Below are 901425 nucleotides of genomic sequence, written 5' to 3' on the forward strand. Positions count from 1 at the left end.
GCCGCCAAGGATATGAGACAGATGCAGTGCAGCCGTATTGCTGCCGCCGATCAGCAAGCCTTTCGCGTCCATGTATTCCGGATGCGTGCGAAGCAAGGCAAGTGCGCCGAAGCCGATGATGAAAATCATGGCGTAGAAGCAGTTCATGAAGATGGTTGCCCAGAGAACCGACGTGCGTGCAGCCTTGGCATCGGGCACGGTAAAAAAGCGCATCAGCACATGGGGCAGGCCTGCGGTACCCAGCATCAGTGCAATACCGAGCGAAAGCCCCGACAGCGGATCCTTGGCAAAAGCCGTCGGCGAGAGGATGGCGTCCTTTCCTGGGTGCACCTCGACCGCCTTGCGAAGCAATGCGCCCATGCTGAAGCCAAACTGCTGCCACACCAGGAACGTGATTGCCGCTCCAACGCCCAGCATCAGCACGGCCTTGATGATCTGGACCCACGTCGTGGCCATCATTCCACCAAAGACGACGTACAGCACCATCAACACGCCGACCAGCACGATGGCGAGGGTGTAGTCGATGCCGAAGAGCAACTGAATCAACTGCCCCGCGCCGACCATCTGGGCGATGAGGTAGAACGCCACAATGATCAGCGAGGCGCACGCGGAAAACACCCGTATGGCACTGCCACTGAGCCGTGAACAAACGACATCGGTGAAGGTGAATTTTCCCAACTGGCGCAGCTTTCCCGCCATCAGAAACACAACGATCGGCAAACCCGTCGTGTAGCCGATGGCGTAGATCAGGCCGTCGAACCCGCTCGAGAAGACCAGCGCGGTCAAGCCGAGAAAGGCGCCCGCAGACAAGGCATCGCCGGTGATCGCCAGTCCGTTCTGGAACCCGGAGATGCGTCCTCCCGCCGCGTAGAAGTCGCTGGTCGACGACGTGCGGCGCGCGGCCCACCATGTGATGGCAAGCGTGATCGAAATCACTGCGAGAAAAAGCAACACAGAGGTTGCGGAGGGAGAGCCGATGCTCCCGCCCGCGGCGAACGCGTAGGTCACCGAAGCCGAAGCTGCGAACGCAGCAATCAATTTCTTCATGTCAGCCATCCATCCGGTTGGTTCGAACAACGTAGATGACGGTCAACACGATCCCGCAAAGGATCACAAGAAGACCGAAGGCGAATGCGAAAGGAATGTCGAGCACGGGCACCGTGAACGCCATTCCTCTCGCGTTGAAGCAGCACATCAGCACAAACGCAAAGTAGACAAGAACCTGCACGGCGGTGAGCGCCAGGCCGAAGCCCAGCGATTCGCCGCCTCCATCGTTGAGGTCGCGACGCATGAAAATCTCCGTCAAGTTGATTCGATCCGGGCGCAACCATATCGATGTGGCCGAGGTGCAGGAAACGATTAATTTCGATGAGACCGATCCGTTGCCCAGATGCCTGATGAAGGTGCATTGCCTGCACCAAGGCGGACGGCCTCGAGTGCTCCGACCTAGAGCGCCCCCGTCAGGAACTGGGCCTCGCCAAGGCCGAAGGACCAGTCCGCGTCCTTGTTTTCGACAAGGCTGACCACCACGTCTTCCGCACGCAGGCCGCAGTCCCTCTGCAGGTTGGCGACGAGGAGCCGGTAGAAGTCTCTTTTCTGCACGTCGGGCCGGGGCCGGGTGACAACGGTCAGCAGCACCACGTTGTTCGAGCGCGGAAGATTCAGCCCCGTGTCGTGAATCACGAGTTCATTCGGTCGATGCTGCGTGACGCATTGATAGCGGTCGGAAAGCGGCACCTCGAACGCTTGCACCATTGCCGCATGGGCACTGTCGAGGAGCGCCAGCAGCTGCTCGTCGTCCCGGCCTTGAATGAGGTCGAATTTCAAGATTGGCATTTGCAACGCCCCTCAGATGCGGCGTTGCGCGTTGTCGATGATGTCGCGCGCTTGTCGGGCGGTCCGGTGCACGACATCTGCCGCCGACGGGACGTCGCCTATCAGGCCAATGGCCTGCCCCACCGTGACATTCGCGCAGTCGTAGTCGCCGGTCTCATGCGCCGATTCGACGGCGCGCAGCTCAGACTCGCGCAGAGGTCGAAGCGCCTCTTCGTTCCCATGCCAGCGATGAATGAAGTCGTTGTGCATGAGGCGGCCGGTGTATTCCTTCGGCCAGGCTTTTCCGCGCACGATGTCATACACCGAGGTGCGAATCGTCTGCGATCCGCGCGCCTGCGTCACGCGGGCCTTGGCATTGGGGTGGATAAGGGCCTCCTGGGTTGCCCAGAAGCGCGTTCCCATCAAGACCCCATCGGCACCCAGCATCAATGCAGCCGCCAGGCCGCGTCCGTCCGCAATACCTCCGGCGGCGAGCAAGATTGTTTGCGGCCCTTTTGCTGCAAGGTAGTCGGCGACCTCCGGGACGAAGGTCATGGTGGTTTGCCGGTCGAAACCGTGCCCCCCGCCTCTGTTCCCTGCGCCACGACGACAGCCGCACCGACGTCGAGCGCGCGCTGCACGTGCTCGAGCGTCTGCACCTGGCAGATCAGTGGAATCTTCGCCGCATGCACCTTTGCGGCGAAGGGCTCGGGATCGGAGAACGAGAGCATCAGGCATCGCGGCCGGCGCGCCAGCGCCTTGTCGAGCAGCGACACATCCCGCGCCATCGACCAGGTGATGAAGCCGCAGCCGATGGATGCGTCGCCCGCCAGGTCGAACTCACGCTCCAGGACTTCGTGGCTTCCGTATCCGCCGCCCAGGAGGCCGAGTGCGCCGGCATTCGACACCGCCGCAGCGAGCACGCCGCCAGAGGCAGGGTCCATGGGCGCAAGAGCGATCGGATATTGCAGACCGAACTTTTCGGTGAAGCGGTTGGTGAGCATGGGACTCCTCGACATGGGGTGGTGGAAGGCCCGGATGCTAGGAAGCCGATCGAATCCTGGGAAACGATTTGTTTTGATGCCGCCGATCTATTTAACAGATCGGTTGCAGGGGTTCTTCTGACGATGCCTCCAGCGCCGCGGCGCCGCGTCCACCTAGGGCTAACCATGGGCTCCGGCCCAGCAAAACTGCCTACGATGCCCCTCTGTGGGGCGCATTCGCACCAACCTGTTCGTTGGGCCCGGCTTTTTGCAGGTATGCATCTTGCGGAAGCTGCTTGCTGATCGAAGTCATCAGCTATTTTGATCTGATCTGGAGATGCATATGGAAGTTGGCGATCTCACAACCTTTGCCGCAGTGGCTCGCTGCGCGGGCATCACCAAGGCCGCAAAGGAGCTTCACACGGTCCAGTCCAACGTCACCAGCCGCATCAAGGCGCTCGAGGACGAGGTTGGCCTGCCGCTGTTCGAACGGCACAGCCGCGGCGTCGCCCTCACCAGCGCCGGCATGCGCCTGTTGCCTTACGCCTCTCGCGCGGTGGCTCTGCTGCAGGAAGCGGCGGCCAACGCGCGCGACGACGGCCAGGCCAAGGGGCCGCTGGTGATCGGCTCCATGGAGACGACCATCGCGGTGCGCCTGCCGGAAGTGCTGGGCCAGTTCAACGCCCGCCACCCGGCCGTCGAACTGGTCGTGCGCACCGGGCCCACGGCCGAGCTGATCCAGAACGTCATCGACAACGAGGTGGACGGCGCATTTGTTGCGGGACCGATCGATCACCCCCGGCTGAAGGCCGAGAAGATCTTCGATGAAGAGCTGGTGCTGGTCACGTCGCGGCGCTGGCCCCATCTTGCGGCCCTGCGCAATGAGGCGGCGCCGCTGACCGCACTCATGTTCCGGACGGGCTGCTCCTACCGTCAGCGTCTCGAGCAGTTGCTCGTCCAGCTCGGCCGGCCGTCCTATCGGCGGCTTGAATTCGGAACGCTGGAAGGCATTCTGGGCTGCGTTGGCGCCGACGTCGGCGTCACCCTGCTGCCCCGGTATGTGGTCGCAAGGTCGTTCGCACACGAGCGGCTGGTGGTGCACGAAATCGATGCCTCGATCTCCCGGGCGCCTACGCTGCTCGTCACACGCCGGGACGCCTTCGAATCCACCGCGATGCGGATGTTTCGGGAATGCCTGGCGCGCCCGGCGTTGCGCCAGCTTGGCGACTTTCCGGTGAGCGACATGTTCGAGCCAGCAGCTGCCTCGTGAGCCAACTGGGGCGAGTCCGCTCGCCCCCTCCTATTGACCGGAGGCTCGGGATTCGAATTCATTGCGTCGCAGATAGCCGGGCGCCAGCAGCGCAATGCATTCCACACAGTTCTGCACCGTGTCGTAGTTCACTCGCACGTCCATCTGCGGAAGAGACCATTTCGCGAAACCCCAGACGACCATGGAGTCATCCCACCCAAGAGGCGGTGCGGGTATCTTCTGCCGCAGCATTGGCGGCGTGTCGTCGAAGCCGAGGCCGAAAGGCAAGGTGCCTTCCCACTTCTGCGAAGGACCGAGCCGGCCCCTGGTCAGGTTCGCGCCGGCAAAGGACGGCGTGCCGTCATCGGCAGGCCTGGCGGGATCGAAGTACAACTCGAATCCGAAAGCCCGCCGGCGGTCGAGGTGTCCGTCCTCGCTCTGCGCCTTCCAGTTCTCCACATCGAAGGACTCGAACGCCTGGCGGAATTCGGGGGCATCCATCGACTTGCCGAAAAGGCCGACGAGCACTTCGTGATTCGGATACTTTGCCGGCCGCACCAATTCGCTCTCGGGGTAGAACAATCCGAAGGACAGCTCGAAAACGCCCGGCTGCTCGGGTCGGGTGATGTCGCCCGGCTGGTAGGTCACGCTCATGTAGCGCTCGCCGAACCACCAGCAATCGCGCAGGTAGCCGTGCAATTTGTCTTGGTGCTGCGCCATCCGCTCGCGAACCTGCTGGCGCGTATCGCTCCAGGAAATGCCGTAGGGCATTTCGCCGGCGTATGGCAAATACTTGCCTTCCACGCCCGCCGTGACCGTCACGGTACGCAACTGCAGCGTGCTGTTGCCCCATTGGCGCGGCGGCCGGTTCTCCACATAGGCGAGGTCCTGGAACGACAGGCAGAGACCATGCTTGCTCAAGCGAAAGAGAACCTCGTAAGGGCTCTTGAAGGGAGACGGTCTCTCCGGCCGCCGGCGCACGCCGAGTTGGTCCAGCGCCGTGACCAGTTGCGCATCCGTCGAGTCCGCGCCCAGCAACGAAAGAAAGCTGAACAGGCTCACCGCGCGTCAATCCTGCTTCATCCAGTACGAAATCACTCGAATCTTGCCTGGGCTCTTCCACTGGATCGTCAATCTGAAATCGGGCAGCTCCCAAAAATGGATATCGAGGCGACCCACGCGGGTTGGGGCACCCAGCTTGCCCACTGCATCGGCCACGGTGTCGGTGAACCGCAGGTCCTGCCACAGAGGGCCCTTGTAGCTCTCGTACTCGTCCTCGTGGCCCCAGAAGCCGCATTGCGTCAGCAAGAACGGGCCTTCGCCCACGTCGTGATACTCCTGCTCGAACACCAAGCCTGCATCTTTGTACGTGAAGCCTATGCCCAGAGTCGGCGCGCTGACGTTGTAGATCTCCAGGCCACTATCGAGCTTGACGGCATCGGGCCATACGATGCCGAAAGGCTCCACGACCTTGCTCCCCGGTTCGCTGTCGAATGGCTTGGCGATCGCAGAGACAAAGTCCTGGGCCTCCGGATATCGATGCGGCGCTTTCATAAGATTCCTTTCCATGGATTCGAGCTTCGCTTGCCTTCGAGGGCGTCGTCGATCAAGTTGTTCAGAAATTTCTTGTACTGATCGTTCGAGATCTTGTCGATGACCTCCGAGGCCTCTTCCAGGGCCTTTGCGCAGTCCTTGTGATTGTCACTTTTTTCGATGGCGTCCCTGTGATTCCTGGTGTCGCGACGCGCCGCCCCAGCGAGATCTTTCGAGTCTTTGTAGTTCTCGTGGTTTCCGGTGGTGGGACTTGCTCTGTGGATCTCCTTGGGCACGGCGACGGTCTGTGCGTGGGTGTATATCTTTCCGCCTTCACGCTGCCCGTTCTTTCCCACCTTTCCGAACAGCGAGTCACGCTGTGCCGGCGTCAGATCGATGCCGTCCTCGCGCAGCATCTTTTCGGCCATGTCCTTGAGCGAGGCCACATTGGGAATGTGATCCCGCTCCATCTCATTGCCCAGGAAGTCGCCGGCCTGCTTGCCGTAAGTCGCCCGCCCGCCGCATTTCGGCTTCTTGCCCTTCTTGACCTGCGAGTCATTCTTTTTCGAACCACCGCCACCGCCGGTGTCGGCCTTTGCGCGGCCTCCTTCTCGAGCTTCTCCTTGGCCAGCCTTTCTGCCGCTTCTTTCTCCAGTTGCTCCTTCAGCAGCTTTTCGGCCAGCTCCTTCTCGGCTTTCTCCAGCGCCATCTTGCCGCCCTTGTAGGCCAGCTTGCCAGCCTTCGTGGCGGCCCCGCCGCCAGGAATCAGGTTGGCGGCCGCGGAGGCACCCGAGATCGCGGCGTTGACCATGTCGCCTTCGGCCGCGTAGATGCCCGCATTGATGCCATCCGAAAAAATGCCGACGACCGGGATGGCGCCGCCCACGTCGAGCACCGTGTGCACTACCGAGCTGCCCCAACTGCCCCACCAGCCCTCTTCCTTCGGCGTCTCGGGTTTCACCTCGGGGTTGGCCTGTGTCGCCTTGCCGGCGCTCGAAGGCGTCTCGCCGACCACGGAGCCGAGCGTGTTGCCGTTCGCATTGGTGCCGGGCTTGCGGGGTTTGAGTTCGGGCAGTTCCAGCGTCGGTTGAGCCTGGCGAAGCTCCTCGTACTGTTCGTGCGACATGTGCCACGTCTTTTCCGCCGGCCCAAGGTCGGAGGGAAAGTACAGCATCGACACCGAATCGGCGTTGTTGTAGCCCACCAGGCGGCCGCCACCGCCAACCGGCCTGCTGAAAGCGGGATCGATGTCGATGGTGACCGTCATCGGCGCCCTACTTCCCGTTCATCCAGAACAGATCGTCATGGCGCACGAGCAGCTTGCCTTCGGCGCGCACGGTTCCGCTGTGGTCCTTTGGGTAGCACTTGCCCTGCACGGTGCCGCTCTTCACGCCCTTGGCCGCGCCGGCGGCGTCGCCGATGGTCGTGGGCACGATGCTCATGTCGTACACCACCACCGGATGACCGTTGGCGCGCACGCTCCTGGCCACCGATGTGGTGGTCTCCAGCTGCGCGGTAACCGGATAGGGCACAGGCGGAATCGAGCTGCCCATCGGCGTCTTGCAGACGTCCGGCGCAAGGCTCACCACGCGCCAGCTGCCATCCTTGCGGGCCGTGACGTTGGCGCTCATTGGTTCAGCGCCATGTTTTGCGAACGCACCAATGGCGCCTGCGGATCGGTCTCGAAACGGGCCTCGACCACGCGCACCGGCGCGTCCGACGGAATCCATATGCGATGCACCAGCGACAGCGCCATGGCTTGCGTATCGATGAGAAGCGTGTCCGTGACCATCGGCAAGGGCAGCAACGCGCCGTTGTCCAGTCTTGCCAGCACGAGCGCGCGGTGCCCCGGCAGGGTGACCGACAAATGGCCCTCCGGGGTGGTCGCGGGGTCGCTGAGGTTCCAGAGTTCGATGCACGCGTCGGGCGGAAGGTAAGGGATCTGCTGGTCGACGGGCGCTGCATTCCAGTAGCCGAAGTCGAAATCCTTCGGCAACCACGGGTGACGCTGCTCGAGCCAGGCGTCGTCATACGTTCCGGCCAGCGCGAGCCGCGGCGCCCAGGCCCTGCCGACCACTCCCAGGCCGGCGGGCGTCTCGCCATAGCTCCTGGCCGTCTCGGCCATGGTCCGGGCGTCCTGGTTGGCGCTCGCATGCCTGGCGATGACCGGCTGCCGCATGCGCACTCCGGCCGCTTCGATCTGCGGGGCCGCGATGCGCTCGACCTCGGGCTGTCCTGCGCTGCGCGCCTCTTCGAGTTCGCGCTGCTCGATCCAGCCGCGCCCGAGCGGATTGGAGAAGCAGACTTCGTCGAGCAGCGGCGGCTCGTCCTTTGGAGCACCGGCCCGGCGCAGCAGGCTCCGGCCTCCCAAGGCGTATTCCCAACGCATGGGCAGGCTGGCAACGGCTTCCGACGGCGTACGCTCCCAGTTGCGCTTGTCGCGCCGGTACAGAACGGCCGGGCCGCTGATGCGGAGCCGCTTGTCGAGCACGGCCCGAGGCGCGGCAAGCGCCTGCGCACTCTGCGTCTCGCTGTCCCATTCTTGCTGCTGCCTTGGCGTCAATCGCGCGCCCGGATGAAGGGGCCGCGGCGGCTGCGGCAACTGCAGCCACTGTGGCCGCGCCGTCACTCTCACACGCACTTCCCAGTCGGAGGCAGGCACGCCGCATGGCGCATGAGCGATGGCGTTCACGATCACGTCGCAGCGCGGCTTGTAGGGTGCAAGATCGCTCTCCTCGCGCGGGCTCGACGCGCCCTCTTCACCCCAGTATTCGTCGGCAAGCGTCAACGGCACGGGTCGGTCGTCATTGACTTCGGCTTGCCACTGGCCGCGCCGCCCGCGCACGAGCCTGTAGCCGACCTTCATGGCGACGACCCGGTATTCGCGGTCGCTTGGCGTTGCGGCGCGAAAGCACATCGCATCGAAAGGCGTGAGGTTGCGAAACTCCACCGCGGCGCTCAGTTGAAGTCGATGTCGTTGCCGCTGATCTGCACGGGACCGCTGGCCGTGAAATCGAACGACGAGCCGCTGATGGTGACCGCACCATCCGACGTCATGACCAGCGAGCTCTTGCCGCACACCAGTTGGATGCGGTCACCGGCCTGCAGGGTCAGCGTGTTGCCCACGTCCACACGCTTGGACTGCCCCACCTGCTCGGTCTGCATCAGCGCAACGCTGGTGTTCATGGCTGCGCCCACGGTAATCTGGTAGCCGAGGCCGATGGTCAGCGCCTTGGCCAATCCGATGGTCTCGGCCTTGGCCAGCGCAATGGTTTCCATCTTCGCGCCCCCGATAGTCACCGTCCGGTGCTCACCGATGTGAATGGTCTCGTTCAGGCCCACCTTCTCGGTCCGGTTCATGCCGATGCTGATGGTTTCGTTGAGATCCACGGTCTCGGTGCGGTTCTTGTGGATGGTGATGGTCTCGTCGCCGTCCACCGTCTCGGTGCGGTTGTTGTGCACCGTGATGGTTTCGTCATGATCCACCGTCTCCGTGCGGTCGTGCTTTACATGCACGGTCTCGTCGTGGTCGATGGTCTTGCTGCGGTCGTTCCCCACCCAGTGCGTCTCGTCGTGCTCGACCTCGATGTCCTGGTTGCGTTCGGCGTGCAGCCACACCTGCTCCTGCCCCTTCTTGTCCTCGAAGCGCAGCGCGTTGGCATTGGCATCGGTCGCGCCTTCGGAGCTGCGTGTGAGCAGCCCGCTCTGCGTGGCGTTGTCGGGCAGGCTCCACGGCGGCATGTTGTCGGCGTTGTACACGCGACCGGTGACGATCGGACGGTCCGGGTCGCCGTTCTCGAAGTCGACGATCACCTCCTGGCCGATGCGCGGGATCTGGATGCCGCCGAAGTTGGTTCCGGCCCAGGGCGAGGACACGCGCACCCAGCACGAGCTGTTCTCGTCCCTGGTGCAATAGCGGTTCCAGTGAAAGCTCAGCTTCACGCGGCCGTATTCGTCGGTCCAGATCTCCCGGCCTGCGGGCCCGGTGACGATTGCCGTCTGCGGGCCGGTGGTGCGCGGCCTCGGCACCGGCGGTGCCGGCGCCCGGAACACCTTGCTCGCCGGAATGACCTCGAAATCGACGCGGCACTCGAACTCCTGCTGCGCACTGGCATCGCCCACGTCCTGCAGCCGCAGGTGGGCTTCCGTCACCAAATACTGCCGGTTCGATTCGTTGTGCGGATGGCGCTCCAACGTGAGCAGGCAGCCCGGCACCACCGCGCGCAGGTTGCCCGAGCCGCTCGCGCGTTCGCCGCGGCTGCCGGTTTCTTCCATGCGCGTGCGCACCAGCTGTTCGCCTTCGGACTCCACCACGTAGTCGCCCGGCCAGCCATAGCGCTCCCAGGTGTTCTGCGCCGTCTTGCGCGGCATGGCGCTGACCTGCTGCAGTTCGGCCTTCGGGCGCTTGAAGTCGAAGTCGCTGGTCACCCAGCGGCCGCTTTGCAGCTCTTCGCAAGCATTGAAGCGGTCGCAGTGCTCTTCGCGCACGGTGGCCTCCGCCGCGTGGAACGGAACGGTCTGGTAGCCCGCATGAGCAAAGGGCTGGTGCGAAGCCATGTCGTCGACGATCACCAGCTTGTGGCTCTTCTCTTCGTGCTCGAAGTAGAAGTACAGGCCCCACTCGTGCAGCAGCCGCGCGACGAAGTCGTAGTCGCTTTCGCCGTACTGCACCTGGAACTCCCGCGGCGGATAGCTGCGCGTGGCCCGCACGTCGAAGGGCAGCCCGTATTTGCCGAGCACCTCCCTCGCGATGTCCAGCACGTTCTGGTTCTGGAAGATGCGGTAGTCGCTGGTGCGCGTGGCCAGGGTGAGCCAAGGCTCGATCACCGCCTCGTACAGTGCGCGCCGGTTCTCCAGCCGCAAGAAGCGCACGCGCGTCACAAGGCCCGAGATATGGCGGCGCTGCGAGCCCGAACCCGGCCGCCCGTCGAGCACGATGTGTGCGGTGAGCGCCTCGCCCAGCAGCTGCTTGATGGCCACATTGGCGGCCTGGCGCTCGTTGTAGCCGGACTGCTCGGGAGTGGCCAGGGTCAGGGTATAGCCGAACAGGCTGCTCAGCCCTTCACTGCCGTCGATGGCAATCGGCTCCAATGCCGGTTCGCCGCCCAACGTGGGCATGGCCGACGATGAAACGCTGAGAACACGCGCAAGCTGCGCGGAGCCTGTTGGCATGGATTCCCCCTGAGTTGACCGGCGGAAAGAAGCACGCTCGCAACGCCCGGGACCTCAGAAACGAGGCCCCGAGACGTCGGACGGCAAGAGGCTCAAGCCTCCCGGTTTTCCTTGATGTTCCAGGCCAGAACGGTTTCGGCGCCCTTGCCGCCCTTGTCCGTCTGCTCCCAGTACTGCTGCTTCACCTTGGCGGCCTGGAAGGCGAACTGCACCAGCACCGCATCGCCGCCCTGCTCGGCCGTGTATTGCACCGAGGTGACCAGCACTTCTTCGAGCGTGACGCGGGTGTATTCGATCTGCGAGCCGCCGGCCTTGCACACCGACACTTCGACCTTGCTCAGGTGCTTGCCGCTGGCGCAGTTCTTCATGACGGACGGGGCCGCCTTGTCGATGCGTGCAAGAACCTGCAGGTCGTTGAAGCTTGCCTTGCCCACACCGCCGCCACCGCCGCTGACCATGTTTCCAGGCTGCGTCGCTCCCCATGCAAACGACTTGATATCCGTCCAGTCCTTATGGTTCGAGTCCTTGGATTCGCCGTTTGCGCCCTCGACGCGCATGAACATGTCTACTGCCATGGTGATTTCTCCTGAAGTCATTGAAAGCAAAAAAGCTGTCTGGTGCCGACAGCGCGATATGCATCAATGAACTCCCCTCCGGAGTCATTGATCACGCATGTGACTCTAGAAAGAGTCCGTTACTCATGCGTGACGAAAATTTCTACTTGCATTCATTTGTCGAACATTTGTGAAATTTTTCCATCAGAAATTGGGAGTAATTTCCAACTCGATATTGCTTTCTATTTAGTTCTCAGGAAGGCGACGCAAAGTCACTCCTCGGCCAACGCGCCATGCACGATGCCCGCGTCGGCATTCTTCTTTTGTGCCTTGATAACGAAGGCCACAACCTGCCACGCGGTGAAGACGGCGATCAGCGCCATGAGCGTGCCGCTGATGGGCCGGTTGACGAACACATTGAAGCTTCCGCGGCTCAGCAGCATCGCTCGGCGGAAGTTCTCTTCGAGCATCGGGCCGAGGATGAATCCGAGCATGAGCGGCGCGGCGTCCAGCTCGAGCCGCATGAACATGTAGCCCATGAAGCCGAAGGCCGACGTGATGAAGAGGTCTTCGAGGTTGTTGTTGACGCTGTAGGTGCCAATGCAGCAGAAGAACAGGATCGACGGAAAAAGCACGCTGTACGGGATCTTGAACACCGAGAGCCAGTAGCGCACCAGCGGCACGTTGAGCACCAGCAAGAACACATTGCCGATCCACATGCTGGCCACCAGGCCCCAGAACAATTCGGGGTGCGCGCCGATCATGTTGGGCCCCGGCTGGATGCCCTTGATGATGAAGGCCGCGAGCATCAGCGCCATTACTGCGTTTTCTGGAATGCCGATGCTCATCAGCGGAATGAAGCTCGTGCGCGCGGCCGCTTCGTCTGCCGCAGCCTGGCCGGCCACACCCTCGATGCAGCCGGTGCCGATCTCATGCTTGTACTTGCTCACCTTCTTGTCGAGCGCATAGGCCGCAAACTGCGCAATGGTAGGGCCACCGCCGGGCAATATGCCCAGCAGCGAGCCGACCACGCTGCCGCGCAGCGCGCTGGGAATGATCCGCTTGAACTCCGCCCAGGTGGGAATGAGGTTGATCTTGCCGTTAAAGGGCGAGCGCTCTTCGCGGGAGTCGAGGTTCTTGGTGATTTCTGCAATGCCGAAGCAGCCCAGCGCGATGCTCACGATGCCCACGCCGTCGGTCAAAAACGGCATGTCCAGCGTGAAGCGCGCCATGCCGCTGTTCACGTCGGTGCCAATGGTTCCCAGCAGCACGCCGATCATGCACATCGCCAGGCCGTTCAGCAGGCTGCCGGTGGTGACGAAGCTCACGCACACAAAGCCCACCAGCATCATTGCGACGTAGTCCGCGGGACCGAACAGGAAGGCGACCTCGCCCAGCATGGGTGCGAAGAAAGACAGCACCAGAATGGCGACCGTGCCGCCGATGAAGCTGGAGAAACCGGCCGTGAAGAGCGCGAGGCCAGTCTGCCCTTTCAGCGTCATCGCATATCCGTCGATGCAGGCCACGATGCTGCTCGCATGCGGAATCTTCATGGTGATGGCGCTCACGCTGTCGCCGTATTGCGCACCGTAGTAAATGCCGGCCAGCATGATGAGTGCGCCGGTCGTCGGAATGGAATAGGTCAGCGGCAGCAGCAGGCTGATGGTTGCCAGCGGACCGAGGCCCGGCAGCAGGCCGACCAGCGTTCCCACCGTGCAGCCGATGGCGCAGAACAGCAGGTTCTGCCACGTGAGGGCGTGCGAAAAACCGAACGCCAGGTTGTTCAAGACTTCCATGGCAGGGGCCTCAAAAAAGCGGCAGGTTCAGGCCGAGGAGTTTCTGGAGCGCGAACGCCATGGCGATCAGTCCGGCGGAAATCTTGACGTTGCGCAGCCACGAGTTCGAGCTGCCGGCAAAGGCCGAGCAGAACACCATGAAGACAATGCCTGCGGCCATGTCCAGGTACATCGAGATCAACGCGAAGCCGCAAAGGCTTGCGAGGATGAGTGCGATGTTCTTGAAGTGAAGGTCTAGCCGAACCGGCTCGACGAAGAACGACCGCACCACCGTCGACACGCCGATCAGCAGCAGCAGGCTGCTCACCATCACCGGAAAAAGCCCCGGCCCGGCGCGGCTCAGGTCTCCGATCGGATAGCGAAGCGCCGTAAGGCCGAAGGCCAGCGCAATTGCCATGAGGAAGAGTCCCCTGGCAAGATTTCTGTTTTTCATACGTGCCCGATGTGGTGGGTTGTCGAACGCAACGGCATGCTCTTGCGCCGGCCTGATCGCAATCTGACCCAGCCGCGAGGGGAACTACGTATCTGCGGACAACCGACGCCGTTGACCGCGATGGCCGGCTCATGTATCAAGCGAGCCTGGAGACGCCCCGCCCTTCTCCAGCTTCTTCCATCCTTTTCATGGAGTGATTAGTGGCACAAGAAAAAGTCGATCCAGGTTTGAATAGTTCGGTACTACGCCGAAAGCTTCTTGGCAGCGTGGGTGCCGCGGTAGGCGCCTCCTTCGTCTTTCCGCGCTGGACGCACGCGCAAGCTGCCTCCGGCAAGCCGGCAGCACCACCGAGCACCATCACCCGGCCGCCGCGCGACTTCGGCCCGGGCGGGGCGCCGACCACCTACTTCACCGACCCCGACGTGCTCACCGTCGACCCGGCCTTCGATGGCCTGCGCCAGCCCAACGCCCCCATCCAGCGGCTGTGGACCGGCGCGCTGTGGTCCGAAGGGCCGGCGTGGAATTCCGTCGGCCGCTTTCTGGTGTGGAGCGACATACCGAACAACCGCCAGTTGCGCTGGAGCGAGGACGACGGCCATGTGAGCGTGTTTCGCGCGCCTTCCAACAACAGCAACGGCAATACCTTCGACTACCAGGGCAGGCAACTGTCCTGCGAGCACCTGACGCGGCGCGTGGTGCGCTACGAGCTCGACGGCTCGGTCACCGTCCTCGCCTCGAGCTTCAACGGCAAGCGGCTCAACTCGCCCAACGACATCGTTCCTCACCCTGACGGCAGCTACTGGTTCACCGATCCGCCCTACGGCGCCCAGCTCTACGAGGGCGCGGTCGACGCACCGGGCGGGCCCGCGAACAAGGCCGGCCGGCTCAACCCGAGGCTCGGGCAGCCGCCCGAAATCGGCTCTTACAAGCGCGAACTGCCGACCGCGGTGTACCGCCTGGACAAGAGCGGCACGCTCACGCAGGTGGCTGGCGAAGACCTGGTGCCCGACCCGAACGGCCTGTGCTTCTCACCCGATTTCAAGAAGCTCTACATCGTCAGCACCGGCCAGGGGCCGGGCGACACCATTCCCGGCGGCAAGGGCGACATGTATGTGTTCGATGTCGGCTCCGACAACAAGCTCAGCAACGGCAAGCTCTTCAGCAACTTCATGATCGACGGCGTGAAGTGCGCGCCCGACGGCGTGCGCGCCGACGTCGACGGCAACCTGTGGTGCTCCAGCAATGCGGGCCGCAACGTGGGCTACAGCGGCGTTACGGTATGGACGCCGCAGGGCCGGCTCATCGGGCGTATCCGGCTGCCGGAAGTTTGCGGCAACGTCTGCTTCGGCGGCCCCAAGCGCAACCGCCTGTTCATGGCGGCCAGCCAGTCGCTGTATGCCGTCTATACAGCGACACAGGGCGCGGCGCCGGGCTAGGCGCTACTTCAGGGTGGCGCCGCCTCGTGCGAGGTACTGACTCGAGAGGCGGGCAAACTGGCCGCCATCGGTGCTGATCGAAGTCTGATGGCTGCCACCCGGACTGAAGACGATCGCGAACGTGTAGGTATCGCCGTACTCCTGCGTGTTGCGCAGCATGTAGTCGACATGGTTGTTCCGGTAGTGCTGATCGGTGCCGCCTGGCGTGTCGGACGGCACGCCCATCGGTGTCTGCCACCACAGGATCGGGAGGCCATTGCCCAGGGCTGCCCGGTAGGCCGAGATCTGGCTCTGGGACTCATGGAAATTCGGCGAGGTCTGGTTGGTTGCGTCCCAATAGAACGGACCGCTTCGCCCTGTGCATTCATCAGGAGGCGATGCGACTTCCCAGCAGCCCGCGTCGCGGTCGCTGGTCTGGGCGACGATGAAGTCCGCCTTGTCTGCCCCGACCGCCTTCATCTGCGCGCCGATCTCGGCAGGGGTGCCGCTCCAGAAGGCAGGCGGGAACCCCACGAGTGCCTTGGGCGCGATCTGCCTGCTCATTTGCACGAGGCATTGGCCGAGGCCTGCGACGGTGTTCGGCAGCCCGGCGCATTCGGGCTGGTTGTTCACGACGGCTGCCACTTGCGTCGCATCGCGATTCGGCGCTTGTGCCGCAACGAATCCCCAGAAGTCCGGCTCCAGATTGACCAGCATGGGCGTACCGAGGGCTGCAATGCGCTGGTACATCAGCCGCGTCTGCCCCCAATATTTGTTCATGAAGGTCGCGTCGTTGATGTTGCTCAGATCGCCCTGCATCTGGTAGAGCGTGAGCATGGGAATCGCGCCGTAGGCTTGGTTGGCCTGCGCGGTGACTGTGACGTATGCCCCGTCAGGGCTGTTCCAGCTGGGCCAGGCGCCTGCGCCGACGCCCACGAGGTAGGTGTCGACGATATCCGGGTGAATGTCCTGGATCTTCATCTGGTCGATGCTGCTCCCACCGAGCCCGACCAGCACCCGGGCAGGCTTGCCGAGCCTGGTCACCAGTGCGACGGTTGTCGGCATGGGCGGGGTACTTCCTCCTGTATTGCCGGCCCCGCTTGTTCCACCTGTACTGCCCGTGTTCCCTGCCCCGCCTGCACTCTGGCCATCGCCACCTTGGTTGGCGCCGTTGCTGCCTTGAATCGCACCGTTGCCGGCGAACCCAGCCAGACTGCCTAAGCCGCCACCTTGACCGCCACCACCTCCTCCGCCACAGCCAAACAGAAGCACCGAAAACACCAGTGCTGAAATGCACCCTCGAAAAGACGTGATCATGAAAAGCGCTTTTTTTGATTTGAAAAGAATCGACCGCGGCACATGGCGCACGATCCATGCCCGCGTGGCCCTCGAAGAAAAGCACGCGAATTACCTCCAAAGGTGACACGAAGCGTCGCTTCAGGCTCGGCGTGCGACAAAAAAGAAACCCCGCAGCGCCGGTAGAGACGGCGACCGACGTTTTTTTGTAGAGTCGAGCCTTCGATGAAAAAAGCGCCCGCTCCTCCGTCGCCCGAGACGGTTCCAGATACGTCCATCGGCTCGAGGTCATCGAACGACGCGAGCTCACTCGCCCGAAAAACGGACGCGCAAAAAAGTCGCGTCATCTTCGGTACTACTTTGTTTGTAGTCTTTGTGTGCGTGGCGTTGCTGGTCATGAACGCATGGCTGGTCATTCGCGCGCGCACCGCAGAAAACGAGCAGATCGAGCGGGCGAACACCAACCTCGCACGCGCGGTCAGCCAGCAGATCGACAGCACCGTCGCCCTGGCCGAACACATCATCTCGGGCATCGTCTTCGAACTCGAGCGCGCGGACATCACGCCCGAGACGCTGCAGCGTCTTCAGCCCGTTCTCGTGAACCACGCTTCCGAAGTGCAAGCCATCAAGGGGCTCTTCATCTATGACGAGGAAGGCCGCTGGCTCGTCTATTCCGAAGCATCCCCGGCGGGCACCAAAAACAACTCGGACCGCGAGTACTTCATTTACCACCGGGCCAACCCGAGCGCGCGCACGCTGATCAGCGGGCCCATCGTGAGCCGCTCTTCCGGCGAGTGGGTGATTCCGGTGTCTCGACGGATCAACGACCCCGACGGCAACTTTGCCGGTGTGGTGCTGGTCACGCTCAGCGTCAAGCACCTGCTGAGCGTGCTGGACCGCTTTCAGATCGGCGACCAAGGAGCGATTGCGCTGTTCGGAGCGGACCAGCTCCTGGTTCGCCGCCCCTTCAGGGAAGCGGACATGAACAGGCGCAATACCGATTCGCCGTTCCAGAAGCGGTTCCAGGCCTCGCGCTCGGGCACTGTCGAAGGAAGATCGGCGATCGACGGCGTGACGCGGATCATCAGCTTCGAACACCTGCTGGACTATCCGCTCTTCGTGACCGTTGCCGTCGGCAAGGACGAGGCGCTGCAGGAATGGAAGTCCGCATCGATCTATCAAACGACCTGGGTGGTCCTTCTGTGCCTGATCGTCGGCGTCTCGGGCCGCTACCTGATCCGCTCGATGCGCCGGCGGCTGGTGGCGGAACTGCACTTGCGAAGCGCGCGCGACGCACTGACCGAGGCCAATGAGCGCCTGGAACATCTTGCGCAGGAAGACGGGCTCACAGGCCTGGCCAACCGCCGCTACTTCGACGCCCGCCTGCTCTTCAACTTCCAGCAGGCGCTGGAAGGCCAGACGCCGCTGGCGGTCGTCATGGTCGACGTCGACGAGTTCAAGAAGTACAACGACCTGTACGGCCATCTCGGAGGCGACGAGTGCCTGCGCCAGATCGCGCACGCACTGCGCTCAGCCGTGTGGCGCTCGGGCGACCTTGTCGCGCGTTATGGGGGCGAGGAAATGGTTCTTCTGTTGCCCGCGACCGACGCCGAAGGTGCGCTCGAAGTCGCGCAACGGGCGCGGCTGGCCGTGGCCGATCTGCGGATTCCCCATGCGGCGTCGGCGCTGGGCACGGTGTCCATCAGCCTTGGCGTGGCGGCCGGAGTGCCGCAGCCCGACAGCACACCGTTCGAGCTTCTGAAAGCCGCGGACGAGGCGCTCTACCTCGCCAAGCAGGAGGGGCGAAACACGGTCATGGTGCACGAATGACCCGTTCGGATCGCCGGAGTGCGCCGTCTGGCCCGGGCCGCAGCAGCATGCCGCCGCTCACCCCTCGTCCGGCCTCGAGCGGCTGGTGCACTGCGCCAGGGCCGTTCGGCGCCGGCGGCGCCCGTTCCATCTGCGCCTTGTGCACCATGTCGGCCGACAAGCGCTCGGTCAGGTCGGGAAAGAGCCGGTGGCTCGCGGTCGACACCCCTGCTTTCCACCCGACCGGGAGCTCCTCTCGCGGATTGACGGACACCCACACAATCGCCTCCACCACCTTCTCCGGTGGATCGAGCGCCACCATGTTCGGCTCTCGTCCGCTGTAGTTGCCCGCATGCGCGAAGAACGGGGTGTCGGCTGCCCAAGGCATCACCGTGACAACGTGCACGCCCGAAAGGCGAGCCAACCGAAGCTCTTCGTTGAGCGCGCGGCCAAGCGCCAGCACACCCGCCTTGGAGGCCGCGTATGAGGCCTGATAGGCGAGCGGTACTTCGCTTTCGACCGAGCCGATGTTCACCAGCGTTCCGTTGCCCTGCCGGCGAAACAGCCCCAGTGCGATGTGGCTGCCGTAGACCACTCCGTTGAGGTTCACGTCCACCACGCGTGCATGGTCGGCCACCGGAATTTCCTCGAAGCGCCCGATGACGCCCACGCCGGCGTTGTTGATCCAGACGTCGACACTGCCGAAGCGCGCAAGCGTGGCCGACATCAGGCGATCCATGTCGCCTGGACGCGCCACGTCGGTCGTCACCACCAGGGCGTTGCCTCCGGCGCTGCGCACCTCGCGGGCGACTTCTTCCAGCAGTTCGGTGCGGCGCGCTGCAAGCACAACATTGGCTCCCAGCCCGCCCAACCTCACGGCAACGCCGCGGCCGAAACCGCTCGATGCACCGGTGACCACATAGGTCTTGCCGGCAATGCGGCGCGCATCGTCAGCACCGACTGTCGGCGCCAGCGCACAGCCACCGAGTGCGAAGGTGAGTAGCGCAGTCACGAACAAGCGAATCGCGGCGGATGAGTTCATGGGTGCTCCTTGACCGCCCTGAGCCCAGTGGCAACACAGACAGCACACTCGAAGGCACTGCGGCTGCATCCGTCCATGAGGCGGCCGGGACAAGGGTTGAACGACCGACTGGCAAGCGGCAGGCCCGGCGCCGCGGCCCACGAGCGTGGGACTCCAGGGCGCGACGGCTTTGCTCGCGCTGGCATTTTTGCTGTATTTCTTGCCTCACCTGCTCATTGCACCGCCGGATTCACAGGCGCAGTGGCGCGCGCGTGGATTTGTTTCTTCATCGCCGATTCACGGGATGCGGATACCCCTGCAGCCACAGGCATGTCGATTGCCAGAACACCCTTTGCGCGAGATCCAAGGAGACCACCATGGCCGACGCTTCCCAGAAAACCGGCGTTGTCGACGACAAGCAGGCCGCGCGGGACAAGCTCCGCGCGGCCAGGCTGTTTGAGCAAGTGCCTTGCCAGGACACTGCAATGAGCCACGTCAGGCGGATCGCCATCTATGTCGACGAACCGCACCCTGGGCATTTCTTCTGGGTGCTGACGGAGCAATGCGACGACGCAAGCCATTGGAGAGAACTGGAGTCCGCCGAGCTCTCCTACGAAATCTGGCTCGATGCGCTGCGTGCCGGCGTGAGAGCGCTCGAAGGCTACGCCCTGGACGAGCGCATGGGCCCTCGCGCCCCCGGCCCGGCAAGGACGCCTGTCTGGCCGGATACGCGTCCCGCCTGAGTCAGGTTCGCGCAACCCGCCCCGCCGGGATGACGCTGCGTTTGACCTTGACCCAATCGCTCGACCGGACGCCCGCCTGGTAGACGCTGCCCGCGCGCTTGGCGACCAGGCCTTCCAGCTTCATCGGGGTCACGACGTCGGCAAAGAGCTGGGCAGCACCCGTTTCGAAATGGTCGACGTACATGATGTACGGCCGCGGCCTCTTCTTGAAAATCGCGGCGAGCGCGGCCTTGCGCTCTAGCAACGGCTGCTGCGTGATGTCGACGCCGCGGTGCATCAGTAGATCGAAGACGCAGTAGACAACGTTCGGGCCACCCGGATACCGGCCCCGGGCGCCGCGATCCTGCAGCTGGCTGAAGTCGCTGCGGCCCGCCTGGTCGAACACGCAGACCTCGCCGTCGACCACGCACTGCCCGCTCTTCAGCGTACCCAGGCTTTGCGTGACCTCCGGAAACCACGTGGTGGCATCGGTTCCATTGCGCGTGCGCAGCTGCACGGTACCGCCAAACTCGGCCAGCACCCGATAGCCGTTCAGCTTCAGTTCGTAGATCCACCCCGGCTCGTCGAGAACGATCGGACGTTCGTCGAGCAGCATTGGCTGGTAGCGGTCGAGCTTGGCCATGGCGGGACGCTGTACCTCGCGGCATCGGCTGGCTGTCAGCCAATGTCGCAATCTGGAGCCGATGCCGTCCATGATCGCCAGGGGTACGATCCGGTGTCATCCGCAGGCCGCCCATGTTCCTCCACGTCGACGAAGAAATCACTTTCCGCAAGCTCGAGATCCTGCTGGCCTTCATGGAAGCCGGCAATCTGACCCGCGCGGCGGAAAAGCTCGACATCAGCGCCGTGAGCGTGCACCGCGCGCTGCATTCACTGGAAACCGGCTTGCGCTGCGCCCTGTTCCGGCACGAAGGCCGCAACCTGCACCCGACCGAAGCCGCCCATGCGCTGGCCGAGGTAGCGCGCGATGTGCTTCGCACCATGTCCGAGGGCGTTCGTGCCACGCGGGAAGTTGCCGGCTACTCGGCCGACCGGATCCGCATCGGTTCGCTCTATTCCCTGACCAGCCGCACAGTGCCGCAGCTGATCATGGGCATGAAGCTGCGCAAGCCCGACCTGCACACCGAGCTCGTGCTCGGCTCCAATGCGCACCTGCTGCAAAAGCTGCGCGATGGTGCGATCGACGCCGCGCTCATGGCCATTCCGGAAGATGTTTCCGATGTCGAGTCGGAGCCGCTGTTCGAAGACGATATCCAGTTTGCCGCCCCGGTCGGCTCCCCCTACTCCGCGCTGGCCGAAATCGACCTGAGCAGCTGCGCCGGCGAGCGCTTCGTGAGCCTGAGCGAAGGCTTCGTCACCTACAGGGGGTTTGTCGAAACCTTCCGCATCGCCGGCTTCACGCCCAACGTGGTGATGAAGACCGACGACATCTTCTCGCTGATGAACCTGGTGAGCGGCGGCGTCGGCTACACGCTGCTGCCGGGGCGGGTGCGCGGCGTGATGCCGCAGAAGGTGCAGCTGATTCCGCTGCAACCCCGCTACTTGATGCGCCAGACCATTGCGCTCAACTTTTTGCGCACGCGCGAGCGCGACCCGAACCTGCTGGCGCTGCTGTCGGTGTGCCGCGTGGCAAGAGCCGAACTCGGCTGAGCGCCAGGCATCCGACCGATCAGGGTTAACCCTCGATCATTTCACAAGGCGTAAAGGTCGGCAACGCCGCTTCATTGATCGTCCCGGAGGGGGTGCGTACCGTACGGACCCAGACGCGTGGTGCCATGTGCGTCGTACCTAAAACACCGGAGACGCATCGATGAGTTCACATTGGATTTCGATTTACGCGCTGGTCGGCATGTTTGTGCTGGCCACCGTGCTGCCCATCAACATGGGCGTGATCGCCTTTGTCGGCGCGTTCCTGGTCGGCACGCTGGTGGCCGGCATGAACACGAAGGCGATCATGGGCGGCTTTCCGGCCGACCTGTTTCTTACGCTGGTGGGCATTACCTACCTGTTCGCGCTGGCGCAGAACAACGGCACCATCGATTGGCTGGTCAGGCTGGCGGTGCGCGCGGTGCGCGGGCGCATTGCCGCCATTCCCTGGATCATGTTTCTCATTGCCGCGCTGCTCACGGCGGTGGGCGCGGTCAGCCCGGCGGCGGTGGCCATCATTGCGCCTATCGCGCTTGGCTTTGCCGCCAAGTACGGCATCAATCCGCTGCTCATGGGCTTGATGGTCGTGCACGGCGCGCAAGGGGGCGGCTTCTCGCCGATCAGCATCTACGGCGGCATCACCAACAAGATCGTCGCCAAGGCCGGCCTGCCGCTGAACGAGGTTGCCACCATGCTGGCAAGCCTCGGGGTCAACCTGTCGGTGTCGCTGCTGCTGTTCTTCCTGATGGGCGGCATGAAGCTGCTGCGGCAGCGAGCGAACGCCGACGGCAGCGCCCCGGTCGTGCCACGTGCATCGCATGGGCAGGGCGGCGCGCAGGTGTATGGCGATGCCGAGGGGGAATCGTTTCCCGAAGAGCGGCGCGTTGCGGCGCGGGCGGAAAACTCGCTGATGGAGTCATCGCGCGCCGAAGCCGCGAACCCGGGCTCGCATGCCTACCGCATCGCCACCGTGGCCGGGCTGCTGGCGCTGGCCGTGCTGACGCTGTTCTTCAAGCAGGACATCGGCTTCGTCTCGATCAGCATAGGCCTCGTGCTGACGCTCATGGCGCCCAACCTGCAGAAGCGCGCCCTGGGCCAGGTGTCGTGGCCGGAGATCATGCTGATCGTGGGCGTCAGCACCTACGTGGGCGTGATGGACAAGATGGGCACGATCGACTTCGTCGGCCACAGCGTGGCCGGGCTCACCTCGCCCATGGTCGCCGCGCTGCTGCTGTGCTTCGTGGGCGCCGTGGTCTCGGCCTTTGCTTCGTCCACCGCCGTGCTCGGCTCGCTGATTCCGCTGGCGGTGCCGTTCCTGCAGGGCGACACGGGTGTGAGCGCCATCGGCTTCATCGCGGCAATGGCCGTGTCCTCGACCATCGTCGACGTCAGTCCGTTCTCCACCAACGGCGCGCTGGTGCTTGCCAACGCCAAGGGCGTGGACCGGGACGTGTTCTTCCGGCAGCTGATGGTGTACGGCGCCATCGTGACGCTGGTGGCGCCGGTGGTGGTGTGGCTGCTCTTCGTGGTGCTGTGAGGGCGCCACTGTTTTCGATCGAACTTCAACTCCTCTTCCTATGATCTCCAGATCCTGGACCTCCAAGGCCGACGACCGCAGCATGCGGTTGGCACGCGCGGCCGATGCACTCGGAAACCGGCTCGCCGGCAAGCGCGTCGACACCGAAGCCATCGCCACCCTGCTCGAGGCGGTGCTCTCGCCCGGCGACCGCGTCTGCCTCGAGGGCAACAACCAGAAGCAAGCCGACTTTCTCGCGCGCGCCCTGGTCCAGGTCGATCCGGCCAAGGTGCATGGCCTGCACATGGTGCAGTCGGTGCTGGCGCTGCCGGAGCATCTGGACGTTTTCGAGAACGGCGTGGCCGCCCGGCTGGACTTCAGCTTTTCAGGGCCTCAGGGTGCGCGACTGGCCAAGCTCGTGTCCGCCGGGCGCATCGAGATCGGCGCCATCCACACCTACCTCGAACTGTTCGCGCGCTACTTCGTCGACCTGACGCCCAAGGTGGCGCTGGTCGCCGCCCAGGCGGCCGACGCGGAAGGCAACCTCTACACCGGCCCCAATACCGAAGACACGCCGGCCATCGTCGAGGCCACGGCCTTCTCGGGCGGCATCGTGATTGCGCAGGTCAATGAAATGGTCGATGGCAAGACGACCACGCTGCCGCGCATCGACATTCCCGCCGACTGGGTGAGCTTCGTGGTGAAGGCACCGCGGCCCAATTTCATCGAACCGCTGTTCACGCGCGACCCGGCGCAGATCAGCGAGGTCCAGATCCTGATGGCGATGATGGCGATCAAGGGCATCTATGCCGAATACGGCGTGCAGCGCCTGAACCACGGCATCGGTTTCGACACCGCGGCCATCGAGCTGCTGCTGCCGACCTATGCGGAGTCGCTCGGCCTCAAGGGCAAGATCGGCAAGCACTGGGCGCTGAACCCGCATCCGGCGCTGATTCCGGCCATCGAGGCGGGCTGGGTCGAATCGGTGCATTCCTTCGGCTCCGAGCTGGGCATGGAAGACTACATTCGCGCGCGCTCCGACGTGTTCTTCACCGGCCCCGACGGCAGCCTGCGCAGCAACCGGGCGTTCTGCCAGGCGGCCGGCCACTACGCCTGCGACATGTTCATCGGCTCGACCCTGCAGGTCGACCTGGATGGCAACAGCTCCACCGCCACGCTGGGCCGTATCGCGGGCTTTGGCGGTGCGCCCAACATGGGTGCCGACGCGCGCGGCCGCCGGCACTCGAGCCCGGCCTGGCTCAAGGCGGGGCGCGAAGCGCGCCGGGGGCGCACGGGCGCCGCCGGCACGCCGCGCGGGCAAAAGCTGGTGGTGCAGATGGTGGAGACCTTTCGCGAGCACATGCAGCCGGCCTTCGTCGACCGGCTCGATGCCTGGACGCTGCAGGAGCAGGCCGGCATGGAACTGCCGCCGATCATGATCTACGGCGACGACGTCTCTCACGTCCTCACCGAAGAGGGCATTGCCAACCTGCTGCTGTGCCGCAGCGATGCGGAGCGCGAGCAGGCGATTCGCGGCGTGGCCGGCTACACCGCGGTGGGCCTGGCACGCGACAGGCGCGCGGTCGAGAACCTGCGCGACCGCGGCGTGATCCGCCGGCCGCAGGACCTGGGCATCGACCCCCGCCAGGCCACGCGCAACCTGCTGGCGGCACGCAACATGCGCGACCTGGTGCGCGCCTCCGGCGGGCTGTACCAGCCGCCCAAGCGCTTCAGAAACTGGTAGCAGGAGATCCAACGATGAGCGACGTTCCCGCAGGGCTCGAAACCCTGGACTTTTCTTTCTCCGGCGGCCAACAGGCCGGTGCCTTTGCGCCGGTCCTGGTCGGTGTCGTCGGCTCCGGCAATCTCGAGGTCATGCTCGAGCCCGACGCCGGCAACGGCTGCGCGGTGCGCGTCGAGACTTCGGCGCGCGGCTTCGGCCCGATCTGGCAGGCCGTGATGAACGACTTCCATGCCCGCCATCCGCTGGCCGGCGTGCGCGTCTCGATCAACGACATGGGTGCCACGCCCGCAGTGGTGAGCCTGCGGCTCGACCAGGCGGTGGCCGAGATTGCAGGAGGCCGGCCATGATCAGCTATGCCGAATGCTCGGCGCGCGAGCGGCTGGCGCTGCTGCTCGACGCCGGCAGTTTTCATGAATGGCTGCCTCCGAGCGAGCGGGTCACCAGCCCGCACCTGGCGCAGCTTGGCGTGCCCTGTGCCTTCGACGACGGCGTGGCGGTCGGCCGCGCAATGCTCGACGGCCGCAGCGTGTTCGTGGCCGCGCAGGAAGGCGCGTTCATGGGCGGCGGCGTGGGCGAGGTGCACGGCGCCAAGCTGGTCGGCCTGCTACAGCGTGCGTTGCGCGACCGGCCGGCGGCCGTGCTGCTGCTGGCCGAATCGGGCGGCGTGCGCTTGCACGAGGCCAACGCCGGGCTCATCGCGGTGTCGGAAGTGATGCGCGCCTTGCTCGACGTGCGCGCCGCCGGCATCCCGGTGATTGTGCTGATCGGCGGCGCCAACGGCTGCTTCGGCGGCATGGGTATCGTGGCGCGCTGCGCCGACTACATCGTGATGAGCGACGTCGGCCGGCTGGCAATGTCGGGCCCGGAGGTGATCGAGGCCTCCCACGGCGTGGATGAATTCGATTCGCGCGACCGGGCACTGGTCTGGCGCACCACGGGCGGCAAGCACCGCTGGCTCACTGGCGACTGCGATGCGCTGGTGGAAGACGACGTTGCCGCTTTTCGCGCGGCCGCCATTGCGGCAATCGATGGATCGAAGCCGTTGACTCTTGCGGCGCTGGAACAGGAGCACCTGCTGCTCACGGAGCGCCTGCACGCCCTGCCCTCCACCGGCACCACGGACAGCGACGAAGCGACGCTGCTCTGGACCGCGCTCGGCATTCCCGATGCGCAGCGGGTACCCGAACTCTCGGTAGATGCCGTCCGCGCGCTGCGCACCGTTTGACAGATACAGACAGGGGCAATCCATGCAATGGAATTCACTCGTCACCCAGCTCTTCGGCCCATACCACGGCATGCGCGAAGACGGCGATTTTCTGCAAGGCGAAGTCATCTTCGACGGCGAGCCGGTCGCGGTGATCGGCACCACGAACCATGCACCGATCGGGGTCCGGCTCGCGCTGGCCCAGGCCCGCGTGGTGCTGGACACCGTCACACAGCACCCGGGCCGCCCGATCCTGCTCCTGATCGACACCCAGGGCCAGCAACTGCGCCGGCGCGACGAACTGCTCGGCATCAACCGCGCGATGGCGCACCTGGGCGCAAGCATCGACCTGGCGCGGCGGCGCGGCCACCGAGTGATCGGCCTGGTCTACGACCAGGCGCTGTCCGGCGGTTTCATCACCTCGGGCTTGATCGCCGACGCCTGCTACGCGCTGCCTGACGCCGAGATCCGCGTGATGCGCATTCCCGCCATGGCCCGCGTGACCAAGCTGCCGGAAGAAAAGCTCACGGCCCTGTCGCAGTCCAACCCGGTGTTCGCACCCGGTGTGCAGAACTACGTGGCGATGGGCGGTGTGCGTGCGCTTTGGCAGGGCGACTTGCAGGCCTGCCTGCGCGAGGCGCTGGCGCACACGCCGACGGAAGACCAACGTGCGCGGGACGGCGCCGAACGCGGCGGACGCCGCATGGCCGCCGCGGTCGTGCAGCGCGTGCTTGACGCCGCTTGACCATCGCCTGAATGCGCACAACCGCCATGGCTCCACTGCGTCGCCATCAACTCGCCCGGCTTTCCACCAGCGGCTGGGCCGCCGTGCTGGGCCGCCCGTGGGACGAGCAGGCGCGCGAATGCCTCGCGCATTGGGCCTCGCATCAACTGCCGCTGGTCGTGACGCGGCAGCCAGCCGATTCCGCTGCCAGCGAACGGATCGCGCTCGGCTTGCCGGCACCCGCGCGCTGGGCAAAGCGCCGGCTTGCACTGCAGGTGCCGCACACCGCGGTGCTTGGCCTCGACGAGTTCCCGCGGCTCGCCGGCACGCACGATCTGCTGCCACCGCCAGCACAAGATGCAATCCGCGAATTGCTCGGACGACTCGATGAATGCCACGCCACAGCGCGCGTGTTCGGCAGCTACGGCTGGCAGGCGATCAGCGGCCTCGATCACGTGCACGCGGCCTCCGATCTGGATCTGTCGGTCACCGTCGAGGGCGCGGCGCATGCGGATGCCGTGGCGCGGGCGCTTGCGTCGTTCGAGGCGCCACAGCCGCCACCGCCGCGGCTGGACGGCGAGCTTTTGTTCAATGACGGCTCGGCGGTGGCATGGCGTGAATGGAGCGAGTGGCGCGCCGGCCGCGCGCGGGCCGTGTTGGTCAAGCGGCTCGATGGCGTGAGCCTGCGACGCGATACCGCGTGGTGCGAGCATGTCCAAATGACGGAGCTGGCCGCATGAAAAGCTCCGCGCTTTCGCTGCAGCCGCAAGCGCCGCTCACGCCGCAGATGATCGGGCGCACCGCCACGCTCGCGCTCTACGACGAACTCTCGCTGTCGCCCAAGCCCGGGCTGGTCACGTTGATCGACCGAGGCAGCCACGACGACATGGACGCGCACACCTTCATGCGCAGCCTGTTCTCGCTGCGCCGCTACTTCGTGCAGATTGCCGAGGCCGGCGCTGCAGGCGCGGATTTCCCGGTGCTCGAACGGCTTGGCATTGCGGCCGAGGCGCGCATGCTGGCCGCCACCGGCGGCGTCAACACGCACCGCGGGGCCATCTTCATGCTCGGCCTGTTGTGCGCCGCGGCGGGGGCCTCGCTGCGAGAGCAAGGCGGCGCATTGCACCCGGCCGGCTTGCGCGATGCGCTGCGTCGCCACTGGGGCGGTGCGCTGGCCAGTCGCAGCCAGAGGCCGTCCGCATTGCCCGGTGGCATCGCTGCGCGGCGCCACGGCCTGCGAAGCGCATCCGAAGAGGCGGCGCTGGGTTTCCCGGTGCTGTTCGAAACAGCCCTGCCGGCATTGCAGCACTCGCTGGCCCGTGGCCTCACGGCTCGCCAGGCTCGGCTCGATGCCTTGTTCCACATCATCGCGGTGCTGGACGACAGCAACCTGGCGCACCGCGGCGGTCTTGCAGGCCTGCGCGGCGCCCAAGGCGCGGCCCAACGCTTTCTGGACCGGGGCGGCATCGCACGGCCCCAAGGGCTGCAAGAGGCGCAAGCCATTGCAGACGATTTCGTCCGGCGGCGCCTGTCGCCCGGTGGCGCGGCAGACACGCTCGCCGCCGCCTGCTGGCTCCAGCGCGTGTGTCCAGCCCCATGAGCTACGCGCTGCTTTTCTCCGGCCAGGGCACCCAGCACCCTGCCATGCTCCCCTGGCTGGCGGACGACGCCATCGTGCGCGACATGTGCGCGCAGCTTGCCATCGACGACTGGCGCGGTGCGCTCGCCGATCCGGAATGGGCCGGGCGGAACAGCAACGCGCAATTGCTCCTGACGAGCCTTGCGTTGGCAGCCTGGGGGCAGCTCGCGCCCCGGGTGCCGCCGCCGGCCGCGGTGGCCGGCTACAGCGTCGGCGAGCTGGCCGCTTTCAGCGCGGCCGGCGTCATCGATCCCGGCGTGGCGACAGCGCTTGCACCGCAGCGGGCCGAGGCAATGGACCGTTGCGCCGCGCATGCGCCCGGTGGCTTGCTGGCTGTTGGCGGCCTGCCGGAGCAGCGCCTCGAGCAGTTGCGTATCGAAGCGGGACTCGAGCTCGCCATTCGCAACGGCAATGCCAGCGTGGTTCTCGGCGGCCCGGTTGCCGCGCTGGACAAGGCCGAGCAGATGGCCATGGCAGCCGGTGCGCATTGCACGCGCCTGCGGGTCAACGTCGCGTCCCACACGTCCTGGATGCGCGAAGCGGCAAAAAGCTTTTTCCAGGCCCTCGCGCAGGTGCCTTTTCGCGCGCCTCGCGTCGTGCTGTTCAGCAACACGGGGAGCGCATGCGCGATGCGAACTCTGCCCGCACGGCATTGGCGGCCCAGATCGCTCAGACGGTTCGCTGGGACGAATGCATGGAAAACATCATGGCGCGGCAGGTGCGCTGCGTGCTGGAGGTCGGGCCGGGCCAGGCGCTGGCGCGCATGTGGAACCAGCGCTATCCCACCGTTCCGACACGCGCCTGCGACGACTTCCGCAGCGCCGCGGCCATTGCAGCCTGGCTGAACAGCCATGCGGACTGATGAACCAGTCCACATGGTGTCTTGAATCGAACAACAGGAGATCCATCGTGAGCAGCAAAGAACCCTCAACCGCTTTCGTTCCCGCCCCGGAGATGAAGGATGCCCACGTGTACGGCATGGCCGCGTACGACAAGCTGGTGGCCGAGGCGGAGGCCGACTACAGCGGCTACTGGTCGCGCCTTGCGCGCGAGTTCCTGAGCTGGAAAACGCCGTTCACCCAAGGGCTCGACGACAGCCACGCCCCTTTCTTCAAGTGGTTCGAGGACGGCACGCTCAACGTGTCCTACAACTGCCTCGACCGCCAGGTGGAGCGCGGCCTGGGCGACAAGACCGCGATCGTCTTCGAGGCCGACGACGGCCAGGTCACCCGCGTCAGCTATCGCGATCTGCTCGCGCGCACCTGCCGCATGGCCAATGTGCTGAAGGCGCGCGGCGTGAAGAAGGGCGACCGCGTCGTCATCTACATGTCGATGAGCATCGAGGGCGTGGTCGCCATGCAGGCCTGCGCGCGCATCGGCGCCACGCATTCGGTGGTGTTCGGCGGCTTCTCGGCGCAAAGCCTGCGCGACCGCATCCAGGATGCCGGCGCGGTGATGGTCGTCACCGCCGACGAACAGGTGCGCGGCGGCAAGCAGCTTCCGCTCAAGGCCATCGTCGATGAGGCCATCGCACTGGGCGGCTGCGAGAGCGTGAATAACGTCATCGTCTACCGGCGCACCGGCGGGCCCATCGCATGGGTTGCCTCGCGCGACCGCTGGCTGCACGAAGAAACGCAAGCACAGCCGGAGACCTGCGAGCCCGAATGGGTGGGTGCCGAGCATCCGCTGTTCGTGCTCTACACCTCGGGATCGACCGGCAAGCCCAAGGGCGTGCAGCATTCCAGCGGCGGCTACCTGCTGCATGCGGCGCTCACGACCCAATGGACCTTCGACCTGAAGCCGGACGACGTGTTCTGGTGCACCGCCGACATCGGCTGGGTCACGGGCCATACCTACATCGCCTACGGCCCGCTGGCGCTGGGCGCCACCGAAGTCGTGTTCGAGGGCGTACCCACGTTCCCGGACGCCGGCCGCTTCTGGAAGATGATCCAGGACCACAAGGTGAGCGTTTTCTACACCGCACCGACAGCCATCCGCTCGCTGATCAAGGCGGCCGAGGCCAACGAAGCCGTGCACCCCAGGCGCTACGACCTGTCGAGCCTGCGCATCCTGGGTTCCGTCGGCGAGCCGATCAACCCGGCCGCGTGGGAGTGGTTCCACCAGCATGTCGGCGGCGGTCGCTGCCCCATCGTCGACACCTTCTGGCAAACGGAAACCGGCGGCCACATGATCACGCCGCTGCCGGGCGCCACGCCGCTGGTGCCGGGCTCGTGCACCCTTCCGTTCCCGGGCATTGCGGCGGCCATCGTCGACGAAACAGGTGCCGACGTGCCCAACGGCCAGGGCGGCATCCTGGTTGTGAAGAAGCCCTGGCCGAGCATGATCCGCACGATCTGGGGCGATCCGGAACGCTTCAAGGCAAGCTACTACCCGCCGGAACTCAAGGGCTACTACCTCGCGGGCGACGGCGCCATACGCGATGCGAAGACGGGCTATTTCACGATCACCGGCCGCGTCGACGATGTGCTCAACGTCTCGGGCCACCGCATGGGAACGATGGAAATCGAATCGGCGCTGGTGTCTTGCACCGCCCTGGTGGCCGAAGCCGCGGTGGTCGGCCGCCCCGACGACACCACGGGCGAGGCGATCTGCGCCTTCGTCGTGCTGAAGCGCACGCGCCCCACCGGGGACGAAGCGAAGAAGATCGCGAACGAACTGCGCAACTGGGTCGCCAAGGAGATCGGCCCCATCGCCAAGCCCAAGGACATCCGCTTTGGCGACAACCTGCCCAAGACCCGCAGCGGCAAGATCATGCGCCGGCTGCTGCGGTCCGTGGCCAAGGGCGAGGCCATCACCCAGGACACATCCACGCTGGAGAATCCGGCCATCCTGGAGCAGTTAGCGGAGCGGAACTGAGGGCGCCATCACGGCTCCGGCCGCCTCCATAGCCAGACGGCAACCACGGCCATGAGCAGCGGCGCGCCGATCTTCACGGCGATGTGGGCGTTGGTGGCGAGCAGCACGGCTGAGCTGAAGATCATCATCCAGCTGGCCGCCCACTTTGCGCGGCGCGGTACGCAGCCTCCCTCCCGCCATTGCCGGATGTACTTGCCGTAGCGCGGGTGCCCGACAAGCCACTGCTCCAAGGCCGGCCAGCCGTGTCCGCCGGCCCAGGCAGCGGCAAGCAGAAAAGGCACCGTGGGCAGAACGGGCAGAAAGACGCCGAGCAGGCCAAGAGCGACCAGCATCAGCGCCAGCACACGCCAGAGCAGTTTCGCGACCGAAGCGCCGAGCCGCTTCAACGGGCGCGTCCTCTGGGTTGCTCTGACGAAAACGAGGGTTGCAGCATTGGCCGATGGTAGGCCACGGCCGATGGAAAGGCCGGCCTGAGCTGCGACGCCCAGCTGAAAAGGGCGCCGGCCCAACTCAGGCGGCAGGCAGCGCTGCACTGGTATCCAGCGCCCAGATGCGTGCGAGCAGCACGCCAGCACGTTCGCTCCCGATCACGGGCGACGCCAGTTCGAGAAACTTGCCCTCCAGTTCGCCGTCGGTCAACGCCTGCTCGGGGTCGCCCTTGCGGTTGGGCTGAAGATGTTCGAGACGGCGCCCGTCGCGGGTGTGGATGACAACGCGCGCGGCGCGCTGTCCCGGAAAGGCCGCGTCCAGTTCCGGATCGACGGCCAGGTCCATGCGCTCCATCAGCGCGCGCGTCCCCGGGTCCGCCAGCCGGGTCGGCTCGTACGCCGCCAGGCGCACGCTGCCATGCGCCAAGGCCGTCGCCACAACGTAGGCGAGGCTGAAGCGCGCTTCGTTGGCCGTGGCCGGATGCGTGTAGCAGGCGATGTCGAGTGCGGGGCGGTAAGTTGCCACCTGCACGCGCTCTATATCGGCGGCTTCCAGGCCATAACGCTGCTTCAGTTCCAGCGCGCCGTCGATAGCGGCAAAGGTGTGGCCGCAGCCGATGTGGTTCTTGAAGGTCAGCCGCGTGATGTGAAAGTCCCGCCCCAGCGTCGCGCCGGCCTGCGACCAATCCGGGCCGCTGCTCATGGCTTGGCCCAGGCCGATTTCTCCGTCCAATACGTCGAGCGAGCCGGTCACGCCCCGCGCCGCAAGCTGCGCCGCAAGCACCCCCGCCTCCGCGGCCCGGCCCGCATGCAGCGGCTTGGACATCGAGTCCATGCGGAACGCCTGTTGCAGGCCGGCAGTGAAAGTGGCGGCCGTTGCCAGCGCGTGCGCAAAGGCCGCTTCGTCGAGCGACATCAGGCAACCGGCGGTGGCCGCGGCGCCAAAGCTGCCGATGGTGCCGGTGCTGTGCCAATACTTGTAGTGCGCGCGGCCCATGACGACACCGATGCGCGTCGACACTTCATACCCCAGGACGACACCACGCAAGAACTCGATGCCGCTGGCGCCCGCATCCTGGCCGGCGGCCAGGGCAGCCGCAATGGTCGCGGCGCCTGGGTGGTACATGGCCTCGCGGAAACTGTCGTCCACTTCCGCCGCATGGGCGGCCGTTCCGTTGATGAGCGCCGCCGCGCGCGCTGTCGCCGGCCGGCCGAGAACGAGCGAAGCCCGGCCGCAGCCGAGGTCATCGGCCAGGACTTCTTCGAGCTGCCGAACAGGTGCAGCCGCCAGGCCGGGGAACACGGAGGCGTACCAATCGATCACTGCGCGCTTGGCGTGATGGATGACCTCGGGCGGCAGCGGCTGCCGATGGAAATCGGCTGCGTAGCGGGCAAATATTTCTGTCGCGTGCATATCAACTCTCCGAAGACGCGAGCACTACCACCCCGTCGGCGGCGCACACGCCCTGCCCCTGCGGCAGCACGAAGATCGGGTTGATCTCCGCTTCGAGCAAGCGGTTGCCGAGCTGGGCCGCCATTTGCGAGAAGGCGACGATCGCATCGACCAGCGCGTCGACATCGGCCTTGGGGCGGCCGCGAAAGCCGTCGAGCAAGGGCCATGTCTTCAGCTCGCGCGCCATCGAAAGCGCCTCCTCGCGGCCGAGGCCCCCTTGAGCAGGAAGCAGCCGCATCGCGGTGTCCTTGAACAGCTCGGCGGTGATGCCGCCCATGCCCAGAAGAATGGCCGTGCCCAAGGCGTCGTGGTGCACGCCCAGGATCAGCTCGGTGCCGCCGCCGACCATTTCCTGCACCAGGAAGCGCTGGGGCCGCACGCCAGTCTTGCTCTCGACCTCGGAGGCCATCGCCAGCAGGCGCGCGCCCACCGTCTCGGCCGTCATGTTCACGGCAACGCCGCCGACGTCGCTCTTGTGCGTGATCTCGGCCGAAAGAATTTTGAGCACGACGCGTCCGCCCAGTTCGCGGGTCGCGCCTTCGGCCTCCGCCGGCATGGTCACGACCCGCTCGCGCGCGCAGGGCATGCCAAAACGGGTGAACAGCTGCTTGGCTTCTGCTTCGTCGAGGGAGCCCTCGGGCAGATCGTCGATGCGCACGTCGGCCGCAGGCTCGCTGGGCAGCTTCGGCTCTTGCCAGCTGCTGGCATTCAGCATGGCGCCGAGCGCGCTGGTGCAGCTTTCGGCAGCCGCAAATGCCGGCACGCCGCGCTGCGTGAGCAAGGCCGCCACTTCGGGTGCGTGCGGGCTCACGTAGGCGATCACCGGCTTGTCCGAATTGGGAAGGCAGTCCTGGATGGCACCCGCCATCAGCTCCGGCATGGCCAGGCTGGAGGAGCCGACGATGATCGCCAGCGCGTCGTAGCTCGGGCTCTTGAGCAGAAGGTTGATGGCGCCGCGCAGCAGGTCGGGTTGCAGGCCGGCCAGGGTCACGTCGATGGGGTTGCGGTCGAGCACGGCGTGGTCGCCGCTCTGCAATGCGCGCAAGGCCTCGGCCGTTGCGGCGTCCGGCGCGGGCGTCTCGAATCCTCGCATGCCCAGGTCGTCCGAAACCAGGGTTCCCGCTCCGCCGGTCGAGGTCAGGATGGCCACACGCTTGCCGCGCAGCTTGCGGCCCGTGGCCAGTGCGACCGGAATGTCGAGCAGGTCGCCGAAGGTCTGGGCGCGAATCACGCCAACCTGCCTGAACAACGCGTCATACATGCTGTCGGCGCCCGCCAGTGCGCCGGTATGCGACACGGCAGCCTTGGCGCCGGCCTCGGAACGGCCGATCTTGAATGCCACCACCGGTTTGCCCGCGCGAGCCGCCTTCAATGCAGCGGCCCGAAATTTCTCGGCGTTGCGGACGCTCTCCACGTACAGGGCAATGACTTTCGTGCCCGGGTCGTCGGCCAGGTGGTCGACAAAATCGGCCAGGTCCAGATCGACTTCATTGCTGGTCGAGATCAACTTCGACAAGCCGATGCCGCGAGCCGCAGCACGCGAAAGCAGCGCACCCAGAATGCCTCCGCTTTGCGAGACCACGCCGATGCCGCCGACCGGAAAGTGGTCCATCTCGAGTGCGCCGCTGGCAGAAAGCACGATGTTGTTGGTCAGGTTGACCAGTCCGATGGTGTTGGGACCGAGGATGCGCATTCCGCCCGCCGCCTCGATGAGTTGCTGCTGGCGCCGTGCGCCCTCCTCTCCGGTTTCCGTGTAGCCGCTGGCAAGCACGATGGCCGCGGCTGTGCCCTTGGCCGCGAGTTCGCGCACGGCCTGATGCGCCCGCTCCGCGCCCAGCAGCACGATGCCCACATCGGGTGTGCCGGGAATCGAGGCGATGTCCGGGTAGCAGGCCAGGCCGCCGACGGAGTCGACGCGCGGATTGACCGGGTAGATCTCGCCCGTGAATCCGTGCTTGCGCAAATAGGCCACGGGCCGGCCGGCGGTCTTGGCCGCATCCGCCGATGCGCCGATCACCGCGACGCTGCGCGGCTGGAGCAGCCTGGCGATGGCGTTCATCTCAGTCATTTCGTCATCCCGTTCTTTGCACTGCTCTTGGCCAGGAAGGCCATCACCGATTCGCGGTGCTCTGTGCTGGTGTAGCAAATGCCCTGCGCCTGGCTTCCCTGTGCAAACACCTGGTGCGCGGAGAGTTCGAAGCTCTGGTTGAGGATCGTCTTTCCAAGGGCCAGCGCGGTGGCCGATCCCTTGCTCATCTCGGCCGCCCAGCGCTGCGCATCGGCAACGAGTGTTTCGGCACTCGCCTGGCGATCGGCAATGCCGAGGCCGATGGCCTCTTCGAGTTCGACCTTCCGGCCGCTGAAGATCAGCTCCTTGGCTTTCGAGAGGCCGACCCGGCGCGGCAGGAAGTACATGCCGCCGCCATCGGGAACGATGCCGCGATTGATGTACGACCACGTGAAGCTTGCCGCATCGGAAGCGATGATGAAATCGCACGCCAGCGCCGTGTCCGCCCCCAGGCCCGATGCCGCACCATTGACCGCAGCGATCGTCGGCTTGGGCATGGTGTGCAGCAGCGACTGGGTGTGGTGCACGCGCTGCTGGCGGCTCCAGCCATTGAAACCGACCTCGCCCGCCGGAGCCTGCATGCGCCGCTCCATGCCGGCAACGTCTCCGCCGGCGCAAAAGCCCTTGCCGCGCCCCGTGAGCACCAGCGCGCGAATCGACTTGTCGTTGGCCACATGCTCCAGCGCCGCGATGAATTGCGTGCGCATGTCGTCGCTCATGGCATTGCGCTTTTCGGGCCGGTTCAGCCACAGGGTGGCGATGCCGGCTGCAACTTCGAGCTCGATCAGTTGTTCATCAGTCATTTCGCCGTTCCTCCATTCGTTTGTTCATTCATTCGTTGGTGATGTTGTTTTCCTTGACGACCTTGCGCCAGCGCGCTTCCTCGCCCTTGGCGTACTTGTCGAAGTCCGCCGGCGAGCCCGCGTTGATCACAAGGCCCTCTCCTTCCACGCGCTTGCGAAAGGCCTCCGTCTGCACGGCCTTCCTGGCCGCAGCGTTCAGGCGCGCGACGACATCTGCGGGAGTGCCTGCCGGCGCATACAGGCCGTACCAGCTGTCGGCCACGTAGCCGGGTACGCCGCTTTCGGCAATCGTCGGCACCTTGGCAAGGGCATGGGCCGGTGATCGCGTGGCCGTGGTTACCGCGAGCGCGCGCAGCTTGCCGTTTTCGATGAAGGTGCCCACCGCCGCGGCGGTTGCGAACATGACATCCACCTGGCCGCCCATCAAATCGTTCATGGCCGGACCGGCACCGCGGTAGGGAATGTGGGTGATGTTCGTCTTCGTCAGGTTCCTGAACAGTTCGCCGGCAAGGTGCGCCGAGGTTCCCGCGCCTTGCGATGCGAACGACAGCTTTCCCGGGTTCGCCTTGGCGGCGTTGATGACGTCCTGCACCGACTTGAGCGGGCTTTCCGCCCGCACCACCAGCACGTTCGGCGACACCCCGACGAGCATGACCGGTGCAAAGGCCTTCTCATGGTCATAGGGCAGCTTGCTCTGGATGCTGGGGTTCACCACATGCGCCACGGTGGCCATCACCAGCGTGTAGCCGTCGGGCGGTGCCTTTGCCACCGCGTCCGTTCCGATGATCGTGCCGGCGCCAGGCTTGTTGTCGATGATGATGGGCTGGCCCAGCTCCTGGCCCATCGCAATGCCCATGGTCCGCGCGACGAGGTCGGTGCCGCCGCCGGGTGCGAACGGCACGACGATCTTGACGGGCTTGTCGGGAAAGGCTGCGAGCGCCGCCGTCGAAACAGTCGCGGCTGCCGCTGCGGTCGAGAAAAGAACCAGGGCGGTCCTGAAGCGTGCCCAGAGCAGGCGTTTTTGCATGGTTGTCTCCAATTGGAATAAGGGCGGAAAGAAGCAGGATCGATGGCGGATCGGTCTTCTCATCGAGTGCATCGAGCTTAGGTTTTCAATGTGTCTCGCGCAGCCCCCTATTTCCAAGCAGTGGAATTAAACTGGAGCCCTTTCCTTCAGTCCTGAAACTCGTGCCCACGCCCGCCAGACGCCAACATTTCGAAGAGCCGACGCTCAACCGCTCGCTGGAGCGCGGAATCGAGATCCTTCGGGCCTTCAGGCCCGGTGCCGATCTGCTGGGAAACGGAGACATCGCCGAGCGCACCGGGCTTTCGCGCGCCACCGTGAGCCGCCTGACCCAGACGCTGGTCGAGTCCGGAATGCTCGAGCACGACCGCACCCTTCGGGCCTACCGGCTTGCGGCGCCGGTACTGAGCTTTGCCCACGCCATGCGGGCCGGCTCCCCGGTGTTGAACACGGTTGCCCCGCTGATGCGGAACCTGGCGGAAAAGCTTCGCATCAACGTCGGCCTGGCTGTCGCCGACCGCGACGAGATGGTCTACCTCGAATCGGTGCGCTACAACCGCAAGGTTTCACTGCGCAACGTGGTTGCGGGCCAGCGGGTGCCAATGGAGCTCACGTCGCTCGGCCGGGCTTACCTGGCGGTCGCCGAAGAGCCCAGGCGGCGTGCCCTCATGGCGCAGTTCCGCGAAAGGCGCGAAAGCGGCTGGAACCGGATTCGCGACGAGATCCGGAGCGCGGCCCGAAGCGTGGCCGAGCGCGGCTTTTGCGCGGCGGCCTGGCAACCGGAGGTGGTTGCCCTTGCCACGCCGGTCGTGGCGGAAGGCCGGCCTGTCTACGTGCTGAACGTGAGCATCACCACAAAGGCCGATATTGCCGAGGCCGAGGCGATGCTCGCAGGCCCGCTGCTCGCGCTTTCGGCGGATGTGAAGGCCGCGCTTGCTAGTCGATCCTGATGCCTACAGCTCCAGTACCAACCGCCCCTCGCAAGCACGCGAACAGCAGGCCATCATCCGCGTGTTGGCCTCTCGCTCCGGGCGCGTCAGCACCATGTCGCGATGGTCCACCTTGCCGGACAGCACCCGCACTTCGCACGAACCGCAAAGGCCCTCCTCGCAGTCGCTCTGCACATCGACGTTTGCCGCGCGCAAGGCGGACAGCAGGGTCTGGTCCGGCGGCACGGTGACGACCAGGCCTGAATCCTTCAGCTCGACTTCGAACGCATGCTCCTTCGAAGGGTCGAGCGTGGCCAGCGTCGATTCGAAATGCTCGACGCGCAAGGCGCCTTCGGGCCATGCAGTGCAACAGCCCTCGAGCGCCTCGAGCATCCGCAGCGGACCGCAGGCATAGACCTGGGCACCAGGCACCGGTTCGGCGAGCAGCGACGGCAGATCGCAGCGCCGGCCTTCGTCGCGCGCGTAGACGTGCAGCCGTTCGCCGTGCAACGCCGCGAGCTCGTCGAGAAAGGCCATGTGCTTGCGGCTGCGGCCGCTGTAGTGCAGCTCGTAGTCGATGCCCAGCGCCTTCGCGCGGCGCGCCATTGCGCTCACGGGCGTGATGCCGATGCCGCCCGCGATGAAGATCGCCTTCTTCAGCGACTCGTCGAGGCGGAAGTGGTTGCGCGGCCCGCGAATGCGCAGCCGGTCGCCGGCCTTCACCTGCGCGTGCACCCAGGCCGATCCGCCGCGGCCTTCGGGCTCGTGCAGCACCGCAATCTCCAGCACGCCGGCCTCGTCCGGGTCACCGCAAAGAGAGTACTGGCGCGACAGCTCGGGCGAGCCGCATTCCACGTCGATGTGCGAACCCGCGGTCCAGCGCGGCAGCGGCTTGCCGTCGGGCGACACGAGGCGCAGCTTGACCACGCCTTCGGCCACGCGCGTCACGCGCTCCACCACCACAGGCCGCGACACGGCATGCCGCGAAGTTTCGCCGACGCGTACCGGCAATTGCGCCTCGCGCAGCGCCGGGTTCCGGCGCTCGGGGTTGGCCGCAGGGTCCCACTCGACCCACAGGTGCTCGGGTCCGCGGAACGAGGTGTTCGGCACATAGGTGAAGCGTTGCTCCGAGAGCTTCATATGCGGCAGCCGCCGCGTGAACTCCGAGAGGAAGACCTGCATTTCCATGCGCGCAAGGTTCTTGCCCATGCACTGGTGCGACCCGTAGCCGAAGGTCAGGTGGTCGCTCGCGTTGTCTCGGCGGATGTCGAACAGGTCGGCATCGGCAAAGTGCGCCTCGTCGTGGTTGGCCGACGAGGTGACGATCAGGAGCCGCGATCCCGCCGGCAAATCGACGCCGCCCACCTGCGTGTCCCTGGTGACAAGGCGCCGCCACGCGGCCACCGAGCCGTTGTGCCGCAGGCACTCTTCCACCGCGTTGGGAATGAGGCCCGGGTCTTCGCACAGCTCTTGCCACGCCTTGGGGTGCTGCAGCAGCAGCTTCACCGCGTTGGCGGTGGCATTGGCGGTGGTCTCGTGCGCGGCCACAATGCCGGCCATCATCATCGAGTGCAGGTACGAATCGGTCACCACCTCCGGGTGCTGCTTCTGCTTGCGGATGCCGTACTGCATCCAGCCGGGCGCATCGGGGTCTTGCCGCATCTTTTCGAGCACCTTGCCGGCGTACTGCCAGAAATTGCCCACTGCATGCGCCACGGCCACCTGCTCCTCCGGCTTGGGCCGGCCCCAGGTGTTGACGGTGTGCGCAATCGAGTATTTGCGCAGCGTGTCCATGTCTTCCTCGGGCACGCCAAGGAAATGCAGCGCCACGGTCAGCGGAATTTCCCACAGCATCTGGTCCACGAGGTCGGCCTTGCCGTCGTCGATGAAGCGGTCGACATAGGTGCGGGCCAACTCTCGCACCATGGGCTCGTGGTGCTTGAGCGCCTCGGGCGTGAACGGGTCCATCAACACGCGGCGGCGCGGCATGTGGGCGGGCTCGTCCTCGTTCACCAGCGTGCGGTTCAGCGCAAAGCCATAGGAGGCGAGCACGGCATTGGCCTCGTCGCTCGTCGGCGTGATTTTCTCCAGCGCATTCGAGGGGCTGAACGTGATGTTGTCGCGAAACACCGCCTTGATGTCGTCGTAGCGCGTGATCACCCAGTAGCCGAGCTTGGGGCTGTAGAAGATCGGCTCCTTCTCGCGCGCCCAGCGCACGTACTCGGGAGGGTCCTGCTGGTAGCCGTCTTCGAAGGGATCGAACTCGGCGGCGCGCGCGCTCACGGGGCAGCCGGTGGGCGTGCGCTCTGCCGACAGCGGCCCGTGCGCGACAGGACAGCCCGACGAACGCGAGGGAATGGCGGTATCTGACATAGGCGGTGTTCCCCGGTCGCGTCAGTCGAGCGTGATCTTCAGATCGCGAATCAGCTTGTGCCAGCGCGCCGTCTCGCTCTTGAGCAGCGCGGCATATTGGGCGGGCGTGTTGGCCACGGGCTCGACGCCGAAATCGACCATGCGCGTGCGCACCGAGGGCTCGTTGATCGCCGCCACCAGTTGGCGATTGAGCGTGTTCACCACCTCCGGCGGCGTGGCCGAGGGCACCACCACGCCGACCAGCGCCGCGGCTTCGACGTTCTTGTAGCCGAGCTCGGCGAAGGTGGGCACATCGGGCAGTTGCGGCAGGCGCGTGGGGTTGGCCACCGCCAGCGCGCGGACCTTGCCGCCCTTGATGAAGCCGGCACCGGCCGCCAGGTCGACCATCATGGCCGGCAGCTGTCCGCCCACCACGTCGGCCAGCGCCGGCGCGGCACCGCGGTACGGCACGTGAACCATGAACAGGCCGGCCTCTACCTTGAGCAGTTCCATCGCCAGGTGATGCGGGCTGCCCGCGCCTGCCGAGGCATAGCTCACGTCGCCGGGCTTGGCCTTTGCCTTGGCGATGAAGTCCTTGGCCGTGGCAATGCCGGAGTTGGCACCGACCACAAGGATCATCGGGAACTTGCCCATCAGCGTGACAGGAGCCAGGTCCTTGGTCGGACTGTACGAGAGCGACTTGTACAGCGCCGGATTGAACACCAGCGTGCCGTTGTCGGCCGACAGCACGGTGTAGCCATCGGCCGGTGCGCGTGCTGTTTCAGCCGCAGCCAGCGCGGTGTTGCCGCCGGGCTTGTTGTCCACCAGCACCGGCTGGCCCACCTGGGTGGAGAGTGTCTGCGCCACCGTGCGCGCCAAGAAATCGGAGCCGCCACCTGCCGCATAGGGAACGAGCCAGCGGATCGGCTTGGCCGGAAAACTCTGGGCGCTGACGCCGGCCGCGGCAAGAAGGGAAAGAGCAGCAAGGCACCGGACAAGACGTTTTTTCATGGGGGAGTCTCCAGTTAGCGTAGTTTCGTATTGCGTAAATATCATACGCATTGCGTAATAATGTACTTTCAGGGCTAACCCTGCATCCGAGCGCTCCCCTTGCCGCCCAGCCCCAGCAACTAACATCAAGTGCACATGACCAAAGCCCTGGAGCCCTCCTCCCTTCCTCCCGCAACCCGCGAGCGCCGCCAGCGCGTGCAATCGGCCGAAACGGGCATGGCGGTGCTCAAGGGCCTTGCCCACTTGGGCGGCCGCAGCAGCCTCACCGCACTCTCGGCCCATGTCGCCGAAAGCCCGGCCAAGGTGCACCGCTACCTTGCGAGCCTGATGGAGGAAGGCCTGGTGCTGCAGGATGCCGTCTCGCAGCACTACTACCTGGGAACCGAAGCCATCCAGATCGGCTTGGCCGCCATGCGCCAGGCCGACCCGATTCGCGCGGCCGAGCCGTGCCTGGTGCGGCTGCGCGAGTCGCTGGAGGTCACTTGCTTTGTCGCCGTCATGGGCAACAAGGGGCCGACCATCGTGCGCTTCGAGGAGCCGGGCCTGCCCGTTACGGTGAACGTGCGCGCCGGCTCGGTGATGTCGATCCTCTGGTCCGCCACGGGCCGCGCGTTCCTGGGGTTGCTCGATGAGTCGCGGGTGCTCGCACTCGCCGAGCAGGAGCTCGCCGAATCGCCCGAGGACATGCGCGCCACGCTCGACGCGGCCGACCCCATCGGAGAACTGCGCCGCGACGTGCAGAAGGCGCATTGCGCAAGCGTGAAAGACACTTACCTGCGCGGCATCAGCGCCGTGGCGGCGCCGGTCTACGACTATGCGGGCCGCGTGTGCGCGGTGCTGACGGCATTGGGAGCGACAGGTGGATTCGACCCTGCCGTCGATGGACCCATCGCGACTGCAGTGCGGCGGGAAGCCTGCGCGGCCAGCGAGCTGCTGGGCTACCGCAAACCCGGTTAGCGGCCAATGCGTCTTGCTATTCCTCTTCGTGCGCCCGGTACTGCCCCGTCAATGTCTGCTGAACCCCCGGCGGCACGGCTTCGTAGTGCGACAACGCGATGGTGTAGCGGCCCTGGCCGCTGGTCATTGCGTTGAGCCTTGACTGGTAGTTGGCGAGTTCGGCCATGGGCACATGCCCGCCGACGCTCACGGTGCCGGCGCCGACATCGGACGTACCGGTGACCACGCCGCGCCGCGCGGACAAGTCGCTCGTGACATCGCCGACGGAATGCTCGGGCACGTCGATTCCTATCTGCACGATCGGCTCGAGCACCACGGGCCGGGCCTCGCGGATCGCGGCCATGAAGGCCTTGCGGCCGGCGGTCGCAAAGGCGATGTCCTTGCTGTCGACGCTGTGGTGCTTGCCGTCGTACACCACCACGCGCACATCGACCACTGGGTAGCCCGCAATGGCACCGCTCGCCAGCACCTCGCGCACGCCCTTCTCCACCGCGGGAATGAACTGGCCCGGAATCGCGCCGCCGCGCACCTCGTCGGCAAACTGAAAGCCGGCACCGCGCGGCAGCGGCTCGATGCGCAGGAAGACCTCGCCGAACTGGCCAGCGCCGCCGGTCTGCTTCTTGTGGCGGTGGTGGCCCTCGGCCGGCGCGGTCACGGTTTCGCGGTAGGCAATGCGCGGTGGCCGCGTCAACACCTCGAAGCGGTACACCTCGCGCAAGCGCTCGAGCACGATGCGCAGGTGAAGCTCGCCAAGTCCGTAGAGCACCGTCTCGTTGGTGGCGGCCACATGCTCGATGCGAAGGCACGGGTCCTCGGCGGCGAGCTTGCCGAGGATCTCCCACGCACGCTGTTCGTCGCCATGGCGCTTGGGCTCTACCGCCAGGCCATGCACCGGCACCGGAAACGCGAGTGGCGCGAGATGAACATGGCTGTCTTCCGCGGCGTCGTGCAGCACGGCATCGAAATGAATCTCGTCGACCTTGGCCACCGCCACGATGTCGCCCGGCACCGCATGCGACACCTCCACATGGTCTTTGCCCTGCAGCATGAACAGGTGCCCCACCTTGAAGGGCTTGCGGCCATCGCCAATGTAGAGCTGGCTGTCGCGCGTGAGCGTGCCCTGGTGCACGCGAAATATGCCCATCTTGCCGACGTAGGGGTCGACCGTGACCTTGAACACATGCGCCAGTACGTGCAGCGAAGGATCGGGCCGGACTTCCATCGGCCTGGCCTCCGCGCCCTCGCCAAGCAGAAACTCCGGCGGATTGCCTTCGGTGGGATCGGGCAGCAGCTTGACGATCACGTCCAGCAGCTCGGCCACGCCGGCGCCGCTGCGCGACGAGACGAAGCACACCGGTATCAGGTGGCCTTCGCGCAGCGCCTGCTCGAGCGGCGCATGCAGTTCCGCCGGATCCACGTCGCCCTCTTCGAGGTAGCGGTCGACAAAGGCCGCATCGACCTCGACCACCTGCTCCACCAGCGCGCGGTGCGCTGCTTCGACGGGGCCGAAGTCGGAGCGCCCGAAGCGGTTGAAGAAACAGTCGACCACCTGCCTGTTGACTCCGTCGGGCAGGTTGAGCGGCAGGCATTCGCGGCCGAAGGCTGCCTGGATATCGGCCAGCAGGCCCTGCAGCGAGACGCCCTGCGAGTCGATCTTGTTGACGATGATCATGCGCGCGAGGTGGCGCGAGGCCGCGTACTCCATCATGCGCACCGCCATCGGTTCGATGCCCGTGGCGGCGTTGATCACCACCGCCGCAGTCTCGACGGCCTCCAGTGCCGGCAGGCTCTGGCCGAGAAAGTCGGGGCCGCCGGGCGTGTCGATGAGGTGGATGCGCGTGCCGGCGTGCTTGAGGTGCATTACCGATGCGTTGAGCGAATGCAGCATGCGGCGCTCGAGCGGGTCATGGTCGCTGACGGTGCTGCCGCGTTCGATGCTGCCGCACGCGCCGATGGCACCCGCCTTGTGCAGCAAGGCCTCGGCAAGGGAGCTCTTGCCCGCGGCGGCGGGCCCGACGAGCGCCAGCGTGCGCACTGCTTCCATTTCGGCCGCGAGGCCGTTCGATCGGCTTGGCATGGCGTGGACTCCTTGGCGTCCGGGAGGCCGGCCCGGCGGCCTGCACAGGCTCGGGCACCGCGTGTGAACGCTGAGAGTCAGCCTACGGGAATGGCACTGCCGACGCAACGGCGCCAACCCCGGCCGGCTTTTCATTCGCAGGCAATGGTGAGAAAACGCGCAGCCACCCATCCACTCATACGTTGTCCTACAACTATGTAACTACTGGTGATACTTTGAAGCGAATTTCTTCGCAACTCCCGATTGACGTGGCATTGAAGCTGCCCGAATAATCCGCGCGCCGCGTCATAAGACAACTGATGTCGTATGACATCTGACGACGCTGCCCGACCAACCCCGGACATTCGATCAATAAAGGGAAATGCCATGAAACGCCGACAGTTTGCAATTTCGGTCCTGTCTCCCGTCGCGCTGGCCGCCTGTGGCGGTGGCGGCAACGACGGGCCGACCTTCCCGATTCCTCTTCCGCCAGCACCACCGCCCCCTGCTCCCCCCCCGCGCCAACGCCGCAAGCCACCGCCGCGGCAGGACTCAAGCGCGCGGCAAGCTACATGGACGAAGTGGTCTCCTACAAGGGCGGCTATGTGTGGTCGTACTCGCCCGATCTCACGCAGACTTTCGGAGAAATGGAAGCCAAGCGCACCATGCTGTGGCTGCAGCCGCCCGGCACATCTTCCATCGGCCATATCTACCTCGACGCCTATCATGCGACCGGCGACGAGCGCTTCTACCAGGCGGCCGACCGCACGGCCAAGGCAGTTGCCGCGGCCCAGCACAGCTCGGGCGGCTGGAACTACATCTACGACTTCAACGGCGAGGCCTCGCTGCAGCACTGGTACGAGACGGTGGGCATGAACGGCTGGCGCCTGGAGGAGTTCCAGCACTACTACGGCAACGCCACCTTCGACGACGCCACCACCGCCGTCGCATCGCAGCTGATGCTGCGCATGTACCTGGAGAAGAAAGACCCGGTCTACCAGGCCGCGACCGAGAATGCGATCAAGTTCATCACCGACGCGCAGTTCGGTCCCCAGTTCGGCATTGCCGACGGCGGCTGGCCGCAGCGCTTTCCGCACAACCCGAACGCGATCACGTCGATGCCCTTGCCCAACCCGCAGCAGCTGCCTGCCGGCGCGCGGGCGGGCATGGAAGACAGCGACTACACGCTGCACGTGACCTTCAACGACGACGTCATGGGCGAGAACATCAAGTTCCTGACCATGTGCGTGATGACGCTGGGACGCACCGAGCTGGTGGCCAACATCATTCGGGCGATGGATTGCATGCAGCGCATGCAGTGGACCTCGGGGATACTGCCGCTGCAATCGGGATGGAGCCTTCAGCACCTGTCGCGTGAAACGAACGGCCGCCCGGCGGGCGCTCCGGCCGGTGCGCGCTCGTACGAGCCGCGCTCACTGGCGACGCACACCACGCAGACCAACATCCAGCAGTTGCTCGGCTACTTCACGCTCACCGGCGACAAGAAGTACCTGTCGCAGCTGCAGAAGGCAATCGACTGGCTGAAGTCGCCATCCATCCAGCTTCCGGCCGATGTCGCGACCATCAACCCGCTGCTGGCCGGGCGCAACGTGGCCACGTTCATCGAGCTCGACACGAACGAGCCGCTCTTCGTTCACCGCTACGGCTCCAACATCCATAACGGCGCGTACTTTTTCGACAAGGACATCACCAACACGATCAGCCACTACTCGTCGGGCCGCTCGGTGAATGCCGCGGCGCTGCAGAAGCGCCTGGACGAACTCAACGCGATGACGCAGCCGCAGATCGATGCCATGGTTGCCAAGTCGCCGCTGCGGGCCACCACGCCCCGGCCGCTGCCAAAGTACTTTGCCGCCGTTCGCGAAGTGGATTTTCCGGACCTGTTCGAAGGCGCGGTGCTGAAGACGCCGGTGGTGCCCGAATCGGAAGTGCAGACGATCCTGGCCGCGCTGGTGGACGGCAACTACTGGACCGCGCCCGTGCCAGAGATCGTGAACCCCTACCGCGGCAACGGACCGACGACGCCGTATACCGGCACGGCGTACCGCAGCCGCCACGTGGGCGACATCTACGACACCTCGCCATATCCGGCCGATGCGCCGCCGGAGATCGAGCCGTACGTGAAGCGCGACAAGCCGCAGTTCATCGTCACGTCGAACTTCATCGCCCGCATGGGACGGTTGATCTCGTTCATCTCGCCGGTGGCCTGAGCCGGGCAGGCAATCACCTAGGGAGTGGGCGACCCGTCGCTCACCAGTTGCCAAAGAGCCTCTGCCACGGGGGCCATGTTTGCAACCTGGCGGTACAGCCGGATTTCCACCGGCACCCGCCAGGCGCCCTTGCCCGCATCGGCCAGCGCACCGGTGTGCAAGTCGTCCGCGACCAGGCTCATGGGCAGCCACGCAAGGCCCCGCCCTTCGAGCGCCATGGTTCTGAGCAGCGCGGCGTGGTGCGCCGTAAAAACCACCGAGAGCGACGAGGCAAAGTCTTTGCCGAACTCGCTGTCCTGTATCGCACGCATGATTCGCCCCAAGCCGGAGGCTTCGCTGTAGGCCAGCACCGAAGGCGGCTGCGCAGTGCCAAGCGCATGCAGCGGCGCGCCCTGGGCATCTGGTGCCGACACCGGAACCAGCACGTCTTCGCTCAGCCGCAGAACCGGGTACTGCCCTTCGTCGAGCCGGCCCGGTGCGCCAGCATGACCGTGGCACAGCACAAACTGTACGCGGCGCTGCAGCATCAGGTCTTCGCAGGCCTGCGAACTGTCAGAGATGGTCTGAATCGGCCCCAGGCTCAGCCGGCTTTCCACGCTGCCCAGCCAGCGCGGAAAGAAGGTCAGCGACAGCACATGCGTGGCGGCAAATCTCAGGCTGGCCGCGGCCATGTCGTGTGCCGCACGCGCCTTGATGCGGGCGGCTTCCAGGCCGGCCAGCAGCTCCTTCAGCAGCGGCTCGAAACGCTTGCCGGCGGCAGTCAGCGCCGCGGGGTGCGCGCTGCGGTCGAACAGGTCGACACCCACCCACTCTTCCAGCGCGCGAATGTGCCGGCTGAACGCAGGCTGGGCAATGGAGCGCACCTGCGCCGCGCGCGAGAAATTGCCCGTCTCGGCCAAGGCAATAAAGTCTTCCAGCCATTCGAGGTCGAGGGGGCGGTTGCCGGGGCCCATGTGCAGCGCAATCGGTTGAATAGTTGTATGCGTTTCGAGTATTGGACTGTGCATGCCCCGCCGGCAAAAGATGCACCCATTCCTGCACCTTGAACCACAACGGAGACACAGCATGCCTTCCATCGCGAATTATCGCGGGATCATTCCCGCCATTTCCTGCCCCTTCACGGCCGACCACCGCATCGACGAACCGGCGCTGCGCAAGCTGGCCTCATGGCTGGCGGGGCACGACGGCGTGGTGGCGGTCATGACCAACGGCCACACCGGCGAGGTGTTTTCGCTGACGCCGGCCGAGCGCGCCGAGGTCACCCGCATCGTGGCCGACGAGCTGCGCGACCGCACCCCGGTCATCTCGTCCATCGTGTGCGAAGGCCTGGCCGAAGCCGCCGAGCATGCGCGCGCCGCACAGGCCGCCGGCGCTGTGGCGCTCGACGTGATGCCGCCCCACCACTGGCTGCGCTTCGGCTTCACGCCGGGGCATGCGTTGCAGTACTTCGAGGCCATTCACCGCGCCGCGCCGGAACTCGACCTGGTCTGCCACGTGTACCCGGCCTGGACGCGCGCCTCTTACTCTTCGCAGCTGCTGGCCGAGCTGGCCCGCCTGCCGTACCTGCAGGCCTTCAAGGTCGGCCAGCGCGACATGAACAAGTACGCCCGCGACATCCAGGCGATTCGCGAGGCCGACGCTTCCAAGGCCATTCTCACGTGCCACGACGAGTACCTGCTGGCCTCGATGGTGCAAGGCGTGGACGGTGCGCTGGTCGGCTTCGCCACCTTCATTCCGCAACTGATCATCGACCTGTGGAATGCGGTGAAGGCTGGCGATCTGAAAAAGGCCATCGCGGTGCAGGCCCTCATCACACCGCTGAAAGACGCCGTGTATGGCGGCGGCGAGCCGACCGGCGAAGCGCATGCGCGCATGAAGGGCGGCATGTTCCTGGCCGGCGTGCTCGACAACGCCACGGTGCGCCCGCCGACCGAGGCGCCGAACGAACGCGAAATGGAGGCGCTGCGCGCCGCGGTGCGGCAAGCCGGTTTGTCGAAGCGCTGATCAAGCACGGGCGACCCGGCACTGCCGGCGCCCTCCCCCAAAAAACCAGAAGGAGACAAGAGACATGCAACGCAACCATTTCCTGCGCGCCACGCTCGCGGTTCTCGCGCTTGGCGCGGCTTCCTGCGGCTTTGCACAGACGCAAGCATGGCCCACGCGGCCCGTGCGCGTGGTCATTCCGTTTCCGCCCGGCGGCACGCTCGACACCGTGGGCCGCCTGCTCGCGCAGAAGCTCGGCGACCAGACCGGCCAGCCCTTTATCGTCGAGAACCGGCCCGGCGGCAACGGCGTGATCGGTGCCGACGTGGTGTCGAAGGCGCCGGCCGATGGCTACACGCTGCTGTTCAACGCATCGACTTTCACCACGGCGCCGATGACGATGAAGTCCGTACCCTACGAGATCGTGCGCGACTTCACGCCGGTGGCGCTGGTAGCCAAGGCGCCGCTGTCGGTCGCCATCAACAAGAACCTGCCGATCACCGACGTCAAGTCGCTCATCGCGTACGCCAAGGCGAACCCGGGCAAGATGACTTTCGCGGTCGGCTCCATCGGCTCGGCCGGCCATCTCTCGACCGAGCTGCTCAAGCGCGCGGGCGGGCTCGACTACCTGATCGTGCCGTACAAGGGCACGGCGCCGGCCTTTCAGGACTTGATCGGCGGGCAGATCGACGGGTTCATCGACCCGATTCTGGGATCGTTGCAGTACCACAAGAGCGGCATGCTGCGCGTGGTGGCCGTGACCTCAGCCAACCGCGCCACCAGCCTGCCGAACGTGCCCACGGTGGCCGAGAGTATTCCGGGCTACGAGTTCTACAGCTGGTACGGCCTGTGGGGCCCGGCCAAGCTTCCGGCGGCCATCACGCAGCGGCTCAATGCCGAAGTGAACAAGGCGCTGGGCACCGACATGCGCGAGACGCTGAACGCGCAGGGGCTGCTGCTGACGCCGGGTAGCGTCGACGACTTCGCCCGGTTCCAGCAGGCCGACATGGAACGCTCGAAGAAGATCATCACCGAGGGCAATATCCGTGTCGAATGAAGCAGCCGTCCCGCATGCCGTGGTGACCGGCAGCAGCAGCGGCATCGGCCGCGCCATCGCCTCGCATCTGCTGGAACAAGGCTGGCGCGTGAGCGGGCTCGACCTTGCGGCGCCCACGCTGTCGCATACAGCCTTTCTTCACACGGCGGTGGATCTGTCGGATGCCGAAGCCATCACGCATGCCATGGCAGCCCTGCAAGATACCGACGCGCTGGTGCATGCGGCCGGCGTGCTGCGCGTCGGCCCGCTGGGCCAGCTCGACCATGCGGGCGGCGAGCTGATGTGGCGCCTGCATGTCGATGCGGCCACGCGCCTGGCCGATGCACTCGTGCCCGCGATGGCTGCGCGCGGCAGCGGCCGCGTGGTGCTCGTCGGCAGCCGTGTTGCGCAAGGCATGCCTGGCCGCGGGCAATACGCCGCCACCAAGGCGGCGCTGGTCGCGCTCGCGCGCAGCTGGGCGGCGGAGGTGGCCGCGAGCGGCGTCACCATCAACGTGGTGTCGCCCGGCGCCACGCAGACCGCCATGCTGCAAGACCCGGCGCGCGCGGGCAGCGCACCGCGCCTGACACCCATCGGGCGGCTGATCCAGCCCGAGGAAATAGCCGCGCTGGTTGCCTTTCTTCTCTCGGCGCCGGCAGCCGCCATCACCGGCCAGGACATCGCCATTTGTGGTGGTGCATCGCTGCAACGCTAATACCAATGCACCCATGCCAAGGCGCATTGAGTCGAAAGTGGTGCGAGTTTTCCGACACCTCTTGTAGCGTGTTCCGCACGATTACTGGGGTGACACCCTGAGCACAAGCCGAAGTTGTTGGGCTAGTATTTCCATACAGTGCCAGCAACACCCAGACCCATTGAGTACTTGCTCGAACTCGAGCACGCCAGCCTCCCGGTGCATATCCGGGACCGCGATGCGATCCAGGCCATTGCCGTCCTGAAGGCCATTGGCTGTGTCGAGGCGGAGATCTCTCCGCCCCTCGATCTCTGCAGTTCGTTCGAAGACTACGAGTGCGCTGTGGTGAGGGAAATCACGCCCGTGGGACGAACGGAGTTGGCCGCGGAATACGGCTGACGCAACTCCATCACAACGTTTGCGCCAGCCCAAGCACGGCCGTGGCCTGGCTGGACAGCGTGCCGCCGTTGCCATGTGCCAGCGCCGTGCGGGCACCGGCCACCTGCCGGTCGCCGCCTTCTCCACGAAGCTGCCGCACCGCCTCGATCAACGCGAAGATTCCGTACATGCCCGGGTGAACGCAGGACAACCCGCCGCCGTTGGTGTTGACCGGCAGCCTACCGCCGGGCGCAATGGCACCGCCGCGCACGAAGGCGCCGCCCTCGCCCTTGGCGCAGAAGCCCAGGTCTTCAAGGAAAAGCAGCACGTTGATGGTGAAGGCGTCATACAGCTCCACCACGTCGATGTCGCTCGGCGCCAGGCCGGCCATGGCAAACGCGGCGCGACCGCTGTCGCGCGCGGCCGTCGTCGTCAGGTCGTGCATCGATGAAATCTGCCGGTTCCAAACCGCCGTGGCGGTGCCCAGCACATGCACCGGCTCGCGCGGCAAGTCCCGCGCACGGTCGGCGCGCACCAGCACGAAGGCGCCTGCGCCGTCGGTCACGAGGCAACTGTCGCGCACGGTCAGCGGGTCGCAAACCATGCGCGCACCGAGCACGTCGTCTATGGAAAGCGGGTCGCGCATGAACGCCTCGGGGTTCAGCCGGGCCCAGGCGCGCGCGGCCACTGCCACTTCTGCAAGGTCGCACCGCGTGGTGCCGAACTCGTGCATGTGGCGCGATGCGGCCAGCGCATAGGCCGAGAGCGGCTGCATCGGTTCATAAGGCGTTTCGTAAGGCTGCGGGTCGAGGTAGCGGCGGCTTGCCACCACTTCCCTGCGCCCGAAGGTGGCCGTGCGCTGCGCGCTTCCGTAGCAGACGAGCACCGCGTTGCATTGGCCGCTGGCCAGCGCCTGCATGGCCGGCAGCAGGTGCGCGATGAAGCTCGAGCCGCCGAGCATCGTGCTGTCGATGTAGCTTGGGCGAAGGCCCAGGTACTCGACAACCGGCATGGCCCACATCGTTGCGCTTGCGCTGGCGGTGCAGAGTCCGTCGATGTCCTTCATGGCCAGCCCGGCGTCGGACACAGCGCGGCGCGCAGCTTCGGCCAGCAGTTCCATGTCGGTGTGGCCGGGCGACTCGCCGCAGCCATAGGTGGCCACGCCGGCGATGGCGGCGCTGCCGCGCAGTTGCTTCAGCGTGGTCATGCGGCGTCTCCCGTGATGGCATCGAAAACCACAATGCCGCTGCCGCCGGGCGGCACCACCACGCGCGCCCGCACACGCAGGCCAATGCGCACGTCGGCCGGCGGCATGCCTTCGACGCGGCTCATCAGGCGCACGCCTTCGTCCAGCTCGACGATGCTCACGTTGTAGTCGCCACCTGCTTCAGGCTTGCGGCGCACCGTGGTCACGGCGTACACGGCGCCGGTGCCGGCAGGTGCCACCAGCGCGGGCTCTTCAGCGCCGCAGTGGGGGCACAGCACCCGCGGAAAGTACACCGCGCGCTGGCAGGCCCCGCAGCGCTGGATGAGAAAGCGGCCCGCGTCCAGCTCGGCCTGGTGGCGCGCCAGCACGCCGGTGCCGATCGGTTTTGATGTCGTCGATGAATGCGTCATTGAAATGGCCGGAGTTCGGCATGGGTTGCGTCGAGCATGCCGGCTACGCCCCATCCGCGCCATTCGCGATTCCCGAAGGGCCCCTCGGCGTGGCCGAACCGATCGGCCGTGTGTGCAAATGATTCTTTCTGCCAACGGCTTTCAGGCTTTGTGCCATGGGCACGCGAGGCCCCTGTTTTTAGACTGCACCGCGCCCGTTCCAAATTCACCCAGGACAAAATCGATGGAGACAACCGGCGCATCGCGCCCGCCGCTGGCCGGCATTCGCGTACTCGACCTGACCCGCCTGCTGCCCGGGCCGGTCTGCACATTGCACCTGGCCGACCTTGGCGCCGAGGTGCTCAAGATCGAAGACACCGGCCTTGGCGACTACGCCGCACCGGCCCTGCGCGCCATGGTCCAGCGCAACAAGAAAGGCATGCGGCTCGACCTGAAGCAGGCCGACGGCGTGGCGCTGCTCCACCGCCTGGCCGAGAGCGCCGACGTGCTGGTCGAAGGTTTCAGGCCCGGCGTGATGGACAGGCTGGGCGTGGGCTATGCCGCGCTTTCGGCGGTGAACCCGCGCCTGGTTTACTGCAGCATTACCGGCTTCGGCCAGACCGGGCCTTACCGCGACGAGCCGGGGCACGACCTGAACTACTGCGCACTCAGCGGCGTCAGCGACCAGATCGGCCGCGACGACGCCGGCCCCGCCCTCTCCAACCTGCCCATCGCCGACTTGCTCGGCGGCTCGATGAATGCGGTGATGGGCATCCTTGCGGCCCTGTTCGACGCGGCGCGCACCGGCACCGGCCGCCATGTGGACATTTCCATGGCCGACGGCGTGCTGGCGCATGCGCTGGTGCCGCTGGTCACGCTGGCCACGCAGGGCGCCACGCGCCGCGCGGGCCTCGACAAGCTCAGCGGGGCGCTACCCTGCTATGCCATGTACCGCACGCAGGACGGGCGCCACCTGTCTGTCGGTGCGCTAGAGCACAAGTTCTGGGAGCGCTTCTGCGACGTGCTCGGCCGGCCCGACCTGAAGCCGATGCACATGCCGCCCGACCGCGCCACCGCCGAGCGGGTGCGCGCCGACGTGGCCGCCCTGATCGAAGCGCGGCCGCTTGCGTATTGGGCCGATGTGTTCCATGGCCGGCAGTGCTGCGTCACACCCGTGCTGCGGCTCGAAGAAGCGTTGGCGCATGAGAATTTCATCGCGCGCGGCATGGTGCATCCACCGGTCGCCGAAGGCAGTGCGCCGCAACTGGCATGCCCCGTGAAGATGACTGGCTTCGAGTTTTCGATCGAGCGGCCGGCGCCGTCGCCGGGCCAGGACACCGACGAGGTGCTCACGGCGCTGGGGCACGACGAAACCGCGCGCGCCGACCTGCGCCGGCGCGGCGTGGTGGGCTGAGAGCGCGCCACCGCCCGGTGCAGCTGCTCCTAGAATCCGGCCATGCGTGCGCCGCACGGGGCGCTGCCGCACCTCGAACGCCCATGGCCATCAGGCACACACCGACACACAGCACGCGCCACACCATCGGCATCCAGCACGTCGACCAGATCCTGATCGGCGCGCGGGCGCGGGGCGCCGATGTGGATGCACTGCTGCAGCGTGCCGGCATCTCTGCAGCGCTGCTCGATGCACCGCTTTCGCGTGTCACGCAAGACCAGTTCGCGGCGCTCATCTTCGCGCTACGACATCGCCTGCGCGACGAGCTGTGGGGCCTGTGCAGCCAGCCGGTGCCGACGGGGAGCTTTGCGCAGGCCACGCGCCTCCTCATTCGCTGCCGCACGCTCGGGGAGGCCTTGACGCTCGGCCTGCGCCACTACCGTTTGCTGCTCAGCGACTTCGTGCCGCGCCTGCATGTGCAGCAAGGCGAGGCCACCTTCGCGCTGGTGCCGCGCGTGCCGCTCACGGCATCGGTGGCTTATGCGCAGCGGGCGTTTTCTTTTCTTGCCTATGGCCTGGTCTCCTGGCTGGTTGCGCGGCGCGTGCCGCTGCTGCAGGTGGATTACCCGCACCAGGACGAACGTGCCAGCGATGCGCCCGCGCTGTTCCAGGCGCCGGTGCGTTTTGGTGCGGGCTGCACCGGTTGGCGCTTCGAGGCGCGCTGGCTCGAACTGCCGGTGGTGCAGAACGAGCAAAGCCTGGAGGAGTTTCTTCGCCAGGCACCGGCCAGCCTGCTGGTGAAGTACCGCGACCAGACCAGCATGACCGAGCGCATCCGCCGCATCTTGCGGCGGCAGTTGGCCGATGAACTGCCTTCGCTCGAAGCGGTCGGCAAGCAGCTGGCCGTTACGCCGCAAACACTGCGCCGCCGCCTGGCCGAAGAAGGCCAGGGCTACCGCGCCATCAAGGACGACCTGCGGCGCGATGCCGCCATCGAGTACCTGGCGCGGCCCGAGCTGAATCTGGTCGAGATCGCGCAGCGGCTCGGCTTCTCGGAAGCCAGCACTTTTCACCGCGCCTTCAAGCACTGGACCGGCGTGGCCCCGGGCGAATACCGCACCACGCGGCTGCGCGAGCACTGAACCCGCCGGATCGGCACGCTGATCGAACGTGCCAATCCGAATCATCGGTTCGGCCATGGGCCGCACTGCATCGTCTCCCTAAACTTTCCTCATCGGTCCTGCGAAGTTCGCAGGTTCGACATGACACCGGCCACCGCCGGTGATCGCCACAGGCAGCGGTACAGCTGCCGAAAAAGACAGGAGACAGAGATGACGTATCGCGCTCTTTCCCGCCGCCAGGCCCTCGGCGCACTTGCCGCATCGGCCATGTGCCTTGCAGCGCCGGCTACCCTAGCCCAGCCGCCTGCCTATCCGCACAAACCCGTGACGCTGATCCTGCCCTTTCCCGCGGGTGGTGCAACCGATGCGCAGATGCGCGCCATTGCATTGGCGCTGGGCAAGGAAATCGGCCAGACGGTTGTCGTGGTCAACCAGCCGGGCCTGGCCGGCACGCTGGCGCCCGCGGCCATGGCGCGCAGCGCCGCACCCGACGGCTACACCATCTCCGTCGTTCCGGCCACGCTGTTTCGCCTGCTGCATCTACAAAAGGTGAACTACGACCCGGTGACCGACTTCACCTACATCATCAACCTCACGGGCTACACCAACGGCCTTGTGGTTCGCGACGACGCGCCGTGGAAAACGCTGCAAGACCTGCTCGACGATGCCAAGCGCCGTCCGGGGCAGATCAGCTATAGCTCCACCGGCGTGGGCAGCGGCGGCCACATTGCAATGGAACGCCTGTCGCGCGCCGTAGGCGTGAAGCTCAACTTCATTCCGTTCAAGGGCATGGCCGAGGAAACCAGCGCGCTGCTCGGCGGGCACATCGACGTCATTTCCGACCCCGGCTGGGGCGCGCTGGTCGAAAGCGGCAAGGCCCGCGTGCTCGCCACCCTGGGCGACAAGCGCCTGAAGCGCTGGCCGCAAGTGCCCACGCTGAAAGAAATGGGCCACGACATCACAGTCAATTCGCCGGTCGGCATCGTCGGCCCCAAGGGCATGGACTCGGCCCTGGTGAAGACGCTGCACGACGCATTCCAGCGCGCGATGAAAGACCCCACCTACCAGCGCGCGCTGGAGCTCTACGACCAGCCCGACATCTACATGTCGAGCGCGGCATACCAGCAATACGCCGCCGAGCAGACGGCGCGCGAGAAAACCTTCATCGAACAGCTCGGCATCAAGCTGCAGTAGCCGAGCGCTTTTTCTTCCATCCCGTGATCCAGGAAAGACCATGAAACGCAAAGTCATCGTTGCCGGCGTCGGCATGATTCCGTTCAGCAAGCCGGGCAAGAGCGAGCCCTATCTCGTGATGGGCGAGCGCGCCGCGCGCCTTGCGCTCGACGATGCACGCGTGCCGTATGCCGAAGTGCAGCAGGCCTACGTGAGCTATGTGTATGGCGACTCGACCGCCGGCCAGGCCGCCATCTACCGCGTCGGCCTCACAGGCGTGCCCGTGTTCAACCTCAACAACAACTGCTCCAGCGGATCGAGCGCGCTCTTCCTGGCGCGGCAGGCCGTCGAAAGCGGCATGCTCGAATGCGCGCTGGCGCTGGGCTTCGAGCAGATGGTGCCGGGCGCACTGAAAGGCGCGTACGACGATCGGCCCTCGCCGATGGCGCGCTTTGCCGAAGAGATGACCGCGCTGCAGGGCTTCGACCCCGCCGCACCGCGCGCCGCACAATTCTTCGGTGGCGCCGGGCGCGACTACATGAAGGAACACGGCATCCGCGCCGACACCTTCGGCCGCATCTCCGTCAAGGCGCGCCAGCATGCGGCGCGCAACCCCATGGCGGTGTTTCGCGACACGGTCACGCTCGACGAGGTGATGGCCGCGCCGACCGTGTTCGAGCCCATGACGCGGCTGCAGTGCTGCCCGCCCACCTGCGGTGCCGCCGCGGCGGTGGTGTGCTCCGAAGACTTTGCGCGTCGGCACGGCATCGACACCACGGTTTCGATTGCCGCGCAAGCCATGACGACCGACACGCCCAGCACCTTCGACTCGCACGACATGCGCAAGGTGGTCGGCTACGACATGACGGTGGCGGCCGCCCGCCAGGTGTACGAGGCAGCCGGCATCGGCCCTGAAGACATCGACGTGGTGGAGCTGCACGACTGCTTTACCGCCAACGAGCTCATCACCTACGAAGGGCTCGGCCTCACGCCCGAAGGCACGGCGGAGAAGTTCATTCTGGAAGGCGACAACACCTATGGCGGCCGCGTGGTCACCAACCCTTCCGGCGGGTTGCTCTCGAAGGGGCACCCCCTGGGCGCGACCGGACTGGCCCAGTGCGCCGAGCTCACCTGGCAGCTGCGCGGCCAGGCCGACCAGCGGCAGGTGGAAGGCGCACGCCTTGCGCTGCAGCACAACCTCGGTCTGGGCGGCGCCTGCGTGGTCACGCTGTACCAGCGCGCTTGAGGGGGCAGCCGCATGATCGACCGTCGCTTCATCGGCCACACCCTCCCCGCCTTCGATGTGCGCGTGGAGGCCGGCCGGCTGCGCTTCTTCGCCAAGGCCACGGGCCAGACCGATCCGCTGTATGTCGATGAAGAAGCCGCGCGCGCCGCCGGCCTGCCCGGCTTGCTCGTACCGCCCACATTCCTGTTCTGCCTTGAGATGGACGCGCCCGATCCGGCCGCCATCCGCAATCTGCTGGGCATGGACTACCGGAAGCTCCTGCACGGCGAGCAGCAGTTCACGTATCACGCACCGGCGCATGCCGGCGACACGCTGCGCTTCGAGCAGCGCATCGAAGACATCTACGACAAGAAAGGCGGCGCGCTGGAGTTTGTGGTGCGCCGCACGCAGGTGCACAACCAGCGCGATGCATGCGTGGCTGAACTGCGCACTGTGACCGTGCTGCGCAACGCCTGAACGGGTTTGAACCGCATCCCATGACTTCAACAACCTCGCACACTCCCCGGTTCGACAGCCTGCAAGTCGGCGACACGCTGCCTACGCTGCAACTCGAACCCGTCTCGCGCCTCATGCTCGCGCTGTACTGCGGCGCATCGGGCGACCACAACCCGATTCATGTCGACATCGACTTTGCGCGCAGCGCCGGGCAGGCCGACGTGTTCGCCCACGGCATGCTGTCGATGGCCTGGCTTGGCCGGCTACTGACCAACTGGGTGCCGCCCTCGGCACTGCGCAGCTACGGCGTGCGCTTTGCGGCCATCACGCATGTGGGCGACCGCGTGCGCTGCGAAGGCCGCGTGACGGAGAAGTTCGAAGCGAGCGGCGAGCGCCGCGTGCGGCTCGAGCTCTCTACCGTCGACCAGGACGGCCAGGTCAAGCTCACGGGCGACGCCGTGGTGGCCCTGCCTTGATCTCTTCATCTTCTCGAACCCAATCCATGAACAAGTTGAACAAGTTGCACGGCAAGGTCGCCCTTGTATCGGGCTCGGGCCGCGGAATCGGCCGCAGCATCGCACTCAAGCTCGCAAGCGAAGGCGCGCGCGTGGTGGTCAACGATCTCGACGAGGCTCCGGCCGCGGAAACGGTCGCCGCCATCCGCGAGGCCGGTGGGCAGGCCGTGGCCTGCATCGGAAGCGTGACGCAGCCCGACTTCGGCGCGCGCTTCGTCGGCACCGCAATCGAGACCTACGGCGGGCTGGACATCATCGTCAACAACGCCGGCTACACCTGGGACAACGTGATCCAGAAGATGAGCGACGAGCAATGGGAAGACATCCTCGCCGTGCACCTGACCGCGCCCTTCCGCATTTTGCGCGCCGCGGCCGATTTCATCCGCGAAGCGTCGAAGCGCGAGGCCGAGGCCGGCACGCCGGTGCTGCGCAAGGTGGTGAACATCTCGTCGACCTCGGGTGTCTACGGCAACGCGGGGCAAGCCAACTACGCGGCGGCCAAGTCGGGCATCAACGGCCTGACCAAGGCGCTCGCAAAGGAATGGGGCCGCTACAAGGTCAACGTGAACAGCGTGGCCTTCGGCCTCATCAAGACGCGGCTGACCGAGGCGGACGCCAATGCCGACGCCAGCATCGACATCGACGGGCGCCAGATCAAGGTAGGCGTCAACCCGCAGATCCTGAAGAACGCCGAATCGCTCATTCCGCTGGGCCGCGGCGGTACCGCCGAAGAAGCAGCGGGCGCTGTCTACCTGTTCTGCATTCCCGAGTCGGACTACGTGAGCGGACAGGTGCTGGTCTGCGGCGGCGGCCGCCCCTGAGCCGGAGCTGAGAGCGATGCCCTTGCCCACTGCCGCACGCCCCTGGATGGACGCCGAGTTGTCCATGCTGGCCGACACCGCACGCCGCTTCTTCGAAACGGAATGCGTGCCGCGCCAGGAAGAATGGGCGCGCCAGCACCACCCCGACCGCGCCATCTGGCGCCGCGCGGGCGAGCTCGGCCTGCTGTGCCCCGGCATTCCGGAAGCGTACGGCGGCGGTGGCGGCGGCGTGCTGCACGAGGCGGTCATCTGCGAAGAACAAGGCCGCGCGCTGGTCAACAGCTTCAGCCTCAACGTGCACAGCGGCATCCTCGCGCACTACCTGCTGGGCTACGGCTCCGAAGAGCAAAAGCTGCGCTGGCTGCCCAAGATGGCCACCGGGAACATGGTCGGCGCCATTGCCATGACGGAGCCCGGCGCGGGCACCGACCTGCAGCGCATCAAGACCACGGCCCGGCTGGACGGCGACTGCTACATGGTGAACGGCGCCAAGACCTTCATCACCAACGGCCTGCATGCCGACCTGGTGTGCGTGGCGGTGAAGACCGACCCCGCGCTGGGCGCCAAGGGGGTTTCGCTCTTGATGGTGGAAACAGCCGACCTGCCGGGCTTCCGGCGCGGCAAGCTGCTCGAGAAGGTCGGGCAACGCGGCCAGGACACGGTCGAGCTGTTCTTCGACGACGTGCGCGTGCCGGCGTGCAACCTGCTCGGCGACACCGAAGGCCGCGGCTTCGTTCAGCTCATGCAGCAGCTGCCGCGCGAGCGGCTGCTCATTGCGGTGGGTGCTGCCGCCACCATGCAGCGCGCGGTGGACGACACCGTGGCCTACGCCACGCAGCGCCAGATCTTCGGCGACACGCTGATGAGCCTGCAGAACACCCGTTTTCGGCTGGCCGAATGCCAGACGCAGGCTGCCATTGCGCGCAGCTTTGTCGACGATTGCATGGCACGCCTGTTGCGCGGCGAGCTCGACGCCGCCACCGCCGCCATGGCCAAGTGGTGGACCACGGACGCACTGTGCCGCGTGGCGGACGAATGCGTGCAGATCCATGGGGGCTACGGCTACATGACCGAGTACCCGATTGCGCGCATCTGGGCAGACGCGCGCGTCGGCCGCATCTACGGCGGTTCGAACGAGGTGATGAAGGAAATCATCGCCCGCGCGATCCAGCCCTGACGTCGAAGCGATGCAGCAAGAACAGGTTCCGCCGCCCATGACCGACCGCCCCTCTCTCGCCGAACCCCCGCCGCCGCACTGGCCGCGCGGACTGCCTGCGCGCATCCACGTGCCGCGCATCACGCTCTGGCAGCAACTCGAATCGGCGGCGCTGCGCTTTCCGGACAAGCCCGCCATCTTCTTCTGCGAGAACGCCGTCACCTATGCCGCGTTGCGCGACCAGACCGTGCGACTGGCCGGGCACCTGAAGCAGCACGGCGTGAACCGCGGCGACCGGGTGCTGCTGCTGAGCCAGAACTGCCCGCAGTTCGTCGTTGCGTTCCACGCCATCGTGCGTGCGGGCGGCGTGGTGGTACCCATCAATGCCATGAGCACCGCGGCCGAGGTGTCGCACTATCTGGCCGACAGCGGCGCCCGCGTGGCTTGCGTGGCGCAGGAGCTGCTCGCGGCGGTGGCGCCGGCGCTGCAGGACGGACGGCTCGCACATGCCGTCGTGCACACCTATTCGGATGCTTTGCTGCACCCGCCCACGCAGCCGGTGCCCGATGCCGTGACGGCGCCCCGCATGCCGCTCGATGTGCCCCGCGCGGTGGCGTGGCAGGCCGCACTGGCCGACGCACCGCCGCCGCATGAGGTGGATGTGCAGCCCACCGACCTGTGCCTGCTGCCCTACACCTCGGGCACCACGGGCCACCCCAAGGGCTGCATGCACACGCACCGCACCGTGCTGGCTTCGACGTACGGCGCTGCCCTTTGGCGCGGCCTGCATGCCGAGGCGGTGGTGCTCGCGGTGGCGCCGCTCTTTCACATGCTCGGGCTGCAGAACGCGATGCTGATGCCGCTTTCGCAAGGCGCGACTGTCGTGATGCTGCCGCGCTGGGATGTAGCGGCCGCTGGGCGCGCCATCGAGCGCTACCGCGTCACCACCTGGGCCGCACCGCCCGCCATGCTGAACGACTTCTTCGCCCACCCCGAAACCGCGCAGCGCGACCTGCGCAGCCTCAGCATGCTCAACGGCGGCGGCGCGCCGATGCCGCAGGCCGTTGCCACGCTGCTGCGGGAACGCTTCGGCATTTCGTACGTGGAAGGCTATGGCCTCACCGAGACGGCCTCTTTCCTGCACGGCAACCCGCCGGGCAACGGCAAGACGCTGTCGCTGGGCCTGCCGGCCTTCGGCGTCGATTCGCGCATCGTCGATCCGGTCACGCTGGCGCCGCTGCCCAACGGCGAAGTCGGCGAACTGGTCACGCACGGCGAGCAGCTCATGCTGGGCTACTGGAACAACCCGGAGGCCAATGCGGCCGCCTTTTTCGAGCGCGACGGCAAGCGCTTCTTTCGCACCGGCGACCTCGCCTGCCGCGACGCGGACGGCTTCTTCTTCATGCGCGACCGGCTCAAACGCATGATCAACGTCAGTGGCTTCAAGGTGTGGCCGGCCGAGGTGGAAGACCTTCTTCACCAGCACCCGGCCGTGCACGAGGCCTGCGTGGTGGCCGTGCCAGACGCCCGCCAGGGTGAGTCGGTTCGGGCCCTGGTGGTGTGCAGGCCCGGCGCGCAGGTTGATGCGGAAGGCATTGCCGCGTGGTGCCGCGAACGGCTTTCGGCCTACAAGGTGCCGCGCAGCGTGGTGTTCCGCAACGCCCTTCCCAAATCCGAGACCGGCAAGGTTCAGTGGCGGCTGTTGCAGGAAGAGGCCATTGCCGAAGCCGAACGCGCCGCGCATTGACGAAAACAAAGGAGACAAGCATGCAGACCTCATCTTTTTCTTCCGCTCCTGCGGGCCTGACACGCCGGTCGCTCGGTGCCGGTGCGCTTGCTGCATTCGGCGCGGTGGCACTCGGGCGGCACACCGCGGCGCTGGCGGCGGAGTTTCCGACCAAGCCCATCACCGTCATCCTCCCGTTTCCGCCGGGCGGCATGCTCGATGCGGTGGTGCGCGCGATGCTGGACGCGGCCTCGCAGGAGATCGGCCAGCCCTTCGTGCTGACGCACAGGGCGGGCGCAGGCGGCGTAACCGGTACCGCCAGCCTCACCACCATGGGCGATGCCGATGGCTACACGCTGGCCGTGATGCACAACACCGTCATCCGCCAGCCGCACATGATCAAGGTGCCGTGGGACCCGCGGACCGACTTCAGCTACGTGATCGGCATGGCCAGCCTGGCCACTGGCATTGCCGTGGCGGCCGATGCCCCCTGGAAGAGCCTTGCGGACCTGCTGGCCGATGCGAAGAAGCGCCCGGGCGAGATCAGCTGGGGCAATGTCGGCAGCACCAGCATCAACCGCATCTATGCCGAGCGGCTGGCGCGCGCGGCCGGCGTCAAGTTCAACTTCATTCCGTTCAAGGGCGGCAACGAGCAGCTCACCGCGCTCATCGGCCGCCACCTCGACGTGTCGGGCGACCCGGGCTTCGGTGCAATGGCAATGGGCGGCAAGGTGCGGGTGCTGGCCACCTTCACAGAAGAGCGGCTGAAGCGCTGGCCCGCGGTGCCGACCGTGAAGGAACAGGGCTACGACCTGGTGATCCAGTCGCCGTTCGGGCTGGTGGCACCGAAGAACCTCGATGCGAAGATTTCCGCCCGCTTGCAGACGGCCCTGCGCAAGGGCATGGAAGACCCGGCCTACCAGCGCCTCCTGAGCGACTTCGATCTTGCGGCGTGGCCGATGGACAGCACGGCGTTCCGTGCCTATGCGCAGGCCCAGTACACACGCGAGAAGCAGATGCTCGACGAGGTCGGCTTCAAACCCGAATGAAGCTCGTGCAGATGAACGAAACCCTCGCCCAACCCGAATCCGAATCGGTCTCGCGCCCCGTGGCAGGACCGGAGCGCCATGTGCCCTTTCTCGAGCTGCTGGCCGCCAGCCGCGACTTTGCGGCGGACGGCAAGGCAATCGTCTCGCTCGAGCTGCGGCCCGAGCTGTGCAACAACCACGGCGGCGGGCATGGCGGCGTGGTCATGACGCTGCTCGACAGCGCCATGGCGCACGCTGCGCTCAGCCGCATCGACTACAGCCGCGAAGTGGTGACCATCGACATGCACATCGGCTTCATGCGTCCCGCGTCGGGCCGGCTGGTGGCCACCGGCCGGGCGACGGGCGGTGGTCGCTCGGTGTGCTTTTGCGAGGCCGAGCTGGTCGACGGCAGCGGCACGGTGGTGGCCAAGGCAATGGGCACCTTCCGCTACCGCGCGCCGGCCGCTGCAAACGCCAGCGGCGCACCTCGCCCCAACTGAACCCACTCGGCTGGAGACACACATGTACCTGACACAGGGCCTGCACCGCGCCGTGCAGCGCCATCCCCACAAGACGGCCCTCCGCCATGTGGCGGAAGACTCGGAACGCTCGCTCGACTTTGCCGAGCTGCTGAACACGGTCGCGCGCCATGCCGCCGCCTTGCAGGCAAGGGGCATACAGCCCGGCGACCGCGTGGCGCTGCTGGCGCCCAACAGCGACCGCCTCATCGTGGCGCTGTGGTCCTGCTGGTGGCTGGGCGCCGTGGCGTGCCCGCTGAACACGCGCTGGAGCGTGCCCGAATTGCGCTTTGCTCTGAGCGATGCGGGCGCCCTGCTTCTTGTCAGCGATGAGGCGCTGAGCGAAACCGCCGCACCGCTGGGCGACCTGGCACCGGTGGTTTCATTCAGCGCGCTGGCCGGCGAGGCAGCGGGCCGCGCCCCGCTGCCCGACAGCCGCACCGGCGGCGATGCGCTGTGCACCCTGCTCTACACCGGCGGCACCACCGGGCGCTCGAAGGGCGTGATGCTCTCGCATGCCAATTTCTGGACGGCTTCGATGACGCGCGGCGCCGAGTTGCCGAACTCGCCCGACAGCGTAGCGCTGCTGGTGGCGCCGCTGTTCCATGTGGCCGGCATGGGGCGGCTGGTGGGCCAGTCGATGGTCGGCGGCACCTGCCTCACGATGCCGAGCTTTCGCCCAGAGCCGGTGCTCGCGGCCATCGAGCGCCACGGCATCACCGACACGGTGATGGTGCCGAGCATGCTGCAGAGCGTGCTCGACTGGCAGCATTTCGACCCGGCGCGCGTGCAGTCGCTCAACCGCATTGCGTTCGGCGCCGCGCCCATGCCGCCTGACCTGCTCGACCGCGCCCTCCAGGCTTGGCCCGAGGCGGAGTTCTTCCAGGCCTACGGGCTGACCGAAACCGCAGGCGCCGTCTGCATCAACCCGCCGCAGAACCACCGCGGCGAGGCGCGCCTTGCGGACCGCTGGCGTTCGGTCGGCCGCGCCGGGCTGGGCGCGGAGATCCGCATCGTCGACGAATCGGGCGCCGAGCTGCCGCGCGGCGTTGTCGGAGAAATCGTGGTGCGCGGCCCCATGGTCACGCGCGGCTACTGGAACCTGCCGGAGACCACCCAACAAGCGTTCCGCGAGGGCTGGTTTCGCACTGGCGACGCTGCGCGCATGGACGAGGACGGCTACATCTTCATTGCCGACCGGCTGAAGGACATGATCATTTCGGGAGGCGAAAACGTCTATTCCGGCGAGGTCGAGGCGGCGCTGCGCAGCCATCCGGCAGTGTCCGACGCCGCGGTGATCGGTGTGCCCGACACGCGCTGGGGCGAAGCGGTGCATGCGGTGGTCGTGGTGCGCCAGGGGCATCCCGCGGCCGAAGCGGTGAGCGATGCCATCGCCGCGGAACTCATCGCCGAGCTTACGGCGTGGTGCCGCCGCGAACTGGCCGGCTACAAGTGCCCGCGCAGCATCGCCTTTGCCAGGGAGCTGCCGATGAGCGCCGCCGGCAAGGTGCTCAAGACCGCGTTGCGGGCTGCATATGTGCGCTGATATTGCCGATGAGACGTCCGCCGAGATGGCCGCTCAGGTGGACCGGCGCAACGCCTACGCCCGCGTGCCCTTTACTCGGATGATGGGCGTGGAGCGTGCCTATTCGCAAGACGGCCGGGCGCGGCTTTTGATCGATGCGCGGCCCGAACTGCAGAACGTGATCGGCGCCGTGCATGGCGGCGTGATCCTCACCATGCTCGACGTGGTGATGGCGAGCGCTGCGGTTTCGTTGGTCGACTTCACCAAGACCGCCGTCACGCTGAACCTGAACACCAGCTTCCTGCGACCCGGCCTCGGCCGCATCGTGGCCGACGGCTTTGCGCTGGAGACCAACGACGGCGTCATTTCGTGCTCCGCCGAAGCGCGCGACGCCAGCGGCGAACTGGTGGCCAGCGCGCTCGGATCGTTTCGCTACCTGCCGCTGCCGCCGTCGGAAAACTGAGCGCAGCGGCGTCTTTCTTCACTCATACATCGCCCATGACCGAACACGCAGAAGCTTCTCTCGCACCGCTTCCCGAAGTGGCTTTCGACTTCCAGGGCCGCACGGTTTTCGTTGCCGGCGGAAGCAGCGGCATCAACCTGTCAATTGCCGAGGCCTTCGCCCGGCGCGGCGCCCGTGTGGGCATTGCGAGCCGCTCGCCCGAACGCGTGGCCGCCGCCGTCGAGCGCCTGCGCAGCCATGGCGGCTGCGCCGAGGGCTGGAGCGCCGATGTGCGCGATGCGGACAGCATCGGCGCCGCGCTGGCCGCGGCGCACGAGGCCTTCGGCCCCATCGATGTGCTGGTATCAGGTGCCGCCGGCAACTTCGTGGCGCCGGCGCTGGGCATGTCGAGCAAGGGCTTTCGAACCGTGGTCGACATCGACCTGGTGGGCACCTTCAACGTGCTGCGCGGGGCGCATGAATTCCTGCGGCGGCCGGGTGCATCGGTCATCAACATCTCGGCGCCGCAGGCTGCCAACCCCACGGCCTACCAGGCGCATGTGTGCGCCGCCAAGGCGGGTGTCGACATGCTCACGCGCGTGTTGGCCATGGAATGGGGCGTGGACGGCGTGCGCGTCAATTCGATCGTGCCGGGCCCCATCGGCGATACGGAGGGCGTGCGCAGGCTGGCTCCTGGCCCCGAGGCGCTTGCGGCCATGGCCGCCTCCATTCCGCTCGGCCGCTTCGGCCGCACGGAAGACGTCGCGCTGATGGCGCTGATGCTGAGCTCGCCCTGGTCGAGCTTTGTCACGGGCGCTGTCATTCCGGTGGACGGCGGCAGTTCGCTCGCCGGCGGGCGCGACCTGAGTTCCGCGCTCAAGCCGGCGGCCTGAATCCATCTCTTCTTCTACGCCATGACCACACCCGAAGCTTCCCCTACCTACGAGCGCATCCGCTTCGAAACTGAGGGCTCGACGGCCGTTTTGACGCTCGACGACCCCGCCACCCGCAACGCGCTCGGCCCGGCCATGCGCGAAGAAGTGGCCGATGCGGTACAGCGCGTTCGGCGTGACCGCAGCGTGCGTGCGCTCGTCATCACCGGCGCCGGTGGGCACTTCTGCTCCGGCGGCAATCTGCGCAGCATTGCAAGCGCGGGGCTGGACAACCAGGGCTGGCGCGAACGCCTGCACGACCTGCACGGCTGGCTGCGCGACCTCATCACGCTCGACCGCCCCGTGGTTGCGGCGGTCGACGGTGCGGCCTTCGGCGCCGGCTTCGGCTTGGCCATGGCCGCCGACTTCGTGATTGCCACGCTGCGCGCGCGCCTGTGCGTGTCTTTCATCAAGATCGGCCTCGTGCCCGACTGCGGCACCTTCTATACCCTGCCGCGCATCGTCGGTGCGCAACGCGCCAAGGAGCTGATGCTTTCGGGCCGCGAAGTCGGCGGCGAAGAAGCGCTGCGCCTGGGCATGGCCATGGAGCTGCAGGCGCCCGAGCAATTGCTGCCCCGCGCATGCGCGCTCGCGGACAGCTTTGCAGGCGCATCGCCCTCGGCGGTAAGCCTCATCAAGCGCAGCCTGGCTGCTTCGGACGACCTGGACACCCGGCTCGAACTGGAGGCCAGCGCCCAGGCGCTGGCGATGGGAACCACGGGCCACCGCGAAGCCGTGGCGGACTTCCTCGCCAAGCGCGCGCCGCGCTTCCAGTGGCCGGGCTGAACGCACGACGGGCCTTCTGACCGGCGAGCTACCGCGGCTCGCCAATTGCATATTGCACGTGCCACGTGCACGGCCGCACCAGTTCCGAGCACCGGCCTGCTCCAACCGCCCCCCTCAGCCTGTAGCGCCAAACGCCTTCACTGGCGACGCGGCGATTCGTCCGCGCAGGCACGGTCTTTGCATGACCAGAAAATCACGGTGTAACGAAGCACCGCTTTGGTGTGGTTTTCGCGGCTTGCGAACACCCGGCGCAAGAGGCGCCAGCACCTTCAGCCCGCACTCAGCGGGCGACCCCTTCCCCCAACCCCGCTCGTCAATGCAGCCACGCAAGGCTGCGTTGCGGCATTTGCATTTTCGAAAGGCCCCACCCCATGCACAAACTCAAGCTCGTGATGGTCGGCAACGGCATGGCCGGCGTGCGCACCCTGGAAGAGCTCCTGAAGCTCGCCCCGGACATGTACGACATCACCGTCTTCGGTGCCGAGCCGCACCCCAACTACAACCGCATCCTGCTGTCGCCCGTGCTCGCCGGCGAGCAGACCGTGGACGAGATCGTGCTCAACAGCTGGGAGTGGTACACCGACAACCACATCACCCTGCACGCGGGCAAGAAAGTCGTCGAAGTCGACCGGGTGAAACGCATCGTGCGCGCCGAGGATGGCACCGAGGCCCCCTACGACCGCCTCTTGATGTGCACCGGCTCCAACCCCTTCATGCTGCCCGTGCCCGGCAAGGACCTGAAGGGCGTCATCGCCTACCGCGACATCGCCGACACCGACTACATGATCGAGACCGCCAAGACCCACAAGCACGCGGTGGTCATCGGCGGGGGCCTCCTGGGCCTGGAGGCGGCCAACGGCCTCATGCTGCGCGGCATGAGCGTCACCGTGGTGCACGTCATGCCCTGGCTCATGGAGCGCCAGCTGGACGACGTGGCCGGCAAGCTCTTGCAGAAGTCTTTGGAAGACCGGGGCCTGAAGTTCCTCATCGGCGCCCAGACCCAGGAGCTGGTAGGCAATGACCAGGGCCGGGTGTCCGCCATCCGCTTCAAGGACGGCACCGAGGTGGCCGCCGACCTGGTCGTCATGGCCGTGGGCATCCGGCCCAACACCGAGCTGGCCGAGAAGATGCGCCTGCACTGCAACCGCGGCATCGTGGTCAACGACACCATGCAGACCGTGACCGATGCGCGCATCTACTCGGTGGGCGAATGCGCCGCCCACCGCGGCATCGCCTACGGCCTGGTGGCCCCCCTCTTCGAGCAGGCCAAGGTCGCGGCCAACCACCTGGCCCAGTTCGGCATCGGCCGCTACCTGGGGTCGCTCACCTCCACCAAGCTCAAGGTCACGGGCATCGACCTCTTCTCGGCCGGCGAGTTCATGGGCGGCGAAGGCACCGAGGAGATCGTCATGAGCGACCCCTTCGGCGGGGTCTACAAGAAGCTGGTGATCAAGGACGACAAGCTGGTGGGCGCGTGCCTGTACGGCGACACGGTGGACGGCAGCTGGTACTTCAAGCTCTTGCGCGACGGGCGCAGCGTGCACGACATCCGCGACAAGCTGATGTTCGGCGAATCGAACATCGGCGACACCGGCCACGAGGGCCACAACAAGGCCGCCAGCATGCCCGACGAGGCCGAGGTGTGCGGCTGCAACGGCGTGACCAAGGGCACCATCTGCAAGGCGATCAAGGAAAAGGGCCTGTTCACGCTGGACGAGGTCAAGAAGCACACCAAGGCCAGCGCCAGCTGCGGCTCGTGCACCGGCCTCGTGGAGCAGATCCTGATGTTCACCGCCGGCGGCGACTATTCGGCCACGCCCAAGAAGAAGGCGGTGTGCGGCTGCACCGATGCGAGCCACCAGGAGGTGCGCGACGCCATCAGGAAGGACCACCACCTGACGCACGACGCGGTGTACCGCCACCTGGGCTGGCGCACGCCCAACGGCTGCGCGACCTGCCGCCCGGCCGTGAACTACTACCTGATCAGCACCTGGCCCAAGGAGGCCAAGGACGATCCGCAGAGCCGCTTCATCAACGAGCGCAGCCACGCCAACATCCAGAAGGACGGCACCTATTCGGTGATTCCGCGGATGTGGGGCGGCCACACCACGCCGGACGAGCTGCGGCGCATCGCGGATGCGGCGGACAAGTACAAGATCCCCACCGTCAAGGTCACGGGCGGCCAGCGCATCGACCTGTTGGGGGTGAAGAAGGAAGACCTGGAGGGGGTGTGGAAGGACATCGGCATGCCGTCGGGCTTTGCCTATGCCAAGAGCCTGCGCACGGTGAAGACCTGCGTGGGCAGCGAGTGGTGCCGCTTCGGCACGCAGGATTCGACCCAGATGGGCAAGGACCTGGAGCGGGCGCTGTGGGCGATGTATTCGCCGCACAAGGTCAAGCTGGCGGTCTCGGGCTGCCCGCGCAACTGCGCGGAGGCCGGGATCAAGGACGTGGGGGTGATCGGGGTGGATTCGGGCTGGGAGCTCTATGTGGGGGGCAACGGCGGCATCAAGACGGAGGTGGCGCAGTTCCTGGTGAAGGTGAAGACGGCCGCCGAGGTGATGGAGTACTCGGGGGCGTTCCTGCAGCTGTACCGCGAGGAAGGCTGGTACCTGGAGCGCACGGTGCACTACATCGGGCGGGTGGGGCTGGACTATGTGAAGAAGAAGATCCTCGAAGACGAAGCCGGACGCAAGGCGCTGTGGGAGCGGCTGCAGTTCGCGCTGGACGGGGAGCCGGATCCTTGGTTCGAGTCGAGCCAGGCTTCTGTGGATGTGCGGCAGTTCACGCCGGTGGCGGTGGTGGACGAAGCAACGGACAAGGCCACCCAAGCCGCCTGAACGAGAAGGAGAAACAACCCATGAGCAACAACAGCAACACCAACGAGTGGAAAGTGATCTGCCGCGTCGAGGACATCCCCGTGCTGGGTGCGCGCCGCGTGGCGCGCCCGGTGGGCGTGGACGTCGCCGTGTTCCGCAATGCCGAGAACCAAGTCTTCGCGCTGCTGGACCGCTGCCCGCACAAGGGCGGCCCTCTCTCCCAGGGCATCGTGTTCGGCACCAGCGTGGCCTGCCCGCTGCACAACTGGGCCATCGGCCTGGACGACGGGTGCGCCAGGTCGCCCGATGAAGGATGCACGCCGAAGTTCGCAGTCAAGGTTGCCGAGGGCGTGGTGCATCTGGATTCGAATGAGCTTGCCACGCATGCGGTGGAACTCGAGCGCCCCGTCGCGGGGCCGGCCAACCGCGCCTGCCTTCAAACCGAAGGCTCGGCTGCCTGACACAACGAACAACATGAGCCTCACTCTTACGTCTTCGTCGCGCAGCGACGACCGCAACCAAGGCATGCCACCCGCGCACGGCCGCTGCACGCTCGTCGGCGCCGGCCCGGGCGACCCCGAGCTGCTCACGATCAAGGCGCTCAAGGCCATCCAGTCGGCCACCGTGCTGCTTGTCGACGACCTGGTGAGCGACGAGATCGTCGCCATGGCGCAGCCCGGTGCACGCGTGATCCACGTCGGCAAGCGCGGCGGCTGCAAGAGCACGCCGCAGAGCTTCATCGAGCGGCTGATGATCATGGCCGTGCGCGAAGGCGAGCACGTGGTGCGGCTCAAGGGCGGCGACCCCTTCATCTTCGGCCGCGGCGGCGAAGAGGTCGAGCACCTTGCGCAGGCGGGCATCCACGTCGAGGTGGTGAACGGCATCACCTCGGGCCTTGCCGGGTTGACCTCGCTCGGCGTGCCGCTGACGCACCGCGACCATGCACAGGGCGTCGTCTTCGTCACGGGCCATGCAAAACCGGGATCACCTGGCACCGACTGGCAAGCGCTGGCCGCCACCGCACATGCCGCGCGGTTGACGCTGGTCATCTACATGGGCGTGTCGGGCGCCGGCCGCATCCAGAACGAACTGCTGAGCGGCCTGCCGGCTTCCACGCCCATCGTGGTGGTGCAGAGCGCCAGCCTGCCGACCCAGCGGCATGCGGTGGGAACACTCGCGACGCTGGAGCAGACCATTGCCGACCACGGCCTGTGCAGCCCTTCGATCATCGTGGTCGGCGATGTCCTGCAAGGACTGGCTGCCGCGGCGTCTTCCGCGCATCTTGCGCTGGAGAAGGCGGCCTGAGGCTCCGGCCTCCCCTCGCCTCTCCTTTCCATTTTTTTCTCTCGGCTTTTTCTTCAAACCAAAGCAACGCCATGGCCTATTTGCAGCCTTCCGAATTCGTCACCAAGATGGTGGACGCCGGTGAATCCAAGATCTTCATGTCCACGCGGGACACGCTCATTCGCTCCTTCATGGCGGGTGCGATCCTGGCGCTGGCGGCTGTGTTTGCCGTCACCATCAACGTGCAGACCGGCTACTCGATCATCGGAGCCATCCTGTTCCCGGTCGGCTTCTGCATTCTTTACCTGCTCGGCTTCGACCTGCTGACCGGCGTGTTCGTGCTGACGCCGCTCGCGCTCATCGACAAGCGCCCCGGCGTCACCATCGGCGGTGTGCTGCGCAACTGGGGGCTGGTGTTCGTCGGCAACTTTCTCGGCGCGTTCACCGTGGCCGTGCTGATGGCCATCGTCTTCACCTTCGGCTTCACCAGCCCGCCCGACAAGGTTGGCCAGGTGATCGCCACCATCGGCGAGGCGCGCACGGTGGGCTACTCCGACCACGGCGCCGCCGGCATGCTGACGCTCTTCGTGCGCGGCATGCTGTGCAACTGGATGGTGTCGACCGGTGTGGTCGGCGCAATGATCTCGACCTCGGTAACCGGCAAGGTGCTTGCCATGTGGATGCCGATCATGGTGTTCTTCTTCATGGTGTTCGAACACTCGGTGGTCAACATGTTCCTGTTCCCGTCGGCACTGCTCATGGGCGGCAACTTCTCGATCATGGACTACATCATCTGGAACGAAATCCCGACCGTGCTGGGCAACCTCATCGGCGGCCTCTCGTTCACCGGCCTCACGCTGTACGCCACGCACGTGAAAACAGGCCCCAAGCGCGTGGTCCGCTAAGCACGGCCCAGCCGCTCGCCGCCAGTGACGATGCGTTCCGCACTCGCGGTCTCGATTGGCCAGCACTCCGACAAGGGGCGCAAGGAAACCAACCAGGATTTCCACGGCGCCGCCCTGCCGGAGGGACAGGTCCGCAGTGCCAAGGGCGTGGCACTTGCCATTGCCGGCGGCATCAGCAGCAGCGACGTGAGCCATGTGGCCAGCGAGTCGGCGGTCAGGAGCTTTCTGACCGACTACTACTGCACGTCGGACGCATGGAGCGTGAGCCGCTCGGCACAGCGCGTGCTCACGGCCGCCAACGCCTGGCTGCATGCGCAAACGCAGAACGGCGGCGGCCGCTTCGACAAGGACCGCGGCTACGTCTGCACCTTCAGCGCCCTGGTCGTCAAGTCGACGACCGCGCACATCTTTCATGTGGGCGATACGCGCGTCTACCGCTGGCATGCAGAGGCGCTCGAGCAACTGACCGAAGACCACCGTGTGTCGGTGGGCGGCGGGCAAAGCTACCTTGGCCGCGCACTGGGCGTGGGGCCGCATGTAGAGATCGACTACCGCGCCGTTCCCGTCGAGCAAGGCGATGTGTTCCTGCTGACTTCGGACGGCGTTCACGAGCACATCGACGCTGCCGCCATCAAGGCCGCACTGGATGCGAACCCCAACGACCTGGATGCCGCGGCCCGCAGCATTGCGGAAGAAGCCTACCGCCGAGGCAGCCCGGACAACCTGACGGTGCAGATCGCCAGGATCGACGCGCTGCCCGATGGCGACATCAACGAACTGTACGCACAACGCGCCGCACTGCAACTGCCGCCGGTGCTGGAGGCGCGCATGCGCTTCGACGGCTACACCATCGTGCGCGACCTGCACCACAGCCATCGCAGCCACATCTACCTGGCGACCGACGACGACACGGGGCAGCGCGTGGTGCTCAAGACCCCTTCAGTCGACCTGCAGAACGACGAGGCGCACCTGGACCGCTTTCTGCTCGAAGAATGGGTCGCGCGGCGCATCGACAGCGCACACGTGCTCAAGCCGCACGCCAGCCATCGCAAGCGCAACTACCTCTACGTTGCGATGGAGTTCGTCGAGGGACAGACGCTGGCGCAGTGGATGGTCGACAACCCGCGGCCCAGCCTCGAATCGGTGCGCGGCATCGTCGAGCAGCTTGCGAAAGGCCTGCAGGCCTTTCACCGCCTGGAGATGCTGCACCAGGACTTGCGGCCCGAGAACATCATGATCGACCGCACGGGCACTGTGCGCATCATCGACTTCGGCTCCACCTGGGTGGCCGGCCTGGACGACAGCACGCTGGCCGCGCCCGACCAGATACTGGGCACGGTGCAGTACACCGCGCCCGAGTACTTTCTGGGCGAAGGCGGATCGGCAAAATCGGACCTGTTCTCGCTGGCCGTCATCGTCTACCAGATGCTGACCGGACGGCTGCCCTATGGCGCCGAGGCGGCCCGCATCAGGACGCGGTCCGACCAGCGCAATCTGCAGTACAGGTCCGCGCTGGACGCGCAGCGGGCCATTCCGGCCTGGGTAGACGAAGTGCTGCGAAAGGCGCTCGCCCCCAACCCGCTCAAGCGCTACGAAGTGCTTTCAGAGTTTGTGCAAGACCTGCGGCAGCCCCATCCGGATTTCTTGAACAGCCGCGGCACACCGCTCGTCGAAAAGAACCCGGTGATTTTTTGGAAATGCACGGCCTTGCTGCTGGGCATTGCGGTGGTCGTGCTGCTTGGCTTGCTCAGCCAGCGGGGCTGAGCGTCGGTTTTCCAAAGGCAGGCAAGGTGGCGATGAAGGTTGTCCCTTCTGCGTTGCTCGACTCCACCGTCACCTCACCGCCATGCGCCTTCGCAATCCCCATGATGATGAACAGCCCAAGGCCCACGCTTCTGCCGGTGCCGACGGCCGATCCGCGGACCATCGGCTGGAACAAGGCCGAAATGAGCTCGCTCGGAATGGCGGCACCCCAGTTGTGGACCGAGACTTCGACGCGCTCAGGATTCACCGAGGTCTTGACGGTGACTTCCCTGTCCGGGTCACCATAGCTCACGGCGTTTGCCACCAGATTGCCGACGAGTTGCGCCATCCGATCCGGGTCGACACGACATGCCCCGCGCCCTTCGGTTTCATGGCGCAACGTCCGATCGGGAAAAGACAAGGCGAGTTCGGCCACGCTCTGGGCGACCACCTCGTGCAGGTCGACCGGTTGAGGGTTGATCGCAATGCCCTTCCCCACGCGCGCGACCGTGAAGTCCAGCAGGTCCGACACCAGGCGATTCGCGCGGTCCACCGACTGCGCCATTCGCGACAACACCCGTGCCTGGTTGTCGGTGGGTGCATGCTTGAAGAGAACCTGGATCCCGGTGTGAACGGCCGACAGCGGATTACGCAGATCGTGGCTCACGATGCCGATCATCTGCTCCGCAAAAAGCGCCCGGTCTTTCGTTTCGGCCTGAAGGCGCTCCACTTCAGCAATATGCGTCTCGAGCTTTTTCCGAGACAGAAGCAGTTCCTGTTCGTACTTGTCGCGGTCTCGTGCCACGAACAGGGCCACTTCCTGGGTGTGGTTAGGCCCGTGGCCGTGGCGAACGACATTCAAAACCATGGGCAGGGTGCTTCCATTCTTGTGCCGGATGTCGAGCTTCAACTCCGAGATGGAGCCTTGCATTTCCAGCAACGGCGCCCAATGGGTCTGGTGAAAGATGCGGGCGCCCATGGTCAACAGATCCTGCAGCCGCTTCTTGCCCACCAGATCTGCCTTGTCATAGCCAAGCCAGACGCAGAACGGCTTGTTGACGCGCAAGAAGACGCCCTTTGCGTCCGTCTCGACCAGCCCGCAGGGAGCACCGTCGAGCAGCGCCTCATCGGCAGGCCCAAGCGCTGTCATGAGCGGGCCTAGTAACCGCGCTGCGAGAGAAACGATGCGATCGCGTCGTTGCTGGCGCTCGGCTGGCTCAAGTGCGGACAATGTCCGACGTTGTCGATGATCGTCAGCACGCTGTCGGGCATGACCTTGTGCATGTATTCGCCGACCGCCACGGGAGCGATCAGGTCGTCGTCGCACTGGAGGATCAGCGAAGGCGTTCGCAGTTCGGCAATCGCGACCCGGTGGTCCGACAGGAAGGTGACGCGCGCGAAATGCTTCGCGATTTCCGGGTCGGTGCGGCAGAAACTGTTGGTCAACTCGACGCCGAGAGCGGGTTGCTCCGGCGCGCCCATGATGGCCGGCGCCATTGTGCTGGACCATCCGAGATAGTTGCTCTCTAGGGTGTGCAGCAACGAGTCGATGTCGGCGCGTTCGAATCCCCCGACATAGTCGCCATCATTGATGTAGCACGGCGATGGCCCGACCATCACGTGCGCCGCAATGAGGCCCGGGCTCGCAAGGTCAGCCAGCACGCCGATCATCGCGCTCACCGAATGTCCCACGAAGATGGCAGGGCCTTCGCCATAGGCCTTCACGATTTCGATCACATCGGCGGCATGGCCGTCCAGCGACGCGTACTTGTCGGGATCGAATGCCTTGAGATCGGAGCCGCCGCTGCCGACGAGGTCGAAAAGCACTGTGCGGTACCTCTTGCGGTACTCGGGTTCCAGGAGGCGCCACATGTTCTGGTCGCAGCCGAATCCATGCGCGAAAAACAGCGTGGCGGGGCCGCTGCCCGCCACATGGACGTTATTGCGATGCTGCAACTGGGCGGTCATGTGTTGTCCTTGGAGCTCGGTAGTTTTGCAAACCGAGCGAAGTATGCCCGCCCAAATCGGCTGGCAAGCCTCGTCTGGCAAGCATCCTACGTAATCCGTCAGCTCAGCCGTACGAGCTTCCCATCGCGTGAGGTTAGCTTTGTCCGCAGGCGCTAGTGGACCGCTGATCTTTTATTTAAAACCAATATGTTCAGAACGATCCTGGGAGTTGCGGCAAGCCCTCTGGTGGCAATCGCCCTGTTTTGCGCTGGCATCCTCACTGCGACGCTGCACTTGCTTGCCTTGCCTGCGCTGTATCTGTGGGAGCGCTATCTGGAGCAAAGGCCCCTCGCGGGCAAACGAGATCGCGACAAAGACCGGATTGACTCCGGAAGTCGAACCGGGAGATGAGTTCGCTCTGCCGAAGTCAGTTCGTCGCGAAGCAGTACATCAGACCAGCGCTGCCGCTCATCTTGAGTTGGTCGACGCTGCAGCCGCGCGTACCGTGCGACGAGTTCCACGAAGCATTGGCTACCGGGTCGGGATTGGTGCCCTTGCGGTCGTGATGACCCACGATGGCAGAGCCGCCGTCGCTCCTGGTCCAGTTGCCGCATGTGGTGTCCTTGCCGGGATCGGCCACGGCCAGGGTGCCGTCAGGGCGCGAGCCGGTGAGGATGTCGTGGCGGTTGACGGGGTCGCCGGCGCCGGAGACAACCTCGCCCTTCTCGGTCAGCGAGGTGTCCTTGCCGACCTTGGCGTTGGCGCTGTGCAGGTCGGCCACGCTGGTGGCGACGACCACACCCTTGGCATTGGTCCAGGGGCCAGTGCCGATGCGGTCGCGCGCATTGACAGCCGGCTGCCCGTTCGCGGCAGCGGTGCTCAGATAAGCGCGCCAGGTTTTGTTGCCGGCTCCCGCACTCGTGGCCAGCGACTGGCAGAAGCGGTCGGCTCCGGCCAAGCCTCCAAGGTCGCCGCCCTTGCCGGGGTTGACGCTGGTGATGAAGAAGCTCATGGATTTGCCGCCCGATGAACCCATGGCACCGCAACCAATGATCAGCGCGGTGGCTGCAACGGCGGCGCCAGCGGAGAGAAGTAAGCGACTGGGCATCTGGAGACTCCTGGCGGTGTTGGAGCCGGGAGGCTACCGCACCGTCGTGTCAGCGGCAACCGAGCGCGCCCTCATGCGGCCTGCTTCCACTCCCGCGGCGACAGGCCGCTTTGCGCCTTGAAAGCGCGCGACAACGCGGCTTCGCTCCCATAGCCGACTTCTTGCGCAATGAGCTTGAGCGGACGCCCCTGACGCAATGCCTGCTGCGCAAGACCGACGCGCCAGCGCTGCAGGTACACCCCCGGCGTGCATCCCACGGTGTCGCGGAACTGGATGGCAAACACGCTGCGCGACATGCCCGCTTCGACGGCAAGCGCGTCGAGCGTCCATTCGAGTGCGGGTTTTTCGTGCATGGCCACCACGGCATTGCGCAACCGCGGGTGCGACAGCCCCGCGAGCAGGCCGGAGCGGGTTTGCCCCTTTTCCATCAGGTGCCTGAGCACCTGGATGAGCACCACGTCGAACAGGCGGTTCAGCAGCACCTGCTTGCCGCAGCGCTGCTCGAAGGCTTCTTCGAACAGCAGTTCCAGCACGCCCTCGGTGCCGTCGATTTCTTCCAGCGGCAGGCACACGAATGCGGGCAGCGCGGCCAGGATCGGGTTTGCGGCGCCGCCTTCGAACTGCAGGTGCGCGCAGGCAAAGTCCGCGCCGCGCGCCGCGTCGGTAATGAACCTGTGCGCCATGGGCCGCGGGTACATCAAAAGGCTTGGCCGCTCGATGCGCAGCACCTCCGCGCCGCCGTGACTGACGCCCACCTCCCCGCGGCGCACCAGGTGCAGTTGGCCGGTGGCGCCCTCCCCGTCCAGGTCGTTGATTCCGCACAGCGCGCCGGTATGGAACACCCGCGCGCTGACGGAAAAGTGCGTCAGCAGGGCTTCGAGCCGATCAGGCATGAAATACTCCAAGTCAAGTTATCAGGACTTTTTATCACCAATCGTTTCACCACGCACGTAAAGTTCGTTCTGTCGATTCCGACCTGAAACCTCAACCCGAATCAAAGGAAAGAAACATGAACGCCGTTACCCGCATCTTCGCCATGGCCGCACTCGCGGTCGCCGCCAATGCCGTGTTCGCCGCCGACAAGTCGCCCGTGCGTCAGCCGGCCGCCGCGGTTGCAAAGACCGCGAGCTACATCACCACCAAGGACGGCGTGCAGCTCTACTACAAGGACTGGGGTCCGAGGAACGGCCCGGTGGTCACTTTCAGCCACGGCTGGCCGCTGAGCTCGGACAGCTGGGAATCGCAGATGATTTTCCTCGCCTCGAAGGGCTACCGCGTGATTGCGCATGACCGCCGCGGCCATGGCCGCTCGAGCCAACCCTGGGAAGGCAACGACATGGACCACTATGCCGACGATCTGGCGACGGTGATCAACACGCTCGGTGTGAAGGACGTGACGCTGGTCGGCTTCTCCACCGGCGGCGGCGAGGTGGCGCGCTACATCGGCCGCCACGGCACCAGCCGCGTCAAGAAGGCGGCACTGGTGAGCGCGGTTCCCCCGCTCATGCTGAAGACCGACAAGAACCCGGGCGGGCTCCCTATCGAGGTGTTCGACGGCATCCGCAAGGGCGAGCTGGAGAACCGCTCGCAGCTGTATCTCGACATTGCCTCGGGTCCGTTCTTCGGCTTCAACCGGCCGGGCGCCAAGGTGTCGCAGGGCTCCATCCAGTCGTTCTGGGCGCAGGGCATGCAGGCCGGCCACAAGAATACCTATGACTCGATTGCCGCCTTCTCGGCCACGGACTTCACCGAGGACCTGAAGCGCTTCGACGTGCCCACCCTGGTGGTGCATGGCGACGACGACCAGATCGTGCCGATCGATGCGTCGGGCCGGGCTTCCGCCAAGCTGATCAAGAACGCCAAGCTGATCGTCTATGCAGGCGCACCGCACGGCCTTGCCGACACGCACAAGGACCGGCTCAACAACGACCTGCTGAACTTCATCAAGGAATAAGCAGGCGCGGCGGCAAGCCTTGCCGCCGAACCGACGGCCTCCTGGCGCATGGCGACATGCGCAAGGAGGCCGTGCCGCTTGGGCAACGGCCAAGGGGTGAGGGACGCAGGCGCAAGGGCGCTCAGCGAATGCCCAGCGCGTGGTCCAGCGAAAGGCGCCCGCCGCCGCGGCCCACCAGATACAGCATGAGCGCCGCCCATGAGAGATGCGTCGGCCATGCGTCGGGGTAGACAAAGATCTGAATCACCAGCGTCATGCCCAGCAACGCCAGCGCCGAGACACGCGTGAACAGGCCCAGCACCAGCAGCAAGGGGAACAGATGCTCCGAATAGGCCGCCAGGTGCGCCGCGAGCTCGGGTGGAACGAGCGGCAGCTTGTATTCGGTGCGGAACAGTTCGTAGGCGCTGTCGGTCAGCGTAAGAAAACCTTCGACCTTGGTGCGGCCCGAGTAGAAGAAGATGGCCGCCACAGCCACGCGCGTGGCCAGCGCCAGCACATCGTGCGTCACCACGCGCGTGAGCGTTTCGGCCGCGGCGTTCCAATGGGCGCGCAGGCCGCGATTGCTGCCGGTTGCGATTGGCTCTGACGCCTGGAGATTCGTGCTCATGGTGTTCCTTCGTTGGATGCGGGCGACGAAGATGGGGCGGTGAATGCGCCGGCGCTCAGCAGGCCAGCAAAGATGGCGGCAAGGTCTGCTTGGGCATCGGCGGCCATTGCGCGCTCTGCGGCCTGCTGGAGAGTGGCTCCACTTGCGCAGGCATCGAGAAAGACGCAACCGGCCTGCGTGAGCCCTTGCCACGCTACGGCGTCGTACGGCCGTGTCAGCAAGGCGCCCTCGCCTTTCCAGGCCAGTTCATCGGTGACTTCGCCCCGCGCGCGGTTGCGCTCCCAGATGCTGAACACCGGCTGGTCGTCGAACCACGCCCAGCGTGCCGCGGGATGAGGCCTGAGAGACAAGGCTGCCATCTGCTCCGGCGATTGGCGGGCTATCCATGCAGCATCGGCGGCGGGCGCGTCCTCTGCGACATGGGCCTCGCGCCAGTGCGTGTCGAGTTGCGCCACGCCTGGCAGGTAGACCAGTTCAGCGGCAGGCTCGAAGCTGTGCAGAAAATCGGCAAAGCCGCTGCCGTAATGCAGAAGGCGTCCATCTCGGGGCGCTTCGGCATTCACGTAGAGCGCGGCGGCGGCGCGAAACCATTCGCTGCCCACCAGCCGCGCGACCGTTGGGAAGTTGGCCGCGAGTGCATCGATGCAGGCCTTCATCACGGTATTGCGATACACGGCGAAGGCGGGTTGCGTTGCAAGCTCCCGCATCGCGGGGTTCAGCCCTTCGGTTGGCGAGAACAGCGCCTTTGCAAACGCCTGCTGGAACAGGCCATGCGGCGTGGTCATGCGGTGGCCTCCTGCGTTGTGGCGTGCTCGAGTTCGGCGGCGGCCTGGTCGCGCTCGGCCATCAACTCTTCGAAGGCGGGCACGTTGCCATCGCGTTCGATCAGCGTGGGCCGGGCACCGGCGCGTTCGACAAAGCGCCGATACAGCTGCCAGACTTCCGGCGCGATGGGCGCGTCGTGCGAATCGATCAGCAGCGTGTCGCCCAGGTTCGGGTCTGCGTCATGGCCTGCAAGATGAACTTCGCTGACCAGCGCATGCGGAAAACGGTCGATCCAGTCATTGGCTGAAAACCCCAGGTTGCGGGCCGACACGTACACGTTGTTGATGTCGAGCAGCAGCTTGCAGCCCGTGCGCCGCGCCAGCTCGTGAAGAAAGTCGATCTCGTCCCATTCATGCCCATCTACGCGCAGGTAGTGGGACGGATTTTCGATGGCGATGGCGGTGCCCAGCGCGTCCTGGGTGCGCGCCACATTGGCCGCAACGCGGTGGAGCGCGGCGGTGCTGCGCGGAAAAGGCAGCAGATCGGGAAAGTACTGGCCGTTCCATGTGGACCATGCCAAGTGCTCCGACACCAGCGCCGGCTGGATGCGCCGCGCCAGCGCCGCGAGCCGCTGAAGATGCGCGGAATCCGGTTCGGACTCACCCGCCAGCGAAAGCGAGACGCCATGCAGCGAGACCGGATGGCGGGAGCGAATCGCTTCCAGCCACCCGAGCCGCGGGCCGCCCGCCACCATGTAGTTCTCCGGGTGCACCTCGAACCACAGGCCCTCGGTTCGTGCGCCGAGCGCAGGCTCGTAGTGCTCCGGCTTGAGCCCAACGCCGGCCATGAGGGCTTCTGGCATGGCGGCGCGCGCCGATCAGGACTTGATGGGAGCCAGCGAACCCATGCCCTTGGGCGTCTTGATCGTGGCGCAGGTGCCGGCCGGCACGTTCTTCCAGGCGTTGCCCTGGTAATCCACCTTCGAAGTGCCCGCGCAGGTGGTGCCGGGGCCGGCGGCGCAATCGTTCTTGCCTGCCATCGAAACGCCGTAGCACTTCTCCATCGCAGCCATTTTGTCGGCCATGGGTTTGTCTTGCGCAATGGCGGAACCGGCGGCAAGGGCGCCCAGTGCAAGGGCGGTAATGGCGAGAGGACGGTTGATCATGGATGAGCTCCGAAGATGGTTGAACATTTGCAACCGCGCCGGAATGCGCGGTTATTTTCTAGTTCGCCACTTCGGAAGCCGGGGTTACAGCGCTCCTCTCGATCGTCAAAAAAATTTTTGCGCGCAGAAACTCAGGCGTCGAACCAATCGCGGGCCGATCGCCCCTGGTCGGGCCCGAGCATCGAGAAGCCACCATCGACCGGGATGTCGGCACCGGTCACAAAGCGCGCGGCATCCGAGCACAGAAACAGCACCACTTGCGCGACGTCGTCCGGGTCCCCTGCCCGGCCCAACGGATGCAATGGTGCCGCCATGCGGTCGGCATGCGCACGGTCGCCGCCTGCCATGCGGCTCAACGCATCGGACCAGGTCCAGCCGGGCGACACTGAGTTCACGCGCACGCCGCGTGGCGCCAGCGTGGCGGCCTGGTTGCGCGTGAGCTGCAGGATGGCGGCCTTGGCCGCCGGATAAAGCGCACGGTTTGCCGTGCCGAACTTGCCGCCCACGCTGCCCATGTTGACGATGGCGCCACGCTGCGCGGCCAGCGCACCCGCCGCCTTTTGCACCAGCACCGCGCCGGACACGAGGTTGACGTCCAAAGCGCGCAGCCACTCGCCGCGCGTGGCCGCCATGCCGTTGTCGCCATAGACCACTGCGTTGTTGATGAGAAAGTCGATGCGGCCTTCGGTGGCGAGCACATCGGCCAACAGTGCATCGAGCGCCGCATCGGATGCGATGTCGCAAGCCACGAAGCGGCAGCGATTGCCGAGTTCGGCCTGCAGTGCCTCGCCGCGCACGGCATCGATATCGACAGCCAGCACCTGCGCACCGGCCTGCACAAAGGCACGAACGATGGCGCTGCCGAGCATCGCAGCGGCGCCGGTGACGATCGCAACCTTGCCTTGCTGACTCATGGCGTGCCTTTCGGTTCTTTCATGTCCTTGGGACCTTCATTGTTCTTCATGCGTGCAATCGCTTCATCGACAAGCATCACATCCGCGAGCATGGCCAGGGTTTCCAGGCTGGCCGCATGCAGGTGCGGCTGTGCGGTGCTGCATGCATCGGCCACCACCGCCACCTCATAACCCAGGTCGCTGGCGTGGCGCGCACCGTGCTCGACCACGTGGTTCGTCGCAATGCCCGCCACGTACAGCCGCGTGGCACCGGTGCTGCGCACCACCTCTTCGAGCCCGCTGGCCCAGAACGGATTGTTGCGCTTGTGGGTGACGACTGCCTCGCCGGGCAGCGGTGCCAGCTCGGCGTAGAACTCTGCGCCCCACTGCCCGTCCAGCACGGCGCCGGTTTCCGCGACGCGGCGGAACAGCATGCTGTTGCGCAGGCAGTCCGCATACCCGGGTGCGAAGGCGATGCGCACGAAGATGACCGGCACGCCGCTCGCGCGTGCGCCGGCAATCAGCCGCGCGGCAGAAGCGATCAGGCGTGGCCGCGCGGGGTCGTCGGCGGCCACGCCCACCCGCACCTTGCCGTCCACGTGCAGCACGTCGTTCTGGTAGTGCATGGCGAGCAATGCGGCATTGGTCACATGAACACCTGCAAGGCTTCGTGCGGCGCGTCGCAATTGACGAGCTCTACGCGTTTCATTTCGATGCGCCACTCGGCGCCTTCGCGGCGCAGCGTGTGCAGCACGCTGCCGCCGAACGCGCGCTGTTCGGTCTTGCGCCACTCGACCAGGTGGAAGGTCGAGCGCACCACGCAGCCGGCTTCAGTGCGCGACTCGAGCGAGATGTTGCCCAGCACGTGCACGGTGCGAGTCGGCGGCTGCTGCGAATAGGCGCGGGCCTGCTCGAGCCGCCGCGCACGCATCGAGCGCAGCAAGGCGTCTTCGCAGAACAGCGAGGCATGGTTGAGGTAATCGGTCTGGCCGTGTACCAGCGGCACCCAGTACAGGCCATCGGGCGTGAACAGCCGCAGCCATTCGTCCCAGCGGTGCTCGTCGAGCAGGCGTGCTTCGTTAAACAGGAACTTCGTGATGTCCTGCTGCTCTTGCCAGTCGTTGAAGTTCATTCGGCGGCTCCCGTCTGCACGCCCATGTACGAGGCCCAGGCGGCGAACATGTTGCGCGGCGGCATTTCACTGTTGCCGTTGGAAGACCGGCCGCCCGGCAAGGGCTGGTCGCGGCCCATTCCGCGGTGCATGCTGACCCAGTCGCCGCCATCGGAAGCCAGGCCTTCCTGCACGCGGTTGTAGGCCTCCAAATCGTCGGGCATCACGTTCGACGACGGCGAATTGACGATGTTGGTGTACTTGAGCGTGCGCTGGAATGTGGCCTCCGGCGCACCCTTCAGGCGAAAGCTGAATATTTCGACTAGCGTGCGGTCCACCGAGAGCGGCCGTATCACCCGGATCTGCTGGAACGAGGTGTGCGGCGAGCAGCTTGGGTACACGATGGTGTTGTGCCGGTTCACGCGCAGGATCTGGTCGGCACGCGCCTCGCCCTGCTTTGCCTGAAGCGCCGCCACGTAGGCCAGGCTCACCGGGTCGGTTGGCGGCACGAAGATGCCTTCCATGAAGCCGTGGCCATGGTCGTAGCCCTTGAGTTCGAGCTTTTCCCAGAACTCCAGCGGCTCGCCGTTGCCATCGACGATCACCACCTCGAAGGGCTTGGGCGTGCCGGCCGGCATCGATTCGAATTCTTCCTTGGCCGCGCGCCAGGACGATTCATGCGTGGCCACCGCATGAATGGTGTCGTGCAGGTTCTCGAAGAAGATCTTCCAGTTGTTGCGCTGGATCACGCGCTGCACGCCGCCGGCCACTTCCACTTCGCCGTCCGGCGCGCGGTCGCAGAAGTTGTCGAGCGAGGTGGCCACGCCGCCCAGAAACTCGACGAGCTCAAGTCCCTCTTCGGCCAGGCTCGCGAACACGAAGCCGCGGTGGCTGGCCACGCGCGCCACCTTGCGCACCGAGTGCTGCTGCGCCTTCAGGTCGAGCGCGGTGTCTTCATAGCCGCTGCGCAGCGGCACCGAGAGCAGGCTGCCGTCGCACTTGAAAGTCCAGCCGTGATAAAGGCAGCGCAAGAACTTGCCGGCACTGCCGCTGCCGTCCGGAACGATCTTCGCGCCCTTGTGCGGGCAGCGGTTGTAGAGCACGTTCACCGCACCGTCGGTGTGGCGCACCATCACCACGGGCTCGCGGCCGAGCCGCGTGGTGAAGTAGTCGCCGATGTTCGGCACTTGGCTCTCGTGGCCGACGTAGAGCCAGGCCTGGCCGAAGACGCGGTCCATCTCGAGCTCGAAGATGGCGGGGTCCGTGTAAACGCGCTTGTGCACGCGGTCAGGCTGCACGAGCGCCTGCAAGTCGATGGTCATGGGAATGGGTCTCCTGAAATATGGTGGTCAGATGTCGAGCACCAGGTGCGGCGTCTTCGCGCGGGACACGCAGGTGCAGATGGCCCGGCCCTCGGCTTTTTCTCGGGCGCTCAGGTTGTGGTCGCGGTGGTCGGGAACGCCCTCTTCCACTGCCACGGCGCACACGCCGCAGTCGCCCTGCCGGCAGTCGTACAAAGGGTCCAGCCCGGCAGAGATCAGCACGTCGAGCAGGCTCTGGTGGGCGGACACGGTCAGCGTTTTGCCGGAGCGCAGCGTGCGCACTTCGAAAGGTTTGTCGCCCTCTTGCTCCAGCGCACCGGCAAACAGTTCGCAGTGCACGTGGTCGCCGGGCCAGCCGAGAGCGCGTGCCACGTCGACCGCGGCCTGCACCATGCCCTTGGGTCCGCACACATGAAGGTGGCGCCCGGGTTGCGGGGCGGAAAGCGCAGCGCGCAGATCGAGGCCGCGGGCCGGGTCGCCGCCGTCATGAACGACGGTGGCGCCCAGTGCGCGCGCTTCTTCCAGATAGGCGGTATGCCCCGCGCTTCGCGTGGCATAGAAAAAATCGAATGCGCGCCCTTCGGCTGCCAGCGCCCGCGCCATGCACAGCAGCGGCGTAATGCCGATGCCGCCGGCAATCAGGAGCGGCGGCACGCTGCCCGTACGCAGGGCAAAGTCGTTGCGCGGCGGCTGCGCCGTCAGCACGGCGCCGGGCGTCAACCCATGCATCCACGCAGAGCCGCCCGAGCCCTTCGGTTCATGCAGCACCGCAATTTCGTAGCTGCGGCTCTCCGCATGCGGCGCCACCAGCGAGTAGGCGCGCTGGCCGATACGTCCGTTGGGCTGGACGACTTGCACGCCCAGATGCGCGCCGGGCGTGTACGGCGGCAAGGCACCGCCATGCGCGCTGCGCAGCACGAAGGCCTTGATGGCAGGCGTGAGCGGCCTCACCGCTTCCACCACCAGTTCGAGCATTTCCGAGTCGCCCGCCATCATCCCAGCGGCAGGGCGGGATCGGCGATGGTCAGGCTGGCCGACTTTTGCCAGCGCGGCATCAGCGTGTTCGAAGGCAGGTGCTCGTCCACCAGCTTGCGCGCCGTCTCGACACCCGCCACCGGCAGGCCCTTTGCATCGAGCAGGCCAATTTGCACCAGCACACTGGCCTGGTCCCAATAGATGTGCTCGTGATAGAGCTTGTCGCCACGAAACTTGACGATGGCGACGAGCGGAATTTCCACCGGCTTGCCGGTGGGCGCGATGCCCGGCAGCATCCAGTCGATTTCCACCGTGTGGGTGAAGCAGAAAAGCATCTCGTCGACGATCTGCGTGGCGCCCACGGTGCGCGAGATGGGGGTGAGCCGCGTATCCGGCGGCGTGGTAGGAATGAAGTGATGCTTGTAGAAGCGCGAGAGCTCCCTGGCCCCTACCCCGCCGGTCATGGTGGGAATGTGGTTCACATAGGGCTCGCTCACCATCGTGCCCATGGTGGCGACCACGTCGCGTGTTGCGAACTCGTATTCGCAGTGCTTGTCCCAGAGCGCAGACAGGTCGTAGACGGGGCCGATGGCGTCCTTGAACAGCGCCATGGAGCGCTGGTGGGCCATGAGCGTGGAGGGCTTGTCGAAATGCTCGCCGCCGGTGCGTGCGAATGCGTGGTCGACGCCGGGGTACACATACATTTGCGCACCGGGCTTGCCTGCAAACGCCTCGAGCACCTGGTTGCGCGCTTCAGCCGGGCAGAACTTGTCGAGCTCGGCAAAGTGCAGCGCAATGGGGCATTCGATTTTCGGCAGCACGTTCAGGTCTGCCTCGATGCCCACGCCGTAGTAGCCCACTGCCGCATCCACGCCTGAATGCGCAGCCGCAAGATACGCGAGCTTTCCGCCCAGGCAAAAGCCCAGCGCGCCTACCTTGCCGGTGCATGCCGGGTGCGCTCGCAGCGCCTTCACGCTGGCCGTGATGTCCGAAACGCCGGCGGCCACGTCGAACTTCTGGAAGAAGCCGAAGGCGCGTTGCCAGTCTTCGGGCGAATAGCCCAGCTCGACATTCGGCTCCATGCGCCAGAACAGGTCGGGCGCCAGCACCACGTAGCCCTCCTCGGCATAGAGGTCGGCCACCTCGCGCACGTAGTCGTTGATGCCGAAGATCTCCTGGCACAGCACGATGCCGGGGCCTTGCCCCGATGGCGGCAATGCCAGGTAGCCGCGGAAGGTCTGGCCGTCGGCGGCTGCGATGTCGATGTATTGGCTCATGGGACGAGTCTCCGAAGTGGTGGGGTTCGGCGGACGATTCTGTGGAGCGCCCCGCGCGCTGTCTGTCCACTTCTTGCAGGCGCATGCCGCGCGAAAAGTGGATAGCCCGCCGTCCGCGTGCCGTGGAGACTCGGCCCCCGCGCATACATACCTTTGTTGCACCCCACGCCATCCGAATCACCCCTGAGGAGATCCTTCATGTCGCAGGCAAGAATCCCAACCGCCGTCGCTTTGCTGGCGCTCGCCGTCACGGCCGCATTCGCACCGCAGGCCCTGGCCCAGGCGCAAACCGTCAAGGTCGGCCTGGCAATGGACCTCTCCGGGCCGTTTGCCGTGGGCGGTGCCGAGGCCAAGGCCGGCTTCGCGGTGGCGATGAAGCAGCTGGGCGGCAAGCTCGGCGGGGTGCCGGTGGAGTTTGTCGAGGCGGACACGGGCGGCAGCCCCGACCTGGCCCGGCAGGTGGTCGAGCGCATGCTGCTGCGCGACAAGATCGACCTGTTCACCGGCCCCATCGGCTCGACGGTCGCGCTGGCCGTGGGGGCACCGCTCTTCGCGGCCAAGGTGCCCTATCTCTCGAGCAACACCGGCCCGAGCGACTACTCGGGGGCCAGGTGCAACCCGTATTTCTTCGGCGCGTCTTACCAGAACGATGCGTACCACGAAGCAGCGGGCAAGTTCGCTTCGGACAAGGGCTTCAAGAAGGTAGCGCTCATCGCGCCGAGCTACCCCGGCGGCAAGGATGCGATCACCGGCTTCAAGCGCAACTTCAAGGGCGCGGTGAGCGACGAGCTCTATACCAAGCTGGGCCAGCTCGACTACTCCGCCGAGATCGCACAGATTCGCGCAGCCAAGCCCGACGCTCTCTATTTCTTTCTGCCGGGCGCCATGGGCGTGAGCTTCATCAAGCAGTTTGTCGGCGCCGGCCTGTCGAAAGACGTGGCGCTGATCTCGACCGCCTTTTCGGCCGACGAAGACATGATTCCCGCCGTGGGCGAGCCGATGCTCGGGCTCTTCAACACCGCGCATTGGTCATACGACCTGGACAACCCGGCAAACAAGCGCTTCGTGGCCGATTTCCGCGAGCAGAACAACGGGCGCAACCCGTCTTTCTATGCAGGCCAGGCGTACGACGTGCTCATGGCGATGGACGCGGCGGTGCGGGACGTAGGCGGCAAGGTGGCCGACCGGCCGGCGCTGCTGAAGGCGATCAAGGCCGCAAAGTACAAGTCGGTGCGGGGCGACTTCAGCTACGGCGCCAACAACTTTCCCATTCAGAACTACTACCTGCGCGTGATCGGCAAGGACGCGAACGGGCGCATTGCCAACAAGGTGATCGGCACGGTGCTGCAGAACTACCAGGACAGCTCGTCCGCCAAGTGCGCGATGAAGCCGGCCTGACGAAGCCGGAGGTTCTAGTGCCGCGCGGGCTCTCGCGAAGTTTCGCGCGGAAGCCGGCCGAAGCGCTCGCGGTAGCAGGCGGCGAAGCGGCTCAGGTGCGAGAAGCCGCAGCTGAAGGCGACCTCGGTCACGCTCGCGCCGTCGTGCCGCGCCAACTGGGCGTACGCGGCATCGAGCCGCATGTTGCGCAGCACTTCCATGGCTGAAAGATCGCGGTAGCGCCGAAACAGCAGGCCGAGCGCGCGCCGCGACACGCCGGCGGCCTCTGCCACCTCTTCCAGCGAAAGCGGCGCATCGAGCCGGCTGCGCATGAATTCTTCGGCAAGCCGCAACTGCCGCATGCTGGCCGCCTCCGACCCGAGCCGCAGCGCGTCGTGCTGCCGCCGCACCGAATTGGGCCTGTGGCACAGCAGGTAGAGCATGAGGTTGTCTTCATAGTGGGCCAACCAGCGCGGGTCGTACGGCTCGTGGCCGTCCGCGGGGAGCAGCGATGCGAGGCCGGCCACCATGCGGCACCACTGGGTGCCCGCGGCATCGTCGAGCCGGAGCGGCAGCTCGAAGTCGATTTCGCCGATTTCTGCCGTGGCCCCTGCACCGCCCGCGGGCCTTGCGCCAAACGTTCGGCGTGCCACGTCCTGCAGACGGGCAAGGTCGATCTTGAGCATCAGCTGCTCGCAGTCCGCGTGCCAGCGCAGCCGCACGGGTTTGTGCGCGGACACCACGGCCCCCTGGCCGGGATGGATCTGCACGGTCTGGCCGCCGGTATGCACTTCGGCTTGGCCGCGCAGCGGCATCTGGACCAGCACGAAATTGCCCAGCGTGTCGGGCTCGATGTCGACATCGCAGCCATAGCGCAGGATGCACAGCGAGAGTGCGCTGAGTTCTGCCCGGCAGAAAACCGCATCGACATTGCCGCGACCCCAGGTGCTCCGGTGCGCCTTCAGCTCATGGGTCACCAGCGCATGGGTTTCGTCCGCCTCGCGCGATCGGAAGATCTCGCGCCCATACAGGGTGGAAAGCTGCTGGCTCGACCATGCGTCCACGAACACTCCTCGGGGGCCAAAAGTAGTGAGAGCTGTCTCTGCCGCTGGGGGCAGGAGCGCAATCTACCGCCCGAGGCCGGGTCTTGCCATGGGGATTGCCCCGGGCGGCATGCGCGGGCGTGCAAGAAGCTTGCCCGGCAGTCCGCCGCCTTCGGTCGTGGCTTGGTTGCGGCTGCCTAGGTCTGCTTGCCGCCGGTCTCTTCCGCTTTTTCCTTGTCCTTGTCTTGCTGCGCCTTCGGCAGCTTGACCTTGGTTACGGTCACTGAAACCGGGTCGCTGGCGGGAAAGGACTCTTCGACGCCGCTGTCCAGGGCCTCTTCGCTGGGCGCCTGCTCGACCGGCTTGGCCGGCTCGACCGCGGGTTTGCCGTGGTTCTTGGATGTGGGAAAGGGGAAAGCTTTTTCCGAAGTCGTCATGAGGGCTCCTCGGCCATGCAAGCCGCTAGGGCTTGCGCGGCTCCTTGTTGGTTTCCGAGCGGAGGTCTTCCCGCAACCCGTAGGCCGCGGAACCGTCGTGGCGCGATGCCTCCACGTTCTTGCGCTTGCTCGCCATGCGCTCGGCGGGGGCCGGTGCCGAGTCCTGTTCTCCGGTGGCCGCAGAACTGCTGGTGAACTTTTCTCCCGCGCCGATGTTGTCTACCCCGCCGCTGGTGGTGGGCCGGGATCCGTCGCCCGAGCCCAGATTTCCGGGTTCTCTGTTCATTTCGTTCGACTCCTGCTCACTCGAGGAGCAAAGTGGCAATGAGTCGATTCTGGGAACTCCGGAGCGCCCGCGCGTAGGACGACGCCAGCGTCCATCAGTCGGAAGCATCCTCGCCTCGGCACCCTTTTCAAAGTGTTGAATGTGTCGGTGCTTCGTATGTGCCGGTACACAACACCTGCCTTGCAGACGCGAAATAGTCCGGGCCATAGGCGCACTATTTAACGCTCGAATGTGATAAATTCACATTTACATACAATCTGACACATCATTACCTTGGCCAGCTGAATGAAAAAGCTCTCGTTTTCGCGTCGGCGCAATGGCTTCACATTGATCGAGGTAATGATCACGGTCGCAATCGTCGCCATCCTGGCTTCCATTGCGATGCCCAGCTACAACCGCTACATCATCCGAGCCAAGCGCTCCGCCGCCCAGGCGCAAATGATGGAGATTGCCAACCGGCAGCAGCAATTTTTGCTGGCGAACCGCAGCTATGCGGACAAGACGGCGCTGACGGCCAGCGGCTACTCGCTGCCCGCAGAGGTTGCCGCCAATTACGATTACACGATCACCCTGTCTGCGGAAGGCACTCCTCCCGGCTTTGTCCTGACTTTCGATTCGACAGGCGCCCAGGCGTCCGACGGCGACCTCACCCTCGATAACCAAGGCGCGAAAACGCCGGCCGACAAATGGTGAAGCCCCGCACGACCGCCGGACGCGCCCGCGCACAACGCGGCGCGACGCTGATCGAAGTGCTGGTCACCCTGCTGATCGTCGCCTTCGGCCTGTTCGGACTCGTGGGCCTGCAGGCTCGACTCCAGTCGTCCGAAATGGAGTCCTACCAGCGCTCGCAGGCGCTGATCCTGCTCAACGACATGGCCAGCCGCATTGCAATCAATCGCCGTATGGCCTCCAGCTACGTCACTGCTTCGCCGCTGGGCGCCGGAACCAACTGCCCCACAGCCACGGGCTCGCGCCAGCAGATCGACGCCTTGGAGTGGTGCAATGCGCTGCAGGGCGCGGCCGAAACCTCAGGCACCACCAAGCTCGGCGCCATGATCGGCGGGCGCGGCTGCGTGGAGGACTTGGGCAACAACGAATACTTGATCACCGTCGCCTGGCAGGGCCTGGTGCCCATTGCCGCACCGCCGGAAGGCGTGGCCTGCGGCAAGGATGCCTACGACGTCGCCCCCACCGCAACCACTCCAAGCCCGCAGTGCACGGCCGACAGGTGCCGCCGGACCGTGACGACGCTGGTGCGCATCGGGACGCTTTCATGATGCGCGCGCGCCCAGCAGGCAAAACCCGCCAACTTGCGCGTGCCCTGCAGCGTCAGCGCGGCCTGACGCTGATCGAGCTGATGGTGTCGGTCACGATCATGCTGATCGTGCTGGCGGCGCTGATTGCGCTGTTCCTCAATGTGAACAACACCCAGCGCGAAATGGTCAAGGTCAACCGCCAGATCGAAAGCGGCCGCCTGAGCGTTTTTGTGCTTGAGAACGAAATCACGCACGCGGGCTTCTGGGAAAACTACATGCCGGAGTTCGATGACCTCACGGTTTCCGGCGTGCCGGCGAAGGTGCCTACCGGCAATGCGCCCGATCCGTGCCTGCCCTATTCGGCGGTGAACTGGACGGAGGACTACAAGCGCAGCCTGCTCGACATACCCGTGCAGACCTACGACGCCGTGCCGGCCAGTTGCGCCGATCTCCTGCCGGACCACAAGCCCGGAACCGACGTGCTGGTGGTGCGCCATGCCGAGACTTGCGTGGCGGGCATGCCGAACTGCGAAGCCGACACGCTGGGCAAGCTGTATTTCCAGTCGTCGTTCTGCGGCACGCAGAAGCCTTCGGATTTCAGTCTCGACACGGCGGGCTTCACCACCGTGCTGGCCAAGAACTGCACCACGCCGGCGCCCAAGCGCAAGTTCATTTCCGACATTTACTACGTGCGCACCTATGCCGAAGCGGCAACCGACGGCATTCCAACCCTCATGCGTTCGCGGTTTGACCTTTCGGCTACCGGCCTCGCGCAGCAGCCTCCGGTTCCGCTCATCGAGGGCATCGATGGCTTTTGGGTGGAACTCGGCCTGGATACGTTGAGCAAGACCGGTGCGCTCGTGAACTACGCCCAGGCGATCAACTGGGCCGATTCCGTCAACAGGTCCACACCCACCAACCGCGGTGATGGAAGCCCCGACGGCAACTTCATCCATTGCAGCACGGCTTCGCCCTGCACTGCGGACCAACTGGTGAACCTGGCGGCGGTCAAGCTCTACGTGGTGGCCCGCAGCATCGAGGTTTCGCCAGGCCACACGGACACGCGCAGGTACAACCTTGGAAGCGGATCGCTGGGTCCCCTCAACGACAACTACAAGCGGCATGCGTTCACTACGGCGATCCGCATGACCAACGTGACCGGTCGCAGGGAGACTCCGTGAAGATGCCATCCACATTCGCCATGCATAGGCAAGGCGGCGCGGCGCTGATCGTTGGGCTGATCATGCTGGTGCTGATCACCCTCGCCGTTACCGCCGGATTCACGCTCAGCAACACCAATCTCAAGTCGGTAGGCAACATGCAGAACCGCAACGAGGCCGTGGCCGCTTCGAATCGGGCGATCGAGGAAGTGGCGACTTCCCTGCTGCTCCCCGGCGTCGACGGCTCGCCTTCGCTTGTAGCGCCAAAAGCAACCGCGAGCCTGGTCGACATCAACAACGACGGCAAAAATGATTACACGGTGCAGATTGCAGCGCCCACTTGCGTGCGTGCCACAAAGTCCACCGACAGCGGCGGTGGCGGCAATGTCGGCCCCGGCGGCATCACCGGGGGCGTCCACCAGCGGCTCGGGCCTTGCGACAGTGCCCGACCAATACAACTCGGTCTGGGACATCAGCACCACCGTGACGAACGAGAGCAGCGGCACGGTCACCGCGGTGCGCCAGGGCGTGAGAGCGCTCCTGAGCAAGGCGCAGTTCGAAGCGCTGTGCTCCTGACTTCCGGCCTCCTCCGAATGATCACGAAGACGAACGGATCGCAACCATGAAAAAGAACTTCTTCCGATCGCTTTTCGCCACGGCGATGCTGATATTCGGTATGCCCGCGGCCCACGCCGAAGACATCGATCTTTTCGTCGGCTACAACCAGGCAACGGCCACGGTACCCAACGTCTTGTTCGTGGTGGACAACACAGCCAATTGGACGCCCGTGTTCGAGAAGGAGATGGCTGCGCTGGCGAAGGCCTTCGGCAGCCTGGATCCGAACAAATTCAAGGTGGGCATCATGATGTTCACCGAAACCGGTGGGGGCAACTCGAACGTCGACGGAGCCTATCTGCGCGCGGGCGTGCGCATGCTCGACGCACCCAACAAACTCGCCTACGAAGCGCTGATCAAAAGCCTGGACGTGAACGGCGACAAGTCGAACGGCGGCAAGGCCGGCAAGATGATGGCGGAAGTCTACCGATACCTGGCCAGCAGGGAGCCGATTGCCGGAAACAGGAAGGTGAAGGCCGACTACAGCGGAAACGTCTTCGGCACCAGTGCCTCCAAGGCAATCTATGCCCTGCCGAACAACCCGCTGAGCGGAAAGGACGACACCAGCTACAGCGGCCCGGACACCGAAAACTGCATCGGCACCTACGTCATCTACATCAGCAACGGCGCTGCGCAGGACAACAACAACGACAGCACGATCTCGGCGAATGCCCTGCGTGAAGCGGGGGTGACGCAACCACCATCACACTGCCGGTGAGCGGTTCGCAGGACAACATGGCCGACGAATGGGCTCGGTTCCTGCGGGCTCGCATGGGTGTGAAGGTCTATACCGTCGAGGCCGCCTTGGCAACTGGCGGCCAAGGCCCCGGCTGGACGGCGCTGCTGAAGAGCATGGCGGAAAAAAGCGACGGCGAGTACTACGATCTCGCCGCCAAGCCAGAGCTAGGTGCGGCACTGAGCGAGGCGCTGGACAAGATCTTCAGCAAGATCCAGTCGGTCGACAGCGTGTTCTCGTCGGTGAGCCTGCCCCTTAGCGTGAACACGCAGGGCACCTACCTGAACCAGGTGTTCGTGGGCATGTTCCGCCCCGACGAAACCGCCTATCCGCGCTGGAACGGCAATCTCAAGCAATACAAGCTCGGGCTGGACCTCAACAATCAGCTGATCCTTGAGGATGCGGCCAACAACAACGCCGTCAACTCCGAAACCGGCTTCATCGATCCGTGCGCACGAAGTTTCTGGACGCCGGAGGAGATCAATACTTACTGGTCGTTCAACCCCTCCGGCGACTGCATTCGCACCCACCCGATCACCGGCGACAAAATTGACGTTTCCGCTTCGGACAGTCCCGACGGGAGTGTGGTCGAAAAAGGCGCTCAAGCCTATACGCTGCGCCAAATGCCTGTGGCGGATCGCAATGTCCAGACCTGTGCGGCAAATGACTGCTCGATCCTGACGAGCTTTACCACCGGCAACACGGCGGGCGTTACCAAAGAGGCGCTCGGCGTGGCAGACGAGACCGAGCGCACTGCGCTGATCAATTGGCTGCGGGGCATGGACAACAAGGGCGACGAGCGGAACGGCACCGATGGAAAACCTTTGACGTCCACCGCCATGCGACCCTCGGTGCACGGCGACGTGGTGCATTCGCGGCCGGTCGCCATCAACTACGGCACCGACGCCCAGCCCCAGGTGGTGGTGTTCTACGGCGCCAACGATGGCATGCTGCGCGCCATCAACGGCAACCGGAGCGCGACAATCGGTTCGGCTCCGGCCGGCAAGGAGCTGTGGGCTTTCGTGCCGCCAGAGTTCTACGGCAACATCAAGCGCCTGTACGACAACACGACGCGCATCAATTTTCCCAACCTGCCTACCGGCGCCGGCACCACCGCGCCGAAGCCATATGGCATGGACGGCGCCATGGCGGCCTACCGCCAGGGCGATGTCGCCTGGCTCTATGCGAGCATGCGCCGCGGCGGCCGGCTGGTTTACGCCTTCGACGTCTCCAATCCGGCTGCGCCCGTCCTGAAATGGCGCCGCGGCTGTCCCAACCAGGACAACGACACCGGTTGCGACACCGGGGTCAATGACATGACCGGCATCGGGCAGACATGGTCGCCCCCAAGATCGTGAAGGCCAGCGGCTATGGCGCCGGCAACACGCCTCTGCTGATGTTCGGCGGTGGCTACGACAAGTGCGAAGACGTCGACACTACCGCGTCCTCCCAGGCCTGCGGCGCGGCCACCAAGGGCAACAGGATCTACGTCCTGGATGCCAGCACGGGCAACGTCCAGAAAACCTTCGTCACGGACCGGGCAGTTGCAGGCGAAGTGACCGTCGTGAACGACAGCACGGGTTTGGCCAAGATCGCCTACGCAGCTGACCTCGGCGGCAACGTCTACCGTATCAAGATCGGCACTGCCTCGCCCGCCAGTTGGGAGATGACCAAGATCGCGTCGCTCGGCTGCGCCACCACGATAGAAGAACCACCCTGCACGCCCAACCGCAAGTTCATGTTCGGCCCCGACGTGGTCGAAGACAACGGCATGTACGTGCTTCTGCTGGGCTCGGGCGACCGCGAGAAGCCCCTGCGCTTCTATTCGGCCGCGTTCAGCGTCTCCAACCGCTTCTACATGATGGTTGACAAGCCCACCGACGATAGCTGGCTCCTCGCCGAGGCCGACCGTTGCGACGGCAGCAAGCTGCTGTGCCACAACTCCCTGCTGGCCATCACTGACACGACACCGCCCCTGGCTTCTGACCTTGCCAACAAGAAGGGCTGGTATCTCGCGCTTGCCGCCGGCGAGCAGGTGGTGACTTCATCGGTCACCGCCTATGGCAACACGACCTTCAACACCCACATTCCCACCGATCCGGCGGCGCAGCGCCAGTCCTGCCGCTCCGACCTGGGGACGGCCAATGTCTACAACGTGTCGTACCTCGACGCCAAGGCTCAGGCAGAGAACGGCACCCGGTTCCAGAATGTCGAAGGTGGCGGCCTCGCGCCTTCGCCGACGGTCTTCCGCGCGCCGCTGGACGACGGCACCTTCCGCGACGTGGTGATCGGCGCCAATCCTGATTCGTTCCTGAGCCCGAGGGGGAACCGCGCCCAAGGCCGCTTTCAAGCAGCCCAAGGGCCGGGTCTACTGGTTCATCCAGAAGTAAAAGGGTGCGCAAGGTGCAGACAACCGCCGGCATGCGAACACGTGGCTTCACGCTGGTGGAGCTGATGGTCACCATCGTGGTGCTGGTGGTGCTGGTGTCGGTGGCCGTCCCCTCGTTCGACAACATCCGGCTTTCGAGCCGGCTGACTTCCTACGCGACCGATCTGGTGGCCGGCAGCCAGCTGGCGCGCAGCGAAGCCATCAAGCGCAACGCGGCCGTGACGCTGTGCGCCTCGGCCAACGGCACGGCCTGCGCCACCAACGGCCAATGGGAAGCCGGCTGGATCGTCATCAGCAGCGGCGGGCAGGTGATCCAGAAGCAGCCGGCCACCGCCAGCGGCTACCAAATCCGCGACGGCGCCGGGCTCAGCGCCCTCTCCTTCGACGCCACCGGCGTCGGCGGCACCGCGGCCGACATCACGATCTGCCGCGCCAGCCCCGTGGGCAACCAGGAGCGGGTGGTGAAAATCAGCGCCACCGGGCGTTCGTCGATCACACGAACCAGTGTGGGTACCTGTGGTGCATGAATGAGGTCTTTTTGTGCGATCCTCGGCGATGCGGACAATAGTGCACTAACACGGGCCCCGGGGGCGGTCAGTTCACGCCCTTGCACCGCGATTGAATCAGTAAAAACGTCTCATTTCATGGAACACCAGCTGGACTGGGCACTTGCCGCGTGCGGCCGCATTCTGCGGCCGGTGGTGCGGCTCGCCCTGGCCATGGGGGTGAAGCACCCGCACCTGGAAGTCTTGCTGCGCGACCTGCTGCTGGAGGAAGCCACGCGCTCCTGGCGCAAGCAGGGTGTGGCAAAGCCCAATATCAGCCAGCTGTCGGTCACGACCGGGCTGAATCGCAAGGCCGTGACTTCCAAGGTTCGCGCTCCGGTGGATGCCCTGCCCCACACGGAAATCTCGGCCGCGGCCAAGACATTCACACTGTGGCTGCAGATGGTGTCGGAAAACCAGGCCTACCAGCGGCTCCCGATCACCGCCGACGCCGAGGACATTCCCTCCTTCGAAACCGTGGCACGGCTTGGCAGCCGCGGCAATGTGCACCACCGCGCCATCCTCGACGAACTGGTGCGCCTGAACATGGCGGCCGAGCAGGACGGCTGCGCCGAGCTCAAGGTCGACGGATTCGTGCCGGTGGACAACCTGCAGGCCATGCTGGCGTTTCTGGGCGATAACGGCCGCGACCACCTGCTGGCCGCGGTGTCCAACACCCTTGGCGAGCAGCCTCGAATGCTCGAGCGCGCGGTGTACGCGCGCGGCCTGGGGATGGAAGATTGCGAGAGCATCCATCAGCTGGTGCGCGAACGCTGGTCCGCCCTGCACCACGAACTGGCGGGCGAGATGACGCGCGCCGTCGACCGCGCCCCCAACGGCGCCAAAGGGCGCATCCGGGTCGGCATCTACACTTATTATGAAGACGACGCCGCGCCGCTTGCGCCGGTCGTCGCCCCCAAGCGGGAAGAAAAAACGCCATGAAGAACCACTACCGTTGGATGCGCGGCATCCTCCTTGCCGGAGCAATGGCCCTGCTGCTCTCGTGCGGCGGTGGGGGTGGCGGCGGCGGAACTTCCGTCGGCGGCGTGGGCCTTGGCGGCAGCGCGGCCGTGGGCGGCGGGAGCGGCGACGGCTCCCCTGGTACGGGCACCGGCGGTAGCGGCGGCACCGGCACCGCGGGCGGATCCGACGGTACGGGCACGGGCGGTGCAGGCACCGGGGGCACGGGCACCGGCGGCGGCAGCGACGGCACGAGCACCGCGGGCAACGGCACCGACGACGGTTCGGGCGTGGGTTCGGGCGGCACCGGCGTGAGCACCGCCGACGCGACGGGCGTAGGCTCCGTGGGCGGCATTGGCAGCATCATCCTGAACGGCGTGCGTTACAAGACCTATCCGGAAGCTCCGGACGGAATCGCTCCCGCTAACTTCAACCTCGAAGACACCAGCGAGCTGCAGATCGGCATGAGCGTGCGCATTGCCGGCAAGATCGACAACCAGTTCACCGCGGCCACGGCGCAGCAGGTGTTTTCGGCGGCCGAATTGCGCGGCGCGGTTTCTTCCATCGACCTTGCAGGCGGCAGCTTTGTGGTGATGGGCACCACGGTCACCACCGACAACGCCACCGTGTGGAGCGGCGGAAACAGCCTGTCGGACCTGGTTACCGCAAGCCAGGTTCAGGTGTGGGGCCTGCCCTCTACGCCGGGCACCTTGCGTGCCACCCGCGTCGAGCTGAAGCCGGCCTCGGCCGAACCGCTGGTCACCGGATTCGTGCAGAACCTCGACCGCATCGGCAAGAGTTTCGCGCTCGGACAGACCACGGTGAGGTACAGCGGCGCCCTGTTCTCCGGCGGCATCGATGAATCCACCCTCGCCGAGGGCTCCATCGTCCGCGTGCGCGGCACCGTGGCTCCGTTTGCGGGCATCTTCAACGCCACCAAGGTGCAGGGCTGGTATGCCATACCCACCCAGAACACCGCGGCGGTGCAGCTCGCGGGCATCGTCGCCAACTACAACGGGCTCGGCGACTTCAAGGTTCTCGGCACGGCGGTCAATGCGTCCAACGCACTCATCACCGGCGGCCTGGCGTCGTCGATCGGCAACGGCGTCAAGCTCGAACTCGACGGCTTCATGACCAACGGCGTGCTGGTGGTGACGAAGCTTCGCATCCGCAACGTCCCGGGCGTCGGCGGGCCGGTCGATTTCACGCTGATCGGTGCCATCGGCGGCTACCAGTCGCCCTCCAACTTCCGGGTGCAGGGCCGCCAGGTGGACGCCGGCCGCCCCGGAACCGCGTTCGAAGGCGGAACCATCGTCCAGCTGGCCAACGGCCGCCGCGTGACCGTGGTCGGCGACGCGGTAGAAAACGGCGTGCTCATCGCGAAGCGCGTCACCTTCACGCCCTAACGGCCTGCCACGCGGCCGCGCCGTCCAGCCGGCCGGCGCCTGCCCCAAAAACGCCCGAGAAAACCCAGGGGTTGCATTTGCACCTCCGGCTCGATCGCGGCATCCTGTGAGCCGAGCGCGACGAAAAAGAAGAAGAACGGCCCTGTTCGAACAACCTCTTTTTCGAAAGGTTTGGAATGAACCCCGATCTTGAACTCAGGCACGAGGTCTTCGCCCAGCTGAACTGGGACCCGGCGGTGGTGGGATGCGATGTTGACGTGTGCGTGGAAGGCGGCGTGGTCACGTTGCAGGGCAGGCTTGCCAGCGAACGTCTGAAGACCGCCGTGGAGCGCGCCGTGCGCCGCGCCGAAGGCATCGGAACCATCGTGAACCAGTTGACCACGGTTGATACGCATCAAGCCGCTACACCGCCCAAGCTTTGACACTTCGGGTGCCAACCCGAAGAAAGCAGCCCATGCCTCTTACCTCCCCGCCTGCGGCTGAGCAGGACTTCTCGCTTCTCGACGCCTGGTGGCGCGCGGCCAACTACCTGTCCGTGGGCCAGATTTACCTGATGGACAACCCCTTGCTTCGCGAGAAGCTCGAGCTGGCCCACATCAAGCCGCGCCTCCTGGGCCATTGGGGCACCACGCCGGGCCTCAACTTCGTGTACGCGCACATGAACCGGGTCATCAACGCGCGCGAGCTCGATGCCATCTTCATTGCCGGGCCGGGACACGGTGGGCCGGGCGTGGTCGCCAACACCTACCTCGAAGGCACCTACAGCGAGGTCTACCCCCATGTCGGGCCGGACGCCGAAGGGCTGAAGCAGCTCTTCACGCAGTTCTCGTTTCCGGGCGGCATTCCGAGCCACGTGGCGCCCGAAACGCCGGGCTCCATTCACGAAGGCGGAGAGCTCGGCTATTCGCTGCTGCACGCCTATGGCGCCGTGTTCGACAACCCCGGCCTGCTCGCCTGCTGCGTGGTCGGCGACGGCGAAGCGGAAACCGGCGCGCTGGCCGCGAGCTGGCATTCGAACAAGTTCCTGAACCCCGCGAGCGATGGTGCGGTGCTGCCCATCCTGCATCTCAACGGCTACAAGATTGCCGGCCCTACCGTGCTCGCGCGCATCGGCGACGAAGAACTGGCGCAACTGATGAGAGGCTACGGGCACGAACCGTACTTCGTGGCCGGCGACGATCCTGCGCAGATGCACCGCCTGATGGCGGCAGCGCTCGACAAGGCGCTCGACGACATCCACGCCATCCAGGCCCGCGCGCGAAAAAACGGCTTCAGCGAACGGCCGCGCTGGCCGATGATCGTGCTGCGCTCGCCCAAGGGCTGGACCGGCCCCCGCCAGGTGGACGGCGTGCCGGTCGAGGGCACGTTCCGTTCGCACCAGGTGCCGCTGACGGGTTTTTCCGGCAAGCCGGGCCATGTGGCGCTGCTCGAAGACTGGATGCGCAGCTACCGGCCCGAGGATCTGTTCGACGACGGCGGCGCGTTGCGTGTCGACATTGCGGCCCTTGCGCCCAAGGGGGCGAAGCGCATGAGCGCCAGCCCGCACGCCAACGGCGGCCTGCTGCTCACCGACTTGGCAATGCCGCCCTTCCGGGAGCATGCTGTCGCGGTCGAATCGCCCGGCGCGTCGGACGCGGAGGCCACGCGCGTGGCGGGCCGCTTCCTGCGCGAGGTGATGCGGCTGAACGCAGCGTCGCGCAACTTCCGCGTGATGGGGCCGGACGAAACCGCCTCGAACCGGCTCGGCGACCTGTTCGACGTGACGGCGCGAACCTCGACCGCCGAGATCCTGCCCGGCGACGAGCACGTGTCGCCCGACGGCCGCGTGATGGAAGTGCTCAGCGAGCACCTCTGCCAAGGCTGGCTCGAAGGCTACCTGCTCACCGGGCGCCACGGCTTCTTCTCTTGCTACGAGGCGTTCATCCACATCGTCGACTCGATGTTCAACCAGCATGCCAAGTGGCTCAAGGTAACGCGCGGCATCGGCTGGCGGCGGCCAATCGCCTCCCTCAACTACCTGCTCACCAGCCACGTCTGGCGGCAGGACCACAACGGCTTCAGCCACCAGGACCCGGGCTTTCTCGACCACGTGATCAACAAGAAGGCCGAGGTGGTGCGCGTGTACCTGCCACCCGATGCCAACACCCTGCTCTCCGTGGTCGACCATTGCCTGCGAAGCCGCAACTACGTGAACGTGATCGTGGCCGGCAAGCAGCCCGGCCCGCAGTGGCTGGACATCGATGCCGCGGTGCGCCACTGCACGGTGGGCCTGGGCGTCTGGACCTGGGCCAGCAACGACGAAGGCGCCATGCCCGACGTGGTCATGGCTTGCGCCGGCGACGTGCCCACGCTCGAAACGATGGCCGCGGTCGACCTGCTGCGCAAGATGCTGCCGGACTTGAGGGTGCGCGTGGTGAACGTGGTCGACCTGATGGCGCTGCAGTCACCCGATGCGCACCCGCACGGGCTGACCGATGCGGACTTCGACTCGATCTTCACCACCGGCTGCCCGGTGGTTTTCGCATTCCACGGTTACCCGTCGCTGATCCACCGGCTGACCTACAAGCGCGCGAACCACGGCAACTTTCATGTGCATGGCTACCTGGAAGAAGGCACCACCACCACGCCGTTCGACATGACTGTGCTCAACCGGCTGGACCGCTTTCATCTGGCGGCCGACGCCATTGGGCGGGTGGAACGGTTTCGCAACAGCGCGGGCCATGTGCAGCAACATCTGCGCGACAAGCTGCTGGAGCACCGCGCCTATGTCACTCGCCACGGCAAGGACATGCCCGAGATCGAGAACTGGCGCTGGGCGCGCTGAACAGCGCGCCAGCGCCCTTGCTCAGGCCGCCGCCATGGTCGCGCCGCCCAGCTGCGCGTCGTTCTCGGCGTCGCTGAGCCAGCGCCGCTTGTCGCGCAGCGGCGGCGCGCCGAACATGCGGCCGTATTCGCGGGCGAACTGCGAGGGGCTTTCGTAGCCCACGCTGTGCGCGGCGCTCGCCACGTCGGCGCCGGCCATCAGCATCTGGCGGCGCGCCTCCTGCAGGCGCAGCTGCTTCTGGTATTGCAGCGGGCTCATGGCCGTGACGGCCTTGAAATGATGGTGGAACGACGACACGCTCATGTGCACCGCGCGCGCCATGTCTTCGATGCGCAGCGACTGCGCATAGTTGACGCGCAGCGCGCTGATGGCCTTGGCAATGCGCTGGGTGTGGCTGTCTTGCAATGCAATCTGCCGCAGCCGCGCGCCCTCGCCGTTCACCAGCAGGCGGTACATGATCTCGCGCTTGATGATCGGCGCCATGATCGGCACGTCCTCGGGCGATTCGGCCAGCCGCAGCAGCCGAAGCACCGGCTCCAGCACCGGCATGGCAATGCGGTTGACGTACATGCCGCGCGAGGCGGGCGCGTTGGCCTTGGCGGGCAGCTTCTCGTCGCCGATGAGCTCGCCGATGTCGTCCATTGCCAGCTCCAGCCGCACGCCGAGGTAGGGTTCGTTGTCGCTCGTCAGGCGCACCTGGCCGCATACGGGCAGGTCGACCGAAGTCACCAGGTAGTGCATCGGGTCGTACACATAGATGTCGTCGCCCACGATGATCCGCTTGGAGCCCTGGGCAATGAGCCCGAGCGCCGGGGTTGCAAAGGCGTGCTTGGGACCGTCGGGCTTGCTGATGCAGAACACCTGCAGGCCGGCCACCGGTGTTTCCACCGTGCCGTCGCGCCCGCCGGTGATGCGGTTGATCAGCGCCACCAGTTCCTTCCTGGCTTCGTCGAGTTCGGGCTCCAGGGGCATCGGCTGGGCAATGGCGGCAGTGGTTTCGGGTGTTTCGTCGGACATGTTCGGGCCTTGTCGCGGGTTGGATCAACGGAGTCTGCGCCAGGCGTGCGGGCAGCGTGGAGGATCGGGTGGTTCAAAGCTTAGCGCCGCACTCATGAATCTGCACGGGCCTGGACATAGGTCTGGAGAAATAGGCAAAGACTTTGCAGAAACGCGCTCGTCGGCCCGGGGGCCGCGGGCGGATACTTTTTGCCGACGCCCCTCCAACGCAAAGGACCCTCTCCATGCAATATCGCAAGTTCGGCCGCACCGGCCTGTTCGTTTCCGAGCTGTGCCTCGGCACCATGACCTTCGGCGGCGCCAGCGGCATCTGGGGCCACATCGGCAACTTGCAGCAGGCCGAGGCCGAAAGCCTGGTCGGCCGGGCGCTGGACGCCGGCATCAACTTCATCGACACCGCCGACGTGTATTCCGAAGGCCTCTCGGAAACCATGACAGGCCAGGCGCTGAAGAACCTGAAGGTGCCGCGCGACAACGTCGTGGTTGCCACCAAGGTTTTCGGCGAAGCCGGCAAGAGCCCCAATGCGGCCGGCGCCTCGCGCTATCACATCATGGACGGCGTGAAGGCCAGCCTGAAGCGCCTGCAGCTCGACCATATCGACCTGTACCAGATCCACGGCTTCGACCCGGTCACGCCCATCGAGGAAACCGTGCGCGCGCTGGACAACCTGGTGCAGCAAGGCCACGTGCGCTATGTGGGCGTTTCGAACTGGGCCGCCTGGCAGATCATGAAGGCGCTGGGCATTGCCGAGCGCCAGGGCCTCGCGCGCTTCGAGTCGCTGCAGGCCTACTACACCATTGCGGGCCGCGACCTGGAGCGCGAGCTCGCGCCCATGCTGCGGAGCGAAAACGTCGGCCTGATGGTCTGGAGCCCGCTGGCGGGCGGCCTGCTCAGCGGCAAGTACGGGCGCAATACCGAAGCCGAAAAAGGCAGCCGCCGCACCACCTTCGACTTTCCGCCGGTGAATGTGGAGCGGGCCTACGACTGCATCGACGCGATGCGCGAACTGGCCGAGGCGCGCAAGGTGTCGGTGGCGCAGATCGCGCTGGCATGGTTGCTGCACCAGCAGGTGGTAACCAGCGTGATCGTGGGCGCCAAGCGCGTCGAGCAGTTGGACGACAACATTGCCGCAACGGGCATCCGGCTCAACGCCGATGAGCTTGCGACGCTCGACCAGGTGAGCGCTCTGCCGTCCGAGTACCCGGGCTGGATGCTCGAACGCCAGGGCGGCGCGCGGGCCAAGCGCCTCGCGGAATCAGGCCAGCGCGGCTGAGCGCCTGGCCAGATCAGGCGAGCGCGGCAGCCCGCCGCGCCGGGTGCGCCCCGGTGGCGCGCAATGCCCGTAGGTCGAGATGCCGCGCGGCATTGCCCGCGGACGCCTCCGCCAGGTGCGGCACCACGCCGAGCAACGGCGCCCCGAGCCGGCCGCGCAAGGTCTGCAGGTTGGCCTCGGGCGCAAGCATTTCCGGTTCGACGATGCTCGCGACCCAGCCTGCCAGCATGAGGCCACGCGCCCGGATGGCTTCGGCCGTGAGCAGCGCGTGATTCAGGCAGCCCAGGCGCAGCCCGACAACGAGCACCACGGGCAAGCCCAGCGCCACGGCCAGGTCTGCGCTGTCGAGGTCATCGCCAAACGGCACGCAGAACCCGCCAACCCCCTCGACCACCACCGCGTCGGCACGCGCCGACAAGGCCGCGAAGGCCGAGAGCAGCGGCGGCAATTCGATGCGCACGCCCTCTTCCCGCGCCGCCAGGTGCGGCGACATCGGCGCGCGCAGCAGGTAGGGGCAACGCAGCGCCAGCGGCGCATTGACATTGCCTGCGGCATTCAGCTGCTCGACATCGTCGTTGCGCCACGCACCATCGACCCAATCCAGGCCCGCCGCCACCGGCTTCATTCCGACCGAGCGCAGGCCGGAGTCGGCCAGCAGGCTCAGCATTGCGCTGCTGACCAGCGTCTTGCCGACGCCCGTGTCGGTGCCGGTAACGAACCAGCGGCGGGGCGTCATTGGTGCACCTCGGACTGCTGCGCCAATGCATTGCCCAGTGCATCGACCAGCCGGGCCACATCGGACTCGCTGTGGCTGGCCGAGAGCGTGATCCGCAGGCGCGCGGTGCCGGCGGGCACGGTCGGCGGACGGATCGCACCCACGCGCAGGCCGCGAACATCCAGCTGCGCCATCGTTTCCATTGCACGCGCGTTGCCGCCGACGATCAGCGGCTGGATCGCGGTGGGCGATTCCGGCAGCCACGCGCTGGCGTCGGGCGGCAAGATGGCCCCGAGGCCCCGGCGCAATTGGGCGATGCGTGCCTTCAGGCGCGCCCGGCGCGCATCGCCCTCTTCGCCTTCGATCAGCCTGAGACTTGCAAGCAGCGCATGCGCAATGGCGGGCGGTGCAGCGGTGGTGAAGGTGTACGGCCGCGCCCGCTGCACCAAGTAGTCGATCACGGTGCGGTGCGCCGCCACGAACGCCCCCGAAACCCCTGCCGCCTTGCCAAGCGTGCCGACGAGCACCAGCCGCTCCGAGCGCAGGCCCTCCGCCTGCAGCACGCCGCGCCCCGTGGCGCCCAGCACGCCGAAGCCGTGCGCGTCGTCCAGCACCAGCCAGGCATCGTGGCGCTCCGCCAGCGCGAGCAGCCCGGCCACCGGCGCAATGTTGCCGTCCATGCTGAAGACCGCATCGCTCACGATGAGCTTGACGGGCGCCTCGCAGGCGCCGAGCTGCGCATCCAGCGCGGCCAGGTCGCAATGCGGATAGCGCTCGACCCGCGCCTTGGCGAGCCGCGCACCGTCGATCAGCGACGCATGGTTGAGCGACTCCGAGAAAATCACCGCCTCGGCGCCGCCCAGCGCCGACAGCACCGCAAGGTTTGCCATGTAGCCAGTGCAGAAGAACAGGCTGCGCGCCCCGGGAATGAACGGCGCCATCCAGTCGCCGAGCCGCTCTTCCAGCTCCGCATGCGCGCGCGAATGGCCAAGCACCAGATGCGACCCGCCGCTGCCCGTGCCATAGCGTGCCGCGCCTTCGGCCAATGCCGCGGCCAGCGCCGGGTGCGCGGCAAGGCCGAGATAGTCGTTGCTGCTGAAGCAGAGCATGGCGCGCTGCGCTTGTGCGCCGGCGAGCGTCAGCATCTGCTCGGGCGCGCAGGCGGTTTCGGCGATCTGCCGCTGGCGGCGCAGCGACTGCGAATCGAGCACCGCAATCTCGTCCTCCAGCCGTTCAAGCAAGCGCGACATCGCGGCCTCCCTGTTCCGCGCGGCCGGGCACGTCGAGCGCCCGCAGCGTGGCCAGCGTTGCATCGACCAGCAGGTCGATCTCGCCGTCGCCAATCGTATACGGCGGCATCAGGTACACCGTGGCGCCGATCGGCCGCATCAACAACCCGTTCGCTCGCGCGGCCAGGTGAAAGCGCTCCGCAAAGCGGGCACCAGGTTCGCGCACGTCGAAGGCCGTGATCATTCCGCGCTGGCGCAGGTGATCGACCGGTATTCCGCGCAGCCCTTCGCGCAACCGGCCGACGAGCCGTTCGGCGCGCGCTCGGTTACGCCGCAGCGCATCCTCTTGCTCGAACAGGTCGAGCGTTGCAATGGCAGCGCGGCAGGCCAGAGCGTTGCCGGTGTACGAATGGGAATGCAGAAAACTGCGCGCCACGTCGTCGTCGACAAAGCCTTCGTAGATCGCATCGCGCGTCATCACCAGCGCCAGCGGCAGGTAGCCGCCGCTGATGCCTTTGGAGAGGCAAAGAAAGTCGGGCCAGATACCGGCCTGCTCGCACGCGAAGAAGCTGCCGGTGCGGCCGCAACCCACTGCGATCTCGTCGGCGATGAGGTGCACGCCGTAGCGGTCGCACAGCGCGCGCACCAGGCGCAGGTATTCGGGGTCGTGCATGGCCATGCCGGTGGCGCATTGCACCAGCGGCTCGACGATCACGGCCGCAATCGACGCATGGCTTTCGGCCAGCAGTGCCTCCAGTTCGGCGGCGGCGCGCCGTGCCACGTCGACTGCATCTTCGCCAGGCAGTGCGGCCCGTGCGTCAGGCGAGGCAACAAGGTGCGCGTTCGCGAGCAGCGGCGCATAGGCATCGCGAAACACAGGCACATCGGTCACATGCAGCGCGCCCAGCGTCTCGCCGTGGTAGCCGTTGCGCAGCGCGACAAAGTTGCGCTTGCCGCTGCGGCCCGCGTTGCGCCACGCATGAAAGCTCATCTTCAACGCGATCTCCACCGCCGATGCGCCGTCGGAGGCGTAGAAGCAATGGCCGAGCGCATGGCCGGTCAGCGCGGCGAGCCGCTCGGCCAGTTCCACCGCTGGCGCATGCGTGCAGCCTGCGAGCATCACGTGCGAAAGCGTGTCGAGCTGGTCTTTCAGCGCGGCGTTGATGGCCGGGTGTGCGTGGCCGAAGAGATTGACCCACCACGAACTCGTCGCGTCGAGGTAGCGGCGGCCGTCGTGGTCGTAAAGCCAGACGCCCTCGCCCCGCGCGATCGGCAGCGGTGGCACAGCTTCTAGCCGGATGCTCTGCGTGCACGGATGCCACACGTGGCGCCGGCTGCGCTGTTGCCAGCTCGCGTTTTTTGACGGCGCGGGCGTCGGGTGGGTAGCAGTCGTTGGCGGCATCCGCGTAATCCTTTAGGAGCAAGGCGCGGGATCGTATCGGCGCCGATTCGCCTCGGCAAACCGCCGGCTCCGATGCGAGATGTTGCCGGTTTGAGCGGCGTTGACCGGCGTAGGTGATGGTTCGAATCAAGCTCGTGCAACACGGCGGCTTCGCGTGCGCAGAACGTGGGAAGGGGCGGACGCAAGTTGTCTTGCAGGCGATAGAGATAGTTGCGGAATATCGAGGGTCCGCCGGAGCACGGGTGTGTTTTCTTGTTATCGGACAGGCCGATGGCTGATTTTGAAAATCAGAAAAATTGGGCCCGGCAGCTTGGCGTTTTCAGCCCTTCTTCACCAGCGCCGAGATGTATTCGCGCAGTGAAGTCGCCCCGCGTTCGGATCTTTCCGGCTCTTCCTTGTTATCGACGGTAAGGCGCGTCATGGCGGCATAAGACCTTGCGCCGGCCTCCGAAAATCCCATCGAACGAAACGCCTGCTCCCATCGGTCGGGCGGCGTCACGACCACTTCCACCGGCCGCCCCAGTGCCTCTGCGAACGCCTCAGCGACATCGCGTGGCGAGTAGCGCTCCGGCCCCTCGACATAGTGCGGCCCGGAAGAGCGGGCCTCGCCCAGCATGAGCCGCGCCGCAAACTCGCCAAGGTCGCGCGGCGCCACCATCGGCAGCGTGAAGTCGGGCGGATACATGCTGTCCAGCTTGCCCTCGCTTCGCGCGGTCTCGAGCGAGGCGTCCCAGTTGCTCATGTAATAGGCGGCACGAATCGCGCTCACTGGCACGGGCCGGGCGGCAAGCGCCTGCTCCATCCGGTAGAGCACATCGAGGTCGCCGATGCGGTCGCCAGGCTGCGCACCGTAAGTCGATTCGGCAACGATCTTCTCGAGCGGCAAGCCTTCGATCGCTTCGAGGATGCAATCCAGGCTCCTTTGCTCCTGGGCAGCCGTGTCGGTCGAAGGCGGCGCGGGCGGGTTGAGCAGGAACAGGCGCTTGCCGCCGGCCACCACGCGCCGCAGCGAAGGCACGTCGAACACGTCGGCCTCAGCGACGGTGGCGCCCTGCCGGTGCAAGGCTTCGGCATGTGCGGCGTCGCGCGTGACCGCGATCACCTTCTGGCCTTGCGCAAGCAGCGCAGAAACCAGCACCGAGCCGACATGCCCGGTGGCGCCAAGGACGATGTGCGTCATGCGTGTGCCTTTCTCCAACGGTTGCAAACCGGAAATGACATGGCTCGAAGCTATTGGCCCGCCGCCGCCGCGAGCGCCCGGCTTGGACGACGCCCGTCGTGGGTCTATTCCCACACAGCCGGCCGCGCGGCGCGCGGAGAAATGCATGTCCACGCATTCTTTTCAAGGAGCAATTCATGTCGAAGACGAACCCGAACACCCCCGATGAACGCGGCTCGCTCCCGCCCGATCACAACAAGGCGGGCAACCAGAGCCCCACGCCCCGCAACGAGCCACGCCGCACCGCCGAAAGCCGCCATGACCGCGAAAGCCATGTCGGCAGCAGCAACCAGACCCAGTCGCGGCGGGGCGGCGGCACGCACTGAGGGCGGCCGGCCGAACACCGCAAACCACACGTCGTCTCGACCGTGTCTCACCGCAACGAAGCCACTGCCGCCCTGAAGGCGCTGAGCATCGCCACCGACGCCTGCCGCGAGTGCCCACTGGGCGAGCCCGCGACGCAGTCGGTCTTTGGCGAAGGCCCGGTCGGGGCCGTGCTGATGGTGGTGGGCGAGCAGCCGGGCGACAAGGAAGACCTGGTGGGCCGCCCCTTCGTGGGCCCCGCCGGCAAGCTGTTCGACCGCGCCGTGGCCGAGCTCGGCTGGTCGCGCGAGAAGCTCTACGTGACCAATGCGGTGAAGCATTTCAAATACGAGCTTCGCGGCAAGCGCCGCATCCACAAGACGCCGGGCCAGCGCGAGGCCGAAGCCTGCAGGCACTGGCTCGAAAGCGAGATAGAACTCGTGCAGCCGCGCGCCTTCATTGCCCTGGGCGGCACGGCCGCGCGCTCTTTGCTGGGCCGGCCCGTGGCCGTGATGAAGGAGCGCGGCCAGTGGCAGGAGAATGCCGCCGGCCACCGCGTGCTGGTGACGCTGCACCCCTCTGCCCTGCTGCGCGGCGACCCCGAGCAACGAGAGGCCGCGTGGGAAGCCTGGCTCAAGGACCTGCGGGTCGCCTCGGATGTGATGAAGAAAACGGCGGCCACTAAAACTGCCAAGCGTGCAGCCCCCGCGCCCCGGCCGGTGCGCGCCCCGCGACGGACTCGAACGGCAGCCCCCGCCTAAGCCCTGGCCGCGCGAGATGTCATGTGCGCCGTCGCGTGCGCATGGTGATCGAATAGCGCAGCGTCTCGGTGGGCGCAATGGCGTGCTGCCATGCCCAGCGCGCTTCGCCGCGCAGCATGTAGATGGAGCGCGGCTCCATCAGCAGCTCGAGGCCCGCAGGTGCGCTGGCGCTGGCCGGTGGATAAGGCCGCAGTTGCATCACGGCATCGCCGAGCAGCGAAACACCGACGATGTCTTCAAAGTCGGGCACGTCGCGATGCCAGCCGAGCGGCGTCCCAGGTCGGTATTCGGCCACCAGCATGTGGGCGAAATCCCCGGGCGCCATGCCCATCCATTCGGCCACCCTGGCCCTCAGCGGGTGGAAAACCTCCGGCATGGCGGCGCCGGGCTTCAAGCGATGGTTGGCAAAGTCGTAGCTGCCACCAAAGCTGATGCCGCGGCGGCGCGCGGTGTATTCCTTGTAGCGCATCTCCCGCAGCTCGAAGCCCTGCACGATGCGCAGCAGCTCCTCTTCCTCGGCGCGCGTGAGAAATTCGTGCTCGTACCGCAGGCCTTCGATCGCGGCCGCCGGCACCTCGCCGAACAGGTCGGGCTCGTCGGCCAGCTGGATGCGCCTAGCGGACCGCATCGAAGCCTCCCCGCTCTCTTTTCGCGCGCGCCGGGCCGCCCGGTTGCAGCTCCCACCAGGGCGGCAGCAACTGACGGATTTCGGCGCGTGCAAACCGGTCGTCCAGCAGATGCAGCACGCCGCGGTCCTGTTCGGTGCGAATGACCCGGCCGGCCGCCTGCACCACCTTTTGCAGGCCGGGGTAGAGATAGGTGTACTCGTAGCCCTTGCCGAAGCGCGCCTGCATGCGCTCGCGCGTGATTTCGTTCAAGGCGTTGTATTGCGGCAGGCCCAGGCTCGCTACAAAGGCGCCGATGAGCCGGCTTCCGGGCAGGTCGATGCCTTCGCCGAATGCGCCGCCGAGCACGGCAAAGCCGATGCCCTGCCCGCCTTCTTCGAAGCGAGCCACAAAGTCGCGCCGCTCGGCCTCGGCCATGCCGCGGGTCTGCGCCCACACCGGCACACCGGGGTGCCTGGCCAGGAAAGCCGCGCAGGCTTTTTCAAGGTAGTCGAAGCTGCTGAAGAACGCGAGGTAGTTGCCCGGCAGGCGCTCGAACTGGGCGCCGATGATTTCGGCCACGCTGCGCAGCGAACCCGCGCGGTCGCGGAACCGGGTCGACACGTTCATGGCCACTTCCACCCGCAGTTGCCGGCTGCAGAAAGGCGAAGCCACGTCGAGCAAGGCCGTGTCCGCCGACAGCCCGAGCGCGTCGCGGTAGAACTCGAAAGGCGACAAGGTGCCGGAGAAGCAGGTGACCGATGCGGCATCGGCAAACCGCGGTTCGAGGAACGGTGCGGGCACCAGGTTGCGGATGGACAGGCTGCGCTGCTGCTGGTCTTGCGCGGGGCCCAGCGTCCGCTCGAAAACCGAATGGTCGTCGAACGATTCAGCCATCCGGGCGAACTGCAGCGCGTCGAAGAAGAAGCGCTGCAGCGGCCCCTGCAGGCCCTCCGGCGTGGCCGTGAAGTACTCGCCCATGGCCATGTTGGCCGCCTGCAGGGCGCGTGCAAAGCGCTCGGGCACCTCGTCGACAACGTCATACGGCTCGGTTTGCGATTGCTGCACCGTGTCCCACTCGCGGTAGAGCCGGGCGAGCGGGCCGCGCACCGCGGCAGGCGCCGCGCGGTGGGCTTCTTCGAGCGCCGGGCCGTCGAGCTGTGCGGTGTACATGCCGCGTGCGCGCTCCAGCAGGTTGTGCGCCTCGTCGACCAGCACGGCCGCGCGCCACTCGGCATCTTTCATGGTGGCAAAGAGAAAGGCGCTGCCGTCGAAGTAGTAGTTGTAGTCGCCCACGATCACGTCGCACCAGTGCGCCATTTCCTGCGCGAGGAAATAGGGGCACACGGTGTGCGCCAACGCAATGTGCCGCAGCGCCTGCCGGTCGAGCCGTGCGGTGCGCGCGGCCTCCTCTCGCGCGGCGGGCAGGCGGTCGTAGAAGCCTTTGGCGAGCGGGCATGAATCGCCGTTGCAGGCCCGGTCGGGGTATTCGCACACCTTCTCGCGCGCGGTGAGCTCGAGCACGCGCACCTGTGCGCAGTCTTTGCCCAGCAAGCGCAGCGCGTCCAGCGCCACGGCGCGGCCCGAGGTCTTGGCGGTAAGAAAGAAGATCTTGTCGATCTTTTGCGCGGCCCGGGCCTTGAGCAGCGGAAAGATGGTGGCCAGCGTCTTGCCGATGCCGGTGGGCGCCTGCGCCATGAGGCAGCGCCCGTTCACGCCGGCGCGGTATACCGCCTCGGCCAGTTCCCGCTGGCCCGCGCGGAACGTGCCGTGCGGAAATTCGAGCCGGCCGAGCGCGCCATCGAGCGCGGCATGATGCACCGCTTCGGCCTCGGCCCACGCGCTGTAGCAGGCGCACAGGCGCTCGAAATGCGCCTGGAGCTCAGCCCGTTCGTGCTGCTCTTCGAGCACGGTTTCGTCGCCGGTGGCGAGGTCGAGGTACACCAGCGCCACGGTCATGCGCTCGTAGCCGTGCATTTCGCACAGCATCCAGCCGTAGGTGCGTGCCTGTGCCCAATGCAGCGCCCGGTGGTTGCCGCGGATGGCGTCGAAGTCGCCGCGGAAGGTCTTGATTTCTTCGACGCGGCGTTCGCGCGGGTCATGCCCGTCGGCACGGCCGCGCACCTTGAGTGCGCCCCAGTGCGAGACCAGCGCCACCTCGCTCTGGTAGCCGTCGCCGCGCCGGCCCTGCACCAGCGCGTGGCCGGCCATGCCCTCGAGCGCGCTGGGCGCAGGCACAAAACGCAGGTCGAGGTCGCCCTCCTTGGCTGCGAAGGCGCACAGCGCCTTGACGGACACCGTGCGATCGCCGGGCGGATCGATTACCCCGTTCTGCAGCTTGATCGAAGGATTCGCTGTCACTTGGCTGGCACTGTATGAAACAACAGTATAACTGCGAGCCCCAGGTGGCGCACCGCATTGCCGCACAAGAGCGTCTCGGGGCCTTCTCCGACACAAAGGACCTCGGACTTGGGCAAAACTAGAAAAGTTTTGCTTACAAATCTTGCCCGAATGAAAACTCCGACCGCGATCGACCCCGATGATTTCGACCGCCTGCTGAGCCGGAACCTGAAACTGCCGCTGCTGGGCGGCCTGATCGGCGCACTGGTGTTCGTCGGCCTGATCGTCTTCTTGCTGTCGACCATTGGTGCGGTCGAGCACTCCGACCGCGTCACGCGCAGCGCCAGCGAGCTGCAGCGGCGCAGCATCGACATGGAAACCGGCCTGCGCGGTTTTCTCATTACCGGGGACGAGAGCTTTCTGGAGCCCTACCAAACCGCCCTGCCCAGGATCAAGGGCGACATCGACGCGCTCGGCAAGCTGGTTTCGGACAACCGGCAGCAGCATGAGCGGCTCGAACGCATCGCCGCGCTCCAGCAGGACTGGAATGAATACGCCCGCGGCCTGATCGCCGTGCGCAAGGGCGGCTCCGATTACCAGCAGGCGGTGCGGCAAGGCCGCGGCAAGCAGCTGAGCGACGCCATGCGGGCGGAGTTTGCCGGCTTCATCGAGACCGAACAGGGCTTGCGTTTCCAGCGCAGCGAGCAGGCCAATCGCACGAGTTGGCTGGTGGTGGGCACGTTCCTGCTGTTCACGCTGCTGTTCACCGGCCTGGTGGCGTACTTCGGCCGGCGGCAGCTGGTGCGGCTTTCGAACAGCTACGACGTGGTGCTGCAGGAGCAAGCCGCGCATGCCGAGCGGCTGGCGCAGCAGGCGTGGCTGCGAAGTGCGCAAACCGAGCTGGTGGGCGAACTGGTGGGCGAACTGAGCGCCAACGACCTGGGCCGCAAGGTCCTGGCCTTTTGCTCGCGCCACCTGGGCAGCGCGGTGGGTGCGCTGTACGTTCGCGAGCGGGACGGGTCGCTGCGCCGTGCGGCGAGCTACGGCTTCTCCATGGAGGCCGAAGCTTCGCCGCAAGTGTTTTCGCCCACCCAGAGCCTGCTTGGCCAGGCTGCGGCGGAAAGGCGCCGCATGCTCGTCGAGCCGATACAGGCCGACTACCTGAAGGTCAATTCGGGCCTGGGCGAAATGGCGCCCTCGGCCGTGCTGCTGATGCCGGTGTCGAGCAACGGCGTGGTCAACGGCGTGGTCGAGCTCGGCCTTCCGGCCGCGCCCGATTCGCGCGCCAACGACCTGCTCGACCTGGTGGGCGAAGACATCGGCGATTCGCTGGCCGCGGCCCGCTACCGCGAACAGCTGCAGGACGCACTGGCCGAAACGCAGCAGCTCAACGAAGAGCTGCAGGTGCAGCAGGAAGAACTGCGCACCGCCAACGAGGAACTCGAGGAACAGTCGCGCGCGCTGCGGGCTTCGCAGGCCATGCTGGAGAACCAGCAGGCCGAGCTGGAGCAGACCAACAGCCAGCTTTCGGAGCGCACCGAGGCGCTGGACCAGCGCAACGCCGCCTTGCGCCGCGTGCAGCGCGACCTGGAAGACCGGGCCGACGAGCTGCAGCGGGCAAGCCGCTACAAGTCGGAGTTTCTGGCGAACATGTCGCACGAGCTGCGCACGCCGCTCAACAGTGCGCTCATCCTGGCCAAGCTGCTTGGCGACAACCCGCAAGGCAACCTGAGCCCCGAGCAGGTGAAGTTCGCCGAATCGATCTATTCGTCGGGCAACGACCTGCTGACGCTCATCAACGACATCCTCGACATCTCGAAGGTCGAGGCGGGCAAGCTGGAGATCGTGGTCGAGAACGTGGCGCTCGACAAACTTGCGCAAAGCCTGGAGAGCACCTTCAAGCCGCTGGCCGGCGAAAAGCGGCTGGCCTTCAGGTTGGAGATGCGCCCGGGCACACCGCCCCTGCTGGTAACCGACCGGCACCGGGTCGAGCAGATCCTGAAGAACCTGCTCTCCAATGCGATCAAGTTCACCGACAGCGGCGAGGTGGCGCTGGTGGTTTCCGCCGCGCCGGACGGCGGCGCGGTCTTCGCGGTTTCCGATTCGGGCATCGGCATTGCACCCGACCAGCAAGCGCTGATCTTCGAAGCCTTTCACCAGGCCGATGGCACGACCAGCCGCCGCTTTGGCGGCACGGGCCTGGGTCTTTCGATTTCGCGCGACCTCACGCGGCTGCTGGGGGCACGCTCGCGGTGCAAAGCCAGCCCGGCCAAGGCAGCACCTTCACGCTGCAGTTGCCGGCCGTCGCGCCGCAAGGGCTGGAAGCGCCGGCTCCAGCCCCGGCTCCGGCCACACCGGCTGCGGCGCTGGCCTCCTCTTCGACCTTTCCCACCTCTTTCACCGGTCATGCGCTGCCCGCGCCGCCGGCACCCGGTGGCGCCGTGCCGCCACCGCTTTTTGCGGATGACCGCGAGCTGCCGCGCGACCAGGTGCGCCGGGTGCTCGTGATCGAGGACGAGCCGCAGTTCGCGCACATCCTCTACGACCTGGCGCACGAGCTCGGCTACCGCTGCCTGGTGGCGCACGGTGCCGCAGACGGCTTCGAGCTGGCCCAGCAATTCTTGCCCGACGCGATCCTGCTCGACATGCGCCTGCCCGACAGCACCGGGCTGGACGTGCTGCAGCGCCTGAAGGATTCGCCGAAGACGCGCCACATTCCGATTCATGTGGTGTCGGCCGCCGACAACGCGCAGGCCGCCGCGCTGCACATGGGCGCCATCGGCTACGCACAGAAGCCGGCCACCCGCGCCGAACTGATGCAGGTGTTCGCCCGGCTGGAAGAAAAGCTCACGCAGAAGGTCAAGACCGTGCTGCTGGTCGAAGACGACGCGCTGCAGCGCGAGAGCGTGATACGGCTCATCGGCGACGAAGACATCGAGATCATTGCCGTGGGCTCCGGCGGAGAAGCGCTCGAGCTTCTGCGCAAGCGCGTGTTCGACTGCATGATCACCGACCTGCACCTGCCCGACATGCAGGGCGGCGAGTTGCTCAAGCAGATGGCGGCGGAAGAAATCGTCTCGTTCCCGCCGGTGATCGTCTACACCGGCCGCAATCTCACGCGCGACGAAGAAGCCGAGCTGCAGCGCTATTCACGCTCGATCATCATCAAGGGCGCCCGGTCGCCCGAGCGGCTGCTCGACGAGGTCACGCTGTTCCTGCACAAGGTGGAAGCCGAGCTTTCCAGCGAACGCCAGGGCATGCTCAAGGCCGCGCGCGGGCGCGACCGCATCTTCGAGGGACGCACCATCCTGCTGGTGGACGACGACGTGCGCAACATCTTTGCGCTGACGAGCGCGCTGGAGCAGCGCGGCGCGGCGGTCGAGATCGGCCGCAACGGCCGCGAGGCGCTCGAGAAGCTCGCCCAGGTGCGCGAGATCGACCTGGTGCTGATGGACGTGATGATGCCGGAGATGGACGGCCTGGAAGCCACGCGCCGCCTGCGCGCCGACCCGCGCTTCGACAAGCTGCCCGTGATTGCCATTACCGCCAAGGCCATGAAGGACGACCGCGAGCAGTGCCTGGCCGCCGGCGCCAGCGACTACCTGGCCAAGCCTGTGGATTTGGAGCGCCTGTTCTCGCTCTTGCGCGTGTGGTTGCCGAAAATGGAGCGGCTGTGACCTCCACCGTCCCGCCCTCGCCGCTGCCGGCCTCCCCGCCCTCCCCGTTGAGCAACACGGAGATCGAGCTGAGGCTGCTGATGGAGGCCATCTACCTCAAGTACAGCTACGACTTCCGCAACTACACCGTGGCGTCGCAAAAGCGGCGCGTGCTGCATGCGCTCGCGCAGCTCGGGCTGCCGAGCATTTCGGCGCTGCAGGAAAAAGTGCTGCGCGACCCGGCGCTGTTCGGCCGGCTGCTGCAGTACCTGACGATTCCCGTGAGCGAGATGTTCCGCGACCCCGCCTACTTTCTTGCGCTGCGCCAGCATGTGGTGCCCATCCTGCACACCTATCCCTCGGTGAAGGTGTGGGTGGCAGGCTGCAGCACCGGCGAAGAAGTGTTTTCGCTCGCCATCTTGCTGCGCGAAGAAGGCCTGCTCGCGCGCACGCAGATCTACGCGACCGACATCAACCCCGCTTCGCTCGAAAAGGCGCGGCAGGGCATCTTTCCGATCGAGGCGGTTCGCGGGTACACGGCCAACTACCAGCGCGCGGGCGGGCGGAGTTCTTTCTCCGACTACTACACGGCCGCCTACGAGGCTGCCCGCTTCGACCCATCGCTGTGCGCCGACGTCATCTTTGCCGATCACAGCCTGGCCACCGACAGCGTGTTTGCCGAGACGCAGCTGGTGTCTTGCCGCAACGTGCTCATCTATTTCAACCGCGAGCTGCAAGACCGCGCGCTGGGCCTCTTTCATGAGTCGCTCTGCCACCGCGGCTTTCTCGGGCTGGGCTCCAAGGAGAGCATCGACTTTTCGAGTTATTCGCAGCGTTTCGATGCTCATTCGAAGCCGGAGCGCATCTACCGCAAGGCCACATGAAGCTGACCGCACCCCCAACCCCGGGCCGGCGTGTCGAGGCCGTGGTGCTCGGCGCATCCGCCGGCGGCATCGAGGCGTTGTTCACGCTGCTGAATGGGCTTCCGGCATCGTGGAAGCTCCCGGTCGTGATCGTGTTGCACGTGCCCGAAAACCACGAAAGCCACCTGGCGCAGATCTTTGCCGATCGCCTGCACCTGCCCGTGCACGAGGCGGCGGACAAGATGCCGCTCGCGGCCGGCAATGTGTATTTCGCACCGCCGGGCTATCACCTGTCGATCGAGCGCGATCGGCGCTTTTCGCTCAGCTGCGAGCCGCCGGTGCATTTTTCGCGACCCTCGATCGACGTGCTGATGAGTTCCGCCGCCGACGCCTACGGCCCCGCGCTCGCCGGCATGCTGCTGACCGGCGCAAACGAAGACGGCGCCGAGGGCCTCCAGCGTATTCACCAGGCCGGCGGCATCACCGCCGTTCAGGACCCCAACGAAGCCCAGATTTCCATCATGCCCCAAGCGGCCATCGCCTTGCATTTTCCCGATCACGTGCTGCCCCTGCGCGAGCTCCGCGCATTGCTCTTGCAACTGGAGTCCACCCATGCCCATTGACGTCGAAAGCAAGCTGCTGATCGTCGATGACCTGCCGGAAAACCTTCTTGCGCTCGAAGCCCTGATTCGCGGCCCCGGGCGCGCGGTGTACCGCGCGACCTCGGCCGAGCAGGCGCTTGCGCTGCTGCTCGACCACGAGTTTGCGCTGGCCATTCTCGATGTGCAGATGCCCGGCATGAACGGCTTCGAACTGGCCGAGCTCATGCGCGGCACCGAGCGCACGCGGCACATTCCCATCATCTTCGTGAGCGCGGCGGGCCGCGAACTCAACTACGCCTTCCAGGGCTACGAAAGCGGCGCGGTCGACTTCCTGCACAAGCCGCTCGATCCGCATGCAGTCACGAGCAAGGTCAACGTGTTCGTCGACCTGCACCGCCACCGCAAGGCGCTGGGCCAGGAGATGGAAAAGCTGGCAGCCGCCAACCACAAGCAGGAACAACTGGTGCAGCAGCTGCGGCATGCGCAGCGCGAGCTCGAGCGCGCGGTGCAGATGCGCGACGACTTCATGTCGATGGTTTCGCATGAGCTGCGCACGCCGCTGAACACGCTCTATCTCGAAACGCAGCTGCGGCAGCTGCATGTGGCCAAGGGCAACCTGGAATCCTTTGCCGCGGACCGGCTGCCCGCGATGATCGAACGCGACCAGCGGCAGATACGCAACATGGTGCGGCTGATCGACGACATGCTCGACGTGACGCGCATGCGGCGCGATGCGCTCTCGATACAACCGAAGCCGGTGGACCTTGCCGCCCTTGCGCGAACCGTGGTGGAGGGCCTGCGCCAGCAGGCCGAGGCCGCCGGCTCGGAGATCGCGCTCGAGGCGCCGCGCGAACTGCGGGGCGTGTGGGACGAGTTCCGCATCGAACAGGTGCTGACCAACCTGCTGACCAACGCACTGCGCTACGGCCGCGGCAAGCCGGTCGAAATGGTGCTCGGCCGGGTTGGCGGCACCGCGCACATCACGGTGCGCGACCAGGGCATCGGCATTGCGCCTGAGGACCAGCAACGCATCTTCGAGCAGTTCGAACGCACGGACGACAGCCGCAAGCACGCGTCCGGCCTGGGCCTGGGCCTGTACATCACGCGCAAGATCGTGTGCCTGCACAACGGCCGCATCGAGGTGGAGAGCACGCCGGGCGAAGGGGCGCTGTTCCGGGTCGAACTGCCGCTGGAATCCGTTGCCCGGACTGCGGCGCAAGCGGAAGCGTAGGCGCCTTCCTACTGCACACCTTGCGTTTGACCGGGATACTGCGTGGTTCGCCTTAGCTGATTGAAAGCGTGCCACCGTGAATGTGCTGATCGTCGACGACAACCAGGCCGCCGCAGACCTGCTGCAGGAACTGCTGACCTTGCAGGACCATACCGCCCGCTGCACCTACACCGCGCAGCAGGCGATGGATGCGGCCAAGGCCGAGCACTTCGATGCGGCGCTCATCGACCTGACCCTGCCCGATTTTCCGGGTGCCGAGGTGGCGCGGCGGCTGCGCTCGGAGGCTGCGGAAGGCGCCCCGCGGCTGCTGGTGGCCATTTCGGGCTTTTCAGCGGAAGACGCGGCCGGAGCCTCGGCGCAGGACCTGTTCGACCACCATCTTCAGAAGCCGATCGACTTCGGCCAGCTCGCCGCGATTCTTTCGGCGCCGCAATGAGCTTTCGGCGCTAGGCGGCGCGCGACGACAACTGCATTTCCGTACCGGCCGTCTTGAAGGCGATGGTCGGCGCGGTGAAGTCGCTCAGCGATGCGCCCAGGCCGATCTCTCCGCTGCCATGCAGCACGCATTCTTCGCGGCGCAGCGCAATCTCGTTGCTCGGCCCGCCGTTGCCGTGAAACCGCACCCAGGTGCCGTAGGTGCTGAGATCGGTCAGCACGCAACTGCCTTGCCGCAGCTCGATGCGCGCATGCAGCCGTGAAACGCGTGGATCGGTGACCACGAATTGCGCGTCATTCACACGGCCCAGGTGAATCGGCAACTCTTCAGTGCGAAACATGGAGCGCACGTCGAGCCACGCGAGCTCGATCTGGCCGAAGGAGGAGTCGGGCAGGCGCATGGGCATGAGCGCGGCCGGCACGGTCAGGAACGAGGTCACCTCCTCCTGCCAGTCGATACGGTGAACGGCCGACATTTCGCTGCGGCCCCGAATGGTAATGAGGCCCAGGTCGCGATGCCGCACGCCGACCTCGCGCAACTGCGAAATCACGGCGTCGGTGGCCCAGATCTGCCCGGGCCCCGCCAGGTCGCTGAGCCGGGAAGCCAGGTTGACCGCATCGCCGAAGCAGTCGCCCTCCACCTCGAGCACTTCGCCGCTTGCCACGCCGATCTGCAGCGCCATGCGCAGCGGCGCCGGCCAGGCCACCAGGCGCTTCTGGTGGTAGCGCTGCAACTCGATGACCGCATGCGTGGCCGCGGCGGCGTGCGAGAAGATGGCAAAAACGCCGTCGCCCAGCGACTTGACCACCCTGCCGCCGTGCGCCTGGCAGATGCTGCCAATCCATTGGGTGAGCCGCGTCACCGTTTCGGTGGCGCGCGCGTTTCCCATGGCTTCAAAGACCCGGGAGCTCCCGGTCAGGTCAGCGAAAACGACTGTGGAATTGGCATCCATGCTGTTGGGAGAACTCGATGGCAACAGTTGCTGATGCCCACACATTAACGGCCAGTTGGCGGATCGACGCTCGGGACGAACCTGTTAACCCCATTTATGCGTTTTGAACTTGTTAGGCCATTCGCTAGATGACATTAATTTTTACAACTTTCGTAGTCAAACGCCAACGACCACTTCAATTGAAGCGTAAAGTTTGTTGTTTACAAACAAGAAACACTGTTTCAGAACTTGTTAATCGCCCGACTGAGGCTTAAGGTAGCAACCGTCCTTGCTTCCGGCAATACGCTTTTAGTCCTCATGCTGACTTTTCGTCGCTTTTTTCGCTTCTTCGGAATTCCCGGTTTCGGGTCTCCCCGGATGGGAGAAAACCAGTTGGGAAGAATTCGTTCGGCCATGCTTTCGGTGCTGCAGGCGCACGGCGGCCATTCGGTACAGCGCGTTGCGCAGCGCGTGCGGTTTGCGACCGATGTGGAGTCGCTCTGGTATTTGCGCCAGGACGTGATGGTGGCGCTCAGCGCCATCGATGGCGAAGCGGCAGCCCGCCGCCAGATGAAGGCCATCAACAGCATGTTCGAGGGCGGCCTGCCGGGCTCGATGGGCCCGCGCGTGCACCAGCGCTTTACGCAGCACCAATAGCGGCGCCGGCACCGGGCGGTCAATGCGCGTGGTCGTGCGCGTGATGCGCATCGTGGCCATGCGCGTGCCTGTGCCCCCAGACCATGAACACATCCCGCCCCTCGGCGGCAAGTTCCACCTTGGCCCCCACGGGCAGCAGCACCTTGGTTTGCACGTGTCCGAAGGGCAGCCCCGTGAGCACCGGCACCTTGAGCGCCGCGCGCAGCCGGTCGACCACTGAATCGAAGCCGAACCCGCGGTCATAGCCCGGCACCTTGCGCATGCCGGTGAACTGCCCGAACACGATGGCGCGCTGCCTTGCCAGCACGCCGGCCATGCGCAGCTGGTCGAGCATGCGCTCGATGCGGTACGGGTGCTCGTTGGTGTCTTCGATGAAGAGCACGCCTTTATCCACCTGCGGGAAATAAGGCGTTCCGAGCAGGCTGATGAGCACGCAAAGGTTGCCGCCCCACAGGGTGGCGTCGTGCACGGGCTTGATCTTCAGCCCGGCGTCGCGCACGGGCATGCGCCAGCCGGTGCCTTCGCCCTGCCCGCCCACCAGGTCGTCGAAGCAGGCTTCCATGATGTCGTCGGCGCCGCCCTCGGCACCGAAGTCTTCGCCCACCGCAGGGCCGGCCCAGGTGACGGCGCCGGTCTTGACGTACAGCGCGTTCTGCAGGGCCGTGAAGTCGCTCAGGCCCACGAATTCGGTTCCGCGCTGGATCGCCTTGGCCACGGCCTTGTAGGGAATGGCGTCGAGGATGCGCGTAAGGCCGTAGCCGCCGCGCGCAATCAAGGCAATGTCGGCCCCGCTGGCGGCAGCGCGGCTGATCGATGCGAGCCGTGTCGCGTCGTCGCCCGCAAAGCGCTGGTGCACTGCAAGCGCGGCCTCGTCGACTTCGACTTCATAGCCCAGTGCCTTGAGTCTTGCCACGCCGCGCCGGAACGCGGCCTTGTCGCGAATCGCGCTGGAGGGGGAATAGATGTAGATGTGTTTGGTCACGCCGCCGAGTATCCCATTGCGTTGCGGGCCTGCTGTACCAGCGATGCAGCCTGCTCGGCGCTCGGACCCGATGACGAAGCAATGGGCCCGAGCGCACGCAGCGCGGCCTGGTAGCCACGGTCCGGGAACGGCGCGCGCCATGCATCGCCCACCGGCTCGCCGGCATCGGGTGCAAGGAGCACGGCCGTGAACCGCTCGGGTCTGGCAGTCTGCAGCAACGCCGCGAGCCCGGTGCCTGCGGCGCTGTGCACCAGCACCATCGGCCCGGCCGGCATGCGGTCGAGCCACTCACTCAGCACCTGGCAGTGCCATTCGGGCGTGTGTACCGCTTCGCGCTTGGGCTTGTCGCTTTTGCCGAAGCCGATGAGGTCCGGCACCAGCGTGCGCAGCCCCGGCGCGCCCACGAGATGGCGAAAGAAGTAGCCCCATTCGCCGGGGCCATGGAGGCACAGGCAACAGGCTGTCTGCGCGGCGCTCGGGCCTTCGCCTTCGCTTTCGTCTATGTAGTGCATGCGCCAGCCTTGCAGGCTGGGTAGGTCCTGGACGTAGCGCGGCTCGAAGGCGTAGCCCTCCAGCGCATCGAAGCGCTCGGCCGGCGTGCGCAGTGCGTCATCGCGCAAGGGCTCGGCCTGCTCGCGCGCCGCATCGCGCCGCTCCTTGAAGAATTGCTGGAGCACGGCGCTGCATTCGGCTGCCAGCACCCCGCCCTGCACCTGCGTGCGATGGTTCAGCCGGGGTTCCGCAAAAAGATCGACCACCGAACCGGCCGCGCCTGTCTTGGGATCGGCCGCGCCGAACACCACGCGCGCGAGCCGCGCATGCAGCATGGCGCCCGCGCACATGGCACACGGCTCGAGCGTGACGAAGAGTTCGCAGCCGTCCAGCCGGTAGTTGCCAAGCGCAGCGGCCGCGGCGCGCAGCGCGTTGATCTCGGCATGTGCGCTCGGGTCATGCTGCGCCACCGGCGTGTTTCGGCCTGTGGCGATGACCTGGCCGTTCTTCACCAGCACCGCACCCACGGGCACCTCGCCGGCTTCGGCGGCCCGGCGCGCCTCGTCCAGCGCCAGCGCCATCCAGTGCGCGTCGCCGGTCTGCGAAGGCTGTAGGGGCTCAGTTGTCATCCGGCATCTTGCGCGCTTGGGCAGCGGCGTCGAGCGCCTGGTTGACCTGGGTCTGAACCTGCTGCACTTGCGCCCGCGCATTGGCCGGCGCCTCGCCTGGCGCGGGTGATTCAGCGCCGGGCACCACCGACAACGCCGGGGCTGCAGTGGTGGCCAATTGCTTCTTCGCAAGCAGCCCGACGATCACCAGTGCCAGCACCAGGCCGAGCAATCCGAACATGCGCATCTCAGCTTCCTTGTGCCACCGGGGCTTCGCCCGTCATGCCAAGGCGCTCCATCCACACCGCGAGCGCCTTCTCGTCCGGCGTGCCGGCGCTGTAGACGGCGCGCATGGCGCCATGCGATTCGCGGCGGTGCTGGTTGAGCTTGAGCTTGCACTGCAGCGAGGTCACGCGCATTTCGAAGCCGACAATGCCGGCCAGCATCTTGAGTTGGAACTCCTCGCCCAAATCGCGCCACTGCTGCGCATAGGCGGGCTCATGGTCGCCAATGAGCTTCTTGAGCAGCGCATCCTTGTCGCCGGGCTCTTCGATCAGCCGGGCCTCGACGGTGCAATGCACCGCAAGATAGTTCCAGGTGGGCACCCGCGCCAGGTCGGGGTAGACCGAAGGCGACAGGTACGAATGCGGCCCCATGAAAGTGACGACCGCCTGCGGCCGCGCCTGCAGGTAGCGCCAGTGCGGGTTGGGCTTGGCGCAGTGCCCCAGCAGCACGAGCTGGTCGCCTTCGCGCTGTTCGGCCACGATGGGCAGGTGCGTGACGAACGGCAGCCCCTCGTCGTCATTGGAGATCAGGCTGGCGAACGGGTGTGCACGCATCAGCTCCAGCGCAATGGCCGGATCCTTGGCGTTGAACTGCGGGGGCATGTACATGGGGCGGTTTCCTCGTGGAGAGGCCCGATTGTCCCCCGAGCCGCCCTATCTTGAGCGCGGTGCCTCCAGCAGCTTCACCATCGCGGTGTAGCCGCGGGCCTTGGCAAGCTGCAGCGGCGTGTTGCCCTGGCGGTCGGCCAGCTGCAGGTTCGCACCGGCATCGACCAGCGCCGAGAGCGTGCGCTGGTGACGCAAACCGCCGTCGCCGAGCACGACGGCTTCGATTGCCGCCGTCCAGTGCAGGTTGTTGACATGGTCCAGCGGCGCGCCGGCTGCAATCAGTTGTCGCACCACTTCGTCGTGGCCCAGGTGCGCCGCCGCGATGAGCGCGGTGCCGTCATAGCGGCTCGTCACCTGCTTTGCACTGGCGCCAAGCGACAGCAGCAGCGCCAGCGTCTGGACGTCATCGGCCACCGATGCGATGGTGACCGCGTCGTAGCGATCGTCTTCAAGCGCATCGAGTTTCGCGCCGGCCTTCGCGAGCAGCTTCACCGCTTCGCGCTGCCGCGCATGGGCGGCTACGTGCAAGGGCGTGCGGCCCCGCGCATCGCGTGCGTCCAGGTTGGCGCCGGAGGCAATCAGGCTCTTGAGTTTTGGCAGGTCGCCATGCCAGGCGGCCCGGTGCAGCCCTTCATAGGCCAGCACCTCGGCCGCTTGCGGCTGCACCTGGGCCTGCGCGCCAAGCACCGCGCCCATGCCGAGCGCGACCGCCAGAGCCCCGGACCAGATGCCGCGCTTCATCATCATCAACCCAGCAGGCCCTTGACCTTGTCCAGCGCGGCATTGGCGCACTGCTCGTCCAGATGGCCGCCAGGCGCACCGCCTACGCCCACGGCGCCGATCACTTCGTTGCCCGACTTCACCGGCACGCCGCCGCCCAGCAGCAGCACGCCCGGCAGGTAGACCAGGTTGGCGCCAGCCGGGTTCTTCTGCGAGCCCTCCATCATGGCCTGCGTTGCGTTCTTGGCCGATGCCGAGGTCCAGGCCTTGCGCTCGCTCGAAGCCAGCGTGTGCGGACCGGCGTTGTCGGCGCGCTGCACGGCACGCACGGTGCCGGCGCGATCGACCACGGTGGCTGCCACGTTGTAGCCATTGGCGGCGCAGGCAGCCACGGCTTCGGCCGCGATCTGGTTGGCCAGCGCGAGCGAGATGTTCTTTTCGGTGCGCACCGCGGGCGCGGTGGTCTGGGCCTGTACGGCGGATGCGGCAAGCAGGATGGCGAGGCCGCCAAGGCGAAGGGTGGAACGCATTTTTCGATTTCTCCAGTGGATGCGGGTGGTTGCGCCGGCGCATTGCCGACGGCTGCGCCACTGTAGAAAACACCGGCCGCCGCGGCCATTCGTACGGCTACGCCCGGCGCTCCGTAGAACTACGGAGCGGCCGGGTTCAGGCGTCCCCGGCCACCAGCACGGCGTAGCGGCGAATCAGCTGCGCGAGCGAATCGCAGTCGAGCTTGGCAAACAGGTTGGCCCGGTGCGTCTCGACCGTGCGGGGCGACAGCGCCAGCATGCGCGCAATCTCCTTGTTGGTCAGCCCCTGCACGATGAAGGCGAGCACCTCGCGCTCGCGCTCCGACAACTGCGCCACCCGCTCGCGCGCGGCGTTGTCGGCCTGCGCGCGTTCGCGCGAGCGCACATGCTGGCGCACGGCGTGCTGCAGGGCTTCGAGCAATTGCTCGTCATCCACCGGCTTCTCGAGAAACTCGGCCGCGCCGGCCTTGAACGCGCGGCGACACATCTCGACCGTGCCGTGCCCCGTGAGCATGATCACGGGCTGGTCGACGCCCTGCGCCACCAGCCGGTCGAGCACGGTGAGCCCGCTGATGCCGGGCATGCGCACGTCGAGCACGATGGCGCCGACACTCGCGCGGTCGAAGTTGTCGATGAAGGCCTGCGGATCGGCCCAGCCTTGCACCCGCAGGCCCACTGTGCCAATCAAGAGCGAGAGGCTGTCGCGCACCGCCTGGTCGTCATCGATGAGATGAACGAGCGGCGACAACGGCGAATGCGGGACCGTGCTGTTCATGCCGCGCGCTCCTTGCTCGAGGCCGCCACCAGCGGAAGCAGCAGCGTAAAGCGCGCACCTCGCGGCGTCGCATTGGCCGCGCTCAGGCTCCCGCCCATGCCGCTCGCCAGCGTTTCGCTGAGGCTCAGGCCAAGGCCTAAACCGCCTTCCCGCGTGCTGAAGAAGGGCTCGAAAAGACGCGGCATGGCCTCGGGCGAAATGCCGCGCCCGTTGTCGGTCACGGTCAGCACGCCCTCCTGGCCGTTCCGGCCGACCGAAACCGCAAGACGCCGCTCGGACACGGGCACCAGGTCGAGCGCCTGCAAGGCGTTCATCAGCAGGTTGTGCACGATCTGCTCGAGCGCCACCGCCTCTGCCTGCACGCGCACTGGCGCCTGCGCGGTGGCGTCGAACTGGGCGGCAACGCCGCGTTGCGCGAACTCCGGCGCCAGCAGATGCATGGCGCTGCGCACCACCTCCTGCAGCACCAACGGCTTGACGTCGCCACCGGCCTCCGGGCGCTCGATCACGCGGCGCAGCCGGCCGACCACGCCGGCCGCGCGGCGCGCCTGCTCCACCGCCTGGCCCATGGCGTCTCGTGCCGCCGCAAGCTCGGGTGGATCGTCGTCCAGCAGACGCCGCGCGGCCTGCGCGTTGGCCAGCACGGCCGTAAGCGGCTGGTTCAGCTCGTGCGCCAAGCCCGCGGAGAGTTCGCCCAGCGCATTGAGCCGCGCCACCTGGCCGAGCCGCAGCAGCTCTTCGGCACGGCGGCGCGCAATGCGCTGGCGCTGGGCGGTCCACAAGCCGGCGAGCAGCAACGCCACAGCCACGGCCCAGCCTGCAATGCCGCGCCATGGCAGTTCGGCCCAGCCCACGCGGCGCTCGGCCACAAGGTCGAAAGGCTGGCTCGGCGATGCGAGGGGCTTGGTGAGGCCGAAGCGCCAGCCGCCAATGCCTCCTTCGGCCGCTTGCGCCGCCTGCCCAGGTTGCAGAACAAACTGCTGCGCGCCGCGCTGCAGGCTCACGCGCACCGGACTTTGCTTGGGGTTCATCGGCCAGTCGCGCCACGGCACCGAGCCGGCCAGGTCGATTTCGAGCGAATAGCTCACGGGCGTGGCGCCGATCACGAGTTGGTATCGGCCTTGCGCAAGATCGACGGCGGCCAGTTCGGCACGTCGTTGGCTGCGCGACTGGGCTTCTGCTGCGGCCAAGGCGCCCGCATGCTTCTCGTCGGGCCAAGGATCGTCCCCCGCCCGCCGCTGCACGCGCAGGATCGACGGATAGACCGAAGAGAGCCGCTGCTCCGGGCGATCTGCGCCATTGCCGGTTTCAAGCAGCGCCAGCGTGGCCAGCACCGCGTCGTATTGCACCATCTGCTGGCTCATGAGGCGGTGCGCAATGCGCACGTCGGCTTCGAAAGCCTGCTGCAGCTGGGCCAGCTCTGCGCGCGCGAGCCACACCGCGCCCACGGCCGTAAGGGCCAGCCATGCGAGCCACCAGCCCACCTGCGTACGCAACCACTGTTTCATGGCGCGAATTGTGCCCGCCGCGGCAAGGCCGGCCGATGTTGGCCGAGAATGCGGCCCCAGACATGGCTGAAGTGCAGGACTCCCTTTTCCCCGATCTTCCGCGCCCACCCGAGGCGCCACCAGCGGCGCTGCAAGAGCCCGAGGCCGAGCCGCCCGCAAAGAAGAAACCACGCGGCGGCACTGTGGCGGCGATGGCGGCCGACCCGGCACTCATCGAATTGGCCGCGGCGCTTCCGCCGGCGCTTCGGCTCGGTACCTCTTCATGGAGCTATCCGGGCTGGGCCAACCTGGTATGGGACGGCGAATACGCCGAATCGGTGCTCTCGAAAAACGGGCTCGCCGCGCTGGCGCAACACCCGCTCTTTCGCACCGTGAGCCTGGACCGCAACTTCTACCGCGCGCTTACGGCAAGCCAGTACGCGCGCTATGCGGCCATGGTGCCGGACGACTTTCGCTTTGTGGTGAAGGCGCCGAGCCTGGTGACCGACGCCACGGTGCGCGACGAGAGCGGCCGCGGCACGCAGGCGAATCCGGTGTTCCTGAACAGCGAGATCGCCATCCAGGAATTCGTGCAGCCCGCGCTCGAGGGCCTCGGCCACCGCATCGGTGCGCTGGTGTTCCAGCTGAGCCCGATTCCTTCGCAACTGCTGGCCGACCAGCCCGCACTGCTCACCCGCATCGGCGACATGCTGCAGGCCCTGCCCGGCTTGCAGCAGGCGGCACCGGACGCGGTCATTGCCGTGGAGGTGCGCGACCCCCAACTGCTGTGCCCCGCCTTCGCCGACATGCTGCGCAGCACGGGCGCGACCTTCTGCATGGGCCTGCACGCCAAGATGCCGCCCATAGAAGACCAGTTGCCGATGCTGCGCGCGCTGTGGCCAGGCCCATTGGTGTGCCGCTGGAACCTGCATCGCCGGCACGGCCGCTTCGGCTATGAAGATGCGGAAAAACTTTACGGGCCGTTCGACAAGATCGTCGACCCCGATCCGGAAACGCGCGCGGCTTTGGCCAAGGTGATTGCAGGCACCACTGGCGCAGGCCAGCGCGCCTATGTCACCGTGAGCAACAACGCCGAAGGGTGCGCGCCGCTCACGATTGCCTCGCTGGCGCGCGACATCGTCGACCTGCCGAAGCGCTAGCGCATCAACTGGCGGCGGGCCTGGCGGCGACGGTCATCTCCAGCTCGACGCTTGCGTTCTTGGGCAACGCGTACACGCCGACGGCCGTGCGCACATGCACGCCGTCATCGCCGAACACGCGGTGCAGGAGCTCCGATGCGGCATCGGCCACTTCGCTCTGCTGCGTGAAGTCGGCGGTGCACTGCACGAAGACCCCCACGCGCAGCAGCTTGCCGATTTCGTCGAGCGAACCGAGCTCGCGCCGCAGCAGCGTGAGGCAGCGCAAGGTGCAGATTTGCGCCGCTTCGCGGGCCTTGGCGAGCGACACCTGGTCGCCCACGCGGCCGGTGACGACGACGGTGGTTCCCACGCGCGGCACCTGGCCGCTGGTGTAGAGGGTGTTTCCATCGCGCACCACAGGTATGTAGTTGCCGCCGGCAACAAGCTCGCCCTCGAAGCTGTGGCCCAGCTCGGCGGCAATTCGGTCGGCAATCTGGTCTCGGGTCTGCGCGGTCATACGGTTTCCATGGTTCCATCAAACGATGGCCTCATTGTCGCCATCCGCGTTCGGCGCAACAGATACAGATTGCCCAGACCCGATGCACAACAGACGGCTTGGCGGAGCGCCTACTGCTCGATGGCGAGGTACACCCGCCCGCCCTCGATCTTCACCGGATAGCTGCGCAGGTCCTCGGTGAGCGGAGCGCACATGGCCTTGCCGGTGCGCACGTCGAAGCGGCCCTGGTGCAGCGGGCATTCGATCTCGTGGCCCTCAAGGAATCCGTCGCAAAGCCGCGCGTGGCCGTGGGTGCAGATGTTGTCGGTCGCGTGAATGCCGTCTTCGGTGCCGTACAGGGCAATGTCCCTGCCCTGCACTTCGATGCCCACCACGTCGTCGGCGGGAACCTCGTCGACCGACGCCGCGTCGATCCATGTCACTGTGGTCATAGGTGGATGCCTTCGAAACTTGGGGGGCTCAGATGGGATAGATGATCGAGTTGGGGATCATCTCGCTGTCGAACACGCAAAGACGTGTCGCGAACTTCAGTCCGTCAGGGGTCGCAACCACCGTGTCGATGTAGCGGCCGACGTTGAACACCGTCGAGGCCTGGTCGAGCTTGGTGCGGAACACCGCGTAGTTGGCCTCGCTGTGGATCGTGCCGTCGGCATCAACCTTGTGCACCAGCGGCAGGCCAACTACATGGCGCTGGTAGTACGGGTCGTGGAACAGCGTTTCCTTGATGCCGTAGACCCGGTCTTCGAGCATGCCCCGGCTCTCGAAAGACAGCGTGGCAAGCGGCAGCCCGCGCTCGTGGTTCTCGCGCGGCTGCAGCCTGTAGCTGCACTCGTCGATGAAGAACGCGGGCCACAAGTCCCACTGCCCCGAATCGACGGCATGCGCATAGGCCGCGTACAGGCGCGACAGTTCGAGGTAGGCGTTGGCGTCGAGGTTCATGCCGCCTCCATCACTTCGCGCCAGTAGCGGTACATGCCGCGGATCAGCGTTTCGGTGACCATGTGATCGGTGTTCTCGACCTCGCGCCCACCCAGTTCGGCGAGCGTGCGGTGATACGGCTTCTGCTCGAAGCCCTCCTGCGAAAACTCGATCACCTCGCCGTCGTCGGCCGAGACAAAACCGGCCGGCCCGAACAGGTTGGCCTGGCGCAGGCGCCTCTGGGTCATCTCCTCGGTGTCGTCCTCGAAGCCGAAGTGCGTCCAGACGAAATCGAAGGCGTCGTGCCCCACGGGCTGTATGTGGCGCGTCGACACGCTGTTGACCTGCTGCTGCAGGATGAGGCTGGGAAACAGCGTCATCATCACCGCCGTGGGCCCGTTCCACCAGGGCTCGGGCACGATGTCCAGAAAGCGCGGGTCCTTGAGCTGCATGCTTTCCTTGAAGCTGGACACCTGCGTGACCTGTGCGGCCTTGCCCGCACTGCCGCGGGTGGAAATCATCGCGGCGTGGCGGCCACGCGAATCCATCTTGAGCTCCGACTTGTTGTCCGCACGCCAGAGCCCGAAGGTGACGAACCATGTGTGCAAGAGGCCCGGGTGGTATGGGTCCTTGATGTTCTCCTGCATCAGCTTCCAGTTGCCGGGAATGCGCTGGCGGTTGTAGCCGAGTATGGTGAGCTTGCGGCCGTCGAACAGGCGATCGAAGTAGCCAAGGATGTCGGGGCCGAGAAAGTCCTCGAAGGGCTCGATGTCGTGGTCGAACGATGCGAACACCACACCGCCGCGCGAGGCCACCTTGAGCTTGGTGAGGCCGTGCTCCTCGGTCTTGAAATCGGCCGGCATGCCGCCGTTGACCTTGCCGTCCTGCTTCACACCGCGGCGAAATGGCACGCCCTGCAGGTCGCCCTTGAGCGTGTAGTTCCACTGGTGGTACGGACAGACGAACTCCTTTCTGTTGCCGTGGCGCTCGCGGCAGAACTGCATGCCGCGGTGGGCGCAGACGTTCTCGAACACGTGGATGGCGCCCGCTTCGTCGCGCGACATGACGACGGAGCGCTCGCCGATGGCCGTGCGCTTGAAGTCGCCCGGGTTCGGAATCTCGGCTTCCAGGCCCACGTAGCACCAGTGCTTTTCGTAGAAGAAGCGCTGCAGCTCCTTCTTGTGCAGCGCCTCGTCGGTGTAGGCCATGAAGGGAATGCGGCTGGTCTTTTCGCTTTCCCATCGCAGCTCGATCGGAAATACATCTTGCGTGCTCATCGCGGGTCTCCTTTTCTTGTCTGTCTCTGTTCTTCAGGTGCCTTGCAGGTAGAAGGCATCGGCATGGGTCTGCTCGGGTGCGAGGCCGCGCGCATGCACCAGCTGGGTCACGGCCTCGACCATCGGCGGCGAACCGCAGAGGTAGGCACGCCAGCCGTCGAGGCTGCCGGGCCCGTCGGCGCGTATGGCATCGGTGATGAGGCCCTGGCGCTGGTTCTTGCTCGCGGGGCCGGTAACGACCACCACATGCACCTTCAGCCCCGGATGCTGCGCTTGCAGTTCGGTGAGCTCGGCGAGCCCGTACACGTCGGCATCGGAGCGCACGCCGAGGTAAAGGTGAATCGGCTGCATCAGGTCGGCCTCAATCGCGCCCCGAACGATGGAGAGAATCGGTGCAAGCCCCGTTCCACCGGCCGCGCAGAGCATCGGCCCGCGGTGCTTCGTGCGCAGGTAGGCCGTGCCGAGCGGGCCGCTCACCCGCACCGAATCGCCCATGCGCAACTGTTCGAAGATGTGCGCAGTGACGCGCCCGCCGGGCACCTTGCGGATATGAAATTCAAGCTCCGCATCGCGGCTCAATCCGGCCATGGAGTACGGCCGCGCCAGGTCGGGCGCGAACTGCAATTGCGCGTACTGGCCCGGTGAAAACTCCAGCGGCTTGTTCGGCTTGAGTCGCAGGCGGCGGATGTCGTGCGTGAGCACGTCGATGCCGGTCACGGTCGCCTTGAGGATGCGCGCCGGATGCACCACCACCTCGTCGGGCTCCGGAATCTCGATGGTGCAGCTTTCGGTCAGCGTGCTTTGGCAAGCCAGCACGTAGCGCTCGCCCTGCCCGTCGGGGCGGATCGCGTCTTGCCCGGCGTCGAGCACCTGGCCAGCCACCACCTTGCAGCGGCAGGTTCCGCAGCGCCCCGACATGCAGCTATAGGACACCGGCACATGGTGCTCGCGCAGCACTTCGAGCAGGTTCGCACCGGGGCGGACTTCGAGCGTGCGGGCAATGGGGTGAATGTGCAGGTCCATCGTGGGCTTTTCTTTGCGGCGGCTCAAGAGGCCGGCCTGTCTCTGGAGCGGATGATGCGTGGCGAATGCAAATTGACCAATAGAATCCGGTGAATCGGTCACATCACCGATATGAATAGGTCTGCATGCAACTCAAGGACATCGACCTCAACCTGCTGCTGGTGTTCGACCGCATGCTGGCCGAGAAGCGCGTCTCGGCGGTGGCCGAATCGCTAGGCCTTTCGCAGCCGGCCATCAGCAATGCGCTGGCGCGGCTGCGCAAGCTGCTGGGCGACGAGCTCTTCTTGCGCACGGCGCGCGGCATGGAGCCCACGCCTTTCGCATTGCAGCTGGCCGAACCGGTGGCCTACGCCATGGGCGCGCTGCATTCGGCCCTGAACCAGCAGGTGGTGTTCGACCCCGCCACCAGCACGCGCAGCTTCACGCTGGCGATGACCGACATCGGCGAGATCTACTTCACGCCCAAGCTCATGGAAACGCTGTCTGGCACGGCGCCGGGCGTGACGATCAGCACGGTGCGCAACAACGCCGCGGCCAGCCTGCGCGATGAGCTCGAGGCCGGCCACGTCGACATTGCCATCGGTCTGCTGCCGCAGCTCAAGGCAGGCGTGTTTCAGCGCCGGCTGTTCTTGCAGCGTTATGTGTGCCTCTTCTCAAGTGCTCATCCGCTGGCGCGCAAGCGCAGCGTGTCGCTCAAGGACTTCAGCGCGGCCGACCACGTTCTGGTGCAGGCCGCCGGCACGGGCCACGGCAAGGCCGACGACGTGATGGCAGCGCAAGGCATTCAAAGGCACATTCGGCTCAGGGTGCCGCACTTCGTGGCCATTGGCCACATCCTGCGATCGAGCGAAATGATCGCCACCGTGCCGGAGCGGCTGGCGCAGAGCATTGCGGAGCCGTTCGGCCTGGTGTGGCGCCCTCACCCGGTGCCGCTACCGCAGATTGCAATCAACCTGTTCTGGCACGCGAAGGTGCATCGCGACCCGGGCAACCAGTGGCTGCGCGGATTGCTGTTCGACAATTTTGCGGACAGTGACTAGAGCGCGGCGGCGAAGAGCTTCAGGCGGGCCGGACCGCGGGCCACTGACCGAGCACCTCATGGATGCTTTCGCCCACGTGGCTTTCGATGAGGGCGAACGAATCCGCCCTCCACCGGACCGGCTCGATCGGATGCCGCTCGACCTTTGTGGGCGTGTAGGCCAGGGTCATGTGAGGCGTGAAGCCGTGATCGGGCTTGAAGCCCGCATCGGCCAGCGCTTCGCCAAGACGCTGCCTGAAGGCTGCCAGCGCTGATGTCCCGCTTTCGCTGCCGCACAAAACGAATGCCTTGCTCTTGTCGAACCGCATGACCTCGTCGAACACCACATCGAAAGACGGAGGCGCCACGCTCGCTGCCGCATCGATGGCGGCCTGCACCTGCTTGCGCGGCACTGCCGCCGGATAGCTGCCGAGGTGATGCAGCGTGACGTGCAGGCGATGCGCCTCGGTCAGCTTTCCCTTCAGTGCATGCCGGTCCTTGAGGCGCGCGCCCAGCGCGGCAATCGAAGCGGCGTCTTCAGCGTACGGAAAGATCGCCATGAAAAGCGAGCGAGGCAGGCGCTCCTTGCGGGGCGCTGTGCCGCGAGCACGGCGCAGGGGCGGCGGCGGAGGGTCGATACCTGGGAGAAGAAGCTGTTCGGGCATGGAAAAAAATAAGAGCGTCTTCCCCGGAGATTCGGACTGCTGCTGGGCCCATAGCTTACCGAAAGCACCCGCATCGGCCAGGCGATTTGCGTTCTTGACGAATCAGGGCGGCTGCCCTATTCTCCGCGCCGTTTAGGACAGCCGTCCTAGTTGCAGGAGGTACCGGATTGCAGATGACCGCCATGGCCGACAAGACCACCCGCGAGCAGATCGTGGACGCCGCGGATCAGCTGTTCTACAAGCGCGGTTTCGAGGCCACGTCGTTCGCCGATATTGCCAAGGTGGTGAACATTTCGCGCGGCAATTTCTATCATCACTTCAAGACCAAGGATGAAATCCTGGATGCGGTGATTGCCGCGCGCCTTGGCCAGACGCGCGGCATGCTGGCGCAGTGGGAGGCATGCGGCCCCGATCCCATGAGCCGCATCCGAAGCTTCATTCATATCCTGATTGCCAACCAGTCCCTCATCATGCGGCACGGCTGCCCGGTGGGTACGCTGTCTACCGAACTCGCCAAGCTGGACCATCCCTCGCTGAAGCAGGCCAACGGCCTGTTCACCCTGTTCCGCGTCTGGCTGCGAAAGCAGTTCGCGCTGCTGGGCCGCAAGGCCGATGCCGATGCGCTCGCCATGCACCTGCTCGCCCGGAGCCAGGGCGTGGCCGTGCTGGCCAATGCCTTTCGCGACAAGTCCTTCGTGCAGCAGGAAGTGCGGCAGCTGTGCGAGTGGCTCGAGTCCTGCGCGCGCAAGCCAGCCACCAGCAACCGCTGACCTCCAGACCCATCACCCTCCACAAACAGAGAAAACCATGTTCATCGTGCTCCTCAAATTCTCAAGCAACAAGGCCAATGCAGCCCAGTGGATGGAAGGCCACAAGGCGTGGCTCCAGCGCGGTTTCGACGACGGCGTGTTCATGCTCGCCGGCAGCCTCAAGCCCAACCAGGGTGGTACCGTGCTTGCGCACCGCACGACCATGGCCGAGCTGCAGGCGCGCGTCGACGCCGATCCGTTCGTTGCCGAGAAGGTCGTGAGCGCCGAGATCATGGAAATTGCGCCGGCCCGCGCCGACGAGCGGCTCGGCTTTCTGCTGGGTTGACTATCCCTATACCGCATCCACCTGATGACCACATTGATCGACGGCCCCGACGGCCAACCACGCTGCCGCTGGTGCGCAAGCGCGCCCGAATTCCTTGCTTACCACGACACCGAATGGGGCTTTCCAGTAGCCGACGACCGCCGTCTGTTCGAGAAGCTCTGCCTGGAAGGCTTTCAGTCGGGGTTGAGCTGGCGCACCATTCTGGCCAAGCGGGAAAACTTCCGCGCGGCGTTCCACGGATTCGACTTCGACAAGGTGGCCCGCTTCACCGCGAAAGACGTCGAGCGCCTGCTGCAAGACGCGGGCATCGTCCGGCATCGGGGCAAGATCGAAGCAGTGATCCACAATGCCGCCCGTGCGCAAGAACTGGTCGCAGGCCACGGCTCGCTGGCGGCCTTCTTCTGGAGCCATGAGCCCGATGCCGACTCGCTTGCGGAACCGCAAAGCGCTTCGACCTCGGAGGCTTCCATCGCGCTTTCCAAGGCGCTGAAGAAGCTTGGCTGGAAGTTCGTCGGGCCGACGACTGTGTACGCCTTCATGCAGGCCATGGGCCTCATCAACGACCATGCGCAAGGGTGTGTGGTCCGGGCAAAGGCGGCGCGTGGTCGCAGCGCGTTCCAAAAGCCGCGAGCACGCCCAATCGCTGATTGACAAAGGCGCGGAACTCGCGCGTGCGCCGCGGCTCTGACAAGCCATGCACGCCACGCCAGAACCAGGATCTGTCCGGGTCGAATCCGCACCGGATCGAGCACCGTCCGAACGGGCTGGCCGTGCGGCCGGCCTTCCACGGCGCACCGTTGCCGCGGCAATGGTCGTCTTTCCCGCGCTCTGGCTGGGTGCCCGTGCCCAGCCCGCAGCGGCCCGAATGGCCACGCCATCGCAAACCGAAGGGCCGTTCTATCCCGTCCGCCTGCCGAGCGATTCCGACAACGATCTACTGCGCAACGGCACGCTGAACTACCGTGGCGGCCAGCCCGCGTGGGTCGACGGCTCGGTGACCGACCTGGACGGCAAGCCGCTGCGCGGCGCGCAGGTCGAGATCTGGCAATGCGACGAAAACGGCCATTACCACCACCCCGGTGACGGTGATCGCGCCGATGCGGCCTTTCAGGGCTTCGGCCGCGTGGCAGTCGGCGAGGACGGCAGCTACCGCTTCCGCACCATCCGGCCCGTGCCCTACAGCGGCCGGACGCCGCACATTCACGTCAAGGTGAAGCTGGGCACGCGTGAACTGCTGACCACGCAACTCTACGTGGCCGGCGACCCGGGCAACGCGCGCGACTTTCTCTGGCGCAACCTTCCCCAAGCTGCGAGGGACGCCATCACCGTGCCTTTCGAGCGCGGGACGGACGGGCTGCGGGCGCGTTTTCCGATCGTGGTCGCGGCTTGAGTGCGCCCGGGCTTGGCGACAGCGCCGCCTGAACGCGCTGTCGCAAAAAGGCGGGCGTTTGTATCTTTTCGTACAAGCGCGTACTCCATCCGCCTACAGCCAGCGATCGGCAAAAATAAACAATCCCGGCATGGTGGAACTGGACGACTCAGATCAGCATGCCCTGGCCGCGCAGGCGGCAGAGTGGCGCAGGCGCGCGCTTCGCGGAGACCGGCATGCACGCGGCATCGCCCATGCCCTTGAGGTGAAGGTACGAAAGCTTCGCGGCGATGTACCACCCATGAATTACGACCTGGACACCCGGCCGCTCGCACCGTGGCAACCTTCCCGGCGCTGGTGGAACCCCTGGAAGCGCAACTAGGAAAAAAAAAGCCGCTGGGAGCAGCGGCTTTTTTATGGAGAAGTGAACCTCACTCCCACTCGATCGTTGCCGGCGGCTTGCTCGACACGTCGTACGTCACCCGGTTGATGCCGCGCACTTCATTGATGATGCGGCCCGACACCTTCTTGAGCAGCGCATAAGGCAGCTCGGCCCAGTCGGCGGTCATGAAGTCGCTGGTCTGCACGGCGCGCAGCGCGACCACGTAGTCGTAGGTGCGGCCGTCGCCCATCACGCCCACGCTCTTCACAGGCAGGAACACGGTGAATGCCTGGCTCGTGAGGTCGTACCAGGTCTTGCCGGTGGCGTCGTCCTTGAAGTTGCGCAGCTCCTCGATGAAGATTGCGTCGGCGCGGCGCAGCAGGTCCGCGTATTCCTTCTTCACTTCGCCGAGAATGCGAACGCCCAGGCCCGGGCCGGGGAACGGATGGCGGTACACCATCTCCGGCGGCAGGCCGAGCGCCACACCCAGTTCGCGCACTTCGTCCTTGAAGAGGTCGCGCAGCGGCTCGAGCAGCTTGAGGCCGAGCTGCTCGGGCAAGCCGCCCACGTTGTGGTGGCTCTTGATGGTGACGGCCTTCTTGCTCTTGGCGCCGCCCGATTCGATGACGTCGGGGTAGATGGTGCCTTGCGCGAGGAAGGTGGCGCCTTTGTGGCCTCCATCGCCCGCCTTGAGCTTGGCGGCTTCCTGCTTGAACACGGTAACGAACTCGCCGCCGATGATCTTGCGCTTGGCTTCAGGGTCGCTCACGCCGGCAAGCTTGCCGAGGAACAGGTCGCTGGCGTCGACGCGAATCACCTTCGCGTGCAGCTTGCCTTCGAACATCTCCATGACCATGTCGCCTTCGTTCAGGCGCAAGAGGCCGTGGTCGACGAACACGCAGGTGAGCTGGTCGCCAATGGCGCGGTGGATGAGCGCGGCAGCCACGCTCGAATCCACGCCGCCCGAGAGGCCGAGGATGACTTCTTCATCCCCCACCTGCTCGCGGATCTTCTGCACGGCTTCGGCGATGTGGTCGCGCATGACCCAGTCGGGCTTCGCCTCGCAGATGCCGAGCACGAAGCGATCGATGATCGCCTTGCCCTGCACGGTGTGCGTGACTTCGGGGTGGAACTGCAGCGCGTAGTAGCGGCGCGCCTCGTCGGCCATGCCGGCGATGGGGCAGCTCTCGGTGCTGGCCATGAGCTTGAAACCGGGCGGCAGTTCGGTGACCTTGTCGCCGTGGCTCATCCACACGTTGAGCATGCCGAAGCCTTCGGGCGTGGTGAAGTCGGCAATGTCTTTCAAGAGCGCGGTGTGGCCATGGGCGCGCACGGACGCAAAGCCGAACTCGCGCTTGTGGCCGCCCTCGACCTTGCCGCCGAGCTGGTGTGCCATGGTCTGCATGCCGTAGCAGATGCCGAGCACCGGCACGCCCAGGTCGAACACGGCTTGAGGCGCCTTGTCGGTGGTTTCTTCGTACACGCTCGCGTGGCTGCCCGAAAGAATCACGCCCTTGAGGTGGCCGTCGGCTGCGTATTCGCGCACCCATTCGTCGGTCACGTCGCAAGGGTGCACTTCGCTGAGCACGTGTGCTTCGCGCACGCGGCGTGCGATGAGCTGCGTGACTTGCGAGCCGAAATCGAGAATGAGGATCTTGTCGTGTTGCATGGAGAAGACTCGGTCAGAGCGTTGAAATGTCGAACAGCCTGACGCCCGCTTGCGGCGCAGCCTGGATGAGTTGCTCGTCGAAGGTGGCGAGCGGAAGATTGAGCGATTTGGCGAGCCACAGGTAACCCGCGTCGTATAGCGAAACGCCGGCGTCGATGGCGACGGCCAACACCGCCTTGTGCTGGGCCGGCGCGAGCTCGTGCAGTTCCACGCGGTGGCGAATGGCATCGAGCACGCTCCACAGCCCTTCGACGGCCGAAGGAGGAATGCGGCCGCTGCGAACGCCGTTGGCAAGGATGTTGGCGCACTCCCATTGCCAGGCGTTAGGCGCCTGCGGCTCCACTTCGTCGCGGCGAATGGCGGCGTAGAGCTTGCGGGTGTGTTCGCTGGCCTGGTCGGGCAGCAGCCAGGCGGCGGTGACGGAAGCGTCCATGACGAAGGCTGTCACGATTGGCGCCCTTCGTCGAGCAAAGCGCGCACGGGCTGGCCGGGCTTGATGCTGGCGTGCAGCGCGTCGATCTGGCCGAGTTCGCGTTCGATCTGCTCGTCGGTGATGACGGGCTTGCGCCGCACCGGCAGCATGCGCACCACCTCCTTGCCGTGGCGGGTGATGCGAACCTCCTCGCCCTTTTCGACCATGTCGATCAGGGCAGAGAAGTTGTTCTTGGCTTCGGCGATGCCGATGGATTGCATTTGGGCCAGAAAGTTTGAATCTGGCCCAAATTCTAATCCCAATCTGGCCTGACTTTCAAGATCTGGCCAGAATGAGCTTAGGCGGGCGCCGGGCCGCCCCAAGCCGGCCTGCGGCCCCTCGGGGGCAGCGACCCACACGCAGTGGGGGAGCGTGGGGGCCACAATTACTCGGCGCGGTAGTTCGGCGCTTCCTTGGTGATCTGCACGTCGTGCACGTGGCTCTCACGAATACCGGCGGTGGTGATCTCGACGAACTCGGCCTTGTTCTTCATCTCTTCGATGGTGGCGCAGCCGCAGTAGCCCATGCTGGCACGCAAGCCGCCCGACATCTGGTACACGATGGAAACCATCGAGCCCTTGTACGGCACACGGCCTTCGATGCCCTCAGGCACCAGCTTGTCGGCATTGGGATTGCCGGTGGTCGACTCCTGGAAGTAGCGGTCGGCACTGCCCTGCTGCATGGCGCCAATGGAGCCCATGCCGCGGTAGCTCTTGTAGCTGCGGCCCTGGAACAGAACGATCTCGCCGGGGGCTTCTTCGGTGCCCGCGAACATGCCACCCATCATCACGGTGCTTGCGCCCGCGGCAATGGCCTTGGCGATGTCGCCCGAATAGCGGATACCGCCGTCCGCGATCAGCGGAATGCCGGTGCCTTGCAGCGCGGTGGCCACGTTGTCCACGGCCATGATCTGCGGCACGCCCACGCCGGCAACGATGCGCGTGGTGCAGATAGAACCCGGGCCGATGCCGACCTTGACGGCGTCCGCGCCGGCGTCAGCCAGCGCACGCGCTGCGTCGCCGGTGGCAATGTTGCCGCCGATCACGTCGACCTGCGGATAGTTCTTCTTGACCCAGCGCACGCGCTCGATCACGCCGGCGCTGTGGCCGTGCGCGGTGTCGACCACGATGGCATCGACACCGGCCTTGACCAGCGTCTCGACGCGTTCTTCGGTGCCCGCACCCACGCCGACTGCCGCGCCCACGCGCAGGCGGCCGCTCGGGTCGCGCGCTGCATTGGGAAAGCTGGTCTGCTTGGTGATGTCCTTGACGGTGATCAGGCCCTTGAGCTCCCACGCACTGTTGATGACCAGCAGGCGTTCGAGCTTGTGCTTGTTGAGCAGCGCCTTGGCTTCAGCAAGGGTGGTGCCGTCGGGCACCGTAATGAGCTTTTCGCGCGGCGTCATGATCTCGCTCACCGGCACGTCCAGGCGGCTCTCGAAGCGCAGGTCGCGCCCCGTGACGATGCCCACCACCTTGCCGCCGTCGAGCACCGGAAAGCCCGAGATGCCCAGCTCGTCGGACAGCTGCATGACCTGCAGCACCGTGTGCGTGGGTGTGATCACCACCGGGTCGCGCAGCACGCCGGATTCGTAGCGCTTCACCTTGGCAACCTGCGCAGCCTGCTCGGCCGCGGTGAAGTTCTTGTGCACGATGCCGATGCCGCCTTCTTGCGCAATGGCGATCGCGAGGCGAGCCTCGGTCACGGTGTCCATCGCGGCGGAAACCAGCGGCAGATTGAGCGCGATGTTGCGGGAGAAGCGGGTGGCGAGGGAGGTGTCCTTGGGCAGGACCTGGGAGAACGCTGGCACCAACAACACGTCGTCGAAGGTGAGCGCTTTGCCGAGAAGGCGCATGGGTGAAGCTCCAAAAGACGGATTGTAACGATGCCCGGTACTTACCCGCCCCCTGAGGGGCTTCGACCGATATCGGGCGCGGGTTGCGAGAGCGTCAAACGTCGCCAATTCCCAACTCGGCGGCGTGGAAAGCGTGGGCCTTTCGTGTTGCAAAACGTAAGGCCCAGCTAAACTCGCCGCATGAAATTCGCGCATTGGCTCGTACTGGGATGTGTTTGCCTGCTGCCGCTGTCGGCCAGCGCGCAATGGCAATGGATCGACAAGAGCGGCAAGAAGGTCTTCAGCGACCAGGCACCGCCGCCCGATATTCCCGAGAAGAACATCCTGCGCCGCGCGGGCTCGCCGCCCCCGGCCCGCACCGGTTTTGGCTCGGCTCCCGCCGAGGGTGCCGCCTCCGACGAGGCAGCCGCCCCCAAGGCCCGCGAAGCCGCCGCAGCGCCCAAGCCGCCGGCGGTCGACAAGGAGCTCGAGGAAAAGACCAAGAAGGCACAGGCTGAAGAAAAAGCCAAGCAGGCCGCCGAGGCTGAGAAAAACGCCAAGATCAAGGCCGAGAACTGCGAGCGCGCACGCCAGGGCAAGGCCACGTTCGATAGCGGCATCCGCGTGGCCAAGGTCAACGCCAAGGGCGAGCGCGAAATCATGGACGATGCCGCTCGCGCCGCCGAGCAGAAGCGCCTTCAGTCGATCATCCAGAGCGACTGCAAGTAGTCTCGAAGACTCAGTAGCCGGCCTTGCCGCCCTTGCGGCGGTTCGCAAAAGGCCGGTACCCCGCGCGCCCTGCCGCTGAAAGCGCTCGCGGCGCGCCACCTTGGGGTCGACTGCCAAGGGCCGGCATAACTCGATGCGGTCGCCGTCCTTGAGCAGCTGGTTCCATTCGACTTCCCTGCCCCAGATTCCGGGCGTCATGGCCTGACGCCAATCCAGTTGCGGGAAGCGCTGCGCGAGGTCGCTGGCCTTCACCGCATCGTCCACGGTGGCCTCGGGCGCCAGCCGCAGCACTTGCTCGAACACCTCGCGCGGTGCGGGCGAGCAGCTCAGCGTGACTTCGATCATCCTTCCTTGCCGTAGACCTGCTCGGCGCGCTTCACGAAGGCTTCGACCAGGCTGGAGGCAACGGTGTCGAACACCGGCCCCACCAGCGCCTGCAGCGCAAAGTTGCTGAAGCCGTAGCTCATGTGCAGTTCGACCCGGCAGGCCCGGTCGCCGGGCTCGCCCACGGGTGCGAACTTCCAGATGCCGTCGAGATTGGAGAACGGCCCGTCGACCAGCTTGAGGTGCACTTCGCGCCCCGGTACGTGGCTGTTGCGGGTGGTGAAGCTCTGGTGAAGGCCGGCAAAAGCCAGGCCGACTTCGGCGGTCATGCCGGCCTCGTCTTCCTCGATGACCCGGGCCTTGTCGCACCAGGGCAGGAACTGCGGATACTTCTCCACATCGGTGACGAGCGCGTACATCTCTTCGGCGCTGTACCAGATGAGGACGGACTTGTTGACGGTTTTCATAGAATCGGGACAGCGTGCGCGACGGATTGTATTGAAGCCATGCGTCCCCATCTTTCCGAGCCATGGCCACCAAGAAACAAGATACCTCCTCGCGCATTGCCGACAACAAGAAGGCCGCGTACAACTATTTCTTCGAAGAACGCTTCGAGGCCGGCATCGTCCTCGAGGGCTGGGAAGTCAAGTCCCTGCGCGAAGGCAAGGTGCAGCTGACCGACGGCTACGTGGTGATCCGCGACGGCGAGCTGTTCGTTGTCGGCCTGCAGATCAACCCGCTCAAGAGTGCGTCGACCCACGTCAACCCTGACTCCGTCCGCACCAAGAAGTTGCTGCTGCACAAGGAAGAAATCCGCCGGCTGGTCGGCAAGGTCGAACAAAAGGGCTACACGCTGGTGCCGCTCAACCTGCATTGGAAGGCGGGCAAGGTCAAATGCGAGATTGCGCTCGCCAAGGGCAAGGCCGAGCACGACAAGCGCGACACCATCAAGGACCGCGAAGGCAAGCGCGAGGTGGAGCGCGCCATGAAAAGCCGCAGCCGCTAGTTTCTTTTTTGCGCGGCATGGAATAAAACGCCACTGCGGGTGTTTATGCGGTGCCGCCGGCTGGTCGGTGCACCGAACCAGGAGTCTTCCATGTCGCCTCTTCGCGTTTCTTCCGCCGGCCTTGCCGCGGCGCTGCTCGGCAGCGTGCTCGCACTTCCCGTTCTCGCCCAGCCCAAGGCCGCGGGCGGTGCGCTGGTCGGCCCGAACGGCATGACCCTCTACACCTTCGACAAGGACTCGGCCGGCAGCGGCAAGTCGGCATGCAATGGGGGCTGCGCGGCCAACTGGCCACCCTTCATGGCCACGGACGCCGACAAGCCGGCCGGCGACTTCACCCTCGTCACGCGGGACGACGGCAAGAAGCAGTGGGCGGCCAAGGGCTGGCCGCTCTACTACTGGGCCAAGGACACCAAGCCGGGCGACAAGACCGGCGACGGCGTTGGCGGGGCCTGGAAAACCGCCAAGCCCTGAGTGCACGTGATGTTTTGCTGAACTCGCGACGCCCGCCTACCGCGATTTGCCTTGAGGCCGGCATAAACTGCCGGCTCGCGCATCCAACTGGCTTGTGTTCGCGATTTTTCAACTGAAGGAGAAACTGCATGAAATTGCTCAGCGCCTCGATCCTCGCGGCGGCATTGCTCGCCGGCTGCGGTGGCATGTCCAACAAGACCGCCAGCGCACCCGACACCCCCACTCGCACCGCCGACGGCGTGCTCGTCGGACCGAACGGCATGACGCTCTACACCTTCGCCCGCGATACTCCCGGCGCCGGCACCTCCGCCTGCAACGCCCAGTGCGCCGCCAACTGGCCGCCGCTCCCCGTGGCCGAAACCGCCAAGCCCATGGGCGGCTACACCATCATCGTGCGTGAAGACGGCAAGAGGCAGTGGGCCTACAAGGGTTCTCCGCTCTACTACTGGACGAAGGACAGCAAGCCGGGCGACAAGACCGGTGACGGCGTCCTGAACGGCGCCTGGAAGGTTGCCCGCCCCTGAGGCCGGCCATCCGCTGAATGCAAAAGGCCCCGGCGAAAGTCGGGGCCTTTTTTCTTGTTTCGGTCCGCCTAGTGCGCGCTGGGCAGCACGCTGTCTGCCGCCGTGGTGCGCCGTCCGCGCAATGCGAGCAGCTCGTTGAACACCAGTGCGCCAATGACCAGCGCGCCACCGGTCAGCACACTGGGCGCGGGCGTCTCGCCGGCACCGAGCCACGCCAGCGCAATGCCGAAGATCACCTCGAGCAACGCGAGCAAGGCGACCTCAGGCGCCTTCAGCACCCGCGCGCAAAGCACCGAAAGCACGCACGGAATTGCCAGCTGGAACACGCCCAGGAAGGCAAGCAGGCCGAGGTCGTGCGCGTTCGCCTGAAAAGGCAGCGCAAAGGGCAGCGTGAACAGCGCGCTGAGCGCCGCGCCGATGAGCACCGCGGGAACCAGGTCGATGTCTTGCCCCTTGGCATGCGCATGCTGAACCACCGTCCAGTTGGTGGCGCCGGCCAATGGCACGCAAAGCGCCACCAGGGTTCCAAGCAGCGATCCGCCCGCCGCCGCCCCGCCCTGCACCAGCTGCGTGCCGTACATCCACGCAATGCCGAGCCCGGCCACCACAATGGCGAGCCAGGTTCGAACGGGCAGCCGGTGGCCGATGAAGATGCGCGCGGCCAACGCCGTGAACAACGGCCCAAGTGCCATGGTCACCAGCACGCTGGCAGTGGAAGCCAGCGTGAGCGCCACCATGAAGGCGGTGAACATCACCGTCCAGCAGACGCCTGAAATCCACAGCGCGCGGCCGCCGCGCCGTATCTGCGAAAACACCGCCCGGCCCCGCCAAAGCGGCAAGATCACCAGCAGCGCAAGCAGCGTGAAGAGGCTGCGCCAGAAGGTGATCTCGAAACTGTGCGCCTGCGCAAGGTGCCGCGTGACAACGCCCGCCGTGGCCCACATCAGGGTCACGGCGACCATCATCCACACGGCCCCTCCGTGCGTCAGGCGCAGCATCGGTGGTCGGTGTCGGTGTCGGTGCCGGCGATCAGCTCGCCGTTTCGCGACTGGCGCGCTTGCGGTCGCTTTCCTTCAGGAAACGCTTGCGCAGGCGCACGCTCTTGGGCGTGATTTCGACCAGTTCGTCGTCCTCGATGAACTCGACGCCGTATTCCAGCGTGAGGTCGATCGGGGGCGTGATCTTGATCGCATCTTCCTTGCCGCTCACGCGGAAGTTGGTCAGCTGCTTCGTACGCGTGGCGTTCACCACGAGGTCGTTGTCGCGGCTGTGGATGCCGACGATCATGCCTTCGTACACCGGATCGTTGGCCTTCACGAACATGCGGCCGCGGTCGTCCAGCTTGCCCAGGGCGTAGGTGAAGATTTCACCGTCGTCCATCGAGATCAGCACGCCGTTCTTGCGGCTGCCGATGTCACCCTTGTGCGGTTCGTAGCTGTCGAAGATGTTGCTGATGAGGCCCGAGCCGCGCGTCAGGTTCAGGAACTCATTCGTGAAGCCGATCAGGCCGCGCGCCGGAATGCGGTACTCGAGGCGAACACGGCCGCGGCCGTCCGGTTCCATGTTGACCAGTTCGCCCTTGCGCTCGCCCAGTGCCTGCATCACGCCGCCCTGGTGCTGCTCTTCGATGTCGGCCGTGACCAGCTCGATGGGCTCGTGCTTCTCGCCGTTCACGGTGCGGAACACCACGCGCGGCTTCGACACGGCCATTTCGTAGCCTTCGCGGCGCATGTTTTCCAAGAGGATGGTCAGGTGCAGTTCACCGCGGCCCATCACTTCGAAAATACCTTCTTCGTCGGTTTCGTTCACGCGCAGCGCAACGTTGTGCTGCAGTTCCTTCTGCAGGCGGTCCCAGATCTGTCGGCTGGTGACGAACTTGCCTTCGCGTCCGGCCAGCGGGCTGGTGTTCACGCAGAAGTTCATGGTCAGGGTCGGCTCGTCGACCTTGAGCATGGGCAGCGGCGCGGGCTTGTCCTTGTCGGTCACGGTGACGCCGATGCCGATGTCGGCGATGCCGTTGATCAGCACGATTTCGCCGGGGCCGGCTTCAGTCGATTGCACGCGGTCCAGGCCTTGGAAAGTCAGCACCTGGTTGACGCGGCCCTTGACGGTCTTGCCGTCCGGACCTTCCATGACCAGCACGTCGGTCATGGGCCGGAGCGTGCCCTGGCTGATGCGGCCCACGCCGATGCGGCCGACGAAGGTCGAGAAGTCGAGGGCGGAGATCTGCAGCTGCAGCGGCGCGTCCGGGTCACCCTTTTGCGACGGAACGTGCTTCAGGATGGTGTTGAACAGGGCCGACATGTCGGGGCCCCACTGTTCACCAGGAGCGCCCTCTTCCAGCGACGACCAGCCGTTGATGCCCGAGGCGTAGACCACGGGGAAGTCGAGCTGTTCGTCGGTCGCGCCGAGCTTGTCGAACAGGTCGAAGGCGGCGTTGACCACCTTGTCGGGGTTGGCGCCCGGCTTGTCGACCTTGTTCACGACCAGGATCGGCTTGAGGCCGAGGGCCAGCGCCTTCTTGGTCACGAAGCGGGTCTGGGGCATCGGGCCTTCTTGTGCGTCGATCAGCAGCACCACGCCGTCGACCATGGACAGCGCGCGCTCCACTTCACCGCCGAAGTCCGCGTGGCCGGGGGTGTCGACGATGTTGATGTGCGTGCCTTCCCAGGTCACGGCGCAGTTCTTGGCCAGGATGGTGATGCCACGTTCTTTTTCGATGGCGTTGTTGTCCATCACTGTGTCGACCACTTTCTCGTGCTCGGCAAAGGTGCCCGACTGGCGCAGCAGCTGGTCGACCATCGTGGTCTTGCCATGGTCCACGTGGGCAATGATGGCGATATTGCGGATTTGCTTGGTACTCATGGTGTCGCTTCGGTCTGTTGTGCGTTCAAAAGAATTTGCTGGATTTCGATGGGGTTCAGCAAGCGCCCCGGAATCAATTCGTTGGCCGTGATGTGGGCCGTTCCCAGGAAGGCCGGCGGTTCGATGCCGAACACCGCCACCTCGTCGGCATCGGCCCAGCTGCCGCGGCGGCGCAGGCCCGAGAGAAAACGTGCCGCATCTTCGTTGCCGAGCATGACGCGGCTGTGGCCGTCCACCAGGGATTCGGCAGGCAGGAGTTGTGCCAGGCGCTCTTCCTCGCCCATGGCCTCGAGCGCCTCGAGCGTGACGCACTGCGCCTCGCCGAAGCCGCCGGTTGCAGTGCGGCGCAGCGAGGTCAGGTGCGCGCCGCAACCCAGGGCTTCGCCGATGTCTTCACCCAGGGTGCGAATGTAGGTGCCCTTGCTCACCGAGGCAACGATCCGCAGGGCGGTTTCGTCCGTTCGCGTGATGCTCAGCCGATGAATGACCACGTCGCGTGGCGCACGCTCTATTTCAATGCCTTCGCGCGCGTATTCGTACAGCGCCTTGCCGTCTTTCTTGAGCGCGCTGTGCATCGGCGGAACCTGGCGGATCGGGCCGGTGAACTGCGCCTCGACACGGGCCAGGTCTTCAGGCGTGACGTGCACCGGGCGCTCGGCGATGACCTCGCCCTCGGCGTCCGCGGTGGCGGTCTTCACGCCAAGGCGGGCTGTGGCCACGTAGGTCTTGTCTGCGTCGAGGTGCAACTGGCTGAACTTGGTGGCTGCGCCAAAGCACAGGGGCAGCACACCGGTCGCGAGTGGATCGAGCGTGCCGGTATGGCCCGCTTTTTCGGCGCGCAGCAACCACTTGGCCTTCTGCAGGGCCTGGTTGCTGGAAAGTCCCAGCGGCTTGTCGAGCAACAACACCCCATGCACAGGGCGCCGCTGCACCCTTGTGCGTGGCGCGTTCATGGCTAGTCGTCTTTCGAACGCGAAGCGACGGCCTGCGCAATGAGCGCATTCATGTCGGCCGCACGCTCGGTGGTGCGGTCGAACAGGAAGTGCAGCGTTGGCACGGTGTGGATGTGCAGGCGCTTGAACAGGCCATTGCGGAGGAACCCCGCGGCCTGGTTCAGCGCTTCGGTGGTTTCGTCCACGTCGCCTGTGAGCACGCTGAAGAACACCTTCGCATGCGCATAGTCGGGCGTGACCTCGACCGCCTGGATCGTGACCATGCCCACGCGCGGATCCTTCAACTCGCGCGCGATCAGCTCCGTCAGATCGCGCTGGATCTGATCGGCAACCTTGAACGCGCGGTTGGGGGCGGCGGCTTTTCTTTTCGGCATGGACTCTCTCGCGTCGAACGCTTGTTACAGCGTACGGGCGATTTCCTTGATTTCAAAGAACTCGAGCTGATCGCCCTCTTTGATGTCGTTGTAGTTCTTGAGCTTGATACCGCACTCGAAGCCTTCGCGGACTTCGCGAACATCGTCCTTCATGCGCTTGATCGAGTCGACTTCGCCGGTGTAGATCACCACGTTGTCGCGCAGCAGGCGGAAATGCGCGCTGCGGTTGACCGAACCCGAGGTGATGTACGAACCCGCGACCGTACCGATCTTCGAGGCCACGAACACCGTGCGGATCTCGGCCGAGCCGATGATTTCCTCGCGGCGCTCCGGTGCCAGCATGCCCGACATCGCAACCTTGATCTCGTCCACAGCGTCATAAATGATGCTGTAGTAGTTCAGCTGCACGCCATTGCCTTCGGCCAGCTTGCGCGCACCGGCATCGGCACGCACATTGAAGCCGATCACGATGGCCTTGGAGGCGATGGCGAGGTTGATGTCGCTTTCGCTGATGCCGCCGACGCCGGCGTACACGATCTGCACCTTGACTTCTTCGTTCGCCAGCTTGAGCAGCGACTGGGCCAACGCTTCCTGCGAACCCTGAACGTCGGCCTTGATGATGATGCGCAGCGTCTGCACTTCGCCGGCCGAAAGGTCGGTGAACATGTTCTGCAGGTTCGCGGCCTGGGCCTTCGCCAGCTTGGTGTTGCGGAACTTGCCGGCACGGTAGGTGGCAATTTCGCGCGCACGGCGCTCGTCGCTCATTACCATGAACTCGTCGCCCGCTTGCGGCACTTCGGTCAGGCCCTGGATCTCGACCGGGATCGACGGACCCGCGGTCTTGATGGTCCGGCCGTCTTCGTCGAGCATGGCGCGCACGCGGCCATAGGTCGAGCCGGCCAGCACCACGTCGCCGGTTTTGAGCGTGCCGGACTGAACCAGCACAGTTGCGACCGGGCCGCGGCCCTTGTCAAGCTGGGCTTCGATGACCAGGCCCTTGGCGGCGGCATCCACCGGCGCCTTGAGTTCCAGCACTTCGGCCTGCAGCAGCACCTGTTCGAGCAGGTCGTCGATGCCCTGGCCCGTCTTGGCGGACACCGGCACGAACGGCACGTCGCCGCCGTACTCTTCAGGCACGACTTCTTCGGCCACCAGTTCCTGCTTCACGCGGTCCGGGCTGGCGTCGGGCTTGTCGATCTTGTTGATGGCAACCACGATCGGCACACCGGCAGCTTTCGCGTGCTTGATGGCTTCCTTGGTCTGCGGCATGACGCCGTCGTCGGCCGCCACCACCAGGATGACGATGTCGGTGGCCTGCGCACCGCGGGCACGCATGGCCGTGAAGGCCTCGTGACCCGGGGTGTCGAGGAACGACACCATGCCGCGCTCGGTTTGCACGTGGTACGCACCAATGTGCTGGGTAATGCCGCCGGCTTCGCCCGCGGCCACCTTGGCACGGCGGATGTAGTCCAGCAGCGAGGTCTTGCCGTGGTCGACGTGGCCCATGACGGTCACGACCGGTGCGCGCGGCAGCGCTTCGGCGGTTTGCGCGCCCACGTCCTCGTCGGTGAAGGCTTCCGGGTCGTCCAGCGCGGCAACCACCGCGTTGTGGCCCATTTCCTCCACCAGGATCATGGCGGTGTCCTGGTCGAGCGACTGGTTGATGGTCGCCATCTGGCCCAGCTTCATGAGCTGCTTGATGACTTCCTGCGCCTTGACGGCCATCTTGTGCGCGAGCTCGGCCACCGTGATGGTTTCAGGCACGTGCACTTCAAGAATGCGCGCCTCGACCGGTGCGGCCTGCACATGCTCTTCGTGGCCTCCACGGTCATTGCTGCCACGGCGGCCACGCGGGCCTCCGCGCCAGTTGCCGCGGCCGACACCACCGCTGGCATCGCCGCGGGTTTTGATTTCCTTCTTCTTGGCAGGATCGCCAGCCCAGCTCGACGAGAGCTTGGCCGACTTGACTTCCTTGCCGGCACCGGCGGCGCCAGGCGCAGCGGGAGCGCCGGCTGCGGCGGGCGCACCGGGGCGAGCCGCGGGCGCGGCCGGCTTGTGCAGCGTGCCCTTGACCGCGGCCTTTTCGGGCTGCGGCTTCTCGGGCGCCTTGTGCGGCACCAGCACGCGGGCCGGTGCGTTCATCATGGCGCGAATGGCTTCGGCTTCGGCGAGTGCCTTGCGGCGACGCTCGTCGAGGTCCTTGGCGCGAGCGGCTTCCTCGTCGGCACGGGCCTTCGATTCAGCGGCGGCCTTGGCCTTCGCGTCTTCCTTTGGCTTGCGTGGCGGCGGTCTGGGCGGCCAGCTTGGTGTCTGCGGCTTGCTGCTCCGCGGCAGCGGCTGCGGCGGCCGCAGGTGCTGCCACCGGCTTGGCCGCTTCCTTCGCGGGCGCGGCGGCGGCTTCGGCAGCAGCCTTTTTCTCGGCGGCGACGCGGGCGGCTTCCTGCTCGGCCTGTTCGGCGCGCTCGGCCTTTTCTGCCTGTTCGCGTTCGCGGGCTTCGGCTTCTTCGCGCAGGCGGCGCTTCTCGGCCAGCTCTTCTTCCTGGCGGCGGATCAGCTCGGCCTGGCGGCGCGCCTCTTCCTCGCGGCGGGCCAGTTCGGCCTCGTCGATGCGGGGTGCGGCGGGTGCCGCGGCGGGCGCTTCGGCCACGGGTTGCGCTTCAGGCACGGCCGGGTGGCCGTCGTCACGCTGGATGAAGGTGCGCTTCTTGCGCACTTCGACCTGGATGGTGCGGGCGCGGCCGGTGGCGTCGGCCTGCTTGATCTCGCTGGTCGACTTTTTCGTCAGCGTGATCTTCTTGCGCTCGGGCTCGGCGGTGCCGTGGCTGGCTTTGAGAAAGCCGAGCAGGCGCTGCTTGTCAGCCTCGGTGAGTGCATCGGTGGGTGCCGCTTTGGGCACGCCTGCGCTCTTGAGCTGGTCAAGCAAGGTTTCGGGAGTCTTCTTGAGCTCGTTCGCGAACTCGGCGACAGTGGTACTGGACATATTGGTTTCGTGCCTCCATGACCATCACTCTTGGCCGGCGAACCAATGTTCGCGGGCTTTCAAGATGAGGGCTTTGGCGTCATCGGCGCTGTGGCCGGTGATCTCGGTGAGTTCATCGACCGCGAGGTCGGCGAGGTCGTCGCGGGTGTGCACACCCGCCTCGGCCAGCTTGGGAATCAGCTCGGGGTCGAGGCCTTCGAGGTCGCGCAGATTCTGCGAGACGGTCTCGACGCCCTCTTCCTTGGCGATTTCCATGGTCAACAGCGCATCCTTGGCGCGCGTGCGCAGCTCGTTGATGGTGTCTTCGTCAAAAGCTTCAATCTCCAGCATTTCGGAGATCGGCACATAGGCCACTTCCTCGAGGCTGTTGAAGCCTTCGGAGATCAGGATGTCGGCGATTTCCTCGTCGACGTCGAGCTTTTCCATGAAGAGCTTGCGGCTGGCATCGGTTTCGACGGCCTGCTTCTGCGCAGACTCGTTGGCGTCCATGATGTTGATCTTCCAGCCGGTCAGGTCGGAAGCCAGGCGCACGTTCTGGCCGCCGCGGCCGATGGCGATGGCGAGGTTTTCCTCGTCGACCACCACGTCCATGGCGTGCTTTTCCTCGTCGACCACGATCGACGATACGTTGGCCGGAGCCAGGGCGCCGATCACGAATTGCGCCGGGTCTTCGCTCCACAGCACGATGTCGACGCGCTCGCCGGCGAGCTCGTTGGTGACGGCGTTGACACGCGTGCCGCGCACGCCGACGCAGGTGCCGATGGGGTCGACACGCTTGTCATGCGACAGCACGGCGATCTTGGCGCGCGAACCCGGGTCGCGGGCGCAGCTCTTGATTTCGAGCAGGCCTTGTTCGATTTCGGGCACTTCCTGGCGGAACAGCTCGATCATGAACTCGGGTGCCGAGCGCGACAGGATGATCGGCGCGCCGCGCAGTGTCAGGTCGACCTCCATGATCATGGCCCGCACGCGGTCGCCGTTGCGCAGGTTTTCCTTGGAGATCATCTCGCTGCGGCGCAGGCGCCCTTCGACGCGGCCGGCCTCCACGATGATGTCGCCCTTGTCCAGGCGCTTGACGGTGCCCACGAAAATCTTGTCGCCGCGCGACATGAAGTCGTTGAGCAGCATCTCGCGTTCGGCGTCGCGGATCTTCTGCAGGATGACCTGCTTGGCCGCCATGGCACCGATACGGCCGATGGGCACGGATTCAACCGCTTCCTCGATGTATTCGTCGACCTCGATGTCGGGCATTTCTTCCCGGGCTTCGAACAGGAGGATTTCCTGATCGGGCAGCTGCAGGCCGGCCTCGTCCGGAACGACGTGCCAGCGGCGGAAGGTTTCATAGTCGCCGCTGTCGCGGTCGACCGAGACGCGGATGTCCACGTCGCCCTGGTGGAGCTTCTTGGTGGCCTGCGCCAGTGCGGACTCGACTGCGCCGAAAACCACGTCGCGCTCGACGTTCTTCTCGCGCGAGATCGCATCCACCAACATCAACATTTCGCGATTCATGCCACCCACTCCTCTAGTCAGTCCGGAACATTCGTTCCGTCGTCAATATCCGAAAAACCCGGTTGGGTTTTGGCCTTGCGGCCCTTGAAATCCACAATTGGCGCAAGCCGCGCATCGCGCAGCTCGTCCAGCACGAAGCCGAGCGCATGCAACGTTGCAGGCGCGCGCTTCTTGCTCACTTTTTGACCCGGCTTGGGCTCGGGCGCATCGCTCCAGACGATTTGCCAGCCCGGGGCTCCGTTGGCCCCTTCCACGCGCTCCAGCGTGCCGCGAAACTTCTTGCGGGTAGCAGACACCTGCCCCGCCGCCGCGGCACCCATCGGCGCCTTGAGCGTGATGTCGATGATCTCGCCCACGAAACGTTCGAAATCCTGCTCATTGCGCAGCGGACGGTCAATACCCGGCGAGGAAACCTCGAGCCGCTTGTAATCGACACCATCGACCTCGAGCGCAAATTGCAGCTGCCGCGTGACCTTTTCGCAATCTTCGACGGTCACGAAAGGCTCGGGAATACCGGCAGCCACAGCTTCCGATGTGGGGGCCGTCCAGGGCAAATCAATCGTCACGCGCAGCAATCCCCCGGCCGACCGTTCGATCTCGACCAGGTCGTAGCCGAGTCCGGCTACGGTTTGTTCCACAATCTGCTGCAATGCCACGTGTTCGAAAACGCCTTGTAAAAATGCCTGTGCGAAATGCTTGTACGCGCCACCCGCCCGCCACGGATGCACGCATTGAAAATGCATAGACCAAAAAAAACGGGCGGTTGGTACCCGCCCGTTTGGTCGTGAGCCTCGAATTATATGCTATTCCTGTGATAAATGAAGTGGCTGGAGCGGCTCAAAACGCCTGCCGGCGCCGGGATCTGAACCAGACCAGCGCAAACAGCACGGAACCAAGCGCCAGCGCGGCGGCCGCCACCAGCAGCGGCAGCTGGAAAGACCCGGTCCGCTGGGCCAGCGGCGCCGCAAACAGCGGCCCGATGATCTGCCCGACCCCATAGGAAGCCGTCGCGAAGCCGATCAGCCCGGCCGCGGCATTTCCCCGCAAGCGGCGGGCATCTCGCATGGCAAAAAGCGTGATGGCCGTGAACGGCATGCCGAGCAGCAGGCTCCCAAGGGCAAAGCCCGTGATCGTCGGCCATGCGACCGACAGCACCACGCCCAGCGCCTGGAGCGCATAGGCCACGGCCAGCAGCAAACGGTTGTCCCAGTGGACGGGCGCGCGGGCGCCGATCAGCGCGCCTGGAATGATGGCCAGCCCGAACAGCGGCCAGAAGAAGTCGGGCCAGGGCGAACCCGGCAGGGCCTGGCGGGCGATCACCGGAAGGAACGTCGCGGTGATGATGTAGCCGAAGCCGGCCAGGCCATACAGCGCAACCAGCCAGATCGCGTCGCTGCGCGCCGACGCCGAAGCAGCCGGCCCGGCTGCAGCCGGAGGTGCCGCCGTGGAACCGCTGGCGGCGGGCAGGTCGCCGTCATCAAATATCCGCCAGATCAGCGCCACCAGCACCACCGCGAGCAGGCCGAGGCCGATCCACCCGGCTTCCGAGCCCCAGCGCCCCAGGGCGCCGCCGAGCAGGCCGGTCATGGCAATGCCGATACCGGGGCCCGTGTAGATCACGCCGGCCAATGCCGGCGAATTGGTTTCGGCCAAGCGCCGCAAGCCCCACCCGGACGCGAAAACGAAGACCCAGGCGCTCATCACCCCCGCCGCCGTGCGCAAGATGCCCCAACTGGTAAAGCTGTGGAGCACGCCCATGCCGATCAGCAGCACCGTCGTGGCGGCCAGCCCGCCGCGCACCATGCTCTTGGCCTTGATGCCGATGGCCGCGCAGCTGACTGCTCCCAAGAAGTACCCCAGGTAATTGAGTGAAGCCAGCACGCCTCCGGCCTCGAGCTGCAGCTTTCCCTCGTGCAGCATGATCGGCAGCATGGGCGTGAAGGCGAAACGCCCCAGGCCCATGGCCACAGCCAAAGTGACCATGCAGGCCAGCGCCGCGCGCCAGGCACCGCGCCGGTTTTGTCCGACTCCCGACATCTTTCTTCAGTTCCGTTGTTATTCCAGCAGCGCGGCGGCCACCAGTTTCTTTGTATAGGGGTGCTCGGGTGTATCGAGCACGCGCTCGACCGGGCCGGTTTCGAGGATGGCGCCGTCCTTCATCACGATGACCTGGTGCGCCATGGCGCGGATCACCTCGACGTCGTGCGTGATGAGCAAATAGCTCAGGCCACGCTCGCGCTGCAGGCGCTGGAGCAATCCCAGCACCTGCTTCTGGATCGTGACGTCGAGCGCACTGGTGGGCTCGTCGAGCACCAGCAGTTGCGGATCGACGATCAATGCGCGCGCAATTGCGAGCCGCTGTCGCTGCCCGCCCGAAAACTCGTGCGGATAGCGGTCGAGCAGCGACGGAAACTGCGCCTCGCTCAGCCCCACGTCGGCCAATGCTGCAAGAGCTCGCGCCCGCCGCTGCACCGTGCCCAGTTCGGGTGCGTGCACGCGCAACCCCTCCCCTACGATCTGCTCGACCGTCATGCGGGGAGAGAGCGAAGAAAACGGGTCCTGGAAAACCACCTGCATGACCCGGCGCAGGGCCAGGTCGGACGCGCGGTCGACCGCCCACCCCTTGCCGTCCACCTTCAGCGCGCCGCGGTACTTCAACAGCCCGAGCGCGGCCAGCGCCAGCGTGGACTTGCCCGAACCGGATTCGCCGACCACGCCCAGCGTTTCGCCGGGCGCTATGCGGAAATCGGCGTTCTCCACCGCGATGAATTCACCCTTGCGGAACCAGCCCGCGATGCCCGGCCTGGACACCGGATAGCTCACCCGCAGGCCTGTGGCCTCCAGCACCGGCTTCGCACCCGCGCCTAGGGCCACCGCGGAGACGTCGCGCTCCGGATGGCTGTCGATCAGCTTGCGCGTGTAGGCATGCTGCGGCGCTTCGAACACGGTGCCGACAGCGCCATGCTCGACGATGTGGCCGTTTTCCATCACCGCGACGCGGTCGGCAAACCGGCGCACCAGGTTGAGGTCGTGCGTGATCAACAGCACGGCCATGCCGTGCTTGCGCTGAAGGTCGGCAAGCAGGTCGAGGATTTGCGCGCGCACTGTGACGTCGAGCGCAGTGGTCGGTTCGTCCGCCAGCAGCAGGCGCGGCTTGCAGGCTAGCGCCATCGCAATCATGGCGCGCTGGCGCTGGCCGCCCGAAAGCTGGTGCGGAAACGACCTCGCCCGGCGTTCCGGCTCAGGAATTCCGGTGTCGGCAAGCAACCGGACGGCAGCCGCCTGCGCTTCCCGCGCGGAAAGCCCTTCGTGAAGTTCCAGCACCTCGGCAATCTGGTCGCCCACACTGTAGAGCGCATTGAGCGCCGTCATCGGCTCCTGGAAGATCATCGCGATCTCCTTGCCGCGGATGCCGCGCAGTTCACGCTCCGGAATCGACAGCAGATCGCGCGCATTCGAGCCGCTTCGCGCGTCGAACAATTTGGCGGAGCCGGTCACTTCGGCGTTCTGCGCCAGCCGCAGCAGCGACAGGGCCGTGACAGTCTTGCCCGAGCCCGATTCGCCGACAAGCGCGAGCTTTTCGCCCGCGGCGATGCGAAGGTCGACGCCGTGCACCACGCTCTTGCCACCGAAGGCGACGCGCAGGCCCTTTACGTCGAGCAGCGGCTGATGGGGCATTTCGCTCATTTGTCGGCCTTTCGTGGATCGAGCGCATCTCGCAGTGCATCGCCCATGAACGTCAGCAGCATCAGCGTGACGACCAGCACCCCGAAAGTGGAAAGCGAAATCCACCAGGCATCGATGTTGGCCTTGCCCTGGCTCAGCAGCTCGCCGAGCGACGGCGTGCCCGGCGGCACACCCAGGCCAAGGAAGTCGAGCGAGGTCAACGCCAGGATGGCCGCGCTCATGCGAAACGGCAGGAAGGTGACTACCGGCACCATGCTGTTGGGCAGGATGTGGCGCCACATGATCTGCAGGTTGCCGACGCCCAGGGCGCGGGCGGCGCGCACATAGTCCATCTGCCGGTTGCGCAGGAACTCGGCGCGCACGTAGTCCGCCAGGCCCATCCACCCGAACAGGCTGAGCAGGATCAGCAGCAACGCAACGCTGGGCGCGAAGATCGCGCTGAAGATGATCAGCAGATACAGCTCGGGCATCGAACTCCATATCTCGATGAAGCGCTGGAACGCCAGGTCGACCTTGCCGGCAAAATAGCCCTGCACCGCGCCTGCGATCACGCCAAGCACTGTGCCGATGGCAGTGAGCGCCAGCCCGAACAGCACGCTCACGCGAAAACCGTAGATCAGCTGTGCCAGGAGGTCGCGCCCGCGGTCATCCGTGCCAAAGAAGTTGTCGCCCGTGGGAGCCGCCGGACTTGGCGCCTTGGCGAAGTAGTTGAGTGTTTTGGGGCCGTAGGGATTGGGCGCGTAGATCGCCCAGTTACCGCCTTGCGTGATGCGCTCGCGAATGAAGGGATCGAGGTAGTCGGCCGGCGTCTCGAAATCGCCGCCGAATGTTTTCTCGGAGTAGTCGCGCAGCACCGGGAAATAGGTGCGGCCCTCATAGCGCAGAACCAGCGGCTTGTCGGTAGACAGCACTTCGGCAAACAGGCTCAGCACCACCATCGCGGTGAAGATCACCAGGCTCCAGTAGCCAAGGCGGTTGCGCTTGAAGCGTATCCACGCACGGCGGCTGGGAGAAACATGCGCCGTGCTAGTGGGTACCGCCTTGGCATTCTGGCCAGCCGGCACCGCGACGGACATCGCGCTTTCAGTCGAATTTGACACGCGGGTCCACCCAGACATAACAGAGATCGGAAATCAGCTTGGTCACCAGGCCGATCAGCGTGAAAAGGTACAGGGTGCCAAGCACCACCGGGTAGTCGCGCCGTATCACGCTCTCATAGCCAAGCAGGCCCAGCCCGTCGAGAGAGAACAGGGTCTCGATGAGCAGCGAGCCCGCGAAGAATGCGCCGATGAAGGCCGACGGCAAGCCGGTGATGATCGGGATGAGCGCATTGCGGAACACATGCTTCCACAGCACCTGCCGCTCACCCAGCCCCTTGGCGCGGGCGGTGAGAACGTATTGCTTGCGGATTTCTTCGAGAAAGGCGTTCTTGGTGAGCATGGCCGTTACCGCAAAGCTGCCGAGCACCATGGCGGTGACAGGCAGCGTGATGTGCCAGAGGTAGTCGACGATGCGTGCGCCCCAACTCAGTTCATCCCAGTTCGACGAGGTCAATCCTCGCAATGGAAACCACTGAAGCTGCCCGCCAAAAATGACCAGCAGCGCCACCCCGAGCACAAAGCCCGGAATGGCATAGCCGATGAGCACGATGAGCGTGCTGATCAGGTCGAACCGCGTCCCCGCCCTGACCGCCTTGGCGACGCCCAGCGGCACCGCAACACCGTAGCTGATGAAGAACGTCCATAGGCCCAGGCTGATCGACACCGGCAGCTTCTCCAGAATCAGCGTCCACACATCCTTGTTCTGGAAGAAGCTCCTGCCGAGATCGAAGCGCGCGAACTGGCCAAGCATCTGCCAGAGGCGCTCATGCGGCGGCTTGTCGAAGCCGTAGAGCGCCTTGATCTGTTCAAGCCGTTTCGGGTCGACGCCCTGGTTGCCCCGGTAGGAACCGCCGCCCGATTCGAAACCGCCACCACCACCGGCGCCCGCGGTTTTTGCCTCGGCCAGGTATTGCTCTACCGGCCCTCCGGGCACGAACTGGATCACCAGGAAAGTGACGAGCAAAACGCCCAGCAGCGTGGGAATGAACAGCAACAGCCGCTTGAGTACATAGGAGAGCACGGTTCGTTTCCTTCTCTTCTATTGTTTCTGCGGCTTGGCCCACCAGGTTCCCATGACCCAGGCTTCGGCACCGGCATACGGCGGCATCGGGGCCTTGAACGCCAGCCGGCGGTCGTCGTAGGCGACGCGGTGCGACGTCAGCGTCCATTGCGGAATCAGGTAGTGGCTGTGCATGACCACCCGGTCCAGTGCGCGGCACGCGGGCAATAGTTCGGCCTTGCTGTCGGCTTCCACGATTTTCTTCAGCAGCGCGTCGACCGCGGGCGTGGACACGCCCATGTAGTTGCCCGAACTCTCCGTCTTGGCGGCCTTGCTGCCGAAGATCTCGAGAAGCTGCTGGCCCGGGTTGTTGGTGCCTGGAAAGTTGATGGTGGTGACGTCGAACTCGAACCGGTCGAGACGCTCCTGGTAGAGCGCGAAGTCGACCGGCGCGAAGTTCAGCGAGATGCCGAGCTTTTCGAGGTTGCGCATCCAGGGCGACACCGTGCGCACGCCGCCTTCCTTGCTGTCAAGGTATTCCAGCGTCATCGCCTCGCCCTTCGCATTGCGCAGTGCGCCGTCCCGGTATTCCCAGCCGGCGGCTTTCAGCAGGTCGCGGGCGCGCCGAAGGTTGTTGCGCAGCGACTGCCCGGCGCCTTCGGTGGTGGGCGGGGCATACATCGGGCCGAAGCTCGCCTCCGGGATCTTGCCTCGCCAGGGCTCGAGCAGCGCCTTCTCTTCGGCGGAGGGCAAGCCTTGGGCTTCGCAGTCGGTGTTGCCGAACAGATCCTTCACGCGTGGATAGCCGTTGTAGAACATCTGGCGGTTCATCCACTCATAGTCCAGCGCCAGGCCCAGCGCCTCGCGCACGCGCGGGTCGCTCAGCTTGTCGCGGCGGCTGTTCAGCACGAAGCTCTGGAACCCGGAAGGCTTCTTGTGCGGAAACTCCCGCTTGATGAGCTCACCGGAGTCGAAGCGCTTGCCCGTGACGCGGCGCGCCCAGTCACCCGCCGAATAGAAGCTCATCATGTCGAACTCCCCGGCCTTCAACGCCTCGAGGCGGGCCGTGTTGTCCTTGTAGATCTTGATGGTGATGCGGTCGAAGTTCTGCGCGCCGCGGTTCACCGCCAGATTGCGCCCCCAGTAGTTGGGGTCGCGCACATAGGTGATGTCCTTGCCGAAGCGAACGGGCCCGATCTTGTAGGCCCCGCTGCCGATCGGAATGTCCATCACCACCTGGTCGAAAGGCTTGGCCTTGCCGTTCTCCATGCCCCAGGCACGACTGAAGACCGGCAGTCCGCCCACGATCAACGGCAATTCGCGGTTTGGCGTCTTGAAGCGGAAGCGGATCGTGCGGGCGTCCAGCACGTCGGCGCCCTCCACCTCCTGCAACATGGTCTTGTATCCGGGCGAGGTGAAGGGGCCGATCAACGTGTCGTAGCTGTGCTTCACATCGGCGGCTTCCACGGGCATGCCGTTGTGGAAGCGGGCCTCCGGACGCAGCCGGAACGTGACGCTGAGGCGGTCCGGCGCAACCGCGACGTCTTCGGCCAGCAGGCCGTAGCCCGAGGCGGTTTCGTCCATCGATCCGGTCAGCAGCGAGTCGAACAGCAGGCCGTCCAGGTAGGCCGGCGGCGCGCCCTTGATGGTGAAGGGGTTGTACTTGTCGAAGGTCGAATAGCGCTGGTTGCTCACGAGCCGGAGCTCGCCGCCCTTGGGTGCATCGGGGTTGACGTAGTCGAACGACTGGAAGCCGGGCGCGTATTTCAGGTCGTCCCAAAGTGCATATCCGTGCGCCCCCCATGCGGGAACCGCGCACAACGTCAATAACCAAGCCCAGGTAAACCGCATGCGAGAATTCTGCCCAAGATTTTCACGAGGCAACTTCATGGGCTTTCTTTCCGGCAAAAAACTGTTGATCACCGGCGTGTTGAGCAATCGCTCCATTGCCTACGGCATCGCCAAGGCCTGCCACGAACAAGGCGCCGAGCTCGCCTTCAGCTATGTCGGCGAGCGGTTCAAGGACCGTATCACCGAATTCGCCGCCGATTTCGACTCCAAGCTGATTTTTGACTGCGATGTGGGCGACGACGCGCAGATCGACAAGCTCTTTGCCGATCTGGCGCAGACCTGGCCCAAGTTCGACGGTTTCGTGCACAGCATCGGCTTTGCACCGCGCGAAGCCATCGCGGGCGACTTTCTCGAAGGGCTCTCGCGCGAGGGCTTCAAGATTGCGCACGACATCAGCGCCTACAGCTTCCCGGCCATGGCCAAGGCAGCCCTGCCCTACCTGAACGACAAGTCGGCGCTGCTGACGCTGACCTACCTGGGCGCCGAACGCGCGCTGCCCAACTACAACACCATGGGCCTGGCCAAGGCCTCGCTCGAAGCTTCGGTGCGCTACACCGCGGCGTCGCTCGGCCCCAAGGGCATGCGGGTCAACGGCATCAGCGCCGGCCCGATCAAGACGCTGGCGGCCAGCGGCATCAAGGGCTTCGGCAAGATGCTGTCCGCCGTGGCAGACGCCTCGCCGATCCGCCGCAACGTGACGATCGAAGAAGTCGGCAACGTGGCCGCCTTTCTGCTGAGCGACCTGGCCAGCGGCGTCACGGCCGAAATCACCTACGTGGATGGCGGCTTCAGCAACGTCGTGGCGGGAATGGCCGAATAAGGGACTGGCTCCCGGCTTCGACAGAACATTCCTTCATCGATTGGCAACGACTTCTTGCTAACCCGACGTTCCCTCTTGCTCGCCGGGATCGGCGCGCTGGCGGCCAATGCGGCCGCGGCGCGCCCGCCGCCCCAGCGCTGATGCTGGCCGAGGTCTATCGCCCCGGCATGTCGCTGGCCGACTATTGGGTCAGCGAAAAGTACGACGGGGTGCGCGGCTACTGGGACGGCAAGCGGCTCTGGACGCGCGGCGGCGAGCCGGTGGCGGCACCCGCCTGGTTTACCGCGCCGCTGCCCAAGCAGCCGCTCGACGGCGAGTTGTGGGCCGGCCGGGGCCAGTTTGCGCACGCCGTTTCTACCGCGCGCAGCCAGACGCCCAACGACGGCGCCTGGCACAGCATGCGCTTCATGGTGTTCGACCTGCCGAGCCAGGGCGGTGATTTCACCGCGCGGCTGGCGGCGCTGCGCAAGCTGCTGCCGATCACCGATGCCCCTTGGATCGTGGCCGTGCCGCAAGAGCGGGCCACCACGCATGCGGACCTGCAGGCACTGCTCGACAAGACGGTGAAGATGGGCGGCGAAGGCCTCATGCTGCATCGGGGCGGATCGCTCTATCGCGCGGAACGCAACAACGACCTGCTCAAGGTAAAACCCCATGAAGACGCGGATGCCCGCGTGGTGGGTCATGTGCCGGGCAAAGGCAGGCACGGCGGGCGGCTGGGTGCGCTGCTGGTCGAAACGCCCGAAGGCAAGCGCTTCAAGCTCGGCACCGGCCTGACCGATGCCGAGCGCGACAATCCGCCCGCGGTCGGCAGCTGGGTGACCTACCGCTTCAATGGCATGAACGCCAGCGGCCTGCCGAGGTTCGCCCGTTTCATGCGGGTGCGGATCGACCTGCCCTCTTGAACGCGGCAGGCCGAGCGTGCCGCGCGCTTCCTCGGCTCTTTGTTATTTCTTCGGCGCGGCCACGCAGTCCGCGTAATAGCGCTTCTTGCCGGTTTCGTCGATGCGCGCCACCAAGCCGTGGATGTCGGTTTCGAAGCCCGGGCACTGCAGGTTGAACTCGCGCGAAAACTTGAGGTAGTCGACGATCTTCTTGTTGAACACTTCGCCCGGAATGAGCAGCGGAATGCCCGGCGGGTACGGCGTGATCAGGCTGGTGGTGATACGGCCTTCGAGTTCGTCGATTTCCACGCGCTCGGTCTTGCGGTGCGCAATGTGGGCAAAGGCGTCGCTGGGCTTCATGGCCGGCGTCAGGTCGCTCAGGTACATCTCGGTCGTGAGGCGCGCCACGTCGTAGCGCGCGTACAGCTGATGGATGTGCTGGCACAGGTCGCGCAGGCCCAGGCGCTCGTAGCCGGGGTGCTGCTGGCAGAACTCGGGCAGGATGCGCCACATCGGCTGGTTGCGCGCGTAATCGTCCTTGAACTGCTGCAGGGCAGTGAGCAACGTGTTCCAGCGGCCCTTGGTGATGCCGATGGTGAACATGATGAAGAAGCTGTAGAGCCCGGTCTTCTCCACGATCACGCCGTGCTCGGCAAGGAACTTGGTCACCACGCTCGCGGGAATGCCCGTTTCGGCAAAGTTGCCCTCGAGGTCCAGCCCGGGCGTCACGATGGTCGACTTGATCGGGTCGAGCATGTTGAAGCCATCGGCCAGCTCGCCAAAGCCGTGCCAGTTGCGCGGCGACTTCTTGCTCTTGCTCGGCTTGCCGTTCTTCTCGCCCGTCATGATCCAGTCTTCGGCGCGGCCGATGCCTTCGTCGACGAGCTTTTCGGGGCCCCAGACCTTGAACCACCATTCGTCCTTGCCGAACTCTTCTTCCACCTTGCGCATGGCGCGGCGGAAATCGAGCGCCTCGAGAATGCTCTCTTCCACCAGCGCGGTGCCGCCGGGCGGCTCCATCATGGCGGCGGCCACGTCGCAGCTTGCGATGATCGCGTACTGCGGGCTGGTCGACGAGTGCATGAGATAGGCCTCGTTGAACAGGTCGCGGTCGAGCGCACGGTTCTGCGAGTCTTGCACCAGCACGTGGCTGGCCTGGCTGATGCCGGCCAAGAGCTTGTGGGTCGACTGGGTGGCAAACACCAGCGATTCCTTCGGGCGCACGCGGCGCTTGCCCATGGCGTGGTAGGCGCCATAGAACGGGTGGAAAGCCGCATGCGGCAGCCACGCCTCGTCGAAGTGCAGCGTGTCGACGTAGCCGTCGAGCATGTTCTTGATGGTCTCGGTGTTGTAGATCACGCCGTCGTAGGTCGACTGGGTGAGCGTCATCACGCGCGGCTTGACCTTGTTCGGGTCCACGTCGGCGAGCAGCGGGTTGGCCTTGATCTTGGCCTTGATGGCGCTCTGCTCGAACTCGCTCTTCGGAATGGGGCCGATGATGCCGAAGTGGTTGCGCGTGGGCTTCATGAACACCGGAATCGCGCCGGTCATGATGATCGCGTGCAGGATCGATTTGTGGCAGTTGCGGTCGACCACCACCACGTCGTCCGGCGCCACCGTGTGGTGCCACACCATCTTGTTGCTGGTGCTGGTGCCATTGGTCACGAAGAAGCAATGGTCGGCGTTGAAGATGCGCGCCGCATTGCGCTCGCTGGCCGCCACCGGGCCGGTGTGGTCTAGCAGCTGGCCGAGTTCTTCCACCGCGTTGCAGACGTCGGCGCGCAGCATGTTCTCGCCGAAGAACTGGTGGAACATCTGCCCCACCGGGCTCTTCAGGAACGCCACGCCGCCCGAGTGGCCCGGGCAGTGCCACGAGTACGAACCGTCTTCGGCGTAGTCGATCAGCGCCTTGAAGAACGGCGGCTGCACGCCTTCGAGGTAGCTCTTGGCCTCGCGGATGATGTGGCGCGCCACGAACTCCGGCGTGTCCTCGAACATGTGGATGAAGCCGTGCAGCTCGCGCAAGATGTCATTCGGAATATGGCGCGAAGTCTTGGTTTCGCCGTAAATATAGATCGGCACATCGGCGTTCTTGCGCCGCACCTCGCCAATGAAGTTCCGCAGGCTGAGCACGGCCGGGTCCAGGTCGGGACCCACGGTGAATTCCTCGTCGTCGATCGACAGGATGAACGCGCTGGCACGGCTTTGCTGCTGGGCAAACTGGCTCAGGTCACCATAGCTCGTGACGCCCAGCACCTCGAAGCCCTCGCTTTCGAAGGCCTGCGCAAGCGCGCGAATACCGAGGCCCGAGGTGTTTTCGGAGCGGAAGTCCTCGTCGATGATGACGATGGGGAAGCGAAATTTCATGAGCAGGGCTCCGGACAGGCAATGAGGCGCGAAGTGTACGGAATTCGGATGAAGGATTGCGTGAGCTTTTGACTCAGAATGTCGAGCGTCCATCAAAGAGGAGAAGACATGGCGAATTCCACCATCTGGTGGCTGATAGCGGGAGCCGCGATCGTGCTCGAATTGCTCTCGGGTACGGTCTACCTGTTGCTGCTGGCCACCGGCTTTGCAGCCGCAGCCATTGCCGCGCACCTGGGCATGGGCACCGTCACGCAGTTGGTCGTGGCGGCCGTGGTCGGCGTGGGCGCGGTGCTGGTCTGGTACGCCGTGCAGCGCAGGCGGCCGGCCGCCCCGCCCACCGAGGCAAATCGCGACGTCAACATGGACATCGGCGAAATCATCCACGTGGAGGCATGGAGCCCCGAGGGCACCGCCACCGTGCGCTATCGTGGCGCCCAGTGGACGGTGGTGCAGCGCGCGGGCCGCGTCCCGTCGGCCGGAGAGCACCGCGTGGTCGAAGTCATCGGCAGCCGCCTCGTGGTCGAAAAGACCTAAACACAGAATTCAAGAGGAGAAACATCATGGAATTTTCGGTTCCCATCATCATCCTGGTCATTGCGATCATCTTCATCAGCCAGTCGGTCAAGTTCGTGCCGCAGCAGAACGCATGGGTGCGCGAGCGCCTGGGCAAGTACCATGGCACCATGACGCCCGGCCCCAACTTCCTGATCCCTTTCATCGACCGGGTCGCCTACAAGCACAGCCTGAAGGAAATTCCGCTCGACGTGCCCAGCCAGATCTGCATCACGCGGGACAACACCCAGCTGCAGGTCGACGGCATCCTGTACTTCCAGGTGACCGACCCGATGCGCGCGAGCTATGGCTCGTCGAACTACATCGTGGCCGTGACGCAGCTGGCCCAAACGTCTCTGCGCAGCGTGATCGGCAAGCTCGAGCTCGACAAGACCTTCGAGGAACGCGACGTCATCAATGCGCAAGTGGTTGCGGCGATCGACGAGGCGGCGCTCAACTGGGGCGTGAAGGTGCTGCGCTACGAAATCAAGGACCTGACGCCGCCCAAGGAAATTCTGCTGGCCATGCAGGCGCAGATCACCGCCGAACGCGGCAAGCGCGCCCTCATCGCCGCCTCCGAGGGCCGCCGGCAGGAGCAGATCAACATCGCCACCGGCGAACGCGAGGCTTTCATTGCCCGCTCCGAGGGCGAAAAGCAGGCCCAGATCAACAACGCCCAGGGCGAGGCGGCCGCGATCACGGCGGTGGCCACCGCCACGGCTGACGCCATCGAGCGCGTGGCTGCGGCCATTCGCCAGCCGGGCGGTGAACAGGCCGTGCAGCTCAAGGTGGCCGAGCGCGCCGTCGATGCCTACGGCAAGGTGGCGGCCGATTCCAAGACCACGCTGATCGTGCCGAGCAACATGAGCGAAACGGCGGCGCTCATCGCCTCGGCCATGCGCATGGTCCAGGCCGGCAAACCGCAAAATCCGGCCTGAGCGACTGCTACAATCGAGGGCTCAGGAGCGGTGGATGAGCGGTTTAAGTCGCACGCCTGGAAAGCGTGTGAGGGTTAATAGCCCTCCGCGGGTTCGAATCCCGCCTGCTCCGCCAGAGATTGATTGTTCGTAACCGTTCGCGAACATGCAGCAAAAGAAGAAAGCCCGAGTTGCCCCAAGGCACCTTGGGCTTTTTTGTGGGCGCCGTTGTACTCCAGCAACGCGCCCGGCACCGCCAACCGAGGTCGTCTGGCGGTACCATCCAAAGGTCTTACTTTTCACGCCTGCAAAGGAGCCCGGATGGCCGGACAGCAACAAACTTCATCGCGTGGCGACACGTCACTCGAACAGACATTGGAGAAGACCGAAGCGGTTGCCGCGGACGTGCAGCGGGCATCGGACAACCTTGCGGTCGTGAACACGGTTCTCGAACAGGGGCTGCCTGAAGAAGTACAGGTGGGCGACGTGGCCCAGGCCATCGAGCACACCAGCCAGCTCGAGGAAAAGCTGGCCAAGTCGGCGGAAACACTGGCCGAGGTCAACGCGGCCTTGAGCGAAGAAATCGAAAAGCGGCTCGAAGCCACTGCCGAGCGGGACGAAAGCCAGGCCGAGGCGGAAGAACTCAAGGCAAGGATTCGAGCTGGCGCGTCGGACTGACCGTCTTTTCGGTCCGTCCCGGCCGAATGGATTGCGCCTTATCCCTTCTCCTACGCTGCGGACTCATCCGGCACGCTACGCTATTGGTTCTCAAAGCGAAACCACGGCATGGCCCTCATCACGTTCCTCGTAGAGGACAACAAGACCATCAGAGACAACCTGGTTCCGGCCCTCGAGGACCTTGTCAACGGACAGGTCGTCGGGTTTGCTGAAACCGAGTCGGCCGCGCTCGCCTGGCTTGCCGCCCATCCCCATGACTGGCAGCTTCTCATCATCGACCTGTTCCTGAAGGAAGGCTCCGGCCTTGGCGTGCTCTCGGGCTGCAAGACCCGCGGACCCGGCCAGCGCGTGGTGGTGCTGAGCAACTACGTCACGGCCGACATCCGCGCCCGCTGCGAGGCACTGGGCGCAGACGCGGTCTTCGACAAATCGCGCGATCTCGACGCCTTCATCGAATACTGCAACACCGACCGGCCCTCGGGCCACGCTGCCCTCACCTGATTGCCGGCGTAAGGCGGCAGGCAACAAAAAGGGCCCGAAGGCCCTTTTCTTTTTTGCGCATTGCTGCGCCATGCGGTGAGCCGATCAGCGCACCACGGCGATTTGCGTACGCACGCCACCCTTGTAGGTGAAGAGCGTCAGCGCGCCGTTCTTGATGTCGCCCTTTTCGTCGAAGGCGATCGGGCCGGTCACGCCCTTGTATTGCACCTTGCCGACTTCCGGCAGGTACTTTTCAGGGTCGGCGGAACCGGCCTTGACCATGGCTTCAGCCAGCACGTTGACCGCGTCGTACACGTACGGTGCATAGATCTGCACGTCCACGCCGTTCTTGGTCTTGAACTTGGCCTTGAAGTCTTCCAGCGGCTGCTTGAAGTCGCCATCGACACCGCCGGCTTCGGCGCAAACCACCATCTCTTCGCCGATGGCATCGCCAGCCAGCTTCGGCAGTTCGCCGGTGCACAGGCCGTCGCCGCCCATGAACTTGACGTTCAGGCCGAGCTGCTTGACCTGCTTGAGCATCGGGCCGCCAACGGCGTCCATACCGCCGAAGAACAGCACGTCGGGCTTGGCAGCCTTGAGCTTGGTCAGGATGGCGTTGAAGTCGGTCGACTTGTCGGTGGTGAACTCGTGGCCGACGATGGTCGCGCCGGCAGCCTTGGCTGCCTTTTCGAATTCTTCGGCAACGCCCTGGCCGTAGGCCGTGCGGTCGTCGATCACGGCAATGTTCTTGCCCTTGAGCGTTTCGACAGCGTACTTGCCCAGCGTGCCGCCGAGTTGCGTGTCGTCGGCCACCACGCGGAACGTGGTCTTGAAGCCTTGGCGCGTGTACTTGGGGTTGGTTGCCGAAGGCGAAATCTGCGGAATGCCGGCGTCGCTGTAGAGCTTGGAAGCGGGGATGGTGGTGCCCGAATTCAGGTGACCCACGATACCGTTGACCTTGCTGTCGACCAGCTTCTGGGCCACGGCCGTGCCTTGCTTCGGATCGCCTGCGTCGTCTTCGGGCAGCAGCTCGAACTTGGCGACCTTGTCGCCGATCTTGAGGCCCTTGGCATTGAGGTCTTCGATGGCCATCCGGGCGCCGAACTCATTGTCCTTGCCAAGGTGGGCAATCGGACCGCTGGTGGGTGCCACGTGGCCGATCTTGACGACCAGTGCGTCTGCCGGAGGCGCTGCAGGTGCCGGGGCCGCTGCCGTGGGCGCCGGTGCGGCGGGTGCAGCTGCTTCTTCTTTTTTGCCGCAAGCCACAAGCGTGAGTGCAGCCAGTGCGACCGCAGTCCATTTCAATTGCATGAGAACCTCCAGAACATGGATAAATAAAACTAAACAAGAAACCGGTCGTGTGATCCGGGCGCGCAGACCTCGCAAGTTTCGCGCCGCGGACCAGCGGCACCCTCACGCCTACCGACCTGCGGCGCAGTTTAGCTGAAGCTTTATGCTCCGGAAGCTGGCGTAGACCCTGTGTTTTCCGAGAGTTCGGCGGCCATTGCTTCAATGACCAAAGCACGCAAAACGGCCTCGATTTCTTCACGCAGCCGAGGCAGCATCGAGTCGAGTTGCTGTTGAACGGCGGCCGACACCGTGTCGCTCAAACGCTCTTCCAAAGACAGGTCCACGCGCTGCAGCACCCGATGCAAGAGCTGCTCTTCCAGGCGCACGATTTCGGCGTCGGACCGCTGCTCGGCCGGGGGCAACGCCACCGCTTCGGCGGGGTCGACCGGCGGTGCCGGCGTGCTGGCGGGAACAGGCGGCTTGCCGGCCTCGGCGGCCACGGGCTCGGCCGGGAGATCGAGCACGGTGGTCAGGGTAGGAACGAACCGGGGCGGTGTACGCAGCGTGCTGGCCATCAGGAAGCGCTCCTCGCAAAATCGTGCGGCTGGATGGTGTAGCCCCGGTCGGCATAGTGGCGCCACCGCGAGCGGCCGATCTGCCGGTCCGTGGCCTCGTCGCTCACGATGTCGATCAGGCGCTCGAACCGCTCGAAGCCCGCCGGAACCTCGGGCCCCAGGTTCACGAGCATCTCGCGGTGCGGAAGCGAAGCAACATCCGCACCCTCGGCCGAAAGAATGACCGGCGAACGGGCCACCATATGCGCCTGCGCGTCGCCGCGGCAATGCGCGATGAAGTCGGACGGCGAGAGTTGCCAGAGCGCGGCATCCACGGCCTCCAGCACCTGCGCCTCGCCCACCACCACCACGCGCAGCCCGCGCGCGCTCACGGCCTTTCGAACCAGCCGGCAGGCGTAGTTGACCTTGTCCGGCGTATTGAAGTGAAAGCCGATTTCCGTCACTGTGCGGACCGGGCCTTTCGCGCGGCGGGGCCGGCGTTCTTGCGCGCGGCCTTCGGCGCGGGCGCCTTGGCCGCACCGCTGCGTGCGCGTTCCATCAGGTAAGACATCAGCAGGCCCACCGGACGGCCGGTCGATCCCTTGGCCGCCCCGCTCTTCCAGGCCGTACCTGCGATGTCCAGGTGCGCCCACGCAAAATCGCCGGCAAAGCGCTGCAGGAACTTGGCCGCGGTAATGGCGCCGCCGGCACGGCCCGCCACATTGGCCACATCGGCAAAGTTGCTCTTGAGGCCGTCGGCGTATTCGTCGTCCAGCGGCAGGCGCCAGCAACGGTCTTGCGATTCTTCCCCGGCCGCCTGGAGCGCGGCGGCCAGCGTTTCGTCGGCCGTGAAAAGGCCGCTGCGCACGCCGCCCAGCGCCACCACGCACGCACCGGTGAGGGTGGCAATGTCGATCACGGCAGCGGGGTCGAAGCGCTTGGCGTACGTCAGCGCGTCGCACAGGATGAGGCGCCCTTCCGCATCGGTGTTCAGCACCTCGATGGTCTGCCCGCTCATGCTGGTGACCACATCGCCAGGCTTGATGGCGCGGCCGTCGTTCATGTTCTCGCACGAGGGCACCAGGCCCACCACGTTGATGGCGGGCTGGATTTCGCCCAGCGCGCGGAAGGTGCCGAGCACGCTGGCGGCACCGCACATGTCGAACTTCATCTCGTCCATTTCGGCCGCCGGCTTGAGCGAGACGCCGCCGGTGTCGAAAGTAATGCCCTTGCCGACCAGCACCACGGGCGCTTGGTCCTTCGGGCCGCCCTGGTAGCGCAGCACGATGAAGCGCAGCGGCTCGGCCGAGCCTTGCGCCACGGCCGCGAACGAGCCCATGCCGAGCTTCTGCACTTCCTTGGGGCCCAGCACCTCGCATTTGATGCGGGGCAGCTTGGCCAGGCCTTGCGCGGCGTCAGCCAGCAGCGTGGGCGTGCAATAGTTGCCCGGGCGGTTGCCCCATTCCTTGGCAAATTCGATGCCGGACACCGTGGCCCGGGCTTCATCGAAGGCCTTGCTCACAGCCGCGGCATCGCTCACACCCACCGTGAGGTTTCGGATGGAACGCCCGCCGTCGCCGTTCGAAGCCTTCGATTTGCTCGTGGTGTAGACATAGCTGGCGTCGGCTGCCGCGGCAACGGCGCAGGCCACCGCCGCGCCGTCGGCTTCATGCGCAAACACCATCACCACCCGCTTGGGCGCATGGGCCTTGGCCGCATTGACCGCCGCGATGACGCCGCTGCGCACCGACGCAGGCTTACCGTCGCCAATCGCAGCGAGCACCACGCGCGAGGCCACCACCTCGTCCGGATGGTAGAGCGCGAGCAGCTTGCCGGCCTTGTCGGGCAGGTCGCCGGCCTTGCGCGCGCTGGCAATCAGGGCGGAAAGCGGGTCCTTGGCGGTGATGGGGGCGCTGCCGACGAGCACGATCAGAACGTCGGATTTTTCGGCCGCGGCGCGGGCGACGGTGAGGGTCTTGAGCTGAAAGTCCATAATCCTTTTTTTCCTCGAACGATGTTATTCCATTCTTCCCTACGCAAGGAGCTGTCGCGCAGCTTCGGAGCGACCCTCGTGGTCCTGGTCACCATCGTGATGACCATGATGCTCATCCGCACGCTCGGGCTCGCCTCCAAGGGCAGCGTGAACCCGTCCGAAGTGTTCCTCGTGATGGCATACACGGTGCTCGGTTACATGCCGACCATTCTGAGCCTGAGCCTGTTCATTGCCATTGTCGGCACCTTGTCGCGCATGTACCGCGACAGCGAAATGGTGATCTGGTTCTCCAGCGGACGCGGCCTGGTCGACTTCGTGCAGCCGCTGTTCCGCTTTGCCTGGCCGGTGCTCGCGCTGATCGCCATCATGGCTCTGCTGGGCTGGCCCTGGGCCAACTCGCAAACCATCGGCATGCGCGCGCAGTATGAAAGGCGCAGCGACATCGAGCGCGTCACGCCCGGCGAATTCCGGGAATCGGCCGGCCGGATCCGCGTCTTCTTCATCGACAAGGACACGCCCGACGGCGCCACGGCCACCAACGTGTTCATCTGGGCCATCGAGCGGGGGCTGCAGATCACCACATCGGCGCGCAGCGGCCGCATCGAGAACGTGGGCGAGCACCGCTACCTCATGCTGAGCAACGGCCAGCGGGTCGAACGCCCGCTGCTGCCCACGGCAACCTCGGGCCTCAAGATCAGCGAATTCGAGACCTACGGCACCCGCGCCGGCGGCAACGACTCGTTTACCACCGACTCCACGCCGGCACGCGCCAAGCCAACGCTCCAGCTCCTGCGCGAGCCCGGCGACGCGAACCGCGGCGAACTCGCCTGGCGCATCGGCATGCTGCTGGCCGCTATCAACTTCGTGCTGCTCGCACTGACCGTCTCCAGCGTGAACCCGCGCGTGGGGCGCAGCGGCAACCTGCTGTTTGCGCTGTTCGCCTTCGTCGTCTACTACAACATGCTCAACCTCGGCCAAAGCTGGATCAGCTCGGGCCGCTACGGCATGGGCTCCTTCATGCTGCTGCTTCACGGCGGCGTGCTGCTGATCGGCGTGGCATGGCTGGTTTTGCGCAATAACAACTGGGGCAGGCGGCGCAGGACGGAACGCGTCATTGCCGGCGGCCTGCCGTCCCAGCCCAACAAGATCGACCCGACCACGTGAAAACAATCCGACGCCTGATCTACGTCGAGGCACTGAAGGCCGTGGCCTTCGTGACGCTCGGCTTCCTGAGCCTGTTCTTCTTCTTCGACTTTGTCGATGAGCTGCAATCGATCGGCAAGCCTGAAAGCCTGGCCTACGGCCCGGCGCAGGCACTGGTCTACGTGACCCTGCTCATTCCGAGCCACCTTTATGAGCTGCTCCCGATCACGGTGCTGATCGGCTGCATCTTCGTGATGGCGCGGCTGGCACAAAGCTCCGAATACACCATTCTTCGCACCAGCGGCCTCGGCCCCTGGCGCGCGCTGCGCACCCTGCTGCTGCTGGGCGTGGGTTTCGTTTTCCTGACCTTTGCCATCGGCGACTACATCGCGCCGGCGTCCGAGCGCACGGGCCAACTGCTCAAGTCGCGCTACCAGGGCACCTTCTCGCTGGTCGGCAACACGGGCGCGTGGCTCAAGGAAAAGCGCGACAACGTGTCGTACGCCGTCAACGTGCTGTCGATTTCGCGCGACGGCTCCCTTCGGAATGCGCGCATCTTCGAGTTCGACGAAAAGGGCTATGTGCGCAAGCAGCTGCTCGCAACTTCCGCGCGCATCCTCGACGACCGCTGGGTCTTGTCGGATGTCGAGCTGCAGGACTACGACACGCGCAGCGACGCCAACAAGGCACACATCCTGACCAGCCGGGTGCCAGAGATCGAGTGGCCGACCACCCTCACGGCCGAAATGGTGTCGGTCGCCCTTTTGCGGCCCGACCGCATGAGCACCATCGACCTGTTCGACTACATCAGCCACCTCGAAGCCAACGGGCAGACCGCCCAGCGCTACGAGATCCAGTTCTGGCGCAAGGTCTTCTATCCGCTCTCGTGCCTGGTGATGGTGGTGCTCGCCCTGCCCTTCGCGTACCTGCATTTCCGCCAGACCGGCATCACCACCTATGTGTTCGGCGGCGTGATGATCGGCATCAGCTTTTTCCTGCTGAACAACGTGTTCGGCTATCTCGGCAACCTGAGCAACTGGTCACCATGGCTGACCGCCGCTGCGCCGGGGCTGATCTATTCGGTCATGTCGCTTGCCGCATTCAGTTGGCTGGTTCTTCGAAGATAGAAGCGGGGAAGCCGGACATGACCACGGTGAATGCAAGGGGCATCATCCTCCTGGCCCATGGCTCGCGCGACGAGCGCTGGCGCGAGCCCATCGAGGCCGTGGCCGCGCGCGTCACGGCGCTCGATCCGCAGGCGCGGGTGGTTTGCGCCTACATGGAGTTGGCAACGCCCGACCTGCGCACCGCGTCGGCAGCGTTGATTGCGAGCGGCGCCAAGTCGCTCAGGGTCGTTCCGCTGTTCCTGGGCATGGGCAAGCACGCCCGTGAAGACCTTCCGCTGCAACTCGACGCCCTGCGCGGCACTTGGCCCCAAGTCGAATTCCAGCTTGCCAACATCGTGGGCGAAGAGCCTGAACTGGTCGAGCTGCTGGCCAGAATCGCAACCAAATCTTGAACTCCCGGGCATTTCGATAGACTCCGAAGGCATAATGAATTCCGCAATAAGACGGAATTTGATATGAATCTGCACCAATTCAAGTTTGTTCAGGAAGCCGTGCGGCGCAACCTGAACCTCACGGAAGCGGCCAAGGCGCTCCACACTTCGCAGCCCGGGGTGTCTAAAGCCATCATCGAGCTCGAAGAAGAACTCGGCGTCGAAATCTTCGCCCGCCACGGCAAGCGCCTCAAGCGGGTCACCGAGCCGGGCCAGCACGTCATTGCCAGCATCGAGCTGATCATGCGAGAAGTGGGCAATCTCAAGCGCATCGGCGAGCAGTTCAGCGCGCAAGACAGCGGCACCCTCTCCATTGCCACCACCCACACCCAGGCGCGCTACGTGCTGCCGGTGCCGGTGGCCAGGCTCCGCGAGGCCTACCCCAAGGTCAACGTGAGCCTGCACCAGGGCTCGCCCGACCAGGTGGCGCGCATGGTGATCGACGAAATTGCCGAGGTGGGTATTGCGACCGAATCGCTCGCGGACTACGCAGAGCTGGTGACCCTGCCTTGCTACGAATGGCAGCACGTGCTGGTGCTCCCCAAAGACCACCCGCTGGCAGCCAAGGAGCGCATCTCGCTCGAAGACCTGGCGCACGAGCCCATCATTACCTATCACCCGTCGTTCACCGGCCGCACGCGCATCGACCACGCCTTTGCGCAGAAAAAGCTCACGCCGCGCATCGCGCTCGAGGCCATCGACTCCGACGTGATCAAGACCTATGTGCGCCTGGGCCTGGGCGTTGGCATCGTGGCCGAGATGGCGGTGCGCGACGAGTCGAATGCCGACCTCGTGGTGCGCCCCATGGGCCACGTGTTCGGCCAGAACATTGCACGCGTGGCGTTCAAGCGCAGTGCCTACCTTCGCAACTTCGTCTTCAAGTTTGCCGAGCTGCTGTCCGACCGGCTCGACCGCAATCTGATTGCCAAGGCCCTGAGCGGGCATCAGCAAGACTACGATCTTTGATATTTCAGCAGCCCCAGCTTCCGACCACGACCATGAGCACTGTTCTTTCCGCCCCACGCACGCCGGAGATCACCACCAAGCTGCCCGCCGTCGGCACCACCATCTTCACCGTGATGTCCGCGCTGGCAACCGAGAAGAACGCGGTGAACCTCGGCCAGGGCTTCCCCGACTTCAACTGCGACCCGAAGCTGCTTGAAGACGTGACGGCCGCCATGGCCGCGGGCCACAACCAATATCCGCCGATGCCCGGCATTCCCGCACTGCGCGAAGCCATTGCCGGCAAGATTGCCGCGCTGTACGGCCACAGCTACAACGCTGCCACCGAGATCACGGTGACCGCGGGCGCCACGCAGGCGATCATCACGGCCATTCTTGCCGTGGTGCGCGCGGGCGACGAGGTCATCGTGCTGGAGCCTTGCTACGACAGCTACGTGCCCAACATCGAGCTTGCAGGCGGCAGCGTGGTGCGCGTGCCCCTGACGCCGGGTACCTTCCGACCCGACTTCGACAAGATTGCCGCGGCGCTCTCGCCGCGCACGCGCGCAATCATCGTCAACACGCCGCACAACCCGAGCGCCACCATCTGGACCGCGGCCGAAATGCGCAAGCTCGAAGAGCTGCTCGCGCCGACCGACGTGTTCGTGATTGCCGACGAGGTTTACGAGCACATGATCTACGACGGTGCGCAGCACGAAAGCGTGGCCCGCTTCCCGGGCCTTGCGGCGCGCAGCTTCATCGTGAGCAGCTTCGGCAAGACCTATCACGTCACCGGCTGGAAGGTTGGCTACGTGGCGGCGCCCGCGCCGCTCATGGCGGAATTCCGCAAGGTGCACCAGTTCAACGTGTTCACGGTGAACACACCCATGCAGCATGCGCTCGCGCAGTACATGGCCGACCCAAAGCCGTACCTCGAGCTTCCGGCCTTCTACCAGCACAAGCGCGACCTTTTTGCCGCAGGGCTCGCCGAAAAGACCCGCTTCAAGCTGCTGCGCAGCGAAGGCAGCTACTTCCAGTGCGTCGACATCTCGGCAGTCAGCGATCTCTCCGAAGCCGACTTCTGCCTGTGGCTCACCAGCGAGATCGGGGTGGCGGCCATTCCGCTGTCGGCCTTCTACGGCAACGTCTTCGACCAGCGCGTGGTCCGTTTCTGCTTCGCCAAGAAGGACGAGACGCTGATCTCCGCGCTGGACCGTCTCGCCCGCCTTTGAGTGGGCTGAGGCGGCTTCAAGGCCGACGCCAACGGTAGGACAGTCCTGACCGCCGAAGGAGCGGCTTTCCGGCGTGTGTTGCGCTCCCGGACACCGAGCATCGATCTCGTAACAACAACGTCCAGGAGAAAAGCATGTCCCTCTCGTTCATTCTGCTGATCATTCTGATCTTGCTGCTGATCGGTGCGCTGCCGAGCTGGGGCTACAGCCGCAGCTGGGGCTACGGGCCAAGCGGTGGCCTGGGCCTCGTCCTGGTGATCGTGATCATCCTGGTGCTCATGGGACGCATATAGCGCTCACTGAAATTTCTCGCACCTGAAGAAGCCCGCGCAAGCGGGCTTTTTTGCGGCCTGCGATCAGGCCTGCAGCTGGGCCCAGGCTTTGTCCAGCCGCTTGATGCTGACTGGCTGTGGCGTGCGCAGTTCCTGCGCGAAAAAGCTCACGCGAAGCTCTTCGAGCAGCCAGCGGAATTCGAGCATGCGATCGTCCACCACGCCCTTGCGCTCCGCCACCAGGCGCCAGTAGCGCTGCTCCTGCGGGCGCAGTTCGGCCAGCTTGGCGGCGTCGCGCGCGGGGTCGGCACGGAGCTTGTCGAGTCGCAGCACGATCGCCTTGAGGTACCGCGCGAAATGCTGCAACTGCGTCCACGGCGCATCGGCAATGAACCGCTTGCCCACCAGGCGCTGCAACTGCTGGGCGGCGTCCTGCACGGCTTCGGGCTGGATCTTGGTGTCCTTGATCTTGCGTGCGGCTGCCGCGTATTCGATCAGGATGGTCGATGCAAGCCGCGCCACCTCGTTCGCAATCAGCGTGAGCCGGCCCCGGCCCTCTTCGAGCCGGCGCTTGAATGCAAACTCGTCGGTGGGCAGCGGCTCCTGCAGAAACGCGCGGTCGATCGCCACGTCGATGATCTGCGTGCGCAACTCTTCCGATGTGCCGAGCGGCATGTAGGCCACCGCCATCTTCTGCAGATCGGGGATGTTCTTCTCGAGGTACTTGAGCGCGTCTTTCAGCTGCAGCGCAAACAGCCTGCGCAGGCCGGCGCGGTGCTTTGCGGCGGCCACGGCGGGCTCATCGAACACTTCGATGGTGACGGCATCGCCCTCGTCGCGCAACGCCGGAAACCCGATGAGCGACTGCGATCCGCGGCGCACTTCCATCAGTTCTGGCAGCTCGCCGAAGCTCCAGCTCGTGTAGCGCTGGCCGGCGGGCAAGCTCGGCGCGGCCTGTGCCGGCGCGGCGGCGTTGCCCTTGGCTTGCGCGCGCCCATCGGCACCATCCGCCGGCTTTCGCTCCGCGGATGCCTTGACGTTGAGCCCCGCCAACGCCTGAAAGGCACCGCGCGCCTGCGCGCCCAGTTCGGCCTTGAGCGCCCCCAGGTTGCGCCCCATGCCAAGCTGGCGCCCATGCTCGTCCACGATGCGCAGGTTCATGAACAGGTGCGGCGGCAGCATGTCGAGCTTGAAGTCGGCGCGCTTCACGTCGATGCTCGTGGCATCGCGCACGCGCTTGAGCAGCACGTCGGTCAGCGAGCCGTGGCCGAACACCTCGGGCGCCGAGAGTTCTTCCGCCAGCTTTGCCGCCGAATCGGGCAGTGGCACCAACCTGGAGCGCGGGCGCTGCGGCAGGCTCTTGAGCAGCGCCTGGATCTTGTCCTTGAGCATGCCGGTGACCAGCCATTCGCAGCGCTCTTCGCTCACCTGGTTGAGCACGAAAAGCGGCACGCTCACCGTGAGACCGTCCTTCGCGTCGCCCGGCTCGTGCAGGTAGCTCGCGGCACAATCGACACCGCCGAGCCGCAGCGTGGGCGGAAACGACTGCGTGGTAATGCCTGCCGCCTGGTGGCGCATCAGCTCTTCGCGCGTCAGGTACAGCAGGCGCGGCTGCTCCTTCGAGGCATGGCGGTACCAGTTCTCGAAGCTGATGCCGCTCGCCACATCGGCGGGCAACTGCGCGTCGTAGAAGGCGAAGATCAGCTCTTCATCGACCAGCACGTCTTGCCGGCGCGCCTTGTGTTCCAGCCCCTCGACCTCGCGCACCAGCTTGCGATTGGCCGCAAGGAACGGAAACTTGCTTTCCCACTGCCCGCCAACCAGCGCCTCGCGAATGAAGATCTCGCGCGCCGCCACCGGATCGACCTTGGTGAAATCGACGCGGCGCCCGCTGTAGACCACGAGCCCGTACAGCGTTGCGCGCTCGAGCGCCGAAACCTGTGCGCCCTTCTTCTCCCAGTGCGGATCGAGCAGTTGCTTCTTCAGCAGATGGCCGGCCACCTGTTCGAGCCACTGCGGCTCGATGTTGGCAATGCCTCGGCCGAAGAGCCGCGTGGTCTCGACCAGCTCGGCCGCAACGATCCAGCGGCCCGGCTTTTTCTTCAGGTGCGCGCCCGGATGGCGGTAGAACTTGATGCCGCGCGCACCCAGGTACGCCTCGTCGTCTTCCAGCTTCCAGCCCACGTTGCCGAGCAGGCCCGCCAGCATCGACAGGTGCAGAGGTTCGTAGCCCGCGGGCTCGGCGTTGATGCGCCACTTGTGCTCGGTCACGACCGTGAGCAGCTGCGAATGGATGTCGCGCCATTCGCGCACGCGGCGGATGTTGATGAAGTTCTGTCGCAGCAACTGCTCGTACTGGCGGTTGCTCAGCTTGTGGGTGTCGCCGTGCCCGCCGCGCGCATCCGCGATCCATTTCCACAGGCGCAGGTAGCCGCTGAACTCGCTCTTCTCGTCGTCGAATTTCGAATGTGCCTGGTCGGCCTGCTGCTGCGCATCCATCGGGCGGTCGCGCACGTCCTGCACACTGAGGGCCGATGCGATGACCAGCACCTCTTCTAACGCGCCGCGTGTGCGCGCCTCCAGGATCATCCGGCCGACGCGCGGGTCGAGCGGCAGCTTGGCCAGCTCGGCACCCGTGGCCGTGAGCTCGTTGGCGTCGTCCACCGCGCCCAGTTCGTTCAGCAGCTGGTAGCCGTCGGCAATCGCACGCGGCGAAGGTGCTTCGAGAAATGGAAAGCGCGCCACGTCGCCCAGGCGCAGCGACTTCATGCGCAAGATGACGCCGGCGAGCGAAGAACGCAGGATCTCGGGATCGGTAAAGCGCGGCCGGCCTTCGAAATCCTTCTCGTCGTAAAGCCGGATGCAGATGCCGTTGGCCACACGGCCGCAACGCCCCGCGCGCTGGTTGGCCGCGGCCTGGCTGATCGGCTCAACCAGCAATTGCTCGACCTTGCTGCGGAAGCTGTAGCGCTTGACGCGCGCCGTGCCTGTGTCGATCACGTAGCGGATGCCCGGCACGGTGAGCGAGGTTTCGGCCACGTTGGTGGCCAGCACAATGCGCCGGCCCGTGTGGCCGTCGAAGATACGGTCCTGCTCGGGGCCCGACAGCCGTGCGAACAGCGGCAGCACCTCGGCGTTGCGCAGCAGCGGCTGGTGGCTCAGGTGGCGGCGCAGGTGGTCAGCGGCCTCGCGGATCTCGCGCTCGCCGGGCAGAAAAACGAGGATGTCGCCCGCGTTGTGCGGATCGCGCCAGAGCTCGTCGACGCCATCGGCAATGGCGTCGTTCAGGTCATGCTCGCGCGACTCCTCGAACGGCCGATAGCGCTGCTCGACTGGGAAAGTACGGCCCGACACGTAAATGATCGGCGCAGGTCCCTTGCCCGAGGCAAAGTGCTGCGCAAAGCGGTCGGCATCGATGGTGGCCGAGGTCACGATCACCTTCAGGTCGGGCCGGCGCGGAAGAATTTCGCGCAGGTAGCCCAGCAGGAAGTCGATGTTCAGTGAGCGCTCGTGCGCCTCGTCGATGATCAGCGTGTCGTAGGCCTTGAGCAGCGGATCGGTCTGCGTTTCCGCCAGCAGGATGCCGTCGGTCATGAGCTTGACCGACGCGTCGCGGCTCAGCCGATCCTGAAAGCGCACCTTGAAGCCGACCACATCGCCTAGCGGCGTTTTCAGTTCTTCGGCAATGCGCTTGGCCACCGAGCTTGCCGCAATGCGGCGCGGCTGCGTGTGGCCGATGAGTCGGCCCTTGCCCGGCGGCGCATTGAGCTTGCCGCGGCCGAGCGCCAGCGCGATCTTCGGAAGCTGGGTGGTCTTGCCCGAGCCCGTTTCGCCGCAGACGATCACGACCTGGTGCGCCTCGATGGCGGCCATGATTTCATCGCGCCGGCCGGAGACCGGGAGCGATTCGGGAAAGTCGATGCGCAAGGGAGCGGAAGGTGTCGTGGTCGTCAAGGGAAAGCTATTCGGAGAAGACGCGGCAGGCAAACCGTCGATTATCGGCGCGCGCCGCCACTGTTGCACGGCTCCCACAATGCGCGGCTGCCACGCAACAGGCGGAGTAAATAGTCTTTACTCCCGCGCAACCCGCCGCTACGATTGCGCCCATGACCTCCTTCCTCGTACCCCCCACTTTGCGCGGCCGCCGCGCAAGCCATGCCCCGGTGCATGGCGGGGTCGAGCTGCCGCGTCCGGCCTGAAGAAGAAGCCCGCGCGTCCGTTGCACCGGACGCCCTGCTCGCTTCCACGGCCGAAGCGCAGCAACCGACCCTCACACAGCATCTGCATTGCCGCCTTCTCGCCCGCGAGGGAGCGGCGGCTTCTTCATTTCCGTTTTTTTCAAGAATTTCCATGTCCAACGACATTCATCCAGACCTGCATGCGGCGCTCTCCGAGCGGACGCGCCATCTGCAGGCAGTTGCCCAGGCGCTCAAGACCGAGCTCTTCGGCATCGACGACATCATCGACCGCGTGATCGATTCACTGCGGGCGTGGTACGTGTTTCCGCAACTCATCAGCCGCCCGGTCATCGTGTGCCTGTGGGGCCTCACGGGCACCGGCAAGACGCAGCTGGTGCGCAGGCTCGCGCAGCACCTGGGCTTTTACGACCGCTTCATCGAAGTGCAGATGGACGGCTTCAGCCACGGCTCGGGCTACAGCAGCCGGGGTTCGATTTCGGCCATGCTGGCCGAATCGGGCATCGACGAAGGCACGCCGGGCATCCTGGTGCTCGACGAGTTCCAGCGCTTTCGCACGCTCGAGAGCAACGGCAACGACGCCAGGGTCGAGCGCTACCAGGACGTGTGGGCGCTGCTCTCCGACGGCCGGCTGCCGCCGGCGCTGTCGATGCTCGGCGAAATCGAGGCCTCGCTCGCCCAGGCCGAATACGAGCAAGACCGCGACGGCCCGCCCGACAAGAAGAAGGCGAAGAAGCGAAAGCTCCACCTTGCCCCCTGGGAAGCGCAGGAAATCAAGCGCTGCCTCAAGCTGCCCGAAACGCTGCTGCAGATCATGGCCTGGAAGCCTTCCGAGGTGCATGCACGGCTGCGCGCCTTCCGCGACACGCAGCAGAGTTGGGAGACCGACTACAGCAAGCTGCTGGTGTTCGTCTCGGGCAACCTCGACGAGATGTATGCCGAAACCGCGCGGCGCGTCGAAGACTGCGACACCGACGCCGACATCTTCCATGCGCTGACGAAGAAGCTCTCGCTGATCGATGTGAAGAAGGCGCTGGCCGAACGCTTCAAGCCCGAACAGGTGGCGCGGCTGGGCAACAACCACGTCATCTACCCGTCGTTCAGCCGGGCCACCTATGTGCAGCTGATTCTTTCGATCTGCGACCGCTACGTGGAAGAGATCCGTGAAAGCTCGGGTGTGCGCTTCATGCTCGAGTCGAGCGTGTACGAGCAGATCTACGCCAACGCCGTTTTCCCGGCACAGGGCACGCGCCCGCTGTTCTCCTCGATCCACGCGATCCTGAGCGCGACGCTGGTCAACGCGGCACTCTGGGCGCTGGAGCAAGGCGCGGGCGGTACAGAGCCGGTGTGGCTGTCGCTTGAAACGACGGGCGACAAGGCTTGCATCGTGGCTCGGTACCGGGAAGGCAAGCGCGAGGTGCGCCGCAGCTTTGCGGTCACGCTCGAGCTCAACCGGCTCAAGCAGCGCTCGAACGAAGACTTTCGGGCCCTGCTGGCGGTGCACGAGGCCGGCCACGGCGTGGCCTACGGCCTGCTGTTCGGCCGCGCGCCGCAGGAGATCAAGATCAACGTCGCGTCTTTCGAGGGCGGCTACAACAGCTACGAAGACCGCAAGGCATGGTCGCGGCAGAACCTGCGCGACCGTATCTGCGTCGGTCTGGCGGGCCGGGCCGCGGAGCAACTGGTGTTCGGCGAACAGGCCTGCACCTCGGGTGCGTCGCAAGACTTCCGCCAGGCCACCGCTTTCGCCGCGCAGTACGTGCGCCATTACGCGTTCGGCACGCGGCTGAGCCGCACCGACGTGGCCAACGACGCCGAGGACAACCTCAACACCGACCTGAAGGCCACCAACCCGGAGATCGAAGCGCTGCTCGCGCAGGAGCATGCACGCGCGCTGGCGCTGCTCGAGGCGCACACGCCGGCCTTCATGGCGGTGGTCGATGCGCTGATGCGCGAAGGCTCCGTGGCGCCGTCGCAACTGGCCGAAATGCTCGACCTGCCCGCCGACGCGGGCGAATCGACCGACGCCTATGCCGCGCTGCTGGCCACCTTCAGGGCACGCAAGCTGCCCGGTTCGGAGCCTCCCGAGGCGCCGGGCGGCCCCGGCGCCGCCCGGCTGCTGCGCGCGTTGGCCTGAGCTGCGCGAACCTTCGTTCAAGAATGCACAATCACGCTCCATGTCCACCGTTTTCAACTTCACCTTCGTGCCCTGGTTCCGCTCGGTCGCGCCCTACATCCACACGCACCGCGGTAAGACTTTCGTGGTCGCCCTGGCGGGTGAGGCGATTGCGGCGGGCAAGCTGCAGAACATTGCGCAAGACCTGGCGCTGATCCAGAGCATGGGCGTCAAGATCGTGCTGGTGCACGGCTTCCGCCCGCAGGTCAACGAGCAGCTCGCCGCCAAGGGGCACGAGGCGCGCTATTCGCACGGCATCCGCATCACCGACGAGGTGGCGCTCGATTCCGCCCAGGAGGCCGCCGGGCAGTTGCGCTACGAGATCGAAGCCGCATTCAGCCAGGGCCTGCCGAACACGCCAATGGCCGGCTCTACGGTGCGCGTGATCTCGGGCAACTTCATTACGGCGCGGCCCATCGGCGTGGTCGACGGCGTGGACTTCAAGCATTCGGGCCTGGTGCGCAAGGTGGATGCGGTGGGCATCCGCCGCACGCTCGACTTCGGCGCCATGGTGCTGATGTCGCCCTTCGGCTTCTCGCCCACCGGCGAGGCGTTCAACCTGACGATGGAAGAAGTTGCGACCAGCGTGGCCATTTCGATCCAGGCCGACAAGCTGATCTTCCTGACCGAAATTCCGGGCATCCGCATCGACAGCGAACTGCCCGAGAGCGAAGACAACCCCATCGACACCGAGCTGCCGCTCGCGGCGGCCGAGAAGCTGCTGGCCTCGCTGCCGCCGCCGCAAAAACCCACCGATACCGCGTTTTACCTGCAGCACTGCGTAAAGGCGTGCAAGGCCGGCGTGGAGCGCAACCACATCCTGCCGTTTGCGCTCGACGGCTCGCTGCTGCTCGAGGTGTATGTGCACGACGGCGTCGGCACCATGGTCATCGACGAGAAGCTCGAGAGCCTGCGCGAAGCCACGGTGGACGACATCGGCGGCATCCTGCAGCTGATCGAGCCCTTCGAGCGCGACGGCACCCTGGTGAAGCGCGACCGCACCGAAATCGAGCGCGACGTGGGCCACTACACGGTCATCGAGCATGACGGGGTGATCTTCGGCTGTGCGGCGCTCTACCCCTACCCCGAGGCGCGCACGGCCGAGATGGCGGCGCTGACGGTATCGCCCCAGTCGCAATCGCAAGGCGACGGCGAGCGCATCCTCAAGCGCATCGAGCACCGCGCCAAGGCCATGGGGCTGGAAAGCATCTTCGTGCTCACCACCCGCACCATGCACTGGTTCTTGAAGCGCGGCTTCCAGCAAGTCAACCCCGACTGGCTGCCCGAAGCCCGCAAGCGCAAGTACAACTGGGACCGCAAGAGCCAGGTTCTGGTCAAGAAAATCTGAACCCATAAAGGACGCCCGCCGCCATGACGCTCGCCACCGCCCTGCTGTTCTCCATCGTGGCGCTGGCCGCCATTGCCACGCCCGGCCCGACCGTGCTGCTGGCGCTGAGCAACGGATCGAGACGCGGCGTCCGCGGCGCGCTGCCGGGCATTCTGGGCGCCGTGCTGTCCGACTTCGTCCTGGTCGGCGCCGTGGCGCTGGGCCTGGGCGCCTTGCTGGCCGCCTCTGAGTTCTGGTTTTCGATGCTCAAGTGGGTGGGCGCCGTGTACCTTGCGTGGCTGGGCATTCGCATGCTGCGCTCCAAGGGCGGCAGCTTCGACGCGCCCAGGGCCACTGCAGGCGGCCCTTCGTCCGCCGCCCCCAAGGAGGGCCGCAAGGTCTTCCTCAAGTCGTTCCTGGTGGCGGTCACCAACCCGAAGGGCTACCTGTTCTGCTCGGCGTTGATGCCGCAGTTCATCGACCCGGCGGCTGCGCAGGGCATGCAGTACGCCATCATCGCCGTGCTGTTCGCCTCGCTCGATGCAGCGGTCATGCTGGTCTACGCCTTCGTCGGCGCGCGCGCCATGCGGCTGCTCACGGCCGACGCGGCCCGCTGGATCGACCGCACCTGCGGCGCGATGCTGCTGGCGCTGGCCGGCTCGCTCGCGTTCTACCGGCGCAGCGGCACCTGAGCCGACCGGAGCGGCCGGCGACCCGTCGCCGATAATCGCTCTCCATGAATCCCCTGCTTTCCAAGCTCCAGCCCTACCCCTTCGAGCGGCTGCGGCTCCTTTTCGAGGGCGTCAAGCCCAATGCCGATTACGCGCCGGTCAGCTTGGGCATCGGCGAGCCCAAGCACGCCACGCCAGAGTTCATCAAGGAGGCGCTGGCGGCCAGCATGTCGACACTGGCGGCCTACCCCGCAACGGCGGGCAACCTGAAGCTGCGCACCGCCTTTACCGACTGGCTGAAGCGCCGCTACGCCCTGCAACTCGACCCGGGCTCACAGGTGCTGCCGGTCAACGGCTCGCGCGAGGCGCTGTTCTCGCTGGCGCAAACGGTGGTCGACGCCAGCAAATCGCCCGCGCCGGTGGTGGTTTCGCCCAATCCGTTCTATCAAATCTACGAAGGCGCGGCGCTTCTCGCCGGCGCTGAGCCCTATTACGTTCCGAGCGTGGCGTCGCGCAATTTCGCGGTCGATTGGGACAGCGTTCCCGAGGCGGTCTGGGAGCGCACGCAGTTGGTGTTCGTCTGCTCGCCGGGCAACCCGACCGGCGCCGTCATGCCGCTGGACGAATGGAAGAAGCTTTTCGCGCTGTCCGATCGCTTCGGGTTCGTGATTGCCGCCGACGAGTGCTACAGCGAAATCTACTTTCGCGACGAGCCGCCGCTCAGCGGCCTGGAAGCTGCTGCCAAGCTGGGCCGGAGCGACTTCAAAAACCTGATTGCGCTCACCTCGCTGTCCAAGCGCAGCAACGTTCCGGGCCTGCGCAGCGGCTTCGTGGCAGGCGATGCCGCCATCATCAAGAGCTTCTTGCTCTACCGCACCTACCACGGTAGCGCCATGAGCGGCACCGTGGCCGCGGCCAGCATTGCGGCCTGGGGCGACGAAACCCACGTGGTCGAAAACCGCGCCAAGTACCGCGCCAAGTTCGACGCCGTCACGCCGCTGCTTGAACCGGTGCTCGATGTGCGGCTGCCGGATGCCAGCTTCTACCTCTGGGCAGGGGTGCCCGAAGTGTGGGCTGGCGACGACGAATCCTTCGCCCGTGAGCTCTACGCTCAATACAATGTTACGGTTTTGCCGGGGAGCTATCTGGCGCGCGACACGGCGCACAGCCCCAACCCCGGCCGCGGCCGCATCCGCATGGCTTTGGTGGCCGAAACTGCCGAATGCGTGGAAGCCGCCGAACGCATCGTCCGCTTCGTCCAATCCGGTGCGCGAAGCCAGCGCTGAACCGCTGCTTTCCCGGCTCCCATTTTTTACCTGAGACTCTCCCATGACCCAGCAACTGCAACAAATCATCGACGCCGCGTGGGAAGACCGCGCCAATGTCTCGCCCACCGCCGCCTCCGCCGAAGTGCGCGACGCGGTCGAGCACGTGATCTCCGAACTCAACAACGGCAAGCTGCGCGTTGCCACGCGTGAAGGCGTGGGCAAGTGGACGGTGCACCAGTGGATCAAGAAGGCCGTGCTGCTGTCGTTCCGCCTGAAGGACAACGAGCAGATGCAGGCCGGATCGCTGGGCTTCTATGACAAGGTGCAGACCAAGTTCTCGCACCTGTCGGCTGGCGAACTGAAGGAATCGGGCGTTCGCATCGTGCCGCCGGCCGTGGCGCGCCGCGGCAGCTACATCGCCAAGGGCGCGATCCTGATGCCTTCGTACGTGAACATCGGCGCCTACGTCGGCGAAGGCACCATGGTCGACACCTGGGCCACCGTGGGCTCCTGCGCGCAGATCGGCGCCAACGTGCACCTGTCGGGCGGCGTCGGCATCGGCGGCGTGCTCGAGCCGCTGCAGGCCGGCCCGACCATCATCGAAGACAACTGCTTCATCGGCGCCCGCTCCGAAGTGGTCGAAGGCGTGGTCATCGAAGAAAACTCGGTGCTGGGCATGGGCGTGTATATCGGCCAGAGCACTCCTATCTTCAACCGCGACACCGGAGAAACCTTCTTCGGCCGCGTGCCGTCCGGCAGCGTGGTCATCAGCGGCAACCTGCCCAAGAAGACCAAGTCGGGCCAGGACTACAGCACCTACGCGGCGATCATCGTCAAGACGGTCGATGCGCAAACGCGCTCCAAGACCAGCCTGAACGACCTACTGCGCGACTGATCGACAGGCTCCCGCCTTTGTCCCGTTAGAAAACAACAGCACCCGAGGAGAGAGACCGATGAACATGATGGAGCGAATTCTTCGTTTGATGGCCGAGCGCAAGGCCTCCGACATCTACCTCTCGGCCCACTCCCCGGTGCTGATCCGCATGAACGGCACCTGCGTGCCGATCAATGCGCAGGTGCTGCCCGCCACAGCGCCGCTCGCGCTGCTGGCCGAAGTGGTGCCCGAAGCCCGCATCCAGGAGCTGGAAAGAACGGGCGAACTCAACATGGCCGTGATGCTCGAGGGCGCCGGCAACTACCGCATCAGCGCCATGCGCCAGCGCGGCAGCTATGCGGTGGTGGTGCGGCACATTGCCTCGACCATTCCCAGCTTTGCCGACCTGAACCTGCCCGACATCCTCAAGACGCTGATCATGGAGAAGCGCGGGCTGATCCTGATGGTCGGCGCCACGGGCGCGGGCAAGACCACCACGCTGGCTTCGATGCTCGACTACCGAAACGAGCACGCCACGGGCCACATCCTCACGGTGGAAGAACCCATCGAGTTCACCTACACCAACAAGAAGTCGCTGGTGAACCAGCGCGACGTGGGCAGCGACACCGAGTCGCTGCAGGTTGCGCTCAAGAACGCGTTGCGCCAGGCGCCCGACGTGATCCAGATCGGTGAAATCCGCGACCGCGAAACCATGACGGCGGCCATTGCCTATGCGCAGTCGGGCCACCTGTGCGTGGCCACGCTGCATGCCAACAACAGCTACCGTGCGCTCAACCGCATCCTGAGCTTCTTCCCGGTCGAGGTGCGCCCCACACTCTTGGGCGACCTGGGCTCGGCCCTGCGCGCCATCGTGTCGCAGCGGCTGCTGCGCACGCCCACCGGCGGCCGCGTGCCGGCGCTCGAAGTCATGCTCAACACGGCCCTGGTGGCCGAGCTGATCGAAAAGGGTGACTTCTCCGCCGTCAAGGAAGCCATGGAGCAATCGATGGCCGAAGGCTCGCAAACCTTCGAAGAAGACATTGCCCGCCTCATCACCGAAGAGCGCGTGACGCGCGAAGAAGGCCTGGCCCAGGCCGACTCGCCGACCAACCTGATGTGGCGCCTGCAAAACCGCGCCGCGCCCAAGCCCAAGACCGAAGACCGCCACCTGACGGACCAGGTCGACGAACCCACCTTTACCGACATCACGCTGGACGTGAAGTTCTGAACCCAGCCCTTCCGGCTTTTTTCCGATGTCCCGTACGCTCCAGCTCGCCGAACAACTCATCTCGCGCCCCTCCGTCACCCCCGAGGATGCGGGTTGCCAACAGATCATCGGCGAACGGCTGGCGCCGCTGGGCTTCACGCTTGAAACCATCGAGAGCGGCCCAGCCGACTTTCGCGTGACCAACCTGTGGGCAGTGCGCCGGCCCACCGGGGCCGCGGCGACGAAGACGCTGGTGTTCGCCGGCCATACCGACGTGGTGCCCACCGGCCCGCTCGAGCAATGGACCAGCCACCCCTTCACGCCCACGCACCGCGGCGGCAAGCTCTACGGCCGCGGCGCCTGCGACATGAAGACCTCGGTCGCCGCCTTCGTGGTGTCGATCGAAGAATTTCTCAAGGCCACGCCCGACCCGAAGCTCACGCTCGCGCTGCTGCTCACCAGCGATGAAGAAGGCCCCGGCGTCGACGGCACCGTCGTCGTGTGCAATGCCCTCGCTGCGCGCGGCGAAGTCATCGACTACTGCATCGTCGGCGAGCCCACAGCCGTCCAGCGCTGCGGCGACATGATCAAGAACGGCCGCCGCGGCACCATGAGCGGCAAGCTCACGGTGAACGGCGTGCAGGGCCACATCGCCTATCCGCACCTGGCAAAAAACCCGGTGCACGCCTTTGCGCCTGCGCTGGCCGAACTGGTGGCTATCAACACGGCCGGCGGTTGGGACGCTGGCAATGCGTACTTCCAGCCCACCAGTTGGCAGATCAGCAATTTCCATTCGGGCACGGGCGCGAGCAACGTGATTCCGGGCAGCGCGGTCATCGACTTCAACTTTCGCTTCTCGACCGAGTCGACACCCGAATCGCTGCAGAAGCGCGTGCACGCGGTGCTCGATGCCCATGGCGTGGACTACACCCTTGCCTGGACTGTCGGCGGCCTGCCGTTTCTCACCACACCCGGCGAGCTGGTGGCATCGGTGCAGGCGGCCATTGCAGACGAAACCGGCATCCAGACCGAGCTATCGACCAGCGGCGGCACCAGCGATGCCCGCTTCATCGCCAAGATCTGCAAGCAGGTTGTGGAGCTCGGCCCGGTCAACGCCAGCATCCACAAGATCGACGAGCACATCGACGTGGCCGAGATCGAGACGCTGAAGAACATCTACAAGCGCACGCTGGAGCGGCTCGAAGTGCTGCTCAACCCATCATGAAGCGCTTGTCTTTCTCCCTCCCTCCCGGGGAGGGCCGGGGTGGGGGCAATCGGCGCATCTATTGGACGCTCTGCCCGCCCCCATCCCAACCTTCCCCAAAGGGGGAAGGAGCAAATCCATGAGCACCGTCATCGAGCTGATCGAAGCCGGCGCCAAGCAGCTGGAAGAGGCCGGCGTCGCCTTCGGCCACGGCACCGCCAACGCGTTCGACGAAGCCGCCTGGCTTGTGCTGTGGCGCCTGAAGCTGCCGCTCGACGACCTGGACGCGGTGGCCGACACGCCCGTGTCCCCGGCCGATGCCGGCAAGGTGCAGGCGCTCGTCGAAGAGCGCATTGCCACGCGCAAGCCCGCCGCCTATCTCACAAAGGAAGCCTGGCTGCAGGGCGTGCCCTTCTATGTGGACGAGCGCGCCATCGTGCCGCGTAGCTTCATTGCCGAACTGATTGCCGACGGCAGCATCGACTACTGGCTGGGCGAGCACACGCAGCGCGTGCTCGACCTGTGCACCGGCAACGGCAGCCTGGCCGTGCTCGCGGCGCTGACCTATCCGGACGTGACGGTGGACGCCGCCGACCTGTCGGTGGAAGCGCTCGAAGTAGCCGCCATCAACGTGACGCGGCACCAACTCGATGCACGCGTGACGCTGATCGAATCGGACGGCCTCAAGAAGGTAGCCGGCCCCTACGACCTGGTGCTGTGCAACCCGCCCTATGTGAACAGCGCGAGCATGGCCGCCCTGCCCGCCGAATATCGCGCCGAGCCTGAACTGGCGCTGGCCGGTGGCACCGACGGCATGGACTTTGTGCGCCAGCTGTTCGCCGACGCGCCTTCGCGCATGAGCGAGCAGGCGGTGCTGGTGCTTGAAATCGGCAACGAGCGCGACTACTTCGAGGCGGCGTTTCCGCAGCTCGAGGTGGTGTGGCTCGAAACGTCGGCGGGCGAGGACCAGGTCTTGCTGGTCACCCGCGCCGCCCTGCTGGCCGGCGCCGGCGCGCGTTAGCTGCGCCTGGCCAAGCCCCCATCGCTTTCCGCAGCCTGCGCTGCGGCCCCTTTATCGGGCGCTCTTCGCCCCTATGCCCCTTTGCGCCAGGCCGTCCGGGGCTGGGCGGGATAATCGCCCCTACGGTTCCTATTTCATGATTACTCTCAAAAACGTCATTCTTCGCCGCAGCGCCAAGGTTCTGCTCGACGGCGCCACCGTCACTCTCAACCCCGGTGAAAAGGTCGGCCTGGTGGGCCGCAACGGCGCGGGCAAGTCGACGCTGTTCGCGCTGCTCAACGGCACGCTGCACGAAGACGGCGGCGACTTTTCAGTGCCCAAGCACTGGCGCATGGCCCAGGTGGCACAGAACATGCCCGAAACCGACGAGTCGGCCACCGAATTCGTGGTGGGCGGCGACACCCGCCTGACCGAGCTGCGCGAGAAGCTGGCCGCCATCGAGGCCGCCTACGAGGCCAACCCCGACGATGGCGACATCGGCATGGAACTGGCCCACGCGTACACCGACCTGGCCGATGCCGGCGAACACGACGCAGTGCCGCGCGCGCAGGCGCTGATTCTTGGCCTGGGCTTCAAGTCGCATGAGCTCGACGAGCCCGTGAACAGCTTCTCGGGCGGTTGGCGCATGCGCCTGCAGCTGGCCCGCGCGCTGATGTGCCCGAGCGACCTGCTGCTGCTCGACGAACCCACCAACCATCTGGACCTGGACGCGCTCGTCTGGCTCGAAGCCTGGCTGCAGAAGTACGCCGGCACCATGATCGTCATCAGCCACGACCGCGAGTTTCTCGATGCCGTGACCGACGTGACCCTGCACATTGCCAACGCCCAGCTCACGCGCTACGGCGGCAACTACAGCAAGTTCGAGGACATGCGCGCGCGGCAGATGGAGCAGCAGCAAGTTGCCTTCAGCAAGCAGCAGGACAAGATCGCCCACCTGCAGAAGTTCATCGACCGCTTCAAGGCCAAGGCCAGCAAGGCCAAGCAGGCGCAAAGCCGCGTCAAGGCGCTGGAGCGCATGGAGCGCGTGGCGCCGCTGCTGGCCGAGGCCGACTTCACCTTCGAATTCAAGGAGCCAGGCAACATTCCGAACCCGATGCTCTCGATCAGCAATGCGAGCTTCGGCTATGAGATCGAAGGCGAAGAGCCCAAGACCATTCTGCGCGGCGTCAGCCGCTCGGTGCTGGCGGGCCAGCGCATCGGCATTCTGGGCGCCAACGGCCAGGGCAAGTCGACCCTGGTGAAGACCATTGCGCGCGAAATGGGCGCGCTGGCCGGCCAGGTGACCGAAGGCAAGGGCCTCAACATCGGCTACTTTGCGCAGCAGGAACTCGACGTGCTGCGCCCGCAGGACACACCGCTCGAGCACATGGTGCGCATGGCGCGCGAACTCGGCAGCAGCGTGAAAGAGGCCACCGGCGAGCAGGCCTTGCGCGGCTTCCTGGGCAGCTTCAACTTCAGCGGCGACATGGTGAAGCAGCCCGTGGGCACCATGAGCGGCGGCGAAAAGGCGCGGCTGGTTCTCGCGATGATGGTGTGGCAGCGCCCCAACCTGCTGCTGCTGGACGAGCCCACCAACCACCTGGACCTGGCCACCCGCGAGGCCCTGGCCGTGGCCCTGAACGAGTTCGAAGGCACGCTGATGCTCGTGAGCCACGACCGTGCGCTGCTGCGCTCGGTATGCGACGAATTCTGGCTGGTGGGCCGCGGTGTGGTCACCGATTTCGACGGCGACCTCGACGACTACCAGCGCTACCTGCTCGACGAAGCCAAGCGGCTGCGCGAAGAGGCCAAGGTGGCCGTGCGCGAGGCCGCAAGTGCCGCTGCACCCGCCGTGGCTGCGCCTGCGCCTGCGCCGGCTGTCACCGAGAGCGAATCCGCTGCCGCCGCCAAGAACCCGCAGCAGCGCAAGCAAGACGCCCAGGGCCGCCAGCAACGCAGCGACCAGGCCAAGCCCATCAAGCGCGAAATCGCGCAGATCGACGAACGCCTGGGCGCGGCAGGCGCCGAACGCACGGCGCTGGAGGCGCGCCTTGCGCAGCCGCTGCCGTCGGCTGAAATTGCCGAAGCAGGCAAGCGGCTGAAAATCCTCAACGAAGAAATCGGCCGCCTCGAGGAGCGCTGGCTGGCCCTGTCGGACCAGCTCGAGGCGCTGGCGGCCTGAACCGAACCTGCAAAGGAGACACGCGCCATGCCGTCCGCCATCGAACTGGCCCGGGGTGACGAAAAGCTCATTGCCGCGGTCCACCGCAGCCGCCGGCTGATCGGCCGCAAGGCCCTGATGGCCGCTGCCGCCAGCGCCATTCCGGTGCCCGGCGTCGATTGGGCGGCCGATGCCGCCCTGCTCTCGCGGCTCGTGCCGCAGATCAGCGCCGAGTTCGGCCTTTCGGTCACCCAGGTCGAAAAGCTCGCGCCGCACCAGCGCGAGCGCATCCAGAAGGCTGCCACCACGGTTGGCGCCCTGCTGGTGGGCCGGCTGGTCACGCGCGACCTGCTGATCAAGCTCGCCAGGCATGCCGGCGTGAAGCTCACGGCCAAGCAGGCCGCCAAGTACGTGCCGATTGCCGGGCAGATCGTTTCGGCCGCGTTAGGCTACGCCGCCTTGCGTGCGTTGGGCGAGCAGCACATCAAGGACTGCGTGCGCGTCAGCTCGACCCTCGCCTTATCGCCTCCCGAACCGCACGCGCCCGCCTGAAGGCGCAGTCGTCGAACAGCGCAAGGCCGACGCAAGCCGCGGTGACCAGACCTGAAATGGCCAGCCCACCCAGGCCGTAGTCACGCAGGCGAATTCCGTAGAAGAGCGCTGCGGCAGACAGCAGCGCCAACAGCGCGCAAAGCGCCCGGTCGAGCCACAGGCCCGGTGTCGATGGCCTTTGCATGGTTCAGCCCATGGGGTGAACCTGACCGCGGCACGGCTTTATGCCACGTGCTCGTTTTTCCGTTTGCTTTCGCGTTGGCCCTGAGGCTTTCGGCGCCAGCACCAACTTGCGTGGTTTCATGGCAAATACTCCCTTTCAACTATTCTAGAGTCCAAGTTGAATATTCGCCTGCGCTTAAATCTGCGCCCATGGAGACTATTGCAGCGCGTGCACTGGCAGCACGCAAATACGCCAAGATGACCCAGAAGCAGGCCGAAGCCGCTTCGGGCGTCAAGCAGTCGAACATCTCGAAGATCGAACGGGGCGACACCGGCCGCTCGATGGGCCTGCTCGCCCTGGCTCGCGCGTATCGCGTCGACCCCAACTGGCTCGACACCGGCGACGGCCCCGCTCCATGGGACGAAGTGCAACTGCGTCCGGCCCGAGACAACGCCAATGAACCTCCCGGCCCATACCGCGTCACGCGAACGCCGCCCTCGAGCCCTTCATTCAGCCCGGGCACGCCCGGTACGGTGCCGCTCATTGCATGGACGCAGGCGGCCACATGGACCGGCGGCGCCGGCCGAGGCCCGATCGATGCCGAGCGATGGATTCCCTGCGTTGCGCATCACAGCGCCGGCAACACCTATGCATTGCGCGTGCGCGGCGACAGCATGACCGCCCCGCACGGCCACCTGAAGAGCTACCCCGCGGAATCGATCATCTTCGTCGACACGCTGCGAACAGCGCCCGCCGACGGCGAACGCATCATCGCCAGGCTCGAGTCGAACAACGAGGTCACGTTCAAGGTCTTCAAGGAAGAAGACGGCCGCCGCTGGCTGCTGCCGTTGAACCCCAGGCACGAGCCGATCCGCGCGGAGTTCATCGTGCTGGGCACCGTCATCGGCAAGTGGGAAGACGAAGACTGACGCACGCGCCAGGTCAGGTTGCGTGCAGGTTCGGCGGGCACAGTAGAGGCTCCTTCTCCCCGTGGCCTGCATCCTCTCTGATCCTCCCTCCTCCAGCAGGTCACCTTCCAGCCCGCCCTTGTGCGGGCTGTTTTTTTGGCAAACAAAAAAGCCTGCTATCTCTCGACAGCAGGCTTTCAATATTCACGCGATTCGGGTGGTAGGACGTACTGGATTCGAACCAGTGACCAACGGATTAAAAGTCCGCTGCTCTACCAACTGAGCTAACGTCCCGGAACCATTTTCTTCTTCTTTGCCAGAGTTGAATCCGGCAAAGCCAAAGATTATAGCGCGACGTTGCTCGCGATTTTGTCGAGAACCCAACCTGCGGCGCATTGGCCGAAAGTGGCCGTCACGCTCACCACTGAACCGTAGCCATGGCAGTTGAGCGAGCCGTCACCTTCGATGGCGCAGGAGGCATCGGGCGGCGCAACGCTTTCGCGGCTGAAGACGCAGGCCACGCCGATCTTGCGGCCTTCGCGTGGTGCGCCGTGTTCCTTGCGCAGGCGCTGGCGCAGCTGGGCAAGCAGCGGGTCGTGCGTGACGAGCGAAAGGTCGTCGATGTCGACCTTGTGCGCCTGCCGCTTGCCGCCGGCCGCACCCACGGTGACGAAGGCGGCGCGCGATGCGCGTGCCCATGCCGCCATCGCGAGCTTGGCCTTCACCTGGTCGCATGCATCGATGACGGCGGTTGCGGGCCCGTTCTCGGCCTGCGACGCATCCAGCAGCGCAGTCCAGTTGCCGGGCTCGACGAATTCGTCGATGGCGAACACCTTGCACTCGGGGTTGATCTGCGCAATGCGATCGCGCATCGCCTCGACCTTGGCTTGCCCTACGGTCGAATCGAGCGCGTGGATCTGGCGGTTGATGTTCGACTCCGAAACGTGGTCGAGGTCGATCAGCGTCAGCCGCCCCACTCCGCTGCGCGCCAGGGCTTCGACCGCCCAGGAGCCGACGCCACCGATGCCGACGACGAGCACATGCGCGTTGCGGATGCGCGCGGCGCCCGCCACGCCATAGAGGCGTTCGAGGCCGCCGAAGCGGCGCGCAAAGTCAGGCGCCGCGGTGTCGGTGACGACAGCCGCGGCGGCGTTCAGTGCTTCCGGAAGGATTGCATTCAAGCGGAGTGCTCCGCCGGCTTCAACGCAGGCGCGAGAGGCGCTCGCGGCCCGCCTGGGCGGCTTCGGATTGCGGATAGGCCTTGGTCAGGTCTTCCAGCGTGCGACGCGCGGCGCGCGTGTCCTTCAGCTCGATCTGGCAGTTCGCGATCGACAGCACGGCCTCGGGAGCCTTGGCGTGGTCGGGCGCGAGCGACAGCATGGAGCGGAAGTTCGCAATGGCCTCGTTGTAGTTGCGTGTGGCGTACTGGGCATTGCCGAGCCAGAACAACGCCGAGGCGTTGTAGCCGCTCTGCGGGTAGCGCTTGACGAACTCCGCGAAGGCGGTTTGCGCCTGCGCGAACTGCCCCGCACGAAAGATGCCGAGCGCGGCGTCGAAGTCGGCTTTTTCCTTGGGGTCGGCGGTGAACTCGCGTCCGTCCACCGAAACCTTCGTGGGTTCGTTCTGCTTCAGCCGGTCGTCGATGGTGCTCTGGCGGGACTGCATTTCGCTCAGCGTGCGCTGCAGCTGCTCGTTCTGGCCGGTCATGCGCGCAAGATCGCCCCGCATCTGCTCGATCTGGTTTTGCAGGTCGAGCAGGCTGCGGCGCAGCTGGCCGTTTTCGTCGGTCAGCCGCTGGTCGGTCTGCTGGCGCATGGCTTCGACACGCTGCCGCAGGTCGAGAATGGCGCGGCGCGCCTCGTCATCCTCGAACAACGCGGCTTGCGAGCCTGCCGAAACGCAGAGCAAGGCGGCAGCCAGTGCCGCGCCTCGCAATAGAGCGTGTTGCATCACCGGGTGTAGCGGAGTTCAGCGCGGCGGTTCTGAGCCCAGACGTCTTCGCCCGAGCCCTGAGCCGCCGGCTTTTCCTTGCCGAAGCTCACGGCTTCGATCTGGGCATCGTTCACGCCCAGCAGCGTCAGCGAGCGGCGGACGGCTTCGGAACGCTTCTGGCCCAGTGCAAGGTTGTACTCACGGCCGCCACGCTCATCGGTGTGGCCTTCAATGGAAACACGGCGCTGCGGATTGGCCTTGAGGAAACGGGCATGGCCGTCGATCAGGGACTGGAACTCGGGCTTGACCGTGTAGCTGTCGTAGTCGAAATAGACGATGCGTTCGATACCGACCGGCCCTTGCGCGGTGCCGGCATTGGGGTCGATGGTGACGGGCGCGACGCCGCTGGCGCTGCCCTGCTGGCTGCCGGCGGTTCCGGAGCGGTCGGTCACCGGTGTGTCGTTGAGCTTGGTGCCCGACGAGCAGCCAGCAATCAGAGCCACGATGGCCAGCGAATAAATCGTACGTTTCAACATTGGGTACTCCTCAAATAAACCTTGGTCATTGCTTTTGAAACGGACCCCAGTCCGGTTCTCTAATGTCTCCCGCCTGCCCCGCCAGCCGTGCCTTGATTTTTCCGTCCAGCGTGGTCGTCATGAGCGCTTCGCGGCCTTGCAGGTGCGTTGCGTAGACGATCAGCTTGCTATTGGGGGCAAAGCTTGGGCTCTCGTCTGCCGAGGTGTCGGTGATGGCCGAGACATTGCCGGTTGCCAACTCCATCACGTGGAGTTTGAACGCACCGCCAACGCGGGAGATGTAGGCCAACCACCGACCATCGCCGCTGACAGAAGGAGAAATGTTGTAGGTGCCACTGAAGGTGACACGGGTTGGCGCGCCGCCTCCGGCGCTCATCTTGTAGATCTGGGGAGCACCGCCGCGGTCGCTCACGAAGTAGATCGTGCTGCCGTCGGCCGAGTAGACCGGCTCGGTGTCGATGCTGGCGCTCTGCGTCAGGCGTCGCGGCTCGCCGCCGCTGGCCGCGATGGTGTAGAGCTGCGAGCCGCCGTCACGGCTGAGCGTAACCGCCAGCGAGTTGCCGTCGGGTGCCCATGCCGGCGCGCTGTTGGAGCCGCGAAAGTTTGCAAGCAGGCGGCGCTGGCCGCTGGCCACGTTGTGCACGTACACCACGGGCTTGCGCGATTCGAAGGACACATACGCGAGTTGCTGGCCGTTGGACGACCACACGGGCGAAATGATGGGTTCCGGGCTCGCGAGCGCGGCCTGCGCGTTCTCGCCATCGGCGTCCGCCACCCACAGCGAGTAGCGGCTGCCGCCCTTGGTCACGTAGGCGATGCGGGTCGAGAAGATGCCTTTGTCGCCGGTCAGCTTTTCATAGACGTAGTCTGCAATGCGGTGCGACGCGAGCCGCAGGTCGCCCTGCGGAACGGTGTAGCTCTGGCCGCCGAGGTCCTGTCCGCGCACCACATCCCAGAGGCGAAAGCGCACGTCGAAGCGGCCATCGCCCAGCCGCGTGACGCTGCCGACCACCAGCGAATCCGCGGTGCGCTGGCGCCACAGCGCGAGGTCGGGGCGCGAGGCTTCGTCGAGCGCCTGGCCGGAGGCATCGACGCCGCGAAACTGGCCGCTGCGTTCGAGGTCGGCCTGCACGATCTCGGAAATTTTCTGGGGCGAGGCGTCCTGGCCCTTGAACGGGACCAGCGCAATGGGCAGCTGCGTCAGCCCGACGCCCGAGACCTCGACCCGGAACTGGGCGAGCGCGGGCAGCATGGGAGTTGCAGCAAGAGCCGCGACAAGACCGCGGCGTGCAAAAAACGATGAAGAAGGAGTTGGAATGGAAACTGGCAACGGCTTGTTCATGCGGTTCGGAGATGTTTCGGGGAAAAAAGTTCTACCCGATGCGACGGGCCACATGTTACACACTGGTTTGATCGTGCCGTCACAAAACGTGTATTGGGCGGCGCGGTCCTACATGACACCTTGCTGAAGGCCTGTTTGGGCGCCCCGTAGAATCCGCCGCCATGCAAGCATCCCCCGGCAGTGAGACCGCACGCCCTCCCCTGATTCGCCGGCTGGCGCGCCTCATGACCTGGTTCGGCGGCTCACGCCATTGGTGGGCCGTCGGGATCGTCGGCGCCCTGATGGCGGCCATTACCGAGCCCTTGATGGCCGCCCTGCTCAAGCCGCTGCTCGACCGCGGATTCAACCGCGGGCAGTTGGCGCTTTGGATGGTGCCCGCTGCCGTGCTGCTGCTGTTTGCGGTGCGCGGCATTGCGCAGTTCATTTCCCAATACGCGCTCTCGCGCATTGCCAACGAAGGCATGCAGCGGCTGCGGCGCGTGCTGTTCCAGCGGCTGCTCGGGGCCGAGCTGGCGCTGTTCTCACGCCAGTCGGCCAGCGCGCTTTCCAACACGGTGGTGTATGAGGTGCAGACCGGCTCCATGCTGCTGGTGCAGGCGCTGCTCGGGCTTTCGCGCGACGGCTTCACGCTGGTTGCGCTGCTCGCCTACCTGGTCTACCTGAACTGGAAGCTCACGCTCATCGTCGCCTTCCTGGTGCCGAGCATCTCGTGGATCATGAAGGTGTTCTCCAAGCGCCTGTATCGCCTGACGCAGCAGGGCCAGCAAGCCACCGACGAGCTGGCTTACGTGGTGGAAGAAAACGTGCTCGCGCACCGCATGGTGCGGCTGCACGGCGCCGAAGAAGCGCAAGGCGAACGCTTCGAGCAGCTGAGCCAGCGCCTCAATCGCTTGGCCGTGAAGTCGACCATCGCGCAGGCGGCCACGACGCCGCTCACGCAGATGATGGCCTCGCTTGCGCTGTCGGTGGTGGTGATGATTGCGCTCTGGCAAAGCGGCGAGCAAGGCCTCACGGTGGGCGGTTTTGTCGCCTACATCACCGCCATGCTGATGCTGATTGCGCCCATTCGCCGCCTCGCGGACATGGCCGCGCCCATCACCCGCGGCCTGGCCGCCCTCGAGCGCGGCCTGGTGCTGATCGACGATGTGTCCCCCGAGCCGCAAGGCAGCTTCCGCATCGAACGTGCGCAAGGCCGCATCGAGCTGCGCGATGCGGTGGTCAGCTACCGCGGCGAAGACGAGGCCCGCGCGCTCGACGGCGTGAGCCTTGCCATCGAGCCTGGGCAAGTGGTGGCTTTCGTCGGCCCCTCGGGCTCCGGCAAGACCACGCTGGTCAACCTGCTGCCGCGCTTCGTGCTGCCGAGCGGCGGGCAGGTGCTGCTCGACGGCCACGACACCGCCGAATGGGAGCTCAAGAGCCTGCGCGCGCAGTTCGCCATGGTGAGCCAGGACGTGGTGATGCTCAACGACACGCTGGCCGCCAACGTGGCGCTGGGCTCCGAAATCGATCGCGACCGGGTGCAGCAGTGCATAGACGCGGCGAACCTGTCCAGCCATGTGGGGAGCCTGCCGCAGGGCATCGACACCGTGCTCGGCCACAACGCCACCCAGCTTTCGGGTGGCCAGCGGCAGCGCCTGGCGATTGCGCGCGCGCTCTACAAGAACGCGCCCATCCTGCTGCTCGACGAAGCCACCTCCGCGCTCGACACCGAATCGGAGCGGCTGGTGCAAGACGCCCTGCAGCGCCTGATGCAGAACCGCACCACGCTGATCGTGGCGCACCGGCTTTCGACCATCCAGCATGCCGACCGCATCATCGTGATGGAAAAAGGCCGCATTGCCGAGCAAGGCAGCCATGAACAGCTGATGGCGCTGGACGGGCTCTATGCGCGCCTGCAGACGCTGGCTGTGCGCAGTGCAACGCCGGGGCAAGACCCGACGCTCTGAACCGAGGCCTTCGGGTCAGAGCAATACGATGTCGTATTGCCCTTGCCCGATGGCGGGCTCGGCCTGCAATGAAATCGGCTTGCCGATGAAGTCGCTCAAGCCAGCCAGGTGCTGGCTTTCTTCGTCCAGGAACAGTTCGATCACCTGCGGCGATGAAACGATGCGGAATTCGCGCGGCGTGAACTGCCGCGCCTCGCGCAATATCTCGCGCATCACGTCGTAGGCCACGCTGCGCGCCGTCTTCACGATGCCTTGCCCGCCGCATGCCGCGCAGGGCTCGCACAGCATGTGCGCCAGCGACTCGCGCGTGCGCTTTCGCGTCATCTCGACCAGCCCGAGCTGAGAGAAGCCGCCGGCAGTGGTCTTGACGCGGTCGCGCGCGAGCTGCTTGCGAAACTCCGCCAGCACCTGCTCGCGATGGTCGTCGCGCCCCATGTCGATGAAGTCGACGATGATGATCCCGCCCAGGTTGCGCAGCCGCAGTTGCCTCGCAATGGCTTGCGCCGCCTCGAGGTTGGTCTTGAAAATGGTGTCGTCGAAATTGCGCGCGCCCACAAAGCCGCCTGTGTTCACGTCCACCGTGGTGAGCGCCTCGGTCTGGTCGACCACCAGGTAGCCGCCCGACTTGAGATCGACCCGCCGACCCAGCGCCTTGGCAATTTCCTCGTCGACCGAATACAGGTCGAAGATCGGCCGCTCGCCCTTGTAGTGCTGAAGCTTGCCGGCCGCCTGCGGCATGTATTCGAGCCCGAACTTCAGCAGCACCTCGAACTGCTCGCGCGAATCGATGCGGATGGTCTGCGTGTCTTCGCTGGTCATGTCGCGCAGCACGCGCTGCAGCAGGCTCAAGTCCTGGTGCAGCAGCGACATGGGCGGCACCTTGCCCGACGAATCGCGAATGCGAGACCAGGTCTTGCGAAGGTAGGCGATGTCTTCGGCCAGTTCGGCATCGGACGAGTCTTCGCCGTTGGTGCGCAGAATGAAGCCCCCAGTGTTGGCCGGCACCACGCCGCCGCTGTCGGCCGCCGCGGCAGCCTCGATCAGCGCCAGCATTCGGGTGCGCAACGATTCGCGCTGGTCCGAAGGAATCTTCTGTGAAACGCCGATGTGGTTGTCTTGCGGCAAGAACACCAGCAGCCGGCCCGCAATGCTGATTTGCGTCGAGAGCCGCGCACCCTTGGTACCGATCGGGTCCTTGATCACCTGCACCAGGAGCGACTGGCCTTCGAACACCTGCTTCTCGATGGGCACCATCGGCCCACCGTTGCGGTGGTCGCGATCGGGCGCGGGTGCGCTCGGCCGCGAACCCGGCGTGAAAGGCGCCACGATGTCGGCCACATGCAGGAAGGCCGTGCGTTCCAGGCCGATGTCGATGAAGGCCGACTGCATGCCCGGCAGCACGCGCGAGACCTTGCCCAGGTAGATGTTGCCGACCAGCCCGCGCTCCAGCGTGCGTTCGATGTGCAGCTCTTGCACGGCGCCGTGCTCGACCAGCGCCACACGGGTCTCTTGCGGGGACCAGTTGATCAGGATGTCTTGCATGGAGTTCTCAGGTATTGAAACCGGCGCTGCGAAGGAGCTGCGCGGTCTCGAACATCGGGAGTCCCATGATGCCCGAATAGGACCCGCTGATGTGTTCGATGAACGCAGCCGCCGCGCCCTGGATTGCATAGGCGCCGGCCTTGCCGAGCGGCTCGCCGCTTGCGGCATAGCGCGCGATCTGCTTCTCGCCGATTGCCGCGAAGCGCACGCGCGACACGCTGAGTGCAGCGTGGCGACGGCGGCCGTGCTGCAGCGCGACGGCCGTCAGCACGCGGTGCGTGGCGCCGGAGAGCAACGCGAGCATGCGCTCGGCGTCGCGCGCGTCTTCGGGCTTGCCGAGAATCGTGCGGCCCAGCGCGACCGTGGTGTCTGCGCAGAGCACCGGCGCATCGGCCAGGCCGTGGCGCTTGCGCCGCGCAACGGCAGCGTCGAGCTTGAGCCCTGTGACGCGCTGCACATAGGCGGTGGGCGATTCGTTGGGCAACGCCGCTTCGAGCGATTCGGCGTCTTCATCGGGGCCGGCAAGCAGCAGTTCGTGGCGAACGCCAAGTTGGCCGAGCAGTTGGGCACGGCGCGGGCTCTGCGACGCGAGATAGATGAAGTCTGGTGTCATTCCCGGTGGTACGGATGGCCCGCGTTGACGGACCAAGCCCGGTACAGCTGCTCGACCAGCAGCACGCGCGCCATGGCGTGCGGCAGGGTCAGGTCGGACAAGCGAATGCGTTCATGTGCCGCAGCCTTGAAAGCCGGGTCGAGCCCGTCGGGCCCGCCGATGACGAGCGCCACATCATCGCCCTCGCCTTGCCAGCTTTGCAGGCGCGCGGCCAGTGCCTTGGTGGTGAGCGCGGTGCCGCGCTCGTCGAGCACAACGATGCGCATGCCCCTTGCAATGGCGCCTTCGATGCGCTCGCGTTCGGCGGCGTAAAGCGTTTCGAGCGACTTGGAGCCGCGGGGTTCGGTCTTGACCGCGCGCAGCTCGAGCTTGAGCTCCGGCGGGAAGCGCTTGGCGTAGTCGTCCCAGGCAGTCTGCGCCCAGTCGGGCATGCGCTGCCCGACGGCGACCACCAGGAGCTTCATGCGCGGCGCGCTGGCGCCTTCTTGGCAGGCGCCTTCTTTGCCGCGGGCTTCTTCGCGGCGGGCTTGCCGACGACCTTGACCGGCACGCGCGCGGTCGTGGTCTTCTTGGCGGGAGCGTTCTTGGCAGGCGCCTTCTTCGCGGCGGTTTTCTTCGCCGGGCTCCGGCTGGCCTTCTCGGCCTTGGCCTCTTGCTCGGCCGCGCGAATGGCGGTCTTGGCCGCGCTGGTACGGCGCAGGTTGGGCATCTTGGCGGCGACGGGCTTCTTCTCTTCGGTCACCTTGGCGGCGGTGGCAAGCGCCGGCTTGGTGCCGCCGAGCTTCGCGCGCACGGGCTTGTCGCCCCAGATCTCTTCGAGGTGGTAGTACTGGCGGATGGCGGGCTGCATGATGTGCGCCACGGCTGCGCCGCAGTCCACGATGATCCACTCGCCGTTGTCCTCGCCCTCGATGCGCGGCTTGCCGAAGCCGGCCTCGCGCACCGCGTCGCGAACACTCGCGGCCAGCGCCTTGGTCTGGCGGTTGGAGGTGCCCGAGGCAACGATCACGCGCTCGAACAGCGGCGAAAGATGCTCTGTGTCGAAAACCTGAATGTCCTGCGCCTTGACGTCTTCGAGTCCATCGATGATGGCTCGCTGGAGTTTCTGGGTGTCTTTCTTGGCGGCGGCTTCAGTGGTCATCAGGCAGGGCGGTAAAGGTGGTGTTGGTCAATATAGCGTGCAACGGCGGACGGAACCAGCGAGGAAATGTCCTCGCCAAGCGCCGCGCGCCGCCGGATTTCGGTGGCGCTGGTGTCCATGGCCGGTAATTCGAGCGCTTCGAAACGTGCGCCAGCCGGAAGGCCGGGCAGCATTTTCGGATCAAAACGAGCAATGCCGCCCGTCGATAGTGCGCGATACGCTACAGAAACAATAGCAATGCCGAGTATAGCCTGCCAGCCGTGCCATGTGGGCAAGGCGGTGGCCTGGTCGGCGCCCATGATCAAGACCAGCTGCGCGCCGGGTTGTTCATTCCGCAACTCATGCAGAGTATCGAGCGTGTAAGTGGGGCCGTCGCGCAACACTTCGCGGCTGTCGACCACCACGGTGCCCGCAAGCCCTGCAAAAGCCAGCCGCGCCATCGCAAGACGGTCTTGCGCCGGCGTGAGCGTGCGGCTCTTGTGCCAAGCCTGGCCAGTAGGAATGATGTGCAGTTCGGCCAGGCCGAGCTGCGAAAGCGCTGCTTCGGCCAAAGCCACGTGGGCGTTGTGAGGCGGATCGAATGCGCCGCCGAAAACGCCGATGCGCGGAGCGCCGGAGAAACTCACAACCACTCGCGCCGCACGATGAAGTCGCTGTACAGCGCGGCTTCGGGGCTTCCAGGTTCGGGTTGCTGGCGATAGGCCCAGCTTGCAAGCGGCGGCATCGACAGCAGGATCGATTCGGTGCGCCCGCCCGATTGCAGCCCGAAGTGCGTGCCGCGGTCCCACACCAGGTTGAACTCGACGTACCGCCCGCGCCGGTACAGCTGAAACGCCCGTTCGCGCTCGCCCCACGGCATGCCGCGGCGGCGCTCTACGATGGGCATGTAAGCCGGCAGAAAAGCATTGCCCACGGAACGCAGCATGGCAAAACCGTTCTCGAAACCGCCTTCGGAAAAGTCGTCGAAAAAGATGCCGCCGATGCCGCGCTGCTCATTGCGGTGCTTCAGAAAGAAATACTCGTCGCACCACGTCTTGAAGCGCGGATATTTGTCGTCGCCGAATGCAGCGAGTGAATCGCGGCACACGGTGTGAAAGTGCACCGCGTCTTCCTCGAAGCCGTAGCTAGGCGTCAGGTCCATGCCGCCGCCGAACCAGCACACCGGGTCCTTGCCCTCAGGCAACGCGGCCAGCATGCGCACGTTCATGTGAACGATGGGCACGTAAGGATTGCGCGGGTGGAACACCAGCGAAACGCCCATGGCCTCGAAGGGGGCGCCCGCGAGTTCAGGCCTGTTCTGCGTGGCTGAAGGCGGCAGCCTGGGCCCGCGCACCTGCGAAAAACCGCAGCCCGCCCGCTCGAACAGCTCTCCGCCTTCAAGAATGCAGGTAAGGCCGTGTCCCTGCAAAGCCTCTCCAGGTTCTTTTTGCCAGGCATCGCGCATGCAGGCGCCGCCGTCCGCTGCTTCTACCGCGTCGACGATCTGCTGCTGAAGGCCGCGCAGGTAGTCGCCGACTGCTGCCGGATTGGTCTGCTGCATCAAGCCTGCGGGTTGTTGCGCGCGTGAACCGCCCGGTACCCGATGTCCTTGCGGTACTGCGCGCCATCGAAGTTGATGCGCGCCGCCACTTCATAAGCCCGCTGCTGCGCGAGCTTCACGCTGTCCGCCAATACGGTCACGCAAAGCACGCGGCCACCGCTGGTTTTGAGTTCGCCGTCTTGCTGCGTGGTGCCGGCATGGAACACCACGGCATCGGGCGCCTCGGCCGGAATGCCCGTGATGCGGTCGCCCTTGCGCGGCGAGAGCGGGTAGCCGTGCGCCGCCATCACCACACCCAGCGCCACGCGCCGGTCCCACTGCAGTTCGACCTGGTCGAGCGTGCCGTCGGTCGCGTGCCAGAACACTTCGAACAGGTCGGACTTGAGCCGCATCATGATCGGCTGCGTCTCGGGATCGCCCATGCGGCAGTTGAACTCGAGCGTCTTGGGGTGGCCCGACGGATCGATCATGAGGCCGGCATAGAGAAAACCGGTGTACGGAATGCCGTCTTTTTCCATGCCGCGAATCGTCGGCAGGATGATCTCGCGCATGGCACGCGCGTGCACCTCGGCCGTGACCACCGGCGCGGGCGAATAGGCCCCCATGCCGCCGGTGTTGGGGCCTTCGTCGTTGTCGAGCAGGCGCTTGTGGTCCTGGCTGGTGGCCAGCGCGGTCACGTTCTTGCCGTCGCACAGCACGATGAAGCTGGCTTCTTCGCCCTGCAGGAACTCTTCGATGACGACGCGCGCACCGCCGTCGTTGTGCGACACGCCGAACTTGTTGTCGACCAGCATGAAGTCGACGGCCTCGTGCGCCTCTTGCGCGGTCATGGCCACCACCACGCCCTTGCCGGCAGCGAGGCCGTCGGCCTTGACGACGATGGGTGCGCCCTTGACATCGATGTACGCGTGGGCCGCGGCCGCGTCGGTAAAGGCCTCGTACTCGGCCGTGGGAATCTTGTGGCGCTTCATGAACGCCTTGGAGAACGCCTTGGAGCTTTCCAGCTGCGCCGCGGCCTGCGTGGGGCCGAAGATGCGCAGGCCGTGCGCGCGGAATTCATCCACCACGCCGGCAGCCAATGGCGCCTCGGGGCCGACCACGGTCAGCGCGATCTTTTCCTTCATGGCCCACTCGCGCAGCGCGGCGGGCTCGGTGATGTCGATGCAGTCGTAGCGCTCGTCGCTCACGGTGCCGCCATTGCCCGGCGCCACGTACACGCGGCTGACCCGGTTGGCCTGCGCCAGGCGCCACGCCAAGGCGTGTTCGCGGCCCCCTCCTCCAATTACCAGTACCTTCATTCGCAGGCCTTCATTCGCTGTATGTCGTTCATTCGGAAAGCGCCGCGTTGTGATAGACCTCCTGGACGTCGTCCAGGTCTTCGAGCACATCGAGCAGCTTTTGCATCTTGGCCGCGTCTTCGCCGGTTATTTCGACGGTGTTTTCAGGCCGCATGGTGACCTCGGCCACCTCGGGCTTCAGGCCGGCGGCCTCCAGCGCGTTCTTCACGGCTTCGAAGTCGCCAACGGCGGTGAGCACCTCGATGGCGCCGTCATCGTCGGTCACCACGTCTTCGGCGCCGGCTTCGAGCGCAAGCTCCATCACCTTGTCTTCGTCGGTGCCGGGCGCAAAGATGATCTGCCCGCAGTGCTTGAACTGAAAGGCCACCGAGCCTTCGGTGCCCATGTTGCCGCCGTGCTTGGAAAATGCGTGGCGCACTTCGGCCACGGTACGCACGCGGTTGTCGGTCATGGTGTCGACGATGATTGCCGCGCCGCCGATTCCGTACCCCTCGTAACGAATTTCTTCGTAATTCACGCCTTCGAGGTTGCCGGTGGCCTTGTCGATGTTGCGCTTGACGGTGTCGATCGGCAGGTTGACGGCCTTGGCTTTTTCAACCGCCAGCCGCAACCGAGGGTTAGCACTTAGGTCGCCGCCGCCAGTGCGGGCGGCCACTGTGATTTCGCGAATGGCGCGCGTCCAGAGCTTGCCGCGCTTCTCGTCCTGGCGGCCCTTCCGGTGCTGAATGTTTGCCCATTTGCTGTGTCCGGCCATGACTTCTTTCTCGCAATCCTGTGTTTTCAAAGCAGGCTCCGAGTTTACTGTCCGGCGCACGCAACGGCCCGTCGGCGGAGCCGAAGCGGCCAGGTCTTTTGGTGATAATCCTTCGATGACGCCATCGCCTTCTGTCGCTCCCGGGAATCCGGCCATCCTGCCGCCGCACACCCCCTTGCCGCTGTATTACAAGAACGAGGCGGAGCACCAGGCGTTTCTGCGCCGCATCTTCGACAGCACCGCCGCCGACTACGACCGCATCGAGAGCGTGCTCGCCTTCGGCACCGGCCCGGCATACCGGCGGGCCGCGCTGACGCAAGCCGGCCTCGTTGCGGGCGCGCAGGTGCTCGACGTGGGAATCGGCACCGGGCTGGTTGCGCGCGAGGCGCTCAAGATCATCGGCCCCACGGGCAAGCTGGTGGGCGTCGATCCCAGCGTGGGCATGATGGAACAGATCAACCTGCCGGGCGTGGAGCTGGTGCCGGGCGTGGCGGAATCGCTGCCCCGGCCCGATGCCAGCTGCGACTTCGTGAGCATGGGCTACGCCATGCGCCACATCAGCGACGTGGCGGCCGCATTCAGCGAGTTCCACCGTGTGCTGCGACCCGGCGGCCGCCTGGTGGTGCTCGAAATCACCAAGCCGCAGGGCCGCATCGCCACCGCCCTGCTCAAGGGCTACATGCGCGCTGTGGTGCCGCTGATTGCCCGCGTGGTGGGCCGCCGCAGCAACACCTCGGAGCTGTGGCGCTACTACTGGGACACCATCGAGGCCTGCATTCCGCCCGAGCGCGTTCTGGAGGCCTTGCGTGCCGCCGGCTTCACCGAAGTGCGCCGGCATGCAAGCCTGGGGGTTTTTTCCGAATACATGGCCCGCAAGCCAGAAAACACCGTCGAGGCCGGCTGACGTGCGAGTACAGGGCGAAATTTCTCATCTGCGCGTCGAGCGCCTTTCACTGTCCGACAGCCTTGCGCTGGCCGCCAACGGCACCGCGCCTTTTGCAGCGCTCGGCTACGGCACGCCGCACGGGCTGGCATGGATGCCGACGGTCAACGCGCGCGTACTTTCCGCAGAGGGCGCCATGGCCGACGTGTGGCACGTGAACGGCGGGCAGGTCCAGTCGGGCACCACGGGCATCGCCCGCTGGCGCAGCAACGGCCACTGGCTGCTCGGTGCCATCGACATCGATGAATCCGCGGAAAAACAGAACCTCGCCGAAATTGCGCACAGCGCGTACCGCGATCTCTTCAAGACACTCGACCACGCCGCCACGCCGCACTTGCTGCGCATCTGGAACTACCTGCCGCAGATCAATGCCGACGGCGGCGGGCTGGAGCGATACCGCCAGTTCAACCTCGGGCGGCAAGAAGCGTTTTTCGAGGCCGGCCGCGCTGCCTTCGAAGGCGCCCCTGCGGCGTGCGCGCTGGGCATTCACCAAGGGGCGTTGTCCATCCGGTTCCTGGCCGGGCAAACGGCGCCCGTGCCGGTCGAGAATCCGCGCCAGGTTTCGGCCTACCGCTATCCCGAAACCTACGGCCCGCGTTCACCCACCTTTTCGCGCGCCGCGCTGGCGGATGTCGGCAATGGCGACGTGGCGCTTTTCATCTCGGGCACCGCGAGCATCGTGGGCCACGAAACCGTTCACCAGGGAGACGTGCTGGAGCAAACGCGCGAAACGCTGCGCAACCTCGAGGCGGTGATCGCGGCGGCCAACAGCCAGGTCACGGCCACGTTTTCGCTCGCCATGCTCGACTGCGTGGTTTATGTGCGCCATCCGGCCGACACCGACGCGGTGCGCAGCGTGCTCGAGAACGCGCTGGGCGCCGACGCACCGATGATCCGCCATGCGGTCTACCTGGAGGCGGACATCTGCCGCAGCGACCTGCTGGTGGAGATCGAAGCCCATGCCGTCGCCCCGGGCCGCCTGCGGGACTGACCCGTTGTTGCGATTCGACCGGACCGACGAGATGTCGATGACCCGCGTGCTGCGCATTCTCACGACCATTCCGCTCGCGTTGATGCTCTACGCGCTGCTGCTGTTCCTGGGCCTGATTTCGCTGGTCTGGAACTTCGTCGCCATGCTGCTGTATCCGGTCATGCCGGAGGCACCCGCACGCAAGCTGGGCCGCCTGACCATCGCCCTTGCCTACCGAATGTTCTGGGGCCTGGCCTCGGTGACCGGAATGATGCGCATCGATGCGAGCTGCCTCGACCCGATGCGCAGCGAGCCCGGCGTGATCTTCGTTGCCAACCACCCCACGATGCTCGATGCGCTGCTGCTGGTGGCTCGGCTGCCGCGCAGCGCCTGCATCATGAAGGCCGATCTGCTGCGCAACATCTTTCTTGGCGCGGGTGCGCGTCTTGCGCGCTACATCAGCAACGAATCGGCGCGCACCATGGTGCGCCTGGCCGTGGCAGACCTTCGCAACGGCGGGCAGCTGGTCATTTTTCCGGAAGGCACGCGCACGGTAACGCCGCCGCTCAACCCCTTCGGGCACGGCGTGACGCTGATTGCCAAGCTCGCGCAGGCGCCCATCCAGACCGTGTTCATCGAAACCGATTCGCCGTACCTCAGCAAGGGCTGGCCGCTGTGGCGCGTGCCGCCGCTGCCCATCGTCTTCAAGCTGCGGCTGGGTGAGCGGTTCGCGCCGTTGCAAGACAGCCATGTGCTGCAATCGGAGCTGGAACAATACTTTCGCCAAAACATGGAACAGCGCGCCACCGACGCGTCCCCCGCATGCCAGACGCCTCGCGCACACACCTTGTCCTGATCCCCAGCTACAACGCGGGCGAGCGCCTGTTTTCGACCGTCGAAGCGGCGCGAGCCCAATGGAACCCCGTGTGGGTGGTGGTGGACGGCAGCACCGATGGCACCGGCGAACGCCTGCAGCAAATGGCCACGCGCGACCCGGGCTTGCGGGTGTGGCTGCTGCCGCAGAACCAGGGCAAGGGCGCGGCCGTGCTGCACGGGCTGCGGGCGGCGCGCGAGGCCGGCTTCACCCACGCACTGACCATGGATTCCGACGGCCAGCATCCAGCCGACCTGATTCCTTCGTTCATGGCCGCATCGCAGGCGCGCCCTGAAACCATGGTGCTCGGCCGCCCGGTGTTCGACGCCTCCGCCCCGCTGCTGCGCGTGCGCGGAAGGCGCGTGTCCAACGGCTGGACTCAGCTCGAAACCCTGTTTGCCGGCGTCGGCGATTCGCTCTACGGATTTCGCGTGTACCCGGTGGCCGACCTGATCGCCGTGATGGCGCGGCAGCCTTGGATGCGCCGCTTCGACTTCGACACCGAAGCCGTCGTGCGGCTGGCCTGGCGGGGCGTCAAGCCCGTGAACATCGATGCGCCGGTGAAGTACCTGACGGCCGAGGAAGGCGGGGTTTCGCACTTTCGCTATGGGCGAGACAACGTGCTGCTGACGTGGATGCACACGCGGCTGATGGTCGAATTCGTGCTGCGGCTGCCCGGGCTTGTTTCTCGCAAGCTCCGGGGGCGCCGCCTTTTCAGAGATAGCGCTTCGGAGGGCCCCGGCAGCAAGCTCAGATCATTCCGCCGTTGATGGAAATCACCTGGCCCGTGATGTAGGCCGCCTCGTCGCTGGCCAGGAATGAGGCCAGCGACGCCACTTCCTGCGGCGTTCCGGCGCGCTTCATCGGGACCATCTGGTTGACCATGGCGGGGTCGAAGGTTGCGTCGGCCATGGGCGAGGCGATGATGCCCGGCGCAATGGCGTTGACCGTGACGCCGCGCGACGCTACTTCGAGCGACAACGCCTTGGTCGCGCTGTTGAGCGCACCCTTGGCGGCCGCATAGTTGACCTGCCCGCGGTTGCCGGTCAGCGCCGAGACCGACGAGATATTGAGCACGCGGCCCCAGCGGGTGCGCATCATCGGCAGCAGCAGCGGCTGCGTCACGCGAAAAAAGCCGTTGAGCGAAACGTCGATCACCTTGTGCCACTGTTCGGCACGCATGCCGGGCAGCACGGCGTCGTCGTGCACGCCGGCGTTGTTGACGACGATCTGGACCGGCCCATCTTCGAGCATCCGTTCGCACGCCACACGGCAGGCTTCGTCGCTGCGCAGGTCGAAAACGTGGCATTCGGCCTTGCCGCCAGCCGCCGCAATCGTGGCTGCCAGCTGCTCCACCGCTTCGGGCCGCGAATTGGCGTGCAGAAGCACGGTGGCGCCATCGCGTGCCAGGCGCTCGGCCATGGCGGCGCCCAATGCGCCGCTGGCGCCAGTGATCAGTGCGCGTTTTCCTTCAAGACTCATGAGGTGGTCGCTCCGGTTGCAAGCGGTGTGTTCAGCACCACCACGGCGCGGCCTTCGGCCAGCATGAGGCCGTCGCTGTCTTTCACCGCGAATTCATAAAGGATCTGGTTCGTGTCCCCGAAAGGCGCCGCGCCTGCACCTGCAGTGCGCCGGCAACGTCGTCGAGGCGAGCAACCGAGAAGCGTACGTTGCGCGCACTCGCCAGAAAGCCGGCCGATGGCGTGCTTCCTTCCGCGGCCAGCAGGCCACCATGCAGGGCCATGGCCTGCGCAGCGTACTCGATGGCGTTGGGCGCGAGCAGGCCGCCCGCGGTTCGCAATGGGTTGTCGGGCTGTGTATGCGTGCGGGTGCTGCAATGGATGGATTCGGCGTCCCAGCGCTCGAGGCGATCGAGCAGGCACATGCTGCCGCTGTGCGGAATGCGCTGCGCAATGCCCGCGCGGTCGAGCGTTTGCGGGGCTGCTGTCACGCAGAGGGCTCCAGGTCGGCCACCAGCAGCACGTTGGCAAAGGGCGTGCCCTCGCTCATGGGAATGCTCTGCACGCTGAAGCCCAGCCGCTGCAGCACCGCGATCCAGTCGGCCAGCGGACGGCCCCAGGTGGGCGACACCTTGTGGCCGCGGATGCGGGTCACTGTGCGGTCGACCCACTGGCTGATGGCGAAACCGCGCTTGCTCGACGCATCGCCCACGCGCAGCAGCAGCCGCGCGTTCGGGTTGCCGCCGCGCCGCAGTGCATCGCGCACGCGCTGCAGAACACCGTCTTGCGCCTCGATGTTCACGTAGTGCAGCACGTCGAGAATCACGACCAGATCGCAGTCCGGCAGCGCCGCCGAGCACATGTCGGCGCAGACCAGCTTCGGCGCCGGTTGCAGATGCCCGATGGAAGCCTCGGCACGCGCCACGTCCTTGGGCATGAGCTCGATGCCCGTGTAGTCGGCCGCCGCCGGCGTGCGCTTCCATGACGCCGGCCAGCGGCCCTGTGCCTGCATCTGGCTCATCGATGCGAGCAGGCTCGCAAAAAGCCCCTGCCCGCAGCCGATGTCGACCACGCGGCGATGCTCTGAGCCGATCAAGCCGCGCTCGAGCAGACCGCGAAATACGGGGTCGCGCCCCAGCTTGCCGCGCGCGAAGTGCCAAGCAAAGCTGCCGCCCTTCTTGTAAGGGATGGTGGCGGCTTCGTGCAGTTCGCGCCACGCGCTGTCGGTCGTGCCAGCAGAAGAAGGCAGCACCGCGCTCATCGCTTCAGGCCCTCGGGCAAGGTGACGGCGCTAAGGCCTTCGGCGCGCAGGCGTTCGAGCAACAAGGGCAATACCTCCAACAACACGGGATTTCCTTCAGGGGTGCGCGCGGCGTTGCCGTCGTGCAGAAGCAGGATGTCGCGCGCCTGCAGGTTGCGGGCAAGGCGCGCCATGACCTTGGCAGGGTCGCCTTCGCGCGTGTCGAAGCCGCGGCGGGTCCAGCTCACGAGCGAAAGGCCGAGGCGATGCAGCACCGGCTCGAGGAACGGGTTGCGCAGGCCGGCCGGCGCACGGAAACAGGTCGGACGCTGACCCGTGGTTTCCGTCAGGATTTCTTGCGCCCGTGCGATCTCGCTCGCAAAGCCGCGCGGTCCGAGAAAAGAAAAATTGTGCCGGTGCCGCGCGGTGTGGTTCTGGATGCTGTGGCCGCGCGCGACGATCTCGCGCGCGAGCGCCGGGTGGGCAAGCACGCGCTCGGCAATGCAGAAGAAGGTGGCGCGCTGACCATGCGCGTCCAGCAGGTCGAGCACCCGGGGCGTGACCTCGGGCTCGGGGCCGTCGTCGATGGTGATGGCCACTTCGCGCCGGGCGCCGGCCGCATCGGGTAGGCGCGTGACGTTGGGGCCCAGAAGACTGCTGCGCGGCGTGAGCCCCGCACCGGTGATGAGCGCATGGTTCAGCACGACGGCACCGATGGCCCAGGGCATCGCCCCCGGCACCAGCGCCCCCGCGCCGATGGCGGCCACGTGCAAGGCCGCGCTCGCGCGAATGGCCGGCGGCCAGGGCCACGATTCAGACGGTGCGGCGGATGCGGATGACATGGCTCGGGATTTTCCCATCAGCCGCGTGCGGGTGGCGGTGCCATCCGGCTCGCGAAGGCGGCCGAGAGCAGCAGCGCCAGCAAGGCACCCGGCGCGACCACGCGGCCGATCGACGACAGCGCCGGAATGTCCGAAATCGCGATCAGCCCGAACGACACCACGGTGGTCAGGTTGGCCAGCATCAGCGAGGCCAGCGTGTCCTCGTCGGCCCGGCCGGACACGCGCAGCTGGTCGAAGAACAGCGCGTAGTTGGAGCCGACCGCGACGATCAGCAGCAGCCCGACCAGGTGCAGGATGCCCAGCGGCACCTGGAGCACGGCCATGCCGCCGAGCGTGAGCACCACCGCAACGACCAGCGGCTGGCACACCGCGAGCAGGCGCTTGCCCGAACGCAGGTAGATGCCGAGCAGCACCACCACGGCCAATGCGCCGAGCAGCACCTGGACGAAGGCCTCGTGCAGGTAGCGCTGATAGAGCCCGGCCAGCTCGCGGCCCACGTCGACCACCTGCACTTCAGGCGCGCCGGCGAGCGCCGCCTCGAGCCGCCCCGCATCGAACTTCGGGCCCGGGTGCAGAACCACCAGCGTCGACCAGCCGCCGCCCGGGCGCTGGTACATGAGCGTGTTGACGACCGAACCGAGCGGGCCGTCCTTCAGGTCGGCTCGCCGCACGGGCGCCAGCTTGCGCGCGGCTTCGACTTCGGCCAGGAACGGTCCCAGGCGCGTGGCAGGCAACGGCGACCCTTGCGTGGCCTCGGCCAGCCGGGTTCGCAGGGTCTCGCCGTCCGGCAGGCTGGCCAGGCGCGCCGCCTGCGTTGCAACGCTCGGGAGCACGCGCGTCACGGTCTCGAAGCCGCCGAGCTCGCCCTTGTCGACCAGCGCCTCGAGCCGCGCCGCGGCTGCCTCGGTATTGCGCAGTGCGGCCTCTTCGTCGGCGCCGTAGACCACGACCAGCGTGCTGCCATCGCCGGTGCCGATGTCGGCGCGCAGCATTTCGTCGAGCTGCTGGGCCGACTTGGGCACCGGGCTCATCGCACCGAGGTCGGCGCGCCAGAGATGGCCGCCCTGCCAGACGACCAGCGCCAGCGCCGCAACGCCGAGCCCGGCCAGAACCCAGCGCAGGCGCGGCAGGCCGCGAACCAGCAGGCCGGCGCCGCGCGCCATGTACTTGCGCATGCCCATCCCGGTGGCGCCGTCCGGCGCGAGCATCGGCAACGCATAGCGCGTGGCGAGCGCGGCGGCCACGAGCCCCGCAATCGAGAAAACGCCCAGCTGCGCGAGGCCTGGAAAGCCAGAGAACACCAGCGCCGCAAACCCGCACACCGATGTGAGCAGCCCGAGCCGCACGGTGGGCCAATGCACGTCGCGCCACCTGGCCCAGCCGGTGCCGGCCACGGCGGCGCCGCGCGCCTGAATGAGGTAGTAGATGGCGTAGTCGACCGTCTCGCCGATCAGCGTGCTGCCAAAGCCCAGCGTCATGCCGTGCACGGAGCCGAACACCACGCTCACCGCGGCAGTGCCGATGACCACGCCCGTAGCCACGGGCAGAAAGGCGATGACCAGCGCGCGCGGCGACGCGAACGCCAGCAGCAGCAACCCACCCATGACGATGCCGCCCACGATTGCAAGGTGGATCGCTTCGGTCTTGATCTTGTCCCGGCTCAGCACCGAGAACACCGGCGGGCCGCTGAGCAGCAGCTTGGGCCCGGCCTCGCCCATGCCGCGCGTGGCGGCATCGAAGGCCGCATGCACGCGCGCGATGGCCGCGGCCTGTGCGTCGAGGTCGCTGCCCGCGGCGCGCGTGGTGGCAATCATGAGCGCGCGGGGCGCGGTGCGCGACATCCATACGCCGCCCTCGGTACGCGGCGCGCTGGCCGGCGCCAGGTCCACGGCAATGCGCTGCGTCTCGCCGGTGGGGTCGCGGTCGAGCAAGGGCTTGATCACGTTGCCGGCCGGCGTGCCCAGCATCGAGAGCGTTTCGTTGATTGCGTCGCGCAGTCCATCGACGGTGAACTGCTCGGGTTTGACGCCTGGCGAGAGCTGGTAGCGGTGATCGAAGACCCAGGTGCCGGCTTCGGTCCAGTCGCCGGTGTCGCCGTTCTGGATCAGGTCGAACAGACGGCTTTCGCGCATGGCCTTGGCCACCGCGCGGGACACCGCGGCGCGCTGCTCCACGCTGGCGCCGCCCTCGATGCCGAGCAGCAGCGTGCGCGAGGCCACGCCGCTTTGCAGTTGCTCGATGAGCACCTGCTGCCGCACGTCGGGGCTCTTGGGCAGGAAGGCCGAAAGGTCGGCGCTGAAATGCGTGCGCGCGATCTGCAGCCCGCCGCCGATCAGGACCAGCGCCCACACCAGCAGCACCAACGCGCGGCGCTGCCAGCTCGGCGGGCCTCCCGCGGTCTGGCGCCCGGTCACGGCGTGGTGCGCCCGGCAGCGCCCGCCGGCGCAGAGGGAGCCACGGGAGCAGCGCCCGCGCGCTCGGGCGTGATGTTCATCACCGAGCGGTCGCCGCCGACGAATTCCATTTCAAGGCCCAGCACTTCGCTGGCGCGGCCCGAGATGCGGATGCTGCGCATCTGCGCCGCCAGGCGGCTGTCGATGGGCGTGAGGTCGAGCGTCCAGTTGCTGGCCGACCCGCCCACGGTGCTGCGGAAATAGCGCTGCAGCGTGGTGCCGTCGCCGGTCAGCGTGCCGCGCATGGCTTCGACCAGGCCGAGCAGCTCGGGCATGCTGTCGAGCGTGAGCGTGCGGTTGCGGCCGCCGCGCGAGAGCGTGAGCGTGTTGCCTTCGACCGCCATGGTTTCGACGCGCGGCGACAAGGTGCGTCGCACCAGCTTGTCCGGCGCCTCGAAGCTCAGCGTGCCCCGCGCATCGAGCGGGCCTTCGAGCCCGTGCACGAAGCGCTGCTCGGTGAAGCGCGCCTCGCCGCTCTTCTGCTTGGAAAGAAGACCCATCAGCTCGGACAAGTCGAAAGCCCACGCGGGCGCGGCGCAGCAGGCCAGTGCCAGCAGCAGGCTCCTGCAAAGCCAGTCAAACCGAATCTTCGAGCCAGAAATCATGAAAATTGAACCAGTTGTAGGGGTAGGCGCGGCACAGCGCTTCGAGGTGCGCCACGTAGGCTTCGACCGCCGCGCGGATGCGGCGTTCCCGCTCGGCGGGGTCGGAGGCGCGTTCGCTGAAGTCGGCCAGCAGGTCGAACTGGACATCGTAGCGCGCACCGCCGCCGTACAGGCCGGCCATGAAGAACACCTTGCGCCGCAGCAGCGCCGCGAGGCGGAACGGGCCGTCGTTGAAGCTGGCCGGCTGGCCCAAAAAGGGCAGCACGATGTTGTTGCCGCGCTGCTGCGCGGGCTGGTCCTCGCTGCCCGGCAGCGTACGGTCGGCCAGCATGCCGCCAAGGCCGCCGTGGTCGAGCCAGTCGCGCAGGGCAAGCATCGAATGCGGCCGGCCCAGCGCGATCACGTGAGGCCTCGCTTCAGGGAGGCTGATCGCGTTCAGAATGGCCGTGATGCGCTGCGCGTTGTCGGGGTACATCAGCATTGCAAGCCGCAACTCCTGCTTGTGCTGGCTGTGGTGCTTGCAGGCGCCCAGCGCCTCGAAGCTGCCGACGTGCGCGCCCAGCAGGAAGGCACCCCGCCCTTGCAGCGCCTCGGTCTCCAGCGGCATGTTGCCCTTGACCTTCACGTCGAACAGATCCATGCGCCCGCGCAGGAAGTACACGCGGTCGAGCACCGTCGAGGCAAAGGCGTGCAGCAGGCGATAGCCGTCGATCCACCCCGCGCGCGGGCCAATGGCCCTGAACAGGTAGCGCTTGATGTGGCGGCGCGGCGTAGGCGCGAACAAGAGAAAGTACAGGCTGATCGGCGGCAGCAGCAGCCGCGTGATGTGGCGCCCGAAAACCAGCGCCATCATGCAGATGAAGCGCAGGGCCAGCATGTTGCTGCGCTCGGGAGCGCGCGCCCAGTCGCCGCGCTGTCCCGTCTGCGACGCCTCTTTCACGGCGTGCGTCTCGGCTTCGGTGTGCTTCATCACGCGGAGCCTGGCGCCGCGGTCCAGCGGCCGGTGACAGCCACCACGCCGTCGCAGCGCACGTCGAAACGCACGCCGCGCGCGGCGCCCGCCTCGGGTTGCAGTTCGATGGAGAGCATGCTCCCCGGCCGCACGGGCGCCAGAAACTTGGCAGCAGCGAGCGTGGGGTGCGTGCCAAGGCGGGCAACCAGTGCCGGCACCCGCTGCACGGCTTCCATGACCTCGGCCAGTATCAGCGCCCCGGGCAGTAGCGGCTGACCGGGAAAGTGGCCCGCAAACGCCGGGTGATCAACGGGCACCGCATGGGCAAACTCCACCGGGCTGTCGTCTCCCGCAAGCTGCGCAAGCGCGAATTCGCGCAGCGCACGCACGGTGAGCTTGCCGGTGCCTTCGCGCGGAAAAGCCTTGACCTGCACCACGCGTCGCGGAACGAACACCGGCTCCAGCCGCTGCCGCAGCGCCGTGATGATTTCGCCGGCCGAGAGCGTGGGCGCCACCACAAAAGCCACAGGGCGCACCACGCCGTCGGCCACTTCGTCGGGGAGCCAGAACGCGCCGTCTTCAACGCCGGCGATGCTGTTGAGGTGATAGTTCAGATGCGCAAGCGAACTGCGCCGCCCCGCCACGTGAATCAGGTCGTTGGCCCGGCCGAACAACCGGAAGCGGCGCGCATCGAGAAGTTCGAGCACGTCGGCCATGGGCGTGGGCTCGGGCAGGAAGTCGCCGCTGAAGATAAAGCGCTCGGGTCCGTCGCCCTCGCCCGGTTCGGCATGCACGCGAATGTTGCCGAAGTTCTCCCAGACCTCGCTTTGCGTGGTGCGGCGGGTGGCGACCTGGCCGGACTCGGTGCTGCCGTAGATTTCGATCAGCACGCCGCCAAGCGCCTGCTCGGCCTGGGCCGCCAGCTGCGGCGAGAGCGGCGCGGTGGCCGAAAGAATCAGGTCGACAGGCGGCAGCTCGATGCCCGAAAGCAGCAGCGTCTTCAGGTGGAAAGGCGTGGTGACCAGCGCACGCGGACGCGGCACCGAAGCCAACGTTTTCACCACGTCGGCCGGAAAAAACGGCCGTCCGCTTTCGAATGCGGCGCCGCCCAGCATGGCCAGCAACACGGACGATTCGAGCCCGTAGCTGTGCTGCACCGGCACGGTCGCGACCAGCGTCAGGCCGGCAAGCGACGGCCGCCCGAGCAGGCTGGAGAGCCGCTCCACCGCCACCGCAACGTCGCCGACCAGCGTTTCCCATCGCTTAGCGTGCGGTTGGGGCACGCCGGTCGAGCCGGAGGTCAGCAGGCTCACGGCGTGCATGCCGCCATCGACGGCCGGTACATCGAGGCCGGCGCCGCCATCGAAGCTGGAGCGGTCTTCGATCAGCACGCGCGGCATGCCCGGGGTGGCAAGGCCGGCGTCGTCCGTCAATGCAAAAGACCGGCGCTTCCGGCGTCGAGCAGGCGCGCGAGCGTGTCGGGCCGGGCGTCAGGCGGCAGCAGGCTCGCGTGGCCCCGCACCAGCGCAGCGGCCAGGCTGACCGCAAAAGCGTAGCGGTCGACGCAAAGATTGACGGCTTTGCCCTCTGCGGGCAGTACCGGCGCGAAGCGGGCCACGTCGGCCAGGAACTGCCCCGTGCTCACCGGCACGCCCGCACGCCATGCCAGGGGCGCATCGAGGTCCCGGTTTGCAATCAGGGGCAGCAGGCGGGTATCTGCGCTCACGCGGGTGCCACCTGTTTCAACGGTTGCCGGTGCCGGGGTCGATGGTCGACGTACCCTGGAAGGCGCGCACCGCATCGATGAGCCGCGTGCGCTCGAATTCGGGGTGCAGCCGGTAGCGCACCAGGTGCTCGCCCACGAAAAGAAGCGTCACCGAGAGCGGTGTCAGCACGTTCGCGAGCAGCGACCAGGCCGAGAAAGGCAGGGTTAGGTACACCACGATCGACGACACCACCACCAGTGCGAAATACACGGTCCAGATGCGGGTGAGCTGCGTCGTGTAGGCCAGCATATGGCCCTTGAGCGGATGCACGCGCTGGGCAAACTGGGTGATCAGCGGCAGGCCGGGCCCGCGCAGCGAAGCGCCGAACCAGCCGCACAAGAGGCCGTTGATGGCCACATGCTGGAACACATAGAGCCGATTCGTATCGCCCGCCTCACCCAGGAAAACCAAGGCGAAGCCCGCGATGCCGAGCAGCATGGCGGCAATGAAGCCCCAGCGGCCGAGCTTGCTGGCGGCAAAACCCATGGCAGCCAGCCAGAGCGGGCCGAGCAAGACCACCACCGCCCACGGCTCGGTGGGGTGGAACAGCATCATCCAGTGAGAGAGGCCGGCATAGGCCACTCCCACCAGCAGCAGGAGCGCCAGTCGCCATCGAGACATGGATCAGGAGGCGCTGCGGTGCTGGGCGACGTGGGTCGCGAGCGTGCGCAGCGACTGGAAGATCTGTTGGTTGCGCTCGTCGTCCGAACGCAACTGGAAGCCGTAGCGCCGGGACACCTCGAGTGCAACTTCGAGAATGTCGATGGAGTCGAGGCCCAGGCCTTCGCCGTACAGCGGATCGGTCGGCACGATGTCTTCGGGGGCAACTTCCAGATTGAGCGCGTTCACCAGCAAGACGGCCAACTCTTTTTCAATCGGCGACTGTTCAGGTGAATCGCCAACGGCGGGAATGGGGGGCTGAGCAGTCGATGACAAAAAAAACCTCCTGAAACTTTTTCCGTAACTACCTCGGGGGCCGTGGATTATAGGAGCGCCGCTTGATTAGACTGCCCGCTTCGATACGACCCGGAGCCCTCAATGGCCGACCCCCTCCTGATAGCACGCCACGACACCACGGAGTGCGCCCTGCTGCCCAGCCTGGCCAACCGCCACGGCCTGATCACCGGCGCCACCGGCACCGGCAAGACGGTCACCCTGCAGACCATCGCTGAAAAGCTCTCGAGCATCGGCGTTCCGGTGTTCATGGCCGACGTCAAGGGCGACCTGACCGGCATGAGCCAGAAAGGCAGCATCGGCGAGAAGATGGCGGCCACGCTGAAGGAACGCGGCATCGACCTGCCCGAACCGGCCGCCTGCCCCGTTACGCTGTGGGACGTGTTCGGTGAACAAGGCCACCCGGTACGGGCCACGGTTTCCGACATGGGCCCGCTGCTGCTGGGCCGCATGCTCGACGTGAACGAAACCCAGGCCGGCGTGCTGAACCTGGTGTTCAAGATCGCGGATGACAACGGCCTGCTGCTGCTCGACCTGAAGGACCTGCGCGCCATGCTGCAGTACGTGGGCGAGAACGGGAGCCAGTTCACCACCGAATACGGCAACATCAGCGCCGCCAGCGTGGGCGCCATCCAGCGCGGCCTGCTGCAGATCGAAACCCAGGGCGGCGACAAGTTCTTCGGCGAGCCGATGCTCAACATTGCCGACTTCATGCAAACGGTGGGCGGCAAGGGTGTGGTCAACATTCTGGCCGCGGACAAGCTCATGAACTCTCCGCGGCTGTACGCCACGTTCCTGCTCTGGATGCTGTCTGAACTGTTCGAACAGCTGCCCGAAATCGGCGACCCGGACCAACCCAAGCTGGCCTTCTTCTTCGATGAGGCCCATCTGCTGTTCAACGAAGCGCCCAAGGCGCTGGTCGAACGCATCGAGTTGGTGGTGCGGCTCGTGCGCTCCAAGGGTGTGGGCGTTTATTTCGTGACGCAGAACCCGCTCGACATTCCGGATTCGGTGCTGGCCCAGTTGGGCAACCGCGTCCAGCATGCGCTGCGCGCCTTCACCCCGCGCGACCAGAAGGCCGTGAAAGCCACGGCCACCACCATGCGCCAGAAGCCGGGCCTGGACATCGAAACCGCGATTACCGAACTTGCGGTGGGCGAGGCGCTGGTGAGTTTTCTCGACGCCAAGGGGCGCCCGAGCGTGACCGAGCGCGTGTTCGTGGTGCCGCCCGGCAGCCAGATCGGTCCCGTCACGCCCGAGCAGCGCCAGGCGGTTATTGCCAATTCGCTCGTCGCCGGTGTGTACGAAAAAACCGTCGACCGCGAATCGGCCTATGAAAAACTCAAGGGCCGCGCCGAAAGCGCACCCGATGCGCCGGCGGCCAAACCGGGCGCCAAGGATGCGGCCGAATCGTCCGGAGGCAGCAGCATGCTGAACGACCTGCTTTTCGGCAGCACGGGCCCGCGCGGCGGCAAGCGCGACGGCCTGGTGCAGACCATGGCCAAGTCGGCAGTGCGCACCATGGGCACTTCGGTCGGCAAGGAAATCCTGCGCGGCGTTCTGGGCGGCATCTTCGGGGCCAAGAAGCGCTGAGGCCGGGCCGGGCGCTCGCCCGGTCGGCGCGCGATCTCGGCGCGATTTACCAGCGCAGCAAGCGGGGGCCCAGCACCGCGCCCAGCACCACAGGCACCGCAATGCCGCTGACGTACCAGACCGCGAGGAACGGTGCCGTCAGCTCCATGCAGTGCAGCGCGTACACGGCGGCACCCACCCCGCCCGCAAGACCGCCCGCGGCCGCGCCCGCCAAGGCCGGACGCGTGGGCGCCAGCCCCCGCAACGCCACCAGCGCCGCCGCGAAGACGGGCAGCGCCATGAGCCCGATGCTGACCGCGCAGATGCGCCACGACTCGCCCATGAGCAGCGGCATGCGTTCTTCGGGCGGCGCGTTGAACCACGACATCGCCGCCAGCACCCACACCACGAGCAGCGGCACGGCAATGCCGATCCAGGCGCGCCGCACCGGAACGCCCGGGCGCGCGAGGCGCTGCACCGCCACGAAGGCCGCCGCGGCAATGCACAGCGGAAACAGCACCTTGACCCAGAACATCGGCCAGAACATGGCCTGCACCAGATCGCGGCGAACACCGTATTCGGTGAACAGGATGGCGAACGACAGCGGTACGCCGGCCAGCACGGCAAGCGCCAGGCGCCGCCCGGCGGCGCGGCGCGGCGCGGGCGCGGCACCGGTGGCCAGCATGGCCACGAGATCATCGGTTTTCATGGCGTCTTGCTCCTGAGTCTGGCCGCGAGCGCCTTGAGGCCGCGGTGAATGCCGACCTTCACGGCCGATTCCGACATGCCGGTGAGGCTTGCCGTTTCGGCCACCGAAAGGCCTTCGAGCTTCACATGCACGATGGGCAGGCGCTGGCGCTCAGGCAGGGTCTGCAGCAGGCCGCCGATGTCGCGGCGCGCATCGCTGGCGTCGATGGCCGATTCGGCGAACACGGCCAGGTCATCGTCCAGTGGATCATGCAGCGCTTCGCGTGCCGACTTGGCGCGCAGCAGGTCGATCATCTTGTAGCGTGCAATCGCATGCACCCAGGCCGTCAGCGGCTGGTCGCTCTGGTAGGTATGGCGCTGGTTGTGCATGGCGAGCAGGCATTCCTGGACAAGATCTTCCACTTCGTCGGGCCAGCCGAAAAGGCGCTTGCCCAGAAAAGCGCGCAAGTGCGCACTGAGTTTTTGCAGGAATTCGCGGTAAGCCGCTGCGTCGCCGGCAAGGCCCCGCAGGAACAGGCTCCGCAACGCCGCCTCGGCGTCGCTCATTCGCGTCCTGCTGTCCATAGTGTTTCGTGCCATCGGACCGGCTGGTTACAGCCCGTTCAAGAAAAAGGTTCCGCCGGATTGTGCCGTTACCCGCCGGACCCCGGCGCCCGCCGCGTCGCGTCCTGGGCTAAGCTCGCCCGAACCCACTGAAGGAGCGCCCGTGCCACCTGCTGCCGCATGCCCCTTGGCCCCTGATCCGGCTTCAGCCCGCAGCTGAGGCACGCGAATGCTGGCCGGCCTCGCTTCGCACCCCTGGGCCTATCCGGCGCTGGAGGTGGTGCATATCGTGGGCATTGCCATGCTGTTCGGCGGGCTGCTTGTGTTCGAGCTGCGCGTGCTCGGCGTGGGCAAGGAACTGTCGCAAAGCCATTTGGCCCGCCTTACGCTGCTGCCGGCGCTGGCCGGTTTTGGCCTGTGCGCCGCGACGGGCCTCACGATGTTTGCCAGCCAGCCCGGCGAACTGCTCGCCAACTCGGCATTCCGCGTCAAGCTGCTCATGATCTGCCTGGCCGGCGCCAACGCCGCCTGGTTCCACGCGCGCGGCGGCCTTGCGGCCACCGGCGCCATACCCAAGGTGCAATGCCTGCTGTCGTTGGGGTTTTGGCTCGCTGTCATCATCTGCGGGCGTTGGATCGCTTACATCTGAACTGAACAAGGAGTCCGAGATGATGCAAAGGCGCATGTTCGTTGCCGGTTCGCTGGGCCTGGCCCTTCCGGCGTGGGCTCACCACGGCTGGAGCAGTTTCGACCAGGACCGCCCGCTCTACCTGGAGGGCCGCGCAACCAAGGTCATGTGGCGCAACCCTCATGGCGAGCTGGAGCTGGAACTGCCCGAGAACCCGACCTTGCCCGCCGACCTGAAGCAGCGCCCGCTGCCCAAGCAGAGCACGGCCGTCGACGGCCCCGGGTTGCTGGCCAAGGCCCAGTTGCCCACCCGCCGCGACCGCAAGTGGCTTGTCGAGCTGGCCCCTCTCACGCGTCTTCAAGCGTGGGGCGTCGAGGAGATCAAGCCCGGCACTCCCGTCTCGGTGCTGGGCTTCACCTTCACCGGCGAAAAAGGCGATCCGGTGCTGCGCGCCGAATACCTCTTCGTCGGCGGCAAGGCCTACGGACTGCGCTCCTCGCCCGCCTGAAGCAGGCCCCTCCCCGGGCGTGCTCCGCGAGTGCCCGCGAAGGCAATCGCCATGAGCGCGCCGCTGCTTGCCAGCGGCGCGGCTCATCGGTACATTGCATTTTTTGAGGGCCTCCAATGTCCGCAGATAGCACAGCGACCCGTTCCTCCATCTCGGCGCCTCCCGCGACCCCTGGCATTTCCGCGGATCCGGCGATCTCCGTCTCTCCCCTTCCCCCGCTCCACGCTTCCTCGTCGACCGGCCATATCCGGCTGACCTCCCATGCCGGCGGCTTCGGTGCGCTGCCCATCCGATGGGGCGCGGCCACCGCCACCGAGCGCGGGCCGGTGGTCGGCACGACCACCAAGCGGGCGCACCGCAACGTCATCGGCACGCACAGCGGCTCCTACAGCGTCTACCGTGCGCTTGCCGTGGCGGCAGGCGCGCTCAAGCGCGAACACAAGGCCGACCTCACCAACACCGCGCCCACCGACGTGATCGGCCCCTATCCGCAGTGGAGCGAGCCGGGCCGCATCGTTTCGCTCGACCCCTGGGGCGCGCTGGTGGCCGATGTGTTTTCCACCGAGCTGGCGGCGGGCTACGACATTCGCCCGACCATTGCCATCACCAAGGCGCACGTGATCCTGCCCGAGGTGATCGAGGCGCTGCAAAGCGGCCGGCTCAAGGCCGACGGCCACTTTCTCACCACCGGCGGTGCCGCCATGGTGACCAAGGCCGCCATCGAACCCGTGTGGTACCTGCCCGAAGTGGCGCGGCGATTCGGCTGCTCAGAGACCGACCTGCGGCGCACGCTGTTCGAGGAAACCGGCGGCATGTACCCCGAGCTTGTCACTCGCTCCGACCTCGAGGTCTTCCTGCCGCCCATCGGCGGGCAGACGCTCTACATCTTCGGCAACCCGCGCGACCTGGCCAACCCGGAGGTGGAGCTCACCGCGCGCATCCACGACGAGTGCAATGGCTCCGACGTGTTCGGCTCCGACATCTGCACCTGCCGCCCCTATCTCACGCACGCCATCGAAGAATGCATCCAGGGCGCGCAGCGCGGCGGCGTGGGCCTGATCGCCTATTCGCGCAAGGAAGGCCGCGCCCTCGGCGAGGTAACCAAGTTCCTGGTCTACAACGCGCGCAAGCGCCAGGTGGGCGGCGACACGGCCGACCAGTATTTCGCACGCACCGAGTGCGTGGCCGGCGTGCAGGACATGCGCTTCCAGGAACTGATGCCGGACGTCTTCCACTGGCTCGGCATCAAGAAAATCCATCGGCTCGTGTCGATGAGCAACATGAAGTTCGACGCGATCACCGGCTCGGGCATCGAGATCGGCGAGCGCGTGAACATTCCGGACGAACTGATTCCGGCCGACGCCCGGGTCGAGATGGACGCGAAGATGGCCGCCGGCTACTTCACGCCCGGCCCGGTGCCGACCGCCGAAGAACTCAAGAAGGCCAAAGGCCGGGGATTGAGCGAATGAGCGACAACAAGGAACACAGCAACAAATACCTGCCCGTGGACGGATCGGGCAACCTGCCGGACGGCAGCGCGGGCGACATCGATCCGGCGACCGAATTCGCGCCCGACACCAGCCGCCCCGCGGGCGCCGCCACCCTCTTGCGCACCACCGGTGCCATTCGCGAGCGCGCGGCCGCGCTGCTCGCTCGCGCACGCAGCGGCGAGTCGCGATGGTTTCGCATCGGCGGCGACGATGCAGCGGACGACGCGGCCCGCGCCGTGGCCGAGGTCACGCGCGAGCGCTACCCATGGGACACCATTCCGTATCACAGCCGCTGGCGCCACTTCGAGGCTGGCGGCGTCGACCGGCTGAAGCAGCTCGACGCACTGCTCGGCGACCACATCGACGCCCGCCAGCGGGCCCGCGCCCACATCGACCTGGTGCTGGTGAGCGTGCTGCTCGATGCCGGCGCCGGCCCCAACTGGCATTACACCGAGCCGGCCACGGGCCAGCGTTTCACGCGATCCGAAGGCCTGGGCGTGGCGAGCTTCCATGCCTTCACGAGCGGGCTTTTCTCGTCCGACCCGGACCATCCGCTGCAAGCCGATGCGGCCGGACTGCGCGGCCTGGTCACCGACCGGCTCGGGGATGCCTTCCAGGTGAGCGACGTCAATCCGCTGGTGGGCCTTGCCGGCCGCACCGTGCTGCTGCGCCGCCTGGGCGAAGCGATGAGCGAACAGCCCGAAACCTTCGGCGACGACGGACGGCCGGCCGGCATGTTCGACGCGCTGGTCGCTCCTTTCGGCGCTGCCGCACCGCCCACAGCAGAAATCACCGCGCACCAGATCCTGTCGCTGCTGCTCGAAACGCTCTCGCGCATCTGGCCCTCGGCCAACTCCATCGACAGCATTGCCGTCGACGGCAGCGACACCACGGGCGGCATCGGTTCGAGCGACCCGGCCCTTGCGCTTGGCGACTGCTGGCGCCACAGCGCGGTGCGCGGGCCCGGCCTCACCAACGGATGGATGCCGTTCCACAAACTCTCGCAATGGCTCACCTATTCGCTGCTCGAGCCCTTCGAGTGGGCGGGCGTGAAGGTGCGCCAGCTCGATGCACTCACCGCCCTGCCCGAATACCGCAACGGCGGCCTCCTGATCGACAGCGGCGTGATCGTGCCGAAAGACCCGGCTTCTCTTGCGCGCACCTGGAAAGCCGGAGACGAGTTCATCGTCGAATGGCGAGCACTCACCGTGGCGCTGCTCGACGAGCTGGCGCCGCGCGTGCGCAAGATGCTCGACCGCACCGAGGAGGAACTGCCGCTGGCCTGCGTGCTCGAGGGCGGCACCTGGGCGGCGGGCCGCGTGCTGGCACAGCGCTTGCGTGACGGAGCGCCACCGCTCCTGATCGAAAGCGACGGCACCGTCTTTTAGACTCGCGGGTCCAGCAACGGCAGAAAAATCAAATGAGCAACGTCCATCTCGTCGACCACCCCCTCGTCCAGCACAAGCTCACGCTGATGCGCCGCAAGGACGCTTCCACCAACAGCTTTCGGCGGCTCCTGAACGAAATCAGCATGCTCATGGCCTATGAGGTCACGCGCGACATGCCGATGCAGGACATCGAAGTGGAGACCCCGCTCGAGACCATGCAGGCCAAGGTCATCGACGGCAAGAAGCTGGTGCTGGTGTCCATCCTCCGCGCGGGCACCGGCATTCTGGACGGCATGCTCACCGTGGTGCCGGGCGCGCGCGTCGGCCACATCGGCCTGTACCGCGATCCCAAGACGCTCACGGCCGTCGAGTACTACTTCAAGATGCCGGGCGAAATGGAGAACCGCGACGTGATCGTGGTCGACCCGATGCTGGCCACCGGCAACTCGGCGGTGGCTGCGGTCGAGCGCCTGAAAGAGCTGAACCCGAAATCGATCAAGTTCGTCTGCCTGCTGACCTGCCCCGAAGGCGTGGCCACCATGCAGAAGGCCCACCCCGACGTGCCGATCTACACCGCCGCAATCGACCGCGAGCTGAACAGCCACGGCTACATCCTGCCGGGCCTTGGCGACGCCGGCGACAGAATTTTCGGCACGAAGTAAAGCCGGCGCCTCGGGCGGCGGCGAGCGACCGCGCGATTCTGTCGGCAACAAGAAGATTTTCATACCTCGAGGAGAAGCACCGTGACAGCACGCCGTCAGTTGATCATTCGTTCCGCCGCCATTGCCGCGGCCCTTGCGGCGGGCGCACCCGGCCTTGCGCTGGCGCAGGCCAAGCTCAAGGTGGCGGCGGTGTACACCGTGCCCTTCGAGCAGCAATGGGTGGGCCGCATCCACAAGGCGCTCAAGGCTGCCGAGGCGCGCGGCGAGATCGAATACAAGGCGACCGAGAACGTCAGCAATGCCGACTACGAGCGCGTGATGCGCGAGTACGCCACGGGCGGCAACCAGCTGATCCTAGGTGAAGTGTTCGGCGTGGAAGCGGCGGCACGCAAGGTGGCCAAGGACTTTCCGAAGGTCGCCTTCCTGATGGGCTCGTCGCTCAAGCCGCAGGCGCCCAACTTCAGCGTGTTCGACAACTACATCCAGGAGCCGGCGTACCTGAGCGGCATGGTGGCCGGCGGCATGACCAAGAGCAACCGCATCGGCATGGTCGGCGGCTTTCCGATTCCCGAGGTGAACCGGCTCATGAACGCGTTCATGGTCGGCGCGAAGGAAACCAACCCCAAGGTCGAGTTCAGCGTGAGCTTCATCAACAGCTGGTTCGATCCGCCGAAGGCCAAGGAAGCGGCTTTCGCGATGATCGACAAGGGTGCGGACGTGATGTACGCCGAGCGCTTCGGCGTCTCCGACGCGGCCAAGGAAAAAGGCAAGCTCGCCATCGGCAATGTGATCGACACGCAGGCGCAGTACCCCGACACGGTGGTTGCCTCGGCCCTGTGGAACTTCGAGCCCTCGGCCGACCGCGCAATCAAGCTCGTGAAGGAAGGCAAGTTTGCCGCCGAGGACTACGGCGTTTACTCGACCATGAAACACAAGGGCTCCGAGCTCGCGCCACTCGGCACTTTCGAGAAGAAGGTTCCGGCCGACATCGTCGCCAAGGTCAAGGCCAAGCAAGCTGACATCCTGGCGGGCAAGGTCACCATCAAGGTCGACGACTCCCAGCCCAAATCGACCGCCAAGTGAGAGGACCGTTGAAGATGCGCTGGCGTTCTCTTCTTGCGGCCGGCGTGCTGGCCATCGGTCTTGCGGGCTGCGCCGGTGTCTACAAGCCCGGCGGTGCCACCGCCAGCGGCATCCGGCTGGACGACACGCCGCGCATCGCGGTGATCTCGGCCTTCGAGCCTGAGCTCAAGCTGTTGCTGAGCCGACTGGAGGGGCCGGCCAGGCACAGCGTCAACGGCGTCGAGTTCACCACCGGCACGCTGGAAGGCAAGCCCGTGGTGCTGTTCCTCTCGGGCATCAGCATGACCAATGCGACGATGAACACGCAGCTGGTGCTCGACCGCTTTCGGGTGACCAGCATCGTGTTCAGCGGCATTGCGGGTGGGGTGAACCCATCGCTGCATGTCGGCGACGTCACGGTGCCCGCCCAGTGGGGCCAGTACCTTGAGGTGCTGATGGCGCGCGAAACCGCGCCGGGCAAGTTCACCGCGCCGCCGTTCATCAAGGATGCCACGCTGCCCAACTTCGGCATGATGCATCCGCGTCCGGTAGAGGTGCGCTCGGCTGCAAAGCCGGGCATCGAGCGCAAGTTCTGGTTCGAAGCCGATCCGAAGATGCTCGAGGTGGCGCGCAGCATCCGCAACGTCGACCTGGCGAACTGCAGTGCCGGCAAGTGCCTGGCGCGCAAGCCCCAGCTCGTCGTGGGCGGCAATGGTGTTTCGGGCCAGGCCTTCATGGACAACAAGGCCTACCGCGAGTACACCTTCAAGACCTTCCAGGCCAACGTGCTCGACATGGAAACCGCGGCCGTGGGCATGGTGGCCTACAGCAATGGCGTGCCGTACATCGCCTTCCGCTCGCTCAGCGACCTGGCCGGCGGCGGCGAAGGCGCGAACGAAATGGGCACCTTCATGGGCATTGCGGCCGACAACTCGGCCAAGGTCATGCTGGCGTTCCTGGCTGCATGGAAGTGACCCTGCCTTCACTCCCTCCCCTTCCGGGGAGGGTCGGGGTGGGGGCATGCGGCGCTCGATCAATCGCAGTGACGTTATGAGCGCTGTTTGCCCCCATCCCAGCCTTCCCCCAGCGGGGGAAGGAGCAAGACCTTCATGAACGGCACTACTGTTCTCCGCCTGCAAGGCATCACCAAGCGTTTCGGCTCCCTCGTCGCCAACGACGCCATCTCCCTCGACCTGCAGGCCGGCGAAGTGCTCGCGTTGCTCGGCGAGAACGGCGCGGGCAAGTCGACGCTGATGTCCATCCTGTTCGGGCACTACGTGGCCGACGAAGGCAGCATCGAGGCGTTCGGCGCGCCCTTGCCTCCGGGCAACCCCAAGGCGGCGCTGGCGGCGGGCGTGGGCATGGTGCACCAGCACTTCACGCTGGCCGACAACCTGAGCGTGCTCGACAACGTGATGATGGGCACGGAGCCGCTCTGGCGCGTGTTCTCGCGCCGCACCGCGGCTCGCGCCCGGTTGCTCGAAGTGGCACAGCGCTTCGGCCTGCCGGTGCAGCCTGACGCGAAGATCGGCAGCCTCTCCGTCGGCGAACGGCAGCGCGTCGAGATACTGAAGGCGTTGTACCGCGGCGCGCGCATTCTCATCCTGGATGAGCCGACTGCCGTGCTGACGCCGCAGGAAAGCGAAGCCTTGTTCGCCACGCTCGCGCAGATGGTGGCGCAGGGCCTCTCGGTGATCTTCATCAGCCACAAACTGGGCGAGGTGCTGCGGGTATCGCGGCGCATTGCCGTGCTGCGCGGCGGCAAGCTGGTGGCCGAGGCGCGCACTGCCGACACCACTCAGGCGCAACTCGCGTTGTGGATGGTCGGTCATGCGGTCGAAGCGCCGCAGCGGCGGCCCGCCGGATCTGTCGGCGATGCGGTCTGCGTGCTCGACCGTGTGAGCACCGCATCGGCCAAGAGCGGCGCGCAAGACCATTCAAGCCCGCTTCGGGAGGTTTCGCTCACGCTGCGCGGCGGGGAGATCACCGCCATTGCGGGCGTCTCCGGCAACGGACAGGTCGCGTTGGCCGAACTGCTGTGCGGCACACGCCGCGCTGTCTCCGGCACGGCCCTGCTGATGGGCCGCGCGCTGCCGCCCTCGCCCTCTCGTCTGGTGCAGCGCGGGGTGGCACGCATTCCCGAGGACCGGCACGCAGTCGGCGTGGTCGGCGACCTGCCGGTGTGGGAGAACGCGGTGTCGGAGCGACTGCGCAGCCCGGTGTTTTCGCGCTGGTCCGTGTTCGTGCGACGCGCGGCCGCGCGAGTGCATGCGCGGCGCATCGAAAAAGCATTCGACGTGCGCGGCGCCGGCCTGATGTCCCCGGCGCGTTCGCTCTCCGGCGGGAATATGCAGAAATTGATCCTCGGACGCGCATTGCTCGCGCCCGAGCAGGCAGAAGATGCCGACAATAGGAAATACCCGACCCGCGCACCGCGCCTCATCGTCGCGCACCAGCCGACCTGGGGCCTGGACATCGGCGCCGTGGCCTATGTGCAGCAGCAGCTCATTGCCGCGCGCGATGCCGGCGCGGCGGTGCTGGTGATTTCGGACGACCTCGACGAAGTGCTGGCACTCGGCGACCGCGTGGCCGTGATGCACGGCGGCCACCTGGGCGAGGCGCGCCCGGCCTCGGCATGGACACGTGAAGCCATCGGCCTGGCAATGGCCGGCGCGACTGACGCCTCGCGCGGGAAGGCCCGGCCATGATGCGGCTCGAAAGACGCCACGAAACATCGCGTGCCGCGTTGGTGCTGGCCCCCATCGGCGCGGTGCTGTTCACCATGCTGGTGAGCGCGCTGCTCGTGCTCTGGGCCGGCGCGCCGGTCGGCCGCACCTACGCGCTGCTGCTGCAGGGCGGCTTCGGCTCTGTGTTCGCCTGGAGCGAGACGCTCACGCGCGCGATCCCGCTCATTCTTACCGGCCTGGCCGCGACGGTCGCGTTCAAGGCACGGCTCTTCAACATCGGCGCCGAGGGGCAGCTGTTCGCCGGCGCGCTTGCCGCGGTGGCCGTGGGCGGCATGCACGGCGGCACGGGCTTCGAGCTTCAGCCATGGCTGCTGTTCCCGCTGATGATGCTGGCCGCCGCTGTGGCCGGCGCCCTGCTGCTGCTCGGCCCGGCACTGATGAAGAACAAGCTCGGCGTCGACGAGGTGGTGACCACGCTGCTGATCAACTTCATCGTGCTGCTCGGCGTGTCGGCGCTGCTCGACGGGCCGATGAAGGACCCGACCGCCATGGGGTGGCCGCAGAGCGTGTCGCTGCAGCCCGACCTGGAGCTCGGCAAGCTGGTTTCGCAAACGCGTGTGCACACCGGGCTGCTCTGGGCGGTGTCGCTCGCGGTGATCGTCTGGGCGATCTTCAAGTACACGGTGCTGGGCTTCGACATTCGCGCGGTGGGCGCCAATGCGCGTGCGGCCGAGTTTGCGGGCGTGCCGGTGACGCGCACCGTGGTCATGGTGGCGCTGCTTTCCGGCGCGCTGGCCGGACTGGCCGGCGCCATCGAGGTGGCGGGCCGCACCAGCTATGTCACGCTCGACATGTCGCCGGGCTACGGCTACACCGGCATCGTGATCGCAATGCTGGCCGGGCTGCATCCGCTGGGCGTGATTGCCGCCGGCGTGTTCGTGGCGGGCGTGCTGGTCGGTGCAGACACCATGAGCCGCGCCGTGGGCGTGCCGACCTACATCGCCGACGTGATCGTGGCGGCCTCGCTGATCGCAGTGCTGGTGGCAACGCTGCTGACGCAGTACCGGGTACGGAGGAAATGACAACGCCGCCCTCTTCGGTCTTGCTCCTTCCCCCGCTGGGGAAGGCTGGGATGGGGGCATCGGCTTCCACCTCGAACGCCGTCTGCCCCCACCCCGGCCCTCCCCGAAAGGGGAGGGAGAAACTCCCCATGACCGACCTGCTCGACATTCTCGCCAACCCTGCCTTCTGGGTCGCGGTATTGCGCATCGCCACGCCGCTCATCCTCGGCACGCTGGGCGTGCTGTTGTGCGAACGCGCGGGCGTGCTCAACCTGGGCATCGAGGGAATCATGGTGGCAGGCGCGTTCACCGGATGGCTCGCGGTGTATGCCGGCGTGCCGCTGTGGGCCGGCGTGGCCGTGGCTGCGCTCACCGGAATGGTGTTCGGGCTGTTGCATGCCTTTCTCACCGTCGGACTCGCTCTGTCACAGCACGTCTCGGGGCTTGGCATCACGCTGTTGGCCACTGCGCTCAGCTACTTCGGCTACCGCGTGAGCTTTCCGAAAGTGAACACGCCGCCGACCATCACGCCTTTCGCGCCCATGGACTGGCTGCCGCTGCCCATCCTGAATGCGCAGACCTCGCTCACCCTGTTCGCGCTGCTGCTCGTGCCGGCCATCGCATGGGTGCTGTACCGCACGCCGCTCGGCCTGGCGCTGCGCATGGTCGGCGAGAACCCGCAGGCGGCCGAGAGCCAGGGCGTATCGGTCGCGGGCACGCGCACCGGGGCCATCGTCGCGGGTTCGGCGCTGATGGGCATGGCCGGCTCGTTTCTCACGCTCTCCGCGTTCAACGCTTTCTTCTTCAACATGGTGAACGGCCGCGGCTGGATCTGCGTGGCGCTGGTGGTGTTCGCCTCATGGCGGCCCGGCAAGGCCCTGCTGGGGCGCTGCTGTTCGCGTTCTTCGACGCGCTGCAGCTGCGGCTGCAACAATCGGGCGATGCCGTGCTGCCCTACCAAATCTACCTGATGCTGCCCTACCTGCTGTCGATCCTGGCGCTGGTGCTGGTGGCGCGCAAGGCCAGCTATCCGCAGGCGCTGATGAAGCCTTATCGGAAGGGAGAGCGCTGATGCCGCGCGCTGCCGCAGTGCGAAAGATGCTGCTCGCCATCCTGGCTACCTTGTGCGGCGCCGGCGCCCATGCACTGGGCAGCGACCTCGGCTACGACACCTTCAAGACGCCCGATTCGGTCACCTGGGTGCAGCTGTGCGGCACCTGGGGCAAGAACCACGAGGGCACCTACCGCGTTGTTCACGCCGACCAGTACGCACAATCTTTCCTTTACGTGCAGCGGATGACGCGCGATGCCAATGGCAGCCTGCATGCCGATCACACACTGGCCATTGCCGAGCTCGACAACGACCATTCCGAGATTGCACTCACCGACCTCGCCTGCCGCGCGACGCCGCGCGGCATCGTGGTCACGGCCAAGGCCGCGTCCGGCCACGACGACAAGCTGCGCCGCGTGACCATCGAGGTCGGCCCGGCACCGGGACAGTACCGCTACCGGGCGCAGCGCACGCGCTGAACGCACGCAGCCGACACACAAGAACACCTCCCACGATGCTCGACCTCCTCATCACCAACGCCACCCTCCCCGACGGCCGCACCGGCATGTCGATTGCCGTGCAGGGCGGCCGCATCGCCGAAGTCACAGCGGGCCTGGACGCACCGGCGCACGAAAAGCTGGATGCACAAGGCCTTCTGCTTGCGCCCCACTTCATCGATCCGCATTTCCACATGGACGCCACGCTGAGCTACGGCCTGCCGCGCGTCAACGAAAGCGGCACGCTGCTCGAAGGCATTGCGCTGTGGGGCGAGCTCAAGCCGCTGCTCAAGGCCGATGCGCTGATCGAGCGTGCGCTGGCGTATTGCGACTGGGCAGTGGCCAAGGGCCTGCTGGCCGTGCGATCGCATGTGGACACGAGCGACCCCAGCCTGCTCGCGGTCGACGCGCTGCTCGAGGTCAAGCGCCAGGTCGCGCCGTACCTCGACCTGCAGCTCGTCGCGTTTCCGCAGGACGGCGTGCTGCGCTCGGCCGGCGGTGTCGACAACCTGAAGCGCGCGCTCGACAAGGGTGTGGACGTGGTCGGCGGCATTCCGCATTTCGAGCGCACCATGGCCGATGGCGCGGCCAGCGTCACACTGCTGATGGAGCTTGCGGCCGAGCGCGGCAAGCTGGTCGACATGCATTGCGACGAGTCTGACGATCCGCTCTCGCGCCACATCGAGACGCTGTCCGCCGAAACCTGGCGACTGGGCATGCGGGGCCGCGTGACGGGCTCGCATTGCACGTCGATGCACTCGATGGACAACTACTACGTGAGCAAGCTGCTGCCGCTCATCGCGCAGAGCGGCGTCAGCGTCGTTTCGAACCCGCTGATCAACATCACCCTGCAGGGCCGCCACGACACCTACCCCAAGCGCCGCGGCATGACCCGGGTGCCCGAGCTGATGGCCGCGGGCGTGAACGTCGCCTTCGGCCACGACTGCGTGATGGATCCGTGGTACGGCATGGGTTCGGGCGACATGCTCGAGGTGGCGCACATGGGGTTGCACGTGGCGCAGATGACGAGCCACGCCGGCATCCGCCAATGCTTCGAGGCCGTGACCACGAACGCCGCGCGCGTGATGCACCTTGAAGGCTACGGCATCGAAGCGGGCTGCGACGCGAGCTTTGTGCTGCTGCAGGCGCGCGATGCGGTCGAAGCGATTCGGCTGCGCGCCACCAGGCTCAAGGTGTTCCGCAAGGGAAAGTTGCTGGCGGAAACGCCGGCCGCCACCGCCGCGCTGCACCTTCTGGGCCGCGAGCAGGCCACCAGCTGGATGATTCGCAAGCCCTAGCTTTGCGCTTGCCGCCGCGCAGGCACTCTACGCAGGCGAGGCCCTGAGGTCGCACCACATGTGCACCTTGGCCAGCAAGGCGCCATCGACCGCAATGGCCAGCGGCTCCACGCCGAAAATCTGGAACCCGCAGCGCTCGTAGAGGGCTTGCGCGGTGCTGTTGCCCTCGGTGACGGTGAGCTGAACCAGCCGCAGCCTTTCGATTGCGCGCGCATGCGCCAGCACCGCAAGCACCAGCCGCCGGCCGAAGCCGGCGCGGCGCGCGGACGCCGCCACGGCCATGCCGAAGAGCGTGGCCTTGTGGCGGGCACGCTGCCGCGCTTCGAAGCTCAAGCCCGCCGCGCCCACCAGCACGCCCGCCTCGTCGAAGGCGCCATAGACCACGCTGGCCTCGCCTGCATCCGAACCCAGCCGTTCTTCCCACCACCCAAGCGGCAGGCCAGAGCGCTCTTCCACCGTCGTGGTAAAGGCGCTGGGGTGCGTGGCATAGGCGTCGAGCATCAAGGCGCGGTAGGCCGCAGCATCGACCGCCGCCAGGCGGCGAACGGCGTTGTGGTCGTTTTCTTCAGAAGCGGACACAGACGGACTGCCTTTCCTGCAGCACGGCCTCCTGGCCGAAGCGCTGCCTGTAGGTGTCGATGATGCGTGCGATGGCGGCATCGTCGTCGGCGCTACGCGAGTGCAGCAGCACCACGAGCTTGGAGGGCTCGCGCACCACGTTGCCCGATTCGCCGCGCCACTGCCCCGCGGCATCGATCACGGTGAGGCCTTTCGGAAAGGCCGGCGTCACGACCGAATCGAGGAAAGCGGTCCACTGCGCGTTCGACACCTGCCCGCCGGCGGGAATGGCGCGGCCGAAGTACAGGGTGTCGCGTTCCAAAGCGTTGAAGCCGGCTGTGCAGGCCGTGGAGGGTCCGGGCGCGGATGGCAGGGTGCTGCATCCGGCGAGCATGGCTAGCGTTGCGGCCGAAGCTGCCAGGCGCAGGCGGGTGACGATCGGACGCATGGTGCGGCTCACCGGGTCGGTTGCCTCAGGCTTCCGGCGCGATGGCCTCGGCGTACTCGTACAGCGCACCAAGAATTTCTTCGCCGCGCTCGTCCGCCGTTTCAGACAGCGCATCGACTTCGCTGAACAGCATTTCGATAGTGCGCGCCCCGCCCTCGCCCTTGAAGAGCCGCGCGACGCGCAGCGCCTCCCAGCGTTCGGTTTCCTCGGGGCTGAGAAGCTCCGGCCAATTGCGCGCCCGGTAGCGGAAGAGGATTTCCTCGAGGCGGCCATCGTCAAAACCGGTACGGTCCTTCGCGAGTTCCTCGGGCGACAGCGCGCGCAGCTGGTTCAGCCGGCGCCTGTCCGCATTGCCGACGAAGCCGCCATACAGGTCTTCGTCCACATCCGGCGTGGCCTCCTTGGGGCGGGCGTACACCTGCGACCAGATGGCGCTCATGTCGGGCAGGTCGCGTGCGATGGCCGCGTGCCGCATGGCCGCGTCGAGATCGACGTTCCAGCGCTCGGCCATGGCGGGCGCCAGCGTGCGCAGGTTGCCGACGACCATCGGCGACTTGTTGAGGTGAATGCCCTTCAGCGGCAGGCGGACCACGCCTTCGGGCAGGTCTGCGGTGCGCGTGAAAAGGCGCAGGCGCAGGGTCTCCACGTCGATGTCGCGCAGCTCGCTCGGGTCGTGCGCCAGATCCCAGGCGAGGAGTTCGTTCTTGTTCGTCGGGTGACTCGCAAGCGGCCACATCACGCTGAGGCACCCGCGCTCGACCGGGAACATGCCCGAAATGTGCAGGAAAGGCTTGGCCGTTTCCCGCATGGCCGGCAGACCGAGTTCGCTGGCCACGCGGTCCTTCTTGTGCAGGCCGAAGGCGAATTCGAAGAGCTTGGGCCGGCGCTCGCGAATCAGCCGGGCCAGCGCGATGGTGGCGCGCACGTCGGAAAGCGCATCGTGCGCAGATTCATGCAGCAATCCGTTGGCGCGCGCTAGGTCCTCGAGCTTGAAGCTGGGCTTGCCGTCTTCCTTCTTCGGCCACTCGATGCCGTCGGGCCGCAGCGCGTAGGTCAGGCGCACCACGTCGAGCAGGTCCCACCGGCCGCAGTCGTTCTGCCATTCGCGCGCATAGGGGTCGATGAGATTGCGCCAGAACAAAAAGCGCGTGACCTCGTCGTCGAAGCGGATGGTGTTGTAGCCCACGCCGATGGTGCCGGGCTGAGAGAAGGCCTTCTCGATCTGCGCGGCGAAGGCATGCTCTGGAATGCCGCGCTCCAGGCAGACCTGCGGCGTGATGCCGGTGATCAGGCAGGCCTCAGGGCTGGGCAGGTAGTCGGGCGCCGGCTTGCAATAGATCATCAGCGGCTCGCCGATCTCGTTCAGCTCCGCGTCGGTGCGAATGGCGGCGAATTGCGAAGGCCGGTCGCGGCGCGGCACGGCGCCGAAGGTTTCGTAGTCGTGCCAGAGAAAGGTGTGGTTCATTCAGAGCAGGGGAGAAAACAATCGTGCAATCGCGTCGCCAAGGCGGCGCCAGAAACTCTGCGGGCGGTTGGCGCGCACCGCGCCGGAACTGTGGAGGTCGGTTTCGAACTGCGCCGCCAAGGGGCGCGCCAGCTCGGGCCCGTAGACCACTGCGCTCACCTCGAAATTGAGCCTGAAGCTGCGGTTGTCGAAATTTGCGGTACCGATCATCGCGCAATGGTCGTCGACCACCAAGGTCTTGGAGTGCAGCATGCGCGCCTTGTACTCCCACACCTTCACGCCGGCCGCAATCAGTTCGTCGAAATAGGAGCGCGCGGCGGCGCTCACAATGGCCGAATCGCTGCGGCGAGGCACCAGCAGGCGCACGTCGACGCCGCGCAGCGCCGCGCTGGTGAGCGCCATCATCGCGGGCTCGCCGGGCACGAAGTACGGGGTGGTGAGCCAGGCGCGTTCGCTGGCCGAATGAATGGCCTCCACATGCATGCGGTGGATGGGCTCGAGCATGTTGTCGGGGCCGCTGGTCACAATTTGCACAGGAATGTCGCCCGCCTCCACCTGCGGCAGCATGGCGCCCATCAGGTGGTCCATGTTGCGGAGGTCTTCGCCGGTGGCGTAGGCCCAGTCTTCGAGAAAGGTGGTCTGGAGCCAGCGTACCGCGCTGCCCTCGATGCGCAGGTGCACGTCGTGGTAGGCGTCGGGCCGCGTGCGCTTGTCTTCCTCGTCGGTGATGTTGACGCCGCCGGTAAAGCCCACGCGACCGTCGCACACCACGATCTTGCGGTGAGTGCGGTAGTTGGTTACCGGCCGAAGGCGCCGGCCGATGCGCGTGTCATGGAATAGCGCAACCTCCACGCCCGCGGCAACAAGCGGCGCCATGAACTTGCGGCCAATGCGCTTGGAACCCAGCGCGTCCAGCAGAAGGCGCACCGCCACGCCCTGCCGGGCGCGTTCTACCAAGAGGTCGCGCAGCGCAGTGCCGATCTTGTCAGGCTCGAAGATGTAGTACTCGAGGTGGATGTGGTCTTGCGCTTCGCGCACCGCATCGAAGATGGCGTCGAAGGTGCGCGCGCCGCCCGAAAGCAGCTCGACGCCCGTGGCGCTGGAAACCGGCAGCCCGCAAGCTGCGGTACCCAGCCTCGCCATCTGCTGCAGCGCCGGCGGCGCATTCTGTGCGGCGTCTCGCAGCCGCGCCAGCTCGCCCTGCGTATGAGCCTTAGCACGGCTGCGCAGGCGCTTGACGCGCTGCTTGCGCAAGCGCTGCGGCCCCAGGAAGTAATAGATGACGAAGCCCGCAAACGGCAACAGCGCCAGCGACAGGATCCAGCTCATCGTGGACACCGGCGCGCGCTTCTGCATCACGATCCAGACCGACAGCACGGCGATATAGCCGCTCCAGGCCAAAGAGAGGCCGGTTTTCCATTCCTGACTGAGCTCGGGGAGGATCAAAGTAAAACTGCGTACGGGGTAAGTTCCGGCCCCAAAGAAAAGGCCGGCAGCGAATGCTACCGGCCTTTTGAGTGTTGCCAGGATTACCGCGGAACCGGCGTTGCCGGCCCCGCTTCTTTATCCTGCGGCAGCCTCTTCGGCTTCAGGCTTGGACTTGCCTTCCTTCTTGGGCAGCGGCTGGATGTCCAGCTGCACCTCGCCCTTGTCGTCAATGTCGACCGACAGGCGGCCACCATCGATGAGGCGTCCGAACAGCAGCTCGTCGGCCAGTGCACGACGGATCGTGTCCTGGATCAGGCGCTGCATCGGGCGCGCACCCATCAGCGGATCGAAGCCCTTCTTCGCCAGGTGCTTGCGCAAGCCGTCGCTGAACGTGACGTCGACCTTCTTCTCGGCCAGCTGCGTTTCGAGCTGGAGCAGGAACTTGTCGACCACGCGCAGGATGATCTGCTCGTCCAGCGCCTTGAAGCTCACGGTCGCGTCCAGGCGGTTGCGGAACTCCGGCGTGAACAGGCGCTTGATATCGGCCATTTCGTCGCCCGCCTGACGCGGGTTGGTGAAGCCGATGGTCGCCTTGTTCATGGTCTCGGCACCCGCATTGGTGGTCATCACGATGATCACGTTGCGGAAGTCGGCCTTGCGTCCGTTGTTGTCCGTCAGGGTGCCGTGGTCCATGACCTGCAGCAGCACGTTGAAGATGTCCGGGTGCGCCTTCTCGATTTCGTCGAGCAGCAGCACCGCGTGCGGCTTCTTCGTGATGGCTTCGGTCAGGAGGCCGCCCTGGTCGAATCCGACGTAGCCCGGAGGCGCGCCAATCAAACGGCTCACCGCATGGCGCTCCATGTACTCCGACATGTCGAAGCGGATCAGCTCGATGCCCATGATGTAGGCGAGCTGCTTGGCCGCTTCGGTCTTGCCGACGCCCGTGGGACCGCTGAACAGGAACGAACCGATCGGCTTGTCTTCGCGGCCGAGGCCCGAACGCGCCATCTTCACGGCGGACGCCAGCACCTCGAGCGCCTTGTCCTGGCCGAACACCACGCTCTTCAGGTCGCGCTCGATCGTCTGCAGCTTGCCGCGGTCGTCGTTGCTGACGTTGGCCGGGGGAATGCGCGCGATCTTCGCGACGATGTCCTCGACCTCGGACTTGCTGATGGTCTTCTTGCGCTTGCTCGCGGGCAGGATGCGCTGCGCGGCACCGGCCTCGTCGATCACGTCGATGGCCTTGTCGGGCAGGTGGCGGTCGTTGATGTACTTGGCGCTCAGCTCGGCCGCAGCCTGCAGGGCCGCCACTGCGTACTTGACGCCGTGGTGCTCTTCGAAGCGCGACTTCAGGCCCTTCAGGATGTCGACGGTTTCCTGCACCGTCGGCTCGACAACGTCGACCTTCTGGAAGCGACGCGACAGGGCCGCATCCTTCTCGAAGATGCCGCGGTACTCGCTGAACGTGGTGGCGCCGATGCACTTGAGCTGGCCGCTCGAGAGCGCCGGCTTCAGCAGGTTCGATGCATCGAGCGTGCCGCCCGAGGCCGCGCCCGCACCGATGAGCGTGTGGATCTCGTCGATGAAAAGAATGGCGTTCGGCTTGTCCTTCAGCGACTTGAGCACGCCCTTCAGGCGCTGCTCGAAATCGCCGCGGTACTTGGTGCCGGCAAGCAACGCGCCCATGTCGAGCGAGTACACCTGCGCCTCGGCCAGGATTTCGGGCACGTCGGTCTGCGTGATGCGCCATGCCAAGCCTTCGGCGATGGCGGTCTTGCCCACGCCGGCCTCACCCACCAGCAGCGGATTGTTCTTGCGCCGGCGGCAGAGAATCTGGATGACGCGCTCCACCTCGTATTCGCGGCCGATCAGCGGATCGATCTTGCCGTCCTTGGCGAGCTGGTTGAGGTTCTGCGTGAACTGCTCGAGAGGCGAAGCCTTCTCGTTCTTTTCGCCGCCGCCCTCTTCGCCCTCGCCGGAAGACGATTCGCTGCTGCCCTTGACGGCCTCGGGCGGATCGCTCTTCTTGATGCCATGGGCAATGAAGTTCACCACATCGAGGCGGGTTACGCCCTGCTGGTGGAGGTAGTACACCGCATGCGAATCCTTCTCGCCGAAGATCGCGACCAGCACGTTGGCGCCGGTGACTTCCTTCTTGCCGTTGCCGGTGGACTGCACATGCATGATGGCGCGCTGGATCACGCGCTGGAAACCCAGCGTGGGCTGGGTGTCGACATCGTCGGTACCCGCCACTTGCGGCGTGTTGTCCTTGATGAAGTTGGTGAGCGACGCCCGCAGGTCGTCGACGTTGGCCGAGCAGGCGCGCAGAACCTCTGCGGCGCTCGGGTTGTCCAGCAAAGCGAGCAACAGATGCTCCACGGTGATGAACTCGTGGCGCTGCTGCCTGGCCTCGACGAAGGCCATGTGCAAGCTGACTTCCAGTTCCTGGGCAATCATGTGATTTCCTTTTGCCTTGCTGTAAATAAGTTCTCAGATGGGTTGGAGCTTGCGCAATTCAACTGGTTCACGCAACAGGCTCGCTCACGCACTGCAGCGGATGTCCGGCCTGGTGCGCCGCCTCCATCACCTGGTTGACCTTGGTGGCCGCCAGGTCGCGGGAATAAACCCCACAAACTCCGCGGCCATCGAGATGAATCTTTAGCATGATCTGGGTCGCGGTTTCGCGATCCTTGTTGAAATATTCTTGCAGGACGACGATTACGAACTCCATGGGGGTGTAGTCGTCGTTCAGCATGACCACTTGGTACATCTGGGGTGGCGCGGTTTTTTGCGGCCGCCGCTCCAGAACGACCGAATCTCCGTCATCCCCTGCCGGTTTCTGGGCCGGCGGAGTGCTGGGAGTCTTGGGAATTCTCGTTGCCATAAAAAAGATTCTATAGAGCGTGCAAGCACCGTGCCGGCGCAAGAAGACTTGGTGGCGCGTAATCGACAAATCAAGGGGCTTGCGTCGTGTGCGACACCACAAACGACGCAAAAAAACTCTGCCGTTTGCGCATGCTGCACGCGTAAATACTACGCGTCGCGCACTTTGAAAAAAATCAGTATTTGGAGCAGGGTGTGCCATTTCTCCAACTGGCGCGGCTGCGGCGTGCCGAAAGAAGAAAGGCCCCCGAGACCGTTAGATCTCGAGGGCCTTGGCTCACGGCGCCCGGGGCGCCAAAGCGCTATTGCTCGCGCAATTTACATGTGGTCGATCATGACCTGGCCGAAGCCCGAGCAGCTCACCTGCGTGGCGCCGTCCATCAGGCGGGCGAAGTCATAGGTGACCTTCTTGCTGGCAATGGACTTTTCCATCGAGCTGATGATCAGGTCGGCGGCTTCGGTCCAGCCCATGTGGCGCAGCATCATTTCGGCCGAGAGGATTTCGGAACCGGGGTTCACGTAGTCCTTGCCGGCGTACTTGGGAGCGGTGCCGTGGGTGGCTTCGAACATGGCGACGGTGTCGCTCAGGTTGGCGCCCGGGGCAATGCCGATGCCGCCGACTTGCGCGGCCAGGGCGTCGGACACGTAGTCGCCGTTGAGGTTCAGCGTGGCAATCACGCTGTACTCGGCGGGGCGCAGGAGAATCTGCTGCAGGAAGGCGTCGGCAATGCTGTCCTTGACCGTGATTTCCTTGCCCGTCTTGGGGTTCTTGAACTTCATCCACGGGCCGCCATCGATCAGCTCGGCGCCGAATTCCTTGGCAGCCAGCGAATAGGCCCAGTCACGGAAGCCACCTTCGGTGAACTTCATGATGTTGCCCTTGTGCACGATGGTCACGCTGGGCTTGTCGTTGTCGACCGCGTACTGCAGCGCCTTGCGCACGAGGCGCTCGGTGCCTTCCTTCGATACGGGCTTCACGCCGATGCCGGAGGTGTTGGGGAAGCGGATCTTCTTGACGCCCAGTTCGTCCTGCAGGAACTTGATGAGCTTCTTGGCCTTGTCGCTCTCGGCTTCGAACTCGATGCCGGCGTAAATGTCTTCCGAGTTCTCGCGGAAGATGACCATGTTGGTCTTGTGCGGCTCGCGCACCGGGCTGGGCACGCCTTCGAAATACTGGATGGGGCGCAGGCAGACGTACAGGTCGAGTTCCTGGCGCAGCGCAACGTTCAGCGAGCGGATGCCGCCGCCCACGGGCGTGGTCAGCGGGCCCTTGATGGAAACCACGTAGTCGCGCACGGCGTGCAGCGTTTCTTCGGGCAGCCAGACGTCGGGGCCGTAGACCTTGGTCGACTTTTCGCCGGCATAGACTTCCATCCAGTGGATCTTCTTCTTGCCGCCGTAGGCCTTGGCAACCGCTGCATCCACCACCTTCAGCATCACGGGGGTGATGTCCAGACCCGTGCCGTCGCCTTCGATGAAGGGAATGATCGGCTGATCAGGCACATTGAGCGAGTTGTCGGCGTTGACCGTGATCTTCTGGCCTTCGGCCGGGACTTTGATGTGCTGGTAGCTGGACATGAGGGGGGATGACTCCGGGAGTGACGTAATTCGGACGACTGTCTGCGAATTCAGACAGCGACGGGGAATCGCTGTACAGCCCGCGAACAAATCGCTGTACATTTTAGACGCAACCCATCAGCAAGCGTTTGTCAACCTGCGAGCCAATGGCTTCGTTAGTGGCTGACCTTCTGCTCGCCGGGAGGCGTTTCCAACCAATTCTCGATAGAGGAATCATCAATGAGCAAAATTCTCGCAGTCATGATCGCTGGCTTGTTCGCCGCTGGCGCTTACGCCCAGAACCCCACCGGCACCACGCCCGAGCAAGGCAACGCTACCAACAGCAAGCCGCAAGCCCGCGCTGAAGCCAAGAAGGAAGCCAAGCCCGCCGGTCAAGTGGCTGCGCCCGCTGGCGACATCGCCAAGACGCCCGAAGGCGGCGCCATCGGCACCGACAAGGCTGCTGCATCCGGCGAAAAGCGCGCTGAAACGCGCGACCAGCGTCGTCGCAACAAGGACGGCAGCGTCAAGCGCAAGTCGACCCAAGGCAGCACCCCGAAGTAATTCGGCCAGCCGCACAAGAAAAGCGCTCTCCGGAGCGCTTTTTTTTCGCCTGCATTGGCGGCGCGGCTGTCAACCGGGGCGAACGGCTGACGCGTTGAAGCTTGGCCTTCTCGCGAAGGTGATCCATATCAACAATCTCAAAGGATGTCTTCATGAACAAGCTGCTCGCAGCCCTCGTCGCCGGTCTTTTCGCAGCCGGTGCTTTTGCCCAACAAGCCGAACCGGCGCCCAAGGTGGACGCGCCTGTGGCGGCTGCCGCGCACAAGGCCAAGCAACCCGCCAAACACGCAGTGAAGAAGCACAAGGCGCGCCACCACGCGGCCAAGGCGCACGCGGCTGCAGCCAAGAAGGTGTAAGCTGCCCAGCTCACCGGCACTGCCTGCCAATGCCCGCATCAGCGGGCATTTTTCTTGGCCCCGCGCCTTTGAACCCGCCTTGAAAGAAGCCTCGATGTTCCAGCGTTTCGCCGCCCTGCTCCTGCTCGCCGCCTCCTTGATCGGCCCGGCGCAGGCACAACAACAGCAACCCCAGACCGACCTCGCACGCACCAAGCTGTCCGTCGGCTTGTACAAGATCGATGCGCAAGTGGCGCAAACACCCCGGCAGCGGGAAATCGGCCTGATGTTCCGCAAGGAAATGCCGCAGTCCGAAGGCATGATCTTTGTCTTCGAGCAGCCGGCCACCCAATGCTTCTGGATGAGAAACACCTTGCTGCCCCTGACCGCCGCCTTCGTGGCCGATGATGGCCGCATCGTCAACCTGGTCGATATGCAGCCCATGACCGAGAACTCGCATTGCTCCGAAGAGCCGGTGCGCTACGTGCTCGAAATGAACCAGGGCTGGTTTGCCAAGAAGAACATCAAGAAAGGCGCCAAGCTGGGCGGCGAGTTGTTTGCCGCCTCCAGGCGCTGAGTCCAGTCCGCCTGCACGGCCCATGAAAAAGCCGACCCGAGGGTCGGCTTTTTTATTGGAAAACCCGGTTCAGCCGAAGTTCTTGGCCGCGAAGTCCCAGTTCACCAGCTTGGCCAGGAAGGTCTCGACGAACTTCGGGCGCAGGTTGCGGTAGTCGATGTAATAGGCGTGTTCCCACACGTCCACCGTCAGCACCGGGGTGTCGCCGGTGGTCAGCGGCGTGCCGGCGGCGCCCATGTTCACGATGTCCACCGAACCGTCGGCCTTCTTCACCAGCCACGTCCAGCCCGAGCCGAAGTTGCCCACGGCCGACTTCACGAAGGCTTCCTTGAACGCGTCGTAGCTGCCCCACTTGGCATCGATGGCCTTGGCCAGCGCGCCGGTGGGGGTGCCGCCGCCCTGGGGCTTCATGCAGTTCCAGAAGAAGGTGTGGTTCCAGATTTGCGCGGCGTTGTTGTAGATGCCGCCGCTGGACTTCTTGACGATCTCCTCGAGCGTCATCGACTCGAACTCGGTACCCTTTTGCAGGTTGTTCAGGTTCACCACGTAGGCGTTGTGGTGCTTGCCGTAGTGGTACTCGAGGGTTTCCTTCGAGTACTCGGGTGCCAGCGCGTCAAGCGCATATGGCAGGGGTGGGAGCACATGTTCCATGGTTTTTTCTCGTGGGTTGGTTGCGGGGAATAAAGGATTCTAGAAAGGAATTACGCACCCGGCGTCGGACGTGGTCCCGTCTCGCCGGGCGTGACGGTCAGGTCGACCGAGCCATCGGCGAGCCGCGCAACCACGGCGTCGCCCGCCTTCAGTTTCTTTGCGCTGACGATGGCGCGGCCGTCGGGGCCGGTGAGCCAGGCATAGCCGCGCTGCAGCACCAGGGCCGGGTCGAGCAGCCGAAGGCGCAAGGCCACGCGCTCGAGGCGCTCGCGCCGCTGCGCCAGCGCGCGCTCGAGCTTCAGCGGGAAATCGGCCGAAATGGAACGTGGCGCATGGGCAAGCCGCTCCGTTCTCGATCGCAATGCGTAGTGCAGCCGCTGGGAATGGTGCGCCAACCGAAGCTGCTGGCGGGCCACGAGTGACGAGGGCCGGCCGAGCCGCGCCGCCGCCTGGTCGAGCCGCTGGCCCAGCGCGTCGAGTCGCGCACCCACCGCATCGCCGAGCCGCTCTTCCAGCAGGTCGATTGCACCGAGCCACGTCGCCTGCGGAGCACTGACGAGTTCCGCCGCCGCGGTGGGCGTGGGCGCGCGCAGATCGGCGCAAAAGTCGGCAATGGTGAAGTCGGTTTCATGCCCCACACCGCAGACCAGGGGCACGGGGCTCTGGACGATGGTGCGGGCCAGGGTTTCGTCATTGAAAGCCCAGAGGTCTTCGATGGAGCCGCCGCCCCGCACCAGCAGGATCACGTCGACGGCCGGCTCCAAGACGTAGAGCGATTGCAGCGCACGAACGAGCTCGGCCGGCGCGCCGGCTCCCTGCACCGCCGCGGGTGCCAAAACCACCGGAATATGCGGAACGCGGCGCCGCAGCGCCGTGACAACATCGTGCAAGGCCGCCGCGCCGAGAGAGGTGACCAGGCCCACCGAGCGCGGCATGGTGGGCAGCGCCCGCTTGCGCGCGGCATCGAAAAGCCCTTCGGCTTCGAGCCGCGCCTTGCGCTGCAGGAACTGCTCGAACAAGGCCCCCTGCCCCGCGCGCTGCAGGCTTTCGACCACCAGTTGCAGATCGCCACGCGGTTCGTACACCGCCAGGCGCCCGCGCACCTCGACCTGGTCACCGTCCCGCGGCGAAAAATCGAGCAGGCCGGCCGCGCGCCGGAACATCGCGCAGCGCAGTTGGCCGGAGGCGTCCTTGAGCGCAAAGTAACAATGTCCACTTGAGGCGCGCGAAAAACCCGAGATTTCGCCGCGCACCGCGACCGGGTTGAACCGCGCGTCGAGTGCATCGGCAACCGCGCGGCACAACGCCCCGACAGCCCAGATCCGCGGACCCGGTGTGGTATTCGGTTCACGCAAGTTCACAAATCGCACAAGTGGCCGGCAGCCACTCTTCCACAGTGAGCGACCACCCACCGGCCGTGAGCCCCCGATACGAAACAGGCGCACGGTTTGTCGTGCAAGCCGTTGATTTCATTGAAAAAAGTGCTGCTCAAAATTCAATCGATCTAATGGGAGGCCCGTCCCATGCGGGTCCGGAGCTGTTGCGCATCGGGTTAGTCACAAAGTTATCCACAGAATCTGTGCGTCTTTGCTTACATGCAAACAAGCCGCGTGGCGATGGTGGGCTCGGTGGATAATCGCCGCGCATTTGCAGTCTACGGGCCGGAGGATTTTCTTGTTTTCCATCATAGTTGCCGCGGGCTGGCCGATTTGGCCATTGCTCGCTTGTTCGGTCATCGCGCTCGCGCTGGTTATAGAACGTTTCACAAGCCTGAAGACCGTGAAGGTGCTTCCGCCCAAACTGCTCGACGAGGCCATGACCGTCTCCCACGGCGCGGTTCCGGGCCCGGACGTGGTGACCAAGCTCGAACGCAATTCGATGCTCGGCCAAGTGCTGGCCGCCGGGCTACGGGCGCTCAACGCCAACCCGCGCTGCACCGAAGACGACCTGCGCGCAGCCATGGAAGCCTCGGGCCGTACCGTGGCGCACAAGCTGGAGCGCTACCTGCCCGCCCTGGCAACCATCGCGTCGGCGGCGCCGCTGCTCGGGCTCCTGGGCACGGTGATCGGCATGATCGAGATCTTCGGCTCGCAGTCGCCCGGAAGCGGGGCGGTGGGTTCGGGCAACCCGGCGCAGTTGGCGCACGGTATTTCGATTGCGCTCTACAACACGGCCTTCGGCTTGATCGTGGCCATTCCGACGCTGATCTTCTGGCGCTATTTCCGCAGCCGGGTCGACGAATACCTGTTGAACCTGGAACTCTCCGGCGAGCGCTTTGCGCGCCACCTGAACGCGCTGCGGAAATGATGGCTTCCCTGCCTGTCACTGCCATCGGAGACCCGGCATGAGCCGCGGCCGCATGCATTTCCGCCACGGCGCGCGGGACGAGCCCGAGATCAACCTGATCCCGTTCATCGACGTGCTGCTGGTGGTGCTCATCTTCCTGATGCTGTCGACCACCTACAGCAAGTTCACGGAGATGCAGCTGCGCCTGCCGACGGCGGATGTCGATTCGCAGCGCGACTACCCCAAGGAAGTGATCGTTGCGGTGTCCGCGGACGGCCGCTACTCGATCAACAAGACGCCCGTTGCCGACCGCAACGTGGCAACTGTGGCCGCAGCCCTCGGTGCGGCAGCCACGGGCGGCAAGGACAGCGTGGTCATCATCAGCGCCGACGCCAGCAGCCCGCACCAGGCCGTGATCACGGTCATGGAAGCGGCGCGCCGCGCGGGCCTGGTGCAGATCACCTTCGCAGCCCAGTCGACGGCGCAAGCAGGACGCTGAGTGCCGCCCCACGGCCGCTGCAGCAGTACCGGCGCACCGGCCTCCCGGCTGCAGCGCGCCTGGCTGCAGCGCGGTGTGCTGGCCTGCCTGCTGTGGCCTCTGTCGCTTCTTTATGCGGCGCTTTTTGCGGTGCGGGGCTGGTTCTACCGGCTCGGGTGGCTGAAGACCGAGCGCGTACCGGTGCCCGTGATCGTGGTCGGCAACGTCATCGCGGGCGGCGCCGGCAAGACGCCGGTCGTGATGGCCGTGGTTCGGCATCTGCAGGCTCGCGGCTTGCATGTTGGCGTGATCTCGCGTGGCTACGGCCGCCGCACCGGCGACTGCCGTGAGGTGCTGGACGAAAGCAATCCTCAAGACGTCGGCGACGAGCCGGCGCTGATCCGCCATGCCACCAGCGCGCCCGTTTTCGTGGCGCGGCGCCGCGCCGAAGCCGCGCAGGCCCTGCTGGCCCGGCACCCGACGACGCAAGTCATCGTGAGCGACGACGGGCTGCAGCACCTGGCGCTTGGGCGCGATATCGAGATTTGCGTGTTCGACGACCGCGGAATCGGCAATGGCTGGCGGCTGCCTGCGGGCCCCTTTGCGCGAGCCTTGGCCGCGCCGGTGCGACCTGGTGCTTCACAGCGGCGAGCGGCCGGCATTCGGCGGCGGCTACACCGCCACTCGCGCACTGGCGCAGGACGCCGTGGCAAGCGACGGCAAACGCGTGCCGCTGAGCACCCTCACCGGCAAGGCGGTGATTGCGCTCGCGGCCATTGCACGGCCCGAGGCGTTTTTCGAAATGCTGCGGGCGCGCGGCCTGACGCTGGCCGAGACGATTGCGCTGCCCGACCACTTCGATTTCGATGGCTGGCAAGTCCCTTCCGGCGCCGGACATCTGCTGCTCTGCACCGAAAAAGACGCGGTCAAGCTGTGGCGCAAAGCTCCCGGCGCGCTTGCCGTGCCGCTGCAGTTTGCACCCGCGCCGGAATTCTTCGCCGCGCTCGACGCAAAGCTATCATCGCTCGATGGATACCAAGCTGCTTGAACTGCTCGTCTGCCCCGTCACCAAGGGCCCGCTGACCTGGAACGCCGAAAAGCAGGAGCTCTGCTCGCGCAGCGCCCGCCTCGCCTATCCAGTGCGCGACGGAATTCCGGTGTTGCTCGAGAACGAGGCGCGCACGCTGTCCGACGAAGAGCTGGGGCTGTGAGCTTTACCGTTCTGGTGCCGGCGCGCCTGGCTTCGACCAGGCTACCCAACAAACCGCTGGCGGACATCGCCGGCCTGCCCATGGTGGTGCGCGTGGCACAGCGCGCGAGCCAATCGACCGCGCTGCGGGTGGTGGTTGCCGCGGACGACCTTTCCATCGTCACAGCCTGCAAGCAGCACGGCGTGGAGGCCATCCTCACGCGCCAGGACCATCCGAGCGGCACCGACCGCCTTGCCGAGGCCTGCGAACAACTCGCACTCGACGGCGGCGACATCGTCGTCAATGTGCAAGGCGACGAGCCGCTGATCGACCCTGCGCTGATCGACGCTGTTGCGTCCGCGCTCGCCCTTCGTCCGGAAGCCGCCATGAGTACCGCGGCCCATGAGATCGATTCGCTCGACGACTTCCTGAACCCGAACGTGGTGAAGGCGGTGCTCGATGCCCAAGGCAACGCGCTGTACTTCAGCCGCGCCCCCGTTCCGTGGTGGCGTGACGGCGCCGTCAACCGCGTGCCGACGGCGCTGCCCAGTCCGGCTCCGCTGCGCCACATCGGCATCTACGGGTATCGCGCGGGTTTCGTGCGCCAATTCCCTTCCTTGCCGCCGGCTCCGGTCGAGGCGACCGAGGCGCTGGAGCAACTGCGAGCGCTCTGGCACGGGCATCGCATCGCTGTGCATGTCACCCACGCGGCACCCGGACCGGGCATCGACACTCCAGAAGACCTGGCCCGCGTGCGCGCACTGTTCGCAGCCAAGCCGACACCCTGAAGCGTGCGCCACAGGGTGGCTGTAACGGAAATTCTTCACGCTCACGCATGCTATCCTCGACGCAATTCCGCCTTGCACGGCTCCCGGGCCGGCGCTTGGCGCGACACAAGATCTAAGAACCGTCCGAGGACACCATGAGACTAATTTTGCTGGGCGCGCCCGGGGCGGGCAAAGGCACGCAAGCGGCCTTCATCTGCCAGAAGTACGGCATTCCTCAAATTTCGACCGGCGACATGCTGCGCGCAGCCGTCAAGGCCGGCACACCGCTCGGCCAGCAAGCCAAGGCGGTCATGGAATCGGGTGGCCTGGTGAGCGACGACCTCATCATCAACCTCGTGAAGGAACGCATCGCGCAACCCGATTGCGCCGACGGCTTCCTGTTCGACGGCTTCCCGCGCACCATTCCGCAGGCGGACGCGATGAAGGCAGCGGGCGTCAAGCTCGACTACGTGCTCGAAATCGACGTGCCCTTCAGCGACATCATCGAACGCATGAGCGGCCGCCGCTCGCACCCCGCATCGGGCCGCATCTATCACGTGAAGTTCAATCCGCCGAAGGTCGAGGGCAAGGACGACATCACGGGCGAAGAACTGATCCAGCGCAAGGACGACGAGGAAGAAACCGTGCGCAAGCGGCTCGAGGTGTACAGCCAGCAGACGCGTCCGCTGGTCGACTACTACTCGGCCTGGGCCAAGGCCGATCCGGCCTCGGCGCCGAAATACCGCGCCATCAAGGGCGTCGGCACGGTCGAAGAAATCACCCAGCGCGCACTGGCTGCACTGAGCAACTGAAGTTCGGCAGCAGGCGGGCTGCCTTGGCAGCTTGCGCGCCTGCCCGCTTGTGCCCGCGGCCCCTCAGGCGGCTGTTCCGATCAGTTCCAGCATCAACGCGATCCGTGCCTTGACCGGCGTCAGGGCGCCGGCATCACGCAGCTTGTCATCAGGCCTCGGAAGAACGCGCCCGCTCGCGCAACGTGTGGCGCGCAGCACGGCGACGCCCGCATCCTGCGCGCGAAGCGCGGCAGCCTCCAGCGCATGGTGCACCGTGCCGTTGCCAGTCGCGGCGAGCACCAGCCCGCGCACCGGCTCGGCGACGCCCATCGCCCGCTCCTGAAGCAGCACGTCGACAATGGCGCCGGTCGCACCGGCGTGGCTGGTGAGGATTTCGACCCTCGGCCATTGCATCGCCGCGGCTTCGCCGGCTTCGAGAAGCTTCGAGCGCGCCGGCGACTCAGGCCAATCCCGCACCCGCCGTACCACCCCCTCCTCCACATAGCCGACCGGACCGACATCGCCCGAAGCGAACGCATCCTGCCGATAGGTGTGCACCTTCTGCACATCGAAGGCACTGTGGATTGCGCCTGCGCAGACCACGGTTACGCCCCGCGCAGCCGGCGCGGCTGCCACCGAGATGGCGTCGCGCACGTTCTGCGGGCCATCGGGCGAAAGCGAACTGGCCGGGCGCATGGCGCAGGTCAGCACCACGGGTTTGCCGGGCGCAAGCACGGCCTGAAGAAAGAAGGCGGTTTCCTCGAGCGTGTCGGTGCCGTGCGTGATCACCACGCCGGCCACATCGGCCTTGGCCAGCCAGAAAGCGCAACGCCGGGCGAGCTGCAGCCAGACGTCGGGTTCCATGTCCTTGCTGTCGAGCTGCGCCACCTGCTCGGCCGCAAGCGCCAGGCCTTCGGGCGCCTCGATGCCGCCGAGCAGGTCTGCCACGCCCACTTGCCCGGCGGTGTAGCCGATGTTGTCGCCACCGCTGGCGGCACGGCCCGCAATGGTGCCGCCCGTTCCCAGAACCACAATGCGCCGCAGGCTCGGCGAGAGCGAATTAACCATGGCTTGCCAACTTTTAAAAACTGGTTAAAAATACAGGTACTGGATATCTAGCCAGTGCCGCAAGGAACAACATATGCAGTTCGCCGTGAAGCTTACCGCCCGCCAGCAGCAAATCCTGGACTTGATCCAGAGCGCCATCGCACGCACCGGCGCTCCGCCCACGCGGGCAGAAATCGCCAATGAGCTGGGCTTCAAGTCGGCCAACGCGGCCGAAGAGCACCTGCAGGCGCTGGCCCGCAAGGGTGTCATCGAACTCGTCAGCGGCACCTCCCGCGGCATCCGGCTCAAGGGCGATGCGCTGCGTTCGCTCAACGAGTCGCGCAACAACCAGTTCTCGCTTTCGCTGCCCGGCATGGCGCAGCTGGCACTGCCTCTTATCGGCCGTGTGGCGGCGGGTTCGCCCATCCTCGCGCAAGAACACGTCGACCAGACCTACTATGTCGAGAACACGCTGTTCCAGCGCCAGCCCGACTACCTGCTGAAGGTGCGCGGCATGTCCATGCGCGACGCCGGCATCATGGACGGCGACCTGCTGGCGGTGCAAGCCACCAAGGAAGCCCGCAACGGCCAGATCGTGGTGGCCCGCCTCGGCGACGAAGTCACGGTCAAGCGCCTCAAGCGCAACAAGCAGGTCATCGAGCTGCACGCCGAAAACCCCGACTACCCCACCATCGTGGTCCAGCCCGGCGAGCCGTTCGAAATCGAAGGCCTGGCGGTCGGCCTCATTCGCAACACCATGCTGATGTAGGCCCTGCGGCCTGCCGCGAAAGCAGCACCCCACCCGGTCGCAACAGGTGGCGGGCGTATGGCGCTAAGTCGCCATCACCCTGTTGCGCCCGATCAAAGAAATCCTGCCTGTGTTCAACCTCAGACTTTTTTGGAGTTCACATGGGAATCGCCCTCCTCGCCATCGTTGATTTGTGGATGCCGCTGCAATCGCTCGCAAGCCGGCTGCTGCCGGCCCGTCGCCCGCGCCGCCACGACAGCAGCAGTGCTTCCGCAGGCTTGCGCTACGTCGCGGTCCGGCCGTCTTGCACGGCCCGGACCCATGGTCCAGCCGCCTCGGCTGATGCGTCCCCCGCACCCGCACGGCCCCTGCGCGTCATTCGCGTGGTGGACGGCCTGCAAGGCGAAAAGCGCAGCACCAACCGCATGGTGATTTCCGGTCGCATGGCCGACGTTTGCGCCGAACTCGACCGCCTGGCGGCACTCGAGGCCATGGAAGCCGTGAGCACCGCGCCCGCCTCCACACGCCTGCATTGAGGCCATGCAACCCCCGGTGACCATTGCCCGGGGCGGGTATCCAAACGTTCACACGCGCGTCATGCCAATGCTGCGAGGCACAATGGCACGCCATGAACATTGTGATCCTCGACGATTACCAGGACGCCGTGCGCAAGCTGCGCTGCGCCACCAAGCTGGACGCGTACGCGGCCAAGGTCTACACCAACACGGTCAAGGGCATTGGTCAACTGTCAATTCGCCTGAAGGACGCCGACGTGATCGTGCTGATCCGCGAGCGCACCCATATCTCGCGCCAACTGATCGAAAAGCTGCCCAAGCTCAAGCTCATTTCGCAGACGGGGCGCGTGGGCAACCATATCGACGTCACAGCGTGTACCGAACGGGGTGTGGCTGTGGCCGAGGGCACCGGCTCTCCCCAAGCGCCCGCCGAACTCACCTGGGCGCTGATCATGGCGGCCATGCGGCGCTTGCCGCAGTACATCAGCAACCTCAAGCACGGCGCGTGGCAGCAATCGGGGCTCAAGTCGGCTTCGATGCCGCCCAACTTCGGTCTGGGCTCGGTGCTCAAGGGCAAAACCCTCTGCATCTGGGGCTACGGCCGCATCGGCCAGCTGGTGGCGCGCTACGGCCAAGCCTTCGGCATGCAGGTCGTCATCTGGGGCCGCGAGGCAAGCTGCGCCAAGGCCCGGTCCGACGGCTTCCAGGTGGCGCAGAACCGGCACGAGTTCTTTGCCGCGGCCGATGTGCTGTCGGTGCACCTGCGGCTGAACGAAGAAACCATGGGCCTGGTCACGCTCGAAGACCTTTCGCGCATGAAGCCGACGGCGCTTTTCGTCAACACCTCGCGCGCGGAACTGGTCGAACCCGATGCCCTGCTGGCGGCGCTCAACCGCGGCCGTCCGGGGCTGGCGGCGGTCGACGTGTTCGAGAGCGAGCCGCCGCTGCAGGGGCACGCGCTCCTGCGCCTCGAAAACTGCATCTGCACACCGCATATCGGCTACGTGGAGCAAGACAGCTACGAGAGCTATTTCGGGCAGGCATTCGACAACGTGGTGAGCTTCATCAAGGGCAACCCCACCAACATCGTGAATCCGGGCGCGCTGCAGGTTCGCCGGTGATTTCATGAGCCGCCGGGCCGCCCCAAGGCGAGTACCGCAGCCGAAGGCGAAGGTCCTTCAGTGAACCGGCCTGCGCCCCGGGGCGCGCTCTGGGCGCTGCTGGCCGGCAATTTCGTGATCGGCACGGGCGTGATGGTGGTGCCCGGCACGCTCAATGAAATCAGCACGTCGCTGGCGGTTACCGTCGCTACCGCGGGCCAGCTGATCACGGTTGCCGCGGTGGTGATGTGCCTCGGCGCACCATTGCTGGCGGCCGTGGTCGCGGGCTGGGACCGGCGCCAGCTGCTTGCCCTCACCCTTGTCTGGTATGCCGCCGGGCACATCGTTGCGGCGTTGATGCCGAGCTTTGGCGCCCTGCTGCCGGTGCGCATGCTCACCGTGGTAGCTCCGGCCATCTTCACGCCGCAGGCCGCGGCCTGCGCGGGCATGCTGGTGCCGCCCGAACAGCGCGGGCGGGCCGTGACCTTCGTCTTTCTCGGCTGGTCGATGGCCTCGGTGCTGGGCCTGCCGCTCGGCGCGCTGATTGGCGGCCACCTGGGCTGGCGCATGGCTTTCACGGCGGTCGCAGTGCTCAGCATCGTGAGCGCGGTGTCGATCTGGCTGACGCTTCCGCGCGGCATCCGCCCCGCGGCGCTCACGGCAGCCGCGTGGTCACGCGTGCTCCGCAGCCCGGTGCTGATGGGCATTGTCGCGGTCACGGCGCTGCAGGGCGCCGGGCAGTTCGTCCTGTTCAGCTATTTCGGCCCCATCCTCAAGCAGGACTTCGGTGCCGATCCCACCACGCTGAGCCTGATGTGGGCCCTGTTCGGCGTTTTCGGGCTGCTGGGCAACATGCTGGTGAGCCGCTTCATCGACCGGGTGGGCGCGGGCCGCATGGTGCTGCTGACGAGTTCGCTCATCGCACTCAGTCTCTTCCTCTGGCCGTGGGCCGGCACGCTCCCCTGGCTTGCGGCCGTTCTCGTGCCGTGGGGCCTGGGGTGCTTTGCCACCAATTCGGCGCAGCAGGCGCGGCTGGTGGGCCTGGCGCCTGCTCTTGCCCCGGGCTCGGTGGCCCTCAACAGCTCGGGCATCTACATCGGCCAGGCCGTGGGCGCCGGGCTGGGCGGATGGCTGCTCGCCAATGATGCGGTGGCATGGATGAACTGGGTCGGCCTCGCGCTGCTGCTGCTGGCCATCGGCCTGAGCGTGGCCATCGATCGCAGCCGCCGCACAGCCTGACAGCGCAGCCCCGCGTAAAACCCGGGAAGCCGCCGCGCCCGGTGGCTGCAAAATCGAAGGCTGTGCAAGCTCCGCGCCCCCGCCTGCCATCAGGCCCGGATACACCTCAACCAGCGAAAATCTTCTTCCAATGACAGTGAACTACACCCGGATCGGCGTCGTCGGCGCCGGCGCCATGGGCCGAGGCATCGCCCAGATCGCCGCGCAAGCGGGCAGCGAAGTGCTGCTGCTCGACAGTTTTGAAGGTGCCGCGGAGCGCGGGCGCGAAGCCCTCGCGGCGCAATGGAACAAGCTGCACGAAAAGGGCAAGATCGACGCCGCGGCGCGCGATGCGCAAATCGCCCGAGTCAAGGCGGTCGATTCGGTTGCAGCCCTGGCTGCATGCGACCTCGTGATCGAAGCGGTGGTCGAAGACATCGAGGTCAAGCGCTCGTTGTTCCGTGAGCTCGAATCGGTTGTTGCACCGACGGCCACGCTCGTGACCAACACCTCGTCGCTTTCGGTCACGGCCATTGCGGCCGGGCTCAAGCACCCGGAGCGCGTGGCGGGCTTTCACTTCTTCAACCCGGTGCCGCTGATGAAGGTGGTCGAGGTGGTGGCGGGCTTCAAGACGTCCGCCGAGGTCTGCAAGCAGCTGGCCGGCTATGCGGTGCAGATGGGCCACAGCGCCGTGCAGGCGCAAGACACCCCCGGTTTCATCGTCAATCACGCCGGCCGCGGCTACGGCACCGAGGCACTGCGCATCGTGGGCGAAGGCGTGGCCGACTTCGCCACCATCGACCGCATCCTGAAGGACCAGGCCGGTTTTCGCCTTGGCCCGTTCGAGCTGATGGACCTGACGGCGCTCGACGTGTCGCATCCAGTGATGGAATCGATCTATCGCCAGTACTACGAAGAGCCCCGCTTCCGCCCCAGCGTGATCACCGCGCAGCGGCTGGCCGCAGGCGTGCTCGGCCGCAAGACCAATGAAGGTTTCTACAACTACAACGACGGCGTGATGCAGCAGCCTGCCGAAGCCGCGCCTCCCACCGTGGCAGCGCTGCCTTCGGTGTGGGTTTCGCCGCGTGCCGCGCGCCGCGCCGAGCTGCTGCGGCTGGTGAATACGCTGGGCGCCCAGATCGACAGCGGTGCCACCGCCGCGCCCACTTCGCTCATCCTGGTGGCGCCGCTGGGCTTCGACGTGACCACAGTGGCCGCGGTCGAGCGCCTGGACGCGACGCGCACCGTCGGCATCGACATGCTGATCGACGATGCCGCCACCAAGCGCCGCGTGCTCGCCACCAACCCGGCCACGCGGCGCGACATCCGCGATGCGGCGCACGCCCTTTTTGCGCGCGACGGCAAGGCCGTGAGCGTGATCCGCGACAGCGGCGGCTTCGTCACGCAGCGCGTGATCGGCACCATCGTGAACATCGCCTCCGACATGTGCCAGCAGCGCGTGTGCTCGCCGGCCGATCTTGAAACGGCCGTACAGCTGGGCCTTGGCTATCCGCGTGGCCCGCTGGCCATGGGCAACCTGTACGGCCCGACCAACATGCTCGAGGTGCTGTTCAACCTGCAGACCGTCTATGGCGATCCGCGCTATCGCCCGAGCCCCTGGCTGCGCCGCCGCGGTGCGCTTGGCCTGAGCCTGCTGCACGAAGAAGAATAAACGGACGCCAAGTCAAGAAAGCACGACACCGATGACCGCCGAACTCAAGAGCACCAGCGAAGGACGCACCATGGTGCTGACCATCGCCAACCCGACCCAGCGCAACGCGCTGGGCCCAGAGATCTACGCCGCAGGCATCGAGGCACTCAACGGCGCCGAAAGCAGCGACGAGATCCGCAGCGTCGTCATCGTGGGCGAAGGCGCGTGGTTCTGCGCGGGCGGCTCGCTGCAGCGGCTGTCCGACAACCGCCAGCGCGACCCTTCGGTGCAAGCTGAAGGCATCGAGGGCCTGCACAACTGGATCGACTCCATCCGCACCTTTCCAAAGCCGATCATTGCGGCGGTCGAAGGTGCGGCGGCCGGCGCGGGCTTTTCGCTGGCGCTGGCCTGCGACTTCGTGGTGGCTGCACGCGATGCGATTTTTGCGGCGTCGTACAGCAACGTGGCGCTCTCGCCCGACGGCGGCCTGAGCTGGCACTTGGGCCAGGCGTTGCCGCGCCAGCTGGCCAGCGAATGGCTGATGGCCGGCGAGCGCATCGGCGCACCGCGGCTGCATGCGCTGGGGCTGGTCAACGAGCTGAGCGAAAACGGCCAGGCGCTCGCAAGCGCGCTGGCGCTTGCGGCCAAGCTCAATGCCCGCGCACCGAACTCGCTGGCCAGCATCAAGGAGCTGCTCAGCGAGGCGCGCGGCGCCACCTTTGCGTCGCAGCTCTCGCAGGAGCGCGATCACTTCGTTCGCAACCTTCACCATCCGAATGCCGGCATCGGCATTGCCGCTTTTCTCGATAAGAAGCCGCCGCAGTACGAATAGCGGCACGACGTCACTCCCGTGACACCCTTCAGCCTTTCAGTCGCCGACAGGACAGACCAATGGACGACCCCATTCTTACCATCGAAGAACGTGAAGCGATCAACAGTGGTCGCTGGTTTTCTTCTCTCTCTCCATCGCTACGGCACGACATTCTTCGATGTGCTTTTGTCAAACGCTACAAGGACGGCGACCTGATCGCCGCCCGCGGCGATCCGCCCGATCACTGGATTGCCTGCGCCAAGGGCGCGGTGCGCGTGAGCTCGACGGCCGTGTCGGGCAAGCAGGTGACGCTGACCTACGTGGAGCCAGGCATCTGGTTCGGCGACGTGGCGATGTTCGACGGGGACCGGCGCACGCACGATGCCTATGCGCATGGCGACACCACGGTGCTCTGCGTAGCGCGGGCCGACTTTCAGAAAATCCTGGCCACGCACGTGGAGCTGTACGAAGCGCTGATGCGGCTGCAGGCGCGCCGCATCCGCACGCTGTTCGGGCTGGTGGAAGACCTCAACACCCTGCCTTTGCGCGCACGGCTGGCCAAGCAGCTTATTCACCTGGTGCGCAGCTACGGCGTGCCCAACCTGGAAGACGGCAGCCAGACGCGCATCGGCCTGCAGCTGGCGCAGGAAGAACTCGCGCAGCTGCTCGGCGCCTCGCGCCAGCGGGTCAACCAGGAACTCAAGACCATGGAGCGCGAGGGCACCATCCGGATCGAGCCGGGCGGGCTGGTCGTGCTGGATCGCGCGGCCTTGATGCGTGTCTCCGAAGCTGAGACCTGAGAAAACCAAAAAGAGACTGAGACATGAGCCAGGACTTCTCGAACTTCATCGGCACCCGCGCCGTTTCGCAGCAGCATGCATTCGACATCGAAGCGCTTGCAGCCTGGCTCACGAGGAACCTCGACGGCTTCAAGGGCCCGCTCACGGTCGAAATGTTCAAGGGCGGACAGTCGAACCCCACCTACAAGCTGGTGACGCCCACGCAGAGCTACGTGATGCGCGCCAAGCCCGGGCCGGTCGCCAAGCTGCTGCCCTCTGCCCATGCGGTGGAACGCGAGTTCAAGGTCATGAGCGGCCTGCAAGGCACTGACGTGCCCGTGCCGCGCATGCACTGCCTGTGCGAGGACGAATCCATCATCGGCCGCGCCTTCTACGTGATGGAGTTCATGCAGGGCCGCGTGCTCTGGGACCAGTCGCTGCCCGGTTTCACCAACACCGAGCGCGCGGCCTACTACGACGAGATGAACCGCGTCATTGCGGCGCTGCACACTGTGAAGTTCGCGGAGCGCGGCCTCGCCGACTACGGCAAACCGGGCAACTATTTCGAGCGCCAGATCGGCCGCTGGAGCAAGCAATACAAGGCCTCGACCGATGGCGCCGGCGAACTGTCGCAGCCGATCGACGCCATGGAACGCCTGATCGACTGGCTGCCCGCCCACATGCCGGCCAGCGCACGCGACGAGAGCAAGGTCTCGATCGTGCATGGCGACTACCGCCTCGACAACGTGATGTTCCACGCCACGGAGCCGCGAATCATCGCGGTGCTCGACTGGGAGCTCTCCACGCTGGGCCACCCGCTGGCGGACTTCAGCTACCACTGCATGTCCTGGCACATGCCTCCCACCACCGGCCGCGGCATCGGCGGCGTGGATGTCGCGGCGCTGGGCATTCCCACCGAAAGCGAATACATCCGCCGCTACTGCGAGCGCACGCGCATCAGCACGCCTGAGGCGCTGGCGCCCGACTGGAACTTCTACCAGGCCTACAACCTGTTCCGCATGGCCGCGATCCTGCAAGGCATTGCCAAGCGGGTCGAGGCCGGTACCGCGTCGAGCGAGCAAGCCGTGGCCTCCGCCCGCGGCGCGCGACCGATGGCCGAGATGGCCTGGCAGTTTGCCCAAAAGGCGTAAGCAGCCCCCAAAACCCCACCAGGAGACAGCATGGATTTCGAATATTCGGCCAAGACCAAGGAATTGCAGAAACGCGTCACCGCGTTCATGGACGAGCACATCTACCCGGCCGAAGCCGAGTACGCCGCCGAGCTGGCCGCCAACACGGCCGCGGGCAAGCGCTGGACCGCGCTCAAGACCGTCGAGAAGATCAAGGCCAAGGCCAAGGCCCAGGGACTGTGGAACCTTTTCCTGCCGGTCGACAGCGCCTCCGCCTCGGGCTATGAAGGCGCGGGCCTCACCAACCAGGAATACGCACCGCTGGCCGAGATCATGGGCCGCGTGCAATGGGCTTCGGAGGCCTTCAACTGCTCGGCGCCCGATACCGGCAACATGGAGACCATTGCCCGCTACGGCTCGGAGGCCATCAAGGCACGCTGGCTCAAGCCGCTGCTCGAAGGCGAGATCCGCTCGGCCTTCGCCATGACCGAACCCGACGTTGCCTCCAGCGATGCCACCAACATCTCGACCCGCATCGAGCGCCAGGGCGACGAGTACGTGATCAACGGCCACAAGTGGTGGATTTCAGGCGCCGCCGACCCACGCTGCGCCGTCTTCATCACCATGGGCAAGAGCGACCCCGATGCGCCGCGGCATTCACAGCAGAGCATGGTGATCGTGCCGGCCGATGCCAAGGGCATCCGCATCGTGCGCCCGCTCAACGTCATGGGCTACGACGATGCGCCGCACGGCCACGTCGAGATGTACTTCGAGAACGTGCGCGTGCCTGTCGACAACATCCTGCTGGGCGAAGGCCGCGGCTTTGAAATTGCCCAAGGCCGCCTTGGCCCCGGACGCATTCATCACTGCATGCGCCTGATCGGCCTGGCAGAGCGTGCGCTCGAGCTGATGTGCAAGCGCGCTTCTTCGCGCGTGGCCTTCGGCAAGACGGTCGCTTCGCAGACCGTGACACAAGAGCGCATTGCCGAGGCACGCTGCAAGATCGACATGGCGCGCCTGCTCACGCTCAAGGCCGCCTGGCTGATGGACGTGGCGGGCAACAAGGTTGCGAAGAACGAAATCGCGATGATCAAGGTGGTGGCGCCGAGCATGGCCTGCCAGGTGATCGACTGGGCCATGCAGGTGCATGGCGGCGGCGGCATGTGCGACGACTTTCCGCTGGCCTACGCCTACGCCGGCGCGCGCACGCTGCGCTTTGCGGACGGCCCGGACGAAGTGCACCGCAATGCAATCGCGAAATGGGAGCTGGGCAAGTACGCGCCCGGCAAGACCGAAGCCGAGGCACCCGTCACGCGCTTCTGATCTGCATTTACCCCTCTCCCTCCGGGAGAGGGTTGGGGTGAGGGCCGACGGCGACCAGTTCGCCTCGGCCTTTTTTTTTCAGAGCTTCTTCTGCAAAAACACTGCGTGCCCGAACGCAGGGTCGAGTTGATAGCCGCTGAATCCTTCACGCTCGTAGCTCCGCAGCGCCGATGCATTGCCAGACAGCACTTCCAGCGTGAGCTTGCAGGCACCGCGCGCACGGGCCTCCTGCTCCACCCGTTCGAACATGCGTTGCGCAACCCGCCGGCCGCGATGGCTGGGCAGCACGACGACGTCGTGCACATTGACCAGCGGCTTGCAGGCGAAGGTCGAAAAACCTTCGATGCAGTTGATGAGCCCCACGGGCTGCGTACCGTCGTAAGCCAGCACGCTGAAGGCCTGCGGCCGCGCTGCCAACGCAGCGGGCAAGCCGGCGCGCACCTTGGCCTCGAGCGGCGTGCCGCCGCCGGCTGGGTCCTGCGCATAAGCATCGAGCAAATCGACCAGCGCGGCCGAATGCGCGAGATTGCCGTAGTCCACCAGCACGACTTCGATCATCGCCGTCACTGTGCGGGCTCGAGCGTCGCGGCAAGGCGTTTGGCGCAAGACTCGGCCTGCTTCGCGTCGCGTGCCTCGACCATCACGCGCACCAGCGGCTCGGTGCCGCTCGCACGGATCAGCACGCGGCCGCCGTCGCCAAGTTCGGCCTCGATACGCTGCGTTTCGCTGGCCAGCGCCTTGTTGCTCTTCCAATCCTGTCCGGGCGTGAGCCGAACATTGATGAGGGTCTGCGGAAACAGCGTGATGTCCGCCAGCAGTTGCGCCACCGTCTTGCCGCTGCGCACGCAGGCTTGCAGCACCTGAAGCGCGCTCACAATGCCGTCGCCGGTGGTGTGGCGGTCGAGCGCCAGCAAGTGGCCGGAGCCTTCGCCGCCGAGCAGCCAGCCGCGCTTGTCGAGCTCTTCGAGCACGTACCGGTCGCCCACCTTGGCGCGCACGAATTCGATGCCCTGGTTGCGCAGCGCGACCTCGACGGCCTTGTTGGTCATGAGGGTGCCGACCACGCCGACGGGCCTTTCTCCGCGCGCAATGCGCTCGGCCACCATGAGGTAGAGCAGTTCGTCGCCGTTGAAAAGGCGTCCGCTCGCGTCGACAAGTTGCAGCCGGTCGGCGTCGCCGTCGAGCGCAATGCCGTAGTCGGCCTTTTGTGACGTCACGGCCTCCACCAAGGCGGCCGGGTGGGTCGCGCCGAAGCCCTTGTTGATGTTGAGCCCGTCCGGCGCGCAGCCGATGCTGGTGACCTCGGCCCCCAGCTCATGGAACACATTCGGCGCCACCTGGTAGGCCGCGCCATGCGCCGCATCGATCACGAGCTTCATGTCGCGCAGCGTCAGGTCGTTGGCGAAGGTACTCTTGCAGAACTCGATGTAGCGGCCGGGCGCGTCGTTGAGGCGGCGCGCCTTGCCGAGTTCTGCCGAGGTTGCCCACACGGGTGCCTCTTCGAGCGCGGCCTCCACCGCGAGCTCCCATTCGTCGTCGAGCTTGCTGCCGTGGGCGTTGAAAAACTTGATGCCGTTGTCGGGGTAGGCGTTGTGGCTCGCGCTGATCACCACGCCCAGGCTCGCACGCTGCGCGCGCGTGAGGTAGGCCACGCCCGGCGTGGGCAGCGGGCCCAGCAACACCACGTCGACACCGGCAGAGTTGAAGCCCGATTCCAGCGCCGATTCAAGCATGTAGCCCGAAATGCGCGTGTCCTTGCCGATCAGCACTGTCGGGCGCGACTGGCTCTTCTTGAGCACGCGGCCCACCGCATGCGCAAGGCGCAAGACGAAATCGGGAGTGATAGGCGACTGGCCGACCGTGCCGCGGATGCCGTCGGTGCCAAAGTATTTACGGGTCATGAGGTTTGTTCTTGTTGTCGATTGTTTGAAGCTGGTGCACCCGCCTGCGGCTCTTCGGCCTTCATGGCCCGCCACACGGCGAGTGCGGCCACGGTGTCGCGCACGTCATGCACCCGCACGATGGCCGCGCCGCGGTCCACCGCGAGCATTGCCGCCGTCACGCTGGGCACCAGGCGCTCGGCCGCGGCCGGAATGCCGCTGACGGTGCCGATCGAAGATTTGCGCGACCAGCCCAGCAGCAGCGGATAACCGGCCTCGAGCAATTCACGCTGGCGTGCCAGCAGGGCAAAATTTTGCGCCACCGTCTTGCCGAAACCAATACCGGGGTCCAAGGTGATTCGCGAAGGATCGACGTTCAGCAAACGAAGTTGCGCCGCTTGCTCGGCCCAGAACGCCAGCACCTGGGAGAGCACGTCGCCCTGCATGGGCGCGGTCTGCATGGTCTGCGGATCCCGGTGCATGTGCATCAGGCAAACGCCGCACGAAGGATGCGCCGCCACGGCTTCGCGTGCACCGGGCTGCCGCAGCGCCCAGACGTCGTTGACGATGTCGGCGCCCAGGTCGAGCACCGCGCGCATGACTTCAGGCTTGTAGGTGTCCACGGACACCGGCACGCCCAGCCTGACCGCTTCGCGCACCACCGGCAGCACGCGCGCCAGTTCGGCATCGAGCGGCACGGCCGGGCTGCCGGGCCGGGTCGACTCGCCACCAATGTCGAGGATGTCGGCGCCCTCTTTCAGCAACTGCTCGCAATGCTGCAGCGCGGCCGAGGTGGAGGCATGCGCCCCGCCGTCGGAAAACGAATCGGGGGTGACGTTGACAATGCCCATCACACGCGGCTGCGCGAGATCGATGGTGAATCGAGCGGTCTGCCAGGTCGGCGAAGCTGCCGTCATGGGGCACCTTCGCTATGAAAAACGGGGCCAAGGGCCCCGTTGTTGTGTGAAGCCGGATGCACTTCAGGCAGCTGTCGGTGCCGGATCCGGATTGACAGCCGGCGTACCGCCGCTGCCGCCGCTGCCCGAGGGCGGAATGCGCGGCGTCCAGTCCTTGGGCGGACGCGGTGCGCGGCCGGCCATGATGTCGTCGAGCTGTTCGCTGTCGATGGTTTCCCACTCGAGCAGGGCCTTGGCCATGGCGTGCATCTTGTCGCTGTTTTCCTCGATGAGGCGGCGCGCCAGGGCGTACTGCTCGTCGATGATGCGGCGGACTTCGGCATCGACCTTTTCCATGGTCTGCTCGCTCATGTTCGTGGTCTTGGTGACCGAGCGGCCCAGGAACACTTCGCCTTCGTTCTCGGCATAGACCATCGGGCCAAGTGCATCGGTCATGCCGTAGCGCGTGACCATGTCGCGGGCGATGGAGGTCGCGCGCTCGAAGTCGTTGCTGGCGCCGGTGGTCATCTGGTGCATGAACACTTCTTCGGCGATTCGGCCGCCGAACAGCATGCTGATCTGGTTCAGCATGTATTCGCGGTCATAGCTGTAGCGGTCTTGCGCCGGCAGGCTCATGGTCACGCCAAGGGCGCGGCCGCGCGGAATGATGGTGACCTTGTGGACAGGGTCGCACTTGGGCAGCAGCTTGCCGATGAGGGCGTGGCCAGACTCGTGGTACGCCGTGTTGCGGCGCTCTTCCTCGGGCATGACCATGCTCTTGCGCTCCGGGCCCATGAAGATCTTGTCCTTGGCCTTCTCGAAGTCCTGCATTTCAACGACGCGCGCATTGCGGCGCGCAGCCATCAGGGCAGCTTCGTTGCACAGGTTGGCCAGGTCGGCGCCGGACATGCCGGGCGTGCCGCGCGCGATCACGCTCGGGTTCACGTCCTGCCCGAGCGGCACCTTGCGCATATGCACGCCGAGGATCTGCTCGCGGCCGCGGATGTCGGGCAGCGTCACGTACACCTGACGGTCGAAACGGCCCGGGCGCAGCAGCGCGGCGTCCAGGATGTCGGGGCGATTGGTTGCAGCCACCACGATCACGCCGAGATTGGTTTCGAAACCGTCCATCTCGACCAGCATCTGGTTCAGGGTTTGTTCGCGCTCGTCGTTACCGCCACCCAGGCCGGCGCCGCGCTGGCGGCCCACCGCATCGATTTCGTCGATGAAGATGATGCAAGGAGCGTTCTTCTTGGCGTTCTCGAACATGTCGCGCACACGGGCCGCGCCCACGCCGACGAACATTTCAACGAAGTCGGAGCCCGAGATCGAGAAGAACGGCACCTTGGCTTCGCCGGCGATCGACTTGGCGAGCAAGGTCTTGCCGGTACCCGGAGGGCCGACCAGCAGCAGGCCGCGCGGAATGCGGCCGCCGAGCTTCTGGAAGCGCTGCGGGTCTTTCAGGAAGTCGACCACTTCACGGACTTCTTCCTTGGCCTCGTCGCAGCCTGCGACGTCGGCAAAAGTGACCGTGTTGTTGTTCTCGTCCATCATGCGGGCCTTGCTCTTGCCGAAGCTGAACGCTCCGCCCTTGCCGCCGCCCTGCATCTGGCGCATGAAGTAGATCCAGACGCCGATCAGGAGCAGCATCGGGCCCCAGCTCACCAGGAGCGTCATGAGGAGCGAGCCCTCTTCGCGCGGCTTGACGTCGAACTTGACGTTGTGGTCGATCAGGTCGCCCACCAGACCGCGGTCGAGCACCGTGGCCGTCGTGCGGATCTTGCGATCGTCGTTGGTGACGGCGATGATTTCTCCGCCGCCCGCGCCTTCAGGAATGACGGCGCTCTTGATCTGGTTGTTTCGGACCTGATCCAGGAATTCCGAATAACTCACCGTCCCCGAGCCGACGCCGCCGCGGGTGTCGAACTGCTTGAACACAGTGAACAACACCATGGCAATGACGAGCCATACGGCAACTTTGGAAAACCACTGATTGTTCAAACGAAGCTCCAGTCGAAAGCGCGTGACAAGATTGTGAAAAGAACGCGCTGTGGGTACGCAATTGCGCCCCATTTTAGGCTTTTCAAGCTACGAAAAGCCGGCATTTCCCTAATGCAGCCATAGCCTCCGAAGGGTTTGCGCCCCATTGACACCCCTTGGCGGCCCGTTCAAGGGGTTGCAGCGTCAAGGTATCAAAGCGTTTCCTGAGCCTTCAGACCCATGCCGACCAAAAAGGTTTCGGACGATTTGTCGCGCGAAGCCTTGGGCTTGAAGGGCTTTACGGTGCGAAAGTTCGCCTTGAACAGCTTCACCAGCTCGTCGTAGCCGCTGCCATGGAAGAGCTTGGCCACCAGCGCCCCTTCGGGCTTCAGGTGGTGCTGGGCGAAGTCGATTGCAAGCTCGATCAGGTGCGCAACCCGGGCGGCGTCGGCCGAGTGAATGCCCGAGAGGTTGGGCGCCATGTCCGAAACCACCAGGTCGGCCTTGCGGCCCGCCAGCACGCCCAGCACCTGCTCCAGCAGCTCCGCCTCGCGGAAGTCGCCTTGCAGGAAGGTCACGCCCTCGATGGGTTCCATCGGCAGGATGTCCAGCGCAATGATGGTGCCGTTCAATTCCCCGGCCGCGGCGCCGTCCGGCGACATGCGCCGCCGCAGGTACTGGCTCCAGGCGCCCGGGGTGGAACCCAGGTCGACCACCAGCTGGCCCGGCTTGACCAGCCCCAGCGACTCGTCGATTTCCTTGAGCTTGTAGGCGGCACGTGCGCGGTACCCCTCCCGCGTGGCCAGCTTCACATACGGATCGTTGATGTGGTCGTGCAGCCACGCCTTGTTGACTTTTTTGCTTTTTGCCTTGGTGCTCATGGGTGGCCTCCCGTGCTTCGCGCTGCGGTATTCGCTTGGAAGCGGCCCGGCGTTTCGAGAGGTTGCTTTCTACCCTCGATAATACGGGGATGCCCGCCATTCAACTTACCCCTGCCGAGCGCAAGGTGCACCGCGCCGAAGCTCACCACCTGGATCCGATCGTCATGGTCGGTGGAGACGGGCTGACCCCTGCCGTTAAAAAAGAAGCCGATGCGGCGCTCAAGGCCCACGGCCTGATCAAGATCCGCGTCTTTTCCGACGACCGCCTGGCGCGCGACGCCATGCTGCAGGAACTGGCCGATGAACTCGACGCGGCGCCCATCCAGCACATCGGCAAGCTGCTGGTGTTGTGGCGCCCCAAGCCCGAGAAGGAGCGAGTGGTCGACGAAGACCGCATGCCCGGCCCGCGCGACATCAAGGTGCTGAAGTACAGCAAGCGCGGCGGCCAGCGCCCCGAAATCAAGACCCTGCGCGTGCTCGGCAACCAGCGGCTCACCCCCGGCGGCACCATCAAGCGCGCCAAGGCGAAGCGGCCGCTTTCGGCCAAGAAGCGTAACCAGGCAGACTGAACTTGGTGCCAGCGCAAGGCGCCCAGCGCCATATCCTCTGCATGAAGTGGGGCACGAAATACGGCCCCGAATACGTCAACCGCCTCTACGCCATGGTGCGCCGCAACCTGAGCGGCGACTTCAAGTTCGTGTGCCTGACGGACGACGGCACCGGCATTCGCCCCGAAGTGACGTGCCTGCCGATTCCTCCACTCAACCTGCAACTGGCGCCGGGCCAGCGCGACGGCGCGTGGAAGAAGCTCACCACCTTCGAAAAAGACCTGCACGGCCTGCGCGGCACCGCCCTCTTCCTGGATGTGGACGTGGTGATCGTCGGCAGCCTCGATGCATTCTTCGAGCACCCCGGCGAGTTCCTGATCATTCATGACTACGCGCGCCCCTGGCGGCGACAGCGGATCACCGGCAATTCGTCGGTCTACCGCTTTGAACTCGGTGCCCATGCCGACGTGCTGGCGTACTTTCGCGACAACATGGACAAGGTGCAGGGCGAGTACCGCAACGAGCAGACCTACCTGTCCGCCATGATGCACAAGCAAGGCAAGCTGGGCTATTGGCCCGCGGCCTGGTGCCCGAGCTTCAAGTACCACGGCATACCCACCTGGCCGACCAACTACTGGGAAGAGCCCTTCGTGCCCGAAGGCGCGCGCATCATGGTGTTCCACGGCGAATGCAATCCGCCGGATGCGCTGGCGGGTCGCCGCAACCGGGCTTTCCGCTACATCCGGCGGGCAAACTGGATCGCGAAGTTCTGGAAGGAATGAGCTGAACGGACACGGGGCGGCAGCGCCGCCGCTGGTCCTCAGCTTGCCGCGGGCGCCTTGGCAGCGCCCATGCGCCACAGCAGTGCACCCGCGCACAGCCACTGAACCAGGTACATGCCGCTTCCCACGGCGTGCCAGAGCTTCAGGTTGTCGCGCGCAAGAATCCGGGGTGCCACGGCATATTGCTGGAGCAGTGCCAGCAGCAAGGCACCCAGTATCAGGAAGATGGCGGTCATCGACGCGTTGTCGATGCGGTCGTCCATCTTGGTCCTGAAATGAACCAGCAGCAGCAGGCCGCAGCCGATGGCGATCCAGCTCTGCGCCTCGAACAATTGCCCTGCGAAATTGCCCGCCACGGCGGGGTTGCCGAGCCGTGCGAAAAGCATCGGCACGACCAGAAAGCCGATCGTCGTGAGGCTGCCCCACCAGAAGGCGGCGAGCAACAGCGCGAGGCGGTCTTTCATCGGGCGTGAATCAGGTGGTCAGATGTAGCGAACCGCCACGATCTCGTAGCGCTTCAGGCCGCCCGGGGCCTGCACCTCGGCGACATCGCCTTCTTCCTTGCCGATGAGCGCACGCGCGATCGGGCTGGAGATATTGATGAGTCCGAGCTTCAGGTCGGCTTCGTCCTCGCCGACGATCTGGTACTTGACCGCTTCGCCGGTTTCTTCTTCCTCGAGTTCCACCGTGGAGCCGAACACCACCTTGCCGCCGGCATCGAGTTCGGCCGGATCGATGATCTGCGCGGCCGACAGCTTGCCTTCGACTTCCTGGATGCGGCCTTCGATGAAGCCCTGGCGGTCCTTGGCGACCTCGTACTCGGCGTTTTCGCTCAGGTCGCCCTGCGCGCGGGCTTCGGAAATCGCGTTGATGACCCAGGGGCGGTCCACGGTCTTGAGCTGATGCAGCTCGGCGCGCAGCTTCTCGGCACCGCGCTTGGTAATTGGGATGGTGGCCATGTTTGGTTCTCCATAAAGCGAAACCGCCGAACGCTGCCGTTCGGCGGTCGATTGGGGGAAAGGATCAGACGAGTGTGCGTCCGGTCAGCCGGCTCAGGATGGCGAGCGGGCTCGAATCCGGATTGTATTGCTTCGACGCAGCCAGATGAAGGGTCTGCTCGAGCATGTACTGGCCCGCCATAACGGCGTGCGAGGTCTGGTCCGAGAAGCAAACCCACACCGAACCCGGCGGAAATTCGGCCTTCTCCTGCGGCGAATTTTCCTGGTAGGCCATGTCCGATTTCATGCCGTCGTGCAGCTGCAGCATCAGGTGGTCGTATTCGCTGCGGAACGACTTGGTCACGTGCAGCGACTGCAGCAACTTCGCTTGCCAGCGCACATAGGGCTTGGCGCGCGGCAGAAAGCGCTTGGCGATGTCCTCGAAAGGTTCGCCCACGCGCCACACGCGCGGCGCGCCTTCTGGGTTCACGTTGGTGAACACCCGAAGGATGCGCTCGCCATAGTTGGGCCGCGAGGGAAATGCATCGACATGCAGGCGGCGGTCGTCGGCGCGCCACGATTGCACGCGCGTCTCGACTTGCGCTGGCCGGTAGCTGGTCGGCGCCAGCCGCAGGGCTGGCGTGTAGTGCGGCAGCAGGCCGTGGATGAGTTGCTGCGCCTGCGCGCGAAACCGCCCCACCATTGCCGTTGCCTTGCGCTGCACGTCCTCGTCGCCGACAGCGCCCTTGAGCTTGCCGTTGGCGTCGAGGCTGATGTTGCGCACATCCGGCGACAGCAGGCTCGGCGTGAGCAGGCTGCGCTCTTCGGGCAGCAGCTCGAAGCCCAGGCGCGGAAAGTACAGCACCTTGCCCGCTTCCAGTTCGGCGATCCACGCTTCGTTGGGCGTGGCCGCGTTCCAGTCCGCGAGGTCGAGTTCGACGAGCTGCGTTTCCATGGCCACGCTCAGGCGGCTGCCAGCTGCGCGTGCATCTCCTGCACCGAGATCACGCCGAGCTCGTCCATGAAGCCCATGCCTTCGACCGCAGCCTCGGCACCAAAGATGGTGGTGAAGGTGGTCACGCGCGCGAGCAGCGCCGAGGTGCGGATCTGGCGCGAGTCGTTGATCGCGTTGCGGCGCTCTTCCACCGTGTTGATGACCAGGGCGATCTCGTTGTTCTTGATCATGTCCACGATGTGCGGGCGGCCTTCGGTCACCTTGTTCACCGTTGCGCATTCGATGCCCGCGGCGCCGATGGCGGCGGCCGTGCCCTTGGTGGCGATGATCTCGAAGCCCAGCTTGACCAGGCCGCGCGCCACTTCCACGGCGCGCGCCTTGTCGTTGTTCTTCACCGAGATGAAGACCTTGCCCGACTTCGGCAGGTGCGTGCCCGCGCCCAGCTGCGACTTCACGAAGGCTTCGCCGAAGGTCTTGCCCACGCCCATCACTTCGCCGGTCGACTTCATCTCGGGGCCGAGGATGGTGTCGACGCCCGGGAACTTGACGAACGGGAACACGGCCTCCTTCACGCTGAAGTAAGGCGGCGTCACTTCCTTGGTCACACCCTGCGACTTGAGCGACTGGCCGGCCATGCAGCGTGCCGCCACCTTGGCGAGCTGGATGCCCGTGGCCTTGCTCACGTAAGGCACGGTGCGCGAAGCACGCGGGTTCACTTCGAGGACGTAGATGACGTCCTTGCCGTCCTTCTGCTGAATGGCGAACTGCACGTTCATCAGGCCCACCACGTTGAGCGCGGCGGCCATGGCGGCGCTCTGGCGCTTCAGCTCTGCAATGGTCTCGGCGCTCAGGCTGTAGGGTGGCAGCGAGCAGGCGGAGTCGCCCGAGTGCACGCCGGCTTGCTCGATGTGCTCCATCACGCCGCCGATCAGGGTCTGGCCCTCGGCATCGCGCAAGCAATCGACGTCGCACTCGACAGCATCGTTCAGGAAGCGGTCGAGCAGCACCGGCGAGTCGTTGCTCACCTTGACCGCTTCGCGCATGTAGCGCTCGAGGTCGCGCTGCTCGTGCACGATTTCCATCGCGCGGCCGCCGAGCACATAGCTCGGGCGCACCACCAGCGGATAGCCAAGGGCCGCGGCCTTCTCGAGCGCCTCGGATTCGGTGCGCGCGGTGGCGTTCGGCGGTTGCAGCAGCTTGAGCTCATGCAGCAGCTTCTGGAAACGCTCGCGGTCTTCGGCCGCGTCGATCATGTCGGGCGAGGTGCCGATGATCGGCACCCCGTTTGCCTCGAGGTCGAGCGCGAGCTTGAGCGGCGTCTGGCCGCCGTACTGCACGATCACGCCGAGCGGCTTTTCCTTGTCGACGATCTCGAGCACGTCTTCGAGCGTGAGCGGCTCGAAGTACAGGCGGTCGCTGGTGTCGTAGTCGGTCGACACGGTCTCCGGGTTGCAGTTGACCATGATGGTCTCGTAGCCGTCCTCGCGCATGGCGAGCGCGGCATGCACGCAGCAGTAGTCGAACTCGATGCCCTGGCCGATGCGGTTGGGACCGCCGCCGAGCACCATGATCTTCTTCTTGTCCGTCGGGTCGGCTTCACACTCGTCCTCGTAGGTCGAGTACATGTAGGCCGTGTTGGTCGCGAACTCAGCCGCGCAGGTGTCCACGCGCTTGTAGACCGGGCGCACTCCCAGCGCGCGGCGCTTCTCGCGAATGGCGGTGTCGGTGGTCTTGAGCTGCTTGGCCAGGCGGCGATCGGAAAAGCCCTTCTTCTTGAGCGCGAGCAGCGTGTCCTTGTCGATGTCGTCCAGCGACTTGGTTTCGAGCTCGAGTTCGATCTTCACGATCTCTTCGATCTGCACCAGGAACCACGGGTCGATCTTGGTCAGCGCAAACACCTCATCGACGCTCAGGCCCATGGCGAAGGCGTCGCCCACGTACCAGATGCGCTCGGGACCCGGTTCGCCCAGTTCCTTTTCGAGCACTTCGCGGTCTTGCGTCTTCTCGTTCAGGCCGTCGACACCCACTTCAAGGCCGCGCAGCGCCTTCTGGAACGACTCCTGGAAGGTGCGGCCCATGGCCATCACCTCGCCCACGGACTTCATCTGCGTCGTGAGACGCGAGTCGGCCTGCGGGAATTTCTCGAAGGCGAAGCGCGGAATCTTGGTGACTACGTAGTCGATCGACGGTTCAAACGACGCGGGCGTGGCGCCGCCGGTGATTTCGTTGCGCAGCTCGTCGAGCGTGTAGCCCACGGCCAGCTTGGCCGCGACCTTGGCAATCGGGAAGCCCGTGGCCTTGGAGGCCAGTGCCGACGAACGCGAGACGCGCGGGTTCATCTCGATGACGACCATGCGGCCGTCCTTCGGGTTGATGGAGAACTGAACGTTCGAACCGCCGGTATCCACGCCGATCTCGCGCAGCACGGCCAGCGAGGCGTTGCGAAGGATCTGGTATTCCTTGTCGGAGAGCGTCTGCGCGGGTGCCACGGTGATCGAGTCGCCGGTGTGCACGCCCATCGGGTCGAGGTTTTCGATCGAGCAGACGATGATGCAGTTGTCGGCTTTGTCGCGCACGACTTCCATCTCGTACTCTTTCCAGCCGAGCAGCGATTCTTCGATCAGCAGTTCGTTGGTGGGCGAAGCTTCGATGCCGCGCTTGCAGATGGTCTCGAACTCTTCCGGGTTGTAGGCAATGCCGCCGCCGGTGCCACCGAGCGTGAAGCTGGGGCGGATCACGGTCGGGAAGCCGACCGACTTCTGCACGGCCCAGGCTTCGTCCATCGAGTGGGCAATGCCGGAGCGTGCCGAGCCGAGGCCGATCTTGGTCATCGCGTCCTTGAACTTCAGGCGGTCTTCGGCCTTGTCGATGGCTTCGGGCGTGGCGCCGATGAGTTCGACCGGCTTGTTGGTGGCTGCGCCGGTGTACTTTTCGAGCACGCCGTTGCGCCAGAGGTCGAGCGCGCAGTTGAGCGCGGTCTGGCCGCCCATGGTCGGCAGGATCGCGTCGGGGCGCTCCTTGGCGATGATCTTCTCGACCGTCTGCCAGGTGATCGGCTCGATGTAGGTCACGTCGGCCGTGGCCGGGTCGGTCATGATCGTCGCGGGGTTGCTGTTGATCAGGATGACCTTGTAGCCCTCTTCGCGCAGAGCCTTGCAAGCCTGCACGCCGGAGTAGTCGAACTCGCAGGCCTGGCCGATGATGATCGGGCCGGCGCCGATGATGAGAATGGATTTGAGGTCTGAGCGCTTGGGCATCTTATTTGTCCTTGGTGAAACCGATGCCGCGGCCGCTGTAGGCGCCCGGCTTCGGTTCATCCATCAGTTGATGGATCGCGTTGAATACATCGCGAAAGTTCTGGTCGTATCGCTGTTCCAGCGCGTTCAGCTTGCGTTTGAGATCGGCGTGCTCCGACAGCATGCTGCGCAGCTTGACGAAGGTACGCATGATCTCGATGTTGACGGCCACGGCGCGTTCGCTGCGCAGCACGCTCGACAACATGGCCACGCCCTGTTCGGTGAACGCCACGCTGCGGTAGCGCGCGCCGCCGGAACCCGGCTTCTCGGCTTTTGAGATCACAAGTTGTGATCTCAAATTCTCGAGGTCGTGGTTTTCGAGGGTGAAGGCAAAGTCCGCGGGAAAACGATCGAGGTTGCGGCGCATGGCCTGCAACAACACGCGGGTCTCGACGCCGTAGAGCGCGGCAAGGTCCTGCGCCAGCATGACCTTGAGGCCGCGCAGCACATAGATCTTGCCCTCGGCATCGCGCAATGCGGCGATGACCGAGACGTCGAGCACCGCGGGTGCATCAGCCACGTGCCTGCTCTCCACGTGCCTGCTCCATGAGCGCGGTGAAGCGGTCGAACAGGTAGCCGATGTCGTGCGGGCCGGGCGAGGCCTCCGGGTGGCCCTGGAAGCAGAACGCCGGCCTGTCGGTGCGCGCAAGGCCCTGCAGCGTGTTGTCGAACAGGCTGATGTGGGTGGCGCGCAGGTTGGCCGGCAGCGACTTCTCGTCGACCGCGAAGCCATGGTTCTGGCTGGTGATGCTCACGCGGCCGTTGTCCAGGTCTTTCACCGGATGGTTCGCGCCGTGGTGGCCGAACTTCATCTTGAAGGTCTTCGCACCCGAGGCCAGCGCCATGATCTGGTGCCCCAGGCAGATGCCGAAGGTCGGAATGCCGGTCTCGATGAGTTCCTTGACCGCGCTGATGGCGTAATCGCAAGGCTCCGGGTCGCCCGGGCCGTTGGCCAGGAAGATGCCGTCGGGTTTGAGCTTGAGCACATCGGCGGCGGGCGTTTGCGCCGGCACCACGGTGATGCGGGCGCCGCGCTGCGCGATCATGCGCAGGATGTTCTTCTTGACGCCGTAATCGAACGCCACCACGTGGAACTTGGGCGTGATCTGCACGCCGTAGCCCGGCTTGCCGTTCGAGTTCACGAGCTTCCACTCAGTTTCGGTCCACTCGTAGGTCTGCTTCACCGACACGACCTTGGCCAGGTCGAGCCCGGCCATGTTGGGCGCGCCCTTGGCGGCGGCAATGGCCTTGTCGATCAGCGCCTGCGTCACGGCTTCGCCCGCGGCCAGGCCGAGGATGCAGCCGTTCTGCGCGCCATGGGTGCGCAGGTGGCGGGTCAGCTTGCGGGTGTCGATGTTCGCGATGGCCACCGTCTTGCCGGCCACGAGGTATTCGTTCAGCGTCGCGGTCTTGCGGAAATTGGATGCGACGAGCGGCAGGTCTTTGATGATCAGGCCAGCGGCATGGATCTTGTCGGCTTCGATGTCTTCCCCGTTGACGCCGTAGTTGCCGATATGCGGATACGTGAGCGTCACGATCTGCTGGCAATAACTCGGGTCGGTGAGGATTTCCTGGTAACCGGTCATGGAGGTGTTGAACACCACTTCACCGGTCGTGGAGCCGGCGGCTCCGATCGAATTGCCTTGAAAGACCGTGCCGTCTGCGAGCGCCAGGATGGCGGGCGGGAAACTTCCCTTGAGAGACAAAAGCACTGGGTTCTCCGGATGGTTACGGTCGCCCGGAGCCCCAGGCGCGTTGCCTGCGGACTGCTGCTTAAGGGGAAGATGGCGTTGTAGGCGGCCGGGCGACGCTATTGCGAGTAAGCCCCCGATTGTAGCCCGGCGGCGTCACCCTCCTGACTTGAAAGGCCGGAAAACATACGAGGCCGACGCCTTTATGGCGTCCGGGAATCAGGAATTCACCCGCGCAAGGCCGGCCGCGCCGCTCGCGTGCAGGCAGATGGCGGCCGCGGCAGCCACGTTCAGCGATTCCTCGCCGCCGGGCTGCGCAATGCGGATGTGGTGCGTTGCCCGGGCTTCCAGCGCCGCGGAAACGCCCTGCCCCTCGTGCCCCATGAGCCAGGCGCAGGGATGCGGCAGCCTGGCCTCGTGCAGCCATTCGCCCCGGTGCGAGCTGGTGGCCACCAGCGGCACCTTCAGCTCGTCGAGCGCATCGGCTTCCACGCCTTCGATCAACCGCAGGCCGAAATGGGCGCCCATGCCTGCCCGCAGCACCTTGGGCGCCCACAACGCGGCCGTGCCCTTGAGCGCAATCACCTGCCTGAACCCGAAAGCCGCCGCGCTGCGCAGGATGGAACCGGCATTACCGGCGTCCTGGAGGCGGTCGAGCACGACGCTGGGCGCGTCGGGCAGCAGCGCCGGCCGCTCAGGCAGATCGAGCACGAAACCCATGGGCGCGGGCGACTCCAGTCCGCTGGCCCCGCGCAAGAGATCGTCGTCGACCACTACGGTTTTTATAGCAACACTCGCCCATTCGGCAGGACACTGCGGCCAGAACGATTCTGAAAAAACGGCGATGGCGGGCTTGATGCCCCTGGCGAGCGCCGCGCGGCAGAGGTGATCGCCCTCCAGCCACACGCGGCCGAGCTTGCGGTAGGCACCGGGGTCCTGGGCCAGCTTGCGCAAGTCCTTGAGCAGCGGGTTGTCGCGCGAGCTGATGTGGCTCGCGCCCGATGGAGTGGTCATGCGTCGGGAATCTCAGGGCGCCGTGCGCAAGTCGAGATGCACGGTCTCGACCGTTGAGGCGGCCACCGCGAGCGGCATGGAGGCTTCGGCCGGCACGGCAGCCTCGCCGGCTGCACGTGCCAGGGCCGCGGCCACCGGGCTGAACGAGCGGCGGTGGTGAACGCAGGCGCCATGGCGCAGCAGCGCCTCCAGATGCTCCGGCGTGCCGTAGCCCTTGTGGCCGGCAAAACCATAGTGGGGAAATTCGACGTGCAGTTGCTCGCACAGGCGGTCGCGGTGGACCTTGGCGAGGATGGAGGCAGCCGAGATCGCCTTGACCCGCGCGTCGCCCTTCACGATGGCCTCGGCCAGCACATCGAGTGTGGGCAATCGGTTGCCGTCGACCAGCACTTTCGCAGGCTTGAGGCGCAGCCCTCCACCGCGCGGCGCATCGCGAGCATCGTGGCCTGCAGGATGTTGTGGGTGTCGATTTCCTCGACCGTGGCCTGCGCCACCGAGCAGCACAGCGCTTTTGCAAGAATCTGGTCGTGCAGGCGCTCGCGCTGGAGCGCCGTAAGCGTCTTGGAGTCGGCCAGTCCGCGGATCGGCCGTTGGTCGTCCAGGATGACGGCCGCGGCCACCACCGGGCCGGCCAGCGGTCCGCGGCCCGCTTCGTCCACGCCCGCAACAAGGCCCGGCGCGTCCCACACCAGGGCCGCCTGCTCAGCCTTCAAGAACTTTCTGGATCGCATCGGCGCAAAGTGTCGGCGTATCGCGCTGCAGTTGCACGTGCAGCTCTGAAAATTTTTGTTGCAGCGCCCGGGTTTTTTCAGGTGCATCGAGCCATTCCAGCGTGGCGTGGGCCAGCGCCTCCGGCGTGGCTGCCTCCTGCAGCAGCTCGGGCACCACGAACTCGCGCGCCAGGATGTTGGGCAAACCGACCCAGGGCTGGAGCTGCTTGCGCTGCATCAGGCGCCACGAGAGCGCGTTCATGTTGTACGCGATGACCATCGGCCGCTTGAACAGCGCTGCCTCGAGCGTGGCGGTGCCGCTGGCAATCAGCGTCACGTCGCACGCAGCCAGCGCGGCGTGCGACTGGCCGTCGAGCAGCTTCACCCGGCCCGCCGCGCCACTGGCCTGCAACAAGGCCTCGACCTCCACGCGGAGCCCCGGAAGGATGGGGGCGACAAACTGAAGTGCCGGCCTTGCCTTGAGCATTTGCGCCGCGGCGGCGAAGAATCGCGCGGCCAGATAACGCACCTCCGAACGGCGGCTGCCGGGCAGCAAGGCGACGACCTGCGCATCCGGCGCCAGGCCCAACGTTGCGCGGGCGGCGCCACGGTCGGGTGCCATCGGAATCACATTGGCCAGCGGATGGCCGACGTAGCTGCCCTGCACCCCGTTTTCCGCCAGCAGCGCGGGCTCGAACGGAAAGATGCACAGCACATGGTCGGCCGCGGCGCGAATCTTTTCGATGCGCTCTGCGCGCCAGGCCCAGATCGAAGGACAGACGAAGTGAACAGTCTTCATGCCGCGGCTGCGCAACCCAGCCTCGAGATCGAGGTTGAAATCGGGTGCGTCCACGCCAATGAAGAGTTCGGGCCACTCGCGCAGCAGCCGTGCCTTGAGCTGGCGGCGGATGCCGGCAATTTCGGCATAGTGGCGCAGCACCTCGATATAGCCGCGCACCGCGAGTTTTTCTTGCGGCCACCAGCTCTGGAAACCGTGCGCGAGCATTCGGGGCCGCCGATGCCGGCGGTCTGGAGCGATGGCCAACGCGCCTGCAGGCCGTCCAGGAGCAGGCCGGCCAGCAGGTCGCCGGACGCCTCTCCCGCGACCAGCGCGAACCGTCGCTGTTCGTCCTTGCCCATGCGACTGCTACTTCCAGCGCGCGATGCCGCGCGTCGAGTTGAAGAGAAAACGCTCCATCAGCGCCACGTCCTCGGCCGCTTCAGGGGTTTCGGCCGCCAAGGCGTTGATGCCGGCGCGCGCTTCTTCGAGCGTCTTGCCCTGACGGTACAGCAGGCGATGCATCTGCTTCACCGCCGCAAGGCGGGGTGCCGAAAAATCGCGCCGGCGCAGACCCACGACGTTGAAGCCGCGCACAGCCAGCGGGTTGCCGTCGACCAGCATGAAGGGAGGCACGTCCTGCGACACGGCACTGGCAAAACCCACCATGGCGTGCGCGCCGATCGAAACGAACTGGTGAATGCCCGTCAGCCCGCCGATCGTGACCCAGTCGGCCAGATGCACGTGGCCGGCCAATGTGGTGTTGTTGGCCAAGGTGGTGTGGTCATCGACACGGCAGTCGTGCGCGATGTGCGTGTACGCCATGATCCAGTTGTCGTTGCCCACGCGCGTGATGCCGCCCGCCCCCGGCACGCCGAGGTTGAAGGTGCAGAACTCGCGAATGACGTTGCGGTCGCCAATGACCAGCTCGGTCGGCTCGCCGGCGTATTTCTTGTCCTGCGGCACGGCGCCCAGCGAAGAAAACTGGAAGATCCGGTTGTCGCGGCCGATGGTGGTGCGGCCCTCGATCACGCAATGCGCGCCGATGGTCGTCCCGGCGCCAACCCGCACATGAGGGCCGATGATGGTGTACGGCCCGACCGAAACCGAGGCGTCGAGTTCTGCCTTCGGATCGATGAGCGCTGTCGGATGAACCTGCGTCATGCCTTGTTGTAACCGCCGCAAGATCAGTTGATCTGGCGCATGGCGCACATGAGCGTGGCCTCGCAGGCGAGCTCGGCGCCCACCAGGGCACGGCCCTTGAACTTGGAAATGCCGGCCTTCATGCGCTCGATCTCGACTTCGAGCGTGAGCTGGTCGCCCGGCTCCACGGGGCGCTTGAAGCGCGCACCGTCGATGGCTGCAAAGTAGTAGACCGTGTTGTCGTCGGGCACGATGTCCAGCGAATGGAACGACAGCAGCGCCGCCGCCTGCGCCATGGCTTCGAGCATCAGCACGCCCGGCATCACCGGGCGGTGGGGAAAGTGGCCGTTGAAGAACGGCTCGTTCATCGTCACGTTCTTGAGCGCCGTGATGCGCTTGCCCTTTTCCATGTCCAGCACGCGATCCACCAGCAGGAACGGGTAACGGTGGGGCAGCAGCTTGAGGATTTGATGGATATCGAGCGTCGTCGTCATGATTTTCTGTTCCTGCATCGTCTTCATTTTTTCTGGGGTGCCTTCTCCAGCGCCTTCAGTCGTTCGCGCAGGCTGTGCAACTGCTTGAGCGTTGCAGCATTTTTTTCCCAGCTCGCATTGTCGTCGATGGGGAACATGCCGGTGTACTGGCCGGCCTTGTGGATCGAGCGTGTGACCACCGTGGCCGCCGAAACGTGCACGCCATCGGCAACGGTCAGGTGACCCAGCACGATGGCACCACCGCCGAAAGTGCAGTGCGCGCCGATGGTGGCACTGCCCGCCACGCCGACGCAGCCCGCCATGGCCGTGTGCTTGCCCACGCGCACGTTGTGGCCGATCTGGATGAGGTTGTCGAGCTTCACGCCGTCTTCGATGACGGTGTCGTCGAGCGCGCCGCGGTCGATGCAGGTGTTGGCCCCGATCTCGACGTCGTTGCCGATGCGCACTGCGCCCAACTGCTCGATCTTGACCCACTCTCCCTTGTGCGGCGCCAGGCCAAAGCCGTCGGCGCCGATCACCACGCCGGGATGCAGCAGGCAGCGCTCGCCGACCACGCAGTCTTCGCTGATGGTCACGCGCGACTTCAGCACCGTGCCGGCTCCGATGCGTGCACCCCGCTCCAGCACGCACAAGGCGCCGATGCGCGCTGTCGGGTCCACATGGGCTTCGGGGTGGATGACCGCGGAGGGATGGATGCGATCGGCTTCGGGGCGCGCATGGTGCGCCTTCCAGAGTTGGGTGAGCCGCGCAAAGTAGAGGTACGGATCGGCCGCGACGATGAACGCTCCGCGCGCCGCTGCCGCCTCGCGCATGGCCGGCGAAACGATCACGCAGGCGGCCTTGGATGCCGCCAATTCCTGCTGGTATTTGGGATGGCTCAGGAAACTGAGCGCATCGGGCTGAGCATTCTGAAGCGGCGCAAGCCGCTCGATGGAGAGCGCGGCGTCCCCGTGGAGCTCGCCCCCGAGGGCGTCAACAATGGCTCCGAGCTGCAATGCCACGCCGTTTTTGCGGCGTTATTTGCCGCCCGCAGGCGCGGAAGAAGTGGTCGAGGCGTTCAGCGCCTTGATCACCTTGTCCGTGATGTCGTGCTTCGGATTGATGTAGATCGCCTCCTGCAGGATGGCGTCGTACTTTTCAGCCTCGGCCACCTGCTTCACCACGCGGTTGGCACGCTCGTAGACCTGCTGGAGCTCTTCGTTCTTGCGCGCATTGAGGTCTTCCTGGAACTCGCGGCGGCGGCGCTGGAAATCACGGTCCTGGTCGACCAACGCGCGCTGGCGTGCCGTACGCTGGCTTTCCGACAAGGTAGGCGCCTCGCGCTCGAACCTTTCGGAGGCCGACTTCAAAGCCTCGCCCTGCGTCGTGAGGTCTTTCTCGCGCTTGAGGAACTCGGACTCGAGCTTGGCTTGCGCAGCCTTGGCCGGCTGGGCTTCGCGCAGCACGCGGTCCGGATTCACGAATCCGATGCGAAAAGTCTCCTGCGCCTTCGCAGCAGGCGCGGCAACCAGCGCAAAAACGGGGATCAACAACGCGCCAGCTGCGGCGCGGATCAAATGCGTCATTTAGAAAGAAGTTCCGATCTGGAATTGCAAGCGCTGAATTCTATCCTTCGGGATCGTGACGAAGCCGGTCGCCGGATCCACCACTTCCTTCTGGGACCTGATGGGGAAGGCGTAGGCCAGGCGCAGCGGCCCGAGCGGCGAAATCCAGCTGACGCCGAGGCCGACGGAGGCGCGCAGCTTCTTCTGGGCCTTGTACTGGGCGTCGGTCAGGCCTTCGGCCCGCGAGCCGAACACATTGCCGACGTCGAAGAAGCCGTACAGGCGCAGAGTGCGGTCGTTGCCGGCGCCGGGGAACGGCGTGCTGAGCTCGGCATTGAAGATCGCCTTCTTGGTGCCGCCCAGGGCGGCGCCTTCGGTCTGGCCGAGAACAGCAATCGGTGCGTCGCGCGGGCCAAGCGAGTTCTGCTCGAAGCCGCGGATCGAGCCGAGGCCACCAGCGTAGAAATTCTTGAAGATCGGGTAGACCTTGCCGCCGTAGGCTTTTGCGTAGCCGACTTCGCCGTTGATTGCGAAGGTGTACTGCTTGTTGATTGGGAAGAACTGCTGGTACTGGTAGCTCGTCTTGAGGTACTTCATGTCGCCACCGACACCCAGTTCGAGGTTGGCGCGCTGCAGGCGGCCGCTCGTCGGAATCAGCGCGCTGTCGCGGTTGTCGCGGCCCCAGCCGATGGTCAATGGCACGCCCCACACGCTGTCCTGATCGCATCCCGTGATAAAGATGTTGGAGGCATCCACCTTGCACTGGAAGTAGTCGCGGTACGACTTCGGCGTCAGGAGGGCAAACGAGCTCTGCGCGTCAAAAGCGTAACGCTCAAGCCCGATACCGAAGAAGACCGTGTCGACTTCGCTGAACGGCACGCCAAAGCGGATCGAAGCGCCCTGGTTGACCAGCTTGTAGTCGCCGTCGACCGAGTAGTTGTACGGCCGCGTCGTGGTGTGATAGACGCTCACCGTGCGCGAGATGCCGTCCTGCGTGAAGTACGGGTCGGTGGTGGTCAGCGAAAGCGTGCGGTTGTACTTGCTGGTGTTGACCTGCAAGCCGAGGAAGTTGCCCGAACCGAACACGTTCTCCTGCGAGATACCGAAGGTGAGGGCCACCTTCTCGGCGCTGGAGTAGCCGGCGCCGAGCTGCAGGCTACCCGTGGGCTTTTCCGCCACGTTCACGACCAGGTCGACCTGGTCGGGCGAACCCGGGATTTCCTGGGTTTCGACGTTCACTTCGGTGAAGAAGCCGAGGCGGTCCACGCGGTCGCGCGAGATCTTGATCTTGTCGCCGTCGTACCACGAAGCTTCGAACTGGCGGAACTCGCGCCGGATCACTTCGTCGCGCGTCTTGGCGTTGCCGCCCACGGCCACGCGGCGCACATAAACGCGGCGCGACGGTTCAGCTTGCAGCGTCAGCGTCACGCGGTTGTTGACGCGGTCGATTTCAGGACGGGCCTGGACGCGCGCAAACGCGTAGCCGAAGGTGCCGAAATAGTCGGTGAAGGCCTTGGTGGTTTCGGTGACCTGCTCGCCGTTGTACGGCTCGCCGGGCTTGATGGTCACGAGCGACTTGAACTCTTCGTCGCGGCCGAGGTAGTTGCCGTCGAGTTTGACGCCGGCCACCACGAATTTTTCACCTTCGGTGATGTTCACCGTCACCGTCAGGTCCTGCCGGTCGGGCGAAATGGCCACCTGGGTCGAATCGATGCGGAACTCGAGGTAGCCGCGGGTGATGTAGTACGAGCGGAGCGTTTCCAGGTCGGCGTTCAGCTTGGTGCGCGAGTACTGGTTCGACTTGGTGTACCAGCTCATGAAGCCGCCGCTGTCCTGGTCGAACAGGCTCAGCAGCGTCGATTCGCTGAAGGCCTTGTTGCCGACCACGCGCACTTCGCGGATGCGGGCCGAATCGCCCTCGATCACGGTGAACGTGAGGTTGACGCGGTTGCGCTCGATGGGCGTGACCGTGGTCACGACCTGCGCGTTGTAGAGGCTGCGGCTCACGTACTGGCGCTTGAGCTCCTGCTCGGCACGGTCGGCCAGGGCCTTGTCGTAGGGCCGGCCGTCGGTCAGGCCGACTTCGCGCAGCGCCTTCTGGAGCGCGGCCTTGTCGAATTCCTTGGTGCCGACGAAATCGACGTCAGCGATGGTGGGCCGCTCTTCGACGATCACCACCAGCACGTTGCCGTTGACGTCGATGCGCACGTCCTTGAACAAACCCAGGTCGAACAGCGCGCGGATGGCGGCCGATCCGCGTTCATCGCTGTAGGTATCGCCCACACGCAGCGGCAGCGACGCGAAGATCGTGCCGGGCTCCACGCGTTGCAAGCCTTCGACGCGAATGTCGCGCACCGTGAAAGGCTCGACGGCCCAGGCTGCGGTGGCCGCCAGGGCGCTGGCCACTACCGCGGCAACGCTACGCAGGCGAAAGCGACTGAAGTTTGTGTTCATCTGTGAATTGGGCCGGCGCGGAAAGGGCCGGCAGAAAGTTAACCAAAGAGCCGCGTGACGTCGTTGAAAAGTGCGACCGACATCATGACCAGCAGCAAAGCGACACCGCCGCGCTGAAGCCGTTCCATCCAAGCGTCAGAGACGCTCTTGCCGGTCAGGCCCTCCCAAAGATAATACATCAGGTGTCCCCCATCGAGGACCGGCAGCGGCATGAGATTGAGCACACCCAGGCTCACGCTGATCAGCGCAAGGAACACCAGGTACTGGGTCAGCCCGAGGCTTGCGGACTTGCCGGCATAGTCGGCGATCGTGAGCGGCCCGCTCAAGTTCTTGAGCGAAGCTTCGCCGATGACCATCTTGCCCATCATGCGGACGGTGAGCGCCGAGACCTCCCAGGTGCGCACAATGCCGCGCCAGACACCATCGACGGGGCCCTGCCGGACCGTGACCATTTCGGGCGGCGCGCCCACGTAGGCGCCGATCCGGCCGACCTTCACGCCCGCCTCTTCACGCAGCTCCGGCCTGACTTCGAGCTCGACCAGCTGGCCGCCGCGCTGCACCTGCCAGGTTTGAACGCGCGGCTGATCGCCGTCGATCGAAGTCCGGATCAACTCGCGCAATTGCTGACCGTCGACGATGGGCGTGTTGCCGATGGCCCGGACCAGATCGCCGTTATGCAGGCCGGCGCGTTCTGCGGTGCTGCCCGCCATGACCTCACCGATCTCGGGACGCGTGAGCGGAGCGAGCACGCCGATCTTGCGGAACATCTGCGGGTCGGCGTCCTTGGCCTGCATGCGGCTCAGCGGCAGCACGATCTGGCGTTCGGGCCGGCCGCCCTCGCCTGCGATTTCAAGCGTCAGGTCCTGGCCGTCGAGGGCGCCGCGCGTCATGCGCCAGCGAAGGTCTTCGAACGACTGCACCGGCTCCAGGTCGCCGTCGAAGCCGGCGCGCGTGATGTGCTCACCGCCGCGCAAGCCTGCGGCTTCCGCGAGCGAGGCCGCAACGGGGCGGGCCAGCTTGGCGACGGGCTCATCCACGCCGATCCAGTTGACGGCTGTATAGAGCACCACCGCGAGCAGCAGGTTGGCGATGGGCCCGGCGGCGACGATGGCCGCGCGCGCACGCAGCGGCTGGGTGTTGAAGGCGCGGTGCCGTTCTTCGGGTGCTACCGGCCCTTCGCGCTCATCGAGCATCTTGACGTAGCCGCCAAGGGGGAATGCGCCGATGACGAATTCGGTCGACTGGCCGGGATGCTGGCGCTTGGGCTGCCAACGGTACAGCGTCTTGCCGAAGCCGACCGAGAACCGCAGCACCTTGACGCCGCAAGCGACGGCGACGCGATAGTGGCCGTATTCGTGCACGGCAATCAGCACGCCGATGGCAACCACAAAGGCTATGACAGTGAGCATCCGAGTCCTCGGTTGTCCGGCGTATCAGGCCGCAAAGCGCAGCGCCGCGGCATTGGCGGCCGCACGGGCACTGGCATCGAGCGCCAGCAGGTCCGCCAGCGATGCGGGCTTGGAGGGAGAAATGGCTTCCAAAGTTTCCATGTTGACCGCATGAATGCGATCGAAGCGAAGCCGCCGGTCAAGAAAGGCCTCGACTGCGACTTCGTTGGCTGCATTGAGCACCGCCGTGGTCCCGGGGGCCGCGCGAAGCGCGTGCCAGGCCAAGCCCAAGCCCGGGAAGAGCGCTGCATCGGGCGCATCGAAGCTCAGCGCCGCCATCTGGCGGAAGTCCAGGCGCCCCGCCCCGCTTTCGATGCGCTCTGGCCAGGCCAGGCCGACGGCAATGGGCACGCGCATGTCGGGCGTGCCGAGCTGCGCGATGACCGAGGCATCGGTGAACTGGACCATCGAATGCACCACGCTCTGCGGATGGATGACCACCTCGATCTGTTCAGGCAGCACGCCGAACAGGTGGCGGGCCTCGATCACCTCGAGCGCCTTGTTCATCATGGTCGCGGAATCGACCGAAATCTTGCGCCCCATGACCCAGTTCGGATGCGCACAGGCCTGCTCAGGCGTTACCGTGCCCAGGGTGCCGGGCGCGCGCGTGCGGAACGGGCCGCCCGAAGCGGTCAGGATGATCTTGTCGATGCGCCGCGACCACGTGGACGGATCTTCAGGCAGCGACTGGAAGATGGCCGAGTGCTCGCTGTCGATCGGCAGCAGCGTGGCGCCGCCTTCGCGCACAGTGCGCATGAAAAGCTCGCCGCCAACGACCAGCGCCTCTTTATTGGCCAGAAGAAGCCGCTTGCCGGCGCGCGCGGCAGCCAGGCACGGCCCGAGGCCCGCAGCGCCCACGATGGCGGCCATGACGGCATCGACCTCTTCGTGAGATGCTATCTTTTCTATAGCATCAGGACCGCTCAGGACTCTCGTCGGGAGATTGTTCCGTTCGAGCTTCTCCGCCAGCAAGTCCGCATGCGGCGCACTGGCCATGACCGCGAAACGGGGCGAAAACCGCGCGCATTGCGCCAGCAACTCGTCGACCTTGGTCGCTGCGGAGAGTGCAAAAACCTCGAAGCGCTCGGGGTGCCGGGAAATGACGTCGAGCGTGCTGACCCCGACCGAGCCGGTCGAGCCCAGCACCGTGATGCGTTGTTTGGGTGTGTTCACAAGGAAGCCAGCATCATTGCGATGGGAAGCGCAGGCAAGAGGGCATCCACGCGGTCGAGCACGCCGCCGTGGCCCGGCAGCAGGCGGCTGCTGTCCTTCGCGCCGGCACTGCGCTTGATCAGCGATTCGACCAGGTCGCCGACCACGCTCATCGCGGCTAGGAACACCACGCCCACGAGCAGCAGCCACCAGCCGCGCTCATGCAGCCGGGTGTAGAGGCTTGCCACCGTTGCCCCGGCTGCCCTGTCGGCCCAGACCCACGCAAAGGCCAGCACCACCACGCCCGCCATGCCGCCCCACACGCCTTCCCAGCTCTTGCCGGGGCTGATGGCGGGTGCGAGCTTGCCGCGGGTGAACTTGAGGCCGAAGGCGCGTCCCGCGAAATAGGCGAAGACGTCGGCCACCCAGACCAGCACAAGAATGGAAAGCAGAAAGTTGATGCCGACCATGCGCGCCTGCACGGCCGCGAGCCACGCCACCCAGAGCGCCAGCAACCCGCCAACCAGCCGCAGGCCGCGCGGAATCCGGGGCCAGCCCGGCACCGCGACGCGCAGCAACGCGGCGCCACCAAGCACCCAGGCCGCGCTGGCCAGCAGCCACATGAGCATGAGTGGCCGCTCGAGCAACCCGAGCCACCACGACAACGCGCAAAGCGCCACCGTTTCCAGGCCAAGGAACACCGACAGTTGCTGCCCGTATCCGTTGAGGCGGCCCCATTCCCAGGCTGCGGCACCGATCAGCACCAGCATGACGCAGGCAAAAGGAACGTGCGACGGATAGAAGAGCGCCGGCAGCAAGATCGCCAGCAGGACGATGGCCGTGAGGATGCGTTGTTTGAGCATGCGGCGGTATTTCGGGCCGTTGAAGGCCGTCAGGCCAACTGGCGATCTGAGGTGGAATCGCTGCCGGCCGTGACCTGCGCGGAAGTCTTGCCGAAACGGCGCTCGCGAACCTGGAATGCGGCAATTCCCGCGTCCAGCTCGGCTTCGTCGAACTCCGGCCACAGCTTGTTGCTGAAGAAAAGCTCCGCATAGGCGCTTTGCCACAGCAGGAAGTTCGACAGGCGCTGCTCGCCGCCGGTGCGAATGAGCAGGTCGGGGTCGGGCACATGGGCCAGGGCCATGGCGCGATCGAGGTTGGCTTCGGTAAGCGGCTCGCCCTGCTCCGCCAGCTTGGCGGCCGCGCGTGCAATGTCCCACCGGCCACCGTAGTTGAAGCAGACGTTGAGAACGAGCTTGGTGTTCTGCGCGGTTGCCTCTTCGGCATCGACCAGGCCTTGCACCATTTTCTTGGAGAGCCCGGCCCGTTCGCCGACGAAGTGCAGCCGCACGCCGTCGCGGCTCAACTTTGGCACCTCGCGCGCGAGCGCGCCGACCATGATTTCCATGAGCCCCGAAACCTCTTCAGGCGGCCGGTTCCAGTTTTCGGACGAGAACGCGAACACCGTGAGAACGCCCACGCTGCGGTCGACACAGGCCCTGACGCATCGGCGCAGCGACTCGACGCCCTGCTTGTGGCCTGCCACGCGAGGCAGGAATCGCCGCGTGGCCCAGCGTCCGTTGCCATCCATGACGATGGCAATGTGGTGGGGAATCTGCGGCAAAGACGAGGCCATGCGCAGCCTCAAACGGCCATGATCTCCGCTTCCTTGGCCGCGACCAGCCGGTCGATTTCCGCAATGTGGCGGTCGGTGACCTTCTGGATCTCGGCCTCGGCGCGCTTCTGGTCGTCCTCGGAGGCAAGCTTTTCCTTGACCAGCTTCTTGACCGCTTCGTTAGCGTCGCGGCGCAGGTTGCGCGTGGCGATCTTGGCGCTTTCGCCTTCGTTGCGGACCAGCTTGGTCATTTCCTTGCGGCGCTCTTCGCTCATTGCGGGAAGCGGCACGCGGATCAGGTCGCCCATCGACGCCGGGTTCAGGCCCAGGTCGCTTTCGCGGATGGCCTTTTCGATCTTGGCGCCCATGCCCTTTTCCCAGGGCTGGACGCTGATGGTGCGCGAGTCGAGCACCGACACGTTGGCCACCTGGCTCAGGGGAACCTGCGAGCCGTAGTACTCCACATGGATGGAGTCGAGCAGCGCGGAGTTGGCGCGGCCGGTACGGATCTTGGTGAGGTTGTTCTGGAACGCAGCCAGCGACTGGTTCATCTTCGCATCGGTCGTGCTGCGAATTTCTGCAATGGTAGGGGTCGTCATCTCAATACTCCTCAGGCATGCACCAGCGTGCCTTCGTCCTCGCCCATGACGACGCGCTTGAGTGCGCCGTTCTTGAAGATCGAGAACACCTTGATCGGCAGCTTCTGGTCGCGGCACAGCGCAAAGGCCGTCGCGTCCATGATGCCGAGATTTTGCGCGATTGCCTCGTCGAAGGTGAGCGTGGAATAGCGCGTTGCATCCGGATGGGTCTTGGGGTCGGCGGAGTAGACCCCGTCGACCTTGGTCGCCTTGAGCACCAGCTCGGCGCCGATTTCCGCACCGCGCAGTGCGGCGGCCGTGTCGGTGGTGAAGAACGGATTGCCGGTACCCGCGGCAAACACCACGACCTTGCCTTCTTCGAGATACTGCAGCGCCTTGGGCCGCACGTAGGGCTCGACCACCTGCTCGATGGCAATGGCGGACATCACGCGCGCCACAAGCCCTTGCTTGTTCATGGCATCGGCCAGCGCCAGCGAATTCATCACGGTGGCCAGCATGCCCATGTAGTCGGCCGTGGCGCGGTCCATTCCGACCGAACCTCCCGCGACGCCGCGGAAGATGTTGCCGCCGCCAATGACGACGGCGACTTCCACGCCCATGTTCACCACTTCGGCCACCTCTTCGACCATGCGGACGATGGTCGCACGGTTAATACCAAAGGCATCGTCTCCCATTAACGCCTCACCCGACAGCTTCAACAAGATTCGCTTGTGGGCTGGACGGGGATCAGACATGGGCAATTTCCTTACTTGGGTTGGCGGGGGCGAGTGTAGAACGAGGCGGTGAAAAAGCGGCGGCACACGCACGTGCGCCGTCGCTTTGGGGCGTAACAGTTTTTACGCGGCGGCCTTGGCGGCAGCAACTTGCGCCGCCACTTCGGCTGCGAAGTCGTCGACCTTCTTTTCGATGCCTTCGCCAACCACGTAAAGGGTGAAGCCCTTGATGGTGGTATTGGCGGCCTTGAGCATCTGCTCGACGGTCTGCTTGTCGTTCTTCACGAAGGGCTGGTTGTGCAGCGAGACTTCCTTCAGGTACTTCTGCACGCCGCCTTCAATGCGCTTGGCAACGATGTCGTCCGGCTGCGGCTTCTTGCCTTCGGCTTCAGCGGTCTTGCGGTCTTCATCGGCCTTGCCCTTGGCAACGGCGCGCTCTTTCTCGATCAGGTCGGCAGGCACGTCGGCGGCCGAAATAGCGACCGGCTTCATGGCGGCGATGTGCATTGCCACGTCCTTGGCCGACGTTTCGTCGCCCTCGAACTCGACCATTACGCCGATGCGCGTGCCGTGCAGGTACGAAGCCAGCTTGCCGTTGCCGGCAAAGTGCTTGAAGCGGCGGAAGCTCATGTTCTCGCCGATCTTGCCGATCAGGCCCTTGCGCACGTCTTCGAGCGTGGGACCGAAGCCGTCCTGCTCATAGGGCAGCGCGCCGAGCGCAGCGATGTCGGCGGGGTTGTTCTTGGCGACCAGCATCGCCGCAGCGTTGGCCATGGCCAGGAAGCTGTCGTTCTTGGTGACGAAGTCGGTTTCGCAGTTGATTTCGATCATGCCGCCGGCCGAGCCTTCGACAAACGCCGTGACCACGCCTTCGGCGGTGATGCGGCCCGAAGCCTTGCCAGCCTTGTTGCCGAGCTTGATGCGCAGCAGCTCTTCGGCCTTTTCCATGTTGCCGTCGGCCTCTGTCAGGGCCTTCTTGCATTCCATCATGGGCGCGTCGGTCTTTGCGCGCAGTTCGCCGACCATGCTTGCGGTGATTGCAGCCATTGTTCTATCTCCGTGTCCAAAAAATCAGATTAAAAAAAAGGGGCACCAAAGCCCCTTCTTCAGGCGCGTGAGAGCACTCGATCAGGCCGAGGCGCCCTCTTCGACTTCGACGAATTCGTCGCTGCCTTCGGCGATGGCCTTGACCACGTCACCGGTGGCGCTGTTGCGGCCTTCGATGATCGCATCGGCGATGCCGCGGGCGTACAGCGTGACGGCCTTCGACGAGTCGTCGTTGCCGGGAATGACGTAGTCGATGCCTTCGGGCGAGTGGTTGGAGTCCACCACGCCGATCAGCGGAATGCCGAGCTTCTTGGCTTCTGCCACGGCGATCTTGTGGAAGCCCACGTCGATCACGAAGATGGCGTCGGGCAGCGCGGTCATGTCCTGGATGCCGCCGATGTCCTTTTCGAGTTTCTCGATTTCACGGGTGAACGTGAGTTGCTCTTTCTTGCTCAGGCTTTCGAGGCCAGCTTCTTGCTGGGCCTTCATGTCCTTCAGGCGCTTGATCGAGGTCTTGACCGTCTTGAAGTTGGTCAGCATGCCGCCGAGCCAGCGGGTGTCGACAAAAGGCACGCCGGCGCGGCGGGCTTCGGCAGCCACGATTTCACGGGCCTGGCGCTTGGTGCCGACCATGAGGATGGTGCCGCGGTTGGCGGTGAGCTGCCTGGCGTACTTCATCGCGTCCTGGAACATCGGGAGCGACTTTTCCAGGTTGATGATGTGGATCTTGTTGCGATGGCCGAAGATGAACGGGGCCATCTTGGGGTTCCAGAAGCGGGTTTGGTGACCGAAGTGGACACCGGCTTCCAGCATTTCGCGCATGGTGGTCGACATTGAAAATTACTCCAAAGGTTGGGTCTAAAATCCAGCCCGTTTTGCGCCTCCTTCGAATGGAGTCACAACACCTTGATTGGGCCGGTTTGCGAATGTGTCTGGCTGGGCGCGGCGAGAGCCGTCGCATGATCAGCGAAACCCAACGAGTATAGCACGGCCTGCCCGTCCTTCCCCCTTGTCCACCCCCGGAACCGAGCCGTCCGCGCCCTCGCAGCCCACCCATGAACGACCTTCACGCCGCCCGTTTGAACCTTCTGGCGGGCGGCAGCGATGCACGCACCGAAATGGAGCGCGCCATCGAGATTTCCGAATCCCCGGTGTGCAACCACGTTTTCACCCGCACGCTGTTCGACGAAGCGCGCCGGCAAGCCGACCGGCCGGCGCTGCAAAGCAGGCTCTCCGGGCTTGCATTCACCGCCAAGGACCTGTTCGACATCGAAGGACAGCCCACTCCCGCGGGCTCCGTGGTGCTTTCGCACGCCCCGGCCGCCAAGGCGGATGCCGTGGCCGTGGCGCGGCTGCGCGCCGCGGGCGGCGTGCTGACCGGCCGCACCAACATGACCGAGTTTGCTTTCTCGGGCGTGGGCGTCAACCCGCATCACGGCACCCCGGCCAATGTGAGCGACTCGGCCACGCCGCGCATTCCGGGAGGCTCTTCTTCCGGCGCCGCCATTTCGGTTGCCACCGGCGCGGCGTTCATCGGGCTGGGTTCCGACACCGGCGGCTCTATCCGCATTCCCGCGGCGCTGAACGGCATCGTGGGCTTCAAGAGCACCGCCCGACTCGTTCCGGCCGACGGCGCCCTGCCGCTGTCGACCACCCTGGACACCGTTTGCGCCATGACGCGATCGGTGCGGGATGCCGTCACCGCGCACGAAATCCTCGCGGCGCGCCGCGTGACTGCCGGCGCAGCCGCTCTGGGCGCATACCGGCTGGCCGTGGTGAAGAACGTGTTTTTCGACGACATCGAGCCCGCCGTGGCCCGCGCCTTCGAAGGCGCGCTGCGGGCACTGCGCGCCGCCGGGGCCCAGATCGAAGAAATCGAGCTGCCGGAATTGGCACAGCTGCAGGCCATCAACGCCACCGGCGGCTTTTCGGCGGCCGAGTCTTATGCCTGGCACCGGCTGTTGCTGGAACGCAGCGGCGCCGGCTACGACCCGCGCGTTGCGCAGCGCATTCTCAAAGGCGCCGGCATGAAGGCGCACGAATACATCGACCTCCTGAATGCCCGGCACGCGTGGATTGCCCGCGTCGAAGCGGCGCTCGCGCCCTACGACGCCGTGCTGTCGCCGACCGTGCCGATCACCGCGCCTCCCATCGCGAGCGTGGCGCCGGGCGCCGAGCACGACGACGAGTTCTTTCGCATCAACGCACTGCTGCTGCGCAATCCGTCGATCGTCAACATGCTCGACGGCTGCGCCATTTCGCTGCCCTGCCATGCCGCCGGCGAGTTGCCCGTCGGCCTGATGCTGTGGCACGCCGCACTGCACGACGACGCCGTTCTCGCGATTGCCTTACAAACGGAACACGCACTGCGAAGACAATAGGCTGCACGCCTACCGACGGGCGTCAGCCATCTCTTCTTACTCAAGCATTCAATGAAAATCGCGATCGTGGGCGCCGGCATCATCGGCGTCACCACCGCCTGGGAACTGGCTTCGGACGGCCATGAAGTGTCTGTGTTCGAGCGCCGCGGCGCAGCGGCCGAGGAAGCCAGTTTTGCGAATGCGGGCGTGGTCGCACCGGGTTATGTAACGCCCTGGGCCGCACCGGGCATGCGCGCCAAGGTGCTGCGTTCGCTGCTTTCCTCCCACGGCGCCATCAAGCTGCGCTGGCCGCTGAATTCACGCGATATCGGTTGGATGTCGCGCTGGCAGAAGGCCTGCAAGCTCGAAACCTACCTGGCCAACCGCGCCCGCATGCAGCGGCTGGCGTTCTACAGCCGCACCCGCCTGCACGCGGTGACCGAGGCGCGCGAACTCAGCTACGAGCGCAGCGACGGCTACCTTGTGCTGCTGCGCTCCAAGCGCGAGAAAAAGCTGGTGCAGCCCGGCCTCGACGTGTTGCGAGCGGCGGGCAGTGTCTTTCGCGAAGTCGACGCCGACGAGGCCCGGCGCATCGAACCCGCGCTCAGCACCGACACCGCGCTTGCAGGCGCCATTTACCTGCCCGAGGACGAAGTGGCCAACTGCCGCCAGTTCGCGCTGCTGCTCAAGTGGGAGGCCGAGGCACTCGGCGCCCAGTTCCATTTCAACTGCGACATCGCGCCGCTGAGCCGCGCCGACCCCACTTCCGTTTCGCTCGCAAGCGGTTCCCCACCGCTGCGGTTCGATGCCGTGGTGGTGTGCGCCGGGCTGGCCTCGGCTGCGCTCGTGCGGCCGCTCGGGCTTCGGATTCCGCTCGCACCCATCTACGGCCACTCCATCAGCGCGCCGATTCGCGAATCGCTCAACGCGCCGCGCAGCGCGGTGATGGACGAGCGCTACAAGGTCGCGATCTCGCGGCTGGGCCAGCGCGTGCGCGTGGCCGGGAGCGCCGAAATCGGCGGGTCGCTCAGCACGATGAACCCGTCCGCGGTCCAAACGCTCTACAAGGTGCTGCACGACTGGTTTCCCGGCGCGGTCACGCTGCAGTCGGGCGTGCAGCAATGGAAAGGCGCGCGGCCGATGCTGCCCGACGGCCCTCCGGTACTCGGCGCCAGCGGCGTGCCGGGCGTCTGGCTCAACCTGGGCCACGGCTCGAGCGGCTGGGCGCTGTCGTGCGGCAGTGCGCGGGTGGTGGCCGACCTGATCGGGGGCCGCGATGCCGGAGTCGACCTCGAGGGCCTGGGCGTCGAGCGGCTCCATCTTTCCTAAAGCTTCCACAGCACTCCTGCCTGGGCACATGGGCGGCAAAATGGCCTGATGCAACGCATCACGTCCGACACCGTCGCCGACCTTTTCGATATTGCGGCAACGCGGCGCATCGAGCAGGCCGCCGCAGCCGCCCTGCCCGGCCACACGCTGATGCATCGCGCCGGCCTTGCCGTGGCGCGGCTGGCCATGGCGGTCGCGCCGCATGCACGCACCGTATGGATCGCCTGCGGGCCGGGAAACAATGGCGGCGACGGTTTTGAAGCGGCCGCGCAGCTGCAGCACCGGGGCTTTTTGCCGATCGTCACGTTCGCCGGTGATGAAAGTCGTCTGCCGCCAGACGCGAAGGCATCGCTGCAGCGGGCCAGGGATGCTGGCGTGATCTTCTCGCCGAAGCCGCCCGCCGCCTATGGATTGGCCATCGATGCGCTGCTCGGCATTGGCGCCACCCGCCCCGTCGAGAATGCCATGGCCGAATGGCTGCGGCAGATGCATGCGACGACGCAACCGGTACTGAGTGTCGACGTGCCGTCCGGGTTGAACGCGGACACCGGCGTTTCGAGCATCGCCCCTCATTCGGGTGCCGCATCGCCCCGCTTCTGCGTCACCTTCCTGACCCTGAAGCCAGGCCTTTTCACCGCGCAAGGCCGCGATGCCGCGGGCACAGTCTGGTTCGACGACCTGGGTTGCGGCGCCGGCATCGCTGAACAGCCCGCCGCGCGCCTTGCGGGCCGGCCGACGGCCCCGCCACGCAGCCACGCATCGCACAAAGGCAGCTATGGCGATGTTGCGGTGATCGGCGGCGCACCCGGCATGGCCGGCGCCGCGCTGCTGGCCGGATCTGCTGCGCTGCATGCGGGCGCCGGTCGCGTGTTCGTCGGGCTGCTCGACCCGAGTGCGGCTCCTGTCGACCTTGCACAGCCCGAGCTGATGCTGCGAGACGCCGATGCGCTCGATCTTTCAGGCATGACAGCGGTCTGCGGGTGCGGCGGAGGCGCCGATGTGCGCGCGGTGCTGCCACGCGTGCTGGCGACAGCGGCTGCACTGGTGCTCGATGCCGATGCATTGAACGCCATAGCGGGCGACAGCGCATTGCAGGCGCAACTGGCATCACGCAGCCGACGCGGAAAGCCGACCGTCATCACACCGCATCCGCTCGAAGCCGCGCGCCTGCTGGATTGCACGGCCGCCGACATTCAAGCCGATCGGCTGGCAGCAGCCGGCGAACTGGCATCGCGCTATGGCGCAGTTGCCGTACTCAAAGGCTCGGGAACGGTCATCGCCGACAACAGCGGCGCGCCGCCCGTGATCAACCCGACCGGCAATGCCGCGCTCGCAACCGCCGGCACGGGCGACGTGCTGGCCGGGATGATCGGCGCCGCGATGGCGTCAAAACAGTCGCCATTCGAGGCTGCGCAAAGCGCCGTCTGGCGCCATGGCCACATTGCCGACACCTGGCCGGCCGATGCAACCCCGCTCACGGCCGGGGCACTGGCGCGCCAGGCACCCGGCTGACGAGCTTCTAGCCGCGCCCGACGAAGGGCATCTTCGTCGCCATCACGGTGTGGAACAGCACGTTGGCTTCCAGCGGCAGGTTTGCCATGTAGAGCACCGACTGCCCGACGATCTTGACGTCCATCAGCGGCTCGATCGCCAGTTCGCCGTTGGCTTGCGGCACGCCCTTGGCCATGCGCGCTGCCAGTTCGGTCATGGCATTGCCCACATCGATCTGGCCGACTGCGATGTCGTACTTGCGCCCGTCGAGCGACGCGGTCTTGGTGAGGCCCTCGACCGCATGCTTGGTCGCGGTGTAGGCTGGCGAATTCGGCCGAGGGGCCGTTGCCGAAATGGAGCCGTTGTTGATGATGCGGCCACCGCGCGGGGTCTGCGCCTTCATCGTGCGGAACGCCTGCTGGATGCAGAAGAACATGCCGTTCAGGTTGATGTCGACCACACCGCGCCATTGCTCCGGCGTCCAGTCTTCGAACGGACCCGGCGGGTTGCCCACGCCGGCATTGTTGAACAGCAGATCGACGCGGCCGAAGCGCTCGACCACGGCCGCGAACAGCGCCTGCACCGATTCGGCATTGGCCACGTCGGTGGGCACCGCAAAGGCCCGCGCACCGGCGCCGGACTCTTCCGCCACCTGCTCCAGCGGCTCGGGGCGGCGCCCCGCCAGCGCCACGCTCCAGCCGTCGGCCAGCAATGCCAGCGCCGCGGCGCGTCCGATGCCCGAGCCGGCACCCGTGACGATTGCGATGCGGCCCTTGTTGTTTTCCACGCTCATGCTCAGTGTCTCCTTCTCAGCTTGTCTGTATTGCTTGTGTATGGGTGCGATGCGTTGTGCGTCATGTGCGACGCGGTGGCTTGCGGCCCTTCATCTTGTTTGCGGCCTTCTTCACCGCCGACTTGAAGGCCTGCATTGCCGATTGGGGCCCGGGAGCCGCAGTTACCGCGCGATCGGTGCGCTGCTCAGGGGCCGCTTCGGCCTTGTGGCGCGAGCTGCGCTTGGCTGACGCCTTGACCGGCACGCCGGCCGAGTTCACGCCCTTGTCCTTCATGGCACGCGCCGTGAGCTCTTCACCCTCGCGCACCAGGCGGAAATCGATCTTGCGCCCGTCCAGATCGACGCGGCTCACCTGCACCCGCACGCGGGTGCCGATGGCATAGCGAATGCCGGTCCGTTCGCCGCGCAGTTCCTGGCGCATCTCGTCGAACTTGAAGTATTCGCCGCCGAGTTCGGTGATGTGCACCAGCCCCTCGACATACATGGCGTCCAGCGTCACGAAGATGCCGAACGTGGTGGCCGCAGTGACCACGCCGCCGTACTCCTCGCCCAGGTGCTCGCGCATGTACTTGCACTTGAGCCATGCCTCGACGTCGCGGCTGGCTTCGTCGGCACGGCGCTCGTTGGCGCTGCAATGCAGGCCGGCCGCTTCCCAGGCCAGCACTTCCTTGGTGGGCGCAACCGTGGCCTTCTGCGGCTTGGTGGTAGGCGCCTTGACGCGCGAAGCCAACCGCTTGGCGAGCTTGGCATGCGCCTCTCCCGGCGTCGGCAGCATCGGCAGCTGATAGCGTGTCTTGCCGAGAATCGCCTTGATCACGCGGTGCACCAGCAGGTCCGGGTAGCGCCGGATCGGGCTTGTGAAGTGCGTGTAGGCCTCGTAGGCCAGGCCGAAGTGGCCGCTGTTGATGGGCGTGTAGATCGCCTGCTGCATCGAGCGAAGCAGCATGGTGTGGATCTGCTGCGCGTCGGGGCGTTCCTTGGTGGCTTCGGCAATCGCCTGGAACTCGCCCGGCCGCGGGTCGTCGGTAATGCTCAACCCGACGCCCATGGCCTTCAGGTAGCCGCGCAGAATTTCTTTCTTCTCGGGTGTCGGGCCTTCGTGCACGCGGAACAGGCCCGGGTGCTTGCCTTCGGCGATGAAGTCGGCGCTGCACACGTTGGCCGCGAGCATGGCTTCTTCAATGAGGCGGTGCGCCTCGTTGCGCGTGCGCGGCACGATCTTCTCGATGCGGCCTGCGTCGTCGCAAATGATCTGCGTCTCGGTGGTTTCGAAGTCGACTGCGCCGCGCTTGCCGCGCTGCTTGAGCAGGGCCTTGTAGACGTCGGCCAGGTTCAGCAGGTCCTTCACCCGGTCCTTGCGCTTGGCCGCCTCGGGGCCGCGCGTATTGCCAAGGATGGCGGCCACTTCGGTATAGGTGAAGCGCGCATGGCTGAACATCACCGCCGGGTAGAACTGATAGGCGTAAATCTCGCCGTCGGCAGCCACGAGCATGTCGCACACCATGCACAGGCGCTCGACTTCGGGGTTCAGCGAACACAAGCCGTTCGAAAGCTTTTCCGGCAGCATCGGGATAACGCGGCGCGGAAAGTAGACACTGGTCGCGCGGTCGTAGGCGTCGATGTCGATCGCCGATCCGGTCTGCACATAGGCGCTGACGTCCGCAATGGCCACCAGCAGGCGCCATCCCTTGCCTCGGCCAACCTTCGCGGGTTCGCAGTACACGGCGTCGTCGAAGTCGCGTGCGTCTTCGCCGTCGATGGTGACCAGCGGCACGTCGGTCAGGTCGATGCGGCCCTTCTTGTCGGCGGGGCGAACCTTCTCCGGCAACGCCTTGGCCTCGGCCAGGCATTCCGCGGAAAACTCGTGCGGGACGCCGTATTTGCGCACGGCAATTTCGATCTCCATGCCCGGGTCGTCGATCTCGCCGAGCACTTCCTTCACGCGGCCCACGGGCTGGCCGAACAGCGCCGGCGGCTCGGTGAGCTGCACCACCACGACCTGCCCCACCTTCGCGGGACCGGTTGCGCCCTTGGGAATCAGTACGTCCTGTCCGTAGCGCTTGTCTTCGGGCGCCACAAGCCAGATGCCGCCTTCATGCAACAGGCGGCCGATGATCGGCTGCTCGGGGCGCTCGACGATTTCGACCACCCGCCCCTCGGGACGACCGCGCCGGTCTTGCCGCACCACGCGCGCCTTGACGCGGTCTTTGTGCAGCACTGCACGCATCTCGTTCGGGGGCAAATAGATGTCGGCTTCGCCGTCGTCGCGCTGCACGAAACCGTGTCCGTCGCGATGTCCCTGAACAGTTCCTTCAAATTCATCCAGCAGACCGCTGGAGTGGCCATTATTTTTGATATGATTCTCTCTTTCCTGAAATTCAAAACATAACTGCTTCGGCAGCTATGTGGGCCCAGATGGCGGAATTGGTAGACGCACTAGTTTCAGGTACTAGCGAGTAACATCGTGGAGGTTCGAGTCCTCTTCTGGGCACCACCCCTACCAAGCTGAAACCCCTGTGAATCTGTGATTTACAGGGGTTTTTTCTTTTCCCTGGGAACATGATCGAGGGATGTTCTCCCTCACGAAAGCCGGTCACGGCCAAGGCAGGCCAGACCGACGGCAATTCGCCGCATTCGCCCACGCCATCGCAGTCCCGAAGCGGGAGTTTTTGCGAAACGGTTTTCGACGACACGGATTCGGACAAGTGGAACGGGCTTCGTCTCATGAAGTGATGCAGCAACCTGCTCACCGAGGAGCGGCTTTTCGCCATTCTGACGCAGTACATCGACGAATGATCGCGCACAGTCTCATGAAGCGCGGCAACCGAGTCAATACACCGCGTTGCCAGTAAAGGTGAACCGCAAACCCAACCTGATGAGCGCGGCGTTCAACTCGCTGCGATCACAAGATGGATCTGCGGAGTTGCGACAGGCCTTGGAGCCCGCCGTGCACCTTACCACGCCAAGGTTGCGACCCGATCCACCAATCGATCGTTCCCCCCTGCCGTCCGCCATACTCGAGCCGCCTGACCGCCCCTCCTCGTCCATGTCCATTTTCCAAAACATCCGACAGTGGGCTTCGCGGATCAAGCGCGACGCCGTCACGCTTTGGTTTGCCTACCGGCATCCCGGCACGCCCTGGTTCGCAAAGGCCCTTGCGGCCTTTGTGGTCGCGTATGCGCTGAGCCCGATCGATCTGATTCCAGATTTCATTCCGGTACTTGGCTATCTGGACGACGCCTTGCTGTTGCCTGGCCTGATCTGGCTGAACATCCGGCTCATTCCCACGGGCGTCCTCGAGGAATGCCGTGCCCGCGCGGACGCGTGGATGAAAGAGCAAGGCGCTAAGCCCCGGAGCATCGTCGGCGCGGTTCTCGTCCTTTCGATCTGGATCGCCGTCGGCGTTGCCTTATGGGCCTGGTTAAACACGCTGAACTAGCCGTATTACGGTACAGGCGACTCTCAGTCCTCAAAAAGTGTGGCGAAAGTCACACTTTTCCATCAATATGCTTCTAAAGGTAACTTGAAAACGCACAAAAGGTTACGTTTGGTTTGAAAATATGGGCATCAAACCTACTGGAAACCCATCGTGATCGCAGCATTCACCTTGTTAATCGGCATGTTCCTCGGCGCGTTGTTCATGAGCCTTCTGGTCATTTCGCGCTCGGATGACTGACAACCGCCGGGCCGTGGCCGCCCCGCCCAAGCCAATCGAAAAGCCCGCTTCCGCGGGCTTTTCTTTGAGTCTTGACTATGCAAATCAGGACAGAACGGCTCAGATCGGCAAAGCGATCAGATCGTGGCCTTCGGCACCCACGATGCGGGCCTTGGTGAACTCACCCACCTTGAGCGTCTTGCTGATCTTTTCGGGTGGCAGCAGGCGCACGGTGCCGTCGATCTCGGGCGCGTCGGCGTAGGTGCGGCCAACGCCGCCCTTGCGGCCCATGCCGGGCGCTGAATCCACCAGCACCTGCATCGTTGCGCCGATGCGCTGTTGCAGCTTGGCAATCGACACGGCTTCAGCCACTTCCATGAAGCGGGCACGGCGTGCTTCGCGCTCGGCCGCCGGCAGCATGCCGGGAATGTCATTGGCCGTCGCGCCTTCCACCGGACTGTAGGCAAAGCAGCCTGCCCGGTCGATCTGCGCCTCGCGAATGAAGTCGAGCAGGTGCTCGAACTCCTGCTCGGTCTCGCCGGGAAAGCCCGCGATGAAGGTGCTGCGGATCACGAGCTCTGGGCAGACTTCGCGCCAGCGCGCCAGGCGCTCCAGGTTCTTTTCGCCGCTGGCGGGCCGCTTCATGCGCTTGAGCACATCGGGGTGGCTGTGCTGCAGCGGCACGTCGAGGTAAGGCAGCACCTGCCCGCTCGCCATCAACGGAATGATTTCGTCCACGCTCGGGTATGGGTACACATAGTGCAGACGGACCCACGCGCCGTACGGCTCGGCAATTTCGCCCAGCGTGCGCACCAGTTCGAGCATGCGGGTCTTGACGGGCTTGCCGTCCCAGAACCCGGTGCGGTATTTCACGTCTACACCGTAGGCCGAGGTGTCCTGGCTGATCACCAGCAGCTCCTTCACGCCCCCCTCGAACAAGGCCTTGGCCTCGCCGAGCACGTCGCCGACCGGCCGCGACACCAAGTCGCCCCGCATCGAGGGAATGATGCAGAAAGTGCAGCGGTGATTGCAGCCTTCGCTGATCTTCAGGTATGCATAGTGGCGCGGCGTGAGCTTGAGGCCGGCAATGCCGAAGGTGTTGGGAACGAGATCGACGAACGGGTCATGTGGCTTCGGCAGGTTGGCATGCACCGCATCCATCACTTCCTGGGTGGCGTGCGGACCGGTCACGGCCAGCACGCTCGGGTGCATTTGCCGAACCAGATTGCCGCCCTGGTCGCCCGTCTTGGCGCCAAGGCACCCCGTGACGATGACGCGGCCGTTTTCCGCCAGGGCCTCGCCGATGGTGTCCAGGCTCTCCTTCACCGCATCGTCGATGAAGCCGCAGGTATTGACGATCACCAGGTCGGCGCCTTCGAAGGTCTTGGCCGTCTGGTAACCCTCAGCGCTGAGCTGGGTCAGGATCAATTCGGAATCGGTAAGGGCCTTGGGGCAGCCCAGGCTCACAAAACCGACCTTGGGGGCAGCCGGCGTGGCGGTACGTTCGGGGGAGGCAACTTCGCTCATATATGCCTCTATTGTCCCAGCTATCGGCCGGGACCGGGATTTCAGGGGCGTTTGATGCCGAATGCGCCCAGAACCTGCTCGGTATTCTTCTGCATCTGTTCCTGCATTTGCAGGAACACGTTCTTGGACTGCTCGACGTAGTTGCCCATCAGCCCCTGGAGCATCGGCGACTGCATGGTCATGAAGCGCGACCACATTTCGGGCGTCAGGCCTTCTGCCTTTTCGGCGAGCTGGGCCTGCACTTCGGTCATGGCCTGGATGTTCTTCTCGAGGTAAGGCCCCATGTAGCCCTGCATGGCTTGCCCGTAGAAACGGATGATGTTGGCCAGCACCTGCTCGGTGAACATGGGGGCCCCGCCCGCCTCTTCTTCGAGAATGATCTGCAGCAGGATGCTGCGCGTGAGGTCGTCCCCGGTCTTGGCATCGCGCACCACGAACTGGGCGTTCTGTATCACCAGCTGCTTCACCTCGGTGAGCGTGATGTAGGTGGATGTCTCGGTGTCGTAGAGCCTTCGGTTGGGGTACTTCTTGATTACACGTTGCACCGGCTTGACCCCGGACTTCTTGCTCTGCACTGCGGACTCCTTCACATGGATGCCCATGTCATCCGATCAATTCTAGGTAGCGGTTTTGCTGCATCGCGACAAGGTTTACCCTGACCGCACATCCGCTGCCTCAGTCGGGCGTTGTCGCGTATTCGGCGCCGCAGGCATTGCAGCCGGCGCTCTCGGGGCGCTCCGCGGTCGCCTCTCGAAAACGCAATGGGCTCTTGTGGCCGTACACGACCCAGCAACGCGGGCAATGTTCATGGCCGGCCGTGGGCAAGTAGGCACGGGAGCGCTGTTCGGCACGCTCCTGCGTCACTGCAATGCCCTGCTGAAGGGCGCGCGCAATTTCGCGCGCTGCCATGGTTTCGGTACGGCCGCTCGCGTGGTCGTTGATGCCGTAGACCGCGCGTGCAAATTCAATGGGGGCTTGCCGGAGCAATGCGGCCAGGCGCATCTCGGCATGAGCCCGATCAACCAGCGTTGATCGCGTATTCATCAGATCGCTTATCAAGAAAATTGGAAAAGGTTTGCAGAGCGGCCAAGGTAGCACAACAACATGGCCATGGTCTTTGTCTGCTTCACCGCAAGGACGATTGAGACACCGGGGAACCCGGTGAAAGCTCTGTTCAACAGACCCGGTGGTTGGCCGGAAGTTGAAACAGAAATTGGTAGGCGCGATTGGACTCGAACCAACGACCCCCACCATGTCAAGGTGGTGCTCTAACCAGCTGAGCTACGCGCCTAAGGATGTGTCCGAGAAGCAGCTATTGTAGCAGGAGAAAACGCGCTTTTTAGCGGCGACGTGCAGATCGCACACCGGCAACCGCCGTCACCACGCCAAGCACCTGCGCAAGCCGCGCGGCATCGGAGATTTCCACAGTGAAAGTCATCCACGCCGTGCCCTTGACCGATTGGGTCTGCACGCCGATCACGTTCATCTTCTCTCGTGCGAACACATCGGAGATGTCGCGCAGCAAGCCTTGGCGGTCGGCCGCTTCCACGGCCACGTCGACCGCATACATCGGTGCTTCGCCGCCCTTGGCAGCGCCCCACTCGACATCGATCACGCGCTCGCCGTCGCGCGAAGCCATCATTCGGAAGTTGCTGCAGTCGGTGCGATGGACGCTCACGCCGTGGCCGCGCGTCACAAAGCCGCTGATGGCATCGGGCGGCGCGGGCTTGCAGCACTTGGCCAGCTGCGTCATCAATGAAGACACGCCCACTACCAGCACGCCGCCCTTGCCGGACTTTTCGCTCGCGCGCGGCTTCTTGAGCTGCACGCCGTCGTCGGGGTTGGGCGCGGGCTCCGGCGGACGCAACAGCATCTCGATGTTGCGCAGCGAAAACTCGTCCTTGCCTACGACTTCGAACAGATGGTCCGCCGACTTGAACCCCAGTTGCGAAGCCAGGTCTTCGAGCCGCGTGGAGGTCTTGCCTTCGCGCTGCAGCAGCTTCTCGACGGCCTCGCGCCCGCGCGCCACGGTTTCGTGCGTGATCTGCGCGTTGAACCACGCGCGCACCTTCGCGCGGGCGCGGTGGCTTGCAAGATAGCCAAGCTCGGCGTTGAGCCAATCCCGCGAAGGACCGCCCTCCTTGGCCGCGATGATCTCCACCGTCTGCCCGTTGGACAGCGGTGTATTCAGCGGCACCATCGCCCCATCGACGCGCGCACCGCGGCACCGGTGGCCGAGCGTGGTGTGCACGGTATAGGCAAAGTCGACCGGCGTCGCGCCCTGCGGCAACTCCACAATGGCGGCGTCCGGCGTCAATACATAGATGCGGTCGTCGAAAAGGCCCTGGCCCTGCGAGCCACCCGAAAGATCGCGCTCCCATGCCAGCAGCTGCCGCAGCACGGCGATCTTGGCGTCGTATTCCCCGCTCGCCCACACGCCGGCATAGCCCTTGTGCCCCGCCTCCTTGTAGGCCCAGTGCGCTGCCACGCCGTGCTCGGCATGGTCATGCATTTCTTCCGTGCGGATCTGAATCTCGATCGGCTTGCCCGGCTTGCCGTCGACGACCTCGCGCACCACGGTGTGCAGCGACTGGTAGCCGTTGGGCTTGGGCCGAGCGATGTAGTCGTCGAACTCTTCGTCGATCGGCAGGAAGTGCGAGTGCACCCAGGCCAGCGCCGCGTAGCAGTCCTTCACGTCGGGCACCACCACGCGCAGCGCGAGGATGTCGAACACCTGCGCAAAGTCGAGTGACTTGCCGCGCATTTTTTTGACGATGCTGTAGATGTTCTTCGGACGTCCCTGCACCGTGGCGCGCACGCCCTCGGCCTGCAGTTCGCGTTCGAGCTGCGAGCGCAGCTGCTCGATGTGGCCTTCCCGCTCGACGCGTTTCTCGTCGAGCAGGCGCGCAATCAGCTTGTAGGTTTCGGGTTCCAGAAAGCGGAACGAGAGATCTTCGATCTCCCACTTCACCTGCCAGATGCCCAGCCGGTTGGCCAGCGGCGCAAACACCTGTAGCGATTCGCGCGCCACGCTCTCGGGCGCGGGCTGCTTGCTGGCCGCTGCATGCCGCAAGGTCTGCAGCCGCGAAGCCAGGCGCAGCATCACCACGCGCAGGTCGCGCGAAAACGCGAGCAGCATCTTGCGCACGTTCTCGGTCTGCGCCCCTGCGCCTTCGGACAGATGGTGGCCTTGCGAAGCCGACCGCGCCTGTTCCTGCACGCGGACCAGCTTGGTGGTTTCCACCGCCAGCGCCGCAAAGTTGTCGCCGAACACCTTGGCGATCACCTCCTGCGGGCGGTTGAGGTGCTGGCAGGCGTACACCAGGTAGCTCGCGGCCTGCATGGCCTCGGAGCCGCCCATCTTCGCGACGATGGCCGCCACCGCATCGGCGTGCGCCAGCGTGTTTTCGCCGGTGTCGAGCTTTTCGTCGGCAATCAACGGTTCGGCAAAAGCCCGCGCGCGCGCCAGCATGTTCTCCATGACCGGGGTGCGATCGGCCGTTGCGGCGGACAAGGGATAGTCCACCATGACCGCGTCGGACGTGTTTGCCGTTTGAAGGCTGGAAGACTCGCGCTTCACGTTGGCCTCAATCGAACAGGAAGGATGTGACGGCGGAGACCTGCGCAGGGTCGATGAAGGTCGGCGCATGGCCCACGCCTTCGAACTCGATCAGCTTTGCGCGCGGACCGCGCTCGGTCATGGCCAGGGCCGTATCGCGCGAGAGCAGATCCGACTGGGCGCCGCGCGTCACGAGCGTTTGCGCGTCGATGGCGTCGTAAAGGCTCCACATCACGGCGCCGCCCTGGGCCGCGGCCTCGGGCGTGATGGCGCGCAGCGCCACGGCAATGGCCGGGTCGTAGTGAAGCACCCACGGGCCCGAACCGTCATCGTTGCCGGCTTCAAGCCTGCCCGACCCATCGGCCGTGCGCTGCGACGCCGGCACCACCATGTGCTGCGACAAGGCAAGCCACTGCGCCGGCGTGTGCGGGCCAAAAGTGGTCGAGATCGACCACACGGCGTCGGCCGCCTGCTGCACGCTGTCGTAGCGGCCGCCCTGCCCCACGTAGGCGCCGATGCGCTGAAGGGCCCTGGCTTCGATCGTCGGGCCGACGTCGTTCACGACGAAGCGGCGTATCGGCCTGGCCAGCGGCAATTGCTTGTGACCCGCCAGCACAAAGCCGATCAGCCCGCCCATGCTGGTACCCAGATAGTCGAAGGTATCGATCGGCTGTTGGCGGTGCAGCTCGCCCACCAGCGCCAGCATGTCGGCCGCATAGACGGGCACCTGGTAAAGCGCCGGGTCGCGCAGCCAGTCGCTTTGGCCGCGCCCCGCAACATCGGGACAGACCACGCGCACATTGCCGCCGGCGCGCGCCACGATGGCCTGGGCCAGCACGTCGAAATCGCGCCCTTGCCGGGTGAGCCCGTGCACGCACATCACGACATGCGCACTGCGCGCATCGCCCCATTGCCAATAAGCCATGCGATGACCGCCCTGGGCGTCATCGCACGCCACATGATGAAGCGTCGGGTCGGTCATGAAAACGAAGTCGTCCTGGTGCGGATAATGGTCTCGTCGCATCCTAATTCATCCGGAGATTGATCTTTATGCTCAAAGGCAAAACCGCGCTTGTCACGGGGTCCACCAGCGGTATTGGCTTTGCCATTGCCAAGGCCCTTGCACAGCAAGGCGCACACATCGTGCTCAATGGCTTTGGCGATGCCGAGGCTCCCAAGTCGCAGATCGAGACGCTCGGCGTGCGCGCCGAATATCACGGCGCCGACATGAGCAAGCCCGACCAGATCGAAGACTTGATGAAGTTCGCCGCGGCCAGGTTCGGCCGCGTCGACATCCTCGTGAACAACGCCGGCATCCAGCACGTGGCCAAGGTCGAGGACTTTCCGCCAGAACGTTGGGACGCGATCATCGCAATCAACCTGACCAGCGCGTTTCACACGACACGGCTTGCCATTCCGGCCATGCGCGAAGCCAACTGGGGGCGCATCGTCAACGTGGCGTCGGCCCACGGGCTGGTCGCCTCGGCGCAGAAGTCGGCCTACGTGGCGGCCAAGCACGGCATCGTCGGCTTCACCAAGTCGGTTGCGCTCGAAACCGCGACCACCGGCATCACCAGCAATGCAATCTGCCCGGGCTGGGTGCTGACCCAACTGGTGCAAAAGCAGATCGACGACCGCGCCGCACGCGAAGGCATTTCGGCCGAGCAGGCGCAAAACGAACTGCTGGGCGAAAAGCAGCCTTCGCTGCAGTTCACCACGGTCGAGCAGCTCGGCGGCCTGGCGGTGTTCCTGTGCTCGCCCGCCGCCGACCAGGTGCGCGGCGTGGCCTGGCAAATGGACGGCGGCTGGACGGCCCAGTAATCAGCGCGGCGCGGCCGGCGCGCCAGCCGCGCTTGCTTCTTATTTGAGCTGCACCGACCCCGACACGTTCACGACCACGCTGGTCTTCCCGGCCTCCACCGGAACCGGCGCATCGGCGGAAAAAGACTTGGCGGATGCCGCCATGACGCGCGGCCGGATCGGGCCGTTGTCGTTCGCGTTCACCGAGACTTCGCGCAGCGTGTAGCCGCCGAAGCCGAAGCCCTTCGCCAGTTCCGTGGCCTTCTGCTTGAAGTTCTCGATGGCGATCGTCTGAGCCTCGGTCTCGCTCTTGGCGCGCTGCTCGCGGCTCAGTGCAAAACCTACATTGCCGACGCTGAGCGTGGTGATGCGCCCGGCAGTCTGCGTGATGCGCGGAAAGTCGCGGCCCTCGAGCACCATTTCAGCGGAGCCCTGCCAACCGTTGATCTTGCCTTCGCGGGTGTAGCGCGGCGACAGGCTGAAGTTGCCCGTGCGCACGTCGAGCTGCCCAGGTTGGGCGTTTTTCTTGGCTTCGGCCAGCGCTGCGTCCACCGCGGCCTTGAGCTGCGACTGAACAGTGGCGGCGTCGGTGGCGTCGCGCGTGGTGGTGAGCGTCATGCTCAGCAGGTCCTGCTGCACTTCGACCGTGCCCGAAGCCGTGAGCTGCAGCACGTTCTGCGGCGGCGCGGCCATGTTCTGGGCCATGGCGGTGCTTGCGGCCCCAGCCGCGGCCAATGCGACGCAAGCCGCGATCAGTTTGATTTTTTTCAAGACGAGATACTCCCTGGATTGGTACTCAAGACGCCAAACGCGCCGCGCCGCCTCAGCGGCGCTGGCTGCGTGGCAAGGTCAGCGCGCGGCTGGCCGAAATCGGCGCCGGCGCGATTCGCTCGGCCGGCTGCGATTCTGCCGAATTCGGCCGCGGAGGGGTGCCGGGGGGCGTCCACTGCCTTCGCACCTGCTGCCGCAATTCGAAGAGCTCGGCCGCCGTGAGGCGCCGGCCAGCGGCCGCCTCTTCCCGCCGAATCTCGTCGCGCTGGGCCGCACGGTGGGCGGCTACAGCTTCGCGCACTTCGCTCCGGCGCACGTCGCCAACCTTGAGAAAGTCGCCGGCCACAGCCAAGGCAGGGCCACAGCCGCAGGCAACGATGATCGGAAACGCGGAAAGAAGAGTTCTCATTGAACGAAAGCCATCAATGAGGTGGACTTTGCCATTGCCGGGCTAACGTCGGATGACTAGACAGCGAGCGACCGCAAGTTTTGTAACTTAGTGTCAAACCATAAGTAAAACCGGCTCAACGAGGGCCTAACGCCTTCAGAATCGGCGCTGTTACAAATTCAACGTTGTAGAAATGACTCAAGTTCCCGCTCGCACTGACAAGATCGTGATCGTCGACGACGACGCCCGCATCCGCGACCTGCTTCGCCGCTACCTGACCCAGGAAGGTTTCGAAGTGATCGTGGCCGAGGACGGCAAGGCGCTCAACCGCATCCTGCTGCGCGACACGGTCGACCTGATCGTGCTCGACCTGATGATGCCCGGCGAAGACGGCCTTTCGGTCTGCCGACGCCTGCGCGCCGCCAACGACCGCACGCCGATCATCATGCTCACCGCCAAGGGCGAGGACGTCGACCGCATCGTCGGCCTCGAAGTCGGCGCCGACGACTACCTTGGCAAGCCCTTCAACCCCCGCGAACTGCTGGCCCGCGTGCACGCGGTGCTGCGCCGCCGTCCGCCGCTCGAGGCACCGGGCGCCCCTTCCACCGAGAACGAAACCGTGACCTTCGGGCCTTTTGCGTTCGATCTCGGTTCGCGCACGCTCAAGAAGGACGGCGAGGAGCTTTCGCTCACCACCGGCGAATTCGCGATGCTGAAGGCGCTGGTGCGCCATCCGCGCCAGCCGCTGTCGCGCGAAAAGCTGGCGCAGCTGGCCCGCGGCCGCGAGTTCGAGCCCTTCGACCGAAGCCTCGATGTTCAGATCTCCCGCCTGCGCAAGCTGGTCGAGGCCGACGCCGCAGCGCCCCGCTACATCCAGACGGTGTGGGGCGTGGGCTACGTGTTCGTGCCGGACGGCGCGGCCTGAACGACGTTCAGAGGTGGCCATCGGCCTGCAATCCGCCAGACCCAGCCCAGCCCAGGAGGACGGCGCCCAGGTCACGATGCCAAGCCCTCTCGAGGGCACCGGCCAGCGTGACCGGCGACCGGGCCTGAAGCTCGGCTTCAGCCTTTTCTGGCGCACATTCTTCCTGCTCGCACTGCTGCTGATCGGCTGTACGGTCGCCTGGCTGCAGACTTTCCGCTCGCTCGAATACGAGCCACGCGCCATCCAGACCGCGCACCAGATCGCCTCGCTTGTGAACCTGACGCGCGCGGCGCTGGTGTATTCGGACGCGATCACCCGGGTGTCGCTCATCAAGACGCTGGCCGACCAGGAAGGCGTGCGCATCCTCCCGCGCGAGCCCAACGACCGGTTTCAGCCTTACACCAGCGGCGCGCTCGACCAGCGGGTGACCGAAGAGCTGATCGACCAGCTCGGCGAGGGCACCACGGTGGCCAGCCGCGTCAATGACGAGCCGGGCCTGTGGATCGGCTTCACCATCGAGAGCGACGCCTACTGGCTGCTGCTCGACCCGACCCGCTTCAGCCGCGTGGGCGGCCGTACCTGGCTGGTGTGGCTCAGCACGGCCATGGCGCTCTCGCTGGCCGGCGCGGCGCTGATCACCCGGCTGATCAACCTGCCCCTCAAGCAGCTTTCGCGCGCCACCATGCAGGTGCGCGAAGGCGAATACGAGGCGCACCGGCTCGACGAGCGCGCCCGCACCAACGAGATTCGCGCGGTGAACATCGGCTTCAACCGCATGGCCGACCAGCTCGCCAAGATCGAGCAGGACCGCGCCATCATGCTGGCCGGCATCTCGCACGACCTGCGCACCCCGCTGGCGCGCCTGCGGCTCGAAACCGAGATGAGCGTGTCCGACGAAGACGCGCGCGACCACATGGCGGCCGACATTGCCCAGCTCGACGCCATCATCGACAAGTTTCTCGACTACGCGCGCCCCGACCATGTCGACCCCAAGCCCGTGCTGCTGCGGGACGTGGTCGACGCCTGCACCTACGCCGTGCAGGACTACGAAGAAATGAACATCCGCGTCGACGTGCCGCCCGACCTGCGCGTGATGGGCGACGAGGTCGAGCTCACCCGCGTGATCTCCAACCTGGTGGAAAACGCCCGGCGCTACGGCAAGACGCCTTCCACCGGCGTGGCCGACGTGGTGATCCAGGCGCAAGCCAACAACGATGCGGTGCTCATCAAGGTGCGCGACCACGGCGCGGGCGTCGAGCCGGCCCTGCTCTCGCAGCTGACCAAGCCCTTCTTCCGCGGCGACGTGGCGCGCACCTCGGCGGCCGGCGCCGGCCTCGGCCTGTCGATCGTTGCCAAGAACATCGAGCGCATGGGCGGCACCTTTGCGCTCACCAGCACGCCGGGACGCGGCCTTGCGGCGCACATCCGCATGCCGCGCGCCATGCCGGTGCCAAAACCGGCCGAGGCCCCCAGCCGGCGGGCGTAGGGCGGAGTGCGGCCGCCGGTCAGCGGTAAAGCAGCGCCACGGCGCGCGCTTCCATCGCCCGGCCCTCGCCAACGGGGCCGAGCTTCTCGGCCGTCTTGGCCTTCACGTTGACCTGCTCGGGCGCAAGCCCCAGCGTCTCGGCAATGCGTTGGCACATCGCCGGAATGTGCGGCGCCAGCTTGGGCGCCTGCGCAATCACGGTGCTGTCGATATTGCCGATTTCCCAGCCCGCGGCACGCACGCGCCGCGCCGCCTCGCCGAGCAGCACGGCCGAATCCGCGCCGCGAAACTGCGCGTCCGTATCGGGAAAATGCCGGCCGATGTCGCCCAGCCCCGCCGCGCCGAGCAGGGCGTCGGTAATGGCATGCAGCAGCACGTCGGCATCCGAATGCCCCAGCAGGCCGGTGGTGTGCGGCACCTCGACCCCGCCCAGGATCAGCTTGCGCCCAGCCACGAGCTGGTGAACGTCCCAGCCTTCGCCGACGCGAATGTTGAACGGCGCTGTCATACCGAGTCCTTCTTGCGACCGAGCAGAACCGCTTCGGCCAACGCAAAGTCTTCGGGGAAGGTCACCTTGAAGTTCTGCGCGCTGCCCGGCACCAGCAGCGGCGACAGGCCGATCGCCTCGATGGCGCCGGCTTCGTCCGTGACTGCATCGCCCGTGCGCTCCAGCGCATCGAGCAGCATGCCGACGCGGAACATCTGCGGCGTCTGCGCCAGCCATTTGTCGGCACGCGGCAGCGTTTGCGACACCCGGCTGTCGCCGGAAGAAACCTTCAGCGTATCCGCCAGCCGGTGCGCAAGCAGCCCGCCGACGGCGTCGTGCTCGCAAGCCGCGATCAGCGCCTCGATCTGACTCGACGTGACCAGGCAGCGTGCCGCGTCGTGCACCAGCACCCAGTCATGCGCCCCGGCCCCCTTCTGCCGCAGCGCCGCCAGGCCGTTGCGCACCGTGGCCGCGCGCGTGACGCCGCCTACCTGCAGCAGGAATTCACCCGTGGACGGAAAGCGCGGCAGCGCCGCTTGAATGTCGCGGTCTTCGGGCGACACCACTACCGCCAGCCCGGCAAAACGGCCTGCCAGCGCACGGAATGCCTCCACCGTGTGGGCCACCATCGACGCCCCCGCGATCCGCTGGTATTGCTTGGGCTGCACGCCACCCGCACGGTGGCCGGAACCGGCGCAAGGAATCAGCACGAAGAATCGGGAGGAAGACATGGGGTCCGGCAGCGGCCAAGGGCCGTCAAGCGAATAAGGGGCCGCCATTCTAGAATCGACAGCTTCACACCCCTCGCCAGCCGGCGCGGGGTGTCGTGCATTTTCAGAAGCGTTCAATGGACCTCCCCCACCTCACGGCGGGCAAGCGATTCACGCTGCCGCGTCCTCCCCTATCGGCCGACGCCCTGCTGCTGGCGCAATTGGGCGTGCGCGAAAAAGCCGCCGGCCGGGCCACCGCGGTGTTCACAGCGGACGCGAACGATGCGCAGCGCCTGATCGACGAAATGGCGTTCTTTGCGCCGGACCTGCGCTGCGCCTTGTTTCCGGACTGGGAAACGCTGCCCTACGACAGCTTTTCTCCCCACCAGGACCTGATCAGCGAGCGGCTCGCCACGCTCTGGCGCATCAGCCAGAAAGAAGCCGACGTGGTGCTGGTGCCCGCCACCACCGCGCTCTACCGGCTGGCGCCGCCCGCCTTCCTGGCCGGCTACACCTTTCACTTCAAGGCCAAGCAGAAGCTCGAGGAATCGAAGCTCAAGGCCCAGCTCACCCTCGCCGGCTACAGCCATGTGACGCAGGTAGTGAGCCCAGGCGAATACGCGGTGCGCGGCGGCCTGATCGACCTGTTTCCCATGGGCTCGCTCGTGCCCTACCGCGTCGACCTGTTCGACGACGAGATCGACTCGATCCGCACCTTCGACCCCGACACCCAGCGCAGCCTCTACCCCGTGCCCGAGGTGCGCCTGCTGCCGGGCCGCGAGTTTCCGATGGACGACGACGCCCGCGCGCGCTTCAGAAGCCGCTGGCGCGAGCTGCTCGAAGGCGACCCGACCAAGAGCCGCATCTACAAGGACATGGGCAACGGCGTGGCCACCGCCGGCATCGAGTACTACCTGCCGCTGTTCTTCGACGAGACGGCCACGGTGTTCGACTACTTCGGGCCCGACGCCACCGTGGTGCTGCACGGCGACCTCGAACCCGCGTTCCAGCATTTCTGGCAAGACACCAACGAGCGCTACCGCCTGGTGCGCGGCGACCCCGAGCGGCCGGCGCTGCCGCCCGAGGCGCTGTTCCTCAAGGCCGAGCAGTTCTACCAGCGGGCCAAGCCGCATGCGCAGCTGGCCATCCGAGGCGACATCGCCGCCGAAACGCCGTATGCGGAATTCGACCGGCTCCCGCCGTTCGCAGTCGTGCGCGGCGCCGAAGACCCACTGGTCGGCCTCAAGGCCCACATCAAGGCAACGCCGCACCGCGTGCTGCTGATTGCCGAAAGCGAAGGCCGGCGCGAAAGCCTGCTCGACTTTCTCCGTGCCAGCGGCGTGAGCCCGCCGGCCTTCGACTCGCTGGCCGAGTTCGAGGCTTCGACCGACGAAAAAATCGGCATCGCCACCGCCGCGCTGGCCTCGGGCTTTGCGTGGCGCGAACAGGGGATCGACCTTGTCACCGAAACCGAGCTCTTCGCCACCGCGCCCACCACCCGCCGCCGCAACAAGAAGCAGGAACAGGTCAGCGACGTCGAGGCGCTGATCAAGGACCTGTCCGAGCTCAATGTCGGCGACCCGGTGGTCCACACCGCGCATGGCATCGGCCGCTACCGCGGCCTGATCCATATGGACCTGGGCCAGGGCGTCGATGCCGAAGGCAAGCCGCTGCTGCAGGAAATGCTGCACCTGGAGTACGCCGACAAGGCCACGCTCTATGTGCCGGTTTCGCAGCTGCACCAGATCAGCCGCTACACCGGCGTGAGCGCCGACGAGGCCCCGCTGCACAAGCTCGGCTCCGGCCAGTGGGAAAAGGCCAAGCGCAAGGCTGCCGAACAGGTGCGCGACTCTGCCGCCGAACTGCTCAACATCTATGCGCGCCGGGCCGCTCGGCAAGGCCACGCTTTCCGCTATTCGGCCGCCGACTACGAGGTGTTCGCCAACGACTTCGGCTTTCAGGAAACGGCCGACCAGAAGGCCGCGATCCACGCCGTGGTCCAGGACATGATCTCGCCGCAGCCGATGGACCGCCTGGTCTGCGGCGACGTGGGCTTCGGCAAGACCGAGGTGGCGCTGCGCGCCGCGTTCATCGCCATCACCGGCGGCAAGCAGGTGGCTTTTCTCGCGCCCACCACGCTGCTGGCCGAGCAGCACTACCAGACGCTGGTCGACCGCTTCGCCAAGTGGCCGGTCAAGGTGGCGGAAATGAGCCGCTTCCGTTCGGCCAAGGAAATCACCGCGGCGGCCAAGGGCCTCGCCGAGGGCACGGTCGACATCGTGGTCGGCACGCACAAGCTGCTTTCGCAATCGGTCAAGTTCAAGAACCTGGGCCTGCTCATCATCGACGAGGAGCATCGCTTCGGCGTGCGCCACAAGGAGGCGATGAAGGCGATGCGCGCCGAGGTCGACGTGCTCACCCTCACCGCCACGCCGATTCCGCGCACGCTGGGCATGGCGCTCGAAGGACTGCGCGACCTGAGCGTGATTGCCACCGCGCCGCAACGGCGCCTGGCCATCAAGACCTTCGTGCGCAACGAGGGCACCGGCGTCATTCGCGAGGCCGTGCTGCGCGAGTTGAAGCGCGGCGGACAGGTCTACTTTCTGCACAACGAGGTCGAGACCATCGAGAACCGGCGTCAGAAGCTCGAGGAGATTCTTCCGGAAGCGCGCATTGCCGTGGCCCACGGCCAGATGCCCGAGCGCGAACTGGAGCGCGTGATGCGCGACTTCGTGGCGCAGCGCTACAACCTGCTCTTGTGCTCGACCATCATCGAGACCGGCATCGACGTGCCGACCGCCAACACCATCGTGATGAGCCGCGCCGACAAGTTCGGCCTCGCGCAGCTGCACCAGCTGCGCGGCCGCGTCGGGCGCTCGCACCACCAAGCCTATGCCTACCTGATGGTGCCCGACACCGAGGGCCTCACCAAGCAGGCGGCGCAGCGGCTCGACGCCATCCAGCAGATGGAAGAACTGGGTTCGGGCTTCTACCTGGCCATGCACGACCTGGAGATCCGCGGCACCGGCGAGGTGCTGGGCGAGAACCAGAGCGGCAACATGATGGAGATCGGCTTCCAGCTCTACAACGAGATGCTGAGCGAGGCCGTGCGCGCGCTCAAGGCCGGGCAGGAGCCCGACCTGCTCGCGCCGCTGTCGGTCACCACCGAAATCAACCTGCACGCCCCCGCCCTGCTGCCCGACGACTACTGCGGCGACGTGCATCTGCGCCTCTCGTTCTACAAGAAGCTGGCCACCGCGAAGACACCCGAGCAGATCGATACGCTGCTTGAAGAAATCGTCGACCGCTTCGGCAAGCTGCCGCCGCAGGCGCAGACGCTGATCGACACGCACCGGTTGCGCGTGCTGGCGCGGCCGTATGGCGTGGTCAAGGTCGATGCGGCGCCGGGCGTGATCCACATCACCTTCAAGAAAGACCCGCCGGTCGATTCGATGGCCATCATCCACCTGATCCAGAAGAACAAGCACATCAAGCTTGCCGGCAACGAAAAGCTGCGCATCGAGCGCGAACTGAAAGAGCCGAAGGACCGCGCGCAGATGGTGCGCGACGTGCTGCGCAGCCTCGGCCAACCCATCGTCAAGGAAACCGCCCCCGCATGAGCGCTACAGAAATTTCTCCCGGCCTGGTTATCCAGCGCGTGAAGCCGCCGCTGAAGCTTGCCGACTTCAAGCTGATCGCGTTCGACATGGATTCGACGCTGATCAACATCGAGTGCATCGACGAGATTGCCGATGCCGTCGGCAAGAAAGCCGAGGTGGCGGCCATTACCGAAGCCACGATGCGCGGCGAAATCAAGGACTTCAAGGAAAGCCTGCGGCGCCGCGTGGCGCTCTTGAAAGGCGTGCCGGTCGAGGCGCTGCAGCAGGTGTACGACGAGCGTCTGAAGCTCAACCCAGGTGCTGCCGAACTGGTCGCGACGTGCAAGGCGGCCGGGCTCAAGGTGCTGCTGGTGTCGGGCGGCTTCACCTTCTTTGCCAACCGGGTGAAAGACCGCCTGGGCATCGACTTCGCGCGCTCCAACCTGCTCGACGAAGCCGATGGCCAACTCACCGGCCAGGTGGTGCAGCAAAGCTGGGGGGACATCTGCGACGGCGCCGAGAAGCGCCGCACGCTGCTCGAAGTCGCGTCGCTCATGGGCATTTCTCCGCAGGAGACCATCGCCGTGGGCGACGGCGCCAACGACCTGCCGATGATGGGCGAAGCCGGCCTTTCAGTGGCCTACCACGCCAAGCCGAAGGTGCGCGAGCAAGCCATGGTGGCCATCAACGAGGGCGGCTTGGACAGAGTGCTGGAGATACTGAAATGACCGACAACACCGCCCCGCTCTACAGCGCAGATGCGCTCAGGGACTACGGCAGCGCATTGCTGCAAAAAGCCGGGCTTGCCGCCTCGATGGCCGACAGCGTTGCCCGCACCCTGGTCGAAGGCGACCTGCTGGGCCACGACACGCACGGCCTCGCCCTGTTGGCCGGCTACGTGAAAGAGATCGAATCCGGCGGCATGACGCCGGACGGCGCTCCGGAGGTTCTGTCTGATCGCCCCGCCGCCGTGCTGTGGGACGGCAAGCGCCTGCCCGGCCCCTGGCTCATGGACCAGGGCATGGACATGCTGCTCCCGCGTGCCCGCGAGCTCGGCACCGCCTCGCTCGTGATCCGCCGCAGCCATCACATCGCCTGCCTGGCCGTCTACATGCTGCGCGCGCTGCAGGAAGACATGCTGATGCTGCTCGCCTGCTCCGACCCCAACACGGCCAGCGTCGCGCCCTTCGGCGGCACCCAGGCGGTGTTCACGCCCAATCCGCTGGCCATGGGCTTTCCGCTGTCGCAAGGCGGCGTGATGGTCGACATTTCGGCTTCCATCACCACCAACGGCATGAGCAACCGCAAGCGCGCAGCCGGCGAGACTTTTGCCGAAGAGTGGCTGATCGACGCCACCGGCAAGCCTACGAACAACCCGCAGGTGCTGTTCGACCAGCCGCCCGGCACGCTGCTGCCCGTTGGCGGACTCAGCCACGGCCACAAGGGTTATGGAATGGCGCTGCTGGTCGAAACGCTGACCGCCGGCCTCGCAGGCCACGGCCGGGCCGATCCGCCCGAGGGTTGGGGTGCGACGGTGCACATCACGCTGCACGATCTGCACGCGTTCGGCGGCAAGGAAGCCTTCTTGCGCCAGATGGACCACGTGGCGGCCCAGTGCCGCAACAACGCGCCCGTCGATCCGGCGAAGCCGGTGCGCCTGCCGGGCGAAGGCGGCTTGAAGCGCCGTGAAACCCAGTCGAAAAACGGAGTGCGGCTGCACCCGTCGATTGCGCGTGCGCTGCAGGATGCGGAGCAGCGCTATGGGCTGCAACTCGCGCAGGCGCTGATCTAGGAAGCGGTCTGCTATCTATTTGACGTTGCGCTGTTCCGTTCAGGGCGCGCACCCGCCGACGGGGTACCTTTCTCCGCGAATGTCCCCCGGCCTGCGGCCTCCTCCTTTATTTCGCTGCGCAAGGCACCCCATCGACGGGAGCGTGATTCAGAGCGGTCGTTGATCGGCGGTGCACCCAGAGCGTGCCCAAGTGCACAGGGCATCGGGTGCTCCCCGCAGCGAAATAAAGGAGGAGCCGAAGGCGGGGGACATTCGCGGAGGGGGAGTACCCGGTGGCCTTTGCACCCACCCTGAACGACCTCGCCCCGATCACCCAAGACACGCAGGAATCAGTCCTCTTCGGGAGGCTCTTCCGCCCGCTCCCCAGCCGAACGCGGCGCCCGCTTGCCAGGCTTGGCCAGGATCTCGACGTAGAACTGCTTGCCGGCCTCCTTGACGACGCCGTCGATCAGCCCCGTGATCGCCGAAAGGTGCACGGCTTCGGCAGTTTCCGCCGAGGTGCCAAACTTGCAGTCGAAGTCCCAGAAGTCCGTGCCTTCGGGCAGAACGCGCCGGCGCTCGCGCTTGATGTACTTGCGAATCTCGTGCTTGATGGCTTCGAGGAGGCGGTCGGGGTGCTTGCCCTCGACCTGAAGCTGAAAGGTTTTTCTCATGGGTGATCGTAACGCGCCGCGCTGTGTACAGTCGGCGGTTCAATGGAAAGCAGGTAAAGACATGGCGCGCGCAAACGACTGGGCAAGCAAGGTAATGGCATTGGTCAACGGCGGCAACGCATCGGCGGCCATCGCGCAGATCAAGGTCGCGCCCTCGGTCAAGGACCTGAAGGCGCTCCAGACCATCATGACGCTGTCGAAAATGAAAGGCCGTTATCCCAACGTGGATGCGGCCATCGAAGACAACCTGGCGCTGCTGGCGGCGCCGCGGCTGCACCGCTCGCCCTGAAGACCTACAAGGCCTGGCCCAGGCGCTTCACGCCCTCTTCGATCTTCGCCACGTCCGCCGTCGCAAAGCTCAACCGCAGCGTCGCCAGGTCGGGCTTCTCGGCATAGAACGGTGCGCCCGGCACAAAGGCCACCAGCTGCTCGATCGCGCGCTTGGCCAGTTCGGTTGCATCGGCCAGCTTGCCGTTGGCACCCGTCAGGCGGGCCCAGAAGAACAACCCGCCCTGCGGCTGGGTAAAGCTCACCGCGTCGCCCAACTCGCGCTTCAGCGCCGCGCCCATGGCCTGCGCCCGTTGGCCGTACACCTCCCGCACATGCGCCAGCGTGGCCGGCATGCGGCCGCTCTTGAGGTATTGCGCGGCCGTGGCCTGCGAGAAGGTGCTGGTGTGCGCATCGCTGAACTGCTTGCACATGGTGGCCTTGGCCAGCAGCTCGGCCGGCGCAATCATCCAGCCGATGCGAAGGCCGGGGCTCAGCACCTTGCTCAGGCTGCCGCAATGCGCGAGCAGCTCGCGGCTGCCCGGCACGTCCTTGCTCAAAGCCATGATCGACGGCGGGGGCGCTTCGCCGAAGTAGAGATCGCCGTACGGGTCGTCCTCGACGATCAGCGTCTGGTACTTGACGGCCAGCTCGAGCACCTTCTTGCGGCGCTCCAGGCTCAGCATGGCGCCGCTCGGGTTGCCGAAGGTGGGAATCAGGTAGACGAACTTGGGCTTGTGCTCCGCAATGAGTTTTTCAAGCTCGTCGGTCTTCACGCCGTTGGCGTCGATGGGCGCGCTGATGAGCTGCGCGCCGTACAAGCGAAAGCACTGGATGGTGGCCAGGAAGGTCGGGCCTTCGACGATCACCTTGTCACCGGGCGAGATCATGGTCTTGCCCAGCAGGTCGAGCGCCTGCTGGCTGCCGGTGGTGACGATCAGGCCGCTCGGGTCCACGTCGACGCCCTTGGTCTTCATGAAGGCACTGAGCTGCGTGCGCAGCGGCTCGTAGCCCTCGGTGGCGCCATATTGCAGCGCGCCGCCGGGTTCTTCGGTCAGCGCCTTCTGGCTCGCCTCCTTCAGGCCCTCGACGTCGAACATGGCGCTGTCGGGAAATCCGCCCGCAAAGCTGATGATGCCGGGCTTGCCCAGCAGCTTGAAGAGTTCGCGGATGGCGGAGGTTTCGACGTTGTCGAGGCGGGAAGCGAATTGCATGGGAAGTCTCACTTTCTGAGGCGCTATTGTGGCGAAAGCCGCGGGCAATAAAGCTGCGTAACACCATCGGCTTTCGACGATATATTGCAACTATCGCTGCCCGCCCCCCACCACCCCCATACGGCAGGCGAGCGCCGCGCTTCCAGCCCCCATGAAAAAGACAACATCCCCCTCTTCTTCGCCACCCTGCAGGCGGCCAACCCCACCCCTGAAACCGAGCTTGAATACGCCACGCCCTTCGAGCTGCTGGCCGCCGTGCTGCTCTCGGCGCAGGCCACCGACGTGGGCGTGAACAAGGCCACGCGCAAGCTCTTTCCGGTGGCGAACACGCCCCAAGCCATCCTGAGGCTGGGTGTGGAGGGGCTGGAGGAATACATCAAGACCATCGGGCTCTACCGCAGCAAGGCCAAGCACCTGATCGAGACTTGCCGCATTCTTGTGGAGCAGCACGGCGGCGAAGTGCCGCGCACGCGCGCCGAGCTCGAGGCGCTGCCGGGCGTCGGGCGCAAGACCGCCAACGTGGTGCTCAACGTGGCGTTCGGCGAGGCGACGATTGCCGTGGATACGCACATCTTTCGCGTCAGCAACCGCACCGGGCTTGCGCCGGGCAAGACGCCGCTCGAAGTGGAGCTCAAGCTGGAGAAGCGCGTGCCTTTCGAGTTTCGGCTGCATGCGCACCACTGGCTCATCTTGCACGGGCGCTACATCTGCGTGGCGCGCACGCCGAAGTGCTGGGAATGCGCAGTGGCGCCCTACTGCAACTACAAGCCGAAGACGCCGCGGCCCAAGTCGGCCTGATGCCGACTCTTTTCCAGGCTAGAGCTCGAATGCTTCGGGCTGCCGTCCGTCGGTGTCGGTAAAGCCGTATTCACGCGCCAGATCGGCCACGCGGTGCACGCCGCCGCTTTTCTGCATCACCCCCGCGTCGCCCGCCAGCGCGGCAATGGCGCGGCCCAGGTAGCGCGGCGACTCGGTTCTTGCGAGCGCCGGGCGTTCATGCCAATGCGCTTCGTCGGTCTTGTGCCCAGCGAGCACGAACTCGGTTCGCATCCAGCCCGGTGAAAGCGCGAGCGAGGCCACACCGTGCGGGCGGAGTTCCTCGGCCATGCCAAAGGCCAACCGGTTCATCGCCGACTTGGCGAGATCGTAGAACAGGTTGCCGCGCAGGTACTTGTCGCGGTCCCAGAAGCTGGTGATCGCGATCAGGCCGCTCTTCTGCACCACCATGAGCGGCGCCGCGAACCGGCTCGCCAGCAGGTGGTTGCGCACGCCGCGGTCGAACATCGACTCCCAGTTGGAAAGCGGGTGTTCCCAGAACGGCGCCTCGAAAACGCCGTTGAAGGTTTCGTGCCCGCCCCAGGCGTTATTCACCAGCAGGTCCAAGCGGCCCTGCTCGCGCTGCACCCGCGCGAAGAGGCTTGCCACGTCGTCTTCCTGCGTGTGGTCGCAGCGCACCGCAATGCCGTGGCCGCCCATGCGCGTGAGTTCGTCGGCCGTCTCGTCGATGCTGCCCGGCAGGGCTTCGAGTTCCGAGAGCGCAAGGATGCGTCCATAGCTTTCGGCCGGCTGCGCGCGCGTGCTGCGGCCTGTCACGTACACGGTGGCCCCCGCCGCGCCCAGCTCCAGGGCAATGCCGCGGCCGGCGCCCCGGCTGGCGCCGGTCACCACGGCCACGCGGCCCTTCAGCGGCCTCTTCACTTCTTCGTCTTGCATCGCGTTCTTTCCCTTTTCTCCGAGTTCGAAGCCCGAAGGTACCGCCGCGTCACGCCGCTGTATTGGAAGAAACCGAAACCGTGCGGCCGAGAAACTCGGTCGGCGTGAGGCCGCTCAGCGCCTTGAACTCGTTGACGAGGTGCGACTGGTCGTAGAAGCCGCCGTCAAGCGCTAGCTCCGCCCAGCCGGGCATGCGCGGCCGTGGCTGCCGCAAGGCGCGCAGGCAGGCATGCAGCCGCGCGAGCCTGCCCCACGTGCGCGGCGAGAGGCCCACCTGCTGCTGGAACAGCTGCTGCAAACGGCGCTCGCCGACGCCGACCGCAGCCGCCACCTCGTGCAGCGATTGCCGACCACCCGATTCCGCGATCAGCTGCGCCGCCCTTATCGTGGCCATAGGGGCGGCCGGTTGAAGAGCCGTGTCGGCCCGCGCCAGCCGCTGCCCGAGCATGGCGCACAGCACCGCAACCCGCGAGGCGTCGTCACGCGCTTCTGCCATGCGTTCGCGCAGTTCGGCGCCTTGGCCACGCCAGAGTTGATCGAGGTGCACCGCGGTGCCGGCAATCTCCCCGGCCGGCATGCCGAGCAGCGCCGCGGCCGCGCCGGGGCGCAGCGTGACCGACAGCCCCTCGACCCTGCCGCGCAGCCGCACCAGCGCCGGCGCGGCCGAAGCGCCGATTGCTTCAACGGGCTGCCCGGCGCCGTCGCCCGCAGAGGGCGCATCGCCAAGGTTGAAAACCAGCCGCACCGCGCCGTCGGGCAGCACGCGCTCGAGCACTTCGCGCCCGTCAGGCAGCGCTTCGCGATAGAGCAGGATGTGCGCGACATGCGCGCGCAACGGCGCTGCAACCGGGAAGGCCTGCAATGAGCCCGCCGGCATCGCAGCCTCGGGCCCGTGCAAGGGGTCCTCGTCGAGGCGAACGTACAGGCGCTCGTGGGAAGGCTGTGCGGGCATGGCGCGAATGGGGGCAATGAAATGGCGCGGACGCTGCCGCGCGTCACCCGCATTCGATCAGCAGGCACGCCCCATAGTCAATGGGCGCCGACGGCCATTGCGCGGCGGCGTCCACGCGCCGCACGCCGCCATGCAGCAGTTGCACGGCGCGCATCACGCCCGCATGCGTGACCCACACCGCGTCCTGGCCCGACGCGCGCCACTCGTCGAAAGCAGCGCCAGTGCGCTGCATGAAGCTGGCCGTGCTTTCGCCGTACTCGCCCGGAAGACCGTCGGCGAAATTGCCGGTCCATGCATCGAAGTCGGCACTGGTGATGGATGCCCACGGCCGGCCTTCCCAGGCGCCGAAGTCCATTTCGGCCAGGCGCTCGTCCGCTCGCATGGCAAGGTCCGGGCGCAGCGTGCCGATGGCCTTTGCCAGTTCGGCACAACGCCGCAAAGGGGAATGGACCAGTGCGATGCCCACGGGAACGCGGGCCTGCACGGCGCGCGCAACCGCCAGCGTCGCCTCCATGGGCACGCCGACATCCGTGACGCCATAGCAAAGGCCCGGCGCGGCGTCGGTTTGCGCATGGCGCACGAGCCACAGCTTCATGCCTGCCACGCCAGTGCAAGATAGATTGCAAGCTCGCACACCTGTTGCGTGGCGCCGAGCCCGTCGCCGGTAAAGCCCTGCAGCCGGCGCCGGAACATGCGCGCCATGACCAATGCCGCAACGGCACATGCCGCCACGACGGCCGCTGTTCTCGCGGGGCCTTGCGTCACCAGCACCAGCGCAAGGGCAGGAACCGACCAGAGCACGCCGACCAGCAAGGCGCCGCCGCCGATTGCATCGGCCAGCGGCTTGGCCTTGCTCGCACCGGCATCGCCCACATACGGCAGCCAGCGAATCAAAAACAGCGGCGCCAGCCGCGACAGCACATGCGCGCCGACGATGGCCCCGGCCACCGCCTGCACCCCCTGCCCCGCCAGCGAAGCAAGCAGCGCGGCCTTGAGGCCCAGCGCAAGCACCAGCGCAATGGCGCCGAAGGCGCCGATGCGCGAGTCCTTCATGATCTCGAGCGCGCGGTTTCGGTCGGCCGATCCGCCCAGTCCGTCGGCCACGTCGGCCAAGCCATCCTCATGAAAGGCGCCGGTGAGCAGCACGGTTGCCACCATGCTCAGCAGCGCCGCTGCCAGCGCACCAGCCGCGCCCGACAGGCCCTGCAGCGCCAGAACAAAAACGGCGGCCCCCACAAACCCCACGAGCCAGCCGACGCCCGGAAAATGCGCCGCGCTCGCGCGCAGCATCTGGGGGCTGAATCCGACCCACTCAGCGAGTCGCCCAGTCACCGGCACCCGCGTGAAGAACTGCAGTGCCAGCAGGTAGTGGCGAACGCCGTTCATGAAGTTCAGCCGCCCTTGCGCGACACGCCCGCCGCCTCGAAGCTCGCCATTTCGCGCAGGATGCGGCAGGCCGATTCGAGCAGCGGCCACGCCAGCGCGCCGCCCGAGCCTTCGCCAAGGCGCAAGTCCAGATTCAGCAGTGGCTCCAACCCGAGGTGCTTCAACAACAGCGCATGCCCCGGTTCCGCCGAGCTGTGCGCGGCCACGCAGCGCTGGGCCACGTGCGGCTGCAGTGCCTGCGCCACCAGCACCGCCGCGCTCGCGATGAATCCATCGACCACGATCACGCGCCGCTCTTCTGCCGCCTGCAGCACCGCGCCGACCAGGGTGGCAATTTCGAAGCCGCCGAACGCAGCCAATGCATCGAGCGGCGCAACCGCCGATGCATGCAGGGCCAGCACTTCGCGCAGCACTGTGCGCTTGCGCGCCAGCCCGGCGGCGTCGAGCCCCGTGCCTGCGCCGGTGCAGGCATCGATGTCGAGGCCCGCCAGCCGCGCAAGCAGCATGGCCGCCGCCGAGCTGTTGCCGATGCCCATCTCGCCGAGCAGCAAGGCATTGCCGGGGAGCGCGCGCACCACCTCGCGGCCGTTGGCAATGGCTTGCGCGCATTGCCCTGCCGTCATCGCAGGCCCAGCCGACGCATCGGCGGTGCCGGCGGCGATGCGGCGCGACACCAGCCCCGGACGCGCCTGGAAGTCGCGCCGCACGCCGCAGTCGACCACCGTCAGCGCCAGCCCATGTTGGCGCGCCAGCACGCTCACGGCCGCGCCGCCCGCAAGAAAGTTCTCGACCATCTGCCAGGTCACGTCGCTGGGAAATGCGGAGACACCGCGCGCCGCCAGGCCATGGTCGCCCGCGCACACCAGCATCTGGGGCGCTTCGAGCACGGGCGTTTCGCTACCCAGGATCATCCCGATACGCAGCGCCAGCCCTTCGAGGCGGCCGAGCGCGCCGAGCGGCTTGGTCTTGTTGTCGAGCGCGCCCTGCAGCCGTGCCGCAAGCGCGTCATCGCGGATGTCAGTGATGGAAGGAATGGTGTTCTTGTCGGTCATGCGATCAGGCCCTGCAGTACGCCGGCCTCGAAGTGGGTGTCGATGAAATCGGCCAGGCCGTCGAAAGTGGAATCGAGTGTGGGGGCCGCGGCGCCGAAGAGCGCGTGCAACGCGGCCGCGTCTTCGAACAGGCCGTGCAGGTAAAGGCCCAGCACATTGCCGCGCGCGTTCTGCCAGGCCAGGCCTTCGGGCATCACGGCATGGCCGTCCTGCGCCATTTGCGGGTGTATCGCGGTATGGCCGTGGTGAATTTCGTAGCCCGCCACCGGCACGTTCGAAAGTGAAGCCCATGCGCCGCCCAGTTCACCGAAGACGGCAGCCCGATGGCGCACGGTTTTCTCGCGCTCGAACACGGTGACGAGCGGCAGCAGCCCCAGGCCGGGCGCATTGCCGTCGATGCCGTGCGGATCGACCAGCGCCTCGCCCAGCATCTGCAAGCCGCCGCAAACGCCGAGCACGGCGCCGCCGCCGGCTGCGTGCGCGGCAATGGCGCGGTCCAGCCCCTGCGTGCGCAGCCACGCGAGGTCGCCGCTGGTGTGCTTGGAGCCGGGCAGCACGATCCAGTCGGCGCCGGCCACGTCGGCCGGCGTGCGCGCCCACACCAGGCGAACGCCGGGCACATTCTTGAGCGGCTGGAACTCGTCCAGATTGCTGATGCGCGGATACGCCACCACCGCCACGGTACGCGTGACAACGCCGCTCGAGCGGCTCCGGTCGTCGAACACACCGTCTTCTTCGGGCAGGCCATGCTGCCACCACATGGGCAGCGTGGCCACCGTGGGTACGCCGGTCAGCGCCTGCAGCTGCTGCGGCGCCGGAGCCAGCAGCGAGGCATCGCCGCGAAACTTGTTGAGAACAAAGCCGCGCAGCAATGCGCGGTCGCTCTCGGGCATCAATGCCCAGGTGCCATAGAGATGCGCGAAGGCCCCGCCGCGGTCGATATCAGTTACCAGCAGGCAGCGGGCATCCGCATGCCGGGCCACGCGCAGGTTGACGATGTCGCTGGCCATCAGGTTGATCTCGGCCGGCGAGCCGGCGCCTTCGATCACTACCACGTCGTTCTCGGCGCGCAATTCGTCGAACGCCGAAGCAATCTGCGGCCACACGCGCTCGCTGCGTCCGCGCCAGGGCATGGCCGTGAGCTCTTGGTTCACCTGCCCCATCAGCACCACCTGGCTGTGGGTGTCGCGCTCGGGCTTGAGCAGCAGCGGGTTCATGCGCACGTCGGGCATCGCGCGTGCCGCCAGCGCCTGAAAATACTGCGCGCTGCCGACCTCCCCGCCATCCACCACGCGGGCGTTGTTGCTCATGTTCTGCGCCTTGAAAGGCGCCACCTTGAGGCCCTGCCGCGCATACCAGCGGCACAGCGCAGTGACCAGCCAGCTCTTGCCGGCGCCACTGGTCGTGCCCAGAACCATCACGCATCGGGTTGTCATGCGGCTATTGTCCGTTGTCGCCGCGCGCCGCTTTTCTCGAGACGCAGCCGCCCAAAGAAAAAGGGGCTTGCGCCCCTTTGGTGTTTCAGCGTGCCGCGGTCTGTACCTGGCCCGGTGCCCCGGGTTGTGCCTGCGCCGTGGCAGCCGGCACTTCCCACCCACCGCCGATGGCGCGGATCAGCCCAACAGCCGCCTGGTATTGCGCCGACTTCACCTGCAGCGCCTGGCGCCGGTTGCGCAGTTCGCTGCGGCGGGCGTCGAGCAGGTCGAGCTGGCTGATATAGCCGTTGCGATAGCGCGTGTCCGACAGGCTGGTCGCGCGCTGGGCCGAAGTGACGGCCTGCGCCTGCACGGTCGACTGCTCCTGCAGGATGCGGATGGCGGAGAGCTGGTCTTCCACCTCCTGGAACGCGACCAGCACCTGGTTGCGGTAGTTGGCAAGCGCACCGTCGAGCTGCGCATTGGCGCCCTGCACGCCGGCTTCGCGGCGGCCGCCGTCGAAGATCGGCAGCGAGAGCAGCGCGCCCACGCCCCACGAGCGGGCCGACCACTTGAACAGGTCGCCGATTTCCGGCGACGCATAGCCGGCGGCCCCGGTCAGCGAGATGTCCGGGAACCAGGCGGCTTGTGCCACGCCCACGCGAGCCTGCGCCGCGAGCACGGCGTTCTGCGCGGCCGAGACGTCCGGGCGGCGCGTGAGCACCGTGGCCGGCACGCCCGGCGGCACCGACGGCAGCGCGGTGGCCCACTCGTCGGTACGCAGGCCGAAGCTCGAGGCCGAATCGCCCACCAGCACCGCAAGCGCATGCTCGACCTGCGCACGCTGGCGGTCGAGCGCGAGCGCATCCGACTCGGTCGACGACACCTCGGTCTGCACGCGTGCCACGTCGAGCTCGGCAATGTCGCCGGCCTGCTGGCGGCGCTGCGTCAGGCGCAGCGTGTCGCGGTAGGCCTCGACCTGCTCGCGCACCAGGGCGCGCTCGGCGTCGAGCGCACGCAGTTGCAAGTAGGTTTGCGCCACCTCGGCCTGCACGGCAAGGCGCGTGCTTTGCAGCAGCGCTTCGCGGCTGGCCGCATCGAGCTTGGCCGCATTGCTTGCGCCCGAGAGCCGGCCGAACAGGTCGACCTCGTACGAGAAGGTGGCGCCGATATTGGTCATCGTGGCCGGCCGGGTGCTGGCCGTGGCCTTGTCGAGGCCCGCACCGCGATTGGCGCCGGCGCCCAGGCCGATTTGCGGCAGGCGGTCGGCCTGGGCGCTGCGCGCCAGGGCGCGAGCTTCCGCAAGCCGGGCCGCGGCGGCCTGGATGTTGTTGTTGTTGACGTCCGCCTTTTCGACCAGCGCATTGAGCACCGGGTCGTTGAAGGCCAGCCACCATGCGCCGCGGGCCTGCGCTTCGGAAGGCACGGCACGCGTCCAGCCCGCGGGCGGGGCCGCGCCCTGCTCCTTGAACTGGGCGGTGGTCTGGATCTCCGGCACGCCGGAGGGCACGGTCGCGCAGCCGGCCAGCGCCAGGGCTGCCACCAGCGGCAGCAAGGCGGTGCGAAGCGGCTTGACCCAAGGTTGTACTGAGAATTTCATGATGAGCTTTCTTCTCGATCAGTCGTGCGAGCCGTGCGAAGGGCGCGGCGCAGCAGGCAGCGGGTGCAGCCCGCCGCCGCCCGAACCACCGTGGGACGACGGTGCCGGTGCAGCGGGATGGGCCGCCGAAACGAAGTCTTCCCCGTGCGGCACGTCGCCATGCAGCTTGAGTGCGCGGTTGCCCGCCAGGCGGCGCATCAGCACGTAGAACACCGGCGTCAGGAACAGGCCGAAAGCCGTCACACCGATCATTCCGGCGAACACCGCCACGCCCATGGCCTTGCGCATTTCAGAGCCCGCGCCGGTCGACAGCACGAGGGGCAGCACGCCCATCACGAAGGCCAGCGAGGTCATGAGAATCGGGCGCAGGCGCAGGCGGCTGGCTTCGATCGCAGCCTGGATGGGCGTGCGGCCGGCAAACTCGAGCTCGCGTGCAAACTCCACGATCAGGATCGCGTTCTTCGCACTCAGCCCCACCAGCACGATCAACCCGATCTGCGTGAAGACGTTGTTGTCACCCCCCGATATCCATACGCCCGTCATCGCAGCCAGGATGCCCATGGGCACGATCAAGATGATCGCGATCGGCAGCGTCAGGCTTTCATACTGCGCGGCCAGCACCAGGAACACCAGCAGAATGGCCAGCGGAAACACCAGGAAGGCGGAGTTGCCGGCCAGGATTTCCTGGTAGGTCAGCTCGGTCCACTCGAAGGTCACGCCCTTGGGCAGCGTCTCGGCCGCAATCTTGGTGATCGCGTCCTGCGCCTGGCCCGACGAATAGCCGGGAGCCGGGCCGCCGTTGATGTCGGCTGCCAGGTAGCCGTTGTAGCGCATGGCGCGTTCCGGGCCAAAGGTCGAGTTCACCTTCATGAGCGCCGACAGCGGCACCATTTCGCCCGTGGTCGAGCGCACCTTCAGCATGCCCACGTCTTCGGCACGAGCGCGGTAAGGCGCATCGGCCTGCACACGCACGCTGTACGTGCGGCCGAACTTGTTGAAGTCGTTCGCGTACAGGCTACCGAGGTAGATCTGCATGGTGTCGAAGATGTCCGTCACCGGCACGCCGAGCTGGCGGGCCTTGGTGCGGTCGATGTCCGCATACAGCTGCGGCACGTTGACCTGCCAGCTCGTGAACATGCCCGTGAGCTCGGGCGCTGCATAGGCCTTGGCCATGAAGGCCTTCACCGCGGCGTCCATCTGGTCGTACCCCACCGAGGCGCGGTCTTCCAGCTGCAGCTTGAAGCCGCCCGTGGTGCCCAGGCCCGCCACCGGCGGCGGCGGGAACATCACGATGAACGCGTCCTGGATGCTGGCAAAGGCACCGTTGAGTTGGCCGGCCACTGCACCGCCGCTCTGGTCGGCGCGCTTGCGCTGGTCGAAGGGCTTGAGCGTGGCAAACACGATGCCCGAGTTCGAGCTGTTGGTGAAGCCGTTGATCGACAGGCCCGGGAACGCGATGGCGTCTTCCACGTTCGGGTTCTTCTTCATGATCTCGCCCATGCGCTGGATCACTTCGTCGGTGCGGTCGAGCGTGGCGCCGTCGGGCAGCTGGGCAAAACCGATCAGGTATTGCTTGTCCTGCGCCGGCACGAAGCCGCTGGGAACCGCCTTGAAGAGGCCGAAGGTCACGCCGACCAGCGCGAGGTAGATCACCAGCATCAACGTCTTGCGCGAGATCACGCTCTTGACGCCGCCGCTGTAGGCTTCCGAGCCGCGGCTGAAGAGCTTGTTGAAGCCGCGGAACAGCCAGCCGAAGGCCTTGTCCATGCCGCGGGTCAGCGCATCCTTGGGCTGATCATGGCCGCGCAGCAGCAGTGCCGCGAGAGCCGGCGACAGCGTGAGCGAGTTGATGGCCGAGATCACCGTCGAGATCGCGATGGTCACCGCAAACTGCTTGTAGAACTGGCCCGTGAGGCCGCTGATGAAAGCCAGCGGAACGAACACGGCCACCAGCACCAGCGCGATTGCGATGATGGGCCCCGACACTTCGCGCATTGCGCGGTAGGTCGCTTCGCGCGGCGTCAGCCCCGCCTCGATGTTTCGCTCGACGTTTTCCACCACCACGATGGCGTCGTCCACCACGATACCGATGGCCAGCACTAGTCCGAACAGGCTCAGCGCATTGATGGAAAAGCCCAGCACGTGCAGCACCGCAAAGGTACCGATCACCGACACCGGCACGGCCAGCAGCGGAATGATGGAAGCGCGCCAGGTCTGCAGGAACAGGATCACGACCAGCACCACCAGCAGGATGGCTTCGAGCAGCGTGTGAATCACCGATTCGATCGATGCGCGCACGAACTGCGTCGGGTCATACGCAATGCGGTATTCCAGGCCTTCGGGCATGTTCTTGTTGAGCTCGGCCATCGTCTTGCGAACGTTGGACGAGATGTCGAGCGCGTTGGAGCCAGGCGCCTGGAACACGCCCATGCCAACGGCCGGGTCGTTGTTCAGCAGCGAACGCAGCGAGTAGTCGGCAGCACCCATTTCAAGGCGGCCGATGTCGCGCAGGCGGGTCACGGCGCCGTCGGTGCCGCTCTTCACGATGATGTCGCCGAACTCTTCCTCGCTCTGCAGGCGCCCTTGCGCATTGATCGAGAGCTGCATGTCCACGCCCGAGAGGCCCGGCGAAGCGCCGACCACACCGGCCGCGGCCTGCACGTTCTGGCCGCGGATCGCAGCCACCACGTCGCTGGCCGAGAGGCCGCGCTGCGCAACCTTCTGCGGGTCGAGCCACACGCGCATCGAGTAGTCGCCGCCGCCGAAGATCTGCACCTGGCCCACGCCTTCGATGCGCGCGAGCGGGTCCTTCACGTTCAGCACCGCGTAGTTGCGCAGGTAGTTGATGTCGTAGCGGTTGTTCGGCGAAACGAGGTGAACCACCATCGTCAGGTCAGGCGCGCTCTTGACGGTCGTGATGCCGAGGCGGCGCACTTCTTCCGGCAGGCGCGGCTCGGCTTGCGAGACGCGGTTCTGCACCAGCTGCTGGGCCTTGTCGGGATCGGTGCCGAGGCGGAAGGTCACCGTCAGCGTCATCACGCCGTCGGTGGTGGCCTGGCTGCCCATGTAGAGCATGCCTTCGACGCCGTTGATCTGCTCTTCGAGCGGCGTTGCCACGGTTTCGGCAATCACCTTGGGGTTGGCGCCCGGGTACTGGGCACGCACCACCACCGAGGGCGGTGCGACTTCGGGGTATTCCGAGATCGGCAACCCGCGCAGCGCGATCAGGCCGGCTATCAATATCAATAGCGACAGCACGCCGGCAAAGATCGGCCGGTCGATGAAGAATTTAGAGAGATTCATGTTGTTTCTCCGGCGAGCGCAAACGCGCTCCCCTCCGAGTTCAGGACTTCGCGGCTTCCGCGACGCGTTCCGGTTGTTGTTGCTTGGTGTCGGCCTTGGCGTCCATCGTCACGTTCTGCGGCACCACCAGTGCGCCGGGGCGGATGTGCTGCAGGCCGTTCACCACCACGCGTTCGCCGGCCTTCAGGCCCTTGCTCACCACGCGCAGCCCGTTGACCGATGCGCCGAGCGTCACTTCGCGGTACATGGCCTTGTTGTCTTCGCCCACGACCATCACGAACTTCTTGTTCTGGTCGGTGCCGATGGCGCGTTCGCTCACCAGCAGAGCGGAGTCATTGCGCGCCTGGCCCATGCGGATGCGGGCAAACTGGCCCGGAATGAGCGCGCCGTCCTTGTTGTCAAACGAGGCGCGCACGCGCACGGTGCCGCTGCGGGCGTCGACCTGGTTGTCGATCAGCTGCAGCTTGCCGACGAAGGGCGTGCCGTCGAAGCCCGAGGTGCCCATCTGCACGGGAATGCTCTCGATCTGGCCGCGTGCGCTGGCGCCGCTCGGCAGGTCTTTCAGGGCGCGGGTGATCACCTGCTCGTCGGCATCGAAGCTCGCGTAGATCGGGCTCACCGACACCAGCGTGGTCAGCACCGGCGCGCCGGGGCCCGCGGCCACCAGGTTGCCCTGGGTCACCTCGAGCTTGCCGATGCGGCCCGACACGGGCGCACGCACTTGCGTGTAGCCCAGGTTGAGGCGCGCCGATTGCAGCGTCGCTTGCGCGGCACGCAGGTTGGCATCGGCCTCGCGGCTGGCGTTCACGCGCTCGTCATATTCGCGCTGGGCAATGGCCTGCTGGTCCCACAGGCGCTTGGCGCGTTCCTGCTCGCTGCGGCTGAATGCCTGGCGGGCCTGGGCGGAGGCTACTTGGGCTTCGGCACGCTCCACTTCGGCGGCGTACGGTGCGGGATCGATGGTGATCAACAGGTCGCCCTGCTTCACCAACGCGCCTTCGCGAAAGTGCACCGCCTGCACGGCGCCCGCTACGCGGGAGCGCACATCGACGCGCTGCACGGCTTCGAGCCGGCCCGAGAACTCGTCCCAGGCGTTGACTTCGCTTTGGGCCACGGTGGCCACGGATACCGGTGTGCCCTGTTGCGCCGCGGCGGGTGCCGTGGCCTCCGCCTTGAAGCTCTGCATGCCAAGCACGGCGGCGGCCACAGCCAGCAGTGCGGTGAGGCCGGTCACTGTGGGCCACAGGCCCTTGCGGGCGACGGAAGACAGTTTTTGCTTATTGTTCGACATGATGGTTCGTCCTTCTCGATGACTTTTTGGGATGCAACAGGCCACCCCGGCGCTTTTGGCACCAGGAGGCGGAATTCGAAAATGACCGGGGTTACCGGTGGGCCGGGGAAAGGCGTCGCGACGTCTGGCTGGGCTGCCGCGACCGGCCCACCTAGCTGGGCTTGGGTGCTACCGGAGGCGGCGTGGTGGCACTGAAAAATTCGCGGAAGTGTTGCTGCACGCTGGCTTCGCAGGCCTTGCAGCCCGAGGGTTCGGGGTCGTACAGCGCCTTGGGCCAGTTCGCGGCACCAGGCAACACGGCACTCGTCACGTCGATGCCGGCCGCGCGCAGGCGCCCGGCAAAGGTCAGCGCCTCGTCGCGCATCGCGTCGTCGGCGCCCACCAGCACCAGCGCGGGTGCCAACGCACCAAGCCGGAGCGATCCGCTCGGAACGGCGTAGGGATGGGTTGCGTTGGAGGGGCAACTCAAGTACTTTTCCCAGCCCTTGGCCCAGCGGCATTCGGCCTCGTCGTTCGTCGCCTTGCGCAGCGACGCAGTGCCCGCGCACGGGTCGAGCATGGGCGACAGCAAAATTTGCCCCGCCAGCGGCGGATGCGCCCGGTCGCGGGCGATCAGCGCCACCCCGGCGGCCAGGTTGCCGCCGGCTTCTTCGCCGGCCAGGTACACCTGGGCGCCCTTGCCGCCGAGCTTGACGCGCTGCTTGTAGAGCCATTCGAGCGCTGCATAGCCCACTTCAATGGGCTCGGGAAACGGCGATTCGGGTGCCAGCGGGTAGGCCACCGACACCACCACCGCACCGGCCCCTGCCAGCAGCCGGGCCACGTTGCGCCCGTTGTCCAGGTTGCCGCAAACGAAGGTGCCGCCGTGGAAATGCAGCACCAGCGGAACCGTTTCGCCGCGCGGGCGTTGCCCGTAGACCCGGGCATCCACCGGCGCGCGGCCGGGCAGCTCGATCGAAAGATCGGCTTCCACGCCTTGCGCCGCGGCTAGGGCAGCGGCTTCGGCAGAGCGGGACGACGGACGGGGTGACATGGAGGCAACCTCAGGAGGATTGGCGATAGTCGAAATATAAGGCGGCCAGTGTGGTGTTAAACAGGCAACCTGCCCCTACTCTGTTTCCAAACGGCGAACAATCCGGGAAACGATAGGGATTGTCACCTTGTGTGAGAATCCGCTCCCCCTCGGCAAGGGCCGGGTTCCCAGGAACAGTCATCAATGGATCAAATCCAGGCAATGCGGATCTTTGTCCGCGTGGTGGAAGCAGGCACCTTCACCCGGGCCGCGGATTCGCTCGCCCTGCCAAAGGGGACGGTCACCAAGCAGATCCAGGCGCTCGAATCGCGCCTGCGGGTGAAGCTGCTCAACCGCACCACGCGGCGCGTGACGGTAACGCCCGACGGCGCGGCCTACTACGAACGCGCGGCGCGCCTCCTGAACGACTTCGACGACATCGAAGCCAGCATGACCAATGCGCAGGCCAATCCCACCGGGCGGCTGCGCATCGACGTGGGCACCTCGGTGGCGCGGCTGGTCATCCTGCCCGCGCTGGCCACCTTCTGCGACCGCTACCCCGAAATTCAGGTCGACCTGGGCGTGAGCGACCGCACGGTCGACCTCATCACCGACAACGTCGACTGCGTGATCCGGGCCGGCGAGCTGAGCGACCAGTCGCTGGTGGCCCGGCGCATCGGCACCCTGCACTTCGTGACGGTGGCATCGCCCGCCTACATCAAGCGCTACGGCATTCCGCAGCACCCCAACGACATCGAGAAGCGGCACCACGTGGTGAGCTACTTTTCGGGCAGCACGCGGCGCATCTACCCGCACGAGTTCAAGAAGGACGACGAGACCATCGAACTCAACGGGCCCTACCGCGTGTCGGTGAACGAGAGCAACGCCCACATGGCGGCGGTGCTCGGCGGCTTCGGCATTTCGCAATGCATCACCTTCATGGCCGAGCCGCTGCTGGAGAGCGGCGAACTGATCGAGGTGCTGTCGGACTGGCACCGCGACCCGCTGCCGATTCATGTGGTCTACCCGCCCAACCGCCACCTGAGCGCGAAGGTGCGGGCGTTCGTGGATTGGGCGGCCGAGCTGTTTGCGAAGAACCCGCGGCTGCAGCGGCGCTGAGTCGTTCTCCGCTGGAAGGGGTCAGCCGAACACCGGTTCGCAGCGCACCTCGGTCTTGACCGAGTTGGCAATGAAGCATTCCTCATGCGCCCGGTGGTGCATGTGTTCGATCTGCTCGCGCGTGGGCAGGTTGTCGCCGGAGAACATGACATCCGGCCGGAGCGTGACCACCGTCATCGCGAGCTTGCCTTCGGCGTTCTTTTCCATGATGCCGCTTGCCGCGTCGAAGTAACGGTCGACGGTGAACTTGCGCTTTACCGCCATGGTGAGGAACCACAGCATGTGGCAGCTCGAGAGCGAAGCGACGAAGGCTTCTTCGGGGTCGACCGCCGCCGCATCCGAAAATGGCAACGGCACCACGTGCGGCGACGAGGAACCCGGCACTTCCGCACCGCCGTCGAAGCGCATCGAATGCCTTCTGCTGTAGCTGTTGCCGAGAAAGTCCTGCTCGCCTCGCTGCCAGAGGATCTCTGCGGTGTACTGGGCCATGCCGTGCGCTCCAAGGTCGATGGGAGCGCCATTCTGCGTCAGAAAACCCGGGTCAGAAAACACCCAGCAGCTTGACCAGCAACGGCACCAGCAGCGCGGTGGCGATGCCGTTCAGACCCAACGCCAGGGCCGAGAAGGCGCCTGCCGTTTCATTCACCTGGATGGCGCGCGCGGTGCCGATGCCGTGCGCCGCCATGCCGACGGCAAAGCCGCGCACCGCGGGTTCCTTGATGCGCAGCAGGTTCAGCAGGCCAGTCGCCATGATGGCGCCCGAGATGCCCGCGACGGCGGCGGCCACGGCGGCGAGCGACGGCAGCCCGCCGATCTTTTCGGCCACGCCCATCGCGATCGGCATGGTGGCCGACTTGGGTGCGAGCGACATCATCAGCTCATGCGAGCCGCCCAGCACCCAGGCAATGCCGATGGCCGAGACAATGGCCGCAACGGAGCCCACCAGCAGCGCCACGCCGATCGGCAGCCACAGCCTGCGCAGCCGCGCGAGCTGGCCGTAGAGCGGCACGGCCAGCGCCACCGTGGCCGGGCCGATGAGAAAGTGCACGAACTTTGCGCCCTCGAAATACGTGTCGTAGGGCGTGCGCGTGACGAGCAGCACCGTGACGATGACGACGACCGACACCAGCACCGGATTGACCAGCGGCCTGCTGCCGCTGCGCTTGTGCAGCCACAGCGCGCCCAGATAGGCCAGCAGCGTGAGCGACAGCCAGAGCAGCGGCGACTGGGCGAGAAAGACCCAGATCTCGGACAGCTTTGCCGGAGCGTTCATTCCGCCTCCTTGCCGGTGATGCGGATCATCCAGCGCAGCGTGAGCGCCGTTACCGTCATGGTGAAGGCCGCGCCCACGATGCCGGCCGCAAGGAACGGCAGCCACTCGCGCCCCACCCGTTCGAAATGCAGCATGACGCCGGTCACAGCCGGAATGAACAGCAGCATGAGGTTGCGCAGCAGATGGCCGGAGGTCTCGCTCAATGCCTCGGGCACGCCGCCACGCACGAGCAGCGCGACGAACAGCAGCAGCATGCCGATCAGAGGACCGGGAATCGGCAGGCTAAGCCACTGCACGAGCAGTTCGCCGGCCAGTTGGCAAAGAAAGAGCGTGGTGATGGCGTAGAGCATGGTGGCGGCGGATTCCTGCTTGTGTCCGTTCAATGTTCGGTTGCTTTTGCCGCTCGTGTCCAGGCCTCCTTCAGCGCCTGCTGGCTTTGCGGCGGCAACACACCCAGCCGCACGTGGCCGGGCAGGCCGAAGGATGCGCAGTCGCGCAGCTTGATGCCTTCAGTGCGCAATTCTGCGGCGAGCTTCGGATACGGCACATCGGTGCGCGCGCAGAAAAAGTTGGTGTCGCTCGGCAGGCACTCCCATCGCAGCGATTCGCAGAGGGCGCGCTGCTGCGCTTTCCATGCTCGCAAGGTGTTCAGGCTTTGCGCGAGCCACGCCTGGGCTTCGTCGCCGGCCCAGGTTTCGAGCATTGCCACGCCGTGCGCGCCGATGGGCCATGAAGGCGACAGTTGCTCGATGCGTTGACTCAGCGCCGCGGCCATGTCGTTTTGGGGTGCGATGGCATAGGCAGCGCGAATGCCGGTCAAGCCCATCGCCTTGTTCGGCGTCCACAGCTGCCAGACGCGGTTGCGTTGTGCGGCGTCGAACGACGGCCGGCCTTCGAGACGCAGCGGCTCGTAGGCCATGTCGAGCACGCAGGCACCGTCCGCGTCCGTGTGCGGCATGAGATCGGCCTGGCCCAGCGGGCTCGAGGGCTCGCAGAACCAGCGCAGTGCCGGCCTTCCGCGCGGGTCGGCGGTGCGCAACGTCTGCAAACCCCAGGCCGACGCCGCCCGCTCGTAGTCGCCATAGCTGTGCATCGGCAGGCAGGCCTCCCGTCCACCGCCTTGCGCCCAGGCGGCTGTGATGCGGTGAATGAATTCGCTCGCACTGCCCGCAATGACCACGCGTTCGACGGCCACGTCATGAAAGGCGGCCAGCGCGCGACGCAGCGAGGTGTAGGCCGGGTCAGGATAGTGCGCTGCATCGGCCGCGCGCAACGCTGCCAGAACGGCAGGGCACGGGCCCGCCGCATTGCCGTTGGTCGAGAAATCGTGCCGCGCCGCACCGGCGCCGTCGGGGCCGCCATGCAGCGCATGGGTTGGTGTCGTTCGTTCCAGTGTCATGCCCACCTCGCGATGGCGAAGATCGCCAATGATGCACACGCCGCCAGCGCGAGCGCGGCCCTGCCGCCCAGTTGCGCTGCGCGCTGCGTGTCGGCCGCTTCGGCGCGCCGCCCTTCCGCATTCAAGGCGTACACGCCGGGCTTGGCCAGCCGCACGCCAAGCAGCAATGCCATCGCCGCCATCGGCCACCCGCTGTTGGGCGAAGGCGTGCGGCGCGCCTCTGGCGCCAGCCCTCGCGGCCACTGCTGCGACGCGAGCGCAAGCAGCAGCACGGTGAGCCGGGCCGGCAGCCACGAAAGCACGTCGTCTGCCCGCGCGGCCCATTTGCCGAACCACGTCCAGTCGCGGCCACCGCGCTCGCCGCGGTAGCCCCACATGGCATCGGCCGTGTTCGCGAAGCGATAGACCGCGGCGCCCGGCAGGCCCAGCAGCACAAACCAGAACAGCGGGGCCACCAGCGAATCGTTGAGGTTCTCGGCCAGCGACTCGATGGCGCTTTCGCGCACTTCGCTTTCACTGAGCATGGTGACGTCCCGGCTCACCAACCGGGCGAGCTGCGCACGGCCCGCCTCCAGCGACACCGCGAGCGCCGCCTCCACGGCCAGCACTTCATTGCGCAGCATGCGCCATGCGAAGAGCGGCTTCAATGCAATAGCAAGCACTACGGCAGTTGCCCAGTCGGGCAGCCATTGCAGTGCGGTTGCCTGCACCGTCAGGGCCATGGCGCCAACGACCATTGCACCAACGCACCAGGCCAGCGCGCCCTTCAGGAACAGCGACAGATCGCGCGGCCTTGCATCGGCCGCGAGCGGCGCAAGGCGGGAGCCGAACCAACCAAGGTAGTGCCCCATCCACACCACGGGATGCCAGCGCACCGCCGGCTCGCCCAGCCAACGGTCGATGGCCAGCGCAAGCCACAAGGCGGCTGCGGAAGCCAAAGGCTCAATCCTCGATGCCGCGCTGCGCGGGAATCCCGGCCTTGAAGGCGTGCTTGACCATGGTCATGTCGGTCACGGTGTCGGCCAGCTCGATGATCTCGGGCGGACAGCGACGGCCGGTCAGCACCACGTGCACATGCTTCGGCCGCTCGCGCAGCGTTTCGAGCACACCGTCGAGCGGCAGCCAGCCGTAGATCAGCGGATAGGTGATCTCGTCGAGCACCACCAGAAAGAACTCGCCCGAAAGAATGGCCGCCCTGGCCTTTTCCCAGCCGTCGCGCGCAAGCTGGCTCGAGCGCTCGAGATCCTGGCTCTTCCAGCTGAAGCCGTCGCCCAGGCCTTCGATGGGAATGCCGATCTGCTCGAACATGCGGTGCTCGCCGAAACGGGCCGAGGGCACTTTCATGAACTGGTAGATCTTCACCGCCTTGCCGCGGCCGTGCGCACGCAACGCCAAGCCGAAGGCGGCCGTGCTCTTGCCCTTGCCGTCACCGGTGTTGACGATGACGATGCCGCGGCGTTCGCCCTCGGGTTTTTCGTAGGGCTTGTCGCTGGGGGAGTTTCGATCTGCATGGTGTGGTGTTCGGAAAGTCGTTCAATTCGGCAAGGCAATCCACTGGTCCGCCACGCGATGCACACGAATGCGGTGATCGAACACCTGCTCGAGCGCTGCGTGCGTGGCCGGGTCGCTGCTGCCGCCGTGGTGCACCACGCGGCCATGATTCATCACGACCAACTCGTCGGCCGCAAGTGCCATGGGCAGTTCGTGCAGCACGCTGACCACGGTGCGGCCTTCGGCCACCAAGGCACGCGCGGTCTGCATCCAGTCGGCCTGGTGGGGCGGATCGAGGTTGGCGAGTGGCTCGTCCATCAGCAGCAGCTCGGCCTCGACCGCGAGCACACGCGCCATCAGTACGCGCTGGCGCTCGCCGCCGGAGAGCTGGCCCAGCGGGCGTTCGCGCCACTCCCAGGCCTGCGTGCTGCGCAATGCGCGCTCCACGGCCTCGCGGTCTTCCGCGCTGGGCGCGGCAAGCCAGCGCTGGTGCGGCAGGCGGCCGAGCATCGCAATGTCGTAGACCATCAGGTCGTCGGCGCTGCCCTCGCCCGCCGCACCGCTCTGGCCCAGCCATGAAAGGCGCTGTGCGCGAATGCGGCCGGGCACCTTGGCGGCCGGCTCGCCGAAAAGAAAAACTTCGCCACGGTGCGGAAGCAGGCCTGCAAGCGCCTTGAGCAAGGTCGACTTTCCCGCGCCGTTCGGCCCGACGATGCTGGTCCACCGCGCGGCGCCCAGCTTCAGCTCGATGCCGTGCAGCACCTCGGTGCTGCCGAGCGTGGCACTCAAGCCGCGTACTTCGATGGCGGGAATGCGGCCGCTCATGCCACGCCTCCCCGCGCGCTGCGCCTGTGCATCAGCCACAGCAGGTAGCTGCCTCCGAGCACGGCCGTGAGCACGCCCACGGGCAGCTCCTGCGGGGCAATGAGCCAGCGCGCTGCGAGGTCGGCGGACATCAGCAGCAGTCCGCCCATGGCCGTTGACAGCACGATCAACCCGGCATGCGTGGTCTTGACCACCGAGCGCACGAGGTGCGGCGAGGCAAGGCCCACGAAAGCGATCAGGCCCGTTTGCGCCACGGCCGCGCCGGTGGCGAGCGCGAGCACCACCACCAGCGCGGCGCGCATGGCGCCCAGCGGAAGGCCAAGGCTTCTTGCAGTGGCCTCGCCCAGCGAAAGGCTGTCGAGCACCGGCGCAAGCGCCCAGCCCAGCAGCAGGCATACCACACCGGCAGCGGCCATCACGGCGCATGCGCTCCAGCCGACCAGGCCGGTGCTGCCGAGAATGAAGCCCTGGATGGCCTGCAGGACATCGGCCGAAGCGATGGTGATCAGGTCTTTGGCGGCGCCGAGCACCACGCCGACGATCACGCCCGCCAGCAGCAGCCGAAGTGTCTGCTGCACGCCGCGCGCGAGCAGCAGCGTGAGCATCACCGCGAGCACCGCCCCCACGAAGGCCGCACCGGTAAGGCCAAGGCGCAATGCCCATTGCATGTTTGCGACCGAGCCGCCAAACAGCATGAGCGCCACCGCCACGCCGAGCGAAGCGCCCGATGCGCTGCCGAGCAGGTAGGGGTCGGCCAGCGGATTGCGAAACAGCCCCTGCGCCACCGCGCCCGCGAGACCGAGCAGCGCACCCGCGAGCCAGGCGCCGAGCGTGCGCGGCAGCCGGATGTCCCACACGATCTGCAGTGCCACCGGATCGCGCCATGCCGCCAGCAGGCTTTCGAAGCCGGTGCTGCCGATGCCCAGCCCGAGCAGCGCGAACGCAATGCCCAAGCCAAGCAAGGCAATGCCGAAGAGCCAGACCCTGCGCTGATGGTGCGTGTGCATGAAGAATTCTTGCGGCTTTTCAGCCGGACTTTTCCGTCAGGCAGCGTGCCATCAAGCGTGCCGCCTCGTCCATGCGCGGGCCGGGGCGCACGAGCACGTCGGACTCGTCGGCGCTGAAGCGGCAGATGCGGCCTTCGCGCACCGCACGGATCCCGCCCCAACCCGGGCGCTGCTCCAGCCCCTGCGCGCTGCGCACGCTGACCATGATGAGGTCAGGATTGGCGCGCACCACGTATTCGGGGTTGAGCTTGGGAAACGGCCCGAGCGACGCCGGCACGATGTTCTTCGCGCCCAGCCGCGTAAGCGTTTCGCCGATGAACGACGACTCGCCGGCCGCAAACGGCGCGCTGTTGACCTCGAAGTACACGCGCAGGCCCTTCGCGCGGTCGGGGAGCGACTGTGCCGCCGCCGAGACACTGGCATCGATCACGCGCCACACGTTCGGCGCCTCGCGGGTGCCAAGCACCTGGTCTAGCTTGCCGAGCACGCGCTGCACGTCGGCATGGCTCTTGGGTTCGAGCACCACCACCTTGAGGCCCAGCGCTTCGAGCCGCTGCGTCACGCGGGACGACTTGGCAAGCAGCACCGCGTCGGGCCGCAGCGCCACGATGGCCTCGACATTGGGGTCGAGCCCTCCGCCCAATTGCGGCAACGCGCGCACCGCACTCGGCGAGTTGGAATAGTTGTCGACACCCACCAGCCGCGAGCAGGCGCCGAGCGCGCAAACGCCTTCGGTCAACGACGGCAGCAGCGTGACGATGCGCTGCGGCGGCTGCGGCAGGCTCACGGTAACGCCGCGCTCGTCCGTTACTTCAAGAGCGTGCGCGGCCAGCGACAGAACACCAAGGCCGAATACTGCGGAAAAAAATCGAATCCAGTGCTTCATCTTCATGCGGCAGGCGCCTTCAAGGTCAACGGCAGACCGGCCGCCATCAGCGTCACGCGATGGCATGCGGCCGCCACCTCCTGGTTCATGCGGCCGAGCGTATCGACGAAGGCACGCGTCTCCCGGCCAAGCGGAATCACGCCCAGGCCGATTTCGTTGCCGACCAATACCACCGGCCCGCGCGCCTCGCGCAGCGCGATGAGCAGCATGGCGACGTGCGCCGGGGGCGTGCGAGTGGCGGGCTTGGCGGCCTCGGAGCGCAGCGGCATCAGCAGGTTGGTGAGCCAAAGCGTGAGGCAATCGACCACCACCAGCGTTTCGGGCGCGCTCTCGGAAACAATGGCGCGCGCCAGTTCGACCGGTTCTTCCACAGTACGCATGGCCGGCACGCGCCGGGCGCGGTCCGCCTGGTGGCGCGCGATGCGCTCGCGCATCTCGTCGTCGAACGCCTGCGCGGTGGCGATGAGCACGGCGCGCCGCGCAGCGGGCGCCTCGGCCAGCCAGTCGGTGGCGCGCTGCTCGGCGCGGCGCGACTTGCCGCTTTTCTGGCCCCCGAGGATGAATTCATGCGCAATGGTCGTGGGCATCTTTCTTCCTTTCGGGGTTGCCGTCGGCAAAGCCTGATTAATGCGGCGTCCACTTCAGGCCGATGTAGGCATTGCGGCCGCCGGTGGCGTAGCCGCGTGCCAGCGTGTAGTCCTTGTCGCCCACATTGTCGACGCGCGCCACCAGGCCGATGTCGCGCGTGATCTGCGTGCTGGCCACGAGGTTCAGCACGGTGTAGCCGCTCAGCGTGCGGGTGTTGGCGGCATCGTCGAAGCGCTTGCTCGACGATTGCACCTCGGCGCCCAGCGTCCAGCCGGCAACGCGCCAGTCGGCACCCAGCGTGCCGTGGCGGCGCGCGCGGCGTGCGAGCAGGTTGTCGGTTTCCAGGTCGCGCGGATCCTGGAAGTCCACTGATGCGCGCAGCGTCACGTCGCCGATGCGGTGGCCGCCCGAAAGCGTGATGCCCCGGTAGCGCGCACGCGCCGTGCTGGCGTAGCAGCCAAAGCCGGAATCGCAATTCGTGGCCCCGCCGTCGAACACGATCAGGTCGTTGACGCGGTTCTGGTACACGACGATGCCCGCATGCGTGCCGCCGTCGGCGTACTGCAAGCCAAGCTCGACATTGCGGCTCGACTCCGGCTTGAGGGTCGGCGTGCCGTATTCGCTGAAGCGCTGGTACAGCGTGGGTGCGCGGAATGCGGTTCCGGCCGACACGGTGGCGCGCAGCTTCGGCGTGATGGCGTAGCCGTAGGCGGCGCTGCCGGTGGTCTTGCCGCCGAATTCGCTGTCGTCGTCATGCCGCACATGCAGCTGGAGCGAATGCGCCCCCTGCACAAAACCGTAGCCCAGCGAAACCGCGTCCTGCGAGCGCTTGCGCGACAGCAGGCCGGTGAAGGTGGTGGGTGCGTTCTCGAGCGCGTCTTCACGGCGCTCGAGGGTGGCCGTCACCAGGTGCGGGCCGAAGCGCAATTCGTTCTGGAACAGGTAGCCGCGAAGGTTGGTCTCGGTGCGGTAGAACGAAGGCTGCGTCTTGTAGACCGATTGCGAATCGGTCACCTGCACGCGCGTGCTGTAGATGTCGTTCCACTTGGCGGACCACGAAAGCCCCGCCGTGCGCAGCGTGTTCTGCGAAACGTCGTTGGTAAACCGGATCGGCGGCCGCGTCCTGGTGCTCACCGGCGAGTCGTAGCCCGCTTCGGTGTCGCTGTAGAGCAGCGTGGCCTCGAGCCGCTGGGCCGGGTTGATCTGGTAGCCGAGCCGCAGGTTGCCCGAGTCGTTGCGGTATGCATCGCGGTCGGGGTCTGTCAGGCCGTCTCTCGAGGGCGTGCGCTTTTCGATCGGCAGCGCATTGAAGCCCTTGCTCTCTTCATGCGCAACACCCAGCGAATAGTCGAACGCGCCCGACTTCCCGCTCACGCCCGCTTCGGCCTTGCGAAGGCCATGGCTGCCGAAGCCCACGCCCGCGTAGGGCGCCACGCCCTCTTCGCCGCGGCGGGTAAAGAGTTGGACCACGCCGCCCACGGCGTCGGAGCCGTACACCGCCGCAGCGGGGCCGCGCAGCACTTCGATGCGGTCGATCTGCGCAAGGGGAATGCCCTCCCAGCCGGCGCCGCCGGTCGATTGCGAATCGATGCGCACCCCGTCGATGTACACGGCGGTGAAGCGCGTGTCTGCGCCGCGGACGAACAGGCTGGTGGTACTGCCCAGGCCGCCGTTGCGCGTCATCTCGATGCCGGGCAGGCGCGCCAGCACGTCGGCCACGCCCACGGCGCCGCTGCGCTCGATGGTCTGGCGGTCGATGATGGACACGTCGCCCACCAGGTCGGACAGGGCTTGCGGCGTACGGTTGGCCGTGACCACGGTCTCGCCCAGCGCGCGCGCCTCTTGCTGGGCGTGCGCTGCCGAGGGCAGCTGGATCAGCGCCAGGCCGCCGAAAGCGGAGGCCAGTGCGAACGGCAGGCAGGCAAGGCGGCGACGGCGCGCGGGAACACGGCCGAGGGAAAGGGAAACGCAGGAAATCATGAATGGACCGAACGAACGTCTATGCCCGTCGCCGGCCTCCCCGCCAGCGTTTGGGCGCAATGGCTGCTTCATGCACGCGAATCGATCGCGCATGCGGCAGCCGCCTCGTTGGCCGGTATCCGGGCTGGCAGTACGACCTCACCGCCTTCCCAGGCGCCTGTTTCAGGGCGCCCAGTGGCTTGATGGATAAGGTTGACGCGCGTGGCGTCGACTGCTTGACCGTTGCGGGGGCAGCGCAGGCGGCTTCGGCCTTGTCCCGTTTCCGGGGGGCGTTCACTCCTGCTTCCCGTTGAACCGCGGCGTGTGAACCACGACGCAGGCACCAACGGGCGGGATTCTAGGGCCTCTCGCAGGCGCAGTAAGCCAAAAGTTGCGCAGACTGTTGTCCGCATCGCATCGGAAAGTTTGGAAAGAGCAAGGTGCAGGCCGCAGAATCCGTCCCGGTCCCACGCGGCGTTCGGCGCCACGGGGGACCGCCTCCCTGGGAAACTACAATCGCCAACCATGCCCGCTTCCAGCCCCATCGACCAGATCGCCGAGCGTGTGGAACGCCTGCTCGTGCGTCATGAAGAGGTGCAGCGCACCAATGCGCTGCTGCAGGAGCAGGTCGAAGCGCTCACGCGCGAGCGCGATGCGCTGAAGTCGCGGCTCGCCGCGGCCCGCACCCGCCTCGACGCCCTGCTCGAGCGGCTGCCGGCCGAACCACCTTCCGAAGATTCCCCCGCATGAAGCAGATTGAAGTTCAGATCATGGGCCAGAGCTATCTGCTCGGCTGCCCCGAGGGCGGCGAAGCCCAACTGCGCGAGGCCGTCGACCGGGTGGACGCGGCCATGTGCAAGATCCGCGATGCGGGCAAGGTGAAGGCGCGCGACCGCATTGCCGTGCTTGCTTCGCTCAACCTGGCCTTCGACCTGGCCGCCCAGCAGGCGGCCGCGGCAGCCGCACCTGCACCGACGGCCTCCCCGGCAACCGCGGTGCCCGGCGCAGATGCCGGCGAGGACGACGCCAAGGCCGCCCAGCTCATTCAGAAACTCGATCAAGCCCTTGCGGGCGATGACCATTTACTCTGAGGAGAAGCGCCCGGCTCGTCCGAGGCGTAAAATCCGAACTGTCTGCGGTGCGCGTCGGGCTTAATATTTCCTTGTTCCAATGCTCTCCGGAGCCGGGCTTGGTACATCGCTTGGCGGGCGTGATCATCTCGCGTCAGATGAACCCGAAGCCTTGCTGCCCTCGCCCACCTGAACCCTGGTTCAGGATGCGGGTTCGGCGCCCACTTGCAGACACCTTTTTCCGTTCAAACGGCCCCGGCAAGCGCTGCACGGGGCCGTTGCTTTTTTTCAAGGCTCCGCTGCGTGAACTCCCTGCTCGACCCCCTCCTGATCGCCGAATTGGCCGCACTCGGCCTGGGCACCGGTTTTCTGGCGGGCTTGCTCGGCATTGGGGGCGGAATGCTCATGGTGCCGTTCATCACCATCATCATGGGGCACCGCGGAGTGGCCTCCGACCTGGCCGTGAAGATGGCCATTGCCACCTCGATGGCGACGATCATCTTCACTTCGGTGTCGAGCGTGCGGGCGCATCACAAGCGCGGCGCGGTGCGCTGGGACATCGTGCGGCGCTTGGCGCCCGGCATTGTCATCGGCAGCCTGCTGGGCAGCCTGGGCGTGTTCGCGCTGCTCAAGGGCACGGTGCTGGCCATCGTGTTCGCGCTGTTCGTGGGCTTCTCGGCCACGCAGATGTTTCTTGACCGCAAGCCCAAGCCCACGCGGCAGATGCCGGGCACGGTGGGCCAGTTGTCGGCGGGCGGCGCCATCGGCTTCATATCGGGGCTGGTGGGCGCGGGCGGCGGCTTCGTCAGCGTGCCGTTCATGACGTGGTGCAACATCTCCATTCACAACGCGGTAGCCACCAGCGCCGCGCTCGGCTTTCCGATTGCGGTGGCCAACGTGCTGGGCTATGCGGTAAGCGGACAGTCGGTGCAGGGCCTCCCTGAAGGTGCCTTCGGCTACATCTGGCTGCCTGCGCTCGCGGTCATTGCGGTGTGCAGCGTGCTCACCGCTCCGCTCGGCGCCAAGGCCGCCCACAACCTGCCTGTGAAAAAGCTCAAGCGCGTGTTCGCGAGCATCCTGTACCTGCTGGCGGCCTACATGCTCTGGAAGGGGCTGCAGGGCTGAGCCATCGCGCAGCTTCGCACACTGCGCGGCTGTTGAAGTGAAAGCCCCTTGGGTCTCGGGTGAGACCCGTTGCGGCAGGCAAGCGCGGGCCGTATAACCGGCCTCATGAAAATCCTCATCGCAGTCGACGGCAGCGCCTACACGCAAAAGGCGCTCAACTACTTGCTCGCCAACCGCGCCATGTTCGTGGACGGGCATGAGCTGGTCATCGTGCATGTGTGTACCGGCGTCCACGGCCATGTGGCGCGCCACCTGAGCAAACAGGTGGTCGACGACTACTACGCTGAAGAAAGCGCCAAGGTGCTCGACCCCGTGAAGGCATTGCTCGCGCAGAACAACGTGAGCAACTTCACTGTCGACCAGCGCCACGGCCATGCGGCCGAGGAAATCCTCAAGTCGGCAACTGCCGCGCATGCCCAGCTGATTGTGCTGGGCACCCACGGCCACGGCATTTTTGGCCGCGCGTTGATGGGCTCGGTGGCCACCAAGGTCATTTCCGAGACCGACACGTCAGTGCTGCTGGTGCAGTAATCCGGCGAAGGCCGCGCCCTCTTTTTTGTTGTTATTGAACGCGCTGCTGCCGCCACTCGCGCGGCGAGCAGCCGAAGCGTTCGCGGAATGCGCGGCTGAAGTGCGCCGCATCGTTGAAGCCGCGGCCGTAGGCAATGTCGGCGACCGGCCGGCCGGCAAGGCGCGGCTCGAGCAGGTCGCGGCTGCAGGCTTCGAGCCGGCGCTCCCAGATGTACTGTGAAGGCGTGAGCGGCTCGCTCTTGAAGATGCGGTGAATGTGGCTGGCTGAAACGCCTAGCTCCGCCGCAAGGCTTCCTACCGACAGCGACGGGTCCGCCAACTGTTCGTCGATCCGCCGCTTCACGCGGGCCAGGTGGTAGGCCGTGAGATTGCTGAGGCCCGGCGCGCGCGCCGCAGGCAGCGTTTGGAGCCCTGCCACCAGAATGCTCTGCACCCCGTTGGCCACCGCGAGTGCCGACGCCGGCTGCAAGGTGTCGATGTCTTCGCGCAGCGTGCGGATCATGCCCAGCAGCAGGTGTCCCGCACCCTCGCGTCCCGACACGGTGGTGGCCGTCAGTGCTTCGGTGTCGTGCAGTTCGCTGCGAAGGCGTTCGCCAGGCAGCTTGAGCACGATCTGCTCGAACGCGTGGTCGAACAGCAATTCGTAGGGCCGGGTGCTGTCGTACAGCGCAAAGTCGCCCGCCGCCAGCACGGCGTCGCGCCCATCCTGCCGCACCACGCCCTGGCCGCGCGCCTGGATGCTGACCAGGAAATAGTCGTCGCCAGACCGAGAGATGTGCCCCGGCGTGCGCATGACCTTCTGCGGGCCCGACTTGACCACCGACACATCGAGGCTCGGCAGCGTGTGCTGGCGGATGCTGCCTTCGAAATTGCCGGAATCGTCCTTGCGCACCGCATCGCACCCGAGCTGCACGTACACATTGCAGATCATGTCGGTCCAGTAGGCGAGCCGCTGGTCGCGCGGAACGGCATCGGTGCTGAACAACTGGTTCATCGGGGTTCCTCGGATTTCTTGAAAAGCCGGCATGCAACGCTGGAACAAGAACGCCGCAAGTTCGGGTCAAGGGGTTTCGCGGCGGCGAATCTACGCTTGAAGCAACCCGCATGCCACCGCGCAAACCCGGTGCGAGGTGTGCGAAGTTGTTTCACCACCCCCGGTTCTGGAGACCCGCCATGCCCGCCACCGTTCATCCCAAGCTTCGCGTTGCCGCCGTGCAGGCCGCGCCCGTGTTCCTCGATCTCGACGGCACCATCGACAAGACCATCGACCTCATGACCCAGGCGGCCGGCCAGGGCGTGAAGCTCATCGCCTTTCCCGAGACCTGGGTGCCGGGGTACCCCTGGTGGATCTGGCTCGATTCGCCGGCCTGGGGCATGCAGTTCGTGCAGCGCTATCACGACAACGCGCTGGTCGTCGACTCGGGCGAGTTCGACCGCATTCGCGATGCCGCGCGCAAGCACAAGATCTGGGTGTCCCTTGGCTACAGCGAAAAGGCCGCGGGCAGCCTCTACATTGCGCAGGCGCTGATCGACGACCAGGGCAACACCGTGCAGACGCGCCGCAAGCTCAAGCCCACGCACGTGGAGCGCACGGTGTTCGGCGAAGGCGACGGCTCCGACCTTGCAGTGGCCGAAACGGCCATCGGCAACATCGGATCGCTCTCGTGCTGGGAGCACCTGCAGCCGCTCAGCAAATATGCGATGTATGCACAGAACGAGCAGATCCACTGCGGCGCCTGGCCCAGCTTCTCGCTCTACCGCGGCGCGGCCTTCGCCCTCGGTGCCGAGCTCAACAATGCGGCCAGCCAGGTGTACGCGGCGGAGGGCCAATGCTTCGTCGTCGCGCCGTGCGCCACGGTTTCACAGGCGATGAGCGAGCTGATGTGCACCGATGCAGGCAAGCAGCAGTTGCTGCGCGTGGGCGGCGGCTTTGCACGCATCTACGCGCCCGACGGATCCCCGCTCGGCACGCCCCTGGCCGAAGACCAGGAAGGGCTGGTGATTGCGGACATCGACCTTGGAATGATTGCGCTCGCCAAGGCCGCGGCCGACCCGAGCGGCCACTACTCACGGCCCGACGTGACGCAGCTGCTGCTGAACAAGACGCGGCGCGAACCGGTGGTGCTGCAGCGTGCGCCCGAGGTCGAAGGCGGCGCCTTCGAAGCCATCGTCGCCACGCCCGAGCAGGGCGCCGCGGCGCGCCAGCAGTTGGCCGCCTGAACCAGCAGGAGCCACGCCATGGAATCCGCCATTGCAGAGCACCTGAAGTGCCCACGCACGCGCCACCGCCGCGTGGAAGACGACTACGCGCCGCCCTACCCCGTCTGGTCGGCGCGCGCGCCGGCCGCGGTGAGGCAGGTGGTGATGGGTTACTTCGGCGTGCAGTCGCGCGGCGCCGATATGCAAGGGCGAGCTTGCGCTGCGCTGATGAAGATCGCAGCCGGCTTCGCGCTGCCGGACGGCCCGGGCCACCACGACTTCGCACACCATGTCGATGCCGACGGCTACGACAACATGATCGCCATCGCGTACTGGGACGATCCTGCCGCCCATGCACGCTGGTGCTCAGCCCCCGAGGTGGATGCGTGGTGGCGCTCCGAAGAACGGTTGGCGGACGGCCTCGGCTACTTCCGCGAAATGGTGTCACCGCGCGTCGAGCACTTCGAGACCATGTTCAACACGCCGGACCGTCTCGAAGGCGTGGGCGTGGTGATGGGCGGCGTGAGCGGCGAACTGCAGGAGCACGGCTACTGGGGTTCGATGCGCGACCGCATTCCACTCTCGCAGACCGATGCCATGGCACCCTCCGGCACACGCGCCGTGATTGCCGGCACGCCGGCTATCGGGCAGCGCGTGCGCGTCGCCGGCCACGAGAACATCGCGATGATCCGCTCCGGTCAGGAATGGGCCGACACCGCCGGCCAGGAACGCACGCTCTACCTGGAAGAAATGGAACCGGTGCTGCGCGAAGGCATGGAGTTCTTGCGAGACCAGGGGCTGGGCATCGGCTGCTACAGCAACCGCTACATGCGCCATCTCGACGCCAAAGGCACGCCGCTCGAGAAGTCGTTCGGCCTGAGCTTCTGGCGATCGCTCGCCGACATGGAGCGCTGGGCCGAGTCGCACCCCACGCACGTCGCGATCTTCGGCAGCTTCATGCGCTACGTGCAGGCGCTGAACTTCCAGCTGCAGCTGCGCGTGTACCACGAGGTGTCGGTGCTCAAGGCGGACGAACAGAGCTACGAGTACATCAACTGCCACGCCCGCAGCGGTCTTATGAATGGGTTGGCCGCCGCCTAGAAGACCGCACTTCGGGCATTTGCTTTAGGATGCGCGGCCCTATTCAAGCGCAAGCAAAGGCAAGGACCCGATCATGTGGAGCGAACTCGACAGCCTCATCGAAGCCTCGATGCAGGAGTGGAAAGTACCCGGGCTTGCCCTGGCCGTGATCCAGGACGGCGAAATTGCCGTGCTCAAGGGCTACGGCGTGCGCGATACCGAGACGGGCCTGCCCGTGACGGTGGACACGCAATTCCTGCTGTGCTCCATCACCAAGTCGTTCACCGCGGCCGGGCTGGGTTTGCTGGTCGATGAGCGCAAGCTCGAATGGTCACGGCCGGTGCGCGAGGTGCTTCCGGAATTTCGCCTGCACGACCCGGTGGCAACCGAGCGACTGACGGTGCGCGACCTGCTGTGCCACCACAGCGGCTTGCCGCGGCACGACTGGATCCACATGCCCGGTGACCTGAGCAACGCCCAGATGCTGGCCGCACTCAGGCACCTCGCACCGAACAAGGACTTGCGCGACACCTTCCAGTACTCGAACCTCGGCTACCTGGTCGCCGGAATGGTCACCGAGCGCATCAGCGGCCAGAGCTACCAGGACTTCACCACCGAACGCTTGATGAAGCCCCTGGGCTTCAGCCACTTCGGCTTTTCCATCGAGGCGCTTGGCGCCGCCGAAGACGCCGCCCGCCCCCATGCGATGGATGGCGACGAGCGTTACCGCACGCCGCTCTCGCCCATTCGCGCCATGCCGGCAGGCGGCATCAACGCCTCGGTGTCGGACCTGGCGAAATGGGCGCGCTTCCTGCTCGACGGCAAGGTGGATGGCCGCCAGTTGCTTTCGGCCCAGGCGCTGCGCGAGATGACCACGCCGCGCGTGCACATGGGCCGCTCCGAATTCGCCGAAATCGGCGATTCGCACTACGGCCTCGGACTTTTCTGCGAGCAGTACCGGGGCGAGCGCACCATTGCGCATTCGGGCTCCTGGGCCGGCTGGAGCACGCTCATGACCATGCAGCCACAACGCCGCGCGGGCGTGGTGGTGCTGACCAACCGGGCGCCGGGCAGCACCACCGCCATCCTCACCTACGCGGTGCTCGACCGCATCTGCGGCCGCACACCGGTCGACTGGTTCGGCCGCCTGGCGCCGCGGCGCAAACAGGCAGTGGAACAGCTCGGCCTCGACAAGAAAGCCAAGGCGGAAGTCCGCCGAAGCGGCACCCGGCCGAGCCACGCGCTGGAAGACTATGTGGGCGGCTACGAGCATCCGGCGTACGGACGCATCCATATCGAACAGGCTGCCGATGGCCTTGCCTGGCGTTGGCGCGGCTTCGAGGAGCCGCTGGAGCACCGCCACTACGACGTGTTCATCACACCCGACCGGCCGACCGTGATGCACCCCAGCAATCGGACCCTCACCTTCCGCTACGACCGCCAGGGTCGCATCGATCGCGTGGAGCTTCCTCTCGAGGAGATGGTGGACGACATCGTGTTTCGCCGCGTTGCGGCCGGCGACGTGCTGGACCCGGCGTTTCGCCGGCTGTGCGCCGGCGACTACCTGCACAGCGGCCGCACCATCGAGATCAGGCTCGACGCCGAGGGCGAACTCAACATGACCATTCCGGGCCAGCCGACCTACCGGCTGCTTCCGGCCGATGGGCGCAGCTTCAACGTCGACACGCTCGAAGGCTACGGGGTGGAGTTCCGACGGCCTTCGCCCGATGCGGTGGACGCGATGATCTTTCACGAACCGCGCACCACCGCCCTCGCACCGAGAGCGCCGAAGGCTGCGAAAACCTAGGCGAACAGACCCTTGTGCTGCTCCCGCAGCAGCGCCTTCTGTACCTTGCCCATGGTGTTGCGCGGCAGCTCGTTCACGACAAAGCAGCGCTTCGGTATCTTGAAGTTCGCGAGCTTCGACCTGAGCTCCGCCACGATGGCATCGGCGTCCAGCGCGGCGCCCGGCTTGGGAATGACGATGGCCACGCCCACTTCGCCGAAGTCGGGGTGCGGCACGCCGACCACCGCGCTTTCGGCGACGCCGGGCAACTCGTTGATGTAGCCCTCGATCTCGGCTGGATAGACGTTGTAGCCGCCGCTGATGATCAGGTCCTTGCTGCGCCCGACGATGGTGATGTAGCCCCGGCCGTCGATCTTGCCGACGTCGCCCGTCTTGAAGAAGCCGTCGGCGGTGAATTCTTCTTTCGTTTTCTCGGGCATGCGCCAGTAGCCCACGAACACGTTCGGGCCGCTGACCTGGATGTTGCCGATCTCGTCGGTGGTGCAGTCGCGGCCGCTGTCGTCGCGAACGCGCAGCTGAACGCCAGGCAGCGCAAAGCCGACCGTGCCGCCGCGGCGCTCGCCCTGCGCCGGGCTGTAGGGGTTGGAGGTGAGCATCACCGTTTCGCTCATGCCGTAGCGCTCGAGAATGGTGTGGCCGGTGCGCTCGCGCCATTCGTCGAAAGTCTCGATGAGCAGCGGCGCCGACCCGGCCACGAACAGCCGCATATTGCGCACCGCCTCGCGCGTGAGGCCGGGCTCGGCCAGCAGCCGCACGTAGAGCGTGGGCACGCCCATGAACACGGTGGCTTCGGGCAGCTTCTCGACCACGCGCTTGGGGTCGAACCTGGAGAACCAGATCATCTTGCTGCCGTTGAGCAGCGCACCGTGCAACGCAACAAAGAGGCCGTGCACGTGGAAGATGGGCAGCGCGTGGATCAGCACGTCGCCCTTCGTCCAGCCCCAGTAGTCCTTGAGCACTTCGGCATTCGACAGCAGGTTGCCATGCGTGAGCATGGCGCCCTTGCTGCGGCCGGTGGTGCCGCTGGTGTAGAGGATGGCGGCCAGGTCGTCCGCATTCTTGTGGGCCACCACGTGCCGGTCGCTGCACTGCGCGGCAACCTCCAGCAGCGTGCCGGTGCGGTCGTCGTCCAGCGTGAACACGTGCCGTGTGCCCGCGGCATTGGCAATGGGGCCTACCCACGAGGCATTGCGGCTGGTGCACACCACCACGGCGGGCTCGGCATTGCCGATGAAGTATTCGATCTCGGCGCTTTGATAGGCGGTGTTGAGCGGCAGGAACACATAGCCGGCACGCAGCGTGGCGAGATACAGGATCATCGCCTCGACCGACTTCTCGACCTGCACCGCGATGCGGGCGCCTTCCTCGAGGCCCAGCGCATCCAGCAGGTTGGCGATCATCGCGCTCGCGCGGTCGAGATCTCTCCACGAATAGAACAGGCCGTTGTCGGTTTCGACGGCAATGCCGTCGAGGTCGGCAGGAAACGCCGCGCGCAAGGCGGCAAACAGGTTGGGGTTGGCTTTCGTCTTCATCGAGCAGGTACTTCAGAAATTCGGTTTGCGCTTGGCAAGAAAGGCGGCAATGCCTTCGCGGTGCTCGGCGGAGTCGGCGTAGTCGTAGGCGGTTGCGAGCAGGCCCTCGGTCGTTTGCGCGCCTGCTTTCAGCATGGCGAAGGTGCGCTTGTGAAGCCGGGCGGCCTGCGGCGCCAGTGCGGCAATGCGTGCCGCGTGCGCTTGCGCGGCGGCGGGTACTTCATGGTCGGGCAGCACCTGCAGCAAAAAGCCGGCGTCGTACAGCCGCTGTGCGCCGTGCACGCCGGCGGCCAGCAGCATGTCGCGCGCGAGCACGTCGCCAATGGCGCCGTGAACCAGCGCGGCCTCTCGCGGCGCCATGGGAAAGCCAAGCTTGGCAATGGGTGCGCCAAACTTGGCCGACGCGCCTGCGAGCCGGATGTCGCAGCAGCTCGCTATCTCGATACCGGCGCCCATGCACGCGCCTTCGATCTGCGCGACCAGGGGCAGCGGGCAATCGAGCATGGCCTGCAGCGCGGCCCACACTTCATTCTCGTGAAATTCGCGCAAGCTGCTTTCGTCGAACCGGAACGACGGGTATTCGGAGATGTCGCCACCCGCACAGAAGGCACCGCCCTCGCCGCTGATGACCACGCACCGAAGCCCCGCCTCGTCCGCTTGCCCGATGCCCTCGAACACCGCACGCAGTTCGCGCCACATGGCGCGCGTCATCGCATTGAGGCGCCCCGCGTTCGACAAGATGACGAACGCGACCGGCCCCTCGCGGCGCAATGAGACCGTGCTCTCGCCCATTACTCGAGCTTGGCGCCCGAGGCCTTCACCACCGACGCCCAGCGCTTGACCTCGGAATTGACGAAGCCGCCGTACGAGGCCATGGTGAGGCTCGGAATCTCCGAGCCGTTCTGCGCCCAGATGGCCTTGAGCTCATCGGTTGCCAAGGCCTTCTTCATCTCGTCGACGATGCGCGCCTGCATATCGGCGGGCGTGCCCTTGGGGGCCCACAAGCCGTACCAGGTGGTCACGGTGTAGTCGGGCAGGCCGACCTCGGCGGCGCAGGGCACGTCCGGGAACGCCAGGTTGCGCTTGGCGCCGGCCACCATCAGCGCCTTGATGCGGCCGCCCTTGATGTGCTGGGCGGAAGAGCCGAGGCCGTCGAACATCAGGTCGACGTTGCCCGCAATCAGGTCGGACAGCGCCGGGCCCGCGCCGCGGTACGGAATGTGGGTGATGAACGTGCCGGTCTGCAGCTTGAACAGCTCGCCCGCCAGGTGGTGCGAGGTGCCCGAACCCGCCGAACCGTAGTTGAGCTTGCCAGGGTTGCGCTTGGCGGCGGCAACGAACTCCTGCAGCGTCGTGGCGGTCACGCGCTTGGGGTTGACCACCACCACCTGCGGCACGTTGGCCAGCAGCATCAGGGGTACGAAATCTTTCTCGATGTCGTAGTCGAGCTTGGGATAGATCGACGGTGCGATGGCGTGGTGAACCGCGCCCATGAAGAGCGTGTAGCCGTCCGGCTGCGCCTTGGACGCAATGCTTGCGCCCACGGTGCCGCCGGCGCCGCCGCGGTTGTCGATCACCAGCGTTTGCCCGGTCACCTTGGAGAACTGCGCCGAGAGCGGGCGCGCAAAGGCGTCGGTGCCGCCGCCGGCCGGGAACGGCACGATCATGTTGACCGGCCGCGTCGGCCAATTACCCCCCTGCGCACGCGCACCGCCGCACAGAACGGCTGCACCGGCTGCGCCCAGGCGCAGCACGTCGCGTCGTTGAAAACCCTGAGTCATCTGTCATCTCCTGTCGTTGTGGAATGCCGCGGCATGCGGCCGCCGGCGCCTCGCGCGCCGGACTTTCTTTCAGAACTCTCAGCCTTTTTTGAAGAACAGGCCTTCGACATCTCCCGAAACCGCCACCTTGCCCTCGGCCAGCCATGCGCGATGCTTGTCGAGCCGCTTGAGATCGTAGAGGTAATTGACCATGAGGCCATACGATTGCCTTTGGCCCTTGGGCGACGGATCGCCGGCCCAGTTGAGGCGCTCGACACGGGCACCGTTGCCCAGGTGAAAGCGGGCCACGGGATCGGCGGGCGTGCCGTCGATCAGCGTGCGGCCCAGGTATTCGGCGGCGGCCTGCAGCAGCCATTGACGCAGCGGCGACTTGGCGTCGAGCGTGGCTGCGCCGTCTACCGCCGCGAGCAGGCGCTCGGCGGTGGGGGGCAGCGATCCGACGAGGCGGCCGAGTTCGGCCTCTCGCTTTTCGTCCAGGCGCGGCAGCAGCTCCGCAGCGTTCTTGGCCAGCCAGGCGCGAAAGCCGGGAATCGGCGAGAGCGTGGCAAAGGTCTTCAGGCGCGGCAGCTCGTCCTGCAGCGTCTCGACCACGCGCTTGATGAGCGAATCGCCGAAGCTCACGCCGCGCAGCCCGTTCTGGGTGTTGCTGATCGAATAGAAGATTGCGGTGGTGGCCTTGGCCGGCTGGATGGGCACGGCGGTTTCGTCGAGCAGCGGCATGATGCCGTCGCTGATGCGGTCGACCAGCGCCACCTCGACGAAGATCAGCGGTTCGTTGGGCAGCCGCGGGTGGAAGAAGCCGTAGCAGCGGCGGTCGCTGTCGTCGAGCCGGTTCTTCACGTCGGTCCAGCTCTTGATGTCGTGCACGGCCTCGTAGCGGATCAGCTTCTCGATCAGCGAAGCCGGCGAATCCCAGTCGATGCGGCGCAATTCGAGAAACGCGACGTCGAACCAGGTGGAGAACAGGTGCTCCAGTTCGGCGTCGAGCGCAATCAGCCGCTTGTCGGACTTGAGAAAAGGCAGCAGCTCGGCGCGCAGGTCGACCAGGAAGCGCATGCCCTCGGGCTCGACTGCAAAGCGTTGCAGCAGCCGCATGCGGGGCGACACCAGCGCCCGCCGCAGCCGCAGTTCGGCCTGGCCTTCGTCGGCGGTTCCGACGGCGGCCTGGTGCTGGTCGCGCGCCAGCTTGAGCTTTTGCGGATCGGCCGCGAAATGCTCGCTCATCAGCGCCCAGTAGTCGCGGCGCTCTTCCGGCGTGGCGGCCGCGTATTCGAGTGCGATGGCGTGCGCCCTCCGGCCGCCCTCGACCTCGCTCACGCGCGGATCGATGACCGACTGCAAGGCCGTGAGCACGCGCCGCAAGGCACGCGGCGACAGGGCCTCGTCGGCCTTGCGCAAGGTGGCCTGCATGCGCTCGGCCGTCGAGCGCGCGCTGGGCTTTGCGGCAGCCTTGGGCGCGCTGCGGGCGACGCCCTCGGGTGCCACGGGCACCTTGCTGCCGGTCTTGTCGCCAGAACGCAGCCGCGCCTGGAACCATTCGGTCGCACTCATCGACACACTCCAATTCTGTGGGACGGGGAGATGCCCTTCTTGGTGCAGGTCATGACATCACCCTTGATTTCTGCTGCCGCGCCACTTCGCGCAGGGCCTCGCGCTGGCGGGTCAGGTGCGTGCGCATGGCGGCGTCCGCGCCTTCGCTGTCGCGCGCCTTGAGGGCCGCAAAAACCGCCAGGTGCTCAGACAGGCTTTGCTCGAGACGGCCCGGCGCATGCAACTGCTGCAGCCGTGCGAGCTTGAGAATCTTGCGCAGATCGCCGATCACCTGGGCCAGCCACTTGTTGTCGGCCAACTGGATGATTGCCTCGTGGATGAGGTGGTTGGTGGCGTAGTAGTCGTTGATGCGCTTGGCCTTGGCGTGGCGCACCAGCCGTTCATGCAAGCCATCGAGGTCATGCAGCTCGGAATCGCTGGCATTGCGCGCGGCCTCGTAGGCGCAGCGGCCTTCGAGCAGCGCAATGACCGGAAATATCTCGTCGAGATCGCGCTCCGTCACCTCGCGCACGAAGCAGCCGCGCCGCGGCTCGTGCCGCAGCAGGCCTTCGGCCGTGAGCACCTTCAGTGCCTCGCGCAAGGGAGTGCGGGAAATCGCCAGCCTTTCGCACAGTGCCGCTTCGTCCAGGAAACTGCCCGGCGCCAGCTCGCCTGCGAAGATCTGCTCGCGCAGCGTGGCGGCGACTTCGTCGTGCAGGGAGTTGGGAACAAGGCGCATGGAAGGCGGACAGCTACAAGGCGGGCTGAGAGCTTGAATCGTAATTTTCTGTAATTACGCAAAATTGTGGGGCCGCAATCCGCGCAGCGCAAGGGCTGCGCACCCGATGCGCAGCCCGGGCTTACCCTGAGGGCTTGCCGCTCAGGCAGTGGCGGGCCGTGGGCGCCTTGCGGCCCAGAGCCAGAGGCCAATGCCGAAGAGCACCATCGGCACACTGAGCCATTGCCCCTGGCTCAGGTTCAGCGCACGCAGGCCCAGAAAGTCGTCGGGCTCGCGGAAGTATTCGGCAATGAAGCGCAGCACGCCGTAGCCGATGAGGAACACCGCGGCCACCTGCCCTTCTTTGCGCTCCTTGCGCGCGTAGAGCCACATGATGACGAACAGCAGAAGTCCCTCGAGCAGGAACTGGTACACCTGCGAAGGGTGGCGCGGCAGCATCGAGCCGCTTTGCGGAAACACCATGCCCCAGGGCAGGTCGGGACTGCTGAAGCGGCCCCAGAGTTCGCCGTTGATGAAGTTACCCACGCGGCCCGCCGCAAGACCGGTGGGCACGCACGGCGAAACAAAGTCCATCACCTGCCAGAACGGCCGTGGCGCGATCGCGCGAACCAGATCATTGCGCCGATCACGCCCAACAGGCCGCCATGAAAGCTCATGCCGCCCTGCCACACGTAGAGGATTTCGAGGGGATGCGCGAGATAGAACTCGGGCTTGTAGAACAGGCAGTAGCCGAGCCGCCCGCCCACGATGACGCCCATCACGCCAAGAAAAAGAATGTCCTCGATGTCCTTGCGCTGCCAGGCGCCGGTGCCGACGAGCGAGCGATATGGCTCGTGTCCCAGGCGGCGCGTGCCAAGAAAGTAGAACAGCGCGAACGCGGCCAGGTAGGTAAGGCCGTACCAGTGAATGGCGACGGGCCCCAACTGCAGGGCGACGGGATTGATCTGCGGATACATGAGCATGGCGCAGATTGTGCCCCGGCCATGTGGCGTTCCCTGGCGCCGTGGTGGTCAACCGCGCTTGTGCGTCCGCTCGCGCACGAACTCCACGAATCGCGCCAGCGCCGGATGCACCGCATGCGCCGGCCACACCAGGCTGGTTTCGCATGCGGGCAGCGCCACCCGCGCGCGGCCCGGCCCTTTGAACTCCTGGGCCTGGCGGTAGACCACGCCGGCGCGCCTGAACTGCATGACGCTCTGCGGCACCCAGGCCACGCCGATGCCGCCTGAAACCAGGTTGACGATGGTCTGCATCTGGATGGCCTCTTGCGCCACGGTGGGCGTGCGCCCGGCCGAGTGGTAAAGGCCATGGATCGCGTCGTGCAGCGAAGGCACGATGCGGCGCGGAAAGATCACCAGCGGTTCTGCCAGCACCTGTGCCAGCGGCACGGGCGCTGCGCTCGCGAGCGCGTGTTGCGCCGGCATGGCCAGCACCAGCGGCTCCTGCTCCACCGGCAGCCGCGCGAGCCCCGGCGGCGCAGCGCCCGGGGAATGGAGCATCAGGCCGGCGTCGATCTCGCCGCGGGCAAAGGCTTCGAGCTGCACGTCGCCGGTGGCCTCGACCAGTTCCAGCGCCACCTCGGGGCACAGCACGCGGAATTCGCGCACCCAGGCCGGCAGCTTCTCGAAGCCGATGGTCGAAACAAAGGCAATGCGCACCCGGCCCACCTGCCCCGCCGCTGCGGCGCGGGCCCTCTCCGGAAGGGCCTGCGCGCGGGCCAGCAGTTCGCGCACGTCAGGCAGCAAGGCTTCGCCGGCCGGGGTGAGCGCCACGCGCCGGCGCGTCCGGTCGAACAGCGCCACGCCCAGGGTCTTCTCGAGCTGGGCAATGGCCTGCGTGACGGGCGGCTGGGTCATGTGCAGGCGCTCGGCGGCGCGGCCGAAATGCAGTTCTTCGGCCACGGCCACGAACTGGCGCCAGGCACGCAGGTCGATCAAGGCTTCCTTCATATGCCGAGCATATCAATCCGCACGTAAAAAGGGATTGGAATGAATCAATGAGAAGTCCGATACTTGGGCCTCCCCGAGAATTCCCCACGAGAAGAGACACCGACCATGGACACCAAGCCAATCCAGATCAACCGCCGCAGCGCGAACATCGTCGAAGGCAAGAGCCGCGCCCCCAACCGCTCGATGTTCTACGCCATGGGCTACGAAGAGAGCGACTTCAAGAAGCCGATGGTCGGCGTGGCCAACGGCCACAGCACCATCACGCCGTGCAACTCGGGCCTGCAGAAGCTGGCCGACGCGGCCATTGCGGGCATCGAGGAAGCGGGCGGCAACGCGCAGGTGTTCGGCACCCCCACCATCTCCGACGGCATGGCCATGGGCACCGAAGGCATGAAGTACTCGCTGGTGAGCCGCGAGGTCATCTCCGACTGCATCGAGACCTGCGTCGGTGGCCAGTGGATGGACGGCGTGCTGGTGGTCGGCGGCTGCGACAAGAACATGCCCGGCGGCCTCATGGGCATGCTGCGCGCCAACGTGCCGGCCATCTACGTGTACGGCGGCACCATCCTGCCGGGCAAGTACAAGGGGCAAGACCTCAACATCGTGAGCGTGTTCGAAGCCGTGGGCCAGAACGCCGCCGGCAACATGAGCGACGAAGACCTGCTGGAGATCGAGAAGCGCGCCATTCCGGGCACCGGCTCGTGTGGCGGCATGTACACGGCCAACACCATGTCCAGCGCATTCGAGGCGCTGGGCATTTCGCTGCCCTACTCGTCGACCATGGCCAACCCGCACGACGAAAAGGCCAACTCGGCCAAGGAATCGGCCAAGGTGCTGATCGAGGCGATCAAGAAAGACCTGAAGCCGCGCGACATCGTGACCAAGAAGGCCATCGAGAACGCGGTGGCCGTCATCATGGCCACGGGCGGCTCGACCAACGCGGTGCTGCACTTCCTGGCCATTGCGCACGCGGCCGAGGTCGAATGGACCATCGACGACTTCGAGCGCATGCGCAAGAAGGTTCCGGTGATCTGCGACCTGAAGCCGAGCGGCAAGTATCTTGCGGTCGACCTGCACCAGGCCGGCGGCATTCCGCAGGTGATGAAGGTGCTGCTGAACGCGGGCCTGCTGCACGGCGACTGCATCACCATCAGTGGCCAGACCATCGCCGAAGTGCTGAAGGACGTGCCCGACGTGCCGCGCGCCGACCAGGACGTGATCCGCCCCATCAACAACCCGATGTACGAGGAAGGCCACCTGGCCATCCTGAAGGGCAACCTGTCGCCCGAAGGCGCGGTCGCCAAGATCACCGGCCTGAAGAACCCCGTCATCACCGGCCCGGCGCGCGTGTTCGACGACGAGCAGTCGGCGCTCAAGGCCATTCTGGACGGCAAGATCAAGGCCGGCGACGTGATGGTGCTGCGCTACCTGGGCCCCAAGGGCGGCCCGGGCATGCCCGAAATGCTGGCGCCGACGGGCGCGCTCATCGGCGCAGGCCTGGGCGAAAGCGTGGGCCTGATCACCGATGGCCGCTTCTCGGGCGGCACCTGGGGCATGGTGGTCGGCCACGTGGCGCCTGAAGCGGCGGCCGGCGGCACCATTGCGTTCGTGAACGAAGGCGACTCGATCACCATCGATGCGCACAAGCTGGTGCTCGAACTCAACGTGCCCGAGGCCGAGCTTGCCAAGCGCCGCGAAGGCTGGAAGCCGCCGGCTCCGCGCTACACGCGCGGCGTGCAGGCCAAGTTCGCATTCAATGCCTCGAGCGCCAGCTCGGGCGCGGTGCTCGACAAGTTCTGAGAAAGCCTCAGGCCATCATCATCCAAGCGCCGTAGCCGAAGGCCAGAAACCCGAGGCCGACGATCGCAAGGATGCTGCGGGATTCGAACTCCATGGCCGGAGGGAAACTCTGCACCGCAAAGTGCAGCAACGCGCCGGCGCCGATGGTCATGAACCCGGCGCCGAGCGCCTTGCCCATGCTCTCGCCCGGGTAGAGAAAACACACGGCGAAGCCGGCCACGAAAACGAGGTTGGCAAGCACGGTGCCGCGCGTGCGCCAACGCTGCTGCGTGGGCGTGGCCGGGCGCTGCACGGGCCGCCTGGCGGGGCGCCCTTCCTTGATCGCCATGCCGGTGAAGAACAGGCCGAACATCGTCGGGAACAGCCCGAAGATGCCGAACCCCCACACCGGGCCCCACATGTTTTGGAAATCGGCGATCAGCGCCTGCGCCGGGTCGGCAATGCTGTAGCGCACCTCGACAGCGTCGCCCCACTCCTTGTCCGACAAGCCGCCGCCGAGCCCCTTGACCAGGCGTTTCTGGCCGTCGGCCGCGACGTATTCGACCACCGGGGCGCGCGAAACGGTCGTGCGGCCGTTGCTGTCCTTGCTGCGCTCTTCGACAAATTCAATCAGGCTGCCCTGAACGCTGGCGGTGCCTTCAATCGACTGGTAGCGCTGCCAGCCGATGGTTGCCGCGGCATACAGCCCGGCGCAGCCGATCAGCAGCGCCCCAATGCCCACGCCCCAGAAAAAGTTCTTGAGCCATCCGGCCAATCCGCCGATGGCAGGCCCGACCAAGAGCGAGAGCCCGAAAACCAGCATCGCATGCTGGATGGCTTCTTCGTCCATGGCGTGGGCCGCAACGCGTGCAATTTACGATGCCGCGCCCACTCGGGTGTCAGCGCTTCGGGCGGTTGTTGGGCGGCAGGCCCATGTTGTTGCGCTGGCGGTCGATGCGCGCCTGCTTGCGCCGTTCTTCGCGCTCGACAACTTTGCGCTTGGTATAGCCCGACGAATCGGCCCAGGCCCACCACGCCACGGCCAGTGCAAAAGGCGACAACACAATCCACCAGCTCCAGCCGGCAACCATGCCCACTTCGAAGTATTTCAGGCCTATGCCCAGCAGGCCCAACAGCAGAAAAAGCATCGCGAATCCCTCGGGTTTTGTTGGAAACGCTTCCGGACGCCGGTACACGGCGTTACCTACAATCGCGTTAGATCGAATGTAACCCAGCCATTACGAAATAAGCCCCATGAAAAGACTCCTGTCGTTCGCCGTTTTGGGCCTTGGCCTGGCCGCCCCCGTTTTCGCCGACCTGGCGCTGGCCACGTCGAAAAACTGCATGAGCTGCCATGCGGTGGAGCGCAAGGTGCTCGGCCCTTCGTTCAAGGATGTGGCCGCCAAGTACAAGGGCAATGCCGGCGCCGCCGACATGCTCGCAACCAAGATCATCAAGGGCGGTTCGGGCGTGTGGGGTCCGGTGCCGATGCCGGCCAACAACCAGGTCAGCGAAGCCGACGCAAAGAAGCTCGCTGCCTGGGTGCTGTCGACACGCTGATCAAACCCGCGGATCGATGTCCGTGGGCAACGGCCGGCGCTCGATGCGGTCTTCGAGCTGGCCGATGTGCGCAGCCACGGTGTTGTCCGACTGCTCCGAGCGCTGACGGATCACGCTCTCGACCTGCCCCAGCCTCGCAATCAATGCGGCATGGCGCTCGGCGTTCTCCGCCATGTGCTTGTTCTCTTGTGCTTCCAGGAAGTTGCGCAGCTCGGTAAAGCGCGAAGCCTCGGCCTTGTCGGCAAGGTCGCGCTGCACCTGCATTTCCTTGTTGTGGCGCTTGGCGTCCAGCAGCACCGAACTGTGCAGGTAGAGCACGTAGACCAGGAAGAACACGCCCAGGGCCACGGTGAGCCCCAGCATCATCAAGCCCAGCGGCGCGGAAACGGTCATGAACCCCAGCGAAACCGGCACGGGCGAAGACAGCGTGCCCCAGTTGAGCGCGGCAAGGGCCGCGATCAGCAGCAGAATGGCAAACAGGAAAGCAGATCTCACACCCATGGGGGCCTCCTTCGGACAGGTCGAACACAACGAAACTGCCATGCGCGCCCCGGCGCACGGCAACTTCGCTGGTTGTACCTCAGGCCGCGGGCCGCAACGGCCCCTGCTTCCCACTAACGGCCATGTCCTACAGATCGAATCAATTGGTCTGTGACAACTGTTCCAGAATTGCAGGATTTTCGAGCGTGGAGGTGTCCTGCGTGATGGCCTCGCCCTTGGCGATGCTGCGCAGCAGGCGCCGCATGATCTTGCCGCTGCGCGTCTTGGGCAGGTTGTCGCCGAAGCGGATGTCCTTCGGCTTGGCGATGGGCCCGATTTCCTTGGCCACCCAAGCGCGCAGCTCGTTGGCGATCTGCTTGGCCTCCTCCCCGGTCGGGCGGCTGCGCTTGAGCACGACGAAGGCGCACACGGCCTCGCCCGTCACGTCGTCAGGGCGGCCGACCACGGCGGCTTCTGCCACGAGGTCGGTCTTGGAGACGAGTGCCGATTCGATTTCCATCGTGCCGAGACGGTGGCCCGACACGTTGAGCACGTCGTCGATGCGGCCGGTGATCCGGAAATAGCCGCGGTCTGCGCTGCGCACGGCACCGTCGCCCGCGAGGTAAATGGTGCCGCCCATCTCTTCGGGAAAGTAGCTCTTCTTGAAGCGCTCGGGGTCATTCCAGATGGTGCGGATCATCGAGGGCCAGGGCCGCTTGATGACCAGCATGCCGCCCGCGCCGTTGGGCAGGTCCTTGCCGGTTTCGTCGACGATGGCGGCCATGATGCCCGGCAGCGGCAAGGTGCACGAGCCCGGCACCAGCGGCGTGGCCCCCGGCAGCGGCGTGATCACGTGGCCGCCGGTTTCGGTCTGCCAGAAGGTGTCGACGATAGGGCAACGCTCGCCGCCGATATTGCGGTGGTACCACATCCATGCCTCGGGGTTGATGGGCTCGCCCACCGAGCCGAGGATGCGCAGGCTCGTCAGGTCCCAGTTCTTCGGGTGCACCTTCTCGTCGCCTTCGGCCGCCTTGATGAGCGAGCGGATGGCCGTAGGCGCGGTGTAGAACACCGACACCTTGTGCTTCTCGATCATCTGCCAGAAGCGGCCCGCGTGCGGGAACGTGGGAATGCCCTCGAACACCACTTGCGTGGCGCCGGCCGCGAGCGGGCCGTAGGCCACATAGGTGTGGCCGGTGATCCAGCCGATGTCGGCCGTGCACCAGAACACGTCTTCGGGCTTGATGTCGAAGGTCCAGTCCATCGTGAGCTTGGCCCACAGCAGGTAGCCGCCGGTGGCGTGCTGCACGCCCTTGGGCTTGCCGGTGGAGCCCGAGGTGTAGAGGATGAAAAGTGGATGCTCGGCGTTGACCGCCACCGGCGGGCAATCGGTGCTCTGGCCCTTCAGTGCCTCGTCGAATGTCTTGTCCCGGCCTTCGACGCGGTTCCACGCGGAGGGCGTGCGCTCGTAGACGAACACCGTCTTGATCGACTCGCAGCCGCCCATTGCAATGCCGTCGTCGACGATGGCCTTGAGCGGCAGTTCCTTGCCGCCGCGCAGCTGGTAGTTGGCGGTAATGACAGCCACGGCGCCGGCGTCGATGATTCGCTCCTGCAGCGCCTTGGCCGAGAAGCCGCCGAACACCACGCTGTGCGTGGCGCCGATGCGCGCGCAGGCCTGCATGGCGATCACGCCTTCGACCGTCATCGGCATGTAGATGATGACGCGGTCGCCCTTCTGGATGCCGGCGGCCTTGAGCGCATTGGCAAACTGGCTCACGCGGCCGAGCAGTTCCTTGTAGGTGACGTTGGTGACGGTGCCGTCGTCGGCCTCGAAGACGATGGCCGTCTTGTTCTCGACCGGCGTGCCCATGTGCTTGTCGAGGCAATTGGCACTGGCATTGAGCTCGCCATCGCCGAACCATTCGTAGAACGGCGCCTTCGACTCGTCGAGCGTGCGGGTGAACGGCTTGGTCCAGTTGAGGTTGGCTTGCGCCTGGCGGGTCCAGAAGCCTTCAAAGTCCTGCTCGGCCTCCTTGCACAGCGCCTCGTAGGCGGCCATGCCGGCAATGCGGGCACCTTGGGTGGCACGGGTGTCGGGCGGGAACACGCGGTTCTCGACCAGAACGGATTCGATGTTCTTCGATGCGCTGCTGCTCATTCTCTTGTCTCCTGGGTAGGTGCGGCCGTAATGTCGGCGGACCCACTTACGGGTCACTGACGGTCCGATATTAGTTCGCAGGGTTATCACGGGTCCGACACGAGGGCACCCCTAGAATCGCCAGTCGTTCCCAACCTTCCTCCCGATGTCCGCTCCCGACCCTTTCGATACCCGGAACCCGCCCGTACCAGCCCGCGGCTCGCCGCTTCGGCCGCTGCCCAAGCTGATTTTTGCCAGCCGCTGGCTCCAGCTGCCGCTGTACCTGGGCCTGATCGTGGCGCAGGCGGTGTACGTGGTGCACTTCCTCGTCGAACTGCTGCACCTTGTCGAAGCCGCCTTCGGCAACAAGGACGCGCTGCAGGCGCTGATCACCAGCATCGGCTACAAGACCACCGCACCGGTGGGCACGCTCAACGAAACGGTGATCATGCTGGTGGTGCTGGCGCTGATCGACGTGGTGATGATCTCCAACCTGCTCATCATGGTGATTGTGGGAGGCTACGAAACCTTTGTGAGCCGCATGGACCTGGAAGGCCACCGCGACCAGCCCGAGTGGCTGAGCCACGTGAACGCCTCGGTGCTCAAGGTCAAGCTGGCCACAGCCATCATCGGCATCAGCTCGATCCACCTGCTGAAGACCTTCATCAACGCCGACAACTACACCGATCGCGTGTTGATTGCGCAGACGGTGATTCACATCGCCTTTCTGTTCTCGGCCATGGCCATTGCCTACACCGACAAGCTCATGGCGTCGAACGCGCCGCGCGGCAACGGGCACTGACACGAGCCGATCCGGCTCAGGGGGCTCAGCCGGCGCGGGGCAAGTCCCAGGCCGGAACCTCGGTGAAACGCGCGGCCAGAAAGTCGAGCATCGTGCGCAGCGTGGCCGGCATGTGCTTGCGAGAGGCGTACACCGCATACATGCCCACCACCTGCGGCTCGAATTCCGGAAACAGCCGCACCAGTTCGCCCGACTTCAAAAGGCATGAGGTCAGGTAGGTCGGCAGCATCGTGATGCCGGCCCCGGACCGCGCAAGCTGCATCAGGCTCGCGGCATCGTTGGTCGACACGTTGCCGCCCACAGCCACCGAGACGGGCGTGCCGTCGTCCTTGCGCGTGAAGTTCCAGAGGCTGCGTCCGAAGTAAGAGTGCGTGAGGCAGTTGCGCTGGGCCAGTTCTTCCACGCGCAGCGGCTCGCCGTGCTCCTTCAGATACCCGGGCGAAGCGCATACCACCGAACGGCAATCGGTCAGCCTGCGCGCGATCAGGTTGGGGTCGATCTCCACCGCCACCCGAATCGCGAGATCGATGCGCTCGTCCACCAGGTTCACTGCCCGGTCGAGCAGCACCAGGTCGACCGCCACGCCGGGATAGAGCCGCACATAGTCGGCCACGGCGTCGGCCAGCTGGGCCTGCGCAAACGAGGTGCTGGCCGTGATGCGCAACTGCCCGCGCGGCGCCTCGGCCGGGTGCCGCACCGCGGCCTGCATGTCGCCCGCGAGCTCGAGCACCTGGCGGCAACGCGGCAGCAGTTCTTCGCCCGCCGCGGTAAGGCTCAGCCGGCGCGTGGTGCGGTGCAAGAGGCGCGCGCCGGTCCATTGCTCCAGCTCGGCCACATAGCGCGTGACCACCGGCCGGGAAAGGTCGAGCTTGTCGGCTGCGGCCGAGAGGCTGCCCGAATCCACCACGGTCACGAAGACCCGCATTGCGTTCAAACGATCCATTCGAACGATTTTAGGAATAAAGAAACGCGTAAATCGAGGTATTTCTTTCGAAACCAGAAACCTAAGATGCGTTTCATCGAATCAACTTTTCTGGAGCATTCATGAGCCACATTGCCATCATCGGCGCCACCGGTCGCGCCGGCGGCCGCCTTCTCGAAGAGGCCCTGCGCCGCGGCCACACCGTAACGGCCATTGCACGCAAGGCCAGCGACAAGCTCTCCGGCCGCGCCAACGTGAAGGCGGTGGACCTCGACGTGCTCGACGGTGCCGCACTCGAAAAGGCGGTGGCCGGCCACGACGCGGTGTTCAGCGCCGCGCACTTCTCCACAGTGCCGCCAGCGGCCGTCATCGAGCCGGTGAAGCACGCGGGCGTGAAGCGGCTGCTGGTGGTCGGCGGCGCGGGCAGCCTGTTCGCGGCACCGGGCCTGAAGGTGATCGACACGCCGAACTTCCCCGATGCCTACCGCGCCGAAGCAACGGCAGGCGGTGTGTTCCTCGACGCGCTGCGCAACGAGAAGGAACTCGACTGGACCTTTCTTTCGCCCTCGGCCGAGTTCGTCGAAGGCGAGCGCACCGGCAAGTTCCGCATTGGCAAGGACGACCTGCTCGTGAGCGCCGAGGGCCGCAGCTGGATCACTTTCGAAGACTACGCGATCGCGTTCATCGACGAGCTCGAGAAGCCAGCGCACTCGCGCCAGCGCTACACCATCGGCTATTGATCGACCACTGATCGACCGGCAAACAAAAAGGACCCGCGGGTCCTTTTTTCATGGGCGAGACGGTCTTACCGGCCGGTCATGTTTTCAGGCACCACCCACTGGTCGAATTGCTCGGCCGTGAGGTGCCCCGAGGCAATCGCCGCCTCGCGCAGGCTCGTGCCTTCCTTGTGCGCCTTCTTCGCGATGTAGGCCGACTTGTCGTAGCCGATGTGCGTGTTGAGCGCCGTCACCAGCATCAGCGAGCGCTGCACCAGCTCGGTGATGCGCTCGCGGTTCGGCTCGATGCCCACCGCGCAGTGGTCGTTGAAGCTCACCATGCCGTCGGCCAGGAGGCGCACGCTCTGCAGGAAGTTGTGCGCCACCATCGGGCGGAACACATTGAGTTCGAAGTTGCCTGAAGCGCCGCCGATGTTGATGGCGACGTCGTTGCCGAACACCTGCGCCGCGAGCATCGTGACGGCCTCGCTCTGGGTCGGGTTGACCTTGCCCGGCATGATCGACGAGCCGGGCTCGTTCTCGGGAATGCTGAGTTCGCCGATGCCGCTGCGCGGCCCGCTAGCGAGCCAGCGCACGTCGTTGGCAATCTTGTTCATGCTGGCTGCGAGCGTCTTCAGCGCGCCGTGCGCATGCACCAGCGCGTCGACGCTGGCCATCGCTTCGAACTTGTTCGGCGCCGTCACGAAAGGCAGGCCCGTGAGCTTTGCGAGTTCGGCCGCCACCTGCTCCGCATAGCCCTTGGGCGCATTGAGCCCGGTGCCCACGGCCGTACCGCCGAGCGCCAGTTCGCACAGGTGCGGCAACGCGGCGCGCACATGCGCTTCGCCGTGCGCCAGCTGCGCCACGTAGCCCGAGAACTCCTGGCCCAGCGTGAGCGGGGTGGCGTCTTGCAGGTGGGTGCGGCCGATCTTCACGATGTCTGCAAAGTCCTTCGACTTTTGCTCGAGCGTGCCGCGCAGCTTGGCAATGGCCGGCAGCAGCTTGTGCGTGATGGCCTCCACGGCGGCCACGTGCATCGCGGTGGGAAACACGTCGTTGCTCGATTGGCTGCGGTTCACGTCGTCGTTCGGGTGCACGAGGCGCCCTTCCCCGCGCTCGCCGCCGAGCAATTCGCTCGCCCGGTTGGCCAGCACCTCGTTCACGTTCATGTTGGTCTGCGTGCCCGAGCCGGTCTGCCATACCACGAGAGGAAACTCACCGGGGTGCTTGCCGGCGATGACTTCATCGGCTGCGGCAACGATGGCCTTGGTTTTCTTTTCGTCCTGCAGGCCCAGCGCGTGGTTGACCACGGCCGACGCGCGTTTGACCTGCGCCAGCGCCTTGATGATCTCGCGCGGCTGCTGCTCGCCGGAAATGTCGAAGTTCTGCAGCGAGCGCTGCGTTTGAGCGCCCCACAGCTTGTCGGCCGGCACGTCGATCGGTCCGAAGGTGTCGCGCTCGGCACGGGTCTTGGGGGAAGTCGTCATGGTGAAAAAAGCTCCGCAATCTTGGATGGTCGCGCCGCCTGATCGGGCGCGGGCTCCAGTATCTGCCAATAAGAATGGCTCGCATTTGGCGGGGCCATTCCGCCCGCCGCCAACATCACGTTACGCCCGTTGGGTTGACTCGCGTCATGTCAAAAAGTTATGATCTTGGGCTCCAGACGACCAACAAGTCATGTTGATCGGCCCTGCACTACTCGCGGATCTCCGAATCCCGTCGCGGTGCAAGGTTCTCCCGCCGGGCCCTGCCCGGCAAAACCGGCCGGATTGTTTCCGGCCCCACTGCCACGCCAACATTCGGCGGGCACTGGTTTCGTCGCCACGTCGTCTTCAGTGCCTGTCGGCAGCCCCAGAGGTTCGCCGGGCCATTGCACGCGTTTTCTCGCGCTCTGTGTTCAGCCTCCCCTCGGCTGATGGCGTGACCGTTGCCGCCTCCTGCTTCAGGGGCGGTGCTGTGTCCAAACATCACACAAGGAGCCCCCGGCGTATGGCCAAAGGAATTCTCATCGACCATGTCTTCAAGGTGTTCGGCGATTCACCCGAGCAGGCACTCGAACTGGTCCGGCAAGGTTTTTCGAAGAAGGAAATCCTTGCGCAGACGGGCCAGTCGATCGGCGTGTTCGATGCCACCTTCGAGATCCAGGCCGGCGAGATCTTCGTGATCATGGGTCTCTCGGGATCAGGCAAGTCGACGCTGGTGCGCCTCTTGAACCGGCTGATCGAGCCGACCGCCGGGCGCATCGTGATCGACGGCGCCGACATCAACGAGCACTCCGACACCCAACTGCGCGCTCTGCGCCGCAAGGACATCAGCATGGTGTTCCAGTCGTTTGCGCTGATGCCGCACATGACGGTGCGCGAGAACACCGCGTTCGGCCTGGAACTCTCGGGCACGAGCAAGAAGGAGCGCCTTGCGCAAGCCGACAAGGCGCTCGCGCAGGTGGGCCTTGCGGGCTGGGGCGACAGCTACCCCGATGAGCTCTCCGGCGGCATGCAGCAGCGCGTGGGCCTGGCGCGCGCGCTGGCTTCGGACCCGTCGATCCTGTTGATGGACGAGGCCTTCTCCGCGCTCGACCCGATCATCCGCACCGAGATGCAGTCGGAGCTGCTGCGCCTGCAGCAGGAGCAGCGCCGCACCATCGTCTTCATCTCGCACGACCTGGACGAAGCCATGCGCATCGGCGACCGCATCGCGATCATGAAAGACGGCCAGGTGATCCAGATCGGCACGCCCGACGAGATCCTGCGCAGCCCCGCCGACGACTACGTGCGCAGCTTTGTGCGGGGCGTGGACGCGGCGGCCGTCTTCAAGGCGGCGGACATCGCGCGCAAGTCGCTCACCGTGGTGTGCGAGCACCCCGAGCGCGGTGCGCGCGCGGCGCTCAAGCTGCTGGAAGACCAGGACCGCGACTTCGCCTACGTGACCAGCCCGAACAAGCGCTTCCTCGGCGTGGTGTCGGCCGACACGCTGCGCGGCGCGCTCGACGGGCATTCGGGTCCGCTCGGGCTGCAGCACGCCTTCCTGGCCGACCTGCCGCGCATCGACGCCGAGGCGCCGGTGGCCGGCCTGATCGGCCAGCTTGCGCAGGCGCCGTGCGCGCTGCCGGTGGTGGCGGGCGACGGCCGCTTCTGCGGCGCGATCAGCAAGACGACGCTGCTCAAGTTCCTGGACCGCGACACGCCGCCGATCGAGCCGGTCTCGCCGCATGCAGCGCCCGCGCTCGCCGCCGAGCCGCACTGAATTCACGAAGGACAACCGAACGATGAACGACACCACATTGCCTTCTTCCGACCTGAACGCGCCGGGCCTCGGCGCCGCGTTGAACACGGCCCCGGAGCCCGCGGCTTTCGTCGATCCGTGGGAGGCGCTCTCGGCCGCGCCCGACGCCTCGGCCGCGAGCGCCTGGCTCGATGCGCCGGTGAACGCGGCCCATCAGCTCGCCGGCCAAGCCGACAGCGCCACCAGCGGTTTTCAACTGCACCGGCTCTGGGACGGCTCCCTGCCCGTCGAATCCTGGATCAATCAGGGCCTGGGCTGGGTGGTCGCGCATTTCCGCCCCTTTTTCCAGACGGTGCGCCTGCCCATCGACAGCACGCTGAACTGGGTGCAGAGCCTGCTGACCGGCCTGCCGACGCTCGCGATGATCGCGCTCATCGGCCTTTTCGCCTGGCAGTTTGCGGGCCGCGCGCTCGCCATCGGCACCACGGCGGCGCTGCTGCTCGTGGCCATGCTGGGCATCTGGCCCGAGGCGATGGTCACGCTGTCGCTGGTGCTGACCTCGCTGGTCTTCTGCATGATCATCGGGCTGCCGCTCGGGGTGCTGCTGGCCAGCAGCGACCGCGCCCAGCGGATCATGCGGCCCGTGCTCGACGCGATGCAGACCACGCCGGCCTTCGTGTACCTCGTGCCTGTCGTGATGCTGTTCGGCATCGGCAATGTGCCGGGCGTGATCGTGACGATCATCTTCGCGCTGGCACCGTTGGTGCGCCTGACCAACCTGGGCCTGCGCCAGGTGCGGCCAGACCTGATCGAGGCTGCGCGGGCCTACGGCGCCTCGCCCTGGCAGATGCTGGTGAAGGTGCAGCTGCCGCTGGCCATGCCGTCGATCATGGCGGGCATCAACCAGGCGCTGATGCTGTCGCTGTCGATGGTGGTGATCGCTTCGATGATCGCGGTGGGCGGCCTCGGCCAGATGGTGCTGCGCGGCATCGGCCGGCTCGACATGGGCCTGGCGACCGTCGGCGGCCTGGGCATTGTGCTGCTGGCGATTTCGCTCGACCGCCTGACGCAGGCAATGGGCAAGTCGCGCCGCAGCGCGGGGCGGCGCTGGTGGCACACGGGTCCTGCCGGTCTTGCGCTGCGCGTACTGCAGCGCCTGGTGGGCACGCCTTCGCGCGACGCGGGCGCGCCCGTTCCCGCGCTTTCCACGCAATGACAGGCCATGGAGGAAATCAACGCATGAAGAAAACCCGTCTTCTCATCGCCCGCGGCCTGCTCGCGCTCGGCTTCATCGCCATGGGTGCAACCGCACAGGCCGCCAACGACCTGCCCGGAAAAGGCGTCACCGTGCAGCCGCTCAAGAGTTCGCTCGCCGAAGAGGCTTTCCAGACGCTGCTCGTGATGCGCGCACTCGAAAAGCTCGGCTACACGGTGGAACCCATGAAGGACCTCGAGCCCGCCACCGAGCACCTGGCCATTGCCAACGGAGACGCCACGTTCATGGCCAACCACTGGAGCCTGCTGCACGCGGACTTCTACAAGAACAGCGGCGGCGACGCGAAGCTCTCGCGCACCGGCGTGTACTCCGACGGCGCGGTGCAGGGCTACCTGATCGACCGCAAGACGGCCGAGCAATACAACATCACCAACATCGCGCAGTTGAAGGACCCGGCGATCGCCAGGCTCTTCGACGCGGACGGCGACGGCAAGGCCGACCTGACGGGCTGCAACCCCGGCTGGGGGTGCGAGCTGGCCATCGAGAACCACCTTACTGCCTACCAGCTGCGCGACACCGTCACCCACAAGCAGGGCAGCTACGCCGCACTGATGGCCGACACCATTGCCCGCTTCAAGCAGGACAAGCCGGTGCTGTACTACACCTGGACGCCCTACTGGGTTAGCGCCGTGCTGCGCCCCGGTGCGGACGTGGTGTGGCTGCAGGTGCCGTTCTCGTCCGCCCAGGGCGGCGGTGCGGACACGCAGCTTCCCAACGGCAAGAACTACGGGTTCCAGGCTAACAAGGAACAGATCGTCGCCAACAGGGCTTTCGTCGAGAAGAATCCGGCCGCCGGCAGGCTGTTCGAGGTGATGAAACTGCCGATTGGCGACATCAACGCCCAGAACCTGCGCATGAGCCAGGGTGCCAATACGCAGCAAGACCTGGAGCGCCATACCGACGGCTGGATCCGGGCGCACCGGCCGCTATTCGACGGCTGGATCGAGGAAGCCCGGGCCGCCGCCAGGTAGAACGCGGCGGCTGAGATAATCGGGGGGCGTTTCCACACTCCAAAGAACACCCCCCACCATGACGACCACGATCCAGCAGGCCGACCTGATCGAATCGATCAGCGCCGCGCTGCAGTACATCAGCTACTACCACCCCGCCGACTACATCGCCCACCTGGCCAAGGCCTACGAGCGCGAGCAGAGCCCCGCCGCCAAGGACGCCATTGCGCAGATCCTGACCAACAGCAAGATGAGCGCGACCGGGCACCGCCCGATCTGCCAGGACACCGGCATCGTCAACGTGTTCCTCAAGGTGGGCATGGACGTTCGCTGGGGCGGTTTCACCGGCAGCCTGGAAGACGCCGTCAACGAAGGCGTGCGCCGCGGCTACAACCACCCCGACAACACGCTGCGCGCCTCGGTCGTGGCCGATCCGCAGTTCGACCGCAAGAACACCAAGGACAACACGCCCGCGGTGATCTTCACCGAGATCGTTCCGGGCAACACCGTCGAAGTGACGGTGGCGGCCAAGGGCGGCGGCAGCGAGAACAAGAGCAAGCTGGTCATGCTGAACCCCGGCGACAGCGTGGTCGACTGGGTGCTGAAGACGGTGCCCACCATGGGCGCCGGCTGGTGCCCGCCCGGCATGCTGGGCATCGGCATTGGCGGCACGGCCGAGAAAGCCGCGCTCATGGCCAAGGAAAGCCTGATGGACGACCTCGACATGCACGAGCTGCAGGCCAAGAAGGCCTCGGGCGCCGAACTCAGCAAGGTCGAGGCGCTGCGCATCGAGCTGTACGAGAAGGTCAACGCCCTGGGCATCGGCGCGCAGGGCCTGGGCGGCCTGGCCACCGTGCTCGACATCAAGATCAAGATGTACCCGACGCACGCGGCCAGCAAGCCCGTGGCGATGATTCCCAACTGCGCGGCGACCCGCCATGCGCACTTCGTGATGGACGGCAGCGGCGCGGTGTACCTCGACCCGCCTTCGCTCGACCTCTGGCCCGATGTGAACTGGGCACCCGACGAAAAGAAGAGCAAGCGCGTCGACCTCGACAAGCTCACGCCCGCCGAAGTGGCAAGCTGGAAGCCGGGCGACACGCTGCTGCTCAACGGCAAGATGCTCACCGGCCGCGACGCCGCGCACAAGCGCATCCAGGACATGCTGGCCAAGGGCGAGAAGCTGCCGGTGGACTTCACCAACCGCGTCATCTACTACGTCGGCCCGGTCGATCCGGTGAAGGGCGAAGCCGTGGGCCCCGCGGGTCCGACCACGGCCACGCGCATGGACGGCTTCACCGAGATGATGCTGGCCAAGACCGGCCTGATCGCGATGATCGGCAAGGCGGAGCGCGGCCCGGTTGCCATCGAAGCCATCAAGAAGCACAAGAGCGCCTACCTCATGGCCGTGGGCGGCGCCGCCTACCTGGTGAGCAAGGCCATCAAGACCGCCAAGGTGGTGGGCTTCGAAGACCTGGGCATGGAAGCCATCTATGAATTCGACGTGGTCGACATGCCCGTGACGGTGGCGGTCGACGCGGGCGGCACCAGCGCGCACATCACCGGCCCGGCCGAGTGGCAGAAGCGCATTGCCAGCGGCGAATTCAAGACCATCATGATGGAAGAAGCTTGAGCCTGATTGGCGTCTTCGACAGCGGTGTCGGCGGGCTCAGCGTGCTCGCCGCGCTGCGCGCCGAGTTGCCGTACGAACGCTTCGTGTATTTCGCCGACACGGCCTATGCGCCGTACGGCGAGCGCGGCGACGCCTATGTGATCGAGCGTTCGCGCAAGGTGACGGAACAACTGATCGCCGAGCACGCCATCAAGGCCCTCGTGGTGGCGTGCAACACCGCCACCACGGCGGCGATTCACCTGCTGCGCGCCGAGCATCCGGCACTGCCCATCGTGGGCCTGGAGCCCGCGCTCAAACCCGCCGTGGCAACGAGCCGCACCGGGCACATCTCGGTAATGGCCACGCGGGGAACGCTGGCGAGTGCCAAGTACGCGGCGCTGCGGGAGTCTTTCGCAGGATCGGCGACCGTGCGGGCCGTGCCTTGCGACGGGCTCGTGAAGGCCATCGAAGGCTTCGACACCGCGGCCATTGCCGCACTGTGTGAACGCTACATGACCGAGGCCGGGCCTTTCGGCCACGCCTCCGGCGAGGTCGACACCGTGGTGCTCGGCTGCACGCATTACCCCCTCGTGAAGAGTGAGCTGCAGCGCCATGCACCGCCTGCGCTGCGCTTCATCGACACCGGCGCACCGGTTGCTCAGCAGACGCGGCGCGTACTGGCGTCGCTCGGCGGGCTTGCGGATAGCGGCGAGGGCGGACTGGTCTTGCAGGGCAGCGGCGACCTGGCCGTGCTCGAAGCGGCCGTCGCGCACTGGCTGCAAAAGCCCCGACAACAAAGTGCCGCAGCACCTGCCGCGAACTCCGTCTGAAGCGTTCGGCATGCGCCTGTTTCTACGCCGCACCCTGCTCCTGCTGTGCCTCTCGGCCGCCGGCCTGAGCCATGCAGCCTGCGAGAGCGGCCTGGCCGAGCGCATGCATGCCAAGCTGTATCCGAATCGAGCGCTCGACGAGCGGCTGGCCGCGTGCAAGCCTTGGCCGGCGTTTCCGGGGCGCAGCATCGTGGTGCTGCCAGTGCCGCGCGAGACCAGCAGCACGGGCGCCAAGGTGTTCGACCTGGAACTGCTGCTCATCCAGCGCCCGGACAACGGCAATACCGAGCGCGACACGGTCATCGGCCGCATCTTCCAGCCCGAGGCGCTCGACGAAGACAGCGCGACCGCCATTCAGGACATTCGAATCGACACCTCGCGCTATGTGCTGTCTTCCGACACGCGCGCATTCGGCCTGCGCGTGCGCTACAGGAGCACCGCGCCCGGCAGCTCGGCCGCGAGCGAAACCATTCGCCTCTACGTGCACCACGGCAGCAAGCTGCGGCAGGTGCTGCAGGAGGTCGAGCTCGACCACGACAGCGGCGAATGGGACAGCACCTGCACCGGCCGCTTCGAGAAACTGCGCACCATGCTTTCGGTGGGCAAGTCTGCAAGCAACGGCTACGCCGACCTGCAACTCTCGCGCACGCTGGTTCAGAGCCACGCACAAATGCAGGAAGACCAGGGCTGCACCGAGAAGGCCCTGCCCGCGCGATTCAGCAACGTGACGCTGCGCTACGACGGCGAGCGCTACCGGGTGCCCAAGTCGCTACAGCAACAGCAGATGCCCTGACCCGCGGGCTCTACCGGCTGCGCAGAGCGGCTGTGCGGCCACGCGCCATGTCGATGGGCAGCAACAGCAGCAAGCCCGCCACGAACAACACCGCGGTCGAGAGAATGGCAATGCGCTGGTTGCCGCCCGCGGCCCAAGTAATGGCGCCGAACATGAGCGGACCGATGATGCTCGCCAGCCGCGTGGCAAAGGTCCAGAGCCCGAAGAACTCGGCAAGCTGCTGCGGCGGCGCGAGGTAGCCGGTCATTGCGCGTCCGGCCGACTGGCTCGAGCCCATGGCGAGACCCGCGATGGCTGCAGCCCACCAGAAGGCGCCCTTGGTGGTAGCCATGGCCGCTATCACGCACACGGCAATCCACGCCACCAGCGTGGCGGCCAGCGAGATCTTGTGGCCCACGCGGTCCTGCAAGCTGAAGGCGCCCAGCGCGGCCGCCAGGTTGAGTACGAAGATCAGCACCATGGTCTCGCTCGCAACAAAGCCGATGACCTGCTCTGCGTAGATGGCGGCCAGCGTGATGGCCACCGCCACGCCGCCTTGGTAGAAGACCGTGCAGATCAGCAACTGCATGAAGTCGCGGTACGCGCGAGCCTCGCGAAAGGTTGCGCGCAGTTGCTGCCACGTGCCAACTGCCCTGGTCGCCGCCTGGGGCTGCGCGCGCTCCGGCAGCAATGCAAACGTGGCCGAGGCTGCCGCGCCGTAGATGGCCGCCGTGATCAGCATGGTGACCGGAACGAAATGCGACGCCGGCAGGCCTTTGGCTTGGGCCGAAAGCACATAGGCCAGGCACAGGCCGAGCGCGAGCATTCCGCCGATATAGCCGAAGCCCCAGCCCCATCCGCTGACCTTCCCCATTCCCTCGGCCGTCGCGAGTTCAGGCAGGAAGGCGCCGGTCAGCGACTCGCCGTACGAATAGAAGGTGTTCGAGACGATCACCAGCGCCATGGCAATGGCAACGCCTTGGGTGCCCGAAAACCCCGGCGTGAGCGCGAGCGCTGCGGTCGCAACCACGCAGCCCAGCGTTGCCACGGCAAGCACGCGCTTCTTGGCTGCTCGCCGGTCGGCCCAGGCACCGATGGCAGGCATCGAGAGCATGACGATGGCATAGGAGATGCTGAGCGCCGCGGTCCATGCGAAGGCCGCCCAAGGCGCGCCCTTGGCGATGCCACCCACGAAGTAAGCGGCGAACACGGCCGTGATGACGACCGTGGTGTAGCCCGAGTTCGCAAAGTCGTACATCGCCCAGCCGAACACCTCGCGCTTGCGCACGCCGGGGTTCAGGGCTGAGGACGGAAACAGCGCCATGAGGCGTTGTCGATCAGGGCGCCGGGCGTTTCGCGGAGTCAGTCAGTGCAGGTGGCGCGGACGGCGGCCGCCGCCATGCCCGCCACCGCTGCCACTGCCGCCGGTGCCGCGCGGGCGCTTGCCGATTTCGAGCGAGTTCACGAGCGCATCGAAGCGGTCGCTGAAGAGACGGTCGATTTCGGAAACCACGCCGCCCAGCTCGGCGCCGTCGAAGTGGCGCTCCATGAGGTTGACGACGTCTTCGACCAGCAGGTCGCGCTGCACCTGCATGATCGCGGCCGGATTGGGGCCGACGAACAGCATCAGGAAATCGTCGCGAGACTCTTCCTCGGGGTCGCCCTCTTCTTCGTCGAAGTCGGTGTCGTAGAACGTGACCTCGATGGCCGCGCCGCGCTCCGAGAGCTCGTTCAGCGCCATGCACATTTCGTCGAGCGCCTGGCGAAAGTCTTCGTCGCCCGGCACCGTCCAGCACATCTGGAGCATGTGGTCCTTCTGCTCGAAACGAATGCCGGGTTCTTCCTCGTAGGTGCTGGTGGCACCGTCTGCCAGCGACTTGGCGCCCGCATAGGCCCACAGCGGCTTGAGAGCTTCCTGGATCTGGTCGAAGCTGACGTCGGACCGCAGCGGCACGTCGCCGTGCACATGAATTTCAAATGGAGCGTTGTAACGAGGCATTGTGTGCTCCCTTGTCTAGATGTGGTGCCCGGAACGGGGGTCGAACCCGTATGCCCCGATTAAGGAAGCGGCGGATTTTAAGTCCGATGTGTCTACCAATTTCACCATCCGGGCCTCGGGTTGAACATCGACGATAACCCAAACAAAACGAGCCCCGGCAACGCAGGTTGGCGGGGCTCATTTTCAGTGGAGGGTGGATCGAACTTGATCAGAGAGAGGTGGAGGCGCGACCCGGAGTCGAACCGGGCTAGACGGATTTGCAATCCGTTGCATAACCGCTTTGCTATCGCGCCACGCTGAAAAACGAAATCGAACTCGCGAAAAAAAGGGAAGCATTGCTTCCCTTTTTCAAAAACTGGAGCGGGAAAAGAGTCTCGAACTCTCGACCTCAACCTTGGCAAGGTTGCGCTCTACCAACTGAGCTATTCCCGCGTTTCGAGCCTCGAATTATAGAACACTTTTTCGGGGCCCGGCAAGTTTTGCCGATCAATGTTTGACAGAACCTTCTGAAGCCCGGGCTTCGCGCTGCTTGGCCAACTCGGCCACCGCAGCGGCGGAAGCCGCAACTTCTTCGTCGGACAGCGGCTCCGGCATTTTCTCGAGCGCGATTTCCAGGACCTTGTCGATCCACTTCACAGGCACGATCTCGAGGCCGTTCTTCACGTTCTCGGGAATGTCCTGCAGGTCTTTCGCGTTCTCTTCGGGAATGAGCACGGTCTTGATGCCGCCGCGCAATGCCGCCAGCAGCTTTTCCTTCAACCCGCCGATGGCCGTAACCTCGCCTCGCAGCGTGATCTCGCCGGTCATGGCAACGTCCGCACGCACGGGAATGCCCGTGAGCGCCGAGACGAAGGCCGTCGTCATGGCGGCACCCGCACTCGGCCCGTCCTTGGGCGTTGCGCCGTCGGGCACGTGGATGTGGATGTCGCGCTTCTCGAAGATCTCGTCCTTGATGCCCAGGCGGCGCGAGCGGCTGCGCACCACGGTGCGCGCGGCCTCGACCGATTCCTTCATCACGTCGCCGAGCGAACCCGTGCGGCTGATCACGCCCTTGCCGGGCATGGTGACGGCTTCGATGGTGAGCAGGTCGCCGCCGACTTCGGTCCACGCGAGGCCGACCACCTGCCCGACCTGGTTCTGCTTCTCGGCCAGGCCGAAGCTGTACTTGCGCACACCGAGGAAGTCGTTGAGGTTGGCACCGTCGACCGTGACCTTGGGCGTGAGCTGCTTGAGCAGGAGGCCCTTCACCACCTTGCGGCAGATCTTGGAGAGCTCGCGCTCCAGCGAACGCACACCGGCTTCACGCGTGTAGTAGCGCACGATGTCGCGCACGGCCTCTTCGGTGACGAGCAGCTCGTCTTCCTTCACGCCGTTGTTCTTCATCTGCTTGGGCAGCAGGTACTTGATCGCGATGTTGGTCTTCTCGTCCTCGGTGTAGCCCGAGAGGCGAATGACTTCCATCCGGTCGAGCAGCGCCGGCGGGATGTTCATCGAGTTCGACGTAGCCACGAACATCACGTCGGAAAGGTCGAAGTCGACCTCGACGTAGTGGTCGCCGAAGGTGTGGTTCTGTTCCGGGTCGAGCACTTCGAGCAATGCGCTCGACGGGTCGCCGCGGAAGTCGGTCCCCAGCTTGTCGATCTCGTCGAGCAGGAACAGCGGGTTGCGCGTGCCGATCTTGCTCAGCCCCTGCAGCACCTTGCCCGGCAGCGCGCCGATGTAGGTGCGGCGGTGGCCGCGAATCTCGGCTTCGTCGCGCATGCCGCCGAGCGCCATGCGGGTGTACTTGCGGCCGGTCGCCTTGGCGATCGACTGCCCGAGCGAGGTCTTGCCCACACCCGGAGGGCCCACCAGGCACAGGATGGGCGCCTTGACCTTGTCGACACGCTGCTGCACCGCGAGATATTCAAGGATGCGGTCCTTGACCTTTTCGAGGCCGTAGTGGTCGGCATTGAGCACCGCCTCGGCATTGGCCAGGTCGTGCTTGATCTTGGTCTTCTTGCTCCACGGCAAGCCCACCAGTACGTCGATGTAGTTGCGCACCACGGTCGCTTCGGCCGACATGGGCGACATGAGCTTGAGCTTCTTGAGCTCGCCCTCGGCCTTCTTCAGCGCGTCCTTGGGCATCTTGGCGAGCTTGATCTTCTTCTCGATCTCCTCGATGTCCGCGCCCTCTTCGCCTTCGCCGAGCTCCTTCTGGATCGCCTTGACCTGCTCGTTGAGGTAGAAGTCGCGCTGGTTCTTTTCCATCTGGCGCTTCACGCGCCCGCGGATCTTCTTGTCGACATTGAGGATGTCGACCTCGCGTTCGAGCTGGCCGAACAGGTTTTCGAGGCGCGACTTCACGTCGTCCAGGTCGAGCACGGCCTGCTTGTTGTCAAGCTTGAGCGGCAGGTGCGCCGCAATGGTGTCGGCCAGGCGGCCCGGATCGTCGATGCTCGAGATCGAGGTGAGGATCTCGGGCGGAATCTTCTTGTTCAGCTTGACGTACTGGTCGAACTGCTGCATCACGGCACGGCGCAGCGCCTCGACCTCGGTGCCCTTTTCGCCGCCCTCGGGTGCCTCGACGGGCGTCACGTTGGCCGTGAAGTGGGTTTCACCGTCGTCGATGCGGTTCACGCGCGCACGCTGCTGGCCCTCGACCAGCACCTTCACGGTGCCGTCGGGCAGCTTGAGCATCTGCAAAATGGTGGAGACGCAGCCGACCTCGAACATGTCCTCGACCGAGGGCTCGTCCTTGGCGGCGGCTTTCTGCGCCACCAGCATGATGCGGCGTTCGGCCTCCATGGCCAGCTCGAGCGCCTTGATGCTCTTGGGGCGCCCCACGAACAGCGGGATCACCATGTGGGGGAACACGACGACATCGCGCAGCGGCAGCAGCGGCAGGTCGATCGCGTCGGCAGGCAGGGGGGTATGACCGGACATGAATATCCTTTGATTGATCAGGCAAAGATGGATGGGTGTTGGGGCATTTCAAGCCCGCGCACCCGGTCTTTGTCGAAGGCGCCGGAAGCTTTGGTGAAAAGAGCCGGCGCCGCGTTCATTCAAGCCTCGCTCAAGCCTTCTTGGCCGCTTCTCGGTACACGAGCAGCGGCGGCTTGTTTTCATCAATTGTGGATTCTTCGACCACAACCTTGTCGACGTTGGTGGCATTCGGGAGCTCGAACATGGTGTCGATGAGCGACTGTTCGAGGATCGAACGCAAGCCCCGTGCCCCGGTCTTGCGCGCCAGCGCCTTGCGGGCAATGGCCTTCAGCGCCGCGGGTCGGATCTCGAGGTCGACACCTTCCATTTGCAGCAGCTTGGTGAACTGCTTGACCACCGCGTTCTTGGGCTCCGTCAGAATCTGCACCAGGGCGTCTTCGCTCAGCTCAGCAAGCGACGCCACCACAGGCATACGGCCGACGAGCTCGGGAATCAGGCCGAACTTGATCAGGTCTTCGGGCTCGACTTCGCGGAACACCTCGGTGATGCTGCGCTGCGCCTTGCTCTTGACCGAAGCGCCGAAGCCGATGCCCGAAGCCTCGGTGCGGTTTTCAATGACCTTCTCGAGGCCGGCAAACGCGCCGCCGCAGATGAACAGGATGTTGGTCGTGTCGATCTGCAGGAAGTCCTGGTTCGGGTGCTTGCGTCCGCCCTGGGGCGGCACGCTGGCCATGGTGCCTTCGATGAGCTTCAGCAGCGCCTGCTGCACGCCCTCGCCCGACACGTCGCGCGTGATCGAAGGGTTGTCAGACTTGCGCGAGATCTTGTCGATTTCGTCGATGTAGACGATGCCGCGCTGGGCGCGCTCGACCTCGTAGTTGCAGCTCTGCAGCAGCTTCTGGATGATGTTCTCGACGTCTTCGCCCACATAGCCCGCTTCCGTGAGCGTGGTGGCGTCGGCCATGACAAAGGGCACGTCGAGCATGCGCGCCAGGGTTTGCGCAAGCAGGGTCTTGCCCGAGCCCGTGGGGCCAATCAACAGGATGTTGCTCTTGCTGAGCTCGACGTCCTCGCCCTTGGCCTTTTCCTTGTGGCGCAGGCGCTTGTAGTGGTTGTAGACCGCCACCGACAGCATGCGCTTGGCCGGCTCTTGGCCGATCACGTAGTTGTCGAGGTTGGTCTTGATCTCCAGCGGCGTGGGCAGGTCGCTGCGCGCCTCGCGCGCCTCTTCACCGGCCGGGAGCTCGTCGCGGATGATTTCGTTGCAAAGGTCGATGCACTCGTCGCAAATGAAGACCGAAGGGCCCGCGATCAGCTTTTTGACCTCATGCTGGCTCTTGCCGCAGAACGAGCAATAAAGCGTTTTTTCGCTGGAAGAGCCTTTTTTTCGGCCATGGACAGGTGCCTCGTTAACGGGGTAGGACAATGATAACTAAACAAAAACGGCGTTTCCCGTGGGGAAAACGCCGTCTTTGCCTTTTTGGCGCCACCGGCGCCGCGGCGCGGGCTGGTTGATCAGCTGCGCTTTGCAATGACCTGGTCGACCAGGCCGTATTCCTTGGCTTCGTCGGCGGTCAGGAAATAGTCGCGTTCGGTGTCCGACTTGACTTTTTCCAGCGGCTGGCCCGTGCGCTCGGCCAGGATGCGGTTCATCTGGTCCTTGGTGCGCAGGATGTCGCGGGCATGAATTTCGATGTCCGTAGCCTGGCCGCGAGCGCCGCCGAGCACCTGGTGGATCATGATCTTCGAATTGGGCAGCGAGAAGCGCTTGCCCTTTTCGCCGGCCGCCAGCAAAAAGGCGCCCATGCTGGCCGCAAAGCCGATGCACATCGTGGAAACGTCGGGCTTGATGAACTGCATGGTGTCGTAAATGGCCATGCCGGCGCTCACGCTGCCGCCCGGAGAATTGATATAGAACGAAATGTCCTTGTCCGGATTCTCGCTCTCGAGGAACAGCAGCTGCGCCACCACGAGATTGGCGGTCTGGTCGTTCACTTCGCCCACCAGGAAAATGATGCGCTCCTTGAGGAGACGCGAATAAATGTCGTAAGACCGCTCGCCGCGACCCGACTGCTCGATGACCATCGGGATCATGCCGAGGGCCTTAATATCCTGTGCGCTCATTGATTTGCTCTCCGGAAAAGGGTTCGTTCGCTGTTCGAATTTAACTGTACGCCTGAGTGAAATGGGGCTCGTGCCGTAAAGCACAAGCCCCATTGGCGTTGCGGGCGGCGGCGCAGGCCGGCGCTCAGCCTTGCTGCTGAGCCATCAACTCGTCGAACGAAACCGACTTTTCGTTGACCTTGGCCTTGCTGAGCACGAATTCAGTCACGTTGTTCTCGATGACGACTGCCTCGACCTCGGCCAGGCGGTTGTTGTCGCTGAAATACCAGCGCACGACGTCGGCCGGCTTTTCGTAGCTGGCAGCCAGCTCGTCGATGTGGGCCTTGATCTGCTCGGGCTTGGCCTGCAGGTTGTTGGCACGCACCAGTTCGGCCACTACCAGGCCCAGGCGCACGCGGCGCTCGGCTTGCGGGCGGAACACTTCTTCGGGAATCGGCGCCTTGTCGGCATCCTTGATGCCACGCTGCTTGAGCTCGGCGCGGGCGCCTTCGATCATGCGGTTCACCTCGGACTGCACGCTGGCGTTGGGCAGGTCGAGCTCGGCGTTGGCCACCAGCGCGTCCATCACGGCGTTCTTGTTGCGGGCCAGCAGGCGGAATTTCACTTCGCGCTCGAGGTTCTTCTTGATGTCGGCGCGCAGGCCTTCGACCGTGGCTTCGGCAATGCCGAGCGACTTGGCGAGCTGTTCGTTGACTTCAGGCAGGTGCGAAGCCTCGATCTTCTTCACGGTGACCATGAAGTCGGCTTGTTTGCCGGCCACGTCCTTGCCGTGGTAGTCCGCCGGGAACGACAGCGGGAAGGTGCGGCTGTCGCCGGACTTCATGCCGCGCACGGCGTCTTCGAATTCCTTCAGCATCTGGCCTTCGCCGACGATGAACTGGAAGTCTTCGGCCTTGCCGCCCTGGAAGGTCTCGCCGTCGATCTTGCCTTCGAAGTCGACCGTCACGCGGTCGTTGTCTTGTGCGACGGCGTCTTGCGCGCGCTGCGCGAAGGTGCGGCGCTGCTTGCGCAGGATGTCGAGCGTCTTGTCGATGGCGTCGTCACCCACTTCGGCCGAGAGCTTCTCGACTTCGGCGCCCGACAGGTCCTTGATCTTGACTTCGGGGAACACCTCGAACACCGCGTCGAAGGCGAGCTGGCCTTCGGGCGACTCTTCCTTCTCGGTGATGCGGGGCTGGCCGGCCACGCGCAGCTTGGCCTCGTTGGCGGCTTGCGAGAAGGCTTCACCGACCTTGTCGTTCATGACTTCGTAGTGCACCGAGTAACCGTAGCGCTGGGCCACGACATTCATTGGCACCTTGCCCGGACGGAAGCCATCCATCTTGACGGTGCGCGCGAGCTTCTTGAGGCGCGAATCGACTTCGGACTGGATGGTGCCGACCGGCAGGGTCAGCGTGATCTTGCGTTCGAGCTTCTCGAGAGTTTCAACGGTCACGGTCATGGTGTCTTCCTTGTGAGGGGTGTGGCTGGTGCGCGGGGCCGGACTCGAACCGGCACGTTCTTGCGAACGTCAGGACCTAAACCTGGTGCGTCTACCAATTTCGCCACCCGCGCTTGCCAAATTTTTCAGGTGAATGCAAAGGCGGACGGCCTTGGTGCCACAGGCATTCGATATCGTCGATATCGAATACCCGCCGCCCAAAGACCGTCCGCCTGAAATCGGTCAACCGCGTATTTTAAGCGCTAATCAGACCCTCTTTCGGCTCCCGCTTGACGCGGAATGCAGCGGCGTACATTGCCGGCAGCGCCAGCAGGGTCAATACGGTGGCCACGATCAGCCCGCCCATGATGGCAACCGCCATCGGCCCCCAGAACACGCTTCGCGAGAGCGGAATCATCGCCAGCACCGCCGCCGCCGCGGTCAGCACGATGGGGCGCAGGCGCCGCACCGCCGACTCGACGATGGCGTCCCAGGCGGGCACGCCCGCCGCGCGGTCGCTCTCGATCTGGTCGATCAGGATCACCGCGTTGCGCTGGATCATGCCCATGAGCGCAATCACACCCAGCAGCGCGACGAAGCCGAACGGCCGGTTCAGCAGCAGCAGCGCCCCGGCAACGCCGGCGATGCCCATGGGACCGGTAATGAACACCAGCAGCGAGCGGCTGAAGCTGTGCAGCTGCAGCATCAGCAGCGTGAACACCAGGAACAGCATGATCGGCACGCCCGCCACGATGGAAGCCGAGCCCTTGCTGCTTTCCTCCACGGCGCCCGCCACCTCGATGCGGTAGGCGCCCTCGCCCGCTGCATGCCAGCCGGCTTCGAGCTTGCGCAGTTGCGGGAGCAACTGCTCGGTGACCGTGGCGCCCTGCAGCCCTTCGACCACGTCGCCCTGCACCGTAATGGCGTAGTCGCGGTTCTCGCGCCACATCACGCCCGGCTCCCAGGTGAAGACCGGCCGGGCAATCTGCGTGAGCGGAATCGAACGCCCGGACGTCGTAGGCAGATAGGCGTTGCCGATGTCCGAAATGGCCTCGCGCTCGTCGGCCGACTGGCGCAGCACGATGTCGATCAGCAGGTCGTTCTCGCGGTACTGGCCCACCGTGGTGCCAGAGAACATCGTCTTGGAAGCCTGGGCAATTGCCTGGCTGGTCACGCCGAGCGCGCGCGCCTTGGCCTGGTCGACCTCAAGGCGAATCACCTTGACCGACTCGTTCCAGTTGTCGTTCACGCCGCGCATGTTGGCGTTCTCACGCAGCACGGCCTTCACCTCGTCGGCATGCGCGCGCAGCTGGGCGGGGTCGGTGCCGATCACGCGGAACTGCACCGGATACGGCACCGGCGGCCCATTGGGCAGCAGCTTCACGCGGCCGCGCACTTCCGGAAACTCCTCCGCCAGCAGCGCGGGCAGCTTGATGCGCAGGCTTTCGCGCACCTTCAGGTCCTTGGCCAGCACAATGAGCTGCGACACGTTGGTCTGCGGAAACACCTGGTCCAGCGGCAGGTAGAAGCGCGGCACGCCGGAGCCGATCCAGGTGCTGACCGTCTTCACGCCCTCTTCCTTCATGATGCGCTGCTCGACGCGCTTGGCGACCTCTTCGTTCGCGGGGAACGAGGTGCCCTCCGGGAACCAGATGTCCACCATGATCTCGGGCCGGCTCGAATCCGGGAAGAACTGCTGCTGCACCTTGCCCATGCCGACGATGCCCAGCGCAAAGATCAGCACCGTGGCGCCGATGGTCAGCCAGCGGTGCTGCACGCACCAGTTCACCGTGCGGCGAAAGCTGTTGTAGAACCGGGTGTCGAACAGCTCATGCGGCGGCGCATCCGGGTCGTGCGGCTTGACCTTGAGCAGCAGCGTGCCCAGGTAAGGCACGAAGTACACCGACACGATCCACGACAGCACCAGCGCAATGACGGTCACCGCGAAGATGGCGAAGGTGTATTCACCCGTCACCGACTTGGCAATGCCGATGGGCAGGAAGCCCGCGGCGGTGATGAGCGTGCCGGTGAGCATGGGCTTGGCGGTGACGTCGTAGGCAAAGGTGGCGGCACGCACCTTGTCGTAGCCCTCTTCCATCTTCCGCACCATCATCTCGACCGCGATGATCGCGTCGTCCACCAGGAGGCCCAGCGCAATGATCAGCGACCCCAGCGATATCTTGTGCAGCCCGATGCCGAAGTAGTTCATGGCCAGGAACGTGACGGCCAGCACCAGCGGAATGGTGATGGCCACCACCAGCCCCGGGCGGATGTCGATGTACCAGCCCAGGCGCCCGCCCTTGTGCAGGCCGAGCGAGATGATGCTCACGGCCAGCACGATGGCCACGGCCTCGATCAGCACGCCGACGAATTCATTGACCGAGCTGGCCACCGACACCGGCTGGTCCTGCACCTGCGCCAGCTTCACGCCGGCCGGCAGGCGCTGGTCGATCTGCTTGGTGGTGGCGCGCAACGCCTCGCCCAGCGCGATGATGTCGCCGCCCTTGGTCATCGAGACGCCCAGCGCAATGACTTCCTTGCCCTGGTGATGCACCTTTACGGCCGGCGGGTCGACATAACCGCGGCGAATTTCGGCGATGTCGCCGAGCTTCAGCTGGTTGCCCGAGCTGCCGCGGATCGGCATTTCGCGCAGTTGCTCCACGCTGGTGAACTGCCCCGCCACGCGCACCTGCACCACGTCGAGCGGCGACTGGATCGTGCCCGCGCTTTCCACCGCGTTTTGCGAACCGAGCTGCGCGAGCACGGCGTTGAAGTCGAGTCCTAGCTGCGCCACGCGCTTCTGCGAAATCTCGACGTACACCTTTTCGTCTTGCACGCCGAACTGGTCGACTTTGGCAACGTCTTTCACGCGCAGCAATTGCTGGCGCACTTCGTCGGCCAGGGTCTTGAGCTCGGCGTAGCTGAAGCCTTCGCTCTCCAGCGCGTAGATCACGCCATACACATCGCCGAAGTCGTCATTGAAGAACGGGCCCTGCACGCCCGGCGGCAGCGTGTTGCGCATGTCGCCGATCTTCTTGCGCACCGTGTACCAGACGTTGGCCACGTCGGCGGCCTTGGACGAATCCTTGATCTGGAAAATGATCTGCGACTCGCCAGGCTTCGAGTAGCTGCGGATCTTGTCGGCGTAGGGTGCCTCCTGCAGCGTGCGCTCGAGCTTGTCGGTGACTTGCTCGGCCACCTGCTGCGCCGTGGCGCCGGGCCAGTAGGTGCGCACCACCATGGCGCGGAAGGTGAACGGCGGGTCTTCGTCCTGTCCGAGCTCAAAGTAGGCAAAGGCCCCCAGCACCATCAGCACCACCATGAGGTAGCGCGTGAGCGGCGCGTGGTCCAGCGCCCATTTGGAGAGATTGAAGCCCGCGGGCTTGTCGGTGGTTGCTGCGCCTTCCGTCATTTGGAAGCACCTGCAGCGATCTCCTTCTTCGTGGCCGCAACCGGTTCGACGGGCTTCGCCGATTCGTTGGTATTGGCGTTGGCGGCCGCGGCTGCAGCCTCCTTCGACTGGTAGATGGTGACCTTCTGCCCCGGCGAAAGCACATGCACGCCCGCGGCGACGACCATCATGCCGGGAGCAAGTCCGCCGCCGATCACGGCCTCATTGCCGTCGGCCGTGGCAACCTGCACCGGCTGCGAGCGCACCGTCATCGTTGCCTTGTCCAGCACCCACACCGCGGTGCCCTTGCCCTCCTGGCGCAACGCGCTGGTCGGCAGCTTGATGACCGCGCCGCCCGCACGCGCCAACGCCTGCGGACGCGCATAGACCGTGGCGCCGAGCGCCGGCGAGGTTGCCGCATCGATCGATACCTTGACCGAGTAAGTGCGCGTCACCGCGTCGGCGCTGGCCGCCACTTCACGCACCTGGCCCTGCAGCTCGTTGCCGCCCGACCAGCCGCGCACCATGACCGGCGAGCCGGGCTTGATCAGCGCGGCCCGGTCTTCGGGCACCGCAAACACCACGTCGCGGGCGCCGTCCTGCGCGATGCGAACGACGGGCGTGCCGGCCTGCACCACCTGGCCCGGCTCGGCTTCAATGGCGGTGATGACGCCGGCCACGTCGGCCACCAAGGTGGTGTAGCTCGCCTGGTTACCTTGAGACGAAAGCTGCGCCTGCGCCTGCTCGAGCTGCGCCTGCGCGGCTTTCCAGGTGGACTCGCGGCGCTCGAGCTCGGCGCCGCTGATGAAGTTCTGCGCCCGCAATTCGGTATAGCGCTTGAGATCGGCCGCCGCGAGATCGCGGTTGGTCTGCGCCGCGGCCAACTGGGCGCGCGCCGCTTCGGCTGCGAGCCTGTAGTCCTGCGGATCGAGTTGCGCGAGCACTTGCCCCGCCTGCACGTGCTGGCCCAGTTCCGCCTGGCGCTTGATGATCTTGCCCGCCACGCGAAACCCCAAGCGCGATTCGACACGCGCCCGCACCTCGGCCGAGAATTCGGGCTGGGCGTCGAAGTCGCTGGTGCCGACGGTCACCAGCTTGACCGCGCGCACAGGTTCCTCGGCCGGCTTCGACTGCGAACAGCCGGCCAGGAACAAGGCGGGAAGCAGTAGCCAGGCGGCACCGCGGGCAAGAGGAGAGAGGCCGGAAGAGGCGGTCATGAGACACCCTAGAAAGGTCGAACCGGGTCAATTACTGACCCACCGGTTAGTAATCTAGGGTAAACCTTAAACACTGTCAATCGCGGCGTGACAGTCCGGCCAGCTTCGCCCTAGGTTCGCTGCCCCATTTCCACCAGCCGGTTGCCCGGAATCTCGAAATAGTCGGACGCGCGGCCCGCGTTGCGCTGCAGCCAACCGAAAAGCGCGCGCCGTACCGGGTTCATGCCCGGCAGGTTTTCTTCTCCGACCGAAGCGCGCGAAACGAAATAGGAGGTCTTCATCGAGTCGATGGCCAATGCCTTCTGGTAGGCGAGGATGCGGATGAATTCGGGCACGTCGGGTCGCTCCATGAAGCCGTGGCGCGCCGTCACCACCCAGATGCCTTCCATCAGGGATTCAGCCTCGATGCGCATGCGTGCCTCCACGCGAGGCGTGTCGCAGGCCAAGACCCGCAGCACGATCACCTGCTCGTGCAGCACCTGGTTGTGCTTGAGGTTGTGAAGCAAGGCGTGCGGCACCGAAGCCGCATCGGCATTCAGGAACACCGCCGTGCCGCTCACGCGATGCGGCATGTGCAGCGCCAGCGACTCGAAGAACGGCTTGAGCGGCAGGCTTTCGGCCGCTGCGGCTTCCAGCCCCAGCCGGCGCCCCTTGGCCCAGGTGGTGAAAAGCACCATCACACCGGCCGCCACCGCCAGCGTGAGCCAGCCGCCCTCGGCCACCTTGAGGCTGTTGGCCACCACGAAGGTCAGGTCGACCGCCGCAAAAGCCACAACGCCAAGCACAACCGCCACCCGGTTCCAGCGCCATAGCCCCCAGGCCACGATGCCGGCCAAGAGCGTGGTGGTCACCATCGTGATCGACACCGCAATGCCGTAGGCCGCCGACAACGCGCCCGAACTGCGAAAGCCCAGCACCAGCAACAGCACCCCCACCATCAGCAGCCAGTTGACCGTCGGCACATAGATCTGGCCGATGGCGGAGCCCGAGGTTTGCACCACCCGCATGCGCGGCAGGTAGCCCATGCGCATGGCGTGCGCCGTGAGGGAAAAGGCGCCCGAGATGACGGCCTGGGAGGCAATCACTGTCGCCATGGCAGCAAGCACCACCATCGGCACCACGCCCCATGAAGGAAAGAGCCGGAAGAACGGGTTGTCGACGGCCGCGGGGTTTGCCAGCACCAGCGCGCCCTGCCCGAAATAGTTCAGCACCAGGCCCGGCAGCGCAATGAAAAGCCACGCGAGACGGATCGGCCTGGCCCCGAAGTGCCCCATGTCCGCATACAGCGCCTCGCCGCCTGTGAAGGCAAGAAATACGGCGCCCAGAACCGCCAGCGACTGGACGCGATGCTCGACCAGGAAGCCCACGGCCCGCCCCGGGTGAAGCGCCGCCAGCACCTGCGGGTTCTGCAGCACCTGCCAGCCCCCGCGAGCGCGAGCACCAGAAACCACAGCAGCATGACGGGCCCGAAGACCTTGCCCACCGCGCCGGTCCCCTTGCGCTGCACCGCGAAGAGTCCGACCAGGATGACGATGGTGATCGGAATCACCGCCCGCTGCAGAACCGGCGCCTGCACTTCCAGCCCCTCGACCGCCGACAGCACCGAGATGGCCGGTGTGATCAGGGTGTCGCCATAGAACATGGCCGCTCCCAGCAGGCCGAAGATCCCGATGGCGTTCCACACCCATGGCCGGGCGCGGGGACCCGCCGTCGCGCTGCGCGCAAGCGCCTGCAGCGCGAGGATGCCGCCCTCGCCGTCGTGGTCGGCGCGCAGCACAAACACCACGTACTTGAGCGTCACCACGAACATCAGCCCCCAGAAAATGAGCGAGAGCAGGCCCAGCACCGCATCGGGCGTGAACGCCACGCCGTGCTCGGGGTTCAGCGTTTCCTTGAAGGCATAGAGCGGCGAAGTGCCGATGTCGCCGAACACCACGCCCAGCGCGGCAATCATCAGGCCGGGGCCTGCCGGATGAGGCGCCTCGCCGGGCGCTGGTGTCGGGGCAGAGGGAGCCGGTGCCGATGGATTCATGAAAGCAGGAACTTGGTGATGGCGACATCACGAGCATAGTCCGCGGCCTCGGTCGTCGCGGACAATCGCCGCGTGTCCGCACCATCCCATACTGCCGCCCCGCCGGCGCACTACGAAAACTTTCCCGTGGCCTCATGGCTGTGCCCGCCGCACCTGCGCGCGCCGATTGCCGCCATCTACCACTTCGCCCGGACCGCCGACGACATCGCCGACGAAGGCGACGCTTCGCCCGGCGAGCGGCTGGCCGACCTGCGCGCCTACCGCGAAGAGCTCCGCGCCGCCGCGCTCGGCAGCGTGCAGCCCTCCTCGCGCTGGCCCGAGGTGTTCGGCCCGCTCGCCTACAGCATCGCGCAGTTCGCATTGCCCGAAGACTTGCTGGCCGACCTGCTGAGCGCCTTCATCCAGGACATCGAGAAAACACGCGACGGCGGAACCTACGCCGACCGCGCCGAGCTGCTCGACTACTGCCGCCGCTCCGCCAATCCCGTCGGCCGCCTGCTGCTGCATCTGTATGGCGTAAACGATGCGCAGGCGCTGGCGCAGAGCGACGCCATCTGCAGCGCGCTGCAACTCATCAATTTCTGGCAGGACCCGCGCGTGGACCTGCCGCGCGGCCGCTTCTACTTTCCGCTCACCGATTGCGTCCGGCGCGGCTTCACGCGCGAGAGCTTCAAGGTCTTTGCGCCCCAGGCCGATGCGCCACCTCCTCAGGAAGCCATCAACCTCATCGCCGTCGAAAGCGCATGGGCGCGCGAACTGATGACACAGGGTGCACCGTTGGTCCACCGGCTGCCGGGCCGCGCCGGCTGGGAGCTGCGCTTCGTCGTGCAGGGCGGCCTCCGCATTCTCGACAAGATCGAAGACCTGGGCTTCGACACCTTTTCGCAGCGCCCCAAGATCGGCAAGACCGACGCCCCGCTGCTGGTCTGGCGGGCCCTGCGGATGCGGAGACAATTGCCGCCCATGAAAGCGCTCCCCCGATGACTCCCGAGCAATACGTACAAGACAAGGCCGCCGCTTCGGGCAGCAGTTTCTATTACGCCTTCCTGTTTCTGCCCAAGCCGCGCCGCGCCGCGATCACGGCGTTTTATGCGTTCTGCCGCGAGATCGACGACGTGGTCGACGAGGTCAGCGACCCCGGCGTGGCCGCGACAAAGCTCGCCTGGTGGCGCACCGAGGTGGCGCAGTCTTTCTCGGGCCCGCCGCGGCACCCCGTGATGCAGGCACTGGTGCCGCATGCCGCTGCCTACGGCATCGAGCCGCGGCAGCTCAACGAAGTGATCGATGGCTGCCAGATGGACCTCGACCAGACCCGGTACCTCGACTTTCCGGGCCTGGCGCGCTACTGCCACCTGGTGGCCGGCGTGGTCGGCGAGGTGGCCGCACGCATCTTCGGCCAGACCGATCCGCAGACCACCGCCTATGCGCACAAGCTCGGCCTGGCGCTGCAGCTCACCAACATCATTCGCGACGTGGGCGAAGACGCGCTGCGCGGGCGCATCTACCTGCCCGTGAACGAACTGCAGAAGTTCGACGTGAAGGCGCACGAAATTCTCAACCGCGTGCATTCGGAGCGCTTTGTCGAGCTGATGAAGTTCCAGGCCGAGCGCGCGCATGCGGCGTACGACGAAGCTCTCGCCCTCCTCCCCGCCGCGGACCGCCGCGCCCAGAAGCCTGGTCTCATGATGGCCAGCATCTACCGCACGCTGCTGCGCGAAATAGAGCGCGACAACTTCCAGGTGCTGAACCAACGCGTGAGCCTGACGCCGGTGCGCAAGTTCTGGCTGGCGTGGAAGGTTCAGGCGCTGGGGCGCATCTAGCAACCGCGCTCATGCCCGCCTCCCAACATTCGCACGTCGACCTGTTCAGGGCGATCCACGAATTCGACCCGGAAGCCGACCTGTTCCGGGAGTTGCTTCGCCCTTGGATAGACGAAGAGCGCGAATGGCTGACCGCTTTCGCACAACAGGCCTCGCCGGCCCCCATTGCTATAGAGGACTCCTGGCGCCTCTATGCACTCTCCAGAATCAACCAGGTCTTGTTGTTGGCTTTTCAGAAAGGAACACATGACAGCTGGGAAGGTCCGGCGCTCACGCTATCGGACTATCTGGCGTTCATGACCGGCATGGGGTGCCAGGTAGTCGAAGAGGCCGCCTATTCGCCCTTCTTTCATGAAATCGTCGAAGTCGTCGACGCCGACGGAACGCTGCCTCGCAAGGACTGCATCGATCTTGCCCGGGTGGATTGGCCGGCGCTGATGCTTGGATCCATGATGTTCTCGCGCGCAGGAGTCGCCGTATCGTGCATCCCCGGCATGTTGCAACCCGAGATCGCAACCTCTTCGACCCTGTATTGGGCGCATAGACGCAAGTTCCGCCCTACGGCGGACCTCGCGAACGGTTGGGGCTCCAATTCCCAATGGAGAACGCAGCTCAGGCGCGACTACATCGTGGGAGACAAGCTGCTCTTCAATGCGGATGGAAAGTACGATTTGAACCACCGCGCCTTGCAGCCACTCGAGGATGAACTGACAAGGTCCGAGCGCATCGAACTGCTTACACACGGCTGCTTCGTCAATTGCACCAAACCGCACGACGATCTGTCTCCCTACGGCGACCGCGTCCTGCTCCCGCGCGACTTTCAATGAAGACGATCGCCGTCATCGGCGCCGGCTGGGCCGGCCTCGCCTGCGCCGTCGAAGCCACGCGCCTCGGCCATGCCGTCACGCTCTACGAAGCCGCGCACATGGCGGGCGGCCGCGCGCGGCGGGTCGACAACATGCATGGGGTGGCGCTCGACAACGGGCAGCACATCCTCATCGGCGCCTACACCGCAACGCTGAAGCTCATGCGCGATGTGGGCGTCGATGCAAGCGCTGCGCTGCTGCGCATGCCGCTTTCGCTGCGCTTTGCCGACGGCGGCGGATTGAAGCTGCCGCGGCTGCCAGCGCCGCTCGATCTGCTGGCTGGCATCTTCAGCGCGCGCGGCTGGTCGTGGCGCGACAGATCCACCTTGCTGCGCACCGCCGTGCAGTGGCGCCTCGGCGGATTCCGCTGCGCGCCCGGCACTTCCGTTGGCGCGCTCTGCACCGGCCTTACGCCGCGCGTGATGCAGGAGCTGATCGAGCCGCTTTGCGTATCCGCCCTCAACACGCCGGTCGATCAATCGAGCGGAGAAGTGTTCTTGCGCGTGCTGCGCGACGCACTTTTCAGCGGCAGCGGCGGCGCCGACCTGCTGATTCCGCGTGTGGACCTGGGTGCGCTTTTTCCTGACGCGGCCTTGACGTGGCTCGCACAACACGGCGCCGCGCTGCGCATCGGCACGCGCGTGCGCGCCATCTCGCGTCAAGGCGAGCAATGGCGCGTGGACGATGAGGGCTTCGACCAGGTCGTGCTCGCCTGCGCACCGTGGGACGCGGCCCGGCTCGTGCGCGCATCCGGCCTGCCGGCAGAGCGCTGGTGCGAAACCACCGAGGCCTTGCGCTTCGAAGCCATTGCCACCGTTTATGTGCGCGGCGCCACACCCCTTGCAGAGCCGATGCTTGCGCTGCGCAGCCATCCCGCCACGGCACCGGCGCAGTTCGTGTTCGATCGCACGCAACTCGGCGGGCCGGAGGGCGTGCTTGCCATGGTCGTGAGCGCGAATGAAACTCCGCGTGAAGCGCTGGAGCATCAGGTGATGGCGCAGGCGGCCGCGCAGTTGGGACAAACCTCGTTGCAGCTCGTGCAGACCGTGGTCGAGAAGCGCGCCACCTTTGCCTGCACGCCGGCGCTCGTACGGCCGCCTGCGAAAATCGCCCCCGGCCTGCGGGCCTGCGGCGACTACACCGAAGGGCCCTACCCCGCCACGCTCGAAGGCGCGGTACTCAGCGGGCTCGCCGCCGCCAACGCCCTGAACACACCATGAACCACCTGCGTTATCTCGATTTCGACTACAGCGAAGACACCGAAGGCCACGGCACCTTCGATGCCATGGCGACGACGGTGCCCGCCAATACGCGCGAGGTGCTTGCAGAAGTTGCGCAGGTGCTGGCCTGGGCCAACGCCACCTTCCCCAATGCGCAAGGCGCCCTGGAAGACGGAGCCGCCTGGGACTTCGACCTGCAGCAGACGAGCGAAGCGCCGGAGCTCGACACCGTGACCTTCTCGCTCAGCGGCACCGCCGATTTCTGCACGGCGCTGCGCGAACAGTTCAAGCTGGACTGAATAAAGCCGATTGCCGATCCCCACTCGTTCACGGAAAGAACCATGGTCACCTGCTATCTCCGCTACATCGTCGATCCCTACAAGCTCAAGGAATTCGAGCACTACGGCAAGCTGTGGATTCCGTTGGTCGAGAAGTTCGGCGGGCAGCACCATGGCTACTTCCTGCCTTCGGAAGGCATCAACAATGTGGCGCTGGCGATGTTCAGCTTTCCGAGCCTGGCCGCCTACGAGCAATACCGCGCAGACTCGATGCAAGACCCCGAATGCCAGGCCGCCTTCAGGTACGCCGAAGACACCCGCTGCATCGTGAGCTACGAGCGCAGCTTCTTCCGGCCTGTGTTTTCGTAAGGCCGACGTTCACGGTGTTCAGGCGCCAAGCGCCACGCACAGCGCGTGCAGGTTCGGCACGATCAGCTGCGGCCGCGCGCCGTGCACCCAGGGACGCTCGTCGCGCACCAGCCAGGCCGCCTGCATGCCGGCGTTGAGCGCGCCCACCACGTCCAGCTCTGCGTCGTCGCCCACATGCAGCACGTCTTTCGGCAGCAGGCCGACCGAAGCGGCCGCGGCGCGGAAGATCGGTGCATGCGGCTTGCCGCTGCCAAATGCGCGTGCATTGAAGGCCGTGCGAAACCAGCGGCCCACGCCGGTCAGGTGAATGTCGGCGTTGCCGTTCGACACCGCCACCAGCGGGTAGCGTTCGCTCAGCCACTTGAGGGCGGGCAGCGCGTCTTCATACAGCGTCACGCGCTGTCGTTCGGCAAAGAAGGCGTCGAAGGCGGGGTCGGCCAACGCCGGGTCTTCGCCCGAGCGCTTCAGCGCCGTGCGAATCGATTCGCGGCGCAGCGCGCTCAGGTCGTGCGCCAGGTCTGAACGCTCCTTGGCGGTGGCTTCGCGCAGTTCGCGCAAGATGCCCGGCGTCAGCAGCAGCGATGCGGTCTTGGGTGCCTCGCGCAGCAGCCACTCCTGCAGCACCGTCTCGGCGCGCTCGATGGTCGGCCAGATCGGCCACAGGGTGTCGTCCAGGTCGAGCGAGATCGCGGCGATGCGCTTGATGTCGAGGGGCGCGGCGTTCGCAAGCGCCGTGGAAGCGGAGGTCATGCCCGAGAATATCGCATGCCTCAAGACAACACGAACGACAGTTCCATCGCCGGACGCACGGCCGTGCTCTGGTGCAACCTGGGCTCACCCGACGCGCCCACCGCGGCCGCCGTTCGGCCCTACCTTGCGGAGTTTCTCGGCGACCCGCGCGTGGTCGAGATTCCCAGGCTGGTGTGGGCGTTGATCCTGCACGGCATCATCCTTCGCGTGCGGCCCGCCAAGTCGGCCGCCAAGTACGCGAGCATCTGGATGCCGGAGGGCTCGCCGCTCAAGGTGTGGACGCAAAGGCAGGCCACGTTGCTTGCCGGCTGGCTCGGTGAACGCGGCCACCGTGTGACGGTGCGCGACGCCATGCGGTACGCCAGCCCGTCTATCGCCTCGCGACTCGATGCGCTGCAGGCCGAAGGCGTCACGCGTGTCTTGGTGCTGCAGGCCTATCCGCAGTATTCGGCCACCACCACGGCCAGCGTGATCGATGCGGTGAACGACTGGAGCCGCCGCCAGCGGCGCATTCCGGAGTTCCGCTTCGTCAACCAGTACCACGACGACCCGGCCTACATCGAGGCGCTTGCACTAAGTATCGAGCAGCACTGGAAGAAAGAAGGCCGCGGCGAAGTCTTGCTGATGAGCTTCCATGGCATTCCGGCGCGCAACATCGAACTCGGCGACCCCTACCAGGCGCAGTGCCTCGAAACCGCGCGCCTGCTTGGGGCACGGCTCGGCCTCTCCGCGGCCCAGCATCGCGTGACCTTCCAGTCGCGCTTCGGGCGCGCCAAATGGCTCGAGCCCTACACCGAGCCGACGTTGCGCGAGCTCGGCGCGAGCGGCGTGAAGCGCGTCGACGTGGTGTGTCCGGGCTTTCCGGCCGACTGCCTCGAAACGCTGGAAGAAATTGCCATGGAGGGCCGCGAAGCCTTCATGCATGCAGGCGGCGAGGCCTTCAGCTACATCCCGTGCCTGAACGACAGCCCCGCGTGGATCACCGCGCTGGCGGGTATTGCCGAACGCAACCTGGCGGGCTGGCCGACGCAGCGGCCCGCCGGCATCTGAGAACGCCGAAACTCAGGAAGGCCCGCGCCTAGAACTTGCCCAGGTAGTCCATCTTGCCGATCGGCATGCCCGTGTGGCGCAGCACGCCATAGGCCGTGGTCACGTGGAAGAAGAAGTTGGGCAGTGCGAACTGGAGCAGGTAGCGCTGAGCGGTGAAATGCGCTTCGCCTTCGCGGGCCTTGATGGTCACGGGGCGTTCTTCGTGGCCGTCGATCAGCGCGCGGTCTACGCTTGCGAGAAAGTCCTGCGTCTTCACGATGCGCGCCAGCAGCTCGTCGTAAGTCTTTTCCTCATCGGGAAAGCTCGGTGCCGTGATGCCGGCGATGCGGGCCACGCCGAGCTTCGAGGCATCGCTCGCGCGCTGGATCTGGCCGGCCAGCGTGAGCATGTCCGGCGCGAGCCTGGCATCCACCAGCGTTGCGGGATCGATGTCGTTGGCCTTGGCATGCGCCAGGCTCTTTTCGAGCAGATGGGTGAGCTGGCCGAGCCCGCGGGAGAAGACCGGCACGGAGAGGTCGTACATCGAAAGCGCCATGGCGTTAGTCCTTGTGGTTGGAATCGGCGGCGATTGTCTCGCCGACTCGCCACTAGCGGCCGGCGGCCCGAATAAACCCTTCGATGAGCTCCAGTTGTTCCGGCACGTTGAGCGCGGGTGCGTGGCCGCACCCCTGGATTTCGACCACTTGCAGCCGGCCCGAAATGCCCGGCCCTCTTTGCTGCATCTGTTGCGTGACCTCGGGCAGCACCAGGTCCGACTCGGCGCCGCGAAGGCACAGCACCGGTACGTCGATGACGTCGTAGTGCGGCCAGATCAGGTAGTCGTTGTCATGCGCGCTGAACTGCCGGACCATGGCCGGGTCGTAGTGCGGCGTCACGCGGCCGTCGGGCAGGCGGCGAGTAGAGCTCTCGGCAAGGCGGCGCCACTGCGCATCGCTGAGCCAGCCGAACGGCTTGTAGACAGTGCGAAAGAAAAGCTCGAGCTCGGCCACCGTGTCGAATGCGGGCGGCTCGCCGGCATAGGCACGGATGCGCTCGATGGCCGCCTGTGCAAGCTGAGGCGCGTTGTCGTTGAGCACCAGGCTCGCAATGCGCCCCCTCATCCGCGGCTCGAACAGGCCTGAAGCGCACACCGTGCCGATGGCGCCGCCCATGGAGGTGCCGACCCAGTGCACCCGGCCCAGGCGCAGCTCGTCGCACAGCGCGCCGGCAAGGCGCGCGTAGAACGAGAGCTGGTATTCCTCGTCCGGCAGCGGGCTCCATTGGCTCAGGCCCCGGCCGATGGTGTCGGGGCAGATCACGCGGAAGCCGCGCGCGGCAAAGTGCCGGGCCAGCTCGTCCATGTCGCGGCAGGTGCGTGCCAGGCCGTGCCACGCAATGATCACCGGCGCATCGGGCGCGCCCCAATCGAGCCAATGAATCTCGCGGCCCGCGAGCTGCGCATAGCGGGAGATGACCGGAACCGAAAGATCGTTGCTCATCGCGCAGCCCTCGCCCTGAGCTTGCCGACGATGCCGGTCGGAAAGTAATACACCGAGAGCACGAATAGCACGCCCAGCCACAGCAGCCAACGGTCGGGCGACAGCAGAGCGGCAAGCCAGGGCAGCCCGCTCGCGGCTTCGCTGCCCACGCGCAGCAGGTCTTGCAGGTAGCTTTGCGCCAGCACGAACAGCACCGCCCCGATGGCCGCGCCATACATGGTGCCCATGCCGCCGATCACCACGATCAGCAGCACGTCGATCATGATCTCGAAGCTCAGCGACGTGTCTGGCCCGTTGTAGCGCAGCCAGATGGCGAGCATCGCTCCGGCAAGAGTCGCGAAAAGCGCCGACAGCACGGCCGCCGTGGTGCGGTAAACCACCACGCGGTAGCCGATGGCCTCGGCACGAAACTCGTTCTCGCGGATGGCCTGTAGCACGCGGCCGAACGGCGAATTCACGATGCGCAGCAACGCCAGCAGCAGCACCACCGCGGCCACGAACAGCAGGTAGTAGCACAGCAGCCGGCCATCGAGCGAAACGCCGAGAAACGGCTCTTCGGAGAATTCGAAGCTAGGCGAAATCAGCTCGGGCAGCTTGAACGTCAGCCCGTCTTCGCCGCCTGTGAAGTCCGAGAGCTGCGAAGCCAGCGTCTGGAAGGCCGATGCCACCGCCAGCGTGATCATCGCGAAGAAAATGGCGCGCACCCGGAGCGAGAACAACCCGATGGCGAACGAGAGCACCAGCGAGATCGCGAGTGCGGCCCCAAGCCCGAGCAGCACCGCACCCCAGCTGGGCCCGAGCCGCGACGCCGAAATGGCGATGCCGTAGGCGCCGATGCCGAAGAACATGGTGTGCGCAAAGCTCACGATGCCGGTGTAGCCCAGCAGCAAGTCGAAGCTGGCCACCAGCACCACAAACACCAGGATCTTGGCCGCGACGCTGAGCGCCTTCACACCCGGAAAGATGAACGGCGCAAAAGCCAGTGCGATGAACAGTGCCACCAGCAGCAGCGCCAGCAGGCGGCTCCGGGGCATGTCGTTGGAGAGAAGTCGTTTCAGGAACATGGCGTCTTCTTTCTCAACGATTAGCCACGGGGTACACACCCTGCGGCCGCCACAGCAGCACCGCCACCATCAGCAAGATGCTCGCAAACTGCGTGAGCGTGGGCAGCAGAAAGCCGATGTAGTTGGTCATGAGGCCCACCAGCAGCGCGCCGATGAGCGCCCCGCCCGTCGAGCCCAGCCCGCCGATGATGATCACGATGAAGATCAGCACGTTGACCTGCGCGCCCATCTGCGGCACCAGGTTCTGCTGGAACAGCCCCCACATCACGCCGCCCAGGCCGGCCAGCGCGCTGCCCACCACAAACACGCCGACGAACAGCCGGCCAATGCGATAGCCGAGCGACTCGACCATCTCGCGGTCTTGCACGCCGGCACGAATCAACAGGCCGATCTTGGTGCGGCCGAGCGTCCATGCGAGCAGGCCGAACACCACCACGCCCACCGCCACCGCGAGCAGCCGGTACTTGCTGATGGCCGCATCGCCGATCAGCAGCGAGCCGCGCAGGGCTTCGGGCAGCGGCAGCGGCACCTGCGCGGGGCCCCAGATCACCTTGATCAGCTCCTCGCCGATGATCATGCCGCCCATGGTGATGAGGATCTGCTTCAGATGCTGGCCGTACACGGGCCGGACGATGAAGCGCTCGAACGCCAGCCCCACCGCGCCGGCCACCGCCATGGCGACCAGCATCGCGGGGAACACCGCGACGAGGTTGCGCCACAGCTCTTGCGAACCGGTCCAGTCGCCCATCAGGCCGAGCACGCTGCTCGCCACGAAGGCGCCGAGCGCAATGAACACGCCGTGGCCGAAGTTGAGCACGTCCATCAGGCCGAACACCAGCGTGAGGCCCGAGGCGATGATGAAGATGATCATGCCCATGGCCAGGCCCGCCACGGTGAGCGTGAGCCAGGTAGAGAAGGAGCCGGTGAGCGGCAGCGCTGCCAGCGCGAGGATGGGCGCGAGAAGCAGCGGCTTCCAGTCGAAGTCGAGTGCTTTCATGATCGCGCCTCCTCTTGCTCCTTCCCCCTCTGGGGGAAGGTTGGGATGGGGGCAGACGGCACTTGCAAGGCCGCGCTGTATCGAAGGCCGCGAGCCCCCACTCCAACCCTCCCCGGAAGGGGAGGGAGAAAAACGTTGAGTACTTCATAGAGCCAGTCCAAGCAGCGATTGCTGCAGTTGCGCATCCGCGGAGAACTCCGCCATGCCGCCGCTGTGCACCACGCGGCCGTTGTCCATCACCGCGACCGTGTCGCCCAGCCGCTGGGCGAAGTTGATGTTCTGCTCCACCAGCAGAATCGTCACGCCGCTGCGCTTGAGCTCGCCGAACGCGTCGATCATGTTGTTGATGATGGCCGGCGCGAGGCCCTTGCTGGGCTCGTCGACGATGAGCAGTTCGCGCGGTTCCACGATGGCGCGCGACACGGCCAGCATCTGCTTCTGCCCGCCCGAGAGCTTGCCGGCCGGATGGTTCCAGAACTTCTCGACCGCCGGAAAGAGCTTGAAGATCCACTTCAGGCGCGTGTCGTCCATCTGCTCGGCGTTCTTCGCACCGCGCGCGGCGAGCAGCATGTTCTCCTTCACCGTGAGGTCGGAGAAGATGCCCATGTTCTCGGGCACATAGGCAATGCCAAGCTCCGCGATCTGCGGCGTGTGCATGGCCGTGATGTCCTTGTCACCGAAGCGCACCCTGCCCTCCGACGCATGCCACAGGCCCATGATGGTTCGCAGCGTCGTCGTCTTGCCCGCGCCGTTGCGGCCCAGCAGCATGGTGAGCTGGCCTTTGGGCACTTTCAGGTCGACACCGTGGAGGATGTGATAAGCCCCGATGTGCGTTTGCACGCCTTCGAGGGTCAACAGGTTCTGAGTTGTCATCGGTCTTGCTCCTTCCCCTTCCGGGGAAGGTTGGGATGGGGGCATGCGGCGCTTGAAAGGCCGCGTCGGTTCGAAGGCCGCGAGCCCCCACCCCCGCCCTCCCCAGCCGGGGAGGGAGAAATTCATCGACGCCTTCATGCAACCGCCTCCTTCGCAATGCCCAGGTAGGCCTCTTGCACCACCGGCGAGGCAATCACCTCGGCCGGTTCTCCATCGGCCACCAGCGTGCCGTTGTGCAGCACGATGATGCGGTCCGCGAGCTCGCGCACCACGTCCATCTTGTGCTCGACCAAAAGAATGGTCTTGCTCTTGTCCTGCTTCAGCTTGCGGATCAGGTCGAGAATGACCGGCGCCTCGGCCGCGTTCATCCCGGCGGTTGGCTCGTCGAACATGAAGACCTTGGGCTCGAGCGCCATCAAGAGCGCCACCTCCAGCTTGCGCTGGTCGCCATGCGGCAGGCTCGCCACGGTGGCGTGCTCGCGAGATTTCAGCGCCACGTCGGCCAGGATCTGGTCCGCGCGTTCAGTCAGCGCCTTGTGGTCGCTCCAGATGCTCCACAGGTTGAGCCCGCGCCGGTGCGCGCCTTCGCGCGTGGCCTGCACCGCAAGGCGCACGTTCTCCAGCACCGTGAGATTGGGGAACAGGTTGGTGAGCTGAAAGGCCCGCCCCAACCCCGCGTGCGTGCGTGCCGAAGGCGACAGCCCCGAGAGCAGTTGCCCATCGAGCGACACCGTGCCCGCGCTCGCCTTGAGCTGGCCCGAAATCAGGTTGAAGTAGGTGGTCTTGCCCGCGCCGTTGGGGCCGACGATGGCCGTCAACGTGCCCGGCGAGAAGGCGCAGCTCACGTTATTGACGGCCACGTGCCCGCCGAAGCGGATGGTCAGGTCTCGGGTCTCAAGCATCGTTGGTCTATTGCAAATAAAAGTCGGGGACCGGTCGGTCTCAACAAGTGCCGATCACGTAGTAGTTAGGGCCGGTCTGCTTCAGCGTCGTGGTCACGTAGATGTTCCACAGCCCCATGGCTTGCGCCGAGCCATAGGCATACGTGAGGCCCCACAGCGCATAGGCGCGCCCGGCCACGGTATGCGCATAGTTGCTGGCGGTGTAGCAGGTGCCGCCACCGCCGCTGCCGGCCAGCGTGGTGCCCGTGGCCGCGCCCGACATCGCACCCTGTGCGTTGTTGGCGTCCAGCGCCGCCACGGTCCAGCTGTAGGTGGTGGATGCCGCCAGCCCGGTGTCCGTGTAGCTGGTGCCCGTCACGGGTGCGGCGTTGACCTTGCTGCCGCCGCGGTACACGTTGTAGCCGCTCGCGCCCGAAACGCCGGCCCAGCCGATCACCATGCTGCTGCTGGTCGCGCCCGAGGTGCCCACGCCGGTGGGCGCCGGCAGAGACGAGCCGCCGCCAGAGCCGGTCACGCGATCGACCATCGCCTTGAGCGCCGCCATCTGCGGGCCCGACTTCTTTGCGTAGTTCGCGTTGTCGTAGCCCCACCAGTCCCAGCAGCTGTTGGTGGCCGCGGTGCTGGTCTGCGGATAGATCAGCACGATGTTGTTCGTGTCGGCCCAGCGGTTGTAGCCGGTCTTGCGCACGTACTGGTCGCCCACGTCGGTGTAGTTCTGCTTGCAGCCGTGCAGCACCATGTGCACGCGGCACGAAGCTGTGGTGCAGGCCTGCGGCACGTAGATCCACCCCGTCGCGGCCACGCCGTGGCCGGTGATGAATTCGGACTGGTTGAACTCGGTGAACGTGCCGCCCAGCGTGCCGTTGTTGCGCGGGTTCAGCGGGCCGTAGAGATGCTGCAGGATGTCGCCGGCAAGATCGAAGCCGCAGTTGTTGATGTAGGGCGCGGCAGTAGTGCTGCAGGCGCCGCCGTAGTCGTCGGTCACCATGGCGTGACCGGCGCCGATGTTGTTCTTGTAGACCGTGTTGGCGGCGGGCACAAAGCTCTGGTAGTAGGTCTTCAGGTCGTCCATGACCGCCGGCTTCACGGTGTTGTCCGACGTGCCGGAGAAAAGGTACACCTTCGACGCCGTCATGTTCGACACCGGGTCGATCGCGCCGCTGGTGGCCCAGCTGTTGGTGGTGCTGACGAGCGACGACACCGGAATGCTGGTGCTGTGCGTCATGCAGCGCCCGGTGGCGTTGAGCACCGAGCCCTCGGCGCAGTAGTACGGCCCGCCGGCCACCACGCCGGCACCGCGCTTGAAGGTGGCCGAATAGGCCACGTGCAGTTGCACCGCCATGAAGCCGCCCGCCGAAAGGCCGGACACGCTCACTTCCGCCGGGTTCGCGCCCAATGAGGGCAGCGGCACCGCCGCGGTTGCCGTTGCTACAGGCACCAAACGCCATTGCCGCAGCCGCGGCCAATCCCTTCCAGTTCCATCGCATCGCTGCCATCGCTGTCTCCTTCTGTTGTAGGTTTGTCGAACGCTTGCTTGATTGCTGACGAATCGGCCGTTGGTGACGCCGCGCCCGCGCCGCAAGGCGCAAGCTGGCGCTTCGCCCGGCGGCCACCCGGGGCGAAAAGTTAGCGGCGTGTCCCTGGGCCCTGAACACTCAAGGAACACCGCGGAACCGGCTTTGCCGGGCCGCTGGTGTTGCCCCCGGTAGGGGTTGGCGAAGCGACACGAAGTGCGCGCAGACTGGGGGCGAGCCCTTATCTCTTGTTCTTGATGGGGATGTCCATCTCTTCAGGCTTGATCTCGCGCACCAGCTCGGGCACGCCCCACGCGAATGCCGGGTCGACCTTGATCTTGAAGTGGTACATCGACTGCATCGCCTGGTGGTCTTCCTTGCGGAAGGTCATCTTGCCCTTGGGCGTGTCGAAGCTCATGCCTTCCATGGCGCTGATGAGCTTATTGGTGCCGGTGTCGCCGCCGGTCTTTTTGAGCGCCGTGACCACCGCCATGGCGGCAGAGAAACCGCCCGCGGTGAAGAAGTCCGGCGGCGCCTTGAATTCCTTGTAGTGCGCCGACACCAGTGCCTCGTTGACCGGGTTCTTCGGAATGCCGAAGTAGTAGTAGGCCGCACCTTCCATTCCGGGCAGGTTCTTGTAGGCCGCCATGGCCGGCAGGATGTTGCCGCCGGTGGCAATCTCGATGCCATAGCGCTTCAGGTCCAGGTCGACAATCTTGAACGGGTTGCCCGCACCGGCCCAGACGATCCAGATGATCTTGCGGCCAGGCTGGTCCTTGAGCTTGTCGATCAGGCGCTGTGCGCCGGCCGTGAAGTCCGTGGTGGCGGGCGGCAGGTATTCCTCGTGCACCAGCTTCGCCTTCTTGAGCGCGGCACCGAAGGCCTTGACGCCATCGCGGCCGAAGGCGTTGTCCTGCGCGAGCGTGGCAACGGTCACGCCTGCCTTGTCGATGGCCACCGCGTTGGAAATCGCGTCCTGGCTCGAGTTGCGACCAGTGCGGAAGATGTACTTGTTCCACTTGTCGCCGGTGATCGAATCGGCCACCGCGGGCTCGACGATGAGGATCTTCTTGTACTCCTCGGCCACCGGCAACATGGCCAGTGCCACGCCCGAAGCCGTGGGGCCCACCGCCAGCGCGGCCTTGTCGTCGGAGTAGGCGGCCGCCAGAAGCGACTTGCCGAGGTCGGGCTTGCCCTGGTCGTCCTTCTCGATAACCACGAGCTTCTTGCCGTTGACGGTCATCGTGCCGCCGGTGGCATAGTCCAGGCCCATAGTGAAGCCGGTCTGCGTCTGCTTGCCGTAGGCCTCGAGCGGGCCGGTCTTGCTGTAGATGTGCGCGATGCGGATTTCGTTGGACTGGGCCCAGGCGGGTGCGGCGGCGGCGCAAGCGGCGAGTGCGGCCAAGGCAACGAGGTGGCGACGGTTCATTCTTTGTCTCCTTTGATAGGTGACTGAATATTGCACACTTCGTGCCAGCGGTTAACTCATTGATAACAAACGCTTCTTCATTTGGAAGAAGCGCTATTCGACTGAATTCAGAACAACTGTCGTGTCTGAATTTTGATCACATGTCTGCCAATCAGTCAGGGTTTTTGCGGAGCAGGCCAGGTCGTTTGCGCTTTACGCCTGCCGCTCCTGGCTCGTCATCCGCTCATACAGGGTTGCACGGGAAATACCGAGCAAGCGCGCGGTCGCCAGCTTGTTGCCGCCGGTGGTCGCCAGCGCCGCTGCAATTGCCTTGCGCTCGAGTTCGGCCACCTGTTGCGCAAGCGGCCGGAGCAGCGCCGCCTGCTCGTCGGCATCGTGCGCACTCTGCAGCGTGGCCGGCAACTCGATCTGCTCCAGCCCCGCCTCGCGCAAGATGCGTTCGAGCTGCGTGGCGTCGATGCGCTGTGAATCGCTGCGCATGGTCACTTGCTCCAGCACATTGCGCAGCTCGCGGATGTTGCCGCGCCAATGCTGCCCGGCAAGCAGCGCGAGCGCATCGGGCGTGAGTTCGGGCGGCGCCTCGCCGCTGCGCAGCGCCATGTCTTCGCCCAGGGCTTCGACCAGCGCCGGTATGTCGCTGCGGCGTTCGCGTAGCGGCGGCACGCGCAAAGGCAGCACGTTGAGGCGGTAGTAGAGGTCTTCGCGGAACTGGCCGCGGCGCACCAGCTCCGGCAGGTCGCGCGAGGTGGCGGCGATCACGCGCGCATCGAAGGGCACGAGCTTGTTGGAGCCGAGCGGCTCTATCTCACCCTCTTGCAGCGCGCGCAGCAGCTTGGCCTGCAGGCCGAGCGGCATGTCGCCGATCTCGTCGAGGAACAGGCTGCCCCCGTCGGCCAGCTTGAACTTGCCTTCGCGCCCACGCCGGTCGGCGCCGGTGAATGCGCCGGGCGCAAAGCCGAAGAACTCGGCCTCCAGCAGCGTGTCGGGCACGGCCGCGATGTTGACGCTGACGAACTGCCCCTTGGCTCGTGCCGATGCCGCATGGATCGCATGCGCGAGCAGTTCCTTGCCGGTGCCGGTTTCGCCGAGCAGCAGCACCGGGCTGGTCGACTGCGCGGCGCGCCGTGCATGGCGCTTTACCTCTACCGCCGCGGGGCTGCTGCCGATGAAACTCGCAAAGGTGTATTTCGAGCGCCGCTGGCCGTCGGCCGCATGCAGGTACAGCGGGTTGTTGCGCTGGGTTGCCAGCTCGCGCCGCGCATCGTCGAGGTCGCGCTGCAGCAGCGCAAACTTGCTGATGAGCGGCTGCAGCGTCGTTTCGGGCTGGTCGAACAGCACGATGCCGATGGCGCCGATGACCTCTCCCGCCCTACCCTCGCGACCGTCGTGCTCGGCGCGTAGCGGGATGCGGCTGACGACGAAAGTACCCGCTTTGTTGGTGAGCAGGTCGACCAATATCGGCTCGCCGGTCTCGAGCACGCGCCGCATCTGCGTGTTGGGAATCACGTCTTCGACCATGTGCCCCAGGAACTGGTCGATCGAAGAAAAGCCCAGTGCAGGCAAGAAGCGCCGGTAGCCTTCGTTCACCCACACGATGCGGCCGCTGCGGTCGACCAGGAACATGCCCTGGCTGATGCTCGAGAACAGATGGAACATCGAGCGCGCGGCCAACGCGAGGATGCCCTCGGCATCAAGGGGCAATGCGGAAGATGCGGTGACGGGCGGAGCGGCGGACATGGGCGGATCGTAGCGTGCATCAATCCGCAACAAATCGGACATCAATGCGGCACTGGAATTGTCCAGAATTCACATTCAACCGACGAGTGCGACTAAAGCCCTCATCCGGCCTTAAGTAAATCAATCGTTTGATTACTCGCATGGTCTAATCGCGGGCATGAGCGCCTCCGCCCTTCAAGCCATTACCGCCCGCGCTCCTCGAAGCGACGGCGTTGAAGCGCGCCAGCGCCTTCTCTACGCCGCACTCGCGCTCTTTGCCGCCAACGGCTACGCCAAGACTTCCACACGCGAAATTGCGCGCAACGCCGGTGTCAACATCTCTGCCATCAGCTACTACTTCGGCGACAAGGCCGGTTTGTATGCCGCCACCTTCGGCGAGCCGATGGGCGGCAATGCCGGAGACTTCGTGCAGCTTTACGACGCACCCGACATGCCGATCGAAGAGGCGCTGCGCATCTTCTTCACCCACATGATCGAGCCGCTGAAGCAAGGCGAGATCGTGCGTCAGTGCATCCAGCTGCATCTGCGCGAAATGCTCGAGCCCACCAGCCAGTGGGCCGAAGAAATGGAACGCGACATCAAGGCGCCGCACAAGGCCATTGCGGGCATTCTGTGCCGCCGGCTCGGCCTTTCGCGGCCCGACGACGACGTGCATCGCCTGACCTTCGCCATCACCGGCCTGGCCATGCAGCTCTTCGTGAGCCAGGACCTCGTCGAAGCCATACGCCCCTCTTTGCTGAACACGCCGCGCAGCGTCGACACCTGGGCCCAGCGCCTCACCAGCTACGCGCTTGCGCTGGTCGAGGCCGAAGCCTTGCGCCGCCAGGCCGCCGCCAAGCCCGCGGCCGCACAAGTCCGATCCGGGAGAAAGAAGACATGAGAAGACTTCGATTGATTTACACGCTATGCCTGCCGCTCGGCCTCGGGCTCGGGCTCGGTGGTTGCGGGTTCATGAGGCCGCCCGCCGCGGTGGAAGCGCCGATGCCCGCGCAGTGGCACGCGCCGCTGCCGCACGGCGGCTCGCTCGCGTCGCTGGCCGACTGGTGGCGCCAGCTCGACGACCCGCTGCTGGTCGAACTCATTGCCGCGGCCGAAGCGGCGAGCCCTAACGTTGCGAGCGCTGCGGCGCGCGTGGCCGAGGCGCGCTCCACCCGCATTGCGGCCGGTGCGGCGCTGCTGCCCAACCTGGACGGCACGCTGTCGGCCAGCCGCGGCGTCTCGGGCTCTTCGCTCGGATCGGGCGCTTCAGGCGCCTCGTCCGGCAGCGGCGGCGCCACCGCACTTGCGCCGGTGACCACGCTGCAGGCGGGCCTTCAGTCGCAATGGGAAATCGACCTGTTCGGCCGGCTGCGTGCCGACCGAGACGCTGCGCGCAACCGTCAGGAAAGCGCCGATGCCAAGTGGCATGACGCACGCGTTGCAGTAGCGGCCGAAACCGCGAACGCCTATTTTGCCGAGCGTGCCTGCCAGCAGCAGTTGCGCGTGTCTGAATCGGACGCCCGCTCGCGCAGCGAAACCGCGCGGCTCACCGACCTTTCGGCGCGTGCCGGCTTTACCGCGCCGGCCAATGCCGCGCTCGCACGCGCTAGCGCCTCCGACGCCTCGGGCCGCCTGACCCAGCAGCGCGCCCTGTGCGCAGTGCAGCGCAAGGCGCTGGTGGCGCTCAGCGGCATCGACGAAACGACGCTGGAGCAAAAGCTCGCCGCTTCGCCGGCACAACGCGCCCTGCCGGCGGTGGGCAGCATTGCCAGCGTGCCGGCACAAGCCATCTCGCAGCGGCCCGATGTCTATTCCGCCGAACTGGGCGTGGCCGCCGCAAGTGCCGACGTGGGTTCGGCCGAGGCCGCGCGCTATCCGCGCCTGTCGCTCTCGGGTTCCATCGGCCGCATGCAGATACGCACCAGCGGCTTCCGCGAATCGCTCGACACCTGGACCGTGGGGCCTGTGTCACTCACCGTACCCCTGTTCGACGGCGGCACGCGCGCCGCCAACGCCGAAGCGGCGAAGGCGCGCTACACCGAAGCCGTCTCGCTCTACCGGGCCAACGTGCGCCAGGCGGTGCGAGAGGTGGAAGAAGCCCTGGTCAACCTCGACAGCACCAACGCACGCGCCACCGATGCCGACACGGCCGTGCAGAACTACCAGGCCTCGTTCGACGCCACGCAGGCCCGCTACCAGAGCGGCCTGGCCAGCCTGTTCGAACTCGAGGATTCGCGCCGCACGCTCTTTGCGGCGCAAACCGCGCGCGTCTCGCAGCAACGCGAACGCACCGAAGCCTGGGTTGCGCTCTACCGCTCGATGGGCGGCGGATGGGCCCGCCCCGAATCGCCCTCTATGACCTCCAACCCGACCGCCAAGGTCGCGACGTCGCCATGAAAAGAATCAAACGCTCTACCCTCGTCATCGCGCTGCTGGCGCTCGTCATCGTGGTTGCCGCGGCCTTGTGGCTGACGCGCAGCAAGCCGGCGGGCGAGCCCGGCGCCGCGCCCACGGCCGCCAAGGGCAAGGACGGCGCAGCGCCGCCCCGGCCGACCCTGACGGTGACCGTCGCCAAACCCGAGCCCACCGAGCTGACGCTCACGCTGGCGGCCAACGGCAACGTGGCAGCGTGGCAAGAGGCCAGCGTGGGCTCCGAATCGAGCGGCCTCAAGCTGGCAGAGGTTCGCGTGAACGTGGGCGATGTGGTGAAGAAGGGCCAGGTGCTGGCCGTGTTCTCGCCGGAAACTGTGCGGGCCGACATCGCTCAATCGCGCGCCTCGCTCGCCGAAGCCAGGGCCACGGCGGCCGATGCCGCGGGCAACGCGGCGCGCGCCCGCACGCTGCAAGCCACGGGCGCGCTGAGCCAGCAGCAGATCAACCAGTACCAGACGGCCGAGCAAACTGCCAAGGCACGCGTCGAAGCGGCCGAAGCCGTGCTGGCCGCGCAGGAAGTGCGCGGCCGCAACACGCAGGTGCTGGCGCCCGACGACGGCGTGATCTCTTCGCGCACCGCGACGGTCGGCAGCGTGGTGGCTGCGGGCACCGAGCTGTTCCGGCTGATCCGCCAGGGCCGGCTCGAATGGCGTGCCGAGGTGACCTCGGCCGAGCTCAGCCGCATCGCAGTGGGCACCACGGCCTTCGTGGTCAGCGCAAGCGGCGCGCAGGTGCGCGGCAAGGTGCGCAGCATTGCGCCCACGGTCGATCCGCAAACGCGCGCGGCGCTGGTCTATGTCGACCTGCCGAACGTGCAGCAGAACACCGGCATCAAGGCCGGCATGTTTGCGCGCGGCGACTTCGAACTCGGCCGCAGCTCGGCGCCCACCGTGCCGCAGAGCTCCATCGTTCCGCGCGACGGCTTCAACAACGTGTTCATGCTGCTGCCCGACAACCGCGTGGCGCAGCTCAAGGTGCAGACCGGCCGCCGGGTCGGTGAGCGCGTCGAAATCACCAGTGCGCTGCCGGAGGGCGCGCAGATCGTGGTGCAGGGCGCGGGCTTCCTGAACGACGGCGACCTGGTGCGCGTTGTGGCGGCACCCGCACCCGCGGCGGCCGGAGCCCAGCCTGCCGCATCCGCCGCATCGGCGCCCGCGGGCAACCCCGGCGCCAACGAAACAAAGGCACGCCCATGAACGTTTCCGCATGGTCCATCCGCAACCCGATTCCGGCGGTGATGCTGTTCGTGCTGCTCACCTTCGGTGGGCTGCTGTCGTTCAACGCGATGAAGGTGCAGAACTTTCCGGACATCGACCTGCCGACCGTGACGGTCTCGGCATCGCTGCCCGGCGCCGCGCCTTCGCAGCTGGAAACCGACGTTGCGCGCAAGCTCGAGAACTCCATTGCCACGGTGCAGGGCCTGAAGCACATCACCACCAAGGTGCAGGACGGCGCCGCGACGCTCATCGTCGAGTTCCGCCTCGAGAAGCCGGTGCAAGAGGCCGTGGATGACGTGCGCTCCGCGGTGCAGCGCGTGCGCGCCGACCTGCCGGCCGACGTGCGCGACCCGGTCGTCACCAAGCTCGACTTCGCGGCCCAGCCGGTGCTGGCCTTCACCATCGCCTCGCCACGCATGGACAGCGAGGCGTTGAGCTGGTTCGTCGACAACGACATCACCAAGAAGCTGCTCGCGCTGCCCGGCGTGGGCGCGGTCAACCGCGTGGGCGGCGTCACGCGCCAGGTGCATGTCGACCTGGACCCGGCCAAGCTGCAGGCGCTGGGCGCCTCGGCGGCCGACATCTCGCGCCAGTTGCGCCAGGTGCAAACTGAAAGCGCGGGCGGCCGCATCGACCTGGGCGGAAGCGAGCAGCCGGTGCGCACGCTGGCCACCGTGCAGTCGGCCGACCAGCTCGCGGACATGCAGATCGCCCTTTCCGATGGCCGCCGCATCCGGCTCGACCAGGTGGCGCGCATCAGCGACACCATCGCCGAGCCGCGCGCCGCGGCGCTGCTCAACGGCAAGCCGGTGGTCGGCTTCGAAGTGGCGCGCAGCCGCGGCGCCAGCGAAGTGGAAGTGGGCCGCGCCATCCAGAAGGCGCTGGCCGACCTGCGCGTGCAGCGCCCCGACATCGAACTGACCGAAGCCTTCAACTTCGTCGACCCGGTGGAGGAAGAGTACGACGGCTCCCTGCATTTGCTGTACGAGGGCGCCATCCTGGCTGTGATCGTGGTGTGGCTGTTCCTGCGCGACTGGCGCGCCACTTTCGTCTCGGCCGTGGCACTGCCCATGTCCGTGATTCCGGCCTTCATCGGCATGCATCTACTGGGCTTTTCGGTCAACGTGATCTCGCTGCTCGCGCTCTCGCTGGTGGTCGGCATACTGGTGGACGACGCCATCGTGGAGGTGGAAAACATCGTGCGCCATTTGCGCATGGGCAAGTCGCCGTATGAAGCAGCCATGGAGGCGGCCGACGAAATCGGCCTGGCGGTGATTGCCACCACGTTCACGCTGATTGCGGTGTTTCTGCCCACGGCCTTCATGAGTGGCGTGGCGGGCAAGTTCTTCAAGCAGTTCGGCTGGACGGCTTCGCTGGCGGTGTTTGCGTCGCTGGTGGTGGCGCGGGTGCTCACGCCGATGATGGCTGCCTACATCCTGAAGCCGGTGGTCGGCGCCGAGAAAGAGCCGCGCTGGCTCACGGTCTACATGCGCGCGGTGGAGTGGAGCACGCACCACCGCTTCAAGACGATGGTGTTCGCCACCCTCTTCTTCTTCGGTTCGCTGGCGATGATTCCGCTGCTGAAGACGGGCTTCATTCCGCCGGACGACAACTCGCAGACGCAGATCTATCTCTCGCTCGCGCCCGGTTCCACGCTCGCGCAAACCACCGCGGCCGCGGAAGAAACGCGAAACCGCGTGATGAAGATCAAGCACGTGAGAAGCGTCTACACCACGGTGGCCGGCGGCAGCGCGGGCGGCGACCCGTTCGCCAACTTCGGCACGCCCGAAACGCGCAAGGCCACGCTCACCATCAAGCTCGACGATCGCGGCGACCGGCCACGCAAACAGGTGATCGAAAACGAGATTCGCGCAGCGCTCGAAACGCTGCCCGGCGTGCGCAGCACCGTGGGCCTCGGCGGCTCGGGCGAAAAGTACATTCTTGCGCTCACCGGCGAAGACCCTGCGGCCTTGGCCAGTGCGGCCAGTGCCGTCGAGAAAGACCTGCGCACGGTGCCCGGCCTTGGCAACATCACCTCCACCGCGAGCCTGATCCGTCCAGAGATTGCCGTGCGCCCCGACTTCGCGCGCGCCGCCGATCTGGGTGTGACCAGTTCAGCCATTGCCGAGACCTTGCGCGTGGCCACGCTGGGCGACTACGACCAGGCGCTGGCCAAGCTCAACCTCGCGCAACGGCAGGTGCCCATCGTGGTGAAGCTCGAAGATTCGGCGCGGAAGAACCTGGATCTGCTCGGCCGTCTTTCGGTGCCGGGTACACGCGGCCCGGTCATGCTGAGCCAGGTGGCGTCATTGACGATGGAAGGCGGCCCAGCCGTCATCGACCGCTACGACCGTTCGCGGAACGTGAACTTCGAAATCGAGCTCTCGGGCGTGGGCCTGGGCGATGCCAAGACGGCGGTGACATCGCTGCCATCGATCCAGAAGCTGCCACCCGGCGTGCGCGTGACCGAGATCGGCGACGCGGAGGTGATGACCGAGCTGTTCGCGAGCTTCGGCCTCGCGATGCTCACGGGCGTGCTGTGCATCTACATCGTGCTGGTGCTGCTGTTCAAGGACTTCCTGCATCCGGTGACGATTCTTTGCGCATTGCCGTTGGCATTGGGCGGGGCGTTCGTCGGTTTGCTGATCGGGCAGAAAGCGCTTTCGATGCCATCGCTGATCGGGTTGATCATGCTGATGGGCATCGCGACCAAGAACTCGATCCTGCTGGTCGAATACGCCATCGTGGCGCGGCGCGACCATGGCATGAGCCGCTGGGATGCGCTGCGCGACGCCTGCCACAAGCGTGCACGGCCCATCATCATGACCACACTGGCCATGGGCGCGGGCATGTTGCCGATTGCGGTGGGTCTTGGTACGGCGGACTCAAGCTTCCGCTCGCCGATGGCAATGGCGGTGATCGGGGGGCTGATTACCTCTACCGTGTTGAGTTTGCTGGTGGTGCCGGCTGTGTTCACTTATGTGGACGACATCGAGCACTGGATTCGGCGAACTGTGCGCAAGCTGCGGGGACAGCCGGCTGATCCGCACATCGACGACGACCTGGTCGAGGCACCACGAACTTGAATGTGCTGCGCCCTCTCCTGCTGACTGCGGGGAGGGCGTTGGTTTTTACGCCGTTGTTTGCGGGGTTTTGTTTGGGGCGCCGCTGTTTTGGGCGCCGCTGTTCACGGCGTGTGCAAAGGCCACCGGGTACTCCCCTCCGCGAATGTCCCCGGGGCTGCGCCCCTCCTCCTTTATTTCGCTGCGTGGAGCACCCGATGCCCTGTGCACCGGGGCACGCTCGTGGTGTACCGCTGATCAACCACTGCTCTTTGCAACGCGCCCGTCGATGGGGTGCCTTGCGCAGCGAAATAAAGGAGGAGGCCGCAGGCCGGGGGACATTCGCGGAGAAAGGTACCCCGTCGGCGGGTGCGCCGCCCTGAACAGCGCTCAGCCAAGACGAAAGCGCCCGTAACGTCCAGCAGAAATTATTGAGCCGCCAGCCGCGCCAGCTTCCGATCGCTCATCCGCTTGGCAACGCGCGGCAACACCAGCACCGCCACGATGATGACCACCAGCGTGATCGACATCGGCCGCTGGAAGAACACCGAAGCGCTGCCTTCGCCGATCGACATGGCATTGCGCAGCTGAGCTTCCGCAAGCGGCCCGAGGATCATGCCCACCACGACCGGAGCGGTCGGGAAGTCGAAGCGGCGCATAACCACGCCGAGCAGGCCGATGCCGTAGAGCAGGAACAGGTCGAACGCGCTCTGGCGCATGCCGTAGGCACCGACCGTTGCGAAGATCAGGATGCCCGCGTAGAGCTGCGGCTTGGGAATCTTCAGCAGCTTGACCCACAAACCGACCATCGGCAGGTTCAGCACCAGCAGCATCACGTTGCCGATGTAGAGCGAGGCGATCAGTGCCCACACCAATGCGGCGGAGGTAGTAAACAGCTGCGGGCCAGGCTGGATGCCGTAGTTCTGGAATGCGCCGAGCAAGATGGCCGTGGTGTTCGACGTCGGAATGCCCAGCGTGAGCAGCGGAATCAACGCGGCGGTCACCGTGGCGTTGTTGGCGGCTTCGGGGCCGGCCACGCCTTCGATGGCGCCCTTGGTGCCGAACTCGGCCTTCGCGTCCGCGTCCTTCGCCAGCTTCTTTTCCGTCGCATAGCTCAGGAAGGTCGGGATCTCGGTGCCGCCGGCCGGAATGCAGCCGAACGGGGTGCCGATGGCGGTGCCGCGCAGCCAGGCGGGAATCGATCGCTTCCAGTCGCGCGCCGTCATGTGAACACGGGTCAGCTTGTTTTGGCCCTCGACCACTTTGCCCTCGTAGAGCACGGCATACAGCACCTCGGCCACCGCGAACAGGCCCACTGCCACCAGCACGATCTCGATGCCGTCGAGCAGCTCAGGAACGCCGCCGGTGTAGCGGCCCTGGCCCGAGATCTGGTCCAGGCCGATGCAACCCGCTGCAAGGCCGACGAACAGCGCCGTCATGCCGCGCAGCGTGCTCTTGCCGAGCACTGCGCTCACGGTGGTGAAGGCCAGCAGCATCAGCAGGAAATACTCGGGCGGCCCGAGCTTGACCGCGAACTCGGCGACGAACGGCGCAAACAAAGTGACGATGACGGTGGCGATGGTGCCGGCCACGAAGGAGCCGATGGCGGCGGTGGCAAGCGCAGCGCCCGCGCGCCCGCTCTTGGCCATCTTGTTGCCCTCCATCGCCGTGACCATGCTGGCCGTTTCACCGGGCGTGTTGAGCAGGATCGACGTGGTCGAGCCGCCGTACATGGCGCCGTAGTAGATGCCCGAGAAGAAGATCATCGAGGCCGTGATGTCGACCTTGCCGGTAATGGGCAGCAGCATGGCCACCGCGACGGCCGGGCCGATGCCCGGCAGCACGCCGACGGCCGTGCCCAATGCACAGCCCACCAGGCACCAGAGCAAATTGACGGGAGTGATCGCGGCGGCGAAACCCGCCATGAGTGCGTTGAAGATTTCCATGTCAGAGCCACCCGGTTGTTGTCAGGCCCGGCAGGTTGATGGCCAGGAACTTGGTGAACATCCAGAACACGGGAGCCGAGATGAGCGCGCCCGTCAGCAGATCGATGGCCCAGGTGCGCGGCGCGCTGGCCGAAGGTTGCCCGCTCGCGCGGCGCAGGCCCTGCACGGCGAGCAGGTAGCACAGCATGCAACTCAGGATGAAGCCGAGCGTGGTGATCAGCGCCGCGTTGAGCAGCAGGCCGGCCGACACCCAGATGAAGCCCGGCCAGTAGGCATGCTCTGCGCCCGAGGGGGCGTCGAGTTCACGAAAGCCGCCGGTGCGTGCTTCCCAGAGAATCCAGGCGCCGCACAGGGTGAGCACGCCCGACACCAGCCAAGGCAGAAAGTTGGGGCCGACGCCGCCGTAGCCGGCTTCTGAAGAAATGCCAATGGCGCCGAAACCCAGCGCCAGGCCGGTCAGCAGCACGCCCGCGCCGACCAGGGTTTGCGGCCACGTGACCGCGGGTTGCGGCGAGACCGAGGATTCTGGAGTTGTCATTTTTCTCCCACAGTCAGGGAAAGGAATGGGGCCCATTGAAGGGCCCCACTATCGAAAGAGCCCCCAATCTCCGAAGTACGCGAAGACTTGGGGCGAGCGAAATCAGATCATTCCGGACTTGGCCATGATGGCGCGCAGGCTGGCAAAGTCGTCGTCAACGAACTTGGCGAAAGCCTCGCCCGACAGCACGGCCGGCGTCCAGTCGTTCTTCTTGAGCGACTCGGCCCACGACGGGCTCTTGAGAGCAGCCAGCACCATGTCGGTCAGCGCCTTGCGCTGTTCGGCGGTAATGCCAGGGGCGCCATACACGCCGCGCCAGTTGCCGATTTCAACGTCGATGCCCTGCTCCTTCAGCGTGGGCACGTTGATGCCCGGCAGGCGCTGGGCGGACGTGACGGCAATGGCCTTCATCTTGCCGGCGGCAATGTACTCGGCGAATTCGCTGTAGCCGCTGCCGCCCACGGTGACGTTGCCGCCCAGGATGGCGGCGGTGGCTTCACCGCCTCCGCGGAAGGCCACGTAGTTGATCTTGGACGGATCGGCGCCGACCTTCTGCGCGATCATGGCCGCGGCAATGTGCTCGGTGGAGCCGCGCGAACCGCCGCCCCACTTCACGCTGCCCGGGTCTTTCTTGAGCTGCTCGACCACGTCCTTCATGGTCTTGAAGGGCGAGTTGGCCGGCAGCACGAACACGTTGTATTCGGTGGTGGTGCGCACCAGCGGCGTGGCCTGCGACAGGTTGACCGGCGGCTTGCCGGTAATGATGCCGCCCAGCATGACGGAGCCCATCACCATGAGCGCGTTCGGGTCTCCCTTGGAGCCGTTCACGAACTGGGCCAGGCCCAGTGCGCCCGCGGCGCCGCCCTTGTTGTCATAGGTGACCGTATCGGCCAGCTTGGCGTCGGTCAGTGCCTTGCCCAGCGCGCGGCCCGTGGTGTCCCAGCCACCGCCCGGGTTGGCTGGAATCATCATCTTGACGTTGGCAGCGGCGCGCGCCGACAACGGCAGGGCTCCGGCGGCGGCCAGCGCGGCCAATGACTTCAAAAAGGTGTCGCGACGCATCGTTGTCTCCTGAGAACTAAAGAAAACCTGACTTGGGCCTGAGCCGCTATCATGCGCCGCCCCGCTGTCAGTTGGCTGTCCGCTGGACTGGGGAAAACACCGAAGTACCATTCCCCCACCTCACCCCATGAAGCTGCTGCTGGTCGAAGACGATCCCTCGATGCAGGTCACCCTGCAGCGCGCCCTCGCCCGCAGCAAGATCGACGTGCGCATCTGCGGCGACGGCGCGCTGGCCGTCGAGCAATGGCGCGAGCTGGAGCCCGACGTGGTGGCGCTCGACCTGAGCCTGCCCAACCTGGACGGCCTCCAGGTGCTGGCCCAGGCCCGTGCCGCCGGGCTGCGCACGCCCGTGCTGCTGCTGACCGCCCGCGGCACGGTGGGCGACCGCATCATGGGCCTGAACGCCGGGGCCGACGACTACCTGCCCAAGCCGTTTGACCTGGACGAACTCGAAGCCCGCATCCGGGCGTTGCGCCGGCGCCACCAAAATGCCGGCCCCGACATGGGCCTCAACCCCCAGGAGGTGGGCGGGCTGCGCTTCGAGCCCGAAAGCGGCGCCGTCTACCACCGCGGCGGCATTTTGGAACTCACGCCGCGCGAACTGGCGCTGCTCAAGGCGCTGATGATGAAACCGGGCCACGCCGTGAGCAAGGAGCGCCTGTTCGAACTGGTGTTTCCGGGCGAAACCGATGTGCAGTACGAAGCCGTGGAGGTGGTGGTGTACCGCCTTCGCAAGAAGCTGGCGGGCACGGGCGCGGCGTTGATGACGCTGCGCGGGCTGGGCTACCTCTTGCGCGCCGAACCATGAAGAAGGCCTTGTCGCTGCGCGCGAGGCTGCTGTTCGGCATTCTCGCGCCGGTGGCGCTGTTCATTGTGATCAACAGCGTGAGCCTGTACCGGCAGAGCCTGGCGGCGGCCACCACGGCCTACGACCGTACCCTGCTCGCCTCGGCCAAGACCATCGGCGAGCAGCTCGACGTGGAAGGCTACGACGAAGCGGCGCGACTGCGCGCCATCGTTCCCTATTCCGCGCTTGAAGCCTTCGAGGCCGACAACCGCAGCCGGCTTTTTTATCGCGTTTCCGCGCTCGATGGCGAGATGGTTTCGGGCTTTGCCGAACTGCCGTTCTGGCGCGGCCAAATTCCTGACCGCGGGGCCTATTCGGCGCTGGTCGACTTCTACGACGCACGTTTTCGCAACCAGCCGGTGCGGGTGGCAGTGTTGCTGCAACCCGTCGCCAGCGCCAAGGGCCGCGGCATGGCGGTGGTGCAGGTGGCCGAAACCCTCGAGTTGCGCGAGACGCTGGTGCGCAAGCTGCTCACCGACATGCTGTGGCGCCAGCTGCTGCTGATGGGCGTGATCGCGCTGGTTACCGTGCTCGTGGTGCAACGCGCCACGCGTCCCGTGCGGGAGCTCGGCGAGGCCATCGAGAAGCGCGCGGCCGACGACCTCTCGCCCATCGATGCACCCGATGCGCCGCGCGAACTGCGCCCGCTGGTCGATGCCACCACCGAGGTCATGGGCCGGCTGCAGCGCCTGCTCGACCACCAGAAGCGCTTTGTGCGCGACAGCGCTCATCAGTTGCGCACGCCGCTGGCGGTGCTGAAGGCGCAGGTGCAGTCAGCACGGCGCGGCGACGTGGCGCCCGAACAGGCCCTGAGCGAGATCAGCCAGACCGTGGAGCGCGCCACGACGCTCGCCAACCAGATGCTTTCGCTCGCCAAGGTGGAGCAATTGCGCCAGCAGCCTGAATCGGTTCCGCTGGAGCTGGGCGAAGTGGTGCGGCAGATTGCGTTGGATCTCTCGCCGCTCATCGCCGACAAGGCGCTGGACTTCGAACTGGCCGTGGACCAGCCTGTGACGGTGCGCGCGCACCGCTGGATGCTGCAGGAGCTCACGCGCAACCTGCTGCACAACGCCATCAAGCAGAGCCCCCGGGGCGGTGCTCTTTCGGTAATGGTCCAGTCCACCGGCGGCGAAGCAGTGTTGACGGTGCGCGACGAAGGCCCCGGCATTTCGGCCGAGCTTCGCCAGCGCCTGTTCGCCCCGTTCTCCGCCGGCGACACCGGCAGCGGCTCCGGGCTGGGCCTGGCCATCTGCCGCGAAATCGTGCTGGCGCTCGGCGGCCGCATCAACCTCGACAACCGCGGCGTGCAGGAAAATTCCGCACAGGTGGTCGGGCTCGACGCTGTCGTGCGGCTCCCTGTCTACCACCACAATTCCTGAATATGGATCGCTTGCGCATCGACAAATGGCTTTGGGCCGCCCGCTTCTTCAAGACGCGGTCGCTGGCCGCGGAAGAGATCGGCAAGAACCGTGTGCAGGTGAACGGCGACGTTGCCAAGGCGTCCCGCGAGGTCAAGGCGGGCGACACCGTGGCCATCCGCCTGGGCGCTGTAACGCGGACTGTGCTGGTGCGCGGCCTGAGCGGTCAGCGCGGGCCAGCGCCGGTGGCGCAGCAGCTCTATGAAGAGACGGCGGAGAGCATCGCCGCGCAGGCCGCCGCGCGCGAACAGCGCCGCATGGGCAGCGAACCGGCGCTGGCCATCGAGCAGGGCCGGCCAACCAAGCGCGACCGGCGGGAGCTCGACGGCGCGGCGCGCCACGCCGATTGGGACAACCGCTGGAGCGCATCCATCGATCCGGATGAGTCCGACCGCTGACCGCCGATCGCGTACGCTGCGTGCTTTTGCACGGAGCTCCGGTTCATGGCCAGCCTTAAAAAATACCGCGTCGGCAGCAGCTTCCAACTCTCGCAGGTGAGCCCCGGCGACACGCCGTTTCTCGAGGGCAACGAAGCCGCGCAAGTCGCCGAAATAGACGAACTGGCGGGCGAACTCGACGAAATGCAGGACTTGCTGCATGCCGAAGGCCGTCGCAAGGTTCTGCTGGTGCTGCAAGGCATGGACACCAGCGGCAAGGACGGCACCGTGCGATGGGTCTTTTCGCGCACCTCTCCGCTCGGCGTTCGCGTGACAGCCTTCAAGGCGCCCACTGACGACGAACGCGCGCGCGACTATCTCTGGCGCTGCCACGCGGTCGTGCCGCGCACAGGCGAAATCGCGGTATGGAACCGCAGCCATTACGAAGACGTGCTGGTGCCGGTGGTCGAAGGCTGGATCGACAAGGCCGAGGCCAAGCGGCGCTATGCGCAGATCAACGACTTCGAGCGCCTGCTGGTCGAAACCGGCACGGTGGTCGTCAGGTGCATGCTGCACATCGACAAGGAGGAACAGCGCGAACGCCTTCAGGCCCGAATCGATACGCCCGGCAAGCAATGGAAGTTCAGCATGGGCGACCTCGAGGTGCGCACCAAGTGGAGCGCCTACCAGCAGGCCTACGACAAGGCGCTGCGCGCCACTTCCACGGACCACGCGCCCTGGTATGTGATTCCCGCCAACCACAAGCGGCACCGCAATCTCATGATTGCCAAGCTGCTCATGAAGACCCTGCGCGAAATGAAGCTCAAGGCGCCGGCCGCGGACCCTGCGCTGAAGGGGATGATCATCAAGTGATCGGGCGGGCGCAGGCCGTCGGCGCACGCGGCGCCGCGGCCATCGAGGGTCAGGAGCGGCGAACGGCCGACTGGCCCAGCACGCGGCACTTGCCGAATTCGCAGCGCACGGCCCAGGTTGCGCCGTTCGAGCACGGCACGCTGTAGGCCTCGTAGCCGGGGCCCTTGGCCGTCAGCTCCGCGCGCGGCTGGATGCTGCACCGCCCGGCCTTCGCGACGACTTCGGCGTTGTAGGTGTCCACGCCGGTGCGACGCGGCGCCATCACGACTTCGGGATTGAAGGAGTGGCCGTAGAAGGTGTCGCGCACGTTCGGGTCGAGGTTGTGATATCCGCGCTTCGCCATGCAGTGCACGATTGCGACCTGCTGGTGCTCGGCAATCACGCTCGCATCGGGCTGGTAGCTCATGTCGATTGCGGCAGCCGCAATACCGCCCTTGGCAGCAGCCACCACGATGCCCTGCCCGTGCACCACGGCCAAGCCCAAGCCCAGCGCCAGCCACATGGCATCACCCGATTCGCTGCGCGCGGTGATCCGCGTCGCCGCGGTGCGGCAATCGGCCACGTCGCTGTCGTATCGGGCCTTGTCGACGCCTTCCATGGCCACCATGGGCACATAGGAAAGCCCCGACCCTGTTCCAGGCTCCGTCGGTGTCGGCGGCGTGCTGACGCACCCGGCCAATGCAACAACGGCGCACACGACGCTCAGCAGCAGCTTCATGGAGATTCCCTCGTCCTCTTCGCGATAGTTCGGCCGATTTAACCATACAGATGGTTACTTTTGCCCCAGATTTGTCGCAAAGCTGCTACGGATCAAATGGTTGTACGAGATTTATTTACGCCCATTTCTGATCTCGGCATATCAATGCTCCAGCTCGCAAGTTGCGATGCTGGGCGCCACCGCGCTGCTCGCCTCCTCTCAGTTGATTCGGCTCACCCCGGGAGAAGACCCAACTCGGGCATTCACGCGGCGAGGGCGAAGGACCTTGAGGCATCGGAAAACGCAGACGAAAAAAAAGCCGCCGATGGCTTCAAAGCCATGCTGGCAGCATTTCCCAAGCATGAAAAAAGCCCTGTCAATCCGAAGATCAACAGGGCTTCATCAGCTTGGCGGAACCGGAGGGATTCGAACCCTCGATGAGGCTCTACACCCCATACTCCCTTAGCAGGGGAGCACCTTCGGCCACTCGGTCACAGTTCCTGAAAGAAGCCGAGATTATGCCACTGTCAGGCGGCAGGTTGGTCCAGATCGAAGGCTTTGTGCAACGCGCGCACGGCCAATTCCATATATTTTTCGTCGATGACGACCGAGGTCTTGATCTCGCTGGTCGAAATCATCTGGATGTTGATGCCCTCTTCGCTCAACACGCGGAACATCTTGCTGGCCACGCCCACGTGGCTGCGCATGCCGATGCCGACGATGCTGACCTTGCAGATCTTGGTGTCGCCCACGATCTCGGTCGCGCCCAGCGAGGGCATGACCTTCGACTGCAGCAGGTCGACCGTCTTCGCATACTCGTTGCGGTGCACGGTAAAGCTGAAGTCGGTGCGGCCGTCCTTGCTGAGGTTCTGGATGATCACATCGACTTCGATGTTGGCGTCCGCCACGGCACCGAGGATGTGATACGCGATGCCCGGCTTGTCGGGCACGCCCAGCACCGAGATCTTGGCTTCGTCGCGGTTGAAAGCGATGCCGGATACGACGGCTTGTTCCATGTTTTCGTCTTCCTCGAAAGTGATCAGCGTGCCGGACTTGGCTTCTTCATTGATGTCGATGTCCCAGGGCGTGAAGCTCGAAAGCACGCGCAGGGGCACCTTGTACTTGCCGGCGAATTCCACCGAGCGGATTTGCAGCACCTTCGAGCCCAGGCTCGCCATTTCGAGCATCTCTTCGAAGCTCACGGTCGAGAGGCGGCGCGCATCGGGCTCCACGCGCGGGTCGGTCGTATAAACGCCGTCCACGTCGGTATAGATCAGGCACTCGTGCGCCTTCATGGCGGCCGCAATGGCCACGGCCGAGGTGTCGCTGCCGCCGCGGCCCAGCGTAGTGATGTTGCCGCTGTCGTCCACACCCTGGAAGCCGGTGATGACGACCACCTTGCCAGCATCCAGGTCGGCGCGCACGCGTTCGTCGTCGATGCTCTCGATGCGGGCCTTGGTGTACGAGTTGTCGGTGCGCACCGACACTTGCCAGCCCGCGTAGCTCACGGCTTCCATGCCTTCGGCCTGCAACGCAATGGCCAGCAGCGCGGACGAAGCTTGTTCGCCGGTCGAGGCGAGCATGTCGAGTTCGCGGCCGTGGGCGTCGCTGGGTTTGCTCGGGGCCAGCTCTTTGGCAAGGCCGAGCAGGCGATTGGTTTCGCCGCTCATGGCACTCGGGACCACGATCATCTGGTGGCCGGCGCGCGCCCACTTGGCGACGCGCTTGGCGACATTCTTGATGCGCTCGGTCGAGCCCATCGACGTACCGCCGTATTTGTGAACGATCAATGCCATGGGTGAATTCAGAGAAAAAGAAAGGGGCCGCTGCACTCCCGAGTGCCAACGCGGCGCCCTGCAAGCCGTCAGCGCGAAGCCTTGGGCGAGGGCCTGGAATTGTACCAATGCAGAAAATCGCCCCGCCGCTCGACGAAACCGTTGGCCACCTTGAGGTGGATGCGATGGCCGCGCGTGGTGCAGGCCTGCAACTGGCTCAGCAATTGGTCGAGCTGCGCCGTGCTGGGGGCGCAGCCGTGCGCCTGCATCAGCCAGTGCCGCAGCACGTTGGCTTGGCGCGCCTGCGAAAGCAGCCGCAGCGCGGCAATGCGCGGCGGGTCGCCCACCACGCCCAAGTCTTGCGCCGCCAGTTCGCCCAGCAGTTCCTGTGCCTGCGCGGCATGGCCGATGCTGCGGGTGAAGGTGGAACGGAACTGCGGAAAAGCCTGCGCCAGCGCGGGCAACAGCACGGCGCGGATCCGGTTGCGGGTGTAGCGCTCGTCCTGGTTGGTCGGATCCTCGATCCAGGGCAGGTCGAGGCCTTTCAGCCAGGCACGGATATCCGAGCCGGGCACGCCCAGCAGCGGTCGGTAAATGTCGAGTCCATTGCGCCGCGCATGGGCCGGCATGGCCGCGAGGCCCGGCAGTCCCGCCCCCTGGACAAGGCGAGCAGCAATGTCTCGACCTGATCATCTGCGTGGTGCCCAAGAACTATCGATTTGATCGCGCCGGCCGGTTCGGCCGAGCCGGCCATCGCTGCGAAGGCCTCGTAGCGGGCCCGCCGTGCCGCGTCTTCAGGACTGTCGCCCTGCGCATGCCGAGCGTTGACGCGATGAACGACCAGCGGCACACCGAGCCGCTCGCACACCGCAGCGCAATGCCGCTCGAAATCGTCGGCTGCGGCTTGCAGCCCGTGGTGTACGTGAAAGGCGACCACCTGCCCCGGCCAGGCCGATGCGCAAGCGGCCAGCAAGGCGGTGGAATCCGCCCCACCGCTGAAGCCCACCGCCAGCGGCAGCTGCGCCGGCTCGAACGCGGCCATCGCGCGTTCGAAGGCTTCGTTCATGGGGCGCTTGCTTATCTGCCGGTGTCGGCCTTGGTGTCGTTGAAGCGCCCGTAGCTTTGCAGGCGTTCGTAGCGGCGATCCAGCAGTTCCTTCGGCTTCAGGTCGCTGACCTGGCGGAAGGCGTCGTTGAGGGCGCGCTTGAGAAAAGCGGCCATCTGGCGATGGTCGCGGTGCGCGCCGCCGACCGGCTCGTTCACGATCTTGTCGACCAGGCCCAGGGCCTTCAGGCGGTGCGCGGTAATGCCGAGGGCATCGGCCGCTTCCTGCGCCTTGTCGCTGGTCTTCCAGAGAATGGAAGCGCAGCCTTCGGGGCTGATGACCGAGTAGATGGAGTACTGCAGCATCAGGAGCTGGTCGCCCACCGAGATGGCGAGTGCGCCGCCAGAGCCACCTTCACCGATGATGGTGACGATGATTGGCACTTCGAGCTGCGCCATTTCATAAATGTTGCGGCCGATGGCTTCGGATTGGCCGCGCTCCTCGGCATCAATGCCTGGGTAGGCGCCGGGCGTATCGACGAAGGTGAAGACCGGCAGCTTGAACTTCTCGGCCGTCTTCATGAGCCGCAATGCCTTGCGGTAGCCCTCGGGCTTGCTCATGCCGAAGTTGCGCGCGGTGCGCTCCCTGGTGTCGCGCCCCTTCTGGTGGCCCAACACCATGCAGGGCGTGCCATTGAAGCGCGCAAGCCCGCCGACGATCGAAAGGTCGTCCGAGAAATGCCGGTCGCCATGCAGCTCGACGAAGTCGGTGAAGATTTCGTTGACGTAGTCGAGCGTGTACGGGCGCTCCGGATGCCGCGCGATCTTGGTGATCTGCCAGGGCGTCAGGTCGCTGTAGATGTCTTTGGTGAGCTGCTGGCTTTTCTTGCCCAGCTGGTCGATTTCCTCCGAGATGTCGACCGCCGATTCGGTCTGTACATAGCGCAGTTCTTCGATCTTGGATTCGAGTTCAGCAATGGGCTGCTCGAAGTCGAGGAAGGTTCGTTTCGCCAACGTCTTCTCCTGTTGTTCAGTATGCGACCGGTACCGGGTCGAGCGAGCGCCAAATATACCAAGTTGCCACACTGCAAAATGGTGCCCAGGCCACGGCAACGTCGCGGGCATCGCTGCGGCTCACGGGATCGCCCGAAAAATAGTTCACGCTGATGCCGTTGAGCAGGCCCAGGTCGTCCACGGGCAGCACATTGGGCCGCATCAGGTGAAAGATGAGGAACATTTCGGCCGTCCAGCGGCCAATGCCGCGGATGGCGACGAGCTCTTCGATGATGAGCTCGTCCGACATGTCCTTCCAGGCGTCGACGTGCACCGCACCGGAATCGAAATGAATGGCCAGGTCGACCAAATATTCGACCTTGCGCGCCGACAGCCCCGCCGCGCGCATGTCGTCGACCTTGAGCTTGAGCACGTTGGCCGGGGTTAGCTTGCGCGGCAGCACCGCGAACTTGTCCCACACCGTTTGCGCGGCCTTCACCGAAATCTGCTGGCCCACGATGCTGCGCGCGAGCGTAGTGAATGCGTCGCCGCGCGACTCGAGGCAGGCATCGCCGAATTTCGGGATCAACCGCTTCATCACGCGGTCCTTCTTGGCCAGGTGCTTGCAGGCCTCCTCCCAATAGTCGGGCGTGAAGATCTGGACGCTCGATTTCCTGGTTGCAGGCATGGGGTTGGTGGTTCCGTTCACTGCGCTGCGGCCCAGGTCGTGCCGGTGGGCGAATCCTTGAGCACGATGCCCTGCGCCAGGAGGTCGTTGCGAATGCGGTCGGCCTCGGCAAAGTTCTTTGCGGCCTTGGCGGCTGCGCGCTGCGCAATCAGCACCTGGATTGCGGCATCGTCGAGACTGCTGCCCGCTTGCAGAAACGCCTTGGGATCACCTTGGAGCAGCCCCAGCGTACCGCCGAGCACCTTGAGAAGCCCGGCGGTTTCCGCGGACTGCGTACGGTGGACTCCCGTGGCCAATTCAAACAGGATTGCAATGGCCCCAGGCGTGCCGAAGTCTTCATCCATCGCAGCCTTGAAAGCAGCTGCGTGCGGGTTCGTCCAGTCAAGCGCGACTGGCGCGGGGGTAACCAGGTCCAGCGCCGTGTAAAGGCGCTTGAGCGAGTTGCGGGCGTCGGTCAGATGCGCATCGCTGTAGTTGAGCGCGCTGCGATAGTGCGTGCGAACGAGGAAGAAGCGCAGGCTTTCGGCGTCGTACTTCTGGAGCACCTCGCGGATGGTGAAGAAATTGCCCAGGCTCTTGGACATTTTTTTCGTTGTCCACGCGCACGAAGCCGTTGTGCACCCAGAAGCGGGACAGCGGCTTGCCGTGGGCGCCCTCGCTTTGCGCAATTTCATTCTCGTGGTGCGGAAACTGAAGGTCCGCCCCGCCTCCATGGATATCGAAGGTTTCACCAAGCGTGGCGCAACTCATCGCGGAGCATTCGATATGCCAACCCGGGCGGCCGGTGCCGAAGGGGCTGTCCCACTTGGCATCGTCGGGCTCGGATGGCTTGGCTGCCTTCCAGAGCACGAAGTCGAGGGGGTCCTGCTTGCCCTCGAGCACTGCGACGCGTTCGCCGGCATGCAATTCGTCGAGCGACTTTCCCGACAGCTTTCCGTACCCGGGAAACTTGCGCACCGCATAGTTCACGTCGCCGTCGGGCGAGCGATAGGCCAGCCCCTTGCGCTCCAGCGTCTCGATGATGCCGAGCATTTGCGGAACGTACTCCGTCGCACGCGGCTCCAGAGTGGGAGGTTCGATGCCAAGCGCGCCGATGTCTTCGTGCATGGCGGCAATGACTTCATCAGTCAGTTGGCGAATCGTGATGCCACGCTGCACCGCGCGAGCAATGATCTTGTCGTCGATATCGGTGATGTTTCGCACGTAGGTCACGGCGTAGTCGCTCGCTCGCAGCCAACGCTGCACCACGTCGAAGGCCATCATCATGCGGGCATGACCGATGTGGCACAGGTCATAGACCGTCATGCCGCACACGTACATGCGCACCCGGCCCGGTTGCAATGGGGAGAACTCCTCCAGTTCACGCGAAAGCGTGTTGTAGATGCGCAGACTCATGAGGCTCGGAAAGCGTCGCTTCGCGCACGTGCGGCACGGGCGAACGACGTTGAATTTCAGGGGTGACGGGACAGTGGCCGCGAGGGGTTGGACATGGCCCCTCGGCTACAATGCATCGCAGTATAAACGGCTGCTGCCGTGTACATTCCGGGTGTTTTCAAGGCCCGCACTTCCCAATCTTGCCGAGGCTTCATGAAGCACGTCGCGTTCTCCAAACTCTCCATCGCCTTTGCACTGCTCTTCAGCCTGTGGGGTTCCGCCGCGTACGCCAACGACTACGACGACGTCAACACGCTGCTGCGCCAGGGCAAGTCGAACGAAGCGCTTGCCAAGGCCGATGCCTACATTACCGGCAAGCCGCGCGATCCGCAGATGCGCTTTCTGCGGGGCGTGATCCTCACCGAGCAAAAGAAGCAGAACGAGGCCATTGCCGCGTTCACGCAGCTGACGCAAGACTTCCCGGAACTGCCCGAGCCCTACAACAACCTGGCCGCGCTGTATGCGGCGCAGAGCAAGTTCGACCAGGCGCGCGCCGCGCTGGAACAGGCGCTCAAGCTCAACCCGAACTACGCCACCGCGCATGAAAATCTCGGCGACGTGTACGCGCGCCTGGCTGCCCAGGAGTATGTGCGTGCGCAGCAATTCGCCAGCACCAACGCCAGCGTGGCGCCCAAGCTCTCGCTGATCCGCCAGATCTTCAACCCGAAGACCGAGGCGCAAGCCGCAACGCTGCCGCCGCCCCCGGCGGAAGTTCGCAAGCCGGTCGGCCGTCCGAGCAAGTAACCGGCCGCACGTGCACCTGGCCACGGCAGCTTGCGTTGCCGGGCCCGCACCCCACATCATTCGCACACGGAGCTTTCCTTGACGATCCAAGCCTTGTTCAATTTCCCGTCCACGCGATTCAGCCGCCGCGGTGCGCTCGCGCTGGCCGCCGCCCTCGCCTTTGCCGGTGCCGCACACGCGCAGCAGCCCGGGCCTCGCGTGAAGCTCGCGACCTCGGCCGGCGACATCCTGGTCGAACTCGACCAGGCCAAGGCACCCAAGACGGTCGAAAACTTTCTGCAGTACGTCAACGACAAGCACTACGACGGCACGGTGTTCCACCGCGTGATCGACGGCTTCATGATCCAGGGCGGCGGCTTCACGGCCGAGATGCAACAAAAACCCACGCGTCCGCCCATCGCCCTCGAAGCCAACAATGGCCTGAAGAACGACAGGTACACCATTGCCATGGCGCGCACCGGCAACCCGAATTCGGCCACCTCGCAGTTCTTCATCAACGTGAAGAACAACGACTCGCTCAACGCGCCCAACCCGGACGGCTACGGCTACACCGTGTTCGGCCGCGTGGTGGCCGGCACCGACGTGGTCGACAAGATCCGCGCTGTTCAAACCGGTAACAAGGGCGGCATGCAGAACGTGCCGCTCGAGCCCATCATCATCAAGTCCGCCACACTGGCGAAGTAATTTCCGAACATCCGAAAGAAGGACTCCCTCATGAGCAACCCCAAAGTCGAACTGCACATCAAGAACTACGGCGTGATCACGCTCGAGCTCGACAGCGCCAAGGCCCCCAAGTCGGCCGAGAACTTCGTCAGCTATGTGAAGAACGGTCACTACGACAACACGGTGTTCCACCGCGTGATTCCGGGCTTCATGGTGCAAGGCGGCGGCTTCGAACCCGGCATGAAGCAAAAGCCCACGGGCGCCGAAATCGAGAACGAAGCCAACAACGGCCTCAAGAACGACAACTACACCGTTGCCATGGCCCGCACGAGCGCCCCGCACTCGGCCACCGCCCAGTTCTTCATCAACGTGGCCGACAACGGCTTCCTGAACCACACCGCTCCCTCGGCCCAAGGCTGGGGCTACGCGGTGTTCGGCAAGGTCACCAGCGGCACCGATGTCGTCGACAAGATCAAGGCCGTGAAAACGGGCCGCAAGGGCTTCCATGACGACGTGCCGCTCGAAGACGTCGTGATCGAAAAGGCTGTCGTCGTCTCCGAATAACGATCGGCAAGAGCAGGCGGGGCGCGACAGCGGCATGGCGGCAAATCCGGCTTTCAAGGAGCTGCTCGCCCCGCCCACGTGGCGCACCGTCGACCTCATTTCCGACCTGCATCTGCAGGCCGGCGAGCCCGCCACCTTCGAGGCTTGGCAGGGCTATTTGCAGACCACACCGGCCGATGCGCTGATCATCCTCGGCGACCTGTTTGAAGTGTGGGTGGGCGACGATGCCGCCGCCCCGCCCGGCTTCGAGGCGCAGTGCGCCGAGCTGCTGCGCCGCACGGCCGAACGGTTGCCGGTGTACTTCATGCACGGCAACCGCGACTTCCTCGTGGGCCCGGCGCTGGCGGCGCAATGCGGCTTCACGCTGCTGGACGACCCCACGGTGCTGGTGCTGCACGGCGAACGCTGGCTGCTGAGCCACGGCGACATTCTTTGCCTGGACGATACCGACTACCTCAAGTTTCGCGCCCAGGTGCGCACGCCCGAATGGCAGGCCGCGTTCCTGGCCAGGCCGCTGGCCGAGCGCCGGGCGCTCGCACGATCGATGCGTACGCAAAGCGAAGACCGCAAGCGCGACCCGTCGGCGCTCTGGGCCGATGTGGATGGCGGTGCAGCACGCCAATGGCTTGGGCAGGGCGCGCGCGCACGCTGGTGCACGGCCACACGCACCGGCCCGCCGACCACGACCTGGGCGAGGGCCTCAAGCGCATGGTGCTGAGCGACTGGGACGCGGCGGCCCATCCGCCGCGCCGCGCAGCTGCTGTGCCTTTCACCCGCCGGCGCGCAACGCGTCGATCTGCGCTAACCACCGCAATGTTCAAGTGGCTGCGCCGGTTGCGCGCCCTGCCCCCGATTCCGGAGGCTGCCTGGCAGGCGACGCTCGAGCGCTATGCCTTTCTGGGCGAATTGCCTCACGCCGCACAACAGCGTCTGCGCACCCTCACCGCCGAATTCCTGCGCGACAAGGAATTCCATGGCACGCAGGGCTTCGTCATTACCGACGAGGTCGCGCTGGCGATTGCCGCGCAGGCGGTGCTGCCGGTTCTGAACCTGAAGGGCGGCCTGGACTGGTACGACGATTTTGTCGGCATCGTGGTGCATCCGTCGGAGGTCGTTGCGCGGCGCAAGATCGTCGACGAAGCGCAGGTGGTGCACGAATACGACGAGGTGGTGGCCGGCGAGGCCATGGATCGCGGCCCGGTAATGCTGAGCTGGCAGGACGTTCTCGCCAGCGGCATCACCACGGGCGGCGGCTACAACGTCGTGATTCACGAGTTCGCCCACAAGATCGACATGCGCGCAGGCGATGCCGACGGCTGCCCGCCGCTGCCGCCGGGCTTTGCGGGCAAGAAGAGCGCACGCGAGGCTCGCGCCGCCTGGCTCGCGGTGCTGCAGCCCGCGTACGAAGACTTTCGCGAGAAGACGATCCTTGCCGACCGCTTCGGCGCCGAGCCGCCATGGCTCGACGACTATGGCGCGACATCGATCAGCGAGTTCTTCGCAGTGGCCTGCGAGGCCTACTTCGTGAACCGTCCGAACTTCGCGCGGGACTTCCCCGCGGTGGTGGCGCTGTTCGATGAATTCTTTCTTCCTAAACAGGGCTGATCGCCCGCCAATTCTTCATTCTTTGCTACCTATTCAGTAGCAGTTTGCCCCTTAACATCGGTGGGTTATCAACTCACCGAAAAAGGTCAACAACATGAGGGATTGGTTCTATCAGCTCACGGGCAAGGCATGGATCGCGCTGCTCTTCGGCATCGGCATCCTGGGCTGGGCAGCCTATGCGCAGTTCAAGGCGGGCGCCGACACGCACGGCACTGCGGTGGAAGACCTGGTCGCCAAGAGCGGCACGATCGTCAGCGGCAGCGAGATCACCGAGACGACCAAGCGCCGCCGCGGCGGCACCACGACGCGCCACTACTTCGTGCTCGACGCGAAGCTCGCCGACGGCAGCATCGAGAAATGGCGCGTCGACCATGCCATCGGCCGGAGCAAGGTCGAGCCGCTGATCGACGAAGGCATCGAAGTGCGCATCGATCCCTCGGACAACAACCTCGTGTACGAGGCCAAGCTCAAGGGCAAACCGGTGGTCGCGCTCGCCGACGTACAGAAGATCATGGAGAACAAGGACAAGGTCGCAGCATCGATGGCCACGGACAAGATCACGCTGATCGTCGGCGCCGTCGCCCTGCTGCTGGGCATCGGCGGGCTGTTCGTCCGGCGCCGGATGGCGAGCGGCCATGCGGCCGAGCAGGCGGCCACGGTCCAGACGCCCATGATCGGCGAGAAAGTCTGATCCACGCGATTTCATCGCACCCATGAAAAAGGCGCCCGGGGCGCCTTTTTCATGCATGGCCGTCAGGCGGTGCGGCGGCGGGTGCGCACCTTACTTGCGCAGCAGCGCCTTCAGCGCGTTCTGCAGGCGGCGTGCGCTGGCTGCATCGTGCGCGGCAGCCAGCACCTTGCCGGCGTCTTGGCCCCAGGTTTGCGCCGGCGGGGATCGCCACGCTTCGTCAGCAGCTTGAGCTGCAGCGCACGGCGTGCGTCGAGCTGCTCGGCAGGCGTCGGCACTTCGGCGGCCATTTCAAGGCGCAGCAGCGCTTCGGCGGCTTCATCGGGTGCGGCCTTGGGCGCCGAACCGATGGCCTGAGACCAGCCGGTACGCACCGCGGGCGTTACCGCGCGGCCCAGCTCCTGAACGCTGGGCAGCTTGGACGCGTCGCGCTGCTCCCATGCGCCGAGCACTTGCGTGAGCGCTTCGCCGTGGGCCTGGGCCGCCAGCTTGCGCAGCGCCATGTCCGCACGCTCGAGGGCTTCGCGCTGCGCGCGGAAGGCCGCGTCGCCGAGCCGCGGACCACGGTCTTCGAAGCGCGGCGGACGGTCGCCGAAGCGTCCGGCCGGTGCACCGCGATCGCCGCGGTCGCCACGTCCATCAGCGCGAGGTGCCCCGCGCTCGCCAGGACGACCAGGGCCGCCCGGGCCCGGACGGGCGCCATCGCGCCGGTCGCCGAACCTGCCGCCTGTACGGGCTGCCGGGGCCGCTTCGGCCTTCTTGTTGCCGGGCCGGTCGTCGCCGCGCACGGCAACCACCGGCTTGGGAGCCGGCTTCGGCGGTGCGGGCGGGGCCTTGGCTTCTTCGGCCGCAGCAGGCTCGCTGCCTTCGTGTGCAGCGCTATCGGCTCGCGCCGATGCATCTGCACCGTCGGCAGGGGCTACCAGATCGGGATTGGCAGCAGGTGCCGATTCGGCGCGCGTGCCCGGCAAGGCTTCCGCGTCGCTCGAGCCCGGGGCCTGTTCGGCGCTCTCGCCGAATTCGGCCGCGGCCTGCCCGGGTGCGACCACCTCGGTAGCGCCGACCGAAGGTCCGTCGCTGGAGGCCGCGGGTGCCGGTGGGGGCGCCTCGCCGCGCAGCGCGGCTTCGAGCCGGGCGATGGCGGCACGAATCTTCTGCACGTCGCCGCCGGCATTGGCAGCGTCAAGCGCCTTGGACGCCTCGAGCACATGGCGGTCGTGTTCGCTCATTGCGGTCGCGGACTTCTCGCGCTCCGCCGTCTTGCGATTGAAGGCTTCGTCGATGGGTGCGCGGAACGCGTCCCACAGCTTCTGTTCGTGGCGGCGGTCGAGCGGCACGCTCTGGGCCTCCGCCTGCCAGCGCTGCTGCAGCGCCTTGACGGCATCGATGCGCAGCATGGGCTGGGCGCCCAACTCGGCGGCCTCGGCGATCATGGCCTGGCGTCGTTCGATGCTGGCCTTTTGCGCCGTCTCGAAAGGTGCGCGCGCGGCGCCGAATGCTTCGTTCCACTGCGGCTGCAGCTCGGCGAAGACCTTCTCGCCCACGTGGCCGGCATCGCGCCAGCGGTCGGCAAACTGGTGCAGCGCGCGGTTGTGCGCCTTCAGGTCGGAGGGGGTGGCATGCTCGGCCGCCCAGGCCTTGACCTCTTCGATCAGCGCCACGCGGTGGGCGCGGTGCTCGGCCGCATCGGCGCGAACCTTTTCGAGCCAGGCTTCGACCACCTTGTGGGCTTCGTTGCAGGCTTCGTCGAAGCGCTTCCACAGCGCATGGTTGGGCACGCCGCCCTGGTCGGCCTGCTTCCACTGGTCGCGCAGCGACCGCAGCGTTTCCTGCATCTTGCGGCCGCCGAGGGCCTGGCCTTCGGGGCGCTTGAGCAGGCCCTCAGCCTTGGCAACGAGGTCTTCGCGCACCTTGTCGGCGCTCCAGCGCTGCCAGCCTTCGAGTTCGCCGGCCGCCACCAGCGCCGCATGCACGCGTGCTTCGAGCGGGGCATCGACAAGCTTGCCATGTTCCTTCAGCACCGCGCGCAGCGCAGCGGCCGCACCGGCGCTGGCCTTGCCGTGGCCTTCGGCGGTTTCCTGCTCGAGCTTGGCAAGGGCCGCTTGCACGGCGTCTTGCGCGGCTGCGCGCACTGCGGGGTCGACCTTGGGTGCGGCCGGCTTGGCGGGCGCGGCCTTGGGCGCCACTACTTCACCGCGCGCCGCGCGCAGCTCGTCGGCCCACACGGGCACCGGCGGCAGGGGCGCCGCGGAGTCTGCAGCCGCGGCTTGCGCCTGGGCCAACGCCGCATGGAACGCATCGGACACGACCAGCAATTGGGCCTTCGACGATTCGAGCTGCGGGGCAAACCTCGCGTCCAGGCTGGTCCAGTTTGCATCGGCCGTGATGTCGGCAGCCTGTTGCTGCCAATGGGTCACGTCGGCACGCAGCGATTCTTCGGCGGCCTGGGCGTCCTGCCAGCCCTTGGTCGAGAGCACTTCGAAGCGCTGCGCGAGCAGCACGGCGGCTTCGCGGTGCACTTGGGCACGGTGCTGCAGGTCTTCGATGCCCTTCACGCGCTCGGCGAGTTGCACCTTGAAACCAGCCAGCGGCTCGCGCGACAGCGGCGCGCCGGCCTTGGCGGCATCGCGCTGCCAGGCGAGCGCATCGGCAATGTTGAGCTTGGACTGGCCCAGCAACGCCTCGGCCTTTTGCGCCCATTCGGCGGCAATGGCTTCCTGGCCCTTGGCCCGCTTGAGTTCGTCGAGCTTTTCGCGCAAGAGGCGCGCCGCGCCCTTGTCGCGGCCGCTCAGCTCCTTGAAGACTTCCTGCATCTGCTCGGGCGCGGGGTTGCCCGCGAGCCAGTCGCGGATGCGCGCGGCGCGCTCGCCCGAGGTTGGCGCGGTGAAGGCGCCGCCGGTGAGCGTGTCGAGGGCCTGGAGGTCGTGTGGCTTGGAAGAAGTAGAGGTCACTTGCGCGAGATCGTTGTCTGAAGAGAGAAAGCGAAGGCGCCGGCAAAGGCCGGCGCACATCGACATTTTCACCCAGTTGTGGCGGGCGGTTGAATTCCATGCCGGGACAGCAGCCAAATAGCTGCCGGAAGGCCCGGGCGGCGGCCTACATATATAGCGGGCCGGCGCAAAAAACCAAGTGCTCTTCTGCCTACTTCATGGCCAGGTTGAGTTCGGCGCCCGGTTTCCAGTCGGCACCGCTTGCCTTGGTTTTCACGGCGCCAAGGAACAGGCGCTCGCTCGGAAGCTTTTGCGCCAGGAGGTAGTCGCGCACCACGGCGCCGCGCTCCACGGCCAGTTGCCGCATCGACTCTTCATCGACCGGAATGCTCGTGATCAGCAGGTTTTCCATTTCCTTCACCGGCAGGTCCTTGGCCAGCCCGACCATGTTGCGCGGCTTGGTGATGTCGGCGCGCTTGTACACGGCGGTCAGGAGTTCGGGGTATTCGGCATCGGTGACCGGCGGCACGTCGGTGCCCGCCTGGCCGCCACGCACGGCCGCACGCCGCTTCTCGGCCTGGGCCAGTTGGCGCAGGCGCTGGCGCTGGTAGGCATCGCGCTCCTGCTCGAGGCTGGAAGTGCCGACCACCGTCATCTGGAGGGTCGGACGCTCCGTCAAGGCCTTGGCGACCTTGTCCAGGCTTTCCTTGGCGCTCGCGCTGAGCACCGAACTGCCAGGTTCGAAGGTGACGGTACTCGATTCGCCGCTGCCCCCGCCGAGCCCACCGGTCAGCAGGCTGAACGGCGATGTCGCCGCCTTGACAATGAGGTTGACGATCGCCTTGAAGATCAGCGGGCCGATGCTGAACTGCGGATCGTTGAGCGAACCGCGCAGCGGCAGGTCGACGTCGATCACGCCGTTGCGGTCGGCCAGCAGAGCCACCGCCAGCCGCACTGGCAGGCTGTTGGGTGCGCCCTGCACTTCGTCGCCGAACTGCAGCTGGTTGAGCACCAGCTTGTTGGTGGCCGTGAGCTGGCCGTCGGCCGCAATCTTGTAGTTGACGTCCATGCTCATCTTGCCGCGCTCGATGCCATGGCCCGAATAGCGCACCGAATAGGGCGACAGCGGCGCCAAGTCGAGATCCCGCATCTTGGCCGTAATGTCGAGCTCGAGCGGCTTGGCCAGCGGATTGAGCTTGCCGGTGATTTCCAGCGCCGCCGTCTGCTGCGCCTTGCCGCGCAATTCCAGGTCCGCCAGCGCCGGACGGCCGCTCTCGCCCTTCGGCGGATTCGACGAGAAGGAACTGAGCTTGCCGGTCAATTCGCTCAGGTCGGCCGAGTAGTTGGGCTTGACGAACAGGTCAGTGAAGTCGATGCGCCCGTTGACCAGGCTCATCGGGCCGAAGTTGATGACCGGCTTGGGCCCGGTGTCGGCTTCAGCCTGCGCCGTTGCAACAGGCGCCGAAGCCGGCCTGGCCGGCTCGGGGCTGCCGCCGACCATGGCTTCGGCCGACGCCGGGGCGCCGCCGGACTGCGGCAGGGGCGCCGTGGTGGTGCTGGTTCCGCCCAGGCTCCTGCGGGTCTTTGCCTCGGCACTGGTTGCCGCCGCGGCATTGCCTTCCGCCTCACCCTTCTTGGTCAGGTTCAGCAGGTTCAGCCGCCCGGTGGGGTCGACGATCACACGGGCAAAAAAGTCGGTCAGGGTGGTTTCGCGCACGTCCACCGCCGGCGGCGCGTTGGGCGCCATGCTCACCTGCAGGCCGCGCAGGCTCAGCGTCTTCCAGCTCAGCAGCTGGTTGGTGTTGCGGTCGAAACCGGGCGACTGGGTCAGCGAGATGCTGTTGGCGCGGAAATCGTCGAGCGCGGTGTCTCCGGCCAGCTTCAGCGTCATGCCGGCCGGTGCGCTTGCATAGCGCACGGTGCCGCGATAGCTCGCGAACGCGCGGCGGATGTCCACATTGAGGGCATCCGCGTAGTAGGCCTTGAAGGCATGGGCGGGAAACGACGCCACTTCGAGCCGGCCTTCGGCCGAAAGCGGCTTCAGCACCACATGGCCCTTGTAGTCGAAGCGGCCCGGCTCGGCCCGCCGCGAGCCGATGCGTCCTGAAATCTGCAGCGGCGACACCGTGCTGGTCTCGGGCGCGACCTTCTGCGCGTTCAGGTTGAGCGCCGTGATCTCGACCGCCACAGGCGTTGCGCTGGCCTTGTCCGCATATGAAAGCGTGCCGTTGTCGACCGCGAGCGTGCCGATGGTCAATGCCCACGGCTTGGTGTTGGCGCCCGGCGCTGCGGCCGCCGACCCGGCGCCCGCGGGCTTGGGCGCGGCCACCTTGGCCTCTGCCGCCGCGCCGCCGGCGGGCGTCTTCAACCAACGCTCGAACATCCAGCGCTTTTCGCTGTCGCGTTCTATATGTACCTTCGGGTTGGTGGCGGTGAACGAGGCCACGTTCAGCGTGTGCTTCGTCATGTCGACCTCGGCGTCGACCAGTTCGAAGCGGCCGACGCTCGCCAGGGCGGTCTTCGCCTGGGTGAGCGCCAGGCCGTCGGCGGCGAGGCGCCGGGCCTTGAACTTGAGGTCGGGCTGGGCCCAGGCGATGTCGATCTGTCCGCTGAGCTTGCCGTCGAGCGTCGGCTCCAGGCTTTGCGCCAGATAAGGAGCCGCCAGCGACAGCGGCAGCGCCTCGACTTCTGTCTCTACGTTGGCCGCCTTGTCGGTGGCGTTGCCCTTGAACTTGAGCGTTGCGCCCGCTACGGCGGTGCTGCCGTTGAACTGGGCCGGCTTTTCCATGGGCCAAGTCACGCCGGTCACATCGAGGCCGAGCGCGCTCAGGTCGACCACCGCTGCAGGCTTGACGGTTTCGTCGCGCCAGCCGATGCGCCCGCCGCTGAGCGAGAGCTTGTCGACCTGGACCTTGAGCTTCGGTTTTTCAGGTGCCTTGCCGGCCGGAGCACTTGCCGCGGCAGCGGGAGCGGCGGCTACTTTTTCGGCAGCCCCGGTGGCCGGATCGGTGGCCAGCAGGTTGAGCTGGCCCTTCGCATCGCGGGCGACCGCAAGCTGCGGACTGGAGAGCGCAACTTCGCTCAGGTGGAATACCGATTCCAGCGGGCGCACGTCGGCCAGCGCCAGCTTGAGCGACTCGAACGCCAGCAAGTCGCGGCCCCGTGCATCGCCCAGCTTGGCGCCGCGGGCTTCGATGGTGCCGGTGATCTTCAGGCCGGGCGCGGGAGCCTGGGCAAAGTCGATCTTCAGGTCGGCGTCCAGGCTGCCGGCTTGCAGCTTCACCGGCAAGCCGCCGGGTATGTAGCCCAGGTACGGCACCAGGTCGAGCCCCTTGAACTGCACATGGGCGTCGGTCTTGCGGCTTTCGGCGAACGGCGTCGTGAGCGCTGCCGAGTCGAACTTGCTGCCGTTGAGGGTGAAGGCAAGCTTGGGCTCGGTGTTGATGTCGCGCTTGGAAGCCAGGTTGCTCAGGAACGGCACGTTCAGCACGAAGTCGCGCAATTCGTGCTTGCGCTTGACGGTCTGGTCGTCGAAATCGACGGCGCCGTTCTTGATGGATATGTTGTAGATAGCGAAGCGCGCGGGCTCGGCCTTGGGATCGGGCGGCGGGCCGGCCGCGAGCTTGGCCACGATGTCGTCGATGTCGTACTTGCCGTCGGCAAGGTGCGTGAGGAGGATGGCCGGCGACTCGACCGACACCGCATCGATCACGGGCGCCAGGCGCAAGAGCGACTGCAGCTCGGCATCGGCGTAGATTCGCTTGATGGCCACTTGGGGCCGGCTACCGTCGGCCGTGGCAATGCTCAGATCGTTCAGCGCGAGCTCGAGGGTCCAGGGCTTGAAGTCGATCTTGCCCACGGTAACCTGCCGGCCGAGCTTCTCGCTTGCGATCTTCTGGATCTGGCTCTTGGCGATGGGCGGAACAGCCAGCCACGCAATGACCCACAAGGCCAGAAGAACCAGCAAGGCGACGATCCCACGCCGCATCCATTTGTTTTGTTTGAGCGAAGCTACATCCATCGCGGGAGTGTGCCGCAAAGAGAAGCAAAGCCAGAAACAAGAAAGCCCGGCAATTCGACGAAAGTCTCATTACCGGGCTTGATGGCGGGCATAAGACCCATGCCATCGTTTCGCGCGACTGGAAGTCAATGGTTCCTGCCGTGCTGGCAGCAAGAGATTGCCGCCATGGATCCTCCATCGTTCGAGCCCTTGACTTGCACCTCGGGCTGCCGGATTTCGGAAAACCGCCTGAGAACTCAGGCGTGTTCAGATTAGGCGCCGCACGGCTGCATTGCAATGCCTGGCCCCAAGGGATTTCCCTCGTCCTTCGAATCAAAAAGTTGGATTTGTTTAAATATGTAATCACATAAGGAAATAGATTCTTATGCTTGACCGAGTATTTAGCCACGCTAGAATCCGCCTGCCCCTGGCCTGCCCCAGACCCAGCAGGGGCCCCTGAACCCGCTGCCGAATTCCCCCGGCTTGATCAGGTCGCCGCGCCCTCACCCCTACACCTCCATGCGCGGAGCCTGATTCGTACCAATCAAGCGCCGCTGCCTTCATCCGTCGCCCTCCGGGCGCTGCGATCAGGTGCCGCATAGAAAGGAAGAGCGATGAACAAGGCGTTTGATGCCACAGCCCGCGGGCTAAGGACCTTTGCGTCCGATGTGGCAGACGGCTTTTTTGAGATCACCCACAACGGGTTTGCACTGGTCGGCCTGGCTATTGTGTTTGCGGCTCTCGCCCTGGTGGCACGGCCCGATCTGCGCCAGACCGGCGAAGAGCAGCTCATGGGCTGGCTCCAGTCGCGCAAGCCCGCGCCCGAGCCCACCGACCTGGAGCCGACCGCGATTGTGCGCACCACGGCCGCGAGCCCCGGCGACCTGCCCAAGCAGCAGGCCGCGGTGGCCTACTGGCTCAGCAAGAAGTACCGCGTCGCGGCCGAGCCCCTCAGCGTGCTCGTCGCAGAGGCGTACCAATTGGGCAAGCGCACCAAGCTCGACCCGACGCTGATCCTGGCCATCATGGCGGTCGAATCGAGCTTCAACCCGTTCGCCCAGAGCCACGTGGGCGCGCAGGGCCTGATGCAGGTCATGACCCGCGTGCACGGCGACAAATACGAAAGCGCCGGCGGCACGCTCACTGCTTTCGACCCCGTGACCAACATGCGCGTCGGCGTGAAAGTGCTGCAGGAATGCATCGCCCGCGCCGGTTCGCTCGAAGGCGGCCTGCGCTACTACGTGGGCGCAGCCAATCTCGACGACGACGGCGGCTATGCCAACAAGGTCCTCGCCGAGCACGAGCGGCTGCTGCAGGTGGCCAATGGCCGCAATCCTCCGACCACGACCGCGCCCTCGGCGCCCATCGTTCGCGCGCAGCCAATCCCCATCGCTGTACCGCCGAAGCCGGAGCAAGCGGCCGAGCCGGTGGTGGCCGATCCTCAAAAAGTCGCACTGCTTTCCGAGGTTTCCTGAGCCCCTGCCCCATGGGCAAAACCATGGGGTGAGCTACACTCCGTTCCGTACGCGACTGGCGATAGGCGCAGCACCTCCAAAGGTGCCACGCGCTGACGTGGAATACCACTGGGAAGCGTGCCGCCTGGCATCCATTCAGGCGTTCAGCCGTTCGCCTGGGCAGCCCTTGTTTGGTTGAAGAACAAGGACCTCGTCTTCAAAGGACTGCCATGTACCAACGCAATATCCTGGTCGAACAGACCGATCCCGAAATCTGGGCTGCCATCCAGGCCGAAAACGCGCGCCAGGAACACCACATCGAGCTCATCGCGAGCGAAAACTACGCCTCGCCGGCCGTCATGGCCGCGCAGGGCTCGCAGCTCACCAACAAATACGCCGAAGGCTATCCGGGCAAGCGCTACTACGGCGGCTGCGAGCATGTCGACGTGGCCGAGCAGCTGGCCATCGACCGCATCAAGCAGATCTTCGGCGCCGACGCCGCCAACGTGCAGCCGCATTGCGGCGCATCGGCCAACGAGGCCGTGATGCTGGCCTTCTTGAAGCCCGGCGACACCATCATGGGCATGAGCCTGGCCGAAGGCGGCCACCTCACGCACGGCATGCCCCTCAACATGAGCGGCAAGTGGTTCAACGTGGTGAGCTACGGCCTGGACGCCAACGAAGCCATCGACTACGACGCGATGGAGCGCAAGGCGCACGAGCACATGCCCAAGCTCATCATCGCCGGCGCCTCGGCCTATTCGCTGCGCATCGATTTCGAGCGCTTCGCCAAGGTGGCCAAGGATGTGGGCGCGATCTTCATGGTCGACATTGCTCACTACGCCGGCCTGGTAGCCGCGGGCGTGTACCCCAACCCCGTGCCGCATGCCGACGTGGTGACCTCCACCACGCACAAGAGCCTGCGCGGCCCGCGCGGCGGCATCATCCTGATGAAGTCGCAGCACGAGAAAGCCATCAACAGCGCGATCTTCCCGGGCCTGCAAGGCGGTCCGCTGATGCACGTGATTGCCGCCAAGGCCGTCGCGTTCAAGGAAGCCATGACGCCCGAGTTCAAGGCCTATCAGCAGCAAGTGGTCAAGAACGCCCAGATCGTGGCCGACACCCTCACCGAGCGCGGCCTGCGCATCGTGAGCGGGCGCACCGAAAGCCACGTGATGCTGGTCGACCTGCGCTCCAAGGGCATTACCGGCAAGGAAGCCGAAGCCGTGCTGGGCGCCGCCCACATGACGATCAACAAGAACGCGATCCCCAACGACCCTGAAAAGCCGATGGTGACCAGCGGCGTGCGCATCGGCACCCCCGCCATGACGACGCGCGGCTTCAAGGACGAAGAAGCCCGCATCACGGCGAACCTGGTGGCCGACGTGCTCGAGAACCCGCGCGATGCGGCCAACATCGACGCAGTGCGCGCCAAGGTGCACGCGCTCACGAGCCGCTTCCCTGTCTACCGCTGATCCCGCAAGACCTGGCCGCATGAAATGCCCTTTTTGCGGTCATCTTGAAACGCAGGTCGTCGAGACCCGCGTTTCGGAGGACGCCGACTTCGTGCGCAGGCGCCGCCAGTGCAGCGCCTGCGACAAGCGCTTTACAACGTACGAGCGGCCGGACGTCAACTTTCCGGTCGTTGTGAAGAAGGACGGCAGCCGCGCCGACTTCGACTCGACCAAGGTGCGTGCCTCGATGATGCTGGCGCTGCGCAAGCGGCCGGTGAGCATCGAGCAGATCGACAACGCGCTGCTGCGCATCGAGCAGAAGCTGCTGGCCAGCGGCCTGCGCGAAATCGATTCGACCAAGGTCGGCGAGCTCGTCATGCGCGAGCTCAAGAAGCTCGACAAGGTGGCCTACGTGCGCTTTGCCTCGGTGTACCGCAGCTTCGAGGACGTGGACGAGTTCAGGCAGCTGTTGCGGGACATTTGAGCAAGAGGCGTCGAGGCAAGCCCCCGGCGCCAGTTCATTTGCCACCGCTGCCGCAGACGCCGCTTCCGCAGTCGCCCCGCACATCGGGGTTGCAGACGCTGGCGCGGCCCGATGCCGACACCACGATCGACGCCCTGCGGCCCGACTAGGCCTTCAGCGCGAGACATCCGGCGCCGAAGCCCTTGTCGCCATCTGTCAATTCTGAACACGCAGCTAAAGATGGCGCTGCACGGGTTGTGAAAGCGATCCTGTACATCGAGATTTCTTGTCTTTCGGAGCTCACCAACCTTGCGCTCCAAGGCTGCGATCTTCGCTTCGTAGCCGGCCACAAGAGCCGCCTCGACCTCCTCGTTGCTGAGTTCGCCGCGGTCGAACTGCGTCAGCCACATCTGGATGAGGTTGGCTGAGAGGGCGTACTTCCGCTGGGCATCGCGCCGACCTAGAACGCCAGAGCGAATGTCATGGCACAGCTGCAGCCTGAACTGCGCAGAGTGCCTGCGATACGGACCTCTTGAGGACTGACGAACAGCTGAGAACCGTCACCCCCATTCGCCTAGGCACCGAAGCCTTCAGCCCGAGAAGCAAGCCATTGGAAAGTTCTATGACGTTGCCGAAGCCTAAAAATGCTGAAGCGAACTTTCGCGAGGCCTTCGAGGGCCTCAAGGTGGACGCAGGCAAGCTACTCCCGATGGGTACGCCCGTTAGTCAGAACAATGTGGCCAAGGAGGCGGGCTGCGACTCTACTGCGCTCAAGAAGGCCCAGTTTCCCGTCCTTGTTGCGGACATCCAGGCATACGTGAAGAACCAAGTCGGCGAAAGAGCTCCGTCCGAGCGTCAACGCCTTCTGAAGCAACGGCAGCGATCCCGTACTGCACAGGAGACTATCCAGGACCTGAAGGCACAGCGCGATGCCGCGGCCTCATTGCTGGTGGAGTCGAACGCCCGGATCAGCATTCTCACGCGCAAGGTCCGAGGCTTGGAAACTCGTCCTGAGGAACTTCAGTCCAAAGCCCGCACCTTGCCAAGACGAACAACCTCCACCTGCATCGTGCCAACGCGCTGAAGACCGAGCGACAAGGCCGCCGCATACGACAGGTCGATGATGCGATTGCGGATGAATGGCCCGCGATCATTGATTCGAACCACCACCGATTTCTGGTCGCCGGTCGATGTCGATATGCGGGCATAGCTTCCCAATGGAAGCGTGCGATGTGCGGCCGTCAACTCATTCATGTTGAAAACCTCCCCGCTCGCTGTTCGACGGCCATGGAATGGTCTGCCATACCATGAGGCGATGCCACGCTGAGCAGCTCTCGATTCCACTGCGCGTTGCACGTCGGCCCGAGGCGACACTTCCTCATCAGGTAGAGGGGCAATGTATGGCTCAGGGTCTTGGACCGAAGGCACGACGGCATTTGCCACAACACTCTGGCTATTTTGATCAGCCAACGCCACCTGAGCTTGGGCATTCGCCCCTTCAGGATGCAACTGAGCACATCCGCCCAAGACCCCACACAGCCCGGCGGCCAATAGAAATAGAAGAGGCTTTTTCCTTGCGACCGAGTCTTCTTTTTTCGCACGAAGTGTTCAATCGCACTGGTTGCTGCAGGAGCAGCGCTCTCTCGTGAACGAGCACGAGGGGCCTTCATGGAACTGCCGCTGATCGACAATATTGTTTGATGTAGCACATCAGGCGCAATCAACGGCGTTCAACTACGGCTGCGGCTGCGGCTGCGGCTGCGGCGACGAGGCGGTGAAGTCGATTGGTTCTGACAGGGGTGCTGTGGAGGGAAGCGCAGAGATCAGGATCAAAGCAATCCCGAAGGCGGTAACAGTGATGGCGGTTTTCAAAATTCTTCTCTATCGTGTTCAAACGGCTGTGGTAGCCGGGGCCGAGATGATATGCACCACCATCCCTGTTGGGTCGGCGCTTTGTGTGCGAAATGACCGAATCGGAATGGCACACTGATCGCTTTGCGTAACTGCCATCGGGGATCGTGAAAAATTTCACCCGACCCGCTGCGGTGCTGAATTCTCTGACTCCCCGATTGTTTGATTTGCCACGATCCGATCGCTTGCGCGTCGAACGTTTCCAGTACTTGGAAATCTGCTTGCACAATGCGGCCACTCGCTCAGCGCGCGGCGTCCACTGCCTCTACGCGGCACGCGTCTTTCCCGCGATGCACCGTCCGCTCGAAGCAGCGCACCGCCCTCGCGCGCGCAGCCGCCTCCAGGGCCTGCCGCTCCCGGACCGCCTGCACCTGCGAGTGCGCCAGCTAGGCGACCGTGAGGACCTGCAGGACCGCGACACCGATCAAGGCGCCCAGGAGGAAGGGGCGCCGGCTTCGCTGGGGCGAATGCGGAGGGCTCATTCAAGCCGAGGGCTCTGCCCGAAGCTGCGCTTTCCGCTCGAGCTGCGCGCGGCGCGCATCGATCGCCAGCAAGCGGGCCTTTTCATTGCCGTGCGTTGTCACGGAGAACCATTCGACGACGTACCGGCCGTCGATTCCGCCCGTCTTGGCCAGCCAGTAGCGGGGCAACCCATCGGCGCCCTTGACGCACGAGACCCCGGGAATGCCCGAGCTGTTGTTTTTTCTGAGAATCTCGACGACGGGAATGGGCTCGGGCAGCGTTCGTTTCGACCTGGACGCCGTGGCCTTGGCGGCATTCGGCGCCTTCTGTGTAGTCGCCCTCACGCGTGCTTCGGCGGGATGAACGTTCCGCAGTCCTTTCATGGCCTCCAGTTGCTTCTCGCGCTCCGCAATCGCCAGACACTCGGCCTGTGCCGCGCCATAACGGCCCACGCCGAAGGACTTGGTCAGCAGGCGATCCGCGCTCACACGGGTGATCGCGTGCCAGCTCATGATTTCGCCCTTGGCGTTGAAGCGGAAGGTCACGCCGGAGACGCCGCTCTTGTTGGTGGTGCGCAGTTTCTGCGCCAGGTCGCTGCGCTCGGGCGGCAGATGGTTGCGCACGATCTCGTCCCGACAGGCCTGCGCGCACGCCAGTGCAGCGGCCTCGCCGCCATACCGGCTGAAGGCGAAGCTCCTCATGAACCGCGTTCCCGCGCGGCTCAGGGTGACTCGCCAGCTGTTGGCTACGCGGAAGATGCCGTACATCGCCGGCACGTTGTAGAAGTCGCGGCCACCCGACGCCGATGGCGCCTCGTGCGTGTTCCCGGGCCCTGGACCTGCGTTCGCGCCGACATCGCTTGCCGAGAGGGATTCGCTCTGCTTCATGCTGCTTGCTCTGATGTGGATTTCAGCCGATGCCAGGCCTCGATTGGACGGAGTGCTCTTGCGCTTCGTCTCCTGAGCTTTCCATGCTTGGGGCGAGCGTTTTGGCGCTATGGTCGCCCGCGTTCTCAATGGAATTCGAACCGCTGGTCCTTGACCACATGGTGCTTGCCCCAGTGAAAATTACATACCCTGGCGACTTCCGCCCCGTCCTTGCTCTCGGGCAGACAGCCGCCAACGATCTTCACGACCTTCCCACCTTGTTGGGACAGCGGAAGCTCGATGGTGAGACCCTCGGGAAGAGCATGCGTCAGTTCGACTTGCTCGGCGTAATCGTCGATGAGTGCAAAGATCGGTGCACCGTCGACGCGCAGCATGTAGGTGTCGTGTTGGAACGCTGCACCGCGCACGAGGCACATCTCGACACGCGATTTCTCGACTTGCTGACTTCGGCACTCCGGCGCCGGCTTCGGCTGTGCATGAACCATCGGCGCGATGAGCGATCCCGCGATGGTGAGAAGGATGAGGTACTTGCGCATGGGATCTGAAGTTTTTGTGGATTTGAAAGACACAAGGCGCCGGCCGAGTCGGCCATCACCGGACGGCCCTGGCTTCTAGCCCGAGAGGCCAGAGAACGACGCCTCGCTTGAGGCGTTATGCCCTATGGACTGCCGCCGCGCCGCAGCCATGCAGTGCGCCGATTGCGAGCAAGGCAACGGCCTTCGCGATCACTTGTTTTTTCATTTTCTTGATACTCCCTGTGGTTTAGAAACTTGCGTTCAGATTGAATCCAAAGGTGGTCCTGGCCGTGCGATACCCCTGCGGCTTGCTGATGGGCGCCCCCATGAAGAAGTCATAGCTCAACTTGCTCCACTGCCCTCGCACCCCGACCACCGCACCCGCCAGGCTGCGGCCGAGTTGGTCGGCCGTCGAGCGCCCGCCCACATGCCCGTAGTCGGCGCCGACATACAGCTCCGCCCCGCTCTGGCCCATGGCCCACCCGATGTCGTTGCGAATCAGCCAGCCCCGCTCGCCCATGAGGCTCGTCTCGCCGTCGAAACCGCGCACCGTGTAGCGCCCGCCGATGGCGAACCGGTCCTGCGACATCAGCGGCGTGCGGTTCCACTGCGCGCGCACCAGCCCCGAATAGCGCAGCTTCTGCGCCCCCAGCTTGAAAGGCGCATTCAGGCTCACCTCGGCCGTGTACAGCTTCATGCGCGAGGTGCCGTCCAGCGGCTCGGCGGGGTTGTCGCGGTGGTAGATCTCCTGCGGCGAGGTCCGGGCGCCAAAGCCGCCCGTGCCATGCTTGAACGCCAGCGTGCCCTCCAGCGTGGCCTCGCCGATGAACTCCTTGTGGTTCAGGCCGAGCTCCCAACCTCCCACCACCTGGTGCTGCACTGGCACTTCCGTGTCCTCGATGATGCTGCGCGACTCCCTGCGGAAGCCCTTGAGCGCCAGCGTCGTCTTGCGGCTCTGGTCGCGGTACAGCAGGCGCGAGAGCTTCACTTCGGCGTTGTTGGACTTGCCGGCATAGGTGATCGGGCCGTTGAAACTCTCCACGCTCTGGTGGTACTGGCTGTTCGAGGCCGTGAACCCCAGCATCCAGTAGCCGTACGGCAGCGAGTAATGCACCGTCTGGCCCTCGGTACCGTAGCTCGGCTCCGAGAGAAAGTGGCTGTTGATGCTGTGGTTGGCGCTCAGGTAGAACAGGTCGTTCAGCCCGAAGGGGTTGTCCACCGACACCGTGGCGCCGGCCTGGTAGCGGCCCGTGGCCTCGGTGCCGCTGTCGTCCAGGCTCAGGGCCACGCGCCACTTCCGGGCCTGCACGTACTTGACCACCAGGTCGCTGTCGCCCGGCCTGGCGTTGGGCGCGGTTGAGGGCTCGATCTGGATGTCGGCCTCGGCCGTGGGGGCGCGCTTGAGGTTCTCCAACCCCTGCTCGATGTCGCGCAGGTTCAGCAGGTCACCCGGCCGGGCCGGAATGGCCGAACCCAGCAAGGCGCCGCTGCCCAGCAGCGTGGCCGAAGAATCCGGCGTCAGGCGGATGGCCGCGATGCGCCCGGGCACCAGCGACAGGGTCAGGGTGCCGGTGGAAAGATCCTGCGGCGCGGCCAGCACGCGGGTGGTGACAAAGCCGCGCGCAATCGCCGCCTGCTGGGCGCGCGCGAGCACCACGTTCACGCCCGCCGTGCCCAGGCAGCGGCCGATCGGTGAATCGTTGCCATCAGGACCGGACAGATCAGAGACCGCCCACTGGAAGGCCTCGGCCTGCTCGCCGACCAGCAGCACGCGGTCGATGCGAAAACACGGGGCTTCGGTCTCGGGAATGCGTGCCACCGGTGCAGGCGGCGCGGCCTGCAGGCGTTGGTCGACGGTGCGCTCGTTCTGCTCGCGCAGGGCGCGTTCGCGTTCCTGCTGGCGTTGTTGCTCGATGAAGGATTGGGGCGTTGTCGGGGTCTGCTGCGCGACCGCCCACAACGGAGAAGCGGCGAGGGCCACGGCCACCGCCATGCGCGTGCGCCGAGGCACGATCGAGGAATGCACCATGGTGATCAGCGCCGGAATTCGACCGTGCGAACCGCCGAGGGCTTGCCGGAGAAGCCGCTCACCGCGCCATCGGCGCCGAAGAGCACATCGACCGACTCGTCTTCCTGCACTGTCCAGTAGCGCCAGGTATTGGCGTTCAGATCCTTGGTGTCGTTGCGCGAGGGATAGCTCAGCGCCATCAGCACCTGGGGCCGGGTCATGCCGACCATGACCTTGGCCGAGTACACGGCCTTCTGCACCTCCGGGCTCCAGTTGGCGAGCGTCAGCTTGGGATCGGCGGGCACCACGATCTGGCGCGCCCAGCGCAGCACGTCTTCCCTGCTGCGCGATGTGTCGTCGCGCAGCGAGACGTAGTCGCTGCCGATGGTGCCGTAGAGGTAGCGGTCCCGCTTCATGGTGTCGAGCACCGCCGGCTCGCCGAACGGCATGATCGGGCCGCCGAGCATATTGGTGCTGGAGACCCAGCCGTAGTCGGGGCGCAGGTTGCAGCAGGTGTAGCCGGTGAGGGGCTGGGTGAGCTTGGTGGCGCAGTCGGACAGGAGGAGAAGGCCTGCCGCGAGGGCTGTGAACGCAGCGATGCGGTGAGGGGAAATGTGTGACAGCTTCATGGTTCTTTTCTGTTATTTCCGGATGCAACCGGATTCATGTCTTCGCGCGCGCCATTTCTCGCGGCAAATCGGTGGAGGGGCTATCCAATCATTGGCTCGGCTTGAGCCAACGACTGACCTTTCCGAGCAACCCTTGTGCAGGGGGACCCAGCCGGGTTTGAGGAACTCGTACTCATCGTCGTAGTGCGCCAACGGCTCTATTGGCATCAACTCCATGGGAACGAGCGGGCTCTCGATCTGCACAGGGATGCCTTTGAGCCAGCAGAGTTTGGCTTCCAGGGTGCCAAGATAGGACATGAAGTCTTCAATCCGAACGTCGACGCTCTTGATGCGAGCATGCTTGTCTTGAATCAATCGCTCTAGACCAGCCTTGTCACGTTTCAGAAGCAGAGAATAAAAATCCTCTCCTTTCGCGCACTCTTCGCGCCAAGGCTTTCTTCCATTCTTGGCCATCTTCTCAATCTTGGTCTGCAGCGCTTCGTGCTCGTCGCGAATCGCGAGCTGCAACATGTGAAGCTCAAATCTTCCCGTTAGAGGATTCCCTCTCTCTCGAATCAACTGAGGGTTCTCTACATTTGCCATCGCATTGATGATCTCGATATTGTCAGATAGAAGCGCATAAAAGCAGTCACCCGGAAGACTGAAATCCGCGCCTCCATCCTGCCCTAAGCTGGCCAACTTCAATTTGCTTGCCACGTAAAAATGTTGCTTCATTGCTTGCGCATTGCCCTCAATAAAGTAGGCGTGCACGCCGCGCGTTTCAGATAGGCCTGCCAAGCCACACAAAATTGATCCGAGCCGAACACTTTTTCGTCGGTGCAAAAACCAGTCCATTTGACGAGGCAGACTGGCTTCCTCTGCATTTAGTACATTTTGCAGCCCCTGTTCTCGAGTCAAATTATTCATGTCAACTTATCTCAATCTGATTTAATGGTTCTTTTCTCCTATTTCCGGATGCGACCAGATTCATGTCTTAGCGCAAGCTATTCCTAGTGGCAAATCCCCGGACGTGTTACCCAATCATTGGCTCGGCTTGAGCCAACGGCTGACCTTTCCGAGCAACCCTTGTGCGGGAGGGACCCATCCGGGTTTGAGGAACTCGTACTCATCGTCGTAATGCGCCAACGGCTCTATTGGCATCAACTCCATGGGAACGAGGGGATTCTCGATTTGCACAGGGATGCCTTTGAGCCAGCAGAGCTTGGTTTCCAGGGTGCCAAGATAGGACATGAAGTCCTTAATGTGAGCGTTGACGCTCTTGATGGGGGCATGCCTGTCTTGAATTAGCCGCTCCAGGCCTGCCTTGTCTCGCTTCAAAAGAAGGGAGTAGAAATCCTGCCCCTTCGCGCACTCTTCGCGCTCTGGCTTTTTGCCATTCTTGGCCAACTTTTCGATCTTGGCCTGCAGCGCTTCATGCTCGTCGCGAATCGCGAGTTGCAGCATATGCACATGAAATCTTGCCCAGAGGGGATTGTCTCGTTCCCGAATAAAATCCGGCGTTTCTACATTCGCCAATGCATTGATGACCTCAATGTTGTCAGATAGGAGGCCATATAAAAAATTGCCCGCGAGATGGAATTCCGCACCCCCGTCCTGTCCCACGCTGGCCAATGTCAATTTGCTTGCCACGTAGAAGTGCTGTTTCAGCGCGCGCGCTACCCTCAACGAAATAGGCATGCACCCCGCGAGTTTCAGATAGGCTCGCGAGACTCGTCAGAACCGCTCCCAGCACTACCTTATTTCTACGATATAAGATCCGTTCAATGTCTTCCGGTCGATCTCTTTCTTCGAGGATCAACAAATCGGTCAACCTTTGCTCACGAGTCCTCATAGTCATTGCTGTTCACCTCAACTTGACGATGGTCATGCCATTCTGATTCACACCCGATACGATCTTAACGAGGTTGCCGCTCTTCCGGGCGGCCTCGATGGCATCCGCTGTGCGTATGGATGCCGGGATTTTGGAGTCTCTTAGCGTCTTCACCGTATCGGTGATCCAATCATCTGACATTTGCGGCTTCAAATTGGTTGTTGTATTTTGCGGACTCAATTTGATGGTTCCATCCGCATTAAGAGGTTTGACCTCGCTGACATAGACTTTGCCATCCTTCAAGTAGACGCCATCAAAGCAATTGCTGCCGCATTTTCCATTGAGAGGGGTGTAGCCATTGCGAATGAAATAATTGTCGGCCACCAACTCGCGGACATCGCCTTGCAAGGTTGTATTGGGTAGCTTCTCGATTTGAGACAGCATGTTCAGGTCTGACGAGGTCAGCTTCACCGGCATCCCCTCCATCGTCATCTTCTGTGCGCTGATATTGCCACCTGACGACGGCACGACCTTTCCGGCCAACGCCACGTCCAGGGATTCGGCAAGACGGGCAACCGTGCCGAGGCCACGATTGATGATGGCCCCACCCAGAACCAATTCCTCAACGATGTGATCGGGCGTCGCCGAGCCGTTCCGCGCGCGGAAATTCTCCAGTCGAGTGGCATCGCGCTTGGCCAGATCAAGCACGATCAGGCTCGCCGCCTGCCCAAAGAATGTATTGATGTACGGATCGGCTTGCTGTTCTGGCGTGGCGCTGAAGTAGGTTTGCACATCCCCGTTGCTTCCATAGCTGTGCTGGGTGACCCCGTTGACTACGATGGGGCTGCCGACATACGGGCTCAGGATGTTTTGCGCTTCGCGCAAGTCTTGAACGTATCGCTCCACGCCGCCGCGGGCGCCTTCGCTGTTGGGATCCAGCGTCGTCGCAAGAAGGGTCGCCAGATACGCCGCATTCTTCGCGTTCTCATCGTTGTCGACTTGGCCCTTCGCGGTCTTCTCCAGAATGTCTGTCCAGTAGACGGTTGCCTTTTTCTCGCATTCGCTGCTACCAGCGCACAGCTGCTTGGCTTTATCGGCAGCAAGCTTGCCGATCAATTGACGCTCTGTCGGATGCAACTGCCTGTTGTTGACATCCACGCTCGCCGCACTGACTGCACCGGCTGTGCCTCCGGCAATCCCTCCGATGGCCGCCGCGGTGATGGCCCCCAACGCCTGCGCGACGGGCGTCTCCAATCCCATCTGGTCGATCGCGTCGCCAATCCTGGGCATCAGCGCCGCACTCGCGCCCGCTCCGATCGCCCCGGCCACCCCACCGCTCAGCAACCCCGCCCCCATGTGGGCGGCCACGCGATACCTTCCGTCCTCGTCCCATTTGGCGGCCTCGTCGAGCAAGGCCTGCTTCTTGTCCGGATCACTCTCCTTGCCCGCTTGGTTGCGCAACTCTGCGGCCTGTTTGCCCGCATAGGTGCCGATCTCGCGCGCGATGTTCTGGTTGAACTGCTGCGTCAGCTGTGCCTGGGCTTGCACATTCTGAATGATGGTCTGGGTGTTCCAGTCCTTGATCAGGGTACCTGCGCTGCTGGCGTCACCCGTCCTGACGCTCTGGTCGCCCGCAATTCCCGAGATGCCGGACCTCGTAACGCTGGCCTGGTTGTTGCCGCTGTAGCTGCCGAGCCCAGGACTGCCGCTCAGTGGCACCGCCGACTGTCCCTCATGGGGGCTCCAAGATGGACTCGGGTTGCTGGGCGTCGTGTATCCCAGGCCCACGCTGCCTCCGACCGAATAACTGCTCCCGCTCGACTGGCTCACGTTCTGCAGGTCGCTCATCGTGAGCGCGCCGCCGGTATGAAAGCTGTTCTTGCCTGCATCGATGGCCGCCTGCGTGCTCTCGATCACCGCGCCCGTCAGGTTCGTGTTGCCCTTGACGTTCACATCGAAGCCGCCATCCCCAGCCTTGATGCCCGCCTGCACGGCGGGACTGATGAAGACCCCATTGGCTTTGGCGCTGGCCGAGTTCGCGCTGACCGTCGCGACAACCCCGTAGCAGATCGGCGGTATGCACAGGCTCACGCCGAAGCCGCCGCTGGACTGCCGGCTCTGGCCCACGCTCACGTCCTGCAAGCTGGCGATGTTCAGGTCGCCGCCCACGTCCGCCTTCACGCGGTTGGCTTCGATCGTTGCCCCATTGAGCGTGAGATTGCGGCCACTGGAGATGTTCACGGCGTTGCCGCCGGAGACCTGGGTGGCGTTGTACGTGATCTCGTTCTGGTTATCGCGGCCTTTGCCGTTTTGCACGCCCAGTTGAATGCTGAAGCCATTCTGTGAGCCGGCCCCGAAGGTCACGCCCACGCTGGTTCCATGACTGGAATTTTGGCCCGCCGTCACGCTGGTGTTCTTGCTGGCCTCTAGCGTGATGTCGTTGTCCGCCGCCAGGTTGACGTTATTGCCCGCCGCGATGGTGGAGCCCACGGCATGGATGTTGGAGCTGGCCCCTGCGCCCGTGGCAACAATGTTGACGTTGTTGGCCCCCGTGACGCTGGAGCCCACGGCCGTGGAGCTGGTGCTGAAGCTGGTGCCTTGGCTGGTGTTGCGGCTCGCGGTCACGCTCACGCCGTAGCTCAGCGTGCTTGCTTCGCTCATGCTGCTCAGGCTGGGGCCGCTGCCGCTCAGGGCACCAGCGAGCGTGTTGCCCGCGTCATACGCCTGTTTGCCCGCCATGGCCAGATTGATGGCGCCCAACGCCTGCATGCGACCGTTGCCGCTGGTGTCTTCCATCGCCCGGACGGTGCTCTGGGCGTTGCGCAGGCTGTCCGTGCTGATGCCCATGAAGCTGGCGCTGCCGCCCAGCTTGCTGCTGGAACTGCGCTGCACCGTCATGCTTTGCTCGGTGTTGTAGGCCTCGTTGATGGTGACGTTCTTCGCCAGGATGTTGACGTCGCCGCCGGCGAGCGGGCCGGCCTGTCCCGCAGCCATCACGCTGCTGGCGGTCTGGCGGTATTCGTTGCCGGCCACCAGCGTCACGTTACCCCTGAGGCTGGCCACCTGGCTGGCCTGCTGGGTGGTGCGGCTGGTCGTCTGGGCGCCGAAGTCCTTGATATGGCCCAACCCAGGCTGCGACCAGGAACCGATAAAGCCGCTCTTGGCGTTGGCCGAGGAACTGCTGCTGAGTTCGGTGTTCTGCGCGCTCTCGATGGTGAGGTTGCGCCCGGCCATCATCGTGACGTTCCCATCGGCAACCACGGTCGCTGCCTGCAAGGTGGTGTCTCGCCCGCTGACGGTCTGCAGGCTGCCGGCCGAGATGGTGGTGCCGACCGCCTGGGTCGTGATATCGACGCTGGTGCTGTTGCCCGAATTCTTGCGATTGCCGTAGCCGCCGACCGGTCCGCCAGCGTCTGAAGCAAGTGCCCAGGCCCGCGACAAGCCCGTGCTGCTGGTGCGCTGCTGGCTGGCGTGCAGTTCGGTGCTGCTGCTGGTGGCGGTCGTGAGATTGATGTCGCGGCCGGCCGACAGGCTCATCCCGCCGTCGGAACTAAGTTGCGCAGCCTGGAGGTTGACGTCGTTGCCGGCCACGACGGCCACGGACTTGCCGCTCAGGCTGCTAGAGAGCACCTCGGTGGTGGCGGTGCTGTCGAGGGTGCTGGAGCTGCTCTTCCTGAACAGGCCGTTGGAAGACTTCTGCGTGGCCGTCGCAACGCTGGTGGTGGCCTGGCCCGCGGTCAGGTTGATGTCGTTCTTGGCCGTGGCGACCAAGGCGCCGTCGGTGCTCTGAACGGCACCCGCGCGGATGTTCAGGTCATTGCCGGCCGCGAGGCGCACGTTGTCCTGGCCCTGGATGACCGAGCCGACCTCGTGGGTCTCGGACGAGATTCCCGCCCAACCCTTGCCGGCCGCCACGATGGTGTAGCCCTCGACGACCGTGCCGAGATTGATGTTACGCCCCGCACCCACCGCAGCCGATCCCGCGCTGACCAGCGCGGCGCCGACGAGGTTGGCGTCGCGCCCGGCCGACGCGACCAACGTCCCACCCGGATTGGTGACGTACACACCGGCGATGCGGTCGATGGCGGTATTGCCGCTTGCGCTCTGCGTCGTCGTCTGGATGTTGATGTCGCGACCGGCGGTCAACGCCACGGCATCCCGTGCCGTGATGCTGCCGCCGATGTTGTTCAGGTCGTTGCGGGCATTGATGCCGATGCCGCCGCCGACGATGCGCCCGCCGAGGTTGTTCACGTTCTCGGCGTCGATCTTGACCAGACTGCGGCCGGCGATGGTGCCCGTATTGGTTACATCGCCCGAGCTCTTGATGATGGCGGCGTCCGCGCTCAACAGTGCACCCGAACCGTCGATATCGCCGGGTCGCACCCGCACATAGACCTGCGGCACCAGCACACGCTGGGTGCTGCCGTCTGGCAGCGTGACCGTCTGCTCGACCAACCACACGATGTCGCTGGTCAGCTGTGCCATCTGCGCCGCGCTCAACCCTACCCCTGGACGCAAGCCGTACTGCTTCGCGAAGGTCACACCCGCGTTCATCAGCGCGGTGTATTGGTCATCATCATTGTCGAAGCCATCGAGATAGCGGTAGCCCGTGAGCTGCGCGACCTGCTCGCGAATGAGCTTCTGTTCGTAGAAGCCATCGCCCAGGCGCTTGAGGATGTTGTTCGGATCCTGGCCTAGGTTGTTCAGCAGGTAGTCGCTGCTGAGCCACATGCGCTTGTTCGTGAAACGCGGATCGGTCTCGATCAGGTAGCGGCCAGGGCCCGCATGGATGTTGAACAAACTGGCGTTGGGCAGACGCGTGTTCGGCAGGCTGGTGCGCACCACCATGGGGACGGTCTGGGCGCCTGCGCCTCCGGTCCCGCCGGCCGCGCCTGCTGCGGTGCCCGAGGTCGGCGCCGCCCCGCCGACGTTGGCCGCCACTTCCACGATGGTCGCTTGTCCCTTGCCGGTCACCCCGCCGGTGCCGCCCGCGCCGCCCGCTGCGCCGCCCACGGGCGCTGTGCCGGCGTTGTAGCCGGTGGTGGCATTGGTGTTCTCCTGGTATTTGTAGCCGCCCAGCAGGACCGTCGTCGGCGCGGTAGTGATCGGAATGTTCTGACCCTGGTCCTGCCCGTTGTTGTCGACCCCCGACGCCAAGCCCGTGACCGTGCGCCAGCCTGTCAGCTGGGAGGACTGGTAGTCGGTGGCGGTGATCGTCCCGCCCGCCAGCACCTGGCTGTTCTCGTTGTACAGGCGGCCGTTGACATTCATGTCGCCGCCGGCCACGAGATGGGCGGGATCGGCGTTGATGGCCGTGTCCTCAGTGGTGGTCAGGAGGTTGCTCCACACGGTGTAGCCGCCGATGCCCACGAGCTCGCCAGTGTCCTTGCGGTACACAAAACCGTTGGCACCGTCGACGGTGACTTCACCCAGCGCGTAAGGTGTGGTCCTGCCGACACCGCTGCCGACCAGGGTGACTGGCGCGACGCCGAACCGCAGTTCGGACGTTTGCGTCGGCGTGCCCATCTGCAGATGCACGTCGCGGTTGTTGACCTGCGCCATCGCAATGGACATGTCGCCCATCGACTCGATGTCCGCACTCAGGTTGTCGAGCACGGCGCCCTGGCCGATGGCTTGGCGATTGGCGTCGAGCGCTCCGCCGATGTTCATCGACCCCGCGCCCAGGCCGCCGCTGAAGATCAGCGCGTGCTCGCGGTTGGTGATGGTGCCCGCACCGATGTTCAGGGTGTTGCGTGCCGCAATCGTTCCCGCCTTGGTCGCGCCATTGAGCGTTTCGGCATCGTTGAGCAGCGTGCCGACGGCGATGGAGATGTCGTTGCCGTAGATGCGGCCCGTGCCGATGTTGTTCAGCGTGCCCGCATTGATCTGGGTCTTCCCGGTGCTGTCGATCAGGCCGCGGTTGATCAGCGTGCCCGCGGCGTTGACGACCGTACCCGTCCCCGACATCTCCGCGTTGGCCGTGTTGTCCACGTTGTTGCCGCCCACCGTGAGCGTCTGGCCCGCGAGCAGCTTGCCGTTGTTCGTGAAGTTGCCGGTGGTGGTGTAGGTCAGGTTGCCGTTGGCGGCCACCTCGCCGTTGTTCACGATGTCCTGCGTGAGCGCAATGCCCAGGTCCTGGCCCGAGACGGCCCGGCCGTCGCCGCTGAAGGTCGCGGCATCGATCTGCAGGCTCTTGTCGGCCACCAGCGTGCCGCCGGTGTTCACCAGGTTGAGCGTCTTGGCGCCGGGGTTGGCCGCGTTGGGATCGACGATCTTGAGCGTGTCGCCCGCCGAGATCAGTCCATTCGTGTTGTTGACGGTGCCGCCGCTGGTGAGGGTGGCATTGACGTCGGCGCGGATGGCACCTGAGGTGTTGTCAAGGTTCCCCGCGCCGATGGCCACGTTCTGGCCTTCGATGCCTTGATTGGTGCCGAGGGTATTGGTGTTGGCGATGCTGCCGGCGTTCAGCGTCGTCGTGGCCGCCGAGCGGATCAGGCCCTTGGTATTGGTCAGCGTTCCCGCGTTGATGCCGAGGTTGCCCACCGCCAGTGTCTCGCCGCCGGTGTTGTCGTAGCCTGCTCCGTTGGTGTCGATCGCCACCGTGGACTGCCCGAGCACCTGGCCTCCACCCGTGTTGGAGAAGGCCTGCGTGTCGGCGACCAATGCGTTCTTCGCGCCGATGAAGCCGGCGCTGTTGACGACCGTTCCGGTGGTCAAGTTGAGCGTATCGCCGCTGGTGATGCCGCCTTGGCCGTTGGTGTAGCCGGCCGCGTTCGTGTTGGTGAGCGTCTGTCCGTTCGTGTTGACGGTCATGGCGTCGCCCGACTGGACCAGGCCGGCGTCGTTCACCAGCGCGCCCGAGCTCACCGCCACCGTGGTGGTCGCGGCCAGCGTGCCTTGCGTGTTGTTCAGCGTGTTGCCGTGCGTGTCCACCACCAGGCTGTTGCCGAAGACTTTGCCCGATTGGTTGCTCAGACCGCCATTGCTCAAGGTGGTCGCGCCGCCGGCTTGCAAGGTGCCGCTGTTGTTCGTCGTCGCGCCCGTGGTCGTGACATTCAGGTTGCCGGTGACAGCCGCGGTCGTGCCGCCGCTGTTGTCCAAGCTGGCCGCGGTCAGCGTCGTGTTGCCGTTCGCGGCCAGCGTGCCACCCACGTTGGTTGCGGCCCCGCCGATGGTGGCGTTCAGATCGCCGACCGAGGTCACGCTGCCCGCGTTGTTGTTCAGGCTGCCCGCCGCGAGTGTGGTGTCGCCGCCCGCGAGGATCTTGCCGCCGGCCGAGTTGTCGAGTGGCCCGGTGGCCGTGAGGCTCAGGTTGGAGGCGCCGCCCGCCTGCAGCGTGCCGCCCTGGTTGCTCACCGAGCCTGCACTCGCAGCGATGGCGCCGTTGCTCGCGATGGTGCCGGCGTTGTTGTTCAGCAGGCCGCCCACAGCCAGGGTCGTGGCGCCCGTGCCGGCCTGGACGAGGCTGCCGCCCTGGTTGCTCAGCGACCCCGCGCTCAGGTCGATCTGCTGGACGTAGGTGGTCCCGCCGTCCTGGTTGAAAGCGCCCGACAGGGCCACCGCCAGCGCGCCGTTGGTCGTGATCTGGCCGTTGCTGCCGCTGTAGTTGCCGCCCGCGATGGCGAGCGTGCCGGCGCCGGCATGCTCGATCTTGCCGCTGGTGTTGGTGATGCTGGCGCTGTTCAGGCTCAGGTCCTGGCCGTTGCTGGCGATGCGGCCGCCGTCGTTGTTCAGGGTGCCGCTGGTGGCGATGGTCGTTGCGCCCGTGCCGGTCTGCACGATCTCGCCGCCGTTGGTGTTGGCGAGGTTCGAGACGCTGATCTGCAGTTGGCCGGCGTTCAGCTGGCCGGCGCTGTTCACGAGCGTCTGGCCGGGCTGTGCATTGGCCGTGATGGCCAAGGTGCCGGGGGTGGCCACGGTGGCACCGCTGGTGGTCACGTCGCCCTGGGTGGCGGTGACGGCGATGTGGGCGGCGCCCGTCTGGCTGCCGGAGAGGTCGACAAAGGCGCCCTGCAACGCCAGGTTGCCGCCCGCGGCGTTGGTGCCTGTGGAGGTCAACCCTTGCGCCGCCGTGACGTGCAGATCACCCGTGCTTTGCAGCGATCCCTTGGTGCCGTCGAGGCTGCCGGTCTGGATGGTGAGGTTCGCACCGCTCGCAATGCGGCCGTCGGTGTTCAACAGCTGCCGGCCGATGGTGGCCTGGACGTTGCCGCCGGCCGACTGGAGCGTGCCCTGGGTGTTGTTCAGGGACTGGCCGGTGAGCGTCAGGCCCTGGTTCGAGGCCAGGGTGCCGGCGGTGTTGTTGACCGCGCCTGCCACATTGGCCGTCAGCGCGCCCGTTGCCGAGATCGACCCGCGCGTGTTGTCGACTTGGCCGCCGACCGTGAGGCTGGCATCGGTGGCGCTGGTGAGCGTGCCGTCGACGTTGATCAGGTCGCCGCTGGTCGCAATGTTCAGGCTGCCCGCGTTCAACGTCCCGCCGGCGTTGTCCAGCTGCCCCACGTTGGCGCTGAAGCTATTGCTGACGTTGAGCGTCCCGCCCGCGTTGCTGAAGGTTGGGCCCGTGACCGCCATGCTGGCCACCGACAGCGCGCCGCCCGCGTTGTTGATCTGCGGGGTGTTCAGTGTGACCGGGCCGCCAGCGTAGATCTTGCCGCCGTCATTGAGGATGGCGCCTCCCGCGGTGAGGGTGCCGGGCGATGTGGGTACATACGGTGCCGGTGCGGGCGAGGCCGTGCCGCTGGTGCCGGAAGTGGCGCCGGTGGTCGTCGTTCCTGTGCTGGTAGCGCCGGTTCCGGTTCCGGTGCTCGTGCCGCCGCTGGTGCCGGTGGTTGCCGGTGCTGGCGCCGGTTCGATGCCGATGACTCCGCCGTTCGTGTTGGACAGCACCGGTGCAGTGATCGCAAGGCCCACGCTGCTGGTCTGACGGATCGTGCCGCTGCGGTTGTCGATGTCGCCGGCGCTGGCGAGTTCGAGGCGAGTGCCTTCGAGAGTGCCGGTGTTCTCGAGCCGTCCAGCTGCAGTCACGATGAGGTTGCCATTGCTGGCGCCGATGCTGCCGGCGTTGCGCACGCCCAGGCCGGCCTCGGTGCCGATGAGCGTGATCTTGCCGGCATACATGCCGCCGAGCGCGGCCACGTCCAGCGCGAAGGTAGGTGCTGCGCCGGTGCCCGTCGTGGGTGTGATCTGCGTATGGTCGGCGCTGACCTGGTTCGCACCGGTGACCACCTTGAGGTCGGTGGCGTAGATCGCTGCATTGAGCTGCACGGCGCGAGCGAGGATGGCCGCATAGTCCGTCTTGCTGGCATCCAGGCCCGCACCATCGATGGTGACGGTGCCGCCTCGCACGAGGAAGCTGTCGAGACCGCCGATGGCGTTGAATTGCGGCGTGCCCGTGGTCACCGTGGCGCGAGACGCGTTGATGAAGCCGCCCCCATTGATGCTGATGCCCGCAGGGTTGGCGATGATCACCTCGGCACGCTGCCCCGCGACTTCGATATAACCGCGCAACTGGCTCGGGCTGCCGCCGTTCACCTCGTTGACGATGATGCGCGCGGGGCCGGTCGCCAGATAGGGGTTGCCCTGGACGATGCCGCCGAGCTGTGTGGCTACATTTGTTCTGCTGTTGTTCAGGATGGCTCCATTGGGGGCCACGTTGAACTGGTTGAATATATTTCTGCTGACACCGGCCGCGCTGGGCGTCTGGATGTTGACGAGCGGCACGCCGTTCGGCGCGACCATCACGGTGGGCCGCAGGTTCCCGGGAACGTTGGGGGCGCCGACGATCTGGGCTTGAGCAGGTGAGGCCGACAGCATGCCCGCGAGCGCTGCGCCTACAAGCATCGGCGCAAAGGCTGCCGCACCGGCGAATGCACCGACCGCGACGGTCGTGGCCTTGGAGGATCCCTTCCCGGTGCTCTTGGCCGTTTCTTGAACGACCATGCGCAGCCCGCGCCTCGCATTGAAGACAATGCGATGGAGGTTTTTATTCATCTCGTTTTTCTTCCCTGATCGATCCGTGACAGCGGCAGCACACAGCGCATGCGGCATGTTGATTTGCCGACAACCCGTCGGCGAGCCCGGATTCTGGATTCGAGTGGCCGTAAGGAATGTCAACGAATCGCAGGGCGCGCAGATTGAGCCGGAAAGCGCCACATATCGCACACGCGCACTCAATGGAAATGAATCATTAAGTAGTCATCGGTGCGACTCGGCTGCTACGATTTCGACAGGTAGCCTCGAATCGAATCCCTCCTCCCTGAGTGAGGCTACTTTTTTGACCCGCCCCGACGAATCTCGTTTGGGCGGGTTTTTTTCGGAGCCAGAAGGCGCAGGCGATCCGACCACTGGCAAGCGCTCACGCGAACTTTGAGCATGCAAGGCATCCCGAATTGAATGACATGAATCAGGCATATTCGAGGGGCCGGACACTTGAGCGTCTGAGTCAGGGAGAAACAAAAAATGGACTATGCCGAGAGAGTCGCCAAAGGACTCGATGGGGAAATGAATCTGCGCGTGTGGCTGAATGCCCAGGGGCTAGCGCATGTCTCGATCTGTCAGAACCCGGAATCCTTCGCCACTCTGTTCTCGAGTCATGTGAAGCGTCCGGACTTTCTATTGCTGCTGGAATCGATCGGCCTGATTGCTATCGACGTGAAAAATCAAACACTCTCCAAGCGGCCCGTGGGATACACGCTCACGCTCGATGCGGAGGTACGCCGGGCCGTCGCATTCGAGCGGTTGTTCAAAATCCCGCTGTGGTACGCCTATCCCTGCGAGGAGAATGACCAAACGGTCTGGTACTGGATCAGTGCTTTGAAGGCGCTGGAGGTGGGTGATAGGCGAGTGAATGCAAACAAAGTCGAATTTCTGAGCATCGCACTTGAGCATTTCGAGCGGCTTGTGACGAACGCGGATCTGGGCAAGTTGTACACGCACCGATTGCCGGCAATAACCAAGATCTCGGGATTGCCTCTTACTGCGTAGCGAGCCGGTCATAGGTGGTTCACAGACCTCCACAGGGCTCTCAGCCAGATCGATTCATCATCGATTCGATCCATCAAATGCCGGGACTGAGCACCTAACTCATTTGCCCCCGCTGCCGCAAGCGCCGGTTCCGCACTCACCTCGCAGGTCGGGGTTGCAGACCTTGGCACGACCCGACGCCGACACCACGATCGACGTCCTTCGTCCCGACTCGGCCTTCAGCGTGAGGCATCCGGCGCCGAAGCCCGTGCCGCCCGCCCGGCGCGAGAAGCCATTGCTGTCGTAGTCCAGCCCGCGCACGAATCCATCTCCAAGTGCCGCGTCGACGCTCACCCCGCTCGGAAGCTTTTCGAACTTGCGCAGGGTGTGCATTGCGCCTTCGGGTCCTGCCTGCACGGCCCAGCCGCTCGACCAGTCGCTTCGCTGGAGCGCGCCCACATGGACCTTTTGCGAACGCTGAATGGCCTCGGTGCGGGCCAGGTTCAGCGCGGCCACGAAACCGCTCGAAGCAGCGGCAAGCCGCTGGTTGAGCAGCAGGTCGCGAAACGAGGGAACGGCGATCGAACCCAGGATTGCCATGATGGCCACCACGGCCATCAGCTCGACGAGGGTGAAGCCGCCCGACGCGACACTCGCCCCCATCGACCATCGCCAGCCGTGTCTCATTGCCAGCACCTGGCCCCCGCTGCGCCATTGCAGCCCTTGTCTCCCATGCTGTCGATCCAGAGCGCTCCAACCTCCGGATCGGCGTAGCCGGGCTTCGGGGTGGCCGTGAGCCTGATGCAGCGCTCGATGGTGCCCTGCCCCTCGCAATTGCCGCTCTCGACGAGGTACTTGCCGCCCGCACCTCCCTCGCCGGATCCGCCTTCGTAGCGCTTGTACTGCCCGGCCATGGTGTACTGCCGCTCTTGCTGCTGCATCTGCTGCATCAGGGCCGAGCGCGCTTCGGTGCGCCAGCCCTTGCGCATGAAGTCCAGGTACGACGGATAGGAGATGGCGGCCAGGATGGCGAGGATCGCGACCGCTATCATCAATTCGATGAGCGTGAAGCCATGAATGCGTCTGGCGGTGCCGTTTGCCGGCTTTGTGGCCTTCATGGCTTCGCTCCCTGAAAATCGACGATCTGGCGCCAGTTCAGGCGCCCGGCCACCTGCGAAACCTGGCCGCCTTCCACCGGCTGCACAGTCGAAATGGCGGCCCCGCCAGGGCCGCCTCCAGAACCGGCGTTGATCACCGAAAGCTTCTTCGTTGCCGAACGGCGGCCAAACGCATCGGGTGAGGCAGAGGCCCCTTCGCCAAGCGCAACGAGCAAAGGCGACGACAACAAACCCACCGTTGAAGGCACGCAGGTCCCACCCGTCGAAAGCCCTGTCATTGCATTGACCGCGCAGCTGCGGCCGCCACCATTTACTCCGCAGGCATCGCCATTCGGTATCAGCGTGTTGAAGAACAGATAGCCGTCGCTGAGCGCCAGCCGGGTCACCTGCCGCTCGCCAGAATCGAGCGACCCGGGAAGATCGAAATACCAGCCGCGGCGGCTCGCCACGCTGCGGCTGCCCGTGCCATAGACGAAGGGCTCGCCCACGATGGCCGGCAACGGCTGGCCGGCGGCGGCGGCCGCAGTGCGCGGCTGAAGCTGCGTGCGCGTTTCGTGCGCGGGGATGGCTGTGCCGGAGTCGTACACGCCGTAGAGCGTTTGCACCGCATGGCTGGCGCTGCCGATGTCTTCAGGGCTCATGAACTTGCCGGTGCCGAACAGAACGACGGCGCCGCCGTTCGGCCCAGCCCCCACTTCCGGCGCCACGGTGATGGGTTGTCGCTTTGCGCCCGCTCCGGGCGACATCGCGACCATGAGCGGCTGCCCCTTCAAGCCGAGTGCGTTGTCCTCGTTCCATGGCGCACGGCCGGTGAAGTCGAACTTCCACAGGTTGCCTTGCGTGTCGCCGGCGTACAGCCAGCGCACCGATCCATCCGCGGCTGCGTAGTCGCCCGGAGTGCCGAGGGCATTCACAATCGTTTTGTCCGCCGGAGCCGGCAACACGATCTTGTGATAGTTGACACCGCGCTTCCAAGCGGCGCCGGCGGCCTTGTCGAGCGAGAGCAGGAACAGCGCCCCGCGCCTCTCCGGATTGGCGTTGTTGAAGCCCGAGGGAACCACGGCGAACCAGGCATGGGCCGCGGCCCCGGAGCGCGTGGGCGCGGAGAGGCGGAACTTCAAGATCCGCGGCGCCTGAAGCACGTGGCCCATGTCCTCATCGTCGAGCCCCGTGAACTCCCACAGTGCCTTATCCGCAGAAAACGCACCGGGATCGGAAGCATCGAGCGCGAAGACACCGGTGGCTCCAGCACCCATTCCGGAAACCAGCACAGTCTTCCAGCTGCCGTCGGCCATCCTGGCTTCCGTTGCGGCGGGGGATCCATCGACATAGGATTGATGCACATGGTCTGGCGAGCTGTAGCCCCCGAGCTTCGGCAACACCGCGCGTGGCACGTAGGCGAAGAGCTCGCTTCCCGTGGCGGCCGAGAACGCGTGCAGCATGCCGTCGTTGGCGCCGACATACACCGCCGAGGGCCGCGCTCTGTTCGCTTCGAGAAACCGGCCATAGCCGGCATCCTGCAAGTGCGGGCCCGGCGCGCCCACGAACAGCGGGTTCGAATTGGCAACATCGCCCATGACCGAGTCACGCACGCGGAACATTCCACCCGGTGCCGACATTTCCTTGCGGCGGTCCCCGCGCAGATAGGCCACGCGGTCGGCGCCCAATGCATCGGATGCCGACGGCGTCGCATAGGGCGTGGAGTTCAATTGGCCTCTCGCCACGTTGTCGAGCGACTCCCAGCGAAAAGGCGTGCCTCTGCCGGCCGACGAAAGGGTGAAGATGTTCCTGTCCGAGGGATCGCGTGCAGCAAGTACCGGCTGAGCCGATGCGCTGCCGGTCAACAGGGCTCCCGCATCCCACGCGGGCTCATCGGCCTGGCGCACCGTGCCCGCAGCCGCGTCGTAAGCCAGCGGGTACGACAGCAGCGTGCCCGACCAGCGGCGTCCGCTGAACCGCGCCACGTAGAGGCTGCCCCCGGCTTCCGCGATGCGGTCCGACGAAATGGCGGCGTCGGCCGTCCGCCCGCCTGGCGGTGCCGCTGCCGACTCGAAGATCCGGTGGATCACGCCGAGCAATTCCCGCGGCTCGCCTGCCAGGAAGTAGTTGGACGGCTTGGGCTGGCCGTCGTCATCAATGCCTTCAGCCCATTCGGAATTGCCCGTCGTGTCGGCTTGTCCACTGCTGGTCGACACCCTGAACGGATTACCGTCCGCGTTGCTGTCTGCAAAGCCCCCGTACTTCGACGCGAGATAGAGCGCGCTGCCGCGCTGCGCTTGCCCGACGGCCCCCTGCCCGCCCGCGTCCAAGTCGACACCGAAGGTCTGGACCCGCACGTCGGGATAGTCGGCGCGAATCTTCTGCGTGTTCGCCCAATAGGCCAGCCCCGCCATGCCGAACGAACCCTTGTCGGCACCTGTTTCCGCAGCTGCAATGGTGCTCGCCGTCAGTTGCGCGCCGCCCTTGTAGTTGAAGGCCGGAAGGCCGCGGTTTCCGGTCGTTGCAAGACCGGTCTTTCCCGAAGGGTGGGTATAGGACAGCGATTCGCGGTTCTCGAACGCGCCGACCAGGCGGGTCCAGTAGGACGTGTCGGGCTCGAACGACGCGTTGCTGAAGCCGCGGCCGCCGCCAGGCAGCCCGGGCAATGAACGATCGCCGTGCGTTTCCAGATCTCCTATCGCCAGGATGTAGTTCTTGCGGCAGCTGGCACCCACGGGGTCCCAATTCTTGTGGCCATCGGTGCGCCACTGCGCCGTGTCGTTGTAGACGGGCAGCCCGTCCTTTCGCGGATCGTCGATGGCGGCGATACCCGCCATTGCATCCCGCGTGGGCACCTTGCCCTGCAGGTAGCGCAGCGATTCGTAGTAGAGCTCGCCCGCGGGGTCGAACTTCTTGTACGCACCTGCCCTGCCGAACCGGTTCAGGTAGTTGATGACGCCGCCGGACCTGCCGCCCTGCGCGGTGGATATCGGATCGGCAAGGAAGACGCCGGTCTTCGCATCCCATTCGGTCTGAGGGTTGTCTACCCTGTCGAGCTTCGCCTCCAGCTTTCTCGGCCCGGCATATTTCACCGGTGCGCGCAACACACCTCCATAGCGGGCCGGGTCGTTGTCGAGCAGATAGCCGAACACGGCAAAACGAAGCCGGTCCGCGTAGCGCTGTATCTCTCCTGCGGGCTTGAAGTTGCCGCTCGGGTACTTGACGCAAAGTCCGCCGCGCACCGCGGCTTCGGCTGCAGTGCAGACCTCGACCCGCGCGAAGTAAGGAGCGCTTGCCGCGCCGGGGCCGTATTGCTGGTCGGTGCCGGGGCTGGCGCAGCTGCCGCTTGCGCTCGGTCCGACGAACATGCGGTCAGCGCAGTGATTGAAGTGAAGAGTGCCCGCCGCGCGCAAGCCATTGCTGCTGCCCGCCACCAGCGGCGTGAGCTTGTCCAGGTTGCCGGTCACGGCCTTGTCGGGGAAGTGGCTGCTGCGATAGAAATCCTGCGGCAGCACCGCACGTTGCAGCACGGTGCGGTCGGCTTCGTCCACCACCCGGTCGCCACCTGTCAATGCAAGCCTCAGCACGTCGACGGTGGACGTGGCGGCCCAGTTCAACAGGTTGCCGCTCCATTGATGCGCGCACGCGATCTCGCCGCCTTCAAGTCGGGTTGCCGGAGCCACGCGCTTGAAGTAGCCATCGGCGGGGGCGTAGCCGTAGCAGGCCATCGGATCCCAATAGCCCAGGTAGACCTTCTTCCAGTCGAAGCTGCCGCGATAGGCCGCACCGGTGTTCGAGAACTCCAGCGCAAGGTCGATCACCATGTTCGCATCGACGCGCGACGCCATGGAAGACAGCGGCTCGCTCGGGAGATCTACAGCCGGCGCCACGCCGCTGTCCGCTGCAAATACAGAGGTACCGATGCAGAGCACCCATGCGGCAACAGCTGCCGCCGGGCACAAGCGACTTTCAGGAGAACGCATTCGGATTCCGTTTCAGCAAAAAAGAGGGGAAGTCAGGACGGGCAACCCGGGCTGGCGGCCGGCTTGTACAAATTGGTTTGCAGCACTACCTGCGTCTCGTCCCGCACGCCGTAGCCGATGGCCGTGATGCGAAAGAGATGCGAGGCGTTTCGTGCACTTGCGCTCTGCAGCTGACTGGACTGCCACCCGCCGTGGTTGCGCACCGCTTCCACGATGTAGCGCGGCGCGCGTGCGGAGAGCGCGCCGCCGCGGGCGCCTGCGGCCTCACTGGCAGTGGCGTAGCTTTGTCCGGTGAAGGTGCCGTAGGCGACCGACGTTGTGCTTTCGGCTGCGAAATCAGCAGTCATCCAGATCGGCTTGGCGCCGTCTTCGGCATGGGCGCACAACCCTTGGTGAATGCCCGTGCCGCCGCATCCCGCGACAAAGGCCGAGACATCCCTGCCGTTGAAAACACACAGGCGTTGCGCCGCGCCTTGGTTCGGGCCGAGCACGTCGCGCTCGGCGTCGACGAGCGCAGCTTCGGCGGCCTGGAACGCGATTTCGGTGTCGCGGTCGTTGCGTGCGCTTCGCTCGCCTACGAGCGAGACTTGCGCAGCACCAATGCCCAGCACCATCGCAATGAGCAGCATCAACAGCACCACGATCAACGAGAAGCCTCGCTGCGGCGAAGGGCCGCTCCGGCTCATGGTGCCGGCTCCTTCATGACGTTGCGCAGCATGACCGTGAAGGTGGAGGTGCGTCGCAACCTGCCGTCCGCCGGCGGCATGAAGCTCACGCCGGGAAAGTCGGCGCCGACGGGGTAAAGACGTTCGACCTGCGTTTGGGCTCCACCAATGCCGGGGCCACTGCGCGCCACCATGCCGATGCGAAGACCGACCACCTTGCGCCACTCACTGTTGATGCCGGCGGTGGAGCCCGCCAGCGCCTCCAGCTGTGCAGCATCGAGCCAGCGTTCAGGCACGCTGTCGCCATTGCCGTCGTAGGCGTAGACGACCTTGAACACCTCGATGCCGCGCGCAAGCGGCTCGGACCTGAACGCACCCTCTTTGTCGCTGCGGTACTTGCAGTAAAGCTCGGGTTCCTTGTCGGCAGCTTCGGCCACGAAGAAGAAGCTCCACGCCCGATCGGCGAGCGACGGCTCGCCATCAGCAGGCCCGGGCTGGGCGATGCCCATGCAATCGACCATGGTGCCGTCGGGCTCGGTGTCGCCGCCTCCGGCGCGGCTGCGGCCGAAAAACCGCACCCGCAGCGAGTCGCTTCCGTTCACGCCCCTGCTGTTGTGGCTGCCGTGGCTTTCGCCTGTGAAGCTCACCCGCGCATTGCTCGCGCCGACGATGTCCAGGTCGGATGGATCGTCGGCCGAGGCCATCAGGTTTGCGCTGCTGCCGATGACCACGGTGCCGTCGGAGCCGACGCGGTCCGGTGCGTAGTCGGCATAGCCGGCTTGCCGCACCATGCCCCTGACCACGGCAGCCGCGAACCGCAGTGAATCTTCCACCGACTGCGCTTCCGCATTGGCGGCAAAGAGCTGCCGGCTGCCAAGGAAGGTGGCCGTGGCGGCGAGCACCACCATCAGGCCAATCACGGCGGCGACCATCAATTCGACCAAGGTCATCCCGCACTGGCGCAGGCGCATTGGGTGATAAGGGGCTCGCATGGCAGCCGTTCGCCTAGCCGGAAACCAGCTGCATCACCAGGCGAGGCGGAAGCTCACGCTGCGGCTTGCCGCCGTGCTTTGCGTCCGCAGCGTCGGCGTGCGGCACCCAGCCGAGCTTGACGACCACATTGCGGCCTGACTGGCTGCATGGCCATGCGTATTCACCGGCCGACGCGTTCCAAGGGTTGTCGTCGAAGCACACGCTGACGCGGGCACCGGGCAGTGCCTTGGCAACGCGGCGCATCCATTCGTCCATGTCCCAAGCGGCGAGGCCTTCCGGATCGCAAGCCCCTCCGGCCGCCGCGCATCCACCCGAGGCACCGCCGGTACCGGAATCCGCGCTCCAGTTGACGACGAGGTAAGTATTGGCCGCGTCGTTTCTGGCCGCGACGCCCGGATTCATGCGAACCTTTTCCGAGAGGTCGCGAGCAAGGTTGACTGCCGCAGCGAACGTTGCGGCTTCCTTGCCCGTTCGCACAGCCGTGAGCAGCATGCCGATGGAGCCGAGCAAACCGAGGCTCAGCACCGCAATGGAAACGAGTACCTCCACGAGCGAAAAGCCCGTGGAGGCCTGCCTTGATGTAGCCATTTTTCGATGTCCTCCCCCGTCCTGCAACTTCGGTTGCTTCTTTATTCCTGCATCGAAACTGGAGCGTAGGCGCGGCTCCTGGCAGCCCGTTTGCCGTTCGTCCGCTTTTGACCGCCGCTCGTATGATCCAGCGGCTCCGGTGTTAATTAATTCTTCTCGCAGTCCATGCCTTCCCCCGAACAAGACGCGCAGCACATCGCCACCGCATTGCAGTTGGCCTCGGCCGCGTTGTTGCTGACCGATCCCAACCCGCGCGTGGGTTGCGTGCTGTGCGATGCAGACGGGCGTGTGCTGGGCCAGGGCCATACGCAGCAAGCCGGCGGACCGCATGCCGAAGTGATGGCGCTGCGCGATGCGGCGGCCAAGGGCCATTCGGTTGTGGGCGCCACCGCCTACGTCACGCTCGAGCCCTGCTCGCATCACGGACGCACCGGCCCCTGTTGCGACGCCCTGATCGCGGCCGGCATCGGCAGGGTCGTGGCATCGCTTGCTGACCCGAACCCGCTGGTCGCCGGGCAGGGTTTCGCCCGTCTTCGGGCAGCAGGTGTCGAGGTGCAAACCGGCCCCGGCGCGGCAGAATCGCGCGAACTCAACATCGGTTTCTTCAGCCGCATGGTCCGCAAGCTGCCTTGGGTGCGTCTCAAGGTGGCGGCCTCGCTCGACGGCAAGACAGGCCTTGCCAACGGGGTGAGCCAATGGATTACCTCCGAGGCCGCCCGCGCAGATGGCCACGCGTGGCGCGCTCGCGCCAGCGCGGTGCTGACCGGCGTGGGCACGGTGCTCGAAGACAACCCCCGGCTGGACGTACGACTGATCGAGACGCCGCGGCAGCCGCATCTGGTGATTGTCGACAGCCACTTGCAGACGCCGCCCGATGCTCATGTTTTCATAGCAGGCCGTCCGGTGTGGATTTACGCGGCTGTCCGCGACGAAGCCCGCGCTGCCGCCCTGGAGGCACGCGGCGCCACCGTGACCTGCCTGCCCAATGCAAGCGGCAAGGTCGATCTGGCCGCCATGCTGCAAGACCTGGCAGCGCGCGGCGTCAACGAACTGCACGTCGAAGCCGGCCACAAGCTCAACGGCTCGCTCATTCGCGAAGGCTGCGTCGACGAGCTGCTGGTGTACCTGGCGCCCAAGCTGATCGGCAGCGGCCTCGACATGGCGAGCCACCTGCACGCCGAAGGGCCGCTCACCTCGCTGGAAGGCGCACTGGCGCTCGAATTCAAGTCTGTGCAGATGCTCGGGCCCGACCTTCGGGTCGTCTCGCGGGTGCGCGGGCGCGACAGCTTCTAGCGTCCAGCCCCGGCCAGCGGAGGCGGATTGCACGGCCAAAGCGCCGCGGAAAGGCCGAGGGCCCCCGCATCTGCGAAAATGTGCAAATGTTCACCGGAATCATTACCGGCGTGGGGCGCATCGCCGCCATCCACGACCTCGGCCCCTCCTCCTCCTACGGCAAAAGACTCGGCATTTCGGTGCCCGACGGATATCTCGACGATGTAGGCCTCGGTGACAGCATTGCGCTCAACGGCGCCTGCATGACCGTGACCACCCTCGATCCGGCGCAGCAGCTGTTCACCATCGACATTTCGGCCGAATCGCTCGACAAGACCGCCGGCCTCACCGAAGAAGGCGCCCGCATCAACCTCGAGAAGGCGCTGCGCGCCAGCGACCGGCTGGGCGGCCACATCGTTTCGGGCCATGTCGACGGCATCGGCACGGTGAGCCACTTTGCGCCCGTGGGCGAAAGCTGGGAGCTGCGCGTGGTCGCGCCGCCCGCACTGGCGCGCTTCCTGGCCTACAAGGGCTCCATCACCATCAACGGCGTGAGCCTGACGGTCAACAGCGTGAGCGACATCGAAGACGGCGCGGAAGTCAACATCAACCTGATTCCGCACACCGTCGAAAACACCTCCCTGGGCAGCCTCACGGCCGGCTCGAAGGTCAATCTCGAAATCGATACCGTGGCGCGCTACGTGGAGCGCATGCTCCAGGCCGGCGTCCTGGTGCCAACTCCTTCCACGTATTCCAAGGACACCGCTGAATGAACGCCTCCGTCACCCCCATCGGCGCGCCCCGCGGTTCGCGGGCACCCGCGCCGATTTCCCCGGTCGAGGAGATCGTAGCCGAGCTTGCCGCCGGCCGCATGGTCATCCTGGTGGACGAGGAAGACCGCGAGAACGAAGGCGACATCGTCATTGCCGCGGACCACATCACGCCCGAGGCCATCAACTTCATGGCCCGCCATGCACGCGGGCTGATCTGCCTCACGCTCTCGCGCGAAATGTGCGAGCGGCTGCAGCTGCCGCCCATGGTGTCCCGCAACGGCGCCAAGCATTCGACCGCCTTTACCGTTTCGATCGAGGCGGCCGAAGGCGTGACCACCGGCATTTCGGCCGCCGACCGCGCCCGCACCGTGCAGGCCGCCGTGGCGCGCAATGCCGTGGCCAGCGACCTGGTGCAGCCCGGCCACATCTTTCCGCTGCAGGCAGTGGACGGCGGCGTGCTGATGCGCGCCGGCCATACCGAAGCCGGCTGCGACCTCGCAGCCATGGCCGGCTGCTCGCCCGCCTCGGTGATCTGCGAGGTGATGAACGAAGACGGCACCATGGCGCGCCTCCCCGACCTGCAGATTTTTGCGGCCGAGCACGGGCTCAAGATCGGCACCATTGCCGCGCTCATCGAGCACCGCAGCCGCACCGAATCGCTGGTTGAAAAAGTCGGTTGCCGCGAAATCCAGACCGCGTGGGGCACCTTCACCGCCCACGCCTTCACCGACAAGCCCAGCCGCGGCGTGCATCTTGCGCTGGTGCGCGGCACGTGGGCGCCGGACGACGTGGTGTCGGTGCGCGTGCACGAGCCGCTCTCGGTGCTCGACGCGCTCGAAATCAACCGCTCGCTGCACTCCTGGAGCCTTGACGCCAGCCTGGCGCACATTGCCAACGAAGGCAAAGGCGTGGCCGTGCTGCTGAACTGCGGCGAAACGGCCGGCGAGCTGCTGGCCCAATTCGACGGTACCGCGCGTCCCGCGCAAGCGCCCGAACGCGGTCGCATGGACCTGCGCAGCTACGGCATCGGCGCGCAAATCCTGCGCGAATGCGGCGTGCACAAGATGAACCTGCTCGGCACGCCCCGCCGCATGCCGAGCATGGCTGCAGGCTACGGCCTCGAAATTGCCGGCTACCTCACGAAAGACTGACACGACATGCAAGGTGCAAACAAGGGAGCGGATGCAAAGCCGCTCGACGGAAAAGGGCTGCGCATCGGCATCGTCCAGGCACGCTTCAACGCCGACATCACGGACGCGCTGGCCGCGGCCTGCCTGGCCGAGCTCGAAAAGCTCGGCGTGGCGGCGGACGACATCCATCATGTGCAGGTCCCCGGCGCGCTCGAAGTGCCCGTGGCCCTGCAGGCCATGGCGGTGCGCGGCGGCTACCACGCGCTTGTGGCGCTGGGCTGCATCATCCGCGGTGAAACCTACCACTTCGAACTGGTGGCCAACGAATCCGGGGCGAGCGTGAGCCGCATCGCGCTCGACCATCGCATTCCCATCGCCAACGCGATCCTCACGACCGAAAACATGGAGCAAGCCATTGCCCGCCAGACCGACAAGGGCCGCGATGCGGCCCAGGTGGCTGTCGAGATGGCGCAATTGCTGGCCTCCCTCAAATGACCGAAGACAACAACAAGACAGCAGGCGCCAAGCCGCGCCAGGCGCGCACCGGCCTCACCAGCACCGGCGCACGCAAGGCTTCGGCCAAGTCGAACCGCAGCCGCGCGCGCGAATTTGCGTTGCAGGCGCTCTACCAGCACCTGGTGGGCCGCAACGACGCCGCCGCCATCGACCAGTTCACGCGCGACCTCGCGGGCTTCCACAAGGCCGACGCCGCACATTACGACGCGCTGCTGCACGGTGCCATCGAAGGCGCGGAGCAGCTCGACGTGCTGATTCGCCCCCTGCTCGACCGCAAGTTCGAGGAAATATCGCCCATCGAGCACGCCGTGATGTGGATCGGCGTCTACGAGTTCCAGCACTGCCTCGACGTGCCATGGCGCGTGGTGCTCAACGAGTGCATCGAGCTTGCCAAGGAATTCGGCGGCACCGACGGCCACAAGTACGTGAACGCCGTGCTCAACGGCCTGGCGCCGCAACTGCGCGCGGCCGAGGTGGAGGCCGACCGCACTTCCGGCAAGGCCAGGACGTGAGAATTTCGAAGCGCGCGCAGCGCATCGAACCGTTCTATGTGATGGAGGTTGCCAAGGCCGCCGGCGTGCTGGCGCGCGAGGTGGCGCATACCGACCGGCCGATGATCTTCCTGAACATCGGCGAGCCCGACTTCACCGCGCCGCCGCTGGTCCAGGAAGCCGCCGCGCGCGCCGTGCGTGCCGGCGCCACGCAGTACACGCAGGCCACCGGGCTCGACCATCTGCGCGAGCGCATCAGCGGCTGGTATGCGCAGCGCTTCGGCGTCGACGTACCGGCACGCCGCATCGTCGTGACGGCCGGCGCGTCGGCCGCGCTGCAGCTGGCCTGCCTGGCGCTCATCGAGTCCGGCGACGAGATCCTGCTGCCCGACCCGAGCTACCCCTGCAACCGCCATTTCGTGAGCGCCGCGGATGGCACCGCGGTGATGATCCCGACCACGGCCGACGAGCGGTTTCAGCTCACCGCCGCCAAGGTCGAAGCCGCGTGGACCGGCAAGACGCGCGGCGTGCTGCTCGCATCGCCTTCCAACCCCACGGGCACCTCGATTGCGCCCGACGAACTGCGCCGCATCCACAACGTTGTGTCGCAGCGCGGCGGCATCACGCTGATCGACGAAATCTACCTCGGCCTCTCATACGACGATGCCTTCGGGCAGACGGCGCTGGCCATCGACGACAACGTCATCAGCATCAACAGCTTCAGCAAGTACTTCAACATGACCGGCTGGCGCCTTGGCTGGCTGGTGGTGCCCGAAGCGCTGGTGCCGGTGGTCGAGCGGCTGGCGCAAAACCTCTTCATCTGCCCCAGCACCGTGTCGCAATATGCGGCGCTGGCCTGCTTCGAGGATGCGAGCATTGCCGAATACGAACGCCGCCGCGCCGAGTTCAAGGCGCGCCGCGACTGGTTCATTCCGCAGCTCGATGCGCTGGGCCTCAGCGTGCCGGTGGTGCCCGATGGTGCCTTCTACGCCTGGGCCGACTGCACCAGCGTGGCCGAGAAGCTCGGCATTTCGGGCAGTTGGGATTTCGCCTTCGAAACCATGAAGCGCGCCCATGTGGCCGTGACCCCGGGGCGCGATTTCGGCACCGCCGAAACCGGCAAGTTCGTGCGCTTTTCCACCGCCAGTTCGATGGCGCATCTCGAGGAATCCATCGAACGCCTGCGGGCCATGATCGCGAACCCGGCCCGATGAGCTACGCGTTTCCGATCCGCGTGTATTGGGAAGACACCGATGCCGGCGGCATCGTGTTCTATGCCAACTACCTCAAGTTCATGGAACGCGGGCGCACCGAATGGCTGCGCTCGCTGGGCGTGGAGCAGCGAAAGCTCCGAGAGGAAACCGGCGGCCAGTTCGTGGTGAGCGAAACCCAGCTCAAATACCATCGCCCCTCCCGGCTCGACGACGAACTGCTGGTTACAGCCGATCTCCGACAAATGGGTACGGCGTCGTTGATAATCGGTCAGCAGGTGCTATCAAAAACAGAGCAGGAGCGAACAGGCGCCCCGGCGCCCGTCCTTCTGTGCGAAGGCACCATCCGCATCGGCTGGGTGGACGCCACCACGTTGCGCCCCGCGCGCATACCGACCCAAGTTTCGGGAACCCTCGAGCGCTCCGGCGGCTCCATGACTCAACCTTTCAAGCCATGAACCAAGACCTCTCGATCATCAATCTCCTCCTCCACGCGAGTTTCGTGGTCCAACTGGTCGTGCTGCTGCTCGTGATCGTTTCGATTGCCAGCTGGGCCGCGATCATCCGCAAGTACTTCGCGCTGCGCCGCATGCGCGCGCTGAACGACGACTTCGAGCGCGAGTTCTGGTCGGGCACCAGCCTGAACGAGCTGTTTGCCTCGGCCGCGCAGAACGCCAAGTTCGCCGGCCCCATGGAGCGCATCTTCGCTTCGGGCATGCGCGAATACCAGAAGCTGCGCGAACGCCACGTGAGCGACGCCAGTACGCTGCTGGACGGCGCCCGCCGCGCCATGCGCGCGAGCTTCCAGCGCGAACTCGACGCGGCCGAACAGAACCTCTCGTTCCTGGCCACCGTGGGTTCGGTGTCGCCGTATGTCGGCCTCTTCGGCACGGTCTGGGGCATCATGCACGCCTTCACCGGCCTGGCCGCGCTCGCGCAGGTAACGCTGGCCACCGTGGCACCCGGCATTGCCGAGGCACTGGTGGCCACGGCCATCGGCCTGTTCGCCGCCATTCCCGCGGTGGTGGGCTACAACCGCTTCGCGCGCGAGATCGACAAGATCGCCATTGCGCTCGAGACCTACATCGAGGAGTTCTCGAACATCCTGCAGCGCAACCTCTCGGCCCACCCGGCCGCAAGCGCGACGGCAGCTTCGGCGACTCCGGGCAACCGCTGAACGGAGGCCCAGCGCATGCCCGCCGTTTCATCCCGGGGCCGAGGCCGCCGCACGATCAACGAGATCAACATGGTCCCGTTCATCGACGTGATGCTGGTGCTGCTGATCATCTTCATGGTCACGGCGCCGCTCATCACGCCGAGCGTGATCAACCTGCCCTCGGTCGACCGTGCCAACAAGCAGCCCGACAAGCCCATCGAGATCGTCATCAAGAGCGACGACGAAGTGCAGATCAAGAAAGACCCGTCCGCCGGCAGCGGCGGCGCGTCCGTGCCCATGACCCAGATCGGCTCGGCGGCCAAAACCGCCCAGGGCGGCGACGACCAGCGCCCCGTAATCATCAGCGCCGACAAGTCCGTCAAGTACGAAACCGTCGTGAAGGCGATGAACCAGCTCAAGCGCAGCGGCATCGAGCGCGTGGGCCTATCCGTCACCACCACGGGCGGCAAATAAGGCATGTCGTTAGCTGCCGATCGCCCCGAATTTGCCCCGCCGCCGCAGCGCGGCACGCCGCGCGCGGTGATGCTCGCACTGGTAGCGCATGCACTCCTGATCGCGGCGCTGACCTGGGGAGTGCACTGGAAACGCGAGGCCGAGGACGAAGCCGTCGAGGCTGAGCTCTGGTCGTCCACCGTGCAGCAGGCCGCACCGCGGCAGGCCGCACCGCCAACGCCTGTACCGCCCCCTCCGACTCCAACGCCTGCACCACCGCCCCCGCCTCCGCCGCAGGCCGTGAAGCCGCCGGATCCGACGCCGGCGCCGAAGGCGCCAGACATTGCCCTCGAGCGCGAGAGAAAGCTGAAAGAAGAGAAGGAACGCGAGCGCGAACTCGAAGAAGACCGCCAGGAAAAGCTCAAGCAGCAGCAACTCGCCGCGAAGAAGGCGCAGGAAAAGAAGGATCGCGAAGCGAAGCAACGCGCCGAAGACGAGGCCGATCGCAAACGGGAACAGCAACAGAAGCTGGCCGAACAGAAAAAGCGTGACGAAGCCGAGGTCAAGAAGGCCGAGGCCGCGAAAAAGCCGAAGCGGCCAAGGCCGAAGCTGCTAAGCAGGCGGCGGCGGATCGTGCCGCTGCAATTGAGCGGTCGCGTCGCCTAGCAGGCTCCGCCGATCAAAGTTCCGCGCCGAAAGTCGGCAACGCTGGCGGCTCGGGTAGTGGTGCTGACGGCGGCTATGGAGCGCGCGTAGCCGCGGTGGTCAAGCCCAACATTACCTATCCCGACGCGGATACCGTTCAAGGCAACCCGCGCGCCGAGTTCGAGGTGCAACTGGCACCGGACGGCACCATCACGACCGTCAAGTTAACCCGATCAAGCGGCAATTCCGCATGGGATGCTGCTGCCGAAGGCGGCTTGCGCAAGACCGACAAATTACCGCGCACCAAGGACGGCCGGATCATCACGCCAATGGTGATCGGACTTCGCCCAAGAGACTGAGACTACTTCGCTGCGCGGCCACTTCGGCTGCGGGAGCACTATTCGTAGATCACCGAGGCTTTTCCGGCTTCGGCCTGCGCCGTCCAGCTTGCCAGCGCGGCATCGGTCGGAAAGAACTTGGCACGCTCGCCAAGCTGCAGTTCGACCTGCGCACCGCCGCGCGCCATCGAAAGGCGCACCGGCAGCCCCTGCACCAGATCGCCGTGTTCGCTTTGCTCGGTGCGCGGCGGAAAGTCTTTCACCAGGCGCGCGATGTCCGGCGCCTTGCCGTTGACCGCCACACGCAGGAATTTGCCGAAGCGGCAGCGCGCCGTGGCCAGGTCCCACACCTGCTGCACCTGGAAGCGCGCTTCGAAACCGCCGCGGCCCGGCTGCAGCCGCCCGCTCACGATCACCAGCTCGTCGTCCTTCAGCGTGTTGCGGTTCGCGTTGATCAGCGCCTCGTCGGCGGTCGCGTCGATGGAATCCGACTTGTCGTCGAGCTTGAAGATCGCCAGGCGACCGCGCTGGCCGTTGATCACGCGGAAGTCGCTCACGATGCCCGCAATCACCTGCTGCTCGCGGGTGTCCATCAGGTCGCCGATCTCGCGCTTGCAGAAGCGCCGCACCTCGTGCGACACCTCGTCGAACAGATGGCCCGAGAGGTAGAAGCCCACAGCCGTTTTCTCGTAGGTGAGCCGCTCCTTCACGCCCCAGGGCGTGGCGTCGACCAGTTCGGGCTCCTGCGTGGCCGAGCCGTGCTCGCTGTCGCCGAAGATGTCGACCTGCGCCGCGTTGGCCTCGGTGGCCACCGCAAATTCGAAGGCGCGGTCGACCGAGGCAATGAGCGAAGCGCGGTTCTGCTGGATGGCGTCGAACGCACCGGCCTTGATGAGCGCCTCGACCGTGCGCTTGTTGATGCGCTGGCGGTCGATGCGCACGCAAAAGTCGAACAGGCTCTTGAACGGGCCGCCCTCTTCGCGCGCCCGAACAATGGCTTCAACCGCCAGCTGGCCCGTGCCCTTGACGGCACCCAGTCCGTAGCGAATCACCTTGTCGGTAACCGGCTCGAAGCGGTAGTTGCCGCGGTTCACGTCCGGCGGCTCGAAGGTAATGCCGAAGTTTTTCTGCGCATCTTCGAACAACACCTTGAGCTTGTCGGTGTCGTCCATTTCCACGGTCATGTTGGCGCAGAAGAACTCGGCCGTGTAATGGACCTTGAGCCAGCCCGTGTGGTACGCCAGCAGCGAGTACGCGGCGGCATGCGACTTGTTGAAGCCGTAGCCCGCGAATTTCTCCATCAAGTCGAAGATCTCGTCGGCCTTGTCCTGCGGAATGCCGTGGGTCTTGAGCGCGCCCGCGCGGAATTTCTCGCGGTGCTCGGCCATCTCCTCAAGCTTTTTCTTGCCCATGGCGCGGCGCAGCAGGTCGGCGCCGCCGAGCGAGTAGCCGCCCAGGATCTGCGCGGTCTGCATCACCTGCTCCTGGTAGACCATGATCCCGTAGGTCTCGGAGAGCATTTCGGCCACGGCCGGGTGCGGATACTCCACCTCTTCGCGGCCGTGCTTGCGCGCCACAAAGCTCGGAATCAGGTCCATCGGGCCCGGCCGGTACAGCGCGTTGAGCGCAATCAGGTCTTCAAGGCGGGTGGGCCGTGCGTCCTTCAGCATGCCCTGCATGCCGCGGCTTTCAAACTGGAACACCGCTTCCGTCTTGCCCTCGGAAAACAGCTTGTAGGTTTCGCGGTCGTCCAGCCTGATGTTCTCGTACGCGAAGTTCTCCTGCCCCTTGTGGCGCTTGACGATGAACTCTTTGGCAATCTCGAGAATGGTGAGCGTGGCCAAGCCCAGAAAGTCGAACTTCACGAGGCCGATGGCCTCCACGTCGTCCTTGTCGTACTGGCTCACGGCCGAGTCGCTGCCGGGCTGCTGGTAGAGCGGGCAAAAATCGGTGAGCTTGCCGGGCGCAATCAGCACGCCGCCCGCGTGCATGCCGATGTTGCGGGTCATGCCTTCGAGCTTTTGCGCAAGCTCCACCAGCATGCGCACTTCTTCTTCCTTCTCGATGCGCGCCGCGAGCTGCGGCTCCATCTCGATGGCGTAATTGTTCTTGTCGCCCTCCACCTTCGGCTCGGGCGGGTACTGGATGGTGACCGGCTGGCCCGGCTTGTTCGGAATGAGCTTGCTGATGCCGTCGCAGAACATGTAGCTCATGTCCAGCACGCGGCCCACGTCTCGAATGGCGGCGCGTGCGGCCATGGTTCCGAAGGTGGCGATCTGGCTCACGGCCTCGCGGCCGTATTTGTCCTTGACGTAGTCGATCACCCGGTCGCGGTTGCCCTGGCAGAAGTCGATGTCGAAGTCGGGCATCGAAACGCGCTCGGGGTTCAGGAACCGTTCGAACAGCAGCTTGTATTCGAGCGGATCGAGGTCGGTGATCTTAAGCGCATAGGCCACCAGCGAGCCCGCGCCCGAGCCCCGGCCCGGACCCACCGGGCAGCCGTTGTTCTTGGCCCACTTGATGAAGTCGCCCACGATCAGGAAGTAGCCCGGGAACCCCATGTTCAAGATGGTGTTGATCTCGAACTCCAGCCGCTCGACGTAGCGCGGCCGCTCGGCATCGCGCTTGGCGGGGTCTGGGTACAGGTGCACCAGCCGCTCCTCAAGGCCGGCGAAGGACTCCTGGCGGAAGAACTCGTCGATCGGCATGCGCACGCCTTCGCTGATGAAGGGCGTCGGAAAGTCGGGCAGCTGCGGTTTGCCGAGCACCAGCGTCAGGTTGCAGCGCTTGGCAATCTCGACCGTGTTGGCAAGCGCGCTCGGCACGTCGACAAAGAGCGCCTCCATCTCGGCGCTCGACTTGAAGTACTGCTCCTCGGTGAACTTGCGCACCCGGCGCGGGTTGCCCAGGATTTCACCTTCCGAGATGCAGACGCGCGCCTCGTGCGCTTCGTAGTCCTGGCGTTCAGCAAACTGCACGGGGTGCGTGGCAACCACGGGCAGGCGCAGCCGCGCGGCGAGTTTCACGGCGGCAATCACGTGCGGCTCGTCCTCGGGGCGGCCCGCACGCTGCAACTCGATGTAGAAGCGGTGCGGGAACATGCCCGCCAACTGAAGCGCCAATTCGGCGGCGCGTTCTTCCTGCCCCTGCAAGAGCGGCGCGCCCAGCGGGCCGGCTTGCGCGCCCGAAAGCGCGATCAGCCCGCCCTGCAGTTCTTCGAGCCACTCGAGCTTGCAGGCGGCTTGGGATTGCCCCCGGCCCACGTTCTGGGTCCAGGCACGCGCCAGCAATTCTGAAAGGTGCAGGTAGCCTTCCATGTTCTGCACCAGCAGCACGATGCGCGTGAGCACGCCGGGCTCCTTGCCCAACCCTTCGACGAAGATTTCAGCGCCGATGACTGGCTTGACACCCTTGCTGCGCCCCTGCTTGTAGAACTTGATCGCCCCGAACAGGTTGTTCAGGTCGGTGATGGCCAGTGCGGGCTGCTTGTCGGCAGCGGCGGCCTTGACGACTTCATCGATTCGGTTGGTGCCGTCGACGACGGAAAACTCGGTGTGCAGGCGCAGGTGAACAAACATCCTCCCATTGTAGAAACCGGCACTCCACGATGTGGGTTGGCAATCCCCTAAATTGAGCCCCCCGGCTTGCCACTTCGTGTGCTTCGCCACCCCCCGAGGGGGAGGCTCGGTGCCTTAGGGCGGCCCGGCGGCACCTACAATTCCGCCCCGTGCAAGAGATTTTGAATATTGCGGCCTACAAGTTCGTGGCCATCGACGACAGCCCCGTGCTGCGTGAAGACCTGCGCGGGCGCGCCCTGGCGCTGGGCCTCATGGGCACCATCCTGCTGGCTCCGGAGGGCATCAACCTGTTTTTGGCAGGCGCAGCCGACGCCGTCCACAGCTTTGTAGCCAGCCTGCGCGCCGATCCGCGCTTTGCAGACCTCGAAACCAAGGAAAGCTGGTCGGCCACGCAGCCCTTCCGCCGCATGCTGGTGAAGCTCAAGCGCGAGATCATCCGCATGGACCATCCCGCCATCCAGCCGGCAGCCGGCCGGGCGCCAGGAGTCGATGCCCTCACGCTCAAGCGCTGGCTCGACCAAGGCCACGACGACGAGGGCCGAGAAATCGCACTGCTCGACACGCGCAACGATTTCGAGGTCGACGAAGGCACCTTCGACGGCGCAATCGACTGGCGCATCACCAAGTTCACCGAATTCCCGCCCGCACTGAAAGCGCACCGCGCCGATTTCGTGGGCAAGACGGTGGTGAGCTTCTGCACAGGCGGTATCCGCTGCGAAAAAGCCGCCATCCTCATGCGCGAGGAAGGCATCGAGAACGTGCTGCAGCTCGAAGGCGGCATCCTGAAATATTTCGAAGAGGTCGGCGGTGCGCACTATCACGGCGACTGCTTCGTGTTCGACGGCCGGCGCGCGCTCGCGCCGGACCTGAGCGCACGCGCGGCCGATGCCAGCGCGCGCGCGGCCGAAGATCCCGACCTGGAACGCAAGAACTGAGCTCCGAGGCGCGGGGCCTTCGTCGCCGCGGGCTCGTCAGACCGGCGTGGTGCCGACGTCCGGCTCGCGCACGCCGAACGGCTTGCCCGGCAGCGGAATGAATTCGGTCTCACCGGGCACATGGCCCATGCGCTGGGCGGCCCAGTCGGAGCCCGCCTCCAGAATGCGCTCGCGCCGGCTGGAGACGAAGTTCCAGGTGATGTAGCGCGGCCCATCGAGTGGCTCGCCGCCAATCACCATCAAACGCACCGCCGTATCGGCGCTCAGCACCGCACCCTGGCCGTCCGGCAGGACAACCATCGTGTGTGCCGCAATGATCTCGCCATTGATGCGCGCATCGGCTTCGACGGCGTAGATGGCCAACTCAGGTGCCAGCGCGGGCAGTTCGAAGCGGCCGCCAGCGGGCAGCGCGACGTCGAGGTAGAGCGTCTGCGACAGCGTCTTGACCGGTGAGCGCTTTCCAAAAGCCTCGCCCACCAGCACGCGCACTTGCGCGCCCTGCTCCGCAAGCTCGGGAATGGCGCTGGCCGGCGTGTGCTCGAAGCTCGGCTCGACCTCTTCATGCGCCTGCGGCAAGGCCGCCCAAAGCTGCAGGCCATGGTTCACGTAGGTATCGGCCTTGAGCCGCTCGGGCTTGCGCTCGGAGTGCACGATGCCGCGGCCCGCCGTCATCCAGTTGATGGCGCCGGGCAAAATTTCCTGCACGCTGCCGAGGCTGTCGCGATGCATCATCGCGCCCTCGAAAAGATAAGTGACCGTGGAAAGGCCGATGTGCGGGTGCGGCCGCACGTCGTGCTCGGCACCGGGCTGCTCGGTGGCCGGGCCAAAGTGATCGAAGAACACGAACGGCCCGACCGATCGGCGCTGCGCCGCGGGCAGCAGGCGCCGCACCTTGAAGCCACCGCCAAGGTCCTTGTCGTGCGGTTGAAGCAGTTGGGTCTGTACGGCGGTATCGGTCATCGGGGGGCTCCGTGGTGGGCTGGGTTTTTACCCGCGCGATCTTGCCACTTCGGCGACGCGTTCGCCGAAGGCGCGCGCGGTATCGAAGTCGCCCTTGAACATCTCGGCCGGGCTCGCGTCAGACGGCGACTGCGTGAGCAGGCCGCCATAGCCGCCCACGTAGTTCATCGAATCGCGCGTGGCGGCCTTGTTGTTGGTCGGCAGGATGCCCATGCTCACCCAGATGCCGCTGTGCTGCATCGCGAGCGTCCACAGGTAGGCCATGGTCGTGACCTTGTCGCCGTTCATGGTGGCGCTGTTGGTGAAGCCCGCAAAGAGCTTGTCTTTCCAGCCCTGCGTGAACCACACCTTCGACGATGCATCGGCAAACTTCTTGAACTGCCAGCTCACGCCGCCCATGTAGGTCGGCGAGCCCATGACGATGGCGTCCGCCGCGGCCAACGTTTCCCAACCGCCTTCAGGCAGGTTGCCGTCCGCATCAATGGCAAGCAGCTGCGCGTTGGCTCCCTCGGCAACCGCCTGGGCGATGCGCTGGGTGTGGCCGTAGCCGGAATGAAAGACGACAACGATGTTTGGCATGGGTTGATTCTCCTGAAGTGATGGCGATGGACGTTGATGCGAACGAGCAAAGGCGAAAGCCTGCTTACTTCCTGTCGATGCTGAAACGGCCGGCACCGAAGGCAACGAAGGCGAGCAAACCGCCAGAAATGGCAATGTTCTTGAAGAACATCAGCTGGTTCACGAAGGCCTTGTCCGCAGGCATGCTCCAGTAATTGTGGAACAGCACCGATGCTGCCACGGTGAACACCGCCAGCACCACGGCCGCAAGGCGGGTCTTGAAGCCGACGAGCAGCATCAGGCCAAGGCCCAGCTCCACGACGATTGCGATGACTGCCGCAACCTGCGGCAACGGCGCGCCGACGGACGAGATATACCCGACCGTGCCTGCAAAGCCCATGAGCTTGCTGAAGCCCGCAGGCACGAAAAGCAGCGCGAGCAGCACGCGGCCTACAAGCGCCAGCGTGTCTTGCGCGGCGGTGGGGTTGGATGTGGCGGTTGCGTTGATTGCAGTGGTTGTCATGATGAAACTCCTCGGTTGTGAAAGTGAAATTTGAGAGAAAAGAAACAAGAGCAAAGAGCGCGCCTGCTCAGGCGGCCAGGTCGAACACCAGCACTTCGGCATCCTTGCCGGCGCCGAGCGTCAGTTGCGATTCGCCTTGCAGCATCGCGGCGTCGCCGCCCGACAGCTTCTGGCCGTTGACTTCGAGCTCGCCGCGCACCAGGTGCACATAGCTCTTGCGCTGCGGATCGAGCGTCAGGCTGGCTTTTTCGTCACCGTCGAGCAGGCCGGCGAACAGGCGCGCATCGGCGTGCACCGTGACCGAACCGTCGGCACCGTCGGGCGAGGCCACCAGGCGCAGCTTGCCGCGCTTTTCGTCATTGCTGAATTTCTTCTGCTCGTAGCCGGGCGCAATGCCGCGCACGTTCGGCTCGATCCAGATCTGCAGGAAGTGCGTGGTCTCGTCGGCCTTGTGGTTGAACTCGCTGTGCATCACGCCGCGGCCCGCGCTCATGCGCTGCACGTCGCCCGGCGGAATCGATTCCACGTTGCCCATGCTGTCCTTGTGCGCCAGTTCGCCCGAGAGCACGTAGCTGATGATTTCCATGTCCTTGTGGCCGTGGGTGCCAAAGCCGGCACCGGCGGCCACGCGGTCTTCGTTGATCACCCGCAGGTTGCCGAAGCCCATGTGGGCCGGGTCGTAGTAGCCGGCAAAAGAAAAGCTGTGGAACGAGCGCAGCCAGCCATGGTCGGCATAACCGCGTTCCTGTGATTTACGGACTTGCAACATCGTCAAACTCCTTCGGCCCTTCCCGTCGGGGATGCTCGGGCCTTCTTTCGTATGCCGCGCCGGATGCGCAGCGGATGTGAAGAACTTTAGGTCCGCACCCCTCCCTCAAAAGCGCCCGGTTTTGATGGCATCATTCAAATTATTTGATTGATCGACCGAGCACTCGACGGACCCGAAATGCCCAGCGCCAGAGACGTATTGACCCCCGACGCGCTCGCCATGCTGCAGACCGTGGCCAGCACCGGCAGCTTTGCCGGCGCGGCGCGCGCGCTCAACCTGGTGCCCAGCGCGCTCAGCTACCGCGTGCGCCAGATCGAAGACGCGCTGGACGTACTGCTGTTCGACCGCAGCGCGCGCCAGGCTCGCATCACCGAAGCGGGCGCCGAACTGCTGCGCGAAGCGGCGCGGCTGCTCGGCGAGATCGATGCCGTGGCCAACCGCGTGAAGCGCGTCGCCACCGGCTGGGAGCCGATGCTCACCATCGCGGTCGACAGCGTGATCGCACGCGACCCACTGCTCGACCTGGCCACCGCCTTCTTCGCGCTGAATCCGCCCACGCGGCTCAAGCTGCGCGATGAAACGCTGCTCGGCACCATCGAGGCATTGACCAGCGGCGAGGCCGACCTCGCCATCGGCGCAGTGCTCGACGCGGCAAGCCTCGCCTTCACCGCCACCGGCATCCGCAGCCGGCCGATCGGCGAGCTGTGCTTTGTGTATGCCGTGGCGCCCCACCATCCGCTTGCGCGCCTGCCCGAGCCATTGACCGATGCGGTGCTGCGCCAGCACCGTGCAGTGGCCGCTGCCGACTCGGTGCGCAGCGGGCCCAGCATGACGGTCAACCTGGTCGGCGGACAAGACGTGCTCACGGTGCCGAGCATGCATGCCAAGCTGAACGCGCAACTGCACGGCCTGGGCGGCGGTTTTCTGCCCGAGCCAATGGCGCGTCCCTACATCGAAGCCGGACACCTCGTCGAGCGAAAAACCGAACGCCAGCCGCCGCTCGCGACCATGCATTGCGCCTGGCGCGTGCGCAGCGCGGGCGGGCCGGGGCGCGCGCTCGAATGGTGGCTAGCGCAGTTCGACCACGAGGCCACGCGGCGCGCGCTGCTCGAGCGGCACCGCGGCCGCTAAGGCCGCCTGGTCGGAGGCCCCGCTCCCAGACCGTTGTAGAGTGCGACCACATCCATCGTTTCCCTACACAAGAAAAGAGTCCCTCATGACCACTCGCGCAACTGCCAAGAAGGCAAAGGCCACCGACCGCCACCGAACCCCCGCCGCCCCGCGCCACTACGCCGTCGTGGGCGCCGGCATTGCCGGCGTGGCCTGCGCACGCACACTGGTGCAGGCCGGCCACAAGGTCACTGTCTTCGAACGCGAGGCCGCGCCCGGCGGGCGCATGGCGAGCATCGACACCGCCTTCGGCCGCTTCGACAGCGGCGCCCAATATTTCACCGTGCGCGACGCCCGCTTTGCGCTGGCACTCGAAGCCACGCCCAGCCTTTGCCGCCCCTGGAGCGCCAACCTCGTGCGCGTGCTCGACGCGCACGGCCGTGTGGCCGAGGCGGCATTGCCGGGCCGCGAATCGCACTGGGTCGCCCAGCCCGGCATGGATGCGCTGGTGGCCTACTGGGCCGCGCCGCTGGGCGGCAACCTCGTGACCGGCACGCAGGTCACGCAGATCGAACCCGACGCGCTCGATCCGAAGCGCTGGCAACTGCGCACCGCAGGCGCGGACGATTCGCAGCATGTGTACTCGGGCTTCGATGCCGTGCTGCTGGCAGTGCCGCCCTCGCGCACGCGTGCGCTCTTGGGCGACGGCAAGCTCTCGGCCAGCATCAGCCAGAAGATCGAGCCCGTGCGCATCGCGCCCTGCTGGACGCTGATGATCGCCTTTCCGCAGGCCAACCAGGCCAACATGTCGCACCTCGGCCCGCAATGGAATGCGGCGCGCAGCACGCATCACCGCGTGGCGTGGCTCGCGCGCGAGTCGTCCAAGCCCGGACGCGAACGCGTCGAGCGCTGGACGCTGCAGGCCAGCGCCACCTGGTCGCAAGAACACCTGCGCGACGATGCCGCTCGCGTCGAAGCCAAGCTGCTGCGCGCCTTCTCCGAAATCACCGGCATCCATGCCGCGCCCACGCATGCCCAGGCACGCTGCTGGACCGAAGCCCAGACGCAAGTCCCCGTGGGCAAGAGCCACCTGTGGGACGCCAAGGCCCGCATCGGCGTGGCCGGCGACTGGTGCACCGGCCACCGGGTGGAAGACGCTTTCCTCTCGGGCCTCTCGCTGGCGCTTGCAGTGATCTGATCCGCGGATGCGTGAGACCGGCCGTTTCGCGCCTTCGCCCACTGGCCCGCTGCACGCCGGCTCGCTGGTTGCCGCGCTTGCGAGCTGGCTCGACGTGCGCGCCCGCGGCCCGCACGCGCGCTGGCTGATCCGCATCGAAGACGCGGACACCGAGCGTTGCCTGCCCGGCATGGGCGAGCACATCCTCCGGCAACTGGCCGACTGCGGCCTGCTGCCGGACGAAGCGCCGGTGTGGCAGACGCAGCGCACCCCGCATTACGAAGCAGCGCTTGCCAGGCTGCAGGCCCTCGGCCTCGCCTATCCCTGCGGCTGTTCGCGCAAGGACATCGACGAGGCGCTGGTCCGGCTCGGCCGGCCGCACACTCGTCATGGAGAGCGGGTCTATCCCGGTACTTGCCGCAATGGCCTGCACGGCAAGCCCGCGCGGGCGTGGCGCTTTGCCACTGAAAAATTCGAAGCCCAACAACCGGCGCTTCCGTCGGGCGAGCTCTGCTGGTCCGACCGCCGCCTCGGCCGCCAGTGCCAGCACGTCAGCCGCGAGGTCGGCGACTTCGTGCTGCGCCGCGCCGACGGGCCGTGGGCCTATCAACTCGCGGTGGTGGTCGACGACGCGGAGCAAGGCGTGACCGACGTGGTGCGCGGCGAAGACCTGGCGGACAACACCGCGCGCCAGATCCTGCTGCAACGCGCGCTCGGCATGCCCACGCCAAGTTACCTGCATACCCCTTTGGTGCGCGGCGCCGACGGCGACAAGCTCTCCAAGCAGAACGGCGCCACCCCCATCGACACCGGCACGCCCGAGGCCGCGCTGGCCTCGCTCGGCGCCGCCGCGCGCGTGCTCGGCCTGGGCGCGGCGCGGGGCAGCTCATGCGCCGCGGCACTGGCCGGTTGGGTGCCCGAATGGAGCGGTCTCTACAATTCCCGCCCGTAATGACCTTTCCCGACACCGTGCCCAACGATTCCCCGCCGAGCGACGACGCGGCCGACCAACCGCATCCGCTGCACCGCCGCCTCAAGAGCTTCGTGAAGCGCGCCGGCCGCACCACCGAAGGCCAGGCCCGCGCCTTTGCCGAGCTGGGCCCGCTCTTCCTCTTGCCCTACAAGCCCGAGCCGCTCGACCTGACCGCGGCCTTCGGCGGCCGCGCCGCGCCTACAGTGCTCGAAATCGGCTTCGGCATGGGCGAAGCCACCGCGCACATTGCCACGGTGATGCCCGAGACCAACTTTCTTTGCTGCGAAGTGCATGAGCCCGGCGTGGGCGCACTGCTCAAGCGCATCGGCGAGCAGTCGATCAGCAACATCCGCATTTGCGCGCACGACGCGGTCGACGTGCTCGACCACATGCTGCAGCCCGATTCACTGGCCGGCGTGCATGTGTTCTTTCCCGACCCGTGGCACAAGAAGCGCCACAACAAGCGCCGGCTGATCCAGCCCGAGTTCGTGAAGAAACTTGCCGAGCACCTGCGCCCGGGCGGCTACATCCATTGCGCCACCGACTGGCAGCCTTACGCCGAGCAGATGCTCGAAGTGCTCTCGGCGGAACCTCTGCTGCGCAACACGGCCGACGCCTATGCGCCCAAGCCGGAGTACCGGCCGCTGACCAAGTTCGAGAACCGCGGCCTCAAGCTGGGCCACGGCGTATGGGACCTGGTCTTCCGGCGCGCCTGAGGCGTTGCCGGCGAACCCAACTCTCAGGTCTCAGGTCTCAGGTCTCAGGTCTCAGGCGGCACTTTCTCCGATTGCCGCGGCTGACAGGAACCGCGGCAGCACCGCCTGCACACGATCGAACGCGTCGGTGACCGCGCGGGACACTGCAACCGTCCTCTCCTCGTCGCTGAGCGCAAGCGACTCGCCATAGGCTTTCTGAATGGCTGCATCCATCTGCGCCTTCGGAGCAGTCGCCTTGACAGCCAGCAACTGGTCCCAAGGGCTGGCAATCGGCATGTGGCCGATCGCGGACTTGCCTTCTATCTGCTCCAGATCGAGAGCCGCGGCTTCAAACATCGGATCCGGCCCCCGAAGCGAATAAATTCTTCGATCGTGCCCCTGAAGACACGGAAGCCGCTCTACCGACGGACTCCATCCCAGGCGCACATTGAAGCAGCGCTCCACGCCCTGCCCCGGCTGCCATTCGAGCCAAACCACCAGGCCGGGTCGCACTGCGTTTCGGTACAACATCGTGCCGACGAAGATTCCACGATCCGGGTGCTCCTTCGGCACCGTGACGCTGCGGAACGAAGGAAGATGCCCGCGCATGCCGGCCTTCACTTGCGCAACCCAGATTGATTTGTAGGCTTTGTCCACGGCAGGGGAAACGTAATGCGTCTGATGAACGGAAAAGGGAATGAACCCCTGGAGCTGGAGTATCGCAAGCAGATCGCCCAGGTGAATGCCGGCTTCACCGCGGGTCAGCTCCCTTCCCGGCAGGCACCGAAATTGCTACACTTTTTTACTAGTTTTGACAAAGGGTGGCAAATGAACAGCTCTCGCAGGCAAGTACTGAAGACGTCCGGCGCACTGCTGCTGGGCGGCGGCCTTTCTCTCCCCGCGCTCTCGCAATCCGCCAAGGCGTCCGCCAGCGCGCGTGTCGTGCTGCTGGGCCAGTCGGTGCCGCTGACGGGCGCGGCCGGCGAGATCGGCCTGGCCTTTGCGGCCGGCAGCCGGCTGGCCGTGGGCGAGTTCAACGAGCGCAACGCGGCCAGCGGGCTCCAGCTCAAGCTGCTGCAACTCGACGACGGCTACGACGCCACCCGTGCCGCAGCCAACGCCCGCACGCTGCTGGGCACGGACAAGGCCGACATGCTGTTCGGCTTTGTGGGCACCGCGAGCAGCGATGCCGGCGCCAGTGTTGCCGCGCAGCAGGGCAACCTGCTGTTCGCGCCCTTTGCCGCAGCCGATTCGCTGCGCGAGGCGAGCCATCCCAATGTGTTTCATGTGCGCCCCGGCATGATCGACGAAGCCCTGAAGATCGTGCGCCAGTGCGCCACTGTGGGGCAGACGCGCATCGCGCTGGTGGGCGACGACGACGCCATGGGCCGCGCGGGCCTGGCCGCCGTGCAGCAGGCCGTCACCGAGCTCAAGGTGCCGCCGCTGGTGGCCACGGCCATGGTTCCCATGGGCGGCGACAAGCTCGACGCAGCGCTCAAGACCGTGCTGCAGCAGACACCACAGGCCATCGTGCTGGTGTCGCTCTCCGGCACCACGGCCAACGCCATCCGCAAGCTGCGCAAGAGCGGCTACACGGGCAGCTTCATGGCCTTCTCGATCGTGGGCATCGATCCGCTCTACGCCGAACTCGGCAAGGACATCGGCGGCATCGTCATCTCGCAGGTGGTGCCGTCGCCCCGGCCTTCGGCCATTCCCATCGTCAAGGAATACCGCGCCGCCGTCGACAACTCCGACCAGACGCCCTCGTACGAAGGCCTGGAGGGGTTCATTGCCGCCAAGGTGGTGGGCGAAGCGGTGCGGCGCGCGGGCCGCAGCTTCACCACTGCCAGCCTGCAGCGCGTGATGACGGCCATGACCGACTACGACGTGGGCGGCTTCCGCATCAACCTGCGGCCCGGCCTGCGCGATCCCTCGCGAAACATCGACCTGATCAGCATCTCGGCGGACGGCCGCGTCTTGCGCTGAATACGCCTGAACACGCGCTGAATGCGCCGGGCTAGCCGCTGCGCACCAGCGCCTGCAGCGCATCGACCGAAAGAAGCTCGATGCGCCCGTAGCTCAGCGAAATCACCTCGTCGCGCGCCAGCGCGTTGAGCTCCTTCGAGAGCGTCTGGCGCGTGACGCCGAGCATCATGGCCAGCGCTTCCTGCGGCAGCATCAGCGTGCGGCGCAATTGCACCGATTGCGTGGCATCGCCGCGCGCCAGCACCAGCAGGCGGTGCGCCACGCGTGCGCGCAAGCTGCGCAGCGTGGCATCTTCGGTCAGCCCGTAGAGCATGCGCACCCTTGCGGCCAGCATCATGGCAATGGCGTTGGCAAAGACAACGTCGCGCATCTGCTGGGCAAAAGCTTCGGGCGGCACCACCAGCAGATCGAGCGGCTCCAGCGCGGTGGCATCGTGCGTGCGCGGCGAGCCGTCGAGCAGCGTGATCTCGCCAAACCAGTTGCCGGCCTCGAGCACCGCAAGGATGGCCTCGCGCCCGTCCTGCCGCAGCGACGATATCTTGATGGTGCCGGCCACCAGGCCATAGAAGCCGCCGCCTGCCGCATGCACCGGATCGCCCTGGCGAAACACCATGGCACCGCGCCGCAAATGAATGAGTTCGGCTGCGCCAAGCAGGGCCTCGCGCTGCGGCCGCGGAATGCTCGTGAACCACGGATTGCGCTCCATCGCAGCCAGGTGCGAAGCGGAAAGGCGCGGCTTGGGAGCGGGCATCGGGGGTTTTCCAGACCCCTGCATTGTCAAATCCTTGACAGTTGCACGTCAAGCACGGGTCTACAGTGGCCGGCACCCCACAAGAATGGAGACCACAAGATGAGCGAACGGGCGAGTTTCACCAGCATGCAGCAGAGCACGCGCGAAGACTGGCAACTGATCGGCGGCGAGTTCAGGCAATTTGCAGGCGGCCTGCCCGCGCGCGTGATCAGGCACTTGCAGATCCTCGAAGGCGACTACGGCGGCTTTCCGGTCGACCGCTATACCCATTCGCTGCAAACCGCAACCCGCGCGCTGCGCGACGGCCGCGACGAGGAATACGTGGTGTGCGCGCTGCTGCACGACATTGGCGACACGCTCGGCAGCTTCAACCACCCCGACATTGCAGCCGCAATCCTGAAGCCCTTCGTGAGCGAGGCCAACCACTGGATGGTGCAGCACCACGGCATCTTCCAGGGCCACTACTTCTTTCACCACATCGGCCTGGACCGCGACATGCGCGACAACTTCAGGAGCCACCCGCACTACGAGCGCACGGCCGAGTTCTGCGCGCTGTACGACAACCCGGCCTTCGACCCCAAGGCCGAGACGCTGCCCATCAGCGAATTCGAACCCATGCTGCAGCGCCTGATGGCGCAGCCCAAGCAGAGCATCTACAAGGCCGCGATGCAAGAGCCGGCCGCCGCCTGACACCCGACAAAGGAAACATCCCCATGAACGCAAACTCCCAATCCGAAATCCAGAAGCTCGTGTCCGCCGAAGAGTGGCAGCTGCGCGTCGACCTTGCCGCCTGCTACCGACTGGTGGCGCTCTACGGCTGGAGCGACCTGGTGTTCACGCACATCAGCGCGCGCATTCCCGGGCCCGAGCACCACTTCCTCATCAACCCCTACGGCCTGATGTTCGACGAGATCACCGCGTCCAGCCTGGTCAAGGTCGACCAGCAGTGCAACAAGATCATCGAGTCGCCCTACCCCGTCAACCCGGCCGGCTTCGTGATCCATAGCGCCGTGCATGCCGCGCGCGAAGACATCCAGTGCGTGCTGCACACCCACACCAAGGCCGGCATTGCCGTAAGCGCGCAGAAGAACGGCGTGCTGCCCATCAGCCAGCAATCGACCTTCGTGCTGGCCTCTCTCGCCTACCACGACTACGAAGGCGTGGCCTTCCGCGATGACGAAAAGCCGCGCCTGCAGGCCGACATGGGCAATGCCAATTTCCTGATGCTGCGCAACCACGGCCTGCTGACTTGCGGCAAGACCATTGCAGACGCGTTCCTTTCGATGTACACCTTCGAGAACACTTGCCAGATCCAGATTGCAGCGCAGTCGGGCGGCGGCGAACTCACGCAGGTGAACCCGAAGATCGTCGAAGGCGTGGGCCAGGCGATGAAGGTGCAGACGGGCGGCCTGGGCGGGCAGTTCGTCTGGCCTTCGCTCATTCGCAAGCTCGACCGCATCGACGACAGCTACAAGCAATAAGACGCGCCGATTCCGGTTTGCACGGCTGCCAGTGCCTGCGCGACAGGTGCCGGCAGCCATTTTTTTAGAAGAAGCAAGAAGAGGAGACAACAAGCATGGACGCTACGCTCATCGTGACCCGGTTTCTGTTCGGCGCACTGGCGCTGGTGATGTTCGGGCTCGGGCTTTCGCTCTCGCTGGAAGACTTTCGGCGGCTTTTCAAGCACCCCAAGGCGGTGACCATTGCGCTCGCGCTGCAGGTCGTCGGCCTGCCGCTGGCCTGCTACGCCATCATCGTCGGCTTCGGCCTCTCGCCGGTGTTTGCCATCGGGCTCATGCTGCTCGCGGCTTCGCCGGGCGGCATTTCGGCCAACCTGTTCTCGCACCTGTTCGGTGGCAACGTGGCCATGAACATCTCGCTCACGGCGGTGAACACGCTGCTGTCGATCGTCACGTTGCCGCTTATCGCCAACTGGGCCATCGGGCACTTTGCGCAAAGCGGCCAGGTGGTGCCGCTGCAAACGCGCAAGCTGGTGGAGGTGATCGCCATCGTGCTGGTGCCGGTGGCCATCGGCATGTTCGTGGCCTCGCGCAAGCCCGGCTTCGCGGCGCGCATGGAAAAGCCGACCAAGATCTTCAGCGCCGTGGTGCTTGCGGTGGTCACGGTGCTGGCCATTGCGAACGAATGGAAGACCATCACGGCCACCTTCGCCGAAATCGGCCTGCCGGTGCTGCTGTTCAACCTGCTGAGCCTGCTGGCGGGCTATTACCTGAGCCGGGCCGCGGGCCTGGACAAGGCGCTTGCCACCGCCATCAGCTACGAGATCGGCATCCACAACTCCACCCTGGCCATCTTCATCGCGGTGAGCGTGCTGGGCAGCTTTCAGCTCGCGCTGCCGGCCGCGATCTATTCGGTGGTGATGTACATCACCGCCCCGCTGTTCGGCTGGTTGCTGCTGCGCAAGCGGCAACCGGAGGCCGTGCCTGCGCGATGATGCGGGCATGGAACTGAGGCAACTGCGTTACTTCGTCAAGGTCTGCGAACTCCGCAGCATGGGCCGCGCGGCCGTCGAGTTGGGCGTGGTCACGTCGGCGCTGAGCCAGCAGATCAGCCGGCTCGAGAGCGAGCTTTCGACGCGGCTGCTGCAGCGCAGCTCGACCGGCGTGGTGCCCACCGATGCCGGCCTGGCCTTCTTGCACCAGGCGCAGCTCACGCTGCGGCATGCCGACGACGCCGTGCGCGCGGCGCAGCAGGCGCGCCTGTCGGGCCATGTGAGCGTGGGCCTGGCGCCCACCACGGCCACGGTGCTCGGCGTGCCGCTGATGCGCGCCATGCAGGAGCGCTACCCCGACGTGCGGCTGCACATGGTCGAGGCGCTCTCGGGCCACCTCACCACCATGCTGCATGCGCGCCAGCTCGACCTGGCCGTGCTGTTCCAGACCGACACGCCGCGGCGCTGGAGCGTGCTGCCGCTGCTGGCTGAAAAGCTGTTCGTCATCGCATCGCCGACGCTGGACGGGCGCCCCACGGGCACCAAGGTGCGCCTGTCGCAACTGGCCGATGTGCCACTCATCCTGCCCAGCGGCAGCCATGGTCTCCGCGCAACGCTGATGGCCGCCTTCGCGCGAGCGCGGATTCAGCCGCGCATCGTCGCCGAGGTGGATGGCTTGGCGCTGTTGATGGACGCGGTGCGCGCAGGCCACGGCGCGACCATCCAACCCGGCGCCGCCACGGCCCGGCACGACCGCGACGACCTGCAGCTCACGCAGATCAGCGATGCGCACGTGGGCCGCCGCAACCTGCTCGTCAGCCTCTCTGACGACGAGCTTTCGCCCGCCGCACTCGCCGCCCGCGTGGTGCTTGCGGACACCGCCCGCGCCCTGGTGCGCGAAGGCCGCTGGACCGGCGCCAGTCTTCTCGAAAACTGAACACCCGTTGCCTCTTTCGGCCTTTCGCGTGAAGGCCCAGCTCCCTAAAGTCTCCTGCATCAAGGAGACCCACGAGTGATAGATGTTCTGGTTGTCGGCGGCGGCAATGCCGCGCTGTGCGCTGCCCTGATGGCGCGCGAAGCCGGCGCTTCGGTGCTGCTGCTCGAAGCCTCGCCCAAGGAATGGCGCGGCGGCAACTCGCAGCACACCCGCAACCTGCGCTGCATGCACGACGCGCCGCAGGACGTGCTGATCGACGCCTACCCTGAAGAGGAGTACTGGCAAGACCTGCTCAAGGTGACCGGCGGCCTCACCGACGAGCACTTGGCGCGCCTGGTGATTCGCGCCTCTTCCAACTGCCGCGATTGGATGCGCAGCCACGGCGTGCACTTTCAGCCGCCGCTTTCGGGTGCGTTGCACGTGGCGCGCACCAATGCCTTCTTCATGGGCGGCGGCAAGGCGCTGGTGAACGCCTATTTCCGCAGCGCCGAAAAGCTGGGCGTGCAGATCCGCTACGACACGCCCGTGGCCTCGGTGGAGCTCGACGGCGGCCGCTTCGTGGCCGTGCACACCGAAGCCGGGGAACGCATCGAAGCCAGGAGCTGCGTGCTGGCCGCCGGGGGCTTCGAGTCGAACCGCGAATGGCTGCGCGAAGCCTGGGGCCAGAACGAGCGCGGCGAGTGGCCGGCCGACAACTTCCTGATCCGTGGCACGCGCTTCAACCAGGGCGTGCTGCTCAAGCACATGATCGAAGCGGGTGCCGACAGCATCGGCGATCCGTCGCAGGGCCACATGGTGGCCATCGACGCGCGCGCGCCGCTGTACGACGGCGGCATCTGCACGCGCATCGACTGCGTCTCGCTCGGTGTGGTAGTCAACCGCGAGGCGCAGCGCTTCTACGACGAGGGCGAAGACTTCTGGCCCAAGCGCTATGCGATCTGGGGCCGGCTCGTGGCTCAGCAGCCGGGGCAGATCGCATGGTCGGTAATCGACCAGAAGGCAGTCGGGCGCTTCATGCCGCCGGTGTTCACCGGCACGCAGGCAAACACGCTCGGCGAACTCGCGCAGAAGATCGGCCTGGACGAAACCGCGTTCGTTCGCACCGTGCAGGACTACAACGCTGCCTGCCGCATCGGCCGCTTCGACCACACGGCCCTGGACGACTGCCACACCGAAGGCCTCTCGCCCCCCAAGACGCACTGGGCGCGCCCGCTGGACACCGCCCCCTTCTACGCCTACCCCGTGCGGCCCGGCATCACCTTCACCTATCTCGGCCTGAAGGTGGACGAGACGGCCGCAGTGCGCTTCGGCGGCCGGCCCAGCCCCAACCTCTTCGTGGCCGGCGAAATGATGGCTGGCAACGTGCTGGGCAAGGGCTACACGGCCGGCGTGGGCATGAGCATCGGTACGGCCTTCGGGCGCATCGCCGGCACGCAGGCTGCGCGCGCGGCAAAAAACCCGTCGAAGAATTCCCCGGAGGCCGCCCTTGCAGCAGCTCACTGACCTCGTCGCGCGTGCCCGTGCGGATGCCGACGGCATAGGCAGCGCCTCGCCGCGCGTGATTCCGATTCGCCCCGCCCTGCCCCTGACTGCGAGCGAGGGCGAGGTGGCGCGCATCCTGCAGATCTGCAATGCCTGCCGCTATTGCGAAGGCTTTTGCGCCGTGTTTCCCGCAATGACGCGGCGGCTCGAGTTCGGCAAGGCCGACACGCACTACCTTGCCAACCTGTGCCACAACTGCGGCTCCTGTCTGCATGCTTGCCAATATGCGCCGCCGCACGAGTTTGCGGTGAACGTGCCGCAAGCCATGGCGCAGGTGCGCATGCAGACGTACCACGACTATGCGTGGCCGCCCGCGATGGGCGCGCTCTACAAGAAGGCCGGCTTGACCGTTGCGCTCGCACTGGCCGCCGGCCTCGCGCTGTTCCTTGTGTTGGCCGTGGCAATGACGGGATCGCTGCTGCATGAGCCGCTCGCGGGCAATTTCTACGCGATCTTTCCGCACAACTTTCTGGCGCTGGTGTTCGGCGCGGTGTTCGGCCTGGTGGTGTTCGCGCTGGGCATGGGCACGCGCCGGTTCTGGCGCGAGGTGTCGCCGGCACAGGAAGGCGCGCCCGCCGAAGTGGCCGGCGTGCGCGCCGCGGCGAGCGCCGAGGCGGCGCACGACGTGCTGCGCCTCAAGTACCTGGACGGCGGCCACGGCCAGGGCTGCAACAACGAGGACGACCGCTTCACGCTCTGGCGCAGGCGCTTTCACCACTTCACCTTCTACGGCTTCATGCTGTGCTTTGCCTCCACCTGCGTTGCAACGCTGTACCACTACCTGCTCGGGCTGCAAGCGCCCTACGCGCTCACCAGCCTGCCGGTGCTGCTGGGCACTGCCGGCGGCATCGGCCTGGTGGTCGGCCCGGTCGGGTTGCTGTGGATGAACCTGCGGCGCAATGCCGCGCACGGCGACATTGCGCAGCGGCCGATGGACCGCGGCTTCATCGCGCTGCTGCTGCTCACCAGCCTGACGGGCCTTGCGCTGCTCGCCTGGCGCGACACCGCCTTCATGGCGCTGCTGCTCGCGGTGCACCTGGGCGTGGTCATGGCGCTCTTCCTGACGCTGCCCTACGGCAAGTTCGCGCACGGCATCTTCCGCTCGGCGGCGCTGCTGAAGTTCGCGATTGAAAAACGCCTGCCCAGCCGCTTGCAGCTGGGCGGCGACTGACCGCCGCGCCGACGAGAACAGGCTTTAAACCACGTGTAACAGCTCAAAAGCCCGACCGTTTCCGTGCGGTCGGGCTTTGGCGTGAGAATGGCGGGCCATGCACGTTCGAACCCCCGCCATGGCGGCCCTGCTGGGCTTGGCCTGTTTTCTTTCTCCCGTTTCCGCCGTCACCCCCGTCTCACAGAGAGCCCCTGCAACCCCTGCAGGGCCTCAAGGCGCGGACGCGCGTATCGATTCGCTCGTCGCCCGCATGACGGTCGAAGAGAAGGTGGGCCAGCTCAGCCTCTACGGCCCCGCCGACACCAACATTCCCGGCAACCCCCAGGCCGGCCAGCGCAATGCGCAGCAAGAGATCGAGGACGTGCGCGCCGGCCGGCTCACGGGCCTGTTCAACAACCAGGGGCTGGAGCGCAAGCGCGTGCTGCAAGAGGTGGCCGTGCGCGAATCGCGCCTGGGCATTCCGCTGCTCTACGGCGCCGACGTGATCCACGGCTTTCGCACCATCTTCCCCATGCCCCTGGCAGAGGCCGCGAGCTGGGAGCCCGAACTGGCCGAGCGCACCGCGCGCGCCGCGGCGGTGGAAGCCAGCGCCGACGGCTTTCGCTGGACCTTTGCGCCCATGGTGGACATTGCCCGCGATGCACGCTGGGGCCGCGGCATCGAGGGTGCCGGCGAAGACGTGTACCTGGCCAACCTGTTCGCGGCGGCACGCGTGCGCGGCTTCCAGGGCAGCGACCTCTCGCGCGGCGATGCATTGCTGGCCACGCCCAAGCACTTTGCGGCCTATGGTGCGGCCGAGGGCGGGCTTGACTACGCAGCCACCGACATTTCCGAACGCACGCTGCGCCAGGTGTACCTGCCGCCGTTCCGCGCCGCGCTGGACGCGGGTGCGCTCTCGGTGATGAGCGCCTTCAACGAGATCTCCGGCATCCCGTCGATTGCCAACCCGGCGCTGCTGACGGGCGTGCTGCGCGACGAGTGGAAGTTCAAGGGCTTCGTGGTTTCGGACTACACCGCCGACGAGGAGCTCATTGCCCACGGCTACGCCGCCAATGGGCGGCAAGCGGCCAAGCAGTCGTTCCTGGCCGGCACCGATGTCAGCATGCAGAGCGGCTTGTACATGCGCTACCTGCCCGAACTCGTGGCCTCGGGCGAAGTGCCGATGGCCCGGCTGGACGATGCGGTACGCCGCGTGCTGTGGGTCAAGCAGAAGCTCGGCCTGTTCGACCGGCCCTTTCGCGGGCTCGACGGCCCTCCGGCGCAGGCCCGCCCCGAAAACCCCGCGCACATTGCGCTGGCGCGCGAGGACGCCCGCCGTTCCATCGTGATGCTGAAGAACGAACGCGCAGTGCTCCCGCTGCCCAAGTCCGGCAAGAAGATCGCGCTCATCGGCCCCTTCGCCTCCGGCACGCAAGACCTGCTCGGCGCCTGGAGCCTGTTCCCGGGCCAGTCGGCCCCCGTTGGCATTGAAGACGGCCTGCGTGCCGCACTGCGCGACCCCGCAGCATTGACCGTGGTGCGCGGCTCGGGCATCGAGTCGCCGCTGGCGGGCGGCATCGAAGCCGCGGTGGCGGCGGCACGCAATGCCGACGTGGTGGTGCTCGCCGTCGGCGAGGGCCAACTCATGTCGGGCGAGGCCCGTTCGCGCACCGACATCGGTCTTCCCCAGGCTCAGCAAGACTTGGCCGAAGCGGTGGCCGCCACCGGCAAGCCCGTGGTCGTGCTGCTGAGCAACGGCCGTGCAATGGCGTTGCGGGGCGCCGTGCGCAATGCGGACGCGATTCTCGTCACCTGGTTTCTTGGCGTGCAAACCGGCTCAGCCATTGCCGACGTGGTGTTCGGCGACTTCAACCCGTCGGGCCGGTTGCCGGTGAGCTTTCCACAGACGTCGGGACAGGTGCCCTTCTACTATGGGCAGAAGCGCACCGGCCGCCCGTTGCCCGACAACGACCAGGCCATGGCTTTCAAGACTCGCTACGTGGACACCACGAACCAGGCGCTCTACCCGTTCGGATACGGCATCGGCTATGCACCGGTGCGCTACGACGGCGTCGAACTCAGCCGCGACCGGTTGCCGCTTGGCAGCACCCTGCGTGTGCGAGCGACCGTAACCAACACCGGCCAGCGCGAGGCCGAGGAAGTGGTGCAGCTGTACACCGCCGAACGCGCCGCGAGCGTGACGCGGCCCGTGCGCGAACTCAAGAACTTTCAAAAGGTGCGCATCGAGCCCGGCGCATCGAAGGTCGTCGAGTTCACGCTGGGTGCAGAAGACCTGCAGTTCATCGGCCGCGACATGAAGCCGACCGTCGAACCCGGCGAGTTCGACTTATGGGTGGCGCCATCGGCTACCGGCGGCATCCGAAAGAGCTTTGCGCTGACGCGGGAGTGATGCACTCATGACTACACCCGTGCCCATCGAACAGCGGTTGGAACTCGTCTCCGAGACGGACATCGAGACCTACTGGTTCAAGCCGACCGGCGCTGCTCTCGCAGCACTGGGCAAACGGAACGGACCTGCATGCGCACCGGTGCTTCAGTACAAAGTACTTTCCAGCGACAGCATTGAGCTTGCCGACAGCGAGCGCGTGATCGCGATCTGGACCCGCATCGAAATCGACGGCGGTGTCCTGCGCGCTGAGTGCAACGGAAAGATCAAGATCTTCCGCATCGGCTGATGGGGCGGATGCTCCCAACGGAAACGGGCCCGAAGGCCCATTTCATTGGAGAGCGGCGGGCTTACAGGCCAGCTTGGCGCGTGAACGACACGCTGGGCTTCTTGTAGGCTCGCGGCACTTCGTCGCGGTAGAAGGCGCGGCGGTCGAGGCTGGCCAGCGGGTCATGTGCCTTGGCAACAGCTTCGGCCTGGATCACCGAGCGGTCGGCGGTCGAGGTAAAGGCTTGTGCGCCGGCGCTGGCGCCTTCGCTGTATTCATTGCCGGCGCGAGCGGCGGCAACGGCTTGCGGCGCAACTTCGGAGCGCGAAACGCCCGAGTTCACGGTCAGCACGCCTTCATAGGTTTCTGCTTGGACACCGGCAGCAGCCAGGAGCGAGAGAGCAGCGGCAGCGAGGATCTTCGAGGCATTCATTTCAATCTCCTAATGGGTTGGTTGGTGAGATGAAGTTTGATCCCGAACACCCATTAAAAAACGCCGCAAAACGAATCACGGCGTTCACGAGATTGAAACAATCCGGCAGATGCCAAGGCGTCACTGCCTCACCATCCGCTTCGCAGTCTTAGCGCAGGATTAGTGCGAAATCATCCACGGCCGCTTCGACGGCGCCGACTTCGCACCGTTGGGCGCCGTCACCGTCGCGCTGCGCCGCGACGACCCCGAGCAGCATCCGCAGCCCGCCGGATGCTTGAAGCGCGCGTAGTCGCGCGAGCTGCCGGGCTCATGCCTTGCACGCTCGTTGGTCTCCATGGCACGGCGCGTACCCGATGCCATCAACGCAAGCCGCGGTGCGGCCGAGAGCACGCGCGGCGACGCGCATCCGCAATCGGGGCAAGCGGCAGGCTCGTCGCGCTGGCCCGAGGGCCGCAGCGCCTCGAAGCCGCCGCATTGGCCGCAGGCGTAGTCGTAGGTAGGCATGGGCGCGTCAGACCAGGTCGTGCGAGAGCGGCATGTCGATGCTGCCGTCGATCATCTTCACCGGCCCCGCGGCATTCGGATTGATGTCGAAGTCGAAGATCTGCGTGGGCAGCCAGAGCGTGGCGCAAGAGTTGGGCACATCGACCACGCCGCTGATGTGGCCCTGCACGGGTGCCGTGCCAAGGATCGAATACGCCTGTGCGCCCGAGTAGCCGAATTTCTTCAGGTACTCGATGGCGTTGAGGCAGGCCTGGCGGTAGGCGACGTTCACATCGAGGTAGTACTGCTTGCCTGCCTCGTCGACGGAGATGCCTTCGAAGATGAGGTAGTCGTTGTACTGCGGCGTGATCACGCTCGGCTTGAAGATCGGGTTCTTGATGCCGTACTTGGCCATGCCGCCCTTGATGAGGGTGACCTTCATATGCACCCACCCGGCCATTTCGATGGCGCCGCAGAAGGTGATCTCGCCGTCGCCTTGGCTGAAGTGCAGGTCGCCCACGCTGAGGCCAGCGCCATCGACATACACAGGGAAGAAAACCTTGGAGCCGCGCGAAAGGTCCTTGATGTCGCAGTTGCCGCCGTGCTCGCGCGGCGGCACGGTGCGCGCACCTTCGGCCGCGGCCTTGGCGCGGGCCTCGCCGGTCATCTTGCCCATGTGGGCAGTGCCTGCGAACGGCGGGTTGGCAAGGCCGGGCACGCGGTCAGGGTCGGTGGCAATGAGCTTGCCTTCGCGCTCGTTCCACATGTCGAGCATGGGCTTGTCGGGCAGGCAGCCAATCAGGCCGGGATGGATGAGGCCGGCAAAGTTGACGCCCGGCACATGGCGGGAACTGGTGAACATGCCCTTGAAGTCCCAGATGGATTTCTGCGCTTCGGGAAAGTGGTCGGTCAAGAAGCCGCCGCCGTTCTTCTTCGAGAAGAAGCCGTTGAATCCCCAGAGGCTGTCCTGCTTGGCACCGATGTCGAGCAGGTCGACCACCAGCAGGTCGCCGGGCTCGGCGCCCTTCACGCCCACAGGGCCCGAGAGGTAGTGCACGGTGCTCAGGTCGATGTCGCGCACGTCGTCGGCACTGTCGTTGTTCTTGATGAAGCCACCGGTCCAGTCGAAGGTCTCGAGAATGAAGTCGTCGCCCGGGTTGACCCAGCAGGCCATCGGAATGTCCGGATGCCAGCGGTTGTGGATCATCTCGTTCTCGGTGGGCGGCTTGGTCAGGTCGACCTTGATCAGCGTGTCCGTCATTTGCAGTGGCTCCTGGTTGGGTTGTGGTTAAACGAAAAGGTCATACGGAGAGATAGGCCTTGATGTGATCGACGTCGGTCTTGTCGCGCGCGGTCTCGTGCACGAGCCGCCCACCTTCGATGACGAAGAGCCGGTCGGCCACATCCATGGCAAAGCTCAGCACCTGTTCGGACACGACGATGGTGATGCCGCGCAGCTTGCGAATTTCGTTGAGCGCCTTGGCAATGTCCTTGATGATCGAAGGCTGGATACCTTCGGTAGGCTCATCGAGCAGCAGCACCTTGGGGTCGGTGACGAGGGCGCGCGCAATGGCCAGCTGTTGCTGCTGGCCGCCGGAGAGGTTTCCGCCCTTGCGGCGCTTCATGTCCCAGAGCACAGGGAACAGCGCGTAGATTTCTTCGGGAATGCGTTTTGTCTTCGAGTTCTCCAGGCCGGTCTGGATGTTTTCTTCGACGGTCAATGTCGGAAAGATCATGCGGCCCTGCGGCACGTAGGCAATGCCCTTGGCCACGCGCTTGAAGCTCTCGTCGCGCGACACGTCCTGCCCCGCCACTTCGATGCGGCCACTCTTCAGCGGCAGCACGCCCATGAGGCTCTTGAACAGCGTGGTCTTGCCCATGCCGTTGCGGCCCATGATGGCTATTGTTTCGTTGGCATGGCCTTCGAATGAGATGCCGTGCAGGGCTTCGCTCTGGCCGTAGGCTGTGTGCAGGTCATCGACCTTCAGCATGATGTTGCTCATGTCACTTCCTGGGGTGTTCGTTATCGGCGCTGTTGTTGTTGGCGCTGTTGTTCAGGGCGCGTGCAAAGGCCACCGGGTACTCCCCTCCGCGAATGTCCCCGGGGCTGCGCCCCTCCTCCTTTATTTCGCTGCGCGGAGCACCCGATGCCCTGTGCACTTGGGCACGCCGCTGGTGCATCGCTGATCAACGACTGCTCTTTGCATCGCACCCGCTGGCGGGGTGCCTTGCGCAGCGAAATAAAGGAGGAGGCCGCAGGCCGGGGGACATTCGCGGAGAAAGGTACCCCGTCGGCGGGTGCGTGCCCTGAACCGCAGCGCCCCCAACAAAGCACCAAACGCACGACGCGGCGAACAGAACAGCAAGCCATCAGTGCCCCAGATAAACGTCGATGACCTTCGGGTCCGCCTGCACCTTCTCCATAGGCCCCTCGGCCAGGATCTTTCCCTGGTGCATCACGGTGACCTTGTGCGCAATCTGCTTCACGAACGCCATGTCGTGCTCGATGACGATCACCGCGCGGTTCTGACAAATGCGCTTGAGCAGGTCGGCCGTGAGTTCGCGCTCTCTCGCGCTCATGCCTGCAATGGGCTCGTCGAGCATCAGCAGCTCGGGTTCCTGCATCAGCAGCATGCCGATCTCCAGCCACTGCTTCTGGCCGTGGCTCAGCAGACCTGCCTCGGTGCGAAGCTTGTCGGCCAGGCCGATGTCTTCAGCCACCGCCTGCACCTTGGCCTTGACCTCGTCATCGCACTTGAAGGCCAGCGCACCCAGCACCGAACGGCCCTTCGGAAAAGATACTTCCAGGTTCTGGAAGACGCTCAGGTTCTCGTAGATCGACGGCGTCTGGAACTTGCGGCCGATGCCTAGGCGCACACGCTTGTGCTCGGCCATCTTCGTGAGCTCGGTGTTCTTGAACTTGATGCTGCCGCCGCTTGCCCGCGTCTTGCCGCAGATCAGGTCGAGCAGCGTGGTCTTGCCGGCGCCGTTGGGGCCGATGATCACGCGCAGTTCGTTCTTGTCGATGTAGAGCGTCAGGTCGTCGATGGCCTTGAAGCCGTCGAAGGAGACGGTGAGGTCTTCCACGGCGAGCGCGAAGTCGGTGTTGCTCATGCGATGGGCTCCGGGTTCAGGCGCGTTGGCTGCCGATGCCGTCCGGCAACGCGGGTTCGGTCTGCGGCGCGGGAGGTTGTGCGGGTACGGTGGCGGCCGGCGGCTTTACTGCGGCTTCGCGCAACGCCTGGCGGCGCCCCTTCCACCAGGGCCTGATCTTTTCGTCCCACAAGCCCGCCAGGCCCATCGGAAAAGCCATGGTCACGCCGATGAAGAGGCCGGCCATCAGGAACAGCCACAGGTCCGGAAAGCTTTCGGAGAACAGCGTCTTGCCCGCATTCACCAGGAGCGCGCCGTACACCGCACCCACCAGGCTCATGCGGCCGCCCACCGCGCAGAAGATCACCATCTCGATGGACGGCACGATGCCCACGAAGCTCGGCGACATGAAGCCCACCTGCAGCGCGAACATCGCACCGCCAATGCCCGAGAGCCCGGCCGCAAGGCAGAAGATGAAGACCTTGAAGTTCGACACGTCGTAGCCCGAGAAGCGTACCCGGTCTTCCTTGTCGCGCATGGCCAGCAGCAGCGTGCCGAGCTTGCTGGTCTGGATCCAGCGGCACAGCACGATGCTGGCGACCAGCAGGCCCACGCACACGTAGTAGAGGATGTACTTGGCGCCGTCGGTGCGCGTGTCCCAGCCCAGCATCGTCTTCAGGTCGGTCATGCCGTTGACGCCGCCCGTGTAGCCCTGCTGGCCGATGATGAGCACGGTGCAGATCAGCGCCACCGCCTGCGTGATGATGGCAAAGTACACGCCGCCCACGCGGCGCTTGAACATCGCAAAGCTCACGAGCCAGGCGAGCGCCATCGGCGCCAGCACCACCAGCGCCAGGCTCAGGGGCAGGCTCTTGAACGGCAGCCACAGCATGGGCAGCTCGGTGATCTGGTTCCAGTCCATGAAGTCAGGAATGCCTGGCGTCGACTGGATCTTGGTCGTGATCGGGTCCGAGGCTTCGAGCTTGAGAAACATCGCCATCGCATAGCCGCCGATGCCGAAGAACACGCCCTGCCCCAGGCTGAGCACACCTCCGTAGCCCCACACCATCACAAGGCCCACGGCGACGAAGGCGTAGGTGAGGTACTTGCCCACGAGGTTCAGGCGAAAGATGTCGAGCGACAGCGGCAGCACCACCGCCAGCAGCAACACCAGCAGCAAGAGGCTGCCCAGCTGATAGCGCAGGATCGAGGCCTTGATGAAATTCATCATCGGAACGTTCTCCAGGAAGGAAGCGGGTTCATCAGCGGCGGACTTTCACGGCGAACAAGCCTTGCGGACGCATCATCAAGATGAGCACGATCAGCGAAAGCGTCAGCACCTTGGCCATCGAGCCGGTCATGAAGAATTCCGAGATCGATTGCGTCTGCGCAATGCCGAAGGCCGAGACCACCGTGCCCAACAGGCTGGCGGCGCCGCCGAAAGTGACGACCAGGAAGGCATCGACGATGTAGAGCGAGCCCGAGGTCGGCCCCGTCGAGCCGATGGTGGTGAAGGCCGCGCCCGCCATGCCCGCAATGCCGCAGCCGATGGCGAAGGTCAGGCGGTCGGTCTTCATGGTGTCGATGCCGGTCGCGTTGGCCATGGTGCGGTTGGCCACGGTGGCGCGCACGCGCAGGCCCCAGCGGCTCTTGTGCAGCGCGACGAGCACACCGCCCGTGACCAGCGCGGTGAGCGCCAGCACAAAGAGTCCGTTGATCGGAATGTCGAGGCCTTCATGCGGCGTCCACGAGCCCATGAGCCACTCGGGCAGCGTGGGGCTCACTTCCTTCGGGCCGATGAAGGTGCGAAAGAGCTGCTGCAACCCCAGGCTCACGCCCCATGTGGCCAGCAGCGTGTCGAGCGGACGCTTGTAGAGATGCCGAATGAGCACCCACTCCACGATCCAGCCGACGATGAAAGCGAACACGAAAGCCAGGCCGATGGCAATCGGAAAGTAATACGGCATGAACGCCGGCGCGAGGCTTTCGGTGACCCGCGCGGCCAGGTAGATCGAATAGGCGCCGATGGTCATGAACTCGCCATGCGCCATGTTGATCACGCCCATCTGGCCGAAGATGATCGCGAGCCCCAGGCCCATGAGCAGCAGCACCGCGAAGAGGCTCAGCCCCGCGAAGCCCTGCATGAGGCCGATGTTCATCATGTCCGACAGAGTCATGGAAGATTCCTGTGTTGGCGATTGGCTCCTTCCCCCTCTGGGGGAAGGTTGGGATGGGGGCAGGCAGGGCGTGCCCAGTGGCAAGGCCGCTTGCCCCCACCCCTGCCCTCCCCAAGAGGGGGAGGGAGAAAGTCATCAGGGGTTTATTGATAGCCCTTCGGAAACGGATCCGGCTTGATCAGCTCGCTCGACTCCGCCACCACCTTGAACGTCCCGTCCAGCTGCCCCTGCCCGATGCGTGCCTTGCTCCACAGGTGGTGGTTCGCATCCAGCTTCACATAGCCTTCGGGCGCGGTCTTCAGTTCGATGCCCGGCGAGCTGGCCACGACCTTGTCCACGTCGAAGCTGCCGGCCTTTTCCACAGCCGCTTTCCAGAGCCACGGCCCCAGGTAGCCCGCCTGGGTAACGTCGCCGATCACCGCGTCCTTGCCGTACTTGCCCTTGAAGGCCTCCACGAACTTCTTGTTGTTCGGGTTGTCGAGCGACTGGAAGTACTTCATCGACGAATAGAAGCCCGCGAAGTTTTCGCCGCCTACGCCGGTCATTTCGTCTTCAGTCACGGCCAGCGTCAGCAGAAACTGCTTGTCGCCCGTGATGCCCGCGGCCTTGAGCTGCTTGTAGAAGGCCACGTTCGAGCCGCCCACCACCGCCGCGAAGATGCAGTCGGGCTTGGCGACCTTGATCTTGTTGATCAGCGAGTTGAAGTTGGTGTGGCCCAGCGGGTAGTACTCCTCGCCCTTGACCGAACCCTTCTGGAAGTTCTCGATGTGCTTGCGCGCGATCTTCATCGAGGTGCGCGGCCAGATGTAGTCGGAGCCGACGAGGAAGAAGGTCTTGGCCTTCTTCTCCTTCGCGCCCCAGTCCAGGCCCCAGATGATCTGCTGCGTCGCTTCCTGGCCCGTGTAGATCACGTTCTTGCTCTGCTCCAGGCCTTCGTAGAAGGTCGGGTAGTACAAGAGGCCGTTCTCTTTTTCGAACACCGGCAGCACGGCCTTGCGCGAGGCGCTGGTCCAGCAGCCGAACACCGCTGCGCAGTGGTCGTTGACCAACAGCTTCTTCGACTTTTCGGCAAAGGTGGGCCAGTCGGAAGCACCGTCTTCCTTGATGACCTTGATCTTGCGGCCGAGGATGCCGCCCATTGCGTTGATCTGGTCGATGGCGAGCTGCTCGGCCTGGATGGACCCGGTTTCCGAGATGGCCATGGTGCCGGACGACGAGTGCAGCTGGCCCACCGTCACTTCGGTGTCGGTCACCGCGAGCTTGGTGGTGTTGATCTTGGCCGTCGGGAATTGCGACTGGCCGAAGCTCAGGCCGCTCAGGCCCATCACGGGCAGCGCGGCGGCGCCCTGCAGCAAACGGCGGCGGCGCAATGCCAGGGCATCGAGAGAGGGATCGGAATCACGCGACATCAGGAAACTCCAGGCGGGTTGAAAAATGAGCCGCGCACCATCGCAGTGCATCGGACGGTGCCTCGAGCACCATGGCTGGTACTTTAGAAATCACTTGCGCCGCCGCGAATACGTCATTCAACGTAGCGGCGAGAGACGCTCCGGCACGCAGACTCGCAGGCCGTGCACTGGGCGCAAAGCACGCAGGGAGCGCTTCTTGCTCTGCTGCCTTCCATGCCGCCGCCCTCGCCCTTGCCGCAAGACCCCACCATGCAACCCGTCACCGGCCAGAAGATCTTTCGCATCCGCCGCGACTACAACGCGTGGGTGGCGAACGAAACGCTGGAGGACTACGCGCTGCGCTACACGCCGCGCAGCTTCCGCAAGTGGTCGGAGTTCCGCGTCGCCAATGCGGCCTTCGGCGCCACCTCGTTCCTGGCGCTGGAGGCCATCGGCGGCGCCATTGCGCTCAACTACGGCTTCTCGAATGCGCTGTGGGCCATCCTGGTGGTGGGGCTCATCACCTTCCTCACGGGCCTGCCAATTTCGTACTACGCGGCCAAGCACGGCGTGGACATGGACCTGCTCACGCGCGGCGCGGGCTTCGGCTACCTGGGCTCCACCCTTACCTCGCTCATCTACGCGAGCTTCACTTTCATCTTCTTTGCGCTGGAGGCGGCCATCCTCGCGCTGGCGCTGCAGCTGTACCTCGACTGGCCGCTGCCGCTGCTCTACCTGCTCTCGTCGATCGTGATCGTGCCGCTGGTCATGCGCGGCATCACGCTCATCTCGGGCCTGCAGCTATGGACGCAGCCGATCTGGATCGTGCTGTTCGTCTGCCCCTTCATCGCGGTACTGGTGAAAAAGCCCGAGCTGTATGCCGACTTCACCGGCCTGGTGGGCCGCACCTCCGACAGCAGCGGCTTCGACCCGCTGATGTTCGGCGCCGCCGCCACCGTGGCGTTCTCGCTGGTGGTGCAGATCGGCGAGCAGGTCGACTACCTGCGCTTTCTGCCCGAGAAAACGGCCGCCAACCGGGGCCGCTGGTGGGCCGCGGTGCTGGTGGCGGGGCCGGGCTGGATCGTGCCGGGCATGCTCAAGATGATGGGCGGCGCTTTCCTGGCTTTTCTGGCGCTGCAGCACGAGATTCCGGGCAAGCACGCCGTCGAGCCCACGCTGATGTACCTCACGGGCTTTTCGTACGTGCTGCGCGACCCGGCCTGGGTGCTGGCAATCACCACGCTGTTCGTGGTGGTGTCGCAGATGAAGATCAACCTCACCAATGCCTATGCGGGCTCGCTGGCGTGGTCGAACTTCTTCGCGCGGCTGACGCACAGCCACCCGGGGCGCGTGGTGTGGCTGGTGTTCAACGTGGTCATCGCCATTCTGCTGATGACGTTGGGCGTGTTCGCGGCGCTGGAGCACGTGCTGGGCTTCTACAGCAACATCGCCATCGCATGGGTCGGTGCACTGGTGGCCGATCTGGTCATCAACAAACCGCTGGGCTGGAGCCCTCGCACCATCGAGTTCAAGCGCGCGCACCTGTACGACATCAACCCGGTCGGCCTGGGTGCGATGCTGGTGGCTGCCACGCTCGCCATGCTGGCCTACTCCGGCGTGCTGGGCCAGTGGGCCCGCGCGTTCTCCCCCTTCATCGCGCTGGCAACGGCGCTGGTCGTTTCACCGCTGCTCGCCTGGCGCACGCGCGGGCGCTACTACCTGGCGCGCACCGACATCCGACGCTGGACACCGGGGCAGATGGTCAAGTGCTCGGTGTGCGACAACAGCTTCGAGTCCGAAGACATGGCGCATTGCCCCGCCTACAGCGCACCGATCTGTTCACTGTGCTGCACGCTCGAATCGCGCTGCCACGACCGTTGCAAGACCGACTCGCGCGCGGCCGAGCAGATGAGCGGCTGGCTCAAGGCGCTGCTGCCGCCAGCGTTGTCGGGCCGGCTCAACTTTCGCGTGGCGCACTACCTGATGGTGGCAACCTCGCTGGTGGCGCTGCTGGCCACGGTGATGGGCGTGGTGTATGCGCAAGAAACCATCACGGGCTCCGATGCCATGGACCCCGCCTTGCGCAGCGCTTTTCTCAAGGTGTTTGCGCTGCTCTCGCTGGTGGCGGCCGTGGCGGCGTGGTGGATCGTGCTGGGCAGCGAGAGCCGGCAAATGGCGCAAGAGGAATCGAACCGCCACAACCACCTGCTCACCGTCGAGATCGAAGCGCACCAGCGCACCGATGCCGCGCTGCAGACCGCGAAGGAAGCCGCCGAGGCGGCCAACCAGGCCAAGACCCGCTACGTGGCCGGCATGACGCATGAACTGCGAACGCCGCTCAACAGCATCCTGGGCTACTCGCAGATCCTGCTCAAGGGCGAGGCCGTGGCGCCGCCGCGCGAAGCGGTGCAAACCATCCAGCGCAGCGGCGAGCACATGCTGGGCCTGATTGACGGGCTGCTCGACCTGGCGCGCATCGAGGCGGGCCGCCTGCAGCTGGAGCCCGCGCCGCTCGCGCTGCCCGCCTTCCTGGACGAGGTGGTGCACATGGTGCGGCCGCAGGCCGAGAACAAGGGCCTGGCCTTCGTGTACACCCACAGCGGCCGGCTGCCGCCCTGGGTGCATGCCGACGCCAAGCGGCTGCGGCAGATTCTCATCAACCTGCTGGCCAATGCGGTGCGCTTTACCGACAGCGGCACGGTCACGCTGCATGTGGATGCACGGCGCGAAGTGCTGCGCTTCGACGTGGTCGACACCGGCATCGGCGTGGCCCCGCAGGACCACCAGCGCATCTTCCTGCCGTTCGAACGCGGGGCCGCGGGGCGCCGGCGCGGCGAGCCGGGCACGGGCCTTGGCCTCACCATCACCGGCCTTCTTACGTCGCTGATGGGCGGCGAACTGGCCCTTGCCGCCACCTCGCCCGCGGGCAGCACCTTCAGCGTGCGGGTGTACCTGCGCGAAGTGGCCGACCCCGGCCCGCAGGCAAAGGCCGGCGCATTGCGGCGGCTGGTGTCGGGCTACATCGGCGAGCGCCGCACGCTGCTGGTGGTCGACGACCAGCCGGTGCAGCGGCAGATGCTGGCCGGCATGCTGGTGCCGCTGGGCTTCGAGGTGCGCGAGGCCGCGAGCGGGACCGAATGCCTCGACAGCCTGCGCGAAAACCTGCCCAGCGCGATTCTCCTGGACCTCACCATGGACGACATGGACGGCTGGCAGACCGCGACGCTGGTGCGCGCCTCGGGCTTCGACCGCATTCCGATCATCATCGTCTCGGCCAACATGTTCGAGAACCAGGGCGAGCTGCTGCGCGCCGCGGGCTGCCAGGCGTTCGTGGGCAAGCCGGTCATCGAATCGGAGCTGATTGCCACGCTGGAGCGCCACCTCGGACTCGAATGGCTGGCGCTCAACGACGCCATGCCGCCGACGGTCGATGTTTCGGTGCGGCCCGATCAGCTGGCCCTTTCCGAAGACGACCGTGCCGAACTGATGCGGCTGGTGCAGATGGGCCACGTGCGCGGGCTGCACCAGGTGCTCGACCGGCTCGCCGCGGCGTCTCCGCCGGCCGCCGTGACCTGCACCTGGCTGCGCGGCATGGTCACGCGTTTCGATCTCGACAATCTCCGCAAGGCACTCGCAGAAGATGCAGACCCCCTCACCCCCTGAAGCCGAACGTCCCGTGGTGCTGGTGGTGGACGACGCCCCCAGCAGCCTCGGCATGCTGTGCGACACGCTCGAGTCGAGCGGCTACACCGTGCTGGTTGCCGCCGACGGCGAGGCCGCGCTGCAGCGCCTCGAGCTGGTGGTGCCCGACGCCATCCTGCTCGACGGCATGATGCCCGGCCTTTCGGGCTTCGAGACCTGCCGGCGCATCAAGGCCAATGCGGCGCTTGCGCACATTCCCGTGCTGTTCATGACGGGGCTTTCGGAAACGGCGCATGTGGTCGAAGGCTTCGAGTGCGGCGGCGTCGACTACGTGGTGAAACCCATTCGCGCGCAGGAAGTGCTCGCGCGGCTGCACACGCATACGCGCAATGCACGCATCACGCGCATGGCGCGCGACGCTGTCGACGTGGCCGGTATGGGCGTGGTCTTTGTCGATGCGCACGGTCGCGTCGCGTGGCGCTCGCCCCAGGCCGCGCTGTGGCTGCACGCGATGGATGCGCCGCCGGCACCGGGCCTGCTTCCCGCTTCGCTGAACCCGGTTCTCGTGCCCAGCGCCGCAATAACGGTCATGACCGCGGCCGGCACGCGGCTGTCGGTGCGCAACCTGGGCGCCGCGGCGCTCGGCGAGACGATGCTTCTCTTTGCCGTGCAGCGCGAAGGTGCCGGAGGTGCGCCTTCGGCGCGCCTTGCCGAAGCGGCCCTGACGCCGCGAGAGACCGAGGTGCTGTCGTGGCTTGCCAAGGGCAAGACCAACCGCGACATCGGCGAAATCCTCGGCACCAGCCCGCGCACGGTCAACAAGCACCTCGAGCACATCTTCGAGAAGCTTGGCGTCGAGACGCGCGCCGCCGCTGCGGCGTTGGCGAGCGGGCAGCTCGCTTGAAAAAGGCCGGCAGCGCCATCGCGTTGCCGGCCCCTGTTTGCAGCAGGCTACCTCTTGGGCGCCGGCGTTGCGGGCACCGCAGGCGTCGTGGTGGTGCTGCCCGACTTGGAAGCCGGCACGGCCGGTGTCGCGGGCGTCGCGGACATCGTCGATGACGTAGACGAAGAAGACTGCGGCGACGGCGTAGCCGGTGTTGCAGGCGTGGCCGGCGTGGTGGCTGTTGTGCCGGTGCCCGGAGTGGCAGGCGTTGCGGGTGTCGCGGGCGTTGCGGCATTGGCCGATGCATTGGAGCCGCTGGTCGCGCCTGCGCCGTTGCCGTTCGCACCTGCGGCCGCGCCTACGCCGGCACTGCCGCCGCCGCTTCCGCTGCCACCGCCCGAACCTCCGCCACCGCCGCCGCCACCACCCCCGCCGCCGCCGCCCGCAGCCAAGGCAAGCGGTGCAACGCAGGCGCCCATGACGATTGCCACCAGGGCCGGTGTAATACGTTGTTTCAGCTTCATCGAGTGCTCCTTGTTGATGTTTCGACGAAGCCAAGCTAGACGAGGCAGAAAGCTGCTCATGTAGTCAAAAGTCATCATGGCGGGCCGGTCCAGTCGGTCGAAGCCGCCGGCCAGGCGCCCACCTCGTACTTACCCCGAAGGTGCTGAAGGCTGATTGACAGCCTTGCTGCCTACGATGAACCTGAACCACTCAGGAGACACCATGAAGACCCAGCCTTTCTCGTTCAATCGCCTGACCCGCCGCACTGCCCTGCTGGCGGCTGCGGCCGTTCTTGCCGGGTGCGGCAGCCTCGGCGGCCAGGCACCCGCCGGCGGCGACATCCACGTGATGACCTCGGGCGGCTTCACGGCCGCGTACAACGACCTTCGCCCGGGCTTCGAGCGCAGCAGCGGCCGCACGGTCAAGACCGCGTATGGCGCCTCCATGGGCAACGCGGAAGATTCGATCCCGAGCCGGCTCTCGCGCAACGAACCGGCCGACGTGGTGATCCTCGCGCGGCCCGCGCTCGACGCGCTGGTGGCGCAAGGCAAGGTGGTGCCGGGGAGCCAGGTCGACCTGGTGCGCTCGTCCATCGGCTTTGCGGTGCGCAAGGGCGCGCCCAAGCCCGACATCTCGACCGTGGACGCGCTCAAGCGCACGCTGCTGGCGGCGCCTTCCATCGCCTACTCGGCCAGTGCAAGCGGCACCTACTACGAGACGGAGCTGCTCAAGAAGCTCGGCATCGAAGACCAGGTCAAGCCCAAGAGCAAGCGCATCCTGAGCGAGCGCGTGGGCACCGTGGTGGCACGCGGCGACGCGGCGCTGGGCTTGCAGCAGGTGAGCGAGCTGCTCCCCATCGAAGGCATCGACTACATCGGCCCGCTGCCCGCGGAAGTGCAGCGCGTCACGGTGTTCTCGGCCGGCGTGGCCACGGCATCGAAGCAGCCCGATGCGGCACGCCAGCTCATTCGCTACCTCAACGCGCCCGCGGCAGCGCCGACCATCGCAAAGACCGGACTGGAGCCGATAACGGCACGCTGACGCATCGAAGCGGGTCAGTAAACTGGCGTACATCATCTTCCTGCAACGATGGACGCCATGACCCAGCCGCAACACGCCATTGCACCCGCTCTTGTTTCCGCCTTCGCGCCCGGCGGCACGCTGCGCGCGTCAATCAACCTGGGCAACCCGATTCTTGCGAACAAGGACGCGGCCACGGGCGAACCGGTGGGCGTCTCGATCGATCTCGCACGCGAGTTCGCACGGCGGCTTGGCGTGGGCGTGGAGCTCGTGGTGTTCGAAAAGGCGGCGGCGTCGGTCGATGCGGTGAAGAACGAGAAGGCCGACATCGGCTTCTTCGCCATCGACCCCGCGCGCAGCGAAGGGTTGCTCTTCACTGCGCCCTATGTGCTGATCGAAGGCAGCTACCTCGTGCGTGACTCGTCGGAGCTCACCGGCAACGAGCAAGTCGATCGCGCGGGTCATCGCATTTCGGTCGGTGCGGGCAGCGCCTATGACCTGTTCCTCACGCGCGAGATCAAAGAGGCCGAGATCGTCCGGCTCCAGGGCGCGGCCGCTGCGTTGGCGGCACTGCGCTCGGGTGCGGTCGAAGTGGCGGCCGGCATTCGCCAGCTGCTCGAAGGCGAGGCACAGCGCGAACCAGGCGTGCGCGTGCTGCCCGGCCGCTTCATGGTGATCCAGCAGGCCATGGGCACGCCCGCGAGCCGCGGTGCCGAGGCGCAGGCGCTGCTGGCGGCTTTTGTCGAGGAGATGAAGGCCAGCGGCTTTGTCGCCGATGCACTGGCGCGCCATCGCATCGAAGGTGCGATCGTGGCGCCTGCCTCCACTGGGGCGGCTCTGTAGTTTTTTTAGCGCTGTTGTTCAGGGCTTGTGCAAAGGCCACCGGGTACTCCCCTCCGCGAATGTCCCCGGGGCTTCGCCCCTCCTCCTTTATTTCGCTGCGCGGAGCACCCGATGCCCTGTGCACTTGGGCACGCGGCTGGTGTAGCGCTGATCAACCAGTGCTCTGAACACGCACCCGCTGGCGGGGTGCCTTGCGCAGCGAAATAAAGGAGGAGGCCGCAGGCCGGGGGACATTCGCGGAGAAAGGTACCCCGTCGGCGGGTGCGCGCCCTGAATGAACCCGAACCCGAACCCGAACCCGCGCCCTCTCCCTTCAACGCAAGCGCAAGCGCCGCATTACAGCTTGTACGCCTCCACCGGCCCCTGCGAATAGAACAGGAAATAGCCTGTCTCGGTCTTGAAGCTGTTCTTCTGCCACCCCGGCGGCACCTTGAAGATGGCAAGCTGGTCGCTCGACACGCCGACGAAGGCGGTGTTCTCGGTGTCGGTGGTGATCCTGCGCCAGGCCTCGCGCGTCACCGGCTGCATCTGCATCTTGGGTTCGCTCCACTCGGGCGTTCGAACCTTGTCGCGCATGATGTAGCGGCCGCCCTGCCGCTCGATCTTCACCAGCTCTTTCAGCGCGCCGTTCTTCTTCACGGCATAGACGCCGACCAGCTCCGCCTCCGGTCCACCGCCCGCGCCGCAGCCTGACAACAACAGCAGTGCAGACACGCCGACCGCAAGGTAGCTCAATGTTCTCTTCATGGCGGTGCCCCTCAGCGCTTCTGGTTCTCGCGCAGCTTCAGGCTGCCCTGGTAGCGCAGCGCATGCGGGTAGTCTTCCTTGCCGCCGGCATCCTGCGCCATCATCTTCTGCTGGCTTGCCTCCGTCTTGGCCAGGAGTGTCGATGGCAGGTTGATCACGCCCTTGATCTGGTCATACTGTCCCTGCGTGATGCGCCCCACCGACAGCAGCCGGAATGCGTCCCGCTCGATGTTGAGCAGCAGCGGCTTGTTGTCGGCAAAGTTCTGCGCCTTCGCCAGCAAGTCGCTCCACGACTGCGTGCTGTAGTTGCTCACGTAGTAGTCCTGCCCGGTCGGCCCGGCAAGCACCGCGGTGCAGCCCGGAAGCTCCAGCTGCGTGGTGCTGGTCGCCATGACAAAGGTCTTGCGCTGCTCCATCGCATCGCCATAGGCCAGCGTCACCGGAATGGTCCACGACGACGCCGGATAGGCGTTCTGGTTGGGGAACGGCTCCTGGGCGATCGACACGAAGGTGCGGTCGCCCGCGCATTGCGCGTCCACGGTCAAAAGGGGCACGCCGGTCTGCCGGATGAAGCTGTCGCCGATGTCGGCCACCCTCTTGCCGCCACTGGCTTTCTCAATGGAGTTCCACAGCCGCGAGGGCGTGGCATTGCCGAATGCGTAGTCCTTCAAGTAGATCTGCAAGCCCTTCTGCATCGCTTCTTCGCCGATGTAGTTCTGCACCATCTCCAGCACGTGGCTGCCCTTGTTGTAGACGAAGATCGAAGGGCTGATGAAGCCGAACGAACCCGCGTCGTTGAGGTTGCGCTGCACCGGCACCGCCGTGTCCTTCAGGTCGGCCACGATCACGCTGTGCTTGTCGAGCACGTAGTCGGAGAAGCTGTAATAGTTCGGATGGAATTTGATCGTGGTGCGGCGGTCGAACCAGCGCGCGAACGATTCGTTGAGCCACACGTTGTCCCACCAGTCGAGCGTGACCAGGTCGCCGAACCACTGGTGCGCAATTTCGTGCGTGACCACCGTCACCGAATACAGCGTGGGCGTGTCGCCCGGCTTGGTGAGCACGCGGTCGGCAAACTCGAAGATCGAGCCCCAGTTCTCCATGCCGCCGAAGCCGGTGTTCGGCTTGTTGTCGTAGCTGTCGTTGGCCGCCACGGTGTCGAACTTCTTGAACGGCAGCGGAATGCCGGTGTAGTTGTAGTAGTAGTCCATGGCCACCTTGGTCCACTCCATGGCAAAGGTGGCCCAGGTGGAACGGCCCGGCGGCGTGAACCAGCGCAGCGGCATCTCGCTGCCGTCCAGCGGGTTCTTGAAGGTGTCCGAAAGAATGTCGAACTTGCCGCCGCCGAAGAAGGCCAGATACATCGGCATGGAAGGCGTCTTCTCGAACGCCACCTGCTGGTAGCCGTCGGGCAGCTTGACGGCCGACTTCTGCGCGGCATTCGACACCGTTTGCCAGTCGCCCGGCACCTCGGCGGAAATCTCGAAGGTATGGCGAAACGCCGGCTCGTCCCAACCCGGGAACCATTGCCGCGCAAAGTTGGTTTCGCCCTGCGTCACGATGGCATCGCTGCTCACGCCCTCGGGCGTGGAAAGGCCCACCTTGAAGATGCCGGTTGCCGCCGAGCAGAACGGGTTGCGCGCCATCTCGTCGGGCGGGCAGTACTCCGCGTCGGAGAACTGGATCTTGCCGTCCCACTCCATGTGCAGCAGGTACTTGCCCTTGGCAATCTGCCCGTCGTTGCGCCGCAGCTGTACGAAGTCGCCCAGCGTCTGGGGCGTGGGCACCAGCGCAATCACCTCGGAGGGATTCGACAGCTTGCGCAAGGTGGTGCGGCCGTTGGCAAACTTCAGGTTGTGCGCGGCCACCACGATGGCGTCTACCGGCTTGAGCACTTCTATCTCCACGTCGCCGCGCCCCACAAAGGTCTTGAGCGCGGCATCGGGCCTGAACCAGAGCTTGTAGTTGATGGGCCAGACGGTATCGGGCAACTCCATCGGCTTCACGGAGCGGTCGACCTGGGCCAGCGCCGCATCGGGCGCGAGAGCGGGTCCGTCGTCGGGCGCCTTGGGCGACGCCGCACTGTCTGCCGATGGCCCCGGGGCACTCAGTGCTGTGCCTCCCAAGGAGGATTCGCCGCCGCCTCCTCCGCCGCCGCAGGCTGCCAGCGCGGCAAGAGTCACGGCGGTAATGGCAAGGTTGTTGACGACTGGCTTGACAAGTTTCTTCATGATGATCGCCTCTTGGTAAAGACAGGCACCGCCCCGCATGTACCGGCGGATAGCCGGCCGTGCGCGAGCGCGCGCGGTGATGAATGGAATGGAATGGAACTGAACATCGAACGAGCAGGCAGCACCGCGCCCTCCCGGCGAACGAAACGTTCGCAGGAAAACGCGAGCAACGCCGAGCCACACCGCGGTCAGGCAGGTGGTCCCAGGATGCGGGGAGCGAGGGGTTCCATTCCCGTCGATGCGCGAGGGCGATGGAAGGCTGTGCGGGCCGAGCCTGAATGCTCGAGAAGGTGGCCTAGCGCGCGCGCGTCAACGCTGCGTTTTCAGCGGCGTGGCTGGCGGTGTGTTCTATCTCGCGCTCGACTGCATATTCACTTGCCGCGAAGGCGTGAAATCGGAGTTGCGACGGCAAGTTCTTGTGGGCTGTTATGAATAGCTTCACGTGCGCTCTCCCTCCTTGGAAGTGCGAACATTTTTAGCTGATCGAATGCAACAGCGTCAACGAAGTACGGAACTTTTCCCTCTCAAAATGTTCGCGCGCCATACGACAAAGGGAGTCATTGAACGCATGCAAGCAATGCACTACGAAGATGGTTCCTTCTTCTTTTTGAACGCGCTTGGCGGCGGCGAAACCGGCGCATGCCATGTGACCATGCAGCCACAGATGCATGCATTCATTGCGGCGTTAAAGCCAGAGCGCGTCTTGCAATTGCCGTGCGGTCCAGCGCCTGGGCTGCCGCGGCCACTCTTCGAGCAACGCCGACATCCTTGCGTTGCGCGGCGCTTCCATGTCCTGGTCGTGCGCAAGCCGCACGACCTCGCCGCTGAGCGCATCGATTTCGGTGCGCCGCCCGAGTGCCAGGTCGTCCGCCATGCTGGAGCGTGCATTGGCATCGATGCGCAGCATGCGCGCCGCAACGATGCGAAACAGCCAGTCGGGCAGCCGCAGCACTGTTGAGAGCCGCCGCGCCGGTACCGCGGCCACCTGTGCGGGCGCAATGCCGGCGCTGCCGAGCACACCCAGCGCCTCATCGATCAGCGCGGCAAAGCAGCACCGGTAGCCGCGCTGCAGCAGCTCATCGCGCAGCGGCAGGCCCGAGAGCGCGTTGACGGGATTGTTGAGATTGAGCAGCAGCTTGCCCCATTGCACGGGCAGCAGGTCGGCGTACAGGTCGAGGGGAATGCCGGCACGCTCGAACACCGGCAGCCAGGGCCGTAGAGCCGCGTCGTCCTTTGCGGCCAGCCGCCCTGCCGTGCCCCGGTGGAAGGCGCCCGGCCCCGTTTCCGCCACGTTGTAGGGCACCATGCCGGGCAGCAAGCCGAGCGTGGGGCCGGCCTTCGATGCCTCTTTGCAATTGGAAATGCCGTTCTGCAGCGAGACGACCGTGGTGCCCGCGGGCAGCGCAAAGGCAAGCTCAGCGGCCGCCTCGGCCGTGGCTCCGCTCTTCACGCACAACAGAACCAGCGCCGGCGTGGCACCGACAGGCACCTGGTCACTCAGGCGCAGGCTGGCAGCGGGCAAGCGGTGCGAGCCGCCTTCCAGATCGCTGAGCGCAAGGCCGTGCGCCGCAAGGCTTTGCAGCACGCGCGGGCGGCCGACAAAAGTAACCGGAACACCGGCCGCGGCAAGGCTGCCGCCGATGAAGCAACCGATGGTGCCCGCTCCCATCACCAGCACTTCGCCGGGAGGGGAGCCGAGCACCTCGGTGGCGGCCATCAGGTGCGTTCCGCCACCCAGGCTTGCACCGACTGGAGCGCTGCGGGCAGGCCCGCGGCATCGGTGCCGCCGGCCATGGCCATGTCGGCCTTGCCGCCGCCCTTGCCGCCCACTTGCTGCGCAACAAAGTTGACCAGCTCGCCGGCCTTGACCTTGCCCACGGTGTCGTTGGTCACGCCCGCGGCCACTTGCACCTTGGCGCCGTCGGCCGCGGCCAGCACGATCACCGCGGTCTTGAGCTTGTCCTTGAGCTTGTCCATGGTGTCGCGCAGCGTCTTGGCGTCGGCGCCGTCGAGCTTGGCGGCCAGCACCTTGATGCCGTTCACGTCGATGGCCTGCGACACCAGTTCGTCGCCCTTGGACGAAGCGAGCTTGCCCTTGAGCGCGCCCACTTCGCGCTCCAGCGCCCTCACCTGCTCCAGCACCTGCGTGAGGCGGCCCTGCAACTCTGCAGTGGGCGACTTGAGCGTCGCGGCCACGCTCTGCACGGTGGATTCGAGGTCTTGCAAGTAGCTGAGCGCGTTGGCGCCAGTGACCGCTTCGATACGGCGCACGCCGGCCGCCACACCGCCTTCGCTCACGATCTTGAACATGCCGATGTCACCCGTGCGGCCCACGTGGGTGCCGCCGCAGAGTTCGCGGCTGGTGCCGATGTCGAGCACGCGCACGCTCTCGCCGTACTTTTCACCGAACAACATCATGGCGCCGGTCTTCTGGGCCGACTCCATGTCCATCACACGGGCGTGCGTTTCGGTGTTGGCGAGGATCTCGGCGTTCACGCGCTTCTCGATCTCGAGGATTTGGTCGTGCGTGACGGCCGCGTTGTGCGCGAAGTCGAAGCGCGTCTTGTCGGCATCGACCAGGGAGCCCTTCTGCTGCACGTGGTCGCCGAGCACTTCGCGCAGGGCCTTGTGCATCAGGTGAGTGACCGAGTGGTTGCGCATGGTCGCGTCGCGGCGCGCGGTGTCGACCGCTGCCTTGACCGTGTCGCCCACCTTCAGCGTGCCCTGCGTTTGCGTGCCATGGTGGCCGAACACGTCGGCCTTGATCTTCTGCGTGTCTTCCACGCCGAACTGCACGCCTTCGGCCACGAGCACGCCCTGGTCACCGACCTGGCCGCCGCTCTCCGAATAGAACGGGGTGGTGTCGAGCACCACGATGCCGGGCTGGCCTTCTTTCAGTTCCTGCACGGCTGCGCCTTCGAAGTACAGCGCCACGACCTTGGCGCTTTCTTCGAGGTGTTCATAGCCGGTAAAGACGTTGCCCGCACCGCCGTATTCGACGTTGCGGTCCATCTTGAACTTGCCGGCCGCACGGCCTGCGGCCTTCTGCTTTTCCATGGCGGCGTTGAAGCCGGCCTCGTCCACGCTCACGCCGCGCTCGCGGCACACGTCGGCCGACAGGTCGAGCGGAAAGCCGTAGGTGTCGTGCAGCTTGAAGGCCACGTCGCCCGGCAGCGTCTTGGCGCCGTTGGCAAGCGCCGCGTCGAGAATTTCCATGCCGTTGGCGAGCGTTTCGAAGAAGCGCTCTTCCTCCGCCTTCAGCGTCTCGGTGATGCGTTTTTCATCGGCCACCAGCTTGGGGTACGCATCGCCCATCAGCTTGACCAAGTCGGGCACCAGCTTGTGGAAGAACGGCTTCTTCTGGCCCAGCTTGTAGCCGTGGCGGATGGCGCGGCGCACGATGCGGCGCTGCACATAGCCGCGGCCCTCGTTCGACGGAATGACGCCGTCGGCCACCAGGAACGAGGTGGCGCGAATGTGGTCGGCAATCACGCGCAGCGAGTTGTTCGACAGGTCTTGCGTGCCAGTTTCGCGGCCGGCGGCCTTGATGAGCGCGTCGAAGATGTCGATTTCGTAATTGCTGTGCACGTGCTGCAGGATGGCAGCGAGCCGCTCCAAGCCCATGCCGGTGTCGACGCACGGTGCCGGCAGCTTCTTGACCGAGCCGTCGGGCTGCATGTCGAACTGCATGAACACGTTGTTCCAGATCTCGATGTAGCGGTCGCCGTCTTCATCGGGGCTGCCGGGCGGGCCGCCGGGAATCTCGGGGCCGTGGTCGTAGAAGATTTCGGAGCACGGGCCGCAGGGGCCCGTGTCGGCCATCATCCAGAAGTTGTCGGACATGTAGCGGCCGCCCTTGTTGTCGCCGATGCGCACCACACGCTCCGGCGGCAGGCCGATTTCTTTCGTCCAGATGTCGTAGGCCTCGTCGTCCTCGATGTAGACCGTGGCCCAGAGTTTTTCAGCCGGCAGCTTGTACACCTCGGTCAGCAGCTCGAAGGCCCACTTGAGCGATTCGCGCTTGAAGTAGTCGCCGAAGCTCCAGTTGCCCAGCATCTCGAAGAAGGTGTGGTGGCGCGCGGTGTAGCCCACGTTCTCGAGGTCGTTGTGCTTGCCGCCGGCACGCAGGCACGCCTGCACCGAGGCAGCGCGCACGTAGTTGCGCTTGTCTTCGCCCAGGAACACGTCCTTGAACTGGACCATGCCCGAGTTCGTGAACATCAGCGTCGGGTCGTTGCCCGGCACCAGCGAACTCGAGGCCACCACCGTGTGGCCCTTGGAGGCGAAGAAATCGAGAAAGGTCTTGCGGATGTCCGCGACCGTGAATGTGGGCTGGCTCATCTTTGGATTTCGTCTTCTGTCGAGGGCGGCCTGGCGATGGCGACCCTCTCGTCGAACCCACTGCGTCGAACCGACCTAACTGCTTGATTTGCTTGAACAAACGATTATAGGTTTGGCTACCGCCCCGCGCCTTGCCGGGGCCGCAGTCAGCTGGCCGTGGGGAGCGCCGCTACCATGGGCCGCCCGGGGAGAACCAAATGCGTTCGGCTTCGTCCCAATGGCTTTTTCATCCCGACGTGAATCAAGGAGCATGCATGGCAGGTCATGAGGCGCCACACTGGAAGATCGAGGATCTGGAGTTTTCGCGCATTGCGCGCGACGAAGTCCGCCGGGACGAGAATCTTTTCTACCTCGTTGCCTCCGCCTCCTTCATTGAAAGCGGCTCGGACCTCTACACCCAGAACCTGGTCGATTTTTTTCGCGGCGACGACGAGGTGACCGACTGGCTCACCCACCACTGGGAGGCCGAGGAACTGCAGCACGGCAAGGCCCTGCGCGCCTACGTGGCCCATGTGTGGCCCGAGTTCGACTGGGAAGCCGCCTACCGCGGCTTTCTCGATGAATACGCCACCTACTGCAAGGTCGAGCTGCTCGCCCCCACGCGCGGGCTCGAAATGACGGCACGCTGCGTGGTCGAAACCGGCACCGCCACCTACTACCGCGCCATGGCGCGCAGCACGGACGAACCGGTGCTGCGCGATCTGGCCAGCCGCATTGCGGCCGACGAGGTGAGCCACTACAAGCATTTCTACCGCTTTTTTCGCCGCTACCGCGATGAGGAGCGGCTCAGCCGCTTCCGCGTGCTGGGCACCATCGGCCGGCGCACGCTGGAGCTGAAAAGCGAAGACGCCGACTGCGCCATTCGCCACGTGGTGCGCACCCGTTCGCCCGAGCGCGCTGGCGACACCGCCTTTGTCCAGCAGCTGAGCGCCCGCCTGAACAGCACCGTGCGCACAAACCTGAGCGCCGGCGCCACCCTCAAGATGCTGATGCGCCCGCTGGAACTGCCGGCCGGGGTGCAAACCATGATCCAGTACCCCATCAGGCAGTTCATGGAGCATGTTTTCCTGCGTTGATGAGGCTGGCGGCCGGCTGCAAGGGGTGAATTCGCTCACAAATTCCAAGAACGCAGATGTATACTTTAGAGGTACTTTGCTGGATTTAGCGAAATGCCTGAATTTGCCCCAAGAAATGCCCGCCTCGAATGGGCGTCGCTGTTCGCCGCCGAATGGACGCGGCTGGCCGGTGGGCGGGCCGATCATGAATTTTTGATCGACCAGGGCCTCAGCCTGGTGCGGGTGGTGGGCGATCGGCAACCCGCCGACGTGGCGCGCCAGCATTTCGAAAACACGCCCGAGCCCGAGCAGTTGGTGCGCGACCCCGAGACCAATTTCACCGCGCTGGCGGCCGAGGTCGGCATCATCAAGCCGGGTGAACGGCTCGACCAGATGCACATCGAGTTCGCCCACGGCATTGCCGAACTGTGCGCTGCGGTGGGTGACGGCTACGGCGATTCGGCCTCGGCCAATGCGGGCCGGCACATCAGGGCGCTGTACGGCCCTGTTTGAAGACTCGGCTTCTTTTGCCCTTCAGCCGAGCTTTGGCAGCCCGAAGCCGAACCCGAACACCGGTCCACTCTTCTTCGCTGGTTTCGCCAGGCCGGGCTCTTCTTGCTCCCGAGGCCCCAGGTCGAGGTCTTCGATCATCTTCTGCAGCTCGACCAGGCCCGCGGCCATCGCGGCCTTGTAGGTCTTCATCGCCCTCGGCTGCTGGCGCAGCACGCTCCAGCCCTGCCCCAGCTCCTCGTCGCCAAGCTCGACCAGGCGCCAGCGATAGGCGCCCTCTTCCACTTCGATGACGGTGACGGCAATGCTCCGGAGCGTTGACATCGCCGGATCGTCGGCGATGCGCAAGCCGCACCGTGTCGGACGAGCGCGGTTTCTCGCTGCTTCGGCATTCTTCAGGCCTTCTTCCGGCCTTCCGGTCAGTCAGATCGGCGCGCCGGATTCCGATTCAGGTGCCGGGCAGCAGCTGCAAACCGGAGCGTTCGGCTGATGGGGAGCGCCGCATCGGATGCATTGCTTTCGGCGCCGCCTGGCTGCCCGCCATGTCGTTGCGGGCCGCATCCGTTCGGTGCGCAACTTCATGATCTCGGCAATGCCGTCTTCGGTGATTGCCGTGACGATGGCGGTCCGCGCCATGTTGAACTTGCCGGATGGGTCGATGGCCGGTGCAATTTCCGCTTCTACCAAGCCAGTGGCCTTGAGAACCGAAACATGCTTGATTTCTTCGGGCCTCACGATCTCGGCAGGCAACTCCACATGCTGGAGCCGCAGCAAGAAGAGCAGGTGCATTTCTTGATCCCCTCAACGAATGCTTTTTGTTGAACCTGAGGGTGCCGGATTGTTTTGAGGCAATGTGACGGTGTCTACATTAGTTGGGCAAAAAAGTCGGGTTTGCGCGGGTGGCGCACCATGCCGAGCCATGAACCCGACATCTCCCGCGGCAGCACCCCGCTCACGAGAGGCCTCATGACCAAAGAAGCGTTCGAACGATCCGCCGCGTCTGGCGGAATGCATCACCGGCTGGCTGCGATGGCCGGCAACTGGGAAGGCCGCTTCCGGCTCTGGTTCGAGCCCGGCAAACCGGCTGATGAATCGGTACAGCGCGGCACCATCCGCCTCGTCGGCCGCGGCCGGTTCCTGCTGCACGAGTACGAAGGCCGTTGCAGCGGCGAGCCTTTCGAGGGTGTCGCGCTCTGGGGCTACCACCTCGATGAAGACACCTTCGAGTGCGCCTGGGGCGAGAGCTTCGGCACTGGCACGTCGATCATGTTCAGCACCGGCCGAGTGGAGGACGGGCGCTTCGGCGCGCTGGGCAGCTACGGCACCGGCACGGGCGGGGAACGCTGGGGCTGGCGCACCGAGGTGTCGCAGCCTGGCGCGGAACACCTGGACATTCGCATGTTCAACATCACGCCGGGCGGGGAGGAAGCGCTTGCGGTCGAGGTGAACTACAGGCGGGTGCCTGCATCGTCATCCGACTCAAGTTAAATGGCACTCAGACCGAAGGCAAAGAAGGCCAGCCCAGCAGTAAGTGTGAAATATTTCTCAGAAATGGTTCTAACTTATAAGCAAGTAGTGGCGACCGAGTTGCACTTGTAGCTACATTCCGCCGACCAGAAATGGCCGGCATTTCCTGGCAGATCGAAGAACAAGCGCCGGCACTCGGAGACTCGAATGCCCCTCTCGTTCTTGATGCGGCTGCTGCATGCGCGGCTTCCGGTTCGTGTCGCCAATCCGGAGGACGTCAGGCACGTCTCGGTCCTTTTGGCTACCGGTCTGATCGAAGCTGAGATCCAGGCCCTGGAGTCCACGGTTCGCTATGCCACATCACGCGCTGCCACGGTGCTTCGCATCACGGAGGCCGGCTTCACCGAACTCGCAAAGATGGGAGATGCCCGATTTCGTGAGGAAGGGACCGGTTGACCGGGTATCCAACTTCTCTCTGTAGAATCACGCACTCAGCTCGATAACTCGTAGAAATCAACGGGTTGCCAGATGCGGGTGTAGTTCAATGGTAGACGTGCACCCTCAAGTGAAAACACCGCTGTTTCACTGAAACCTACGCCAAAACCTACGCCTCCGATCAGCAAAGCCATACTTGAACGGATACGCGTAGCATTGCACTGAGCGATGAACTACTTTCCTGTATTTGGGCTTCTGCTGGCGTGCGCGGCCGGAGCACTGGTGCTCGCCGCACTGGTCATCATCAGCTGCCTTGTCGCCGCGGCGATGTTTCCCCGCGGCCACCCGTCGGCAGACCGATTGCGAGCATTCGCCAGCCGCTTGCCGCGTTTCGTCGCCCTCGGCTTCACGTTAGTCGGCGAGCTCGGCGTCGTACTCTTCTTGGCGTTCCTCGTGATTCTGGCGATGGTCTTTTCCTGACTTCGCCAGCCAGGCTCGGATGCGGGCCGCCCGCCGAAGCAGTTATGACCTCCGGAGCGATCTAGGTTGTCTCTGTGATTGGCCTCAGCCAATCCAATGCCGCTTCATCAGGCGGCATAGCTCGAAGGCGTTCATCGCGCCACAAATCACGCGCGACATCCTCCAGCTCAAGCGGATCGACGGTATGCCACTGCTGCTGCAGCCGGTGCGCGCAGGCGGCAATCCAGAGGGTCGCGGGCACGTTTTCCATGGGTCCATTATCACCAATATACTGTATATTTGTACAGCACCAAGGTACTAAGGCCCGTGATGCCTCCCCCTGTATTTGTCCGTTTCGTGGCGCACGTTCATGTTCTTCGCTGACGTCACTTTCCTCATGCGCAACGGCCTGCGCCTGAAACCCAGCGAGCGGATGCCGGCCGCGCGATACACCGTCACCATCTTGGAATCTGACCGAGACAAGAACAACTCGGCGCGCAACCTCGTCGTGGCAAATCTCTATGTGTCGTATGGCACCGCGCAAATGGCTGGGAGAGGCTGCATGGTCGATCCCGAGATACTGCCCTTCAAGGGCCCAGGCTTCTTGGTCTCTGGCATTGAGTTCGAGACGCAGAAGATTGACGGTGAACTTCGGCTGATCGAGCACCGCCAGGTGTGGCACGTGGTCCCCGTGGAAAGTCAAGCCTACGAATAGCGCGGCGGCGCTTAGGCAAGTGAGGGGCGCCGCGCGATGTTCCGAGCTATCTGCAGCGTCCTCGCATTGCGCCGCGGCGCTTCGAGCAACCTGTTGATTTCAGCAATGCCGTCTTCGGTGATGCGAGTGACGGTGGCCGTCCGAGCCACGTGGTACTTGCCTATGGGGTCCGATGCGGGCGCTATGTCCGCTTCGATCAGCCCCGTTGCCTTCAACACGCTCACATACTGAACGTCTTCAGGTCTGGTCACCACCTTAGGCAAGGCGACGTTCTGCAGGTAAAGCAAGTAGAGCAAAGGCATGGTTCTTGTCGTGTTCGATGCGATTTGTTCTAGGGGACTGGCGCTTCCCGCATCGCCCCTTGCGGGGGAACTCGAAGATATTCCGACGCCCAAGCCGTCGTGTCAGACGGCAATCCAGTGAAAGGTAGGATATGGGAAGAATTCACATTTACTCCGAGCGCGCTGCTGGCGACTGACGCCGTGCGGCGCAGGACTCTTGCGTAAGCCAACTGCCTTAGGCTGCCAAAAGTGGCACCGCTTGCGACACTCTCCTACGCTAAGGCCCGCTGCGATGGTCATGATTCGGCCGTTATGTTGCGCGACTCACCATGGCATATCGAGGTTCCGAATTTGTGGCATCCCTGCAGATATGGAGGGAGCTGGAGCGTCTCGCTCGTGAAGCTGAGGCCTGCTTGAACAAGAAACTCGTCGCCTACTTTCGGGGCGAGTCCGCTGCGCCCACTCCAGAAGATCTCGCGTTAGCGAAACACGCCAGAGCAGTGGCCAATCGTCACCTCGCGAAAGCGCTCGGGAAACGGGCTCCCCGGCAGAACCATCCCTCTCGTTGATCAGCACTCGCCCGGGTTCTGGTTCAATCGGGCGGCGGCATCTGGTCTGCGACCCACGCCAGGCACTGTGCTCTCAATGCCGCGAGCCCCACCTCTCGCGAAGTTGCGGGCTTTGTTAGCACGAGCTTGCAGCGATGTTGTCGCCCCTGAGATATGTCCACAGTGCCGGAAAAGCTGCCGGCATCTTCTACCGGCAAAACGAACAAGTCGAATGTCCACTCTCCGTGATGAAACCGCTCCGAAGGCGCCATAGCGTTGCTCCAGTACTTCAATCGTCTGATGGTGGGGGACGCAAATCGTACTACTTGCGAACGTCAGCGCGGCCAGGAATCGATCAGACCCATGCGCTTCGACCGCTCGCACCCATAGGCGCCGATCCACAACGCCGCCCACGCCTCTAGTTCTTTCTGGGGCGCCGGCTCTGCGAGGTCATCGGGCGCCGGACACGGGCTCGTGAACGCTACAGCGCCCAGTCGATCTTCACGGCGCACGCTGCGGCCTGAACTCGATCGCCAGCGCGGCGGAATGGTAAGGATTGCTAAAGTGCCTGGGCCGTCTGACGTATTACACAGGAGTCCCATGAGCACCGAACACTTTGCCGGATCGCGTACGAAGCTCCGCCGAGCCGTCAAATTCATCGACGAACTGGACAGCGAGTTTGAGACTTACAACAAGACGGCGCTTAGCGCCGCACGGATAGACGTGACGGTCGATCCTCCGGTTCTTCACATCGAATGGACGGGACTTCGTCTGGATGCGGCAGCAATACTCGGGGATGCGATTCACAATCTCAGAGCATCCCTTGATCTCATGGCCTCCGAACTCGCGCGAATCAACAAAGAGAGCGACAAGGGCGTCTACTTCCCGTTCGCAGAATCTGTGGACGCACTCGACGGCCAAATTAAAGACAAGAAATTTTTGCGTGCGGGTACAGACGCAGTCACTCTTCTCAAAAAATTCGCCCCTTACAAGGACGGGAACGTTCGGCTGCGCGCCATTCACGACCTGGATGTGGCCGACAAGCACCGTGCAATCCTCGAGACAGAGAAACAGATGAACGTAAGGATCAGCGCCTCTCTTGATCTAGAAGATCCGAAGAACCACTCGGCCTCAGTCGAGGAAAGCACGATTCAGCACTTCTTCACACCCGACAGTGCCCTCGCTAAGCTGCCGATTATTCAGACATTGAAAGAGCTTGTGGGCCTTGTGGAGGGAATCATCAACGAGTTTCAAGATCTCGTCGCTAAAAGAGTTTGAGCAACATGAGCGGATCCGAAGGTCCACTGCGGCAGGTCGCCTTGTTCTTTTTCAGGGCGGCGCTCCATCACCTTTCGGTGCAGGCGTTTGCACCAGTTCGGAATAGCTCACTCCGGTGCCGAGGTCGATGGCGTCGCGTTGAGCTCCGCTCGCCAGGTCCTGATATTCCGCTGTGCACGCAAGGAATAGTCTTCTTGCGTTTTCAGCCGCTCGCCGGCTTGCCGCAAGCTCGCGGGGATAGGCGGCGGCGCTGGGCAGCCCACCACTTCGGGCGACGGCGTCGAGCCGCGCGACATCGCGCCGCAACCTGTCAACGTCATCACGATTGCTGCGGTCGACGCCTTCAGCAGCTTGTTTACGGACCTGGTTTGCATGCTCGAGCTCCGCGGCCGCGGCCGCCTGTTGATGTTCAAATTTCCGGAAATTCGCGTTGGCCAGCAGTGCGACTTGCATCCGCGCGCTTTCGGCCTTGGCGGTGGCGGCCTGCAGCTCGTGCAGGTCGTTCTTGGCGCCGTCACGCTGGTGTTCCACCCAGCAGCCATTCAGGACACTAGCGGCCAGCAGGCCGGCCCACAGCCATCCAGGCAACAGCGCGAAGAGCCCTGCGATCGCGCTCATGGAAACCCCAAGAACTTGCGCACCTGGCGGTGGTTGCGCTCCCACTTCATGCGCAGCGCTGCACGCTCATCCGCCGAGCCGCGGTCGTATGCCCCAGGGCGCCATCCGCGCAAGTAAAGCGCCCATGCACCTGATGCGTCCGTCACTCGCGGCAAAGGGCCTGGCTCGGTCCACAACAGCAGGCGAGCCAGGATGGCCGCAAGCACGTCGTTCGTCTCGATGGCCTCCCACACAGCCCGGGTCGTAAACGCGACGCTGTGAGCCGTGCAGGCTGCGCGAGCGAGATCTTTGCTGGCCGGATGACTCATGACGCCAGCCACCATTCCGCCGCCCTGCTCGCCCTGCCAGAACGATCGAGCCGGCCCCTTCTTGTTCGGATCGTTCAGCACTTGGTAGCGATGCTCGAATCGCGATTCCTGCAGGCCGATCGTCAACATCTCGACGAGGGCCTCAATCGTGTTCATCTTCCGTGGCAGCCAATGCAGCGCAGGCTCGATTGCAGTACGGGTGATTTCGTCGAGCGTCATTTCGAGACCTCCGGAAGATCAGACAAAGGGGCGTGATCCGTCGCTACGTCCGGCGGCACATCTCCGGCCCAGGCACGGCCACTACACAGCAGGCCGACGAGCAGGGCCACGGCGATTGCGATGGAGCCGCGCTGCGGCCATTCGCCCCAGAGCGGCTGGAAGGCGGAAGCCGTAGCACCGCCGACATAGACGGCGTATTCGAGGCGCACGCGGAGCAACACGCCGTCGCGCATGGCGTTGAGCCGGCACAGCGCGATAAACGCGATCGCGCCGCAGACCAGAAGATTGCCGATGGCGTAGAGGTAGAGCTCTCTCACGATGCACCTCCCTTGCCGCCGAAAAGGCGCTGTAGGGCGGCGAGTGCCAGATCCACCACCTTGCCCAACGCCCATGGCCAATCGACGAAGCCAATCAGCAAGGCGATGGGGGCAACGGTCACACGCGGCGAAAGCTCGGGCCGGTAGGCGTTGAGCGCTGCAGCTACGGCAGAGGTAAACAGGACGGCCATGCCGACCACGCGCAAGAAGAAAAGGATGGCGCTGGTGCGCGTGGTCTTCTCGCGCCTGGCCACCTTGAAGCTGGCGCCGAGCGTGGCGGCCACCACGATGACCATGTACGGGCCGACCACTGCAGCGACCTCGCTCGAAAAGAGCAGCGCGGCAATCAGGACGGCCACGCCGAAGATGTCGGCAATGGGTTGTTGTGACATCGAAGCCTTTCAAGCAAAGAAAACCCGCCGAAGCGGGTTTGATGTGGGGTGTGGTCATGGCTGGAATCAGGGAGCATCCTGTAACCCAGTTGCTTGTAGAGGCGTAGCGTTCTTCTCGTCCTGCGCTGCGATCTGCTGCTGCAACTTGCCGAACACGTTCAGCCCCATCTTCAGCGGCAGCTCACCCAGCCCCTGGAAGATCACCTGCAGCTCTTGCTGCGACAGGTCTTTGAATTCGTAGAGCATGTGAATCAACCCACCAATAAGCGACGGACGGTGCCGCCAGAATCTTTGACCGTGATGTAGCCGGCTTGCGCCACAACGCCGGCCGTGTACGTGCCGAACGAGAGCACGCCCGTTCCCTTGCCCAACAGTCGCAAGTCGATGTTGGTGTCGTCCCCAGCTGCAGCCAAAGTGGGAGCGCCAGCCGCGTTGGCGCCCTGTGCGGACAGGTAGTTAACCCCGGCGCCACCCGCTGCAGCAGAGATTTGGAACACCGGCTTGCCGAGGTGGGTTCGGAAGTTGATGGCAGCATTCACAAACCGTTGCTCGATGGACTCGGCTGCGGTGGTTGCGACGCTGTAGATGGAGTTCGTGAGGACGCCTGCGCCGCTGTACCAAACGATCTTGTGACCGTTGCCCATGGCGATGGCCTCCGCGGTGCCGGTGGTGCCGTCTGCGCCGGTCAGCGAGGTGGACCCAAAGACGATGCCTCGCGTGAAGGTGCTGCCAACATTCTTTTGGATGTTGACCGCCGCCGACACATCGAACTGCCCCGCCGACGGATACTCGCCGCCTGCGGCAATCTGGATGCCTACCGTCTGCCCGGTTGCCTGCTGGTACGGGTCGGTGACAGCTGCCGCGGCATAGTTCATCACGTCCAGTTCGATGCCATAGGCGCCGCCGGTCACACCCACCTCTCGGTACGCCTCGAAATAGCCGGCGTATGCGTGGCCACCGCCGGTTGTCTTGTTGGCAACGGCAATGCCGGTGACGGCGATTGAGTTGTAGTTGTCGAGCAGGTTCAGCGTTTGCGCACCAGTGATGAGCGCAATCGAAGCACTCTCTGTGCTGTTGTTAAGGATGGCGGCTTGCGAAATCTGCATGAAGCCGTTGGTCCTCCCTTTCGCGATTTGGTACGTGGTCAGCCAGTCCGGCTGCACGGTGACATTGGTCCCCGGATTCAGCGCTGCATCACCGACAAACAAGCGGTCTTGAACGCGATTTACTTTGCCGCCGTACTCCGGGTAGAACTGGCCGGACGGGAACTGCTTGAATACATCCAGAGCCTCCGCAACCTTCGCCGCAGCCGCACCAATGCCAGACGGCATGAATCCAAGCAACTCCGAGCCATCGTCAGCGGCGAGCTGTCCGAACGACGGCGCCGCCCTCAAGTTCTTGACCTGGCCGCCAGTGACAACACCAAGAACCACTGAGGTAGCATCAGGATCGACAACGTCGATCGATGGGACTGGTACTTCTGACATTTTGTTTTCCTCAGCCGGTCATGCCGGCCAGCCGGTCGTGATGTCGTAGGCGTCCAGCTGATCGCCCGGAAGTGCACCGATGGCTTCGAAGTGCGCCGCCTCGGCGTCGAAGCACGCCTGAACGTGCAGCGCCACAGCATCGGCAATGGCCGTCAGGTCCGCCAGTGGAATGCTTTGGAAGTTGTTTTCGGCGTCCTTGAAACGCACGCTTTGTAGGCCCATGCGGATGGCGTGGGCCGTCGCATTGCTGATGCGGTTCTGATCGTCGATGGTGGTCCCGATCACCGCACCTGATGGCATCGTAATGCCTTGCGTCTCGGCTTCCCAGCGCTTCGCTGTGGCGGCTGCTTTGAGGGCCGTTCGCTTCTCGGCCGGCGTCATGACCACAACGGGTGCAGTCCATGCGACGGGCTGACCGTGGGCGTCCGGGACCACGCGCTTGCCTTGGAGGCTCTGATAGGTGGCCTCCGAGACCGTAACCAGGTCGTCGGGCAAGTTGGGGTAGTGAATCGATTCAGGATACCAGCCTGAAGTGGACGGTGAGAATCGCATTTTATTTTCCAATCGCCAGGAGGGAGACGCCGATGGTGCCGGGGAGGTTGTTCACGCCGCCCGCGCCGTCCTGATAGCGGAAAAACACAGTGACCGCCGTCTGGAAGATGCCCACATCATTGACGTAGCAGCTGTACGCCCGGGCACTCGTCCATGCGGCTACCGGAATGGCCAGCGCCATGAAAGTCATCGTGGGGTTGGTGATGGGCAGCGTCACGCTGGCAGAGCCCCCAGCGTCGGCGATGACGTTGCCCCGATACCATTGAACAATCAGCCCGCCCATCCACGATGGGAACTTGTAGTAGCCGGAGGTGCCGTCGGACGAAGCCTGCCCCGTGGGCAGGCCAAGTGCCGTGCGCGCCTCTTCCGCATTGCCAGTCGCCCCCAGCAGGCCGACCACGTAGTCGTACAGCTTCCCGAAGCCGCTTCGGGCGACTGCGTTGCTAGGGTTTGGATAGGTGTCGGAGATTTCTGTTCTTGCGGGAGGTGCGGGCATGGCGAGCCTTTCTGAGTGGTTGGAGGGCTAATAGCCCTTGAGCGTGATGTCTGCGGTTGCCCCGCCGACGAGGGCGTGGGCATCGGTGAATGCCCTGATCTTTGGCGCGAGCGGATTGGTCTTGTCGGTCTCGACGGTCACCGCACCGCTGGCGTTGGCCTGTAGCGTTGCCTGGATCGTCTTGATTGAACTGAAGGGCTTCGTGTACGGGATGGTGGTCCCGGCCAGACCGATGAGCACGTCCTGCAGGGTCTCTTCCATGTCGGGCGCGTCGATGATGGCGATGAGCTCGTACAGAATGCCGCGGATGGTTCCCCCTCCGATCGTCACGCGGAACTGGTAGGCATCGTTGTGCACCACCAATTGGCCAGGCCACGGCTGCCACGCGCCAGGAGGTCCATAGAAAGGCGCTGCATCGGCGCCATAGAAGCTCTGGTTGTCGGCGCCATAGAACGAGCCAGGACCCGCCAAGCGGTAGTCGATGCGAAGGTCGACACCCTGGGTTGTGTGAAAGAGGGTCATGATCGACCCGGCGAGCGCAGCGACTACCGTGAATTCTCCGGTCACGTAGACCATGCGGCTGTACGTGCCGATTTCGTAGAAGGAATCGAGATCCGCCCCGTAGAAGGTCTGGTTGTCATCTCCGTAGAAGGAATCCAGCGCATCGGCCTGCAGCACGCCATCGATCTCGGACCATCCATACTGCTCGGTCTGCAGCAGCGGGCCGAAACCAGTTGTCAGGAAGTTGCCGTCCTGGTCCGTCAAGAAGTTGCCGGCTCCGTCCAAGAGAAGGTAGTCGTCCTGCGGTAGATAGAGCTGAGACGCCGGCCACCCCAACGCCCGGAAGTCGAATTGCTCGACGATGTTGGCGATCGGTGGATCGCCAAGATTCATGATGATGTTTGCTGTGGCGCGCGATTCGTTTCCGCTGGTATCGAGCGCCTTTCCCATGATCGTGACCAGGCCGCCCGGCCGCGTGATCAGGTCGTATGGGCTCTCGGTGAGAACGCCGGTGTGCAACGGCGCGGCAGAGTTCCAGTCGAGGTTGTTGCCGTAGTGGAAGCGGAACACAAAGCCCGCGAGATCAGGCACGCGCCGCGGTAACGTCCAAGACAAAACACTTCCCGAGATCGACAGACCTTCAATGTCCGGCGGAGGTTCCGTCTTCCCGACCACCCGGTGGAGGGACTGAATGCCCCAGTCGCTCTCGGCGAGGCTATTGCGCGTGCGGGCGCGAATGAGCAACCACGCCCCGTCCGGAACTCCGCTGAATTTGGCTTCTGTCGCGGTTCCCGGCACGATGACGCTGACCCACGGGCCGGCGCTCGAAATCACCATGTACTGAAGCTCGACGCTCCCGCCATTCAGGATCGAGGCGTCTAGGATCGGCTCCCAGGAAACCCGCACGCCGTTGACGATCGTGCCATCCGTCTGCACGATGAGTTCGCTTTCTCCGCTCTGGATCGAAACGATGACAGGCGGAGTGAGTTCCCACGGCTTCGGCAAGCCCGTGTTCGGTGCATAGCCTCCGGGCACGAACGGGGCGCCCAATGCGAATATGGCCGCCGTGGTCTCCTTCAGCATCAGTTGCACCCGCCCATCAGGCAAGAAGGTGCGCGACATGATCCGAAATTCCTTGGCCGTCCAGCCATAGCGAGACAGCGTGAGCGTGACGCTGTCGAACAACTCGAGCGGGTACGCGCTCATCTTGAATGACAGCGTGGTAGTCAGAGGGTCCCGGCTGTCGCGCAGATAGATTCCGGCAATGTGGTACGCCTGCCCGGCATAGAACACCGCAGGCATGGTCATCTCTTGCGACAACTCCGCGCCGTCGTCGGCCACCAGAGCGTCGGCCCGAAAAGGCGGGATCGGGGTCTGGACGTAGTTTGCCGCCTCGTCCCAGATTCGAATCGCTACCGTGTTGACCTTGTCATTGCGCGGGCGGTGCGGGCTGATGGACACAGGGTTCTGCGACACCGAACCATCATTGCTGCGTTGGACAACGGAAAGATCCGCGTCGGTCAGATGCATCACGGGCAGCTGATAAACACCGGCTCGCACAAAGTACTCGCCCGCCGCATACGCCCACTCGCCGCCCATGGCCTGGGAAAGATCGTCGAGGACATCTCTCGGCGCAGCGCCAAAGGGAAACACACACCCCGCGCGGTACATCGGCACAACTACGCCGCCCGTGTAGTTGGTTGCGGTGTCGCATGCATTCGCCGCGGCGATGATCCGGGCGGTTTCGGATGGCTCGAGGGTCGTACGCTTGCCAAACTGCGGATGGAGTATGACGTGGCGCATCAGCAAGGAAGGGTTCTCAGTGAACCTGGTGACGCCATCGCGGGGGTCGTACACCTTGGCGCCGCGCATGCGCACTGTCACGTTGGGAATGCCCGACGGGAACGCCGTGTCGCTGTAAGCGAAGCTGCAGACCAGGTATGCAACGCCGGCCGCACGGTGCGCCGCCGTCCAGGCGCCTCCCAGCTGCTGGATGAGGGCATCGTCCGCCGCCTGACCAGGCGAGCCGAGGTGCCAGCGGACGTTGGCAAACGAATTGAATCCGGGGTACTGGTAATAGGCCGTGTAGATTTTCGGGGGCAGCGGCCATTCGCTGCTCATGTCCTCTGTAATCGTCACGACATTGCCGGACACCGTGAATGCGGTCACCTCGGTACGACCGCCGCCGCCGAGAAAGACACGATCAACTCGGACCGTCGCGCCTCCTTCGATGGGCGTGTGATCGAGTGCGGTCACCGGACCCGGAAGCACCTGCTGCGCGCTGATTTTCGATGCGACGCCGTACGGCGCTGTCGTGACCTTGCCGTTTTCGTCGAGATCGACAGGCTGGTCGTTGAAGTAAATCTGTTCGATGCCGTCGATCTCATGCGCCGCCAACGCGACGCACATGATGAACAGTTCCTTGTACTGCCCGACGCTGGCCCGGTAGAACACATGGCCGCCCTTTCGCACCCGGCCGAGCACCAGCTCACGCGGCGCGATCGTGCCTGGCACATTGGCCAGTCGATCGACCTGGGCAGCGTCGAACTGTGCGCGCGCGAGACGGTCGGCCTTCTTCTTCTGCTGCATCGAAAGCGCAAGCGTCCCGACCAGAGAAACGGCGTAGGCGACCAGCGTTGACCCAGCTACGGCGCCGGCTACGTAGCCGATGATTCCGACAATTGCCTGTGGCATCAGATCTTCCAGGCCGCTAGCGCAGCGTCCATGCCAAGCACCGCCATGCCAGCTTCTCCAGGCGCAAGCACATTGGTTCCGTTGCAAACGCCCAGCATCTGCCGATTGGCATTTAGCACGAGCACGATGTCACCGACCGCGGCCATCGCTACAGGCACCGGCTGGCCTAGGAAGGATGAAGCAAGTTGTTCCAAGCCACCGCCCTCTTCAATCATTCGCGCCGCTGTTGAGGCACTGTCGTATGACGGAACGGAAACCATCGGATCGGCGCCCGTCAGCGCCTTCACGGCCGCCGCCGCGAACGTGCAGCAGTCGTTAGAGCCCCAGCCAAAGGGCATGCTCGCGCGCGCCTTGCCGAAGTCGGAAAAGCGCAGTTGCCAGTCTTGATGTCTCATCAGCGCATCGCCATGAAGAGTTGTTTCGTCGGCCAGACGATCGGGCTGTTCTGCAGCGCCACGTACTCGAACGCGCGATCGCCTGGGTAAAGAAACTGCTGGTCCGCGTTGCTCGTGGTGAGGGCATTGCCACGCAGCAGATCGACAGCCGTGCTCTCGGCAGTGACGACGATGGCGCAGGTGTCTCCGTCTTCTTCAATGCTCATCGAGTCGAGTCGGCCGGTCCAGTCGATCGGTGCATCGAACAAGGTCCCTTCGCCGAGGATCGCCAGGCGGATGACGACCGACGTGCCTTGCACAATCGATGCATCGTCCAGCGCTAGGGATAGGTATTCAATCGGCACCCCGGAAAGCTGGAATTGCAAGCCTTTGATTTCACCGGGCGAGTCTTCGATCTGGCTGATGGTCCCGAGCCCCGCCGCCCCGCGATACGTCACCCCGGCATAGTCGATGTCGAAGTTCGCGGAGGTCAGGGCAACTGGCAACCCGGGAAAGTCCATATGAACCAGCTGCGCGATAGAGAGCACGCGCCCCCCAAGCGCCGCGAGGGTCGGGGCCGATAGCGTTCTCATCCGATGTCTTCAACAAAATCCATGGAGACTTCGGGCGCATAGCCTGGGATGTACTGGACAGCCGAGGGCGAAGACAGCCTGAAAGGTGCGGTGGGTCGGTCCCAGATCACCGCAGTGCCGGCAGCGATCTGACGACGCAGACGGTTGGCTATGTTGACCACCAGGAAGCCGCTACCGTCAGCCGTCGCGTCGTCCTTGACCTGGAGCAGCAAGCCACCGACCCCCAGCATGTCGCCGGCCAACACGGTCTGTCCGGCCACAGCCTGGACATGGAGGAATGGGTTGCCGGCCGGCGTCGTCGCAATGACGGTTGGGGTTCCGCGCAGCGTGCCGCGGGGGATCTTGCGAACCCAGTGATACAGGTTCACGGTGTTCGTCATGCCGCGCAGAGACGCGATGAACGCTTCCACCCGAGCGGCATCGGCGTGCAGGCGGTTCGGTAGCGTCAACGAGATGAGCCAGCGGTCGTTCAAGAGGTCGATAACCTGCTCGCTTCCTCCGAATGGGGAACCGAATGCGCGCTGGTTCGTCTGCATGCGCAACGTGAAGGCGCTGGGGCAAAAGCCGAACGGCAGAGAAATCAAGCTCATCCGAGCGCTCCCGAGTAACGCTGGCTGCGGCCGATCGCGGCGGCAATGCGCCGCTCGGTGCCCGCTTGCGCCTCCTTCAGCTGCGACAGCGTGGCAACGTCGCCAACGGTGTTGTTGATGACGACACTGACAGGCGCCCCCCGCCGCCGAGCGCGTGATTCGGAATGATCTTGCCGGCAGTGTTCGGCACGAACAGCTCTGGCCCACGCTCACCGACGAGCGAGACCTTGCCGACAGGCGGCGAACCGCCATCAGCAAAGGCACCGCCAATAAATCTCATGGCGGTGGTAATGAGGCTACCGAAGTCGAAACCGCCACCACCCCCAGCGCCGCCTGCCCCAACAGCGGGGGTTCCGGTCTGCAGTGCCCTCGCGATCGAGTTCGAAAGTGGCACGGTGATCGTCTGGCGCAAGACCAATGCGGCGATGTCTTTCCCGAGCCCCTTCAGTACGTCGCTCAGCTTCCCGCCTTCAAGGGCAGCTTTCTCGAACGAACTCGAGAATGCGGCGCCAATGCTGTTCGCCAGTTCTTCCGTCTTCTTCGCGTCGTCGGCGATCTGCTGGGTTACACCCTTGAGGCCGACAAGTTCCTTGCGCTCCGTCAGCAGCCGGATTTCCTCCTCGAGCGCCGCTGCCTTACGGGTCAGAATCTCAGTGCTGCGCTCTTCCGCAAGCTCTTGCTCCTTCATGGCAATGAGGCTGCTCAGCCGGGCCTGCTCGATCACCCCTTGGGCTTCGGCGTTCTTTCCGATGAGCTCAATCTCCTCGCGCATCGCCTTGTTGCCTTCCGCCAGGCTCTTTACCTGCTGCTCCTGTGTTTTCGCGTCCTGGAGCACCGATTCGCGAAGCTGAGCGTCGAACTCAGTGCGTCGCTTCTTCTCTTCCGTCAGTTCTTTGTTGGCGTCGATCTCACGAGCGATCGCGAGCAACGGCTCAGCGCTCTCGCCTTTCAGCAGCTTCAGTCGGCCCGATTGGATGTCGGCCAGCACCATGCCAGCACGAGACAATTCTTCAGTGCGGCTCAGCTCCTTGCCTAGGTTCTCAAGGTACTTCTGGTGCTCGGAGTCCTTTGGCGTGCCAGCTTTCTTTGGCTCTTTGACAGCGGCAATCTCCGGGAGCGATGGCGCCTTCTTTGTGCGCCGCGATACCGCGTCACCGAAATCCTGGCCCATGTTCGCCAATTCAATCTCGTTGCGCTGCTTCATGCGAAGCAAGGCCAAATACCGGTTCAACTCTTCGATGTCGCCCTTGCGGCTGTCGTTGGCGCGCACAAGGGGCCGTGCCTCCCTGTCCATCTCCGCCTGCAGCTTCTCGCGCTCCGCCATGAGGCGCTTGATGTCCGCACCGTTGTCACCGGTCATCCGGCCCAAGCCGATCATGTCCTTGGCAGCATCTTTCACGATCAGGCCGAAGCCGCCCATCTTCTTGATGTCGGCGGCGTTCCGAAGAAACTGGTTCAGCGCCGGCAGAAGATCGCCGACGATTGAGCGGGCGGCTTCGGTGGCGTTCGCCTTCATTGCGAAGATCTGCTTGTTGAAGATCTCGGCATTGGCGGCCTGCTCTGCGCTCACCGTACCCACGAGTTCGGTCTTCTCGGCCAGATCCTTCAGCAGAGGTGCGACCTCCCGGATCGACTTGCCAAACAGTTCTTGTACGAGGCGCGCCTTGTTGCCGTCGTCGGCAAAGCCGGCGAGGGCGACAGCAGTACGGTGCAGCGCCTCTGCCGGATCGATGCGCTTTAGTTCTTGCGCGTCCAAGCCGAGTGCCTTTAGCGCTTGCGATGCGGCGTTCTTGCCATCGACCTCTTTGAGCACGTTGTTGAACTTCACAAGCGTGCCGGTGACGGTATCCATGCTGCTGCCGGTACGCATCGCCACGTTCTCGAGGGCACTGATGTTTTCGATGCTGGCCCCAGTGGCATCCGCCACGTCGTTGAGCGCGTCCAGGCCGTCGATCAGCTGCTTGCCGAAGTACACGGCGGCTATGCCTGCCGCACCGAGCGCAGTCCCAACGGCAGCACCTGCCTTCGAGACAGCGGCGTCGATCTCCTTCGCGCGCTTCTCCGCCTGCTTCGCGGCCCGGTTCAGGTCGGTTTCAAACGAGCCTGTGCGAGCGAGCAGGTCTACGACGATGCTGCCGATGGTCATATTTCTTTTCTCGGTGGAGTGATACCGGCGGCCTTGAACAGGTCCATGTCCGCGCCCGTATGCCCGGTATCAGGTGGAGGCCGTAGCCAGTCCAGCTTGTCCTGCACGTCGCCGCCCCCCAGGCTGACCGAGATGAGCCCGGCCGGTCGGTGGTAGCGGTGAAAGTCGTCGAAGGGGTTTTCTCGGAAAAAGGCGCCCCAGCGCTGGAACTCGGCCTGCGTCATGCAGGCCTGCCATTCCTCTACTGTTCGGCCGCCGAGGGCAAGGGCGAGGACGTGCCAGAACCAGTCGGTTCCCCCGGCGGCTGGGCTTTTCCCTTAGCGCCCACCCCGTTTACGGAGAGCACCGCCGAAAAGATCGCGTTCGAGGGGTTCGGCTTGAGCGTCGCGGCCTTCTCGACGGAGATCGCTGGCGAGCCGTCTGCCTTACAGAGGCTTGCCGCGATGAGCCGCGCGATGCTGTTCGCGCGCACGTCTTCGTCGTCGGAGGACTCGTCCATCTGGAACTTGCGGAAGACCGTCGCCGGCACTTCCCGGAAGTGCAGGATGTGCTTCGTGCCGTCGGCAAGCTCGACCGTGCGCTCGTGCACCTCAGGCGAGACGAAGAAGGTGTCGAAGTCGTTCATGCCGTCAACAGGTCCCAGAGCACAGGGCCGCTGCGCTGGATGGTGATCGTGCCCTTCCAGATGTCGTTGCCGGCTACGTCGAGGTTGAAGTCCGCGACATACCCGGTGAACCGGGCCGAGACGCGACCGACGACCGTCTGCATGACCGAGGCAACGGCGGTCGGCACTGTGGCGGCGTCGGAGCTGTAGATGCCCCAGGAGACGCTCGCACCCGACGCCTTCAGGGCGATCAGATCTTCGTGCGCCGTCTCACCCTTGTGGATGTTGAACGGCACGGTGACCTGGCCGGGAGTGCCAAGGCCGCCGACGAAGGTTTCGTCTTCGGTGTTGTCCAGGCACGAGGTGTTGATCTGGGAACGCGGGCCGCCCAGACCGGTGATACCAGTGGCGCAAACGACGCGTGCGACGGCGGTCGGACCCGTGGCCCAGTAGAGGTCGGTGCCTTGTGATTTGATGACGGTGCCCATGGTGATGGCCTTTCTTTGGTCGAAAAAAAGGCCGCTCGATTGCGGCCTGGTGGTTGGAAACTGTCCTGCTCAGCGCGGCTTGATGAAGTCGAATGCGAAGCTGAGGCGGAATCGCTTGGTGTCGAAGTCGCGTTCGTCGGCGAGATAGGCGACCAGGTGCGCGGCGGGCTCGAGCGCATCGCGCACGGCAGCGGCCAGCGTCTCGATCTCCGCGTCGTCATCGGACCAGCAATCGACCTGCACTCGAAAGAAATCGGCGTCAGCGCCCTGAAACGTGTTTTCTGCGGTGCCGCCAGGTACGCTCCATGTGACGTAGGGCCGCAAAACGTCCTGCGGCGCACTGCCGTGGCGGTACACGCGCACCGGGCTCGTGCCGATCAAGGCGCTGACGGCCGGAGCGTTCCTCAGCAGGGGGAAGACTGCGGGCAGCATCAGCGGCCACCTTTCGAGACCTTGGCGATTGCACGATTGACGCCCGCAACGAGCTCCTGCTCGACCGTGGACAGCGCCTTCTCGCGCTCACTCATGTAAGCCGGCGTCAGCCAAGGCTCGGCCTTCTGCTTCTCGGTCCCGATCTCCAGGTAGCGGCCCGTGGCCACCGCCTTGGTGTCGCGGCCTTCGTACTTCTTGCGGCTAATCAGAACGCGATACCGTTCGTTCGCGCCACTGCGCTGCGGATTCGGATCGCGGCGCACGACGACAGCGTTTTCCAGTGTCTTGGTGCTGGCGTAGCCGGCTTCCTCGGTGTTCTGCGTGATGCGGCGGATGTTCGCCTTTGCTGCCTTCTGGATCACGACCGCGCCTTTGCGCAGCGCCGCCTTCACCGGGCCGCCGCGCTGGCTGGCTATCTCTGGCGGGAGCGCCTTGAGCTTGGCCAGCACGTCGTCGAGGCCGTGCAAGGTGCGGGTGTCAGCCATTCAGTCCTCCGTAGTTTGGAACCTCCGGGACATCGGGCTCTTCCTCGCACTCGGGCTGCTCTTCCGCGTAGAACTCACAGCGCACAGTCACACGCTCGCCGACGCCGAAGCGCACCTCGAACCACTTCGACGAGCGAGGGATGTTCAGTTCGGTCATCAGGAGGTCGCGCAAGTCGGCGCCCTGCCCGGCCATTGTCTTCATGCGGTTCGTCATCCTTCGTTCGCTCCTGTGTCGCACGCCAGATCGACGTACTCCCGGCCCTGCGCGTCAGGCAGCACAGCCAGGATGTTGAAATTCGTCAGCGCGTAGACCACGCGCCACTTCGCCACCACGTCTGCGCGGAAGCGAATGCGGATCGACACCTTGGCCGCGCTGATCGTCGTGTCTGCCTTCAGCGTCTCAACGCCGTTCAGGTAGCGCACGTTCGCCCAAACCGTCGCCACTTCCTGCCAAGTCTTCGAGATGGCGCCGGTATCGTCGTCCTGCGTCTCCACCAGGCGCTGCAGCTTGACCCGACGGTTGAGGCTTCCAGCTTCGAGGGTCATGCGAGTGCCGGGGTGCGCAGGCCGTACAGCAACGCTGTCACGGGCCGCGGCAGGAAGCCCTGCTCGTACTCGTGGTCCTTGTCGCTGTCCCGGTCCTTGTAGAGATAGCCGAGCTGCAGCAGAACGGCGGCTTGAACTTCAAACAGCACCTCGGTCGTGTAGACCGGCTTCCCGTCGGCGTCTACCACCGGGTTTCCTTCGGCGTCAAGCTCAGGCTGGAAGTGGTTGGCGCCCTTCAGGTAGCGCAGCACAGCACCGGATGCAGCGTGAATCTTCAGCGTCAGGTCGGCGTTATCGTCTACCGTGTCGCGGCGCAGGTGATCGGAGGCCTGCTCAAGCGTCACCAGCATGGTCATACGGCAACCCCTTTCCTGCATCGCGCCCGCGCTTCACTGCCAGGCGCCAGCCGTCGCAGCCGGGTTCGCCGGGCTTGCCGACAGGCGCATCCTTCTGCGCGATGAAGAACGAGCCGCCCCACGTTACGCCGTCGCCGGCCTCGTAGCCTTCGTCCGCACGAAAGACGCCTTTATCCACCAGCGCGGCAACCTTGATCGACTTCGAGACTTCGGCACCGCTTGAGGTGCGAGCCACGAGCGTGAACTCACGGCCGCTGGGCTGTTCGATGCGCAAGTCGGCGATGCCGTCAACGACGCACTCCCAACCATGCATGGACTTAGTCGCTTCGAACGCCCGCCAAAGCCCGCCTGCGTGGCGAGCGTAGGTGCCGCGCGGATAGGACTTCTCCACGTCGATTGCGGGTTGCAGTTCGATCTGCAGCGCATCACGACCATGCTCTCCATCCTTGGCCGGCGGCACGGCTGCCAGAGCCTTCGCCACCTCTTCGTCGATCATTCGGCGCACCTCTTCGACTGGCACGCTTTCGCCGTCTTTGGGCGCGGGAATTTCGGAAACCGCCTTCGAAACGGCTTCCGCGACGACGGGCTCCAGATCCGCAATGCTCACGCTCGAGCCTGGCTCACCGTCCTTGGCCGGCGGAATAGCAGACACGGCGACAGCCACCATGCGCTCCACTTCTGCGGCCGGGAAGTCCTGCCCATCCTTCGGGGGCGGGATGGCTTCGACCGCCTTTTTCACGGTCTCTTCGATCCTGGGCGTCAGGGCCTCCGGGATGCCCTTCACCACCAGATCGAGTTCGTCCAATCGTTTGGCAATCGGCGCAATGGCGGCGCGGAAGGTCTGGATGACGATGTCGGCCAGTGCTTTCAGGTCGGCTCGCATTCAAGCTCCTTCGCGATGTAGTCGGCAAACGCGCGCCGCTCTTCTTCTGAGAGGTCTTCTTCCTCGGGCTCTGGCGCGGGCGCCGGTGGCGTCGGGGGCGGCGGAGGAGGAGCAGGCGGTGCGATTTTGTTCAGTCGGACCTGATCCAGCGGGAAATCCTGCTGCTGCATGTAGACCGTGTCGCCGCCTTCGAGCGGCGGCAGGTTGTGATCCGCGCGGCCTTCGTTCGGCGTCTTCACGCCCCCGCCGACCAGCTTCACGGTCACGTCCGCCTGCGTGGCCGGATCCATGCGCAGGAGATTGCCCAGGTCGAGTTCGGTGCGGTACTCGGCTGGAAGCGAAAGGCCGTCATCGAGGCTGGCTTCCATCTCTTCGATCAACGACTGCAGCGCATCGCTGAAATAGATCTGGTTGAGGTCGCCCACCTTCTGACCCGCAGGGATGGGTCCGCCAACCTTGAACCCAGGAACATGGAACACCTGGGCGACCATGTCGGCGCTCAGGCCAAGCTGCTCCTTCGTCTGCGAATCGACCGATGTCATGCGGATGGGCTCGTACTTGAGTCCATCGCCAACGACCGCGACCCTGCCGGCGTTGGTGCCGGTGAAGTTCGCGTTCCAGTATTCCTTCAGTTCCTTCGCCGTTTCGGGGCCGATCGCACCAGGCGCCGCCAGAATGCCGCTGGGCTTGGCCCCTGCTTAAAGAAGCGTTGCGAATCCTTCAGGATCTCCAGCCCACTTGAAGCGGGCAGCGCGGCCGAAAACAGCGGCGACACGCCCACCAGTGGGTGGAACAGGCAATTCATGCGGTCGTGAATGATCTCCGACGCGGGCACGAACACCGTAGGCAACTGCAGGCCGGAAAGATTGTCCTGCGCGAGCTGGTAGAAGATCGTGCCGTCTGGCGCGATCATCGGCATCACCAGGCCCGGATCGAGGATGTACATGCCAATCACCACGCCGCGGCCGTCGCGGATCTTCAGGATGTAGGCATTGCCCCAGACCAGTTTCGAAATGATCCACCACTGTCGGAACTGAATGTGGTTCTGGTAGCTGTTCGGCCGGCGCAGCACCGGGGAGTAAGCCGCGCTCTGGGCTTCCTTCCAAATGCCATCGGCGTCTACTTTCATCAGTCGCGTGCGCAGCTTGCCGATGTCGTTGGAAATCACCGTCACGCACGAGAAGACGGCCGGATGTGACATCACCGTCTCGGGGCGGGCGTTGATGTCGAGCTGGAAGTAACCGGGCGGCTGAGCGGGCGTGATGTCGATCCAGGCGCCGCTGGTGTTCAGCGAGACCAACCTGCGCGGCTGCACCGTTGGGACAGCCTTCACCTGAGCCGCTTGCAGGACTTGCTGCTCGCGAAGGTAGGCGCCGAAGGTGCTCACTTGGCGGGCGCCTTCGTCTTCTTGGCTGCGGGCTTTTGCGCCGCGTTCTTGGCGGGTGCCTTCGTCACCGTGGCAGTAGCCGCGGTGGTTTGGTAGGAATCGGCAGGCGCCGCCCGGCCCAACGCATGCAGCACGCGCGCGTCGCGGCGGGACGCGCTGAATCTGTCGCCGGCTTCCAGGGCACGGCCTGCATAGCGAAACGGCTTGAGGGCTTTGAGATCTTGACGCATGGCGGCTCCTTGAGGAATTTGAGAGCCGAGCCCCGAGGGGCCCGGCGGGCTACGCTCAGGGCGCGGGCGGAGTGCCGTAGGCCGCGTCGTTCACATAGGCCACGGCAGAGGCGCGGCGCTTCCCGAAGTTGATCGGACGCACCACCTTGATGGCCGTCGATTCGCTTTGGAACATCGAGGTCATCGTCTGCGAAGCGGCGACCGGCGTGTCGGTCGCGCCAGTCGGCGCCGAGTTCTGCTCGATCATGGCTTCGCGCGAGATCGACACCTCGACACCGGTGTCACCGATGCGGTAGATGTCGCTCGGCTTCAGCAGCACCAGCCAGGCCGGATTGACGTTGTCGCCAGTCACCACCGGATCGCCCAGCAGCGTGCCGCCGGCGGTGGTGATGCCCGGGAACTCGGTCTGGCTCAGGGCGTTCGTCATGAGCTGGATTGCCTTGGCGAGCGTCGGGCTCGTCACGAGCTGCAGCCCGGTGGCGTTCTTCGCGGTCAGGAACGGCGCATAGAGCGCCTTGATGTCCTGACGCAGACCGTCCGCGTCGTCGCCAGCCGAGGCGATGGGCGTGACGCCGTTCAGGATACCGGCCGGCGAAACGTCCGCAACGGCGGCGGCAGCGGAAAGGAACGTCAGATCGACGCGCTGTGCCGAGGCGTTGACCAGGGCATCACGCACCAGCATTTCCGCGGCAGGCGACGAATCCTTGATCAGTTCGTTCGAGATCACAGCCAGGGCGGCGACCTTCCGGCGGCTCAGCGTCACGTTCATGAAGTCCATGGCGGTGGCAGGGATCGCTTTGGACTCACCCACCCAATACCCCGTGGCCGCGCCGTCCTGGCCTTTGATCATCACGTTCGCCGGCACCTCGCGGAGCGGCAGCTTGTCGTAGACCGTCGCGCCGTACAGGAACTCGATGAAGTCGCCGGTGTACTGGTTGTTCACCGCCACCAGCTCGCTGCCCCATTCGCCCGCACCGGTGCCGCCGCCAGGCACTTCGTTCGCCTTGATGATGTTCACCAGCGTGGGGTTGGTTTCACCCCAGCGGCGCTGCGCCTCGAACAGTGGGTTCGTGTCGTTGATGCGGGCGAGTGCCTTCGCGATAACGATACGGGTGTAGTTCTGGCCTTTGAACTTCTCGTCCGCGTCCTTTTTCATGTGGATCGCGGGAGCGCCGCCGGTGGCGATTGCACCGCGTGCGCCTGCTGCAGCGGCGGGGTTGCCACCAGCAGCGGGAACACCCTTCTCGACTTGCATCGTTTCGAGCTGACGCAGGTCGGTCAGCTCAGCGTCGATCTGGTTGATGTCTGCGGTCAGGCCCTTGAAGGCTTCGCGCTCGCTTTCGTCTTTGGTGCGGCCTTCGTCCATGGCCTTCTTTTGCACGCCTTCGAGCTCGAGGGCCTTGGCGGTGCGCGTCTCCATGAGACGCTTGATCTGTTCTTGCAGGTTCATGATGATCTTTCAGGAATTGAGGAAAACGACGCCCTTTCGGGCTTTGGGATTTCCCGAGACGCCGGGAGCGAGCAGGCGAACGACACGGTCCTGCTGTTTGCCAGTCGCGGCGAACAGGGCGTTGTCGATCGACTTGATCGCGGTGATGGATGCGTCGGCATTTGCGGGCACGACGACGGCGGACAGTTCGAACCAGAGCCACTTGATGTAGCGCACGCCGAACGAGCCTTTGATCTGAGCGGTTTCGATGGGCTTGAAGCCAACCGACAAGCCGCGAACGAGTTTTGCCTTGAGCATCTGCCAGGCCATGGTCAGGCGTTCTTTCAGCGGGCCGTCCTCTTCGACGGTGGCCACCTCACCCTCAACCTCGATGCCCTTCTCGGTGACCTTGGCGGCCGTGATCCAGCCGATGGGATCGGCGTTGTCGTGCATCCAGAGGAATGGCATGGGCAGCTTGAACTGCGCACCACCCGGCTCGACGATGTCGCCGGCGCGGTCGGTGCTTGGCGTCGAGGCGATGCCCTTGAACGTGCGGCGGCCGTCGCCCTCGTTCAGAGCCTTGATCTCGATGGTGGAAAACGCACGGTCCATAGTGTTGGCTCCAATGGAAAAAGCCCGCACAGGGCGGGCTTCGAGTGAGGGCGACGATCAGATAACGATCATCTTGTAGTCTGGCGTTCGTGGCTTCTCCACCTGGCCGGCGCCTATGCCCATCAACAGGGCACAAAAGTCATCGATCTTTTCGGGCGCCTTCTTTTTGTCCGGCGCGTTGTTCAGGTTTGCATCCTGGCGGGCGATCAGGTTCGATGCGTTCCAGTTCAGGATTGGGTCTTGCCCGAAAGCTAGGCGGCCATTCAGATAGGCCACTTCTAGCGCCTGCATTGCCGGGTGGTAGCTACGCGGCCCTTGAATGAACTGCTGCATCTTCACGCCCGCGGCGTTGAGGTTCTGCACCGTCTGCGATGCATTCCATCCGTCGTAACCAACCGCCGTCAGGTTGAAGTTCTCCTTCGCCGAGATGATCACTTTCTCGATAGGTCCGTAGTCGATGGCTTCGACTCCCGACTCAATCAGCAACCCCTTCAGCACCCAGCCCGCATACGGGATCAGACCGCGCTGCGTGCGCTTCCGAACCGCCATCGACGGCACAAAGCGCCATCCGTGCGTGTAGATGAATCCATCGATGTCCCAGACCAGCCGGAACGACGTCAGGTCGGTGGTGCTCGACAGGTCGAGGCCACCGGTGCACGGGTACTTCCGCAACCACTCCAGATCGACGGCACCCTTGCACTCCCGCCACTTGGTGATGTTGACCCAGCCCTGCGCGACCGCTGACGGCCGGTTCAGCCGCTTGATCTTGAACTCGGCGTGCTGACCAGGCTTGTCCTTCGCCTCGATGGCGGCTTTCCGGATCTCGTCGAGCAGGATGGGGTTCACGTCCATCAACGGATTCGCCTTCCGCCAGGCGCTTTCGTCGAAGTCGTCATCGGCTTCCGTGCCGAGGTCGTCGTCTTTCTCGTCTACAGCGTAGTAAACCGCCAGATAGTGGTCAGCCTCGATCAGGCCGCGCAGCACCTTCTTTGCAAACTCTCGTTCCTCTTCCCATGGTCCCGGGTTCGCGTAGCCCTCAGTCGTCAGATACAGGAACAGCGGGTTTCGCCTCGCACCCGCCGCCGACTTCAGCACGTTCAACAGGTCGTGATTCTTGTGCGCATGGATCTCATCCAGGATCGTGCAGCTCGGGTTCAGGCCGTCCTGCGTGCTCGCCTTCGCGTTGATCGGCTTGTAAGTGCCGCCGTTGTTGTAGCTGGCGATCGCGTTGGCGAATGCCTCGAGTCCAAATGCAGACCGCAGATCCGCCGTCTTCTCCACCATGGTCTTCGCGACCTTGAACACGATCCGGGCCTGCTGCCCGGTCGTCGCGCCGGTGATCACCTGCGGCCCGTTCTCCCCTTCGCAGTTCTGGCAGTACAGGCCGATGATCGCGGCCAGCGTGCTCTTCGCATTCTTGCGGGCAATGGCAAAAAGCGCCGTGGTGAAGCGACGCGTACCGTCCTGCTTGCGAAACCCGAACAGCTGCACCAGGAAGAAGATGTGCGACTCGTGCAAGACGATAGTCGGCGTGTCCCAAACCCCCTCGACGTGCGGCAGATCCTCGGCGAACAGACACACGTCATTCGCATGCCACTCGTCGAAGTAGAACGGGGAGCCCTGGGCCTTCTTCGCCCGCTTCAGGTCGTCCAGGAAGCGCTGGCCGGCCAGCCGCATCCAGATGCCGAACTGCTTTCGATTCTTGGGGTTCGCCGCCCTCTTCGCGTAGTCCTTCGCAATCGCGACGAAATCACGCGGCTCGTTTGCCACGCTGAGCGAACTTGTTTCCTGCCGGCTCTTCGCCCACCGGCTTGACCTTGCCTTGCGACACCGGCGTCATGCCGAAGTCGTTGATCAGGTTTCGGTACTGCGCCACCATCGACGCGACAGGCGCCTCGCCCGCGGCCCAGAGCTGGACCATCTTTCCATGCAGGGCGCACAGGTTGCCCAACGGGCTCAGACCTACGTCGGTCAGCAGCTTGTTGGCCACCAGAATAGGTGCCAACCGCTTCCACTCCTTCACGGCATGCGCGTTTGGCAGCCACTCAGGCGGCTCCGGAACATCAACAACCGGCGGCAACTCGACGCTTAGCTTGTCGTCGCGGCTCGGCTGGACCGTACCCGAGACCACCTTTAGCGCTCGCGGCTTTTTGGGGTTGGGCATAGGAAACCTCGACTCTCAAAAATCAAATTGCTGAACTGCACGTGTGAATAAAAGGCTAAGCGCCTGGTCAGGAGGCTGATCCCACTCTGAGGTTTTTCCTCCCCCGGGGTCTGAAGTCGTCCTCGTGAGGTGCGCTCCATCAATCCTTCGCGCGTTCGACCGGCCATCCGTCCTCGCCGATCACTACTTGCACGCTGCCAGACTTCTCGAGCATCTGCTTCGCCGAGTCGTGGTGCTGCTTGCATAGGGGCTGCCAGTTCGCTTGGTCCCACATCAGGGTCTGGTTGCCCTCGTGCTTCACCTTGTGATCAACGACTGTCGCCGTGGTCACGCGACCCTCTGCCTTGCACATCACACATAGGACGTTCTCCTGGCGCGCTAGGAAAGCCTTGCGCTCTCTCTGCCAGCGCCCGCCGTACCCTCGTTCCGCCGTCTTGCGCTTGTCTGTGCGCCAACTAGGCTGTCCACTGTGTTTTGGCGTGCTTGTCATTAACTTCGCATCCCCAGAGGCAGCTCGGTTGCATCGCAGCCCACCTCCTCGGGAAACAAGCAATGGGCCAAATGAAGACAATAAATGTGAAAAAGGGGAATAGCGACCACGTACCCTAAAGAGGGGATAGACAGCTTTGACGTTCCACTTTCGAATGAAGCACCCAATCAAAAGGTGCTGGAGGGAAGTATGCGGAACGCCTGGCGGACTTGCGCGGTATGTCTCTATGCTCTCCTCATCGGAGCGTGCAGTTCTGTATCGTTAAAACAGGTTGACCACTTCGGAACTTCTGCTCTCAAGTTCAGCGAAGCCAGTCAAAAGGCATTTGCACTCTATGAAGACGCCAGCGTCCAGTACAAGTTGGACTACATGGCGACGACGCCGAGAACGGAAGCTGACCTCAGAATCTTTGAAGGCTTCATCTCGTATTCGCCACAAGCCACGAATGCCATTGGTGTCCGCCTAAAGCGCCTCGAACTGATCGAAGCCTATGCCGTCACCCTTAAGACGCTAGCAACTACCGATCCCAAGGAAAGTATCGATAAGTCGTCCACCAAACTCAATAGTTCTCTCACAACGATAAGCAAAAACTCCGGCAACTCGGACCCAGAGGTTCAAAAACAAATAGGCCTCGTAAGCACGGCGGTTCGGACCTCATACACCGAGTTCGCGGCTCACAAGCGACGGCAAGCAATCAAGGATCTCGTGATCGCGATGCACCCATCAGTGATCGCGGCATGTCAGGACATGGTCCAGCGGTTTAGCGTACCGTTGACGGGTCCATCTCCGAGCATCCCGGCCTTCGTCAGCGCGCAGCTCGACTTACGCCAGCAGTACCTGCTTCAGGAATACAACCGAGTGCGCGAACTGCCGACAACCACCTTCGAACGACGAAGAGCTTTGCTCTCGAACCTAAATGCCGTCTATCTCGCAAGAGTTGCGGCGCCACAGTTCTTCATGTCACTTCGAGAAGTCGCGGAGAAGGCCGAAAGCGCCCAACTGGCTTTGAGAAGCGCAGTGCTCAAAGACGAATTCTCAACCTCCGAACTTGTCGAGAATCTCATTCAGCTCCAAGACAAACTCGACGACGCTGAGAAGTTCTATCACTCCCTTGTCCCTGCCTCAGGAGGTTGATGTGAAAAATTTCGCGGACCTCGAACTAGCTGCAAGACTGGCGGATGAAACTCGGCACCTCGAGACACTACAGAGGCGATTTCCCCACGACGATGAGATCAAGAAGCGTATCGACGACATCTTCGCCAGATGGCGGGCTTTGAACATTAAAATTATTGATGAAAATAGCGAAGAGATAAGACAGGCGACTGACGCCGGCAATGTGGCGGTTGCCCACGCCGATGCGACCGTCAAGTACTTGATAGGTTTGTCTACCACCTTAAACAAGGCCGATCACCTGATCAGAGCGCTCGATCGCCTTCTCACGCTCTGGTGAGCTAGCACCGTTATCCGAAAGGTGTGGCCTTAGCAAATGCCTCCTTCGCGACTTCCTCCGGCACGCTATCGCCGAAAGCCATCTTCACTCGGGTACGCATCGCTGCGATCAAGTACTCGCTGTCCGTAGCTTCGGCGAAGTCGCCGCGGCGAGGTGTCAGGCCTATTTCAGGGCTGTATTTGGCTCTTCCGTGCCAACCAGGGGCTTCGTGTACGTAGGTCGGAAACATCGCAATTCTGTTCCGACGGACAATCTCCGCACCACTGCAAAGGTCGTCGGAGGGCGCATAAAGCTTTTCATCCGCGCGGCACAGAAGGTGCCCGTTTGGCAGCTTGCCAACGCGGAAGCGACCAGACGCTTCGTCCCATCCTTCTGCTCTTCCTACCCAATAGTTAAGCACCGCTCCGGCTTCGAGTTCGTCAACCTGCATATGTGTCTTCCAACAATCGACAAACGCCAATCTTAAATCTACTGCACTGCGCCTTTTCCTAGAGCGGCAGTCTCATTTCATCAATCCGCCGAATCACTTCGTTGATCTGGGCGATGAGCTCGCCACTCCCGTCTTGATCACGAAGCTTGTCGAGCAGCTCTTGCGGCGTGGTCCCGTACTCGTAGCAGTACCTCAGCACGGCAGGCTGGAGCAACTCAGTGGTGCCAGCCAGAGCCGCCAGGTCAGCGCACCATTGAGCAAAGGTTTGGCCTGTCACTCCGCGAAGCTATCAGAAAGCAAAGAAGCACCTACTTCCTCCTCGCCAGCTTCTGCTCATCCATAAAGATGGCCGCCGCCATCACTACAAGCTGCTCATTGGGACTTGCTTCGCACATGTCGTTCACCCTCGAGCGCAGCTCAACATGATCCGGCAAGCTCACGTTTGGCTTTTCGTTGACCATGTTCTGAAAAGCCATTCCGGTAAGAGCTCCCTGCACCCAGGAGAGCATGCTCAAGGCGTTTTGTGACGCCAGATCACTCTTCCGAGCTTTCGCCGTCGCATCCAGGAACTCGGCACAAGTAGCCGCCCCTGCGCCGAGGATGGAGAACCTCGGTTCCTCCGAATGCGCAAGTTGAGCAAGGGCAAGCGTCAGGAGGCCGAAAAGCAGGACAGGACGAGTGCGAGTTTTCATCGCTGAATTGTCTCAGCTCCCGTGAACGCAAATACGAAAGCCGCCTCGGTAGACGGCTTAGGCTAGAGTGCCTGCTTTTTCAATGAAGGCGACGATGATCCCCATCAAATACAAGTTCGAGCGAGACGATCCTCGCGTGTGTGCGCTCGACCCCAAGCTACAGCCGAAAACACTTCAGGAGGTTCTTTACTTTGTTCTGTCGCGGAAGCACCCGACGCTTCTTAGGGAAATTGAGTCCCACATCAAACACCGCTTGATTTCGAGGGCTGACCACCTGCAGTACGTGTTTGATGCCACGCCGTTCGTGACTATCGATGCGAGCGCCGCTCCCGATGTCGGTGGCGCTGTCCGGACGCAGCCGATTCACCACGGCCAGAATCCATCTCCGGAGGATGTCAAAGACCTGATCAGGGCGCGATTACCCGAACTGCTCGCCGCAGACCTGCCCGGCGTTTGAGCTCGGCTTTACAAGGATAGATCCCTCCACTCACGCCGAAAGGAGCATGCTGGATCTAAAGCGCACGGTCGGGAACGATCCGACTGTCCTTCACCCTTCTGGGCTAAAACATAAACCAACTTAGCGTGCGCCCTTGATTCTCGCCGGTCAGGAATGGAAAAAACCGTCTCGAGGACGGCTTTCAGTTCGAAGACAGCTCCGCCATCGACGGTCGGGCTGCTCTTATTGTTCCCGGCTCACCCGGGATTTGTACAGGCAGCGTGATTCTAGAACCAAATCGCTGTCGATGTAAAGACTTTTTACTTTGCCGCTTCAGCAGTGGCAATCTTCAGATCTAGGTAGCCCGCAATCTGCTTCATTGCCTCAGGGCCGGCCATCGCTTGATGCCGCTCCATGTGCGCAACAAGCCAGTCGGCGACCTCGGAATGCTCCTTGAAGAGCCTGCTCAGGGAAGTGCGTCCGGTCCCCTTGCAAGGCTTGCAGCGGACGCCGAGCGTCCTGCTGCCAGGAATGACCGTCGCCCCATGCCCTCCGCACTCGTCACAGGTCGGATTGCGATGCCAGGCGACACATCCCTGCGCCAGGTCATAGGCCTCCACGCGATTCAGCTTGACCCGCATCGCCCTCGCCTGCCGCCATGCGTCGTCCGCTAGGATCTCGACGAGCTCGCGCGCCGCGGTGCTGTCGCCAAGGAACAGGCGCTGCAGGGCGACGGCCAAAGGAAACTGCCGTGCTGCGAGCCCCATGGCTCCCAACACATCGGAGTCCGAGCGCGTGGTGCGTTCGTTGATTTCCAGGTTGGAAGACCGGACGGCGGCGGCGTACCGCTCGATGACTTTCATCCGCGACCTTTCAGGCTGTCGCCGATTCGCGCAGCCAGGTTGCGGCGGCTTCCGTCCACGGAGGGGCGGCCGGTGCTGTCCTCGAGCCGGCGCAGCAGCTCGTTCATCTCGACGTCGGTCATCTGTCCACGACGCTTAAGCACCATGGCAAAGCTGGCGATGACTTCAGCCGTCGCCGCTCGATGCGCGTTCATCGAATCGGCGAAGAAGTCGGACGCTTTGAGGTACTGCTCGAATTCCTTCATGCTCATCTTGATCTCCTGTTAACTAACCACATCCCCTACGAATACAACCTGACCCCGAGCGGACAGACCTAGCCTCCTAGAGGCTGGCCTTCACATGCATCGACTTCTGACCCGTCGCGTTACATGACCCGGTAGCCTTCTCGTTCACAGGTGCTGCCTTCGCCGCCTGCCGGGGTGTTTCAGAACTTCCTCACAGTTCCCCGCTCTTCCCTTGCTGCTGCCGTTATAGGTAGTCCGACCGGCAAGGTGCTTGGTTGAGATCGGCTTACGACATAGCGGCCTCCTGCTGTCGAACCTTCATCAGCAAGGCGCACAAGGGCATCAAGCCCGCGCGCTTGTGCATGTCGTTGGCGTCCTCGCCGAGTACCGGGCTCATGCAGTACGGCAGGCCGGTTTCCTGCGCCGCGCGCTCCCTGCCCCGCTCTTGTCGTTGTCGGCGAACACGTACCGCTTGCCCCTTGTGACGTGGGAGGCAGCAAAGACCAGGTTGTGATCGCTGAAGCACACCATCACGGCGGCGTTCAGGCGCATCGAGCGCACGGCCATCTCGATGGAGAGGCCTGTTGCATAGCCTTCGCAGAAGATCGTCTCTATGGCCGTTTTCGCGCCCAGGCGGAGCACCGCGCCGCGGGCCTGCATGCCGTAGGTCATCTTCTTGCGCCAGCGGTTCACGCCGGGCTCTTCTTCGGTGTCGGTCCAGCGGATGATCTGCACGCCGCGCAGTTCGTTTGTCGCGAGGTCGCGCATCGGCACGAGCAAGCCCCCATCGGGTAGCACCAGGCCTTGTGCCGCGGCGAGCCCCTTGCGAAACAGGTAGTCGTGCGTACCGGGCACCGTGGTGCGCAGCAGCTCTGCGGCCTTCTTCGCGGCCACTCGGTAGCCTTGTTCTGTCGCCTCGCGCGCGGCTTGCCGCTTCGCACGCCATGCGCGCTTTTCTTCGTCGGTCCAAGGCTTTGCGTCCGGATCGTTGTACCAATGCACGCGGCCTTCCGCGTCCCAGCGATACACCCAGCCTCGCTGTCCATCCCAGAGATAGGCACCGTTCGTGCTGCGCGGCTTTTCGGTGGTGCCGCAACGGCGGATCTTGTCCGAGGGAAAGAACTTCTCGGGCTTGATCTCGACGCCATGGGCGCGGGCGAAGTCTAGGAAGCTCATGCGGTCGCAGCCTCCTTCCGGCGCTGCGCCGCGGCTGCAATGTGGTGGCTCTGCCGCTTGCCCTTGAGCCGCTTGGCGAGCGCATCCGACACATCCACCACGGGCGCGGTGTCAGCGCGCCAGGTCGAAGGCGGCGGGCTCCCCGTGATTTCCTTGAACTGCATGTACGGGTAGCCGTCTTTCGACTTCACCCAGTCGGTGCGCTTCGCGAAGGTGCAAAGCTGATTCCAGAGGTCTTGCTTCGTGCCCGGGAACGGCACCTTGCCGAGGAAGATCTCCTGCATCTCGCCGGCCTCATGGGCGACGAGCGATTGCGGCGCGATCTCGAAGCCGCAGGACATGCAACGCTGGCGGAACGGCTTGTATTGGCACTTCGGGCACCCGGTGCGCTCGCGTTCATCTTTGCCGTCCTGCCGGATCTGCTTATCGAGCGCCTCGCCCATGTCGAGCGAATCCAGGCCGTTGAAGAAGATGCGCGTGAAGTCTTCGGCAAACCGGGTGATGTTCCCGCTGTGATCCAGCAGAAGGCAGTCTTCCTTGCCGGTTTCCGGCGATGAGCGCAGGCCACGGCCCCACATCTGAATAGCCGTTGACAGCGACTTGCGAAGCGGCCGGCAATCCACCACACAGCCCACGTCCTGCACGTCGAAACCTTTGGCCAGGGCTTCGACCGAGATCAGCACGCGAATAGACGAATCCGGCTTCTCGAATTCGGCGATCAGTTGATCGCGCTCGCGCTTGTCGGTGTCCTTGGTGAAGGTCGCGGAAAAGATGCCGGCTTCGTTGAACTGGCGGCACAGCTCTTCGCAGTGCGCGATGGTGGCGCCGAAGACGATGGTTTTCCGGTTCTCGGCGTGGCGCAGCCATTCGGCCACCACGTCGCCGATGATCTCCATGCCGCGCTCCGACGCCTCGGCCGGCTGCCACTCGCCAAAGCTGTTTGTCTTCGCGCCGGCCATGTCCGGGCGGCGGCAGGAAAGCACGCGCATGGGCACGAGCACGCCGCTTTCTGTGAGGGCGTGCATGGTGGTCGGGCTCACCAGGTTGGTGAATACCTTTCCGAGCCCCCGCGAAAAGGGCGTGGCGCTCAGGCCGATGACGCGCGCCTCGCTCTTCAGTGCGTACTCCACCCAGGTGTCGCGCTGCGTGTGCGCTTCGTCCACGATCAGCACATCGGTTTGCGGCCAACCGCGAGATTCGATGGTCTGCACGCTGGCGATCTGGAACGGCTTGCTCCAGTCCTGCCGGAAGTGGTCGCCCTGAATCACGCCGTGATTGCCAAGGCCGTACTCGAATGCCCGCTTACAGGTCTGGTCGATCAGCGTGATGCGGTCGCACAGGAAGGTTGCCCGCTTGCCCTGCTTGAGCGCCTTGTGTGCGATCCGCAGGCCCAGGTAAGTTTTGCCCGCGCCGGTCGGCGCCATGAGCATCTGGTTCTTGTGTCCGGCCTCGATGCCTTCGCGGATGCCGATCAAACCGTGACGCTGGAAATCGCGCGGAGGGGGAAAGCCGAGGGCCTCCCCGCTGTCGAACAGTTCGTTCATGCGGGTTGACCCGCCTTCTTCTGCCAGTGCTTCACCGAGCGCTTCAACTCGGCAATCTCGGTCATCATGCTGTTGATGCGCTGCTGCAGGCCCGCCGCCAGGTCCCGATATTTCTTCGCCTCCGCGAGCGCCGCGGCAAGCTGATCGTTCGCATCGACAACCTTGCAGAGGCTTGCATGGTCCGCCTCCAGTTCTGCCTGCGCTTCGCGCGCGTCGGCGAGCTGCTGACCAAGTTCCACGGCGTATTGCTCGAGTTCTGCAACGCGGGCCTCCGACTTCTCGGCTTGTGACCTGTTCGCCGCCGCCTTGAGTTCCGCACGGATCAACTCCGCCTTCGGTCCCTTCTTGGCCTTGCCCTTGAACTTCGCGGGCTTCGGGGCGGAGAGCGCTGCGGCCTGCTCTTCCTTCGGCAGACGCGCGATGTCTGCCGCCTTCTCGACTGATACAGCACCAGCCTTGACCGCCTGCTGCACGTCCGGCGTGCCGCTGGTGGCGACAACCTTTGCCTGCTGGATGGTGCGGACCGCAACGCCTGCACTCGCCGCCATTTCCGCGTTTGAGCGTAAGGGTGCAGCCGCTGCACCCTTATCGGGGCGATGCGCCGGCTTCCAGGCACAGAGCGCAACCTCCACCAGTGCCCACGCCCCGGCTGTGAGGTGGCGACGATGCTTGTTCTGCGCGCGCACGAAGCGCACAGGATCGTCGCCCTCGAATTCCACGGATGGGCATTCAACGCCGGCTTCGAGCGTGGCGCGATAGCGGTTCCATCCGTCAAGCACCATGCCTTCAAACAGCGTCACTGGGTTTTGAACGCCGATGTCCGCGATGCTGTCTACAAGGGCGGTGAACTCGGCATCGCTCATCGCCGGGAATGCCGCGGAAAGCGGGTGTTGTTCGTAGGTCGTCATTTGTTCCAAGCGCCCATCTCGTGATCGGTGGCCCAGCGGGCATTGCTGAAGTTGCCGCGGTGCACCCGCAGCCAATAGATGAAGTGGACGAACCACAGGAGTGCGCGGCGCATCAGTCGGCGTCCTCGAAGATCAGCTTTGCGGGAGTGGTCTGGCTCATCGCCTTGGCGTAGAGCACCTCGAATGCCGCAAAGGTCTTCGGGTCCACGCACTGGTATTCGGATGGCACCGCCTTGATGCCGAGGTGCGCCAGGAACAGGAGCACCTCTTCGAGGCGCTCGGTCTTGATGCGGCTCACAGTCGAGTCGCTAAGCCCCATGGAAACGGCGAGAGCGCCGGCCTTCCCAGGCTCTTGCAGTGCGCGCAAAGCGAGCTGCATGCCTTTTCTGGCTCTTTCGATGGGTGTTGGCGAGACTGCAGACATGACTTATCCCACCCACTCCCGACCAGCTCCGGCGCACGACCCGGACTTGATCCACAGCAGCTCGCGCAGCAGCATCACCACCAACGCGAGCCCCATTCCAGGCGAACCGGCGCGCATCACGTTGCGCACGACGCGGTTAGATATGTGCTGGCAGGGAGGAGAGCTAGAGATGACGTTCGTTGCCCACGTGGCCAATGTCCCACCACCGCGAGGCCGTGCAGTTCCGCGCACGGACAAACGATGAGCGGCGGACATCAGGCGGTCGCCTTGCGCCCGCTGCGCTTCGAGTTGCGCAGCACTTCCCAAGGCACGTCCGGGCGCAGATCCTCACAGCGAACGCCGGTCTCCCGCTCGATGGCGGGGCAATGCTCAGCCGGCACCTTCTTGCGAAATGCCCACATGCCCGGGGTAGACCCCGCCACGCCAATCAGTTCGGCCAGCTTCAGCCGACTCCCCGCAATCTCGACCGCCTTCAGGAACGCTTCCATGACATCTCCTTGTTCAAACACGATAGAAGCCTCAATCTTAACACTATCGAATTTAAAAGCTGTGGGAGAATTTCGTTCGTGAAGACAATCGCAGAACGAATCAAAGCTGTCCGGCAGGAGCTGGGCTGGAGCCAGATACAGCTGGCGGAAGAAGTGGGCGTGTCTCAGAGTTCGATCGGGAACATCGAATCCGGCTTCAGACAACGTCCGCGGGAGCTCGTGTCCATTGCAAAGGCGTTGCGGGTGTCGCCCGAATGGCTGGAGACGGGCAAGGGGCCGCGGACAGAACGGGCCTCGTTGAAGCTCGTTGGAGCAGACGCTGAGCCGTCGGTGAGAGCACTCGTCGAGTACCTGGCCAGCATCGCCGCTCAGCAGCGGCCGACCCTTCGAAAGAATTTGGCCAACCTGCTGGTTGAGTTGGTCGAGCAGCCCGAGGACACGGCTCTCATTGAGCAGACCATCGCCGACATTGAGAGATTCTTCACGCCCCAAGTGAAATAGCAGGGTTCCCGCTCATCGCCCATTCGTAACCAAAGGTTAGGATGAGAGACGAAATCAAGGAGTGAGGAATGAAGAGACTTGGTATCGCCGTGTTGGCCGTCTTCTGCTCTATGGCACACGCTGTCGGCTGGAACTACGAAGCGTCAACGGACAAGATGACTGGGAAAAAGTCCGCGGAGGCGCAGACGACCTCAGACAACTCTCTCAGTTTCGACTTCCCGTACAAGGGAACAAACAGAGGCTACCTGACCGTCCGCCAGCACCCGCAGTACGGCCTGGATGTCTTGATCTCCATCGACAAGGGACAGATGCTCTGTAGCAGCTACGACTGCCGGGTTTCGGTCAAGTTTGACGACGCGGCTCCAGTCAAGTTCAGCGGTAACGGCCCCGCCGACCACAGCAGTCAAACCATCTTCATTCAAGGCGCTGCAAAGTTCATCGCCTCTGCCAAGAAGGCGAAGAAGATCTTGGTCCAGTTCAACGCGTACCAGAACGGCGCACCGGTGCTCGAGTTCAGTACTCCGCAGCCATTGGATTGGCCCAGGAAATAGCCTTCGCCGATCTTACGAAGTTCAAAGCCGACAGATTGAAATGAGCCTCTTCGAACTCCGCGTGACAGCACTAGTTCCCGCGTTGGGAAATGGGAGAACGCTGAAAACCAATGCCATCGCCGAAGATGGCTTCGACTACGCAGTCAAGGCCATCACTGATGATCCCATGCTGCCATGTTCGGAGTGGCTTAGCTATCAACTTGCCCAATCGGTGGCTCTGAGTTGCCCTGCATGCGCTATCTTGATCATGCCCGATGGGACCCGTGCCTTCGGGAGCCGCATTCAACCTGGTTTGACACGCATGGAGGAAGCCATACAAAGTGGCGTCCGGCCGGAGGACTTCTTAGCTGACTGTGCAGATCGATTGAGTGTGGCCTACGCGCTCGACGTTTTCATCGCGAACATTGACAGGCATTTTGGCAACTTTCTCTTTGGCACTAACAGCCTGAACAAACGTACGGCGATGCCGATCGACTACTCGCATGCACTCCTTGTTGGCGGGTGGCCACTGCGGGACATCATTGGCAAGCACAATGCCACCACATTGCATATGGCGATCCTCCGTCTAATGAACTTGTGGCGCTCCCCACAAGCACTCATGGCCCTAGGAACACTCTCGCAAGTCAAAAAGGATCAAGTCGGTCAGTGGCTTCTGGGCATGCCCCCATCATGGCTGCACCCGGAGAAAATCGAGGCGATTGTTACCTGGTGGGGAGGCGAGGATTTCCACGCGCGCGTGTCAAAATGCGTGCAGTATTGCCAGCCATGAAAGTGGACGTCTTCAGCCCCTTCGTCCTCCTTCGCGCCGTTGATCCGGTACGTGGAGAGAGCCTCAACGCGGGCGTTGTTTTGTTCACCCCAACTGGTGCCTTGGTAGCAGCCGCGCCAGACGCCGCCCGGATAAAAGCCCTGCATCCGGACTTCGTGGCCCTCTCGATGTCGGCGTGGGCTGAGCGACTGCAAGAATCGATTAATTCGCTCGCCAAATCTTTGCCTGAGATCGCGCAGCAGATTGCTATGCTGCCCCTCCTTTGCCAACCTTTCGTTGCGGATACAGAGCCCGGTACGACCCTGCTTAATCTCGACCGCCCGCAAGAGACTCTTGACGCGCTGATGGCATGGCAAGTTCTTGCACGTCAAGTAACGGTTCGCGCGAAGAGAGACCGCGTCAAGAGGCAATCGAAGCTAACCTCGCAGATGCGTTCCTGGTTCCGTTCCGCAAAGGTCTTCAGTACCAATCCAGAAGACCTTAGCAAAGGGCGCGTGGTCGCAAACTTTCCGGTGGATGCTCGCGATGACCTATACGCCGATTTCGCAGTGAAAACCGGCCGCTTACATGTCCTGGAGACGCTGGACCTGAGAGGCATCGATCACCTCACCCCGTCTATTCGCGGAGACGCAGCCGTGAAGGGCTTCACCCTTGATGAAGCGAGGACCGCGGTAGATGGCGATCGTATCGCGGTGGTAAGTGCATCCAACTACGACATTGCGCGGCCCGCAATCAAGATGATCGAACGCAACGCGACCAATTTGTATGTGATGGAAAGTCCAAAAGACAAGCAGGCGTTCGTTGACTTTATGCACCAGGCGCTTCACAACGACGCGCTACCTGACCTTGTGCTCACTAGACCTTGAGTGACGAACTAGCAGATCAAATTGCCGCTTCACCTCTCAGTTGAAGAGCCTGTCGCACATCCTCAGAAGAGTACTGCGCTACGGAAGTTACCGATGGCAGTGCCCTAAGGATCCAGTCGCTTTCCTTCAGGGGCACCATGAAAGGGATCTCTGCGCAAGTCATTCGATGGGCTACGGTCAGCCTATGTTTTCCGTCAATCACCAATCCCAAGCGCGACGAAGCACGTACGCTTAGAAGCATTGGTGCCAATCCCTCGGATCGTTCCCAGTGTTGTATGACGCGCACGATCTTGTCGAGCGTATGGTCTTCTTTATTCCACAGCGTTGACCCATCGTAGACGGCTGGTTCGTAGAGCAAGTTCCAAACATCGCAGAATGGTGCTCGAAAAACCGCGACGCCGCTATCTATCCATGAAGCATCGATGTCGCACATTGCAATGGACTCGACACTGCAATCCCAGGTGGGATTCACCTGAGGCGTATGGCGACGGTACTTTTTGACTAGCTGGTCGAGTTTCTTCCGCGCATCCACTTGCCGCTGTTGATCGTCCAGAAATATTTGGAGCTCGCTACGAGACATGCCAGTTCAAGAAGTTTCAGTCGCATTGTGCCGCGCGACTACCACCGCCCATCCAAAATGATTTGTGACACCTGCAGCCTCTGAGGTTCTGGCTCAAAGCTGAACTGGATAGACACGTACTCGGCGCACTTCCCGAGGAGCGCCTCACCGCTCTGGCTGTAGAGGTCGGCGCATACCGTCAGCTCCAGTGGTGCGCAGAAGGTCCAAGGCCACCTCGTGGTGTCCTGGATGTAGTCGAAGTGCCGCTTGACTGCAAAAGCGATAGCTATCGCCGCAGCCTCACCCCATCTCCGCCCGCGATAAGTCGGCGCGATCCAGGCTTGGTCTAGCTCGACCTCCAAATGGGCTAAATCGTCCTCGATGTCGAACGCCCTCGCCCACCACTTGAACGAGAACGAGACGAATCCCACCGCAGGGCCTCCGGCTCGTTCGGTGATGACCGCCATCAGCTCGGTGGTCAAAAAGGCGCTCTCTGCCGAACGAACTGATTGCACCTTCCCGTCACGGGCCGAGTACATCTCAAGCTCCGTCCCGAGTGCACGCTGATTTGCCGGCCGCAAAGGCGATGCGCTGAGCCGGCTAACGCCCTCCTCCACTTCGTGCGTCTTGTCCGCACCATGCAGTTCCCGGAGTTGGCTGCACCAGGTGCGAAGCTGAACGCAGGGACGTGTGACGATGTAGACCACTCCTTTAGCCTCCTCAAGCGGCTCGTCGTCGTCCCACGCGACGGGCGTTACAGCGTCAGGGTAGACCGGGTCAATCGGCTTGGTCAGCCGCAGGAACAGAGGATGGCGTCGGCCGCGAGGTTGAGGCATGCGCTCTTGTAGCGCGGAACCTCAGAAAGCTTGAACACGGGCTTTTCGGTCGTGATTTTTGGCATGATCGAACGCTCTTCGCAACGATTCAAATCTGACAATGGCCGCTCGACGCTTGCTCTGCGTTATCTCTCTCGTATTCTTGGCCGGCTGTGTGGCGCCGTCGCTCCGAGGAGAACATGAGGACCGATTCAAGTTCCGTGCTGCCGGCGCGATCCCCCGGACAAGGTCCTCGCATTCTTGGAATGTGTTCAAGACGGATTGACCGCCGAGCAGCGCTACGTCAACACCGTTGTTTCCCAGACAAGACGGGTCAATGGCTACCGCGTTGATCTGAAGTCTGAGAAATATCTCCTGCTCAGCGCTGACGTGCTCGAAGACGGCCGCACGCAGCTGGTCGAAGGTCCCGCGGCTGGGATGATCCCAACGGGATCCGAGATCGGACGGTATGAGGATTGTGTGAAACGGTTCGGCAAGCCGCTCAGCGAGAGCCCCATACCCCGCGGCTGAAGGGGGCGGGATTTTCATTCCCGGGGCCGGAATCGAACCGGCACACCTTTCGGTGGGGGATTTTGAGTCCCCTAGCTTTACTGGCTGCCCGTCGTTCGCTATCTCCGACAGCCGCCAACCTGCTTGGTCGGAATCTCTAGCTTCTCGCCGTTCTCGGTTGGCTGTTCGTAGAGCTCGTACGTGCAGTAGAAGACCTTTTCTTTGAGGTCCGAGATGTACGAGGCACCCGCCTTGGGAATGAACGAGTGCGAGTAGCCGCAGCTACTCCCGACGTAGCCAGTGTCGTTCCTGTGACGGACGAACACGCGCACACCGGCGGGAATCTCCACCCATCGCCAGGTTTTCGCCTCGCCCTCCTCCCCGCAGTCTGACAGGGACAGCGTTGCCGAGATCCGGTTGGCGTCATCGTAAAACTTGATTCGCGCCTTCGATTCGGTCGGCGGAAATTCGAAAGGCTTCAGCGGCTTCGTAGGAGCACAGGCGCCTAGGCAGGCAACCAGCGGCAGCAAGGCAAGAACAGCGCGCATCTTCGAGGTCCGGTGTTGGGGCCCGGCAGCATACACGCCGCGTTGCGAGGCCGGCGCCTCAACCATTGGTCGCCCTTCCCTCGTGTTGATGGCAATATCACGGGTGTGATTTAGCAATGCACAAGGCCGACCTCTAGAACCGATAAATCTAGTGGATTCGTGCGGCAACCACTGATCAGATTCGCGGAGGATTCGTGTGACGAATATCGAGCCTACGAGTGAGGGCGGGAAGCCGACTGGTGATCCTGCTGACGAAACCAGGTCTAGTAGACAGAAGGAAAACTTCCACGCAGATCTCGATTTTGGAGTCCTAGACTATCTAGCTCTGCCCAGTTTCGGCGACGGTTACTTCAGTCTAGCTGACGCTGCGATGCTCGCCGCACTTGATGATTGGTGGTGGAACTTTGGCGAAGGCGGCGATCCCGATTTCTCGGATTTGATTGCCGATCAGAAAGCTAGAGCAGTGGCACAACCGATGCAACAGTTAGTTGTCAAAGCGCTGGTGCGGTCGATTGCGCTCAAGGAACTCGACGCACACGTCTTGGCTCGGGATCTCGCAACCTCTGAAGCCGTGCCGGAGCGGACGTATGCACACATTCTTGACATCGTGGACTGTCTAGAGAAGTACGGGATCGGCGAAGGTCACCTGATGCAGACAGCGAAGTCGTTGGACGACGAGGACTTCTACGAGGTCGCCACCGCTGTGTCCCGAAGGCGAGCCGCGATTCGCATGGGTATTAGCTCTGACCCCGAAGAGATCCCCAACGAAAACCCGTTCGCGGTCATTGAAGTCCTGCGCAAAGAGCTGCGGGCCAAGAAGCTCCAGATTGCACACTTGGAGCAGCAAGGCTCAACTCGCATCGGTGATGCAAGACCACTTGGGGCTAGGCAACGGAACAACTTGCACAGGGCAATTGGGGCGTTGTTAGCTCTACTTCTTCCGCATTACAACGACAAGCAAGACGCCTTGATAGCCGAGATCGAATCACGCTTCAGCGGGAACGAGGGGCTTTCGAAACGTACGCTGGAATCAATTTTCCCTCTGGCCAAAAAGGCGCTGAGCGCTGAACACTGAATGACCGCACTTGCGGTCGAAGACGCCGCACCTGCGGTTACCTAAAGGCCCAAACTAACGATAGTCCGTCTCGTACCGCAGCACATCGGATGCACCGCGGTGAAGCATTGCGGGCAATCACCGTGACGGTCTACGGCGATTCTTACAGGGCATGCACAGCTACAAGATTTGCACCAATAAGCCAGCATCGAAATCCGGATCGAAGAGATGCAGAAGTCACAGCCGACGGGAGTTCAGTGACGCTGCTCCTGCGACGAGAAGGATTACCACTCGACTACAAGCACGACGACCGCGGGATTGGCCAACAGAAAGGCCGTTCAGACGTGGCTTTTCTTTTTATGCGCCGAAGGTTTGCTGTGCGCTGCATCGGAAGATCACCGCTTATTCACAACCTTGTCCACGGAGGAGGAGGTTTGTACCGGTTAGCATTCTTAGAACCGATTGGAGTACTGGGGTGCTTAACCACAGCCCAAAGGCAAGGGCCGCTAGCGGTTGACGCAAGCGGCCCTCTTGAGCACCCGAACCCGAAAGAACTGGCACCCGTCTGGCGAGACAGGGAGCAGTTTAAACCGGGTTCGGGAAGTTTTGGCTTTGAACTGAAAGCACCTATGACCCGTGACAGTGATCCCACTCCGCCAGCCGACAGGCTGCTACGCCTTCCAGACGTCCTCACCAAAGTGCCGGTCGGCCGCGCTTCTTGGTGGAAAGGTGTCAAGGACGGCCGCTACCCCGCCGCCATCAAGCTGGGCCCGCGCACGAGCGCTTGGCGCGCGTCCGACATCGACAAGCTGATCGCTTCTCTCTAGGCAGGGAGATCAATCATGACCAAGATTGCGGCGGGCAACCGTCGGCGGAGCGCTGCGCGGCGTACGGAACACCTCGCGAACAAGCGTCACAACTTGACGACGCAACTGAGCCCTCTAGGCGCTGATGCAGAAAAATTGCGGTCAGGAGGGCTGGGAAGCAGCCTCGCGGTAGGCCCGCTTCCATCGCATCAAATCGTCCGCCAAATTCGCCACAGAGACAACGATCAAAAGAGTCAGCCCCATAGCAACCAACACATCCGTTTTCGTTGCGGGTTTGCTATTCAGGAAAAGGTCAAACGCGAAGTAGATGCCGAAGATGGCCGAAGCCAAATCGACAAGGACCGGTACAGCCTTCCAGCTCAGGAGGTTGTAAAGCCTGTCGCCGTGCTTATCGAGCCAACGCTTCATCAAGTACTTGCCGGTCTCAACCAGGATGAAGGCAATGACGCCCCATGCGATATACCAAGGGTTGAATTCAGTCATACGAGACGCTCAGGGTTTCGGCTTGCGGGCATTCGGGCTGCGTTTCGGGCCTCTGTTGGCCGGCGGGGGTGGCGGGCTACGCGGAACGATGACCTTGTCCAAAATCGTTCCAGCCAATGGGAACTCACGGTTTTCGGGAGACATGCGGCCGATGTTGCCAACCAGCAGCACCTTGTTGATCGATCCCTTCGAACTAGCCTCTCGTGCGGTCACGCCCTCTCGGATGCGCCGCTCAACCACCTCTCGAGCTTCGGTTATGTGACGCCTCATGCCGTCAAGGTGCTCAAGCACCGCTTGCCGCTCACGGACGATGACGTTCAGTTCTTGCACCTGCATCTCCGCATCGCGCTGGACAGCCTTGAATTGCCGAATGCTTTCTTCAGCACGAGCGAAGTCCTCGTCGGTTTTAGCTTCGCGGGTGAGCCGCTCCGACTCCTGAGCGATCAAACGCGCGCGCACATCAAGCCCATCGAGTCGGCTCTTCACCAACTCGATTCGCATGTCCAACATGGACACGCGAGACTGCACAAGTTGCACCTGCGCCTCAAGGTATTGATCCATGGTTTCGCGCGGGGCGGCTGCCTGCGCAAGCGACGCCTCAAGCCGCGAGACGATCTCTGCGTTATAGCTTCGCCCAGAAGCTTGCGCAGCCGCGTGCATAGCCTCGTGCACCTCGGGAGGCAGTCGGAGTGCCGTTTTCACGAAGTTCTTCTGGTCGATGCTTGTAGCCATGCCTCCATGATAGTCCCTCAAAAATCGTCGGGTATTGCCTCCATGACGGAAGCACGATACAGTCGATTCAATGCCTCCATTATGGAAACACTTAAATGAGCAGCCAGAAAGACTTTGTGAAAACCGCCCTGCGTCTGCCTCCTGACCTCCATGCATCGCTCCATGGGTCCGCCAAGGAAAGCGAACGAACCTTCAACGCCGAAATCCTCCATCGCCTGCGCTCGAGCTTCAAGGCTAGACGCGTTCCGCATCCCGTCACCTCGAAAGGAACTCTGTGACCACCATCGTCCCCTTTAACTTCGATGGCGCCGCCGTCCGCGCGCTTGAAATCGACAACGAGCCCTACTTCGTCGGAAAGGATGTCGCCGGAGCCCTGGGCTACAGCGATGCGACCACGGCGATCCGGTCGCACTGCCGCGGGGTGCAAAAGCTGCACCCCATCTCCGACAGCCTCGGCCGCATGCAAGAGACCCGCCTCCTTTCTGAACCCGACGTCCTGCGTCTGATCGTGAACAGCACTCTTCCGGCTGCAGAGCGGTTCGAGCGCTGGGTGTTCGAAGAAGTGCTCCCGTCGATCCGCAAGACGGGCAGCTACTCGTCCCCGAAAGCCGCGCCCTCGCCTGTCCGACTGGCTTACGACGCCGCCAAAGCCTTCCCGCCGCTGTTCCGCGTTGCTCGCCTACTGGGTTGCGACAAGAACGCTGCGGCCATCAGCGCCAATCAAATGGTGCGCAAGCTCACCGACGTGAACCTGCTCGAAGGTCTGGGCCAGGTGCATCTCGAAGCCGAGAAGCAGGACACTCAGTTCTTCACGCCCACCGAACTCGGCAAACGCATCGGCGCCAGCGCCCGCGGTGTGAACCTCCTGCTCGCGGAGGCTGGTATGCAGATGAAGCGCGGCGACGTTTGGGAAGTGACCGATGCCGGACGCGAGTTCGCGCGCATTCTGGACACCGGCAAGAAGCACGGCAGCGGCGTCCCGATTCAGCAGGTCAAGTGGAGCCCCAATGTGCTGCCCCTGCTCGGCAGCGAAAAGGAGGCTGCGTGAACTCGCTCGAAAAAAATACTCGATTCGCACCTAGCGCGATTCGAACGACGATTGCTATCGTAATAGCAGACCTCGAAAAAGGCGAAACCGGCATGCGCTTGGACCCGCATCCGGCTTCTGTGACCCGAAACCCCTGTGACAAGGAAACGAATCATGCCCAATGATGCCACGCTCGCGCAGGCAGGCGCAACCGAGCCCCCTCCCCTCCTCGGATGGGAGTAATCACTGGTGAGCCAATGCCCCATCCCCGGATCGCATTCGACTCGTCGGCGTACGACACGCTCACGATGCGCACCACGGAGGTCCAGGCACTCGCCTCGTGCGTGGTCTGCCTCACTGCAGTGGAGAAATCTGAGGATGGTCGCTTCAGCGGCTACGAACTGACCGACGACGCGCTGCCGCTACTCGGCGGCGTGATCATGCGGCTCGCCCGAGAAGCCGAAACCGCCAGCCATCAGCTGTGGGACCAGTACCAGCAAGCCAGTGCAATCGCCAACGGTCGTGGGGTGCAGCAATGAACGCCGTTGCCATCAAACCCCCCGCCGCGCCCGCCACGGTCCGCACCCCAACTGAGAAGGTGTCCCCGAAATGGCATACGGCTGCCTATGCCGGTCGCGCTGCGGTTACGAAGCTGCTCACCGAGGCGCTGGGCCTCAGCAAAGACGCAAACGAAGACTCGTCTGGCTGGGCACACCGCCTGATCTCGAACGCGATCACGAGCAACGAGACGAGCGGCGACGATACCCAGTACGAAATTGCAGACACTGCATGCAACGTCGAGGCCGCGCTGCAAGGCGTGTTGAACCTCCCCGACGATCCGGTGGTGCCCGTTGTTCGCGCCAAGCTCGAGCACGCGATTTCCATCCTCGAAGCAATCGCAACGTTCAACGCCGAGGAAATCAGTGCCGCAATCGAGACGGCGCCCAGCGCGGCCCTTGGAACTCTGGTTTCGGTCGGCCCCAATGGTCGCAAGCCGAACGCCACCTACGTCGCAGCCACCGGCGACGATTGGAAGGCGCGACTGGCGACACTGCAGGCCGCGTGTACTGAAGCCGACGAAAAGCTGGAAATGGCCTATGACGCCGCAGAGCGCGGCGAACCGGTTGACACGCTTCTCGACCACATCAACCACGCGCTACTTCCCGATGCGGTGCGCCCGATGTTCCTGGGGCAGCCCACGAAGGCCGATGCGGCGGCAACCTATGACGCACTGTTCGCCCCGCTCGCCTGCCTCGAAGGTGCGCTAGCCCTGGCGGCTGGCACCGTGATTCACGGCACGCTGAAGGAAGCCTTCGATCTGCTCGATTGGGCGCAGACGGAATGCGACGGCGCAGCGCTTGGAAAACTGCTGCCGGCGCAAGCCGAGCAGGACGACCGTCAACACTCCGAGCGCGAGACTGCCCCGAGCCATTCGTTCGAGGCGAACGGCATCGAAGACGGCGCCTACCTGATCGCGAATGAGGCCATCGCAATCATTCGGGCGCGCGCCGAGGAGGTCGGCTCCGATCTGGTCTACGGAGCGATCTACGTGGCCGAGCGCGCAAAGGACATTCTTGGTGAAGGCATCCACGCCCGCGACGTTCAGATGTGCGAGGACGCCTCCGCCCCTCTCGCTGTCGCCATCGCAGTGCTCGAAGCGGGTGTCCATGCGCACGACGATGTTGCGCTGCACGGTGCGCTGCGTCTCTTGGAACTGGCCAAGACCTCCCTCGACGACGCTATCGCGGAGGTCCAATGAAAGCGGTAAACGATAACCCTGGCGTCGAGTTCGACGCGGGCGTGAGCGGTGATCGCTACAGCGGCAGCGTAGAAGCCCTGATCGCGGCCGGCATCATCACCGCGGAGCACCTTCCCGCCGCCACCTCAGTGACCTTCTTCAATGGCGTTCAAGTCGATGGCCGCAAGGTCAAGGCGATGCAGGATGAGCGCTGGATGCAGGTTCGGTGCGTTGGGCGCAGCCTTCGGGTCACGAAGGGGATCACCCGCGAAGAGCGCGCGCGCCGTGAGGAAGCCCGCAGGCTGGAAGTTGAAGAGCTGGCCCGCACTGCTCCGCGCAAAGATCCAGGCTTCGACGGCGTCCGAGTGATGGACTACCAGGCGAGCGCGGCGTTCGTGGTCGGCGACGAAGTGTTCGCCCACGGCAAGGCCGCTACGGTTGTCGGCCCCTACAAGCTGTATCGCGTGCGAGATGACGACGCCGGAGAGTTCAGCGACGGCAAGAGCCGTGCCGATTACCTCTACGGCTATCTATGCCGGCTGGAGAGCAACGGGGAGGAATTCTTCTATCCGGCGCATGGTGTGCGCGCGAGGTCTGGAACTGTGAGCCATCTTCGGCTGGTATCCGGCGCCGGCCCACGTCGGGAAATCGGCTTCTCGATCCGGAGCCTCGCATGACCGACATCTACACCGATGGGTCACGCCGGCTGAACCCGAACGCCGCCGGCATTATTCATGACGGCGTGATCGACGCGGACTGGCTGGCCTCCAAGGTCATGGAGAACCTCGACCAGGAGGCGCCGGAGTTCTGGGCTAACCACCCCCTCACGGATCGCGGCAACCTTCGCAACATCATCGTCCGCGTCTTCATGGACGAAGGTGCAAAGCGATGAAGAAGCCCGTTCTTCCTATCGTGCAGATCAGGCCGCTGTACTTGGCTCGTCCGGACGCAGCGGCCTTCCTGGCGATTTCGGAAAGCACGCTCGACGCTTTGGTGGCTAGGGGCGAGGCGCCCAAGCCGCGCAAGGTCAGCGCGGGCCGTACTGCGTGGCTGGTTGAGGACCTGGAGAACTGGGGGCGTGAGCGGCCGATCTCTGATCTTTTGCCGCCCAAGAACAGCGGCTACGGCCGCGCAGGCGCGCCGGTCTGACGAAGGCGCTCGAGGTGCTTGGCCAGCCGCGTTAGCCACATGCGCCGCTCGGCGTCGTAGGTGTGGGAGTTGTAAGTGCCCTCGATGACCGGCGGCAGGTGCCCGAGGATGGCCTCGGCGATTTCCTTTGGGCAACCGAGCGAGGCGAGCATGGTACGACTGGTCCGGCGCAAGTTGTGCGGCGTCCAGTTCGTGACCGGCAGCACGAGCCCATCAGCCTCGCGGCGCGCCACCTTCGCGGAATACGGCTGCAGGCCGTAGATGTAGGTTGAGAAATCGTGTTGTGTGTATTGCTCGCCGCGGGCATCTTCAAACAGCAGCCCGGAAATTCCGACCTTCTTCATACGGCGCTGAACGACTTCCAAGGCTCGGCCAATTAGCGGCACCCGAAAATCGACAGCATTTGGAAAGCGAGCATTTTTTGTCATCGCCTTTGGCACGGTCCACCACCAGCCGTCCGACTCTTTGGTGATGAATTCCGGGCGCATTCCGCAGATTTCTACGCCGCGGGCATCCGTCCAGAGATAGATCACGGTCACATCACGGCCGAGCTCGTGCATGTTGGGCAACCAGTTCAGCAACACACCGACTTCATCGTCGCGCAGCACGCGTCGCTGCTGGCCTTGGTGCTCGCCACCGACGATCTTCCCTTTGCTCTTCAGCTTGCCCTTCATGAGCGTCGGCCACCAGTTCGGCACGTCTTCGTCGATGCGGCCGGCGTCCAGCGCGCGCGCCCAGGCAGCACCGAGCATTGAGCGTAGCTTTTGGGCCGCCGTCGGCGTGGCTTTTCGGGCCTCCAGGATGTTGAAGCAGGCGGAGCGGGTCACGCCCGGAGCCGACGTCTCCGCGAACTCCGGCTCCTCCTCGAGCAGCTTCTCGAGAGCGCGCCGCGCAGCTGTGGCGCCGGCTTCCTGACGCTCGTGCTCGATGTGTTGGCTGATGTAATCCTGCACCACGTCTCGCACGGTGGGCACGCCAGCGATCGGCGGCGGCGCCATGGGCTTTCGCTGCTGGCGCTGGTATTCCTTGGGATCGATACCCGCGACACGCTTCGCGCGCAAGGTCTCCCAGGACGCTGCAGCCTCGGAAGCACGCATCTTGGGATATGGCCCGATGGAGGTCTGCTTCATCAGGCCCGTTGCCGGGGACTTGTAGCGGTAGGTCCAGGTCTGCTTTGACGCAGAGGCGACCAGGCGCAGGCCCTCGCACCCTTCCACCGTCAGGTGCTCTCCAGGCTTGAGAAGCTTGGCGGCTCGAACGTCAAAGAACATGGACCTATACTCCGGCTGTCGGCTCCCGCAGGCATGCGGAAGACGAGTGGTTTCGGGTGTAGTTTCTCTCAAAAAAACCTACGCCAAAACCTACGCCAAGGTGCCAAGTTGATAGAGGTGAGGCCGGGTGACGTTGGGAACACGGTCGAAGTTGAAACTCCAACTTTCCTCTGTAGAATCAGGCACTTAGGTCGATAACTCGTAGAAATCAACGAGTTGCCAGATGCGGGTGTAGTTCAATGGTAGAACGGCAGCTTCCCAAGCTTCATACGAGGGTTCGATTCCCTTCACCCGCTCCAAGCGCTGCGCAAATAGCTGAAACTCCGCGCGAGTAAGAGGCGCTTCGCCAGCCGCATTTACAGCACGCCCATGCCAAGCAGTGCTGTGCAAGACCCCTACAGTTCATCCCACCTGCATCGCAAGCATTCGCTAGGCCCGGGCCATGCGCAACATGCGGCCCTTCGAGAGAAAGCAACGCATTCCGCGCTGCTCCTCCGACCCGTACGCCCCGTCATGCAGGAGACAGCCGCCCAGCCCGCAGCCGGGCACCATCGAGGCACTCCCAACGCCCCTCGAAAGACGTCTCTCATGGAATTCGCCTACACGCCCAAGGTCCAGGACCTGCGCACGCGCCTGCTTGCCTTCATGGATGCGCACATCTACCCGAACGAGAAGCGCCAGGCCGAAGAGGCGCATCAGTCGTACCTCAACGCGCAAAAGAACGGCGGCTTCTACACCGGCCTGCCGCTCTTGGAAGAGCTGAAAGAAAAGGCCCGCGCGGTGGGCCTGTGGAATCTGTTCCTGCCCGAGACGGCGCACGGTGCGGGTTTGACGAACCTGGAGTACGCGCCGCTGTGCGAGATCATGGGCCGCCGCTACTGGAGCGCCGAGGCGTTCAACTGCAGCGCACCGGACACGGGCAATACCGAGGTGATCGAGCGCTATGGTTCGGCCGAGCAGAAGGCGCGCTGGCTGCAGCCGCTGCTCGACGGGCAGATCCGCTCCGCCTTTGCAATGACCGAACCGGCAGTGGCCTCTTCGGATGCCACCAACATCGCGTGCAGCATCCGGCGCGAGGGCAACGAGTACGTGATCAACGGGCGCAAGTGGTACATCACCGGCGCAATGAACGAGCGCTGCAAGCTGTTCATCCTGATGGGCAAGACGGACCCCGACAACGCCGATCGCCATCGGCAGCAGTCGATGATCATCGTGCCCGCGGACACACCCGGCATCACGGTGCTGCGCGACATGGCGCTGGTCAATCACTTCGATGCGCCGTTCGGCCATCCGGAGGTGCTGTTCGAGAACGTGCGCGTGCCGGTCGACAACATTCTGCTGGGCGAGGGCCGCGGCTTCGAAATTGCGCAGGGTCGCCTCGGGCCGGGACGCATTCACCACTGCATGCGCATGATCGGCATGGCCGAGTCGGCGCTGGAGATGATGTGCGAACGCGTGGTGTCGCGCGTGGCCTTCGGCAAGCCGCTTTCCGAACAGGGCGTGTGGCGCGAACGCATTGCCAAGAGCCGCATGCTGATCGACCAGACGCGCTGGATGGTGCTGCACGCAGCCTGGCGCATGGACACGGTGGGCAACAAGGTGGCAGCGCAGGAGATCGCGATGATCAAGGTGATTGCGCCCAACAACTGCATCCAGGTGATCGACGACGCGATGCAGGCCTTCGGTGCCATGGGCTTGAGCCAGGACACGCTGCTGGTGAACTTCTGGGCCTATGCCCGCCACCTGCGCATGGCCGATGGCCCGGACGAAGTGCACCGCAACGCGATTGCCAAGCACGAGCTCGCGCGCTACGCACATTGACAACGGCGAGAGCGCTAGCGAATAGCCCTCTCCCTGCCCCCTACCCGGCAAGGTCGAAGCAGCATCCCGCGTAATACGGTTTGTCCCCGCCCTCGACAAAGGGCACTTCGATGGGCTTGCCTTCGTTGCGCCAGGCATCGCGGCGCTTGTATCCGGCGTTTCTCAACTCGGCCCACAACTCCTCGTCGTGCTGGATGCGGTAGGGGCACACCGCAAAGCCGATGCTGTTGAGCGTGTAGATGGTGCGCTCGGGGTGAACGGCGGTCGTGTTCAGCACGATGCGCTTGGGCTTCACTGCAAGCGACGCAATGATCTTGGAGATCTGTACGGACAAGTACTGCAGGCTGCCCGATGCATACAGCACGTCGCAGCCGCTCGCATCTTCGTAGTTGGTGGTAAAGCTCAACTGCGCGGTCGCCTCGCGCCGCACGGCCAGCTCGCGCCCGGTTTGCACCACCCCGGAACATCGCAAACGGTCCAGCGCAGGTTGTCGGGGTAAGGCATCACGCGGCGAAACGCGTAGTACTTGATGCCCACGTGCCCGCCCAGGTCGAACACGCGCGACATGCCCGCGTCGATCGACCTGGAGAGCCAGAAAAGACCCGGATAGTCGTAGAAATAAATCTGGTGGCTGTAGATTTCCCAGGCCGCTTCGGCGTTGTCGTAGCCCACCGCCTTCGAAGGAGGTGCGCCTGCTTCGGCGGCGGCAAAACTCTCGAACGAACCCATGAAAAGGTTCTCGTCCTGGTTGGCCAAAAATTTGCGCTCGTAGTCGCTCGGTGTCAGGGGCATCAGGGTTGAAAGCATGGGTCGGTCTCCTCTTTGTTGTTGTGAAAACGGCTTTATTCCGCCGCCATGTTTGGCGCATCGCCGCGGCGCTTGGCTACGCACATCAATGACAACGCACTGGTAGGTGCGGACGGGCGCCGGCCGGACAGCACATTGCCCAGACGGTACTTCCATTGCGCGGGCCCCACAACGCCGCTCAGCGCTTCGGCGCCGATCTGGTGGTTGTGCGGATAAACGTGCACATCGAAGCCGAGCGGCTCCAGTGTCGACTTGAAGAACTCCTTCGTGACGCCGTCACCGGGCTGGTGATGGACTTCGGTCCTGAGGCCCCACGACTGCTGGCTGCCGGTCTTGTGAAAGCCATGCCGGATGGCCCGGTAAACCCACAGCCGCGCATCCCACATGAGCTTGGCGATGCCCTTGTAGTCCCACGCGGTGAGCTGCGGATCGTGGTCGGTTACCAAAAGGCCGTGCGGCTTGACGAGCCGGGCGCCCTCGCGCAGCACCGCAGCCATGTCGTCGCAATGGTGCAGCGACGCATTGATGGCGACGATGTCTGCCACGTGCGAGCGAAAAGGCGTGTAGGCCGCATCGGCCAGCACCGCCGTATAGCCCAGTTTTGCCGCCAGTTCCAGCGAGCCGGGGGCGACATCGACGCCCACGAGAAGCCGCGGCTTTCCGCCCACGGTGGCAAAGATGTTCCCGGGTCCGCAGCCCAGGTCGATGACAACCTTGTCCGTCCAGTCGCCGGCCGCCGCGAGCCATCGGCTCCTGAAATGCGCATCTCGATGGCAAAAATCGAGGTACTCCTGGGCCCACTGCGGATTGCCAAAATAAGTGGCGTTGGCGGTAATGGCTTCGGTTTTTCGCTCCAATCCAGACTCGTAGTAGACCCCGGATTGCTTCAATTTTGCATTTGGCAATAAGATGTCCCGGAACATTTGGAATCCTTCAAAAGTTGCGACAATCTTGAGACAAGTTATTGCTCAAGAATTACATGAACTCGGATTCCATGACGGGATTTTTTAACTTGGTTACAAGCTCGGATGATTAATAACAGGGGCCGTTTACCCTGTTTATCCATACATCCTTAGTTCTCGATATTTTCGCGTCGCGTTCGCGCCACTTGCAGGCACCGATTCGGGGCAGCGCCGCTGCGATCAAGGCCGAACTGTAATCACCTGGCCCCCGGTGCAACGCCCGGTATCCCCTCTCCCTCTTTTGACCGCAGCCCGCCGCGCCATGCAGGCGCTTTGTCATGGGTCCGTCCGAGGGAAACGGGGCGATTGTCTCCCCTGAAAGGGGGCACATCGCTCATGCGCCAAGGCCACGGAATTTTTACATTGGTTCCCCCGTGAACAGATCACGGCCACTGTTTTCACGCAGACCGGGAACAACAGCGCACCCTCGATAGCGAGTTACCTACTTGAATCGAGTGATTAGCTACCCTGTTTGGGCGATATCAGGTAGTACGTCTATGTAACAAATGATTCCGGAGTGTAACTTGACCAACATTTGCTCCCACCGTTTGCGTCAAACACCCTAGGATTGCCTCCGAAATATGACCAAACGTACTACCTCCTTTTATTCTTACTTAATGCAATTTTTCCGTATTCAATGTATTAGCAGATATTACTCATTCGAGCTTTTCCATGAAATTTCATTCGGTATTTTCGGCCCAATTCGAAGTCCCCCGCTCTCACTGGGCGACCTGTTCGTTTCGCTGCCCAGCTCGGCGACGGTAGAACGAATTGGCGGTTCGATGGCACTTGCACCGAAAAATGCACGGCATTGGAGCCAATGGACTGCAGCCGCCGGTCAATTGCCGGACACCCCGTTTGCAGCAGCCTGGCTCCTGTTGCAGGCCCGCTGGCTCGGCGCGCAACAAACGGTCCTGCACGAAGCCTCGGCGCACGGATCGCAAGCAGCCGCACGGCACACCGCGCTTGCCGAAACCCTCGATCCCGCGCAGCCGGCGGGCGCATGGCTCGCCACGCTCGACCAGAAGCGGCGCCAGGCCGCTGAAGCACCCGGCACAGACACGCCCGAGTCCTCGCCCAGCTTTCTCTGGCTCCGCGCCGAGACCGTCGCCCCCGCACTGCAGGCACCCCTTCACCTCTGGCTGAACGCCGCATCAGACGCGCCGCGCCTTCGCGCCGACGCCGCAGCAGGTCTTCTGGACGCCGCATCCATCGAGCAATTGCTGGCCGCAATCGCCGACACGGCCGCCGACCTGCTCTGCCGCCCCGACGCACCGCTGGGCGACATCCGCACCCTGCCCGCGGCTGACCGCGAGCAACAGCTCATCGCATGGAACACGCCGCCTGCCCCGCTGAACCGCCAACTCAATGTGGCGCAAATGTTCAGCCGCCAGGCCGCCGCCACGCCAGATGCGCCGGCCCTTGCCGAAGGCGATGCGCAGATGAGCTACAGCGAGCTCGAGCGCCGCTCCGGCCGGCTCGCCCAACGCCTGCAGCAAACGGGTGTGCAGGCAGGCGACGCCGTCGGGCTGCTGCTCGATCGTTCGATGGCGGCGGTGGTGGCCCATCTGGGTGTTCTCAAGGCGGGCGCCGCCTATGTGCCGGTGCCGACGGACTTTCCGGCCGAGCGTATTGCCTACATGCTGGGCGAGGCGAACGCGCGGCTCACAATCGCCGCGCCCGCGCATCGCCATCTCGCGCCCGAGTCGATGGCCGTGCTGGTGCTCGACGAGTTGGCAGAAGTGCCTGACGGCGGTGAAGGCAGTGCGCCTGCGTCGTGGGAAGCCCCCGCCATCGACGGCGAATCGGTGGCGTACGTGATGTACACCTCTGGCTCGACCGGCACGCCCAAGGGCATCGAGATTTGCCATCGCGCAATCCTTCGCCTGGTAGTCGATGCCGGCTATGTCGAGCTGGCTCCCGGCCGCGCGATGCTGCATGCCGCGCCGCTCGGCTTCGATGCCTCCACGCTCGAAGTCTGGGGCCCGCTGCTCAATGGCGGCTGCTGCGTCATTCACGACGAGCGCGTACCCACGGGCGCCGGCCTCGCCCGCACCATTGCACGCCACAACGTGCACACCGCCTGGCTGACGGCGGCGCTGTTCAACGCGGTGATCGACGACGACCCGGCGCACCTCTCCGGCCTGCGGCACCTGCTTACCGGCGGCGAAGCTCTTTCGGTGCCGCATGTGCGGCGCGCGTTGGCCGCGCTTCCGCAGCTCGCGTTGAGCAACGGCTACGGCCCCACCGAGTGCACGACCTTCGCGGCCACCTACCGCATTCCTGCCGCGCTGTCCGCCGACCTGCGCTCGGTGCCGCTCGGGCGGCCCATCAACGACACGGTGCTGCGCGTGCTGAGCCCCACGATGGCCCTGCTTCCCACGGGCCTGGCGGGCGAGCTCTGCATCGGCGGACACGGACTGGCGCGCGGCTACCTGGGGCAACCCGCGCTGACGGAACAACGCTTCGTGCCCGACCCCTTCGGCGCGCCGGGCGAGCGCCTCTACCGCACGGGCGACCTCGCGCGCTGGCTGCCCGACGGCACCCTCGAGTTCATCGGCCGGCGCGACGGGCAGGTCAAGATCCACGGCCACCGCATCGAAACCGGCGAGGTGGAAGCGGCCATCCTCGCCCATCCGGCGGTGAAGAACTGCGCCGTCGTCGCGCGGCCCGATGCCGACGGGCAGCTGAGCCTTGTCGCCTACCTTGTCGCGCGTTCGCAGGAAAAGCTCTCGTGGGAGGCACTGCGCGCGCACCTGGCGGCCCGCCTGCCCGCGGCCTTGCTGCCCTCCGCACAGGTCTGGCTCGATCAGCTGCCGGTTACCGCCAACGGCAAGCTCGACCGCAAGGCCCTGCCTGAGCCGGCCGGCGAGCGGCCCGATCTTGCACAGCCGTTCGAAGAGGCGCGCAACGCCACCGAGCAGCGCGTGTGCGAAGCCTTTGCGCGCGCGCTGCGCATCGCCAAGGTCGGCCGCAACGACAACTTCTTTGACCTCGGCGGCGATTCGATGCGCGTGCTGCAGGTGCTGGCCGATCTGCAGCGGGACAGCGCAAAGCCGCTTTCGACCAATCTCTTCTTCCGCTATCCGACGCCGGCCGCAATGGCGGCTCAGCTGGCGCCCGCCGGTGATGCCGCGCCCACAGCCATCGATCGCCCACGCGCACCCCACGCTCAGGCAGGCACAGACTTGCAAGACGCCGTGGCGCTGGTCGCCACCGCGGGCCGCTTTCCGGGCGCCGCGGATGTCGAGCAGTTCTGGGACAACCTGGTTGCCGGCCGCGACACCATCAGCTTCTTCGACGACGAGACGCTCGACGCCGGCGTGTCCGAGGCCTTGCGTAGCGACCCGGCCTATGTGCGCGCCCGCGGCGTGATCGAAGGCATCGAGAACTTCGACGCCGCCTTCTTCGGCATCGGCCCGAAGGAAGCGGCACTGATGGACCCGCAGCAGCGCGTGTTCCTCGAGATCTGCTGGGAGTGCCTGGAGCGTGCCGGCTATGTGCCCGACGCCGCCCCCGGCCCCGTGGGCGTGTATGCCGGCATGTACAACGCCAGCTACTTCCAGCGCCACGTCAGCACGCGGCCCGACCTCATCGAGGCCGTGGGCGAGTTCCAGGTGATGCTAGCCAACGAGAAGGACTACATCACCACGCGGGTGGCCAACCGGCTCAACCTCACCGGCCCCGCGGTGAGCGTGCACACCGCCTGCTCGACATCGCTGGTGGCCGTGGCGCATGCCTTTCATGCGCTGCGCACGGGCCAGTGCTATATGGCGCTGGCGGGCGGCGCGTCCGTTACCTGCCCCACGCGCAGCGGCTACCTCTACCAGGAGGGCTCGATGCTCTCGCCCGACGGCCGCACGCGCAGCTTCGATGCGCAGGCCCAGGGCACCGTGTTCAGCGATGGCGCCGCGGTGGTGCTGCTGAAGCGCCTGGCCGACGCACAGGCCGACGGCGACACCATCTACGCGGTGCTGCGCAGTGCCGCCGTCAACAACGACGGCGGCGCCAAGGCGAGCTTTACCGCGCCCAGCGTGGATGGCCAAGCCGCGGTGATTCGCGCCGCATTGGCTGCGGCCAATGTGGAGGCGCGCAGCATCTCGTATGTAGAAGCGCACGGCACGGCCACGCCAATGGGCGACCCGATCGAAGTCGAGGCGCTGACCTGTGCCTATGGCGAACACACCGATGCGCTGGGCTTCTGCACGCTCGGTTCGCTCAAGAGCAACGTGGGCCACATGGTCACGGCGGCCGGCGCGGCCGGGCTCATCAAGGCAGCGCTTTCGCTGCACCACGAAGTGATTCCGCCGACGGCGCACTTCACCGCACCGAACCCGTCCATCGACTTTTCGCGCACGCCCTTCTACGTGACGCCAAGCCTTCAGCCGTGGCCGCGCGCCGCCGAGCCGCGCCGCGCAGGCGTCAGCTCCTTCGGCGTGGGCGGCACCAACGCGCATGTCATCGTCGAAGAGGCGCCCCCGCGCCCCGCTTCGCCAATCGCGGTCGGCCCCCAGGTGCTGCCGCTTTCAGCCCGCTCGGAGGCCGCACTCGCAATGGCCGCGGAGCAGCTGGCGGCGCACCTCGATGCAACGCCCGGGCTGCCGCTGGCCGATGTGGCCTATACGCTGGGCGTCGGCCGCAAGGCACACGCCTTCCGCCGCGCCGTGGTGGCCAGCGATGCGGCCGAAGCCGTTGCCGCGCTGCGTGGCAGCGACGGTGCATGGCGCGTCAGCGGCCACATCGATTCGCGCGCGCCGCAGCTGGTGCTGATGTTTCCCGGCCAGGGCGCGCAGTACGCCGGCATGGGCAAGAACCTGCATGCGAACGATCCCGTCTTCGCGGCCGCCTTCGATGCTTGCGTGAAAGCCTTCGGCAGCGCGCTCGACTTCGATTTGCGCGAGCGCATGTTCGAAGGCGAAGCCGATGCGCTGTCGCCCACCGCCGTGACGCAGCCCGCCATGTTTGCGCTCGAATACGCGCTGGCACGCAGGCTGCTCTCGCTGGGTGCGCGGCCGCATGCGCTGATCGGCCACAGCGTGGGTGAGTTCGTGGCCGCGGTGCTGGCGGGTGTGATGCGGCTCGAAGACGCCGCACGGCTCGTCGCCCGCCGCGGCGCGCTCATGCAGGCCCAACCCGCGGGGGCAATGCTGTCGGTGCGCCTGGGTGCCGAACAGCTCACGGCCAGGCTCGGCGATTCGCTATCTCTTGCCGCAGACAATGGCCCGACAGCTTGTGTGGCCGCCGGCCCCTTCGAGGCGATTGCGGCGCTGCAAGCCTCGCTGCAGGAAGAAGACATTCCGAGCCGCCCGCTGCAGACATCGCACGCATTCCACAGCGCAATGATGGACGGCGCAGTCGAGCCCTTCGAAGCGCTGGTCAGTGAAGTGGCACTGCATCCGCCGACGATTCCGATCTATTCGACGCTCACCGGCCGGCTGCTCGAAGACGCCGAGGCGACCAGCGCCAGCTACTGGGCCCGCCACCTGCGCGGCACCGTTCACTTTTCACCGGCCGTGCGCAACGTCATGGAACACACGACGCGGCCGCTCTTCGTCGAGGTCGGCCCGCGCAACGCACTGACCACGCTGGTGCGCCAGCACGGCGCCGGCGAAGTGATGCCGCTGCTGCATGGCGAGCCGGCCGACGAGGCCCGCACCCTGCGCCTGGCGCTGGCGCGCCTCTGGACATGCGGCGCCGATGTCGAGTTGTCGCGGCTCGCGGTGCGCACCGGCGCCCAGCGGGTTCGCCTGCCCACCTATCCGTTCGAGCGCAAGCGTTTCTGGGTCGACATCGCGGCCCCCGCGGCAAAGCCGGCCACCTTGCCGGAAGCCGCGCCGCCCGTGCCCGCCCTTTTCGTACCACCCCCGTTTTGGAGAAGACCGTGACAGTTGCTGCAGCGCCCCCGCTACCTGTTTCTTCCGCATCCGCTTCGCCGGAGGCCTCGCTGGACGCGCGGCTGCGGTCCTTGTTCGAAGACATCTCCGGCATCGACATGGCCCAGGCGGAAGGGAACGCCGCCTTCAGCGAGCTCGGGCTGGACTCGCTCACGCTGACCCAGGTCGCCACGCAGATCAAGAAGCGCTTCAAGGTGAACCTGAGCTTCCGCCAGCTCATGGAAAACTACCGCAGCCTCGACGCGCTCGGCGCATTCCTGCGGGAAAGCCTGCCGGCCGAACCCGTAGCTGCAGTCGCGGCTGCTCCGGTAATCGCTCCGGTAGTGGCTCCGGTGAGCGCAGCCGTTCTTGTCCCTGCGGCAACGGCAATCACTGTGCCGGCCGCCGTGCATCCGTCGCCCCTTTTCACGCCGCTGCAAGCCATGGCGGAATCGGCGCCACACCGCTTGTACAACTAGTTACGCAGCAAATGGAATTGATGCGACAGCAGCTCGCGCTGCTGTCCGGCGCCGGGGCGGATCTGTCCCATGACGCGGCTGCACAGGCGGTGCAACAGGCCACCCAGCCCGCCATGCAGGCCGCCGTGCCGCAGCCGATGCCGGCCTCACCAGCGCTGCCCAATGCCGACGAGCCCGCCGCAGCCAAGGAGCCGGTGCGCTACGACGTGACAAAGGCTTTCGGCGCCATCGCACGCATCCACACGCAGCGCACCGCCGAGCCGAGCGGCCGGCAAAAGGCGCGGCTTGCGGCCTTCATGCGCCGCTACGTGGCACGCACGCAAAAGAGCAAGCAGTTCACCGAAGCCAACCGCCCCCACATGGCCGACCCGCGCGTGGTCAACGGCTTTCGCCCGATCACCAAGGAGATCACCTACCAGATCGTCATCGAGCGCTCCAAGGGGTCGAAGCTCTGGGACCTGGACGGCAACGAATACGTCGATGCGCTCAACGGCTTCGGCATGAACATGTTCGGTTGGCAGCCCGACTTCGTGCAGGAAGCCGTGCGCCGCCAACTCGACGAGGGCTATGAGATCGGCCCGCAGCATCCGCTGGCCGCCGAAGTCACGGCGCTCATCTGCGAGCTCACGGGCAGCGACCGCGCGGCGCTTTGCAACACCGGCTCCGAAGCGGTCATGGCGGCGCTGCGCATCGCGCGCACGGTCACCGGGCGCAGCACCGTGGTGGTGTTCACGGGCTCCTACCACGGCACCTTCGACGAAGTGCTGGTTCGCGCCGGCAAGGGCGGCAAGGGCCTCTCGGCCGCGCCCGGCGTGATGAGCGGCATGTTCGGCGACATCCGCGTGCTGGACTACGGCACGCCCGAGGCGCTGGCCTTCATCCGCGAGAACGCCGAAGACCTTGCCGCCGTGCTGGCCGAGCCGGTGCAAAGCCGCCGCCCCGACTTCCAGCCGCGCGAGTTCCTGGAAGAAGTGCGTGCCATCACCGCGCAGAGCGGCAGCTGCCTGATCTTCGACGAGGTCATCACGGGCTTTCGCGTCGGGCTGGGCGGCGCGCAAGAACTGTTCGGCATACGCGCCGACCTTGCCACCTACGGCAAGGTGATCGGCGGCGGCTTCCCGGTCGGCGTGATTGCCGGCAAGCGCGAGTTCATGGATGCGCTCGACGGCGGCGCCTGGCAGTACGGCGACGACTCCATTCCCGGCGTGGGCGTGACCTACTTTGCCGGCACCTTCGTGCGGCACCCGCTCGCGCTGGCCGCGGCCAAGGCATCGCTCACCTATCTGAAAGAGGCTGGCCCCGCGCTGCAGATCGGCCTCAGCACCAGCACGGGCACGATGGCCGAGGAGCTCACTGCGTGGTGCGCCGAGGTGGGCGCGCCCATCGCCATCAGGCACTTCGCTTCGCTCTGGCGCGTGAGCTGGCTCGAAGACCATCCGCTGCAGGACCTGCTGTTCGCAATGATGCGCAGCCGCGGCGTGCACATCCTGGACAACTTCCCGTGCTTCCTCACGAGCGCGCACAGCGCCGAGGACATCGAGACCATCCAGCGCGCATTCAAGGAGTCCGTGGCCGAGATGCAGGAATCCGGATTCCTGCCGCGCCGCGCAACGGTCATCACCGGCTTCGACTACCGCAAGGCCGAGGAAGAAGACGGCTCCGTTCTCGCCCGCGACATCGATGGCCAGCCCTTCTGGTACGTGCCCGACACCACCTCTTCCCCCAGCCATCTGATCAATGGAAAGGCCACAGCATGAACGCCGTTCTTCGCCCCCCCGCCGCCGCGGGCCTTATCGAATGCGTCATTCCGACGACTGAATCGCAGCGCGAAGTCTGGCTCGGCGCAACGATGAGCACCGAAGCCTCGCTCTCGTACAACGAATCGGTGCTGCTGCGCTTTCGCGGGCCGCTCGACCGCGATGCCATGGCGCGTGCCGTGGCACGCCTCGTCGCGCGCCACCAGTCGCTGCGCGCCACGGTCTCGCCCGACGGCACCTGCATGCTGGTCGGCCAGCCGCCCGAAGACCCGATGGAGCAAAAGGACCTGAGCGGCCTCTCGCCCGAAGCCCGGGCACAGGCGTTGAAGACGGCCCACGACACCGCGGTGTGCACGCCTTTCTCGCTGGAGCAAGGCCCGCTGTTCCGCGCCGTGCTGTACCGGCTTGGCGATGCCGAGCATGAACTCGTCATGTCGGCGCACCATGTGGTCTGCGACGGCTGGTCGTGGGTGGTCATTACCGAGCAGCTCGGCCATCTGTATGCCGAGCAAACCGGCAACGGCCTGCGGCTCAAGCCGGCGCCGACCTATGCGGCCTTTGCCGCGGAAGAAGCCGCCGAAGCCGCGCATCCCGACATGCAGGTGCATGTGGACTACTGGCTGGAGCGCTTTCCCGGCGGAACCCTGCCCGTGATCGAGCTGCCGCTCGACCACCTGCGCCCCGCCACGCGCACCTTCAGCTCGCGCCGCGCCGAGCGGCTGCTCGACCGCCGCCTGGTGACCACGCTGCGCTCGATGAGCGCTAAGACCGGCGCCAGCCTGTTCGCGGGCCTGCTCACCGGCTTTGTCGCCACGTTGCACCGCCTTACCGGGCAGGACGACATCGTGGTCGGCATTCCGGCGTCGGGCCAGATCGCGCGCGACATGCCCGACCTGGTGGGCCACTGCGTCAACCTGCTGCCGCTGCGCCTTGCCGCGCACGGCCAGATGCGCTTCGACGCATTGCTGGGCGAATGCAGCACCGCCGTGCTCGATGCCTTCGACCACCAGGCGCTCACCTACGGCGCGCTGCTGGGCAAGCTTGCGCTGCAGCGCGACCCGAGCCGCCTGCCGCTGGTGAGCGTGGTGTTCAACGTCGACCCCGACGTGGCCAGCAGCACGCAGGCCTTCACCGGCCTGGATGTCACGCAGGACACCATCCCCCGCCAGTACGAGAACTTCGAGCTCTTCCTGAACCTGCGCCCGCTCGACGGCGGGCTGCAGATGGAGGCGCAATACAACGCCGACCTGTTCGACGAGGCCAGCGTGCAGCGCTGGCTCGACATGTTCGAGTGCGTGCTCCGCTCGGCCGCGCGCAATCCGGGCGAAACCGTCGGCGGGCTCGAGGTGCTTTCGCCGGAAGGCGCGCAAGAGCTCATCGCGTTGCAGCCGCCGCCCACCCCGCTGGAAGGCGCGCCGCATGCGCTCGCACGTTTCCTGGCCCGCGTGCCTCTGCAGCCTGACCGCCCTGCCGTGCGCGACGGCGCGCGAATCTTCACCTATGCCGAACTCGACGCGCAGTCCAACCGGCTCGCGCGTGCATTGCGCGAGCGCGGCGTGCGGCGCGGCCACCATGTGGGGCTGTGCCTGGAGCGCAGCCTCGAGATGGTGCTTGCAATGGTCGCCGTGCTCAAGGCGGGCGCCGCCTACGTGCCGCTCGACCCCGCCTTTCCGCAGGCGCGGCTCGACCACTACGCCAAGGATGCCGGCCTCAGCCTGCTGCTGACCTCCTCGGACCTTGCCGCGGCGCCGCGCAGCTGGCGCGAGGGCGCGGGCGAACAGGTGTTCGAGATCGACCGCGACAGCGCCTGGCAACAGGCCTCCGGCGATCCCCTGCCCGCGAGCGAAGACGACGCCGGCCCGGACGACCCTGCCTATGTGATCTACACCTCCGGCTCCACCGGCCTGCCCAAGGGCGTGTCCGCGCGGCACGCATCGGTGGCCAACCTGCTGCAGTGGATGCAGAGGAAGTCCGGCATGAACGCCAGCGACCGCATTGCCGCGGTGACCACGCTGTCGTTCGACATGGCGGTGCCCGACCTGCTGCTGCCGCTGGCCGTGGGCGCCGAGATCGTGATGGTGCAGCGCGAGCTGGCCATGGACGGCGTGCGCCTGAGCACGCTGCTCCAGGAAGAGCAGATCAATTTCCTGCAGGCCACGCCCGGCATGTGGCAGCTGCTGCTCGACGCCCAATGGCCGGGCGCACCGGGCTTTCGCGGCTGGATCGGCGGCGAGCCGCTGCGCCCGAGCTTTGCGCTTGCGCTGTGCGAGCGTCTTTCGGAGCTCTGGAACGGCTATGGCCCGACCGAAACCACGGTGTATTCGACCGCATGGCTGGTCGACCCCAAGGCCGTGGCATCGCGCGGCGTGTCCATCGGCCACCCGGTGGACAACACCGAGATCTGGATTCTCGACGCCGACCTGCAGCCCTGCCCCATCGGCGTGCCGGGAGAAATCTGCATTGCCGGCGACGGGCTGTCGCAAGGCTACATCGACCGGCCCGAGCTCACGGCCGAGCGCTTCGTCACCGCCCGCATCTTCGGCACGGCCAAGCGGCTGTACCGCACCGGCGACCGCGGCCGCTGGCGCAACGACGGGCTGATCCAGCACCTGGGCCGGCTGGACTTCCAGCTCAAGGTGCGCGGCTACCGCATCGAGCCGGGCGAGATCGAGGCGCGCTGCCGCGAGGTGGCCGGCGTTTCGCGCTGCGTGGTCGTGGCGCGCGAAGACAGCCCGGGCGACGTGCGCCTGGTGGCCTACCTTGCGCTCACGCCCGGTGTCGATTTCGACCAGGACGTGCTGATGGCGCACCTGCGCGAGCACCTGCCCGCCTTCATGCTGCCGCAGCACGTGGTGGCGCTGAAGACGCTGCCCACGCTGCCCAACGGCAAGGTCGACCGGGTTTCGCTGCCGCCGCCGCAGGCCGTCTCGCGCGACGAGGCGCGGCGCGGCGCCGGCCCCCGCACCGATTGCGAACGCAAGGTGCTCGAGACCATGGAAAAGGTGCTGAGCCTGCCCGGCCTCGACATGCGGGACGACTTCTTCGCCATGGGCGGCCATTCGCTGCTGGCTTCGCGCCTGACCACGCTGCTGAGCCGCGAGTTCAAGATCACGCTGCCGCTGCGCTCGCTGTTCGAAGCGCCCACGGCCGAAAAGCTGGCCGCCGTTGTCGAAGGCCTGCAAAGCGCGGGCTCCCGTGCACAGGCGCCGCTGCCCTGCCGCATCAATCGCAAGACGGCGCCGCTGACGCCGTCGCAGGAACGCATCCGGTTCATGGAGGACCTGCATCCCGGCCGCTCGGTCTACAACGCGCCCGCCGCCCAGCGCCTGACCGGCAACTTCGATATGCAGCGCTTCGAGGCCGCGTTCAGGGAAATCATTCGCCGCCAGCCCGCCCTGCGCACCCGCATGGCGACCGACCCGCACACCGGGCAGCCGGTGCAGGCGATGTCGGAGGCGGTGGACTTCGAACTGCCGTTCATCGACCTGCGCAACCTGCCGGCCGACCAGCGCGAAGCCGAGCTGGCCGATCGCATGCAGGAGCTTGCCGACCGGCCGATCGACATTCACCGCGCGCCCATGATGCATGCGGCGGTGTTCCAGCTCGATGCGCATGAGCATGTGTTCGTGTTCGTGCCGCACCACCTGATCTGGGACGGCTGGTCATTCGACCTGCTCCAGCGTGAGCTCTCCGCCATCTACGACGCGGCGGAACGCGGTCGCCCGCACGGCCTGCCCGCGCTTGCCACCACGCATGGCGACTATGCCGAGTGGCAGGCCAACTGGATGAACGAGCCCGGCTTCCAGGAGCAGCTGGACTTCTGGCTGAAGCGCTTCGCCGACGCGCCGATGCCGCGCCTGCCCAACACCGACATGCCGCGGCGCTCGGGCAAGAGCGGCCAGGGCGGCGCGCAGTGGATCCGCGTCGACCTTGCGACCACGCAGCAGTTGCGCAAGGTGGCCCGCGACATGGACGTGACGCTGAGCATGCTGACCTTCGGCATCTATGCGCTCACCATGAGCCGGGTCATCGGCTCGGAGTCGATCGTCATCGCCAACCCGGTGCGCGGCCGCCAGCAGCCCGAGACCGAAGACGTGATGGGCTTCTTCAACAACGTGCTGCCGGTGTCGCTGCAGGTCAAGCTGGACCAGCCGCTCGCCGAGTTCATGCGCTACGTGAAGCGTGAGCTGCTGTCGATCATGAACTACCAGCAGGTGCCGTTCGAGCGGCTCATGGCGGAGCCCGCCCTGGGCGCCCGCATCCGCGCGGTCGGCCCTTACCAGACGATGTTCTCGTTCCAGGACGCGCGCGACCGCGCACGGCGCCTGGGCAGCCTGCAAACCCGCCAGCTGCACCTGATGCAGCACGGCGCCACCGACGACATCGGCATGTGGCTGATGGACAAGCCGCACGGGCTGGAGGGCGCGCTGAACTACAACGCCGACATCTACCTGCGCGAAACCGGCGCGCACCTGCGCGACCGCTACCTGGAGTTGCTGCAACGGGCCGCCGAGCATCCCGAAGCCACGCTGGACGAACTCTCCAGCGAAGAAGGTTCGGCCAGCGCCGTGTACCTGCGCAAGCTCGCGGCGGTCGATCCGCTCAAGGCCACGGCCGCGGCACCGGTCAACGGCACGGCCGTGGCCCCGAAGGCGGACGAGACGCTCCTGAACCCGGAGCACGCCCGCCTCGCGCAGATCTGGGCCTCGGTAATCGGCATCGACGTCAACGACATCCGCCCGACCGACAACTTCTTCGACCTCGGCGGAGATTCGCTGCTCGTGCTGCGGGCGCTGCAGCAGACCGAGCAGACGCTGGGCTATCGCGTGCAGTCGCGCCGCTACCTGTTCGAAAACCTCGGCCAGATCGCCGCCTCCGCCCGCGAAGCGCATGACAGCGCCGATCTCTCGGAGCTCGCGCCGCTGGCCATGGGCAACCTCAAGGCCGGTGCGCGCGGCGAGGGACTGCTGAGCCGCACTTTCGGCGGCTGGCTGCGCAAGGAGTAACGATCATGGGACACGCGGCCTTCGCCCTTTCTTCTGTCGACGCACCGCTCTGCCGGTATTTCGACCTGGATGACTGCGCCGGTCCCGGCGCCGCGCTGATCCTCTCCAAGGAGGAACGCACACGCGCCGGACAGTTCCGCTTTCCCCAGGAGCGGCAACGGTACGTGGCGGCGCACGCCGCGCTGCGCTACGCGCTGGCCGAGCAGACCGGCGCGCGCGCCGATGCGCTGCGCTTCACGCACAGCGCCTTCGGCAAGCCTTCGCTGCTGGGCTGGCCGCGTGTTCATTTCTCGCTGAGCCACAGCCAGGGGCTGGGCCTGATCGCCATCGGCGAGCGCGGCCCGCTGGGCGTGGACGTGGAGCAGCTTCGCCCCGTGCCCGACGCATTGGCACTTGCCGCCACGCATTTCACGCGGCTGGAGAACGAAGCGCTGCGCGCCCTGCCCGCCAACGAGCGCGACCAGGCCTTTCTCACCTGCTGGACGCGCAAGGAGGCCTGCCTCAAGGCCATCGGGCTGGGGCTGATCGTGCCTCCGGAGCGCTTTGAAGTGGGTGTGGACGCGGACTGCCGCAGTGTCGAGGTGCCGGTCGCCGGCCGAATCCTGTGGCTTGTGCTGCAGCCCGCGCCTTCGCGCATGGACAGCGTGGGATCGATCGCCGAGTGGCGGCAGACCCACACCCGCGCCAGCGTGCCGCGCGGCGCAACGGAGAGCTTTGCATGACCCCCTACCCATTCCTTTTCGGCCCCGCATCGCGGCAGATCTTCGGCCTGTTCCACGCCGCCGAGGAAGCTCTGCCCGGAAACACCGCGGTGCTCATCTGCCCGCCTTTCGGGCAGGAGGGCATGCGCACGCACCGCTTCTTCAAGGTGCTGGCCGAACGCCTGGCGCGCTCCGGCATCGCAACCTTGCGCTTCGACTTCTACGGCACCGGCGATTCACCGGGCGACGAGGACGACGGCGAGCTCGACGGCTGGCGGCGCGACCTGTGCTCTGCGCATGAAGAGCTGCGCCGGCGCGCACCGGGGAGCCGCATCGTCTGGGTGGGCGCGCGGCTCGGCGCCACCCTGGCCGTGCTGGCGGCGCGCAACGGGCGCTGCGACCCGGCGCGGCTGGTGCTGTGGGAGCCGGTGATCGACGGGCGCCGCTATGCGCGCCTGCTGCGCGAAGAGCATGTGGCGGCCCTCGACACGACCTTCTGCATTCCCGACCTGGCGTGGCGCCGCAGCCTTTCGCGCGAGCCCGGCGCCATGCCCGAGGAGGCACTGGGCACCTCGCTTTCGCCCACGCTGCGCACGCAGCTGGCCACGCTCACGCCTGAATCGCTCCCGCTCACGGCCCTGCACGACACGCTGGTGCTCACAGGGCCGGACGACGAAGAGACGGCGCAGTGGGCGGCCGAGCAGCAGTCGCGCTACATGCCGGTGCGCCTTGCGTACTTCCAGCACCGGCTCGACTGGACTTCAGACCCCTACCCCAACAGCGCCATGGTTCCGGCCGACGCGCTCAACCGCCTGCAGGGGGCCCTTCATGAATGACATGACGCAAACCCCGGTGCGGTTCGGCGCCGGCAACTCGCTGGTCGGCACCGTCACGATGCCCGCGCGGCAAGTGCCGGCCACCGCCGCATGCCTGATGTTCAACATGGGCGCCAACCATCGCATCGGCCCGCGCCGCATCAACGTGAAGCTGGCGCATGTGCTGGCCGCGCGCGGCGTGAGCAGCCTGCGCTTCGACCTGGGCGGCGTGGGAGACAGCGAGGCGTCCGACTTTTCGCACGACCTGCAGACCCGCGCCATGCACGATCTGCAGGCCGGCATGGACCTGCTCGAGAAAACGATGGGCATCCGGCAATTCGTGATCGTGGCCATGTGCTCGGGCGTGGAGCACGCCATGGCGGTGGCCGAAGCGGACACGCGCGTGGTGGCGATTTCGCTGTTCGACGGCTTCGCGTTTCCGGAATGGCGCTCGCGCTGGGAGCGCACGGTGCGGCGCGCCATTGCAGCCCCCGCGCACCCGGCCTTCGCGGGCAAGGCCAAGCGCTGGCTCCAGCGGCACTTTCTGCGCAGCCATTCGACAAAGGCGCTGCCCGGCTTCTTCACGGAAAGAAAGCCGCCGCAGGTCAACGCCCTGTGGTTCGGCGCGGCCATGAAGCGCCTGGTCGAACGGAAGGTGGCGGTGCAGCTGCTGTATTCGGGCTCCCTGCATGTATCGGACCGCGGCCGCGACCAGCTCGGGCCCTTCCGGCGCGAGCCCTTCGCGCAGGCCCTCCAGTACGAGTTCATGCGCGAGCTCGACCACACCTTCTGCACGGCAAAGGGCCAGCAGCTCTTTCTCCAGTCGGTGGGCGACTGGGTAACCGCATGCGCCTCGGGCGCCGGCACCGAGCGCCGCACCGTGAGCCCCACGCCGGCCGTTGCCGAGCCCCCGCTGCATGGCGCCTACGCGCCGCAGTGAACCCATTCCAGGACTTTCAGGATCCCCCACGAGCAAAGGACCATCCCATGGCACACCTTGACCCAGCCAGTTCTTCGCGCGGCGCACCCGTTGCCCCCGCGTCCGTCCAAGCTTCCGCCCGCGAGCGCGTCCGACGCCGGATCGGGTCGGTGGTTGCGCTGGTGCTGCCGCTGTGCCTGGCTGGCTGCGGGATTCCCGGCTTCAAGACGCCGGACACCAGCGGCTGGAGCAGCTCCCACGCGGAAGGCGAGCCGAAGATCGTTCCCATCACGCCCGAGCTGATCCGCACCCGCGCCGCGCAGGAGCCGCAGGGCGTGCCGGCGGAGGTGCGGCAGCTCTTCGGCAAGGCACCGGCCTACACGATCGCTCCGGGCGACGTGATCGGCATCGTGGTGTACCGGCATCCGGAACTCATGCCCAACGCGGGCGCCGTGATCTCGCAGCAGTCGGATCCGACGGGCGTGAGCGTGGCTCCCGGCTTCATCGTCGACGGATCGGGCGAGATCAGCTTTCCCTACATCGGCCGCACCAAGGTCGAGGGCATGACGGAAAGCGCCGCCTCCGACCTGATCACGCGGCGCATTTCACCCTTCGTGAAAGACCCGCTGGTCAGCGTTCGGATCCAGTCGTTCCGCAGCCGCCGCGTGTACGTGGAAGGCGAGGTCCGCACCCCGGGCCTGCAGATCTTCACCGACGTGCCGATGACGCTTGCAGAGGCGATCAACCGCGCCGGCAGCGTGACCACCGCCGCCGACCGCTCCCGCGTGACCCTCACGCGCGGCGAGCGCACGGTGACCATCGACCTGCCGCTGCTGCAGCGCTACGGCTTCGACGCGAGCCGCATTCCGCTGCAGAACGGCGACCTCGTGAACGTGGGCACCCGCGAAGACAGCCGCGTGTATGTGATGGGCGAGATCCGCAACCCCTCGGCCCTGCTGATGCGCAACGGCAGGCTGAGCCTGAACGAGGCGCTGGGCGATGCGGGCGGGCCCGACCTGCTGACCTCGTCGCCCGGCCAGATCTACGTGGTGCGCAACTCGCGCGGCGAAGTGCCCGAGATCTACCACCTCGACGCAAAGAACCCGGTGGCGCTGGCGCTGGCCGACCGCTTTCCGCTGCAGGCGCGCGACGTCGTCTACATCGACCCGGTGCCGCTGGTGCGATGGAACCGCGTCATCAGCCTGATCCTTCCCGCCGCGCAGGTCGTGAACCTTGGCGGCACGGCAAGCCGCCGCTGAACCCTCCCTCCCGTCCAGGCAACCCAAAAAGGTGATCTCATGAATGCGCACTGGCAACCCATGGTTACCGCCCCCACAGATGCGGCGCCGGCTTCCGAGCAGCCTCCTTCAAGACTGCGGGAGCACATCGACCTGCTGATCGACAACCGATGGAAGATCGCGAAGATCACCGCGGTGGCACTGCTGATCGGCGCCGCCTACGCGATGTTCGGGCCGCGCGTGTACGAGGCCAACGTGCTCATCCAGGTCGAAGACCCGGAGCGCTCGGGCGGCACGCTGGTCGGCGACTCCGCGAGCAGCGCACTGAACGCCAAGACGCCGACGGCCGGCGAGGCCGAGATCCTGAAGTCGCGCCTGGTGCTCGGGCAGGCCATCGAGAACACCAAGCTCTACATCGAGGCCGAGCCGCTCTATCTGCCGATCGTCGGCCCCTGGCTCGCACGCCGCGCGAAGACGCTCTCCGAACCCGGCTTTGCGGGCCTTTCGGGCTACGTGAGCGGCAACGAGCGCATCGTGGTGGCGCAGATGGACGTGCCGACGGATCTGGAGGGCACGCGTTTCCTGTTGACCGCCGGCGAGAACGGCGCCTACACGCTGACGCACCCCAAGCTGGATGCACCGATCGAAGGCAAGGTCGGCACGCCGCTCGACGCCGAAACGCCGCTCGGCCCTGTGCACCTGCTGGTGGGCTCCGTCTCGGGGTTGCCGGGCGCCGCGTTCTCGCTGGTGCGCCAGTCGAAGCAGCTCACGCTGCTCGAGCTGCAGAAGGACCTGCGCGTCATCGAAAAAGGCAAGCAGTCTTCGGTGATGGACGTGAGCTGGCAGACCGGCAACCGCACGCAGCTGGCCAATCTTCTCAATGAAGTCGCTCGGCTGTATGTTCGCGTGAACATCGACCAGAAGACGGCACAGGCCCAGCGCGCGCTCAACTTCCTGGGCGGCGAGCTGCCCAAGTTCAAGCAGCAGCTGGAGGACTCCGAAGAGGTCTACAACCAGTACCGCAACCGCAACGGCACGATCAGCCTCGACGACGAGGCGCGCAACGCGCTGTCGCAGAACATCGACCTGCAGACCAAGCTCTTCGATGCAACGCAGAAGCGGCTGGAGCTGACCGAGCGCTTCACGGCCCGCGACCCGAGCGTCATGACCATCGACGCGCAGATCGCCTCGCTGAAGAAGGCACTCGGCGGCGTGGAACAGCGCATCCGCCGCATGCCCATGATGCAGCAGGACTCGCTGCGCATGCAGCGGGACATCAAGGTCAACACCGACCTCTACGTGTCGCTCCTGAACAGCTCGCTGCAGATGCGGCTCGCGAAAGAGGGGCGCATCGGCAACGTGCGCGTGCTCGACCAGGCGCTGACGCCTGAAAAGCAGATCCGGCCCAAGGCCTCGATCACCATGGCGCTTGCGCTGCTGGCGGGCCTGTTCATCGGTGCGGCCTCGACCTTCATGCGCAGGTCGTGGCGCAACACCATTGCCAGCCCGGCCGAGATCGAAACCCACACCGGCCTGGACGTGTACAGCACCGTCACGCTGAGCGACCAGCAGCGCCATCTCGACCGCGCCGTGCTCCACGGCAAGCCCGGCGTGCACCTGCTGGCGGCGGCTCATCCGGATGATCCGGCGCTCGAGGGCTTGCGGCGGCTGCGCACCGCGCTGAAGTTCGCGATGCCGCGCGCGCTGAACAACCGGATCATGATTTCGAGCGCCACGCCCGGCGCGGGCAAGACCTTCGTGTCGTCCAACCTCGCGGCGGTGCTTGCATCGAGCGGCCGGTGCGTGCTGCTGATCGATGCCGACCTGCGGCGCAGCAGCGTGGCACCCCGCTTCGGACTGAAGCGCACAGGCGGCCTCTCGGAGCTGATCCAGGGCTCCATCGAGCTCGACGGCGCCATCCACAAGGGAGTCCTGCCGCATCTCGACGTGATGACGACAGGCGCGTTGCCGTCCGACCCGACGGGCCTTCTCACGAGCGATGCCTTCGCCCGCGTGCTCGAGAAGGTCTCGACGCGCTACGACGTGGTGATCGTCGACACGCCGCCCACCCTGCTCGCATCGGAAACGGCCGAGATGGCGACCTGCATGGGCACGCTGCTCATGGTTGCGCGCGCCGGCGACAACGAACTGGGCGACCTGACCGAAAGCGTGAAGCAGCTGCGGCATGCCGGTGCGCATTTCCAGGGCGTGGTGCTCAACGCGCTCGACACGCGCCGGCGCTACTACGGCAGCCTTGCCTACCGCTACGGTGCCTACCGGCTGCGGGCCCATGACTACCCGACAGCGCCCGAACTGCCCCGGCCCGCAACGCCGGTCGCAGCCGCGGCCGCCGCGGAGGGAGCGACAGCGTGAACACCCTGCGATCGAATGCTCCCGTCCAGTGGGCGGGCAATTCGCGGTTGCTGATGGCCACCAAGCGCGGTATGGACATCGTGATGGCGAGCTGCTTCTTCCTCTTCCTGGGCTGGGTCTACGCGATGGTGTGGCTCGGCGTGCGGCTGACCTCCGGCGGCCCGGCGATCTACAAGCAGCCGCGCTACGGCCGGGACGGGCGCGTCTTCAGCTTCTACAAGTTCCGCTCGATGGTGGCCGACTCCGACGCAGTGCTGGCGCGCCACCTGCGGGAGAACGAAGAGGCGCGGCGGCAATGGGACATGTACCAGAAGCTGGAGCATGACCCGCGCATCACGCCCTTCGGCGCGTTCCTGCGCAAGTACAGCCTCGACGAACTGCCGCAGTTCTGGAACGTGCTCAAGGGCGACATGAGCATGGTCGGCCCGCGCCCCTGCATGTTCTCGCAGAAGGACCTGTACGGCCCTTACTGGGGCCACTACTGCTCGGTGCGCCCGGGCATCACCGGCCTGTGGCAGGTGAGCGGGCGCAGCGAGGTCAGCTACCGGCGCAGGGCCGCCATGGATGCCGACTACGTCGCCACGCTGTCCCTGCGCCAGGACATCGTGATCCTGCTGAAAACCTTTCTGGTGGTCGCGGGCGCAAAGGGTTCCGGCTAGGCGCCGGGGCCCGCGCACTCCCTGTTCCGACATCTCAATCCTCAACCTTCAACCGAAAGAACATATGCGTATATACGTTGCTGGTCATCGCGGCATGGTGGGTCAGTCGCTCATGAAGCGCCTGCGGGGCCTCGGGCACGAGGTCGTCACGCGCGGCCGCGAGGAGCTCGACCTGCTCGACCAGGAGGCAGTGCGCCGGTTCTTCGCCACCGAGCAGATCGACCAGGTCTATCTCGCGGCGGCAAGGGTCGGCGGCATCCACGCCAACATGACCTACCCGGCGGAGTTCATCTACCAGAACCTCCTGATCGCCGCCAATGTCACGCACCAGGCGTTCCTTGCGAACGTCAGGCGTCTCCTGTTCCTCGGCTCGAGCTGCATCTACCCGCGGCTTGCCGAGCAGCCCATCCACGAAGATGCGCTGCTCGGCGGCAAGCTCGAGCCGACGAACGAACCCTATGCAATCGCCAAGATTGCAGGCATCAAGCTGTGCGAGAGCTACAACCGGCAGTACGGCGCCTCCCACGGCATCGACTACCGCAGCGTGATGCCCACCAACCTGTACGGGCCCGGCGACAACTACCACGCGCAGAACAGCCACGTGGTGCCGGCCCTCATCAGGCGCTTTCACCTGGCCAAGCTGGAGAACGCCCCCGAGGTGGTGATCTGGGGCACCGGCCGCGCGCGGCGCGAGTTCCTCTATGTCGACGACATGGCCGACGGCTGCATCGCGGTGATGGACATGACGCGCGACAGCTACGAGCAGCACACCACGCCCATGTGCGCCCACATCAACCTCGGCACGGGTGAAGACCTGTCGATCGGCGAACTGGCAGCGTTGATCGGCGACGTCGTCGGCTACCGCGGCCGGATCTGCTTCGACACCTCGCAGCCGGACGGCGCGCCCAGGAAGCTGCTCGACGTGTCGTGCGCAGCCGCCATCGGGTGGCAAGCCACGGTGCCGCTCGAAGAAGGCCTGCGCCGCACCTATGCGGCCTACCAGGAGGCGATCCGCCCGGTCCAAGAGATCGCCCACGCCTGAGCCGAACACTTCACACCCCCGACCTCCACCCACAAGGCCCTGTCATGAGAACACTCTGCTTCTGGTTCGGCATTGCGGCTGCGTTCGCATGCGCCCAGGTAGACCCGGTCTGGGGCTACGCGGCGGTGTGCGTGCTCTCGCTGGTGCAGCTTGCAATGCTCGGCGCCGCGGGAACGAGCACGTTCCTGCTGATCCACTATACCGCGGTACTCACCTACTTCTCGGTGGCGCCGGCCATGCAGATCGCGGCCGACGTTTCGTTCTGGGACACGGGCGTGATCGGCGCGGGCGCGCACACGCAAGCCATCACGCTGCTGCTGCTGTACATGGCGGGTGTGGAGGCCGCCAGGTTCGGCATGCATGAGGCGGCGGCCCCGGCTTTCGCGCGCGGGGCCGGCGTGCCCGAGACGCAGATCGCCGGCGTTGCGCACCCTGTGCTGCTGCTGTTGAGCGGCACGGTCGCGGCGTTCGCGTCGCTGTTCATCCGCCCCGACCTGAACTTCATCGCACGCGGCCTGCCGGACGAAGGCCAGAACCTCCCGGTCGATTTCATCGTCTATTCGACGCTGCCGAAGCTCATCGTGCTGATGTGCTTCGTGGCGCTGGCCATCCACGCATACCGCCGCCGGACGATCTGGTCGTGGTGTGCCGCCGGCTTTGCGCTGGTGCTGGCCGGCATTGCGGCCTATCCGGTCAACACGCCCCGGCAGATCCTGCTGATCGGCCTGCTGCCGCTTTTCATCTACGTGCTTGGCGTGAAGCGCCGCTGGCTGCTCGCCATGCTGATCTTCGGTGCCATCGCCGGCCTCGGCCCGGTGCTGAACCTGATTTCTCGCGGCAGCTTCTGGGGCGAGACGCTCACCACCTTTCCCTACAGCCAGGACTTCGACGCGATGTACATCGTGGCCGGGCTGTTGGAGCGCGCGCCCGAACCAGAGCTCGGTTTCGGGCGCTACCTGTTGTCGGCCTTCTCTTTCATGCTGCCGCGCAGCCTGAAGATGTATCCGGAGTTCGACCCCCTCGGATGGCCGGCCGTGCTGGGCAACTTCTCGCAGAGCAATCTCTCGCTGCCGCCATTCACCACGGCGTACTTCGACTTCGGCCTGGCGGGGCCGGTGATGCTTGGCCTGGCGGTCTCGGCCCTGTTCCGCGTGCTCGACAAGGTGGCCCAGCCGCATGCCGCGCTCTCGAGCACCTACCTGTGCGCTCTGGTGCTGCTGGCCGCATATGTGCCCTTCATGCGCGGCCCGATTCTCGGGTGGGGCCCGTTCGCGGCCTCGGGGCTGATCGCGGCCGTTTTTGCCGGGCTGCTGAGCTCGCGGTTTCGCCAGCCGCGCCGCGCGCCGGCGATCTACGCCCAGGGCACGACGTGAGGCTTCACCATGTACAAATACCTCTTCTACGACTCGATCAGCCTCAACAAGGGCGCGGGCGGCGTGCTGAATGTGTCCGATCTTCTGCTGCGCAGGATGCGCATGTGCAAGGGCGACCACATCCAGCCGATCAGCGAGCGGCACCCGCGCATATACGCCGCGGCGCAGCGCCTGAAGATCAGCCGGTTCCTGCTGGAGATAGCGCTCTACAACTATCACCGGCTGAGGGCGCTGGTATCCGGCGAGACGGTGTTCTCGCTGTTCCCCAACTACTTCCTTCCGTTCACGCTTTTCGGGCGCCACCGCGATTCGATCGTGGTGGTGCACGACCTGCAGTACAAGGCCTATCCGCAGTATTTCAGCCGCACCAAGCGCCTGTGGCTCGACTGGTGCCTGCGGCGCGTGGCGCGCAGCGCGGCCGATGTGGTGTTCATCAGCAGGAGCAGCCAGCAGGATTTCGAGCGCTACTTCGGGCGCTGCGAGCACCCGAACGTCATCTTCAACCCGGTCGATGCGACGCGCTCGCCCGGCCCGCCGGGCCCGGTCAAGCCGGCACGCGCGGCGGCCATTGGCGAGCGCTACCTCATCGCCTCGTACCACTACTACCCGCACAAGAACTTCGACGGCACGCTGAAGCTGTTCGAGCGCATGAAGCGCGAGGGCCTGGTCGACTGGCTGGACGTTACCGGCAACGGCGCCGCGGAGGTGAAGCGGATGGCCGCCCGCATGGATCCCGCCATCAGCGGCTGCGTGCGCCACAGGGGAATGGTTTCGCGCAAGGAGCTGACGCAGCTGTACTGCGGCGCGGCGGCCTTCATTTCGCTGTCGGCGTTCGAGGGCTTCAACCTTTCCGCCGCCGAGGCCGCCACGCTGGGCGTGCCGCTGCTGCTGTCGGACATTCCGGTGCACAGGGAGCTGTTCGGCGACTACGCCTTCTTCATCGGCAACGGCTCCACCGACCTCGACGGTTTGTCGCGCTACCTGGCCGAGCACCGGGCCAAGCAGCCGGCCTGGCCGCTCGCCGAAGCTTGCGCACCGGGCACGGTGGCAAGGCGCTACCTCACGCTCAAGCATGAAGCCGTTTCGCTCGCGGGGGCCATGTGATGACCTGGCTTGCAGGCGCTCTTCGGCGGCTTCTCCCGGCATGGCTGCTGTGCGCGGCTTGCGCGGCGTCGGCCGCGCCGCCGATGACGGGCTTCGGGGTGATGGTGCATTACCTGCCCGACAAGCAGACCATTGCCGATGTGGCGCGATTCGATGCCGAGGCGCTTGCGGCATCGCTCGCACGCATGCGGGCCTCCTACCTCATCCTGACGCTCGGCCAGAACAACGGCCAGTTCATCGCGCCCAATGCCGCGCTGGAGCTGCTGTGCCCCGGCAGCATCGAGAACCGCCCGCCGCGCGACCTGCCGATGGAGATCGGCCGCGCCTTGCAGCGCCGTGGCATCGGGCTGGTGCTGTATTTGCCCTTCCGTGCGCCGCAGGGCGATGCCTACCTGATGGATTGCCTGGGCGATGTTTCGGAGCAGAAGCCGCCGCCCGCGCGCTTCATCGCCGGATGGACCGCGGTGGTCCGGGAATGGTCGGAACACTACGGCGCGCTGGCCAAGGGCTGGTGGTTCGACGGTGTCTACAACACCAAGGGCATGTCGGCCGAAGACTGGAACGGGCTCTGCGCCGCCGCGCGCACCGGTGCGCCCAAGCGGTGGCTCGCCTTCAACTCCGGCGAGGGGCCGCAGCGCTTCAGTGCCAAGGCCGCGCCGTGCCAGAACCTCATGGCGGGCGAGCTCCTGCAGCCTCCGGCGCCTTCGGTGCCTTCCACCACCCCCGCATCGGGCCTGGCGTTCCACGTGCTCACGCCGCTCGGCGCGTCGTGGGGCCAGACCACTGCGCCTCGCTTCACGGCCGCCCAGGTGCGCGACTGGATCGCCGATGCGAAAGCGCGCGGCGGGCTGTTCACGCTCGATCTGCCGCTGGACTCGGACTACCGCTTTCTACCCACGCACATCGCGCTGGTGCGCAGCGCCACCGCGCCGCGGCCCTGAGTGCCGACCCACGACCAACGCCATCTTTTTTCCATAGCCCATGACCAACGCTCTCGCATTCATCGTGGTGGAAGACCGCCAGAACAAGACCCTGCTGCTGTGCCGCGAGTCCGCGGCCCGGGCCGAGGAGCATCTCGTCGTGCTGGCGGGCACCGACGCCGGCCCCGACTACGAGCGCCTGTGCAGCCACTATGTGCACTTGTCGAGCAATTCGCCGGAGTTCGAGAAGATCTGCTTCCGGCGCTACTTCCTCCTGGCCGAATATCTCAAGGCGCATCCGGAGTGCCGCGAGTTCGTGCTGATCGACAGCGACGTGCTGCTGTTTCGCGGCGTCGGCGCGCACATACGGCGCGTGGCCGGAAAGGCGGATTTCTCCGGCTCCTACATGCGCCCCCGCGACGGCTGGGACCCATGCCAGATATCGCCGCACGTGAGCTACTGGACCGCGATGGGCCTGCAGCGCTTCATCGCCTTTGTGCTCAACACCTACGCCACGCCCGCCGGCCGCCGCAAGCTGCGCGCGATTGCGGCGCGGTTCGCAGCCCGCGGCGTGCGCGGCGGCGTGTCCGACATGACGCTGCTCCACCTCTGGGCCCAGGCGAGCGGCAATGCGGATCCGATCAACCGCGTGTTCGGCGGACGGATGATCGACCACAACATCAACGGCGGCCACAACCTGCTGTTGAACGAATTCCAGGCCCGGGGCGGCGCCAAGCGCATCGTGTATGTCGACGGCCAGCCCAGCGTGGTCACGCCGGCCGGCGAGCTGGTGGGCGTGATGGCCCTGCACTTCCAGGGCAGCGCAAAGATGGCCATGTCGCACGTGCTGCATGGCCGCGTGCACACGGCCGCCGCGCTGACGTATGTGCTGCAGGCGGCGCGCCGCGCCAAGAACTGGGCCTTCGGCCGCGGCCTGCTCGCGCAGCGTGCCGCCGGCGCCGGCCCATTCGCGGGCGCCTCCGCGCCGAAATGACGCGGCCCGGCACGCAACAGGCGCAGGCCATGAACCTCCTCGACCGCTCCATCACGCTGCCCGGCTTTCGCGCCGTGCAGTTGCGCGGCCTGGGTGCGCTGGCTTCGCGACTGTATGCCTACCTGTCGGGCTTCCTGGCCGTCTTTCTGATGGCGGCGTATGTCTCGCCCGCGGAGTTCGGCGAGTACTCGATCTACCAGTCGGTGCTGGAAGCGGCACTGGTGGTGGGCACGCTGGGCAGTTCGCTTCTCTTTTCGCGCGAAGCCGGCAGCGTGCCGCCGGGCGTGCGCCGGGGCGACGTGCTGCGCACCCTGGCCATCGGCATTCCGCTGGCCACGCTGCTGATCGTGCTGATCCTGAAGGTTCAGCACCTGCCGGTGGCGGGCGCGCCCTTTGTGCTGATGGTATCCACGCTGGCGGTGTTCTCGTTCATCAGCCTGCGCCTTTCCTACAGCCGGGGGCTGGGCTATGCGGGGCTGCTCAACCTGGAGACGGGCATCCGCTCGAGCATTCTGGTGCTGGGCATCGCGGCGCTCATCGTGCTGGGGTCCGAGCTGGGTGCCTGGCAGCTGCTGCTCATCAACCTCTTGGCCTTTTTGATCGTGGGCGCGGCCAGCATGCGCACGGGCTGGGCTGCAGGTCCGCCGCGCGGCCGGCCGGCGCTGCGCCTGCAGTCGCAGGGCGGCGCCACCGTTTATTCGCTGCTGATGTTCCTGCTTCGCAAGTCGGACCTGCTGGTGGTCGCCTTCTTCATGCCGCTCGGATACGTGGGCGCTTTCAAGGTCGCGTTTCTGCTGGCGGAAGCACCGTCGCAGTTCGTGCAGGCATTTCTCTATACGAAGACGCGCGCCATGCTGGGTGCCGAGGCCGGCAAGCTCGATGCGTCGACGCTGCAGCTGGCCAAGCAATCGTTCCTGCTGGGCTGCGTGCTCTTCGCCGGCCTGGCCGCGCTGATCACGGTGGCCGCGCCGCTGCTGAAGGTGGGGCACGAGGCGCTGGAGATCTTTCTGTGCATTGCGCCGTACTTCCTGCTGCGCACCTACACGATCCACCACGAGATGCTGCTCGCGCTCAAGAGCCCGGTGGCCGCACTCGGTGGCTGGGCATTGCTCGAAGTGGCGCTGCGGCTTGTGTCCTACGGCGTGGTGGTGTCGGTTTTTCCCGGCAAGCCGCACTACGTTTTCTTCATCGCCTTCTTCACCGACTTTCTTCTCTACGAAGTGCGCATGCGCGCGCTGTTCGGCTTCTACCCGATCGTGCGGCTGGTCCGCGGTTCCTTTGAAAGGGCATCGTGAAAATTCTGCTTTACTCGATGAACTTCACGCCCGAGCTGGTCGGCATTGGCAAGTACTCGGGCGAAATGGCGCAGTGGCTGCATGCAAAGGGCCACGACGTGCGCGTGATCGCATCGCCGCCCTTCTTTCCGAACTGGGCGCCGTTCGAGGGGTATTCGGCCTGGGCCTACCGCAAGACCGATTGGAACGGCATCACGGTCTGGCGCGCGCCGACCTGGATACCCGCACGCCCGCGGGCGCTCGCGCGCCTGGCGCATCTGTTCTCGTTCATGGTGTCGAGCTTGCCCTTGCTCTTCGCGCAGATCCGCTGGAAGCCGGACGTGGTCTTCGTGGTCGAGCCGCCCCTTTTCTGCGCGCCGTCCGCGCTCCTCTTCTCGCGGATGCTCGGCATCAAGTCGTGGCTGCACATCCAGGACTACGAGGTGGACGCCGCCTTTGGCATGGGCCTGGTGCGCGGCGCGCGGGTGCGGCGCTTCGCGCTCTCGGTGGAACGCTGGCTGCTTGGCCGGTTCACCCGCGTATCGACCATCTCGGCCGCCATGCTCGACAAGGCGAAGGACAAGGGCATTGACGAAACCCGGCTGGTGCTGCTGCCCAACTGGGTGGATGTGCGCTCGATCTTTCCGCAACCCGCCGATGCGCCGGATGCGGGCGGCGCCACCGGCTACCGGAGCATGCTCGGCATTCCGGCGGACGAGGTGGTGGTGCTCTATGCGGGCAGCCTGGGCGCCAAGCAGGGCATCGAGTTGCTGGCCGATGCGGCGCACCGCCTGGTCGCGGCGGCGCATATCCACTTCGTGTTCTGCGGCAACGGCCCGAGCCGCGAGCCGCTGAAGGCAGCCTGCGCAAACTTGCCGCGCGTTCACTTCATCGACCTGCAGCCTGCCGAGCGGCTCAACGAACTGCTGGGCATGGCGGACATCCACGTGCTGCCGCAGCGCGCCGACGCCGCGGACCTGGTGATGCCTTCGAAGCTGGCCGGCATGCTCGCGAGCGGCAAGGCCGTGATCGTGACGGCCCATGCGGGCACCGAGCTGAGCAACGTGGTGTCCGGCCGCGGCATGGTGGTTGCCCCCGGCGATGCGGACGCGCTGGCCGACGCCATCGCGCAGCTTGCGATGTCTCGCCCGCAACGCGAAGCCATGGGCGCGGCCGCCCGTTCGTTCGCGGAAACAGAGCTGGACCGCAACGCCATTCTCCAGCGCCTGGAGCGCGAACTGATGCGCTGCGTGGCCGAGCCGCTCGCGGTTCCCGCCCCCACCGGATCCAGGCCATGACTCTTTCAAAGCTGCCTGCAAAGGCTTCCAAAGTGCCGGCCCCCGAGGGCCGGCGTATCTCGATGCAAACGTGAAACCTCCTCCAACCCTAACAACTCTCTAGGAACCTTCATGTCCGACACCGCGCCTCACTCTTCCGACTCCCCTGACTCCGCTCGGGCGTCCGAGCGCCGCACGGTTTATCCGTCCGGCGTCTGTCCTCCGGCCGAACCGCTGTGGCCGCATTTCCTGACGGGGCAGGAAGACGCCCCGGTTCGCGTGCTGCTCGTCGACGACGACGAGTTCATGCGCCGCGTGATTGCCCAAGAGCTGCTGTCGGACATGCGCATCCAGCTGGAGGCGCAGGCCGGCAGCGTGCGCGACGGCCGCCGCCTGCTGGCGACCCATGAATTCGACGTGCTGATGGTCGACCTCCGGCTCGGCGACGGATCCGGCTTCGAACTCATTCGCGAGGCGCGCAAGCTGCATCGCTACTGCGAAATCATCGTCATCTCGGCCATGGAAGACGACGCCCACGTGATGCACGCCTTCGAGCTTGGCGCCACGGGCTACCTGCTCAAGCACGCCTGGCTGCAGAGCTTTGCGCAGGCCGTGCTGCAGGTGGTGAACGGCGGCGCGGCCATCACGCCCAAGCTGGCGCGCCGGCTGCTGACACGCATGAACCAGCACACCAGCGAGCCGCCCCCGGTAGAAGCACCGCAGCGCGAGGTAACGCTGACGACGCGCGAGCGCGAAGTGCTCCGCTGCGTGGCGCGCGGCTGCGTGTCGAAGGAGATCAGCATGAGGCTCGGAATCTCGGGGCAGACGGTCAACGCCCACATCAAGAACATCTACAAGAAGCTGCAGGTGCATTCGCGCGCGCAGGCGGTGAGCTTCGCCACCAACACCGGGCAGCTCTGAGCGCGCCGGCCTTCACCTTCATCAAGGACGTTGTCATGAACACCCCCACCATCCATCCCGTCGTGCTCTGCGGAGGCAGCGGCACTCGCCTGTGGCCGCTCTCGCGCAAGACGCTTCCCAAGCAGTTCGCACCGCTGATCGGCGACAAGAGCCTGCTGCAGATGACGCTGGAGCGCCTGTGCAGCCTGAACAGCAACATCACCTGCATCGCATCGGAAGACCACCGCTTCCTGGTGCGCGAGGCCGTCGAGAAAGCCGGTGCCACCGGGCGGCAGATCCTGGAGCCGATGGCGCGCAACACCGCGGCGGCCATGGCGGCTGCGGCACTGCTCGCCAACAAGGACGACCTGCTTCTGTTCGCCCCCTCCGACCACCACATTCCCGACACGCCGCTGTTCGCCGAGACGATACGGCGCGGCGTCGATGCGGCGCTGGCCGGGCATATCGTGACCTTCGGCGTGATGCCTTCCTTTGCGAGCACTGCCTATGGCTACATCGAAGCCGGCGCCGTGTCGGCCGACGGCTGCAGCCGGGCCGTGGTGCGCTTCGTCGAAAAGCCCACGGCGTCGGTGGCCGAATCGCTGATCCTGCACGGCGGCTACAGCTGGAACGCGGGCATCTTCCTGGTGCAGGCAAGTACGCTGATTGCGGCGTTGAACGCGCACGCCCCCGACATCCTGCTGGCCTGCCAGCGTGCAACCGCCGGTGTTTCGAGCGAAGGCAGTTTCGACCGCCTGGACCCGGAGGCCTTCCAAGCCTGCCGCAGCGACAGCATCGACTATGCGGTGCTCGAAAAGCAGCAGAACATTGCCGTGGTGAAGTTCGAAGGCGCCTGGAGCGACGTGGGAAGCTGGAACGCCGTGGCCACGCTGCATCCGGAAGACGGAACCGGCAACCGCCTGAGCGGCCAGGCCAGGACGCTGCGTGCGCGCAATACCTTCATTCATGCGCCGCACCGGCCGGTGGTGGCCCTGGGCACCGAGGACCTGATCATCGTGGACACCCCCGACGCCGTGCTGGTGGCGAAGGCGGATTGCGCCGAGCAGGTCGGCGAGGTGGTGCGCATGCTCGCGCAGCAAGGCCAGGCCGAAGCGACCGAACACCGGCGGGTGGTGCGGCCTTGGGGCGCCTACGACAGGCTCGACTTCGGCGACCGCTTCCAGGTGAAGCGCCTCACCGTGAATCCGGGCGCCAAGCTGTCGCTGCAAATGCACCACCACCGCGCCGAGCATTGGATTGTGGTGCGCGGCACCGCCAAGGCCACCTGCGACGGCCAGGTCAGCCTGGTGCGGGAGAACGAATCCATCTACCTGCCCTCGGGCGCGATCCACCGGCTCGAAAACCCGGGCAAGACCATGCTCGAAGTGATCGAGGTGCAGACCGGCAGCTACCTGGGCGAGGACGACATCGTGCGCTTCGACGACACCTACGGCCGCTGCGCCTCCATCAGGGCGCAGCCCGAAACGGCGACGGCGATGCCGCCCGAAGCGCTGGCTGCAAGCGCCAGCGCGAGTGCGGGTGCACAGCTAGCGGCACACCCCTGACATACGCGGCAACAACGCCACCGGAGGACGGGGCTGTTGCCATCACGTAGCATCCGGCCCATGAGCTACACAGTGAACCTGATCGACTTTCCCGATGCACCGGCCGAAGTCATTTCCGCGGCGGAGTCGCGCTTCCGGCGCGAACTCGACAAGCTGCTGGGAGACGGCGTGGCGCAGGCGCTGAAGGCCTTCGAAAACGCCCGCGAGTCGAGTGCCGACGAGTTGACGAAAGACGAGATCGCGCTGGCCGCAAACTGGGCCAAGGCCTACGAAGCCGCCAAGACCGCGGGCTTTCGCGCGCTGGGCGAGGCCGACGAAGCGTATTTCGAAGTCCGGCCGGACTGACGGCCGAGGCAGCCACCCCGTTTCAGGCAGGCCCTTCATGACGAAGCGTTGGCCTGCCCTGATCTTGACGGCCGCAGCCCTGCTCGCGGGCTGCACCGCGCCGCCCGCGAGACCTCCCGTCGCCTCGGCTCCGGCCGCCAGTGCGGTGCAATGGCAGTACGTGCGCTCGACCTCGTACGAGGCCGGGCAGCCCGGCCTGGGCGTCAGCCACCGGTATCAAAGCAACGTGGGCTGGGTCGACGTCTACGTGTACGGCATGAAGCGCAGCGACTGGGCCGCCGGCGTCGCCGACCCGGAGTTCGACGAGCACTTCAAGGCCGCCGTGGAAGAGGTCCGGCTTGCGGGCGCGAGAGGCGTCTATGCCAAGGTGGAAGTCGGCCCGGTGCGCGATGAGCTGATCGACGGGCAGGCCTTCCGGCGCGTGAGCTTTCGCGTGCTGCACGCCCAGAGCCAGAAGACCTACGAGTCGTTCACCTTTCTGACGGGGCGCAACGGCCGGTTGCTGAAATACCGCATGTCCTTCGTCACGCCGGCGCCGGCCAATCTGGATGCCATTGCCCGCGAATTCATCGAGCGCAACCTGCGCAGCGGGCCGGACATGCCACGGGCCATGCACCCTCTCCTCAGCATTTGAGACGGCGCAAATATACTGTACGTTCATACAGTGTTTCCTCTAGAATTACTCGTCTCCCAGAGCAACATTCGAGGCGACACCATGACCACCGCCAGCCCGCCAGCGCCTTCTGCGCGGATCCTGTTTTTTTCGCCGCTGAGGCGCTCGCAGCCGCGCCCGCATGCGGGCCGCATTTCGACCTGGCCTTTTCGCGTGGTCTCCGACAAGGAGCGCGGCGACGGCAAGGACATCCGCCTGCAGGCGGCCCGCGTCATCCGCACCACGGCCGAAGAGTGGTGGCCTGAGTCCTAGTGATTTGCAACGGCCGCGCAGGCCGTCATTCAGGGCGCATCGTCGCCCAGCATGTCCTGCGCATCGTCATCGAAGCCCGCAATGGGCTGCGCCTTTGCAAGCGCCAGCCACACGCCGAACGGAATGCGCTCGAACGCGCGGTGCACGGCCGCGCGCGCCACCACCAGCCGTTCGCCTTCTAGCACCAGCACGCCGCACTCCTGCGGAATTTCGTCGGGCGACGCAATGCAGCGGCCCCGCGCGTCGTTGCCCAGCACATACCAGCACTCGCCACCCAGGTCGAGGTAGGCCGCGCGCTTGTCGGGCTTGCGCAGGTCGCCCAGCAGGTCGGCGCGGCTCACCTTCACCTCGTGCACGATGGGGTGCGCATAGGCTTCCACGCTGGTATTGCGAATGGAAAACACATCGGGCTTTGCAATGCACCAGCGCGGTTTGCCGCCCTCTTCGAGCGGTGGCAGGCGCGCCCGCAGGCCGAGGCCGCGCCATGCGATGCGGCCGCCGCGCGTCATTTCGCGTGCCACGCGTTCAACCAATGCCTCGTGCGGCGAGAGCGCCGCGCGGTTGATGGTGAGCGTGGTGGCAATGCGTGCAATGCCGGCGTCCGTCACACGCAAGGTCTCGTGGCCGTGCGGCGTGCGCACGCGCTCGAGAAATCCGCCGGCCAGCAGTTCGACCTCGATGGTGTCGCAGCAGGGCCAGCCGGCCGAGCGATAGATTTCACGCAGCCGACGCGCGTGCGCCTTTCCGAAAGGCACCTCGCCGGTTTTCTGCATGGGCGGCGGCGGATCGATCACCGGCGGCGGAAAGCCGGGGTCGGTGAACGGCGGCTCCGCGGGCGGCGGATCGCCTTCCGGCGGCGGCCCGGGCTGCGGTGGCGGCATGGGAATGGGTACATCGGGCGCAGGCGGCGGCGGACCGATCGGCAAGGCCACGACGGGATCAAGTGCAAGTGCGGACATGGAAGAAGCAGGTTAGCGAAAAGTGGCCGGTTGCGCGAGCCATGGAACGATCGGTTGCATCCGCGCCGTCAATGAAAATCGCGGCTGGTGTTGCTCTGCGCCAGCCGGCCCATGAGCGGCGTCAGGTCCTTGAAGCCCGTGGCAATCAGGTGTTGCACCTTGCCGCCGGTCTCGTCGTCGCGCTGCCAGGTGCCCTGCACCGCCAGCAAGTGCGACTTGAGCAGCGGCTCGCGCCAGGCTTCGATGACATGGCTCCAGACGATGACGTTGACATTGCCGGTCTCGTCCTCGAGCGTGACGAAGATGGTGCCGTTGGCGGTGCCCGGGCGCTGCCGCCCCTTGACGATGCCGCAGGCGCGCGCGGTCTGGCCGCTGGGCAGGCTGCGCAGTTCTTCGGCGCTCATGAGCTTCATGCGTGCGAGGCGCGGGCGCAGCAAGGCGAGCGGATGGCGCCGCAGCGTGAGGCCGAGCGCCGCGTAGTCGCCGACGATTTCCTCGCCCTCGGGTGCCGCGGGCAGTTGCAGGACCTGCTCGTTGATCGGCACGCCCTTGAGCAAGGCCGGCGAACGCCTCTGCGCTGTGGCGTCCCACACCTGCTGGCGCCGATGGCCCGAAAGCGACATCAGCGCATCGGCGGCGGCCAGCGCGGCCATGTCCTTGCCGTCGAGTTCGGCGCGCAGGGCGAGGTCTTCGGTGCTGGTGAAGGGCGCTTGCGCGCGCGCTTCGAGCAGGCGCTTTGCGCCCTCCTTGCTGAGGCTCGAAACCCGGTTCAGCCCGAGCCGCACCGCGGGCTGGTTCTCGTTGCCGAGGCGATTGGCGTAGCGCGCATCGGTGCCCGGCGGCATGCGCGGTGCATCGGGGCTGCGGGCCTCGAGCGTGGTGTCGATGTCGCTGCACGCGACATCGACCGGCCGCACTTCCACGCCATGCCGCCGCGCGTCCTGCACAAGCTGCGAGGGGCTGTAGAAGCCCATGGGCTGCGAATCGAGCAGCGCCGCGAGGAAGCAGGCAGGCTCGTAGTTCTTGAGCCAGCTGCTCACGGTGACCAGCAGCGCAAAGCTCGCGGCATGGCTTTCGGGAAAACCGTAGTCGCCAAAGCCGAGGATCTGCTTGAAGATGGCTTCGGCGAAAGACTCCTTGTAGCCGTTGTCGACCATGCCCTTCACGAGCTTCTCGTGGAACTTCTCGAGGCCGCCCTTGCGCTTCCATGCGGCCATGGCGCGCCTCAGCTGATCGGCCTCGTCGGCGGTGAACTTGGCCGCGATCATGGCGATCTGCATCACCTGCTCCTGGAAGATCGGCACGCCGAGCGTGCGCTCGAGTGCTTCTTTCAGCTCTTCCTTCTCGTAGTGGATCGCCAAGCCCTTGGCCAACCGCTCGCGCTGCTTGAGGTAGGGATGCACCATGCCGCCCTGTATGGGCCCGGGCCGCACGATCGCGACCTCGATCACCAGGTCTTCGTAGCAGCGCGGCTTCAGGCGCGGCAGCATCGACATCTGCGCCCTGCTCTCGATCTGGAACACGCCGATGGTGTCGGCGTCGCAGATCATGTCGAACACCTTCTGGTCGTCGTTGGGGATGTGATGCATCTCCACCATCGAGCCGCGCCAGCGGTTCATGTGGTCGAGCCCGCGTTTTATCGCGCTGAGCATGCCGAGCGCGAGCACGTCGACCTTGAGCATGCCCATGGCTTCGAGGTCGTCCTTCTCCCACTGGATGACGGAGCGGTCTTTCATCGATGCCTTTTCGACCGGCACCAGCCGCGTGAGCTTGGTGTGCGTGAGCACAAAGCCGCCCACGTGCTGGCTCAGATGGCGCGGAAAGCCCTTGAGGCGCTGCGTCATCTCGATCCATTGCACCAGCTTGAGTTCGTCTTCCTGCACGCCGACGCGCGCGGCCGCCTTGAACAGTTGCTCGCCCAGCACGGTGTCGTCGAACCAGTAGTGGTCTTTTGCAAACTCGTCGATCAGGCGCTCGTCGATGCCGATGGCCTTGCCCACGTCGCGCAAGGCGCTGCGTGCGCGGTAACAGATGACGACGGCGGCAATGGCTGCGCGCTCGCGGCCGTACTTTTCGTAGATGTACTGGATGACCTCTTCGCGCCGCTGGTGCTCGAAGTCGACATCGATGTCGGGCGGCTCATTGCGATGCCGGCTCAGGAATCGCTCGAACAGCAGGTGGCCTTTTTCAGGGCTGACCGCGGTAATGCCCAGGCAGTAGCAGACGACCGAGTTGGCTGAAGAACCGCGCCCCTGGCAAAGGATGTGCTTCGAGCGCGCAAAGCGCACGATGTCTTCCACCGTGAGAAAGAACATCTCGTACTTCAGCTCGACGATCAGCGCGAGTTCCTTTTCGACCTGCTCGCGCACCTTGCCGGGGATGCCCTCGGGAAAGCGGACCGCCGCGCCCTCCCAGGTCTTGCGCACCAGCGTCTGCACGGGCGTCTCGTGGTTGCCCACGGTTTCGAGCGGGTACTTGTAGGTCTCGCGGATCACATTGGGATCGAACCGGCAGCGCTCGGCCACCACCAGCGTGTTCGATAGCATTTCGGAGAGATACAGCTCGGCCAGCCGCACCCGCTGCCGCAGATGCCGCTCGGCATTCGACTGCAGCGCAAAGCCGCATTCGGCCACGGTCTTGCCTTGGCGCACGGCGGTGAGCACGTCGTGCAGCGGCTTGGCCGCGCGCGCATGCATGTGCACGTCGCCGGCCGCCACGAGCGGAACGCCCACGTGCTCGCCCGCCTGCATCAGCGTGACAAACCACAGGTCGTCGTCGAGCTCGTTGAGCATCTCCACCGCCAGCCACAGGTTTTCTCCATAGAGCGCCTTGGCGGCCAGCAGGTCTTCATGCAGCGAGGCGACGTCCATGGCACCGCCCGGCGCCCTGTGCGGCACAAAAAGAACCTGGCAGTGCTGCAGCGATGCCACGTCGCTCTCGTCCCAGCTCACGCGGTATTCGCCCTTGGGCAGCTCGGTGTTGCGCGCGGCGGTGATGAACTCGCACAGGTTGCCCCAGCCCTCGGTGTCGTTGGCGATGACCACGAGCCTGAAGCGCTCGAAGCGGAACTCGCTGCCGAACAACAGCCGGAAATCGGGGTTGCGCGGAAGCGGCGGCTCGTCAGGATGGTCGCGCTCGTGTTCTTCCAATTTGGCCGGCAGATCGCGCAAGCAGACGTGCGCGCGCACGATGCCGGCCACCGAGCATTCGTCGGTAATGGCCAGCGCCGTGTAGCCGAGTTGGTAGGCGCGCTCGACCATTTCTTCAGGCGTCGAGGCGCCGCGCTGAAAGCTGAAGTTGGTCAGGCAGTGCAGCTCGGCGTAGTCGGGCAGCGTGGGCGGTGGCTTCTTGCGCAAGGGCAACGGCAGCGCATGCACCTTGGCGGAGTTGCGTCCGCGCAGCTGCTTTTCGCTCAGGTCAGGCATAGAACCCCTGCAGGTACCAGCGCACTTCGCCCTGGGAAAAGCGTGCGGAGAGCCGCTCGCGAAAGATCCACACCAGTCCGGCTTCGGGGCTTTCCGCCACGTAGTAGTCGCGCATGGCCGGCTGGCCGCCGTCTTCCTTGCCGCCCCACCAGCCGGCTTCGACGCGCTGCGGCCCGATCAGTTTGCTGAGGGGGCCGCGGTAGCACGGGCGCTCGCCGTCCATCTCGAGCAGCAGCGGCTCGGGCAAGAGCCACGGCGGGTAGAGCGCATCGGGCTGCAAAGCCGCGGCCTTCGCCTTTGCAGTTTCCCGGGCTTCCTTGCGGGTGCCCGGCAGCGCAGTGTCTTTCTGCAGCGCGGGCCGCCAGGCCTGCTTGCGCTCGGGCCGGTGGTCGGCCTGGGCCACGGGCACCACCACCTGCTGCGCCCCGAGCCGCACGCTGAGCCGCTCGACCATTTCGTGCAGCTTGTCGCCCTTGCGGTTGTCTTCGGGCAGAAAGCTGGTGCTGGCGCCGGCCCACGGATCGGTTTCGAGTGTGCGGAGGCGCAGCCAGCTTGCGGGCGCCGCAAGCGTGGTGAGGGCGAGTTTTTCGGAGAGCAGGCGCCGCAGGTGCGCCATGTCCTGCGTGGGCTCGGCCGTGCGCACGGTGACCTGCTGGTGCGGCGGCAGGTTCACGCCGTTGAAGCGCTTGAGGTCGAGCGTCCATTGCAGCTCGAGCGCGCGCGCGCCGCGCTGGCGGGCACGCAGCCAGAACTGCAGCGCCGTAAGCAGCCGGTTGGCCGACCACATCAACTCGGGTGCGGTTTCGGCCAGCGCGGGCAGCTCGAGCTTCTGCTCGAACACGTCGGGCAGCGTGAGCCAGCTGTGGCTTTCGGGGCGCAGGCCCCAAGCCACGTCGAGCGCCTCGCGCAGCGCCGCGCCAAAGCGCCGCGTGAGGCCGCCGCGCGGCAAGGCCGCCACGTCGCCCCAGGTGCGGCAGCCCAGGCGCGCCAGCAGATCGAGGTGTTCGCGCGCGGCGCTCAGCGTGTCCAGCGGCAGGCCGGCGGGAATGTCCTTGGGCCGGCTCTCTTCGCGCTCGAACAGCCGCAGCCGGGCCAGCGCGATGAGGCTGGTGGCGCCCTGCGCGCCGCGCATCACGGCGTCGGGCGCGGGGTTCTCGTGGGCCAGCTGGCGCATCAGCGACGAGCGCCCACCCCACAGGCGCTCGCAGGCCGAAACCTCGAGCATCAGCGCCTCGTCTTGCCAGGCGACGTGCGGCGTGTATTGCAGCGCCCACCAGCCCAGCGCCTCGGGCGTGGGCAGGGGCTGCGCTTCGTCAGGCGAATCGGATTCAAGCGACCACCGCAATGCGATCCAGTGCACTGGGGCCTCCCTTCCATGCGTCGATGCGCACCACCGTGGCCGCGGTCGATGTTGTCTCTTCACCGGCCGCCGCCGTGCCCTGCTGCTGCAGCCGCAGCTTGCGGCGCAACCGGGCGGCCGCCAGCAATGCGGCCATGCGCTCGTTGCGCGCGGGCAGCATCACCGGCGCGGCCAAGGGCGGCCCCCGGCGCTTGAGAATGCGCAGTTCGATCTGCGAGCTGTCGGCCTCGCAGCTTTCCACCTGAAGCCGAAGCCGCGCCGGCGACGCACCCTGCGCGGCCGATTCGGGCCGGCACACGAAGAGCAGCACGTCATGCTGGGCGGCGGCCAGTTGCAGCCGCCGCAGCTCGCCCACCCGGGCCTGCGGCAGCCAGGCCAGCACGGCCGACACATCCGCACAGCGCAGCGCCTGTTCGCAGGCCCACAGGCGCGAAGCCGGCGCGTCGCTCCGGACCCACATCAGCGCTTCCACCGGCAAGCCCTGCGCCGCCAGAGACGGCCCGCAGGGTTCATAGGGCGCGCCGATCAGCACCACCGGCCCGCCGCGCGCCTGGACGGCCTGCGCCAAAGCGGGCAGCAGCAGTCGCCAGACATGGGCCTCGGGCGCGGTTTGCAGCAACTCCGTCATGGCGCCTACAGGCCAGCCGCCACCCGGCAGCTCGGCGTCGAGCGCGGCGTGGCCGGTGGCGACGACCTGCGCGTCGGCCAGGCCGAGCTCGTCGGCATGCCAGACGCCACGGCCTGCGGCGGCGGAAAAGGAGTTGAGGAAAGGAAGGCCCATGATGCAATCGTTAACTGTATTTTTATACAGTATTCCATGGGCCGCAACCGGGGCAGGACAAATAGCGATTTACCCAAAGCGCCTTGCCTCTTAAGATGGCCGAACAAACAATTTGTGACCATGCAATACAAAAAGATTCATTTGCTGGCTTCGGCCTTTGCCGCTCTCCTCCTTGCGGTACAGCCTGCGGCGCAGGCCCAAACCAAGCCGCTCCTGATCGGCCAGACCTATGTGCAGACGGGCCCGCTGGCAACGCTGTCGACCGAGCCGCTGGTCGGCATTCGCGCGCTGTTCACCGCAGTGAATGCGAACGGCGGCGTGAACGGCCGGCCCATCGAGCTGCGCCAGCTCGACGATGCGTACGACCCCGCCAAGGGCGCCGAGAACGTGAAGACTTTCGTGAAGGACGGCGCCGTGGGCATCCTGATGCCGATCGGCACGTCGTCGGCGGTGGGCGCCTTGAAAGCAGCCAACGAACTCAAGATTCCGGTCGTAGGCTCGTACACGGGTGCGGCGCCGGTGGTGAAACCGTCCGAATACGGCTTTCCGGTGCGCATCAGCTTCGACGAGGAATACAGCCGCATCGTGAACCACCTGTTCACCATCGGCCTCTCGCGCATCGCCTTCGCGCACAACGACAACCCGGGCGCGCGCTCGGCGATGGAGAGCACGCAAAAATTCATTGCCGAGCGCGGCGAAAAAATGGTCGGCAGCGTGTCGATCAAAAATGACGGCTCGGACGCAGCCGAACGCGCGGCGGAGCTGGTCAAGCTCAAGCCCAAGGCCGTGGTGCTGTCGGCCACGAACGACGTGGCGGCCAAGTTCATCACGGCCTACCGCGCGGCGGGCGGCGAAACGGCTTTCTATTCGTTCTCTTTCCTGAACGGCCAGAAGCTGTTCCAGGACATCAAGAAGGACGCAGCCGGCGTGGTCATTTCGCAGGTCGTGCCGTACCCATGGAACACGGCAATGCCGATGATTGCCGAGTACCAGGCGGCCATGAAGAAAATCGGCGCGACGGAGTTCAGCTACGCCAGCCTCGAGGGCTATGTGGCGGCCAAGGTCATGGTCGAAGGCCTGAAGCGGGCGGGCACCAGCCCTACGCCCGATTCACTGCAGAAGGGGCTCGAGTCGTTCAAGACGCTGGACATCGGCGGGATTGCTGTGTCTTACCGGCCCGGCGAGCACCGGGGGCTGACCTTCTCTGAGCTTTCGATGCTCAAGGCTGACGGGCGCTATTTGCGTTGAGTGCTTTCTGCGGGGCGGGGTAAGTTCTTTTTCAGGGCGAGTGCAAAGGCCACCGGGTACTCCCCTCCGCGAATGTCCCCCGGCCTGCGGCCTCCTCCTTTATTTCGCTGCGCGGAGCACCCGATGCCCTGTGCACCGGGACACGCTGCTGGTGCACCGCTGATCAACGACCGCTCTGAATCACGCACACGTCGATGGGGTGCCTTGCGCAGCGAAATAAAGGAGGAGGGGCGCAGCCCCGGGGGACATTCGCGGAGCAAGGTACCCCGTCGGCGGGTGCGCCGCCCTGAACAACGCCCCCAACGAACACTCAGTCAAAGCCCCTGGCGCAGAATTTGATTCGTGACACCCCTCACGAACCAACCCCACCTCCCCATTACCCGCGCCCGGCTGCTCAGGCTAGGCGCCGCACTCTGCGCCGGTGCCGCGCTCCCCTCCTTCGCACAGCAACAAGGCAGGCCTGCGATGACCATGAACACCCGCCCTATTCCTTCCACCCAGGAGGCCCTGCCGGTTGTCGGCTGCGGCACCTGGATCGGGTTCGACCAGCGCCCCGGTACCGATGAATACAAGCGCCTGCCGGGTGTGCTCGACGCCCTCTTTGCCGCGGGTGGCAAGGTGATCGACAGTTCGCCGATGTACGGGCGCTCTGAGGAAACCACCGGCGAACTGCTGGCCTCATCGAAGCAGCGCGAGAACAAGGCTTTTCTTGCGACGAAGGTCTGGACATCGGGCCGGGATGCCGGCATTGCGCAGATGGAGCAGTCTTTCACGCGGCTGCGCACCCAGCGCATGGACCTGATGCAGGTGCACAACCTGGTGGACTGGAAAACCCATCTTTCCACACTGCGCGAATGGAGGGGCAAGGGCCGGGTGCGCTACATCGGCATTACGCACTACACCGCCTCTGCCTACGACGAGGTCGAAGCGGTGCTGCGCGCCGAGAAGCCTCGACTTTTTGCAGATCAACTATTCGATCGACGCGCGCGAAGCCGAGCAGCGACTGCTGCCGCTCGCAGCCGAGCGCGGGGTGGCGGTCATCGTCAACATGCCGTTTGGCGGGGGCGGCCTCCTGCGCCGGCTGCGGGACAAGCCGCTGCCTGCGTGGGCCGGCGAGATCGGCTGCACAAGCTGGGCGCAGGTGCTGCTGAAGTTCGTGCTGAGCCACCCGGCGGTGACCTGCACCATTCCCGGCACCAGCCGCGCCGAGCACATGGCCGACAACGCCGCGGCCGGCGCGGGCTCGTTTCCGGATGCGGCGTTCTGGCGCAGCAACGCGCGCTCGATCGGGCTCTGAGCCGCAACCGCGGCGGCTATTCGAACTTGACGTTGTGCTGCCGCATGGTGGCGCCGAAGGCGTCGTATTGCGCGCGGAAGAACTCGGTGAACTTTGCGGGGCTCATGCCGTAGCCCTCGAAGCCCTGCTGCACCAGCTGCGCATGCACGTCCGGCCGCTTTAGCGTGTTCTGCAGTTCCTGCGACAGCTTGGCGGTAATGGCGGGCGGCAACCCCGGCGGTCCGAAAAAGCCGGCCCAGGGCGTGATGGTGAGCTTGCCCAGGCCCAGCTCACTGCCCGTGGGCACGTCGGGCAGCAAGGCGCTGCGCTGCGGCAGCAGCGTGACCAGCGCGCGAATGCGCCCCTCTTTCACGAAGCCCGGGGCCAACGTGCCGGTGGTGAACATCATGTGGATCTGGCCGCCGAGCAGGTCGGTCATGGCTTGCATGTCGCCCTTGTAGCGCGCGTTCACCACCTTGCGCTCGCCCAGCAGCTGCAGCATGGCCAACTCCGAGGCGCTGTTGCTCGACGCCGAGTTGTAGGCGCCGGGCTTGGCCGCGACCAGGGCCAGCAACTCGTTCACGCTCTTCGCCGGCAGGCTCGAAGGCACCACCAGGAACATCGAGAACTGGCCGGCCGAGCTGATCGGCGTGAAGGCCTTGAACGGATCGTAGGGCGGCGTGGGGCGCAGCGTGGGCGCCGCCACCATGGCGGTATTGGTGCCCATCAGCAGCGTGTAGCCATCCGGCTTTGCAGACGACGTGGCCTGCGCCGCTAGAACGCCGTCGGCGCCGGGCCGGTTTTCCACGATCACCTGCTGGCCGAGCTGCTTCGACAGCCCCTCCGCAATGATGCGCGTGAGCGCGTCAGCACCGCCGCCGGGTGCAAAGCCGACGATCAGGCGCAGCGGCTTGTCCGGATAGGTCTCGGCGCTCCACGCTGCCGCACCGGGCAGCATTGCCAGCGTGCTCCCCGTGAGGGCCGCCAGCGTCAGGTTTCTGCGTCGCATTTCTTGCTCCTTGTTCAGAAGAGATGCCGCACGCCGAGCTCCCAGCCCGACGAGCGGCGGCCACCGGCCGGTGCCACGCCGCCACTGACGACATAGCGCGCCTGGCCGCTGTTCATGAGCCGCGCGTAGGTGCCATAGAGCGCGGTGCGTTTGGAGAGGTTGTGCACATAGCCGATGCCGAACTGCCGCGCATCGTCGCGGTTGCGCGGCATGCCGTTGGCGTTGCGCAGGCTCTCGTCGCTGCGGTCGTCCAGGTAGGCGTAGCTCACGCGGATTCGGCCAACCTCGAAGGCCGGAACGTGCGCGCCGATCTCGGCGGTGTTCTTGCGCACCGTGCCGGTGGCGAGCTTCACGGTCACCTTGTTGTAGAGCGCAAAGAACTTCGCAAAGCCGACGTCCCATGTGCCGCCGATGTTGGCGTGCGTGTAGTTGCCGATGGTGGCGGTCGCGTCGTAGTGGGTGCGCGTCACGGCGGCGGCAATGTCGAATGCGCCCGAGGCGAATCCGAAGCGCGCACCGGCAAAGTTGCCGTCGTCGCGGTTGGGCGCGGTGGAATCGTTCTCGCCCGTGCCGATCATCGCCATGCCGTAGAAGCCGCCGAGCCCGGCCGGCAACCAGTAGCTCACCGTGTTGCTGCCCGTGATGGCCGAAGGGAGCGGCCCTGTGCCCGAGCCCGCGAACGTGAGGTTGCCCGCGCGCGCCACGCCGTTGGCGTTGAAGGGGTCGAAGTAGATGCTGTTGTAGTGCGTGGGAATGAAGTCGCGGCCCAGGCGCAGTTCACCCATCTTCTGGTGCGAGAGGCTCACGAAGGACATGCGGTCGAAGGTGATCGGCCCCGCCACGCCCGCGCCGCTCGTCTGGTTGTTGCTGTTGCTCGCGCGGCCGGTGCCGGTGTCGGGGTTCAGGCTGCCCTCGAGCCAGAAGCCTGCGCGCAAGCCGCCGCCCAGGTCTTCGGTGCCGCGAAATCCGAGCCGGCTCGTTGAAAGCCCGCCGTTCGATAGCGCCTTGACCGAGCCGCCGCCATCGCCGTTGGTGTACTGGATACCGAGGTCCATCACGCCGAACACGGTCACGCTGGATTGCGCATGCGCCGCGCCGCTGCTCGCAAGCCCTAGCGCTGACCACATCAAAATCTTCTTCATGGTTTTCTTGTCTCCTGCTTCTTCTCTTGGTTGAAAAACTCGGAACGCGCGCAGGGCTGCGCCACCGGGTGCGCACGGGGGTGCGCGCCGGTCGGCGAAGGCCGGGGTAAAAAGGTGCTGCTAGCCGGAAGGCCCGGGTCGTTCGGTGCGCACGAGCACGGCGCCCTTGGACAGCGGGCTCACGTTGCGCCGGTATTGCTGCAGCCAGCCGGTGTCGAAGGCGGGGGCGGCGCCTGCCAGTCGGCGCGGCGCGCCTGCAGCTCCGCATCGGTCAATGCAATGTCGAGGCGGCGCGCGTCCAGGTCGATGGTGATCACGTCGCCATCGCGCACCAGCCCCAGCGGCCCGCCGAGCGCAGCTTCGGGCGAGACCTCGGCCACCACAAGCCCCTTGCAGACCAGGCCTGAAAGATGCCCGTCGGTCAGGATCGCGACCTGGTCGCCCAGGCCCGCGCCGTCGATGGCGAACACCACGCGCGAGGCGCCGCCGCCCATCGCCGGGCCGCCGCAGGCACCGGCGCCGCGCATCACGACCACCTGGCCCGGCACGATCTCCCCCTTTTTTCATTGCGGCAATGGCGGCGTCCGAGGTCCAGAAGCACACGGCCGGACCTGTGAAGCTGCGCACCTTGCGTTCCACGATGCCGGTCTTGATGAGGCCGGACTCGGGCGCAAGATTGCCGCGCAGCAGCACGATGGCGGGCAGCGGCGCAACCGGGCGATCGATGGGGCGGATCACCTCTGCGTCGGCAACTTCGGTGCCCTGCAGGTTGTCGGCCACGGTGCCGCCAGTGACGGTGGGCGCGCTCGTGTCGAGCAAGGGCGCAAGCTGCTTCATGAGCGCGCGGCAGCCGCCTGCCGCCTCGAAGGCTTCGATGCTGTGATCGCCGATCGGCCGCACGCCGGCCAGCACCGGCGTCGTCGGGCCGAGGCTTTCGAAAAGGCCATACACGTCGACACCGCACTCGCCTTCGGTCGAAACCGCCTGCAAGTGCTTGGCCGTGTTGAGCGAGCCGCCGATGGCCAGCACCGCGCGCACCGCGTTGGCGAAGGCGCCGGGCGTGAGGATGTCGCGCGGCTTCAGGTCGTCCCACACCATCTGCACGATGCGTGTGCCGGCCGCGCGCACGTCGGCCATCATCTTCGGGCTCAGCGCGGCAACCGGCGCGCTGCCCGGCAAGGCCAGGCCGAGGGCCTCGCAGACGATGTGCATCGAGTTGGCCGTGCCCAGGCCCGAGCACACGCCCGGGCCACGGATCGCCTCGCGGCTCATGCCCACGAGTTCTTCGACCGGCAGGTGGCCCGTGACGGCATGCATCGCGCCGATGAAAACTTCCTCGATGTCTATGTGCTTGCCGCGGTACTCGCCGCTGGGCTGGTAGCCGCAGGGCACGAGCAACGTCGGAATGTTGAGCCGCGCCGCCGCCATGAGCTGGCCCGGCACGGTCTTGTCGCACGAGGTGAGGCACACCATGCCGTCGAGCTGCGCGCCCTCCACCGCCACTTCGATGTCGTTGGTGACCAGGTCTCGCGCACCCAGCATGTAGGCGCCGCGTGCACCCGCGCCGGTGATGAAGTCGCTGGGCGCTGCCGTGCGGATCTCGAACGGCACGCCGCCCGCCGCGCGGATCGCGGTCTTGATTTCCGCCGCCACCTTGTCAAGGTGGCTGGAAGCAAGCCGCGAGTTCGGACGAGCTGTTGACGATGGCGATCTTCGGCTTCTCGCAGTCTTCTTCCGGAATGCCGAGCGCGCGCCAGTGCGCATTGCGCACTGACCAAAGATAAGAGCCGCGCGGAAAGTTGCTGCGCAGGGGGCGGGTGGTCATGGGCGGTCTCCGGGTTTGTTCTTCTTGGTGATCTCGATCACGCCGCGGTCGGCGTCCACGCGCACCCAATCGCCGGTCTCGATGCATTCCAGAGGGTCGCGCTCGAAGTCGGTCATCGAAGGCGAGTGCGTCACCACCGCGCCCAGCGCCATCTTGGTGGTCATCTCATTGAACAGGAAGGCCGCGGGCGCGGAGTTCATGAGCCGCGTCATGTGGAACATGGCCGACCAGCCCGACGAGCCCTTGGCCCCCGGAAACACGAGCACCTTGCCCGCAAAGCTCTGGCCGCGCAGCTCGTGCCGCGTCTCGATGACGGTGCCGGTGCGCGGATCGATGCCGCCCCAGCCCGAGATGCGGTCGCGCGTGACGAGTGCCTCGCCTTCGGCCACGCCGCCGACCACCTTGCGGCCGCGGATGACGAGCGTGGATGTGTTGTCGCGCGCATTCATGGTTTTGCTCCTTCCCCTTTCGGGGAAGGTTGGGATGGGGGCAGCCAGAGCGCTCGATGGATGCGCCGCATGCCCCCACCCCTGCCCTCCCCAGAGGGGGAGGGAGAAAGTCCGGAGAGCGAGCTTCATTGCATGTCTCCATTCCACCGCCCGGTGCACGCCGCATCAATGCATTCCGCCGTGCTGCCGAACCACGCCTGCACGCCAAGAATGGCGGGCAGGTAGTGCGCCTGCTTGGCCGAGTCGAGTGCCACGGTCTTCGTGCCCTTGGGCACAGCGCGGCTCATGGCGGAGCAGCTGTCGGTCATGAGGATGCCGCCCGCGTCCTCGATGATCCTGGTGTAGCCGTTGCGGTCGGCCAGCGACTTGATGGCGCGTGGCGTGAAGATCCACAGCTCGCAATCGGGGTGCACCTTGCGCCCTTCGATGAGCTGCGCGGCCTCCCAGATCTGCTCGATGGTGTAGTGCGGGCAGCCGAGCATCACGTACTGCACCTCGGCCTCCCTGCCGGTCGCGTTGATCTTCTCGTAGGTGGCGCGGCGCTCGGCCTCGCCGTAGCGCAGCACCTCCACCGGTGCACGGCCGCCGAGCGCCTGCTCCAGTGTGAGCGCCTCGGGCGTGACGCCGGCAATGTGGTACATCTCCACGCCGCCTGAAGACGATGCCGCCGCGCCGAAGTGCTTGAGCCGCGGCAGGTTGGGTACGCGGCCAATGCCGCGCCTGCTGTGCACCACCGGCACGCGCTCCTGCACGTGCTCGCCGATGTAGTAGCCGAGCAGGCCCCAGTCCTGCACTGATTCAACCTGGACCTCGAGCTCGACCACATGCGTGGCGCGGCGGTTCTCGTCGAGGTGATAGCCCCAGTAGGGAATGCGGCCGGTGAGCATGGCCGCGCCGGTGCTCTCGCGCCCTTCGGTATTGGTGCGCGCACCGAGCACCGAGTTGCAATACACCACGGCCGACGATTCCATCCACGCGCAATGCTCGCCGCGCGTGGGGATGTTGCCGACCTGGTAGGGCGTGCAGGTGTTCATGATCTGCGCGCCGAGGCCCGCCGCATGGCGCTCGCTCTTGTTGTAGAACTGAACGATCTCCTCGCTCACGCCCATGCGCTCGGGCTGGCCGGGGTCGAAGCCCAGCTGCAGGTGGCTGGTGAAGACCTTGAACTTTGGAATCTCGACGGTCTCCTGGCTGTCGAGGCTGAACTCGGAGAACACCGCGTCCATGCCGCCGCCCTTGGCCAGCGCAAAGTCACGCTGGAACGGCGTGGTCGAGGTGATGGTGGCGCAGACGTTGCGCGTCTCGACCAGCCGCTCGGCGCCCAGCGCTTCGCCATAGCGCATCAAGAGGTCCATCGCCTTCTGCACGGCCGGTCCGTCTCGGCCGTCCATCATGGCTTTTTCTTCATCGCTCAGGTGCATGACCTGTGTCTCCGTTCTTGTGTTTGCAGTCGTGGGGTCGGCCCGCGCCGTGCCCGCTAACCCGGTGAAGGCGTAGGCGTGGGCACATGCCCGCCGATGTCGCGCGCAATGGTCAGCGCAATGTCGTGCAGGCGCGGTGCCAGTTCGTTGCGCAGGCGCTCTTCGGTGAACACGAAAGCCGCGCCGCCGCCGTTGAGCGACATCACTTCGCCGTCGGGCCCGATGAGGGGCACCGACACCGAATTGATTTCGCGGTGGAATTCGCCGAGCGAGAGGCAGTAGCCCAGCCGCCGCGCTTCGCCGACGGCGCGGGTCATGCCGGGCGCGATGCTGTCCCACTCTGGGCCGCGCAAGAGGCGCATCGAATCGATGAGCTGGTTGCGCTGCGCCTCGGGCAACGCCGAGAGGTACGCGCGGCCCAGGGCCGAATTGGCCAGCGGCGCGCGCGAGCCCACATCGAGCCGCGCCGAGAGCATCGACGAGCGCGGCCGGCAAGCCTCGATCAGCACCATCTCCATGCCGTCGCGTATGGCCAGGTAGACCGAGGCGCCCACCTCCTCCGCCATCGCCTGCATGCTGGGCCGCGCGGCGGCGCGCACGTCGAGGCTGCCCAGGAACACGCGCGACAGCGACACCACGCCGGGCCCGAGCATGAAGCGGTCGGCCACCTGCGCGGCCTTGAGCATGCCCATGGAGAGCAACGTGGCGACGAGCCTGTTGACCGTGGGGCGCGGAATGCCGGTCATGCGCGCGATGTCGGCATGGCCCAGCACGGGGCGCTCTTCGCTGAAGCAGCGCAGCACCGAGATGCCGCGCTCCAGCGCGCTCACGGTGTCGGAGCGGTCGCCGCGCGCATCGGCGGCTTCCGATGCGGAAAAAGAGGTGTCGTTTTTTTCAGTGGACATGGAAGAACCCGTTGCAAGACTCAAGACTCTGCAATGTAGAGGCTCGCGGGAAAGGTCGGCCGGACTCATGGCAAGTCATTCAGACGCCGGCTTCGGCAACGCAGCCGCTGCCGCCGGCGCATGCGCGCCCTGCCCGGCACCGGCGCGCAGGTAAACGCCCTGCGCGAGCAGCGCCGACTGCAGCGCGCCCACGTCGACAAGGCGCGGCTCGATGCCGCCCTGCGAGGCCAGCGCCGCCGCCACGCCGGCCGCCTGCCCGGTGATCCAGCACTGCGGAATCTCGCGCATGAAGCCGTGCGAGTTGCGGTCGCATGAAATATGGCGCCCGCAAGCCACCAAGCCGTCGAGCTGCTGCGGCACCAGCGCGCCGTAGGGAATGGAGATGTTCGGAAACTTGGGCGACACCGCGGGCGTCACGCCCACTTCGTCGGCCAGCGCCACGCCGTCAGGCCACTGGCTGCGCAGCATGGCGCCCACACCGGTGAGGCGCCGCGCATGGCGCACGCCGATCTGCGGTGCGCTGAGCATCAGGTAGGCATCCTCGAAGCCAGGCGCATGCGCCTTGAAGTAGTCCAGGTGCGCGGCCATGGCGCGGTGCGAGCGCACCTCCACGGCCGTGAGGTCGTCCACGTCCAGCGCCGAGTAGCCCGACTGGCGCGGCCCCATGAACAGCGCCACATCGTTGCGCCATGAAACGAACGGCCGCTCGAACAGGCCGCACACTTCGCGCCCGCGTGCCATGAAGGCGGTGAACGCCTCGGGCTGGCCGGCCTTGAATTCGATCCAGCGGTTCATGTCCACGCCGCCGAAGAGCCACGAGGTGTTCATGCAGTGGTGCACGTCGGCTTCCTCGATGTCGTTCACGTAGGCGGCACCGGCACGCGCGAACAGGTCGCCGTCGCCCGTGGCGTCGACCACCACGTCGGCCATGATCGCCATGCGGCCTTCCTTGCTCTCGAAGACCACGCCCTTCACGGCGCCGTCCTGCACGATGGGAATGGCCGCCCACGAGTGGTAGATGAGCTTGACCTTGCGCTCCAGCACGATCTCCTGCGAGAGCAGCTTGAGCCGCTCGGGGTCGATGGTGGGCGACCAGGTCACCACGCCGTGATAAGCGGCCGTGCGCTGCGACCAGTGCGCGGCCTTGGCCGTGTCTTGCGAGCCCCAGTCTTCCCTTGCGGGGCCGGCAATGGCATCGGCCGGCAGGCGGTCGAACAGTTCTTCGGCAAAGCCGCGGATCACCAGCTTGCCTTCCCAGTCGGTCATGCGGTCGATCCAGATCACGAGGCCGCCGGTGGAAAGCCCGCCCAGGTGGTTGTAGCGCTCGAGCAGCGCCACGTCGGCACCGGCACGGGCGGCAGCTGCGGCGGCCGCGGTGCCCGAAGGGCCGCCGCCCACCACCAGCACGCCGCAGCGGTGGTAGACCGGAATGTTCTTGCCGGGCTCGGCCCAGGTGCCGTGGTCAGGGCGCTTGACGCGGCTGTCGCGGTCGAAGATGTCGGAGCTGAGGATGCGTTCGTCGGTGCGGACGACAGTTTTCATGGATAGGTGTCTTGGATGGGCTGTTTCGTCGTATTTTGATTTCAATGTTCATTTTGTCAAACACAAAAGGTAGAAAATGGCACCTTTTCGGGGTATTCCCTAGAGTATGTGGATTTTTCTGGTTTTCTAAATCAATATAAGAAGAACATACATAAACGGAGACATCGATGAAGAAACCTCGCGGCACCCGCCGTGCGTTCGGCGCTGCGCTCGGCGCGGCGGCCTTGCTGGGCTTGGCGCCCTTGGCCCTGGCGCAAGACTTTCCGGTGCGCGGCGGCAAGCCGATACGCATCGTGGTGGGCTTTACCGCCGGCGGCGGCACCGATGCGCAGGCGCGCATCGTGGCGCAGAAGCTCGGCGAGGTGCTGGGCACCGGCGTGATCGTCGACAACAAGCCAGGTGCCAGCACCATGCTCGCCGCAAGCGAGGTGGCGCGCGCGCTGCCCGACGGCTACACGCTGCTCTACGCGCCCTCTTCGACCATGGCGCAGAACCCGCACACCTTCTCGCAGGTGCCCTACGACCCGTTCAAGGACTTCACCGCCATTTCGATGGGCGGACGCGGACCGCTGGTGCTCTCGGTGAGCACCACCGTGCCGGCCAGCAACGTGAAGGAGCTCATCGCCTACGTGAAGGCCAACCCGGGCAAGGTGAGCTACGCCTCCTTCGGCGCGGGCACCTCGTCGCACATCTACGGCGAAGCCTTCGTGAAGAAGGCCGGCATCGACGCGGTGCACATTCCCTACAAGGGCGGCTCGGACGCGGCCAAGGACCTGATCGGCGGCCGCGTGCAGTACATGTTCGATTCGGCCTCGTCGGCCCTCATCACCTCGGGCACCGGCAAGGTGAAGATCCTGGCCATTGCCGCGAACGCGCGCATTGCGGCCCTGCCCGACGTACCCACCTTCGCCGAGCAAGGCGTGGCGGGGCTCGACCTGCCGAGCTGGCTCGGCTTCTACGGCCCCGCGCACATGCCGGCGCCGGTGGTTGCCAGGCTCAATGCGGCGCTCACGCAGGTGCTGGCGATGCCGCAGGTGCGCGACTTCTACCGCTCGGGCGGCTACGAAGCCGGCGCCTCCACGCCGGAGGAATTTGCAAGCGTCACGCGGTCGAGCTACGAGCGCTGGGGCGCGATGGTGCAGCAGGTGGGGTTGGCCAGGCAATGAACCACTCGCGCTTCTTCAACCGTCGCCGCATGGCCGCGTGCCTTGGCCTCGGCATCGCACTTGGCGCAACCGCATTGCCGCCCAGCACGCTCGCGGCCGAGCCCACGGCCTTCCCCGAAAAGGGCCGCAGCATCCGCATCGTGCTCGGCCTTGCGGCGGGCGGCGCCTCCGACGCGCAAGCGCGCTTCGTCGCCAACAAACTCGGCGAAGTGCTGCAGACACCGGTAATCGTCGAGAACCGGCCAGGCGCGAGCTTCATCCTGGCCACCGAGGAAGTGATTCGCGCCGCACCCGACGGCTACACGATGATGTACGCGCCCTCTTCCGTGGTGGCGCAAAACCCGCAGACACTGGCACAGGTGCGCTACGACCCGTTCAAGGACCTCACGCCCATCTCGCTCGGCGCACGCGGGCCGCTGGTGCTCACGGTGCATGCGAGCGTGCCGGCGCGCACGGTGCAGGAGCTCGTGGCCTACATCAAGGCCAACCCCGGCAAGATGAGCTACGCGTCCTTCGGCACCGGCACCTCGTCGCACATCTACGGCGAGGCCTTCGCGCAGAAGGCGGGGCTGGATGTGGTGCATGTGCCCTACAAGGGCGGCGCCGATGCCGCGAAAGACTTTCTTGCAGGTCGCGTGCAGTACTACTTCGACGCGGCGCCCAACGCCATCCAGAACACTGCCACCGGCAAGGTCCGCATGCTGGCGGTGGCCGCGCCGAAGCGCAGCGCAATGCTGCCCGACGTGCCCACCATGACAGAACAAGGCGTTGCCGGCGTCGATATGCCGAGCTGGCTCGGCTTCTTCGGGCCCGCGCGCATGCCGGCGCCCGTGGTCGCCAAGCTCAACGGCGCGCTCGCGCAGGTGCTGGCGATGCCCGCCACGCGCGACTTCTTCCGCCAGGGTGCTTATGAAGCAGAGTCTTCGAGCCCCGCGCAGTTGGCCGAGCTCACGCGTACCACCTACGACCAGTGGGGCGACATGATCCGCAAGCTGGGGCTGGTGAAGCAATAGCAAAAGCTCCAGCTTAAAAAGATATTAAAAACTCTGGGGCATCATCCGCACTGCTTTTCACGCGCCATACCCACGCCCCCAATGCACCTGCTCCTGGTCGAAGACGATGCCATGCTGGGAGAGGCGGTGTGCGACGGCGCGCGCCAGGGCGGCTGGACCATTGACCATGTCTGCGATGCGCCCGCGGCCCGGCTCGCGCTCATCGACCATGCCTACGCCGCCGTGCTGCTCGACATCGGGCTGCCGGGCGAGTCGGGGCTCTCGGTGCTGCGCGCGATGCGCGGCCGCTACGACCCCACGCCCGTGCTGATGCTGACTGCGCGCGGCCAGCTCAGCGAGCGCATCCACGGGCTCGACGCGGGCGCCGACGACTACATCGTCAAGCCCTTCCAGTTCGACGAGCTCTGGGCGCGCGTGCGCTCGGTGATCCGGCGCAGCCAGGGCCGCGTGATCCCGGTGTTTTCGCACGGCGACATCGAGGTCGACCGCAGCCGCCGCGTGGTGTCGAAGGCCGGCGTCGAGGTGACGCTGAGCGCGCACGAATACCGCACGCTGCTGGCGCTGCTCGAGCGGCCCGGCCACGTGGTCACGCGCGACCATCTGCAGGACGCCGTCTACGGCAACGCGAGCGCGGTCGAGAGCAACACCATCGCGGTGTTTATTCACCAGCTGCGCCGCAAGCTCGGCGACGACCTGATCCGGACCGTGCACGGGCACGGCTACGTGGTGGGCCAGCCGCGTCCATGAGACTGAACTCGCTGCAGGCGCGGATGATCATGGTGATCGCCGCGACCATCGCGCTGTGCTGGGCGGTGGCGCTCGCGGTGCTGTTCGTCTATCTCACGCACAACAGGAACAGCATCTGGGACGACAAGCTCCAGACCATCGCCACGCGCATCCTGCTGACCATTCCCGGCGAAGACAAGCTCAAGGGGCTGCGGCCGCGCGCCAACGGCCTGCAGCTGCGCGATGAAGCGCTGCCCGAGAGCGAGGCGCTCGCGTTCCAGATCTGGCTCGACGACGACCGCCTGCTCGTGCGCTCGCCCGGCGCGCCCGACACCCCGCTGCGGCCAGGCTTCGCCGGAGGCGCGGCCACCAGCGTGATCGGGGGCGCGCGATGGCGCGTCTACTCCGTCTCGGACAAGACCGGCCGCGTGCATGTGCAGGTGGGCAATCTGCACAGCGTGGTCGACGCCGAGCTGCGCGGGGATGCGATGACCGCGCTGGTCATCAACACGCTGTTGCTGTTGCTCGTGGGGGCGCTGATGTGGTTTGTGGTACGCCGTTCGCTCAAGCCGGTGCTGGCACTGGGCGAGCAGATGCGCCAGCGGCGCAGCTTCGACCTCACGCCGCTGTCTCCGGCGCCGCTGCCGCGCGAACTGCATCCGCTTGTGGTCTCCTTCAACCATGCGCTGCGGCAGCTCGACGAGGCGGTCGAGGGCGAGCGCCGCTTCATCGGCGACGCGGCGCACGAGCTGCGCACGCCGCTCTCGGCGCTGCAGGCGCAGGCCCAGATCGCGCTGCGCGCGCCCACTGCAGCAGAGAAGGACATCGCACTCGCCAAGCTGCTCGCCGTGGCCGAGCGCAGCACGCGCCTGTCGGAGCAGCTGCTCGATCTGGCGCGCCTCAATGCGGGCGCCAACGCGCCGCAGCATGCGCCGGCCGACCTGGGCGCGCTGGTGATGCACGTGGCGAACGAGTTCGACGTGCATGCGCTCCAGCACGCGCGCACCATCCTGCTCGATGCGCAGCCGTGCACCATCCGCTGCGACATCGACGAGATCGGCATCCTGCTGCGCAACCTGGTGGACAACGCGCTGCGCTACACGCCCAAGGGCGGGCGCGTGCGCGTGAGCTGCGGCCAGGAACCGGGCACGGCGCCGCCGCAGCAGCGGTGTGTCTACCTCGAAGTGGCCGACGACGGACCCGGCGTGCCCGCGTCGGAGCGCGCAGCCATCTTCAAGCGCTTTCACCGCGTGGCCGGGGCACCTTCGCGCGGCAGCGGCATCGGGTTGTCGCTGGTGGCGGGCATCGCCGAGGTGCACCGCGCAACCATCGAGACCGGCGCCGGGCTCGACGGCCAGGGCCTCGGCATTCGCGTGGTGTTTCCGCCGACGGACTCCGCCGGGGCTTTTGTGCCTCAGAACCTGTAGAGGTAGCCAACTCGCACGCCGGTCTGGCTCGACCGGCCGACCAGCGGGCTGTTCTTGATGCCGCTGCCGAGGCTGGTGCCGCTGACGTCCAGGAAGATTGTCTGCTTGGGCGCGACGGCGTAGTCCACGCGCAGGCCCAACTCGACGTTCGCGGCGGATTCGCCGTCGTACTGGGCGCGGTCCGCGCGCGATTCCGCTGCGCGCACGCCGTAGTAGTAGTCCACATACTTGCGATCGGCCCACTGCACCGCGACCCGCGGCGTGAAGCTGAAGGCACCCGAAGTGAAGCGACGATCGACCTGCAGCTTGACCCGTGTTCCCTTGCTGTGCCCGGAAGCGTCGGCCAGCAGCTCGGTCGACAGGTTGGCGAACTCGTTGCGCCAGATTGCCGCACCGCCGAGCCAGATGCTGGCCTTGCGCTCGTCCATGCCGGTCAGGTAGGGGGAGTCTTCGGCCTCGTAGCCGTCGGACGTGTATCGCGCGCGCAGCCGGAAGGACACCGGGCCAGCGGAAGGAAGCTTCAGGTCGAGGCTCGGGCCCGCAACGCTGACCCACCGGTTCTCGTAGGTGACCATTGGAATGACGACCCCCTTGTCGTCGAATTCTCGGTAGGGCTTGCGGTCCATTCCCGCTGCAATGCCAAGGCCCCACTGGGAGCCCCCGGCCTGGAATTTCTCTTCGTCGGACTGTGCCCATGCGGGCGGCATGCAGGTGGCGGAGACCACGCCAACGGCAACTGCCGTGAAGGCCAGGCGGCCATGAAAACGGGGGCCTCGGGCGGCAAGGCGGGTTTGCTTCTTCATCAGGATCCTCAGGGTGAAAAGTCGAAGGTTCGAAGCGGCACAGCCGCCTCGCCGCCGGATGCTGACCCTGAGGCTTTAATAACTCTTTAGACTTTTTAAGATTCGATGAATGCGCACGAAGCAGGTGCGAGGCTGCGAGCGCTCAGCCCAGAAAGCGCAGCAGCAGCCGGTTGAACTCATCGGCGCGCTCGTACTGCGCCCAGTGCCCTGCCCCGTCGATCACCACGCCTTCGCGCTGCGGCTGCCCGGCCGTGAGTTGCGCCACCAGCGGTCGCGGATCGGCGGTGACGTCGTACTCGCCCCACAGCAGCAGTTGCGGCCCGCCGATGGTGTCGAGCGCGGCCTGCAGCCCTCCCGCCTGCGATACCTCCTTGCTGCGAAAACGCGTGCCGTGGCAGGAGATGTCGTGAATCTCGAAAGCCAGCGCATCGATGGCGGCCTTGTCGTGCAGCATGAGCGCGGCCAGGTTGTGCAGCAGCGCGGCGCGTTCTTCCTCACGATTCGGTGCGGCACGCCAGTTGATCATCTGCGCCGCCATGCGCCGCATCGTGCCGTGGCCTCCGCTGCCCACGAGCACCAGGCGCCGGATGGCACCGCGACGCACGGCAAACCGCGCTGCGGTGAGCCCGCCGAAGGAGAAACCGCCCAGGTCGATCGGCGTGCCGGCGCCGATCAGCTGGTCGAGCGATCCACCCAGCGCATCGAGCAAGGGCCCGAGCGGGTCTTCGCCGGGCGCTGCATGAGGCGGCGCATCCGAATCGTTGAAGCCGGGCATGTCGGGCAACCACAGCGTGCGGCCGGCCGAAAGTGCTTCGACATTGCGCAGCCAGTGCATCCAGCTGCCGTGGCCGCCGTGCAGCAGCACCAGCGGCGGATTGGGGCTTTCTTCTTCAGCGCCGAAGCGACGCCAGCAGACGCGGATGCCGCCGTGCACCACGTCATGGCGCGTGCCGGTGGCGGCGATGCGTTCGATGAGCAGGCGGGCTTCGCTGCTCGAGCCTGGAGTGGAATTCGAATCGGGGATGGAAGGCATCGCCCGATTCTGCCAACTGGCGGTTCTTCTAGCTGGCGGCCGCGCCAAAACGGTAGCTCGACACCACGAGCCCGCCCATGAAGTCGTCTTCGTGATAGATGCGTTCGCCCGCTTCCTGCTCGGCCGCGCCGACCGCCACCATGAGCGGAATCAGGTGTTCCTCGCGCGGATGCGCCATGCGGGCCGACGGGGCCGAAGCCCACTCTTGCAGCCGCTGCACGCTCCTGCGGCGCCGCCTGCACAGCGGTGTCGTCGAGCCAGTCGCCAAACGCCTTCGAAACGCCGTGCGCCTGCGGGCCGAAGTTGCGCAGGTTGTGATAGCTGAGGCCGCTGCCGACGATGAGCACGTTTTCATCCCGCAACGGCCCAAGCGCGCGGCCGAGCGCCAGGTGCTCCGCCGGGTCGAGCCCGCGCTTGAGCGACAGCTGCACCACCGGCACGCTGGCGTCGGGGTACATGGCCGCCATGGGCGAGAACATGCCGTGGTCGAAGCCGCGCTCGGGGTCGATGGCCGCTGGCAGCCCGGCCGCAGTCAGGAGCGACTGCACGCGCTGAGCGAGCTGGGGCGAGCCGGGCGCGTCGTAGCGCACTTCATACGTGTGCGCGGGAAAGCCGCCGTAGTCGTAGATCATCGGCGGGCGCGGGTTGCCCTGCACGGTGAAGACCGGTGCCTCCCAATGGGCCGACACCATGAGGATGGCGCCGGGCGTGCGGCCGATCTGGCGCGGCATGTCGGCCAGCGAGGCGGCCAGCTGGTCATAGACGCCGCCCATCTCTTTCTTCATCCAGGGCCAGGGGCCGCCGCCATGCGAGATGAAATACGTGGGCAGGCGGGAGGTGTTGTCGTCGTGGGTCAAGCCGATGCTCCTTGAAAGCGTTGCATCGACTTTAGCTGCAGCTATCGATCTATGTGGATCAGCGGGCTTCGGGCAGGCGCCCGAGCCAGAGGGATGTCAGCGCCGCCCGGTTATGCACGCCGAACTTGGCATAGATCGACTTCACGTGGATGTGCGTCGTATTCGGGCTTTGGCCCAGATTGGCTGCAATCACTTTCTCCGCCCTTCCCTCGAGCAGCCCCAGCAAGACCTTGCGCTCCGTTGCGGTGAGCGGCGCGTTCGCGATGAGGAGCCCGTGGCTGAGCAATTGCTGGCGATAGAACCACCGCAGCCCGCGAAGCGCCAGGCCGAAAGGCTTCTTGTCCGCCGATGAGAACCGCGGACTTTCCGTGCTCCGGAAAATGAAAAGATGCACCCGCACATCGGCGTTGATCGCGCAGCGCATCGACATGCTGTCCGCGTGCCCGACGTCCAGGTAGTGGCGCTGGTAGTGGGGTCCGTCGAACCACTCGGGAGGCAGCGCTTCAAACAGCAACTGTGTGCGGAACGGTTCCTCGCCGGCCACCGCAAGGATCTGAGAGAGGTCGATAGACGGCGACCACAAGGTGTCGAACTGCTCCTGCACCGAGGCGGCCATCGTCGGCAAGGGCCGCAGGAGCCGGACGTACAGCGGACGCCAGCCGTTCAGCGCGTCGCCCACCGCGGGGCTTGGCAGCCGCACGACCACTGACCAGAGCGCGTTGTGCGCGCCGAAGATCGAACACAGGCTGCCGAGCAGGTGCTCCAGCGCTTCATCGCCATCGCCGATGGGGTAGTTCGCGAGCTTGTCCCACAGCGCGTAGATCTGCTCGGTGCAATCGGGCATCGAAGGCTGTGCGGCGGGCTCAACTCCTGCGTTCAATTGATCACCTGTTTAGGTTATTACGCGACGCAGCCCGCCTGCCTACGATTCGTCGATGAATCGGCCCCGCATCGTATGGCATTTGACGGACCTTGTGCCCCTGGTGCGGGCGTGGTGTAGGTACCCTGTGCAATGACGGCCCCGGAACAGATTCCCGCCGCCGAGCTGTCGGAGCTGATCGGTGCGATCTACGACTGTTCCCTCGATCCGCAGCGGTGGGCTGCAACATGCGAAATGATCGCGCAGCGTTGTGACAGCGCTGCGGGCGGCATTTGCGTGCACGACCTGAAGCAGACCCAGAACGACCAGTTGTACGTCTTCGGCTATGAGCCGGAATTTCTGCAGAAGCTCGGCGCCAGGTACGCCGAGAGCCCGATGGCCGCGGCGGACGTCCTCTCGAACCTGGGGGAAGTGAGCGCGCTGTCGATGGAGCGTTTCCATCTGCATGACAGCTGCTTCTACCGCGAGGTGCTGCAGCCGCACGGCGTGCTCGACATCATGTGGTTTCCGGCGCTGCGCACCGGCGGGCGCATGGCGTCGCTGCACGCGTCGCGCGGCGACAAGTCGCTGCACTACCAGCAGAGCGACCTTGCCCTGTTCAAGTTCCTTGCGCCGCATGTCTGCCGTGCCCTGGCGATTTCCGATGCGCTGGACATCCAGGTGATGAATTCCGAGGTGCTGAAAAAGACCCTCGACGGACTGGCGGCCGGCGTGTTCCTGGCGGCACGCGACGGCCACGTTGTGTACATGAACACCGCCGCGGAGCGACAGGTCAGGTCGGGCACGGCAATGCGACTGGTCGACAACCGGTTGTCCCCGGTGTATCCGGCGGCTCGTGCCGCGCTGACACAGGCGATCCAGGATTCAGGCCGCGAGGGTGCCGACATGCACGCCATGGATCATGCGATCGGAATCCCCGATGGAACCGGCGGGGGCTACGTCGCCACCTTGCTGCCCATTGCCGATGGCCGGCGCGCCGGCGTCCTCGCACCATTCGCGGCGAGTGTTGCCGTGTTCATGCAAGACCCCGTGCAGCCGCCGCTGATGCCAGGGGAGGCATTCGGACGGCTGCATGGGCTCACCGGCGGCGAACTGCGCGTGCTCATGGCGCTGTCGCAAGGCCTCGGCGGCACCGAGGCCGCCGGCATGCTGGGCGTGGGCGAACCGACCATTCGCACCCACCTGCAGAGGATCTATTCCAAGACCGGGACGTCCAGGCAAGGGGACCTGCTGCGCCTGCTGCACCACTCGACACCTCCGACGCGGCACCAGACGCGCCTGGCGGATTGAGCGGCCTCGGATGGCCTTGGCAGGAGGCCTGACGCGAACGATGTATGCCGCCGCGTCATCGCTTCCGATGACGCGGCGGCTGCGGTGGACGCCTACGCTCGCGCACCAATATCTACAACAAGAGGGTTTGCCATGTTCGACCGCACCGTTCGGCGCCTGTCCGCAGCAAAACGCGCAATCATGCTTCGGCTCTCAAAGCGGTCGCAGCTCATCGGATCCTTCGCCACAGGGGCGGTGGTTTCCGGCGCTCTCCTGACCTTTGCGATGAACAGCCCGGCCGTCGGCGTCACGCCACCGACCGAACCGGCACCTGCAGCCGCGGCAGCCCGTTCAGTGCCGCGGCGCAGTCCAGACTCGACCTGCTGCGCAACCAGGCGGCGAGCGGCGACGAATTTTCGAACTGGGCACTCTCCAATGCCCTGCTGGACAAGTTCGACTCGACCGGCGACTCGGACGACCTCTACGAGGCCATGCTTTGGGTCGACAGGCGTGCGGACATGTACGCCAACCAGGAACTGGCGGCGCGCGTCGTCGGCCGCTACTGCGGGCACCGCGTGGTGCGCTGGCACTGGTTCTGTGTTCTGGGCGAATGACACCGGCCACTGCAGAGCGCAACGTCGTAACGCACCCTTTCGGGGCAAGGAACGCCGCCCCGGGATAAAGTCGCAGCTTCTCCCTGGAGACTGCACGCCTTGTTCCGTTTTTTCGAAAAACTCCTCCACCCCTATCCCGCTGCCGAACCGGCGCTTCCCCCGACGGGCTTCTTCGCCTTCTTGTGGGCCTGCACGCAGGGCCTGCGTCTCAAGATGGCCGCCATGGCGGTGCTTACCGCGGCCATTTCCACCTTCGAGGCGCTGCTGTTCGCCGTGCTCGGGCGCGTGGTCGACTGGCTCGGCGGCCAGGTGCCTTCGCGGCTGTGGGCAGACCGCGGCGACACGCTGATGTGGCTGGCCGCGCTGCTGGTCATCAGCATCGGCGTGGTCGCGCTGCAAACCATCGTCAAGCACCAGACGCTGGCGGTGAACCTGCCGATGCGCCTGCGCTGGAACTTTCACCGGCTGATGCTGGGCCAGAGCATGGCCTTCTACCAGGACGAATTTGCGGGCCGCATCACGGCCAAGGTGATGCAGACCGCGCTCGCGGTGCGCGACACCCTCTTTGTGCTGGCCGACGTGGTGGTGGCCATGGGCGTGTACGTGGTGACCATCATCGTGCTGGTGAGCGTGCTCGACGTGCAGCTGGTGCTGCCGTTCATCGTCTGGCTGGTTCTGTATGCGGTGTCGCTGATGTACTTTGTGCCGCGCCTGGGCAAGGTGGGCAAGGCGCAGGCCGATGCGCGGGCGCTGATGACCGGCCGCGTGACCGACGCCTACACCAACATCGCCACCGTCAAGCTGTTCTCGCACACGCAGCGCGAAGCCGGCTTTGCGCGCGAAGCCATGCGCGAGTTCATGTACACGGGCTATGGGCAGATGCGGCTGGTGAGCGCCTTCGAAATCGTCAACCACACGCTCAGCATGGGCCTGACCGCCGGCATGGCCGGCACGGCGCTGTGGCTGTGGTCGAACGGCACCGTGGGCGTGGGTGCCGTGGCCGCGGCCACCGCCATGGCACTGCGCCTGCAAGGCATGTCGCACTGGATCATGTGGGAGATGACCAGCCTGTTCGAGAACATCGGCACCGTGCAGGACGGCATGAAGACGCTGTCGCGCCCACGCATCGTGCTGGACGCACCCGATGCCGGCGTGCTCCATGTGCCGCGCGGCGAGGTGCGCTTCGAGCATGCGAGCTTCCGCTATGCCGATGCGGGCCGCCGCGTCATCGACGACCTGAACCTGGTTGTGAAGCCGGGCGAAAAGATCGGCCTGGTCGGCCGCTCGGGCGCGGGCAAGTCGACGCTGGTCAACCTGCTGCTGCGCTTTCATGACCTGGAAAGCGGCCGCATCCTGATCGACGGGCAGGACATTGCCCACGTGACGCAGGATTCGCTGCGCAGCCACATCGGCATGGTCACGCAGGACACGTCGCTCATGCACCGTTCGGTCGCCGACAACATCGCCTATGGCCGGCCCGACGCCACGCAGGAGCAGATCGAGGCCGCCGCCAAGCGTGCCGAAGCGCACGAATTCATCCAGACGCTGGGCGACGCCACCGGCCGGCGCGGCTACGAGGCGCACGTGGGCGAACGCGGCGTGAAGCTGTCGGGCGGGCAGCGCCAGCGCGTGGCCATTGCGCGGGTGATGCTGAAGGACGCGCCGATCCTGCTGCTCGACGAGGCCACCAGCGCGCTCGACTCCGAGGTGGAAACCGCCATCCAGCAAAGCCTGTACCGGCTGATGGAAGGCAAGACCGTGATTGCCATTGCGCACCGCCTCTCGACCATTGCGGCGATGGACCGGCTCATCGTGCTCGACGAAGGCCGCGTGGTGGAAGAAGGCGACCACCGCTCGCTCATGGCGCAAGGCGGGCTGTACGCGCGACTGTGGGCGCACCAGAGCGGCGGCTTCCTGGGCGATTCGCTCGACGAAGACGAAGGCGAAGCGCTGCGGGCGTAGCCGGCTTCAGGTGGGCAACGCGCCGGCCTCGTATTGCGCCGCGAACTCGGCGCTCGGCGGAATCGGCTTGACGATGTCGATCAGCACGCCGTTCGGGTCGCTGGTAATGAAGTGGCGCTGGCCGAAGTCCTCGTCGCGCAGCGGCAGAAGAATCGGCAGGCCGGCCGCGGCGAGCCGGTCGTGAACGGCATCGGGATCGTCCACCTCGAAGTTGAGCAGCAGCCCGCCCGCCACTTGGCCGCGCGCGGGTGCGGGAATGGTTTCGTGCCGGCCGTCGAGCACAGCAAGGTTCACCGATGGATGTCCTGCCAGCTGCAGGTGCACGTACCACTCGCTGGTGAACAGCGGCGTGAAGCCGAAATGCGCCTGGTAGAAGCCGGCGGTTCCGGCCACGTCGTTGGTCATGATCACCGGGTAGTAGCTTGTCACTTTCATGGCGTCCATCCTTTCAATTAACATACAGCCTGCATGTAAGTTGAATATTAATCTACAGACAGCCTGTATGTAAATGCCTAAATCACTCGCCGACGCTCAATCCAGAACCAATCGCGAACGCACGGAAGCCACGCGCCTTGCGCTCATCGACGCTGCGCGCGCACTGTTCGTCAGCAAGGGCTACGGGGACACCTCGACGCCCGAGATCGCTGTTGCCGCCGGTATCACCCGTGGCGCGCTGTACCACCACTTTGCGGACAAGCGCGACCTGTTCAGGCAGGTGCTGGTGCGCGAAGCCGAAACCGTGGCCGCCGAGATCGAAGCGGCCACGCCAGGGCAGATGACGCCGCGCGACGCCCTGTTGGAAGGAAGCAAGGCCTACCTGAGTGCGATGAGCGTGCCGGGCCGAACGCGGCTGCTGCTCATCGAAGGCCCCGCCGTGCTGGGCCTGGAAGAACTCACGGCCATCGACGAAGCGACCTCGGCCGGCTCGCTGCGCCAGGGGCTGGAAAAAGCCGGCCTGGGCAAGGGAGAAGTCTCGCTCGACGCCCTCTCCCGGCTGCTCTCCGCAGCCTTCGACCGGGCCGCACTCGAGATGGATGCAGGCGCCGACGCGCAAGAAATCCGTTCGGCAATGCGCTGGCTGCTGGAGCAGGCGCTGGGCCCCGAGCCGCGCCGCAAGCCCGCGGCTTGAGGCTGCGCCGGCGGGGCACATGCGCTCGCCCGGGTCTTGGCGAGTCCTACAGCACAGGCCGCCCCTCGCCGACAGTAACCAGCCCCCTCTGGCGCGATGCTGAAGCTGTCGTCAACAACGAGGAGTCCTCGCGTGAATTCAATCATCTACATCGTCGGTCTGGTCGTGGTTGTAGTGGCCGTGCTTTCGTTCTTCGGCCTTCGCTAGAACCAGCCCCTCCCCAGGCTTCGCGCGCTTCGCGTCGCTTCTCCCTCCCCCTCGCCGGGGGCAACACCTGCGGCCCGGCAACGCCGGTTCCGCGGTGTTCCACGAACGGGATCGCTCGCGGTCCCTCTTCCAGTCGTTCGCATAGAGTCCTTCGCGGCGCGCCGGGCATAATTTGCGCGCCTTCCGCCATCGCGGAACGCCACTTGCGAAGGGACCCTGTTGACCAACACCGCGTTGCGCGAATCTGCTTTTCCGGACGCGGTCATCACCGAGGCGATCCGATGGACCGAAGAGAAAGGTCCACTCGACGATGCGCAAGCCATGCGCACCGCCGCCTCCCGCTCAGCTGACGCGCATGCGCGCATCACGTCGCGCGCGCTCCAGCTCGGCGAGCGCATCGGCTTTCAATCCGAACTGTCACGCATCCGGCAATGGGGGCCGTGGCTGCTGCTTGGCCTGGTGGCGCTGGTCGTCGTTGCCGGCCTGGGCCTGGCGGGCAACGTGGTCGGCGGCAGCGAACGGCACATCAACGTGATCGTCGCGCTCGTGAGCCTGCTGGGCATTCACCTGCTCACGCTGCTGCTGTGGCTGGCCGGCCTGTGGCTGCCCTTCGGCTCGTTCAATACAAGCTCGCTCGGATGGATCTGGCTTTCGCTCACCGCGCGCGTGGCCGGCGGCAAGCGGGGCCAGGCACCGGTGCTGCTGCGGGCGGCCACCGGCCTCTTGAGCCGGGCCCGGCTGCTGCCCTGGGCGTTCGGGCTCGTGAGCCACGGCATCTGGGCGCTGTCTTTCGCGGTGGTGCTGGCCGCGCTGCTGTTCGCGCTTGCGTTCCGCAGCTACACGCTGAGCTGGGAAACGACGATTCTCGACCCGGCTTTTTTCGTGCGCGCCGTCCACGCGCTGGGCTGGGCGCCGGCGCAACTCGGCTTTCCGGTTCCCGATGCCGCGACCATTCTCTCGGCCACCCCCGGTGCCGCGGGCCAGCGCACATGGGCGATGTGGCTCACGGGCTGCATTGCCGTGTACGGGCTGCTGCCGCGCGTTGGGCTGGTATTGCTGAGCGCAGCGGTGTGGCACAGGCGCAAGGCCGCACTGCAGCCGGACTGGAGCGAACCGTATTACCGCAAGCTCATCGCCAGGTTCGCCGCACTTGCGCCGCCGGCCATCGTGGATGCCGACCCCGGCCGCGCACCCGGCACACCACCTGCCGGCCTCGCGCCTTCGGAACTGCAGGACACGCTCTTCGTCATCGGTTTCGAGCTGCCTGCCGACCTGACATGGCCGCCCGCGGGGTTGCCCGCCGCGCAGGTGCAGCGGATCGACGGCAGCGCGCCGGCCCGCCGCGCATTGCTCGACCAGCTGGCGCTGGCCCGCCCGCGTGCGGTGCTGCTGGTGTGCAACGCCGCATCGAGCCCCGACCGCGGCACCGAGCGCTTTCTGCGCGAAGTGCTGGCCCATTGCGGTGAGTGCAGGCTGTGGCCGGCTCATGCGGCGGAAGACGCGGCTGACGCCGGCTTGGCTCAGCGCTGGGTGGACTGGCTGCAGGGCACCGGCCTGCAACGCGTCGCGGCCACGCACCGGATTGAAGACGCCTTGCAGCAACTCGGCACGACACCATGACGCAGCAAGCCATCCTCATTGCCGTCGTCGGCCACACCAACGCCGGCAAGACCTCACTGCTGCGCACGCTCACGCGGCGCGCGAACTTCGGCGAGGTGTCGCAGCGCCCGGGCACCACGCGCCACGTGGAATCGGCCGACCTCGAAGTGAACGGCCAGGCTGCCGTGCGCTTCTTCGACACGCCGGGGCTCGAAGATGCGGTGGCCCTTCGCGAGCACCTGGCCGGGCTTGACCCGCAGGCCACGCCGCCCGAGCGCATTCGCAATTTTCTGCAGGGCCCCGAGGCGCACGGCGTGTTCGAGCAGGAGGCCAAGGTGCTGCGCACCATGCTCGGCATCGATGCGGCCTTTCTCGTCATCGACGTGCGGGAGCCGGTGCTGCCCAAGTTTCGGGACGAGATCGAACTGCTCAACTCCTGCGCTCGGCCCGTGCTGCCGGTGCTCAACTTTGTGCGTGATGCGGCAAGCCGTGAGCCCGCCTGGAAAGAGCTGCTCTCGGCCTATGGCCTCCACGTGCAGGTGCGCTTCGACGCCGCCGCGCCCTTCGTGGGGGCCGAGCGCGAGCTCTATACCGATCTTTCGACACTGCTGCGCGACCGGCGCGAGCTGCTGCACAGCGTGGTGGATTCGCTGGCCGCCGAAGCCGCCGAGCGGCGCCGCTCGGCCTGCGCGCGCATCGCCGAACTGCTGGTCGACGCCGCGGCCTTGCGCCGCACCGTGCCGGCCGAAGAATTCGCGGACACCGCGCGCCGGAAGGCGCTCGTCTCCGCATTGCAGAAAGACGTTTTCGACAAGGCGCAGCGCTGCACCGACGACCTGCTCGCGCTCTACGGTTTTCGCCAGGACGATGCCGGCGAAGCGCCGCTGCCGCTCGTCGAAGGCCGCTGGACGCTGGACTTCTTCAGCCCCGAAGCCATGAAGGACGCGGGCCTGCGGCTTGGCAAGGGTGCGGTCATCGGCGCCGCTGTGGGCGTGGTGGCGGACCTTGCCGTCGTCGGCATTTCGTTGGGCGCGGGTGCCGCGGTGGGCGGTGCCATCGGTGGCGCCGTTTCGCAAGGCTGGGGCCCGTTCGGTCGCAAGCTGGTGAACAAGCTGCGCGACGTGCACGAGCTCACCATCGAAGACGGCGTGCTGTTTGCGGTGGTGGCATGGCAGCTGAAGCTCACGCGGGCGCTGGAGCAGCGCGGGCACGCGGCCACCGGGCGCATTGCGGCGGAAACCAGCGCAACGCAGGACGCGCCCACGCGCGCCACCGCGGCTGCCGTTCGCGCCGCACGGCCGGCGCGCAACCATCCGGAGTGGGAATCGAAGGGCGTGGCAACGCGCGGCTTCTGGCGCCCCGCGCCGCAGCGCGAGGCAATCGCGGCCGAGCTGGCGCGCACGCTTCAGGGCGCTTTCGAAAACTGAGCGCCCAGCCTTCACTTGCCTTCACTTGCAGAGGGAGGCGACGGATTCCTACGCACCGGCACTGGCACGAGCGCCAGTCTTTTTCACGACATCGACGGCACACAGGGTGCCGTTTGTTTTGTCGCCCTCAAGAAAAAGGAGCACCCATGTCCGTCGAATGCAAACTGCTCGCCACCCCTTTGATCGGACGCGTGTGGCAAGGCCGCACGCCCATTGCGCGGGCCGACGAATACCTGCGCTACAGCTTCGAGCACGGCATCCAGGAGATCGCGAAAAAACCTGAATGCCTGGGTGTGCAGTACTTTCGCAAATTGAACGGCGATACCGCCGAATTCCGGACCGTGTCTTACTGGCAATCGATCGAACACATGCACGCCATGCACGCGCAGCGCGGCGATCCGCTGCGCGTGGCTCCGCTGGCACGCGACCCCGAGTTCCTGCTGGAGCTGCCCGAGTTCGTGGACATCGTCGAGGTGCATGTCAATTCGTTCGGCACCACGGGCAAGTAGCGGCCAAGCTCAGCTCTCCAGCAGGTCTTCCAGCCGCAGCGGCAGCCGGCGCAGGCGCTTGCCGGTGGCGTGGAACACCGCATTCACGATGGCTGGCGCCACACCCACCATGGCCACTTCGCCCAGGCCCTTTACGCCCATGGCGTTGAGCCGCGTGTCGGGCTTGCCGACAAAGTCGACATCGATGCGGCCGATGTCCGCCGCAACAGGCAGCACGTATTCCGCAAGGTCGGCGTTGAGAAATCCGCCGTAGCGCGGATCGACCTCGCTCGCCTCGCGCAATGCGGCGCCTATGCCCCACACCACGCCGCCCTCGACCTGGCTGCGCGCGGTGCGCAGGCTGGCCACGGTGCCGCAGTCGGCCACGCTGAGCACGCGCGGTACGCGAATGCGGCGCGTGGTGGGTTCGATGCGCACTTCGACGAAATGCGCAATGAAACTGAAGGCGACGAAGTCGGGATATACCGGTCCCGCCGCAGCGGGCAGGCCACCGGTGAGCCGGCCGAAGACCTGCTCGGGCTGACCCGGTGCACGCATTCGGCTTTCGGCCTCGGCAAAGGGGCGGCCGGAGGCGCGCAGCATCGCCACTGCGGTGGCGCCGTTGGCACTACCAGGCGCAGCGGGCGTATCGGGCGCAGCGGCCGCGCCCGCGTGCTGCCGCAGGTCTTCCATGAGCCGCTGGGCGGCTTCCTGCACCGGCGGCAACGCCGTGGCCGTGCCCCAGGAGCCGGCGGTCAGGTGCTGCGGCGCGGCGGTGGTGTCGCCCAGCACAATTTCCACCGCCGCCACCGGCGCGCCGAGCGTGCGCGCGACCGTCAACGCAATGGCGGTGCGAATGCCCTGCCCCATCTCGTGGCCGCCCACCGCCACCCGCACCGTGCCGTTGGCGTTCAGCCGCACCTTGGCGATGGCCGGTGCAATGGCCGCCTTGTAGGCACCGGCCGCCACGCCCCACCCGATGAGGCTGCCGTCGGCCGCGCGCATCGAACGCGGCGCCATCGTGCGGCGCGCCCAGCCGAAGGCGGTGCTTCCCTTGACGAGGCATTCGGCCAGGTGGCGCGAGGAAAAAGGCTTGCCGCTGATCGGGTCGACAGCCGTATCGTTTGCAAGGCGGAACGCGACGGGATCGCGGCCCAGCGCGTAGGCCATCTCGTCGACCGCGCTTTCGAATGCAAAGGCGGCCGGATGCTCGAACGGCGCGCGCATGTAGCCAGGCGTTTGCACATCGGTGCGCACGAGCCGTTCGCGGCCCAGGAAGTTGCTGATGCCGTAGAGCCGCGATGTGATTTCGGTGCCGCTCGACGGAAACAGGTCGTGCCGCGAGGTCTGCTGGTCGATCTCGTGAATGGCCGCGGTCAGCTTGCCGTTGCGGTCCGCGCCCAAGCGCACATGGTGGCGGCTCGCGGGCCTGAAGCTCGCGTTGTGGAACAGCTGGCTGCGCGACAGCACCAGCTTGACAGGCTGGCCCAGTGCGCGCGCCGCCATCGCGACCAGTGCGGTGTGCGACTGCAGCGAGTTCTTCTGGCCGAAGCCGCCGCCCACGGTGGGCGACAGCACGCGCACCTTGTCGGGCTCGATGCCGAGCTGCTTGGCGAGGCCGTGGCGCACGCCCTCGGCGTTCTGGGTGGGCTCGCGAACGGTCAGCACGCCGTCTGCGCTCCACTCGGCCACGGTCGCGATGATCTCCATCGGGTTCTGGTGCTGGGTCGGCAATTCGTAAGACGCGTCCACCGTGAATGCAGCGCCCTGGAGCGCGGCCTCCGCATCGCCTGCGCGCCGGTCTGCGAACATCGGCTGCGGCAGCAATGCCGATTGCGCCTGCGGCTGGGCATCGGGCGCATCGATGCCGGCAACGAAGGGAACGGCTGAATAGGTCACCTGCACCAGCGCCGCGGCCTCGCGCGCGGCCTCCAGCGTGTCGGCCACCACCATCGCCACGGTCTGCCCGCGGTAGGCAACCTGCGGCGAGCGCAGCGGATAGAAGCTCTGGAAACCGAAGCCGCCGCCCATGAGGAAGCCTCCGGTGTCGAAAGCGCCGACGTTCTCATGCGTGAGCACCTGCCGAACGCCGCGCACGCGCGCCAGCCGCGGCGCTGTCGATGACGGTGACGGTGCCGCGCGCAATGCGCGAAGGCACCAGCGCGGCGTGCAGCAGCCCGGCGCGCGCATCGTCCGCCGCATAGCGCGTGGCGCCGCGCACCTTGTCGCGCGCGTCGACACGTTCGGCACCCGCCCGAGGCGTGTTCCTCGGCGCTGTCTTGAGGTGGGTTGCCATCTTCAGTTCCTTTCCCTGGCCAGCATCAGCGCGTCGGTCACCGTTTCGATGCCGAGCGCCACCTTGAATGCGTTGTGCTCGAGCGGCTTGGCGCCCTCGAAGGCAAGCTCGGCGGCACGCCGCGCGGCGGCCCGTGTGAACGGCTGGCCCACAAGGCTGCGCTCCGCCTGCGCGGCGCGCCACGGATGCGTGGCCACGCCACCGAGCGCAATGCGCGCGTCGGCCACACGGTTGCCCCTGATCTCCAGTGCAACCGCCGCCGATGCAAGCGCAAAGGCGTAGGACTCGCGGTCGCGGATCTTGTGATACGTGGAGCCGCGGCCGATGGGCCCGCGGGGTATGCGAATGCGCACGATCAGTTCGTCGGCCGCGAGCACCGTTTCCAGGTGCGGGGTGGTGCCCGGCGCGCGGTGCAGTTCGCGCACCGGCACCGTGCGTTCGCCGCGCGGGCTCACGGTGTCGACCTGCGCATCGAACGCCACCAACGCAACCGCCCAGTCGCCCGGATACACGGCCACGCAGGCTTCGCTGGCGCCAAGCACCGCATGGCCGCGGTTCTGCCCGCCCAGCGCCGCGCAGCCGCTGCCGGGCACGCGCTTGTTGCACGCGAATTCGGGTCCGCCGCGAAAGTACGCACAGCGCGTGCGCTGCAGCAGGTTGCCGCCCACGGTGGCCATGTTGCGCAGCTGCTGCGAGGCGGCCTTCCAGAGCGATTCCGACAAGGCCGGGAATTCGCGCTGCACCGTGGCGTTCTCGGCCACGTCGCTCATGGCCGCGAGCGCGCCGATGCGCAGTTCGCCGCGGCTCGACGTATCGACTTCGCGCAGGCCTTCGATGCGGGTGATGTCGACCACGGTGGCCGGCGCTTCCACGCCGAGCTTCATCAGGTCGAACAGCGTGGTGCCGCCTGCGAAGTAGCGCGCGCCGGGCTGGTGCCGGGCCAGCAGGTGCACGGCCTCGCCGGTGCTGCGCGGGCGAAGGTAGGCGAAGTCATGCATGGCGGCGGCCCTCCATGCGAAGCACCTGAGGCGCCGCCTCGCGGATCGCTTCGACGATGCCGGTATAGGCGCCGCACCGGCAGATGTTACCGCTCATGTATTCGCGGATCTGCGCTTCGCTGGCGGCGTGGCCCTCGCGCACGCAGGCAATGGCCGCCATGATCTGGCCAGGCGTGCAGTAGCCGCACTGCAGCGCATCGTGGTCGAGAAAGGCCTGCTGCATCGGGTGGAGCGTGCCGTCGGCCGACTCAATGCCCTCGATGGTGGTGACGGCGCAGCCGTCGGTCTTCACCGCCAGCGTCAGGCACGAGGCGACGCGGCGGCCGTCCACGTGCACCGTGCAGGCGCCGCACTGGCCGTGGTCGCAGCCTTTCTTGGCGCCGGTAAGGCCGAGCTGCTCCCGCAGCACGTCGAGCAATGAGGCGCGCGGCTCCAGCTTCAGCTGGTGGGGCTTGCCGTTGATGGTGACGCGGGTCTCCTGGGAGCCGGCGCCGGAGGGCGGTACCGCGCTGCCGGTTTCCGCAGCCGTGCCGGTGGCGGCCGAAGCGGCGGCACCCGCGCCGGCCGCGGTGGTCATCATGAACGTGCGGCGGTTGAGGGTATGGAAGGCAGGCACCGGGCCTGCCGCGTTCTGCTGGAGTTGGTTCATGGGGCTTCTCCTTTTTGTCGGTCTTCAGAACTCGCGGCCGAGGCGCGCGTCGATCGAGACCGGCCCGCTGCCGCGCGCAGCGATGCAAAGCGCGGCGAAGACCAGCATCAGCGGGTATTCGTAGCCCCGGTCGATCCAGGGGAACGTTGGCGCCAGCAGGTAGCAGATGACCAGCATCTGCACCACCACCATCGGCGCGACGATGCGCGTCAGGAAGCCCAGCGCCAGCATCAGCCCGCCCACGCCTTCGAGCAGCGCGATGAACCAACCGATCAGCGGCGCGAAAGGCAGGTGCAGCACGTTGGCAATCAGGTTGACCGAACCGGCCATCGGGTCGGCCATGCTGCCGTGGCTGCGGCCAAGCAGCTTGGGAATGCCGTGCGTCATGAGCATCAGCCCGAACGCGATGCGCAGCAGCGCATAGCTCAACGGCTCGAGCCGGTCATAAACACCGCGCAGCCGCGGAAAGATCAGTTGCATGAGGTCGCTCCTTGAAATGTCGAAGGGGTGAGCGGAAAGTCTCTCTGTTCTGCATGGGCGAATAAATACGCAAATCTCGCCAATACAATTCAATGAGACTCAACAATCCGAGGAGCCCATGGACCGCTTCGATGCCATGCAGCTGTTCACCCGCATCGTCGATCTGGGCAGCTTTACCCAAGCCGCGGCCGCGCTCGACATTCCGCGTGCCACGGCCACGCATGCCATCAAGGAGCTGGAGGCCAGGCTGCACGTGCGCCTTTTGGAACGCACCACGCGGCAGGTGCGCACCACCGTCGACGGGCAGGCTTTCTACGAGCGCTGCCGCCATCTGCTGCGCGAACTGGAGGAGGCGGAGTCTTCGCTGTCGGAGCTGGCGGTCAACCCGCGCGGGCGCCTGCGCATCGACATCCACGGCGCGCCGGCGCAGGCCATCGTGCTGCCCCGCATTCGCGAGTTTCACGAGCGCTATCCGCACATCGAGCTTGTCATGGGCAGCGGCGACCGTCTTGTGGACCTGCTGCGCGAAGGTGTCGATTGCGTGGTGCGCGCGGGCGAGCCGAAGGATTCGTCGCTTGTCACCCGGCGCCTGGCGCTGCTGCCGCAAGTGACCTGCGCAAGCCCGGGCTACCTGGCCGAATACGGCACGCCCACGCAGCCGTCCGAGCTTGCGAGGCACCTCGGCGTCAATTTCTTCTCGGCTTCGAGGCCCGAGGTGTTTCCGTACGAATTCTTGGTGGACGGCAAGCTCGAGACGTACATGCTGAAGGACTGGATCAGCGTGAACAACGCCGACCTCTACAAGATTTGCGCCGAACAGGGCTGCGGGATCATCCAGGTGCCGCGCTTCAGTGTGGAGCGCCAGTTGCACGAGGGCTCGCTGGTCGAGATATTGGCGCACACGCCCTGCCCGCCCATGGTTTATTCGGTGCTGTACCCGCACCACCGGCAGCTGTCGCCGCGCGTGCGGGTGTTCATCGACTGGATTGCGCAGCTCTATGCGGAGCGCTTCGGCACGGCCGCGTGAACACGCATCGGAGTCACCGTGCGGTCATGGGGGTGGCCTAGCATCCGCTGGCCTTTGCCTCCCCTTTTCCGACCAGGACTGCTGCACTCCACGCGATGTACCCCGGCGAACGTCTCAATGGGTACAGCCATCTGCTGGGCCTGGTGCTTGCCCTTGTGGCCACCGTTCTCTTCCTTGCCAAGACCTTGCCCACGGGTGATGCCGCACGCATCGTCGGTGCGCTGGTGTTCTCGCTCTCGGCCGCGCTGCTGTATGCCGCATCCACGCTGTTCCACAGCACGCGCGGGCGGCTAAAGCGCTTCTGGGAGCGGGTCGACCACTGCGCCATCTACCTGCTGATTGCGGGCACCTACACGCCCTTCGCGCTCGTCACGCTGCAGGGCACCTGGGGCTGGCTGCTGCTTGCCGCGGTGTGGAGCGCCGCGTTCTTCGGCATTGGGCGCGAACTGCTGCAGGCGGACAGCGCGGCCTCCAAGCCCCGCTGGCGCTCTACATCGCCATGGGCTGGCTCGGCGTGCTGGCGGCCGCGCCACTCGCGGCGCGGCTCGACGTCGGCGGCCTGGCCTGGCTGCTGGCGGGCGGCGTGCTCTATACCGTGGGCACGGTGTTCTACCGAAACCGGCGCGGCTTCCGGCATGCGCACGGCACCTGGCACCTGTTCGTGCTGGCGGGCACGGTGAGCCATTTCATCTCGGTGGGCCGGTACGTGCTCTGACCAAGAAAATAAGCATTTTTCATTACCTTCCGGTCCAGCTTGGCGCAAGGTGTGCAAAATGCGCCCATGCCAAATATTGCCTCCATCCTCAAAACCGAGATTTCCCGTGTCGCCCGCAAGGAAGTTCGCACAGAGATCGAAACGCTGAAAAAAGCTTCCACGCACCATCGCGCCTCGATCGCCGCACTGCGCCGGCAGGTCGAGAAACTGGAGAAGGAACTGCGGCGTGCGCTGAAGATGTCTTCGAGCGCCCCTTCCGCCGGCGATGCGGACGATGGCGCCGAATCGGGCCCGTCCCGCCGGTTCAGCGCCACCCGGCTGGCCGCGCACCGCGAAAAGCTCGGCCTCTCGGCGGCGGCTTATGGAAAGCTGGTGGGCGTTACCGGCCAGACCATCTACAAGTGGGAACAAGGCAAGGCACGGCCGCGCAAGGCCCAACTGGAGGGCCTCGCATCGGTGCGGGGCCTGGGCCGGCGCGAAGTGGCAGAACAGCTGAACGCGGAATAGTTCACTTTCGCGCTCTACAGCGCCAGCCGCCCGGCGGGTACAGTTCCGGCACTCATTTCTCCGGTTCGTTTCCGCCCCGTATTCCCATGTCCAATCTCATCGTGCACGGCGGTACGCCGCTTCGCGGCCGCATCACTCCCTCCGCCAACAAGAACGCCGTGCTGCCGGTGCTGTGCGCCACGCTGCTCACGCGTGAGCCGCTGCGGCTGCACGGCGTGCCCGACATCACCGACGTGCGCAAGATCCTCGACATCTTCCGCAGCCTGGGCAGCGAGGCGCGCATGGACCACGCCACCGGCACGCTGGAGCTGCACCACCGCGAAACGGCATTCGACGCCGCACGCGACCGGTTGCCCGAGGAAATGCGCTCGTCGATCATGCTGGTGCCTCCGCTCCTGGCGCGCTTCGGCATTGCGCGGCTCGAAGACAACGTCAAGGGCTGCACGCTGGGCGTGCGCGAGATCGATCCGCACGTGGACGTGTTCCGCCGCTTCGGCGGCAAGGTGGAGCGCGCCAGCGGCTCGCTGCTTGTGCGGTGCAACGGGCCGCTTGCGCCCACCGAGCACTGGCTCGACTACGCCTCCGTCACCACCAGCGAAAACTTTGTGCTGTGCGCGGCGGCGGCCAAAGGCACATCGACGCTCACCAACGCAGCGTCAGAGCCGCATGTGCAGGAGTTCTGCCGCTTCATGACGATGCTGGGCGTGCGCATCGAGGGCATCGGCACCTCGCGGCTCACGGTGCACGGCGGCAATGCGCTGGGCGGCGGCGAGTTCCGCTTCGACGAAGACTTTCACGAGATCACCACCTTCCTGGCGCTGGGCGCCATCACCGGAGGCGACGTGGTCGTGCGCAACAGCGCACCCGAAAACTTTCCGCTGATCGACCGCACCTTCGCCAAGTTCGGCGTCACGGTCACGCATGAAGACGGCTGGTCGCGCGCCACCTGCACCGGCCCGTTGAAGGTGCAGACGCCCTTCACAAGCAACGTGCTCACCAAGGTGGAGGCCGCGCCGTGGCCCTACTTTCCGGTCGACCTGCTGCCCATCTTCATTGCGCTGGGCGTGCGTGCCCAGGGCAATGCGATGTTCTGGAACAAGGTGTACGACGGCGCGCTGGGCTGGACCAGCGAGCTCTCCAAGTTCGGCGCGCATGTGTTCTCGTCGGATCCGCATCGGCTCATCAGCTTTGGCGGCAGCCCGCTGACGCCGGCCGTGGTCGAGAGCCCCTACATCATCCGCGTGGCCATTGCGCTCTTCATGGTCGCGGCCAGCATCGAAGGCCGCTCCGAAATCCGCAACGCTGCGCCCATTCGCCGCGCCCACCCGCGCTTCGTCGAGAACCTGCGCAGCCTGGGCGTGCAGGTGGAGTGGACGAGCGAAGAGTAAGCCTCGGGGCTCAGCCCCGCAGTGCGTTCACCACGATGCGCGCCGCCGACGCAATGACGTCGTTGCGGGCCGGCGCATCCTCCTTGGGAAAGGTAAGGTAGACCGCCAGCACCACCGGAGCGCCCGAGGGCGGCCACAGCACGCCTGTGTCGTTGTTGGTGCCGTAGGAGCCCAGGCCGGTCTTGTCGCCCACCTTCCAGTCCGCCGGCACGCCGGCGCGGATGCGAGCGGCGCCGGTGGTGTTGCCCAGGAGCCAGGTTTCGAGCTGGCTGCGTTGCGCCGCACCGAGCGCGTCGCCCAGCACCAGCCGCTGCAGGCTTGCGGCCATCGCCTCCGGCGTGGTCGTGTCGCGCAGGTCGCCCGGAATGGCGCTGTTGAGTTCGGTCTCCCAGCGGTCGAGCCTGAAGGTCTGGTCGCCGATGGAGCGCGCGAACGCGGTCACCGCGGCAGGCCCGCCGAGGATCTTCATCAGCAGGTTGGCGGCGGCGTTGTCGCTGTACTGGATGGTGGCCGCGCACAGGGCGGAAACAGTCATCCCCTGCCCCAGGTTTTTCTCCGTGATGGGCGAATTGATCAGGATGTCGCTCCTGCTGTAGCTCACGCGGCGCTCCAGCAGGCTGCTCTCGCGTGCGCTGCGCGCGAGGATGGCCGCGGCCAGCATTGTCTTGAAAGTGCTGCACAGCGCAAAGCGCTCGGTTGCCCGGTGCTGCACGCGCGCGCCGCTGCCCGTGTCCAGCGCGGCCACGCCGAGCCGCCCGCCCACGGAGCTTTCGAGCGCCGCGAGCTGCGCCTCGGCCGACGTGGCCTGTTGCGCTTTCGCGGACCAGGCGGTGCAGGCGCTGGCCAGCGGCAGCGCGGATGCGGCAAGCAGGAAGATGCGGCGATTGGCGGAGGGTTTCATTTGTCTGTTTTTCAGCGAGTGGATGGAACGAAGGGAATCGTAGGAGCGCCACCTCGCAAGCTCCAGCGCCAGGCGGCGCAACCGCGTCTCTGCTGTATCGGGTGTAACGGCACAATTCATTCAACTTTTCGGTTGAATAACTTTTTCGGAGCGACTATATTCAACCTCATGGTTGAACTAGACGACGAGCGGCTCGATGCCGTGTTCCATGCCCTGGCCGACAGCACGCGGCGCACGATGCTGCAGCTGCTGGCGCAGGGCGAGTGCAGCGTGGGCGAACTCGGCGCTCCGTTTCGAATGTCCTTTGCGGGCGCCTCCAAGCACGTCAAGGCGCTGGAGCGCGCCGGCCTGGTCTCCCGCACGGTGCAGGGCCGCGCGCACGTCTGCCGGCTGGAGCCGGCGGCGCTTGCCTCGGCCAACGCATGGCTGCGGTACTACGAAGGCTTCTGGAACAGCCATCTGGACGCGCTGGAGCAGGAGCTGCGGCGCGACAACGCATCCCGCAAGTGAAGTTCTTTCCCTTCTTCAAGGAGCAAACGATGACGACAAGCAGCCTCGGAACCCTGATCGAACCCGGCACCGTGCGCATGGAGCGCACCCTGCCCGCGCCGGTGGAGCGCGTGTGGGCCTATTTCGTCGACCCCGACAAGCGCGCGAGGTGGCTCGCCGGCGGCACCATGGCCGAGAAAAGCGGCGGCGTGTTCGAACTGCGCTTCGAGCACACCAGCCTTTCCGGTGAAGTGGCGCCCGATCGCTTTGCCGACTGCCGTGGCCCCATCTCGCAGAAATCGCGCCTTGTGACGCTCGACCCAATGAAGCGCCTGACCATCAGCTGGGGCAGCGAAAGCGCCACCGCGTCCGAGGTGAGCTTCGAGTTCACGCCCCGGGGCGATTCGACGCACCTGGTGCTCACGCACCGCCGCCTGCCCGACCGCAAGGAAACACTCAGCGTTTCGAGCGGCTGGCACGCGCATCTGGACGTGCTCGACGACGTGCTGCACCAGCGCACGCCCCGGGGGTTCTGGAGCAACCACGCGGCGCTCGAAAAAGCCTACGAGGCCCGTCTTCCGGCCTGAACCGGAGTCGGATGGCGACTACAGGCAAGCGGCCCCGCTTGCGTTAAGGTGCGGTGCATTCGCAGACTCCGAAGCACCCCCATGACCACCCCCTCCTCCGCACCGGCCCGCAAGCATTTCTCGATGATCCGCGGCTTTCACCTGGCCGATGCGTTCACGCTCGGCAATGCCGCGTGCGGCGTGGGCGCGGTGTTCCTCGCCATGGCCTTCATGGCGAGCCAGTCGCTTGCGCAGTTCTTGTGGGCCGCCGCGCTCGCGCCCGCCGCCTTCGTGTTCGACGTGTTCGACGGCCGCATTGCGCGCTGGCGGCAAACCCACTCGGCCCTCGGGCGCGAGCTCGATTCACTGGCCGATGTGATCTCGTTCGGCGTGGCGCCCGCCGCGCTCGCCTTTGCGGCGGGCCTGGACGGCGGCTGGGACTGCGTGCTGCTGATCTACTTCGTCGGCTGCGGCGTGAGCCGGCTCGCACGCTACAACGTCACGGCCGAAGCGCTTTCCGCGGGCGCCGACAAGGTCAAGTACTTCGAAGGCACGCCCATCCCTACCAGCGTGGTGCTGGTCGGCGTGCTGGCATGGGCCGCCTGGCAAGGCCGCATCGGCGACGCGGTGTGGGGCGGCGCATGGGTGCTCGGCCCGTGGCAGCTGCATCCGCTCACGCTGCTCTTCGCGCTCTCGGGCACGCTCATGATCAGCAAGACGCTGCGCATTCCCAAGTTCTGACCCTCCATCGCTGAAAGGAGCCCATTCAATGCTGAAGCTGTATTTCGATCCGCAAAGCCGCTCGCAGGTTGCAAAGTGGATGCTCGACGAAGCCGGCGTGGAATACGAGATCGTGCAGACCCTCATCCGCGAAAAGGCGCACAAGAAGCCCGAGTACCTGAAGATCAACCCCGCGGGCAAGCTGCCGGCGCTGGTGGACGGCCGAACACGCGTGTTCGAGAACGCGGCCATCTGCATGTACGTGGCCGACAAGTTTCCGCAGGCCCGCCTGGCGCCACCGGCGGATTCGCCCGACCGCGGCCGCTACCTGTCGCTCATGGTCTATTCGACGGCGCAGCTGGAGCCCGCGATGGGCGACAGCATGCTGGGGGTGCGCAGCAACAACAGCGCGCGCGGCTGGACCAACTTCGAGCAGGCCAAGGACGCGGTGGAGCGCGAACTGGGCGAAGGTCCCTATCTCTTCGGCGCGCGGTTCACTGCGGCCGACGTGATGATCGGCTCGATGTTCATCTGGCACCGTGCCTTTGGCGGGCGCTCCAACCGGCCGAAGATCGATGCCTACATCAACCGGCTCCAGGCCCGGCCCAAGGGCATGAAGTTCGGTTGAGGTTGATTCACACCGCATGGCACAAGCACAATTCCCCCATGGCGCGACCGCCGGCCTCGACCAGCTGGTGAGCATTGCCGCCGCGCAGCCGCTGGCGCCGGCCTGCGATCACTTCTACTTCTTGCGCCACGGCCAGACCGGCCGCAATGCGCAGCGCATCTTCCAGGCCGTGGACGAGCCGCTGAGCGAGCTCGGGCTCCAGCAGGCGGCGCGCGCCGCCCAGCTGCTGGCCGGCGAGCCGATCCGCACCATCGTCTGTAGCGACGCGCGGCGCGCCCACGACACCGCGCACACCGTGGCGGCGGTGCTCCGCATCGAGCCCACGCCGCAGGCCGCACTGCGCGAACGCAACTTCGGCGCACTCATCGGCACCTCGTCGGTCAACATCGACTGGGCCTGCGAGCCCGACGGCGGCGAAACCCTTGCGCAGTTCGTGGCGCGCAAGAGGCAGGCGCTCGACGAAGCGCTGGCGCAGCCCGCACCGGTTCTGGTGGTGGCCCACGGCGGCACGCTCTATGCGCTGGCCGCGCTGATCGGCGTGCCCATCGACCTGGGCCTGCTCGGCAATGCCCAGCCATTGCGTTTTTCGCGCAGCGGCCCTACATGGGCTGTAACGCCGCTGCTGCGGCATGCCGACGGGGATTCCGCCCTGGCGTAGACGGCCGGGCGCACACTGTTCGGCGTTCACACCAACCGACAGCCATGGAATTCAAGGACTACTACAGCGCCCTGGGCATCGACCGCACCGCGTCGGAAGACGAGGTGCGCAAGGCCTACCGCAAGCTCGCGCGCAAGTACCACCCCGACGTCAGCAAGGAAGCCGACGCCGAGAAGCGCATGCGCGACATCAACGAAGCCAACGACGTGCTGCGCGACAAGGAAAAGCGCGCCGCCTACGACGCACTGGCCGACCGCGTGGCCCGCGGCGGACACCCCGAGGGCGACTTTCAGCCGCCGCCGGACTGGGACACCGGCTTCGAATTTCACCGCGGCCCGGGGCAAGGGCCGGCCGACCACGCGGGCTTCAGCGACTTCTTCTCCTCGCTCTTCGGCGAAGCCGAGCGGCGTGGCGCGGCAAGGCGCAACTACCGCGCGCGCGGCGAAGACCATCACGCGGCCATCGAGATCTCCCTTGAAGACGCGCTCAACGGCGCCGAGCGCGAGATCACGCTGCGCGCGCAGGAAATCGACGCGCAGGGCCGCCCTGCGCTCAAGACGCGCACGCTCAGCGTCAAGATCCCGCCCGGCATGCACCCGGGGCAGTTCATCCGGCTTGCCGGACAGGGCATGCCCGGCCACGGCGGCGAGCCGGCCGGAGACCTGTACCTGGAGGTGCGCATTGCGCCCCACAGGCTCTACCGCGTCGAAGAGCGCGACCTCTACATGACGCTGCCCGTCACCCCGGCCGAAGCCGCGCTCGGTGCGCAGGTGAAGGTGCCGGTGCCCACCGGCGGTGCGGTCGAGGTGACCGTGCCGCGCAACGCGCGCAGCGGCCTCAAGCTCAGGCTCAAGGGCCGCGGCCTGGGCGGCAAGCAGCCCGGCGACCTGTACCTGCTGCTCGACATTGCCCTGCCCCCGGCCGACAGCGAGGCCGCGCGCAAGGCCTACGAGCAACTGGCGCAGGCATCGGCTTCGTTCAACCCACGCCAGCATCTGGGAGTGTGAGCATGGCGACCGTTTCCGTCACAACAGCCATCAGCGCGTCGCAGCCGCTTGCCGCGAGCGAGCTCGCCCATGCCTGCGGCGCCGACACCGAATGGGTGGTGCAGCTCGTCGAAGTGGGCATCGTGCAAATTTCTACCGCCGAGGCGCCGCCCGAGCGCTGGCAGTTTTCGAGCAGCGACCTGCAATGCGCGCTCGAGGCGCGCCGGCTGGAGCGCGACTTTGGCGTGGGCCTGGACGCCGCCGCGCTGATTCTCGACCTGCAGCACGAGGTGCGGCGGCTCAAGGCCGTGATTCGCGCGCACGGCTTGCGCTAGCCGGCAGCGCCCTCAGCCTCAATCTCAGCGTCAGGCGGATTTGCCGCGCCCGGTCTTCTTCGAGGTTTCGGCGCGCGGCGTATTCACGGGCGCCGCGGCGCCGGCACCGTTCAGCTGATCGACCCACAGCAGGGTGTCGACGTAGCTCATGAAGCGGTTGAGGTACTCCGGCGACAAGTCGCGCATCAACAGCAGCGACCGGTGCACCAGGTGGTGCGAGTTGAGCGGGCCGGCGTTCTCGGGCACCTTGGCGAGCGACTGCGTCAGCCGCCGCTCGGCGCTGAGACGCGACCAGGTGCTCTTGAAGAACTTGAGGCTCTTCAGTTCGGCGGGCGCTGGCGCAAGGCCGTGCAGCGTGTCTTCTGCCGCCGCCGCGGTGCTGCCGCCGATGGCCGGTGCATGCCGCGCAATATGGTCGACCAGCTCCGCCAGCGGGCCGCGAGCGGGTGCGCCTGCAGGCAGTCGTTTCGCGGCAGCGAGCGCCGGGGCTCCATCGGCGCCCTGGGAGTTTTCAAGATTCCTGCCGTAGGCCGCAGCCAGGCCGGCGAGCTTCTCATCGAGGACGCGCCTCGCCTCCCCCTGGTGGGCGGCCGTACGCCTGGCCAACGCCTCCATGAAATGAAAGCGCACCGGGTCCGCGCGATGCTGCCCCTGCGCACGCCAGGTGCCGATCATCTCGATGGGATCGACGTGCTCGCTCACGGCCGCTTCGTGTTGGCATTGGATTGCCTTGGCGTGGGCGCCATTTCCACACGCCGGTTTTTCGAGCGGCCTTCGGCATCGGCATTGGACGCGACCGCCTGCTCGGAGCCGAATGCCGCGGCAAACACCGAGGACGAGGGAATGCCCTCTTCGATCAGCGCCCGCGTGACCGTGAGCGCCCGCTGGGCCGACAGCTCCCAGTTGTCTGCGAACGGGCGGTTGCCATCTTTCGACTGCCGCATCTGCCGGTCGTCGGTGAAGCCGCTCACCATCAGCACCTCATCGCGCGCCTTGAGGTAGGCCGCCACCGGCGCGGCCAGGCTCTTGAGCAGCTGGCGGCCTTCAGGCTGCAGGTCGGCGGAGTTGAAGGCAAACAGCACGCTGCCGCTGATGCCGATGCGCCCGTTGTTCAGCGTAACGCGGCCCGCCGCGAGCGGCCCGGCCAAGGCTTGTTCGAGTGCTTCGCGGCGCTGCGTTTCGGCCTGCCGCTGCTGCACTTCGGCTTCGAGCTTGGCCGCAAGGTCCAGCTGCATGCCGAGCGCACCCACGAGAATGAGCACAAACGCGCCGACCAGCCCCGCCATCAGGTCGCCGAACACCGCCCATACCGGAACGCTCGGTTCCAGTCCGCCGTCGGCTTCTTCACCCATCATGCTTCGCTGCCCACCGCGGCTTGCCGGCTGGCAATCTGCTGCAGGTCTTCGACGATCTGCTTCTGCGACATGATGCTCAGGTCGATGACCTCCCGCGCCTGCGCAACGTAGTAGGCCAGCTGCTCGTCGCTGCGCGCAATGGACTTGCCCAGCGCGCCTTCGACGCGCTGCAGATGCGCCACCAGCTTGTCGTTCGATTCGCTGAACAGCTGCACCGCAAACCCGAAGGCCTCGCCGAGGCTTGCCACCTCGACCGCGCTGCCGGTGATCTGCGCGGCGACGCTCTCGAGCTTTCCGGTTTCGGCCTCGACCTTTTCGGTGAAGCGGCTGCCCACGCGTTCGAGCACGTCGGCCGAGGCGCCGACCAGTGCATCGACCGCCGAGCGCTGCTCGGTGGAGGCATGGTTCACGGCGTCGAGCAGGGTGCCCAGCGTTTCCATGATGCGGCTGCGCTCCTCCAGCATGGCGTTGTCGCGCGCCATGCTGTCAGAGAGCTTCTGCCGCAGTTCGGCCACCACTTCGGCCGCAACGCGCGGTGCATCCGAAGCGGCTTGCAGCAGCTGGGCGATTTCTGCCACGGTGCTCTTCGCATGCGCTTGCGCCTGCGCCGACATGTCGCGCGCAGTTTGTGCCAGCGTTTCGAAGAGCTGTTGCTGCTGGCTGGCCGTGTTCGCGCCGGCCTGCTGCCATTCCTGCTGCAGCGACGCAGCCATTGAGGACAGCGCCGCGGTCCAGGCCGACAGCCGCTGCTCGTCGCGCGATGCCATGTCGGTTTGCAGGCTGGCATGCGCCTGGTCCACCGTGCGCAGCAGCGATGCCGAGTGCTGCTCGAAGGTGGCCGCGGCCGCCGCGAGGGACTGTTGCGTGTCGCCCGTCAGCTTTTCGCTGGCGCGCTGGTGCTCTGCGAGCGCACTGCCCCATGTTTCGGATACGCTGCCCACGGTGCTCTCGAACCGCGCGGACACGGTCTCCACCAGCGAAGCCGAGCGCTGTTCGAAGGTTTCGGCAAAGCGCTGCTGCGAAACGCGCAGGTCCCCTGCCAGCGCCTCATTGCTGCGCTGGTGTTCGGCCAGCGCGGCCTTCCACGTATCGGCCACGGTGGCCGTGGTGGCCTCGAAGCGGCTCGAAAGCCCTTCGAGCTGCTGCTGCACCGTGTGCGCGACCGTGCCGTGCAACGAAGCCGTCTCGCGCGCGATGCCGGCCATGGTGGCTTCGACGAGCGGCTGGATCGTTGCGCCGGCAATGCGGGCGCTTTCGGTCAGGCTCTGCTTCAGCGATTGATCCACCGACGAGGCCAGGCCGGCATACACCGCCTCGGCCTTGCTGTGGAAATGCTCCTGGCTGGTGATCAGGCGCTCGTTCAACGCCTGGCTCTGCCGCTCCATGGCGGCCAGCATGGCCTGCAGCTGGTCGACCAGCATGGGCATGGCCTGGGCCTGCTGCTCGAGCAGCTGGAACGACGCCTCGCGCTGATGCACCAGCGAGTACACGCGCAAGGTGGTCGCAATCTTGGTGTCGAGCATCTGCCCGGCCTGCAGCCGCTCACGCCGGCACAGCGCTGAGGCCAAACCCAGCATCGCCGACGCAGCCACGCCTGCCACCGAGGTGCCGAACGCCAGCCCCAGGCCCTTCACGGGCGCGGAGAGCGAGGCGCGGATGGCCTGCAGGTCGGTCGCGCTTTCCAGCGCCATGCCGGTGCCGTTCAGCGTGACCACCATGCCGAGAAATGTGCCCAGCATGCCCAAGAGCACAAGCAGTCCGGCAAGGTACGGCGTGAGCGACGGCCCGGGCAAGCCGACGCGCTCGCCCTCGATGCGCAGGCGCACCGCATTGCGCAGCGACGGATGCAGTTGCTCCAGCCACGATCCCAGGTTGGCCGGGGCTTCGGTCAACCGCGACACAGCACTGGCCAGGGTGGACGTGGCCTGCCTGAAGCGGTGCAGCTCCACCACGCCCACTAGGTAGAACGCACCGACCACCACTGTGATCGAAAGCGCCAGCGGATGGTTGGAGCCGACGTAGCCCGCGCCCACCCAGCACACCGCGGCCAGGCCGGCGGCAAAAACAGCGTATTGAAGAAATCTAGTCATGGCACTCTGGTTGCCTCGCGAAAGGCTTCAAGGAGCCCTTCGACGGGTTGAAATCGGAAGTCCAGTTCGGCGAGCAGCACGTTCTTCATGTCCTTGCGGAACACATGCAGCCACTCGCCGGCGTGGGCCTCGCTGGCGGGTTCGGCTGCCGTCAGCAGGCCGTCCCCGCTCAAGCGGGTGAAATGTTTTTCGAGCAGCGCGGGCACGCCGGCCAAGAGGCTGTGCTCGCGCGCGGCCAGCACCTGCTCCATGACCACGTCCACGGCGGCCAGCCGGGCCATGGCGGGCGACCTGCCCGCCAGCGCGGCCCGAAGGCGCCCGCGCAACGGGCCGATGCCCGCTTCCATGGCTTGCTGCAGCGCGAGATAGCGGCGGCGAAAGGGCGCGAACTCGGCCGCAGCCGCCACGGCGGCGTCTTCGGCAATGGCCTTGGCCAGCGCGGTGCGCGCACCGGCGCACTCCCGCTCCTCGGCGTTGGCGCCGGGCCGCAACCGGGAAGAAGCAGCCGCCGGAATGCCGTCCAGCGCCGCGGACAGCGAAATGGCATCGGTCCAGCCGAACCATTGGCTCAATCGGTCCGCGGTGGCTTGCCGGGGTTCGCGCAAGTCCGTATCGGCCAGTCGCGAAAGCAAGCGAACAAGCGCCGAACCATTGAAAACTGTGCGCTGTGAAGCGTGCGCCATACCCCAGAACGAAAAACCTGGCAGTCTACACCGGCCACCTTCCCTGGACGCCTCCGCGGACCCCGCCGCACAGTGAAACTTCCGGTAACGCGGCAGGTGGTAACCGGGCGTTTTCGGGGTCGAAGCAGAGCCCTGCCCTTGCACCGACAGCCGGCTTTCCTTGCGGTTTGGCGTAAGTCCCAAGTTCTACCGGCGCTCGCCGCGCGCAGACTCGCCCATACCGGCCCATGGCCGGAAAAAGCACAAGGAGCGGCATGGCCACGCTGAACCGGATTGCTTGTCACCGCTGCGGGCGCGTTTGCCTGCATGCCGACGCGCCATGCCCGGCCTGCGGCGCGGCGCCGGTGGCGAGCCCCGCGGCAGCCGGCGCGACGGAGCCCTTCGTCGGACGCCGCGGCGAGCTGCAGCTGCTGCACGACGCGCTCGGCGGCGCATTGGCCGGGCGCGGGCGCGTGGTCATGCTCAGCGGCGAGGCCGGCATCGGCAAGACCCGGCTCGCGCAGGAAGCGGCAACGCTGGCCGTACGGCGCGGCATGCTGACCCTGTGGGGCCGCTGCCTCGAGGAACCGGGCGCGCCGCCCTTCCTGCCCTGGACGCGCGCAATGCAGGCTTGCCTTCGGGCCTGCCGCGACGAGCGCCTGCCGGCGCTGCTCGGACGCGATGCCGCCGCGGCGGCCGAGATTGCACCCGAACTCGCCGAGCGGCTGCCGCCCGGCACCGCGGTGCCGGCCATCGGCGAAGGCGACCAGGCGCGCTTTCGGCTGTTTGCCGCGGTCGCGCATTTCTGGCGCCAGGTGGCCACCGTGCGCCCGCTGCTGCTGATTCTGGACAACCTGCACTGGGCCGATGCCTCGTCGCTGCGGCTCCTGGCCTTCATCGCGCAGGAACTCGCCGAAAGCCGCATCGTGCTGCTCGGCTCCTGCCGCGAAATGGATGTGTCGCGTCAGCATCCCTTGGCCGCCACGCTGGCGGAGCTGCTGAACACCCGGCAGTTCAGCCGCCTGCCGCTGCAGGGCCTGAGCCTGGAAGAAGCCGAGCGGATGGTGGCTGCGGCAAGCGCCGTGACGCCGCCGCCCGCGGTCATTGCAACCATGCACCGCCGCACCGAGGGCAACCCGCTGTACCTGGTGGAGACGCTGCGCTTTTTGCAGGGCTCCTGCGGAACCGACCCGCACGCCGCGGCGGTGCAGGTCGAAACCGTGCCGGGCGGCATTCGCGCGGTGATCGGCCGGCGGCTCAACCAGCTCTCGGCGCCCTGCTGCGACCTGCTTTCGATCGCCGCCTGCATCGGCCGCGACTTCGACCTGCCGCTGCTGGCCGATCTGGCCGGCAGCAGCGGTGAGGCCGAATTGCTGGGCAGGCTCGACGAAGCGCTGGCGCACCGCATCGTCGAGGTGTCGCCTTCCGGCGCGCAGTACCAGTTCAGCCACGTGCTGATCCGCGAAGTGCTTTACGACGAACTGCCCGCAACGCGCCGCGTCGCGCTGCACGGACGCATTGCCGAGTCGCTCCAGGCGCGCGACGCCGGCGATCCGGACGCGGCGCTGGCACCCCTGGCCTACCATGCCGCCGCGGCATTGCCCGTGGGCAGCCCCGCACGTGCGCTGGACATCGCCCAGCGCGCCGCAGCGCAGGCCGTTGCTGTGATGGCGTACGAGGAGGCGTTGCGCTGCTACCGGCTCGCGCTGCAGTTGCAGGAGCGCTGGTTGCCAGCAGAGCGCGCGCGGCATGGCGCACTGCTGCTGGCGCTTGGTGCGGTGCAGATGCACGCCGGCGAGAACGACGCCGGCGCCGCCACCTTCATGGAGGCCGCCACGCTGGCGCGCTCCGTTGGCGACGCCGAGATGTTCGCGCGGGCGGCCCTCGGCTTCGAGAACAACGGCTGGCGCATCAGCCGCCCCGGCGAAGAGGCGGCCGCCCTGCTCGAAGAGGCGCTGGCGACGAGCGATCGCTTCGACGCCGCGCTGCGCGTCGACCTGCTTGCCGCGCTGTGCCGCGCCTGCATCTTCTGCGGCCGGCAGGAGCAAGCCAACGCGGCGCAGCGCAGTGCCGTGGCGCTGGCGCGCGAACTGGCCATGCCGCAGCCGCTCTTCAAGGCATTGGCCGCAATCCTGCCGGCGCGCGGCTACCCCGAGCAGCTCGACGAGCGCCTGCGCTGCGCATGCGAGGCCCTCGAAGTGGCCGAACGCGCGGGCCATCTCGAATGGGTGGATGCGCTCACCGGTTGGTATTTCGGCGACCTGGTCGAAAAGGGCTCGCTCGACGCGGCGCGCTCGCTGGCGCAGGTGCACGCGCGGGTGGCCGACGCGATCCGCCAGCCCTTCATGCAGGCGATGGGGCTGGCCAGCCTCACCCTGCTTGCCGCGTACGAAGGCCGCTTCGCGGATTCCGAGCGGCTGGCCGGCGAGACCTTCACGCTCGGGCAGCGCTTTCTCGCGGGCAATGCGCAAGGTGCCTACAGCCTGCAGATCTTTGTGCTGCGGCGCCAGCAGGGCCGGCTTGGCGAGGTGCTGCCGATGCTGCGCGGGCTGGTGGGCAGCGTGCCGCGCAGCAGCCTGTGGCAGCCCGGCCTCGCGCTGATCTGCACCGAACTCGATCTTCACGAGCCCGCTCGCGAGGCTTACGAAACACTCGCGGGCGACGGCTTTGCCGGTATTGCGCGCGACGGCATGTGGCTCACCAACATCGTCTTTGCCGCCGAGGTCTGCGCACGGCTTGGCGACCTGCCGCGCGCGGCAACGCTCTACCGGTTACTCGCACCTTATGCGGGGCGCAACGTGGTCACCGGCACCAACATTGCCTGCTTCGGCGCGGTGGACCGCTACCGCGGCATGCTGGCCGCCATGATGGGCGATGACCCAAACGCCGCGGCGTATTTCGCGGCCGCCGCCGCGCTGGACGAGCAAGGCGGCAGCCGGCCGTGGCTGGCGCACAGCCGCTTTGAATGGGCGCGGTGGCTGGGCCGGCGCAGCGGCAACGGCGGCGACATGGCCGCCGCCACATCGCAGCTCGACGCGGCGCTGGCGATAGCCCGCGAACTCGGCATGGCCGGCCTCGCCCGCCGCTGCGAGGCGCTGCAGCGGGAGTTCGAAGGCGGCGCCGATGCATCGCCCGCCGCACCCGAGGGCCTGAGCCGGCGCGAGGTCGACGTGCTGCGGCTGCTCAGCGCCGGCCACACCAACCAGGCCATCGCCGAGCGCCTGTTCATCAGCCCGCACACGGTGGCGCACCACGTGCGGCACATTCTTTCGAAGACCGACTGCCGCAGCCGCACCGAAGCCGCGGCCTGGGCGCACCGCCATCGCGTGGCGTCCGCAGGCTCCGCGGCACCTGCCGGCCAGTAGCCGCGCGCACCGCAAATGGTCAATTCGGGCGATGCGTGCACGCCCGGCCCGTCCTATGGTCTGTTCCAGGCCCGGCGCCGCCGGGTCGACAACCGGAAGGAGTGTTTCGTATGCCCGCAACCCTGTACGAACGGCTCGGCGGTGAGGAGCGCATCCAGCGGCTCGTCACCGACGTGGTCGAGAACCACTACAGCAACCCGCTCATTCGCGCCCGCTTCGCCAATAGCAACCGCCCCGAGGTCGAGCGCCACGTGTTCGAGTTTCTCTGCGCCGGCAGCGGCGGCCCGCAGTGCTACACCGGCAAGGACCTGGTGACCGCGCACAAGGGCATGAACATCAACGAGCAGGAGCTGGTCGCCGCCATCGACGACATCCTCGAAGCGATGGCGAAGAACGGCTACGACCAGGCCGAGAAGAACGAAGTGGTCGCCATTCTTTATTCACTCAAGGGCGATGTGGTGCGGCTGTAGGCAAGGCCGCGCTCCACGTCCGCGCCCCGGCGGCGCTTTCGCCGGTCACACGAGAAGGAAAAGACCATGACACGCCAACCATTTGCCGCCTGGGCCATCGGTGCCACGCTGCTTGCCGCCATTGCGACGAGCTGGGCCCAGACACCCGACCACCGGATGATTTCACCGGCCGACCTGAAATGGGCCGACGTTCCCTCGCTGCCGCCGGGCGCAAAGCTCGCCGTGCTCGAAGGGCCGATGAGCGAAGCCGTGCCCTTCACGGTGCGCATCAGGGTGCCGGCCAACTACCGGATTCCGTCGCACTGGCATCCGGCTGTCGAGCGGGTGACCGTGCTCTCGGGCACCTTCCACATGGGCCTGGGCGACAAGCTCGACATGCAGAAGTCGATGCCCGTGACCGCCGGCGGCATGATGATCCTTCAGGCCAAGACGCCCCACTTTGCATGGACGCAGGAGGAAACGGTGGTGCAGCTTCACGGCACCGGCCCTTGGGGCGTGACCTACGTCAATCCGGCGGACGACCCGCGGTCGAAGTAGGCCCAGGGTTCAGGCCGCAACGGCCTGGCCCTGCACGGCCGGCGGACGCAATTCGTCGACCTCGATCACCACGTCGGCGGGCAGCCCGTTGCGCTGCGCCGCCTCGCGGATCATCTCGGCGCTGGGCGCCTCGTACAGGCAGTAGGTCTTCTTCTTGTCCGCGCTCAAAAACGAGTAGAGCCAACGAACCCCGACATCGTCGTTGATGCGCATGATGCTGGCCGCCCCCTCGGGCGAGACCTCGAGTTGATCGGCAAAGGTGCGTTCGATCAGGTAGAGAGGCATGGCAGCTCCTTCGTAGGGGATGGAACGGCCATCCTAGAACTGGCAGCCGCCGGCGGCACATGTGTTTGCCCCGCCCTGGCCGTTCGGACTACCCTGCGGACTACCCATGCCGTTCACGGCCAAAAGCAAAAAGCCGGACGGTGCGCTAGGCATCGTCCGGCTTTTTGGGGAGCAAGCGGCGTGTGCCGCTGTTCCGTGCCTGGCGTGATTTACAGGCCGGCTTGGCGCGTGAAGCTGCGTGCTTGCGAGGGAACCACGCTGCCTGCGAAGGCTTCGCGGCGCAGGTTCTGGCCCGGTGCGTGAGCGGCGGCAACGGCTTCGTTGCGAACTGCGGCGCGGTCGGTCGAAGCAGCCAGCACGGGAGCCACAGTTGCCGAAGCGGCATCGCTGTACACGTTGCCTTGGCGGGCTGCGGCGGCGGCTTGGGGCGCCACGTCGGCGCGGCTGTAACCGGAGGTCAGGGGCTGCACGCCTTCGTACGTTTCTGCGTGGGCGCCAGCGGCGGCGAGCAGGGAGAGAGCGGCGGCGGCGAGGATGTTCGAGGTCTTCATTTCAATTTCCTTCTTGATTGGGCTTTGGATGCCCTGAAGTTTGCACCACGATTACAAGGGAAAACCCTAGCCAATCGAATCGCAGTGTTCATGAAACTGAAACAATGACGGGGAACTTTCTGACGAGAGGGCAAAAGTGCACACTCGTTTAAGAAATTTAGCTCAACCTGCGTATTTTTTCTCTAGCTGGTCGAGCTCGGGTTTTCCGACCAGGCGCTGCCGCTCGGCAAACGAAGCCACGAGCGATGGGTCTTCGTCGAGGCGGCGAGTATCACGCAAAACCGTCAATGCACGTTGCATGCCAGCCACCGCGCCCTGCAATGCGGCATTGGCGTACAGCACCAGCCCATAGCCGAGCGCGCCCAGTTCTTCGGCGCCGAAGGTCGGCGTCTTTCCGCCGATCACCATGTTCATCAGTTGCGGCTTGCCCAGCCGCCGCGGCAAGGCGCGCACTTCGTCGGCTTGCGTCACGGCTTCCACGAAAAGGATGTCGGCACCGGCCTCGCTGAACAGCTGCGCACGTTCGACGGCCGCCTCGAAGCCGTGCACGGCCGCCGCATCGGTGCGGGCCATGATGAGCATGTCGGCATCGGTGCGCGCATCGGCCGCGGCCTTGATCTTGCCGAGCATCTCGGCCGTGTCGATGACCGCCTTGCCCGCAAAGTGGCCGCAGCGCTTGGGGCTGACCTGGTCTTCGAGCTGGATGCAGTCGGCCCCTGCCCGCTCGAGAACGCGCACCGCATGCCGCACGTTCAGCGCATTGCCAAAGCCGGTGTCGGCATCGACCAGCAGCGGCAGGTTCACCGCATCGCGAATGCGCGCCGTGTGCTCCGCTATCTCATGCAGGCCCATGAAGGCCTGGTCGGGCAGGCCGAAGTGCATGTTGGTGACCCCGGCGCCCGTGACGTAGATCGCCTCGAAGCCGAGGTCTTCGATCACGCGGGCGGAGAGCGCGTTGAATGCCCCCGGCACCAGCACGCCGCGGCGCGCCTCGGCCAGGCGGCGCAGCACCTTCTTGGTGGATTCGGTGTTCGCTTGCATGGGATCAGGCGGCAATCGGTTAGGCGGCATACAGATCGACATACTCATGCACCGGCATGGCTTCGAGCTTCTTCGCATCGAGCGACACATCGAGGATGGCCTGCGGCTGCTTGTGCGCGAAGCGGCGTGCCAGGTTGGTGCGGAACTTGGCTTCGAGCAGCGGAATGCCGTCCGCGCGGCGGCGCTTGTGGCCGATGGGGTATTCGACGATCACTTCCGAAAAGCCGGTGCCGTCCTTGAAGGTCACGGTCAGCGCGTTGGCAATGCTGCGCTTTTCGGGGTCGTGATAGTCGGTAGTGAAGCGCGGGTCTTCCACGCACACGATCTTGTCGCGCAGCGCATCGATGCGCGGGTCACTGGCCACGTTGTCTTCGTAGTCGCCAGCCGTGAGGCGGCCGAAGATCATCGGCACTGCCACCATGTACTGGATGCAATGGTCGCGGTCCGCAGGATTGGCGAGCGGCCCCTTCTTGTCGATGATGCGAATGCAGGCCTCGTGCGTGCGGATGGTCACGCGCTCGATGTCCTCCACCGTCTTGCCGGCCTGCTTCAGCTGCGCATGCAGCGCCATGGCCGCCTCCACCGCCGTCTGGCTGTGGAACTCGGCCGGAAAGCTGATCTTGAACAGCACGTTCTCCATCACATAGCTTGCATACGGCCGCTGGAATTTGAACGGTTGGCCCTTGAACAGCACGTCGTAGAAGCCCCAGGTCTTGGCTGTGAGCACGCTGGGGTAGCCCATCTCTCCGGTCTTGGCGATGAGCGCAAGGCGCACCGCACGGCTCGTGGCATCACCCGCGGCCCAGCTCTTGCGGCTGCCGGTGTTGGGCGCATGGCGATAGGTGCGCAGGCTCTGCCCATCGACCCAGGCCAGCGACACGGCGTTGACGATCTCGTCTCGCGAGAGGCCCATCAAGCGCGCCACCACGGCCGTCGAAGCTACCTTTACCAGCACCACGTGATCGAGCCCCACCTTGTTGAACGAGTTCTCCAGCGCAAGGCAGCCCTGGATCTCGTGCGCCTGGATCATTGCGGTGAGCACGTCGTGCATCACGAGCGGCTTGCGCCCCGCAGCCACCGCATTGCGGCTGAGCCAGTCGGCCGTGGCAAGAATGCCGCCGAGGTTGTCGCTCGGATGGCCCCACTCCGCTGCCAGCCAGGTGTCGTTGAAGTCCAGCCAGCGGATCATCGTGCCGATGTTGAAGGCCGCCTGGATCGGATCGAGTTGGTATGGCGTGCCGGGCACCTTGGCGCCATGCGGCACCACCGTGCCTGGCACGACCGGGCCGAGCAGCTTGGTGCAGGCCGGGTACTCGAGCGCCTCGAGCCCGCAGCCGAGCGTGTCGATCAAGCAGTGGCGCGCTGTTTCGTACGCCAGCGCGCTGGTGATCTGCTGGTGGTCGAGTACGTAGTCGACGATGTCGACCAGCACCTGGTCGGGTTCGGGGCGGACGTTGCTGATGTGAGCGGACATGGTTCTTCTCTGTTGCGGTAAACGGTGCGGAGCTGTGCGCAAGCCTTCAGCGCCGGTCCGAGATCGGCACGAAGGCCAGGTCTTCTGGGCCGGTGTAATTGGCGCTGGGCCGGATGATCTTGTTGTCTTGCCGCTGCTCGATGATGTGGGCGGCCCAACCGCTGGTGCGCGCAATCACGAAGAGCGGTGTGAACATGGCAGTGGGCACGCCGAGCATGTGATAGCTCACGGCGCTGAACCAGTCGAGGTTGGGAAACATCTTCTTGGCGTTCCACATCACGCTTTCGATGCGCTCCGCAATGTCGAACATGCGCGTGGAGCCGGCCTCGTCCGAGAGCTGCCTGGCCACGCGCTTGATCACCGCATTGCGCGGGTCCGACACGGTGTAGACCGGGTGGCCGAAGCCGATGACGACCTCCTTGGCTTCCACGCGGCGGCGAATGTCCGCCTCGGCCTCATCGGGTGTGTCGTAGCGCTTCTGGATCTCGAAGGCCGCTTCGTTGGCGCCGCCGTGCTTGGGCCCGCGCAGCGCGCCAATGGCACCGGTAATGGCCGAATACACGTCGGAGCCCGTGCCCGCCACCACGCGCGCAGTGAAGGTCGATGCGTTGAACTCATGCTCGGCATACAGGTTGAGCGAGGTGTGCATTGCACGCTCCCAGCTTGCCGAAGGCGCGCGGCCGTGCAGCAGGTGCAGGAAGTGAGCACCGATCGAATCGTCGTCGGTCTCCACCTCGATGCGCTTGCCCTGTGTGGACCAGTGATACCAGTAGAGCAGCATCGAGCCGAGCGATGCCATCAGCCGGTCGGCAATGTCGCGTGCGCCGGGCAGCGAGTGGTCGTCTTTCTCGGGCAGCACGCAGCCGAGCGCGGAAACGCCGGTGCGCATCACGTCCATCGGGTGCGCGCTGGCGGGCAGGCGCTCCAGCGCTTCCTTCACGCTCGCGGGCAGGCCGCGCATCGCCTTCAGCCGGCCCTTGTAGGCGCGCAGCTCCGAGGCGGTCGGCAGCTTGCCGTGCACCAGCAGGTGCGCAATTTCCTCGAACTCGCAGACATCGGCAATGTCGAGGATGTCGTAGCCGCGGTAGTGCAGGTCGTTGCCGGTGCGCCCCACGGTGCACAGGGCGGTGTTGCCCGCGGTCACGCCTGAAAGCGCGACGGATTTCTTCGGCCTAAAGCCGGCGGCGGGCGCGTTCTCTGCGATCAGTGTCATACCGTCTCCTCGAATGTCTGTTCATGAAAATGCGGCGGGTTCGCCAGCCGCACCGGTCGTCCGGCGGCATCGACCGCCACCATTTCGAATTCACCGTCGAGCACACGGGTGAGCGCATCGGTAACCACGTCTTGCACGCTGCCCGCCACGCGCACGGTGAGCGAACTGCGGCCCACGCGCGACACGTGCGTGTCGAGCACCAGCGTGCTGCCCAGCCGCACGGGCGCATGGAACAGCACCTCGCCGCAGCGCGCCATCACCACGTCGCCACGCACGAAGCCGCGGCCGGAAAGAAACGCCGCCTTCGACAGCAGCTGCAAGGCCTGCCCGCCAAACAGCGTGCCGTAGTGGTTGGTGTGTTCAGGGAACACCACCTCGATCAGTCGGACTGTGCCGCGTGCGCTTTGCATATTCGCAATTTACGCAAGATCGTGCCCATAATGAAGGACTGAATTGGCGAATGATTGCGAAGACCTCGCATGCATTTTGCGAATCTTGCGAAGAACGGATTGACGATGAAGAAGACCTTCATGGGCGTGCGCCTGCGAAGCCTGCGCGAAGAGCGCGGCCTGAGCCAGTTCGCGCTGGCGCAGCAGCTGGGCCTGTCGCCAAGCTACCTGAACCAGATCGAGCAGAACCAGCGTCCGCTCACGGTGCCGGTGTTGTTGCGCCTGCACGCTACGCTGGGCGTCGACATCCAGGCCTTCTCCGAAGACGAAGAGGCGCGCCTGGTCGCAAGCCTGCGCGAAGCGCTGGCCGACAATCCCGGCGGCGATGCCGTCGCGCTTGCCGAATTGCGCGAAGTGGCCACGCAAATGCCGGCCGTGGGCCGCGCACTGGTGGCGCTGCACCAGCGCCACCGCGACGCCACCGAACGGCTCGAAGCACTGGCAGCCGAACTGGGCGACGGCCGCGGCGACCTCGCGCGCATGCCGCAGGCGCGGCCCATGCCCTTCGAAGAGGTGCGCGACTTTTTCTTTGCACACCAGAACCACATAGCGCCGCTCGATGCCGCGGCCGAGGCCTTCTCCACGCAGTGGCGGCTGCGCGAAGGGAACCCGGGCGACCGGCTGGCGCAGCGGCTGCTCGAAGCGCATGGCGTGCAGGTGATTCCGGCGGATGACGACGAAAGCGGCGCGCAACGCCGCTACGACCCGGCCACGCGCGTGCTGCGGCTCTCGCGCTACCTCGAGCCGGGCCAGCATGCATTTCAGCTGGCAACGCAGCTCGCGTTCCTTGAAGTGGGCGGCCTGATCGACCAGCTCGTGGCCGATGCGCCTCTCTCCAGCGACACCGCACGCTCTCTCGCGCGCATAGGCCTGGCCAACTACTTTGCCGCCGCCCTGCTCCTGCCCTACATGATCTTTCTCGAGGCGGCCGAGCAACTGCGCTACGACATCGACCAGCTGGCGAGGCGCTTCGGCGTGGGCTTCGAGACCATTTGCCACCGCTTGAGTTCGCTGCAGCGGCCCGACGCGCGCGGCGTGCCCTTCTTTCTGATTCGCGTCGACCGCGCGGGCAACATCTCGAAGCGGCAATCGGCCACGCACTTCCACTTTTCGAAGACCGGCGGCACCTGCCCGCTATGGAACGTGTACGAAGCCTTTGCTCAGCCCGGGCGCGTGCTCACCCAACTGGCGCGCATGCCCGACGGCCGGGCCTACCTCTGGATTGCGCGCACGGTTTCGCACGGGTTCCGCGGCTACGGCTCGCCCAACAAGACTTTTTCGATCGGCCTGGGCTGCGACATCAGCCACGCGACGCGGCTCGTCTATTCCAAGGGGCTGGACCTGCGCGACCCCGATGTGCCCACCCCCATTGGTGCGGGCTGCAAGGTGTGCGAACGCGAAGCCTGCCCGCAGCGCGCCTTTCCGTTCGTCGGCCGCCCGCTCGATGTGGACGAGAACCAGAGCCGGTTCATGCCCTATGCCGCGGCACCCGACAAATATGGCACCGCGCGCGCTGCGGTCAGGAACGCGGCCAGCCGCGCACCATCGTCCGGATCGCCACGGCGCCGCTCGCCTTGACCTCGGCGCGGTAAGCACCCAGCAGCGCCTCGCGCTCGGCCGGAGCCTGCGGGTCGTTGCGCCAGGCCAGCAAGGCAGCCACATCCGCATCGGGCAGTGCCGCGAGCAAGGCCTGCGTCACCTGCTTTTCGAGTTCGCGCGCCACCGTCAACAGATTCCGCGGGCGCGGCGACGTGACGCCGCGCGACCACAGCGTGTCCACCGCCATGTCGAGCGTTCGGTCAGGCAACGACGTGAACTGGCCGGCATTGCCGCGGGCCAATTGCTTGACGACGGAGCTCAGCAGCAGCTGGCTCGAAAAATCGACCTCTCGCATGTCGGCCACGGCCATGCGCTCGAGAAGCTCGGTGCGCGCAGGATCGGCCGGCTTCGCGCGTTCGCGATTGAAGAACTCGAACTTCGCCGCCTGGTCCTTCGCAGCGTAATCGGCGCGCAGTTGCGCGAAGCGGGCCACCGCTGCCAGCACCTGCGGGCCTGGCGCGGCCGCGCCCTTGCCAGCGGCCGCCACTTCCTGCTGGATCGCGGCGACGGATGCCGCTACATCGAAAGACCGCGCGGCTGCTGCATCGAGCGCCTTGAGTGCGCTGTCGGCGATGGCCTGATCGGCAGGCTCGAGCAACTCGCGGGCATCGCGCGCCACAGCGCCAGGCGCATAGGCCGCCTGGTAGCGCGCCTGTACGCCTTCGAATTGCAGCAGGGCCTGGGCGCGGTCTTGCGCACGGGCCAATGCGGGCGCCAGCAACAGCAGGAGCAAAAGAAAAGATGCGAAGGAGAAACGTTTGGCAACGACTGGAGAAGCGGTCATGGCGCCATTATTGGCGCTCGCCGCCGCCCTCTTCCCCTGTCCTGCCCGCGCTTCTTCAGCCGACGGCCAGTTCCTCGCGCAGCAGCTTCGCAGCCGTCACCATGTTCGACAGCGCCGCCTCGGTCTCCGGCCAGCCGCGGGTCTTCAGGCCGCAGTCGGGGTTGATCCAGAGGTTCTCCGGCGGCACCACGCCGGCGGCCTTGCGCATCAGGCGCACGATCTCGTCCACCGAGGGCACCCGCGGCGAATGGATGTCGTACACGCCGGGGCCGATCTCGTTGGGGTAGCGGAAGCCGCCCGCACTGTTCTCCCCACCGAAGCCCCGCAGCAGTTCCATGTCGGAGCGGCTGGTCTCGATGGTGATCACGTCCGCATCCATGGCGGCAATCTCGGGCAGGATGTCGTTGAACTCCGAATAGCACATGTGAGTGTGGATCTGCGTCTCGTCCCGCACGCCCGAGGCGCTGATGCGAAATGCGCGCGTCGCCGACTTCAGGTAAGCGGGCCAGCCCGCACGCCGCAGCGGCAAACCTTCGCGGATCGCGGGTTCGTCGATCTGGATGATGCCGATGCCGGCACCCTCGAGGTCGACCACCTCGTCGCGGATCGCCCAGGCAATCTGCTCGCAAGTAGTGGCGCGCGGCTGGTCGTCGCGCACGAACGACCATTGCAGGATAGTGACGGGGCCCGTCAGCATGCCCTTCATCGGCAGTTGCGTGAGGCTCTGCGCATAGGCGGTCCACTCGACCGTCATCGGCGCCGGGCGTGCCACGTCGCCGAAGATGACCGGCGGCTTCACGCAGCGCGATCCATACGACTGCACCCAGCCGTTGGCGGTAAACGCAAAGCCGTCGAGCTGTTCGCCGAAGTACTCGACCATGTCGTTGCGCTCGGCCTCCCCGTGCACCAGCACGTCGATACCCAGTGCCTCCTGCTTGCGCACGGCCAGCGCGATTTCGGCGCGCATCTTCTCGCGGTAGCCTGCCGCATCGAGTTCGCCCCGCTTGAATGCGGCGCGCGCGGCGCGGATCTCCAAAGTCTGAGGGAACGAGCCGATGGTGGTGGTCGGCAGTGCGGGCAACGCAAAGCGCGCACGCTGCACCGACTGGCGCTTGGTGAAGGTTGAGGCGCGCTGGTCGTCGCCCGCCACGCTGCGCGCCAGCCGCAGCGCCACGTCGGCGCGGTGCACGCGCGAGCTGCCGCGCCGCGCGGCCACTGCGGCGCGCGCTGCCTCGAGCTCTTCAGCGACGGCGCCTTCGCGGCCGTCGAGCACGGCACGCAGCACGCGAAGTTCGTCGAGCTTTTCGACCGCAAACGCGAGCCACGACTTCAATTCGGCATCGAGCTTGTTTTCCGCAGCCAGGCTGAACGGCACATGCAGCAGCGAGCACGACGGCGCGATCCAGAGTTCGCCACGGTTCTTGTCGACCACCGGGCGCAGCGTGGCAAGCGCGGCATCGGGGTCGGTGCGCCAGATGTTGCGCCCATCGATGATGCCGACCGACAACACTTTGTGCGCCGGGAGCCAGTCGGCCACGCCCGTCAGCTCCTGCGGCGAGCGCACGGCATCCACGTGCAGGCCGGCCACCGGCAGCTGGCAGGCAAGGCGCAGGTTGTCCGAAAGCGGCGAAAAGTAGGTGGCCAGCAGCAGCTTGGGTGCACTGCGGGCCAGCTGCCAGTAGGCACGCTCAAAGGCGTTGCGCCAGGCATCGGGCAGGTCCAGGCCCAGGATGGGCTCGTCGATCTGCACCCACTCCACCCCTTGCTGCTTGAGGCGGTTCAGCACTTGCTCGTAAACGGGCAGCAAGGCATCGAGCAGCGAGAAGCGGTCGAAGCCCGCCTCTTTCTCCTTGCCAAGGTACAGAAAACTCAGCGGCCCGAGCAGCACGGCCTTGACCGCATGCCCGGCCTGCTGCGCCTGCGCCACTTCGTCGAACAGCCGCGCCGAGGCCAGCTTGAACTGGGTGGCTGCGGTGAACTCGGGCACGAGGTAGTGGTAGTTGGTGTCGAACCACTTGGTCATCTCCAGGGCAAAGGTGCCCGCCGTACCTTCGCAGCCGTGGCCGCAAGCCGCATCGTGCATATGGCCGGCTTCGTCCTCGACGCCGCGGGCCATCTTGAAGTAACGCGAGAGTTCGGGCTCGTCGCCCTTGAAGCCGAAACGCGCCGGCTCGCAGCCGAGCAGCTGGATATGGTTGGCCACATGGTCGTAGTAGGCAAAGTCGCCGACGGTCACGTAGTCGAGCCCCGCGTCGCGCTGGGCCTGCCAATGGCGCGCGCGCAGCTGTTCGCCGATCGCTTCGAGCGCGGTGCGGTCGATTTCGCCGCGCCAGTGCTTTTCGAGTGCGAACTTCAGTTCCCGGTTGGCGCCCATGCGCGGAAAGCCGAGGGTGTGGGTACGGGTGGTCATTTGCAGGTGTTCCGGTCGCTGGATCTTGAGAATCAGCAATGGTCGGGCTTTGAGGCATATGATTCAAACGAAACGTTTTGCCCTTTCACTTGAAATTCATTCATGTTGCAGTCCATTCTGGAAATACGGCACCTGCGCACGCTGGTCGCGCTGCGCGACACCGGCAGCCTGGTGCGCGCGGCGCAGTTGCTCAACCTCACGCAGTCGGCGCTGTCGCACCAGATCAAGCTGCTTGAAGACCGCTACGGCGCGCAGCTGTTCGAGCGCAAGTCGGTGCCGCCGCAGTTCAGCACCACCGGGCTGCGGCTGCTGCAGCTGGCCGATACCGCGCTGCCGCTGGTCGAAGAAGCGGAGCGCGACGTGGCGCGGCTTGCGCTCGGGCGCAGCGGGCAGCTGCGCATCGTGGTCGAGTGCCACACCTGCTTCGACTGGCTGATGCCGGCCATGGATGCCTTTCGCCAGCGCTGGCCCGAGATCGAGCTCGACATCGTCTCGGGCTTTCACCCAGACCCCATCGCGCTGGTGATGCAGAACCGGGCCGAGGTAGCGATCGTTTCCGAGCAGGACCCCGATGAAACGGTGGACTACCACGCGCTGTTCCGCTTCGAGATCGTCGCGCTGCTGGCCAACGACCATTCGCTGACGGCCAAGCCGCATCTCACCGCGCGCCACTTTGCCGACCAGACGCTCATCACCTACCCCGTGCCCGACGAAATGCTCGACATCGTGCGCCAAGTGCTGGCCCCTGCCGGCGTGGAGCCGGCGCACCGGCGCACGACCGAGCTCACGGTGGCGATGCTGCAGCTGGTGGCAAGCGGCCGGGGCGTTGCAACGCTGCCGCTTTGGGCGGTGCAGAACTACCTGGATCGCGGCTATGTCACGGCGCGGCGGGTGGGCGCCAGGGGCCTCACGGGCCGGCTGTACATGGCCTGCACGCAGGGCACCTCGGCCCAGCCATGGCTGGCGGACTTCGTGCGCATCACGCGCGAGAGCTGTTTCAAGAGCCTGCCCGGAATCGAGCTGCTCTGAGCACGGGCACAAGCCGCGCTGCTACGGCCGTGCCCGCCGTCTGAAAAGAAGGGCTACTAAGCCTTCTGCACCAGCTTCAGCACGCTCGAAAAATCGAGCGCACCGTGGCCCGCGAGGCTGTGCGCCGCATACAGGCTGCGCGCCAGCCCGCCCAGCGGCGTCGCGGCACGCACGGCGGTGGCGTTTTCTTGCGCCAGGCCCAGGTCCTTGAGCATCAGGTCGGTACCGAAGCCGCCTGCGTAGTTCTTCGATGCGGGTGCCGCTTCCATCACGCCCGGCATGGGGTTGTACTTCTCGAGCGCCCAGTTGCCGCCGGAACTGCGGCGCATGATTTCGGACAGCACCTTCGGGTCGAGCCCGTTGGCAACGCCCAGTGCCAGCGCTTCGGAGGTGCCGATCATCAAGATGCCGAGCAGCATGTTGTTGCAGATCTTCGCGGTCTGACCCGCGCCTGCTGCGCCGGCGTGAAAGATGTTGGCGCCCATTTTCTCGAGCACCGGGCGCGCGCGCTCCAGATCCTTTGCTTCACCGCCGACCATGAAGGTGAGCGTGCCGGCAATGGCGCCGCCGGTGCCGCCGGAAACCGGCGCATCGATCATGGCAATGCCCTTGGCAGCGGCTACCTCGGCCACCTTGCGCGATGTGGCGGCCGCGATGGTGCTGCTGTCGATGACGAGCGTGCCGGCCGCGATGCTCTCGAGCAGGCCGGGCTTGCCGGCGCCGCCGAGAAACAGGCCCTCCACATGCGCGCTGGCCGGCAGCATGCTGATCACCACCTCGGCACCGGCAACCGAATCGGCAGCCGAAGAGGCAATGCCCAGGCCTTCGGCTGCGTACTTCTTGCAAGCCTCGGCCGACAGGTCGAAAGCCCTGACCTCGTGGCCCGCCTTCTTCAGGTTCATGGCCATGGGGCCGCCCATGTTGCCGAGGCCGATGAATGCAATCTTCATTTTTTGTCTCCGTTGTTTTGTAGAAGCGGGTCAGACCAGCGCAGCGAGCTCGGCCGGCATTTCGCCGCGCGGGCGCAGGTGGTCTTCAATGAACTCGGGCGTGATCTCTTCGATGGTGGCGGGGTTCCAGCGCGGGTTGCGGTCCTTGTCGATCAGCACCGCGCGGATGCCCTCGGCAAAGTCCTTGTGCGCGCAGAAGCCCAGCGACGCCCAGTATTCGAGCCGGAACACCTCGGCCAGCGACATGCGGTGCACGCGCTGCCACAGCTCGAAGCTCAGCGCGGCCGAACTCGGCGCGCCCTTCATGAAGGTCTTGGAAGCGGACTGCAGCCATGCATCGTCGCTTTGCAGGTTGCGCAGGCGGTTCGAAATGTCGAGCAGGTCGTCGCCGGCCATCAAGGCGTTGATGGTGTCGTAGTGCTCGCGCACCTTGGATGGCGGCATTTGCGCGCCCTCGCCCGCCCGCGCGAGGATTCGCGAAAGCTCGGCGCGGTCGGCCTTCTGTTCGCCGTGCCAGCGCGTCGCGGCAATCGCCTCGAGCACCTGGCCCTTGTGCTCATGCGGCACCAGCACGTCGGCCAGCCCGCAGAAGATGGCATCGGCCGCATTCAGGTTGGCGGCGGTAAGCGCCAGGAACAAGCCCGTGCGCCCCGGCGTGCGCCGCAAGAACCAGCTGCCGCCCACATCAGGGTAGAGGCCGATGCTGATCTCGGGCATGGCAATGCGGCTCTGTGCGGTAACCACGCGGTGCGAGCAGCCTGACATCAGCCCCACGCCGCCGCCCATCACGATGCCGTGGCCCCAGCAGAGAAACGGCTTGGGAAAGGTGTGGATCAGGTAGTCGAGCTCGTACTCTTCGCGGAAGAAGTCTTCCGCATAGGTGTTGCGCGCGGGCCCGCACTCGAGCAGCGTTTGATACAGCTGGCGCAGGTCGCCGCCGGCGCAGAAGGCCTTCTCGCCGGCGGCCTGCATCAGCACCCCGACGATGCCGTCGTCCTTCGCCCACTCGCGCAGCTTGGGCGTGAGCAGGCGCACCATGTCCACGGAAAGCGCGTTGAGCGAAGCCGGTGCGTTGAGCGTTGCAACGCCGAAGCGCTGGCCGCCGGCGGTCTTGATTTCTTCGAAAAGAACTACGGAGTCGGTCATTGTCTTGAGAGGCTCTGGAGGCGGGGCGTCAGCGGATATCGCTGTCCCCTTCCAGCAATTTTCGCGCAACGATCACGCGCATGATTTCGTTGGTGCCTTCGAGGATCTGGTGCACGCGGGTATCGCGCACCAGCCGCTCGAGCGGAAACTCGCTCAGGTAGCCGTAGCCGCCGTGCAGCTGCAGCGCATCGTTGCACACGTTGAAGCCCGCATCGGTCGCAAAGCGCTTGGCCATCGCGCAATAGGTGCTCGCATCGGCATGGCCCGCATCGAGCTTGCTTGCGGCAAGCCGCACCATCTGCCGCGCCGCAACGAGTTCGGTCGCCATGTCGGCCAGCTTGAACTGCAGCGCCTGAAAGCTCGCGATCGGCTTGCCGAACTGCTGGCGTTCATGAAGATAGCGGCGCGCCGCATCGAGCGCGCCCTGCGCCGCACCCACCGAACAGGTCGCGATGTTGATGCGCCCGCCGTCCAGCCCCTTCATGGCAATGCGAAAGCCCTCGCCTTCCTTGCCCAGCAGGTTCTCGGCGGGCACGCGCACGTTGTCGAAGTTGATGGCGCGCGTGGGCTGGCTGTTCCAGCCCATCTTGTGCTCTTTCTTGCCGTAGCTCACGCCCGGCGCATCGGCCGGCACCGCAAAGGCCGAGATACCGCCCGCGCCGCCGCCGCCCGTGCGCGCCATGAGCACCAGCACGTCGGTCGCGCCCGCACCGGAGATGAAGGCCTTGCCGCCGTTGATGAGGTATTCGGTGCCCTGCAGTTCGGCGCGCGTCTTGAGCGAGCCCGCGTCCGACCCGGCGCCCGGCTCGGTGAGGCAATAGGAAGCGAGCTTGCGCCCGCTCGTCAAGTCTTCGCCCCACTGCTTCGCGACCGCATCGGTCGCCCAGGTGCCGAGCATCCATGTCGCCATGTTGTGGATGGTGATGAAGGCCGTGGTCGAGGGGTCGACCGCGGCCATCTCCTCGAACACCAACGCCGAATCAAGCCGCGGCAGGCCGAGGCCGCCGATGCGCTCGGGCGCGTAAAGCCCGCAGAAGCCCAGCTCGCCGGCCTTGGCAATGGCCTCCTTCGGAAAGATGGCTTCCGTGTCCCATTGCGCGGCATGCGGCGCGAACTCGGCCTGTGCAAAATCGCGCGCGCTCTGCGCAAAGGCGTTCTGCTCTTCGGACAATTCGAAGTTCATTGTTCGCGGTCCTTCCAGCGATCCAGTTCGGCGGTCCGTTTCAGGGTCGATTTCTCCAGACATGAGTTGAACACCAGCGGCCAGATGGAGCCGCCTTCGTTCGCTTTCGAGGCGCGTTTGCAGGCGGGGTCACGGCCCTTGAGCCAGGCGCGCTGCTCGGTGCGCAACGCTACGCGCATCTGCGGCGAGAGGGTCTTCATCACCTCGCCGTAGCGGATGTTGAGTGCGGCATCGGCCGTACGAAAATCGCGCGCGGCGCAGGCGTTCAGCTGCTGCTGGTTGCCGTCGGGATTGCAGTCGTCCGGACCGGCATCGGCGGCCGCCCGCGCGGCGCCCGCAAGCAAGGCGAGCGCCGCCGCCGCACCCCAGACCGCGAGGCGAAGGCCGCGCCTCATTTGAGGCTGATCGTGGTGTTCACGCCGTGCGAGACGGTACTGTCGTCGAACCAGCGTGCCGTCACGGTCTTGGTCTGCGTGTAGAACATGATGACCTGCTTGCCATACGGGCCCAGGTCGCCGAGCTTGGATGCGCGCGAACCGGTAAAAGAGAACATCGGCACAGGCACCGGAATCGGCACGTTGATGCCGACCTGGCCCACGTCGATGTCTTCCTGGAAGCGACGCGCCGCGGCACCCGACTGCGTGAAGATGGCGGTGCCGTTGCCGTTAGGGTTGCTGTTGATCAGCTCGATGGCTTCGTCGATGTTCTCGGCGTCGGCCACGCACAGCACCGGTCCGAAGATCTCCTGGTCATAGATGGTCATGCCGGGCTTCACGCCCGAGAAGATCGTCGGCCCCACGAAGTTGCCCTTCTCGTAGCCGGTCACGGTGGGCTTGCGGCCATCGAGCTCCAGCTTGGCGCCGTCGGCCACACCGCGTTCGATGAGGTTGTTGACGCGGTCGTAGGCTGCGCAGGAAACCAGCGGCCCCACGTCCACGCCCTTTTCGGTGCCGGCGCCGATCTTCAGCGTCTTGGCCTTTGCGATGAGCTCGGGCACCCAGTTGCGCGCCTCGCCCACCAGCACCGCCACCGACACAGCCATGCAGCGCTGGCCCGCGGCGCCAAAGCTCGCACCCGCCAGTGCATTGAGCGTTTGCTCCTTGTTGGCGTCGGGCATCACGATGGCGTGGTTCTTCGCGCCCATCATGCATTGCACGCGCTTGCCGGCCAGCGTGGCGCGGTTGTAGACGTGCGTGCCGACCTTGGTCGAGCCGACGAAGCTGATCGCCTTGATGTCCTTGTGATCGCAGATGCCGTTGACCACGGCCTCGCCGCCATGCACCACGTTGAGCACGCCGGGCGGAATGCCGGCTTCCAGCGCCAGTTCGCACAGGCGCATCGTCACCATCGGGTCTTGTTCGGAGGGCTTCAGCACGAAGGTGTTGCCGGTAACGATGGCCATCGGGAACATCCACAGCGGGATCATGGCCGGGAAGTTGAACGGCGTGATGCCGGCGCATACACCGAGCGGCTGCAGCAGCGTGTAGGTGTCGACGCCGTTGGCCACGTTGTTGGCCAGCTCGCCGAGCTGCAGGTTGCCGATGTTCGATGCGTGTTCGACCACTTCGAGGCCGCGGAACACGTCGCCCTCCGCGTCGGGCAGCGTCTTGCCCTGCTCGGCCGTGAGAATCGCGGCCAGCTCGCTCATGTTCTCGCGAATGAGCTGCTGGTACTTCAGGAAGATGCGGGCGCGCGCGCCGATGGGGGTCTTGCGCCAGGTCTTGAAGGCGTCCTTGGCGGAGGCGACTGCGGCATCGAGCTCGGCCTGCGTGGCAAAGGGCACGCGGGCGAGCACCTCTTGCGTGGCCGGGTTGACGATGTCGCGCCATTCGCTGGTCTTCGACTCGACGAACTTGCCGCCGATCAAGAGCTTGACGGTGGCGACCTGGTTTTGTCTTCGGGGTGGTGGTGGCGTCCATGGGCTTTGTCTCCTGTGAATACGGTGGCCTGCGTGGCAGGTTCAAGCCGCATCCTAGCTTTGCAGATTTGCCATGACAATAGACAAATATGCGCCATCGCTTTGCAAAAATGCAAAGCTCAACCGAGGCAATGCGAGCACATGGACTGGGACAACCTTCGCTACTTTCTGGAACTGGCCCGCTCGGGCACGCTGATGAGCGCGGCGCGCCGGCTCGAGGTAGACCACACCACCGTGGCCAGGCGCATTCAGGCGCTCGAGAAGGAAGTGGGTGCGCCGCTTTTCTCACGCGAGGCGGGCGGCCACCGGCTGACCGAGGCGGGCCGCAAGCTGCAGCCACAGGTCGAGGCCATGGAAAGCGCCTTCCAGGCGGTGGAAAGCACCGCGCCGGCATCGCAGGAAGGCTTGTCGGGCCTGGTGCGCATAGGCGCCACCGAGGGTTTCGGCACCGTGGTGCTGGCGCCGCAACTCGCGCTGTTCGCCCAGCAGCACCCGCGGCTCACCATCGACCTGCTGGCCATGCCGCGGCTGGTGCACCTGTCGCGACGCGAGGCCGACATCGTGATTTCGCTCGAACGGCCGGCACGCGGGCCCGTGGTCGTGACCAAGCTCACCGACTACACGCTGCGGCTCTACGCGTCGAAGCAATACCTGGCCGCGCACAAGCCGATAAAAACGCGCGAAGACCTGCGCGGCCACACCTTCATCAGCTACGTGGACGACCTGCTCTTCAGCAAGGAACTGCAGTACCTGGACGAACTGCACCGGCCCGATGCCTTTGCGCTGCGCAGCACCAGCGTGCTGGCGCAGCACCGGGCGGTAGCGGCCGGAGCCGGCATTGCGGTGCTGCCGGCCTTCATTGCCGAACAGGACGCCGCATTGCGCCCCGTGCTCGGCGACCAGGCGAACTTCACGCGCACCTTCTGGATGTCGATGCCGGCGGAAACCAAGCACCTCGTGCGGATGCAGACGGTGTGGAACTTTCTGCGCGAAGCCGCCGAAGCGCAGCGCGACGCGCTGCTGTTGCCTACTGGATCAGTTGCGCCCCGGTCTTCGCCTGCAGCGCATCGAAGCTCACGCCCGGCGCGAGCTCGACCACCTTGAGGCCTTCGGGCACCACGTCCATCACGGCCAGGTCGGTGATGATGCGGTCGACCACGCCCACGCCGGTGAGCGGCAAGGTGCACTGCTCGAGGATCTTGAAATCCTCGGTGCCGTCCTTCTTCTTGGCGACGTGCTCCATCAGCACGATGACGCGCTTCACGCCGGCCACCAGGTCCATGGCGCCGCCCATGCCCTTCACCATCTTGCCAGGGATCATCCAGTTGGCGAGGTCGCCCTTCACGCTGACCTGCATGGCGCCGAGGATCGACAGGTTGATCTTGCCGCCGCGGATCATCGCAAAGCTGTCGTGGCTGCCGAAAATGGCCGAGCCCGGCAGCGTGGTCACGGTCTGCTTGCCGGCGTTGATCAGGTCGGCGTCGACCTGGTCTTCGGTCGGGAACGGGCCGATGCCGAGCATGCCGTTCTCGCTTTGCAGCCACACTTCCTTGTCACCGACAAAGTTGGCCACGAGCGTGGGAATGCCGATGCCCAGGTTCACGTAGAAGCCGTCTTCGAGCTCTTGCGCCGCACGCGCGGCCATTTGGTCTTGGGTCCAGGGCATCTCAGGCTCCTTTGGTGTTCTTGACGGGGGCGGGCACTTCGCTGCCGGCGGCGGCCTGGGCAATGGCGGCCTGCGCCTCGACCTTGGCGGCCGCAGCGTCTGCCGGAGCGGCTGCCGTCACCGTGCGCTTCTCGATGCGCTTCTCGGGGTTGGCGTTCAGCACGATGCGGTGCACGTAGATGCCCGGCAGGTGGATGTCGTCGGGCGCGAGTTCGCCCACTTCGACGATCTTCTCGACCTCGACGATGCAGATCTTGCCGGCCATGGCGGCGGCGGGGTTGAAGTTGCGCGCCGTGAGGCGAAAGCGCAGGTTGCCCGACTTGTCGGCCACGTCGGCCTTGACCAGTGCCACGTCGGGCACCAGCGAGCGTTCCATCACGTAGGTTTCGCCGTCGAACTCGCGCAGCTCCTTGCTCTCGGCCACTTGCGTGCCGACACCGGTCTTGGTGAAGAAGGCCGGAATGCCCGCGCCGCCCGCGCGCAGCTTTTCGGCCAGTGTGCCCTGGGGCGTGAACTCCAGCGCGAGCTCGCCCGCGAGGTACTGGCGCTCGAACTCCTTGTTCTCGCCCACGTACGACGCGATCATTTTCTTGATCTGCCTCGTTTCGAGCAGCTTGCCAAGGCCGAAGCCGTCGACGCCCGCGTTGTTCGAAATGACGGTGAGGTTCTGCACGCCGGTGTCCTTGAGCGCATCGATCAGCGCCTCGGGAATGCCGCACAGGCCGAAGCCGCCGACCGCGAGCATCTGCCCGTCGGCCACGACCCCCTTGAGTGCCGCGTCTGCGGAGGGATAAATCTTGTTCACTCGGGCTCCTTGATGGATGGGTGGAGAGTTGGCGAAAGCTTTTGAAGAGCCTTGAACGATACTACGTAGTCGCATACGTAGTATTTCGTAATGGTGACCCCCGATGCAGGAGATCGACTACCGCCTGGCCTTCGAGCATGCCCCCGTGGGCATGGTGGTTTCGCGCAACCGCACCATCGTGGCCTGCAACGAGCGGGTTTGCGAGATTTTTGGTGCAACGCCCTCTGCATTGGTCGGGCATTCGTTCAGCATTCTGTACCCCAGCGTGGCCGAGTTCGAGCGCATCGGCAAGCGCATGGAGCCGTTTCTGAATGCCAGCGGCCGCTATGCCGACAACCGCATGATGAAGCGCCTGGGCGGCCTGCACGGCGCCATGGCCGGCGAAACCTTCTGGTGCCATGTCACCGGGCATGCGATGAACCGCGCCGCGCCGCACGAGGCCGGCATCTGGACCTTCGAAGACCTGGGTTCGCGCCGCGCAGTGAAAGCCGAGCTCACGCCGCGCGAGCGCGAGGTGGCCGCGCAGGTGATGCGCGGGCTCACGTCGAAGGAGATTGGCAAGGCGCTGGGCATCAGCCACCGCACTGTAGAGCTGCACCGCGCGAGGCTGATGCGCAAGTACGCGGCGGCAACGACGGCGGAGCTGGTGCAGAAGCTCATTGCCGGCTAATTCTTCGCAGCTACCCTGACCTGGTTCCGCGCCGATCGTTGCAAAAACGGAAACGCGGTGTCGCGCAAAGGCCTGTGCCGCAGTGCCTTGCGATGACTATCTTTGAGGCATGCGGACAAGTCGCCCGCAACCATTCAGGAGTATCGATATGACCACACCTCTTCATTCCGAAAAGAACCTGCTTCTCTCGTCGAAGCTGTCGGTTGCGCGGGCGCAAGCCTTGGCGTCGCACCGGCTGCCGGTCACGCTGACGCTGGCAGCCATCATTCTCTCGGTGCTCGGCGTCAAGCCATAGTGCCGTAATGCGTTGCGGCCGGGGCCCGTTCACTCGGGCTTGATGTCCGCCGCCTTGATCACCTTCGACCAGGCCACCAGTTCCTGGTCGACGAATTTGCCCAGCGCGGCGGAATCCATGTAGGTGGCAAAGGCGCCCTGCTCGTCCACCTTCTTGCGGAAGGATTCGCTCTCGACGATCTTCTTGATCTCGGCGCTGAGCTTTGCCACCACTTCGGGCGGCGTCTTGGCCGGTGCGAACACCGCGAACCACGACTCCACTTCGTAGCCCGGCAAGCCCGCCTCCGCCGAAGTCGGCACATTGGGCATCGACGAGTGCCGCTTGCTGCCGGTATAGGCCAGCGCCTTCATGCGCCCGCTCGCAATGTGCCCGATGACCGAGGGCGGCGTGGTGATGAACATGTCCACGTTGCCCGCAATCAGGTCGTTGATGGCCGGTCCAGAGCCCTTGTAGGGCACGTGGGTCATCGGCTGCTTGGCCTGTCGCGAAAGCAGCTCGCCCGCAATGTGCTGGATCGATCCGTTGCCCGACGAGGCATAGAAGAGGCCGCCCTCTTTCTTCTTGCCGTGCTCGACCAGTTCCTTCATCGAGTTGACCGGCAGCTTGCCGCTGACGGCGACCACGTGCGGCGCGCGCATCACCATGGCCACAGGCACGAAGTCCTTGGACGGGCTCCACTTGAGCTGCGGGTAGAGCGAGGGGTTGCCGACGTGGTAGCCCGAGTACTGCATCAGCAGCGTGTAGCCGTCCGGCGCGGCGCGCGCCACGGCTTCGGTGCCGATGTTGCCGCTGGCGCCGGGCCGGTTGTCGACGACCACGGGTTGGCCCAGCGCGCGCTGCAGCGGCTCGCCGACCATGCGCGCCATGATGTCGGTGGAGCCCGCGGGTGCGGTGGGCACGATGAAGGTGATCGGTTTCGAAGGCCAGGTGTCGGCGCTGGCCGTGGTGGTGGCTGCCAGTGCAAGGCCAAGGCTGGCTGTCAGAAGGCGAAGTGTGGTTTTCATGGTTTGTCTCGGGTGGTTTTTGTAGGTTGTCTTCGAAGCCGGCGCGCTCAGGGCGAAAGCTCGGAGATTTCGATGAGGTTCAGGTCAGGGTCGCGCACATAGACCGAGCGGATGCGCGATGTGGCGCCGGTCCGCATCACCGGGCCTTCGATGATCGGCACGCCCCTGTCCTTCAGGCGCGCGATCACGTCGTCCAAGGGCGCGCTCGCGATGAAGCACAGGTCCAGCGAGCCGGGCATCGGCACTTGCGCCTTGGGCTCGAACTCGTGGCCCTTCACGTGCAGGTTGATCTTCTGGTTGCCGAAGCGAAATGCCTTGCGGCCCGGGCCGAAAGTTTCCAGCGCCATGCCCATCACGTCGGTGTAGAAGCGGGTGCAGGCCTCCTCGTCGACGGTGGTGAGCACCAGGTGGTCCAGATGGTCGATCATGTCTGCAGCTCCTTGCCGTGGCGCGCATGCGCACGCGCCACGATGTCGTTGAAATCCGCCGGTGGCGCATGCCGCGTGAACCGGTGTCCGGCGCGGGAGACCTGGCTCGGCAAGTCATGCTGCACCAGGGCCTCGAGCGCCGACGCGGCATCGATCAGGCCTTCCAGGTCCATGCCGGTGTCGTAGCCCATGCATTGCAGCATGTGCACCACGTCCTCGGTGGCCACATTGCCGGTGGCGCCGGGTGCATACGGGCAGCCGCCGATGCCGCCCAGCGACATGTCGAGGCGCTCGATACCCGCCTCGACCGCGGCCACGGTGTTGGCAAGCCCCATGCCGCGCGTGTTGTGAAAGTGCGCCGTCCATTGCAGTGCGGAATATCTCGCCAGCACCACCTCGCAAATCGCTTGCACCTGCGTAGGAAAAGCCATGCCCGTGGTGTCGCACAGCGTGACGCCCTGCACCTGCAGCGCGGCGAAGCGGTCGATCCATTCGAGCACCGTGGCAAGCGGCACCTCGCCTTCCATTGGGCAGCCGAACACGCATGAGAGCGAGACGTTCACCGGCACGCCGGCCTGCCTTGCCAGCGCTATGACTTCGGTGAGTTGGGCGAAGGATTGCTCGCGCGTCATCCGCAGGTTGCTGAGGTTGTGCGTTTCGCTCACCGACATGACGATGTTGAATTCGCCGATGCGGCTTTCCAGCGCGCGCTCGGCCCCACGCAGGTTCGGCACCAGCGCGGTGTAGACCACGCCCGGCCGACGGACGATGCGCTGCATCACCTCTTCGCCGTCGCGCAATGCCGGTATCGCCTTGGCGGAAGTGAATGAGGTCACCTCGATCTTGGCGTAGCCGAGCGTGCCCAGACGGTCGATCAATGCAATCTTGTCGTCGGTGGGGATGAATCGGCTTTCCATCTGGAAGCCGTCTCGGGTGGCCACTTCGTTGATGAAGAGCCGCTTGCCGTTGCCTGCTTTCATACGGCCTCGCTTTCCTCGGTGCGGCGTGCGGGCCAGCCCGGGCCTTTCAGATCGCCCGTGTGTTCGCCGAGCCGTGGCGCAGGGTGCGCAATGCGGCCCGGCGTGGCGCTGAGCTTCGGCACGACGCCGGGCACCTTGAGCGTTCCGCCATCGGAAGTGGTCGCCTCCACGATCATCTGCCGTGCCTGGTATTGCGGATCGGCGGCGATGTCGGCCACCGAGTAGATGCGCCCGACGGGCACGCCCGCCGCATCGAGCGCCGCCAGCACCTCGTCGCGGCTACGCTGCAGCGTCCAGGCCTCGATGGCTGTATCGATTTCTTCCACGCGCGCCACGCGGCCGTCGTTGTGCACGAGCTGCGGATCATTCTCAAGATCAGCGCGGTCGATGGCGCGCATCAGCCGGCGGAAGATGCTGTCGCCGTTGCCCGCCACCAGCACGTAGTGGCCGTCGCTGCACTTGTAGGCATTGGTCGGCGCAATACCCGGCAACGCGCTGCCGGCACGCTCCCGCACAGCGCCGAAAGCGTCGTATTCGGGCAGCAGGCTTTCCATCACGTTGAAGACCGACTCATACAGCGCCACGTCGATGAACTGCCCCTCCCCGCCATGAGCCGTGCGGTGGTGCAGTGCCGTGAGCACGCCGATGACGCCATGCAGCGCAGCCAGCGTGTCGCCGAGCGAAACGCCCACGCGCACCGGCACCCGGCCCGGTTCGCCGCTCAGGTAGCGCAGCCCGCCCATCGATTCGCCGAGCACGCCAAAACCCGGCTTGTCGCGGTAGGGGCCGGTCTGCCCGTAGCCGGAAATGCGCAGCATGATGAGCCGGGGGTTGAGTGCATGCAGCTGCTCCCAGCCCAGGCCCCAGCCTTCGAGCGTGCCCGGCTTGAAGTTTTCGATCAGCACGTCGGCCTCGAGCGCCAGGGCGCGCACGGCCTCCTGGCCTTCAGCGCTGCGCAGGTCTAAGCACACCGAGCGCTTGTTGCGCGACTGCACCTCCCACCACACGGAAGTGCCTTCGCGCAGCATCCGCCATTTGCGCAGCGGGTCGCCGACGCCCGCAGGCTCGACCTTGATCACGTCCGCGCCGAATTCCGCCAGCGTCTTGCCGGCGAACGGGCCGGCGATGAGCTGGCCGAGCTCCAGCACCTTGAGGCCTTCGAGTGCGTTCATCTGCGTCTGTCTCCTGTGGGAATGCCCCAACTCTAAGAACAGATCGCGTCCGCCGGAATTGCTCTGACGGCAGCACGCCTTCGCAAAATGCGAAGGCCGGTGCTCTACGTGCTCTACTTCTTCTTGGCCAACGCAGGTTTGGCGGCAGGCAGCAGCGGAGCCTCCGGCGCTTTGACCCAGCCGCGCAGCAAAACGCCAAGGAAGAGACCGCCCGCGAAGATCGCCCAGTACATCCAGACTGGCATGTTCTCCATGCCGCTGTGCAGGTTCATGCCGAATGCGGCACCAACGGCCATGAGCGGAAAGGTCAGCGCCGCGATGGTGTTGAGCTTGTGCTGCGCGCGGCTGACTTCCCGGGTCGAGCGCGCCTGCGCCTCGGCCGCGTGCGCGAGCCGGTAGTCGAGCGACATGCGGGTGTCGGCCAGCAACAGCTCCAGGCCGCGCGTGATCTCGACCGCGAGATCGCGGAGGTCGATCAGCATGAGGTCTTCCTTGACGGCATCGCGCGCCGCTTGCAGCACGGCCTGCAGGTTCATGGCGGCGCGGGTCAGCGGAATAAGCGGGCCGAGAACCTGGAACAGATCTTCGGAAGTTTCAGCGACCGCGTGCCTGGTCTCGAAAGTAGCCAGCGCCGTGCGGTAGCTTTCGAGCAGCTTGGCAAAAGCGCGCTCGCCGGGGTTGTTGCCCTTGTGGAACCACGCGCCATCGGGCTTGCGCAAGAACACCGCGGGCTTGCGCTCCGCGCCGGGGCCGGCGGGCGGCTCGTGCAGGATCACCAGCAGATGGCCCTGCTCGTGAATGATGCGCTGCGCACCGTAGCTCGCGCCTCCCAGCCGCTGCTGGATTTCAGGCGGCAGTTCCCAGTCGTAGTCGATTCTTCTTGGCATCAGGCGGCCTGCAGTTCTTTCCACAAGATGTCGAATTCGTCCGCAAAGCGGCGCACGAGCGAGGGGTCGTTGCTCAAGATGACGTTCTCCTCGTTGTGCTCGCAGGCGCTGCGGGTCCAGTTGTAGCTGCCGTTCAGCAACCGTGCGCCGTCGAAGATGGCGAACTTGTGATGCATGTGCGCCTCGGTGCGGTCCACCGCAATCGGAATACCCGCCGCGCGCAATTGCCCTACGTCGCTGCCGCGGTCGAACTCCTTGTCGTTGTCGGTAATGAAGCGCACCGCCACGCCGCGCCGATGTGCGGCCAACACCTCGGCGGTAATGCGGTCATCTGAAAGCGTAAACACGCACAGATCGACCGAGCGCCTGGCGGCCTTCAGCTGCTGATTGATCGCCTGCAGGCAAGCGGTGCCGGGGCTGAAGAAGGCCTGCGAGTGCACGTTGACGGCATCAGGCGAGCGGCCTGTGTCGATTGCGCGCACAACGCCTTCCAGCCACTTAAGCAGGGACAGTTGCTCCGGATCAGCTGTGCGGGCGCGCACCAGGTCGAATGCACGATTGCGCAACTGGCGCAAACCGTCCTCAGGCGGTGAGGCCTCACGAAGCGTATGCACCAGCACACGGCGCTCGTCGTCGCTCAGCCGCTCATCGGTCATGGTGGCGTCCAGCTGGGCCAGTAGTTCGGGAAGGGCCGACATGTCAGTGAATCTCCATAGTGCTGCGCCCATTCAGGGCCTCTCGTTCAGGGCTTGTGCAAAGGCCACCGGGTACTCCCCCTCCGCGAATGTCCCCCGCCTTCGGCTCCTCCTTTATTTCGATGCGGGAAGCACCCGATGCCCTGTGCACGAGGGCACGCTGCTGGTGTACCGCTGATCAACAACCGCTCTGTGCAACGCAGCCGCTGGCGGGGTGCCTTGCGCAGCGAAATAAAGGAGGAGGCCGCAGGCCGGGGGACATTCGCGGAGAAAGGTACCCCGTCGGCGGGTGCGCGCCCTGAAGAACCGCAGCGCAAAACAACACGACGCAAAGAAAGACAACCCCTCATTCCTAGCTCTCCTTGTCCGGCTTGGGCGAGCGCCTAACCACGCCACGCGCAGCCTGCACCTCAGCCGCAAGCCGCTCCATGTCCTGCTTGATCGACCGGTCGAGCTCTAGCCGGCGTTCGGTGGCGGTTACTAGCGGAAGGATCAGTTCGCGATAAGTCACCGCAATCTGCAGCATGGCGTCGGCCAGCCGCTGGCTTTCGCTCGGGCCTTCGGCGGGCGGCTTGGGTTTGAGCGCATCGACCGCGCGCGCCACGTCGAGCATGCTGCTTGCAATGCGCTGGCTGCCGTCGACGTCGTCGCCGCCGAGCTTTTTCTTTCGCACGAACTCTTCGCAGATGGCCGCCCAGCGCGCGCTTTCTTCCGGCGTGGGGCTGCCCAGAAGCTGCGCAAGCCTCAAGAGGTTTTCTTCCGCGCCGGTGGTCAGGGTCTGCGCCTCGCCGCGGTAATGGTCGCGCAGCAAAGCGTCGAGCTCGTCGTCGCGCATCAACGCGGTGATCTTGCCCGCGAGCTTGGTCATGTTGCGGTAGCTGCCCTGCAGCTTGAACGGCGGCGCTGTGCGGTAGGCCTCCTGTTGCGCGGCCGATTCGATGTAGGCGAGGTTGACCTTCAGCAGCAGGTCGCGCGCACGGAACAGGCGCTGCAGCAGTGCCTTTATCTCTTCCAACTCAGCCGCACTGTACGCATGCGAAAGCGCACTGCTCGGCACCTCGTGCCCCTGCGCCATCTTCACCAGCAGCTGCACGTCCTTGGGGTCGCGCGAGGCCAGCGGCATCAGCGTGGGGTTGGAGGTCAGGCTGTTCTCGATGTACGAGAGCGCAAACGCCGCCTCGCGGCCCGAGAGCACATCGCCCAGGTTGTAGATGTCCGCCCGGTTGGCCAGCATGTCCGGAATCTTGAACACGTCGCCCGACTCGGTGTACGGGTTGCCAGCCATCACGATGGCAAAGCGCTTGCCGCGCATGTCGTAGCTGCGTGGCTCGCCGTTCCACACGCCCTCGATGCGGCGCGTGCCGTCGGCCAGCGCAATGAACTTCTGCAGAAACTCCGGGCTCGTGTGCTGGATGTCGTCCAGGTACAGCATCACGTTGCTGCCCATTGCCAGGCCGAGGTTCAGCTTTTCCAGCTCTTGCCGCGCGGCGCTGTTGGGCGCGTTGGCCGGGTCGATGGCCGTGACGCCGTGGCCCAGCGCCGGGCAGTTGATGCGCACGAAGATCAGGCCGAGCCGGTCTGCCACGTATTCCATGAGCGTGGTCTTGCCGTAGCCGGGCGGCGAAATCAGGAGCAGCAAACCCATGCGGTCGGTGCGGCTGCCCTCGCCCGCCGAGCCGATCTGCTTGGAGAGGTTGTCGCCGATGATGGGCAGGTAGAGCTCGTCGATCAGCTGGTTGCGAACGAAGGTCGAGAGCGGCTTGGCCTGGAATTGGCCCAGCTTGAGGCGAGCTTTCTCGCGTTCGAGCAGCTCGTGCCGCAGGCTGTGCAGCGCCTCGTAGCCCGGCACCGCATGCGTGGTGTGAAACAGGAAGCGGCGCCAGAAGTCGTTCAGGTTCAGCGTCATGCGGCCATCGGCCACGCGCGGATGTTCACCGCGCAGCCCCTCGACCGTGCGGTCGAGCGCCACGTTGACACGCTTGCGCTGCATCGGCATGGCCAGCACGCTGGCCGCGTCGTCTACCCAATCGACCGACTGCGGCGCCTGATGAACCGCATAGGCACGCACCCAGTCGCGCGCAAGGCGCCAGCGCTCCGCCGGCGGTGCGGCATCGAGATCGTGCTGCCACGCATCGCGCCGGCCACCCCTTTCGAGCTCGCGAAGCAACGCGGCGGCCAGGTCTTCGCCCGCACCCGATACGGCCCAGGTTTCCCCGCCGTGCTCGCCGGCCAGTTCGCGCACCAGGTAGGCAGCCGCCTGGCCGCACACGGTGGACACGCGGCCCTGGTGGGCGTCGCGCTCTTCTTCGGTAGCGGTTTCGGCCAACGGCAGCAGGTCGGGCAGCATGTCGCGCGCAAAGTGATTCAGCGCGCGCGCCGTGTCGGCTTCGAGCTGCTCCAGCGCGTCGCGGCGGGCGAACAATGCCCGCATCTGCAAGGCGGCACGCGCGCGCCGCAGCAGCGATTCGCGGTGCGCGATCAAATGGCCGTGCTGCCAGTAGAGCAGCGCCAGTGCGCGTTCGGTCGGCCCCCATGCCAGCAGGCCGGCCTGGTCTTGCATGGCGACGAGCGCACCGAGCAGGCGCAACGCGTCGTCATCGTGAATGCCCTTCTGGTAGCCCTCCTGGTAGCGCGCAGCTGCGAAGCGGCGCACCATTTCGAGCAGCTGCGGATGCAACGGGTCTTCGGTGAGGAGCGTGACCACCTCGGCCCAGGTGCGCTCGGCCTTGCCATCGAGCAACGACTCGAGCAGGCGGCCGGCCAGGTATTCGGCGCGCGACAGTTCGGTGGTTTCCGAAACCAGCGCCTGGTTCCAGTAGCGTTGCAGCGGCAGCAGCCGCGGCTCGTCCACGGGGCTCAGGTAGTCGGTGCCGGTGACCTGGTAGGCCATACCGCTCTCGCGGGCCACCAAGGTCAGGTCGACGGGCTGGCGGTGCACGGTAAAGGCATGACGGCCCAGGCGCAGGGTGTCTCCGCCTTCGCTCACCAGTTCGCGCTTGTCGCGAATCGAACGCAGGGCCTGGTCGCGCGCTGTCTTCAGGCGCGTGTCGAGCTCGTCCGCCGGCACGGCGGCGCCGAGCGTGCGCAGGTCTGCAATCAGCGTGTGCAGCTTGCCGATCATCGGATCGGCGGCGAAGTAGCTGTGAACCTGCTTCAGGTCGCCGAACTGCGCAATGCGGCGCGGAATACCGTCGAGGATGCGCCCCGCCGCGTCGACCACGCCCTGCGCACGGCGCTGGCGGGCCTCCACCAGGCTCTGGCGGCGCGCGGAAAGCGCTTCGTACACGGTCTCGCGCTTTTCGGCGATGTCGGCCAAAAAGTCTTCCTGCTCGGCAAAGCGGCCTTCGATTTCTTCGAGCTGGGCCAAGAGGCGCGTGAGCGCGTCGTCGCACTTCTCGGGCGTGTCGGCAAACTCCAGCGCGTTTTCCACCGCCTGGCTGAAAAGCTTGAACTGCGCACCGAACTCCGCGCGCGCCTCGGTTGCGCCGAGTGACTTGCGCCGCGCGCGTGCATCGGCGCGCATGCGGTTGATGTCGGCGTAGATCAGCGAGATGCGGTCGAGAATCGAAGTGCGGATCACCGCATCACCGCCTGGCAGGCTCCCGAGCTGTTCGGTCAGCAAATCGAGGCCGGCCGCTTGCTCGTCGAGCGTTGCCAGCATCTGGCCGAGCGCGGGCGAAGTCGCAAGATTGGGCAGGTCGAGCGCCAGCTTGTCCAGCGCCTGGCGCTGGCCGCTGAAGGCCGTGTCCGCCGCCAGGAACTGCATGGCGCGTTCGCCGATGCGCTGCTGCTCGGTCTCGAGTGCCGCGTCCATGGAGGCGATGCGCTGCAGGTCGGCATAGCGCAGTTCCTTGAGCATCTGCAGCGCGCCGCGCCGTTCGCGCAGGCGGCCCAGGGCTTTCACAAAATCGTCAGGCGCGCGCCAGAGCGTGCTGGCAATGTCGACCAGCAAGGCGTGCTGCTCGTCTTCGGCACGGGCCAGTGCACGCGCGGTTTCGCGGCGGATGGTGTCGACCTTCTCGAACTCGGCCAGCGTGCTGCGCGCCACGTCGGCAATGCTGCGCAATTCGCCCATCAGGCCGGCTGCTTCGGAGGCGTCCAGCCAGAAGTAGGCGTCGCTCACGCGGGTGCACTGGCGAATCAGGTCTTCGTACGCAGCGCGCGTGGGCGCCTGCTCGCGTACCGCACGGGCAATGCCCATCAGGTCGCTCACGCCGCGCACCAGCTCGGCATTGCCGATCTTGCCGAAGAAGCCGGTGGCGGGCGGCTGCGCGCTCACATGCTCTTCGCTGGCGAACGGCGTCTGCCAGAGCTGCATCGGGTGCACACGCGTCGGCTCGCCGGCGTCGCCGTTGAACACCAGGATGCGGCCGTCGGCAAAGCGCGCGTAGCCGTTGGCGATGATCGGCGTGGCGAGCTTCTTGTCGATCAGGTTGTAGTTGAAGAGCGCATAGCGCCCCGGCTTCGGGTCGTAGAAGACGTAGGCCACGTCTTCCCCGTTGGGCGAGCGCAGCATGCGCTTGAAGCGCAGGCTCTCCACCACCTCGCCCGGCAGGTCGAAGCGCTTGTACTCGCCCGACTGCAGGTAGTAGCCGCCCGGAAAGATGATGCCGTGGTCTTCGGGCAGCTGCACGCAGGAGCCGCCGATGGCGTCGATGCGCTCGACCTGCTGCGTGCGGATGTTGAAGACCAGGTAGCGCGTGACCTGCTCGCGGTAAGGCTTTACGCGCAGCAAGATCAGCATGCCGAGCTTGGCCCACGAAATCTCGGCGTCGGTCAGCGACTGGCTCTTGTCTTCCACCGGCTCGCTGTAGATACCAAGGCCGGTTTCGGTGTTGTTCTCGATCTTGACCGTGAGGTCGCCGCCCAGGGTTTCGACAAACACCGTGTCGAGCACGTTCACATGGGGGTGCTTGCCGCCCACGTGGTCTTCGCGCGTGGCCACGGTCCACTCGAAGTCGTGGCTCGCGGGCAGCGCAATGTCGCGCTCGCCGCGGTTGTCGATGTAGTGGATGTCGCCGCTGCGCTCGATGGCCCAGCGGAACACGCGCACGTCGCCCAGCTGCTGGCCGATCTGGAAGGACGCGAGCAGCTTGTCCTGCGTGACGCGCAGCTGCAGCATCGTCGCCTGCTTGTAGTAGGCGTACAGCTCGCGAAAATCGGAGACGAAGCGGGTGTCTTCGAGAAAGGTGCCGGCCAGCGGCACGGGCTGCAGCTCGTCGTTCTCGGTGGCGGCCTCTCCGGGCACTGCCAATCGGTAGAGCCCGAACACGTCGCTCACGGCCGTTTCCTTGCGCAGGCCGATAAACACGTTGTAGCCGAACAGCAGCAGATCGCCAATGCGCACGATGTCGCGCGCCACGGCGTTGTTCTCGGTGCGCGCGCGGGTGCGCAGCACCAAGGCCTGCTCGGAGCGGCCGAACTCGGCGAGACGCCGCTCGTTGAGCGCCTGCGTCTTCGCGAGCAGGCCTTCGCCCTGTGTTTCAAGCCGCTTCTTCAGCAGGTCGTAGCTGCCGCTGCCGGACACCAGGGTTTCTGTCTGGTCAGACGGCGCCTGGGCGCCGGCCGGCGCCCCGATTCTTCCGTGGGTTGCATAGGTCGGCGCGGTCAGTCCGCGCGCAGCAATGCGAGCAATTCGTCGCGGTGGGGCTGGGTGTCGAGCCAGGCGCGAATGCGGTCCAGCTCGTCGATGCAGTCGTTGCCGTAGCGGCGGCGCAGCGCGGCAAGGCGCACCTCGCGCACCTCTTCGGTCTGCAGTTGCCGCTGCCACCTGTCGGACAGCAGTTCGTCGAGCCGGTTGGCCAGGCCGCGGCTCACGAGCGCAGGCCATTCGCCCTGGTCGAACCAGAGGTTCTGGCAGGCAATGCAGCGGTCGATGCGAAAGTCGGGCCCCGCGCTCACGCGCAGGCGCTGCATGAGCCGGTCGCACTCGGGGCAATGCCGCACCGATGCGGCATCGAACACTTCGATGACCTCGTCATCGATTGCATGGGGTTCGCGCGCAGGGTCGGCGGCCTTCCAGGCGCGCCAATCTTCCATGGACATGACCATGCCGCCGCAGTCAGTGCAGTTCACGGCCAGCAGCGCCTCGGCCAGGGCAACGGCTTGCATGGGCGAATGCGCCGAGCAGCTGCATTTGAGGTTTGGGTTCATTGCGCGCCCACTCAGTTGCGGAAGGTGGAAATCAGGTTGCTCAGCGCGGTTTTCTGGCTTTCGCTGCCGTCGCTGGTAATGCGGCTCATGAGCGCCGCAACGCTGAGGTTCTGGATCTCGCCGGACGAATTGCCGAGCGCACCGACGATGTCGCGCAGGTCCTTCACCACGTCGCGGTCGCCGGCCAGCTGGTCCTTGAAGGCCACCTGCAGCGCATTGCTCTTGGAGATGACGCCGTCGATGCCCTTGCCCACGGACAGCGAGCGCACGAAGCTGTCGAAGTAGTCGCCCTGCCCGCCCACGATGTCGATCTTGGCGTTGGCGAGTGCGGTGCCCAGCACCTCGGCCTGCTCCTTGGCAATGGAGGTCTGCGCATCGATGCCCTTCATGGTTTCGATGTGCGACTTTTCCAGGCGCATGCGGAATTCCTCGTGGTCGCGGGTGTCCGGGCTCATTGCCTTCATGGCTTCGAACTTTTCATGCAGGCCCTTGGCCTCGGCGCTGAAGCGGGCTTCGATCACCTGCGCGTCGGCCTGGCCCGACTTCAGGGTGGCTTCGGCGTCGGCCGTGCGCACGTTCACTTCGGCAAGGCCGAGCTTCTCCTTGCCCGAGGCTTCGGCGTCGAACTTGGCGCGCATGCCCGCGGCCTCGGCCTGCGAGCGCGCCTCGATCACCTGCGCATCGGCCTGGCCGGCCTTGAGGACGGCGTCGGCATCGGCCTGCCGCACATGCACGTCGGCCAAGCCGAGCTTTTCCTTGCCCGAAGCCTCGGCCTCGAAGCTCGCGAGCTTGGCTTGCGCGGTCGCAATCTCGACCTTGGCAGCGGCCAGGCCCGGCGCGGCCGAGATGGCTTCCACGCCTTCGGCTTCGCGCTTCTTCGATTCGGCGTCGCGCTCGGCCACCTTCAGCTTGGCGTCGGCCAGCGTGAGTTCTTCGGCCGCCTTGTGGCGGGCGCGCTTTTCTTGCGTTTCGGCCGCCTTCACGTCGAGCACCATCTTCTCTTCGGCCTGGCCCTCGGCCATGATCACGACGGATTTCTTGGTGCGCTCGGCCTCGGCCACCACGCGCAGTTCCTTGATGGCTTCTTCCTGCTCGGCCACGGTGCGCTCGACCACGATGCGCTCGCGAATCACGTCGGCAATCGCCTTCTTCTGCACTTCGACGGCCTTGTCCTTCTCGATGCGCTGCAGCGTCACTTCCTTTTCGCGATCGACAATTTCAAGATCGCGGGCGCGCGTAACTTTTTCTTCTTCGATGGCCACCGCACGCTTGCGGTTGTTCTCGGCCACTTCCTTCTCGCGCTGCACGTTTTCCTGCTGCACCGAGATGGACTGTTCGGCGACCAGGCGCGCGGTTTCAGACTTGGTGCGCTCTTCGGCCTGGATCTTGGCGGTTTCGGCTTCTTCGCGGGCGCGCACGCTGGCAATTTCGCGCTGCTGGCGGGCGGTGGCATCGGCTTGCTGGCGCTCTAGCTCGAGCAGGGCTTCCTGCGTCTCGACGTTCTTCTTCTTGATCTGCATTTCCTCGTTGCGGCGCAGCTCGTTGGTGCGCACATGCTCGACCGCCGTCAGCTCGGTGATCTTCTTGATGCCCTGCGCATCGAGGATGTTGTTGGTGTCCAGCTCGGACAGCGGCGTTTGCTCGAGGTAATCGATGGCGGCGTCTTCGAGCACGTAGCCCGAAAGGTCGTTGCCGATCTGGCTGATGATCTGGTCGCGGAACCCGTCGCGCGCCTGGTACAGGTCGACAAAATCCATCGACTTGCCGACGGTCTTGAGCGCCTCGGAGAACTTGGCCGAGAACAATTCTTCGAGCGTTTCGTGGTTCGAAGCGCGCGCGCAGCCAATGCCCTGCGCCACCTTGAGCACATCGTCCGCGGTCTTGTTCACGCGCACGAAAAACTTCACCTTGATGTCTGCGCGAATGTTGTCGCGGCAGATGAGGCCTTCGTTGCCGGAGCGGTCGATCTCGATGGTCTTGACCGAGATGTCCATCAGCTCGGCCTTGTGGATGATGGGGTAGACCATTCGCCCGGTAAAGGTTACCTCGGGCTCGGCGCGCAGGGTATTCACGATGAGCGCGTGGCCCTGTTCGATCTTTCGATAGAACTTGGCGAACATCGCGAACAGGCCGAGGATGACCACGGCCAGGATGGCCACGGCAAAGAGGATGGGCTCCATTTTTTCTCCAGAGATGCTTTAAGAGCGAACGAACGGTAAGGGGATGCGCGCGGTCAGACGATGTCTTCGTGCGCTGCGATGAGGTAGCGGCCGGCCACCTCGTCGTATTCGAGAATCAGCGCTTGCGATCCGCGCTTGAGGGTGTTGGGCGTGGGCGCCCAGACGCGAATGTTCAGGCTGGCGCCGCGGCGGGCCACTTCGGCGCGGCCGTCTTTCTCGTTCACCACGCCGGTGACCACGCGGCAGGCCTGCCCGACCAGCGCCGCATTGCTCACGGCCGTGTGGCTCACGAACAAGCCGCGCAGCGGGCGAATGGCCACTGCCGTCACGGGTATGGCAATGGCGGCGCTCGCCACCAGCAGCACCGTACCGGCCAGGAGCTTGAGCGGCAGCGTGGGCACCAGCGGCAGCAGCCACTCCCCGCCAAGGCAAGACAGCGTCCACGACACCAGCACCAGCAAACTCACCGCCACAGAGAACGGCACGCCGTTCAGGCCGAACGCGACCACATAGCTCGCGAGCTGCCCCACGTCGCTGGTGTCACCGTCGGCATGGGTCTGCAGATCGACGTCGATGCCGCTGTGCTCGATGTCGACCATGCCGGCGACCGCGAGCACCCAATAGATCACCACGACGCCCAGCAGCACCGTGTAGATCGCGGTGGGGTAACCCGTCACCGCATCCATGAAATTTCCCATTGACCCTCCCGCGTGCGGGTTGTGTTTTTATCTGCGGCCCGGCTTCGTTGCGCCGGTGCCCTTTTTCTTTCCACCACTTGCAAAAGCAATCAGATCGCGCGTGGCCCTCTCCTTGATGGCCAGGCGGTCGTCCGGGGCGAGCCCATATCTCGCCGCCAGAAACTCGTAGTCTGCCGCATTCAGCGACACGGTCAGGCGCGGCCGCTTGGGTTTGGACGTTGTCGCAAGCCCCAGCACTTGCCGGATCTGGTCGGAGGTGGACACGTGCTGCTCGAAGGCCGCCGTGCGCACCGCCTCCAGCACGGCTTCTTCCACATCGAACGCCACCTGAACGGCGCGTATCGCCTCGTCCGAGCCTTGCCAGCGAACCGGCTTGACCCGTACGGTCATTGGGTGCCGGGCTCCGCCGGTTTGGCCTGGCGGGCGCGGATGCGCTCCATCACCAGGCCGGTGCGGTCGACATCGCTGCCGATGCCCGCGGCCGCCAGCTTCTTTTCGAGAGCGCTGTGGCCGAGCTCGTTTTCGAGTGCCTGGCTCGCGGTCATCCGGTCGGCCAGGTCTTCGTGGCGCCGGCGGATGCGCTCGAGCGACTCGCGCGCATTGGACAGGCGCGAACCGCCCGCGCCGATGTTCTCGGAGATCGATTGCGTGGCGCGGTAGACGCTCTCGGTGGTCTTGGCAATGCCGATCTCGCGCTCGTGCTCGCGAATGCGCGCTTCGGCCGTCTTGATCAGGTCCTTGAGCTTGGACACCTGCAGCGCGTAGGAGGCGTGCGCCTTGGCCTGCTCCTCGAGCTCTTTTTCGAGCGTGCCGACCTTTGCGGCCACATCGAGCGCCAAGCCTTCCTGCGTCTTGTTGAGCGCCTCGAGTGCCAGGCCTTCGTAACGCGTGACTTCGTTCTTCAGGCGCTCGATTTCGCGGGCCGATTGCATCTCCTTGGCCATGACGCCAGTGAGATCACCCTTGGCCTTTTCGATGCTGTGCTTGGCGTCGATGATTTCCTGCTCGTAGATGCGCGTGGCATTGCTGTCGACCACGCTCTCGCCGATTTCGCGGGCACTGCCGCGCAGCAAGGTGACCAGTTTCTTGATGACCGTCATGATGATTTCCGCCTTTTAGTTCAGGAATTCGGACAGGGCGTCCAGCGCATCGAGCGCGTTGTCGCTGAGCACCGCCACTTCGCGCGCGATGTCTTCGACGCTGGCATTGCGGCCGAGCGCACCGGTGAGCACATAGCGGCCATCGACGCGGCCGAAGGACGACAGCGGCACCGAGGGATTCAGGTCGAGCAACGACTCGAGCAGCTCGGTCCGGCGCTCGGGCTTCACTTCTTCTTCGGTCCAGAGATAGCAGATGCAGATGACCTGCATGTCTGAACTGGTGATGAAGATCGGCAACTCGTCCCGGCCCTCGATGCTCACCTGCACCACGGGCGTGTGGCCCGGAATCGGCTGCAGCTGCACCGCAAGTCCGCCCATTGCGGCACCGGCCAGAACGTCAAGCCCCTTCAGTTGATCGAGCAGTGATTGCATACCCCTCCTTTTGTTTGCTGCCGTTCACTATAGGTGTCTCGACATAACATGTCAAAGAATCTTTTGGCCTATGCCACTGGCGTTTACATGACGGCGCCATCCCTAGAATCCGGCGATGGCCAGCCCCATCAATCCCGCACGTGTCGATTTCGTGACGCTGCGCCTCTTCTGCGCCGTGGCCCAGTCGGGCAGCATTACCAAGGGCGCCGAGGCCTGCCACCTCGCGCTATCGGCAGCCAGCCGGCGACTTTCTGATTTCGAGGCCGCCACGGGGTCGAAGCTGCTGGAACGCAGTTCGCAAGGCATAGCCCTCACCCCCGCCGGCCATGTGGCCATGCAGCATGCGATGCGGCTCTTTCAGGGCTTCGAGCAGTTCAGCAACGAACTCGGCGACTACTCGAGCGGCGTGCGCGGCCATGTGCGGCTCTGGGCCAACATGTCGGCGCTCACCGAGTTCCTGCCGGCCACGCTGGCGGCGTTTCTCGGCCAGCATCCGGACATCCGCGTCGAAGTGGAAGAACAACTGAGCGGCGACATCGTTCGCGCCCTGGTCGACGGCCTGGCCGACGTGGGCGTGTTCGCGGAAAACACGCCCGCCTACGGGCTCGATGTGGCGCAGTTCCAGACCGACGAGCTGGTGGTGCTGTGCGCCCGGCAGCATCCGCTTGCGCGCACGCGCAGAACCGACTTCAAGACCTGCCTCGCCCACGAGTTCGTGGGCCTGAACCGCAGCAGCTCGCTGCTCGAACTGACATCCCGCGCGGCCGAGCAGGCCGGCATTCCGATGCGGTTGCGCGTGCAGGTGCGCAGCTTCGATGCGATGTGCCACATGATTGCTGCCAACCTCGGCATCGGCGTGGTGCCGCTCGCGGCCTGCAAGGCGCAGGTGAGCGCGCTCGATCTCAAGGTGGTGCGGCTGAAGGACGCCTGGGCCGTTCGCCGGCTGCTGATGGCAACGAAGACGGGCGAGACCTTGTCGCCCGCGGCGCAGTTGCTGGTCAAGCAGCTGCTTGCATCGTCCACCTGAAACCAGGCCGGACCAGCGAGCCGAAACCTCAGACCTGCGGCAAGCGGAACCCTGCCTTGAGGGTTTCGCGCAGGTGGCTCACAAACAGATTGACCGCGCGCGGTATGTGCAGCGAGTACGGCCGAATGGCGTAGATATGGTCCGCGAATGCGCCGGTGGGCTGCCAGTCGGGCAGCACCTCGACCAGCTTGCCCGCTTGCAAGGCCGACTGCGCACTGAAGTCGGGCAGCAGTGCAATGCCCAGGCCGGCCTGCGCGGCATCGCGAAGCGCTTCGCTGTTGTTGGCGGCGAGCGGGCCGGCAATGGGCACGGTCATGCGCTCGGCCTGGCGCGCCCGGACGTTCCGCCGCTCGAACGACCACACATTCGTTTCTTGCCCGCGCGGATAGTGCAGGCAATCGTGCTCGGCCAGCATGGCCGGCGACAGCGGCGTTCCCTTGCGGCGCAGATAGGCCCGGCTGGCCACCAGCACGGATCGGGTCTCGCACAGCCGCCAGGCCACATGCGTATCGGGCGGCGAAGCGGCGTGCCGCACCGCCAGGTCGAAGCCTTCCGTCGCAAGTGAGCTGAGCCGGTCCGAAAGCTCCATCTCGATGCGGATCGATGGATGCGCGAGCAGGAAGTCGGCCAACCTTGGCAACAGCTGCTGCCGCCCCAAGGCCACGGGCGCCGTCACGCGCACCAGGCCGCGCGGTTCGCCCGCATGGTCCTGCGCCTTCAAAAAGCTGTGGGCGATCTGCTCGAAGGGCTCCCGGGTCTGGTCGACGAGCTGCTGGCCGGCCTCGGTGAGCCGCATGCTGCGCGTGGTGCGGCGCACCAGGGGCACGCCCGCGGCGCGCTCCAGTTCGGCGATGCGCTGGCTCATGGCGGCCTTGCTCACGCCCAGCCGGGCCGCTGCGGCGGTGTAGCTGCCCTGCTGGCCAAGCACGATCAGCCAGTGCAGGTGCGTCCAGAGCGATTCGGCTTTTTGCGTATCCATGGCTGCATTGTTCACCATGGCGAACAAACAGTTCAACTTTAGCGCCTAGGCAGGCGCCCTTGCCTTTTCTAGACTGGCGCAAATCACTTGACCCCGGGACTCTCATGACCACACAGATCGCGCATTTCATCGCCGGCCAGCACACCGCCGGCGGTTCCAGCCGCACGCAGGACGTCACCAATCCGGCCTCCGGCAAGGTCACTGGCAAGGTGGTGCTTGCCGCCGCGGCCGATGTCGACGCCGCCGTGGCAGCCGCCCAGGCTGCGTTTCCCAAGTGGGCCGACACGCCGCCCATCCGCCGTGCCCGCGTGATGTTCAAGTTTCTGGAGCTGCTGAACCTGCACAAGGACGAGCTCGCCCACATGATCACCGCCGAGCACGGCAAGGTGTTCACCGATGCGCAGGGCGAGGTCTCGCGCGGTATCGACATCGTCGAGTTCGCCTGCGGTATTCCGCAGCTGCTCAAGGGTGACTTCACCGACCAGGTGAGCACCGGCATCGACAACTGGACGCTGCGCCAGCCCCTAGGCGTGGTGGCCGGCATCACGCCTTTCAACTTTCCGGTGATGGTGCCGATGTGGATGTTCCCGGTGGCCATTGCCGCGGGCAACACCTTCATTCTCAAACCCAGCCCGACCGACCCGACCCCGTCGCTGCGCATGGCCGAGCTGCTGAAGGAAGCGGGCCTGCCCGACGGCGTTTTCAACGTCGTGCAGGGTGATAAGGCCGCTGTCGATGCGCTGCTCGAGCACCCGGACGTCAAGGCCGTCAGCTTCGTGGGCTCCACGCCCATTGCCAACTACATCTACGAAACCGGCGCGCGCAACGGCAAGCGCGTGCAGGCGCTGGGCGGCGCGAAGAACCACATGGTGGTAATGCCCGACGCCGACATCGACCAGACGGTGGATGCGCTGATCGGCGCCGGCTACGGTTCGGCCGGCGAGCGCTGCATGGCGATCAGCGTGGCGGTGCTGGTGGGCGACGTGGCCGACAAGATCATTCCCAAGCTCGTCGAGCGCACGAAGACGCTCAAGGTGCTCGACGGCGAGAACCTCGCGGCCGAAATGGGCCCAATCGTCACCCGCGCGGCGCACGAACGCATCACGGGCTACATCGCCCAGGGCGAAAAAGAAGGTGCGAAGCTGCTGGTCGATGGCCGCCAGTTCGACGGCAGCAAGGCCGGCGAAGGCTGCGGCGACGGCTTCTGGATGGGCGGCACGCTGTTCGACCACGTCACGCCCGAAATGCGCATCTACAAGGAAGAAATCTTCGGCCCGGTGCTCTCCTGCGTGCGCGTGGCCAACTTCAAGGACGCGGTGGACCTGGTCAACGACCATGAATTCGGCAACGGCGTGAGCTGCTTCACGCGCGACGGCAATGTGGCGCGCGAATTCAGCCGCCGCATCCAGGTGGGCATGGTCGGCATCAACGTGCCGATTCCGGTGCCAATGGCGTGGCACGGCTTCGGCGGCTGGAAGCGCTCGCTCTTCGGCGACATGCATGCCTACGGCGAAGAAGGCGTGCGCTTCTACACCAAGCAGAAATCCATCATGCAGCGCTGGCCCGAGAGCATCGGCAAGGGTGCCGAGTTCGTGATGCCGACTGCCAAGTGATCGAAGGCGCGATCCGAAGCAATCGAAGCAATAAGTTATAGGCGCGGGCGCATCGGCGGCCTGCCAGGGCTAACCAAAGGCTGACTTGCCCCGCTGTGCGGTAGCAGCCAGACTTTGGGCATGACCCTGGTCCAGCGCCCATGACGACAACGAGCCAAGCCGCGCGGAGCCTGTCGGCCGTGCCTTCGACCCTGCGGATTTCGCTTGCGGCGCGCGCCTCCGGCGACGCGATGTTTCCGCAGCTCGGGGTGCGCGACGCCTACGCCGCATCGGTGCTCGAGCAGATACGCGACGACGGGCATGCCCTGCCGGAAGACAGGGCCACCATCTACGGCATCCTGAACCGCACGCGCCGCTTCCGCAGCCTTGCACAGGAATTTCTCAAGCAGCATCCGGGCGGCCGCGTGGTGAACATGGGCTGCGGCCTGAGCCACTACTTCCAGTGGCTGGACGACGGGCAGTGCCGCCTGACGGATGCCGACCTGCCCGAAGTGCTCAACTGCGCCGCGAGCTGATTCCCGAAACCGATCCGCGGCATGAGGTGTGCCCGCTCGACCTCACTTCCGAGGGATGGTGGGAACAGCTGGCACTGCCGCGCAATCGCAAGGGGGAGCCGGTGTTTCTCTTCACCGAAGGCGTGCTGATGTACCTCGAACCGCAACAGGTGCGGGCCGTGTTCGCAACCTTCGGCGAGCGCGCGCCTGCGGGCTCGGTGCTGGCGTTCGACGCCATGTGCTGGCTTGCCGTCGGGCGGGCGGCGCAGCACCCTTCGGTGCGCGCCACCGGCGCGGAGTTTCGGTGGGGGCTGCGCCGGGCCTCCGAGCTGACCGAACCTCATCCGCGGTTGCGGCTCGATTCCGCCTATCGGGTGCTGGAAGGCTTCGGCCTGCCCTACACCCTGTTCGCGCCGCTGGTGCTGATGATGCTGGGCGTGTCGCTCTACGCTGTCTATGCGTTGAGCGCGACCGATCCCGTCGATACATAAACGCACAATTTTTCCAATCGCCGGCCTTGTCTGGCCTGCATTGCGCGGCTTGGCTGACGCGGGGCGCAGCTGCTTCAAGGCATGCTCGCCGTTCCTCCCGTCGCGGAAAATCCTGACGCGTGCTGCATTAGGATGGTTCTTCCGCAGCCCGGCCGGCACACCCGCTGGCCGCGTCTTCTTCGTGAATCGCTTCCGTACCTCCAAGACTCGCAACCCTCAAGAAACACATGCTTGATCGCCGATCCTTCCTTGCCGCTGGTGGTGCCGCCGTCGCACTCGCCGCCCTTGGACTGCCCGAAGAGGCAATGGCCGCCAACGGCCTGAAACTGAGCCAGCCCTCGCCGTTTTCGTTCGACCGCCTCGTCGCCCAAGCCAGGCGCCTGGCCGCGCAGCCCTATGCGGCAGCCGCACCACTGGCACCCGATGTGCTCGAGAAGATCGACTACGACGCCCACGGCAAGATCAAGTTCGACCCCGCCAACGCCCTCTTCCGCGATGGGCCCGGCGCCTTTCCCGTCACCTTCTTTCACCTGGGCCGCTTCTTCCAGACGCCGGTGCGCATGCACGTCCTCGAAAACGCGGGCGGCGACGTGTTTTCACGCGAAGTGCTCTACAGCCCCAGCTACTTTTCGATGCCGCCCGACAGCCCGGCGCGCGCGCTGCCGGCCGGCGCGGGCTTTGCTGGCTTCCGCCTCCAGGAAAGCCGTCTGGGCGACCAGAGCAAGTTCGACTGGCAGAAGAACGACTGGGTCGCGTTTCTCGGTGCCTCGTACTTCCGCGCCATCGGCGAGCTGTACCAGTACGGCCTGTCGGCACGTGGCATCGCACTCGACGTGGCCGTGCCCGACAAGCCGGAAGAGTTTCCGACCTTCACGCGCTACTACTTCGAGACGCCCGCCGCCAACAACACCACCTCGATGACGGTCTACGCGCTGCTCGAAGGGCCGAGCGTCACGGGGGTGTTCAAGTTCGTCATGCAGCGCGGCAAGGCCGTCATCATGGACATCGATTCGCGCCTGTTCCTGCGCCGCGACGTCTCGCGCCTCGGGCTGGTGCCGCTCACCTCGATGTACTGGTACTCCGAGACCATCAAGCCCACCGCCATCGACTGGCGTCCCGAGGTGCACGACTCCGACGGCCTTGCCATCTGGAACGGCGCGGGCGAGCGCATCTGGCGCCCTCTCAACAACCCGACGCAGACCCGGGCCTCGGCGTTTGCCGACACCCGGCCGCGCGGCTTCGGGCTGCTGCAGCGCGACCGCGTGTTCGACAACTACCAGGACGGCGTCAACTACGAAAAACGCCCGAGCCTCTGGATCGAGCCGCAGGGCGACTGGGGTGAAGGCTCGGTGCAGCTGATCGAGATTCCCACCGACGACGAAATCCACGACAACATCGTCGCCTTCTGGGTGCCCAAGGCCGACGCGAAGGCGGGCGCGAGCTACAGCCTGCAGTACCGGCTGCACTGGACCGACCAGGAGCCCTTTCCCTCCCCGCTCGCGCGCTGCGTGGCAACGCGCATCGGCCGCGGCGGACAGCCGGGCCAGCCGCGGCCGCCGGGCGTGCGCAAGTTCATGGTCGAGTTCGTCGGCGAGCCGCTCACCACCGTGCCCTTCGGCGTAAAGCCAGAGTTGGTGCTGACCGCGCCGCGCGGCAAGTTCTCCTATGTGTTTGCCGAGGCCGTGCCCAACGGCGTGCCCGGCCACTGGCGCGCGCAGTTCGACTACACGCCCGAAGGCAACGAACCCGTCGACATGCGGCTCTACCTGAAGACCGGCGACAAGACGCTCACGGAAACCTGGCTGTACCAATTCCAGCCAAGTTGATCGCCATCAGCGCGCTGCGCGTGTGTTGTAGGGCGCGAAAAGCGCCACGGCCCAGTCGACGAACACGCGCAGCTTGGCGCTCAGGTGGCGGTTGGCGGGGTACACCACGTGCAGCGGGTACGGCGGAGGCGCCCAGTCTTGCAGCACCTCCACCAGCGCGCCGCTTGCGAGGTGCGGCGCGGCCATTGGATAAAAGACCTGGGACACGCCCATGCCGGTAAGCACGGCCGTGATCTGCGCGGTGCTTTCGTTCACGCCCACCACGGTGCGGCCATGGATCTCGATGCGCTCTTCGCCGCGCGCATAGCGCAGCGGAATCGGCCGGTTGCTCAGCGATGAGAAGTAGCCCACCACACGGTGCGCGCCGTCGCCGAGGTCCGCCGGCGTCTTGGGGATGCCATGGCGCTTCAGGTAGGCCGGGGTGGCGCAGGTCACGAAGGGCAAGGTCGCGATGCGGCGCGCCACCAGCGACTGGTCGCTCAGTTCGCCGGCGCGGATCACGCAGTCGACCGCATCGCCGATCAGGTTCACCGGCCGGTCGCCCACGCCGATCTCGAGTTCGATCTCCGGGTACCGCGCGTGAAATGTTGGCAGTTGCGGAATCAGGATCATGTTGGCAAACGACGAGCCGACATCCACCCTCAGCCGCCCGCGTGGATTCGCCTGCGCGTTGCTGAGATCCGATTCGATCTCTTCCAGCTCGGCCAGCACGCGCGCCGTTCGCTCGTAGTAGGCGGCACCCTCTGGCGTGACCGTCACGCGCCGGGTCGTGCGCTGCAACAGCTTCACGCGCAGATGCGTCTCGAGTTGCTGCACCAGCTTCGTCACCGAGGGCTTGGGCATCTGCAGCGAATCGGCTGCGCGAGTGAAAGTGCCGGCCTCGACCACACGGGCGAAGACGCGCATGGCGGCGATCTGATCCATTGCCGGATTATTAGTGATTCGTGAATAAACAAATCCGCCGCAGCGTCTTGGTCGGCGGGGGTATGGCGCCCAAACTTCCTTGCCTGTTCAACGCTGCCTCGCAGCAATCAAAGGAAGAATCCCATTGTCCCAACCCAAGCTCAACGACAAGATCGCCCTCGTCACCGGCGGCACCAGCGGCATTGGCCTGGCCACCGCCCAACGCTTCGTGGCCGAAGGCGCCTACGTGTTCATCACGGGCCGCCGCCAGGCCGAACTCGATGCGGCCGTAAAAACCATCGGCCGCAACGTGACGGGCGTGCTCGGCGACGTGTCGAAGCTCGCCGATCTCGACAAGCTCTACGCAACCATCAAGGAACAGAAAGGCCGCCTCGACGTGCTGTTTGCCAATGCGGGCGGCGGCAGCCTGCTGCCGCTGGGGCAGATCACCGAGGAGCACTTCGACAAGATCTTCGGCACCAACGTGCGCGGCCTGCTCTTCACCGTGCAGAAGGCGCTGCCGCTGATGCCCAAAGGCGCGTCGATCGTCCTCAACGCATCGATCACCAGCATCAAGGGCACGCCCGCCTTCAGCGTCTACAGCGCAACCAAGGCGGCGGTGCGCAGCTTTGCGCGCAGCTGGGCGGTGGACCTGAAGGATGCCGGCATTCGCGTCAACGCTGTGAGTCCCGGCGTGGTGCCGACTCCGGCCTATGACCTGCTGGGCCTCACGCCGGAACAGGTGAACGGTTTCATCGACTCACAGGCGCAGAACATCCCGCTTGGCCGCGTGGGCGCGCCCGACGAGATCGCCAAGGCCGTGGTGTTCCTGGCCTCGGACGACAGCAGCTTCGTGCACGGAGCCGAGCTGTTCGTCGACGGCGGCATGGCGCAGATCTAGGCAATCAGCGTTTCTTGACGGATACCAGCTCGACTTCGAAGTTGAGCGTGGCATTGGGCGGAATCACGCCGCCCGCGCCGCGCGTGCCGTAGGCAATGGCCGGCGGGCAGGTGAGCTTGGCCTTGCCGCCCGGCTTCATCTTCTGCACGCCCTCGGTCCAGCACGGGATCACGCCGTTGAGCGGAAACTCGGTGGGCTCGCCGCGGCTGTAGGAGCTGTCGAATTCCTTGCCGCTGTCGGGAAAGGTGCCGCGGTAGTGCACCTTGACCACATCCGTTGTGGCCGGCGAGGCGCCGGTGCCTTCCTTCAGCGATTGATAGACCAGGCCGCTCGGCGTGGTGACGGGTGCCGACTGCGCCCAGGCGGTGGACACGGCGCACACGGAAAGAAAAGCAGCACAGACGAGCGACGAAGAAGAAAAGGACTTCACGGAATACCTCGGAAGGATGGAAAAGCATGATTATGGCGAGCGGTGGAACAGCCCTTGCTTTGCTGGATGCGCACTGTCAACATCCGCAAAAAGAGAGGAACGCTCCATGCAGTCCATCGAAGCCACCCCGGTCGCCGTCTCTGTTCCGGCCGGCACCGGCCACCTGAAGAAGGTGCTCGGCCCCATCCAGCTCTGGGGCATTGCGGTGGGCCTCGTCATTTCGGGTGAATACTTTGGTTGGAGCTACGGCTGGAACACGGCCGGCACGCTCGGCTTTCTGGTTGCCACGGTGCTGGTGGCCACCATGTACACCACGTTCATCTTCAGTTTCACCGAGCTCTCGACCGCCATTCCGCACGCCGGCGGCCCCTTTGCCTATGCCAGGCGAGCCTTCGGGCCGACAGGTGGCTTTGTCGCCGGCTTCGCCACGCTGGTCGAATTCGTCTTTGCACCGCCGGCCATTGCGCTGGCCATCGGCGCCTACCTCAATGTGCAGTTCCCCGGCATCAACCCGAAGTGGTTTGCACTGGGCGCCTATGTGATCTTCATCGGGCTCAACTGGATCGGCATCGGCATTGCGGCGGCCTTCGAACTCTTCGTGACGGTGCTGGCGATCTTCGAGCTGTTCGTGTTCATGGGCGTGGTCACGCCGGGCTGGTCGATGGCGAATTTCGTTGCCAACGGCTGGGCCGGCGGCAACGTGCTCAACGGCGCGGCCGTCTCGGGCATCTTTGCGTCGATACCTTTCGCGATCTGGTTCTTCCTGGCCATCGAGGGCGCGGCCATGGCGGCCGAGGAAGCGCGCGACCCGCACCGCACCATTCCCATCGCCTACACCACGGGCATCGTCACGCTGGTGGTGCTGGCCTTCGGCGTGATGATCTTCGCGGGCGGCGTGGGCGACTGGCGCAAGCTCGCCAACATCAACGACCCGTTGCCGCAAGCCATGAAGGCGGTGGTGGGCGACAACAGCGGCTGGCTGCACATGCTGGTGTGGATCGGCCTCTTCGGGCTGGTTGCCTCGTTCCACGGCATCATCATGGGCTACTCGCGCCAGATCTTCGCGCTGGCGCGAGCAGGCTACCTGCCGCGCTACTTCGCCGGCCTGAGCCCGCGCTTCGACACGCCGCACCGCGCGCTGCTGGCCGGCGGCGTCATCGGCGTGGTGGCCATCTTCAGCGACGAGTGGGTGCAGTTCGGCGGCCAGACGCTCACCGCCAACATCGTGACCATGGCGGTGCTCGGCGCCATCGTGATGTACCTGATCTCGATGGCCGCGCTCTTCAAGCTGCGCAAGAGCGAGCCCCACCTGCTGCGCACCTACCGCGCGCCCTTCTACCCGGTGTTTCCGGCCATTGCGCTCGGGCTTGGCGTGGTGTGTCTCGGCGCGATGGTGTGGTTCAACGCCATGCTCACGCTGCTGTTCCTGGTGCTGATGGCGGCGGCCTATGGCTACTTCCTCTTGACCTCTGCACAGCGCAAGGCGGCGGCGCCCGACGAAATGCTTTCCTCGCCTCCTTCGGTTTGAAAGAAAGATGCGCTATCGCACCACCATCGCCGGCCAGGCCTTCGCCTTCGACGACCTGAAGCAGGTCATGGCCGTGGCCAGCCCGGCACGTTCGGGCGACTATCTCGCGGAGATCGGCGCGGCCACGGCGCAGCAGCGCATGGCGGCGCGCCACGTGCTGGCCGAGACGCCGCTCAAGCAGTTCCTGACGGAAGCACTGATTCCCTACGAGAGCGACAACATCACGCGCCTCATCATCGACAGCCACGACGCACAGGCTTTTGCGCCGGTTTCGCATCTCACGGTGGGTGACTTCCGCAACTGGCTGCTGTCTGAGCAGGCCACCACTGAAGTGCTGACGGCGCTGGCGCCGGGCCTCACGCCCGAAATGGTGGCGGCCGTGTCCAAGCTCATGCGCAACCAGGACCTGGTCTCGGTCGCCAAAAAGTGCAGCGTGGTCACCCGGTTTCGCGACACCATCGGCCTGCCCGGCCACCTGGCCGTGCGGCTGCAACCCAACCATCCGACAGACGACCTGCGCGGCGTGGCGGCCTCCACGCTCGACGGCTTGCTTTATGGCGCGGGCGATGCGGTGATCGGGCTCAACCCGGTGTCCGACAGCATGCAGGTGCTGGGGCGTTTGCTGCACATGCTCGACGAGGTGATCCAGCGCTTCGAGATCCCCACCCAAAGCTGTGTGCTCACGCACGTGACCAACACGCTGAAGCTCGCGGAAGCGGGCGCGCCGGTGGACCTGGTGTTCCAGTCGATTGCGGGCACCGAAAAGGCGAACCTGTCTTTCGGCATCACGCCCGAGCTGCTCGACGAAGCCTACGCCGCCGCGCTGGCGCTGAACCGGGGCACGGTGGGCAACAACGTGATGTACTTCGAAACGGGCCAGGGCAGCGCACTGTCGGCCAACGCCAACTTCGGCGTCGACCAGCAGACCTGCGAGGTGCGCGCCTACGCATTGGCACGGCGCTACAAGCCGCTCCTCATCAACACGGTGGTCGGCTTCATCGGGCCGGAATACCTCTTCGACGGCAAGCAGATCATCCGCGCCGGGCTGGAAGACCATTGCTGCGGCAAGCTGCTGGGCCTGCCCATCGGCTGCGACATCTGCTACACCAACCATGCCGAAGCCGACCAGGACGACATGGACAACCTCCTCGTGTTGCTGGGCACGGCGGGCATCAACTTCATCATGGGCATTCCGGGCGCCGACGACGTGATGCTCAACTACCAGAGCACCTCGTTCCACGACGCGCTATTCCTGCGGCAGACGCTGGGCCTGAAGCGCGCGCCCGAATTCGAGGCCTGGCTGCAGCGCATGCAGATCACCAATGCCGCGGGGCAACTCGCACCGCCGTCGGCCAACCGCCTGCTGGCGGACATGAGCGGGCTGGCCGCGCTGGCACCATGAGCGACGAACCCGTCACGCCCAACCCTTGGGCACAGTGGCGCTCGGCCACTCCCGCGCGCTTGGCGCTCGGCCGCGCCGGCGCCGGCATGCCGACCGACGAGACGCTGCGCTTCGGCTGGGCCCATGCCATGGCGCGCGACGCCATCCATGCGGCACTCGACGTCGATGCGCTCGAAGCAACGCTGCGCCAACAGAACTGGGAAACGCTGCACGCCCGCAGCCGTGCGGAAGACCGCACCACGTACCTGCGCCGTCCCGACTTGGGCCGGCAACTCGACCCCACCGATGCGGAGCGGCTGCGTGCTGCGGCAAAGCGCGAATGCGACGTGTGCCTGGTCATCGGCGATGGCCTTTCCTCGCTCGCAGTGGCACGCCATGCCGCGCCGGTGCTGGCTGCGTTGCGCTCGCATCTGCCGGCGGAAACGCGCTTCTCCCCCGTGGTCATCGCCACGCAGGCGCGCGTTGCGCTGGCCGACGAGGTGGGCGAATTGTTCGGGGCCACGCTCTCGGTCATGCTGATCGGCGAACGCCCGGGCCTCAGCTCGCCCGACAGCCTCGGCATCTACCTGACCCATTCGCCCAAGCGCGGCCGGCACGACGCCGAGCGCAACTGCATCTCGAACGTGCGCCCCGAAGGCCTGCCCTGCGAAGCCGCCGCGTTCAAGCTGGCATGGCTGATGCAAGAGTCCTTGCGCCGGGGGCTGACCGGCGTCGGCCTCAAGGACGAGAGCGATCTGGCGGTGCTTCAGCAAGACGCCCATAGACTCGAACTGCCCGGATAACACACTCCACTATTCGCCAGAAAACGCATTAAAATGACTTTTAACCCGTTTAATAGTCATTTTATTGATGCCAAGAAGCAGCCACAGTCTTTCCGCCCTGCCCTCGCAAACCATCGACCCTCTTGAAAGGCTCGGCCTGCGCCTTCGCGCGCACAGGGTCCATCGCGAATGGACGATCGCCGAAATGGCCGAACGGTTGCTGTGCTCGCCAAACACCCTGCGCGCACTCGAATCCGGCAAACCGGGCACCAGCATCGGCCTGCTCGCCCACGCGTTGTGGCTCTTTGGCGAAATCGATTCGATGGACAACGTGGCCCCCGCCCCCGCAGCGCTGGCCGCGAAGCGCCGCGTGCGCAGGTCGGCGGCGGAAGGCCCAGCAGGCAAGATCGCGGAAGACGAACGTGACTTCTGACAGCGCCGTCGACGAGCGAAGCATCTACGTCGGCCTTGCGCACCGCACCGGTGAACGGGTGCAACCGGCCGGCCTGATGAAGGTGGTGCGCCGCGGCGTGGTGGAGTCCGGTGAGTTCGCCTACGGGCGGCGTTATCTTGAAGCCCCGGCGTCCGCACCGCTCAACCCCGAGCATCTGCCGCTGCGCGATGCGACCTTTGTGCTGCCCGAGCGCCGCATTCGCGACGGTGGCGCCATGCCGCTCACGCTGCGCGATGCGCTGCCGGACAGCTGGGGCCGCAAGGTGCTCGAAATACGCCAGGGCAAAGCGCTGTCGGACATCGACGCATTGCTGCTCACCAACGAGGACCGCATCGGCGCGATGGTGTTTGCCGAATCGCTGCCCATCGAAAGTGAAGAACCGCCATCGACGCTGCTTTCGCTGGAGGAACTCGCCGAGGCATCCCGCCGCATTGAAGCGGGAATCGAGATCGGCCCCGACATGCACAGGCTGTTGCGCGGCGGCAGCCTGGGAGGCGCCCGCCCCAAGGCTGCCTTTGTGCACCAGGGCCGGCGCTGCATCGCCAAGTTCGCATCGCGTGGGGACGACCACGACGTGGAAGTGATCGAGGCGGCAACGCTCTGGCTGGCCGATGCCTGCGGCATCGAAGTTCCGCCTTTTCTGCTGCAACCCCTTGCGGCAGGACATGCCTTGCTTGTCGAGCGCTTCGACCGGGCGGGGCCGGTGGGCGACGAACGCCGCTTTCACTACCTCTCGGCTTCGGCACTGCTCGACGTGCCCTACGAATCCAGCCGGGGCAGCTATGTCGAGCTGGCGCAATTGCTGCGCCGCATTTCCGCGCAGCCGCAAGCAGACCTGGCCGAGCTTTTTCGCCGCCTGGTGTTCAACCTGGCGGTGGGTAACAGCGACGACCACGTCAAGAACCATGGCGCGCTGCGGCGCGAAGACGGCCTCTGGTACCTGGCGCCGGCTTTCGATCTGGTCATGCAGTTGGGCGGCCATACGGGCTACCAGGAATTGGCCATTCTTCCGGGGCAGCACGCATCGAGCATCGAAATGGCCCGCGCTGCGGCTTCGCATTTCGGGCTATCGGCGGCGCAGGCGGACGCGATCATCCGCGCCACGGAAGAAACCGTCGCCTTGCATGCCGCCGCGAGCGTCGAGGCGGCAGGGGGAAACCGCGCTCTCGTGCGCCGGGTGGCGGCGTTCATCGAGCAGCAGCACGCACGCATGCACGCGTAGCTGGCACGGCTGATGCGTGGGTCAACGCGAAAGTGTCACGGGCGCTGCATACGCCCGGCGCTTCCCATCGACCACCGCACAACAACAAGGAACGCATGCAACGCCGCCTCGTCCTCCTCACCCCGCTGGCCGCAGCGCTCGTCGCCACCGGCTGCGCCAGTCTCTCGCCCGCCAAAGGCCTGTCGCCAGGCCGCTGGGACGCATTCAACCGGGCGCAGATCGAAGGCTTGATCTCCAGTCTCGGCAAGGGAAGCCCGGGCTACAGCGCCGCCAAGCCGCCTTATGTGGTCTTCGATTGGGACAACACCAGCGTGTTTCTCGACATCGAGGAAGCCTCGCTGATCTATCAGCTCGAAAACCTGGCGTTCGGCGCGACGCCCGCGCAACTTGAAGTGGCGCTGCGCAAAAACATTCCGAAGAAGGACTTTCTTCCGGCGCACAACAATGCAGTGGGCAAGCCGGTCAACATCGACCTCCTGGTGCCCGACATCGTGGCGAGCTACACCTGGCTCTACCAGAACTACAGCGGCCTCAAGGGCACCCAGCCGCTCGTGGCGGTGAAGCTGAACCCGCACTACATCGCCTTCACCACCAAGGTTCGCTATCTCTACGAAGCCATTGGCGACACCTTCGACCACGACACGGCCTACCCGTGGGTGACCTACCTCTTCGTCGGCATGACCGAAGCGCAGGTGCGCAAGCTCACGGCGGAAACGGTGGCGTGGCAGTTGAAGGAGCCGGTGGCCAAGGTGAAGTGGACCTCGCCCACGGCTCTGCCCGGCCAGGCGGGCGTGGTTTCGGTCAGCTGGAAGAACGGCCTTCGGCTGCAGCCCGAAATGCAGGAGCTGTACGCCGCCTTTCGCAATGCGGGCTTCGATGTGTGGGTGTGTTCCGCGTCCTTCGTCGACGTGATCAAGGAGATTTCGTCCAACCCGGCCTTCGGCTACAACAACCCGCCCGAGCGCGTGCTGGCGATGGAGCTGGAGCGCGATGCCAACGGCGTCATCCAGCCGGAATTCCGCCGCGGCTACGACCAGACGCAGGGCCCCGGCAAGACAAAGAACATCCAGCGCTTTCTGGTGAGCAAGTATGGCTACGGCCCGTGCTTCATTGCCGGCGACAGCGAGGGCGACCAGAACATGATGGCCGACTTTGCCGACACGAAGAAGGTGCTGATCGTGAACCGCCTGCGCGACCCGAAGACCGACATCGGCAAGTTCTCGGCCATGGCGGTGCAGAGCTACGGCAAGCCGGACACGCGCTACCTGCTGCAGGGCCGTGACGACAACACGGGCCAGTGGGTGGCTTCGCAGTTGCACACGCCGCTGGGTGCCACGCAAGGCAAGGCGCTGAAATAGGCGCACGGGCGCGGCGGACGGTAGCTGCTCATGAGGGACTTGCCTATGATCGTGGCACTGCCCTCAGGAGACAAAACATGGCCGACCGCTACCCCCTTGCCGAGCTGAAAGACCTGCCCGAAGACATCCGCACCGCCGTTCTTGCGGTGCAGGAAAAAGCCGGCTTCGTGCCCAACGTTTTCCTCGCGCTGGCGCGCCGCCCGGCCGAGTGGCGCGCCTTCTTCGCGTACCACGACGCGCTGATGCTGAAGGAAGAAGGCTCGCTCACCAAGGGCGACCGCGAGATGATCGTCACCACCACGAGCGCGGCCAACCAGTGCCTTTACTGCGTGGTGGCGCACGGCGCGCTGCTGCGCATCTACGAGAAGAAGCCGCTGGTGGCCGACCAGGTGGCCGTGAACTACCGCAAGGCCGACATCACGCCGCGCCAGCGCGCGATGCTCGACTTTGCGATGAAGGTCTGCGAGCGCTCGCATGAAATCGACGAAGCGGACTTCAGCGCATTGCATGCCCACGGCTTCGACGATGAAGACATCTGGGACATCGCCTCCATCACCGCCTTCTTCGGCCTGAGCAACCGGCTTGCGAGCTTCAGCGGCATGCAGCCGAACCCCGAGTTCTTCCTGATGGGGCGGCTGCCTCGCGAAAAGAAATAGCGATCCTTCAAGCCTTGTTTCGGCAGGACGCGAGCGCGTCCAAGGCGGGCTTGTAGGTGGAGTTGCTCACGTCCATCAAACCTAGCACCGTGTGATAGAGGTTGTCGTGCGTGAGCGGCGTGTCGAGCCCCGCTTCCATGCACGGCAGCGAGAGTTTGCGGCGCTCGCTCATGCCGGGGCTGAACCAGGTGACCATGGGCACGTGCTTCTGCGCTTCCGGCGCAAAGCTGTAGGGCACGCCATGCAGGAACAGGCCGTACTCGCCGAGCGACTCTCCATGGTCGCTCACGTACAGCAGCGCCGGGTCGTAGCTCCCCGACTGAGCCTTGAGCCAGTCGATGGTCTGGCTCAAGAACTGGTCGGTCTGGGCGATGGAGTTGTCGTACACGTTCTGCAGCTCCGCATGGCCGCACTCCGCCAGCGCGTTGGTCTTGCATTCGGGCAGGAAGCGCTTCACCTCCGGCGCCGAACGCTTGTAGTAGGCCGGCCCGTGGCTGCCCATCTGGTGCATGACCAGCACCACGCCCTTTGCGCGGCGCTCGGCCGGCAGCGCCGCGATGCGTGCATCCAGGCCCTTGAGCATGACGTCGTCCAGGCACTCCTCGCCGTCGCACAGCGCGCTCTTCTGCGTCGGTGAAAGGCTGTCGAAGGCCGATGCATTCGGAATGCGCGTGCAGACATCCTTGCAGCCCGCCTGGTTGTCGAGCCACAGCACGGCCAGGCCGGCGGCCTGCAGCACGTCGACCAGGTTCTCGTAGTCGTCCTTGCGCGATTCGTAGCCTTGCTTGCCCAGCGGCGAGAACATGCACGGCACCGAAGCGAGCGTGTTGGTGCCGCACGAATGCACATCGCGGTAGCTCAGCACGCCCCGCGCGGCCAGCCCGGGCGTGGTGTCGCGCGCGTAGCCGTTCAGGCCGAAGTGGTCGGCACGGGCTGTCTCGCCCACCACCAGCACGAACATCGGCGGCCGGGCCTGCCCGGCATAGCTCGCGCCCAGGGCCGTACCTGCGGTGATGGGAATCAGCTTGCGGCTGCGCTTGAACAGCGGCTTGATGAGCACCGAGCCGGCCGAATAGAGGCTCGCCACCGGGTTCATCATGTAGCGCAGGTGGATGTTGTTGCGCATCAGCGGCGCGAGTTGGCGGTTCATCGATACGGCCGCCGCCAAGGCCACCACCACGGCCAGCACCAGCAGCGCCGCGTTGCGCCAGAGCTTGCCGACAAAGCGCATCGGCATGATGCGAGCGCGCCAGAGGGCCACACCCGGCAGCAGCACGACCAGCAGCACATGGAATGCCATGCGCCAGCTCATGAGGTCGCGCGCTTCGTTCGGGTCGGTCTGCAGCACGTTGGCGATCATGGTCGGATCCATCACCACGCGGTACTCGAGCATGTAGTGCTGCACGAACGCTGCCAGCAGCACCACGGCAAACCACAGCGGCTTCATCCAGCGCGACCATGCCGTGAAGGACAGCAGCGCCACCGTGGCGCACACCATGAGCACCGCCATGGCCGCGGTCGTGGGCAGGTAGGCGCTGGGTGCGCCGCCGATGCGCGCCAGTTCGTCCCACAGCGGCCAGTTGGCGGCGGCGGCAAGGTAGATGGCGAGCCACACGACCGCCCGCTGCGCCGAGCGCGGCCGCGCAAGCCAAAGGTCGATGCGCGCCCACAGCGCATGTGCAAACGCCAGGTAGGGTGCGCCAGCTGCAGGCAGTTGCAGGGCACGCGTTGGCGCGGATTCGATTCGCGTGGAAGACATGCGCCGACTGTAGAAAGCGCAACTGAAGGAAGCCTGAATGCGCTGTTCAGCCGGCGTTCAGAATGGGCTCACGCAGGCGCGCCTGGGGGCTAGGCGCGGGCTCGCCTCGCCCTCAACCTGGGCCGCATATAGGCCCTGAGCGCCAGGTTCAATGGGCGGCTGACGCGGCGCTCGACCACGATCGCGACGAGCGCGGCCAGCATGGCGCCGACGACCACGTCGAAAGGAAAGTGCAGCCCCAGGAACACGCGGCTCCATCCGACCACGGCTGCCACCACCAGCGCCGCAATCATGGGCGCACGCCACGGCAGGCACCACAGCGCAAACGCGGCGGCAAAGGTGCCCGCGGCATGCAGGCTCGGAAAGCCCGGCCGCGCGCCCTGCGGCGCCCACTGCACGCCCAGCCCGTAGAACGCGGGCCGCTGGAACGGCATGACCGAGCGGAACACGTTCACCACGACCCAGACGACCAGCACGCTGACCAGCGCGGTAAAGAAGGCATAGCGCAGGCGCCGGTCGATTGCCGCCGCGCCCATGACCGCGAGGGCCAGCAGGGTCGGCAGCACATCGGAGGCGAAGCGCGCGAAATGGATGCTCCACGCCGGCGCCGTGGCACCCGCGTTGATCAGCTCGAACAGGGCAATATCAAGGGCCTGCATGCAAGGCAGCCGGCCCGGGTGCCGGCAATGGCGAGCCGCGGGGCGCGGCGATCAGCTCGATGGCAAAACCGACGGTCCAGCAGATCCAGGCCGTCCACAGCGTGTGGCTCATGTAGTGCGCGCCGCGCAGCTGCTGCGACACGCCAAGCATCAATCCCGCGGCCAGCGAAACGCAAAGCCAAGCAATGGCCGCGCGCTGCGAGACGCGCCGCAGCACGAAAAAGCCGCCCGCATAGGCGAACGCGGCGGAGGCGTGGCCCGCCGGAAAGCACCCGCCCGGGCCGCCGTCGTACACCCTCCACGCCCAGTGCGACACATGGCTTGCCACTCCGCCGAATTCCTTCAGGTCCCAGGGGCAGCTCGTATGGCTCGCACGCTTGAGCAGGCTGATCGCGATGACCGAAAGCAGCACCGTGAAAGCCAATTGCGCCCGTGCACGAACAGGCAGCCGCCGCAAGAGGCCCACGGGCCAGCGGATGGCGGCGAACAGCGCAATCACGCACAGCCAGCTCAGGTTCTTTGCAGCTTCATGCATCACGCGGACAAGAAAGGCGTTGTCGCGCCACGGAAAACCCATGGGCGTGCCGGCCAGGCGGGCCAATGCGAGATCGCCGCCCGTGGCATCCCAGGCCAGCAGGAGCACCAGTGCAAGAAGGGTCCAGCCCCCAGGCGGATGATCGACGGATTCGAAAAGTTTGGCGCACGCGTCATGAGCAGAAAAGCAGGTCTGAAAACACCCCTTGAGCCTACGTTTGCGGCCTGAACCGTTCCTGAAGCGGTCTGAACGAAAGCTGACCCCGCTGCGGCGGCACCTCGGGCGGCGCTAGACTTCGTTTTTTCTCGAAAGACCCCCTCGCGTGCGGATATTGCTTGTCGAAGATGACAGTGCGTTGGCAGACGCCGTCTGCAGCTATCTGCTCGCGAAGGCGTTCGTCGTCGACGTGGCGCCCGGCCTTGCCCAAGCGCGCGGCGCCCTGCTTTCGGTGCAATACGCCGCCGTGCTGCTCGACCTGCACCTGGGCGACGGCGACGGCCTTTCGCTGCTGCCGCAGGTGCGCGCGCTGCGCGAGCCGCCCATCGTCATCGTGCTGACCGCACGCGACCAGGTGACCGACCGCATCCGCGGGCTCGATGCCGGCGCGGACGACTACCTCATCAAGCCCTATGACCCGGCCGAGCTGCTGGCGCGGCTGCGCGCAGTGGAACGGCGGCGCAACGCGGGCAGCTCGCCGGTGCTGCATCTGGGCACGCTCGAAATCGATTTGGCGCAAGACCGGGTCCGCAAGGACGGGAATCCGGTCGTGCTGACCCAGAAAGAGTGGGCCCTGCTGCGCGTGATGGCCACCCGGCCCGAGCGCATCCACACCCGCGAAAACCTGGCCGACGCGCTCTACGGCTTCGGCGACGAGGCCGACAGCAACACGCTCGAGGTATTCATCAGCCGCCTGCGGCGCAAGCTGGGCAAGAGCCACATCCAGACACTGCGCGGCCTCGGCTATCGCCTGTCGACATCGGCGGGCGACGACGAATGAGCGCTCCATTCCCGAACAGCGGCCGCGACACGCTGGCCGGCCGGCTCACGCGCACCCTGATCGTCTGGGTCGGCGGCGTGTGGCTGCTGTGCGTGCTGGCGGTGGTCTGGTATGTGGACCGCGAGATCAACCACAACTTCGACAACGAACTGGTCGAGGTGTCGCACCGCATGTTCGACATGGCGGTGCAGGAGCTCGACAAGCTGCAGCAGACGGGCACTCCCGCGGAAACGCCGCTGATCGCGCCCAAGCAGCTGTTTTCGGCGGACGCCGTGAAATACCAGGTGGTCGACATCCACGAGCAGGTGCTGCTGCGCTCGGCCGAGGCGCCCACCAATGCCTTCGACGTTCCGCTGGCCTCGGGCTTTGCCAACAACCAGACCTGGCGCATCTATACCGTGCGGCACCCCACGCGGCCCCTCTACTTCCAGGTGGCCGATCCGCTGGATGAGCGGCGATCGGCGCTGAACCGCACGCTCTTCGGCCTGATCATTCCGCTTGGTGCCGTGCTGCCGCTCCTGGCCCTGGTGCTGCGCAACGTGGCCCGCACCGAACTGCGGGTGCTGCAGCAGCTTGCGGGCGAGATCGAGAAGCGCAGCGGCTCCGACCTGCGGCCCATTGCCCTGCCCGGCCTGCCGCGCGAGCTGCGCTCCGTGGGCGATCACGTCAACAGCCTGCTGGAGCGGCTGTCGCATTCGCTCGATGTCGAACGTGCCCTGGCCGCCAACGCCGCGCACGAGCTGCGAACGCCGCTGGCCGCGGCTCGGCTGCGCCTGCAAACGGCGCTCGAGCACGATCTTCAGCGCAACGATGTGCAGGCCGCGCTCGATGCGCTGCAAATGCTCAGCCACCGCACCGAAAAGCTGCTGCAACTGTCGCGGGCCGAGTCGGGCGCGTCGCTCGCGCGGTCGCGGGTCGACCTGGTCCAGCTTGCCGGCACCGTGGTGCAGGAGTTCTGGAACGATCCGCAGGTCAACGAGCGGTTGGGCCTCAAGCTGCCCGACAGTGCCGCCCCGGTGGCAGTGGGCGACGTCGACGCGCTCGCGATCGCGCTGCGCAACCTGGTGGAAAACGCATTGCGCTACAGCGAGGGCGCGCGCGTGGTGGTGGAGGTGATGGCGCCCTGCACACTCGCGGTGCGCGACTTCGGGCCCGGCGCAAGCGCGGCGCAGCTCGCCTCCTTGCAGGAGCGCCATGTGCGCCACAGCTCGGACCGCGCGGGCTACGGGTTGGGCCTGTCGATCGTCGGCACCATTGTCGAGAAGCACAACGCAACGCTCGAACTGGCATCGCCCCCAGCGGGTGCCGCCAGCGGTTTCGAAGCGCGCATCGTGCTGCCGCCGGCCTGAGGCCAGGGCGTCAGCGGCCTGCGGGCTCCTTCTGCGGTGCGAAGCCGTAGGAGTTGTCGAAGCCGAACTGGCGGGCACTGTACATCGCGCCCATCTTCTTCACCAGGTGCCGTTGCACTGTTTTCGGCAAGGCGAAGTAGCCGCTGTTGCCAGTCGTCCTGCGCTGGCCGTCGAGTTGCCCGGTAACGGCATGGATGGTCGCCTTGCGGCCCTGGTGAAAGGCAATGATCTTTGCGCGCCCTGAAAACGGATCGACATTGACGTGTCCGTCGTCCTCCGGTTCGAAGAAGCGGTAGACAAGAACAGGGTCCACCAGGCCATCGCCGTCGATGTCCGTGAACTCGAAGAGCCTGGTGCGGAAGTTGACGCCCACCGCCTGCTCGCCGGCAAAGTCGCGGATCGCCCATTGCCTGGTGAGCAGGTTGTCGCTGTCCACCTTGTAGAGCGCGGCGTGGACGGCCGAGGACAGCAGCTCTTCGGGAAACGGGCGATCCTGTTTTTCGCCGAGCAGCAGCGCGTAGCTGCCGGATTTGTCGGTGTAGCAATACCGCTTGAACAGCGGAAACTCGACGCCCGACTTCTTCAAGGCATCGGCACTCAGGAAAGGCGCGCCGGCGGCACATTCGCGCGGGGCAGCGGTGTTCTGCGCATGGCTCCAGCCAGCCAGCAACGCCAGGCATGCGAGCGCGAGCGCCTTCTTCAGCTGCATCAGAGCCCTACTCGCTCACCACCGCGCGCAGCCAGTCGGGCAAGGGCAGCGCTTTCTGCTTGGGAAAGTCGACCCAGATCGTGGTTGCCCCGCCCGCGGCGCAAATCACGTCGGGCGCCTCGGCCCGCGCCATGGTGGCCCAGCTCTCGAAGGTGGTTCGCGCCGGGTCGCTCACGTACATCTTGATGAGCACACTGCCGGGATACTCGATCTGGCGGTAGAAATTGCAGAAGGCATTGACGATCACCATGCCTTCGCCGCCGGGGGTGGGCTGGATGCCGAGCGAATGTATCCAGTCGATGCGCGCGGTTTCCAGGTAGCGAAAGTAGGTGCCGTTGTTCAGGTGCCCCATGGCATCCATGTCGCCCCAGCGGATCGGGATCGACATTTCATACACGAGCTTCTTCTTTTCGGGAATTTCGATTCTCATCGGTGGGCCTTGATGGATGCGAGGATGCCAAGAACGAACAAGAGCGCGGCCGCCAGCTCGGTGGCTTGCGGCCAGCGCCCGTCCCAAAGAAATGAATAGAGCAGCGCGAACAGCGTCTCGCTCACGATCAGCTGGCCGCACAGGCTGGCCGACAGGCGCTGGCTCGCGATGTTCCAGAGAATGGTAGCGAGCCATGAAGAGCCGAACCCGCCCGCCAATGCGAGCCAGACGAAGAGCATGCCTTGGGGCTGCGCGCGAAGCGTGGCCACGTCGCTGCCGGCCACCATCCACAGCAGCAAGGCGCCCACGCCGGTCGCAATGCCGAGCCAGTTGGCCCAGTCGGTCGCGTTGAGCTCGGTATGGCGCTGCAGCCAGGCGGCGTTGAGCAAGCCATACACCGTCCAGCTTGCCATGGCGCAGAGCGCCAATGCAATGCCCCAGCCGAAGCGAACGCCGTTGCCGGCCGTGCCGTGCTGTGCCGACCAGGCGCCGTAGACCATGAGCGCAATGCCCGCGCCCGTGAGCACCAGGCCGGGCAGCAGTGCCCGCATGCGCAGCCCCGCGGGCCGGCCGAGCAGCATCATCCAGACCGGGATGGTGCCGATGATGAGGCTGGGCACCTCGGTGCCCGCCGCCGCAATGCCGAAGGCCAGCAGCAGGTAGTAGCCGCTGAAGCCCAGCACGCTGAGGCCCAGCGCCGCCATCGCCTGGCGCCTGTTCGGCCAGCGCAGCGACGCGGGCCGCGTGAACACCGCCAGGCCCGAGATGGCGCCGAACACCGCGAAGCGCGCGGCCGTGATGTCGACCATGCCGAAGTGCCCGACCATTCGCGGCGCCACGAAAACCAGGCCCCAGAGCGCCCCCGCCCCCAGCCCGGCGGCTATGCCAACCCAGGCGCGCGGCGTCAGAGCGCGAACCCGTCGTCGGCGGCAATCACCGCGCCGTTCACGAAATGGCTCTGGCCGCTGGCCAGCAGCACGATGAGGCCGTCCAGGTCTTCGGGCTTGCCCACGCGCTTGCGCGGCAGCATGCTCACGAGCTTGGCGCCGCCTTCGGACGCCCAATGGTCTTCGTTGAGCTCTGTGGTGATGTAGCCGGGGCACAGCGCGTTCACGTTGATGCCGAAGCGGCCCCACTCGAGCGCCATGGCCTTGGTCATCTGCACCACGGCGGCCTTGCTCATGCAGTAGGCGCCGATCTGCGGCATGACCTTGAGCGCCGCCACCGAGGCGATGTTGATGATGCGCCCGCCGATGTAGGTGCCCGGCGCCGAACCCTTGGCGCGCGCCAGCATGCGCTTGCCGACCTCTTGCGCAACAAAGAAGGAGCCCTTCACGTTGGTGTCGAAGATGTAGTCGTAGTCGTCGGGGGTGACGTCCTGCAGGCGCTGGGTGGTGCTCACGCCCGAGTTGTTGACCAGGATGTCGATAGCGCCCACTTCGGTTTCAGCGCGCGCCACGGCGGCCTTGATGCTGCCGATTTCGGTCACGTCGAGCTCGACCACGTGAGCGTCGCCGCCCTCGCCTTCGATGCGGGCGCGCAGTTCCTTGAGCTTTTCGACCCTGCGGCTCGCGAGCACCACGGCGGCACCGGCGCGCGCCAGCGTTTTCGCGAACTGCGCGCCCAGCCCGCTGGAAGCGCCGGTGACGAAGGCCACGCGGCCCGAAAGATCGATGCTGTAAGCCATGGAAAAGCGGTCCTGTTGAGTCGTTGCCGAGTCGCCGAGGTGACGCCCTGCACTCCACATAAAATGTTTCGCGCCCTCGAAGCGTCCGAGCCTCAAATCATTATCGACGAGACCCACATGACCCACGACGAAATCCTCGCCCAGTTCGGCCCCCGCGAATCCATGGAATATGACGTGGTGGTCGTCGGCGGCGGCCCGGCCGGCCTCTCTACCGCCATCCGGCTCAAGCAGCTGGCCGCGCAGCACGAAAAGGAAATCTCGGTGGTGGTGCTCGAAAAGGGCTCCGAGCCCGGCGCGCACATTCTCTCGGGCGCCATCATGGACCCGCGCGCGCTGAACGAGCTGCTGCCCGACTGGAAGGAGCAAGGTGCTCCGCTGAACCAGCCCGTCACCGACGACGCGATGGTGTTCCTGGGCGAAAAATCGGGCCTGCGCACCCCCAACGCCTTTCTGCCGGCCTGCTTCCAGAACCACGGCAACTACATCATCAGCCTTGGTGCCTTCACCAAGTGGCTGGCGCAGCAGGCAGAAAACCTGGGTGTCGAAATTTTTCCGGGCTTTCCGGCGGCCGAGGTGCTCTACAACGAGAACGGCTCGGTGCGCGGCGTGGCCACCGGCAACATGGGCGTAGGCAAGGACGGCGAGCCGACCGAAAACTTCCAGCTGGGCATGGAGCTGCTGGGCAAGTACACGGTGTTTGCCGAAGGCGCGCGCGGCCACCTTGGCCGCCAGCTCATCAGCCGGTTCAAGCTCGACGAAGGCCGCGATCCGCAGACCTACGGCCTGGGCGTGAAGGAAGTATGGGAGATCGATCCCAAGCGCCACCAGCCGGGCTTTGTGCTGCACACCGCCGGCTGGCCGATGAAGAGCGACACGTACGGCGGCGCATTCCTCTATCACATGGAAGACAACAAGATTTCCATGGGCTTCATCACGGGCCTGGACTACAGCAACCCGTACCTGAGCCCGTTCGAGGAGATGCAGCGCTGGAAGCTGCACCCCAACATCCGCTGGTACCTGGAAGGCGACGAGGCCAAGGGCATCAAGCCGGCCAAGCGCATCGGCTACGGCGCGCGCGCCATCACGGCCGGCGGGCTGATGTCGCTGCCCAAGACGGTGTTCCCGGGCGGTGCGCTGGTCGGCTGCGAGGCGGGCTACCTGAACGTGAGCCGCATCAAGGGCAGCCACGCTGCCATCAAGACGGGCATGCTGGCGGCCGAAGCCGCTTTCGACGCAGTGCAGGCCGGTCGCCAGCACGACGAGCTCACGGCCTACCCGGCCGCGTTCGAGAAGAGCTGGCTCTACACGGAGCTGAAGAAGGCACGCAACTTCAAGGCCTGGTTCAAGAAGGGGCTGGGCATTGCCACGCTCATGAACGGCATCGAACAGTGGCTGCTGAAGGGCAACATTCCGTGGACCCTGCACCGCAGCAAGCCGGACCACATGTATCTCAAGCCGGCGGCGGAGTGCAAGCCCATCGTCTACCCGAAGCCGGACGGCAAGCTCACGTTCGACCGGCTGTCGAGCGTGTTCATCAGCAACACCAACCACGAGGAGCAGCAGCCGGCCCACCTGACGCTCAAGGATGCGTCGGTTCCGGTGAACATCAACCTCTCGAAGTTCGCGGGTCCTGAAAGTCGCTACTGCCCGGCGGGTGTGTACGAGTTCGTGGGCACCGATGACGGCAAGCAGCGCCTGCAGATCAACGCGCAGAACTGCGTGCACTGCAAGACTTGCGACATCAAGGACCCGACGCAGAACATCGTGTGGGTTACGCCTGAGGGGGGCGGCGGGCCTAACTACGTGGGGATGTAACTCCTCCGGGTTGTTGTTTTTGGCGCTCTTGTTCAGGGCGCGTGCAAAGGCCACCGGGCGCTGCGCTTGTTCCGCTCGATCAACGACCGGCGCGAATAACGATCCCGTCGATGGGGTGCCTTGCGCAGCGAAATAAAGGAGGAGGCCGCAGGCCGGGGGACATTCGCGGAGCAAGGTACCCCGTCGGCGGGATCGCCCCCACCGAGGCAGCACGCAATTCAACGGCCGTCTTCGCCCCAACCGCCCCCGCCAGGCGTCTCGATCACGAATACGTCCCCCGGTGCCATCTGCACCTGCCCGATGTGGTCCAGCGTCTCGACCGTGCCGTCGACCCGCTCCACGCGGTTGACACCCACCGCGCCGGCTTCGCCACCCGACCCGCCGAATGCGCCGTAGAGCCGGCCATTGCTGAGAATCGATGCCGTCATTGGCGCCAGGAAGCGCACGCGCCGCACGCCGCCGTCGCCGCCGCGCCAGCGCCCTGCCCCGCCTGAACCGGCGCGCAGGCGGTAGCTGTCGAGCCGCACCGGGTAGCGGAATTCGAGCACCTCCGGGTCGGTAAGCCGCGAGTTGGTCATGTGGGTCTGCACCACGCTCGTGCCGTCGAAGCCGGGGCCGGCGCCAGAGCCGCCCGAAATGGTTTCGTAATACTGGTGCTCGCCGTCGCCGAAGGTGAAGTTGTTCATGGTGCACTGGCTCGCGGCCATGACGCCGAGCGCACCGTAGAGCGCATTCGTCACGCAGCTCGAGGTCTCGACGTTGCCTGCCACCACCGCGGCCGGCGGCAGCGGGTTGAGCATGCAGCCGCTCGGCACGATCACTTCGATGGGCTTGAGGCAGCCCGCATTGAGCGGAATGTCGTCGTCGACCAGCGTGCGGAACACGTAGAGCACGGCCGCCATGGTGATGGCGCGCGGGGCGTTGAAGTTGTTGGGCAGTTGCGCGCTGGTGCCGGTGAAGTCGACGGTGGCCGAGCGCTTGATCGCATCGACCGTGACGCGCACGCAAATCTGCGCGCCGTTGTCCAGCGGCAGCGTGAACTCGCCGTTCTTCAGCGCGGTGATCACGCGTCGCACCGACTCTTCGGCGTTGTCCTGCACATGGCCCATGTAGGCGGCCACGGTTTCTCGGCCGAACTGCGCCACCATGGCCTGCAGCTCCTGCACGCCCTTCTCGTTGGCGGCGATCTGCGCGCGCAGGTCGGCGAGGTTCTGCTCGATGTTGCGCGACGGATGAGGCCCGCTTCCCAGCAGCGCGCGAAGCTCGGCCTCGCGCAGCCGGCCGCCCTCCACCAGCTTGAAGTTGTCGATCAACACGCCTTCGTCTTCAATGCTCCTGGAGAACGGCGGCATCGAGCCGGGCGTGATGCCGCCCACGTCGGCGTGGTGGCCGCGCGAGGCGACGTAGAACGAGGGCCGCGCATCGGCTGCCGCCAGATACACGGGCGTGACCACCGTGATGTCGGGCAGGTGCGTGCCGCCGTGGTACGGGTCGTTCAGCACGAAGACGTCGCCGGGCTTCATGCCGGGGTTGCCGTCGATCACGGTCTTGATCGATTCGCTCATCGAGCCCAGGTGCACCGGCATGTGCGGCGCATTGGCGATGAGGTTGCCCTGCACGTCGAACAGCGCGCAAGAAAAGTCGAGCCGCTCCTTGATGTTGACCGAGTAGGCCGTGTTCTGCAGCCGCAGGCCCATCTGCTCGGCGATGTTCATGAAGAGGTTGTTGAACACCTCGAGCATTACCGGGTCGGCACTGGTGCCCATGGCCTGCGTGGCCACGCGTGGCCGAACGCGGTGCAGCTCGATGCCGGCCGGGGTGGCGCGCGCCTGCCAGCCGGGTTCGATCACCGTCGTGGCGTTGCGGCCCGCGAGGATGGCGGGGCCGTCGATGGACGCGCCGGGGCGGAGGGCCGCCTCGTCGAACAGCGCGGCATCGCGCCAGCCGGCGGCTTCTTCGTCGGCTTCGCAGTACATGCGTACGGCTGCCAGCGGTTCGGGCGCGTATGACCCTGCATCAGCCGGGGCGGCCGGCGGTGCGCGACGCTCGCCGGCACCTACGGCTTCGACTGTCACTGCCTCGATGACGAGTGCGCGTTCCGCCATCAGGAAGGCGAAACGGCGTCGATAGCCGGCCTCGAACTCCTCGCGCATCGTGGCGATGGCTTCGTCGGCCGAACCCGCCATGGGCAGCGCGCAGGCCAGCGCGGTGTCGGTGCCTTCGTAGCGCAGCTGCACGCGGTGCACCGCGGCAATGGCCGTATCCGCCACGCCCTGCTCGCGCAGTTCTCCTTTTGCCTGCGCCGCCAGAGTGCCTGCCGCATCGCGCGCTGCAGCCAGCCCTTGTGCGTCGAGCCTGCGCTCCAGCGCCAGCTCGCGCATGGCCAGTTGGTCGGCCAGCCCCATGCCGAACGCCGAGAGCACGCCCGCCAGCGGATGCAGGTAGACGCTGCGCATGCCCAGCGCATCGGCCACCAGGCAGGCGTGCTGGCCGCCCGCTCCGCCGAAGCACTGCAGCGTGTACTGCGTGACGTCGTAGCCGCGCGCCACCGAAATCCGCTTGATGGCATTGGCCATGCTGGCCACGGCAATGCGCAAGGCGCCGCTCGCCACTTCCTCGGCATTCAGCGTCCGGCCCGTCGCTTCCGACATGCGGCGCGCCATCGCGTCGAAGCCTCGCCGTGCGGCAACCAGGTCCAGCGGTTCATCGGCATTGGGGCCGAACACATGCGGAAAGTGCGTGGGCTGGATCTTGCCGAGCAGCACGTTCGCGTCGGTGGTGGTGAGCGGCCCGCCGCGCCTGTAGCTGGCCGGCCCTGGGTTGGCGCCGGCCGATTCCGGCCCCACGCGCAGCCGCGCGCCGTCGAAGGCGATGACCGAGCCGCCGCCCGCCGCCACGGTGTGGATGCTCATCATCGGCGCGCGCATGCGCACGCCGGCCACCTGGGTTTCGAACGAGCGCTCGAATTCGCCGGCATAGTGCGACACGTCCGTGGAAGTGCCGCCCATGTCGAAGCCGATCACGCGTGCATGGCCGGCATCGAGCGCGGTGCGCACCATGCCGACGATGCCGCCCGCCGGGCCCGAAAGAATCGCGTCCTTGCCCTGGAAGCGATCGGCCTGCGTGAGCCCGGCCGAGCTCTGCATGAAGAACAGCGGCACGCCCGGCATTTGGCGCGACACCTGCTCCACGTAGCGCCGCAGGATGGGGCTCAGGTAGGCGTCGACCACCGTGGTGTCGCCGCGCGGCACCAGCTTCATGAGCGGGCTGGTCTTGTGCGACACCGACACCTGCGTGAAGCCGATAGCCCTGGCGATGCGCTCGGCCGCGAGTTCGTGTGCGGTGTAGCGCCAGCCATGCATGAAGACGATGGCGCAGGCGCGCAGCCCGGCATCGAAGGCCTGTTGCAGCGCCGAGCGCAGCGCATCCTCGTCGAGCGGTTGCACGACGGTGCCTTGCGCATCCATGCGCTCACCGGCCTCGATCACTCGCTCGTACAGGAGCTCCGGCAGCACGATGCGGCGGTCGAACAGGCGCGGCCGCGCCTGCGTGGCGATGCGCAGCGCATCGCGAAATCCCGCCGTGGTGACCAGCACCGTGGGCTCGCCCTTGCGCTCCAGCAGTGCATTGGTGGCCACCGTGGTGCCCATCTTCACGCACTCCACGCGCTCGGGGGTCACGGGTTCGCCGGGCTTCAGCTTCAGCAGGCGGCGGATGCCTTCGACCGCGGCATCCTTGTACTGCTCGGGGTTTTCGGACAGCAGCTTGAGCGTGTGCAGGCCGCCCTCGGGGTCGCGGCCGACCAGGTCGGTGAATGTGCCGCCGCGGTCGATCCAGAACTGCCAGCGTGACGGAAGAAGGGAATGCGTGGTCATGAGAGAAAGGGCTTCGCAGGGAAAAGAGAAAAATGCTTCGGATCAGTTCTGGCGCAGGTCGCGTCCGCGCGTCTCCGGAAGACACAGCGCCACGATCACCACCATGGCATAGGCCACCGCCGCACAGATGCCGATGGAGGTACCGAGCGAAAGATGCATGCGGTCGCTCAGCACGCCCACCAGGGCCGGAAAGGTGGCGCCGATGCCGCGTCCGAAGTTGTAGCAAAAACCTTGCCCCGAGCCGCGCAGTTCATTGGGAAACAGCTCGGACAGGAAGGCACCCGCGCCGCTGAAAATGCCCGACATGAAGAAGCCGAGCGGAAAGCCGAGCAGCAGCATCAGGCCGTCGGTAATGGGCAGCAGCGTGTACGCATAGACCAGCGACCCCGCCCCGATGGCGAACAGGATGAAGGCACGGCGCCGGCCCAGGCGGTCCGAGAGATAGGCGCCGCACAGGTAGCCGATGAAGGCGCCGACGATGAACATGAACTGGTACCCGCCCGAACCCAGCACCGTGAGATGCCGCTCGTTCTTCAGGAACGTCGGCAACCACACGCCGATGGCGTAGTAGCCGCCCTGCATGCCCGTGAACAGCAGGCTCGCGAGCACGGTGGTGCGCAGCATGCCCGGCTTGAAGATCGCGAGGAAGTTGCCGCTGCGCTCGCCGCGTTCGACAGCCGCGCGGCTTTGCACGTAGATCTCCGGGTCGCGAATCGAGCGGCGGATGAACACGATCAGCACCGCCGGCAGCAGCCCCAGCATGAACATCACGCGCCACGAATACTCCGGCGGCAAGAACGAGAACAGCGCTATCGACACCAGCACCGCCGCTCCCCATCCCACAGCCCAACTGCTCTGCACCAGCCCCACCGCCTTGCCCCGGTAGGCCGGCCGGATCATCTCGGCAATGAGCACCGAGCCCACGGCCCATTCGCCGCCAAAGCCCAAGCCCTGCAGCGTGCGCGCAATCAGCAACTGCTCAGGCGTTTGCGCGAGGCCGCAGGCAAAGGTGAAGATCGCGAACACCAGAATGGTGAGCTGCAGAATGCGCACTCGCCCGTACCTGTCGGCCAGGATGCCGGCGCCCCATCCACCGATGGCGGAAGCCACCAGCGTGGCCGTGCCGATCAGGCCCATCTCGGTCTTGCTCATGCCCCACAGCGACAGCAGGATGGGCGTGACCAGCGGCAGCGTGTAGTAGTCGAACGCATCGACCGCATAGCCGCTGAACGACGCGGTGAGCGTGCGTTTTTCGTTCGGGTTGAGCGTGCGCAGCCAACTGCCTTCGGCTTGTGCGTCGTCGGCCGTCTGCGCGGCGTCGAGGGTGGTCTTCATCGGTTGTCTCCAGGTATGAAATTTGGGGAAAGAACGGTGGCCTAAAACGCGGCCAAGCGGTGGTGCAGCAGGTCGGTCACGAGCATCGAGCCCGGCGCATGCGTGATGGCGAACGGCAGCCTGGCGGCGGCCAGCGCGGCCTGGGGCGTGACGCCGCAGGCCCAGAACACGGGCAGCTCGTCCGGCATGACCTCGACCGCATCGCCGTAGTCGGGATCGGCAATCGAGCGGATGCCGATCAGCGCCGGATCGCCGATGTGCACCGGCGCGCCGTGCACGGCCGGAAAGCGCGAGGTGATCTGCACCGCACGAATGGCATCGGCCGCGCGCAGCGGGCGCATCGACACCACCATCGGGCCATGGAAAGGACCGGCCGGCACGGTGGCCACCGAGGTGCGGTACATCGCCACGTTGCGCCCTTGCTCCACGTGGCGCAGCACGATGCCCTCGGCCATCAGCGCATGTTCGAAAGTGAAGGAGCAACCGATGACGAAGCTCACCATGTCGTCGCTCCACAGCGCACGCACGTCGGTGGGCTCATCCACCAGCACGCCGCTCTGCCACACGCGGTAGCGCGGCAGGTCGGTGCGAATGTCGATGTCCTCGCCGAGCGCAGGCAGCGCCGGGTCACCGGCTTCCGATACGCCGAGCAACGGGCACGGCTTGGGGTTGGCCTGGCAAAAGCGCAGGAAGTCGGCGGCGTATGCCTTGGGCAGGATGACCAGGTTGCCCTGCACATGGGCACTGGCGAGGCCGCTGGTGTGGGCGGCCAGCGAGCCGCTGCGGCAGGCCTGACGCACGGCCAGCGCGCTGCTCGCCGCGCCGGGTTGTTCTACGAAGGATTGGCGGTTCGACATTTGGCGTTCTCGATGCCCGATGCATCGCTGTGGTGTGATGCGACGGATTGTGGGAATCCGCGCTCACGAACGCCAACGCAAAGTTTCTCGCTCAGCCCATCGATTTTTTCGATGACCCCATGCGGTGCGACGCATGCACCACGGCGGAGCCGAGCGCGGCCTCCGGCAACGGAGAAGACGGATCGTCGCGGTAGCTCGCGTAGATGGGCAGCGGCTCCAGCGTGTCGTCGCACGGCAGCACGCGCAGCGGCAGTCGCCGCGCCAGCGGCTCGACCACGGCGCGCGGCAGCGTGGCCACGCCGAAGCCCGCTTCCACCAGCTGCGCCATCGCCGAGATCGAAGAGATCGCATGCACGCGCGGCGGCGGGCTGCCGGCATCGCGGAACAGCTCGAGCAGCGCGACGTGCGGCTGCGATCCGCGCTGAAAGGTCAGCAGGTCGAGCGACAGCAGGTCGGGCAGGCGGTAGCGCCGCTTCAGGTGCAGCTCGCGGTGGCCGACGAAGCACATAGGCATCGGCGGCACGGCGCGGGTGCGCACGCCGTCGCCGGCGGCGGGCAGTGCGGCAAACACCAGATCCTGCTTGCCGCGCTGCAGCTGGTCGACCAGCACCGGCGTGGTTTCCACGGTGAGCTCCAGCTCGAAGTCGGGATGCGTCGCCTGCATGTGCTTGAGCCAGCCGGTGAGCCAGCTGTGCACCACCGATTCGATGGCGCCCACGCGCAGCACGGCCTCGCGCACGGCGCCCGAGCCCATTTCGGCCTTGATGTGCATCTGCATTTCGAGCAGCTTCTGCGCGAAGGCGTGAAAGCGCTGCCCCGCCACCGTGAGGCGAAACTGCTTGTCGCGCCGGTCGAGCAGCAGCACGCCCAGCTCGCGCTCTAGCGCCGCAATGCGGCTGGAGAGCGCCGATTGGGTGAGGTGCAGCTTCTCGGCCGCACGGGTCACGCTCTTGAGCGCCACGGCCCAATGAAAGGCTTCAACGAATCGCAGGTTCATCGCTTTCCGATCGTCCGGTTTCTTGTTTGTGCGAGCGGCGAGTGTCGCCTGAGCAGGGGCTCCGCTGCGCTATGCTCATTGCGAAGGAGACAAGAAAACCATGCAGATCGTCATTACCGGCGGTGCCGGCTTCGTTGGCGCACGCCTTGCCCGCACGCTGCTGAAGCAGGGCCAGCTCTCGCTTGCGGGTGCCCCGGCCCGCGACATTTCCCGCATCACCCTGGTCGACCGCGTCGCGCCGCCAGCCGACCTCGCGGCCGACCCGCGCATTGCCGCCGCGCTTGGCGACTTGAACGAGCAGCTGGCATCGCCCGACACGGCGCTCTGGCGCGAAGCGGATGCCATCTTTCACCTGGCCGCCGCGGTCAGCGGCGAATGCGAGGCCGATTTCGACCTGGGCATGCGCAGCAACTTTGCCGCCACGAACGCGCTGCTCGAGAAGGCGCGCGCCGTGAGCACCCGGCCGCTGGTGGTGTTTGCCAGCTCGCTCGCGGTGTTCGGCGATTCACCCGAGCAGCCGCTGCCGCCGGTGATCGAAGACCACACGCTGCCCACGCCGCAGACCAGTTACGGCATCCAGAAATTCATCGGCGAGCAACTGGTGGCCGACTACACGCGCAAGGGCTTCATCCGCGGGCGCAGCGTGCGCCTGATGACCGTGAGCGTGCGTCCCGGCAAGCCCAACGGCGCAGCATCGGGCTTTTTAGCGGCATGATCCGCGAGCCGCTCGCGGGCATTCGCGCCGCCTGCCCGGTGCCTGACGAAACACCCGTGGCCATCGCATCGCCGGCCCGCACCGTCGAAGGCATCATCCGCGCCGCGGAGGCAAGCGATGCCGACTGGGGCCCGCGCACCGCGCTGAACCTGCCCTCGCTTTCCACCACGGTGGGCGAAATGGCGGCCGCGCTCGAACGCGTGGCCGGCAAGGCCGCCACCGCCCTGCTCGACCGAACACCCGATCCGGCCATCCAGCGCATCGTGAAAACCTGGCCCGGACGCATCGAAACCGCCCGCGCCAAACGCCTGGGGCTTTCGGCAGACGCCGATTTCGAAGTAGTTATTCGTGATTACGTCCGTGAAAATCCCGACGCCGTGAAGCTCCCCGTTACGGCATAGTCGGCGGCTGCCCGCGGAGTTCCCTTCTTTCTCTCTTCGCGACTTCTTTTCTCTGGAGACAACACAATGAAATTGACCCGACTGGCCGCCGGCCTGGTTCTGGGCATGGGCATGGCGTGCGCCGCCTTCGCGCAGACCACCATGAAGATCAGCATTTCGACCGCGCAGAACTCGCACCAGGGCGTGGCGATCGACGTCTTTGCCAAGGAAGTCGAAAAGCGCACCGGGGGCCGCTACAAGGTCCAGACCTTCTACAACGGCTCATTGGGCGGCGAGCGCGAGTCGATCGAGGCCGTGCAGCTGGGCACCCAGGAACTGGCGCTCTCCTCCACCGGGCCGGTGCCCAATTTCGTGCCGGAGACCAAGATCCTTGACGTGCCGTTCCTGTTCCGCGACAAGGCCCACGCGCGCGCCGTGCTCGACGGCCCGATCGGCCAGGACCTGCTGACCAAGTTCGACGCCAAGGGCTTCAAGGCGCTGGCCTGGGCCGAGAACGGCTTCCGCCACATGACCAACAGCAAGCGCGACGTGAAGGCGCCGGAAGACCTCAAGGGCCTGAAGATGCGCACCATGGAAAACCCGGTGCACATTGCGGCCTACAAGACCTTCGGCATCGTCACCACGCCCATGGCTTTCCCCGAAGTGTTCACCGCCTTGCAGCAGGGTACGGTCGACGGCCAGGAAAACCCGCTGTCGGTCATCATCGCGGCCAAGTTCGACCAGGTGCAAAAGCACCTGTCGCTTACCGGGCACGTCTACTCGCCTTGCATCTTCGTGATGAACAAGGCAGCGTTCGACAAGCTGAGCGCGGCCGACAAGCAGGCCTTCCTCGAGGCCGCCAAGGAAGGCACCAAGGCCAACCGCGCGCGCGTGGACGAAGACGATGCCAAGGGCGTGGCCGACCTGCGCGCCAAGGGCATGACCGTGATCGACAACGTCGACAAGACCAAGTTCGTCGCCGCGCTGGCGCCGGTGAATGCCCAGTTCGAAAAGGACTTCGGCAAGGCCAACCTCGACAAGATCCGCGACTTCAAGTGATTTTCATGATGCTATCTTTTAGATAGCATCGGGCGCCCGCTCAGTTCCGTCTGGCGGGCTTTTTTGTTTTCAACATCACGACTGCAGATGAAAGAAAAATTTCTCGGCATCGAGCGCTGGACCACCGGCTTCTCGATGATTGCCGCCTGCGTGATGCTGGTCATCGCCTCCGGGTTGGGCGTGTTCCAGATCGTCACGCGCTTCGTGCTCGAGCAACCCGCCGAATGGAGCGAGATCCTGATCCGCATGAGCCTGATCTGGATGGTGTTCCTCGGCATTCCGATGGCATTCCGGCAAGGCGCGATGGTGAGCGTGGACGTGCTCTACCGCTGGAGCCCGCCGCGCGTCAAGCGCGTGCTAGACGCCGCGGTCAGCATCGCGGCACTGGCGCTGATGCTGGTCATTCTGTGGTGGGGCTGGGATTACGCCATGCGCGGGCGCGTGCAATCGATGGCCGGGCTCGAAAGCGTGTCGATGATGTGGTCGTACCTGGCGCTGCCGGTCGGTTCCGTTTTTTGCCTGTTCGGCATCGTTGGTAATTTTCTCGATCCCAAGCGGCTCGAACTGGAGACCGCGCAATGACCCCCGTGATGGTTGCAACGATGGTGCTGTGTTTTGCACTGTCGGTTTCAGTGGCGGTGTCCATCGGGCTCGCATCGATCCTGGGTATCCAGGTGGCCAACGTGAACATGCTCATCTCCGTGAAGGAGATGTTCAATTCGATCAACAAGTTTCCGCTGGCGGCCATTCCGTTCTTCATCCTGGCCGGCAACCTGATGGAAACCGGCGGCATCTCGCGCCGGCTGGTCGAATTTGCCAAGAGCATTGTGGGCGGTGTGCAGGGCGGCCTGCCGATGACCTGCGTGCTCACCTGCATGATCTTTGCGGCGGTGTCGGGCTCTTCGGTGGCCACCACCTTTGCCATCGGCGCCATCCTGATTCCGGCGCTCATCAAGCACGGCTACCCCACCGCGTACGCGGCGGCGCTTCAGGCCACCAGCGCCGAGCTGGGCGTGATCATTCCGCCTTCCATTCCGATGATTCTGTACGGCGTGAGCGCCGAAGTGTCCATCGGCGAGCTGTTCATTGCGGGCTTCGGCCCCGGCATTCTCATCAGCCTGGCGCTGATGCTGTTCGTCTGGGTGTATTGCAAGTGGAAGGGCTGGGGCAAGAACGACGGCGACGGCCGCATGTCCTTCGGCAAGGCGACCTGGCAGGCCGGCTGGGCACTGCTGATGCCGGTAATCATCCTGGGCGGCATCTACGGCGGCATCTTCACGCCCACCGAGGCTTCGGCGGTGGCGGTGTTCTATGCGCTGGTGGTCGGCATGGTGATCTACCGGGAGATCAAGCTCAAGGACCTGTACCTCATCCTGCGGAAGTCGGTGCTGTCGTCGGCGGTGATCATGTTCATCATCGCCAATGCGGGCCTGTTCGCCTTCCTGATCACGCGCGCGGGCGTGCCGGACGCCATCGGCCATTGGCTGCAGGAAGTGCTGAAGTCGCCGGCCATGTTCCTTTTGGGCGTGAACGCGGCGCTGTTCATCATCGGCATGTTCATCGAGACCAGCGCGGCCATCATCGTGCTCGCGCCCATCCTGGCACCGGTGGCGGTGCACTTCGGTGTCGACCCGGTTCATTTCGGGCTCATCATGGTGGTGAACCTCGCGCTCGGCATGATCACGCCGCCCTTCGGCGTGAACCTGTTCGCGGCGTGCACGGTGGCCCGCATCTCGCTCGACCGCATCGTGAAGTACCTCATTCCCTTCGTGCTGGTGATCCTGGCCTGCCTGATGGTGATTACCTACGTGCCTTGGATATCGCTCGCGCTGCGCGACCTGGTGTACGCCAAGTAGCAGGCGACGCAAAAACCAGAGAGAAAACGGGCAGCCTTCGCGGGCTGCCTTTTTTATGCGGCAAATGCCCCTGTAAGGCAAACGTTTCACAAAGATGTCACCAGCCCCAACGATGCTGCAGCCTTCGATTCCGAAAGCTGTGGCGCCATGTTTCCCACCAAGACCGACAAGGCACGCGACGAACTGCAAGGCGGGCAACGCACGCTCAGCCAGCGCGAGCGCGCATTGCTGCTGATGGCCGACGGCCGGCGTTCGCTGACCGACTTCAGCCCGCTGTTCGCGAGCCGCGACGAAGCCGAACAGACGCTGCGGGCGCTCATGAACCGCGGGTACCTGCACGACGCGCAGGTCGCCGAGCCCAAAGCCGCCCCACCCGTTTCGGCGGGCCCGGCACACACGCCGATTCCGGCTCCTGCGGCGGAGCCCATCCGTGTAGAGACCTCGACCGACAACTTCGACGGCAAACGTTCCCTGGCCACCACGCGCATGTTCCTGTTCGACATCTGCGAGCGCATGTTCGTGCGGCGCGATCCCAAGTTTGCGCTGCAGATGCGCGATGCGCTACGCGAAGCCCGCGACCGCGACGCCATGCTGACGATTGCCGCGCTGATGCTCAATGAAGTCGAGAAAGCCGCGGGCGCCGAGCGGGCCGAATCGCTGCGCGAGCGTATCGAAAGGTTGCTGCCGCCCGCTTCGGAAACCGTGCACTGAGGCCTTCCGCGATCCACTACACTTCGAAGGGTCAGGAGAGAGCCTCGCCACGCGAGGCCGCCGAAGGCGCAGGGGTTTCCCGAACGCTCAGGCAAAAGGACTGACAAGGCGCTGGCGCATGCCGGCGTTTCCTTGCTGGAGAGAGGCCCTTGCATCTTGGCGATGCGGCGGCCCACCGAAGGAGCAAACCCCGATCGTGGGGCGAATCTCTCAGGTAAAGCGGACAGCAGGGGTGGCCCATGGCTCGCGCCATGGAATTCGACTGCCCCTTTGGAGTGCCCCGTGGCCGCTTCCGCTTCATCATCCGACGCCCCATTGCTCAAGACGCCCCTGCACGACCTGCATGTGGAACTGGGCGCCCGCATGGTGCCTTTTGCCGGCTACTCCATGCCGGTGCAATACCCCGCCGGCCTGATGGCCGAGCACAAGCACACGCGCGACGCGGCCGGCCTGTTCGACATTTCCCACATGGGCCAGTTGCGCCTGGTGGGGCCCGACGCCGCCGCCGCATTCGAAACCCTGATGCCGGTCGACGTGATCGACCTTGCACCGGGCAAGCAGCGCTACGGGCTGCTGCTGAACGACGAAGGCGGCATCCTCGACGACCTGATGTTCTTCAACGAAGGGCACGGCTCGATCTTCGTGATCGTGAACGGCGCCTGCAAGGTGGCCGACCTCGCGCATATCCAGCAGAAAATCGGCGCGCGCTGCGACGTGCAGCCCATGCCCGACCATGCACTGCTCGCGCTGCAAGGCCCACAGGCCGCCACGGTGCTGGCCCACTTGTCGCCCGGCATCGAGCGCTTTGTGTTCATGACCGGCGGCGCGGTGAAGATCGGCGGCATTCCGGCCTTTGCCACGCGCAGCGGCTACACGGGCGAAGACGGCTTCGAGATTTCGGTCGCCGGCAAGGATGCCGACGCCCTCGCCCGCCTGCTGCTGGCGCAGCCCGAGGTCAAGCCCGTCGGCCTGGGCGCGCGCAATTCGCTACGGCTCGAAGCCGGGCTCTGCCTGTACGGCAACGACATCGACACCACCACCACGCCAGTCGAGGCCTCGCTCAACTGGGCGATCCAGAAGGTGCGCCGCACGGGCGGCGCGCGCGAAGGCGGCTTTCCGGGTGCGGCCAAGGTGCTGGCGCAACTGGCCGCCGCTACGGCCGGCGCCGCGGGCCGCACCGACCACGACACCCTGAAGCGCAAGCGCGTCGGCCTTGTGGCGCTGGAACGCGTTCCGGTACGCGACGGCACGCTCCTGCAATCTTTCGAAGGCCGGGACATCGGCATTGTGACCAGCGGCCTGCTCGGCCCGACGGCCGATCGCCCGGTTGCCATGGGCTACGTGGCCACCGCGTTTTCAGAGCCTGGCACGCGCGTGCAGGCGATCGTGCGCGGCAAGCCGGTGCCGATGGAAGTCTCGACCCTGCCTTTCGTGCCGACGCGCTACTACCGCGGCTAGGCTCTGCGCTGCCTGAATCAGATCATTTTTTTCCACGAGGAGTTTTTCACCATGAGCATCAAGTACACCAAGGACCACGAATGGGTCTCGGCCGAAGGCGACGCTGCTACAGTCGGCATTACCGTTCACGCACAGGATGCGCTGGGCGACGTGGTCTTTGTCGATCTGCCCGAAGTGGGCAAGACCTTTGCGCAAGGTGAAGTGGCCGGTGTCGTCGAATCGGTCAAGGCCGCGGCCGATGTGTTCATGCCCGTGTCGGGCGAGATCACCGAAGTGAACGAAGCGCTCCGCGCCGATCCCTCGCTCGCCAACACCGACCCGCTGGCCGCCGGCTGGTTCTTCAAGGTCAAGCTCAGCGAACCGTCGCAACTCGACGCGCTGCTCGACGCCGCCAGCTACGACAAGTTCGCCGCCGAATCCTGATCCGCCGGGTTCTTCAGCCGCCCTTCCTCATTCCCCGAGCCTTTACCGCCATGCCGATTCCCGCCCAGCCTTCCCTGCAACAACTAGAGAACGCCGAAGAATTTCTCGCCCGCCACATCGGCATCGATGCGGAAGACGAGGCGCGCATGCTGCCGGTGATCGGCTCGGAAACGCGGGCGGAGCTCATCGACGGCATCGTGCCCGCGGCCATTCGACGCGCCAAGCCGATGCGGCTGCCCGCGCCGGTGGCCGAGGCGGACGCGCTGGCCGAACTGAAGGCCATTGCGGCGAAGAACAAGGTGTTCAAGAGCTTCATCGGCCAGGGCTACTACGGCACGCACACACCGGGTGTGATCTTGCGCAACGTGCTCGAGAACCCCGCCTGGTACACCGCCTACACGCCCTACCAGGCCGAGATTTCGCAGGGCCGCATGGAAGCCCTGCTCAACTTCCAGACCATGGTGTGCGACCTGACGGGCATGGCCATCGCCAACGCCTCGATGCTCGACGAAGCCACAGCCGCCGCCGAGGCGATGACGCTCGCCAAGCGCAGCGTGAAGAGCAAGAGCAACGTGTTCCTGGTGTCGGGCGACTGCCACCCGCAGACCATCGAGGTCATCAAGACGCGCGCCGCGCCGCTGGGCATCGAGGTGAAAGTGAGCACCGTGTCGGAGACGCTGCCGCACTTGATGGCGAGCTGCGAATTCTTCGGCGTGCTCGCGCAGTACCCTGCCACCACCGGCCACGTGCATGACCTGCGCCCGCTCGCGGGCCATGCGCACCAGTGCGACGCCGCCTTCTGCGTGGCCGCCGACCTGCTCGCGCTCACCCTGCTCGCGCCGCCGGGCGAATGGGACGCGGACATCGTCTGCGGCACCACGCAGCGCTTCGGCATGCCGCTGTGCAACGGCGGCCCGCACGCCGCCTACCTGGCCTGCCGCGACGAGTTCAAGCGCTCGCTGCCGGGCCGTCTCGTCGGCGTGAGCGTCGACACGCACGGCCAACCCGCCTACCGCCTCGCGCTGCAAACGCGCGAGCAGCACATTCGCCGTGAGAAGGCCACTTCGAACATCTGCACCGCGCAGGTGCTGCCGGCCGTTGTGGCCAGCATGTACGCCGTGTACCACGGGCCCGACGGACTTACCCGCATCGCGCAGCGCGTGGCAGCGCTCACCGCCATCCTTGCGCAGGGCCTGGCGCAAATGGGCCGGGAGCCGGTCAACGGCACCGCCTTCGATTCGCTCACCATCCGCACGGGCGAAGACACGCCGAAGATCATCGAACGCGCGACCGCGGCCGGCGTCAATTTGCGCCAGCGGCTGCAGCAGCACCTGGGCATTTCGCTCGACGAAACCACGACGCGCGCCGACATCGAAACGCTCTGGGCCCTGTTCGTGCCCGTGGGCATGCCGATGCCGCGTTTCGACGACCTGGCCAACACCGCGCCGCGCCTGCCCGAAGACCTGCGCCGCACCAGCGCCTTTCTGACGCACCCGGTGTTCAACACGCACAAGAGCGAGACGGCGATGCTGCGCTACATCCGCAGCCTCTCGGACAAGGACCTGGCGCTCGACCGCAGCATGATTCCGCTGGGCAGTTGCACGATGAAGCTCAACGCGACCAGCGAGATGATCCCCATCACCTGGCCCGAGTTCGCGAACATCCACCCCTTCGCACCCGCCGAGCAGCAGCAAGGCTATGCGCAGCTCGATGCGCAGCTGCGCGCGTGGCTTTGCGAAGCCACCGGCTACGCGGGCATCAGCCTGCAGCCCAATGCCGGCTCGCAGGGCGAATACGCAGGCCTGCTGGCGATCAAGTCCTTCCATGAGGCCAAGGGCCAGGGCCATCGCAACATCTGCCTGATTCCCTCGTCGGCGCACGGCACCAACCCCGCAAGCGCCCAGATGGTCGGCCTGCAGGTGGTGGTGACGGCGTGCGACGCCCAGGGCAACGTCGACATGGACGACCTGAAGCGCGCCTGCGAAAAGCACAGCGACAAGCTGGCCGCGGTGATGATCACCTACCCCAGCACGCACGGCGTGTTCGAAACCCGCGTGAAGGAGCTCTGCGAGCTGGTGCACGAGCACGGCGGCCGCGTGTATGTCGATGGCGCCAACATGAATGCGCTGGTCGGCGTGGCCGCGCCGGGCGAATTCGGCGGCGACGTGAGCCACCTGAACCTGCACAAGACCTTCTGCATTCCGCATGGCGGCGGCGGGCCGGGCGTGGGCCCCGTGTGCGTGGTCGAAGACCTGGTGCCGTACCTGCCCGGCCACGCGACGGCCGGCATTGCATCGAACGGCGTCTGTGCGGTTTCCGCGGCGCCGCTGGGCAATGCGGCCGTGCTGCCGATCAGCTGGATGTACTGCCGCATGATGGGCGCCAAGGGCCTGCAGGCCGCAACCGAAACCGCCATTCTGAGCGCCAACTACATCAGCGCGCGCCTGAAGGACCACTACCCCACGCTGTACGCAAGCCCCAACGGCCACGTGGCGCACGAATGCATCCTGGACCTGCGCCCGCTCAAGGACACCAGCGGCGTCACCGCCGAAGACGTGGCCAAGCGCCTGATCGACTACGGCTTTCATGCGCCGACCTTGAGCTTTCCAGTGCCGGGCACGCTGATGGTCGAGCCGACCGAGAGCGAGCCGCTGGCCGAGTTGGACCGCTTCGTCGACGCGATGATCGCCATTCGCGGCGAGATCCGCCGCGTGGAAGAAGGCGTCTGGCCCAAGGACGACAACCCGCTGAAGCACGCGCCCCACACCGCTGCGAGCCTGCTCGGCACCGAATGGTCGCACCCCTACTCGCGTGAGCTCGGCGCGTTTCCGCTGGCCGAACTCAAGCAGGCCAAGTACTGGCCGCCCATCGGCCGGGTCGACAACGTGTACGGTGACCGCAACCTGTTCTGCAGCTGCGTGCCCGTGGGCGAATACCAGGAAACCGAAGAGGCCTGACCAGGGGCCTTCTTTTCTACCCTTCGCGGCGGTACATCGCCCACTTCACGGTGAGGATGTCCGCGGCGATCTTCGCGGCGTTCACGCCCGCGTAAGGAACGGACGGATCGAATTCGAAGGCTTCCTGGTAGCGCTTGATGTGCGCGTAGTCCCGGTCGAAGGTCATCGGCCCCATGAGGTCGGCGGGGTCGGTGCCGGCGGGCAGCGCCAGAAACTTCTCGGGATCGGTAGCACTCTGGTAGAGGTCGACGCTCATCAGGTTCATACGGTTGTCCTCGAAATCGTGAGGACAAATCATCCACGGCATCCGCAGCGCGCGCAATCGGCCCGCGCCTACACGGCGCGCGATCGGCACGCGCCTACAGCGCGATGGGTCAGCGCTGCTTCTTCTTGGCCATGTCGCCCGTGGCAATCTGCTCGCGGAAGCCGCGCAGGCTGGCCTTGAGCTTGCGCTCGTTTTCCAGCCCCACCCGCACCATGATCTTCTGGCCGGACGAGAGCGACTCGAGCTGCGGATCGGCGTATTCATAGCGCACCCAGGGCCGCTGCGACGACACGTTGCCCTTGACCTCGACGAGCCGGACCTGCACCGGGCCGGCGGGTTCGGGCGCCTGCAGCAGATGGTCGATCACGGCAATGAGCCGGTCGTTGAAATAGCGGCCTGGATAGCCAAGCTCTTCATACGCTTTCTGAAAGAGCGGATAGAGCCGCGCATACGTCTTGGCGGCCTTGGCCGGGTCGACCGACCCCGCAAGCAGCACGATGGGGTTGTAGCGCGCGGCATTGTTGGCCGCGATGGTCTGCGCCTCGCCCTTGCCTTCGGTGGCAAAGCGCTGCTTGGTGGGCTGCACCGGCCATGCACTCGCTGGCGCCTGCTCGCGCGACAGGTTGTCGATGGTGGCCACAAAGCGGCGCACCACGCCGTCGAACTGCACGAATTCCGCCACGTTCTGGCTGCCCAGCAGATCGACCAGCGCCGACATCACGCGCGTGTCGGAATCGGCGACCGTAGGCAGGCCCGAGGCGGGCAGCGCGATCGCATCGATGGGGTTCTTGGGCTCCAGCGATTCAAGCAATGGGGCTGGCGGCGGTGCGGGCGCGGGCCCGTCGTTCGGCGCGGTGGCCGCGGTAGGCGCCGGCTCGACTGGCTGCGGCTGTTGCTGCTGGTACCAGCGCCAGCCCAGGAGAGCGGCCGCTATCGCCAGCAGGCCGATGATGATGATGGTGCCGGCCGAGCTCTCGCGGCGCGGCCTGAATTCGGAGGTGTCGCTGTCGGACATGTCGGCAATATTCCTTTTGCGAGGATTGCAGTGGGAGGCGAACGGCTATGGTGCACCAGTTCTGCGGCCCTCCCCGGTGTCATCCCTCGTCATCCCGTAACGCACTGTGACGCGCCGGCCAAGCGAAAAAAGGCTTCTATGGCCGCGACTGGGGCGTACCCGCTGAGGTGCTGAGCGCCTGAAGCCACGCCAGCGTGCCTTGCAGCTCGGCCGGCCGGATTTCATGCCCGCCGGGAAAGTCCGCACCCGAGAGCGCCAGCGGCAAGCCACGCGCCAGTTCGCGCGTGGCTTGTGCCGCGCTTGGCGCAATCACGTTGTCGGCGCTGCCATGGCTCACCCACAGCGCCTTGCCCTCGAAGGCCTCCGGCGGCGCAATGTGCGGCACCACCTGCGGCAGCAGGCGGCTGTGCCACACCATCGCGGCGCGCACCTTCGCGGGCTGCGTCAGCAGCAGCGACAGCGCCATGATGCCGCCCTGGCTGAAACCGCCGACCACCACGCGCTCCGGCGGCACGCCGAGCTGCTGCGATGCCGAGGCGATCATCTCGCCGACGAGAAAGCGGCTTTCGCGCTCCTGCTCTTCATTGATGTGCCGCTCGCCGTTTGCCAGCACCTGGAACTCGAACCACGCATAGGCATCGGGCGACAGCACATAGGGCGCGCGCAGGCTCAGCACGTGAAACTGCGGCGGCATGAGCCGCGCCAGGCCGAACAGGTCTTGCTCGTTGCTGCCGACACCGTGCATCAGCACCAGCAGCCACGGCTCGCGCACGCCGGCGTTGGAGGGTTGTTCGAGAAACTTGAAGGGCAGATGGAGTTGCGGCATGGGTCTGGCGAGGGTTCAGGCGGTGAGATGAAAGCCCTGCGCCAACGCACGGGTGATCTCGGCGGACGGGAGCTCGCGGCAGCCCGTCGCGTTCTGCCCCGACCACAGCGGTGAAAAGTCGCCGCGGCCCTGTGCCTCGGCCTTGGCGCGCAGCGGTGCAATGGCTGACGTGGCAAGCGGAAACTCGGGCGCCACCGTGGCGATCGGCCCCAGGTCGCGCATCAGGCGGTTCATGATGCCGCGCGCCGGGCGGCCGGTAAAAAGGTTGGTCAGCGCGGTATGGCGCGCTGCATCGCTTGTCAGCGCCGCGCGGTGCAAGGCGCTGGTGAAGGCTTCGGGCGCGAGCATGTAGGCGGTGCCGATCTGCACGCCGGCGGCGCCAAGCGCCATGGCGGCGGCCACACCGTTTGCATCGGCAATGCCGCCGGCCGCGATGACCGGCACGCGAACCGCAAGCACCACTTGCGGCAGCAACGCAAAGGTGCCGAGCTGCGCCGTCAGGTCGTGCGAGAGAAAGTGCCCGCGATGGCCGCCGGCCTCCAGCCCCTGGGCAATGATGGCGTCGACACCCTGCGCCTCCAGCCACAGCGCCTCGTCGACCGTGGTGGCCGAGGCGAGGATCTTCGAGCCCCATCCGCGCACTTGGGCCAGCAGCGGCTCAGGCGGCAACCCGAAATGAAAGCTCACCACCGGCGGACGGAACTCGGCCAGCACCTCGGCCACCGCCTCGCTGAAGGGGTTGCGCCCGGGGCCAGCGGGAATGGATGCCGCATCGATGTCGTGCTCGCGGTAATACGGCGCCAGCGCGTTGCGCCATGTCGCCTCGCGTTCGGCGCTTGGCTGCGGCGACACGTGGCAGAAGAAGTTGACGTTGTAGGGCTTGCCTGTGCCCGCGCGGATGGCGCCTATTTCGGTGCGAATGGCGTCGTTGCCCAGCATGGCGCACGGCAGCGAGCCGAGCCCGCCCGCGTTGCTGACGGCAATGGCCATTGCGCTGCCTTGAATGCCCGCCATGGGCGCCTGGATCAGCGGGAGTTCGGTACCTAGAAGTTGCTGCAGCGTGGTCATGCGGAATTCCTTGTGTTTCGTGCCCCGGCCATTGTCCAACGACTGGAAAACGCCTACTGCCAAATGGTGCATCATCCGGAGCAAGATCCCACCCGCCCAGGAGCTGTACATGCCGTCTTCCACCGACTACGAGTCGATGTTCGAGTTTGCACCCATGTCGCTCTGGATCGAAGACTACAGCGGCCTGCTCCGGCTGTTCGAATCGTGGCGCAATGCGGGCGTGGTGGATTTGGTGGCCCACCTGAATGCCGAGCCGAGCCGGGTGAGCGAATGCATGGCGCAACTGCGGGTGTTGAGCGTCAACCAGAGCACGCTCAACCTCTTTGGTGCGCAAAGCCAGGCCGAGCTGCTCTCGCGGCTGGACAGCATCTTTCGGGACGACATGACCGCGCCCGTGATCTACGAGCTGGACCAGCTCTGGCGTGGAAATCTCTCCTTCGACAACCAGACGGTCAACTACGCGCTCGACGGCCGAAGGCTCGACGTGCACGTGCGGGTGCAGGTGCTGCCCGGCTATGAAAAGTCTTGGGACCGTGTGCTGGTGTCGCTCGACGACATTACCGCGCGCGTTCGCGCCGAAGAGCTGCGCCTGGAGAGCGAACGCTACGCGCGCGAACTGTTCGAACGGTCACCCGTTTCGTTGTGGGTGGAAGACTTCAGTGCGGTGAAGGCCCTGCTCGACGACATACGAAAACGGGGCATCACCGACTTCACGACCTTCATCAAGGTGCACCCGGAGTTCGTCACCCGCTGCATGAGCGAGATTCGCGTGATCGACGTCAACCGCGAAACCCTGCGCATGTTCGGTGCGGCCGACAAGGCAACGCTGCTGGACAACCTCTCGGACATCTTCCGCGACGAGATGCAAGACTCCTTCGCCGAGCAGCTGCAGGACCTCTGGAACGGAAAGATGCTGCAGCAGCGGGAGGTGATCAACTACGCATTGACGGGCGACCTGCTGAACATCCACATGCAGTTTGCAGTGCTCGAAGACCGGCTCGCCACCTGGGACCTGGTGCTGGTGTCGCTGATCGACATCACGGCCCGCAAGAAGGCCGAGGCCTACCTCGAGTACCTGGGCAAGCACGACGTGCTGACCCAATTGCGCAACCGCACCTTCTTCACGGAAGAAGTGAATCGGTTGACGCGCAAGGGACCATGGCCGGTGTCGGTGCTGGTGATCGACATGAACGGCCTGAAACCCGTCAACGACGAGGAAGGCCATGCCGCCGGCGACGCACTGCTCCGGCGCGTGGGCGAGGTGCTGAGCAAGGCCGTCGATGAGCCCGGCTGGCCGGCGCGGATCGGCGGCGACGAATTTGCCGTCGTCCTCCCCAAGACGGACGAGCGCGGGGCGGAGGCGATGCGCGACCGCATCGTTTCCATGCTCGAACTGAACAACCAGTTCTACGCCGGGCAAAGCGGACGGATGCTGAACCTTGCGATGGGCGTGGCCACCTGCGAGGCCGGCGACCAGCTAGACGCGGCCCTGCAGCGTGCGGACCGTGCAATGTACGAAGAGAAGGCCCGCTACTACCGCGAAAGCAAGGCCGACCGCCGACGCGAGTAAGCGCGGTGAAGAAGCGGCCCCGGCATCCTTAGAAAAGAATGATCCACTCGCCGCGTATGTACCGGTACTGGTAGCTGGGCCCCGAAAAGGTGGTGCTGCGGCTGTAGCCGGCATTGAAGCGGAACACCTGCGATCCCCTCACAGGGCTCTGCAGGCTCACGTCCAGCAGTCTCGTAGGCTGGCTCAGGTCGTGGTTGATCTTCTCGTTGCCCAGCCCGGCCGTTACCGCGGCGGTCCAGCCCTGGAAACGCTGCCGCCAGCTGACCGCCAGCATCGATTCGCTGTAACTCTTCGGATTGAAGTAGGCCCTGTCGACATCTTCGTGGGTGCTGCGGTACGTGCGGTAGCGCGCTTGCAGGGTCAGCCCCAGGTCGAGCGAGGGTTGATAGATGAAGCGGATGCGCCCGTGATCCCGTCGATTCCCGTCGGAGAAGTACTGCTGTGCCAGCAGCCCCACCAGCGTGACATGGCTTCCCAAGCCTTGGTCGACCGCAACACCGAGAAACGAAAAATCGATTCCGCGGTCGAGCGACTTCGGTGTTTCGACCCAGTCGCGCGTAAGCAGAAACTCCACTGCCGTGCTTTTTGTCGGCGCTATGCGGTAGCTGCCGTCGAGCGTCAGCAGCGTATGACCGCCCTGCTCGAACACGCCGGCCTCCATCTGTCCGCCATTGGCCGTTCTGGTTTCGATTGAACGCGCGAGGAACGAGATCTTTTTTCCTGCCCTTCGCCAGCTGTCTTGCTGGTACTTGTAGTCGCCGAGCCGGAACCCCAGGTAGCGGTCGGCGTTTTCAAAAGCGGGAAAAAACTCGACCGATACCCGGCGGGATTCGAAGTTGTCGCTGTCGCTGGTCAGCAGGGCTTCCGTCCCGAAAGCCATGCCGGACGTTTTTTTCTCGGCCGCTTCTACCTGCGCATGGCAGGAGGCACTCAACACCATGAGGCCCGAAATGGCGGCCGCTGCATATGCCGGCTTCCTGGTCATTTGGTGCCCCAGGCTTTGGGCTTTCTGAACAGTTCGTCCAGATAGCCGAGCACGCTGGCGGGTTGCAAAAGCAAGCTGTACAGAAGCACGTAGACAAAGAAGCCCTGGATATTTTTTCGCACGACCAATCCGGTTTTCTTGAACATCCGGCGCTCGATCGAGAACATCAGGAAACTCAGCGCAAATGCCGCCGGTATCAGCGCCAGAGTCATTGGGCCCACGATCCAGTAATAGCCGAACAAGGCAAATATTATTCCGGGGATGAAGCCGATGGTGAATGCCAGGTCCAGCCACGGGAACAAAAGATTCCAGTGAATGAAAAAGGTCGACAGCCGCATCTTGAAAAGAATGCGGGGGTGTTTGACAAAGGCCTCCGTCATGCCGCGCGCCCAACGCTGGCGCTGCTTGACCAACTGCTTGAGGGTACTGGGCACATTGGTGAAGAGGCAGGCGTCTTCGCAGTGCCCCACCCTGTACCCGGCATTCAACAGCGCCCATGTGAGCACGATGTCTTCTCCCACGCACTCGGGCCATCCGCCAACCTCGGTCAGCGCGGCCCGGTCGTAAACGGAAAATGCGCCTTGCGCAACCAAGGTGCCCTGGAAAAGCGACTGAACTCGCTTGACCGCGGAAATACCGTGAAAGTAGTCCCACTCCTGGCAACGGGTGATCCAGTTCTGCCGCGAGTTTCGAACCAGGATTTTTCCGGCAACCGCGCGCGTATTGGGCGGGTCGGCGTGATAGCGCTCGACAATGCTGGTGAGCGCGCCGCGGTACAAAAAGGAATCCGCATCGACGGTCACGACCAGATCGTGCAGAACCTCCTTGAACCCGATGTTCAAGGCGCGGGCTTTGCCACCATTCTTTTTCAGGTCGACAAAGCTGAGCCAGCCATACCGCTCCAGGGCGCGCTGAACCACCTGCGCAGTGCCATCCGCCGAGCCGTCATTGATCACGATGACCTGCAACTCGCCCGGGTACTTCTGCTGGTCAATGCTGACCAGCGTCTCTTCGATGGAAGCTTCTTCGTTGTACGCGGCAATCAATATCGATATCGGCGGATAGACCGAAAGCGGGCGATGCGGCGGCCTTTTGTCCAGAATGAGGCTGATTGCCATGAACGCATTCATGAACCCCGGAATGATGGCAATGCCATACACCAGGAAAATGGCAAACGCGGTTCCTACATAGCTTTTCAGATCGGCCAGCCACGGCCCGGCGGCCCAAATCGAAAAAACCATCCACGCGATCGCCCCGATCAATGCGATCAAAAATTTGGCTGACACCGGCAGATAAATTGCCGAACGCTTCGCCTCTCGGCCATCTACTTTCATGTGCATCCTCGGGGGTCACAAGAATGTAATGCCGCAGCAATCCGTTGAACAGTTTGTTTACATTTTCCGATGCGTGCTAACAACTCAGACGAGTCCGGCGAGCCTACTTCGCAAGAAATGACGCAATCGCCGGCCCGGCCTGACCGACTGTGGCACCCAGAGCATCGGCATGACCGTTGGGACTGTTCAACTCGACGTACTCTGCCGGGGTGCCTTGCGCCTTGAGGGTCTCCACTGCGCGTTTTGACAAGTGCGGCGGAAAGATCTGATCCGAGCTGATGCCCACGAACAGCGACTTGGCCTTGATGCGGTCTGGTTTGGCGCTCGGCAACTGCAAGGCCTTCAGCGTGTACAGCCAGCTGTTGGCGTCCATGCCCTTGGCGCGCGCTTCGCCGATCTTCTCGAGGGTGGCATCGACCGCAAACTGATTGGCGGTCGCATCGCCGGGGTTTTTGCCCGGGTCGGCCCACTTTTGACCGAAGGCCTTGTCGGCCCAGGCGAAGCTGAGGGCGTCGAGCGTGACCTGTCGCATGGCCTGCGTCATGCCTGCCAGCGGCTCGGCCTTGCCGTGGTAGTCGCCATTGGCCCAGTTCGGGTCCAGCCTCACGGCCGCGCCCCACGAGCTCATCTTGGCGACGGCGTAGGCCGGGCTGTCGACGCCAGGTCCCACGACGGACAACAGGCGCTGCACACGCTCCGGGTAAGCCGAGGCCCATTCCACCGACATCCAGGCGCCAGCCGAAGCGCCAGCCACGGCGTAGAGGGTTCGAATGCCCATCGAATCGAGCAGGGCCTTCTGCACCTCCACCGTGTCCCGCGCGGCCAGCACCGGGAAGCGCATGCCATACGGTTTGCCGGTGGCGGCGTCGATGCTGGCCGGGCCGGTACTGACGACGGTGGCCGATGCGCGATTGGGATTGGCCAGCGCGTCGGTCGCGATGACGAAGAACCGCTCGGTATCGATCGGCAGGCCGGCGCCGATGATCATGTCCCAGTAACCCGGCGCGGCGTCGCTCGCCGCATACCGGCCGGCGGCGTGCGAAGTGCCGGTGATGAAATGGTTGATGAGGATCACGTTGTCTCGCGCAGCATTCAAACGGCCATAGGTTTCATAGCCGATGCGCACTCCCTTGATGACCTGGCCGTTCACGGTCGTGTAGGCAGGCAGGTTGAACACCTGCTTTTCCACGATGCCGTCGAAGGCCTGTGCGTTCGTCGTGACGATGGCTGCACAGAAGGCAGCCGCGGCGCAAAGCAGCGTGTTGGAAAGAAAAGACCGTTGCATAAGAACTCCCGAGTGGTGAGGCCCGCACTTTCGGCGGCCGCTGCCACGGGCGCATCCGGTTTGACTCCCAAACGCTCGGTTGGGGGCGTCAACGGTCGTAAGGCGGCATCGAGCGGTCGCCGTTCGGTCGACCAAACCGACGGCTCGAGGACAAATTCGCCCCAAGGGCGCTCCATCCGTAGCGGCATGGCGTGCCAACCTTTACAGTTCCTCGATGCATCCGACTTCCGCCAGTGATCAGCGTTGATTCATCGATTCCGGCCCGCTGGCTCGGCGCAGCACGGCTGACGGCCGGCTCGTTTCTGCTGTGCGCAATCGCGGCCGGGCTGCTCTTCTGGGCCGCTCCCGCACTCGAGACGCTGCCTCGCCTGTTCGTCTTCGTCGAATGTGTCGGCATGGTGTTCATCTCGTGCATCGCGGTGCTTGGCCGCTCGGAACGGCTGCTGCGAATGCAGGCGCTGCCCCGTTGGTTTCTCACCGGCGCGATCGCCATCCCCACGGGGTACTTTGGAGGTCACCTGATCGCGCTCCTGATCCTGGACGAACCGATCAGCCGCGTGGTGGGTCATGGACGCGACTACATGGTGGCGTTCGCATTCGGTCTGGTGCTGGCCGCGTTCGTCCTCTACGCCGCTGCGGCGCGTGACCAGCTTGCCAAAGAGGCGATCGCGCGATCCGATGCCCAGCGCCTTGCCACCGAATCGGAACTGCGGCTGCTGCGCGCCCAGCTCGAGCCCCACATGTTGTTCAACACGCTGGCGAATCTGCGCTCCCTCGTCGACGAAGACCCGCGACAGGCCGAGCGCATGATCGACCAGCTGATCGTCTACCTACGGAGCACGCATGCAGCTTCGCGCGATGAAGTGACGACACTGCAGTCGGAGTTCTCCCAGTTGAAGGCGTACCTCGACGTCATGTCCTTGCGCATGGGCCCCAGGCTGACCTATCGGCTCGACTTGCCCGCCGAACTGGAGCGGACCGCCATTCCGCCGATGCTGTTGCAGCCGTTGGTCGAGAATGCCATCAAGCACGGCCTGGAACCGAAGTTGGGCGCAGGGAGCATCGAAGTGCTGGCACGGTCGATCGAAGGGAGCATCGAAGTCGCGGTAGACGATTCCGGTCTGGGCTTGCCGCCGCAACAGCCCACTTTGAGTGGCGATGATGCGGGCGAGGTTTGCGGCTCCGGACTGAAGAATGTGCGTGACCGCCTCCAGGCCCTCTATGGCTTGCGTGCGTCCCTGACTCTGCAAACTCGATCACCATGCGGCGTTCACGCGGTTGTGAGGATTCCGTCGTGAACGCATGGCGCGCCGTGATTGCCGAAGATGAACCGGTGTTGTCGAGAACGCTGCAGCGATTGCTGTTCGAAGCCTGGCCCGAGCTGAAGATCGCGGGCGTTGCCGACGATGGCATGAAGGCGATCGAACTCGCCCAGACGCTGATGCCCGATGTGATGTTCCTGGACATCAAGATGCCGGGCAAGACAGGCCTGGACGTCGCAGAGGCTGTCGCTGACGAGTGGCCCGACGACAAGGCTGAACCGCTCTTCGTCTTCATCACCGCGTATGACAATTTCGCGATCTCGGCATTCGAGCATGCGGCGATGGACTACATGCTCAAGCCGGCGACGCTTGAACGCTTGGAGGTCTGCGTGCAACGGCTGAAGCAAAGGTTGCACGAGCGCGCCCGGATACCAGCTGCCGGTGGCATGGCGGCCCTGATGCAGCGCGTCCAGTCGATCACGGATGCGGCTGACGCACCCGAGAAGATCAAGATCATCCGCGCCGGCGTCGGCAACACCGTGCGGATGATCCCGGTCTCGGAGGTGATCTGCCTGGAAGCCGCCGAGAAATACGTCAATGTTGTCACGGCCGATGGCGAGGCGCTGGTGCGCATGAGCCTGCGCGATCTCGTGTCGCGGCTCGACGCTGCCGACTTCACGCAGGTGCATCGCGGCGTGCTGGTCAACACGCACTGCATCGTGAGCGCCACGCGCGACGAGAACGGGCGCTACAGCCTGTGCGTGCGGGGCCTCCAGAGATCTCTCAAGGTCAGCCGGGCGTTCGGGCACCTGTTCCGCGCCATGTAGTGGTGGCAGAACCGGCAACGGACTATCTTCGTCACGCGCCTAGGCGGTTGCGTCGCGCAGCACCCGGAGCTGTTCATGGCTTTGCTGCGCGCTTGCGGCCTGGCGCTCGACCAAGTCGCGGGCGTCGGGTGGCAGATTTCGCTGCATCGCCTCGCGGTAGAGCGCGACGGCTGCCTCTTCGCCACGTTCACAGTCTTCAAGCAGCGACAACTCACTGTTCGCGCCGATCGCTCCTTTCACCCGGACCCACCCCCGATGGATGGTCGCCCCGGTCGTACCACACTCGATGGGAGTTCCACCGTGGCGCCGTATCATTCGCTCCAACTCATCGCAGGCCTCGTGGTACTGCGAAGCGCGCCGGTTGAACGACTGCCTCAGGCTTGATGCAGAAGGCACCTCTCGGGCGCAGGTGCGAAAGCCGTATTCGCTGTCGCGCGCGTGTTCGAGCAGTTCGCTCAACACATCGACCGCCTGCTCATCGGCGGGCACATCGGCAAAAGGAACGCGATCAGCACAAGCTTGGTCGGCGCGACCCAAAACGCTGCCATTGGCCATGATTTGCTCCTTGGTGTTGCTTGACGCGGAACAGAAATAAAACCGCCGGGGCCGCCGCGGCGCAGCCTTGCGAACTATGGTCGCGCGCCTCAGGGCTTCCGGCGTCGTCTGCTAGTGACGAGGCTTGTAGGGGTTGGCCGAATCCGCAACAGCGGCAGGCGGAGCGCCATTACATGACTCGCTCGACCATCCGGGCGAAGCATCTGCACTATCCCGCGCAAGCCGTCGGCGATCACCGGCGCGGACGTTTTCCTACTGCAAGGGTCGTTTTTTCCCTTCGCCGATCGAGGTGATGCTGGCTACCGTGACGGCATACCCACCACCGAGGAAGTCACATGAAAAGCATCATCCTTTGGCTATGCGGCGTGCCCATTGGCGTCATCATCTTGTTGAAGGTATTCGGGGTCTTTTGAGAGCGACGAGGGCGATTGCCCTTCTACAAAGGCGTTTCAGTTCGCCGGCCCCATGACGCGTCACGTGCTGTTCGGGCGCGGCTCACAGGCCGTCAGAGGGCAGATCCGGCAAGGCCTACGACACGTTCGCGGCGGCCTGAGCAACTGGCCAATACCTTTCGCTCGCCCCTAAGTGACCGGTTTCGGCCGGCATTCAGGACCGCCCCGGGCCCCTTAGCCAGCAACCCGGAGGAGTGCGAATTTGTGGTCACATACGGCTCGGGCGTCGAGGACGTAAGCTGCGTCGGTAGCATGCTCGCGTTTGATGGGGACGCGCCGCGAACTGTGTTGAGCACCTATCGGGCTTTGAGGTGTGACGAACAGATACCGGTCAGCGTGCTTCCCATTGTCGATACCGGCTTCGGTGACTACGTGTGCCTAGACTACCGGCTTGGCCATGTTCCGACCATTGCCTACTTTGCTCATGGAAAGTCAGGGGAGGATTCATTGCTGCCCCTGGCAATCACATTCACGGCTTTCCTAGTCGCAAATAACTAGGTGCGTCTCGTCGCATGAATCTTTCGAGAGCAGATAAGTGGGCCAATCGCAATGCCGCGGTACGTCGATTTTCGCTAAGCGCTTAGCCGCCCGGCGCGGCGTTCATCTTGGCCAGGCTTACGCCGGCGCTTGATCTTCTCGACGTTGCCGACGCGCCATGAAGCGCCGTGTCGCAGGACGTCCACGGGAAACACGCAACTAAGCGTGCTCCCTTGAGATGCCAGTGACCGTCACGGGGGACGGGCCGCGAGCGGCGCGTTTGAAGATCGAGGGAGAGACACCGGTGTGCTCCTTGAAGAAGCGCGAGAAGTTACCCGGCGCAGAGAAGCCGAGGTCTAGCGCGACGTCGGTCAACGCGCTGCCTTCCGCTACGCGCCGCATGGCCTCTTCAACCCGCACGCCACTCCAGAACACCTGCGGCGTGGTGTCGAGTTGATCTCGGAAAAGCGCGAAGAAGTGACCACGCGACAGTCCGACCTTCGCTGCAATTTCATCTATGGTGATGACTTCAGAAACATGCTCGCGCATGTGGGCGATGGCGGCCCTGAGCCGGTAGTCAAGCGTTACGCCCACGGCTACAGAGTGTGGTTCTGCACCGCCGGCGGTGGACGCTGCGATAGCGGCCTCCAACAATCGCTCGACCTCGTCGTCGATGGCGGAGCGCGAGTTGCTGGCGGAGATGATCAAGTCCAGCACGCGCCAGCATGACCGCCGCATCGCAGATGTGATGGGCACGTTAGGCGACGGAAATCTAAAGTTGCGTCCAGTTGCAGCTCCCAGCTCATCCAGCCAATCCTTTGAAATCATGAATACGAGAAAGAGGCTGGTGCCGCTGCCTTCCATAACCATGTCGTGCGCCTGAAATTCATTGACACCTAGCGCAACGTTCTCGCTGTATCGAACGACGTGGGCTCCCACATTTGCGATCGCTCGGGTACCCCCAAGCCACAGAGCTAGCTGCGTTTCGGAATGAGCATGTGACACCAGATTGGCGCGCGATTCAAGAACGATCGCTGTGCCAAAGGCGCCCTCATGCAGCGCGTAGGCTTCTGGCATCTTGCAAGTCCTTCAAACGTGGGGGCACCGCGATTGTTTGCCTGCCAGAGCCGGAATGGCGGTCGATTCGGGAAAGTCCCTAGCCCGCACCTGACTCCCTGATACGCCGCCAGATTCCTCGATAAGCGCCAAGTGCCCTGAGTTCATAAAGTTGCTCATCGCCGCGACGCCGTGCTCGGAGTCGCAAATCATCGAACACAACTCACAGGAGTACCCCAGACATGCGAATCGCAACCTACCTGGCCGAAGGGCGTCGCCAAACCGGCCTTGTGTCCGCCGACGGAAGCACGATCACCCCCTTCATCCTTACGCCGGAGCAGGCAGAAAAAGGTGCGCTGAGCTTGATCGAAGCCTTGGCCGAAGGCGGCAAGTTGCCGCCCACGAACGGTGCTGTTGTCAAGGTAGCAGATGTAGACCTCGACGCGCCATTGCCCAAGCCGCGGCGCAACGTGTGGTGCGTCGGTCGCAACTACCACGCGCATGCCAAGGAACTGTCGTCATCCGTCTTCAAGGATAGCGCTGCCAAAACCGACGAATGGCCCATCGTATTCACCAAGGTACCCGAATGCGTCGTCGGACCGCATGACGACGTCTTCGTGCCCAGTGAAATCTCGCAGCAGATCGACTACGAAGCCGAGTTGGCGGTGGTGATTGGCAAGGGCGGGACGAACATCACGCGTGCGGACGCGATGGATCATGTCTTCGGCTACACGATCGTCAACGACGTGACGGCGCGCGACGTGCAAGTACGCCATGGCCAATGGGACTTGGGAAAGTCCTTCGACACCTTCTGCCCGATGGGCCCGTGGGTCGTCACTGCCGACGAGCTCGATGGCACCAAGACGCGCGTTCGCTGCTGGGTCAATGGCGAGCTGCGTCAAGACGGGCCGACCGAGAACATGATCTTCGACATCCCGGCGCTGATCGAAACCATCTCGCGGGGCATCACGCTCTATCCGGGGACGTAATCGCCACCGGCACACCGGCCGGCGTCGGCATGGGGATGACGCCGCCGCGCTACCTGAAAGCGGGCGATGTTGTCCGAGTCGAGATCGAAGGCCTCGGCGCCATTGAGAACAAATTTGTCTGAGGAACGCCATGACGACTCAATGCATCAATGGACTGGCCGTGGAAATCGACGGCGAAGGCGAGGCACTGCTGTGCATCCACGGGCTCGGTGGATCCTCGAACACCTGGACGCCGTTGCTGGCGGCGCTGTCAGGGTTCAAAGTCATCCGACCCGACTTGCCTGGCAGCGCACGGTCGGCACTCCTGCAGCAACCACTTTCCATCGAGCGTTACGTTGCGGCGCTGGACGGACTGCTGGGGAGCCTCAAGATCGAATCTGTGCACGTCATGGCGTACTCTCTCGGCACCATCGTCGCGCAGCATTTGACGGTGAGCCACCCGGACAAGGTCAAGTCGCTCGCGCTATTCGGCCCCCTGGTCGCGCCGCCGGAAGCTGCGCGGCCGAACATCACCGCCCGGGCTGCATTGGCGCGCAGCGGTGCAGCGGCGATGCAAGAGATAGCCGATGCAATAGTCAAGGGCGCGACCAGCAAGGAGACGAAGGACCAGCAACCTGCAGTCCTTGCGCTGGTCCGAGAGAGCGTGATGCGGCAGTCGCCCGAGGGCTATGCGCAAAGCTGCGAAGCCTTAGCCAGTGCGCAGTCTGCAGCCATCGAGCAGATTGAAGTACCGGCGCTGCTCGTCACCGGTGACCAAGACGGCGTAGCGCCGCCGGTCAATGTGTCGGCGATGGCCTCTCGCATCCCTGGATCCCGCCATGTTGTGTTCGACAACTGTGGCCACTGGACGACCTTCGAAAAGCCGCAACGCTGCATGCAGGAACTCGAACAGTTTTATGCATCGCTGAAGCTGACTTCTTAAACCCATTGCCGGCGTTTCGCCGGAGGAGACAAGCATGACACGCATCGCATTCACCAATGTGCGCATCTTCGACGGCACGGGCGAAGACACCTATCTGGGCGACGTCCTCGTCGAGGGCAAGCGCATCGTCGAGGTGACTCGCGCACCCAAACGCGTGAGTACCGATGACGCGCGCGTCATCGAAGGTAGAGGCCGCTTCCTGATGCCCGGCATGACCGAGGCGCACACACATTTCTCGTGGAACGATCAGCCGTCACTGGCAGCGATCCAGTTCATGCCGCCTGAGGAGCACATGCTGTGGTGCGTGCGCGTGGCCAAACGCTATCTCGACATGGGTTGGACGTCGGCAGTCGGCGCAGCCGCTGCCAAGCCGCGGCTCGACGTGGTGCTGCGCAACGCAATTGTTGCGGGCGAGTTCCCGGGTCCGCGCTACCTCGCAGGGAGCCAGGAGATCACGACGATCGGCGCGCTCGGTGACAACACCTTGCCGCACATGAATTTTGAGGAACTGAGCTTCGGAAGTGTGTGCAGCGGGCCTGAAGAGATCCGTAGGTCCGCCCGCACCTTCATCAAGTACGGCGTCGATCACCTGAAGATCAACCTGTCGGGCGAATACATCGCGGGCTTGCCGGCCGAGATGTCGCCGTTTGCTGAAGAAGAGATCGCGATGCTCGCGCAGGAAGCCAAGCGCTTCGGCAAACGCATGGCGGCCCATGCGCGCTCAAGCGAATCAGTTAAGCAGTGCGTTCGGCACGGCATCGAGATGGTCTACCACGCGAGCTTCGCGGATGAAGAAGCGCTCGACATGTTGGAGGCCGCGAAGGACAAACACTTCGTCGCGCCAGGCATCGGCTGGCTCATTCGTACTACGTACAACGCGGCGGAGTACGGCATCACCGATGCCGTCGCGACGCAGATGGGCTACAAGCGCGAGTTGGAGATTGCATCTCAGTCGCTACGCAAGATGCACCAACGCGGAATTCGCATCCTGCCAGGGGGCGACTACGGCTTTGCCTGGATGCCGCACGGCACCAATGCCAACGACCTGCAGTACTTCGTCGATTACATCGGGATGACGCCGAAGGAAGCCTTGCTCGCAGCAACGAAGCTGGGTGGCCAGATCATGATGCGCCCTGACGAACTGGGCCAACTGAAGGCCGGCTATTTGGCCGACATCGTGCTTGTTGACGGCGACCCGCTTCAGAACCTCGCCCTGATGACCGATCCGGCCAAGATCCAGCTCGTGATGAAGGATGGCGTGATCCACAAGGACTGCGCAACTCCCGTTCCGGCTGAGGCGGCATTGCACCTCGAGGGGGCCAACTCCCCTCTGCAGGAAGAAGGCGTGCGAGAGGCAATCGCGGAGATGCACTGATTCAGTGAACGATCACCGCTATTAGCGTGCAACCTGCGCAACGTAGCTCCTGATCCAGCGGCGGCGGAAGGCTCTTTCGACGCCCATCGAGGGTGGCCTTCGTGCGTGATCGCATCAGACAGATGGTTGGCGATCTCCACTACCAGCGCGCTCTGGATCCGCACTTCGCCTTCTCAGTGTTCCCAACCGCCAGTGTGCGTGCTTGTCATGCACGAGGTACGTTTCCTCAAGGCCGAAGGACTCAATCGGAGGTTGCTTCCTCGCGAGCGTCTCACCACCAGGAGACGTGAACTCATCATCGACGTACTTGCCGGTCCCGACCCCTGCCGGATCAATGCGACGACGCAAGCGACGACCTTCTAGGAAATAGGAGTCAATGGATGCCGTCCGCAGACGCTTCGACCTTGCGTCTGTGCACTGCGGATATCGACGCGACGTTGGCACTCCATATCCAGATTAATTTGTGAGTACGCGCCGAGTCGCCATCCGTGACTACGAGCCGTGATTCACTACATGCGTGGCAAATTCGCTGAGCCGCTGGTTGTGTGCGGCATCGCAGTCCGCGTGGTCCTGAGCCTGGCTTCAACACGAGCACCGCTCAGCCAGAACGCCAACCGCGACTTCGCGTGAACGTGCAAGACCAAATCCGCGCGCGGCTCCAGCACGACTGCACGCCTGAAGCTGCGTTCATACGGGGCGTATACCTCCATAGCCAATCGATCCTATAGCTTCGCCAGGAAGGCGCCAGCAGAGCCTTCGTCGTGCATCGATAGATGCGTTCGGCGGCCTTAGCAGATGAGCTTCGCGTGACCGTGCGGTTGTCTAGGGAAAGTACCGACGCACCATGCGGACTGTTCGATAAATCAGCCGACTGACTGAGAAGCGCATACGACGACGCGTTCCTATAGTTGGGCCACGTTGTCCCAGCTGCCCGCGCTTCGGAACAGCCGAGGCTTCCACCTCGTCTCGCATTCCTCGACGACGGGGCAGCAGCGGGACGCCACGCATTCACAGGAGCAATCAAGATGCGCAACTCGACATTCAATAGGTGGGGCCAAAGGCAACTGCGTTCCGTACCGGAGGACTGCACGGACGCGCTGTTCGCCGGCAAGGGAGAGCAACCTTGAAGCTCTATCTGCTCGTCGCCATGAACGGCTTGACCGTGGCGGCCCTCTACTTCCTCGTAGCAAGCGGCTTCTCGCTGATTTTCGGATTGCTGCGATCGGTCAACATGGCCCACGGTGCGCTTTACCTGCTCGGTGGCTATGTCGGCTACGAGATCGCCGCAGTCAGCGGCTCTTGGGTCGCCGGCTTGATTGGTGCATCGATCGCCGCGGCAATCGTCGGAGCGGTGCTTCATCAGTTTCTGCTCCGCTCCCTGGAAGGCGACGAGCTACGCCAGGCACTGGTAACCATTGGGTTTGGAGTGGTGATCAGCGACCTGCTTCTGGCCCGCTATGGGGGCGCCACGGTTTTGTTCGAACCACCTGAAGCCATCTTCGGTAGCACGGCCCTACCGCTCGTGGGGGCCTACCCCACCATTCGACTCTTCGTGATGGGCTTTGCATGCGCCGTCGGCGGAGCACTCTGGTGGATCATTCACCATACACGCCTCGGCATGCTGATACGCGCGGGAGTCGACGATCAGCGGATCGTGTCGGCGATGGGATTCAACATTGGACGAACGATGTTGCTGGTATTCGCGCTCGGAGCAGCTCTCGCCGGCGCTGCTGGTGTGGTGGGAGGCAGCGCGCTGTCGATCGCTCCAGGTGAGGATGCCCGTGCGCTCTTGTCGTCGCTCGTGGTGGTGATCGTGGGCGGCATGGGCAGCCTGGTGGGAGCTGCCGTAGGGGAACTTCTTATCGGGATGGCGGAGCAGTTCGGACTGGCGCTGTTTCCGAACTACGCGATGCTGCTCACTTTCCTGCTCATGGTTGGGGTCCTTGCGGTTCGGCCGGCAGGACTGTTCGGGAGAAGCGCATGAGCCGATATCTGACGCCCGTCATCACAAGCGTTGCAGCGCTCGCGTTCTTCGTCGTTTTCGCGCTCTTTGCGGGAGATTTTTGGGTATCCACTGTGGCAACCCGCGCGATGATCATTGGCATCACTGCGTTGAGCCTCACCATGCTTGTATCAATGACCGGCTTGGTGTCATTCGCTCAAGCGGCTGTCGCAGCTGTTGCCGGATACACAGTAGCCCTGCTTTCGGTCAACACCTCAGGAATGGGTATCGCGCTCCCATTGCCGGTAGCCGTGATTGCGGCCCTGGCGGCTGGGTCGCTTGCGGGATTGCTTGTCGGATTCATCGCCCTCCGAAGCGCCGGCATCTATCTGCTGATGATCACGCTCGCGCTTTCGATGTCGTGGTTTTATTTCGTCTCACAGAACACGACTGTTTTCAATGGCTTTGACGGTGTCAATGGAGTTCGCCCGCCCCAAGCGTTCGGAATCGATTTCTCCAACAAGAAGGCATTCTTCGCTTTGACCGTTGCGTGCTCTGCTGCATGCATCGCCTTCTGTGGATGGCTTGAGCGCACGCCATTGGGCTCTGCGTTTCACGGGTTGCGCAATGCGCCGCAACGCATGGCGGCGCTTGGACACGATACGGCACGTTTGCGTCTGGTCGCCTTCACCATGTCCGGCTTGATTGCCTCCGTCGGAGGTACGTTGAACGTTTGGTACTCGGGTCAGGTGTCGCCCGGCTCGACAGACATTCATGCCGCCGTTGCGTTGTTGATCGTCGCGGTCGTCGGCGGCATGCGCAGGTCGATGGGTGCTTTCGTGGGCGCGATCTTCTTCGTGCTCCTCGAGAACTTTGCTGCGCTGCTCGTTGGCCGTGACCGGTTCAACCTGGTCATCGGCGCGGCCTTTGTGCTGATTGTTTTCTGCTTGCCGGGCGGCCTCATCAGCTTGTCTCGCCTGCCATCACTTCGATTTTCTTTCCTGGGCCGACATGCGCCCACGCCACTTGTTCAGACCACTAAGGAGACATCATGACCTCGCGCACCTCTATCAAATCTCGCGCCGCCGCTGCCGCGCTGGCCGCTGCTTGCTTTGCGCTCTGTTCCCAGGCAAGGGCCCAGAGCGCAGAGACGGGGCCCATCCGGATCGGAGTTCTCGCCACACTTGAGGGACCATTCGCTCAGGCAGGACAGGACGGCATCCGCGGTGCGGAGTTAGCGCTCGAAGAGTTCAAAGCCGGAATAGGCGGCCGCAAGGTTGAGCTGATCAAGGAATCCACCAACGGTAAGCCGGACGTTGCCGTTGCCAAGGCGCGCAAGCTGATCGAACTGGATAAAGTCGATGTGGTCATCGGGCCACTGTCGGGTGGGGAGGGTCTTGCCGTCAAGGAATATGCCAAGACGGTGCCAACGAAAACGTTCGTCAACGGCACATCGGGAGCCCAGGACACGACCCTGCGGGATCCGGCTCCCAACTTTTTCCGCTTCAGCACAGATGGCGCGCAGTGGCAGGCTGGACTCGGTAGCTATGCGATCGACGTCAAGGGGTGGAAGCGGGTGGCAGTCGTCGCAGAGGACTACTCGTTTCCCTACTCTCAAGTGATGGGCTTCCAGCAGGAGTTCTGCGCTAAGGGAGGAAAGATTACCCAGAAGAACTGGGTTCCGATGGGTACCAAGGACTACACCTCGGTCATCGCCAAGCTTCCTCAGGACGTCGACGCTATCTATGTGCTTCTCGGCGGTTCTGATGCCGTCAACTTCTTCACCCAGTACTACCAGAGTGGCGGAAAGGCATCCATCATCGGCGGAAGTGTCACCGTGGATCAGAACGTGCTCAGTACAACGGGTGCGTTCCGCAAGAATTTGGTCGGCGCGATCGCAGCCGGTCCGACTGCCGATTCGAATCCCGATCCGAAGTGGGTTGAGTTCAGCGATCGCTATCGCAAGGCTTTCCCGGCAGCATTCCCGTCGCCATCTCTCTTTGCTCACGGCTATTACGTCGGTACCAAAGCCGCTCTCACGGGGCTGCAGCAGGTCAACGGGGACACATCGGGCAACCAGACGAATTATCAGAAGACACTGGCAGGTCTGCGGATGGAAACGCCCACAGGCGCGGTAACGCTCGACGAGAACCGTCAAGCCGTCGCGGATATTTTCGTCACGGAAGTCGCTCAGGGATCGGATGGCAAGCTGTACAACAAGCTCGTCAAGACCGCGAAAGGCGTCAATCAGACCTTGGGCCGCCCGCGTACGGAGTTTCTTGCGCTCGGCGCTGCCGGTCGCGACAACCCTGTTTGCAAGTCACCATCATGAGGTCCGACGACAAAGCGGCCCTGCTGGAAATCGACAAAGTCTGCGTCCAGTTTGGTGCCGTGCGTGCGGTGAGCGATGTCTCCTTGCGGATCCTGCGGGTGGGCGGCATGCGCTGCTTGGCACCAATGGGGCCGGAAAGTCGACACTCTTCAACGCCATATGCGGGACGGTGCCGGTCAGCGCCGGAGACGTCCGTTTTCAGGGGATCCGGCTCGCGCACCTGGCCGTGCATGCGCGCGCCAGGCTGGGAATCGGCCGCACCTTCCAAACGTCACTGTGTTTTGGTGATCGCAGCGTGGCAGACAACCTGCGGGTGGCACTGGCCGGTCGCGCCGGCCCTAGATTTGGCTTGAACGCCTGGCCGACATACGGCGCAATAGGCGAGCGGCTGGAGAACGTGTTGGAGCGTTTTGCGTTGAAGCCCGTATCGGAACTGCCGGTCGGGTCCCTGTCCTATGGGCAGCAACGCGAAGTAGAAATCGCCATGGCCTTAGCGGCCGAACCCACACTCTTGCTCCTCGATGAGCCTGCCGCCGGCATGTCGCCGTCCGGGCGAGTTGAACTGCTGGGCCGGCTTCGCGCGTTGCCGCGGTCAGTCACGCTGCTCTTCGTAGAGCACGATATGGATGTGGCATTGGCCCTTGCCGACGAGGTAACGGTCATGCGTGATGGCCAAGTGGTGGCGTCGGGTACACCCGAACAAATCCGGTCGAACGAGCTTGTCAGGGAGATGTATCTTGGCGCAGAACACTAGTGCGTTGACCATCAGAGGTCTCCATGTCCGGCGGGGATCACTCGAGGTGCTTCATGGGGTTGATCTGACAGTTGAACCCGGCAAGCCCGTGGCACTCTTGGGGCGCAATGGCGCCGGCAAGTCGACGCTGTGCGAGGCGCTTCTCGGGTTGATGCAGATTACTGCGGGTTACATCGATTTCGGCGGAGTCGAGCTGGCCGGATTGCCTCCACAACATATCGCGGCGCAAGGGATCACGATCGTTCCTCAAGGCCGCAGAGTCTTCCGCTCACTCACCGTCGACGAACATCTTCGGCTCATGGACGGACTCAAGCCCGGGCCGTGGTCAAGGGAACGCGTCTATCGCGCTTTTCCGCGACTGGCGGAACGAAAGAGGAACTTCGGCAACCAGCTCTCTGGCGGAGAGCAACAGATGCTGGCTATCGCGCGCGCGCTCATGACAAACCCCCGGCTCATCGTACTGGATGAACCGTCCGAAGGACTGGCGCCGGCAATCGTCGACGACCTGCTGAAGACGTTATCGCAACTCGATAGCGACGGGGTGTCGATCCTTCTGGTGGAACAGAACATGCGGGTGGGTTTGCGCGCGGCTGAGCGCATAGCCGTCATGTCTGCGGGAGTGATCACACTCACAACGGATGCAGATACGTTGAAAGGCGACGTGGCGCTGCAGCAGCGGGCACTAGGTCTTGCGACAGCATGACAGGCATGACAATGAAACTCTCTGGACGACGAGCTCTAGTCACGGGCGGGAGCGACGGCATCGGGCTCGCGATCGCCAAGGCGCTGGCCCAGCGTGGTGCGCATGTCTGCATCGTCGGGCGCGACAAGGAAAAGCTCGACGCCGCGATGGATGTCATCGGACGCGAATCGAGCCAATCAATTGCCGCCGATCTATCCAAGGAGGAAGGGGTTCAAGCGGTTGTCAATACTTTGAGTTCGCAGACGACTTCGCTCGACATTCTCGTCAACAACGCCGGAACGTCAGTGCTTGTTCCCTTCAAGGAAGCCACAACTGCGGAGTTTCAACTCTCCGTCAATCTCAACATCGCCTCGGCCTACTTCCTGACGCAAGGCCTTCTCCCGCTCATGGAGCACCGCGCGGCATCGATCATCAACATATCTTCCTACTTCGCCGGGAAGATGCTGCCAGGGAGACCATCGACGCTCTACTCGCTGACAAAAGGGGCGATCAATTCGTTGACCAAATCGCTTGCGTATGAACTAGGCCCCTCCGGAATTCGTGTGAACGCCATTGCTCCAGGAACTGTCGATACCCCGCTGCGCCGTCGAACGATCGAGGTGTTGCCGCCTGAAGCCCGCCAAAAGCTTCAGGCATACGTGGATGGCGCATACCCCCTCGGACGCATAGGGCGGCCGGACGACCTCGCCGGCATCGCAGTCTTTCTGGCAGGCGATGACTCATCATGGACCACGGGAGGCATCTTTCCTGTCGATGGTGGACTAACAAGCGGGTAGAGCCGGCGCTCAGGGCGCGTGATGGCGGAACGGATGGCTGAGTTCTGGCGAGAAGACGCAATGGTCTATTCCGAAGACAGCAGTCTCATTCTTTTCGTGAACCGTGGGCGATACAAGACAACGGATTCGCTCATGACGAGACCTGCAGGTTCTTTCGTTGACTCGGATAGGCGGTCCAAAGCGAGAAGACGGCGACCACCACCACCGGAATCAGCATTGCGCCGAGTCCAATTCCGAGTGCGTAGCCGAGGGAGGCCCGCTCGGGCAGGTGGAAGGCCAGGCTGAACCACACCAGTGCCACGGACAGCACGACCGCGCAAGTCCACAGAGGCGCGCCGGCGGTACGTTCGCGCAACCGGTCAAGCCGGACGAAGTCCGGTTCGATGTTGGGTAGAGCCGCCGCTCCTGCCGCGTCCGGCGCAGCCATCGGAACGTCTGCAAACACCGGCTCGCGGCGCTGCTCGAGCCCTTTCAGATTTCGTACCCGCGGGCGTCCGGGTTCGAACGACCGGGAACTGGAGCTCTGCTTTGCACCGAAATACGTGTTCTTCACTCGCTCGGACTTCGTGAAGTACAGGTACCAGAGAAAGCTGGAGACAAAGCCGCGGATGGTGCGCCCCATCTCCTCGCCAGTCGCATTGACGCTGAGGAAGGCCCAGCCCGCTCCCACATCGCCGAGGTAGACGACGAACGGACTGAGAACCAGAAAGAGCTTGGCATGCGCCACGCTCTCTGGCTCGTACCTCGTGCGGAGCCGGTTGGCCATCCATACCTTCCAAACGATGACGCCCAGCAGCAGGCACCAGCAGAAGGCCTTGTAAGGCACGTAGCCCGCAAGCTCGAGGACTGCGGGCGTGCGAGCTTCAACATCCGCAAAGGTCCTGAATTGCGTCCCGATGCTCATCAGGGGACCAAGGACGAACGCCGTGACCAGAAAGAAGCCGAGCCAGCCTTTTGTTCCGTAGAGCGGCTCGCCTTGAACCGCCCTCTGGCGTGCCGACCGGCGGGTGAGCCATACGCAACCCGCCAGGAGAGCGATGAACAGCAAAAGCGGCACCATCGAGCCAACTTGCTGCGAGTTCATTTCCGCTCCCTGGATAGCGCCAAGGCAAGTGCGCCCATCGCGAGGGTGGCGACACCAATCCAATCGAGCCCCTTCTCCCAAGTTCGCATCCGGATTCCCTCCAATAGGGCGCGCCCGGAATTTGCCGGTACCGCCCTGATCCTCGACTACCCGAGGCGTCTCCCGGGAGGAGTACCGCCGCTTCTATTCTTTTTACGCACCCGCTCAGTGGCTGTTTCTATGGTGCGACGTGGATGTTACCTGCAGTAACTCCGGCATACAACATTCGGAGCTGCCCACGCGAAGCGCAGCCTACGACGCAGCAATCGACTCCTTCACGAAGTCGCCATACCTGCGCAAAGGACGCCCGATGATGGCCTGCAGGCGATCCACTGCGCCGTCGGCCCCCTGCATGCCAAACTTCTGAATCCCGGCCATCATGAGGCGCATGTCGTAGGCAAGCCACGACGGCCCCTGCCCTGCCATCTGTGCTTCGAAGGCGGCCACGTCGTCTCCGCCGTAAGCCACGTCGCGGCCCAGCGCGGCACTCCAGATCTTGGCCACCGACTCTCCTGTCAGCAACTCGGGCCCGACCAGCTCCAGCGTTGCGCGCGGCAGCGGCGCGGGCGCCCCGTCCCGACGCAGCAATTCGGCGACGGCGGCATCCGCAATGTCTCGCGCATCGATCATGGCCACGCCGGTGGAGCCGATCGGCATCGGGTAGACGCCGTAGCCCTGGATCACCTGCTGGACCATGCGCTCGTTCTGCATGAAGTAGGCCGGCCGAAGGATGGTCGCGGAAATGTCGAGGCTTTCGATCATTCGCTCGACCGTGTGCTTGCCGGTGAAGTGCGGCACGTTGGTGAACTTGTCCGCATGGATGACCGACAGGTAGACGACGCGCTCGATGCCGGCCTCGCGCGCGAGGTTCAGTGCGACCAAGGCTTGCGTCACTTCGTCCGGAGTAACGGCGTTCAGCAGAAACATTGTGCGCACCGACGACAGTGCCGCGCGCAATGAGGGCACGTCGGTCAGGTCGCCGACGACCTCCTTGACGCCTGTCGGAAAGCTTTGCTTTCCGGGTGTGCGAACGAATGCGCTGACTTGGGCGCCGGCGCTGGCCAGGCCTTGGACGACGAGGGAACCGATGGTGCCGGTGGCACCGGTGACGAGAATGCTCATGGAAATCTCCAGGGGTCGAAGGGGAAATGGGTCAGAGAGGTCAGGGGCCGATCAGCGCGAAAAGTCCGCAACCACCTTGCCGATGCGAGGGTCGGTGCGGTTGCGTTCAATGGCCGCCGGGATGTCGGCGAAGCCGACGACTTCGCCGAGCTTCGAGATCAGCGTGCCTTCGGCGATCTCCGCCGCCAGCCGTTCCAGCAGATCGGCGTCCGGCTTGTTCATGAACCACAGTCCGCGGCGGCCGGGCGGCGTGCGTGCAAGGATGTCGGGCGACGAGGTGCCGACGATCGCGCCCTCCTTCTTCAGCACCTGCCAGGAGCGGTCGAGCACTTCACCTCCGACATAGTCGAGCACCAGGTCGATGTCCCGCGCGACCGACTCGAAGCGTTGGGCCCGGTAGTCGATGACGTGGTCCGCGCCCAGACTGCGCACATGGTCCAGGTGCGCGGCCGACGCCGTTGCGAAGACTTCGGCGCCCACCTGCTTGGCGTACTGCACGGCATAGCCGCCCAACCCTCCCGCTGCACCGTGGATCAGGATCCGCTGGCCTGCGGCGATCGGCCCCGCGTGGTGCAGGCTCTGCCAAGCTGCAACGGCTGCGACCGGAATGGCGGCCGCATGAACGTCGTCCAGGCCGTGCGGCGTGCGTACCAGGTTCGCCTCGTCGACCGCTACGAAGTCGGCATAGGCACCCAGCCCGCCTAGCGGCCCCATGACGCGGTCGCCCACACGAAAGCGCGAGGCGCCGGGGCCAACCGCCTCGACAACACCCGCAAGCTCGATACCAAGCACCGCGGGCAGTTGCAACGGAAAAGCCTGCTGAACCAGGCCGTCACGAACTTTCCAGTCGATGCCGTTCACGCCGGCGGCGCGAACGCGGACCAGAACCTGACCCTGCCCTGCCAAGGGCCTCGTGATTTCGGCGACCTCTGCGGCACCGCCATAGGCCCGGATCAGCACAGCACGTTGAGTGGTGGTCATTTCAATTTCCTCATTTCGAAGTTGCGATGAGGAGAAGATAGGTCGTTGCATTGATAAAACGAAGACCCGAAAATAAAGACACCTCGTCTCAATTTCGAAACACCATGGACCTGAACGCACTGAGCGACTTCGCGCTCGTCGCAACGAACGGCGGCCTCGGAAAAGCAAGCCGCGCCAGCGGCAGATCGAAGGCGACGCTTTCACGGCGCATCGCGGACCTGGAAGAGCAGCTCGGTGTGCGGCTCATCGAGCGCAGCGCCCGCGGGCTCAAGCTCACGGAAGCCGGCCAGTTGCTGATGGATCGCACCGAAGGGCCGATGCACGAGGTGGCCGACGCGATGACTTCCGCACGCGAAGGTTTGTCGGTACCGCGCGGACGCTTGCGCATCGCCTCGCCGGTGCTGTTCTCCCAGCTTGCGATGGGCCGCATTTCGGCCGGGTTCTGCGCGGCCTACCCTGAAGTGACGTGCGAGGTGGTGGCGGACGATCGGCTGGTCGACCTCGTCGAGGAGCAGTTCGACGCCGCGATCCGCATCAATCCGAGCCCCGACAGCAGCCTGGTGGGCCGGTGCTTCGCCAACGACCGGCTGGTGGTGGTGGCCGCGCCTTCCGTGCCGGCGCCAAAGCCAGGCAAGGTCAGCGCCGTTCCCGGCATCGTTTCAACAAACTTTCAAGGCGGAAACTGGACGCTCGACGACGGGCGCCTTGTGATCGAGCCAATTCCAAGGCTGAGGCTTTCCTCGTTCCTGATGATTCGCGATGCTGCGGTCGCGGGCGCAGGCGCCGCCCTCATGCCGCAGTCCATCGCGTGGAACCAGCTGACGCGCGGAGAACTGGTTCAGTGGGGCATGGTTTCGGGTGCGGAGGTCGCGCTCTGGGTGCTGCATACATCCAGGCGGCTTCCTGCGCCGAAGGTGCGCGCGTTCGTCGACTTCATGTGCGAGCAGTATCCGCAGGAGTCGCTCGTGCTGAACGGCTAGGACACCGGTCGGCTCGCGGCGCGACGCGCGGCCGGCCGCTTCTGCCGCGACACCATTCCCAGGATGGTCTCGAGCAGTTCCTCCTTGGCCTGCGACGCGGAGATCTCGTCCATGGCTGCCGCGTACGACAAGGCTTCGGCCGCTCCCAGCATGGCGCGCAGCCCGGCCACGCCGATGTCCTTGCCGGGAGCAAACGGTGCCAGCAGCGCGCGGCACTTCTGCAGAAAGGCCGCTTCCGATTCGCGCTTGAGGCTCTCGAGTTCAGGGGAGCCCGCGAGTGCCGCGCTCACGCCGGGCAACTCGCGTCCTTGCGCGAGCACGCAATCGACATACGAGCCGGCAATCACCGATGCGCGTCCGGCCAGGGTCGGTTCGCTGTTCTCGATTGCGGCATCGATCAGCGCGTTCTGCTGCATGTCGAACTCGCCGTAGAGCGCGGCAAGCAGCCCATTGCGCGTCGCGAAATGGTCATACACCACCGGCTTGGCGATGCCCGCCTGCTCGGCGAGCGAGCCGAGCGTCAAGGCATCGGTGCCCGATTCGCGCACGATGCGCCACGCCACTTCGATGAGCTGGCGGTAGCGGTCTTGCCGCGAGAGGCGGCGTCGCTTGGGCTCATCGGTCTCGGCTGATGTGGCGCGTGCCTCTTTAACCCCGTGCTTGGGCATGGTTATGTACCAAAGGTAGGTTAATCAATATACTAAACGTAGGTTGCAACTGTAGCAGCCCTCTTCAACCTCAAGAAGCATGAAAGGAATGTCACGCATGCATGCGCTCATCGTTGTCGCCCACCCGGATCCGGAATCGCTCACCCACCACGTCGCACGCAAGCTCGCGGAAGGTGTCGCGCTTGCCGATGAAGGCCATACGGCGGAAATTGCCGACCTTGCAGCGGAGGGTTTCGACCCGCGCTTTAGCGCGGGCGATCATGCCGCCCACAGGAAGCAGGCGCCGCCCGATGCCGACGTGACGCGTGAACAGCAAAGAATCGACCGCGCCGATGCGCTTGTGCTGGTGTATCCGGTGTACTGGTGGTCCTTCCCGGGGCTGCTCAAGGGCTGGATCGACCGCGTGTTCGCGAACGGATGGGCCTACGACGAGCGCGACGGCAAGCTCGTCAAGCGCCTGGGCCACTTGCCGGTGCACCTCGTCGCCATTGGCGGCGCCGACCCTGGAACCTACGACCGGCATGGCTACTTCGATGCGATGAAGACGCAGATCGACCATGGCATCTTCGGCTACTGCGGCGCACGCGTGGTGACGTCGGAGTTCCTGCTCGAGTCCGACCGGCCGGACCGCACCGTTCAACTGGAAGCCGCGCGCGACCTGGGGCGCGGGCTTTTCTCGGCCATTGCCGCTTGAGCTGAAAACCAGGGAGTCCTGGCCATCGCATCAGGCTTCAGGAAGCTTCGCAATCACCTTGATCTCGAACTTGAAGCCATAGAGCCACGTCACGCCTATGCCGGTGAGCGTCGGGTGCGGCGCATTGCCCCAGTACTCCGGCACCACCTTCCAGATCTTTTCGAAGTTCGCTTCCGGGTCGACGACGAAGACGGTCACATCGACCACGTCGTCGAACGTGCAGCCCGCGGCCGTCAGGATGGCGTTCAGGTTCTCGAAGGCAAGCCGTACCTGCGCCTCCAGGTCGGGTTCCGGCGAGCCGTCGGGGCGGCTGCCGACCTGGCCTGAAACGAACAGGAAGCCGTTGGACCGGACGGCCGGCGAATAGCGGTTCTTTTCATAGAGCGCCTGGCGCCCGGGCGGAAAAACGACGTCGCGTTGAGCCATGGATTGCTTCCTCTTTTCTCGAATGAGCCGTCGCCGGCCCGTCATTACGATCAAGCGACTTTAGGGATCCGGGCTCATCGGATAAACAGGCAAAGCCAACAATCATTGTTTGGCAAACTCAAACAATCTTCGAACCAGCAGGAACAGACATGGACCGCTTCGATGCGATGCACGCATTCGCGCGCGTGGTGGAAGCAGGCAGCTTCACCAAGGCGGCCGGCACGCTGAACATGAGCAAGACCACCGTGACGCAGCTGGTGCAGCAGTTGGAAGCAAGGCTGCGCGTGAAGCTGCTCAACCGCACCACGCGCAAGCTCAGCGTCACGGCCGATGGTGCCGCCTACTACGAGCGCGTGGTGCGGCTGCTGGCCGACATGGACGACGCGGAAACCAGCCTCTCGAGTGCCTCGGCGTTGCCGCGCGGCCACTTGCGGGTGGACGTGCCAAGCCCGCTGGCCCGCATGATCCTGGTGCCGGCCTTGCCGGCGTTCCATGCCCGCTACCCCGACATCCAGCTCGACATGGGCGTGAGCGACCGCATGGTGGATGTGATCGGCGACAACGTCGACTGCGTGGTGCGCGGCGGCGAGCTCACCGACCGGTCGCTGATGGCGCGACGCGTGGGCGACCTGCGGCTGGGCGTCTATGCGGCGCCGCGCTACCTGGAACTTGCCGGCACGCCGCTGCACCCGCGCGAGCTGGAAGACACGCACCACCGCATCGTGGGCTTCTTGTGGTCGCGCAGCGGCAAGACTTTTCCGTATGCCATGCGGCTGGGCGAAGAGCGCATCGAGGTGCAAGGCCGCTACGTGCTGTCGGTGGACGACGGCAATGCCTACCTCGCGGCGGGGCTCGCGGGGCTGGGGATTCTCTGGCTGCCGGACTACATGGCCAAGGGGCACCTGGCGGGCGGCGAGCTGGTGCGGCTTTTCGATGGCTGGCAGCTCGACTCGATGCCGCTGTACGTCGCGTTTCCGCCGAACCGGCACGTCAGCGCCAAGCTGCGCGCGTTCATCGATTGGGTGGCCGAGCTGATGGCGCAGCACGCGCCTGTCGAAGCCCGGCGCCAGCTCAGGCCGTGACGACGGTGCTGGGCTGCGCACCCGCAATCTGACGCAGCGCCCGCTCGAACACCTCGACCGGCTGCCCGCCCGAAATCAGGTGGTGATCGTTGATGATGATCGCGGGCACCGAATGGATGCCGGCATCGGTGTACATGCGCTCGCGCTCGCGGGTCTCGTTTGCATACTCGTCGCTTGCCAGGATTTCGCGCGCACGCGCCGCATCGAGGCCCGCCTCCGTGGCCGCACGCACCAGCACCTCGGGGTCCGACGGGTTTTGCCTGTCGGTGAAGTAGGCCTTGAGCAGCAGCTTCTTCAGCGCGGCCTGCTTGGCCGGGCTTTCGAGCTCGGCCCAGTGCAGCAGGCGGTGCGCATCGAAGGTGTTGTAGATGCGCGGCCGGCCTTCGGGACTGAACTCGAAGCCCACCTCGGCCCCGCGCTGGCGGATCATCTCGCGCGACTGCGCTTGCTGCTCACGCGTGGAGCCGTACTTCTGGTTCAGGTGCTCGAAGGTGTCCTGGCCTTCGACGGGCATCTGCGGGTTCAGCTCGAAGGGCTGGAAATGCAGCTCGGCCGTGACGTCCGGCGCCAGGCGCCGGAGCGCCGCCTCGAGCGAACCCAGGCCGACGGCGCACCAGGGGCAAGACACGTCGGAAACAAAATCGATCTTCAGATGGGAGGTCATGGGCGCCATTCTTCATGGCGCCGACTCCTTTGGTGCGCGCAAGGTCTTCAGGCGGTTGCCTTGGCCATGCGTGCGTTCACCAGCGTTTGTTCGCGCAGCCGGTCGTACTCGGTCTTCTCGACCGGAACAGCGTCAGGCTTGCCCAGGTCGTTCATATGCACGCGGTAGGTTTCGCGGGCAGACCAGGCCGAAACAGCGGCAATGGCGCAGATCGCCAGCGTGATGGCACCCACGGTAAGCGGGATGTTGGCGGCACCGGGGGCGCCACCGCCACGAACAGCGCCGGCAGCAGCGCAGTGATCGCGGTGCCGATGTTCTGCGAAATGGCCATGCCCGAGACACGGGTGCGCGTGGGGAACATTTCCGGATAGAAGCTCGGGAACACGGCGTTGTAGCCCTGGTAGACCACGCCCCACATCAGGAGCGACATCACGATGGCCAGCGGTACGTTCTGGATGCTGATGGCGTACAGGTAGCCGAACGACAGCAGGCCCGAACCAAGGGCGCCAACGACGATCGGCAGGCGCCGGCCGACCTTGTCCGACAGGTTGCCCACGAACGGAATCACGATCACGGCCAGGATGTTGCCCATGACCGGAATCCACAGATAGATGTCTTTCTCGAAGTTGATGCCGTAGCCCGGCTGCACCGCATAGGCCGCGCCGAAGATGGTGGCAACCACCGGAATCACGTTCATCAGCGAGCACAGCAGCACGCGCAGCATGTCGCCCCAGCTCTCGGTCACGGCCTGGATCACCGGCGCCTTGGGCACGGTTGCGCTCTTCTCCACTTCGGTGAATGCGGGCGTCTCGTCCACTTCCTTGCGGATGATGTAGCCGGCCACGATGACGATGAAGCTCAGCAGGAACGGAATGCGCCAGCCCCAGGAGTTGAAGGCGTCCTTGTCCATGTAGTGCGCGAGCGGCAGGAACACGGCGGCCGCCATGATCTGGCCGGCCTGCACGCCCTGCAGCGTGAAGCTCGCGAAGAAGCCGCGGCGCCCGAACGGCGCGTGCTCCAGGATCATCGAGCTCGCGCCTGAAATTTCGCCGGCCACCGCAAAGCCCTGGATCAGCCGGAGCACCACCAGCATCGCAGGCGCCCACAAGCCGACCTGGTCATACGTCGGCAGCAGGCCCACGGCAATGGTCGAAAAGCCCATCAGGAACATGCAGAGAATCAGCACGGTCTTGCGGCCGTGCGTGTCGCCCCAGTGGCCCAGCAGCAGTGCGCCGATCGGCCGTGCCACATAGCCCACGCCGTAGGTCGCGAGCGACGCGATGATCGCAATCTGCGGGTCGCCCTTGGGAAAGAATATCTGCGGAAAGATCAGCGCCGCCGCGGTGGCGTAGATGAAGAAGTCGTAGTACTCCAGCGCCGAGCCGATCCAGCCGCTGGCGGTGGCCTTCTTCGACTGGTGCTTGCCTTTCGGCTCTTGGGCCGTGGTGTTTGCCATGGTTTGTCTCCGGGGTTGACTAGAAAAACTTATTCCTGCGCCTGCGATGCCATGCGCGCGGGTGCATTGAGGGCACCGTAGGCGTCGTAGCCCGCGGTGCGTTGTGCCAGTTCGAAGAAGAGCCCGCCTTCGATGCTCTCGGTGTAGATGTGCAGGTAGTCGCCGGCCGCAGAGCGGTCGAACAGCACGCCCGCCGCGCGCATGCGTGCGAGCAGCGCCGGGTCGAGATCGATGCGCGTGGCCAGGTCGTCGTAGTAGTTGCCCGAAATGGGCACGAAGCGCGTGCCGTTGGCGCGCAGCCTCTCCACGCTTTCGAAGATGTCGTTGCAGCGCAAGGCGATGTGGTGCACCGCGCCGCCGCCCGTCACGCTCAGCGTGCGCGCGGTGCGGGTGCGCTGGCTCAGCGACACGTTGAGCACCAGCCGCACGCTCCGCGCCGCATCGGCCACACCGCGGCTTCGAATGAGCCCGAACGGATCGGCCAGCTCCAGGCTTTCGCCCGGCTCCAGCCCCAGCACCGCGCGTGTGAACAGCACCCAGGTGTCGAGTTGGTCCACCGCCAGGCCAAGGGCCACGTGGTCGATCTGCGTCAGGCCGGCGCCACCGGCCTCGGCTGCGTCTTCTTCGAGGATGAAATCCGCCTCGTACAGGCCATTCGCGCCCAATGCTTCCGACACGAAGTGAATGAGGTTGCCGCCCGGCGCCACGATGGCCGGCACTCGCAGTTCATTGGGACCGACCGGGCTGTCGTGGCGTTGCGATCGCATCGCCGTGGCGCGATCGACCGCTGCCAGCGGGTCAGCGCAGCGCACGCCCAGCGCGCACACCGAGGTGCCGTGCGCATCGAAGCGGCTGCGCGCGAACGAATCCGGCTGCGCATTGACGATCAGGTTGATCTCGCCCTGCCGGTACAGCACCACGGCCTTCGAGCGGTGCCGGCCGACGCGGCGGAAGCCGAGTTGCCCAAGCAGTGCGCCGAGCGTGCGGGCCGAGCTTTCGTCAGCCGCGAACTCGATGAACGAGAGGCCCGACAGCGCCGGCACGGGGGCGGATTGAAAAGCTCGACGCGTTGCGGCGGCACGGGCACAGCCGCGGTATCGGCCGCCGCTGCAAGGCGCCGCTGCGCCTCGCTTTCGAGATACAGCAGCGAGCGCATCGCATCCACCGCGGTGCGGCGATTCGGTGTCTCGCGGAAGATGTCGTTGAAGATCTCGAGCGACAGCGGCCCCGTGTAGCCCGCGCGCAGCACCTGCTCGAAGAACCCGATCACGGCAAGGTCGCCCTGCCCCGGAAACGAACGGTGATGGCGGGCCCACTGCAGCACGTCCATCGAAAGCAGCGGCGCGTCGGCCATCTGCAGAAAGAAGATCTTGTCGCCCGGAATCTGGGCGATGCCCGCGGGATCGTCCTTCAGCGACAGCGTGTGAAAGCTGTCCAGGATCAAGCCGAGGTTCGGATGACCGGCCTCGCGCACGATGTTCCAGGCTTGGCCATAGAGCGAAGTGAAGCGGCCCCAGGCCAAGGCCTCGAAACCCACGCGCAGGTTGCGGCGTGCGGCGCGCTCCGCCAGCTCGTGCAGTTGGGCCGCGGCAAGTGCCCGGTCATCGATGGCGAGCGGCGATGTGTTCGAGCAGCACAGCATCATCGGCGCGCCCATCGCCTCCATCAGGTCGAACTTGCGTTCGGCGCGCTCCAGGCTGCGCCGGAACTGCGCCTCGGGCATGCCCTCAAAATCGCGGAACGGCTGGTACAGGTCGATCGACAGGCCAATATCGGCGGCGATGCGGCCGAGCTCACTGGCGCTGCCCTTGAAGTTGACGAAGTCGCTCTCGAACAGTTCGATTCCGTCGAAGCCCGCGGCCGAAACGGCTTCGAGCTTCTGGCGAAGCGTGCCGCTGAGAGAAACGGTGGCAATGGAGCGATGCATGGGAACCGACTGTAGGAAGACGGCGCCCTGCCCACAATGCTCCACGCTCACCCGTCGTTCGATAATCGAACGCCTGCGTGCAGTGTTCGAACGAAATAGGGGTTAGACCTAGGCGTGATCCCGCTCCGCGAGCGGCCGATTTTCAGAGACTGCGCCAGTAATCGATCAGCAGCTGCGTAAATTCAACCGGCCGCTCCACCGCACTCAGGTGCGCGGCATCGATCGTGGCCAGCCGCGCGCCGGGAATGGCGGCCACCATGGCCTCCGACATGACCAGCGGAGTGGCTTCGTCCTGCAGGCCCGCAATGACCAGCGTGGGCACGGCAATGCGGCGGTTGCTCTCGCGAAAATCGATGGCGGCCACGGCATTGCAGCTCTCGATGTAGCCCTCTGCATCGGTGCGCACCAGCACCTCGTTCAGCGCCTGCGCGGCCGCCTTGCCTTCCTGCGTGGTGACATAGCCGTGCGTCAGCCAGCGCGACACGGCGCCCGGCGCAATGGCCTCCACGCCTTTGGCGGCCACCGTTTCAGCGCGCGCGCGCCACGGCGACTGGTCGGGGTAGTGGGCCGACGAATTTGCAATGACCACGCTGCGCAGCAGTTCGGGGTGCCGCACTGCCAGCGCCTGCGCCGTCATGCCGCCCATCGAAAGGCCGACGAAATGCACCGGCTCCCCGCCGGTCTCGCGCTGGATGAGTTCGGCCACGTCCTGCGCCAGTGTTTCGATGCGCAGCGCACCGGGCACCACCTCGGAGCCGCCATGGTTGCGGTGGTCGTAGCGAATCACGGTGTGGCCGCGCGCGAGCTGCTCGGCCACGCCGTCCCACATGTGCAGGTCGCAGCCCAGCGCATGGCTCAGCACGACGAAGGGGCCGCTGCCTTCGCGGACGACGTTCAAACGGGTCATGTTGATTCCTTCCTTATCAGGTGTTGAAGACGCGGCAGCCAGAGAAACGCGATGGCCAGCAGCACGCAGCCCGCGAGCAGCATGGGCACGACCATCGGCCAGGCGCCGTTCGAATAACCGGTGTCGACAAACTGTGCCGCAATTTGCCCGACGCTGAATGCAACCATCATCATGCCGAAGCCCGACCACGACACGGCGCGACCCGCCAGGTGCGGCAAGTCGCCCACCGCACCGGCCTGGCCGCAGGGCTGGTGGATGCCGTGGCCAAGGCAATAGACGGCGTGCCCCACCAGCAGCGGCATCGCACTGTGCGGCGCCAGCCAGCAGCCCAGCGCCTGGATCGTCGCGCCGGCAATGCTCAGCGTAGCGCCAAGCTGAACGGTGTGCACAGGCCCGTATTTGCGCAGCAGGCGCCGGCACATCGTGGTGCTGAAAATGTAGACCAGCGAGCCGCCGGCCGGAATCCAGCCGTACATCGCGGGCGACCAGCCCAGATAGCCGATGTAGACCATCGGCGACAGCAGCAAAAAGCAGAACAGGCCGCCGTAGGTGGTCGCGGCCACCGAAGCCCAGGCGCGAAAGCTGCGACTCGCAAACACGGCGCGCGCACTGCCGCGCGGCGCGGAAACATCGCCCGCCAGCGGCCGCCGCGTTTCGCCGAATGAACGCCAGCAGAGCGCAAAGAGCACCAGCGCATACAGCGCCATCGACCCCATCACCCAGCGCCAGCCCGCCCCTTGCACCAGCCACGCGCCAAGCAGCGGCGCGAGGAGCCCGACCACACCCAACCCGGTGAGCCCGCGCGCCATGACGTGCGGCCCCTCGTGCGCGGGGTACAGGTCGCGCACCGCGGCGCGCGCGCAAACCAGAATGGCCGCCATCGAAAAGCCCTGCAGCGTACGCCAGCCCGCAAGCACCGCCACGCTGCCGGCGAATGCACCGCCCAGCGCCGCGACCACGTAGCAACCCAGCCCCGCCAACAGCACGGGCCGGCGCCCGAAGCGGTCGGCCAGCGGCCCGCACAGCAATTGCGCAAACCCAAAGGCCAGCACAAACAGCGTGAGGCTGGTGCTGGCCGAGCCCAGCTCATTGGCAATGGCGGGCAGCGCGGGCAGGTAGCTGTCGGTGGCCACAGGCTGGGCCGCCAGGAGCAGCGGCAGCAGCAAGCCAAAGCCGACGTCGAAGCGCCCTTTGCGAATATCCGTGGGCCCGGTCACTGCGGGGCTGCTGCCAGCAGGCCCTTCTCCCGCAAGATGCCGGTCGCAATGCCGAAGGCGTGGTTGGCCACCGGCACGCCGCAGTAGATGGCCGCCATCATGATCACTTCCTTGATGTCGTCCGGCGTCAGGCGCGATTCGGGCGGGCCGTCGAGCGCCGCGCGCACGTGCATGGCGAATTCCTCATACGCATGAATGCCCAGCATCATCGACAGCACCATGAAGCGGCGCGTCTTGTCGCCCAGCGCGGGCCGGCCCCAGATGTCGTTCCACGCGTGGCGCGTGATGAGCTCCTGGAACTCGGCGTTGAACTCGTTGCGGTTGGCCAGCGACTTGTCGACCCACGCATCGCCGAGCACGCGCCGGCGGTTGACAAGGCCCGCTTCGTAGTCGGCGGCGGGAGGTGTGCTTTTCGGATCGGTCATCGGGATGTGTCTTTCGCAATCAGTTGGTCGCGCAGCGCCGCCACCTGGCGCAGCGCGGTTTCGCCTGCCGGTCCGGCCAGGGCCGGGCTGAACCATTCGTCGGCTGCCTCGCGCGGCAGTTCCGTTCGAAGCGTGTCGATGTTGGCGCGCATGCGCGCCGCGTCGATCTGCAGGCCCGGTAGCGCACCGGCCAGCGCGCGTGCGCTGCCATGGGCGGACATCAGCAGTTGCGGCCACTCGGCCAGCTCGGCTTGCCAGCCGCCGAGGGCGCGCTCGTGTTCCTGCGGCATGGCGGCCAGCAGTGCGGCCACGCGCTGCGGTGCACGCTGCGCCGCAGCCAGCGCCACCATCGAGGCCACGGGGTTGCGCTTGTGCGGCATGGCCGAGGAGCCGCCGCGGCCCGGCTCGGTGGGTTCGGCCACCTCGCCGACTTCATACTGCCCCATGAGCGAGATGTCGCGCGCGATCTTGCCCAGGCTGCCGGTGAGCAGGCCCAACTCGCAGCCGAGCGCCACCCATTCATCGCGCTGCGTGTGCCACGTGGCACCGGGGTTGCCGAGGCCGAGCTCGTCCGCCACGCGCTGCACCACGGCCGGGCCCTGCCCCTTCATCTGCGCGAGCGTGCCGACGGCCCCGCCAAGCTGCACGTTGAGGGCATGGCGCGCGGCCGTGCGCAAGCGCACGCGGCTGCGCACCAGCGGCGCGGCCCAGCCCGCGCACTTGAGGCCGAAGCTCGTGACCGAGGCCGGCTGCATCAACGTGCGCGCAAGAATAGGCGTGGCGGCATGCTGCACGGCATGCTGCAGCAGCGCCTCGATGGCACGGTCGAGGTCTTTCTCGATCAGCGCCATGCCCTCGCGCGTGACCAATGCCATGGCCGTGTCGATCACGTCCTGGCTGGTGCTGCCGAAATGCACGAAAGGCACCGCCTCCGCGTTGAACAGGCCCACGGCCTCTTTCAATGCCTTGACCAGCGGAATTGCAACGCTGCCCGCGCGGCCGCTGTCGCGCACGATCTTCGCCACATCGAACAGCTCGACCTTGCAGCTGCCGACGATCGAATGCGCAGCCGATTCAGGCACCAGCCCGACGGCGGCCTGCGCCCGCGTGAGCGCCGCCTCGAAGCGCAGCATGGCGTCGACAAAGTTGCGGTCGCTGAAGGCTGAAAGCGTTTCGGAAGTGGAAAGAAAGCCTTCAAAAATACTCATGGTGAACGCCTCTTTGCATCAAAAAAATCGGGCGGCGAGACGGCATTACACCGCGTTCGCAACACGCCCGTGGGATGTAGGCGTTTGCGTCGGTCGCAACTCAGTAGCTGATCTTCGCCTCGGCGCGCAGCTCGTCGGCCGTGGCGGTGCCAAAGCCGAAGAATTCGAGATACGCGGGAATCATCTCGAACAGCATGTCGGTGCCGACCTGCACCGCGCAGCCCTTGTCCAGCGCGGCGCGCAGCAGCGGCGTGTATTCGGACTTCATGACCACCTCGCCGACGAAGGTCGAAGGCGCGATGCGGTCGACGTCGAAAGGCAGCGCATCGCCCTCCTTCATGCCCAGCGGCGTGGCGTTGACGACCACGTCGAAACCGGCCGGGTCGTTCGAGCCCGTGGAAACGGCCAGCGCGGGATAGTGCGTGCGCAGCCGTCCGGCAAGCGCATCGGCCGACGGCGCGTGGGCGTCGAAGAGCGCAATCTGCGCGACGCCGGCGGCAGCCAGCGAAGCCGCAATGGCCGAGCCGACACCGCCGCTTCCAGAGACCAGCACGCGCGCGCCTTTGAGCGCGCAGCCCTTGCGCAGAACGCCGCGGACAAAACCCGCGCCATCGAACTGGTCGCCCACCAGCGTGCCGTCGGCGCGCTTGAGCACCGCGTTGCAGGCCCCGGCGATCTTCGCGGTTGGCGTGACCTCGTCGACCAGGCCCATGGTCGTGATCTTGTGCGGCATCGTCACCAGCGCACCCCGGATGTTGGTGAGCCGGAACAGCGCGGCAAACGCCGCGGGGTAGTCCTCCGGCTTCACGCCCATCGGCACCACGACCGCGTCGATGCCCTGCTTCTCGAACCAGGGGTTGTAGATCATCGGCGCCTTGAAGCTCTCGGTGGGAAAGCCCAGGTGCGCGACGAGGGTGGTCTTGCCGGTGATCATGCTGTCCTTCATTCGCCTGTCGTTGACTTACTTGCGGACCTTTGCGATCTCGGCCATCAGTTCCTTCACGGTCGCCTCGCCCACGGTGGCCGTGTACTTGTCGATCACCGGCTTGACCTTGTCGCGCAGCTTGGCCATTTCGGCAGGCGGGAGCTCGGTCACCGTCATGCCGGCCTTCTTGAGCGTGTCGAGCGCGGTGTCGGCCGCGGCGCGCGAGGCCTCGCGCTGGAACTTGGTGGCTTCGGCAGCGGCGTCGCCGATGATCTTCTTTTCTTCGGCGCTCATGCTGTCCCAGGTCTTCTTGCTGATGATCAGCGCCTGCGGGTTGTAGATGTGGCGCGTTTGCGTGATGTGCTTCTGCACCTCGGCAAACTTCGACGATGCAATCACGGTGTTGGGGTTCTCCTGGCCGTCGACCGCCTTTTGGTCCAGCGCCGAATACAGCTCCGGGAAGGGCATCGGCGTGGCGTTGGCGCCCAGCGTGTTGAACAGGTCGATGTAGATCGGCGACTGGATCACGCGGATCTTCAGGCCCGCGATGTCCTCGGCCTTGGCAATCGGACGCTTGCTGTTGGTCAGGTTGCGAAAGCCCAGGTCCCAGTAGCCGAGGCCGTGCAGGTTCTTCTCGTCCAGCTTGGCGAGCATCTTCTGGCCGAAGGGGCCGTCGGTCACCGCGTCGGCTTCCTGCGCGTTGTTGAACAGGAAGGGGAAATCGTAGGCGGCAAATTCCTTCACCTGCGCGGTCAGGATGCCGGCGTTGAGCACCGTCATCTCGATGGTGCCGCCCTGCATGGCCGAAACGGTCTGCAGGTCGCCGCCGAGCGTGCCGCCCGGAAAGAGCTTGACGGTGATCTTCTTGCCCGACTTCTCGGCAACGAGGTCTGCGAACTTCTGCGCACCCTGTGCCTGCGGATGGCCGGTCTGGTTCTGGAACGCGAACTTGAGCGTGCGTTCCTTCACCTGGGCGGCGGCCCCGCCCATGGCCGCGACCGCGACCAGGGCGACCAGCGTCTTGCTGAAAAATTTGTTCATGGTGAAAGTCTCCTCGGGTTGAAATAAGAAAAGCGAATTGGGGAAAGGTCGGCTGGCCAGCGCCTCAGCCGCTCAGCAGCCGGGCCGGCCAGATCACGAGCTGCGGAAACATGACCATCAGGAACATCATTCCGAACTCTGCGAGCGCAAAGGGCCACACGCCGCGCGTGAGCTCATCCATCTTCATGCGCCCGACGCCGGCCACCACGTTGAGCACGGTGCCTACCGGCGGCGTGATCAGGCCGATCGAGTTGTTGATGATGAACAGCACGCCGAAGTAGATCGGATCGATGCCCGCCGCCTTGACCACCGGCATCAGCACCGGCGTGAGGATCAGGATGGTGGGCGTCATGTCCATTGCGGTGCCCACCGCCATCACCAGCACCATGATCACGATCATCAGCAGCATCGGGCTTGCGATCAGCGGCTCGAGCAACGCCACCAGCTTGGCCGGCAGGTCGGCCACGGTGATGAGCCAGGCCGAGACCATGGCCGCCGCAACCAGGAACATCACGATCGCGCTGGTCTTGGCGGCCGACACGAACATGGCGTAGAACTGCGAGGGCTTGAGCTCGCGGTAGACCACCGTGGCCACGAAGATCGCATACACCGCAGCCACCACGGCCGCCTCGGTGGGCGTGAAGATGCCGAAGCGCAAGCCCACGAGAATGATCAACGGCAGCAGCAGCGCCCAGGTCGCTTCGCGCAGCGCGGTGAGCATCTCGCCTTTGGACTTGCGCGGCGGCGGCAGCACCTTTCCTTGCGCACCAGCCACCACCACGTGAACCACAGCGAGGCGCCGATCAAAATGCCCGGGAAGATGCCCGCCAGGAACAGCTTGGAGATCGACACGTTCGCGGCCACACCGAAGATGACGAACCCGATAGAGGGCGGAATGATCGGGCCGATCACGCCGGAGGCCGCGATCAGGCCGCCCGAGCGCGCCTTGTCGTGCCCCGCGGCCACCATCATCGGGATCAGCAGCGCCGAGAGCGCCGCCGCATCGGCCACCGCGGAGCCCGACAGCGCCGAGAGGATGCAGGCCGCGACGATGGCCACGTAGCCGAGCCCGCCGCGCACATGGCCCACCACCGCCAGCGCCAGGTTCACGATGCGCCGCGACAGGCCACCCTGGTTCATGGCCTCGCCGGCCAGCATGAAAAAGGGCACGGCCAGAAGCGGAAAGCTGTCGGCGCCGTTGATCACGTTCTGCGCGAGGATCTGCGCATCGAACAGGTCGAGGTGCCACATCAGCGCAACACCGCACAGCAGCAGCGAATAGGCGATCGGCACGCCGATGGCCATGGCACCCAGCAGGGCACCGAGGAAGATGGCGATCGTCATGTCAGTTGCCTCGTGCGCCGTTGCCGCCGCGGTGGCTGGCCGAGGCCTCTTCGGCATCGCGCCGCGCAAGCTCGGTGTTGATGCGGTCGATGTCGCCCTGCTCTTCCGACTCGTGCACCATGACCAGTTCGGCGTCGCTGAGCTTTCCGGTCACTGCACGCCAGAGGTCGTACAGCAGGAACACGATGGCCGAGACGCCGAACACCACGCCGACGAAATAGAAGATGCCGACCGAGGCGCCGGTGGTAGGTGCGCTCACTTCCCAGTTGATGAGCGTCTGCTGCCAGCTGCCCGTGAGCAGCAGGTACGAGGCGAACAGCATCAGCCCGTGCGACAGGTACAGGCACAGCTTCTTGCCCCACGTGGGCAGCTTCGAGATCAGCATGTCGGTGCCCAGGTGGCCGTGCTCGCGCACCGCGACGATGGCACCCAGAAAGGTCATCCAGACGAAGAGCCAGCGCGACACCTCTTCCGACACGGTAATGCCCGAGTTGAAGCCGTAGCGCAGCACCACGTTGCCGAACACCATGACCACCATGATGGCCAGCATCAGCGCCATGAGCCCTTCGAGCCGGCGGCAGTACCACGAGAAGATTCTTGTCATTATTCTTTTGCCTCTTGTTGAAATTGTTCCGCTCGGCGCCGCTCCGCAAGCACCTTCAGGCAACGTTGTCGGAGCGATAGCGCAGAGGGGCGGCAATCTCCGCATGCATGGCGGGCGGATAGATGATCTCGCGCAGAAAATCCGCGTCCCTGCGCAGGCCCTGCGCCGCCTCGGCATGGCCGAAATACGCAAAGTAGTGCGGCATTTGCTGGATCAGCATTTCGAAGCCAGCCTGTGCGTTGAGCCCGCGGGCACGCGCGGCGCGCACCAGCGGCGTCGGCTGGTTGCGCAGCAAGATGTCGAACAGTGCGGCGTGGGGCTCCATGCGCGCAACATCGACCGGCAGAGCGTCGGTCTCTTCCAGCCCCTGCGACGTGGCATTGATCACCAGGTCGTAGCCTTCGGGTGCATTGCTGTCGACCGCCACCACGTTGGCATCGAAGAACGCATCGAGCTTGGCCGCCACGCCCGCCGCCTTGCCGGCCGAGGTGTCGTACAGGGCAATGTGCTCCGCGCCATCCACGGTGCCGCCTTCGGCCAGCGCAACGCCGATGGCCGCAGCGCTCACGCCGGCGCCGAGGATCAGCACCCGCTTGCCGCGGAACGGAATGTTGAAATGATCGAGCGCACCCAGAAGGCCTTCGCCGTCGAACAGGTCGCCTTCCAGTTCGTTGTTCTCGATGCGGCGCACCACGTTGACCGAGCCCGCTACCCGGCCGAACAGGCCGCACCCGTCGAGCAGGTCGACGGCCAGCGGCTTGTGCGGCGGCGCAATCACCATGCCGCGCACGTTGCGCGCCAGGAAGGCCGACTTGAGGAACACCGCGAAGTCGCGCAGCGGCACCTGCATGGGCACCAGCACCGCGTCGATGCCGAAACGCTCGAACACGGCGTTGAACATCTTCGGCAGGCGCACGTTGCGCACGGGGTCGCCGGGGATCAGGTACGCCAGGGTGCTGCCGGTGATGGAGGTGGTCATGTCTTGCCTCTTTTGTGCGGCAATCGCTCCAAAGCCATCGCCAGGGCGCACTTTATCCATCTTGAGGCCCAAGACCGCCTTCCGCAGCACCGGAAATGCACGACTATCGTCTTAATGCGTTCGTTCATCGCACAAAAACAGGGTTAATCCTGATGAGGGCTGAGCGCTGCAGCGCCGCCGGCACGGCAAACTCCCCCACCATGAGCACCGATCTCACCGACCTTTCCCCCGCGCCGCCCGGGCTCGACAAGCGCGACTGGATCGCCGGCCTGGAGCGCGGCGTGAGCATCATCGAAGCCTTCGACGACGCCCACCCTCGCCTGACCGCCAGCCAGGCCGGCGAACGCACCGGCATGACCCGCACGGCTGCGCGCCGCTATCTGCTGACGTTGCAGCACATGGGTTACGTGGCCAGCGACGGCAAGCTCTTTTGGCTCACGCCGCGCGTGCTGCGGCTGGGCCAGTCGTACCTCGATTCGGCGCGGCTGCCGCGCATCGTCCAGCCGTTTCTGCAGCGCGTGGCGGCAGGCACCAACGAGATCGCCTACCTCAGCGTGATGGACGGCGACGAGGTCGTCTACATCGCGCGCAACGGCCCCAACCGCAGCATGAGCACCGGCTACGTGCTCGGCGCGCGCGTGCCGGCGCAGGTGACGGCCGCGGGCATGCTGATGCTGGCGCTGCGCGGCGACGCGGAGCTGGCCGAATGGCTCGCCACGCGGGAACTGCAGGTGTTCACCTCGCACACCATCGCAAGCAAGGAGCGCATGAAGCTCGAGCTGGCGCGCATCCGCGCACAAGGCTGGGCCCTGTCGGAGCAGCAGCTCGACCTGAACTCGCGCGGCATTGCGGTGCCGCTGCGCGACCGGCACGGCATGCTGCTGGGCGCGCTCAACATCACCATGCCCATGGGCCACGAAAGCTCCGAGGACGCGGTGGCGCGCGTGCTGCCGGTGCTGCGCGAGACGGCGCAGGCCATGCGCAACCTGATCTGACCCGGCAGGTTGCGGCCGCATTCGTCGGGCAAGATGCTCCCCTCACACAAAAGCAACGGAGACAAATTCATGTCCGACAACTTCTTCCTGAACGATCAACAGTCCACGCGCCGCCAATGGCTGCAAGGCGGCGGCGCGCTGGCCCTTGGCGGCCTGCTGCCCTCGCTGGTTTCGGCCCAGGCCGCCTGGCCCAGCAAGTCGATCCGCTTCGTGGTGCCCTTTGCGCCGGGCGGCAGTTCGGAGATCGTGGCGCGCTCCACGGCCGCCGAACTTTCCCGCACGCTCGGGCAGAGCGTGTTCGTCGACAACAAGCCCGGCGCGGCCGGCAACATTGCGATGAGCGAAGTGGCGCGCGCCACCGACCAGCACACACTGATCCTCGGGCACATCGGCACGCTGGCGGTCAACCCGTACATCTTTGCCAAGCTGCCCTACGACGCGAACAAGGACTTCAAGCCCGTGAGCCTGCTGGCCAAGGTGCCCAGCCTGTATGTGGTGCACCCCGACGTACCGGCCCAGAACCTGAAGGAGTTCATCGCCTACGCCAAGTCGAAGCCGGGCAAGCTGAGCTACGGCTCCGCGGGCAACGGCAGCGCGGGCCACCTGGCCTTCGAGTACCTGAAGATGACCGCCAACGTCTTCATGCTGCATGTGCCCTACCGCGGCACCGGCCCCATGGTGACCGACCTGCTCTCGGGCCGGCTCGATGCCTCGGCCATCGGTGCGGCGGCCATTCTTCCGTTCATCAAGAGCGGCAAGGTGCGTTGCATTGCCACGGGTTCGGCCAAGCGTTTGCCGCAACTGCCCGACGTGGGCACGGTGGCCGAGCAAGGCTTTCCGGGCTTCGAGATGACGCAGTGGTACGGCATGCTTGCGCCGGCCAGCATCGAGCCCGCGCAGCTGGCCAAGCTCTCTGCCGAGACGATGAAGGCCGTGAAGTCGCCCGACTCCATGCAGCGGCTGACGGGTGATGCGGCCGAGGCCATCGGCGGCACGCCCGAACAGTTCGCGCAGTTCATTGCCGCCGAGCAGGCGCGTTGGCAAAAGGTGATTGCAAGGGCCAACATCAAGCCGGACTGAGCCGGGCCTGAACAGCCTCGCGCTGCACGCCTACGCCGATGGGCGCGCCAGCGTTGCGAGTTTCTTCTTTGCGCTTTGCAAAAGGCCGACCTTCTCCACCGGGGGCTGAGCCTTCGTATCCCCAAGCGCGATGATCTCGAGCGCGCCCGGCGCCGCCAGCTTCGACGCGAGCGAGTCGCGCGGCGTGAGGCTGTTGAACCTGATGCTCGAAATGACATGAACCTTCAGGTGGCGGTGGATGCTCTTCGACAGCTTCTGGCATGCAGTGTTCATGGCGGATTCGTCGGGCATCAGCTGGCCGTGCACGACGAGGAGCTCCAGGGTGCCGTCCTTGTCCTCTTGCAGGATGAAGGCGCGCATGACCGAGTCCTTGAACTTTGTGCGCAGCATGGCGCGGACCGGTTCGGCGGCGGCAAAAGACTTGAGCGCAATGTTGCGCAACTCGTCGTGGAAGATGAACGCGCGGTCGACCGAAATGGTCTCGGCCTCGTCCGCCTTCGGTTTGCTGCGCTTCAGGATGCCGCTGCCGACAAGGTGCTCCAGCGTGCGCGCTGCATCATCGGGTTCGAGCTTCGAGCGCTTGGCCAGCTCGCTGGAAGAAAACGGTTGGTCGGGCGCCGCGTAGGCAACCATCAGTAGCTTTTGTACTTCGGGGGCGAAGAGGAAATCTGCGGCACTCATTTTTGCGGTCGGTTCTATCTACTGGACGGACTGCATTATCGAAACTCTCGCGTCTCGGTCCGTTCGGACCGTCCAGGCGGCTTTCTCCGCGGCGTTTTCGAGGCGTATTCCGTCGTGGCGCATGGCGCAGGCCTACAAGGGCGGTCGGTTGCGGCCGGTAGAACGGCTGAACACTCACAAGGAACTTCAGCCATGGGCCTCGAACAGACGATCGGCAAGACCGGGCAACCGGATATTGCGCAAGGCTCCAGCCGGTACTGGGCGCCTTGCCTGGGTGTGGCACTGGTCGCGGTGTCGCTTTTCTATGTGACCTTGAAAGACCTGGTTCAAGAGAGCGCCGCACGCGCGCCCGGGTTGGCACCGGCAGTCATGCCGGCGCATGTCGAGCCGGCCACCAGCACGCGGGCGTTGCCGAGTGAAGTGGCCCGCTCGTCCCCTGAACCGGTCATGCCCATGTCGCCGTATGCGCCCGCTTATGCGCCGCTCGCAAACGCGAACTTCGGGGCCCCTGTAGTCGCTCCGGCGGAGGCGCCGGCCAAGACCGCACCGGCCGTGGTCGAGGTGCACAAGTGCGTCATGCCCGAAGGCGAAGCAAGCTATTCCGATGGACCTTGCCCCGAAGGCGCGCAAGCGAGCACGTTGCGGCTGCCGCGCGGCGTGCACGCATCCGCAAGCTTGTGAGCTGCGCAAGCCCCTAGGCCGCCTTCAGGAACACGTCGTGGTCAGGCGCGAAATTGGCGTGCAGCGGCAGCATGGCCCCGCCCAGCGCACAGGCCTGCGCGCCCAGCCTGCCTCCATGCAGCTGCGGCGGCCATAGCCCTTCCCAGTTGCACCGGGCCAGCGCCGCGCGCGTCTGTTCGAGCAGCGCCTGCAGCAGCGAGCGTGACATCGAACCGTCCATCACCACATCGGCGAGGTCGAGCACCGCCGTGCTGCTCACGATGGCATGGGCCAAGGCCAGCGATGCGGAGCCCAGCCAGGCTTGGGTAACCGCTGCATACGGCGCCTGCAGCGCGCGGTCGTCATACGCGGCAGTGGTGTCCAGCCCTTGCGCCTGCAGCCGCTGCTCCAGCTCCCAGAGCGAAGCCTCGGCCATGACCTGCGGCGGCAGCGTGCCACCGGCTCGCACCGACTGCATCGGCAACGAGGCCAATGCTCCCGCGTTGCCGTGCGCACCGGTGTGCAGGTGCGAATCGATCACCAGCCCGCCGCCCACGAAGGTGTCGACGAAGATGTACAAAAAGCTCTTCAGGTCGTGACCGCGCCCGCCGACCAGTTCGGCCACGCAGGCGGCGACCGTGTCCCGCGCAAAGCTCACAGGCACCTCAGTACGCGCCCTTACCTCGGCCAGCAGGTCCATCTGGTTCCACTCGTCCGACTGCGCCTTCGACAGGCCCAGCGTGCGGTGCCAACCGCCAAGCAGAAAAGGCGCGGCCAGCCCCACGCCCACGTTGCGCACAGCCAGCGGCCCGAGCCCGTCGCGCAGGCGATGGATATGCTCGGCAATGGCGGGCAGCAGCGCCTGCGCATCCGGAAAGTCGTAGCTCATGGCATGGCGCTCCCGCACCTGTGCGGCAAAGTCGATCAGCAACCATTCGGCGCCGCGCCGCCCCACCTTGATGCCGATGGCAAAGGCACCGTCCGGGTTCAGCGCCAGCGGCACCGACGGCTGTCCGATGCGGCCGCGCACGCGGCCCTGCTTGACGATGAGCTGGTCTTCCTCGAGCCGGGCGGTAATGAGCCCGATGGTCTGCGCGCTCAGCCCGGTGAGCCGCGCGAGGTCGGCCTTCGGCAGGCTGGTGTGAACGCGCAGGGCCTGCAGCACCACGCGCTCGTTGAACTGGCGCATGCCCACCTGGTTGGAGCCGCGCGGGCGCAACAGGTCGGGCGGGCGCATAGCGACTTCTGCATCAGGCATGCGCCTCCGCGGGCAGTTGGTCGGCCGTCATGGCGCCGGTCATCACGGCCACCGTATCGCTCATGCTGATGTTCTTCGGGTTGAGCACCGCCGCGCGCTTGCCGAGCCGCGCTACGTGAATGCGGTCGGCCACCTCGAACACATGCGGCATGTTGTGGCTGATGAGCACCACGGGCAGCCCGCGGTCGCGCACGCGGCGGATCAGCTCGAGCACCATGTTGCCCTCCTTCACGCCGAGTGCGGCGGTGGGCTCGTCCATGATGACCACGTGCCGCGCGAAGGCTGCGCTGCGCGCCACGGCCACGCACTGGCGCTGCCCGCCAGAGAGCGTTTCGACCGCCTGCGTCATCGACTGGATGCCGACCTTCAGGTCTGCCATGCGCGCGGCGCTTTCCTGCAGCATCTTTTTCTTGTCGAGCATGCGCAGCACGTTGCCCATGAAGCCCGGGCGGCGCAGCTCGCGGCCGAGAAAGAGGTTCTCGTAGATGGTCATGGCGGGTGCCACGGCCAGGTCTTGGTAGACCGTTTCGATGCCCGCGCGGCGCGCGTCGAGCGGGTTGCGAAAATGCACCGGCGCGCCGTCGAGCAGGATCTCGCCTTCGTCCGGCACCACCGCGCCCGAAAGCGCCTTGATGAGCGACGACTTGCCCGCGCCGTTGTCGCCGATCACCGCGAGGATTTCTCCTTCGCGCAGCTCGAAGTCGACACCGTCGAGCGCTGTCACCTGGCCGTAGCGCTTCACCAGGCCCTTGGCCTGCATGACGATCTTGGCGGATTGAGGATTGGCCGCGGCGTTCATCAGCGTGCTCCCCGGCGCGAGAGTTGATCGGCCGCCACCGCAAGAATCACCAGCACGCCCGTTACCAGCACCTGGTAGATCGACGACACGCCCATGAGCGTGAGCCCGTTGCGGAACACCCCGACGATGAGCACGCCGATGAGCGAGCCCAGCACGATGCCGCGCCCGCCGAACAGGCTGGTGCCGCCGAGCACCACGGCCGTGATCGCGTCGAGGTTCTCGGTCTGCCCCGCGTTCGGGTCGCCCACGCCGGTGCGCGCCACCGACAGCAGCGAGGCAACGCCATAAAGCACGCCCGCCGCCACATACACGCCCAGCAGCACGCGCTGCGTGGGAATGCCGACCAGGCGCGTGGCCTCGGCGTTGTTGCCTACCGCGTAGATGTGCCGGCCCGCGGCCGTTTCGCGCAGCACGAACCATGCGAGCGCATACAGCACCAGCATCAGCACAGCGCCCCACGCTACCTCTGCGTTGCCGATGCTGAAGGTGGTGCCCAGCCCCGTGAGGCCGGAGGGCAAGTCGGTGATCGTCTGCGACGACGAATACAGCTGCGTGATGGCAAACGCGATGTTCAGCGTACCCAGGGTCACGATGAACGGCGGCAGCTTGATGCGCGTGACCAGCAGGCCGTTGAGCAGGCCGAACAGCGTCGTCACGCCAATGCCGCACAAGATGGCCACCGGCACCGGCAAGCCGAGCTCGGTCGCGAACTTGGTCATGATGATGCTGCCCAGCGCCATCACCATGCCGCACGACAGGTCGATGCCCGCCGTGAGAATGATCAGCGTCTGGCCGATGGCGATCACGCCGACCACCATTACCTGCTGCATGATCAGCGAGAGGTTGCCGCCCGTCAGGAAGCGGTCGGACTGCGTCGCAAAGAAGATGCATGCGCCAAGCAGGGCCAGCCACGGCCCCAGGGCGCCCCACGGAATGTGGTGCGTCGGAGATTTCGCCATCAGATGCTCCGGGCCTTGATTACTTCTTGCCCCAGCACAGCTCGGCGCCGGTCTTGGTGTCCTTGCTGTCGACGCCCGGCACGCTCTTGCCGGCAATGAGGGTCACGCCCGTGTCGACATAGCCCGAGGCCTTCTTGCCCGTCTTGGCAAACTCCACGCCAGCCGCCACGCCCATGGCCGCCATCTTGAGCGGGTACTGCTGCGAAGTGGCCGCAATGACGCCGGCGTTGGTGTCCTTGATGCCCTGGCAGCCGCCGTCGACCGAGACGATCATCACGCCCTTCTCCTTGCCCGCGCGCTTCAGCGCGTTGTAGGCACCGGCCGCGGCGGGCTCGTTGATGGTGTAGACCAGGTTCACGTCGGGTGCCCTCTGAAGGCAGTTTTCCATCGCCGTCTGCGCCTTCGCCTGGTCGCCGAAGCTGTCGGCCATGCACACGATTTCAGGCGCCTTCGACAGCTCGTTCGACTTGGCATCGTTCGCCGCAAGCCCGAAGCCCTTCATGAAGCCGTTGTGCCGCTGCGCGCCCACCGGGTGGCCAGGCAGCAGGTCAAGCGCGACGATCTTCGCCGGCTTGCCGGCCATCGCGGCCTTGGCGTATTCGCCGATCAGCACGCCGGCCGTGTAGTTGTTGGTGGCGAAGAGCGCATCGGTCGCCTCCGGCGGATCGGCCGGGCTGTCGAGCGCGATCACCATGATGCCCTTGTCGCGCGCCTTCTTGATTGCCGGCACGATGGCCTTGGCATCGCTCGGCGTGATGAGGATGGTCTTGGCACCCGCGGCAATCATGTTTTCCATGGCCGTGATCTGGCCCGCGTTGTCGCCGTCGGCCTTGCCCGCGCCCGAAAGCAGCTTGGCGCCGAGCTTCTTGGCTTCTTCCTGCGCGCCCTCTTTCATCTTGACGAAGAAGGGATTGGTTTCGGTCTTGGTAACGAGACCGATGACCGGCTGGTCGGCGGCAAAGGCTGCAGAAGAAGCAGCCAGGGACATGGCCGCCAGGGCCAGGATGGAGCGGGAGCTGAGCATGTGTGTCTCCGTGGTCAGGCGGCGATGCGCCTGCGGTCTTGGGATCCGGATGCGGGGCCGTGGAAGGCGTGGGGCATCCGGGCGCAGGGAGACTATCGAACAGCTCAGGGACTAAATCAAGTGGATTTAGTTATCGAAAACCCGGGGTGAATGTGAGGAGTGGTAACAGGCTGGCGGTAGCGTGAACCCTCTACTTAGTTCACAGCCACCCAATCAGTGCTCAACCAACCCCATAGGAAAAAATCACTCGTGAACACCGTGAAGACCATCGACGAGATCTTCAGCCGGCGCGCCCAAACAAGAACCGTCCCAATGCTCGCAACGGCCGCTAATCCGAGACTCCATTTTCGTAGTGCATGTGCTCTTGTGCACCAGACGAAAATCTTTGAATGAATTCTGGCGACCTATCATTATCGTTTTTGATCTTGAAATTGCCACTCTGGATCGCCCATTGATAAACGGAAACTCCAACGGGGTACTCGGTAAGCATTCCGCTCAATTTGTTCGCAACGATCCACACCTCCGCTTCTGCTCTGTCTTTAAAGACGGCAGATGGAGTCCGTGCACCTGCACCGTTGAATATCCACACATGGTTCATACGAGCAGCTCCATGCTTAACGAGCGACGAATTGCACTTTAACTGAGAGATGTTGGCCCCCTTATTTACCGGGACATTCCGTGTCACCCAGCCACTTCGGGTCTATCTTTTTACTTCCCCTGCCTCATCCAAAATGGCATGCGGGAGGTTTTCCCTAACGCACATCACCAGGTTCTTGACCGCCGGTTCTTCAGCGAATTTCAGAAGTGCGTGGCAAAAAGAAATCTTCTTTTTCATCACCCGAGCACCACGGGTATTGATTTTTCTTTCGGCCGACCCCAGCGGAAGCTCATAGTCAGTAGAAATTCCGGTTAGATGAAATTTCTTTTTATGCTTTGGCCTTATTGTTTTTCCGAACCGCAACTCAAGAAAATCATTAATCACCAAGGAACCAAAATCGAGCGATTCATCGAGGAAAAGCTCGATCGAGTAGATCAACGAAGAATCGATTTTACTGCTGCAAAACCTAGACAATACGGTGCATATTCTGGCGCCGGTCAAATCAACACCATTGGAAATAAATTCACCTTGACTGAAGTAGTTTTTCAAGTTCAAGTTTGAATCCGACCCTGCCAAACGATAATTCTTTTCGTACAAGCAGTAAAAATCGTCGCCTGTCATTTGGTAAGAATTTTTCAGCAGCTCATTGGCCGAAAAATCGCACAATCCAAATAAACCAGGAGTTGATATATATTTTTTCGTCAGAAAGATTCGCAGCAGCTGATTTACAGAGGCGCTCAGCACCGGCAGGCCATCAATATGTCTTCTCATTTAACAGGAACCCCTCTTTCGGCAAGGTCGCGTACCTTTTCCAATTCTTTTGCCCTTTCGGTTCCAGGGAATCGATCTATCCCGCCTTGGGCCTGTTTTGCGATTTTTGAGTGATTCTTTGGTTTATTTAAAAAATCGACAACGCACTGGCAGGCCTTTTCCTGTTGAGATTCAGGCAGATTTCTAGTCGCCGCATCAACTGGCTTGGTGGTAAGCCCCTGACCGTCATGGGTTGGAACAACTCCGATGTGGCCGCCTGCCTTTGGAAGGCCTGGTCCTTGGACATTAACGTGTACACCACGCGCCAATGTATCTTGAGCAGCGGTATTTCCCATTGATGCTTCATAACCAGCCAAACCTCGGGGATCAACCCACCGCACTGGATTCGGCGCGTACTGATGCATATTAGGGCCGCCGGCGAGCCTGATCGGGTCACTTGATACGAACCGCCCACTGTCTGGATCGTAATACCGATACCGGTTGTAATGCAGCCCCGTTTCCTCATCGAAATACTGCCCTTGGAACCGGATCGGATTCCTGAACCCCGCCCTTCTGCCCGCCTCGCTGATCGTCTCGCGCGCTTCGCCCCAGGCCTTGTGCTGCGCCGACCATGCAATGCCTCCTTCATGGTCCGTCAGTTCTTGCGGCGTGCCCAGGTGGTCGCATTGATAGAACGCCATCTCCTTCCTGTCGAAGGCGCTCGGCACGCTGCGCTGTTCGCCATTCCACAGCGGATCCTGCCCAATGTCATACGCGCCGCCGTTCGCCTCCATCAGCGCCTTCACATCCGTCGTTTCGCTCAGCGCCATGGCGCGCGGCTGCCTGATCTGCATCAGCGGCACGAAGGAATCGCGCTCGTGGATGTAGTGCACGCTCCACCCTTGCCCTTGCCGCTCGTTCAGCGCAGCGGTGCTTTGGGTGCTTTCGAACGCGAGCACGTCGCCGTCCCATCCGAACGAGGTAGTCGCGTCGCCTGATCGCTTGGCGATGCGGCGGCCCAGCGGGTCATAGCTGAAGGTGGTGGTGATGCCATCGGGGTCGGTTGCGGCCGCCATGCGATTGAAGCCGTCCCATGCAAAGACGGTCTTGCGCCCGTTCTTCACACGTTCGATGAGATTGCCGCGCTCGTCATAGCGGTAGCTGGTGCCGGCGTATTCTTTCAGCAGGTTGTCGAGCAGCTTGTTGGCGGTGCGCTGCACCGGGCCTTCAGCCTGGGCGGGGTCGACGATGTTGCCCGCGGGGTCGAAGGCGAAGACCTCGCGGCCGAGGCGGCTGTTGGCTTCGAGCAGGCGGCCGACCGGGTCGTAGCGGTAGTCCAGCCGGCCGCGGCGGCTGTCGCCAATGGCGGTGAGCTGGCCGGCCTTGTCGTAGGTGTAGCGGCGGCTGAGTTCCAGCGCATCGGCGGGGCCGCGGCCGGTTTGCGAAATGCGCTGCTCCAGCAGGCGGCCGGCGGGGTCGTACTTCTGGCGCTGGCTCAAGCCGTTGCCTTGCTCCCTGGCCACCTCGCGGTGCAGATCGTCGCGTTCGAACCCGAGAATGTCTTGCCCATCGACAAGAAGGCCGTGCACGTGGCCAGAACCATAGGTGAGCCATTGGGTCACGTGGCCGTCGGGGCGGGTGGTGGCAATGCGCTCGTTGAGTTCGTCGTAGCGGTGCTGCCAGACTGCCGTGCGCGCATTTGCCAGGTAGTGGTGGTGCTCGCGCGTCAGGTTGCCGGCCGGGTCATAGAACCACTGCAGGCGCGCATCGCGATTGGCGGCCTCCACCAGGCGGCCATTGCGGTCGTAAGCAAAGTGCTCAAGCTGGCCTTCGCCCGCATTCCGCTCCACAAGGCGGCCGAGCGCATCGAACTGCAGTTGAGTCGCGTGGCCGGCTTCGACCACTTCGGCGAGCGTACCGGTGGTCGCCTCGTGGCGGTAGTGCGTGGTCTTGCGGTCGAAGCCGGTTTCTTCCAGCAGGCGGCCCACCGGGTCGTAGCGAAAGTTGTAGTGACTGCCGTTTTCGTTCTGCAGTTCGGTCAGCCGGCCCAGCAAGTCCCAGTGGTATTTGAGCGAGCGGCCTGCAGCGTCGGTGCGGCCTGCGATGAGGCCTGCACGCGTGTAGCTGTAGCGGGTGCGACGGCCGAGCGCATCGGCGTGCGCGAGCAGGCGCCCTTCGGCATCGTGCGTGAAGTGCTCGCTGGTTTCGTCGGGCAGCACAACTTCTTCGAGCTGGCCGGCGGCGTAGCGGTAGCTGGTGGTGTTGCCAGCTGCATCCACGGCCTTGGTCACGCGGCCGCGCTGGTCGTACTCCCATCGGCTGGTCTTGGCGGAGCAATCGGTGTAGCTGAGCAGTTGCCCTAAAGGGGAATAAACGAGCGCCTTCACGCCGCCCTTCGCATCGGTAATGCGCACGGGCCGCCCGGCCTTGTCGTAGGCGTACTCGGTCTTGTGGCCCAGCGGATCGATCTCTTCCGTCAAGTGGCCCTGGGCGTCGTAGTCGCGCTTCCACACGCCGCCCTCGGCGTCGCGAATGCCGGTGAGGCGGTGCTGGCTGTCGTACTCGAAGTGCACCCGGCTGCCGTCGGCCCGGGTGTGCGCCTGCAGGTTGCCGTCTTCGTCGTAGGTGTAGTCGTCGGTGGTGCCGTCGGTATGCACATGGCGCGTGACGTTCTTCGCGTCATCTCGAAAGAACCATTCCTCCAGCTTGTCGGGGTGGATGACGCGGTAGGTGTAGCCCTCGATGTCGTAGTAGTGCCAGGTCTCGCCCCCAGCGCATCGGTGACGTAGGTCAGGCGGATGTTGGCGTCCCACTCCAACTGCAGCGCAAAGCTGCCGTCGTCGGACCACTCGCGCACGGCCTTGGCGTCGGCGCCGGTGCCGTCGTACTCGAGGTTCATGCCGCGGCCGGTGCGGTCGGTGTAGCGGGTGACCAGGTGGTGGCTGTAGGTGTAGCTCCAGCTGGCGCCGTTCTCGTCCTGCGCGGCAATCAGGTCATGTTCGGCGTCGTGCGTGTAGGCGGCCAGCTGGCGCACAACCTGGCCGTCCTTCAGCTCCCACAGCGACCGGATGAGGCCGGTCTTCGCATCGGGCTGCGTGCCCACGTGGGCCATGACCACGTCACCCTGCTTGCTGATGATGTCGCTGAGCACTTGCTCGCCTGTAGAGGCGATCACGTGGTCGTAGCGCAGGCCGATGGACTGGCCGTCTTTGGCCTGCTGCGTCACCAGCCGAAAGTGCGGCTGCTTGCTGTCGACCAGTTCGTAGAGTTCGCGCCACTCGGGTTGCGCTCCCGCTGGCAGCGGCTTGCCGAAGTCGAGCGCCAGCAAGGTTTCGCTGAGGCGCGAGACGGTTATCTCCTCGATGGCATCGCGATACGCCTGCCCAACCGCCAGCACCGGATACGAGTGGCTGCGGCCGTCGGCTGCGTGATAGACCATGCTCGCGCGCCCTTTGCGAGCGCCGCGCGTGGGCGTCGTGATGTCCACGCGCATGCTGTAGGGCGTGATCCACCGTGCACCCAGGCTGCCTCGGTCGAAAGCGTCCAAGTCGCTGGAGTAGGTGCGGGCCCATTCGATGGGCAGCGGTGCGGCAAGCACGAAATCGGTGTGCGTGAAGCTTTCATTGCCGGTCGCGAGGCTGATCGAACCGCCTACACGCGCGGGCGCAGAGCAGTTCTTGCAGCCTGGGGACGGTCCATGCGCATCCGCCTGCTTGCTGATGTGGCCGAGCGCCGCACCCGGCTTGTCCTTCTCGGCCTTGCTCCCCGCCTGCGGCGACACGAGCGCCGAGCCTTTGCCCTTCTTGCGCAGCAACGCGTCCCGCAGCTTGTGCAGCAGCCACATGATGCTGGCCTGCGCCTCGCGGTCGGCCAGCTTCGACAACTGCCCGCGCAGCAAGCGCTTGAAGTCCAGCATCTGACTGATCACACCCTCGACCCGGCTCGCCACGCCGGCGGGCAATTGGCTTGCCGCCGCCTTGGCCACGTAGTTGGCCGACTCCTTGGTGTAGCGCACCGCGCTGCCCCACATGCGGCTCCAGGTGCTCTGCGTCTTGGGGTCGTGCACCTTCGTTTCTGCCGCGCCGGGCTTGGCCACGGTGAACAGGTCCTTCTGCCCGAGCACGCGCCGAAGAATGTCCACGAGGTTGTCGATGATCTTGTCGGCCAGGTCCGCGCAGCTCTTCAGGATGCCATCGAGCTTGCCTATGGCGCCATCGATGAACTTGTCGAGCTCTCCCACGATGGTGGCGTTGAGGTGCCCTACCAGCGTGGTGACGATCGCCTCGCCGAGGTTGGAGGTGGCGCTCTTGAGTTGCTGCTTCACGAGGTGCAGCGTTGGCCGCAGGCTCATGCGCGCCGCCGCCATGGTGGGCGGCAGCGGGATCAAGCCGATGAGGTTGATGCCCAGGCTCACCCACGTCAGGAACGCTTCGACGCCGTCCTTGGCCTTTTTCTCGACGATGTTGATGATGTCCAGGAACACATCCACCAGCGCCATGATGTTGCCGACGATCGGAATGCTGCCCAGCACCATCGTGAGCCGCTCGAGCGTGACATAGCCGCCACTGAAGGAGCGCAGCCAGTCGTCCACCGCCTTGCTGGCGGCTGCAACGTCTTCCTTCACGATGGTGTTCAGCGGCGCGACGGCCGTCTGCGGTTCGCGCTGCGCCGGCGCCTTGGTTTCCCCCGTCCCTGACATTTCTTGTATTTCCTCTCAGTTGATGTTCGCGCCCTGGAACTCCAGCTGCTCGAACGTGCTGCCCGTGAAGTCCACGCTTCGCCCTTGCAGGCCCTGTGCGTGAACCACGGTGCCGCCGCAGTTCAGCACGCCCACGTCATTCCAGCGGCCGCCCGCAAAGCTGATGTCGTCCCATTGGCACTGCGCGAAGGTGCTGGTGCCGATGCTGCCGCCGTCGAAGTTGGCGCGCGTGAAGCTGCAGTTGACGAAGGTGCAGCCAGTAATCGATATGCCGCTGAAGTCGCATTGCGTGAAGCTGCAGCCGGTGAACTGGCAGGCGTTCCAACCGGCCTGCTTGAAGCTGCTTGCAGTGAAGCTGGTGCCCGTGAAAGTCGAGCCGGCGAACTGCGCCAGGCTCAAATCGAGCCCCGCATAGGCGAAGCTGTCGGCTTGCCCCACAAGGCCTGCCGGCGCCCCGCCTGCGCCTTTGCGCCACATGTCGTGGGCCAGAATGATCAGCTGCGAACTCACGTCAGCGGGCTCCAGCCCGAAACAACCTTTTCGGTTTCGATTTCGCTCAGCAGCCAGCCGGCTTCAGCGTTGCCGTTCTTCTGCGATTCCGCAGCCCAATAGGCAGCCTTTGCAAGGTCGGTGCCGCTCATATAAAGGTCGTAGGCAAGGTTGTGCTGCGCAATGCTGTGGCCACCCTTGGCCGCCATCGAAAGCCAGTGCATCGATTGATCGGGATCGGAGAAAGTGAAGGTGTAGTACAGCGAGAGCCGAAAGGCGGAGTCGGCATTGCCGGCTTCCGCCTTTGCCGCTAGTGCAAGGCGTTGCTCGTCAGTGAGCGCATAGCTCTGGGCACCAGAAATGGGAGAAAGAGAAGAGGCCGAAGCGGAAGCATCGTTTTCCATGAGCTGTTCTCCATTGCGTTAGGCGCTTAGCGGCTCCCCGCTTCGCGCAAGATCTCGCCCGATGTTCTAGAGGCGATGTACAACACCGAACGGCCGAGGCGGTTTGCATTGCCAAGGCCCTTCTTGCCCGGTTCGAGCTTTGCGACAAAGGCGATTCCGATGGTGTTTTCACCGTTCTCGTCCTCGCCGTTTTCACGCGTGCGCTCGCTGATCTGGATGTCGAAGTTCTTCAGGTCTTGCCCTGTCTGCGCAAAACGCTCATAAGCGTGGCCCAGGGCAATGGCAAGCGGCGTGGCGGCCTGCTCCTTCACTGCGGCGGTCACGAGTTCGGCACCCTGCCATCCATGTTTGGCGCAATTCATCATTGGCCGGGGATTTTCTGCAGGAGCCTGCCCGCATCTGCATCGCCGTTCCTGAGTGCCTCTCGGGCCCAGCGCGCCGCTTCCGCAAGGAAGGCACCGTCCATCTGCAGGACGACGGCGAGGTTGTATTGCGCCACCGCATGGCCCCCCTCTGCCGCCCGCCTGAGCCAGCGTCGCCCCTGGCCCCTGCCGTCCTGGTGCACGAAGTGGTGGTACTTCGAAAGGCGAAATGCGGCCTCGGAATCGCCAGCCTCAGCCTTTGCGACCAGCGCAGCCTGTTCTTCGACGCCAAGCGCGGCTGACTGGAGTGCCTCGATTTCGTGCAGGAGCCGGGCCGCATCCTTATCGCCGTTCTTGCGTGCCTCGGCGGCCCAATGCGTAGCTTGAGCGAGCTGCTCGCCCTCCATATACAGAGTGACCGCGAGATCGTATTGGGCCGACGCATGGCCGCCCTCTGCCGCCAGCTTGCGCCATTTCCGTGTTTGCACGCGGTCCTGATGCACGAAGTTGTAGTACCTCGAAAGCCGGAACGCCGCCCCGGCATCGCCGGCCTCTGCCTTCGCCACCGCCGCGGCCTGCTCTTCGGGCGTGAGCATGGTGGACTGTGCCGCCCTGATCGCGGCCAGAAGCCGGTCCGCATCCGCATTGCCGTTCCTGCGTGCCTCCTCGGCCCAGTGCGTCGCCTCCGCAAGGTCCTTGCCGCCCGTGCTCAGGTCGGAGGCAAGGTTGTATTGCGCCACCGCATGGCCGCTCTTGGCCGCCAGTTGCAGCCAGCGCAGTTGCTGCTCCTGGTCCCGGCGCACGAAGCCATGGTAGTTCGAAAGACGGAGCGCGGCCTCGGCATCACCAGCTTCGGCCTTCAGGGCCAGCACGGCCTGTTGTTCGGGCGTGAGGAAGTAGCTCGATGCGCCGGAAATCGGGGCCGCGGGGGTGTTGCTGTTGTCCATACCAAGGCACTCCGTGAGATGCGAAAGAGAAATGACCAGTGCAAGCAAGGCCGGCACCGCGTGCAATGATGGATTGCGGGCCTGCTTCATGGTGGTGGCCTGAAGGTGCGCCATTTACCGGGGTCGGAGGTGTCCATCTTTCCATCCGCCGTCATACCGGCGGGTTGGGTTTTTCCGTTGGGCCAGATCCAGAGGAATTTGTCGGGTGCGCTCACCGGTGCGTTGAGCTCCGTCGCGAGCTTCTGTGCGAACGGTGCTTCACCCTTGCCGGTTTCGCACGACATCAACACCACGTGCTGCCCCTTTGTGTACGAGGGATGAGACCGGATCTGCTCGGCCAACTCGACCGGCTTCACTGGCTGGCGCGACGCGTTTTGCATGATCGAGTCGTTCCCGTGCCCACCGACCGTGAAGGTGCCCGGCGGATTCGGAATGTTGTCTCCCGACGCTCGGATCGCCTCGTCATGCGGGAACATATTGATATCCACCAGCCCCAGCGGATCGATGCCCCGCACCGGGTTGTTGCCCACATACACATGCAGGTTGCGCCCGCCCGCCAGCCCCAGCGGATCGCGCGAGACATAGCGCCCGCTCGCCGGGTCGTAGTAGCGATGGCGGTTGTAGTGCAGGCCGGTTTCCGCGTCGAAATACTGGCCCTGAAAACGAATGGGATTCGCAAAGCCCGCACGCCGCCCGGCCTCGCTGATGACTTCACGCGCCTCGCCCCAGGCCTTGTACTGCGCGGACCATGCCACGCGACCTTCGTAGTCGGTGAGTTCGTGCGGCGTGCCGAGGTGGTCGCATTGGTAGAAGGCGATTTCATCCCGGTTGAAGCCTTCGGCCTGGGGTTGTGCTTCGCCGTTCCAGAGCGGGTCTTGCTCGATGTCGTAGGCACCGCCGTTGGCGGCCATCAACGCCTTTACGTCGGGCGTCTTGCTCAAGACGATGGCTTGCCCCTGGCGAACCTGCACCAGCGGCACGAAGGAGTTTCGCTCATGGATGTAGTGCACGCTCCAGCCCCGGCCTTGCTGCTCTTGCGCACCCGCGATGGTCTGGGTGCTTTCGAAAGCCAGTGTGTCGCCGTCCCAACCGAACAGCGTCACGGCGTCGTGCGCGTGCTTGGATATGCGCCGGCCCATCGGGTCGTAGCTGAAGGTGGTGGCGGTGCCGTCTTCGCTGGTGGCGGCGGTCATGCGGCCGAAGCCGTCCCATGCAAAGGCGGTCTTGCGGCCATTGCGCGTGCGCTCGACGAGGTTGCCATGCTCGTCGTAGCGATAGCGGGTGCCGGCATATTCCTTCAGCAGGTTGTCGAGCAGCTTGTGCGCCGCGGCCTGATCCGCCAAGGGCCCGGTGTTCGCCGGGCTGGCGATGTTGCCTGCCGGGTCGAAGGCAAACACCTCGCGGCCGAGGCGGCTGTTGGCCTCTACAAGGCGGTCGACGGGGTCGTAGCGGTAGCTGAAGTTGCCGTGGCGGCTGTCGCTGATGGCGACTAGATGGCCGGCCTTGTCGTAGCTGTAGCTGCGGCGCAGTTGCAGCGCCTCGATGGCGCCCGGCCGTGTTTGTGCGATGTCCTGCTGCAGCAACCGGCCGACGCCGTCGTAGCGCAGCCGTTGGCTGAGGCCGTTGTGCTGCTCGCGCAAGACTTCGCGGTGAAGATCGTCGCGCTCGAATCCCAGGATGTCTTCGCCGTCGAGCAGTAGGCCGTGCACATGCCCGGAGCCGTAGGTCAGCCATTGGGTGGTGTGGCCGTCGGGCCGAATCGTTGCGACGCGCTGGTTGAGTTCGTCGTAGCGGTGCTGCCAGATTGCCGTGCGAGCGTTGGCAATGTAGTGGTGATGCTCACGCGTGAGGTTGCCGGCCGGGTCGTAGAACCACTGCAGCCGCGCATCGCGGTTGGCGGCCTCGATCATTCGCCCATTGCCGTCGAATGCGAAGCGCTCGGTGTCCTCCCCGGCGGTGCGTTCGACGAGGCGCCCCATCGCGTCGGATTGCAGCTGCATCACGCGTGCGCCCTCTTCTACCGCCACAAGCCGGCCTGTGCCTTCCTCGTGCCGATAGCGAGTGGTCTTGCGGTCGAAGCCGGTTTCCTGGAGCAGCCGGCCCACCGGGTCGTAGCTGAAGCTGTAGCGGCTGCCGTTCTCGTTCTGCAGTTCGGTAAGCCGGCCGAGCAGATCCCACTGGTAGCTGAGCGATTGGCCCGCGGCGTCGGTGCGGCCGGACACAAGGCCCGAGCGCGTGTAGCTGTAGCGCCTTCTGCGCCCGAGCGGGTCGATGTGCGCGAGCAGCCGGCCTTCGGCGTCGTGCACGAAGTGTTCCCGCGTAGCGTCGGGCGAGGTGATTTCTTCCAGCTGACCGGGAGAGTTGCCGTCCCCACGCTGCACGAAGCCTTCACCCGACGGGCTGTAGCGGTAGCGGGTGGTCTGGCCCGCAGCGTCGATGGCCTTGATCGTCCGGCCGCGGCTGTCGTACTCCCAACGCCGGGTCTTGCCCGAACAATCGGTGAAGCTCGCAAGGAGGCCGCCGGGCGTGTAGCTCAGCAGCTTCGTACCGCCTTTGGCATCGGTCACGCGCACGGGCCGTCCGGCCTTGTCGTAGGCGTACTCGGTCTTGTGGCCCAGCGGATCGATCTCTTCCGTCAGGTGGCCCTGCGCGTCGTAGTCGCGCTTCCACACGCCGCCCTCGGCGTCGCGAATGCCGGTGAGGCGGTGCTGGCTGTCGTACTCGAAGTGCACCCGGCTGCCGTCGGCCCGGGTGTGCGCCTGCAGGTTGCCGTCTTCGTCGTAGGTGTAGTCGTCGGTGGTGCCGTCGGTATGCACATGGCGCGTGACGTTCTTCGCGTCATCTCGAAAGAACCATTCCTCCAGCTTGTCGGGGTGGATGACGCGGTAGGTGTAGCCCTCGATGTCGTAGTAGTGCCAGGTCTCGCCCCCCAGCGCATCGGTGACGTAGGTCAGGCGGATGTTGGCGTCCCACTCCAACTGCAGCGCAAAGCTGCCGTCGTCGGACCACTCGCGCACGGCCTTGGCGTCGGCGCCGGTGCCGTCGTACTCGAGGTTCATGCCGCGGCCGGTGCGGTCGGTGTAGCGGGTGACCAGGTGGTGGCTGTAGGTGTAGCTCCAGCTGGCGCCGTTCTCGTCCTGCGCGGCAATCAGGTCATGTTCGGCGTCGTGCGTGTAGGCGGCCAGCTGGCGCACGACCTGGCCGTCCTTCAGCTCCCACAGCGACCGGATGAGGCCGGTCTTTGCATCGGGCTGCGTGCCCACGTGGGCCATGACCACGTCACCCTGCTTGCTGATGATGTCGCTGAGCACTTGCTCGCCTGTAGAGGCGATCACGTGGTCGTAGCGCAGGCCGATGGACAGGCCGTCCTTGGCCTGTTGCGCCGCAAGACGGTAGCGGGGCTGGCTTTCCACGCGTTCGTAGATCTCTTGCCAGTCACCCTGCTTGCCGAAGTCCAGCGTCAACAACCTATCGCTAAGCTGGTTCAGAGTCAGGTCTTCGACGGCATCGCGATGCACCTGACCCACTGCCAGCATCGGATACGAGTGGCTGCGTCCGTCGACGCCGTGGTAGACCAGCCCGCCGTTCGGCGCAATGTCGATGCGTGTCATGTACGGCGTAATCCACCTCGCACCCAGCATGCCGCGGTCGTAGGCATCCAGCTGGCTGCGATAGACGCGCGACCACGAGATCGGAAGCGGCGCGCTCAGAATGAAATCGGTATGCACGAAGCTCTCGCTGCCGGTCGCAAGGCTGATGGAGCCGCCAACTGCCGCGCGCGCCGGCCGGTTGCGGCAGCCTGGGTCGTTGCGGGCGGGTGCCTGCTTGCTGATGTGGCCGAGCGCGGCGCCGGGTTTGTCCTTGTCCGCCTGCGCTCCTTTTGCCGGCGGCACGATTGCCGCGCGCTGGGCCCGCTTGCGCAGCAGCGCAGCCTTGAGCTTGTGCAGCAACCACATGATGCTGGCCTGCGCCTCGCGGTCGGCCAGCTTCGACAACTGCCCGCGCAGCAGGCGCTTAAAGTCCAGCATCTGCGTGATGACGCCGTTGACCCGGCTCGCCACGCCGGCGGGCAGTTGGCTTGCCGCCGCCTTGGCCACGTAGTTGGCCGACTCCTTGGTATAGCGCACCGCACTGCCCCACATGCGGCTCCAGGTGCTCTGCGTCTTCGGGTCGTGCACCTTCGTTTCTGCCACCCCTGGCTTGGCCACCGTGAACAGGTCCTTCTGCCCCACAACACGCCGCAGGATGTCCACCAGGTTGTCCACGATCTGGTCTGCCAGGTTCGCGCAGCGCTTCAGCATGTCTTCGAGCAGCGCAATGGCGCCATCAATGAACTTGTCCAGCTCGCCCATGATCGTCGCGTTCAAATGCCCGACCAGCACGACGACGATGGTCTCGCCCAGGTTCGACGCCGCAGTTTTAAGCTGCTGCCTCACCAGGTGCAGCGTGGGCCGCAAACTCATGCGCGCTGCCGCCATGGTGGGCGGCAGCGGTATCAAACCAATGAGGTTGATGCCCAGGCTCACCCACGTCAGGAATGCTTCGACCCCGTCCTTGGCCTTTTTCTCGACGATGTTGATGATGTCCAGGAACACATCCACCAGCGCCATGATGTTGCCGACGATTGGAATGCTGCCCAGCACCATCGTCAGCCGCTCGAGCGTGACATAGCCGCCGCTGAAGGAGCGCAGCCAGTCGTCCACCGCCTTGCTGGCGGCTGCAACGTCCTCCTTGACGATCGTGTTCAGGGGAGCGACCGCGGTCTGGGGTTCTCGTTGAGATGGTTGTTGTTGCGATCCTTCCGCCATTGCCCTGTTTTCCCTGTTGCCTGAGACGTCTTGTTATTCGAAATACACGCGGTGCCGCACTCAGCCCACGAAGCCGGGAGTGCGACCCGCAAGCGCGGGATTGGTGCCAGCCGTGGCAATGCCCGTCTTGATGCCGGCCGGCATGCCGCCGCTCATCGCGCTGCCCGCCACATTCGCAATCCCGGCGACGGGTGCGCCCATCGGGCCGAGCCGCGCACCAGCCGCCTGCATTGCCATGCCTGTAGCGGCCTGGCTCGCCTGGCCCAGCAGCGCCTTGGCGCCGCCTTGCTGAATGGCCTGCGCGGCACCCACCGCCTGTTGCGCCATGCCGGCTGCCTGGGTGACTTGGCCGAGCATGCCCGCGGCCTTGCTGTTCATGCCGGCGACGCCCGCGAGCGCGCCCGCCGCGCCGCCGGCTGAACCAGCCAGTCCGGCAAGATTGCCCGCACTGCCGAGAACGCCCGACAGGCCCGACCCAGCGCCCGCCGCATCGGCGCCGCCGCCGGCAGGTTCCTTCGCCTTCCAGTCCTTGGGCGTGCCGAAATAGCTGCCCTCTTCCCACGGGTCGCGCGGGTCCTTGCCGAAGGTGACCTTCGCGGTACCGATCGGCAGACCCGACACGCTTGCGAAGCCGTTGCGGTCGAAGGTGCCGGCGTGCGTGCCGCCCTCCGAATCGACCACGGTGAAGTCGCCCTGCGCAACACCCTGGTGCTTTTCGCCGGTGGGCTTGATGTACTGGTGGTACAGGTCGAGCTGGCCCTTGGGCAACTGCGGCGGGTTAGGCAGCGCGGGCTTGCCCTGACTGGCCGGCCCCACCAGGCTGTGCACCGCCGCATGCTCGCGCCAGGTGCCCGAAGTGCCGTGCTCGATGCCGCCCGAGCTCCAGCGGCTGTAGCTGGAGCCGCCGTTGATGACCACCTCCTCTTTCGCGTGGATGGTGATCTTGTTGGCGGTTTGCGTAATGTTGAGCTTGGCAAGCACGTTAACGCTGTCCTTCAGCGCCTTGATGTCGATGTCCGCGCTGGCCGCCACCAGCCGCATGCCGGCCTTGGAGGCGAACATGCGGATGGCGCTCTGCACGCTCACCAGAAAGCTCTTGCCTGCGCTCACGCTGGTGTGGCCGCCGCTGGTGAGCGCCGTGTGCTCGTTGCTCACCACGTGCGTGGAGCCCTGCGCCACCGTTTGCAGGCCTTTGGCGCTCGCAAGCGTGAGATGCGGCTCCTGGAACTCGGGGAAATCGCCCTGCTCGCGGTTGCCGCCCTGCCCCTTGATGGCGTCGTTCTGCTCCTTCAGGCCCGTGGCAACTTCGTCCTGGTCGCCGGCATCGTGCGCCTGCGCAGCTTGTGCGGCTTCGCTCAGGCCTTCATGCAGGTCGCGCGCCTGCGTGAGCCGGCCGATGGTTTCGCCCATGTCGGTGGTGTGCGCCTGCGCATTGGGCCGCGGCTCGGTGGTCACCAGCAGGCCCTTGGCCGCGCGTGTCACGCCATGCCCGTCGGTGCGCAATTCGAAGCCCTGCCCGCGCGGCTCCTTGCGCCCCGCGGTGTCTTCGATGCGCCCGATGTGCCCCACGCTCAGCTGGCTGGCCTGGTGGTCGCTGCGCAACTGCGCCTGGATCTTTCCCTGGGTGTCGTCCAGCACCAGGTGATTGCCGCGCCCGCCGCCCAGTTCGCGGCTGCGAATGCCCGACAGATGCTTTTGCTCCGGCAATTGCCAGGCCGCCATGGTGTCGGCGTTGTAGACGCAGCCCGTCACGATCGGGAAGTCGGGATCTCCGTTGAGAAAGTCGACGATCACTTCCATGCCGATACGCGGCACCGACACCGCGCCGAAGGTGGCGCCCGCCCAAGCGGTGGACACACGCACCCAGCAGCTGGAGTTCTCGTCGTCCTTGCCCAGGCGGTCCCAGTGAAACTGCACCTTGATGCGGCCGTACTGGTCGGTCCAGATCTCTTCGCCGGCAGGCCCGACCACCATGGCCGTTTGCGGACCGCGGGTGCGCGGCTTGGGCGTGGTGCGCCGGGGCCGCCATGCAAGGCTGGTGGGCTGGGCATCGAAGGCAAAGCGCTGCACCGAGCCCTCTGTTGCTTCCGCGCCCTCGCTGGCCTGCAGGTTTTCCTGCAGGTGGTAGCTCACGCTCAGCAGCAGGTATTGGCGGTTCTGGTCGGACCTGGGATGGCCGGTGAGCCGCAGCGTGTGGCCGGTTGCGAGCTCGCGCAGGTTGGAGCGGCCGCTCGCACGGCTGCGCTGGCTCAGCTGCTCTTCGTTGCGGATGCGCGCGTAGGTTTCGCCGTCGGCGTGCTGCACAAAGCCGCCGGGCCACTCGTAGTTCTCGTAGCTGTCGTGGTCGTGGCCGGGCGGCATCTGCCGCAGGTGCGAGAGGTCGGCCTTGGGCTTCTCGAAGTCGTAGTCGTTGTTGTAGTGATGGCCCGCACGCACCTCTTCCGCGGTTTCCCAGGCATAGATGCGCTCGCGCTGGCCCATGCCGGATTTTTCGAGCGGGTGAAAGCGCACCGATTCGCCGCCGGGCAGCGGCGCGTGCGAACTCGCAATGTCGTCCGCAAACACCAGCACGTGCTGCGAAGCCTCGTGCCGGAAGTAATAGTAGATGCCCTCGAGCTCGCACAGCCGCGAGATGAAGTTGAAGTCGCTCTCGTGGTACTGCACGCAGTAGTCCCAGCGGCGGTAGTCGCCCCGGCTGAGCTTCTTCTCGATGGGATAGCCGTAGCTGCCCAGCACTTCGGTCAATATGTCGGGAACGCTCTTGCCCTGGAAGATGCGGAAATCGCTGCGCCGCGTGGCAAGCCACAGCCAAGGCCGCAGTTGCAGTCGATAGAAGGAGTGGCGTGCGTCTTCCTGTTGCAGGCCAAACCGGGTCGCAATGCCGCCCAGGTAGCGCACGCCGCCGCTTTCGGTTTCCACCGCCACGGTCGACGCTTTGCCGAGCAGGGCTTTCGAGTCGATCGCGTTGGTGCTGCCAAGCAGGTCGATGTCGAAGGTGTAGAGCTGGCTGAGCGTCTCACGACCCACCAGTTGGTGAAATTGCAACGACTCGCCCAAGGGCGTTTGGATGGTGACGCGGCGGCTCATTGCTGCACCGCATTGAGCCGATAAGACGAATTACCTAATAGCAATTCATCCAATAAGAATATTGTTTTCAAAATGAGCTTCAAGCTCACCTCCCATTGCACGTGTTCACATTTATTTTAAATGTTGATTTATCGTAAAAGCCAATGCTAAAAATTGACAAATAGCCGCTTGAACAAAAAGTTCACGGCGTGAACGCTTCAGCGAGCAAAGCGGGGGAAACGGGGGCGACGTGAATTGCCGACCGCAATGAGGTGGCGCTAATGCGAGGAATACTTAGTATTTAAAAGATCACCCGGAATAGCGCATTCCGGGTGATCTCATCGGCCAAACAGGCGAAAAGCCTTCAGCCGGTAATGGGCGGAAAGTAATCCTTCCCGCCCTTGGCTTCGTCAGGCCGCCTTGCGGGCCGTGAGCCATTGGGCCGGCGCCAGAGCGGCAGCCACCACCCGCACCTCGCCGATGTGGCCGAAGAAGCCGTCGGCCCGGGCGCCGTCCCACGAGCCGCCGCCCACCACCCAAGGCGAGGTGGCCGAGAGCGTGGCAAGGCCGGGCGCATTGCTGATGTTGCGCAGCACCGGCGCGCCTTCCACATACATCGTGGTGTCGTGCGACACGGGGTCGTTGACGATGGCGATGTGCACCCAGCGGTCGGCAATCACCTCGCCGGACCAGTTGGTCTTGGGCGAGCGAGTGCCGGCCGTGCTCGGCACCACTTCCCACTGCACTTCGCGCAGGCTCGAGATGGCGAACAGCATGGGCGGCGCTTCAGGGTCGCCGCCCTGGTAGCCGGCCAGGTCGCCACGCCGGCCGTCGCGCGTCATGATGTTCATCCACGCCTGCTTGCTGCTGGTCCAGCTCTTGTCGATCTTCACGAACGCCTCGACGGTGTAGCCGTTGTCCAGCGTCTGGCCGTTGATCGGCGCTGCGGCCTCGGTGAGGAAGTAGCTCAGGCGCGGCACGTTCTTGTCGGTGTTGAGGAATCGCACCGAGCCCGGCGCGGCCGAGAGATGGTGGCGGTCGTCGCTCCAGACGATGTCGCCGTCGGTCGCACCCACGATGCCGCCCTGGTTCAGGGTGTCGCGGCGCAGCGGGTTGTTGCCTGTGACGTCGGCGATGACGGTGCCCGGGAGCACCGGCTGGTTGACCGTGCCGCCGAAGAAGCGCCAATGCGCCAGCGTGTTCGCGACCTGGGGGTAATCGTCAGCATTCGCGGCGGGCCGCTGCACGGTGACGTCGGGCTCCTTGTAGTTCGCGAGGATCATCGCCCTGGCCTTATCAACCAACGAGCCCTCGATGAGAGCTTCGCCCGTGCCGAAAGCCTTGTTGAAGCCTGCAAAGCGCTGCGCAAAATCCATCTCGATGACGAAGGACTCGTTGGGCGTGGTGAGCACGGCCTGGTCGAAACTGTTCAGCGTGTCAGCCGGCTTCTGCGGCACCCATGGCGAGAACGAAAGCACCTTGATCTGCTTATGGGTCAAGTCGAATTCGTAAAGGCGCATCAGGCCGTTGCCGCCCTGGTAGGCCATCTGGTAGTCGACCACCATCTCTTCGACCTTGTGGCCGAAGTCGTTGGTCTTCGTGAGGTGCGCCGCGCCATGGTGGTGGCCGTTGAGCGTCATGAAGATCTGGTCGTTGTCGCGGATCAGCTTCTCCCACAGCATCTTGCCGTAGTCGGTCTCGAGCGGGCTGGTGCCGTCGGCATCGATGTTCAGCAGCTGGTGGTTCACCAGGATCACGGGCAGCGTCGGGTTCTTTGCGATCACCTGGCGCGCCCAGGCAATGCCGGCGTCCGAGATGCGCCACGACAGTGACAGCACCATGAACTTCTGGCTCTGCGCCTCGAACACGTGGTACTCGTGAAAGCCGCTGCTGTCGCGCGCGCCGAAGGTGGCCTGGCGCTTGGCGCGCTCGGTGCCAAACCATTGGAGATAGGGCTCGTTGGCGAGCGTGCGGGTCGCATCAGTGCCGCCGTTCGGGTCGATGCCGTAGTCCACATCGTTCAACACGTCGTGGTTGCCGGCGAGCACGCTGTAGGGCAGCCTGGCGTCTTCGAGCACCTTCATCGCGGCATCGGCCACCTTCCACTGGTCGGGCTTGCCGACCTGGTCGACCACGTCGCCCAGGTGAATGGTGAACGGGATGTTCAGCGCCGCGGCATTGGCGGCGATCCATTTCGTCTGTGCGGCGAAGGGTGCGCTGCCGAAGCGCTTGTCGTACTGGTCGCTCTCGGCGGCGGTGGCGTAGCGCGCGTAGAACTGCGTGTCGGGCATTACCGCGAGTGCGAAGCTCGAGATCTTCGCGGCGACCGGCGGCGGGGCCGGTGTAGGTGCCGGAGCCGGCGCTGGGGCTGGCGACGGGGCAGGCGCCGGCAACGGATTGAAGCCGGGCGATCCGCCTCCCCCACCCCCGCAGGCCGCCAGCAATGCGCTGCTGCCGCCGACAGTCAGCAGAGACGCACCGAGCTTGAGAACCTGTCGGCGCGGCGGCTGGGCAGGATGGGCGGGAGAGGGTTCGGCCGGAGAAGGGGTGTGCGGCGCGCGGGCGCCGTGCGAGTCGTCAGGAACAGACATGTCGATGGGGAGCGTTGAAAAGCGCGCAAGCGTAGGCAGGCGCGGTGACGCAGGCATTTAAGGCCCATGACACTTCGGCGCGCGCAATGCCGGCGCGCCATTTATTCAGTGCGGGGTCACGCCCTGGCCCCGCGCTCCAACTGCTCGAGCTTTATCACCCGCCATGCGCACAGGCTGCCCACCACCGCGAGCAAGGCCGCCAGCGCGAACATGGTGCGGTAGCCGATTTCCTGCGCCACCGCGCCGCCGAGCAACACACCCAGCACACCGCCAAAGCCGTATCCGATCACCGTGAACAGCGCCTGCCCTCGCCCGCGCAGCCGCCCGGGGAAGCGGCGCGACACCACGGCAATGCAGGTGGTGTGGTGCGCAGCAAAGCTCAGCGCGTGCAGCCACTGCGCAACGACGAGCGCCGCGATCGAGCCGCCCAGTCCGGCAGTGAGGCCGAGCCGCGCCACGGCGGCGATGCCGCACACCAGCATCCAGCGCGGCATGGGCAAGAGGCCGATGAGCCGCCCCTGCAGAAAGAACCAGACGATCTCGGCCACCACCGACAGCGCCCACAGCAGACCGATGACGCTTTTGCCGTAGCCCAGCGAATCGAGATACAGCGAGAAAAATGCGTACACCGAGAAGTGCGCCATTACCTGGAAGAACAGCGCCGCAAAGAACCACCGCACTGCCGGAATGCGCAACACCGGGCCGATAGGCTCCTTCACTGCGTCGTGCGCCGCGACGGGCTCGCGGATGTCCGGCAGCTTCATCGTCGCAATCAGAACGACGGCCAGCGTGCCCGCCGCCCAGGCCGGAAAGTGCTTCATGCCGAAGCGCTCGAACCACTCGCCCGCAAAGAACACCGTCACCAAAAAGCCGGCCGAACCGCACAGGCGAATGCGCCCGTAGCGCCCCCAGTCGCCGGCCACGAGCTGCGCCATGGCGGCCTCGGTGAGCGACATCATCGAGCTGGTGTGGGTGAACATCACCAGCAGCACCAGCGCCAGCCACCAGGCGCCGCCATGCCACCAGAGCCCGAACGAACTGACCAGCGCCACCGCGGCACTGAAGCGCAGCAGCATCACGCGGTGGCCGGTGTGGTCGCTGAGCGCACCCCATGCGTAGGGGGCAAACACGCGCGTGATCGACTGCACCGAAGCCAACAGGCTGATCGTGAAGATCGGCAGCCCCAGGTCCTGCAGCCACAGCGGCAGGTAGGGATTGAAGAAACCGATGTGCGCGAAATAGCTGGCCGACAGACCAGCAAACGCCAACAGGTGGCCGCGTCCGGCGGCCACTGGTGGCGGGGCGGACACTAGAGGAAAGACGCCTGCGGCGAGGCAGCTTCGGTCTTGTCGGCTTCGGCCTTTTGCTGCTGTTGCACGTCGCCGCACTGCGCACGGTTGCGCAGCACGTGCTCCATGACCACCAGCGCAAGCATGGCTTCGGCGATGGGCGTGGCGCGAATGCCGACGCACGGGTCGTGGCGACCCTTGGTGATCACCTCTACCGGGTTGTTGTGGATGTCGATGGACTGGCGCGGGCTGATGATCGAGCTGGTGGGCTTGATCGCGATGCTCACTTCCAGGTCTTGCCCCGAACTGATGCCGCCAAGGATGCCGCCCGCGTTGTTGGTGACGAAGCCCGTGGGCGTGAGCGAATCGCCATGCGTGGTGCCGCGCTGCGTGATGCTGTCGAACCCAGCGCCAATCTCGACGGCCTTCACTGCGTTGATGCCCATCATCGCGTAGGCAATCTCGGCGTCGAGCTTGTCGAACAGCGGCTCGCCAAGGCCGACGGGCACGTTGGTCGCTGTCACGCGGATGCGCGCGCCGCACGAATCGCCGGCCTTGCGCAGGCGATCCATATACGACTCGAGCTCGCTCACGTCGGCAATGGGCGCGAAGAAGGGGTTGTTGGGCACGTGGTCCCAGCTCTCGAACGGAATGGCAATTTCGCCGATCTGCGTCATGCAGCCGCGAAACACCATGCCGTATTTTTCGGCCAGCCACTTCTTGGCGACTGCGCCGGCCGCCACCATGGGCGCCGTGAGCCGCGCCGAAGAACGTCCGCCGCCGCGCGGATCGCGGATGCCGTATTTCTTCCAGTAGGTGAAGTCGGCGTGGCCGGGGCGGAACTGCTGGGCGATCTGGCCGTAGTCCTTGCTGCGCTGGTCGGTGTTCTGGATCAGCAGCGCAATGGGGGTGCCGGTGGTCTTGCCTTCATACACGCCGGAAAGAATCTGCACCGCGTCGGGCTCGTTGCGCTGGGTAACGTGGCGGCTGGTGCCGGGGCGCCGGCGGTCGAGGTCGCCCTGGATGTCGGCTTCGCTCAGTTCCATGCCTGGCGGGCAGCCGTCGATCACGCAGCCGATGGCCGGGCCGTGCGACTCGCCGAAATTGGTGACCGCGAAGAGAGTTCCGAATGTGTTGCCGCTCATGGCGGGATTATCCCTACAAAGCGGCGGCCACTCAGTCAGTCGTGTTTTCCATGCGCTTGGTGAGCGTGCCCAGCTGCAGCTCGATGGAGAAAAGCCGCTCGTTTAGCACGGCAGTCTGTAGCCGTATGGCCTCGATGATGGCCTTGGTCTGCGGGTCCGAGGTGTTTTCAGACAGTTCCGCCAGGTCATGCAGCTTCTTGCGAAGTTCGTTGCTCATGGGAGGCTCCGTTCATCGTCTCGTCGTGGAGCCTGCAGTATGGGTCTTCGTCAGCGCTCAGGCAATGCATCTGGCGGCGCCTTGGGCTGCGCGGCCTCTCCGGCGCTGCGCAGCCGCACAGCCACCAGCGCGCCCACCAGCAGCAGCACCGCCGCGCAAATACCGGCCGTGAGCCGCAGGCCGTGCAGCAAGGCGGCCCGGCCTGTGTCGAGCAGCTCGGCGCCGGCGGCGCCTCCGGCTTGCGCGGCCAAGGCCACCGCCCCGCCGAGCGTGCTGCGCGCCGCCTCCACTTCAACAGCACCCGCCAAACCAGTCGGAACGGCATCCGCCATCGTGCTGCGGTAGATGGCGGCGCCGATGCTGCCCAGAATCGCGATGCCGAGCGCACCGCCAAACTCCGAACTGGTCTCCGAGATGGCCGAGGCGACCCCGGCGCGCTCGGGCGGCGCACTGCCCACCACCAGGTCGGTGGCCAGCGTGAACACAGGTGCCAGGCCGAGAGAGGAAATGACCATGCTGGCCACCATCCACGCCAGGCCGCCTTGCGCGGGGAGCACCATGAGCATCGCGAACCCCAGGGCCGCAACGCCCAAGCCGCCGCCCATCACAAACGCAGGCCGCATGCGGCGCACCAGCGCGGACACCACCATGGAGCCGGCAATGAAGGCGGCCGCGCTCGGCACGCTCCAAAGGCCCGCATGCAGCGGCGAGAGCCCGAGCACCAGTTGCAGGTATTGCGCGTTGTAGAGAAACATGCCGAACATCACGAAGCAGGCCAGCATGTAGGCCGCCAGCGAGATGCTGAACGCCGGCAAGCGGAACAGGCGCAGGTCGATCATCGGGTCGGCCAGCCGCCGCTGCCTGCGCGCAAACGCCCACCCGAGCGCCACGCCGGCCACGATGGCCAGTGCCGACACGGCATCGGGCCCATGCTCCGCTACCTGCTTGATGCCGTAGATGGCCGCCAGCACCGCGCCGAGCGAAAGCGCCACGCTGGCCAGGTCGAGCCGTCCCGCTTCCGGGTCGCGGTATTCGGGCAGCAGCATGGGGCCGAGCACCAGCAGCAACACCATCACCGGCACGCCGATCAGGAACACCGAGCCCCACGGAAAGAACTGCAGCAGCACGCCGCCCAGCACCGGGCCGATGACCGCGCCGGCCGAGTAGCTGGAAATCCAGACGCCGATGGCCACCGTGCGCTGCCCCGGATCGAGAAACATGTTGCGAATCAGCGAGAGCGTAGAGGGTGCCAGCGTCGCGCCCGCCACGCCAAGCAGCGCCCGCGTGGCGATGAGCATGTTGGCGCTGGTGGAGAACGCAGCCAGCACCGATGCGATGCCGAACGCCGCCGCGCCGATCAAAAGCAGCCGACGCCGGCCGATGCGGTCGCCCAGTGTGCCCATGGTCACCAGCAGCCCGGCGACGAAGAAGCCGTAGATATCGACGATCCACAGCAATTGCGATGCGGTGGGCTTCAGGTCTTCGCTGATCGACGGAATCGCCAGGTTCAGCACCGTGAGATCCATCGAATACAGCATGCACGGCAGCGCAATGACGGCCAGGCCCGTCCACTCGCGCGCCGTTGCGCGGGCCGGCGGCGGTCTGCCCACAGCCTTGTCGCACCGGCCAGTCATTCGACCGCTTTCACCAGCCATTGCTCGAGCTTGACCATGGCACCGGTCCAGCCGTGCTCGTGTCCGTCGCGCGCCACCTCGTCGAAGAACTGTTCATGCATCAGCACCAGCTCGCAGCCGTTGCCGTCGGGCTCGATCCGTACCGTGACGCGCGACTCGCGCTCCGGCGTGCTGCGCCAGGCCCAGCTGAAAACCAGCTTCCGGTTGGGCACCAGCTCCTGGTAGACACCGCTCACGTCGTGCGTTTCTCCATCGGCGGCGAGCATGGTCACGCGGAAGCGGCCGCCTACGCGCAGGTCGACTTCGGCCAGCGGAACGGAAACGATTTCTTCCGGGCCGAACCAGGCTTTCAGCGCTTGCGGGTCGGTCCATGCGCGCCAGACTTTTTCGGCGGCGACGGGGTAGTGCCTGCGGAGGGTGAGCGAGGGTCGCTCCGTGGCGGGGGCGGCAGGTTTTGCCATTCGGTCTCCTCTTGGTGGTAGAGATAGCGGGCCAGTGCATCGAGGCGCCCGGTCCAGAATTTCTCGTAACGGGATAGCCACACGGCAGCCTCCTGCATGGGCCGCGGCGAGAGTTCGCATTGCACGACCCGGCCCTCTTTCGTGCGCGAAATCAGGCCGGCGTCTTCGAGCACCCGCAGGTGCTTCATGAAGCCGGTCAGCGACATGCCGTGCGGTTCGGCAAGCTCGGTCACGCTGAGGCTGCGCTCGCCCAGGGTTTCGAGCACGGCGCGGCGCGTCGGGTCTGAAAGGGCGGCAAAGACGGCGTCCAGCGAAACGGGATCTGAGTGAACCATATGGTTTAGTATCTCGTCGCGCTTCAGGCCCGTCAAGCCATCGCTTGAATCAGCCCTTTGCCGCAGATGTCTTTGGGAACGCTTTATGCGTGCTGCACCGCGGCACAACCACCACCTGCATCACCGCAAAGGAGCGCCCCATGCTGGACCGAACCGCTACCCAGTTCTCCCACGTCAAGCCCGGCGATACGGAGTTTGTCTCGGGCGGCCTGCGCGATTTCTTTCTTTACCGCGACCTCGGCATCGCGGAGGCCACCAACGGCAAAGTCATCGCGCACCTCGTCAAAGCCAACATGGCACCGGAAGCGGGCACCGGCTGGCACCGCCACGAGGCGGACTTCCAGATCGTGATCATGGTCAAAGGCTGGGCCCGCTTCATGTACGAAGACAAGGAAACCCTGGTCGAAGCCGGCGACGTCGTGCACCAGCGGCCCGGCATCCGGCACTTCCTGTTCGACTACTCGCCGGACATGGAATACCTGGAGATCGTCTCGCCGGCGGACTTCAAGAGCGTGGATGTCGAGCCGGTTTGCGAGATTCCGCCGCCTACGCCTTGGCCCTGACAGGCAGCCGCGGCTTTTGGTAGCGGCCGTTCAGGGAGCGACCAGCATCCCGCTGACCAGCAGCGCGGCAAACAGTCCGGCTACCGAGCGCCACGACGCCGGACGCACCTCCACCCAGCGGTACAGCACCAGCGCGGCCGCCACCGAAAGACAGAAGGTGACGGCCATGCCGAGCGCATCGATCCACGCGGCATGCGGCCCCAGTTGCGCAACCATTGCGTTGGTGGCCAGCAGCACCGGAAAGTGAATCAGGAACAGCGAGTACGAGATGCGGCCCAGGCGCTGCAGCGGCATGGCCGCATTCGGCCGGCCTGCGAGCGCGAGCCAGTCTTGCCGCTGCGCGACCGCAATCAACAGCGCGCTTACCAAAGCGATGGCGATGCGGCTGCGCCAATCGATGGCCAGCGCGCCCGCGCCGGTCAGCGCCAGCAGCGCGATGGCGCTCTGCCAGGTGCTTGCTCGCGTGGCGCGTCCGATCCAGAACACCAGCATGCCGAGGCCGTAGGCACCGAAGAAATAGAACGCAGTGTCGTCGAGATCGGCATTGCGGTTGAAAACCACCAGCGAGGCGATGGCAACCGCAAGCACGAGCGCCACGGGAATCCAGTGTTCACGCGAGGCTGCCGCCAACGAGGTCGCCCTGCCCCGCCGCAACATGGCCGGCATTCCCATGAGCGTCAGCGCCAGCACGAAGAGCTGAAAGTCGATGGCCACATACCAGACGCCGGTGGAGAGCGCGTCGTAGTCCAGCAGGTCCTGCATCAGCAACCCGTGGGCGAGCAGCTGGCCGATGCTGGGCGAAGCCGGCACATCGTCGCCGCTCATCCAGGGGCGCACGAGGGCGGCCACCAGCACACACACTGTGAGTGCGGCCAGGTAGGGCATCACCAACCGGCCATAGCGCTGGAGGATGCGCGCCATGGGCCGGTCGACACGCAGCACGCCGTCCGGCGCCAGGCTGGCGGCTGCCAGAAAACCCGCGATCACCAGGAACACCTGCACGGCAAGCCGGCCATCGTCCGCCAACCAACCAAGGAAGGCGGGGGCCAGGGGAAAGGCTCCGGCTGGCATCGCGCCGTAGCGCGTCAGGTGGTGCCCGACGATCACCGCGCAAGCGATGCCCTTGGCAATGTCGAGCAGCGGCATCCGCCCGCGCTGCGGGAGCTCCGCGGCAGGTGCCGGTTTGTCCGCGCCGTTCAAAGCGCGAGCCGCTGCCTTGCTTCCTGGTATTCGCGCTTGAGCTTTTCGATGAATGCGGCGGCGCTGGCCACTTCGGTGACGGCGCCGATGCCCTGGCCCGAGCCCCAGATGTCTTTCCAGGCCTTGGCCTTGCTGCCTTCTCCGGCGGCGAAGTTCATGGTCTTCACGTCGCCTTCGGGCAGGTTGGCCGGGTCCATGCCGGCCTTGACGATGCTGGGCGCCAGGTAGTTGCCGTGCACGCCGGTAAAGAGGTTCGAATACACGATGTCGTCCGAGGTGCCGTCGACAATGGCCTGCTTGTATTCATCGCTGGCACGCGCTTCTTCGGTGGCGATGAAGGCGGTGCCGATGTACGCGAAGTCGGCGCCCATGGCTTGCGCCGCGAGCACCGCACCGCCGGTCGCAATGGAGCCCGACAGCGCGATGGGGCCGTCGAACCACTGGCGGATTTCCTGTACCAGCGCAAACGGGCTCTTCACGCCCGCATGACCGCCGGCACCGGCCGCCACGGCAATGATGCCGTCGGCGCCCTTCTCGATCGCCTTCTGCGCGAACTTGTTGTTGATGATGTCGTGCAGCGTGACGCCGCCGTAGCTGTGCACCGCATCGTTCACATCGGTGCGCGCGCCCAGCGAGGTAATGACGATCGGCACCTTGTACTTCACGACCATTTCCATGTCGTGCTCGAGCCGGTCATTGCTCTTGTGCACGATCTGGTTGATGGCGAACGGCGCGGCGGGCTTGTCCGGGTTGGCCTTGTTGTAGGCCGCGAGCTCTTCGGTGATTTCGATCAGCCACTCTTCGAGCTGTGCCGCGGGGCGGGCATTCAGCGCCGGCATCGAGCCGACCACGCCGGCCTTGCACTGCGCGATCACGAGCTTGGGGTTGCTGATGATGAACAGCGGCGAGCCGATGATCGGCAGCGGCAGGTTGGCGAGCACGGGGGGCAGCTTGGACATGTCGTCTCCGGGATGAGTTTCGGTTTTATATAAGAGGAAGGCCGTGCCGCCCGTCAGGTGGGCGACACATGGCCTTGGGTCAGAAGGCGTCGAGTGCCAGTGCGGTAACGCTTTCCGCGCCGTCGACGATGCTGTCGCGGATGCCCGGTACCTTGTTGAGGATGTGCTCGGCGTAGAAGCGCGCCGTGGCCACCTTGGCTTGCATGAAGCCGACGTCGACGCTGTGCGAGGCAAGGTCCTCGGCAATGATCAGCGAGCGTGCCAGCTGCCAGCCGGCCACCAGGTTGCCCGCCAGCATCAGGTAAGGCACGCTGCCCGCGAACACCGCATTGGGCGATGCCTTGGTCTGGCCCGCGACGAAGTCGACCACCTCGACAAAAGCTTCGCGCGCGGCCTTCAGGCGCTTGAGGACGGCAGCCGCGGCGGGGCTGCTGCTCTTGGCCAATTCGGCCTCGGTCTTCTCGATCTGCACGGCAATGGCCTTGGCCGTCTGGCCGCCGTCGCGCGCAGTCTTGCGGCCGACGAGGTCGTTGGCCTGGATGGCGGTGGTGCCTTCGTAGATCGTGAGGATCTTGGCATCGCGGTAGTACTGCGCCGCCCCCGTCTCCTCGATGAAGCCCATGCCGCCATGCACCTGCACGCCGAGCGAGGTCACTTCCAGGCTCATCTCGGTGCTGTAGCCCTTGACCAGCGGCACCATGAATTCATAGAAGGCCTGGTTCTGCTTGCGGGCTTCCGCATCGGGGTGGTGGTGCGCCGCGTCGTAGGCGGCGGCGGCCACGCTCGCCATGGCGCGGCAGCCTTCGGTGTAGGCACGCATCGTCATCAGCATGCGCTTGACGTCGGGGTGGTGAATGATGGGCGCGCTGGCGTTCATCGAGCCGTCGACGGGGCGGCTCTGCACGCGGTCCTTTGCATAGGCCACCGCGTGCTGGTAGGCGCGCTCGGCAATGGCAATGCCCTGCATGCCCACGGCGTAGCGGGCCGAGTTCATCATGATGAACATGTACTCGAGGCCGCGGTTCTCCTGGCCGACGATGTAGCCCACGGCACCGCCGTTGTCGCCGTACTGCAGCACGGCGGTGGGCGAGGCCTTGATGCCCATCTTGTGCTCGATGCTCACGCAGTGCACGTCGTTGCGCTCGCCCAGCGAACCATCCTTGCCGACGATGAACTTGGGCACCACGAACAGGCTGATGCCCTTCACGCCCTCGGGCGCCCCGGTGACGCGTGCAAGCACGAGGTGGACGATGTTCTCGGCCATGTCGTGCTCGCCATAGGTAATGAAGATCTTGGTGCCGAAGATCTTGTAGGTGCCGTCAGGCTGCGGTTCGGCGCGGCTGCGCACCAGCGCAAGGTCGCTGCCGGCCTGCGGCTCGGTGAGGTTCATGGTGCCGGTCCATTGGCCGCTCACCAGCTTTTCCAGGTACACCGCCTTGAGCTCGTCGGAGCCGGCCGTGAGCAGCGCCTCGATGGCGCCGTCGCTCAGCAGCGGGCACAGCGCAAAGCTCATGTTGGCCGAGTTGAGCATTTCGCCGCAGGCTGCGCCAATGGTCTTGGGCAGGCCCTGGCCGCCGAAGTCCGCCGGATGCTGCAGGCCCTGCCAGCCGCCCGACACGTACTGCGCAAAGGCTTCCTTGAAGCCCGGCGTGGTGGCTACCTCTCCGCCCTTGAACGACGAAGGATTGCGGTCGCCCTCCACATTCAGCGGCGCGACCACGTCCTGGTTGAAGCGCGCGCATTCCTCGAGCACCGCTTGCGCGGTTTCGAGGCCCGCGTCTTCAAAGCCGGGCAGCTTGGCGATCTCGCCGATGTTGGCCAGGTGCTCGATGTCGAACAGCATGTCCTTGAGGGGGGCGGTGTAGCTCATCTCTTGTCTCCAGATACAGCGGATACGAAAAGGGCATCGCGAACGATGCCCTCCGGCTCAGTGCGGCAATCGCGTCAGAGCGCCTTGACCAGTTCCGGCACGGCCGTGAACAGGTCGGCCACAAGGCCGTAGTCGGCCACCGAGAAGATCGGTGCTTCTTCGTCCTTGTTGATCGCGACGATCACCTTGGAGTCCTTCATACCGGCCAAGTGCTGGATGGCGCCCGAAATGCCGGCCGCGATGTACAGCTGCGGCGCGACGATCTTGCCGGTCTGGCCCACTTGCCAGTCGTTGGGGGCGTAGCCTGCGTCCACTGCGGCGCGGCTGGCGCCGAGGCCGGCGTTGAGCTTGTCCGCCAGGGGCGTCATCACTTCGGTGAACTTCTCGGCGCTGCCGAGGGCCCGGCCGCCCGAGACGATGATCTTGGCGGCGGTGAGTTCGGGGCGGTCGCTCTTGGTGACTTCGCGGCCCACAAAGCTCGACTTGCCGCTGTCGGCCACGCCTTCAGCGGTTTCGACGGCTGCGCTGCCACCCGTGGCGGCTGCGGCGTCGAAGCCGGTAGTACGAACCGTGATCACCTTGGTGGCGTCGCTGCTCTGCACGGTGGCAATGGCGTTGCCGGCGTAGATCGGGCGCTCGAAGGTGTCGGGGCTCACGACCAAAGTGATGTCGGAGATCTGCGCCACGTCGAGCTTGGCAGCCACGCGCGGGGCGACGTTCTTGCCGTTGGCGGTCGAGGGGAACAGGATGTGGCTGTAGTTGCCGGCAATGGCCAGCACCTGGGCAGCGACGTTCTCGGCCAGGTTCTCGGCCAGCGAGGGGCTGTCGGCCACGATGACCTTGGCCACGCCGGCGATCTGCGCGGCGGCCTTGCCGGCTTCGGCGGCATTGGCTCCGGCGACGAGCACGTGCACGTCGCCGCCGCAGGCAAGCGCCGCGGTCACGGTGTTGAGGGTCGCGGGCTTGACGGTCGCGTGGTCGTGTTCGGCAATAACAAGTGCGGTCATGTTCAGATCACCTTCGCTTCGTTCTTCAGTTTGTCCACCAGCGTTGCAACATCAGGCACCTTGATGCCGGCGCCGCGCTTGGGCGGCTCGCTGACCTTGAGGGTCTTCAGGCGGGGCTTCACGTCCACGCCCAGGTCTTCGGGCTTGAAGGTGTCGAGTTGCTTCTTCTTGGCCTTCATGATGTTGGGCAAGGTGACGTAGCGCGGCTCGTTCAGGCGCAGGTCGGTCGTGATGACGGCCGGCAGGCTGAGCTGGATGGTTTCCAGGCCTCCGTCGACTTCGCGCGTCACGGTGGCCTTGCCGTCTGCCACTTCGACCTTGGAGGCGAAGGTGGCTTGCGGCAGGTCGGTCAGGGCGGCGAGCATCTGGCCCGTCTGGTTGGCGTCGTCGTCGATGGCCTGCTTGCCCAGAATGATGAGTTGGGGCTGTTCCTTTTCGACCAGCGCCTTGAGCAGCTTGGCAACGGCCAGGGGCTGGAGCTCTTCGGTGGTCTCGACCAGGATGCCGCGGTCGGCGCCGATGGCCATGGCGGTGCGCAGGGTTTCCTGGCACTTGGCATCGCCGCAAGAAACGGCGATGACTTCGGTCACAACGCCCTTCTCTTTCAGGCGAACGGCTTCTTCAACGGCAATTTCGTCGAAGGGGTTCATGCTCATCTTGACGTTGGCAATGTCCACCCCGGTGCCGTCGCTCTTCACGCGCACCTTGACGTTGTAATCGACGACCCGTTTGACAGGCACTAGAACCTTCATTGACTTGACTCCATTGGATTGCAAAAAGGGGGCTTCGAGGGCAACCGGTCATTCTAGAGTCCGACCTTTGCCGCCTCTGCTTTCATGGCGATTGGCACTGCGGGGTAACAAAAAGAACGATCGTGCTTTTTCGTGATTATACGGCAGCGTCGGGGGTGCCTGAAACGCCCGGCGGCAGCGACTCGACGCGCACCACGCGCTGGGGGTACGGAATGTCGATGCCCGCGCCACGCAGGCCTTCCAGAATGGCAATGTTGATGGCCGAGCGAACGTTGTCCTTGCCCTTGTCCGGGTCCGCCACCCAGAAGTTCAGGATGAACTCGAGCCCGTCGGGCGCAAAGCTGGAGAGATAGGTCACCGGCTCGGGATCGGTCATGACGCGCTCTTGCGATTTGGCGGCCCCGCAAAGAATCGACTGGACCTGCGCCACGTCGCTGTCGTAGCCCACCACCACGCTGGTCGTGATGTTGAACTTGCGGTCCGCCATCGAGAGGTTCTCGACCCGGCTGGTAATGAGCGACTCGTTCGGCACGATGGCCTCGCGCCCGTTGCCGGCACGGATGAGCGTGTAGCGCGTCTTGATGTCGGTGATGCGGCCTTCGAAGGTGTCGACCTTGACGTTGTCGCCGATCCGGATGGAACGCTCCAGCAGGATGACGAAGCCGCTCACGTAGTTGGCCGCGAGCTTCTGCAGGCCGAAACCCAGGCCCACGCCCAGCGCGCCGCCCAGCACCGAAAGTGCCGTGAGGTCGACCCCCACCGCCGACAGCGCGAACAGGAGCCCGACCAGCAGCAGGATGGCGCGAATCGCGTTCGACGCCACCTTGCGCATCGAAAGGTCGGTCACGGCCTCCAGCAGGATGCGCTTCTCGATGGTGGCGGCAATCCAGAGCGCAATCACCAGCACCAGTCCGGCGGACAGCGCGCCCTGGATGATGGTTTGCAGGCTGACCCGCGTCTTGCCGAACGCCAGCGTGATGTTGTCGAGCTCGGCCAGCACGGGCGGCAGCAGCCCGACGATCCAGAGAATGGCTGCAATCCAGGCCAGCCAGGAAATCGTGCGCTCCAGCAGCCGCACCAGGTTGGAGGCGGGGAAAACCGCCCTCATCACCCGCGCGAACAGGCGAATGACCAGCAGCGACAGGAACACCGATACCGCGATGCGCAGCACCAGCACCGGCTGGAAGCCGGTCACCCCACGGCGGGCGAGCTCGGTGAAAACCAGCGCCAGCAGCGGGAACAGCACGCCGTCGAAGGTGCGCTCGCCGAACCAGATCGAATCCTTGGGCTGGTCGCGCCCGAACCAGCGGCTTGCCATCCAGGCCAGGGCCACGCAAGCCACCAGTGCTGCCAGTTCAATGCCCAGGCCGCGCGCGTCGACCTGCGCCAATCGTTGTGTGAAATCGTTGAAATTCATCTCTTCGGAAAACATGGCGCCGTGTTCGCGCCCGCGGCGTTACAGATCAGCCAGGACGCGAATGTGCGCTTCCACGCTGCGCGCCAGCGCATCGAGGTTGTAGCCGCCCTCGAGCATCGAGACGATGCGGCCGCGCGAATGGCGCTTGGCCACGTCCCGAATGCGACTCGTGATCCACGCGAAGTCGTTCTCGGTGAGCCCGAGCTGGCCCAGGTCGTCCTCGCGGTGGGCGTCGAAGCCCGCGCTGACAAAGATCATCTCGGGCCCGAACTCTTCGAGCCGGGGCATCCAGGCGGCCTCGATCAGCTCGCGCACGTCCATGCCCTTGGTATAGGCCGGAATCGGCAGGTTCAGCATGTTCGAGGCCGGATGGTCGGTGCCGCTGTACGGATAAAACGGATGCTGGAAGAAGCCCACCATCAGCACGCGCGGATCGTTCGAAAGGATGTTCTCGGTGCCGTTGCCGTGGTGCACGTCGAAATCGACCACCGCCACGCGCTCCAGGCCATGCACCTCGAGCGCATGCCGCGCCGCAATGGCCACGTTGTTCAGAAAGCAGAAACCCATGGCCTGCTCGCGGCAGGCGTGATGCCCGGGCGGACGCACCGAGCAGAAGGCGTTGTCGACCTCGCCTGCCATCACCGCGTCGGTGGCGGCAATGGCGGCTCCGGCGGCCCGGCGCGCGGCCAGCAGCGTGTAGCGGTTCAGGATGGTGTCCGGGTCGAGCATCGCATGGGCGGGCCCGCCGGCCGGCTCGTCGGCCACCAGGCGCTGGTGGAGTTCTTCGAGGTATTCCAGGTGTGCTTCGCTGTGCGCCCGGGTGATCTGGGCAAGGGTGGCCAATGGCACGTCCCGGTGTTCGAGGGCGTCGCCCACCCCGGTCAGCAGCAGCCTGTCTTCGATGGCGCCCAGCCGCTCGGGACATTCGGGGTGGCCCCGTCCCATGTCGTGCTTCCAGCAATCGCGATGTGTGAAGTAGCCGGTCTTGCCCATCTCTTTGCCGTGTCTCTGTCGTATCTAGACCTCACACAGCATGGGGCTGCGCGGTCTTACGGTATCGTTTGCATATGGATACAAATATGGACGTTGCTGCGAAGCTTGCCACTTTGCTGAATCAGCTTAACACGGTGATCGTCGGCAAAGAGGCGCAAGTGCGCGACTGCGTGGCCTGCCTGCTGGCGGGCGGGCACCTGCTCATCGAGGATGTGCCGGGGGTCGGCAAGACCACCCTCGCCCATGCGCTCTCGCACACCTTCGGGCTGCAGTTCTCGCGCGTGCAGTTCACGGCCGACCTGATGCCGGGCGACCTGTCGGGCGTGGCCATCTACGACCGCGGGCAGCAGGCCTTCGTGTTCCACCCCGGCCCGATCTTCGCGCAGGTGCTTCTGGCGGACGAAATCAACCGCGCCAGCCCCAAGACCCAGAGCGCGCTGCTCGAGGCCATGGAAGAAAAGCAGGTCACCATCGAAGGAGAGACCCGGCCGCTGCCCACGCCCTTTTTCGTGATTGCCACGCAGAACCCGCAGGACCAGCTCGGCACGTTCGCGTTGCCCGAATCGCAGCTCGACCGGTTCCTCATGCGCATCTCGCTGGGCTACCCCGACCGCGCGGCCGAGCGCGAGCTGCTCGCGGGGGCCGACCGCCGCGAAATGCTGGCCACCCTGCCCGCGCTGCTGACCGCGGGCGAACTCACGGCGCTGCAGCAGCGCGTTCAGCAGGTGCATGCGGCCGAGCCGCTTTTGAACTACGTGCAAGACCTGATTGCCGCCACGCGCTCCGGCCGGTGGTTCTTGCAGGGCCTCTCGCCGCGCGCCGGCATTGCCGTGCTGCGCGCCGCCAAGGCGCAGGCGCTGCTGGCCAACCGCAGCTACGTTGCGCCGGACGACGTGCAATCGATCCTGCCGCAGACGATTGCGCACCGCCTCACGCCCGTGGGCGACGCCGGCCGCGGCGCCGTGGAGCAGGTGCGCGCGATGATCGCGGACGTGCCGCTGCCGTAACAATGAACCGTCTCGTTTGCCACCGATGATCGCGTCGCTACGCTCGCGCATCGACGGCTGGTTCCTGTCACGCCGGCCGCCTTCGGACACACTGGAGCTCACGCAGCGCAACGTCTACATCGTGCCCACGCGTGCGGGCTGGACGCTGGCCGCCACGCTGCTGGTGCTGCTGGTCGCGTCGATCAACTACCAGCTCAACCTGGGCTACCTGCTGACCTTCCTGCTCGCGGGCAGCGTGGCCGTGGGCATGCACGTCTGCCATGCCACGCTGCGCGGGCTGGCCATGCACCTGACGCCGCCCGATGCGCACTATGCGGGCGCCGCCGCGGTTTTTCGGGTGGTGCTGCACAATACGCGGCGCAGCGTGCGCTACGGCATCGGCATGGCCGTGCGCGGCAGCGGCCAGTGGGCGTGGACGGACGTGCCGGCCGAAGGAACCTCCACCGTCGAGATCGCCTTCAAGCCCGAAAGGCGCGGCCTTCATCCCGTGCCGCCGCTCACCGCCGAAACACGGTTTCCGCTGGGAACATTCCGCGTCTGGACGGTGTGGCGGCCGGCCGCGCAGATGCTGGTCTACCCGACGCCGGAAGCGCATCCGCCGCCGTTGCCGCCCGGGGAGCCCCTTTCGGGACCGGCCGCCACGTCGGCTGCCCTGCGCTCACAGTCGGCTGGCGAATATGACGGGCTGCGGGCCTACCGCCGCGGCGATCCGCTCAAGCTGGTGGTCTGGAAGAAAGCGGGCCGGGCGCAAGCCACCGGGTCTGAAGAACTCGTGAGCCGAGACATGCAGCAGACCCAGCGCGAGGAGCTGTGGCTCGATGCCCAGGCTACCAACCTCGCCGACACCGAGGCCCGCGCATCGCGGCTTTGCGCATGGGTGTTGATGGCGGACCGGCTGGGCGTGGACTACGGCATCCGCATCGCCGGTCGGGTGGTGCAGCCCTCGCAGGGCGAAGCCCACCGCAGGGCCTGCCTGGAGGCCTTGGCACTATGTTGAACCGGGAGCACCGCGCATGAACAAGTTCAGGCGCGAGATCGCGGCACTGCCGAGGGACGCCCGGGACACGCTGTTCCTGCTCTCGGTCATTGCGCTGATCGTGTTGCCGCAGGCCGAGAACCTGCCGTGGTGGTGCACCGCCATCACCGCGATGGTCCTGGTGTGGCGCGGCACGCTGGCAGTCGACGCCCGCCCGCTTCCAAGCAAATGGTGGCGCGCCGGCCTGCTCGTGCTGGCGGTAGCCGCCACCTTCGCCACCCACCGCACCCTGCTCGGCCGCGACCCGGGCGTGACGCTCGTCGTGATCTTGCTGGCGCTCAAGACGCTGGAACTGCGCGCGCGAAGAGACGCCTTCGTGCTGTTCTTCCTCGGCTTCTTCGCGATGCTGACGAACTTCTTCTACTCGCAGTCGCTGATGACGGCGTTCACCATGCTGCTCGCGCTGCTGGGCCTGCTGACCGCGCTGGTCAACGCGCACATGCCGGTGGGCAAGCCGCCGCTCATGCAGGCCGCCCGCACCGCCAGCTGGATGGCCCTGCTGGGCGCGCCGATCATGCTTGCGCTGTTCCTGCTGTTCCCGCGCTTCGCGCCGTTGTGGGGTACGCCCAGCGATGCCATGGCGGGCCGCACGGGCCTGTCGAACACCATGCGCGTGGGCACCATCGCCGAACTGGCGCTCGACGACAGTATTGCGGCGCGCATCAAGTTCGACAACGACCGCGCGCCGCCGCAAAGCCAGCTGTACTTCCGCGGCCCGGTGCTGACGCAGTTCGACGGGCGCGAGTGGACCGCACTACCGCCGTGGGCGCGTGGCGCGCAATCGTCGGCCAACCTGCGCACCAGCGGTGCTCCGGTTCGCTACGAGATCACGCTTGAGCCCAACCATAGGCCCTGGCTGCTCACGCTCGATGCCGCGCCAAGCGCCCCCGAGGCGCCGGGTTTCGACGTGACGGGCACGCCCGACCTGCAATGGATCGCGAACCGGCCGGTTTCCGACCTCGTGCGCTATCGCGCCGAAAGCTACACCCAGTTCCTGAGCGGCCCGACTCGGCAAACCGGCGCGCTGCGGCCTTACCTGGCCCTGCCATCCGGCCTGAACCCGCGCACCGCCGCGCTCGCTGCGGAAATGCGCGCCCAGCCCGAACTCGCCAATGCCGATACGGCGGCCTTCGTGCGCGCCGCGATGCAACGGCTGCGCACCGGCGGCTACACCTACACGCTGGAACCCGGCGTGTATGGCGCCAACACGGCCGACGAGTTCTGGTTCGACCGGAAGCAAGGTTTCTGCGAACACATCGCCTCGGCCTTCGTGGTGCTGATGCGCGGGCTGGGCATTCCGGCGCGCATCGTGACCGGCTACCAGGGCGGTGAACTCAACAGCGTCGACGACTACTGGATATTGCGCCAGAGCGATGCGCACGCGTGGACCGAGGTCTGGCAGGAAGGTATGGGCTGGGTGCGCGTGGACCCCACCGCGGCCGTATCGCCGGGCCGGGTTGGCCAGTTCCAGCGGCTTGCGCCGCAGCCGGGCCTCTTTGCCGGCGCCATCGGCGCGATGAGCCCCACGCTCGCACAGAACGTGCGCGCCGCCTGGGAGGCCGTCAACAACAGCTGGAACCAGTGGGTGCTCAACTACACCCAGAGCCGCCAACTCAACCTGCTCAAAAGCCTCGGCTTCGAAGCCCCAAGCCTCGAAGACCTGGCCTATGTGCTGCTCTATCTGCTGGTGGGCGCGAGCCTTGCCGGCGCGGCCTGGACGCTGTGGGAACGCAGCCAGCACGACCCGTGGCTGCGCCTGCTGGGCCAGGCACGCACGCGGCTCGCGAAAGCCGGGCTCAAGGTGCCCGAAACGGCGCCACCACGCCAGATCGCTGCACAGGCCGAGGCGCGCTTCGGCCCGGCAGCCGGCGCGGTGCGCGACTGGCTGCTGAAGCTGGAAGCCCAGCGCTATGCCAAGGCCTCCCCTGCTTCGCTGGCGGCCCTGCGCGGCGAGTTCCGCCGGCTGAACTGGTCGGCGTTGACTCCCCGCGCTGAATCCCCGCGGAGCATCGGTCCCGGAGGCCTCCCGGCCGGGCGGCACAATCGCGCCATGCGATCTTTTTTCCTGCGCCCTTCCGCGCCGCCTCCATTGCCCTCCTGGCCGCCTGCTGCGCCTGGTCCACGGGGGCTCAAGCCCAGAAAGCGTCCGGCGCCCGCAGCGTGAAGACGGTGACCGGCAGCACGCCCTATGCCACGCGCGAGGACGCCATGCGCTTTGCCGACGAGGTGGCCGAGCGCCGCGGCCTGGACCGCGAATGGGTGCGCGCCACCATCGGCAGCGCACGCTTCCTGCCGAACGTGCCGCGCCTGATGCTGCCCGGCCCCGTGGGCTCGGTAAAGAACTGGCAGGTCTATCGCAGTCGCTTCATCGATTCGACCCGCATCGCGGCGGGCGTGCGCTTCTGGCGCAACAACGCCGACACGCTCGCGCGGGCCGAGCAGGTGTACGGCGTGCCGCCCGAAATCATCGTGGGCATTGTGGGCGTCGAGACCATCTACGGCCGCAACATGGGCAACTTCCGTGTGATCGATGCGCTGGCCACGCTGTCGTTCGATTTTCCGCAGGCGCACCCGCGCGCGGCGGAGCGCGAAGCCTTCTTCCGCGGTGAACTCGAGAGCTTCTTGAGCACCGAAAGCCGCACCTCCGAAAACCCGCTGGTGCCCGTGGGCAGCTATGCCGGTGCCATGGGCATGCCGCAGTTCATGCCGAGCAGCATCGCCAAGTACGCGGTCGACTTCGACGGCGACAACCGCATCGACCTGGTGGACAACACCGCCGACGTGATCGGCTCCGTTGCCAGCTACTTCAAGGCCTTCGGCTGGACGCCGGGCATGCCAGCCGTCTACCCGGTGCATTTTGAAGAAGAGCGCCTCAAGAAGCCGCTGCTCCTCGCGCCGGACATCCTGCCCACCTTCAGCATCGACAGCTTCGTGGCCGCCGGCGCGGTGCCCGAAGGCGATGGCCTGCGGCACAAGGGGCTGCTGGCGCTTATCGAGCTGCAGAACGGCGCCGACGCACCGCCGACCTATGTGGCCGGCACTCGCAACTTCTACGTGATCACGCGCTACAACTGGAGCAGCTACTACGCAATGTCGGTGCTCGACCTCGGCCAGGAGGTCAAGGCCGCCATGGAGCAATGACCCCGTGACGCCCGAGGCGCTGCTGGACAACTGGAGCGCCGCGTGGCGGGCTCTTGGCATGGCCAACGCCGACGAAGCGCTGTGCATCGAACTGCAGCGCCGCCACAGCGAGCCGCAGCGCCACTATCACACCATGCAGCACCTGTGCGAATGCCTCGCGTGGTTCGAGCAAGAGAAAGAACTGGCCGAGCGCCCCGGCGAAGTGGCGCTCGCGCTGTGGTTCCACGACGCCATCTACGACGTGCATGCGCACGACAACGAGGCTCGCAGCGCCGATTGGGCGCGCAGTGCGATGCTCGAGCGTGGAGCGGCTAAAGAAGCGGCTGAGCGCGTGCATGCACTGGTCATGGCCACCCGGCACGACGCAGTACCCGAAGGCCGCGACGCCGAACTGCTGATCGATATCGACCTGTCGATTCTCGGTGCCGAGCGCGCGCGGTTCGACGAGTACGAACGGCAGGTGCATGCGGAATATGCCTTCGTGCCCGACGAAATTCGCCGGCCGCGCCGCCGCGCGATCCTGCAGCGCTTCCTCGAGCGAGAGGCGATCTACACCACGCCGCGGATGCATGGGCTGCTCGAAACGCAGGCGCGTGCCAACCTCGTCCGGTCGATCGCAGCAGTGGATTGACCTGCCCGGCTGCGGCCGGACCGCGGTGCTTCAGGCCGGCACCAGCCGCCACCATTCGGAGCGCGGCCTTTCGCTGTTGCGCTCTTCTTCCACGATGCCGACCAGCAAGCCGGCACTTCCAGCGCCTGCTCGCGAAAGCCGCAGCAGCTTCTCCGGATCGCGGCACAGTGCAAAGCTCGCGTCGCCTTGCCATTCAAGGCAACGGCCGACCTCCGCCAGCATCAGCGCGGGCTGGCTCTGCATGAAGGTGAACGGCATCAGCATGCCCGCATCGAGCTGGGCCAGCGCCGCATGCGTCGCTCCCCAGGCACCGCGCATGCTCGACACCCGCAGCCGCGCACCGGTGGGCAGGGCCGCCTCGCCCGCCTCGTCGAGGCAGCGGCGTGCACCGTACATTGCAAGCTCGGTCCACAACCCGACGCGCCGCGGCCGGCGGCCGAGCCGGTGCGCCAGCTGGTCACGCCAATCCGCCGGCAGCGGATCGGCGGTGAAGTGCGCGGCGATGCGCCATGCCTGTTCGAGATGGGTGCTCATGCCGCGCAGTCCTGCAGCACCAGCGACGTATGCCCGCCGCCGAATCCCACCACGTTGAGCAGCAAGTTGCGCAGTCTGGCCGGAGCCTGCGTGCTCAATGCAATGCCGAGTTCGCCGTCGATGGCATATCCGACAGCAGGCCAGGCGCCGGCTTCGATGCAGCCAACCAGCAAGGCGAGTTCGGCCGCGCCCGAGGCGCCCAGCGTGTGCCCGATCAGCGACTTGAGCGACACCAGCGGCGGCAGCGCGTCGAAGACCTGCTTCAGCGCCTCGGCCTCGATCGCGTCGTTGACCGGGCTTCCCGCAGCCTGCACTTTTATCAAATCGATCTCATGCACTCCGAGGCCGCTGCGCGCCAATGCTTCATGGCACATGGCGATCACCGCGCTGGCTTCGGTGCCCGACGGATTGCGTCCGTCGACCACGTTGGAACCCCCCGCAATCCGCCAGCGCCCAGGGCGCGAGCTAAGGCGCAGCGCGGCCACCGCCTCACCGAGCACCAGCCCGTTGCGCTCGGCACCGAAAGGCTGCGCCCTATCGGGTGAGAGCAGTTGCATCGCGCCGAAGCCAGCCACGGTGAAGCGGTTGCCAAGCTCGGCGCCGATCACCAGTGCCTCTTCGGCTTCGCCGCTTCGAATCAGATCGCAGCCTGCGAGCACGGCATTGATCGCGGAGGTGCAAGCTGTCGAGATGGTGAACACCGGCCCCTGCCAATCGAGCGCACCGGCCACGAGCCCGGCAAAGTCCTGGAGATCGCCGCCCAGGCGCAGGTCTTGCACCTCGTGCTCCATGAGGCCGATGTCCAGGGATGACGATGCAACCAAGAGCGGACATGAACGCCCTGCTCCCTCGTCCACTTGCGCCGCCTGCGCCGCCACGCTTCGCACGATGCGCTGCAGCCGCTCGATCCAGCTGCCATCCTGCGGCGGCAGCGTGTAGACGGGCCACTGCACGCTTTCCAAGACCGCCACCATCGTGGGCGGCACGCCCCCGCGCGCAACTGCGGCCACGGAGGACGAGAGATCGCTGCCGAGCGCGCAGGCCAAGCCCATGCCGGCGAGATACACGCTCTCGGCGGTCATCAGACAGCCTTCGTGCTCCGCACTGCGGCGCGAGCTTGCTTGGGGCGGCCCGGCGCGGCGCTCATAGGTGCACCCTTGGCGCTGCGCGCCTTCCCGCCAAGCGGGAGCCAGCTTGCTTGGGGCGGCCCTGCGCAGCGCTCATCCCTTGCCCGCTTGCACCAGGTGGCTCGCCAGGTGTGCAATGGAAGTGAGCGCGCGGCGCGTTTCCTTGCTGTCGGGCATGCGCACGCCGAAGCGCTGCTGGATCGTCATCGACACCTGCAGCGCGTCGAGCGAGTCGAGGTCGAGCCGGGCTTCGGGGCCGAACAGCGGCTCGTCGTCGCCAAGGCCGCCCGGAGGCGCCTCTTTTTCAACGGCCTCGAGCACCATGGTCTTCAGGCTGGCAATGAATTCGGCGGAAACGGAATCGGTCACGATGCGGGCCTGCGAAACAAGAAGACGGCAAGCAAGAACATGGCGGCCGCAAACAGCACGAGCCGGCCGACCTGCGGCAGGGTGTCGGCCACGCCGCCGCCGCGCAACAGCACGGTAAGCAGCGCCTCCAGCCCCCAGTTCATCGGGGAAATTTCAACCAGCCGCTGCATGAAGCCGGGCATGACGAACTTCGGCACCATGATGCCGCCGGCCGCCGCCATCAGCACGTTGACCATCGGCCCGATGGTCGCGGCCTGCGCATGGCTGCGCACGGCGCAGGCCAGCGCGAGCGACAGGCTCACCGCGGCCAGGCTCACGGCCGCGAGCGCAACCACCAGGGCGCCCCAATCGATACCGGCAAGCGAAAGCGCATCGCCGCCGATCAAGGGCATCAGCCAGATGCCGGCAGCGAGCATCAACACGGCCTGCAGCGCGTTCACACCAAGATAAGGCAAGGCTTTGGACATCAGCAGCATGAAGCGCGACACACCCAGGCTGCGCAGCCGGCCCAGCGCGCCCGAACTGCGCTCCTGCACGAACAGGCTGGAGAGCGACGCCACCACGAAGAACATGCCGAACACCAGCCATGCCGGCACGTTCTGCTGCACCGATGTGGGCCGCGGCCCGGCGGTGGAATAGCGCTCGGCATTCACCAGCGCCTGGATCGAGGCGCCCGGCGGCGGACCCGAGGTGCCCGGCACTGCAAGCGCCAACCGAGCCTTCAGTTCGCCGGACGCGCCGACGAGTTCGGCGCGCAAGGCATTGAACAGGTTGGCGTCGATGCCCGGCTCGGTCAGCAAACGGACGTGCGCCTTGGTCGAGAGCGCGGCCGATTCGAGCTCCGCCGAAAGGCCCGGCTCCAGCACGATGACGTACTTGAGCGCGCCGCTGCGCAATCGCGCCTCCCAATCGGCACCGAGCGCCTGCGGCGCACCGTGGCTGCGCTGCCATATCTGCTGCAGCCATTGCGCCGGCGTTTCGGTGTCGCGCATGTCCACGGCGTAGCTGAGCTCGGCCAGAGGCGGGCGGTAGATGTCCTTGAGCGTGAGCGACATCAGCACGATGAAGACCATCGGCATCAGAAACAGCGCGGCCAGCCCGTGCATGTCGCGCACGAGTGCCAGCAGTTCCTTCTTGATGAGCGCGAGGAGCATGGTGTGTTCAGTCGCGCAAGGAACGGTGGGTGAGCGCCATGAAGAGCTGCTCCAGGTCGTGGCGGCCGAATTCCGCGTGGCGCACTTCGATGCCTTCGGTCTCGAGCGTCGCCAGCACCGGACCGGGCCCGGTGCCTTCGTGCAGGTGCACACGCCAATGCACGCCCCCAGGCTCCACCGTTCCAAAGCGCGAGAGCATGGCTTCGTCGAGCCCGTCGGCCGCGAGCGTCAGAAGCATTGCGCTCTTCGACAGCAGCTCTTCGAGCGAGCCTTCGCGCAGCACTCGGCCATGGTCAAGAATGGCAACCCGGTCGGCGATGGCCTCGATCTCTTCCATGTAGTGCGAGGCATAGATCACTGCGGCGCCCTGCTGCGCCAGGCTCTTGATGGCATCGAGAATGAAAGCGCGCGATTGCGGATCGACGCCAACCGTAGGCTCGTCAAACAGCATCAGCTCGGGCTCGGGCAACAGTGCAATCGCGAGGTTCAATCGGCGTTTCAGGCCACCCGAGAGCCGCTCGGCCCGCGCACCCGCAAACTGCTCAAGCTGCGAAAAGCGCGTGCAGGCTTCGATGCGCGCCTTCTTGTGCGCGCCGGAAAGTCCGCCGGCAGCCGCAAAGCATGCGAGGTTTTCGGCCACCGTGAGCATGGGGTAGAAGGCCTGGTCCTGCGGGGCGACGGCGATGCGGGTTGGCGTCTTTGCCCTGACCTGTTGAAGCGGCTGGCCGTCGATGTGGATTTCGCCCGACTGCACTGCCAGCGCACCCGACAAGTGCGAGATCAACGTGGTCTTGCCTGCGCCGTTGGGGCCGAGCAAGCCCATGACCGACCCCCTGGGAACTGCAAGCGAGACCTCGGCCAACGCGGGTGCGTTTGCATGCGGATAGCGGTAGCTGAGGTTCTTCAGTTCGAGCATATGGTTGTTGCTCGTTGGGTGCGCTGTTGTTGGGGGTGCTGCTGATCCAGGGCTTGTGCAAAGGCCACCGGGTACTCCCCTCCGCGAATGTCCTCCGGGCTTCGCCCTCCTCCTTTATTTCGCTGCGTGGAGCACCCGATGCCCTGTGCACTTGGGCACGCCCGTGGTGCAACGCTGATCAACGACTGCTCTGCCCAACGCACCCGCTGGCGGGGTGCCTTGCGCAGCGAAATAAAGGAGGAGGCCGCAGGCCGGGGGACATTCGCGGAGAAAGGTACCCCGTCGGCGGGTGCGCGCCCTGAACGCCCCAGATCAAACTCAACACGGCAAGCAGAAAGCCAGTGCGTCATCTCAAGCAACAGCAGTCTTCAAATCTCGAAAGAAGGCCTCTTCCTGCTGCGCCTGCTCCCGCAGCTTGCCAGCCAGCGCGGCAGGATCGACCGGCTCGCGCCCCTTCACCATGCGCGCCGCCTTGAGTGCGAAAGCGCGCCAGCCGTCGCCGATGGCGATAAGCCGTTCAGACATCTGTTGCAGCTGCGGTTTGTCGAGCAGTAGCGCCGCCTCCTGCAAAAAGCCGGCATAGATGAAGCGGAAGCCCGCCCCGCCAGTGCCGATTTCTTCCTGCATGCGCACCACATGGCCGATGAAGTCGACGCTGCGCGAATCGGCCGGGGAAAGCTTCTGCATGCGGTTGGCCAGCGTGCGCATGCCGCGTACGCCGACGATGGGAATCGGCGCGAGCATGTTGCGGACGGTCTTGCGGATGGCCCTTGTCACCGATGCCGCATCGACCGTCTTGCGCTCGATGGCTTGGGGGTAGTACATGAGGCCCTTGGGCGCGAGCACGCCCTTGGCGAAGCGCGCGCGCGAAAGGTCGGCGCTGGCGCAACGTACCGGCTCTTCGAACACCGGGTCGCTGATCAGGTAGTCGTCGCCTTCCTTGCCGTACACCAGCAGGTTGTGCGCGTTGAAGTGAAAGCGCATGTTGGGCGGAAAGTACGGCAGCCAGTAGACCGAGGTCTGCAAGCCCACGAGCTGCCCGTCGGCCAGGAGTGCGTCCAGGCGCTGTGCGCCGGCTTCCGGGCTGCGAAAGGTCTCGAAGCGAAAGCGTGCGGCCATCGGCGCCAGCAAGCCCTTGATGATGGCCTTGGGCGGCATGCGGTACGAGATGAGCGGCAAGCCCGACAGCTTGATGAACGGCAGGTAGGCGAACGACAAGGCCGACGAAAGGCCGAGGGCCATGCTCTCGGTCATCGGCACGCCGTGGTGGCGCATCAGGTTCGAGATGACGCCGCTTTCGCAGTGTGCCGCTTGCTGGTGTTCGAATTTCACGGCAGGCCTTGCAAGGTGGAAACGGGCAGGCCCAGCGCTTCGGAGTAACGCGCCAGGTGCTTTGCCGGGAGCGCCGCGAAATGCTTGGGCTTCAGGTGGCGCCGCACGCGCCATTGCCAGAAGCCGCTGGTCTGCGAGAGCAGTGCCACGTCCATGCGGCGCTCGTACATCCAGTATTCGAGCGGCGACGCGAGCCCCTGGGCCACGCGCTCCTTTGCGACCTGCGCCTGCTCGACGAGCACGTCGACCGCGTGGCTGGTGACGATTTCTTCCGCCTCCCAGCCGCGTGAGCGCGTGGTGACGACGCGGCCCTGCGCATCGCGCGCGTACATGAGCTTGGCGTGGCCATCCAACGTGGCATTGCCTTCTTGCGGAACGGCGTCGAGGTCCATGGCTAGATGGCTTCCAGGTAGATGAAACCGCTGGAGAAGCGGCCGCTTTCGGGCACGAACATCAGCAGCTTGTGGCCGGGCTTGATGCGGCCCGAACGGAACAGCTCGTCGAGCATGATGTAGGGCGATGCCGAGCCGGTGTTGCCCTTGGTCGCGAGATTGCTGAACCAGCGCTCGCGCGGAATGGCAAAACCCATGGCCTCCAGGCACTGGCTCACAGGCTCGATGAAGTAGCCGGACGAGAGATGCGGCAGGAACCAGTCGACATCTGAAGCCTTCAGGCCGCGCTTCTCGATGATGGCCGCCAGCGGCTCGCCCAGCGTGGCACGAACGATGTTCTCGTTGAGCAGGCGCACGTCCTGCTTCACGGCAAAGGTCGACTCGCGCTGCCAGTCTTCGGGCGCGGTGCGCGCCCATCCCTCCAGGCCGCCTTCGGTGTTCTTGTCGGCGCCTGCATACATGCACACCGGCAGTTCGTGCGCGGCGGAAGACAGGTCGATCCACTCCACGCGCAGCGACAGCGGGCCGCGCGGCTCGCGCTCGAGCAGCACGGCGCCGGCACCGTCGGAGAGCATCCAGCGCAGAAAGTCTTTTTCGAAAGCGATTTCGGGCCGCTCCTCGAGCGCCTGCAGCTTGTGCTCCAGCTCGGCTTCGAAGCGGGAGCCGCGCATCACGGCCGAGGCGAGTTCGGACCCCGTGGCCACCGCACGCCGCGCATCGCCCGAGCGCACAGAGAGCCATGCGTGCTTGAGCGCCGTGGTGCCCGCCAGGCAGATGCCCGCGCAGGCCACCACTTCGAGCCGTGGCCAGCCAAGCTCGCCATGCACCATGACCGCGTGGTTGGGCATCAACTGGTCGGGAAGCGAAGTGCCGGTCACCAGGCAATCGACCGGACCGATGTCATCGCCCAGCGCCCGGATGGCCGAGGCAGTGAGCTGCGCGTTGCTCATGGCGAGTTGGCCGGTGGCCCGGTCGATGGCGTAGTGGCGCGACTGGATGCCGTTGCTGCGAAGAATCAGCCGCCGCGCGCGCGAAGCCTTGCCGCCGACGCGACCGAGAACGTCTTCGATGTCTTCATTGCTGACCGGGGAAAAGGGCAGAAACGCGGCAGTGCGGGTCAGGAAGACATCAGTCGTCATAGAGGGGGGAACGGTCCGTGGCCGAGCCCGACGGGCGCTCGAAATGAGCCGTCATTTTAGTCAGCCACCCCTTGAACAACGGCCGCAGCAGCGCCTGGAGTGTCAAGCTCACAGGCACGACCGTGACAATGAGCACGAGGAGGAAGACCACGTAGAGCAGCAGCAGGGGCTTGCGCTGCCACGCGCCCGGCCGCCCCGCCGCCATGATCAACTTGCCCCAGAGAAAAAAGCTGCGGGTGCCGGCTTTTTCGCTGATCAGGAGCTTTGCGTTGGCTTGAACGGCCCCCAGGCCGGAGAGCAACGGCTGCGATCCGCGTTCGAGGTCAGCGTGCAGCGCCTCGCGCAGCGCGCGGCCAAAACGGCCGGCGCCGCGGATCTGCCCTTCGCTGAGACCCGCATCGGGCATGCCCCAGAAGCCGCGCTTGCGGCCCCAGATCAGCCAGGCCGGCGTGGTGAAGAAGGTGGCCAGCGTCGGCCCGGGGTCGGTCAGCACCACGTTGTCGATCAGGCGCGCACCCACGGCATCGAGCAGGCCCTTTAGCTTTTCGTGGGCCAGCAGCCACATGTTGCGGCAGGCGATGACCGTGACGACGGGCTTGCCCCTCAGCAGATGGCTCGCCAGCGGATGCTTCAGGAAGGCGACGATCGGCTGCGACGGCGCCAGGAACCAGACCTGGTACGGCAGGATGACCAGGTCGAAGTGCTCGTCGCCCGTGAGCGAGAGCGGCGCCAGCTGCGGCGGCTTCATGTGCGCCGACTCGGGAAAGGCATCGAAGAAGGTCAGGAACGGCCAGGGAAACGGGAAATCCGCCTGCGGACGCAGCGTTTCGACGTGCACGGAGATTCCCGGGTCGGCCTTGAGCGGCGCAACGATCTGCTCGGCGACGCTGCCAAGCTGGCCGGTCTGCGAGTAGTGGATCACCAGAACACGTTTGAGGCGCTCGGCGGGGCTGGGAATGCTTGAGGTCACTTGCTGGGGCGAAACGAGGGCCGTCGAATGTAAGCCAACCGTACGCCTGGCGCATCTGCCATTGGTCATGCCGTCGCGCCGATCCCACGAATGGACGAAAAAAAGCCGCGCCTTTTGGGGCGCGGCTCTCGAGAGGGCTAGAGAGAACGCTGAAGGGTCAGCGCACCTTGCCTTCCTTCCAGGCCGTGAGCAGCTTGTTGTACTCGATGGTTTCACCCTTCGGCTTCTCGTTGGCCAGCTTCTTCCAGGGGGCGTGCTGGTCGCTCAGCCACTTGGCGGGGTCGCCCTTCGGGTTGAGCTTGGGCGCGCACTTGTCCATGCCGGCGCGTTCCAGGCGAGCCATCACGTCGTCCATCTCGTCGGCCAGCGTGTCCATTGCCTTCTGCGGCGTCTTCTCGCCGGTGACGGCCTCGGCCACGTTCTTCCACCAGAGCTGGGCGAGCTTCGGATAGTCGGGCACGTTGGTGCCGGTCGGCGACCATGCCACGCGTGCCGGGCTGCGGTAGAACTCGACCAGGCCGCCCAGCTTGGGTGCCATGTCGGTCATCGCCTGCGACTTGATGTCCGATTCGCGGATCGGCGTCAGGCCGACGACGGTCTTCTTGAGCGACACCGTCTTGGAAGTGACGAACTGCGCGTACAGCCAGGCTGCCGCGGTCTTGTTTTCGTCATGGCCCTTGAAGAACGACCACGAACCCACGTCCTGGTAGCCGTTCTGCATGCCCTGCTTCCAGTAGGGGCCGTTCGGTCCCGGGGCCATGCGCCACTTGGGCGTGCCGTCGGCGTTGACCACCGGCAGGCCGGGCTTGACCATGTCCGCCGTGAAGGCCGTGTACCAGAAGATCTGCTGCGCGATCTGGCCCTGGGCGGGCACGGGGCCGGCTTCGCCGAAGGTCATGCCGGTGGCTTCACGCGGCGCGTACTTCTTCATCCAGTCCACGTACTTGGTGAGCGCATACACGGCAGCCGGCGAGTTGGTGGCGCCGCCGCGCGACACGGCCGCGCCCACCGGCGTGCACTTGTCGTCGGCCACGCGAATGCCCCATTCGTCGATCGGCACGCCGTTCGGAATGCCGATGTCCGCGGTGCCGGCCATTGAGAGCCATGCATCGGTGAAGCGCCAGCCCAGCGACGGGTCCTTCTTGCCGTAGTCCATGTGGCCGTAGATCGGCTTGCCGTCGATGGTCTTCACGTCGACACTGAAGAACTCGGCAATGTCCTCGTAGGCGCTCCAGTTGAGGGGCACGCCCAGGTCGTAGCCGTACTTGGCCTTGAACTTTTCCTTCAGGTCAGGGCGGTCGAACAGGTCGGCGCGGAACCAGTACAGGTTCGCAAACTGCTGGTCAGGCAACTGGTAGAGCTTGCCGTCCGGCGCGGTGGTGAACTTGGTGCCGATGAAGTCGGCAACATCGAGGCCGGGGTTGGTGAACTCCTTGCCCGGACCGGCCATATAGTCGGTCAGGTTCATCATCTTGCCGTAGCGGTAGTGGGTACCGATCAGGTCCGAGTCCGAAATCCAGCCGTCGTAGATCGACTTGCCCGACTGCATCGAGGTCTGCAGCTTCTCGACCACGTCGCCTTCCTGGATCAGGTCGTGCTTCACCTTGATGCCGGTGATTTCCTCGAAGGCGCGGGCCAGCGTCTTCGACTCGTATTCATGCGTGGTGATGGTTTCGGAGACCACGGAGATTTCGGTCACCCCCTTGGTCTTGAGCTTCGCCGCGGCGTCGACGAACCATTTCAGTTCCTCGGCCTGCTGCGTCTTGCTGAGCGTCGACGGCTGGAATTCGCTGTCGATCCACTTGGCCGCCGCATCGGGCGCCGCCGGTGCCGCTGCCGGAGTGGCCGCGGCTGGCGCCGCTGCCGGAGCCGGTGCAGGGGTACTTGCCGGAGCCTGGGCCGCAGGCTCGTCCTTCTTTCCGCAGGCCGACAGTGCCAGCACCATAGCGGCCGCCAGCGCGGTGTAGCGCAACTTCATGGTTTATCTCCTCGTTCCTTCGCTTCCCCGTGTGCGGCTGATTTCACCTCGGCCCCGGGGAAGCACCGGGCCGAATTGCCGGAGTACGCGAGCTAGCCCTTGCGCATGATCAGCGCGAGCACCAGCATCGAAAACACAAAGCCGATCCAGATCGACGGCTCGGCCTGCAGCGTCATTGCGGACTTGGCCCATTCCGCAAGGCCGATGTAGATCAGGTTGATATAGGCCGCCGAGAGCAAGCCGATGAACAGCCGGTCGCCGCGCGTGGTTTCGATCGGCAGCCAGCCGCGCCGCAGCGTGGTGGGCGACTTGATCTCCCACACCGTCATGCCGACCAGCATGAGCGCGATGCAGACGAAGAACACGGCCACCGGAGTGGTCCAGGACATCCAGGCAAACATTTCAGACTCTCCCCATCGCGAAACCCTTGGCGATGTAGTGCCGCACGAACCAGATCACGATGGCACCCGGCACGATAGTGAGCACGCCGGCGGCCGCAAGCGTAGCCCAGTCCATGCCCGATGCGCTCACCGTGCGCGTCATGGTCGCGACGATCGGCTTGGCGTTGACGCTGGTGAGCGTGCGCGCCAGCAGCAGCTCGACCCAGCTGAACATGAAGCAGAAGAACGCCGCCACGCCCACGCCGGCCTTGATCAGCGGCAGGAAGATCCGGATGAAGAACTTCGGAAAGCTGTAGCCGTCGATGTAGGCGGTTTCATCGATCTCGCGCGGAATGCCGCTCATGAAGCCTTCGAGAATCCACACGGCCAGCGGCACGTTGAACAGCAAGTGAGCGAGCGCCACGCCCAGGTGCGTGTCCATCAGGCCCACGGTGCTGTACAGCTGGAAGAACGGCAGCAAAAACACCGCGGGCGGCGTCATGCGGTTGGTCAAGAGCCAGAAGAAAACGTGCTTGTCGCCCAGGAACGAATAACGCGAGAACGCATAGGCCGCCGGCAGCGCCACGGTCAGCGAAATGACCGTGTTAATGCCCACGTAGATCAGGCTGTTGATGTAGCCCGAGTACCACGAAGCGTCGGTGAAGATGCGTGTGTAGTTGGCCCAGGTGAACTGCTGCGGAAAGAACGAGAAGCTCGAAAGGATTTCGCCGTTCGTCTTGAAGCTCATGTTGACCATCCAGTAGATGGGCAACAGCGCAAAAAGAATATAGAGCAGCAAGAAGATGCTGCGCTTGCGGAATCTGCGCTCGTTCATTGCTCCACCTCCGCCTTCTGGGTACCGACGCGCTGCATCCAGTTGTAGAGGATGAAGCACAGCAAGAGGATGATCAGGAAATAGATCAGCGAAAACGCCGCCGCCGGACCCAGGTCGAACTGGCCGACCGCCTTCTGCGTGAGATATTGGCTCAGGAACGTCGTCGCATTGCCCGGCCCGCCGCCGGTCAGCACGAAGGGCTCGGTGTAGATCATGAAGCTGTCCATGAAGCGCAGCAGCACCGCGATCATCAGCACGCCGCGCATCTTGGGCAGCTGGATATAGCGGAACACCGCGAACTTGCTGGCGCCGTCGATGCGCGCGGCCTGGTAGTAGGCATCGGGAATCGAGCGCAGGCCCGCAAAGCACAGCAGCGCCACCAGCGGTGTCCAATGCCACACGTCCATCATCAGCACGGTAAGCCACGCATCGGTCGCGTCGCCGGTGTAGCTGTAGTTGATGCCCATCTTCTGCAGCGCATGGCCCAGGAGCCCGATGTCGGCGCGGCCGTAAATCTGCCAGATGGTTCCGACCACGTTCCAGGGAATGAGCAGCGACAGCGCCACCACCACCAGCACCGCCGACGACTTCCATCCCGTGGCCGGCATCGAGAGCGCGAGCGCAATGCCCAGGGGAATCTCGACCGCGAGCACCGACAGCGAGAAGCCGAGCTGGCGCCAGAGCGCAGCATGGAGCTCGCCGTCGCGCATGACGGCGGCGAACCATTCGGTGCCGACGAAAACACGGCGCTCGGGCGAGATGATGTCCTGCACCGAGTAGTTGACGACCGTCATCAGCGGTACGATGGCCGAGAAGGCCACGCAGATCAGCACCGGCAGCACCAGCCACCAGGCCTTCTGGTTGATGGGTTTGTTCACGGCGTCCATGGGGCTTCCATCTTCTGTACGGGGTTGGCGCGGCCTTGTTGCGATGCGTTCTTCATGCAACCAGCTCCTCGTCGCGGTAATAGCAGGTGTGGGTGTCCAGCACGCGCAGCCACACGGTCTCGCCTACGGCGGGCAGCGGCGCATCGGCATGCAGGCGGGCCTTGAGCGCGGTGCCGCCGGCGTCGGCGCTCAGCATGGCATGAGTGCCCACGTCCTGCACCTGCGTGACGGTGGCGGGCACGGCGCCCTGCCCGCGCGCTTCGACCACCCGCAGGTATTCGGGCCGGATGCCCAGCTTGATCGAGCCTTCGGGCAGTTGGCGCGTCGGCACGAGCGGCGTGCCTGCCACTTCGAGCGCGCCGTTCGTGTTTTTTGCCGCCAGGAAATTCATGCCGGGCGAGCCGATGAAGTGGCCGACGAAGGTGTGGGCCGGCCGCTCGAACAGCGCCTCGGCGCTGCCCACCTGCACGGCCTTGCCGCGCGTCATGACCACGACCTCTTCGGCAAAGGTAAGCGCCTCGACCTGGTCGTGCGTCACGTAGATCAGCGTGAGCTTGAGCTCGCGGTGAATCTGCTTGAGCTTGCGGCGCAGCTGCCACTTCAGGTGCGGGTCGATCACCGTGAGCGGCTCGTCGAACAGCACGGCCGACACGTCGCTGCGCACCAGCCCGCGGCCGAGCGAAATCTTCTGCTTGGCGTCGGCCGCGAGCCCCGCCGCACGCTGGTTGAGCTGGCCGCTCATGTCGAGCATTTCGGCGATCTCGCCCACGCGCTTCTTGATCTGGTCTTCAGGCACCTTGCGGTTGCGCAGCGGGAACGCGAGGTTCTCGGCCACCGTCATGGTGTCGTAGATCACCGGAAACTGGAACACCTGCGCGATGTTGCGTTCCTGAGGCGTGGCGCGCGTCATGTCGCGGCCGTCGAACTTCACCGTGCCCTGCGAAGGCACCAGCAGGCCCGAAATGATGTTCAGCATGGTCGTCTTGCCGCAGCCCGAGGGGCCGAGCAAGGCATAGGCGCCGCCGTCGCGAAAGCTCATCTGCAGCGGCAGCAACGCGTAGTCGCTGTCCTGCGTGGGGTTGGGGCGGTAGGCGTGGGCCAGGTCCAGGTCGATGCGTGCCATGACAGTTTCCTTTGCGCCATGCCGGCGCGAGCGCCAGCTTTTCGCCGGCATCGAACACATAGGCTTGCGACGGGCTGAAATACAGCGTGATCGAGGCGCCCAATTCGAAGCGGTGCACACCGGTGAGCTGCGCCACCAGTTCGCCGACCGCGGTATCGACGTGAACGAAGGTGTCGGAGCCCGAAATTTCGGCCAGCTCCACCTTGCCGGGCAGGCCGATGTCGCCCTCCCCCGCTCCCACGTTGAGCGCGCTCGCGCGCAGGCCGACGGTGACAGCGCCCGAAACGTTTTCAGGCACGGCCAGTGCCAGCGCCGGGCCACCGGCGAGCTGCACGCGGCCCGCCGATGCGGTGCCGGGCAGCAGGTTCATCGGCGGGTCGCTGAAGGCGCGCGCCACGCGCAGCGACTGCGGCGCGTGGAACACCTCGGCCGTCGGCCCGTATTGCAGCAGCTCGCCCGCGTCCATCACGGCCGTGTAGCCGCCGAGCAGCAGCGCCTCGCCGGGCTCGGTGGTTGCATAGATCACGGTGGAATCGCCGCTTGCGAACAGCTGCGTCAGCTCCTCACGCAGGCCTTCGCGCAGCTTGTAGTCGAGGTTGACCAGCGGCTCGTCGAGCAGCATGAGCGGCGCATTCTTGGCGAGCGCGCGCGCCAGCGCCACGCGCTGCTGCTGCCCGCCCGAAAGCTCCGCCGGATAGCGGTCGAGGAACATGCCGATGTGCAGCTTGTCGGCCAGCTCGCGCACCCGGGCATCGACGTTCTTCTCACCGCGCAGCTTGAGCGGCGAGGCGATGTTGTCGGCCACCTTGAGCGACGGGTAGTTGATGAACTGCTGGTACACCATGGCGACATTGCGCTCGCGCACCGGCATGCCGGTGACGTCCTTGCCGTCGACCAGCACCTTGCCGGTGGTCGGCGTGTCGAGCCCCGCCATGAGCCGCATCAGGCTGGTCTTGCCGGCCTGGGTGGCGCCCAGCAGCACGGTGACCGCGCCGCTCCTCGGGGCGATGCTCTGCTCGTAGAGCCATGTTTGCGCGCCGACCTTCTTGGTGACGCGCTCCAGAGTCAATTGCATCAGCGCTCCCGATTGATCGTGTTGCTGTTGTTCTTTGCATGCGCCTGCAGCCAGGCGGCCACCTGCGCGCGTTCTTCGGCCGTGTAGCGCAGGCCGAGCTTCGACCGGCGCCAGAGCACGTCGTCCGCGCTCATGGCCCATTCGCTCTCCTGCAGAAACCGCAGTTCGCGCTCATGAAGCCCCGGCGCCACGGCGTCCCCCATGTCGGCCATGGACTGCGCATCGCCAAGCAGCTCGGCCACGCGCGCACCATAGGCGCGTGCGAGGCGCCGCGCAAGCCTGGCGTCGAGCCACGGGTAGCGGGCCTGCACTGCGGCCACGAAGCGTTCGAAGTCGTCGTCGGGCCGCTTCGGCGCGCCGATCCATCCGGAAAGATCGCCGCCCGCAAGAAAGGCGCCGTCGGTCCAGGCCGGGCGTTGCGTGTTCGGCTGGCCGAGCATCTTGCCGACCTCGTCGGCCGCGTCTTCGGCCAGCTTGCGAAAGGTGGTGATCTTGCCGCCCCACACCGACAGCAGCGGCGCCGCGGTGGTGTTGGACTCGAGCATGTAGTCGCGCGTCACGGCCGAGGGGTCACCCGAGGCGTCGTCCAGCAGCGGACGCACTCCCGAGTAGGTCCAGACCACGTCGGCCGGCACGATCGGCTTTTCGAAATAGCGGCTGGCCTGGGTGCAGAGATAGGAGATTTCTTCGTCGGCAATGCGCGCCGGGCCGGGATCGTCGGCGTTCAGTTCGATGTCGGTGGTGCCGATCAGCGTGAACTCGTCCTGGTACGGAATCGCGAAGATGATGCGCTTGTCGGGGTTCTGGAAGATGTAGGCATGGTCGTGCTCGAAGAGGCGCCGCACCACGATGTGGCTGCCCTTGACCAGCCGCAGGTGCCGGGTGGCCAGCGCCTCGCCCTTGGCCGATTGCGCCACGCCACGCAGAAACGATTCCGCCCACGGCCCCGCCGCATTGACCACGGCACGGGCGCGCACCACGCGAATGCCGCCGTCCGCGGCCTCGAGCGTGGCCGTCCAGCCTTCTGCGTCGCGCTGCGCATGAACGCAGCGAGTGCGCGTGAGCACCTCGGCACCGCGCGCCCGGGCGTCCACGGCATTGAGCACCACCAGCCGCGCGTCGTCGACCCAGCCGTCTGAATAGACGAAGCCGCGCTTGAACTGCGGCTTGAGCGGCGCGCCGGCCGCATGGCTGCGCAGGTCGATGCTGCGCGAGCCCGGCAGCACTTCGCGCTTGGCGAGGTGGTCGTACATGAAAAGGCCGATGCGGATCATCCAGCCCGGCCGCATCGATGGGTCATGCGGCATGACGAAGCGAAGCGGCCACATGATGTGCGGCGCGCTCTTGAGCAGCACTTCGCGCTCCTGCAGTGCCTTGCGCACGAGCGAGAACTCGTAATACTCCAGGTAGCGCAGCCCGCCGTGAATGAGTTTGGTCGATGAGGAAGACGTGTGCGAGGCGAGATCGTCCTTTTCGCACAGCACCACGCGCCAGCCCCGGCCCGCCAGGTCGCGCGCAATGCCGCACCCGTTGATGCCGCCGCCGACGATCAGCACATCGCAATCGGTTGCCGGCAGAGGCGAATTGGAGGAGAAATCGCTCACAGAAGATGGGCCCGTTGGTTCGTGACTTAGATCACTGAAGGGCGCCATTGTATTTTCGCGTCTTTTCATTTGGATTCCTTTTGACGCGATTTTCCTCCGAGTTTTCCCTTAGTACGGTTCGTTTTCTTTCGTTTTAAAGTGGCGCGGCCTGTACTCTCCAGAGAGTCTTCCCGTTCTCCACGACGCTTTTGTGAATTCCAATCCGCGCCAGATCAACCTTCTCGATACCGTGCGCACGCGCGGCTCCGTCACCGTGGAACAGCTGGCCGAGATGCTCGGCGTCACGCTGCAAACGGTGCGGCGCGACGTGCAGCGGCTGGCCGACGAAGGCCTGCTCACGCGTTTTCATGGCGGCGTGCGGGTGCCGAGTTCCACCACCGAGAACATCGGCTACCAGCAGCGCGAAACACTGCATGCCGAAGGCAAGGCGCGCATTGCGCGACGCGTTGCCGAGCTGGTGCCCAACGACTGTTCGCTGATCCTCAACATCGGCACCACCACCGAAGCCATTGCCAAGGCCCTGCTGCGGCACACGGGCCTGCGCGTGATCACCAACAACCTGAACGTGGCGACCATATTGAGCGGCAATACGTCGTGCGAGGTGATCGTCGCCGGCGGTTCGGTACGGCCGCGCGACCGCGCCATCGTTGGCGAGGCCACCATCGATTTCATCCGCCAGTTCAAGGTCGACATCGCGCTGATCGGGGTGTCGAGCATCGAGGCCGACGGTTCACTGCGCGACTTCGACTTGCGTGAAGTGAAGGTGGCGCAAACCATCATCGCGCAAGCTCGCGAGGTGTGGCTGGCGGCCGACGCGAGCAAGTTCAACCGGCCGGCGATGATCCAGCTGGGCACGCTCTCGCAGATCGACCGCCTGTTTACCGACGCGGAGCCGCCGCCGCCTTTTGCCGACTTGCTGCATGCGGCGCAAGTGCGGCTTGAGATTGCGCGCGATTGAAGATGGGGCTGATTTCTGTTCGCTCTGCCGAGGGGAGTTCAGGGCGCGCACCCGCCGACGGGGTACCTTTCTCCGCGAATGTCCCCCGGCCTGCGGGCTTCCGCACCTCCTCCTTTGTTTCGCTGCGCAAGGCACCCCGCCAGCGGGTGCGTTGGGCAGAGCAGTCGTTGATCAGCGTTGCACCACGAGCGTGCCCAGGTGCACAGGGCATCGGGTGCTCCACGCAGCGAAATAAAGGAGGAGGGGCGCAGCCCCGGGGACATTCGCGGAGGGGGAGTACCCGGTGGCCTGTGCACACGCCCTGGAACAACGGCGCGAAAACGACAGCGCCAAGAACACAAGTCGCATGACCAGCATGACCAGACTCCAAGGAACACCCAAGCCATGACCTACCTCCTAGCACTAGACCAGGGCACTTCGAGCTCCCGCAGCATCGTGTTCGACCGCGAAGGCCACATCGTCGCCATCGCCCAGAAGGAGCTCACGCAGATCTATCCGCAGCCCGGCTGGGTAGAACACGACCCGATGGAAATCTGGCACAGCCAGTTGGCCACCGCGCGCGAAGTGCTGGTCAAGGCCAAGCTCCAGCCTTCTGACATTCATGCGATCGGCATTACCAACCAGCGCGAAACTACCGTGCTGTGGAACCGCAAGACCGGCCAGCCCGTGCACCACGCCATCGTGTGGCAAGACCGGCGCGCCGAACCGCTGTGCGCCAAGCTGCGCGAAGACGGCATGACCGGCACCATTCAGGAAAAAACCGGGCTGGTCATTGATGCGTATTTTTCGGGCACCAAGCTGCGCTGGCTGCTCGACAACGTACCCGGCGCACGCGCCCAGGCCGAGCGCGGCGATCTTGCCTTCGGCACCGTCGACAGCTGGCTCATGTGGCAGCTTACCGGCGGCAAGGTGCACGTCACCGATGTGAGCAATGCCTCGCGCACCATGCTCTTCAACGTGCACAGCAACGAATGGGATGCCGACCTCCTCAAGGCGCTCGACATTCCCGCCGCGCTCATGCCCAAGGTGCAACCGTCGAGCTCCCACTTTGCAGACACCGACGAGGCACTGCTCGGCCGCGCGCTGCCCATCGGCGGCGTGGCCGGCGACCAGCAAAGCGCCCTCTTCGGCCAAGCGTGCTTCGCAGCCGGCATGGCCAAGAACACCTACGGCACCGGCTGCTTCCTGCTCATGCACACGGGCGCGGCATTCCAGCCCTCGCACAACGGCCTGCTCGTCACCAGTGCCGCGCAGACCGACGCCACGCCGCAGTACGCCATGGAAGGCAGCGTCTTCGTCGGCGGCGCCGTGGTGCAGTGGCTGCGCGACGGCCTCAAGGCCATCAAGGGCAGCGCCGAAGTGCAGTCGCTTGCCGAAAGCGTGCCCGACGCGGGCGGCGTGATGATGGTGCCGGCCTTCACCGGCCTGGGCGCGCCCTACTGGAACGCCGATGCGCGCGGCACCATCACCGGCCTGACGCGCGGAACCACGGTGGCGCACATCGCGCGCGCCGCGCTCGAAAGCATCGCCTACCAGAGCGCCGCACTGCTGCAAGCCATGAGCCGCGATGCGGTCGCCGCCGGCGGCACGCCCGTGGCCGAGCTGCGCGTCGACGGCGGCGCCAGCGTGAACGACCTGCTGATGCAGTTCCAAGCCGACCTGCTGGGTATTCCCGTGGTACGGCCCGAAGTGATCGAGACCACGGCACTGGGCGCCGCCTACCTCGCGGGCCTGTCGACCGGGGTCTACAGCGACGCACGCCAGTTGTCGAAACTGTGGAAAGTGGAACGCCGCTTCATGCCGACCATGGGCCGGGCGCAGGCCGAGGAATCGATGGCGCGCTGGGAGCGCGCAGTGCGGCAGGCGACGGCGAGTTGAGCGCCGCCTCGCCCATGCTCAGGCGCCGGGGCCGTACATCACGTCGGAGCGCAGCACGTACTTTGTGCCCTCTTCGATCGCCGCACCTTCATGCCAGGTGTCGTGAACGAAAAGCAACGCGGCGCCGGCTTCGGGCTTTACGCGGAACTCGCGAAAGTCGGTGTCGCCGCCCGTGAAGCCGTCGTTCAGGTAGACGAGCAGCGTGAGTTGGCTCGTGAGCCCGTCTTCACGCCACGGCCCGTCCTTGTGCATCTTGAAGCGCTGGCCGGGCGAATACTTGTAGAAGCGCAGGTCCTTCGGCAGCCCCCGCGCCACATGCCCGGCCACTTCGGGCAGCGAGACTGTTCCGAGCCGCGCCCAGAGCAGCGCAACCCAGTTCGCTGAAGGCAGCATCGCGCGTTCGTTGTTGCGGATGGCCGGCATGGCCTTCGGCCCGTCCGCGGTTCGCACACCTGCCGAGGCGAAGCCTTCGCGCTCGGCAAGCGCGATCAGCTCTTCGCACTCCTCTGGCTCGAGAAAGCCATCGATCGAGAAGGCACGCGGCGAATGGGCGACTAGCCGCACGCGTTTGCCATGCTCAGTGCGCCGGAACCAGGAAGTCCTGGCTGATGCGACCGCCCAACTCGTTCACCCGGTCGAGGAACTGCGTGAGGTAGGCATGCAGCCCAGTCGCCAGGATTTCGTCGACCCGCGCGTACTGAAGGTCGGCCAGCAGCTTGCCGGCGCGGCGCTGGGTTTCGGCGCTCTGCTCGTTCTGCACCTTGGCAAGGTTGTTCACCACCTCGACCAGGCTCGCGTGCAGCGAACGCGGCATGTCGGCGCGAAGAATGAGCAACTCGGCCACGCGCTCGGGCTTGATCACGTCGCGGTACACCTTGCGGTACACCTCGAAGGCCGAGACGCTGCGCAAAATGGCGCTCCAGTGATAGAAGTCGTACTCTTGGTCTTCCTCTGTGGCGGTGCCGAAGAATTCGCTGTTGAGGGCGTGAAACTTCACGTCCACCAGCCGCGCGGTGTTGTCGGCGCGCTCCAGAAAGGTGCCCAGGCGCGAGAAGTAAAAGGCTTCGTCCTGAAGCATGGTGCCGAGCGTGACGCCGCGCGACAAGTGCGAGCGGAACTTGACCCATTCGAAGAACTGCGCCGGATCGCGCTCGAAATCTCCCGCGCGCAGCATGCGATTCACTTCGAGCCAGGTGGTGTTCTGGGTTTCCCACGCCTCGGTGGTGAGCGCGCCGCGAACCGCGCGTGCGTTTTCGCGCGCCGCCTTCAGGCAGGAGACGATCGACGACGGATTGCTCTCGTCCTTGACCATGAACTCCATCACCTCGTTGGGCGTGATCTGCTCGTACTTCTTGTTGTACGAAGGCAGCAACTCGCTGATGGAAAGCACGCCCTGCCAGCCGTACTTGGCCACTTCGGCCGACTGGGGCAAGAGCGAGGTCTGGTAGTTGACGTCGAGCATGCGTGCGGTGTTTTCCGCGCGCTCTGTGTAGCGCGACATCCAGTAGAGGTGATCGGCAGTGCGTGACAGCATTCTTGTTCTCCTGATTCCTTGCTTTGCTTGCTTGCCTGCTGCGTTCAGGCCGACTGCGATTGGCTTTGCGATTGCCCCGCCTTGGGCTTGGCGCCGCGGTCCGCCTCGAGGATCCAGGTGTCCTTGGTGCCGCCGCCCTGCGACGAATTGACCACCAGCGAACCCTCCTTGAGCGCCACGCGCGTGAGGCCGCCGGGCACCATCTGCACTTCCTTGCCCGAGAGCACGAAGGGGCGCAGGTCGATGTGGCGCGGCGCAATGCCGGCATCCACGAAGGTGGGCGACGTGGAAAGGCTCAGCGTGGGCTGAGCGATGTAGCCGTCGGGCTTGGCAATGACGGCCTTCTTGAACTCCTCGATCTCGGCCACCGTGGCGGCCGGGCCGATCAGCATGCCGTAGCCGCCGGCGCCGTGCACCTCCTTGACGACCAGGTCCTTCATGTTGTCGAGCGTGTATTGCAGCTCGTCCTTGTTGCGGCACATGTAGGTGGGCACGTTCTTCAGGATCGGCTGCTCGCCGAGGTAGAACTCGACCATCTTGGGCACGTAGGGGTAGATCGACTTGTCGTCGGCCACGCCCGTACCCACCGCATTGCAGATGACGACGTTGCCCTCGCGGTAGGCGCGCATCAGGCCCGCGCAACCGAGCGTGGACGTGGGGCGGAACACCTCGGGGTCGAGAAAATCGTCGTCGACGCGGCGGTAGATCACGTCCACGCGCTTCGGCCCGCGCGTGGTGCGCATGTAGACGAAGTCGTCGCGTACGAAGAGATCTTGCCCCTCGACCAGTTCCACGCCCATTTGCTGGGCCAGGAAGGCGTGCTCGAAGTAGGCGCTGTTGTACATGCCGGGAGTCAGCACGACCACGGTGGGTTCCGCCGTGGCGGGCGGCGCGCTGGCGCGCAGCGTTTCGAGCAGCAGGTCGGGGTAGTGCGCCACGGGCGCAATGCGGTTCTGGTTGAACAGCTCGGGAAAGAGCCGCATCATCATCTTGCGGTTTTCGAGCATGTAGCTCACGCCGCTGGGCACGCGCAGGTTGTCTTCGAGCACGTAGTACTCGCCGTTGCCCTGCGCGTCGGGCGCGCGGACGATGTCGATGCCCGAAATGTTGGAGTAAACGTTGTGCGGCACGTTCACCCCCATCATCTCGGGGCGGAACTGCGCGTTGTTCAGGATCTGCTCAGCCGGAATGATGCCGGCCTTGATGATTTCCTGGTCGTGATACACGTCATGCAAGAAGCGGTTGAGCGCCGTCACGCGCTGCACCAGCCCTTTTTCCATGCTCTCCCACTCATGGGCGGGAATGATGCGCGGCAACAGGTCGAACGGAATGAGCCGCTCGGTACCCGAACCGTCTTCGTCCTTGGCGCCGTACACCGCAAAGGTGATGCCGACCCGGCGGAAGATCATTTCCGCCTCTTCTCGCCGCGCCCGCATGACCTCGCCGGGCTGCTTTGCAAGCCATTGGTCGTAGCGCTTGTAGTGCTGCCTGATTGCAGACCCCGCATAGGGCAACTGCTCATACATCTCATCGAATTTGTGCATGGAACGACCAATCTCCTTGAGCCATAGCTTAGCAAGTTCGAGGCCAGTGAAAGCCCTATGTTGGCGCGGATTCCGCACCGCGCGCCGCTTTTCAAGGCAGGCGATGGTGCCAATAGCGGGCATTGCGCTCCCGCTCGCAGCCAACCTCTTCCGGTGCCTGGCTGCGCCATAGCGCTGCGCCGCAAGGCACGTTTTCGACGAGCCGCACGCCATGGGCGGCATAACGCTCGACCACCTCGCGGGCCGGATGGCCGAAGCGGTTGCGATAGCCCGCCTGGACCAGCGCAACGCGCGGACGCACCGCTTCGAGCAGCGCCGCGCTCGACGAGGTCTTGCTGCCGTGATGCGGCGCGAGCAGCACGTCGGCGCGAAGCTCCGGGGTTCGCGCGACCAAGGCAGCCTCTTGCAGGCGCTCGATGTCGCCGGCCAGCAGCACCGTGGCGTGGCCGTTCGCGATGCGCAGCACGCATGAAATCGCGTTGGGCTTGGTGAAAAAAGATAGTCGGTCGGCGCGGGATGGAGAATTTCGAAATCCACCCCGTCCCAGGTCCAGCGCTGGCCTGCTTCGCAGCGCCGGTTCGGGCGGACGGCCTGCAGCGGATGGGTGGCTTCGATCGAACTCAGGACTTCGGCCTGGGGCTGCATGGCGAGCACCGCGGCCGCGCCGCCGGTGTGGTCGCTGTCGCGGTGGCTCAGCACAAGCATGTCCAGCCGTTCGCCCAGTGCACGCAGCAAGGGCACCAGCACGCGATGGCCGGCGTCGCTCTCCAGGCTGTAGCGCGGGCCGGCGTCGTACAGCAGGCTGTGCGCTGCGGTGCGCACGAGAACCGCGTTCCCCTGCCCGATGTCGGCCGCAAGCAGTTCGAACTGCCCGGCGGGGGCCGGGGCGCCTGCCACAGCAGCACAGGCAACAGAAGTGGCAGGCCGACCAAACGCAGCGACCACGGCAGGCGCATGGCCAGCAGCACCCCGCCCGCCACACCGAAGCCGGCCATCCACACTGGGGAGCGGCCATCGACAGCGTGGCATAGGGCAAGGCGGCAAGCCACTTCAGCAGCACGGCCAGCGCCTGCACGGCCCACGCGGCAAGGTCCCAAAGAGGCGGCACAGCGGCCCCCAGCATCGCCAACGGCGTGATCACGAGCGTCACCCACGGAATAGCGACCGCGTTGGCCAGCAGGCCCACTACCGACACCTGCTGAAAAAGCAGCAGGCTCAGCGGGGTAAGAGCCAGCGTGATCACCCATTGCTCGCGAAAAAACGCCAACAGCCGAAGCGATCGCCCGGTCGTCTCGCCGGCAGGCCTCATGAAGCCGGTCGTGAACAGCACGCCGACCGCGACGAAGCTGAGCCAGAAGCCCGCCTGCATCAGCGCCCAAGGGTCGATAGCCACCACCACCGCCGCGATCAGCAGCCACACATGCGGCCATGGCCAACGCCGCCCGGTAAGCCGCAGCAGCGCCGCTGTGGCCAGCATCCAGACTGTGCGCTGCGAGGGAACGCCCCAGCCGCTGAAGAGCGCATACAGCCCGGCCAACAGCACGCCGCCGACGAGTGCGGCCTGCGGCGCGGGAAAGCGCAGCATGAGCCATACGCTGCGCCGCCACGCCGCCCCCACCGCGTGCGCGGCGAGCCAAGCGAACATGGTGATGTGCAGGCCCGAGATCGACATCAGGTGCGCAACCCCGGTGGCGCGGAAGATGTCCCAGTCACCGCGGTCGATAGCGCCCTGGTCGCCAGTGACAAGGGCGGCAATCACGCCTGCCTGCCGTGCGTCGGTCACGCGTTCGAACACTGCATCGCGCACTGCTTCGCGCGCACGTTCGAGCGGGTGCAGCCATGTGGCTTGAAGGCGCATCGGTGCGGCATCGCGAGCGCCCGTTCGCACATAGCCGCTGGCGCGCACACCCTGCTCCCACATCCACAGCTCGTTGTCGAAACCATGCGGATTGAGGTTGCCGTGCGGCGCCTTCAGCCGCACCGTGAGGCGCCAGCGTTCACCCGCATGCAGCGGGGCCGCCGCGTCGACCGTTGCGCCGGCACGCCCTTCCGGCGCGCGCCCCCACAAGCTGGTGTCGTCGCGATACCAGCCGAGCGAAATGCGCACCGGCACACGAACCGAAGTTTCAACGCGCTCATCGGCCCAGCGGGCCGATTCGACATCGAGCCGGAAACGCGTGCCGCCTTCGTTGTGCTGGGGCATTTGCGCCACCACGCCGGTCACCTGGAGATTGCGCCCTTCGAGGGCCGGGTCCAATGCGCCATTCGCGTAGGCCACCGCCCGCCATCCCGCAAGCCCACCCCCGGCGAATGCGCCGAAGGCCAGGGCAACGAGCATCGGCAAATAAGACGTTCGCCGCCTGGAGAGCACAACCAATCCCGCAAGCCCAGCGAAGAACAAAGCCGCATAGAACGCCGCGCTCCATAGCCGCGCATGATGCAGCTGCAACGCCGCACCGACCAAGGTCCCGCCCAGCGCAGCAAAGGCCCAGGATCCGGCCATGACGCCATCCGACGCCCATGCGCGCGTCAACGGCAAACTCCAGAACACACGATGCAAGCCCTCCCCGGACCCACGCTCAATGGCGCGTTAATTGCTTGGTATCTGGGCTAGTATGCGTCTCACAAGAGACATCTTTTCGATGCAATCTCGCAGTACTGCACACAAAACGCATGTCCATTCACGCCGCACTCCACCACGTCACCCACTACAAATACGACCGCCTGGTGCAGTTGGGCCCGCAGGTCGTGCGGTTGCGTCCCGCGCCGCATTGCCGCAGCAACGTCATCTCGTATTCGCTCAAGGTCGAGCCGGCCGAGCACTTCGTCAACTGGATGCAGGACCCGTTCGCCAACTACCAGGCGCGGCTCGTGTTTCCCGAAAAGACGCGCGAGTTCAAGGTCACGGTCGACCTGGTGGTCGAGATGGCGGTCTACAACCCGTTCGACTTCTTCCTCGAGCCGCAGGCCGAGAACTTTCCGTTCAAGTACACCGCTTCGCAGGCCGAGGAACTCGCGCCCTACCTGGTCACCGAAGAAGCCACGCCGCTTGTTTCCGCCTACTTGGACAAGATCGATCGCAAGGAACAGCGCACCATCGACTTCCTGGTCGGCCTGAACCAGCAGGTCCAGAAAGACGTCAACTACCTGATCCGCATGGAGCCCGGCGTGCAGACGCCGGAAGAAACGCTCACCAACGGCAGCGGCTCGTGCCGCGACTCGGGCTGGCTCTTGGTGCAGCTGCTGCGCCATTGCGGCCTGGCGGCGCGTTTCGTCTCGGGCTACCTGATCCAGCTGACCCCCGACGTGAAGGCGCTCGACGGCCCGAGCGGCACCACGGTCGACTTCACCGACCTGCACGCCTGGTGCGAAGTGTTCCTGCCCGGCGCGGGCTGGGTCGGCTTGGATGCCACCTCGGGCCTCATGGCCGGCGAAGGCCACATTCCGCTCGCCTGCACGCCCACGCCTTCGAGCGCGGCGCCCATCGAAGGCGGCGTCGACGAGTCGGAGGTCGAGTTCGGCCACGAGATGAAGGTCACGCGCATCTACGAATCGCCGCGCGTCACCAAGCCCTATACCGAAGAGCAATGGGCCGAAGTGCTCGCGCTCGGCGACGCGGTCGATGCGCGCCTGAAGGCCGGCGACGTGCGGCTCACCATGGGCGGCGAGCCCACTTATGTGGCCACCAGCGACCGCGACGCGCCCGAATGGAACACCGATGCGCTCGGCCCCACGAAGCGCGGCTATGCCACCGAGCTCGTCCACAGGCTGCGCGCGGAATACGGTCAGGGCGGCTTTCTCCACTTCGGCCAGGGCAAGTGGTACCCCGGCGAGCAGTTGCCGCGCTGGGCGCTGTCGATCTTCTGGCGCGCCGACGGCCAGACGCTCTGGCACAACCCCGAGCTCTTTGCCGACGAGCGCGTGCCCACGCACTACACGAGCGAAGACGCACGCCGCTTCACCACCGTGCTGGCGCACAAGCTCGGCATTACCGAGCGCTACGTCCAGCCCGGCTATGAAGACGTCTACTACTACCTGTGGCGCGAACGCAGGTTGCCGGTGAACGTCGACCCCTTCGAGTCGAAGCTGGACGACGAGCTCGAGCGCGTTCGCCTGCGCCGCGTGTTCACGCAAAAGCTCGACGCCGTCATCGGCTACATGCTGCCGCTCGAACCCGGCAACGCCGATGCCGATGCGCCCGCACTCGCAGGCCCGGGCTGGAAAACCGGCCCCTGGTTCCTGCGCGACGACCGGCTTTACCTGATTCCGGGCGACTCGCCCATGGGTTACCGGCTGCCGCTCGACTCGCAGCCCTGGGCCAGCAAGGGCGACTATCCCTACCTGGTCGAGCGCGACCCGACCGCACCGCGCGCCGCGTTGCCTACTTCAGCCGACTACCGCGCGCGTTACGCGGTACCTGCGGGCGGTGCAACGGGCGCCGACCTTGGCGCCGTGCCCTACGACTTCGGTGCCCCGCCCGCGGTGCCCGCCGCCTTGCGCATGCAGTCGCCCGGCGCCAGCGCAACCACGACCGGCGGTGCGGCGAAGGGCGATGCGGCGGCCGAAACCGCAGACCGCTCCGCGAACCCGGCCACCCGCCAGCCCTTGCGCGGCGAATCGGCCCACTGGGTCACGCGCACCGCGCTGTGCGTCGAAGTGCGCGACCCGCGCCGCGCCAACGGCCCGGCGGCCGAGAAAAAGGGCAGCGCCTCGGGCGTGCTGTACGTCTTCATGCCGCCGCTCGCGCGCCTGGAAGACTATCTCGACCTGGTCGCGGCCGTCGAAGCCACGGCCGAGCAACTCGGCATGCGCATCGTGATGGAAGGCTATCCGCCGCCGCGCGATCCGCGCCTGAAAATGCTGGCCGTCACCCCGGACCCGGGCGTGATCGAGGTCAACATCCACCCGGCCCACAACTGGAAGGAACTGGTCGACCACACCGAGTTTCTCTACAACGCCGCCTTCGAAACCCGCCTGTCGGCCGAGAAGTTCATGACCGACGGCCGCCACACCGGCACCGGCGGCGGCAACCACTTTGTGATGGGCGGCGCCACGCCGGCCGATAGCCCCTTCCTGCGCCGACCCGAGCTGCTGGCCAGCCTGCTGCTCTACTGGCACAACCATCCCTCGCTGAGCTACCTGTTCTCGGGCATGTTCATCGGCCCGACCAGCCAGGCGCCCCGAGTGGACGAAGCGCGCAACGACCAGGTCTACGAGCTTGAAATCGCCCTGAAGGAAATCGCGCGGAACCGCGAGATCCACGGCCAGAACATGCCGGCGTGGCTGGTCGACCGCACGCTGCGCAACATCCTGATCGACGTGTCGGGCAACACGCACCGCAGCGAGTTCTGCATCGACAAGCTCTACTCGCCCGATTCGAGCACCGGCCGGCTCGGCCTGCTCGAGCTGCGCGCGTTTGAAATGCCGCCGCATGCGCGCATGAGCATTGCGCAGCAGTTGCTGATCCGCGCCCTGGTCGCGCGCTTCTGGGACGATCCGTACAAGGCGCCCGTCACGCGCTGGGGCACCGAGCTGCACGACCGCTTCCTGCTGCCGACCTTCGTCAAGATGGACTTCGACGACGTGATCAGCGAAATGCGCCAGGCCGGTTTCGCGTTCGACATCGACTGGTTCGCGCCGCATTTCGAGTTCCGCTTCCCGCTGGTGGGCCAGGTGCAGGCCATGGGCGTGGAGCTTTCGCTGCGCAACGCGCTGGAGCCCTGGCACGTGATGGGCGAAGAGGGCTCGGCCGGCGGCACGGTGCGCTATGTCGATTCGTCGCTCGAACGCATCGAGGTGCGCGTCACCGGCCTGAACGAAAGCCGCCACGTGATCACCGTCAACGGCAAGGTGCTGCCGCTGCAGCCCACCGGGACCGTGGGCGAGTTCGTCGCGGGCGTGCGCTACAAGGCCTGGAACCCGCCCTCGGCGCTGCATCCGAGCATTGGCGCGCATGCGCCGCTCACCTTCGACATTGTCGACACCTGGATGAAGCGCTCGCTGGGCGGCTGCCAGTACTACGTCGCCCACCCGGGCGGACGCAACTACGACACCCTGCCTGTGAACGCCTATGAGGCGGAAAGCCGCCGCATGTCGCGCTTTGCGCGCATGGGCCATACGCCCGGCCTGATGCGCACGCCGCCGGCCACCATCGAGCTCGCGGGCAGCCGCGAATTCCCGTTCACCCTCGATTTGCGGCGGTGAAAGGCCTTAAAGGGACGCAAGGGGACATTTAGCACATCGCCCGCCACCTCACCCGGTGACGGCAATGTGACAATCCATCCCCTGTGGAACCTTTGAACGAATCCCTGTTCGACGCCCAGGCGCTGGAATTTCCAGCCGCCCTGGCGTCGGCGCTCGCCCCGGCCGCCCTGCCCGGCCACTTCGACGAACTGCGCGGAGAAGCCACGCCCGCAGTGCCGCCGCGCCAGGTCACCGGCGCAGCGCCGGCCGTGGCCGCGCCGCCGGCGCTCTACGACGCGGCGGCCGAGCGCTCCGCGCCTCTGCAGAACCCGTCGCAGGCCCAATCCCAGACGCAGACACAGACCCAGGTTCTCCAGCAGCCGCAGCCCTCCAACGAGAAGCCGCCCCTCACGCCGGCCTGGAACGCATTCTTCGAGCAGCTCGGCCCGGGCGGGTTCGGCGACCTACCGCGGCGGGCGGTCAACCTGGAGCGGCAGATCCGCGACAACGGCGTTACCTACAACGTCTACGCCGACGCCAACGGGCCGCAGCGCCCGTGGTCGCTCGACCTCTTCCCGCTGATCGTCTCGCCCGAAAGCTGGAACCAGATCGAAACCGGCGTGCTGCAACGCGTGCGCGTGCTCGACCGCGTCATGGCCGATGTCTACGGCCCGCAGCAACTGCTGAGCGAAGGCCTTCTGCCGCCGGCGCTGGTGCGCGGGCACCCCGGTTACCTGCGCGCGCTGCACGGCGTGAAGCCGCCGGGCGACACCTGGCTGCACATTGCGGCTTTCGACCTCGCCCGTGGACCCGATGGCAACTGGTGGGTGGTGTCGCAGCGCACGCAGGCGCCTTCGGGCCTGGGCTATCTGCTCGAGAACCGCCTCGCCATCACGCGCCAGTTTCCTCAAGCCTTCGAGGCGCTGCATGTGCAGCGCCTGGCCGCCACCTACAGCGCCATGATGGACGGCCTGCAGCGCATGTGCCCGGCCGGCGTGCCGCCGCACATTGCGCTGCTCACGCCGGGCCCCTACAACGAAACCTACTTCGAGCACGCATACCTTGCGCGCTATCTCGGCGTGACGCTGGTCGAGGGCAGTGACCTCACGGTGCGCGACCAGCGGCTCTACCTCAAGACACTGCAGGGCCTGCGCCCGGTGCACGGACTCATCAAGCGGCTGGACGACCAGTTCCTCGATCCGCTCGAACTGCGGCCGGATTCCACGCTCGGCGTACCGGGCTTGCTGCAGGCCATTCGGGCCGGCAACGTGCTGGTGGCCAACATGCCGGGTTCGGCGTTTCTCGAATCCCCCGCGCTGCTGGGCTTCTTGCCAGGCCTCGCGCGTCGCCTCATCGGCGAAAAGCTCAAGCTGCCCGCGCTGCCAACCTGGTGGTGCGGCGAGCGTGCCGCGCTCGAGGCGGTGCTGCCGCAGCTGGGCGAATGCGCCATCAAGCCGACCTACCCCGGGTTCGACGGGCAGACCAGCTTCGACGCGGTGCTCGGCAGCGAACTGAGCCGGCGCCAGCTCGACGAATGGGCCGGCCGCATCGTGCGCGACGGCGAAGCCCACACCATCCAGAGCTACCTGCCACTGTCGCAGATGCCCACCTGGGCCAATGACCTGGGGCCGGGCCACATTGCGCCGCGCGCGGTGCTGCTGCGCGTCTTCGCGGTGAGCGACGGCGCGCAGTCGTGGCGCGTGCTGCCCGGCGGGCTGGCGCGGCTTGCCGGCCGCGATGCGCAAATCGCCTCCATGCAGCGCGGCGGCAGCAGTGCCGACGTATGGGTGCAAACGCACGGCGAAGTCGACCGCACCACGCTGCTGCAGCCGCATGCCACGCCGGCTTCGCTCGCGCGGCACCGGGCGCCGGTTACCAGCCGCGCGGCCGAGAACATGTTCTGGCTCGGCCGCTACACCGAGCGGGCGGAAAACGCGGTGCGGCTCGCGCGCCTCACGCTCAACCTGCTGGGCAGCGAAGACCAGTCGTCGCGCCCGCTGCTCGAATGGCTGCATCGGATGGCCTTGCGCAATGCGCTGGTGCCGGCGGGCGTGCCCAGCGCGCCGCAATCGCGCCGGGTGTTCGAGCGCGCACTGATTGCCGAGCTCGGCGACGTGGAGCGCGGCGGCAGCGTCGGCTTCAGCCTGCGCTGCATCCGGCAGGCCGCCGCCGCGGTGCGCGAACGACTCTCGCAGGACAACTGGAACCAGATCGTGCGCACCGAAGCCGAGTTTCTGCGGCGTGCCGCCGAGCAGGCCGGCGAAGGCAGCTTTGCCACCGGTGCAGCGCTGCGCGCGCTCGAATCCGCAAGCACCGCATTGGCCGCCATGACCGGCGCACAGACCGACCGCATGACGCGCGACGACGCATGGCGCCTGCTGTCGATCGGCCGCCACATCGAGCGGCTGGGCTTTTTGTCGAACGCACTGGAGGCCGGCTTCGAGAACGATGCCGTGCACGAGGTGAGCGGCTTCGAGGCCATGGTGGCGCTGTTCGACAGCACCATCACCTTCCACGCGCGCTACCAGCAGCGGCGCGACGTGGCCACGCTGGTCGACCTGCTGGTGCTCGATGCCGAGAACCCGCGCTCGCTTGCGTGGGTCACGCAAACGCTGCGCGGGCGCATTGCGCGCCTTGCGGGCAGTGCGCCCGGCAAGCTCACCGCGCTGTCTTACGAACTGCCCGACCCCGCAACCTGGACGCTCGAGCATCTGTGCGCCACCGGCGCCGATGCCGACTACCCCGCACTGGTCCAGCTTCTCGCCAGCTGCGAGACGGCGGCCTACCATGTGTCCGACGCCATCGGCACGCGCTATTTCACGCTCACGTCGGAATCGCTGCGTTCGGTCGGCGCCTGAACACGCTCTTTTTTGAAGGAGGCCGCAACATGCTTGCCAACCGCCGCATCGCGTTCACTGCCGCCCTTGCCGCCTTTGCGGCGCTTGCGCTGGCCGGCTGCGGCAAGCAGGAGCCCACCACCGCCGCTACGGCCACGCCTCCGCCCGCGGCGGCCCGGGTGCTGGTGGTCGGCACCGATGCCGCCTACACCCCCTTCGAGTCGCAGAACGAAAAAGGCGAGATCGTCGGATTCGACATCGAGGTGGTCAAGGCGATCGCGGCCAAGGTCGGCTTCGAAGTGAAGTTCGTCAACACGCCGTGGGAAGGCATCTTCAACGCGCTCGACCAAGGCGACCGCGACCTGCTGGTGTCGGCCATCACCATCACCGGCGAGCGCCGCCAGACCATGGACTTTTCGAAGCCCTACTTCGAAGCCAGGCAACTCATCGCGGTCAGGCGCGATGCACAGGTGACTAGTTTCGAAGACATCAAGGCCATGAAGGTCGGCGTGCAGAACGGCACCACGGGCGACGAAGTGGTGGGCAAGCTGCAGGGCAAGTCGAGCGGCAACATCAAGCGCTTCGAGTCCACGCCGCTCGCGCTCAAGGAGCTCGAAGCCGGCGGTGTACAAGCCGTGGTGGCCGACAACGGCGTGGTGGAGCACTACCTTGCCAACAACCCCGGCGGCGGCTTCAAGACGGTGAGCGATGCCGCCTTTCCGGTCGAGCAATACGGCATTGCGGTCAAGAAAGGCAATGCGGAACTCCTGGCCAGGATCAACAAGGGCCTCGACGACATCAAGGCCGACGGCAGCTACGACAAGATCTACGCGGCGCATTTCGGCGGCGCGCCGAAGCTGCCCCAGCAGGAACCCCATGCTTCTTCACGTCACGCACGAAACCCGCTACGAGTATTCGCCCCCGGTCGAAACGGCGCAGCACCTGGCCCACCTGAAGCCGCTGGCCACCTCTTCGCAGCGGCTGGTGAGCCACAAGCTCGCCATAGAACCCCAGCCCGCGCAGCGCAACGAGCTGCCCGACGTGTACGGCAACACCCGCGCGTTCTTTGCGCTCGAAGCCACGCACGACAGCCTCGTGGTCACCGCCGAAAGCGTGGTCGAAACCTCCGAGCCCGTGCTTTCTCCGGCCGTGGCGCGCGACCTGCCCTGGGAGGCCGTTCGCGAGCGTTTCCGCTACCGCAAGGACGCCACCTTCGATGCGGCTTCGGAGTTCGTTTTTCCGTCGCCCTACGTGCCCCGCCACGACGACTTCGCGGCCTACGCGCGCGCAAGCTTCGCGCCTGAACGGCCGACTTTCGACGTGGCGATGGACCTCACCGAGCGCATGTACCGCGACTTTGCCTACGAGGCCGACAGCACCGAGATCAGCACGCCCGCGGTCGAGGCGCTCGCCCAGCGCAAGGGCGTGTGCCAGGACTTCGCCCACATCATGATTGCCTGCTTTCGCATGATGGGCCTGCCCGCGCGCTACGTGAGCGGCTACCTGCTCACGCAGCCACCACCGGGCCAGCCGCGGCTGGTGGGCGCCGATGCCTCGCACGCCTGGGTGTCGGTGTACCTGCCCGGCGAAGGCGACGGCCCCGAAAGCGCCGGCGGCTGGGCCGAGTTCGATCCCACCAACGGCCGGCAGCCGGGCGAAGACTACGTCGCGCTTGCCATCGGCCGCGACTATTCCGACGTGTCGCCCATGCGCGGCGTGCTGCATGGCGGTGCGCGCCACACGCTCAAGGTGGGCGTGACGGTGCAACCCATTGAAGAGCTGCGCACGCAGGCTGCGGAAGCGGCGCAGTGACAAACACAGACGCAAACACAGACGCAATCACAGACACAATCGCAGATTCAATCGCAACCCTCGGACAAGGATCTCCAATGAGCGTTTACGACAAGCTTTCCAGCCTCGGCATCACCCTGCCCCCGGTCGCCGCCCCCGCCGCGGCCTATGTGCCCTTCGTGCGCACCGGCAACCTCGTTTTTCTTTCGGGCCATATCGCCAAGAAGGACGGCAAGGTCTGGACCGGCCAGCTCGGCGCCAACGTCAGCACCGAAGAAGGCAAGCAGGCCGCGCGCGCCATTGCCATCGACCTGCTGGGCACGCTGCATGCGGCCGTGGGCGACCTGAACAAGATCACGCGCATCGTCAAGGTGATGAGCCTGGTCAACTCCGTCGGCACATTCACGGAGCAGCACCTGGTGACCAACGGCGCGAGCGAGCTGTTTGCCGAAGTGTTCGGCGCCGAGAAGGGCTCGCATGCGCGCAGCGCGTTCGGCGTGGCACAAGTGCCGCTGGGCGCCTGCGTCGAGATCGACCTGGTCGCCGAAGTCGGCTGACCGGCTCCCGCAGAGGCTGCGACAGCCATGAGCGTGCAGGCCCTGCGCTCGTCCTTCGGGAACAACTGCCACTGGTGCGGCCTGCCCATGGATTTTGCGGAGCCTCGCAGCACGCCTGATTCGGCCACCATCGAGCACCTGAACGACTCGACGCTCGGCGGCGTTCGCAAGCAGAAGCACCGGCGCCTTGCGCACGCCATCTGCAATCACACGCGCAACGAGTTCAAGCTGCAGGCCGAGCGGAATTTCCAGCGCTGGATTGCCGAGCGGGTCGAACTCGTCCGCCTCGTTCGCGTTGCGGATCCGGCCACCGCTATGCCGTCGGCTGAGACGAGCCCCGCACCACCAGTTGCCCCGGCAGCAGCAGCTGGCGCGGCGCCGCATCCAGCCCCTGCAGCCGCTCGATCAGGCAGGTAGCGGCACAGCGGCCGATAGCATCGGTGGGCTGTGCCACGGTGCTCAGGCCGGGGCCGATCAGCGAGGCCCATTCGGGATCGTCGAAGCCGACGAAGCCCAACTCCTGCCCGAAGTGCCAGCTCAGGCGCGCCATGGCCTGTGCGACACGCAGCGTGACCACCGCATTTCCCGCGACCACCGCCGCACGGCGTCCGCGCTTTGCGCGCCGATGCAAGGCGCGCAAGGCTTCGTCCAGCGCATCGCTTTCTCCCTCGACGCTTTCGAACACCTCGCCCGCCACGCGCGGCTCGTGCGCGGCCACGCAGGCACGGAAGGCGGCGGTGCGTTCGCGCCGCGAGCTCACGCCCTTTTGCGGCTCGGTCACGTAGAGCAGTTCGCGATAACCGCCTTCGACCAGATGGCCGCAGGTGTCGCGCATCGCCGAATGGTTGTCGAGCGAGACGAAATCGGTGTGCATGCCGGCATGCCGGCGGTCGACCAGCACCGCGGGCTTGCCGTGCAGCGTGACCGCATCGACCACGTTGCTGCCGCGCCCCAGCGTGTTGAGAATGAAGCCGTCGACCTGGTAGCCCGCAAGCGCATCGATGGCCTCGCGTTCGCGTTCGCTCTCGTTGCCCAGGTTGAACAGCATCACCAGGTAGCCCGCGTCCTGGCAGGCCTTCTCGGCACCGCGCAGCACGGCTACCGAATACGGGTTGGTGATGTCCGCCACGATCAGGCCGATGAGGCGCGAGCGACCGTGGCTCAGCGCCTGTGCCATGGGGCTGGGCGTGTAGGCCAGCTTGGCGATGGCTGCCTCGACGCGCGCCGCGATGTCGCGGCTCAAGAGGCGCTCGCGGTGGTTGAGAAAGCGCGAGACGGTGGCTTTGGAGACGCCTGCGGCTTCGGCGACGTCGGCAATGGTGGCGCGCCCGCTCGGATTCATGGATTTGCTCCTTCCCCCTTTGGGGGAAGGTTGGGATGGGGGCAGGCAGAGCGCGAAATGGATTCGCCGCTTGCCCCCACCCCTGCCCTCCCCAGCGGGGAGGGAGAAAATCCTCGAGGGCTTCATGCGCCCGCCGTGTCGTACGGCGCGGTCGGTTTCTCGCCGGCCAAGACCTGCAGAAGATTGGTCGTTGCCAGCTCAGCCATCGCATGCCGCGTCTCATGCGTCGCCGAACCGATGTGCGGCAGCGGCGTCACGCGCGAATGCGTGCGCAGCGGCGAATCGGCCGGCAGCGGCTCTTTCGCGAACACGTCCAGGCCCGCGGCGCGCAACGTGCCGTGGTCGAGCGCGTGCAGCAATGCGGTTTCGTTCACCGTAGCGCCACGGCCGCCATTGATGAAAGACGCCCCCGGCTTCATGCGCGCGAAGAAGCCGGCATCGATCATGCCGCGCGTCGCGTCGGTGAGCGGCAGCATCGCCAGCACGATGTCCGACCGCGAGAGCAGGTCGTCAAGCGGTGTATGGGTTGCGCGGCCCTGCAGCTCGGGCGCCTGCGCGGCCAGGTCGACGGGCCGGCGCGAGTGGTAGAGCACCGGCATGCCGAAACCCAATGCCGCGCGCCGGGCCACGGCCTGGCCGATGCGGCCAAAGCCGAGAATGCCGAGCGTCTTGCCGTGCACATCGGTGCCGAAGAACTCTTCGCCGATGTTCTTGGTCCAGCGCCCTTCGCGCACGAGGTTCGAGAGCTCGACGACGCGGCGCTGCGTGGCCATCAGGATGGAGAACACCGAGTCGGCCACCGTCTCGGTCAGCACGTCGGGCGTGTGGCACAGCACGATGCCGCGCTTGTGCAGCTCCGCCAGCGGATAGTTGTCGACGCCGACCGACACGCTCGAGATCACCTTGAGCTGGGGCGCCGCATCGAGCAGTGCGGCGTCGATGTTGTAGCTCGAACCGATCAGCCCGTTCGCGGTGCCGAGCGCGGCGCCAAAGGCCTCCGGCTCCTTGCGCGGATCGGCAACGGACACATGGTGTGCGGCCTGCAGGCGCGCGAGTTGGTCTTCGGGCAGCGCCCTGAAGACAAGCACGTTCTTCTTGTCGGTCATTGTCAGAGTCCTGCTTCTTCGAGTTCGGCGCGCGTTGGCAAGCCTTCGGTATCGCCCAGCACCTGCACCGCGCGTGCGCCAATCCAGGCACCGCGGCGCACGGCCTCGGGCACGCTCTTGCCTTCGAGCAATGCGCTCACCACGCCGGCCGCAAAGCCGTCGCCCGCGCCCACGGTGTCGACCACTTCCTTCACCGGAAAGCCTTCGATGCGTCCGGTGCCCGCCACGTCGCTGTCGTAGTACGCGCCTTCGGAACCGAGTTTGACCACCACCAGCTTCGCACCGCGCTCACGATAGAAGCTGGCCACGTCTTCAGGCTGGGTGTGGCCGGTGAGCAGCAGGCCCTCTTCGATGCCCGGCAGCACCCAGTCGGCACGCGAGGCCAGCTCGTTGATCCAGTGGCGCATGGTGTCGGTCGACGGCCACAGCGTAGGCCGCAGGTTGGTGTCGAACGAGATGGTGCGGCCGGCCGCGCGCATCACGTCCATCGTCTTGAGGGCGGCCTGCAGGCTGGTGTCGGAAATGGCCGGGAACACGCCCGTGGCGTGCAGGTGGCGCGCCGAACGCAGCCAGGCTTCATCGACATCGGCAGGGCCCATGTGGCTCGCGGCCGAGCCCTTGCGGTGGTATTCGACCGGCGGATCGCTGCCGTCGGTGACCCGGCCCTTGAACTGGAAGCCGGTGCGCTGCGCGGGGTCGCAGATCACGTGCGAGCAGTCGATGTCCTCGGCCTTCATCGTTGCAATCAGATAGCGCCCCATCGAGTCCGTGCCCAACCGGCTGGCCCAGCCCACCTTGAGGCCGAGACGCGAAAGGCCGATGGCCACGTTGGTTTCGGCGCCGGCGGTGCGCTTGTGAAACGCCTCTGCGTTTTCCAGTGGGCCGGGCCGGTCGGCCACGAGCAGCAGCATGGCTTCGCCGAACAGGGCAACGTCGAAAGCGGTCGGTTCAGTCATGTATTTCTAGGCTCGCGCGGAGCGGATGAAATCGATTTGCGTGCGTGCGACGGCCATCAGGTCGTCCCCCACCAGAGGGTATTCGATGGCATGCGGCACGTCGGCCGGCAGCGCGCGCAGCACCGCGCGCCATGGCGCGGCCGAGTCGCCCAGCGGCACCGCCACCCACTTGTGCGCGAGGCGCTGCGCGCCCTTGCAATGCACGTAGCGAACGCGATGCGCCAGCGCCTGGGCGGCCTGCAGCGGGCATTCGCCCAGCCAGTGCCAGTTGCCCATGTCGAAGGTCATGCCGAGTTCGACGCCGGCCTTGTCGGCCGCGTCGAAGAAAGCCTGCAGCGCGGGCAGCGTGCCGGCGCGCACGGTCTGGTCGTTTTCGATCAGCAGTTCGACACGGGTTTCCGCGAGCTGCACCTTCAGGCCCCACAGCGACCCGTGCGACGACGGGCGAAAGTCGCCGATCGACATCTTGAGCCGCCTGACGCCCAGCCTGGTTGCGGCCGCAATGCCGCGCGCCAAGGCTGCGCTGTCGAGCCAGCCGCCTTCGGCCCAGAGCCCTTCTGGGCTGGAATACACGGAGGCCAGCCCCGCGAGCGAGGGCAGTTCCGCCTCGGGGTTGCGCAGCATCTCGCCGCGCACCTCGACCGAATCGGCCCCGGCCTCGAGCGCCAGTTGCGAGCACCAGAGCTGGCCATGCCGGCCCACCTCGGCCGCACCGAAGGACGACAGAGAAATGAGTACCTGAAAAGACATCAGTGGGCCTGGTGCGAGCTCAGGATCTGGCCGAGGAACTGGCGCGTTTTCTCGTTCTGCGGATTGCTGAAGAATTCCTGCGGCGGCGCCTGCTCGACGATCTTGCCCTCGGCCATGAAGATCACCCGGTCGGCCACGCTGCGGGCAAAGCCCATTTCGTGCGTGACGCACAGCATGGTCATGCCGTCTTCGGCCAGGCCGATCATGGTGTCGAGCACTTCCTTGACCATCTCGGGGTCGAGCGCCGAGGTGGGCTCGTCGAACAGCATGATCTTGGGCGTCATGCACAGCGCGCGCGCAATGGCCACGCGCTGCTGCTGCCCGCCGGAGAGCTGGCTCGGGTACTTGTTGGCCTGCTCCGGAATGCGCACGCGCGTGAGGTACTTCATGGCCACCTCTTCCGCCTGCGCCTTGGTCATGCCGCGAGAGCGCATGGGCGCGAGCGTGCAGTTTTCCAGAATGGTGAGGTGCGGAAACAGGTTGAACTGCTGAAACACCATGCCCACTTCGGCACGCACCGCATCCACGTTCTTGCCGCCGGCCGTCAGGTCGATGCCGTCGACCACGATGCGGCCCTTCTGCACCGTTTCGAGCCGGTTGATGCAGCGGATGAGCGTGGACTTGCCCGAGCCTGAAGGCCCGCAGATCACGATGCGCTCGCCCTGGCGCACCGACAGGTCGATGCCGGTCAACACCTGGAATTCACCGTACCACTTGTTGACCGCTTCCATGCGGATGATCGATTCCGTCGTCATGCCAGGATTCCTTTTTCTTCTTCAGCCCTTGCGGTTCACTGCATCTTCGGCAGGTCGGCCTGCAGCCACTTCTGGTAGAGCTTGTTGAGCTCGCCATTGGCGATGTTCTTGGCAACGAATTCGTTGACCGCCTTGTGCAGCTCTTCCTGGCCCGGACGCATGGCAATGCCCATCGATTGCTGCACCAGCGTGAACTTGTTTTCGTAGCTCCCGGCGGGCACGCGCTTGGCAATTTGCGCGGCCACGGTCACCGAGCAGCCGATGGCATCGACCTGGCCCGAGATCAGCGCCTGCATGGCCGAGGCATCGTCGTCGAAGCGGCGGATTTCGGTGCCTTCGGGCGCGGCCTTGGTCACGGCCACGTCTTGCGTCGAGGCGCGGGCCACGCCCACGCGCAGGCCCTTCAGGTCGGCTGCAGCCTTGATGGGCGTCTTGGTGGCGCCGTACAGCACGATGGTGGCGGCTGCATAGGGCTGCGAAAACTGCACCTGCTTGGCACGCTCGGGCGTGATGGCCAGCGAAGCGACCAGCACGTCGACCTTGTTGGTCAGCAGGAACGGAATGCGGTTGGGGCCGGTCACCGGCACGATGTTGGCCTTGACGCCCCACTCCTTCGCGAGCAGCTTGGCCACGTCGGCATCGTAGCCGTCGGGCTGGTTCTGCGCGTTGGTGGTGCCATAGGGCGGAAAGTCGACCAGCATGCCGATGGTGATCTCGCCCTTCTTCTTGATGTCGGCCACGGATTGGGCCGATGCAAAGGGTGCGAACATGGTGAGCGCGGCGCCAAGGCCAAGGGCTGCCAGCGCAATGCGGCGGGTGGTGGTACGGGTCATTGGATGTGTCTCCTGAAAATAAGAAGGAAGCGACGAGAAGAGAGAAAAAAAAATGATCAGCGTGCGAGCGCCTGTGCGCGCTTGCGCTCCATGCGCCCGGCCAGCAATGAAAGCGGCCAGCAGATCGCAAAGTAGATGGCGGCCACCACCGAGAACACGATGAGCGGCTGGAAGGTGGCGTTGTTGACAATTTGCCCGGCGCGCGTTACCTCCACGAAGCCGATGATGGCTGCGAGCGAGGTGCCCTTGATGATCTGCACGAGATAGCCAACCGTTGGCGCCAGCGCAATCTTGAAAGCCTGCGGCAGCACCACGTCGCGCATGCGCGCGCTGTACTTGAGGCTCAACGCCTCGGCGGCTTCCCACTGGCCCCGCGGAACCGCCTCGATGCAGCCGCGCCAGATCTCGCCGAGGAAGGCCGCGCTGTTGAGGATGAGCGCCACGCCCGCGGCAACCCACGGGTTGATGTCCAGCCCCAGCACCGGCGCGCCGAAGAACACCAGAAACAGCTGCAGCAGCAGCGGCGTGCCCTGGAAGATCTGGATGAAGGTGGTCGATACGCCGCGTGCCCACGCCGATTCGGACGTGCGCATGAGCGCAATGATCAAACCGAGGATTGCGCCGCCGACGAATGCAATGGCCGAGAGCGCCAGCGTCCACTTGGCCGCTTCGAGGATGAACAGGAATTCGGGAAAACCGAAGGTACGCATGATGGGTCTTGCTCCGTCCGCAGCGAATTACCGGCGGTCCGGATAGTTGAGCGTGCGCTTGTAGATCAGCTTGAACATGGCCGAGAAGGCCAGTGCCAGCGCGAGGTAGATGGCAGCCACCACGATGTAGATCTCGAAGCTGCGGAAGGTCTGCGACTGCAGGTTGGCGGCCACCGAGGTCAGGTCGTCGGCCGAGATGACCGACACCACGGCCGAGCTCAGCATCAGCAGGATGAACTGGCTCGTGAGCGCCGGGTAGATGGCCTTGAGCGCGGGCTTGATGATCACGAAGCGGAAGATCTCCCAGGGCTTGAGGTTGAGCGCCCTGCCCGCCTCGATCTGCCCCTTGGGAATCGACTCGATTCCCGCGCGGATGATTTCGGTCGCATACGCGCCGAGGTTCACCACCATGGCCACCAGCGCGGCCGTTTGCGGCGACCAGCGCAGGCCGATGGCCGGCAGCGCGAAGAAGAAAAAGAACAGCTGCACCAGGAAAGGCGTGTTGCGGATGACCTCGATGTACGCGTTGATGACAAAGCGCAGCCAGCCCGGCCCCGAGGTCTTGCCCCAGGCGCAGAAGATGGCGACCACCAAGCCGATCAGCGTGGCGGAAAGCGAAAGCTGAATCGTGATCCAGGTGCCCTTGAGCAGCAGCGGCCAGGCAGCGAAGACGGCGTCGAATTGAAACTGGTAGTTCATGGTTGCGAGCACGGGCGTTGCCGTGCGCATGCCTCGAAAGCAATGCTTGCAGCTTATATGAAACCGGTTTCAGAACGGCTTAGGGATTCCCCTAGGTAGGCACCTCCTGCCTACACTGGAGCGATGTCCAATACACCCACAGCGCCCGCCGTGCAGCATTTCAGGCAAGCCCTGCTCTGGCCCTTGCGGCTGATGCCGGCGCCCGATGCCAAGCCGGCGCACCACGGTCCGTGGCACCTGCTGCGCGAGATGGGCGATGCATCGCCCTGGCGCGAGGAGATCGACGAATACACCGGCGACAGCAGCCGCTTTCACGAGCGGCACTACAACGAGTTCGTGAGCTTCCTGCCGTATGTGCAGCGCTTCCTGTACGGCGAGGGCCGCTCCAAGGGCAAGAGCGGCGAAGAAGGCGGCAACGACGGCGACTCGCCGATGCGCATCTTTAGGCGGCGCGACGTTGCGGCCGTGCGGATGGTGCCGCAGGCCGGCGACGCGCCCATCACGCTCGACGTGGTGCATTGCGACCTGTACTTTTTCTTCGACATCGACGTGGTGCTGCTCAACCTGGAAGTCGGCGCGGACAACCTGAGCCTTGCGCAGGCGCAAGACCTGCTCTACCGCTTCGGCCGCGCCTACCCTGCCGGCTGGAGTGCCGACGGCAACGCGCTGCATTGCATGGCCAGCGTCGAGTGGCTGGCCGCCGACGGCAGCGTGCTCGCACGATCGGATGCGCAGCAGCGCGACGCATTTCTCTCGCACGTGGCCGAGCATCGCGCGCCGCGCATTTCGGCCCACTGGGCCTACCTGATGCAGCCGCTGGTGAGCGACCATTCCGACGACCCGGGCGTGCTGCGCTACCGGCAGATCGAGTACTACCGCATGCCAGTAATGGCATACCTTTCGCTCGATGACCCGAAGCGCCTCTCGCGCAACGATTTCATCCGGCTTGGCCTGGTCACCGGCGCCGCCGAGGCCGATGCGGCGCGGGATGCCCACCTGCCCTATGCGGAGCAGCACCTTGCAGACTTCGAACACAAGTACTGCTACGACCGCTTCTGGGTCGATGCCGGCGCGGCGCCGAACACTCGCTATCTCTGCAACGGCCATGCGCTGATCGTGGTGGGCGATGCCCGCTCGGAGTTCTTCTGCTGCCGCGACCGCGGCGTGCTCGCGCAGTTCAGGCACCAGCACTTCCTGCTGTTTCTGATCGCGCACTTCCAGAAGGCATCGCTCCTGATGTTCTCGGACCAGCTGGTGGAGGCGCTCAAGCGGCTAGACATTCGCAGCACGCCGAGCGTGAAGCAGTTCAAGCGCGCCATCCGTTCGAGCTTCGAGCGCTTTCTGCGCTTCACGCATCGCTACTGGTTCCACGAAATTTCGGAGCAGGCGCAGGTACGCGCGCTCTCTCACATGTGCACCACGCACCTCGGGCTCGATCCGCTCTACGACGAGGTCAAGTCGCGCATCGCCGACATGAACACGTATCTCGATGCCGACAGCCTGCGCCGGCAGGCGAGCACGGTGGTGCGGCTCACGGTGGTCACGCTGTTCGGCCTGATTGGCACCGTGACAACGGGCTTTTTGGGCATGAACCTGCTGGCCGAGGCCGACGCACCGCTGTGGCGCAAGGCGATCTGGTTCGGCGTGGTGTTCGTCTTCACGACCTGGCTCACGATCTACACGATGGTGAAGTCTCAGCGCCTGTCGGACTTCATCGATGCGCTGTCCAACGATCGGCTGGGGTTTCGCGGGAAACTCAGTGCGCTGGCGCGGGTTTGGCGGTCTGGGGCTGATTGATCTTCACGTGTGCGTTGTTCAGGGCGGCGCCCCCGCCGACGGGGTACCTTACTCCGCGAATGTCCCCGGCCTGCGGCCTCCTCCTTTATTTCGCTGCGCAAGGCACCCCGCCAGCGGGCGCGTGATCCAGAGCAGTCGTTGATCGGCGGAACACCAGCAGCGTGCCCCGGTGCACAGGGCATCGGGTGCTCCACGCAGCGAAATAAAGGAGGAGGCGAAGCCGGGGGACATTCGCGGAGGGGAGTACCCGGTGGCCTTTGCACACGCCCAGAAAAAACCCAAAACCACACCTCAGAACTAAGATCTCCCCGCCCCGAAAAAAGCCCTATCAAATGCGCATAGCCCTAGTCTCCGACATCCACGGAAACCTCCCCGCACTCGAAGCCGTGGTCGAAGACATTGCCCGCCGCGGCGCAGATGCCATCGTCAACCTGGGCGACAGCCTCTCCGGTCCGCTGATGCCGGTGGAGACCGCACGCTTCCTGATGGCCCAGGACTGGGTCCATCTCGCGGGCAACCATGAACGCCAGCTGCTCACAACGCCCGCGGACAAGCGCGGCCCGTCTGATGCGTTTGCCCATGCCCGGCTCAGCACCAAGGAGTTCGAGTGGATTGCGTCACTCGGGCACAGCCTGCGCTTCAGTCCGGAAGTCCTGCTCTGCCACGGCACGCCCGCGAGCGACCTCGAATACTTTCTGGAGACCGTGGAGCCCACGGTGTTCCGCGCTGCCACGCAGGCGGAAATCGATGCGCGCCTCGGCCAGGTCGATGCGCAGCTTGTTGCCTGCGGGCATACACATGTGCCGCGTGTGGCGCGTGCATCCGGTGGGCAGTTGATCGTCAATCCGGGCAGCGTGGGCTTGCCTGCTTACGACGACATTCACCCATATCCGCACGCCGTGGAAACCGGCTCGCCGAACGCGCGCTATGCCATCGTGGAGCGGCACGAAAGCGGCTGGGCCTCCCGGTTGATCGCGGTGCCTTACGACCACACGGCGATGGCGGCACTGGCGCTGAAGAACGGCCGGCCGGACTGGGCCCATGCCCTTGCCACCGGACGCATGCCCTAGCGTCCTGGCGTCAGTCGCCGAACGCGATCTGCGCGCTAGCCACCGCCCGGATCGGCACATCAAAGCTCGTGATGTCCGACAGCGTGACGTTGTGGTGCGCGCGAATGAAGGCGCCCGTGGCGTGCGGCTTGTCATGGGAGGTGTGCGCATCAGCCGCAAGCACCACCTCGTAGCCCAGCGCGGCGGCACGCCGCACGGTGCTGTCTACGCAGAACTCCGATGAATAGCCGCAGATCACCACGCGCTGCACCGCATGGCCGGTCAGCCACGCTTCGAGCGGCGTGCGCAGGAACGCGTCGGAGGCGGTCTTGCGGATCTTCGTATCGCTCGCATCCACGTGCAACGTCTCGGCAAGTTGCCAGCGTTCGGAATCGAATTCCAGATCGATGGCGTTCTCGTGCTGGATGAAGGCCACCGGCACTCCTGCGGCGCGGGCACGCTCGGTCAGGGCATTGACCCGCTGCGCGACCTCGCCGGCTTCGTAAGGGCGCGGCAGATCGTCATAGAGGCCACGCTGCATGTCGATGATGAGAACGGCGGTTTTCATGATGGATGGAAAAGCAGAGCCTTGAACCGCCCGAGTATGACGCCGGAGCCCGCCTGGGTTCCACCTTAATTCCAGGCGCTCACCTCGAGCCGCACCTTGCCGCTGATGCCCGGTGCCGCCGCTGCCGCGCCCAGGCTCGAAAGCGGCACGATGCACTGCTGCTTGCCATTGGCCAGTTGCGTCGAACTCATCGGCAGCGAGGCCTTGCCCGCGGTGTCGGTCTGCCAGCCGTATTTGATGTTCCAGTTCTGCGCGGGGTCGTCCGCCTGGGGCGGGGAAAGCTCGATGACCAGCGTGTCGCGGAACAGCGAACTACCCTCGTAGTGCCCGTCGAGCCAGAACTTCTTGTTGACCTGGTAGTCGGGCACGCGCACGCCGAGCGTCATGGCGTAGGCCAGCGTCGGCCGGTCCTGCTTCACGCGCGCCTTGTTGGCCAGGAACACGGTCGACAGATAGATCGACCGGCGCTCGGGCTTGCCCGGGTCGGTGAGTTCCTTGTGCGTGCGGCAGGCGGGCGAATCTTCTTCGGCCACGCGCCGGCTCAGGTACCAGCGCTTGCCGCGCGGGGCGGCGAGCAGCTCGATTTGGTAGAGCGCATCGACATCAGCGTCCTTGGGCAGGTCGGGCGGCAGGGTCACACCGTCGACGTCGAACCAGAGATCGACGCGCACGTCGCCGAACAGAAAGCGCACCAGGTTCTGGTACGCCTCCTCGGAATTGACGATGCCGAAGTAGCCTGAGTGCGACCGAAAGGCGTAGGCGGTGGCCACGGGCTTGCTGCGCTTTGCCTCGTCGATGGACCAGAGCGAGGCGTTCTCGATGCGCACCAGCCCGTCGCTGCCGTGGCCCGCGAACATGCGCGACAGGCCCTTGGCCGCTTCGTAGTCGCCGCGGTTGGAGCCCACCATGCAGAAGAAGCGCTCTGCCGGAAAGGCCGCCGCGGGCAGGAAGTCCATGCGGCCGTCGACCGGCGCCGTGTCGAGAAACTCCGACATCTTCTCGCGGTTGAAGGTGTTCATCTCGTTTGCCGTGAGCCAGCCCGGCACGTTGACGCCGCCCAGGTCGATGCCGTTGTGCGGCGTGGCATAAGTGAACACCTTGTCGACACAGGCGCGCGCCGCCGCATCGCCGAGCGTGGGGTTCTGCAGAAAGGCCCGCACGACCAGCCCGCCCATCGAATGCGCCACCAGGTAGCAGCGAAAGTCCGCCGGCGAGAAAGCGGCGCCCTCGCGCAGCGCGACCAGGTCGCGCACGCGCAGGATCAGCTTGCTCAGGCCCTGCGCATAGATCTTCACGTCGCGCGACTTGCCGTCGCCGAGCAGTTCGGAGCCGCTGTCGTAGTAGCGATAGATCACGACGGATGCGGCCGGAATGCCGTCCACGTCCTTACCGGTTTCGTCGGGCGAAGGCTTCCAGTCGTTGTCCAGGATGTCCAGGCCGTTCTGGTAGACGCTCTGGTATTGAAAGTCCGCCAGGAGCCGCACCACCGGAGATTCGAAGACGAACTTCTGCGCCGGTGCGTCCTTCTTGACGGTAGCGCGGTACACGGTCGAGCCCACATTGAAGCCGCAGAAGGGGTCGGCCGCCGTGTCGTCGCGTTCGGCCTCCGTCATGGCGTAGCCGCGCACATAGATGATGGGATAGCGGTTGCTGCTCATGGTGTGTGTCGCCTTTTCAACGGCCGCGAGGTTCGGCGCTTTTCAGTGTGCCGCGCGCCGCCGCTGCCGGCCATAGAACGCACGGCATACGACAACCGGCACGGCAATGCCCCTTTGCGCCGAATGTTTCTGCCGTTGAAACCATTGGCAACGAAGCCGCGGCTAAGCTCGCGCCGCAAACACCCGAACATCCGCATCCATGACTGACGCTGCCCGCCCCGTGTTCTCTCCGAAGCACCTCTTGAGCCGCTTTCGCAGCTACGGCACCTCGCTCTTCGCCGCAAGCTGCGCATTGGTCGCCGGCTGCGTGAGCAGCAGCGGGTGCGAGGCACGGTACGACGCATCGCCGCAGTTCAAGGGCTGCGGCTTCCAGAACCTGCCGAACCCGGAAGTCCTGCCTTCCGCCAGCGCTTGGCGAATCTGGTCGCGCTTCATCGTGGGGAGCAAGGTCGACACCGTGCCGGTCGATCCCATTCCCGTGCAGATGCTGAGCACCGCCGACCTGGATGCGCTCGACCCCAAGGCCAACCACGTGGTGCGGCTCGGGCATTCGTCGCACCTGCTCAAGCTGCAGGGCAAATATTGGTTGATCGACCCCGTGTTCAGCGAACGGGCATCGCCGTTCAGCTTCGCCGGGCCCAAGCGCTTCCACAAGCCGCCTCTCACGCTCGAGCAGTTGCCGCCCATCGAAGGGCTGATTCTTTCGCACGACCACTACGACCACCTCGACGTGGCGACCATTGAATATCTTGCGCAGCGTGTGCAGCGCTACTTCGTGCCGCTGGGCGTGCGCGCGCGCCTGCTGGGCATGGGTGTGCCGGCCGACCGTGTGACGGAGCTCGACTGGTGGCAAGGCGGCGAACACAACGGCGTGAAGCTCACCGCCACGCCCGCGCAGCACTTCTCGGGCCGCACGCTGACCGACAGGGACCGCACGCTGTGGGCCTCATGGGTAGTGCAAAGCGGCGACCAGCGCATCTTCTACAGCGGCGACTCCGGCTACTTTCCGGGCTTCAAGCAGATCGGCGAGCGCTTCGGCGGCTTCGACCTGGCACTGATGGAAAACGGCGCCTACGACGCCTACTGGCCCGCAGTGCACATGACGCCCGAGCAGAGCGTGCAAGCCTTCGAAGACCTGCGCGGCAAGGTGCTCTATTCGGTGCACAACACCACGTTCGATCTTGCCTTTCACACGTGGCACGATCCGCTGGACCGCATCGCCAACCTGTCGCAGGCCAGGAAGATCGAGCTCGCGACGCCGGTGATCGGCGAAGTGCTCACGGTGGGCAAGGCCCGCACCAACGTGCGCTGGTGGGAAGGTCTGAAGTAAGGCGCTGCCGCAGGCCTAGCCGCGTTCCTTGCGCTCGCGCGCCCGGCGCTGCTGCCGGGTTTCGTTGGCCTGCGCCGCAATGCGCTCTTTCTCCCGCTTCTTGGCCCCTCGCTTCAGGCGCATGTGGCGGCCGAACCAGAAGCTGCCAAGGCCCGTGACCACCGCGATCGCGAGGCCGATGGTGCTGATGTCGATGCCGCCCATCACAGAACCCGCACGATGCTCGTCGGCTTGAAGCCGAGGTCGGCCGCCTTGCCCTTGCGCGCGCGGCTGCCGCGCGCGTTGTTGAGCGTGCGGATCTCCAGGGTTTCGTCGCGCTCCTTGCCGCCGCGGCCAATGCCTTCGATCTTCACGCTGCGCGTGTAGGCCGCGGCGCCAGCGAGCGTGTCCTTCGCGTCGAGGTCGATCAGCGTCAAACCGCGGCCGCCCTTCGGCAGGCTCTTCAGCTCGGCGATGTCGAAGGTCAGGATGCGGCCGCCGGTGGAGGCGCAGGCCACGTGCGTGGCGGCTGGCATCGGCTCGGCGCCGCTCGCACCGCCCACCAGAGAGGGACGGCAGAGCTGCTCGCCTTCGCCCACGTCGATGAAGGCCTTGCCGCCGCGCTGGCGCGACATCATGTTTTCAACGGTGGCGATGAAGCCGTAGCCGCCGGTGTTGGCCAGCAGCACGCTCGCGCCCACCGGGCCGGCAAAGAAGTGCGTGACGTGCGTGCCGGCGTCCAGCTCGATGAGCGTGGTCACCGGCTGGCCGTCGCCGCGAGCGCCGGGCAGCGAGGCCACGGGCACGGTGTACACGCGCACGGTCTTGTCCTTGGCGCTGCCGAACACCAGCAGCGTGTCGACACTGCGGCACTCGAAGGCGCCGTAGAGTGCGTCGCCGGACTTGAAGCTGTATTCGGGCGTGGCCGAACCGTTGCCCGCCGCCTTCTCGCTGGCCCAGCCCTTCTGTGCGCGGACCCAGCCCTTTTGCGAAACGATGACCGTGACGGGTTCGTCGACCACTTTCACTTCAGCTACGGCTCGCTTCTCGGCCTGGATCAGCGTGCGGCGCGGGTCTTCGAAGGTCTTGGCGTCGGCTTCGATTTCCTTCACCAGAAGCCGGCGCAGGGCCGCGGGGCTGCCCAGGATGTCTTCGAGCTTTTTCTGCTCGTCGCGCAGGCCCTTGAGCTCCTGCTCGATCTTGATGGCTTCGAGCCGTGCGAGTTGGCGCAGGCGAATTTCAAGAATGTCTTCGGCCTGGCGCTCGCTGAGGTTGAAGCGCGCAATGAGTGCGGCCTTCGGATCTTCCGCCGCGCGGATGATGGCGATCACCTCGTCGATGTTCAGCAGCACCAGCTGCCGGCCCTCGAGAATGTGAATGCGCTCGAGCACCTTGTTCAGGCGGTGGCGCGAGCGCTTCTCGACGGTGATTTCGCGGAACGCGATCCACTCGTTGAGCATCTGGCGCAGCGACTTCTGCGTCGGCTTGCCGTCGATGCCCACCATCGTGAGATTGATCGGCGACGAGGTTTCGAGCGAGGTTTGCGCGAGCAGCGTGGTAATGAACTCTTCCTGGCTGATGCGCGAAGTCTTGGGCTCGAACACCAGGCGCACGGCGGCGTCCTTGCTCGACTCGTCGCGCACCACGTCGAGCACCGACAGCATCGCGGCCTTGAGCTGCGTCTGCTCGGCACTCAAGGCCTTCTTGCCGGCCTTCACCTTCGGGTTGGTGATTTCCTCGATTTCCTCGAGCACCTTCTGCGTGCTGACGCCCGGGGGCAGCTCGTTGACCACCAACTGCCACTGGCCGCGTGCGAGGTCTTCGATCTTCCAGCGCGCGCGCACCTTCAGCGAGCCGCGGCCGGTGCGGTAGGCATCGGCAATGTCGCCGGGGCCGCTGATGATCTGCGCGCCGCCCGGGTAGTCGGGGCCAGGCACGATCTGCAGCAGCTCTTCTTCGCTGAGCTTGCCGTTCGACTTGATCAGCGCCACGCAGGCGTCTGCAATCTCGCGCAGGTTGTGGCTCGGGATTTCGGTGGCCAGTCCCACCGCGATGCCGCTCGCGCCGTTGAGCAAGGTGAAGGGCAAGCGCGCGGGCAACAGGCGCGGCTCTTCGGTGCTGCCGTCGTAGTTGGGAATGAAGTCGACCGTGCCTTCGTCGATCTCGTCGAGCAGCAGGCTGGTGATGCGGGCCAGGCGCGCTTCGGTGTAGCGCATGGCCGCGGCGCCGTCGCCGTCGCGGCTGCCGAAGTTGCCCTGCCCGTCAACCAGCGGATAGCGCTGCGAAAAGTCTTGCGCCATGCGCACCAGCGCGTCGTACGCCGCCTGGTCGCTGTGCGGGTGGAAGCGGCCCAGCACGTCGCCAACCACGCGCGCACTCTTGACGGGCTTGGCACCCACGGTGCCGTTGGTGCCGCCAAAGCCCAGACCCATGCGCGACATCGAATAGAGAATGCGCCGCTGTACTGGCTTCTGGCCGTCGGACACATCGGGCAGCGCGCGGCCCTTGACCACGCTGAGCGCGTATTCGAGATAGGCGGTTTGCGCGTAGTCGGCAAGGGTAAGAGTGGTGTCGCCGTCGGTGGGACCCTGGAGATCGAGCGGAGGTTGGGTGTCGTCCATGGAGAAGAGAGAAAGAGAAACAGTTGCTGGCTGTGCGCTTGCGCGCTCAGCCTAGTGTGAAAGCCTCATGCACCGCGGACTGCACGGAGCCGCCGAGCACCGCGCCGCCGCCGGCCACATAGATCCAGTCGCCAATCACCGCGGCGCCGACGGCGTGGCGCGGGGTGGTCATCGGCGCATGGCGCTGCCAGGTGTCGGCCGCGGGGTCGTAGCTTTCCATCTGGCCGAACACCTTGGCTTGGCGCGGCACCCCGCCCACGAGGAACCCGCCCTCTCCGCCCATGGCGAAAAGGCGGCCCCGGTAGACCACGAGGCCGTGTCCAGAGCGCGCGGTGGGCAGCGGTGCGCGCGGCTCCCACGTGTCGCGCGCGGGCAGGTAGACGTGGTGCAGGTCGGTGTTGTATTCGAAGGTGTTGAAGCGCCCGCCAATCACGTGGATCTGGCCGCCATGCGCCACGCAGCCGACATGGTCGCGTGCGCCGGGCAGCGGCTTGCGGGCGCTCCAGCGGTCGGCTTTCGGGTCGTACACCTCGTGCCAGCCGACGCTCGCGCGCTCGGCCGCGGGCTCGGAGGCGCCGCCAATCAGGTGCAGTTGACCGTCCAGCATCACGGCGGCGGCCGCGCCGCGCGGGCGCGGCAACGGCGCGATGGCGGTCCAGCGGTTGGCCGCTATTTCGTAGACGTAGGCGTTGGTGTCGGAGCGGCGGTTCTGCTCGACGAAGCCGCCGAGTGCATAGACGCGGCCCTCGTCGGCCGCCACCGCCACATGATTGGCGCCGCGCGGCAGCGGCGCGCCATCGAGCCAGCGGTCGGCCTTCGGGTCGTAGATGTGGTGGTAGTCGCGGTTCACGGCGCCTTCGCCATAGCCGCCGACCACGTGCATGCGGCCCTGCGCCGCGGTGGCCCAGGCCATCTCGCTGCGCGGAATCGGCAGGGCTGCGCGCGGCATCCAGCGGCCGGCAGGTCCGGCCGGCGCGGGGCTGTCCGTCACGCGTTGCGCCTCCTGCTCGGGCGTCATGTGATGCGGCACGCCGCCTTGCAGCCGCGCATACGGCTCTTTCGACGAAGGCACCGCCGGCAGCGTGTCGTGCGAGGCCGCATGCTGCGCGCGCGCAGCGCCGCCCACCGCGCAAGCGGCGGTCGCAAGAACAAAGCGTCGGCGTTGCATGAAGGACTCCTCCATCGACGAATAAAAGCGGGGACTCGGCATCAGGACACCGGCGTTTCCGCGACGCCGTCCGGCACCGCCGGCTGCTCGGAAGCCTCGGGCATGGCCGGCATGCTGCTTGGCGAGTCGGACGGCATGTTGCCACGGCCCATCGCCCCGCCCTTTGGAACCACCAGTTCCATGCGGATGCGGCCCGGCGCCTTGCCGCCGCGCACGCCGCTCGCGCTGCCGCCGCCATCCGCCGCCAACGCTGCCGATGGCTTCAGGTACGCATAGAGCCGCAGCACCGTCTGCACGTAGTTCTGCGTTTCCTTGTAGTTCGGGATCTTGTTGCCCGCGCGCTGCACGGCGCCCTCGCCGGCGTTGTAGGCGGCAAGCGCCAGCTCGATCTGGCCCGGGAACATCGCGATCAGGTCGCGCAGGTAGCGGGAGCCGGCGGCAATGTTGATGCGCGGATCGAACAGCTTCTTCTCGATGGTGCCGCGCTTGTCCGCCGCAACACCGTAGCGCTGCGCGGTGGCCGGCATGAGCTGCATGAGTCCCATCGCGCCCTTGGGCGAAACGGCCTGCGCGTCGAAGCCCGATTCGGTGGCGATGAGCGCCTGCAGCAGTTCGTAGTCGATCGAATGCTTGTTCGACGCATCGCGCAGCGCGGCCTTCGCAGTCTTGTAGCTCGGCGAGGCTTCGAAGAGCGCAAGCAAGGTCTGCGATGCCGGCGGCACCTTGCCGTCGAGCTTGCGCCCGCCTCGGCCGAGCGGCGAAATTCCCTTGGCCGTGTCGAAGCTCTGCCCGCCGCGAAAGAAGAGCTGGTAGCGCTCGTCGATCTTCTCGGAGGCGAAGTGCGCAACGCCCTTGCTGTCGATGTAGCCGTAGATGTCAGCGGCGTGCGCAAGCCCCTGCTGCGTGCACAGCAGCAAGGCCAGGAGCAACGGACGCATGAAATCTGAAATTTTCACGAGGGTGGTCAAACATCGATATCGACATCGTCGGCGCGCAGTTCCATGAGTTCGCGCCGCGCGGCTGCCTCGCCCTTGCCCATGAGCTTGGTGATCTCCCCTTGGGTGGACGTGAAGTCGAAGCGCCCCAGCTGTACCTTCATGAGGCGCCGGGTATCCGGATTGAGCGTGGTTTCCCACAATTGTTCCGCGCTCATTTCGCCCAGGCCCTTGAAGCGGCTGATGCTCCAGGCGCCTTCGCGCACGCCGTCCTTGCGCAATTTGTCGAGTGTGGCGGTCAGTTCGCCTTCGTCAAGCGCATAGACCTTGGAAGCCGGCTTCTTGCCGCGCGCCGGGGCATCGACACGGAAAAGTGGCGGCTTTGCGACATACACGTGACCGGCTTCGATGAGTTTCGGAAAGTGCCGGAAAAACAGCGTGAGCAGCAGCACCTGGATGTGCGAGCCGTCCACGTCGGCATCGGAAAGGATGCAGATCTTTCCGTAGCGCAGGCCGCTCATGTCGGGCGTGTCGTTGGGGCCGTGCGGGTCGACGCCCACGGCCACCGAGATGTCGTGGATTTCGGTGTTGGCAAAGAGCCGGTCGCGCTCCACTTCCCAGGTGTTGAGCACCTTGCCGCGCAAGGGCAGGATAGCCTGGCTTTCCTTGTCGCGGCCCATCTTGGCGCTGCCGCCGGCGGAGTCGCCCTCGACGAGGAAGACTTCGTTGTGGCTCGTGTCCTTGCTTTCGCAGTCGGTCAGCTTGCCGGGCAGCACAGCCACGCCGGAGCCCTTGCGCTTTTCGACCTTCTGGCCGGCGCGCTGGCGCGTTTGCGCGGCCTTGATGGCGAGCTCGGCGAGCTTCTTGCCGTAGTCGACGTGCTGGTTGAGCCACAGCTCGAGCGCGGGGCGCACGAAGCTCGACACCAGCCGCACCGCGTCGCGCGAGTTGAGGCGTTCCTTGATCTGGCCCTGGAACTGCGGATCGAGCACCTTGGCGCTCAGCACATACGAAGCGCGTGCGAACACGTCTTCGGGCAAGAGCTTTACGCCCTTGGGCAGCAGCGAATGCAGTTCGATGAAGCCCTTCACCGCGGTGAAGAGGCCGTCGCGCAGGCCGCTTTCATGCGTGCCGCCGGCGCTGGTGGGAATGAGGTTGACGTAGCTCTCGCGTACCGGCTGGCCGTCTTCGGTGAAGGCGACGCACCAGTCGGCGCCCTCGCCTTCGGCGAAGTTGTCGGCATTCTTGTCGGCATGGCCGCTGCCTTCGAACAGCGGAATCACCGGGTCGCCGTTGAGCGTCTGCATCAGGTAGTCGCTCAGGCCGCCCTTGTAGAGCCACTGCTGGGTTTCCTTGGTCTTCTCGACCGTGAGCGTGACGCTCACGCCTGGCATGAGCACTGCCTTGCTGCGCAAGAGATGCGTGAGCTCGCTCATCGGGAGCGCGGCGGTCTCGAAATACTTGGCGTCAGGCCAGGCGCGCACGGTGGTGCCCTGCTTGCGTTCGCCGGCTTCGAGCTTGCGGATTTCGAGCGCCTCGATCACATCGCCGGCGCTGAAGGCCAGCCTGGCCACGGAGCCTTCGCGGTGCGAAGTGACTTCGAGCCGCTTCGACAGCGCATTGGTGACCGACACACCCACGCCGTGCAGGCCGCCCGAGAAGCTGTAGGCGCCGCCGGAGCCTTTGTCGAACTTGCCGCCCGCATGCAGCCGGGTGTAGACCAGCTCGATCACGGGGGCCTTTTCTTCGGGGTGCAAGCCAAAGGGAATGCCGCGGCCGTCGTCCTCGACGCTGACCGAGTTGTCGGCGTGCAGGGTGACCTTGATCTTCTTGCCGTGGCCGGCCAACGCCTCGTCGGCAGCGTTGTCCAGCACCTCCTGGATGATGTGCAGCGGGTTGTCGGTCCGGGTGTACATGCCCGGGCGCTGCTTCACGGGCTCGAGGCCCTTGAGCACGCGGATGGAACCTTCCGAGTACCCGGAGGACGCGGACGATGAACTGGGGGGAGTCTTGGGGGGAGTCGCCATGGGGGCGGATTGTAGTCAGTCGATGCGAAATGACTGGATACCCATACAGGAACACCGCCCCAGCCCGGTCGGCGGCCCACCCGCCCGGACTTACTTGTCGACGATGACCTGGCCCGCGTAGGCGAGCCAGCCCATTTCGGATCGGGCCTTCTCGGGCGCTTCGAGATTGAGAACGATGCTCCCGACCGCCAGCCCGAACGAGGGCGACATGCGCACGTACTTCGTCTCTCCGTCTGCCAGCGGCACTTCGAGCGTCTTGCGCAGGTCGCTGGTCGTGGCGGCCTGGTAGGTGCCCGCGGGACGGTCCACGAAGAAGAAGCTGCCGGGCTTCGAGGAGCCGACGCCGAATTTGTCGATGCGGACGCCAGGCTGCAGCGCTGCGCCGAAAGGACCCGCGGCACGGAAGAAATAGATGCGGCCGTTGCCCGGCTTGAGCTTGGGGATGACGTTGCCCATCTCCTGGAACTTGGGGCCGCTCGGGGTGCTGGCGCAGCCGGCAACCGCAAGCGCGAGCACCGAGAGGGCGGCGAACTTCAGGACGGTTCTTCTCATGAGTCGGGATCCTTGCAGGCAGTGGCGTGGAGGAAGCGCAAATGTAACCAATTACAAGCAAAATCCGGCAAGAGACGCGTCGCTGCTTTGATGCGTACGGCGCATCGATCTGGCCCCAACAAATCATCAATGGCCTTTGCCCCCGCGCCACCCTGCCCAAGTAGCAAATCGGTACATTCAAAGGCATGCAAGCCTCTTCCCCCACTCTCTCGGTCAAGCAGGTGCTGATCTGCGGCGCCATGATCGTCACGCTCTCGATGGGCATCCGCCACGGCTTCGGGCTCTGGCTGCAGCCCATTACTCAGGCGCAGGACTGGAGCCGCCAGACCTTCTCGTTCGCGCTTGCGGTGCAGAACCTCTCGTGGGGCATCTTCGGCGTGTTCGCGGGCATGGTGGCCGACCGCTTCGGGGCATTCCGGGTCCTTGTGGCGGGCACGGTGTTCTATGCGCTGGGCCTTTTGGGCATGGCGTATTCGCCCACCCCCTGCTGTTCACCTTGAGCGCCGGCGTGCTGATCGGCGCGGCGCAGGCGGGCACGACCTATGCCGTCGTCTATGGCGTGATCGGGCGCCAGATTCCGGCCGAGCGGCGCTCGTGGGCCATGGGCGTTGCCGCGGCCGCGGGCTCGTTCGGGCAGTTCCTGATGGCGCCGATCGAAGGCCGCTTGATCGGCCACCTGGGCTGGCAAACCGCGCTGGCGGTGGTGGCCGTGCTGGTGCTGGTGATCGTGCCGCTGGCCTTCGGCCTGCGTGAGCCGCGGCAAGGGGCCTTGGCCGGGCACCGCGAGCAATCGGTGCTGCAGGCGGTCGGCGAGGCGTTCCGCTACCCGAGCTTCGGCCTGCTGATGGCGGGTTATTTCGTATGCGGCTTCCAGCTGGCATTCATCGGCATCCACATGCCGACCTATCTGCGCGACCAGAAACTGCCGGTGGAAGTGGCCGGCTATGCGCTGGCGCTGATCGGGCTCTTCAATGTGTTCGGCACCTATACCGTGGGACTGCTGGGCCAGAAGCTGGCCAAGCGCAAGATCCTGGCGGCCATCTACTTTGCGCGGGCGGTCTCGATCGTGCTGTTTCTGCTGGTGCCGATCTCGCCGCTCAGCGTGTACGTTTTTTCGGCGGCCATGGGCTTTCTGTGGCTTTCGACGGTGCCCGCCACCAACGCGATCATTGCCGGCATCTTCGGCGTGGCGCACCTTTCGATGCTCAGCGGCTTCGTGTTCCTGAGCCACCAGGTCGGCTCGTTCATCGGCGTGTGGCTTGGCGGCTACCTGTACGACACCACCGGCAGCTACGACATCGTCTGGTACATCGCGATTGCCCTCGGCGTGTTTGCTGCGCTGATCAACCTGCCGGTCAAGGAAGGCGCCATTGCGCGGGCGGCGCGCCCGGCCGTTGTGCCGGGCTGATCCAACGGCGGACAATCGCGCCATGACTCCGCAAATGCGCCATCACCTTTCGCACGCCGGCTGGCTCGCTGCCGCAGTGGCGGTGCTGGGCGGCGTTTTCGCGCTTTACGTCCATCCGGACTTCCTGGTGACGCTGGTCGACCAGGTTTGGTCGTGCTTCTGACTGCTATGAAAGACATAGCAGCCTTGCACGGCGGACTTGCTCCGTCGGAATGGATCGTGCGGTGGTCGCACCTGCTCGTGCCCGGCAGTACCGTGCTCGACGTGGCCTGCGGCCAGGGGCGCCACATGCAGTGGTTTGCCGGGCGCGGGCATGCAGTGATGGGCGTCGACCGCTCCACCGAAGCGATTGAAGCCGCAAGCGCCTTCGGCCGCACCCTTACCGCTGACATCGAATCCGGCCCCTGGCCTTTCGCGGGCCAATCTTTCGGTGCGGTGGTCGTCACCAACTACCTGTGGCGGCCGCGCATGGCCGATATCGTGGCCGCGGTCGCGCCGGGTGGCGTGCTGCTCTACGAAACCTTTGCCGCGGGAAACGAAACGGTGGGCAAGCCCTCGCGCCCGGCCTTCCTGCTGCAGCCGGGCGAACTGCTGGCCGCCTGCCAAGAGCTGCGCGTGGTGGCCTACGAAGACGGTTTTCTTGCGGAGCCGGATCGCTTCGTGCAGCGCATTGCCGCGGTTCGTGCCGGCAGCGCCGCCTCGGGTGCGCCCGAACGCCGCCTGCTGCGGGCAAACTGACCCCGCCGGCGCGGCTGTTTCCGGGGGCGCCGGAGTAAGTAGAATCGGCGCTTTCGTCCACCGACAGAGAGATTCCCCCTTGGAGCAACTGACAGGCAGCATCGTCGCTCTCGTCACGCCGATGCACGACGACGGCAGTGTCGACTACCCCGCCCTGCGCCGGCTGATCGACTGGCACATCGACGAAGGCACCGACTGCCTTGGCGTGGTCGGCACCACCGGCGAATCGCCCACGGTAGACGTGGAAGAGCACTGCGAAATCATCCGCGTGTCGGTCGAGCAGGCCAAGGGCCGCGTGCCCGTGATGGCCGGCTGCGGCGCCAATTCGACCAAGGAAGCCATCGAGCTTGCCAAGTTCGCCAAGGGCGTGGGCGCCGATTGCCAGCTGCAGGTGGTGCCCTACTACAACAAGCCGACGCAAGAAGGCCAGTACCAGCACTTCAAGGCCATTGCCGAAGCCGTGGGCGACCTGCCCACAGTGCTTTACAACGTGCCCGGCCGCACCGTGGCCGATATGGCGCACGACACCGTTCTGCGCCTGGCCCAGGTGCCCGGCATCATCGGCATCAAGGAAGCCACCGGCAACATCGAGCGTGCCCAGTGGCTCATTCGCGACCTGCCCAAGCACTTTGCCGTGTATTCCGGCGACGACCCGACGGCGGTGGCGCTCATGCTCTGCGGCGGGCAAGGCAACATCAGCGTCACGGCCAACATTGCCCCGCGCAAGATGCACGAGCTGTGCGTTGCGGCCATTGCGGGCGACGTGCGCAAGGCGATGCAGATCCAGTTCGAGCTGATGCCGCTGCACCGCAACCTGTTCGTCGAACCGAACCCGATTCCTCTCAAGTGGGCCATGTCCAGGCTCGGCCTTTGCGGCGGCACCCTGCGCCTGCCGCTCACCGAACTGGCTGAAACGAACCAACCCGTGGTCGAGGCCGCCCTGCGCGCCTGCGGCCTGCTCAAGGGCTGAGCCCGCTTCATCCTCCCCAATACTCCCATCTCTTTTCTCCCTGCCGCATCGAGGTTACGCAACCTTTTGCCTGAACCGTGCTCAGAGAGTGCGGGCAATGCGGCCCCATAGATTGATCGAACCCATTCCAACAAGGAAGACGACGTTGAAGAACCTTTCGCACATCTCGCGATTCGCACTGCTGGCCCTCGTTGTCAGCCTCGCCGCCTGCTCCGTTCTCGAGGGCGACAAGATCGACTACAAGAGCGCCGGCAAGGCCCCCACGCTCGAAGTCCCGCCCGACCTGTCTCAGCTTTCGCGCGAGAACCGCTATGCGGTTCCGGGCGGCGCGGTCACCGCCAACGCCTACCAGGCCGGCGCAACCAATGCACCGGGCATTCCGACGGCGGTGGCCAACATCGGCGACGTGCGCATGGAACGTTCGGGCACGCAGCGCTGGATCGTCATCAACCGTACGCCCGACCAGCTCTGGGATCCGGTGAAGGACTTCTGGCAAGAGAGCGGCTTCCTGCTGACCACCGAGCAGCGCAACCTCGGCATCATGGAAACCGACTGGGCCGAAAACCGCGCCAAGCTGCCGCAGGACATCATCCGCGGCACGCTGGGCAAGTTGGTCGACTCGGTCTACTCGACCGGCGAGCTCGACCGCTTCCGCACCCGCCTGGAGCGCACGCCCAACGGCACCGAGATCTTCGTGAGCCACCGCGGCATGCAAGAGGTCTACAACAACAGCCGCCAGGACCAGACCGTGTGGCAGCCGCGCCCGAGCGACCCTGAACTCGAAACCGAGTTCCTGCGCCGCCTGATGGTCAAGCTCGGCGTTTCGCAAGAACAGTCGAAGATCCTGGCCGCCACCAGCGCACCGACCAAGACCGCCACGGTTTCCAACGCCGGCGGCCAGCCGGTGGTGCAGATCAGCGAGGGCTTCGACCGCGCATGGCGCCGCGTGGGCCTGGCGCTCGACCGCACCGGCTTCACCGTGGAAGACCGCGATCGCAGCGCCGGCATCTACTACGTGCGCTACGTGACCCCCAACGCGGACAAGAAGGAACCCGGCTTCTTCGGCAAACTGTTCGGCAGCAGCTCCAGCAAGAACGAAGCACCGATCAAGTTCCGCATTCTCGTGAAGGGCCAAGGCGAATCGACCACCGTCTCGGTGCTGAACGAATCCGGCGCACCCGAAACCTCGGCCAATGCCCAGCGCATCGTCCAGGTCATTGCAGACGACCTGAAGTAATCCGCATGCTCCGCTTCCGAAGCCTCGGCAGCGGCAGCACGGGCAACGCCGCGCTGGTCGAAGCGACCAGCGGCGGCCGCACCTCCCGGCTCCTGATCGACTGCGGCTTCGGCCTGCGGCAACTCGATCTGCGGCTTGCCAGGGCAGGTCTCGCAGCCACCGATATCGACGCGATCTTCGTCACGCACGAGCACGGCGACCACATCGGCTGTGCCCATTCGCTGTCGCGGCGCAACCGCATTCCCGTGTGGATGAGCGAAGGCACCTGGCTTGCCACCGGCGGGCGCGACTTCGAAGGCCGGCTCAACCTGGCACGCGACGACGCCGAGTTTGCGGTCGGCGACATTGCGGTGCAGCCCTTTACCGTGCCGCACGACGCGCGCGAGCCGCTGCAGCTGCGCTGCTCCGACGGCGCGCGAACGCTGGGCGTGCTCACCGACCTCGGCCATGCCACAGCCCATGTGCTCTCAAGGCTCAGCGGCGTGCACGCGCTGCTGCTCGAGTTCAACCACGACAGCGAACTGCTCGCCAATTCGGCCTATCCGGCTTTCCTGAAACTGCGTGTCGGCGGCAAGCATGGCCACCTGTCGAATGAAGCCGCCGCGGACATTGCGCGCGCGGTTCGGCACGAGGGCCTGCGCCACGTGGTTGCGGCGCACCTGAGCGAGCAGAACAACCGGCCCGACATCGTGCGGCGCCTCATGGCCGATGCGCTCGGGGGCCACGAGGCCGAGATGCTCACGGCCAGTGCATCGGAAGGTTCGCCCTGGCTGGAGGTCTGATCGTTCGCCTCTTGCCCGCTGTGGGGCACCATGCAAAAAGCCGCCGTGAGGCGGCTTTTTGCTGGGTGAATGAAAGCCCGCTGGGGCGTCGTTCGTCCTTACTGCTTCGGCGCTTCGTTCTTCTTGGCAGCCTCGGTGGCGGCATTGGCCGCATCGAGGGCAGAGGAAGCACCCGGCGAAGGCGTTGTTGCAGCCGACGGATCGGTGGTCGTCGAGGGTGCCGGAGCAGCCGCAGGCGGTGCGGGAGCCGGTTCGGTCACCGGTGCGGGCGGCGGGGTCACAACCGCCGGCGCAGCATCCTCTTTCTTTCCGCAAGCCACGAGTGCGGCAGCGGCGATCAACGAGGCCAGCAGGACGGATGACGGCTTCTTCATGGAAACTCCTTTGCAATGAATGTCTGGACTAAAAAATTCTAGACCCGCATCACTGCCCGTTTGTGTCTCGCGCCCTCATTCGCGGCATTGGCTTACAAGCCCAGTGTCGATGCCGGAAAGGCGGGCCGCCCCGCTCGCCATGACTCATCGATGGCTTCCCGCAACTCGCGCCGCGCACGCGGGTCGAAGCCGCTCACGCCGCGGCTACGCTCGGGGTCGGTGCGGTGGGCGCACCACTCGGGCGTCCATATGGCACTGGGCACCGCATTGCTGCCTTCCGCGCGCACCGCGCGGCACTCGATGATGTGATCCCACATGCGGCGCCAGGGAACGAAGCGCGCATGAATACGTTCGACTACATCGAAGCGCTGTGCCAACAGAACGAAGCGGCGGCCGGAGGCCGACCAGGCCTGAAGCGCCTCGATGCTCGCGCGCTCGCCCAGGGGCCAATCGGCGAAGTCGGGGTCGCTCAAGACCAGTTCCCTCCAGCCTTGCCGGGCTGCGGCGGAAAGCGCTGTCCGCACAAGCCCTTCGAAGGCTTCGCGGCCATCGAACCGGCCTTCGGGCAAGAGCGGCTCTGCCCCCGTCGTAGGTTCAATCGGCATGCAGCCACCCTGCCTCGCACCACTCGGCCAGCAGCGCGAGCGCGCCGCTGCTTGCGCGCGCCAGTTCGCGCGGGCCGAGCGCGCGCTGGTCCGCCAACCTGCGCATCAGCGTTGCATCGGCGCCGCCGGCGCGAAAGCTCTCACCGTTGATGTAGAGATGCCGCGCGTCGTAAAGCATGCGCGTGCGGCGGTCGAGCGCCACGCTGCGCAGCACGTTTGGCGCTTCAGTGCCCTCATCGAACCAGACATTGGCCTTGGGCTCGGTGAGCGATTCACCCAGTGCACGGTCGATGGCGTCGGGGTCGCGCAGCGCGGCATCGACGGCCTTGCGCGCAAAGGCCTGCAATGCGGCGGGCATGGCGGCCGGCGCATCGACGGCGGGCTGCGTCGGATCGCGGTAGCGCGCCAGCTCGGCGGGGCCGGCGTCTTCCAGGGCTTCCGAATAGGCCTGCGCCATGCGCGCCAGCAGGTCGGCGCCAAGCTCGCCCGCGGCGGACGACCGCAGGCCGATGGAGCAGGTCATGCAGTCGTCGCCGACGGCCGCGCCGTCGTGCGCATAGCGCGGCGGCAGATAGAGCATGTCGCCCGGCTCGAGCACAAAGCTCTGCTCGGGCTCGAATTGCTCGAGGATCTTGAGCGGCACGCCCTGCTGCAGGCGCAAGTCGCTCTGCTTGCCGATCGACCATCGCCGCGTGCCCTGCGCCTGCAGCAGAAACACGTCGTAGCTGTCGAAATGCGCGCCCACGCCGCCCTTGTCGCTGGCGTAGCTGATCATCAGGTCGTCGAGCCGCGCATCGGGCAGAAAGCGAAACTGCTGCAGCAGCGCATGCACGCCGTCGTGATGCAGGTCGACACCCTGCACCAGCAGCGTCCATTCGGGCTGCTTGAGCGGCGGCAGCGCGCGGCGTGCGAGCGGGCCGTGCTTGAGTGTCCAGCCGGTCTTGCCATGGCGGATGAGGCGCGATTCCACGTCCTCGCGCTCGGCCAGGGCAAAGAGAGCGCTGCGCTCGATCGGTGGCACCATGGCGGGTATGGCCTGGCGCACGAGCAAGGGCTTTTTCTGCCAATACCGCCGCATGAACTGCGCGGCGCTCAGGCCGCCGAGCAACGGCAGCGGTTGTGTAATCTCCATGGGAGAATTCTGCAATGGAAATCTCTGAACAATGCGTGGTCGGCCTGACCTGGACGATGAAAGACACTTTGGGCGAAGTGCTTGACGTGCTCGATGAGCCCGTGGAATTCATGGTGGGTGGCGACGACCTCTTCGACGTGATCGAAGCCGCCCTGCAGGGCCATGAGCCCGGCGCCCGGGTGCAACTGCAGCTGGAGCCCGAGCAGGGCTTCGGCGACTTCAACGACCAGTTGCTCTTTCTCGAGCCCCGTTCGCTGTTCCCTGAAGGCACCGAAGAAGGCATGACCTTCGACGGCGCCGCTCTGCCCAAGGGCGTGAGCGAAGACATGCCCAAGGACGTGATCTACACCGTGGCCGAGATCTACCCCGACCACCTGGTGCTCGACGGCAACCATCCGCTCGCGGGCATTGCGATCCGCCTCGACATCACGGTGCGTTCGGTGCGCGAAGCCACCGAAGAAGAAGTCGGCAGCGGAACGGCAGGCACGGCCTTCTTCAAGGTGCCGCCGACCGCCCCCGGCAACGATCTGCTGCACTGAAACCGGCGAACGGGAAAGCCGCTGCAGCCAACAAAAAGCCGGGCACTGCCCGGCTTTTTGCTGCTCGTGAAAGCGCCCTGGAAAAACGGCCTACATGCGCGAGAGCTGGCCGTTGTCGATGCGAACGCGGTCGCCAATGCGCAGGTCGCCCGGATGCTGCACGTCGAACGCACGATAGCCGCCGCGGTCGGTTTGCACGGAGATGCGATAGCTTTCGTAGGCGCGGGGCCCGTTGTTCTGGGCTTCGATGGTGTTGCCCAGGAGCGCACCGCCCACAATGCCCAGGGCGGTGGCTGCGGCGCGGCCACTGCCATGGCCAAACTGATTGCCCACCACACCGCCGACGACACCGCCTGCCACCGCGCCACCGCCGGTGGTGCCGGTGCCCAGGTTTCGCTGCGCAGCACTTCGATGTTGGCCACATGGCCGTATTCGACGTACGCCGCTTCCTGGTACGGAACGGCCTGCGGCGGTGCCTGGTAGGGATAGCGCGTCGTGTGATAGACCGGCGCGGGAGCGACGCAGGCCGTGAGCGTGGCAAGTGCCAGCACGGAAGCGCCGATGGAAACGAAGCGCGTTGAGATTTTCATGTTGATGGCTCCTCGGAAATAGCCGGTGCATCCGAATGCACCCAGCCTAAGCTTGTGTTTAACGCCTTTCCCGCAAGCGGGATGACGCCCGACACACACCGGCATGTAGGAGCGCACCGCGAGCTGGTGGGTTCCGATCTTTACTGGCCCGATACGATCCGGGCTACGAGGGAGTGGCCAGCAAGGCTGTCAGTGCTTGCCGGTCGACCCATAGCCGCCTTCGCCGCGTTGCGAGGCTGCAAATTCTGTGACCACGCGAAACTGCGCCTGTACCACCGGCACGATCACGAGCTGCGCGAGCCGCTCCATCGGCTGCAGCACAAAAGGCGTGTCACTGCGGTTCCAGGCGCTGATCTTCAGCTCGCCCTGGTAGTCGCTGTCGATCAGGCCCACGAGGTTGCCCAGCACGATGCCGTGCTTGTGGCCGAGGCCCGAGCGCGGAAGGATCAGCGCGGCATAGGCTGGGTCGGCCAGGTGGATCGCGATGCCCGTGCCCACGAGCTGCCAGGCGTTGGGCTCCAGCGTGATCGGCGCATCGAGGCAGGCCCTGAGATCGAGCCCTGCGCTGCCGGGCGTGGCATAGGCGGGCAATTGATCCACCATGCGTGGATCGAGGATACGAACGTCTACTTTCACTTCTACTTGCCTTGCTTTTGTTGCTGTTCTCTTTGCTTGCGGGCGGCTTCCTCGAGCACCTGCTGCCACTTGGCGACGCCGGGCGTGAGCTTCAGGCCCTTGAACTTGCTGAAGAGCCAGAACGCAGCCCCTGCCAGCAAGACCAGCGCGAAAAACGGCACGCCGGCCGACCACAGCACCAGGAGCACCAGCCCGCCCACCGCGGCCATGACCTTGAGCGCGCCGGGCGTGAACGCCCCGGCCGGCGCGGCGGTGTCTTCGTTCGAAGCCGACCGCCGCTGCGCCGCCGCGGTGCCCTGCGCGCCCGGCGCGGGCGTGATGCCGACGTCCAGCCCATGGTCGCCGTCGTGCGCGGCCCGCTTGGGCAATGCGGCCTGGGCCGACAGCCGTTCCACGTAGCTGGCGAAATCGCCGTTCGGCGGCGTGTTCCATTGGGGATTCATCAGACTCTCCAGTCGGGCAGGCGTGCGGCAATCTCGGTCATGAGTTCGCGCGCCAGGGTGAGCTTGGGTGCGCGCGGCAACTCGCGGGTGCCGTTGGCATCCACCAGCAGCAGCGCATTGTCGTCCTGGCCGAAGGTCAGCGGGCCGATGTTGCCGACCAGGAGCGGAATTCCCTTGCGCTGGCGCTTGGCCTTGGCGTGCTCGGCCAGGTTCTCGCTTTCGGCCGCGAACCCCACGCAGAACAGCTTGCGGGACTGCGCGCGCTCGCTCTTCGCCACCGCAAGGAGGATGTCGGCGTTCTCGACGAAATTCAGCACGGGCGTCTTGCCGCTGCCGTCCTTCTTGATCTTTTGTTCGCTGTGCGTCGCCGGGCGCCAGTCCGCGACGGCGGCGGTTGCTACGAAAATGCTAGCAGACTGCGCCGCATGCAGGGTCGCTTCGAGCATGTCCTGCGCCGAAAGCACGTCGATGCGACTCACCCCGCGCGGGGTCGGCAAATGCACCGGGCCGGCCACCAGCGTGACTTCGGCTCCGGCCTCGTGCGCCGCGCGCGCAATGGCAAAACCCATCTTGCCCGACGAATGATTGGTAATGCCGCGTATCGGATCGAGCGGCTCGAAGGTGGGGCCCGCGGTCACGAGCAGCTTCTGGCCCGCAAGAAGCTTGGGCGCGAAGAAGGCGGTGATGTCTTCGAGCAGCTGCGCCGGCTCCAGCATGCGGCCGTCGCCCGTCTCGCCGCAGGCCTGCCAGCCGCTGCCCACGCCGAGCACTGTGGCACCGTCGGCCGCCACCTGCATCAGGTTGCGCTGGGTGGCGGGGTGCGCCCACATTTCGCGATTCATGGCCGGCGCAATCAAAAGCGGCACCCGGTCCATCGGGCGGGCCAGGCACATCAGGCTCAGCAGGTCGTCGGCCCTGCCCTGCACGAGCCGCGCAATGAAGTCGGCGCTGCAGGGCGCGAGCACGATGGCATCGGCCTCGCGGCTCAGGTTGATGTGCGGCATGCTGTTGGGCTCGCGCGTGTCCCACTGCGAGGTGTAGACCGTTCGCCCAGAAAGCGCCTGCATCGTGACCGGCGTGATGAACTGCTCGGCCGCCTCGGTCATCACGACCTGGACGGTGGCGCCCGCCTTCACGAACAGGCGGCACAGCTCCGCCGACTTGTAGCAGGCGATACCACCGGTAAGGCCCAGGACGATGTGTTTGCCGGCGAGATCTTGCATGAGTCATATTGTTGCTCACATACCGACAAGATCAGGAATGGGATGGCCCTCGTCCGAAGGGACGCAAAGGGGACACCTATAATCGGAATTTCCCACTGCCCGGATCTATGGTCCGGAACTGGCATGACCAAATTTGTCTTCGTCACCGGTGGTGTCGTATCTTCCCTTGGCAAGGGAATCGCCTCCGCCTCCCTCGCCGCGATCCTCGAATCGCGCGGCCTCAAGGTCACCCTCATCAAGCTCGATCCGTACATCAATGTCGATCCCGGCACGATGTCACCGTTCCAGCATGGCGAAGTGTTCGTTACCGACGACGGCGCCGAAACCGACCTCGACCTCGGCCACTACGAGCGCTTCATCACCACGCGGATGCGCAAGGCCAACAACTTCACGACCGGCCAGATCTACAAGACCGTGCTCGAGAAAGAGCGCCGCGGCGACTACCTCGGCAAGACGGTACAGGTGATCCCGCACATCACCAACGAGATCCAGGAATACATCAAGCGCGGCGCCGGCCTCGGCACCCCGCATGAGGTCGACGTGGCCATCGTCGAAATCGGCGGCACCGTGGGCGACATCGAATCGCTGCCCTTCCTGGAGGCCGTGCGCCAGATGAGCCTGCGCATGGGCCCGAACAACTCGGCCTTCGTGCACCTGAGCTACGTGCCCTGGATTGCCGCCGCCGGCGAGCTCAAGACCAAGCCCACGCAGCACACTGCCAAGGAGCTGCGCGCCATCGGTATCCAGGCCGATGCGCTGCTGTGCCGCGCCGACCGCCCGATTCCCGACGACGAGCGCGCCAAGATCTCGCTGTTCTCGAACGTACCCGAATGGGGCGTGATCTCGATGTGGGACGTGGACACCATCTACAAGGTGCCGCGCATGCTGCACGAGCAGGGCCTCGATGGCCTCATTTGCGACAAGCTGCGCATCAACACGCCGCCGGCCAAGCTCAACCGCTGGGACGAGCTGGTCTACGAAGTCGAGCATCCGCAGCAGGAAGTGAGCATTGCGATGGTCGGCAAGTACGTCGACCTGTCGGACAGCTACAAGTCGCTGAACGAAGCACTGCGCCACGCAGGCATGAAGAACCATGCGCGCGTGAAGATCGACTACATCGACTCCGAAACCATTTCGCCGCAAGACGTTTCGCGCCTTGCCAAGTACGACGCCATCCTGGTGCCAGGCGGTTTTGGCCAGCGCGGCGTCGAGGGCAAGATCTCGGCCGCCCGCTTTGCGCGCGAAGGCAAGGTGCCCTACCTCGGCATCTGCCTGGGCATGCAGGTGGCCACCATCGAATACGCCCGCCACGTGGCGGGCCTGAAGAACGCCAACAGCACCGAATTCGACCCCGAGACGCCCTGCCCCGTGATCGCGCTGATCACCGAGTGGAAGGACGCCGACGGCACCGTGAAGACGCGCAACGAGAAGTCCGACCTCGGCGGCACCATGCGCCTGGGCGCGCAAAGCTCAGACGTTTCGGCCGGCACGCTGGCCCACAGCATCTACGGCGACGTGGTGACCGAGCGCCACCGCCATCGCTACGAAGCCAACGTCAACTACCTGGACGAACTGCGCGCCGCGGGCCTGGTGATTTCCGCGCTCACGCAGCGCGAGCACCTGACCGAAATCGTCGAGCTGCCGCAAGACGTGCATCCCTGGTACATGGGCGTGCAGTTCCACCCCGAATTCAAGTCGACCCCGTGGAGCGGCCATCCGCTCTTCAACGCCTTCATCAAGGCGGCGCTCGACCACAAGGCCCGCAGCGCGGGCGGTACCAAAAACCTGAAGGCAGTCGCATGAAACTCTGCGGATTCGACATCGGGCTGGACCAGCCCTTCTTCCTGATCGCCGGCCCCTGCGTGGTCGAATCCGAGCAACTGCAGATGGACACCGCCGGCACGCTGAAGGAAATCACTTCCTCGCTCGGCATTCCGTTCATCTTCAAGAGCAGCTTCGACAAGGCCAATCGGTCTTCGGGCACCAGCTTCCGCGGCCCGGGCCGCGAAAAGGGCCTGGAAATTCTTGCCAAGGTGAAGCGCGAACTCGGCCTGCCCGTGCTGACCGACGTGCACACCGAAGACGACATCACCGAGGCCGCCAAGGTGGTCGATGTGCTGCAGACCCCCGCCTTCCTGTGCCGCCAGACCGACTTCATTCGCGCGGTGGCGCAGTCGGGCAAGCCGGTGAACATCAAGAAGGGCCAGTTCCTTGCGCCGCACGACATGAAGAACGTGATCGACAAGGCGCGCGCGGCCGCCAAGGAAGCGGGCCTGCCCGAAGACAGCTTCATGGCCTGCGAGCGCGGCGCGAGCTTTGGTTACAACAACCTGGTGTCGGATATGCGTTCCCTCGCCATCATGCGCGAGACTGGCGCCCCCGTGGTGTTCGACGCCACGCACTCGGTGCAATTGCCGGGCGGCCAGGGCACGAGCTCGGGCGGCCAGCGCGAAATGGTGCCGGTGCTGTCGCGCGCGGCGGTGGCCGTGGGCGTGGCCGGCCTCTTCATGGAGACGCACCCCGATCCGGCCAAGGCACTGAGCGACGGCCCCAACGCCGTGCCGCTCAAGCACATGAAGGCCCTGCTCGAAACCCTGCTGGCGCTCGACCGGGTCACCAAGAAAAACGCATTTCTAGAGGATGTCTTTCAATCATGAGCAGTGGTTATGTCATCGCCCACGTCGAGGTCACCAACCCGGCGCAGTACGAGGAATACAAGAAATGGTCGAGTGCCGCCATGCAGGCGCACGGTGCCGAAGTGTGCGTGCGCGGCGGCCAGGTCGAAGTGCTCGAGGGCGACTGGTCGCCTTCGCGCATCGTCATCCTCAAGTTCCCCAGCTTCGAGAAGGCCAAGGCTTTCTATGAAACACCCGAATACCTGAAGGCCCGCGAAGCGCGCGCCGGTGCCGCCGTCATGCGCATGGTCGCGGTCGAAGGCGTTTGATCATCTGAATTCGAGACTGCAAAGAAAGAGAAACGCATGAGTGCAATCGTAGACATCGTCGGCCGCGAAATCCTCGACAGCCGAGGCAACCCCACAGTCGAGTGCGACGTGCTGCTCGAATCCGGCACCATGGGCCGCGCAGCCGTGCCCTCGGGCGCATCGACCGGTTCGCGCGAAGCCATCGAGCTGCGCGACGGCGACAAGAAGCGCTATCTCGGCAAGGGCGTGCTCAAGGCGGTGGAGAACATCAACACCGAGATCTCGGAATCCGTGCTCGGCCTCGACGCGAGCGAACAGGCATTCCTCGACCGCACGATGATCGACCTGGACGGCACCGACAACAAGGGCCGCCTGGGCGCCAATGCGACCCTCGCCGTTTCGATGGCCGTGGCACGCGCCGCGGCCGAAGAGTCGGGCCTGCCGCTGTACCGCTATTTCGGCGGCATGGGCGGCATGCAGCTGCCGGTGCCGATGATGAACGTCATCAACGGCGGCGCGCACGCCAACAACAGCCTCGACCTGCAAGAGTTCATGATCATCCCCGTGGGCGCCCCGAGCTTCCGCGAAGCCGTGCGTTACGGCGCCGAGGTGTTCCATGCGCTCAAGAAGATCCTGGGCGATCGCGGCATCAGCACGGCGGTCGGCGACGAAGGCGGTTTCGCGCCCAGCGTCGAAAGCCATGAAGCGGCCATCCAGCTGATTCTCGAAGCCATCGACAAGGCCGGCTTCGTGGCGGGCGAGCAGATTGCACTCGGCCTCGACTGCGCAGCCAGCGAGTTCTACAAGGACGGCAACTACGTGCTCTCCGGCGAGAACCTCACGCTGTCGGCCGGGAACTGGGCCGACATGCTGGCCACCTGGGTCGACAAGTACCCGATCATCAGCATTGAAGACGGCATGCACGAAGGCGACTGGGACGGCTGGAAGCTGCTCACCGAGCGCCTCGGCAAGCGCGTGCAGCTGGTGGGCGACGACCTGTTCGTCACCAACACCAAGATCCTGCAGGAAGGCATCGACAAGGGCATTGCCAACTCGATCCTTATCAAGATCAACCAGATCGGCACGCTGACCGAAACCTTCGCCGCCATCGAGATGGCCAAGCGCGCGGGCTACACGGCCGTCATTTCGCACCGCTCGGGCGAAACCGAGGACAGCACCATCGCCGACATCGCGGTGGGCACCAACGCGGGCCAGATCAAGACCGGTTCGCTCTCGCGCTCCGACCGCATCGCCAAGTACAACCAGCTGCTGCGCATCGAGGAAGACCTCGGTGACATCGCCAGCTACCCTGGCCGCGGCGCGTTCTACAACCTGAAGTAGCGCTCGGCACCGGCGGCATGCGCTCGCGCCTCGTTCCACCCATCGTGCTGTTGCTGCTGCTGGTTATCCTGCAGTGGCAGCTGTGGAACGGGCGCGGCAGCGTGCGCGATGTGTCGCAGCTCCAGACCAAGCTGGCCGCGCAGAAAGAGGCCAATGCCAAGGCCGCCGTCACCAACGAGCGGCTGGCTTCGGAGGTCAACGACCTCAAGGTGGGGCTCGAAATGGTCGAGGAGCGTGCCCGGCAGGAACTGGGCATGGTCAAGCCCAACGAAGTGTTCGTTCAAGTCACACACTGATCGAAACGGCACTCTCGATGCCCGAGTTCTTCTCGGCCCCCGCCTTCGCGCTCTGGGGCTCTCCGGTCAGCTGGCTCGAACTCGTCGCTGCCGTCCTGGCGCTGGCCATGGTCGGCTGCAACATGCGCGAAATCCATTGGGGCTGGCCGCTCGCCATCGTCAGCTCGCTGCTTTACGTGGCGGTGTTCGCAGAGGCGCGCATTTATGGCGACGCCTCGCTTCAGGTGTTCTTCGCGGTCGTCGCGTTCTGGGGCTGGTTTCAATGGCTGCGGGGCCACCGCGCCGACGGCAGCGCACTGCGTGTCAGCCGGCTGTCGCCGCGCGGCATTGCTTTTGCGCTGGTGGCCTGCGCGGTGGCGTGGCCGGCGGTCGCCCTCTTCCTGCACCGCTTCACCGACAGCGATGTGCCCTGGTGGGACGGCTTCGCCACCGGGCTCAGCCTGGTCGGCCAGTTCCTGCTCGGGCGCAAGTTCATCGAGAACTGGCTGGTGTGGCTGGCGGTGAACATCGTGAGCGTGGGCCTGTTCGTCCACAAGGGCCTGTGGCTCACCGTCGGGCTCTACGCGGTGTTCGCGGTGCTCAGCCTGGCGGGTTTTCTTGCATGGCGCTCGCGCATGCACGATGAGGCCGCGCGCGCATGACGCCCATGCTGCCGGTTGGCTGCGTCATTGCACTGCTGGGCGCCGAGAGCACGGGCAAGACCGAGCTCGCCCGCGCGCTCGTGCAGCGCCTGCAGGAGCGCGGCATTGCAGCCACGCTGGTGGCGGAATACCTGCGCGAGTGGTGCGAACGCGAAGGCCGCACGCCTCGCCCCGATGAGCAACGCGCCATCGCCAACGAGCAAACGCGCCGCATCGACGCCGCGGCCGCCTCGGGCGCGGTGGTGGCCGACACCAGGGCGCTCATGACCGCGGTGTACAGCGAGCAACTGTTCGGCGACACATCCCTTTACGCCGATGCGCTCGCTGCCCAGCGGCGCTATGCCATCACGCTGCTCACCGCGCTCGACATCCCCTGGGTTGCCGATGCGATGCGCGACGGCGACCACGCGCGCGAGCCGACGGACACGCTGGTGCGCGCGGCGTTGTCGGGCGCCGGGCTTTCATTCGCCGTGGTGCATGGCAGCGGCGGTGAAAGACTCTCCAATGCCTGGAACGCCATCAACTCCATCGCCGGCAACGAAGGCCAGGCCCGGGCACGAGGAAGCCGCGGCGACGCGAAACCCACCTCCTGGTCATGGCCTTGCGAGAAATGCTCCGACCCGGAATGCGAACATCGTCTGTTCAGCGACCTCCTTGGCCGCCGCGATAACCCGTCAAAACCCAACTCGGAGATCTGATGTTCCCGCTTGGTATCTCTCGTCTTGCCCGTCTTCTTTGTCTCGTCGGCCCGGCCCTGCTGGCAGCCGGAACCGCTACGGCGGCGCCGGTTGCCGCCACCGTGGAAAACGCCACCACGACCACCGCTTGTGCCGAAGAAGACAACGTCTCGCTGGTGCTGAGCGGCGAAGGCATCCGGCGCATGCGCATCGAGGCGCTGCAGCCGGCATACCTGGACAGCATCGGCAAGGACATCACCGCGCCCGACTTTTCGGGCTGCAACTTCGACGGCGGTGCGCACCCCACCGATCCCGCGCACAAGTTCAAGCCGCGCCGCGTGGTACTGCTCGACGACGCGCAGTGGCGCATCGTCGGCATGACGCTGCCCAGCTTCTGGCGCCCGCAGCAGGTGCCGGTGCGCGTGGGCGCGCGCACCGACCGCGGCTTTCACCTGCTGCAGATCTTCCGCAAAGAAGAAGGCAAGGTGCTCGAGGCGCTGGTGCTCTACCCGGCAGACGGCTACTGGCGCATCAAGCCGCTGCCGGAAGAACGCTTCGGCGACGGCGTGTATGGCTCGTCGTTCCTGCTCGGCCCGGTCGAGCAAGACAGCAGGCCGGTGGTCGACATTGCATCGATCCGCATCGTGCCCAAGCCGCTGGCCATTCACCTGCGCTTTGCCAGGGGCGGCAGCGCCGTGGCCAAGGTGTCCGAAATCAGCCGCACGCGCACCGCGCTCGATGTCAGGCTTTCTTCGCCGACCGCCGATACACGGCCCTTTGCGGTGCTGCGCTCGATGTACGTTGCGGCCGACAATGCCGACGTGAGCGAGGTGCGGTGGCGGGAATCCCCCGATGCCGCGGAGCAGGTGCTGCCCCTGCCTGAAGTGAAGGCGCTGAGCGGCACGCAGATGCGCTTCGGGCGCAGCCTGCCTTCGCGCCACAACACGAGTGCACCCGATATCTCGTTCAGCGATTTCGACGACGCGGTTCCGCGCTGACATCCCGCCGAGGCTGACGGGCTGCGTCGGCCGTGGCTAGCCGGCGCGCCGAACCTCGCTCGGCGTGGCGCCGAGCACGCGGCGCATGCAGCGCGCCATGTGGCTCTGGTGCGCAAAGCCGCTTTCCAGCGCCACCTGGCTCGCAGCCATGCCGCTGCGCACCAGCAGGCCGCGCGCACGGTCGACGCGCCGGTGAACCACGTATTCATGCACCGGCAAGCCCGTGGAGCGCTTGAACTGCGTCTTCAGGTGCGATGCGCTCAGGCCCGCCACCTCGGCCAGCCTGGCCAGCGAAAGATCGCCCTCCAGGTGGGTTTCGATGTAGTCGGTCACGCGGCGCAGCTGCGGACGGGTGAGCCCCTGCACCGGTGCGGTTTCGTGCAGGCGGTGTCCGCCGAGCAGGTGCGCCGCCAACGCGGTGCCCAGGCTGTCCGCGTAGAGGGTGCCGTTGGGAAAGCCGGCGCGCCGTTCGGCGTCGAGCGCCCATGCAATGTGCTCGATGTGCGCATCGCGCAGCTGATGGCGCTCCGCCAGGCTCGCGCGGTCGGCCGGCAGGCCCATTTCCTCGGCGGTGCGCTGCAGCAGCGAGGGCGGCATGTGCACCACCAGCGACGTGCTGGCAGCGTCCTCGTGCCAGACGTCGGAGCTGCCGGCGGGCAGGATGTCGATGTCACCGCGCGTGTAGCGGAACTTGTGCAGCTTGCAAGCACCGTTGACGGGCGCGCCCGCATGCACCTTGATGCGGTGGTCGGGCACGGCCTCGAAGCCGACCACGCCGCCGGGCGTGTGGCGCACGTGCACGTTCAGATGGGTGTCGGAGGGGGCGCGATCGCTCATCGGGCAATTATCCGGCGTGCCGGCAAAGCATGCTCGCGCGCCTTCGTCCGTTCGTGCTGCACCGCGGCCGAATGTGCGCGACCGGGTCGGCCGCTTTCCGGATCATCCGCAGCCATGAATACAACCACTCAAGACTCGCGATCCATGGACTCCCCTGCGAACAACAAATACGCCGGCAAGAAGGCCGTCATTACCGGCGGCACCATCGGCATGGGCCTGGCCACCGCCCAGGCGCTGCTCGAAGGCGGCGCCGAAGTGCTCGTGACAGGCCTGAACCCGAAGAACCTCGAAGCCGCGCGCCGCACCCTGGGGCCCCGCGCCCATGTCGTGGCGTCGGACACCGGCTCGCTAGCCGACATCGACGCGCTCGCGGCGCTCGCCCGCGAAAAGCTCGGCCACATCGACCTGCTGCACATCAACGCGGGCATCTCGACGCTGGAGCCCTTCGAGCAGGTGACCGAAGCCGGCTACGACCGCGCTTTCGCGATCAACACCAAGGGCCCGTTCTTCACCGTGCAGCGCCTCGTGCCGCTGATGCGCGCGGGCAGCGCCATCGTCGTTACCTCGTCCATCGCGGACAAGGGCGGCATGCATGGCCTGAGCGTCTACAGCGCGACCAAGGCCGCGCTGCGTTCCTTCGCCTCGGGCTTTGCGGCGGAGCTGGTGGGACGCGGCATCCGGGTCAACGTGGTGAGCCCCGGCTTCATCGACACGCCCACGCTCGGCATCGCCGATGCGACGGCAGAGGAGCGCGCCGAGTTCATCCGCCTGGGCGACCAGATCACGCCGATGCGGCGCCACGGCACGGCCGAAGAGGTGGCCCGCGCGGTGCTCTTCTTCGCCTTCGAGGCGACCTTCACGACAGGGGCGCGGCTCACGGTCGATGGCGGCCTGGGCCAGAACCTCACGCCGGCCGCCGCCTGAACTTGAATTGCAATCAAAAAGAAAGAACGAACACATGACCGACGTTTCCCTCATCGGCCTCGGCCCCATGGGCATCGCACTCGCCCGAGCGCTTCAATCCCGGCACACGCTGACGGTGTGGAACCGCACCGCCGAGCGCGCTACACCCATCCTCAGCCAAGGCACCGTGCTCGCGCCCAGCGCCCTTGCGGCCGTCCAGGCCAGCCCCGTGGTGCTGGTCTGCGTGGCCGACTACGCGGCCTCCCGGTCGATCCTGGCCACGCCCGGCGTGGCCGATGCGCTGCGCGGCAAGGTGCTGGTGCAGTTGAGCACCGGCACGCCGCAGGATGCACGCGACGACTGGGCCGCCCTGAGCGGCGTGGCCTACCTCGACGGCGCCCTGCTCGCCACGCCCGGCCAGATCGGCCGGCCCGACACGCCGCTTTTCATCTCCGGCGAAGAGCGCGCGCTGGCGAGTTGCCGGCCGGTGCTCGAAGCCATCGCAGGAAACATCCTGTACATGGGCGAGCCCATCGGCA

The 901425-nt window shown here is 65.6% G+C and carries 822 protein-coding genes, 11 tRNA genes, 37 pseudogenes and 4 riboswitches (2 of these 874 only partly in view); of the genes and pseudogenes, 375 read left to right on the plus strand and 495 right to left on the minus strand.

Annotated features, from left to right (window positions below; all coding sequences use genetic code 11):
• The 5 genes from M0765_RS23845 to M0765_RS23865 all read right to left on the minus strand — a co-directional run.
• Positions 1 to 1047 carry the 5' portion of a sodium:solute symporter family transporter gene (locus M0765_RS23845; RefSeq protein ID WP_258506273.1) on the minus strand. It extends 597 nt beyond the left edge of the window, so 1047 of the gene's 1644 nt are visible here — the first part of the coding sequence; it begins with the start codon at positions 1045 to 1047; its stop codon lies off the left edge, out of view.
• A 1-nt stretch (position 1048) separates the two neighbouring features.
• On the minus strand, positions 1049 to 1291 hold the full coding sequence (locus tag M0765_RS23850; RefSeq protein WP_258506275.1) for a DUF485 domain-containing protein: 243 nt from the start codon (positions 1289 to 1291) through the stop codon (positions 1049 to 1051).
• Between the two features lie 155 nt (positions 1292 to 1446).
• Positions 1447 to 1836, minus strand: coding sequence for a tautomerase family protein (locus tag M0765_RS23855; protein WP_258506276.1), 390 nt, complete (start codon positions 1834 to 1836; stop codon positions 1447 to 1449).
• A gap of 12 nt (positions 1837 to 1848) precedes the next feature.
• A complete protein-coding gene (locus M0765_RS23860; protein ID WP_258506278.1) occupies positions 1849 to 2370 on the minus strand; it encodes an NAD(P)H-dependent flavin oxidoreductase in 522 nt (173 codons plus the stop codon).
• Positions 2367 to 2819, minus strand: a complete 453-nt coding sequence (locus M0765_RS23865) for a nitronate monooxygenase (protein WP_258506279.1) — start codon at positions 2817 to 2819, stop codon at positions 2367 to 2369. Before M0765_RS23865 ends, M0765_RS23860 begins: the two co-directional genes overlap by 4 nt.
• A gap of 322 nt (positions 2820 to 3141) precedes the next feature.
• Here M0765_RS23865 and M0765_RS23870 point away from each other — a divergent pair, with 322 nt between their 5' ends.
• A complete protein-coding gene (locus M0765_RS23870; protein ID WP_258506280.1) occupies positions 3142 to 4068 on the plus strand; it encodes a LysR family transcriptional regulator in 927 nt (308 codons plus the stop codon).
• Positions 4069 to 4098: 30 nt separating this feature from the next.
• Here M0765_RS23870 and M0765_RS23875 read toward each other — a convergent pair whose 3' ends face one another.
• From M0765_RS23875 to M0765_RS23920, 10 genes are all read right to left on the minus strand, one after another.
• A complete protein-coding gene (locus M0765_RS23875) occupies positions 4099 to 5109 on the minus strand; it encodes a hypothetical protein (protein ID WP_258506282.1) in 1011 nt (336 codons plus the stop codon).
• A gap of 6 nt (positions 5110 to 5115) precedes the next feature.
• Positions 5116 to 5601, minus strand: coding sequence for a hypothetical protein (locus tag M0765_RS23880; RefSeq protein ID WP_258506284.1), 486 nt, complete (start codon positions 5599 to 5601; stop codon positions 5116 to 5118).
• Positions 5598 to 6008 carry a hypothetical protein gene (locus tag M0765_RS23885; RefSeq protein WP_258506286.1) on the minus strand — a complete coding sequence of 137 codons (411 nt, stop codon included), beginning with the start codon at positions 6006 to 6008 and terminating at the stop codon, positions 5598 to 5600. The genes M0765_RS23880 and M0765_RS23885 overlap by 4 nt, the downstream gene beginning before the upstream one ends.
• Positions 5969 to 6847, minus strand: a complete 879-nt coding sequence (locus tag M0765_RS23890) for a hypothetical protein (RefSeq protein WP_258506287.1) — start codon at positions 6845 to 6847, stop codon at positions 5969 to 5971. The genes M0765_RS23885 and M0765_RS23890 overlap by 40 nt, the downstream gene beginning before the upstream one ends.
• A 7-nt stretch (positions 6848 to 6854) precedes the next feature.
• The gene (locus M0765_RS23895) at positions 6855 to 7211 is read right to left on the minus strand and encodes a DUF4150 domain-containing protein (RefSeq protein ID WP_258506288.1); all 357 of its coding nucleotides are present in this window, start codon (positions 7209 to 7211) and stop codon (positions 6855 to 6857) included.
• Positions 7208 to 8530 (minus strand): DUF2169 family type VI secretion system accessory protein, encoded by a 1323-nt coding sequence (locus M0765_RS23900; protein ID WP_258506289.1) that lies wholly within the window; start codon positions 8528 to 8530, stop codon positions 7208 to 7210. Before M0765_RS23900 ends, M0765_RS23895 begins: the two co-directional genes overlap by 4 nt.
• Positions 8531 to 8538: 8 nt before the next feature.
• Positions 8539 to 10752: a type VI secretion system Vgr family protein gene (locus M0765_RS23905; RefSeq protein ID WP_258506291.1), complete on the minus strand. Its 2214-nt coding sequence runs from the start codon at positions 10750 to 10752 to the stop codon at positions 8539 to 8541.
• 92 nt (positions 10753 to 10844) lie between these two features.
• Positions 10845 to 11327, minus strand: coding sequence for an Hcp family type VI secretion system effector (locus tag M0765_RS23910; RefSeq protein ID WP_258506292.1), 483 nt, complete (start codon positions 11325 to 11327; stop codon positions 10845 to 10847).
• 251 nt (positions 11328 to 11578) lie between these two features.
• Positions 11579 to 13102: a tripartite tricarboxylate transporter permease gene (locus M0765_RS23915; protein WP_258506293.1), complete on the minus strand. Its 1524-nt coding sequence runs from the start codon at positions 13100 to 13102 to the stop codon at positions 11579 to 11581.
• A gap of 10 nt (positions 13103 to 13112) precedes the next feature.
• On the minus strand, positions 13113 to 13499 hold the full coding sequence (locus tag M0765_RS23920) for a tripartite tricarboxylate transporter TctB family protein (protein WP_157613866.1): 387 nt from the start codon (positions 13497 to 13499) through the stop codon (positions 13113 to 13115).
• Positions 13500 to 13801: 302 nt separating this feature from the next.
• On the opposite strand from M0765_RS23920, the gene M0765_RS23925 reads away from it, so the two are divergent.
• The gene (locus tag M0765_RS23925; protein WP_446751572.1) at positions 13802 to 14971 is read left to right on the plus strand and encodes an SMP-30/gluconolactonase/LRE family protein; all 1170 of its coding nucleotides are present in this window, start codon (positions 13802 to 13804) and stop codon (positions 14969 to 14971) included.
• A 3-nt stretch (positions 14972 to 14974) separates the two neighbouring features.
• On the opposite strand, the gene M0765_RS23930 is transcribed toward M0765_RS23925, so the two are convergent.
• Together M0765_RS23930 and M0765_RS23935 are read right to left on the minus strand one after the other, a co-directional pair.
• Positions 14975 to 16015 (minus strand): hypothetical protein, encoded by a 1041-nt coding sequence (locus M0765_RS23930; RefSeq protein WP_258506294.1) that lies wholly within the window; start codon positions 16013 to 16015, stop codon positions 14975 to 14977.
• Between the two features lie 248 nt (positions 16016 to 16263).
• Positions 16264 to 16644, minus strand: coding sequence for a hypothetical protein (locus M0765_RS23935; RefSeq protein WP_258506295.1), 381 nt, complete (start codon positions 16642 to 16644; stop codon positions 16264 to 16266).
• Between M0765_RS23935 and M0765_RS23940 the strand changes: the two genes are divergently transcribed.
• Positions 16643 to 18076, plus strand: coding sequence for a diguanylate cyclase (locus M0765_RS23940; RefSeq protein ID WP_258506296.1), 1434 nt, complete (start codon positions 16643 to 16645; stop codon positions 18074 to 18076). The two genes, M0765_RS23935 and M0765_RS23940, sit on opposite strands and share 2 nt — an antisense overlap.
• Here the strand turns inward: M0765_RS23940 and M0765_RS23945 are convergent.
• The gene (locus M0765_RS23945; protein ID WP_258506298.1) at positions 18060 to 19097 is read right to left on the minus strand and encodes an SDR family NAD(P)-dependent oxidoreductase; all 1038 of its coding nucleotides are present in this window, start codon (positions 19095 to 19097) and stop codon (positions 18060 to 18062) included. The genes M0765_RS23940 and M0765_RS23945 overlap by 17 nt on opposite strands.
• Positions 19098 to 19453: 356 nt before the next feature.
• Between M0765_RS23945 and M0765_RS23950 the strand changes: the two genes are divergently transcribed.
• A complete protein-coding gene (locus M0765_RS23950) occupies positions 19454 to 19819 on the plus strand; it encodes a hypothetical protein (protein WP_258506299.1) in 366 nt (121 codons plus the stop codon).
• Between the two features lies 1 nt (position 19820).
• On the opposite strand, the gene M0765_RS23955 is transcribed toward M0765_RS23950, so the two are convergent.
• Entirely contained in the window at positions 19821 to 20441 is a 621-nt protein-coding gene (locus tag M0765_RS23955) for an ATP-dependent DNA ligase (RefSeq protein WP_258506300.1), read from the minus strand.
• 113 nt (positions 20442 to 20554) lie between these two features.
• Between M0765_RS23955 and M0765_RS23960 the strand changes: the two genes are divergently transcribed.
• The 10 genes from M0765_RS23960 (at position 20555) to acs (M0765_RS24005) (ending at position 31170) form a co-directional block, all read left to right on the plus strand.
• Positions 20555 to 21469 carry a LysR family transcriptional regulator gene (locus tag M0765_RS23960; RefSeq protein WP_258506301.1) on the plus strand — a complete coding sequence of 305 codons (915 nt, stop codon included), beginning with the start codon at positions 20555 to 20557 and terminating at the stop codon, positions 21467 to 21469.
• A 160-nt stretch (positions 21470 to 21629) separates the two neighbouring features.
• On the plus strand, positions 21630 to 23003 hold the full coding sequence (locus tag M0765_RS23965) for an SLC13 family permease (protein WP_258506302.1): 1374 nt from the start codon (positions 21630 to 21632) through the stop codon (positions 23001 to 23003).
• A gap of 40 nt (positions 23004 to 23043) precedes the next feature.
• Positions 23044 to 24726 (plus strand): malonate decarboxylase subunit alpha, encoded by a 1683-nt coding sequence (gene mdcA, locus M0765_RS23970; RefSeq protein WP_258506303.1) that lies wholly within the window; start codon positions 23044 to 23046, stop codon positions 24724 to 24726.
• A gap of 14 nt (positions 24727 to 24740) precedes the next feature.
• Positions 24741 to 25073: a malonate decarboxylase acyl carrier protein gene (gene mdcC / locus M0765_RS23975; RefSeq protein ID WP_258506304.1), complete on the plus strand. Its 333-nt coding sequence runs from the start codon at positions 24741 to 24743 to the stop codon at positions 25071 to 25073.
• Positions 25070 to 25951 carry a biotin-independent malonate decarboxylase subunit beta gene (locus M0765_RS23980; protein ID WP_258506306.1) on the plus strand — a complete coding sequence of 294 codons (882 nt, stop codon included), beginning with the start codon at positions 25070 to 25072 and terminating at the stop codon, positions 25949 to 25951. The genes mdcC and M0765_RS23980 overlap by 4 nt, the downstream gene beginning before the upstream one ends.
• 22 nt (positions 25952 to 25973) lie before the next feature.
• Positions 25974 to 26675, plus strand: coding sequence for a biotin-independent malonate decarboxylase subunit gamma (mdcE, locus tag M0765_RS23985; protein WP_258506308.1), 702 nt, complete (start codon positions 25974 to 25976; stop codon positions 26673 to 26675).
• A gap of 11 nt (positions 26676 to 26686) precedes the next feature.
• Positions 26687 to 27394 carry a malonate decarboxylase holo-[acyl-carrier-protein] synthase gene (gene mdcG, locus M0765_RS23990; protein WP_258506309.1) on the plus strand — a complete coding sequence of 236 codons (708 nt, stop codon included), beginning with the start codon at positions 26687 to 26689 and terminating at the stop codon, positions 27392 to 27394.
• Complete coding sequence (gene mdcB / locus M0765_RS23995) at positions 27391 to 28254, plus strand: triphosphoribosyl-dephospho-CoA synthase MdcB (protein WP_258506310.1); 864 nt, start codon at positions 27391 to 27393, stop codon at positions 28252 to 28254. Before mdcG ends, mdcB begins: the two co-directional genes overlap by 4 nt.
• On the plus strand, positions 28251 to 29138 hold the full coding sequence (locus M0765_RS24000) for an ACP S-malonyltransferase (protein WP_258506311.1): 888 nt from the start codon (positions 28251 to 28253) through the stop codon (positions 29136 to 29138). The genes mdcB and M0765_RS24000 overlap by 4 nt, the downstream gene beginning before the upstream one ends.
• Before the next feature lie 109 nt (positions 29139 to 29247).
• Positions 29248 to 31170 (plus strand): acetate--CoA ligase, encoded by a 1923-nt coding sequence (acs, locus tag M0765_RS24005; RefSeq protein ID WP_446751611.1) that lies wholly within the window; start codon positions 29248 to 29250, stop codon positions 31168 to 31170.
• A gap of 8 nt (positions 31171 to 31178) precedes the next feature.
• Here acs (M0765_RS24005) and M0765_RS24010 read toward each other — a convergent pair whose 3' ends face one another.
• The 5 genes from M0765_RS24010 to M0765_RS24030 form a co-directional block, all read right to left on the minus strand.
• Complete coding sequence (locus M0765_RS24010) at positions 31179 to 31556, minus strand: YbaN family protein (RefSeq protein ID WP_258506313.1); 378 nt, start codon at positions 31554 to 31556, stop codon at positions 31179 to 31181.
• Between the two features lie 124 nt (positions 31557 to 31680).
• Entirely contained in the window at positions 31681 to 33012 is a 1332-nt protein-coding gene (locus M0765_RS24015; RefSeq protein ID WP_258506314.1) for an MmgE/PrpD family protein, read from the minus strand.
• Position 33013: 1 nt separating this feature from the next.
• Complete coding sequence (locus M0765_RS24020) at positions 33014 to 35119, minus strand: acetate--CoA ligase family protein (protein WP_258506315.1); 2106 nt, start codon at positions 35117 to 35119, stop codon at positions 33014 to 33016.
• Entirely contained in the window at positions 35116 to 35922 is an 807-nt protein-coding gene (locus M0765_RS24025; RefSeq protein WP_258506316.1) for an enoyl-CoA hydratase/isomerase family protein, read from the minus strand. The genes M0765_RS24020 and M0765_RS24025 overlap by 4 nt, the downstream gene beginning before the upstream one ends.
• A 28-nt stretch (positions 35923 to 35950) precedes the next feature.
• Positions 35951 to 36949, minus strand: coding sequence for a tripartite tricarboxylate transporter substrate binding protein (locus tag M0765_RS24030; RefSeq protein WP_258506317.1), 999 nt, complete (start codon positions 36947 to 36949; stop codon positions 35951 to 35953).
• Positions 36950 to 37110: 161 nt separating this feature from the next.
• Here M0765_RS24030 and M0765_RS24035 point away from each other — a divergent pair, with 161 nt between their 5' ends.
• On the plus strand, positions 37111 to 37896 hold the full coding sequence (locus M0765_RS24035; protein WP_258506318.1) for an IclR family transcriptional regulator: 786 nt from the start codon (positions 37111 to 37113) through the stop codon (positions 37894 to 37896).
• A gap of 3 nt (positions 37897 to 37899) precedes the next feature.
• Here the strand turns inward: M0765_RS24035 and M0765_RS24040 are convergent, their stop codons facing one another.
• A complete protein-coding gene (locus M0765_RS24040; protein ID WP_258506319.1) occupies positions 37900 to 40248 on the minus strand; it encodes a cytochrome P450/oxidoreductase in 2349 nt (782 codons plus the stop codon).
• A 21-nt stretch (positions 40249 to 40269) separates the two neighbouring features.
• Positions 40270 to 41238: a Bug family tripartite tricarboxylate transporter substrate binding protein gene (locus M0765_RS24045; protein ID WP_258506320.1), complete on the minus strand. Its 969-nt coding sequence runs from the start codon at positions 41236 to 41238 to the stop codon at positions 40270 to 40272.
• Between the two features lie 135 nt (positions 41239 to 41373).
• Here M0765_RS24045 and M0765_RS24050 point away from each other — a divergent pair, with 135 nt between their 5' ends.
• Positions 41374 to 42195, plus strand: coding sequence for an IclR family transcriptional regulator (locus M0765_RS24050; protein WP_258506321.1), 822 nt, complete (start codon positions 41374 to 41376; stop codon positions 42193 to 42195).
• A gap of 16 nt (positions 42196 to 42211) precedes the next feature.
• On the opposite strand, the gene fusA is transcribed toward M0765_RS24050, so the two are convergent.
• Complete coding sequence (gene fusA, locus M0765_RS24055; RefSeq protein WP_258506322.1) at positions 42212 to 44272, minus strand: elongation factor G; 2061 nt, start codon at positions 44270 to 44272, stop codon at positions 42212 to 42214.
• Positions 44273 to 44823: 551 nt separating this feature from the next.
• Between fusA and M0765_RS24060 the strand changes: the two genes are divergently transcribed.
• Positions 44824 to 46482 carry a pectate lyase gene (locus M0765_RS24060; protein WP_258506323.1) on the plus strand — a complete coding sequence of 553 codons (1659 nt, stop codon included), beginning with the start codon at positions 44824 to 44826 and terminating at the stop codon, positions 46480 to 46482.
• Positions 46483 to 46499: 17 nt separating this feature from the next.
• Here the strand turns inward: M0765_RS24060 and M0765_RS24065 are convergent, their stop codons facing one another.
• On the minus strand, positions 46500 to 47435 hold the full coding sequence (locus tag M0765_RS24065; RefSeq protein ID WP_258506324.1) for a LysR family transcriptional regulator: 936 nt from the start codon (positions 47433 to 47435) through the stop codon (positions 46500 to 46502).
• A gap of 112 nt (positions 47436 to 47547) precedes the next feature.
• Here M0765_RS24065 and M0765_RS24070 point away from each other — a divergent pair, with 112 nt between their 5' ends.
• The 4 genes from M0765_RS24070 to M0765_RS24085 all read left to right on the plus strand — a co-directional run bounded on the left by M0765_RS24070 (position 47548) and on the right by M0765_RS24085 (position 50594).
• Positions 47548 to 48486, plus strand: a complete 939-nt coding sequence (locus M0765_RS24070) for a dihydrodipicolinate synthase family protein (RefSeq protein WP_258506326.1) — start codon at positions 47548 to 47550, stop codon at positions 48484 to 48486.
• A gap of 64 nt (positions 48487 to 48550) precedes the next feature.
• The gene (locus M0765_RS24075; protein ID WP_258506327.1) at positions 48551 to 49522 is read left to right on the plus strand and encodes a Bug family tripartite tricarboxylate transporter substrate binding protein; all 972 of its coding nucleotides are present in this window, start codon (positions 48551 to 48553) and stop codon (positions 49520 to 49522) included.
• The gene (locus M0765_RS24080) at positions 49512 to 50216 is read left to right on the plus strand and encodes an SDR family NAD(P)-dependent oxidoreductase (RefSeq protein WP_258506328.1); all 705 of its coding nucleotides are present in this window, start codon (positions 49512 to 49514) and stop codon (positions 50214 to 50216) included. Before M0765_RS24075 ends, M0765_RS24080 begins: the two co-directional genes overlap by 11 nt.
• Positions 50217 to 50384: 168 nt before the next feature.
• The gene (locus M0765_RS24085) at positions 50385 to 50594 is read left to right on the plus strand and encodes a hypothetical protein (protein WP_258506329.1); all 210 of its coding nucleotides are present in this window, start codon (positions 50385 to 50387) and stop codon (positions 50592 to 50594) included.
• A gap of 10 nt (positions 50595 to 50604) precedes the next feature.
• Here the strand turns inward: M0765_RS24085 and M0765_RS24090 are convergent, their stop codons facing one another.
• Entirely contained in the window at positions 50605 to 51780 is a 1176-nt protein-coding gene (locus M0765_RS24090; protein WP_258506330.1) for a thiolase, read from the minus strand.
• Entirely contained in the window at positions 51777 to 52190 is a 414-nt protein-coding gene (locus M0765_RS24095; RefSeq protein ID WP_258506331.1) for a Zn-ribbon domain-containing OB-fold protein, read from the minus strand. Before M0765_RS24095 ends, M0765_RS24090 begins: the two co-directional genes overlap by 4 nt.
• A gap of 223 nt (positions 52191 to 52413) precedes the next feature.
• Here M0765_RS24095 and M0765_RS24100 point away from each other — a divergent pair, with 223 nt between their 5' ends.
• From M0765_RS24100 to M0765_RS24195, 20 genes are all read left to right on the plus strand, one after another.
• Complete coding sequence (locus M0765_RS24100; RefSeq protein ID WP_258506332.1) at positions 52414 to 53583, plus strand: CaiB/BaiF CoA transferase family protein; 1170 nt, start codon at positions 52414 to 52416, stop codon at positions 53581 to 53583.
• A gap of 83 nt (positions 53584 to 53666) precedes the next feature.
• Complete coding sequence (locus M0765_RS24105; RefSeq protein WP_157613891.1) at positions 53667 to 54704, plus strand: AraC family transcriptional regulator; 1038 nt, start codon at positions 53667 to 53669, stop codon at positions 54702 to 54704.
• A gap of 189 nt (positions 54705 to 54893) precedes the next feature.
• On the plus strand, positions 54894 to 55877 hold the full coding sequence (locus M0765_RS24110) for a Bug family tripartite tricarboxylate transporter substrate binding protein (protein ID WP_258506333.1): 984 nt from the start codon (positions 54894 to 54896) through the stop codon (positions 55875 to 55877).
• Positions 55878 to 55917: 40 nt separating this feature from the next.
• Entirely contained in the window at positions 55918 to 57102 is a 1185-nt protein-coding gene (locus M0765_RS24115) for a lipid-transfer protein (protein WP_258506335.1), read from the plus strand.
• 12 nt (positions 57103 to 57114) lie between these two features.
• Positions 57115 to 57558, plus strand: coding sequence for a MaoC family dehydratase N-terminal domain-containing protein (locus M0765_RS24120; RefSeq protein WP_258506337.1), 444 nt, complete (start codon positions 57115 to 57117; stop codon positions 57556 to 57558).
• A gap of 20 nt (positions 57559 to 57578) precedes the next feature.
• Entirely contained in the window at positions 57579 to 58013 is a 435-nt protein-coding gene (locus M0765_RS24125; protein ID WP_258506339.1) for a MaoC family dehydratase, read from the plus strand.
• A 26-nt stretch (positions 58014 to 58039) separates the two neighbouring features.
• Positions 58040 to 58873, plus strand: a complete 834-nt coding sequence (locus tag M0765_RS24130; protein WP_258506341.1) for an SDR family NAD(P)-dependent oxidoreductase — start codon at positions 58040 to 58042, stop codon at positions 58871 to 58873.
• Positions 58874 to 58889: 16 nt separating this feature from the next.
• Positions 58890 to 60050, plus strand: coding sequence for an acyl-CoA dehydrogenase family protein (locus M0765_RS24135; protein ID WP_258506343.1), 1161 nt, complete (start codon positions 58890 to 58892; stop codon positions 60048 to 60050).
• 37 nt (positions 60051 to 60087) lie between these two features.
• Positions 60088 to 61776, plus strand: coding sequence for a long-chain-fatty-acid--CoA ligase (locus M0765_RS24140; protein WP_258506345.1), 1689 nt, complete (start codon positions 60088 to 60090; stop codon positions 61774 to 61776).
• 20 nt (positions 61777 to 61796) lie between these two features.
• Positions 61797 to 62804 carry a tripartite tricarboxylate transporter substrate binding protein gene (locus tag M0765_RS24145; protein WP_258506346.1) on the plus strand — a complete coding sequence of 336 codons (1008 nt, stop codon included), beginning with the start codon at positions 61797 to 61799 and terminating at the stop codon, positions 62802 to 62804.
• A gap of 11 nt (positions 62805 to 62815) precedes the next feature.
• Positions 62816 to 63283 (plus strand): PaaI family thioesterase, encoded by a 468-nt coding sequence (locus tag M0765_RS24150; protein ID WP_258506347.1) that lies wholly within the window; start codon positions 62816 to 62818, stop codon positions 63281 to 63283.
• A gap of 22 nt (positions 63284 to 63305) precedes the next feature.
• Positions 63306 to 64847: a class I adenylate-forming enzyme family protein gene (locus M0765_RS24155; protein WP_258506348.1), complete on the plus strand. Its 1542-nt coding sequence runs from the start codon at positions 63306 to 63308 to the stop codon at positions 64845 to 64847.
• A 25-nt stretch (positions 64848 to 64872) separates the two neighbouring features.
• Positions 64873 to 65289, plus strand: coding sequence for a PaaI family thioesterase (locus tag M0765_RS24160; RefSeq protein WP_258506349.1), 417 nt, complete (start codon positions 64873 to 64875; stop codon positions 65287 to 65289).
• Between the two features lie 35 nt (positions 65290 to 65324).
• Positions 65325 to 66161, plus strand: coding sequence for an SDR family oxidoreductase (locus M0765_RS24165; protein WP_258506350.1), 837 nt, complete (start codon positions 65325 to 65327; stop codon positions 66159 to 66161).
• A gap of 21 nt (positions 66162 to 66182) precedes the next feature.
• Entirely contained in the window at positions 66183 to 66986 is an 804-nt protein-coding gene (locus tag M0765_RS24170; RefSeq protein ID WP_258506351.1) for an enoyl-CoA hydratase/isomerase family protein, read from the plus strand.
• Positions 66987 to 67357: 371 nt separating this feature from the next.
• The gene (nirB, locus tag M0765_RS24175; protein WP_258506352.1) at positions 67358 to 69826 is read left to right on the plus strand and encodes a nitrite reductase large subunit NirB; all 2469 of its coding nucleotides are present in this window, start codon (positions 67358 to 67360) and stop codon (positions 69824 to 69826) included.
• 20 nt (positions 69827 to 69846) lie between these two features.
• Positions 69847 to 70266: a nitrite reductase small subunit NirD gene (gene nirD, locus M0765_RS24180; protein ID WP_258506355.1), complete on the plus strand. Its 420-nt coding sequence runs from the start codon at positions 69847 to 69849 to the stop codon at positions 70264 to 70266.
• 64 nt (positions 70267 to 70330) lie between these two features.
• Complete coding sequence (gene cobA / locus M0765_RS24185) at positions 70331 to 71110, plus strand: uroporphyrinogen-III C-methyltransferase (RefSeq protein WP_258508431.1); 780 nt, start codon at positions 70331 to 70333, stop codon at positions 71108 to 71110.
• A gap of 71 nt (positions 71111 to 71181) precedes the next feature.
• On the plus strand, positions 71182 to 71994 hold the full coding sequence (locus M0765_RS24190) for a formate/nitrite transporter family protein (protein WP_258506356.1): 813 nt from the start codon (positions 71182 to 71184) through the stop codon (positions 71992 to 71994).
• Between the two features lie 30 nt (positions 71995 to 72024).
• Positions 72025 to 73758 carry a bifunctional protein-serine/threonine kinase/phosphatase gene (locus M0765_RS24195; RefSeq protein WP_258506358.1) on the plus strand — a complete coding sequence of 578 codons (1734 nt, stop codon included), beginning with the start codon at positions 72025 to 72027 and terminating at the stop codon, positions 73756 to 73758.
• Here M0765_RS24195 and M0765_RS24200 read toward each other — a convergent pair.
• From M0765_RS24200 to M0765_RS24215, 4 genes are all read right to left on the minus strand, one after another.
• A complete protein-coding gene (locus M0765_RS24200; RefSeq protein ID WP_258506359.1) occupies positions 73742 to 74887 on the minus strand; it encodes a PAS domain-containing sensor histidine kinase in 1146 nt (381 codons plus the stop codon). The genes M0765_RS24195 and M0765_RS24200 overlap by 17 nt on opposite strands.
• An 8-nt stretch (positions 74888 to 74895) precedes the next feature.
• Positions 74896 to 75705 carry an alpha/beta fold hydrolase gene (locus tag M0765_RS24205; protein ID WP_258506360.1) on the minus strand — a complete coding sequence of 270 codons (810 nt, stop codon included), beginning with the start codon at positions 75703 to 75705 and terminating at the stop codon, positions 74896 to 74898.
• A gap of 406 nt (positions 75706 to 76111) precedes the next feature.
• On the minus strand, positions 76112 to 76792 hold the full coding sequence (locus M0765_RS24210; RefSeq protein WP_258506361.1) for a hypothetical protein: 681 nt from the start codon (positions 76790 to 76792) through the stop codon (positions 76112 to 76114).
• Positions 76793 to 76863: 71 nt separating this feature from the next.
• Positions 76864 to 77685, minus strand: coding sequence for an AraC family transcriptional regulator (locus tag M0765_RS24215; protein WP_258506362.1), 822 nt, complete (start codon positions 77683 to 77685; stop codon positions 76864 to 76866).
• Between the two features lie 116 nt (positions 77686 to 77801).
• Between M0765_RS24215 and M0765_RS24220 the strand changes: the two genes are divergently transcribed.
• A complete protein-coding gene (locus tag M0765_RS24220; RefSeq protein WP_258506363.1) occupies positions 77802 to 78746 on the plus strand; it encodes an alpha/beta fold hydrolase in 945 nt (314 codons plus the stop codon).
• Between the two features lie 121 nt (positions 78747 to 78867).
• On the opposite strand, the gene M0765_RS24225 is transcribed toward M0765_RS24220, so the two are convergent.
• The 10 genes from M0765_RS24225 to M0765_RS24270 all read right to left on the minus strand — a co-directional run bounded on the left by M0765_RS24225 (position 78868) and on the right by M0765_RS24270 (position 86861).
• Positions 78868 to 79353 (minus strand): DoxX family protein, encoded by a 486-nt coding sequence (locus M0765_RS24225; protein WP_258506364.1) that lies wholly within the window; start codon positions 79351 to 79353, stop codon positions 78868 to 78870.
• Positions 79350 to 80138, minus strand: a complete 789-nt coding sequence (locus M0765_RS24230; RefSeq protein WP_258506365.1) for an HvfC/BufC N-terminal domain-containing protein — start codon at positions 80136 to 80138, stop codon at positions 79350 to 79352. Before M0765_RS24230 ends, M0765_RS24225 begins: the two co-directional genes overlap by 4 nt.
• A complete protein-coding gene (gene bufB, locus M0765_RS24235; RefSeq protein WP_258506367.1) occupies positions 80135 to 80980 on the minus strand; it encodes an MNIO family bufferin maturase in 846 nt (281 codons plus the stop codon). Before bufB ends, M0765_RS24230 begins: the two co-directional genes overlap by 4 nt.
• Before the next feature lie 15 nt (positions 80981 to 80995).
• A complete protein-coding gene (locus M0765_RS24240; RefSeq protein WP_258506368.1) occupies positions 80996 to 81283 on the minus strand; it encodes a BufA1 family periplasmic bufferin-type metallophore in 288 nt (95 codons plus the stop codon).
• Between the two features lie 131 nt (positions 81284 to 81414).
• Positions 81415 to 82197 carry an SDR family oxidoreductase gene (locus M0765_RS24245; protein ID WP_258506369.1) on the minus strand — a complete coding sequence of 261 codons (783 nt, stop codon included), beginning with the start codon at positions 82195 to 82197 and terminating at the stop codon, positions 81415 to 81417.
• Positions 82194 to 82802 carry a cysteine hydrolase family protein gene (locus M0765_RS24250; protein ID WP_258508433.1) on the minus strand — a complete coding sequence of 203 codons (609 nt, stop codon included), beginning with the start codon at positions 82800 to 82802 and terminating at the stop codon, positions 82194 to 82196. The genes M0765_RS24245 and M0765_RS24250 overlap by 4 nt, the downstream gene beginning before the upstream one ends.
• 20 nt (positions 82803 to 82822) lie before the next feature.
• On the minus strand, positions 82823 to 83308 hold the full coding sequence (locus M0765_RS24255) for an aromatic-ring-hydroxylating dioxygenase subunit beta (protein ID WP_258506371.1): 486 nt from the start codon (positions 83306 to 83308) through the stop codon (positions 82823 to 82825).
• Positions 83305 to 84609 (minus strand): aromatic ring-hydroxylating dioxygenase subunit alpha, encoded by a 1305-nt coding sequence (locus tag M0765_RS24260; protein WP_258506373.1) that lies wholly within the window; start codon positions 84607 to 84609, stop codon positions 83305 to 83307. The genes M0765_RS24255 and M0765_RS24260 overlap by 4 nt, the downstream gene beginning before the upstream one ends.
• A gap of 27 nt (positions 84610 to 84636) precedes the next feature.
• Entirely contained in the window at positions 84637 to 85602 is a 966-nt protein-coding gene (locus tag M0765_RS24265; RefSeq protein ID WP_258506374.1) for a PDR/VanB family oxidoreductase, read from the minus strand.
• Positions 85602 to 86861: a dienelactone hydrolase family protein gene (locus M0765_RS24270; RefSeq protein ID WP_258506376.1), complete on the minus strand. Its 1260-nt coding sequence runs from the start codon at positions 86859 to 86861 to the stop codon at positions 85602 to 85604. Before M0765_RS24270 ends, M0765_RS24265 begins: the two co-directional genes overlap by 1 nt.
• Before the next feature lie 198 nt (positions 86862 to 87059).
• Between M0765_RS24270 and M0765_RS24275 the strand changes: the two genes are divergently transcribed.
• A complete protein-coding gene (locus M0765_RS24275) occupies positions 87060 to 88259 on the plus strand; it encodes an ABC transporter substrate-binding protein (RefSeq protein ID WP_258506378.1) in 1200 nt (399 codons plus the stop codon).
• Positions 88260 to 88273: 14 nt separating this feature from the next.
• On the opposite strand, the gene M0765_RS24280 is transcribed toward M0765_RS24275, so the two are convergent.
• From M0765_RS24280 to M0765_RS24290, 3 genes are all read right to left on the minus strand, one after another.
• Entirely contained in the window at positions 88274 to 89302 is a 1029-nt protein-coding gene (locus M0765_RS24280; protein WP_258506380.1) for an AraC family transcriptional regulator, read from the minus strand.
• Between the two features lie 176 nt (positions 89303 to 89478).
• The gene (locus M0765_RS24285; protein ID WP_126745835.1) at positions 89479 to 89718 is read right to left on the minus strand and encodes a hypothetical protein; all 240 of its coding nucleotides are present in this window, start codon (positions 89716 to 89718) and stop codon (positions 89479 to 89481) included.
• A gap of 25 nt (positions 89719 to 89743) precedes the next feature.
• Positions 89744 to 90004, minus strand: coding sequence for a hypothetical protein (locus tag M0765_RS24290; protein ID WP_258506384.1), 261 nt, complete (start codon positions 90002 to 90004; stop codon positions 89744 to 89746).
• Between the two features lie 285 nt (positions 90005 to 90289).
• Here M0765_RS24290 and M0765_RS24295 point away from each other — a divergent pair, with 285 nt between their 5' ends.
• The 12 genes from M0765_RS24295 to M0765_RS24350 all read left to right on the plus strand — a co-directional run bounded on the left by M0765_RS24295 (position 90290) and on the right by M0765_RS24350 (position 101895).
• Positions 90290 to 90697 (plus strand): type IV pilin protein, encoded by a 408-nt coding sequence (locus M0765_RS24295; protein ID WP_258506385.1) that lies wholly within the window; start codon positions 90290 to 90292, stop codon positions 90695 to 90697.
• A complete protein-coding gene (locus M0765_RS24300; protein ID WP_258506386.1) occupies positions 90691 to 91281 on the plus strand; it encodes a prepilin-type N-terminal cleavage/methylation domain-containing protein in 591 nt (196 codons plus the stop codon). Before M0765_RS24295 ends, M0765_RS24300 begins: the two co-directional genes overlap by 7 nt.
• Positions 91278 to 92441: a PilW family protein gene (locus M0765_RS24305; RefSeq protein ID WP_258506387.1), complete on the plus strand. Its 1164-nt coding sequence runs from the start codon at positions 91278 to 91280 to the stop codon at positions 92439 to 92441. Before M0765_RS24300 ends, M0765_RS24305 begins: the two co-directional genes overlap by 4 nt.
• A gap of 2 nt (positions 92442 to 92443) precedes the next feature.
• Complete coding sequence (locus M0765_RS24310) at positions 92444 to 93046, plus strand: pilus assembly PilX family protein (RefSeq protein ID WP_446751612.1); 603 nt, start codon at positions 92444 to 92446, stop codon at positions 93044 to 93046.
• On the plus strand, positions 93043 to 93753 hold the full coding sequence (locus tag M0765_RS24315; protein ID WP_258506389.1) for a hypothetical protein: 711 nt from the start codon (positions 93043 to 93045) through the stop codon (positions 93751 to 93753). The genes M0765_RS24310 and M0765_RS24315 overlap by 4 nt, the downstream gene beginning before the upstream one ends.
• Before the next feature lie 17 nt (positions 93754 to 93770).
• Positions 93771 to 95129 carry a hypothetical protein gene (locus M0765_RS24320; protein WP_258506390.1) on the plus strand — a complete coding sequence of 453 codons (1359 nt, stop codon included), beginning with the start codon at positions 93771 to 93773 and terminating at the stop codon, positions 95127 to 95129.
• The gene (locus M0765_RS24325) at positions 95108 to 96226 is read left to right on the plus strand and encodes a hypothetical protein (RefSeq protein WP_258506391.1); all 1119 of its coding nucleotides are present in this window, start codon (positions 95108 to 95110) and stop codon (positions 96224 to 96226) included. The genes M0765_RS24320 and M0765_RS24325 overlap by 22 nt, the downstream gene beginning before the upstream one ends.
• On the plus strand, positions 96193 to 96687 hold the full coding sequence (locus tag M0765_RS24330) for a GspH/FimT family pseudopilin (protein ID WP_258506392.1): 495 nt from the start codon (positions 96193 to 96195) through the stop codon (positions 96685 to 96687). Before M0765_RS24325 ends, M0765_RS24330 begins: the two co-directional genes overlap by 34 nt.
• A 117-nt stretch (positions 96688 to 96804) precedes the next feature.
• A complete protein-coding gene (locus M0765_RS24335) occupies positions 96805 to 97647 on the plus strand; it encodes a DUF6502 family protein (RefSeq protein ID WP_258506393.1) in 843 nt (280 codons plus the stop codon).
• Positions 97644 to 99071 carry a DUF5666 domain-containing protein gene (locus M0765_RS24340; RefSeq protein WP_258506394.1) on the plus strand — a complete coding sequence of 476 codons (1428 nt, stop codon included), beginning with the start codon at positions 97644 to 97646 and terminating at the stop codon, positions 99069 to 99071. The genes M0765_RS24335 and M0765_RS24340 overlap by 4 nt, the downstream gene beginning before the upstream one ends.
• Positions 99072 to 99247: 176 nt before the next feature.
• Positions 99248 to 99493: a BON domain-containing protein gene (locus tag M0765_RS24345; RefSeq protein WP_258506395.1), complete on the plus strand. Its 246-nt coding sequence runs from the start codon at positions 99248 to 99250 to the stop codon at positions 99491 to 99493.
• A 32-nt stretch (positions 99494 to 99525) separates the two neighbouring features.
• Positions 99526 to 101895 carry a phosphoketolase family protein gene (locus M0765_RS24350; RefSeq protein ID WP_258506396.1) on the plus strand — a complete coding sequence of 790 codons (2370 nt, stop codon included), beginning with the start codon at positions 99526 to 99528 and terminating at the stop codon, positions 101893 to 101895.
• Positions 101896 to 101916: 21 nt separating this feature from the next.
• Here M0765_RS24350 and M0765_RS24355 read toward each other — a convergent pair whose 3' ends face one another.
• Positions 101917 to 102912: an AraC family transcriptional regulator gene (locus M0765_RS24355; RefSeq protein ID WP_258506397.1), complete on the minus strand. Its 996-nt coding sequence runs from the start codon at positions 102910 to 102912 to the stop codon at positions 101917 to 101919.
• Between the two features lie 224 nt (positions 102913 to 103136).
• On the opposite strand from M0765_RS24355, the gene M0765_RS24360 reads away from it, so the two are divergent.
• Positions 103137 to 104186 (plus strand): aldo/keto reductase, encoded by a 1050-nt coding sequence (locus M0765_RS24360; RefSeq protein ID WP_258506399.1) that lies wholly within the window; start codon positions 103137 to 103139, stop codon positions 104184 to 104186.
• A 13-nt stretch (positions 104187 to 104199) separates the two neighbouring features.
• Here M0765_RS24360 and bioD read toward each other — a convergent pair whose 3' ends face one another.
• The 4 genes from bioD to M0765_RS24380 form a co-directional block, all read right to left on the minus strand.
• Complete coding sequence (bioD, locus tag M0765_RS24365; protein ID WP_258506401.1) at positions 104200 to 104922, minus strand: dethiobiotin synthase; 723 nt, start codon at positions 104920 to 104922, stop codon at positions 104200 to 104202.
• Positions 104919 to 106151, minus strand: coding sequence for an 8-amino-7-oxononanoate synthase (locus M0765_RS24370; RefSeq protein ID WP_258506402.1), 1233 nt, complete (start codon positions 106149 to 106151; stop codon positions 104919 to 104921). The genes bioD and M0765_RS24370 overlap by 4 nt, the downstream gene beginning before the upstream one ends.
• Positions 106135 to 107532: an adenosylmethionine--8-amino-7-oxononanoate transaminase gene (bioA, locus tag M0765_RS24375; RefSeq protein WP_258506404.1), complete on the minus strand. Its 1398-nt coding sequence runs from the start codon at positions 107530 to 107532 to the stop codon at positions 106135 to 106137. The genes M0765_RS24370 and bioA overlap by 17 nt, the downstream gene beginning before the upstream one ends.
• 319 nt (positions 107533 to 107851) lie before the next feature.
• Entirely contained in the window at positions 107852 to 108712 is an 861-nt protein-coding gene (locus tag M0765_RS24380) for an NmrA family NAD(P)-binding protein (protein ID WP_258506405.1), read from the minus strand.
• A gap of 176 nt (positions 108713 to 108888) precedes the next feature.
• Here M0765_RS24380 and M0765_RS24385 point away from each other — a divergent pair, with 176 nt between their 5' ends.
• Together M0765_RS24385 and M0765_RS24390 are read left to right on the plus strand one after the other, a co-directional pair.
• Positions 108889 to 109077 carry a hypothetical protein gene (locus M0765_RS24385; RefSeq protein ID WP_258506406.1) on the plus strand — a complete coding sequence of 63 codons (189 nt, stop codon included), beginning with the start codon at positions 108889 to 108891 and terminating at the stop codon, positions 109075 to 109077.
• A 42-nt stretch (positions 109078 to 109119) separates the two neighbouring features.
• The gene (locus M0765_RS24390) at positions 109120 to 109815 is read left to right on the plus strand and encodes a UdgX family uracil-DNA binding protein (protein ID WP_258506407.1); all 696 of its coding nucleotides are present in this window, start codon (positions 109120 to 109122) and stop codon (positions 109813 to 109815) included.
• A 19-nt stretch (positions 109816 to 109834) separates the two neighbouring features.
• Here M0765_RS24390 and M0765_RS24395 read toward each other — a convergent pair whose 3' ends face one another.
• Together M0765_RS24395 and M0765_RS24400 are read right to left on the minus strand one after the other, a co-directional pair.
• The gene (locus M0765_RS24395; RefSeq protein WP_258506408.1) at positions 109835 to 110443 is read right to left on the minus strand and encodes an alpha-ketoglutarate-dependent dioxygenase AlkB; all 609 of its coding nucleotides are present in this window, start codon (positions 110441 to 110443) and stop codon (positions 109835 to 109837) included.
• Positions 110430 to 112718 carry a helicase C-terminal domain-containing protein gene (locus M0765_RS24400; RefSeq protein ID WP_258508435.1) on the minus strand — a complete coding sequence of 763 codons (2289 nt, stop codon included), beginning with the start codon at positions 112716 to 112718 and terminating at the stop codon, positions 110430 to 110432. The genes M0765_RS24395 and M0765_RS24400 overlap by 14 nt, the downstream gene beginning before the upstream one ends.
• A gap of 213 nt (positions 112719 to 112931) precedes the next feature.
• On the opposite strand from M0765_RS24400, the pseudogene M0765_RS24405 reads away from it, so the two are divergent.
• The 5 genes and pseudogenes from M0765_RS24405 to M0765_RS24425 all read left to right on the plus strand — a co-directional run bounded on the left by M0765_RS24405 (position 112932) and on the right by M0765_RS24425 (position 119548).
• Positions 112932 to 116437: pseudogene (locus tag M0765_RS24405) on the plus strand (response regulator).
• Entirely contained in the window at positions 116434 to 117300 is an 867-nt protein-coding gene (locus M0765_RS24410) for a CheR family methyltransferase (RefSeq protein ID WP_258506409.1), read from the plus strand. Before M0765_RS24405 ends, M0765_RS24410 begins: the two are co-directional and overlap by 4 nt.
• Positions 117297 to 117902, plus strand: a complete 606-nt coding sequence (locus M0765_RS24415) for a chemotaxis protein CheB (protein ID WP_258506410.1) — start codon at positions 117297 to 117299, stop codon at positions 117900 to 117902. Before M0765_RS24410 ends, M0765_RS24415 begins: the two co-directional genes overlap by 4 nt.
• Positions 117892 to 119112, plus strand: a complete 1221-nt coding sequence (locus tag M0765_RS24420) for a hybrid sensor histidine kinase/response regulator (protein WP_258506411.1) — start codon at positions 117892 to 117894, stop codon at positions 119110 to 119112. Before M0765_RS24415 ends, M0765_RS24420 begins: the two co-directional genes overlap by 11 nt.
• A gap of 76 nt (positions 119113 to 119188) precedes the next feature.
• On the plus strand, positions 119189 to 119548 hold the full coding sequence (locus tag M0765_RS24425; RefSeq protein ID WP_258506412.1) for a response regulator: 360 nt from the start codon (positions 119189 to 119191) through the stop codon (positions 119546 to 119548).
• A 10-nt stretch (positions 119549 to 119558) separates the two neighbouring features.
• On the opposite strand, the gene M0765_RS24430 is transcribed toward M0765_RS24425, so the two are convergent.
• Positions 119559 to 120500, minus strand: a complete 942-nt coding sequence (locus M0765_RS24430; RefSeq protein WP_258506414.1) for an adenylate/guanylate cyclase domain-containing protein — start codon at positions 120498 to 120500, stop codon at positions 119559 to 119561.
• A gap of 393 nt (positions 120501 to 120893) precedes the next feature.
• Between M0765_RS24430 and M0765_RS24435 the strand changes: the two genes are divergently transcribed.
• Positions 120894 to 121136, plus strand: coding sequence for a hypothetical protein (locus tag M0765_RS24435; RefSeq protein ID WP_258506417.1), 243 nt, complete (start codon positions 120894 to 120896; stop codon positions 121134 to 121136).
• Between the two features lie 19 nt (positions 121137 to 121155).
• Here the strand turns inward: M0765_RS24435 and M0765_RS24440 are convergent, their stop codons facing one another.
• From M0765_RS24440 to M0765_RS24475, 8 genes are all read right to left on the minus strand, one after another.
• A complete protein-coding gene (locus M0765_RS24440; protein WP_258506418.1) occupies positions 121156 to 122118 on the minus strand; it encodes an LD-carboxypeptidase in 963 nt (320 codons plus the stop codon).
• Entirely contained in the window at positions 122115 to 123239 is a 1125-nt protein-coding gene (tadA, locus tag M0765_RS24445) for a tRNA adenosine(34) deaminase TadA (RefSeq protein ID WP_258506420.1), read from the minus strand. The genes M0765_RS24440 and tadA overlap by 4 nt, the downstream gene beginning before the upstream one ends.
• A complete protein-coding gene (locus tag M0765_RS24450; RefSeq protein ID WP_258506422.1) occupies positions 123229 to 123465 on the minus strand; it encodes a hypothetical protein in 237 nt (78 codons plus the stop codon). The genes tadA and M0765_RS24450 overlap by 11 nt, the downstream gene beginning before the upstream one ends.
• 1 nt (position 123466) lies before the next feature.
• Positions 123467 to 124111, minus strand: a complete 645-nt coding sequence (locus tag M0765_RS24455) for an FMN-binding negative transcriptional regulator (RefSeq protein ID WP_258506424.1) — start codon at positions 124109 to 124111, stop codon at positions 123467 to 123469.
• 45 nt (positions 124112 to 124156) lie between these two features.
• Complete coding sequence (locus M0765_RS24460; RefSeq protein ID WP_258508437.1) at positions 124157 to 124855, minus strand: ankyrin repeat domain-containing protein; 699 nt, start codon at positions 124853 to 124855, stop codon at positions 124157 to 124159.
• Positions 124856 to 124857: 2 nt separating this feature from the next.
• Entirely contained in the window at positions 124858 to 125361 is a 504-nt protein-coding gene (locus tag M0765_RS24465) for a GlcG/HbpS family heme-binding protein (RefSeq protein ID WP_258506426.1), read from the minus strand.
• A 136-nt stretch (positions 125362 to 125497) separates the two neighbouring features.
• On the minus strand, positions 125498 to 126136 hold the full coding sequence (locus M0765_RS24470) for a response regulator transcription factor (protein ID WP_258506427.1): 639 nt from the start codon (positions 126134 to 126136) through the stop codon (positions 125498 to 125500).
• Entirely contained in the window at positions 126133 to 127644 is a 1512-nt protein-coding gene (locus M0765_RS24475; protein ID WP_258506428.1) for a sensor histidine kinase, read from the minus strand. Before M0765_RS24475 ends, M0765_RS24470 begins: the two co-directional genes overlap by 4 nt.
• 62 nt (positions 127645 to 127706) lie before the next feature.
• Here M0765_RS24475 and M0765_RS24480 point away from each other — a divergent pair, with 62 nt between their 5' ends.
• Entirely contained in the window at positions 127707 to 128783 is a 1077-nt protein-coding gene (locus M0765_RS24480) for a DUF72 domain-containing protein (protein ID WP_258506429.1), read from the plus strand.
• Positions 128784 to 128787: 4 nt separating this feature from the next.
• Here M0765_RS24480 and M0765_RS24485 read toward each other — a convergent pair whose 3' ends face one another.
• The 5 genes from M0765_RS24485 to M0765_RS24505 form a co-directional block, all read right to left on the minus strand.
• Complete coding sequence (locus M0765_RS24485; RefSeq protein ID WP_258506430.1) at positions 128788 to 129279, minus strand: RidA family protein; 492 nt, start codon at positions 129277 to 129279, stop codon at positions 128788 to 128790.
• A 110-nt stretch (positions 129280 to 129389) separates the two neighbouring features.
• Positions 129390 to 129710 carry a non-heme iron oxygenase ferredoxin subunit gene (locus M0765_RS24490; protein WP_126745865.1) on the minus strand — a complete coding sequence of 107 codons (321 nt, stop codon included), beginning with the start codon at positions 129708 to 129710 and terminating at the stop codon, positions 129390 to 129392.
• Positions 129711 to 129738: 28 nt separating this feature from the next.
• Positions 129739 to 130218, minus strand: coding sequence for an aromatic-ring-hydroxylating dioxygenase subunit beta (locus M0765_RS24495; protein WP_258506442.1), 480 nt, complete (start codon positions 130216 to 130218; stop codon positions 129739 to 129741).
• Positions 130215 to 131474, minus strand: coding sequence for an aromatic ring-hydroxylating dioxygenase subunit alpha (locus M0765_RS24500; RefSeq protein WP_258506443.1), 1260 nt, complete (start codon positions 131472 to 131474; stop codon positions 130215 to 130217). Before M0765_RS24500 ends, M0765_RS24495 begins: the two co-directional genes overlap by 4 nt.
• A 33-nt stretch (positions 131475 to 131507) precedes the next feature.
• Complete coding sequence (locus M0765_RS24505; RefSeq protein WP_258508439.1) at positions 131508 to 132497, minus strand: 2Fe-2S iron-sulfur cluster-binding protein; 990 nt, start codon at positions 132495 to 132497, stop codon at positions 131508 to 131510.
• Positions 132498 to 132622: 125 nt separating this feature from the next.
• On the opposite strand from M0765_RS24505, the gene M0765_RS24510 reads away from it, so the two are divergent.
• Positions 132623 to 133537 carry a LysR family transcriptional regulator gene (locus M0765_RS24510; protein WP_258506444.1) on the plus strand — a complete coding sequence of 305 codons (915 nt, stop codon included), beginning with the start codon at positions 132623 to 132625 and terminating at the stop codon, positions 133535 to 133537.
• Between the two features lie 19 nt (positions 133538 to 133556).
• On the opposite strand, the gene M0765_RS24515 is transcribed toward M0765_RS24510, so the two are convergent.
• The gene (locus M0765_RS24515; RefSeq protein ID WP_258506446.1) at positions 133557 to 134075 is read right to left on the minus strand and encodes a 2'-5' RNA ligase family protein; all 519 of its coding nucleotides are present in this window, start codon (positions 134073 to 134075) and stop codon (positions 133557 to 133559) included.
• 278 nt (positions 134076 to 134353) lie between these two features.
• On the opposite strand from M0765_RS24515, the gene M0765_RS24520 reads away from it, so the two are divergent.
• The 4 genes from M0765_RS24520 to M0765_RS24535 all read left to right on the plus strand — a co-directional run bounded on the left by M0765_RS24520 (position 134354) and on the right by M0765_RS24535 (position 136665).
• Positions 134354 to 134950: a TetR/AcrR family transcriptional regulator gene (locus tag M0765_RS24520; protein WP_258506450.1), complete on the plus strand. Its 597-nt coding sequence runs from the start codon at positions 134354 to 134356 to the stop codon at positions 134948 to 134950.
• 37 nt (positions 134951 to 134987) lie between these two features.
• Positions 134988 to 135275 carry a YciI family protein gene (locus M0765_RS24525; protein WP_258506451.1) on the plus strand — a complete coding sequence of 96 codons (288 nt, stop codon included), beginning with the start codon at positions 134988 to 134990 and terminating at the stop codon, positions 135273 to 135275.
• Between the two features lie 24 nt (positions 135276 to 135299).
• The gene (locus M0765_RS24530; protein WP_258506452.1) at positions 135300 to 135926 is read left to right on the plus strand and encodes a DNA-3-methyladenine glycosylase I; all 627 of its coding nucleotides are present in this window, start codon (positions 135300 to 135302) and stop codon (positions 135924 to 135926) included.
• A gap of 157 nt (positions 135927 to 136083) precedes the next feature.
• A complete protein-coding gene (locus M0765_RS24535) occupies positions 136084 to 136665 on the plus strand; it encodes a protocatechuate 3,4-dioxygenase (RefSeq protein ID WP_258506453.1) in 582 nt (193 codons plus the stop codon).
• A gap of 410 nt (positions 136666 to 137075) precedes the next feature.
• Here the strand turns inward: M0765_RS24535 and guaA are convergent, their stop codons facing one another.
• The 4 genes from guaA to guaB all read right to left on the minus strand — a co-directional run bounded on the left by guaA (position 137076) and on the right by guaB (position 141022).
• Complete coding sequence (gene guaA / locus M0765_RS24540) at positions 137076 to 138695, minus strand: glutamine-hydrolyzing GMP synthase (protein ID WP_258506458.1); 1620 nt, start codon at positions 138693 to 138695, stop codon at positions 137076 to 137078.
• A gap of 13 nt (positions 138696 to 138708) precedes the next feature.
• The gene (locus tag M0765_RS24545) at positions 138709 to 139128 is read right to left on the minus strand and encodes a type II toxin-antitoxin system VapC family toxin (protein WP_126746073.1); all 420 of its coding nucleotides are present in this window, start codon (positions 139126 to 139128) and stop codon (positions 138709 to 138711) included.
• Between the two features lie 11 nt (positions 139129 to 139139).
• A complete protein-coding gene (locus M0765_RS24550) occupies positions 139140 to 139388 on the minus strand; it encodes a type II toxin-antitoxin system Phd/YefM family antitoxin (RefSeq protein WP_258506460.1) in 249 nt (82 codons plus the stop codon).
• A 164-nt stretch (positions 139389 to 139552) separates the two neighbouring features.
• Positions 139553 to 141022, minus strand: coding sequence for an IMP dehydrogenase (gene guaB, locus M0765_RS24555; RefSeq protein ID WP_258508443.1), 1470 nt, complete (start codon positions 141020 to 141022; stop codon positions 139553 to 139555).
• Between the two features lie 180 nt (positions 141023 to 141202).
• On the opposite strand from guaB, the gene M0765_RS24560 reads away from it, so the two are divergent.
• Positions 141203 to 141730, plus strand: coding sequence for a DUF4124 domain-containing protein (locus tag M0765_RS24560; RefSeq protein WP_258508444.1), 528 nt, complete (start codon positions 141203 to 141205; stop codon positions 141728 to 141730).
• Between the two features lie 147 nt (positions 141731 to 141877).
• On the opposite strand, the pseudogene M0765_RS24565 reads toward M0765_RS24560, so the two are convergent.
• A pseudogene (locus M0765_RS24565) lies at positions 141878 to 142075 on the minus strand (RnfH family protein); the annotation flags it as partial.
• A complete protein-coding gene (locus M0765_RS24570; protein WP_126745891.1) occupies positions 142072 to 142521 on the minus strand; it encodes a type II toxin-antitoxin system RatA family toxin in 450 nt (149 codons plus the stop codon). The gene M0765_RS24570 and the pseudogene M0765_RS24565, both read right to left, overlap by 4 nt.
• A 62-nt stretch (positions 142522 to 142583) precedes the next feature.
• Here M0765_RS24570 and smpB point away from each other — a divergent pair, with 62 nt between their 5' ends.
• The 3 genes from smpB (at position 142584) to M0765_RS24585 (ending at position 144055) form a co-directional block, all read left to right on the plus strand.
• Positions 142584 to 143060, plus strand: coding sequence for an SsrA-binding protein SmpB (smpB, locus tag M0765_RS24575; RefSeq protein WP_157613979.1), 477 nt, complete (start codon positions 142584 to 142586; stop codon positions 143058 to 143060).
• A gap of 90 nt (positions 143061 to 143150) precedes the next feature.
• Positions 143151 to 143531, plus strand: coding sequence for a COG4315 family predicted lipoprotein (locus M0765_RS24580; protein WP_258506468.1), 381 nt, complete (start codon positions 143151 to 143153; stop codon positions 143529 to 143531).
• Positions 143532 to 143659: 128 nt separating this feature from the next.
• Positions 143660 to 144055 carry a COG4315 family predicted lipoprotein gene (locus M0765_RS24585; RefSeq protein WP_126745893.1) on the plus strand — a complete coding sequence of 132 codons (396 nt, stop codon included), beginning with the start codon at positions 143660 to 143662 and terminating at the stop codon, positions 144053 to 144055.
• Positions 144056 to 144123: 68 nt separating this feature from the next.
• Here the strand turns inward: M0765_RS24585 and M0765_RS24590 are convergent, their stop codons facing one another.
• From M0765_RS24590 to M0765_RS24645, 12 genes and pseudogenes are all read right to left on the minus strand, one after another.
• Positions 144124 to 145053, minus strand: a complete 930-nt coding sequence (locus M0765_RS24590) for a DMT family transporter (RefSeq protein ID WP_258506471.1) — start codon at positions 145051 to 145053, stop codon at positions 144124 to 144126.
• A 31-nt stretch (positions 145054 to 145084) separates the two neighbouring features.
• Positions 145085 to 146920 carry a translational GTPase TypA gene (gene typA, locus M0765_RS24595; RefSeq protein ID WP_258506473.1) on the minus strand — a complete coding sequence of 612 codons (1836 nt, stop codon included), beginning with the start codon at positions 146918 to 146920 and terminating at the stop codon, positions 145085 to 145087.
• Positions 146917 to 147873 (minus strand): tRNA pseudouridine(55) synthase TruB, encoded by a 957-nt coding sequence (gene truB, locus M0765_RS24600; protein WP_258506474.1) that lies wholly within the window; start codon positions 147871 to 147873, stop codon positions 146917 to 146919. The genes typA and truB overlap by 4 nt, the downstream gene beginning before the upstream one ends.
• A 2-nt stretch (positions 147874 to 147875) precedes the next feature.
• On the minus strand, positions 147876 to 148247 hold the full coding sequence (rbfA, locus tag M0765_RS24605; RefSeq protein WP_126745896.1) for a 30S ribosome-binding factor RbfA: 372 nt from the start codon (positions 148245 to 148247) through the stop codon (positions 147876 to 147878).
• A 24-nt stretch (positions 148248 to 148271) separates the two neighbouring features.
• Positions 148272 to 151227: pseudogene (gene infB, locus M0765_RS24610) on the minus strand (translation initiation factor IF-2).
• Between the two features lie 24 nt (positions 151228 to 151251).
• Entirely contained in the window at positions 151252 to 152736 is a 1485-nt protein-coding gene (nusA, locus tag M0765_RS24615; RefSeq protein WP_126745899.1) for a transcription termination factor NusA, read from the minus strand.
• 17 nt (positions 152737 to 152753) lie between these two features.
• Positions 152754 to 153392, minus strand: a complete 639-nt coding sequence (rimP, locus tag M0765_RS24620) for a ribosome maturation factor RimP (protein WP_258506478.1) — start codon at positions 153390 to 153392, stop codon at positions 152754 to 152756.
• Between the two features lie 181 nt (positions 153393 to 153573).
• Complete coding sequence (locus M0765_RS24625) at positions 153574 to 154773, minus strand: YbfB/YjiJ family MFS transporter (protein WP_258506484.1); 1200 nt, start codon at positions 154771 to 154773, stop codon at positions 153574 to 153576.
• An 18-nt stretch (positions 154774 to 154791) separates the two neighbouring features.
• Positions 154792 to 156423, minus strand: a complete 1632-nt coding sequence (locus tag M0765_RS24630; protein ID WP_258506490.1) for an ABC transporter ATP-binding protein — start codon at positions 156421 to 156423, stop codon at positions 154792 to 154794.
• Positions 156420 to 157499 (minus strand): ABC transporter permease, encoded by a 1080-nt coding sequence (locus M0765_RS24635; protein ID WP_258506491.1) that lies wholly within the window; start codon positions 157497 to 157499, stop codon positions 156420 to 156422. The genes M0765_RS24630 and M0765_RS24635 overlap by 4 nt, the downstream gene beginning before the upstream one ends.
• A gap of 7 nt (positions 157500 to 157506) precedes the next feature.
• Positions 157507 to 158544: a microcin C ABC transporter permease YejB gene (locus tag M0765_RS24640; RefSeq protein ID WP_126745904.1), complete on the minus strand. Its 1038-nt coding sequence runs from the start codon at positions 158542 to 158544 to the stop codon at positions 157507 to 157509.
• An 18-nt stretch (positions 158545 to 158562) separates the two neighbouring features.
• Positions 158563 to 160374: an extracellular solute-binding protein gene (locus M0765_RS24645; RefSeq protein WP_258506493.1), complete on the minus strand. Its 1812-nt coding sequence runs from the start codon at positions 160372 to 160374 to the stop codon at positions 158563 to 158565.
• A 37-nt stretch (positions 160375 to 160411) separates the two neighbouring features.
• Here M0765_RS24645 and fabI point away from each other — a divergent pair, with 37 nt between their 5' ends.
• Together fabI and M0765_RS24655 are read left to right on the plus strand one after the other, a co-directional pair.
• Positions 160412 to 161194 carry an enoyl-ACP reductase FabI gene (fabI, locus tag M0765_RS24650; RefSeq protein WP_157613990.1) on the plus strand — a complete coding sequence of 261 codons (783 nt, stop codon included), beginning with the start codon at positions 160412 to 160414 and terminating at the stop codon, positions 161192 to 161194.
• Positions 161195 to 161334: 140 nt separating this feature from the next.
• Positions 161335 to 162099, plus strand: coding sequence for a DNA ligase (locus tag M0765_RS24655; protein ID WP_446751573.1), 765 nt, complete (start codon positions 161335 to 161337; stop codon positions 162097 to 162099).
• 42 nt (positions 162100 to 162141) lie between these two features.
• Here the strand turns inward: M0765_RS24655 and M0765_RS24660 are convergent, their stop codons facing one another.
• Positions 162142 to 164445, minus strand: a complete 2304-nt coding sequence (locus tag M0765_RS24660) for an arginine/lysine/ornithine decarboxylase (RefSeq protein WP_258506496.1) — start codon at positions 164443 to 164445, stop codon at positions 162142 to 162144.
• Positions 164446 to 164553: 108 nt separating this feature from the next.
• Here M0765_RS24660 and M0765_RS24665 point away from each other — a divergent pair, with 108 nt between their 5' ends.
• The 5 genes from M0765_RS24665 (at position 164554) to M0765_RS24685 (ending at position 167093) form a co-directional block, all read left to right on the plus strand.
• Entirely contained in the window at positions 164554 to 164979 is a 426-nt protein-coding gene (locus M0765_RS24665) for an NfeD family protein (protein ID WP_258506498.1), read from the plus strand.
• Positions 164980 to 165005: 26 nt separating this feature from the next.
• Entirely contained in the window at positions 165006 to 165935 is a 930-nt protein-coding gene (locus M0765_RS24670; protein WP_126745910.1) for an SPFH domain-containing protein, read from the plus strand.
• A 24-nt stretch (positions 165936 to 165959) separates the two neighbouring features.
• Positions 165960 to 166050 (plus strand) — tRNA-Ser (locus tag M0765_RS24675).
• Between the two features lie 185 nt (positions 166051 to 166235).
• Positions 166236 to 166592 carry a hypothetical protein gene (locus M0765_RS24680; protein ID WP_258506501.1) on the plus strand — a complete coding sequence of 119 codons (357 nt, stop codon included), beginning with the start codon at positions 166236 to 166238 and terminating at the stop codon, positions 166590 to 166592.
• A gap of 108 nt (positions 166593 to 166700) precedes the next feature.
• Positions 166701 to 167093 (plus strand): response regulator, encoded by a 393-nt coding sequence (locus M0765_RS24685; protein WP_126745936.1) that lies wholly within the window; start codon positions 166701 to 166703, stop codon positions 167091 to 167093.
• 84 nt (positions 167094 to 167177) lie between these two features.
• Here M0765_RS24685 and M0765_RS24690 read toward each other — a convergent pair whose 3' ends face one another.
• From M0765_RS24690 to M0765_RS24705, 4 genes are all read right to left on the minus strand, one after another.
• Entirely contained in the window at positions 167178 to 168383 is a 1206-nt protein-coding gene (locus M0765_RS24690) for a branched-chain amino acid ABC transporter substrate-binding protein (RefSeq protein WP_258506504.1), read from the minus strand.
• 140 nt (positions 168384 to 168523) lie between these two features.
• Positions 168524 to 168937, minus strand: coding sequence for a hypothetical protein (locus tag M0765_RS24695; RefSeq protein ID WP_126745938.1), 414 nt, complete (start codon positions 168935 to 168937; stop codon positions 168524 to 168526).
• Positions 168937 to 169380, minus strand: a complete 444-nt coding sequence (locus M0765_RS24700; protein WP_157613997.1) for a DNA polymerase III subunit chi — start codon at positions 169378 to 169380, stop codon at positions 168937 to 168939. The genes M0765_RS24695 and M0765_RS24700 overlap by 1 nt, the downstream gene beginning before the upstream one ends.
• On the minus strand, positions 169377 to 170909 hold the full coding sequence (locus M0765_RS24705; RefSeq protein ID WP_258506509.1) for a leucyl aminopeptidase: 1533 nt from the start codon (positions 170907 to 170909) through the stop codon (positions 169377 to 169379). Before M0765_RS24705 ends, M0765_RS24700 begins: the two co-directional genes overlap by 4 nt.
• 21 nt (positions 170910 to 170930) lie before the next feature.
• Between M0765_RS24705 and lptF the strand changes: the two genes are divergently transcribed.
• The 6 genes from lptF to M0765_RS24735 all read left to right on the plus strand — a co-directional run bounded on the left by lptF (position 170931) and on the right by M0765_RS24735 (position 176077).
• Positions 170931 to 172073 carry an LPS export ABC transporter permease LptF gene (lptF, locus tag M0765_RS24710; protein ID WP_258506510.1) on the plus strand — a complete coding sequence of 381 codons (1143 nt, stop codon included), beginning with the start codon at positions 170931 to 170933 and terminating at the stop codon, positions 172071 to 172073.
• The gene (lptG, locus tag M0765_RS24715; RefSeq protein ID WP_258506511.1) at positions 172070 to 173179 is read left to right on the plus strand and encodes an LPS export ABC transporter permease LptG; all 1110 of its coding nucleotides are present in this window, start codon (positions 172070 to 172072) and stop codon (positions 173177 to 173179) included. The genes lptF and lptG overlap by 4 nt, the downstream gene beginning before the upstream one ends.
• Before the next feature lie 17 nt (positions 173180 to 173196).
• Positions 173197 to 173571 (plus strand): sirohydrochlorin chelatase, encoded by a 375-nt coding sequence (locus tag M0765_RS24720; protein ID WP_258506513.1) that lies wholly within the window; start codon positions 173197 to 173199, stop codon positions 173569 to 173571.
• A gap of 63 nt (positions 173572 to 173634) precedes the next feature.
• A complete protein-coding gene (locus M0765_RS24725) occupies positions 173635 to 174576 on the plus strand; it encodes a CysB family HTH-type transcriptional regulator (protein ID WP_258506514.1) in 942 nt (313 codons plus the stop codon).
• Positions 174577 to 174608: 32 nt separating this feature from the next.
• A complete protein-coding gene (locus tag M0765_RS24730) occupies positions 174609 to 175784 on the plus strand; it encodes a pyridoxal phosphate-dependent aminotransferase (protein WP_258506515.1) in 1176 nt (391 codons plus the stop codon).
• A gap of 134 nt (positions 175785 to 175918) precedes the next feature.
• Positions 175919 to 176077, plus strand: coding sequence for a DUF3309 family protein (locus M0765_RS24735; RefSeq protein WP_157614004.1), 159 nt, complete (start codon positions 175919 to 175921; stop codon positions 176075 to 176077).
• Positions 176078 to 176140: 63 nt separating this feature from the next.
• Here M0765_RS24735 and hrpA read toward each other — a convergent pair whose 3' ends face one another.
• Positions 176141 to 179929, minus strand: coding sequence for an ATP-dependent RNA helicase HrpA (gene hrpA, locus M0765_RS24740; RefSeq protein WP_446751613.1), 3789 nt, complete (start codon positions 179927 to 179929; stop codon positions 176141 to 176143).
• Between the two features lie 477 nt (positions 179930 to 180406).
• On the opposite strand from hrpA, the gene M0765_RS24745 reads away from it, so the two are divergent.
• The 10 genes from M0765_RS24745 (at position 180407) to M0765_RS24790 (ending at position 192692) form a co-directional block, all read left to right on the plus strand.
• Positions 180407 to 182389, plus strand: a complete 1983-nt coding sequence (locus tag M0765_RS24745) for an AAA family ATPase (RefSeq protein WP_258506539.1) — start codon at positions 180407 to 180409, stop codon at positions 182387 to 182389.
• 40 nt (positions 182390 to 182429) lie between these two features.
• A complete protein-coding gene (argA, locus tag M0765_RS24750; RefSeq protein ID WP_157614007.1) occupies positions 182430 to 183776 on the plus strand; it encodes an amino-acid N-acetyltransferase in 1347 nt (448 codons plus the stop codon).
• Positions 183777 to 183799: 23 nt separating this feature from the next.
• Positions 183800 to 184447: a LysE family translocator gene (locus M0765_RS24755; protein ID WP_258506543.1), complete on the plus strand. Its 648-nt coding sequence runs from the start codon at positions 183800 to 183802 to the stop codon at positions 184445 to 184447.
• A 44-nt stretch (positions 184448 to 184491) separates the two neighbouring features.
• Entirely contained in the window at positions 184492 to 185712 is a 1221-nt protein-coding gene (gene dapC / locus M0765_RS24760) for a succinyldiaminopimelate transaminase (RefSeq protein ID WP_258506547.1), read from the plus strand.
• 43 nt (positions 185713 to 185755) lie between these two features.
• A complete protein-coding gene (gene dapD / locus M0765_RS24765) occupies positions 185756 to 186589 on the plus strand; it encodes a 2,3,4,5-tetrahydropyridine-2,6-dicarboxylate N-succinyltransferase (RefSeq protein ID WP_258506548.1) in 834 nt (277 codons plus the stop codon).
• A gap of 58 nt (positions 186590 to 186647) precedes the next feature.
• Positions 186648 to 187796: a PilT/PilU family type 4a pilus ATPase gene (locus M0765_RS24770; protein WP_126745953.1), complete on the plus strand. Its 1149-nt coding sequence runs from the start codon at positions 186648 to 186650 to the stop codon at positions 187794 to 187796.
• Positions 187797 to 187821: 25 nt separating this feature from the next.
• Positions 187822 to 189000, plus strand: coding sequence for a succinyl-diaminopimelate desuccinylase (gene dapE / locus M0765_RS24775; RefSeq protein WP_258506551.1), 1179 nt, complete (start codon positions 187822 to 187824; stop codon positions 188998 to 189000).
• A 118-nt stretch (positions 189001 to 189118) separates the two neighbouring features.
• On the plus strand, positions 189119 to 190000 hold the full coding sequence (gene prmB, locus M0765_RS24780; protein WP_258506553.1) for a 50S ribosomal protein L3 N(5)-glutamine methyltransferase: 882 nt from the start codon (positions 189119 to 189121) through the stop codon (positions 189998 to 190000).
• A gap of 136 nt (positions 190001 to 190136) precedes the next feature.
• Positions 190137 to 192161: an ABC-F family ATP-binding cassette domain-containing protein gene (locus M0765_RS24785; protein WP_258506556.1), complete on the plus strand. Its 2025-nt coding sequence runs from the start codon at positions 190137 to 190139 to the stop codon at positions 192159 to 192161.
• Positions 192162 to 192188: 27 nt separating this feature from the next.
• A complete protein-coding gene (locus tag M0765_RS24790; protein WP_157614029.1) occupies positions 192189 to 192692 on the plus strand; it encodes a hypothetical protein in 504 nt (167 codons plus the stop codon).
• Here the strand turns inward: M0765_RS24790 and M0765_RS24795 are convergent.
• Positions 192643 to 192876 carry a hypothetical protein gene (locus tag M0765_RS24795; RefSeq protein WP_258506558.1) on the minus strand — a complete coding sequence of 78 codons (234 nt, stop codon included), beginning with the start codon at positions 192874 to 192876 and terminating at the stop codon, positions 192643 to 192645. The two genes, M0765_RS24790 and M0765_RS24795, sit on opposite strands and share 50 nt — an antisense overlap.
• A gap of 188 nt (positions 192877 to 193064) precedes the next feature.
• Between M0765_RS24795 and M0765_RS24800 the strand changes: the two genes are divergently transcribed.
• Positions 193065 to 193784, plus strand: a complete 720-nt coding sequence (locus M0765_RS24800; RefSeq protein WP_258506559.1) for a helix-turn-helix domain-containing protein — start codon at positions 193065 to 193067, stop codon at positions 193782 to 193784.
• A gap of 197 nt (positions 193785 to 193981) precedes the next feature.
• Here M0765_RS24800 and M0765_RS24805 read toward each other — a convergent pair.
• The 5 genes from M0765_RS24805 to tolB form a co-directional block, all read right to left on the minus strand.
• A tRNA-Lys gene (locus M0765_RS24805) sits at positions 193982 to 194057 on the minus strand.
• A gap of 50 nt (positions 194058 to 194107) precedes the next feature.
• Complete coding sequence (locus M0765_RS24810; protein ID WP_443303441.1) at positions 194108 to 194944, minus strand: tRNA threonylcarbamoyladenosine dehydratase; 837 nt, start codon at positions 194942 to 194944, stop codon at positions 194108 to 194110.
• A gap of 19 nt (positions 194945 to 194963) precedes the next feature.
• Complete coding sequence (gene ybgF, locus M0765_RS24815; RefSeq protein ID WP_258506564.1) at positions 194964 to 195713, minus strand: tol-pal system protein YbgF; 750 nt, start codon at positions 195711 to 195713, stop codon at positions 194964 to 194966.
• Positions 195713 to 196231 (minus strand): peptidoglycan-associated lipoprotein Pal, encoded by a 519-nt coding sequence (gene pal / locus M0765_RS24820; RefSeq protein ID WP_258506566.1) that lies wholly within the window; start codon positions 196229 to 196231, stop codon positions 195713 to 195715. The genes ybgF and pal overlap by 1 nt, the downstream gene beginning before the upstream one ends.
• Positions 196232 to 196256: 25 nt before the next feature.
• Positions 196257 to 197483, minus strand: a complete 1227-nt coding sequence (gene tolB, locus M0765_RS24825; protein WP_258506567.1) for a Tol-Pal system beta propeller repeat protein TolB — start codon at positions 197481 to 197483, stop codon at positions 196257 to 196259.
• A 251-nt stretch (positions 197484 to 197734) separates the two neighbouring features.
• Here tolB and msbA point away from each other — a divergent pair, with 251 nt between their 5' ends.
• On the plus strand, positions 197735 to 199519 hold the full coding sequence (gene msbA, locus M0765_RS24830) for a lipid A export permease/ATP-binding protein MsbA (protein WP_258506569.1): 1785 nt from the start codon (positions 197735 to 197737) through the stop codon (positions 199517 to 199519).
• 15 nt (positions 199520 to 199534) lie between these two features.
• Here msbA and rng read toward each other — a convergent pair whose 3' ends face one another.
• From rng to M0765_RS24870, 8 genes are read right to left on the minus strand one after another with little or no spacing between them, the layout of a single operon-like run.
• Positions 199535 to 201061: a ribonuclease G gene (rng, locus tag M0765_RS24835; protein WP_258506570.1), complete on the minus strand. Its 1527-nt coding sequence runs from the start codon at positions 201059 to 201061 to the stop codon at positions 199535 to 199537.
• 7 nt (positions 201062 to 201068) lie between these two features.
• Positions 201069 to 201674 carry a Maf family protein gene (locus M0765_RS24840; RefSeq protein WP_258506575.1) on the minus strand — a complete coding sequence of 202 codons (606 nt, stop codon included), beginning with the start codon at positions 201672 to 201674 and terminating at the stop codon, positions 201069 to 201071.
• Positions 201671 to 202138, minus strand: coding sequence for a 23S rRNA (pseudouridine(1915)-N(3))-methyltransferase RlmH (rlmH, locus tag M0765_RS24845; RefSeq protein WP_081270496.1), 468 nt, complete (start codon positions 202136 to 202138; stop codon positions 201671 to 201673). The genes M0765_RS24840 and rlmH overlap by 4 nt, the downstream gene beginning before the upstream one ends.
• Positions 202135 to 202815, minus strand: a complete 681-nt coding sequence (gene rsfS / locus M0765_RS24850; protein WP_258506581.1) for a ribosome silencing factor — start codon at positions 202813 to 202815, stop codon at positions 202135 to 202137. Before rsfS ends, rlmH begins: the two co-directional genes overlap by 4 nt.
• Complete coding sequence (nadD, locus tag M0765_RS24855) at positions 202815 to 203441, minus strand: nicotinate (nicotinamide) nucleotide adenylyltransferase (protein WP_258506583.1); 627 nt, start codon at positions 203439 to 203441, stop codon at positions 202815 to 202817. Before nadD ends, rsfS begins: the two co-directional genes overlap by 1 nt.
• The gene (gene hemF, locus M0765_RS24860; RefSeq protein WP_258506584.1) at positions 203438 to 204355 is read right to left on the minus strand and encodes an oxygen-dependent coproporphyrinogen oxidase; all 918 of its coding nucleotides are present in this window, start codon (positions 204353 to 204355) and stop codon (positions 203438 to 203440) included. Before hemF ends, nadD begins: the two co-directional genes overlap by 4 nt.
• Entirely contained in the window at positions 204355 to 205653 is a 1299-nt protein-coding gene (gene purD, locus M0765_RS24865) for a phosphoribosylamine--glycine ligase (RefSeq protein WP_258506586.1), read from the minus strand. Before purD ends, hemF begins: the two co-directional genes overlap by 1 nt.
• A 28-nt stretch (positions 205654 to 205681) precedes the next feature.
• Complete coding sequence (locus tag M0765_RS24870) at positions 205682 to 206407, minus strand: YebC/PmpR family DNA-binding transcriptional regulator (protein ID WP_126746025.1); 726 nt, start codon at positions 206405 to 206407, stop codon at positions 205682 to 205684.
• Positions 206408 to 206522: 115 nt separating this feature from the next.
• On the opposite strand from M0765_RS24870, the gene M0765_RS24875 reads away from it, so the two are divergent.
• Genes M0765_RS24875 through M0765_RS24890 form a run of 4 tightly spaced genes read left to right on the plus strand, consistent with a single transcriptional unit; the run spans position 206523 to position 209964 of the window.
• Complete coding sequence (locus M0765_RS24875) at positions 206523 to 207311, plus strand: class I SAM-dependent methyltransferase (RefSeq protein ID WP_126746026.1); 789 nt, start codon at positions 206523 to 206525, stop codon at positions 207309 to 207311.
• A gap of 1 nt (position 207312) precedes the next feature.
• Entirely contained in the window at positions 207313 to 208341 is a 1029-nt protein-coding gene (locus M0765_RS24880) for a chorismate transformation enzyme, FkbO/Hyg5 family (protein WP_258506588.1), read from the plus strand.
• 31 nt (positions 208342 to 208372) lie between these two features.
• On the plus strand, positions 208373 to 209176 hold the full coding sequence (locus M0765_RS24885; protein ID WP_258506589.1) for a lysophospholipid acyltransferase family protein: 804 nt from the start codon (positions 208373 to 208375) through the stop codon (positions 209174 to 209176).
• Positions 209143 to 209964 (plus strand): glycosyltransferase family 2 protein, encoded by an 822-nt coding sequence (locus M0765_RS24890; protein ID WP_258506594.1) that lies wholly within the window; start codon positions 209143 to 209145, stop codon positions 209962 to 209964. Before M0765_RS24885 ends, M0765_RS24890 begins: the two co-directional genes overlap by 34 nt.
• Here M0765_RS24890 and fabG read toward each other — a convergent pair.
• From fabG to M0765_RS24945, 11 genes and pseudogenes are all read right to left on the minus strand, one after another.
• Positions 209945 to 210676 (minus strand): 3-oxoacyl-ACP reductase FabG, encoded by a 732-nt coding sequence (fabG, locus tag M0765_RS24895; RefSeq protein WP_258506595.1) that lies wholly within the window; start codon positions 210674 to 210676, stop codon positions 209945 to 209947. The genes M0765_RS24890 and fabG overlap by 20 nt on opposite strands.
• Positions 210673 to 211145: pseudogene (locus M0765_RS24900) on the minus strand (hydroxymyristoyl-ACP dehydratase). The gene fabG and the pseudogene M0765_RS24900 overlap by 4 nt, the downstream one beginning before the upstream one ends.
• Positions 211142 to 211915, minus strand: a complete 774-nt coding sequence (locus M0765_RS24905; protein WP_258506596.1) for a class I SAM-dependent methyltransferase — start codon at positions 211913 to 211915, stop codon at positions 211142 to 211144. Before M0765_RS24905 ends, M0765_RS24900 begins: the two are co-directional and overlap by 4 nt.
• The gene (locus tag M0765_RS24910) at positions 211912 to 212754 is read right to left on the minus strand and encodes a polysaccharide deacetylase family protein (RefSeq protein ID WP_258506599.1); all 843 of its coding nucleotides are present in this window, start codon (positions 212752 to 212754) and stop codon (positions 211912 to 211914) included. Before M0765_RS24910 ends, M0765_RS24905 begins: the two co-directional genes overlap by 4 nt.
• Entirely contained in the window at positions 212754 to 215150 is a 2397-nt protein-coding gene (locus M0765_RS24915; RefSeq protein ID WP_258506600.1) for an MMPL family transporter, read from the minus strand. The genes M0765_RS24910 and M0765_RS24915 overlap by 1 nt, the downstream gene beginning before the upstream one ends.
• Positions 215147 to 215794, minus strand: a complete 648-nt coding sequence (locus M0765_RS24920; protein ID WP_258506601.1) for an outer membrane lipoprotein carrier protein LolA — start codon at positions 215792 to 215794, stop codon at positions 215147 to 215149. The genes M0765_RS24915 and M0765_RS24920 overlap by 4 nt, the downstream gene beginning before the upstream one ends.
• A complete protein-coding gene (locus M0765_RS24925) occupies positions 215766 to 216764 on the minus strand; it encodes an acyl-CoA synthetase (protein ID WP_258506603.1) in 999 nt (332 codons plus the stop codon). The genes M0765_RS24920 and M0765_RS24925 overlap by 29 nt, the downstream gene beginning before the upstream one ends.
• On the minus strand, positions 216764 to 218179 hold the full coding sequence (locus tag M0765_RS24930) for an AMP-binding protein (RefSeq protein WP_258506604.1): 1416 nt from the start codon (positions 218177 to 218179) through the stop codon (positions 216764 to 216766). The genes M0765_RS24925 and M0765_RS24930 overlap by 1 nt, the downstream gene beginning before the upstream one ends.
• Positions 218176 to 218472 (minus strand): hypothetical protein, encoded by a 297-nt coding sequence (locus M0765_RS24935; protein ID WP_258506605.1) that lies wholly within the window; start codon positions 218470 to 218472, stop codon positions 218176 to 218178. The genes M0765_RS24930 and M0765_RS24935 overlap by 4 nt, the downstream gene beginning before the upstream one ends.
• A 16-nt stretch (positions 218473 to 218488) precedes the next feature.
• A complete protein-coding gene (locus M0765_RS24940; protein WP_258506606.1) occupies positions 218489 to 219133 on the minus strand; it encodes a COG4648 family protein in 645 nt (214 codons plus the stop codon).
• 3 nt (positions 219134 to 219136) lie between these two features.
• Positions 219137 to 219448, minus strand: a complete 312-nt coding sequence (locus tag M0765_RS24945; protein WP_055796895.1) for a phosphopantetheine-binding protein — start codon at positions 219446 to 219448, stop codon at positions 219137 to 219139.
• Positions 219449 to 219550: 102 nt separating this feature from the next.
• Between M0765_RS24945 and M0765_RS24950 the strand changes: the two genes are divergently transcribed.
• On the plus strand, positions 219551 to 221059 hold the full coding sequence (locus M0765_RS24950; RefSeq protein ID WP_258506607.1) for a DUF853 domain-containing protein: 1509 nt from the start codon (positions 219551 to 219553) through the stop codon (positions 221057 to 221059).
• 46 nt (positions 221060 to 221105) lie between these two features.
• On the opposite strand, the gene M0765_RS24955 is transcribed toward M0765_RS24950, so the two are convergent.
• Positions 221106 to 221747, minus strand: a complete 642-nt coding sequence (locus tag M0765_RS24955; protein WP_258506608.1) for a DUF1109 domain-containing protein — start codon at positions 221745 to 221747, stop codon at positions 221106 to 221108.
• Complete coding sequence (locus M0765_RS24960; RefSeq protein ID WP_409514003.1) at positions 221744 to 222325, minus strand: sigma-70 family RNA polymerase sigma factor; 582 nt, start codon at positions 222323 to 222325, stop codon at positions 221744 to 221746. The genes M0765_RS24955 and M0765_RS24960 overlap by 4 nt, the downstream gene beginning before the upstream one ends.
• 193 nt (positions 222326 to 222518) lie before the next feature.
• Here M0765_RS24960 and M0765_RS24965 point away from each other — a divergent pair, with 193 nt between their 5' ends.
• The 12 genes and pseudogenes from M0765_RS24965 (at position 222519) to M0765_RS25020 (ending at position 234621) form a co-directional block, all read left to right on the plus strand.
• Complete coding sequence (locus M0765_RS24965) at positions 222519 to 222938, plus strand: hypothetical protein (RefSeq protein ID WP_258506609.1); 420 nt, start codon at positions 222519 to 222521, stop codon at positions 222936 to 222938.
• A 19-nt stretch (positions 222939 to 222957) separates the two neighbouring features.
• Entirely contained in the window at positions 222958 to 223425 is a 468-nt protein-coding gene (locus M0765_RS24970) for a DUF6152 family protein (protein WP_258506610.1), read from the plus strand.
• Positions 223426 to 223541: 116 nt separating this feature from the next.
• Entirely contained in the window at positions 223542 to 224894 is a 1353-nt protein-coding gene (locus M0765_RS24975; protein ID WP_258506613.1) for a GTP cyclohydrolase II, read from the plus strand.
• Positions 224891 to 226303 (plus strand): URC4/urg3 family protein, encoded by a 1413-nt coding sequence (locus M0765_RS24980; protein ID WP_258506614.1) that lies wholly within the window; start codon positions 224891 to 224893, stop codon positions 226301 to 226303. Before M0765_RS24975 ends, M0765_RS24980 begins: the two co-directional genes overlap by 4 nt.
• 32 nt (positions 226304 to 226335) lie before the next feature.
• A complete protein-coding gene (gene upp, locus M0765_RS24985) occupies positions 226336 to 226965 on the plus strand; it encodes a uracil phosphoribosyltransferase (RefSeq protein WP_013541661.1) in 630 nt (209 codons plus the stop codon).
• An 81-nt stretch (positions 226966 to 227046) separates the two neighbouring features.
• On the plus strand, positions 227047 to 228048 hold the full coding sequence (locus M0765_RS24990; RefSeq protein WP_258506617.1) for a BMP family protein: 1002 nt from the start codon (positions 227047 to 227049) through the stop codon (positions 228046 to 228048).
• Between the two features lie 14 nt (positions 228049 to 228062).
• On the plus strand, positions 228063 to 229001 hold the full coding sequence (locus tag M0765_RS24995) for a 5'-methylthioadenosine/S-adenosylhomocysteine nucleosidase (protein ID WP_258506619.1): 939 nt from the start codon (positions 228063 to 228065) through the stop codon (positions 228999 to 229001).
• Between the two features lie 135 nt (positions 229002 to 229136).
• Entirely contained in the window at positions 229137 to 230735 is a 1599-nt protein-coding gene (locus tag M0765_RS25000) for an ABC transporter ATP-binding protein (RefSeq protein WP_258506621.1), read from the plus strand.
• Positions 230735 to 231796 carry an ABC transporter permease gene (locus M0765_RS25005; protein WP_258508449.1) on the plus strand — a complete coding sequence of 354 codons (1062 nt, stop codon included), beginning with the start codon at positions 230735 to 230737 and terminating at the stop codon, positions 231794 to 231796. The genes M0765_RS25000 and M0765_RS25005 overlap by 1 nt, the downstream gene beginning before the upstream one ends.
• A 128-nt stretch (positions 231797 to 231924) precedes the next feature.
• A pseudogene (locus tag M0765_RS25010) lies at positions 231925 to 232847 on the plus strand (ABC transporter permease).
• The gene (locus M0765_RS25015) at positions 232847 to 233305 is read left to right on the plus strand and encodes a hypothetical protein (RefSeq protein WP_446751574.1); all 459 of its coding nucleotides are present in this window, start codon (positions 232847 to 232849) and stop codon (positions 233303 to 233305) included. The pseudogene M0765_RS25010 and the gene M0765_RS25015 overlap by 1 nt, the downstream one beginning before the upstream one ends.
• A gap of 35 nt (positions 233306 to 233340) precedes the next feature.
• Positions 233341 to 234621 carry an amidohydrolase family protein gene (locus tag M0765_RS25020; protein ID WP_258506623.1) on the plus strand — a complete coding sequence of 427 codons (1281 nt, stop codon included), beginning with the start codon at positions 233341 to 233343 and terminating at the stop codon, positions 234619 to 234621.
• A 27-nt stretch (positions 234622 to 234648) separates the two neighbouring features.
• Here M0765_RS25020 and M0765_RS25025 read toward each other — a convergent pair whose 3' ends face one another.
• From M0765_RS25025 to icd, 7 genes are all read right to left on the minus strand, one after another.
• Entirely contained in the window at positions 234649 to 235200 is a 552-nt protein-coding gene (locus M0765_RS25025) for a GNAT family N-acetyltransferase (RefSeq protein WP_258506624.1), read from the minus strand.
• Entirely contained in the window at positions 235187 to 235627 is a 441-nt protein-coding gene (locus tag M0765_RS25030; RefSeq protein WP_258506625.1) for a DUF3574 domain-containing protein, read from the minus strand. Before M0765_RS25030 ends, M0765_RS25025 begins: the two co-directional genes overlap by 14 nt.
• 25 nt (positions 235628 to 235652) lie before the next feature.
• A complete protein-coding gene (gene sbcB, locus M0765_RS25035; RefSeq protein ID WP_258506627.1) occupies positions 235653 to 237092 on the minus strand; it encodes an exodeoxyribonuclease I in 1440 nt (479 codons plus the stop codon).
• A complete protein-coding gene (gene cls / locus M0765_RS25040) occupies positions 237093 to 238538 on the minus strand; it encodes a cardiolipin synthase (RefSeq protein ID WP_258506628.1) in 1446 nt (481 codons plus the stop codon). It lies immediately after the preceding gene.
• A 117-nt stretch (positions 238539 to 238655) separates the two neighbouring features.
• A complete protein-coding gene (gene clpA, locus M0765_RS25045; RefSeq protein WP_126746055.1) occupies positions 238656 to 240977 on the minus strand; it encodes an ATP-dependent Clp protease ATP-binding subunit ClpA in 2322 nt (773 codons plus the stop codon).
• Positions 240978 to 241044: 67 nt separating this feature from the next.
• On the minus strand, positions 241045 to 241404 hold the full coding sequence (gene clpS / locus M0765_RS25050) for an ATP-dependent Clp protease adapter ClpS (protein ID WP_021007487.1): 360 nt from the start codon (positions 241402 to 241404) through the stop codon (positions 241045 to 241047).
• 317 nt (positions 241405 to 241721) lie between these two features.
• Positions 241722 to 242981, minus strand: a complete 1260-nt coding sequence (icd, locus tag M0765_RS25055) for an NADP-dependent isocitrate dehydrogenase (protein ID WP_157614112.1) — start codon at positions 242979 to 242981, stop codon at positions 241722 to 241724.
• A gap of 219 nt (positions 242982 to 243200) precedes the next feature.
• On the opposite strand from icd, the gene M0765_RS25060 reads away from it, so the two are divergent.
• The 3 genes from M0765_RS25060 (at position 243201) to M0765_RS25070 (ending at position 244436) form a co-directional block, all read left to right on the plus strand.
• The gene (locus M0765_RS25060) at positions 243201 to 243524 is read left to right on the plus strand and encodes a cell envelope biogenesis protein TolA (RefSeq protein WP_126746058.1); all 324 of its coding nucleotides are present in this window, start codon (positions 243201 to 243203) and stop codon (positions 243522 to 243524) included.
• Positions 243525 to 243676: 152 nt separating this feature from the next.
• Entirely contained in the window at positions 243677 to 243880 is a 204-nt protein-coding gene (locus tag M0765_RS25065) for a hypothetical protein (RefSeq protein ID WP_157614116.1), read from the plus strand.
• Positions 243881 to 243974: 94 nt separating this feature from the next.
• The gene (locus M0765_RS25070) at positions 243975 to 244436 is read left to right on the plus strand and encodes a DUF192 domain-containing protein (protein ID WP_258506634.1); all 462 of its coding nucleotides are present in this window, start codon (positions 243975 to 243977) and stop codon (positions 244434 to 244436) included.
• 69 nt (positions 244437 to 244505) lie between these two features.
• Here the strand turns inward: M0765_RS25070 and M0765_RS25075 are convergent, their stop codons facing one another.
• Together M0765_RS25075 and xseA are read right to left on the minus strand one after the other, a co-directional pair.
• On the minus strand, positions 244506 to 245087 hold the full coding sequence (locus M0765_RS25075) for a superoxide dismutase (RefSeq protein WP_258506636.1): 582 nt from the start codon (positions 245085 to 245087) through the stop codon (positions 244506 to 244508).
• Between the two features lie 50 nt (positions 245088 to 245137).
• Positions 245138 to 246448, minus strand: a complete 1311-nt coding sequence (xseA, locus tag M0765_RS25080; RefSeq protein WP_258506637.1) for an exodeoxyribonuclease VII large subunit — start codon at positions 246446 to 246448, stop codon at positions 245138 to 245140.
• A 313-nt stretch (positions 246449 to 246761) separates the two neighbouring features.
• Here xseA and M0765_RS25085 point away from each other — a divergent pair, with 313 nt between their 5' ends.
• The 6 genes and pseudogenes from M0765_RS25085 to adk all read left to right on the plus strand — a co-directional run bounded on the left by M0765_RS25085 (position 246762) and on the right by adk (position 250620).
• Positions 246762 to 247394, plus strand: a complete 633-nt coding sequence (locus M0765_RS25085; protein WP_126749848.1) for a MotA/TolQ/ExbB proton channel family protein — start codon at positions 246762 to 246764, stop codon at positions 247392 to 247394.
• A 52-nt stretch (positions 247395 to 247446) separates the two neighbouring features.
• Entirely contained in the window at positions 247447 to 247872 is a 426-nt protein-coding gene (locus M0765_RS25090) for an ExbD/TolR family protein (protein WP_258508452.1), read from the plus strand.
• Positions 247873 to 248899: pseudogene (gene lpxK, locus M0765_RS25095) on the plus strand (tetraacyldisaccharide 4'-kinase).
• Complete coding sequence (locus tag M0765_RS25100) at positions 248880 to 249062, plus strand: Trm112 family protein (protein WP_013541700.1); 183 nt, start codon at positions 248880 to 248882, stop codon at positions 249060 to 249062. Before lpxK ends, M0765_RS25100 begins: the two are co-directional and overlap by 20 nt.
• The gene (kdsB, locus tag M0765_RS25105; RefSeq protein ID WP_258506638.1) at positions 249059 to 249829 is read left to right on the plus strand and encodes a 3-deoxy-manno-octulosonate cytidylyltransferase; all 771 of its coding nucleotides are present in this window, start codon (positions 249059 to 249061) and stop codon (positions 249827 to 249829) included. The genes M0765_RS25100 and kdsB overlap by 4 nt, the downstream gene beginning before the upstream one ends.
• Before the next feature lie 134 nt (positions 249830 to 249963).
• Positions 249964 to 250620 (plus strand): adenylate kinase, encoded by a 657-nt coding sequence (gene adk / locus M0765_RS25110; protein WP_126749844.1) that lies wholly within the window; start codon positions 249964 to 249966, stop codon positions 250618 to 250620.
• A 63-nt stretch (positions 250621 to 250683) separates the two neighbouring features.
• On the opposite strand, the gene M0765_RS25115 is transcribed toward adk, so the two are convergent.
• The gene (locus M0765_RS25115; protein WP_258506639.1) at positions 250684 to 251667 is read right to left on the minus strand and encodes an asparaginase; all 984 of its coding nucleotides are present in this window, start codon (positions 251665 to 251667) and stop codon (positions 250684 to 250686) included.
• Between the two features lie 73 nt (positions 251668 to 251740).
• Here M0765_RS25115 and lexA point away from each other — a divergent pair, with 73 nt between their 5' ends.
• The 9 genes from lexA (at position 251741) to M0765_RS25160 (ending at position 260921) form a co-directional block, all read left to right on the plus strand.
• Positions 251741 to 252415, plus strand: a complete 675-nt coding sequence (gene lexA, locus M0765_RS25120) for a transcriptional repressor LexA (protein WP_093023612.1) — start codon at positions 251741 to 251743, stop codon at positions 252413 to 252415.
• 140 nt (positions 252416 to 252555) lie between these two features.
• Entirely contained in the window at positions 252556 to 252930 is a 375-nt protein-coding gene (locus M0765_RS25125; RefSeq protein WP_258506640.1) for a hypothetical protein, read from the plus strand.
• Positions 252931 to 253022: 92 nt separating this feature from the next.
• Positions 253023 to 254030, plus strand: a complete 1008-nt coding sequence (locus tag M0765_RS25130) for a D-2-hydroxyacid dehydrogenase family protein (protein WP_126749840.1) — start codon at positions 253023 to 253025, stop codon at positions 254028 to 254030.
• A gap of 60 nt (positions 254031 to 254090) precedes the next feature.
• The gene (locus M0765_RS25135) at positions 254091 to 255248 is read left to right on the plus strand and encodes an MFS transporter (protein WP_258506642.1); all 1158 of its coding nucleotides are present in this window, start codon (positions 254091 to 254093) and stop codon (positions 255246 to 255248) included.
• A gap of 130 nt (positions 255249 to 255378) precedes the next feature.
• Positions 255379 to 256899 (plus strand): 3-hydroxyacyl-CoA dehydrogenase, encoded by a 1521-nt coding sequence (locus tag M0765_RS25140; protein WP_258506644.1) that lies wholly within the window; start codon positions 255379 to 255381, stop codon positions 256897 to 256899.
• A 31-nt stretch (positions 256900 to 256930) separates the two neighbouring features.
• Positions 256931 to 257710, plus strand: coding sequence for an oxepin-CoA hydrolase, alternative type (locus tag M0765_RS25145; protein WP_258506645.1), 780 nt, complete (start codon positions 256931 to 256933; stop codon positions 257708 to 257710).
• Positions 257711 to 257769: 59 nt separating this feature from the next.
• Positions 257770 to 258489: a Crp/Fnr family transcriptional regulator gene (locus tag M0765_RS25150; protein WP_126749836.1), complete on the plus strand. Its 720-nt coding sequence runs from the start codon at positions 257770 to 257772 to the stop codon at positions 258487 to 258489.
• Between the two features lie 23 nt (positions 258490 to 258512).
• A complete protein-coding gene (locus M0765_RS25155; protein ID WP_258506647.1) occupies positions 258513 to 259619 on the plus strand; it encodes a phosphotransferase in 1107 nt (368 codons plus the stop codon).
• A 30-nt stretch (positions 259620 to 259649) separates the two neighbouring features.
• Positions 259650 to 260921 carry an acyl-CoA dehydrogenase family protein gene (locus M0765_RS25160; RefSeq protein WP_258506648.1) on the plus strand — a complete coding sequence of 424 codons (1272 nt, stop codon included), beginning with the start codon at positions 259650 to 259652 and terminating at the stop codon, positions 260919 to 260921.
• Between the two features lie 78 nt (positions 260922 to 260999).
• Here the strand turns inward: M0765_RS25160 and M0765_RS25165 are convergent, their stop codons facing one another.
• From M0765_RS25165 to M0765_RS25185, 5 genes are all read right to left on the minus strand, one after another.
• Positions 261000 to 261479 (minus strand): GNAT family N-acetyltransferase, encoded by a 480-nt coding sequence (locus M0765_RS25165; RefSeq protein ID WP_258506649.1) that lies wholly within the window; start codon positions 261477 to 261479, stop codon positions 261000 to 261002.
• A gap of 5 nt (positions 261480 to 261484) precedes the next feature.
• Positions 261485 to 262822, minus strand: coding sequence for a phosphoglucosamine mutase (gene glmM / locus M0765_RS25170; RefSeq protein ID WP_258506652.1), 1338 nt, complete (start codon positions 262820 to 262822; stop codon positions 261485 to 261487).
• Positions 262819 to 263718 (minus strand): dihydropteroate synthase, encoded by a 900-nt coding sequence (gene folP, locus M0765_RS25175; RefSeq protein ID WP_258506654.1) that lies wholly within the window; start codon positions 263716 to 263718, stop codon positions 262819 to 262821. The genes glmM and folP overlap by 4 nt, the downstream gene beginning before the upstream one ends.
• 63 nt (positions 263719 to 263781) lie before the next feature.
• A complete protein-coding gene (gene ftsH / locus M0765_RS25180; RefSeq protein WP_126749832.1) occupies positions 263782 to 265698 on the minus strand; it encodes an ATP-dependent zinc metalloprotease FtsH in 1917 nt (638 codons plus the stop codon).
• 191 nt (positions 265699 to 265889) lie between these two features.
• Positions 265890 to 266558: an RlmE family RNA methyltransferase gene (locus M0765_RS25185; RefSeq protein ID WP_157614149.1), complete on the minus strand. Its 669-nt coding sequence runs from the start codon at positions 266556 to 266558 to the stop codon at positions 265890 to 265892.
• 89 nt (positions 266559 to 266647) lie between these two features.
• Here M0765_RS25185 and M0765_RS25190 point away from each other — a divergent pair, with 89 nt between their 5' ends.
• Positions 266648 to 267127 carry a YhbY family RNA-binding protein gene (locus M0765_RS25190; protein ID WP_258506656.1) on the plus strand — a complete coding sequence of 160 codons (480 nt, stop codon included), beginning with the start codon at positions 266648 to 266650 and terminating at the stop codon, positions 267125 to 267127.
• 41 nt (positions 267128 to 267168) lie between these two features.
• On the plus strand, positions 267169 to 267888 hold the full coding sequence (locus M0765_RS25195) for a glycosyltransferase (protein WP_258506657.1): 720 nt from the start codon (positions 267169 to 267171) through the stop codon (positions 267886 to 267888).
• 38 nt (positions 267889 to 267926) lie between these two features.
• Here M0765_RS25195 and M0765_RS25200 read toward each other — a convergent pair whose 3' ends face one another.
• The 22 genes and pseudogenes from M0765_RS25200 to rpsB form a co-directional block, all read right to left on the minus strand.
• On the minus strand, positions 267927 to 268352 hold the full coding sequence (locus tag M0765_RS25200; RefSeq protein ID WP_258506659.1) for a DUF4149 domain-containing protein: 426 nt from the start codon (positions 268350 to 268352) through the stop codon (positions 267927 to 267929).
• An 18-nt stretch (positions 268353 to 268370) separates the two neighbouring features.
• Positions 268371 to 268847 (minus strand): transcription elongation factor GreA, encoded by a 477-nt coding sequence (greA, locus tag M0765_RS25205; RefSeq protein ID WP_126749827.1) that lies wholly within the window; start codon positions 268845 to 268847, stop codon positions 268371 to 268373.
• A 64-nt stretch (positions 268848 to 268911) separates the two neighbouring features.
• Positions 268912 to 269781, minus strand: coding sequence for a Kdo hydroxylase family protein (locus tag M0765_RS25210; protein WP_258506661.1), 870 nt, complete (start codon positions 269779 to 269781; stop codon positions 268912 to 268914).
• Between the two features lie 8 nt (positions 269782 to 269789).
• Positions 269790 to 273038: a carbamoyl-phosphate synthase large subunit gene (carB, locus tag M0765_RS25215; RefSeq protein WP_258506662.1), complete on the minus strand. Its 3249-nt coding sequence runs from the start codon at positions 273036 to 273038 to the stop codon at positions 269790 to 269792.
• A 1-nt stretch (position 273039) separates the two neighbouring features.
• Positions 273040 to 273579 (minus strand): ORF6N domain-containing protein, encoded by a 540-nt coding sequence (locus M0765_RS25220; RefSeq protein ID WP_258506663.1) that lies wholly within the window; start codon positions 273577 to 273579, stop codon positions 273040 to 273042.
• A 10-nt stretch (positions 273580 to 273589) separates the two neighbouring features.
• Positions 273590 to 274789, minus strand: a complete 1200-nt coding sequence (gene carA / locus M0765_RS25225; protein ID WP_258506665.1) for a glutamine-hydrolyzing carbamoyl-phosphate synthase small subunit — start codon at positions 274787 to 274789, stop codon at positions 273590 to 273592.
• Positions 274790 to 274987: 198 nt separating this feature from the next.
• Positions 274988 to 275782, minus strand: coding sequence for a TrmH family RNA methyltransferase (locus tag M0765_RS25230; protein WP_258506667.1), 795 nt, complete (start codon positions 275780 to 275782; stop codon positions 274988 to 274990).
• Between the two features lie 12 nt (positions 275783 to 275794).
• A pseudogene (gene rnhB, locus M0765_RS25235) lies at positions 275795 to 276513 on the minus strand (ribonuclease HII).
• A pseudogene (lpxB, locus tag M0765_RS25240) lies at positions 276485 to 277632 on the minus strand (lipid-A-disaccharide synthase). The pseudogenes rnhB and lpxB overlap by 29 nt, the downstream one beginning before the upstream one ends.
• Before the next feature lie 7 nt (positions 277633 to 277639).
• Positions 277640 to 278434, minus strand: a complete 795-nt coding sequence (gene lpxA, locus M0765_RS25245; RefSeq protein ID WP_258506671.1) for an acyl-ACP--UDP-N-acetylglucosamine O-acyltransferase — start codon at positions 278432 to 278434, stop codon at positions 277640 to 277642.
• Between the two features lie 23 nt (positions 278435 to 278457).
• Positions 278458 to 278907, minus strand: a complete 450-nt coding sequence (gene fabZ, locus M0765_RS25250) for a 3-hydroxyacyl-ACP dehydratase FabZ (RefSeq protein ID WP_157614172.1) — start codon at positions 278905 to 278907, stop codon at positions 278458 to 278460.
• Between the two features lie 23 nt (positions 278908 to 278930).
• Positions 278931 to 279908, minus strand: coding sequence for a UDP-3-O-(3-hydroxymyristoyl)glucosamine N-acyltransferase (lpxD, locus tag M0765_RS25255; protein WP_258506673.1), 978 nt, complete (start codon positions 279906 to 279908; stop codon positions 278931 to 278933).
• Positions 279909 to 279923: 15 nt separating this feature from the next.
• Positions 279924 to 280472 (minus strand): OmpH family outer membrane protein, encoded by a 549-nt coding sequence (locus M0765_RS25260; RefSeq protein WP_258506675.1) that lies wholly within the window; start codon positions 280470 to 280472, stop codon positions 279924 to 279926.
• Positions 280473 to 282905: an outer membrane protein assembly factor BamA gene (gene bamA, locus M0765_RS25265; RefSeq protein WP_258506676.1), complete on the minus strand. Its 2433-nt coding sequence runs from the start codon at positions 282903 to 282905 to the stop codon at positions 280473 to 280475.
• Positions 282906 to 282943: 38 nt separating this feature from the next.
• Entirely contained in the window at positions 282944 to 284314 is a 1371-nt protein-coding gene (rseP, locus tag M0765_RS25270; RefSeq protein ID WP_258506678.1) for an RIP metalloprotease RseP, read from the minus strand.
• Between the two features lie 24 nt (positions 284315 to 284338).
• Positions 284339 to 285526 carry a 1-deoxy-D-xylulose-5-phosphate reductoisomerase gene (ispC, locus tag M0765_RS25275; protein WP_258506679.1) on the minus strand — a complete coding sequence of 396 codons (1188 nt, stop codon included), beginning with the start codon at positions 285524 to 285526 and terminating at the stop codon, positions 284339 to 284341.
• Complete coding sequence (locus tag M0765_RS25280; RefSeq protein ID WP_258506680.1) at positions 285523 to 286368, minus strand: phosphatidate cytidylyltransferase; 846 nt, start codon at positions 286366 to 286368, stop codon at positions 285523 to 285525. Before M0765_RS25280 ends, ispC begins: the two co-directional genes overlap by 4 nt.
• Positions 286369 to 286397: 29 nt before the next feature.
• Positions 286398 to 287141 carry a polyprenyl diphosphate synthase gene (gene uppS / locus M0765_RS25285; RefSeq protein WP_258506681.1) on the minus strand — a complete coding sequence of 248 codons (744 nt, stop codon included), beginning with the start codon at positions 287139 to 287141 and terminating at the stop codon, positions 286398 to 286400.
• Between the two features lie 8 nt (positions 287142 to 287149).
• Positions 287150 to 287719 carry a ribosome recycling factor gene (frr, locus tag M0765_RS25290; RefSeq protein ID WP_126749810.1) on the minus strand — a complete coding sequence of 190 codons (570 nt, stop codon included), beginning with the start codon at positions 287717 to 287719 and terminating at the stop codon, positions 287150 to 287152.
• An 11-nt stretch (positions 287720 to 287730) separates the two neighbouring features.
• Positions 287731 to 288453, minus strand: a complete 723-nt coding sequence (pyrH, locus tag M0765_RS25295; protein WP_012747709.1) for a UMP kinase — start codon at positions 288451 to 288453, stop codon at positions 287731 to 287733.
• A 102-nt stretch (positions 288454 to 288555) separates the two neighbouring features.
• Entirely contained in the window at positions 288556 to 289479 is a 924-nt protein-coding gene (tsf, locus tag M0765_RS25300) for a translation elongation factor Ts (RefSeq protein WP_258506684.1), read from the minus strand.
• Between the two features lie 81 nt (positions 289480 to 289560).
• The gene (gene rpsB / locus M0765_RS25305; protein ID WP_258506686.1) at positions 289561 to 290313 is read right to left on the minus strand and encodes a 30S ribosomal protein S2; all 753 of its coding nucleotides are present in this window, start codon (positions 290311 to 290313) and stop codon (positions 289561 to 289563) included.
• Positions 290314 to 290534: 221 nt separating this feature from the next.
• Here rpsB and M0765_RS25310 point away from each other — a divergent pair, with 221 nt between their 5' ends.
• From M0765_RS25310 to M0765_RS25320, 3 genes are read left to right on the plus strand one after another with little or no spacing between them, the layout of a single operon-like run.
• Positions 290535 to 291860 carry an amidase gene (locus M0765_RS25310; RefSeq protein ID WP_258506688.1) on the plus strand — a complete coding sequence of 442 codons (1326 nt, stop codon included), beginning with the start codon at positions 290535 to 290537 and terminating at the stop codon, positions 291858 to 291860.
• A 51-nt stretch (positions 291861 to 291911) separates the two neighbouring features.
• Positions 291912 to 293168, plus strand: coding sequence for a D-amino acid dehydrogenase (locus tag M0765_RS25315; RefSeq protein ID WP_258506689.1), 1257 nt, complete (start codon positions 291912 to 291914; stop codon positions 293166 to 293168).
• 48 nt (positions 293169 to 293216) lie between these two features.
• Entirely contained in the window at positions 293217 to 294680 is a 1464-nt protein-coding gene (locus M0765_RS25320; protein WP_258506692.1) for an NAD(P)H-hydrate dehydratase, read from the plus strand.
• 7 nt (positions 294681 to 294687) lie between these two features.
• Here M0765_RS25320 and M0765_RS25325 read toward each other — a convergent pair whose 3' ends face one another.
• On the minus strand, positions 294688 to 295452 hold the full coding sequence (locus M0765_RS25325) for an SDR family oxidoreductase (RefSeq protein ID WP_258506694.1): 765 nt from the start codon (positions 295450 to 295452) through the stop codon (positions 294688 to 294690).
• Positions 295453 to 295513: 61 nt separating this feature from the next.
• Positions 295514 to 297781 (minus strand): ribonuclease R, encoded by a 2268-nt coding sequence (rnr, locus tag M0765_RS25330; RefSeq protein WP_258508454.1) that lies wholly within the window; start codon positions 297779 to 297781, stop codon positions 295514 to 295516.
• A gap of 80 nt (positions 297782 to 297861) precedes the next feature.
• Here rnr and M0765_RS25335 point away from each other — a divergent pair.
• Both M0765_RS25335 and M0765_RS25340 read left to right on the plus strand, forming a co-directional pair.
• Positions 297862 to 297946 (plus strand) — tRNA-Leu (locus M0765_RS25335).
• Between the two features lie 552 nt (positions 297947 to 298498).
• Complete coding sequence (locus M0765_RS25340) at positions 298499 to 298891, plus strand: YkvA family protein (protein WP_258506696.1); 393 nt, start codon at positions 298499 to 298501, stop codon at positions 298889 to 298891.
• 336 nt (positions 298892 to 299227) lie between these two features.
• On the opposite strand, the gene rimO is transcribed toward M0765_RS25340, so the two are convergent.
• From rimO to M0765_RS25370, 6 genes are all read right to left on the minus strand, one after another.
• Complete coding sequence (rimO, locus tag M0765_RS25345) at positions 299228 to 300634, minus strand: 30S ribosomal protein S12 methylthiotransferase RimO (protein WP_157614200.1); 1407 nt, start codon at positions 300632 to 300634, stop codon at positions 299228 to 299230.
• Positions 300635 to 300675: 41 nt separating this feature from the next.
• Positions 300676 to 301236 carry a polyhydroxyalkanoate synthesis repressor PhaR gene (phaR, locus tag M0765_RS25350; protein ID WP_041946121.1) on the minus strand — a complete coding sequence of 187 codons (561 nt, stop codon included), beginning with the start codon at positions 301234 to 301236 and terminating at the stop codon, positions 300676 to 300678.
• Positions 301237 to 301309: 73 nt separating this feature from the next.
• Entirely contained in the window at positions 301310 to 301678 is a 369-nt protein-coding gene (locus M0765_RS25355) for a hypothetical protein (protein ID WP_258506700.1), read from the minus strand.
• Between the two features lie 170 nt (positions 301679 to 301848).
• Positions 301849 to 301925 (minus strand) — tRNA-Val (locus tag M0765_RS25360).
• 48 nt (positions 301926 to 301973) lie between these two features.
• Positions 301974 to 304163: a RelA/SpoT family protein gene (locus M0765_RS25365; protein WP_258508456.1), complete on the minus strand. Its 2190-nt coding sequence runs from the start codon at positions 304161 to 304163 to the stop codon at positions 301974 to 301976.
• 58 nt (positions 304164 to 304221) lie between these two features.
• Positions 304222 to 305217, minus strand: a complete 996-nt coding sequence (locus M0765_RS25370) for an alpha/beta fold hydrolase (RefSeq protein ID WP_258506701.1) — start codon at positions 305215 to 305217, stop codon at positions 304222 to 304224.
• A 26-nt stretch (positions 305218 to 305243) separates the two neighbouring features.
• Between M0765_RS25370 and M0765_RS25375 the strand changes: the two genes are divergently transcribed.
• Entirely contained in the window at positions 305244 to 306014 is a 771-nt protein-coding gene (locus M0765_RS25375; protein WP_258506706.1) for a 3-hydroxybutyrate dehydrogenase, read from the plus strand.
• Positions 306015 to 306053: 39 nt separating this feature from the next.
• Here the strand turns inward: M0765_RS25375 and M0765_RS25380 are convergent, their stop codons facing one another.
• Together M0765_RS25380 and M0765_RS25385 are read right to left on the minus strand one after the other, a co-directional pair.
• Positions 306054 to 306764, minus strand: a complete 711-nt coding sequence (locus tag M0765_RS25380) for an SIMPL domain-containing protein (protein WP_258506707.1) — start codon at positions 306762 to 306764, stop codon at positions 306054 to 306056.
• Positions 306765 to 306816: 52 nt separating this feature from the next.
• Entirely contained in the window at positions 306817 to 307173 is a 357-nt protein-coding gene (locus M0765_RS25385) for a hypothetical protein (protein ID WP_258506709.1), read from the minus strand.
• Between the two features lie 172 nt (positions 307174 to 307345).
• Here M0765_RS25385 and ompR point away from each other — a divergent pair, with 172 nt between their 5' ends.
• Both ompR and M0765_RS25395 read left to right on the plus strand, forming a co-directional pair.
• Positions 307346 to 308077 (plus strand): osmolarity response regulator transcription factor OmpR, encoded by a 732-nt coding sequence (gene ompR / locus M0765_RS25390; protein ID WP_126749638.1) that lies wholly within the window; start codon positions 307346 to 307348, stop codon positions 308075 to 308077.
• 76 nt (positions 308078 to 308153) lie between these two features.
• Positions 308154 to 309563, plus strand: coding sequence for a sensor histidine kinase (locus M0765_RS25395; RefSeq protein ID WP_258506717.1), 1410 nt, complete (start codon positions 308154 to 308156; stop codon positions 309561 to 309563).
• 19 nt (positions 309564 to 309582) lie between these two features.
• On the opposite strand, the gene ispF is transcribed toward M0765_RS25395, so the two are convergent.
• On the minus strand, positions 309583 to 310071 hold the full coding sequence (gene ispF / locus M0765_RS25400) for a 2-C-methyl-D-erythritol 2,4-cyclodiphosphate synthase (protein WP_258506725.1): 489 nt from the start codon (positions 310069 to 310071) through the stop codon (positions 309583 to 309585).
• Entirely contained in the window at positions 310068 to 310781 is a 714-nt protein-coding gene (ispD, locus tag M0765_RS25405; RefSeq protein ID WP_258506728.1) for a 2-C-methyl-D-erythritol 4-phosphate cytidylyltransferase, read from the minus strand. The genes ispF and ispD overlap by 4 nt, the downstream gene beginning before the upstream one ends.
• Before the next feature lie 116 nt (positions 310782 to 310897).
• Between ispD and mfd the strand changes: the two genes are divergently transcribed.
• The 3 genes from mfd to M0765_RS25420 are packed head-to-tail and all read left to right on the plus strand — an operon-like array spanning position 310898 to position 316151.
• Positions 310898 to 314380, plus strand: a complete 3483-nt coding sequence (gene mfd / locus M0765_RS25410) for a transcription-repair coupling factor (RefSeq protein ID WP_258506743.1) — start codon at positions 310898 to 310900, stop codon at positions 314378 to 314380.
• The gene (serB, locus tag M0765_RS25415) at positions 314377 to 315087 is read left to right on the plus strand and encodes a phosphoserine phosphatase SerB (protein ID WP_258506749.1); all 711 of its coding nucleotides are present in this window, start codon (positions 314377 to 314379) and stop codon (positions 315085 to 315087) included. Before mfd ends, serB begins: the two co-directional genes overlap by 4 nt.
• Positions 315084 to 316151 (plus strand): Ldh family oxidoreductase, encoded by a 1068-nt coding sequence (locus tag M0765_RS25420; protein WP_258506750.1) that lies wholly within the window; start codon positions 315084 to 315086, stop codon positions 316149 to 316151. The genes serB and M0765_RS25420 overlap by 4 nt, the downstream gene beginning before the upstream one ends.
• Before the next feature lie 329 nt (positions 316152 to 316480).
• Here M0765_RS25420 and M0765_RS25425 read toward each other — a convergent pair whose 3' ends face one another.
• Positions 316481 to 316804 carry a DUF6172 family protein gene (locus M0765_RS25425; RefSeq protein WP_258506752.1) on the minus strand — a complete coding sequence of 108 codons (324 nt, stop codon included), beginning with the start codon at positions 316802 to 316804 and terminating at the stop codon, positions 316481 to 316483.
• A 61-nt stretch (positions 316805 to 316865) separates the two neighbouring features.
• On the opposite strand from M0765_RS25425, the gene M0765_RS25430 reads away from it, so the two are divergent.
• Positions 316866 to 317093, plus strand: a complete 228-nt coding sequence (locus M0765_RS25430; protein ID WP_157614223.1) for a hypothetical protein — start codon at positions 316866 to 316868, stop codon at positions 317091 to 317093.
• Between the two features lie 4 nt (positions 317094 to 317097).
• On the opposite strand, the gene M0765_RS25435 is transcribed toward M0765_RS25430, so the two are convergent.
• Positions 317098 to 318285, minus strand: a complete 1188-nt coding sequence (locus M0765_RS25435) for an aminotransferase-like domain-containing protein (protein WP_258506755.1) — start codon at positions 318283 to 318285, stop codon at positions 317098 to 317100.
• A gap of 165 nt (positions 318286 to 318450) precedes the next feature.
• On the opposite strand from M0765_RS25435, the gene nth reads away from it, so the two are divergent.
• Complete coding sequence (gene nth / locus M0765_RS25440; RefSeq protein ID WP_258508458.1) at positions 318451 to 319083, plus strand: endonuclease III; 633 nt, start codon at positions 318451 to 318453, stop codon at positions 319081 to 319083.
• A gap of 18 nt (positions 319084 to 319101) precedes the next feature.
• On the opposite strand, the gene M0765_RS25445 is transcribed toward nth, so the two are convergent.
• The 10 genes from M0765_RS25445 to M0765_RS25490 form a co-directional block, all read right to left on the minus strand.
• A complete protein-coding gene (locus M0765_RS25445; RefSeq protein ID WP_258506756.1) occupies positions 319102 to 319998 on the minus strand; it encodes an SDR family NAD(P)-dependent oxidoreductase in 897 nt (298 codons plus the stop codon).
• 49 nt (positions 319999 to 320047) lie between these two features.
• Complete coding sequence (locus M0765_RS25450) at positions 320048 to 320950, minus strand: helix-turn-helix domain-containing protein (protein ID WP_258506759.1); 903 nt, start codon at positions 320948 to 320950, stop codon at positions 320048 to 320050.
• Positions 320951 to 320993: 43 nt separating this feature from the next.
• Positions 320994 to 321545: a histidine phosphatase family protein gene (locus M0765_RS25455; protein WP_258506761.1), complete on the minus strand. Its 552-nt coding sequence runs from the start codon at positions 321543 to 321545 to the stop codon at positions 320994 to 320996.
• Positions 321542 to 322336, minus strand: coding sequence for an adenosylcobinamide-GDP ribazoletransferase (locus tag M0765_RS25460; protein ID WP_258506763.1), 795 nt, complete (start codon positions 322334 to 322336; stop codon positions 321542 to 321544). Before M0765_RS25460 ends, M0765_RS25455 begins: the two co-directional genes overlap by 4 nt.
• A 5-nt stretch (positions 322337 to 322341) precedes the next feature.
• Complete coding sequence (cobT, locus tag M0765_RS25465) at positions 322342 to 323388, minus strand: nicotinate-nucleotide--dimethylbenzimidazole phosphoribosyltransferase (protein WP_258506765.1); 1047 nt, start codon at positions 323386 to 323388, stop codon at positions 322342 to 322344.
• Positions 323385 to 324824, minus strand: a complete 1440-nt coding sequence (locus tag M0765_RS25470; RefSeq protein WP_258506766.1) for a cobyric acid synthase — start codon at positions 324822 to 324824, stop codon at positions 323385 to 323387. The genes cobT and M0765_RS25470 overlap by 4 nt, the downstream gene beginning before the upstream one ends.
• 85 nt (positions 324825 to 324909) lie before the next feature.
• A complete protein-coding gene (locus M0765_RS25475; RefSeq protein WP_258506768.1) occupies positions 324910 to 326403 on the minus strand; it encodes an efflux transporter outer membrane subunit in 1494 nt (497 codons plus the stop codon).
• Positions 326404 to 326421: 18 nt separating this feature from the next.
• Entirely contained in the window at positions 326422 to 329706 is a 3285-nt protein-coding gene (locus tag M0765_RS25480; protein WP_258506770.1) for an efflux RND transporter permease subunit, read from the minus strand.
• Positions 329707 to 329746: 40 nt separating this feature from the next.
• Entirely contained in the window at positions 329747 to 330997 is a 1251-nt protein-coding gene (locus M0765_RS25485) for an efflux RND transporter periplasmic adaptor subunit (RefSeq protein ID WP_258506772.1), read from the minus strand.
• A gap of 151 nt (positions 330998 to 331148) precedes the next feature.
• Positions 331149 to 332030 carry an alpha/beta hydrolase gene (locus M0765_RS25490; protein ID WP_258506774.1) on the minus strand — a complete coding sequence of 294 codons (882 nt, stop codon included), beginning with the start codon at positions 332028 to 332030 and terminating at the stop codon, positions 331149 to 331151.
• Between the two features lie 183 nt (positions 332031 to 332213).
• Between M0765_RS25490 and M0765_RS25495 the strand changes: the two genes are divergently transcribed.
• Entirely contained in the window at positions 332214 to 333128 is a 915-nt protein-coding gene (locus M0765_RS25495; protein WP_126749659.1) for a LysR family transcriptional regulator, read from the plus strand.
• Between the two features lie 21 nt (positions 333129 to 333149).
• On the opposite strand, the gene M0765_RS25500 is transcribed toward M0765_RS25495, so the two are convergent.
• The 11 genes and pseudogenes from M0765_RS25500 to M0765_RS25550 all read right to left on the minus strand — a co-directional run bounded on the left by M0765_RS25500 (position 333150) and on the right by M0765_RS25550 (position 342577).
• Entirely contained in the window at positions 333150 to 333617 is a 468-nt protein-coding gene (locus M0765_RS25500) for an OsmC family protein (protein ID WP_258506777.1), read from the minus strand.
• A gap of 52 nt (positions 333618 to 333669) precedes the next feature.
• A complete protein-coding gene (locus M0765_RS25505) occupies positions 333670 to 334401 on the minus strand; it encodes an LrgB family protein (RefSeq protein ID WP_258506782.1) in 732 nt (243 codons plus the stop codon).
• Positions 334398 to 334751 (minus strand): CidA/LrgA family protein, encoded by a 354-nt coding sequence (locus tag M0765_RS25510; protein ID WP_258508459.1) that lies wholly within the window; start codon positions 334749 to 334751, stop codon positions 334398 to 334400. Before M0765_RS25510 ends, M0765_RS25505 begins: the two co-directional genes overlap by 4 nt.
• A gap of 29 nt (positions 334752 to 334780) precedes the next feature.
• Positions 334781 to 335800, minus strand: coding sequence for an aminotransferase class I/II-fold pyridoxal phosphate-dependent enzyme (locus M0765_RS25515; protein ID WP_258506793.1), 1020 nt, complete (start codon positions 335798 to 335800; stop codon positions 334781 to 334783).
• Entirely contained in the window at positions 335797 to 336738 is a 942-nt protein-coding gene (gene cbiB, locus M0765_RS25520; protein WP_258506795.1) for an adenosylcobinamide-phosphate synthase CbiB, read from the minus strand. Before cbiB ends, M0765_RS25515 begins: the two co-directional genes overlap by 4 nt.
• A 4-nt stretch (positions 336739 to 336742) precedes the next feature.
• Positions 336743 to 337311: pseudogene (gene cobO, locus M0765_RS25525) on the minus strand (cob(I)yrinic acid a,c-diamide adenosyltransferase).
• A 22-nt stretch (positions 337312 to 337333) separates the two neighbouring features.
• Positions 337334 to 338116 carry an ABC transporter ATP-binding protein gene (locus M0765_RS25530; protein WP_258506798.1) on the minus strand — a complete coding sequence of 261 codons (783 nt, stop codon included), beginning with the start codon at positions 338114 to 338116 and terminating at the stop codon, positions 337334 to 337336.
• Positions 338113 to 339123, minus strand: coding sequence for a FecCD family ABC transporter permease (locus tag M0765_RS25535; RefSeq protein ID WP_258506799.1), 1011 nt, complete (start codon positions 339121 to 339123; stop codon positions 338113 to 338115). Before M0765_RS25535 ends, M0765_RS25530 begins: the two co-directional genes overlap by 4 nt.
• A gap of 19 nt (positions 339124 to 339142) precedes the next feature.
• Positions 339143 to 340009, minus strand: a complete 867-nt coding sequence (locus tag M0765_RS25540; protein ID WP_258508460.1) for an ABC transporter substrate-binding protein — start codon at positions 340007 to 340009, stop codon at positions 339143 to 339145.
• A gap of 2 nt (positions 340010 to 340011) precedes the next feature.
• Positions 340012 to 340596 carry a bifunctional adenosylcobinamide kinase/adenosylcobinamide-phosphate guanylyltransferase gene (gene cobU, locus M0765_RS25545; RefSeq protein WP_258506805.1) on the minus strand — a complete coding sequence of 195 codons (585 nt, stop codon included), beginning with the start codon at positions 340594 to 340596 and terminating at the stop codon, positions 340012 to 340014.
• A gap of 37 nt (positions 340597 to 340633) precedes the next feature.
• The gene (locus tag M0765_RS25550) at positions 340634 to 342577 is read right to left on the minus strand and encodes a TonB-dependent receptor domain-containing protein (RefSeq protein WP_258506806.1); all 1944 of its coding nucleotides are present in this window, start codon (positions 342575 to 342577) and stop codon (positions 340634 to 340636) included.
• 93 nt (positions 342578 to 342670) lie between these two features.
• Positions 342671 to 342918: riboswitch (cobalamin riboswitch) on the minus strand.
• A 163-nt stretch (positions 342919 to 343081) separates the two neighbouring features.
• Here M0765_RS25550 and M0765_RS25555 point away from each other — a divergent pair.
• From M0765_RS25555 to M0765_RS25570, 4 genes are all read left to right on the plus strand, one after another.
• Complete coding sequence (locus M0765_RS25555; RefSeq protein ID WP_093023459.1) at positions 343082 to 343306, plus strand: DUF904 domain-containing protein; 225 nt, start codon at positions 343082 to 343084, stop codon at positions 343304 to 343306.
• Complete coding sequence (locus M0765_RS25560; RefSeq protein WP_258506807.1) at positions 343303 to 343647, plus strand: cell division protein ZapA; 345 nt, start codon at positions 343303 to 343305, stop codon at positions 343645 to 343647. Before M0765_RS25555 ends, M0765_RS25560 begins: the two co-directional genes overlap by 4 nt.
• A 282-nt stretch (positions 343648 to 343929) precedes the next feature.
• Positions 343930 to 344751, plus strand: a complete 822-nt coding sequence (locus tag M0765_RS25565) for a sulfite exporter TauE/SafE family protein (RefSeq protein WP_258506808.1) — start codon at positions 343930 to 343932, stop codon at positions 344749 to 344751.
• A 105-nt stretch (positions 344752 to 344856) separates the two neighbouring features.
• Positions 344857 to 345282: a universal stress protein gene (locus tag M0765_RS25570; protein WP_126749671.1), complete on the plus strand. Its 426-nt coding sequence runs from the start codon at positions 344857 to 344859 to the stop codon at positions 345280 to 345282.
• 31 nt (positions 345283 to 345313) lie between these two features.
• Here M0765_RS25570 and M0765_RS25575 read toward each other — a convergent pair whose 3' ends face one another.
• Positions 345314 to 346276 carry an AraC-like ligand-binding domain-containing protein gene (locus M0765_RS25575; RefSeq protein ID WP_258506810.1) on the minus strand — a complete coding sequence of 321 codons (963 nt, stop codon included), beginning with the start codon at positions 346274 to 346276 and terminating at the stop codon, positions 345314 to 345316.
• A gap of 179 nt (positions 346277 to 346455) precedes the next feature.
• On the opposite strand from M0765_RS25575, the gene M0765_RS25580 reads away from it, so the two are divergent.
• From M0765_RS25580 to M0765_RS25590, 3 genes are all read left to right on the plus strand, one after another.
• Positions 346456 to 347502, plus strand: coding sequence for a carbon-nitrogen hydrolase family protein (locus M0765_RS25580; RefSeq protein ID WP_258506811.1), 1047 nt, complete (start codon positions 346456 to 346458; stop codon positions 347500 to 347502).
• Between the two features lie 18 nt (positions 347503 to 347520).
• A complete protein-coding gene (locus M0765_RS25585) occupies positions 347521 to 348582 on the plus strand; it encodes a phenylacetaldoxime dehydratase family protein (RefSeq protein ID WP_258506812.1) in 1062 nt (353 codons plus the stop codon).
• A gap of 73 nt (positions 348583 to 348655) precedes the next feature.
• The gene (locus tag M0765_RS25590; protein WP_258506814.1) at positions 348656 to 350368 is read left to right on the plus strand and encodes a serine hydrolase; all 1713 of its coding nucleotides are present in this window, start codon (positions 348656 to 348658) and stop codon (positions 350366 to 350368) included.
• On the opposite strand, the gene M0765_RS25595 is transcribed toward M0765_RS25590, so the two are convergent.
• From M0765_RS25595 to M0765_RS25625, 7 genes and pseudogenes are all read right to left on the minus strand, one after another.
• Positions 350365 to 351900, minus strand: coding sequence for a malonate--CoA ligase (locus M0765_RS25595; RefSeq protein ID WP_258506815.1), 1536 nt, complete (start codon positions 351898 to 351900; stop codon positions 350365 to 350367). The two genes, M0765_RS25590 and M0765_RS25595, sit on opposite strands and share 4 nt — an antisense overlap.
• A 12-nt stretch (positions 351901 to 351912) precedes the next feature.
• Positions 351913 to 352692 (minus strand): enoyl-CoA hydratase/isomerase family protein, encoded by a 780-nt coding sequence (locus tag M0765_RS25600; RefSeq protein WP_258506816.1) that lies wholly within the window; start codon positions 352690 to 352692, stop codon positions 351913 to 351915.
• Positions 352692 to 353681 carry a Bug family tripartite tricarboxylate transporter substrate binding protein gene (locus M0765_RS25605; RefSeq protein WP_258506817.1) on the minus strand — a complete coding sequence of 330 codons (990 nt, stop codon included), beginning with the start codon at positions 353679 to 353681 and terminating at the stop codon, positions 352692 to 352694. The genes M0765_RS25600 and M0765_RS25605 overlap by 1 nt, the downstream gene beginning before the upstream one ends.
• 78 nt (positions 353682 to 353759) lie before the next feature.
• Positions 353760 to 355232, minus strand: a complete 1473-nt coding sequence (locus M0765_RS25610) for a malonyl-CoA decarboxylase (RefSeq protein ID WP_258506824.1) — start codon at positions 355230 to 355232, stop codon at positions 353760 to 353762.
• Between the two features lie 49 nt (positions 355233 to 355281).
• A complete protein-coding gene (locus M0765_RS25615; protein WP_258506825.1) occupies positions 355282 to 355950 on the minus strand; it encodes a GntR family transcriptional regulator in 669 nt (222 codons plus the stop codon).
• A 141-nt stretch (positions 355951 to 356091) separates the two neighbouring features.
• Positions 356092 to 356912, minus strand: a pseudogene (gene lgt / locus M0765_RS25620) (prolipoprotein diacylglyceryl transferase).
• A 48-nt stretch (positions 356913 to 356960) separates the two neighbouring features.
• On the minus strand, positions 356961 to 357899 hold the full coding sequence (locus M0765_RS25625; RefSeq protein WP_258506826.1) for a LysR family transcriptional regulator: 939 nt from the start codon (positions 357897 to 357899) through the stop codon (positions 356961 to 356963).
• Positions 357900 to 358004: 105 nt separating this feature from the next.
• On the opposite strand from M0765_RS25625, the gene ilvD (M0765_RS25630) reads away from it, so the two are divergent.
• On the plus strand, positions 358005 to 359699 hold the full coding sequence (ilvD, locus tag M0765_RS25630) for a dihydroxy-acid dehydratase (protein WP_258506827.1): 1695 nt from the start codon (positions 358005 to 358007) through the stop codon (positions 359697 to 359699).
• Between the two features lie 7 nt (positions 359700 to 359706).
• Here the strand turns inward: ilvD (M0765_RS25630) and M0765_RS25635 are convergent, their stop codons facing one another.
• Complete coding sequence (locus M0765_RS25635) at positions 359707 to 360528, minus strand: DUF3592 domain-containing protein (RefSeq protein WP_258506828.1); 822 nt, start codon at positions 360526 to 360528, stop codon at positions 359707 to 359709.
• Positions 360529 to 360577: 49 nt separating this feature from the next.
• Positions 360578 to 360826 (minus strand): TIGR04438 family Trp-rich protein, encoded by a 249-nt coding sequence (locus tag M0765_RS25640; RefSeq protein ID WP_258506829.1) that lies wholly within the window; start codon positions 360824 to 360826, stop codon positions 360578 to 360580.
• 106 nt (positions 360827 to 360932) lie between these two features.
• On the opposite strand from M0765_RS25640, the gene M0765_RS25645 reads away from it, so the two are divergent.
• Positions 360933 to 361238 (plus strand): c-type cytochrome, encoded by a 306-nt coding sequence (locus M0765_RS25645; protein WP_258506830.1) that lies wholly within the window; start codon positions 360933 to 360935, stop codon positions 361236 to 361238.
• On the opposite strand, the gene M0765_RS25650 is transcribed toward M0765_RS25645, so the two are convergent.
• On the minus strand, positions 361239 to 361739 hold the full coding sequence (locus M0765_RS25650) for a LapA family protein (RefSeq protein ID WP_126749686.1): 501 nt from the start codon (positions 361737 to 361739) through the stop codon (positions 361239 to 361241).
• A gap of 139 nt (positions 361740 to 361878) precedes the next feature.
• Entirely contained in the window at positions 361879 to 363879 is a 2001-nt protein-coding gene (gene acs / locus M0765_RS25655; protein WP_258506831.1) for an acetate--CoA ligase, read from the minus strand.
• 145 nt (positions 363880 to 364024) lie between these two features.
• Here acs (M0765_RS25655) and M0765_RS25660 point away from each other — a divergent pair, with 145 nt between their 5' ends.
• Positions 364025 to 364660, plus strand: a complete 636-nt coding sequence (locus tag M0765_RS25660) for a YqhA family protein (RefSeq protein ID WP_258506833.1) — start codon at positions 364025 to 364027, stop codon at positions 364658 to 364660.
• Positions 364661 to 364685: 25 nt separating this feature from the next.
• Here M0765_RS25660 and M0765_RS25665 read toward each other — a convergent pair whose 3' ends face one another.
• Positions 364686 to 365603, minus strand: coding sequence for a LysR family transcriptional regulator (locus M0765_RS25665; RefSeq protein ID WP_258506834.1), 918 nt, complete (start codon positions 365601 to 365603; stop codon positions 364686 to 364688).
• A 101-nt stretch (positions 365604 to 365704) separates the two neighbouring features.
• Here M0765_RS25665 and M0765_RS25670 point away from each other — a divergent pair, with 101 nt between their 5' ends.
• Positions 365705 to 366322, plus strand: coding sequence for an NAD(P)-dependent oxidoreductase (locus M0765_RS25670; protein ID WP_258506836.1), 618 nt, complete (start codon positions 365705 to 365707; stop codon positions 366320 to 366322).
• A 65-nt stretch (positions 366323 to 366387) separates the two neighbouring features.
• Here the strand turns inward: M0765_RS25670 and fumC are convergent, their stop codons facing one another.
• Entirely contained in the window at positions 366388 to 367785 is a 1398-nt protein-coding gene (gene fumC, locus M0765_RS25675) for a class II fumarate hydratase (RefSeq protein ID WP_126749691.1), read from the minus strand.
• A 502-nt stretch (positions 367786 to 368287) separates the two neighbouring features.
• Here fumC and proV point away from each other — a divergent pair.
• From proV to M0765_RS25705, 6 genes are read left to right on the plus strand one after another with little or no spacing between them, the layout of a single operon-like run.
• On the plus strand, positions 368288 to 369541 hold the full coding sequence (proV, locus tag M0765_RS25680; RefSeq protein ID WP_258506841.1) for a glycine betaine/L-proline ABC transporter ATP-binding protein ProV: 1254 nt from the start codon (positions 368288 to 368290) through the stop codon (positions 369539 to 369541).
• A gap of 22 nt (positions 369542 to 369563) precedes the next feature.
• Positions 369564 to 370736 (plus strand): glycine betaine/L-proline ABC transporter permease ProW, encoded by a 1173-nt coding sequence (gene proW / locus M0765_RS25685; RefSeq protein WP_258506843.1) that lies wholly within the window; start codon positions 369564 to 369566, stop codon positions 370734 to 370736.
• 23 nt (positions 370737 to 370759) lie between these two features.
• Positions 370760 to 371767 carry a glycine betaine/L-proline ABC transporter substrate-binding protein ProX gene (gene proX / locus M0765_RS25690; protein WP_258506845.1) on the plus strand — a complete coding sequence of 336 codons (1008 nt, stop codon included), beginning with the start codon at positions 370760 to 370762 and terminating at the stop codon, positions 371765 to 371767.
• Between the two features lie 58 nt (positions 371768 to 371825).
• Positions 371826 to 373379: a fumarate hydratase gene (locus tag M0765_RS25695; RefSeq protein ID WP_258506846.1), complete on the plus strand. Its 1554-nt coding sequence runs from the start codon at positions 371826 to 371828 to the stop codon at positions 373377 to 373379.
• The gene (gene murI, locus M0765_RS25700) at positions 373376 to 374188 is read left to right on the plus strand and encodes a glutamate racemase (RefSeq protein WP_258506848.1); all 813 of its coding nucleotides are present in this window, start codon (positions 373376 to 373378) and stop codon (positions 374186 to 374188) included. The genes M0765_RS25695 and murI overlap by 4 nt, the downstream gene beginning before the upstream one ends.
• A gap of 10 nt (positions 374189 to 374198) precedes the next feature.
• A complete protein-coding gene (locus M0765_RS25705) occupies positions 374199 to 374981 on the plus strand; it encodes a hypothetical protein (protein ID WP_258506850.1) in 783 nt (260 codons plus the stop codon).
• A gap of 10 nt (positions 374982 to 374991) precedes the next feature.
• Here the strand turns inward: M0765_RS25705 and M0765_RS25710 are convergent, their stop codons facing one another.
• From M0765_RS25710 to M0765_RS25770, 13 genes and pseudogenes are all read right to left on the minus strand, one after another.
• Positions 374992 to 376284 (minus strand): MFS transporter, encoded by a 1293-nt coding sequence (locus M0765_RS25710; protein ID WP_258506858.1) that lies wholly within the window; start codon positions 376282 to 376284, stop codon positions 374992 to 374994.
• A 42-nt stretch (positions 376285 to 376326) separates the two neighbouring features.
• Positions 376327 to 376959: a DUF6806 family protein gene (locus tag M0765_RS25715; RefSeq protein WP_157614307.1), complete on the minus strand. Its 633-nt coding sequence runs from the start codon at positions 376957 to 376959 to the stop codon at positions 376327 to 376329.
• A gap of 22 nt (positions 376960 to 376981) precedes the next feature.
• Positions 376982 to 377073, minus strand: a tRNA-Leu gene (locus M0765_RS25720).
• 105 nt (positions 377074 to 377178) lie between these two features.
• Positions 377179 to 377252, minus strand: a tRNA-Cys gene (locus M0765_RS25725).
• Between the two features lie 63 nt (positions 377253 to 377315).
• Positions 377316 to 377391, minus strand: a tRNA-Gly gene (locus tag M0765_RS25730).
• A 54-nt stretch (positions 377392 to 377445) separates the two neighbouring features.
• Positions 377446 to 379884 (minus strand): endopeptidase La, encoded by a 2439-nt coding sequence (gene lon, locus M0765_RS25735; RefSeq protein WP_258506861.1) that lies wholly within the window; start codon positions 379882 to 379884, stop codon positions 377446 to 377448.
• Between the two features lie 130 nt (positions 379885 to 380014).
• The gene (gene clpX / locus M0765_RS25740) at positions 380015 to 381310 is read right to left on the minus strand and encodes an ATP-dependent Clp protease ATP-binding subunit ClpX (RefSeq protein WP_258506862.1); all 1296 of its coding nucleotides are present in this window, start codon (positions 381308 to 381310) and stop codon (positions 380015 to 380017) included.
• Positions 381311 to 381399: 89 nt separating this feature from the next.
• Positions 381400 to 382008, minus strand: coding sequence for an ATP-dependent Clp endopeptidase proteolytic subunit ClpP (gene clpP, locus M0765_RS25745; RefSeq protein WP_126749561.1), 609 nt, complete (start codon positions 382006 to 382008; stop codon positions 381400 to 381402).
• Positions 382009 to 382132: 124 nt separating this feature from the next.
• Positions 382133 to 383449 (minus strand): trigger factor, encoded by a 1317-nt coding sequence (gene tig, locus M0765_RS25750; protein WP_126749560.1) that lies wholly within the window; start codon positions 383447 to 383449, stop codon positions 382133 to 382135.
• A gap of 26 nt (positions 383450 to 383475) precedes the next feature.
• Positions 383476 to 383562 (minus strand) — tRNA-Leu (locus M0765_RS25755).
• A 122-nt stretch (positions 383563 to 383684) separates the two neighbouring features.
• Positions 383685 to 386840, minus strand: coding sequence for an efflux RND transporter permease subunit (locus tag M0765_RS25760; protein WP_258506864.1), 3156 nt, complete (start codon positions 386838 to 386840; stop codon positions 383685 to 383687).
• Positions 386837 to 388036, minus strand: a complete 1200-nt coding sequence (locus M0765_RS25765; RefSeq protein ID WP_258506866.1) for an efflux RND transporter periplasmic adaptor subunit — start codon at positions 388034 to 388036, stop codon at positions 386837 to 386839. The genes M0765_RS25760 and M0765_RS25765 overlap by 4 nt, the downstream gene beginning before the upstream one ends.
• Before the next feature lie 110 nt (positions 388037 to 388146).
• A pseudogene (locus tag M0765_RS25770) lies at positions 388147 to 389990 on the minus strand (potassium transporter Kup).
• A 150-nt stretch (positions 389991 to 390140) separates the two neighbouring features.
• On the opposite strand from M0765_RS25770, the gene hpnC reads away from it, so the two are divergent.
• From hpnC to M0765_RS25800, 6 genes are read left to right on the plus strand one after another with little or no spacing between them, the layout of a single operon-like run.
• Entirely contained in the window at positions 390141 to 391052 is a 912-nt protein-coding gene (gene hpnC / locus M0765_RS25775; RefSeq protein ID WP_258506868.1) for a squalene synthase HpnC, read from the plus strand.
• Complete coding sequence (gene hpnD / locus M0765_RS25780) at positions 391049 to 391888, plus strand: presqualene diphosphate synthase HpnD (protein WP_258506869.1); 840 nt, start codon at positions 391049 to 391051, stop codon at positions 391886 to 391888. The genes hpnC and hpnD overlap by 4 nt, the downstream gene beginning before the upstream one ends.
• An 11-nt stretch (positions 391889 to 391899) precedes the next feature.
• Positions 391900 to 392715, plus strand: a complete 816-nt coding sequence (locus M0765_RS25785) for a hypothetical protein (RefSeq protein ID WP_258506870.1) — start codon at positions 391900 to 391902, stop codon at positions 392713 to 392715.
• Positions 392712 to 393974, plus strand: coding sequence for a hydroxysqualene dehydroxylase HpnE (hpnE, locus tag M0765_RS25790; protein WP_258506873.1), 1263 nt, complete (start codon positions 392712 to 392714; stop codon positions 393972 to 393974). The genes M0765_RS25785 and hpnE overlap by 4 nt, the downstream gene beginning before the upstream one ends.
• Complete coding sequence (locus M0765_RS25795) at positions 393971 to 394273, plus strand: hypothetical protein (protein ID WP_258506876.1); 303 nt, start codon at positions 393971 to 393973, stop codon at positions 394271 to 394273. The genes hpnE and M0765_RS25795 overlap by 4 nt, the downstream gene beginning before the upstream one ends.
• Positions 394274 to 394315: 42 nt before the next feature.
• Positions 394316 to 394621, plus strand: coding sequence for an NIPSNAP family protein (locus tag M0765_RS25800; RefSeq protein WP_258506878.1), 306 nt, complete (start codon positions 394316 to 394318; stop codon positions 394619 to 394621).
• A gap of 18 nt (positions 394622 to 394639) precedes the next feature.
• On the opposite strand, the gene M0765_RS25805 is transcribed toward M0765_RS25800, so the two are convergent.
• Positions 394640 to 395371 (minus strand): HAD family hydrolase, encoded by a 732-nt coding sequence (locus M0765_RS25805; protein WP_258506880.1) that lies wholly within the window; start codon positions 395369 to 395371, stop codon positions 394640 to 394642.
• A gap of 15 nt (positions 395372 to 395386) precedes the next feature.
• On the opposite strand from M0765_RS25805, the gene hemH reads away from it, so the two are divergent.
• Positions 395387 to 396421 (plus strand): ferrochelatase, encoded by a 1035-nt coding sequence (gene hemH, locus M0765_RS25810; protein ID WP_258506892.1) that lies wholly within the window; start codon positions 395387 to 395389, stop codon positions 396419 to 396421.
• A gap of 28 nt (positions 396422 to 396449) precedes the next feature.
• Here hemH and M0765_RS25815 read toward each other — a convergent pair whose 3' ends face one another.
• The 9 genes and pseudogenes from M0765_RS25815 to M0765_RS25855 all read right to left on the minus strand — a co-directional run bounded on the left by M0765_RS25815 (position 396450) and on the right by M0765_RS25855 (position 406415).
• On the minus strand, positions 396450 to 396956 hold the full coding sequence (locus M0765_RS25815) for a DUF1993 domain-containing protein (RefSeq protein ID WP_258506893.1): 507 nt from the start codon (positions 396954 to 396956) through the stop codon (positions 396450 to 396452).
• A 52-nt stretch (positions 396957 to 397008) separates the two neighbouring features.
• Complete coding sequence (locus M0765_RS25820; RefSeq protein WP_258506896.1) at positions 397009 to 397899, minus strand: alpha/beta fold hydrolase; 891 nt, start codon at positions 397897 to 397899, stop codon at positions 397009 to 397011.
• A complete protein-coding gene (locus M0765_RS25825) occupies positions 397896 to 398963 on the minus strand; it encodes a branched-chain amino acid ABC transporter permease (protein WP_258506898.1) in 1068 nt (355 codons plus the stop codon). Before M0765_RS25825 ends, M0765_RS25820 begins: the two co-directional genes overlap by 4 nt.
• A gap of 13 nt (positions 398964 to 398976) precedes the next feature.
• Positions 398977 to 399960, minus strand: a complete 984-nt coding sequence (locus M0765_RS25830; RefSeq protein ID WP_258506899.1) for a branched-chain amino acid ABC transporter permease — start codon at positions 399958 to 399960, stop codon at positions 398977 to 398979.
• A gap of 144 nt (positions 399961 to 400104) precedes the next feature.
• The gene (locus M0765_RS25835) at positions 400105 to 400833 is read right to left on the minus strand and encodes an ABC transporter ATP-binding protein (RefSeq protein ID WP_258506906.1); all 729 of its coding nucleotides are present in this window, start codon (positions 400831 to 400833) and stop codon (positions 400105 to 400107) included.
• Positions 400834 to 400967: 134 nt separating this feature from the next.
• Entirely contained in the window at positions 400968 to 401735 is a 768-nt protein-coding gene (locus M0765_RS25840) for an ABC transporter ATP-binding protein (protein ID WP_258506908.1), read from the minus strand.
• A 40-nt stretch (positions 401736 to 401775) separates the two neighbouring features.
• Positions 401776 to 403231, minus strand: a pseudogene (locus M0765_RS25845) (extracellular catalytic domain type 2 short-chain-length polyhydroxyalkanoate depolymerase).
• Positions 403232 to 403490: 259 nt separating this feature from the next.
• Complete coding sequence (locus tag M0765_RS25850) at positions 403491 to 404678, minus strand: substrate-binding domain-containing protein (protein ID WP_258506910.1); 1188 nt, start codon at positions 404676 to 404678, stop codon at positions 403491 to 403493.
• A gap of 192 nt (positions 404679 to 404870) precedes the next feature.
• Positions 404871 to 406415 carry a sigma-54 interaction domain-containing protein gene (locus tag M0765_RS25855; protein ID WP_274708813.1) on the minus strand — a complete coding sequence of 515 codons (1545 nt, stop codon included), beginning with the start codon at positions 406413 to 406415 and terminating at the stop codon, positions 404871 to 404873.
• Between the two features lie 157 nt (positions 406416 to 406572).
• On the opposite strand from M0765_RS25855, the gene M0765_RS25860 reads away from it, so the two are divergent.
• Genes M0765_RS25860 through M0765_RS25875 form a run of 4 tightly spaced genes read left to right on the plus strand, consistent with a single transcriptional unit; the run spans position 406573 to position 413130 of the window.
• Entirely contained in the window at positions 406573 to 407295 is a 723-nt protein-coding gene (locus M0765_RS25860; RefSeq protein ID WP_258506911.1) for a CerR family C-terminal domain-containing protein, read from the plus strand.
• The gene (locus M0765_RS25865; RefSeq protein WP_258506919.1) at positions 407292 to 408791 is read left to right on the plus strand and encodes an efflux transporter outer membrane subunit; all 1500 of its coding nucleotides are present in this window, start codon (positions 407292 to 407294) and stop codon (positions 408789 to 408791) included. The genes M0765_RS25860 and M0765_RS25865 overlap by 4 nt, the downstream gene beginning before the upstream one ends.
• The gene (locus M0765_RS25870; RefSeq protein ID WP_258506924.1) at positions 408788 to 410023 is read left to right on the plus strand and encodes an efflux RND transporter periplasmic adaptor subunit; all 1236 of its coding nucleotides are present in this window, start codon (positions 408788 to 408790) and stop codon (positions 410021 to 410023) included. The genes M0765_RS25865 and M0765_RS25870 overlap by 4 nt, the downstream gene beginning before the upstream one ends.
• Positions 410020 to 413130 carry an efflux RND transporter permease subunit gene (locus M0765_RS25875; RefSeq protein WP_258506925.1) on the plus strand — a complete coding sequence of 1037 codons (3111 nt, stop codon included), beginning with the start codon at positions 410020 to 410022 and terminating at the stop codon, positions 413128 to 413130. Before M0765_RS25870 ends, M0765_RS25875 begins: the two co-directional genes overlap by 4 nt.
• A 404-nt stretch (positions 413131 to 413534) precedes the next feature.
• On the opposite strand, the gene M0765_RS25880 is transcribed toward M0765_RS25875, so the two are convergent.
• The 3 genes from M0765_RS25880 to M0765_RS25890 form a co-directional block, all read right to left on the minus strand.
• On the minus strand, positions 413535 to 415052 hold the full coding sequence (locus M0765_RS25880) for a tripartite tricarboxylate transporter permease (protein ID WP_258506926.1): 1518 nt from the start codon (positions 415050 to 415052) through the stop codon (positions 413535 to 413537).
• Between the two features lies 1 nt (position 415053).
• Positions 415054 to 415590, minus strand: a complete 537-nt coding sequence (locus M0765_RS25885; protein ID WP_258506928.1) for a tripartite tricarboxylate transporter TctB family protein — start codon at positions 415588 to 415590, stop codon at positions 415054 to 415056.
• A 102-nt stretch (positions 415591 to 415692) separates the two neighbouring features.
• Positions 415693 to 416652: a Bug family tripartite tricarboxylate transporter substrate binding protein gene (locus M0765_RS25890; protein ID WP_157614336.1), complete on the minus strand. Its 960-nt coding sequence runs from the start codon at positions 416650 to 416652 to the stop codon at positions 415693 to 415695.
• Between the two features lie 127 nt (positions 416653 to 416779).
• Between M0765_RS25890 and M0765_RS25895 the strand changes: the two genes are divergently transcribed.
• Genes M0765_RS25895 through M0765_RS25910 form a run of 4 tightly spaced genes read left to right on the plus strand, consistent with a single transcriptional unit; the run spans position 416780 to position 420167 of the window.
• Positions 416780 to 417460 (plus strand): response regulator transcription factor, encoded by a 681-nt coding sequence (locus tag M0765_RS25895; RefSeq protein ID WP_258506938.1) that lies wholly within the window; start codon positions 416780 to 416782, stop codon positions 417458 to 417460.
• On the plus strand, positions 417457 to 418878 hold the full coding sequence (locus M0765_RS25900) for a sensor histidine kinase (protein WP_258506939.1): 1422 nt from the start codon (positions 417457 to 417459) through the stop codon (positions 418876 to 418878). Before M0765_RS25895 ends, M0765_RS25900 begins: the two co-directional genes overlap by 4 nt.
• A gap of 2 nt (positions 418879 to 418880) precedes the next feature.
• Positions 418881 to 419315, plus strand: a complete 435-nt coding sequence (locus M0765_RS25905; protein ID WP_126749532.1) for an RNA-binding S4 domain-containing protein — start codon at positions 418881 to 418883, stop codon at positions 419313 to 419315.
• Positions 419316 to 419360: 45 nt separating this feature from the next.
• Positions 419361 to 420167, plus strand: coding sequence for a PPK2 family polyphosphate kinase (locus M0765_RS25910; protein ID WP_258506942.1), 807 nt, complete (start codon positions 419361 to 419363; stop codon positions 420165 to 420167).
• A 49-nt stretch (positions 420168 to 420216) separates the two neighbouring features.
• Here M0765_RS25910 and M0765_RS25915 read toward each other — a convergent pair whose 3' ends face one another.
• From M0765_RS25915 to cysS, 7 genes and pseudogenes are all read right to left on the minus strand, one after another.
• On the minus strand, positions 420217 to 420885 hold the full coding sequence (locus M0765_RS25915; protein WP_258506943.1) for a hypothetical protein: 669 nt from the start codon (positions 420883 to 420885) through the stop codon (positions 420217 to 420219).
• A 387-nt stretch (positions 420886 to 421272) separates the two neighbouring features.
• Positions 421273 to 421365, minus strand: a tRNA-Ser gene (locus tag M0765_RS25920).
• Between the two features lie 26 nt (positions 421366 to 421391).
• Positions 421392 to 422660, minus strand: a complete 1269-nt coding sequence (locus M0765_RS25925; RefSeq protein ID WP_021007716.1) for an aspartate kinase — start codon at positions 422658 to 422660, stop codon at positions 421392 to 421394.
• A 68-nt stretch (positions 422661 to 422728) separates the two neighbouring features.
• A pseudogene (tilS, locus tag M0765_RS25930) lies at positions 422729 to 423705 on the minus strand (tRNA lysidine(34) synthetase TilS).
• Positions 423706 to 423716: 11 nt separating this feature from the next.
• Entirely contained in the window at positions 423717 to 424697 is a 981-nt protein-coding gene (locus M0765_RS25935) for an acetyl-CoA carboxylase carboxyltransferase subunit alpha (RefSeq protein ID WP_258506946.1), read from the minus strand.
• Between the two features lie 16 nt (positions 424698 to 424713).
• A complete protein-coding gene (locus M0765_RS25940; protein ID WP_157614396.1) occupies positions 424714 to 425364 on the minus strand; it encodes a DNA-3-methyladenine glycosylase family protein in 651 nt (216 codons plus the stop codon).
• 17 nt (positions 425365 to 425381) lie between these two features.
• Positions 425382 to 426759 (minus strand): annotated as a pseudogene (cysS, locus tag M0765_RS29575) (cysteine--tRNA ligase).
• Positions 426760 to 426951: 192 nt separating this feature from the next.
• Between cysS and M0765_RS25960 the strand changes: the two are divergent.
• The 6 genes and pseudogenes from M0765_RS25960 to M0765_RS25985 all read left to right on the plus strand — a co-directional run bounded on the left by M0765_RS25960 (position 426952) and on the right by M0765_RS25985 (position 431065).
• Complete coding sequence (locus M0765_RS25960) at positions 426952 to 427542, plus strand: tetratricopeptide repeat protein (protein ID WP_258506954.1); 591 nt, start codon at positions 426952 to 426954, stop codon at positions 427540 to 427542.
• A gap of 78 nt (positions 427543 to 427620) precedes the next feature.
• Complete coding sequence (locus tag M0765_RS25965) at positions 427621 to 428226, plus strand: peptidylprolyl isomerase (protein WP_258506955.1); 606 nt, start codon at positions 427621 to 427623, stop codon at positions 428224 to 428226.
• 30 nt (positions 428227 to 428256) lie between these two features.
• The gene (locus M0765_RS25970) at positions 428257 to 428769 is read left to right on the plus strand and encodes a peptidylprolyl isomerase (RefSeq protein ID WP_258506957.1); all 513 of its coding nucleotides are present in this window, start codon (positions 428257 to 428259) and stop codon (positions 428767 to 428769) included.
• 34 nt (positions 428770 to 428803) lie between these two features.
• Positions 428804 to 429574, plus strand: a pseudogene (locus M0765_RS25975) (UDP-2,3-diacylglucosamine diphosphatase).
• Positions 429575 to 429582: 8 nt separating this feature from the next.
• The gene (locus M0765_RS25980; protein WP_258506958.1) at positions 429583 to 430374 is read left to right on the plus strand and encodes a M90 family metallopeptidase; all 792 of its coding nucleotides are present in this window, start codon (positions 429583 to 429585) and stop codon (positions 430372 to 430374) included.
• 94 nt (positions 430375 to 430468) lie between these two features.
• Positions 430469 to 431065 (plus strand): hypothetical protein, encoded by a 597-nt coding sequence (locus M0765_RS25985; RefSeq protein ID WP_258506960.1) that lies wholly within the window; start codon positions 430469 to 430471, stop codon positions 431063 to 431065.
• A gap of 90 nt (positions 431066 to 431155) precedes the next feature.
• Here M0765_RS25985 and M0765_RS25990 read toward each other — a convergent pair.
• Positions 431156 to 434073, minus strand: a pseudogene (locus tag M0765_RS25990) (DUF349 domain-containing protein).
• A 130-nt stretch (positions 434074 to 434203) separates the two neighbouring features.
• Entirely contained in the window at positions 434204 to 438013 is a 3810-nt protein-coding gene (locus M0765_RS25995) for a DUF748 domain-containing protein (protein WP_258506962.1), read from the minus strand.
• A gap of 593 nt (positions 438014 to 438606) precedes the next feature.
• Between M0765_RS25995 and M0765_RS26000 the strand changes: the two genes are divergently transcribed.
• From M0765_RS26000 to M0765_RS26020, 5 genes are all read left to right on the plus strand, one after another.
• Positions 438607 to 439467 (plus strand): lytic transglycosylase domain-containing protein, encoded by an 861-nt coding sequence (locus M0765_RS26000; protein ID WP_258506963.1) that lies wholly within the window; start codon positions 438607 to 438609, stop codon positions 439465 to 439467.
• A gap of 41 nt (positions 439468 to 439508) precedes the next feature.
• A riboswitch (ZMP/ZTP riboswitch) is annotated at positions 439509 to 439635 on the plus strand.
• Positions 439636 to 439676: 41 nt separating this feature from the next.
• The gene (gene glyA / locus M0765_RS26005) at positions 439677 to 440921 is read left to right on the plus strand and encodes a serine hydroxymethyltransferase (RefSeq protein WP_258506967.1); all 1245 of its coding nucleotides are present in this window, start codon (positions 439677 to 439679) and stop codon (positions 440919 to 440921) included.
• Between the two features lie 19 nt (positions 440922 to 440940).
• Positions 440941 to 441384 (plus strand): transcriptional regulator NrdR, encoded by a 444-nt coding sequence (gene nrdR / locus M0765_RS26010; protein WP_007836918.1) that lies wholly within the window; start codon positions 440941 to 440943, stop codon positions 441382 to 441384.
• Between the two features lie 236 nt (positions 441385 to 441620).
• On the plus strand, positions 441621 to 441791 hold the full coding sequence (locus M0765_RS26015; protein WP_258506973.1) for a hypothetical protein: 171 nt from the start codon (positions 441621 to 441623) through the stop codon (positions 441789 to 441791).
• Between the two features lie 194 nt (positions 441792 to 441985).
• Positions 441986 to 442447 carry a hypothetical protein gene (locus tag M0765_RS26020; protein WP_258506974.1) on the plus strand — a complete coding sequence of 154 codons (462 nt, stop codon included), beginning with the start codon at positions 441986 to 441988 and terminating at the stop codon, positions 442445 to 442447.
• Here M0765_RS26020 and M0765_RS29320 read toward each other — a convergent pair.
• The 8 genes from M0765_RS29320 to M0765_RS26060 form a co-directional block, all read right to left on the minus strand.
• The gene (locus tag M0765_RS29320; RefSeq protein ID WP_446751614.1) at positions 442384 to 442839 is read right to left on the minus strand and encodes a septal ring lytic transglycosylase RlpA family protein; all 456 of its coding nucleotides are present in this window, start codon (positions 442837 to 442839) and stop codon (positions 442384 to 442386) included. The two genes, M0765_RS26020 and M0765_RS29320, sit on opposite strands and share 64 nt — an antisense overlap.
• 917 nt (positions 442840 to 443756) lie before the next feature.
• Positions 443757 to 444623 carry an AP2 domain-containing protein gene (locus M0765_RS26030; RefSeq protein ID WP_258506977.1) on the minus strand — a complete coding sequence of 289 codons (867 nt, stop codon included), beginning with the start codon at positions 444621 to 444623 and terminating at the stop codon, positions 443757 to 443759.
• Between the two features lie 125 nt (positions 444624 to 444748).
• Positions 444749 to 445159 carry a hypothetical protein gene (locus tag M0765_RS26035; protein ID WP_258506979.1) on the minus strand — a complete coding sequence of 137 codons (411 nt, stop codon included), beginning with the start codon at positions 445157 to 445159 and terminating at the stop codon, positions 444749 to 444751.
• A gap of 226 nt (positions 445160 to 445385) precedes the next feature.
• A complete protein-coding gene (locus M0765_RS26040) occupies positions 445386 to 447131 on the minus strand; it encodes a ShlB/FhaC/HecB family hemolysin secretion/activation protein (RefSeq protein WP_258508465.1) in 1746 nt (581 codons plus the stop codon).
• A 41-nt stretch (positions 447132 to 447172) separates the two neighbouring features.
• On the minus strand, positions 447173 to 447775 hold the full coding sequence (locus M0765_RS26045; protein WP_258506981.1) for a hypothetical protein: 603 nt from the start codon (positions 447773 to 447775) through the stop codon (positions 447173 to 447175).
• A 12-nt stretch (positions 447776 to 447787) separates the two neighbouring features.
• Complete coding sequence (locus tag M0765_RS26050; RefSeq protein WP_258506983.1) at positions 447788 to 448681, minus strand: immunity 49 family protein; 894 nt, start codon at positions 448679 to 448681, stop codon at positions 447788 to 447790.
• 114 nt (positions 448682 to 448795) lie between these two features.
• Positions 448796 to 449452, minus strand: coding sequence for an immunity 49 family protein (locus M0765_RS26055; RefSeq protein ID WP_258506985.1), 657 nt, complete (start codon positions 449450 to 449452; stop codon positions 448796 to 448798).
• A gap of 166 nt (positions 449453 to 449618) precedes the next feature.
• Entirely contained in the window at positions 449619 to 459578 is a 9960-nt protein-coding gene (locus M0765_RS26060) for a two-partner secretion domain-containing protein (protein ID WP_258506986.1), read from the minus strand.
• A 468-nt stretch (positions 459579 to 460046) separates the two neighbouring features.
• Between M0765_RS26060 and M0765_RS26065 the strand changes: the two genes are divergently transcribed.
• Complete coding sequence (locus M0765_RS26065; RefSeq protein WP_258506987.1) at positions 460047 to 460571, plus strand: hypothetical protein; 525 nt, start codon at positions 460047 to 460049, stop codon at positions 460569 to 460571.
• A gap of 99 nt (positions 460572 to 460670) precedes the next feature.
• Here the strand turns inward: M0765_RS26065 and M0765_RS26070 are convergent, their stop codons facing one another.
• The 6 genes from M0765_RS26070 to pilV form a co-directional block, all read right to left on the minus strand.
• Positions 460671 to 461237: a GspH/FimT family pseudopilin gene (locus tag M0765_RS26070; RefSeq protein WP_274708814.1), complete on the minus strand. Its 567-nt coding sequence runs from the start codon at positions 461235 to 461237 to the stop codon at positions 460671 to 460673.
• Positions 461234 to 461668, minus strand: a complete 435-nt coding sequence (locus tag M0765_RS26080) for a type IV pilin protein (RefSeq protein ID WP_274708815.1) — start codon at positions 461666 to 461668, stop codon at positions 461234 to 461236. The genes M0765_RS26070 and M0765_RS26080 overlap by 4 nt, the downstream gene beginning before the upstream one ends.
• A complete protein-coding gene (locus M0765_RS26090; RefSeq protein ID WP_258506991.1) occupies positions 461665 to 465495 on the minus strand; it encodes a pilus assembly protein in 3831 nt (1276 codons plus the stop codon). The genes M0765_RS26080 and M0765_RS26090 overlap by 4 nt, the downstream gene beginning before the upstream one ends.
• A 167-nt stretch (positions 465496 to 465662) precedes the next feature.
• Positions 465663 to 466316, minus strand: coding sequence for a pilus assembly PilX family protein (locus tag M0765_RS26095; RefSeq protein WP_258506992.1), 654 nt, complete (start codon positions 466314 to 466316; stop codon positions 465663 to 465665).
• On the minus strand, positions 466313 to 467287 hold the full coding sequence (locus M0765_RS26100) for a PilW family protein (protein WP_342456047.1): 975 nt from the start codon (positions 467285 to 467287) through the stop codon (positions 466313 to 466315). The genes M0765_RS26095 and M0765_RS26100 overlap by 4 nt, the downstream gene beginning before the upstream one ends.
• A 13-nt stretch (positions 467288 to 467300) precedes the next feature.
• Positions 467301 to 467876 carry a type IV pilus modification protein PilV gene (gene pilV, locus M0765_RS26105; protein WP_258506994.1) on the minus strand — a complete coding sequence of 192 codons (576 nt, stop codon included), beginning with the start codon at positions 467874 to 467876 and terminating at the stop codon, positions 467301 to 467303.
• Between the two features lie 165 nt (positions 467877 to 468041).
• Here pilV and ribD point away from each other — a divergent pair, with 165 nt between their 5' ends.
• From ribD to M0765_RS29580, 11 genes and pseudogenes are all read left to right on the plus strand, one after another.
• The gene (gene ribD / locus M0765_RS26110) at positions 468042 to 469169 is read left to right on the plus strand and encodes a bifunctional diaminohydroxyphosphoribosylaminopyrimidine deaminase/5-amino-6-(5-phosphoribosylamino)uracil reductase RibD (RefSeq protein WP_258506995.1); all 1128 of its coding nucleotides are present in this window, start codon (positions 468042 to 468044) and stop codon (positions 469167 to 469169) included.
• 86 nt (positions 469170 to 469255) lie between these two features.
• Entirely contained in the window at positions 469256 to 469921 is a 666-nt protein-coding gene (locus M0765_RS26115) for a riboflavin synthase (RefSeq protein ID WP_258506998.1), read from the plus strand.
• Positions 469918 to 471072, plus strand: a complete 1155-nt coding sequence (gene ribBA / locus M0765_RS26120) for a bifunctional 3,4-dihydroxy-2-butanone-4-phosphate synthase/GTP cyclohydrolase II (RefSeq protein WP_258507000.1) — start codon at positions 469918 to 469920, stop codon at positions 471070 to 471072. Before M0765_RS26115 ends, ribBA begins: the two co-directional genes overlap by 4 nt.
• A 6-nt stretch (positions 471073 to 471078) precedes the next feature.
• Positions 471079 to 471546 carry a 6,7-dimethyl-8-ribityllumazine synthase gene (ribH, locus tag M0765_RS26125; RefSeq protein WP_157614414.1) on the plus strand — a complete coding sequence of 156 codons (468 nt, stop codon included), beginning with the start codon at positions 471079 to 471081 and terminating at the stop codon, positions 471544 to 471546.
• A complete protein-coding gene (nusB, locus tag M0765_RS26130; RefSeq protein ID WP_258507007.1) occupies positions 471543 to 472079 on the plus strand; it encodes a transcription antitermination factor NusB in 537 nt (178 codons plus the stop codon). The genes ribH and nusB overlap by 4 nt, the downstream gene beginning before the upstream one ends.
• On the plus strand, positions 472076 to 473272 hold the full coding sequence (locus M0765_RS26135; RefSeq protein ID WP_258507008.1) for a pyridoxal phosphate-dependent aminotransferase: 1197 nt from the start codon (positions 472076 to 472078) through the stop codon (positions 473270 to 473272). Before nusB ends, M0765_RS26135 begins: the two co-directional genes overlap by 4 nt.
• Positions 473269 to 473727 (plus strand): YbgC/FadM family acyl-CoA thioesterase, encoded by a 459-nt coding sequence (locus tag M0765_RS26140; protein WP_157614416.1) that lies wholly within the window; start codon positions 473269 to 473271, stop codon positions 473725 to 473727. The genes M0765_RS26135 and M0765_RS26140 overlap by 4 nt, the downstream gene beginning before the upstream one ends.
• On the plus strand, positions 473724 to 474446 hold the full coding sequence (gene tolQ, locus M0765_RS26145; RefSeq protein ID WP_126750007.1) for a protein TolQ: 723 nt from the start codon (positions 473724 to 473726) through the stop codon (positions 474444 to 474446). The genes M0765_RS26140 and tolQ overlap by 4 nt, the downstream gene beginning before the upstream one ends.
• Before the next feature lie 15 nt (positions 474447 to 474461).
• Positions 474462 to 474899: an ExbD/TolR family protein gene (locus M0765_RS26150; RefSeq protein WP_258507011.1), complete on the plus strand. Its 438-nt coding sequence runs from the start codon at positions 474462 to 474464 to the stop codon at positions 474897 to 474899.
• 3 nt (positions 474900 to 474902) lie between these two features.
• Complete coding sequence (locus M0765_RS26155; protein ID WP_446751575.1) at positions 474903 to 475544, plus strand: hypothetical protein; 642 nt, start codon at positions 474903 to 474905, stop codon at positions 475542 to 475544.
• Positions 475520 to 475882 (plus strand): annotated as a pseudogene (locus M0765_RS29580) (energy transducer TonB); the annotation flags it as partial. The gene M0765_RS26155 and the pseudogene M0765_RS29580, both read left to right, overlap by 25 nt.
• Positions 475883 to 475920: 38 nt before the next feature.
• Here M0765_RS29580 and dnaE read toward each other — a convergent pair.
• Complete coding sequence (gene dnaE / locus M0765_RS26160) at positions 475921 to 479439, minus strand: DNA polymerase III subunit alpha (protein ID WP_258507012.1); 3519 nt, start codon at positions 479437 to 479439, stop codon at positions 475921 to 475923.
• Between the two features lie 149 nt (positions 479440 to 479588).
• On the opposite strand from dnaE, the gene M0765_RS26165 reads away from it, so the two are divergent.
• Positions 479589 to 480374, plus strand: a complete 786-nt coding sequence (locus tag M0765_RS26165; protein ID WP_258507014.1) for a sulfurtransferase — start codon at positions 479589 to 479591, stop codon at positions 480372 to 480374.
• Between the two features lie 36 nt (positions 480375 to 480410).
• Here M0765_RS26165 and M0765_RS26170 read toward each other — a convergent pair whose 3' ends face one another.
• The 4 genes from M0765_RS26170 to M0765_RS26185 all read right to left on the minus strand — a co-directional run bounded on the left by M0765_RS26170 (position 480411) and on the right by M0765_RS26185 (position 483184).
• Positions 480411 to 481334, minus strand: a complete 924-nt coding sequence (locus M0765_RS26170; protein WP_258507016.1) for a pirin family protein — start codon at positions 481332 to 481334, stop codon at positions 480411 to 480413.
• Positions 481335 to 481361: 27 nt separating this feature from the next.
• Entirely contained in the window at positions 481362 to 481913 is a 552-nt protein-coding gene (locus M0765_RS26175; RefSeq protein WP_258507018.1) for a flavodoxin family protein, read from the minus strand.
• Between the two features lie 64 nt (positions 481914 to 481977).
• Positions 481978 to 482415: a DoxX family protein gene (locus tag M0765_RS26180; RefSeq protein WP_258507019.1), complete on the minus strand. Its 438-nt coding sequence runs from the start codon at positions 482413 to 482415 to the stop codon at positions 481978 to 481980.
• A gap of 67 nt (positions 482416 to 482482) precedes the next feature.
• The gene (locus tag M0765_RS26185) at positions 482483 to 483184 is read right to left on the minus strand and encodes a pirin family protein (protein WP_258507020.1); all 702 of its coding nucleotides are present in this window, start codon (positions 483182 to 483184) and stop codon (positions 482483 to 482485) included.
• Positions 483185 to 483361: 177 nt separating this feature from the next.
• Between M0765_RS26185 and M0765_RS26190 the strand changes: the two genes are divergently transcribed.
• The 4 genes from M0765_RS26190 to trmB all read left to right on the plus strand — a co-directional run bounded on the left by M0765_RS26190 (position 483362) and on the right by trmB (position 487160).
• Complete coding sequence (locus M0765_RS26190) at positions 483362 to 484315, plus strand: LysR family transcriptional regulator (protein ID WP_126749998.1); 954 nt, start codon at positions 483362 to 483364, stop codon at positions 484313 to 484315.
• 85 nt (positions 484316 to 484400) lie between these two features.
• Positions 484401 to 485492: an NAD(P)/FAD-dependent oxidoreductase gene (locus M0765_RS26195; RefSeq protein WP_258507022.1), complete on the plus strand. Its 1092-nt coding sequence runs from the start codon at positions 484401 to 484403 to the stop codon at positions 485490 to 485492.
• 7 nt (positions 485493 to 485499) lie between these two features.
• Entirely contained in the window at positions 485500 to 486423 is a 924-nt protein-coding gene (gene gluQRS, locus M0765_RS26200) for a tRNA glutamyl-Q(34) synthetase GluQRS (protein WP_258507023.1), read from the plus strand.
• A complete protein-coding gene (gene trmB, locus M0765_RS26205) occupies positions 486423 to 487160 on the plus strand; it encodes a tRNA (guanosine(46)-N7)-methyltransferase TrmB (RefSeq protein ID WP_258507045.1) in 738 nt (245 codons plus the stop codon). The genes gluQRS and trmB overlap by 1 nt, the downstream gene beginning before the upstream one ends.
• Before the next feature lie 51 nt (positions 487161 to 487211).
• Here trmB and M0765_RS26210 read toward each other — a convergent pair whose 3' ends face one another.
• Positions 487212 to 487796 carry a hypothetical protein gene (locus tag M0765_RS26210; RefSeq protein ID WP_258507058.1) on the minus strand — a complete coding sequence of 195 codons (585 nt, stop codon included), beginning with the start codon at positions 487794 to 487796 and terminating at the stop codon, positions 487212 to 487214.
• 171 nt (positions 487797 to 487967) lie between these two features.
• On the opposite strand from M0765_RS26210, the gene M0765_RS26215 reads away from it, so the two are divergent.
• Positions 487968 to 489125: an ABC transporter substrate-binding protein gene (locus M0765_RS26215; protein ID WP_258507065.1), complete on the plus strand. Its 1158-nt coding sequence runs from the start codon at positions 487968 to 487970 to the stop codon at positions 489123 to 489125.
• 31 nt (positions 489126 to 489156) lie between these two features.
• On the opposite strand, the gene M0765_RS26220 is transcribed toward M0765_RS26215, so the two are convergent.
• Positions 489157 to 489876, minus strand: a complete 720-nt coding sequence (locus M0765_RS26220) for a Crp/Fnr family transcriptional regulator (RefSeq protein WP_258507067.1) — start codon at positions 489874 to 489876, stop codon at positions 489157 to 489159.
• A gap of 99 nt (positions 489877 to 489975) precedes the next feature.
• On the opposite strand from M0765_RS26220, the gene M0765_RS26225 reads away from it, so the two are divergent.
• The 8 genes from M0765_RS26225 (at position 489976) to M0765_RS26260 (ending at position 498653) form a co-directional block, all read left to right on the plus strand.
• Entirely contained in the window at positions 489976 to 490566 is a 591-nt protein-coding gene (locus tag M0765_RS26225; protein WP_258507075.1) for an HD domain-containing protein, read from the plus strand.
• A gap of 23 nt (positions 490567 to 490589) precedes the next feature.
• Positions 490590 to 491357 carry a class II aldolase/adducin family protein gene (locus tag M0765_RS26230; protein WP_157614430.1) on the plus strand — a complete coding sequence of 256 codons (768 nt, stop codon included), beginning with the start codon at positions 490590 to 490592 and terminating at the stop codon, positions 491355 to 491357.
• Between the two features lie 95 nt (positions 491358 to 491452).
• Complete coding sequence (locus M0765_RS26235) at positions 491453 to 492331, plus strand: bile acid:sodium symporter family protein (RefSeq protein ID WP_258507077.1); 879 nt, start codon at positions 491453 to 491455, stop codon at positions 492329 to 492331.
• Positions 492332 to 492338: 7 nt separating this feature from the next.
• Positions 492339 to 493265 (plus strand): LysR family transcriptional regulator, encoded by a 927-nt coding sequence (locus M0765_RS26240; protein ID WP_258507079.1) that lies wholly within the window; start codon positions 492339 to 492341, stop codon positions 493263 to 493265.
• Positions 493266 to 493340: 75 nt separating this feature from the next.
• Positions 493341 to 494768, plus strand: a complete 1428-nt coding sequence (gene tcuA / locus M0765_RS26245; protein WP_258507080.1) for an FAD-dependent tricarballylate dehydrogenase TcuA — start codon at positions 493341 to 493343, stop codon at positions 494766 to 494768.
• A complete protein-coding gene (gene tcuB / locus M0765_RS26250) occupies positions 494752 to 495978 on the plus strand; it encodes a tricarballylate utilization 4Fe-4S protein TcuB (RefSeq protein WP_258507081.1) in 1227 nt (408 codons plus the stop codon). The genes tcuA and tcuB overlap by 17 nt, the downstream gene beginning before the upstream one ends.
• A gap of 250 nt (positions 495979 to 496228) precedes the next feature.
• Positions 496229 to 498367, plus strand: a complete 2139-nt coding sequence (locus M0765_RS26255) for a glycoside hydrolase family 3 N-terminal domain-containing protein (RefSeq protein WP_258507083.1) — start codon at positions 496229 to 496231, stop codon at positions 498365 to 498367.
• 19 nt (positions 498368 to 498386) lie between these two features.
• Positions 498387 to 498653 carry a hypothetical protein gene (locus tag M0765_RS26260; protein ID WP_258507084.1) on the plus strand — a complete coding sequence of 89 codons (267 nt, stop codon included), beginning with the start codon at positions 498387 to 498389 and terminating at the stop codon, positions 498651 to 498653.
• 61 nt (positions 498654 to 498714) lie between these two features.
• On the opposite strand, the gene M0765_RS26265 is transcribed toward M0765_RS26260, so the two are convergent.
• The 8 genes from M0765_RS26265 to urtA form a co-directional block, all read right to left on the minus strand.
• Positions 498715 to 499065 (minus strand): alpha/beta hydrolase, encoded by a 351-nt coding sequence (locus M0765_RS26265; RefSeq protein WP_258507093.1) that lies wholly within the window; start codon positions 499063 to 499065, stop codon positions 498715 to 498717.
• A gap of 159 nt (positions 499066 to 499224) precedes the next feature.
• A complete protein-coding gene (locus M0765_RS26270; protein WP_258507096.1) occupies positions 499225 to 499569 on the minus strand; it encodes an FmdB family zinc ribbon protein in 345 nt (114 codons plus the stop codon).
• Positions 499570 to 499576: 7 nt separating this feature from the next.
• Positions 499577 to 500809 carry a formamidase gene (gene fmdA / locus M0765_RS26275; protein ID WP_258507103.1) on the minus strand — a complete coding sequence of 411 codons (1233 nt, stop codon included), beginning with the start codon at positions 500807 to 500809 and terminating at the stop codon, positions 499577 to 499579.
• Between the two features lie 40 nt (positions 500810 to 500849).
• Positions 500850 to 501539: an urea ABC transporter ATP-binding subunit UrtE gene (urtE, locus tag M0765_RS26280; protein WP_258508469.1), complete on the minus strand. Its 690-nt coding sequence runs from the start codon at positions 501537 to 501539 to the stop codon at positions 500850 to 500852.
• A 379-nt stretch (positions 501540 to 501918) separates the two neighbouring features.
• Complete coding sequence (gene urtD, locus M0765_RS26285) at positions 501919 to 502662, minus strand: urea ABC transporter ATP-binding protein UrtD (RefSeq protein WP_157614443.1); 744 nt, start codon at positions 502660 to 502662, stop codon at positions 501919 to 501921.
• A gap of 16 nt (positions 502663 to 502678) precedes the next feature.
• Positions 502679 to 503869 (minus strand): urea ABC transporter permease subunit UrtC, encoded by a 1191-nt coding sequence (gene urtC / locus M0765_RS26290; protein ID WP_258508470.1) that lies wholly within the window; start codon positions 503867 to 503869, stop codon positions 502679 to 502681.
• A 34-nt stretch (positions 503870 to 503903) separates the two neighbouring features.
• On the minus strand, positions 503904 to 504818 hold the full coding sequence (gene urtB / locus M0765_RS26295) for an urea ABC transporter permease subunit UrtB (RefSeq protein WP_126746926.1): 915 nt from the start codon (positions 504816 to 504818) through the stop codon (positions 503904 to 503906).
• 143 nt (positions 504819 to 504961) lie between these two features.
• Positions 504962 to 506227, minus strand: coding sequence for an urea ABC transporter substrate-binding protein (gene urtA / locus M0765_RS26300; protein WP_258507112.1), 1266 nt, complete (start codon positions 506225 to 506227; stop codon positions 504962 to 504964).
• A gap of 249 nt (positions 506228 to 506476) precedes the next feature.
• Here urtA and M0765_RS26305 point away from each other — a divergent pair, with 249 nt between their 5' ends.
• Both M0765_RS26305 and M0765_RS26310 read left to right on the plus strand, forming a co-directional pair.
• Positions 506477 to 509869, plus strand: a complete 3393-nt coding sequence (locus tag M0765_RS26305) for a hybrid sensor histidine kinase/response regulator (RefSeq protein WP_258507114.1) — start codon at positions 506477 to 506479, stop codon at positions 509867 to 509869.
• On the plus strand, positions 509847 to 510752 hold the full coding sequence (locus tag M0765_RS26310) for a response regulator transcription factor (RefSeq protein ID WP_258507117.1): 906 nt from the start codon (positions 509847 to 509849) through the stop codon (positions 510750 to 510752). The genes M0765_RS26305 and M0765_RS26310 overlap by 23 nt, the downstream gene beginning before the upstream one ends.
• A gap of 47 nt (positions 510753 to 510799) precedes the next feature.
• On the opposite strand, the gene M0765_RS26315 is transcribed toward M0765_RS26310, so the two are convergent.
• On the minus strand, positions 510800 to 511255 hold the full coding sequence (locus M0765_RS26315; RefSeq protein WP_258507120.1) for a hypothetical protein: 456 nt from the start codon (positions 511253 to 511255) through the stop codon (positions 510800 to 510802).
• Between the two features lie 202 nt (positions 511256 to 511457).
• On the opposite strand from M0765_RS26315, the gene M0765_RS26320 reads away from it, so the two are divergent.
• Both M0765_RS26320 and M0765_RS26325 read left to right on the plus strand, forming a co-directional pair.
• The gene (locus M0765_RS26320; protein ID WP_258507121.1) at positions 511458 to 512276 is read left to right on the plus strand and encodes a substrate-binding domain-containing protein; all 819 of its coding nucleotides are present in this window, start codon (positions 511458 to 511460) and stop codon (positions 512274 to 512276) included.
• A gap of 57 nt (positions 512277 to 512333) precedes the next feature.
• Positions 512334 to 513098 carry a transporter substrate-binding domain-containing protein gene (locus M0765_RS26325; protein WP_258507122.1) on the plus strand — a complete coding sequence of 255 codons (765 nt, stop codon included), beginning with the start codon at positions 512334 to 512336 and terminating at the stop codon, positions 513096 to 513098.
• A gap of 336 nt (positions 513099 to 513434) precedes the next feature.
• Here M0765_RS26325 and M0765_RS26330 read toward each other — a convergent pair whose 3' ends face one another.
• The 5 genes from M0765_RS26330 to alaS form a co-directional block, all read right to left on the minus strand.
• Complete coding sequence (locus tag M0765_RS26330) at positions 513435 to 513845, minus strand: hypothetical protein (protein WP_258507124.1); 411 nt, start codon at positions 513843 to 513845, stop codon at positions 513435 to 513437.
• Positions 513846 to 513856: 11 nt separating this feature from the next.
• Positions 513857 to 516076 (minus strand): M1 family metallopeptidase, encoded by a 2220-nt coding sequence (locus tag M0765_RS26335; protein ID WP_258507125.1) that lies wholly within the window; start codon positions 516074 to 516076, stop codon positions 513857 to 513859.
• Between the two features lie 475 nt (positions 516077 to 516551).
• Complete coding sequence (locus M0765_RS26340; protein WP_258507127.1) at positions 516552 to 516746, minus strand: hypothetical protein; 195 nt, start codon at positions 516744 to 516746, stop codon at positions 516552 to 516554.
• A gap of 15 nt (positions 516747 to 516761) precedes the next feature.
• On the minus strand, positions 516762 to 517793 hold the full coding sequence (locus tag M0765_RS26345) for a 2-dehydropantoate 2-reductase (RefSeq protein ID WP_258507128.1): 1032 nt from the start codon (positions 517791 to 517793) through the stop codon (positions 516762 to 516764).
• Positions 517793 to 520417 (minus strand): alanine--tRNA ligase, encoded by a 2625-nt coding sequence (gene alaS, locus M0765_RS26350; protein ID WP_258507129.1) that lies wholly within the window; start codon positions 520415 to 520417, stop codon positions 517793 to 517795. The genes M0765_RS26345 and alaS overlap by 1 nt, the downstream gene beginning before the upstream one ends.
• A 254-nt stretch (positions 520418 to 520671) precedes the next feature.
• On the opposite strand from alaS, the gene M0765_RS26355 reads away from it, so the two are divergent.
• The gene (locus M0765_RS26355; RefSeq protein ID WP_258507131.1) at positions 520672 to 521493 is read left to right on the plus strand and encodes a ferritin-like domain-containing protein; all 822 of its coding nucleotides are present in this window, start codon (positions 520672 to 520674) and stop codon (positions 521491 to 521493) included.
• 93 nt (positions 521494 to 521586) lie between these two features.
• Positions 521587 to 521985 carry a hypothetical protein gene (locus M0765_RS26360; RefSeq protein WP_258507134.1) on the plus strand — a complete coding sequence of 133 codons (399 nt, stop codon included), beginning with the start codon at positions 521587 to 521589 and terminating at the stop codon, positions 521983 to 521985.
• Between the two features lie 21 nt (positions 521986 to 522006).
• On the opposite strand, the gene M0765_RS26365 is transcribed toward M0765_RS26360, so the two are convergent.
• Together M0765_RS26365 and M0765_RS26370 are read right to left on the minus strand one after the other, a co-directional pair.
• The gene (locus M0765_RS26365; RefSeq protein ID WP_258507135.1) at positions 522007 to 522306 is read right to left on the minus strand and encodes a hypothetical protein; all 300 of its coding nucleotides are present in this window, start codon (positions 522304 to 522306) and stop codon (positions 522007 to 522009) included.
• A 99-nt stretch (positions 522307 to 522405) separates the two neighbouring features.
• A complete protein-coding gene (locus M0765_RS26370) occupies positions 522406 to 522756 on the minus strand; it encodes a hypothetical protein (protein ID WP_258507137.1) in 351 nt (116 codons plus the stop codon).
• 192 nt (positions 522757 to 522948) lie between these two features.
• On the opposite strand from M0765_RS26370, the gene M0765_RS26375 reads away from it, so the two are divergent.
• The 3 genes from M0765_RS26375 to M0765_RS26385 all read left to right on the plus strand — a co-directional run bounded on the left by M0765_RS26375 (position 522949) and on the right by M0765_RS26385 (position 524364).
• Entirely contained in the window at positions 522949 to 523470 is a 522-nt protein-coding gene (locus M0765_RS26375) for a DUF1579 domain-containing protein (RefSeq protein WP_258507138.1), read from the plus strand.
• A 186-nt stretch (positions 523471 to 523656) separates the two neighbouring features.
• A complete protein-coding gene (locus M0765_RS26380) occupies positions 523657 to 523905 on the plus strand; it encodes a hypothetical protein (protein ID WP_258507139.1) in 249 nt (82 codons plus the stop codon).
• A 207-nt stretch (positions 523906 to 524112) separates the two neighbouring features.
• Positions 524113 to 524364, plus strand: coding sequence for a hypothetical protein (locus M0765_RS26385; RefSeq protein WP_258507142.1), 252 nt, complete (start codon positions 524113 to 524115; stop codon positions 524362 to 524364).
• A 61-nt stretch (positions 524365 to 524425) separates the two neighbouring features.
• Here the strand turns inward: M0765_RS26385 and M0765_RS26390 are convergent, their stop codons facing one another.
• Entirely contained in the window at positions 524426 to 524614 is a 189-nt protein-coding gene (locus tag M0765_RS26390) for a hypothetical protein (RefSeq protein WP_258507145.1), read from the minus strand.
• A 99-nt stretch (positions 524615 to 524713) separates the two neighbouring features.
• On the opposite strand from M0765_RS26390, the gene M0765_RS26395 reads away from it, so the two are divergent.
• Positions 524714 to 525058 (plus strand): hypothetical protein, encoded by a 345-nt coding sequence (locus tag M0765_RS26395; RefSeq protein WP_258507146.1) that lies wholly within the window; start codon positions 524714 to 524716, stop codon positions 525056 to 525058.
• An 11-nt stretch (positions 525059 to 525069) separates the two neighbouring features.
• Here M0765_RS26395 and M0765_RS26400 read toward each other — a convergent pair whose 3' ends face one another.
• Positions 525070 to 525360, minus strand: a complete 291-nt coding sequence (locus tag M0765_RS26400) for a hypothetical protein (protein ID WP_258507147.1) — start codon at positions 525358 to 525360, stop codon at positions 525070 to 525072.
• Positions 525361 to 526487: 1127 nt separating this feature from the next.
• Here M0765_RS26400 and M0765_RS26405 point away from each other — a divergent pair.
• Positions 526488 to 527165 carry a hypothetical protein gene (locus tag M0765_RS26405; protein WP_258507150.1) on the plus strand — a complete coding sequence of 226 codons (678 nt, stop codon included), beginning with the start codon at positions 526488 to 526490 and terminating at the stop codon, positions 527163 to 527165.
• 51 nt (positions 527166 to 527216) lie between these two features.
• On the opposite strand, the gene M0765_RS26410 is transcribed toward M0765_RS26405, so the two are convergent.
• From M0765_RS26410 to M0765_RS26555, 29 genes and pseudogenes are all read right to left on the minus strand, one after another.
• Complete coding sequence (locus M0765_RS26410) at positions 527217 to 527783, minus strand: hypothetical protein (RefSeq protein ID WP_258507152.1); 567 nt, start codon at positions 527781 to 527783, stop codon at positions 527217 to 527219.
• A complete protein-coding gene (locus tag M0765_RS26415; protein ID WP_258507153.1) occupies positions 527780 to 528310 on the minus strand; it encodes a hypothetical protein in 531 nt (176 codons plus the stop codon). Before M0765_RS26415 ends, M0765_RS26410 begins: the two co-directional genes overlap by 4 nt.
• On the minus strand, positions 528307 to 528627 hold the full coding sequence (locus M0765_RS26420) for a hypothetical protein (protein ID WP_258507154.1): 321 nt from the start codon (positions 528625 to 528627) through the stop codon (positions 528307 to 528309). Before M0765_RS26420 ends, M0765_RS26415 begins: the two co-directional genes overlap by 4 nt.
• Positions 528624 to 529019 carry a hypothetical protein gene (locus tag M0765_RS26425; RefSeq protein WP_258507155.1) on the minus strand — a complete coding sequence of 132 codons (396 nt, stop codon included), beginning with the start codon at positions 529017 to 529019 and terminating at the stop codon, positions 528624 to 528626. Before M0765_RS26425 ends, M0765_RS26420 begins: the two co-directional genes overlap by 4 nt.
• Before the next feature lie 66 nt (positions 529020 to 529085).
• A complete protein-coding gene (locus tag M0765_RS26430) occupies positions 529086 to 529265 on the minus strand; it encodes a hypothetical protein (RefSeq protein WP_258507157.1) in 180 nt (59 codons plus the stop codon).
• A gap of 5 nt (positions 529266 to 529270) precedes the next feature.
• Complete coding sequence (locus tag M0765_RS26435) at positions 529271 to 530506, minus strand: hypothetical protein (protein WP_258507159.1); 1236 nt, start codon at positions 530504 to 530506, stop codon at positions 529271 to 529273.
• 18 nt (positions 530507 to 530524) lie between these two features.
• Positions 530525 to 531058: a DUF4376 domain-containing protein gene (locus M0765_RS26440; protein ID WP_258507160.1), complete on the minus strand. Its 534-nt coding sequence runs from the start codon at positions 531056 to 531058 to the stop codon at positions 530525 to 530527.
• A gap of 1 nt (position 531059) precedes the next feature.
• On the minus strand, positions 531060 to 531554 hold the full coding sequence (locus tag M0765_RS26445; protein ID WP_258507161.1) for a gp53-like domain-containing protein: 495 nt from the start codon (positions 531552 to 531554) through the stop codon (positions 531060 to 531062).
• Positions 531555 to 531581: 27 nt separating this feature from the next.
• Complete coding sequence (locus M0765_RS26450; protein ID WP_258507162.1) at positions 531582 to 534749, minus strand: phage tail protein; 3168 nt, start codon at positions 534747 to 534749, stop codon at positions 531582 to 531584.
• Positions 534749 to 535144 carry a DUF6950 family protein gene (locus tag M0765_RS26455; protein ID WP_258507164.1) on the minus strand — a complete coding sequence of 132 codons (396 nt, stop codon included), beginning with the start codon at positions 535142 to 535144 and terminating at the stop codon, positions 534749 to 534751. The genes M0765_RS26450 and M0765_RS26455 overlap by 1 nt, the downstream gene beginning before the upstream one ends.
• Positions 535144 to 535716: a hypothetical protein gene (locus M0765_RS26460; protein ID WP_258507166.1), complete on the minus strand. Its 573-nt coding sequence runs from the start codon at positions 535714 to 535716 to the stop codon at positions 535144 to 535146. Before M0765_RS26460 ends, M0765_RS26455 begins: the two co-directional genes overlap by 1 nt.
• Positions 535713 to 536306 (minus strand): hypothetical protein, encoded by a 594-nt coding sequence (locus M0765_RS26465; protein WP_258507168.1) that lies wholly within the window; start codon positions 536304 to 536306, stop codon positions 535713 to 535715. Before M0765_RS26465 ends, M0765_RS26460 begins: the two co-directional genes overlap by 4 nt.
• Before the next feature lie 76 nt (positions 536307 to 536382).
• Complete coding sequence (locus M0765_RS26470; protein WP_258507170.1) at positions 536383 to 538452, minus strand: hypothetical protein; 2070 nt, start codon at positions 538450 to 538452, stop codon at positions 536383 to 536385.
• Positions 538449 to 538676, minus strand: a complete 228-nt coding sequence (locus tag M0765_RS26475) for a phage tail assembly protein T (protein ID WP_258507172.1) — start codon at positions 538674 to 538676, stop codon at positions 538449 to 538451. The genes M0765_RS26470 and M0765_RS26475 overlap by 4 nt, the downstream gene beginning before the upstream one ends.
• 17 nt (positions 538677 to 538693) lie before the next feature.
• Complete coding sequence (locus tag M0765_RS26480) at positions 538694 to 539077, minus strand: hypothetical protein (protein ID WP_258507173.1); 384 nt, start codon at positions 539075 to 539077, stop codon at positions 538694 to 538696.
• Entirely contained in the window at positions 539074 to 539544 is a 471-nt protein-coding gene (locus M0765_RS26485; protein WP_258507175.1) for a phage tail tube protein, read from the minus strand. The genes M0765_RS26480 and M0765_RS26485 overlap by 4 nt, the downstream gene beginning before the upstream one ends.
• 69 nt (positions 539545 to 539613) lie before the next feature.
• Positions 539614 to 539976: a DUF3168 domain-containing protein gene (locus M0765_RS26490; RefSeq protein ID WP_258507177.1), complete on the minus strand. Its 363-nt coding sequence runs from the start codon at positions 539974 to 539976 to the stop codon at positions 539614 to 539616.
• Positions 539976 to 540461, minus strand: a complete 486-nt coding sequence (locus M0765_RS26495; protein ID WP_258507185.1) for an HK97-gp10 family putative phage morphogenesis protein — start codon at positions 540459 to 540461, stop codon at positions 539976 to 539978. The genes M0765_RS26490 and M0765_RS26495 overlap by 1 nt, the downstream gene beginning before the upstream one ends.
• Positions 540454 to 540663, minus strand: a complete 210-nt coding sequence (locus M0765_RS26500; protein WP_258507186.1) for a hypothetical protein — start codon at positions 540661 to 540663, stop codon at positions 540454 to 540456. The genes M0765_RS26495 and M0765_RS26500 overlap by 8 nt, the downstream gene beginning before the upstream one ends.
• 8 nt (positions 540664 to 540671) lie before the next feature.
• The gene (locus M0765_RS26505) at positions 540672 to 541007 is read right to left on the minus strand and encodes a phage head closure protein (protein WP_258507187.1); all 336 of its coding nucleotides are present in this window, start codon (positions 541005 to 541007) and stop codon (positions 540672 to 540674) included.
• Entirely contained in the window at positions 541004 to 541363 is a 360-nt protein-coding gene (locus M0765_RS26510; RefSeq protein ID WP_258507189.1) for a head-tail connector protein, read from the minus strand. Before M0765_RS26510 ends, M0765_RS26505 begins: the two co-directional genes overlap by 4 nt.
• Positions 541341 to 542246, minus strand: coding sequence for a phage portal protein (locus M0765_RS26515; protein WP_258507192.1), 906 nt, complete (start codon positions 542244 to 542246; stop codon positions 541341 to 541343). Before M0765_RS26515 ends, M0765_RS26510 begins: the two co-directional genes overlap by 23 nt.
• A pseudogene (locus M0765_RS29585) lies at positions 542231 to 543447 on the minus strand (phage portal protein). Before M0765_RS29585 ends, M0765_RS26515 begins: the two are co-directional and overlap by 16 nt.
• 182 nt (positions 543448 to 543629) lie before the next feature.
• Entirely contained in the window at positions 543630 to 543863 is a 234-nt protein-coding gene (locus M0765_RS26530) for a hypothetical protein (RefSeq protein ID WP_258507195.1), read from the minus strand.
• Between the two features lie 55 nt (positions 543864 to 543918).
• A complete protein-coding gene (locus M0765_RS26535) occupies positions 543919 to 545313 on the minus strand; it encodes a phage major capsid protein (RefSeq protein ID WP_258507197.1) in 1395 nt (464 codons plus the stop codon).
• Between the two features lie 9 nt (positions 545314 to 545322).
• The gene (locus M0765_RS26540) at positions 545323 to 545904 is read right to left on the minus strand and encodes an HK97 family phage prohead protease (RefSeq protein ID WP_258507199.1); all 582 of its coding nucleotides are present in this window, start codon (positions 545902 to 545904) and stop codon (positions 545323 to 545325) included.
• Between the two features lie 57 nt (positions 545905 to 545961).
• Positions 545962 to 547674 carry a terminase large subunit gene (locus tag M0765_RS26545; protein WP_258507202.1) on the minus strand — a complete coding sequence of 571 codons (1713 nt, stop codon included), beginning with the start codon at positions 547672 to 547674 and terminating at the stop codon, positions 545962 to 545964.
• Positions 547655 to 548068 carry a P27 family phage terminase small subunit gene (locus tag M0765_RS26550; RefSeq protein ID WP_258507203.1) on the minus strand — a complete coding sequence of 138 codons (414 nt, stop codon included), beginning with the start codon at positions 548066 to 548068 and terminating at the stop codon, positions 547655 to 547657. Before M0765_RS26550 ends, M0765_RS26545 begins: the two co-directional genes overlap by 20 nt.
• Positions 548069 to 548207: 139 nt before the next feature.
• On the minus strand, positions 548208 to 548399 hold the full coding sequence (locus tag M0765_RS26555) for an HNH endonuclease (RefSeq protein ID WP_342456052.1): 192 nt from the start codon (positions 548397 to 548399) through the stop codon (positions 548208 to 548210).
• A gap of 348 nt (positions 548400 to 548747) precedes the next feature.
• Between M0765_RS26555 and M0765_RS26560 the strand changes: the two genes are divergently transcribed.
• Both M0765_RS26560 and M0765_RS26565 read left to right on the plus strand, forming a co-directional pair.
• Positions 548748 to 549692 (plus strand): hypothetical protein, encoded by a 945-nt coding sequence (locus M0765_RS26560; RefSeq protein WP_258507205.1) that lies wholly within the window; start codon positions 548748 to 548750, stop codon positions 549690 to 549692.
• A 1-nt stretch (position 549693) separates the two neighbouring features.
• Positions 549694 to 550008, plus strand: a complete 315-nt coding sequence (locus tag M0765_RS26565; protein WP_258507207.1) for a hypothetical protein — start codon at positions 549694 to 549696, stop codon at positions 550006 to 550008.
• 10 nt (positions 550009 to 550018) lie between these two features.
• On the opposite strand, the gene M0765_RS26570 is transcribed toward M0765_RS26565, so the two are convergent.
• Together M0765_RS26570 and M0765_RS26575 are read right to left on the minus strand one after the other, a co-directional pair.
• The gene (locus M0765_RS26570; RefSeq protein WP_258507209.1) at positions 550019 to 550438 is read right to left on the minus strand and encodes a DUF2591 domain-containing protein; all 420 of its coding nucleotides are present in this window, start codon (positions 550436 to 550438) and stop codon (positions 550019 to 550021) included.
• 308 nt (positions 550439 to 550746) lie between these two features.
• A complete protein-coding gene (locus M0765_RS26575; RefSeq protein WP_258507210.1) occupies positions 550747 to 551130 on the minus strand; it encodes a hypothetical protein in 384 nt (127 codons plus the stop codon).
• Between the two features lie 94 nt (positions 551131 to 551224).
• Between M0765_RS26575 and M0765_RS26580 the strand changes: the two genes are divergently transcribed.
• Entirely contained in the window at positions 551225 to 551587 is a 363-nt protein-coding gene (locus tag M0765_RS26580) for a hypothetical protein (RefSeq protein ID WP_258507212.1), read from the plus strand.
• A 299-nt stretch (positions 551588 to 551886) separates the two neighbouring features.
• Here M0765_RS26580 and M0765_RS26585 read toward each other — a convergent pair whose 3' ends face one another.
• The 7 genes from M0765_RS26585 to M0765_RS26615 form a co-directional block, all read right to left on the minus strand.
• A complete protein-coding gene (locus tag M0765_RS26585) occupies positions 551887 to 552429 on the minus strand; it encodes a zinc finger-like domain-containing protein (protein WP_258507214.1) in 543 nt (180 codons plus the stop codon).
• Entirely contained in the window at positions 552426 to 552680 is a 255-nt protein-coding gene (locus M0765_RS26590) for a hypothetical protein (protein WP_258507216.1), read from the minus strand. Before M0765_RS26590 ends, M0765_RS26585 begins: the two co-directional genes overlap by 4 nt.
• Positions 552681 to 553046: 366 nt before the next feature.
• Entirely contained in the window at positions 553047 to 553829 is a 783-nt protein-coding gene (locus M0765_RS26595) for a hypothetical protein (protein WP_258507219.1), read from the minus strand.
• Entirely contained in the window at positions 553826 to 555373 is a 1548-nt protein-coding gene (locus M0765_RS26600) for a DEAD/DEAH box helicase (protein WP_258507234.1), read from the minus strand. Before M0765_RS26600 ends, M0765_RS26595 begins: the two co-directional genes overlap by 4 nt.
• Positions 555370 to 556281, minus strand: a complete 912-nt coding sequence (locus tag M0765_RS26605; RefSeq protein ID WP_258507236.1) for a hypothetical protein — start codon at positions 556279 to 556281, stop codon at positions 555370 to 555372. The genes M0765_RS26600 and M0765_RS26605 overlap by 4 nt, the downstream gene beginning before the upstream one ends.
• Positions 556282 to 556393: 112 nt before the next feature.
• Entirely contained in the window at positions 556394 to 556660 is a 267-nt protein-coding gene (locus M0765_RS26610) for a hypothetical protein (RefSeq protein ID WP_258507238.1), read from the minus strand.
• Positions 556661 to 556959: 299 nt separating this feature from the next.
• Positions 556960 to 557193: a helix-turn-helix domain-containing protein gene (locus M0765_RS26615; RefSeq protein WP_258507241.1), complete on the minus strand. Its 234-nt coding sequence runs from the start codon at positions 557191 to 557193 to the stop codon at positions 556960 to 556962.
• A gap of 78 nt (positions 557194 to 557271) precedes the next feature.
• Between M0765_RS26615 and M0765_RS26620 the strand changes: the two genes are divergently transcribed.
• From M0765_RS26620 to M0765_RS26635, 4 genes are all read left to right on the plus strand, one after another.
• Positions 557272 to 557694, plus strand: coding sequence for a helix-turn-helix domain-containing protein (locus M0765_RS26620; protein WP_258507243.1), 423 nt, complete (start codon positions 557272 to 557274; stop codon positions 557692 to 557694).
• Between the two features lie 68 nt (positions 557695 to 557762).
• On the plus strand, positions 557763 to 558245 hold the full coding sequence (locus tag M0765_RS26625) for a hypothetical protein (protein ID WP_258507246.1): 483 nt from the start codon (positions 557763 to 557765) through the stop codon (positions 558243 to 558245).
• Positions 558246 to 558285: 40 nt separating this feature from the next.
• Entirely contained in the window at positions 558286 to 559014 is a 729-nt protein-coding gene (locus M0765_RS26630) for a hypothetical protein (RefSeq protein WP_258507249.1), read from the plus strand.
• Positions 559011 to 559880 (plus strand): hypothetical protein, encoded by an 870-nt coding sequence (locus tag M0765_RS26635; RefSeq protein WP_258507251.1) that lies wholly within the window; start codon positions 559011 to 559013, stop codon positions 559878 to 559880. The genes M0765_RS26630 and M0765_RS26635 overlap by 4 nt, the downstream gene beginning before the upstream one ends.
• 16 nt (positions 559881 to 559896) lie before the next feature.
• Here M0765_RS26635 and M0765_RS26640 read toward each other — a convergent pair whose 3' ends face one another.
• A complete protein-coding gene (locus M0765_RS26640; protein ID WP_258507254.1) occupies positions 559897 to 560460 on the minus strand; it encodes a hypothetical protein in 564 nt (187 codons plus the stop codon).
• A 38-nt stretch (positions 560461 to 560498) separates the two neighbouring features.
• Positions 560499 to 561275, minus strand: coding sequence for a hypothetical protein (locus M0765_RS26645; RefSeq protein WP_258507256.1), 777 nt, complete (start codon positions 561273 to 561275; stop codon positions 560499 to 560501).
• A 261-nt stretch (positions 561276 to 561536) separates the two neighbouring features.
• On the opposite strand from M0765_RS26645, the gene M0765_RS26650 reads away from it, so the two are divergent.
• Positions 561537 to 561785 carry a hypothetical protein gene (locus M0765_RS26650; protein ID WP_258507257.1) on the plus strand — a complete coding sequence of 83 codons (249 nt, stop codon included), beginning with the start codon at positions 561537 to 561539 and terminating at the stop codon, positions 561783 to 561785.
• A gap of 19 nt (positions 561786 to 561804) precedes the next feature.
• Here M0765_RS26650 and M0765_RS26655 read toward each other — a convergent pair.
• A tRNA-Leu gene (locus tag M0765_RS26655) sits at positions 561805 to 561893 on the minus strand.
• Positions 561884 to 562378: a hypothetical protein gene (locus M0765_RS26660; RefSeq protein WP_258507263.1), complete on the minus strand. Its 495-nt coding sequence runs from the start codon at positions 562376 to 562378 to the stop codon at positions 561884 to 561886. Before M0765_RS26660 ends, M0765_RS26655 begins: the two co-directional genes overlap by 10 nt.
• Before the next feature lie 130 nt (positions 562379 to 562508).
• Here M0765_RS26660 and M0765_RS26665 point away from each other — a divergent pair, with 130 nt between their 5' ends.
• Positions 562509 to 563387 carry a hypothetical protein gene (locus M0765_RS26665; protein ID WP_258507265.1) on the plus strand — a complete coding sequence of 293 codons (879 nt, stop codon included), beginning with the start codon at positions 562509 to 562511 and terminating at the stop codon, positions 563385 to 563387.
• A 608-nt stretch (positions 563388 to 563995) separates the two neighbouring features.
• A complete protein-coding gene (locus tag M0765_RS26670) occupies positions 563996 to 564193 on the plus strand; it encodes a helix-turn-helix transcriptional regulator (RefSeq protein WP_258507267.1) in 198 nt (65 codons plus the stop codon).
• Positions 564194 to 564334: 141 nt separating this feature from the next.
• Here M0765_RS26670 and M0765_RS26675 read toward each other — a convergent pair whose 3' ends face one another.
• Positions 564335 to 564676: a hypothetical protein gene (locus M0765_RS26675; RefSeq protein WP_258507269.1), complete on the minus strand. Its 342-nt coding sequence runs from the start codon at positions 564674 to 564676 to the stop codon at positions 564335 to 564337.
• 9 nt (positions 564677 to 564685) lie between these two features.
• On the minus strand, positions 564686 to 565408 hold the full coding sequence (locus tag M0765_RS26680) for an Arc family DNA-binding protein (protein WP_258507270.1): 723 nt from the start codon (positions 565406 to 565408) through the stop codon (positions 564686 to 564688).
• Between the two features lie 95 nt (positions 565409 to 565503).
• On the opposite strand from M0765_RS26680, the gene M0765_RS26685 reads away from it, so the two are divergent.
• From M0765_RS26685 to M0765_RS26715, 7 genes are all read left to right on the plus strand, one after another.
• A complete protein-coding gene (locus M0765_RS26685) occupies positions 565504 to 565686 on the plus strand; it encodes an Arc family DNA-binding protein (protein WP_258507271.1) in 183 nt (60 codons plus the stop codon).
• Complete coding sequence (locus M0765_RS26690) at positions 565683 to 566456, plus strand: BRO-N domain-containing protein (RefSeq protein WP_258507272.1); 774 nt, start codon at positions 565683 to 565685, stop codon at positions 566454 to 566456. Before M0765_RS26685 ends, M0765_RS26690 begins: the two co-directional genes overlap by 4 nt.
• A gap of 287 nt (positions 566457 to 566743) precedes the next feature.
• Entirely contained in the window at positions 566744 to 566974 is a 231-nt protein-coding gene (locus M0765_RS26695; protein WP_258507274.1) for a hypothetical protein, read from the plus strand.
• Positions 566971 to 568194, plus strand: coding sequence for a hypothetical protein (locus M0765_RS26700; RefSeq protein ID WP_258507275.1), 1224 nt, complete (start codon positions 566971 to 566973; stop codon positions 568192 to 568194). The genes M0765_RS26695 and M0765_RS26700 overlap by 4 nt, the downstream gene beginning before the upstream one ends.
• Positions 568191 to 568850: a hypothetical protein gene (locus M0765_RS26705; protein ID WP_258507276.1), complete on the plus strand. Its 660-nt coding sequence runs from the start codon at positions 568191 to 568193 to the stop codon at positions 568848 to 568850. The genes M0765_RS26700 and M0765_RS26705 overlap by 4 nt, the downstream gene beginning before the upstream one ends.
• Positions 568847 to 569065 carry a hypothetical protein gene (locus tag M0765_RS26710; protein ID WP_258507277.1) on the plus strand — a complete coding sequence of 73 codons (219 nt, stop codon included), beginning with the start codon at positions 568847 to 568849 and terminating at the stop codon, positions 569063 to 569065. The genes M0765_RS26705 and M0765_RS26710 overlap by 4 nt, the downstream gene beginning before the upstream one ends.
• Positions 569062 to 569322 (plus strand): helix-turn-helix transcriptional regulator, encoded by a 261-nt coding sequence (locus tag M0765_RS26715; RefSeq protein WP_258507278.1) that lies wholly within the window; start codon positions 569062 to 569064, stop codon positions 569320 to 569322. Before M0765_RS26710 ends, M0765_RS26715 begins: the two co-directional genes overlap by 4 nt.
• Here M0765_RS26715 and M0765_RS26720 read toward each other — a convergent pair.
• Positions 569295 to 570593: a tyrosine-type recombinase/integrase gene (locus M0765_RS26720; RefSeq protein ID WP_258507280.1), complete on the minus strand. Its 1299-nt coding sequence runs from the start codon at positions 570591 to 570593 to the stop codon at positions 569295 to 569297. The genes M0765_RS26715 and M0765_RS26720 overlap by 28 nt on opposite strands.
• Before the next feature lie 225 nt (positions 570594 to 570818).
• Between M0765_RS26720 and M0765_RS26725 the strand changes: the two genes are divergently transcribed.
• Both M0765_RS26725 and M0765_RS26730 read left to right on the plus strand, forming a co-directional pair.
• Positions 570819 to 570892, plus strand: a tRNA-Gly gene (locus M0765_RS26725).
• Between the two features lie 289 nt (positions 570893 to 571181).
• Positions 571182 to 572414, plus strand: a complete 1233-nt coding sequence (locus tag M0765_RS26730) for an acyl-CoA dehydrogenase family protein (protein WP_258507281.1) — start codon at positions 571182 to 571184, stop codon at positions 572412 to 572414.
• A gap of 40 nt (positions 572415 to 572454) precedes the next feature.
• Here M0765_RS26730 and M0765_RS29590 read toward each other — a convergent pair.
• Positions 572455 to 573221, minus strand: a pseudogene (locus M0765_RS29590) (TIGR04325 family methyltransferase).
• Between the two features lie 35 nt (positions 573222 to 573256).
• Positions 573257 to 574144: a class I SAM-dependent methyltransferase gene (locus M0765_RS26745; protein WP_258507285.1), complete on the minus strand. Its 888-nt coding sequence runs from the start codon at positions 574142 to 574144 to the stop codon at positions 573257 to 573259.
• Between the two features lie 656 nt (positions 574145 to 574800).
• Here M0765_RS26745 and M0765_RS26750 point away from each other — a divergent pair.
• The 20 genes and pseudogenes from M0765_RS26750 to M0765_RS26855 all read left to right on the plus strand — a co-directional run bounded on the left by M0765_RS26750 (position 574801) and on the right by M0765_RS26855 (position 605722).
• Positions 574801 to 582292, plus strand: a pseudogene (locus tag M0765_RS26750) (amino acid adenylation domain-containing protein).
• Positions 582289 to 587298 carry a non-ribosomal peptide synthetase gene (locus M0765_RS26765; RefSeq protein ID WP_258507297.1) on the plus strand — a complete coding sequence of 1670 codons (5010 nt, stop codon included), beginning with the start codon at positions 582289 to 582291 and terminating at the stop codon, positions 587296 to 587298. Before M0765_RS26750 ends, M0765_RS26765 begins: the two are co-directional and overlap by 4 nt.
• A 5-nt stretch (positions 587299 to 587303) precedes the next feature.
• Complete coding sequence (locus tag M0765_RS26770) at positions 587304 to 588020, plus strand: 4'-phosphopantetheinyl transferase family protein (RefSeq protein ID WP_258507299.1); 717 nt, start codon at positions 587304 to 587306, stop codon at positions 588018 to 588020.
• The gene (locus tag M0765_RS26775) at positions 588017 to 588835 is read left to right on the plus strand and encodes an alpha/beta fold hydrolase (protein ID WP_258507301.1); all 819 of its coding nucleotides are present in this window, start codon (positions 588017 to 588019) and stop codon (positions 588833 to 588835) included. The genes M0765_RS26770 and M0765_RS26775 overlap by 4 nt, the downstream gene beginning before the upstream one ends.
• Positions 588828 to 589754 carry a hypothetical protein gene (locus tag M0765_RS26780; protein WP_258507303.1) on the plus strand — a complete coding sequence of 309 codons (927 nt, stop codon included), beginning with the start codon at positions 588828 to 588830 and terminating at the stop codon, positions 589752 to 589754. The genes M0765_RS26775 and M0765_RS26780 overlap by 8 nt, the downstream gene beginning before the upstream one ends.
• A 47-nt stretch (positions 589755 to 589801) precedes the next feature.
• Positions 589802 to 590992, plus strand: a complete 1191-nt coding sequence (locus M0765_RS26785; RefSeq protein WP_258507306.1) for a polysaccharide biosynthesis/export family protein — start codon at positions 589802 to 589804, stop codon at positions 590990 to 590992.
• A 39-nt stretch (positions 590993 to 591031) separates the two neighbouring features.
• A complete protein-coding gene (locus M0765_RS26790) occupies positions 591032 to 593344 on the plus strand; it encodes a polysaccharide biosynthesis tyrosine autokinase (RefSeq protein ID WP_258507309.1) in 2313 nt (770 codons plus the stop codon).
• Positions 593341 to 594003, plus strand: a complete 663-nt coding sequence (locus M0765_RS26795) for a sugar transferase (protein ID WP_258507312.1) — start codon at positions 593341 to 593343, stop codon at positions 594001 to 594003. Before M0765_RS26790 ends, M0765_RS26795 begins: the two co-directional genes overlap by 4 nt.
• 64 nt (positions 594004 to 594067) lie before the next feature.
• Positions 594068 to 595045, plus strand: coding sequence for a GDP-L-fucose synthase family protein (locus M0765_RS26800; RefSeq protein ID WP_258507315.1), 978 nt, complete (start codon positions 594068 to 594070; stop codon positions 595043 to 595045).
• A 44-nt stretch (positions 595046 to 595089) separates the two neighbouring features.
• The gene (locus M0765_RS26805) at positions 595090 to 596418 is read left to right on the plus strand and encodes a hypothetical protein (RefSeq protein ID WP_258507317.1); all 1329 of its coding nucleotides are present in this window, start codon (positions 595090 to 595092) and stop codon (positions 596416 to 596418) included.
• 9 nt (positions 596419 to 596427) lie between these two features.
• Positions 596428 to 597522 carry a glycosyltransferase gene (locus M0765_RS26810; RefSeq protein WP_258507318.1) on the plus strand — a complete coding sequence of 365 codons (1095 nt, stop codon included), beginning with the start codon at positions 596428 to 596430 and terminating at the stop codon, positions 597520 to 597522.
• Positions 597522 to 598463: a hypothetical protein gene (locus M0765_RS26815; RefSeq protein WP_258507321.1), complete on the plus strand. Its 942-nt coding sequence runs from the start codon at positions 597522 to 597524 to the stop codon at positions 598461 to 598463. The genes M0765_RS26810 and M0765_RS26815 overlap by 1 nt, the downstream gene beginning before the upstream one ends.
• 40 nt (positions 598464 to 598503) lie before the next feature.
• Positions 598504 to 599436: a hypothetical protein gene (locus M0765_RS26820; protein ID WP_258507322.1), complete on the plus strand. Its 933-nt coding sequence runs from the start codon at positions 598504 to 598506 to the stop codon at positions 599434 to 599436.
• A 29-nt stretch (positions 599437 to 599465) separates the two neighbouring features.
• The gene (locus M0765_RS26825) at positions 599466 to 600731 is read left to right on the plus strand and encodes a lipopolysaccharide biosynthesis protein (RefSeq protein WP_258507323.1); all 1266 of its coding nucleotides are present in this window, start codon (positions 599466 to 599468) and stop codon (positions 600729 to 600731) included.
• Positions 600728 to 602008, plus strand: coding sequence for a glycosyltransferase WbuB (locus M0765_RS26830; RefSeq protein ID WP_258507324.1), 1281 nt, complete (start codon positions 600728 to 600730; stop codon positions 602006 to 602008). The genes M0765_RS26825 and M0765_RS26830 overlap by 4 nt, the downstream gene beginning before the upstream one ends.
• Before the next feature lie 111 nt (positions 602009 to 602119).
• Positions 602120 to 602908 (plus strand): LuxR C-terminal-related transcriptional regulator, encoded by a 789-nt coding sequence (locus M0765_RS26835; protein ID WP_258507325.1) that lies wholly within the window; start codon positions 602120 to 602122, stop codon positions 602906 to 602908.
• Between the two features lie 35 nt (positions 602909 to 602943).
• Positions 602944 to 604452: a mannose-1-phosphate guanylyltransferase/mannose-6-phosphate isomerase gene (locus M0765_RS26840; protein WP_258507326.1), complete on the plus strand. Its 1509-nt coding sequence runs from the start codon at positions 602944 to 602946 to the stop codon at positions 604450 to 604452.
• A gap of 60 nt (positions 604453 to 604512) precedes the next feature.
• Complete coding sequence (locus M0765_RS26845; protein ID WP_258507329.1) at positions 604513 to 604797, plus strand: hypothetical protein; 285 nt, start codon at positions 604513 to 604515, stop codon at positions 604795 to 604797.
• Between the two features lie 37 nt (positions 604798 to 604834).
• Positions 604835 to 605431: a hypothetical protein gene (locus M0765_RS26850; RefSeq protein WP_258507331.1), complete on the plus strand. Its 597-nt coding sequence runs from the start codon at positions 604835 to 604837 to the stop codon at positions 605429 to 605431.
• Between the two features lie 81 nt (positions 605432 to 605512).
• Entirely contained in the window at positions 605513 to 605722 is a 210-nt protein-coding gene (locus M0765_RS26855; protein ID WP_258507333.1) for a hypothetical protein, read from the plus strand.
• Between the two features lie 29 nt (positions 605723 to 605751).
• Here the strand turns inward: M0765_RS26855 and M0765_RS26860 are convergent, their stop codons facing one another.
• The 4 genes from M0765_RS26860 to imuA all read right to left on the minus strand — a co-directional run bounded on the left by M0765_RS26860 (position 605752) and on the right by imuA (position 612247).
• A complete protein-coding gene (locus tag M0765_RS26860) occupies positions 605752 to 606681 on the minus strand; it encodes a hypothetical protein (protein ID WP_258507334.1) in 930 nt (309 codons plus the stop codon).
• A gap of 68 nt (positions 606682 to 606749) precedes the next feature.
• Positions 606750 to 610106 (minus strand): error-prone DNA polymerase, encoded by a 3357-nt coding sequence (locus M0765_RS26865; protein WP_258507335.1) that lies wholly within the window; start codon positions 610104 to 610106, stop codon positions 606750 to 606752.
• The gene (locus M0765_RS26870; RefSeq protein WP_258507338.1) at positions 610099 to 611466 is read right to left on the minus strand and encodes a Y-family DNA polymerase; all 1368 of its coding nucleotides are present in this window, start codon (positions 611464 to 611466) and stop codon (positions 610099 to 610101) included. The genes M0765_RS26865 and M0765_RS26870 overlap by 8 nt, the downstream gene beginning before the upstream one ends.
• Positions 611435 to 612247, minus strand: a complete 813-nt coding sequence (gene imuA / locus M0765_RS26875) for a translesion DNA synthesis-associated protein ImuA (RefSeq protein ID WP_258507343.1) — start codon at positions 612245 to 612247, stop codon at positions 611435 to 611437. Before imuA ends, M0765_RS26870 begins: the two co-directional genes overlap by 32 nt.
• Before the next feature lie 120 nt (positions 612248 to 612367).
• Here imuA and M0765_RS26880 point away from each other — a divergent pair, with 120 nt between their 5' ends.
• Both M0765_RS26880 and M0765_RS26885 read left to right on the plus strand, forming a co-directional pair.
• The gene (locus M0765_RS26880) at positions 612368 to 613495 is read left to right on the plus strand and encodes an ABC transporter substrate-binding protein (RefSeq protein WP_258507346.1); all 1128 of its coding nucleotides are present in this window, start codon (positions 612368 to 612370) and stop codon (positions 613493 to 613495) included.
• Between the two features lie 375 nt (positions 613496 to 613870).
• A pseudogene (locus M0765_RS26885) lies at positions 613871 to 614792 on the plus strand (aldo/keto reductase).
• 16 nt (positions 614793 to 614808) lie between these two features.
• On the opposite strand, the gene M0765_RS26890 reads toward M0765_RS26885, so the two are convergent.
• From M0765_RS26890 to M0765_RS26920, 7 genes and pseudogenes are all read right to left on the minus strand, one after another.
• Positions 614809 to 615780, minus strand: coding sequence for a Bug family tripartite tricarboxylate transporter substrate binding protein (locus tag M0765_RS26890; RefSeq protein ID WP_258507348.1), 972 nt, complete (start codon positions 615778 to 615780; stop codon positions 614809 to 614811).
• Between the two features lie 14 nt (positions 615781 to 615794).
• Entirely contained in the window at positions 615795 to 616922 is a 1128-nt protein-coding gene (locus M0765_RS26895) for a porin (RefSeq protein WP_258507350.1), read from the minus strand.
• Positions 616923 to 617042: 120 nt separating this feature from the next.
• Positions 617043 to 618747: pseudogene (gene ilvD, locus M0765_RS26900) on the minus strand (dihydroxy-acid dehydratase).
• On the minus strand, positions 618744 to 619196 hold the full coding sequence (locus M0765_RS26905) for an aconitase X swivel domain-containing protein (RefSeq protein WP_157614490.1): 453 nt from the start codon (positions 619194 to 619196) through the stop codon (positions 618744 to 618746). The pseudogene ilvD (M0765_RS26900) and the gene M0765_RS26905 overlap by 4 nt, the downstream one beginning before the upstream one ends.
• Positions 619197 to 619321: 125 nt before the next feature.
• Positions 619322 to 620617, minus strand: coding sequence for an aconitase X catalytic domain-containing protein (locus tag M0765_RS26910; RefSeq protein ID WP_258507356.1), 1296 nt, complete (start codon positions 620615 to 620617; stop codon positions 619322 to 619324).
• A gap of 56 nt (positions 620618 to 620673) precedes the next feature.
• Positions 620674 to 621522 (minus strand): IclR family transcriptional regulator, encoded by an 849-nt coding sequence (locus M0765_RS26915; RefSeq protein ID WP_258507359.1) that lies wholly within the window; start codon positions 621520 to 621522, stop codon positions 620674 to 620676.
• Positions 621523 to 621597: 75 nt separating this feature from the next.
• Positions 621598 to 623064, minus strand: a complete 1467-nt coding sequence (locus M0765_RS26920; RefSeq protein ID WP_258507362.1) for an FAD-dependent oxidoreductase — start codon at positions 623062 to 623064, stop codon at positions 621598 to 621600.
• A gap of 167 nt (positions 623065 to 623231) precedes the next feature.
• Between M0765_RS26920 and M0765_RS26925 the strand changes: the two genes are divergently transcribed.
• The 4 genes from M0765_RS26925 (at position 623232) to M0765_RS26940 (ending at position 627396) form a co-directional block, all read left to right on the plus strand.
• A complete protein-coding gene (locus M0765_RS26925) occupies positions 623232 to 624230 on the plus strand; it encodes a Bug family tripartite tricarboxylate transporter substrate binding protein (RefSeq protein ID WP_258507364.1) in 999 nt (332 codons plus the stop codon).
• The gene (locus tag M0765_RS26930; RefSeq protein WP_258507366.1) at positions 624227 to 625243 is read left to right on the plus strand and encodes a Bug family tripartite tricarboxylate transporter substrate binding protein; all 1017 of its coding nucleotides are present in this window, start codon (positions 624227 to 624229) and stop codon (positions 625241 to 625243) included. The genes M0765_RS26925 and M0765_RS26930 overlap by 4 nt, the downstream gene beginning before the upstream one ends.
• Before the next feature lie 81 nt (positions 625244 to 625324).
• The gene (locus M0765_RS26935) at positions 625325 to 625990 is read left to right on the plus strand and encodes a response regulator transcription factor (protein ID WP_124958177.1); all 666 of its coding nucleotides are present in this window, start codon (positions 625325 to 625327) and stop codon (positions 625988 to 625990) included.
• Entirely contained in the window at positions 625987 to 627396 is a 1410-nt protein-coding gene (locus M0765_RS26940) for a sensor histidine kinase (RefSeq protein ID WP_258507371.1), read from the plus strand. Before M0765_RS26935 ends, M0765_RS26940 begins: the two co-directional genes overlap by 4 nt.
• Here M0765_RS26940 and M0765_RS26945 read toward each other — a convergent pair.
• The 4 genes and pseudogenes from M0765_RS26945 to M0765_RS26960 form a co-directional block, all read right to left on the minus strand.
• A complete protein-coding gene (locus M0765_RS26945) occupies positions 627384 to 628199 on the minus strand; it encodes a MipA/OmpV family protein (protein WP_258507373.1) in 816 nt (271 codons plus the stop codon). The two genes, M0765_RS26940 and M0765_RS26945, sit on opposite strands and share 13 nt — an antisense overlap.
• A gap of 142 nt (positions 628200 to 628341) precedes the next feature.
• A complete protein-coding gene (locus M0765_RS26950; protein ID WP_258507374.1) occupies positions 628342 to 629232 on the minus strand; it encodes an alpha/beta fold hydrolase in 891 nt (296 codons plus the stop codon).
• Between the two features lie 28 nt (positions 629233 to 629260).
• Positions 629261 to 630089, minus strand: a pseudogene (locus M0765_RS26955) (DODA-type extradiol aromatic ring-opening family dioxygenase).
• Between the two features lie 58 nt (positions 630090 to 630147).
• Positions 630148 to 630933: a helix-turn-helix transcriptional regulator gene (locus M0765_RS26960; RefSeq protein WP_258507375.1), complete on the minus strand. Its 786-nt coding sequence runs from the start codon at positions 630931 to 630933 to the stop codon at positions 630148 to 630150.
• 168 nt (positions 630934 to 631101) lie between these two features.
• Here M0765_RS26960 and M0765_RS26965 point away from each other — a divergent pair, with 168 nt between their 5' ends.
• Entirely contained in the window at positions 631102 to 632259 is a 1158-nt protein-coding gene (locus M0765_RS26965) for a helix-turn-helix transcriptional regulator (RefSeq protein ID WP_258507376.1), read from the plus strand.
• A 692-nt stretch (positions 632260 to 632951) separates the two neighbouring features.
• Positions 632952 to 634814 (plus strand): ABC transporter ATP-binding protein, encoded by a 1863-nt coding sequence (locus M0765_RS26970; protein WP_258507381.1) that lies wholly within the window; start codon positions 632952 to 632954, stop codon positions 634812 to 634814.
• A 6-nt stretch (positions 634815 to 634820) separates the two neighbouring features.
• On the opposite strand, the gene M0765_RS26975 is transcribed toward M0765_RS26970, so the two are convergent.
• A complete protein-coding gene (locus tag M0765_RS26975) occupies positions 634821 to 635249 on the minus strand; it encodes a VOC family protein (protein ID WP_258507383.1) in 429 nt (142 codons plus the stop codon).
• 73 nt (positions 635250 to 635322) lie between these two features.
• Between M0765_RS26975 and M0765_RS26980 the strand changes: the two genes are divergently transcribed.
• The 4 genes from M0765_RS26980 (at position 635323) to M0765_RS26995 (ending at position 639685) form a co-directional block, all read left to right on the plus strand.
• Positions 635323 to 635943 (plus strand): TetR/AcrR family transcriptional regulator, encoded by a 621-nt coding sequence (locus M0765_RS26980; protein ID WP_258507385.1) that lies wholly within the window; start codon positions 635323 to 635325, stop codon positions 635941 to 635943.
• A gap of 426 nt (positions 635944 to 636369) precedes the next feature.
• Entirely contained in the window at positions 636370 to 637770 is a 1401-nt protein-coding gene (locus M0765_RS26985; protein WP_258507387.1) for a DUF2868 domain-containing protein, read from the plus strand.
• The gene (locus M0765_RS26990; RefSeq protein WP_258507388.1) at positions 637767 to 639176 is read left to right on the plus strand and encodes a GTPase/DUF3482 domain-containing protein; all 1410 of its coding nucleotides are present in this window, start codon (positions 637767 to 637769) and stop codon (positions 639174 to 639176) included. The genes M0765_RS26985 and M0765_RS26990 overlap by 4 nt, the downstream gene beginning before the upstream one ends.
• Positions 639177 to 639322: 146 nt before the next feature.
• Positions 639323 to 639685 (plus strand): hypothetical protein, encoded by a 363-nt coding sequence (locus tag M0765_RS26995; protein ID WP_126746857.1) that lies wholly within the window; start codon positions 639323 to 639325, stop codon positions 639683 to 639685.
• Between the two features lie 9 nt (positions 639686 to 639694).
• Here the strand turns inward: M0765_RS26995 and M0765_RS27000 are convergent, their stop codons facing one another.
• From M0765_RS27000 to M0765_RS27020, 5 genes are read right to left on the minus strand one after another with little or no spacing between them, the layout of a single operon-like run.
• On the minus strand, positions 639695 to 641761 hold the full coding sequence (locus M0765_RS27000; protein WP_258507391.1) for a xanthine dehydrogenase family protein molybdopterin-binding subunit: 2067 nt from the start codon (positions 641759 to 641761) through the stop codon (positions 639695 to 639697).
• Entirely contained in the window at positions 641730 to 641960 is a 231-nt protein-coding gene (locus tag M0765_RS27005) for a hypothetical protein (RefSeq protein WP_258507393.1), read from the minus strand. The genes M0765_RS27000 and M0765_RS27005 overlap by 32 nt, the downstream gene beginning before the upstream one ends.
• A gap of 2 nt (positions 641961 to 641962) precedes the next feature.
• A complete protein-coding gene (locus M0765_RS27010) occupies positions 641963 to 642958 on the minus strand; it encodes an FAD binding domain-containing protein (RefSeq protein ID WP_258507395.1) in 996 nt (331 codons plus the stop codon).
• Entirely contained in the window at positions 642951 to 643607 is a 657-nt protein-coding gene (locus M0765_RS27015) for a (2Fe-2S)-binding protein (protein ID WP_258507396.1), read from the minus strand. The genes M0765_RS27010 and M0765_RS27015 overlap by 8 nt, the downstream gene beginning before the upstream one ends.
• 24 nt (positions 643608 to 643631) lie before the next feature.
• Complete coding sequence (locus tag M0765_RS27020; protein WP_258507397.1) at positions 643632 to 644087, minus strand: DoxX family protein; 456 nt, start codon at positions 644085 to 644087, stop codon at positions 643632 to 643634.
• A 118-nt stretch (positions 644088 to 644205) separates the two neighbouring features.
• Between M0765_RS27020 and M0765_RS27025 the strand changes: the two genes are divergently transcribed.
• The 4 genes and pseudogenes from M0765_RS27025 (at position 644206) to M0765_RS27040 (ending at position 647724) form a co-directional block, all read left to right on the plus strand.
• Positions 644206 to 645114 carry a LysR family transcriptional regulator gene (locus M0765_RS27025; protein WP_258507399.1) on the plus strand — a complete coding sequence of 303 codons (909 nt, stop codon included), beginning with the start codon at positions 644206 to 644208 and terminating at the stop codon, positions 645112 to 645114.
• 95 nt (positions 645115 to 645209) lie between these two features.
• Positions 645210 to 645829 (plus strand): annotated as a pseudogene (trhA, locus tag M0765_RS27030) (PAQR family membrane homeostasis protein TrhA).
• Positions 645830 to 645895: 66 nt separating this feature from the next.
• Complete coding sequence (locus M0765_RS27035) at positions 645896 to 646336, plus strand: helix-turn-helix domain-containing protein (protein WP_157614510.1); 441 nt, start codon at positions 645896 to 645898, stop codon at positions 646334 to 646336.
• Positions 646337 to 646422: 86 nt separating this feature from the next.
• The gene (locus tag M0765_RS27040) at positions 646423 to 647724 is read left to right on the plus strand and encodes a UDP-N-acetylglucosamine 1-carboxyvinyltransferase (protein ID WP_258507403.1); all 1302 of its coding nucleotides are present in this window, start codon (positions 646423 to 646425) and stop codon (positions 647722 to 647724) included.
• A 10-nt stretch (positions 647725 to 647734) separates the two neighbouring features.
• On the opposite strand, the gene bla is transcribed toward M0765_RS27040, so the two are convergent.
• A complete protein-coding gene (gene bla / locus M0765_RS27045) occupies positions 647735 to 648625 on the minus strand; it encodes a class A beta-lactamase (RefSeq protein ID WP_258507404.1) in 891 nt (296 codons plus the stop codon).
• A 168-nt stretch (positions 648626 to 648793) separates the two neighbouring features.
• Between bla and M0765_RS27050 the strand changes: the two genes are divergently transcribed.
• The 7 genes from M0765_RS27050 to M0765_RS27080 all read left to right on the plus strand — a co-directional run bounded on the left by M0765_RS27050 (position 648794) and on the right by M0765_RS27080 (position 653007).
• Positions 648794 to 649135, plus strand: coding sequence for an ArsR/SmtB family transcription factor (locus M0765_RS27050; protein ID WP_126746849.1), 342 nt, complete (start codon positions 648794 to 648796; stop codon positions 649133 to 649135).
• A 29-nt stretch (positions 649136 to 649164) separates the two neighbouring features.
• Positions 649165 to 649701: an SRPBCC family protein gene (locus M0765_RS27055; RefSeq protein ID WP_258507407.1), complete on the plus strand. Its 537-nt coding sequence runs from the start codon at positions 649165 to 649167 to the stop codon at positions 649699 to 649701.
• An 81-nt stretch (positions 649702 to 649782) separates the two neighbouring features.
• Entirely contained in the window at positions 649783 to 650421 is a 639-nt protein-coding gene (locus tag M0765_RS27060; RefSeq protein ID WP_258507416.1) for a CDP-alcohol phosphatidyltransferase family protein, read from the plus strand.
• Between the two features lie 28 nt (positions 650422 to 650449).
• Positions 650450 to 651028 carry a glutathione S-transferase family protein gene (locus M0765_RS27065; RefSeq protein ID WP_258507417.1) on the plus strand — a complete coding sequence of 193 codons (579 nt, stop codon included), beginning with the start codon at positions 650450 to 650452 and terminating at the stop codon, positions 651026 to 651028.
• A gap of 16 nt (positions 651029 to 651044) precedes the next feature.
• Positions 651045 to 651686 carry a histidine phosphatase family protein gene (locus M0765_RS27070; protein ID WP_258507418.1) on the plus strand — a complete coding sequence of 214 codons (642 nt, stop codon included), beginning with the start codon at positions 651045 to 651047 and terminating at the stop codon, positions 651684 to 651686.
• A 44-nt stretch (positions 651687 to 651730) separates the two neighbouring features.
• The gene (locus tag M0765_RS27075; RefSeq protein ID WP_258507420.1) at positions 651731 to 652693 is read left to right on the plus strand and encodes a DnaJ C-terminal domain-containing protein; all 963 of its coding nucleotides are present in this window, start codon (positions 651731 to 651733) and stop codon (positions 652691 to 652693) included.
• 2 nt (positions 652694 to 652695) lie between these two features.
• Positions 652696 to 653007: a chaperone modulator CbpM gene (locus M0765_RS27080; protein WP_258507422.1), complete on the plus strand. Its 312-nt coding sequence runs from the start codon at positions 652696 to 652698 to the stop codon at positions 653005 to 653007.
• A 30-nt stretch (positions 653008 to 653037) separates the two neighbouring features.
• Here the strand turns inward: M0765_RS27080 and M0765_RS27085 are convergent, their stop codons facing one another.
• Genes M0765_RS27085 through M0765_RS27100 form a run of 4 tightly spaced genes read right to left on the minus strand, consistent with a single transcriptional unit; the run spans position 653038 to position 657135 of the window.
• Complete coding sequence (locus tag M0765_RS27085; protein ID WP_342456053.1) at positions 653038 to 653709, minus strand: DUF2894 domain-containing protein; 672 nt, start codon at positions 653707 to 653709, stop codon at positions 653038 to 653040.
• Positions 653706 to 654359: an OmpA family protein gene (locus tag M0765_RS27090; RefSeq protein ID WP_258508476.1), complete on the minus strand. Its 654-nt coding sequence runs from the start codon at positions 654357 to 654359 to the stop codon at positions 653706 to 653708. Before M0765_RS27090 ends, M0765_RS27085 begins: the two co-directional genes overlap by 4 nt.
• The gene (locus tag M0765_RS27095; protein ID WP_258507424.1) at positions 654359 to 656452 is read right to left on the minus strand and encodes a DUF802 domain-containing protein; all 2094 of its coding nucleotides are present in this window, start codon (positions 656450 to 656452) and stop codon (positions 654359 to 654361) included. The genes M0765_RS27090 and M0765_RS27095 overlap by 1 nt, the downstream gene beginning before the upstream one ends.
• Positions 656449 to 657135 (minus strand): DUF3348 domain-containing protein, encoded by a 687-nt coding sequence (locus M0765_RS27100; protein WP_258507426.1) that lies wholly within the window; start codon positions 657133 to 657135, stop codon positions 656449 to 656451. Before M0765_RS27100 ends, M0765_RS27095 begins: the two co-directional genes overlap by 4 nt.
• A gap of 254 nt (positions 657136 to 657389) precedes the next feature.
• Between M0765_RS27100 and M0765_RS27105 the strand changes: the two genes are divergently transcribed.
• From M0765_RS27105 to M0765_RS27115, 3 genes are all read left to right on the plus strand, one after another.
• Complete coding sequence (locus M0765_RS27105; RefSeq protein ID WP_258507427.1) at positions 657390 to 660479, plus strand: helix-turn-helix transcriptional regulator; 3090 nt, start codon at positions 657390 to 657392, stop codon at positions 660477 to 660479.
• Between the two features lie 110 nt (positions 660480 to 660589).
• Positions 660590 to 660949, plus strand: coding sequence for a group I truncated hemoglobin (locus M0765_RS27110; protein ID WP_258507429.1), 360 nt, complete (start codon positions 660590 to 660592; stop codon positions 660947 to 660949).
• A 66-nt stretch (positions 660950 to 661015) separates the two neighbouring features.
• Positions 661016 to 661486: a cupin domain-containing protein gene (locus tag M0765_RS27115; RefSeq protein WP_258507430.1), complete on the plus strand. Its 471-nt coding sequence runs from the start codon at positions 661016 to 661018 to the stop codon at positions 661484 to 661486.
• Positions 661487 to 661495: 9 nt separating this feature from the next.
• Here the strand turns inward: M0765_RS27115 and M0765_RS27120 are convergent, their stop codons facing one another.
• From M0765_RS27120 to M0765_RS27145, 6 genes are all read right to left on the minus strand, one after another.
• The gene (locus tag M0765_RS27120) at positions 661496 to 661771 is read right to left on the minus strand and encodes a DUF4242 domain-containing protein (RefSeq protein WP_258507437.1); all 276 of its coding nucleotides are present in this window, start codon (positions 661769 to 661771) and stop codon (positions 661496 to 661498) included.
• Between the two features lie 209 nt (positions 661772 to 661980).
• Entirely contained in the window at positions 661981 to 662322 is a 342-nt protein-coding gene (locus tag M0765_RS27125; protein WP_258507438.1) for an alpha/beta hydrolase, read from the minus strand.
• Between the two features lie 162 nt (positions 662323 to 662484).
• Positions 662485 to 663363, minus strand: coding sequence for an isocitrate lyase/PEP mutase family protein (locus M0765_RS27130; protein ID WP_258507439.1), 879 nt, complete (start codon positions 663361 to 663363; stop codon positions 662485 to 662487).
• 19 nt (positions 663364 to 663382) lie between these two features.
• Complete coding sequence (locus M0765_RS27135; RefSeq protein WP_258507440.1) at positions 663383 to 664837, minus strand: bifunctional 2-methylcitrate dehydratase/aconitate hydratase; 1455 nt, start codon at positions 664835 to 664837, stop codon at positions 663383 to 663385.
• Positions 664838 to 664883: 46 nt separating this feature from the next.
• Entirely contained in the window at positions 664884 to 666050 is a 1167-nt protein-coding gene (gene prpC / locus M0765_RS27140; RefSeq protein ID WP_258507441.1) for a bifunctional 2-methylcitrate synthase/citrate synthase, read from the minus strand.
• Positions 666047 to 666460: an acyl-CoA thioesterase gene (locus tag M0765_RS27145; RefSeq protein WP_258507442.1), complete on the minus strand. Its 414-nt coding sequence runs from the start codon at positions 666458 to 666460 to the stop codon at positions 666047 to 666049. Before M0765_RS27145 ends, prpC begins: the two co-directional genes overlap by 4 nt.
• A 105-nt stretch (positions 666461 to 666565) precedes the next feature.
• On the opposite strand from M0765_RS27145, the gene M0765_RS27150 reads away from it, so the two are divergent.
• On the plus strand, positions 666566 to 668077 hold the full coding sequence (locus M0765_RS27150) for a short-chain fatty acyl-CoA regulator family protein (protein WP_258507443.1): 1512 nt from the start codon (positions 666566 to 666568) through the stop codon (positions 668075 to 668077).
• On the opposite strand, the gene M0765_RS27155 is transcribed toward M0765_RS27150, so the two are convergent.
• Both M0765_RS27155 and metE read right to left on the minus strand, forming a co-directional pair.
• On the minus strand, positions 668019 to 668882 hold the full coding sequence (locus tag M0765_RS27155) for a hypothetical protein (RefSeq protein ID WP_258507445.1): 864 nt from the start codon (positions 668880 to 668882) through the stop codon (positions 668019 to 668021). The genes M0765_RS27150 and M0765_RS27155 overlap by 59 nt on opposite strands.
• Before the next feature lie 55 nt (positions 668883 to 668937).
• On the minus strand, positions 668938 to 671292 hold the full coding sequence (gene metE, locus M0765_RS27160) for a 5-methyltetrahydropteroyltriglutamate--homocysteine S-methyltransferase (RefSeq protein ID WP_258507447.1): 2355 nt from the start codon (positions 671290 to 671292) through the stop codon (positions 668938 to 668940).
• A 102-nt stretch (positions 671293 to 671394) separates the two neighbouring features.
• On the opposite strand from metE, the gene M0765_RS27165 reads away from it, so the two are divergent.
• Positions 671395 to 672321 carry a LysR family transcriptional regulator gene (locus tag M0765_RS27165; protein WP_258507448.1) on the plus strand — a complete coding sequence of 309 codons (927 nt, stop codon included), beginning with the start codon at positions 671395 to 671397 and terminating at the stop codon, positions 672319 to 672321.
• 56 nt (positions 672322 to 672377) lie between these two features.
• Here the strand turns inward: M0765_RS27165 and mmsB are convergent, their stop codons facing one another.
• The 5 genes from mmsB to M0765_RS27190 are packed head-to-tail and all read right to left on the minus strand — an operon-like array spanning position 672378 to position 677539.
• Positions 672378 to 673271, minus strand: coding sequence for a 3-hydroxyisobutyrate dehydrogenase (gene mmsB / locus M0765_RS27170; RefSeq protein ID WP_258507450.1), 894 nt, complete (start codon positions 673269 to 673271; stop codon positions 672378 to 672380).
• A 30-nt stretch (positions 673272 to 673301) separates the two neighbouring features.
• Positions 673302 to 674417: an enoyl-CoA hydratase/isomerase family protein gene (locus M0765_RS27175; protein ID WP_258507452.1), complete on the minus strand. Its 1116-nt coding sequence runs from the start codon at positions 674415 to 674417 to the stop codon at positions 673302 to 673304.
• A 28-nt stretch (positions 674418 to 674445) separates the two neighbouring features.
• Entirely contained in the window at positions 674446 to 675600 is a 1155-nt protein-coding gene (locus tag M0765_RS27180) for an acyl-CoA dehydrogenase family protein (protein WP_258507454.1), read from the minus strand.
• The gene (locus M0765_RS27185) at positions 675597 to 675944 is read right to left on the minus strand and encodes a lysozyme inhibitor LprI family protein (protein WP_258507455.1); all 348 of its coding nucleotides are present in this window, start codon (positions 675942 to 675944) and stop codon (positions 675597 to 675599) included. The genes M0765_RS27180 and M0765_RS27185 overlap by 4 nt, the downstream gene beginning before the upstream one ends.
• A gap of 47 nt (positions 675945 to 675991) precedes the next feature.
• The gene (locus M0765_RS27190) at positions 675992 to 677539 is read right to left on the minus strand and encodes a CoA-acylating methylmalonate-semialdehyde dehydrogenase (RefSeq protein WP_446751615.1); all 1548 of its coding nucleotides are present in this window, start codon (positions 677537 to 677539) and stop codon (positions 675992 to 675994) included.
• 120 nt (positions 677540 to 677659) lie between these two features.
• On the opposite strand from M0765_RS27190, the gene M0765_RS27195 reads away from it, so the two are divergent.
• Positions 677660 to 678622, plus strand: a complete 963-nt coding sequence (locus M0765_RS27195) for a LysR substrate-binding domain-containing protein (protein WP_258507459.1) — start codon at positions 677660 to 677662, stop codon at positions 678620 to 678622.
• Here M0765_RS27195 and M0765_RS27200 read toward each other — a convergent pair.
• Both M0765_RS27200 and M0765_RS27205 read right to left on the minus strand, forming a co-directional pair.
• Positions 678546 to 679184 carry a 3-oxoacid CoA-transferase subunit B gene (locus M0765_RS27200; RefSeq protein WP_126746825.1) on the minus strand — a complete coding sequence of 213 codons (639 nt, stop codon included), beginning with the start codon at positions 679182 to 679184 and terminating at the stop codon, positions 678546 to 678548. The two genes, M0765_RS27195 and M0765_RS27200, sit on opposite strands and share 77 nt — an antisense overlap.
• Before the next feature lies 1 nt (position 679185).
• Entirely contained in the window at positions 679186 to 679989 is an 804-nt protein-coding gene (locus M0765_RS27205) for a CoA transferase subunit A (protein ID WP_258507461.1), read from the minus strand.
• A gap of 103 nt (positions 679990 to 680092) precedes the next feature.
• Between M0765_RS27205 and M0765_RS27210 the strand changes: the two genes are divergently transcribed.
• Together M0765_RS27210 and M0765_RS27215 are read left to right on the plus strand one after the other, a co-directional pair.
• Positions 680093 to 680659, plus strand: a complete 567-nt coding sequence (locus tag M0765_RS27210) for a LuxR C-terminal-related transcriptional regulator (RefSeq protein WP_258507463.1) — start codon at positions 680093 to 680095, stop codon at positions 680657 to 680659.
• A 148-nt stretch (positions 680660 to 680807) separates the two neighbouring features.
• Positions 680808 to 680954 carry a hypothetical protein gene (locus tag M0765_RS27215; protein ID WP_165442094.1) on the plus strand — a complete coding sequence of 49 codons (147 nt, stop codon included), beginning with the start codon at positions 680808 to 680810 and terminating at the stop codon, positions 680952 to 680954.
• 29 nt (positions 680955 to 680983) lie between these two features.
• On the opposite strand, the gene M0765_RS27220 is transcribed toward M0765_RS27215, so the two are convergent.
• The 13 genes from M0765_RS27220 to M0765_RS27280 form a co-directional block, all read right to left on the minus strand.
• Positions 680984 to 681958 (minus strand): Bug family tripartite tricarboxylate transporter substrate binding protein, encoded by a 975-nt coding sequence (locus M0765_RS27220; RefSeq protein ID WP_258507465.1) that lies wholly within the window; start codon positions 681956 to 681958, stop codon positions 680984 to 680986.
• 47 nt (positions 681959 to 682005) lie between these two features.
• Entirely contained in the window at positions 682006 to 682386 is a 381-nt protein-coding gene (locus M0765_RS27225) for a VOC family protein (RefSeq protein WP_258507467.1), read from the minus strand.
• Positions 682383 to 683366: a hydroxymethylglutaryl-CoA lyase gene (locus M0765_RS27230; RefSeq protein WP_258507469.1), complete on the minus strand. Its 984-nt coding sequence runs from the start codon at positions 683364 to 683366 to the stop codon at positions 682383 to 682385. Before M0765_RS27230 ends, M0765_RS27225 begins: the two co-directional genes overlap by 4 nt.
• A complete protein-coding gene (locus M0765_RS27235; protein WP_258507471.1) occupies positions 683363 to 684538 on the minus strand; it encodes a CaiB/BaiF CoA transferase family protein in 1176 nt (391 codons plus the stop codon). The genes M0765_RS27230 and M0765_RS27235 overlap by 4 nt, the downstream gene beginning before the upstream one ends.
• 113 nt (positions 684539 to 684651) lie before the next feature.
• Entirely contained in the window at positions 684652 to 685425 is a 774-nt protein-coding gene (locus tag M0765_RS27240; protein WP_258507472.1) for a hypothetical protein, read from the minus strand.
• The gene (locus M0765_RS27245) at positions 685425 to 686123 is read right to left on the minus strand and encodes a phospholipase D-like domain-containing protein (protein WP_258507473.1); all 699 of its coding nucleotides are present in this window, start codon (positions 686121 to 686123) and stop codon (positions 685425 to 685427) included. Before M0765_RS27245 ends, M0765_RS27240 begins: the two co-directional genes overlap by 1 nt.
• 349 nt (positions 686124 to 686472) lie before the next feature.
• On the minus strand, positions 686473 to 691647 hold the full coding sequence (locus M0765_RS27250) for a DNA repair ATPase (RefSeq protein ID WP_258507475.1): 5175 nt from the start codon (positions 691645 to 691647) through the stop codon (positions 686473 to 686475).
• An 80-nt stretch (positions 691648 to 691727) separates the two neighbouring features.
• Positions 691728 to 692231 (minus strand): zf-TFIIB domain-containing protein, encoded by a 504-nt coding sequence (locus tag M0765_RS27255; RefSeq protein WP_258507477.1) that lies wholly within the window; start codon positions 692229 to 692231, stop codon positions 691728 to 691730.
• Between the two features lie 53 nt (positions 692232 to 692284).
• The gene (locus M0765_RS27260; RefSeq protein WP_258507479.1) at positions 692285 to 694453 is read right to left on the minus strand and encodes a hypothetical protein; all 2169 of its coding nucleotides are present in this window, start codon (positions 694451 to 694453) and stop codon (positions 692285 to 692287) included.
• A gap of 53 nt (positions 694454 to 694506) precedes the next feature.
• Positions 694507 to 695151, minus strand: a complete 645-nt coding sequence (locus M0765_RS27265; RefSeq protein ID WP_258507482.1) for an OB-fold-containig protein — start codon at positions 695149 to 695151, stop codon at positions 694507 to 694509.
• Positions 695152 to 695178: 27 nt separating this feature from the next.
• Positions 695179 to 695541 (minus strand): hypothetical protein, encoded by a 363-nt coding sequence (locus M0765_RS27270; RefSeq protein ID WP_258507487.1) that lies wholly within the window; start codon positions 695539 to 695541, stop codon positions 695179 to 695181.
• Positions 695538 to 696251, minus strand: a complete 714-nt coding sequence (locus M0765_RS27275; RefSeq protein WP_258507489.1) for a PspA/IM30 family protein — start codon at positions 696249 to 696251, stop codon at positions 695538 to 695540. Before M0765_RS27275 ends, M0765_RS27270 begins: the two co-directional genes overlap by 4 nt.
• A 15-nt stretch (positions 696252 to 696266) precedes the next feature.
• Positions 696267 to 696683 (minus strand): YjfI family protein, encoded by a 417-nt coding sequence (locus M0765_RS27280; RefSeq protein ID WP_258507492.1) that lies wholly within the window; start codon positions 696681 to 696683, stop codon positions 696267 to 696269.
• Between the two features lie 115 nt (positions 696684 to 696798).
• Between M0765_RS27280 and M0765_RS27285 the strand changes: the two genes are divergently transcribed.
• A complete protein-coding gene (locus M0765_RS27285) occupies positions 696799 to 697710 on the plus strand; it encodes a LysR family transcriptional regulator (protein WP_258507500.1) in 912 nt (303 codons plus the stop codon).
• A 28-nt stretch (positions 697711 to 697738) separates the two neighbouring features.
• Here the strand turns inward: M0765_RS27285 and M0765_RS27290 are convergent, their stop codons facing one another.
• Positions 697739 to 698689, minus strand: a complete 951-nt coding sequence (locus tag M0765_RS27290) for a LysR family transcriptional regulator (protein WP_258507502.1) — start codon at positions 698687 to 698689, stop codon at positions 697739 to 697741.
• A 104-nt stretch (positions 698690 to 698793) separates the two neighbouring features.
• On the opposite strand from M0765_RS27290, the gene M0765_RS27295 reads away from it, so the two are divergent.
• The 3 genes and pseudogenes from M0765_RS27295 to M0765_RS27310 all read left to right on the plus strand — a co-directional run bounded on the left by M0765_RS27295 (position 698794) and on the right by M0765_RS27310 (position 703113).
• Positions 698794 to 700302: a CoA-acylating methylmalonate-semialdehyde dehydrogenase gene (locus M0765_RS27295; RefSeq protein ID WP_258507509.1), complete on the plus strand. Its 1509-nt coding sequence runs from the start codon at positions 698794 to 698796 to the stop codon at positions 700300 to 700302.
• Between the two features lie 140 nt (positions 700303 to 700442).
• Positions 700443 to 701287, plus strand: a pseudogene (locus M0765_RS29595) (class I SAM-dependent methyltransferase).
• A 227-nt stretch (positions 701288 to 701514) separates the two neighbouring features.
• The gene (locus tag M0765_RS27310) at positions 701515 to 703113 is read left to right on the plus strand and encodes a glucan biosynthesis protein (RefSeq protein WP_258507513.1); all 1599 of its coding nucleotides are present in this window, start codon (positions 701515 to 701517) and stop codon (positions 703111 to 703113) included.
• Positions 703114 to 703119: 6 nt separating this feature from the next.
• On the opposite strand, the gene M0765_RS27315 is transcribed toward M0765_RS27310, so the two are convergent.
• Entirely contained in the window at positions 703120 to 704037 is a 918-nt protein-coding gene (locus M0765_RS27315; RefSeq protein WP_258507515.1) for a LysR family transcriptional regulator, read from the minus strand.
• 124 nt (positions 704038 to 704161) lie between these two features.
• On the opposite strand from M0765_RS27315, the gene M0765_RS27320 reads away from it, so the two are divergent.
• A complete protein-coding gene (locus M0765_RS27320) occupies positions 704162 to 704917 on the plus strand; it encodes a glucose 1-dehydrogenase (RefSeq protein ID WP_258507517.1) in 756 nt (251 codons plus the stop codon).
• Positions 704918 to 704921: 4 nt separating this feature from the next.
• Here the strand turns inward: M0765_RS27320 and M0765_RS27325 are convergent, their stop codons facing one another.
• On the minus strand, positions 704922 to 705299 hold the full coding sequence (locus M0765_RS27325; protein WP_258508477.1) for an FKBP-type peptidyl-prolyl cis-trans isomerase: 378 nt from the start codon (positions 705297 to 705299) through the stop codon (positions 704922 to 704924).
• A 154-nt stretch (positions 705300 to 705453) separates the two neighbouring features.
• Here M0765_RS27325 and eat point away from each other — a divergent pair, with 154 nt between their 5' ends.
• From eat to M0765_RS27360, 7 genes are all read left to right on the plus strand, one after another.
• The gene (gene eat, locus M0765_RS27330) at positions 705454 to 706875 is read left to right on the plus strand and encodes an ethanolamine permease (RefSeq protein ID WP_258507519.1); all 1422 of its coding nucleotides are present in this window, start codon (positions 705454 to 705456) and stop codon (positions 706873 to 706875) included.
• Between the two features lie 7 nt (positions 706876 to 706882).
• Positions 706883 to 708277, plus strand: coding sequence for an ethanolamine ammonia-lyase subunit EutB (locus tag M0765_RS27335; protein ID WP_258507521.1), 1395 nt, complete (start codon positions 706883 to 706885; stop codon positions 708275 to 708277).
• Complete coding sequence (gene eutC / locus M0765_RS27340; RefSeq protein ID WP_258507523.1) at positions 708274 to 709059, plus strand: ethanolamine ammonia-lyase subunit EutC; 786 nt, start codon at positions 708274 to 708276, stop codon at positions 709057 to 709059. Before M0765_RS27335 ends, eutC begins: the two co-directional genes overlap by 4 nt.
• Before the next feature lie 67 nt (positions 709060 to 709126).
• A complete protein-coding gene (locus tag M0765_RS27345) occupies positions 709127 to 709471 on the plus strand; it encodes a helix-turn-helix domain-containing protein (RefSeq protein WP_258507525.1) in 345 nt (114 codons plus the stop codon).
• Positions 709461 to 710714 carry a type II toxin-antitoxin system HipA family toxin gene (locus tag M0765_RS29325; protein ID WP_258507531.1) on the plus strand — a complete coding sequence of 418 codons (1254 nt, stop codon included), beginning with the start codon at positions 709461 to 709463 and terminating at the stop codon, positions 710712 to 710714. The genes M0765_RS27345 and M0765_RS29325 overlap by 11 nt, the downstream gene beginning before the upstream one ends.
• A 95-nt stretch (positions 710715 to 710809) precedes the next feature.
• Entirely contained in the window at positions 710810 to 712072 is a 1263-nt protein-coding gene (locus M0765_RS27355; protein ID WP_258507532.1) for an HAD family hydrolase, read from the plus strand.
• A gap of 77 nt (positions 712073 to 712149) precedes the next feature.
• Positions 712150 to 712728: a peroxidase-related enzyme gene (locus M0765_RS27360; RefSeq protein ID WP_258507534.1), complete on the plus strand. Its 579-nt coding sequence runs from the start codon at positions 712150 to 712152 to the stop codon at positions 712726 to 712728.
• 7 nt (positions 712729 to 712735) lie between these two features.
• Here M0765_RS27360 and M0765_RS27365 read toward each other — a convergent pair whose 3' ends face one another.
• The 3 genes from M0765_RS27365 to M0765_RS27375 form a co-directional block, all read right to left on the minus strand.
• Positions 712736 to 714487, minus strand: coding sequence for a phosphoethanolamine transferase (locus M0765_RS27365; protein ID WP_258507536.1), 1752 nt, complete (start codon positions 714485 to 714487; stop codon positions 712736 to 712738).
• Between the two features lie 89 nt (positions 714488 to 714576).
• A complete protein-coding gene (locus tag M0765_RS27370) occupies positions 714577 to 715146 on the minus strand; it encodes a phosphatase PAP2 family protein (protein WP_258507544.1) in 570 nt (189 codons plus the stop codon).
• Positions 715133 to 715789: a phosphatase PAP2 family protein gene (locus tag M0765_RS27375; RefSeq protein ID WP_258507545.1), complete on the minus strand. Its 657-nt coding sequence runs from the start codon at positions 715787 to 715789 to the stop codon at positions 715133 to 715135. Before M0765_RS27375 ends, M0765_RS27370 begins: the two co-directional genes overlap by 14 nt.
• Positions 715790 to 716003: 214 nt before the next feature.
• Between M0765_RS27375 and M0765_RS27380 the strand changes: the two genes are divergently transcribed.
• Positions 716004 to 716678, plus strand: a complete 675-nt coding sequence (locus tag M0765_RS27380) for a winged helix-turn-helix domain-containing protein (RefSeq protein WP_258507546.1) — start codon at positions 716004 to 716006, stop codon at positions 716676 to 716678.
• On the plus strand, positions 716675 to 718027 hold the full coding sequence (locus tag M0765_RS27385; RefSeq protein WP_258507549.1) for a sensor histidine kinase: 1353 nt from the start codon (positions 716675 to 716677) through the stop codon (positions 718025 to 718027). The genes M0765_RS27380 and M0765_RS27385 overlap by 4 nt, the downstream gene beginning before the upstream one ends.
• A 10-nt stretch (positions 718028 to 718037) precedes the next feature.
• On the opposite strand, the gene M0765_RS27390 is transcribed toward M0765_RS27385, so the two are convergent.
• The 4 genes from M0765_RS27390 to M0765_RS27405 form a co-directional block, all read right to left on the minus strand.
• The gene (locus M0765_RS27390) at positions 718038 to 718736 is read right to left on the minus strand and encodes a M949_RS01915 family surface polysaccharide biosynthesis protein (protein ID WP_258507550.1); all 699 of its coding nucleotides are present in this window, start codon (positions 718734 to 718736) and stop codon (positions 718038 to 718040) included.
• A 7-nt stretch (positions 718737 to 718743) separates the two neighbouring features.
• On the minus strand, positions 718744 to 719166 hold the full coding sequence (locus tag M0765_RS27395; protein ID WP_258507551.1) for an acyl-CoA thioesterase: 423 nt from the start codon (positions 719164 to 719166) through the stop codon (positions 718744 to 718746).
• Entirely contained in the window at positions 719163 to 719993 is an 831-nt protein-coding gene (locus M0765_RS27400; RefSeq protein ID WP_446751576.1) for a DMT family transporter, read from the minus strand. Before M0765_RS27400 ends, M0765_RS27395 begins: the two co-directional genes overlap by 4 nt.
• Before the next feature lie 77 nt (positions 719994 to 720070).
• Entirely contained in the window at positions 720071 to 720853 is a 783-nt protein-coding gene (locus M0765_RS27405) for an SDR family oxidoreductase (RefSeq protein ID WP_258507554.1), read from the minus strand.
• 117 nt (positions 720854 to 720970) lie between these two features.
• Between M0765_RS27405 and M0765_RS27410 the strand changes: the two genes are divergently transcribed.
• Complete coding sequence (locus tag M0765_RS27410) at positions 720971 to 722668, plus strand: electron transfer flavoprotein-ubiquinone oxidoreductase (protein WP_258507556.1); 1698 nt, start codon at positions 720971 to 720973, stop codon at positions 722666 to 722668.
• Between the two features lie 218 nt (positions 722669 to 722886).
• Here the strand turns inward: M0765_RS27410 and M0765_RS27415 are convergent, their stop codons facing one another.
• The 4 genes from M0765_RS27415 to M0765_RS27430 form a co-directional block, all read right to left on the minus strand.
• Positions 722887 to 726543: a hydantoinase B/oxoprolinase family protein gene (locus tag M0765_RS27415; protein WP_258507558.1), complete on the minus strand. Its 3657-nt coding sequence runs from the start codon at positions 726541 to 726543 to the stop codon at positions 722887 to 722889.
• Positions 726544 to 726585: 42 nt separating this feature from the next.
• A complete protein-coding gene (locus M0765_RS27420) occupies positions 726586 to 727878 on the minus strand; it encodes an MFS transporter (protein ID WP_258507566.1) in 1293 nt (430 codons plus the stop codon).
• 41 nt (positions 727879 to 727919) lie between these two features.
• Positions 727920 to 728735 carry a putative hydro-lyase gene (locus tag M0765_RS27425; RefSeq protein WP_258507567.1) on the minus strand — a complete coding sequence of 272 codons (816 nt, stop codon included), beginning with the start codon at positions 728733 to 728735 and terminating at the stop codon, positions 727920 to 727922.
• A gap of 91 nt (positions 728736 to 728826) precedes the next feature.
• The gene (locus M0765_RS27430; RefSeq protein ID WP_258507569.1) at positions 728827 to 729732 is read right to left on the minus strand and encodes a LysR family transcriptional regulator; all 906 of its coding nucleotides are present in this window, start codon (positions 729730 to 729732) and stop codon (positions 728827 to 728829) included.
• A 100-nt stretch (positions 729733 to 729832) separates the two neighbouring features.
• Between M0765_RS27430 and denD the strand changes: the two are divergent.
• The 8 genes and pseudogenes from denD (at position 729833) to gcvP (ending at position 739291) form a co-directional block, all read left to right on the plus strand.
• A pseudogene (gene denD, locus M0765_RS27435) lies at positions 729833 to 730848 on the plus strand (D-erythronate dehydrogenase).
• Between the two features lie 66 nt (positions 730849 to 730914).
• Complete coding sequence (locus tag M0765_RS27440) at positions 730915 to 731886, plus strand: TRAP transporter substrate-binding protein (protein WP_258507570.1); 972 nt, start codon at positions 730915 to 730917, stop codon at positions 731884 to 731886.
• 87 nt (positions 731887 to 731973) lie between these two features.
• A complete protein-coding gene (locus M0765_RS27445) occupies positions 731974 to 732468 on the plus strand; it encodes a TRAP transporter small permease (protein ID WP_258507572.1) in 495 nt (164 codons plus the stop codon).
• Positions 732465 to 733742 carry a TRAP transporter large permease gene (locus M0765_RS27450; RefSeq protein WP_258507574.1) on the plus strand — a complete coding sequence of 426 codons (1278 nt, stop codon included), beginning with the start codon at positions 732465 to 732467 and terminating at the stop codon, positions 733740 to 733742. Before M0765_RS27445 ends, M0765_RS27450 begins: the two co-directional genes overlap by 4 nt.
• Before the next feature lie 147 nt (positions 733743 to 733889).
• Positions 733890 to 734453, plus strand: a complete 564-nt coding sequence (locus M0765_RS27455) for a hypothetical protein (protein WP_258507577.1) — start codon at positions 733890 to 733892, stop codon at positions 734451 to 734453.
• Positions 734454 to 734475: 22 nt separating this feature from the next.
• A riboswitch (glycine riboswitch) is annotated at positions 734476 to 734566 on the plus strand.
• Positions 734567 to 734578: 12 nt separating this feature from the next.
• Positions 734579 to 734690, plus strand: a riboswitch (glycine riboswitch).
• 78 nt (positions 734691 to 734768) lie between these two features.
• Positions 734769 to 735911: a glycine cleavage system aminomethyltransferase GcvT gene (gene gcvT, locus M0765_RS27460; protein WP_446751577.1), complete on the plus strand. Its 1143-nt coding sequence runs from the start codon at positions 734769 to 734771 to the stop codon at positions 735909 to 735911.
• A gap of 51 nt (positions 735912 to 735962) precedes the next feature.
• Positions 735963 to 736334 (plus strand): glycine cleavage system protein GcvH, encoded by a 372-nt coding sequence (gcvH, locus tag M0765_RS27465; RefSeq protein ID WP_126746785.1) that lies wholly within the window; start codon positions 735963 to 735965, stop codon positions 736332 to 736334.
• Between the two features lie 50 nt (positions 736335 to 736384).
• On the plus strand, positions 736385 to 739291 hold the full coding sequence (gcvP, locus tag M0765_RS27470) for an aminomethyl-transferring glycine dehydrogenase (RefSeq protein ID WP_258507583.1): 2907 nt from the start codon (positions 736385 to 736387) through the stop codon (positions 739289 to 739291).
• 16 nt (positions 739292 to 739307) lie between these two features.
• On the opposite strand, the gene M0765_RS27475 is transcribed toward gcvP, so the two are convergent.
• From M0765_RS27475 to M0765_RS27490, 4 genes are all read right to left on the minus strand, one after another.
• The gene (locus M0765_RS27475; protein ID WP_258507585.1) at positions 739308 to 739556 is read right to left on the minus strand and encodes a hypothetical protein; all 249 of its coding nucleotides are present in this window, start codon (positions 739554 to 739556) and stop codon (positions 739308 to 739310) included.
• 109 nt (positions 739557 to 739665) lie between these two features.
• Positions 739666 to 740571, minus strand: a complete 906-nt coding sequence (locus M0765_RS27480) for a DUF3014 domain-containing protein (protein WP_258507587.1) — start codon at positions 740569 to 740571, stop codon at positions 739666 to 739668.
• A 136-nt stretch (positions 740572 to 740707) separates the two neighbouring features.
• Positions 740708 to 741397: an alpha/beta hydrolase gene (locus M0765_RS27485; RefSeq protein ID WP_258507588.1), complete on the minus strand. Its 690-nt coding sequence runs from the start codon at positions 741395 to 741397 to the stop codon at positions 740708 to 740710.
• 15 nt (positions 741398 to 741412) lie between these two features.
• Positions 741413 to 742465 (minus strand): NAD(P)H-dependent flavin oxidoreductase, encoded by a 1053-nt coding sequence (locus M0765_RS27490; protein WP_258507590.1) that lies wholly within the window; start codon positions 742463 to 742465, stop codon positions 741413 to 741415.
• 109 nt (positions 742466 to 742574) lie between these two features.
• On the opposite strand from M0765_RS27490, the gene M0765_RS27495 reads away from it, so the two are divergent.
• Positions 742575 to 744035, plus strand: a complete 1461-nt coding sequence (locus tag M0765_RS27495; protein ID WP_258507591.1) for a sensor domain-containing diguanylate cyclase — start codon at positions 742575 to 742577, stop codon at positions 744033 to 744035.
• A gap of 28 nt (positions 744036 to 744063) precedes the next feature.
• On the opposite strand, the gene M0765_RS27500 is transcribed toward M0765_RS27495, so the two are convergent.
• The 3 genes from M0765_RS27500 to M0765_RS27510 form a co-directional block, all read right to left on the minus strand.
• Positions 744064 to 745020 (minus strand): hypothetical protein, encoded by a 957-nt coding sequence (locus M0765_RS27500; protein WP_258507593.1) that lies wholly within the window; start codon positions 745018 to 745020, stop codon positions 744064 to 744066.
• A complete protein-coding gene (locus M0765_RS27505; protein WP_258507595.1) occupies positions 745017 to 746354 on the minus strand; it encodes a glycosyltransferase in 1338 nt (445 codons plus the stop codon). The genes M0765_RS27500 and M0765_RS27505 overlap by 4 nt, the downstream gene beginning before the upstream one ends.
• 103 nt (positions 746355 to 746457) lie before the next feature.
• Positions 746458 to 747543, minus strand: coding sequence for an alpha/beta fold hydrolase (locus M0765_RS27510; RefSeq protein ID WP_446751578.1), 1086 nt, complete (start codon positions 747541 to 747543; stop codon positions 746458 to 746460).
• Positions 747544 to 747872: 329 nt separating this feature from the next.
• Here M0765_RS27510 and M0765_RS27515 point away from each other — a divergent pair, with 329 nt between their 5' ends.
• On the plus strand, positions 747873 to 748937 hold the full coding sequence (locus M0765_RS27515; protein ID WP_258507598.1) for a sensor histidine kinase: 1065 nt from the start codon (positions 747873 to 747875) through the stop codon (positions 748935 to 748937).
• Positions 748934 to 749728, plus strand: a complete 795-nt coding sequence (locus M0765_RS27520) for a LytR/AlgR family response regulator transcription factor (RefSeq protein WP_258507600.1) — start codon at positions 748934 to 748936, stop codon at positions 749726 to 749728. The genes M0765_RS27515 and M0765_RS27520 overlap by 4 nt, the downstream gene beginning before the upstream one ends.
• Before the next feature lie 39 nt (positions 749729 to 749767).
• On the opposite strand, the gene M0765_RS27525 is transcribed toward M0765_RS27520, so the two are convergent.
• Positions 749768 to 750283, minus strand: coding sequence for a ferritin-like domain-containing protein (locus tag M0765_RS27525; RefSeq protein WP_258507601.1), 516 nt, complete (start codon positions 750281 to 750283; stop codon positions 749768 to 749770).
• A gap of 704 nt (positions 750284 to 750987) precedes the next feature.
• Here M0765_RS27525 and M0765_RS29600 point away from each other — a divergent pair.
• Complete coding sequence (locus M0765_RS29600) at positions 750988 to 751233, plus strand: SMI1/KNR4 family protein (protein ID WP_446751616.1); 246 nt, start codon at positions 750988 to 750990, stop codon at positions 751231 to 751233.
• Positions 751234 to 751431: 198 nt separating this feature from the next.
• Here M0765_RS29600 and M0765_RS27530 read toward each other — a convergent pair whose 3' ends face one another.
• Positions 751432 to 752289 carry a helix-turn-helix domain-containing protein gene (locus tag M0765_RS27530; RefSeq protein WP_258507603.1) on the minus strand — a complete coding sequence of 286 codons (858 nt, stop codon included), beginning with the start codon at positions 752287 to 752289 and terminating at the stop codon, positions 751432 to 751434.
• A gap of 221 nt (positions 752290 to 752510) precedes the next feature.
• On the opposite strand from M0765_RS27530, the pseudogene M0765_RS27535 reads away from it, so the two are divergent.
• From M0765_RS27535 to M0765_RS27575, 9 genes and pseudogenes are all read left to right on the plus strand, one after another.
• Positions 752511 to 753379 (plus strand): annotated as a pseudogene (locus M0765_RS27535) (fumarylacetoacetate hydrolase family protein).
• 8 nt (positions 753380 to 753387) lie between these two features.
• On the plus strand, positions 753388 to 754179 hold the full coding sequence (locus tag M0765_RS27540; protein ID WP_258507605.1) for an alpha/beta fold hydrolase: 792 nt from the start codon (positions 753388 to 753390) through the stop codon (positions 754177 to 754179).
• 34 nt (positions 754180 to 754213) lie between these two features.
• Positions 754214 to 755554 carry a metal-dependent hydrolase family protein gene (locus tag M0765_RS27545; RefSeq protein ID WP_258507607.1) on the plus strand — a complete coding sequence of 447 codons (1341 nt, stop codon included), beginning with the start codon at positions 754214 to 754216 and terminating at the stop codon, positions 755552 to 755554.
• Positions 755555 to 756677: 1123 nt separating this feature from the next.
• Positions 756678 to 757538: a branched-chain amino acid ABC transporter permease gene (locus M0765_RS27550; RefSeq protein WP_258507608.1), complete on the plus strand. Its 861-nt coding sequence runs from the start codon at positions 756678 to 756680 to the stop codon at positions 757536 to 757538.
• Positions 757535 to 758551 carry a branched-chain amino acid ABC transporter permease gene (locus M0765_RS27555; RefSeq protein ID WP_258507610.1) on the plus strand — a complete coding sequence of 339 codons (1017 nt, stop codon included), beginning with the start codon at positions 757535 to 757537 and terminating at the stop codon, positions 758549 to 758551. Before M0765_RS27550 ends, M0765_RS27555 begins: the two co-directional genes overlap by 4 nt.
• Entirely contained in the window at positions 758548 to 759828 is a 1281-nt protein-coding gene (locus M0765_RS27560; RefSeq protein WP_258507612.1) for an ABC transporter substrate-binding protein, read from the plus strand. The genes M0765_RS27555 and M0765_RS27560 overlap by 4 nt, the downstream gene beginning before the upstream one ends.
• Positions 759776 to 760582, plus strand: a complete 807-nt coding sequence (locus tag M0765_RS27565) for an ABC transporter ATP-binding protein (protein ID WP_258507614.1) — start codon at positions 759776 to 759778, stop codon at positions 760580 to 760582. Before M0765_RS27560 ends, M0765_RS27565 begins: the two co-directional genes overlap by 53 nt.
• Positions 760566 to 761285, plus strand: a complete 720-nt coding sequence (locus M0765_RS27570; RefSeq protein ID WP_258507617.1) for an ABC transporter ATP-binding protein — start codon at positions 760566 to 760568, stop codon at positions 761283 to 761285. The genes M0765_RS27565 and M0765_RS27570 overlap by 17 nt, the downstream gene beginning before the upstream one ends.
• Positions 761286 to 761290: 5 nt before the next feature.
• Positions 761291 to 762061 carry an SDR family NAD(P)-dependent oxidoreductase gene (locus M0765_RS27575; RefSeq protein WP_258507618.1) on the plus strand — a complete coding sequence of 257 codons (771 nt, stop codon included), beginning with the start codon at positions 761291 to 761293 and terminating at the stop codon, positions 762059 to 762061.
• 130 nt (positions 762062 to 762191) lie between these two features.
• On the opposite strand, the gene M0765_RS27580 is transcribed toward M0765_RS27575, so the two are convergent.
• From M0765_RS27580 to M0765_RS27590, 3 genes are all read right to left on the minus strand, one after another.
• Positions 762192 to 763145 (minus strand): DUF2569 family protein, encoded by a 954-nt coding sequence (locus tag M0765_RS27580; RefSeq protein WP_258507620.1) that lies wholly within the window; start codon positions 763143 to 763145, stop codon positions 762192 to 762194.
• Positions 763146 to 763436: 291 nt separating this feature from the next.
• A complete protein-coding gene (locus M0765_RS27585; RefSeq protein ID WP_258507627.1) occupies positions 763437 to 764306 on the minus strand; it encodes an NmrA/HSCARG family protein in 870 nt (289 codons plus the stop codon).
• A gap of 51 nt (positions 764307 to 764357) precedes the next feature.
• Positions 764358 to 765287, minus strand: coding sequence for an NADP-dependent oxidoreductase (locus tag M0765_RS27590; protein ID WP_258507628.1), 930 nt, complete (start codon positions 765285 to 765287; stop codon positions 764358 to 764360).
• 104 nt (positions 765288 to 765391) lie between these two features.
• Between M0765_RS27590 and M0765_RS27595 the strand changes: the two genes are divergently transcribed.
• Positions 765392 to 766267 carry a LysR family transcriptional regulator gene (locus tag M0765_RS27595; protein WP_258507629.1) on the plus strand — a complete coding sequence of 292 codons (876 nt, stop codon included), beginning with the start codon at positions 765392 to 765394 and terminating at the stop codon, positions 766265 to 766267.
• Here M0765_RS27595 and M0765_RS27600 read toward each other — a convergent pair.
• Positions 766264 to 766935 (minus strand): TetR/AcrR family transcriptional regulator, encoded by a 672-nt coding sequence (locus M0765_RS27600; RefSeq protein WP_258507631.1) that lies wholly within the window; start codon positions 766933 to 766935, stop codon positions 766264 to 766266. The genes M0765_RS27595 and M0765_RS27600 overlap by 4 nt on opposite strands.
• A gap of 97 nt (positions 766936 to 767032) precedes the next feature.
• On the opposite strand from M0765_RS27600, the gene M0765_RS27605 reads away from it, so the two are divergent.
• On the plus strand, positions 767033 to 767629 hold the full coding sequence (locus M0765_RS27605; protein ID WP_258507633.1) for an NAD(P)H-dependent oxidoreductase: 597 nt from the start codon (positions 767033 to 767035) through the stop codon (positions 767627 to 767629).
• 30 nt (positions 767630 to 767659) lie between these two features.
• Here the strand turns inward: M0765_RS27605 and M0765_RS27610 are convergent, their stop codons facing one another.
• Positions 767660 to 768055: a Rid family hydrolase gene (locus M0765_RS27610; RefSeq protein ID WP_258507635.1), complete on the minus strand. Its 396-nt coding sequence runs from the start codon at positions 768053 to 768055 to the stop codon at positions 767660 to 767662.
• Positions 768056 to 768204: 149 nt separating this feature from the next.
• Between M0765_RS27610 and M0765_RS27615 the strand changes: the two genes are divergently transcribed.
• Positions 768205 to 769137, plus strand: coding sequence for a LysR family transcriptional regulator (locus tag M0765_RS27615; RefSeq protein WP_258507637.1), 933 nt, complete (start codon positions 768205 to 768207; stop codon positions 769135 to 769137).
• Here the strand turns inward: M0765_RS27615 and M0765_RS27620 are convergent.
• The 12 genes and pseudogenes from M0765_RS27620 to M0765_RS29605 form a co-directional block, all read right to left on the minus strand.
• Complete coding sequence (locus M0765_RS27620; protein ID WP_258507638.1) at positions 769127 to 769810, minus strand: DsbA family oxidoreductase; 684 nt, start codon at positions 769808 to 769810, stop codon at positions 769127 to 769129. The two genes, M0765_RS27615 and M0765_RS27620, sit on opposite strands and share 11 nt — an antisense overlap.
• A gap of 38 nt (positions 769811 to 769848) precedes the next feature.
• Positions 769849 to 771257 (minus strand): annotated as a pseudogene (locus tag M0765_RS27625) (MFS transporter).
• Between the two features lie 29 nt (positions 771258 to 771286).
• Positions 771287 to 773184, minus strand: a pseudogene (locus tag M0765_RS27630) (bifunctional sugar phosphate isomerase/epimerase/4-hydroxyphenylpyruvate dioxygenase family protein).
• A 142-nt stretch (positions 773185 to 773326) separates the two neighbouring features.
• Positions 773327 to 774091 (minus strand): alpha/beta fold hydrolase, encoded by a 765-nt coding sequence (locus tag M0765_RS27635; RefSeq protein ID WP_258507640.1) that lies wholly within the window; start codon positions 774089 to 774091, stop codon positions 773327 to 773329.
• Positions 774088 to 775308, minus strand: coding sequence for a multidrug effflux MFS transporter (locus tag M0765_RS27640; protein ID WP_258507642.1), 1221 nt, complete (start codon positions 775306 to 775308; stop codon positions 774088 to 774090). Before M0765_RS27640 ends, M0765_RS27635 begins: the two co-directional genes overlap by 4 nt.
• Positions 775305 to 775733 (minus strand): carboxymuconolactone decarboxylase family protein, encoded by a 429-nt coding sequence (locus M0765_RS27645; protein ID WP_258507644.1) that lies wholly within the window; start codon positions 775731 to 775733, stop codon positions 775305 to 775307. The genes M0765_RS27640 and M0765_RS27645 overlap by 4 nt, the downstream gene beginning before the upstream one ends.
• On the minus strand, positions 775730 to 776941 hold the full coding sequence (gene pcaB / locus M0765_RS27650; protein WP_258507651.1) for a 3-carboxy-cis,cis-muconate cycloisomerase: 1212 nt from the start codon (positions 776939 to 776941) through the stop codon (positions 775730 to 775732). Before pcaB ends, M0765_RS27645 begins: the two co-directional genes overlap by 4 nt.
• Before the next feature lie 100 nt (positions 776942 to 777041).
• Positions 777042 to 777875 (minus strand): shikimate dehydrogenase family protein, encoded by an 834-nt coding sequence (locus M0765_RS27655; protein ID WP_258508481.1) that lies wholly within the window; start codon positions 777873 to 777875, stop codon positions 777042 to 777044.
• Between the two features lie 27 nt (positions 777876 to 777902).
• On the minus strand, positions 777903 to 778907 hold the full coding sequence (locus tag M0765_RS27660) for a TRAP transporter substrate-binding protein (RefSeq protein WP_258507653.1): 1005 nt from the start codon (positions 778905 to 778907) through the stop codon (positions 777903 to 777905).
• A gap of 64 nt (positions 778908 to 778971) precedes the next feature.
• Positions 778972 to 780251: pseudogene (locus tag M0765_RS27665) on the minus strand (TRAP transporter large permease subunit).
• 1 nt (position 780252) lies between these two features.
• Positions 780253 to 780855 carry a TRAP transporter small permease gene (locus tag M0765_RS27670; RefSeq protein WP_258507654.1) on the minus strand — a complete coding sequence of 201 codons (603 nt, stop codon included), beginning with the start codon at positions 780853 to 780855 and terminating at the stop codon, positions 780253 to 780255.
• A 700-nt stretch (positions 780856 to 781555) separates the two neighbouring features.
• Positions 781556 to 781894: pseudogene (locus M0765_RS29605) on the minus strand (hypothetical protein); the annotation flags it as partial.
• A gap of 140 nt (positions 781895 to 782034) precedes the next feature.
• On the opposite strand from M0765_RS29605, the gene M0765_RS27680 reads away from it, so the two are divergent.
• Positions 782035 to 782829, plus strand: coding sequence for an IclR family transcriptional regulator domain-containing protein (locus tag M0765_RS27680; RefSeq protein ID WP_157614602.1), 795 nt, complete (start codon positions 782035 to 782037; stop codon positions 782827 to 782829).
• Between the two features lie 69 nt (positions 782830 to 782898).
• Entirely contained in the window at positions 782899 to 783909 is a 1011-nt protein-coding gene (locus M0765_RS27685) for a Bug family tripartite tricarboxylate transporter substrate binding protein (protein ID WP_258507656.1), read from the plus strand.
• 30 nt (positions 783910 to 783939) lie between these two features.
• On the opposite strand, the gene M0765_RS27690 is transcribed toward M0765_RS27685, so the two are convergent.
• Entirely contained in the window at positions 783940 to 784590 is a 651-nt protein-coding gene (locus M0765_RS27690) for a hypothetical protein (protein ID WP_258507657.1), read from the minus strand.
• A 192-nt stretch (positions 784591 to 784782) separates the two neighbouring features.
• On the opposite strand from M0765_RS27690, the gene M0765_RS27695 reads away from it, so the two are divergent.
• Positions 784783 to 785271: a hypothetical protein gene (locus M0765_RS27695; RefSeq protein WP_258507659.1), complete on the plus strand. Its 489-nt coding sequence runs from the start codon at positions 784783 to 784785 to the stop codon at positions 785269 to 785271.
• A 13-nt stretch (positions 785272 to 785284) separates the two neighbouring features.
• Here the strand turns inward: M0765_RS27695 and M0765_RS27700 are convergent, their stop codons facing one another.
• From M0765_RS27700 to M0765_RS27795, 21 genes are all read right to left on the minus strand, one after another.
• Complete coding sequence (locus M0765_RS27700; RefSeq protein ID WP_258507661.1) at positions 785285 to 786508, minus strand: ROK family transcriptional regulator; 1224 nt, start codon at positions 786506 to 786508, stop codon at positions 785285 to 785287.
• Positions 786501 to 787307 (minus strand): ATP-binding cassette domain-containing protein, encoded by an 807-nt coding sequence (locus tag M0765_RS27705; RefSeq protein WP_258507662.1) that lies wholly within the window; start codon positions 787305 to 787307, stop codon positions 786501 to 786503. Before M0765_RS27705 ends, M0765_RS27700 begins: the two co-directional genes overlap by 8 nt.
• Positions 787307 to 788266, minus strand: coding sequence for an ABC transporter permease (locus M0765_RS27710; RefSeq protein ID WP_258507663.1), 960 nt, complete (start codon positions 788264 to 788266; stop codon positions 787307 to 787309). The genes M0765_RS27705 and M0765_RS27710 overlap by 1 nt, the downstream gene beginning before the upstream one ends.
• Before the next feature lie 19 nt (positions 788267 to 788285).
• Positions 788286 to 789290, minus strand: coding sequence for a sugar ABC transporter substrate-binding protein (locus M0765_RS27715; protein ID WP_258507665.1), 1005 nt, complete (start codon positions 789288 to 789290; stop codon positions 788286 to 788288).
• A 328-nt stretch (positions 789291 to 789618) separates the two neighbouring features.
• Positions 789619 to 789888, minus strand: a complete 270-nt coding sequence (locus M0765_RS29610) for a DUF7710 domain-containing protein (RefSeq protein WP_446751579.1) — start codon at positions 789886 to 789888, stop codon at positions 789619 to 789621.
• Positions 789889 to 789990: 102 nt separating this feature from the next.
• Positions 789991 to 790659 carry a hypothetical protein gene (locus M0765_RS27720; RefSeq protein WP_258507667.1) on the minus strand — a complete coding sequence of 223 codons (669 nt, stop codon included), beginning with the start codon at positions 790657 to 790659 and terminating at the stop codon, positions 789991 to 789993.
• The gene (locus M0765_RS29615; protein WP_274709110.1) at positions 790656 to 791714 is read right to left on the minus strand and encodes an RHS repeat domain-containing protein; all 1059 of its coding nucleotides are present in this window, start codon (positions 791712 to 791714) and stop codon (positions 790656 to 790658) included. Before M0765_RS29615 ends, M0765_RS27720 begins: the two co-directional genes overlap by 4 nt.
• Before the next feature lie 1400 nt (positions 791715 to 793114).
• Positions 793115 to 795337: a DUF6531 domain-containing protein gene (locus M0765_RS29335; RefSeq protein ID WP_258507668.1), complete on the minus strand. Its 2223-nt coding sequence runs from the start codon at positions 795335 to 795337 to the stop codon at positions 793115 to 793117.
• Between the two features lie 15 nt (positions 795338 to 795352).
• The gene (locus tag M0765_RS27735; protein WP_258507669.1) at positions 795353 to 795847 is read right to left on the minus strand and encodes a pentapeptide repeat-containing protein; all 495 of its coding nucleotides are present in this window, start codon (positions 795845 to 795847) and stop codon (positions 795353 to 795355) included.
• Entirely contained in the window at positions 795844 to 796230 is a 387-nt protein-coding gene (locus M0765_RS27740) for a hypothetical protein (protein ID WP_258507670.1), read from the minus strand. The genes M0765_RS27735 and M0765_RS27740 overlap by 4 nt, the downstream gene beginning before the upstream one ends.
• 26 nt (positions 796231 to 796256) lie before the next feature.
• On the minus strand, positions 796257 to 796553 hold the full coding sequence (locus M0765_RS27745) for a hypothetical protein (RefSeq protein WP_258507676.1): 297 nt from the start codon (positions 796551 to 796553) through the stop codon (positions 796257 to 796259).
• A gap of 38 nt (positions 796554 to 796591) precedes the next feature.
• Positions 796592 to 797629 carry a tetratricopeptide repeat protein gene (locus M0765_RS27750; protein ID WP_258507677.1) on the minus strand — a complete coding sequence of 346 codons (1038 nt, stop codon included), beginning with the start codon at positions 797627 to 797629 and terminating at the stop codon, positions 796592 to 796594.
• Entirely contained in the window at positions 797626 to 802347 is a 4722-nt protein-coding gene (locus M0765_RS27755; protein WP_258507679.1) for an RHS repeat-associated core domain-containing protein, read from the minus strand. Before M0765_RS27755 ends, M0765_RS27750 begins: the two co-directional genes overlap by 4 nt.
• Before the next feature lie 60 nt (positions 802348 to 802407).
• Entirely contained in the window at positions 802408 to 805434 is a 3027-nt protein-coding gene (locus M0765_RS27760) for a type VI secretion system Vgr family protein (protein ID WP_258507688.1), read from the minus strand.
• A 389-nt stretch (positions 805435 to 805823) separates the two neighbouring features.
• The gene (locus M0765_RS27765; RefSeq protein ID WP_258507689.1) at positions 805824 to 808004 is read right to left on the minus strand and encodes a LamG-like jellyroll fold domain-containing protein; all 2181 of its coding nucleotides are present in this window, start codon (positions 808002 to 808004) and stop codon (positions 805824 to 805826) included.
• A 116-nt stretch (positions 808005 to 808120) separates the two neighbouring features.
• Entirely contained in the window at positions 808121 to 809314 is a 1194-nt protein-coding gene (locus M0765_RS27770; RefSeq protein ID WP_258507690.1) for an MFS transporter, read from the minus strand.
• Positions 809314 to 810438, minus strand: coding sequence for a chorismate synthase (gene aroC / locus M0765_RS27775; protein WP_258507692.1), 1125 nt, complete (start codon positions 810436 to 810438; stop codon positions 809314 to 809316). The genes M0765_RS27770 and aroC overlap by 1 nt, the downstream gene beginning before the upstream one ends.
• 31 nt (positions 810439 to 810469) lie before the next feature.
• A complete protein-coding gene (locus tag M0765_RS27780; RefSeq protein WP_126749054.1) occupies positions 810470 to 810655 on the minus strand; it encodes a hypothetical protein in 186 nt (61 codons plus the stop codon).
• Between the two features lie 50 nt (positions 810656 to 810705).
• Complete coding sequence (locus M0765_RS27785; RefSeq protein WP_258507695.1) at positions 810706 to 812289, minus strand: MFS transporter; 1584 nt, start codon at positions 812287 to 812289, stop codon at positions 810706 to 810708.
• Positions 812286 to 812750: an SRPBCC family protein gene (locus tag M0765_RS27790; protein ID WP_258507697.1), complete on the minus strand. Its 465-nt coding sequence runs from the start codon at positions 812748 to 812750 to the stop codon at positions 812286 to 812288. The genes M0765_RS27785 and M0765_RS27790 overlap by 4 nt, the downstream gene beginning before the upstream one ends.
• A complete protein-coding gene (locus M0765_RS27795) occupies positions 812639 to 813085 on the minus strand; it encodes an ArsR/SmtB family transcription factor (RefSeq protein WP_258507698.1) in 447 nt (148 codons plus the stop codon). Before M0765_RS27795 ends, M0765_RS27790 begins: the two co-directional genes overlap by 112 nt.
• Before the next feature lie 140 nt (positions 813086 to 813225).
• Here M0765_RS27795 and M0765_RS27800 point away from each other — a divergent pair, with 140 nt between their 5' ends.
• The gene (locus tag M0765_RS27800; protein ID WP_126749050.1) at positions 813226 to 813648 is read left to right on the plus strand and encodes a cupin domain-containing protein; all 423 of its coding nucleotides are present in this window, start codon (positions 813226 to 813228) and stop codon (positions 813646 to 813648) included.
• Between the two features lie 30 nt (positions 813649 to 813678).
• Here M0765_RS27800 and M0765_RS27805 read toward each other — a convergent pair whose 3' ends face one another.
• The 7 genes from M0765_RS27805 to M0765_RS27835 form a co-directional block, all read right to left on the minus strand.
• Positions 813679 to 814794 carry an acyltransferase family protein gene (locus M0765_RS27805; RefSeq protein ID WP_258507699.1) on the minus strand — a complete coding sequence of 372 codons (1116 nt, stop codon included), beginning with the start codon at positions 814792 to 814794 and terminating at the stop codon, positions 813679 to 813681.
• A 50-nt stretch (positions 814795 to 814844) separates the two neighbouring features.
• Complete coding sequence (locus tag M0765_RS27810; protein ID WP_258507701.1) at positions 814845 to 815807, minus strand: NAD(P)H-dependent flavin oxidoreductase; 963 nt, start codon at positions 815805 to 815807, stop codon at positions 814845 to 814847.
• A 79-nt stretch (positions 815808 to 815886) separates the two neighbouring features.
• Positions 815887 to 817677: an acyl-CoA dehydrogenase gene (locus M0765_RS27815; protein ID WP_258507704.1), complete on the minus strand. Its 1791-nt coding sequence runs from the start codon at positions 817675 to 817677 to the stop codon at positions 815887 to 815889.
• 74 nt (positions 817678 to 817751) lie between these two features.
• Complete coding sequence (locus tag M0765_RS27820; protein WP_258507710.1) at positions 817752 to 818684, minus strand: electron transfer flavoprotein subunit alpha/FixB family protein; 933 nt, start codon at positions 818682 to 818684, stop codon at positions 817752 to 817754.
• 2 nt (positions 818685 to 818686) lie between these two features.
• Positions 818687 to 819436 carry an electron transfer flavoprotein subunit beta/FixA family protein gene (locus M0765_RS27825; RefSeq protein ID WP_126749040.1) on the minus strand — a complete coding sequence of 250 codons (750 nt, stop codon included), beginning with the start codon at positions 819434 to 819436 and terminating at the stop codon, positions 818687 to 818689.
• Between the two features lie 136 nt (positions 819437 to 819572).
• Positions 819573 to 820853 (minus strand): mechanosensitive ion channel family protein, encoded by a 1281-nt coding sequence (locus M0765_RS27830; protein ID WP_258507713.1) that lies wholly within the window; start codon positions 820851 to 820853, stop codon positions 819573 to 819575.
• A gap of 39 nt (positions 820854 to 820892) precedes the next feature.
• Positions 820893 to 821846 (minus strand): histone deacetylase family protein, encoded by a 954-nt coding sequence (locus tag M0765_RS27835; protein WP_258507717.1) that lies wholly within the window; start codon positions 821844 to 821846, stop codon positions 820893 to 820895.
• A gap of 86 nt (positions 821847 to 821932) precedes the next feature.
• On the opposite strand from M0765_RS27835, the gene M0765_RS27840 reads away from it, so the two are divergent.
• From M0765_RS27840 to M0765_RS27860, 5 genes are read left to right on the plus strand one after another with little or no spacing between them, the layout of a single operon-like run.
• Positions 821933 to 822853 carry an AAA family ATPase gene (locus M0765_RS27840; RefSeq protein ID WP_157614631.1) on the plus strand — a complete coding sequence of 307 codons (921 nt, stop codon included), beginning with the start codon at positions 821933 to 821935 and terminating at the stop codon, positions 822851 to 822853.
• Positions 822854 to 822878: 25 nt separating this feature from the next.
• Positions 822879 to 823850: a DUF58 domain-containing protein gene (locus M0765_RS27845; protein WP_258507719.1), complete on the plus strand. Its 972-nt coding sequence runs from the start codon at positions 822879 to 822881 to the stop codon at positions 823848 to 823850.
• A gap of 16 nt (positions 823851 to 823866) precedes the next feature.
• Positions 823867 to 826053: a transglutaminase family protein gene (locus tag M0765_RS27850; protein ID WP_258507721.1), complete on the plus strand. Its 2187-nt coding sequence runs from the start codon at positions 823867 to 823869 to the stop codon at positions 826051 to 826053.
• Complete coding sequence (gene mltB, locus M0765_RS27855; protein WP_446751580.1) at positions 826050 to 827030, plus strand: lytic murein transglycosylase B; 981 nt, start codon at positions 826050 to 826052, stop codon at positions 827028 to 827030. The genes M0765_RS27850 and mltB overlap by 4 nt, the downstream gene beginning before the upstream one ends.
• 4 nt (positions 827031 to 827034) lie before the next feature.
• Positions 827035 to 827661 (plus strand): HD domain-containing protein, encoded by a 627-nt coding sequence (locus M0765_RS27860; protein WP_258507723.1) that lies wholly within the window; start codon positions 827035 to 827037, stop codon positions 827659 to 827661.
• A gap of 30 nt (positions 827662 to 827691) precedes the next feature.
• On the opposite strand, the gene M0765_RS27865 is transcribed toward M0765_RS27860, so the two are convergent.
• From M0765_RS27865 to glpD, 16 genes and pseudogenes are all read right to left on the minus strand, one after another.
• Positions 827692 to 828195 (minus strand): hypothetical protein, encoded by a 504-nt coding sequence (locus M0765_RS27865; RefSeq protein WP_258507725.1) that lies wholly within the window; start codon positions 828193 to 828195, stop codon positions 827692 to 827694.
• Positions 828192 to 829277, minus strand: coding sequence for a beta-ketoacyl synthase N-terminal-like domain-containing protein (locus tag M0765_RS27870; RefSeq protein ID WP_258507731.1), 1086 nt, complete (start codon positions 829275 to 829277; stop codon positions 828192 to 828194). Before M0765_RS27870 ends, M0765_RS27865 begins: the two co-directional genes overlap by 4 nt.
• 138 nt (positions 829278 to 829415) lie before the next feature.
• Complete coding sequence (locus M0765_RS27875) at positions 829416 to 829646, minus strand: acyl carrier protein (RefSeq protein ID WP_274709115.1); 231 nt, start codon at positions 829644 to 829646, stop codon at positions 829416 to 829418.
• Positions 829647 to 829687: 41 nt separating this feature from the next.
• Complete coding sequence (locus tag M0765_RS27880) at positions 829688 to 830845, minus strand: ABC transporter permease (protein ID WP_258507734.1); 1158 nt, start codon at positions 830843 to 830845, stop codon at positions 829688 to 829690.
• 7 nt (positions 830846 to 830852) lie between these two features.
• Positions 830853 to 831761, minus strand: a complete 909-nt coding sequence (locus tag M0765_RS27885; RefSeq protein ID WP_258507736.1) for an ABC transporter ATP-binding protein — start codon at positions 831759 to 831761, stop codon at positions 830853 to 830855.
• 351 nt (positions 831762 to 832112) lie between these two features.
• Positions 832113 to 833093 (minus strand): BtrH N-terminal domain-containing protein, encoded by a 981-nt coding sequence (locus M0765_RS27890; RefSeq protein ID WP_258507738.1) that lies wholly within the window; start codon positions 833091 to 833093, stop codon positions 832113 to 832115.
• Complete coding sequence (locus tag M0765_RS27895; protein ID WP_258507740.1) at positions 833090 to 833485, minus strand: hypothetical protein; 396 nt, start codon at positions 833483 to 833485, stop codon at positions 833090 to 833092. Before M0765_RS27895 ends, M0765_RS27890 begins: the two co-directional genes overlap by 4 nt.
• 2 nt (positions 833486 to 833487) lie before the next feature.
• The gene (locus M0765_RS27900; protein ID WP_258507741.1) at positions 833488 to 834624 is read right to left on the minus strand and encodes a beta-ketoacyl-ACP synthase III; all 1137 of its coding nucleotides are present in this window, start codon (positions 834622 to 834624) and stop codon (positions 833488 to 833490) included.
• Complete coding sequence (locus tag M0765_RS27905) at positions 834614 to 835594, minus strand: dialkylrecorsinol condensing enzyme (RefSeq protein WP_258507742.1); 981 nt, start codon at positions 835592 to 835594, stop codon at positions 834614 to 834616. The genes M0765_RS27900 and M0765_RS27905 overlap by 11 nt, the downstream gene beginning before the upstream one ends.
• Before the next feature lie 157 nt (positions 835595 to 835751).
• A complete protein-coding gene (locus M0765_RS27910; RefSeq protein ID WP_258507743.1) occupies positions 835752 to 837572 on the minus strand; it encodes an ABC transporter substrate-binding protein in 1821 nt (606 codons plus the stop codon).
• 92 nt (positions 837573 to 837664) lie between these two features.
• A complete protein-coding gene (locus M0765_RS27915) occupies positions 837665 to 837973 on the minus strand; it encodes a DUF2160 domain-containing protein (protein ID WP_258507745.1) in 309 nt (102 codons plus the stop codon).
• Between the two features lies 1 nt (position 837974).
• Positions 837975 to 838787, minus strand: a complete 813-nt coding sequence (locus M0765_RS27920) for a carbohydrate ABC transporter permease (protein WP_126749023.1) — start codon at positions 838785 to 838787, stop codon at positions 837975 to 837977.
• Positions 838784 to 839674: a carbohydrate ABC transporter permease gene (locus M0765_RS27925; RefSeq protein WP_157614645.1), complete on the minus strand. Its 891-nt coding sequence runs from the start codon at positions 839672 to 839674 to the stop codon at positions 838784 to 838786. The genes M0765_RS27920 and M0765_RS27925 overlap by 4 nt, the downstream gene beginning before the upstream one ends.
• A gap of 52 nt (positions 839675 to 839726) precedes the next feature.
• Positions 839727 to 840797: an ABC transporter ATP-binding protein gene (locus M0765_RS27930; RefSeq protein ID WP_258507747.1), complete on the minus strand. Its 1071-nt coding sequence runs from the start codon at positions 840795 to 840797 to the stop codon at positions 839727 to 839729.
• 7 nt (positions 840798 to 840804) lie between these two features.
• Positions 840805 to 841872 (minus strand): annotated as a pseudogene (locus M0765_RS27935) (ABC transporter ATP-binding protein); the annotation flags it as partial.
• Positions 841872 to 843545 (minus strand): glycerol-3-phosphate dehydrogenase, encoded by a 1674-nt coding sequence (gene glpD, locus M0765_RS27940; protein ID WP_258507749.1) that lies wholly within the window; start codon positions 843543 to 843545, stop codon positions 841872 to 841874. The pseudogene M0765_RS27935 and the gene glpD, both read right to left, overlap by 1 nt.
• Positions 843546 to 843666: 121 nt before the next feature.
• On the opposite strand from glpD, the gene M0765_RS27945 reads away from it, so the two are divergent.
• Positions 843667 to 844434: a DeoR/GlpR family DNA-binding transcription regulator gene (locus M0765_RS27945; RefSeq protein WP_126749018.1), complete on the plus strand. Its 768-nt coding sequence runs from the start codon at positions 843667 to 843669 to the stop codon at positions 844432 to 844434.
• Positions 844435 to 844818: 384 nt separating this feature from the next.
• Positions 844819 to 846312, plus strand: a complete 1494-nt coding sequence (gene glpK, locus M0765_RS27950) for a glycerol kinase GlpK (protein WP_258507750.1) — start codon at positions 844819 to 844821, stop codon at positions 846310 to 846312.
• A gap of 18 nt (positions 846313 to 846330) precedes the next feature.
• On the opposite strand, the gene M0765_RS27955 is transcribed toward glpK, so the two are convergent.
• The 5 genes and pseudogenes from M0765_RS27955 to M0765_RS29625 form a co-directional block, all read right to left on the minus strand.
• Positions 846331 to 846876 carry a prolyl hydroxylase family protein gene (locus tag M0765_RS27955; protein ID WP_258507755.1) on the minus strand — a complete coding sequence of 182 codons (546 nt, stop codon included), beginning with the start codon at positions 846874 to 846876 and terminating at the stop codon, positions 846331 to 846333.
• A gap of 13 nt (positions 846877 to 846889) precedes the next feature.
• Positions 846890 to 847846, minus strand: a complete 957-nt coding sequence (locus M0765_RS27960; protein WP_157614652.1) for an alpha-E domain-containing protein — start codon at positions 847844 to 847846, stop codon at positions 846890 to 846892.
• Between the two features lie 44 nt (positions 847847 to 847890).
• Complete coding sequence (locus M0765_RS27965) at positions 847891 to 849390, minus strand: circularly permuted type 2 ATP-grasp protein (protein WP_258508487.1); 1500 nt, start codon at positions 849388 to 849390, stop codon at positions 847891 to 847893.
• A 663-nt stretch (positions 849391 to 850053) separates the two neighbouring features.
• Positions 850054 to 850419 (minus strand): annotated as a pseudogene (locus tag M0765_RS29620) (MBL fold metallo-hydrolase); the annotation flags it as partial.
• Positions 850379 to 851893: pseudogene (locus tag M0765_RS29625) on the minus strand (ComEC/Rec2 family competence protein); the annotation flags it as partial. The pseudogenes M0765_RS29620 and M0765_RS29625, both read right to left, overlap by 41 nt.
• A gap of 170 nt (positions 851894 to 852063) precedes the next feature.
• On the opposite strand from M0765_RS29625, the gene M0765_RS27980 reads away from it, so the two are divergent.
• The 5 genes and pseudogenes from M0765_RS27980 (at position 852064) to M0765_RS28000 (ending at position 860758) form a co-directional block, all read left to right on the plus strand.
• Positions 852064 to 855594 carry a transglutaminase family protein gene (locus M0765_RS27980; RefSeq protein WP_258507756.1) on the plus strand — a complete coding sequence of 1177 codons (3531 nt, stop codon included), beginning with the start codon at positions 852064 to 852066 and terminating at the stop codon, positions 855592 to 855594.
• 83 nt (positions 855595 to 855677) lie between these two features.
• A complete protein-coding gene (locus tag M0765_RS27985) occupies positions 855678 to 858431 on the plus strand; it encodes a circularly permuted type 2 ATP-grasp protein (RefSeq protein ID WP_258507759.1) in 2754 nt (917 codons plus the stop codon).
• A gap of 29 nt (positions 858432 to 858460) precedes the next feature.
• Positions 858461 to 859267 (plus strand): annotated as a pseudogene (locus tag M0765_RS27990) (basic amino acid ABC transporter substrate-binding protein); the annotation flags it as partial.
• Positions 859268 to 859286: 19 nt separating this feature from the next.
• Positions 859287 to 860222 (plus strand): transglutaminase family protein, encoded by a 936-nt coding sequence (locus tag M0765_RS27995; protein WP_258507760.1) that lies wholly within the window; start codon positions 859287 to 859289, stop codon positions 860220 to 860222.
• Positions 860223 to 860299: 77 nt separating this feature from the next.
• Complete coding sequence (locus tag M0765_RS28000) at positions 860300 to 860758, plus strand: RidA family protein (protein WP_258507761.1); 459 nt, start codon at positions 860300 to 860302, stop codon at positions 860756 to 860758.
• A 313-nt stretch (positions 860759 to 861071) separates the two neighbouring features.
• On the opposite strand, the gene M0765_RS28005 is transcribed toward M0765_RS28000, so the two are convergent.
• From M0765_RS28005 to M0765_RS28040, 8 genes are all read right to left on the minus strand, one after another.
• Positions 861072 to 862100, minus strand: coding sequence for a LacI family DNA-binding transcriptional regulator (locus tag M0765_RS28005; RefSeq protein ID WP_258507762.1), 1029 nt, complete (start codon positions 862098 to 862100; stop codon positions 861072 to 861074).
• A gap of 122 nt (positions 862101 to 862222) precedes the next feature.
• Positions 862223 to 863206, minus strand: coding sequence for a 2-hydroxyacid dehydrogenase (locus M0765_RS28010; RefSeq protein WP_258507763.1), 984 nt, complete (start codon positions 863204 to 863206; stop codon positions 862223 to 862225).
• 2 nt (positions 863207 to 863208) lie between these two features.
• A complete protein-coding gene (locus M0765_RS28015) occupies positions 863209 to 864162 on the minus strand; it encodes a sugar kinase (RefSeq protein WP_258507764.1) in 954 nt (317 codons plus the stop codon).
• A gap of 6 nt (positions 864163 to 864168) precedes the next feature.
• Positions 864169 to 864912 carry a sugar phosphate isomerase/epimerase family protein gene (locus tag M0765_RS28020; protein ID WP_258507765.1) on the minus strand — a complete coding sequence of 248 codons (744 nt, stop codon included), beginning with the start codon at positions 864910 to 864912 and terminating at the stop codon, positions 864169 to 864171.
• Complete coding sequence (locus M0765_RS28025; RefSeq protein ID WP_274708825.1) at positions 864912 to 865667, minus strand: amino acid ABC transporter ATP-binding protein; 756 nt, start codon at positions 865665 to 865667, stop codon at positions 864912 to 864914. The genes M0765_RS28020 and M0765_RS28025 overlap by 1 nt, the downstream gene beginning before the upstream one ends.
• Before the next feature lie 35 nt (positions 865668 to 865702).
• Positions 865703 to 866500 carry a transporter substrate-binding domain-containing protein gene (locus tag M0765_RS28030; RefSeq protein WP_258507766.1) on the minus strand — a complete coding sequence of 266 codons (798 nt, stop codon included), beginning with the start codon at positions 866498 to 866500 and terminating at the stop codon, positions 865703 to 865705.
• A 56-nt stretch (positions 866501 to 866556) separates the two neighbouring features.
• Positions 866557 to 867210 (minus strand): amino acid ABC transporter permease, encoded by a 654-nt coding sequence (locus tag M0765_RS28035; protein ID WP_258507770.1) that lies wholly within the window; start codon positions 867208 to 867210, stop codon positions 866557 to 866559.
• 27 nt (positions 867211 to 867237) lie between these two features.
• Positions 867238 to 867909 carry an amino acid ABC transporter permease gene (locus M0765_RS28040; RefSeq protein ID WP_126749056.1) on the minus strand — a complete coding sequence of 224 codons (672 nt, stop codon included), beginning with the start codon at positions 867907 to 867909 and terminating at the stop codon, positions 867238 to 867240.
• Between the two features lie 123 nt (positions 867910 to 868032).
• Here M0765_RS28040 and M0765_RS28045 point away from each other — a divergent pair, with 123 nt between their 5' ends.
• Positions 868033 to 869706 carry a CorA family divalent cation transporter gene (locus tag M0765_RS28045; RefSeq protein ID WP_258507771.1) on the plus strand — a complete coding sequence of 558 codons (1674 nt, stop codon included), beginning with the start codon at positions 868033 to 868035 and terminating at the stop codon, positions 869704 to 869706.
• A gap of 332 nt (positions 869707 to 870038) precedes the next feature.
• On the plus strand, positions 870039 to 870776 hold the full coding sequence (locus tag M0765_RS28050; protein WP_258507773.1) for a metallophosphoesterase family protein: 738 nt from the start codon (positions 870039 to 870041) through the stop codon (positions 870774 to 870776).
• A 10-nt stretch (positions 870777 to 870786) separates the two neighbouring features.
• On the opposite strand, the gene M0765_RS28055 is transcribed toward M0765_RS28050, so the two are convergent.
• On the minus strand, positions 870787 to 871323 hold the full coding sequence (locus M0765_RS28055; RefSeq protein WP_258507774.1) for an isochorismatase family protein: 537 nt from the start codon (positions 871321 to 871323) through the stop codon (positions 870787 to 870789).
• Between the two features lie 65 nt (positions 871324 to 871388).
• The gene (locus M0765_RS28060) at positions 871389 to 872981 is read right to left on the minus strand and encodes a hypothetical protein (RefSeq protein WP_258507776.1); all 1593 of its coding nucleotides are present in this window, start codon (positions 872979 to 872981) and stop codon (positions 871389 to 871391) included.
• Positions 872982 to 873180: 199 nt separating this feature from the next.
• Between M0765_RS28060 and M0765_RS28065 the strand changes: the two genes are divergently transcribed.
• Positions 873181 to 874311 carry an MBL fold metallo-hydrolase gene (locus M0765_RS28065; RefSeq protein WP_258507778.1) on the plus strand — a complete coding sequence of 377 codons (1131 nt, stop codon included), beginning with the start codon at positions 873181 to 873183 and terminating at the stop codon, positions 874309 to 874311.
• Positions 874312 to 874326: 15 nt separating this feature from the next.
• On the opposite strand, the gene M0765_RS28070 is transcribed toward M0765_RS28065, so the two are convergent.
• From M0765_RS28070 to M0765_RS28095, 6 genes are all read right to left on the minus strand, one after another.
• Entirely contained in the window at positions 874327 to 874515 is a 189-nt protein-coding gene (locus M0765_RS28070; RefSeq protein WP_157614670.1) for a hypothetical protein, read from the minus strand.
• Positions 874515 to 876911 carry a DNA topoisomerase IV subunit A gene (gene parC / locus M0765_RS28075; RefSeq protein WP_258507780.1) on the minus strand — a complete coding sequence of 799 codons (2397 nt, stop codon included), beginning with the start codon at positions 876909 to 876911 and terminating at the stop codon, positions 874515 to 874517. The genes M0765_RS28070 and parC overlap by 1 nt, the downstream gene beginning before the upstream one ends.
• Positions 876912 to 876957: 46 nt before the next feature.
• A complete protein-coding gene (locus M0765_RS28080) occupies positions 876958 to 878079 on the minus strand; it encodes a Kelch repeat-containing protein (protein WP_258507781.1) in 1122 nt (373 codons plus the stop codon).
• A 41-nt stretch (positions 878080 to 878120) separates the two neighbouring features.
• On the minus strand, positions 878121 to 879017 hold the full coding sequence (locus tag M0765_RS28085) for a lytic transglycosylase domain-containing protein (protein ID WP_258507783.1): 897 nt from the start codon (positions 879015 to 879017) through the stop codon (positions 878121 to 878123).
• Between the two features lie 26 nt (positions 879018 to 879043).
• Complete coding sequence (locus M0765_RS28090) at positions 879044 to 881041, minus strand: DNA topoisomerase IV subunit B (protein ID WP_258507784.1); 1998 nt, start codon at positions 881039 to 881041, stop codon at positions 879044 to 879046.
• A gap of 90 nt (positions 881042 to 881131) precedes the next feature.
• The gene (locus tag M0765_RS28095) at positions 881132 to 881593 is read right to left on the minus strand and encodes a DUF2846 domain-containing protein (RefSeq protein ID WP_258507785.1); all 462 of its coding nucleotides are present in this window, start codon (positions 881591 to 881593) and stop codon (positions 881132 to 881134) included.
• 185 nt (positions 881594 to 881778) lie between these two features.
• On the opposite strand from M0765_RS28095, the pseudogene M0765_RS28100 reads away from it, so the two are divergent.
• From M0765_RS28100 to M0765_RS28125, 6 genes and pseudogenes are all read left to right on the plus strand, one after another.
• Positions 881779 to 883001: pseudogene (locus tag M0765_RS28100) on the plus strand (MFS transporter).
• 22 nt (positions 883002 to 883023) lie between these two features.
• Complete coding sequence (locus tag M0765_RS28105; RefSeq protein WP_165442097.1) at positions 883024 to 883164, plus strand: hypothetical protein; 141 nt, start codon at positions 883024 to 883026, stop codon at positions 883162 to 883164.
• A gap of 5 nt (positions 883165 to 883169) precedes the next feature.
• A complete protein-coding gene (locus M0765_RS28110; RefSeq protein ID WP_258507787.1) occupies positions 883170 to 883739 on the plus strand; it encodes a class I SAM-dependent methyltransferase in 570 nt (189 codons plus the stop codon).
• A gap of 43 nt (positions 883740 to 883782) precedes the next feature.
• The gene (gene dapA, locus M0765_RS28115) at positions 883783 to 884709 is read left to right on the plus strand and encodes a 4-hydroxy-tetrahydrodipicolinate synthase (RefSeq protein ID WP_443098559.1); all 927 of its coding nucleotides are present in this window, start codon (positions 883783 to 883785) and stop codon (positions 884707 to 884709) included.
• A 145-nt stretch (positions 884710 to 884854) separates the two neighbouring features.
• A complete protein-coding gene (gene bamC, locus M0765_RS28120; RefSeq protein WP_258507788.1) occupies positions 884855 to 885946 on the plus strand; it encodes an outer membrane protein assembly factor BamC in 1092 nt (363 codons plus the stop codon).
• Positions 885947 to 885951: 5 nt separating this feature from the next.
• Positions 885952 to 886728, plus strand: a complete 777-nt coding sequence (locus M0765_RS28125) for an MBL fold metallo-hydrolase (protein ID WP_258507789.1) — start codon at positions 885952 to 885954, stop codon at positions 886726 to 886728.
• 98 nt (positions 886729 to 886826) lie between these two features.
• On the opposite strand, the gene M0765_RS28130 is transcribed toward M0765_RS28125, so the two are convergent.
• The 3 genes from M0765_RS28130 to M0765_RS28140 form a co-directional block, all read right to left on the minus strand.
• Positions 886827 to 887102, minus strand: coding sequence for a hypothetical protein (locus tag M0765_RS28130; RefSeq protein WP_157614681.1), 276 nt, complete (start codon positions 887100 to 887102; stop codon positions 886827 to 886829).
• 92 nt (positions 887103 to 887194) lie between these two features.
• Positions 887195 to 887707 (minus strand): hypothetical protein, encoded by a 513-nt coding sequence (locus M0765_RS28135; protein WP_258507790.1) that lies wholly within the window; start codon positions 887705 to 887707, stop codon positions 887195 to 887197.
• Entirely contained in the window at positions 887697 to 888839 is a 1143-nt protein-coding gene (locus tag M0765_RS28140; protein WP_258507791.1) for a JmjC domain-containing protein, read from the minus strand. Before M0765_RS28140 ends, M0765_RS28135 begins: the two co-directional genes overlap by 11 nt.
• 14 nt (positions 888840 to 888853) lie before the next feature.
• Here M0765_RS28140 and M0765_RS28145 point away from each other — a divergent pair, with 14 nt between their 5' ends.
• Entirely contained in the window at positions 888854 to 889378 is a 525-nt protein-coding gene (locus M0765_RS28145; protein WP_258507792.1) for an FKBP-type peptidyl-prolyl cis-trans isomerase, read from the plus strand.
• Between the two features lie 90 nt (positions 889379 to 889468).
• On the opposite strand, the pseudogene M0765_RS28150 reads toward M0765_RS28145, so the two are convergent.
• From M0765_RS28150 to coaBC, 4 genes and pseudogenes are all read right to left on the minus strand, one after another.
• A pseudogene (locus tag M0765_RS28150) lies at positions 889469 to 889968 on the minus strand (glycine zipper 2TM domain-containing protein).
• A 189-nt stretch (positions 889969 to 890157) separates the two neighbouring features.
• Positions 890158 to 890604, minus strand: coding sequence for a dUTP diphosphatase (gene dut / locus M0765_RS28155; RefSeq protein WP_021008098.1), 447 nt, complete (start codon positions 890602 to 890604; stop codon positions 890158 to 890160).
• A 2-nt stretch (positions 890605 to 890606) separates the two neighbouring features.
• Positions 890607 to 891047 carry a hypothetical protein gene (locus tag M0765_RS28160; protein WP_258507795.1) on the minus strand — a complete coding sequence of 147 codons (441 nt, stop codon included), beginning with the start codon at positions 891045 to 891047 and terminating at the stop codon, positions 890607 to 890609.
• Positions 891047 to 892270 carry a bifunctional phosphopantothenoylcysteine decarboxylase/phosphopantothenate--cysteine ligase CoaBC gene (coaBC, locus tag M0765_RS28165; protein ID WP_258507803.1) on the minus strand — a complete coding sequence of 408 codons (1224 nt, stop codon included), beginning with the start codon at positions 892268 to 892270 and terminating at the stop codon, positions 891047 to 891049. The genes M0765_RS28160 and coaBC overlap by 1 nt, the downstream gene beginning before the upstream one ends.
• 123 nt (positions 892271 to 892393) lie before the next feature.
• On the opposite strand from coaBC, the gene M0765_RS28170 reads away from it, so the two are divergent.
• From M0765_RS28170 to M0765_RS28205, 8 genes are read left to right on the plus strand one after another with little or no spacing between them, the layout of a single operon-like run.
• A complete protein-coding gene (locus tag M0765_RS28170) occupies positions 892394 to 894073 on the plus strand; it encodes a CTP synthase (protein ID WP_157614687.1) in 1680 nt (559 codons plus the stop codon).
• Entirely contained in the window at positions 894070 to 894927 is an 858-nt protein-coding gene (gene kdsA / locus M0765_RS28175) for a 3-deoxy-8-phosphooctulonate synthase (protein ID WP_258507805.1), read from the plus strand. The genes M0765_RS28170 and kdsA overlap by 4 nt, the downstream gene beginning before the upstream one ends.
• Positions 894924 to 895214: a DUF1330 domain-containing protein gene (locus M0765_RS28180; protein WP_258507807.1), complete on the plus strand. Its 291-nt coding sequence runs from the start codon at positions 894924 to 894926 to the stop codon at positions 895212 to 895214. Before kdsA ends, M0765_RS28180 begins: the two co-directional genes overlap by 4 nt.
• A 36-nt stretch (positions 895215 to 895250) precedes the next feature.
• Positions 895251 to 896534 (plus strand): phosphopyruvate hydratase, encoded by a 1284-nt coding sequence (gene eno / locus M0765_RS28185; protein ID WP_012748543.1) that lies wholly within the window; start codon positions 895251 to 895253, stop codon positions 896532 to 896534.
• A 17-nt stretch (positions 896535 to 896551) separates the two neighbouring features.
• Positions 896552 to 896830, plus strand: coding sequence for a cell division protein FtsB (gene ftsB / locus M0765_RS28190; protein WP_126748976.1), 279 nt, complete (start codon positions 896552 to 896554; stop codon positions 896828 to 896830).
• 17 nt (positions 896831 to 896847) lie between these two features.
• A complete protein-coding gene (pnuC, locus tag M0765_RS28195; RefSeq protein ID WP_258507814.1) occupies positions 896848 to 897471 on the plus strand; it encodes a nicotinamide riboside transporter PnuC in 624 nt (207 codons plus the stop codon).
• Positions 897468 to 898169 carry an ATP-binding protein gene (locus M0765_RS28200; protein WP_258507816.1) on the plus strand — a complete coding sequence of 234 codons (702 nt, stop codon included), beginning with the start codon at positions 897468 to 897470 and terminating at the stop codon, positions 898167 to 898169. Before pnuC ends, M0765_RS28200 begins: the two co-directional genes overlap by 4 nt.
• A complete protein-coding gene (locus M0765_RS28205) occupies positions 898169 to 899146 on the plus strand; it encodes a hypothetical protein (protein ID WP_258507818.1) in 978 nt (325 codons plus the stop codon). Before M0765_RS28200 ends, M0765_RS28205 begins: the two co-directional genes overlap by 1 nt.
• 36 nt (positions 899147 to 899182) lie before the next feature.
• On the opposite strand, the gene M0765_RS28210 is transcribed toward M0765_RS28205, so the two are convergent.
• Positions 899183 to 899983 carry an AraC family transcriptional regulator gene (locus M0765_RS28210; protein ID WP_258507824.1) on the minus strand — a complete coding sequence of 267 codons (801 nt, stop codon included), beginning with the start codon at positions 899981 to 899983 and terminating at the stop codon, positions 899183 to 899185.
• Between the two features lie 144 nt (positions 899984 to 900127).
• Here M0765_RS28210 and M0765_RS28215 point away from each other — a divergent pair, with 144 nt between their 5' ends.
• Positions 900128 to 900907, plus strand: a complete 780-nt coding sequence (locus tag M0765_RS28215) for an SDR family oxidoreductase (protein WP_258507825.1) — start codon at positions 900128 to 900130, stop codon at positions 900905 to 900907.
• Positions 900908 to 900941: 34 nt separating this feature from the next.
• Positions 900942 to 901425: the 5' portion of an NAD(P)-dependent oxidoreductase gene (locus M0765_RS28220; RefSeq protein ID WP_258507826.1), read on the plus strand. Its footprint extends 380 nt past the window's final position; the window shows 484 of its 864 coding nt (coding positions 1-484); the start codon lies at positions 900942 to 900944; its stop codon lies beyond the right edge, outside the window.

It is taken from the genome of Variovorax sp. S12S4, from assembly GCF_023195515.1.
Classification (GTDB): domain Bacteria; phylum Pseudomonadota; class Gammaproteobacteria; order Burkholderiales; family Burkholderiaceae_C; genus Variovorax.

Excerpts from the sequence above, each read along its gene's own strand:
- M0765_RS23850 (WP_258506275.1), bottom strand. The coding sequence starts at position 1,291 with ATGCGTCGCGACCTCAACGATGGAGGCGGCGAATCGCTGGGCTTCGGC.
- M0765_RS23855 (WP_258506276.1), bottom strand. The coding sequence starts at position 1,836 with ATGCCAATCTTGAAATTCGACCTCATTCAAGGCCGGGACGACGAGCAG.
- M0765_RS23860 (WP_258506278.1), bottom strand. The coding sequence starts at position 2,370 with ATGACCTTCGTCCCGGAGGTCGCCGACTACCTTGCAGCAAAAGGGCCG.
- M0765_RS23865 (WP_258506279.1), bottom strand. The coding sequence starts at position 2,819 with ATGCTCACCAACCGCTTCACCGAAAAGTTCGGTCTGCAATATCCGATC.
- M0765_RS23870 (WP_258506280.1), top strand. The coding sequence starts at position 3,142 with ATGGAAGTTGGCGATCTCACAACCTTTGCCGCAGTGGCTCGCTGCGCG.
- M0765_RS23880 (WP_258506284.1), bottom strand. The coding sequence starts at position 5,601 with ATGAAAGCGCCGCATCGATATCCGGAGGCCCAGGACTTTGTCTCTGCG.
- M0765_RS23885 (WP_258506286.1), bottom strand. The coding sequence starts at position 6,008 with ATGGCCGAAAAGATGCTGCGCGAGGACGGCATCGATCTGACGCCGGCA.
- M0765_RS23890 (WP_258506287.1), bottom strand. The coding sequence starts at position 6,847 with ATGACGGTCACCATCGACATCGATCCCGCTTTCAGCAGGCCGGTTGGC.
- M0765_RS23895 (WP_258506288.1), bottom strand. The coding sequence starts at position 7,211 with ATGAGCGCCAACGTCACGGCCCGCAAGGATGGCAGCTGGCGCGTGGTG.
- M0765_RS23905 (WP_258506291.1), bottom strand. The coding sequence starts at position 10,752 with ATGCCAACAGGCTCCGCGCAGCTTGCGCGTGTTCTCAGCGTTTCATCG.
- M0765_RS23910 (WP_258506292.1), bottom strand. The coding sequence starts at position 11,327 with ATGGCAGTAGACATGTTCATGCGCGTCGAGGGCGCAAACGGCGAATCC.
- M0765_RS23915 (WP_258506293.1), bottom strand. The coding sequence starts at position 13,102 with ATGGAAGTCTTGAACAACCTGGCGTTCGGTTTTTCGCACGCCCTCACG.
- M0765_RS23920 (WP_157613866.1), bottom strand. The coding sequence starts at position 13,499 with ATGGCAATTGCGCTGGCCTTCGGCCTTACGGCGCTTCGCTATCCGATC.
- M0765_RS23930 (WP_258506294.1), bottom strand. The coding sequence starts at position 16,015 with ATGCCGACAACCGTCGCACTGGTGACCAGGCTCGGCAAGCCTGCCCGG.
- M0765_RS23940 (WP_258506296.1), top strand. The coding sequence starts at position 16,643 with ATGAACGCATGGCTGGTCATTCGCGCGCGCACCGCAGAAAACGAGCAG.
- M0765_RS23935 (WP_258506295.1), bottom strand. The coding sequence starts at position 16,644 with ATGACCAGCAACGCCACGCACACAAAGACTACAAACAAAGTAGTACCG.
- M0765_RS23945 (WP_258506298.1), bottom strand. The coding sequence starts at position 19,097 with ATGAACTCATCCGCCGCGATTCGCTTGTTCGTGACTGCGCTACTCACC.
- M0765_RS23950 (WP_258506299.1), top strand. The coding sequence starts at position 19,454 with ATGGCCGACGCTTCCCAGAAAACCGGCGTTGTCGACGACAAGCAGGCC.
- M0765_RS23955 (WP_258506300.1), bottom strand. The coding sequence starts at position 20,441 with ATGGCCAAGCTCGACCGCTACCAGCCAATGCTGCTCGACGAACGTCCG.
- M0765_RS23960 (WP_258506301.1), top strand. The coding sequence starts at position 20,555 with ATGTTCCTCCACGTCGACGAAGAAATCACTTTCCGCAAGCTCGAGATC.
- M0765_RS23965 (WP_258506302.1), top strand. The coding sequence starts at position 21,630 with ATGAGTTCACATTGGATTTCGATTTACGCGCTGGTCGGCATGTTTGTG.
- mdcA (WP_258506303.1), top strand. The coding sequence starts at position 23,044 with ATGATCTCCAGATCCTGGACCTCCAAGGCCGACGACCGCAGCATGCGG.
- mdcC (WP_258506304.1), top strand. The coding sequence starts at position 24,741 with ATGAGCGACGTTCCCGCAGGGCTCGAAACCCTGGACTTTTCTTTCTCC.
- M0765_RS23980 (WP_258506306.1), top strand. The coding sequence starts at position 25,070 with ATGATCAGCTATGCCGAATGCTCGGCGCGCGAGCGGCTGGCGCTGCTG.
- mdcE (WP_258506308.1), top strand. The coding sequence starts at position 25,974 with ATGCAATGGAATTCACTCGTCACCCAGCTCTTCGGCCCATACCACGGC.
- mdcG (WP_258506309.1), top strand. The coding sequence starts at position 26,687 with ATGCGCACAACCGCCATGGCTCCACTGCGTCGCCATCAACTCGCCCGG.
- mdcB (WP_258506310.1), top strand. The coding sequence starts at position 27,391 with ATGAAAAGCTCCGCGCTTTCGCTGCAGCCGCAAGCGCCGCTCACGCCG.
- M0765_RS24000 (WP_258506311.1), top strand. The coding sequence starts at position 28,251 with ATGAGCTACGCGCTGCTTTTCTCCGGCCAGGGCACCCAGCACCCTGCC.
- acs (WP_446751611.1), top strand. The coding sequence starts at position 29,248 with ATGAAGGATGCCCACGTGTACGGCATGGCCGCGTACGACAAGCTGGTG.
- M0765_RS24015 (WP_258506314.1), bottom strand. The coding sequence starts at position 33,012 with ATGCACGCGACAGAAATATTTGCCCGCTACGCAGCCGATTTCCATCGG.
- M0765_RS24020 (WP_258506315.1), bottom strand. The coding sequence starts at position 35,119 with ATGACTGAGATGAACGCCATCGCCAGGCTGCTCCAGCCGCGCAGCGTC.
- M0765_RS24025 (WP_258506316.1), bottom strand. The coding sequence starts at position 35,922 with ATGACTGATGAACAACTGATCGAGCTCGAAGTTGCAGCCGGCATCGCC.
- M0765_RS24030 (WP_258506317.1), bottom strand. The coding sequence starts at position 36,949 with ATGCAAAAACGCCTGCTCTGGGCACGCTTCAGGACCGCCCTGGTTCTT.
- M0765_RS24040 (WP_258506319.1), bottom strand. The coding sequence starts at position 40,248 with ATGTCAGATACCGCCATTCCCTCGCGTTCGTCGGGCTGTCCTGTCGCG.
- M0765_RS24045 (WP_258506320.1), bottom strand. The coding sequence starts at position 41,238 with ATGAAAAAACGTCTTGTCCGGTGCCTTGCTGCTCTTTCCCTTCTTGCC.
- M0765_RS24050 (WP_258506321.1), top strand. The coding sequence starts at position 41,374 with ATGACCAAAGCCCTGGAGCCCTCCTCCCTTCCTCCCGCAACCCGCGAG.
- fusA (WP_258506322.1), bottom strand. The coding sequence starts at position 44,272 with ATGCCAAGCCGATCGAACGGCCTCGCGGCCGAAATGGAAGCAGTGCGC.
- M0765_RS24060 (WP_258506323.1), top strand. The coding sequence starts at position 44,824 with ATGGACGAAGTGGTCTCCTACAAGGGCGGCTATGTGTGGTCGTACTCG.
- M0765_RS24065 (WP_258506324.1), bottom strand. The coding sequence starts at position 47,435 with ATGGGCCCCGGCAACCGCCCCCTCGACCTCGAATGGCTGGAAGACTTT.
- M0765_RS24070 (WP_258506326.1), top strand. The coding sequence starts at position 47,548 with ATGCCTTCCATCGCGAATTATCGCGGGATCATTCCCGCCATTTCCTGC.
- M0765_RS24075 (WP_258506327.1), top strand. The coding sequence starts at position 48,551 with ATGCAACGCAACCATTTCCTGCGCGCCACGCTCGCGGTTCTCGCGCTT.
- M0765_RS24090 (WP_258506330.1), bottom strand. The coding sequence starts at position 51,780 with ATGACCACGCTGAAGCAACTGCGCGGCAGCGCCGCCATCGCCGGCGTG.
- M0765_RS24095 (WP_258506331.1), bottom strand. The coding sequence starts at position 52,190 with ATGACGCATTCATCGACGACATCAAAACCGATCGGCACCGGCGTGCTG.
- M0765_RS24100 (WP_258506332.1), top strand. The coding sequence starts at position 52,414 with ATGGAGACAACCGGCGCATCGCGCCCGCCGCTGGCCGGCATTCGCGTA.
- M0765_RS24105 (WP_157613891.1), top strand. The coding sequence starts at position 53,667 with ATGGCCATCAGGCACACACCGACACACAGCACGCGCCACACCATCGGC.
- M0765_RS24110 (WP_258506333.1), top strand. The coding sequence starts at position 54,894 with ATGACGTATCGCGCTCTTTCCCGCCGCCAGGCCCTCGGCGCACTTGCC.
- M0765_RS24115 (WP_258506335.1), top strand. The coding sequence starts at position 55,918 with ATGAAACGCAAAGTCATCGTTGCCGGCGTCGGCATGATTCCGTTCAGC.
- M0765_RS24120 (WP_258506337.1), top strand. The coding sequence starts at position 57,115 with ATGATCGACCGTCGCTTCATCGGCCACACCCTCCCCGCCTTCGATGTG.
- M0765_RS24125 (WP_258506339.1), top strand. The coding sequence starts at position 57,579 with ATGACTTCAACAACCTCGCACACTCCCCGGTTCGACAGCCTGCAAGTC.
- M0765_RS24130 (WP_258506341.1), top strand. The coding sequence starts at position 58,040 with ATGAACAAGTTGAACAAGTTGCACGGCAAGGTCGCCCTTGTATCGGGC.
- M0765_RS24135 (WP_258506343.1), top strand. The coding sequence starts at position 58,890 with ATGCCCTTGCCCACTGCCGCACGCCCCTGGATGGACGCCGAGTTGTCC.
- M0765_RS24140 (WP_258506345.1), top strand. The coding sequence starts at position 60,088 with ATGACCGACCGCCCCTCTCTCGCCGAACCCCCGCCGCCGCACTGGCCG.
- M0765_RS24145 (WP_258506346.1), top strand. The coding sequence starts at position 61,797 with ATGCAGACCTCATCTTTTTCTTCCGCTCCTGCGGGCCTGACACGCCGG.
- M0765_RS24150 (WP_258506347.1), top strand. The coding sequence starts at position 62,816 with ATGAACGAAACCCTCGCCCAACCCGAATCCGAATCGGTCTCGCGCCCC.
- M0765_RS24155 (WP_258506348.1), top strand. The coding sequence starts at position 63,306 with ATGTACCTGACACAGGGCCTGCACCGCGCCGTGCAGCGCCATCCCCAC.
- M0765_RS24160 (WP_258506349.1), top strand. The coding sequence starts at position 64,873 with ATGGCCGCTCAGGTGGACCGGCGCAACGCCTACGCCCGCGTGCCCTTT.
- M0765_RS24165 (WP_258506350.1), top strand. The coding sequence starts at position 65,325 with ATGACCGAACACGCAGAAGCTTCTCTCGCACCGCTTCCCGAAGTGGCT.
- M0765_RS24170 (WP_258506351.1), top strand. The coding sequence starts at position 66,183 with ATGACCACACCCGAAGCTTCCCCTACCTACGAGCGCATCCGCTTCGAA.
- nirB (WP_258506352.1), top strand. The coding sequence starts at position 67,358 with ATGCACAAACTCAAGCTCGTGATGGTCGGCAACGGCATGGCCGGCGTG.
- nirD (WP_258506355.1), top strand. The coding sequence starts at position 69,847 with ATGAGCAACAACAGCAACACCAACGAGTGGAAAGTGATCTGCCGCGTC.
- cobA (WP_258508431.1), top strand. The coding sequence starts at position 70,331 with ATGCCACCCGCGCACGGCCGCTGCACGCTCGTCGGCGCCGGCCCGGGC.
- M0765_RS24190 (WP_258506356.1), top strand. The coding sequence starts at position 71,182 with ATGGCCTATTTGCAGCCTTCCGAATTCGTCACCAAGATGGTGGACGCC.
- M0765_RS24195 (WP_258506358.1), top strand. The coding sequence starts at position 72,025 with ATGCGTTCCGCACTCGCGGTCTCGATTGGCCAGCACTCCGACAAGGGG.
- M0765_RS24200 (WP_258506359.1), bottom strand. The coding sequence starts at position 74,887 with ATGACAGCGCTTGGGCCTGCCGATGAGGCGCTGCTCGACGGTGCTCCC.
- M0765_RS24205 (WP_258506360.1), bottom strand. The coding sequence starts at position 75,705 with ATGACCGCCCAGTTGCAGCATCGCAATAACGTCCATGTGGCGGGCAGC.
- M0765_RS24210 (WP_258506361.1), bottom strand. The coding sequence starts at position 76,792 with ATGCCCAGTCGCTTACTTCTCTCCGCTGGCGCCGCCGTTGCAGCCACC.
- M0765_RS24215 (WP_258506362.1), bottom strand. The coding sequence starts at position 77,685 with ATGCCTGATCGGCTCGAAGCCCTGCTGACGCACTTTTCCGTCAGCGCG.
- M0765_RS24220 (WP_258506363.1), top strand. The coding sequence starts at position 77,802 with ATGAACGCCGTTACCCGCATCTTCGCCATGGCCGCACTCGCGGTCGCC.
- M0765_RS24225 (WP_258506364.1), bottom strand. The coding sequence starts at position 79,353 with ATGAGCACGAATCTCCAGGCGTCAGAGCCAATCGCAACCGGCAGCAAT.
- M0765_RS24230 (WP_258506365.1), bottom strand. The coding sequence starts at position 80,138 with ATGACCACGCCGCATGGCCTGTTCCAGCAGGCGTTTGCAAAGGCGCTG.
- bufB (WP_258506367.1), bottom strand. The coding sequence starts at position 80,980 with ATGCCAGAAGCCCTCATGGCCGGCGTTGGGCTCAAGCCGGAGCACTAC.
- M0765_RS24240 (WP_258506368.1), bottom strand. The coding sequence starts at position 81,283 with ATGATCAACCGTCCTCTCGCCATTACCGCCCTTGCACTGGGCGCCCTT.
- M0765_RS24245 (WP_258506369.1), bottom strand. The coding sequence starts at position 82,197 with ATGAGTCAGCAAGGCAAGGTTGCGATCGTCACCGGCGCCGCTGCGATG.
- M0765_RS24250 (WP_258508433.1), bottom strand. The coding sequence starts at position 82,802 with ATGCACTACCAGAACGACGTGCTGCACGTGGACGGCAAGGTGCGGGTG.
- M0765_RS24255 (WP_258506371.1), bottom strand. The coding sequence starts at position 83,308 with ATGAACTTCAACGACTGGCAAGAGCAGCAGGACATCACGAAGTTCCTG.
- M0765_RS24260 (WP_258506373.1), bottom strand. The coding sequence starts at position 84,609 with ATGACCATCGACTTGCAGGCGCTCGTGCAGCCTGACCGCGTGCACAAG.
- M0765_RS24265 (WP_258506374.1), bottom strand. The coding sequence starts at position 85,602 with ATGGCGGGCGACTCGGAAATGCTCGAACTGGTGGTGGAAGCGGTGAGG.
- M0765_RS24270 (WP_258506376.1), bottom strand. The coding sequence starts at position 86,861 with ATGAGCCAATACATCGACATCGCAGCCGCCGACGGCCAGACCTTCCGC.
- M0765_RS24275 (WP_258506378.1), top strand. The coding sequence starts at position 87,060 with ATGTCGCAGGCAAGAATCCCAACCGCCGTCGCTTTGCTGGCGCTCGCC.
- M0765_RS24285 (WP_126745835.1), bottom strand. The coding sequence starts at position 89,718 with ATGACGACTTCGGAAAAAGCTTTCCCCTTTCCCACATCCAAGAACCAC.
- M0765_RS24290 (WP_258506384.1), bottom strand. The coding sequence starts at position 90,004 with ATGAACAGAGAACCCGGAAATCTGGGCTCGGGCGACGGATCCCGGCCC.
- M0765_RS24295 (WP_258506385.1), top strand. The coding sequence starts at position 90,290 with ATGAAAAAGCTCTCGTTTTCGCGTCGGCGCAATGGCTTCACATTGATC.
- M0765_RS24300 (WP_258506386.1), top strand. The coding sequence starts at position 90,691 with ATGGTGAAGCCCCGCACGACCGCCGGACGCGCCCGCGCACAACGCGGC.
- M0765_RS24305 (WP_258506387.1), top strand. The coding sequence starts at position 91,278 with ATGATGCGCGCGCGCCCAGCAGGCAAAACCCGCCAACTTGCGCGTGCC.
- M0765_RS24310 (WP_446751612.1), top strand. The coding sequence starts at position 92,444 with ATGCCATCCACATTCGCCATGCATAGGCAAGGCGGCGCGGCGCTGATC.
- M0765_RS24315 (WP_258506389.1), top strand. The coding sequence starts at position 93,043 with ATGAAAAAGAACTTCTTCCGATCGCTTTTCGCCACGGCGATGCTGATA.
- M0765_RS24320 (WP_258506390.1), top strand. The coding sequence starts at position 93,771 with ATGGCCGACGAATGGGCTCGGTTCCTGCGGGCTCGCATGGGTGTGAAG.
- M0765_RS24325 (WP_258506391.1), top strand. The coding sequence starts at position 95,108 with ATGGTCGCCCCCAAGATCGTGAAGGCCAGCGGCTATGGCGCCGGCAAC.
- M0765_RS24330 (WP_258506392.1), top strand. The coding sequence starts at position 96,193 with ATGCGAACACGTGGCTTCACGCTGGTGGAGCTGATGGTCACCATCGTG.
- M0765_RS24335 (WP_258506393.1), top strand. The coding sequence starts at position 96,805 with ATGGAACACCAGCTGGACTGGGCACTTGCCGCGTGCGGCCGCATTCTG.
- M0765_RS24340 (WP_258506394.1), top strand. The coding sequence starts at position 97,644 with ATGAAGAACCACTACCGTTGGATGCGCGGCATCCTCCTTGCCGGAGCA.
- M0765_RS24345 (WP_258506395.1), top strand. The coding sequence starts at position 99,248 with ATGAACCCCGATCTTGAACTCAGGCACGAGGTCTTCGCCCAGCTGAAC.
- M0765_RS24350 (WP_258506396.1), top strand. The coding sequence starts at position 99,526 with ATGCCTCTTACCTCCCCGCCTGCGGCTGAGCAGGACTTCTCGCTTCTC.
- M0765_RS24355 (WP_258506397.1), bottom strand. The coding sequence starts at position 102,912 with ATGTCCGACGAAACACCCGAAACCACTGCCGCCATTGCCCAGCCGATG.
- M0765_RS24360 (WP_258506399.1), top strand. The coding sequence starts at position 103,137 with ATGCAATATCGCAAGTTCGGCCGCACCGGCCTGTTCGTTTCCGAGCTG.
- bioD (WP_258506401.1), bottom strand. The coding sequence starts at position 104,922 with ATGACGCCCCGCCGCTGGTTCGTTACCGGCACCGACACGGGCGTCGGC.
- M0765_RS24370 (WP_258506402.1), bottom strand. The coding sequence starts at position 106,151 with ATGTCGCGCTTGCTTGAACGGCTGGAGGACGAGATTGCGGTGCTCGAT.
- bioA (WP_258506404.1), bottom strand. The coding sequence starts at position 107,532 with ATGCCGCCAACGACTGCTACCCACCCGACGCCCGCGCCGTCAAAAAAC.
- M0765_RS24380 (WP_258506405.1), bottom strand. The coding sequence starts at position 108,712 with ATGACGCACATCGTCCTTGGCGCCACCGGGCATGTCGGCTCGGTGCTG.
- M0765_RS24385 (WP_258506406.1), top strand. The coding sequence starts at position 108,889 with ATGTCGAAGACGAACCCGAACACCCCCGATGAACGCGGCTCGCTCCCG.
- M0765_RS24395 (WP_258506408.1), bottom strand. The coding sequence starts at position 110,443 with ATGCGGTCCGCTAGGCGCATCCAGCTGGCCGACGAGCCCGACCTGTTC.
- M0765_RS24415 (WP_258506410.1), top strand. The coding sequence starts at position 117,297 with ATGAAGCTGACCGCACCCCCAACCCCGGGCCGGCGTGTCGAGGCCGTG.
- M0765_RS24420 (WP_258506411.1), top strand. The coding sequence starts at position 117,892 with ATGCCCATTGACGTCGAAAGCAAGCTGCTGATCGTCGATGACCTGCCG.
- M0765_RS24430 (WP_258506414.1), bottom strand. The coding sequence starts at position 120,500 with ATGGATGCCAATTCCACAGTCGTTTTCGCTGACCTGACCGGGAGCTCC.
- M0765_RS24435 (WP_258506417.1), top strand. The coding sequence starts at position 120,894 with ATGCTTTCGGTGCTGCAGGCGCACGGCGGCCATTCGGTACAGCGCGTT.
- tadA (WP_258506420.1), bottom strand. The coding sequence starts at position 123,239 with ATGACAACTGAGCCCCTACAGCCTTCGCAGACCGGCGACGCGCACTGG.
- M0765_RS24450 (WP_258506422.1), bottom strand. The coding sequence starts at position 123,465 with ATGCGCATGTTCGGATTGCTCGGCCTGGTGCTGGCACTGGTGATCGTC.
- M0765_RS24455 (WP_258506424.1), bottom strand. The coding sequence starts at position 124,111 with ATGTACATGCCCCCGCAGTTCAACGCCAAGGATCCGGCCATTGCGCTG.
- M0765_RS24460 (WP_258508437.1), bottom strand. The coding sequence starts at position 124,855 with ATGATGAAGCGCGGCATCTGGTCCGGGGCTCTGGCGGTCGCGCTCGGC.
- M0765_RS24465 (WP_258506426.1), bottom strand. The coding sequence starts at position 125,361 with ATGCGTTCCACCCTTCGCCTTGGCGGCCTCGCCATCCTGCTTGCCGCA.
- M0765_RS24470 (WP_258506427.1), bottom strand. The coding sequence starts at position 126,136 with ATGAACAGCACGGTCCCGCATTCGCCGTTGTCGCCGCTCGTTCATCTC.
- M0765_RS24475 (WP_258506428.1), bottom strand. The coding sequence starts at position 127,644 with ATGAAACAGTGGTTGCGTACGCAGGTGGGCTGGTGGCTCGCATGGCTG.
- M0765_RS24480 (WP_258506429.1), top strand. The coding sequence starts at position 127,707 with ATGGCTGAAGTGCAGGACTCCCTTTTCCCCGATCTTCCGCGCCCACCC.
- M0765_RS24485 (WP_258506430.1), bottom strand. The coding sequence starts at position 129,279 with ATGACCGCGCAGACCCGAGACCAGATTGCCGACCGAATTGCCGCCGAG.
- M0765_RS24490 (WP_126745865.1), bottom strand. The coding sequence starts at position 129,710 with ATGACCACAGTGACATGGATCGACGCGGCGTCGGTCGACGAGGTTCCC.
- M0765_RS24495 (WP_258506442.1), bottom strand. The coding sequence starts at position 130,218 with ATGAACCTCGACGCCAACGCCTACCTCGAACTGTCGCGCCTGTACGCG.
- M0765_RS24500 (WP_258506443.1), bottom strand. The coding sequence starts at position 131,474 with ATGAGCACGCAAGATGTATTTCCGATCGAGCTGCGATGGGAAAGCGAA.
- M0765_RS24505 (WP_258508439.1), bottom strand. The coding sequence starts at position 132,497 with ATGGACCTGCACATTCACCCCATTGCCCGCACGCTCGAAGTCCGCCCC.
- M0765_RS24510 (WP_258506444.1), top strand. The coding sequence starts at position 132,623 with ATGCAACTCAAGGACATCGACCTCAACCTGCTGCTGGTGTTCGACCGC.
- M0765_RS24515 (WP_258506446.1), bottom strand. The coding sequence starts at position 134,075 with ATGGCGATCTTTCCGTACGCTGAAGACGCCGCTTCGATTGCCGCGCTG.
- M0765_RS24520 (WP_258506450.1), top strand. The coding sequence starts at position 134,354 with ATGACCGCCATGGCCGACAAGACCACCCGCGAGCAGATCGTGGACGCC.
- M0765_RS24525 (WP_258506451.1), top strand. The coding sequence starts at position 134,988 with ATGTTCATCGTGCTCCTCAAATTCTCAAGCAACAAGGCCAATGCAGCC.
- M0765_RS24530 (WP_258506452.1), top strand. The coding sequence starts at position 135,300 with ATGACCACATTGATCGACGGCCCCGACGGCCAACCACGCTGCCGCTGG.
- M0765_RS24535 (WP_258506453.1), top strand. The coding sequence starts at position 136,084 with ATGGTCGTCTTTCCCGCGCTCTGGCTGGGTGCCCGTGCCCAGCCCGCA.
- guaA (WP_258506458.1), bottom strand. The coding sequence starts at position 138,695 with ATGCAACACGACAAGATCCTCATTCTCGATTTCGGCTCGCAAGTCACG.
- M0765_RS24545 (WP_126746073.1), bottom strand. The coding sequence starts at position 139,128 with ATGGACGCTTCCGTCACCGCCGCCTGGCTGCTGCCCGACCAGGCCAGC.
- M0765_RS24550 (WP_258506460.1), bottom strand. The coding sequence starts at position 139,388 with ATGCAATCCATCGGCATCGCCGAAGCCAAGAACAACTTCTCTGCCCTG.
- guaB (WP_258508443.1), bottom strand. The coding sequence starts at position 141,022 with ATGCGCCTTCTCGGCAAAGCGCTCACCTTCGACGACGTGTTGTTGGTG.
- M0765_RS24560 (WP_258508444.1), top strand. The coding sequence starts at position 141,203 with ATGAAATTCGCGCATTGGCTCGTACTGGGATGTGTTTGCCTGCTGCCG.
- M0765_RS24570 (WP_126745891.1), bottom strand. The coding sequence starts at position 142,521 with ATGAAAACCGTCAACAAGTCCGTCCTCATCTGGTACAGCGCCGAAGAG.
- smpB (WP_157613979.1), top strand. The coding sequence starts at position 142,584 with ATGGCCACCAAGAAACAAGATACCTCCTCGCGCATTGCCGACAACAAG.
- M0765_RS24580 (WP_258506468.1), top strand. The coding sequence starts at position 143,151 with ATGTCGCCTCTTCGCGTTTCTTCCGCCGGCCTTGCCGCGGCGCTGCTC.
- M0765_RS24585 (WP_126745893.1), top strand. The coding sequence starts at position 143,660 with ATGAAATTGCTCAGCGCCTCGATCCTCGCGGCGGCATTGCTCGCCGGC.
- M0765_RS24590 (WP_258506471.1), bottom strand. The coding sequence starts at position 145,053 with ATGCTGCGCCTGACGCACGGAGGGGCCGTGTGGATGATGGTCGCCGTG.
- typA (WP_258506473.1), bottom strand. The coding sequence starts at position 146,920 with ATGAGTACCAAGCAAATCCGCAATATCGCCATCATTGCCCACGTGGAC.
- truB (WP_258506474.1), bottom strand. The coding sequence starts at position 147,873 with ATGAACGCGCCACGCACAAGGGTGCAGCGGCGCCCTGTGCATGGGGTG.
- rbfA (WP_126745896.1), bottom strand. The coding sequence starts at position 148,247 with ATGCCGAAAAGAAAAGCCGCCGCCCCCAACCGCGCGTTCAAGGTTGCC.
- nusA (WP_126745899.1), bottom strand. The coding sequence starts at position 152,736 with ATGAATCGCGAAATGTTGATGTTGGTGGATGCGATCTCGCGCGAGAAG.
- M0765_RS24625 (WP_258506484.1), bottom strand. The coding sequence starts at position 154,773 with ATGTCGGGAGTCGGACAAAACCGGCGCGGTGCCTGGCGCGCGGCGCTG.
- M0765_RS24630 (WP_258506490.1), bottom strand. The coding sequence starts at position 156,423 with ATGAGCGAAATGCCCCATCAGCCGCTGCTCGACGTAAAGGGCCTGCGC.
- M0765_RS24635 (WP_258506491.1), bottom strand. The coding sequence starts at position 157,499 with ATGTCCGTCGCGGTGCCGGCTGGCCAGAATGCCAAGGCGGTACCCACT.
- M0765_RS24645 (WP_258506493.1), bottom strand. The coding sequence starts at position 160,374 with ATGCGGTTTACCTGGGCTTGGTTATTGACGTTGTGCGCGGTTCCCGCA.
- fabI (WP_157613990.1), top strand. The coding sequence starts at position 160,412 with ATGGGCTTTCTTTCCGGCAAAAAACTGTTGATCACCGGCGTGTTGAGC.
- M0765_RS24655 (WP_446751573.1), top strand. The coding sequence starts at position 161,335 with ATGCTGGCCGAGGTCTATCGCCCCGGCATGTCGCTGGCCGACTATTGG.
- M0765_RS24660 (WP_258506496.1), bottom strand. The coding sequence starts at position 164,445 with ATGAAATTTCGCTTCCCCATCGTCATCATCGACGAGGACTTCCGCTCC.
- M0765_RS24665 (WP_258506498.1), top strand. The coding sequence starts at position 164,554 with ATGGCGAATTCCACCATCTGGTGGCTGATAGCGGGAGCCGCGATCGTG.
- M0765_RS24670 (WP_126745910.1), top strand. The coding sequence starts at position 165,006 with ATGGAATTTTCGGTTCCCATCATCATCCTGGTCATTGCGATCATCTTC.
- M0765_RS24680 (WP_258506501.1), top strand. The coding sequence starts at position 166,236 with ATGGCCGGACAGCAACAAACTTCATCGCGTGGCGACACGTCACTCGAA.
- M0765_RS24685 (WP_126745936.1), top strand. The coding sequence starts at position 166,701 with ATGGCCCTCATCACGTTCCTCGTAGAGGACAACAAGACCATCAGAGAC.
- M0765_RS24690 (WP_258506504.1), bottom strand. The coding sequence starts at position 168,383 with ATGCAATTGAAATGGACTGCGGTCGCACTGGCTGCACTCACGCTTGTG.
- M0765_RS24695 (WP_126745938.1), bottom strand. The coding sequence starts at position 168,937 with ATGGCCAGCACGCTGCGTACACCGCCCCGGTTCGTTCCTACCCTGACC.
- M0765_RS24705 (WP_258506509.1), bottom strand. The coding sequence starts at position 170,909 with ATGGACTTTCAGCTCAAGACCCTCACCGTCGCCCGCGCCGCGGCCGAA.
- lptF (WP_258506510.1), top strand. The coding sequence starts at position 170,931 with ATGTTATTCCATTCTTCCCTACGCAAGGAGCTGTCGCGCAGCTTCGGA.
- M0765_RS24720 (WP_258506513.1), top strand. The coding sequence starts at position 173,197 with ATGACCACGGTGAATGCAAGGGGCATCATCCTCCTGGCCCATGGCTCG.
- M0765_RS24725 (WP_258506514.1), top strand. The coding sequence starts at position 173,635 with ATGAATCTGCACCAATTCAAGTTTGTTCAGGAAGCCGTGCGGCGCAAC.
- M0765_RS24730 (WP_258506515.1), top strand. The coding sequence starts at position 174,609 with ATGAGCACTGTTCTTTCCGCCCCACGCACGCCGGAGATCACCACCAAG.
- M0765_RS24735 (WP_157614004.1), top strand. The coding sequence starts at position 175,919 with ATGTCCCTCTCGTTCATTCTGCTGATCATTCTGATCTTGCTGCTGATC.
- hrpA (WP_446751613.1), bottom strand. The coding sequence starts at position 179,929 with ATGGCCGCCATCGAGGCGCACCAGGTCGTGATCGTCTGCGGCGAAACG.
- M0765_RS24745 (WP_258506539.1), top strand. The coding sequence starts at position 180,407 with ATGTCCAACGACATTCATCCAGACCTGCATGCGGCGCTCTCCGAGCGG.
- argA (WP_157614007.1), top strand. The coding sequence starts at position 182,430 with ATGTCCACCGTTTTCAACTTCACCTTCGTGCCCTGGTTCCGCTCGGTC.
- M0765_RS24755 (WP_258506543.1), top strand. The coding sequence starts at position 183,800 with ATGACGCTCGCCACCGCCCTGCTGTTCTCCATCGTGGCGCTGGCCGCC.
- dapC (WP_258506547.1), top strand. The coding sequence starts at position 184,492 with ATGAATCCCCTGCTTTCCAAGCTCCAGCCCTACCCCTTCGAGCGGCTG.
- dapD (WP_258506548.1), top strand. The coding sequence starts at position 185,756 with ATGACCCAGCAACTGCAACAAATCATCGACGCCGCGTGGGAAGACCGC.
- M0765_RS24770 (WP_126745953.1), top strand. The coding sequence starts at position 186,648 with ATGAACATGATGGAGCGAATTCTTCGTTTGATGGCCGAGCGCAAGGCC.
- dapE (WP_258506551.1), top strand. The coding sequence starts at position 187,822 with ATGTCCCGTACGCTCCAGCTCGCCGAACAACTCATCTCGCGCCCCTCC.
- prmB (WP_258506553.1), top strand. The coding sequence starts at position 189,119 with ATGAGCACCGTCATCGAGCTGATCGAAGCCGGCGCCAAGCAGCTGGAA.
- M0765_RS24785 (WP_258506556.1), top strand. The coding sequence starts at position 190,137 with ATGATTACTCTCAAAAACGTCATTCTTCGCCGCAGCGCCAAGGTTCTG.
- M0765_RS24790 (WP_157614029.1), top strand. The coding sequence starts at position 192,189 with ATGCCGTCCGCCATCGAACTGGCCCGGGGTGACGAAAAGCTCATTGCC.
- M0765_RS24795 (WP_258506558.1), bottom strand. The coding sequence starts at position 192,876 with ATGCAAAGGCCATCGACACCGGGCCTGTGGCTCGACCGGGCGCTTTGC.
- M0765_RS24800 (WP_258506559.1), top strand. The coding sequence starts at position 193,065 with ATGGAGACTATTGCAGCGCGTGCACTGGCAGCACGCAAATACGCCAAG.
- ybgF (WP_258506564.1), bottom strand. The coding sequence starts at position 195,713 with ATGCAACACGCTCTATTGCGAGGCGCGGCACTGGCTGCCGCCTTGCTC.
- pal (WP_258506566.1), bottom strand. The coding sequence starts at position 196,231 with ATGTTGAAACGTACGATTTATTCGCTGGCCATCGTGGCTCTGATTGCT.
- tolB (WP_258506567.1), bottom strand. The coding sequence starts at position 197,483 with ATGCTGCCCGCGCTCGCCCAGTTCCGGGTCGAGGTCTCGGGCGTCGGG.
- msbA (WP_258506569.1), top strand. The coding sequence starts at position 197,735 with ATGCAAGCATCCCCCGGCAGTGAGACCGCACGCCCTCCCCTGATTCGC.
- rng (WP_258506570.1), bottom strand. The coding sequence starts at position 201,061 with ATGCAAGACATCCTGATCAACTGGTCCCCGCAAGAGACCCGTGTGGCG.
- M0765_RS24840 (WP_258506575.1), bottom strand. The coding sequence starts at position 201,674 with ATGACACCAGACTTCATCTATCTCGCGTCGCAGAGCCCGCGCCGTGCC.
- rlmH (WP_081270496.1), bottom strand. The coding sequence starts at position 202,138 with ATGAAGCTCCTGGTGGTCGCCGTCGGGCAGCGCATGCCCGACTGGGCG.
- rsfS (WP_258506581.1), bottom strand. The coding sequence starts at position 202,815 with ATGACCACTGAAGCCGCCGCCAAGAAAGACACCCAGAAACTCCAGCGA.
- hemF (WP_258506584.1), bottom strand. The coding sequence starts at position 204,355 with ATGCAGCAGACCAATCCGGCAGCAGTCGGCGACTACCTGCGCGGCCTT.
- purD (WP_258506586.1), bottom strand. The coding sequence starts at position 205,653 with ATGAAGGTACTGGTAATTGGAGGAGGGGGCCGCGAACACGCCTTGGCG.
- M0765_RS24870 (WP_126746025.1), bottom strand. The coding sequence starts at position 206,407 with ATGGCCGGACACAGCAAATGGGCAAACATTCAGCACCGGAAGGGCCGC.
- M0765_RS24875 (WP_126746026.1), top strand. The coding sequence starts at position 206,523 with ATGACGCCATCGCCTTCTGTCGCTCCCGGGAATCCGGCCATCCTGCCG.
- M0765_RS24885 (WP_258506589.1), top strand. The coding sequence starts at position 208,373 with ATGTCGATGACCCGCGTGCTGCGCATTCTCACGACCATTCCGCTCGCG.
- M0765_RS24890 (WP_258506594.1), top strand. The coding sequence starts at position 209,143 with ATGCCAGACGCCTCGCGCACACACCTTGTCCTGATCCCCAGCTACAAC.
- fabG (WP_258506595.1), bottom strand. The coding sequence starts at position 210,676 with ATGAGTCTTGAAGGAAAACGCGCACTGATCACTGGCGCCAGCGGCGCA.
- M0765_RS24905 (WP_258506596.1), bottom strand. The coding sequence starts at position 211,915 with ATGAGCGCGGTGCTGCCTTCTTCTGCTGGCACGACCGACAGCGCGTGG.
- M0765_RS24910 (WP_258506599.1), bottom strand. The coding sequence starts at position 212,754 with ATGGGAAAATCCCGAGCCATGTCATCCGCATCCGCCGCACCGTCTGAA.
- M0765_RS24920 (WP_258506601.1), bottom strand. The coding sequence starts at position 215,794 with ATGATTTCTGGCTCGAAGATTCGGTTTGACTGGCTTTGCAGGAGCCTG.
- M0765_RS24925 (WP_258506603.1), bottom strand. The coding sequence starts at position 216,764 with ATGAAGCACACCGAAGCCGAGACGCACGCCGTGAAAGAGGCGTCGCAG.
- M0765_RS24940 (WP_258506606.1), bottom strand. The coding sequence starts at position 219,133 with ATGTCTCGATGGCGACTGGCGCTCCTGCTGCTGGTGGGAGTGGCCTAT.
- M0765_RS24950 (WP_258506607.1), top strand. The coding sequence starts at position 219,551 with ATGGCCGACCCCCTCCTGATAGCACGCCACGACACCACGGAGTGCGCC.
- M0765_RS24955 (WP_258506608.1), bottom strand. The coding sequence starts at position 221,747 with ATGAAAACCGATGATCTCGTGGCCATGCTGGCCACCGGTGCCGCGCCC.
- M0765_RS24960 (WP_409514003.1), bottom strand. The coding sequence starts at position 222,325 with ATGGCACGAAACACTATGGACAGCAGGACGCGAATGAGCGACGCCGAG.
- M0765_RS24965 (WP_258506609.1), top strand. The coding sequence starts at position 222,519 with ATGCTGGCCGGCCTCGCTTCGCACCCCTGGGCCTATCCGGCGCTGGAG.
- M0765_RS24970 (WP_258506610.1), top strand. The coding sequence starts at position 222,958 with ATGATGCAAAGGCGCATGTTCGTTGCCGGTTCGCTGGGCCTGGCCCTT.
- M0765_RS24975 (WP_258506613.1), top strand. The coding sequence starts at position 223,542 with ATGTCCGCAGATAGCACAGCGACCCGTTCCTCCATCTCGGCGCCTCCC.
- M0765_RS24980 (WP_258506614.1), top strand. The coding sequence starts at position 224,891 with ATGAGCGACAACAAGGAACACAGCAACAAATACCTGCCCGTGGACGGA.
- upp (WP_013541661.1), top strand. The coding sequence starts at position 226,336 with ATGAGCAACGTCCATCTCGTCGACCACCCCCTCGTCCAGCACAAGCTC.
- M0765_RS24995 (WP_258506619.1), top strand. The coding sequence starts at position 228,063 with ATGCGCTGGCGTTCTCTTCTTGCGGCCGGCGTGCTGGCCATCGGTCTT.
- M0765_RS25000 (WP_258506621.1), top strand. The coding sequence starts at position 229,137 with ATGAACGGCACTACTGTTCTCCGCCTGCAAGGCATCACCAAGCGTTTC.
- M0765_RS25005 (WP_258508449.1), top strand. The coding sequence starts at position 230,735 with ATGCGGCTCGAAAGACGCCACGAAACATCGCGTGCCGCGTTGGTGCTG.
- M0765_RS25015 (WP_446751574.1), top strand. The coding sequence starts at position 232,847 with ATGCCGCGCGCTGCCGCAGTGCGAAAGATGCTGCTCGCCATCCTGGCT.
- M0765_RS25020 (WP_258506623.1), top strand. The coding sequence starts at position 233,341 with ATGCTCGACCTCCTCATCACCAACGCCACCCTCCCCGACGGCCGCACC.
- M0765_RS25030 (WP_258506625.1), bottom strand. The coding sequence starts at position 235,627 with ATGCGTCCGATCGTCACCCGCCTGCGCCTGGCAGCTTCGGCCGCAACG.
- sbcB (WP_258506627.1), bottom strand. The coding sequence starts at position 237,092 with ATGAACCACACCTTTCTCTGGCACGACTACGAAACCTTCGGCGCCGTG.
- clpA (WP_126746055.1), bottom strand. The coding sequence starts at position 240,977 with ATGATTGCCCAGGAACTGGAAGTCAGCTTGCACATGGCCTTCGTCGAG.
- clpS (WP_021007487.1), bottom strand. The coding sequence starts at position 241,404 with ATGGCAACGAGAATTCCCAAGACTCCCAGCACTCCGCCGGCCCAGAAA.
- icd (WP_157614112.1), bottom strand. The coding sequence starts at position 242,981 with ATGTCCAGCTACCAGCACATCAAAGTCCCGGCCGAAGGCCAGAAGATC.
- M0765_RS25060 (WP_126746058.1), top strand. The coding sequence starts at position 243,201 with ATGAGCAAAATTCTCGCAGTCATGATCGCTGGCTTGTTCGCCGCTGGC.
- M0765_RS25065 (WP_157614116.1), top strand. The coding sequence starts at position 243,677 with ATGAACAAGCTGCTCGCAGCCCTCGTCGCCGGTCTTTTCGCAGCCGGT.
- M0765_RS25070 (WP_258506634.1), top strand. The coding sequence starts at position 243,975 with ATGTTCCAGCGTTTCGCCGCCCTGCTCCTGCTCGCCGCCTCCTTGATC.
- M0765_RS25075 (WP_258506636.1), bottom strand. The coding sequence starts at position 245,087 with ATGGAACATGTGCTCCCACCCCTGCCATATGCGCTTGACGCGCTGGCA.
- M0765_RS25090 (WP_258508452.1), top strand. The coding sequence starts at position 247,447 with ATGCATTTCCGCCACGGCGCGCGGGACGAGCCCGAGATCAACCTGATC.
- M0765_RS25100 (WP_013541700.1), top strand. The coding sequence starts at position 248,880 with ATGGATACCAAGCTGCTTGAACTGCTCGTCTGCCCCGTCACCAAGGGC.
- adk (WP_126749844.1), top strand. The coding sequence starts at position 249,964 with ATGAGACTAATTTTGCTGGGCGCGCCCGGGGCGGGCAAAGGCACGCAA.
- M0765_RS25115 (WP_258506639.1), bottom strand. The coding sequence starts at position 251,667 with ATGGTTAATTCGCTCTCGCCGAGCCTGCGGCGCATTGTGGTTCTGGGA.
- lexA (WP_093023612.1), top strand. The coding sequence starts at position 251,741 with ATGCAGTTCGCCGTGAAGCTTACCGCCCGCCAGCAGCAAATCCTGGAC.
- M0765_RS25125 (WP_258506640.1), top strand. The coding sequence starts at position 252,556 with ATGGGAATCGCCCTCCTCGCCATCGTTGATTTGTGGATGCCGCTGCAA.
- M0765_RS25130 (WP_126749840.1), top strand. The coding sequence starts at position 253,023 with ATGAACATTGTGATCCTCGACGATTACCAGGACGCCGTGCGCAAGCTG.
- M0765_RS25140 (WP_258506644.1), top strand. The coding sequence starts at position 255,379 with ATGACAGTGAACTACACCCGGATCGGCGTCGTCGGCGCCGGCGCCATG.
- M0765_RS25145 (WP_258506645.1), top strand. The coding sequence starts at position 256,931 with ATGACCGCCGAACTCAAGAGCACCAGCGAAGGACGCACCATGGTGCTG.
- M0765_RS25150 (WP_126749836.1), top strand. The coding sequence starts at position 257,770 with ATGGACGACCCCATTCTTACCATCGAAGAACGTGAAGCGATCAACAGT.
- M0765_RS25155 (WP_258506647.1), top strand. The coding sequence starts at position 258,513 with ATGAGCCAGGACTTCTCGAACTTCATCGGCACCCGCGCCGTTTCGCAG.
- M0765_RS25160 (WP_258506648.1), top strand. The coding sequence starts at position 259,650 with ATGGATTTCGAATATTCGGCCAAGACCAAGGAATTGCAGAAACGCGTC.
- M0765_RS25165 (WP_258506649.1), bottom strand. The coding sequence starts at position 261,479 with ATGATCGAAGTCGTGCTGGTGGACTACGGCAATCTCGCGCATTCGGCC.
- glmM (WP_258506652.1), bottom strand. The coding sequence starts at position 262,822 with ATGACCCGTAAATACTTTGGCACCGACGGCATCCGCGGCACGGTCGGC.
- folP (WP_258506654.1), bottom strand. The coding sequence starts at position 263,718 with ATGACGGCAGCTTCGCCGACCTGGCAGACCGCTCGATTCACCATCGAT.
- M0765_RS25185 (WP_157614149.1), bottom strand. The coding sequence starts at position 266,558 with ATGAGCACCAAGGCAAAAAGCAAAAAAGTCAACAAGGCGTGGCTGCAC.
- M0765_RS25190 (WP_258506656.1), top strand. The coding sequence starts at position 266,648 with ATGCCCGCCATTCAACTTACCCCTGCCGAGCGCAAGGTGCACCGCGCC.
- M0765_RS25195 (WP_258506657.1), top strand. The coding sequence starts at position 267,169 with ATGAAGTGGGGCACGAAATACGGCCCCGAATACGTCAACCGCCTCTAC.
- M0765_RS25200 (WP_258506659.1), bottom strand. The coding sequence starts at position 268,352 with ATGAAAGACCGCCTCGCGCTGTTGCTCGCCGCCTTCTGGTGGGGCAGC.
- greA (WP_126749827.1), bottom strand. The coding sequence starts at position 268,847 with ATGGCCACCATCCCAATTACCAAGCGCGGTGCCGAGAAGCTGCGCGCC.
- M0765_RS25210 (WP_258506661.1), bottom strand. The coding sequence starts at position 269,781 with ATGGAAACGCAGCTCGTCGAACTCGACCTCGCGGACTGGAACGCGGCC.
- carB (WP_258506662.1), bottom strand. The coding sequence starts at position 273,038 with ATGCCCAAGCGCTCAGACCTCAAATCCATTCTCATCATCGGCGCCGGC.
- M0765_RS25230 (WP_258506667.1), bottom strand. The coding sequence starts at position 275,782 with ATGACCACTCCATCGGGCGCGAGCCACATCAGCTCGCGCGACAACCCG.
- lpxA (WP_258506671.1), bottom strand. The coding sequence starts at position 278,434 with ATGACGCAGGTTCATCCGACAGCGCTCATCGATCCGAAGGCAGAACTC.
- fabZ (WP_157614172.1), bottom strand. The coding sequence starts at position 278,907 with ATGACGACGACGCTCGATATCCATCAAATCCTCAAGCTGCTGCCCCAC.
- M0765_RS25260 (WP_258506675.1), bottom strand. The coding sequence starts at position 280,472 with ATGACGCATTTGATCCGCGCCGCAGCTGGCGCGTTGTTGATCCCCGTT.
- bamA (WP_258506676.1), bottom strand. The coding sequence starts at position 282,905 with ATGAACACAAACTTCAGTCGCTTTCGCCTGCGTAGCGTTGCCGCGGTA.
- rseP (WP_258506678.1), bottom strand. The coding sequence starts at position 284,314 with ATGCTCACTGTCATAGCCTTTGTGGTTGCCATCGGCGTGCTGATTGCC.
- M0765_RS25280 (WP_258506680.1), bottom strand. The coding sequence starts at position 286,368 with ATGCTCAAACAACGCATCCTCACGGCCATCGTCCTGCTGGCGATCTTG.
- uppS (WP_258506681.1), bottom strand. The coding sequence starts at position 287,141 with ATGGCCTCGTCTTTGCCGCAGATTCCCCACCACATTGCCATCGTCATG.
- frr (WP_126749810.1), bottom strand. The coding sequence starts at position 287,719 with ATGACGACCCCTACCATTGCAGAAATTCGCAGCACGACCGATGCGAAG.
- pyrH (WP_012747709.1), bottom strand. The coding sequence starts at position 288,453 with ATGTCTGATCCCCGTCCAGCCCACAAGCGAATCTTGTTGAAGCTGTCG.
- tsf (WP_258506684.1), bottom strand. The coding sequence starts at position 289,479 with ATGGCTGCAATCACCGCAAGCATGGTCGGCGAACTGCGCGCAAAGACC.
- rpsB (WP_258506686.1), bottom strand. The coding sequence starts at position 290,313 with ATGTCGACCACCATGCGCGAAATGCTGGAAGCCGGTGTCCACTTCGGT.
- M0765_RS25310 (WP_258506688.1), top strand. The coding sequence starts at position 290,535 with ATGAACGACCTTCACGCCGCCCGTTTGAACCTTCTGGCGGGCGGCAGC.
- M0765_RS25315 (WP_258506689.1), top strand. The coding sequence starts at position 291,912 with ATGAAAATCGCGATCGTGGGCGCCGGCATCATCGGCGTCACCACCGCC.
- M0765_RS25320 (WP_258506692.1), top strand. The coding sequence starts at position 293,217 with ATGCAACGCATCACGTCCGACACCGTCGCCGACCTTTTCGATATTGCG.
- M0765_RS25325 (WP_258506694.1), bottom strand. The coding sequence starts at position 295,452 with ATGAGCGTGGAAAACAACAAGGGCCGCATCGCAATCGTCACGGGTGCC.
- M0765_RS25340 (WP_258506696.1), top strand. The coding sequence starts at position 298,499 with ATGTCCATTTTCCAAAACATCCGACAGTGGGCTTCGCGGATCAAGCGC.
- rimO (WP_157614200.1), bottom strand. The coding sequence starts at position 300,634 with ATGAGCGAAGTTGCCTCCCCCGAACGTACCGCCACGCCGGCTGCCCCC.
- phaR (WP_041946121.1), bottom strand. The coding sequence starts at position 301,236 with ATGGGCATCCATGTGAAGGAGTCCGCAGTGCAGAGCAAGAAGTCCGGG.
- M0765_RS25355 (WP_258506700.1), bottom strand. The coding sequence starts at position 301,678 with ATGAATACGCGATCAACGCTGGTTGATCGGGCTCATGCCGAGATGCGC.
- M0765_RS25365 (WP_258508456.1), bottom strand. The coding sequence starts at position 304,163 with ATGGTGGACTATCCCTTGTCCGCCGCAACGGCCGATCGCACCCCGGTC.
- M0765_RS25370 (WP_258506701.1), bottom strand. The coding sequence starts at position 305,217 with ATGCGACGAGACCATTATCCGCACCAGGACGACTTCGTTTTCATGACC.
- M0765_RS25375 (WP_258506706.1), top strand. The coding sequence starts at position 305,244 with ATGCTCAAAGGCAAAACCGCGCTTGTCACGGGGTCCACCAGCGGTATT.
- M0765_RS25385 (WP_258506709.1), bottom strand. The coding sequence starts at position 307,173 with ATGAGAACTCTTCTTTCCGCGTTTCCGATCATCGTTGCCTGCGGCTGT.
- ompR (WP_126749638.1), top strand. The coding sequence starts at position 307,346 with ATGACTCAAGTTCCCGCTCGCACTGACAAGATCGTGATCGTCGACGAC.
- M0765_RS25395 (WP_258506717.1), top strand. The coding sequence starts at position 308,154 with ATGCCAAGCCCTCTCGAGGGCACCGGCCAGCGTGACCGGCGACCGGGC.
- ispF (WP_258506725.1), bottom strand. The coding sequence starts at position 310,071 with ATGACAGCGCCGTTCAACATTCGCGTCGGCGAAGGCTGGGACGTTCAC.
- ispD (WP_258506728.1), bottom strand. The coding sequence starts at position 310,781 with ATGTCTTCCTCCCGATTCTTCGTGCTGATTCCTTGCGCCGGTTCCGGC.
- mfd (WP_258506743.1), top strand. The coding sequence starts at position 310,898 with ATGGACCTCCCCCACCTCACGGCGGGCAAGCGATTCACGCTGCCGCGT.
- serB (WP_258506749.1), top strand. The coding sequence starts at position 314,377 with ATGAGCGCTACAGAAATTTCTCCCGGCCTGGTTATCCAGCGCGTGAAG.
- M0765_RS25420 (WP_258506750.1), top strand. The coding sequence starts at position 315,084 with ATGACCGACAACACCGCCCCGCTCTACAGCGCAGATGCGCTCAGGGAC.
- M0765_RS25425 (WP_258506752.1), bottom strand. The coding sequence starts at position 316,804 with ATGAGAAAAACCTTTCAGCTTCAGGTCGAGGGCAAGCACCCCGACCGC.
- M0765_RS25430 (WP_157614223.1), top strand. The coding sequence starts at position 316,866 with ATGGCGCGCGCAAACGACTGGGCAAGCAAGGTAATGGCATTGGTCAAC.
- M0765_RS25435 (WP_258506755.1), bottom strand. The coding sequence starts at position 318,285 with ATGCAATTCGCTTCCCGCCTCGACAACGTCGAAACCTCCGCCATCCGC.
- M0765_RS25445 (WP_258506756.1), bottom strand. The coding sequence starts at position 319,998 with ATGCAAGACGAAGAAGTGAAGAGGCCGCTGAAGGGCCGCGTGGCCGTG.
- M0765_RS25450 (WP_258506759.1), bottom strand. The coding sequence starts at position 320,950 with ATGCCCGCACAGCCTTCCCACGAGCGCCTGTACGTTCGCCTCGACGAG.
- M0765_RS25455 (WP_258506761.1), bottom strand. The coding sequence starts at position 321,545 with ATGAAGCTGTGGCTCGTGCGCCATGCGCAAACCGACGCCGCGCCGGGC.
- M0765_RS25460 (WP_258506763.1), bottom strand. The coding sequence starts at position 322,336 with ATGAACGGCGTTCGCCACTACCTGCTGGCACTGCAGTTCTTCACGCGG.
- cobT (WP_258506765.1), bottom strand. The coding sequence starts at position 323,388 with ATGACCGACAAGAACACCATTCCTTCCATCACTGACATCCGCGATGAC.
- M0765_RS25470 (WP_258506766.1), bottom strand. The coding sequence starts at position 324,824 with ATGACAACCCGATGCGTGATGGTTCTGGGCACGACCAGTGGCGCCGGC.
- M0765_RS25475 (WP_258506768.1), bottom strand. The coding sequence starts at position 326,403 with ATGAAATTCTCAGTACAACCTTGGGTCAAGCCGCTTCGCACCGCCTTG.
- M0765_RS25480 (WP_258506770.1), bottom strand. The coding sequence starts at position 329,706 with ATGAATCTCTCTAAATTCTTCATCGACCGGCCGATCTTTGCCGGCGTG.
- M0765_RS25485 (WP_258506772.1), bottom strand. The coding sequence starts at position 330,997 with ATGTCGAACAATAAGCAAAAACTGTCTTCCGTCGCCCGCAAGGGCCTG.
- M0765_RS25490 (WP_258506774.1), bottom strand. The coding sequence starts at position 332,030 with ATGTCACCCCGTCCGTCGTCCCGCTCTGCCGAAGCCGCTGCCCTAGCC.
- M0765_RS25495 (WP_126749659.1), top strand. The coding sequence starts at position 332,214 with ATGGATCAAATCCAGGCAATGCGGATCTTTGTCCGCGTGGTGGAAGCA.
- M0765_RS25500 (WP_258506777.1), bottom strand. The coding sequence starts at position 333,617 with ATGGCCCAGTACACCGCAGAGATCCTCTGGCAGCGAGGCGAGCAGGAC.
- M0765_RS25505 (WP_258506782.1), bottom strand. The coding sequence starts at position 334,401 with ATGAACGCTCCGGCAAAGCTGTCCGAGATCTGGGTCTTTCTCGCCCAG.
- M0765_RS25510 (WP_258508459.1), bottom strand. The coding sequence starts at position 334,751 with ATGCTCTACGCCATCACCACGCTCTTTCTTTGCCAACTGGCCGGCGAA.
- M0765_RS25515 (WP_258506793.1), bottom strand. The coding sequence starts at position 335,800 with ATGACACTGGAACGAACGACACCAACCCATGCGCTGCATGGCGGCCCC.
- M0765_RS25530 (WP_258506798.1), bottom strand. The coding sequence starts at position 338,116 with ATGAGCGGCCGCATTCCCGCCATCGAAGTACGCGGCTTGAGTGCCACG.
- M0765_RS25535 (WP_258506799.1), bottom strand. The coding sequence starts at position 339,123 with ATGCACACGCACCATCAGCGCAGGGTCTGGCTCTTCGGCATTGCCTTG.
- M0765_RS25540 (WP_258508460.1), bottom strand. The coding sequence starts at position 340,009 with ATGAAGCACTGGATTCGATTTTTTTCCGCAGTATTCGGCCTTGGTGTT.
- cobU (WP_258506805.1), bottom strand. The coding sequence starts at position 340,596 with ATGCCCACGACCATTGCGCATGAATTCATCCTCGGGGGCCAGAAAAGC.
- M0765_RS25550 (WP_258506806.1), bottom strand. The coding sequence starts at position 342,577 with ATGATTTCCTGCGTTTCCCTTTCCCTCGGCCGTGTTCCCGCGCGCCGT.
- M0765_RS25555 (WP_093023459.1), top strand. The coding sequence starts at position 343,082 with ATGCCCGCTTCCAGCCCCATCGACCAGATCGCCGAGCGTGTGGAACGC.
- M0765_RS25560 (WP_258506807.1), top strand. The coding sequence starts at position 343,303 with ATGAAGCAGATTGAAGTTCAGATCATGGGCCAGAGCTATCTGCTCGGC.
- M0765_RS25570 (WP_126749671.1), top strand. The coding sequence starts at position 344,857 with ATGAAAATCCTCATCGCAGTCGACGGCAGCGCCTACACGCAAAAGGCG.
- M0765_RS25575 (WP_258506810.1), bottom strand. The coding sequence starts at position 346,276 with ATGAACCAGTTGTTCAGCACCGATGCCGTTCCGCGCGACCAGCGGCTC.
- M0765_RS25580 (WP_258506811.1), top strand. The coding sequence starts at position 346,456 with ATGCCCGCCACCGTTCATCCCAAGCTTCGCGTTGCCGCCGTGCAGGCC.
- M0765_RS25585 (WP_258506812.1), top strand. The coding sequence starts at position 347,521 with ATGGAATCCGCCATTGCAGAGCACCTGAAGTGCCCACGCACGCGCCAC.
- M0765_RS25590 (WP_258506814.1), top strand. The coding sequence starts at position 348,656 with ATGTGGAGCGAACTCGACAGCCTCATCGAAGCCTCGATGCAGGAGTGG.
- M0765_RS25595 (WP_258506815.1), bottom strand. The coding sequence starts at position 351,900 with ATGAAGACGAAAGCCAACCCCAACCTGTTTGCCGCCTTGCGCGCGGCG.
- M0765_RS25600 (WP_258506816.1), bottom strand. The coding sequence starts at position 352,692 with ATGGGCGAGAGCACGGTCTCATTGCGCCGCGAGGGGCCGGTCGCGTTC.
- M0765_RS25605 (WP_258506817.1), bottom strand. The coding sequence starts at position 353,681 with ATGACTCAGGGTTTTCAACGACGCGACGTGCTGCGCCTGGGCGCAGCC.
- M0765_RS25610 (WP_258506824.1), bottom strand. The coding sequence starts at position 355,232 with ATGAGTGCGACCGAATGGTTCCAGGCGCGGCTGCGTTCTGGCGACAAG.
- M0765_RS25615 (WP_258506825.1), bottom strand. The coding sequence starts at position 355,950 with ATGCGCCTTGTTCCCAACTCCCTGCACGACGAAGTCGCCGCCACGCTG.
- M0765_RS25625 (WP_258506826.1), bottom strand. The coding sequence starts at position 357,899 with ATGAAGGAAGCCTTGATCGACCTGCGTGCCTGGCGCCAGTTCGTGGCC.
- ilvD (WP_258506827.1), top strand. The coding sequence starts at position 358,005 with ATGGACACCAAGCCAATCCAGATCAACCGCCGCAGCGCGAACATCGTC.
- M0765_RS25635 (WP_258506828.1), bottom strand. The coding sequence starts at position 360,528 with ATGGACGAAGAAGCCATCCAGCATGCGATGCTGGTTTTCGGGCTCTCG.
- M0765_RS25640 (WP_258506829.1), bottom strand. The coding sequence starts at position 360,826 with ATGCTTTTTCTGCTGTTGGGCCTGCTGGGCATAGGCCTGAAATACTTC.
- M0765_RS25645 (WP_258506830.1), top strand. The coding sequence starts at position 360,933 with ATGAAAAGACTCCTGTCGTTCGCCGTTTTGGGCCTTGGCCTGGCCGCC.
- M0765_RS25650 (WP_126749686.1), bottom strand. The coding sequence starts at position 361,739 with ATGGGTGTGAGATCTGCTTTCCTGTTTGCCATTCTGCTGCTGATCGCG.
- acs (WP_258506831.1), bottom strand. The coding sequence starts at position 363,879 with ATGAGCAGCAGCGCATCGAAGAACATCGAATCCGTTCTGGTCGAGAAC.
- M0765_RS25660 (WP_258506833.1), top strand. The coding sequence starts at position 364,025 with ATGTCCGCTCCCGACCCTTTCGATACCCGGAACCCGCCCGTACCAGCC.
- M0765_RS25665 (WP_258506834.1), bottom strand. The coding sequence starts at position 365,603 with ATGGATCGTTTGAACGCAATGCGGGTCTTCGTGACCGTGGTGGATTCG.
- M0765_RS25670 (WP_258506836.1), top strand. The coding sequence starts at position 365,705 with ATGAGCCACATTGCCATCATCGGCGCCACCGGTCGCGCCGGCGGCCGC.
- fumC (WP_126749691.1), bottom strand. The coding sequence starts at position 367,785 with ATGACGACTTCCCCCAAGACCCGTGCCGAGCGCGACACCTTCGGACCG.
- proV (WP_258506841.1), top strand. The coding sequence starts at position 368,288 with ATGGCCAAAGGAATTCTCATCGACCATGTCTTCAAGGTGTTCGGCGAT.
- proW (WP_258506843.1), top strand. The coding sequence starts at position 369,564 with ATGAACGACACCACATTGCCTTCTTCCGACCTGAACGCGCCGGGCCTC.
- proX (WP_258506845.1), top strand. The coding sequence starts at position 370,760 with ATGAAGAAAACCCGTCTTCTCATCGCCCGCGGCCTGCTCGCGCTCGGC.
- M0765_RS25695 (WP_258506846.1), top strand. The coding sequence starts at position 371,826 with ATGACGACCACGATCCAGCAGGCCGACCTGATCGAATCGATCAGCGCC.
- M0765_RS25705 (WP_258506850.1), top strand. The coding sequence starts at position 374,199 with ATGCGCCTGTTTCTACGCCGCACCCTGCTCCTGCTGTGCCTCTCGGCC.
- M0765_RS25710 (WP_258506858.1), bottom strand. The coding sequence starts at position 376,284 with ATGGCGCTGTTTCCGTCCTCAGCCCTGAACCCCGGCGTGCGCAAGCGC.
- M0765_RS25715 (WP_157614307.1), bottom strand. The coding sequence starts at position 376,959 with ATGCCTCGTTACAACGCTCCATTTGAAATTCATGTGCACGGCGACGTG.
- lon (WP_258506861.1), bottom strand. The coding sequence starts at position 379,884 with ATGTCCGGTCATACCCCCCTGCCTGCCGACGCGATCGACCTGCCGCTG.
- clpP (WP_126749561.1), bottom strand. The coding sequence starts at position 382,008 with ATGAGCGCACAGGATATTAAGGCCCTCGGCATGATCCCGATGGTCATC.
- tig (WP_126749560.1), bottom strand. The coding sequence starts at position 383,449 with ATGACCGTGACCGTTGAAACTCTCGAGAAGCTCGAACGCAAGATCACG.
- M0765_RS25760 (WP_258506864.1), bottom strand. The coding sequence starts at position 386,840 with ATGACGGAAGGCGCAGCAACCACCGACAAGCCCGCGGGCTTCAATCTC.
- M0765_RS25765 (WP_258506866.1), bottom strand. The coding sequence starts at position 388,036 with ATGACCGCCTCTTCCGGCCTCTCTCCTCTTGCCCGCGGTGCCGCCTGG.
- hpnD (WP_258506869.1), top strand. The coding sequence starts at position 391,049 with ATGACTCCCGAGCAATACGTACAAGACAAGGCCGCCGCTTCGGGCAGC.
- M0765_RS25785 (WP_258506870.1), top strand. The coding sequence starts at position 391,900 with ATGCCCGCCTCCCAACATTCGCACGTCGACCTGTTCAGGGCGATCCAC.
- hpnE (WP_258506873.1), top strand. The coding sequence starts at position 392,712 with ATGAAGACGATCGCCGTCATCGGCGCCGGCTGGGCCGGCCTCGCCTGC.
- M0765_RS25795 (WP_258506876.1), top strand. The coding sequence starts at position 393,971 with ATGAACCACCTGCGTTATCTCGATTTCGACTACAGCGAAGACACCGAA.
- M0765_RS25800 (WP_258506878.1), top strand. The coding sequence starts at position 394,316 with ATGGTCACCTGCTATCTCCGCTACATCGTCGATCCCTACAAGCTCAAG.
- M0765_RS25805 (WP_258506880.1), bottom strand. The coding sequence starts at position 395,371 with ATGACCTCCGCTTCCACGGCGCTTGCGAACGCCGCGCCCCTCGACATC.
- hemH (WP_258506892.1), top strand. The coding sequence starts at position 395,387 with ATGCCTCAAGACAACACGAACGACAGTTCCATCGCCGGACGCACGGCC.
- M0765_RS25815 (WP_258506893.1), bottom strand. The coding sequence starts at position 396,956 with ATGGCGCTTTCGATGTACGACCTCTCCGTGCCGGTCTTCTCCCGCGGG.
- M0765_RS25820 (WP_258506896.1), bottom strand. The coding sequence starts at position 397,899 with ATGAGCAACGATCTTTCGGTTCCGGTCATCTCCCGCTATGCGCAGCTC.
- M0765_RS25825 (WP_258506898.1), bottom strand. The coding sequence starts at position 398,963 with ATGTTCCTGAAACGACTTCTCTCCAACGACATGCCCCGGAGCCGCCTG.
- M0765_RS25830 (WP_258506899.1), bottom strand. The coding sequence starts at position 399,960 with ATGAAAGCACTCGACTTCGACTGGAAGCCGCTGCTTCTCGCGCCCATC.
- M0765_RS25835 (WP_258506906.1), bottom strand. The coding sequence starts at position 400,833 with ATGACAACTCAGAACCTGTTGACCCTCGAAGGCGTGCAAACGCACATC.
- M0765_RS25840 (WP_258506908.1), bottom strand. The coding sequence starts at position 401,735 with ATGCTTGAGACCCGAGACCTGACCATCCGCTTCGGCGGGCACGTGGCC.
- M0765_RS25850 (WP_258506910.1), bottom strand. The coding sequence starts at position 404,678 with ATGAACCGTCGCCACCTCGTTGCCTTGGCCGCACTCGCCGCTTGCGCC.
- M0765_RS25855 (WP_274708813.1), bottom strand. The coding sequence starts at position 406,415 with ATGTCCGCCGCTCCGCCCGTCACCGCATCTTCCGCATTGCCCCTTGAT.
- M0765_RS25860 (WP_258506911.1), top strand. The coding sequence starts at position 406,573 with ATGAGCGCCTCCGCCCTTCAAGCCATTACCGCCCGCGCTCCTCGAAGC.
- M0765_RS25865 (WP_258506919.1), top strand. The coding sequence starts at position 407,292 with ATGAGAAGACTTCGATTGATTTACACGCTATGCCTGCCGCTCGGCCTC.
- M0765_RS25870 (WP_258506924.1), top strand. The coding sequence starts at position 408,788 with ATGAAAAGAATCAAACGCTCTACCCTCGTCATCGCGCTGCTGGCGCTC.
- M0765_RS25875 (WP_258506925.1), top strand. The coding sequence starts at position 410,020 with ATGAACGTTTCCGCATGGTCCATCCGCAACCCGATTCCGGCGGTGATG.
- M0765_RS25880 (WP_258506926.1), bottom strand. The coding sequence starts at position 415,052 with ATGGAAATCTTCAACGCACTCATGGCGGGTTTCGCCGCCGCGATCACT.
- M0765_RS25885 (WP_258506928.1), bottom strand. The coding sequence starts at position 415,590 with ATGACAACTCCAGAATCCTCGGTCTCGCCGCAACCCGCGGTCACGTGG.
- M0765_RS25890 (WP_157614336.1), bottom strand. The coding sequence starts at position 416,652 with ATGCGTCGCGACACCTTTTTGAAGTCATTGGCCGCGCTGGCCGCCGCC.
- M0765_RS25895 (WP_258506938.1), top strand. The coding sequence starts at position 416,780 with ATGAAGCTGCTGCTGGTCGAAGACGATCCCTCGATGCAGGTCACCCTG.
- M0765_RS25900 (WP_258506939.1), top strand. The coding sequence starts at position 417,457 with ATGAAGAAGGCCTTGTCGCTGCGCGCGAGGCTGCTGTTCGGCATTCTC.
- M0765_RS25905 (WP_126749532.1), top strand. The coding sequence starts at position 418,881 with ATGGATCGCTTGCGCATCGACAAATGGCTTTGGGCCGCCCGCTTCTTC.
- M0765_RS25910 (WP_258506942.1), top strand. The coding sequence starts at position 419,361 with ATGGCCAGCCTTAAAAAATACCGCGTCGGCAGCAGCTTCCAACTCTCG.
- M0765_RS25915 (WP_258506943.1), bottom strand. The coding sequence starts at position 420,885 with ATGAAGCTGCTGCTGAGCGTCGTGTGCGCCGTTGTTGCATTGGCCGGG.
- M0765_RS25925 (WP_021007716.1), bottom strand. The coding sequence starts at position 422,660 with ATGGCATTGATCGTTCACAAATACGGCGGTACGTCGATGGGCTCGACC.
- M0765_RS25940 (WP_157614396.1), bottom strand. The coding sequence starts at position 425,364 with ATGCCTGCAACCAGGAAATCGAGCGTCCAGATCTTCACGCCCGACTAT.
- M0765_RS25960 (WP_258506954.1), top strand. The coding sequence starts at position 426,952 with ATGAAGCACGTCGCGTTCTCCAAACTCTCCATCGCCTTTGCACTGCTC.
- M0765_RS25970 (WP_258506957.1), top strand. The coding sequence starts at position 428,257 with ATGAGCAACCCCAAAGTCGAACTGCACATCAAGAACTACGGCGTGATC.
- M0765_RS25980 (WP_258506958.1), top strand. The coding sequence starts at position 429,583 with ATGTTCAAGTGGCTGCGCCGGTTGCGCGCCCTGCCCCCGATTCCGGAG.
- M0765_RS25985 (WP_258506960.1), top strand. The coding sequence starts at position 430,469 with ATGAGGGATTGGTTCTATCAGCTCACGGGCAAGGCATGGATCGCGCTG.
- M0765_RS25995 (WP_258506962.1), bottom strand. The coding sequence starts at position 438,013 with ATGGATGTAGCTTCGCTCAAACAAAACAAATGGATGCGGCGTGGGATC.
- M0765_RS26000 (WP_258506963.1), top strand. The coding sequence starts at position 438,607 with ATGAACAAGGCGTTTGATGCCACAGCCCGCGGGCTAAGGACCTTTGCG.
- glyA (WP_258506967.1), top strand. The coding sequence starts at position 439,677 with ATGTACCAACGCAATATCCTGGTCGAACAGACCGATCCCGAAATCTGG.
- nrdR (WP_007836918.1), top strand. The coding sequence starts at position 440,941 with ATGAAATGCCCTTTTTGCGGTCATCTTGAAACGCAGGTCGTCGAGACC.
- M0765_RS26020 (WP_258506974.1), top strand. The coding sequence starts at position 441,986 with ATGACGTTGCCGAAGCCTAAAAATGCTGAAGCGAACTTTCGCGAGGCC.
- M0765_RS26030 (WP_258506977.1), bottom strand. The coding sequence starts at position 444,623 with ATGAAGCAGAGCGAATCCCTCTCGGCAAGCGATGTCGGCGCGAACGCA.
- M0765_RS26035 (WP_258506979.1), bottom strand. The coding sequence starts at position 445,159 with ATGCGCAAGTACCTCATCCTTCTCACCATCGCGGGATCGCTCATCGCG.
- M0765_RS26040 (WP_258508465.1), bottom strand. The coding sequence starts at position 447,131 with ATGGCGGTGGCCGTGGCCCTCGCCGCTTCTCCGTTGTGGGCGGTCGCG.
- M0765_RS26045 (WP_258506981.1), bottom strand. The coding sequence starts at position 447,775 with ATGAAGCTGTCACACATTTCCCCTCACCGCATCGCTGCGTTCACAGCC.
- M0765_RS26050 (WP_258506983.1), bottom strand. The coding sequence starts at position 448,681 with ATGAATAATTTGACTCGAGAACAGGGGCTGCAAAATGTACTAAATGCA.
- M0765_RS26055 (WP_258506985.1), bottom strand. The coding sequence starts at position 449,452 with ATGCCTATTTCGTTGAGGGTAGCGCGCGCGCTGAAACAGCACTTCTAC.
- M0765_RS26060 (WP_258506986.1), bottom strand. The coding sequence starts at position 459,578 with ATGAATAAAAACCTCCATCGCATTGTCTTCAATGCGAGGCGCGGGCTG.
- M0765_RS26065 (WP_258506987.1), top strand. The coding sequence starts at position 460,047 with ATGGACTATGCCGAGAGAGTCGCCAAAGGACTCGATGGGGAAATGAAT.
- M0765_RS26070 (WP_274708814.1), bottom strand. The coding sequence starts at position 461,237 with ATGAGACACGGCTGGCGATGGTCGATGGGGGCGAGTGTCGCGTCGGGC.
- M0765_RS26080 (WP_274708815.1), bottom strand. The coding sequence starts at position 461,668 with ATGAAGGCCACAAAGCCGGCAAACGGCACCGCCAGACGCATTCATGGC.
- M0765_RS26090 (WP_258506991.1), bottom strand. The coding sequence starts at position 465,495 with ATGGCGTCGCGCGTCGATGCGAACATGGTGATCGACCTTGCGCTGGAG.
- M0765_RS26095 (WP_258506992.1), bottom strand. The coding sequence starts at position 466,316 with ATGAGCCGGAGCGGCCCTTCGCCGCAGCGAGGCTTCTCGTTGATCGTG.
- M0765_RS26100 (WP_342456047.1), bottom strand. The coding sequence starts at position 467,287 with ATGCGAGCCCCTTATCACCCAATGCGCCTGCGCCAGTGCGGGATGACC.
- pilV (WP_258506994.1), bottom strand. The coding sequence starts at position 467,876 with ATGGCTACATCAAGGCAGGCCTCCACGGGCTTTTCGCTCGTGGAGGTA.
- ribD (WP_258506995.1), top strand. The coding sequence starts at position 468,042 with ATGCCTTCCCCCGAACAAGACGCGCAGCACATCGCCACCGCATTGCAG.
- M0765_RS26115 (WP_258506998.1), top strand. The coding sequence starts at position 469,256 with ATGTTCACCGGAATCATTACCGGCGTGGGGCGCATCGCCGCCATCCAC.
- ribBA (WP_258507000.1), top strand. The coding sequence starts at position 469,918 with ATGAACGCCTCCGTCACCCCCATCGGCGCGCCCCGCGGTTCGCGGGCA.
- ribH (WP_157614414.1), top strand. The coding sequence starts at position 471,079 with ATGCAAGGTGCAAACAAGGGAGCGGATGCAAAGCCGCTCGACGGAAAA.
- nusB (WP_258507007.1), top strand. The coding sequence starts at position 471,543 with ATGACCGAAGACAACAACAAGACAGCAGGCGCCAAGCCGCGCCAGGCG.
- M0765_RS26140 (WP_157614416.1), top strand. The coding sequence starts at position 473,269 with ATGAGCTACGCGTTTCCGATCCGCGTGTATTGGGAAGACACCGATGCC.
- tolQ (WP_126750007.1), top strand. The coding sequence starts at position 473,724 with ATGAACCAAGACCTCTCGATCATCAATCTCCTCCTCCACGCGAGTTTC.
- M0765_RS26150 (WP_258507011.1), top strand. The coding sequence starts at position 474,462 with ATGCCCGCCGTTTCATCCCGGGGCCGAGGCCGCCGCACGATCAACGAG.
- M0765_RS26155 (WP_446751575.1), top strand. The coding sequence starts at position 474,903 with ATGTCGTTAGCTGCCGATCGCCCCGAATTTGCCCCGCCGCCGCAGCGC.
- dnaE (WP_258507012.1), bottom strand. The coding sequence starts at position 479,439 with ATGTTTGTTCACCTGCGCCTGCACACCGAGTTTTCCGTCGTCGACGGC.
- M0765_RS26170 (WP_258507016.1), bottom strand. The coding sequence starts at position 481,334 with ATGACCGATACCGCCGTACAGACCCAACTGCTTCAACCGCACGACAAG.
- M0765_RS26175 (WP_258507018.1), bottom strand. The coding sequence starts at position 481,913 with ATGCCAAACATCGTTGTCGTCTTTCATTCCGGCTACGGCCACACCCAG.
- M0765_RS26180 (WP_258507019.1), bottom strand. The coding sequence starts at position 482,415 with ATGACAACCACTGCAATCAACGCAACCGCCACATCCAACCCCACCGCC.
- M0765_RS26185 (WP_258507020.1), bottom strand. The coding sequence starts at position 483,184 with ATGTTGCAAGTCCGTAAATCACAGGAACGCGGTTATGCCGACCATGGC.
- M0765_RS26190 (WP_126749998.1), top strand. The coding sequence starts at position 483,362 with ATGCCCAGCGCCAGAGACGTATTGACCCCCGACGCGCTCGCCATGCTG.
- M0765_RS26195 (WP_258507022.1), top strand. The coding sequence starts at position 484,401 with ATGACCACTCGCGCAACTGCCAAGAAGGCAAAGGCCACCGACCGCCAC.
- gluQRS (WP_258507023.1), top strand. The coding sequence starts at position 485,500 with ATGCGTGAGACCGGCCGTTTCGCGCCTTCGCCCACTGGCCCGCTGCAC.
- trmB (WP_258507045.1), top strand. The coding sequence starts at position 486,423 with ATGACCTTTCCCGACACCGTGCCCAACGATTCCCCGCCGAGCGACGAC.
- M0765_RS26215 (WP_258507065.1), top strand. The coding sequence starts at position 487,968 with ATGAACAGCTCTCGCAGGCAAGTACTGAAGACGTCCGGCGCACTGCTG.
- M0765_RS26220 (WP_258507067.1), bottom strand. The coding sequence starts at position 489,876 with ATGCCCGCTCCCAAGCCGCGCCTTTCCGCTTCGCACCTGGCTGCGATG.
- M0765_RS26225 (WP_258507075.1), top strand. The coding sequence starts at position 489,976 with ATGAGCGAACGGGCGAGTTTCACCAGCATGCAGCAGAGCACGCGCGAA.
- M0765_RS26230 (WP_157614430.1), top strand. The coding sequence starts at position 490,590 with ATGAACGCAAACTCCCAATCCGAAATCCAGAAGCTCGTGTCCGCCGAA.
- M0765_RS26235 (WP_258507077.1), top strand. The coding sequence starts at position 491,453 with ATGGACGCTACGCTCATCGTGACCCGGTTTCTGTTCGGCGCACTGGCG.
- M0765_RS26240 (WP_258507079.1), top strand. The coding sequence starts at position 492,339 with ATGGAACTGAGGCAACTGCGTTACTTCGTCAAGGTCTGCGAACTCCGC.
- M0765_RS26255 (WP_258507083.1), top strand. The coding sequence starts at position 496,229 with ATGACGGTCGAAGAGAAGGTGGGCCAGCTCAGCCTCTACGGCCCCGCC.
- M0765_RS26265 (WP_258507093.1), bottom strand. The coding sequence starts at position 499,065 with ATGAATGCCTCGAAGATCCTCGCTGCCGCTGCTCTCTCGCTCCTGGCT.
- M0765_RS26270 (WP_258507096.1), bottom strand. The coding sequence starts at position 499,569 with ATGCCTACCTACGACTACGCCTGCGGCCAATGCGGCGGCTTCGAGGCG.
- fmdA (WP_258507103.1), bottom strand. The coding sequence starts at position 500,809 with ATGACGGACACGCTGATCAAGGTCGACCTGACCAAGCCGCCCACCGAG.
- urtE (WP_258508469.1), bottom strand. The coding sequence starts at position 501,539 with ATGCTGAAGGTCGATGACCTGCACACAGCCTACGGCCAGAGCGAAGCC.
- urtD (WP_157614443.1), bottom strand. The coding sequence starts at position 502,662 with ATGAGCAACACCGACTTCGCGCTCGCCGTGGAAGACCTCACCGTCTCC.
- urtC (WP_258508470.1), bottom strand. The coding sequence starts at position 503,869 with ATGAATTTCATCAAGGCCTCGATCCTGCGCTATCAGCTGGGCAGCCTC.
- urtB (WP_126746926.1), bottom strand. The coding sequence starts at position 504,818 with ATGACTCTGTCGGACATGATGAACATCGGCCTCATGCAGGGCTTCGCG.
- urtA (WP_258507112.1), bottom strand. The coding sequence starts at position 506,227 with ATGTCGCGTGATTCCGATCCCTCTCTCGATGCCCTGGCATTGCGCCGC.
- M0765_RS26305 (WP_258507114.1), top strand. The coding sequence starts at position 506,477 with ATGCAACCCGTCACCGGCCAGAAGATCTTTCGCATCCGCCGCGACTAC.
- M0765_RS26310 (WP_258507117.1), top strand. The coding sequence starts at position 509,847 with ATGCAGACCCCCTCACCCCCTGAAGCCGAACGTCCCGTGGTGCTGGTG.
- M0765_RS26315 (WP_258507120.1), bottom strand. The coding sequence starts at position 511,255 with ATGAAGCTGAAACAACGTATTACACCGGCCCTGGTGGCAATCGTCATG.
- M0765_RS26320 (WP_258507121.1), top strand. The coding sequence starts at position 511,458 with ATGAAGACCCAGCCTTTCTCGTTCAATCGCCTGACCCGCCGCACTGCC.
- M0765_RS26325 (WP_258507122.1), top strand. The coding sequence starts at position 512,334 with ATGACCCAGCCGCAACACGCCATTGCACCCGCTCTTGTTTCCGCCTTC.
- M0765_RS26330 (WP_258507124.1), bottom strand. The coding sequence starts at position 513,845 with ATGAAGAGAACATTGAGCTACCTTGCGGTCGGCGTGTCTGCACTGCTG.
- M0765_RS26335 (WP_258507125.1), bottom strand. The coding sequence starts at position 516,076 with ATGAAGAAACTTGTCAAGCCAGTCGTCAACAACCTTGCCATTACCGCC.
- M0765_RS26340 (WP_258507127.1), bottom strand. The coding sequence starts at position 516,746 with ATGCATCTGTGGCTGCATGGTCACATGGCATGCGCCGGTTTCGCCGCC.
- M0765_RS26345 (WP_258507128.1), bottom strand. The coding sequence starts at position 517,793 with ATGGCCGCCACCGAGGTGCTCGGCTCCCCTCCCGGCGAAGTGCTGGTG.
- alaS (WP_258507129.1), bottom strand. The coding sequence starts at position 520,417 with ATGAGCCAGCCCACATTCACGGTCGCGGACATCCGCAAGACCTTTCTC.
- M0765_RS26355 (WP_258507131.1), top strand. The coding sequence starts at position 520,672 with ATGGCAGGTCATGAGGCGCCACACTGGAAGATCGAGGATCTGGAGTTT.
- M0765_RS26360 (WP_258507134.1), top strand. The coding sequence starts at position 521,587 with ATGCCTGAATTTGCCCCAAGAAATGCCCGCCTCGAATGGGCGTCGCTG.
- M0765_RS26365 (WP_258507135.1), bottom strand. The coding sequence starts at position 522,306 with ATGTCAACGCTCCGGAGCATTGCCGTCACCGTCATCGAAGTGGAAGAG.
- M0765_RS26375 (WP_258507138.1), top strand. The coding sequence starts at position 522,949 with ATGACCAAAGAAGCGTTCGAACGATCCGCCGCGTCTGGCGGAATGCAT.
- M0765_RS26380 (WP_258507139.1), top strand. The coding sequence starts at position 523,657 with ATGCCCCTCTCGTTCTTGATGCGGCTGCTGCATGCGCGGCTTCCGGTT.
- M0765_RS26385 (WP_258507142.1), top strand. The coding sequence starts at position 524,113 with ATGAACTACTTTCCTGTATTTGGGCTTCTGCTGGCGTGCGCGGCCGGA.
- M0765_RS26390 (WP_258507145.1), bottom strand. The coding sequence starts at position 524,614 with ATGGAAAACGTGCCCGCGACCCTCTGGATTGCCGCCTGCGCGCACCGG.
- M0765_RS26395 (WP_258507146.1), top strand. The coding sequence starts at position 524,714 with ATGTTCTTCGCTGACGTCACTTTCCTCATGCGCAACGGCCTGCGCCTG.
- M0765_RS26400 (WP_258507147.1), bottom strand. The coding sequence starts at position 525,360 with ATGCCTTTGCTCTACTTGCTTTACCTGCAGAACGTCGCCTTGCCTAAG.
- M0765_RS26405 (WP_258507150.1), top strand. The coding sequence starts at position 526,488 with ATGAGCACCGAACACTTTGCCGGATCGCGTACGAAGCTCCGCCGAGCC.
- M0765_RS26410 (WP_258507152.1), bottom strand. The coding sequence starts at position 527,783 with ATGAGCGCGATCGCAGGGCTCTTCGCGCTGTTGCCTGGATGGCTGTGG.
- M0765_RS26415 (WP_258507153.1), bottom strand. The coding sequence starts at position 528,310 with ATGACGCTCGACGAAATCACCCGTACTGCAATCGAGCCTGCGCTGCAT.
- M0765_RS26425 (WP_258507155.1), bottom strand. The coding sequence starts at position 529,019 with ATGTCACAACAACCCATTGCCGACATCTTCGGCGTGGCCGTCCTGATT.
- M0765_RS26430 (WP_258507157.1), bottom strand. The coding sequence starts at position 529,265 with ATGCTCTACGAATTCAAAGACCTGTCGCAGCAAGAGCTGCAGGTGATC.
- M0765_RS26435 (WP_258507159.1), bottom strand. The coding sequence starts at position 530,506 with ATGTCAGAAGTACCAGTCCCATCGATCGACGTTGTCGATCCTGATGCT.
- M0765_RS26440 (WP_258507160.1), bottom strand. The coding sequence starts at position 531,058 with ATGCGATTCTCACCGTCCACTTCAGGCTGGTATCCTGAATCGATTCAC.
- M0765_RS26445 (WP_258507161.1), bottom strand. The coding sequence starts at position 531,554 with ATGCCCGCACCTCCCGCAAGAACAGAAATCTCCGACACCTATCCAAAC.
- M0765_RS26450 (WP_258507162.1), bottom strand. The coding sequence starts at position 534,749 with ATGCCACAGGCAATTGTCGGAATCATCGGCTACGTAGCCGGCGCCGTA.
- M0765_RS26455 (WP_258507164.1), bottom strand. The coding sequence starts at position 535,144 with ATGAGACATCAAGACTGGCAACTGCGCTTTTCCGACTTCGGCAAGGCG.
- M0765_RS26460 (WP_258507166.1), bottom strand. The coding sequence starts at position 535,716 with ATGAGAACGCTATCGGCCCCGACCCTCGCGGCGCTTGGGGGGCGCGTG.
- M0765_RS26465 (WP_258507168.1), bottom strand. The coding sequence starts at position 536,306 with ATGAGCTTGATTTCTCTGCCGTTCGGCTTTTGCCCCAGCGCCTTCACG.
- M0765_RS26470 (WP_258507170.1), bottom strand. The coding sequence starts at position 538,452 with ATGACCATCGGCAGCATCGTCGTAGACCTGCTCGCTCGCACAGGCTCG.
- M0765_RS26475 (WP_258507172.1), bottom strand. The coding sequence starts at position 538,676 with ATGACGCAGGCCGAGTTCCAGCGCTGGGGCGCCTTTTTCCGAGAAAAC.
- M0765_RS26480 (WP_258507173.1), bottom strand. The coding sequence starts at position 539,077 with ATGAACGACTTCGACACCTTCTTCGTCTCGCCTGAGGTGCACGAGCGC.
- M0765_RS26485 (WP_258507175.1), bottom strand. The coding sequence starts at position 539,544 with ATGGGCACCGTCATCAAATCACAAGGCACCGACCTCTACTGGGCCACG.
- M0765_RS26490 (WP_258507177.1), bottom strand. The coding sequence starts at position 539,976 with ATGCTGCCCGCAGTCTTCCCCCTGCTGAGGAACGCTCCGGCCGTCAGC.
- M0765_RS26495 (WP_258507185.1), bottom strand. The coding sequence starts at position 540,461 with ATGGCTGACACCCGCACCTTGCACGGCCTCGACGACGTGCTGGCCAAG.
- M0765_RS26500 (WP_258507186.1), bottom strand. The coding sequence starts at position 540,663 with ATGAAGACAATGGCCGGGCAGGGCGCCGACTTGCGCGACCTCCTGATG.
- M0765_RS26505 (WP_258507187.1), bottom strand. The coding sequence starts at position 541,007 with ATGACCCTCGAAGCTGGAAGCCTCAACCGTCGGGTCAAGCTGCAGCGC.
- M0765_RS26510 (WP_258507189.1), bottom strand. The coding sequence starts at position 541,363 with ATGACCATGCTGGTGACGCTTGAGCAGGCCTCCGATCACCTGCGCCGC.
- M0765_RS26515 (WP_258507192.1), bottom strand. The coding sequence starts at position 542,246 with ATGCGAGCCGACCTGAAAGCACTGGCCGACATCGTCATCCAGACCTTC.
- M0765_RS26530 (WP_258507195.1), bottom strand. The coding sequence starts at position 543,863 with ATGCGTCAAGATCTCAAAGCCCTCAAGCCGTTTCGCTATGCAGGCCGT.
- M0765_RS26535 (WP_258507197.1), bottom strand. The coding sequence starts at position 545,313 with ATGAACCTGCAAGAACAGATCAAGCGTCTCATGGAGACGCGCACCGCC.
- M0765_RS26540 (WP_258507199.1), bottom strand. The coding sequence starts at position 545,904 with ATGGACCGTGCGTTTTCCACCATCGAGATCAAGGCTCTGAACGAGGGC.
- M0765_RS26550 (WP_258507203.1), bottom strand. The coding sequence starts at position 548,068 with ATGCCCAACCCCAAAAAGCCGCGAGCGCTAAAGGTGGTCTCGGGTACG.
- M0765_RS26560 (WP_258507205.1), top strand. The coding sequence starts at position 548,748 with ATGCGGAACGCCTGGCGGACTTGCGCGGTATGTCTCTATGCTCTCCTC.
- M0765_RS26570 (WP_258507209.1), bottom strand. The coding sequence starts at position 550,438 with ATGCAGGTTGACGAACTCGAAGCCGGAGCGGTGCTTAACTATTGGGTA.
- M0765_RS26575 (WP_258507210.1), bottom strand. The coding sequence starts at position 551,130 with ATGAAAACTCGCACTCGTCCTGTCCTGCTTTTCGGCCTCCTGACGCTT.
- M0765_RS26580 (WP_258507212.1), top strand. The coding sequence starts at position 551,225 with ATGATCCCCATCAAATACAAGTTCGAGCGAGACGATCCTCGCGTGTGT.
- M0765_RS26585 (WP_258507214.1), bottom strand. The coding sequence starts at position 552,429 with ATGAAAGTCATCGAGCGGTACGCCGCCGCCGTCCGGTCTTCCAACCTG.
- M0765_RS26590 (WP_258507216.1), bottom strand. The coding sequence starts at position 552,680 with ATGAGCATGAAGGAATTCGAGCAGTACCTCAAAGCGTCCGACTTCTTC.
- M0765_RS26595 (WP_258507219.1), bottom strand. The coding sequence starts at position 553,829 with ATGAGCTTCCTAGACTTCGCCCGCGCCCATGGCGTCGAGATCAAGCCC.
- M0765_RS26600 (WP_258507234.1), bottom strand. The coding sequence starts at position 555,373 with ATGAACGAACTGTTCGACAGCGGGGAGGCCCTCGGCTTTCCCCCTCCG.
- M0765_RS26605 (WP_258507236.1), bottom strand. The coding sequence starts at position 556,281 with ATGACGACCTACGAACAACACCCGCTTTCCGCGGCATTCCCGGCGATG.
- M0765_RS26610 (WP_258507238.1), bottom strand. The coding sequence starts at position 556,660 with ATGCAGCTCGCTTTGCGCGCACTGCAAGAGCCTGGGAAGGCCGGCGCT.
- M0765_RS26615 (WP_258507241.1), bottom strand. The coding sequence starts at position 557,193 with ATGGAAGCGTTCCTGAAGGCGGTCGAGATTGCGGGGAGTCGGCTGAAG.
- M0765_RS26625 (WP_258507246.1), top strand. The coding sequence starts at position 557,763 with ATGAAGAGACTTGGTATCGCCGTGTTGGCCGTCTTCTGCTCTATGGCA.
- M0765_RS26630 (WP_258507249.1), top strand. The coding sequence starts at position 558,286 with ATGAGCCTCTTCGAACTCCGCGTGACAGCACTAGTTCCCGCGTTGGGA.
- M0765_RS26635 (WP_258507251.1), top strand. The coding sequence starts at position 559,011 with ATGAAAGTGGACGTCTTCAGCCCCTTCGTCCTCCTTCGCGCCGTTGAT.
- M0765_RS26640 (WP_258507254.1), bottom strand. The coding sequence starts at position 560,460 with ATGTCTCGTAGCGAGCTCCAAATATTTCTGGACGATCAACAGCGGCAA.
- M0765_RS26645 (WP_258507256.1), bottom strand. The coding sequence starts at position 561,275 with ATGCCTCAACCTCGCGGCCGACGCCATCCTCTGTTCCTGCGGCTGACC.
- M0765_RS26660 (WP_258507263.1), bottom strand. The coding sequence starts at position 562,378 with ATGGTTGAGGCGCCGGCCTCGCAACGCGGCGTGTATGCTGCCGGGCCC.
- M0765_RS26670 (WP_258507267.1), top strand. The coding sequence starts at position 563,996 with ATGACCCGTGACAGTGATCCCACTCCGCCAGCCGACAGGCTGCTACGC.
- M0765_RS26675 (WP_258507269.1), bottom strand. The coding sequence starts at position 564,676 with ATGACTGAATTCAACCCTTGGTATATCGCATGGGGCGTCATTGCCTTC.
- M0765_RS26680 (WP_258507270.1), bottom strand. The coding sequence starts at position 565,408 with ATGGCTACAAGCATCGACCAGAAGAACTTCGTGAAAACGGCACTCCGA.
- M0765_RS26685 (WP_258507271.1), top strand. The coding sequence starts at position 565,504 with ATGAGCAGCCAGAAAGACTTTGTGAAAACCGCCCTGCGTCTGCCTCCT.
- M0765_RS26695 (WP_258507274.1), top strand. The coding sequence starts at position 566,744 with ATGCGCACCACGGAGGTCCAGGCACTCGCCTCGTGCGTGGTCTGCCTC.
- M0765_RS26700 (WP_258507275.1), top strand. The coding sequence starts at position 566,971 with ATGAACGCCGTTGCCATCAAACCCCCCGCCGCGCCCGCCACGGTCCGC.
- M0765_RS26705 (WP_258507276.1), top strand. The coding sequence starts at position 568,191 with ATGAAAGCGGTAAACGATAACCCTGGCGTCGAGTTCGACGCGGGCGTG.
- M0765_RS26710 (WP_258507277.1), top strand. The coding sequence starts at position 568,847 with ATGACCGACATCTACACCGATGGGTCACGCCGGCTGAACCCGAACGCC.
- M0765_RS26715 (WP_258507278.1), top strand. The coding sequence starts at position 569,062 with ATGAAGAAGCCCGTTCTTCCTATCGTGCAGATCAGGCCGCTGTACTTG.
- M0765_RS26720 (WP_258507280.1), bottom strand. The coding sequence starts at position 570,593 with ATGTTCTTTGACGTTCGAGCCGCCAAGCTTCTCAAGCCTGGAGAGCAC.
- M0765_RS26730 (WP_258507281.1), top strand. The coding sequence starts at position 571,182 with ATGGAATTCGCCTACACGCCCAAGGTCCAGGACCTGCGCACGCGCCTG.
- M0765_RS26745 (WP_258507285.1), bottom strand. The coding sequence starts at position 574,144 with ATGTTCCGGGACATCTTATTGCCAAATGCAAAATTGAAGCAATCCGGG.
- M0765_RS26765 (WP_258507297.1), top strand. The coding sequence starts at position 582,289 with ATGAACGCCGTTCTTCGCCCCCCCGCCGCCGCGGGCCTTATCGAATGC.
- M0765_RS26770 (WP_258507299.1), top strand. The coding sequence starts at position 587,304 with ATGGGACACGCGGCCTTCGCCCTTTCTTCTGTCGACGCACCGCTCTGC.
- M0765_RS26775 (WP_258507301.1), top strand. The coding sequence starts at position 588,017 with ATGACCCCCTACCCATTCCTTTTCGGCCCCGCATCGCGGCAGATCTTC.
- M0765_RS26780 (WP_258507303.1), top strand. The coding sequence starts at position 588,828 with ATGAATGACATGACGCAAACCCCGGTGCGGTTCGGCGCCGGCAACTCG.
- M0765_RS26785 (WP_258507306.1), top strand. The coding sequence starts at position 589,802 with ATGGCACACCTTGACCCAGCCAGTTCTTCGCGCGGCGCACCCGTTGCC.
- M0765_RS26790 (WP_258507309.1), top strand. The coding sequence starts at position 591,032 with ATGAATGCGCACTGGCAACCCATGGTTACCGCCCCCACAGATGCGGCG.
- M0765_RS26800 (WP_258507315.1), top strand. The coding sequence starts at position 594,068 with ATGCGTATATACGTTGCTGGTCATCGCGGCATGGTGGGTCAGTCGCTC.
- M0765_RS26805 (WP_258507317.1), top strand. The coding sequence starts at position 595,090 with ATGAGAACACTCTGCTTCTGGTTCGGCATTGCGGCTGCGTTCGCATGC.
- M0765_RS26810 (WP_258507318.1), top strand. The coding sequence starts at position 596,428 with ATGTACAAATACCTCTTCTACGACTCGATCAGCCTCAACAAGGGCGCG.
- M0765_RS26815 (WP_258507321.1), top strand. The coding sequence starts at position 597,522 with ATGACCTGGCTTGCAGGCGCTCTTCGGCGGCTTCTCCCGGCATGGCTG.
- M0765_RS26820 (WP_258507322.1), top strand. The coding sequence starts at position 598,504 with ATGACCAACGCTCTCGCATTCATCGTGGTGGAAGACCGCCAGAACAAG.
- M0765_RS26825 (WP_258507323.1), top strand. The coding sequence starts at position 599,466 with ATGAACCTCCTCGACCGCTCCATCACGCTGCCCGGCTTTCGCGCCGTG.
- M0765_RS26835 (WP_258507325.1), top strand. The coding sequence starts at position 602,120 with ATGTCCGACACCGCGCCTCACTCTTCCGACTCCCCTGACTCCGCTCGG.
- M0765_RS26840 (WP_258507326.1), top strand. The coding sequence starts at position 602,944 with ATGAACACCCCCACCATCCATCCCGTCGTGCTCTGCGGAGGCAGCGGC.
- M0765_RS26845 (WP_258507329.1), top strand. The coding sequence starts at position 604,513 with ATGAGCTACACAGTGAACCTGATCGACTTTCCCGATGCACCGGCCGAA.
- M0765_RS26850 (WP_258507331.1), top strand. The coding sequence starts at position 604,835 with ATGACGAAGCGTTGGCCTGCCCTGATCTTGACGGCCGCAGCCCTGCTC.
- M0765_RS26855 (WP_258507333.1), top strand. The coding sequence starts at position 605,513 with ATGACCACCGCCAGCCCGCCAGCGCCTTCTGCGCGGATCCTGTTTTTT.
- M0765_RS26860 (WP_258507334.1), bottom strand. The coding sequence starts at position 606,681 with ATGTCCGCACTTGCACTTGATCCCGTCGTGGCCTTGCCGATCGGTCCG.
- M0765_RS26865 (WP_258507335.1), bottom strand. The coding sequence starts at position 610,106 with ATGCCTGACCTGAGCGAAAAGCAGCTGCGCGGACGCAACTCCGCCAAG.
- imuA (WP_258507343.1), bottom strand. The coding sequence starts at position 612,247 with ATGGGCCTTCCTTTCCTCAACTCCTTTTCCGCCGCCGCAGGCCGTGGC.
- M0765_RS26880 (WP_258507346.1), top strand. The coding sequence starts at position 612,368 with ATGCAATACAAAAAGATTCATTTGCTGGCTTCGGCCTTTGCCGCTCTC.
- M0765_RS26890 (WP_258507348.1), bottom strand. The coding sequence starts at position 615,780 with ATGCGACGCAGAAACCTGACGCTGGCGGCCCTCACGGGGAGCACGCTG.
- M0765_RS26895 (WP_258507350.1), bottom strand. The coding sequence starts at position 616,922 with ATGAAGAAGATTTTGATGTGGTCAGCGCTAGGGCTTGCGAGCAGCGGC.
- M0765_RS26905 (WP_157614490.1), bottom strand. The coding sequence starts at position 619,196 with ATGAATGCGCGCGACAACACATCCACGCTCGTCATCCGCGGCCGCAAG.
- M0765_RS26910 (WP_258507356.1), bottom strand. The coding sequence starts at position 620,617 with ATGCACCTGAGCGATGAAGAAAAAGCCATGATGGACGGCCGAGACGGA.
- M0765_RS26915 (WP_258507359.1), bottom strand. The coding sequence starts at position 621,522 with ATGTCCACTGAAAAAAACGACACCTCTTTTTCCGCATCGGAAGCCGCC.
- M0765_RS26920 (WP_258507362.1), bottom strand. The coding sequence starts at position 623,064 with ATGAAAACTGTCGTCCGCACCGACGAACGCATCCTCAGCTCCGACATC.
- M0765_RS26925 (WP_258507364.1), top strand. The coding sequence starts at position 623,232 with ATGAAGAAACCTCGCGGCACCCGCCGTGCGTTCGGCGCTGCGCTCGGC.
- M0765_RS26930 (WP_258507366.1), top strand. The coding sequence starts at position 624,227 with ATGAACCACTCGCGCTTCTTCAACCGTCGCCGCATGGCCGCGTGCCTT.
- M0765_RS26935 (WP_124958177.1), top strand. The coding sequence starts at position 625,325 with ATGCACCTGCTCCTGGTCGAAGACGATGCCATGCTGGGAGAGGCGGTG.
- M0765_RS26940 (WP_258507371.1), top strand. The coding sequence starts at position 625,987 with ATGAGACTGAACTCGCTGCAGGCGCGGATGATCATGGTGATCGCCGCG.
- M0765_RS26945 (WP_258507373.1), bottom strand. The coding sequence starts at position 628,199 with ATGAAGAAGCAAACCCGCCTTGCCGCCCGAGGCCCCCGTTTTCATGGC.
- M0765_RS26950 (WP_258507374.1), bottom strand. The coding sequence starts at position 629,232 with ATGCCTTCCATCCCCGATTCGAATTCCACTCCAGGCTCGAGCAGCGAA.
- M0765_RS26960 (WP_258507375.1), bottom strand. The coding sequence starts at position 630,933 with ATGCCCGATTGCACCGAGCAGATCTACGCGCTGTGGGACAAGCTCGCG.
- M0765_RS26965 (WP_258507376.1), top strand. The coding sequence starts at position 631,102 with ATGACGGCCCCGGAACAGATTCCCGCCGCCGAGCTGTCGGAGCTGATC.
- M0765_RS26975 (WP_258507383.1), bottom strand. The coding sequence starts at position 635,249 with ATGAAAGTGACAAGCTACTACCCGGTGATCATGACCAACGACGTGGCC.
- M0765_RS26980 (WP_258507385.1), top strand. The coding sequence starts at position 635,323 with ATGCCTAAATCACTCGCCGACGCTCAATCCAGAACCAATCGCGAACGC.
- M0765_RS26990 (WP_258507388.1), top strand. The coding sequence starts at position 637,767 with ATGACGCAGCAAGCCATCCTCATTGCCGTCGTCGGCCACACCAACGCC.
- M0765_RS26995 (WP_126746857.1), top strand. The coding sequence starts at position 639,323 with ATGTCCGTCGAATGCAAACTGCTCGCCACCCCTTTGATCGGACGCGTG.
- M0765_RS27005 (WP_258507393.1), bottom strand. The coding sequence starts at position 641,960 with ATGGCAACCCACCTCAAGACAGCGCCGAGGAACACGCCTCGGGCGGGT.
- M0765_RS27010 (WP_258507395.1), bottom strand. The coding sequence starts at position 642,958 with ATGCATGACTTCGCCTACCTTCGCCCGCGCAGCACCGGCGAGGCCGTG.
- M0765_RS27015 (WP_258507396.1), bottom strand. The coding sequence starts at position 643,607 with ATGAACCAACTCCAGCAGAACGCGGCAGGCCCGGTGCCTGCCTTCCAT.
- M0765_RS27020 (WP_258507397.1), bottom strand. The coding sequence starts at position 644,087 with ATGCAACTGATCTTTCCGCGGCTGCGCGGTGTTTATGACCGGCTCGAG.
- M0765_RS27025 (WP_258507399.1), top strand. The coding sequence starts at position 644,206 with ATGGACCGCTTCGATGCCATGCAGCTGTTCACCCGCATCGTCGATCTG.
- M0765_RS27035 (WP_157614510.1), top strand. The coding sequence starts at position 645,896 with ATGCCAAATATTGCCTCCATCCTCAAAACCGAGATTTCCCGTGTCGCC.
- M0765_RS27040 (WP_258507403.1), top strand. The coding sequence starts at position 646,423 with ATGTCCAATCTCATCGTGCACGGCGGTACGCCGCTTCGCGGCCGCATC.
- bla (WP_258507404.1), bottom strand. The coding sequence starts at position 648,625 with ATGAAACCCTCCGCCAATCGCCGCATCTTCCTGCTTGCCGCATCCGCG.
- M0765_RS27050 (WP_126746849.1), top strand. The coding sequence starts at position 648,794 with ATGGTTGAACTAGACGACGAGCGGCTCGATGCCGTGTTCCATGCCCTG.
- M0765_RS27055 (WP_258507407.1), top strand. The coding sequence starts at position 649,165 with ATGACGACAAGCAGCCTCGGAACCCTGATCGAACCCGGCACCGTGCGC.
- M0765_RS27060 (WP_258507416.1), top strand. The coding sequence starts at position 649,783 with ATGACCACCCCCTCCTCCGCACCGGCCCGCAAGCATTTCTCGATGATC.
- M0765_RS27065 (WP_258507417.1), top strand. The coding sequence starts at position 650,450 with ATGCTGAAGCTGTATTTCGATCCGCAAAGCCGCTCGCAGGTTGCAAAG.
- M0765_RS27070 (WP_258507418.1), top strand. The coding sequence starts at position 651,045 with ATGGCACAAGCACAATTCCCCCATGGCGCGACCGCCGGCCTCGACCAG.
- M0765_RS27075 (WP_258507420.1), top strand. The coding sequence starts at position 651,731 with ATGGAATTCAAGGACTACTACAGCGCCCTGGGCATCGACCGCACCGCG.
- M0765_RS27080 (WP_258507422.1), top strand. The coding sequence starts at position 652,696 with ATGGCGACCGTTTCCGTCACAACAGCCATCAGCGCGTCGCAGCCGCTT.
- M0765_RS27090 (WP_258508476.1), bottom strand. The coding sequence starts at position 654,359 with ATGGGTGAAGAAGCCGACGGCGGACTGGAACCGAGCGTTCCGGTATGG.
- M0765_RS27095 (WP_258507424.1), bottom strand. The coding sequence starts at position 656,452 with ATGACTAGATTTCTTCAATACGCTGTTTTTGCCGCCGGCCTGGCCGCG.
- M0765_RS27100 (WP_258507426.1), bottom strand. The coding sequence starts at position 657,135 with ATGGCGCACGCTTCACAGCGCACAGTTTTCAATGGTTCGGCGCTTGTT.
- M0765_RS27105 (WP_258507427.1), top strand. The coding sequence starts at position 657,390 with ATGGCCACGCTGAACCGGATTGCTTGTCACCGCTGCGGGCGCGTTTGC.
- M0765_RS27110 (WP_258507429.1), top strand. The coding sequence starts at position 660,590 with ATGCCCGCAACCCTGTACGAACGGCTCGGCGGTGAGGAGCGCATCCAG.
- M0765_RS27115 (WP_258507430.1), top strand. The coding sequence starts at position 661,016 with ATGACACGCCAACCATTTGCCGCCTGGGCCATCGGTGCCACGCTGCTT.
- M0765_RS27120 (WP_258507437.1), bottom strand. The coding sequence starts at position 661,771 with ATGCCTCTCTACCTGATCGAACGCACCTTTGCCGATCAACTCGAGGTC.
- M0765_RS27125 (WP_258507438.1), bottom strand. The coding sequence starts at position 662,322 with ATGAAGACCTCGAACATCCTCGCCGCCGCCGCTCTCTCCCTGCTCGCC.
- M0765_RS27130 (WP_258507439.1), bottom strand. The coding sequence starts at position 663,363 with ATGCAAGCGAACACCGAATCCACCAAGAAGGTGCTGCGCCGCCTGGCC.
- M0765_RS27135 (WP_258507440.1), bottom strand. The coding sequence starts at position 664,837 with ATGTCCGCTCACATCAGCAACGTCCGCCCCGAACCCGACCAGGTGCTG.
- prpC (WP_258507441.1), bottom strand. The coding sequence starts at position 666,050 with ATGACACTGATCGCAGAGAACGCGCCCGCCGCCGGCTTTAGGCCGAAG.
- M0765_RS27145 (WP_258507442.1), bottom strand. The coding sequence starts at position 666,460 with ATGCAAAGCGCACGCGGCACAGTCCGACTGATCGAGGTGGTGTTCCCT.
- M0765_RS27150 (WP_258507443.1), top strand. The coding sequence starts at position 666,566 with ATGAAGAAGACCTTCATGGGCGTGCGCCTGCGAAGCCTGCGCGAAGAG.
- M0765_RS27155 (WP_258507445.1), bottom strand. The coding sequence starts at position 668,882 with ATGACCGCTTCTCCAGTCGTTGCCAAACGTTTCTCCTTCGCATCTTTT.
- metE (WP_258507447.1), bottom strand. The coding sequence starts at position 671,292 with ATGACCACCCGTACCCACACCCTCGGCTTTCCGCGCATGGGCGCCAAC.
- M0765_RS27165 (WP_258507448.1), top strand. The coding sequence starts at position 671,395 with ATGTTGCAGTCCATTCTGGAAATACGGCACCTGCGCACGCTGGTCGCG.
- mmsB (WP_258507450.1), bottom strand. The coding sequence starts at position 673,271 with ATGAAGATTGCATTCATCGGCCTCGGCAACATGGGCGGCCCCATGGCC.
- M0765_RS27175 (WP_258507452.1), bottom strand. The coding sequence starts at position 674,417 with ATGACCGACTCCGTAGTTCTTTTCGAAGAAATCAAGACCGCCGGCGGC.
- M0765_RS27180 (WP_258507454.1), bottom strand. The coding sequence starts at position 675,600 with ATGAACTTCGAATTGTCCGAAGAGCAGAACGCCTTTGCGCAGAGCGCG.
- M0765_RS27195 (WP_258507459.1), top strand. The coding sequence starts at position 677,660 with ATGGACTGGGACAACCTTCGCTACTTTCTGGAACTGGCCCGCTCGGGC.
- M0765_RS27200 (WP_126746825.1), bottom strand. The coding sequence starts at position 679,184 with ATGCCCTGGACCCAAGACCAAATGGCCGCGCGTGCGGCGCAAGAGCTC.
- M0765_RS27210 (WP_258507463.1), top strand. The coding sequence starts at position 680,093 with ATGCAGGAGATCGACTACCGCCTGGCCTTCGAGCATGCCCCCGTGGGC.
- M0765_RS27215 (WP_165442094.1), top strand. The coding sequence starts at position 680,808 with ATGACCACACCTCTTCATTCCGAAAAGAACCTGCTTCTCTCGTCGAAG.
- M0765_RS27220 (WP_258507465.1), bottom strand. The coding sequence starts at position 681,958 with ATGAAAACCACACTTCGCCTTCTGACAGCCAGCCTTGGCCTTGCACTG.
- M0765_RS27225 (WP_258507467.1), bottom strand. The coding sequence starts at position 682,386 with ATGATCGACCATCTGGACCACCTGGTGCTCACCACCGTCGACGAGGAG.
- M0765_RS27230 (WP_258507469.1), bottom strand. The coding sequence starts at position 683,366 with ATGAAAGCAGGCAACGGCAAGCGGCTCTTCATCAACGAAGTGGCCACC.
- M0765_RS27235 (WP_258507471.1), bottom strand. The coding sequence starts at position 684,538 with ATGAACGCACTCGAAGGCCTCAAGGTGCTGGAGCTCGGCCAGCTCATC.
- M0765_RS27240 (WP_258507472.1), bottom strand. The coding sequence starts at position 685,425 with ATGCCAAGAAGAATCGACTACGACTGGGAACTGCCGCCTGAAATCCAG.
- M0765_RS27245 (WP_258507473.1), bottom strand. The coding sequence starts at position 686,123 with ATGTCGGCCCTTCCCGAACTACTGGCCCAGCTGGACGCCACCATGACC.
- M0765_RS27255 (WP_258507477.1), bottom strand. The coding sequence starts at position 692,231 with ATGCAAGCCGTTGCCCTGGCCGAGGCGCTGCTGGCCGTGAACTGCACT.
- M0765_RS27260 (WP_258507479.1), bottom strand. The coding sequence starts at position 694,453 with ATGGAGCCCATCCTCTTTGCCGTGGCCATCCTGGCCGTGGTCATCCTC.
- M0765_RS27265 (WP_258507482.1), bottom strand. The coding sequence starts at position 695,151 with ATGGGAAATTTCATGGATGCGGTGACGGGTTACCCCACCGCGATCTAC.
- M0765_RS27270 (WP_258507487.1), bottom strand. The coding sequence starts at position 695,541 with ATGACCGTACGGGTCAAGCCGGTTCGCTGGCAAGGCTCGGACGAGGCG.
- M0765_RS27275 (WP_258507489.1), bottom strand. The coding sequence starts at position 696,251 with ATGACGGTCATCAAGAAACTGGTCACCTTGCTGCGCGGCAGTGCCCGC.
- M0765_RS27280 (WP_258507492.1), bottom strand. The coding sequence starts at position 696,683 with ATGCAATCACTGCTCGATCAACTGAAGGGGCTTGACGTTCTGGCCGGT.
- M0765_RS27285 (WP_258507500.1), top strand. The coding sequence starts at position 696,799 with ATGGCCAGCCCCATCAATCCCGCACGTGTCGATTTCGTGACGCTGCGC.
- M0765_RS27290 (WP_258507502.1), bottom strand. The coding sequence starts at position 698,689 with ATGGATACGCAAAAAGCCGAATCGCTCTGGACGCACCTGCACTGGCTG.
- M0765_RS27295 (WP_258507509.1), top strand. The coding sequence starts at position 698,794 with ATGACCACACAGATCGCGCATTTCATCGCCGGCCAGCACACCGCCGGC.
- M0765_RS27310 (WP_258507513.1), top strand. The coding sequence starts at position 701,515 with ATGCTTGATCGCCGATCCTTCCTTGCCGCTGGTGGTGCCGCCGTCGCA.
- M0765_RS27315 (WP_258507515.1), bottom strand. The coding sequence starts at position 704,037 with ATGGATCAGATCGCCGCCATGCGCGTCTTCGCCCGTGTGGTCGAGGCC.
- eat (WP_258507519.1), top strand. The coding sequence starts at position 705,454 with ATGCAGTCCATCGAAGCCACCCCGGTCGCCGTCTCTGTTCCGGCCGGC.
- M0765_RS27335 (WP_258507521.1), top strand. The coding sequence starts at position 706,883 with ATGCGCTATCGCACCACCATCGCCGGCCAGGCCTTCGCCTTCGACGAC.
- eutC (WP_258507523.1), top strand. The coding sequence starts at position 708,274 with ATGAGCGACGAACCCGTCACGCCCAACCCTTGGGCACAGTGGCGCTCG.
- M0765_RS27345 (WP_258507525.1), top strand. The coding sequence starts at position 709,127 with ATGCCAAGAAGCAGCCACAGTCTTTCCGCCCTGCCCTCGCAAACCATC.
- M0765_RS27355 (WP_258507532.1), top strand. The coding sequence starts at position 710,810 with ATGCAACGCCGCCTCGTCCTCCTCACCCCGCTGGCCGCAGCGCTCGTC.
- M0765_RS27360 (WP_258507534.1), top strand. The coding sequence starts at position 712,150 with ATGGCCGACCGCTACCCCCTTGCCGAGCTGAAAGACCTGCCCGAAGAC.
- M0765_RS27365 (WP_258507536.1), bottom strand. The coding sequence starts at position 714,487 with ATGTCTTCCACGCGAATCGAATCCGCGCCAACGCGTGCCCTGCAACTG.
- M0765_RS27370 (WP_258507544.1), bottom strand. The coding sequence starts at position 715,146 with ATGCAGGCCCTTGATATTGCCCTGTTCGAGCTGATCAACGCGGGTGCC.
- M0765_RS27385 (WP_258507549.1), top strand. The coding sequence starts at position 716,675 with ATGAGCGCTCCATTCCCGAACAGCGGCCGCGACACGCTGGCCGGCCGG.
- M0765_RS27390 (WP_258507550.1), bottom strand. The coding sequence starts at position 718,736 with ATGCAGCTGAAGAAGGCGCTCGCGCTCGCATGCCTGGCGTTGCTGGCT.
- M0765_RS27395 (WP_258507551.1), bottom strand. The coding sequence starts at position 719,166 with ATGAGAATCGAAATTCCCGAAAAGAAGAAGCTCGTGTATGAAATGTCG.
- M0765_RS27400 (WP_446751576.1), bottom strand. The coding sequence starts at position 719,993 with ATGGTCGGGCACTTCGGCATGGTCGACATCACGGCCGCGCGCTTCGCG.
- M0765_RS27405 (WP_258507554.1), bottom strand. The coding sequence starts at position 720,853 with ATGGCTTACAGCATCGATCTTTCGGGCCGCGTGGCCTTCGTCACCGGC.
- M0765_RS27410 (WP_258507556.1), top strand. The coding sequence starts at position 720,971 with ATGACCCACGACGAAATCCTCGCCCAGTTCGGCCCCCGCGAATCCATG.
- M0765_RS27415 (WP_258507558.1), bottom strand. The coding sequence starts at position 726,543 with ATGACCACGCATTCCCTTCTTCCGTCACGCTGGCAGTTCTGGATCGAC.
- M0765_RS27420 (WP_258507566.1), bottom strand. The coding sequence starts at position 727,878 with ATGAAGACCACCCTCGACGCCGCGCAGACGGCCGACGACGCACAAGCC.
- M0765_RS27425 (WP_258507567.1), bottom strand. The coding sequence starts at position 728,735 with ATGTCGAACCGCCAATCCTTCGTAGAACAACCCGGCGCGGCGAGCAGC.
- M0765_RS27430 (WP_258507569.1), bottom strand. The coding sequence starts at position 729,732 with ATGAACCTGCGATTCGTTGAAGCCTTTCATTGGGCCGTGGCGCTCAAG.
- M0765_RS27440 (WP_258507570.1), top strand. The coding sequence starts at position 730,915 with ATGAAATTGACCCGACTGGCCGCCGGCCTGGTTCTGGGCATGGGCATG.
- M0765_RS27445 (WP_258507572.1), top strand. The coding sequence starts at position 731,974 with ATGAAAGAAAAATTTCTCGGCATCGAGCGCTGGACCACCGGCTTCTCG.
- M0765_RS27450 (WP_258507574.1), top strand. The coding sequence starts at position 732,465 with ATGACCCCCGTGATGGTTGCAACGATGGTGCTGTGTTTTGCACTGTCG.
- M0765_RS27455 (WP_258507577.1), top strand. The coding sequence starts at position 733,890 with ATGTTTCCCACCAAGACCGACAAGGCACGCGACGAACTGCAAGGCGGG.
- gcvH (WP_126746785.1), top strand. The coding sequence starts at position 735,963 with ATGAGCATCAAGTACACCAAGGACCACGAATGGGTCTCGGCCGAAGGC.
- gcvP (WP_258507583.1), top strand. The coding sequence starts at position 736,385 with ATGCCGATTCCCGCCCAGCCTTCCCTGCAACAACTAGAGAACGCCGAA.
- M0765_RS27475 (WP_258507585.1), bottom strand. The coding sequence starts at position 739,556 with ATGAACCTGATGAGCGTCGACCTCTACCAGAGTGCTACCGATCCCGAG.
- M0765_RS27480 (WP_258507587.1), bottom strand. The coding sequence starts at position 740,571 with ATGTCCGACAGCGACACCTCCGAATTCAGGCCGCGCCGCGAGAGCTCG.
- M0765_RS27485 (WP_258507588.1), bottom strand. The coding sequence starts at position 741,397 with ATGCCGCAACTCCATCTGCCCTTCAAGTTTCTCGAACAACCCTCCAAC.
- M0765_RS27490 (WP_258507590.1), bottom strand. The coding sequence starts at position 742,465 with ATGACCACGCTGCAGCAACTTCTAGGTACCGAACTCCCGCTGATCCAG.
- M0765_RS27495 (WP_258507591.1), top strand. The coding sequence starts at position 742,575 with ATGCCGTCTTCCACCGACTACGAGTCGATGTTCGAGTTTGCACCCATG.
- M0765_RS27500 (WP_258507593.1), bottom strand. The coding sequence starts at position 745,020 with ATGACCAGGAAGCCGGCATATGCAGCGGCCGCCATTTCGGGCCTCATG.
- M0765_RS27505 (WP_258507595.1), bottom strand. The coding sequence starts at position 746,354 with ATGAAAGTAGATGGCCGAGAGGCGAAGCGTTCGGCAATTTATCTGCCG.
- M0765_RS27525 (WP_258507601.1), bottom strand. The coding sequence starts at position 750,283 with ATGGCCAATGGCAGCGTTTTGGGTCGCGCCGACCAAGCTTGTGCTGAT.
- M0765_RS29600 (WP_446751616.1), top strand. The coding sequence starts at position 750,988 with ATGCTCGCGTTTGATGGGGACGCGCCGCGAACTGTGTTGAGCACCTAT.
- M0765_RS27530 (WP_258507603.1), bottom strand. The coding sequence starts at position 752,289 with ATGCCAGAAGCCTACGCGCTGCATGAGGGCGCCTTTGGCACAGCGATC.
- M0765_RS27540 (WP_258507605.1), top strand. The coding sequence starts at position 753,388 with ATGACGACTCAATGCATCAATGGACTGGCCGTGGAAATCGACGGCGAA.
- M0765_RS27545 (WP_258507607.1), top strand. The coding sequence starts at position 754,214 with ATGACACGCATCGCATTCACCAATGTGCGCATCTTCGACGGCACGGGC.
- M0765_RS27555 (WP_258507610.1), top strand. The coding sequence starts at position 757,535 with ATGAGCCGATATCTGACGCCCGTCATCACAAGCGTTGCAGCGCTCGCG.
- M0765_RS27560 (WP_258507612.1), top strand. The coding sequence starts at position 758,548 with ATGACCTCGCGCACCTCTATCAAATCTCGCGCCGCCGCTGCCGCGCTG.
- M0765_RS27575 (WP_258507618.1), top strand. The coding sequence starts at position 761,291 with ATGACAATGAAACTCTCTGGACGACGAGCTCTAGTCACGGGCGGGAGC.
- M0765_RS27580 (WP_258507620.1), bottom strand. The coding sequence starts at position 763,145 with ATGAACTCGCAGCAAGTTGGCTCGATGGTGCCGCTTTTGCTGTTCATC.
- M0765_RS27585 (WP_258507627.1), bottom strand. The coding sequence starts at position 764,306 with ATGAGCATTCTCGTCACCGGTGCCACCGGCACCATCGGTTCCCTCGTC.
- M0765_RS27590 (WP_258507628.1), bottom strand. The coding sequence starts at position 765,287 with ATGACCACCACTCAACGTGCTGTGCTGATCCGGGCCTATGGCGGTGCC.
- M0765_RS27595 (WP_258507629.1), top strand. The coding sequence starts at position 765,392 with ATGGACCTGAACGCACTGAGCGACTTCGCGCTCGTCGCAACGAACGGC.
- M0765_RS27600 (WP_258507631.1), bottom strand. The coding sequence starts at position 766,935 with ATGCCCAAGCACGGGGTTAAAGAGGCACGCGCCACATCAGCCGAGACC.
- M0765_RS27605 (WP_258507633.1), top strand. The coding sequence starts at position 767,033 with ATGCATGCGCTCATCGTTGTCGCCCACCCGGATCCGGAATCGCTCACC.
- M0765_RS27610 (WP_258507635.1), bottom strand. The coding sequence starts at position 768,055 with ATGGCTCAACGCGACGTCGTTTTTCCGCCCGGGCGCCAGGCGCTCTAT.
- M0765_RS27615 (WP_258507637.1), top strand. The coding sequence starts at position 768,205 with ATGGACCGCTTCGATGCGATGCACGCATTCGCGCGCGTGGTGGAAGCA.
- M0765_RS27620 (WP_258507638.1), bottom strand. The coding sequence starts at position 769,810 with ATGGCGCCCATGACCTCCCATCTGAAGATCGATTTTGTTTCCGACGTG.
- M0765_RS27635 (WP_258507640.1), bottom strand. The coding sequence starts at position 774,091 with ATGACCCGTTTGAACGTCGTCCGCGAAGGCAGCGGCCCCTTCGTCGTG.
- M0765_RS27645 (WP_258507644.1), bottom strand. The coding sequence starts at position 775,733 with ATGACCGATCCGAAAAGCACACCTCCCGCCGCCGACTACGAAGCGGGC.
- pcaB (WP_258507651.1), bottom strand. The coding sequence starts at position 776,941 with ATGAGTATTTTTGAAGGCTTTCTTTCCACTTCCGAAACGCTTTCAGCC.
- M0765_RS27655 (WP_258508481.1), bottom strand. The coding sequence starts at position 777,875 with ATGATCACCGGCAAGACCACCCTCGTCGCGCACCTGGGCTTTCCCACC.
- M0765_RS27660 (WP_258507653.1), bottom strand. The coding sequence starts at position 778,907 with ATGAACAAATTTTTCAGCAAGACGCTGGTCGCCCTGGTCGCGGTCGCG.
- M0765_RS27670 (WP_258507654.1), bottom strand. The coding sequence starts at position 780,855 with ATGACAAGAATCTTCTCGTGGTACTGCCGCCGGCTCGAAGGGCTCATG.
- M0765_RS27680 (WP_157614602.1), top strand. The coding sequence starts at position 782,035 with ATGAGCACCGATCTCACCGACCTTTCCCCCGCGCCGCCCGGGCTCGAC.
- M0765_RS27685 (WP_258507656.1), top strand. The coding sequence starts at position 782,899 with ATGTCCGACAACTTCTTCCTGAACGATCAACAGTCCACGCGCCGCCAA.
- M0765_RS27690 (WP_258507657.1), bottom strand. The coding sequence starts at position 784,590 with ATGAGTGCCGCAGATTTCCTCTTCGCCCCCGAAGTACAAAAGCTACTG.
- M0765_RS27695 (WP_258507659.1), top strand. The coding sequence starts at position 784,783 with ATGGGCCTCGAACAGACGATCGGCAAGACCGGGCAACCGGATATTGCG.
- M0765_RS27700 (WP_258507661.1), bottom strand. The coding sequence starts at position 786,508 with ATGCCTGATGCAGAAGTCGCTATGCGCCCGCCCGACCTGTTGCGCCCG.
- M0765_RS27705 (WP_258507662.1), bottom strand. The coding sequence starts at position 787,307 with ATGAACGCCGCGGCCAATCCTCAATCCGCCAAGATCGTCATGCAGGCC.
- M0765_RS27710 (WP_258507663.1), bottom strand. The coding sequence starts at position 788,266 with ATGGCGAAATCTCCGACGCACCACATTCCGTGGGGCGCCCTGGGGCCG.
- M0765_RS27715 (WP_258507665.1), bottom strand. The coding sequence starts at position 789,290 with ATGCTCAGCTCCCGCTCCATCCTGGCCCTGGCGGCCATGTCCCTGGCT.
- M0765_RS29610 (WP_446751579.1), bottom strand. The coding sequence starts at position 789,888 with ATGAACCATGTGTGGATATTCAACGGTGCAGGTGCACGGACTCCATCT.
- M0765_RS27720 (WP_258507667.1), bottom strand. The coding sequence starts at position 790,659 with ATGAGAAGACATATTGATGGCCTGCCGGTGCTGAGCGCCTCTGTAAAT.
- M0765_RS29615 (WP_274709110.1), bottom strand. The coding sequence starts at position 791,714 with ATGGCGGCCGCAACCGACCCCGATGGCATCACCACCACCTTCAGCTAT.
- M0765_RS29335 (WP_258507668.1), bottom strand. The coding sequence starts at position 795,337 with ATGTCAGGGACGGGGGAAACCAAGGCGCCGGCGCAGCGCGAACCGCAG.
- M0765_RS27740 (WP_258507670.1), bottom strand. The coding sequence starts at position 796,230 with ATGGAAAACGATGCTTCCGCTTCGGCCTCTTCTCTTTCTCCCATTTCT.
- M0765_RS27750 (WP_258507677.1), bottom strand. The coding sequence starts at position 797,629 with ATGAAGCAGGCCCGCAATCCATCATTGCACGCGGTGCCGGCCTTGCTT.
- M0765_RS27755 (WP_258507679.1), bottom strand. The coding sequence starts at position 802,347 with ATGGCGGAAGGATCGCAACAACAACCATCTCAACGAGAACCCCAGACC.
- M0765_RS27760 (WP_258507688.1), bottom strand. The coding sequence starts at position 805,434 with ATGAGCCGCCGCGTCACCATCCAAACGCCCTTGGGCGAGTCGTTGCAA.
- M0765_RS27765 (WP_258507689.1), bottom strand. The coding sequence starts at position 808,004 with ATGTCTGTTCCTGACGACTCGCACGGCGCCCGCGCGCCGCACACCCCT.
- aroC (WP_258507692.1), bottom strand. The coding sequence starts at position 810,438 with ATGAGCGGCAACACATTCGGAACTCTCTTCGCGGTCACCAATTTCGGC.
- M0765_RS27780 (WP_126749054.1), bottom strand. The coding sequence starts at position 810,655 with ATGAGCAACGAACTTCGCAAGAAGCTGCATGACCTGGCGGAACTGTCT.
- M0765_RS27785 (WP_258507695.1), bottom strand. The coding sequence starts at position 812,289 with ATGACTGGCCGGTGCGACAAGGCTGTGGGCAGACCGCCGCCGGCCCGC.
- M0765_RS27790 (WP_258507697.1), bottom strand. The coding sequence starts at position 812,750 with ATGGCAAAACCTGCCGCCCCCGCCACGGAGCGACCCTCGCTCACCCTC.
- M0765_RS27795 (WP_258507698.1), bottom strand. The coding sequence starts at position 813,085 with ATGGTTCACTCAGATCCCGTTTCGCTGGACGCCGTCTTTGCCGCCCTT.
- M0765_RS27800 (WP_126749050.1), top strand. The coding sequence starts at position 813,226 with ATGCTGGACCGAACCGCTACCCAGTTCTCCCACGTCAAGCCCGGCGAT.
- M0765_RS27805 (WP_258507699.1), bottom strand. The coding sequence starts at position 814,794 with ATGCCGCTGCTCGACATTGCCAAGGGCATCGCTTGCGCGGTGATCGTC.
- M0765_RS27810 (WP_258507701.1), bottom strand. The coding sequence starts at position 815,807 with ATGTCCAAGCTGCCCCCCGTGCTCGCCAACCTGCCGCTGCCGATCATC.
- M0765_RS27815 (WP_258507704.1), bottom strand. The coding sequence starts at position 817,677 with ATGAGCTACACCGCCCCCCTCAAGGACATGCTGTTCGACATCGAGCAC.
- M0765_RS27820 (WP_258507710.1), bottom strand. The coding sequence starts at position 818,684 with ATGACCGCACTTGTTATTGCCGAACACGACCACGCGACCGTCAAGCCC.
- M0765_RS27825 (WP_126749040.1), bottom strand. The coding sequence starts at position 819,436 with ATGAAGGTTCTAGTGCCTGTCAAACGGGTCGTCGATTACAACGTCAAG.
- M0765_RS27830 (WP_258507713.1), bottom strand. The coding sequence starts at position 820,853 with ATGAATTTCAACGATTTCACACAACGATTGGCGCAGGTCGACGCGCGC.
- M0765_RS27835 (WP_258507717.1), bottom strand. The coding sequence starts at position 821,846 with ATGGGCAAGACCGGCTACTTCACACATCGCGATTGCTGGAAGCACGAC.
- M0765_RS27840 (WP_157614631.1), top strand. The coding sequence starts at position 821,933 with ATGGACGTTGCTGCGAAGCTTGCCACTTTGCTGAATCAGCTTAACACG.
- M0765_RS27845 (WP_258507719.1), top strand. The coding sequence starts at position 822,879 with ATGATCGCGTCGCTACGCTCGCGCATCGACGGCTGGTTCCTGTCACGC.
- M0765_RS27850 (WP_258507721.1), top strand. The coding sequence starts at position 823,867 with ATGAACAAGTTCAGGCGCGAGATCGCGGCACTGCCGAGGGACGCCCGG.
- M0765_RS27865 (WP_258507725.1), bottom strand. The coding sequence starts at position 828,195 with ATGAGCACCCATCTCGAACAGGCATGGCGCATCGCCGCGCACTTCACC.
- M0765_RS27870 (WP_258507731.1), bottom strand. The coding sequence starts at position 829,277 with ATGACCGCCGAGAGCGTGTATCTCGCCGGCATGGGCTTGGCCTGCGCG.
- M0765_RS27875 (WP_274709115.1), bottom strand. The coding sequence starts at position 829,646 with ATGGTGCTCGAGGCCGTTGAAAAAGAGGCGCCTCCGGGCGGCCTTGGC.
- M0765_RS27880 (WP_258507734.1), bottom strand. The coding sequence starts at position 830,845 with ATGCTCCTCGCGCTCATCAAGAAGGAACTGCTGGCACTCGTGCGCGAC.
- M0765_RS27885 (WP_258507736.1), bottom strand. The coding sequence starts at position 831,761 with ATGCTCGAACTGAAGAACCTCAGCTACCGCTATCCGCATGCAAACGCA.
- M0765_RS27895 (WP_258507740.1), bottom strand. The coding sequence starts at position 833,485 with ATGGACCTCGACGCCGTTCCGCAAGAAGGCAATGCCACGTTGGATGGC.
- M0765_RS27900 (WP_258507741.1), bottom strand. The coding sequence starts at position 834,624 with ATGACGACTGATGTCTTCCTGACCCGCACTGCCGCGTTTCTGCCCTTT.
- M0765_RS27910 (WP_258507743.1), bottom strand. The coding sequence starts at position 837,572 with ATGAAGTTGCGCTACACCGCGCTGGCGGCCGCTATGGTGCTGGCACTG.
- M0765_RS27915 (WP_258507745.1), bottom strand. The coding sequence starts at position 837,973 with ATGTTTGCCTGGATGTCCTGGACCACTCCGGTGGCCGTGTTCTTCGTC.
- M0765_RS27920 (WP_126749023.1), bottom strand. The coding sequence starts at position 838,787 with ATGAACGAGCGCAGATTCCGCAAGCGCAGCATCTTCTTGCTGCTCTAT.
- M0765_RS27925 (WP_157614645.1), bottom strand. The coding sequence starts at position 839,674 with ATGGACGCCGTGAACAAACCCATCAACCAGAAGGCCTGGTGGCTGGTG.
- M0765_RS27930 (WP_258507747.1), bottom strand. The coding sequence starts at position 840,797 with ATGGCACGCATCGACCTGGACCTGGCCCACGCCTACCGCCCCAACCCC.
- glpD (WP_258507749.1), bottom strand. The coding sequence starts at position 843,545 with ATGAAAAGACGCGAAAATACAATGGCGCCCTTCAGTGATCTAAGTCAC.
- glpK (WP_258507750.1), top strand. The coding sequence starts at position 844,819 with ATGACCTACCTCCTAGCACTAGACCAGGGCACTTCGAGCTCCCGCAGC.
- M0765_RS27960 (WP_157614652.1), bottom strand. The coding sequence starts at position 847,846 with ATGCTGTCACGCACTGCCGATCACCTCTACTGGATGTCGCGCTACACA.
- M0765_RS27965 (WP_258508487.1), bottom strand. The coding sequence starts at position 849,390 with ATGCACAAATTCGATGAGATGTATGAGCAGTTGCCCTATGCGGGGTCT.
- M0765_RS27980 (WP_258507756.1), top strand. The coding sequence starts at position 852,064 with ATGTCCATTCACGCCGCACTCCACCACGTCACCCACTACAAATACGAC.
- M0765_RS27995 (WP_258507760.1), top strand. The coding sequence starts at position 859,287 with ATGCTTCTTCACGTCACGCACGAAACCCGCTACGAGTATTCGCCCCCG.
- M0765_RS28000 (WP_258507761.1), top strand. The coding sequence starts at position 860,300 with ATGAGCGTTTACGACAAGCTTTCCAGCCTCGGCATCACCCTGCCCCCG.
- M0765_RS28005 (WP_258507762.1), bottom strand. The coding sequence starts at position 862,100 with ATGAATCCGAGCGGGCGCGCCACCATTGCCGACGTCGCCGAAGCCGCA.
- M0765_RS28010 (WP_258507763.1), bottom strand. The coding sequence starts at position 863,206 with ATGACCGACAAGAAGAACGTGCTTGTCTTCAGGGCGCTGCCCGAAGAC.
- M0765_RS28015 (WP_258507764.1), bottom strand. The coding sequence starts at position 864,162 with ATGACTGAACCGACCGCTTTCGACGTTGCCCTGTTCGGCGAAGCCATG.
- M0765_RS28020 (WP_258507765.1), bottom strand. The coding sequence starts at position 864,912 with ATGTCTTTTCAGGTACTCATTTCTCTGTCGTCCTTCGGTGCGGCCGAG.
- M0765_RS28025 (WP_274708825.1), bottom strand. The coding sequence starts at position 865,667 with ATGACGACGGAATCGATCATCCGCATGGAAGCGGTCAACAAGTGGTAC.
- M0765_RS28030 (WP_258507766.1), bottom strand. The coding sequence starts at position 866,500 with ATGACCCGTACCACCACCCGCCGCATTGCGCTGGCAGCCCTTGGCCTT.
- M0765_RS28035 (WP_258507770.1), bottom strand. The coding sequence starts at position 867,210 with ATGCGTACCTTCGGTTTTCCCGAATTCCTGTTCATCCTCGAAGCGGCC.
- M0765_RS28040 (WP_126749056.1), bottom strand. The coding sequence starts at position 867,909 with ATGAACTACCAGTTTCAATTCGACGCCGTCTTCGCTGCCTGGCCGCTG.
- M0765_RS28045 (WP_258507771.1), top strand. The coding sequence starts at position 868,033 with ATGTCCAATACACCCACAGCGCCCGCCGTGCAGCATTTCAGGCAAGCC.
- M0765_RS28050 (WP_258507773.1), top strand. The coding sequence starts at position 870,039 with ATGCGCATAGCCCTAGTCTCCGACATCCACGGAAACCTCCCCGCACTC.
- M0765_RS28055 (WP_258507774.1), bottom strand. The coding sequence starts at position 871,323 with ATGAAAACCGCCGTTCTCATCATCGACATGCAGCGTGGCCTCTATGAC.
- M0765_RS28060 (WP_258507776.1), bottom strand. The coding sequence starts at position 872,981 with ATGAGCAGCAACCGCTATCCCATCATCTATGTGCGCGGCTACGCCATG.
- M0765_RS28065 (WP_258507778.1), top strand. The coding sequence starts at position 873,181 with ATGACTGACGCTGCCCGCCCCGTGTTCTCTCCGAAGCACCTCTTGAGC.
- M0765_RS28070 (WP_157614670.1), bottom strand. The coding sequence starts at position 874,515 with ATGGGCGGCATCGACATCAGCACCATCGGCCTCGCGATCGCGGTGGTC.
- parC (WP_258507780.1), bottom strand. The coding sequence starts at position 876,911 with ATGGACGACACCCAACCTCCGCTCGATCTCCAGGGTCCCACCGACGGC.
- M0765_RS28080 (WP_258507781.1), bottom strand. The coding sequence starts at position 878,079 with ATGCAACGCCGACGCTTTGTTCTTGCGACCGCCGCTTGCGCGGTGGGC.
- M0765_RS28085 (WP_258507783.1), bottom strand. The coding sequence starts at position 879,017 with ATGCGTCCGTTGCTCCTGGCCTTGCTGCTGTGCACGCAGCAGGGGCTT.
- M0765_RS28090 (WP_258507784.1), bottom strand. The coding sequence starts at position 881,041 with ATGGCGACTCCCCCCAAGACTCCCCCCAGTTCATCGTCCGCGTCCTCC.
- M0765_RS28095 (WP_258507785.1), bottom strand. The coding sequence starts at position 881,593 with ATGAGAAGAACCGTCCTGAAGTTCGCCGCCCTCTCGGTGCTCGCGCTT.
- M0765_RS28105 (WP_165442097.1), top strand. The coding sequence starts at position 883,024 with ATGACTCCGCAAATGCGCCATCACCTTTCGCACGCCGGCTGGCTCGCT.
- M0765_RS28110 (WP_258507787.1), top strand. The coding sequence starts at position 883,170 with ATGAAAGACATAGCAGCCTTGCACGGCGGACTTGCTCCGTCGGAATGG.
- M0765_RS28125 (WP_258507789.1), top strand. The coding sequence starts at position 885,952 with ATGCTCCGCTTCCGAAGCCTCGGCAGCGGCAGCACGGGCAACGCCGCG.
- M0765_RS28130 (WP_157614681.1), bottom strand. The coding sequence starts at position 887,102 with ATGAAGAAGCCGTCATCCGTCCTGCTGGCCTCGTTGATCGCCGCTGCC.
- M0765_RS28135 (WP_258507790.1), bottom strand. The coding sequence starts at position 887,707 with ATGCCGATTGAACCTACGACGGGGGCAGAGCCGCTCTTGCCCGAAGGC.
- M0765_RS28140 (WP_258507791.1), bottom strand. The coding sequence starts at position 888,839 with ATGGAGATTACACAACCGCTGCCGTTGCTCGGCGGCCTGAGCGCCGCG.
- M0765_RS28145 (WP_258507792.1), top strand. The coding sequence starts at position 888,854 with ATGGAAATCTCTGAACAATGCGTGGTCGGCCTGACCTGGACGATGAAA.
- M0765_RS28160 (WP_258507795.1), bottom strand. The coding sequence starts at position 891,047 with ATGAATCCCCAATGGAACACGCCGCCGAACGGCGATTTCGCCAGCTAC.
- coaBC (WP_258507803.1), bottom strand. The coding sequence starts at position 892,270 with ATGCAAGATCTCGCCGGCAAACACATCGTCCTGGGCCTTACCGGTGGT.
- M0765_RS28170 (WP_157614687.1), top strand. The coding sequence starts at position 892,394 with ATGACCAAATTTGTCTTCGTCACCGGTGGTGTCGTATCTTCCCTTGGC.
- kdsA (WP_258507805.1), top strand. The coding sequence starts at position 894,070 with ATGAAACTCTGCGGATTCGACATCGGGCTGGACCAGCCCTTCTTCCTG.
- M0765_RS28180 (WP_258507807.1), top strand. The coding sequence starts at position 894,924 with ATGAGCAGTGGTTATGTCATCGCCCACGTCGAGGTCACCAACCCGGCG.
- eno (WP_012748543.1), top strand. The coding sequence starts at position 895,251 with ATGAGTGCAATCGTAGACATCGTCGGCCGCGAAATCCTCGACAGCCGA.
- ftsB (WP_126748976.1), top strand. The coding sequence starts at position 896,552 with ATGCGCTCGCGCCTCGTTCCACCCATCGTGCTGTTGCTGCTGCTGGTT.
- pnuC (WP_258507814.1), top strand. The coding sequence starts at position 896,848 with ATGCCCGAGTTCTTCTCGGCCCCCGCCTTCGCGCTCTGGGGCTCTCCG.
- M0765_RS28200 (WP_258507816.1), top strand. The coding sequence starts at position 897,468 with ATGACGCCCATGCTGCCGGTTGGCTGCGTCATTGCACTGCTGGGCGCC.
- M0765_RS28205 (WP_258507818.1), top strand. The coding sequence starts at position 898,169 with ATGTTCCCGCTTGGTATCTCTCGTCTTGCCCGTCTTCTTTGTCTCGTC.
- M0765_RS28210 (WP_258507824.1), bottom strand. The coding sequence starts at position 899,983 with ATGAGCGATCGCGCCCCCTCCGACACCCATCTGAACGTGCACGTGCGC.
- M0765_RS28215 (WP_258507825.1), top strand. The coding sequence starts at position 900,128 with ATGGACTCCCCTGCGAACAACAAATACGCCGGCAAGAAGGCCGTCATT.